Source organism: Siccibacter colletis, from assembly GCF_025914095.1.
Classification (GTDB): Bacteria; Pseudomonadota; Gammaproteobacteria; order Enterobacterales; family Enterobacteriaceae; genus Siccibacter; species Siccibacter colletis.
Genome location: NZ_CP074352.1, coordinates 2,339,923 through 3,262,668, shown reverse-complemented (window position 1 = coordinate 3,262,668; position 922,746 = coordinate 2,339,923). Strand labels below are relative to the sequence as shown.

Sequence of the window (922,746 nt, the reverse complement as noted above, 5' to 3'; positions counted from 1 at the left end):
GGTGATGTGGGTGGAATCTTCGAGGTTGAGGTGCTGGAAGCGGCCCGCGCTGCTGATTTGTCCGTTGACGAACAAAATATCGCGCAGTACCGCGAACAGGTTAGCTTGCAGCGAGCGGATCAGACGCCCGTCAACGAAGGCGTCTTCCGGTGGGTTAATCAGCTCAAGCTTGACGCCGCGTTCGCGACGCAGCACGTTGATATCGAAATTTTCGAAGCGCGACAGCAGCTCTTTGCTGTTGTCGGTCAGGCTACCAGAATTAAGTACGGCGAGGGAACAGTTACGAAAAAGCTGGTACAGATCGCTGCTGGCGGTGCGCTTCAGTATGTCCACTTCCAGCTGCGACAGCATATCCATTGAGCCAAGCGGGCTAATATGTGTAATCAAGCTATCTCCTTATGGGGCGATGAAGGCCGCGCCCTGGAGTTACAATAGCCCTGCTCACTTCACTTTAACAACTCGCCATACACAATATTTGCGGCGATTACTGACGCACCAGTCGTCCGATAGCCGGCGTGTAGGGTACGTTGCTGCGCCACGGATTGATATCCAGCCCGCCGCGACGGGTATAGCGCGCATAAACGCTTAATGCTTCCGGCTGGCAGAAGCGCTGAAGGTCGTTAAAAATCCGCTCGACGCACTGCTCGTGGAACTCGTTGTGATGGCGGAACGACACCAGATAACGCAGCAGCTTCTCACGGTTGATTTTCGCGCCGCGATAGCGGATCTGCACCGAGCCCCAGTCCGGCTGATTGGTGATCAGACAGTTGGATTTCAGCAGATGGCTGACCAGCGTCTCCTCAACCACCTCGTCGCCCGCAGCGCCCTGCAGGTAGTCGGCGTTGAACGCGTAGTTGTCGATAGCGATATCTTGGTCGTCGATGCACTCGCCCTCAAAGCGCGCCACCGGCTGCCCTTCGATATCGGACAAACGGAACAGCGCAACGTTTACATCACCCTGCGCACAGGCACTGAGGTCGCGTTGCAGCGTGTCTTTTACGTCATCCCACGAAGCGAAGCGCGTCTGGTTAAAGCTGTTGAGATAGAGCTTGAAGCTTTTCGATTCCACCAGATTAACGCTGTTGGCATTCAGCTCGACCTGGCCGACGGCGACCTGCGGCAGGCCGCGCGCGTTGAGCCATGAGAGCTCATACAGCGTCCAGATATCGCCGCCGTGAAACGGTAGGGCATCGTCAAGCAGGCCCAGCGGCAGACGATTCATACTGCGCGGCACCGGTTGCAGTAGCGTGGCATCGTAAACGTCGCGGTAGTCGGTTGTTTTACCGAGCGTCAGGCCTTGCAGCGCCTGATGATTTTCATAAGAGGACATGTGTCACCGTAATAAAGCAGGTAGTATATGGCGTTCGCACTAGTGTACCAGACGATGAGGATGAACGGCGTGGAGAGTGAAGTACAACAGGCACTGCGGGAGTTTACCGGGCGTTATTCTGATGCCTTTCGGGAAAAACACGGCACCCTGCCTGCCAGTGAAGCCCTGTACGGCGTGCCGTCGCCCTGTATCGTCACCAGCCTGCAGGAAAGCGTATTATGGCAGCCCGCGCCCTTTAACGGCGAACCGCGGTTAAACGGGGTTGAAAAAGCCCTCGATATTTTGCTACAACCCACAGTTCACGCGTTTTATACCACGCAGTTCGCCGGGGATATGCCCGCGCGGTTTGATGGTATGGTGCTGACGCTGCTGCAGGTCTGGAGCGAAGACGATCTGGTTCGCCTGCAGGAAAACCAGATCGGTCATCTGGTCACGCAGAAGCGCCGCAAGCTGAGTCCGACGCTGTTCATCGCCACGCTGGAGGAGGAAACGGAGGTTATTTCCGTCTGTAATCTTACCGGCGAAGTGCTGCACGAAAAGCTCGGCGCTAAGCAGCGCACCCGTCTTTCGCCATCGCTGGCGCTGTTCCTTTCAAGTCTCACGCCTGAGGTGTAGTCCAGTTTGCTCACGGGTTTGTGAGAGATCTCTTACAAGCCTTGTGAGAGATCGATGCTTTGTAAGAAAAGGATGAAGAAGCGATAATAAATATTATCCTTTAATTTCAATGAATTAATGTAATTCCCCTCTCTTTCAAACGAAACGTGACCCCCGGATTTATCCTAAGGTGGCTTGTAAGCCTGGCCGTAATCAAGGATTCTATACCTCGCCAACAGGACGTTGAGCAAATGTAGCGAACATCAGGATGATGACGCTGCGTTAAGCAGGACACACCAGAAGGTGCAGCAGGGAAGAGCTTCGGGATTGAAGCAGAGGATAACGCAGGACGGCGTAAGGGACACCTCCAGGAAGGAGATTGGGAGCCGAGAGGAGTTTCGGCGGGTCAGGATGACCAGGGATGATGTGTCAGGGGGGTGACACACATTAAATGTCAGGATGATATGCGCAGGATGCGGTACAAGGATTGTCGGTCAGGAGACCACAGGAAAAGTTTTCATGGATGAGCAGGGAGCAACCATGTAGCCGGACTGCTGCAAAACGAAACCGGGAGCACTGCTAAAGCAGTGCTCCCTTTTTTATGTTTTTTTCCCGCCAGCACGCTCGTGCTATTCTTCGCGTCTGTTTTTTAGAACGTTCAGGTCATCATGGAACACCATAACCGTATACGCCGCCAGCTGATGCGGATTGAAGAGGTATTGCGCGCGCACCAGCAGTGGCAGCCCGTCGCGCCAGACGCCTCCGCTTTTGAAAGTACCCAGCCCTTCTTCATGGACACCCTGACGCCGCACCAGTGGCTGCAGTGGGTGTTGCTGCCGCGTATGCACGCGCTGCTTGATGGCGGCCATCCGTTACCGAACGCCTTCGCCGTCGCGCCGTACTATGAAATGGCGCTGGAAGCGGCGCATGCTGGCCGCGATGAACTGCTGGTGGTCCTGCTGGATCTCGACAAGCTGTTTGCCGGTGACGACGCGTGACCATTGAAATCCTCTACCAGGACGAGTGGCTAATTGCCGTCAACAAGCCCTCCGGCTGGCTGGTACACCGCAGCTGGCTGGATCGCGATGAAAAAGTAGTGGTGATGCAGACAGTGCGTGACCAGATTGGTCAGCACGTCTTTACCGTCCATCGTCTCGATCGGCCAACCTCCGGAGTACTGCTGATGGGGCTGTCGAGCGACGTCGGTCGTCTGCTGTCGCAGCAGTTCGAGCAGCATCAGATCCAGAAGCGCTATCACGCTGTGGTGCGCGGCTGGCTTGAGGGCGACGCGGTGCTTGATTATCCGCTGGTGGAGGAGCTGGATAAGATCGCCGATAAGTTTTCCCGCGCCGATAAAGATCCCCAGCCGGCGGTGACTCACTACAAAGGGCTGGCAACCACAGAGATGCCCGTCGCCACCGGGCGCTATCCCACCACGCGCTATAGCCTGGTGGAGCTGGAGCCGCAAACCGGGCGCAAGCACCAGCTGCGTCGCCATATGTCCCACCTGCGCCATCCGATGATTGGCGACTCTAAGCACGGCGATCTGCGCCAGAACCGCGCCGCGGCAGAGCACTTCGGCTGTAACCGTCTGATGCTGCACGCCAGCCGCCTGATGCTCACCCACCCGGTGACCGGCGAGCCGCTGGTAATTAACGCCGGGCTGGACCGCGTCTGGATGGACGCCCTGTCACACTTTGGCTGGATCGGGCATCTCCCTGAAATCGAAAGGGTTGAGTTTCCCGAAGTCAGCGGTCAGGATGACGGCACGCAGGTTGATTAATCAGGAGTCACTCATGGCAGAAGTAGGCATTTTTGTCGGCACCATGTACGGAAACGCGCTGCTGGTCGCTGAAGAAGCGCAGGCAATTTTAAGCGAGCAGGGCCACCAGGCGCGGGTATTCGAAGATCCGACGCTTGCCGACTGGGAAGGGTATCGCCAGAAAATCGCGCTGGTGGTCACCTCCACCACCGGTCAGGGCGAACTGCCTTCCAGCATCGTGCCGCTGTATGAAGATATTCATGCGCGCATTGGTCATCAGCCCGAACTGCGCTACGGCGTGATTGGTCTCGGCGACAGTTCCTATACCCACTTCAACGGCGGTGCGAAAAAGTTTGATACGCTGCTGCAGGAGCAGGGCGCGACCCGTCTCGGCGAGCCGCTGTTTATCGATGCAGCGGACCATCCCGAGCCGGAAACCGTGGCGAATCCGTGGGTTGAACGCTGGGCCGCGCTACTGAGCTAACGCCTTTTATGGCTTATGCCCGCTCCGCCCGGAGCGGGTAAACATCCGCGTCAAGCGACGCCCGTCACACGTTTTGCCCTTCATACTTCCATACCGCCATTTTTCCGCACCTGTTTCATTTTTCGTGAACTACTCCCCATCGCTTTGGGCTTATGCAAGAAATCCCCCCGGCATGGGCATGCAATGTTGTGTGGCTGCACGGTGAGAGGGTGAATCCCCCTTCATATACTTTTCGAGCCGGTTACAAAAAACGCAGGGTTTCAGAGCGTCCTCTGAGCAAACTGCAACAACACCCACACCTCATTCTGATTACCCTACAGGTTGTGCTGTTCAGAATGAATGTAGCGACAAAGCTATAATTCAGGAGTGCAACAATGAATACAGTAAGCCAGGCGGCGCAGATGGCGGAGAAACGCACTAACGCCCGCTATTGGATTGTGGTGATGCTGTTTATCGTCACCTCATTTAACTATGGCGACCGCGCCACGCTCTCCATTGCCGGGTCGGAAATGGCGCGCGAGATTGGCCTTGACCCCATCGGGATGGGCTACGTCTTTTCTGCGTTTTCATGGGCCTATGTTATCGGCCAGATCCCGGGCGGCTGGCTGCTTGACCGCTTTGGCTCAAAACGCGTCTACTTCTGGTCCATCTTCATCTGGTCACTCTTCACCCTGTTGCAGGGCTTCGTCGATGTCTTTAACGGCTTCGGCATTATCGTCGCACTCTTCACCCTGCGCTTCCTGGTAGGTCTGGCAGAAGCCCCTTCCTTCCCCGGTAACAGCCGTATTGTGGCGGCCTGGTTCCCGGCCCAGGAGAGGGGAACCGCGGTGGCCATCTTCAACTCGGCGCAGTACTTCGCCACGGTTATCTTTGCCCCGATCATGGGCTGGCTGACCCACGCGGTGGGCTGGCACTACGTGTTCTTCTTCATGGGCGGCCTCGGGATCATCATCAGCTTTATCTGGCTGAAAGTGATCCATGAACCGAACAACCATCCAGGCGTGAATAAAGCGGAGCTGGAGTACATGGAGCAGGGCGGGGCGCTGATCAATATGGATCAGAAGAACGACCACAAAGTGCAGGTGCCGATGCGCGAAAAATGGGGGCAGATCAAACAACTGCTGGCCTCGCGCATGATGATCGGCGTCTATATCGGTCAGTACTGCATCAATGCCCTGACCTACTTCTTCATCACCTGGTTCCCGGTATATCTGGTGCAGGCGCGCGGCATGTCGATTCTGGAGGCGGGGCTTATCGCCTCGGTGCCGGCGGTGTGTGGCTTTATCGGCGGCGTGCTCGGCGGGGTGATCTCCGACTGGCTGATGCGGCGCACCGGCTCCCTCAATATCGCCCGTAAAACGCCAATTGTGCTGGGCATGCTGCTTTCCACCACAATGGTGATCTGTAACTACGTGGACACCGAATGGCTGGTGGTTGGCTTTATGGCGCTCGCCTTCTTCGGCAAAGGCATTGGAGCCCTGGGCTGGGCGGTGATGGCAGATACCGCACCGAAAGAGATCAGCGGCCTGAGCGGCGGCCTGTTTAACATGTTTGGTAACGTCTCGGGGATCGTCACCCCTATCGCTATCGGGTACATCGTCGGTGTTTCCGGCTCCTTTAACGGTGCGCTGATTTACGTCGGTATTCACGCCCTGGTGGCGGTCCTCAGCTACCTGGTGCTGGTGGGCGACATCAAGCGTATTGAGCTGAAACCAGTACAGAGTGGGGTGAAACAATGAGTACTCAGGCAAGCCCGCGCGTGACGGAGATGAAAGTGATCCCCGTGGCCGGGCAGGACAGCATGCTGCTTAACATCGGCGGGGCGCATAACGCCTGGTTTACGCGCAATATCGTGGTGCTGACCGACAGCGCCGGTAATACCGGGGTCGGTGAAGCGCCGGGCGGGGAAGTGATCTACCAGACGCTGGTGGACGCCATTCCGCAGGTGGTTGGGCAGGAGATTGCCCGCCTGAACCGCGTGGTGCAGCAGGTGCACAAAGGCAACCAGTCGGCGGATTTCGACACCTTTGGTAAGGGCGCCTGGACCTTTGAGCTGAAGGTGAATGCGGTGGCGGCGCTGGAAGCCGCGCTGCTCGACCTGCTCGGCAAAGCGCTCAACGTGCCGGTGTGTGAGCTGCTCGGGCCGGGCAAACAGCGCGACGCGGTAACCGTGCTGGGCTACCTGTTCTACCTGGGAGATCGGCGCAAAACCGATCTGCCTTACCTGGAGCAGGGCAAGGGCGATCACCCCTGGTATCACCTGCGCCATCAGGAGGCGCTGAGCGCAGAGTCCGTGGTGCGTCTGGCGGAGGCGGCACAGGATCGCTACGGCTTTAAAGACTTTAAGCTCAAAGGTGGCGTATTGCCGGGCGAGCAGGAGATTGAAACCGCAAAAGCGCTGAAACACCGTTTCCCGAATGCGCGCATCACCGTGGACCCCAACGGGGCCTGGCTGCTGGATGAAGCCATTGCGCTGTGCAAAGGGCTGGGTGATGTACTGACCTATGCCGAAGATCCCTGCGGCGCGGAGCAGGGCTACTCGGGGCGCGAGGTGATGGCGGAGTTCCGCCGTGCGACCGGGCTGCCGGTTGCCACCAACATGATCGCCACCAACTGGCGCGAAATGGGCCATGCGGTGATGCTCAATGCAGTGGATATTCCGCTGGCCGACCCGCACTTCTGGACGCTCTCCGGCGCGGTGCGCGTGGCCCAGCTGTGCGATGACTGGGGGCTGACCTGGGGCTGTCACTCCAATAACCACTTTGATATTTCGCTCGCCATGTTCACCCACGTCGGCGCGGCGGCACCGGGCAACCCCACCGCCATTGATACCCACTGGATCTGGCAGGAGGGCGAAGCACGCCTCACCCGCGAACCGCTGGAGATCAAGGACGGCACCATTCGCGTGCCGGATGCCCCAGGCCTCGGCGTCGAGCTGGACTGGCAGCAGATTGAACGCGCCCACGCGGCGTATAAACAGCTTCCGGGCGGGGCGCGCAACGACGCCGGTCCGATGCAGTATCTGGTACCTGGCTGGACATTCGATCGCAAACGTCCGGCCTTTGGTCGCTAACTTCGCTGTGAAAAAGGAAACTACCATGAGTACATATCAGGGCACGCCTGTGGTCACCAGCATGCAGGTTATTCCGGTCGCCGGTTACGACAGCATGCTGATGAACCTGAGCGGGGCGCACGCGCCGTTCTTCACCCGTAACATCGTGATTATTACCGATAACGCCGGCCATACCGGCGTGGGTGAAATCCCCGGCGGCGAAAAGATCCGTCAGACGCTGGAGGATGCCGCCGCGCTGGTGGTGGGGAAAGCGCTGGGTGAATATAAAAACGTACTGACGGCAGTGCGCGCGGCCTTCGCTGACCGTGACGCAGGCGGGCGTGGATTACAGACCTTCGATCTGCGCACCACCATTCATGTGGTCACCGGCATTGAAGCCGCGATGCTCGATCTGCTCGGCCAGCACCTGGGCGTGAACGTCGCTTCCCTGCTGGGCGACGGGCAACAGCGCAGTGAAGTGGAGATGCTTGGCTACCTGTTCTTCATTGGCGATCGCACCCGCACGCCGCTGCCGTACCAGAGCCAGCCTGACGAGCGCTGCGACTGGTATCGGATTCGCCATGACGAGGCGATGACCCCGGATGCCGTGGTGCGCCTGGCGGAAGCGGCTTATGAGAAGTATGGCTTCAACGACTTTAAACTGAAGGGCGGCGTGCTGGCTGGCGCTGAAGAAGCGGAGGCGGTAACCGCACTGGCGAAGCGCTTCCCGCAGGCGCGCGTTACCCTCGATCCGAACGGAGCCTGGTCGCTTAACGAAGCGATTTCGCTTGGCAAGCAGCTGCGTGGCGTCCTCGCTTATGCAGAAGATCCGTGCGGGGCAGAACAGGGCTATTCGGGCCGCGAAGTGATGGCAGAGTTCCGCCGCGCGACCGGGCTGCCGACCGCCACTAACATGATTGCCACCGACTGGCGTCAGATGGGCCATACCCTGTCGCTGCAGTCCGTTGACATCCCGCTGGCAGACCCGCACTTCTGGACCATGCAGGGCTCGGTGCGCGTGGCGCAGATGTGCCATGATTTCGGCCTGACCTGGGGTTCACACTCCAACAACCACTTTGATATTTCGCTGGCAATGTTCACCCACGTTGCGGCAGCCGCGCCGGGGACGATCACCGCCATCGACACCCACTGGATCTGGCAGGAGGGCAACCAGCGTCTGACGAAGCAACCGTTTGAGATCAAAGGCGGGATGGTACAGGTGCCGACTACGCCGGGACTGGGGGTTGAGCTGGATATGGACCAGGTGATGAAAGCCCACGAGCTGTACCAGAAGCATGGTCTCGGCGCGCGCGACGACGCACTGTCTATGCAATACCTGATCCCCGACTGGACCTTCGATAACAAGCGCCCCTGCATGGTGCGCTAACGTCTGAGTAATATCGCAGGGCGGGCACGCGTCGCGCACCCGCCTTTTTATCCGACACTTATTTTAATTATCAGCACCCGTAGGGCGGGTAAGCGTAGCGCACCCGCCTTTTTTATCACCGCGTTATTCCCCATCCCGCAATATTGCCTGCGCCTCGCGGGTCACGTTATCCATCTCATCAAGCAGCTCCAGCAGCTCTGGCTCCAGATCCTCCGGTGCCACGCCGGTGCGCAGCTGCTGTTCGATGAAATGGCAGATCTGCTTCAGGCGCGGCACCCCGCTGTAGCCGCAGCTGCCGTGCAGTTTGTGCACGATATCCACCAGCGGCTCGGTCGCGTTGCCATCCAGCTGCGCCTCAATGCGCTCGCGCACTTCCGGCAGGAAATCAACCAGCATCCCCAGCATGTCGCGCGCCAGGGTTGGCTTATTCGCGGACTGACGCAGCGCCAGCGCCCAGTCGAAGCTGCACGCTTTCTCCTGCGGCACAGGTGCAGGCAGTACCACAGCCGTCGGCGGGTTAATCAGATTGCCCGGCTGATAGCGCAGCAGCAGGCTGCGCAACTTGTCTTCTTCTATCGGCTTCGCCAGATAGTCATTCATCCCGGCATTGAGCAGCTTCTCTTTCTGCCCGGCCATCGCGTGGGCGGTCACCGCAATCATCGGGGTATGGGCATGATGCGGCAGCTTGCGAATCAGCTCGCAGGCGCGAATGCCGTCCATACCCGGCATCTGAATATCCATCAGGATGAGATCGAAAAGCCTGGTCCGCGCGTTATCCAGCGCCTGGGGGCCGCTTTCACACAGCACCACCTGTTCAACGTGATCCTCCAGCAGCGCGCCGATAAGTTTCAGGTTGGCGGGATTATCATCCACCGCCATGACGGTCATCGGCAGCTGCTGCTTATCCGCGCTCTCAAGGGGCGAGGCAATACGTTTGCGGCAGTGTTCTATCAGCAACGGCATCAGGCGCGTGGAGGTGATGGGTTTCAGCAGACAGCCGGCTGCACCGCCGTGTTTAAGATCCTCGGCGTTTACCTGCATGTGGCAGGGCAGCGCCAGCAGCAGGCAGTCGGTCATGGCAGCCGCTTTTTTGAAGCGCTCTTTTTGCAGCCCCATCTCTTCGCGCTGCGTCACCGGCACGGCCATCAGCAGCATGTCGTAATGCTCATCCGCTAATCCGGAGAAGGTCGGGCTGAAAATCACCTTCAGCGGCGTCGCCGCGAGCATATCCAGCGTGCTCTGCGCCGCTGCAACGTTTGACTCGACGTAGGCGATACGCTTGCCCTCAAGGCAATCTTTGGCGTGCCCATCGATTATCACATTCGGATTGAGATCGAGGTTGATGTTAAACCAGAAGGTGGAGCCGCGATTCGGCTGGCTGTGGAAGGAGACGTCGCCGCCCATTTCGTTCACCAGCTTCTGGGTGATCACCAGCCCCAGCCCGGTACCGCCGTGACGGCGGGAAATACTGGCATCTGCCTGGCGAAACGCCTGGAACAGCCGGGACTGGTCGCGCTCGGGAATGCCGATACCGGTGTCGCGGATCTGCACCTCCAGCTGCACTTTGTTATTGCTGATGGAGCGCTGCTCTACCAGCACATCAATGTTGCCGCTTTCGGTAAACTTAATGGCGTTTCCTACCAGGTTGGTGATGATCTGCTGCAGCCGCAGCGGATCGCCAATCACGTTGTCCGGCACATCGTTTTTGATGTTCAGCGTCAGCTCAAGTCCCTTGTCGTGGGCCGAGTGCGCCAGCAGCGTGACAACTTCATCCAGCGAGCCGCGCAGCGGGAACGGAATGCTTTCCAGGATCAGCTTGCCCGCTTCCAGCTTCGAGAAGTCCAGCACGTCGTTGATGATGGCCAGCAGGTTATTCGCCGAGCGCTCGATGGTCAGCAGGTAATCGCGCTGGGTCGGATTGAGATCGGTTTTCAGCATCAGGCGAGTAAAGCCAATCACGCCGTTGAGCGGGGTGCGCAGCTCATGCGACATATTGGCAAGAAACTCAGATTTAATGCGCGCCGCTTCCTGGGCTTTCTTCTTCGCCAGATCCAGCTCGACGTTCTGGATCTCCATCTGCTCCAGGGTTTCCCGCAGATCGGAGGTGGACTGGTCGATATTGTGCTGCATCTCCTCGTGATAGGCGGCCAGCGACATCGCCATCGAGTTGATGCCGTTTTTCAGCATGTCCAGCTCGCCGAGCACGAAGCCCTCCACCCGGCTGTCAAGCTGCCCGCGGCGGATACGGTCAACGGTATTTACCATATTACGAATCGGGCCAATGACGTCGCGCATCAGCCGCCAGGCGAAGCCGAGCGCCACCGCGATGCAGAACAGCATCATCATTGACGAGGTAAATATCTCTTTATACTGCTGCAGGCGTACCGACTTAAGATCGAGCTCCAGCGCCACGTATCCGAGGGTGTTGTTATTGATTTTGGCCGCAGTTATGGCCGATTCATCCGGGGAATAGCGTTCGGAGATAATTGGCGTGTGCAGGATCAGCCGATCGCCAGCGCGCGTCACCGTTAACTGTTGAGGGATATCCTGGCCCGGCGGCAGACGCAGCTCGGCGGGGTTCAGGTGAAAATTTGAGGTGACGAAGAGGTTATTCTGGCTGTCATAGACGGAGATGGCCCGCACGATGTCGGAGTGACGACGGTGCAGCACGCTAATCAACTGGCGGATCGACTCACGGTTTTGCAGGTTCATCCCGTATTCACTCGACACCGCCAGCGGCTCGATGATGCTGGCTCCGGCGTCCTCCAGCTGCTGCTGAAGGTCGTTATAGCGGTGCACCACAAAGAAAATACTTAGCATCAATCCGATGAGGACCGTGGGCGCCAGTATCAAAATCATCATGCGTGCCCGAAGGCTGTAGTTGGTCATGGGGTTCCGTTATGGGACAATCAGCAACATTCAGATTATTTAAGACATTAACGCAATGGCGCAATTTTATTCAGCAAAACGTCGCAATACTACGCGCGATATCATTACGGTCACCGCAGACGATCTCGACCCGTTTGGCCAGGGCGTGGCGCGTCATCAGGGTAAAGCGCTGTTTATTGCCGGGCTGCTGCCCGGGGAAACGGCTGAGGTAACCCTGACCGAGGAAAAGCGTCAGTTTGCTCATGCACGCGTCAAAAAGCGTCTTACCCACAGCCCCGAGCGCGTCACACCGGCATGCCCGCACTTCAACGTGTGCGGCGGCTGCCAGCAGCAGCACGTCAGCGAGACGCTTCAGCAGTCCAGTAAAGCGCGGGCGCTTGCCCGCATGATGCACCAGCCGGTTGATGAGATTATTTCAGGCCCGACATGGGGTTACCGACGCCGGGCGCGGCTCGGGTTGAATTTTGCGCCACGTAAGCAAAGTTTACAAATGGGTTTTCGCATGGCGGGATCGAACGATCTGGTGGATGTGCATCACTGCCCCATTCTGGCGCCCCGTCTTGAGGCACTGCTTCCGGCGCTGCGTGACTGCCTGAGCGATTTACACGCGGTACGGCGACTCGGCCATGTGGAACTTGTGCTGGCGGATAATGGTCCACTCATCGTGTTACGCCATCTGGCACCGCTGAGCGAGGCCGATCGCGAAAAACTGGAACGCTTTTCGCATTCCGAACAGCTTTCCCTGTTTCTGGCCGCGGAAAGCGACAAAATAGCCCAGCTTAACGGCGATGCTCCCTGGTATGAATCAGACGGACTACGCTTATCCTTCAGCCCGCGCGATTTTATCCAGGTCAACGACGCGGTGAATCAGCAGATGGTGGCCCGGGCCATCGACTGGCTGGCGGTGAACGCGCAGGATCGCGTGCTGGATCTGTTCTGCGGCATGGGCAACTTTACCCTGCCGCTCGCCCGGCGCGCGCAGGAAGTGGTCGGCGTCGAAGGCGTGGCTGCGCTGGTGGAGAAAGGCCGTGAGAATGCAGCCCGGAATGGGCTGCAGAATGTGACCTTCTGGCACGAAAATCTGGAAGAGGACGTCACGCGCCAGCCGTGGGCGGCAGCAGGATTCAACAAAGTGTTGCTGGACCCGGCCCGTGCCGGCGCGCCTGGCGTTATGCAGCATATTTTACGTCTGGCTCCGGAAAAAGTGGTGTATGTCTCGTGTAACCCAACGACCCTCGCCCGGGACAGCGACGCGCTGCGGGCGGGGGGATACCAGATTACGCGGCTGGCGATGCTGGACATGTTCCCGCACACTGGGCATCTTGAGTCGATGGCGTTATTCGAAAAAGCGTAACGGCATGGTCGGTACGCCGGTGAGACAGCAGGAAAGGGGCGGATGCGTGATTCCGCCTTGTGGTTGAGGTTTGCCGATGCGGGTAAACCTGTAGTCCCGAAAGGAGAGGACAATGGTTGCGGTAAGAAGTGCACATCTGAGTCAGGCAGGCGAATTCGATCATGAAAAATGGATCGCAACGCTCGGTATTTCAAGCCCGCAGACGTGCGAATACTTAGCCGAAACCTGGGTCTATTGTGAACAGCAAACCCAGGGGCATCAGCACGCTGAATTGCTGCTCTGGCGCGGCGTAGAAATGGTTGAGATCCTGTCCATGCTCAGTATGGACTGCGACACGCTGCGTGCTGCTCTGCTCTTCCCGCTGGCCGATGCCGCTGTGGTAACCGAAGACGAGCTGGTGGAACGGGTCGGCAAGGAAGTGGTCAGCCTGATCCACGGCGTGCGCGACATGGACGCGATCCGCCAGCTTAAAGCCACCCACACCGATGCCGTTTCCTCGGATCAGGTGGATAACGTCCGCCGTATGCTGCTGGCGATGGTGGATGATTTCCGCTGCGTGGTCATTAAACTTGCCGAGCGAATTGCCCACCTGCGCGAAGTGAAAGACGCGCCGGAAGATGAGCGCGTGCTGGCGGCAAAAGAGTGCACCAACATCTATGCGCCGCTGGCGAACCGTCTTGGCATCGGCCAGCTCAAATGGGAGCTGGAGGACTACTGCTTCCGTTATCTTCACCCTGCTGAATACAAGCGCATTGCGAAGCTGCTGCACGAGCGGCGCATCGATCGCGAGCACTATATTGATGAGTTTGTCGGCCAGCTGCGCCGCACCATCAAAGAAGAGGGCGTGAAGGCCGAAGTGTACGGCCGCCCGAAGCACATCTACAGCATTTGGCGCAAAATGCAGAAGAAGCATCTGGCCTTCGATGAGCTGTTTGACGTGCGCGCGGTGCGTATCGTTGCCGAGCGTCTGCAGGACTGTTACGCGGCGCTGGGCATCGTCCACACGCTGTTCCGCCACCTGCCAGACGAGTTCGACGATTACGTCGCGAACCCGAAGCCGAACGGCTATCAGTCCATTCATACCGTGGTGCTGGGGCCGGACGGCAAAACCGTTGAGATTCAGATCCGTACTAAACAGATGCACGAAGACGCCGAGCTGGGCGTCGCCGCACACTGGAAGTATAAAGAGGGCGCGCAGCGTAGCGGCAGCACCGGACATGAAGACCGTATCGCCTGGCTGCGTAAGCTGATCGCCTGGCAGGAAGAGATGTCCGACTCCGGCGAAATGCTCGATGAAGTGCGCAGCCAGGTGTTCGACGACCGGGTTTACGTGTTTACCCCGAAAGGGGATGTGGTGGATCTTCCCGCCGGCTCCACGCCGCTCGACTTTGCCTATCACATTCACAGCGATGTGGGGCACCGCTGCATTGGCGCTAAAATCGGCGGGCGCATCGTGCCCTTTACCTATCAGCTGCAGATGGGCGATCAGATCGAAATCATCACCCAGAAACAGCCTAACCCGAGCCGCGACTGGCTTAACCCGAACCTCGGTTATGTCACGACCAGCCGCGGGCGCTCAAAGATCCACGCCTGGTTCCGTAAGCAGGATCGCGATAAGAACATCATCGCCGGACGGCAGATCCTTGACGACGAGCTGGCGCACCTCGGCATCAGCCTGAAGGAAGCGGAAAAACATCTGCTGCCGCGTTACAACTTCAATGAAATTGATGAGCTGCTGGCGGCCATCGGCGGGGGCGATATTCGTCTCAACCAGATGGTGAATTTCCTGCAGTCGCAGTTCAACAAGCCGAGCGCTGCCGAGCAGGACGCCGCAGCGCTGCGTCAGCTGAAGCAAAAAACCTACGCGCCGCAGGGGCGCAGCAAGGATAACGGTCGCGTGGTGGTGGAGGGCGTCGGGAACCTGATGCACCACATTGCGCGCTGCTGCCAGCCGATACCTGGCGACGACATCGTCGGCTTTATCACCCAGGGGCGCGGTATCTCCATTCACCGCGCCGACTGCGACCAGCTGGTTGATCTGCAGTCGCACGCGCCGGAACGTATTGTTGATGCCGTGTGGGGCGAAAGCTACTCCGCTGGCTATTCGCTGGTGGTGCGCGTGACCGCCAACGACCGCAGCGGCCTGCTGCGCGACATCACCACCATTCTGGCGAATGAAAAGGTCAACGTGCTCGGCGTCACCAGCCGCTCCGACACGCGCCAGCAGCTCGCGACTATCGATATGGACATCGAGATCTATAACCAGCAGGTGCTGGGCCGGGTCCTGGGTAAGCTCAATCAGGTGCCGGATGTTATCGACGCGCGCCGCCTGCACGGCGGATAATCTCTCTCGACCATCACTCTTCCGCCCCCTCAGTGGAGGGGGCTGGAGCGCGATTGCGCGCTCCGTCAGCGAAACAGCAAGGACTTCACATGACGCAAATTGACCGCCTGCTCTCTATCATGACCCGCCTGCGCGACCCGCAAACCGGTTGCCCGTGGGACAAAGAGCAAACCTGGGCCACTATCGCGCCTTATACCCTTGAAGAGACCTATGAGGTGCTGGATGCCATTGCGCGCGAAGACTTTGACGATCTGCGCGGCGAGCTGGGCGATCTGCTGTTCCAGGTGGTGTTTTATGCCCAGATGGCGCAGGAGGAAGGGCGTTTCAACTTTGATGATATTTGTGCCGCCATCAGCGACAAGCTGGAGCGCCGGCATCCCCATATTTTTGGCGATGCTACAGCGCAAAACAGCACCGAAGTGCTGGCGCGCTGGGAGCAGATCAAAAGCGATGAGCGCGCGGAGAAAGCCCAGCACTCTGCGCTGGATGATATTCCCGAAAGCCTGCCGGCGCTGATGCGCGCCCACAAGATCCAGAAGCGTTGCTCGGCGGTAGGATTTGACTGGAACTCTATCGGACCGGTGCTGGATAAAGTGCATGAAGAGATCGATGAAGTGATGCACGAAGCGCAGCAGGCAGTAATCGAGGAAGCAAAACTGGAAGAGGAGATCGGCGATCTGCTGTTTGCCACGGTGAACCTTTCGCGCCACCTTGGAGCAAAAGCGGAAACTGCGCTGCAGAAAGCCAACCGCAAGTTCGAGCGCCGTTTCCGTCAGGTTGAAAGCATCATAGCCGCGCAAGGGCTGGCAATGGGTGAGGCTACGCTTGAACAGATGGAAGCCGCCTGGCAGCAGGTTAAACAGCAGGAATATGATATTTAAGGCGTTTTTTCGCTGAAACCGGTTTGCGGCCAAAACTTAAATGACAAGCGGTTGATTTACGTCAAAAACATTTTTATCCAGGCGGCTATTTTCATGAGCCTCAGGAGCGCAGCGGCAGTGATGTAAGCGTGCCAGGCGGGCCATTAGCGCGCTAACAGCGTGATAACGGCATGAATAACAACGGTCGGGGAGAGGCGGGCTGCGGAAAATACTGCATAACGCCAGCATAGTCTGCCCGGTCGCGGACGAAGGAAAGTTTGTGGCGCCCAGGCTGTTCGGGTATACTACTTTCCCGTCCTGGTTATCCACCGTCTTTTAAACCTAACTTCTCAGGTTCAGCATGACAACGAACTATATTTTTGTGACCGGCGGGGTCGTATCCTCTCTGGGTAAAGGCATTGCCGCAGCCTCCCTCGCAGCCATTCTTGAAGCCCGTGGCCTCAACGTGACCATCATGAAACTCGATCCGTATATCAACGTCGATCCGGGTACCATGAGTCCTATTCAGCACGGGGAAGTGTTCGTTACTGAAGACGGCGCTGAAACCGATCTTGACCTCGGTCACTACGAGCGTTTCATCCGCACCAAAATGAGCCGCCGCAACAACTTCACCACCGGCCGTATCTACTCTGACGTACTGCGTAAAGAGCGCCGTGGCGACTACCTGGGCGCGACCGTTCAGGTTATTCCGCACATCACTAATGCCATCAAAGAGCGCATCATTGAAGGTGGCGAAGGCCACGACGTGGTGCTGGTGGAAATCGGCGGTACCGTCGGCGACATCGAATCTCTGCCATTCCTGGAAGCTATTCGTCAGATGGCGGTAGAAGTGGGCCGCGAGCGCACCCTCTACATGCACCTGACTCTGGTGCCGTACATGGCGGCAGCCGGTGAAGTTAAAACCAAACCGACCCAGCACTCTGTTAAAGAACTGCTCTCTATCGGTATCCAGCCTGATATTCTGATTTGCCGCTCCGATCGTGCCGTTCCGGCGAACGAACGCGCGAAGATTGCGTTGTTCTGTAACGTGCCTGAAAAAGCGGTTATTTCACTGAAAGACGTTGATTCTATTTATAAGATTCCGGGGATGTTGAAATCTCAGGGGCTGGACGATTATATTTGTAAACGATTCAGCCTGAACTGCGCCGAAGCAAATCTGGCAGAATGGGAGCAGGTGATTTACGAAGAAGCCAATCCGTCAGGTGAAGTCACCATCGGGATGGTCGGTAAATACATCGAGCTGCCGGATGCGTACAAATCCGTTATCGAAGCGCTGAAGCACGGCGGGCTGAAAAATCGTCTGACCGTCAACATCAAGCTTATCGATTCCCAGGATGTGGAAACGCGCGGCGTAGAAGTACTGAAAGATTTAGACGCCATTCTTATCCCGGGCGGCTTCGGCTACCGTGGGGTTGAAGGTAAAGTGGCGACCGCACGCTATGCGCGCGAGAACAATATTCCCTACCTTGGCATCTGCCTGGGTATGCAGGTTGCGCTGATGGAGTTTGCACGTAACGTCGCGGGTATGGCTGACGCCAACTCAACGGAATTTGTGCCAGACTGTAAATACCCGGTCGTGGCGCTTATCACCGAATGGCGTGATGAGAACGGCAACGTTGAAGTACGTACCGAGAAGAGCGATCTCGGCGGCACCATGCGTCTTGGCGCGCAGCAGTGCCAGCTGTCCGATGAGAGCCGCGTACGTCAGCTGTACGGCACGCCGACTATCGTCGAGCGCCACCGTCACCGCTACGAAGTTAACAATATGCTACTGAAGCAAATTGAAGCAGCAGGTCTGCATGTTGCAGGCCGTTCCGGTGATGATCAGCTGGTTGAGATCATCGAGGTTCCGAACCATCCGTGGTTTGTTGCCTGTCAGTTCCACCCGGAATTTACTTCCACCCCGCGTGATGGGCATCCGCTGTTTGCCGGCTTTGTTAAAGCCGCGAGCGAGTACCAGAAGCGTCAGGCGAAGTAACAAGCAGTTATAACGGCAACGCGGCGTTTACGCCGATACCCATCACGCTGTAGCAGGCTTCATCGATCGCCAATATTTCCGGTCGGTGAACAAAAGCCGCTACAGCGTGTCAGTTAAGGAAGCGCGTTGTTTGTCTGGAGTTTTAGTTTAACTTGCTAGAGGAAAACCCAATGTCCAAGATCGTTAAAGTCATCGGTCGTGAAATCATCGACTCCCGTGGTAACCCGACTGTTGAAGCGGAAGTTCACCTGGAAGGCGGTTTTGTTGGTATGGCTGCTGCTCCGTCAGGTGCTTCTACTGGTTCCCGCGAAGCGCTGGAACTGCGTGATGGCGACAAATCCCGTTTTCTGGGTAAAGGCGTAACCAAAGCTGTTGGCGCGGTTAACGGCCCGATTGCTCAGGCTATCCTTGGCAAAGACGCCAAAGATCAGGCTGGCATCGATAAGATCATGATCGACCTCGACGGTACTGAGAACAAATCTAACTTCGGTGCAAACGCCATCCTGGCCGTTTCCCTGGCGAACGCTAAAGCAGCTGCTGCTTCTAAAGGCCAGCCGCTGTATGAGCACATCGCTGAGCTGAACGGCACTCCGGGCAAATTCTCCATGCCTCTGCCGATGATGAACATCATCAACGGCGGCGAGCACGCAGACAACAACGTTGATATCCAGGAATTCATGATTCAGCCGGTTGGCGCGAAAACTGTGAAAGAAGCCATCCGTATGGGTTCTGAAGTTTTCCATAACCTGGCAAAAGTTCTGAAGTCTAAAGGCATGAATACCGCTGTTGGCGACGAAGGCGGCTACGCGCCGAACCTGGGTTCCAACGCCGAAGCGCTGGCTGTTATCGCGGAAGCGGTAAAAGCAGCAGGCTACGAACTGGGCAAAGACATCACCCTGGCGATGGACTGCGCAGCGTCTGAATTCTACAAAGACGGCAAATACGTGCTGGCTGGCGAAGGCAACAAAGCCTTCACCTCTGAAGAGTTCACCCACTTCCTGGAAGACCTGACCAAACAGTACCCGATCGTCTCTATCGAAGATGGCCTGGACGAATCTGACTGGGACGGTTTTGCTTACCAGACCAAAGTACTGGGCGACAAAATCCAGCTGGTTGGTGACGACCTGTTCGTAACCAACACTAAGATCCTGAAAGAAGGTATCGACAAAGGCATCGCTAACTCCATCCTGATCAAATTCAACCAGATCGGTTCTCTGACTGAAACCCTGGCTGCAATCAAGATGGCGAAAGATGCGGGCTACACTGCCGTTATCTCTCACCGCTCTGGCGAAACTGAAGACGCTACCATTGCCGACCTGGCTGTGGGTACCGCTGCAGGCCAGATCAAAACCGGTTCCATGAGCCGTTCTGACCGCGTTGCGAAATACAACCAGCTGATTCGTATCGAAGAAGCTCTGGGCGACCGTGCACCGTTCAACGGCCTGCGCGAAGTGAAAGGTCAGTAATTTTTACTGCCGCTTCACGTTGAAAAACCCGCTTCGGCGGGTTTTTTTATGGGCGAAACGTAGCCATCTTCTCAATCTTTAGTTACGCAAAGGTGGAAAGTTGCGCTTCACTGAAAGGAGGTTCAGTGTAGGTGGGTCATCAATAACAGGTAAGGAGACAGTGATGAAAGCAGCCGTAGTCAGCAAAGATCATTCCGTTGAAATTATTGATAAAACTGTGCGTCCGCTTGAGCACGGCGAGGCGTTACTCAGCATGGAGTGCTGCGGTGTATGCCACACCGATCTGCACGTTAAAAATGGTGATTTCGGTGATGTCACCGGCCGCACGCTGGGCCATGAAGGCATCGGTATCGTGAAATCTGTTGGGCCGGGCGTGACCTCTCTCAAGGCCGGCGATCGCGCCAGCGTCGCCTGGTTCTTCCGTGGTTGTGGCCACTGTGAATACTGTAACAGCGGGAACGAAACCCTGTGCCGCAGCGTGACCAACGCAGGCTACACCGCAGACGGCGGCATGGCCGAAGAGTGCATCGTGGTGGCCGATTACGCGGTAAAAGTGCCGGATGGCCTCGATTCTGCCGCCGCCAGCAGCATTACCTGTGCGGGCGTCACTACCTACAAAGCGGTCAAAGTATCCAACATCAAGCCGGGCCAGTGGATTGTGATTTACGGGCTTGGCGGCCTCGGTAACCTTGCGCTGCAGTACGCGAAAAACGTGTTCAATGCGAAGGTCATCGCGGTAGACGTTAACGATTTACAGCTCGATTTCGCCAAAGAGAGCGGCGCTGACCTGGTGATCAACTCGCGCACGGACGATGCTGCGAAAATCATTCAGGAGCAGACTGGCGGGGCGCATGCCGCCGTTGTCACCGCGGTAGCGAAAGCCGCGTTTAACTCCGCGGTTGATGCCGTGCGCGCCGGGGCGCGTATCGTGGCGGTAGGTTTGCCGTCAGAATCCATGAGCCTGAACATTCCTCGCCTGGTGCTTGACGGTATTGAAGTGGTGGGCTCCCTGGTCGGCACGCGTCAGGATCTGGCGGAGGCCTTCCAGTTCGCGGCTGAAGGCAAGGTGAAGCCGACGGTAACGCTGCGCCCGCTCGAAGACATCAATGCCATTTTCCACGAAATGGAGAGTGGGAAGATTAAAGGGCGCATGGTTATCGATTTTAAGCATAAATCAGTCCGTTAAGCGTTCTGCATAACGAGCCGGCACCGGTGCCTCAGGGCGTCGGTGCCACAACAGATGACCCCCGCGCTGAGTTCTGCGATAATCACGGTTTACCGCAACCAAGAGTGAATCATGCAGTACCCGATTAATGAAATGTTCCAGACTCTCCAGGGCGAGGGTTACTTCACCGGCGTTCCGGCCATTTTTATCCGTTTGCAGGGATGCCCGGTAGGCTGTGCCTGGTGCGATACCAAACACACCTGGGACAAGTTAAGCGATCGGGAAGTGTCGCTGTACAGCGTGCTCGCCAAAACCAAAGAGAGCGATAAGTGGGGCGCAGCAAGCAGTGAAGAGCTGCTGGCGATTATTGAGCGTCAGGGCTGGACCGCGCGCCACGTCGTGATCACCGGTGGAGAACCCTGCATTCACGATCTGATGCCGCTGACCATGGCGCTGGAAGCGCTCGGCTTCAGCTGCCAGATAGAAACCAGCGGTACGCACGATGTGCGTTGCACCACTGGCACCTGGGTAACGGTGTCGCCGAAGGTAAACATGAAAGGCGGATACGACGTGCTCGCCCAGGCGCTGGAGCGTGCGGATGAAGTGAAACATCCGGTAGGGCGTATGCGCGATATCGAAGCGCTGGATGAGTTACTGGCGACGCTTGATGACCATAAGCAGCGCGTGATTGCGCTTCAGCCGATCAGTCAGAAAGAAGACGCCACGCGCCTGTGCATTGAAACCTGTATCGCCCGCAACTGGCGGCTGTCGATGCAGACCCACAAGTATCTGAACATAGCCTGATCGTTTTTCCTCGCCCTGCCTTCTCCCTCTGGAAGAGGGCAGGTGAGACCACGCTTATTCGCCGCGATACACGCAACCCGCGGTGCAGGTCTCTTTCACCATCACCGCGCTCAGCAGCGGCAGCACCGGTTTCATCTCATTCCAGATCCACGCCGCCAGCACTTCACTGGTCGGATTCTCAAGGCCCGGGATATCGTTGAGATAGTAATGATCGAGGCGGTTATACACCGGCTTAAATGCCGCTTTCAGCTCGGCAAAGTCCATTACCCAGCCGGTATGCGCATCCACGTCGCCGGTAATTTCCAGGCGCACCATGAACGAGTGCCCGTGCAGGCGACCGCATTTGTGGCCTTCCGGTACATGCGGGAGATGGTGGGCGGCTTCGAAGGTGAAATCTTTAAACAGCGTGGTTGGCATAACAGCGTCTCAGTATGGCTAAAAATAAGGCTTAAAAGCGCTGCATACTACCGGAATTGCTTTTTTTTCGCATTAGCTAAAACCCGCATATACAGCGAAGCGCGCAGCGGGCCGCGCAATATGATAAAAATATGATATTTATCAAGGAATTAATTAACCAGTTTTAACGTTATTAACTACCCAAAAAAACGATTAGTTGATTTGGTTATTTATTATTTCCAACCCTTCTTTAGTTGTTATTATCCTCGCCGTTAACCTTACATTCTCTTCTGTTATTCCCGCACGGACAGGGTGCGAAACAGCTTTGCTACTGGAACTTAACGACGCATGACGACTCAGGCCCCACCTTCAGCATTGCTTCCGCTTAACCCGGAGCAACTGGCGCGCCTCCAGGCCGCTACCACCGATCTTACGCCCACTCAGCTGGCCTGGGTGTCCGGCTACTTCTGGGGCGTGCTCAATCAGCAGCCGGGTGCTGCCGCGCAGGCACAGCCGGTCGCGGTTGAAACGCCGGGCGTTACCATTATCTCCGCTTCCCAGACTGGCAATGCTCGCCGCGTAGCGGAAGCGCTGCGTGACGAGCTGCTGGCGGAGAAGCTGAACGTTAATCTGGTGAACGCCGGGGATTACAAGTTCAAGCAGATCGCCCAGGAGAAGCTGCTGGTGGTGGTGACCTCGACCCAGGGTGAGGGCGAGCCGCCGGAAGAGGCCGTCGCGCTACATAAATTCCTGTTTTCTAAAAAAGCGCCGCAGCTTAACGGTACCGCCTTCGCGGTGTTCAGCCTCGGCGACAGCTCCTATGAGTTCTTCTGCCAGTCAGGTAAAGATTTCGACAGCAAACTCGCCGAGCTCGGCGGTGAACGCCTGCTGGACCGCGTCGATGCCGATGTGGAGTACCAGGAGCAGGCGAAAGCGTGGCGCGCCAGCGTGGTGTCGGTACTCAAAGCGCGCGCACCGGCCGCTTCTCCGGCTCAGGTTTCCAGTGCTGCCAGCGGTGCCGTCAACCTGGTCGATTCCACGCCGTATACCAAAGAGCAGCCGCTGAGCGCCAGCCTGGCGGTGAACCAGAAGATCACCGGTCGCGACTCGGATAAAGACGTGCGCCATCTGGAGATCGATCTTGGCGATTCCGGCCTGCGTTACCAGCCGGGGGATGCGCTTGGTGTGTGGTATCAAAACGATCCGGCGCTGGTTAACGAGCTGGTCGAGCTGCTGTGGCTTAAGGGTGACGAGCTGGTGCAGATTGACGGCAAAGCGCTGGCCCTGAGCGAAGCGCTGCAGTGGCATTTTGAACTGACGGTGAATACCGCCGCTATCGTAGAGAACTACGCTGCGCTGTCACGCAACGAGACGCTGCTGGAGATGGTAGGGGATAAAAGCAAGCTTCAGCACTATGCCGCCCTCACCCCGATTGTCGATATGGTGCGTTTCGCCCCGGCGCAACTGGAAGCCGAACAGCTTATCAGCCTGCTGCGTCCGCTGACGCCGCGCCTCTACTCTATCGCCTCGTCTCAGGCTGAGGTTGAGAGCGAAGTGCATATCACGGTCGGCGTCGTGCGTTACGACGTTGAAGGCCGCCCGCGTGCGGGTGGCGCATCCAGCTTCCTCGCCGATCGCATTGAAGAAGATGGCGAGGTGCGCGTATTCATCGAGCACAACGACAACTTCCGCCTGCCGGCCAACCCGGAAACCCCGGTGATTATGATTGGTCCTGGCACCGGCATTGCGCCGTTCCGCGCTTTTATGCAGCAGCGTGCCGCCGATGAAGCACCGGGTAAAAACTGGCTGTTCTTCGGCAACCCGCACTTTACTGAAGATTTCCTGTATCAGGTCGAGTGGCAGCGCTACGTCAAAGAGGGCGTACTGAGCCGCATCGATCTCGCCTGGTCCCGCGATCAGGAACATAAAATATACGTACAAGACAAACTGCGCGAACAGGGCGCAGAGGTGTGGCGCTGGCTGAATGACGGTGCCCACATTTACGTCTGCGGTGATGCCGGTCGCATGGCCAAAGACGTTGAGCAGGCTTTACTGGACGTGATCGTCGAATTCGGTGGCATGGACACCGAAGCGGCGGATGAATATTTAAGTGAGCTGCGCGTAGAGCGCCGTTATCAGCGAGATGTCTACTAATGAGCGATAAACATCCCGGCCCTCTGGTGGTCGAAGGTAAGCTGGCCGATGCCGAGCGCATGAAGGGCGAGAGCAACTATCTGCGCGGCACCATTGCGGAAGATCTGAATCATGGCCTCACCGGCGGCTTCAACGGTGATAACTTCCTGCTGATCCGTTTCCACGGTATGTATCAGCAGGATGACCGTGATATCCGCGCCGAGCGCGCTGAGCAGAAGCTGGAGCCGCGCCACGCCATGATGCTGCGCTGCCGTCTGCCTGGCGGCATTATCACTCCTGCACAGTGGCAGGCGATCGATAAGTTTGCCGGGGATAAAACCCTTTACGGCAGCATCCGTATCACCAACCGCCAGACCTTCCAGTTCCACGGCATTCTGAAAAAGAACGTCAAACCGGCGCATCAGATGCTGCATGAGGTGGGCCTTGACGCGCTGGCAACGGCGAATGACGTCAACCGTAACGTGCTCTGCACCTCAAACCCGGTTGAGTCGGAACTGCATGCCGAAGCCTATGAATGGGCGAAAAAGCTCTCTGAGCACCTGCTGCCGCAGACCCGCGCCTATGCAGAGATCTGGCACGATAAAGAGAAAGTGGCGACCACCGATGAGGAGCCGATCCTCGGTAAAACCTATCTGCCGCGTAAGTTCAAAACTACGGTGGTGATCCCGCCGCAGAACGACGTCGATCTGCATGCCAATGACATGAACTTCATCGCCATCGCTGAAAACGGCAAGCTGGTGGGCTTCAACCTGCTGGTGGGCGGCGGTCTCTCCATCGAACACGGCAATAAAAATACCTACGCCCGCACAGCAAGCGAGTTTGGCTACATCCCGCTGGAGCATACCCTGGCGGTGGCGGAGGCGGTGGTTACCACCCAGCGCGACTGGGGCAACCGTACCGACCGTAAAAATGCCAAAACTAAGTACACCCTGGAGCGTGTCGGCGTTGACGTGTTCAAAGCCGAAGTGGAACGCCGCGCAGGCATCACCTTCGCCCCGATCCGCCCTTACGAATTCACCGGCCGCGGCGATCGCATTGGCTGGGTGAAGGGCATCGACGACAAGTGGCACCTGACGCTGTTCATTGAGAACGGACGTATTCTCGACTATCCGGATCGTCCGCTGAAAACCGGGCTGCTGGAGATCGCGAAGATCCACAAAGGCGACTTCCGCCTCACCGCCAACCAGAACCTGATTGTCGCGGGCGTGCCGGAAAGCGAGAAAGCAAAAATTGAAGCGCTGGCGGTGGCTCATGGGCTGATGAATGCCGTGACGCCGCAGCGTGAAAACTCAATGGCCTGCGTCGCGTTCCCGACCTGTCCGCTGGCGATGGCGGAGGCCGAGCGCTTCCTGCCGGCGTTTGTCGATAAGGTGGAAGCCACCATGACCAAGCACGGCGTGGGCGATGACCATATCGTGATGCGCGTCACCGGCTGCCCGAACGGCTGCGGGCGTGCGATGCTGGCGGAGATCGGTCTGGTGGGCAAAGCGCCGGGGCGCTACAACCTGCATATCGGCGGCAACCGCATCGGCACGCGTATTCCGCGCATGTACAAGGAAAACATCACCGAGCCGGAAATCCTGGCCTCGATCGATGAGCTGGTTGGTCGCTGGGCGAAAGAGCGCGATGCGGGCGAAGGCTTTGGTGATTTCGCGGTGCGCAGCGGCATTATTCGTCCGGTGCTCGACCCGGCGCGTGATTTCTGGGAATAGCGTCTCTCTTTCACGCCGGAGAGGGAATAACCTCCTCTCCGGCGACATACCTGCGAGGTGAACATGTCTTTACTCGATCTCAACGCGCTGCATACGCTCTCTAAACCCGATCGCGCTCAGGCGCTGGCAGAAACCAATGCTCAACTGGAAGCCCTGAGCGCCGAAGCGCGCGTGACGTGGGCGCTGGAAAACCTGCCAGGCGAGTTTGTCCTCTCCTCTAGCTTTGGTATCCAGGCGGCGGTCTGTCTGCACCTGGTGACGCAGCAGCGCCCGGATATTCCGGTGATCCTCACCGATACCGGCTACCTGTTCCCGGAAACCTATCAGTTCATCGACGAGCTGACTGAAAAGCTGAACCTGAATTTGCAGGTTTACCGTGCGGCGCAAAGTCCGGCCTGGCAGGAGGCGCGCTACGGCAAGCTGTGGGAGCAGGGCGTGGACGGCATTGAGAAATACAACGACATCAACAAGGTCGAGCCAATGAACCGGGCGCTGCACGAGCTGAACGCGAAAACCTGGTTTGCCGGCCTGCGCCGCGAACAGTCCGGCAGCCGCGCCGAACTGCCGGTGCTGGGCGTGCAGCGCGGGGTATTTAAGGTGCTGCCGATCATCGACTGGGATAACCGCACCGTTTACCAGTATCTGCAGAAGCATGGCCTGAAATATCACCCGCTGTGGGATCAGGGTTACCTCTCGGTGGGCGACACCCATACCACACGGAAATGGGAACCGGGCATGGCGGAAGAGGAGACGCGCTTCTTCGGCCTGAAGCGCGAGTGCGGGTTGCACGAGTAATCACATCAAGGGGAGCCGCGCTCCCCTTTTTTACTGCCGCTTGCTCTGCGCCAGCTCGGTAATCAGCGGCAACAGCACGTTTACCACATCGCGGCTGCGCTTCTCTACCCGCCCTGGCAGGGCGCTGTCGATATGGGCAATATTATCCAGCTTCGGATTATGCCACGCGTTGCCGTCCGGGAAGGCTTTGCTTCGCGCAACCTGCTGATAACCATCGTGCTTGCCGAGCGACCAGTTAGTGGCCTCAACGGTCAGAACCGGTACGCCGTACTGGTCAAAGGACTCGGCATCGTTACAGCAGCCGGTGCCTTTCGGGTATTTTGCATTCAGCCCCGGACTGGTGGCCGCGCGAATGCCTTTGTGGGCGGCGATAGCCAGCGCGCGGTCGCGGGTCAGCTTCACCACCGCAGCAGGCGTCGATTTCCCGCTGTTGAAGTAGAGCTTGTCGCCGACAATCAGGTTATCGAGATTGATCACCAGCAGCGTGTTGACCCGGTCACGTGCACTCATCTTTTCCACGTAGTTAATCGAGCCGAAGCGGCCTTCCTCTTCGCCGCTGGAGGCGATAAAGCGCACCGTGTAATCGGTGGGCACATCGCGCAGGCGCTCGGCCAGTTCCAGCATCACTCCCACGCCCGCCGCGTTGTCATCCAGCCCCTGATAGGTCAGCCCGCCGAGATTGTTACGGGTGTCGCTGTCATTTTGCGGCGCGAAGGTATCAAGGTGCGCCATCACAATGATCTGGTACGGCGATGCGGCTTTCTTACCAGCAATCACCATATGGCCTTTGACATGCTGCCAGTCAACCTGGCGCGCGGCATGGCGGTACGGGTAGTGGATATCCAGCTCACGAATATCGCTCTGGTAACCCATACGGGAAAACTGCTGATTCACGTAATCAGCGGCCAGCATCTCTGCCGGGGAGCCGGTCATCCTGCCGGGAAAGACGGTAGCCAGATACCGGGCATGCTGTGACGCCACAGCGCCGGGTTTGGGCGTCGATGGCGCGGCCCAGGTCTGGGAAGAGAAGCACACGCCGAGGGCAGCGACCAACGCCGCACGGCGCAACGCGGAAAACATAATTCGTCCTTTGAAAGAGAGGGGGGAAGATGAAACTTCTTCAAATTGTAAGTAATTCGAAAACGCCTTGCCCATGTTTATTGTGATATCGGCCCGCTTTTCACGGCGCGTTAGCACTTTTTGTCATGAGCTTTTGCCAGCGTTTATTCTTTTGTGGAACTACTCATTCCAATTCGTAATTTCATTCGCTGACACCCCACCCCTATAGTCACCTCTGGCCCTTACTGTTAATGAGTTGTGTCGCTGTGGACTATCTCCCCTTATTCGCCTCGCTGAAAGGCCGCCCGGTGCTGGTTGTCGGCGGTGGCGAGATTGCCGAACGCAAAATTATCCTGCTGCGACGCGCGGGGGCTGACGTACAGGTCGTGGCTACCCGGCTCAGCGCGCCGCTGCAGCAGCTGGCCGACCAGCAGCAGATCCACTGGCTGGCGCAACAGTTTACCCCTTCGCAGCTTGACGCGGTTTTCCTGGTTATTGCAGCCACCAATGACCGGGCGCTTAACCGACAGGTGTTCGACGAGGCCAACGCCCGTCAGCGTCTGGTGAACGTGGTGGATGACCAGCCGCTGTGCTCCTTTATCTTCCCGTCGATTGTCGATCGCTCGCCGCTGGTGGTGGCGATCTCCTCCGGGGGCAACGCACCGGTGCTGGCGCGCCTGCTGCGGGAAAAAATTGAAGCGCTGCTGCCCGTCAGCCTGGGCCGTATGGCTGAGGTCGCCGGGCAGTTCCGCGAGCAGTTGAAGCAGGCACTGCCGACCACTGATGCACGCCGTCGCTTCTGGGATCGCGCGTTTCGCGGCCGCTTCGCCAGCCTGATGGCGACCGGCAACGAGCAGGCGGCCCAGGACGCGCTGGCAGCAGAGCTGGCGCAGCCGGATGCGCAGCAGGGCGAAATTATTCTGGTCGGCGCCGGGCCTGGCGATGCGGGGCTGCTGACCCTGCGCGGGCTGCAGGTGCTCCAGCAGGCGGACGTGGTGCTCTATGACCATCTGGTGAGCGATGCCGTGCGTGATCTGGTGCGCCGCGATGCAGAGTGCATCTGCGTCGGCAAGCGCGCCGGCGAGCACGGCGTACCGCAGCATGAAACCAACCAGATGCTGGTGGATCTGGCGCGGGAAGGCAAAACCGTGGTGCGCCTGAAAGGCGGCGATTCGTTTATCTTCGGGCGCGGCGGCGAGGAGCTGGAAGCCGCCGCCCAGGCAGGCATCCCCTTCCAGGTGGTGCCTGGCGTCACGGCAGCGGCAGGAGCCACGGCCTATGCCGGTATTCCGCTGACCCACCGCGACTACGCCCAGAGCGTCACCTTTGTGACCGGGCACTACAAAGCCGACAGCGCACCGTTTGACTGGGCGCAGCTGGCGCGCAGCCATCAGACCCTCGCCATCTACATGGGCACCATGAAAGCGGCGGAAATCAGCCAGCAGCTCATCGCGCACGGCCGCGACGCGGCAACGCCGGTGGCGGTGATCAGCCGCGGTACCCGCGAGGATCAGCAGGTGCTCACCGGCACGCTTGAGGAGCTTGAACGCCTGGCAACCCAGGCTCCGATGCCAGCCCTGCTGGTGATTGGCGAAGTGGTCGCGCTACACACGCAGCTTGCCTGGTATCAACCCCATCGACAGGCGGAGGGGTATCGCCCCGCCGTGGTGGATCTGGCCTAGCGTCGGACCACCCTGATTGTAACGTTAATGCCTGGTGTGACCGGGCCGGAAAGGAAAGGATATGGACCAGAAACGACTCACCCATTTGCGACAACTGGAGGCGGAAAGCATCCATATCATCCGTGAAGTGGCGGCCGAATTCGCAAATCCGGTGATGATGTACTCCATCGGCAAAGATTCGTCGGTAATGCTGCACCTGGCGCGTAAAGCGTTCTATCCGGGAACCCTGCCGTTCCCGCTGCTGCACGTCGATACCGGCTGGAAATTCCGCGAAATGTATGAATTCCGCGACCGCACGGCCAAAGCCTACGGCTGCGAGCTGCTGGTGCATAAAAACCCGGAAGGGGTGGCGATGGGCATTAACCCGTTCGTGCACGGCAGCGCCAAGCACACCGACATCATGAAAACCGAAGGGCTGAAGCAAGCGCTGGACAAGTACGGTTTCGATGCCGCCTTCGGCGGTGCGCGCCGCGACGAAGAGAAGTCCCGCGCCAAAGAGCGTATCTACTCCTTCCGCGACCGTTTCCACCGCTGGGACCCGAAAAACCAGCGCCCGGAGCTGTGGCACAACTATAACGGCCAGATCAACAAAGGCGAAAGCATTCGCGTCTTCCCGCTCTCCAACTGGACCGAGCTGGATATCTGGCAGTACATCTATCTGGAAAATATCGAAATCGTTCCGCTCTACCTGGCGGCTGAGCGCCCGGTGCTGGAGCGCGACGGCATGCTGATGATGATCGACGACGATCGCATTGACCTGCAGCCGGGCGAAGAGATTAAGCAGCGTATGGTGCGCTTCCGTACCCTCGGCTGCTGGCCGCTTACCGGTGCGGTGGAATCCACTGCGCAGACGCTGCCGGAGATCATCGAAGAGATGCTGGTCTCCACCACCAGCGAGCGTCAGGGCCGCGTCATTGACCGCGACCAGTCAGGCTCTATGGAGCTGAAGAAACGTCAGGGTTATTTCTAAGGAGCCGTCATGAACACCACTATCGCACAACAAATTGCTCAGGAAGGCGGCGTCGAAGCGTACCTGCACGCCCAGCAGCACAAAAGCCTGCTGCGCTTTCTGACCTGCGGCAGCGTGGATGACGGGAAAAGCACCCTGATTGGCCGCCTGCTGCATGACACCCGCCAGATCTATGAAGACCAGCTCTCGTCGCTGCACAACGACAGCAAGCGTCACGGCACCCAGGGCGAGAAGCTTGACCTCGCGCTGCTGGTGGATGGCCTGCAGGCGGAGCGCGAGCAGGGCATCACCATCGACGTGGCTTATCGCTACTTCTCCACCGAGAAGCGTAAATTTATCATCGCTGATACGCCGGGGCATGAGCAGTACACCCGCAATATGGCGACCGGGGCGTCAACCTGCGACCTCGCGATCCTGCTAATTGATGCCCGCAAAGGCGTGCTGGATCAGACCCGTCGTCACAGCTTTATTTCGACCCTGCTGGGTATTCGCCACCTGGTAGTGGCGATAAACAAAATGGATCTGGTGGCGTACAGCCAGCAGACCTTCGAGCAGATCAAGCAGGATTACCTGACCTTCGCCGCCGAACTGCCGGGCGATCTGGATATTCGCTTCGTGCCGCTCTCGGCGCTGGAGGGCGACAACGTTGCCAGTAACAGCACGACGATGCCGTGGTACAGCGGCCCGACGCTGCTGGAAGTGCTGGAAACCGTCGAAATCGCCCGTCCGGTGGAAGCGCAGCCGCTGCGTTTCCCGGTGCAGTACGTTAACCGTCCGAACCTCGATTTTCGCGGTTATGCCGGTACGCTCGCTTCCGGCCATATCAAAGCGGGTCAGCGCGTGAAAGTGCTGCCGTCCGGCGTGGAGTCCACCGTGGCGCGCATCGTGACCTTTGACGGTGACCTGCCGGAAGCCGCGGCGGGCGAGGCGATTACCCTGGTGCTGAATGACGAGATCGACATCAGCCGTGGCGATACCATTGTCGATGCCGCCGATGACGTCGCCGCGGTGCAGAGCGCGCTGGTGGACGTAGTGTGGATGGCGGAGCAGCCGCTGAGCGCAGGCCAGAGCTACGACGTTAAAATCGCAGGCAAGAAAACCCGCGCCCGGGTGGATGCGGTTCACCACCAGGTGGACATCAACAATCTGACCCGCCACAGCGTTGAGCATCTGCCGCTGAACGGTATCGGACAGATTGAGCTGACGTTCGATGAGCCGCTGAATCTTGACAAGTACCAGCAAAACCCGGTGACCGGCGGGCTGATTTTTATCGATCGCCTGAGCAATGTCACCGTGGGCGCCGGGATGGTTTCTGAACCCCTGACCGGAGCACGCAGCGCGCAGTCGGACTTCAGCGCCTTTGAGCTGGAGCTGAACGCCCTGATCCGCCGCCACTTCCCACACTGGGAGGCGCGCGACCTGCGCGATCTGGTGGGAGGCAAATAATGGCGCAGCATGACGAAAACGTTGTCTGGCATCCACATCCCGTGACCGTTGAGCAGCGCGAGCAGCTTCACGGCCACAAGGGCGTGGTGCTGTGGTTTACCGGGCTGTCCGGCTCGGGGAAATCCACCGTTGCCGGAGCGCTGGAGGAAGCCCTGCACCAGCTCGGCATCAGCACCTATCTGCTTGACGGCGACAACGTGCGCCACGGGTTGTGCAGCGATCTTGGCTTTAGCGATGACGATCGCAAAGAGAACATCCGCCGCGTCGGTGAAGTGGCGAATCTGATGGCCGACGCCGGGCTGGTCGTGCTCTCTGCCTTCATTTCCCCGCATCGCGCCGAACGGCAGATGGTGCGCGAGCGGGTCGGGGAGGGGCGGTTTATCGAGGTATTTGTCGATACGCCGCTGGCGGTATGCGAGGCGCGCGATCCCAAGGGGTTGTATAAAAAAGCCCGCGCTGGCGAGCTGCGCAATTTCACCGGCATTGATGCGGTTTATGAAGCGCCGGAACAGCCGGAAATTCACCTCGACGGCCAACAATTAGTAACAAAATTGATTGCGCAATTGTTAGACCTGCTGCGGCAGGGCTATATCATCAAATCCTGAGGCACTGCCGGGATGCCTTTTATCCCGGCAGGCCAGTTACAGGATTACCTATGCGCGACAGCACCCATATGATTTATTCACAGGCTGAATCACCGGATAAGCGTGACATCGAGGAGACAACCTGGTCAGTGCCTGGCGCTATCCTGGGTCTGCTCTCCTGGCTGCTGGCGCTCGGCATCCCGTTCCTTATCTACGGCTCCAACACGCTGTTCTTCCTGCTCTACACCTGGCCCTTCTTTCTGGCGCTGCTGCCGGTCTCGGTGGTGGTTGGGGTCGCGCTGCACTCTCTGCTCAATGGTCGACTGCTGCTCAGCATCATCGCGACGATTATTACCGTTGCGATACTATTCGGTGCGTTATTCTTATGGCTGATGGGCTAGCCCGCCACATGCTTCAAACCGTAACAGACGTTATGCAGGTATGTAGCGCTTCGTAACCACGACAGCGCCCGGAATTGTGTGCTACATTCTGCCGCATTCAGGTGACCCCGGATTACAGGCCATGCGTGGCCGCGAGGGTAGAGTGTTGCGGCAAGTTATGGGATGATGTTGCCGTTTTTCAGGGGGCGGAATGGGCAAACTAACGCTGCTATTGCTGGCTTTACTGGTCTGGCTACAGTATTCGCTGTGGTTCGGCAAAAACGGCATACATGATTTCAGCCGCGTCAGTGAAGATGTGGCGGCACAGCAGGCGACTAACGCCAAACTCAAAGCGCGAAACGATCAACTCTTTGCTGAAATTGACGATCTCAATGGTGGCCAGGAGGCGATTGAGGAGCGCGCACGCAATGAATTGAGCATGACCAAGCCAGGGGAAACCTTCTACCGCCTGGTTCCGGAAGCGTCTAAGCGCAACTGGGGGTCAGGACAAAACAATCCCTAACCAGACTCAGGTTACTACATGGTCGTCTCACCGAATGTCGTTGCCGTTGTGCCGGCTGCTGGCATTGGCAGCCGGATGCAAGCGGAACACCCCAAGCAATATCTCTCTATCGGCGATAAAACCCTTCTCGAACACGCAGTGGCAGGGCTGCTTCGCCATCCCCGCATTGTGAAAGCGATCGTTGCCATCAGCGCCGATGATATCTGGTTCCACCGCCTGCCGCTGGCGACCGATCCCCGCGTGGTGGTGGTGCAGGGTGGCGGCGAGCGCGCCGATTCCGTGCTGGCCGGGCTGCGTCAGGCAGGCGATGCGCCCTGGGTGCTGGTGCACGATGCGGCGCGCCCCTGTCTGCATCCCGACTGTCTTGAAAAGCTGCTGGCGCTGACTGCGCGCAGCACCATCGGCGGCATCCTTGCCGCACCGGTGCGCGACACCATGAAACGCGGCGAACCGGGCCAACCGGCCATCGCCCACACGGTGGATCGCGTTGATCTCTGGCACGCGCTTACCCCACAGCTTTTCCCCCGCGAGCTGCTCCACGACTGCCTCACCCGCGCCCTGAATGAGGGGGCAAACATCACCGACGAGGCGTCGGCGCTGGAGTATTGCGGTTATCACCCTGAACTTATCCACGGTCGCGCAGACAATATTAAAGTGACCCGTCCGGAAGACCTGGCGCTTGCGGAATTTTACCTTACCCGGTTAACCCTCCAGGAGAATGCATAATGCGTATTGGACATGGTTTCGACGTACACGCCTTTGGCGGCGAAGGCCCGATTATCATCGGCGGTGTCCGAATCCCTTATGAGCAGGGGTTGCTGGCCCACTCCGACGGTGATGTCGCGCTGCATGCCCTTACCGATGCGCTACTCGGCGCGGCGGCGCTGGGCGATATTGGCAAGCTGTTCCCGGACACCGACCCGGCGTTTAAAGGCGCTGACAGCCGCGAGTTGCTGCGCGAGGCCTGGCGCCGTATTCAGGCGAAGGGTTATACCCTCGGCAACGTTGACGTGACCATCATCGCCCAGGCGCCGAAGATGCTGCCGCATATCCCGCAGATGCGCGTGTTTATCGCCGAAGATCTCGGCTGCCATATGGATGACGTCAACGTGAAAGCCACCACCACCGAAAAGCTCGGCTTTGTCGGGCGTGGCGAAGGTATTGCCTGTGAAGCGGTGGCGCTGCTGGTGAAGGCGCGCCAATGATCGATGTGCACAACCTGACGTACCTGCACGGCGCCCCGCAGGGCAGCGGCACGCTGAAAGCCAACCCGGAAGATTTCGTGGTGCAGGAAGATCTTGGCTTCGCGCCGGACGGCGAGGGCGAGCAGCTGCTGGTGCGCATTCGCAAAGAGGGCTGCAACACGCGGTTCGTTGCTGACGCGCTGGCGAAATTCCTGCGCGTACACGCTAAAGAGGTGAGCTTCGCCGGGCAGAAAGACAAACACGCGGTGACCGAACAGTGGTTCTGCGTACGCCTGCCGGGGAAAGAGATGCCGGATATGTCGGCCTTCACCCTTGAAGGGTGCCAGGTGCTGGAGTACGCCCGCCACAAGCGCAAGCTGCGGCTCGGGGCGCTGCGCGGCAACGCGTTCCGGCTGGTGCTGCGCGACGTCACCCGGCGCGATGAGATGCAGGCCCGGCTGGAGCGCATCGCCACCGAGGGCGTACCGAACTATTTCGGCATCCAGCGTTTTGGCATTGGCGGCAGCAACCTGCAGGGCGCGCTGCGCTGGGCGCAAAATCCTGGCCCGGTGCGCGATCGCAACAAGCGTAGCTTCTGGCTCTCTGCCGCACGCAGTGCGCTTTTTAACCAGCTGGTCAGCGAACGTCTGAAAAAAATGGACGTTAATCAAGTTGTTGACGGCGATGCGCTACAATTAGCCGGGCGCGGTAGCTGGTTCGTTGCCACGCCGGACGAGATGGCCGATGTACAGGCGCGCGTCAACAGCCACGCGCTGATGATAACCGCAGCGCTGCCGGGCAGCGGCGACTGGGGTACCCAGCGCGATGCGCTGGCGTTTGAACAGCAAGCCCTTGCTGAATGCGTGGATTTACAACATTTGCTGGAGCGTGAGAAAGTAGAGGCCGCGCGCCGCGCAATGCTGCTCTATCCTCATGAACTTTGCTGGGACTGGTGGGACGACGTTACCGTCGAGCTGCGCTTCTGGCTGCCCGCCGGCAGCTTCGCCACCAGTGTGGTACGGGAACTGATGAACACGTCAGGTGACTATGCGAATATTGCTGAGTAACGACGATGGTATCCATGCGCCAGGCATTCAGACCCTGGCGAACGCCCTGCGGGAATTTGCCGAGGTGCAGGTGGTTGCGCCCGATCGCAACCGCAGCGGCGCGTCCAACTCGCTGACGCTGGAATCCTCGCTTCGTACCGTCAACTTTCCCAACGGCGATATCGCGGTGCAGATGGGCACGCCGACCGACTGCGTGTTCCTCGGGGTTAACGCCCTGATGCGTCCGCGTCCGGATGTGGTGGTGTCAGGCATCAACGCCGGGCCAAACCTCGGCGATGACGTCATCTACTCCGGTACGGTGGCGGCCGCGATGGAAGGCCGTCATCTCGGCTTTCCGGCCCTCGCCGTGTCACTCAACGGCCACCAGCACTACGATACCGCCGCAGCCGTCACCTGCATCATCCTGCGCGGCCTGGCGCGGGAACCGCTGCGCACCGGACGCATTCTCAACATCAACGTGCCCGATCTGCCGCTGAGCGAAATCAAAGGCATCCGCGTTACCCGCTGCGGCAGCCGCCATCCGGCCGATCAGGTGATTCCCCAGGAAGATCCGCGCGGGAATACTCTCTACTGGATAGGCCCGCCGGGCGAGAAGTGCGATGCCGGGCCGGACACCGATTTTGCCGCCGTGGATGAAGGCTATGTGTCGGTGACGCCGCTGCATGTGGATCTGACGGCCTACAGCGCGCAGGAGGTTGTGTCAGGATGGCTGGAGCGCGCCGGAGTAAATGAACAATGGTAAGCGCGCGCATACAAACCCTGCTGGCACAGCTGCGTTCTCAGGGCATTAAAGACGAGCAGGTGCTTGAGGCCATTGCCTGCGTGCCGCGCGAAAAGTTTATCGACGAAGCGCTTGAGCACAAAGCCTGGGAAAACGTCGCGCTGCCTATCGGTTCCGGGCAAACCATTTCTCAGCCCTATATGGTCGCACGCATGACCGAGCTGCTGACGCTGACGCCGGAGTCCCGGGTGCTGGAGATCGGCACCGGTTCCGGTTACCAGACCGCCATTCTCGCGCATCTGGTGCACCATGTCTGTTCCGTTGAACGTATCAAAGGGCTGCAGTGGCAGGCGCGACGTCGCCTGAAGCAGCTCGATCTGCACAATATTTCAACCCGCCACGGCGATGGCTGGCAAGGCTGGCAAGCGCGCGCGCCGTTTGACGCTATTATTGTTACCGCCGCACCGGCAGAGATCCCGGCTGCGCTGCTGTCGCAGCTCGACGATGGCGGTGTGATGGTCTTGCCGGTGGGTGACGAGCAGCAGGTGCTGAAGCGCGTGCGTCGTCGCGGCGGCGATTATGTCATTGACACCGTGGAACCGGTGCGTTTTGTACCGCTGGTGAAGGGCGAGCTGGCCTGAACCAGGAGTTTTTCCTGTTGCCTGGCGGTAAGTTATGCGTAAAGTGAGCGCACTACGCCAGCGTTAACGCACCCGTCCGCGGGATTTTACGTCACGCTAGTTACTTTTTTATCGGGGGAATAATGAGCACGGGAAGCCCACTTCACACAGCACGCCGGGCAGTCACACTGTCGCTTATCGCGCTGGCAGTCGCAAGCTGCAGCAACAATAACACCTCGCAAGCTCCAATCAGTTCGGTGGGCGGCAATGCCGGAACGGAAAATTCCGGCGGCATGCTGGTCACGCAACCGCCTAAAATGGGCACGGTATCGCCTGCACCCACACCGCAGATTCAGTCCGCGCAACCGGTCATTTCTGCTCCCGTTTCGCAGCCTGCTCCGGTGCAAAACACGGTCAGTGAACCTGTACAAACCCAAAATGGGCGTATAATTTACAATCGTCAGTATGGGAATATTCCTAAAGGTAGTTATACCGGTGGAAATACTTATACGGTCAAACGCGGCGATACGCTGTTCTATATCGCCTGGATCACCGGGAACGATTTCCGTGACCTGGCGCAGCGAAATGGCGTTGCGGCCCCGTACAGCCTGACTGTCGGGCAAACGCTTGAAATTGAAAATGCTTCAGGACGACCAATCACTCCGGGAAATACCGTCTCGGCCGCTGACGCCAGCGCCCAGGGACTGGCGACTAAACCCGCGCAAAATTCAACCAGGGTGGTTGCGTCCCAACCGACAATTACGTATTCTGAAAATTCAGGTGAACAGAGTGCTAATAAGATGTTGCCGGGTAATAAGAGCGCTGGGACTATTGTCACAGCACCTGTTACCGCACCGGTTGTTAGCACTACCGAACCCGTTGCCAGTAGTCAGACAGCCAGTGCCCCTGTTTCATCGTGGCGTTGGCCAACTGATGGCAAAGTCATCGAAAACTTCTCTTCCTCCGAGGGTGGGAACAGAGGTATCGATATCGCAGGCTCTAAGGGACAGAGCATCACGGCGACCGCAGATGGTCGGGTGGTTTACGCAGGAAATGCGCTGCGCGGTTACGGTAATCTTATCATCATAAAACATAACGATGATTACCTGAGTGCCTACGCCCATAACGACACAATGCTGGTCCGGGAACAACAAGAAGTTAAGGCGGGGCAGAAAATCGCTACCATGGGTAGCACCGGAACCAGTTCAACACGTTTACATTTTGAAATTCGTTACAAGGGGAAATCCGTAAACCCGCTGCAGTTTTTACCGCAGCGATGAGTCGATGTAGTACCGCGCGTGCGGACTCACTCATGTCAGCGAACATGACGCATGAGTCGCCGTCAGGTGCTGTATCCAGGGATCACGGGTAGGAGCCACCTTTATGAGTCAGAATACGCTGAAAGTTCATGATTTAAATGAAGACGCGGAATTTGATGAGAACGGAGTAGAGGTTTTCGACGAGAAAGCCTTAGTAGAAGAGGAACCCAGTGAGAACGAACTTGCCGAAGAAGAGCTGTTATCACAGGGCGCTACACAACGTGTACTCGATGCCACTCAGCTGTACCTTGGTGAGATCGGTTATTCCCCGCTCTTAACCGCTGAAGAAGAAGTTTACTTCGCACGCCGCGCGCTGCGTGGTGATGTGGCATCCCGCCGTCGCATGATTGAAAGTAACCTGCGTCTGGTGGTGAAAATTGCACGTCGTTACAGCAATCGTGGTCTGGCACTGCTGGATCTGATTGAAGAAGGTAACCTCGGCCTGATTCGTGCCGTTGAGAAGTTTGACCCGGAACGCGGGTTCCGTTTCTCAACCTACGCAACCTGGTGGATCCGTCAGACCATCGAACGCGCCATCATGAATCAGACCCGTACCATTCGCCTGCCGATTCATATCGTGAAAGAGCTGAATGTGTACCTTCGTACCGCACGCGAGCTCTCCCACAAGCTTGACCATGAGCCAAGCGCGGAAGAGATCGCAGAGCAGCTCGATAAACCGGTTGACGATGTTAGCCGTATGCTGCGTCTGAACGAGCGTATCACCTCGGTTGACACCCCACTGGGCGGTGACTCTGAGAAAGCGCTGCTGGACATTCTGGCCGATGAGAAAGAAAACGGTCCAGAAGACACCACGCAGGACGATGATATGAAGCAAAGCATCGTCAAATGGCTGTTCGAACTGAACGCCAAACAGCGTGAAGTGCTGGCACGTCGCTTTGGTCTGCTCGGTTATGAAGCCGCAACCCTGGAAGACGTAGGCCGTGAAATCGGTCTGACACGCGAACGCGTGCGTCAGATTCAGGTAGAAGGTCTGCGCCGTCTGCGCGAAATTCTGCAGACGCAGGGCCTGAACATCGAAGCGCTGTTCCGCGAATAATACGACGTTGTATAAAAAAGGCCGGTCAAATGACCGGCCTTTTTTTTTGCTTGCTGATAAGGCCGGCGTGCCGGCCTGCAACTTAATTCAGCGTGTAGTCGAGCGTGATCTCGGCGTTCAGCACCTGTGAAACCGGGCAGCCCGCTTTGGCTTTCTGAATGATGGCGTCAAACGCGGCATTTTCGATATCCGGCACGCGTACCTTGCTCTGCAGGGCGATTTTGGTGATCGCAAAGCCAGCGTCTTTCTTATCCAGCGACACATCCGCCGTGGTATCAATGCTCTGCGCGGTATACCCTTCATCACCCAACATAAGGGAGAGCGCCATAGAGAAGCAGGCCGCATGTGCCGCACCGATCAGCTCTTCCGGGTTAGTTCCCGCTGCACCCTCAAAACGGGTGTTGAAGCCGTACGGCTGCTGGTTCAGGGCGCCGCTCTCGGTAGACACAGTACCTTTTCCGCGTTTGATATCGCCTTCCCAGTGTGCTTGCCCTTTCTTATGAATGGTCATGCTTAGCTCCTTTTTTCTCTGAATGAAGTGCTAAGTATAGGAGCTGATAACGGGGTTGGGTGGGAACTCGGAGCCTTCCGGGTTTGAGGGTGCTCCTCCCCTACTGAGGTAAGGAAGGAGCAGGCTAACTACACCAGGTTTTTCAGGCGGTAGATCCACTCCAGCGCCTGACGCGGAGAGAGGGAGTCGGGGTCGAGATTTTCCAGTGCTTCCAGCGCCGGGGAGGTCTCCTCCGCCGGAACCAGCAGCGACATCTGGGTGCCGTCGATTTGCGTGGCCGCCGCGTTGCCCGACAGGCTCTCCAGCTCGCGCAGTTTGGCTCTGGCGCGCTTGATCACCTCTTTCGGCACGCCCGCCAGCGCCGCTACCGCCAGGCCGTAACTTTTGCTCGCCGCGCCATCCTGCACGCTGTGCATAAAGGCGATGGTATCGCCATGTTCGATAGCGTCCAGGTGGACGTTCGCCACGCCTTCCATCTTCTCGGGCAGGGTGGTCAGCTCGAAGTAATGGGTCGCAAACAGCGTCAGCGCCTTAATGCGGTTCGCCAGACTCTCGGCGCAGGCCCAGGCCAGCGACAGGCCATCATAGGTCGAGGTGCCGCGCCCAATCTCATCCATCAGCACCAGGCTGTTTTCCGTGGCGTTATGCAGGATGTTGGCGGTCTCGGTCATCTCCACCATAAAGGTTGAGCGTCCCGACGCCAGATCGTCCGCCGCACCGACGCGGGTAAAGATGCGGTCCACCGGACCAATCTCCGCCTGCGTTGCCGGCACGAAGCTGCCGATGTGCGCCATCAGCACAATAAGCGCGGTCTGCCGCATATAGGTACTTTTACCGCCCATATTCGGGCCGGTGATAATCAGCATCCGGCGCTGGGGCGAGAGCGACAGCGGGTTTGCGATAAACGGCTCGTTCAGCACCTGCTCCACCACCGGGTGACGGCCTTCGGTAATGCGAATGCCTGGTTTATCGCTCAGCGTCGGGCAGTGATAGTTCAGCGCATCAGCACGCTCGGCAAGGTTAACCAGCACGTCCAGCTCCGCCAGCGCCGCCGCGCTCTGCTGAAGATCGCCGAGGTGCGGCAGCAGCAGATCGAACAGCTCCTCGTAGAGCTGCTTCTCCAGCGCCAGCGCTTTGCCTTTCGAAGTCAGTACCTTGTCTTCGTACTCTTTGAGTTCCGGAATGATGTAGCGCTCGGCATTCTTCAGCGTCTGGCGGCGCACGTAGTTGATGGGCACCAGATGGCTCTGTCCGCGGCTGACCTGAATGTAGTACCCGTGTACCGCATTAAACCCGACCTTCAGGGTATCCAGCCCAAGCTTCTCGCGCTCGCGGATCTCCAGCCGGTCGAGGTAATCGGTCGCCCCGTCGGCCAGCGCGCGCCACTCGTCCAGCTCGGCGTTATAGCCGGGCGCGATTACACCGCCATCGCGTACCAGTACCGGCGGTGCTTCGATGACCGCGCGTTCCAGCAGCTCGCGCAGGTCGGTGAACTCGCCCATGGTATCGCGCAGGGTCTGTACATAATCGGTGTCGACATCGGCCAGCATGTCGCGCAGCGCCGGTAGCTGCTGGAACGCGTGACGCATCCGCGCCAGGTCGCGCGGGCGGGCAGTACGCAGCGCCAGACGCGCCAGAATACGTTCCAGATCCCCCACCTGGCGCAGCACCGGCTGGAGCTCGGCGGTGCGCTCCATCAGCGCGCTCAGGGTCTGCTGGCGCTTGCGCAGCACGTCACGATCGCGCACCGGCATATGCAGCCAGCGCTTGAGCATCCGGCTGCCCATCGGCGTGACCGTGCAGTCGAGCACCGACGCCAGGGTATTTTCAATGCCGCCGCTGAGGTTCTGGGTGATCTCCAGATTGCGGCGCGTGGCGGCATCCATAATGATGCCATCCTGCTGGCGCTCCATAGTGATGGAACGAATATGGGGCAGGGCGGTGCGCTGGGTATCTTTTACGTACTGCAGCAGGCAGCCTGCAGCACACAGCCCACGCGGCGCATTTTCGACGCCGAAGCCGATCAGATCCCGCGTGCCGAACTGCATGTTGAGCTGCTGACGCGCGGTGTCGATTTCAAACTCCCACAGCGGACGGCGGCGCAGCCCGCGGCGGCCATCGATCAGCGCCATATCAGTAAAATCTTCGGCATAAAGCAGCTCGGCAGGGTTGGTGCGCTGCAGCTCGGCGGCCATGGTTTCTTTATCCTGCGGCTCGCTGAGGCGAAAACGGCCAGAACTGATATCCAGCGTCGCGTAGCCAAAGCCTTTCGCATCCTGCCAGATGGCAGCCAACAGATTGTCCTGACGCTCCTGCAGCAGCGCCTCGTCGCTGATGGTGCCTGGCGTGACGATACGCACCACTTTGCGTTCCACCGGCCCCTTTGACGTTGCCGGATCGCCAATCTGTTCGCAGATGGCCACCGACTCACCGAGGTTCACCAGCTTCGCCAGGTAGTTCTCCACCGCGTGATGCGGCACACCGGCCATCGGGATCGGCTCGCCCGCCGACGCGCCGCGTTTTGTCAGGGAGATATCCAGCAGCTGCGACGCACGCTTCGCATCGTCATAAAACAGCTCGTAGAAGTCACCCATGCGGTAGAACAACAGGATCTCCGGATGCTCCGCTTTCAGCTTCAGGTACTGCTGCATCATGGGGGTGTGGGCGTCGAGATTAGCCATTGTGCTCCAGCGTTTGATGTCTATGTTATTGAATTTCAATGAGGGCGTGAGTTTAGTGTTCTCATCAGGTGCACGCCTTTTCAATACATCTCATGAAGGTCGGAAGAGTGACGCAGCCGCGCTGCATCGTCCGCATTGCGTTTCATAAGGATACAGGGCGCATGATAACGAAGTCTGGGAAGCAGGAAAACAACAGGGCAAGCGGGAGGGATGAAAAGCACGAAGCGCTTCGTAAAAATCAATCGCAGCGGCAGCCAGGCACCGATATATCCTGGATATGACATTTTTATGAACACAGTCACAAATGCATAAGTTTCTCTTCTGTTCGTGAAACCAGAGGCGCGTAGCGCTCACTCAACCTTATCGTTGCGCGATGGGAAGGGGCGGTACTCATTTCGCAAGGTCAAGAGTGGGTCGGCGCTTCGCGCTGGCTTAATCGCAGCAGATTTTAGCGGAGTGAGAAACATGGTTAACCACGTAGGCGGTCACCGACCGCATATTGCCCACAGCAATACCAACGACATCGAGCTGTCGAACAGAGGATCACAGGAAACCCAGTCCGCTGCACGCGCAGATCAAGCAGCAACGGCCCGGCATAAAAACATCAATGACATATCCCATATCCTGACGAACTATTTCCCTGCTGATATTGCGAAAGAGAAAGCCACTGCGCTGCACGATGAGCTGGGCCAGAAGCCCAGCGATGTCGAGGCGGTGATAAAAAAAGGTTACGAGTTTGACAAGGTGACAAAAGCGTTTGAAGGTGCCGTCGGTGCGCTGGGCTATGCCCTGTCGGAGGTGCCGGGTGATCTTATTGGTAAGGGCATTTGTCATCAGTTGGGATTACAGCCCGGCACCCATGTGCACGATATGGTTTCCGGTATGGCAGGCGGCATGACGGCAGTAGGGTTTAAAGCCGTGCTGGAAAAAGTGTTTGCCAACAGCGTGAAAGATACAAAATGGATGCAGGCCGATATGGACGCGCTGGAACCCTATATGCAGGAAGTGGTGAAAAAACGCGACAACGGTGTGCATAAGGTGTCTCAGGCCGCTATGGGTGGGTCGGGCTTCGATGCGCGTAATATTTTCACCGGTTCCGTGGCGGTGGGGACACAGGCGCTGCCAGAAAATGACCCACATGCGCCACCGCCCGGTATCCTTGAAAGCACCACAAAGCCTGGCTATATCGGCAATAAAGTCGTCAGCGGTGTCCTGACCGCAGCGGCAGGCTCATTAAGCGGTGTGGTCCAGAATAAATACGACAGACTTCACGGTCCCGAATTTCTGTTTGGCCGTACCGACTGGAAAGAGCGCTATATGGCGCTGTCGAAAACCACGATGTCCGATCAGATTTATAACGGAGGAAAAAATCGACTGGCGACCGCGGGAAGGGATGCTTTTACCACCGGCGATAACTGGCGTGCGGGTTTTGCGAACCTTGGTACACCGAATCAGTTCGCAGAAAAGGTCGCACTGGGTGTCGGGCTCGGGTTGACCAACATGGCAAAAACAAGTGCGCGTGAAGATGTCTTTGCGGATGCTATCAGCAACACAGGCCTTGATCGAACCTCTCTGTTGTCCAGTCCGGCATTCCGCTCAAGAGTGGAGGCCGCTGCGCAAGGGGCGAACCTCGGTGCGGCAGCGCTGGCTTATTTTGGTCAGGGGTTAGCAGGTGTCAGCACGACCGAGCTCATGGCGATGTATCATCGCTGGCGTGATTCCGGGGCTGAGACGACCGGCGATACCACTACGCCATCACCGGCTGCGGCGCAGAATATCCCGCTGCCAGACGGGGGCGACAGCGCGTTAGCCACCCCCGCCAGCTCCGTTCACTCTGCGGCAACCAGCGCCGAAGATGCCTCACCGCCGTCGCGCCCGGCCAGCCCGGCAAGCACCGCTGAGACTACCGGGTCGAATGTGGAGCAGGACTTTGACAGCACCGCCGCTACGGCTGCCAGCAGCCCGCGTCCGGCCAGCCCGGCAAGTTCGGCAAGTCCCGCCAGCGTCACCGGTTCGGAGATGAACCGGATGTTTGCCAGCAACGCCACCACGCCCGCTGGCACAGCGCGTCCGGCCAGTCCGGCGAGTACCGCTGAGACAAGCGGGTCGAATGCGGAGCAGGACTTTAACAGCACCGCCGCTACGGCTTCCAGCAGCCCGCGTCCGGCCAGCCCGGCAAGTTCGGCAAGCCCTGCGAGCGTCACCGGTTCGGAGATGAACCGGATGTTCGCCAGCAACGCCACCACGCCCGCCGGTACACCGCGCCCGGCCAGCCCGGCGAGCACCGCTGAGACAACCGGGTCGGATGCGGAGCAGGACTTTAACAGCACCGCCGCTACGGCTGCCAGCAGCCCGCGTCCGGCCAGCCCGGCCCGCCCGGCAAGCCCTGCGAGCATCACCGGTTCGGAGATGAACCGGATGTTTGCCAGCCACGCGACCACGCCCGCCGGCACACCACGCCCGGCAAGCCCGGCCTCATCAGTGGTTACCGGGCAGGATGTGCCGTTACCCGACAGCCGCGAGGGATCCATCATCAGCGACACCGCGTCGATCAGAAGCCGCGCCAGCGCACCGCCGGTCGCCTCGCGTCATCAGATGGAAGCCCAGCAGCTGGCAGAGCGTATCGGTAAGATGACCTCGCCCTCCAGTAAATCGCTATAAATTATATGGAAAGGCTGACCGCCGCAGGCATTGTCCTGCGGCTTTTTTATAGCGGGAGAAAGCGTTACTCACCAGAGATTATAAAAGTAGTATCAGCGAAGTGGCACGCGGGCAATTTATTTATCTGGCTTAATGCAAATTATCTGGTGTGGATTTTATCCTGACGTGAATTATTTCTGGCTTGTCCTTTTTAAACCGCTGCATCGGTCTTAACGATATTAATCTCCCGCGCTCGCTTTTATAATTTTTTAACTTTAAAGGATGTCAATAAGAACAGTCGGGATGTTCGTGCGTATATTAACAGGGATTTTATTTACCACACTGGTACTGCCGGTCATGGCCGCGCCATTATCACCAGCGGATCGCGATGCGGTGCGTCAGCAGCAGGAGCAACTGCTGCTCAACACGCAACAGCAGCGCGACGAACTGGAGCGCAGCACGCCGCTGCCGCAGGCCGCGCCCGCGCTGCCGGCTACATCATCTTCCGGACCATGCTTCTCCCTGCATACCATTTCCCTGACCGGCGTCACGCTGATACCTGCCCGCGACCAGCAGCGCCTGCTGGCCCCCTGGCGTAACCGCTGCCTGACGCTCGCCGATATTACCCGTCTCACCGATTCAGTTTCCGACTGGTATATTTCCCGCGGGTATATCACCAGCCGCGCGTTTCTTACCGAGCAGGATTTATCCCACGGCGAATTAACCCTCGTGATACTGGAAGGAAAATTACGCGCCATTCAGCTCGACGGAAAAACGCCGCGCATGCTGAAGATGGCATTTACTGGGCTTACCGGGAAAGTGCTTAATCTGCGCGATATTGAGCAGGGGATGGAGCAAATTAACCGACTGCGTAACGAACCGGTGCAGATTGAAATACTGCCCGACGCCGAGCCGGGATATTCAGTAGTGAATCTTACCGCCCGTCCGGAATTTCCGTTAAGTGCCAGCCTGAGTCTTGATAATAGCGGTCAGAAGAGTACCGGAGAAAAGCAGCTTACCGGCACGCTGTATGCAAATAATATTGCCGGCCTCGCCGATAAATGGTTTATCAGCGGCGGGCGCAGCAGCGATTTTGCCACCGCTTACGACGCGCAAAATTTCCAGGCCGGGCTGAGCGTGCCCTTTGGTTACACCCTGCTCGATTACAGCTACAGCTGGAACAACTACCGCACCACCTTCACCAACAGCGGGTTCGACTGGATCTCCACCGGCGACAGCAAAACCCACCGCTTCAACGCCTCGTGGGTGGCGTTTCGCAACGGCGACGTCAAGACCGTGCTGGCGGCAACGATTACTCAGCGCAGCACCGGCAACTGGCTTAACGACGCTCTGCTGGCCAGCAGCTCGCGCAACCTCTCAAGCCTGACGCTGGGCATCAACCATACCTGGAAGGTGTCCGGCGGCGTGGCTACCTTCAACCCGGCATTCAGCCGCGGCATGCCCTGGTTTAACGCCGAATCGGATGCCGGTAAATTGCCGGACGAACCGCGCGCCGCGTTCCGCAAATGGAGCCTCAGCGCCAGCTTTCAGCGCCCGGTCAGCGGCAACCTTTACTGGCTCACCAGCCTGTACGGGCAGTGGTCCCCGGACCGGCTCTACGGCAGCGAACGCCTGTCGCTGGGCGGGGAAAGCTCGGTGCGCGGCTTTAAGGAGCAGTACATCTCCGGGGATAACGGCGGTTACTGGCGCAACGAGCTGAGCTACCCGCTGGTCTCCCTGCCGGTTATCGGCGACATCACCGGCACCCTGGCGCTGGACGGCGGCTGGCTGCACCGCGACAGCCTCGACCGCTACGCCGCCGGCACGCTGTGGGGCGGGGCGCTCGGCCTCAGCGCCAGCGGGCGCTGGCTCAGCCAGCAGATTTCGGTTGGCACCCCCCTGAAGTATCCCGACTGGCTCGGGCCGGACCACGTCAGCGTCAACTGGCGCGTCAGCGTACTGTTTTAAGAGAGAGTGATTATGGATAACCTCGCTTTGCCGGTGAAATTCTCCCAGCGCGCTGTCAGCTGGCTCATCATCAGTCTGCTGGTCTGGCAGCCGGTCGCCCCGGCGTTTGCCGCCGCGATAACGCCGAACGGCGCGGCCCGTATGGATAAGGCCGCCAACGGCGTGCCGGTGGTGAATATCGCCCCGCCCAACGCGGCGGGGATCTCTCATAACCAGTTCAAAGACTATAACGTCGGCAAAGAGGGGCTGATCCTCAACAACGCCACCGGACAGCTCAACCACACCCGGCTGGGCGGGATTATCCAGAACAACCCCAACCTGAAAGCGGGCCGGGAAGCGAAGGGTATTATCAACGAAGTGACCGGCGGCAGCCGCTCGCGGCTGGAAGGGTACACCGAAGTGGCGGGCAAAGCGGCAAACGTGATGGTGGCCAACCCGTATGGCATCACCTGCAGCGGCTGCGGCTTTATCAACACCCCGCAGGCCACGCTCACTACCGGTAAACCGCAGTTCGACAGCAAGGGCAACCTGATGGCGCTGGACGTCACCCAGGGCAGTATCACCGTGGAAGGCAAAGGGCTGGACGCCAGCAACAGCGACGCGCTGTCGCTTATCTCCCGCGCCACGGAGGTGAATGCTGCGATCCATGCTAAAGATCTGACCGTAACCGCCGGGGCCAACCGCGTTGCTGCCGATGGCAGCGTGACGGCGATTAACGGTGCAGGCCCGGCACCGACCGTGGCGGTGGACACCGGCGCGCTCGGCGGCATGTACGCCAACCGCATACATCTGGTTTCCAGCGACAAGGGCGTCGGGGTCAACCTCGGCAACCTCACCGCCCGGCAGGGAGATATCACCCTCGACGCCAGCGGTAAGCTGGTTCTGAACAACACCCTGGCCAGCGGGGCGCTGACTGCAAAGGCCGACAACGTGCAGCTGCGCGGCGAGCATAAAACTGGCGCGGCGCTGAACGTCGCCAGCCGCGGGGATGTTGGCCTGCAGAATGCCACCCTTGCCAGCGACGGTAAGCTCACGCTCACCGGGAAAGGTTCAGCCACGCTGGCGGGCTCCTCGCTGACCAGCGGCGATACCCTGACGCTTGCCGGTAAGCGGCTTACCCTCGACAAAAACAGCCGGGCAGACGGCGCGCGGGACGTGACGCTGAAGGCCGACGCGCTCACCCAGCAGGGGACGCTGCTCGCCGGTGGCGACGCCACGCTGGACGCAGCGCGCAGCGATAACAGCGGCATGGTCGCTGCCAGAGGCCAGCTCATCGCGACGGGGGAAGCGCTCACTAACCGCGGCACGCTGCAGGGGCGCGACCTTACACTGCGTAATACCGCGACCGACAACAGCGGCACGCTGGCCGCCGACCGGACGCTTAAAGTCAACACCGGCTCACTCATCACCGGGGCGGACTCGGTGCTGACCAGCAAGGGCGACATCGCCCTGAACGCCGGGCAAAACGCGGACCTCGACGGACGACTTAACGCTGGCAGCATGCTGAGCGCGACGGCAGATACGCTTCGCACCCGTAACACCGCCCAGTTACAGAGCGAGGGCGACCTGACGCTGAGCGGCAATGCCCTGCGTCTGGACGGCACCCAGGCCAGCAAAGGCACGTTGAGTGCGACGGCAGATGCGCTGACGCATGGGGGTAAAAGCAACGCGGCGGCGATGAAACTGGAGGCCACGACGCTGGTTAACACCGGCACGGTGGTGGCGGACACGCTCGATGCGACGGCAGATGACGTCAACAACAGCGGGCTGCTGCTGGCAAACGGCACCCAGACGCTCAACGCGGGGGCGCTCACTAACAGTGGCACCCAGGGTGCGCAGACGCTGAACCTGACTGCCGATACCATCAATAATACCGGCACGTTGCAGGGTACCGGGCAGCTCACCGCGACCGGACAGACGTTCAGTAACGGTGCGAGCGGCAAGCTGCTTTCCGCAGGCACGCTCAGTCTGAACGCCGATACGCTTGAGAACCTCGGTCTGATTCAGGGCCAGGACACCAGTCTGACCGCCAGCACCCTCAAAACCGGCGCAGGATCGTATACCCTGAGCGGCGGGGCGCTGACGCTGGATGCGGAACAGCTCACCACGCTGGGTACGCTGCAAGGACAGACAGCAGTGGTGACGGCGAACGGCTGGAAGCACGACGGCTCGTTGCTGGGGCTGGATGCGCTTGATGCCAGCGTAAATGGCACGTTGGATAACACCGGTGATCTGCTGAGCCAGGGCGCGATGGCGTTCTATGCGCAGACGCTGAATAACGGCGGCCAGATGGTGAGCGTGGGAGACGTCACGCTTGATGGTGCGCAGCTCACTAACCGCGGCAGTATTCAGGGCGACACCCTGAACCTGCACCAGAACAGCATTCGTAATGAGGGTACTCTGACCGGGGTCAGCGGTATGACGCTGGCGGCACGCGCACAGCTGATGGCGCGAATGGCGATGGCGGCCCCACAGCAGCAGCTAATCAATGATGCAACCGGGACGTTGCAGACCGGCGGCACGCTGGACCTCCATTCTGGCGAGGTGACTAATAACGGAAGCTGGCAGGGCAAAAACATCCTGCTCGATGCGCAGTCGCTTACCAACCGCGGCGCGATTCAGAGTGCGGATGCGCTGACGCTCGCGCTGCGCGATACGCTGACCTCAACCGGCGACAGTAAGATCACCGCCATCGGCAGCGCTGTTCTGGATGCGCAGATCCTTGTCAATCAGGGACAGTGGGCTGCAAAAAATCTGATGCTCACCGCTGACCGTGTTGAGAACGACGGCAGCGTGCTGGGAGATGACGGGCTTACGGTCAGCGCCGGGCAACTGACCCAGCAGCAAAACGGAAAACTGCTGAGCGGCGCAGACATGGTGCTGGATGCTACCGGCCTGAACGCGCTGGGGCAGATAGCGGCTCTCGGCAACCTGACGCTGACGGCGGCCCAGGCTATCAGCAACGGCGCGACGCTGGCGGCGGGTAAACAGCTCGCCGTGAGCAGCACGGGTGCGCTGGAAAACCGCGGCGTACTGCAGGGCGAAGGCGTTACGCTGAGCGCGGGCGGGCAGCTTACCAATGCCGGAAAAATTGCTGCCGGCGCAGATGGTGCCACCCTTAGCGGTAGCCACATTGTCACCAATGACGGCAGCACGCTGCAAAGCGGCGGCGACCTGAGGCTCACCAGCCGGGGCAATATCACCCTGAACGGCTTTACCGGCACCACCGGCAACCTGACCGCCAACGCACCGGGATCGTTACTGAACACCGCCCTGCTGTACGCCGGGAATAATATGATGCTCTACGCCGACAGCATCAAAAACCAACGTGGAGATATGCTGGCGGGTAATAATCTGACGATGCAGAAAGATGCCGCTGGCAAGGCTAATAGCGAGATTGTAAATACCTCCGGAAATATTGAGACGGAAAAAGGGGATATTACGATTCGGACGGGGCATCTGCTGAATACCCGAGAAGGTTTGAGTGTTGTGGAAAGTGTGACTAATAACGCTTCTTCTCTGCATGGAACATTACGAGTTAACCTACTTGATATAGATAAGGCCAAGCTTGGATATAACGAAACAGAAAGATGCGCAGGTAAAAATGACGTTTGCAGAAAGTCGCGAACTGTTACTATTCGCGAAGATGATCAAAGAGAAATATTGATAAGTAAAAGAACAGTAACTGTGGTTTCATCAGGTCCGGCAGCCAATATCGCGGCTGGTAATAATTTAACCGTTAGCGCGACTTCCCTGGAGAACAAAGCCAGTTCACTTTTCGCAGATGAAGATATTATGCTTTCGGGCGAGGCTTTAACAAATTTATCAGCGGAAAATGGGAGTACAAGTACTTATGGGGTTTATAAGTACAAATGTGATATCAATACCAGATGTGGAGCTCATGGTAGGGATATACAGCCAAACACTTCAGTTACGTCTTTAGTTAGTAATGGTTATGCCAGGAAATTAAATTATACTTATATACTCCAGCCTGAACTAAAAAACATAACCACTTCTGATGGTGTGGTCTTTAGCTCTGTTATTCAGGCAGGCGGCATTATTACCGCTAATTTTATCAATGATATCAGTAATGACGGTATAACAGCATATGCTGGCAAAGCCAACGGCACGATTACCCGCCCGCCGTTAACTCCATCAAGTCATCAGGAGCTCAGCGACTTAACACAAAACGCAGCGGATGTTGGCGATGAGATATTGGTAAATACATCTACCTGGCGCGATGAAATCGACTCGGCACTCTCGTTGTTGAATAGTGGAAGCGAAATCGAAGATGTTTCTGACGTTAACACCAGCGCCTATCCGTTGCCGACAAGCCAGAATGGCTATTTCGTCACTGACACCAACCCGAAAAGTCCGTATCTCATCACTGTTAACCCGAAGCTTAACGATCTGGGCCAGCTCGATCCGGCGCTGTTTGGCGATCTGAATAAATTGCTGGGCATCAGGCCGGGTGCAGCCCCGCAGGAAACACGCTCCACTTACACTGATGAAAAACAGTTCCTCGGCTCGTCTTATATGCTGGACCGCCTGAAACTCAACCCTGAATATGACTACCGTTTTCTCGGTGATGCCGCTTTTGATACCCGCTACGTCAGTAACGTTGTGCTCAACCAGACCGGCAACCGCTATCTGAACGGCGTCGGCTCTGAGCTGGAGCAAATGCGTTATCTGATGGACAACGCCGCCGCGGCGCAGTCGTCGCTGGGGCTGAATTTTGGTGTCTCGCTCGATGCAAAACAGGTCGCCGCGCTGGACCACAGCATTCTGTGGTGGGAGAGCGGCACCATCAACGGCGAAACCGTGATGGTGCCGAAAGTCTACCTGTCGCCGAAGGACGTGACCGTTAATAACGGCAGCGTGATTGCCGGGAATAACGTCTCGCTCAGCGGCGGGAATATCACCAACAATGGTAGCACCCTGCTGGCGAAGAATGCCCTGACACTCGACAGCCAGAACAGCATCAGCAACCTCAGCGACGGCCTGATGAAGTCAGGCAGTGGGCTGAACCTGAACGCCATTGGCGATATCAACAACGTCGGTTCCACCATCAGTGGTAAAACCGTTGCGCTTGAAAGCCTGACCGGGAACATCAGTAACATTACCCAGGCGGAACAATTTGCTGTCGATGCCCGCGGTAATCACGGCAGCGTCAGCCTGAAAGATACCGTGCTCGGTAGCACGGCCAGCATCAGCGCGACGGATAAGCTGTCGCTCGCGGCCGGAAAAGACATCACCCTGACCGGCGCAACGCTTGCCTCCGGCGGCGATGTAGTGATGAATGCCTGGGGCGATATCGCCCTGAATGCTAATCAGATAAACGATGCGTACAGCCAGTCCGGCTTTCGTCACGTCGACTCAACCAGCCGCGCGACCACAACCCAGCAAGGCAGCACCATCACCGCTGGCGGCAATCTGGTGATGAACGCCGGGAAAGATTTAACCGCGCAGGCCAGCGATATCAGTGCCGGGAAAAATGCCAGCCTGAGTGCAGGCAACGACCTGAACCTTAACGCCGAAACCACCGGTACCTCGCGCCGTGATGGCGGAAAAACCAGCTACAGCAAGGGCATCGATCGCACCACCGTCAGTGCCGGTGAGGACTTAGCCCTCGCCGCCGGACGCGACATCAACAGCCAGGCCGCGGGCCTTGCCGCTGAAAAGGATGTGAAGCTGCAGGCCGGACGCGACGTGAATTTGCTGGCGGAAGAGACCGGGTCCGGGAACAGCAGCAAAGCGAAGAAAAAAACCATCATCAATGATCATGTGCGCCAGCAGAGAACGGAGATTGCCAGCGGCGGCGACACCATCCTCCTTGCCGGGCGGGATGTGGTAACGCAGGCGGCACAGATTGTCGCCAGCGGCGATGCAGGCGTCAGCGCCGGACGCGATATCACGCTCGATACCGCCACCGAAAGCGACTACCACTACGAAGAATCGAAGAAAACCAAAAAAGGGTTCCTGAGTAAAAAGACCACCCACAAAATTTCTGAGCAGAGCAATACCCGTGAGGCGGGTACGCTTATCAGCGGCGATAACGTCACGCTGAATGCCGGACAGGATCTGAAGCTGGTGGGGGCATCAGTGGTGGGCGACGGCAACGTGGCGCTCAACGGTGATAACAGCGTCACGCTGGAGGCCGCCACCAACACTGATTCCTCGTGGCAGTTTAAGGAAACCAAAAAAAGCGGGCTGATGGGCTCAGGCGGGATTGGTTTCTCCATCGGCAGCAGCAAAACGGTGCATGACCTGCGCGAACGCGGCACTACCCAGAGCCAGAGTTTCAGCACCGTCGGCAGCACGGCGGGCAACGTGTCTGTGACCTCCGGGGGGCAGACGCGTATTGCCGGTGCGGATGTGATTGCCGGTAAAGACCTGACGGTGAAGGGCGATAATGTTGTTATCGAACCGGGCCATGACAAACGCACCCGCGATGAAAAGTTTGAGCAGAAGACCTCCGGGCTGACGCTGGCGCTCAGCGGGTCGGTCGGGTCGGTGGTCAACGGGGCGGTCACCGCCGCGCAGGCCGCCCATGAAGAGAGCGACAGTCGTCTGGCCTCGCTGAAAGCCACGCAGGCGGCGCTGTCGGGCATACAGGCCGGGTTGCAGCAGCAGCTCAGTGCTGCGCAGGGCGCGTCCGCGGCTGATACCGCGTTCCAGATTGCGGTCTCGCTTGGTGCGCAGAGCTCTAAATCGAAAACCTATGAAGAGAGCGACACGGTTACCGGTAGTCGTCTCACCGTTGGCGATAACCTCGCCATCACCGCCACCGGTAAAGGCAACGCGGCAAACAGCGGGGATATCACCGTAGTTGGTAGCCAGCTTAAGGCCGGGAAAGATGTTACGCTGGATGCCGCCCGCGATATCAATCTGATTTCCGGGCAGAACACCAACCTGGTCACGGGCAGCAACAGCAGCCATGGCGGTAGCGTGGGCGTCGCGCTGGGATTCGGCGGCACCACCAACGGGCTGAGCGTGTCGGCCAACGCGAACGCCAGCAGCGGCAAACAAAAGGGGAATTCCCTCACCCACAGTAACACCACCGTGGATGCCGGTAATACGGTAACGCTGGTCAGCGACCGCGACACCGCCCTTGCCGGTGCGCAGGTTAAAGGCTCGCAGGTAACGTCTGACGTTGGCCGCAGCCTGACCATCGCCAGCCAGCAGGACATCGACAACTACACCAGCAAGCAGGGCAGCGTCAGCGGCGGGCTGAGTTATACCTTTGGTGGTGGTGGGCCGGGCGGCAGCTTTAGTTTCAGCCGTGACAAAATGGACAGCAAATACCGCAGCGTCAACGACCAGAGCGGGCTGTTCGCCGGGGCAGGCGGGTTCGACGTCACCGTGGGTGAGCACACCCAGCTCGACGGCGCGGTACTGGCAAGCACGGCAACCGCAGACAAAAACCGTCTCGACACCGGCACGCTGGGCTTCGGGGATATCTACAACGAAGCCGACTTCAGGGTACAGCACCAGGGCGGCGGGTTCAGCACCGGGGGCATCGGCGCGCTGATTGCCAGCAACATTGGCAATGTGATGCTGGTGGGCGCGGGCAGCAACGGGCATTCTGATGGTACCACGCAGGCCGCCATCAGCCAGGGCACCATCGTAGTGCGGGACCAGGACCGGCAGAAACAGGATATCGCCGACCTGAGCCGCGACGCGCAGAACGCTAACGACAGCATCAGCAATATCTTCGACAAGGAAAAAGAGCAGCGCCGCATGGAGCAGGCGCAGCTTATCGGTGAGATTAGCTCGCAGGTCGGGAAGATTGTCTCGACGTTCGGTGAGATTGCGGCGACCGAAAGCGCGAATGAAAAAATGAAAGGCGTGCAGCAGGAGGACAGGGAGAGTGCACGTCAAGCGTGGGAAAAACTCAATCCGAATAAAACGGCGACAGAACAGGACATCTCACAGTATCTCTACGACGGGTTCTATAACAGTGCCCTGGAGAAGAGTGAGATGGGGACGGGCGGGTCGTACCAGCGCGCCATCCAGGCCACCACCGCTATCGTTCAGGGGCTGAGCGGCGGCAATATTAACGCAGCACTTGCCGGGGCGGCTGCGCCATATCTTGCTAATCAAATCGCACAGCATATTGCTAAAGAGGATAAGGAAGCACGCCTGATTGCGCATGCCGTTCTCGGTGCAGCCCTGGCGGCCGTCCAGAAACAGGACATCGCCGCAGGGGCAGCGGGTGCCAGCATCGGTGAGCTGACCGGGGTGATTGCGCTTGAGCTCAAAGGCGTCACGGCAGGCGAGCTTTCCGAGGCGGACAAGCAGACCGTGAGCGCGCTGGCGACGCTGGCGTCAACCCTGGCCGGCGGGCTGATTGGTGATAGTGGCGCAACGGCGGTGAATGCGGGCCTGGCCGGGAAGAATGCGGTTGAGAATAACCACCTCAGCCCGGAGCATCAAAAAAACCGTAGTGCAGAACTTGTTAGCTGCGGCAATGACACCAATTGCTTAAGTAGTGTCCGTGAACACTATGCTGAAGAATACGAGAGGGTTCAAAAAAAGATAAATACCTGCTCAAGTGCTGAGGACTGCATATCCATTGCGAAAGAACTGAAACAGTGGAAAACAGAAAACAGTGCAAGAAGCGATGAACTAACTGCAAGGATACGCGATAAAGGCGTTGACTCTCTTACCAAAGCTGAGCAGCTGGAATGGAAAAATCTGCGTGGCGCACAATCGAATTTTGAGGGTTCAATCAACACCCTGCTTTATCGCGCGAAAATGTATGGCGGTTCAGAAGATACTACAACTGAACTTGTTAACATTTTTGGTCATGCGGCGATAGCGAATGCTGCAGGTGTTACTGGCGGGGTCGCGAAAGCGAATGGCCGCGGTAGTCAAGGAAGTGCAATTCCCGTACCTTATCCCCAGAAAGCCAGCAATGGGATAGTTTATCAATCGAATGGAAAACATACTCCCGGTCAAAATGGTTATCATAGAAATGCCGGCACTGAACCTGCAAATTCTATTCAACTTTTTGGAAAATCGATGGAAAATGGTAAGAAGAGATATGCTTTGGATGAAAAAGGTGAGGTCCATCAATTTACAAATACAAATGATGGGACATGGCATTGGTCAGGGAGCACCGGGGATGCGTCAGTCCCTATAAAGAAAAGTGATATACCAAATGCTGTCAAAAAACAGTTTGGTCTACCAGGTAAATGGAGATAAAGATGATTATTGGTGATCCCTATCGATTTGCCATATGGGTGGAGCTCATTCCTCAATGGAGTGAAACTCATAAGAATGGTTTATTTTATTTTTTTGTGAACGGAAATATGTATCCAGATGATATCAGAACGTCAACACTTTCTGTTGATTTCAACGATGTTATTGATGAAGAGAATGCTCTTATATCGTTGCCCTGTGATGATGATTTTTTTAATGCACCATCAAATGAGGCCTTTCAAACTTTGTATAAGTTGGCATATCCTGAGTCGACACAGGAGGATGAATACCCAGAGCAAGTGTTTGATTTTTGCGCATCCCCCACTATTATTAAAGACTCTGGGGCGCTGTTTTTTGCTGTTGCAAGCGAAAGCGCAGTGCGGATTATCGGTGGAAAAATAACGACTCTTGTTGATGCTGGTGATCGTAAAATATGGAAAGATATTAGCAATCCCCACATTGAGAGCGTGATTATTAAGAAAAAAGAGCTAGAGGAAATAATAGACCGCTTGAAAGAATACATGAGTTGTATTCTATAGCATTTAAGCTATCGTAATAAATATCAGCTAATAAATTTAGCCAGACTTTTTGTATATGCAAAAAATATTTCCGAGGCGGGGTTTTTTTATTATTGTCAATAGATTGTTAATGTGCGCTTCGTGCTAATTTATTGGTTTTTTGATAAAGCTAATGATCGCATATCATTAATGTTTGTAATAACTAATCATTCGCTGATGTAAATACCTTACGGTCCGATATTAATTTTTATACTATGAGGTGGTTTAAGATGTGTTATATGAACTTACTCTGCAGTATGAGGAAGTTCGTGTCATTACCGATAATACCGATATTCAAAATAGTTAACTCAGTTAAATTAATATATTGGCTTAAATTGATTAAAAAACCAAAGCTGCAGACACCAAATAACTGATAATTAAATAAGCACACAAATGATATAAAAATTACAATCACCTCACCCCAAAATAAAAACCGGGCATCAACCCGGTATCACTTTCACATCTCACATCAATCAGCAAAATTATCCCGCCAGTGTTTTTCACTGCGCTCGCGCGCTTCGGCGGGGAGGTCGCGCAGTTCCGGCAGGCCGTCGCTGGAGCCGTAATCCATCGTGCTGCTCGCTTCGTCCTGCTCATCCTTTGCTGCAAAGGTCAGGGTTTCATCGATCTTTTCCCAGTCGCCGCCGCTGTGCTGGTAAATCAGCGCATAGGTCGGGATTTTCTCGTCGTCGCCATAAACTTCATATTTATGCGTGGGAGCATCGTCCGGGCCGAACTGCAGCGTGTCGATAAGTGTGGAATCAGCCATCGTTTTCTCCTCTGTCAGTAAGCTTTAAGCGTAGTCTATCCTCAGCCTGGCAGCGCTCGCGCAGCCCCTTCAACGCCTCCAGCCCCTCTGCTGACCAGCGTTAAAGCGTGATGTAAATCTCACTTTGCATCTGATTTTATAAGGTGTATTTTATATGCATCTTATTTGCGCTTTACCTGACTCTTTCGTGCCTCGCCGGTTGGCTGGCGGCACAGAACTTAAGCCTTTCGGGCTTACAGCATGAGGTAAGATTATGAATATGATTATCCCTTCGCATTACGTTCACACCCGCGCCACCGCCTTCTTCGATAAATCCAGCGTGCCTGCTGCGCTGCTCAGCCACCACAACACCAAAGCCGGGGTCTATGGCCGTCTCTCCGTCATGCGCGGGGCGGTGAAATACTTTGGTTTTCCGGACGCGGAAAGCACCACGCCGGATCTGGAGCTGGTGATCGAGGCCGGCAGTTTTGGCATCAGCCCGCCGCAGAAATGGCACCGCATCGAACTTCTTACCGACGATACCTTTTTCAATATTGATTTCTTCGCCGAACCGGACGCCCAACTGAATGGCAAAGGCTTTGGTCAGGTGGTCAACACCAGTAAGGCGTAGCAATGAACAGGATCGAAATTCCCGCCCATTATGTTCACGTTCGCAGCACGCCGTTCTGGAGCCTGCAAACCGCGCCGCCCGGCATCTGGCAGCGTCATCTCGATGCCGGCACGCGCCAGGGCGTCTTGCCGCGTCTGTCGGTAATGCGCGGCGCAATACGCTACTGCCGCTATGCGGACCAGCACAGCCCCGACGTGGTGGAAAGCTTCGTGATTAACGCGGGTCAGTTCGGCGTGTTCCCGGCGGAGGAGTGGCATCTGATCGAGGCGCTGTCTGACGATGTCATCTTCAGCGTTGATTTTTATGTTGATCCACAGATTCTTCTTGAGGAGTGAAACAGGCGATGGACGTTGCAACTGAAAACAAAGGCTACACGCTGGGACTGAAAAACCGTGAAACCGGGCAGAACGCCAGCAAGGTGTATATGAAACCGATGGCGCTGTATGTGCCTGCCGTGGCCGCCGCCGCGGTCGCCACCCTGGCCCGGACGCTGGGCGAGGCGCGGGGCAGCGTGGTGCTGACGGTGACCAACAACAATAACGGCGTGTCGGTGGATAAGGATTTTGCCACCCTTGAAGACGCGACAGACGAGACCAACGCGGCAGATGCCGTAAAAGCGCTTATCAATATCGTGCGTGGCTACGATGACGACGATGAGCATAACGTCTGCGGCTGGTAGCGCGCCGCGTCGAGCTGAATGGCATCAAACCCCAGTCGCGCTGCTATACGGGCGTGGTGCAGCGCCTGAAATAACCGCATTACTCTGAAACGCTCAAATATTATGCGCCATCACTGTCGTCGGGTAGTATGATTCCGGTAAAGATTACAGGGAGTTAGTGACAGAGGCAGAGGCAGCCAGAAAGGATGATATAGCCAGTGGGCATGGATGTTTCCCGAGTACCGCGATAACCGAAGGTAGCCCGAATGTGTTTATTAACGGCCAGCCTGCCGCCAGAGTCGGTGATGCCGTCGCGCCACACGGTTGCACCTGCGGTAACGGCTGTGGTACGCATGCCCGCGTCATCGCAGAAGGTGCATCATCGGTATTTATCAACGGGAAGCCCGCGGTCGCCGTTGGTCATGGTATTAACTGCGGTGGTGTAGTTATCTCTGGCAGCAGTAATGTCTTCATCGACAGCGGGGAAAATAGCGCTTCTGATGATGCTTCATACCCATCCTGGATGCATGCGTCTGATAAGGGCGCAGTTCAGCATCCTCCCCCCGATGTGGCATCTTCCGGATTCAGTGATGGGGTGCCGGCGGCAGGTCAGCAGGCACAAGCCTCGCGGCCGGAGCCCATGCCTCTTCCCGCACTTATTTACCAGACCCTACGCCAGATGGATGACGATAAAGCCAAAGACATGCATCACGGCGATCTGGATGCGCTGACGCTGCGTAATCAGCTGAAACTCGATGTGGATACGGTATCTGCAAGGGTAAATGCCCGTACGCTAAGGCTGCTGAATCAACCCAATCCTTACATGATATCGTCGCCGTATGCGATCGCGGCAATACCAGACACTATGCCAGTGGTTAGCCGCGAGGAGGCCGCCACTCTCATGTTTGATGAATTCCGGGAACTGGCGAAGCTGTTCTCTTTTCATGGCGAATATCAGCACATCATTACAGAGATGATTACGCATATTCAGGACAACAGCGGCACGCCCTACAGCAGCCCCTTACTGGACCAGGCGCTGAGAGAGCAGATCATGAATGACCGTTCAGAACAAAGCTCTTTATTGAAAATAAAAAGCGCGCTGAAGGCTGCAATCAATTACGAATATGGGTTCATTCCTCTCAATGAGAAGGACGATTTATTCGATGAAAAGGGTAACCTCAAGGAAGTTAATGCAGCTGTACTCCCTAAGTTTGACCGTCTGATAGACCGTACCAACGGATTAGTGATCGCCGTTCATGATATGTGGGCAGCGCATATCACACTGGAATCACTGGAGGTGACGGGCGATAGCTTCCGGGCGAAAGTGCACTACCGTATTCAGAATCACTTTGGCCTCGATGATGACGATGTGCTCAATCCTGTTTATCGAGAATTTCGTATATTCCGGCTGTGGTTTGCGCTCCAGCGCTGGAAAGAATATGGCTACAGGCCTTTTATTACTGAGATAAATGCGACCGTTGAAATAAGCGGAGGACGGGGTGAATAAGCGACTGATAGCGGGTGTTATTGCGGCTGCATCCTGCGGCTATCTGCTATGGCAGTATTTTACGCCAGTTGAAATTGTGGCTGTCCATGAGGGTAATACGATACTGGTCAGGCATTTTCCGTATCTGAAAAGCCGTCAGATAGCCTGGTGGCAAGCTAATAAAGATATGATCCAGGAGAAGTACGGGATTCCTGAAGAATACGATAGTTATTACTACATCTCTTTTGTGGATTTTGGGGATGGATATCGTACTGAACCGAATGAAAGTTTGTTGTTCTGGACTGATGACGTTTACTGTTTTTATGACATCAAGACAGATGCTCGTTGTGTTGACAGGAAACCACTTCTTACTGTGAGATGGAGCAGGAATAACGGGCTGGAATTTGAATCGTATTAATTTACTCGTTAATGCTAACGTTAATCTGTTAAGCATCTTCCTGAATCCTTTTTCGCGCGCAATCCCTTGCCTTGTAAACATAATTACGCTGGCAACAAAGCTCCAGCTCCCCGTATCCACCTTTGAAACGAAGCAACGGCGGGTGCGCAGGCTTACCCGCCCTACAACACTGACAAGCATTAAGCACAGCGCTCCGTTTTATATTCGTTCGTAGGGTGGGTAAGCGTAGCGCACCCACCTTTGAAACACAGTTACGGCCGGTACGCAGGCTTACCCGCCCTACAACACGACAGACCACCTCAACTCTGACAAGTATTAAGCATAGCGTTCCGTTTTATATTCGTTCGTAGGGTGGATAAGCGAAGCGCACCCACCTTTAAAAAACGCAGCAGTGGTGGGCGCCTGGCCCAATAAAAAAACGGAGCACAGCGCTCCGTTTTTTGTGGTCAGTCAGTACAGGCCGCGGGGTGGCGGTGCTTATTTGTCGACGCCAAAGCCCTGCTTGAGGATCGCAGGCAGCACATTAGGGAAATAGACGTGCTGATAGTAGCCGCTTACGCTGGCGCTCCAGGTGTCGCCGTCGGTACGGCCGATGGCCTGCCAGTGGTCGAGCATCTGCTGGTTATAGCGGGTGATTTTCTCTTCCAGACCGGCGGTTTTGTAGGTCTCATCGTGGCGGAAGGTGTCGAGGGGCAGACGCGGTTTGTGATGCGAAGGCTGATCAACATGTCCAATCACCACGCCGGCAACCGGGAAGGTATGTCCCGGCAGTTCAAGCAGGCTGGTCAGCGCCTGCGGATGCAGACGGATACCGCCAATTGGCACAATACCCAGCCCTTCAGAGCGGGCAGCGGCCATCACCGAGCCCAGCGCGATGCCGATATCGGTGGCACCCGCGACGATACTTTCAATACTTTCGTGAGCCACCTGCTGGTTACCGATAAGCTTCATCCCGACTTCAGTTTTATACATATCGAGAACAAAGGTGACGAAGACCGGCGCTTTCGCAATCCACGGCTGGCCGCCGGCGATGCGGGAGATCTCGGCGCGCTTTTGCGCGTCGCGGGTGACGACAACCGACACCTGCTGAGAGTGCACCGAGGTAGGCGCGTGGTAAGCCGTGCTCAGAATACGTTCAAGCGTAGCGTCATCAATGGCTTTATCGGTAAAGCTGCGCTCGCTTTTGTGGTCGTTAAACAGATCAATAATGGCGTTCATGACGTCTCCTTATAAGTCGAAAAAGCCTACCAGCCCCGCGCACATCTTTATTTATCACTCTATGCGCTATGCGGTTGGGCGGCACGGGTTGCCGGCGCAAAAGCCGCCGGGAAAACGTCGAAGGGGGAGGCGGACGAGGCCGTTATCAGGTAACGGCCTCGTCCGGTGTGGCATCAGGACTTGAACAGGTTTTTCAGGGCGTGCGGCTGGCAGCGCTGGTACTGGCTTGCCACCGTCACCTGGGCACCCAGCTTCGCGGCGGCATGCCACGGCCAGCGCGGGTCGTAGAGCGCGGTGCGCGCAATGCCGATAAAGTCAGCGTCACCGCTGGCGATGATGGACTCGGCATGTTCAGGCTCGGTAATCAGCCCCACGGCGACAACCGGGATCGCCACGGCGTTTTTCACTGTCTGCGCCAGAGGCACCTGGTAGCCCGGGTAGACGTTTATCTGCTGCGCGGGATGCAGGCCGCCGCTCGATACATGGATCACATCCGCCCCACGGGCTTCCAGCATTTTCGAGAACTCCACGGCTTCATCAACGGTAAAACCGTCGTCTACCCAGTCCGTGGCAGAGATGCGCACGCTGACCGGCTTGTCTGCCGGGAACGCAGCGCGCACCGCGTCAAACACTTCCAGCGGGAAACGCGCCCGGTTCTGCAGCGATCCGCCGTAGCTGTCGGTGCGCTGGTTGGAGAGCGGCGACAAAAACTGGTGCAGCAGATAGCCGTGCGCCGCATGCAGCTGAATGACATCAAACCCGAGTCGCGCTGCGCGTTTTGCCGCCTCGGCAAAGCTGTCACGTATTGCCGCTAAACCGGCGTCGTCCAGCGCCTGTGGCGGTGTGGAATCCGCGCTCCAGGCAACGGCGGACGGGGCCACGGTCTGCCAGCCTTTTTCATCATCCGGCGCGAACGGTCCGGCGTTATCCCACGGGCGCGCGGTGGAGGCTTTTCTCCCGGCGTGCGAGAGCTGGATGGCGAGCGGAATGGCAGACCAGCTGCGGATGGCGTCAACCACGCGCTTCATCGCCGCTTCGCACTCATCGCTGTAGAGCCCGACATCAGCCCAGGTGATCCTGCCTTCCGGCGATACCGCGCTGGCTTCAAACGTCAGCAGCCCGGCTCCCGACTGGGCCAGCTGCCCGAGGTGCATCATATGCCAGTCGTTCATACAGCCATTCTCTGCCGAATACTGGCACATAGGCGCGATGACGATGCGGTTAGCCAGCTCCAGATCGCGGAGTTTATAAGGCGTAAAAAGTTGCGGTGCAGACATAGCATTATCCCCTTAATTGGTAAAAGTCTTGCGCGTACCTGTCCTGAGACCTTCTGCCATCTTAGATCCCCGACGGCAATTCTGCGTGATCGGTATGTGGCGTTAAGGGAAAAACGTCCACATTACCCGCGTGCCGCGCTGCGCTGCATAATCGCCAGCGCGCTGAGCATCAGCGTCAGCCCAACGATAAGCGTCAGCGTCGCCATCGCCATCCCCTGGCCCACGGACCCCTGTTCAAACTGCCGCCAGATAAACACCGCCACCGTCTGCGTTCCGGCGGGGGCCAGCAGGAGCGAGGTCACCAGCTCGCGCGACGCGATGGCGAACACCATCAGCATGGCGGCGAGCAGCGCCGGGGAGACCAGCGGCAGCACGATGGCGCGCAGCGCCTGAAACGCCGTCGCGCCGTGTACCCGCGCGGCAGGCTCCAGATTGCCGCCCAGCTGGCGCAACGCGCTGCCGACGTAGCGCACCGGCCACGGCAGGAGCAGGCAGCAGTAAGAGAGCAGCAAAATCGCCCAGGTGTTGTAGGGCGAGACCGGCCAGAAGGTCCGGTTCCACAGCAGGATCAGCCCCACGCCCACCACAATGCCGGGCAGCGCGGCGGGCATCAGCGACAGCGCGTCGATGATGCCGCGTCCTTTAATGCGCTGCACCACCACCAGCCACGCGGCGAGCAGGCCCACCGCACCGGTAATCACCGCCGAGGCCAACGCCAGCGACAGGCTGGTGCCGAGCGCGGTTAACGCATCGCCCTGCTGAGCGAACAGCGCCGCGTAGTGCGCGGTGGTGGCGTTCGTCAGCGTCAGCCCGCCGGAGAGCGTGCCCATCACCCCGGTGACCGCCATCGACAGCCCCGGCACCACGACCGCGAGAAACCCGATGCTCGCCATGATGGCCACCACCGGCACGGCTGCTATACCGAGGCGCGCACCGCTGTTTTCTGTGGGTTTACCGGTCACGCTGGTGACGTCGCGTCCGCCGGTCAGCTTGCCCTGTAGCCACCAGGCGCATAGCGCGATGGTAATTAATATCAGCGACAGCATCGACGCGCCGGGCAGGTCGATGGGCCAGTCGGCGAGCTTTTTCTCAATCCCTACCGTCAGCATCACCACGCCCGAGCGTGTACCCAGCGCGGCAGGCACGCCGTACTCTTCAATCGCGAGGGTAAAGGCCAGCAGCATCCCGGCGGCCAGCGAGGGCGAGAGCATCGGCAGCGTCACGTGGTAAAACGCCCGACACGCGCTGGCACCGTGCACCCTGGCGACCAGCGCCAGCCGCTGCCCGCTGGCGAGCAGGCTGCGCGATACCGCGAAGTAGACCACCGGAAAGATGTTGAGCGTCATCACCAGCACGATGCCGGTTTTGCTGAACAGCAGGGCATTAAGATCAAAACCCAGTAGCTGCGCCAGGTAGCCGTTGGTCTGCAAGACCAGCATCCACGACAGCGCTGCGATGTAGGGCGGCGTCAGAAAGGGGATCAGGAACAGCAGATCCCACAGGCGCGGGCAGGGCAGGTTGAACAGCCCGCGTGCTACACCGAGCGGCAGGCCGAGGCAGGCGCTGAGCAGCGCCACGCCCGCGGCAATCTGCAGCGTGCCGCCAAACATGGCCGGCAGCTGCGGGTCGGAAAACAGCGGCGCGATACCCGAGAAAGCGCCTTCCAGGGAGCCGGCGCTGAACTGCGGGAAAACCGCCTGCAGGAGGATAAACAGCAGCGGCAGCGCCACCAGCACCAGCAGGGCGGCCAGCGTGACAATCGAAAGAAGTCGTTGGTTCACAGCGAATATCCAGAAGACGGGGTTGCCCCCGTCGGGTGAAAATTATTGAGCGAACAGCGTACTGAAGCGTTTGAGCACCGCGCTGCGCTCGCTGGTACCGTCGCTTCTGGTGGGCAGCAGTTTCAGTTCGGTGAACAGCGGGCGCTTCGCCTGCACGTCGGTGCGGGCCGGCATCAGCCAGGCGTCGGCCACCATTTTCTGGCCTTCCGGCGACAGCACGTAATCAACAAACGCCTTCGCATCCGCTTCATGCTGGGTGGTTTTCAGGATCATCATCGGGCGCGGGGCGATCACCGTCCCGCTGGCCGGGAAGATCACCTTCAGGGATTCGCCCTGCTCAATGTTGCCGTAGGTAACGTAATCCACCGCACCGAACACCGCCGCTTTCGCCCCCTGCATCACCGGCGTGACGGCCTGCGCATTCGGCCCGCTGACCACCATGCCGTTCTGTTTCAGGTCTTCAAACAGCGTCCAGGCTTTATCGCCCATGCCGTTTTGCAGACCAATCAGCAGATCCAGCGACGCACCGGAGAGCGCCGGGTCCGGCGTCGTTATCTTGTCTTTAAACGCCGGCGCGGTCAGATCATGCCACTCTTTCGGTTCCGGGGTGCCGCTTTTGGTGTTCCAGACGATCCCCAGCGCCGAGACGCCCTGCGCCACGTAGTCGGCGCTCTTCAGCGTGTCCGGCACCTCACCCGCGTTGGTGCTCTGGTACGGCAGCAGCCAGCCGCGATTGTGCAGATCCTCGGCGGTGTCCCAGGAGGCGGAGATCAGAATATCCGCCTGCGGATTAGCCTGTTCGGCTTCGAGACGGGCCATGACTTTGCCGGTAGTGGCCTGGAAGATATTCACCTTCACTCCGGTTTTCTTCTCAAAGCCGCTGGCCAGCCCTTTCGCCAGCGAGCCAGGGCCGGCGGTGTACACGGTAAGCGCGTGCGCGCTGGACATCATAACGGACGACAACACCATGGCTAACGCAACTCCTTTCTTCACGGACAGTTTCATGTGGTTTCCCCTGAGGATGATGTAACAGATCGAATGGCGTCTACACGCCCGGCAGACAGATGAACAATGCGGTCAGCGAGGATCTCGGCTTCGCGGCGATCGTGGGTGACGTACACCGCGGTAATGCCGAGCTGGCGCAGCAGGGTAGCCATGTCACGGCACAGGGATTCGCGTAGCTCGCTGTCGAGATTGGAAAGGGGTTCGTCGAACAGCAGCACGCGCGGTTCGGCGACAATCGCCCGGGCCAGCGCTACGCGCTGCTGCTGCCCGCCGGAGAGGCCTGCGGGTTTACGCCCGGCGAACTCACTCAGCCCGACGCGCGCCAGCGCTCCGGCGACACGGCGCTCACGCTCCGTGCGGGCAACGCGGCGCATCTTCAGCGGGAAGGCGACGTTCTGCTCAACCGTCATATGCGGCCACAGGGCATAATCCTGGAATACCATGCCGATGTTGCGCAGCTCAGGCGGCAACGCCCAGCCGGATTTCGCCACCAGGCGGGTGCCAAAGTGGATGGTGCCCGCGGCGGGTTGGGTCAGGCCGGCAAGCAGGCGCAGCAGGGTACTTTTGCCGCAGCCGGAGGGGCCGAGCAGCGCCACCACGGTGCCAGCGGGAATGTCGAGATCGATCTGATTGAGCACGGTCTGGCTACCAAAAGCATAGCTAACACCGGCCAGGCGGATATCGGTAAACGCGTCCATCAGCGCCCTCCCACAATGGGAAAGCGTCTGCCACCCGCGGTCTTCATCCTGCGGGGCGCGTCCACCTGCACTAACGTCAGGGGAGCAAACATATTGTTATCCTCTTTGGGATTTGCTGGCGCTGACTATAGGCAGGGAATATGACGGAGAGATTACGGTGATATTACGCCGGAAGCGCTTAATAACATGTAGACAGCTATTTTTGATAGCGTGAGGCTGCAGGCCTCACGCACGATAAGCATGTTATTATTTACTCATCAGCTTACCCATAAAGTTTTTACATTTATTTTTGGCTGGCCATCCTTTGACCAAATTTTTGCCGTATTGATTAAATAACTTTTGTTCATCAGTGTTCATCGAAATAACTTCAGAGTCCGGTATTTCGAAAATGCGTTCATTCTGCATTATGTAATACGTCTTGCCAGGCTCAGGAATAAAGGAGAGTCTGGAGTCAGCAATGTATCTACCATAATTTCTGGTCTGCTCGTAGGCATAAAAATTACCAGGCTTTATTTTGGCTTTAATTACATTACCACTGGCTGCGAAAACATTCGAATCAAGCTCGTAACGCGTATCCATATCGAAGCAGGCATCGGTATCAACATATTTATAAGTGGTAATATAAATGGTTCCTACGCTGCCTTCATAATTTCTTGCATAGATAGTGGCGGCATCACTTCCTTCATATTGGCTATAATCGAGCGGTAAAATATTTGAGCAGCCGGATAACAGTAAAGCAGATAAAAAACACAAACTTCCTTTCCACATAACGCCTGTCCTGATGATTAAATAACGAGCGGGTTGGTTTGATGTTAAACACTGAATGATAGTTTTTTCTACACAAAAGCAAAACTACCAGATTTGAGTGCTCTGATTAGTTTTTATCGTAAGTGCCACAAGAGAGTAGGTGCAACGGGCAGGACCGGCTCGTTAAAATTATGCCCGCACGCTGAAGAGCTCATGCATGCGGGCATAGAGGTGAGGAGTTATCAGCAAATGCGATTACCGCCGCGCCCCCTCGGTCGCGACCGGCGTTTCTACGCGTTCCATGGCAATCGGGATGCTCTTGTACGCCGGAATGCCGCTCTGTGTGTCGTGGCTGTCGAGCGGCACCAGCACGTTGGCTTCTGGATAGTAAGCGCCAACGGAGCCGGGGGCCATGTCGATCACGACGATGGTCAGATTGTGCATGCGGCGCGAGGTCGGATTGCCGTCCGGGTCGAGGGCCACCACGTTCACCTGATCGCCGACGCGCAGCTGGCGCTTTTCGGCTTCGTCCGGGTTGATAAACAGTACGTCGCGCCGGCCGGTGACGCCGCGATAGCGGTCGTTCAGGCCGTAGAGCGTAGTGTTGTACTGGTCATGGCTGCGCAAAGTGGTCAGCACCAGATCGTGGCACTTCAGCGAGCGCGGGTCCTCATTGATACCCTGCATCACCTTAAACTGCGCCTTGCCGGTGGGGGTGTTCCACTCCCGCTCCGAGGCGGCGTTGCGCAGGCGGAAGCCGCCTGGCCGTTTGACCCGCTCATTGAAGTTCTCAAACGCCGGGAATACCGCCTCGATTGCCTCGCGGATAAAGCTGTAGTCGCCGATCATTTTGTCCCAGTTGACCACGGTGTCCGGCAGGGTGGCTTTCGCCAGCCCGGCCACCAGCGCCGGTTCGGATTTGAGATGTGGCGAGGCGGGCTTCAGGCTGCCGCGCGACGCGTGGACCATCGACATGGAGTCTTCCACCGTAATGCTCTGCTCGCCCGAAGCCTGAATATCGGTCTCGGTGCGGCCCAGCACTGGCAGCAGATAGTTGTGCTTGCCGAGCAGCAGATGCGAGCGGTTGAGCTTGGTAGCCATGTGCACCACCAGGTCCAGATTACGCATCGCCGGGAAAGTGACCTGCGGATCGGAGATAGCTTCCGCCAGGTTGCCGCCTAGGCACAGCAGCGCTTTCGCTTTCCCGTCGCGCATCGCCTGGATCGCTGCCACTGCGCCATGACCGTGCTTCTGCGGCGGCGTAAAGCCAAATACCCGTTCGATACCGTCGAGCAGCGACTGCGGCGGGATCTCAGTGATGCCCACGGTGCGATCGCCCTGCACGTTAGAGTGACCGCGCAGCGGGCAGACGCCCGCGCCCTGCTTACCGATATTGCCGCGCAGCAGCAGCAGGTTAGCGATCTGCTGAACGTTCTGGGTGCCGTACTGGTGCTGCGTAATCCCCATGCCGTAGCAGATGATGGTGCGCTCGGCTTCGGCATACAGGCGCGCGATGTTCTGGATCTCCTTACGCTCCATACCGGAGACCTTCAGGATATGGTCCCAATCGGTGGCATCCAGGTCGGCCTTCAGTTCGGCAAAGCCTTCGGTGTGTTCCTCGATAAACGCCTCGTCGATAACACCCGGCTCGCCATTTGCCAGCGCCTGGTCATGCATCGCCAGCAGGATCTTCATCACCCCTTTGAGCATCGCCGCATCACCGCCGACCCGCACTTTGTAATAGGTGGACGCCAGCTCGGTGGAGCTGAGCGACAGCATCTCGATCGGGCTTTGCGGGGAGGTAAAACGCTCAAGGCCGCGCTCGCGCAGCGGGTTAATCGCCACGATAGTCGCCCCGCGCTTCGAGACTTCACGCAGCGTACCGAGCATGCGCGGGTGGTTAGTGCCGGGGTTATGACCGATGCACAGCACCAGGTCGCAGTGGTCGAAATCTTCCAGCTCTACTGTGCCTTTACCGACGCCGATCGACTCCGGCAGGCCCACGCTGGTGGGTTCGTGGCACATATTGGAGCAGTCCGGGAAGTTGTTAGTGCCGTATTCACGGGCGAACAGCTGCCACAGGAATGCCGCTTCGTTGGAGGCGCGGCCCGAGGTGTAAAACTCGACGCTGTCGGGATCGTCATAGCTGCGCAGATGCTCGCCGATTTCGCGAAACGCGGTCTCCCACTCAATGGGCTGATAGGTATCGCTGGCCGCATCGTATTTCATCGGATGGGTGAGGCGGCCTTCGCCTTCCAGCTCAAAGGCGCTGCGCTCCCACAGCTCGCTCACCGGATGGGCGGCGAAAAATTCCGGGGTGGTACGTTTGCTGGTGGCCTCCCAGGAGACCGCCTTGGCACCGTTTTCGCAGAACTCAAAGGATGAGGCGTGCTGCGGATCGGGCCAGGCGCAGCCGGGGCAGTCAAAGCCCTGCGGCTGGTTCACTTTGAACAGGGCAATCACGTCCTGCTTCACCGACATCTGGCCGCGTATCGCGTCGGCAACCGCCTTTAACGCGCCCCAGCCGCCCGCAGACCCGCCATAGGGTGCGATGCCAATAGTACGATTTTGCTCTTTCATAATGCTCCACACTGTCTGTTAGCTGCTTTTTCTTTAAGCCTGGTACAGCAAATGCATACCAGGCACCGACAGGCGGCATTAATGTAGAGATAAGGTTATCAAAATGTTTCCGCGCTACGGTTGTCTGCGCCACAGAGGGCGAAATAGTCATTCAGTTACGGGGAGATACGTTAAACTTTGGTTATCCCGTTGATAACGCTCGCAGGCATCCCGTGCGCATCGCCACTATTACCAACATTGCTTATATCGCTACGGTACTTCTGACCCTGTCGTCAGGGGTGTCGCTGTTTATGGCGTCGAATGCCGAACGCACCGAGCGTGATGCGGTGCAGCAGAGTCGGGTGTTTGATGCCCTGACCCAGGAGTTAGAAAAAGAGGCGTTCTCCCTTACTGAGCTGGCGCGTCAGGCGGCAATCCACCCGCAGGGTGACGATATCCAGGCCTGGAAAACGACGCTGGCAGAGGACAAGCGTAAGGAAAAACATCTGGCATCGTTGCAGGATGTTGGCGCCTCGACGGAAGAGTTGATGCTGCTCCAGCGCGCGCTGACGGTGCTGGATACGCTGGAGGAGGAGCAGGGGACGGCGATCGCATCGATCGAGGCGGGGCAGCGCGAAGCGGCCATTAGCCTGCTGTTCAGCCGGGAGTATGAGGCGCAGCTTGGCCAGGTCGAAAGCCACTTCGAGCACTTCCGCAGCCTGCTTGATCAGCGTACCGATGCTGCCGTTGCCGAGGCCACGCAGCTTTCCCAGCGCCTGCGCACCCTGTCTGAGGTCATGGTGGGCCTGACCGCGCTGCTGTTCCTGTTTGTGCTGGGCTTTATCATCCGCCATCGCATTCTGCGCCCGGTGATCACCCTCAGCGATGTGGTAAACCGGCTTGCTACGCAGGATTATGCAGTGCAGACCCCAACTCTGGCCCACGTCGATGAAATCGGTGATATGGCGCAGGCCATCAGCATCTTTCGCGAAAACGGCCTCGCCAGACAGCGCCTTGAGCAGGAGCGCGACGCCGACTGGGAGACGCGCAAGCTGCTGGCGCGCATGACGCGGCGCTTGCAGGGGTGCGACTCCTGGGGCGACATCATCATGGCGACCACCGTTTTCGCGCCGAATATCATTCCCGGTGCCGGAGGACGGCTCTATATCCTTGATGAGCAGGCCAACACCATGCGCTGCGTCGCCCGCTGGCTGTTATCCCCCAGCGACCAAGAGTCCTTTCCCCCTGACCAGTGCTGGGCGCTCAAGCGTGGGCACCTGCACAGCCCGCTGCGTGACGCGGTGGATATGCCCTGCACCCACGTGCCTGCGGAGGCTGCGCATCTGGCAATCTGCGTGCCGTTGATAGCCCAGAATAAGATTATCGGGCTGCTGTCGTTCCTGAACCACGATACCGGGCGGGAGCTGCCCTATATCTATATTGAACTGATGGGAGAGACCCTTGCGCTGGCGCTGGCGAACCAGAAGCTGCGTGATTCGCTGACGAAGAAAGCGGCGTTCGATGCCCTGACCGGCATGCGCAACCGCACCGATTTTGAGGAGACGTTGCAGATGGCGCTGGCACAGGCGAAAGCAACGCAGAGCGTGCTGAGCTGCATGATGCTCGACATCGATCACTTCAAAAAGCTCAACGATACCTGGGGCCATGAGGCCGGGGATAAAGTGCTGACGGAGGTCGCGGCACTGGTTACCGCCAGCCTGAAGGGCAACGGCACGGCGTTCCGCTACGGCGGCGAAGAGTTCCTGATTATTTTGCCGGACGTCGATGAGGCGCAGGCTGTCGCCCTGGCCGAAGAGATCCTGCATAACGTTGCAGGCCACCGCGTGCTGTACGATGCGCGCCAGATCGGCCCTGTGTCGATATCTATCGGTCTGGCGGTGTGGCCGCATCATGCCAGAGCGGATAACCTGGTGCGTGCCGCCGATCTGGCGCTCTATCATGCCAAAGAGAACGGGCGCGGCCAGATTCGGGTGGCGCGTAAGGCGGGATGATGGTCAGGATGCGCCAGCGCTGGCTGGCTGACAATTCTCACACAGTACGCTGATTTCTATCGCTTTCCTGTCAAGCAGACTCCCTGCAGCCGAGACCGTGGTTTCAATTTTTTTCTCACACCAGGGATCGTTAAACTCATGTACTGAACCACAGACTGAGCACACCATAAACAGGCAGAGGCGCTGCGACGAATGCGGGGAGCGGGCAAAAAATTTGCTCTGGCTATCGATTTTGACTACCAGCCCGAGGCGAAGCAGATAGTCGAGGGCGCGGTAAACGGTGGCGGGCCTGGCATTCGGACTGTATGTTTTTAACGCTTCAAGCAACACATACGCCCCCACGCCCCGGTTCCCGGCGCGGCGGACAAACAGATAGATCATCTGCCGCGGTCTGGTAAAGCGCTGTGCGATACGATCGTGTTCAAGGATCAGCCGTTCCAGCTCCGCCTGTTCCTGGCGGGTAACGTTTAATTCCATGTCTGAGACAAGCTGCTGTATCAGCATATTTTCCCCCGCTACCGGTTTAACCTTGCCGCTGCATGGCGCAGGGTCCGTCCGGTGATGATCTACGATGTCGGATCGCTGTCTGTCTTTGCTGCGTTACGACCCAAGTGATGTAGAAATGGCATACCCTGTGTTATAACGTAACAAAATCGGCGCAACGCCCTCTGGTGGCAGAGAGAGGCACGTTCAGGAGCAGAGCATGAACATCACAAAGGTACTGGCAGTATCGCTTTCAGTTGTCTCGGGCAGTGCAATGGCCTTTCAAGCCAATGACCGTAGCCCGACTGAATCAAACCAACCGCTTCAACGCCTTGAGAGCCAGGCTTTCAGCTCGTATTCTCAGCATGCCTCAGCGCTTCAGGCCCCCTTCGCTGACACCTGCTCTGCGCTGCCGCTAAACGGCTGCGGCTGCGCATTTTGCGCCATGCTGCGCAGCCAGCGGATGTAATGTCTCTCTCTTAAAAACGGCCTGATGACTCAGGCCGTTTTTTTATCACTCTGCTTTATGGTCTGCGTCGTGATGGTCGTGATGATGTTCTCCTCCGTGCATTTTGCCGGAGCCGCCTACCGCCACGATGTTAAACGGGTGACCTTCCACGCTAATCGCCTTGCCCTCTTTCAGATCGGCGGCGTTCAGCACGTGAATTTTGCTCTGCAGCGGATCGGTGATGAAGATGTTGTCTTCAGCAACCGCAATACGCGGACGCGGATCGTTCCAGTGGCCGTCCATAGAGTACGGCTCGGTCACGCGCACCGATTTAGTAATTTCGCCTTTCAGCACGTCAATCTGATTCAGCTTGCCGTCTTCGGTGAAGACGTAAGCGTATTTCGGGCGTACCGGGTCGACAGCGAAATGCACCCGGCGGGTCGGGAGCTGCACCAGGCGGAAGCTCTGCGCGTCGCTCGGGTCGATGAGCACAATGCGGTCCGGGCCGTAGTTGCCGATGAAGTACTGCATCCCTTTGCCGCCGATAAGCGTCGAGACGCTGCCTTTCGGCAATGCGCTGGAGTAAGGCAGATGACGGATTTCCGGCGTATCGCCTTTCTGGGTCACCAGCAGCAGGCCGGTTTCACAGGAGAGCGCGTAGGTATCGCCGGAGCCGGCCGAGCCGTGCAGGCCAGGACAGGCAATGTCGTTACCGACTTTTTTGCCGTCCAGGCCCACGATGCGCGCGCCAACCGGGCGTTCAGAGGCATCGTCCGGATTGGGGATCGAGACCACAGCATAGTTATCGTACGGTACGGCTACGCCGTGATGCGGCGCAACCACATCCACCTTTTTCGCATCGCTTTTACCGTCCTGCACCGCCGCTTCGCTGTACACCAGGGCGTAGCGCTCGCCGTCAAACCACTGGGCAACCTTCCCCTGGCGCTCAACAAAGTGGCCCGGTTTCTGGCCAGTGAACTGGGTGCTGAGCATTTTTGCTGGATCGACATCAATATCAGCGTGATCGCCGTGATCGTGGAAGGCGATGCCGGAGGCGATAGTGGACACCGTACCGGCGCTGCCCTGTACCGCAAACACCGTCGCGCCGCTTTCGCTGCGATAGAGCGAGGCCGGGCCTTTCACGGTGAAAGTGTTCAGTTTGTCGCCATCAAGGGCATCGATCACGTTGACCACCGGCTTGTCATGATCGGCAACAAACAGACGCCAGGCGGTGACGTCTTCTTCCGCGGCCGTAGCGGAACCGGCTGCGCCCAGCAGGATGGCCGCGATGGACAGCGGTAATAACAGCTTCTTCATGGGGATCTCCATTAGCAAATAGTCCGGGTTAAGGGTTAACGGCGGAATCGGGGGAAGTGCTGGCAGCAACCAGCGCGGACACCAGGGTGCTGGCATTGTGCTGCATCATGTCGATATAGGTGGCAGCCGGGCCTTCAGTGCCGGAAAGCGCATCGGAATAGAGCACACCGGAAACCGGCAACCCGGCTTCGGAGGCAATTTGTTCCACCAGCCGCGGGTTAGAAATGTTCTCGGCGAACACCGCCGCGGCGTGGTTTTTCTTTATCTCGCGCAGAATGCCCGCCACGTCGGCGGCTGAGGCCTCGGACTCGGTTGATACGCCCTGCGGGGATAAAAAGTGGATGCCGTGATCTTCTTCGAAGTAGCGGAAGGCGTTGTGACCCACTACCACGGTGCGGTGCGCGTCGGGAAGGCGGGCGACCTCGCTATCAATTTTTTCTGCCAGCGCCGCCAGCTTTTCGTCGTAGGCGTGAGCGTTGGTCTGGTAGCTGTCGCAGCCAGCCTTATCTGCCGCGCAGAACGCGGCGGTGATGTTTTTCACATACGTGCGGGCATTGGTAATGGATTGCCAGGCGTGAGGGTCGAAGGGGGCCGCGTGAAACACCGCTTTGCCGTTGTAAAAGTGATAGTGACCGCCCGCCGGATCGCGCAGGATCGCCGCGCCTTTACTCACTTCCGTCACCGGCGCAGTGCTTTCGCTGGCCTGAATCAGACGGGTGATAAAGCCCTCAAACTGCAGGCCGTTAATCAGAATGACATCGGCTTTCGCCATCGCAATGGCATCCGCCGGGGAAGGCTCATAGACGTGCGCATCGCTGTCCGGGCCGACGAGGGTGCGTAGCTCGATACGATCCTGACCAATATTCTTCGCCATATCGCCGAGGATAGAAAAGCTGGCGATGACGTTGAGCTTAGCGCTGGCCTGTAGGGGGGCCGTCAGAGCCAGCAGGGCAGCGACCGCAAGCGGCGTGATGATTCTCATGGTGATTTACTCCGTGCGCGCAGGGCGCGTTTTAGAAAAAGCGGGGCGACGGGCATTTTTCACCAGCGCGAGGCCGGTGGAGAGCAGATAGCCCACCCCGCTGGCAAGAATGATGGCCGGGCCGGAAGGCAGCGAATAGTGGTATGAAAACAGCAGGCCGCTGACGCAGGCCGTCATGCCGAGCAGGACCGCAGCGCAGCAGAGGGTGATGACGCGGCGGGTCCAGAAGCGGGCCGTCACCGCCGGAAGGATCATCAGCCCGACGGAGAGCAGCGTGCCCAGCGCCTGATAGCCCGCCACCAGGTTCATCACCACCAGCGCCAGAAACAGGAAGTGGACCGGCGAGCCAAGCTTTGACACGGCGCGCAGGAACAGCGGGTCCAGACATTCGGCGATCAGCGCGCGCCACAGCAGGATCAGCGCGATCAGTGAAATTACCGACACCGAGGCGATCAGCATCAGCGCATCGGCATTCAGCGCCAGTACGGTACCGAACAGCACGTGCATCAGATCGACGCTCGACCCGCGCAGCGAGACGATCAGCACGCCGAGCGCCAGCGAGATGAGGTAAAACGCCGCCATTGAGGCATCTTCTTTTTGCACCGTCAGGCGCGAGACGATCCCGGCGCCGATGGCAACAATCAGGCCTGCCACCAGCCCGCCGAGGGTCATCGGCACGATCTCCAACCCGTAGAGCAGAAAGCCAAATGCCGCCCCCGGCAACACGGCATGGGACATGGCATCGCCCACCAGGCTCATGCGTCTGAGGGTCAGGAATACCCCCACCGGACAGGCGCTGAGCGCCAGCAGCAGTGAGCCCATCAGGGCACGGCGCATAAAGCCGAATTCAACGAAGGGATTGATCAGCACGTCATACAGCCAGGCCATCATCGACCTCCTGCCGCGAATCGCGCCGGCTCATGCTGACAAAACGCGGGCGGCGCCTGACGGGCGCGCATCACCCACTGGGTTTCTCCCCAGGCCACCAGCGTGCCGTTGACCATCAGGGTTTCGGGAAAGTGTCGGCTGACCAGTTCGGGATCGTGGATCACCACGATGACCGTGCGCGCCTGGGCATGCCAGCGTTTTATCAGCTCCAGCATGGCCTGTACCGTGGCGGCATCGATGGCGTTGAACGGCTCATCCAGCAAAATGATGCTGGCATCCTGGACCATCACCCGCGCAAACAGGGCGCGCTGAAACTGGCCGCCGGAGAGGGCGCTGAGCGGTTTTTTTTCCATACCCGCCAGGCCGACCGCGACTAGAGCCTCGGCGATACGCAGACGATCTTCGCGCCGGTGACGGCGCAGCAGACCGCGGTCCTGCCACAGCCCGAGGGATACCAGATCGTACACGTTGGCCGGAAAGCTGCGATCCAGCTCGGAAATCTGCGGCAGGTAAGCGATACGGGCATCCGCCGCGGTGCGGCAGGAACCCGACTGCGGTTGCAGAATGCCGGCGATGCCTTTCAGCAGGGTCGATTTTCCCGAGCCGTTCGGCCCAACCACAGCGGTGAGGGAGCCTGCGCGTACCGAGCCGGTGATCGCGTTCAGGGCCGCATGACCCTCATAGCCCAGCGTCAAGTCTTCAAGGTGTACTGCAATGTCCGTCATCTCATTACGGTCCATAATATTCATTCTTTTCGAAATGTTATAACGTAACATTGCGCAATGTAAACGTATAATACTTACCTCAGCGATAAACGCGTGAGGGCAGAATAAACGAGCCATCCCCGTGGCTTATTTATTGACCAGCCAGCAGGAGCCAATACGATCAATTCCTTTGGTTCATATATTCGTCCTGTCTCGCCAGCAACCACGCGGGCTGACGATGGAAATTCATTTTTTCCCGTTACATGAATCGCTTAAATGTTGCGCTAAAAAGTACTGGATGTTTAACCAGTAAGGCGTATACTATTCGTACTGCCCGTGTGGGTGATGTTGTTAGTGAGTAAGTGGTGAAGCATATGATGATTCCATTTGAAAGCGTGACTTCTCTGGATCCGTCGGTGGCGATGAGTAGCCGTGAAATTGCCACATTGACAGGCGTAACCCACGGTGAGGTGAAGCGCATTATCAAAAGCCTCGAAACCGCGCAGCGTCTGTCGCAGCCGCTCAATGTGCTTGAGTCTGAGCGTGAAGATGACGTGCAGCAGGAGTTTTATCTGAACAAGCGGGATTCACTGCTGGCCGTGGCGCGTCTGTCGCCAGGCTTTACCGCCGCCGCGCTGGATCGCTGGCAGGAGCGGGAGCAGCGCGCCAGTATCCCGGACTTTACCAATCCGGCGGCCGCGGCGCGTGCCTGGGCTGAGCAGTACGAAAAGCGCCAGCGTGCCGAACAGGCGCTGGCACAGACGGCCCCGAAAGCGAACTTCTTTGATCAGTACGTGCAGGTTGAAGAGGCGCTGGGCTTTCGCCAGCTGTGCAAAATGCTGAAGGCGAAAGAGCCGGAGTTCCGCCAGTTCCTGCTTGAGCGCAATATTATGTACCGCCTGAATGGTACCCTGACGCCGCATCGGCACTACATTCAGTCTGGCTACTTTACGCTGCGTTCCGGGGTGGGTGAAAACCTTCACACCTTCTCTCAGGCGCGTTTTACCGCGCGCGGCGTGAAGTGGGTGGCAGGCCTTTGGGCGACGCACCTGGCCGCGCGGCCAAACGGCGCTGCCGCCTGATGCGCGGCGGTGTTATCGACAGGGCGCAGCGTTCAGCGTAGCCTGCGCCCGGTGCCCAGCGGAAGGGCACTTTCAGTGTTATTTCTCCTCGCCTTCGGCCTGTTCCGCGCCTTCCTTATCAGCCTCGCTGTCATTACCCAGCGTGAAGTTGATAATGTCCGACACTTTCATGTTCGAAGCCTGATCCAGCTTCTCCTGCGCGGTTGCCAGATGGCCGTCCACTTTCTGCTGCACGGTATCGGCGATGCCGTTATCCAGTGCCGCCTGCGCCTCTTTACCGGCGTTTTCCGCCGAAGTCACCAGATCCTGCGTTGCCGCATCGGCTTTCTCTTTCATTTCGCCAGCCTGCTGGGTCACTTCATCCAGCGTTGCCTGCGCTTTCTCTTTGGTCGCATCGTCGCAGGCGCTCAGCAGCACGGTGGCGGCCAGCAGCGCGATAAGGGTACGTTTTTTCATAGGAAACCTGTCAGTAAGGAAATCGCAATAGCCAGTGGGTGCGACGTAAAGGCGTGCGCAACCGTACTGTTTAGTGCTGTTACCCTACCTCAGGTTCCCTTTCGGAACGTATTGGAAGGTAAATAAATTAAAAGACTCACCCCGTGCTGTGGTATCCAGTGCTATGGGCAAACGCCACGCCGTGTTCACCACAGCTCGTCGAAAAGTAGCGCAGCGAAGGGGGAGTATTTATCCAATTGAGCCATAAATTATGATGGAAATATCAATCGTAGGAATAATTTAATAATACGCGAGTCTATTTGTGGACATAATAGTCATGGATTTTTTATCGCTAATGCTAAATAATCTTCGTGTTTAAAATTCTAATGATTTTCTGCGATTTGTTTATTATTGCTAACAACAGTAAATACATTTCCGGGAAGAATTATTGAAGCATATTATTGCAGCCGATATTATTTTCGCTATAACAAGAATGTGGCGGCGCCAGACGATACGACGTGTTGCTTTATCCAGCGCATTGCCTGTGTACGATTCTCTTGGTCTGCGTCACAGGAATTGTAAATTACCCTTAATTACATCAGTAAAAATATGAAAAAAAAACTCTGTGCTTGCATATATCTGCTTGCGCCCGTGCTTAATTGTTGGGCCGCTGACGCAGTGACGGTTAATGTTACCGGGAATATATTAGCTGCTCCCTGCGAGCTTAATGGTGGTCAGGACAGCCTGAGCGTAAATCTGGGGGATATTAGCGCCTCGAAGCTACAGGAGCCTGCGTCGTTCTCTGACTGGGTAAGTTTTAGCATTACATTAGATAAATGTCCGGCGGGTACCACGAAGGCAACTATCAATTTCAGTGGTACTGCTGACAGCGCCCACCCCGATGATATGTATATAAATACCGGAACGGCTACGAGCGTAGCGATTCAGTTGCAGGGCGCCGGGGGCGAGGGATTCGGAAATGGGCAAAGTTACACCTACACCGTCCATGAAGGAACAAACCCTTCCTATGCGCTGCGTACCCGCGTCTATTCAGATAAGGGGGGAGCCACATCCGGCACCGTTATTGCGGCCGTAACCGCTACGATGACCTATCAGTAACGCTGCACTCTCTTGATAACGAAACGGCTCCTGACGGGGCCATTTTGCTGTACGCATGTCCTCCCTGAAGACTGATACTCTCTCTTAATCCCTGATAACACTTGACCAGCATGAAAACGAGTGGAATGATACTGTTATGTTATAACATAACTAATGATTATCATGATTAAACACCTTGCTTCATTCGCCCTCTGCGCTGCGGCGCTTTTTCCCACGTTCAGCCAGGCAAAATACCAGCCGGTAACAATCGATAACTGCGGCGTCACTACCACCTGGCAAACGCCGCCCCAGCGCGTGGTCACCATCGGGCAGCACGAAACCGAGCTGCTGCTGGCACTGGGGCTGGAAAAAAACATCGTCGGCACTGCGGTATGGTTTGGCGCACTGCCGCCGTCGCTGCAGAGCGCCGGCAAAGGCTTAACGCGCCTGGCGGAAAACGCCCCCGGTTTTGAGGCAGTGGTCGCGCAGCGTCCGGATCTGGTGGCCGCGCAGTACACCTATCACGTTGGAGAGCAGGGCGAAGTGGCAACGCGCCAGCAGTTTGCCGGCCTCGGGATCAATACCTGGATAGCGCCGGCGGACTGCGTGGGCAAATCCCTGACCGCCGGATCGAATGGCGATGGCGGGCGCGATAAGCCCTTTACGCTCGATCTGATCTATCAGGAGATTGACGCGCTGGGGAAAATTTTTGGCGTTACGGATCGCGCGAGCGCCCTGGCAGCGACGCTGCGCAACCGGGTGGCGCAGGCGCAGCACACCGCCCGCGACGCGCTGAAGCACAACGCGCAGGGGAACGTGGTGTTCTGGTTTTCCAGTACCCGTCTCAATGGCGACCCGTGGGTAGCGGGCAGCGCCGGTGCGCCGGGCTGGATCGCCCGCACGCTCGGCCTGACTAACATCATTGACACCGCTGAAGAGTGGCCGGCGGTGAGCTGGGAAACCATCGCCCGCCGCGATCCGGATTACATCGTGCTGGCCAGCATGGCGCGACGCCTCTATCCGGCAGATGACGTTGAACAGAAGCTGGCGTTCCTGCGCAGCGACCCGGTGACCCGGGAGATGACGGCGGTGAAACGTAATCGCATCATCGTGGTCCCGGCAATGTCGCTCAACCCCTCGCTGCGCAACGTGGACGCCGTGGAAGCCATTAGCCAGCGCATTGCTGCGTTTCATACCGGCTCGTGATGCACGCCGCGTCGCTTAAAACCAGCGTGCTCACGCTGGGAAGCCTGGTGTCGCTCGGTCTGCTGATGGTACTCGCCGCCTCGGTCGGCGACGTGGCGCTCCCGTTCAGCCGCACCCTGAAGGCCATCGCCAATGGCATGGGCGTGGGCGACTATCCGCTACCGCCTCTGGAGCAGGGCATCATCTGGCAGTACCGCATGAGCCGGGCGCTGATGGCGGCGTGCAGCGGCGCGGGGCTGGCGCTGTGCGGGGTGATCCTGCAGGCGTTGCTGCGTAACCCGCTGGCGGAGCCGTATCTGCTCGGGATCTCGGCTGGCGCTTCCACCGGGGCGGTGCTGGTGATGCTGCTCGGCGTGGGCGGCGGCATGTTGACCGTCTCCGGCGGGGCGTTCCTCGGGGCGTGCAGCGCGTTCCTGTTGATTATGCTGCTGGCCAGAGGCGTCGGGCGCGACACCGGACGCATTATCCTTGCCGGGATCGCTGGCACCCAGCTGTTCAACGCCCTGACGGCGTGGATTGTCAGCACCTCCGCCAATGCCGAGCAGTCGCGCAGCGTGATGTTCTGGCTGCTCGGCAGCCTGAGCAGCGTGCGCTGGCCGGACGCACTGCTGGCAGCGGGGCTGATCGGCCCGGCCTTTTTACTGCTGCTGGGCTTCGCGCGACGGCTCGATACCCTGGCGCTCGGGGAAGAGATTGCCGCGACGCTCGGCACACGCATCACCCTGCTGCGCGTGGTGCTGCTCGGCATCACCGCCGCGATTACCGCCGTGCTGGTAAGCATGATCGGTGCCGTGGGCTTTGTCGGGCTGGTTATTCCGCACGCCGCACGGTTTCTGGTTGGCCCGCACCACCTGAAGCTGCTGCCCGCTGCAGCGCTCATCGGCGCGCAGTTTATGATGCTGGCGGACGTGCTGTCGCGCATTCTCATCGCGCATCAGGTGTTGCCGATCGGGGTAGTGACCGCGCTGGTGGGTGCCCCGGCGTTTGCCGTCATTCTCTATCGCAACAAGGGGAGATCTTCATGAGGATCAGCGCTGAACAGCTCAACGTCACCATCAACCAGACCGAGATCCTGCACGACATCAGCATTACCGTGCCGTTTGGCCGACGCATCGGGCTGCTGGGGCCGAACGGTTCCGGAAAATCGACCCTGCTGCGTGCGCTGGCAGGGTTGATCCCCGGCGCACGTGCGCAGGTCTTTATCAATGATGCACCGCTGAACACGCTGAGTGCCGGCTGGCTGTCGCGCCGCGTGGCGCTGGTAACGCAGCATCTGGCGCTGGATGCTGATCTTAGCGTGGAAGAAGTGGTGCGGCTCGGGCGCACCCCGTACCGCGGTGCGTTTTCCCCGTGGCGGAGTGAAGATCGGCAGGCGGTTGAGCAGGCGCTGAGCGACACCCGGCTCGACGGCCTGCGCCACAAGCGCTGGCACCAGCTCTCCGGCGGGCAACAGCAGCGCTGCGCCATTGCCCGGGCGCTGGCCCAGCAGCCCGCGATTTTGCTGCTGGATGAGCCAACCAACCACCTTGATATCCGGCATCAGCTGGAGCTGATGGCGCTTATTGGCAGTCTGCCGATGACCACCATCGTGGCGCTGCACGATCTTAATCTGGCAGCCAACTACTGCGACGAACTGCTGCTGCTCAATCACGGTGAGGTGGTGGCCGCCGGAAACGCCGGGGCGGTATTAACCCCGGCGCACATTCGTGACGTTTACGGGGTAGACGTCTCCATCGCGCGCAGCCCGCATACCGGGTATCACATCGCCTGGCATCACCAGGCAGCCACACCACGGCTCAAGCTGACGGGTTAACCACGCGCCATCACGGCGCGGTGATGATTAGTCGATCAGGCCGTTTTCATCGTAGAACGGCCACGGGCCATCGTACTGGCCGAGCGGCAGGTAATGGGTGCTTACACCGTGCGCACGACTCCAGCGGTGCAGCAGCATCCCGGGCGGCTCCAGCACAAAGTGCGCCGGGCCATCGGGGGTGAAATCCGGGGCCACCTGGTGTGAGGTGCCGGGCGCGGTGCAGACCACCACCCCGGCCAGCTGCGCCACCATAAAGCGATGCACGTGCCCGCACAGCACGCGCTCCACCTGCGGAGCGTTGATCAGCACCCGCGCCAGCCTGCCGTCATCGCGCAGGTTCTGGCGATCCATATGATCGATGCCGCTGATGAAGGGATGATGGTGCAGCATCAGGATCGTCGGGGTATCCGGCGCGGCGGCCAGCTGCTCCCTGAGCCAGGCGGCGCGGGCATCACACAGCTCACCCCAGGGCTTTTCCGGCACCGTGGAGTCAAGGCCAATCAGGCGTACCGGGAAGTCATCCACCGTCCAGTTGATAAATTCCCCCGCGACGGGCAGCCAGGGCTTGTCGGCAAAGGCGCGGCGAAATGCGGCGCGGTCATCATGGTTACCCGGAATGGCGAACCACGGCAGCGTCAGTGTATCGAGCAGCGCCCGCACTTCAGCATACTCCTCGTCCTTGCCAAAATCGGTCAGATCGCCGGTGATCGCTACCGCGTCAGGGGCCGGACGCAGGGCATTCAGCTGCGCGATGCAGTTTTTCAGTGCCCCCAGGGTATCGACTTTTTTATAGGACAGGCGTCCGGCGGTTTTAATGTGCAGGTCGCTTATCTGCGCCAGCACAAATGCATTGTTCAAACGGCAACTCCTCAGGAGGGGGATGAAATATCAAACAGGCTGTGCGGGCTGGCGTGTAAGCCAACCTGCTGGCCGGGGCTCCAGCGCTCGCGCGCCGGGCAGTCAACCTGCACATCGCGGCCAGGGGCCAGCTCAACCCGCACGCGCTGGCTCTGACCAAAGAAGGTGCTGTGCAGTACGCGGCCTTCCAGCAATGCACCGCCGAGCTCGCCGAGGTGAATATCCTCGGGGCGGCAGTAGAATTCGCCGCCAGGCAACGTCAGACGATTTACCGTGCCCACAAAGTCCGCCACGAAGGGGGTTGCCGGATGGTGGTAGATCTCACGCGGGGTGCCGATCTGCTCAATCTGGCCGTGGCGCATCACCGCAATGCGGTCGCCCAGCGCCATCGCTTCCTGCTGATCGTGGGTGACATACACCGCAGTGATGCCGAGCGTGCCGAGCAGCGTGCCGATATCCTCGCGCAGCTTGTCGCGCAGACGCGCATCCAGCGCGGCCAGTGGCTCATCAAACAGCAGCACCTTTGGTCGCGCCGCCAGGGCGCGGGCCAGCGACACGCGCTGCTTTTGCCCGCCGGAGAGCGCCTGCACCGGACGGTCGGCGAAACTACTCAGGTCCACCATCTCCAGCATCTCGCCAACGCGCTGGCGTATCTCGCTCTCCGGCAGGCGCTGAATGCGCAGGCCATAGCCGACGTTCTGCGCCACGTTGAGGTTGGGAAACAGCGCATAGTTCTGGAACACCATCCCGACGTTGCGTTTCTCAATCGGCAGGGCGGTGACGTTGCGCTCGTCGAACCAGACGCTCCCGCCGGGATCGCAGCGCTCCAGCCCGCTGATAATGCGCAGCGTGGTGGTTTTGCCGCAGCCTGACGGGCCGAGCAGTACCAGGGTTTCGCCTGGCTCAACGGTGAGATCCAGCGGATGCAGCGCGGTATGGTCGCGCCCGAAGGTGCGTGCGCACTGGCGCAGGCGGATAGATACGGGAAGCGTCATGAAGTGCTCTCTTTGTTACGGCGGCGCGGGCGGCTTATCAGGTGCATCGCCAGCAGCAGCGGAATGATCATCACTAAAAACAGCGTGGTATAGGCGGAGCCGATTTCGAGACGCATTGAGGCGTAGCTGTCCGCCAGGCCTACCGGCAGGGTTTTGGTCAGCGGCGTGTGCAGCATCCAGGTAATGTTGAACTCGCCAATCGACAGGGTGATCACCATAAACGCCCCGGCCAGCACGCCGCTGAGGCAGTTCGGCACCACCACGGTGAGAAACCGCTTCAGGGTGCCGGCCCCGAGGCTGGCCGCGGCTTCTTCCATAGAACGAACATCAATGGCTTTCATCACCGCCAGCACCGGGCGCACCATAAACGGCAGGGTGAACAGCACGTGGCCGATGAGGATAAACACCCAACTGCTGCGCAGCCCCTGCACGCCGCCGTAAACCAGCAGCAGCCCCAGCGCCGTCGCCAGCCCCGGGATCGCCACGGGCAGCATCAGGCACTCTTCAATCCAGCCCGCCAGCCGCGACGGGCTTTTCAGCAGCGCCCAGGCAGCGGGCACGCCAATCACCACGGTACAAACCAGGCACGCCAGCGCGATGCCGAGCGACAGCCAGAAGGTCGGGGCGTAGAGCGCCCAGACTTCGTCGATCCAGCGCAGCGTCAGGCCGCTTTTCAGGCCAACGAAGTAGTTTTCGGTAAAGCCCGCCAGCACCGACATACCGATAGGTACCAGCAGGAACAGGCATACCAGCAGGGTCAGCCCCAGCTGGAGCGAAAATAACAGCGGACGATTCACAGCGTGCTCCCCACGGTTGTGCCGGAGAAACGGCGCGCCAGCAGCAGCGCTCCCCAGGTAACCAGCCCCATGATCACCGACAGCGCCGCGGCGGTGGCGAAGTTGGCATAGTTGGTGAATTCGCCGTAAATAGTCAGCGGCAGCACGGTCAGTTCGGTGCCAAGCGTAAAGGCGGTGCCGAACGCCCCCATGCTGGTGGCAAAGCAGATGGCGCAGCTGGAGAGCAGGGCCGGCGCGAGGCCGGGAACGATCACGTCGCGCACGATGCGCCAGTTGCCGGCACCCAGCGAACGGGCCGCTTCCTCAAGGCTGCGGTCGAGCTTTTCGCAGGCGGCGACCAGCGTCATCACCACGCGCGGGATGGAAAAGTAGAGGTAACCCAGAAACAGGCCACCGAGGCTGTAGGCGAAGGTCCAGCGATCGCCGGTCAGGGCGGCACCGAGCTGAGAAAACAGCCCCTGCCGCCCGCCAAGCATAATGATAAGAAAGCCTACCACTACGCCGGGGAAGGCCAGCGGGAAGGTGAGCAGCGCCAGCAGCAGCCCTTTGCCGGGCACCGCATGGCGCGCCAGAAAACAGGCCACCACCGCAGAGACAGCCACCGCCGCCACCGACACGGCGGCCGACAGCAGCAGGGTGATCCCGAGACTTTCCAGATAGCGCGGGTTAGCCAGCACCGTCCAGTAGGCGTTCTGCTGCGAACTGCTGTCCGGCATCGTGCCGAGCACCACCAGCCAGCCAAACGGGATAAGCCAGAAAGCGACAAACACCGTCAGCGCCGGGACGAACGCGAACAGCACTGCACGCGGCAGCGGGTTGCGCATCCGGCGGGGTGGTCGCCCCCCTTCACGGGTGGGCGACGCGGCACTCTGCCAGGACAACGACATTACTTCACCTCGCTCAGGTACTGCGCCGAGAAGGCTTTCTGCGCATCAGCCATCTGCTGATAGTTAACGGTGCGGGCGCGGGCGTAATCGCTGTCCGGCAGGAACTGCGCTTTGGCCTGCTCAGACATGGCGCTCTCGCGCACCGGGCGCAGCCAGGCGTTCGCCCAGATTGCCTGACCGTGATCGGACAGCACGTAGTCGATCACTTTTTTCCCTTCCGCCGCGTGCGGTGCGTTCTTCACCAGGCTAATTACATAAGGCACCTTGATGCTGCCCTCTTTCGGGATCACAAACGCGATGTTGGCTTTATCTTTGTACTTCGCACGGTAAGCGTTGAAGTCGTAATCCAGCAGGATCGGGATCTCGCCTGACAGCACGCGCGCGTAGGCGGTCTGCTTCGGCACGATCGGGCTGTTTTTACTCAGTTGCTTAAAGTAATTGATGCCCGGTGTGAAGTCGTTGAGCGTCCCGCCTTTGGCGAGGTTCGCCGCGGTGGCGGCTGCGTAGCCAACGAAGGCGCTGGCCGGATCGAGATAGCCCACCATGCCTTTGTACTCGGGCTTCAGCAGATCGTCCCACGATTGCGGCACCGGCGCGCCGTTCAGGGCATCGACGTTAACCATAAAGCCGATGGTGCCGGAGTGCAGCGCCACCCATTTGCCTTCCGGATCTTTCATGTCAGCCGGAATGCTGTCCCAGCCCGCCAGTTTATAGCTGTCCAGCACCTCAGACTTTGCCGCCTGAATGCCGAAGGTAATGCCGAGATAGACCACATCAGCAACCGGCTGCGCTTTTTCGGCGACGATCTGCGCCAGCGCCTGGCCGGAATTTTTGTTGTCCTGCGGCACCACAATGCCGGTATCTTTGGCGATCGCTTTCAGCTGCGTTCCCCAGTCGGCCCACTCCGGCGGGCAGTTGTAGCAGATGGCGGACGCGGCCTGCGCCTGGGACGACAGCAGAACGGCGCTGGCGAGGCACAGTGAAGCAATAGTGGACTTTTTCATGGTGTTTCCCTGGTGTTGGTCAAACATCAAAAGCGCGCCGGAGCGATGCTCTCACCGCGGCGCAGCGTAAAATCAAGAATGCGTGAAGGGGTTTCCACGCCCTGAATCAGGTTCATCAGGCTCTCCATGGCGATGGCACCCAGCTCCCGCTGCGGCTGTACAACCGAGCACAGCGCCGGGCAGACCATCTCCCCCAGCGCAATGCCGTCAAAACCGACCACCGAAATCTGTTCCGGTACCGCATAGCCCAGCCGCTGCAGGCTGCCAATGGCGCTGAGCGCCAGCAGATCGTTGGAGCAGAGCAGGGCAGTGAGCGCATGCTCAGCGAGCAGCGCAGCGAGGCGACCGGCGTCAATCCGGGTGTGGTGCGCCATCTCCATCAGCGGCAGCGGCATCAGCCCGGCATCACGCATCGCCCCGCAATAGCCCTGATAGCGCAGCTGCGCGCGGTCAGATTGCTGTACCGGCCCGGCGATCATGCCGATGCGGATATGACCCAGCGTCAGCAACTGTTGTGTCGCATGCTGCATAGCGCGCTGGTTATCGACGCTGATGGTGATGAAGTTTGTCGCGCTGGGGTTATGCACCAGCACCGCTGGCAGCGGCTCCTGCTCCAGCAGCGCAAGGCAGGCGCTGTGCCGGGCGTCGGCTACCGTCAGCACCAGACCATCCACCCGCTGACGCAGCAGGTTTTCCAGCACGGCGGATTCGCGCCGGGTGTCGTAATCGGTGGTGGCGACCATCAGCGCATAGCCGTGTTCACGCGCCAGATGTTCCATCCCCTGTAACTGCTCGCTGAAGACCGGGTTACTGAGGGTCGGCAACATCACGCCGATAATGCGCGTTGACTGGGTGCGCAACTGGCGTGCCACGTAGTTGGGGCGAAAACCGAGGCTTTCGGAGGCAGCAAACACTTTGTTGCGCGTTGCTTCCCGCACTTTGTCCGGCTCAGAAAAGGCCCGGGCGGCAGTGGCGCGGGAGACGCCGGCAAGACGGGCAACGCTCAGTAAATCGGTCATGCGCTCTCTCGTTATCAGGAATGAGATCGATCTCATTTGCGGCTTATCCTGCGCGGCGCACATGTCAGCCCGATGACGGGAAGATGACGAAAGTATGTCGAAAAGCACCTAAAAATATTTCGGCTTGCCTTGATGATTGAACGCGTTACTATTTTGTAAGTAATTGATGAGTAATGGCTGTTTATTTGACACTGACAGGGAGAGAGTAATGAAGCTTCATATCTACGAACACTGTCCGTTCTGCGTACGCGGGCAAATGATTTTCGGTCTGAAAAATATCCCGTTCGAAAAAGTCATCATCATGGAGGGCGACGCTGAGACGCCAACCCGTATGGTCGGGCGCAAAATGGTGCCCATCCTTGAAAAAGACGACGGCAGCTTTATGGGCGAAAGCATGGATATCGTGAAGTACGTCGATGGCCTTAGCGGCGAGCGTATTACCGATGCGCCGGTCGATCCGCAGATTGAGGCCTGGGCCAAAGCCGCCACCGGCCCGCTGTTTAAGCTGGCGATCCCGCGCTTTACCCAGGGCGAATTTCCTGAGCTGGCTACGCCAGACGCCCGTGCCGCCTATCTGGCGCGGGAAGAAAAAGCCTTCGGCAGCATGAAAACCCTGATGGCCAGCACGCCGGAGTTGCTGGACGAGATGAACCAGAAGTTGCGCGAGCTGGAGCCGCTGGTGGCGGACCGCGAGCAGATCGATACCAGCGACTTCATCCTGTTCCCGCTGCTGCGTTCGCTGAGCATCGTCAAAGGTATTGAATTTGGCCCTTCGGTAACGGGCTATACCGTCAATATGGCGGTGCAGTCGAAGGTGTCACTGCTATCCGATCAGGCCCGCTAACGCCGGGCTAACCACTATCCCTTTCATCATCTGGAGAACATCATGACCGTACCTGTTGTTGCAATTTTTGTTGTCAAACCTGGCGCCGAACAGACCGTTGAAGCGATGTTTCGCGCGGTGATTGATACCACGCTGACGGAAGAAGGGTGCATCAGCTACCAGCTGAACCGCGACAGTGAAAACCCGCGTCGCTTCGTCTGGACCGAAGAGTGGCAGAGCCGCGAGCTGCTGCAAAAGCACATCGAGGCGCCGCACATCGCCACGCTGTTTGCCGAACTGCCGCAGTATATCGAAAGCTCAGACATCATCGCGCTGGAGAAAATGGCGGGTGGTGCGGCGAAGTAAGAATAATGGCTCCTGCGGGGGCCATTAACTCTTGCTAAGAGAAATAGCAGCGTCATCACGCTGATCTGTCATATACTTCATGCACGTTTTCATGATACCCAGGGGGAGCAGCGCTATGCGTGCCAGAAAAAAGACGACAAGTTACATCCAGCCCTCTCGTGAACGGTTGATACGAAGCGTAGTAACCTCGACCGCTATCGAAACCGAACAGTCACCTGAACAGGTGAAAACGACGCTTGATGCGCTGCGTGATAAATTAGCTCATTTACGACTGGCAAATTAATCGTTTCGTATTGCTCATTTACTAATTCTTCCATCAAACCATATTCCATATTCATGCCTGCATGAATGGCAGTGATGTACTGATCTTTCTTTTTCTCCCATGCATGGTAATCGAGGGGCGCAAAACCGGCCTGCACAGCCATAACATCTGCCACGAGACGAGCCAGACGACCATTACCTTCCCTGAATGGATGAATAATAATGAGTTCAACGTGCACAGCAGCGATTGCTCTAATGGTTTGTTCCCGGGTCATACCAGAGCATGGCGTGTATTTAGCGAGAAACTGATTCTCGAATCCGCGAAGAAGGAACGGCAAGCGGGCAGCGGCAGCAAAAAGAAAATTACTCTTACTGAGATTTACCGTCCGTATTTTTCCAGCCCATGTATAAATATTCCCTAACCATTGAAGATGCCATCTTTTAAGCAAAGCTATGGTTATTTTTCCACGTGGGAAGTGCTGTTCAAACACATGTACATAAAGTTTTTCCAGCAAAATGAGTTCTACCCCGTTAATCTCCTCAGCATCAATGATATTAAGTTTATTGGCTAACACATGCGCTTGTTCATCGAAGGTAAAATATCCTTCATCGTTGGTGATGCGATATTTGCTCACAGACATTCCCTTTGTCATCAGGCCAGACGGCTGAGCGTTAAGGCTATTACGTGCTGTAAGCGGGAACATTGATTATTATCAGGATGAAGGAGCATGGTAATGCTGGTTAACGAGCAGGTTGCAGGGGCCGTTATAGCCCCTGAAATACAAATGTATTATTCAATAAACGCGCTAACCGGCAGGTCAAACCGTTTCGCCAGCGCCTGCATGTGTTTTAACGTCAATGTCCGATCGCCTTTCAGAATACGGCTTACCAGCGATTTTTTACCGATCTCATTTTCGAAATCGCTTTGGGTCAGTTGATATTGATCCATCAGGGTACGCAGCAGTGCAACACCTGCCGGGATTGCCGCGGTGCGTGCATTGAACGCCGCAAATTCTGGTGCCGTTCGTTCATATCTGTCTATTCGGGCACTCAGCATCTCGACCAGCGGGCTGTCCGGTTCGTACTCAATCAGATACTCAATAAGCAGCAGCGCATCTTCATAATCTTTTCGTCCGGGACTGCTACCCAGTATGGGAACAATCTTTACCAGACTGTTTGCCGCCTCGATTGCTTCTGCATAACTCATTCTCTGTTTCTCCGGTAAAAATCGGTCAGCCGGTCATACTCTGCGTGGCTGGAAATATGCTTTATAAAAATTCTGGCCCGTTCAAAATCAGCGAAGAACATGATCCTGAGATGGCCGCCACCGACATTGATTACCCACCACTTTGCCCGATATTTCATCCTGTCCAGGCTGGGAAAACGTTTCTTCATCTCATCCGGTGAGGTATAGCACTCCCGTTTGAGCGTGCGATAAACATCATCAAGCGCTGCTGCCTGGCCAGGAAACAAGCGGGTAGCCGCCTCGAACGGTGCTCGTGAAACAATGTGCATCCCTCACCTCTGACGTTTCCATTATGGAAACAGGATAGCGCAGAGCTGAAGAGTTGACAATATGGAAACCGCAAAGGCCGCGCGCGTAAAAAAGGCGCCCGCAGGCGCCTTCTGGTGAATCTTATTTCGTGAACGCCTTACAGCTTCTGCAGAAACGCCAGCAGGTCGTTGTTCAGCTGATCCTGATGGGTAACGGCAAAGCCGTGCGGTGCGTTGTCGTAGACTTTCAGCTCGGCACCGGAAATCAGTTCGGCGGAAAGCTTACCGGTGGCCTCGAACGGGACGATCTGGTCGTTGCTGCCGTGGATCACCAGCGTAGGAACATCAACCTTCGCCACGTCGACGCGGAAGTCGGTTTCTGAGAACGCGGTGACGCAGTCGAGCGTACCCTTCAGCGAAGCCAGCAGCGCGATGTTCAGCGTCTGGGTCAGCGTGCCTTCAGATACCGACTGGCCCGCGTTCAGACCAAAGAACGGGGTCGCGAAGTCGCTGATGAACTGGGCGCGATCTTTACGCAACCCGTCCTTGATGCCGTCGAACACACTCTTATCGACACCCTGCGGATGATCGTCGGTTTTACCGAAGATCGGCGTTACCGCGCCCAGCAGCGCCAGGCCAGCCACGCGGGCGGTGCCGTACGTGCCGATATAACGGGTCACGTCGCCGCCGCCCATGGAGAAGCCCACCAGCGTCACGTCCTGCAGATCCAGATGGGTAATCAGGTCGTTGATGTCGGAGGCGAAGGTGTCGTAGTTGTAGCCTTCCCACGGCTGATCGGAGCGACCAAAGCCGCGGCGGTCAAAAGCGATCGCACGGTAGCCGCGCTCCGCCAGGAAGTTCATCTGGCTGTCCCACATATCGCCATCCAGCGGCCAGCCGTGGCTGAACAGAACCGGTTTGCCTGAACCCCAGTCTTTGTAATAAATCTGCGTGCCGTCTTTAGCTTTGAACGTACTCATAATGCGCTGCACTCCTCTGTGGTTGTCTGTAAACACTTAGCAGGTGATTCACTCCGGCGCGACCAGGTGGCGCACAATCGGAGTTGCTTCACCCCGCTGAAACGCTCTGACGCGACTCTGGATCACATAGTCATTTTCGGTGTGGCGCTCGTGCTGGCGCAGGTGCTCAATCCACGATCCCACGACAAAGGTTTCCACGAAGGTGCCGGGCTGCTGGATATCTTCGTACACCGACCAGGTCATGGCACCGCCGCGGCGGCGTACCCGGCGCAGCTCCTGAATCGCCGCGATAAATGCCGGCGCCTGCTGTGGATCAATCTGATATTCAATCGCCACCATCACCGGGCCACGCTCGTGCGCCACCGCCAGCTCTGCCGCACCCGCTTCAACGTGACTGTCGAGATTCAGCTCGGGATCTTTATCCAGCCGCCAGCGCAGCACCGTGGCGCTGGCCAGCACCATGCCGCCCGCGGCCAGGCACAGCGAGAGCGGAATAGAGAACAGCGCCGCCAGCTGGCCCCAGACCGCGCTGCCCAGCGTCATCGAGCCGAAAAATACCGTCAGGTAGACCGCCAGCGCGCGGGCTTTCACCCAGCGTGCAGCGCTGCGCTGCGCCCCTACATTGAGCGTGGAGAGCACCGAAATCCACGCCGTGCCGGTGAAAAACTCCAGCGCGGTCAGCAGCCAGAAGTGGCGCACAAACGCCAGCGCCAGCATGGTGAGGGCAAACAGCAGGCTCGCCAGCACCATCAGGCGATCCGGGTTGAGCTTCGCCCGCAGCCGCGGGAGCAGCATCGCACCGCAGATCGCCCCCAGACCAATCGACGCCAGCATAATGCCGTATTCGCCCGGCCCTAACCCCAGCTCGCGGCGTGCTACCAGCGGCAGCAGCGCCCAGCCAGCGCTGGCGAACAGGAAGAACGCCACGGTACGCACCAGCACGTTGCGCAGCACCGGGGCAGCATGGACGTAGCGCAGCCCGGCACGCACTGCGGAGAAGAAGTGTTCCGGCGGCAGCTTCTGCACGCTCGGCTCGGCCTTCCAGCGCCAGAGCACAATCCCGACGCCCAGCACTGACAGGGCGTTAAGCAGGAACACCACCCAGGGGCCAGCGAACGACAGGATCAACCCGCCGAGCGCCGGGCCGATGGCGCGGCTGATGTTGATGCCCAGCGAGTTCAGGGCAATCGCCGGGGCCAGCTCCTTCTTGCTCACCAGATCCGGCACGATGGCCTGGAACGGCGGCGAGCTCATGGCCGCGCCGGTGCTGAGCAGGAAGGTGGAGATCAGCAGCACCAGCGGCGTGACCTGGCCGGTCAGCGCCAGCGCGCTCAACCCGATGGCCACGATAAACATCCACAGCTGGGAGAAGAGCAGATAGCGGCGGCGATCGATAATGTCCGCCATCACGCCGGAGGGCAGGGCGAACAGGAACATCGGCAGGCTGCTGGCGGCCTGCACCAGCGCCACCCACAGCGGATTGGGGCTGAGCGACAGCATCATCCAGCTGGTGCCGACATCGCTCATCCACGAGCCGATGTTAGACACCACGGTGGCGATCCACAGCATGCGGAACACCGGCGCGCGCAGCGGACTCCAGGTTGAGCTGGTGGGAGCCGGTGGCGCGATTTCCTGCGGTACGCGGCTGAAGCTTTCATCGGCGTTGGTCATGCGCGGCCTCCGGTACGGATGCGCCAGCGGCCAGGACCGCACAGCGCAATAGTGATGAAGATAATCAGCAGCAGCCAGCCAAACTGCCCTTCGGCGATGCTCCAGCCGGGATGCACTGCCAGCATCGCCACCAGCAGCACAAGGATGATCGGCAGGCAGGCGAGGCGGGTGAACACGCCCAGGGCAATCAACACCGGGCAGATGACCTCCGCCAGAATCGCCCCCAGCAGGCTGACGTGCGGCCCGAAGCCAAACGGATCTTCAATGCGCGTCAGCTCGGCGCTGTAGTGCAGCACTTTCGGCAGACCGTGCACGTAGAACAGCAGCAGCGCGCCGGTGATGCGCAGGAAAAACAGCCCCGGATCGAGCAGGGGCGGAACGGCGTTAAGGGTATGGGTTTTCATAGCATCAGAACGCAAAGCAGCTGCAGCCGAGCGCGCCCCAGAAGGCGTTATCGTCTGAGACCGGAACATCGGAGCGACGCGCCACATCATGGGAGTGCTGGTGGACGCCACACGGGCCGCTGCAGTGGTGAACCTGTGCCATACCGACGCGGGCTGCCTGCGGCGGTGCGCTACGGTAGTGACCCGGCACGTTGACCACCGGCGACCAGTCCGGCAGCACCGGAATTGACGGCGGCGCCAGCGGGCCGAAGGTGCCGGCGGCGTAGACGATCTCGCCGTCCACAATGGTCAGCACGGATTCGATGCCTTTGATCTCCTCTTCCGGTACGCGGAAGTAGTCTTTCGACAGGATCACCATATCCGCCAGCTGGCCCGCTTTGATCAGGCCTTTCTTGCCCTGCTCGCTGGAGAACCAGGCGCTGCCGTGCGTCCAGAGTTGCAGGGCGGTATCGCGGTCGAGACGGGCATTGACGTCATACATCTGCATGCCGCCGACGGTGCGACCGGAAACCAGCCAGTAGAGCGCGGTCCACGGGTTATAGCTGGCGACGCGGGTGGCATCGGTGCCCAGGCCCACCGGAACCCCGGCCTCAAGCATTTTCGCTACCGGCGGCGTGTGGCGCGTAGCATCAATGCCGTAACGCTCGGCGAAGTATTCGCCCTGGAACGCCATACGGTGCTGCACGGCAATGCCGCCGCCCAGCGCTTTCACGCGTTCGATGTTGGCTTCGGTGATAGTTTCCGCATGGTCAAAGAACCAGTGCAGGCCGTTGAACGGGATCTCGCGGTTCACCTTCTCAAACACATCGAGCATGCGGCTGATAGATTCGTTGTAGGTCGCGTGCAGGCGGAACGGCCAGCGGTGCTCAACCAGATGGCGCACCACGCGTTCCAGCTCATCTTCCATCCCCGGGGCCAGATCCGGACGCGGCTCCAGGAAGTCTTCAAAGTCGGCGGCAGAGAACACCAGCATCTCGCCCGCGCCGTTGTGGCGATAGAAATCGCTGCCCTGGCCCGGCGTCAGCATGTCGGTCCACTTCTCAAAATCTTCCAGCTCGTGACCGGGACGCTGGGTAAACAGGTTGTAGGCGATACGAATGGTAAGCTGCTTTTTCGCATGCAGCTCGCTGATCACTTCGTAATCGTCCGGGTAGTTCTGGAAACCGCCGCCGGCGTCGATGGCGCTGGTCAGACCCAGCCGGTTCAGCTCACGCATGAACTGGCGCGTGGAGTTCACCTGCTGCTCTAGCGGCAGCTTCGGCCCTTTGGCCAGCGTCGAATAGAGGATCATGGCGTTCGGACGGGCAATCAGCATGCCGGTCGGGTTACCGTTGCCGTCGCGCTGGATCTCACCGCCTGGCGGGTTCGGGGTATCTTTGGTGTAACCCACCACGCGTAGCGCGGCGCGGTTGAGCAGGGCGCGGTCGTACAGGTGCAGGATAAATACCGGCGTGTCCGGGGCGGCCTCGTTGATCTCATCCAGCGTCGGCATACGGCGTTCGGCAAACTGGAATTCGCTCCAGCCGCCGACCACGCGCACCCACTGCGGGGATGGGGTGCGCAGCGCCTGCTCTTTCAGCATCCGCAGCGCGTCTGCCAGCGACGGAACACCTTCCCAGCGCAGTTCGAGGTTGTAGTTAAGGCCGCCGCGGATCAGGTGCAGGTGCGAGTCATTCAGGCCGGGAATAGCGGTATGGCCCTTCAGATCCACCACCTGAGTGCCTTCATCATGATGCTGCATCACTTCGGCGACGCTGCCGACTTCCAGGAATTTGCCGTCGCGGATCGCCGCGGCTTCCGCCAGCGGGTTTTCGCGGTCGAGGGTATGAAACGCGCCGTTAATCAGTATTAACTCGGCTTTATTGAGCGAAACCATAAATCTCTCCAGAACGAGGATGTCCGGTACAGGGACAAGCGTGAGGGCCACACAGCGAGCATGGCGCAGGCGATGGAGCGGATTATGGTCAGTGCGGGAAAAGGGCGTCTAGTTATACATAGAGATAATAGTTTCGCGTTCCAGGGCAGCCTAACATGCCTGCAGACCGGGGTTGTGACCCCTTTTTCGGCTCGCCAGACTGTGCTGGCGATGTTGTGCTTTTTACCTCATTGGATACCATCATGACTGACTCTAAACTTGACCTTCTGACACCCGATAACTGTCAAATCATCTTTATCGACCATCAGCCGCAAATGGCATTCGGCGTGCAGTCTATTGACCGCCAGGTGTTAAAAAACAACACCGTCGCGCTGGCGAAAGCCGCGAAAGTGTTCAACATCCCGACCATCATCACCACCGTTGAAACCGAAAGCTTCTCCGGCAATACCTATCCGGAGCTGCTGGACGTGTTCCCGACCCACGACATTCTGGAGCGTACCTCCATGAACTCCTGGGACGACCAGAAAGTGCGTGACGCGCTGAAAGCCACCGGTAAGAAAAAAGTGGTGGTTGCCGGTCTGTGGACCGAAGTGTGCAACAACAGCTTCTCCCTGTGCGCTATCGCTGAAGGCGACTACGAAATTTATATGGTGGCGGATGCGTCCGGCGGCACCTCAAAAGAAGCGCATGATTTCGCCATGCAGCGCATGATTCAGGTGGGCGTAATCCCGGTAACCTGGCAGCAGGTGATGCTGGAGTGGCAGCGTGACTGGGCACACCGTGACACCTACGACGCGGTGATGAACATCGTGAAAGAGCACTCCGGTGCGTACGGCATGGGCGTTGATTACGCCTACACCATGGTGCACAAAGCTCCGGCCCGCAGCAAAGGCGAGCACCGCACGCTGGCACCGGTACCGGCACGCTAATCCCCTGGCCGGCCGGATACCCCGGTCGGCTTTTTTCACCTACAGAGGAAAGGCTATGAGCGCCTTTTTGATCTCCTCCGCAGCCGGCGTGCTGATTGGTATGGTTTACGCCCTGCTGAACGTGCGCTCTCCCGCACCGCCCGCCATTGCCCTGATCGGCCTGCTTGGCATCCTGATTGGCGAACAGCTGACCAGCCGTTTTCTCGCGCACGCCGCCGCGACGTTTGCTTTCCTGCACTGATGGCCCGCTGCGGCGCGGCAATAGATATATTCTCTGGACACCCGTGGGGTAAATGTGATGAAACCATATGTCGTTTCACTGATAACCGGCGTGCTGGCGGGCGCGATTTACGCCCTGCTGCAGGTACACTCTCCTGCGCCGCCGGTGATTGCGTTATGTGGCCTGCTGGGCATGCTGGTCGGCGAGCAGCTGATTCCGCTGATCCGCCGCCTGAGGGCAGGCCAGCCCGTCACCCTGACGTGGTTTCGTCATGAGTGCGTACCGAAAATTAGCGGGACACCGCCGCCCGATGCCGATAACAACGCACAGGTGAAGTAGTTCTGGAGGAACATCATGGGGCAACCGCCACGCATTGCCATTATCGCCATCGTCGATGACGAACGCGCAGTCCGCAGCGGGCTGAGTAACCTGCTACAGTCCGTGGGCTACGAGACGGATACCTTCGACTCCGCCGAAGCGTTTCTTCGGGATAGCGCCAGGCTTGCGAGCGTCGTACTGGCCATTGTTGACGTCAAGCTTAAGGGCGCGAGCGGGTTTGAGTTGTTCACCCATCTCCTGCAGTTGCCCGCGCCACCGCCGGTGATTTTTATCTCCGGTCACGGGGATGAAGTGATGCATCAGCAGGCCATCGAACTGGGGGCCGTTGCTTTTTTGCGCAAGCCGCTGGATGTGGATATGCTGCTGGAACATATTGAGCGTATCCTGGCAGCAGGCGGTGAGGGCAGGGCATGAATAACTATGGGATAACGGTCAGGCTGCCGGAGGCGGGCACCGAAACGCCGGGCATTGAGCTTGATGACGCCGTGCTGCTTACCCCGGTTGCCAGTGACGGGTGTATCACCTGGCTACGCTGCCGTTATCCCCAGAGCGATGATGAACACATCATTGCGATGGCGGCCTGTGAAACCCTCGAAACCCGCGCTACGCAGCTGTTAAAGAATGAGTACACCCTGCGTCACTACCTGGGCGACTGGGCGGTAAAGCCCTTTGCCCGCGCTTATCACCGCGGGCGCTATGTGTTGATGTACGACAGGTTCAGTTTTACCCCGCTCAACCACCGCAGCGTGCCTCCCGCCACCATCGCCGATTTTCTCACCCTGGCGCTGCGGCTGTGTGCCCCGGTCAGGCAGATGCATCTGCGGGGGCTAATCCACGGCGATATCATGCCAGGGCATTTCTTCCTCGACGACCAAATGCAGTGCCGGCTGGCGGGCTTTGGCCTCACCACCGGGACGCGTACCACCTTAGCCGTGATACCTGGCACCAGCGGCACGCCGGCCTGGATGGCGCCGGAGCGTACCTCCCGGACCCGCTACACCCCCGATAGCCGTAGCGATCTCTATAGCCTCGGCGTGGTGCTGTATGAACTGTTAAGCGGCAGCCTGCCGTTTGAACCCGGCATCGGCCAGGAAGAGGGGTGGACGCATCACCATATCGCCACCGAGCCCCGGCCGCTGCAGCGGCTGCGCAGCGATACCCCGGAGATGGTGTCGGCGGTGATCCTGCGTCTGCTGGCGAAAACGCCCGATCGCCGCTATCAGACCGCCGACGGGCTTATCGCCGATCTGCATCGCTGCCTGGCAACCCTCACGCCGCAGGGCGATGTGCCGTCATTCACCCTCGGGCAACAGGATCGCGCCCCGGTGCTTCATCTCACCGATAACCCGGTGGTCGATCACCCGCAGGTGGCTGAACTGCTGGCGGTGTTCGACAGCGTGAAGCAGCAGGCCAGCGCTACCCTGGCGGTGATCAGCGGCCCGTCGGGCATTGGCAAAACCGCGCTTATCAGCTCTGCGCTGCGTGAGCTGCAACACCGTGACACCCTGATGGCATCCGGGAAGGTGGAACAATTTCATCTGGTGCTGCCCTTTGCCGCGCTGGCCTCGGCGTTTCGCGCGCTGATCATGCACGTACTGGGAATGCCACGCGAACAGGTGAACTGGTGGAGTGGGCGTCTCACGGCGAAGCTTGGTAGCTATGCGGGGCTGGCGGTGAATTTCATACCCGAGCTGCGGCTGTTGATCGGCCAGAAGCCGCGTTATCCCGATATCGCCGGTCAGGATGCCGGGGCGCGTTTCAACCAGATGGTGCAGTGCCTGGTGGAAGCCTTTGCGCTGCCGGGGCGTCCGCTGGTGCTGTTGATCGACGACGTTCACTGGCTCGACCCGGCCAGCCAGCAGCTACTGGCGCATCTGCTGCTTAACAGCCGCACGCTGCCGCTGCTGATGGTAGTGGCGCACCGGGACGAACAGGATGATATCACCTCGCTGTTACGCACCAGCGCCACCCGGACCGTGGAGATCCGCCCCGCACCGTTCAGCGTAAAAGGGATGGTCCGCTGGCTGGCGGAGTTGCTGCCTGCCAGACGCGGCAGCGTGACGGAGCTTGCGAAGCTGGTGCATGAGAAAACCGCCGGCAACCCGCTGTTTGCGCGTCAGTTTATCCGTCAGCTGATTGAAGATGAGCTGCTGATTGCCGATCGGCTGCGCGGAAAGTGGCACTACGATGCCGGGCAGATCCGCGCCCGGCACTACACCGAAAACGTGGTCAGTCTGATCCTGCGTCAGCTTGAAAAATTGCCGTCCGACACCCGGACGCTGCTGGGCAGCCTGGCGTGTTTCGGCGCCAGCGGCGATACCGCGTTACTCAGCCAGATGGTGGCGTTACCCGCTGATGAGCTGTGCCGACAGCTGCAGCCTGCCGTCACGGCGCAGATGATAACGCTGTCGGTCGGCGCGTGGGCCTTCACCCATGACCGCATTCAGGAGGCGGCGTTCGCGCTGCTCAGTAAGACGGAGCAGCAGCGGCTTCACCTCGATACCGCGCTGCTGCTGGCTGCGCGCTGTGCTGAACAGGGTGAGTGCGAGACGCTGTTTCGCACCGTTTACCATATCGGGGCCGCTATCGAGAGTGTGGCAGTGCACCCGCGCAACCGCGATTTTCTGCTGCTGTGTATGGATGCGACGCAGCGCGCCCGACGCGCCGGGGACGCCTTGTCCGCGCGCAGCTATCTGCGCATCGCCGACACGCTGCTCGAACGCCTGCCCGAAGCCGATGACAATCTGGCCTTTACGCTGCGCCTGGAAGAGGCCGGGTGCGAATTTATGCAGGGCAACCTCACCCAGGCGGCACGCCTGTGCGAGACCTTAATGACCCAGCCGGGCGGCGCGACGGAGGTGGCGATGGCGTCCCGGCTGCTGGCGGAAATTTACCTGCGCTATTCCAGTAATGCGCAGGCGCTGGAGGTGGCGCTGACCGGGCTTACGCGCTTTGGCATGGCGTTGAGCCGCACCCCCGATGATGCTGCCTGCGACGAAGCCTGGCAGGCACTGCGCGTACGCATTGGCGACGATCCGGCGGCGGTGTTTGGCGCCCTGCCGGTCATGGCGGATCGAGAGACTGAAGCAGCGATGGATTTGATGCTCAGCGCCCAGCTGCCCGCCTGTGCCGTAGAGCCGCGCCTGCACTTTCTGCTGCTGTGCAGGATGGTGCAGCTCACGCTCGATCACGGTGTCAGCGGAGCTTCAACCGCCGCGCTGGGCTGGTTTGGCGTGCTGATTGGCGATCGCTATCATGCATATGATCTCGGCTACCGGTGTGGCATCGTGGCGCGGGATCTGGTGCACCAGCATCGCTTTCAGAGCTTTGAAGCGCGCACGCTGCTGCCGCTCGATCAGCTCAGCGTCTGGACGCAACCGCTGAGCTACAGCGTCGAGTGTGCCAGGGCCTGCTTTGTCTCCGCGATTACCCACGGCGATCTCACCACCGCCTGTCTTGCCGCCTGTCACCAGGTGATCAACTTCATCACCCGGGGCGATCATCTCGACAGTATTCTGACTACCCTCGACCGCTGCGTGGCGTTTGTCGAGCGCGCCTGTTTCCCGGATGTCGGCAGAATGATTGCGATCCTGCGGCTCTACGTCGAGCAGTGGCGTGACCCCGGCCGCGGCACCTTCACCGGACACGGCTTTTTACCCGCAGAGCTGATGCAAACCGGCGATGCAAACACGCTACCGCCGTTGATGCTGTTCTGGTACTGGCTCTACAAAGGTATTGCGCACTATGGTGCCGGTGAATATGACGATGCCATCCGCTGCCTTGATGAGGCCGACGGCTTTACCTGGGCGGCACCGGGCCATTTTCATCTCTCCGATTACCACTATTTCAGCGCGCTGAGCCTGACCGGGGCGCTGACCAGCGCCAGCGTAACGCCGCGCCATCGCCAGCGCATCGCTGTCCACGTTGCGCACGTTGAGCACTGGGCGAGCGTCAACCCGGCTAACTTCGGGGATAAAATTGCCCTGGTGCGCGCCGAGCTGGCGCGGCTGGACGGCGATCGCGCGCTGGCGCTTGAGCTGTTTGAAACGGCGGCGAAGCGATCGCGTGATGTCGGCATGGATCACTGTAACGGCCTGGCGCACGAGCTGGCCGGGCGTTTCGCTTACGGCTGCGGCTACCACACCAGCGCCGGGGCGCACCTGAAAGCGGCTATCGCCGCCTGGGGGCGCTGGGGCGCGCAGGCGAAAGTCCAGCAGCTTGAACGCGAGTTTCCGGCGCTGGCACCGATAAAAACCCCGACGCCGTTCCCGGCGCACAGCTACGCATCGAATGATGAAATTCGCGATCTGCAAAGCGTCATTAACGCCTCGCGGGCGCTGTCGGAAGAGATCCAGGTCGATCGGCTGATTGATACCCTGATGACCATGCTGCTTGAACGTGCCGGGGCGCAGCGCGGACTGCTGATTCGCATCACACCGGAAAATGTGCCAGAGATCGAAGCGCGGGCGGAAAGCCATCCTGACGGGGTGCGAGTGCAGATTGTGAAAGCGACGCCGACGGAAACCGATCTGCCTTTATCGGTGCTGGCAACGGTGATCCGCACCGGGCAGGAGATCCGCACCGCGAAGCCAGGGCAGTTCAGCCCGTTCAGTCACGATCCTTACCTGGTCGCCTCGGGCGCGGCGGTACTCTGCGTGCCGATGTTCAAGCAGTCGCGGCTGGTGGGGGTGCTGTACGTTGAGAACCGCCTGATGCCGGATGTCTTTTCCGTCGAGCAGTCGCGGGTGATTGCGCTGCTGAGCGCCCAGGCGGCGATCTCGCTGGAGACCGCGCGCCTGTATGCGGAACTGCTGGAGGAGAACATTCAGCGCCGTCGGGTGGAGAAAGATCTGCGCGCCAGCCAGACGTCGCTGATCCTCGGCGAGCAGATCAGCCATACCGGCAGCTGGCGCTGGGAGATGGAGCAGGGGATTATTTTTATCTCGGCGGAGTACGCGCGCATCCTCGGGCTGCCGGAGAATCGCCAGTCGATGACCTTCCCGGAATTCATCTCCTTTATTCATCCCGACGATATGCCGCGCTTAAAGACGCTGATCAACAGCGAGCTGCGCTATGGCAAGCCGGTGCGCATTGAGCACCGTATCGTCCGCACCGACGGCACCGTCCGCTATATCATGGCGGTGGGCGAGCCGGTCGATATGGGCGCTGAGCGCAGCGATTACTTCGGCACCGTTACCGACACCACGGCACGCCGCGAATCCGAAGACGCCGTGCGTATTGCGCAGGCCGAGCTGGCGCGCGTTGCGCGGGCGACCACCGTCGGGCAGCTTACCGCGTCGATTGCCCATGAGATCAACCAGCCGCTGATGTCGATTGTGGCCAATGCCGCCGCCAGCCTGCGCTGGCTGCAGCGTGACCCGGCGCGGCTTGATAACGTGCAGGTGGGGCTGGAGGAGATCGCCAGCGAAGGGCAGCGCGCCGGGGAGATCATTCGCGGCCTGCAGGCCCTGACGCGCAACCAGACGCCAACGCCCGAAGCGGTGGATCTGCACCATCTGGCGCAGCACATCATGGCGCTGTCGCGAAACGAGATGGAGCGGCGCTATATCGCGCTGGAATACCATCTTCATGCCCGGATGCACACCTTCTGCGGCGACAGCGTGCAGATCCAGCAGGTGCTGCTGAATCTGATGATGAACGCCATCGATGCCATGTCGGAAGTGGAGACGCGCCCGCGCATTCTGACCATCTCCACCTCAAACCCAACGCCGGGTGAGGTCCGCCTTGAGGTGGCCGATACCGGAAATGGCATTCCGCCCGACATCATGGAGAAGGTGTTTGATTCATTCTTTACCACTAAGCCGCACGGCATGGGGATGGGGCTGACGATCAGCCACGCGATTATCGAGTGCCATCAGGGGACGTTGCGGGCGGAGACCGGTGACCGGCAGGGAAGCCGCTTCTGGTTCACCCTGCCGGTAGCGGCCATGCAGGGTGATGAGGGAGACTGAGCGTCAGGCGGCGGGGGCGAGCTGTGACAGACGGTGGCGCAGCTCACCGTGCGCCATCGCTACCTGGGTCGATTCCTGCAGTGCGTTCAGGTACTTGTAATGGAACTCGCTGCCGTTTTCCGGCCCCAGTGCCAGCTGGCTCTCCGTAGCCTTACGATAGTTCTCCACCGTCGCTGCCTCCACCGGATTTTCCTTGTCGTCCAGGCGCTCATCAATCTCGACCAGAATCTCTGAAATCTGGCGCAGCCAGGCGAACTGCGGGTGCGTGGTCAGCAGCTGCAGATGCTCAAACGGGCTGCCGGGATTACCAAAACGTTCGGTTTCCAGATCCACCAGCGCTTTATGCAGCTTGCGCAGCGCTGAAGAGATGGATTTAAGCTGGGTACGCGGGTCGGATAACGGATCGGTGATCATCGGGTTTTCTCCTGAAAACGGGGTACGGTGCCACAGCAAGGCGGCGGCAAAAAATTATCGGCTGCGGGACTTCACGATGTTCAGGCGCTCCGCGCTGCGCACCAGATCCGCCAGCGAGCGTGCCTGCATCTTCTCCATCACGCGCCGCTTATGCACTTTGGCGGTGATCTCGCTTACACCCAGCGCGGTGGCAATCTGCTTATTCAGCAGCCCGCCGATGGCCAGCTCCAGCACTTCGCGCTCGCGTAGGGTCAGCGACTGATGGCGCTGCGTTAACGCATGCTGTTCACGCAGATGGCTAAAGTTTTGCTGCGCCTGACGCAGCCCTTCCGCCACCGCCTGCAACAGCTGCACCGGGTTAACCGGTTTGGTGAGGAACTCCAGAGCGCCGGTTTTCATCGCCTTAACGGTAAGGGGGATAGTACCGAAGCCCGTGAGGAAGATGACCGGCAGCACCCGGCCCAGTCGGGACAGGCCATCCATAACATCAAAGCCATCAGCGGCGGGCATGTTCATGTCCAGCACCAGGCAGCCCGGCTTTTCGCAAAAGTCGTGGGAAAGAAACGCCTGCGCAGAATTGAAATCAGCCACCTCGTGGCCTTCGGACTGGAGTAACCGGACGACGGCGCGGCGGACGGCGTCATCGTCATCCACTACGTAGATTATCTGTTCCATATTCGTGCCCTGCGATGCTCTGGAAAAAGCAATCGAATCAACGGTATCCCGCCAGCCCCGGGCAGAATACAAAGCATAATTATGAAGAATAATTGGATGTGAATGTAATTACCATATCCATAAAACACCTTTTTTGTTAATGGTATTTTATGTTTCGGTTACAGGCTGGCGGAATAGCATCAGGCGCGTATCGCCGCGGATAAAATATATTTTCGTCAGGAAATCATTGCGTTGTAAAGATAAGTCGTTGTGCTGGATAAAGATTGTTCATAACAAACCGATAAACATTTCACAACATTCAGGGGTTTATCGGGGAACGCAGCACATGTTAAAAAACCTAAAAGTTATCACCGGGATTGTCATAATCCTTTTTATTTTCAGCCTGTTGCAGGTAGTTACCGGCGGGCTGTTCTACTCATCTGTCAGCCAGGATCGGGATAATTTCCAGAATTCAGGCCAGCTTAATTTCCAGCAGGAGCAGCTGGGCGACAGCATTCAGACGCTGGTGAAAACCCGCGTCACCGTCACCCGCGTGGCGATCCGCTTTCTGAAAAACCAGCGCGACCCGGCCTCGCTGGCAGCCATCGATAAGCTGCTCGGCGTGGCTGATGAAACCCTGGGCCGGGCGCAGAGCCAGTTTGAGGCCTATAAGAACGCCCCACGCCTTGCCGGACAGGATGAGGCGATAGCCCGCGATATTCAGGCAAAGCTCAGCGCCTATCACGATGTGCTGCAGGCCTCGATCGGGTTCCTGCGCGCCAACAACTATGAAGCCTACGGCAACCTGGATGCGCAGGCGGCACAGGATGCGCTGGAGAGCAGCTACAGCACCTGGCGGGCAGAGAATAACCGTCTGCTGCAGGTGGCCGCAGAGGATAACCAGCGCAGCTTCACCAGCATGCAGTGGACGCTGGGCACTATTGCGCTGGCGGTCGTGGCCATTATCGCGGTGATCTGGTTTGGCCTGCAGCATCTGCTGCTGGTGCCGCTGCAGCGTGCCATGACGCATATTCGCGCCATCGCTGACGGCAACCTGACGCACACCATTGAAGGGGAAGGCCGTAACGAGATGGGCCAGCTGGTGTCGACGCTGAAAGCCATGCAGCACTCGCTTATCCGCACCGTCGGGTCAGTGCGCGACAGCTCGGAATCGATCTATACCGGTGCCGGGGAGATCTCCGCGGGCAGTAACGACCTGTCATCCCGCACCGAGCAGCAGGCCGCTTCGCTTGAAGAGACCGCTGCCAGTATGGAAGAGCTGACGGCGACGGTGAAACAGAACACCGACAACGCCCGTCAGGCCGCGCAGCTGGCGAAGAATGCCTCGGAAACCGCTGGCAAGGGCGGGCGCGTGGTGGATCAGGTAGTCACGACCATGAAGGAGATCTCTGACAGCTCGCGGCAGATTGCCGATATCACCAGCGTCATCGACAGCATCGCTTTCCAGACCAATATCCTGGCGCTGAACGCCGCGGTAGAAGCGGCGCGGGCCGGCGAGCAGGGGCGCGGCTTTGCGGTGGTTGCCGGGGAAGTGCGTACCCTGGCAAGCCGTAGCGCCCAGGCAGCCAAAGAGATTAAGTCGCTGATCGACAACTCTGTGACCCGCGTGGGTATGGGGTCTGAGCTGGTGCATCAGGCGGGCGATACCATGAAAGAGATCGTTACGGCGGTAACCCGCGTCACCGATATTATGGGTGAAATCGCCTCGGCGTCGGATGAGCAGAGCAAAGGCATTGAGCAGGTCAGCCTGGCAGTATCACAGATGGACAGCGTAACGCAGCAGAACGCCGCACTGGTGGAAGAGTCGGCCGCGGCTTCGGCAGCGCTTGAAGATCAGGCCGATCGCCTGCGTCAGGCGGTGGCTGTTTTCCAGCTGAAGGCAAACCACAGCTCACCGGTACGTGACGTGCCGGCGGCGCGGGAGAAGCCACAGGCTCTGGTACCTTCGATGGCAGGCAAAGCCGGTGGAGAACACTGGGAAACCTTCTGAGTTTCCATGCGTTAACGGGAAGAGGCGTCAGCCAACGGTCACTTTAAAGAAGCTGTTCCTGATGCTGGCCGTAAAGTACGTCTCTTTCTCATTGCTCATCATAAACGTCTGATACGTTTTAGCGGGCACGCCTAAAAACTGCTCCACGCGGCCATTAGCGTGCTCAATTTCCATTACTGAACAGGTTGGATCGTAACCTGCGCTTTTGAATGTGCGGGACCGGAGTTCATGTCTTTTCATATCATTCGCGTCTTGTGGTGATGGTAAAAGAGTCATATCGGTCCAGCCTGGCGAAACTTTATACCTGCGGGTGTGGACGGCCGGCGCGCCGCTCAGGAAATATCATATTTTTTAGTTGCGTCGCTGCACCACTCTATGTATTTTTATGCATAATATTTGCATAAAAATAAGGATTCAGATGATGGTTAAGCAATTACTGCAGGCGTGTGGTCTGATGGTTGCCCTGGCGGGCAGCGCCTTTGCCGCTCAGGAAACGTACGTGGTGGGTTCTGGCGGCACTTACCGTCCGTTTGAATTCGAAAACAGCCAGAAGCAGCTCGAAGGCTTCGATATCGACATCATCAAAGCCATCGCCAAAGCGGAAAACTTCAACGTGAAGCTGGTTAACACCCCGTGGGAGGGGATCTTCGCCACCCTCGGTTCCGGCGATCGCGACATTATTATCTCCGGCATCACCATCACCGATAAGCGTAAGCAGATGGTGGACTTCTCTGCGCCGTACTTCCCGGCGGAACAGTCCATTGTCGTGCCGTCCGGTTCAACCGTCACCTCGCTGGATTCGCTGAAAAGCGAGAAAGTGGGCGTGGTAAACTCCAGCACCGGCGACATTGTGGTTTCTGACGTACTGGGCAAAAACAGCACCGCCATCAAGCGTTTCGATAATACCCCGCTGATGCTGCAGGAGCTGTTTGAAGACGGCGTCAGCGCGGCGGTGGGCGATGTGGGCGTGGTGAAGTACTACATCAAACAGCACCCGGAAAAGCAGTTCAAACTGGTGCCGGACGCCAAATTTGAACGCCAGTACTTCGGTATCGCCGTAGCAAAAGGTAACGACGAACTGCTGGCAAAAATCAACAGCGGCCTGAAGAAGATCGTTGCTGACGGCACCTATGCCACCATCTATAAGACCTGGTTCGACGAGAGCGTTCCGACGCTGCCGGCCCAGTAAGTTCACGCCTGATAAAGTGCGGCTATCGCGGGCCTCTGCGGTAGCCGCTTTTTTTAGAGAGACGCTATGACAGGATTTCGTTGGGAGATCATTCAGGAATACGGCCCGCTGTTTATGGAAGGCGCCTGGATGACCATCAAATGCACCATTATCTGTGTCATCCTCGGCACGCTGTGGGGCTTAACCCTCGGGCTGGGGCGCATGGCGCGCGCCGATCACGGGCCGTGGAAATACGTGCTGCGCTGGCTGGTGCAGTTCCCGGTGCGCTTTTACGTCAGCGCCATTCGCGGTACGCCGCTGTTTGTGCAGATTATGGTGGTGCATTTTGCGCTGGTGCCGCTGTTCATCAACCCGCGCGATGGCCTGATGGTGACCAGCGGCATCATGACCAGCGACCTGGCGCGCGGGCTGCGCTCGGAGTACGGTGCGTTTCTGTCCTGTATCGTGGCGATTACCCTGAACGCCGGGGCTTATGTTTCGGAAATCTTCCGCGCCGGTATTCAGTCCATTGATAAAGGCCAGATGGAAGCTTCCCGGGCGCTGGGCATGCCGTGGTGGAAAACCATGCGTCAGGTGATCCTGCCCCAGGCGTTTCGCCGCATTCTGCCGCCGCTTGGCAACAACGCTATCGCCATCGTCAAAGACTCCTCGCTGGCGTCGGCGATTGGCCTGGCGGACCTGGCCTACGCGGCGCGTACCGTTTCCGGTGCCTACGCCACCTACTGGGAACCCTACCTGACCATCTCCCTGGTTTACTGGGTGATTACCTTCATACTGGCGCAGGGCGTAAATCGTCTGGAAAAGAGGTTTGGCAAAAGTGATTCACATTAATAACCTCCACAAGCATTTCGGCGACAGCCACGTGCTGCGCGGCATCAGCTGCGACGTTAAACCCCAGGAAGTGGTGTGCGTTATCGGTCCCTCCGGCTCCGGTAAAAGCACCTTCCTGCGCTGCATGAATGCGCTGGAGAGCGTGAGCGAAGGTGAAGTCGAGGTGAATGGCTTTGCGATCCACGACCGGAAAACCGATCTCAATAAGATGCGGGAAAGCGTTGGTATGGTGTTCCAGCGCTTTAACCTGTTTCCGCATATGACGGTGCTGCAAAACCTGATGATGGCCCCGATCAACCTGCGCGGTATGAAACGCGCCGAGGCGGAAACGCTGGCCCTGAGCCTGCTGGCGAAGGTCGGACTGAGCGACAAGCGCGACGCCTGGCCATCGAGCCTCTCCGGCGGGCAGCAGCAGCGCGTGGCTATCGCCCGGGCGCTGGCAATGGGCCCGTCGATCATGCTGTTTGATGAGCCGACCTCGGCGCTTGACCCCGAGCTGGTGGGCGAAGTGCTTGGCGTGATGAAGGATCTTGCCGCTGAAGGGATGACGATGGTTATCGTGACCCATGAGATGGGTTTTGCCCGGGAAGTGGCGGACCGGGTGATTTTCATCGATAACGGCGTGATTCAGGAGCAGGGCACCCCGGAGCAGATCTTCACCGCTCCGACCAATCCGCGTACTGCTGCCTTCCTCAGTAAAGTGCTGTAAACCGCATCGCCGTCGGCACTGCCCGGCGGCTTTTTTTCACTGGATGTCGTCTGGCGAGGGGATCGCCATTCACGCTTTCTCTGAGATGGTCTACCATGAGCGCATCGTCATTTACGCTATATGGATATCTCATGCTCACGCGCCGCTTTGCCACTCTGTTACCGCTCTGTGTTCTGCTTGCCGCCTGTAGCAGCAAGCCGGGAAAACAAGAAACCGCTGCTGAAACCGTAGGAACCCCTTCCGGCGGCTTCCTGCTGCAACCCCAACATAACGTCCTGCTCGCTTCCGGTGATTTTGCCAACAACCCGGCGGCGCAACAGTTCATCGATAAGATGGTCAGCAAGCATGGCTTTGACCGCCAGCAGCTGCACGAGATCCTCTCCCAGGCGAAACGTCTGGACTACGTGCTGCGCCTGATGGACCGCCAGGCACCGACCAAAACCGGGCCGACGGGACCGACAGGCGCCTGGCTGCGCTACCGCGGCCAGTTCATCACCCCGGATAACGTGCAGAACGGCGTGGTGTTTATGAACCAGCACCGCGAAGCGCTGGCGCGTGCCCAGCAGGTTTATGGCGTACCGGCGGAGATTATTGTTGGCATCATCGGCGTCGAAACGCGCTGGGGCCGCGTGATGGGGAAAACGCGCATTCTGGACGCCCTCGCCACGCTCTCGTTTAACTATCCGCGCCGCGCTGAATATTTCTCTGGCGAGCTGGAGACCTTCCTGCTGATGGCGCGCGACGAGCAGGACGATCCGCTCAATTTGAAAGGCTCGTTTGCCGGCGCGATGGGCTACGGGCAGTTCATGCCATCCTCCTATAAAGAGTATGCCGTGGACTTTAACGGCGACGGCCATATCAACCTGTGGGACCCGGAAGACGCGATTGGCAGCGTGGCGAACTATTTCAAAGCCCACGGCTGGAAAACCGGCGAGCCGGTGGCCATCCCGGCGATGGGCCAGGCACCGGGGCTGAAATCCGGCTTCAACACCAAATACTCACCGGCCGAGCTGGCAGCAGCCGGGCTTACGCCGCAGCAGCCGCTGGGCAACTACAGTGAAGTGAGCCTGCTGCGCCTCGATGTGGGAACCGGCTATGAGTACTGGTACGGGCTGCCGAACTTCTACACAATCACGCGCTATAACCACAGCGCCCACTATGCGATGGCGGTGTGGCAGCTCGGGCAGGCGGTGGCGCTGGCGTCGGTGCGCTGAGCCGCGTGATGATGGAATGCGCGTCGAAGAAAATGATGTAATTGCCTGAAATAATTAGAAAGCGTTTCCGCGAGGGGCGCTTTCTCTCTACAATCGGAACCCACTATGACGGACAGCGAACTGACAGCATTAAGCCAGCAGGTTGGGGCGGCACTGAAACAGCTGGGCGCAACGGTCACCACTGCCGAGTCCTGCACCGGCGGCTGGGTAGCGAAAGTCATCACCGACATCGCCGGCAGCTCCGCCTGGTTTGAACGCGGCTTTGTGACCTACAGTAATGATGCCAAACAGCAGCTGATTGGCGTGGATGGCGCAACGCTTGAGGCCCACGGCGCGGTGAGCGAGCAGGTGGTCACACAGATGGCGCAGGGCGCGCAAAATGCCGCCGCTGCAAGCTATGCGATTGCGGTCAGTGGCATTGCCGGGCCGGACGGCGGCAGTGCGGAAAAACCCGTCGGCACCGTGTGGTTCGGCTTCGCCGGGCCGGCTGGCGAGGTGCTGGCCCGGCGCGAGCGTTTTGACGGCGATCGTGAATCCGTACGCCGCCAGGCCACGGCTTATGCCCTCACTACACTGTGGCAACATTTTCTACAAAAGGCTTGAGATACTGTATGACTATACAGTATAATTGCCGCAACAAAACAGAATGACGCAGCGTGGCGCAATAGGGCTCACCCTGCATGACAGGAGTAAAAATGGCTATCGACGAAAACAAACAGAAGGCGTTAGCGGCAGCACTTGGCCAGATTGAAAAGCAATTTGGTAAAGGCTCCATCATGCGTCTGGGTGAAGACCGCTCTATGGATGTTGAGACTATCTCTACCGGTTCTCTCTCGCTCGACATCGCGCTTGGCGCAGGTGGTCTGCCGATGGGCCGTATCGTTGAGATCTATGGTCCGGAGTCTTCGGGTAAAACCACGCTGACCCTGCAGGCTATCGCCTCTGCACAGCGCAGCGGTAAAACCTGTGCGTTCATTGACGCCGAGCACGCGCTGGACCCGGTCTACGCCCGCAAGCTGGGTGTTGATATCGACAACCTGCTCTGCTCGCAGCCGGATACCGGTGAGCAGGCGCTGGAAATCTGTGACGCGCTGGCGCGTTCCGGTGCGGTAGACGTTATCGTCGTCGACTCCGTGGCGGCGCTGACCCCGAAAGCGGAAATCGAAGGCGAAATCGGTGACTCTCACATGGGCCTCGCGGCACGTATGATGAGCCAGGCGATGCGTAAGCTGGCCGGTAACCTGAAGCAGTCCAACACCCTGCTTATCTTCATCAACCAGATCCGTATGAAGATCGGCGTGATGTTTGGTAACCCGGAAACCACCACCGGGGGTAACGCGCTGAAGTTCTACGCTTCTGTCCGTCTTGATATCCGCCGTATCGGCGCGGTGAAAGAGGGCGACGAAGTGGTCGGTAGCGAAACCCGCGTAAAAGTGGTGAAAAACAAAATCGCTGCGCCGTTTAAACAGGCTGAATTCCAGATTCTTTACGGTGAAGGCATCAACTTCTACGGCGAGCTGGTTGACCTGGGCGTGAAGCACAAGCTGATCGAGAAAGCGGGTGCATGGTACAGCTATCAGGGCGACAAGATTGGCCAGGGTAAAGCTAACGCCACTAACTTCCTGAAAGAGAACGTTGCTATCGCGACGGAGATCGAGAAGAAAGTGCGTGAGATGCTGCTGAACAATCAGGATGGCACGCCGGACTTCGTGGTCGATGACCACGACAAAGACGTCGAAGAAACGAAAGAAGACTTCTAATCCTAAGGGCTGCTCCGGCAGCCCTTGTTCTTTTCTACCGCTCCCCATTCTGGTTTCCGTACTATGTCAGATACCCCTTCTCCCCGCCGCTCCGGCTATGCCCGCCTTCTTGACCGCGCCACGCGTATTCTGGCGATGCGCGATCACAGCGAGCAAGAGCTGCGTAAAAAACTGGTTGCCACTTTTCCCGGCCAAAAAGAAGAGCCGCCGGCAGCGGAAGATATCGAAAAAGTCATTGCCACCTGCCTGGAACAACACTGGCTGGATGATGCCCGCTTTGCGCGTCAGTTCATTGCCAGCCGTGCGCGCAAAGGGTACGGCTCGCGTCGCGTGCGTCAGGAGCTGCAGCAAAAAGGCGTGGCGCGAGAGCTGTGCGATGCGGCAATGGCGGAGTGTGAAACCGACTGGACGCAGATAGCCTGGGACCAGGCGACGAAGAAATACGGTGAGCCGCTGCCAACGGAATTTGCGCAGAAAGCCAAAGTGCAGCGCTTTTTACTTTATCGCGGCTTTCTGATGGAAGATATCCAGGAAATCTACCGAAATTTTGCCGATTGACTGCACTCTGGGTTTTACTTCCCTGTAAAGAAAACTTATCTTATTCCCACTTTTTTCCCGATAAGCCGGGCAGGAGAGGGGGGATAATCTCTTCGCTCTTCCCGCCTTACGACACTCGTTAGCTTGATTTCAGGATAATTATGAGCAAGAGCACCGCTGAGATCCGTCAGGCGTTTCTCGATTTTTTCCACAGTAAGGGGCATCAGGTTGTTGCCAGCAGCTCCCTTGTGCCGAATAACGACCCGACCCTTCTGTTTACCAACGCCGGGATGAACCAGTTCAAGGATGTTTTCCTTGGCATGGACAAACGTAATTATTCCCGAGCGACGACCGCGCAACGCTGCGTACGTGCCGGTGGTAAGCACAACGACCTGGAAAACGTCGGTTACACTGCCCGTCACCACACCTTCTTTGAAATGCTGGGTAACTTCAGCTTCGGCGACTACTTCAAACAGGACGCCATTCAATATGCCTGGGAACTGCTGACCGGTGAGCAGTGGTTCAACCTGCCGAAAGATCGTCTGTGGGTAACGGTATACGAAACTGACGACGAAGCGTTCGACATCTGGGAAAAAGAAGTGGGCGTGCCGCGCGAGCGCATTATCCGCATCGGCGACAATAAAGGCGCGGCATTTGCTTCAGATAACTTCTGGCAGATGGGCGACACCGGCCCGTGCGGTCCGTGCACCGAAATCTTCTTCGACCACGGCGATCACATCTGGGGTGGCCCGCCGGGCAGCCCGGAAGAAGATGGCGATCGCTATATCGAAATCTGGAACATCGTGTTCATGCAGTTCAACCGTCAGGCTGACGGTACGATGGAACCGCTGCCGAAGCCGTCCGTGGATACCGGGATGGGCCTTGAGCGTATCGCTGCGGTACTGCAGCACGTTAACTCCAACTATGAAATCGATCTGTTCAGCAAGCTTATCGCGGCCGTGGCAAAAGAAACCGGCGCGACCGATCTGGCGAACAAATCCCTGCGCGTAATCGCAGACCACATTCGTTCCTGCGCCTTCCTCGTGGCCGACGGCGTTATTCCGTCGAACGAGAACCGCGGCTACGTGCTGCGCCGCATCATTCGTCGCGCAATCCGTCACGGCAACATGCTGGGCGCGAAAGAGACCTTCTTCTACAAGCTGGTAGGCCCGCTGATTGAGGTGATGGGCGCGGCAGGTGACGACCTGAAACGCCAGCAGGCGCAGGTTGAGCAGGTGCTGAAAACCGAAGAAGAGCAGTTTGCCCGTACGCTGGAGCGTGGCCTGGCGCTGCTGGACGAAGAGCTGGCGAAGCTGCAAGGGGATACTCTGGATGGCGAAACCGCGTTCCGTCTGTATGACACCTATGGCTTCCCGGTGGATCTCACCGCCGATGTTTGCCGCGAGCGCAACCTCAAGGTTGACGAAGCGGGCTTCGAAGCCGCAATGGAAGAGCAGCGTCGTCGCGCCCGTGAGTCCAGCGGTTTTGGTGCCGACTATAACGCGATGATCCGCGTTGACTCTGCGTCTGAATTCAAAGGCTACGACCAGCTTGAGCTGACCGGGCACGTTACCGGCCTGTTCGTTGATGGTAACGCGGTAGAGCAGATCTCCGCAGGCCAGGACGCGGTCGTGATCCTGGATACCACGCCGTTCTATGCAGAATCCGGCGGTCAGGTTGGCGATAAAGGCATTATCGGCGGTACCGGCTTTAGCTTCGACGTCAGCGACACCCAGAAATACGGCCAGGCGATCGGTCACGTGGGTAAACTGACCAGCGGTGTGCTGAAAGTGGGCAGCGGTGTGAATGCGCAGGTCGACGAAGCGCGTCGTGAACGCATCCGCCTGAACCACTCTGCGACGCACCTGATGCACGCCGCGCTGCGCCAGATCCTCGGCACGCACGTTGCGCAGAAAGGCTCGCTGGTAAACGATAAGGGGCTGCGTTTCGACTTCTCCCATTTCGAGGCCATGAAGCCTGCGGAAATTCGTGCCGTCGAAGATCTGGTGAACGCGCAGATCCGCCGCAACCTGCCAATTGAAACCAACATCATGGAGCTCGAAGACGCGAAAGCGAAAGGGGCTATGGCGCTGTTTGGCGAGAAATACGATGACCGCGTACGCGTGCTGAGCATGGGCGACTTCTCCACCGAGCTGTGCGGCGGCACCCACGCCCGTCGTACGGGTGATATCGGTCTGTTCCGCATCGTCGCCGAATCCGGCACCGCTGCGGGTGTGCGTCGTATTGAAGCCGTTACCGGTGAAGGCGCGCTGGCGATGCTGCACGCGCAGAACGATCAGCTGCAGGACATCGCCCAGCTGTTGAAAGGCGATAGCCAGAACCTCGGCGACAAAGTACGCTCGGTGCTGGATCGTACGCGCCAGCTGGAAAAAGAGCTGCAGCAGCTCAAAGCGCAGCAGGCCGCTCAGGAGAGCGCGGGTCTGGCTAACAGTGCGAAAGAGATCAACGGCGTGAAGCTGCTGGTCAGCGAACTGACCAATGTCGAACCGAAAATGCTGCGCACCATGGTAGACGACCTGAAAAACCAGTTAGGCTCCACTATCGTGGTGCTGGCGACCGTGGCTGATGATAAGGTTTCTCTGATTGCTGGCGTGTCTAAAGACGTTACCGACCGCGTGAAAGCGGGCGAACTGATTGGTATGGTTGCCCAGCAGGTCGGTGGTAAAGGCGGCGGTCGTCCAGATATGGCGATGGCTGGCGGCACCGATGCACAGGCACTGCCTGCGGCACTGGCAAGCGTTGAAAGCTGGGTGGCGTCAAAACTGTAATAACAATGGGGTGTCCTGACGCGCTAATGCGCCGCGTTGCGCTGGCGCGTTGAGGAACACTCTCAATTAACACAAAGTCAGGTTGAAGTTATCTATATCGGCTAAGCTTAGTCATAACAGAATGTAATGCCGTGACTGCTGACACATGAAGTGTTGGTCATCGCTTACTTTTTGGCGTTATATGATGGATAATGCCGGGATACAAGAGACCCGACTCTTTTAATCTTTCAAGGAGCAAAGAATGCTGATTCTGACTCGTCGAGTTGGTGAGACCCTCATGATTGGGGATGAGGTGACCGTGACAGTTCTTGGAGTAAAGGGTAACCAGGTACGTATTGGTGTTAACGCCCCGAAAGAAGTGTCTGTACACCGTGAAGAGATCTACCAGCGTATCCAGGCTGAAAAATCACAACAGTCCAGCTACTAAGAATATGGCGCCTCGCGTATCAATCACGAGGCGCTCCTGTTTGTCCCGCTCCTTTCTTACCTTTTCTCCCATTACCTTCCAATTTTCTCTCTGATTTGCCATTCAGCCATTACCGCCACGCATAAATCGCTGCTGCATGCTTGCAGAAATTCTTCGTAACTTGGATAACGCATCACGCTTTTACTGTTGATAAAACGGCCTTTTTGTTGGCAAATCACGCTAATTGGGTGCTAAATGTTCAAACGAAATTATCTCCCGAAAAATTGTTTGACTTATAAGACCCAGAAAGTAATATGTGCGCCACGCAGTGCCGATGAGTGGAAACACATTGAGGCACAACTCGTAAGAGGCGTGTGTGGTGAGGTGGCCGAGAGGCTGAAGGCGCTCCCCTGCTAAGGGAGTATGCGGTCAAAAGCTGCATCCGGGGTTCGAATCCCCGCCTCACCGCCATTTTGCATCCGTAGCTCAGCTGGATAGAGTACTCGGCTACGAACCGAGCGGTCGGAGGTTCGAATCCTCCCGGATGCACCATATTTCGCTTAGCTGTCAGCAATGATGATTAAGCAAATAACGCGGCAGCAACCGCGAGCACCAGGAAGGATAACACTGCGTAGCAGTGGCCAGCAGGGTAAGGCGTAAGCCGAATCATCCTCCTGAATGCACCATCTTCATCAGTGTTGCGGCATGATGAGCGACAGTGATTCAGTAGTACAGCAGTAAATCCCGATGCATCCGTAGCTCAGCTGGATAGAGTACTCGGCTACGAACCGAGCGGTCGGAGGTTCGAATCCTCCCGGATGCACCATATTTCGCTTAAGTGTCAGCAATGATGATTAAGCAAATAACGCGGCAGCAACCGCGAGCACCAGGAAGGATAACACTGCGCAGCAGTGGCCCGCAGGGTGAGGCGCAAGCCGAATAATCCTCCCGGATGCACCATCTTCATCAGTGTTGCGGCATGATGAGCAACAGTGATTCAGTAGTACAGCAGTAAACCCCAATGCATCCGTAGCTCAGCTGGATAGAGTACTCGGCTACGAACCGAGCGGTCGGAGGTTCGAATCCTCCCGGATGCACCATCTTCATCAGTGTTGCGGCATGATGAGCGACAGTGATTCAGTAGTACAGCAGTAATCCCAATGCATCCGTAGCTCAGCTGGATAGAGTACTCGGCTACGAACCGAGCGGTCGGAGGTTCGAATCCTCCCGGATGCACCATATTTCGCTTAGCTGTCAGCAATGATGATTAAGCAAATAGCGCGGCAGCAACCGCGAGCACCAGGAAGGATAACACTGCGCAGCAGTGGCCCACAGGGTGAGGCGTAAGCTGAATCATCCTCCCGGATGCACCATATTTCGCTTAGCTATCAGCAATGATGTTTATCCAGGCACCCTTCAATGTCAGGTGCGCAGTTAACAAACCCTCTGGCTCAAGCCAGTTTTTTTAAAGTCCCTCTTAGTTACAACATACTTAATACAGCGCTAATACCCTTGCGTTCTGCGCCTGTTTTCTGCTTTTCAACATCCCATTAGCAAACTTGCAACCGTGACGCGGATCACGTTTAATAGCGGCGCCCATTCTTATCTGACCTGACCTATGATCGTACGCCCACAACAACACTGGCTGGCCCTGATTTTTGTCTGGCACGGCTCGGTACTGTCGAAGATTTTTACCCGTTTACTGCTTAACTTCCTCCTGTCGGTTACCGTCGTGTTGATGTTGCCCTGGTATGCCTCGCTGGGGATCAAGCTCACCGTTGCGCCATTCAGTATTCTCGGGGTGGCTATCGCGATATTTCTCGGCTTTCGCAATAACGCCTGCTATGCGCGCTATGTGGAAGCACGTCAGCTGTGGGGCCAGTTAATGATTGCGGCGCGTTCCTTGCTGCGTGAAGTGAAAAATACGCTGCCGGACGATCCGGCCATTGGCGAGTTCGTCAGGCTACAGATTGCGTTTGCCCACTGTCTGCGCATGACGCTGCGTCGTCAGCCGCTGGCCGGGAAGCTGGATCGCTATCTCACCGCAGAAGACCTGCAGGCGGTTATCAGCGCCAATTCTCCTGCTAACCGCATTCTGCTGCTGATGGGTAACTGGCTGGCGGTACGGCGTCGGGAAGGGCAGCTCTCGGATATCCTGTTCCACAGCCTGAATAATCGTCTCAACGATATGTCGGTTGTGCTGGCTGGCTGTGAGCGCATTGCCAACACGCCGGTCCCGTTCGCCTATACGCTCATCCTTCACCGCACGGTTTATCTGTTCTGCATCCTGCTGCCGTTTGCGCTGGTTGTTGATCTGCATTACATGACGCCGTTCATCTCGGTACTGGTTTCCTACACCTTTATTGCCCTGGACGCGCTTGCTGAAGAGCTGGAAGATCCTTTCGGTACGGAAAACAACGATCTTCCTCTGGATGCCATCTGCAACAATATGGAGATCGATCTGCTGCAGATGAACGATGAAGCAGATGTTCCCGCGCGCATCCTGCCGGATAAGCGCTACCAGCTCACCTGAACACCAGCCCGGTTGTCGCTATTTCGTCCTGCCTTTATTGCTTCCCGCGCCAGAATGCGACAACTGGCGCGCTTTACGCTACATTAGCAGTCCGAAACATTGCGGGTGAGGACACGATGTACGATCGATACGATGGACTGATTTTCGACATGGACGGCACGATTCTGGATACCGAGCCGACCCACCGCAAAGCATGGCATCAGGTGCTGACAAAGTACGGGATGCGCTTTGACGAACAGGCAATGGTGGCGCTCAACGGCTCGCCGACGTGGCGTATCGCCCAGACCGTTATTGAACTCAATAACGCCACCCTTGACCCTCACCAGCTGGCCGCGGAAAAAACCGCAGCGGTTCGCGCCATGCTGCTGGATGACGTGCGTCCTTTACCCCTGATTGAAGTGGTGAAAACGTGGTATGGCCGTCGTCCGATGGCTGTAGGCACCGGCAGCGAAAGCGCACTGGCGGACGCGCTGCTCAGTCAGCTTGGTATTCGCCACTATTTCGACGCGGTGGTGGCTGCCGACCACGTCACGCATCATAAACCTGCTCCCGACACTTTCCTGCGCTGTGCTGAACTGATGGGCGTGGCGCCAGAGAAGTGCGTGGTGTTTGAAGATGCTGACTTTGGCCTGCAGGCAGCCCGGCTGGCAGGGATGGACGCTGTGGACGTGCGCTTGCTGTGAGCGATGCGCTAAGCCTGCTTTCCCTCTTCGCCAGCAGCTTTCTCAGCGCCACGCTGCTACCGGGTAGCTCCGAAGCGGTGCTGGTTGCGCTACTGGTCACGGGAAAGAGTCAGCCCTTGATGCTGGTATTAATAGCAACAATGGGTAATAGCCTTGGAGGGCTAACTAACGTTATTCTTGGGCGGTTTTTCCCACTGCGTGAACGTTCACCCAGACAGGAAAAGCTGGCCCGCTGGCTCAGACGGTTCGGGCCGGTAACACTTCTCCTTAGCTGGATGCCAGTTATTGGAGATTTGCTGTGTCTGCTGGCCGGCTGGCTGCGTCAGCCCTGGGGACCAGTGATTTTTTTCTTATGCCTTGGCAAGGCGTTACGTTATGTCGTAGTCACGTATGTAACGCTTCAGGGGATGACGTGGTGGCACTAATTGGTTGTTTGAACAAGGAACAGCGAATGCCGGTAATAAGCGCGCTGATCATACGATTAAAGACGACGTTCTTAATCATCAACCATTACAATTATGCTTAATAAAAATATTTCGACAGGCGGGAGGTCAATTTGATCCCGGACGTATCACAGGCGCTGGCCTGGCTGGAAGCACACCCTCAGGCAGTTGAGGGTATCCGTCGTGGGCTGGAGCGCGAAACGCTGCGCGTCACCCCGGAAGGAAGCCTTGCGACAACGGGGCATCCGGAAGCCCTGGGCGCAGCACTGACCCATAGCTGGATCACCACCGACTTCGCAGAAGCACTGCTGGAATTCATCACGCCGGTTGATGGCGACATCGACCATATGCTGACGGTGATGCGCGATATTCATCGTTATGCCGCGCGTAATATCGGCGACGAGCGTCTGTGGCCGCTCAGCATGCCTTGCTATGTGGAAGAGGGGCATGACATCGAGCTGGCGCAATACGGCAGCTCGAATATTGGCCGTCTGAAGACGCTGTACCGTGAAGGGCTGAAGAACCGCTATGGCGCGCTGATGCAGACCATTTCCGGCGTGCATTTTAATTTCTCGCTGCCGCTGGCTTTCTGGCAGGCGAAATGTGATGTGCAGGATGAGCAGAGCGGTAAAGAAGCGATCTCGGCCGGCTATTTCCGTCTGATCCGCAACTACTACCGTTTTGGCTGGGTAATTCCTTACCTGTTCGGTGCCTCTCCTGCGATCTGCGCTTCTTTCTTACAGGGTAAGCCGACCACGCTGCCGTTTGAGAAGACCGAATGCGGCATGTACTACCTGCCGTACGCCACCTCGCTGCGCCTGAGCGACCTGGGTTATACCAATAAGTCGCAAAGCAATCTCGGAATTACGTTTAACGATCTGCACACCTATGTGGCAGGATTGAAGCGCGCGATCAAAACGCCGTCGGAAGAGTACGCGGCGCTGGGGCTGGAAAAAGACGGCAAGCTGCTGCAGATCAACACCAACATTCTGCAGATTGAAAACGAACTCTACGCCCCGATCCGTCCTAAGCGCGTTACGCGCAGCGGTGAAACGCCGTCTGATGCGCTGATGCGTGGCGGGATTGAATACATCGAAGTGCGTTCCCTCGACATCAACCCGTTCTCGGCAACGGGCGTGGACGAGCAGCAGGTGCGCTTCCTCGACCTGTTCTTGATCTGGTGTGTGCTGGCGGATGCGCCGGAGATGAGCAGCGATGAGCTGCTGTGCACCCGTACTAACTGGAATCGCGTGATTCTGGAAGGCCGCAAGCCAGGCCTGACGCTGGGTGTGGGCTGCGAAACTGCCCAGCACCCGCTGCCGGAGGTGGGTAAAAATCTGTTCCGCGACCTGAAGCGCGTGGCGCAGACGCTTGACGGTATCGCCGGCGGCGACGCGTATCAGAAGGTATGCGACAACCTGGTGGCGAGCTTTGACGATCCTGAGCTGACCTTCTCGGCGCGTATTCTGCGTTCGATGATTGATGAAGGGATTGGCGGGACCGGCCGGGCGCTGGCAGAGCAGTATCGCGCCGAGCTGCGCGAAGAGCCGCTGGAGATCCTGAAAGAGGACGATTTCTCTCGCGAGCGTGATGCATCGCTGGTGCGTCAGCAGGAGATCGAAGCGTCGGACAGCGAGCCGTTTGAACGTTTCCTGCAGCGTAACGCCTGACAGAAAAGAAAAAGGCCACAATAATGTGGCCAAACTGTCATCTCTGAACTCAGGGATGATGATGATAACAAATGCGCGTCTTTCATATACTGAGAGTCGGCCAGAAAGAATTAGTTCAGTTAATTTTAAAAAAAATCACTATCGGAGGTGACAGATGCCATTGTTGGATAGCTTCACAGTTGACCATACCCGTATGGAAGCGCCTGCTGTACGTGTGGCAAAGACCATGAACACCCCGCACGGTGACACTATCACCGTATTCGATCTGCGTTTTTGCATCCCGAATAAAGAAGTGATGCCGGAAAAGGGCATTCACACGCTTGAGCATCTGTTTGCTGGCTTTATGCGCGATCACCTGAACGGCAACGGTGTCGAAATTATCGACATCTCTCCGATGGGCTGCCGTACCGGTTTCTACATGAGCCTGATTGGTCAGCCGGACGAGCAACGCGTTGCCGATGCCTGGAAAGCGGCAATGGCTGACGTGCTGAAGGTGAAAGAGCAGAACCAGATCCCGGAACTGAACGTTTACCAGTGCGGTACGTACCAGATGCACTCGTTGCAGGAAGCGCAGGATATCGCGCGCCACATTCTGGAGCACGACGTTCGCGTCAACAGCAACGACGAGCTGGCGCTGCCGAAAGAGAAACTGCAGGAGTTGCACATCTAGCGGCACATTGAGTGATAAAAAAACCACCCTGCGGGGTGGTTTTTTATTGTCTGCAATCCAGCGTCATGATGCTGACGGGAAGCAAACGTTATTGATCAGAGGTAGCTTGCCGGGTATTGAAGATAAGCAAATGAAAACGTAGTCGCGTTTCTTTTTTTAAAACTATCAATTAACCACAACAGTAAACAGCACTATCGCGCACAGGACAATAGATGCCAGCAGACCTGCCATAAAATAGATGGCGCCTGGGGAGTACTTCATTCGTTCTGAACCTTGACGTGTAATAGCGGATATATCTTATACCAGGAATAATCCTAAGTACAGTGAGTATGCAGGTTAAAGGCGTTGATTTATATAGAATAAATGTTAAGACCTTGAAAGCTATAGCATGCAGCGCCGCGATTATACGTGACGCAGAAATAAAAAGAATCTACCGCTTTTGGTGGGATATGTGCTGGCAGGCTGCGTATTATGAAAAATGCGTTGTTTCTTAATACAAATATGCCGCCGATTAATTCGGTTCCGAATATTGCTTCACGACGATTTCAGAAAACGTTAAGCGCAGGGAATGATGCGCAAAAAAAAGCGCCATCGCTGGCGCTTTTTTCAGTGTGCTCCACCGCCGCCGCTTCCGGCGCCAAACGGCGGTCTGGCAAACCAGACCAGCGTTAACAGCAGAAGGAACACGCCAGCCGACACCCAGAAGATCTCGTTTGCGGAGATGATCAGCCCCTGATTGGTGATCTGCTGGGCAATATAGCCCGACGCCTGCTGCTGCGTCATGCCCATCCCTTCCAGCTGGCTGTACATCTGCTGCGCGTTCGGATTGAACGCATTCACCGACTCGCTCAGCTGTGCATGGTGCATCGACTCGCGGTTGGTCCACAGCGTGGTGGTAATGGAGGTGCCAATCGACCCCGCCAGGGTACGGGTAAAGTTCGACAGGCTCGATGCCGCCGCCAGCCGCTCCGGCGGTAAACCGGACAGGGTAATGGTGGTAAGCGGCATAAAGAAGCACGCCACAGCAAAGCCCTGAATAAACTGCGGCCAGGCCGACGCCCCGAAATCCATACCCGGCTCGAAGGTGTACGCGCGCCAGTAGAAGCAGACGGCGTACATAATAAAGCTGAAGGTCACGAGGCGACGCATATCGAGGCGATGTGCGAAACGCCCGATGATCGGCGACAGCAGTACCGGTATGATCCCGACCGGCGCAGATGCCAGCCCGGCCCAGGTGGCGGTATAGCCATACACCTCCTGGAGCAGCTGCGGTAGCAGCACAATCGACCCGAAGTAGAGCATGTACGCCAGGCTGATACACAGACAGCCAATGGTAAAGTTGCGCGATTTAAACAACGAGAGATCGACTATCGGATTCTCGTCGGTCAGCTCCCAGACAATCAGGAAGCTAAGCGCCACCACCGCCACAATGGTCAGCACGATGATTTCGGTTGATGCGAACCAGTCCAGCTCCTTGCCCTGGTCGAGCATCACCTGCAGGCTACCAATCCCCACCACCAGCAGCGCCAGCCCCACGGCATCAATACGCCGCTGCTCGGTCCGGGTTTCCCGGTTGCGCAGCGTCTGCAGCGTCAGCAGCACCACCAGCGCACCGATCGGCACGTTGATAAAGAAGATCCAGCCCCAGTGGTAGTTGTCGCTGATCCAGCCGCCAAGAATCGGCCCGAAGATCGGCGCGACGATCACCGTCATCGACCAGAGCGCCAGCGCCACCGAGCGTTTCGCCGGCGGGTAGTTGCTCAGCAGCAGACTCTGGGACAGCGGGATCAGCGGCCCGGCAACAATCCCCTGCAACACGCGGAAGAAGATCAGCATGTTCAGGCTGGTCGACATGCCACACGCCCAGGAGGCGATCACAAAGGCGATGGTCGACCACAGGAACAGCTTTACTTCCCCGAAGCGCTTTGCCAGCCAGCCGGTGAGCGGAATCGAGATGGCGTTCGCCACCCCGAAAGAGGTGATAACCCAGGTCCCCTGGCTCATGGAAGAGCCAAGGTTACCGGCGATGGTGGGGATCGCCACGTTCGCGATGGTGGAGTCCAGCACCTGCATAAACGTCGCAAGCGATAGCGCGATGGTCATAATGACCAGCTGCGCGCCTTCCAGCGGTTTTCGCTGTGGCTGTTGCATGACTTCCTCCGCCGCTTAGCCCGCGTTCGCCTGCACGATTTCGTTGATGAGCTTGTTGACCGGCTCAAGTTTGATTTCGCGCGCGTTGCTCTCGTAGGCCGGCGCAGCGCGGGTCTGGGTCGCCAGCATCGCACCGTCGCGGGTGGTGGTGTCTACCGTCACCAGCGTGGAAAGCCCGATACGCAGCGGATGATCGGTCAGCTGCTTTTGATCCAGCTCGATACGCACCGGCAGACGCTGAACCACTTTGATCCAGTTCCCGGTCGCGTTCTGGGCGGGGAGCAGCGAGAAGGCGCTGCCAGTGCCCATATCCAGGCCCACCACTTTGCCGGTGTACTTCACGTCATCGCCGTAGATGTCGCTCACCACGGTAGCCGGCTGGCCGATACGCATGTGCGCCAGCTGGGTCTCTTTGAAGTTAGCATCGACCCACAGATGGGTTGCAGGCACCACCGCCATCAGCGGTGTGGTCGGGCTGATTTGCGCCCCCGGCTGGACCGCGCGACGCGAAACGTAGCCGGTGATCGGGCTGACGATTTTCGTACGCTGCAGGGCAAGCCAGGCATTACGCACTTCGGTAGCCGCGTCTTTCACTGCCGGCTGATCTTCCAGCGTGGTGTTGAGTACCATCGCCTGGTTGGCGTTGTACTGCTGGATAGCCACATCGAGCTGCGCCTGGGCACTGGCAACGGCGTCACGCGCGTGCTGCAGCTCCTCACGGCCAATCAGGTTAGCGCTGCCGAGCGGCACGCGGCGGTTGAAGTCGCTCTGCGCCTGCGCGAGCGCAGTCTTCTGTACCTCAATGCTGGCCTGCAGCTGCTTGCTGTTGATCATCAGCTGACGGGTCTGGCGTACGCTCGAGGCCAGCGCGGTCTGCGCTTTTTCAAACGCCTGCTGGGCATCGGTCGGATCGAGGGTGACCAGCACATCGCCCTGCTTCACGAAGTCGGTATTCTCAGCCCAGACTTTGGTTACGCTGCCGGACACCTGGGACATGATCTGTACCTGGTTACCCGCCACGTAAGCGTCGTCGGTCTCTTCGGCATAACGCAGCACCAGAAACCAGTAAATACCCCATGCCAAAGCAATAACAATAAAGAGCAGGGTCAAAATCAGCAGCACGCGCTTGCGCTTGCCGGATTTATTCACCGCTTGCTGCGGGGGGGTGTTCTCCGCATTTGCGCTCATGTTTTTCTCCACGATCTACTTTTTTTGTCATCGGCTGAGCCGACCTGTTTTATCAGAAAGGCCAGCAGTAAACTGCTGGCCTGTCAGTGTATCTCGTACAAAGCGAACGGACGTTTGCGAAACGAGCCGCTATCGTTACTTCGCGGTGGCGGCGATGAGGGTTTCGTCCTCATCCATCTGGTCGAGACGGGTAAGTAACTTGCGAGTGATGTGCTCCAGCTGCTCTTTTTCCGCCACGCTCAGGGCAGCCCAGAGGTGGTGCAGGCAGTTGTGCTGAGGGGGAAGTACCTGGCGCAGGAACTCATGACCTTTATCCGTGAGATGCAGGTGCAGGCAGCGGCGGTCATTGTCGCTTTCACGGCGCTCAATCCAGCCACGCTTTTCCAGTTCGTCAGCGATACGCGTAGCGTTAGTACGGGATGAGCCAAGCGCACAGCTCAGCTCGGAAGGCTGAATGCTGTGATTCTCCTGAGACTCAAGCGTAATCAACGCCATAAACAGCGTCTCGTTAATCCCCTGAGCTTTCAGCATCTTATTGCGGTTTTCCAGCAGCTTACCCTGCATATGCATACAGAGACGCGTCAGAAGGATCTCCTGGTACGGGAAATCTTCGTAGCGACTGGCGCGAAATTTTAGCATTTGTTCAATGGGCGTAAACGAACTATCCATCAGGTGTGACCTCATTAATTGCAGCCGATATAGTAACGACGGTAACAAATAAAGTAAATGTAATATTTGTCTGCGTTATGCTTCATACATTGCGTTACCGTCAGGGGTTGCGCATCAATCCATCATGCGCAACAGAAGCAGCGGTACGCTGCTGGCGTGATGTTTCCCGTCGCGGCCAGACGCCTGCGCGCCGGACGCAGCGCGGCCTGCCGACATCGCGTCAGGCATCGAACGTTCGCACGGTTGGCGGGCGCAGCGGCGGGAAAGGAGAGATCGAGTATCTTAACGCCTGTTACACAGGCGCTTAATGCGAGAGGGAAGGCAGGTGGCGCGCCGCGGCGTAAGTCGGGCCGGGCATCAAGTGTACCTTCTGGTAGTCGTACCGTCGGGCCATAAGTGGCTGGCGGACGCATCGCAGAAATATCCATGTCAGATGTAATAAATCACCAACGTTAAAATCACTCGATTCAATAACACCCCTTAACCTTATCAGAGTGTTTACGCCCTTAACACCCTGAAAGGGCGGTTAAGGGCGTAAAGAGGACTGTACGCGATCAGTGGATCTCGCTCTGGCGGTGATATCCTCGCCACCACACTACCAGATTTAGCAGGGCCACCACCGCACCGGCGATACATACCCCGTTCCATCCAGCGTGCTGATATGCCGATGCCGAGATCAGCGACCCGGCGGCACCACCAATAAAGTAGCTGGTCATATAGCCCGCAGTAAGACGGTTACGCGCATCGGGCTGCACCCGGTAGATCACGCTCTGATTGGTGATGTGTACCCCCTGGACCATCAGATCGAGCACCAGGATGCCGACCATCAGCGCCAGCACCGAATACTGCCCGGCCGCCAGCGCAATCCATGACAGCAGCAGCAGCACTAATCCCCAGGTAGTAGTGTGATGCGCTTTGCCTTTATCCACCAGTCCGCCGACCGGTCGTGCGCCCAGCGCGCCTGCGGCACCCGCCAGCCCGAACAGGCCGATGGTGCCATCGGAGAAGTTAAACGGTGGCGCGGCCAGCAGAAACGCCATCGAAGTCCAGAGGATGCTGAAGTTAGCGAACGTCAGGCAGCCCAGCAGCGCCCGGGTACGCAGCAGCGGATTGCGGGTAAACAGGCTGAACACCGAGCCGAGCAGCTGCGGATAGTTAAGGTGAGTTTCTGATTTCATCTTCGGCAGGCCGCGCCACAGCGCGAACGCCATCACCACCATCAACCCCGACGCGACCCAGAATACGGTGCGCCAGCCGCCGAGGCTGGCGAGCAGCCCGGAGACGGTGCGGGCCAGCAGAATGCCGAGCAGCAGGCCGCTCATGATGGTGCCGACCACTTTACCGCGCGTCTCCGGCGTGGCGAGCGTCGCCGCCAGCGGGACGAGGATCTGTGCCACCACGCTGAACAGGCCGGTGAGGGCCGTGCCGAGGATCATCATTCCCAGCGACTGACTGGAGGCGGTGATCAGCAGCCCGCCGGCGGCCAGCAGCGTCATCACCACAATCAGCCTGCGGCGTTCAAACATATCGCCGAGCGGCACCAGCAGCAGCAAGCCTGCCGCATAGCCGAGCTGAGCGGCGGTAACGATAAAGCCCGCCTGATTTGCACTGAGGGAGAAGGCGCGCGCGATGGTGTCGAGCAGCGGTTGTGCGTAATAGTTACTGGCGACAGCAAGGCCAGTGGCGACAGACATCAGCGCGATAAGCGCCGGGCTAAGCCCTTGATCGTGTTTATTCATTTATATGAGTTATGTTTCCTTTGCCAGGAGGACATCATAACCAATTGCGCGGCGGAGGTGAGGACGGGAAGGTGTTGGTTTGTGCGCTTTGCGGCTGGCGGCGCGCCGTTGTTGTGTTGCACGCGCCTGCCCATAAAAAAGCCCCTCGCCGTGAGGGGAGGGGCTGAAGAGAAGGTTAACGTACGGTTACTTCTGGGCGGCCAGTGCTTCTTTCACCCAGCCGTCGAACTGCTGCTGGTGCGCTTTGATCCAGCCGTCAACGTGACCCTGCACGTCGGCTTCTGAGGATTTCCCTGCACGCATCATCGCATTCTGAGCGTTGATGTCAGCGATCGGCAGCTTCATCACGGCAAACAGCTTCGCGGCGGCCGGGTTCTTCTCAGCCCAGGCCTTGTTCGCCACGATGTGCATGGTGTTCACCGGGAAGCCGTAGTTAGCGCCGTTCGGCAGTTTGGTATCAATGTCTTTCTGCTCACCCGGCAGGGAAGAGAACGGCACCTGCAGCCAGACCACATCTTTACCCGGCTTCAGCACGTCGCTTACCCAGTACGGCGTCCAGGTGTAGTACAGCACCGGTTTGCCCTCTTTGAAGCGGGTGATGGTATCCGCCATCATGGCGGCATAGTTACCCTGGTTATGCACCACGGTATTTTTCAGGCCGTAAGCATCCATCTGATGATTAATCACCGCTTCGCAGCCCCAGCCAGGCGTGCAGCCGGTCATATCCGCTTTGCCGTCGCCGTTGGTATCAAACAGCTTCGCGATTTTCGGATCTTTAAGCTGCTCAATGTTGGTGATTTTATACTGCTCGGCGGTTTTACGGTCGATGAGATAACCCTGCGCCGCGCCGGTGACGAATACCCCTTCACGGTAGAACTTGTTATCGCCGCCTGCTGCCGCGTACATGTCGTCATGCAGTGGCTGCCAGTTCACGGCGGTAAACGTGGCATCGCCAGCAGCCAACGAGGTGTACCCGACGTTGTAATCCACTTCGCTGGTGGCGTTCACGGTATAGCCGAGTTTCTCCAGCGCGCGGCTGACCAGCAGCGTCTGGAACGACTCTTCAGTGATGGTGCTCTGCACCGGCTGCACGGTGATGCCTTTACCCGGCAGGTCGGCGGCAAAAGTGCTGGTGGAAACAAGGGTGGCAAGGGCCGTAGCAAGAATTACGCTATGTCGCATCGTTGTTCCTTATTGTGATGTTCAGAGTGGTGCTGTGCCGGTGGGAAAACCACCGCGGATAACGCATCGCGCCCGGCAGGATTGCGCCGGGCGCAGAGGCGATTATTTAATGAAAGGACGCGTGACCAGACCAATCGGACCGGAGGTGTACCAGCGGCGGTTGCCGCGTGACCGGGAATCACGGCCCATCGCCTGGGTCAGACGGTCAAGGATGATGGCGAGGATCACAATCCCCACACCGCCCACGGTAGCAAGACCCATATCGAGTCGGCCAATACCGCGCAGTACCATCTGGCCCAGACCACCCACGGCGATCATCGAGGCGATAACCACCATCGACAGCGCCAGCATCAGCGTCTGGTTGATGCCTGCCATGATGGTCGGCATGGCCAGCGGGAGCTGCACTTTAAACAGCATCTGACGCGGGCTGGCACCGAACGAGCGCGAGGCCTCGATCAGGTCAGCCGGCACCTGGTTGATACCGAGAATGGTGAGGCGCACCACTGGCGGCAGGGCAAAGATAATGGTCACTACCACGCCCGGCACGTTGCCGATACCGAACAGCATCACGATCGGCACCAGATAAACAAACGCCGGGGTGGTCTGCATCGCATCCAGCATGGGCCGAATGATCTTCGCTGCCCGTTCGCTGCGCGCCAGCCATATGCCGAGCGGCAGGCCGATGACAATACAGAACAGCAGCGCCGTCAGGACCAGCGCCAGGGTGATCATCGCCTGCGACCAGGCACCAATGGCACCGATGGCAATCAGCGACACCAGGGTCGCAACGCCCATGCCGACGCTGGAGATCTGCCAGGCAATCAGCGCGAACAGGATAATCGCCACCGGGGCCGGCATGCCGAGCAGCAGCTGCTGGAACGCGCTGAGGATATAATCCACCGGCACGCGGATGCCCTGGAACACCGGGCGGAAGTGCAGCACGATCCAGTCGATGGCCTCGGTAACCCAGCTGTCGAGCGGGATCAGGGTCTTATGGAACGGGTCCATGATGTTGAAATGTTCAGGCGCGGGTGCCGGTGCGCTGGTCAGCCAGTCGGTTGAGCCATCGGTAGGCGTCTGCGTCGGGCTACCCCAGGCATCGGCGCTGCCGCTGGCGGCATCCTGTGCCGGTGCGGCTGCATTGCCCCACGCGTCTGCGCCGTTGGCAGCATCCTGGGTTGCTGCCTGATTTGCGGCATCCTGGGTCTGCGCCCCGGTCTCCCACGGATTAGTGGTTTGCTTACTCATTGTTTGCCCCCTCGCGATCTAAAGCCTTCAGCAGCATCCCTTTCGAGATGATGCCCAGATACTGCTGCTCTGCGTCCACCACCGGCACGGCGCAAGGCGCGATACCAACGGGCGTGAGCAGTTCGCTCAGTGGGGTGTCGGCCTCAACGGCTGACGGCGTATCGAGCAGCGCCGCATCCAGCCCCTGGCCGGCAGCGAGGGCGGCTTTCAGGGAATCGATAGACACGGTGCCAACAAACCTGTTGCCGCGCTCAATCACGTAACCGAAGTCGCGATCTTCATCCTGAAGTAGTTTCAGCGCGGAACGCGGACCGAAGCCCGGGGTTTTGCGCAGCAGCCCCACCGGCGTACGGCGGGCAATATCTTTGGCGCTGAACACCTGGCTAATATCGACGCCGCGGAAGAAGGTGCGCACATAATCGTTGGCCGGATTATTGAGAATTTCATCCGGCGTACCGACCTGCACCACTTCGCCATTTTGCATAATGGCAATGCGGTCGCCGATGCGCATGGCTTCGTCGAGATCGTGGGAAATAAACACAATGGTGCGCTGATGTCTGGACTGTAATTTCACCAGCTCATCCTGCATTTCGCTGCGAATTAACGGATCGAGCGCCGAGAAGGCTTCGTCCATCAATAAAATATCCGGATTAATTGCCAGCGCGCGCGCCAGACCGACACGCTGACGCATGCCGCCGGAGAGTTCATCCGGATAAGAATGCGCATAATTTTCCAGCCCGACCTGACGCAGGGCGTCAATGGCTTTTTCCTGACGCTCTTTCACCGGCACGCCGGCTAATTCCATACCGAACGCGGTATTATCCACCACGGTCATATGGGGCATCAGGGCGAAGGACTGGAATACCATCGCTATCTTTTTCCTGCGCACCTCGCGGAGCTCGGCGTCTGATATTCTGGCGATGTCGGTGCCATCAATCAAAACCTGTCCACGGGTAGGTTCAATCAGGCGATTGAGAAGGCGAACCATAGTGGATTTCCCGGAGCCGGATAATCCCATGATGACGAATATCTCGCCTTCTTCAATGGCCAGACTGGCATCAATGACGCCAAGTGACAGCCCGGTTTTCTCTAATATCTCGTTTTTCGAAAGCCCTTTGTCGATATATTTAAATGCCCGATCGGGGTGCTCGCCGAATATTTTATAAAGGTTTTTAACTTCTAATTTAATTGCCATGCAATAACATTATTCCTGTTATATATCGATAGTATTACCATTTGTGTGTGAAATAAAAACTGGCTATACCCTAACATACTCAGATTCTGAGACAACCCTCAAATGATTTGTGGCATGGAATTTGCCAAAGGCTGGTGGCGCGGGTTTCCCATGATATAAGGGCTGAGCGGTGATTGTTACAGGCAGATATTTTTGCAAATCTGGCGGGTAATTTCGGGTGAAACTGTTCGGATTCTTACGAAATTAATGTAAATATCAGTAGCAATACCAGGGAAAATAGTGGGTAAAAAAATAGATGGCGAATAAAAAAATAATGGGGCGAATAAATCGCCCCATGTGGAAATGAAATTACCTGAATTCGCCGTCAGAAATTCCAGTCTTCATCTTCGGTTTCCACCGCTTTCCCCATCACATACGAGGAGCCGGACCCGGAGAAGAAATCGTGGTTTTCATCGGCGTTGGGCGACAGCGCGGCGAGGATCGCCGGGTTAACTTCCGCCATCTCAGCCGGGAACAGCGCCTCGTAACCGAGATTCATCAGCGCTTTGTTGGCGTTGTAGCACAGGAAGGCGTTAACCTCATCGGCCCAGCCCACGTCCGCATACAGCGCCTCCGTATAGGCCAGTTCGTTATCATAGAGATCCATCAGCAGGTCGAGGGCAAAGGATTTCAGCGCCTCGCGCTCGCCTTCGCTCACTTTCTCCAGCCCTTTTTGATACTTGTAGCCAATGTAATAGCCGTGCACCGCTTCGTCGCGAATGATCAGACGAATAAGATCGGCGGTGTTCGTCAGCTTGCCGCGGCTGGACCAGTACATCGGCAGCCAGAAGCCGGAGTAGAACAGGAACGACTCCAGGAACACGCTGGCAATCTTCTTCTTCAGCGGATCGTCGCTGGCGTACTGCGCCATAATCAGGTCGGCTTTGCGCTGCAGCGGGGCGTTCTCTTCGCTCCAGGCATAGGCGGCGTCCACCTCTTTGGTCTGACAGAGCGTGGAAAAAATCGAGCTGTAGGAGCGGGCGTGCACGGCTTCCATAAAGCTGACGTTCGACAGCACCGCCTCTTCGTGTGGCGTGATGGCATCCTGCATTAACGTCGGTGCGCCGACGCTGTTCTGGATGGTGTCGAGCAGCGTCAGGCCGGTGAAGACGCGGATTGTCAGGCGCTGCTCCGCCTGGCTCAGGGTCTGCCAGGCCGGAATGTCGTTAGACAGCGGCACCTTTTCCGGCAGCCAGAAGTTGCTGGTCAGGCGGTTCCAGACTTCAAGATCCTTGTCGTCCTGAATGCTGTTCCAGTTGATTGCCGACAGGCGCGTTAAACGGGTCATCTTCTCTCCTTACAGCGCGCAGGACACGCAGCCTTCGATCTCAGTGCCTTCCAGCGCCAGCTGACGCAGGCGAATGTAATACAGCGTCTTGATACCTTTCTTCCAGGCATAAATCTGCGCCCGGTTGATATCGCGGGTGGTGGCGGTATCCGGGAAGAACAGGGTCAGCGACAGCCCCTGATCGACATGGCGCGTAGCCTCGGCGTAGGTGTCGATGATTTTCTCCGGGCCGATCTCATAGGCATCCTGCCAGAAGGCGAGGTTGTCGTTGGTCATAAAGGGGGCGGGGTAGTAGACCCGCCCGGTTTTCCCCTCTTTACGGATCTCAATGCGCGACACAATCGGGTGAATACTGGAAGTGGCGTGATTGATATAGGAGATAGAGCCGGTCGGCGGCACCGCCTGAAGATTCTGGTTGTAAATGCCGTAGCGCATCACGTCGTCGCGCAGCTGCTGCCACATCTCGCGGGTAGGAAGCTCAATACCGGCGCGGTCAAACAGGGCGCGCACCGCTGCGGTTTTCGGCTCCCAGCGCTGCTCAAGATATTGAGTAAAGTAGTCGCCGCTGGCATAGCGCGACTGTTCAAAGCCCGCGAAGCGCTGGCCGCGCTCTTTCGCCAGCAGCATTGACGTGTGCAGGGCGTGCCAGGTGATGGTGTAGAAGTAGAGGTTGGTGAAATCCAGCCCCTCCGGCGAACCATAGGCAATGCCTTCCCGCGCCAGATAGCCGTGCAGGTTCATCTGCCCCAGCCCGATGGCGTGCGACGCCGCGTTACCCGCCTCAACAGACGGCACTGAACGGATATGGCTCATGTCGGATACCGCCGTCAGGCCGCGCACCGCGATCTCAACGGTGCGACCGAAGTCGGGGGAATCCATAGTATGCGCGATATTCAGCGAGCCGAGATTACAGGAGATATCCTTTCCGGTATCCGCGTAATCCAGGTTTTCGTCATAGGTCGAGGCGGTGTTGACCTGCAGGATCTCCGAGCACAGGTTGCTCATGTTGATGCGCCCGGCAATCGGATTGGCGCGGTTCACGGTATCTTCGTACATGATGTAGGGATAGCCGGATTCAAACTGGATCTCCGCCACGCGCTGGAAGAAGTCGCGGGCGTTAATCCAGGTTTTGCGCACCTGCGGGTTCTCCACCAGCTGGTGGTACAGCTCAGAGATCGCCACATCGCCAAAAGGTTTACCGTACAGGCGCTCAATATCATAGGGCGAGAACAGCGCCATTTCGGCGTTCTCTTTGGCAAGCTGGAAGGTGATGTCCGGGATCACCACGCCCAGCGACAGCGTCTTGATACGGATCTTCTCATCAGCGTTTTCGCGCTTGGTATCAAGAAAACGCAGGATGTCCGGGTGATGCGCGTGCAGATAGACCGCCCCGGCACCCTGACGCGCCCCGAGCTGGTTGGCATAGGAAAACGCATCCTCCAGCATTTTCATTACCGGGATCACCCCCGAAGACTGATTTTCGATGCGTTTGATTGGCGCTCCTGCCTCGCGCAGGTTGGAAAGCAGAAATGCCACGCCGCCACCGCGTTTGGAGAGCTGCAGCGCCGAGTTCACCGCGCGGCCAATGGACTCCATATTATCTTCAATACGCAGCAGGAAGCAGGAGACCAGCTCGCCGCGCTGGCTTTTGCCACAGTTAAGGAAGGTCGGGGTGGCGGGCTGGAAGCGCCCGGCAAGGATCTCATCCACCAGCGCCTGCGCCAGCGCGGTATCGCCCTGCGCCAGCGTCAACGCCACCATCACCACGCGGTCCGGGAAGTGTTCCAGATAGCGTTTGCCATCGAAGGTTTTCAGGGTGTAGCTGGTGTAGTACTTCCACGCGCCCAGGAAAGTCTGGAACTGGAAACCGCTGCTGGCAGCCCGTTCAAACAGCGAAATAACAAAGGGGCGCGCGTAGCGGGCGAGCACACGGTTGTCGTAATAGCCCTCCGCCACCAGCCAGTCGAGGCGCGCTTGCTGGTCCGGGAACGCCACGGTGTTGGGCAGCACGTGCTGGCTGAAGAATGCCTCCACCGCCTCTCTGTCTTTCTCAAACTGAATGCGGCCCTGCTTATCATAGAGATTCAGCATGGCGTTCAGTGCATGGTAATCGGGCGCGGCGGCGATCACGCGCTCTGCGGTTGTCGTTGCCAAAATTCGGTTACTCCCTTACGCACATTTTCAATGTCTTGCGGGGTGCCCATCAGCTCGAAGCGATAGAGGTAAGGCACCTGGCACTTAGCGGCAATGACTTCCCCGGCGCGACAGAACGCCTCGCCAAAATTACGGTTGCCCGCGGCGATCACGCCGCGCAGCAGGGCGCGGTTATGGTCGTTATTTAAGAAGCGGATCGCCTGACGCGGTACGGCACCCGCCGTACCACCGCCACCGTAGGAGGGCACTACCAGAATGTAGGGCTGATCCACTTCAATCCGCTCACGCTCGTTAACCGGAATACGCACCGCCGGCAGGCCCAGCCGCTCAATAAAGCGGTGCGTGTTCTCCGAGGTGCTGGAGAAGTAGACCAGCAGGCTCATGCGCTGGCCGCGATGTCGTTGCGCAGACGGTTAATCATGTCCGGGCGGAAGCCGCTCCAGCTTTCATGGTCGGTGACTACCACCGGCAACTGGCGGAACCCCTGCGCGCGCAGGTCCTCAATGGCCTCCGGCTGCTCGTCGAGATTAATCAGTTCGAAAGCGAAACCGCGGCTCTCCATCGCGCGTTTGGTGGCGTGGCACTGAACACAGTCATTTCGAGTGTAAATAGTAATGCGCATGATTCGTATTTCCGTTTAGAATGCCAGCGCGCCGCGAGAATTCGCGGTGCTTCTGGGGTTGCCTGATGAAATAAATACTAGATGTAGTTAAAAATAAATTCAACCACGCAAGATATGGTGCTTCTCATGAAAAAGAGGCTGGCTGAGCGCCAGGGCGCATCACGCCTGGGATCGGGCGAAAAAGAGAAAGTCGCGTGGAAGAAACAGGCATAAAAAAACCCCGCAGCACAGGCGACGGGGTAAAAAAGGCATAGCTAATGAGGGTCGAGCAGGGAGTTAGCGGCGGGTCAGCAGCGCTCCGAGGAAAATACCTGCGGCAGCCGCAGCACCCACGCTATACCACGGCTTATCGCGCACGAAGGTATCGGCGCAGCCGGCAGCATCGCGTGCCGCCTGGGTAACGCGGCCACGGCCATTCATACGGGCGCGGGTTTCACGCAGCAGGGATTCTGCTTTACGACGCGCGGTATCCGCTTCGCCTTTGACATCGCTGCCCAGGGATTTCAGCACGTCTTCCAGCGAGTCGGCCAGTTTGCTGACGTCACTGTTAATATCATCAACGGCATAATCGACTTCGTTTTGGCTTGGTCGTCTAAACATTCGTTTTCTCCTTTGGGTTCAACGTGTTTAAAAGTGTAGCCTGGATTTTTGGCCTCTGAAGCGAATCGGCAACAATGCACGCCTTTCTGGACTTTTCCGAAAGCCCCGCTAATGCTCCTTATTGTAAGGTTGCGAAGCAGTACTGCTATGACGAGGAAAAGCTATGTATTTACGACCCGACGAGGTGGCACGCGTTCTGGAGAAAGCCGGATTTACCATGGATGCCGTGACGCCAAAGACCTATGGTTACCGCCGCGGTGAAGATTATGTGTATGTGAATCGCGAGGCACGTCTGGGCCGCACGGCGCTGGTCATTCATCCGACGTTAAAAGAGCGCAGCCAGTCGCTGGCCGACCCGGCCTCTGACATCAAGACCTGCGATCACTATCAGGAGTTTCCGCTCTATCTGGGTGGGGAAGCGCAAGCGCATTACGGCATCCCGCACGGTTTCAGCTCACGCATTGCGCTGGAACGTTACCTGAGCGGCCTGTTCGGCGACCCGCAGTAACACGGCGACGGGAGCGTCCCGTCGCACATCATAAGCTACAGCAGGGCACCAGGCTGCTGCGCCACGCGAAACAGGCGGCGGCAGTACTCCAGAAAATAGCCGTACGCGGCACCCATCATCATCGACACCACGATATTTGAACTGACGGCAGTGACAATCTGCTGCGCGTCTGCCCCCACGCTCCAGAGGATCACCGCATACACCGGAGACTGGAACGTCACATAAGCCAGCACATCCGCCCCGGTCTTAATCCAGCCCGCACCGCCGAGACGGCGCGCGGCGCGCATGGCGCTGTCGCGGTACAGCCCGTAGGGCCAGGCAATGACCATATTGATGGGGATCGCCACCAGGCGGGAAGAGAGCGACTGCTCAAAGCTCATGCCGGAGATAAATATCTCAATCATCATGTTAACGACGGAGCAATATACCACCATGGCAAAAATGTCAGCCGCCGCGTGGCGCAGGCGAGAGTGCGCAGAGAACATCGCAATGCTCCGGAAATGAAAAAAAGGTTAACAAACAGAAGGACAGAATGGCCTTTTACGATGGCAACAGAGTATATGGCTGGATATAACAAGGCAATTAGCGTTTAATTTTTATTTATTGGCCTTTTGTCTACAACATTCTCTGTGGTGCGATGAAATCACGTTACGATCGCGATCTTTGGCGGTGATGCAACATAAGTTCATTAAATTCAATGGTTTATTTTTTATTCATTATCTGGCAAAGGGCGTCATCGCGCGGCGTAGTCTGTAATATAAGGCTGGCAGCAACACTAACGGGAATGAGTGATTTTATTTTGCATATTGCGAAAAGGTAGTGAAAAACTCTGTTAAAGTGGAGTGAGTACTTATTCATTTTAATGCGTAGTTATGCGTATTCAGGGGAGGGCGGGCCTCCCCGGACAGGTCAGCAGACGCCGAAATCGCCGTCTTCTTTATACAGCGCCAGATCGGCCGCTTTAACGGTAACTTTGTCGCCCTGTTCATTGTCAGCGCGCACGGCGACCACCTGGTCATCGTTAACTTCCAGGACTTTCAGCTTCGGGCCGCCCATACGCGGCTGTACGTAATCACCAGGGTTAAACATTGCGTCTCTCCTTTTATGAGGTTGTTAACAGTAACCATAGCTCAACTGAATACTACGGTATAGCGATGCGTCGCGCTTTTACTTCTTAAAGTATTGGTCTAATTACATGATATGCCATCGTTTTCCTGAGCTTCTGCGCTGAACTGAAGCAGAACCTGAGCGGCAATAAACAGCATTTACCGCGCCAGTGACGGCACTCATAATCCAGGGAAATGTGAGCCGGGGTAAAGTAGTGTCGGCACGGTGGACGTTTCAGCGAAGCGAGCTACAATTAATTGTTAGCATTTACAATAACCTGGAAGACGTAACACAGGAGTAGCTATGGGTTTCTGGAGAGTCGTACTAACTATCATTCTGCCGCCGCTGGGCGTGCTGCTGGGTAAGGGCTTCGGCTGGGCGTTTATTATTAACATTATCCTGACGCTCCTCGGCTACATCCCCGGCCTCATTCACGCGTTCTGGGTACAGACGCGCAACTAAGTTTGCTAAAGCCACCGCTGGTGGCTTTTTTTACGCCTGCTTTCTGTACCTCAGTGTCCATTCAGGCTGGTAACGCGTAAGCTGTGCTGCCGGCTCATCATAAAAGGACATTAATCATGGCAGATACTCTCTACTGGAACCGCATGGTGCCGGAACTCACCGTCAGCGATTTCACCGCCTCGCTGCATTTTTACGTTGAGATCGTGGGTTTTACCGTCATGATCCGCCGCGAGGAGCCGGACTTCGTCTACCTTAATCTCGGTGAAGCGCAGCTGATGCTGGAGGCATATCACGACGGGGGATGGAACACCGACGAGCTGGTTCACCCCTTTGGCCGCGGCGTAAATTTCCAGATAGAAGTGGATGATGTCACCCCCGTGCTGGAGCGCCTGCAGCAGGCTGGCGTCGCGCTTTACCGTCCGCTACGTGAAAATCGCTACCCCACCGCCGACGGCATCGCCTGTCAGCGCGAATTTCTGGTGCAGGATCCCGACGGTTATCTGCTGCGTTTTAGCCAGTACCTTGAAGCATTATCTGAAGAGTAACCCGCAGCGGATAAATTATAAGCGCCGCTGTATATATAAAAATAACGAACCCTTGCACGGTATCACTCCCGGCGTATTATCCGCAGCCAATTCAGGACGCGACTCGCAGCGGAGGCAGTATGTCGGCAGTTATCTTCCCCAAAATTATATTCAAAACCCGGCGCTGGATGGATGACTATAGTTCCGATGATATGCGCTATGGTGATTTAAGCGAAAGCCAGCTCAGGAACGACTTCCGGCTAACGGATATTTCTGCGCATGTGGACCCCTGGCGACTCACCACATTTCGCGCCTCCCCGCAGCGGCAATCCTTATTTTATTCACCCACCATAATTCAGGAAAAGATAACCCCAGCGCGGTGCGCCAGCCTGCTGTTTGATGAGTTCAGGCAGCTGGCGCGCATGTTTTCATTTTACGGCCCGTACCAGCATGTAATTGGCGAAATGATTACTCATATGCAGAAAAACAGCGGGATGCCGTTTCGCAGCAGCAGCCTTGATGCTGCGCTGCGGGAACAGATAATGAGTGATACAAGCCGTAAAAGCTCACTGTTAAAGATCAATAAAGCGTTAAACGCAGTCATAGACTGGGATAAGCAGATAGTGGGAAGTTCACTTGAGGAGGCCGTAATAGCGCAGCTAAAAGATACGGTATTACCTAAATTCATTCGACTGAAAGACTCAATAAATGGCCTTGCACTGGTGGTGCATGATACTTCTGCAACACGCATTACTCTCAATACATTGACAATCGAAAATAATAGCTATCGAGGCACTGTGACTTTTGAGGTGCAGGACCATTTTGGGCTCGATAAAAACGATATTCGCAGCAAGGTTTTTTATCAGTTCCGCCTGTTTCGCCTGTGGTTTTACCTCCAGCGTTCGCAGCAGTTTGGCTACAGGCCTTTCATGACTAACATGCAGGCAACGGTGGAAATATCAGGTATGCGCGATGAAAAAATGTAAGGCAATACTCTTAATTTCAGCCGTATTCATCGTAATCTGGCTTATGTATTTAGCATTGAGTCCGACAAAGATTGTCGCTGTCCATATTAGTGATGGAGCCGCAAGGATTTTACTGGAAAACCCTCCGCTAACACGGCGCACTAAGATCCTCTGGTGGAAGCAGAATGCTGAGATGCTGCGACAGCAGTACAACATTCCGATTATTCATACGGATGGCTATTTCTATGTCAGCGTCTGGGATTTTGCTGACGGTTATAAAGAGGAGGAGGATAAAGATCGGCTCTGTTTCGAGGATATGCCCGAACCCCGAAACTGCATCGAAAAAGAGTGGGTGATGACGGTGCAGCGTTCAGTAAGTACTAAACGTATTACTTTCGATATTGGTAACGATAGCTATGAAATGCTGCCTGACGGGCGTCTTCGCAAGCGGCATTTCACATGGACAGTACGTTAGCAGGCAATAAGGATACGCGTAATGAAAAAACGCACCGCGTTCGCAGGCATTATTATTCTAACCGCCCTGATATTATTAATATGGATCACCCTGAGAACGCCTGAAATAAAGGCCGTTCATCGTGAATCATATTTCACCAGCGTGCTGATTGAAAACCCACCCCTTACCGCTCGCGGCGCGCTGACATGGTGGCGGGAGAATCAGGCAATGCTGAAAGCGCAATACCATATTCCTCAGGAGGACTGCGACCAGGTGTTTTATCTCAGCCTCTGGGATTTCGCTGACGGATATAAAGAGGAAGAAGATAAAGACCGGCTCTGCTTCGATGATATGCCCGCTCCGCGCAACTGCATCGATAAAAAATGGGTGATGACCGTCTCACGCGCCAGAAACGGCAAACGGATTTACGTGCAGGCGGGCACCCGCACCTGGGTACAGAGTGACGGCGGGGAATATATCAGCGTGGCGGATGATGAATAGCCACGCGGTCATTTTTTTTCTGCCCGCGCTGCGCATATAAAAAAATAACAGGCGATACTCTCAATTTCAGCGCGGGTTACAGTAATCCGGCTTATGTATCTGGCTCTGCATGGGAAAACGATCGGCGCAGTGCCCCGATCGTAGACATGGAACCGGTTAACCCGCCCCCACACCGCCCTGAATTAACGCAGAAAACGACTGCGCCGCGTCCTGCTCGCTGCATTGGCCGTTAATCATCAGCATCGACAGCGCATCCCCCGCGCCGATAAGGCCTGCGCAGCGGCGATACAGCTCGTCATCGGCCAGGGTACTCCATGGTTTGAGCGTTGCGGCGAACAGACGGACGTACTCCTCGATCAGCTCTTTATGTACGGCGACCATCTCTTCGCTGCCACCCAGCGCGGAACCAATGGCATGCCACTCCCCGCTGGAGTCTGCCGAGCAGTGGACCCAGGCGCTGGCCAGCACGTCGGCGGTGGCCTGCAGGCTTTTCGGCGCTTTGCTCAGCGCGTCGCGCAGCACGACAGAGTGCTGTTCATCGAGCGCACGGTACATGGCGGTTAACAGCCCGGAACGTGTCCCGAAGTGCTCATAGGCAACAGGCTTCGATACGCCCGCCCGCGCGGCCAGATAACCCAGCGTCAGGCGGTCGGCACCTTCTTCACGAATAATTTCCAGGGCGATATCCAGCATCTGTGCCCGACGCGCCGCGCGGCTCAGGCGGCCGGTAGCGGGAGCGTCCGGTAGCGTTGTATTTTTCACGGCAGGCCTCTCAGGGTTGCACAACTTACTATCAGTAGCTACATTGTTACTAATGGTAGGTTACTAAGAGTAACTTACCGAGCGTAAGTTATCTTAACTAACCCAGAGAGGTATCGCAATGTCACACGCACCCCTGCTTCTGATCGGCGGTTCCGGCGTGGTTGGCCAGTTTACCGCCCGCGCTATCCGCGCTGAACATCCCGATGTCCCGCTGCTTATCGGCGGACGCAACCTGGCGAAAGCGCAGGAGGTCGCCGCCAGCATTCCTTATGCCGGGGGCGTGGCGGTGGATCTGGCCGCCGACGATCTGGGCCTCGGTGACCGCGAGGTCGGCGGCGTGGTGGTGCTGGTGAAGGATGAGAGCCTGGCGAGCGTGCGTTTCGCCCAGGCACGTGGCGTGCCCCACGTCAGCATCTCATCGGGCGCAGCGGAGATTGGCCCCGACGTGGCCGCCTGGATCCACCGGCCGGACGCCAGCGCCGTGGTGCTGGGCGCGGACTGGCTGGTGGGGGCCGCCACTATCCCGACGCTGAAACTGGCCGAACGCTTTAGCCGCGTCGCTTCAATCAAGGTGGGCGCCTTGCTGGATGAACAGGAATCCGCCGGACCGGCCACCGAGCATGACTTTAAGCGCCTGGGCGAGATCATGCCCGCCGCGCTTACCCGTCGCGACGGGGCGTTCTTCTGGCGCGCCGGTGAAAACGCGCAGGCGCAGTTCCACGCCGTAGACGGCACCCCGGTGCAGGCAACCGCTTTCTCGCCGTTCGACATCATGGGGCTGGCCAACGCCACGGGCGCGCCGGATATAGCGTTCAACCTGGCGACGGCAGTTACGTCATCGCGCCGCCGTGGGGAGGCGATGTCCACCGAAATTATTATTGAGATAAGCGGAGAAGGGCATGACGGGCAGCCGCTGCGCCTGCGACAGGCGGTGGTGCACCCGCAGGGCCAGCGACCGCTTACCGCCGCCGGCGTGACGCTCCTGACCGAGCGTGTCACCGGGCTCGACGGACGTCCGGCCCCGGCACCGGGTCTTTACTTCCCGTATCAGCTGATTGATTTTGACACCTGGTATGCGCGCATTCAGAAAACCGGCGGGCAGCTTCTGACGTTAGACGTGCTGTAAGGCAGCAGGCAGGCCTTGTGCTGCCTGCCTGATTTGCACCTGGCATCGGTTAACGCCAGCGTAGCGTCTTTCTCATCATCCGTTGCCGATCCACGAACTGGCCGTGCGCATCATAATAGCGGCTCGGCCAGATAGCCTGCGGCGGCATGTCCAGCGCCTCGGCAATCAGCTTTTCGCCTTTTGGCCATGAACGATTTAGCGCATTACTTAGTGTGGACGACGCCAGCCCCGACGCGCGCGACAGCGCCGCCAGGTTGGTGCCACGCTTCTTCAGCGCGGCGATGATGTCGGCGGGGTGCCAGTCCTGGTGTGTTGCATGTGACATTTACAACCTCCTTGTGGGTTTGAATAACCGGAATCGCTAATGTATTTCAGCGTCAGGATTATCCCAAACCAGGATAATCAGGAGGTGGAGAAGATGCATGATCTGCGCCCGCCGGGAATACCACACTGGCTACCTGTAATTCACTACGCCATACGCGTTTTTACTCACCCAAAGCAACGGCTCTTTCCTGATACAGTTTACGTCGGTGTTCATATCATCGAAGCACAAAAGATCGGAGTCCTGATCGTAAAGGCTGTCTTTACGGTAGCCGTCCTGCCAGCCCATAAAGAAAATGCTCCATGAGCCGTCTTTATTAACGACAGGTATTCCGTAACGCTCCTGTAATTCACGCTGATGCGATTTAAACCACGCTTTCTGCCACCAATGCCAGCGCGGGAAATTTTCTACCAGTACCGTGGCAATGCCTTCTTCTTTATGTACAGCCATTACTTTGACTGGCTGTAACAGCCAGACTGCCCAGGCGATTAGTACGGTTAACGCTATCCATTTACACTTCGTCATAACGCCCGCCAACAATGGTTTTTGTAAAGTTCAACTCTGTTATGAAGGGATGATATCCAAAGTGCTCCCACCGTTGAAGAACAAACCAAATTCTGAACATGCGAAGTTCTTTGAAAAGTGGATTTTCGATATCAACAGCATCAAGGCCGAAATGATCTTGTATCCGGAATTGGATCTTTGCTACGAATTTATCTTTAGTGATAACAAGTTCTTGTAACGTAATATGCGTAGCCCACGTATCGTGTACGGCAATTCCAAGCCCATTTATCCTGTCCGTCCAGTGATCGAATTTTGGAAGGGTAGAGTGAGATACAGCCTGCCATAACATTTTCTCTTTACTGGCTGGGTATATTCCCCGAACCCAGTCAATATTTTTAATAAAAGCCCCCCGAAGATAGTGCACGGTACTATTTTTACCGTACATAAAAGGATGATTCGCCATTGCCTGATTAAACAGGTCATCAGTAAACGGCTCGCCAGTATTGCTTTGCAGATGATCAATCATTTTACGCATTAAATGCTTATAAGGCCCGTAAAATGAAAAGGCATCAGACAAGATCCGTAATTCTTCAAACATGATGCCCGCATTCTGCATGAGGCGAGTCTCATCATAGGCGTTGCAGCGGGCCGAGACATCTTTAAGGCCGTAAAGATCTATCAGGTTACTTCTTGAGAGATCCCCGTGACGCATATCGGCAGCGGCATAATCATCCATCAACTTCACCGTTTCGAATACCGAAACGGGTAAAATTAAAGGTGGCTCATTGTCATTCTTTATTTCAGGTACGTAGGCATTTTTTAGATCAATATACACCGGATCATCTCTGATGAGTGTTTCCGGTACTGGTTCATCATAAATCCATGAGCCTTGCCATAATCCTAACGATTTACCATAGCGAATAAATTTACTGCGTTCCATTACGTGTCCTTGTAATTATTTTTACTTACGCCTTTTGTGAGTATCATAAATATGGGTTTTAATGAGTTTCTGCTTCACTCTCTACAGAGCAGAGAATATTTTCTACCGGAACGGCGAGGTTTTGCTACACGCTGGAACCTGAATATGTAAAAGAAGGTGTGCAGAGGATTATTTGGTTGTTATTTAGCTGACGGCGGTATATATGCAGGCAAGCAATTAAACGTCTTTTATTCATTACATATCTTCAACTCGATACGATATATGAAAGAGAGGTATACGATATTTTCTGAGAATATCAAACGGCGCTATCTTTAGCGCCGATAATCCCAGCACTCACACCGAGGGTCACCGTTAACCGTGCCGGTGCGTAAGCACGGCCAGTCATCAGGAGAAACATACGTGACCACACTGACGCTACAGAAAGCCTTTGAGGCCTGTCAGGCAAACAAATCCGCCTGGCTGCAACGCCGAGATGAACTAACGCACACCAAACAGGCATAACGCGAACAGCTTCCCGGCAGGAGCCTGCAAACGCTGCGCAGTCTCAGAGACGTGTAAAAGTGGGACATTATCAGGCTGCCGGTCGCTATATCTGCTCGAATGAATAGGTGCAGCGCATCAGCATTCGTAACTGGCTGAATGATTTTATGCAGGCGCATGGCGCGGCGCTGGTCGCCGCCCTTGCCCCGGAGCTGATGAATTATTCCGGCTAGCATCCCGCCGTTCAGCGCTGCGCCATTCAGCATTCACTTGATGATCTGCGTGAGGCGCTACAGGTCTGGCTCTCCGCCGGTGAAAAAAACTAATTATTCCGTACAGGATAACGACATTTTAACGGCTATCGGATTCAGGCCCAACGCGGCTTCGCGCGATGCCAATCGTGAAAAATACACACCCGCACAGAACCTGAATTACGCCCGCCGCCGTGCAGAGCTGACCGTGCAGTAATCCTTTTAAAAATTCCCGAAAACCCCGCTGTTTTCCCGTAATAAAGCCATGCATGCATAAGGTGCATGGTTTTGAATGCGTTTTACCGACACTGGATCCCCCGCCAACGCCAGCACTGGCGCGCCCTGAGGCCGTTCATGTACCTGCATTAAAAGCGACCCCTTAAGCGGGCAGGCGGGGCGGGGAGAGCATTGCGCGCTAGTGGTAGAACGTAATATTAATATGAGCTCAGGTATGCGATATGTAGATGCAGTAATACCAACCGTCGATTCGTTGCAAATGTCATTTATTGTGTTTATTGGAGGCGTATTTTCAGAATGAGATGTATGGCACAAATCTAGTGCCTCTTCCCGTATAAAATTTTTACTGTCATCTCATATGTCTAACTACATTTGGAGGTTCTAATGGATAAATATCACATTACTAAGGATGGTGATAAATGGAAACTTCAGAAAGAAGGTAATGAAAGACCAAGTAAGACGGCGACAACTAAAAGTGAGATTGTCAGAGAAATGCAAGAGTATATGACTGATAAAACAGGCTCAGTTAAAATTCACAAAGAGGACGGGCGATTTCAGGAAGAGCGCACTTATCAGCGGAAAGATGATCCAAAAAAATCCAAAGGCTAATTGAGTGGAAGCCGCCTTGTGGCGGCTAATTAGATATTCTTTTGTTGCTAATTTCTTAGGTTGTATGTGTGAAGTAAGTCAATTATTTGTTCTATTCCTTGTGCGTTGTTCAATGTTTCTATCTCAACTTCATTTAACTTGAAGTAAATGTAGGTGTTGTTTGCTTTTTCACTGTTTGTTTGATATTTGATAATGTGGCATCCATTAAAATGGACATCCAGAAGAGATAAGTGATTTTTTCTATCGATGACAGGGTGGAATATTTTGTAATATTTTGAGTTAAACGGTTTTTTTCTTATGAAGTTAGGATTTAAAAATGAAACATCATTTCTTTTTATTAATAAGTTACATCTCTTGCATGCCACCGCTAAATTTTTAAGTGTGAACGTATATTCTGGGTATTGTGACTTGGGGAGAATGTGTTCAACATCAATGTTCATATTGTGTTCATTATAAAAATCCTTTAAGCAATAAGCACATTTGATACCATCATTACGGTTGGAAAGAATATATTGTTTGAGTTCTCTTCTCATGGGTTTAAGCAATTCATGCTCCCACACCTTTACCTTGTCATCGAATTTATTTTCGGATATAGCAGTGCGGATATGAGAGATATTCTCTGCTGTAAATGTGAAGTTAGGCATTTTTCACCATCTGATTTAATATTTCATTGGCTGCTTCAATTATTTTCACTTGGCTTTCATCAGGCCCGAGTGATTTTGTTTTATCTAATTTGTCGCGCGCTGAATTTATATCTATTTTTTTATTGTTGTAATCATTAAGGATCTCATTTATCTTGTAGCTGAAATATCTGCTTCTTGACGTTAATACACCGAACACATCCACCATTACTTCATCAATATTAGTTTCATTTCCTTCAAGGGGATAAAGGGTGCTATTTTCGGATTTGAAAACGCTTAGACCACTATGGTCTTCTACCGCCCCTATAACAATCATTGGGGAATGTGTCGCTAATATTATTCTTATGTCGAAATAATATAATAGATCCAGAAGGTTTGATGTGTATTTTTTTTGCCAACGAGGATGTAAACTATTCTCTGGCTCATCAATTATTATTACGCTATTATCCGATATATATGTAAGGATAAAAGCAAGTGTTGCCATGTAGCATGCTTCACCGGAGCTTAAATGAGATGATGGTATTATACCATGGCCACGACCTAAGGTTATTTCAATGTCATGTATTAAATGGTTCTTTTTTAGAATGCGCTCATGCTTTAACATTAGTTCAATGAGGCGATTATGAATGGTGTTAATTCTTTTTTCTGATTCATATGTGAAAGCATATTCCAAATAAAGTATGTAAGAGCCTTTCACTCCATGACCAGTAAAGTTAGCAGTGTCATCATTTATTTCGATTAGATTTCTTAAGTGATTCGTTATTTCATCGATATCATTACCGATTAACTCATTGTTGTACATCTCGGATTGAAATTTTCTAATGAAACTTTCATAAGGAAAGATTGTAAATTTAAATGTGAGTTGCTCATTGAAATCTAAATATGCCAATACTCTTGGGAAAATGTGTGCGTGCGATGACCCGATCATATCGTGACTGTTGCTTACTACTACTTTTTTTAATGCTTTGGTAAGTGTGTTAGATGACTGATTAAGAACGTGAAAACGATGGCTTTTTATTTTTGGGAATTTATTGGTTGATGTGTTTGATAAGCATATTACATTTTTTCCTGTAACGTATTCTTGCTTTGAAATTTCAGCTAATATTGAACTTTTCCCTGACCCATTATTTCCTGTGATAATGTTGACTAACGATGTTGATTCAAATTTCATCTATAGTTTCTCACTCTTGACTTTTAAGCCCCAAAAATTCATTAATTCTACTCTCTGCGCCAAATAAGTTGTACGATTATAGGCTCGTCTTACTTCATCTTTATCGACGTGAGCCAATGCTGCCTCAATAATATCTGAATTAAATTATGATTCATTCAGGTAAGTGCTCGCAATCGAACGCAACCCATGAGCTACTAACTTACCTTCATAACCAATTCTCTTCAAAGTAGCATTCGCAGTCTGGCTGTTCATCGGTTTTTTGGGATCATTTCTGCTCGGAAAAACATGTTCACGATGAGCACTGATTGGCTTCATGACTTCCAGAATCTCTAATGCCTGAGGAGATAGCGGCACAATGTGCTCACGCTTCGCTTTCATCCGCTCTGCTGGAATTGTCCAGAGCTTCGTATGGAGATCGATCTCTGCCCACCGAGCACCTGAGGCCTCAGATGGGCGTACAAGGGTCAGGAGCTGCCACTCAATAAGACAGCGAGTCGGAACAGATAGATTTGACATGATGAGAGAACGCATCAGCTTCGGCAATTCCTCTGGCCGCAGCGTCGGCATATTTTGTTTTTTTGGCTTTTCAAAGGCCATCCCGACACCTGATGCTGGATTTGCATCAATCAGACCAGTGTTAACGGCATAAATCATGAACTCGTTAATGCGTTGCACCAGTCGACGTACAGTCTCAAGCGCCCCACGTGCTTTTATTGGCTCAAGAGCTTCAACCAGTGTCCGGGCTTTGATTTGCTGAACGGGGATCTCACCAATAGCAGGGAATACATCTTTCTCCAGTGAGCGCCAAATGTCTTTTGCGTAATCAGGGGTTACGTTTTTGCTTTTGAGCTGGAACCAGTTAGCGGCGACCGTTGAAAAAATACTGTCCAGAGCGATTTGGTGTTCTTCCTCTCTAACTTCAGCTTGAACTTGAGGGTCGATAACATTAGCTAACAAGGCAAGGTAATCCGCTCTTAGCCCTCGGGCATCGGCAAGCGAAAAGACGGGGAAGGCATCGACCTCCATCATTGATCCCTGTTTTGTTGCAGGATGTTGATAATGGACACGCCAGAGCTTTTTTTCCGCTGGTTTTCACTATCAGGAAAAGCCCTTTGCCATCATGCAGCGTTAGATCCTTCTCTAACGGTGTTTATTGCGAAGAACTTCGGAGTAGGGTCTGTAGGAGTTATCCGTGCCACTATCGTAAATTGGCTACATTCTCAGGAATACATTTACCGGGTACCAATTTCTCAGGGTTTAGCCAAACCCTACGGACTACTACAGGCACAAAAAAACCCGCCAGGCTTTCACCTTGCGGGCTTTCAGGACTTCGTATCAGGCTCTGGTGACCATCAACAAAGAATTTTGGTGGGCTGGCGGGAGTTGAACCCGCGTCCGAAATTCCTACATACCATTCTTATCATAATGAAAACAGTAGTTTATGTTTAAAAACAAGGTTTTAGTGTTGTTTGGTGTTTGTCCATTTTATACATTTTTAATGCTCTGCCGCCAATGTGCCGCCATTTCATTAAACTTCTAGAATAGAAAAGATGACTAAATTATAATTAGTATGTATATAACATAGTTATCATTCTTACATACATAAGTGGGACGTGATGAAAAATAAAAAATTCGTAAGTGAGCTTTTCCTTGAGAATGGACAATTTATTTTAGTTGGCTTAACTGGACGAACCGGTTCTGGCTGCACAACAACAGCTAATATTCTTGAAGATGAAAAAACAATTTTCCCTGATGTTAGCAAACTACAAGGGTTCTACAAAGGGTTAGACGTCCATCGTTATAATATAGTTAAAAATTTTACAGAAAACCATTGGGAAAATTTTTACTCAATTAAGGTGAGTGATTTAATATCAGTATATCTTTTGACATTGACTGTAGAGGAAGCATCTGAGTTTATTTTTTCATCTAAAAACTCCATCAGTAAACAGCATTTAGATTTGGTATTAACTGGCGGGGTGTTTTCAGATAATCTGCTTTCGAAAAAATTTAAAAATGTGATTGAACATTTGCTCAATCATGATAGTGACTTGAAGCTTGATGTTAAAACCATAAATAAAGTCATATCAATTTTAAAATTAGTTAGAAAGTTTACAAAGCAATTTAAAGCTGAGCTAAATGAGATAAACTCGAATTTATATGTTTCAGCATATCAGTTGGCAGGTAAATCCATTAGACGGCGTGGATGTATTGAAGTTGATTTTGAAACGAATGACTTTATCCCTAAATCAGTTTTTCATTTGCCTGAAACTATCAACAGGGTTATCAAATTAATAAGAAAAAACAAACGAGATAAGGCATTGATTGTAATAGATGCAATTAGAAATCCATACGAAGCAAAATTCTTCAAGGATAGATACTCTGCTTTTCATCTAATATCTATAAATGCACCAGATGAACATCGTACTAATTATTTGCGAAAATTACATAAATTTTCCTCAGATCAAATTGAGGAAATAGATGCTGTAGAGTCTGGTAAGGGTGATAATTCGTACAAACATCTTACCAATCCAAATGTTACTAAATGTATTGAGTTATCCGATATACACATTTTTAATCCAAAGAATGAATTTGATAACGATAATATTTTAAAAGCGCAATTAGCATGGTACGTTGCGTTAATGAAACATCCAGGCCTGATAACCCCGACGGCAATGGAAAGGGTTATGCAAGTTGCGTACACAGTAAAATTAAATTCAGGATGTATATCAAGGCAGGTTGGAGCCGTAGTAACTGATGACGATAACTCAATAAAAGCAGTTGGTTGGAATGATGTTGCCAACGGTCAAATACCTTGCTCAATGAGATCGTTAGATGGCCTAATGTATGATTTTGATGAAAAAATATATAGTCATTATGAAAGGAATAATAGTTCTTTCAGGAACCAAGCCAAGGGGAAACTCTTAACTTTTAGGATGATTGATTCAGCTGGAGATGTATATAGGGGGCGGAATTTATCTTATTGCTTTAAAGACATCCACAATAGCCTTGATAAAGATAAAAAAGGTAATCAAGTTCATACTCGTGCATTACATGCGGAAGAAAACGCATTTCTACAACTTGCAAAATATGGTGGTGTAGGTATTCAGGGAGGGAAATTGTACACAACAGCAAGCCCCTGTGAACTCTGTGCGAAAAAGGCTTATCAATTAGGCATGTCGGAAATTATTTTTATTGATCCCTATCCGGGAATAGCTCAAGATCATATTATTAACATAGGTAGCAAGTCGCCAGAATTAGTCCAATTCAGAGGTGCCATCGGTAAATCATATCACCGGCTTTATGAGCAAGTTATTCCCATAAAGGATGAATTAGATTATCTTCTTGAGTAAACTACGATCACTTCCTCTCGAGGGATTTACAAGATGACCGGGGAGAGAACTTGGTCATCTTGTTGGTCGAAAAAATGTAAAGCTAATTTCCTTAATGGCATGCTTTATAACACGATTTAATGAACTGTTATCGTTGCCTTTATAATCTATTAGTTAAAATTAATCGTTCTGCAATTTTTATTTTAGAAACTTTGTTCAAGCATATGAAACATATCATTAGACCTAAAGTTATGAGATAACTACTTAAACCTATTTTTTGCCAAATATTAAAATGACTAATTTTTTCCATTGCACGTATGCTAAATAATATGGAGTAATTAAATGGAAGTGCTACCAATAGACTACTCATAAAATAAATTGAGGTTGTTAGTAATTTAACAAACCTTCTGTAAACTCTAAATTTGTATCTTTTTTTATTCCAACAAAATATATCATGCTGAGTTGATATGCTTATTAGACTTTGACACTTACTAAAGTCGTCAATGTCACGGACAGGGTTGATTGTTCTGAGTAAAGTTAACCTCTGATTTTTTGTCAGTGACTTATCTTTTGTTAAAGCAGCAATGCCATACTCTTCTGCGATATTTTTGAATATAACATCCTCAGAGTTTTTATATAAATAATATGCAAATTCACTCATGTTTTTACGTGACGTAAATAGCTTGTCTTTTCTATAAGTCCAACCAGACCTCAACCCAAATAATGAAATTATGATCGATAACCCAGGGAATAAAATTTTTGTAAATAATTCGAATTCATTACTCATAAGTAACTTTTATCTTAAATTGAATAGAGGGTTTTTGGTGACTGCGTCTTCAAGGTGATCGGGTGAAAAATGAGCGTAAACCATCGTCATTTTTATGTCGGCATGGCCTAGAATATCACGCAGTACCAGTATGTTTCCGCCGTTCATCATAAAGTGGCTGGCGAAGGTATGGCGCAGCACATGCGTGCACTGGCCTTCTGGCAAGTCGATACCCGCTCTTTTAACTGCGCGCTCAAAAGCTTTTCTGCAGGGTGTGAATAGCTTACCTCTGTTTTTGGGCAGCTCGTCATACAGAACCTGAGATATCGGTACAGTTCGGTTTTTCTTGCCTTTGGTTTTGGTATAGGTGATCCGGTATTTAGATAACTGATGGCCCTGCAGGTTTTCGGCCTCACTCCACCGCGCGCCGGTGGCTAGGCATATCTTTGCGATCATTAACAGGCTGGGGCTTTGAGAATCAGCGCAGGCATCAAGCAGGCGTTTAATTTCGTCTTGGGCAAGGAACGCCAGTTCCCCCTCTGCGATTTTGAACGTTGGTAGCCCGGCGAGCGGGTTAGGCGCTGACCAGTGGCCCAGCTTTTTCAGGGTGCCAAAAACGGATGATAAGTTACGCTGTTCCAGGTTTACCGTGCGGGGCTTTACTGGCGACATCAGCGCGCCGTCTTCGTTGCGTACTTCACCTTTTAATCGTGCTTCGCGATATTTTGTAAAGTCACCGGCGGTTAACTCAGAGGCGACGGGATCGCCCAGGCCATTGCAGATAATTTTCAGTTTCGCCATTAGGCGCTTGGGGTCTGCGAGCGTCTGGCCGTAAAGAGAGTGCCACTGCTCAATCACTTCTGACAAACGCCGCCGATCTTCCTTTTCACCCAGCCACGGCTTTTTGTTCACTTCATCCATGGTGAAGTTTTCGAATGCTACAGCCTCGCCCTTTGTCGCAAATTGCTTGCGCACGCGCTTGCCGTCACGCCCGTTCGGGTAACACTCGCACAACCATTTTCCGTTCGGCTGCTTTCTGATCGTCATAGTCAGATGCTCTTAATGACTTTTACTGCGCGGCCAATTACCTCAACGTCGTCGACAGAGCATTCAAAAGAGGTGTCATCTTGATGGACAATAATTTTGTTCCCAGGGATTCGGGCAATCTTCACGATATTTTTCATACCATCAATATCGATAAGCCAGATTCCGTTACTGAGCTGTTTTGCAGAGGTATCGACAACGTAATCCCCTTCAGTCGTTTTTACGTACAAACAATCTTCTGCTTTACCTGAAAGCAGCCCCTGATCAAGATAAATATCCTCCAGCTCATCAAAAGCACCGGTCTCTATCGTCACCTGTTTCACTGGCGGGACGACAATCTTAGAAAGAGGGCGTACTGTGGGCTGACTCTCGTTTTTGGACTTATTTTTTTCGTCTGTCTGAGGGTACATTTCTCCTTGCCCTGTTGTTAACCAGAGCAAAGAAATGCCTGTTTCAAGAGCGCATTGAATAATCCAGTCAGCAGGGAAACTGTCACGTAACAGTCTGTTTGCCATAGTACTTTTAGACGCTTGAAGGTGTTCAACTAAAGCAATCTGAGTATTGAAACCGTAGGCAGTCATTAACCTTTTAATGGCTTCCTTGCCTCCCGTATTTGCACCACTGCTAATCTTCAAGTTGAACTCTCCATTTGACAATCTAATATCGGGGTCGTAATTTATGTCCAACTTCTAAAGTGAGAGTTTGGAAGTTGGGGTTGAACATCATAAAACGCACTAAAACTAAGAGATACTGCACTATGAGCACAGATATTTCAATTCGAGTACCCAAAGAGATGGCTACGCCTGCAGAGTTCGCGGAGTGGGAGGGTATTTCCCGTGGCTCTGTATACCAAAAAATTCACCATGGTCAGCTTGCTAAGTACATGGTTAAAAAAGAGAAAAATAAAGGTCGTGTAAGCCTGCGTTACTTAATGTACAAAACCGATCAGGTCCGTGAGTCTCTTGGTCATTCCAACTTCCGCGTCATTGTTGGTCAGTAAGTTCGATTATGAGAACTTTTTAAGGGGCTCGCATGTTTGATTATAAGATTTCCAAACATCCACACTTTGAAGAGGCCTGCCGGGCTTTCGCACTGCGTCACAACATGGCGAAGCTGGCAGAACGCGCGGGAATGAATGTCCAGACGCTGCGCAACAAGCTCAACCCGGACCAGCCGCATCAGCTCACACCGCCTGAAATCTGGCTGCTTACCGATCTCACTGAGGACTCAACCCTGGTTGATGGCTTCCTGGCACAGATTCACTGCCTGCCATGTGTGCCGATGAACGAAGTGGCAAAAGAAAAGTTGCCGCACTACGTCATGAGCGCCACTGCTGAAATCGGGCGCGTTGCTGCCGGTGCTGTTACTGGCGATGTGAAAACCACTGCCGGGCGCCGTGATGTGATCAGCAGCATTAACTCAGTAACTCGCCTGATGGCTCTGGCTGCCGTTTCCATGCAGGCCCGCCTGCAGGCCAACCCCGCTATGGCAAGTGCGGTGGACACCGTAACGGGCCTTGGCGCTTCGTTCGGCATCATCTGAGGTGATTATGCTGACTAAAGAACCGTCATTCGCATCGCTTTTAGTTAAACAAAGCCAGGGTATTCACTGCGGCCATGGCTGGATTCTTGGGAAAGATGGCAAGCGCTGGCACCCGTCCCGCTCTCAAGATGAACTGCTGGCAGGGCTGACCACTACCAAACGGGGGAAACCATGGCTATTGAAGGCGCTGCGGCAACTGTTCCATTAAGCCCGGGTCAACGTATGGAAGGGCTGAACCGAATAGCGGAATTAAGGGCAAATGTGTTTGGTCTGAATATCGAGCCAGAGCTTGAAAGGTTTATTAAAGATATGCGCGACCGCCGCGATATAAACCATAAGCAAAATGAACGCGCACTGGCAGCCATATTCTTTATGGCAAAAATTCCGGCAGAACGTCACGGCGTCAATATTAGTGATCTGACTACTGACGAAAAGCGGGAACTGGTTAAAGCAATGAATCATTTTCGTGCAGTGGTGAGCTTATTTCCCAAACGGCTAACCATGCCGAATTAATCTACAACAGAAATTAATGGCGTAAACCCGCCGGGCATTCTTTTGCCCAAATTCAGGAGAAAGAGAAATGCAGAAAGAATTACCAAAAATGGTTGTGCCAGAAAACGACCAGCTTATGGCGGTGATCGATATTGCCAAACGTGAGGAGCGCAAAGGCCGCGCACTCGCTGTTTCAATCCGCCTTGAGGCGCTGGCAACCCATATCACCAACAAAGGGTTAAACGGTATTGAAGCGGCTGAACTGCTGCGCCGCGAAGCAACCCGCTACGAAAACGAATCACAGGAGCTGCACTAATGGCTGACTCTATGGACCTCGTACAGCAGCGCGTTGAAGAACAGCTGCAGCGCCACATCCACAATGCCCGCAACAGAGCGCCGGGCGTTTCCTGTGTGCTTTGCATCGAATGTGATGCTCCGATCCCTCCAGCGCGCCGCCGTGCCATTCCGGGCGTGAAGTGCTGCGTAACATGCCAGGAAATCGTTGAGCTGAAAGGGAAGCATTACACCCGAGGCGCGGTATAAGCTTCGGAGCCAGTCACTGATGCCTGAATTAATAAAAGACAAAGGCGGCCCGACCGTGGCCGCTGGGGCTTTCCCATGGAACAGCCCGAAAAAAGCACTTAACCCCTACTTGGACCCGGCGGAAGTAGCGCCGGTTTCTGCGCTTTCAAACCTGATTACTCTCTATGCTGCGGATAACGAGCAGGAACAGCTGCGCCGTGAGGCCCTGAGTAATGAGGTCTGGGAACGCTATTTCTACAATGAATCCCGCGATCCTGTTCAGCGAGAAATGGAGCAGGACCAGCTGATAAGCCGCGCCAAAATGACCCGCGAACAGCAGCAATTCAATCCCGATCTGGTCATCGTTGCTGACGTGAGCGCCCAACCGGCGCACATCAGTAAGCCGCTGCTTGAACGGATTAAATATTTCGAGGGCCTGGGCAAGCCGAAGGCATATTCCCGCTATCTGCGCGAAACCATCAGGCCGTGCCTTGAACGGCTGGAGCGCGTGCGTACCAGCCAGTTTTCTGCGTCATTCCGTTTTATGGCGAGCCACGACGGGCTGGAGGGCCTGCTGGTTCTGCCGGAAATGAACCAGGAGCAGGTTAAGCGGTTATCTACCCTGGTGGCGGCACACATGAGCATGTGTCTGGATGCTGCCTGCGGTGAGTTGTTTACGGATGAAGACGTTACGCCGGAGGAGATCCGCCGGTCATGGGAAAGGGTGGCCGCTGAGGCCATGCGCCTTGATGTGATCCCGCCTGCTTTCGAGCGGCTGCGCCGTAAAAAGCACCGCCGTAACCCGGTCCCATACGAACTTATTCCGGGATCGCTTGCCCGTATGCTTTGCGCGGACTGGTGGTATCGCAAGCTGTGGCAGATGCGGTGTGAATGGCGGGAAGAACAGTTGCGCGCGGTCTGCCTGGTTAACAAAAAGGCGTCCCCGTATGTCAGCTATGAGGCTGTGATCCACAAACGCGAACAGCGCCGCAAATCACTTGAGTTTTTCCGCTCGCATGAGCTGGTTAACGCCGAAGGTGACACGCTGGATATGGAAGAAGTGGTAAACGCCAGCAGCAGCAATCCGGCGCACCGGCGCAACGAAATGATGGCCTGCGTTAAGGGGCTGGAGCTGATCGCAGAAATGCGTGGTGAATGCGCCGTGTTCTATACCATCACCTGCCCTTCACGCTTTCACGCGACGCTTAATAACGGAAGGCCAAACCCGAAATGGACCAGTGCCACGGTCCGCCAGAGCAGTGATTACCTGGTGAATATGTTCGCCGCCTTCCGTAAGGCGATGCACAAAGCCGGGCTGCGCTGGTATGGCGTCCGCGTTGCTGAACCACACCATGACGGCACTGTGCACTGGCACCTGCTGTGCTTCATGCGCAAAAAAGACCGCAAATCCATCACCGCGATGCTGCGTAAATTCGCCATTCGTGAGGACCGGGAGGAGCTGGGCACCAATACCGGGCCGCGCTTCAAGTCTGAGCTTATCAACCCGCGCAAGGGTACACCGACCAGCTATATCGCCAAATACATCAGCAAGAATATCGACGGGCGCGGGCTGGCGCAGGAAATCAGTAAAGAAACGGGCAGATCACTGCGCGATAACGCTGAGAACGTAAACGCCTGGGCTTCGCTGCACCGTGTCCAGCAATTCCGCTTCTTTGGTATTCCTGGCCGCCAGGCGTACCGCGAGCTGCGCCTGCTGGCCGGTCAGGCTGCCAGAGTGCAGGGGGACAAGAAGGCAGGCGCGCCGGTACTGGAAAACCCGCGTCTGGATGCTGTGCTGGCCGCAGCTGATGCTGGCTGTTTTGCCACCTACATCATGAAGCAGGGCGGCGTCCTGGTTCCCCGTAAGCATCACCTTGTCAGAACTGCCTATGAGCTGAACGACGAGCCGAGCGCCTACGGCGATCACGGTGTTCGTATTTATGGCATCTGGTCTCCGATCATTGAGGGCCGGATCTGCACTCATGCAGTGAAGTGGAAAATGGTTCGTAAAGCCGTTGACCTTCAGGAGGCGACAGCCGACCAGGGCGCTTGCGCCCCTTGGACTCGTGGCAATAACTGTCCCCCTGTTGAAAATTTGAACCAAACAGGGGGGGAGGTAACGGATATCACTTCCATGGATGAAAAGGAGCTGCAGGACTACCTGCACGGCATGGGCAAAAAGGAACGGCGGGAGCTTGTCGCCCGGCTCAGGCTGGTAAAACCGAAACGGAAAAAGGCTTACAAGCATGAGATTTCTGAGCAGCAGCGCCTGCAGCTGGAGTATGAGCTGCAGTCCAGAGGGTTCGATGACAGTCAGTACGAGGTGAATTTACTTTTAAGCGGCGGCAGCATTCCGTCAGGGGGCGGGCTGCGCATCTTTTACCAAAACGGTCGGCTGCGTGAGGATGACAAATGGGGGCAGTATTACTGACAAGCCAAAATATTTTCTGATTTTGACTCATAGCAGGGCTTTCTTATTGAAGTCCAAAAAGCGTTTTACATTTAGAAATTGGTAATATACTGTATATATAAACAGTGTATATACATGCAGTTATGTTGTGTAAGTGGTCGTAACAGGAGGGAAAATGCAGGATTATCTTTTGGAGTCATTAAAACTTCAGCGCATAGATTTTTTCTTAAAACTGGTAGCGGCAAGCGATTGCAGCGAGGAAGAAAAGCGGCTGGCTATCCAGTGGGTTTCTGAGCTAACTGACGAGCTGATGGCGAAAATTCGTAACCATGAATACAGCCGCATAATGGACACTACCAGTTAAGGGGAATCCATGCGCATTGAAATAATGATCGATAAAGAGCAGAAGATAAGCCAGGCAACACTGGAAGCTCTTGAATCCGAGCTTTACCGAAATTTGCGCCCTCTCTATCCAAGAACAGCAATCCGCATACGTCAGGGAAGCGCTAAAGGCCTGGAGCTGAGCAGCTTAAAACTGGACGAGGATAAAAAGCTGGTAATGGGGATTTTGCAGCAGGTCTGGGAGAACGACTGTTGGCTGCATTGATACATTTTTTAGACCAGCCTGCTTGGAGCAGCCCGCTTGCTTTTCGTATCAATTTTGGTCTAAAGACTCGAGATTCTATGCAAAGAGCTGTATACTGACTGCAGTTTAGATGTGGAGCGTATGATGACTGTTAAGGTGATAGACCTTTTTTGTGGGGCGGGCGGGTTGACTCATGGCCTGCAACTTGCCGGGCTTGATGTGGTTGCTGGTATTGACCTTGAGGGGGAATGTCGATTTCCCTATGAAAAAAACAATAACTCAGTCTTTATTGAGCAAGACATAGCGAAGGTCACAAAAGAGCAGCTTCTTGAACTTTATGGTGATTCATCCGTTAAAGTTCTCGCTGGATGTGCTCCTTGCCAGCCTTTTTCCAAATATACTCAAGGTAAGGACAAAGCAGAAGATAAAAAATGGCCGCTACTATATGAGTTTGAGCGTCTGATTCGAGAGGTTTCTCCTGAAATTGTAACGATGGAGAACGTTCCTGACGTAACCAAACACAAAGTTTATGACGATTTTTATAACTCATTAATAGGCTTGGGCTATCAAGTGTGGGCTTCAAGGGTTGACTGTGTTGAATATGGCATTCCACAGAGTCGTGCTCGACATGTGCTGTTGGCGTCTAAACTTGGAAAAATTGAGTTAGTAAAATCTGAAAATTTCCCTCGTAAAACTGTCGCAGATGTTATTCGAGATTTACCGCCATTAGAATCCGGTGAGGCTGATCCACGTGATTTTTTACATCGTGCAAGCAAGTTGAGCCCTATTAATAAGAAGCGTATCATTCATTCAGTTCCTGGTGGAACTTGGAAAGATTGGCCTGAGGAACTGGTGGCAGCCTGTCATCTTAAATCCAGTGGTAAGGGCTATGGGAGTGTATACGGCCGTATGTCTTGGGATAAACCAAGCCCAACAATTACAACTCTTTGTTATGGTTTTGGTAACGGTCGGTTTGGTCATCCAGAACAAAATCGTGCGATCTCTTTAAGAGAAGCGGCATTATTGCAAACATTTCCAATGAATTATTCATTTGTAGAAGATAACTCAAAATTCAACATGCGAAATATTGGTAAAATGATTGGCAATGCTGTTCCTGTCGAGCTGGGTCGAGTTATTGGTCACGCTATTAAAAATCATTTGAATTAAAACTAAAGCCTGCTATGCAGGCTTTTTATTAGGAAGTTAAGTAACCATCGGAATGAATATAATCTTCAATATTGGTTGCTATGGCGTCAAGGTATGCAATTACTTCCAATGAGACATTTTCTAAATCTTGATACGAAACGTTTTTGCCTATTTCGGAAAATGAAACGTTACCATGCGCAAGATCGTTACGATGTTGTTTAATAGTGCTTAGTTTTTCCCCATGCTTAGTATGAATGTAATCAGATGATGTAGAAAAACCGTAAATTGTGGCTTTTTCCTTTATTTCATCACGATCTATATTGCCTGAGAATAATTTTTTCTTATTAAAGCTACCATAAGAAATCCCACAGGATATACCTTTCGTGAGTCCATTTATGAAATTTTCCACGCCTACAGAATCGCTCTTTAAACGTTTAACTATTTCAATACGCAGATTTTTTTTGAGGTTGTCAAATTGAACATTTTTATCATGCAAGGAATCATGAATAAAACAAATCGCTTCCCTCATAGTGGATTCAATAAGATTATATAAAAGAATGTATACTGCGCCCTTTAAAGTTTTACGAGATTCTGAAGTAATATTGAATTTATTTTTAGGGTCTTCTGTTGAAACCAATTCAGAACCTGCATGCTCAATGAACCTCAAAAGATCTAAATAGGCCAGTATTTCTCCTGACCTAATATCAAAGTCCTCGCGAAAACTTTCCATGTTAAACCTCTAACAATTTATCACGCACAAACTCAATTCGCTCTTTTACTTTGACTCGGCTATTCGCACCGTCAGAGGTTGTTAATATTTTAAATTCGTCAGAACTTAACCAGTCAAGATTCTGAGGCACGAGTGCTGAATGTTCTCTCAACGCTAATGCGACACCTACTGCTAAGGATTCATATCTGACTCGAGGGGTGGACTTCGCAGTAACTGTTTTTTTGAATCCAGCGGGGAAGTATTCGTTTACGAAGTTTAACATCTTGGCGAATTCTTCTTTCATAGAGTCCTGCTTGTGAGAGTCTACCTCTCCATTTTCCCGCATGTAATCATTAAGAAAATCACGGACTGAGTGATCAAAGTTTTCATAATTCTCAAGATATGCAAAAAAGCGTAGTGCGAATTCTAAACGTTCATCACGTTTTTCTTTTGCTTCAGATAATGGAGCTAAATCTTTAAATAGAGGGATGGCAGAGCAAGGCTTAATAACATGCGTGTAAAGTGAAGTTGAACCAAGCTCTGAGCCTTTTCTGACTTCCATATCCTTAAGAATGTCGCTACCTGAGTTAATCCTTTCAAAAAGGTCTCGGCGTGTCTCTTCGTTGCATTTTGAGCTTAATTCAATCACCCTTACAGGTATGCGCATAAAGCGACGCTGTCTAGATAGTGGTAAGTCTTGGAAAGTAAAACCATTTAGAGAATCTAAAGATTTCAAATCTTTTAAGGTTAACTCATTATGAATGAAAGCATGGATGGTTCTGACACGTTGCGAACCATCTACAATCTCAATTCTACCATCCAGTTCAGGGTCTTCGGAAAGAACATCAGCGGTAAAAATGTATGGAATAGGAAACCCGAGAATTAAGGATTCAATTAAACGTGATTGTCTTTTTTCGCTCCAAACGAAGTCCCTTTGGTAGTCAGGAACAAAAAGTTCGTTAGTATCATCTTCCAAGCCGCTGTGATACTTATTTACCAGTAACTCGACGGTAAACTCCTTCGTCTCGAAATCTACGTCTTTTTGCTCAGTACGTATTTGTTCTTCTGCATTCTGTTTAAAAACTTCTAACTGAGCGAGTAAATCAGCTCTTCTCTTCGCGTCAGCTTCTTTTTCTAGCAGAGCTTTTACTTCAACGAGTTCCATTTGCAGTCCTTTAACAAGTGTGGGTATTGGGTTTAGGGTAGCATAATGGATCAAGTGTAAAACATCATTAGCCGCATGAAATCGCGCAAAATCGCATGATCGTTTGATGATCTTTTTGCTTAGGACCGCCAGTTGTGGCGGGCTTTTGATTATGTCATGCAGGTGCATGAAAACCACTACGCAAAGCGGGCAGGCGTGGCGGGGATACGAGCGCGCGCGATGGGGTGAAATAGCAAAAATCCGGCGCAGCCTCCGGCCCGCTGGCGGCTTCAGTTCGAAGGGGTGAGGTGCAGCAGCAAAAAAAGAAGCGCCCCGCAGAAAGCTGCTGGGGCGCTGTGAGAGGTGGTCCGGGTGGGTCGGTTAGTCGTTGCGTTTGTCTTCGGTGAGTCCCAGCGTGTAGGGCTCGAAGCGGATCACCTCTTCGCCCAGCCAGTCATTAAGCTCCTGCAGGCGTTTCTGCAGCGGCATTAGTTCGTTACGGACAAAGACGCGGCTGGCCTTTTCCACATCACCAAAGCCGCCGGTATTGTTGGGAATGATGCCCATCATTTGCGGCGGTACGCGGTGCGCGGCCATCATGTCATCCCGGCTCACATTCTTGATATTCAGAAATTCATCCTTCGCCGCCACCTCTGACAGCGGGATGATCTGAATGCCGTCTTTTTTGCCGTTGGGCGAGTACATGAACAGGTTGCGGAAGTTGCCCGGACCCTTGGCGCTTTTCATGGCCTGGCGGATGTTGTTCACGTCCTCCTGGTTCTGCGCGGCGTCGGTCATGTACATGATAAAGCCCGCATGGCTGCCGTTAATGTAATACTTGCGGCGAAACAGCGTGGCGGACTCGTTGAGCAGGGCGGACGGAATGGCTGAGAGGTAGCCGGGCAGCCCGTAGATTTCCTGGTTAATATCAGGTTCAAGAAGATGGAAAATGCTTCCCGGCGTGAATTCGTAGGGCTGCGTTATGAATCCGTACTGCACAAACCAGTAGGTGTCCAGGTCAACGCCGCGGCGGGTATATTTCGCCAGGGCTGGCTCCAGTGAGAGAACGCCGCCGAGCCGGTTGGTGCGTTTCTCAAGGTAGGCGTTGCCGAATACCAGATAGTCCTGCACGAAACGGGAAAAGGCCTGCTGGCTGAGCAGGCGGTGCGGGATATAGGTGCTGCTGAGAATGTCACGCTTAACGGCAATCGGTGAGCTGTGATGCACGGCGGCGCGGTAGGTGCGGGCCAGCCCGTCAAAACTTACCGGGGGTTCATACCAGCGGTCCATCTGCACGCACTCCACATAATCCAGCAATTCCCGGCGGTCCAGTACCGGGATCGGGTCGCCAAAGCTGAATGCTTCTGCAGATACGCCGCTGCTTTGCTGAACGCTCTGTTTAGCTGCAGCGCGGTTTTTATTCCTCTTGCCCATCAAAAAATCTCCACAATGTTGCTGGTATTGGCGGCTTCGCCCTGCAGCGGTTCGTTAAACAGTGCGTGCATTGTTGCCCAGGCCAGGTCTGCATGGCTGGCTTCTTCGCTGCGGCTGGCTTCGTAGGTGGGGCGGTTCCCGCTGGCGGTGGTGGCGCGGCGGATTGCCATAAAGGACTGCGCAATGTCGGTGTGCCCGGCGTCAAACTCCAGGCGCCGGTGGCTGATAATGTCGTATGCCTTAAGCACCAAGGCGTTTTTAACGTTGGGGTTGTAGACAAACTCCCGGACCGCCGGGAAGAACGCCTTAACGTTCTCATAGACGCCGTGGCCGACGCCGGTCGAGTCGATGCCGATATAGGTCACGTTGTACTGCTGGGTCAGCTTCTTAATGGCGTCAGCCTGGGCGCGGAAGTCCATCCCGCGCCACTGGTGCCGCTCCAGAATGCGGAACTTGCCGCCCGGCACCGGGGGGGGTGCCACCACCACGCACCCGGCGCTGTCGCCGTTCTGCGTACCTTTCGCCGGGTCATAGCCGATCCAGACTTCACGCCAGCCAAAAGGGCGCAGCGCCAGCGCCTGAAAGTCAGACCAGACTTCCCAGCTGTCCACCATGCACGCCTGCAGCTCGCTCAGCGGGAATACTGACGCCAGGTCGTCAATGAATTCGCACATCAGCAGGTTCTGGTATTCGTCAGGGCTGTACTCCATGCGCAGCTGGTCCAGGTCGAACAGGTTACAGCCGCCGCGCACCGCATCCTCCACGGTGACGATCTGGCGGTACTGACCGTCCGGGCAAAGCAGGCCCGGGGCCAGATTGCTGTGGGTCAGGTCAATATCCACCTTGTCCGCTTTGGCGCGGCCCCGGTTGAACAGGGCGCCGGACCAGAACGGATAGGCGCTGTGGGTCAGGCTGGACGGCGTGGAGAAGTAGGTCTGCCGCCATTTCTTGTGAATGGCCATGCCGGAGGCCACCTTGCGCAGCTCCTGGAATTTCGGTATCCAGAAATATTCATCCAGGTACAGGTTGCCGTGGTAGCTCTGCGCCGTGCGGGCGTTGGTGCCGAGGAAGTACAGGCACGCGCCGTTGCTGAGCGTCATCGGGTCGCCCTTCAGCTCCACATGCGCTGCAGCTCGATCCCCGCTGCGGTGTGAAAAAAGAAAAGCAGCAGCTGGAGCGCAGATTGCGCAGTGACAGCCGCTAACGAACGTGCCCCGCGCACGGGCGGCACGGGGTCCTTACGCAACGCCCTGAATAAATCGGTGGCGTATGTCCGTGACAACCCGGACAAACTGCACCTTTTTGTTGATAACGGTTCGCTGGTCGCAACCGGTGCCCGTTCAATGTCATGGGAATATCGCTACACCCTGAACGTGGTGATTGAAGACTTTAGCGGCAACCAGAATTTAGTGATGGCGACCGTGCTGCTCTGGTTAATGACCAATCAACCGGACGCCATCAACAACCCGGAACTGCGCGAAAAACTTTTTACCTTTGACGTCGATATCCTGAGCAACGATCTGTGTGATATCAGCCTCAATCTGCAGCTCACGGAGCGCGTGATTGTAAACACTGACGGCACCGTATCGAGCGTTGAAGCGGTGCCGGAACCCGACATACCCGAAGAAATATGGACGGTGAAACGTGGATGACCTGCAGAGGGTGGATGACTGGCTGGCGGCCCTGCTGGCGAATCTGGAACCGGCAGCCCGCAACCGTATGATGCGACAACTGGCGCAGGAGCTGCGCCGGTCGCAACAGCAAAACATCAGGCTGCAGCGCAATCCAGACGGCACCGCCTTTGAGCCGCGCCGGGTGACGGCCAGAAGTAAAAAGGGGCGCATCAAGCGCCAGATGTTCGCCAAATTGCGTACCACTAAATACCTGAAAACCGCAGCCACAGCAGACTCTGCCAGCGTGCAGTTTGAGGGTAAAGTCCAGCGCATCGCCCGTGTTCACCATTATGGTCTGCGTGATCGAGTCAGACGCAATGGCCCAGAAGTGCATTATGCTGAGAGACGGCTATTAGGGATAAATTCATACCAAGTGCAACTTCTTAGTGATGCTATTTTACGCTGGCTAACTTATTGAACCAGCGCAAAGAAAGTCTATTATAAAGAGCAAGTTTTATTAAAACGTTACCTGCAACGCACCATCCCATGGTTGATTGGTACCAAGCAGAGGCATTGGTAATTCATTTAAGTGCCATGTTGGGCATGTTACTGTTTGAAATATACTTTCATAATTAGAACGCATTGGTGAGTCAAATAAATGTTCACCATAGTGAGCTTCCAGAATGATATGAATTGCAGCAACAGAGTTTATGAGCATTTCAAGAGTGGCGCGACTTTTATTACTACCTCTGTCATGTTTTACAACATTGTAAGAATCATACCAATTTAAACTTTGTGTTGGTTGTGTAGGTGACCAGTTAGCAAATGGCTGAAACGAGCCAAGGTCAGGGAACATTTTAAGTTTTACAGAGTACTGTTCGAGTTTCAAATAAGGTAGTGTTTTAACGTAATCATTCATAGTCATTCGTGCTGAATTGGTGTGGTTATTATCAAGTAAGGTTTTTTTGAGAAGATATTCGACCTCGGTGCAGCCAATGATCAGGCCTTCTCTTATTTTATTTCCATATGTTGTCAGGTTTTGTTGTTCTGGTTCAATGACGTCGAAGAGACTCGTTAATAAATTATATATACTATGAAAGGATCTTATCTCATCAAGCTTAGCACTGCGATTGTAAATTTCAGTGGTGCAGTTTTTGGTGTTGTAGTAAAGCCCTCTAATTGATCTTCTATAAAACTTACCTGGGTTAGTGTTAGGTATTAATTTTGTAATGTCTCTGTTTTGTATTGAGTCATGCCACAGAATAATGCTCAATAACCTTTCTGTTGGGTCAGTATTGGTTAACCAACCTAAAGATTCAGGTGACCTGTTTTCGTAGCCCTGACGATTACTCAAAACTCCTTCTAATAGTTCAAAGTCATCGAAAATTCCTGTGTTTATTAATATGTAATATCTATCATTTGTAGTGTCCATCCTAAAAAAACCATATTTACCACTCGCACATTCAAAAACATAGTTGCTCATAGAATTCCCTCCTCTTTTTAGATTTTCAGTATTCCATTGTGTCATACGAGAAACAAGTAGCTCGTTTCGCATTGCAATTAGTAAGTTGTCACTCTTAACACATGAACGCACAACTAACCGAAATCATGCGACTTATCACCAACCTGATCCGCACCGGAACAGTAACCGAAGTGGACCGGGAAAACTGGCTGTGCCGGGTGAAAATTGGTGAGCTTGAAACCAACTGGATTAACTGGCTGACTCTGCGCGCAGGCGGTGCCCGTACATGGTGGTGCCCGTCGCCGGATGAGCAGGTGGTGGTGCTAAGTATGGGCGGCAATCTGGAAACCGCTTTTGCCTTACCTGCGATCTATTCCAACCAGTTCGCGCCGCCGTCGGACTCCATGGACGGATGCGTAACGGAATACCCGGATGGTGGCTGGTTTGAATATGAACCCGCGACCGGCCGCTGGCATGTGCGGGGTATCAAATCCATGGTGATCGAGGCGGCAGATAACATAACCCTGAAAACGGGGGAGTTTGTGGTGGAAGCAAGCAACACGCGCATAAACAGCGAGGTGGTGATCAATGGTGGCGTCACCCAGAGCGGCGGCGCCATGAGTTCTAACGGGATCGTAATGGATAAACACGGTCATACCGGCGTTAAGTCCGGCGGCGATACATCGGGAGGCCCGGTATGACGCTATATATCGGCATGAGTCAGGGCAACGGCAGGGCCATTACCGACACGGACCACCTGCGCCAGTCGGTCAGGGATATTCTGCTGACCCCGCAGGGGAGCCGCATTGCCCGGCGGGAATATGGCTCCCTTCTGTCTGAACTGATAGACCAGCCGCAGAACCCGGCGCTGCGCCTGCAGGTCATGTCTGCGGTCTATGTGGCCCTGAGCCGCTGGGAGCCACGGCTTACGCTGGATTCCATCACCATCAGCAGCAGCTTTGACGGCTCCATGGTGGTTGAGCTAACCGGGAAGCGCAATAACGGCGCGCCTGTTTCCCTTTCGGTATCAACAGGAGCAGACAATGGCAGTAATTGACCTTTCCCAGCTCCCCGCGCCGCAGATCGTTGACGTGCCGGACTTTGAATCGCTTCTGGCTGAGCGTAAGGCCGCCTTTGTGGCCCTGTATCCGGCAGATGAACAGGACGCGGTGCGGCGCACGCTTGAGCTGGAATCTGAACCTATCACCAAACAACTGCAGGAAAACACGTACCGGGAAATCCTGCTGCGCCAGCGTATCAACGAGGCGGCGCAGGCGGTCATGGTGGCGTATGCCATGGGCGGCGATCTCGACCAGATGGCGGCCAACTACAACGTGAAGCGCCTGACGGTTACACCTGCCGACAACGACGCGGTGCCGCCGGTCGCAGCGGTGATGGAAAGTGACGAGGCGCTGCGCCTGCGTGTTCCTGCTGCATTTGAGGGGCTGTCCGTTGCGGGCCCGACGGCGGCCTATGAGTTTCACGCTAAAAGCGCGGACGGACGCGTGGCGGATGCCAGCGCAACCAGCCCGGCCCCGGCGGAGGTGGTGCTGACCGTACTGAGCCGGGAGGGTGACGGCACTGCGGGAGCCGATCTGCTGGCTGTCGTGGAGCAGGCGCTTAACAGTGAGAACGTGCGGCCGGTGGCGGACCGCCTGACGGTGCGTAGCGCCGAAATTATCCCGTACCGCGTTGATGCAACGATTTTTCTTTATCCCGGCCCGGAAGCTGAGCCGGTGATGGCAGAGGCTAAAGCCAGCCTGCAGAAGTACATCGCCAGCCAGACGCGGCTGGGACGTGATATCCGGCGCAGCGCCATTTATGCCGCGCTGCACGTTGAGGGCGTCCAGCGCGTGGAGCTGGCCTCCCCGCTGGATGATGTGGTGCTGGATAAGACGCAGGCAGCGTCCTGCACGGAATGGAGCGTAACCAACGGGGGCACGGATGAATAGCCTGCTGCCGCCCGGTTCGTCAGCGCTTGAGCTACGCCTGGCGCAGACTTGCAGCGGGATATCCGATCTGCAGGTGCCGCTGCGTGATTTATCGAATCCGGCGACGTGTCCCGTTGCTTTTCTCCCGTATCTGGCTTGGGCCTTTTCCGTTGACCGCTGGGACGAAAGCTGGGCTGAAAGCGTGAAGCGCCGGGTGGTGCAGGACGCTTTCTATATCCATCAGCACAAAGGAACAACCAGCGCCGTGCGGCGCGTCGTGGAGCCGTTCGGCTTTCTAATCCGCATCATTGAGTGGTGGCAGACCGGTGAAATCCCGGGCACGTTTCGCCTGGATATCGGAGTGCAGGACCAGGGCATTACGGAAGAAACCTATCTGGAGCTGGAGCGGCTGATTAGTGATGCAAAACCGTGCAGCCGTCATCTGGTGGGTATGTCCATAAACCTGCAGATCAGCGGCGATCTGTGGGTAGGTGCTGCCACCTATAGCGGCGAAGAGATCACGATTTATCCGTACATCAACGAAACCATTATCTCTGGCGGCACCGCCTATGAGGCTGCCGCGGTCCATGTTATTGACACTGTGAGAGTGAATCCATGAGCGTAAAATTTTATACCCTGCTGACGGAGATCGGCGCGGCAAAGCTGGCAAGTGCCGCCGCGCTTGGTGTCCCGCTGAAAATTACTAAAATGGCGGTGGGAGATGGTGGCGGGGTGCTGCCGACGCCGGACTCAAAGCAGACGACCCTGGTTAACGAAAAACGCCGGGCTGACCTCAACATGCTGTATATCGATCCGCAGAACAGCAGCCAGATTATTGCTGAGCAGGTGATCCCCGAAACGGAGGGCGGTTGGTGGATTCGTGAAGTTGGACTGTTCGACGATACCGGCGCGATGATTGCGATAGGTAACTGCCCTGAGAGTTATAAGCCGCAGCTCGCTGAGGGAAGCGGCCGCACGCAGACGGTGCGTATGGTACTGATTACCAGCAGTACCGAAAACATTACCCTGAAAATTGACCCTGCAGTGGTGCTGGCAACCCGCAAGTACGTGGATGACAAGGTGCTGGAGCTGAAGGTGTATGTGGATGACCTGATGGCAAAACACCTTGCGGCAGCGGACCCCCACAGTCAGTACGCACCCAAAGAGAGTCCGACGTTAACCGGCACGCCTAAAGCGCCAACGGCGCCCGCTGGGAATAACACAAACCAGATTGCCAATACGGCATTTGTGCAGGCGATTGCAGCGGCGTTAAGCAATGCGCTGGCGCTTAAGGCCCCGCTGGCAAGCCCGGGCCTGACCGGAACGCCGACGGCGCCGACAGCTGCGCAGACGGTTAATAACACCCAGATTGCAACCACTGCATTTGTGAAAGCTGCGCTCGCCGGGCTGGTTGGATCATCGCCCGCCGCCCTTGATACACTCAATGAATTAGCTGCTGCGCTTGGCAATGATCCCAACTTCGCCACCACTATGACCAATGCCCTTGCTGGCAAGCAGCCGCTCAACAGCACCTTAACCGATCTGTCCGGCAAGTCGGTTGCGGACATTCTCGAATACCTCGGTTTGGGAGAACTGGCAAAAACGCCCCGATGGCTCGTGACAACCGGGTCGAACGCTAACGGATGGTATGAGGTTTACAGCGACGGTTTTATTCGCTGTGGGAACAGCTATTCCCGTGACAATCCTTTGCTCATTTCTGCACCGAATAGCGGTCGCGAAATTGCCTTTCCGATTAGCTTCAAAACAAAAATCACCAATATCTCGATAGCTATTGACCAGCTGATCACAGGCTATCTGGAAACGTGCGGCCCCGTATATAAGGGCTTATCTTCAATGATGATTGTTACTGGTTATATTACGGGAACTGGCCCGGCGGGGCTGGGTTCGTTTGTAGGTTACTGGATGGCAGAGGGTTATTAAATGTGGTACTGGAATCCGTTAAGCATGAACGAGGCGCTTCCGGGCGTACATAATCTTGATGGCTGCACTCAAATAGAAAATGATGCGCACCCATTTAAACTTAGTGATGCGCCATCAGGAAAGTACTGGTGCAACGGTGAAGGTAATCATCCTGTGTTGATAGATATTCCACCTCCAACACGTGAGGAAACTATCAAGGGTGCAGCGCTTGAAATACAGAACAAAATTAATGCGGCCAATGATTTTATTAATCAAAACCAATGGCCTTCTTTATTAGCTTTCGGGCGACTCAGTGAGAAAGGAAAGACCGAATTCAATCAGTGGCTGGATTATCTGGACGCCCTGAAAAGAATTGATGTTTCAGGTGCGCCCGATATTTTATGGCCTACTCCACCGGCTGAGCCGGCCAGCTGATCTCTGGTGCGCTGGATGTATCGACCGACTCCAGCGCATCGAGATAATCAAGCCAGGAATTGAAAGCTGCCTTTTCTTCTTCGCTTAACCTCCCCAGCGCAAGCCGAGACGGCCATTGCCGCTCATTGATGAAGCCGTTAGCGTAGCTGCGCAGGCTGGACTTCATCTGCTCAGCCTCTTTCTCTGTGGCGTCACTTTGCGCGGCTGTGTCCGCAGGCCGGGTCACCGGTGCAATGCTCGACGAAGGTTCGGGCTGTGCTGTTAAAAACGGATACCCTTTTTTATTCGCGTGCGGTGTGATCACTTTTCCTGCGGCCTGCCCGTTTAATAATTCTAAATAAAGCTCGTCGGGAATTATCATCACGTCTTTCGGCAAGTTCGGGTAATCATTATTCTCGGGATAAAACCCGTTTAAAGATGGTGAATATCTCATTGTGATTTCCTTTTAAAAACCGATTGCCATCCAGCGCGCGCCGATAGTGGCGTTACTACTGGCGTCCTTATCCATGTAAATCGTCATGCCCTGCGTGCCGGTTTCGCTGATACAGGGAACAATATTGTTCGCTGTGAATTTTGAGTGTGGAGTCCATGTGCCATACAAAAACGAGGATGACCGAAGTGCTGGAGTGGCGGCATAAAGCGATTCAAAGAAGCGGGGCCAGCGATGAGTGACACTAACCTGCGCCTGCAGGTGATTCTAAATGCGGTTGATAAGATCACCCGCCCATTTCGTTCTGCGCAGGCCAGCTCAAAAGAGCTGGCTACCGCCATTCAACAGAGCCGCGCCAGGCTGAAAGAGTTAGACACTCAGGCGGGCAAAATTGAGGGCTTTCGTAGATCCAGCGCGCAGCTGGCAGTCACCAGCAATAATCTCAAGACCGCGCGCGAAGAAGCGGCCCGGCTCGCCACGCAGTTTACCAGTACAAACCGCCCGACGGCGGCGCAGGCCCGACTGCTTGAACAGGCGAAAAACCGTGTTACGGAACTGCAGAGCAAATACAACGGCCTGCGGCAGTCCGTCCAGAAGCAACGCCTTGCGCTGAATGAGGCCGGGCTTGATACCCGTAAGCTCAGCAGTGCCCAGCGCGAGCTGCGCCAGAACGCCGACGAAACCCGGCAGGCTCTGGACCGTCAGCAGAAATCTCTTAAACGGCTCGGTGAGCAGCAGGCCAGGGTCAATGCCGTCAGGGAGCGGTATTCCCGTAGTCTGGAGGTACGGGATCGCATCGCCGGAGCCGGGGCTACAACCTCAGCGGCAGGGCTGGCAATGGGCGCGCCGGTTGTGGCGGCGGTGAGAAGCTATGCCAGCATGGAAGACGCCATGAAAGGTGTGGCAAAGCAGGTCAATGGTCTTCGGGATGATAGCGGCAACCGTACTAAGCAGTTTTATGACATGCAGGCCGCCATCAAGGCTGCCAGCGAACAGCTCCCCATGGAGAATGGCGCTATCGACTATGCCGCACTGGTAGAAGGTGGCGCGCGCATGGGCGTGACCAATCAGGACGATCCCTTCGAAGACCAGAAGCGTGATCTGCTGGCATTTGCCAGTACGGCGGCCAAAGCGGCCACGGCATTTGAACTGCCCGCCGATGAACTGGCAGAAGGACTGGGTAAAATCGCCAGCCTTTACAAGGTGCCGACCCGAAATATTGAGCAGTTGGGCGATGCGCTGAACTACCTGGATGACAACGCCATGTCTAAGGGCGCAGACATTATTGACGTGCTGCAGCGTATGGGTGGCGTGGCTGATCGCCTGGACTTTCGTAAGGCGGCGGCGCTTGGCTCCACATTCCTGTCATTAGGTGCCGCGCCGGAAATTGCCGCCAGTGCATCAAACGCCATGGTGCGTGAGCTGTCCATTGCCACCATGCAAAGTGACCGCTTTATGGACGGCATGGACATGCTCAAGCTCAAACCCGAAGTGCTTGAGAAGCAGATGGCGAAGGATGCCATGGGCACCATTTTGCGGGTAATGGAGAAGGTGCAAAAGCTGCCGCAGGACAAGCGTCTGTCCGCCATGACGATGCTTTTCGGTAAGGAGTTTGGCGACGATGCCGCGAAGCTGGCTAACAACCTGCCAGAACTGCGCCGCCAGTTGCAGCTCACCGCCGGGAATGGTGCGAATGGTTCAATGCAGAAAGAGTCCGACATTAACAAGGATTCCCTTTCTGCGCAGTGGATGCTTGTAAAAACGGGTGCACAGAACGCCTTCAGCAGTCTGGGCGAAACGCTGCGCCAGCCGTTGATGGATATTATGGATTACGTCAAAAGCGTAACCGGTGGGCTGCGGCGCTGGATAGAAACCAATCCGCAGTTGGCAGGCACGCTGATGAAAGCCGCTGCCGCTACCGCCGCGATCACGCTGGCGCTGGGCACGCTGGCTGTTGCGGTGGCAGCCGTGCTGGGGCCGATTGCCGTGATCCGGTTTGGTTTGTCCATGCTGGGCGTAAAAACGCTTCCTTCTGTGTTCAATGCGGTTAAGCGCACCGGCAGCGCGCTGTCCTGGCTGGCAAATGCACCGCTTTCCGTGTTACGTCGCGGAATGAATTCAGCTGGCGGGAGCACTAACCTCCTTACTGCCCCGCTGAATGCTCTGCGGCGCTCAACCGGGGTGGCGGGCAATGCGCTGAAGGCCTTAGCCGGTGCCCCACTTAATCTATTACGCGCCGGAATGTCGGGCATTCGTAATGTTGTCGGTATGGTGATGAATCCTCTGGCAGCATTAAGGGGCGGATTATCTGCCGCCGGTAGCGTGTTACGTTTTCTGGCGTCCGGCCCGCTGGCCTTACTTCGTGTTGCACTTTATGGAATTTCAGGCTTGCTGGGCGCGCTGCTTAGCCCGATAGGACTGGTTGTGGCTGCGCTGGCTGCCGTGGCGCTGGTTGTCTGGAAATACTGGGAGCCCATCAGCGCATTTCTGGGTGGCGTAGTGGAGGGTTTCAAAGCCGCAGCCGGACCAATCAGCGAGGCGTTTGAGCCTTTGCGTCCGGTGTTCGAGTGGATTGGCGATAAGGTCAGGGCGCTATGGGGATGGTTCGGTGACCTGTTGACGCCGGTTAAATCCACGGCCGCCGAACTTAATAATGCGGCCTCTATGGGGCGACGCTTTGGTGAGTCCCTCGCTAAGGGGTTGAACATGGTCATGCACCCACTTGACTCGCTTAAAACTGGCGTTTCGTGGCTGCTTGAAAAACTCGGCATTGTCAGCAAGGAGGCGGCAAAAGCGAAGCTGCCGGATCAGGTGGTGAAGCAGCAACACGCTACGGTGAACAGTGACGGAAAAGTCGTGCTGCCTCCTGGCGGATTCCCCACGATGGGTTTTGCTGGCATGTATGACGATGGTGGCACGATTCCGCGTGGCCAGTTTGGCATAGTCGGAGAAAATGGCCCGGAAATCGTGAACGGTCCGGCAAACGTGACCAGCAGGCGGCGCACGGCGGCACTGGCTTCGGTTGTGGCCGGAACTCTGGGCATGGCGGCAGCGCCTGCAGAAGCTGCACCCCTGCATCCATTCAGCCTGCCTGCAATAGTATACAAGCAGAGCCAGCCTGCGAAAGCGGACCGCGCGCCGACAGTGATGCACTTTGAAACGCACGCGCCGATCACGATTTATGCGCAGCCAGGGCAGAACCCGCAGGATATCGCGCGAGAAGTTGCCCGCCAACTCGACGAACGCGAACGCCGCACCCGCGCGAAGGCGCGCAGCAATTACAGTGACCAAGGGGGATATGACGCATGATGATGGTGCTGGGGTTATACGTTTTCATGCTTCGCACGGTGCCGTATCAGGAGCTGCAGTATCAGCGCAGCTGGCGGCACGCGGTTAACAGCCGCGTCAATCGCCGCCCGTCAACGCAGTTTCTTGGCCCGGACAACGACTCGCTGACGCTTTCCGGCGTGCTTCTGCCGGAAATCACCGGCGGCAGGCTGTCACTGCTGGCGCTGGAGCAGATGGCAGAGCAGGGCAAGGCATGGCCCCTGATTGAGGGTAGCGGAACGATTTACGGCATGTTCGTGATTGAAAGCCTGAGCCAGACAAAAACGGAGTTTTTCGAAAGCGGTACACCGCGGCGGATTGAGTTCACGCTGGCACTCAAGCGGGTAGATGAATCGCTGTCTGATATGTTTGGCAGCCTGAGCGACCAGCTTAACAATCTGAAGGACTCAGCAGCGTCAACGATAGGAAATATTCAAGATAAGGTTGGAGGGCTACTGCAGTGAATTTTGGTTCTAAACTCCTCAGCCTGTATGGCAAAAGCCCGGCCTTCAGTATCGTGATCGAAGGTAAGAACGTTACAACCGTGATGGATAATCGCCTGATGAGTGTAACGCTAACAGACAACCGGGGGTTTGAAGCGGACCAGCTTGATCTGGAGCTGGACGACGCGGACGGGCAGGTTGTCCTGCCGCGTCGCGGCACGGTCATTCAGTTTGCGCTCGGGTGGGAAGGGCAGTCGCTTTTTCCAAAAGGGTCGTTTACGGTGGATGAAATTGAACACAGCGGCGCACCTGATCGCCTCACCATCCGTGCCCGCAGTGCAGATTTTCGGGCAACCCTGAATATCCGCCGTGAAAAGTCCTGGCATCAGACCAATGTGGGGGAGGTTATCAGGGAAATCGCCGCCCGGCACAACCTAAAAATGGCTATCGGGCAGGACCTGGCAGACCTGCCGCTGGATCACCTGGACCAGACAAACGAAAGTGACGCGAGTTTTCTGATGAAACTGGCGCGCCAGTACGGGGCTATAGCATCCGTAAAGGACGGTAACCTGCTGTTTATCCGGCAGGGGCAGGGGCGAAATGCAAGCGGTAAGCCGCTGCCGGTTGTGACCATCACCCGGAAGGATGGTGACGGCCACAGATTTACCCTGGCAGACCGTGGCGCTTACACCGGCGTTATTGCCAGTTGGCTTCATACCCGGGAACCAAAGAAAAAAGAAGTGACTAAAGTTAAGCGCCGCCGCCGGAAGAAAACCGCAAAACCTAAGGAGCCGGAGGCTAAACAGGGTGATTACCTGGTGGGGACGGATGAAAACGTGCTGGTACTTAACCGAACCTATGCAAACAGGGCTAACGCGGAGCGGGCGGCAAAGATGCAATGGGAACGGCTGCAGCGGGGGGTGGCTTCATTCTCGCTGCAGCTCGCAGAGGGCCGGGCCGATCTATATACGGAAATGCCGGTAAAGGTCAGCGGCTTTAAACAGCCGATAGATGATGCGGAGTGGACCATAACCACGCTGACCCACACCATCGGTCCGGATAACGGTTTTATTACCACCCTTGAGCTTGAAGTGAAAATTAATGATCTCGAAATGGAATGATTGGTTCCCAATATTGAATAATGATGTATCATTATTGCGATATCAGCAAAGGTGAGGGGAAACTATAATGATGAACTGCCCATTGTGCGGACTGGCAGCACATACACGCAGCAGTTTTCAGGTGTCCAGCGAAACTAAGGAGCGCTATAACCAGTGCACCAATATTGAGTGCGGTCATACATTCGTAACACATGAAACATTCGTTCGTTCAGTATGTCGCCCGCATAAAATCAGCGCAGCCCCACCTCACCCAAAAGGTTTGCAGGAACAATTTGCATACTAACCCGCTAAGGCGGGTTTTTTTATGCCTGCTGCCGCCACAACCGAAACGCCGTCGCCATTTTGCCGCCACAGACATAAAAAAAGGGGCTACGTTTTCACGTAACCCCTTGTTTTATTTGGTGGAGCTGGCGGGAGTTGAACCCGCGTCCGAAATTCCTACATCCTCGGTACTACATGCTTAGTTTGTCTTTACATTCGCCTGGCAGCTGCGGACAAACACGCCACTACCAGACTAGCCTGATTAGTTTTAACGCTTCAACCCCAGGCAGGGCATCCACGCGATCTCTTTTTGGTTTGACCTCTCTTGATCCCCGTCCTAAGAGCGGAGGCTAGGGAGAGAGGGCTCTAAGCAGGTTATTAAGCTGCTAAAGCGTAGTTTTCGTCGTTTGCGACTATTTTTTTGCGGTTTTTTTACGAGGCCTACCGCACCTCGGCATGCACCTTGGGTTTCGCGAATCCCGTCGAATCCAGAATCAGCCCCAGAAGTGTTTGCGAAGTATAGCAGAATTGTGACACGACATGCCAGTCCATATCACGTCCGCCGGTCACGCCCCACACCCCATGCGCGAAAGCGCTCAAAAAACGTTCATTCCTATCTCGCTGAAAATCCTGACGTTGCGCAGCAATCACCTGTGCGCTTTATATTATTTGCAATTATTCATGTTCGATAATATTCGTTCTGATTAATTAACCGTGTGCGCGAATAATAAATGAAAATACAGGATATATTTTTACGTTTCTTTATATTCCGTAGTTTCACGGTCACGGGTTATTTAATTTAACGCCTGTAATGCAATTATGTAGCAATACTTAACTAACGCGAAATAACTGCGGGATATATCATCTTTCATTGATAATTTTTTGTTATTTTTGGTTTTATATTGCCTATTCCCGGATCGTTGTTTATACCTTTACATAGAAGCGCCCGCCTTATTCTGCGCCAGCGCACGTAATAAAATATCAATACTTTCATGGTGTTGTGTAACTCCATAACCGCACGGCATATACCTCCTGCGCGCCACGCTTTTGCGTGACGTCAATGCCCTGCGTCTGCGCCATATACGGAGCGGTGAGGTAAAAAATATGAATAATGTTTTAGCATGAGGATAAAATGATGGCCGTGCAAAATAACCTTTCCGATTCCGTGGATATCCTTAATAAGCAAACGGGTGATGTCGTTTCGCAATATCCTCAGAGCGCAGACCGCGTTGTTAACCTTGCCGACACCAGTATTGTCAGGGTAAATGCTTCTCCCGACGTGGTTAATTTTTATGAGCGTCAGGGCGGGGACTTAATTGTCCATATGAAAGACGGGACCACGGTCCGCTATCAAAATTTCTTCCGTCTTGACCTTGACGGCCAACACAGCGAACTCATTTTTGAAGACAGCCTGGGCACGCACCACGCTGTCTTTCCTTTTGCCAGCGAGGCCGCGCCGGCCACCGCTGAAGTTATCGTTCCCACCTTCACCGATACCTCTCTCGGGGCGCTGATTGGTGCGGAAGGCCTGGGCGCCAGCGGTATCTCCGGGCTGGGTGTGCTGGGCGCTATTGCCGCCGCAGCGGGCGTGGCCGGGATCGCTATCGCCGCCAGCAACAGCGGCGGTGGCGGTGGGGATGATAACAACAACGGCGGCGGTGATGGTGGGAACGGTAATCCCAATCCAAACCCGAATCCTAATCCGCCGGATTCCACACTGACCGTCGATCCGCTTACCGCCGATAACACCGTTAACGTAGCGGAAAGCCAGCAGCCGCTGACGCTGAGCGGCACCACCAATGCCGCCAATGCCGGGAGGCCCGTGTCGTTCGTGCTCGGCGGGCGCACCTGGACCACTACCGTTGGCGAGAACGGCGAGTGGAGCGTCACCATGCCGGTGGAGCTGCTGCAGTCGCTGCCGCAGGGGCTGAACTCCATCAAAATCATCATGGTGGACAGCGAAGGGCGCACCATCTCCAAAGATTACTCGTTCAACGTCGATACCGTGCCGCCGGCGCTGGAGATGGGCGAGTTCGTGCCGGGTAACGTACTGGACTCAACCCATCTGAATGCAGACCGCTTCGTGCGTGGCTCCTCCGACTCGGCGGACGCCGGAAGCCGCGTCGTCATCACCCTGAACGGCAAAACCTACACCACGGTAGTGGGCGAAGACGGCAACTGGCTGTCGCGTATCCCGGTCAGCGATCTGAAAGCGCTGGCCGACGGCGGGGAATACACCATCACCTATACCGTGACCGACAAGGCCGGGAACGTCACGAAAGGTGAAATCGACTTCACGGTTAACCTCAACCAGGGTGCCATTACCGTTAATCCGCTGACCGGCGACAACGCGCTGGACGGTGCTGAGCTGCAGCTCGACCAGATCCTTACCGGCCAGACGCAAAATATTGCGGCCGGACAAACCGTGACCATTACCCTCGGCGGCAAAACCTATTTCGCCATCGTGCAGGGCGACGGCAGCTGGAAAGCCACTATACCGTCGGGCGATCTGCTGGCCCTGCAGGACGGTAGCCAGACGCTGGTGGTCAGCGTGCCGGGCAACAACGGCAGTGTCATCACCAAAGAGACGCCGATTACGGTGGATCAGAGCGAAACCAGCATTGCCATCGCCATTATCTCTACCGATGACTATCTCAACGCCGCAGAAATCACCCAGCCGCTGGAGATCCGCGGCGTCTCTACCGTCTACGGGCCGGGCGTCACCATCGTGGTGCAGCTCAACGATAAAAGTTATACCGCGGTGGTGGACGGTTCAGGTAACTGGAGTGCGGTGATCCCGACGGCGGATCTGGCTCTGCTTAAAGACGGCCCGCGCGAAGTGACCGCTACGGTAACCCTCGGTAATCAGAGCGCGTCCGATGAACATATTCTGAACGTGGCGATTAACCAGCTGCCAAAGCCGGAGATCGATACCCCGTTCGTGGATGGCATTCTCAATGGCCTGGAAGTCGGGCAGGCGCAGACCCTGACCGGGAATACCGGCGTCAGCGGCGTCGGTCAGAAAGTCTCGGTCGTGCTGGGTGGAAAAACCTATACCGGTACGGTCAACAGCGACGGTAGCTGGTCGGTAACAGTGCCTGCCGCCGATCTGCAGCAGCTACCGCAGGGAACCGCGCCGATCGTGGTGAACGTGTCGGACGCGGCGGGCAACAACGCCTCGCTGCCGGTTAACGCCACGGTAGACACCCTGCCGCCGGAGCTGGCCGTGCTGCCGATTAGCGGCGACGGCAAGCTGAGCAGCGCCGATCTCAATACCCCGCAGGTGCTGAGCGGCGTTTCCGCCGTGAGCGAGGCCGGGCAAACCGTCACCGTCACGCTGAACGGCAAAACCTATACCACCCAGGTTGGCGGCGACGGCAACTGGCAGATCGCTATTCCGTCAGCGGATCTGAAACAGCTTCCGCCGGATGACAGCATCGCCACCGTGCGCCTGACCGATGCGGCGGGTAACGTGCGTGAAGTGCAGCAGACCATCAACGTGAAAACGGCGGAGCCGACCATCGACGTCGCCACCTTCACCGCCGACAACACCCTGGATGCAGCGGAGCTGAAAACCGATCAGGTGCTGAAAGGCACCACCACCAACGTTGAAGCGGGCAGCGTAGTCACCGTTACCGTTAACGGCTCCACCTTCAAAGGCGTGGTGGGCAGCGATGGAACCTGGTCTGTGACCCTCCCGACAGGCGTGCTCCAGCAGCTCGCTAACGGTGAAGCGACGATCGGCCTGAGCGTCACCGACGGCTATGGCCAGACCGGAACCGGTTCCCATACCGTGGTGGTGAATAACGATACCGCCGGGGTCGCGATCAGCATTATCAGCAGTGACGATTACCTGAGCCGTGCCGAGGCGGATTCCCCGCTCACCATCAACGGCACCAGCGCCGGGCTGACGACCGGCACCGTGGTTACGGTGGTGATCAACGGCGTAACCTACACCTCGCCGGTGGATGCCGACGGAAACTGGGCGGTTACGCTCACGCCTGCGCAACTGCAGGCGCTGCCGGACGGCCCGGTCGAGATTACCGCCAGCGCGCCAGCCAACGGCGGCACCATCACCGATGAGCACGTTCTCAACGTCGCCATCGATACCGTGCCGGAGCTGACGGTCGATCCGCTGTTTGGCGACAACACGCTGAACGGCACTGAAATTCTTGAAAATCAGGTACTGACCGGGAAAACCGGTATCACCGGGCCGGGCCAGACCGTGACGGTGACCCTCGGCGGCAACGACTACGTTGGCACTGTGGATAACAACGGTAACTGGAGCGTAACGCTTCCCTCCGGTGCGCTGGACGGCTATACCAATACCGATTCGCCGGTGCCGGTGACCATCGAAGTGGGCGACGCGGCGGGCAACACCGACTCCAGCGTAGTCGACGTGATTGTTGACGTTACGCCGCCAGTGGTCACGGTGAACCCGTTTGCCGGTAACGACTTCCTCAACCTTACCGAATCCAACAGCGCTCAGGTCATCTCAGGCATCGCCGACGGGGCGGAAGTGGGTAGCCTGGTCACGGTGGTGCTGAACGGCGTGACCTACACCGGCACCGTAACCGGGGCTGACGGGGCCTGGTCCATCTCCATTCCGTCCGCGGCGCTGAAAAATCTGCCGGACGGCGAGAACACCTTCAGCGTCACGGTAGAAGACGCGGCGGGCAACAGCGTAACTATGCCGCATACCGTTAACGTCAGCATCGATCCGCAGAAACAGCCGCTGCTGACCGTCGATCCGGTGGCGGGCAATAACGTTATCGATGCCGCAGAACGTGAAGGGGCAGTGAATATTACCGGTACCGCGCTGAACGTCGGGGCCGGGCAGACCGTGACCGTTACCCTCGGCGAGCAGAGCTGGACCGGGCTGGTGGGCGTGGACGGCAGATGGTCGGTGAGCATTCCGCAGACCGCCATTGGCGGCCTGACCACCGGGGCATACACCCTGGCGGTGCAGGTCAGCGATGCGGCGGGTAACAGCACCACCGCAGAGCGTCCGTTTACCGTGGATACCACCGTCAGCGCCATCTCGGTTGCGCCGCTAACCGGGGATGACTTCGTCGGCCTTGACGACCTGACCAACGGCCTGACCGTCAACGGCGGCAGCACCGGGCTGGCGGACGGCACCGTGGTGACCGTCACCCTTAACGGCAAGCAGTACGAAGGCCAGGTGACCAACGGCAGCTGGAGCGTCACCATTCCTGAAGCGGATGCCAACGCCATCGCTGACGGCACCGCAACGCTCACCGTCTCGGCACGCGATACTAACGGTGCCAGCGTCAGCAAATCCCACGATTTCACCATCATTACCGATGCCGTGCCGGCCGTGAGCCTCAACACGCCGTTTACCGATGGCGTGGTGAACAGCAGCGAAGCGCTGGCTGGCGGCACTCTCAGCGGCAGCACCGGCGTGAACGGCGCAGGCCAGACGGTGACGGTGCAGATTGGCAGCGAAACCCTGACGGCGACGGTGGATGCTAACGGCAACTGGTCGGTGAATGTGCCGTCCAGTGTGCTGGGCAACCTCGCCGACGGCAGCACCGTCCCGGTAGTGGTCACCGCCACAGACCGCGTCGGCAATGAGAATGTGCTGAACAGCAGCATCGAGATCGATAAAACGCCGCCGGCCATCACCGTCGGCAACATTGGCGGTACCGACAATATCGTCAACGCCGCCGAAGCCGCAGGTTCGCTGGCGCTGAACGGCACCGCCACCCCGTACGATCCGGATAACCCGCAGTACGTGGTGGTGCAGGTGAACGGCCAGACCTATAACGCGCTGGTGCAGCCGAACGGCACCTGGAGCGTCACGCTCCCGGCCGGGGCGCTGAACGGCATGCCGGACGGCCCGGCAAGCGTGACCATAACCGCCACCGATGCGGCGGGTAACACCTCCAGTGCAAAAGGCAGCTTCACGCTGGACGCTTCACCGGCCAATGCTCCGGTAGTCACGCTTAATCCTGTGTCTGACAATAACTTTGTCGGGGCGGATGAGATTATCGATCCGCTGACCATCAGCGGCACGGTACAGAATGTGGAAGTTGGCCGTCCGGTGACGGTGGTGCTGAACGGCATCACTTACAACACCACCGTACAGGCGGGCGGCGTCTGGAGCGTTACCGTACCGGTAGAAGCGCTGGAAGCGGTGCCGGACGGGGTGCGCGAAGTGGTGGTGACGGTGACCGATGCGGCGGGGAATACCGACGACGCCACCCAGAATGTCACCTTCATTACGCAACCGGCCAGTCTGCCGACCCTGACCATCAACAACGTGGCGGTGGATAACATCATCAACGCCCAGGAGAAAGGCGAGCCGCTGACGATTACCGGCGTCTCCACTAACCTGGCGGCGGGTACCCGCGTCAGCGTCTTCCTGAACGACAAGATTTATCAGGCGACCATCGGTACCGACGGCACCTGGAGCGTCACCGTCCCGCTGGCCGACGTGGCCGCCCTGAACCTGACCAACTACAACGTGGTGGCCAATGCCAGCGATGCGGCCGGTAACCAGGCGGGCGACGTTCAGCCGATCGTCATTGACCTCACCGGGCCGGTGGTTGACGTCGATACCAGCACCGGCTTCCTGCAGGATGGCAATATCAGCATTGCTGAGCTGGCAAGCGAGCAGGTGCTGAGCGGCACCACCGCGCCTGGCTCCACCGTGGTACTGGTGATCAACGGCAAAGAGATCCCGGCGCTGGTGAACGAGCAAGGGGAATGGAGCGTAACCATTCCGGCAGCCGAACTGCAGGCGCTGCCGCAGGGCGAATCCGACCTTACCGTGCGGGTGACCGATCCGCAGGGCAACACCACCAATGAACCGGTGCCGGTCAACGTCAGCGGTCCGACGCTGCCGACCATCACCTTTACCGAGTCTTATACCGCCGGCGGTATCAATGCCACCGAGTTCGCCAACGGCGGCACGATCACCGGTACCGCCAGCGGTCTGCCGGAGAACACCGTCATTACGCTGTATATAGGCGATACCGCGATTGGAACGGCGATCGTGGGCGCGGGCGGAGCATGGACGGCGACCATTGCGCCGGGGGCGCTGGACGGCCTGACCAGCGGGCAGTATGACGTGGTTGCTCAGGCGACAGACGCCTTTGGTAACCCGGCACGCGGCACGCTGGCGACCGAAATCGTGCTGGAGGAGCCTGCGGCGACCCTGCCGGGTACGCTGTTTGATGACGGGTATATTAACGAGGCCGATGCGGCTGCCGGGCAGACCCTCACCGGTAACACCGGCGTTACGGGTAGCGGCCAGACCGTGGTGGTGAATATTCCGGGCCAGGAACCTATCACCGGTACCGTAGATGCTGACGGTAACTGGACGGTGCTGGTGCCGCCGGAAGTGCTGCAGGATCTGCCGCAGGGCGAAAATACCGCTACCGTTACCGTGACCGACAGAGCCGGAAATGAAAACACCGGCGAAGGCACCTTCATCGTGCGCACCGAGCCGCTGGCTCCGGCGACCCTGACGCCACCGTTTGGTAACGGCTATCTCAATGATACCGAGGCCGGGGTCGACCAGACCATCCGCGGTACTACCGGACTCGACGCCGATGAGATCGACACGGTACAGGTCAGCATTAACAACGGTCCGCTGCAGGATGCGGTGATTAATCCGGACGGTAGCTGGAGTCTGGTGGTGCCTTCCGACGATCTGCAAGCGCTGCCGGACGGCACCATTCCGGTGCGCGTCGTGGTCACCGATGTGGCGGGGAATACCTCAACCGGCGGCGGGAACTTCGAGGCTATCGTTAACGATCTGCCGGCACCGACGGTTCAACCGCTGTTTGGCGATGGCGTGCTGAACAATAGCGAAGCCGATACCCCGCAGGTGATCCGCGGCTCCACCGGGGTGACCGGCGAAGGCCAGACCGTCACCGTGACGCTGGGTGGTGAAGACTATCCTGCCACCGTGAACCCGGCAACCGGGGAGTGGAGCCTTACCCTGCCGCCTGAGGCCTTCACCGGCTTGCCAGTGGGCACCCCCCAGACCGTTACCATTGTGGCGACCGATGCGGCGGGGAACACCATTCCGATCACGCCGGCACCGACATTTACGCCGCAAACCGACCTGCCGACGCCGACCGCGCCCGATCTGTTTGGCGGCGATAACGTGTTGAACCTTGCCGAAGCCGCCGGGCCGTTAACGCTTACCGGCTCCACCGGGGTGACCGGCCCGGATCAGGCGGTCACCATTACTATTGACGTCGACGGCGTCACCTATCCGGCCACCGTCACGCCGGACGGCACCTGGAGCGTCGATCTCCCGGCGGGATCGCTGCAGAACCTCGATCCTTCCGTTCCGCATGAGATCATTGTGCGGGCGGAAGATCAGTACGGTAACATCGTGGAAACACCGTTCCCGTTTGAAGTGGCCTTCACGCCACCGACGGTGGCCGTTACCACGCCGGTGTTTGGTGATGGTACGGTCAATGCTTCCGAGGCTGTAGCAGGCACCACGCTGAGCGGCACCTTTGTCTCTGACCGGCCGGAAGGCGCTACCGTCACCGTGACTATCGGTGGCAAAGAATTTGCTGCGGTTGTCGATGAGGCAAATGGCACCTGGAGCCTGGCCCTGAGCGAAGACGACTGGGATGGCGTGGGGCGCGGCGCACAGAGCATTGTGGTCACCATCGAAGACGGAGCAGACAACACCGGCAGCACCACTCAGCCTGTGAATGTCGCGGTGGATACCCCGACGCTGACGGTCACCGCGCCGCTGTTTACCGACGGCACGCTGGACTTCCTGGAAAGCCAGCAGCCGCAGGTGATTAGCGGCACCAGCACCAATCTCGCACCGGGTCAGGCGATCAGCCTTATCATTGGCGGGACCACCATTACCAATGCTGCAATCGTGCAGGCGGACGGCAGCTGGTCCTACACCGTAACGCCACAATTCATGGACGGGCTGACCAACGGCCCGCTTACGGTGCAGGCAACGGTTACCGACGCCGCGGGTAACACGGGCGAATCGGCCGAGATCCCGGTCACGGTGGATATTACGCCGCCGCCTGTCAGCGCTACCGTCTTCAGCGTGGCGGGCGATAACGTGATTAACGCCAGCGAGGCCAGTTCGGGCAACGTCACCATCACAGGTACGTCGACCGGGTATACCGCAGGCCAGGTGATCACCATCTCCATTAACGGCACCGACCTCACCGGTACCGCAACCATTGGTGAGAACGGCACCTGGTCGCTGACGGTGCCGGCGTCAGAATTCCCGACCGACGGCGTGTATGAAGTGATCGCCACCGGCGAGGATGGCATCGAAAGCCCGCCGGTCAGCGTTACGGTGGATACCGTGCCGCCAACGGTGACCATCGGCGCAATTTCCGGGGACGACATCATCAACAGCACGGAAGTGGATTCTCCGCTGGTGCTGAGCGGTACTGCCAGCGCGGCCGATGCCGGGCGTCTGGTCACCGTCACGCTGAACAATAAAACCTACACCGCCACGGTGACGCCTGCAGGCACCTGGACGGTCACCGTACCGCAGGCTGACGTGAATGCGCTGCCGCAGGGTGAAAACCCGGTGACCGCCAGACTGACGGATGCGGCAGGTAACCCGAGCAATCTCGCGACCCGTCCGGTCAACGTGGACAGCGACGCGCCGCTGCTGGAGGTGGATACCCTGAGCCTGCCGCCGGTACTCAACACCGTGGAAGCGGCAACCGGCCTGCTGGTGCAGGGGCGCGGCGAGCCGGGGGACACCGTCACGGTTCGCATCGGGCCGCTGGAGTGGACCTCCACCGTCGGTCAGGACGGCAACTGGAGCTACACCTTCCCGGAACTGGATCTCACTACGCTGACCGACGGGCCGCAGGTCATTGCCATCACCACTACCGATGCGGCGGGTAACACCGCCTCGAACAGCGTCGGTCTGAACGTGGCGCTGAACAAGGGGCTTGGCGTGCTGGTGGACGATCTGTTCGGCGGCGACGGCATCCTTAACGTCGCCGAATCGCTGGTGACCCAGACCCTGACCGGGCAGGTCAGCGGGGATTCACGCGGGGCGACGGTACGCGTCACCATCGCCGGGACCGATATTGAGATCCCGGTGGGCGTGGTTGGCCCGGACGGACGCTTCAGCATCGACCTGCCGCCGAGCCTGTGGGAAGGGCTGGTGACAGACACCGTGCAGCTCAACGTGGACGTTACCGACGCGAACGGCAACACCACCAATGAGATCATCGACGTTGGCCTGGCGCTGACGGATCTGCCGGTGGTCGGCGATATCCTGGTGGGCGTGGATAACGCCATTAACCTGGTCGAAAGCGGGCTGAACCAGACCGTGACCGGTACCCTCACGAATGCAGAAAACGTCGCCAGCGTCGTGGTCACCCTGGCCGGGCGCACCTTCAACGCCGTGGTTAACGAACTGGGGCAGTGGACGGCGGAGCTGCCGTCCACACTACTCGGCACGCTGCCGGACGGGCAGATTGCTCTCGGGGTGAGGGTGACCGATAACGCGGGCAACGTCACCACCGGCAGCACGAATCTCACCGTTGCCGCCAACGTTCAGCCCTCGATCGTGCTGAATCCGCTGTTCGGGGACAACATTCTGAGCATCCCGGAGCTGCTTAACGGGGTGATCAGCGGCACCGCCAGCGGGCTGAACGGCCGCACGCTGACAATTAAAATCGGCGATACCACCGCCTTTACCACCAACGTGGATAACACCGGTAAATGGTCAATTGCTCTGCCGGAGGCGGTACGCGCCGCGCTGGAAGGGCTGGGCAGCGGTAACGTCGGCGTAACCGTCACCGCAACGGATACCTACGGCAACACCGCTCAGGCGGGCGGCAACGTGTCGCTGGATCTGCTGCGCCCGGTGCTGAATGCCGTGACGGTGTTTGGTGATGGCCTGCTGAGCGCCGCCGATGCGCTGGTCACCCAGACCATTAGCGGCACCGTGGGTAACGCGCCGGTCGGCTCGACGGTGAACGTTACCGTCGGCGGCAAAACCTTTGCCGGGCTGGTGGCCGCCAACGGCACCTTCGCCATCAACGTTAACCCGGCGGACCTGGTCGGGCTGGCGGACGGCACCCTCGCCACCAGCGTGACCCTGCGTACGCCGGACGGCAACACCTCCACCACGACCGGCCCGTCAATTAAGGTCGGGCTGGCTAACCTGCCGACGGTTGCCATTAACTCGCTGTTTGGCGGCGATGGCTTCCTGAGCCAGGCGGAAGCGGGAGTGGCGCAGACTATCTCCGGGGTTTCCAGCCTGGCGAATGGCACGGTGACGCTGCGTATCGGCAGCGAAACCCTGACCGGCACCATCACCAACGGAACCTGGTCAATCAGCGTACCGCCAGCCACGCTGCAAGGCCTGACTGACGGCGGCGTTAACGTCAGCGTCAGCGTGCGGGATGAAGTCGGCAACGTCGGCACCGGCTCGCAGCTGGTGAATGCCATCATCAATGCGGTTCCGACGGTGACGCTCGCGACGCCGTTTGGCGATGGCAACCTGAGCCTCGCGGATCTGCTCAACCCACAACTGTTGAGCGGGACCACCAGCAACCTGGCGGCAGGCACGGCGCTCACTATCACGCTTGGCGGCCTGACCTTTAACACCACCGTGGCAGCCGACGGTACCTGGCGTCTGCCGCTGCCGACCGCCAGCCTGCAAGGGCTGCAGGACGGCACGCTGACCGTAGGCGTGACGGCGAAGGATGTGGCAGGCAACGTCGCCAGCGCCACCCAGAACCTGGCGGTGGCGATCCAGCAGGTTCCTTCGCTGGTGATTAACTCGCTGTTCGGGGATGGCGGCCTGAGCGCGGCGGATATTCTTAACGCCCAGGTGATCACCGGGACCAGTACCAATGCGGTGGGATCGCTGGTGAACATCAGCCTCGGCGGCAAAACCTACCAGACCACGGTAGGCGCGGACGGCGGCTGGTCGGTGTCGGTACCGAAAACCGATCTCGGTGCGCTGCTCGACGGCACCCTGACGGTAAACGCCAGCCTGACCAACCCGGCGGGGAACGCGGCGAGCACCAGTGGTCTGGTGAACGTGATCACCCACAGCCTGCCCACCATCTCGCTCGGTTCGCTGTTCGGTAACGATGGCTTCCTTAACGTGAGCGAGGCCGCGGGCACCCAGACGCTGTCCGGACGCATCTCCGGCGGTATCACCGACGGCGCAAAAGTGGTGGTTACCCTGGGCGGAACCGCCTACAACGCCACGGTGAACCCGGACGGCACCTGGTCGCTGCCGGTTGCCAGCAACATTCTGCAGGGGCTAACCAACGGCGCGCTGAAAGTCGGCGTGGCGGTCACGGATAAGGTGGGGAACACCAACAGCACCAGTGCCGACGTTACGGTGAAACTCACCACGCCGGAGCTGACCTTCAACCCGCTGGCAAGCCTCAACCTGCTGACGCTGCTGAGCAAAGGCCTGACCCTGAGCGGGGGTTCACGCAACCTGGCGCCGAACTCGATTGTGCACCTCTCGCTGCTCAACGGCACCGTGAGCACGACCGCGAAGACCGACGCCAACGGTAACTGGAGCGCCAACATCGGGCTGGGGCTGAACATTCTGGAGCTGCTGTCGCTCTCCAGCGTGCTCAATATCTACGCTACCGATGCGGCGGGAAACACCGGTTACCTCAACGTCGGGCTGGGTGGGCAGATCATCTCCACCACGCCGCCGGCGGGCCTGATGGCAGCCACCGCCTCGGCGGATGAGATCGCCTTCTCGTTGCAGGCGGATGAGCAGCACACCGTGACCACAGCCACCAGCGAAGAACGCGCCGATCACACCCTTGCGGCAACGGCTACGGCTGCCACCGTCGCAGAAAGCGATTCTGCCGCCGCGCAAACCGCAGATGATGCCTACACTATTGGAGGGGTAAGCATCACCCTGGCCGATGGGCAGCAGCAAAGCGGTGATAGCGTCGAGGGCAGTACCGGCAGCGACACCATCCACCTTTCCGGCCTGGATTTCTCGCAGATCGACGGCGGCGCAGGGGTGGATACCCTGGTGCTGGACGGCGTCAACCTGACGCTGGACCTCATCGGACTCGGCAGCAAAATTCAGCATATTGAGATTGTTGACCTCGGGAAATCCGGGACCAACAGCATCACGCTGGACGCTAACGGCGCACTGTCAATCACCGACCGGCCTGAAGATGACCTGATCATCAAAGGCAGCGACGGCGATCGGGTAAATCTGGTGCACGGCAACGGGGATATCTGGGCGGTAAGCGGCCAGCGCGAAGTGGACGGCGTGCAGTTCGACGTCTGGCACAACAGCGGGCAGGGCAACACGCTGGGTGACGTACTTATCCAGCACGGCCTGCACGTCAATATGGTGTAACGCATGGCGGCCTCAGGGAGGAGGCCTTGCTGCTGATGCTATTGATAATATTAACAATATCACCACGTCGCCCGGTTGCGGGCAGGGGTAAGGTGGAACAATGAGAAAAGTAAAACCCGGTCGGGTGGCGTTGGTAGTACTGGCGCTGCTCGGGATGACGGGTGGGCTCAGCCCGTATGCGTCTGGCGAGGAGAATTTCAACTGGCAGGCGCCCCCCGGTGAGCAGCTCCAGGCCAGACTCACCATAAAAGAGGCGATCCTGCGTGCTTTCGCCCGCAATCCTAAAATCGCGCAGGCCTCAGCGCAAATCCAGGTCGGGCATGCCAATCTTGATGAAGCCCAGAGCGCCTGGTTCCCGCAAATCTCCCTCCAGGGTAACGCCGGTCGCAACCACCGCACCGACTCCGCCGGCTCGCTCAACAGTAACGCCGCAGGCGGTATCAATCTCAAACAGCTTATCTACGACTTCGGTAAAACCGGCGGCAGCATCGACGAGCAGGAAAATCTCTCCGATGCCTACCGCTACCAGCTCTACAGCACCCTGAACGAGGTCGGCATGGAAACCCTGCAAGCCTATTTGCAGGTGAAGCGCTATCAGGCGCTGACCGAAGCAGCAAAGCGCAACATCGACTCACTGAAAGCGGTGCAGGAGATGGCTAACCTGCGCGCCGATGCCGGGCTGAGTTCCCAGTCTGACGTGCTGCAGGCGCAAACCCGCATTGCCGGCATGAACGCCAGCTACGAGCAGTACCGCGCCCAGATGCGCTCCGCCCAGGCGGCGCTCAGCGTGCTCACCGGCGTGATGGCCCAGTCGCTGCCCGATCTGCCGGAAGATCTGCTGCGTCAGGAGATCTCCCTGAAAACTCTGCCCTACGAGCGCAACAGCGCGGTACGCAGCGCCCAGGCGAAGCAGCTGGCGGCGGAAGACCGCATTCGTCAGGCCCAGGCCCAGCATCTGCCAACGCTCTCGGTGCAGGCGGGGCGCACCCGCTACCAGAACGACGGCGGCAACTACTGGGATGACCAGGTGCAGCTGGTGGTGGATGCCCCGCTGTATCAGGGCGGGGCGGTTAACGCCCGGGTCGATGCGGCGGAAGGGGATCGCGCCAGCGCCCGTGCCGACGTGGAAGCCAGTAAGCTGGATATCAACCAGCGGGCCGCCACCGCCTGGGCCGATCTCACCGGTGCGCAGGCCCGTCAGCGGGCCGGCGAGCTGCAGTTTAACAGCGCCGAAAGCGCACGCGGCGTCTACCGGGATGAGTATCGCCTCAGCAAACGCAGCCTGAACGATCTGCTGAGTATCGAACAGGATGTGTTCCAGGCCGACAGCTCGGCGATCACCGCCCGCTATGACGCCTGGGATGCCGCGGTGCGCTACGCCGCCGCCGCCGATAACCTGCTCGACATGTTGGGTATTGAACGTACCCGCGTTACGGGTGATGACCTGCCCGCGCTGTAAGCGTGACACCGGGAAAAGGAGTACGTGATGTCAGAACGTCCGGATACTGAAAGCTGGATAAGCGCGATGGTCCGCGCGGCGGGGCGCTTCGGCCTGCCCGCCGACGCCCCTGCAGTTCGCCAGCAAATGCGCTGGTTTGAAAATTTACCGCTCTCCCAGCGCCTGGAGCGCATGAGCGGCCTGATGGGTTTACAGATGCGCATCGTGCAGAAAGAGCGCGTGCGCTGGAGCGCCCAGTCCCTGCCAGTGATCGTGGAGCTGGAGAGCGGCGGGCTGATGCTGCTTGAAGCGCTCGACGCCGACGGGCTGGCCAGTTACTGGCTCAGCGAAGGCGGCGATCTGGTGCGTGAAGAGGCGCTGGAAACTTTGCTGGAGCGTGCTAAAGGCGATGTGGTGATGCTCGGCATCGCCGCGCGCGGACGCGATGCGCGCATTGATGACTTCACTAAACCCTGGGAGCCGCACTGGTTCTGGCGGCACTTTCGTCATACCGGCCGCAAGCTGTTTGAGATCTCACTGGCGTCGATCATCGGCAACGTGCTGGCGCTTGGCGGCATTCTGTTCTCGATGCAGGTCTACGATCGGGTGATCCCCGCCCAGTCGTTTCCCACGTTATGGGTGCTGTTCTTTGGCGTGATCCTCGCTGCGTTGCTGGAATTCTTCATCCGCCTGGCGCGTACCCACGTTTCGGACATCATGGGGAAACACATCGATCTCAACGTCTCCTCGCTGTTCTTTGCCCGGGCAATGGCGATCAAAAACGATGCCCGCCCTAAATCCACCGGATCTTTTATGGCGCAGCTGCGTGAGATCGATCAGGTGCGCGAGCTGTTGACTTCCACCACCGTCGGTGCGGCGATGGACATTCCCTTTGTGCTGCTGTTCCTCGGCATCATGGCGCTGGTAGGCGGCCAACTGGTGGCGATCCCGCTGATCGCCATTCCGCTGATCGTCATTCCCGGCATTCTGGTGCAGTGGCCGATGGCAAAGCTGGCGAAAGAGGGGATGCGCGAGAGCGCGATCCGCAACGCGGTACTGGTGGAGTCGATTGAAGGTATCGAAGACATCAAATCCCTGCAGGCGGAGCCGTACTTTCAGCGCCAGTGGGAGCACACCCACAGCGTCGGGGCCAGTATCGGCATGAAGCAGCGCGTCTGGGGTGCACGCCTGAGCGGCTGGGCTTCCACCGTACAGCAGATGACTTACGCCAGCATGCTGGTGTTCGGCTGCTATCTGGTGATGGACGGGCAGATCACCACCGGGACGCTGGTGGCCTGTAGCCTGCTCTCGTCGCGCACCATTGCGCCGCTGATGCAGCTCACGATGGTCTTTTCGCGCTGGCAGCATGCCAAAACCGCGATGAGCGGCCTCAACGAGCTGCTGAAGAAGCCGCTGGATAACGACAACCAGAAGAAAATGGCGCACTGCCCGGTGCTGGCGGGGCACTTCCAGTTCCAGCAGGTGCAGTACAGCTATGACGAAGAGAAGGGCGATCAGGCGATTCAGATCCCGTCGCTGGAGATCAAGCCCGGTGAACGCGTGGCGATCCTCGGTAAGGTCGGGGCCGGTAAATCGACGCTGCTGCGTCTGCTGGCCGGGCAGTCCATCGCCACCAAAGGGAAGGTGATTATCGACGGCGTCGATCTGGCGCATATCGATCCGCGCGACGTGCGCCGCCAGGTGGGCTTTCTTTCCCAGGATTCACGCCTGTTCTTCGGCACCCTGCGCCAGAACCTGATGCTCGGCCACCCGAACGCCACCGAAGCCGAACTGCTGCAGGCGCTGCGCATCAGCGGCGCGCTCAGCATGGTGCAGCAGGATGCAGCGAGCCTCGACCGCCTGATCAACGAAGGCGGGCGCGGACTGTCCGGCGGTCAGCGCCAGATGGTGCTGCTCAGCCGCCTGATCGTACGCAATCCGCAGATCGTGCTGCTGGATGAACCTACCGCCTCAATGGATGAGCAGCTCGAAGCGCAGGTGATCCGCCAGCTCCAGCAGTGGCTCACCGGGCGCACGCTGGTGCTGGTGACGCACCGCCCGGCGCTGCTCAACCTGGTGGATCGCATCATCGTGATGGAGAACGGGAAAGTGATCGCCGATGGCCCGCGCGATCAGCTGCTTAAGCAGGCCCAACGTAACAGCAACGTGGCCTCGGTGGCCTGAAGGAGCGCGCGATGAGTCAACTGACAATGCAGGAAGATCTGGCGCGCCAGGGGCGGTTTTACTCGTCGGTGATCTGGCTGACGCTGGCCGGGCTGGTGGTGTTTTTCGTCTGGGCGTGGTTCGCGACCCTCGACGAAGTGACGGTCGGTACCGGGAAAATCACCCCCTCCACCCATGCGCAGGTTATCGAGAGCCTCGACGGCGGCATCGTCAATGCGCTGCTGGTGAACGAAGGGGATATTGTCGAGCGCGGGCAGCTGCTGGCCCGGCTGGATCCGACGCGCTTTGCGTCTAACTTTGGTGAAGCGGCGGCCCGGGTGCGGGCGCTGCGTGCTTCCAGCGAGCGTTTGCGCTCCGAGCTGACCGGCGAGCCATTGCGCTTCAGCCCGGAGTCGATGCGCGAGCCGGATCTGGTGGCGCGCGAGCGTCAGCTGTATGAGTCGCGCCGTCGTACCCTGAATGAAACCGTGGCTAACCTGCAAAAAACCTGGCAGCTGGTGATGTCGGAGCTGCGCATGACCCAGCCGCTGGTGGCGAAAGGCGCGGCCAGCGAGGTGGAGGTGATACGCCTGCAGCGCCAGGCGGCGGAGCTGAAAGGGAAGATTGACGAGGCGCGCAACCAGTTTGCGGTCCGCGCTCGCGAGGAGCAGGTGAAAAACAACGCCGATCTTGATGCCCAGCTGCAGGTGATGGCGGGGAAAGAGGATCAGGTGACCCGCGCGTCGCTCTATTCGCCGGTGCGCGGCATCGTTAAGGACGTGCAGGTGACGACGGTAGGCGGCGTGGTACAGCCCGGCGGCAAGCTGATGGAGATTGTGCCGCTGGAGGATCAGCTGCTGGTGGAAACGCGCATCAACCCGCGCGACATCGCCTATATCCGTCCGGGGTTGCCGGCGACGGTAAAGGTCACGGCCTATGACTCGTCCATCTACGGCAATCTCGACGGCACGGTAGAGGTGGTGTCGCCGGATACCCTGCAGGATGAGGTTAAGCGCGATCAGTTCTATTACCGGGTTTACGTGCGCACCCAAAAAGCGGAGCTACAGAACCGCGCCGGGAAAGTGTTCCCAATCCTGCCGGGGATGGTAGCGAACGTGGAGATCAAAACCGGGCAGAAAACGGTGCTCGATTATCTGATTAAGCCGCTGAATAAGGTGAAAGAAGCGCTGCGCGAGCGTTAACGCGGGGTAGGGTAGTGGTGGGTGCGCTGGCGCTTACCCACCCTGGGGGCGGTGCGACGCTGCGATAGGGCTGTGGTGGGTGCGCTGGCGCTTACCCACCCTACAGGCTCTTCGCGCAGTGTGGAGCAGCGGTGGGGTTCACCCACCCTGCGCAGAAGCGAAAGCCGGGTATCAGCGCCCGGCGTTTTTCATGATGCGGGCTTTGTCGAGCTGCCACTCGCGCTCTTTCAGGTCGGAACGCTTGTCGTGCTGTTTCTTACCTTTCGCCACGCCGATTTTTACTTTGCACCAGGCGTTCTTCCAGTACAGCGACAGCGCTACCACGGTATAACCGTCACGCTTCACCAGCCCGTAGAGGTTGTCCAGCTCGCGCTGATTGAGCAGCAGTTTACGGGTGCGGGTCGGATCGCAGACCACGTGGGTGGAAGCCACGTTAAGCGGAATGAAATGAGAGCCGAACAGGTACGCTTCGCCTTCAATGAGCGTGACATAGCTGTCGCTGATGTTCGCTTTACCGGCGCGCAGGGATTTTACTTCCCAGCCCTGCAGAGCCAGACCCGCTTCAAATTCTTCTTCGATGAAATATTCGTGGCGGGCGCGCTTGTTAAGCGCGATGGTGGCTGAGCCTGGTTTGTTTGATTTTTTCTTCGTCATAATGGCGCTCAGTATACGTAATCCAGTAGTTCAAAGACACCCCATCCGGTGGGACGGAAACGGATATCTTAGCATGAGTTCCGGCGTAGCGTTTTTCTTTAGTCGATGATAAATGTTATTATTTATGGGTCCTATGAATCGCAGGAAATGCTATGCCGCAGATTAGTCGTACTGCCCTGGTGCCATACAGCGCCGAGCAGATGTATCAGTTAGTGAACGACGTGAAATCCTACCCGGAGTTTATCCCCGGCTGCGTAGGAAGCCGCGTGCTGGAATCAAGCCCCAACCAGATGACCGCTGCGGTGGAAGTCTCGAAGGCCGGGATCAGCAAAACGTTCACAACCCGGAATACGCTAACCAGCAATCAAAGCATTCTGATGCATCTGGTTGATGGCCCCTTTAAAAAGCTCATGGGTGGCTGGAAATTTACCCCGCTCAGCCCGGATGCGTGTCGCATCGAATTCTCACTCGACTTTGAGTTCACCAACAAACTCATCGAACTGGCGTTTGGCCGCATCTTTAAAGAGCTGGCGTCTAACATGGTGAGTGCGTTCACCAACCGTGCCAAAGAGGTCTACAGTGCCGGGTGAGATCGCCGTTGAGGTCGTTTACGCGCTGCCTGAAAAGCAGTACCTGCGTAAAGTGACGCTGAGCGAAGGTGCGACGCTTGAAGATGCCATCGTGGCGTCGGGCCTGCTGGAGCTGCGTCCTGATATCGATCTTAAAAAGAATAAGGTCGGCATCTACAGCCGCGCGGCAAAGCTGCGTGATACGGTGCAGGATGGCGATCGGGTGGAGATTTATCGCCCGCTGATTGCCGATCCAAAAGAGCTGCGTCGCCAGCGTGCGGAGCGCTCGGCGAAGAAGTAACGCCGTCTCGCCGCTGTTCTGTCAGCCGATAAAAAAAGGTGCCTCAGGCACCTTTTTTGTTTTGAACATCGATGTTTTGTCACGTCTTTGTTTTATAACATCGCTCGCGCTTACTGCTTCGTCAGCTGCGGCTTGTTGTCGATGTTGGTCAGCACGCCATTGCTGTTAAAGGTGAGCGTCAGCGTCTGCTGGGTCACGCCTTCATGGCCAGGCTGCTGGCGGAAAACGTAGAACCAGGTGTTGGTTCCGAACGGATCGGACATCATCGGCGTACCCAGGGCGTAAGCCACCTGCTGCTGGGTCATCCCCACGCGCACTTTAGACACGTCGGTAGGTGCCAGGTAGTTGCCCTGGTTAATGTCGGGGCGGTAAACCACTCGCTCCAGAGTGGAACAGCCGGCGGTTAACATCAGAAGAACCGCTGCGACAGCAGTCAGCGTTTTACAGCGCATAGTGATTTGATTCCTTTTGGGGCCCGAACAGAACGCGGCGCATTCGTAATCGTAATATACCGATGATAATAAACCTTCAGGCAGTTTGAAACCTTAAGCCGCTTCACTATGACCCTGATAGTCGAAAAAAGTTGAGCAAATTTCTGCCCATATGACAATTTAACGACGTAACTGCTCTCTTTTTGTACGGGGAACGGGTGGGGCGCCCCACCCGTGTCATCGGGACTTAACCGTTATGCTGCCAGCAGCTCTTTAGCGTTGGCGAGGGTATTGCGGGTAACTTCGCTGCCGCCCAGCAGGCGAGCCAGCTCCTGCAGACGCGCACGTTTATCCAGCGGCTGCATGTGGGTTTCGGTCATCGCGCCATCGGTTTCTTTGCTGACGAAGAAATGCTGATGGCCACAGCCCGCCACCTGCGGCAGGTGGGTAACGCACATCACCTGCGTTGATTCCCCTAGCTGACGCAGCAGCTTACCTACCACCGCCGCCGTCGGGCCGCTGATCCCCACGTCCACTTCATCGAAGATCAGCGCCGGGGTTTCCATCTTACGTGCCGTAATCACCTGAATCGCAAGCGCGATACGCGACAGTTCGCCGCCAGAAGCCACTTTTGACAACGCCTGAAGCGGCTGGCCCGGGTTGGTGCTGACGCGGAAATCGATACGGTCGGCGCCCTCGGCGGTCAGGTGGTGCTCGTCAAATTCCACCTGAATCAGCAGCTGGCCGTGCGGCATCGACAGAGAGTGGATGCTCTCGGTGATCAGCTCGCTCAGCTCTGCGGCGTATTTGACGCGGGCATCATGCAGCTGGTGCGCCGTCTCCAGCGCCTGCTGATGCTGCACCGACACCGCCTGCATCAGCGCGTCCAGGGTATCGGACTGGGTGTCCATCTGCTGCTGCTCTTCCAGCAGCGAGGCGTGAAACGCCGGCAGCGCTTCTGGAGCAATGTGATGCTTACGGGCAAGGGTAATCTGACGCGAAATGCGCTGCTCCAGTTCGTACAGGCGATTAGGATCGAGATCGAGACGCTCGCAGTAGTGGCGCAGCTCGTCGCTGGCTTCGCTAATCTGAATCGCCGCCTCTTCAAGCATGTTCAGCACGCCGGAGAGCTTATCGTCCATCCCGATCAGTTCGGTGACCATGTTGCGCACGCTGTAGAGCTGGCTTTGCAGGTTGCTGTCTTCACCATCGGCCAGCGCGTTGAGCGCCTGCTGGCTGGTGGAGAGCAGCTGGCCGCTGTTGGCAAGGCGCTTATATTCTTCATCGATCTGCTCGAACTCTCCCGGCAGCGGGTTAAATTCGTTCAGCTCTTTAAGCTGGTAGGCGAGCAGTTCCGCACGGGCGGCGCGCTCCTGGCTCAGCTGCTGGTGCTGGGCCAGCGCACGGCAGCTCTGGTGCCATTCGCGGTAGGTAGCCGCCATCTTTTGAGTGAGCGCATGCTCACCTGCATAGCCATCAAGCAGGGTTTTCTGGTGATCGGGCTTAAGCAGTAGCTGGTGCGCGTGCTGACCGTGGATCTGGATCAACAGCTGACCCAGTTCGCGCAGCTGTGACAGCGGCACGGCGGTGCCGTTGATAAAACCGCGGGAGCGACCGTCGCTGCTGATAACGCGGCGGAGTAAACACTCACGCCCATCATCAAGCTGGTTCGCTTCCAGCCAGCGCAACGCCGCAGGGGTGTCTTTCAGGGAGAAGCGTGCGCAGAGATCTGCGCGACCAGCACCGGGACGCACCATGTCTGCGTCCGCACGACCGCCGAGGCACAGGCCGAGCGCATCAATCGCGATGGATTTACCCGCACCGGTTTCACCGGTGATGGCCGTCATCCCGGCGTGAAAATCGATTTCCAGCTCACGAACGATTGCGAAATTGCTGATGGTCAGTTGTGCCAGCATAGCCGTCTTCCTGTATAAACTAACATGACTGTGTTTTCGTACAGTATAATCTGGTTTTTTATACAGTAAAGCGGCTTCGCACAAAATCAGAACAATTTTTTAGACCAGCCCAGTTTAGAGCTTAACGTATTGAAATAGTTGTAGTCTTTTGGGTGTATCAGGTTGAGGTGGTAGTCGCAGCGGCGGATAAGCACGTCTTCGCCTTCCTGAATGGGCAGCGCGATCTGGCTGTCGCAGCTGATCTCCAGATCGCTGCGGCGGTGGGAAAAGCGCAAGCGAATGGTGCTGCTGCTGTTGATCACCAGCGGGCGCGCCGACAGCGTATGCGGGAACATCGGCACCAGGGTTATGGCATCAAGCGAAGGGGTGAGGATGGGGCCGCCGGCGGAGAGCGAATAGGCGGTCGATCCGGTGGGGGTGGAAATAATTAATCCGTCCGAGCGCTGGGAGAAGGCGAATTTTTCATCTATATAGACTTCAAACTCGATCATGTGCGCGACTTTGCCCGGATGCAGCACCACTTCGTTAATGGCGGTACTGATGCGGGTCTGGCAATCCTGCTGGCACACCTGTGCTTCCAGCAAAAAGCGCTGCTCGGCAATGTAATGCCCGTCGAGCACGTCGGCGAGCTGCTGTTGGGCGTTATCGGGGTCAAGGTCGGTGAGAAAACCGAGGTTGCCGCGGTTGATGCCAATAACTTTAATATCGTAGCGCGCCAGGGTACGCGCGGCGCCCAGCATGTTGCCGTCGCCGCCGACCACCACGGCGAGATCGGCATACTGACCGATATCTGCCAGGGTTCCGGTTCTGACGTGCTGCAGCTTCAGTTCCTGGGCAATCTGCTGTTCGACGATAACGTCGTACCCCTGCTGATCGAGCCAGCGCCAGAGCATTTCATGTGTGGTGAGGGCGGTAGGATGGCGTGGATGTCCGACAATACCGATACACTTGAAATGATTATTCATTTTGCTGGTGGTCCTTGTGCAGATTGGTTGACTCAAAACGTCAGGTTCCCTTGAAACCCGGAAACTGATCCCCATAATAATCCAGGTTAGCGAGTTGAATGCGAAAAAACGCGGAGAATTTCATGAGTAGTAAAGAACAGAAAACGCCTGAGGGGCAAGCCCCGGAAGAAATCATCAAGGATCAGCAGCAGGACGAGGTTGAGGCTGTTGAAACCGCCGATTCCGCTGAACAGGTGGATCCGCGCGATGAGCAGATTGCCGCACTTGAGGCACAGCTTGTTGACGCGCAAACCCGTGAGCGCGACGGCGTGCTGCGTATCAAAGCGGAAATGGAAAACCTGCGTCGCCGCACCGAACAGGATATCGAGAAGGCGCATAAATTCGCGCTGGAGAAGTTCGTCAACGAACTGCTGCCGGTGATCGACAGTCTCGATCGCGCGCTGGAAGTGGCGGACAAATCTAATGCCGAGATGGCGCCGATGGTGGAAGGCATTGAGCTGACCCTGAAATCCATGCTCGACGTGGTGCGCAAGTTCGGTGTGGAAGTGATCAACGAGACCAACGTCGCGCTGGACCCGAACGTGCATCAGGCCATTGCCATGGTGGAGTCTGAAGAGGTTGCGCCGAACCACGTGCTGGGCGTAATGCAGAAGGGCTACACGCTCAACGGACGTACCATTCGCGCTGCGATGGTGACCGTCGCTAAAGCGAAGGCGTAAGCCCCGCGCTCCCCTCTCCTGTGGGAGAGGGGAATATCGCTATTCCGCCACGCTCTCGCGCAGCGCTTTCACTGGCACCACTTTCACCTGCTTAATCATATTCTCCTGCACGTCGAGGATCTCGATATCGTACTGGTTGATGCGCACCTGCGTACCGGCCTGCGGGAACTCCTCCAGCGCTTCAAGCAGCATCCCGTTCACGGTCCGCGCATCGTCCTCTGGCAGATGCCAGTTAAACGCTTTATTGATTTCACGAATATTCGCGCTGCCTTCAATCAGCACCGAGCCGTCGTCCTGAGGGATAACCTCTTCCGCCAGACCCGGCGACATAGAGGTAGTGAAGTCGCCGACAATCTCTTCCAGAATATCTTCCACCGTCACCAGCCCCTGAATATCGCCGTACTCGTTAACCACCAGCCCGACTTTTTTCTTGTTGCGCTGGAATTTCACCAGCTGCATGCTGAGCGGCGTGCCTTCCGGGACGTAGTAGATCTCATCCGCCGCGCGCAGCATCACCTCTTTGGTGAACTCATTTTTCTCCGCCATCAGCCGCCATGCTTCGCGCATACGCAGCATGCCGATGGCGTCGTTGAGCGAATCGCGATACAGCACAATGCGCCCGTGAGGGGAGTGGGTGAGCTGGCGCACGATGGATTTCCAGTCGTCGTTAATATCAATCCCGACGATGTCATTGCGCGGCACCATGATGTCGTTGACGCTGACTTTCTCCAGATCGAGCACCGACAGCAGCATGTCCTGGTTGCGGCGCGAGAGCTTCGAATTCGATTCGTTAACCAGCGTGCGCAGCTCGTCTTTACTGAGCGCGGCGCTGACGACATTGTCCACCTTAATACCGCCGAGGCGCATCAGCAGGCGGGTCACCATATTCAGCAGCCACACCAGCGGCATCATCAGGATCTGCAGCGGGCCGAGCAGCACGCTGCTGGGGAAGGCGACCTTTTCCGGATAAAGCGCGGCGATGGTTTTCGGCAGCACTTCGGCAAACACCAGCACCACGAACGTCAGGATACCGGTAGCGATGGCGACGCCCGCGTTGCCGTAAAGGCGCATGCCGACGATGGTCGCGATGGACGAGGCGAGGATGTTAACCAGGTTATTGCCGATGAGGACCAGGCTGATAAGGCGATCCGGCTTGCGCAGCAGCTTCTCGACGCGACGGGCAGCGCGGTTGCCCTGTTTTACCTGGTGGCGCAGCCGGTAGCGATTGAGGGTCATCATGCCGGTTTCTGAACCGGAGAAATAAGCCGAGACCACCACCATGACGATCAGGGAGACGATCAGCGTGGTGGTTGAGATGTGTTCCAAAAGTGTGTCCTGTAAAGAGTGAAGGTTAGCGGATGAATTCCTGAATCATACGGCTACCGAAATAAGCGAGTGTGAGAAGCGTTGCGCCGGTCACGTTGAACCAGACCACGCGGCGTCCGCGCCAGCCTTCATGATAGTGGCCCCACAGCAGCACGATATAGACAAACCACGCCAGGATAGAGAGCACGGCCTTGTCGATGTTTTCCGAGCTGAACAGGTTATGCATATAGAACAAACCGGTGCAGAGCGTCAGCGTCAGCAGGACCACGCCCACCTGGGTGATGTGGAACATTTTGCGCTCTATGCCCATCAGCGGCGGCATTTCGCTGGTGAAAATCAGCCGTTTGTTTTTCAGCTGGTAGTCGATCCACGCCAGCTGCAGCGCATAGAGCGCGGCGATAATCAGCGTAGCATACGAGAACAGCGACAGCCCGATATGCACCATCATCCCCGGGGTGCCTTCCAGATGGGTGATGTACTCGTTGGGCACAAAGGCGGCCAGCGCGAGGTTAATCAGCGCAAACGAGTAGACGATCGGCAGCAGCAGCCAGCCGCGGTTATGCGAGGCGACAAAGGTCATCACCGAGCAGATCATCAGGCTCACCAGCGACCCGACGTTCAGCAGGCTCAGGTTCTGACCGCTGTCGTCGTCCGGAAAGATACGGGCTTCCAGCGCCAGCGCGTGGCAGATAAGCGCGATCACCGCGGAAAGGATTGCCATGCGGCGCCATGCGCTGTTCTTTGTGAGCAGGCCGGGAATGATCAGCGCCAGGCTGATGGAGTAGGCAACAAGCGCAAGCAGTGCAAAAACAGGCATATTGTAGTGTCGGTTGTCGGCAATTGAGAAAGAGAAGCAGTATAGCGCCAGCGGCGGCGCGCTCCAACCGTTGCTTACATCGCATAACAGCGGCTTCATGTTATACTCCGGGCCATTATTCTCCAGATGTCGCTGCGGCGGCCTTAAGTGACAACCTCAGGCAAAGACCATGTTTGATAATTTAACCGATCGTTTGTCGCGCTCGCTGCGCAACATCAGTGGCCGCGGGCGCCTCACCGAAGACAATATTAAAGAAACCCTACGCGAAGTGCGTATGGCGCTGCTGGAAGCGGACGTTGCGCTGCCGGTAGTGCGTGATTTTATCAACCGCGTTAAAGAGAAAGCGGTTGGTCATGAAGTGAATAAGAGCCTGACCCCGGGTCAGGAGTTTGTGAAGATCGTGCGTAGCGAGCTGGTCAGCGCGATGGGGGAGGAGAACCAGAGCCTCAACCTGGCCGCGCAGCCGCCTGCGGTGGTGCTGATGGCGGGCCTGCAGGGTGCCGGTAAAACCACCAGCGTCGGTAAGCTGGGTAAGTTCCTGCGCGAGAAGCACAAGAAGAAAGTAATGGTGGTCTCGGCGGACGTCTATCGCCCGGCGGCGATCAAACAGCTGGAAACCCTGGCGCAGCAGGTCGGCGTTGATTTCTTCCCGTCCGACGTAGCGCAAAAGCCGATCGACATCGTTAACGCGGCTCTGAAAGAAGCTAAGCTGAAGTTCTACGACGTGCTGCTGGTGGATACCGCCGGTCGTCTGCACGTTGACGAAGCGATGATGGACGAGATCAAACAGGTTCACGCCGCGATTAACCCGGTGGAAACCCTGTTCGTGGTCGATGCCATGACCGGTCAGGATGCGGCGAACACCGCGAAGGCGTTTAACGAAGCGCTGCCGCTTACCGGCGTGGTGCTGACCAAAGTGGACGGCGACGCCCGCGGCGGTGCGGCGCTCTCAATTCGTAACATCACCGGTAAGCCGATTAAATTCCTCGGCGTCGGCGAGAAAACCGAAGCGCTGGAGCCGTTCCACCCGGACCGTATCGCCTCGCGTATCCTCGGCATGGGCGACGTGCTGTCGCTTATCGAAGATATCGAAAGCAAAGTTGACCGCGCGCAGGCCGAGAAGCTGGCGAGCAAGCTGAAGAAAGGCGACGGCTTCGATCTGAACGACTTCCTCGACCAGCTTAAGCAGATGAAAAACATGGGCGGCATGGCGAGCCTGATGGGCAAGCTGCCGGGCATGGGGCAGATCCCGGATAACGTGAAATCGCAGATGGACGACAAGGTGCTGGTGCGCATGGAGGCAATCATCAACTCCATGACCCTGAAAGAGCGTGCGAAGCCGGAAATCATCAAAGGTTCGCGCAAGCGTCGTATCGCGATGGGCTGCGGCATGCAGGTGCAGGACGTTAACCGCCTTCTGAAACAGTTCGACGACATGCAGCGCATGATGAAGAAGATGAAGAAGGGCGGCATGGCAAAAATGATGCGCAATATGAAAGGGATGATGCCGCCAGGCTTCCCGGGCCGCTAACGGCCTGGCGTATTAGCCATTCTGACAGCGGGGCGTGCTCGTCGTCTTCAGGCACAGCGAGTACGCGCCGGCCACGGTACCCACACCGGTATCAAACTGGCTCCCGCGATATACGCCTGATTGCCCCCGGCTAACAGATGTAGATTGCATTTTCCCCAGAAATCAGTAAAATTTTCGGGCTTTTAATATGACGCCGGGCTCCGTTCCTCGATGGGGCCCGGTGTTTTATTCACACAAGAGGATGTTATGGTAACTATTCGTTTAGCTCGTCACGGCGCTAAAAAGCGTCCGTTCTACCAGGTTGTCGTTACTGATAGCCGCAATGCACGCAACGGTCGCTTCATTGAGCGCGTTGGCTTCTTCAACCCGATCGCTAACGAGAAAGAAGAAGGCACCCGCCTGGATCTGGATCGTATCGCTCACTGGGTTGGCCAGGGCGCGACCATTTCCGATCGCGTTGCAACGCTGATCAAAGCAGCACAGAAAGCAGCTTAATCTGTCACGGTGGTCATGATGAGCAAGCAACTCGCAGCGCAGGTTCCTGTTAACCCAATCGTATTGGGGAAAATGGGTTCGACCTACGGTATTCGTGGTTGGCTCAGAGTGTTTTCCTCCACCGAAGACGCCGAAAGCATTTTTGATTATCAGCCCTGGTTTATCCAGCGTGCCGGTAAGTGGGAGATGGTTGAGCTGGAAAGCTGGCGTCACCACAATCAGGACATTGTTATCAAGCTGAAAGGCGTTGATGACCGTGATGCCGCGAATCTACTGACTAATTGCGAAATTATCGTGGATTCCTCGCAGTTGCCGGATCTGGACGCGGGCGATTACTACTGGAAAGACCTTATCGGTTGCCAGGTAGTCACCACCGAAGGATACAGCCTCGGTAAAGTCATCGATATGATGGAAACCGGGTCTAATGACGTTCTCGTCATCAAGGCAAACCTGAAAGATGCGTTCGGTATCAAGGAGCGGCTGGTTCCGTTCCTCGATGGGCAGGTTATCAAGAAAGTCGATCTCGCTACTCAAACCATTGAAGTAGATTGGGATCCTGGTTTTTGAACCTCCGGATAATACGGTAAGAAACGGCACTATGTGGATTGGCATAATCAGCCTGTTTCCTGAGATGTTCCGCGCAATTACCGATTACGGGGTAACTGGCCGGGCAGTAAAAAAAGGCCTGCTAAGCATCCAGAGCTGGAGTCCACGTGATTTCGCTCATGACCGGCACCGTACCGTGGACGAACGTCCTTACGGCGGCGGACCGGGGATGCTGATGATGGTGCAACCCTTGCGGGATGCCATTCATGCAGCGAAAGCAGCTGCTGGCGAAGGCGCAAAGGTGGTCTATCTTTCACCTCAGGGACGCAAGCTTGATCAGGCGGGCGTCAGTGAACTGGCGGCACATCAGAAGTTAATTCTGGTCTGCGGTCGTTACGAAGGGATCGATGAGCGCGTGATCCAGACCGAAATTGACGAAGAATGGTCAATCGGTGATTACGTACTCAGCGGTGGTGAGTTACCGGCAATGACGCTGATTGACTCGGTTTCCCGGTTTATTCCGGGCGTACTGGGCCATGAAGCTTCCGCAACTGAAGATTCGTTTGCGGATGGATTGCTCGATTGTCCTCACTACACCCGTCCTGAAGTGTTAGAGGGCATGGAAGTACCGGCGGTGTTGCTGTCGGGTAACCATGCAGAGATCCGCCGCTGGCGTCTGAAACAGCAGCTGGGCCGCACCTGGCTTAGAAGACCTGAACTTCTGGAAAACCTGGCTCTGACTGAAGAGCAAGCAAGGTTGCTGGCGGAGTTCCAACGTGAACACGCACAACAGCAACATAAACATGATGGGCAAGCGTAAAACGCGCCCGATTATCAGTTTACCCAGGATAAGAGATTAAATTATGAGCAACATTATTAAGCAACTTGAACAAGAGCAGATGAAGCAGGACGTACCTTCCTTCCGTCCGGGTGATACCGTGGAAGTGAAAGTATGGGTTGTTGAAGGTTCCAAAAAACGTCTGCAGGCATTCGAGGGCGTGGTTATCGCTATTCGTAACCGCGGTCTGCACTCTGCATTCACTGTTCGTAAAATTTCCAACGGCGAAGGCGTTGAGCGTGTCTTCCAGACTCACTCTCCGGTAGTTGACAGCATTGCTGTTAAACGTCGTGGTGCTGTACGTAAAGCTAAACTGTACTACCTGCGTGAGCGCACTGGTAAGTCTGCTCGTATTAAAGAGCGTCTTAACTAAGATTCGCTTTCGCGACATCCCAATGAAAAAGCCTGGCATCTGCCAGGCTTTTTTTATGCGCGTTTGTAAAAACGCCCGCCAGCGCGCCTCAGCCGTAACACTGCGCCAGCAAATCCGCTACAATGCCGGCACTTTTCATTTTCCGGATCGACACACGTAATGACGCCGCGTAAAACCACACTGCAAGCAGCAAGCCTGGCTCTGTTCGCCATGCTGCTTATCGTGTTTGCGCCGCTGGTGTCGATTACGTTGCAGCTGGCGTCCCATTCGCCGGTGCAGATGATGCATCACGATATGCCGGGCATGATGATGCCGGAACATCACGCTCATCATGAAGGCATGGCGCATCACGACGCGCCTGAGCCGACGCTCAGCCAGCAGCATCAGGATGCCTTAATGCTGATGGAGCACGCCGGGGCATGTGGTTACTGCGTGTTGCTCACCCATATGCCAGGCCTGCTGATGCTGGCGGTAGTGATGCTGGGCGGCTCGCTGCGGCTTCAGCGCATCGCGCCTGCGCCACCGACCCTCTCTATCTGGCTGTTTATTCCCTGGCTCTATCCCCATACCCGCGCCCCGCCGCACCTGCCTGCTTTCTCCCGTTGATAACTTACAAACGTTGCGCTCCGGCGTAACGCGTTGGCTTTCATCCGTTAAGGAAAAAGTATGGCTACCTGCACTCCGCGACAGGCGTGGTTAACCCTGTTGCGACGTATTCATTTCTACATCGGGCTGTTCGTCGGTCCGTTTATTTTCATCGCCGCGCTCTCCGGCACCTTGTATGTGGCAACGCCGCAGCTGGAAAACACATTCTACAGCCGGGCACTGTTCAGCGACGCGCGCGGACCGGCGCATCCACTGGCTGAGCAGATCGACGTTGCGCAGCAGGTGACCGGCGGTCATTTGCGCCTGCACGCCGTGCGTCCTGCGGCTGAAACCGGTGAAACCACACGCGTCATGTATGCTGACCCGGCGCTGGGCGTTTCGGAAAACCGGGCTGTTTTTATCGATCCGGTTACGCTGGAAGTACGCGGGGATATGACGGTATATGGCACCAGCGGGATCTTGCCGCTGCGCCAGTGGATTGACTATCTGCACCGCTCGCTGCTGCTTGGCGATGTCGGGCGTCTCTACAGCGAGCTGGCGGCGTCCTGGATGTGGGTTGCCGCGCTCGGAGGCATCGTGCTGTGGTGGATGACTCGCCCGCGCAAAGTGCTGAAGAACCGCTTTCAGAAAACGCGGCGGCTGCACGTCACGCTGGGTTGGGTGCTGCTGGCGGGCATGCTGCTGTTCTCGGCGACCGGTCTGACCTGGTCGCAGTGGGCCGGGGGAAATGTCGATAAGCTCCGTACCGCGTTTGGCTGGCTGACGCCGCAGGTGAATACCGCGCTGCACGGCACCACCCCGGAGGTGCACGATCCCCATGCTGAACACCATATGCATCACGATATGGCGGACATGCCGACGCTGCATATCGCCTCACAGCAGTTCGACGGCGTGCTGGCCGCGGCGCGCCGGGCGGGTATTGATGCCGGTATGCTGGAGATATGCCCGCCGCGCGAAGCCGGTAAAGCCTGGACCGTGACCGAAATTGACCGCCGCTGGCCGACGCAGGTGGACGCCGTGGCGGTAGATGGCGCTTCGCTGGTGGTGGTTGATAAGGTTAACTTTGCCGATTTCCCGTTGATGGCGAAGCTGACGCGCTGGGGCGTCGATCTGCATATGGGCGTGCTGTTCGGGTTACCGAACCAGCTACTGCTGATCGCTTTCGGTATCGGGCTATGCGTGATGATTGTGGTGGGCTACCGGATGTGGTGGATTAAGCGTCCTGCTGGTGCAGCGGCCAGCCCGGCACAAACCATCACTCAGACATGGCAGGCGCTGGGAACCGGGGGAAAATGCCTGACGCTGCTGATAACCCTGGGACTGGGCATTGCGCTGCCGGTGATGGGGGTCAGCATGCTGCTGTTCTTTATCGTTGATATTCTGCGCTGGCGCAGTGCCAGACCCGCGCCGCGCCACTCTTCTTTCACGTAACCGCAGGGCGCCGTGTCGCCACGGCGCTTTATTTTTTCTCAAGGGCGTCACGGGCGCCCTGATCCATTCCACGCTGCCATGCCTCACGCAGCTGTCCGGCATTGTTCAGCCCGTCACAGCTGGCGGGATAGAGTTTGCCGTTCACGCCCCGGGCGTAAAGCGCTTCAGGCTGACAGATTTTCTTCTGTCCGCTGGCATAACCTTTCATATAGCGGCTGCGGTCCGGTTTCAGATCGTTATAGTTTGCCGCCAGGGTGGCGTCATCTTTAACAACCGCCCCGGCGATCGCATCGTCATACCCTGCCTGATACCAGTCGGTTTTGCCGGTATCAGAAGCGGGGAGATCGGGCGCCAGCTGACAGCCGGTCAGGATAAAAGCGATGGCGAGCAACATTGAACGTAACATGGGCGCGTTTCCTTACTGAATACCTTCTTAAAGCATAGCGAGCCACCACGTATTTAGCCGTCAGCGGCAATAAAAAGTGACGCCTGTGAAGGGGTGTAACCATAGGTTTACAAAATTAGGGTGTTTTCGTGATTAAAGGCAGCTATTAAATGCGTAATGTAAACATAAGTGTACGTATTTTGGATTGAAATGTTTACCGCTTATGATATTGTGATGGCTCCTCTACGAGGAACGACTATCGCAAACGAGCACATCGAGGATCGCCATCATGCAAAAAGACGCGCTGAACAACGTACATATCGCCGACGAACATATTCTCATCACCCCGGAACAGCTGAAAGCAGAATTCCCGCTCAGCCTGGCGCAGGAAGCGCAAATCGCCGAATCGCGTCAGACCATTTCGAATATTATTGCCGGTCGCGATCCGCGTCTGCTGGTGGTGTGTGGACCTTGCTCGATCCACGATCCTGAAGCCGCGATTGAATATGCTCGTCGTTTTAAAACCCTGTCTGAACAGGTCAGCGATAGTCTCTACCTCGTTATGCGCGTCTATTTTGAAAAGCCACGTACTACCGTGGGCTGGAAAGGGCTGATCAACGACCCGCATATGGACGGCTCGTTTGATGTGGAAGGCGGGCTGAAAATTGCGCGTCGCCTGCTGGTGGAGCTGGTTAACCTCGGCCTGCCGCTGGCGACCGAAGCGCTGGATCCGAACAGCCCGCAGTACCTCGGCGATCTCTTTAGCTGGTCAGCCATCGGGGCGCGTACCACCGAATCCCAGACGCACCGCGAAATGGCGTCTGGCCTGTCGATGCCGGTAGGTTTCAAAAACGGCACCGACGGCAGCCTTGCTACGGCGATTAACGCCATGCGTGCTGCGGCGATGCCGCACCGTTTTGTGGGTATCAACCAGGCCGGTCAGGTCTGCCTGCTGCAAACCCAGGGCAACCCGGACGGGCATGTGATCCTGCGCGGCGGCAAAGCGCCTAACTACAGCCCGGCGGATGTTGCGCAGTGCGAGCAGGAGATGGAAAAAGCGGGTCTGCGTCCGGCGCTGATGGTGGACTGCAGCCACGGCAACTCTAATAAAGACTACCGTCGTCAGCCCGCGGTGGCGGAATCCGTGGTCGCACAGATCAAAGACGGCAACCGTTCGATTATCGGGTTGATGATTGAGAGCCATCTGCACGAGGGCAATCAGTCCTCCGAGCAGCCACGCAGCGCCATGAAGTACGGCGTGTCGGTGACCGATGCCTGCATCAGCTGGGAAACCACCGAAGCGCTGCTGAGCGAGCTTCATCAGGATCTGAATAACGCCCTGTCGGCGCGGCGCGGATAAGAGGCACACATGGCTGCAGAACTGACCGCGTTACGCGATCAAATTGATGAAGTAGATAAAGCGTTGCTGGCCCTGCTGGCAAAGCGACTGGAGCTGGTGGCCGAGGTGGGCGAAGTAAAAAGCCAGTATGGTTTACCGATTTACGTGCCGGAGCGTGAAGCCTCAATGCTGGCGTCGCGCCGTGCCGAAGCGGAAAAGCTTGGCGTGCCACCGGATCTGATTGAAGACGTGCTGCGCCGCGTGATGCGCGAGTCCTACTCCAGCGAGAACGATAAAGGCTTCAAAACGCTGCACCCCGCGCTGCGGCCGGTGGTGATTGTCGGCGGTGGCGGGCAGATGGGGCAACTGTTCGAAAAAATGCTCACGCTGTCGGGTTACCAGGTACGCATTCTCGAAAAGGCCGACTGGGACAACGCGCCGGCACTGTTAGACGATGCGGGTATGGTGATCGTCAGCGTGCCAATCCACGTCACCGAAGAGGTAATTGCCGCGCTGCCGCCGCTGCCGGATGACTGTATCCTGGTCGACCTGGCGTCGGTGAAGAACGGTCCGCTGCAGGCGATGCTGAAAGCCCACGCTGGCCCGGTGCTGGGGCTGCACCCGATGTTTGGCCCGGACAGCGGCAGCCTTGCCAAGCAGGTGGTGGTGTACTGCGACGGGCGCGAGCCGCAGGCCTACCAGTGGCTGCTGGAGCAGATTCAGGTCTGGGGTGCGCGTCTGCACCGCATCAGCGCGGTGGAGCACGATCAGAACATGGCGTTTATTCAGGCGCTGCGCCACTTCGCGACGTTCGCCTACGGTCTGCATCTGGCGGAAGAAAACGTTCAGCTGGAGCAACTGCTGGCGCTGTCATCGCCCATTTACCGCCTGGAGCTGGCGATGGTCGGGCGTCTGTTTGCCCAGGATCCGCAGCTGTACGCCGACATCATTATGTCGTCCGGGGATAACCTCGCGCTGATCAAGCGCTACTACAAGCGCTTCGGGGAGGCCATTGCGCTGCTGGAGCAGGGCGACAAGCAGGCGTTTATCGACAGCTTCCGCAAGGTGGAGCACTGGTTTGGCGACTACGCCACGCGCTTCCAGAGCGAAAGCCGCTCGCTGCTGCGTCAGGCCAATGATATCCGGCAGTAACGCCAGAGCAGGATATACTGAAAAGCCAGTGGGGAAACCCGCTGGCTTTTTTTTCGCAACGGGAGTGTGAGCATGACTGAACCTCAACCGCTATTCGATTACATCGGGCATCTGCCGGAATGCCCGGTCTGGCAGGAAGAAGCGCAGGCGCTATGGTGGGCCGATATCCTTGAAGGAGAAATCCATCGCTATCACCCGGCAAGCGGCGATCACCGGGTGCTGCGCTTTCCGGAGGAGGTAGGATGCTTTGCACTGCGTGAGCAGGGCGGGTTTATCGTTGCGATGCGCAGCGCCATCTGGCTGGCGGACGAGAACGGCACGCTGGTTACTAAAGTGTGCGATAACCCCAGCAATCCGGCGCTGGCGCGGTTTAACGACGGCGGCACCGATCATCACGGGCGCTTCTACGCCGGCACCTTCTGGGGTCCGGGAGACTATAACGGCGCGCTGCTGGTCAGGGTGGATAACGATCTGACCCCGCATGTTATCCAGTGTGACATTCACGGTGCCAACGGTCTGGCGTTCAGCCCGGACGGCCGCTGGATGTACACCTCCGATACGCCCAACGGCATTATCTGGCGCACGCCGCTTGATGACAACGGCGAACCGGGCGACCGTGCGACGTTTAAAACCTTTGCGCAAGGCGAGGGCATTCCTGACGGCGCGGCTATGGACGTGGAGGGCTGCTACTGGAGTGCGCTGTTCGACGGCTATCGCATTGCGCGCTTTTCACCGCAGGGGGAGGAGCTGGAGAGCTACCGTCTTCCGGTGCGCTGTCCGACGATGGTGTGCTTCGGTGGCGAGCAGATGAAAACCCTGTATATCACCACCACGCGGGAGAACATGGATGAGCAGGAGCTGCAGGCGCGCCCGCTCTCCGGGGCGATCTTCACCCTGCCGGTGGCGGTGGCAGGGATGAAGAAAGGGCCGTTCCGCGAAGCTTAAGCCGGGTCGACCGGGACGACGTTCTCGCTCGGGTAGCAGCCAAGCACCTTCAGCGAACGGGTAATGGCGGTCAGTTCGCGCAGGGCCGCCTGCATGCTGGTTGATTCGAGGTTCGCCTGGATATCGAGATAGAACATCTCTTCCCACGGGTTGCCGTTGATCGGGCGGGACTCTAGTTTGGTCATGATCAGGTTGTGATTGCGCAGCACCAGCAGCGCTTCAACCAGCGCCCCTGCCTGTTGGCCGGTCGCCATCAGCAGGGTGGTTTTCGCCGGAACCTGATCCGAGACGTCGATGGCTTTACGCGCCAGCACGATGAAGCGGGTGATGTTCTGGGTCTGGTTGGCAAGATTACGCTCCAGCACCTGCAGCCCGTAGAGACTACCCCCAGCTTCATTCCCGAGCGCAGCGACGCGCGGTGAATTCGCCTGCGCGACCTTCTCCATCGCCGCGGAGGTGCTTTCGCAGTATTCAATTTTCCAGTGCGGGTAGCGGTTAATAAACTGGCTGCACTGCTGGAACGGCTGGGGATGGCTGTAAACCGTGTCGATTTGCTCAAGCGTCGTGGTGCCAGACACCAGCACGCAGTGATCGATGGGAATGGTCAGCTCGCTGACAATCGACAGGCTGGTGTGCTGAAGCAGATCGTAGACATCGTTAATCGCGCCGGAGCTGGTGTTCTCAATCGGTACCACCGCGTAATCGGCCTGGCCGGTTTCAACCTGCTGAAAGATGTCCTGGAATTTTGCGCAGCCGCTCTCGATAAACGTATCAAAGTGGCGAGCGGCATACTGGCGCGCCGCAAGGTGAGAGTAAGAGCCTTTTGGGCCAAGAAACGCAACTCTGGCCGAACGTGGATTGGTTTTATTGAGATGCTGCTGGAGTAACGCCTGCTGCGTCAGCACCGAATCTTCGATGATCAACTGAAACAGACGGGTGATGTAGTGCGCATCCAGCTGCTGCTTCTGCCCAAGCTGAATCAGGCGGTCCAGCAGGTCGCGCTCGCGATCGATATCCCGCACCGGGCGATGAGTGGTCAGCTTGGCTTTGCCCACCTCAACTGCCAGCAGACGACGCTCCGCCAGCAGCATCAGTAATTTTTCATCCAGCGCGCTGATCTTCTCACGCAGGGCCAGTAACGGGTTTTCCGCTGTCATAACGCCACCTTTTTTCTTGTTATCAATAAAAAAGCCTCCCGGTGTGGGAGGCTTTATTGTTCGTCTTCGCATTCTTTATCACATGACGACACGCCTCCCGTTCAGGGGAAGGTAAAAAAGAATGCGAAGAAAAACGGAAGTAATTTCATTGGGGATCTCTGTTGGCTACTCTCAGTAAAGTACCCGCTGGGTTTTCCTTGTGTCAATAAAAAACGCGCCCGCAGGCGCGTATGAAGAAAAGGCGATGAGTTACTCTTCTTTTTCTTCGACTTCCTCGACGAGGCTCATATCTTTAACGGAGCCGGTAGTACGGCGAGCTTCGCCCTTATGCTGAACCTTATTGAGCTGGCGCTCCAGCTTGGTGATCAGCTCGTTAATGGCGGCGTACATATCATCGTGCTTCGCACTGGCAACCAGTTGCCCGTTTGGCGTGTTGATGGTGGCATCGGCCACAAAGCCCTGCGGCTCTTTAGAGAGAATGATATGCGGATTGATTAACTGAGTTTGCCATTTTTCGAGCTTGGCGAGACGGTCTGCGACATGCTGGCGAATTGCCGGGGTGATGTCCATTTGCTTGCTGGTAATGTTCATTGTCATAAATGTTACCTCTCGTCTTTCCGTCTTGGTAACTTCAGCATAACGCCTCAACGGTCAAAATGTGTGATTTGAGTCACTTTTTTTCGTCACTTTTTGTCAATGAATGTTTTTTGTGATTACCGACAGGGAGAGGACAGAGAGAACTTGAGAAGCCCATTAAAACAGGCCATAGTTGATGGGATGACCTGCATGAAGCGGTTAACGAATCGCATAAAAAAACGGCAGCCACAGGCTGCCGTTTTTGCGTTCTGACGTTATCAGCTCGGATTGGCAGCGATGATTTTCGCCACTTTGTCTGCCTGCGCATTCAGCTGCAGTTCACGATAGGCGTTTTCCATCAGTTTCAGGCCATCGCGAGTCGCCTGCGTATCCGGATAATTACGCAGCATGCCTTCAACGCGATTAGTCACAGCTACCCATGCGCCACGATCGGTATAGTATTGCGCGACCGAAAGCTCATACTTAGCCAGACGATCTTTCAGATAGACCAGGCGCTTAGACGCGTCGGTCACGTACTGGCTGTTCGGATAGCCGCGCACCAGTTTAGAGAAGTCGTTGAACGCCTCGCGCGCGCGCTGAGGATCGCGGTCGCTACGGTCCACGCCGAAGAAGCCCTGCAGTGCGCTGTCATCCAGCGCCATGTTGGTCAGGCCACGCATATAGATTACATAATCGATATTCGGGTGAGTCGGATTCAGACGCATAAAGCGGTCGATGGCAGCCTGAGCCAGCGGCAGATCGGCATTTTTATAATATGCGTAGATCAAATCCAGCTGCACCTGCTGTGAGTACGGCCCAAACGGATAGCGGTTATCCAACGCTTCCAGTTGCGTTATTGCTGCTTTCCAGTTACCGTCCTGGAGTTTTTGCTGAGCAGTCGCGTAGATTTCAGAGGGCGGATTATCAGGAACCTCGTCCTTAGAACCGGAGCAGCCCGCCAGAGCAAGGCTCAACGTGGCAGCTGCCAACAAATATTTCATGCGCGTCATGACGTTTTGACTTTCCTCAGAATGTTTCCGGGAGACTTACCTGTTCCTGCTCCCGATTAAGACCAGCTACAATAGCACACTATGCCCGTCATACTTCAAGGCACATATTATACGGCTAAGCCGTAAAACCCAACGTTAACGAAGAAGCTGTATATGGCACAACGAGTACAACTCACCGCAACGGTGTCCGAGAATCAACTCGGTCAACGCTTAGATCAGGCTTTGGCCGAATTGTTCCCTGATTATTCACGTTCGCGCATAAAAGAATGGATCCTCGACCAGCGCGTACTGGTGAATGACGTCGTCAGCGACAAGCCGAAAGAGAAAGTATTGGGCGGCGAACGCGTTGCTATCAATGCTGAGATAGAAGAAGAGGCGCGTTTCGAACCTCAGGATATTCCGCTGAATATCGTTTATGAAGACGAAGACATTATCGTCATCAACAAGCCGCGCGATCTGGTCGTGCATCCAGGAGCCGGTAATCCGGACGGCACGGTGCTGAATGCCTTGCTGCATTACTATCCGCCTATCGTTGACGTACCGCGCGCCGGTATCGTTCACCGTCTGGATAAAGACACCACCGGCCTGATGGTGGTGGCAAAAACTGTCCCGGCGCAGACCCGTCTGGTAGAAGCGCTGCAGCTGCGTGAAATTACCCGCGAATACGAAGCGGTAGCCATCGGTCATATGACCGCCGGCGGTACGGTGGAGCAGCCGATCAGCCGCCATCCAACCAAGCGCACCCATATGTCGGTACACCCGATGGGCAAACCGGCGGTAACGCATTATCGGATTATGGAGCACTTCCGTATCCACACCCGTCTGCGTCTGCGCCTGGAAACAGGGCGTACTCACCAGATCCGCGTTCACATGGCGCATATTACCCATCCGCTGGTGGGCGATCAGCTCTATGGTGGCCGTCCGCGTCCGCCGAAAGGGGCGTCAGAAGCTTTCATTCAGACGCTGCGCAAGTTCGACCGTCAGGCGTTGCACGCGACCATGCTGCGTCTTTATCATCCGATCAGCGGCATTCTGATGGAGTGGAACGCGCCAATCCCGCAGGATATGGTCGACCTCATCGAGGCGCTGCGTAACGATTACGAAGAACACAAAGACAGCGTGGACTGGCTATGACAACACTGATTATTCCCGACTGGCCGCTGCCGCAGGGCGTGCAGGCGTGCAGCTCAACGCGTATCGGCGGGGTGAGCCTGCCGCCTTACGACTCGCTCAATCTGGGCGCGCACTGCGGGGATAATCAGCAGCATGTCGACGAGAACCGTGAACGGCTTCATCGCGCCGCGGGTTTTCCACAAAAACCGGTATGGCTGGAGCAGGTGCATGGCCGCGACGTGCTGAAGCTGACCGGCGCACCGCCAGTTGTTAAGCGTGCTGATGCGTCGTGGACTAACCAGCGCGGCACGGTCTGCGCTGTAATGACCGCAGATTGCCTGCCGGTGCTGTTCTGTAACAAAGCCGGCACTGAAGTTGCCGCCGCCCACGCTGGCTGGCGCGGCCTCTGCGAGGGCGTTCTGGAAGAAACCGTCGCCTGTTTTACCGACGCACCGGAAAACCTCATCGCCTGGATGGGGCCCGCCATCGGCCCTGATGCTTTCGAAGTGGGAGGGGAGGTCCGGGAAGCGTTTATGGCACATGACGCCCAGGCTGACGCGGCGTTCGTGCCGAAAGGCGAAAAATACATGGCTAATATTTATCAGCTGGCGCGCCAGCGTCTGGCTACGGCAGGGGTGACCGCCGTCTATGGCGGCGACCGCTGTACTTTCAGCGAAGCCGACGCCTTTTTCTCCTGGCGTCGCGACAGAACCACAGGCCGCCTGGCAAGTTTCATCTGGCTGATATAACCTATTGAATCAAGACGATCCAGTGCGGATAACTCCCCGCTTACATAATTAGCGTCTCTAACCTTGAATAATTGAGGGATGACCTCATTTAATCTCCAGTAGCAAATTTGACCTGTTATGGGAGGAGTTATGCGTCTGGATCGTCTTACCAATAAATTCCAGCTTGCTCTTGCCGACGCCCAGTCCCTGGCGCTGGGGCAAGACAACCAGTTTATCGAACCCCTTCATCTTATGAGCGCCCTGCTTAATCAGGAAGGCGGTTCCGTTCGTCCGTTATTAACCTCAGCCGGTATTAATGCCGGTCAGTTGCGTACCGCCATTGAGCAGGCACTGAGCCGTCTGCCGCAGGTGGAAGGTACCGGTGGGGATGTACAGCCATCTCAGGATCTGGTGCGCGTCCTGAATCTGTGCGACAAGCTGGCGCAAAAACGCGGCGACAACTTTATTTCGTCCGAGCTGTTCGTTCTGGCGGCGCTTGAATCGCGTGGCACGCTGGCTGATTTACTGAAGTCGGCCGGCGCTACAACAGCAAACATTACCCAGGCAATTGAACAGATGCGCGGAGGCGACAGCGTGAACGATCAGGGGGCTGAAGACCAACGTCAGGCTCTGAAAAAATACACCATCGATCTGACCGAGCGTGCCGAACAGGGCAAACTCGATCCGGTTATCGGGCGCGATGAGGAAATTCGCCGCACCATTCAGGTACTTCAGCGCCGTACTAAAAACAACCCGGTACTGATTGGGGAACCCGGCGTGGGTAAAACCGCCATCGTCGAGGGGCTTGCGCAGCGCATTATCAATGGCGAAGTGCCGGAAGGGCTGAAAGGCCGCCGCGTACTGGCGCTGGATATGGGCGCGCTGGTGGCCGGTGCGAAGTATCGCGGTGAATTCGAAGAGCGCCTGAAAGGCGTTCTCAACGATCTCTCTAAACAGGAAGGTAATGTCATCCTGTTTATCGATGAGCTGCATACGATGGTCGGCGCAGGTAAAGCCGATGGCGCGATGGACGCCGGCAACATGCTGAAACCAGCGCTGGCTCGCGGCGAGCTTCACTGCGTTGGTGCCACCACGCTGGATGAATATCGCCAGTACATCGAAAAAGATGCGGCGCTGGAACGTCGTTTCCAGAAAGTGTTTGTCGCAGAGCCGTCGGTGGAAGACACCATCGCCATTCTGCGCGGGCTGAAAGAGCGTTATGAACTGCATCACCATGTTCAGATCACCGACCCGGCAATTGTTGCAGCGGCCACGCTGTCGCATCGCTACATTGCCGATCGTCAGTTGCCGGATAAAGCCATCGACCTGATTGACGAAGCGGCATCCAGCATTCGTATGCAGATAGACTCCAAACCAGAAGAGCTGGATCGCCTCGAACGCCGCATTATTCAGCTCAAGCTGGAGCAGCAGGCGCTGATGAAAGAGTCTGATGACGCCAGTAAGAAACGGCTCGAGATGCTCAACGACGAGCTTGCTGATAAAGAGCGGCAGTATTCTGAATTAGAAGAAGAGTGGAAAGCTGAGAAAGCATCGCTTTCCGGTACTCAGACGCTGAAATCAGAACTGGAGCAGGCAAAGATTGCTATTGAACAGGCGCGTCGCGTCGGCGATCTGGCGCGCATGTCTGAACTGCAGTACGGCAAAATTCCTGAACTGGAGAAACAGCTGGAAGCTGCCTCGCAGTCTGAGGGGAAAACCATGCGGCTGCTGCGTAACCGTGTTACTGATGCAGAGATCGCCGAAGTGCTGGCACGCTGGACCGGCATTCCGGTGTCGCGCATGCTGGAAGGCGAGCGAGAAAAGCTGCTGCGCATGGAGCAGGAGTTACATAGCCGCGTGATTGGTCAGGATGAAGCTGTAGAAGCGGTATCGAATGCCATTCGTCGTAGCCGCGCGGGCCTGTCCGATCCAAATCGTCCGATAGGCTCCTTCCTGTTCCTTGGCCCGACCGGGGTAGGGAAAACCGAACTTTGTAAGGCGCTGGCAAACTTCATGTTTGACAGTGATGACGCCATGGTGCGCATCGATATGTCCGAGTTTATGGAGAAACACTCCGTATCACGGCTGGTGGGCGCGCCTCCGGGCTATGTCGGTTATGAAGAGGGTGGTTATCTGACGGAAGCAGTACGCCGTCGTCCTTATTCGGTCATTCTGCTGGATGAAGTCGAGAAAGCGCATCCGGATGTCTTCAACATTCTGTTGCAGGTTCTGGATGATGGACGCCTGACCGATGGGCAGGGAAGAACGGTTGATTTCCGCAATACCGTCGTCATCATGACCTCTAACCTCGGTTCCGATCTGATTCAGGAGCGCTTCGGCGATCTGGATTACGGGCATATGAAGGATCTGGTGCTGGGCGTGGTAAGCCAGAACTTCCGCCCTGAGTTCATCAACCGTATAGATGAAGTGGTGGTATTCCATCCGCTTGGGCAGCGCCATATTGCATCCATCGCGCAGATTCAGTTGCAGCGGCTGTATAAACGTCTCGAAGAGCGTGGCTACAGCGTCACGATGTCTGATGAAGCGCTGCAGTTGCTGGGTGAGAATGGTTATGACCCGGTATATGGTGCGCGTCCGCTGAAACGCGCTATCCAGCAGCAGATTGAGAACCCGTTGGCGCAACAGATCCTCTCCGGTGAGCTGATTCCGGGTAAAACGGTACAGTTAACGGTGAAAGACGACCGTATTGTTGCGGTGCAGTAAGGGTCAGAAACGCAAAACGAGCCTCGCGGGGCTCGTTTTTGTTTGTTTTCCAGGCGCCGCAGGCGTTAATTTATACGTATTGCCTGGAAAGTGAGCGAGCGGAATTTATTTTAAGAATTGCTCTTGTCAGTTTCTGAGAACTCCCTATAATGCGCCTCCACTGACACGGAACAACGGCGTACAGGCCGGCCTGTCAGGTGAAGGCGAGCGAAATAAATGCTTGACTCCACAGCGGGATAGCGTAGTATACGCAGCCCGCGCCGCTGAGAAATAAGCGAAGCGGCACTGCTCTTTAACAATTTATCAGACAATCTGTGTGGGCACTCGGGGCACTGATATCTTTCACGTCGCAAGACGAAAAAGCATTATCAAGTCTCAAGAGTGAACACGTAATTCATTACGAAGTTTAATTCTTTGAGCATCAAACTTTAAATTGAAGAGTTTGATCATGGCTCAGATTGAACGCTGGCGGCAGGCCTAACACATGCAAGTCGAACGGTAACAGGAAGCAGCTTGCTGCTTCGCTGACGAGTGGCGGACGGGTGAGTAATGTCTGGGGATCTGCCTGATGGAGGGGGATAACTACTGGAAACGGTAGCTAATACCGCATAACGTCGCAAGACCAAAGAGGGGGACCTTCGGGCCTCTTGCCATCAGATGAACCCAGATGGGATTAGCTAGTAGGTGGGGTAACGGCTCACCTAGGCGACGATCCCTAGCTGGTCTGAGAGGATGACCAGCCACACTGGAACTGAGACACGGTCCAGACTCCTACGGGAGGCAGCAGTGGGGAATATTGCACAATGGGCGCAAGCCTGATGCAGCCATGCCGCGTGTATGAAGAAGGCCTTCGGGTTGTAAAGTACTTTCAGCGAGGAGGAAGGTGGTGAGCTTAATACGCTCATCAATTGACGTTACTCGCAGAAGAAGCACCGGCTAACTCCGTGCCAGCAGCCGCGGTAATACGGAGGGTGCAAGCGTTAATCGGAATTACTGGGCGTAAAGCGCACGCAGGCGGTCTGTCAAGTCGGATGTGAAATCCCCGGGCTCAACCTGGGAACTGCATCCGAAACTGGCAGGCTTGAGTCTCGTAGAGGGGGGTAGAATTCCAGGTGTAGCGGTGAAATGCGTAGAGATCTGGAGGAATACCGGTGGCGAAGGCGGCCCCCTGGACGAAGACTGACGCTCAGGTGCGAAAGCGTGGGGAGCAAACAGGATTAGATACCCTGGTAGTCCACGCCGTAAACGATGTCGACTTGGAGGTTGTTCCCTTGAGGAGTGGCTTCCGGAGCTAACGCGTTAAGTCGACCGCCTGGGGAGTACGGCCGCAAGGTTAAAACTCAAATGAATTGACGGGGGCCCGCACAAGCGGTGGAGCATGTGGTTTAATTCGATGCAACGCGAAGAACCTTACCTGGCCTTGACATCCAGAGAACTTAGCAGAGATGCTTTGGTGCCTTCGGGAACTCTGAGACAGGTGCTGCATGGCTGTCGTCAGCTCGTGTTGTGAAATGTTGGGTTAAGTCCCGCAACGAGCGCAACCCTTATCCTTTGTTGCCAGCGATTCGGTCGGGAACTCAAAGGAGACTGCCGGTGATAAACCGGAGGAAGGTGGGGATGACGTCAAGTCATCATGGCCCTTACGGCCAGGGCTACACACGTGCTACAATGGCGTATACAAAGAGAAGCGACCTCGCGAGAGCAAGCGGACCTCATAAAGTACGTCGTAGTCCGGATTGGAGTCTGCAACTCGACTCCATGAAGTCGGAATCGCTAGTAATCGTGGATCAGAATGCCACGGTGAATACGTTCCCGGGCCTTGTACACACCGCCCGTCACACCATGGGAGTGGGTTGCAAAAGAAGTAGGTAGCTTAACCTTCGGGAGGGCGCTTACCACTTTGTGATTCATGACTGGGGTGAAGTCGTAACAAGGTAACCGTAGGGGAACCTGCGGTTGGATCACCTCCTTACCTTAAAAGATACAACTCCGCAGTGCTCACACAGATTGTCTGATAGAAAACGAGCAGTAAAAACCTCTCCAGGCTTGTAGCTCAGGTGGTTAGAGCGCACCCCTGATAAGGGTGAGGTCGGTGGTTCAAGTCCACTCAGGCCTACCAGATTCCTTCTGAATACTGCGTTGCGAAATAACTCGCATACTGATGTATGCGTCGTCATTCCGCGCCTTGTCTCAGAAGAAATCCCGGTAAGAGGTTAATCACTACGATGGGGCTATAGCTCAGCTGGGAGAGCGCCTGCTTTGCACGCAGGAGGTCTGCGGTTCGATCCCGCATAGCTCCACCATCAACTCAGGTTGATACCCTACTTCAGAGTGTACTGGGAACAGTATGCTGCGAAGTATTATGCTCTTTAAGAATCCGGAACAAGCTGAAAATTGAAACGACACACTGTTTCTGTTCTCCGTAAACAAGAACAGAAAAAGGTGTGTTCGAGTCTCTCAAATGCTTACGACACGACGATGAATCTCAGGAAACATCTTCGGGTTGTGAGGTTAAGCGACTAAGCGTACACGGTGGATGCCCTGGCAGTCAGAGGCGATGAAGGACGTGCTAATCTGCGAAAAGCGTCGGTAAGGTGATATGAACCGTTATAACCGACGATGTCCGAATGGGGAAACCCAGTGCAATTCGTTGCACTATCATGTCATGAATACATAGTGGCATGAGGCGAACCGGGGGAACTGAAACATCTAAGTACCCCGAGGAAAAGAAATCAACCGAGATTCCCCCAGTAGCGGCGAGCGAACGGGGAGCAGCCCAGAGCCTGAATCAGTTTGTGTGTTAGTGGAAGCGTCTGGAAAGTCGCAGGGTACAGGGTGATACTCCCGTACACAAAAACACACTTACTGTGAGCTCGATGAGTAGGGCGGGACACGTGGTATCCTGTCTGAATATGGGGGGACCATCCTCCAAGGCTAAATACTCCTGACTGACCGATAGTGAACCAGTACCGTGAGGGAAAGGCGAAAAGAACCCCGGCGAGGGGAGTGAAACAGAACCTGAAACCGTGTACGTACAAGCAGTGGGAGCACCTTCGTGGTGTGACTGCGTACCTTTTGTATAATGGGTCAGCGACTTATATTCTGTAGCAAGGTTAACCGTATAGGGGAGCCGAAGGGAAACCGAGTCTTAACCGGGCGTTAAGTTGCAGGGTATAGACCCGAAACCCGGTGATCTAGCCATGGGCAGGTTGAAGGTTGGGTAACACTAACTGGAGGACCGAACCGACTAATGTTGAAAAATTAGCGGATGACCTGTGGCTGGGGGTGAAAGGCCAATCAAACCGGGAGATAGCTGGTTCTCCCCGAAAGCTATTTAGGTAGCGCCTCGTGAACTCATCTCCGGGGGTAGAGCACTGTTTCGGCTAGGGGGCCATCCCGGCTTACCAACCCGATGCAAACTACGAATACCGGAGAATGTTATCACGGGAGACACACGGCGGGTGCTAACGTCCGTCGTGAAGAGGGAAACAACCCAGACCGCCAGCTAAGGTCCCAAAGTCATGGTTAAGTGGGAAACGATGTGGGAAGGCACAGACAGCCAGGATGTTGGCTTAGAAGCAGCCATCATTTAAAGAAAGCGTAATAGCTCACTGGTCGAGTCGGCCTGCGCGGAAGATGTAACGGGGCTAAACCATGCACCGAAGCTGCGGCAGCGACACTATGTGTTGTTGGGTAGGGGAGCGTTCTGTAAGCCGTTGAAGGTGGACTGTGAGGTCTGCTGGAGGTATCAGAAGTGCGAATGCTGACATAAGTAACGATAAAGCGGGTGAAAAGCCCGCTCGCCGGAAGACCAAGGGTTCCTGTCCAACGTTAATCGGGGCAGGGTGAGTCGACCCCTAAGGCGAGGCCGAAAGGCGTAGTCGATGGGAAACAGGTTAATATTCCTGTACTCGGTGTTACTGCGAAGGGGGGACGGAGAAGGCTATGTTGGCCGGGCGACGGTTGTCCCGGTTTAAGCGTGTAGGTGTGTGCTCCAGGCAAATCCGGTGCACTTTAACACTGAGGCGTGATGACGAGGCACTACGGTGCTGAAGCAACAAATGCCCTGCTTCCAGGAAAAGCCTCTAAGCATCAGGTAACATCAAATCGTACCCCAAACCGACACAGGTGGTCAGGTAGAGAATACCAAGGCGCTTGAGAGAACTCGGGTGAAGGAACTAGGCAAAATGGTGCCGTAACTTCGGGAGAAGGCACGCTGGTGCGTAGGTGAAGCGACTTGCTCGCGGAGCTGAAACCAGTCGAAGATACCAGCTGGCTGCAACTGTTTATTAAAAACACAGCACTGTGCAAACACGAAAGTGGACGTATACGGTGTGACGCCTGCCCGGTGCCGGAAGGTTAATTGATGGGGTTATCCGTAAGGAGAAGCTCTTGATCGAAGCCCCGGTAAACGGCGGCCGTAACTATAACGGTCCTAAGGTAGCGAAATTCCTTGTCGGGTAAGTTCCGACCTGCACGAATGGCGTAATGATGGCCAGGCTGTCTCCACCCGAGACTCAGTGAAATTGAAATCGCTGTGAAGATGCAGTGTACCCGCGGCAAGACGGAAAGACCCCGTGAACCTTTACTATAGCTTGACACTGAACATTGAGCCTTGATGTGTAGGATAGGTGGGAGGCTTTGAAGCGTGGACGCCAGTCTGCGTGGAGCCAACCTTGAAATACCACCCTTTAATGTTTGATGTTCTAACCTGGCGCCATAATCTGGCGTGGGGACAGTGTCTGGTGGGTAGTTTGACTGGGGCGGTCTCCTCCTAAAGCGTAACGGAGGAGCACGAAGGTTAGCTAATCCTGGTCGGACATCAGGAGGTTAGTGCAAAGGCATAAGCTAGCTTGACTGCGAGAGTGACGGCTCGAGCAGGTGCGAAAGCAGGTCTTAGTGATCCGGTGGTTCTGAATGGAAGGGCCATCGCTCAACGGATAAAAGGTACTCCGGGGATAACAGGCTGATACCGCCCAAGAGTTCATATCGACGGCGGTGTTTGGCACCTCGATGTCGGCTCATCACATCCTGGGGCTGAAGTAGGTCCCAAGGGTATGGCTGTTCGCCATTTAAAGTGGTACGCGAGCTGGGTTTAGAACGTCGTGAGACAGTTCGGTCCCTATCTGCCGTGGGCGCTGGAGAATTGAGGGGGGTTGCTCCTAGTACGAGAGGACCGGAGTGAACGCATCACTGGTGTTCGGGTTGTCATGCCAATGGCACTGCCCGGTAGCTAAATGCGGAAGAGATAAGTGCTGAAAGCATCTAAGCACGAAACTTGCCCCGAGATGAGTTCTCCCTGACCCTTTAAGGGTCCTGAAGGAACGTTGAAGACGACGACGTTGATAGGCCGGGTGTGTAAGCGCAGCGATGCGTTGAGCTAACCGGTACTAATGAACCGTGAGGCTTAACCTTACAACGCCGAAGATGTTTTGGTGTTGGATTTGAGAGATTTTCAGCTTGAGACGGATTAAAGCTTATGGCCGCGAGGCGGTAAGCGAACAGAATTTGCCTGGCGGCTGTAGCGCGGTGGTCCCACCTGACCCCATGCCGAACTCAGAAGTGAAACGCCGTAGCGCCGATGGTAGTGTGGGGTCTCCCCATGCGAGAGTAGGGAACTGCCAGGCATTAAATTAACATACCTGACCAGAACTTCAGGGCAGTTCACTACTCGACAGAGAGTAGGACAAAAGCGAAGCTTTTGAACGTTGCGCAGCAACGGCCCGAAGGGTGAATCGCACAGCGATTCATAAACTGCCAGGCATCAAATTAAAGAACCCTCAGCGAAAGCTGAGGGTTTTTTGCTTTTGTATTTCTGAAAACGTCCCGGCAGGTCATCTGCCCTTACCATCCCTGGTTGTCATCCAGGCTTCTGCCACCGCCGGCAGCTGCAGGATCAACCCTGTTGCATATCAGTCCATACCATCACAACACCGGCTGCCACCACATCCCTGCGCAGGGCCGCGCCGCCGGGTTCATATGTGAGCGTTGTACCACTCCGCAGGGAAGCGGGTTCACCACCCGTAAACGACCCGGTGGCAGACTGAAACTCCCCCAGCACACGTCAGTTTTCTGGCGTTTTCAACTGGATGCATGCTTCCCTGCCTCAGACATTTTCCGATATTGCCACTTCACCCTTTTTCCTCATCTATCCTTATGATGCCTGTTTCTGACCGGGAGGTATCATTCTGGCTAACAAACCCTTTGATTATCACCAAGATTTTTCCAGCATCGACTTCCGCAAACATCCTGAACTTTATCAGGTAGGGCGTGGCGAACAGGGCGTATTGCTGGTTGAACCCTATAAAAGCGAGATCCTGCCGCACTGGCGCTACAAAAATGCTGAAGCGGCAGAGAAATCAGCAGCAGCTATCTATGAGATGTTTGAAGCCTGGCGAGCAGAAGACGATTTTGTCGGCATGGATATGGCGCGGAAATTTATCCAGATGGGCTACACCCGCGCTCGTCGCTATGCCAACTACAAAGGCGGCAAAAAATACACCGAGGATGGTTCAACGCATCCGCGCGGCAATGATCCGGTAAAAGCTGCTGCTGCTGCCGTATTTAAAACCTGGTGGGATCGGATTCGCGCCGACGATGACTATCTGCGCCGCAAACGCGAGCATCAGTCAAAGTATGGCTAAGCGCATCCAGCTTTTCACAACAATTACCGTCTGGCTTCACAAAACCGTAGGCAGCAAATAATTAACACTTTATTTACTTTTTCAGCGAGCGCACTCTACGGCTTTCAGTAAAGAAGGCTGAATGCGTCTGATAACAAGGAGAAGATCATGACAGAAGTCACCGCTCGCACTGAACAGAAAGCCGCTGAGCATCTGGATACCCGCCGGCGCGTCTGGGCTATCGTGGGTGCTTCATCGGGTAACCTGGTCGAATGGTTCGACTTTTACGTGTACTCGTTCTGCTCGCTCTATTTTGCCCATATCTTTTTCCCGTCCGGGAACCCGACCACACAACTCCTGCAAACCGCAGGGATCTTTGCTGCCGGGTTCTTAATGCGCCCGGTGGGCGGCTGGCTGTTTGGCTGGATCGCTGACCGACACGGACGCAAAACCTCAATGCTTATCTCGGTATGCATGATGTGCTTCGGTTCACTGGTGATTGCCTGTCTGCCCGGCTATGCGCAGATTGGTACCCTGGCTCCGGTATTACTGCTGCTGGCGCGCTTGTTCCAGGGATTATCCGTAGGCGGCGAATATGGCACCAGTGCGACCTATATGAGTGAAGTGGCAATCGAAGGCCGGAAGGGCTTTTTCGCTTCTTTCCAGTATGTAACGCTGATTGGGGGACAACTGCTGGCGCTGTTGACGGTGGTGATCCTGCAGCAGGTGCTGGACGAGAAAGATCTCTATGCCTGGGGCTGGCGCATTCCTTTTGCAATAGGTGCCGTGCTGGCTATCGTCGCGCTATGGCTGCGCCGTTCGCTGGATGAGACCTCGACGGATGAAACCCGTGCACTGAAAGAGGCCGGGTCGCTGAAGGGACTGTGGCGTAACCGCAAAGCGTTCATTATGGTGCTCGGCTTTACCGCGGGTGGCTCGCTCAGCTTCTACACCTTCACCACCTACATGCAAAAATACCTGGTGAATACTGCGGGCATGCATGCGAATACGGCCAGCGCGATCATGACCGGGGCGCTGTTTATCTTTATGCTGCTGCAACCCTTTATCGGCGCGCTGTCGGATAAAATTGGTCGCCGCAGCTCCATGTTGTGCTTCGGCGCGCTGGCGACCCTGTGCACCGTGCCCATCCTTACCGCGCTGCAGAATGTCTCTTCGCCCTGGGCGGCGTTTGGTCTGGTGATGCTGGCTCTGATCATTGTCAGTTTTTACACGTCGATCAGCGGCATTCTTAAGGCTGAAATGTTTCCGGCGCAGGTCCGCGCGCTTGGGGTGGGCTTATCCTATGCGGTAGCCAATGCGCTGTTTGGTGGCTCGGCAGAATATGTGGCGCTGTGGCTGAAGTCGCTTGGCTCGGAAACAGCCTTCTTCTGGTACGTATCGGCGATGGGCGCGCTGGCTTTTGTGGTATCGCTAATGCTGCATCGTAAAGGGAAGGGGATCGCGCTTTAGTACTGCGCCATTTGCCACAGGGCGTAACCGGTGGTTGCGCCCGCGAGGTCCCAGGCGAGATCTTTCCAGCTCCAGCCGCTCCCTGCCGGGCGGCTGTCCCAGAGTTCTTTCGTGGCACCAAGACTTACCGCAAACATAAACCCAATTCCGGCGCTGCGATCGCGGCTCCAGCCCTGATGCTGACCCACTTCGTTACCGGCGGCGGCAAGCATTGCCGACCCAATGAAATGCTGGGCTTTATCCTGACCATACCAGGCGTCCTGCGCCTGATGACTGCATCCGCTTATCAATAACATGGCGAGTAAACCCAGCGAGCGCATACCAGCTCCATAAAAAAGCCCTGCAAGCAGGGCTGAATAATCAGAGGATACGGCTGATCAGCCGATCGATACGAATGCGGCGCAGGCGGCGAATAAGCTTGCGCACTTTTACCGGATACTCAGCAATGCTCTGCAGGTCGCGATAGTGCTGCACCACGGTAGTGTGGGTGCGGATAAGCTCAAGCTCGCGATCGCGCTGGGCAGCCAGTTCGTGTTGCGGGTCGTGGATCAGCACCGCATTCTCCAGATCGAGACGCCAGGCGCGCGGGTTCAGGTTGTTGCCGGTGAGCAGCATCCACTCGTCATCCACCCACATGCCTTTCAGATGATAACTGTTGTCTTCATCTTTCCACAGACGCACTACCAGCTGACCGCTGCTGACATAATACTGCAGGCGGCTCAGGAAACGGCGCAGGTTAATCTCGTAGAGATAGGGCAGCGCGCCGATGATTTTAAACGGCTGATCTTCAGGAATATAGAAGTCATTGGCGGTTTTATCGCCGACAATAATCTCCACCTGTTTGCCGCTGCGCAGTAGCTGAATAATGTTACGCACCAGCACAGCGGGCAGGTTGAAGTAGGGCGTACAAATCGTCAGCTTGCGCTCGGCGCACGGCATCAGATGGAAAATGGTTTTATTCAGCGGGCTGGATTTGCCCAGTCCGACCAGCGGCGTGACCGCCAGCTCATCGTTATCCGCATCGCCCTGATAGTTAAACACCGCATCGCGCAGCTCCTGGCGGAACAGGCGAATGTCGTTTTTAATCTCCTGGCTTTTCGGGCGGTGTTCTTCATCGAGGCGGTTAACGGCACGCCCCTGAATCAGATGCTGTTCAACCCAGCTAAACATCACATCCGCCAGCTGCGCGTTGCGGATCAGGTGATAGCGGTCATAGCGATATTTTTCATGCTGATGCAGATAGACATCGTTCAGGCTGGCGCCGCTGTAGAACACCGCATCATCGATGATAAAGCCTTTGAAGTGCAGAACGCCGAGGGCTTCACGGGTGTTGACCGGAACGCCGTACACCGGGAGGGTAACGCCGGGATTTTCCTGCGCCAGACGGGTGTACCAGTCGGCATTGGTATTTGATGCTGCGGCACCGATGCGGCCGCGCTGCGCGCGGTGCCAGTCAACCAGCACGCAGACCTCAAGTTCAGGGCGCTGGCGCTTCGCATCATAAAGCGCATTGAGAATGCCTTTACCACCATCATCCTGCTCAAGATAGAGCGCCACGATGCAGATACGGCGCGTGGCACCGGCGATTTTCTCAAGCAGCGTCTCCCGAAATGCTGCCGGGGAGTAGTGAAACGCCACGTCGTCAGCAGACTGAGAAAGCTTCGGTAGTTGGGCAAGGTGTTGTTGATGTTTATTGCGTTTAAATTTAGACAACATCACAGTGCGTATCTTCTCTATACAGTGGACGGTCTTCTGTGCAGTACAGCTGACAGAAGCGGGGGATGATACCACTACTGTCCGGGAATGTGGTCAACATTTCCAGTACCTTACTCACGAATCCGCGTGTGGTGACAGTGGCAAAGTCAGGCCGACAATTCCGTCTTCAAGCTGAATATCGACCTGAAAACCGAGTTTACGTGCCAGCGCGACCATCCCCTGATTACCCGGCATGGTGATGCCGTTAAGCTGCGCAATGCCGTGCTCGCGCGTATAGGCAATCAGTTTTTCCAGTAAGCGCCTGCCCAGGCCAAGCCCCTTCAAATCGGAACGCACCAGTACCGCAAATTCGGCATCGCGATTATCCGGATCTGAGATAGCGCGCGTCACGCCAAGGATCTCCTCTTCCGGCCCGGGATGACGCACTGCAACAAACGCCATCTCCCGATCGTAGTCGATCTGGGTCATATTGGCTAAATCTTCATGAGTAAATTCATTGATCTCGCTAAAGTAACGATAGTAGAGATCCTCTTTGGTGACCTGAGCAATAAAACGGCGCAGCTGTGGCTCGTCTTCGGGCAGGATCGGGCGGAACAGGCAGCGCTCGCCGTTTTTCATCTCAACCCACTCTTCAAAGCGGTGCGGATAAGGGCGGATCGCCAGCCGGGTTTCCGGATCGCCCTGCCAGGGCGCAATCTGTAACGTGACATCGAGGGCGATAAATTCTGAACCCGTCGACAGCAAGGGATGAATATCCAGCCGGTTAATTTCGGGGCAGTCCACCACCAGGTTCGATACCTGCACCAGCACCTGAGCCAGCCCGGCGATGTCCAGCGGGCGCAGCGCGCTGCGGGCGCGAATTTTTCCGCGCTTGATGGCCTGAATCACCAGATAGCGCGCCAGGTTCATGTTGAGCGGCGGGAGTGCCACCGCTGCCGCGTTCTGGCTGTCCCACTCGGTGCCACCTTCCCCCAGCATGATCAGCGGGCCAAACAGCGGGTCGACCTCGACGGCGATACGCAGCTCCTGCGCCCCGGCGCGATTGGCCATGCTCTGCACCAGCAGACCGTGAATGCGCGCCTGCGGCGAGGTCATTTTCACACGGTCAAAAATCGCGGTCGCCGCCTGATGCACTTCCGCCGCGGTGCGCAGATATAGCATTACCCCCTGCACGTCAGATTTATGCGGAATATCCGGCGAGCGCAGCTTAAGGGCGACCGGATAGCCAATCTGCCCGGCGATATGTACCGCTTCGCTGCTGTCACCGGCGATCCAGGTGGGCAGGGTTTGCAGTCCGTAAGCTTCAAGTATTGGCCGCACCTCGTGGGTATCCAGCGCCAGCGCACCGTCATTCAGCGCGTGCTGCAGCAGACGATGGGCATCCCCGGTATTGGCAGTAAGGTTGGGTGGCAGCGCCGGAGTTTCGCGCAGCTGTTTCTGGTTCCGGCGGTACTCCACCATATGCATAAACGCGGTGATGGTGCCTTCCGGCGTGCGATAGGTAGGGATGCCGGCATCGCTGAATAAGCGGCGCGCTTCCTGGGATGAAAACTCCCCGCACCAGTTGGTCAGCAGGGTGATGTATTTTCCGCGCGGATGTTGAGCGATCGCATCAATCAGCGCTCTGGCGCTGGCGCTGCCCGGTGCGGCGGCGCTGGGGGAGTGGATCACCATCAGCGCATCCACCTCCTGGCTGTCGAGCAGTACCGTTATCGCCTGCTGGTAGCGCTGGGCGGTGGCGTCATCCAGCAGATCGAGCGGATTACCCGGCGTAACGCTGTCCGGTAACACGCTTTGCAGCGCGTTGAGCGTCTCGTCACTTAAGGTTGCCAGCTTGCCGTTACGCCGCCACAGCTCATCAAGCGCCAGCGCAGCGGGTGCCGCGCCGTTGCTGACAATCATCACCCGCTCGCCGCGCAGCGGACGCATATGGCTCAGGGTTTCCACCGCCGAGAAAAGCTCATGGGTATCTTCCACCCGCAGCAGGCCGGCGCGTTGAATGGCGGCATCCCAGGCCTGATCCGATCCGGCATCTGCGTTTAACAGCTGCTGCGCCCCGGGGCTTCTGCCGCTTTTGATCACCAGAATGGGTTTATTACGCGATGCGCTGCGCGCGGCCGAAACGAAACGCCGGGCATCGCTCAGGTTTTCGAGATAAAGCAGGATCGCGGTGGTTTTGCTGTCCCGGGCAAGGTAATCCAGCAGGTCGTCCACATCGATGTCGAGACTGTCGCCCAGCGCAATAAAGTAGGAGAACCCCATCTCGCGCTGCTGCGCCCAGTCGAGAATGGTATTGGATACCGCCGCCGACTGGGAGATAAACGCCAGCTTGCCTTTGCGGATCGGCACCGGCGAAAAGCTGGCGTTCAGTCCCTGCCAGGGGGCCAGCAGGCCGAGGCTATTTGGCCCAAGCAACCGCATTTGCCAGCGGCTGGCGCAGGCGAGGAGTGCGGCATGCTGGTCAGGAGAGGCGGAAAGAATAATGCACGTTTTACAGCCCTTTTCTCCCAGCGCCTCCAGCAGCGCCAGGTTGCGTTTCGAATGGGTACAGAGCACCGCGAGATCCGGCGTAAACGGCAGGCTGGCGACATCAGGCCAGGCCAGCACCCCGCATACCGCTTTCCAGGCGGGCGTGACCGGAAGTACCGGGCCGCTGAATCCGCCCGCCAGCAAGTTGCGCATCATTAAGTAACCGGCGCGATCCGGCTTCATTGATGCGCCGATGACGGCGATGGACCTGGGACGAAGCAGCGCTTCCAGTCCGCGTTGGCTCATTGGGGATCTCCATCAGGCAAAGTGACCTGATGATTTTAAACGCTTTCTGATTCGTCTGCTGTGATACTGCCCGAATGATGGGGTTTCCCTGCCAGGTAGCGTTCGCGGAACAGGGAAAAGTGATCGCTCAGTCCACGGGCGGCCGCGGTGTCCCCCGCGAGGTCAAGCAGGGCAATTGCCACTTCGGCGGTGCAGTACTGCCCCTCAGCGTGCGCTTCCCGCAGTCGGTAAGCGGACACGCGCGACAGATCCACCGACATCACCGGGAAACCATCGAGCCACGGGCTTTTACGAAACATCTTGCGCGCTTCGGTCCAGGTTCCGTCGAGCATAATAAACAGCGGCGGCTTGCCGGTGAGCGGCGGGGTAGTGAGAACGGTACGACCGGCATCGGCGTAAGAGGCAGGGAAAACCACCACGGGCTGGTAATCGCCGCTGGCGACCAGATCGAGCAGCGCTTGCGGGGGCGCAGTGCGCGACCACTGAAAGGCTGTCGTCGTCGGCAGAATATCGGCAATCAGCCGCCCGGTATTGCTGGGCTTCATCGGTTCGGTATCGAACATCACCAGGCAGAATTCACTGCGGGCGGCAACGGGTGCCAGCGTGGCGCACAGGCACTGCTTTAACGGCAGCAGGCAGCGCTGACAGCGTCGGATACGGTTTCCGCGGGCCAGAAAAGGGCGGGTGGCGCGAGCCAGACGGTCGGCCCGAAGGCGTAAAACGGCGTTTTCAGTCATGGGGAAGGAAACAGGAAAAACACTATTCTGGCAGAGCGCGGGGCAGGGTACAAGCCTGCCCCGGCAGGTCAGACTGACTCGTTGAGCCAGCTGTCAAAAGGCGCTTTCGGCATTGCGCCGTTCAGCATGTCGACCATTTCACCATTTTTAAAAATCATGATGGTGGGAATGCTGCGAATACGGAAGCGGGCGCTCAGTTCGCGTTCAGCTTCGGTATTGATTTTAACAAAGCGCATTTTCCCGCTGCGCTCTTCCGCCACGTCTTCAAAGACGGGCGCAAAGTTACGGCACGGGCCACACCACGGCGCCCAGAAATCGACCACGACGGGCAGATCGTCTTTCAGCAACGTATCAAACGTTTCACCGGTGGCGTTGATCACTTCGCCATCGAAAAGCTCATGGCCGCAGCGCCCACATTTGGCGCCATCATCAATGCGGTCATCAGGAAGGCGGTTGACGGACTGGCAGGCGGTACAGACGGTATTCATCGTTAACCTCAGGCACATGTAGCCGGTTTGGTGAGCAATTTGCTCAATTTGTTTCAAAGATGTTACACATTATCATTCAGGTCAAAGATATCGACAACGCGATTTATTCAATGAGTACAATAGTTATTAGCTTTTGAGAGAAGGTCATGGCTATGCGCCAGTACATCGGGTAATCTTCGCGCTTCGCGCAGCGCTGGTGGAGAAAAGCATGAACGACGATTTAAAAGGTAAGAGCGGTAAGGTCCGCGTAATGTATGTTCGCGGAGACGATAACGCAGAAAAACGATCTGAAAATCCCCGCACCGGGAAAGGTGGAGGCCGCCCGCAAAGCTCCTCCCGCGCTGAAGGCGGCCGTCGTGGCGGCCGTGATGAAAACCGTAGCCGCGACGGCGGTCGTGGCCAGCGTGATGACCGCCGCGGTCGCGACGCGGGTCATGGTCAACGTGAAGAGAGTTCGCCGTGGCGCACCGTTTCCCGTCCGCCGCGTGACGATGCCGCGCAGGCAAACGCGGCGAATGCTGAACTGCCGAAAGGCTATGTCGATCCGGAAGTGATCCGCAAACAGCGTGCTGAAGAGGCGCGCGTCTACGGCGAGAACGCCTGTCAGGCGCTGTTCCAGAGCCGCCCGGAAGCCATCGTGCGCGCCTGGTTTGTCCAGAGCGTCACCCCTCGCTTTAAAGAAGCGCTGCGCTGGATGGCTGCCAACCGCAAAGCCTATCATGTGGTGGAAGACGCCGATCTGGTGAAAGCCTCCGGCACCGAACATCACGGCGGCGTCTGCTTCATTATTAAGAAACGTCACGGTATCAGCGTACCGCAGTGGCTGGCCCAGGCCGGCGAAACTGACTGCGTACTGGCGCTGGAAGATGTCGGCAACCCGCATAACCTCGGCGCTATCGTGCGCAGCTGCGCGCATTTCGGCGTGAAGGGCGTCGTGGTGCAGGATGCCGGTCTGCTGGAATCAGGTGCGGCGATCCGCACCGCAGAAGGCGGGGCCGAGCACGTTGAAGCTATTACCGGCGATGGCTTCCAGGCGTCTCTCGATGCGTTCCGCAAAGCGGGCTACGCTATCGTCACCACCTCCAGCCATAAAGGCACGCCGCTGTTTAAAGCTTCCATGCCGAAGAAAATGGTGCTGGTGCTGGGGCAGGAGAAAGAGGGCGTTTCTGAAACGACCTTCGCCGGTGCCGATCTGAGCATTGCCATCGATGGTACCGGGAATGTGGAAAGCCTCAACGTTTCGGTTGCCACCGGCATTCTGCTTGCGGAATGGTGGCGTCAGAACCACAGCTAAGCGACCGACGACATGAAAAAAGCCAGCATTGCGCTGGCTTTTTTTGTTATGCGTCCGGGAGCACCGGCTGCCAGTCGATGGGCGTTTCGCCGCGCTCGCTAAGCCAGGCATTGGCTTTCACAAAGTGATCGCAGCCAAAGAATCCACGGTGGGCTGACAGCGGTGACGGGTGCGGCGCTCGCAGTACGCAGTGCTTATTCCCGTCGATAATCGCCCCTTTTTTCTGGGCGTGAGACCCCCACAAAAGGAACACCACCCCTTCCCGATGCTGGTTGATAATCTCGATCACTTTATCGGTAAAGGTTTCCCAGCCTAAGCTGGCGTGAGAATGCGCCTGCCCGGCACGTACCGTCAGCACGGTATTGAGCAGCAGCACGCCCTGACGCGCCCAGCTTTCCAGATAGCCGTGGGTCGGACGTTCGAAGCCCGGTATCGAGTTTTGCAGCTCTTTGTACATGTTCACCAGTGACGGCGGCGGCGCAATGCCCGGACGCACCGAGAATGCCAGACCGTGCGCCTGACCTGGCCCGTGGTAGGGGTCCTGGCCGAGGATCACCACTTTCACATCCCCCAGCTCGGTAAAGCGAAAGGCGTTGAAGACGTCCTTCTGCGGCGGATAGATAGTGGTACCGGCTTCGCGCTCGGCGGCCACGGTTTGCAGCGTCTGCTGAAAATAGGGTTTCTGTTTCTCGTCTGCCAGCACGTCATGCCAGGTCAGGGGGCTTGTCATCTCGCTCTCCTGCGAAGGTTACTTCCTTTTAGCTTAACGTCTTATCGGGTAAGAACAAAACCTCAGTGCGCATTCAGCAACCCCGGTCATCCGGAAAAGTGAATTTTGATGCTAAACAAGAACCTGGACGTATACCCCTTCCCGGTATGCGGATTTAATTGATTTTGGTCAAAGAATCGCGCCTGTCTGGCTGGTATATAAACAGGATAGCAACAATGGTTTTACCAATGAGCCAGCGAGTCGCTGAGCCATCATCAATAATCGCCCGGGAGGCATACTATGATTACAGGTATCCAGATTACTAAAGCAGCAAACGACGCTCTGATGAACTCTTTCTGGCTGCTGGACAACGAAAAAGGCGAAGCGCGTTGCCTGTGTGCAAAAGGCGGCTATGCCGAAGATGACGTGGTGCCGGTGGCCACGCTGGGTGATATCGAATACCGTGAAATTCCGATGGAAGTAAAACCGGAAGTGCGCGTGGAAGGCGGTCAGCACCTGAATGTTAACGTGCTGCGTCGTGAAACGTTGGAAGATGCAGTTAAGCATCCGGAAAAATATCCGCAGCTGACCATCCGTGTTTCTGGCTATGCGGTGCGCTTCAACTCCCTGACACCGGAACAGCAGCGCGACGTGATCGCCCGTACCTTTACCGAAAGCCTGTAATCGCAGGCGAAAAAAAACGGCGGGGAGACCCGCCGTTTTTATTTTTATTCACCCTTTTCCGGGTTTTCCGCCGCTGCGGCTGATCCCGCAGGCTTACGGCGCTTGCCGATGTTTTTCTTGTCGCGATGGCGCACCTTCACGCGCGGCTTGTCTTTATCCTGCTCTTTCTTTTTCTCTTCGCGTTTCGCCAGCACCTTCTTCGACGGCTTACCGGTCAGCTTCTCGCTCGGCGCACGCGTCGTCGGACGCAGCTCGTCAATCACACGCGCCTTCAGCGGCTCGCTGATGTAGCGACCTACTTTGCCGAGCAGCAGATGGTCATGCGCTTCGACCAGTGAGATCGCCGTGCCTTTACGCCCGGCGCGGCCGGTACGGCCGATGCGGTGCAGGTAAGTATCGCCGGTGCGAGGCATATCGAAGTTGAAGACGTGACTGACGTCGGGAATATCAATCCCGCGCGCGGCCACATCGGTGGCAACCAGCACGTTAACGCGCCCGTCGGTCAGGCGTTTAATCGCTTCGTTACGCTTAACCTGCACCATCTCACCTTCGAGATAGCAGTTGTTGATGCCCGCTTCTCGCAGCCAGGTGGCCAGCTCGTGCACACGCTCGCGCTTGCGGACAAAGACGATGGAACGCGTGGCGTCCGGCTGCTTCAGCAGATGCACCAGCAGGGCGGTTTTATGTTCGATGTTGTCTGCGCGGTAGTACCACTGATGAATCTTCTTACGCTCGCGGGTGGACGGCAGGGCAGATACCTCAACCGGATCTTCCAGCAGGCGCTTCGCGAAGTCGCTCACTTCTTCACTTTCGAGCGTCGCGGAGAACAGCATGGTCTGCTTGCGCCAGCGGGTTTCACCGGCGATGGTTTCGATATCCTGCGCAAAGCCCATGTCGAGCATGCGGTCGGCTTCGTCGAGGATCAGCGTCTCAACCGCGCGGCAGTCGAAGTTCTCTTCTTTTATGTACTGCAGCAGACGACCGGTGGTCGCGACCACGATGTCCTGGTTTTCGCTGAACACCTCAGCATGGTTCATATAGGCCACACCGCCGGTGATGGTGGCGATGTCGAGATGCGTATGGGCTGCCAGTTCGCGGGCGTGTTCCGCCACCTGCATCGCCAGTTCGCGCGTCGGGGTCAGGATCAGGATGCGCGGCGGCCCTGATTTTTTACGCGGGAAGTCGATCAAATGCTGCAACGCGGGCAGCAGGTACGCTGCCGTTTTACCGGTACCTGTCGGCGCAGAGCCAAGAACGTCGCGTCCTTCCAGCGCGGGCGGGATCGCCTCGGCCTGGATGGCGGTGGGGCGGGTGAAACCCTTATCCTGGAGCGCATCCAGCAGGCTATCGTCGAGATCGAGTTCGGAAAAAGTCGTTACAGTCATGTTCTACCTCAGTGTGGGCCGCCGATTATAGACGTTCGGGCTGTAATGTTCATCTGTTTGTATGGTTATGCCTTTTAAGCCGCTTCGCTTTGCCCTATGCTAAACCGGAATTCAGATAAGGTAGCAAAGATGTCCCAGCCAAAATCCCCACTCCGCCGCAACGGTTTTACCTTCAAGCAATTTTTTGTCGCCCATGACCGCTGCGCCATGAAAGTGGGGACCGACGGCATTCTGCTGGGGGCCTGGGCGCCGGTTGCCAGAGTGAAGCGCATGCTCGACATTGGCACCGGTAGCGGCTTACTGGCGCTGATGCTGGCGCAGCGCACGCCGGATGACGTGACGATTGATGCAGTGGAGCTGGAGCCCGACGCTGCGGCACAGGCGGCCGACAACGTGCAGGCTTCACCCTGGCGCGAACGCATTCGGGTTCACGCTGCCGATATTCAGCCCTGGGCGCGGGAGCAAACCCAGCGCTACGAGCTTATCGTCAGCAATCCGCCCTATTTCCCACAGGGCGTTGAGTGTGCCACCCCGGAACGTCAGCAGGCACGCTATACCACTACGCTCGATCATAGCGCATTACTGTTCTGCGCCGCACAGCGTATTACCGAAGAGGGATTTTTTTGCGTGGTGCTGCCGGAGTCCGAAGGCGCAGCCTTTACGCAGAAGGCGCTGGAGATGGGATGGCACAGCAGGCTGCGCACCGATATCGCTGAAACCGAAGGGCGATTGCCGCACCGGGTGCTGCTGGCGTTTTCTCCGCAGGCGGGTGAGCTGTTCAGCGATCGACTGATCATTCGTGGGCCAGACCAGAGCTACTCTGAAGCCTACTGCGGTCTGACCCAGGCCTTCTATTTATTTATGTAGGCGTGGGGAACCAGCACTGACGGGCCGGCATCCTCAGCAACATCCGGATAATCAAGGGTGTAATGCAGGCCGCGGCTCTCCTTGCGCATCATCGCGCAGCGTACAATCAGTTCCGCCACCTGCACCAGATTACGCAGCTCCAGCAGGTTGTTCGAGACGCGGAAATGCGCATAGTACTCATCGATCTCCTGCTGCAGCATAGTGATGCGGCGCAGGGCGCGCTCAAGCCGCCGTGTAGTGCGCACAATCCCCACATAATCCCACATAAACAGCCGCAGCTCGTGCCAGTTATGCTGGATCACCACGCGCTCGTCTGCATCGTCCACCCGGCTTTCGTCCCAGGCCGGGAGCGCGTCATGAACGCGGGTCACGGGCAGACGGGCGCGAATATCTTCCGCTGCCGACCAGCCGTACACCAGACACTCCAGCAGCGAATTCGATGCCATGCGATTGGCACCGTGCAGCCCGGTGCAGGAGACCTCACCGATCGCATACAGCCCGTTAACGTCGGTGCGCCCGTGTTCATCCACCATCACGCCGCCACAGGTGTAATGCGCCGCCGGTACGACCGGGACCGGATCGGTAGTGAGATCGATACCCAGCGTCAGCAGCTTCTCGTAGATGGTCGGAAAGTGGTGACGAATAAACGCCGGGGATTTATGCGAAATATCAAGGAACATGCAGTCGGCCCCGAGACGCTTCATCTCGCCATCGATGGCGCGCGCCACAATATCGCGCGGTGCCAGCTCGGCACGCGGGTCGATTTCCGGCATAAAGCGGCTGCCGTCCGGGCGAGTCAGGTATGCCCCTTCGCCGCGCAGCGCTTCGGTCAGCAGGAAATTGCGCGCCTGAGGATGGTAAAGCGCGGTGGGGTGGAACTGGTTGAATTCGAGATTCGCGACGCGACAGCCAGCGCGCCACGCCATTGCGACGCCATCGCCGGACGCCACGTCAGGGTTGGTGGTGTACTGATAGACTTTTGACGCCCCGCCGGTTGCCAGCACGACGGCCTTCGCATGGCAGGTTTCCACCCGCTCCTGGTTGCGGTTCCAGATCCATGCTCCCACCGCGTGACGCGGACCCTCAACGCCGATCCGGTCTGAGAGGATCAGGTCCACGGCATTAAAGCGTTCGAGAATACGGATATTGGGATGGCTGAGCGCCTGGCTGACCAGCGTGGTTTCTACCGCTTTTCCGGTCGCATCGGCGGAATGCAGGATGCGGCGATGGCTGTGCCCGCCTTCGCGGGTGAGGTGATAACCCGCTTCGCCGTTCGCCTGGATCTCGGTATCGAACATCACTCCCTGATCGATAAGCCACTGGACGCAGTGCCGCGCGTTAGTGGCGACAAACTCAACGGCGTCACGATCGCACAGGCCGGCACCGGCAATCAGGGTATCCTCCACATGGGAAGCGATGCTGTCGGTTTCATCAAACACGGCAGCGATGCCGCCCTGGGCGTAAAAGGTCGCGCCTTCGCTGACCGGGCCTTTGCTGAGCACAATAACGCTGGCGCTGGCGGCGAGTCGCAGCGCCAGCGACAGGCCGGCTGCGCCGCTGCCAACGATCAGAACATCACAGCGATAATCGGGTGTGGTTGTCATGATGTGTTTAATTTACTAAACAAGGTTGCCGCAGCATAGCACCACATTTGCCAGGTGAGCAGCATTTTTTCGCCTTGCGGTTGTAAACGCTAAACCAGGCGGCAGGGAAAGCGGAAAAAGCAGCTGACAACCTGAGCAGCCAGGATTTAAAGAGATGAAATAAAAGTGCGCTTGCGTTAACCTGCACCCGGTCTGTCTGGCAACGTATTGTTAAAAGCCACCCTTTCACTGCAGCGGAACGTATAATGAACAGCGTAGAGCCTGCTTCCGCTCAACAGATCATAACAACAACGGCGTAACGGAATTTACAGGACGAATAGCGGTCATATCCCTGCTCGCAGCGCCAGCAGGTGCCGGAGTCGTTCCGATTACGCGTGGAGATGAGTTTTGAGGAGACATTACCTCGGATGAGCGAGCAGTTAACGGATCAGATCCTCGTCGAGCGGGTCCAGAAAGGAGATCAGAAATCGTTTAACTTACTGGTAGTCCGCTACCAGCATAAAGTGGCGAGCCTGGTTTCCCGTTATGTGCCCTCAGGTGATGTTCCTGACGTGGTGCAAGAATCCTTTATCAAAGCCTATCGCGCGCTGGACTCTTTCCGGGGCGATAGCGCCTTTTACACCTGGCTGTACCGCATCGCGGTAAATACCGCCAAGAACTATCTTGTCGCTCAGGGACGCCGTCCGCCGTCAAGTGACGTGGATGCCAACGACGCCGAAAATTATGAAAGTGGCGGCGCGTTGAAAGAAATTTCGAACCCTGAGAACTTAATGTTGTCTGAAGAACTGAAACAAATTGTTTTCCGCACTATCGAGTCGCTCCCGGAAGATTTACGTATGGCAATTACGTTGCGGGAGTTGGATGGACTTAGCTATGAAGAGATAGCCGCCATCATGGATTGCCCGGTCGGTACGGTTCGTTCGCGCATTTTCCGTGCGCGTGAAGCAATTGATAATAAAGTTCAACCGCTTATCAGGCGTTGACGATAGCGGGATACTGGAAAAGGTATAGGCATGCAGAAAGAACAACTTTCCGCTTTGATGGATGGTGAGACCGTAGACAGTGCGCTGCTGGCGGAGCTGTCTAAAGACGCATCGCTGCAGCAAACCTGGGAACACTATCACCTGATCCGCGACACGATGCGGGGTGATACCAGCGACGTGCTGCATTTTGACATCTCAGCGCGCGTGATGGCCGCCCTGGAAAACGAGCCTGCACACGGCGTTGCCCCGTTAATCCCGGAAGCGCAGCCTGAGCCGCAGAGCTGGCAAAAGATGCCGTTCTGGCATAAAGTCCGTCCGTGGGCGAGTCAGCTTACGCAGATGGGCGTTGCCGCCTGTGTTTCGCTTGCCGTTATCGTTGGCGTGCAGCAGTACAACACCCCGAGCGACGCCAGCGCCCAGCCTGAGACGCCGGTATTCAATACCCTGCCGGTAATGGGCAAAGCCAGCCCGGTAAGCCTTGGCGTACCGGCGGATAATCTTTCCGGTGCCGGCCAGCAGCAGGTGCAGGAGCAGCGTCGCCGCATTAACGCGATGCTTCAGGACTATGAACTGCAGCGTCGCCTCCACGCCGATCAAATCCAGGCGGATGAGAATCAGCAGGCAGCGGTTCAGGTACCAGGAAACCAGACTTTAGGAACTCAATCGCAGTAATGAAGCAGCTTTGGTGCGCCATGTCCCTTATGGCTGGTACCCTGTTCTTCTCAACAAACGCCCTGGCTGATACCGCATCCGGGGCGTTGTTGCAGCAGATGAACGCGGCAAGCCAGTCCCTGAACTACGAGTTAGCCTTTATCAGCATCAACAAGCAGGGCGTGGAGTCGTTACGCTATCGCCATGCGGTGCTGAATAACACCCCGCTGGCCCAGCTGTTGCAGATGGACGGCCCGCGCCGGGAAGTGGTCCAGCGCGGCAGTGAAATCAGCTACTTCGAACCCGGGCTTGAGCCTTTTACGCTCAATGGCGAATACATCGTCGATTCGCTGCCGTCTCTGGCTTACACCGACTTCAAACGCCTCGCGCCGTATTACGACTTTATCCCCGTGGGTCGCAACCGTATCGCCGACAGGCTGTGCGAAGTGATCCGCGTGGTAGCGCGTGACGGTACGCGTTACAGCTATATCGCCTGGCTTGACAGCGAAACCCATCTGCCGCTGCGCGTTGATCTGCTCGATCGCGACGGGGAAACCCTGGAGCAGTTCCGGGTGATCTCCTTTACCGTGAATCAGCAGGTGGAAGGCATGATGCAGAATCTCGCCAAAGCCAGCCTGCCGCCGCTGCTGTCGGTTCCGGCTTCTGATAACGTCAATTTCAACTGGGCACCTACCTGGCTGCCGCAGGGCTTTAGCGAAGTATCGAAAAGCCGCCGTCCATTGCCGGGTGTAGAGCTGCCGATTGAGTCCCGTCTCTACTCTGACGGGCTGTTTAGTTTCTCCGTGAACATCAACCGCGCGACCAGCGCCAGCGCCGAGCAGACGCTGCGCACCGGACGTCGCACGGTAAACACCTCAGTGCGTAATAATGCGGAAATCACCGTGGTGGGCGAACTGCCACCGCCAACCGCGAAACGCATTGCGGACAGCATCAAATTTAAGGCAAGCCAATGATCAAAGAGTGGGCGACGGTCGTGTCCTGGGAAAATGGCGAAGCGCTGCTGAGCTGCGACGTGAAAGCCTCCTGTAACAGCTGCGCCTCCCGCAGCGGCTGCGGCAGTCGCGTGCTGAATAAGCTCGGCCCGCAAAACACCCACACTATCGCCGTGTCCAGTGCTGAACCGCTGGTGCCGGGGCAGAAAGTGGAGCTGGGCATTGCTGAAAGCAGCCTGCTTGGCTCGGCGCTGCTGGTTTATATGGCACCGCTGGCCGGTCTGTTTATCATGGCGGGCCTGTTCCAGTCCTTGTTTGCCAGCGATCTGGCAGCCATGAGCGGCGCGCTGCTTGGCGGCGTGGGCGGCTTCCTGCTGGCGCGCGGCTGGGGCGAAAAGCTCACCCGCCGCAACGAATGGCAGCCGGTGATCATCAGCGTCGGGCTGCCGCCGGATGCGCTGCGCGTTGAAACCTCTACTCCTCAGGATAACCGCTGATCGCCTCGCGTGTTGCGGGTGCTGCACGCGTCTTCCTCTCAGACATTTCATCCAGCGACACCGCGTGCTGGATGAGCATTTCCCCGCTTTCTGGTTGTAGTGTAGAATGCGGCGTTTCAGACCACAGACAGCCACAGACAGAAGGCTCGAACTGCGCGTTGCGCGAAGCCCTGAAGGCACACGTAAGGCATAAAACTCCAAAATATGAAGAACATACGTAACTTTTCCATTATTGCCCATATCGACCACGGTAAATCGACGCTGTCTGACCGTATCATTCAGCTGTGCGGTGGCTTGTCCGATCGTGAAATGGCGGCGCAGGTTCTTGATTCGATGGATCTGGAGCGCGAGCGTGGCATCACCATCAAAGCGCAGAGCGTTACCCTCGACTATAAAGCGGCTGACGGTGAAACCTACCAGCTGAACTTCATCGACACTCCGGGCCACGTTGACTTCTCCTATGAAGTATCCCGTTCACTGGCGGCCTGTGAAGGCGCGCTGCTGGTGGTAGATGCCGGGCAGGGCGTAGAAGCCCAGACCCTGGCTAACTGCTACACCGCGATGGAGATGGACCTGGAAGTGGTGCCGGTTCTGAACAAAATCGACCTGCCGGCGGCCGATCCGGAGCGCGTGGCGGAAGAGATCGAAGACATCGTCGGTATCGATGCTGCCGACGCGGTGCGCTGCTCGGCGAAAACCGGCGTTGGCGTGCAGGACGTGCTTGAGCGTCTGGTCCGCGACATCCCTGGCCCGGAAGGCGATCCGGATGGCCCGCTGCAGGCGCTGATCATCGACTCCTGGTTTGATAACTACCTGGGCGTCGTCTCGCTGGTGCGTATTAAAAACGGCACCATGCGTAAAGGCGACAAAATCAAAGTGATGAGTACCGGACAGGTCTATAACGCCGATCGTCTGGGCATCTTCACCCCGAAACAGGTTGACCGTACCGAGCTGAAATGCGGCGAGGTAGGCTGGCTGGTGTGCGCCATCAAAGACATTCTTGGTGCCCCGGTGGGCGACACCCTGACCCAGGCGCGTAACCCGGCGGATAAAGCGCTGCCAGGCTTCAAAAAAGTGAAGCCGCAGGTCTACGCTGGTCTGTTCCCGGTCAGCTCGGACGACTATGAAAACTTCCGTGATGCGCTCGGCAAGCTGAGCCTCAACGACGCTTCCCTGTTTTACGAGCCGGAAAGCTCCACGGCGCTCGGCTTCGGCTTCCGCTGCGGCTTCCTCGGCCTGCTGCACATGGAGATCATCCAGGAGCGTCTGGAGCGTGAATACGATCTCGACCTCATCACCACTGCGCCGACGGTAGTGTATGAAGTGGAAACCACCAGTAAAGAGGTGGTGTATGTCGACAGCCCGTCCAAGCTGCCACCGCTGAACAACATCGAAGAGCTGCGCGAGCCAATCGCCGAGTGTCACATGCTGCTGCCGCAGGAGTATCTGGGCAACGTGATGACCCTGTGCGTGGAGAAACGCGGCGTGCAGACCAACATGGTTTACCACGGTAACCAGGTGGCGCTGACTTACGAAATCCCAATGGCGGAAGTGGTGCTCGACTTCTTCGACCGTCTGAAGTCCACCTCCCGCGGCTACGCGTCGCTGGATTACAACTTCAAGCGCTTCCATGCCTCGAACATGGTGCGCGTGGACGTGCTGATCAACGGCGAGCGCGTCGATGCGCTGGCGCTGATCACCCACAACGACAACGCCCCGTACCGCGGTCGCGAGCTGGTTGAGAAGATGAAAGATCTGATCCCACGCCAGCAGTTTGATATCGCGATTCAGGCTGCCATCGGCAACCACATCATTGCCCGCTCGACGGTGAAACAGCTGCGTAAAAACGTACTCGCCAAGTGCTACGGCGGTGACGTCAGCCGTAAGAAGAAACTGTTGCAGAAACAGAAAGAAGGTAAGAAACGTATGAAGCAGGTCGGTAACGTCGAACTGCCGCAGGAAGCGTTCCTCGCCATCTTACACGTCGGTAAAGACGGTAAATAATTAAGGAGTAGTCATGGCGAATTTGTTCGCGCTGATTCTGGTTATTGCGACGCTGGTAACGGGCATCCTGTGGTGCCTGGATAAGTTTGTTTTTGCCCCGAAACGTCGTGAGCGCCAGGCGGCGGCGCAGGCTGCCGCAGGTGGGGCGCTGGATGAGAAAACCGTGAAGAAAGTCGGGCAGAAGCCCGGCTGGCTGGAAACGGGCGCATCGGTATTCCCGGTGCTGGCGCTGGTGCTGGTGGTGCGCTCGTTCATCTACGAGCCGTTCCAGATCCCGTCAGGCTCCATGATGCCGACGCTGCTTATCGGCGATTTCATCCTGGTGGAAAAATTCGCCTACGGCATCAAGGATCCGCTGTACCAGAAAACGCTGATCGAAACCGGGCATCCGAAACGCGGCGATATCGCCGTGTTTAAATACCCGAACGATCCGCGCGTCAACTACATCAAGCGAGTCGTGGGTCTGCCGGGGGATCGCGTCAGCTACGATCCGTTCACCAAGCAGGTCACCATTGAGCCGAACTGCGCGTCAGGTCAGGCATGCGAAAGCGCACTGGCGGTGACCTATTCGGATGCGAAGCCGAGCGATTTCATTCAGACCTTCAGCTTTGCTGGCGGCGTTGAATCAAGCAAAGGCTTCTTCAACGTGCCGCAGGGTGAGAGCATGGATCAGGGCGTGCGCCTGGCGCAGCGTAACGAAACGCTGGGCGATGTGACGCACCGCATTCTGCTCAACCCGGAAGCGCAGGACAATGTGGGCGGCTACTTCCGCCAGACCCGCAGCCAGATCGCGACCTGGATCGTACCGCCGGGCTATTACTTCATGATGGGTGATAACCGCGACAACAGCGCCGACAGCCGCTACTGGGGCTTTGTGCCGGAGCAGAACCTGGTGGGTAAAGCTACGGCGATCTGGATGAGCTTCGAGAAGCAGGAAGGGGAGTGGCCGACCGGTCTGCGCCTCAACCGCATCGGCGGTATTCACTGATCTCCTGATTATTCCCGGTCACGCCCTCACGCGTTGACCGGGAATTTCATAATATGCCGTTGGCGCTTTTAAAATTATTTAGAATATAAATCTCGTCTGGCTAACGACATCCCCTCAGGTTCTGTATAGAATAATTTCCCGAAGTTTTTGGTTGGCCCCAAACGGGTGCCACGGCACACGAAACAGCGTTGATAGTTATCAGGTCTGTTCCGTGTGCTGAATAGTCGACGCATTCATTAACTGGTATCGCATGAACCCCATCGTAATTAATCGGCTCCAGCGCAAGCTGGGCTACACTTTTCAACATCAGGAGTTGTTGCAACAGGCATTGACCCATCGCAGCGCCAGCAGTAAGCACAACGAGCGGCTGGAATTCCTGGGTGACTCCATTCTCAGTTACGTTATCGCCAATGCGCTTTACCACCGCTTCCCGCGCGTGGATGAGGGCGACATGAGCCGTATGCGCGCCACGCTGGTGCGCGGCAATACGCTGGCGGAAATTGCGCGTGAATTTGAACTGGGTGAATGTCTGCGTCTTGGTCCGGGCGAACTGAAAAGCGGCGGTTTTCGTCGTGAATCGATTCTCGCCGACACCGTGGAAGCATTAATCGGTGGGGTGTTCCTCGACAGCGATATCAATACCGTTGAGCGTCTGATCCTGAGCTGGTATCAGACCCGTCTGGATGAAATCAGTCCGGGCGATAAGCAAAAAGATCCGAAAACGCGTTTGCAGGAATATCTGCAGGGCCGCCATCTGCCGCTGCCATCCTATCTGGTGGTCCAGGTGCGAGGCGAAGCCCACGATCAGGAATTTACTATCCACTGCCAGGTGAGTGGCCTCAGCGAACCAGTGGTTGGCACGGGTTCCAGCCGCCGTAAAGCGGAGCAGGCAGCCGCTGAACAGGCACTTAAAAAACTGGAGCTGGAATGAGCGACGAAAAGAGTTATAGCGGGTTTATCGCCATTGTTGGCCGCCCGAACGTAGGGAAATCCACCCTGCTGAATAAACTGCTGGGGCAGAAAGTCTCCATCACTTCGCGTAAAGCGCAGACCACCCGCCACCGTATCGTCGGTATTCATACCGAAGGCGCGTATCAGGCCATTTATGTTGATACCCCCGGCCTGCATATGGAAGAGAAGCGCGCCATTAACCGCCTGATGAACAAAGCGGCGAGCAGCTCCATCGCTGACGTGCAGCTGGTGATTTTTGTGGTGGAAGGCACGCGCTGGACCGCCGACGACGAGATGGTGCTGAACAAGCTGCGCGACAGCAAAGCGCCGGTCATCCTCGCGGTGAATAAAGTGGACAACGTGCAGGAGAAAGCGGATCTGCTGCCGCACCTGCAGTTCCTCGGCGCGCAGATGAACTTCCTCGATATCGTCCCGCTCTCTGCCGAAACCGGCGTGAACGTCGATACCATCGCGGCCATCGTGCGTAAGCACCTGCCGGAATCCGAGCATCACTTCCCGGAAGATTACATCACTGACCGTTCACAGCGCTTTATGGCCTCGGAAATCATCCGCGAGAAGCTGATGCGCTTCCTCGGGGCCGAGCTGCCGTATTCGGTCACCGTTGAGATCGAACGCTTCCAGACCAACGAGCGCGGTGGGTATGACATCCACGGCCTGATCCTCGTTGAGCGTGAAGGGCAGAAGAAGATGGTGATTGGCAACAAAGGCGCCAAGATCAAAACCATCGGCATTGAAGCCCGTAAAGACATGGAAGAGATGTTCGACAACAGCGTTTATCTTGAGCTGTGGGTCAAGGTTAAATCCGGCTGGGCTGACGACGAGCGCGCCCTGCGCAGTCTCGGCTACGGCGAAGACCGCTAAGGTCATGCCGGATGGAAGGCTGGCAACGCGCCTTCGTACTGCACAGTCGCCCCTGGAGCGAAACCAGCCTGATGCTCGATCTCTTTACCGAAGAGTCGGGCCGCATCAGGCTGATAGCCAAGGGCGCTCGCGCTAAGCGTTCAAGTCTCAAAGGCACGTTACAGCCCTTCACACCCTTGCTGGTGCGTTTTGGCGGGCGCGGGGAAGTCAAAACCCTGCGCAGCGCTGAAGCAGTCTCCCTGGCACTTCCTCTCAGCGGCATCGCGCTCTACAGCGGTCTGTATGTTAACGAACTTATCGCCCGCGTGCTGGAGCCGGAAACCCGTTTTTCCGAGCTGTTCTTCGACTATCTCCACTGCATTCAGGCCTTAGCCGGTGCCACCGGATCGCCGGAGCCAGCCCTGCGCCGCTTTGAGCTGGCGCTGCTCGGCCACCTGGGATACGGCGTCGATTTCCTGCACTGTGCCGGGAGCGGCGATGAGGTAGCCGATGAGATGACCTACCGCTATCGGGAAGAGAAAGGGTTTATCGCCAGTCTGGTGGTCGATAACGCGACCTTTACCGGCAGCCAGCTCAAAGCCCTGGCCAGTCGCGAATTTCCCGATATGGATCGGCTGCGGGCCGCCAAACGCTTTACGCGTATCGCCCTTAAACCCTATCTCGGCGGCAAGCCCTTGAAGAGCCGGGAATTGTTCCGCCAGTTTGTACCAAAAAGGACGGCGCGATAGTCAGCCTTTCCGGCAAACGTGTACACTGGCGGCAGAACACCACACTGATAAGCCTCTCAGAAGGCGACGTTTACTTACGAGGATAGTCATGGCTGCATTGCTGTTAGGCGTTAACATCGACCACATTGCCACGCTGCGTAACGCCCGTGGTACCGCTTATCCCGATCCGGTTCAGGCCGCCTTTATCGCTGAGCAGGCCGGTGCGGATGGTATTACCGTTCACCTGCGTGAAGATCGCCGCCACATTACCGATCGCGATGTGCGCGTGCTGCGCCAGACCCTCGACACCCGCATGAACCTGGAGATGGCCGTTACCGAAGAGATGCTGACCATCGCCTGCGACACAAAGCCACATTTCTGCTGCCTGGTGCCGGAGAAGCGTCAGGAAGTCACCACTGAAGGCGGTCTCGACGTGGCGGGCCAGCTCGACAAAATGCGTGATGCCTGCCAGCGTCTGGCGGATGCCGGGATTCTGGTGTCGCTGTTTATCGATGCTGACCACGCGCAGATCGATGCCGCCGTCGCCGCTGGCGCGCCGTACATCGAAATTCATACCGGCTGCTATGCCGATGCCGTCGATGAGGCCGCGCAGGCCCGCGAGCTGGCGCGCATCGCCGCCGCTGCAACCTACGCTGCCAGCAAAGGCCTGAAGGTGAATGCCGGCCACGGCCTGACCTACCACAACGTCCAGCCCATCGCAGCGCTGCCGGAAATGCACGAGCTGAATATCGGTCACGCCATTATTGGTCGCGCGGTGATGAGCGGCCTGAAAGAGGCGGTGGCTGAGATGAAACGCCTGATGCTGGACGCGCGTCGCTGATGGCGATCCTCGGCCTGGGTACCGATATCGTGGAGATCGCCCGCATCGAGGCAGTGATCTCCCGCTCCGGCGATCGTCTGGCGCAGCGCGTGCTGAGCGACTATGAGTGGACGCAGTATCAGGCGCATCAGCAACCGGTACGCTTCCTGGCTAAACGCTTTGCGGTGAAAGAGGCGGCGGCAAAAGCCTTTGGTACCGGCATTCGTAACGGGCTGGCGTTTAATCAGTTCGAAGTGTTTAACGACGCGCTGGGGAAACCGCGGCTGCGGCTGCGCGATGAAGCGGAACGGCTGGCGGAACAGATGGGCGTGAAATCGGTACACGTCACCCTTGCCGATGAGCGCCACTACGCCTGCGCCACGGTGATTATCGAAAGTTAAATTTTATCGGCGTGATGCAGCTGAACGAACTTGTCCCACAGCTGCTCGTCGTTCTCGACGTGCGCCGGATCTTTCAGAATGGTATTGGGGATCGGGCAGACTTTCTGGCAGGTCGGGGTGTCGTAATGACCCACGCACTCGGTACAGCGGTAAGCGTTGATTTCGTAGATGCTGTCTCCCATAGAGATCGCCTCGTTCGGGCACTCCGGCTCGCACATATCGCAGTTGATGCATTTCTTTGTGATAAGCAACGCCATTGGGAAATTCTCAAAACAACACAAACAGGGCGGGCATTATACGCCCATTCCCCCGTCAGACCAGTTTTTTTACCAGTGCCTCGCTGTGGCGGATACGCTCCGGCGCGTGCTCCAGATCCTGCTGCACCAGCGCCATAAACAGAAGATCCGCCAGCATCATCTGGGCGCTGGAGGAAGAGATGGCCGCGCTGCGCGTCGCCAGCTCCTCGGCGATGGTATAGAGACAGTGGGTCGCCCGCTGCTGCAGCGCATTCGGGCTGAAGCCAGTGATCGCCAGCACCCGCGCATTGGCGCGCAGCGCTTCATCCGCCGCGAGGTTGATTTCACGCCGCTCACCGGAGTAGGAGATCGCCAGCAGCACGTCGTCCGCCTCCATCGCCTGCACGGTTGCCAGCAAGGCGTGCATGTCCAGCTCCGCGACGGCGTTCAGACCGATCTTCATCAGCTTCCACGAGAAATTTTTTGCCACCAGCCCGGAGGCACCAATACCGGTGATCAGAATACGGCGCGCGTTGCGCAGCAGCATCACGCTGGTCAGCAGTTTCTCTTCGCTGTTGATGTCCAGCGAAGCCAGCATCGCCGCATAGTTATCCTGGATCAGTTTCTCCCCCACCAGACGCAGCGGATCGTCGCCCAGGATCTGGTTGTGCACCGGCACCGAATGCGGGGTCGGCGAACTGGCCAGCGCCTCGCTGATGGCCAGTTTCAGCGCCGGAAATCCTTTAAAGCCAAGCTTCTGGGAAAACTTCACCACGCTCGACTGGCTGACGCCCGCCTCGACGGCAAGCTGCTGGGAGCTGAGATGACGCGCTGCTTCCGGATTTTCCAGAATGTAGTCCGCCAGCTTCTGGTCACTCTGTGCCAGCGTTGGATAGCGCTGGCGGATACGAATTAAGCAGTTCACGGATCGCTCCCCGGCAAATGTGATCGTCGACATAAAGGCGTGAAATTAACTCGCCCGATTGAATTTTATATTCCATTATAGCGTGGTTATTATGAATTAAATATTCAGAGGTGCAATATGAATCTCGGCTCGCTGGTTTCTGAATCCCGGAACCCGGACACCATGGATCTCGACTCGCTTTCCACCCGGGAACTGGTTGAGTGTTTTAACCGACAGGATGCGCAGGTCGCCGATGCGGTACGCGCCACGCTACCCGAGGTGGCAAAGGCGGTGGATGCCGCCGCCGCCGCGCTCGCCGCAGGCGGACGCATTATTTATATGGGGGCGGGCACCAGCGGTCGCCTCGGCGTGCTGGACGCGTCCGAATGCCCACCGACCTTCGGCGTGCCGCATGGCGTGGTGATCGGCCTGATCGCCGGTGGCCCCGGTGCGCTGCTTAAAGCGGTGGAAGGGGCGGAGGACGATCCGGCGCTCGGCAAAGCAGATTTACAGGCGCTGGGCCTGACGCCGCAGGATCTGGTGGTCGGGCTGGCCGCCTCGGGCCGCACCCCGTACGTTATCGGCGGGCTTGAATTTGCAAAGGCTGAAGGCTGCACCACGGTAGCCATCTCCTGTAATCCGGCGTCGCCCATCGCCAGTATCGCCCGAATCGCTATTTCGCCGGTGGTTGGCCCGGAAGCGCTCACCGGCTCGACGCGTCTGAAGTCCGGCACCGCCCAGAAGCTGGTGCTGAATATGATCTCCACCGGGGCGATGGTGAAGTGGGGCAAGGTCTGGCAGAACCTGATGGTGGATATGAAAGCCACCAACGTGAAGCTGGTGGACCGCGCCTGTCGCATGGTGATGGAAGCCACCGGCGTGGCGCGCGACGAGGCGCAGACGGTGCTGGAGCAGACCGGCTACGACGTGAAGCCCGCTATCCTGATGATCCTCAGCGGTCTGGATGCGGAAACGGCGCGGGCGCGGCTGGCACAGCACAACGGCTTTTTACGCGCGGCCTTAGCGCAACAATAACGGGGGCGTCATGGACAAAACCTCAGCGCTGGCCAGCGGTATTCTGCTGGGCGTCGGCGGGCAGGGCAATATTCACCGGCTGGAAAACTGCATGACGCGCGTGCGCCTGGAAGTGCATGACGACGCGCGGCTGGATATTGCCGCGCTGAAAGCGCTGCCCGGCGTTAGTGGCTACGTGAAGCAGGGGGCGCAACATCAGCTGATTGTTGGCCCTGGCCGGGCGGCGCAGGTGGTGGATGCCATGCGCGCCGCGATGCAGCAGAGCGCTGCACCGCGTGAGGTTGACGCCATCGCGCAGAGCAAAGCCCAGGCGAAAGCGCGCTATAAAGCGCCGATGAGCGATGCCCTGCGCCAGCTTGCCAACGTCTTTATCCCGCTGATCCCGGCGTTCATCGCCTCGGGTCTGATCACCGGCATCATCAACATTCTCAAACGCCCGGACATCGTTGGCGACGTCGCCACCCAGTACCCCAACGTCCTCGGCCTGCTGGGCATTTTCGGCAGCGCGGTATTTGCCATCATGAATATTCTGGTGGGGGTTAACGCCGCACGGGTATTCGGTGGCTCAATGGCGATGGGCGGCGTGATGGCGGGCATTCTCTCCAGCCCGCAGCTGGCGCAGATCACCCTGTTCGGCGAGGCCTTACAGCCCGGACGCGGCGGGGTGATCGCGGTGCTGCTGGTGGTGGCCCTGATGTGCTGGATTGAGAAGCGGCTGCGCGAGCGCCTGCCCGGCTCGATTGAGCTGATCCTTAACCCGCTGCTGACTACGCTGATTACCGCCACGGTGGCGATTGTCGCGCTGCAGCCGCTGGGCGGTTGGATCTCCGATGCCATCGCCCACGGCGCGACGCTGGCCATCGACCAGGGCGGCCTGCTGGTGGGCGGACTGCTGGCCGGCACCTTCCTGCCGCTGGTGCTCACCGGGCTGCATCAGGGGCTGGTGCCGATCCACGTCGAGCTGGTACAGGCCCACGGCGTCAACGCGCTGTTGCCGGTGCTGGCGATGGCGGGCGTCGGGCAGATTGGCGCTGCCGTGGCGGTGCTGATGAAAACCCGCAATGCGCGTCTGAAAAAGGTGATTAAGGGCGCGCTGCCGGTGGGGCTGCTGGGCGTCGGCGAACCGCTGATCTTTGGCGTCACGCTCCCGCTCGGTAAACCGTTTCTCGGTGCCTGCCTCGGCGGTGCCGTTGGCGGGGCGCTGATCAGCTATTTCAAAGTCGCAACGGTCGTCACTTTTGGTATTTCGGGCCTGCCGCTGGCGTTAACCATCGTAACCGGAAAAGTTGCCATCTATCTGTTAGGCTATTTAGTAGCAGTAGCCGCAGGATTTCTTTTCACATGGTTCCTTGGCTTTAACGATCCAGAGGAGTGAGGTTTGTCTCAGAACGCGCGTCGGGTAGTTTTTTTCGATTTGGATGGCACGCTGCATCAGCAGGATATGTTCGGCACGTTTATGCGCTATCTGCTGCGTCATCAGCCGCTTAATGTGCTGCTCGTTATCCCGTTGCTGCCGGTGATTGGCGCGGGGCTGTTGATTAAGGGGCGTGCCGCGCGCTGGCCGATGAGCCTGCTGTTGTGGGGCTGTACCTTCGGGCACAGCGAAGCGCGGCTCAAGGCGCTGGAAAAAAGCTTTGTCGCCTGGTTCCGCACCCACGTGAAAGCCTTTCCGGTGGTGCAGGCGCGCTTAACCGAATACCTTTCCAGCACCGATGCTGACGTCTGGCTGATCACCGGCTCCCCGATGCCGCTGGTCGAGCAGGTGTATGTGGATACGCCCTGGCTGCCGCGGGTAAACCTTATCGCCAGCCAGGTGACCCGCCGCTACGGCGGCTGGGTGCTGACCCTGCGCTGCCTCGGTCATGAAAAGGTGGCCCAGCTTGAGCAGCAGATCGGCACGCCGCTGCGCCTCTACAGCGGCTACAGCGACAGCAAGCAGGACAACCCGCTGCTCTACTTCTGCCAGCACCGCTGGCGCGTAACGCCGCAGGGTGAGCTTCAGCAACTGGAGTAAACGCGCGGTCTCTCCTGATGCGTTTCACTAAACATTATCGCTGTGTATAATGCGCCGCCTTTTGTAGCTCAGGAGTTATCTGTGTCAGACAGCGAATTTACCCACGAATACTGGATGCGCCACGCGCTCACCCTGGCGCAGCGTGCCTGGGACGAGGGGGAGGTGCCGGTCGGGGCTGTGCTGGTGCATAACAACCAGGTGATTGGCGAGGGCTGGAATCGCCCGATTGGCCGCCACGATCCTACCGCCCACGCCGAAATCATGGCGCTGCGTCAGGGCGGGCTGGTGCTGCAAAATTACCGTCTGCTGGATACCACGCTGTATGTCACGCTCGAACCCTGCGTCATGTGCGCGGGGGCGATGGTACACAGCCGTATCGGTCATCTGGTGTTTGGTGCGCGGGATGCGAAAACCGGCGCGGTCGGCTCGCTATTGGATGTGCCGGGCCATCCCGGCATGAACCACGTAATGCAGGTTACGGATGGGGTGCTGGCAGAAGCGTGTTCGGCCTTACTAAGTGAGTTCTTTCGAACGCGTCGTCTTGAGAAAAAGGCCCTAAAGGAAGCGGCCCGAAAGGCGGTTTGATCAGCTCCTGCGGACGCACAATCGGGTAATCCGCAGCGATTTTCTCCAGGCGGGCGGCCTGCTTCTCTTTCTCCATCAGATAGCCAACCAGGCTTATCTGATACTTACGAATATTTTCTACATAGGCGTAAGCCTCATGCCCGCGCGCGTAGCCGTAGGTCGTCTTGCTGTAGTAGGGCTTCAGGCTCAGCAGTGACAGGCGCTGTTTTACGTCAGCCCAGCTGTCGGGATTGCCTTTCTGCTTCGCCGTCAGCGCTCTGGCATCCAGCATATGGGCGTACCCCATATTGTAAGCCGCCAGCGCGAACCAGATGCGCTCCTCTTCCGGCACCGTCTCCGGCACCTTTTTCATCATATCGCTCAGGTAGCGCGCCCCGCCGCTGATGCTCTGCTCGGGATCGAGCCGGTCAGTCAGGCCGACGCTCTGTGCGGTATTACGCGTCAGCATCATCAGGCCGCGTACGCCGGTGGGGGAGGTGGCCTGCGGGTCCCAGTGCGACTCCTGATAGGAAATGGCGGCCAGCAGCTTCCAGTCGATGTCGGTAGCGTACTTCTCAAACAGCGGCTGCAGATCCGGCAGCAGCGTGTCCACGGCACGCAGGAAGCTGCGGGTATCTACGTAGTCAAAGTCGTTGCCGTGACCGAGGTACTTCTCCTCCAGCCGCGCCAGAGTGCCGTCTTCGTTAATGCGGTTGAAGAAATCCAGCATCGCTGCCGCCAGCGTATGGTCGCCGTCGCGCTGGGTATACCAGCTTACCGGCTGCTCATCGGTCATATCCAGCGCCACGGCCAGCTGGGGATGCACACGCTGGAACAGGTTCACCGCCACCGAGTCGGCAATGGTGTAGTCAATTTTACCTTCCAGCACCTGGCTTAACAGCGTGTTGCTGTTGCGCTGAGGATCGATGGTCCAGCTGAGGTCCGGGTATTTGCTCGCCCTGAGCTTTTCCAGCTCGTTAAGCGCCGTATGCCCCGGCGCGATCACCAGCTGGCCGGGCTTGATAGCGCCGGGGTTGCGCGGACGCAGGGAACCCACGCGGTAAACCAGCTGCTGCGAAACCGAATAGTAGGTCGGCCCCGGCTCGTAGTGCCGGGTTCGCTCCGGGTTGTACACCAGCCCGGCGGCGAGCACGTCGGCATCATTATTATCAAGATCGTCAAACAGCTCGTTGATGTTCTGGCGTGAGGTGATCTCAAGCTTCACGCCGAGATAGTCAGCAAACAGCTGCGCCAACTCGTAGTCGAGGCCGTAGGCTTTGCCGTTGATCGAGGTATAGATAAGCGGGGAGGGAACGGTACTGACGCGCAGTACGCCGCGAGACTTTATTTCCGCCAGCCGGTTTTCCGCGCCGCCAAACCAGGGGATAGCGGGCCACAAGGCTAACGCCAGCAGCAGAGACACGATGCAGATAAACAGATAATTAAGCTTTAATTTTTTCAATCAGTTAATTCTCTGCGGTGTATCGAGCCCCGGCGGTAATGTGTAGTGTTATAGGTATGGTTAATGACAATTTGAGCGGCATTTTGCTTAACAATGAGTCAGTTGGCAACTAATTAGAGCGATTGGCGACGGCATACGGACGAAACGGCGGGCGATTTTATTTCTACGCAAACGGTTTCGTCGGCGCGCCGTATTCTCTATAATGACGCCCGTTTTCCCCTGCGCCCACTGACAGCGCTGCGCTGGCGCTGCAAAGACGAGAGACTTATGATGGAAATTCTGCGTGGTTCGCCCGCCCTGTCTGCATTCCGTATCAACAAGCTGCTGGACCGTTTCACGGCACTCAACCTGCCGGTGACCTCGGTTTATGCGGAATACGTTCACTTTGCCGACCTTAATGCGCCACTCAGTGCGGATGAACACAGCCGCTTAGCCCGCCTGCTGCAGTATGGCCCGAGCCTCAGCAGCCATGAACCGCGCGGTACGCTGCTGCTGGTGACGCCGCGTCCGGGCACCATCTCTCCGTGGTCATCGAAAGCGACCGATATCGCCCATAACTGCGGTCTGGCGCAGATCAACCGCCTTGAGCGCGGCGTAGCCTGGTATGTCGTCGCCGACTCCCTGAACGATGCGCAGTGGCAGGCACTGGCCGGCGAGCTGCACGATCGCATGATGGAGAGCGTGTTCGGCTCGCTGAACGAGGCGCAGCAGCTGTTTGCTCATCACTCCCCGGCCCCGGTGCAGAGCGTGGATCTGCTGGGCCAGGGCCGCGAGGCGCTGATGGAGGCCAATGTGCGTCTCGGTCTTGCGCTGGCGGAAGATGAAATCGACTATCTCCAGGATGCTTTTACCCGTCTGGGGCGCAACCCGAACGATATCGAACTCTATATGTTCGCGCAGGCCAACTCTGAGCATTGCCGCCATAAGATCTTCAACGCCGACTGGATCATCGACGGCGAACAGCAGCCGAAGTCGCTGTTCAAAATGATCAAAAACACCTTCGAGAAAACCCCGGAGCACGTACTGTCGGCGTATAAAGACAACGCCGCGGTGATGGAAGGCTCCCCGGTGGGCCGCTTCTTTGCCGACCACAGCGCCGGGCGCTACGACTACCATCAGGAAGAGGCGCACATCCTGATGAAAGTGGAAACCCATAACCACCCGACCGCCATCTCTCCGTGGCCGGGTGCTGCCACCGGCTCCGGCGGCGAGATCCGCGATGAAGGTGCCACCGGACGCGGTGCCAAACCGAAAGCCGGGCTGGTGGGCTTCTCGGTCTCCAACCTGCGTATCCCGGGCTTCGAACAGCCGTGGGAAGAGGATTTCGGTAAGCCGGAACGCATCGTTACCGCGCTGGATATCATGACCGACGGCCCGCTGGGCGGCGCGGCGTTTAATAACGAATTTGGTCGTCCGGCCCTGACCGGCTACTTCCGTACCTACGAAGAAAAAGTCACTAGCCACAATGGCGAAGAGCTGCGCGGCTATCACAAGCCGGTGATGCTGGCGGGCGGTATCGGCAACATTCGCGGCGAGCACGTCAGGAAGGGCGACATTACCGTCGGCGCGAAGCTGATCGTACTGGGCGGCCCGGCGATGAACATCGGTCTCGGCGGCGGGGCGGCCTCCTCAATGGCGTCTGGTCAGTCCGATGCGGATTTAGATTTTGCCTCGGTACAGCGCGACAACCCGGAAATGGAACGTCGCTGTCAGGAAGTGATCGACCGCTGCTGGCAGCTGGGCGATGCCAACCCGATTCTGTTTATTCATGACGTTGGTGCCGGCGGCCTCTCTAACGCCATGCCGGAGCTGGTGAGCGATGGCGGCCGCGGCGGGCGCTTCGAGCTGCGCGACATCCTCAACGACGAGCCGGGCATGAGCCCGCTGGAAGTGTGGTGTAACGAATCCCAGGAGCGCTACGTGCTGGCGGTGGCGCCGGAGCAGCTGGCGCTATTCGACGAGCTGTGCCGCCGCGAGCGCGCACCTTACGCGGTGATCGGTGAAGCCACCGAAGAACTGCACCTGACCCTCAACGACAGCCACTTCGACAACCAGCCGATCGACATGCCGCTGGACGTGCTGCTGGGTAAAGCCCCGAAGATGACCCGCAACGTGACGCGCCAGCAGGCCAGCGGCCAGCCGCTTGAACGTAGCGGGATCACCATTGCGGAAGCGGTGAAGCGCGTGCTGCACCTCCCGACGGTGGCGGAGAAAACCTTCCTCGTCACCATCGGCGACCGTACCGTCACCGGCATGGTGGCGCGCGACCAGATGGTTGGTCCGTGGCAGGTGCCGGTTGCTAACTGTGCGGTAACCACCGCCAGCCTCGACAGCTACTACGGCGAAGCGATGTCGCTGGGCGAGCGCGCGCCAGTGGCGCTGCTCGACTTCGCGGCCTCTGCACGTCTGGCAGTTGGTGAAGCGCTGACCAACATCGCCGCTACGCAGATCGGCGACATCAAACGCATCAAGCTCTCGGCAAACTGGATGGCGGCAGCGGGCCATCCGGGCGAAGACGCCGGGCTGTATGAAGCGGTAAAAGCGGTGGGTGAAGAGCTCTGCCCGCAGCTTGGCCTGACCATTCCGGTGGGTAAAGACTCAATGTCGATGAAAACCCGCTGGCAGCAGGGCGACGAGCAGCGTGAGATGACCGCGCCGCTGTCGCTGGTGATCACCGCGTTTGCCCGCGTGGAAGACGTGCGCGCCACCGTAACGCCGCAGCTTGCCATCGAAGACAACGCCCTGCTGCTGATCGACCTCGGCAAAGGCCACAACGCGCTGGGGGCCACCGCGCTCTCTCAGGTGTGGCGTCAGCTGGGCGATAAGCCCGCAGACGTGCGTGACGTGCAGCAGCTGAAAGGCTTCTATAACGCCATGCAGGCGCTGGTAGCGGATCGCAAGCTGCTGGCCTGGCATGACCGCTCCGACGGCGGCCTGCTGGTCACCCTCGCAGAGATGGCCTTCGCGGGTCACTGCGGTGTTGAAGCAGACATCACCCGCCTCGGTGACGACGCGCTGGCAGCGCTGTTCAACGAAGAGCTGGGCGGCGTGATTCAGGTGCGTGCCGCCGATCGTCAGGCGGTGGAAGCGGTGCTGGACGCACACGGCCTCGCCGACTGCGTGCACTATCTCGGCAAGGCGGTAGCAGGGGATCGCTTCACGCTGACCGCGAGCGGCGACACCGTCTTCAGCGAGAGCCGCACCACGCTGCGCGTCTGGTGGGCGGAAACCACCTGGCAGATGCAGCGCCTGCGTGATAATCCGGCGTGCGCCGATCAGGAGCACGAGGCGAAATCCAACGACAGCGATCCGGGCCTTAACGTAAAGCTGTCGTTCGATATCAATGAAGACATCGCGGCACCTTACATCGCAAAAGGTGCGCGCCCGAAAGTAGCGGTGCTGCGCGAGCAGGGCGTTAACTCCCACGTGGAGATGGCTGCGGCGTTCCACCGTGCGGGCTTTGATGCCATCGACGTACACATGAGCGACCTGCTGGCCGGTCGTCGCGGTCTGGACGATGTCCAGGCGCTGGTGGCGTGCGGCGGCTTCTCCTACGGTGATGTGCTGGGTGCGGGCGAAGGCTGGGCAAAATCAATTCTGTTCAACGAGCGCGTGCGTGACGAGTTCCAGACGTTCTTCCACCGTCCGCAGACCCTGGCGCTGGGCGTGTGCAACGGCTGTCAGATGATGTCCAATCTGCGCGAGCTGATCCCGGGCAGCGACCTGTGGCCGCGCTTCGTGCGTAACCAGTCCGACCGCTTTGAAGCACGCTTCAGCCTGGTGGAAGTGACCTCCAGCCCGTCGCTGCTGCTGCAGGGGATGGTCGGGTCGCACATGCCGATCGCCGTTTCCCACGGCGAAGGGCTGGTAGAAGTGCGCGATGCGGCACACCTCGCCGCGCTGGAGAGCAAAGGCCTGGTGGCGCTGCGCTTCATCGATAACTTTGGGGCGGTGACCGAAACCTATCCGGCGAACCCGAACGGCTCGCCGAACGGGATCACGGCGGTGACCAGCGAAAGCGGGCGCGTCACCATCATGATGCCGCACCCGGAGCGCGTATTCCGCACCGTAGCGAACTCCTGGCATCCGGAAGAGTGGGGCGAGGACAGCCCGTGGATGCGTATCTTCCGTAACGCCCGCAAGCAGCTGGGCTAACCGGACAAGGGGAGCGAAACGCTCCCCTTTTTTATGCAGATCGCTATTTCTCTCGCTGCGTTCATGCTGTTACTTTTAATTTGTGATGTAACCCGCAAATGTGTCGGGAATTTGCGACAGCGCCAGTCAGTCACTGTCGCCAAAAGGTGACATTTAAGTTATTGATTTATAATGACTGCGCAAGGCGACGTTTGGAGTGTTGTTTTTTGACGACAGGCCGGTGAAAAAACGTGCGCGATCTTCGTGGCTCGATTTAATCAATAATCACTTTAATATCAGTTAATTATAATTGAATTTTCAAAAGTGGCACGCATCCTGCAAGATAATACTCAGTGGCTCATTCACCTTCTTATGTCAGACCCTTCGGGAGCGCTACATAAACCTCAGAATGACGCACAACAAGGTGCCTGCCGTCCAGCTGCTGATTATCGCAATGCGTTATCAAACTTCGGGCGACACGTTGAGTAAGGCACCGCCTCATTTCACACGAAAGGCAGGGTAATTACCCTGCCTTTCGTGTTTCTGTCATTCGGCGCTTCCCACGCGTGCCGCACTCCGCTAGCATCCGGTTATTCCTTTTATCGCGAGATAACATGTTGAAACGCTGGCCTGTTGTATTCCCTCGTTCACTGCGCCAACTGGTAATGATGGCCTTTCTGCTGATCCAGGTGCCGTTGCTGGTGCTGGCCTGGCAGGCGTGGCAGAGCCTTAACGCCCTGAGCGATCAGGCCGCGCTCACCAACCGCACCACGCTGGTGGATGCCCGTCGCAGCGAAGCCATGACCAATGCCGCGCTGGAAATGGAGCGCAGCTACCGTCAGTACTGCGTGCTGGACGACCCGACGCTGGCCCGCGTTTACCAGAGCCAGCGCAAGCGTTATGCCCAGATGCTGGATGCCCATTCCGGCGTGCTGCCGGATGAGATGCTCTATCAGGCGCTGCGGCAGAACCTCAACGATCTCGCGCTGTTACAGTGTAAAAACAGCGGCCCGGACAGCGCCGCCGCCGCCCGGCTGGAAGCCTTTGCCAGCGCCAATACCGAAATGGTGCAGGCCACCCGCGCCGTGGTGTTCTCGCGCGGACAGCAGCTCCAGCAGGAGATCGCCGAGCGCGGTCAGTTCTTTGGCTGGCAGGCGCTGATCCTGTTTCTGGTCAGCCTGGCGCTGGTGCTGCTGTTTACCCGCATGATCATCGGCCCGGTGAAGGGGATCGAGCGGATGATCAATCGTCTCGGGGAAGGGCGCTCGCCAGGTCATACCGTGGCGTTCAAGGGGCCGCGCGAGTTGCGCTCCGTCGGGCAGCGTATTATCTGGCTCAGCGAGCGTCTGGCGTGGCTCGAATCCCAGCGTCATCAGTTCCTGCGCCATCTCTCTCATGAGCTGAAAACGCCGCTGGCAAGCATGCGCGAGGGCACTGAGCTGCTGGCCGATCAGGTCGCCGGCCCGCTGACCGCCGGGCAAAAAGAGGTGGTGGATATTCTGGATACCAGCAGCCGTAATCTGCAAAAGCTGATTGAACAGTTGCTCGACTACAACCGTAAACTGGCCGATGCCCAGGTCGAGCTGGAGCAGGTTGAAATCGCGCCGCTGGTTGATATGGTGATCGCTGCTCACAGTCTGCCGGCGCGGGCTAAAATGATGCATACCGACATCGCCCTTGAAGCGCAGGTGTGTCTGGCGGAACCGATGCTGCTGATGAGCGTGCTGGATAATCTCTATTCCAATGCGGTGCACTACGGCAGTGAATCCGGTACCATTTATATCCGCAGTTACACAGCCGGATCGCGGCTGCGGATTGAAGTCGCAAATACCGGAACGCCGATCCCCGCGGCTGAGCGGGAGATGATCTTCGAACCTTTCTTTCAGGGAAGCCTGCAGCGCAAAGGCGCGGTCAAGGGCAGCGGCCTGGGGCTGAGCATCGCTCAGGACTGTATTCGCCGCATGCATGGCGAGCTTCGTCTGGTGGAAGAGCACGGCACCGATGTCTGTTTTCGCATCGAGCTGCCTGTCCCTGAGCCGGAAACACCACAACAATGAGTCTGGACCTTATGAATTTACTGCGGCCCGTTTTGTCGCGCCTGAAACGCCCACGTCTTCTCCGCTCGCTGCTGTGCCCGGCGCTTGCCGGGATGCTGCTCAGCGGCTGCGTTGCCCATCCGGTGAAAAGCTCGCTTAAAAACAAAAATGAACCGCAGCTTCCGGATCATCAGCTGGCTGATTTCCTCTCTACCGACTGTCAGGACATCTGGCAGCTTGGCGGGCACAGTATTGAGACCAACCCGCTCTACTGGTTGCGCGGTATGGACTGCGCGCTGCGTCTGTCGCCGGTGGATGCCCGCGCCGAGGCGCGCCTGTGGTCGGCATACAGCTGGCAGGACACCTTCAAGCGCGGCATTTTACTGGCGAACGCCAGAATCAACCCGACCGAGCGCCGCCGCTTCATTACCGCGCTCGACGATCTGAGCCCCGGCATCCCGGCGCAGGTGCGCCCGCTCTACCAGGTGTGGCGCGACGGCCAGGCCTCGCTGCTGCAGCTTTCCGATGAGCGCACGCGCTACAGCAAGCTGCAGCAGAGCAGCGACAGCGAGCTGGACACTCTGCGCCAGCAGCAGCAGCACCTGCGCAGCCAGCTCGATCTGACCACGCGCAAGCTGGAAAACCTCACCGATATCGAACGCCGGCTGTCGTCGCGTAAACCGACCAGCAGCTATATGCAGGACAACGCTCATCCGAACGCGGACGAGGGCAAAGATGCCCCGGCGGCGGAGGATATCACCACGCCGGACAACAGCAGCACCGGTTCTGCCCCGGAGGAACTGACGCCATGACGCAACGCAAGCCTGCCCGTCTGCTGCTGGTGGATGACGATCCCGGCCTGCTGAAGCTGCTCGGCATGCGTCTCACCAGCGAAGGGTACAGCGTGGAGACCGCGGAAAGCGGAGCCGAAGGGCTGCGCATACTGACGCGCGAGAAGATCGACCTGGTAATAAGCGATCTGCGCATGGATGAGATGGACGGCCTGCAGCTGTTTGCCGAGATCCAGAAGCTGCAGCCCGGCATGCCAGTGATCATTCTCACCGCGCACGGCTCAATCCCGGATGCGGTGGCCGCCACCCAGCAGGGCGTGTTCAGCTTCCTCACCAAACCGGTGGATCGCGATGCGCTGTACAAGGCGATAGACGATGCGCTGCTGCACACCGTCTCCAGCAGCGATGATGCCTGGCGCGAGTCCATCGTCACCCGCAGCCCGATTATGCTGCGTCTGCTGGAGCAGGCGCGCATGGTGGCGCAGTCCGACGTCAGCGTGCTGATCAACGGCCAGAGCGGCACCGGGAAAGAGATCCTCGCCCAGGCGATCCACAATGCCAGCCCGCGCAGCAAGAAGGCGTTTATCGCCATCAACTGCGGCGCGCTGCCGGAGCAGCTGCTGGAGTCCGAACTCTTTGGTCACGCCCGCGGTGCCTTTACCGGCGCGGTGAGCAGCCGGGAAGGGCTGTTCCAGGCCGCCGAAGGGGGCACGCTGTTCCTCGATGAGATTGGCGATATGCCGATCCCGTTACAGGTGAAGCTGCTGCGCGTGTTGCAGGAGCGCAAGGTGCGCCCGCTGGGCAGCAACCGCGATCTGGATATTGACGTGCGCATTCTCTCGGCCACCCACCGCGACCTGCCGAAGGCGATGGAGCGCGGCGAATTTCGTGAAGATCTGTTCTACCGCCTCAACGTGGTGAACCTGAAGATCCCGGCGCTGAACGAGCGCGCGGAAGACATTCCGCTGCTGGCCGCCCATCTGCTGCGCCAGTCGGCGGATCGCCACAAGCCGTTCGTGCGCAGCTTCTCGACTGACGCCATGAAACGCCTGATGACTGCCAGCTGGCCGGGCAACGTGCGCCAGCTGGTGAACGTCATTGAACAGTGCGTGGCGCTGACGTCCGCCCCGGTGATCAGCGATGCGCTGGTGGAGCAGGCGCTGGAAGGCGAAAACACCGTGCTTCCCACCTTTGTGGAGGCAAGGAATCTGTTCGAGCTGAACTACTTACGTAAGATCCTGCAGATCACAAAGGGCAACGTCACTCATGCTGCGCGCATGGCCGGGCGCAACCGTACCGAATTCTATAAACTGCTGTCGCGTCATGAACTGGATGCCAACGATTTCAAAGAGTAGTTTCGCCATCCATTGGCGCTAAGAATATGATAGGGTGAGCAACCGATTACGTACCCATGATGAACACCTGACGGGCGAAGAGAGTTAAGGACCACCATGAAAAAGATTGATGCGATTATTAAACCATTCAAACTGGACGATGTGCGCGAAGCGCTGGCGGAAGTGGGCATCACCGGGATGACCGTCACCGAAGTAAAAGGCTTTGGTCGTCAGAAAGGGCACACCGAACTCTATCGCGGTGCCGAGTACATGGTGGATTTCCTGCCGAAGGTGAAGATTGAGATCGTGGTGCCAGACGATATCGTCGAGACCTGCGTCGATACCATCATCCGCACCGCTCAGACCGGAAAAATCGGCGACGGTAAGATTTTCGTCTTTGACGTAGCGCGCGTGGTGCGTATTCGTACCGGCGAAGAGGACGACGCGGCGATTTAAGCCCGCGTTCGCAAAAGAAAAGGCAGGTTTAAGACCTGCCTTTTTTGTTGGGCTTTTTCGGAAAAAAATTACAGTACCTTATGCGGCCCGAAGCACTCGTAGTGGATGCGGTCGCGATCCACGCCCAGCGCCACCAGCTGCTGCGCGGCAAACTGCATAAAGCCGACCGGGCCACAGAGCCAGAAAGTCATGGCCGGATCGCTGAACGCGCGCTGCTGGCTTGCCAGCTCCATCAATCCTTCGCTGTCAAAACGCACCGCCTCGCGGTCCGCCTCGGCTGGCGTCTGATACCAGACGTGAGAGGTGAAACGCGGCAGTTTCGCACCCAGCGCCGCCACTTCCTCGGCAAAAGCATGCACCTCGCCATTCAGCGCGGCGTGGAACCAGTTAACCTGGGCCGGATGCGCATTGTTCGCCAGCGTATCCAGCATCGCCAGCATCGGGGTCTGGCCGACGCCGGCGGAGATCAGCGTTACCGGCGTCTCTGGCGTAGCGTCCAGGAAGAAATCTCCGGCCGGCGCGGCAACCTGTACCACATCGCCAACGCGCGCGTCCCGGTGCAGCCAGTTCGACACCTGGCCGCCATCTTCGCGTTTTACCGCAATGCGGTAGCTGCGGCCGTTGGGGCTACGGGTCAGGGAGTACTGACGGATCTCCTGGTGCGGGAAGGCGTCCGGCTTCAGCCATACCGCGAGATACTGCCCCGGACGGTAATCCGCCACCGCGCCGCCATCAACCGGCTCCAGCTCAATGCTGGTAATCAAAGCGCTGCGCGGGGTTTTGTCGACGATGCGGAACGCACGGGTACCTTCCCAGCCGCCCCGTTTGCTGGCGTGCTCCTGATAGATCTCGGCTTCGCGATTGATAAACACCTGCGCCAGCACGCCATAGGCTTTGCCCCAGGCATCCAGCACTTCCTGACCCGGGCTCATCAGCTCGTCAATGGTCGCCAGCAGATGGGTTCCCACGATGTTGTACTGCTCCGGTTTGATAGAGAAGCTGGTGTGCTTCTGGGCGATTTTTTCCACCGCCGGCAGCAGCACCGCCAGATTTTCAATATTGGTGGCGTAGGCGCAGATGGCATTGAACAGCGCTTCCCGCTGGTCGCCGTTACGCTGGTTACTCATATTGAAAATTTCTTTCAGTTCGGGGTTGTGCTGGAACATGCGGTCATAGAAATGGGCGGTAAGTTTCGGCCCGGTCGCGGCAATGGCGGGAATGGTGGATTTCACGATGGCGATGGTTTGCGCGTCTAACATGGCAGGTCCTTTTTAATGTTGCATTTTAAATGCATGTTATAGGTGATACCCCTGCGTTGTAAAGGGGAAATACGCGGCCAGGGTAAAAACGAACGTGAAAAATCGACATCTCAAAAATGAAAAGAATTCGTGAAATCATGCCGGACTTATGTGTGGTCAAAGCCTTACGCGGCGCGGAGCCAATCGTTTGCGTAAAAAGCTTTGTCAAGACCTGTTATCGCCCCTTTAATCAGTTATACTGTGGGCCGCTGCCGACGGGGCAATGGCCTCAGGCGAAAATAAATACTGTTAGCTGAGTCAGGAGATGCGGATGTTAAAGCGTGAAATGAACATTGCCGATTATGATGCCGAACTGTGGCAGGCTATGGAGCAGGAAAAAGTACGTCAGGAAGAGCACATCGAACTGATCGCCTCCGAGAACTACACCAGCCCGCGCGTGATGCAGGCGCAGGGCTCTCAGCTGACCAATAAATACGCGGAAGGCTATCCGGGCAAGCGCTACTACGGCGGCTGCGAATATGTGGATATCGTTGAGCAGCTGGCGATTGACCGCGCAAAAGCGCTCTTCGGCGCTGACTACGCTAACGTCCAGCCGCACTCCGGCTCACAGGCTAACTTCGCGGTCTACACCGCGCTGCTGCAACCGGGCGATACCGTGCTGGGTATGAACCTGGCGCAGGGCGGCCACCTGACACACGGCTCCCCGGTTAACTTCTCCGGCAAACTGTACAACATCATTCCTTACGGTATTGATGAGACCGGTAAAATCGATTACGAAGACATGGCGAAGCAGGCGCAGACCCATAAACCGAAGATGATCATCGGTGGCTTCTCGGCTTACTCCGGTATCGTTGACTGGGCGAAAATGCGTGAAATCGCTGACAGCATCGGCGCATACCTGTTCGTTGATATGGCCCACGTGGCAGGTCTGATTGCCGCTGGCGTCTACCCGAACCCGGTTCCGCACGCGCATGTCGTCACCACCACAACCCATAAAACCCTGGCGGGTCCGCGCGGCGGTCTGATCCTCGCCAAAGGCGGCAGCGAAGAGCTGTACAAAAAACTGAACTCTGCGGTGTTCCCGAGCGCGCAGGGCGGCCCGCTGATGCACGTTATCGCGGCGAAAGCGGTCGCACTGAAAGAGGCGATGGAGCCGGAGTTCAAAACCTACCAGCAGCAGGTGGCAAAAAACGCCAAAGCGATGGTAGAAGTGTTCCTGAACCGTGGCTACAAAGTGGTGTCCGGCGGTACTGAAAACCACCTGTTCCTGCTGGATCTGGTGGATAAAAACCTGACCGGTAAAGATGCTGACGCAGCCCTGGGCCGCGCCAATATCACCGTGAATAAAAACAGCGTGCCGAACGATCCGAAGAGCCCGTTCGTCACTTCCGGCATCCGTATCGGTTCGCCGTCTGTGACCCGCCGCGGCTTTAAAGAAGCGGAAGTCAAAGAGCTGGCTGGCTGGATGTGCGACATTCTCGACAACATCCATGACGACGCGGTTATCGAGCGCGTTAAAGCTAAAGTGCTGGACATCTGCGCCCGCTTCCCGGTTTACGCGTAAGCGTACGCCATCTGAAAAAGCCGCCGCGAGCGGCTTTTTTTATGCCTGCAGGAGGGCACATGCGTATTCAGACCTTTGCGCAGCTGACCGGGCTGTCGGTTCATACCCTGCGCTATTACGAAAAACTCGGCCTGTTGAGTCCGGGGCGTAACGCCAGCGGTCACCGCGACTACCGGCAAAGCGACGTTGACTGGGTAAACTTCATCAAGCGGCTGAAGGCCACCGATATGCCGCTGGAGGCGATCCAGCGTTACGCGCAGTTACGCAGCGCGGGCGACAGCACGCTGGCCGAACGGCGCACGCTGCTGGCGCATCACGCTGAGCGGCTGGCCCGGCGGCTGGCGGAGCAGCAGGCGCATCTGCATCAGTTGGAAGTGAAAATGGCCTGGTATGATGACGCGCTGCTGAAAAACAGCGCTTGACCTGGAGTTAACTCGAAGCCTTACCGTTGTCTCCACATTCACCAAGGAGACACCATCATGACCCCATCCCGCTATGACACCGGCCTCGCACGTCTTGCCGCCATTGACGGCGCTGCCGGCGAAAAGGTGATCGCCGCACTGGCCGACATCGCGCCGGATCTCGGCAAATACGTGATTGAATTCGGCTTCGGCGACGTCTACAGCCGCCCGGGGCTGGATGTGAAAAGTCGCGAACTGGCGACCATTGCCGCGCTGACTGCGCTCGGTCACGCCCAGCCGCAGCTGGCGGTGCACCTGCACGCGGCACTTAACGTCGGGTGCAGCCGCGAAGAAATTATTGAAGTGATTATCCAGATGGCGCTGTACGCCGGTTTCCCGGCGGCGCTGAATGCGATGTTCACCGCTAAAGCGGTATTTATCGAGGCGGGTATTCAGTAAAACTCCCTGCCGCAAGGGCAGGGAGTGCGGTTACGGCTGCGTCTTGTCCGCGGTGCGGGTGTCGAAATCTGACGCGTCGTGACGCTCATGCAGCTGCGACGCCGGATCGCCAGAGAGACGATTCACCATCCGCCCGCGCTTCACCGCCGGGCGGCTCGCCACCTCTTCAGCCCAGCGCACCACGTTCTTATACGATTTCACGTCGAGGAACTCGGCGGCCTCGTAGATACCGTCCAGCACCAGCGCGCCATACCACGGGAAGATGGCGATATCGGCGATGCTGTACTCATCCCCGGCAATAAAGCGGCGAGTCGCCAGCTGCTGGTCCAGCACGTCGAGCTGGCGCTTGGCTTCCATGGAGAAACGCTCAATCGCGTATTCGATTTTCAGCGGCGCATAGTGGTAGAAGTGCCCGAAGCCGCCGCCGAGGTACGGCGCCGAGCCCTGCAGCCAGAACAGCCAGTTCAGCGCTTCGGTGCGGCCGGCATGGCTTTTCGGCAGGAAGTGACCGAACTTATCCGCGAGATAGAGCAGGATTGCCCCGGATTCAAACACGCGCAGCGGTGGGGTTTGCGAGCGGTCTTCCAGCGCCGGAATTTTTGAGTTCGGGTTCACGCCCACAAAGCCGCTGCCAAACTGATCGCCGTCGCCGATGCGGATCAGCCAGGCATCATACTCTGCAGCGGTAACGCCCAGCGCCAGCAGTTCCTCCAGCAGGATCGTCACCTTCTGCCCGTTTGGCGTCGCCAGCGAGTAGAGCTGCAGCGGATGTTTGCCCACCGGCAGCGCTTTATCGTGGGTCGCCCCGGAAACCGGACGGTTAATGGATGCCCAGGTGCCTGCGCCACCCTGTTTCCAGGTCCAGACTTTTGGCGGTTGATATTGATTTTCCGACATATTCGTTGCCCCGTTTGCCTGTTGTGAAGCTTCGAGTGTAGCAGGAAGCACAGGGCGGGTTTAGCAGGATGCGGCGTTAACACTGCCGCGAAACGGCAATGGCGCGCCGCGAGGAAAGCAGAAAGACAGGCGGCCGGAGCCGCCTGAGAGAGGGAATTATTTCAGATGCGCTTTCAGCTCTGAACCGGCCTGGGCCAGCGCGGTGCGCACGGTTGGCTCCTGGCTCAGGGCATTGAGCAGGCCGTAGTCGTGGATCATGCCGTTATAGCGGGTTACGGTCACCGGGACACCGGCGGCATCCAGTTTGCGGCCAAAGGCTTCGCCCTCATCGCGCAGCACATCAAGTTCAGCGGTCTGGATCAGCGTCGGCGGCAGGCCTTTCAGCTCGGCACTGGTAGCGCGCAGCGGCGAGGCCAGGATGTTGTTGCGGTCGGTTTCGCGGGTGGTGTAGTTATCCCAGAACCACTTCATCATGTTGCGGCTCAGGAAGTAGCCGTTCTGATATTGATCATACGAGGCGGTATCGAAGCGCGCATCGGTGACCGGCCAGAACATCACTTCATAGCGGATCGCCGGCGTGTGGTTACGTTTTGCCTGCAGGGCGACGGCCGCGACCATGTTACCGCCCACGCTGTTGCCCGCCAGCGCCAGACGGCTGCCGTCAACGCCGATTTCCCCTCCGTGCTCCGCGACCCATTTCGTGGCTTCATACGCCTGGGTGATGGCGACCGGGAAGTGGGCTTCCGGTGACGGCGTATAGTTAACGAACACCGCCGCCGCGCCGGATTCATTCACCAGGTCGCGCACAAAACGCTCGTGGGTCGGGAAGTCGCCCAGTACCCAGCCGCCGCCGTGGAAGAACATAAACACCGGCAGTTTACCGGTTGCCCCGGCGGGTTTCACGATGGTGAGCGTCAGCGGCTTACCCAGTGCGGTAATGGTTTTTTCACTGACATCAGCGGCTGGCAGGGCAGCGCCTTTCTGCGCACCGATCAGGACATCACGCGCCTGCTGGACGGAGAGCTGCTCAAGCGGCTTGCCGCCGGCGCCGTTCAGTGCGCTCAGGAAAGTCGCTACGCCAGCAGTCGGAGCAGGCGCATTGTCAGCCTGGGCGAAGGGAGCAACGGTGGAGGCCAGTACGGCTGCGGCAAGAACAGAATGCTTGATTGTCATTTTTAATCTCCTGCTATTGTGTAGTGTGCTATTTAAGTGGTGGCGTAAGTGCCGGTTGATGGAGTGAACTATAGCGCCTGGATTTTACATTGCAAGCAAAAATTTAATAAACAATTTAATTGTGCGCTATTTAAATGGCAGGGCAACGCCAGACGCCTCACATGCAGGCGCATTCCGGGGTCGATAAATAATGTTAAATTGATGTTACGCCTTGCATGAGGGGGAATTACCCGCGAGACTATCGCCGTCCAAAACGGGAGGGATTCATGGGACTGCATTCCAGAAACTGGCTGGCGCTCAGCTACTTCACCTACTTCTTCAGCTACGGCATTTTTCTGCCTTTCTGGAGCGTCTGGCTTCAGGGCGTTGGCCTGCCCGCCGAAACCATCGGTTTACTGCTGGGGGCAGGGCTGATCGCCCGTTTTCTCGGTAGCCTGCTGCTGGCTCCCCGCGTACAGGATCCTTCCCGGCTGGTCTTTGCCCTGCGCATTCTTGCATTGCTGACGCTGGTGTTCGCGCTGGCCTTCTGGCTGGGCACTGCCGCCGCCTGGCTGTTTGTGGTGATGGTCGGCTTCAACCTGTTTTTCTCCCCGCTGGTGCCGCTCACCGACGCGCTGGCCGGCACCTGGCAGCGGCAGATCGCGATGGATTATGGCCGCGTGCGGCTGTGGGGGTCGATTGCCTTTGTGGTGGGCTCAGCCCTGACCGGTAAGCTGGTCAGTCTTTATGACTACCACGCCATTCTGGTGCTGCTGTCGATCGGTATCGCGTCCATGTTGCTCGGTATGCTGCTGCGCCCTTCGGTGATGCCGCAGGGCGAAGCCCGCAGTCGCGAAGCGGCAGGCTGGCCGGCATGGCGGGCGCTTATTGCCAGCAGCTGGCGTTTTCTCGCCTGCGTCTCCCTGCTGCAGGGGGCGCACGCCGCCTATTACGGGTTCAGCGCTATCTACTGGCAGAAAGCGGGCTATTCCGCGTCGGTGGTGGGCTATCTGTGGTCGCTTGGCGTCGTGGCGGAGATCCTGGTGTTTGCGCTGAGCAACAGGCTGTTCCGCCGCTTTTCGGTACGCGGGCTGCTGCTGCTCTCGGGCATCAGCGGCATAGTACGCTGGGGGCTAATGGGCTGGACCACCGATCTGCCGTGGCTCATCGTGATGCAGATCCTGCACTGCGGCAGCTTTACGGTCTGTCATCTGGCGGCGATGCGCTACATTTCTGCGCGCAAAGGCGCCGAGGTAATTCGTCTGCAGGCGATGTACTCCGCGGTGGCAATGGGAGGCGGCATCGCCATCATGACGATGATCGCGGGCTATCTCTACCAGCACCTCGATAACGGCGTGTTCTGGGTGATGGCGCTGGTGGCGCTGCCGTCGCTACTGTTACGCCCCGGCGTGGCAGCGCCGCGTTAGGCTTCAAGAATGGCGCGAATGCGCGCCTGCTGATGTTCCCCCAGCGGCATAGTGGCGTGGATCAGCGGCGGGGAAAACAGCGGCAGGGAGGTGGCGTAGGGCGTCACAATCAGCGCGGCCTCCCTGGGGGCGCCCTGCTGCTGGAAAGCATGCAGCGTCAGATGGCGAATGTTGAGCGGCAGCAGCGTCAGTTCGCGCAGCTGCTGTTCGATCTCCTGCTCCAGCCGGGTATCGTTGCCGGTTAACAGCAGCACCTGTTTCTCATGCAGATCGCTCTCCTGCATCAGCCATGCACCAAATATCACCGCAACCAGTCCCACCTCTTCATCGGAAAAGTCGATGCCGTACTCGGTTTCAAAGCCGCGGAACGCCTCGCGCGTGGTGCGCATCAGGCGCGGATAGAGCCGGTAAACCTCTTCCGGCAGGCTGTTATCAATGCCGATGCCGAACAGCGAGCGCTCCAGCGCCTGCGCCAGATGAATATAGAGCTGATCGGCCAGCCCCTGTTCATCGCTGAAAGTCATGCCGGACAGCGCCCGGAAGCGTTCGATCATCTGACCAATGGCGAGCCGCAGCCGGATATCCTGCTGGTGGCTGTCGTTAAGAGGGTCCGGGGTGCGCAGCATCATAAACAGCAGGGCGAGGAAGCGCTGCTCGTTTTCATGGGGAAGCTGCATCACCCGGCGCTGCCAGTGCCGCACAATCTCCTGCGCCGCCTGATACTCGGTACGTGTCTGGGTCCACTGCTGCTGCGGCTCGGTAAACTCCGGCGTCAGGCCATCATGGTGCTGCAGCAGGCAGTACTGAAGGTAAAGACGCAGGAACTGGACATCGCGGGTGCCAAAGCTGCGCTGCAGACGGCGACCACACAGGTTGACCAGCGCCTGCAGGTTTGTGTCGTCATACAGCGCGGTGGCGATGCCAAGGGTGCGCAGACCGGTCTTCAGCGTTGGTGTGAAGTGTTGCTCGATAAAGTGCGGGCACAGACGCAGGCCGCGCCGCAGCCAGTGCAGCAGGCAGAGGCGGCGGTCGAGGGCGGAGCCGTCAATCCGGTAGCTGCCATCTTCGAGGGTCAGGATCGTCAGCCGGTGAAAGCGGGCAATCTCCTCGCTGGCGTCCAGAATATCCTGTCGGGCAATGCTGTCGTCCACGCCATTCACGCGTGCCAGAATTTCTGGCGTCACGATCTGTCCCGGCAGATAGAGCATCAATAACACCTGGCAGCGGCGCTGCGGACTGGAGAGCGCAGAGGACGGCGGGCATAATAGTGTCATCATCTGATTTTCCAGTTATGTTGAATAACGTTAAGAGTAGCTAACCTGTACCCGGCGGAAAGCGAGACAGACGGCTTTTCATTACGGAATTGTGGCTGGCTCACAGAATTTTGCATCTGAGGGAAAAATGCGCAGACAAATGCAGGGGATTATCGGCGCGGCAGCGTTGTGGATGCTGACCGGCGCACAGGATGCGTTTGCGCATCCGCACAGCTTTATTTCGCTGCAGTCGACGGTGGTGGTGCGGGATGACCAGTTTATCGCGCTGAAAATGCGCTGGACGATGGATGAAATTACTTCAGCAGATCTTCTCTATGATGCCGGTGATGCCCCGCCGGGCTCGGAAATCTGGAAAAAGCTCGCCGCCGAGGTGATGGCGAACGTGCTGGGCCAGCACTATTTCACCGAGGTGTGGCACAACGGTAAAAAGGTGAAGTTTATCGACCGGCCCACGTCCTATAGCCTGGAGGAGGAGAACCACCAGGCGGTACTTAACTTCGTGCTGCCGCTGGCTTCGGCGCAACCGCTCAGCGGGCAGACGTACACTTTTTCAACCTTCGACCCGAGCTACTACGTGGATATGAGCTACGCCGAGGACAGCGATGCCCGGCTGCCGCCGGCGTTGGCCTCGCGCTGCTCGCTGAAGGTGATGACGCCGTCGCCGGGGGATGAGGTGCTGGATTTCGCCTCTTCGCTCGATAAAGCGGATGCGCCGCCGGAAGATATGAATTTAGGTCGACAATTTGCTCAGCAGGTAACGCTTCAATGTCAGTAATCTTTACCCAACGCACCGCGTCACGCCGCTGGCTGCCGTTCTGGCCGCTGGCGCTGTTTGCTCTGTTTATGCTGATGGCCGGGCTGGCGCTCTGGCACTACTGGCCGCAGGTAATGATCAGCAGCATCCGCTGGCAGCGGGCGGTCAACAGTGAGATGAGCCAGCTGCTCAAGCGCGTGGCAGAGAACCCCGGTCAGGCGGGTGCGTCACTGCTGCTGTTCAGTTTCGTCTACGGCGTGCTCCACGCGCTGGGGCCAGGGCACGGTAAAGTGGTGATCACCACCTGGCTGGCTACGCATCCGTCGCGGCTGAAAACCAGCCTCGGGCTGACGTTTGCCTCCTCGCTGCTGCAGGGCGTGGTGGCGATTGCGCTGGTTACCGTGGTGCTGACGCTGCTGAAGCTGCCGGCGCGCCAGCTGCACCTCAGTGGTTTCTGGATGGAGAAGGGGAGCTATCTGCTGGTAGGCGCGCTGGGGCTGCTGCTCTGCTACCGGGCGATAAAACGCCTGCGCCGCCTGATGCCGCAGCCGCGCCGCTTCACCGCCTTTACGCCGCATCACCAGCATCACGCCAACTGCGGCTGCGGTCATCAGCATCTGCCGGATAACGAGCAGCTCGCCAACAGCGACGACTGGCGCGCCCGGCTGGCGATTATCCTTTCGATGGGAATGCGTCCGTGTTCAGGGGCGCTGATGGTGCTGCTGTTCAGCAAGGTGATCGGCGTGTTCGGCTGGGGGATGGCCTCGGCGCTGGCAATGGCGGCGGGGACGTCGCTGACCATCTCGGCGCTGGCGCTGCTGGTGCACAGCTTCCGGCGCGTCGCACAGCGGCTGAGCGCCGGAAGTACGCCCGCGCTGTGGCGCAGGGTGGGCGGGGCAACGCTGGCCCTGAGCGGCGGGGCGATATTGCTGATCGCCGCCCTGGTGATGTGGCTCAGCGCTCAACCGCCGGGGGGCGGGCTGCGACCGTTCTGAATTTCCGGCAACAAAAAAGGCAGCTGCTCGCGCACCTGCCTTTTTTCATTCGCGCTATGGATTAGCGCTTCATGGCTTCGCTGAGCTCATCACGCATAGCGGCGAGCATTGCTTTTACCACGCGCGGGTTACCGGCGACGATGTTACCGCTCATCAGGTGGTTATGACCGCCGGTGAAATCGCACACCAGACCGCCAGCTTCACGAACCAGCAGTTCGCCCGCGGCGAAATCCCACGGCTTCAGGCCCAGTTCGAAATAACCGTCAACGCGGCCGGAGGCCACGTAGGCCAGGTCCAGCGCGGCAGAGCCGGTGCGACGGAAGTCGGCACACTGGGTGAACAGTTTGCCAACGATGTTCATGTACGGGGTGGCGTGCTGTTTGGCTTTGAACGGGAAACCGGTCGCCAGAATGGTGCCATCCAGATCGCGAGCATTGCTGCTGCGCAGACGATAACCGTTGAGCTGTGCGCCCTGACCGCGAACGGCAGAGAAGAGTTCGTTACGCATCGGATCGTAAACCACCGCCACTTCGGTACGGCCTTTAATGCGTACGGCGATTGAGACGGAGAAGTGCGGCAGACGTTTGATAAAGTTAGACGTGCCATCCAGTGGATCGATAACCCATTGCACATCCTGATCGGTACCTTCATGTTCACCGCTTTCTTCGGTGATGATGGTGTGCTGCGGATACGATTTACGAATCACGTCGATAATCATGGCTTCTGCCGCTTTATCTACGTTGGTGACGAAATCGTTGGTGCCTTTCTGGCTCGCTTCTACAGCGTCGGGCGTTTCATAGTTCTTGGCAATTACGTTACCCGCTTTGCGCGCGGCACGCACGGCGATGTTCAGCATCGGATGCATCGGTTAGTCTCACTGGATGTTAAAGAACGGAAAAAACGCGCGGAGTATATACCCTTGCGCCCGGACGGTGCAACCTCATTTACCGGCTCGCCTACAACCTTGCCTGCGGGCAACAGTAAATCAAGGCAACCTTTACTGCGAAATTCAGATAATAAAAAACCCGCACCAGGCGGGTTTATTTTTATTATCTGCGGGGCTTAACTGCTCAGACGTAATGTCTTCTTCGCTATTGTAAACGTCGCGGATAATTAGCGCAGCTTACAGCGGAGTAACGTTACCCGCTGCCGGGCCTTTAGCACCATTTTCAATGGTGAAAGATACCTGCTGACCTTCATCCAGCGTTTTAAAGCTGTCGCTCTGGATAGCAGAGAAATGTACGAATACATCTTTGCTGCCGTCGTTCGGAGTGATAAAGCCAAAACCTTTATCAGCGTTGAACCATTTTACTAAACCAGTCATTTTGTTAGACATAGATATTTCCTTAATTGATGAGCCACATTGAGTAGCAAGGATGGCCTGATATTAGAGAGTTACTTATTTGGCACTTAGGAGGAGGCTCATTGAGGAGGGTATCTATTGATAACGCCTGAACTGAGGACTGCTTTACTAAAACTGCTTTCATAAGGTCTGTATTCCAAACCGAGGACGCCATTAAGACACAGGGAAATAATTTTAGCAACGGTTAGCTTTATTTATTTTAACCGCTTACACGCCCGGATGGCTGTATGGCTTTTACTCATGTAAAGCTATAAAAAGGTATTTCTCTGGCAGGGAATATAGTTTCCTTTATTAAGCGCAGCGCGGAAATGTCGGTGACTTCCGGCGTGACGCAATAACAGCAGGGTAGTCAATCTGTTCGGCGTGCACTATGGCAGACTGCACGCTGCGTCCGGTTCTTCAGCGCGCTGCATGCCTGTTTGTCACATCGCTGCAACATCCTTAGCGCAGGGGCGGATCATCCGGACGCTTTATGGTAGGATGCCGCCATATTTTTCCCTCGTACCGAATCGCTATGCTGCAAAACATTCGTATTGTGCTGGTTGAAACCTCTCACACCGGCAACATGGGCTCCGTAGCCCGCGCTATGAAAACCATGGGCCTGACTAACCTCTGGCTGGTCAATCCGCTGGTGAAACCGGACTCGCAGGCTATCGCCCTGGCCGCCGGGGCCAGCGACGTGATTGGCAATGCGCAGATCGTCGACACCCTCGATGAAGCCATTGCCGGGTGCAGCCTGGTGGTTGGCACCAGCGCACGCTCGCGCACCCTGCCGTGGCCGATGCTCGACCCGCGCGAGTGCGGCATCAAGAGCGTGGCGGAAGGGCAAAACACGCCGGTGGCGCTGGTCTTTGGTCGCGAACGCGTTGGCCTGACTAATGATGAACTGCAGAAGTGCCACTACCACGTCGCCATTGCCGCTAACCCGGAGTACAGCTCGCTGAACCTGGCGATGGCGGTGCAGGTTATCGCCTATGAAGTGCGTATGGCATGGCTGGCGACCCAGGAACAGCCTGCCGCTGCGCAGCCTGAAGAGACCCCGTATCCGCTGGTGGACGATCTGGAGCGTTTCTATGGCCACCTGGAGCAGGTGCTGCTGGATACCGGTTTTATTCGCGCCAGCCACCCCGGCCAGGTCATGAACAAGCTGCGCCGCCTGTTCACCCGCGCCCGTCCTGAAAGCCAGGAGCTGAACATCCTGCGCGGGATGCTGGCCTCAATGGAACAGAAAAACAAACCGCAAAAATAGCCCTGAATGGCCTGCGCAAGCGTCACGGCGCGGGGGCGAAAAACGGGATAAATCAGCGCGCAATACCCCGGTAAACTATCGGGGTAAATACTTGAGTAAAATAGTCAGGTAAATAGTTGACCATTTTAGTCGGGAATGTCAGACTTGCGCCTGCTATGTGATACACATCCCATTCAAAACCCCCGTCTCGAGGGGCATTTTTGAGGTAAGACATGAGACTGACATCTAAAGGGCGCTATGCCGTTACCGCAATGCTGGACGTTGCGCTGAACTCTGAAGCAGGCCCGGTGCCGTTGGCTGATATCTCCGAACGTCAGGGAATTTCGCTCTCCTATCTGGAGCAGCTGTTTTCCCGCCTGCGCAAAAATGGCCTCGTGGCAAGCGTACGCGGTCCGGGCGGCGGTTACCTGCTGGGTAAAGAAGCCGGCAGCATCGCGGTAGGCGAAGTCATCAGCGCAGTGGATGAGTCCGTGGACGCAACCCGCTGTCAGGGTAAAGGCGGCTGCCAGGGCGGCGATAAGTGCCTGACCCACGCGCTGTGGCGCGATCTTAGCGACCGTCTTACTGGTTTCCTGAACAACATTACTCTTGGCGAGCTGGTGAACAACCAGGAAGTGCTGGACGTGTCTGACCGTCAGCACAGCCATGAGACGCAGCGTCCGGGCCGTGGCCAGGACGGCATCGACGTGAAGCTGCGCGCGTAATCTGAAGCCTTTTTACCGTTTTAATTGAATCAGGCCGGGGGCGATACGTTGCCCCACTAAACTGGCGCGAAAGACGCCGGTGGCCTGCTTCGACATATTGAAGTGATGTACGGAGCTTAAGAGCAATGAAATTACCGATTTATCTCGACTACTCCGCGACTACGCCTGCTGATCCGCGTGTTGCTGAGAAGATGATGCAATTTCTGACAATGGACGGTACGTTCGGTAACCCGGCGTCCCGTTCTCACCGTTTCGGCTGGCAGGCGGAAGAAGCGGTAGATATCGCCCGTAACCAGGTGGCAGAGCTGATTGGCGCGGACCCGCGTGAAATCGTCTTTACCTCCGGTGCCACCGAATCTGACAACCTGGCGATCAAAGGTGCAGCCAACTTCTACCAGAAAAAAGGCAAGCACATCATCACCAGCAAGACCGAACACAAAGCCGTGCTGGATACCTGCCGTCAGCTGGAGCGCGAAGGCTTCGAGGTGACGTATCTGGCACCGCAGCCTAACGGCATCATCGATCTTAAAGAGCTCGAAGCCGCGATGCGCGAGGACACCATCCTCGTCTCCATCATGCACGTGAATAACGAAATCGGCGTGGTGCAGGATATTGCCACCATCGGCGACCTGTGCCGTGCGCGCGGCATCATCTTCCACGTGGATGCGACCCAGAGCGTTGGCAAACTGCCAATCGACCTGACCCAGCTGAAAGTGGACCTGATGTCCTTCTCCGGTCACAAAATCTACGGTCCGAAAGGCATCGGCGGTCTGTACGTGCGTCGTAAGCCGCGTATCCGCATTGAAGCCCAGATGCACGGCGGCGGTCACGAGCGCGGTATGCGTTCCGGCACCCTGCCTGTGCACCAGATCGTCGGCATGGGCGAAGCCTATCGCATCGCGAAAGAAGAGATGGCGAGCGAAATGGACCGCCTGCGCGGCCTGCGTAACCGTCTGTGGGATGGCCTGAAAGATATCGAAGAAGTGTACCTCAACGGTTCACTGGAGCAGGGCGTCCCGACCATCCTCAACGTCAGCTTTAACTACGTTGAAGGCGAGTCGCTGATTATGGCGCTGAAAGACCTCGCGGTCTCTTCCGGTTCCGCCTGTACTTCTGCAAGCCTTGAGCCTTCCTACGTGCTGCGCGCACTGGGCATGAATGACGAGCTGGCACACAGCTCAATCCGTTTCTCTTTAGGTCGTTTTACTACCGTTGAAGAGATTGATTACACCATCGAGCTGGTTCGCAAATCGATTGGTCGTCTGCGCGATCTCTCTCCGCTGTGGGAGATGTTCAAGCAGGGCGTCGATCTGAACACTATCGAATGGTCACATCACTAATCGGTTTACGACTTAAGGAAAAATCATCATGGCTTACAGCGAAAAAGTAATCGATCACTACGAAAACCCGCGCAACGTCGGCTCGTTCGACAACAACGACGAGAGCGTTGGCAGCGGCATGGTTGGCGCACCGGCGTGCGGCGACGTGATGAAGCTGCAGATCAAAGTCAACAATGACGGTATCATTGAGGACGCGCGCTTCAAGACCTACGGTTGCGGCTCCGCAATCGCCTCCAGCTCTCTCATTACCGAGTGGGTGAAGGGCAAATCTCTGGACGAAGCGCAGGCTATCAAGAACACCGATATCGCCGATGAGCTTGAACTGCCGCCGGTGAAAATTCACTGCTCTATCCTCGCGGAAGATGCGATTAAAGCCGCGATTGCGGACTACAAAAGCAAACGCGAAGCGGGTTCCAAATAATTCGATTCGCTACCGGGCAGGCTGACCGTGCGTCGCCTGCTGTGGTTTTCCCGCGATTTGAACTATGACGAGATAAATATAGAGGTTGTTGTATGTCGATTACCCTTAGCGACAGTGCTGCCGCGCGTGTGAATGACTTTCTCGCTAACCGGGGCAAAGGCTTTGGCCTGCGTCTTGGCGTGCGCACGTCCGGCTGTTCTGGCATGGCCTATGTGCTGGAATTTGTGGACGAACCCCAGTCGGAAGATACGGTGTTTGAAGACAAAGGCGTGAAGGTGGTTGTCGATGGCAAAAGCCTGCAGTTCCTCAACGGCACCCAGCTCGACTTCGTAAAAGAAGGGCTGAACGAAGGGTTTAAGTTCACCAACCCGAACGTGAAAGATGAGTGCGGCTGCGGCGAAAGCTTCCACGTCTGATACCCGCGATACCTTTACCCCACCGCGCCCGTCGCGCGTGGGGTATTGTTTTACCAGGCGACCCCTTTTCGCTGCCGTGGCGCATTGCCACCGGCCGAAAACGCATAATCAGAACGCTGAGAACGCTATGGATTACTTCACCCTTTTTGACCTGCCGGTCAGCTACCAGATCGATACCGCCAGCCTTGCGGCGCGCTATCAGGATCTGCAGCGTCAGTTTCACCCCGATAAATTCGCCAGTCGCCCGCAGGCCGAACAGCTGGCCGCCGTGCAGCAATCCGCCACCATCAACCAGGCCTGGCAGACGCTGCGCCATCCGCTTGGGCGTGCCGAATACCTTCTCTCGCTGCACGGCTTTGATTTAGCCTCCGAGCAGCACACCGTGCGCGATACCGCCTTTTTGATGGAGCAGCTGGAACTGCGCGAAGAGCTGGATGAGATCGAGCAGGCGCGCGACGCATCACAGCTGGACGGCTTTATGGCGCGGGTAGACGGCCTGTTCAACGCCCGGCATCAGCAGATGGTCGAGGAACTGGCAAGCAACGCGTGGCCGGCGGCGGCAGATACCGTGCGTAAACTGCGCTTTCTCGATAAACTGCGCAGCGCAACAGAACAACTCGAAGAAAAACTACTCGATTTTTAAGCCTGTACGGCATTATTTTCTGGAAGCTCAACATGGCCTTACTTCAAATCAGTGAGCCCGGCATGAGTGCCGCGCCTCACCAGCGCCGTCTTGCGGCTGGTATCGATTTAGGTACTACCAACTCGCTGGTTGCTACCGTGCGTAGCGGCCAGGCAGAAACCCTCGCCGACAGCCAGGGTCGGCACCTGCTGCCCTCCGTGGTGCACTATACCGCCCGGACGCACAGCGTCGGTTTCGACGCCCGTGCCCAGGCCGCCGACGATCCGGTCAACACCATCAGTTCGGTAAAACGCCTGATGGGCCGCTCGCTGGCAGACATCCAGGCGCGCTACCCCCATCTGCCGTATCAGCTGCAGGCCAGTGAAAACGGTCTGCCGATGATCAATACCCCGGCCGGTCTGCTGAACCCGATCCGCATCTCCGCAGACATCCTGAAAGCCCTCGCGGCCCGCGCCAGCGAAGCGCTGGCGGGCGAGCTGGATGGCGTGGTGATCACCGTTCCGGCGTATTTCGATGACGCCCAGCGTCAGGGCACCAAAGACGCCGCGCGCCTTGCGGGTCTGCACGTCCTGCGGCTGCTCAATGAGCCGACCGCTGCGGCTATCGCCTACGGGCTGGATTCCGGCCAGGAAGGGGTTATCGCCGTGTACGATCTCGGCGGCGGCACCTTTGATATCTCCATTCTGCGTCTGAGCCGCGGCGTGTTCGAAGTGCTGGCCACCGGCGGCGACTCGGCCCTCGGCGGGGATGACTTTGACCACCTGCTTGCTGACCACATTCGTGAGCTGGCAGGCCTGAGCGATCGCAGCGATAACCGCCTGCAGCGTCAGCTGCTGGATGCGGCGATTGCAGCCAAGATTGCCCTCAGCGCTGCCGATACGGCGACGGTTAACGTGGCTGGCTGGCAGGGCGAGGTGACGCGCGCCCAGTTCGAAACCCTGATTGCTCCGCTGGTGAAACGCACCCTGATGGCCTGCCGTCGCGCGCTGAAAGACGCTGCGGTGGACGCCAGCGAGGTGCTGGAAGTGGTGATGGTGGGCGGGTCCACCCGCGTACCGCTGGTGCGCGAGCGCGTCGGCGAGTTCTTCGGCCGCACGCCGCTGACCGCCATCGACCCGGATAAAGTCGTCGCCATCGGCGCCGGTATTCAGGCGGATATTCTGGTCGGCAACAAGCCGGACAGCGAAATGCTGCTGCTCGACGTGATCCCGCTCTCGCTTGGGCTGGAAACCATGGGCGGCCTGGTCGAGAAAGTGATCCCGCGCAATACCACCATTCCGGTGGCGCGCGCCCAGGAGTTCACCACCTTCAAAGACGGCCAGACCGCGATGTCCATCCACGTGATGCAGGGCGAGCGCGAGCTGGTGCAGGACTGCCGTTCGCTGGCGCGTTTCGCGCTGCGCGGTATTCCGGCGCTGCCGGCGGGCGGGGCGCATATCCGCGTCACCTTCCAGGTGGATGCCGACGGTCTGCTGAGCGTCACGGCGATGGAGAAGTCCACCGGCGTTGAAGCCTCGATCCAGGTAAAACCCTCTTACGGGCTGACCGATGGCGAGATCGCCACCATGATTCAGGATTCAATGAGCTTTGCCGAACAGGATGTGAAGGCGCGTATGCTGGCGGAACAGAAAGTCGAAGCCGCACGCGTGCTGGAGAGTCTGGAAGGCGCGCTCGTTGCCGATGCCGCGCTGTTAAGCGCCGCAGAGCGTCAGGTTATCGACGAGGCCGCTGCCGCATTACGCGCCGCCGCCGCGGGCGATGAGGCTGACGCAATAGAACAAGCCATTAAAAACGTAGACAAACAAACCCAGGAATTCGCCGCACGCCGCATGGACCAGTCGGTTCGTCGCGCGCTGAAAGGCCATTCCGTGGACGAGGTTTAACATGCCAAAGATTGTTTTTTTGCCTCATCAGGATCTCTGTCCGGATGGCGCAGTTCTGGAAGCGAAGCGCGGTGAAACTATTCTTGACGTTGCGCTGCGCAACGGCATCGACATTGAACACGCCTGCGAAAAATCCTGTGCCTGCACTACCTGCCACTGCATCGTGCGTGAAGGTTTTGACTCACTGCCGGAAAGCAGCGAAGACGAAGACGACATGCTCGATAAAGCCTGGGGTCTGGAGCCGGAGAGCCGTCTGAGCTGTCAGGCGCGCGTCACCGACGAAGATCTGGTGGTGGAGATGCCGCGTTACACCATCAACCATGCGCGGGAGCACTGATATGGGATTGAAATGGACCGACAGCCGCGAAATCGGCGAGGCGCTGTATGACAGCCGCCCGGACGTGGACCCGAAAACGGTACGCTTCACCGACATGCACCAGTGGATTTGCGATCTTGAGGATTTTGAAGACGATCCTCAGGCATCAAACGAAAAAATTCTCGAAGCAATTCTGCTAGTCTGGTTAGATGAAGCAGAATAATCATACTCTTCGTATGGCGGGAAGCAGAAAGCCTGAGCGCGCAAGCGCTGAAATATTTCTGCAACGCGCCTCATTCAGGGTATAGCGGGCTGCCTCCGGGCGGCCCGTTTTCATGTTTACTCATGAGCCAACAAGGACACAACAATGACAACAGAAGCCATGAACATTACGCTTACCATGCAACCTGCCGATGCGCGCTGGGGTGAGAACGCAACGTACAGTATCAACAGCGATGGCATCACGCTGCACCTTAACGGGAAAGACGACCTCGGGCTGATTCAGCGCGCGGCGCGCAAAATCGACGGTCTGGGCATCAAGCACGTGCAGCTGGCGGGCGAAGGCTGGGATACCGACACCAGCTGGGCATTCTGGCAGGGCTACAAAGGTCCGAAAGGCTCACGCAAGGTTGAATGGGCGCAGCTCGACGAGGCGCAGCAGCAGGAGCTGACCAGCCGCCTGAAAATCATCGACTGGGTGCGCGACACCATCAACGCCCCGGCGGAAGAGCTGGGTCCGGAGCAGCTGGCGCAGCGCGCGGTGGATCTGCTGAACGACGCGGGCGGCGACCACGTCAGCTACCGCATCACCAAAGGGGAAGATCTGCGCGAGCAGAATTACATGGGTCTGCATACCGTGGGCCGCGGCTCGGATCGTCAGCCGGTGCTGCTGGCGCTCGACTACAACCCGACCGGTGACGACAATGCCCCGGTATATGCCTGCCTGGTCGGCAAAGGCATCACTTTCGATTCCGGCGGCTACAGCATCAAGCAGAGCGCGTTCATGGACTCGATGAAGTCCGACATGGGCGGCGCGGCCACCGTGACCGGGGCGCTGGCGTTCGCCATCACTCGCGGGCTGAACAAGCGCGTGAAGCTCTACCTGTGCTGCGCCGACAACATGATCAGCGGCAACGCCTTTAAGCTCGGCGATATCATTCGCTACCGCAACGGTAAAAAGGTTGAGGTGATGAACACTGATGCCGAAGGCCGTCTGGTGCTGGCCGATGGCCTGATCGACGCCTGCGCCCAGAAGCCGGAGCTGCTGATTGACGCCGCTACCCTGACCGGCGCGGCGAAAACCGCACTCGGCAACGACTACCATGCGCTGTTCAGCTTCGATGACGCGTTAGCGGGTAAACTGCTGGCGAGCGCGGCGGCGGAAAACGAGCCGTTCTGGCGTCTGCCGCTGGCCGAGTTCCACCGCCATCAGCTGCCGTCTAACTTTGCCGAGCTGAACAACACCGGTAGCGCGGCCTATCCGGCGGGTGCCAGCACCGCGGCGGGCTTCCTGTCACACTTTGTGGATAACTACCAGCAGGGCTGGCTGCACATCGACTGCTCCGCCACCTACCGTAAATCAGCGGTCGAACAGTGGTCGGCGGGCGCCACCGGTCTGGGCGTGCGCACCATTGCTAACCTGTTAACCGCAGAGTAACAGCCTGCCCTGCGGGGTATGGCGGGTCGTAAGGTGGGTAGCTTCGCGCGCCCACCTTCTTCATTGCGGGCACCGGCGGGTAGCCCGGCGCAGTTAATATTGATCCACAGAGCAAAACCATGACACACGAGAAAAATACACTGGAAACCCTGCTGGAGCAGGCGGCCACCGAGCCTGCCTGGCGTCCGGCCTTCTTTCGTGAACTGCTGAACGCCACGGTGTGGGTGCCGGGCAGCGCGGCGGAAGGGGAGGCGGTTGACGCCGACAGCGCGCTCGATCTGCAGCACTGGGAAAAGGATGACGGCGCGTCTGCCATTCCGTTCTTCAGCTCGCTGGACGCGCTGCGGCAGGCGGTGGAAACCGAGCAGGCGTTTGTTGTAATGCCGGTGCGCACGCTGTTTGAGATGACCCTCGGCGAGACGCTGTTCCTGAATCCGAAGCTGCCCACCGGCAAAGAGTTCACCCCGTCGGAAATCCAGCATCTGATCGGCAAAGAGGGAAGCAGCCCTTTGAGTACCCAGCAGGTGCTGGAGGGCGGCGTCTCGCTGCTGCTTTCTGAAGTGGCCGAACCACCGGCGCAGATGGTGGACTCCCTGACCACGCTGTTCCGTGAGCTGAAGACGGTTAAACGGGCGTTTATCTGCTCCATCAAGGAACAGGCGGACGAGCAGCCGAACCTGCTGATCGGTATTGAAGCGGACGGCGATATCGAGTCGGTTATCCAGACGGTAGGAAGCGTTGCCACCGACACGCTGCCGGGGGATGAGCCCATCGATATTTGCCAGGTGGTGGAGGGCGAGAAGGGCATCAGCCACTTTATGATTGCCCACATTACGCCGTTCTATGAACGCCGCTGGGGCAGCTTCCTGCGGGACTTCAAAAACAATCGCATTATCTGATGCTCGCCCTGCTCGTTCCGGGCAGGGTCACTCCGTGGCATTGAGCAGCAGCAAATCCATCAGCAACACCAGGTTGGACTCGAACGAGGTGATGCCCGCGGCTTCAGCGGCAAAGTGCACCGCCTCGTCGTACAGCGGGAAGTGCAGATCCGCCATCCCGGCCAGGGTATTGGGCGAGGCGCGGGTAAACGCCACCACGCTCATTCCCACGTTGCGCGCAATACGCGCTTTATCCAGCACCTGCTCCGTCTCGCCGCTGCGCGATACCGCCACGAACACCTCGTAGCGTGAGGCGTTGCTGAGGAAAATATTGCGGCTGTCCCCCGGCCCGGAGATAAACGCCGTCTTGCCCAGCACCTGCAGTTTTTTGGTCAGGTACTCGGCAAACAGGTAAGAAAACCCCGCCCCGTAGAGAAAGAAGTGCTCCTTCTCGCGCAGCAGCTGAGAAAACGCCGCCATCTTTTCCGCCGTCACCCAGTGAAAGGTCTGCCGGTAGTTAGCCAGAAAGCGGTCAAACAGCGCCGGGAGCTCACGCTCCTGGCTGACAGGATGCGGGGCGATATGCGGTGCATCGGCCAGCAGCTGCTTGCAGTGCCACACCAGCTCGCTGTAGCCGCTGAAGCCGAGCTTCTGACACAGCCGCATGATGGTGGCGGTCGAGACAAAGGTCGCCTGAGCCAGGTCGCGCACCGTGATTTTTCCCACCAGCAGCGGGTGCTCCGTCAGGTATGACAGCACGCGGTATTCAGCGCGAGTTAACGACTCTCCACGCTGGAGCAGCGAGGCCAGGCGATTATCCATGACTACTGCGCCGGTTCGATCGGGGTATCGCTGCGGCTTCCCCATTCACACCAGGAGCCGTCATACAGCGTGACGTCTTTCACCTCAAGGGTTTCCAGCGCCAGCATCAGTACCGCTGCGGTGACACCCGAGCCGCAGCTGGCAATGATTGGCTTATCGAATGCTACCCCCTGGCGGGCGAAAATCGCCTCCAGCTCGTCGGTGGTTTTCAGCTGACCATTGATCACCAGATCGGTCCAGGGCACGTTGAACGCACCGGGTATGTGGCCGCGCTTCAGGCCCGGACGCGGCTCGTCGGCTTCGGCATTGAAGCGCGCCGCAGAGCGCGCATCGACGATCTGTGCGCTGCCTTCGAAACTGGCGACCATCACCTCCGGCAAGCGCTTCACCAGCGCCGGGTCGAAGCTGGCGTTGAACTCGCCTTCGGGTACGGTGACGTCGCCCTGCTCCAGCGGCAGCTCATCGCGCTGCCACTCCGCCAGGCCGCCCGCCAGAATCGACACGTTCACCACGCCGAATTTACGCAGCATCCACCAGGCGCGCGGGGCGGAAAACAGGTTACCGCCGTCATACACCACCAGATGCTTATCGCTGTTGACACCCAGTTCGCGCATCGCCACGGCAAAGCTCTCCGGGCGCGGCATCATGTGGGGAAGGGGGCTGGTGTGATCGGAGAGGGCATTGATATCGAACCAGAGCGCGCCGGGAATGTGGCCGGCGCGATAGTCGATGGAGATATCCAGATGCTCCTGGCCGGCCGGGGCCATGCGCGCGTCGAGGATCTGGATTTCCGGGTCATTGATGTGCTCTGCCAGCCAGTCGGCAGCGACAAAGAAAGGGGTCGACATAGGTGCCTCCGTTTCATACATAGTTAACGGATTGTCGGTGTTTTTTGGCATACCGACAAGCACACCCCTGCTAAGTCGCGAGCACGGTTGGATTTATTTCACGGCTTCCCCGTCCTGCCAGGCTTTTTTCAACTCCGGCCAGTAGGCCGCGTTGGCCGCGATCATCTCATCCAGAATCGCTTTCGCGTGCTGCATACTCGGCACGGTGCGGTTCAGGGTGAATGCCTGCAGCGCCTTCTCGTAGCTGCCCTCAATGGTGGCTTCCACCAGCAGCTGTTCAGAGGCGAGCTGCTGCATCAGCAGAGTCTGGTGGAACAGCGGCACCGCGCCCATGCGCACCGGCTCAGGGCCGTTGGCGGTGATGTAAGTCGGTACTTCCACCATGGCATCGTAAGGCAGGTTGGCGATGGCCCCTTTGTTTTCCACGATCACCAGATGGCGCTGGCGCAAATCAAAGGCCAGCGAGCAGGCGACATCGACAATAAACGCCCCGTGCACCCCGACGTGGAACGCGTCCGGTAGTATCCCGGTGCGCTTGTACTCCTCCGCAGCGGCAAACAGCTTTTTCTCGCGCCCGTCCATCACTTCGTTGGCCCGGGTGTAGTCCAGACGCTGGTGCGCCACGATGTCGTTCGGCATCAGGTAGTACTGTAAATACGGGTTGGGCAGATACTCCGGAAAGTGTTCCATGATCGGCTGGATGTTGCGCCAGGTTTTCACCCATGACGGGTCCGAGTGCTGCGGGTCGGTTTGCGCCGCGTCCTCGGTGAGCAGGCCAAATTTTGCAATGTGGCGACGCAGCTCCGGCAGGCGATCTTCCCCGTCTACCATCACGCGGGTAAACCAGCCGAAGTGGTTGAGGCCGAAGTAGTCCACCTCCAGCTTATGGCGATCGACGCCCAGAATCGCGCCCATATTGCGCATCGCCGCCACCGGCATATCGCAGATGTTCAGCACCCGCGCCTGCGGGCGCAGACGACGCACCCCTTCAGCCACAATCGCCGCCGGGTTGGAGTAGTTAACAATCCAGGCGTTGCTGTCGGCGTAGTGTTCCACCAGATCGATCAGCTCGACCATCGGCAGAATGGTGCGCAGCCCATAGGCCAGCCCGCCGGGGCCACAGGTCTCCTGACCCGGCACGCCGTGGCGCAGCGGGATCTTTTCATCCTGCTCGCGCATTTTGTACTGGCCGACGCGCATCTGGGCAAAGACGAAATGCGCACCGCGAAAGGCCGTTTCCGGGTCGCTGGTGGTGGTAAAGGTGATGGTCTGGCTGTGATCGCGAATCACCTTCTCCACCACCGGCGCGATGGTGTCCTGCCGGCTGCTGTCGATGTCATACAGGCGGATCTCCGCCAGCGGGAAATCCTCCAGCCGCACCATCAGGCTTTTAACGATGCCCGGGGTATAGGTGCTGCCGCCGCCGGCGATGGCTAAGATAAAAGGGGGTTTCAACATTGTTTATCTCCTTCAGAGCAGCGGTTCGACTGCTTCTCGCATTTTCTTCACATGCAGCCCGTAGACCACCTGAACGTTATTACCTTGTTTGATGATGCCTTTCGCGCCGGTGGCCTTCAGCTGCGGCTCATCGATGGCAGCCACGTCGCGCACCGTGACGCGCAGGCGGGTGTAGCAGTTATCCACCACGTCGATGTTGTCGCGTCCGCCGAGTCCGGCAACGATAGCCGCGCCCAGCGCGTCGTTATTGCCCTTCGCCTGATACTCCTGCTTGCTGTAGAGGCGCGTCTCCTCGTCATCCTCTTCCCGGCCAGGGGTCTTCATGTCGAAGTAGCCAATCAGGAAACGGAATACCAGGAAGTAGAGCGCGGCCATGATCAGCCCGACCAGGATGTACATCGGCCAGTTTGATTTGGTGGTGCCGAGCGGCAGGTTATAGAGGATGAAATCGATGAAGCCGTTGGCCCCGATGGCATGCACGCCAAAGAGATGGAACAGCATCATGCCAATCCCGGTCAGCACGGCGTGCACCACAAACAGCAGCGGGGCGACGAACAGGAACGAAAACTCAATCGGTTCGGTGACGCCTACCAGCATAGAGGTGAGGGCGGCGGGAATAAGGATGGCTTTGGCGGCGGCTTTACGCTCCGGCTTCGCCATCATGTACATCGCCAGCGCGGCGGCGGGCAGGCCAAACATCTTACTGATACCGCGCGCGTCCCACACCGTGGTGGCACTCAGCTGCTGCACCGACGGGCAGGCCATTTCTGCGAAGTAGATGTTGCGTGCGCCCTGATACACCGAGCCGCAGACCTCTTGCGTACCGCCCAGTTCGGTATAAAGGAACGGGGTGTAGACCAGATGATGCAGTCCGGTCGGCACCAGAATGCGCTCCAGGAAGCCGTAGATCGCCACGCCAAACGGCCCGGCACCTTTGATGCCGAGCGCCAGGGCGCTGATGCCCTGCTGCGCAAACGGCCAGAGCTCGCTCATGATCACGCCCAGCAGCATGGAGACCGGCAGCATGATAATGGCAACGAAGCAGTGCCCGGAGTAGATCGCCATCGCGCCGGAAAACTGCACCCCCGAATAGCGGTTATACAGGTAACCTGACAGCGCGCCGGTGAGGATCCCGGCGAACACGCCCATCTCCAGCACCTGCACGCCCAGCACCATGCCCTGGCCGGCAGCGCGCATCTGCTCTGCCGGGGCGATGTCGCCCTGCAACTGCAGCGTCACGTTCATGGCGTTGATAAAACGATAAAGGTCACGAGGCCAATCAGCGCGGCGTAACCTTTATCGCGACTGGCAAGACCGATGGGAATACCCACCGCAAACACCATCGCCAGGTTCGCCAGCACTGACACCGCTGATTTGGCGATAAACTGCCCGGTATTCTGCACCGCCGGATGGCCGAGAAAGGGCAGGTACTCGGCGAGATTGCCATTGCCGAGAATATTACCGACGGCAATAAACAACCCGACAATGGGCAGGATCAGTACCGGACCGTAGAGGGATTTACCGAAGTTTTGCAGGGCATTCACGGCTCGTCTCATTTAGCGCTCTCTTGTTATCGTCTGGCTAAAATGCGCACCGGGGTGCGAGATGGGAGTAAAGGTAGCAACCGCGCAGGGGAGATGGCTAACTATCTGATTGTTTTAAAAACAAATAACCCAAAAGGTAACATGTAACGTTTCAGGCTGTGATCGCGCTGGCATTTCTGTGAAGATGCGATGCGTTGAGGCTGGCGATCGTCCGGAAGTCACATTACGCACTCATCATGGTGAGGATTGCAGGGCATAATCTGGGTGCAGCGGGAAGGCATATCCCGGCATCAGACGGCAAACTGCGGGTAAATTGCGCGGTGTTGCCGATAATCGCGCTATTTTAAAAAAATGTTACCTTCATCCATAGGCAAGGGCGCAACGGGCCTTTATAATCCGCGCCACGCTAAAAACCGGCAGCGTTTGCTGGTGCTAACAGAACAACTCACAGAGGTAATCAATGGCTATTGAACGTACGTTTTCCATCATCAAACCGAACGCCGTCGCTAAAAACGTAATCGGTGCAATCTTCGCGCGTTTTGAAGCCGCTGGTTTCAAAATCGTCGGCACCAAAATGCTGCACCTGAGCGTAGAGCAGGCTCGCGGTTTCTACGCTGAGCACGACGGTAAGCCGTTCTTCGACGGTCTGGTGGAATTCATGACCTCTGGCCCGATCGTGGTTTCCGTACTGGAAGGCGAAAACGCCGTACAGCGTCACCGCGACATCCTGGGCGCTACCAACCCGGCGAACGCGCTGGCCGGTACCCTGCGTGCCGACTACGCTGACAGCTTCACCGAGAACGGCACCCACGGTTCTGACTCCGTAGAATCTGCTGCGCGTGAAATTGCCTATTTCTTCGCAGAAGGCGAAGTGTGCCCGCGCACTCGCTAATCCTGTCGCCGGGGATATTTACACTTTATTTACCCCCTTCAGCGTTCAGTGATGGCAACCCTGCCTGAGAATTTGTACAATACTGCGCCCCGGCAAGCTTACGCTGCCGGGGCCTTTTTATTTAATTCACCCTCCTGGGGCCACAACGTGTAACAACGAGGCCGGAAGAAAATTATGTCTGAATGCACTACCACGCCTGAGGTGTCATCCTCGGCGCTCTCCCCGAAAGCTGAAAAAATCAACCTGCTGGATCTTAACCGTCAGCAGATGCGCGAGTTTCTTCAAACGCTAGGCGAAAAACCGTTTCGTGCCGACCAGGTAATGAAGTGGATCTATCACTATTGCTGCGACGATTTTGATGAGATGACCGACATCAACAAGGTGCTGCGCGGCAAACTGAAGGAAGTGGCGGAAATCCGCGCACCGGAAGTGGTCGAAGAGCAGCGCTCCTCCGACGGTACCATTAAGTGGGCCATCGCAGTCGGCGACCAACGGGTTGAAACCGTGTATATCCCGGAAGAAGACCGCGCTACGCTGTGCGTCTCCTCCCAGGTCGGGTGCGCGCTTGAGTGTAAATTCTGCTCCACCGCGCAGCAGGGCTTTAACCGTAACCTGCGCGTGTCGGAAATCATCGGCCAGGTGTGGCGTGCGGCGAAAATCATCGGCGCGCAGAAAGTCACCGGCACTCGCCCTATCACCAACGTGGTGATGATGGGGATGGGTGAACCGCTGCTGAACCTGACGAACGTGGTGCCGGCAATGGAAATCATGCTTGATGATTTCGGTTTTGGCCTGTCGAAACGCCGCGTTACGCTCTCCACCTCGGGCGTGGTGCCTGCGCTGGACAAGCTCGGCGATATGATCGACGTCGCGCTGGCGATCTCCCTGCACGCGCCGAACGATGAAATTCGTGACGAAATTGTACCGATCAACAAAAAGTACAATATCGAAACCTTCCTCGCCGCGGTGCGCCGTTATCTGGATAAGTCGAACGCCAACCAGGGTCGCGTTACCATCGAGTACGTGATGCTCGATCACGTCAACGACGGCACCGAACACGCGCACCAGCTGGCAGAAGTGCTGAAAGATACGCCGTGCAAAATCAACCTGATCCCGTGGAACCCCTTCCCGGGCGCGCCTTACGATCGCAGCTCCAACAGCCGCATCGACCGTTTCTCCAAGGTGCTGATGAGCTATGGCTTTACCACTATCGTGCGTAAAACCCGCGGCGACGACATCGACGCTGCATGCGGACAGTTGGCGGGCGAGGTGATTGACCGTACCAAACGCACCATGAAAAAGCGTTTGCAGGGTGAACCAATCGCGGTGAAAGCCGTCTGACAGTGAGTCAATATGCCGCTCGCCAGGGTTGTCGGGCGGCATGTTCAGCATATCCAGTGGGATATAACTACTGTTTATGCGTTCTGTGCTCTGCCCGGCGTAATAATTACGGTGCGTTTTTTTCCGGTTTGAGGCAGTATGTAACGGCACAACAACAGGTTAGCGAGATGGCATCGTGACGAGCGGACTGGCGTGCGCAGACAGTGGGGTAAAAGCTGTCTATGGTTAACAGAGCCAGAGCGTCCGGATGACCGTTCAGGGGTTAATCTGCAAGGGATGCATCGCTTATACCGAGTGGGTAGCGGGCAACACCGCTTTTCGCAGAGCGCTTACGCGGTGCGGGCTGAACCAACGGGTTCTGGCTCTGCATCAGGTTCTTTTAATTTAAACAGTACCACCAGTCCAGCTAATGAATACTGAAGCCACTCACGACCAAAATACAGCACTCTCCACGGGCCAGCGCCTGCGCACCGCTCGTGAACAACTCGGACTGAGCCAGCAGGCGGTTGCTGAACGCCTTTGCCTGAAGGTTTCTACCGTCCGTGACATCGAAGAGGACACCCTGCCGGCCGACCTGGCAGCGACGTTTCTGCGTGGTTACATTCGCTCTTACGCCCGCGTCGTTCACATTCCTGAAGAAGAACTGCTGCCGGCGGCGAAAAAAGAAGAACCTTTTCGCCCGAAAGTGAATACCGTCCAGGGCATGACCCTCGGCAAGCGCCGCAAAAAGCGCGATGGCCTGCTGTGGAGCTTCACTATCCTGGTGGTACTGGTTGTTGTCGGTCTGACCGGCACCTGGTGGTGGCAAAATCATCAGGCGCAGCAGGACGAGATCACCTCAATGGCCGATCAGTCCAGCGCGCGTCTGAATGAAGGCAACCAGACCAGCCAGCCGATTGACCTGAACACCGGTGCGGCGTCGACAGACGCCACTGCGGTGGAACCTCAGGCTATCACCCCGGATCAAACCGTTTCGCAACCGGCTCCGGTTGCGCCAGCCGCAGAACCGGCACAGCCTGCAGAGGCGGCACCGGCTACCGCGGCCACTGACAGCCCGGCTGCCGCAGTGGTTCCTCCTGCGCAAACCGATATCAGTACGCTGCCGCAAACCCCGGCGACTACCGCTGACGCTGCGCCAACCGGTGCGGCGGCGGATGCCAATGCGCTGCAGCTGAGCTTCAACGCCGACTGCTGGCTGGAAGTGACCGATGCCAGCGGCAAAAAACTGTTCAGCGGCATGCAGCGCAGCGGTGGCAACTTAACGCTTGCCGGCCAGACGCCGTACCGCCTGAAAATTGGCGCGCCGGCGGCCGTGCAGATTCAATTCCAGGGTAAACCTGTCGATCTCAGTCGTTTTATCAGAACAAACCAGGTTGCTCGTCTCACCCTCAATGCCGAACAATCAGCAGCACAGTAACAGACGGGCGATTGCTGAGGGAAAAGTATGCATAACGAAGCGCCAATTCAGCGCAGAAAATCGAAACGGATTTACGTAGGTAACGTCCCGATTGGGGATGGCGCGCCGATCGCGGTTCAGTCCATGACCAACACTCGCACCACGGATGTGGAAGCGACGGTGAATCAGATCAGGGCGCTGGAGCGCGTGGGTGCCGATATCGTTCGCGTATCCGTGCCGACAATGGACGCCGCCGAGGCGTTTAAACTTATCAAGCAGCAGGTTAACCTGCCGCTGGTTGCCGATATTCACTTCGACTACCGTATCGCCCTGAAAGTGGCCGAGTACGGCGTCGATTGTCTGCGTATCAACCCGGGCAATATCGGTAACGAAGAGCGTATCCGCCAGGTGGTGGACTGCGCGCGTGACAAAAATATTCCTATCCGCATCGGCGTCAACGCCGGCTCGCTTGAGAAAGATCTGCAGGAAAAGTACGGCGAACCTACGCCGCAGGCGCTGCTTGAATCCGCCATGCGCCACGTTGATCACCTCGATCGTCTCAACTTCGATCAGTTCAAGGTGAGCGTGAAGGCCTCTGACGTGTTCCTTGCGGTGGAATCCTATCGCCTGCTGGCAAAGCAGATCGATCAGCCGCTGCACCTCGGGATCACCGAAGCGGGCGGCGCGCGCAGCGGGGCGGTGAAATCGGCGATTGGTCTCGGCCTGCTGCTTTCTGAAGGTATCGGCGATACGCTGCGCGTTTCGCTGGCCGCCGATCCGGTGGAAGAGATCAAAGTCGGTTTCGACATTCTCAAATCCCTGCGTATCCGCTCGCGTGGCATTAACTTCATCGCCTGCCCAACCTGTTCACGCCAGGAGTTTGACGTGATCGGTACGGTGAACGCGCTGGAGCAGCGTCTCGAAGATATCATCACCCCGATGGACGTCTCCATTATCGGCTGCGTGGTAAACGGGCCGGGCGAAGCGCTGGTTTCGACCCTGGGCGTCACTGGCGGTAACCGCAAAAGCGGCTTCTACGAAGACGGCCTGCGTAAGGATCGTCTCGACAACGACGACATGATCGCCCAGCTCGAAGCCCGCATCCGCGCGAAAGCCACGATGCTGGATGAGAGCCAGCGTATCCACGTCCAGCAACTTGAAAAATAATCTCAACATTGGGAAGCAGATAGCTTCCCGTGTATGATTGAACCCGCGAGGCGCCCGGCAAGCCGGTGTCGCCGGGAACGGGTTCATTTTTTGTATCAGACAGCAGAGAACTAACGTGGCAAAAAATATTCAAGCCATCCGCGGCATGAACGACTACCTGCCTGCCGAGACCGCACTCTGGCAGCGCATTGAAGGTACCCTCAAGCAGGTGCTCGGCAGCTACGGTTACAGCGAAATCCGTTTGCCGATTGTAGAGCAGACCCCGTTATTCAAACGCGCTATCGGTGAAGTCACCGACGTGGTTGAAAAAGAGATGTACACCTTCGAAGACCGCAACGGCGACAGCCTGACGCTGCGTCCGGAAGGCACTGCGGGCTGCGTGCGCGCCGGCATCGAACATGGTCTGCTGTACAATCAGGAACAGCGCTTGTGGTACATCGGGCCGATGTTCCGCCACGAGCGTCCGCAGAAAGGGCGCTACCGTCAGTTCCACCAGTTAGGTCTGGAAGTGTTTGGCCTGCAGGGGCCGGACATCGACGCTGAGCTGATTATGCTGACCGCCCGCTGGTGGCGCGCGCTCGGTATCGCAGAGCACGTCTCGCTGGAGCTCAACTCCATCGGCTCTCTGGACGCGCGCGCTAACTATCGCGACGCGCTGGTGGCCTTCCTGGAGCAGCATAAAGAGAAGCTCGACGAAGACTGTCTGCGCCGCATGTACACCAATCCGCTGCGCGTGCTGGATTCGAAAAACCCGGACGTGCAGGCGCTGCTCAACGACGCCCCGACGCTGGGCGACTATCTCGACGACGATTCGCGCGAGCACTTCGCGGGTCTGTGCGCCTTCCTGGACGCGGCGGGCATCAGCTATACCGTGAACCAGCGCCTGGTGCGCGGTCTCGACTACTACAACCGCACCGTATTTGAGTGGGTGACCAGCAGCCTCGGCTCACAGGGCACCGTCTGTGCCGGCGGTCGTTACGATGGCCTGGTAGAACAGTTGGGGGGCCGCGCTACGCCAGCTGTGGGCTTCGCGATGGGTCTTGAGCGCCTCGTTTTACTGGTTCAGGCGGTTAATCCGGAATTTAAAGCCGAATCCGTTGTCGATATTTACCTGGTCGCGTCTGGCGAAGGTACGCAGACGGCGGCAATGGGACTGGCAGAGCAGGTTCGCGATGCTATTCCCGGCATCAAACTGATGACCAACCACGGCGGCGGCAACTTCAAGAAGCAGTTTGCGCGTGCAGACAAGTGGGGCGCACGCGTCGCACTGGTGCTGGGCGAGTCTGAAGTAGCAGACGGCAACGTGGTGGTGAAGGATTTGCGCACCGGTGAGCAGCAGAACATCGCACAGCGCGAGCTGGCCGCTCATCTGCAGGCGCTGCTGGGTTAATCCCGGTAATTTATCGTAAGGAGAAGGACTGCGTGGAAATCTACGAAAACGAAAATGATCAGATGGAAGCGGTTAAGCGCTTCTTTGCTGAGAACGGCAAAGCGCTGATTGTCGGTGTGGTGCTGGGCGTGGGTGCGCTGATTGGCTGGCGCTTCTGGAACGATCATCAGACCGACGCGGCGCGTGAAACCTCGCTGGCCTATGACAACGCTATCGCCGCGGTGAAAGCCGGTGATGCACAGACGCTGGCCCCGGTTGAGAAATTCGCCGCGGACAACAAAAACATTTACGGTGTGTTCGCGTCGCTTGAGCTGGCGCAACAGCACGTGGATAAAAATGAGCTTGATAAAGCGGCACAGCTGCTGAGTCAGGCCCAGGCCGCCACCAAAGATGAAAATATGAAAGCCATCGTCAGCCTGCGCCTCGCGCGCGTTCAGGTTCAGCAGAAGCAGGCCGATAACGCGCTGGCGACGCTGGATACCATCAAGGGCGAAGGCTGGTCAATGATTGTTGCCGATCTGCGCGGCGAAGCACTGCTGAGCAAAGGCGATAAGCAGGGCGCGCTGGATGCATGGCGTAAAGGGGCGGCACTGAATACCTCCCCGGCGCTGAGCGAAATGTTGCAGATGAAAATTAATAATTTGTCCGTCTGAGAGGGACCCGATGCAATTGCGTAAATTACTCCTGCCAGGACTGCTTTCTGCCACACTGCTGAGTGGCTGTTCCCTGTTTAGCGGCGAAGAGGACGTGGTGAAGATGTCACCGCTGCCGACCGTAGAAAACCAGTTTGAACCGCAAACCAACTGGAGCACCTCCGTGGGTGACGGTATTGGCGATTTCTACTCCAATCTGCACCCTGCGGTGCAGGACGGGATTGCCTACGCGGCTGACCGTCATGGCAAAGTGAAAGCGGTCAACCTCAGCGACGGGAAAGAAGTCTGGTCCATCGATCTGGCGGAAAAAACCGGGTTCTTCTCGGCAAACCGTCCGGCGCTGCTCTCTGGCGGCGTCGCCGTTTCCGGCGGCAATGTTTACGTTGGCAGCGAAAAAGCACAGGTTTATGCGCTCAATATCGCTGACGGCAGCGTAGCGTGGCAGACCAAAGTAGCTGGCGAAGCCATCTCCCGTCCGGTGATTGCCGACGGCATGGTGCTTATCCATACCAGCAACGGTATTCTGCAGGCGCTGAACGAAAATGACGGTGCGGTGAAGTGGACCGTTAACCTCGATATTCCGTCGCTGTCACTGCGCGGTGAATCTGCCCCGGCAACCGCGTTCGGCGCGGCAATTGTTGGCGGCGATAACGGTCGCGTCAGCGCTGTGCTGATGCAGCAGGGCCAGATGATCTGGCAGCAGCGTATCTCCCAGGCCACCGGTGCGACCGAAATCGATCGCCTGAGTGATGTCGACACCACGCCGGTTGTGGCGGGCAACGTGGTGTACGCGCTGGCTTACAATGGCAACATGACCGCGCTGGATCTGCGCTCCGGTCAGGTGATGTGGAAGCGTGAAATCGGCTCGGTTAACGACTTCATCGTTGATGGTAACCGCATCTACCTGGTGGATCAGAACGATCGCATCGTGGCGCTGAACACCGAAGGCGGCGTAACGCTGTGGACCCAGAGCGATCTGCTGCACCGTAACCTCACTTCACCGGTGCTGTATAATGGAAATCTGGTGGTCGGGGATAGCGAAGGCTATCTGCACTGGCTGAATACCGCTGATGGTCGCTTTGTCGCCCAGCAGAAGGTAGACAGCTCCGGTCTGCGCACCGAGCCGGTGGTTGCCGAAGGCAAACTGCTGATTCAGGCAAAAGACGGTACGCTGTACGCTATTACGCGTTAATCGCCGGGCGAAAAACCTGACAAAAACGGCTCCTGCAATGCGCAGGGGCCGTTTGCTGTTTATAAAAATGGCGTATTTTCGCGCCATTGAAATAATGAATTATTGAGTAAAGAGGCTTTCAAAATGGTACCTGTGGTCGCGCTGGTCGGGCGCCCTAATGTTGGAAAATCCACATTATTTAACCGCTTAACGCGCACTCGTGATGCGCTGGTCGCGGATTTCCCGGGGCTGACTCGCGACCGTAAGTACGGTCGTGCTGAAGTAGAAGGGCGCGAATTCATCTGTATCGATACCGGCGGTATCGACGGCACAGAAGAGGGCGTGGAAACCCGTATGGCGGAGCAGTCGCTGCTGGCGATTGAAGAAGCTGACGTAGTGCTGTTCATGGTAGATGCGCGTGCGGGCCTGATGCCTGCCGATGAAGCTATCGCCAAACACCTGCGCTCGCGCGAAAAGCCGACCTTCCTGGTGGCCAACAAGACCGACGGTCTGGACCCGGATCAGGCGGTAGCAGATTTCTACTCTCTCGGCCTGGGTGAGATCCATCCGATTGCCGCGTCGCATGGCCGCGGCGTAACCAGCCTGCTGGAGCAGGTGCTGGTGCCGTGGATGGACGATGTCGATCCGCAGGAAGAAGTGGATGAAGACGCCGAATACTGGGCGCAGTTTGAAGCCGAAAACGGCGAAGGCGTGGAAGAAGAGGAAGAAGACGACTTCAACCCGCAGGATCTGCCGATCAAGCTGGCTATCGTTGGTCGCCCTAACGTAGGTAAGTCCACGCTTACTAACCGTATCCTCGGTGAAGACCGTGTGGTGGTCTTCGACATGCCGGGCACCACTCGCGACAGCATCTACATTCCGATGGAACGCGACGAGCGCGAGTACGTGCTTATCGACACCGCCGGGGTGCGCAAGCGCGGCAAGATCACCGATACCGTAGAGAAATTCTCGGTGATCAAAACGCTGCAGGCGATTGAAGACGCTAACGTCGTAATGCTGGTGATCGACGCCCGTGCGGGTATCTCCGATCAGGATCTCTCCCTGCTGGGCTTCATCCTCAACAGCGGTCGTTCGCTGGTGATTGTCGTCAACAAGTGGGATGGCCTGAGCCAGGAAGTGCGCGATCAGGTGAAAGAGACGCTCGATTTCCGCCTGGGCTTTATCGATTTCGCCCGCGTGCACTTTATCTCTGCCCTGCACGGCAGCGGCGTAGGTAACCTGTTTGAGTCGGTCCGTGAAGCCTATGACAGCTCCACGCGCCGCGTCAGCACCGCGCTGCTCACCCGCATCATGAACATGGCGGCAGAAGACCATCAGCCGCCGCTGGTGCGCGGTCGTCGCGTGAAGATGAAGTATGCGCACGCCGGCGGTTATAACCCGCCGATTGTGGTGATCCACGGCAACCAGGTGAAAGACCTGCCGGACTCCTACAAGCGCTACCTGATGAACTATTTCCGCAAGTCGCTGGACGTGATGGGTACGCCGATCCGCATTCAGTTCAAAGATGGCGACAACCCGTTCGCCAACAAGCGTAATACCCTGACGCCTAACCAGATGCGTAAGCGTAAGCGTCTGATTAAGCATCTGAAGAAAGGGAAGTAAGCCCTCACCCTTACTCTCTCTTTTCGCGAGAGGGTAAGGGGAAACCCCACCCGGAGGCTCTATGGAACTCACCTGTCCTGAATGCGGTAACAGCCTGGTGCCAGCCGACAGCGGTGCGCACTGCGAACATTGCCAGCGCGATTTCACCCCTGAAGCCCGTTGCCCCGACTGCCATCAGCCGCTTGAAGTGCTCAAAGCCTGCGGTGCAGTGGACTACTTCTGTCAGCACGGCCACGGCCTGATCTCAAAAAAACGCGTCGAGTGGGTGCCACTCCCGCGCTAGTCACAGATACAGTCTTCGCCACGCTTCCATAAATTCTGCAACCCCTGCGGCGCCGCATTCTCCGGAACCAGCAACACGATGTCGGCATAGCCCGCGCTGTCATGCCGGGTCCAGACGATCTGGATGCGATAGTAGCGCTGATCGCCCCGCCCTGGTGAATCAGGCTGGCCTGGCGGAAATGCCTGGGGCAGCGCCTGCTGAAGAATATCGAGCAAGCGCTGACGCTGCTCCGCATTCAGCTCAGCCAGCACAATGCGCCGTGGTGCCGAAAGGCGCGGAATAAACGCCACGCCGCCTTCGCGCGCCAGCTCGATCACTGCATCATCGGTCAGCTCGGGCAGCTTCATTACAGTACTCCTGTCGCCTTCCACGCCTCTTCGATGGCGGCCGCTACCCCGGCGTCAAAGCGTCGTTCGCCGTGACCGATGGTCAGCCGGGCAAAGGTAGCGAAATCGGCATCCTGAGGAAGTGAGCGGTCACAAACAGTGTCATACCAGGCCCGGCCTGCTTTCTCCCAGGCGTAGCCGCCCAGCGCTGTCGCGGCAAGATAGAAGGCGCGGTTGGGAATGCCGGAGTTGAGGTGTACGCCGCCGTTATCTTCCCGGGTGCGGATAAAATCATCCATATGCCCCGGCTGCGGGTCTTTCCCCAACAGCGGATCGTCGTAGGCGCTGCCCGGCTCTGACATCGAGCGTAGCCCGGTGCCGTTGATGCCTTCTGCCAGCAGTCCTTCGCCGATGATCCAGTCGGCCTGATCCGCGGTCTGATTACGCTGATACTGCTTTACCAGCGCGCCGAATACGTCAGAGAGTGATTCATTCAGCGCCCCGGCCTGCTCAAAGTAAATCAGGCCTGCTTCGGTTTCCGTCACGCCGTGGCTTAACTCGTGCGCTACCACGTCAATGGCAATGGTGAAGCGATTGAAAATCTCGCCGTCGCCGTCGCCAAACACCATCTGCTGACCGTTCCAGAAGGCGTTCTGGTATTCGCGCCCGTAATGGACGGTGCCCGACAGCACCAGCCCCTGGTTATCGAGCGAGTCACGCTGCCAGTTCTTCCAGAAAAAATCGTGGGTGATGCCGAGGTAATCGTAAGCTTCGTCTACCGCGACGTCGCCATTTGTCGGCTGGCCTTCAAAGCGCACCTGCTCGCCGGGCAACTGCTCCTTGTTCTGCGCGTCGTAGATATCGCGGGTCAGCTGGCCCGCTTCGGAGACGTGCGGCGCAGCAGGTTTCGGAATGCCGTGGGCCATCAGGGTCTGGACGTGGGTCAGGGTCTGGCGCGCGCAGCGCTGCTGCAGTTCAGACCCGTGGTCGATGATTTTACGCAGGATGTAGGGCGGGATTACTGAAGCGTACCGGGATGCTGTCATGCCGATCTCCTTGTTAAGGCGGGTGCCGTAAAAAAAGGAATATCAGCAGTATAGTTAATGACCGGCCCTGATGCCGTTACGGATTTTCCGGTTTACGCTTGCGGGTTTTCTTCGCCGGGGTGACGGTTTTTACTTCGCTCTCCACCCAGCCGTCCTGCACGCGGGTAGTCAGCACGTCGCCGGGCTGCGCCTGACGCGTCTGCTTCAGCACTGCGCCATCCGGTGCCGTGGTGACGCTGTAGCCGCGCGCAAGGGTCGCCAGCGGGCTGACGGCTTCCAGATGGGTGAGGACGCTGCCGAAGCGCTCACGGGTGCTGCTAAGGCGAGCTGCGATAGTCTGGCTGAGACGATACTCCAGCTGCTGATACCGGTTCTGCGCCCGGTGCAGCCGTCCCTGAGGATGCTGCTGATTCAGGCGCTGTTCAGCGCGCTGCTGGCGTTGACTACTCCGGCGCAGTTGGTTATCGAGCGCGCTGCTCATGCGCTGGCGCAGGCGGATAAGCGCGGTCTGCTGACGCGCCAGCCGCAGCTGGGGATGCTGCTGCTGTAGACGGTGCTGAAGCCGGGACTGGCGCTGGGTGCGGCTCACCAGCAGGTAGTCCATCGCCATCTCCAGCCTCTGACGGGCAGCCAGCACCTGGCGCAGCAGCTCCTGCTGGTTGCGGCTTACCACTTCCGCAGCGGCAGAAGGCGTGGGCGCGCGCAGGTCGGCAACAAAATCGGCAATGGTGACGTCGGTTTCATGCCCGACAGCGCTGACCACCGGAATGCGGCTGGCAAAAATGGCCCGCGCCACGCGTTCGTCGTTGAAGCTCCAGAGATCTTCCAGCGAGCCGCCGCCGCGCCCAACGATCAAGACGTCGCACTCATTACGGCGGTTCGCCAGTTCAATGGCACGCACAATCTGCGCCGGGGCGTCGTCACCCTGCACCGCGGTAGGGTAGATAATCACCGGCAGGGAAGGGTCGCGGCGCTGCAGGACGTGCAGAATGTCGTGCAGCGCAGCCCCGGTTTTTGAGGTGATGACGCCCACCTGACGCGCCGGGGCGGGTAGGGGCTGCTTATGCTGCTGCGCAAACAATCCTTCATCCGCAAGGCGCTGCTTGAGCTGCTCATACTTTTGCTGCAGTAACCCTTCACCCGCCGGCTGCATGCTTTCGACGATAATCTGATAGTCACCGCGCGGCTCGTAGAGCGTGATATTGGCGCGCACCAGCACCTGTTGACCGTGCTGCGGACGGAACGTCACCCGGCGGTTGCTGTTGCGGAACATCGCGCAGCGCACCTGGGCAGTATCGTCCTTCAGCGTGAAGTACCAGTGACCGGAGGCGGGCTGGGTAAAATTGGAAATTTCGCCGCTGATCCACACCTGACCCATCTCCTGCTCAAGCAGCAGACGGACGGTCTGATTGAGGCGGCTTACGGTAAAAATAGTGGAGCTGGCGTTTGCTGGCATGTGAGCGGGATCAAATTTTAAATCAGGGGGTTAATAAATCGATAGTAACGTGGAACGACGCATTAGCAAGGTTTTTTCTGAAAAAAGTGTGGAAGCAATCGGTTACGCTCTGTATAATGCCGCGGCAATATTTTATCTGTTCTCATTCACCTCCAGGTTGAGATATTGCCATGCTACGAATCGCTAAAGAAGCTCTGACATTTGACGACGTTCTCCTTGTTCCCGCTCACTCTACCGTTCTGCCGAACACCGCAGATCTCAGCACCCATCTGACCAAAACCATTCGCCTGAACATTCCTATGCTCTCCGCAGCAATGGACACTGTGACCGAAGCGCGTCTGGCGATTGCGCTGGCGCAGGAAGGCGGCATCGGCTTTATCCACAAAAACATGTCCATTGAGCGCCAGGCTGAAGAAGTTAAGCGCGTGAAAAAACATGAGAGCGGCGTGGTCACTGACCCGCAGACCGTGCTGCCAACCACCACCCTTCAGGAAGTGAAAGCCCTCACCGAGCGTAACGGCTTCGCCGGCTATCCGGTGGTGACTGAAGATATGGAACTGGTGGGCATCATCACCGGTCGCGACGTGCGTTTCGTGACCGATCTGAGCCAGCCGGTCAGCGTCTACATGACGCCGAAAGAGCGCCTGGTTACCGTGCGCGAAGGCGAATCCCGCGACGTGGTGCTGACAAAGATGCACGAAAAACGCGTCGAAAAAGCGCTGGTTGTGGATGAGAGCTTCCACCTGCGCGGCATGATCACCGTAAAAGATTTCCAGAAAGCCGAGCGTAAGCCTAACGCCTGTAAAGACGAGCAGGGCCGCCTGCGCGTGGGTGCTGCGGTTGGCGCGGGCGCGGGCAACGAAGAGCGCGTTGATGCGCTGGTTGCCGCTGGCGTAGACGTTCTGCTGATCGACTCCTCCCACGGCCACTCCGAAGGCGTATTGCAGCGCATCCGTGAAACCCGCGCTAAATACCCGGACCTGCAGATCATCGGCGGCAACGTGGCTACCGGCGCAGGCGCTCGCGCGCTGGCCGAGGCTGGCGTCAGCGCCGTGAAGGTGGGTATCGGCCCTGGCTCCATCTGTACTACCCGTATCGTTACCGGCGTGGGCGTTCCGCAGATCACTGCGGTATCTGACGCGGTTGAAGCGCTGGAAGGCACCGGCATCCCGGTCATCGCCGACGGCGGTATCCGCTTCTCCGGCGATATCGCGAAAGCCATTGCCGCTGGCGCAAGCGCGGTGATGGTCGGCTCAATGCTGGCGGGCACCGAAGAGTCACCGGGTGAAATCGAACTCTACCAGGGCCGCTCTTACAAATCCTACCGTGGCATGGGCTCGCTGGGCGCGATGTCCAAAGGCTCATCCGACCGCTACTTCCAGACCGACAACGCCGCCGATAAACTGGTGCCGGAAGGTATCGAAGGCCGCGTGGCGTACAAAGGCCGTCTGAAAGAGATTATTCACCAGCAGATGGGCGGCCTGCGCTCCTGCATGGGCCTGACCGGTTGCGGCACCATCGATGACCTGCGCACGAAAGCGGAATTTGTCCGCATCAGCGGCGCCGGCATCCAGGAGAGCCACGTCCATGACGTGACGATCACCAAAGAGTCGCCGAACTACCGTATGGGTTCTTAAATTTTCTCGCCCGGTGCCAGCACCGGGCGTTTATTTATTGTCAGCTACTTTCTGGAAAACGCGTCAATGACGGAAAATATCCATAAACATCGCATTCTTATCCTCGATTTTGGTTCGCAGTACACGCAGCTGGTCGCGCGCCGCGTGCGTGAGCTGGGCGTCTACTGTGAGCTCTGGGCGTGGGACGTTACCGAAGCGCAGATCCGCGACTTCAACCCGAACGGCATCATTCTCTCCGGCGGCCCGGAAAGCACCACCGAAGAGAACAGCCCGCGCGCCCCGCAGTACGTGTTCGAAGCTGGCGTCCCGGTTCTGGGCGTGTGCTACGGCATGCAGACTATGGCGATGCAGTTAGGCGGCCACGTGCAGGGTTCTGACGAGCGTGAGTTCGGCTATGCCCAGGTGGAAGTGAAAACCGACAGCGCACTGGTACGCGGCATCGAAGACGCCCTGAGCGCCGACGGCAAACCGCTGCTGGACGTGTGGATGAGCCACGGCGATAAAGTTACCGCTATCCCGTCCGACTTCGTGACCGTTGCCAGCACCGAAACCTGCCCGTTCGCCATCATGGCCAACGAGGAAAAACGTTTCTACGGCGTGCAGTTCCACCCGGAAGTGACGCATACCCGCCAGGGCCTGCGCATGCTGGAGCGTTTCGTTATCGATATCTGCCAGAGCGAAGCCCTGTGGACCCCGGCGAAAATCATCGATGACGCCGTAGAGCGTATCCGCCAGCAGGTGGGTAACGACAAAGTGATCCTCGGCCTCTCCGGCGGCGTGGACTCCTCCGTCACCGCCATGCTGCTGCACCGCGCCATCGGCGACCGTCTGACCTGCGTATTTGTCGACAACGGCCTGCTGCGCCTGAACGAAGCCGAGCAGGTGCTGGACATGTTTGGCGACCACTTCGGTCTCAACATCGTTCACGTGCCGGCGGAAGCGCGTTTCCTGGATGCACTGGCGGGTGAGAACGATCCGGAAGCCAAGCGTAAGATCATCGGCCGCGTGTTCGTGGAAGTGTTCGACGAAGAAGCGCTGAAGTTGCAGGACGTGAAGTGGCTGGCACAGGGCACCATCTACCCTGACGTGATTGAATCCGCGGCCTCTGCCACCGGTAAAGCGCACGTCATCAAGTCGCACCACAACGTGGGCGGCCTGCCGAAAGAGATGAAGATGGGCCTCGTCGAGCCGCTGAAAGAGCTGTTCAAAGACGAAGTGCGCAAGATTGGTCTGGAGCTGGGCCTGCCTTACGACATGCTGTACCGCCACCCGTTCCCGGGGCCGGGTCTGGGCGTGCGCGTGCTGGGCGAAGTGAAGAAAGAGTACTGCGACCTGCTGCGTCGCGCCGATGCGATCTTTATCGAAGAGCTGCGCCGTGCCGATCTGTACGACAAAGTCAGCCAGGCCTTCACCGTGTTCCTGCCGGTACGTTCGGTCGGCGTGATGGGCGATGGCCGTAAGTACGACTGGGTGGTTTCCCTGCGTGCGGTTGAGACTATCGACTTCATGACCGCCCACTGGGCGCACCTGCCGTATGATTTTCTCGGCCGCGTCTCCAACCGCATCATCAACGAAGTGAACGGCATTTCCCGCGTGGTGTACGACATCAGCGGTAAGCCGCCTGCGACGATTGAGTGGGAATAATCCCTGCGTCTGTTGCCATTCGTTATCAAGCCCGCAGGATGCGGGCTTTTTTATGGGTGCATTCTGGGCCGGGCAGGGGATATCCGTGCGAGAGGGGTCATCACGTCAGGGCCAACCGCTGGTGCGAGCGTTTTAACAAAACGGTATTAGCGCGTAATCAGGACGCAAAAAATCCCACCCCGCGAAGGGCGTCAAAAAACCGTGGTTAACAAGCTAGCGTTCGGTAGTGGTCGGTTCGATAGTCTGACTGATTTGCTGGATCTGCTGTTTGTCCTGGTGGTGATGCCAGGCGCCAACGGCGGAATAGACGAAGCGGCAGAAAAAGAGGAGGAAGCTGATAAGAAGCACGATGCGCGTCATTCGACTGTTAAAACGATGTCGTCTTCGCATTGCCGTAGCCTGTGTCACGAAATTACCCTTAGTGTTTACCCGGCCTTGCGGGCGATTCGGTTATTAAGTCACAGGGAAGCGGGGAGGTCAATTATTAATCATGTAAAAAAAGGTCAGTTGCGCAGGGTAGCGACGAGATGTGCATTTTTCAGCCTTATTAAGCGCAGCGCTGGCGCGGATCCGGCAATGAAAAAGCGCGATTTGTCTTTTGAGTTCGCCCCCGGAGAGCGGTATCATCTTCCACCGTAGCTACATAATAACCATTATTCTCTACACACCACGGTGGCGCGTGCTTCGTTGCACACAGGTCAGGGTCAGACACCAGCGTGAATCCTCGTCTGGCATACGGTTTTTCTCGAGCATCTATGCACTTAGCAAACTGGTACAAACGTCATAAAGATAAGTGGTGGGGCTTACCCCTGCTGCTGCCGCTGCTGCTGTTGCCGCTGGTCAGGCTCGGTAACACCTATACCACCATGGGCGACAGCACCGCCGTGCTTTACTATCTCCCGGTCGCCCTGTTTATCGCCCTGATGGTGTTTTTCGGCTGGGCAGCACTTCCCGGAATTATGCTGGCGCTGGTGGTACATCATTTAAACGACGTCGGGCCGAAAGAGACCGCCGTGGTGGTAATTCACTTTTTGACCACCATTATTATCAGCTGGGGTTGCTACCGGATATTTGTGCCGCATCGCTACGCCACGCTGTACGGGAATCATCGCGTCGGGGTGCAGCGCCTGTTCTGGCTGGTGCTGTGCAGCGCCTCGCTGTTCCTGATGCTGTTTCAGATGGCGAGCTTCGCCGGATTCTATGACTACCGCACCAGCATGGCGTCACCAAATCCCTTCTCGATACGCACGCTGATTAACTATCAGGGGCTGCTGGTGGGCGGGCTGACCGGGATCCCGCTGTGCTATTTCATCATCCGCGTGATCCGCCATCCACGCTACCTGCGCAGCTTTTTCTCACAGATGCGTAAGCAGTTCGATAAGCGGGTGACGCCGTTTGAAGTGTTGCTCTGGTGCGGAGTTGTGGGATCGCTAATTGCCCTGCTGCTGGTGCCGCTCAACAACAGCAACACGATTTTCAACAGCAATTACACGCTCTCGCTGCTGCTGCCGGTAATGCTGTGGGGGGCGATGCGCTTTGGGGTGATTTTTATCACCGCCGTCTGGACGCCGGTGATCATCCTGTTGACGCACTACTTCTCGCGCTACATTCCCGACTATCAGGGCTTCGACATTCAGCTGGCGATCGCCTCATCGAGCTTTGCGGTGTTCTCGTGCATCATCATCTTTATGGCGTTGGTGAGCACTCGCCAGCGCGAGCTGCATACCCGGGCGCGGCGCGTGGCCTATCTCGACCCGATTATCCAGCTGCCGAACCTGCGCGCGCTGAATCAGGATCTGGCGCGCACCCCCTGGTCGGTACTGTTTTTGATGCGCATGCCCGACCTCGATCTGCTGGGGCGCAACTACGGCGTGATGCTCGGCATCCACTACAAACAGCAGCTGGCGAGCTGGGTGCGGGAGGTGCTGCATCCCGATGAGCTGGTCTATCAGCTGTCGGGGGATGACATGGTGCTGCGCCTGAATACCGAGTTTCACAAAGAGCGCATTGATGAACTGGATAAGCGCATCAAATCTTTCCGCTTCGTCTGGGACGGGATGCCGCTCCAGCCGCAGGTGGGCATGAGCTACTGCTATGTGCGCACCCCGGTGACCCATCTGCCGCTGCTGCTGGGTGAAATGAGCACCATGGCGGATCTGTCGCTGGCGACACATCATCCGGAAAGCTTGCAGCGCACCGGCGCGAATCACGTCCAGCGCGCGGTGAAGATCAAAGTTGAGATGATGAACCGCCTGCAGCAGGCGCTGGATAACGATGAGTTTCGTCTGGTGGCGCAGCGTATTGAGGGCGCGCGCGGGGATCACTACTACGAGATCCTGCTGCGTATGCTGGATGACGACGGCGAGCTGATTACCCCGGACAAATTCCTGCCGGTGGCGCATGAGTTTGGCTTCTCGTCGCGCATCGACAACATGGTGCTGGAGAAAACGCTGCGCTTCATGCATACGCACCGCAAGGCGTTACCCGCCAGCCGCTTCTCCATCAACCTGACGCCCGCCTCGGTGTGCCGCGCGGTATTTACCAGTGAAGTGCGCCAGATGCTGGAGCGCTATCAGGTGGAGCCGTGGCAGATTATTTTTGAAGTGACCGAGAGTAACTCACTCTCCAACGTCGAGCAGGCTAACCTGACGCTCTCCCGCCTGCAGGCGATGGGCTGCCGGGTGGCCATCGACGACTTCGGCACCGGGTATGCCAGCTATGCGCGCCTGAAAAACGTTAATGCCGACATCTTAAAAATTGACGGCAGCTTTATCCGCAACCTGCTCTCCAGCAGCCTCGATTATCAAATCGTGGCCTCCATTTGCCATCTGGCGCGCATGAAAAAAATGCAGGTGGTCGCGGAGTACGTGGAAACAGAATCCATTCGCGACGAAGTGCGCAGGTTGGGTATCGACTATCTGCAGGGCTTTTTGATTGGCTATCCGGTCCCGCTGGAGACGCTGGTCGAGCTGGAAGCTGAAGAAGGGCGTGCAGTCCAGAGCGCGGTTCAGCTTCCTGGCTAATTCGGAAAGATAAAAAAAGCGGCATCCTCTGCCGCTTTTTTATTTACGCCGCCACATCGTCGGGGCTGGCATCCTCTTCAATTTTCAGCCGCCAGCCGGTTACCGCTTCCCAGTACTGCTGCTCACGCTCCAGGTCGAGTAACACCAGCGCGTTCTGGCTGAACCAGTTGTGCGGGAAACGCAGCGTCCAGTGGTTATCATCCGTTTTCAGCGTCAGGGACGGCGGTGTGCTGGTGGCCTGACGCTGGTTGTTAAGCAGCACGCCGAGGCGCAGCAGCTGGATCAGCGGCAGGAACTGCTTTTTCTTGAACAGGGTAAAGCGCGGCAGATCGTCGAGCTTCACCGCCTTGCGATGGCAGCGCACCAGCGTCGCCATCAGCTGCTGCTGCTCCTGGTTGAAGCCAGGCAGGTCGCTGTTCTGCAGGATATAGGCCGAATGGCGGTGCAGGCCGCTGTGATTGATACCCAGCCCCACCTCATGCAGCATCGCAGCCCACTTCAGCAGCGCGGTAAGCTGCGGATGTACCAGCTTCGGATTCTGCTGCTCCCACTGCTGATAGATAAGCGTCGTGGTTTCCAGCACCCGGTGCGCCTGATCGCGGTCAATATGGTACTGGTTCGCCAGACTCTGCGCGGTGCGAATGCGGATATCCTGATGGCGGAAGCGGCCTTCCATCTCATACAGCACGCCTTCACGCAGCGCGCCGTCAGAGAGGCGCAGCTCGCGGATGCCCAGCGCGTCGAACACGCCGCACAGGATCGCCAGCCCCGGCACAAATACCGCTTTACGCTCGTCAGACAGCCCCGGCAGGCTCAGCGCGGCGAAGCTGTTAAAGCCCATGACCGTTTCTGCCAGTTTTTCCAGCCGTTCCGGGGTGATAAGCCCATCCTTTTCGCCCATCTCCACCAGCACTTCATGCGCCGCCTTGATGGTGCCGGACGCGCCCAGCGCGGTGCTCCAGCCGTGAATGCGGTACTGCCAGGCAAGGCTCTCCAGCTTCTGCACCGCCGCCATGCGCGCGCGCTTGAAGTTCTCGCGGCTAATCACGCCGCCACGGAAGAAGTGCTGACCGAAGCTGACGCAGCCCATGCGACGGCTCTCTACCAGCTGCGGTTCAAAATCTTCGCCGATCACCAGTTCCGTCGAACCGCCGCCGATGTCGATCACCAGCTTGCGGCCGCGCTCCGGCTGGGTGTGCTCAACGCCCATAAAAATCAGGCGTGCTTCTTCATTCCCGGAGATGATTTCGATGGGGTAGGGGATAACCTTTTCCGCGCGCTGCAAAAACTCGCTGGCGTTTTGCGCCTGGCGCAGGGTGTGCGTGCCCACGATGCAGACGTTAGCTGCCTCAAATCCCTGCAGGCGCTCGGCGAACAGGGATAAGCAGCTCAGGCCGCGCTCCATGGCCTCTTCACTCAGGGTATTATTCTCATCCAGTCCGTCAGCCAGATGTACGCGCTGCTTCAGGCGACCAATGATCTGCATCGCGCCATCCACCACGCGGGCGATCACCATATGGAAACTGTTTGAGCCAAGGTCAACTGCAGCAAACTCCTGCGGGCGCGGGGCCTGATTCTGTATCGGCATACTTATTCTGGTTGCTCTAGTGATTTGATGTAGTCGTAAATCGCCAGCTGTGCGCGTACTTTGCGGCGGTTGCCGCGCGGCACATAGCGATTGCTCAGCTCTTTATCGATGTAACGCGCTTTTACGGTGTCGCTGAACAGCAGCTCCATAATGTCCAGCACCCGTTGTTTCAGGCGCGGATCCAGTAGCGCGACCGCCACTTCAATGCGGTAGTCGATATTACGCGTCATCCAGTCGGCGGAGGAGAGGTAGACCTTATCGTCGCCGCCATTCTTGAAAATATAGACCCGATCGTGCTCCAGATAACGGTCAACGATACTCATCACGCGAATATTTTCGCTGATCCCTTCCAGTTGCGGGATCAGGGAGCACATACCGCGGATCATCAGGTTGACCGGCACGCCGGAGCAGGATGCCGCATAGAGCCGGTCCACCAGCCCTTTGTCCACCAGGTTGTTCAGCTTCAGGGTGATCCCCGAAGGCTGGCCATTTTGCGCATTTGCGATCTCTTTATCCACCATTTCATACAACAGGCGGCGGCTATTTTGCGGCGAGACCAGCAGGTAGTCGAAATGCACCGGGCGATAGGGGTTTTCGATAAAGTTGAACACCCGACGCACTTCGTTGGTGATGCGCGCATCGGCGGTCAGCAGGGAGTAGTCGGTGTACAGCCGGGCCGTTTTCTCGTTGAAGTTACCGGTACCGATGTGGGCATAACGCACCACTTCGTCGCCTTCCTTACGCGAGATCAGGAACAGCTTGGCGTGAATTTTCAGCCCGGGTGCCGAGAAGATGACGTGCACGCCCGCTTCGGTCAGGCGCTTCGCCCAGTGGATATTGGCCTCTTCGTCAAAGCGCGCCTGCAGCTCCACCACCACCGTCACTTTTTTACCGTTGTGCGCGGCGTGGATCATCGAGTCGATGATGCGCGAATCCTTCGCCACGCGATAGATGTTGATTTTGATCGCCAGCACGCTTGGGTCGAAGGAGGCCTGGCGCAGCAGCTCCAGCACGTGCTCGAAGGTGTGATACGGATAGTAGAGCAGCACGTCGCGTTCGCGAATGGCGTCAAAACCGTTGCGGAACTTATCGAACCAGATATGGCGCAGGCGCGGCAGCGGCTTGTTCACCAGGTTGGCTTTGCCGACGTTCGGGAAACCAATGAAGTCTTTGAAGTTGTGGTAGCGTCCGCCGGGGATGATTGAGTCGTAGTGGGTGATGGTCAGCTTATCGCGCAGCATCTCGACCATCGCATCCGGCATGTCACGCTGATAGACAAAGCGCACCGGCTCAGCGGTCAGGCGCTGCTTCAGGCTGGAGGACATCAGCTCCAGCAGGCTCGACTCCATCTCATGCACCAGATCGTATTCCGCGTCGCGCGTCATCTTCATTGAGTAGGCGTTCAGCGCATCGTAATCGAAGAAGCCTTTGAAGATATCGTCGAGGCAGTAGCGCAGAATATTATCCAGCAGGATCATCGGCTTGCGGCGGCGCGGCGTCTCCGGAGGCAGGTTGACGAAGCGCGGCATCTTATCCGAAGGGATTTCCAGCAGCGCATAGCGGATGTCATCCCCGCGGATAATCTCTACTGCCAGATAGGTGTAATCGTCCTTCAGGAACTGCACCAGGTCGGTGTCGCGATTGATTAATGTCGGAGTAATGTGCTGACGCAGATGCTGTTTAAAGTACTGTCGCAGCCAGGTTTGCTGATTTGGCGAGAGCTGGCGCTCGTTGATGAGGAAGATCTGATTGCGCGCCATCTCCAGCAGCAGATCGTTATACAGGGTATCGAACTCCTGATCCGCTTTCAGCACCCGGGCCTGGATCTTGCCCAGCAGGTGGCGCGAGTGGGAGGTTAATCCCTGTTCTTCGGTGATAAGAATGCGTCGCTTCAGTTCGGCGAAGCGCACCTTATAGAACTCATCCAGGTTGTTGGAATAGATGCCCAGAAAGCGCATCCGCTCAATCAGCGGGTTACTTTTATCCGCTGCTTCCTGCAGAACACGCTCATTGAAAGACAGCCAGCTTAATTCTTTTTCGGTATATAGCTTTTCCTGACCCATTACTACTCACACTCCGGTTGGTAAACGCGGGACGTGACAACGCCGTCTCGTGGTTATTATGGCGAGCTGAACCCGCTTATGTCCAACTATGCCCGATAAGTATGACAGTTATCCGAAAAGGAGAGGGCGGATTGTGCCCGTAACCTGCAGTTGCACGTCCCGTAGCGCTGCGGGAAGGCGCAGAATAAAAAACGCCCTGCCGGGGCAGAGCATGGGGTTTTATTCGTCGGCTGCGTGGCCCTGAGGCGGAAGCTTCTGGCCGTCGAGCCAGGCCTCGTTGTCGCGCATCGCCAGCCTGCCTTCAGCAAACCAGCTCACCACCAGGGGATAGATGGCGTGCTCCTGGGCCTGCACCCGGGCGGTGATGTCCGCTTCGTCATCGCCGTCAAACACCGGCACTTTCGCCTGCAGGATCACCGGCCCGCCGTCCAGTTCGTCGGTGACGAAATGCACCGAGGTGCCGTGTTCGCTATCGCCGTTTTCCAGCACCTGACGATGGGTATGCAGTCCCGGATACTTCGGCAGCAGCGAGGGGTGGATATTGATAAGCCGTCCCGCGTAGTGCGCCACAAATTCCGGGCTGAGAATGCGCATATAACCTGCAAGCACTACCAGGTCCGGCGCATACGCATCGATCTCCAGCATCAGCTCACGGTCAAAGGCGTCACGGGTGGCAAACTGGCTGGCGCTCAACGCATGGGCCGGAATGCCTGCTTCTCTGGCGCGCTCAAGGCCGAACGCGTCGGCCTTGTTGCTGAATACTGCGCGCAGGGTGCCAGCAATTTTTTTACTGGCACAGGCATCAATGATGGCCTGCAGATTGCTGCCGTTGCCGGAGATCAGCACCACGATATTCATTTACTGGATAACCACGCGCTCGTCGGAATCCGAGGCCTTGATGACGCCGATTTTCCAGGCGGTTTCGCCTGCATCGTTCATCAGTTGAATGGCGTTGTCCGCTTCAGCCGCCGGCAGGGCGATCAGCATGCCCACGCCGCAGTTGAAGGTGCGGTACATCTCGTGCTGGCTGACGTTCCCGGCCTGCTGCAGCCAGTTGAACACGGCCGGCCACTGCCAGGAGGACTCGTCGATCACCGCCTGAGTGTTGTCCGGCAGCACGCGCGGAATGTTCTCCCAGAAGCCGCCGCCGGTGAGGTGGGCGATAGCGTGGACATCGCTCTGCGCAATCAGGCTGAGAATCGATTTCACGTAGATACGGGTCGGGGCCAGCAGGTGATCCGCCAGCGGCTTGCCGTCGAGCTCGGTGGTCAGCGGGTCGCTGCCGCTGACTTCCAGAATTTTACGCACCAGCGAGTAGCCGTTAGAGTGCGGGCCGCTTGAGGCCAGCGCCACCAGCACGTCGCCGTCAGCGACTTTGCTGCCGTCGATGATTTCTGATTTTTCCACCACGCCAACGCAGAACCCGGCAACGTCGTAGTCATCGCCGTGGTACATGCCCGGCATCTCAGCGGTTTCGCCGCCGACCAGCGCGCAGCCTGACTGCAGACAGCCTTCGGCAATACCGGTGATGACGCTGGAAGCGGTATCGACATCCAGTTTGCCGGTGGCGTAGTAATCGAGGAAGAACAGCGGTTCCGCACCCTGTACCACCAGGTCATTCACGCACATCGCCACCAGATCGATGCCGATGGTGTCGTGACGCTTGAGATCCATCGCCAGACGCAGCTTGGTGCCGACGCCATCGGTGCCGGAAACCAGTACCGGTTCGCGATATTTTTGCGGCAGTGCGCACAATGCGCCGAATCCGCCCAGTCCACCCATCACTTCCGGGCGGCGGGTCTTTTTCACAACACCTTTGATTCGGTCGACCAGAGCGTTACCTGCGTCAATATCAACACCGGCATCTTTATAGCTGAGAGAGGTTTTATCGGTCACTGCAGAGTCCCCACGCGGTTGCGGTTGGTGGTAAATCAGATGGCCTGTCAGGCTCAGGAAAGGGTGCCATCCGGAAAACGCGGCAATTCTATCAGTGCAGGCAAACGTTTGCGAGCCTCTTGTCTGTACGGTTAGCATTATTGTTCTTTATACTCATTTCCAGTCCGTTTGATTAGGATCAACGGCGCTGGATGTGGCGCGGCGGGAAAAAAGCGGTATAATCCCGCGATTTTTTTTGTGGTTGCCATCTTTTGGGGAGAAAGAGTATGAAGATCGTGGAAGTCAAACACCCACTCGTCAAACACAAGCTGGGGCTGATGCGCGAGCATGACGTCAGCACCAAGCGTTTTCGTGAACTCGCCTCCGAAGTTGGGAGCCTGCTGACTTATGAAGCAACCGCCGATCTGGCAACGGAAAAAGTGACCATCGAAGGCTGGAACGGCCCGGTGCAGGTTGAGCAGATCAAAGGTAAAAAGATCACCGTGGTGCCGATCCTGCGTGCTGGTCTGGGCATGATGGAAGGCGTGCTGGAGCACGTGCCGAGCGCCCGCATCAGCGTGGTTGGCGTCTACCGTGATGAAGAGACGCTGGAGCCGGTGCCCTATTTCCAGAAGCTGGTGTCTAACATCGACGAGCGCATGGCGCTGGTGGTTGACCCGATGCTGGCAACCGGTGGCTCAATGATCGCCACCATCGACCTGCTGAAAAAAGCGGGCTGCACCAGCATTAAAGTGCTGGTACTGGTGGCCGCGCCGGAAGGTATCGCCGCGCTGGAGAAAGCGCACCCGGACGTTGAGCTCTACACCGCCTCAATCGATCAGGGGCTGAATGAGCAGGGATACATCATTCCTGGCCTCGGCGATGCCGGCGACAAGATCTTTGGTACTAAATAAGCGATTTGATAATAAGAGCCGACTTGATAGTCGGCTTTTTTTTGGGCCATAACCCTGGGTGCCTTTTCACGAAGGGCAGGGAATAACGACAACACACAACACGTGAGGAAAACACTATGACGCGCCGTGCTATCGGTGTCAGCGAGCGTCCACCGCTGCTGCAAACCATCCCGCTCAGTTTGCAGCACCTGTTCGCCATGTTTGGCGCCACCGTTCTGGTGCCGATCCTGTTTCACATTAACCCGGCCACCGTGCTGCTGTTTAACGGCGTCGGGACGCTGCTCTATCTCTTCATCTGTAAAGGCAAAATCCCGGCCTATCTGGGGTCAAGCTTTGCGTTCATCTCGCCGGTGTTGCTTCTGCTGCCGCTGGGATACGAAGTGGCGCTGGGCGGCTTTATCATGTGCGGCTTCCTGTTCTGCCTGGTATCGCTGATCGTTAAGAAGGCTGGCACCGGCTGGCTGGACGTAATGTTCCCGCCTGCAGCGATGGGCGCTATCGTTGCGGTGATCGGGCTTGAGCTGGCTGGCGTCGCCGCCGGTATGGCCGGGCTGCTGCCGGCAGAGGGCGCGGCGGCGGACAGTAAAACCATCATTATTTCGCTGGTGACGCTGGCGGTGACGGTGTTCGGTTCGGTGCTGTTCCGTGGCTTCCTCGCCATTATCCCGATCCTTATTGGCGTGCTGGCGGGCTACGCGCTGTCGTTTGCGATGGGCGTGGTGGACTTCACGCCGGTTGCCGAAGCGCACTGGTTCGCACTGCCCACCTTCTACACCCCGCGCTTTGAGTGGTTCGCTATCTTCACTATTCTGCCGGCGGCGCTGGTGGTGATCGCTGAACACGTCGGTCACCTGGTGGTGACGGCGAACATCGTGAAAAAAGATCTGATCCGCGACCCTGGCCTGCACCGCTCTATGTTTGCCAACGGCCTGTCGACCATGTTCTCCGGCTTCTTCGGCTCCACGCCGAACACCACCTACGGGGAAAACATTGGCGTGATGGCGATTACCCGCGTCTACAGCACCTGGGTGATCGGCGGCGCGGCAATTATCGCCATCCTGCTCTCCTGCGTCGGGAAACTGGCGGCGGCAATCCAGATTATCCCTGTACCGGTGATGGGCGGCGTATCGCTGCTGCTGTACGGTGTGATCGGTGCATCCGGTATTCGCGTGCTGATTGAATCGAAAGTGGACTACAGCAAAGCGCAGAACCTGATCCTAACCTCGGTGATCCTGATCATCGGCGTCAGCGGTGCGAAGGTACATATCGGCGCAGCCGAGCTGAAAGGCATGGCGCTCGCCACCATCGTCGGTGTTGGCCTGAGCCTGATCTTCAAACTTATCAGCGTCCTGCGTCCGGAAGAAGTGGTGCTGGATGCGCCGGATGAGGAAGGGAAATCCCGATAAAATTTACGTTAGTTTTAAAGGCTGCCTTGGCAGCCTTTTATTTTGCAGAGGCATAAAGCATTCTTCGGAATGACAATTAAAGTGCCGCCAATGCGCGGCATAATGTCAGCTTACAGGCTGTTACTTCTTCGCATTAATTACCCTTTCTTTACTTATATCTCCCTTACTTTTCGAACGGTAAAATCGCAAGAAACGTAATAGCTGATCGAGATAACATGCTGAATTGCACTTTCTTATTAAACGCAAAGCCAATGTCGACGCTTTGCTGCCCGGGTACGGGATTTTTTCCTGCTTATTCTGGTCTTGCTGGCGTGTATCGCAACAATCCACAGACTATAGATAAAGTTAAAAAAGGTGCATTGCCGGTGGGTAAATATTATATCGTTAGTCGGCCGAACGGCGGGTGGGGTTCCGCGGTACGCGACAGGCTCGCATCATGGGGTAGTGGTTCTGACCGCGATCTGTGGTTTGCATTGTTTAAAGATGTCGGGTTATTGATGATGTTACTTTTATTTATACGGTACAGCGAAGAAGTTTTCGCCTTCATCCTGCCGGCTACCAGGGAATTAGCGAAGGCTGTATTACATTACCCTCATCGAGTGATTTCGCAATATTACGTGACGCGTTACTCAGTAATGAAACCTGTAATCTCACCCCGTTACTGACGGCATTCGGTACGATACATGTCTACTAAATATGACCTGGTGAAATACACTCTACGTGGTTTATTTTTGATTTGTTCTTTTCTGACGTTTTTTATTTTGCTGTTTTTTTATTTTCCGGAGCAGTGGTTTTACTACAGCGTTGTTAATCGTCTGCATCCGGCATTTATCAGCGAAGCTGACTGGGACAATATTTATATGTCAGTATTGTGCGTGCTGGCGCTAATGATAAATGGCCTGACAGTCATCGCATCGCAGTGGCTATTAAAAAAATAAAATCGAGCAATTAATGTGCGCCGGGCCGGTACAGGCTAAGCAGCGCATCGCGGTAAAACCGGGTAAGGATCCTTGCCCGGTTCAACAGCGAAGCGAAACTGTGTTACACTCGCCGCGTATTTTTGTAAGCCCGTTTGAGGTACGTCTGAACACACCGGCTCAGCTCTCGTTGCCACTCTTTCTACCCGATGATGAAACCTTCGACAGTTTCTGGCCGGGTGATAATCCCTCTTTACTTGCCGCGCTGCAGAACGTGCTGCGTCAGGATCACAGCGGTTATATCTACTTCTGGTCGCGGGAAGGGGGCGGGCGCAGCCATCTGCTGCATGCCGCCTGCGCCGAACTCTCTCAGCGCGGTGAAGCGGTGGGCTATGTGCCGCTGGATAAGCGCACCTGGTTTGTGCCGGAAGTGCTGGAAGGGATGGAGCATCTGTCGCTGGTGTGTATCGATAACATCGAATGCATCGCCGGGGACGCCCCCTGGGAAATGGCGATTTTCGATCTCTACAATCGGATCCTGGAATCCGGCCAGACGCGCCTGCTGATCACCGGCGATCGTCCACCGCGCCAGCTTAATCTGCAGCTTCCCGATCTCGCTTCGCGTCTCGACTGGGGGCAAATCTACAAGCTGCAGCCGCTCACCGATGAAGAAAAACTGCAGGCGCTCCAGCTGCGCGCCCGGTTACGCGGCTTCGAACTGCCCGAAGACGTGGGTCGTTTTCTGCTCAAGCGCCTCGACCGTGAGATGCGCACCCTGTTTATGACGCTCGATCAGCTCGATCGCGCCTCCATCACCGCCAAGCGCAAACTCACCATTCCGTTCGTCAAAGAGATCCTCGGGCTGTAAATAATAACGCCCTCGCAGGGAGGGCGTTGGTTACAGGATCTCAAGCACCTGCTCGGGCGGACGTCCGAGTCGCGCCTTATCTCCTGCCACGACAATCGGGCGTTCAATCAGTTTTGGGTTTTCTGTCATGGCAGCGATCAGATCCGTTTCGTTCAGGGATGCATCCGCCAGGTTGAGGGTTTTATACAGCTCTTCTTTGGTGCGCATCAGTTCACGCGCGCTGGCGAAACCAAGCTTGTGCAGCAGCCCCTTCAGCGTCGCCGCATCCGGCGGCGTCTCCAGATAAAGCACCACCTGCGGCTCCACGCCTTTGTCTTTCAGCAGGGCGAGCGTCTCACGGCTTTTTGAGCAGCGCGGGTTGTGATAGAGGGTAATCGTCTCTGACATGGTTATTCCTTACATCTTTTCATAGGGCTTGAAGCGCTGCTGCAGCTGGCGCAGCTGGTCAATGCGCGCATCGTAGCGCGCCTGTTGCAGGCTGCCGGTTTTAACCTGGCTGCTGGCGCTGCTGAGCAGGGAGATTGCCTGATCGAGACGACCCGTCAGGGACAGCACTTCCGCGCGGGCGGCCAGCTCCTGATCGCGGCTGTTAAGCGCTGCCTGCGCCTGCGCCAGCAGATCCCAGCCGTTGGTGTCTTCTTTATTCGCAAACGTATAGCGGTTAAGGATCTTCACCGCCTCGGCCGGCTGGCTGTTTTCCAGATACGCATTGGCGAGGTTGAGCTGCAGCACCGGATTATTGCGCAGGTCCGGCGCATTTTTCAGACGGTTGATGGCGTCGCTGGCCCGGTTAAGGCCAAGGTCGATGTCGGTCGCAAGGTCAAGATACCAGGCGTTGGCCGGGCTGGCGTTCAGCAGCGGCTGCAGTAGCGTTTTCGCTTCGGCGAAGTTTTTTGCTTCCATTGCCTGTAGCGCGCGCCCGTAACGGGCGGCGTGCTGCTCGCGCACGTTGCCTTTCGCCAGCGCATCCAGCAGGTCGCTGGTGAGCTGATTGCGGCCCGACTTATACATGCCGAGGGCACGCACCTTCGCCATATAGAAATCTTCTGAGGATTGCGCGACAACGGAACGCATCTGGTTGGCGCGGTTGCGGGCATCCGAGAGGCGGCTTTCCGGCAGGGGGTGAGTCAGCAGGATCTCCGGCGGACGGCTGGAGTAGCGCGCCTGATCGAGCAGCTTTTCCAGGAACGTCGGCATCGCCTGTGGATCGAAGCCCGAGCGCTGCAGCACCTGAATGCCGATGCGATCCGCTTCCTGTTCGTTTTGCTGGGTGAAGCTGATCATGCCCTGCTGGGTGCCGGCCAGTGTACCGGTCAGGGCTGCCATCCCCGCCTGCGGGCTGGCCATCGCCAGCAGAATCGAGCCGAGCGCGCCGACCCAGGTCAGGGGCGCGCTGCGTTTTTGATCTTCCATCGCACGCGCCAGGTGACGCTGGGTGACGTGGGAGATTTCGTGCGCCATCACCGAGGCGAGCTGGCTTTCATTGTCGGCATAGCGAAACAGCGCCGAGTGCAGCACCACATTGCCACCGAAGAAGGCGAAGGCGTTTATTTCGTCATTATTGATGAGCGAGAAGTGGAACGGCGTGCGCACCGAGTTTGCATGGCTTACCAGCCGCATCCCCAGCTTGTTGACGTACTGCACCAGCAGCGGATCGTTGATCAATGGCGCACTACCGCGCAGCTGGCGCATGTAGTAGTCACCCATCTGCAGCTCCTGTCCGATGGAGAGCGTGCTGCCCGCTGAGGTGCCCATGTCAGGCAGGTCGTCGGTGGTATCGGCCCAGGCGGGCGCCACCTGGGCGGCCATCAGGGTCGTTATGAGGGTCGCAACCAGCGTTTTTCTCAACTGCCTGAACATAACCTCTATCCTGTATCAATCAAATCAACATTTTGACCGGGCCGGCGCGGTTTCGTTCCGCATAATACCGGGCGCTCTCGGAGTGTAGCGGGTCAAAGACGATTTATAAAAACGATATTTACCGGGCCTGCTCTTTTCTGAACGCGGCTCGAAAAAGCGAAGTCTTTTCTGTCACATTTCGCTACACTTCCAGCCCTGTTTTGCCTTCCATCACCTTGTCAGGGACGGGTTATGCTTGAAATGTTAATGCAGTGGTATCGTCGCAGGTTCAGCGATCCTGAAGCGATAGCGCTGCTGGTTATTCTGGTTGCCGGATTTTGTATCCTCTTTTTCCTGCATGGGCTGCTGGCACCGCTGCTGGTGGCAATTGTCCTCGCTTATTTACTGGAGTGGCCTACCGCCCGGCTGGAGCGTCTCGGCTGCTCGCGGACGCTGGCCGCCTCGCTGGTGCTGATCCTGTTCGTTGGCATTCTGCTGATGCTGCTGCTGGTCGTGGCTCCGGTCGCCTGGCAGCAGGGCATCTATTTGATCCGCGACATGCCAGGCATGCTCAATAAGCTCTCCGATTTCGCCGCCACCCTACCGAAACGCTATCCGGCGTTGATGGATGCCGGCATCATCGATGCGATGGCGGAGAATATGCGCACCCGCATGATGGGGCTGGGCGACTCGGTGGTGAAATATTCCCTGGCGTCGCTGGTCGGTCTGCTGACGCTGGCGATTTACCTGATCCTCGTGCCGCTGATGGTGTTCTTCCTGGTGAAGGACAAAGAACAGATGCTGAGCGCCGTGCGCCGCGTTCTGCCGCGCAATCGCGGGCTGGCCGGACAGGTGTGGGTCGAGATGAACCAGCAGATCACCAACTATATTCGCGGCAAGGTGCTGGAGATGGTGGTGGTGGGCGTCGCCACCTGGATTGGTTTTGTGCTGTTCGGCCTGAACTACTCGCTGCTGCTGGCGGTGCTGGTGGGCATTTCAGTACTCATCCCTTACATCGGCGCCTTTGTGGTGACTATTCCGGTCGTGGGCGTGGCGCTGTTCCAGTTCGGGCTCGGCCCGGAGTTCTGGAGCTGCATGGCGGTTTACCTGATTATCCAGGCGCTGGACGGAAACCTGCTGGTGCCGGTGCTGTTCTCCGAAGCGGTGAACCTGCATCCGCTGGTGATCATTCTCTCGGTGGTGATTTTCGGTGGGCTGTGGGGGTTCTGGGGCGTATTCTTCGCGATCCCGCTGGCGACGCTGGTGAAGGCGGTGGTACACGCCTGGCCCGACGGGCTGTCGATAGAAGAGCGCTAAAAGAAAAGCCGACGTAAGTCGGCTTTTTTGTCTGTGTTACAGCGTAAACTCAGGCGTTCGCTTTCACCCAGTCCAGCACGATATCGTGGTGGTTGCTGGTTTTGAAATTGTCGAACACATGCTCTACCACGCCGTCAGGACCAATCAGGAAGCTGATGCGGTGGATGCCGTCATAGGTTTTGCCCATAAAGGACTTTTCGCCCCAGACGCCAAACTGCTGGCAGACGCTGTGGTCTTCATCGGAGAGCAGCGTGAAGTTGAGCAGCTCTTTTTCGGCGAAGCGCGAGAGCTTTTCCGGTTTGTCGGTGCTGATACCCAGCACTTCGACACCGGCTTTTTTCAAATCGTCCATGTTATCGCGCAGGCCGCACGCCTGAACGGTGCAACCTGGGGTCATGGCCTTGGGATAGAAATAAACCAGAACGCGCTGTCCCTGGAAGTCGGCCAAATTTACTTGTTCACCATCCTGATCGGGCAAGCTAAATTTCGGTGCGATGTCACCGGCTTTCAGTGAATTCATTACTCCTCTCCATCCTGTTCGTCGTGCTACGGGTAGTTCACTACGCTAATAGTGCCTTGCGCGTTGAGTTCTGTACATAGTGCTTTGAACGCCTGCTCGATTATTGATGCGTCGGACGAGGCCGGGCTGTGAGCGGTGATTTGAATAAAAAGCTGCGGCGGCGTGTCCGCTTTTGCCGGCTGGGTGCGCGACACCAGTTCGGCGATGTTCATGCCGTGAGCGTCAAACAATGCGGTGAAACGCTCAATCAAATGCGGCGAGTCGGGCACTTCTACCTGCACCCAGACGGTTTCCGGCATCATGGCGCGAGCCTGGCCGGTGGTACGCTTCATCACGATGAGCAACTCCAGCTCGGCGCCTTTCAGCGGCAGGGTGGATTCGATCATGGTGATCGCGTTCCAGCTTCCCGACAGCAACATGATGAAGGTGAACTCCTCACCCAGCATCGCCAGCCGACTATCCTCAATATTACAACCGCAGCTGCTCACGTGACGCGTGATGGTATTAACGATTCCTGGGCGGTCTGCGCCCAGTGCGGTAATGACAAGAAAATGCTGAGCTGATGCAGTCAAACCTGAACTTCCTGTGATTCGGTGAGGTAATCCTAAGGAAAGCATAAAAAAATCATCGGTACAACAGCCCCGGCGATGCCTCGTCGCTTGCTTTTACCGGGGCACCAAACGTACCATTGGGATTATTGTCTGCACAGAGGATGGCCCATGTTCACGGGAAGTATTGTCGCGCTTATCACACCGATGGATGACAAAGGTAATGTCTGCCGGTCAAGCCTGAAAAAGCTGGTTGAGTATCATATTGCCAACGGGACGTCGGCGATTGTTTCGGTAGGGACCACGGGTGAATCGGCGACGCTCAGCCACGACGAGCATGGCGATGTGGTAATGATGACGCTGGAACTGGCTGACGGACGTATTCCTGTCATCGCCGGCACCGGCGCGAATGCCACCTCTGAGGCCATTAGCCTGACGCAGCGCTTCAACGACAGCGGTATTGCCGGCTGCCTGACCGTCACGCCGTACTATAATCGTCCTACTCAGGAAGGCCTGTTCCAGCACTTCAAAGCCATCGCGGAACACACCGATCTGCCGCAGATTCTGTATAATGTGCCGTCCCGTACCGGGTGCGATATGCTGCCGGAGACCGTTGGCCGCCTGGCGAAAGTAAAAAATATTGTCGGTATTAAAGAAGCCACCGGGAACTTAACCCGCGTTCATCAGATCAAAGAGCTGGTCGAAGACGACTTCGTGCTGCTCAGCGGTGATGACGCCAGCGCGCTGGACTTCATGCAGCTCGGCGGTCATGGGGTGATTTCCGTCACTACCAACGTCGCCGCGCGTGATATGGCGGACATGTGCCGTCTGGCTGCCGCAGGGCAGTTCAACGAGGCACGCATCATCAATCAGCGCCTGATGCCGCTTCACCATAAATTGTTTGTCGAACCCAATCCGATCCCGGCGAAATGGGCCTGTAAGGAGTTGGGACTTGTGGCGACCGACACGCTGCGTCTGCCAATGACACCGATCACCGACGCAGGTCGTGACGCGGTTGCCAGTGCGCTTAAGTTTGCCGGTTTGCTGTAAAGTTTAGGGAGATTTGATGGCTTATTCAGTTCAGAAGTCGCGTGTAGCAAAGGTCGCTAGCGTTTCATTAATTATGTTGCTGGCTGCCTGCAGTTCCGATTCACGCTACAAGCGTCAGGTCAGCGGAGACGAGTCCTATCTGGATGCGCAGCCGCTGGCGGAGCTTCATGCACCCGCCGGGATGATCCTGCCGGTCGAAAACGGTAACTACAACATTCCAGTGACCAACGGCAGCGGCGCTGTCGGCAAGGCGCTGGATATTCGTCCGCCTGCACAGCCGCTGGCGCTGGTGACCGGCGCACGCACCCAGTTTACCGGTGATACCGCCACGCTGCTGGTTGAAAGCGGCCGTTCTGGCTCGCTGTGGCCGCAGGTTGTCTCCGTATTGCAGGGGCAGAATTATGCCATCGACAAACGTGACGACGCCGCGCAGACCCTGACCACCGACTGGGTGCAGTGGAACCGTGCCGACGAAGACGAACAGTATCGTGGCCGCTACCAGGTTTCCGTGAAGCCGCAGGGCTATCAGCAGGCAATCGTGGTTAAACTGTTGAATCTTGAGCAGTCCGGCAAGCCGGTTGCGGATGCCGCTTCCCTGCAGCGCTACAGCGCGCAGATGCTGAACGTTATCGCTGCGGATCTGGATAAAACCCAGGCTGCCGCTCAGGCCGCGCAGGAAAACCGTTCCGCTTCCGACCTTGATGTTCAGAGCGGTGCCGATGATGTCGGCCTGCCGGTGTTGATCGTCCGTGGTCCGTTCAATGTTGTCTGGAGCCGTCTGCCCGCAGCGCTTGAGAAAGTCGGCATGAAAGTGACCGATACGGCCCGCTCACAGGGTAACATCGCCGTAACCTACAAGCCGCTGTCCGACAGCGACTGGCAGGAGCTGGGCGCGCGCGATCCGGAGCTGCTGGCTGGCGACTACAAGCTTCAGGTTGGCGACCTCGATAACCGCAGCAGCCTGCAGTTCATCGACCCGAAAGGCCATACCCTTACGCAGTCGCAGAACGACGCGCTGGTTGCCGCTTTCCAGGCCGCATTCAGCAAGTAATACCTCAGGCCGGACGCGTCCGGCCTTTTTTTATCCTGTCTACGCAAACGTGTGCGTAGGCACGTAAGCCGAATTTACGCATTAATTATCAGGCCGCGCAGCGGTCACCACACCTGGAGTAATTGAAGATGCAAAAGCAAGCTGAGTTGTATCGTGGCAAAGCGAAAACCGTATACAGCACGGAAAACCCGGATCTGTTGGTGCTCGAATTCCGCAATGATACGTCAGCAGGAGACGGTGCGCGCATTGAGCAGTTCGACCGTAAAGGGATGGTGAACAACAAGTTTAACCACTTCATCATGACGAAACTGCAGGAAGCGGGCATTCCGACCCAGCTTGAAGCGCTGCTGTCCGACACCGAATCGCTGGTGAAGAAGCTGGAGATGGTGCCGGTGGAGTGCGTGATCCGCAACCGCGCCGCCGGGTCGCTGGTGAAGCGTCTGGGTACCGAAGAGGGGATTGAGCTCAGCCCGCCGCTGTTCGATATGTTCCTGAAGAATGATGAGCTGCACGACCCGATGGTGAACGAATCCTACTGCGAGACCTTCGGCTGGGTGAGCAAAGAGAATCTGGCGCGCATGAAGGAACTGACCTATCGCGCGAACGAGGTGCTGTTTAAGCTGTTCGACGACGCCGGGCTGATTCTGGTGGACTTCAAGCTGGAGTTCGGCCTGTTCAAAGGTGAAGTGGTGCTGGGCGACGAGTTCTCCCCGGACGGCGCACGCCTGTGGGACAAACAGACCATGGATAAAATGGACAAAGACCGTTTCCGTCAGAGCCTCGGCGGCCTGATTGAAGCTTACGAGGAAGTGGCGCGTCGTCTGGGCGTAAACCTCGACTGATAGTCCACTTTGCCGTATCTGAGCCGGGGCGGACTTTCCGCACCCGGCTTTTTTTTGCCTTTATTCCTTTTCACGCAGCCAGGCCGCGACATCAGCCACTTCAGGCGTAAACGTAGCGTTAAAGTGCTGGGAGAGTACTGCGGCCAGCTCACCGGCCTCGGGAAAGAGATGTTGCTGGCTATGCTGCCGCTGTGGAACTGGATCATCAGCAATAGCGCCGCTTTCAGGGCATCGCGCGAAGCCCACGAGCAACGTCACGGCGCAGCGTGAGCGTAATTGATGCGTGCGCATGCAGTATGGGCAGGAATGAGATGGTAATCCGCGCGTTAACCACCTACGATCTATACATAAAAACAAATCGTGAAGAGGTTAATTATGCGTTGGCAAGGTCGTCGCGAAAGCGACAACGTAGAGGACAGACGTAACGCCCGCGGGCCGGCGATGGGAGGGCGCGGTGTCCGCCTGCCGCGAGGGAAAGGCGGCATCGTGCTGCTGCTGGTCGTGGTGGTGGCCGGGTATTACGGCGTCGATCTCACTTCGCTGCTCACCGGCGAACAGCCGGTCTCCCAGCAGAGTACGCAGCGCTCCATCAGCCCGAACGAGGACGAGGCGGCGAAGTTTACGTCGGTGATCCTCGCGACTACCGAAGAGAGCTGGGGCCAGCAGTTTGAGAAGATGGGCCGCACCTATCAGCAGCCGAAGCTGGTGATGTATCGCGGCTCCACCCGCACCGGCTGCGGCAACGGCCAGTCCATCATGGGGCCGTTCTACTGCCCGGCAGACAGCACCGTCTACATCGATCTCTCATTCTATGACGAGATGAAGCGCAAGCTTGGTGCGGGCGGCGACTTCGCCCAGGGCTATGTGATTGCCCATGAGGTCGGTCACCACGTGCAGAAGCTGCTCGGCATCGAACCAAAAGTGCGTCAGCTGCAGCAGAATGCCAGCGAAGCGGAAGCTAACAAGCTGTCGGTGAGCATGGAGCTGCAGGCCGACTGCTTTGCGGGCGTATGGGGTAAAACCATGCAGCAGCAGGGCGTGCTGGAGTCCGGCGACCTGGAAGAGGCGCTGAACGCTGCTGAAGCCATTGGCGATGACCGCCTGCAGCAGCAGAGCCAGGGCCGGGTGGTCCCGGAGAAATTTACCCACGGCACGTCTGAACAGCGTTACACCTGGTTCAAACGCGGTTTCGACAGTGGCGACCCCGCCCAGTGCAACACCTTTGGTAATGACGTGCGTCTGTGATCCCCTCCTGCGATGACTAATTTGTCTGCCTTTACCGCCGCGCTGGCCCGAACGGGTCAGCGTCGTGTGCTGGTGCTTGAGGGTGATGACGCCTGGACAGAAACGCAGCTGGCACGTCTCTCCGCCGCGTTACCCGGCGACTGGCTAACGGTAAGTGAGCGCCCACAAGGAGAGCAGCACTTCCTGCCAGCCGCGGTTCGCACGCTGCTGGGCCGGGAGTTTACCCACGCCGTGTTTGATGCCCGGGACGGTTTTGCCGCCGACGCGCTGGCGGCGCTGGCAGGTACGCTGCGCGCCGGCAGCTGGCTGGTGCTGCTCACTCCGCCGTGGCAGCGCTGGGCCGCGCAGCCGGATAACGACAGCCGACGCTGGAGCGACAGGCCGGAACCCATTCCCACCCCGCATTTCGTCCGCCATTTTATCGCCTGTTGTCTGGAGGACGACGCCGTCCTGCACTGGCGGCAGGGTGAGCCGTTTCAGTTACCCACGCCGCCGGACGGCCCGGCGTGGTGCATGGCCTCGGGAGAACCCGAGCGCGAGCAGCAGCAGGTGCTGGATGCGTTGCTGTCCCTCCCGCGGGGCACAGCGGTAGTTACCGCCCCGCGCGGACGCGGCAAGTCGGCACTGGCCGGGATGCTGGTGCGCCGCTGGCCGGGCGCGGTGTTGGTGACCGCACCGGCTAAAGCCGCCACGATGGTACTGGCGCAGCATGCCGGAGAAGGCTTTCAGTTTATCGCCCCGGATGCGCTGGTCGCTGCCCTGCAACAGAACACGTTAGCTGGATATGACTGGCTCATTATTGATGAAGCTGCCGCCATTCCTGGGCCGCTGCTGCGCAGGTTGCTGGCCGGTTTCCCGCGCGTGCTGCTGGTCACCACGGTGCAGGGCTACGAAGGCACCGGGCGCGGTTTCATGCTGAAATTCTGTGCCAGCGTGCCGGGGCTGCGCACCTTCAGCCTCGAACAACCGGTGCGCTGGGCGCGGTACGATGCGCTGGAGCGCTTTATCGCTGCGCTACTGCTGTTTGATGACGACGATTTTCGCCTGCGGCCTGCTGGGGAATGCCGCATCGCCCCCCTGACGCAGCGGGCGTGGCGTGATAACCCCGGTCATATCGCAGCGCTCTATCGCCTGCTTTCCGGGGCGCACTACCGCACCTCACCGCTCGACCTGCGGCGTATGATGGACGCGCCTGGGCAGCGTTTTGCTCAGGCGCTGGCGGGCGAACGCCCGGCGGGCGAACGTCCGGCGGGCGCGCTGTGGCTGGTAGAGGAGGGCGGTCTGAGTACCGCGCTGAGTGCCGCCGTGTGGGCTGGATTTCGCCGGCCGCGCGGCAACCTGGTCGCGCAGTCGCTGGCGGCGCACGGCGGAAGCCCCGATGCCGCAACGCTGCGCGGGCTACGCATCAGCCGTATTGCGGTGCATCCGGCGCGACAGCGGGAGGGTATCGGCGCGCAGCTGATCGCATGGGCGCAGGCGAACGCGCATCCTGATTGTGATTATCTCTCCGTCAGCTTCGGATACACCCCTGAGCTGTGGCGCTTCTGGCAGCGCTGCGGCTTTACGCTGGTGCGTTTCGGTAGCCATCGGGAAGCGAGCAGCGGATGTTATACCGCAATGGCACTCCTGCCGTTGAGCGCAGCCGGACACGCGCTGGCCGGGCATGAACACCAGCGGCTGCGCCGGGATGCCACATGGCTCCAGCCGTGGATCGACGAGGAACTGCCGGTCATTCCCTCACACCAGGCTACCCTTAATGATGAGGACTGGCGCGAGCTGGCGGGATTTGCCTTTGCGCATCGCCCGCCGGAGGCCTGCATCGGCAGCCTGAACCGGTTGCTGCTGGCCGCTGACCTGGCCTTACCCGCGCTGCGTCGCTGGTTTAGCGGGCAGCAGCAGGGCGAAGAGGGCCGAAAAGCACAGGTGAAACAGCTTCGGCAGGAGGTGGGCCTGGCGCTTGCCAGCCTCGATCCCGAGCGCGGCAAAGCGTTACAGAGCAACATCGCCGCACTGCAATTTTTTTAACTGAGTCATTCAGTTAACTGGCATGGTCATTGAGATTACCCGGCGTAGACTGTTGCTCAGTACCTGAGGAGGCGGTAATGAAACATGACCACGTAGTAGTACAAAGCCCGGACGTTCCCCCCAGACAGCTGCTGCTGCTGTTTCACGGCGTGGGCGATAACCCGGTATCCATGAGCGAAATCGGCCGCTGGTTTGCGCCGCATTTCCCGGCTGCGCTGGTGGTCAGCGTCGGCGGTCCGGCACCCAGCGGGCCTGAACCTGGGCGAGAGTGTTTTCCGTGCAGGGCGTAACGGAGGAGAACCGTCAGGCGCGCATCGATGAGATTATGCCGCGCTTTGTCGAGACGGTACGCTACTGGCAGCGCCAGAGTGGATTAACCGGTGCGGCGACGGCGCTGATCGGATTTTCCCAGGGCGCCATCATGGCACTGGAAAGCACGCAGGCGGAGCCTGACCTGGCGTCGCGCGTTATCGCCTTCAACGGGCGTTTCGCTCGCGTGCCGGCGCAGGCATCGACCGGTGTTACCGTGCACTTTATCCACGGCGGTGAAGACCGGGTAATTGAGCTGGCTCATGCCGCAGATGCTGCCGAAGCGCTGGTTCAACTGGGTGGGGACGTTACGCTGGATATCATTGACGATCTGGGCCACGCCATTGATGAGCGCAGTATGGAGCGCGCCATTGAGCACCTGCGCTTTACCGTGCCGAAGCGCTACTTCGATGAGGCGTTAAGCGGCGGTAAGCCGAAAGATGACGATATCATTGAACTGCTGTAGCTCGTAAACGCACCGATAAAAAAAGCCCTCGCAGGAGGGCTTTTTTATTACGGCTTTTTCTTCGGCCAGTCGTCTTCGTCATCCCACTTATCGTTGAAATCACGATGCGGCGGCAGCTCTGGTTTGTTGGCGAGAAATTTTTTGTGATCGACGCGTTTCAAATCTTTAATCACGTTGATCAGCACCCCGACCATAAACACGATCACCAGTACCCACCAGTATTTTGCCAGCAGTTCCATGCGCTTATCCTCTTTACGTGGCAGTCGTCAGGCGACGAGCTGCTCCATGATACGTTGATACATCCGGGCCAGCAGTTGCAGATCGGCGGCGTTTACGCACTCGTTGATCTTATGAATCGTCGCGTTGACCGGCCCGAGCTCCACCACCTGCGCACCCATACGCGCAATAAAGCGGCCGTCTGACGTGCCGCCAGTGGTTAACAGCTGCGGTTTAATTTCATTATAGTGCGCAACCGCGTTCACCACCGCATCCACCAGCTTGCCGCGCGAGGTCAGGAATGGCTGACCGGAGAGCCACCAGTCGAGGGTATAGCGCAGCTGGTGCTTTTCCAGCAGCGCAATGACCCGGGATTTGATCATCTCGTCGGTCAGTTCCGTACTGAAGCGGAAGTTAAACTGTACGAACAGGTCGCCGGGGATGACGTTGTTGCTGCCGGTACCCGCCTTGATATTGGCAATCTGCATGCTGGTTGCCGGGAAGAAGTCGTTGCCCTGATCCCACTCAATGGCGACCAGCTCGTTGAGCATTGGCGCGGCGCGGTGCACCGGGTTATCCGCCAGATGCGGATAGGCGACGTGACCCTGCACGCCGTGAATGGTCAGGTTGCAGGTCAGCGAGCCGCGGCGACCGTTTTTTACCACGTCGCCCACCACTTCGGTACTGGATGGCTCGCCCACCAGGCAGTAGTCGAGGCGTTCGTTGCGGGCCATCAGCGCTTCCACCACCTTTACGGTGCCGTTCTGCGCGCTGGCTTCTTCATCGGAGGTAATCAGGAAGGCGAGACGGCCTTTGTGATTCGGGTGCTGGGCCACAAAACGCTCGGCGGCAACCACCATCGCGGCCAGCGAGCCTTTCATATCCGCCGCGCCGCGACCAAATAGCATGCCGTCGCGAATGGTAGGTTCGAACGGCGGGTTGATCCAGCGATCGGCATCCCCCGGCGGCACCACATCGGTATGGCCGGCAAACGCCAGCGTTTCACCCTGACCGCGCCATGCCCAGACGTTCTGCGTATCGCCAAAGTCCATCGCTTCGATGGTAAAACCAGCGGCGCGCAGTCGCTCGGTGAGCAGCGCCTGGCAACCTGCATCATCGGGGCTCAGGGAAGGGCGACGAATAAGCTGTTGCGTCAGCTCAATGACCGGGCAAGACATAGCACTACACCTCGTTGAAATACTGCTGATAGTTATTTTCATTGAAACCAAGCAGCATAGGCTTACCGGGCGCACAGAGCAATGGGCGTTTGATGATTGCCGGCATCGTCAGCATCAGCGCAGCGGCGGCAGAGGCGTTGGTAATGCCGTTGCGGGTCGCCTCATCCAGCTTGCGCCAGGTGGTGCCGCGGGTGTTGAGCAGCGCTTCGTAGCCCAGCTCGTCAATAAACCCCTGCAACAGCGCCGGCGTCAGGCCATCGGCGCGGTAGTCGTGAAAGCGATACTCTACCCCGGCATTTTCCAGCCAGCGGCGCGCTTTTTTGATGGTGTCGCAGTTCTTGATGCCGTACATCACAACCATAAATGAATCCTTTTGATAAAAAGTGCAAAAAATCGTTCAGTTTTTTAGAATGCTAATCATGATAACTAAAAGTGCGCTAAATATAACCCGGAGACAGGCGGCTTATTCAAGAATATAGCCCTGCTCGCGCATGGATAATAAGGACTCCGGACTGCTCGCTACCATTCCAGTGGTCAGCAGTGAAAACTGGTAGTTTTTATAAAACTCGACCTTATCGCAAACTGAATAGATAAAGACTTTACCAAAGGGTAATAGCGTACGGCTAATTTCATTCATCAGCTGTGCACCGTAACCACGACCCTGATAATCGGGATCGATCACCACGTCGGCGAGGTAGCTGGCCCAGGTTAAATCGCTGATTGCTCTGGCCGTGGCGATAAGCCTGTCCCCCTCATAGCCGTACCAGCAGAAGGTGCTGTGACGATACGCCTGGGCCAGCAGTTGCGGATCGCGGGCGTTCAGGCCGCCTCGCTCGATAAGCAGCGCCAGCGCACGCCAGTCCGGTTCCGGACAATTCTCTTTGGTCAGCAACTGCATCTTCAATACCCTCTCAGCGGCGAAAAATTAATATAAATGCTTGTTGGCTGTCACAGTCATTGCATAAAAAATAGCGGAAAATAGCCTCCAGCAACCCAGCATAGCGCGGTTGTACACTGGTTAAAATATCTTCACTTTGTAAATATATTCTCGTATAATTCTAATAAGAATACGAAGAGGTTGTTATGATTGAACACGAAATGGGGAACTGGAAAGATTTTATCGAAGCCATGCTTCGTAAATAACCTCCAGTAAGAAAAGCAAGAGCACGATGTTCTTAAATTAAAACAGTGCGATTCATCGCATGAGAATAAAGGCGGCTAATTAATAGCCGCCTTTTTTGTTCAGTTTTGCTGATGGTCGCTAAGCGGGAAGCGGCGGCGCACCAGGACAAAGAACAGCGGCACGAAGAAGATCGCCAGCACCGTTGCCGAAATCATTCCGCCCATAACCCCGGTTCCCACCGCATGCTGGCTGCCGGAGCCTGCGCCACTGCTGGTGGCCATCGGCAGCACGCCGAAGACGAACGCCAGCGAGGTCATCAGGATAGGACGCAGGCGCTGACGACAGGCCTCCAGCGTCGCCGCCAGCAACTCCTGCCCCCGGGCGTTAGCATCATTGGCGAACTCCACAATCAGAATGGCGTTCTTCGCCGATAAGCCAATCACCGTCAGCAGCCCCACCTGGAAATAGACGTCATTCTCCAGGCCGCGCATCCAGGTTGCCAGCAGCGCGCCAATGACCCCCAGCGGCACCACCAGCATCACCGAGAACGGCACCGACCAGCTCTCATACAGGGCGGCCAGGCAGAGGAAGACCACCAGCAGCGACAGGGCGTACAGCGCCGGTGCCTGCGCGCCGGAAAGCCGTTCCTGATACGACATCGCGGTCCACTCCAGCCCGAAATTGCCCGGCAGCTGGCTGACCAGATTCTCCATCACGTCCATCGCGGTACCGGTGCTGACGCCGGGCGCGGCTTCGCCGACAATCTGCAGCGCGGCATAGCCGTTGTAGCGCTCCAGCCGGGGCGAACCGGTTTCCCAGTGCGAAGTGGCAAAGGCCGAGAACGGCACCATCCCGCCCTGATTATTACGCACGTACCAGCGGGTGATATCGTCCGGCAGCATGCGGTATTTCGCTGCCGCCTGCACATAGACCTTTTTCACGCGCCCGCGATCCATAAAGTCGTTCACATAGCTGGAACCCCAGGCGGTTTGCAGCGTGTCGTTGATGTCATCTATCGATACGCCCAGCGCGCGCGCTTTACGCTGGTCGATGTCAATTTGCAGCTGTGGGCTGTCATCCAGACCGTTGTGGCGCACCCGGGTCAGCGACGCGTTATCGCCTGCCAGCGCCAGCAGACGGTCGCGCGCCGCCATCAGCGCATCGTGCCCGGCCCCGGCGTGATCCTGAAGCTCCATGTCGAAACCGGCGGAGCTGCCAAGCCCGCTGATGGCCGGCGGGCTGCTGGCAAACACCCGCGCTTCCTTGATTGCGCTGAATGCCTGAGTGGCGCGCTCAATAATGGCGAAGGAGGTGCCGGTGGTGGCGTCGCGATCGTCCCAGTCTTTCAGGCGCACAAACATCCGCGCCACGTTCTGACCATTGCCGCCAGGTCCGGAACCGATGGTGGCGAACACCGAGGTGACGTTATCTTTCTCATGGGTGAAGTAGTACTGCTCGATCTGCTGCACCACTTTCAGCGTTTGCTGCTGGGTAGCGCCGCTGGGCAGCTGTACCGAGGTGGTAAACATGCCGCGATCCTCTTGCGGCAAAAATGAGGTAGGCAGACGCAGGAACAGAAACACCATTCCGCCCAGCAGCAGGCCGTAGATAATAATCCAGCGCAGGCTGCGGTTGAGGATCTTCGCCACGCCGCGCTCGTAGCGCGCCGCGCTGCGGTTGAACAGGCGGTTGAAGGCACCGAAGAAGCCTTTCTGGCCGTGCTGCTCGCCTTTATGCAGCGGCTTGAGCAGCGTGGCGCACAGCGCCGGGGTGAGGATCATCGCCACCAGCACCGAGAGCACCATCGCAGCGACGATAGTGATGGAGAACTGGCGATAAATAGCCCCGGTGGTGCCGCCGAAGAAGGCCATTGGTACAAATACTGCTGACAGCACCAGCGCAATCCCGACCAATGCCCCCTGGATCTGGCCCATCGATTTACGCGTTGCCTCTTTGGGCGAAAGTCCCTCTTCGCTCATGATGCGCTCGACGTTTTCCACCACCACGATGGCATCATCCACCAGCAGACCGATAGCCAGCACCATCGCAAACATGGTCAGGGTATTAATGCTGTAGCCAAAAGCGTAGAGGGTGGCAAAGGTGCCGAGCAGTACCACCGGCACCGCAATGGTGGGGATCAGCGTGGCGCGGAAGTTCTGCAGGAACAGGTACATTACCAGGAATACCAGCAGCACCGCTTCAAGCAGGGTTTTTACCACATCGGTAATAGAGGCTTTAACGAACGAGGTGGTCTCATAGGCCACCTTATACTCCAGCCCGTGCGGGAAGTAGGCCGCCAGCTCATCGAGCCGCTTCAGCACCGCTTCCGCCGTCGCCATTTCGTTGGCCCCCGAGGCGAGCTTGACCCCCAGTCCGGAAGCGGCATGACCGTTATAGCGGCTGAGGTAGTCATATTTTTCCGCCCCCATCTCAACCTGAGCGACGTCGCCCAGCGTTACTTCCGACCCGTCCTGGTTGACGCGCAGCGTGATAGCGCGGAACTGTTCCGGGGTTTGCAGCAGCGACTGGGCGTTGATGGTCGCGTTCAGCGCCTGGTTATCTACCGATGGCGTACCGCCGAGCTGGCCGACCGCAATCTGGGCGTTTTGCGATGAGATGGCGTCGGTGACATCCTGCGTAGTGAGCTGATAGCTGTTAAGTTTGTTGGGATCGAGCCAGATGCGCATTGAGTAGGGCGAGCCGTAGGCATCGATATCCCCGACGCCGCTGACGCGGCTGAGCGGATCCTGAATGTTACTCGCCACGTAGTCGGCGATATCCTGCTTATCCATGCGCCCGTCGGTGGAGACGAACGCGATGGTCAGGATGTTGGTGTCCCCGGTTTTACGTACCGTCACGCCCTGATTCTGCACCGCCTGAGGCAGCTTGCGCATCGCGGACTGCAGCTGGTTCTGCACCTGCTGCACCGCTTCATCCGGGTCGGTGCCCGCCTGAAAGCTCAGGGTCACTGTCATCTGCCCGGTGCTGCTGCTCTGAGAGGACATATACATCAGGTTATCCAGCCCGGTCATATTCTGTTCAATGACCTGGGTAACGGTATTTTCCAGCGTCTGCGCCGATGCGCCCGGATAGTTAGCGGAAATGCGTACGTTAGGCGGCGCGAGATCGGGATATTGCTCCACCGGTAGCGAAAAAATTGCCATGCTTCCGCCCAGGCACAGCAGGATCGCTAATACCCAGGCAAATATCGGGCGATCGATAAAGAAATTCGCCATTAAATAAAGACCTCTGGATAAGTCGTTTCGTTATTATTGGTAGCCGCCATCACTGTAGCCGCTAACGGATCATCAAACGTGGAGAAAATAAGGAGATAATGTAAATTATCCTGCCGCTTTCAGGCGGTACGCTGTTATTTTAATCTAACAAATACAATGGTTTAACAAACGCAGTGCATCACCCTCACTGCTGCAACGTTCTGTTTTCATCACGGTTTATTTTTTGTCCCGCACGATGACGTTGGCTTTCCTGGCGCGGCGCGCGTCTTTAGCCTGGCGCAAAACCGCGCTGCGGCGGCGGCTCTTTACGTTTATTTAATCAGAGGCCGTGTTCAGGACATCCCGTGTCGAAGCGCGTAGAATACGCGCCGGAGCTGTGATTAATGGAGTCGCTATGCCGCTTAAAATTGACGTTATTAAAGATAAAATCCTGTCAGACAACTACTTCATCCTGCGCAACGTTACTTACGATTTAACGCGTAACGACGGGGAAGTGGTGCGCCATAAGCGCGAGGTTTACGACCGTGGCAACGGCGCGACCATTATGCTGTACAACCGCGACAAGAAAACCGTGGTGCTGACGCGTCAGTTCCGCGTCGCCACCTGGGTTAACGGCAATAAAGATGGCATGCTGATTGAAGCCTGTGCTGGCCTGCTGGATGCCGACGAACCTGAAGCCTGCGCGCGTAAAGAGGCCATTGAAGAGACCGGTTTTCAGGTCGGTGCGGTGGAGAAATTGTTCGAGCTGTATATGTCACCCGGCGGCGTGACCGAGCTTATTCATTTCTTTATGGCGGAATATGACGACTCGCACCGGACATGGGCGGGCGGCGGCGTGGAGGATGAGGATATCGACGTGCTGGAGATACCCTTTACCGAGGCGCTGGAAAAAGTCGCCAGCGGCGAGATCCGCGATGGCAAAACGGTGATTTTACTGCAGCAGCTTCAGCTGCGCGGCGTGATGGCCTGACTCACACCTCTTAAGTTGCATTCAAAATAAATCTATCCGATAAATCCGATTGAGCACAGCCGGGCGGCAACCGAAGATACGCGCCAGGCTGTTTCTTCTTCCGGGGTTTTTCTGTCCATGCACTATCGCATCCTTATGCTTCTCCTGGGGCTGTTTCTGGTATCAGCGGCTCAGGCTGCACCCGCGCAGAAGCGTTTCGATGACTGGCAGGTGACCTGTAACAATCAGAACTTCTGCGTAGCGCGCAACGTTGGCGATCATAAAGGTCTGGTCATGAGCCTGACCCGCAGCGCGGGCGCGCATGTTGACGTCAGCCTGCGTATCGATCTCGGCACGCTGGACAATGCTGCCGATAAAGCGCCGCCGGTAGCCGATCGTATGTTGCTTGACGGCGAGCCGCTGCCGCTCTCCACCGGAAAATGGCAGATTACCCCGCATCACCTGCGCACGGACGATCCCGCCACCGTCAACGATTTCCTTGCCCGCATTCAGGAAGCCCGGATCATTGCGCTGCGCGGTGGCGACAACGTGATTTCGCTGGTGGGTCTGAAGGCCGCGCTGCTGTTTGTTGACGCTCAGCAAAAGCGCGTTGGCAATGAAACGGCATGGATTAAGAAGGGCAACCAGCCGCCGCTGAGCGTCCCGCCCGCGCCGGCATTAAAAGCGGTGACCATCACCAACCCAACGCCTACGCCGCTCAGCGCCGAGGAGCGCAGTGCGCTGCTGGATTACGGCAGCTGGCGCATGAACAACAGCCAGTGCTCGCTGGACCCTGAACGGCGTACAGTTCGCGTATCGGCGCTCAGCGATGACAAGGCACTGATGCTTATCAGCTGCGAAGCGGGGGCGTACAACACCGTGGATTTGGCCTGGCTGGTGTCGCGCCACAAACCGTTCGCATCGCGCCAGATTCGACTGCGCCTGCCGTTCACACCGGCCAGCGGTAGCCCGGACATGGAACTGATGAATGCCAGCTTCGATGAAAAGAACAAAGAGCTGATTACCCTGGCGAAAGGGCGCGGTATTGGTGACTGTGGCTACGCAACCCGCTGGCGCTTTGACGGCCAGCGCTTCCGCCTGGTGCGCTACGCCGAAGAGCCGACCTGCGACAACTGGCTCAGCCCCGACGCCTGGCCCACGCTGTGGGTAACGAAATAAAATAATCGTCAGTCAGGGCGGGTAAGCCTGAGCCTGCCATGTCGATTTTCAACGGTGGGTGCGCAAGCTTACCCACCCTACCAGATTGGCCCGCTTAACTGATAAATATTATCCTGCCCTATCGGTTTTTATATATTTGCAGAGTGCTTTTGCCTCACGAATACGATCATACTAATGAGAATTCCGGGTGTTATGTATTAATGAAGTACGTAAGAAGCCAGCAAAAGTGCTCTGAATTATAACCGCGTCGTATTCCGAAATAAATATCTTTGAGTAGCCTCGGCAATATTAGCGGCAGTACTATGGCTGCTTATTATTAATGAGGATAAGGTAATGGCGCTAAACGGTAACTTTGTTATTAATGACGCTGACTATTCTCCTTTAACTATTTATGGCGTTGGAACCTTTCTGGCATTTTCGGGTAATGGGGCATATCGCAACCGTGGCGGATGCGTTTCACGACCTCAGGCCGGTCCTGTAGCCCCTGGCCGATACTGGGTGGTGGATCGACCATCAGGTGGTATCAAATCAAAATTTCGCGCTGGCGTTGCAGATCTGGTAAACAGCGCAGTTAATGGCGCCACCTTTAAACATAGCGACTGGTTTGCACTTTATCGTGATGACTGGAATATTGATGATGAAGTATGGGTAGAACATGTCAAACGTGGTCACTTTCGCTTGCATCCGGGCGTTCTGTCAGAGGGGTGTATAACATTACCGCACGAATCTGATTTCGCATGCATACGTAACGCCCTGTTAAGAACTAAAAAAATCGCTGTTCACTGCATGAAAAACCTGATGGCTTTCGGAATGATTGAGGTAGTGGCTTATGGCAAAAAATGCCCTTAAGTTATGCCTTAAATTATTCATATTTTTTGGAGTTATGTTCCTGGTTGGTAAAACCATACCTTATGACGGCATCGTTAAAGCCCTGCTTACTAAATACCTGACTTATAACGGCGCAGATACAGTTGCAACACTCATGACTGGCGAAAAGGATCCAGACGCCTGGTATTCAGTTTGCGAAGATGTTTTAATATTAACTCATATATTAATAACTATCCCATTCTACAGTGTGATAATTCTTATTTATGAGTGCTATCTGAATCGATTCACAGTTTTTGAGTCCGTAGCACATTATTTTATGTCTACATTCAGGCGATGCGTCAAGATAATCGCTTTGCTTATTATCTTTATCGTGCAATTGCGCGTGATACCATATCAGTTATTCGTTGAGCACATCCCGGGAAAATTACAGTTTTTATTGATGCTGGTTTTAAATGTTGCTGTCATCATTGCGCTTTATTGGTTTCTCTTATGTGTTGTCAGTAAACTCCACCCCGCTAAAAAGGAGATATAGCGATGCCAGTTCCCGCCTACCTGTGGCTTAAAGATGATGGTGGTGCAGATATCAAAGGCTCGGTTGATGTGAAAGACCGGGAAGGAAGTATCGAAATTATCGGATTTAGTCATGGCCTTAATCTGCCGGTTGATAGCGTTAACGGAAAGATAACCGGAACGCGCTCGCATTCCGCGATGCTAATCGAGAAAGAGTTTGATAGCGCCAGTCCTTACCTGTACAAAGCGGTAGCAAAAGGCCAGACGCTGAAAAGCGCCGAAATACGCTGGTACAGAATCAACTATGCTGGACAGGAAGAGTGCTATTTCGTGATGACGATGACCGGCGTAAAAATTACCGGCGTCAATCCGGGTATGCCAAATGTGAAGCTGGCGGGGAATACGCAGATCAACCATATGGAATCTCTGTCGCTGATGTACGAGAAAATTACCTGGCGCTATGTTGATGGCAATGTGGAATACACCGATGACTGGAATGTCAGAACGTAAGTCGACAAAAAAAGGCCCATGCCTGCGCATGAGCCTTTGTTGATTGACGGTATGGGGTTATTTGCCCAGCACCTTCTTCGTTTTCTCGACGACGTTTTCTACGGTAAAGCCGAAGTACGGGAACAGCTTCTCGGCCGGAGCGGATTCGCCGTAGCCGATCATGCCGACGATGGCCCCTTTCAGACCGACATACTTGTACCAGTAGTCCGCGATGCCCGCCTCGATGGCCACGCGTGCAGCGATGTCGGACGGCAGTACCGATTCGCGGTATGCCTCGTCCTGAGCATCAAACACGTCGGTAGACGGCAGCGAAACGACGCGGATGTTATGTCCCTGCGCGCTCAGTTGCTCAGCGGCCAGCATGGCAATTTCCACTTCCGAGCCGGTAGCAATCAGGATCGCGTCCGGCGTGCCGTCGCTGTCCTTCAGGATGTAACCGCCGCGCGCAATAGCATCAACCTGCTCCGGCGTACGCTCCATCTGCGCCAGGTTCTGGCGCGACAGGATCAGCGCCGTCGGGCCGTTGTGGCGCTGAATGGCTGCTTTCCATGCCACCGCGGTTTCAACCTGGTCACACGGGCGCCAGGTGCTGAAGTTTGGCGTCAGGCGCAGGCTGGCGAGCTGTTCCACCGCCTGGTGGGTCGGGCCATCTTCGCCGAGGCCGATAGAGTCATGGGTATACACCATGATCTGACGCGCTTTCATCAGCGCTGCCATACGCGCGGCGTTACGGGCGTACTCGACAAACATCAGGAAGGTTGCGGTATAGGGCACAAAGCCGCCGTGATGGGCAATACCGTTGGCAATCGCCGTCATGCCGAACTCACGCACCCCATAGTGGATGTAGTTCCCCGCCGGATCTTCCTTCAGCGAGGTCGAGCCGGACCAGATGGTGAGGTTACTCGGTGCCAGGTCGGCAGAGCCGCCCAGAAACTCCGGCAGTACCGGGCCGTATTCGTTGAGCGCGTTCTGTGAGGCTTTACGCGAGGCGATTTTCGCCGGCTCGGCCTGCAGCTTGTTGATGTAGTCGCGGGTCAGCTGCTCCCAGTTCTCCGGCAGCCCGCCGCCCATACGGCGGCTGAATTCGCGTGCCAGTTCCGGGTGGGCTTGCTCGTAGGCAGCAAATTTCTCATTCCAGGCTGCTTCCTGTTGCTGGCCACGCTCACGCGCATCCCAGGCCTGATAGATCTCTTTCGGGATCTCAAACGGCGCATAGTTCCAGCCCAGCTGTTTGCGGGTCAGCGCCACCTCTTCATCACCCAGCGCGGCACCGTGCGCCTCTTCCTTACCGGCTTTGTTCGGCGAACCGAAACCAATCACCGTGCGACAGATAATCAGCGATGGTTTGTCGGTGACGCTTTGAGCTTCCTGAATGGCTCGCTTCAGCGCTTCCGGGTCATGGCCGTCAATCTCATGCACGACGTGCCAGTTATAGGCTTCGAAACGCTTCGCCGTGTCATCAGTGAACCAGCCTTCGGTTTCACCATCGATGGAGATACCGTTGTGGTCATAGAAGCCAATCAGCTTACCGAGACCCAGCGTACCCGCCAGGGAGCAGACTTCATGGGAGATGCCTTCCATCAGACAGCCGTCGCCCATGAACACGTAAGTGTGGTGATCGACGATCTCATGACCCGGCTGGTTGAACTGCGCCGCGAGGGTTTTCTCGGCAATCGCCAGACCGACCGCATTTGCCAGCCCCTGGCCCAGCGGCCCGGTGGTGGTTTCCACGCCCGGCGTGTAGCCGATCTCCGGGTGGCCCGGAGTTTTTGAGTGCAGCTGGCGGAAGTTTTTCAGCTCTTCAATCGGCAGATCGTAGCCGCTCAGGTGCAACAGGCTGTAGAGCAGCATGGAAGCGTGACCGTTTGACAGAATAAAACGGTCGCGATCGTACCAGGTCGGGTTGGTCGGGTTGTGCTTCAGAAAATCATTCCACAGCACTTCGGCAATGTCGGCCATGCCCATAGGGGCACCGGGATGGCCCGATTTGGCTTTTTGTACCGCGTCCATACTGAGGGCGCGGACCGCGTTAGCAAGCGCTTGACGAGACATGTTTCTCTCCATGACAAAAGTTAAAGTTTGGCGGCCAGCAGATCTTCGAGTTTGCGCTGGTCAACAGCGAACTGGCGTATGCCATCAGCCAGTTTCTCAACCGCCATCGGATCCTGGTTGTGCTCCCAGCGGAATTCCGCTTCGGTCAGCGGGGCAGGGCGGTGGAAAGTCTGACGCGGCGGGACCAGCTTGCGCACCACCTCGCCCTCTTTAGCCTGCAGCTCTTTCAGCAGATCCGGGGAGATCGTCAGACGGTCACAGCCCGCCAGCGCCAGGATCTGCTCGGTGCGGCGGAAGCTGGCACCCATCACGATGGTGTCGTAGCGGTGCTGCTTGAAGTAGTCATAGATATTGCGTACCGATTTCACGCCCGGATCTTCGTCCACGACATACGGGTCCATCGGTTTGCGTGCCTGATACCAGTCGTAGATGCGGCCAACGAACGGGGAGATCAGGTAGACGCCGGCTTCGGCGCAGGCGCGGGCCTGCGCGAAGGAGAACAGCAGCGTCAGGTTGCATTTGATGCCCTCTTTCTCCAGCTCCTCGGCGGCGCGAATGCCTTCCCAGGTGGAGGCGAGCTTGATCAGGATGCGCGATTTATCAATGCCCAGTTCTTGATAGAGCTCCACGATGTGGCGCGCTTTGGCGATGCTCTTCTCTTTGTCGTAAGAAAGGCGCGCATCCACTTCGGTAGACACGCGGCCAGGGATGCTTTTCAGAATTTCCGCACCCACCAGCACCGCCAGTTTGTCGCTGGCATGCGCGACCTGCTTCTCCTGGGTGCTGCCCTTGCTCTTGCCGTAGCTAATGGCATCCTCAATCAGATGCCCGAAGTGCGGCAGGCCCGCAGCCTTCAGCAGCAGAGAGGGGTTGGTGGTCGCATCTTCCGGCTGGTAGCTGCGAATCGATTCAATATCACCGCTGTCGGCGACGACCGTGGTGAACTGTTTAACGCCGTCTAACTGATTCATCGTTAATACTCCTTGTAAAGCAAATGCTTGTGGGTGCGTTTCCTGTCACGCGCCCGGGAAATTTATGAGCTGCATAACAAAAAAGCATAGCAGACAGGCATGGCATTGCTTTAAAGACCTGGTAACATACAGCACCTGAATTGCTAACATTACCCGGTGGGAATGGTAAGAGTTTGGCTGCCTTCAAAGTTTACCGGCGGCGCAGACGGCATACTGAGCGGCACTTCAGGTGTGCCAGTGACTTCACCATGACGCTCCACTTATCAGAACGAGACGAAAAAGGATCCAAAAAATGGACGATCAGTTAAAGCAAAGTGCCCTCGACTTTCATGAATTCCCGATCCCCGGCAAAATCCAGGTCTCCCCGACAAAACCGCTGGCAACCCAGCGCGATCTGGCGCTGGCGTACTCCCCGGGCGTAGCCGCCCCCTGCCTCGAAATCGCAGCCGATCCGCTGGCGGCGCATAAATATACTGCGCGCGGCAACCTGGTGGCGGTGGTCTCCAACGGCACCGCGGTACTTGGCCTCGGCAATATCGGTGCGCTGGCCGGTAAGCCGGTGATGGAAGGGAAAGGCGTACTGTTCAAGAAGTTTGCCGGCGTTGATGTGTTCGACATCGAAGTAGACGAACTGAACCCGGACAAATTTATTGATGTGGTCGCGGCGCTGGAGCCGACCTTCGGCGGCATCAACCTCGAAGATATCAAAGCGCCCGAGTGCTTCTACATCGAGAAGAAGCTGCGCGAACGCATGAACATTCCGGTGTTTCACGACGATCAGCACGGAACCGCGATTATCAGCACTGCCGCCATCCTGAATGGTCTGCGCGTGGTGGAGAAAAATATCTCTGACGTGCGCCTGGTAGTCTCCGGCGCGGGTGCTGCCGCGATCGCCTGTATGAACCTGCTGGTGGCGCTGGGTATGCAGAAGCACAATATCGTGGTCTGCGACTCTAAAGGCGTTATTTTCAAAGGCCGCGACGAGAAGATGGACGAGACCAAAGCGGCCTACGCCATCGACGACAACGGCAAGCGCACGCTGGATGACGTGATTGACGGGGCGGATATCTTCCTCGGCTGCTCCGGTCCGAAAGTGCTGACGCCTGAGATGGTGAAGAAGATGGGCACCGCGCCGCTGATCCTCGCGCTGGCCAACCCGGAGCCGGAGATCCTACCGCCGCTGGCGAAAGAGGTGCGTCCGGACGCCATCATCTGCACCGGGCGTTCTGATTACCCGAACCAGGTGAACAACGTGCTCTGCTTCCCGTTCATCTTCCGTGGTGCGCTGGACGTGGGCGCGACGGCCATCAATGAAGAGATGAAGCTGGCAGCGGTGCACGCGATTGCCGAGCTGGCGCTGGCTGAGCAGAGTGAAGTGGTGGCGTCCGCCTATGACGATCAGGAGCTGAGCTTCGGCCCGGATTACCTGATCCCGAAACCCTTTGACCCGCGTCTGATCGTGAAAATCGCCCCGGCGGTTGCCAAAGCGGCAATGGATTCCGGCGTGGCGACGCGTCCGATTCAGGATTTCGAAGCCTACAAAGACAAGCTCACCGAGTTCGTCTACAAAACTAACCTGTTCATGAAGCCAATCTTCTCCCAGGCGCGTAAAGATCCGAAACGCGTGGTGCTGGCGGAAGGGGAAGATAACCGCGTGCTGCATGCCACTCAGGAGCTGGTGTCACTCGGGCTGGCGAAACCGATCCTGATTGGTCGTCCGAGCGTCATCGAAATGCGCATCCAGAAACTCGGCCTGCAGATCAAGCCGGGCGTGGACTTCGAGATCGTAAATAACGAATCCGATCCGCGCTTCAAAGAGTACTGGAACGAGTACTACAACATCATGAAACGCCGCGGTGTAACGCAGGAGCAGGCGCAGCGTGCAGTGATCGGCAACACCACCGTTATCGGCGCCATCATGGTGCACCGTGGCGAAGCGGATGCGCTGATCTGCGGCACCATTGGTGACTACCATGAACATTTTGGCGTGCTGGAGCCGCTGTTCGGCTACCGTGACGGCGTGAAAACCGCCGGGGCGATGAACGCGCTGCTGCTGCCGGGCGGCAACACCTTCATTGCCGATACCTACGTCAATGAAGATCCGACCCCGGAACAGCTGGCAGAGATTGCGATTATGGCCTCCGAAACCGTGCGTCGCTTCGGTATTGAGCCGCGCGTAGCGCTGCTGTCGCACTCTAACTACGGCTCGTCCAGTTCGCCGTCCGCCCTCAAGATGCGCGAAACCCTGCGTCTGGTGCGTGAGATTGCCCCGGACCTGATGATTGACGGTGAAATGCACGGCGACGCTGCGCTGATGGAGAGCATCCGTAACGAGCGTATGCCGGACAGCCCGCTGAAAGGGTCCGCTAACATCCTCATTATGCCGAACATGGAAGCCGCGCGTATCAGCTACAACCTGCTGCGCGTTTCCAGCTCCGAAGGTGTGACCGTTGGACCGGTATTGATGGGCGTTGCGAAACCGGTACACGTGCTGACGCCAATCGCCTCGGTGCGCCGTATCGTTAACATGGTGGCGCTGGCGGTGGTAGAAGCTCAGACCAACCCGCTGTAATCGCAGGCGCTGCATCAGCAGCGTTTTGCCGACGGGAGAGACGTTGAGAGACGCTCTCCCGTTTTTTATTTTATTCCGGAAATCGGCGTTTATTATTTAATAAAAATATGCTTTCCAATTCTTAATTTATCGCGTGAATATTTAAGGGCTGGTCGTTAATTGTTATTTTATATGTTCTATTAGTTCAGTCGGGCGGAAATAATATTTAGCATCCTGGGGCTCGACCCGGCAGAAATAACGCGCTATCTTCTCAGGGCTGTGATGCCATGCTTCAGCTGGCGTCAGCGCTATATCCTGTATGACAAAGCCTGCTGGCTCTCTGTTTCGCTAATACCGCTGGTATATTAATCTCATGAATAATGTGCGTGCGTGCATCAGGTAAATTCTCGCTGCGAACGCTCAGCTTTTAAGGCTGTTTGAGTGAAACGCAGTTATTGCAGCTATCAATAACTACGGAAGGTACGCGTAATGATCAATGTAATTATTCAGGACGTGGATAATTTTTTTAAACGCGGTCTCATTGAGGCGCTTCATCAGGCTTTCGAAGCGAAGTATCAGCGTTCATTGACCTTCTATGAAGAGATGACCGAAGAGACTATTGGCTATATGGATATTATTATCCTTGAGGTGCGCCCGGGCGATAACGTGCAGTGCTACCCGCTGCTGCAATACCGCAAAAAACGCAGCGTTATTGTCGGTTTCTATGAGGGCGACGCGCCGCTGCTTCAGCCGCGTGCGCCGCTGTGCCTGAAGAACATGGTCTATCTCAATAAGCGCAGCCCGATGACGAAAATACGCAACGATGTGCTGTTTGCCTGGAATGAGCACATTACCGGAAACTGTGAATGGGTGATGCCCAACTGTAAAACCTGTAGTCACGTTATGCTGTCGCGCCAGCAGCAAAAAATTGCCCATTTCACTATTAAGGGTTTTAATAACCGGCAGATCGCCGGGCTGATGAATATCAACGCTAAAACCGTCAGCGCCCATAAGCACTGCATTATGGAAAAATTTAATATCGATAATAATGCGGAGCTGGTGCAGTTTTTACGCCGCCGCATCGCTGTACGTCCGGATGATAATCTGGAAGGAACCTGTTAATCGTTACGTTAAATATCAGGGCCTCGTGAGCCCTGATAACCTTATATCCACGCTTTAACTTTCAGAAATTCGCTCAGCGCCGCTTCGGGGCTGTTATCTTCCGGTTGATAATTATATTCCCAGCGCACCAGCGGCGGCATCGACATTAAAATTGACTCGGTGCGTCCGCCGGTTTGCAGGCCAAACAGCGTGCCGCGATCCCAGACCAGATTAAACTCCACATAGCGGCCACGGCGATAAAGCTGGAATGCGCGCTCGCGTTCACCCCAGGGCATCGCTTTGCGGCGCTCAACCACCGGCAGGTAAGCCGCGGTAAAGCCGTTACCCACCGCCTGCATAAAGTTAAAGCAGTGCTCAAAGTCGGGAGCGTTGAGATCGTCGAAGAACAGGCCGCCGATCCCGCGCTGCTCGTCGCGATGTTTAAGATAAAAGTAGTCATCACACCACTTTTTGTAGCGCGGATAGACATCTTCCCCGAATGGCAGGCAGAGGTCGCGCGCGGTACGGTGCCAGTGCACCGCATCCTCTTCAAAACCGTAGAAGGGGGTCATATCGAATCCGCCGCCAAACCACCAGACCGGATCGGCACCCGGCTTTTCAGCAATGAAAAAGCGCACGTTGGCGTGGCTGGTCGGGATGTACGGATTACGCGGATGGATCACCAGCGACACGCCCATCGCCTCAAAGCTGCGACCGGCCAGCTCAGGACGGTGCGCGGTAGCGGAGGCGGGCATCGCGTCGCCGTAGACGTGCGAAAAATTGACGCCTGCCTGTTCAAAGATCGCGCCGTCGCGCAGTACCCGGCTGCGTCCGCCGCCGCCAGCTTCGCGCTGCCACGCGTCTTCGGTGAATGCCGAACCATCGACAGCGCTGAGCTGCCGACAGATGTCGTCCTGTAACGCAAGCAGGAAGGATTTAACGCGTTGGCTGTCAGGCTTCATAAATTAGCTACGTTTTGCATGGGCTTTCTGGTTATCAAACCAGTTGAAATAACTTACTACGCCGTCGGCAATGGCGCGGGCAATCTTCTGTCGAAAAGCCGTGGTACCGAGCAGGCGCTCCTCTTCCGGGTTGGTAATGAAGGAGGTTTCCACCAGCACCGAAGGAATGGATGGCGATTTTAGCACGACAAACGCAGCCTGTTCGGTTGCTTTACTGTGCAGGCGGTGCACCGGCTTAATCTGACGCAGAATGTGCGAGCCGAGCGTCAGGCTGTTTTTAATGGTATCGGTCTGCACCAGGTCGAACAGCACCTGCTGCAGTAAATGATCTTTATCCTTCGCCGCCTTACCGGCCAGCTCATCGGCGGCGTTCTCGCGCTCAGAAAGATACTTCGCCATCGCGCTACTCGCACCGCGGTTAGAGAGGGCGAATACCGATGCGCCTGCCGCCGACGGGTTGGTGAAGCCGTCAGCGTGAATCGACATGAACAGGTCGGCACCGTGCTGATGGGCAATTTCCACGCGGTCGTAGAGGGGAATAAAGTGGTCGCCGCTGCGGGTCAGCTTTGCTTCAATGCCGTGGCTGCGCAGCAGGGCGCGCACGTTTTTAGCAATCGCCAGCACCACGTGCTTTTCCTTCGACCCGTTATGGCCGATGGCACCGGTATCAATGCCGCCGTGGCCCGGGTCGAGCATCACAATGCGTTTTGCGCCCGGTTTTTTGGCTTTCGGTTTACTGTGCCCGGTGCTGGTATTCAGCGCCTTACTCTCTTCCCGGGCCAGGGCTTTGCTCATACCGGACAGCGTAAGCGCCGCAAGGCCCGTCAGCAGCAGCTGGCGGCGTGAGGTGGTTATTTTCAGGGATTTAATCGTGCTCATGCGGCCTGAGTTGCAAAATGGATGGTCAGTAAATGGAATATCGTATCGTAGCAGCGGAACGACAGCCTTGAAGCAGAAAAGTTTTAGTTTTCGTTTCAGGGCATTAATCGGCACGCTGAGGACATTCTTCAGTGTTGCTCAGGGATAATATTGGTTATTACCGCGCTTCGGTCCATAATCGGGGTTTAGCGATTAAAAAAGTGGGGATTACCATGGAGATACGCGTTTTTCGCCAGGAAGATTCAGAAGAAGTTATCACCCTGTGGGAGCGGTGCGATCTGTTGCGTCCATGGAACGATCCGGAGCTGGACATTGAACGCAAGCTCAACCACGACGTCAGTCTGTTTCTGGTCGCGGAAGTGGGCGGCGAGATCGTCGGGACCGTAATGGGCGGCTATGACGGCCACCGCGGCTCGGCCTACTACCTGGGCGTACACCCTGAATTTCGCGGGCGTGGCATTGCCAATGCGCTGCTGAGCCGGCTGGAGAAAAAACTTATCGCCCGCGGCTGCCCGAAGATCAACATCCAGGTGCGCGAGGACAACGATATCGTGATTGGCCTGTATGAGCGGCTGGGTTACGAGCAGGAAGACGTGCTGGTGTTGGGGAAACGCGTGATTGAGGATGACGAATACTAAGCGCGGGTATGAGCATCAGGCCCGCCGGGTGGCGGGCCGGTACGCTATCAGGATTTTGTGACTTTCTTCACGTCAATCTCAACGGAGTTCCAGTCTTTATCCACTTCGCCTTCGAGGCGCACTTTATCATTCGGACCGACGGAGAGCCCCTGCCAGACGTGATCGTCGATATCGACATTGACGTTACCGCTGGCATCGCGGAATTCATACAGCTCTTTACCCATTTTACGGACGATATTCCCTTCCAGCACCACCCAGGCGTCGTCGCGCAGGTTTTTCGCTTCGGCGACCGTCGTGCTGGCCGCGTCCGGACCGACAAAGCCGCCCTGTTTCTGGCTGGTGGTGCTGTCCGGGCCATTGAAGCCGCCCTTCTGAGCGATTGCCGGAGCGGCGACCAGACCACTTGCCGCGATTAACAGTGCGATTGTTGCTTTTTTCATTTCCATCTCCTTTGGTTGAGGGCGAAAGACTATCTTCGCGCCGGGACTACAGCGATAATTTTGGCCCTGATTCAGAAATAGCCCAAGAGTCTATACATGTTTTTACCATCGGATTACGACAGCTTCGGGCGGCTGAAACTGCCGCTGCTGTTCTGGGGCGTGCTGATATTGCAGGCCCGCACCTGGGTGCTGTTCGTTATCGCCGGGGCCTCACGCGAGCAGGGCAGTGCGCTGCTGACGCTGTTTTACCCGAATCGCGATACCTTCTGGCCCGGCCTGCTGGTTGGTCTGCCGGCGGCAGTCGCGTTTATGCTGAGCGGCAGACGACAGCAATGGCCTGTGATGTGGCGGGCATGGCGCAGCGTGCTGGTGGCAACCCAGCTTCTGCTGCTACTCTGGCAGGTGCTGCTGTGGTGGCAGGGCGAAGTGGTCACCGGCATCACGCTGGCGCTGCTGATTACCGACGTTTACGCCCTGTGGTGGATGCTGACCAGCCGTCGTCTGCGCGGCTGTTTCCAGCCGGAAAACGACTAACGGCACTTTTTGCGCCGCTGGCACTCAAAGGTGCGTGTCTGGAATTGTTAAAAGGAAGAAGTGATGAAAAAGCTGCGTGTATTGCTGTGCGGATCGGCGCTGCTGCTGTCCGGGTGTTCGACGCTGTCAAATGTCCCCTGGTCTGCCGCGAACCCGTGGAACTGGTTTGGCTCCTCGCTGGAGGTCACCGAAGAGGGCGTTGGCGATCTGACGGCGGCGACACCGCTGGAAGAGGGCGCAATCACCGATGCGCTCGGCGATGATTACCGGGTACGCAGCGGTATGAAGACGGAAAACGGCAATATCGTGCGCTATTTCGAAGCGCTGAAAGACGATCGTCTCGCGCTGGTGGTGAATGGCGATGCCACGGTGCGCCGCGTTGAGGTGCTGGATAAAGACATCACCACCGACAGCGACGTCAGTATCGGCACGCCGTTTACTGACCTCTATGACAAAGCCTATGGCAACTGCCAGAGCGCCAACACCCTGGAGAGCAAAGGCGTAAGCTGTAAAGCCCCGGGCAGCGAGCATATTCACTATCTGTTCAGCGGCGCATGGAGCGGCCCGGACGGCCTGATGCCGCCGGATGACGTGCTCAAACGCTGGAGCGTGGAGCGTATTATCTGGCAGCGCTAAGCATGCGCCAGCGCAACGGCAAAGGGTGAAACCAGGGTAGAATGGCGCGATTAATGCCACATGGTGTGGCATCTGTTCTTCAGGAGAAAAACGTGTCTCAGGTTCAGAGCGGCATTTTGCCCGAACATTGTCGCGCCGCTATCTGGCTGGAAGCGAACGCCAGCGATGATATCGCGGCCATTCGCGCTGGCTGCCGGGTGTTTGCGGATAAGCTGGCGACTTTCCAGCTGCAGTTTCCCGATGCGCATCTCGGGGCGGTGATTGCCTTTGGTCACGATCTGTGGCGCACCCTCAGCGAAGGTGAAGGCGCGCAGGAGCTGAAAAACTTTGCCCCGCTGGGTAAAGGCCTGGCACCGGCAACCCAGCGTGATGTGATGATTCACGTGATGTCGCTACGCCATGACGTGAATTTTTCGGTTGCCCAGGCTGCGCTTGCCGCCTTTGGCGAGGCGCTGACATTAGAAGAAGAAACCCACGGCTTCCGCTGGGTGGAAGATCGCGACCTGAGCGGCTTCGTTGATGGCACCGAAAACCCGCAGGGCGACGAGCTGCGTCGTGAGGTGGCGGTGATCCAGGACGGCATCGATGCCGGAGGCAGCTACGTGCTGGTCCAGCGCTGGGAACATAACCTGCGCCAGCTCAACCGCATCAGCGTCGAAGATCAGGAGATGATCATCGGCCGCACCAAAGTGGCTAATGAAGAGATTGACGGCGATGCACGCCCGGTAACATCGCACCTCACCCGCGTCGATCTCAAGGAGAACGGCAAAGGGCTGAAGATTGTGCGTCAGAGCCTGCCGTGGGGCACCGCCAGCGGTAAAAATGGCCTTTATTTCTGCGCCTACAGCGCTCGCCTGTATAACATTGAGCAACAGCTGCTGAGCATGTTTGGCGATACCGACGGCAAGCGTGACGCCATGCTGCGCTTCACCCGTCCCGTGACCGGTGGCTACTACTTCGCCCCGTCGCTGGAGCGCCTGTTCGCGCTCTGATCCTTCGCCCTCTTCGCGCACCGGAGAGGGCTGTTTCACGCCTGAATGCTTATTCCCTTTTACGCTTGCAAATCACCAAACGGTATATAAAAGCGTTATAGCTTTGCCACCGGTTATAAATACACTGAACCCTCATTCGTCGTCACACGGGTAAGGGTGAAACATGGCCGGTAAGTCAGTGAAAAAAGGGTGCTTTGCGGTAGCGGTCTCGTTGCTACTGGCAGGCCATGCGCAGGCAACAGAACTGCTGAACAGCTCCTATGATGTATCGCGCGAGCTGTTTGCTGCACTTAATCCTCCCTTTGAGCAGCAGTGGGCCGCCGAAAACGCTGGCGATAAACTGACGATAAAACAGTCCCATGCCGGCTCTTCAAAGCAGGCACTGGCCATTCTGCAGGGCTTAAAAGCAGACGTTGTAACTTATAACCAAGTGACCGACGTCCAGATCCTGCACGACCGCGGCAAGCTGCTCGCTGCCGACTGGCAGGCGCGGCTCCCAAACAACAGCTCGCCGTTCTACTCCACCATGGCGTTTCTGGTGCGCAAAGGTAATCCGAAGAACATTCACGACTGGAACGATCTGGTCCGCAGCGATGTAAAACTCATCTTCCCGAACCCCAAAACCTCCGGTAACGCTCGTTACACTTATCTGGCGGCGTGGGGTGCTGCGGATAAAGCCGACGGCGGCGATGCAGCAAAAACCAGAGCGTACATGACGCAATTCCTGAAGAACGTCGAAGTGTTTGATACCGGCGGTCGTGGGGCGACGACCACTTTCGTTGAGCGTGGCCTCGGCGACGTGCTGATCAGCTTTGAATCGGAAGTGAATAACATCCGCAAGCAGTATGAAGCGCAGGGCTTTGAAGTGGTGGTGCCAAAGGTGAATATCCTCGCGGAATTCCCGGTGGCGTGGGTGGATAAAAACGTGAAGGCCAACGGTACCGGGAAAGTGGCGAAGGCCTATCTCAACTACCTCTACAGCCCGCAGGCCCAGACCATCATCACTGACTACTACTACCGCGTGAACAACCCGCAGGTGATGGACAAGCTGAAGGACAAATTCCCGCAGACTGAGCTGTTCCGCGTGGAAGACACCTTCGGGGGCTGGCCACAAGCCATGAAAACGCATTTCGCCAGCGGCGGCGAGTTCGACACGCTGTTGAGTCAGGGGCGTAAGTAATGTTTGCAGTGGCTTCCAGACGCGTGCTGCCCGGCTTTACCCTGAGCCTGGGAACCAGCCTGCTGTTCGTCTGCCTGATTTTACTTTTACCCCTCAGCGCGCTGGTGATGCAGCTGGCGCAGATGAGCTGGGAACAGTACTGGGACGTGATCACCAATCCGCAGGTGGTGGCTGCCTATAAGGTAACGCTGCTCTCAGCCGCCGTGGCATCGGTGTTTAACGGCGTGTTCGGCCTGCTGATGGCGTGGATCCTGACGCGCTATCGCTTTCCGGGCCGCACGCTGCTGGATGCGCTGATGGACCTGCCGTTTGCGCTGCCCACCGCCGTGGCGGGCCTGACGCTGGCCTCGCTGTTCTCGGTAAACGGTTTTTACGGCGAATGGCTGGCGCAGTTTGGTATCAAGGTCACCTACACCTGGCTCGGTATTGCCGTGGCGATGGCGTTCACCAGCATCCCGTTCGTGGTGCGTACCGTACAGCCGGTGCTCGAAGAGCTGGGGCCGGAATATGAGGAAGCGGCGGAAACCCTCGGCGCGACGCGCTGGCAGAGTTTCCGCAAAGTGGTGCTGCCGGAACTCTCTCCGGCGCTGATGGCGGGCGTAGCGCTGTCGTTTACCCGTAGCCTCGGCGAGTTCGGGGCGGTAATTTTCATCGCCGGGAACATCGCCTGGAAAACTGAAGTCACCTCGCTGATGATTTTCGTGCGTCTGCAGGAGTTCGATTATCCCGCCGCCAGCGCGATAGCTTCGGTGATCCTTGCCGCATCGCTGCTGCTTCTTTTCGCGATTAACACGCTGCAAAGCCGCTTTGGCCGCCGGGTAGTGGGGCACTGATGACAACGATTTCGCAAACAGGACAGCGCCGCGTGCGCATTAACTGGGGTAAATGGTTTTTGATCGGCACCGGGATGCTGGTCTCGATCTTCATTCTCGTTGTACCGATGGTGTACATCTTCTCGAAGGCCTTTTCTGAGGGGCTGATGCCCGTTCTGAATAACCTGGCCGACCCGGATATGCTGCACGCTATCTGGCTGACAGTGCTGATCGCGCTGATCACCGTGCCGGTTAATCTGGTGTTCGGTACGCTGCTTGCCTGGCTGGTGACGCGCTTCACCTTCCCTGGCCGCCAGCTGCTGCTGACCCTGCTGGATATTCCATTTGCCGTCTCGCCGGTGGTAGCGGGGCTGGTTTATCTGCTGTTCTATGGTTCCAACGGCCCGCTGGGCGGCTGGCTCGACGAACACGATCTGCAAATTATGTTCGCCTGGCCGGGGATGGTGCTGGTGACCATCTTCGTGACCTGCCCGTTTGTGGTGCGTGAACTGGTGCCGGTGATGCTGAGCCAGGGCAGTAATGAAGATGAAGCGGCGATTTTGCTCGGCGCGTCAGGCTGGCAGATGTTCCGCCGCGTCACGCTGCCGAACATTCGTTGGGCGCTGCTCTACGGCGTGGTGCTGACCAATGCCCGCGCCATCGGCGAATTCGGCGCGGTGTCGGTGGTATCCGGCTCGATTCGCGGTGAGACGCTGTCGCTGCCATTGCAGATTGAACTGCTGGAGCAGGACTACAACACCGTCGGCGCCTTTACTGCTGCAGCGCTGCTGACGCTGATGGCGATCCTGACCCTGTTTTTAAAGAGTGTGGTGCAGTGGCGCCTGAATAATCAGGAAAAACGCCAGCATCAGGAGGAAAATCATGAGCATTGAGATTGACGCAATTAACAAATCCTTCGGGCGCACGCAGGTGCTGAACGATATCTCTCTGGATATTCCTTCTGGCCAGATGGTGGCGCTGCTGGGGCCGTCCGGCTCCGGAAAAACCACGCTGCTGCGCATCATTGCCGGGCTTGAGCATCAGACCAGCGGTAATATCCGTTTTCACGGCACCGACGTGAGTCGTCTGCACGCCCGCGATCGAAAAGTGGGTTTCGTGTTCCAGCACTACGCGCTGTTCCGGCATATGACGGTGTTTGAAAACATCGCCTTTGGCCTGTCGGTACTGCCGCGTCGCGAGCGACCGAACGCCGCCGCCATCAAGCAGAAGGTCACCCGACTGCTGGAGATGGTGCAGCTGGCGCATTTAGCTGAACGCTATCCGGCACAGCTCTCCGGCGGGCAGAAGCAGCGCGTCGCCCTGGCGCGTGCGCTGGCGGTGGAGCCGCAAATCCTGCTGCTGGATGAGCCATTTGGTGCACTGGACGCCCAGGTGCGTAAAGAGCTGCGCCGCTGGCTGCGCGAGCTGCATGCTGAACTGAAATTCACCAGTGTGTTCGTCACCCACGATCAGGAAGAGGCGATGGAAGTGGCCGACCGCGTGGTGGTGATGAGCCAGGGGAACATCGAGCAGGCGGATGCCCCGGAGCAGGTGTGGCGCGAGCCCTCGACCCGCTTCGTGTTGGAGTTCCTCGGCGAGGTGAACCGTCTGAAAGGCACGATTCGCGGCGGCCAGTTCCAGGTCGGCGCGCATCGCTGGTCGCTCGGCTATACGCCATCCTACCAGGGGCCGGTGGATCTGTTCCTGCGCCCGTGGGAAGTGGATATCAGCCGCCGTACCAGTCTTGATTCTCCACTGCCGGTGCAGGTGCTGGAGGTCAGCCCGAAAGGGCACTATCTGCAGCTGGTGGTGCAGCCGCTGGGCTGGTATGACGAGCCGCTGTCGGTGGTGTTTCAGGATGAGCATGTTCCGCAGCGTGGCGAACGGCTCTTTGTGGGCCTGGAGCAGGCGCGCCTCTACCACGGCGACCAGCGCATCGAACGTAGCGAACGCCTTGCCCTGGCGCAGTCCGCCTGATAGCTTAACGAAAACGATGTGGAAGCGGCCTCGTGGCCGCTTTTTTTATGCTTCCGGACAGACAAACGTGAACACACTAGAACAGACCATCGGTAACACGCCGCTGGTAAAACTGCAGCGCATGGGGCCGGATAACGGCAGTGAAATCTGGGTAAAGCTGGAGGGGAATAACCCCGCCGGGTCGGTGAAGGACCGGGCGGCGCTCTCGATGATCCAGCGCGCCGAAGCGCGCGGCGAAATTTCGCCCGGCGACGTGCTGATTGAGGCGACCAGCGGCAACACCGGTATCGCCCTGGCGATGATTGCCGCCATCAAGGGCTACCGCATGAAACTGCTGATGCCGGACAACATGAGCCAGGAGCGCCGCGCCGCAATGCGCGCCTATGGCGCAGAGCTGATTCTGGTATCGAAAGAGCAGGGGATGGAGGGCGCGCGCGAGCTGGCGCAGGCGATGGCCGAGCGCGGCGACGGCAAGGTGCTCGATCAGTTTAACAATCCGGATAACCCTTACGCCCACTACGCTACCACCGGGCCGGAAATCTGGCAGCAGACCAGCGGGCGCATTACCCATTTCGTTTCCAGCATGGGCACCACCGGCACCATCACCGGCGTGGCGCGTTTTATGCGCGAGCAGAGTAAGCCTGTCACCATCGTCGGCCTGCAGCCCCAGGAGGGGAGCAGCATTCCGGGGATCCGCCGCTGGCCTGCCGCCTGGATGCCCGGCATCTATAACGCCGATCTGGTGGATATGGTGCTGGATATTCATCAGCGTGATGCGGAAGTGACAATGCGCGAGCTGGCGGTGCGGGAGGGTATTTTCTGCGGGGTGAGTTCCGGTGGGGCCGTGGCGGGCGCACTGCGCGTCGCCAATGACAACCCCGGCGCGGTAGTGGTGGCCATCATCTGCGATCGCGGTGACCGCTATCTTTCTACCGGCGTCTTTGGCGAAGAGAGCTACAGCCAGGGGGCCGGGATTTAAGCCCGTTGCGGCAATAAAAAATGGCGCCCTCGGGCGCCATTTTTGTTCGCAGTATCGAACTTATTTCTTGATGCGGATAACCGGTGTTTCGCCAACGGTTACGCTACCAGTGAGTTTGATCAGCTCTTTGATTTCGTCCATGTTGGAGATAACAACCGGCGTCAGCGTGGATTTCGCTTTCTCTTCCAGCAGGGCCAGGTTGAATTCGATAACCGGATCGCCTTTCTTCACGCGCTGACCTTCTTCAGCGATACGCGTGAAGCCTTCGCCTTTCAGTTCAACGGTGTCGATACCGAAGTGGACAAACAGCTCAATGCCGCTGTCAGATTCGATAGAGAACGCATGGTTGGTTTCGAAAATCTTACCGATGGTACCGTCAACCGGTGCGACCATTTTGTTACCGGTCGGTTTGATAGCGATGCCATCACCAACGATTTTTTCAGCGAACACGACATCCGGTACGTCTTCGATATTAACGATTTCACCAGATAGTGGAGCAACGATCTCAATGGTTCCGGTGTCGCTATTGCCTTTGTCACCGAACAGTTTACTAAATAACCCCATTAGCCTTCTCTCCTAAGCAGTAATTTGGGCCGCGCATCTCGTGGATTAGCAGATTGTTTTTTCTTCAATGAACTTGTTAACCAGCGTCATTAACTCGTCCGTTGTCGGTTGAGCAAGAGCCTGCTCTGCTAAAACCTTCGCATCTTCGAAGTTCGTGTTACGAATAATCTTCTTGATACGCGGGATAGAAATGGCGCTCATACTGAACTCATCCAGACCCATCCCCAGCAACAGAAGTGTAGCACGTTCATCGCCTGCAAGCTCACCGCACATTCCGGTCCACTTGCCTTCTGCATGAGATGCATCAATCACTTGCTTAATAAGATTCAGTACGGACGGTGACATCGGCTGGTAAAGATGGGAAATCATATCATTACCGCGGTCAACTGCCAGCGTATACTGTGTTAAATCGTTGGTACCAATACTAAAGAAATCAACCTCTTTGGCGAGATGACGCGCAATGGTCGCTGCCGCCGGGGTTTCAACCATCACGCCGATTTCAATAGTTTCGTCGAAGGCTTTACCTTCGTCGCGCAGTTCCTGCTTGAAGATGTCGATCTCTTTCTTCAGCGCGCGCACTTCTTCCACCGAGATAATCATCGGGAACATGATGCGCAGCTTGCCGAAGGCGGAAGCACGCAGGATGGCACGCAGCTGATCGCGCAGGATCTCTTTGCGATCCATCGCGATACGAATCGCGCGCCAGCCGAGGAACGGGTTCTCTTCTTTCGGGAAGTTCATGTACGGCAGCTCTTTATCGCCGCCAATGTCCATGGTACGCACGATCACAGCCTGAGAGCCACAGGCTTCAGCCACGGCTTTATAGGCCTGGAACTGCTCTTCTTCAGTCGGCAGCGCGTCGCGGTCCATGAACAGGAATTCGGTGCGGTACAGGCCAACACCTTCAGCGCCGTTGCGCTCTGCACCGGCGACATCGCGCACGGTACCAATGTTGGCGCAGACTTCAACCTGGTGGCCGTCAAGGGTAATGGCCGGCAGATCTTTCAGCTTCGCCAGTTCGGCTTTCTCTTCAGCGACCTGCGCCTGCGTAGCGCGCAGGTCGTCAATCACCTCGTTGGTCGGGTTAACGTAAACCTTGTTGTTAACCGCATCGAGGATCAGGTAATCGTCGTTTTTAACCTGGGTGGTCACGCTACCGGTGCCCACAATGGCCGGCAGCTCAAGCGAGCGCGCCATGATGGAGGTGTGCGAGGTGCGACCGCCGATGTCCGTGATGAAACCCAGCACCTTGTTCAGGTTGAGCTGTGCGGTTTCAGACGGCGTCAGGTCAACGGCCACCAGGATTACTTCGTCCTGAATAGCGCTGAGGTCAATAATGGCGAGGCCGAGGATATTGCGCAGCAGGCGCTTACCGATGTCGCGCACGTCAGCCGCACGCTCTTTCAGGTATTCATCGTCCAGCTCTTCCAGGGCGTGAGCCTGACCTTCGATAACCTCATGAGCTGCCGCGTCGGCAGTCATCAGCTTATCTTTAATCAGGGCTATGATTTCCTGCTCCAGCTCTTCATCTTCAAGCAGCATGATATGCCCTTCGAAGATGGCTTCTTTTTCTTCACCGAAGGTTTCGCCGGCTTTCGTTTTGATCGCTTCTAACTGAGCGGATGCCTTGGCACGACCGCTCAGGAAACGTTCAACTTCCTGAGAAACCTTGTCGGCAGAAATTTTTTTCCGGTCGATGACAATCTCATCTTCTTTAAGCAGAAGCGCTTTGCCAAATGCAATACCCGGAGATGCTAAAATGCCTGAAATCATAACCCTACCTTACTTGTGACTGATCGTTAAAAGAACGCGAACTTACTCGAGTTCAGCCATCAGTTTTACCAGATGTTCAACCGCTTTCTGCTCGTCTTCGCCTTCAGCAGAAATGGTAACAACGGTACCCTGAGTCAGACCCAGAGTTTGCAGTTTGAACAGGCTTTTCGCGCTGGCGCTTTTGCCGTTGGAGGTCACAGTGATCTCAGAGGTGAAGCCTTTAGCTTCTTTAACAAACTGAGCAGCAGGGCGGGTATGCAGACCGTTCGGAGCGGTAATAGTAACTTCTTGCTGGAACATTGTATTTCCCCAACTTATTGGTTTAGTGTTGTGGAACTAAAGTCTAGCCTGGCGGTTCAACTTTAGCCTGTATTGTTAGCGCCGACGTAACAGAACGCGACACAAGATGCATGAAGAAACAACCAAAACACGCAGGGCAGGACGCCATGCGGTACGCGTTTCGCTCGTCACTAATATTATGCCGCGAAGCAGAAGAGGGACCAAACCCTTAAATCGATTCAGCAGTGGCTTTTACGGTAACGATTAATTTCACGCATCAAAATAATTGCTGGTTAAATACCAGACCCGACGGGGTGAAGCAATGCTGAGCGCAACAAAAGTTTGATGTACGCCACAAAAAAGCACCCGAATGGGTGCTTTTTTCGCCGCATTTAACAACCTGGCATCACTGTTGCAGTTCTTTCTCGGTAAACAGATCGGCAAACAGCGCAGTACTGAGATAGCGCTCGCCGGAAGAGGGCAGGATCACCACGATATTTTTATTCGCGAATGACTCATTTTCCTGCAGTTTCAGCGCGGCAGCTACCGCTGCGCCGGAGGAAATCCCGGCCAGAATACCTTCATCTTCCATCAGGCGACGGGCAGTAGAGATAGCCTCTTCATTAGTGATGGCCACCACTTTATCAACCAGCTTAAGATCCAGGTTGCCCGGAATGAAACCGGCACCGATACCCTGAATTTTGTGCGGACCCGGTTTGATCTCTTCTCCGGCGATCGCCTGTGCAATAACCGGAGAATCGGTCGGTTCTACCGCCACGGTGATGAGATCGGTTTTACCTTTGGTATTTTTGATATAGCGGCTGACGCCGGTCAGGGTACCGCCGGTTCCCACGCCCGCGATAAAGACATCAACCTGGCCGTCGGTATCTTCCCAGATTTCAGGCCCGGTGGTTTTTTCGTGAATTTCCGGGTTCGCCGGGTTGCTGAACTGCTGCAGCAGCAGATATTTGGTCGGGTCGCTGGCAACGATCTCTTCCGCCTTCTGAATAGCGCCCTTCATGCCTTTTGCGCCTTCGGTCAGCACCAGATTCGCGCCCAGCGCCTTCAGCAGCTTGCGGCGTTCAGTACTCATGGTTTCCGGCATGGTCAGCGTCAGCTTGTAACCACGCGCCGCGGCAACATACGCCAGCGCGATACCGGTGTTGCCGCTGGTCGGTTCAACCAGTTCGACGCCAGGCTTCAGAACACCTCGTTTTTCAGCGTCCCAAATCATATTGGCACCGATACGGCACTTGACGCTGAAGCTTGGGTTGCGGGATTCAACTTTCGCCAGGATGCGTCCGTTGCCAATGCGGTTCAGTCGTACTAACGGCGTATGACCAATAGTCAACGAGTTGTCTTCAAAAATCTTACTCATGGCCCGTCCTTAACTGGTTGAAATTTGGGAACTGCCTCAGCATACCTGCTCAGGCTTTATGCGGAAGTAAGTAAATCGCATATTATATGCTGTAGCGAAATAATGATGATCAGTATGGAATAAGCGCTGACATATGCCACCTTTGCGGGTTATTTCCACTGAGCATGCTTCATGCGATACGCATCCACCCACATCGCGGTGGCGCCGCACACGGCAACCGGCATGATAAACAGATTCAGGAAAGGAATCAGCGTAAACAGGCTAACTACGGTGCCGAACTGCATATTGAGCGTTTTACGCGCGCGCAGCGCCTGGCGCATGTCGCGGAACGGGACTTTATGGTTGTCGAACGGGTAGTCGCAGTACTGGATCGCCAGCATCCAGGCGCTGAAAAGGAACCACAGCACCGGCGCGACGGTCTGACCAATCCCCGGTATGAAGTACAGCACCAGCAGCACGGCGGCACGCGGCAGATACCACGCCAGCTTCTGCCACTCGCGTTTCATAATGCGCGGGATATCTTTAGCAATGCCCAGCACTCCGGTATCAGGCGGCGTCGCCCCGGTCAGCCGTGCTTCCAGCTGCTCCGCCAGCAGGCCGTTGAACGGTGCGGCGATCCAGTTGGCAATAGTAGAAAAGAAATAGCCGAACACCAGCACGATACTTATTACCGCCAGCGGCCAGAGCAGGTAGCTGAGCCACTGAAGCCAGTCGGGTACGTGAGTCATCAATGCGGGGATCCAGGCGTCAAGCCTGGTAAACAGCCACCAGAAGGCGCCGCCCATCAGCAGAATATTCAGGACCAGCGGAACGATAACGAAGCGGCGAATGCCCGGTAGCGTCACGAGTTTCCAGCCCTGAGCGAAATAATGAAAACCGCTGCGCGGCACGTTTGCTGTGTTTGAAACCATGTCAGAAGACTACTCCTTTATCACTGCCGGATTGTTGCGCGGCTATATTAACCAGGTCGTTTCAGATAACGACTTCGGAAATGGTCGAAAAATCAGCGAAAAGCACGATTTATCGTATCTTTATGGAATGAAAACCAAGCGCGCACTTGCACTTAAGCAGATGCGCAAATACTCTTAGTGATGAAATGTTTGCCGCGGTGGCGGGGGGTTATCCCACCATCTTTATGATGCAGCTAAGTTAGCTGCGATCGTCTCTCAGGCTTACCTGCGGTGACGACTGACCTCCCGGCGCAACGTAAGTTTAATGGTTTAGAACAACAGAGAATATAATGATGCAGGATTTGCGTCTGATATTAATCATTGTTGGCGCGATCGCCATAATCGCCTTGCTGGTGCACGGTCTCTGGACCAGCCGTAAGGAGCGCTCCTCCGTGTTCCGCGATCGCCCCCTGAAGCGCATGAAATCTCGTCGTGACGACGAGGAAGAAGACGACATCGACGACGAGGAAGAGGGCGTCGGTGAAGTGCGCGTGCGTCGGGTTAATTCGCCGCAGGAATCTGTTCAGGAAGACGCGCCGCGTCCGGGTCCACAACACCAGTATCAGCCGCCTTATGCCTCTGCTCAGCCGCGCCCGGCCGCCGCACCGCAGCCTGCTCCTGAAACCCCGTTTGAACCTGTCGCTCCCGCGCAGCCAGTTCGCCAGCAACCTCAGGCCCAGCAGGCCCCCGTTGCCGCGCAGCCGGAACCTGCACCTCAGCCTGTTGCTCAACCCGCGCAGCCGGTTCATCAGCCCGAAGCGCAGCCGGTTCGCGCCGAGCCAATGTTCGCGCCTGAACCGCAGTGGGACGAGCCAGCACAGTCTGCTGAACCGCAGCATGCCCCTGAGCCGGTAGTGGAAAAGCCGCGACTCAAAGAGACCGTTATTATTATGAACGTGGCGGCACATGCCGGCACCGAACTTAATGGTGAAGTACTGCTCAACAGCATTCAGCAGGCCGGTTTCAAGTTTGGCGAAATGAACATTTTCCATCGTCACCTCAGCCCGGACGGCAGCGGCCCGGTGCTGTTCAGCCTGGCGAATATGGTGAAACCGGGGTCGTTCGACCCGGAAACCATGGGCGATTTCACTACCCCTGGCATCACCATCTTTATGCAGGTGCCTTGCTACGGGGATGAAAAGCAGAATTTCAAACTGATGCTGCAGTCCGCGCAGCACATTGCTGACGAAGTGGGTGGCGTAGTGCTGGACGATCAGCGCCGTATGATGACGCCCCAGAAGCTGCGTGAATATCAGGATCGCATCCGTGAAGTCTGCGAGGCTAACAGCTAAGCGCCACGAAGTCTCCGAACTGCTTACAAGCCCCCGCTCGTCGGGGGTTTTTTATCATTGATGGTGTGATATGAAATCAATCGAAGAACAACTTACTGAGCTGCGAACTACGCTTCGCCATCATGAATACCTCTACCACGTGATGGACGCGCCGGAGATCCCGGACGCGGAATACGACCGCCTGCTGCGCGAGCTGCGCGCCCTGGAGGAGCAGCATCCGGAACTTATCACGCCGGATTCGCCCACCCAGCGCGTGGGTGCCGCGCCGCTGACCGCCTTCAGCCAGGTACGCCATGAAGTGCCGATGCTGTCGCTGGACAACGTGTTTGATGAGGCCAGCTTCCTGGCTTTCAATAAGCGCGTGCAGGATCGCCTCAAGAACAGTGATGCGCTGGTGTGGTGTTGCGAGCTGAAGCTGGACGGCCTTGCAGTGAGCCTGCTGTATGAGAACGGCGTGCTGGTACGTGCGGCCACCCGTGGGGACGGCACCACCGGGGAAGATATTACGGTTAACGTGCGCACCATCCGCGCAGTGCCGCTTAAGCTGCACGGGGAAAATATCCCGGCGCGTCTCGAAGTGCGTGGCGAAGTGTTTTTACCTCAGGCGGGCTTTGAAAAAATTAATGAAGATGCCCGCCGTACCGGGGCGAAAGTGTTTGCCAACCCGCGTAATGCGGCCGCTGGTTCCCTGCGCCAGCTCGATCCGCGTATCACGGCTAAACGCCCACTGACCTTCTTCTGCTACGGTGTCGGTCTGCTGGAGGGCGGCGAGCTGCCGCGCAGCCATATGGGCCGCCTGCAACAGTTTAAAGCCTGGGGTCTGCCGGTCAGCGATCGGGTTCGTCTGTGCGACACCCCGGACGCGGTGCTCGATTTCTATCATCAGGTTGAAAATGACCGACCGCATCTGGGCTTTGATATCGACGGCGTGGTGATTAAGGTCGATTCGCTGGAGCTGCAGGAGCAGCTTGGCTTCGTGGCGCGTGCGCCGCGCTGGGCGGTGGCGTTTAAATTCCCTGCGGTGGAGCAGATGACTACCGTTCGCGAAGTGGAGTTCCAGGTCGGTCGTACCGGGGCTATTACCCCGGTGGCGCGCCTTGAGCCGGTACAGGTGGCGGGAGTGCTGGTGAGCAATGCCACCCTGCATAACGCCGATGAAATCGAGCGCCTGGGGCTGCGCATCGGCGACAGAGTCGTGATTCGGCGCGCAGGAGACGTTATCCCGCAGGTGGTTAACGTGGTGATGACCGACCGCCCGGACGATACTCGTCCCGTGGTCTTCCCGGCTCACTGCCCGGTATGCGGCTCTGACGTTGAGCGTGTGGAAGGCGAAGCCGTCACCCGCTGCACCGGTGGCCTGATATGCGGTGCGCAGCGTAAAGAGGCGCTCAAGCATTTTGTGTCGCGCCGTGCGATGGACGTTGACGGCATGGGCGACAAGATCATCGATCAGCTGGTGGAAAAAGAGTACGTCAAAACCCCGGCCGACCTGTTCCGTCTTACCGCCGGCAAGCTGACCGGGCTGGATCGTATGGGGCCAAAATCCGCGCAGAACGTGGTGAATGCCCTTGAGAAAGCCAAAGAGACCACCTTTGCCCGTTTCCTTTATGCGCTTGGTATCCGGGAAGTAGGCGAGGCGACGGCTGCCGGGCTGGCGGCGCATTTTGGTAATCTCGACGCGCTCTCTAAGGCAAGTATTGACGAGCTGCAGAAAGTGCAGGACGTCGGCATCGTGGTCGCGACGCACGTGTTCAACTTCTTTGAGGAGGAGAGCAACCGCGAGGTGATCCGCCAGCTGGTGGAGGAAGTGGGTATTCACTGGCCTGCGCCGGCAGTGATCAACGCTGAGGAAATCGACAGCCCGTTTGCCGGTAAGACGATCGTCCTGACCGGGACGCTGAGCCTGATGTCGCGTGAAGATGCCAAAGCGCGTCTGACCGAACTCGGCGCGAAGGTCAGCGGCAGCGTATCGAAAAAAACCGATCTGCTGATTGCGGGCGAAGCCGCAGGGTCGAAACTGGCTAAAGCGCAGGAGCTGGGCGTGGACGTCATCGACGAGGCGGAAATGGTACGCCTGCTGGGCGAGTCCAATGGATAAAGAGCAGCTGGTCGCTATCGCCAATACCGAGATGCCGTTTGGCAAATATAAAGGGCGGCGGCTTATCGATCTGCCTGAAGAGTATCTGCTGTGGTTTGCCCGTAAGGACGAGTTTCCGGCCGGACGGCTGGGTGAACTGATGGCGGTGACGCTGCTTATTAAAACAGAGGGGCTGGGCCATCTGGTTCAGCCCCTCAGACGCCCCTGATCAGATATAAATATCAACCTGGTGCTGCGCGGAAGGTGGATTCACGCCTTCTGCTTTTACCGTATTCTGCGCCTGTTTCTGCTGCGCTTCTTCGGCTTGTTGACGCTGAAGCTGCGCCAGCTGAGCCTGCAGCATCTTAATCTGCGCCTGAATCATCTCCTGCTGCTTAAGCTTGTCTTCTGCCTCGCCGCTGCTGTTCGCCACATCTTTCAACTTCTGCGTCAGGTTTTTAATCTGCTGCGTGATGCGGTTGATTTGCGACCCGATATCGCTACCGGAAGAGGCGCTGGACCCGCCCTGGGCTGACTGCGCAGTGCTTGCAATGCTATTGCTTATAGTGGTCATTTACTGCTCCTTTCTTGCCATAACTCGTTCTTTTATCGGCAATCGGAGGGATAAGCTTAGGGGAGATAACAGACGGGAAGGTTAAAATAACAGACAGCAAAAAGGCGCCTTTAGGGCGCCTTTTTACATTGGTGGGTCGTGCAGGATGACTCGGCTTCGCCTCGCCCTTCGGGCCGTCGCCGTAAACGGCGCCGTTGTCTCGCCAGAATGGCTCGACCCAAACCTGCTGCAGGTTCGAATCGTAAAATATGCAGATAGCAAAAAGGCGCCTTTAGGGCGCCTTTTTACACTGGTGGGTCGTGCAGGATTCGAACCTGCGACCAATTGATTAAAAGTCAACTGCTCTACCAACTGAGCTAACGACCCGAAGTGGTGGGTGATGACGGGATCGAACCGCCGACCCCCTCCTTGTAAGGGAGGTGCTCTCCCAGCTGAGCTAATCACCCACTTCGGTACTTCAATGACAGAAAACTTCGCTGGTGAGAAAGTGGTGGGTGATGACGGGATCGAACCGCCGACCCCCTCCTTGTAAGGGAGGTGCTCTCCCAGCTGAGCTAATCACCCACTTCTCAATTCTCTGTCTACACTGCGGAAGCCACATAAAATGTGGTGGGTGATGACGGGATCGAACCGCCGACCCCCTCCTTGTAAGGGAGGTGCTCTCCCAGCTGAGCTAATCACCCCCGCTGTGTGGAGTCGCATTATAGGGAGAGCTGAAAAGGAGTCAACGCCTTTTCCAAAGAATTTGATTGTTCGTTGAAAAATCAGGCGATGCGACGAGATATTGAACCGCAATGCATGATTATTAAACAAAAAGCCAGAGAAAAGCCTCATCGCGGGGATGCCGATTGAGGAATCAGCGCAGGGTGGTAGAATATTGGCCACGCAAAATCCCTGGCATCTGCCGGCCACCGGCACTCAGGACATATAAGGTCATTTAATGAAAATCAAAACCCGCTTCGCGCCAAGCCCGACCGGCTATCTGCACGTTGGTGGCGCCCGTACCGCGCTCTACTCCTGGCTGTTTGCCCGTAACCACGGCGGTCAGTTTGTGCTGCGCATTGAAGATACCGATCTCGAACGTTCTACCCCGGAGGCTATCGAAGCCATCATGGACGGGATGAACTGGCTGAGCCTGGAGTGGGATGAAGGCCCGTATTTCCAGACCAAACGTTTCGATCGCTACAACGCGGTCATCGACGAGATGCTGGCTGCCGGCACCGCCTATAAATGCTACTGCTCTAAAGAGCGTCTGGAGCAGCTGCGTGAAGAGCAGATGGCGAAAGGTGAAAAGCCACGCTATGACGGTCATTGCCGCCACGGGCACGAACATCATGCCGACGATGAGCCGTGCGTGGTGCGCTTCGCTAACCCGCAGGAAGGTTCGGTCATCTTTGACGATCAGATCCGCGGCCCGATTGAGTTCAGTAACCAGGAGCTGGACGATCTGATCATTCGTCGTACCGATGGTTCTCCGACCTACAACTTCTGCGTGGTGGTCGATGACTGGGATATGGAGATCACCCACGTGGTGCGTGGCGAAGACCACATCAACAATACCCCGCGTCAGATCAACATCCTGAAAGCGCTGAACGCGCCGGTGCCGCTTTATGCGCACGTGTCGATGATCAACGGCGACGACGGTAAAAAGCTTTCCAAGCGCCACGGCGCGGTGAGCGTCATGCAGTATCGCGACGACGGCTACCTGCCGGAAGCGCTGCTGAACTATCTGGTACGCCTGGGCTGGTCCCACGGTGACCAGGAGATCTTCACCCGTGAAGAGATGATCTCGCTGTTCAGCCTTGATGCGGTGAGCAAATCTGCCAGCGCCTTCAACACGGAAAAACTGCAGTGGCTGAACCACCACTACATTAACCATCTTCCGGCTGAATACGTTGCCACCCAGCTGCAGTGGCATATCGAGCAGGCAAACATCGATACCCGTACCGGTCCTGAGCTGGCGGATCTGGTGAAACTGCTCGGCGAGCGCTGTAAGACGCTGAAGGAGATGGCGGAGAGCTGCCGCTACTTCTATGAAGAGTTTGACGAGTTTGATGCCGATGCGGCGAAGAAACACCTGCGCCCGGTTGCCCGTCAGCCGCTGGAAGTGGTGCGTGACAAGCTCGCTGCCATCACCGAATGGAGCGCGGAAAACGTGCATCACGCCATTCAGGCTACCGCCGACGAACTGGAAGTGGGCATGGGTAAAGTCGGTATGCCGCTGCGCGTAGCGGTAACCGGAGCAGGGCAGTCACCGGGTCTGGACGTGACCGTTCACGCCATCGGCAAAACCCGCGCCGTCGAGCGCATCAACAAAGCGCTGGGCTTTATTGCGGAGCGTGAAGCGCAGCAGTAATCGCGCAGCAGAAAACGGCGGATCTCTCCGCCGTTTTTTTTAGCCTGCCAGCGCCGCATCCAGATCGGCGATCAAATCCCCCGCATCCTCAATTCCCACCGACAGGCGAATCAGCTGCGGCGTAATGCCGTTAGCCAGACGCTGCTCCAGCGGAATGGAGGCGTGGGTCATGCTGAACGGCTGGCTGACCAGACTTTCCACCCCGCCCAGGCTCTCCGCCAGGGTGAAAAGTTTCAGCTGCGCGATAACCGCCGCCGCACGCTGCTCATCGCCCTTCACCACAAATGCGATCATCCCGCCCGGCTGCGACATCTGCTCGCGCGCCAGCGCATGCTGAGGATGCGATGCCAGCCACGGGAACCAGACTTTCTCCACCTGCGCATGCCCCTCCAGCCACTCCGCCACCGCCAGCGCGTTTTTGCTGTGGCGCTCAATGCGCAGATCCAGCGTGCGAATGCCGCGCAGCGTCAGGAAACTGCTGAACGGATCGAGCACACCGCCCACCGCGTTGTGCAGATACGCCAGCTGCTCTGCCAGCGCCGGGTTATCGCCCACCACCACCAGACCCGCCACCACATCGGAGTGGCCATTCAGGTATTTTGTCGCGGAGTGCACCACAATATCGAAGCCCAGCGCCAACGGACGCTGAATTGCCGGCGAGGCGAAGGTATTATCCGCTACGCTCATCACGCCGTGGCGTCGGGCGATGGCCGCGATGGCGCGCAGATCCGCCAGCTTGAGCAGCGGGTTGGTTGGCGTTTCCACCCAGATCATGCGGGTATCTGGCTGAATGGCAGCCTCAATAGCGGCCAGATTGTCGGGTTTTACCCAACTGATTTTTAACCCGGCGGTGCGACGGCGCACGTTTTCCATCAGACGCCAGGTGCCGCCATAGACGTCATCCACCGCCACGATATGGCTCTCTTTATCCAGCAGTTCCAGCACCGTGGCGATGCCCGCGAGGCCTGAAGCAAAGGCGTAACCGCGCGTGCCGCCTTCCAGTTCAGCAATGGCGTTTTCCAGCGCGGCGCGGGTCGGGTTACCGCTGCGCGAGTATTCGTATCCGGTGTGCTGGCCTGGGGCAGGCTGGGCAAAGGTTGAGGTGGCATAGATCGGCGGCATTACCGCGCCGTATTGATCCGAAAACGCACCGCTGTGCACGCTCAGTGTGGCAAATTTAGTCATTATCTACTCCTTATTATTCGAGGCGGTTACGCCAGCGATTCAGTACGTCGCTGCGGGTGATGAGTCCTGAGAACGCGCCGTTACGCGTGACGACAGCAACGTGACCGCGGGCAAAAATGTCATGCAGGGCGCTTTCCGGGCTGGCGGCATCAAGGGTTTCTACGTGGCGGGTCATGGCATCAGAGACCGGTGTCAGGAAGCGCGCACTGTCGCCGCGCACGTGCGCCAGCAGATCCCACTCATCGACAATGCCCACTACCTCGCCCTGCGCCAGTACCGGCAACTGGGAGATGTCGTACAGCCGCATTCGCGCCAGCACGGCAGCGAGGGTATCGTCCGGCGCGGTGACCACGGTGGCCCCTTCGTCATGACGGAAAGCAATCAGATCGCGCAGATCGCCGGTTTGCGGGGGCGTGAGCAGACCCTGCTGGCGCAGCCAGTCGTCGTTAAACATCTTCGACAGGTACTTGTTACCGCTGTCGCAGGCGAAGGTGACCACACGCTTCGGTGTGGTCTGGGCGCGGCAATAGCGCAGCGCCGCTGCCAGCAGCGTGCCGGTGGAGGAGCCCGCCAGAATACCCTCCATTTTCAGCAGCTCCCGGACGGTGGCGAACGCCTCGGCGTCGCTGATGCGGTATGCGCGCCGCACGCCTTCCAGCCTTGCCAGCGGCGGAATAAAATCCTCGCCGATCCCCTCCACGCGCCAGGCTCCGGCGTCGCCATACTTCCCGTGTTCCACCTGGTCGGCCAGCACCGAGCCATCGGGGTCGGCGAGGATAAATTCGGTATGCGGCGATACCTCGTTAAACCAGGCCTGTAAGCCGCCCAGCGTGCCGCCGGAGCCGACGCCGACCACTACGGCATCAATGGCCCCCTCGCTCTGGGCAGTCAGTTCGGGTCCGGTGGTGGTGAGATGCGCCAGCGCATTCGCCGGGTTTGAAAACTGATCGATATAGAAGGCGCCGGGCGTCTCTGCCGCGAGGCGACGGGCATAATCCTGATAGTAGGCGGGGTGCCCTTTATTGACGTCTGAGCGCGTCAGCAGTACCCGGGCACCGAGCGCCCGCAAGTGAAAGATCTTATCGCGGCTCATCTTATCCGGCACCACAAGGATCAGCTGATAGCCTTTTTGCGCCGCGATCAGCGCCAGCCCGAGGCCGGTATTGCCCGCCGTGGCTTCAATAATGGTGCCACCGGGTTTCAGGACGCCGCGTCGCTCCGCATCCTCAATCATCGACAGCGCCACGCGATCTTTTATCGAGCCGCCGGGGTTCTGGTTCTCCAGTTTCAGCAGCAGTTCACAGGGACCAGTATCCAGCTTGCTCAAACGCAGCAGCGGCGTGTTGCCAATCAGTGCCACGACGTCATTCACGATGGCCATATGCATTCTCCAGACAGGGTAGTTGGAACGCATCCTGAACTGAAAAATGGCGGCGACTAAAGAACCTTTCTAAGGTGATTAGAACGAAAAGTAATATTATCTGCTAATTTAGCCATCAGGATGTCAGGCCGTTTAGTCGTCTGGCTATGTACATGGCTAAAAATGTCGGTTTTAGCGGTTTTCTGCCTCAAAATCAGACACCTGACACCCTTCGTTATGCCTTTCCCGGCAATCGATAGTTAAAAATATTCATTCCCGCTGCGAATATTAAATGTACAAATTGAGTGCATTAACGGCATCAGAGGTGCTTTTTATTCACTAATGTTATAAATGTCGACGTTTTTGTTATTTCAAATTATCTGGCCCTTGTTTATTATCGTCCAGACGTCTATACCGCTATTTATAAAAGCGGACAGGCTACAAACTTTTGCTTTGCGCAACGCCGGATAACAACACCTATGATCGTTCTCAGGAACATTTCGAAGATTTTTAAACACGGCACCGACCCCATTACCGCCGTGGACGATGTGAATCTCTCCATCGAACAGGGGCAAATTTACGGCATTATCGGCTACAGCGGCGCGGGTAAAAGTACCCTGATCCGCCTGCTGAATGGCCTGGAAAAACCGACGTCCGGCACCGTGACGGTGAACGGGCAGGATATTTCCGCCGCCCGCGGCGAAACGCTGCGCCAGGCGCGTCTGAAAATCAGCATGGTGTTCCAGCATTTCAACCTGCTGTGGTCGCGCACCGTCAGTGAAAACATTGCGTTTTCCATGCAGATTGCCGGTACGCCAAAAGCAAAAATCAATGCCCGTGTTGCCGAGCTTATCGATCTTGTCGGACTACGCGGCCGCGAGAACGCCTATCCGTCGCAGCTGAGCGGCGGACAGAAGCAGCGTGTCGGTATCGCCCGCGCGCTGGCGAACAATCCGGACGTGCTGCTGTGCGACGAAGCCACCTCGGCGCTGGACCCGCAAACTACCGATCAGATCCTCGATCTGCTGCTGGACATTAACCGCAAGTTCAAACTGACCATCGTGCTCATCACCCACGAGATGCACGTGGTGCGCAAAATCTGCGATCGCGTGGCGGTGATGGAAAACGGCAAAGTGGTGGAAGAGGGCGAAGTGCTGAACGTCTTTACCCATCCGCAGCAGCCGATCACGCGTCAGTTTGTGCGTCAGGTCAGCCAGTATGCTGAAGAAGAGGCGTTTAATCCGGAACTGGCCGCCGGGCTGGACGGCAACGTTATTAAGCTGACGTTTGTCGGCCTGAGTACCCATCAGCCGGTGGTCGGGGAACTGACCCTGCGCTACGGCCTGCCGTTCAATATTCTGCACGGCAAGATGACCCAGACCGCGCACGGCGTGTTCGGGCAGCTCTGGCTGCACGTCGTCGCTACGCCGGAACAACTGAACAATATTCTTAACGATTTACAGCTGCATGAGATCGACACTGAGGTGGTGAAGTATGCCTGAGAACCTGTTTCCCCATCTGAAGTGGGACCAACTCTGGGCGGCCACCCAGGAGACGCTGTACATGACCGCACTCTCCGGCGTCGCGACCTTTGCATTAGGGCTGCTGCTGGGCCTGGCGCTGTTCCTGACCGCGCGCGGCGGGCTGTTCCAGAACCGGGCTGTCTACAGCGTGATTTCGCTGGTGGTGAACATTTTCCGCTCCATTCCGTTCATCATCCTGATCGTGCTGCTGATCCCGTTTACCAAAAGCATCGTCGGCACCATTCTCGGGGCTGATGCAGCACTGCCAGCGCTGATTGTCGGTGCTGCGCCGTTCTACGCACGCCTCGTGGAGATCGCGCTGCGTGAAGTGGATAAAGGCGTGATTGAGGCGACCCGCTCGATGGGCGCGCGTCTGAGCACGTTGGTTTTCCGGGTTTTACTGCCTGAATCCTCGCCCGCGTTGGTTTCAGGTATTACCGTCACCCTGATTGCGCTGGTGAGCTATAGCGCGATGGCCGGTGTGATCGGTGCAGGCGGGTTAGGAAATCTGGCTTATCTGGAAGGATTCCAGCGCAACCATAACGACGTCACGCTGGTGGCGACGGTGACCATTCTGATCATCGTGTTCATTATCCAGTTCTGCGGCGACGTTATTACCTCTCTGTTAGACAAACGCTAATAATATTGAGACCACAACATCATGAAAAAAGTACTGACACTGATTGCCGCAGCCACCCTGAGCGTCTCAGCCTGGGCTGACACCCTGACCGTAGGCGCGTCCAACGTGCCGCACGCGGAAATTCTTGAGCAGGCGAAGCCGATCCTTGCTAAACAGGGTATCGATCTCGAAATCCGTCCGTTCCAGGATTACATTCTGCCGAACACCGCGCTCTCCAGCCGCGATATCGACGCCAACTACTTCCAGCACATTCCTTACCTGAACAGCGTGCTGAAAGATCACGAAGGCGATAAAACCTATGATTTCGTCAGCGCTGGCGCGATTCACATCGAGCCGATCGGCATCTACTCTAAAAAATTCAAATCGCTGAAAGATCTGCCGGAAGGCGGGAAAGTGATTATGCGTGACGCCGTTGCAGAAGAGGGACGTATCCTCTCCATCTTCGAGCGCGAAGGCGTGATCAAACTGAAGCCGGGCGTGGATAAAGTGGCCGCGCGCATCAGCGACATCGTGGAGAACCCGAAAAAGCTGAAGTTCCTGCCGAACGTGGAAGGCTCTCTGCTGCCGCAGATGTACAACAATGATGAAGGCGACGCGGTGGTGATCAACGCCAACTACGCCATCGACGCGAGCCTGGATCCGGTAAAAGATCCGATCGCTGTTGAAAGCGGCGAGAACAACCCGTATGCCAACATCATCACCGTACACCGCGGCGACGAGAAGAAGAAAGACATCGTTGCACTGGTTAACGTACTGCACTCGAAAGAGATTCAGGACTGGATCCGTACCAAGTATAAAGGCGCGGTTATTCCGGTAAACAACTGAGTTTTTTGCCTGCAAAAAAGCCTCCGTCCGGAGGCTTTTTCTTAAGCGGCATCGCCGATGCCGAGCTTACCCAGCAACCCCGTCACGCCTTCGCGCAGCAGAAGCGCCGCCAGCCGCCGCTGTTCGCTCTCTGACATGGCGCGAATCGCCTCGGTCATCTGGCGCTCAACGTTATCCTGCACGCTGCCATAGGGAACGTGTGGCTCCTCAGCGCGGCTCAGTTCAGGGTAACGCTTACGCATCTTACTGGTGTTAATGATGAACAGACGCACCGGGTCGGAAATGATGATGACGTGCGCTTTCCCGCCTTTCACCCCTTTAATTTTGCGCGTCTGCCAGCGCTGGGCGTGCACCCACTTGTTGATGGTCTGCGGGCTGTAGCCGGACAGTTCGGCAAGATCGCCCGGCGTCATTTGCGATTTGAACATTATCATAGGCTAGTCGCTGTTACGGATCCCAAGACGACGCAGGACGCCGTCAATCCCTTCCCTGAGCAGAAGCGAAGCAAAGTGCTTTTGCTCCTGTTCCGTCATTTCGCGCAGCGAGCTGAGTATCAGGCTCTCTGACGAATTTTCGACCGGTATCATGCCGATCGTTACTGCGTTATGGCTTTGCCGCGTGGCGCTGAGAAGAAAGTCGCGAACCTGCTGATTTACGTGAATCAAACGCGCCTTACCACCTTGCACCCCGGGCCTGGGCGAAGTTTCCCAGCCCTGCTTACGAACCCATTTATTAATGGTCTGGCGGCTAAATCCCGTTTCCTGCGCCAGCTCTTCCGGAGTCATCCTTTCCTTGAGCATAGTATTTCCCGAAGTTGCGTAAGGTTATTACGGGTTCATTTTATAACATCCTTTTACGAGAAAACGTTAATGTGGCGGGTTTTGTGAGCCGCTACGCGGCTAAGAATGGGAAAACGCTGGCTTTTTCAGCATTTGAACGACGAGGACGATTTTGCCGTTGACACTATGGTGTGGAATTCTTATCATGCCGCCCGTTAACACGATTTGATGTGTTCGCAACGGGGCTATAGCTCAGCTGGGAGAGCGCCTGCATGGCATGCAGGAGGTCAGCGGTTCGATCCCGCTTAGCTCCACCAAACCTTCATCCCGCAAGGTCTGGTGCGTAACAAAACATCTTCGTGGGGCTATAGCTCAGCTGGGAGAGCGCCTGCATGGCATGCAGGAGGTCAGCGGTTCGATCCCGCTTAGCTCCACCACATTTCAAACCCTCGCTGAAAAGCGGGGGTTTTTTGTTTTCCCGCCGTGAAAATTATGCTTTCACACAAACTATGAATTAGTTACATATTCTTATTTAGCGACGGCATGGAGTCTGAATATAATTCCGGGCTTGCACTGTATACGAAATAAACATACCATCCTGGCCGCTATTAATTGCATACAGGATCGAATTATTAACCATAATGATAAATAAATATTACACTTCATTTAAATATAACCTCATAGCGTTTGCATTATGTTTACTGACGCTGCCTTTTTCCCGCGTTATTGCTCCCCGGGCGGTTATTGAAGGTCAGGCGCTGTATCTGACCTGGCTACCACTGAGCGTAATGCTGGCGCTGCTGCTTATTTTTGGTCGCCATGCTATTGCCGGTATTTGCATTACCCTGGCGCTGGTCAATTATAACGAGTGGCAGCTCTCTGCATTGCAGAACCTCACGCTGGTAGGGTGCCAGGTGATTCCGGTGCTGGCCTGCTGCGCGGCGGTGCGCCTGATCCTCGGGCGGCGCTGGCGCTACGGATTGCCGGATAGCCGCATGGGCGTCAGGATTTTCTGGTTAGGGTTTATCGCCCCGTGCCTGATGAAATTATTGATGGCGCTGGCGGGGAAATATGTCGCCTTTCCCGCTGAGATATCCTCATTTTTTATTTCCGATTCTGTTCTCTACCGCATCGTTGATACGTTAAGTTTAATTGTCGCATCACTGATGTTTACCCTGATTTTTTATTTCCCGTTACGCATGATATTAACGCCACGCTATGCAAAAACGCTGTGGCGTGCCTGTATTATTCCCTGCATGGCCGCGGATAAAAGATGCTTTGTTATCGGCTGGATTAGTACCCTCGCATTAACTCTGATATTGCTCTGTTCTTCCCATAATTCGATTCTGCTGAGTGGCTATCTGGTGCCGATAATTTTTGTCATTTTCACGCTTGGCATACGCAAGCTTGGGCACCGGTTTATTTTACTCAGCTGGTCAGTTTCCGCGTGGCTGCTTCTGACCTATAACCATAATTTCCTGCTCGGGCTGAAGAGCGAGTATTCACTCTCATTTGCGCTGTCGGTGTTCGTCTCGTTTACTATTTGCCTGCTCTATATGACCCGGCTGTTTCGCAAAAGCGAATGGGCGAAACGCCTCTGGCAGGAGCAGGCGCTCACTGACCCTCTGACGCAGCTGCCGAACCTGCGCGCGCTTGAGCAGAGCCTGGCCCAGCATCAGACCCCGTACCTGTGCTGTCTGCGTATGAACAACCTCGAATTTCTCAGCCGCCATTACGGCATGATGATGCGTGTGCACTGTAAGGTCACTATCAACAAGCTGCTACAGCAATGGCTGCAGGAAGGGGAGTGCGTATTCCAGCTGCCAGGCAACGAGCTGCTGATAAGCCTGACCGGCCCGGCCCCCCAGGCGCGGCTCACGCATATGGTCGAGTCGCTCAACAGCCGTAAGATCCGCTGGAATCATCACTGGCTGGAGATCGATTTCAGCGCCGCATGGGCGGTGGCAGACAGCGATATCACTAACCTGCAACCGACTCTCGGCCAGCTCAGCTATCTGGCGGAGCAGGCATCGGCGGCGGACCGGGTGCTGCCGCTGAACGGCAGACAGGCGGTGGTATCGGGCCAGACCAGCGAGCGGGTGTTTATGCTGCAGAAGGTGAAGCGCGCGCTGGATGAAGGTGGTGTGCTGCTGCATGCCCAGCCGATAGTAAACGCCAGCGGGCAGGGATATCACGAAATTCTTACCCGACTGAACTGCGACGGCGAAATTATTACGCCGGACAAATTCATTCCCATTATTGCCCAGTTCAACCTGAGCGCCCGCTTCGATCTGCTGGTGGTGGAAACGATGCTGGCATGGCTGCAGGCGCATCCGGCTCAGCAGAACACGCCGCGTTTCTCGGTCAACCTGATGCCGATGACGCTGATGCGTAAGGACACCGCCCAGCACATTATCGCGCTGTTTACGCGCTACGCCGTGCCGGTCAGCCACGTCATCATCGAAATCACCGAAGAGCAGGCGTTTTCCCACTCCGAAGCCAGTATTCAGAATCTCAGCCTGCTGCGTGTTGCGGGATTCAGTATCGCCATTGATGACTTTGGCACCGGGTATGCCAATTACGAGCGGCTGAAAAGCCTGCAGGCCAGCATCATTAAAATCGACGGCAGCTTTGTGAAGGATATTGTCACCGACTCGATGGATGCCATGATTGTGAAATCTATCTGCGAGCTGGCGCGGGTGAAAAACCTTAGCGTGGTGGCGGAATTCGTTGAAACCGAGGCTCAGCGCGAACTGCTGCTGCGTCTTGGGGTGGAATATTTACAGGGCTGGCTCACCGGAAAACCGCAGCCGCTCGCCGATCTGCAGGCATAAAAAAACCGGAGCCGTGGCTCCGGTTTTGGTCTGGAAAACTTACAGTACCAGCGCAGCGATTGATGCAGAGAGCACGCTCACCAGCGTTGAACCGTATACCAGCTTCAGGCCGAAGCGGGAAACCACGTTACCCTGCTCTTCGTTCAGGCCTTTGATCGCACCGGCGATGATGCCGATAGAGGAGAAGTTCGCGAAGGAGACGAGGAATACGGACAGAATGCCTTCCGCACGCGGCGACAGCGTGGTGGCAATTTTCTGCAGATCCATCATCGCAACGAATTCATTAGAGACCAGTTTGGTCGCCATGATACTGCCCACCTGCAGCGCTTCCTGCGCCGGCACGCCCATCACCCAGGCCACCGGGTAGAAGATGTAGCCGAGGATACCCTGGAAGGAGATGCCCAGTACCGCCGCGAACAGCGCGTTAAGACCGGAGATCAGGGCGATAAAGCCGATCAGCATCGCCGCAACGATAATCGCGACTTTGAAACCTGCCAGAATGTATTCACCGAGCATTTCGAAGAAGCTCTGACCTTCATGCAGATTCGCCATCTGCAGATCTTCTTCGTTTTCAACACGGTACGGGTTGATGATGGAGAGCACGATAAAGGTACTGAACATGTTAAGCACCAGCGCAGCCACAACGTACTGCGGCTTCAGCATGGTCATGTAAGCACCAACGATCGACATCGATACGGTAGACATCGCGGTGGCCGCCATGGTGTACATGCGGTTTTGCGACATCTTGCCAAGAATATCCTTATAGGCGATGAAGTTTTCTGATTGTCCCAGAATCAGCGAGCTTACCGCGTTGAAAGATTCCAGCTTACCCATACCGTTCACTTTAGAGAGAACCGTACCGATAGCGCGGATGATAATCGGCAGGATACGAATATGCTGCAGAATACCGATTAACGCGGAAATAAAGACGATAGGGCAGAGCACTTTCAGGAAGAAGAAAGCCAGACCCTGATCGTTCATATTGCCAAATACGAAGTTCGTCCCTTCATTCGCGAAGCCGAGCAGCTTCTCGAACATATCGGCGAAGCCCTTTACAAAGCCCAGACCGACGTTAGAGTTAAGGAAGAACCACGCAAGCAGCACTTCGATCACTAACAGCAGACCGATATAGTTTAAACGAATTTTTTTGCGGTCATTGCTGACCAGCCAGGCAAGCAGTGCGACAAACGCGAGTGCCAGAATAAAGTGCAGAACGCGGGACATGTGTGCTCCGAATATGAGGCAGGTTAAGTTTCGGTGCACATTCTATGCAACAAGCATGAATAAAACGAGATCAAATGCACAGTATAGTAATGCCGTGTGACGTGACTCAAAAATAGTGATCTGCCATACATTTCCGCTATGTTAAGTAAAGAAGTGAAAAGTTAAATTGCTGTGCTACACTTTTCCTTACGTCCCGCCAGAAGCGGGCCTCGATTCATACTCCTGCCTTCTATTGTTATCAGCTATCACAATCATCACGTTAAATGCTCTTAATGATCTTGATAATCATTCGCATTTTGATAGCATGAAACATAGCAAAGGCTATATCTCAGAGGCAGAGCATGACTAACAGTCGCGTTGAAAGAAGCAGTGGGCGTACAGCGCGTAAAATGCGGCTCGCCCTGATGGGGCCGGCGTTCATCGCCGCCATTGGTTATATCGATCCCGGTAACTTCGCCACTAACATTCAGGCCGGTGCCGCATTTGGCTACCAGCTGCTGTGGGTGGTGGTCTGGGCGAACCTGATGGCAATGCTGATCCAGGTATTGTCGGCCAAGCTCGGCATTGCTACCGGGAAAAACCTGGCGGAGCAGATCCGTGACCACTATCCGCGTCCGGTAGTCTGGTTCTACTGGGTGCAGGCGGAAATCATCGCCATGGCCACCGATCTGGCCGAATTTATCGGGGCGGCTATCGGCTTCAAGCTACTGCTTGGCGTTTCGCTGTTACAAGGAGCCATTCTTACCGGGATCGCCACCTTCCTGATCCTGATGCTGCAAAGCCGGGGCCAGAAACCGCTGGAAAGAGTGATCGGCGGTCTGCTGCTGTTTGTGGCGGCGGCCTATATCGTTGAACTGATCTTCTCTCAGCCAGCGCTGGCACCGCTCGCCAGGGGCATGGCAATCCCGAGCCTGCCGAATACCGAAGCGGTGTATCTGGCCGCTGGCGTGCTGGGCGCAACCATCATGCCGCACGTGATTTACCTGCACTCTTCTCTGACCCAGAACCTGCACGATGGCAGCCGCAAAGAGCGCTACAGCGCCACAAAATGGGACGTGGCGATTGCCATGACCATCGCCGGCTTCGTTAACCTCGCAATGATGGCTACCGCAGCCGCGGCGTTTCACTTCAGCGGCCACACCGGCGTGGCGGATCTCGATGAAGCTTACCTGACGCTGGAGCCGCTGTTGAGCCATGCCGCGGCAACTATCTTCGGTTTGAGCCTGGTGGCTGCCGGTCTGTCATCCACCGTGGTCGGCACCCTCGCCGGACAGGTGGTGATGCAGGGATTTGTGCGCTTCCATATTCCACTCTGGGTGCGTCGTTCCATTACTATGGCCCCGTCGTTCATTGTCATTCTGATGGGGCTGGACCCGACGCGTATTCTGGTGATGAGCCAGGTGCTGCTGAGCTTTGGTATCGCGCTGGCGCTGGTGCCGCTGCTGATCTTTACCAGCAATCCTAAGTTGATGGGCGAGCTGGTTAACACCACGCTGGTGCGACGTATCGGCTGGTTGATTGTGGTGCTGGTGGTTGCGCTCAATCTCTGGCTGCTGGTGGGCACCGCGATGGGGTTGTAACCGCAGGAAAGTAAAAAGGGAGCCGCGGCTCCCTTTTTTTAATCAGTGGTGATGTCTGTGCCCGTGTCCACGGCCATGTTTGCCCCAGCCGCGGTGATCGTCCCGGTCACGCCAGCCTTCGCGGTAGCCGCGCTCCCAGGCTTTGCGCTTGTCCCAGCCGCGGTGCCAACCGTTGTCGTGACGGTGCCAGCGGTTCTTACGCCATTCATAATTCCGGTGCCAGTAGTCGCGATCGCGCCAGTGGCCGCCGTCCCAGTAGTTACCGCGGTCGTCGCGATCGCCAATGTGTAATTTTATGGATGGCAACAGGGTGATTTCCCCGGCGTTGGCCACTAATGGCGTGGCGACCAGTAGCGCTGCTGCAAGAATCAGTGACCTGAACATACTTCTCTCCTCACGATCGTGGCCCCAGAGGCCTGTTGAGGAGGATGTTACAAAGCTGTAAAGCCCCTGAGCAGTGCTATTACTCTTAAACAGAGGCGATACCCTTACATTTAAGTTTAATCCTAAAGGGCCAGGCTTACACGAGGATCGCGTCAATCTCCTGGCGCTCCGCCGCGCTGAATGCCCGGTTGCTCAGCATGGCAACCGCGTCGTCGATTTGCGCGGTCTTGCTGGCCCCAATTAACACCGACGTTACTTTCTCGTCGCGCAGCACCCAGGCGAGCGCCATCTGAGACAGCTTTTGCCCGCGACGTTCGGCGATGGCATTGAGCTGGCGCACTTTTTCCAGCTTCGCTTCGGTGATCTGGTCCGGATTGAGAAAGCGGCTGTCGCTGGCCGCGCGCGAGTCCGCCGGAATGCCGTTGAGATAGCGATCGGTCAGCTGGCCGCCCGCCAGCGGTGAAAACGCGATGCTGCCGACGCCTTTTTCCTGCAGCACATCCAGCAGACCGTCTTCAACCCAGCGCTCAAACATCGAGTACTTCGGCTGGTGGATCAGGCACGGCGTGCCGAGCTGATTAAGAATGTCGATGGCTTCTGCGGCCTGCGCGGCAGGGTAGTTGGAAATACCCACGTACAGCGCTTTCCCCTGACGCACCACGTGATCGAGTGCGCGCATGGTTTCTTCCAGCGGCGTGTCCGGATCAGGACGATGGTGGTAGAAGATGTCCACGTAGTCGACACCCATGCGCTTCAGGCTCTGGTCGAGGCTGGAGATAAGATATTTACGCGAACCCCAGTCGCCATAAGGCCCATTCCACATGGTATAGCCGGCTTTGGTGGAGAGGATCAGCTCGTCGCGCCAGGCGCTGAAGTCTTCCTTCAGAATACGACCAAAGTTGCTCTCAGCCGAACCGGGAGGCGGGCCATAGTTGTTCGCCAGATCGAAGTGGGTGATCCCCAGATCGAAAGCACGACGCAGCAGCTGGCGGCTGTTTTCCACCAGTGTGGCATCGCCGAAGTTGTGCCACAGCCCGAGCGAAATAGCGGGAAGCTTTAAGCCGCTGCGCCCGCAGCGGCGGTATTCCATGTGTTCATAGCGTGATGCATCTGGCTGATAGCCCATAGCGCTGCCCCATCAGTGAGAAAATGATAAGTGTATACGGTTACACAAAATCCGGCAGGCATCACCTTACTCTCTCTTTCACTTCCCCTGTGCGTTCTGTGAAATCCAGCATACAGAAGCATGAAGCAGATCACACTCTACCCGGCGCGTGACTGGTAACGCTTCCAAAAAATTCTGACGTAGCGATACGACGCCAGGAGAAGCAGAAGATTCCCCTTGTCCGGGGGCGCATGTGGCGGCTCAATGTGGCGGGCGGGCGCGGGAAGCGCGCGTTACAGGCGAGCAGAAAGCGTATTCCCTTTCTGTGATTTGCTTCAATAATACCGGAGCCCTTATGCTATGGTCATTGTTGTTCTTGCGCCTTGAAATTACAGTGTTCCAGGGACTTATTCTGACTTAAGCGGAGCAGTTGAATAATGACAAAATATGCTTTGGTGGGTGATGTGGGTGGGACCAACGCCCGTCTGGCGCTTTGTGACCTCGCAACCGGCGATATTTCCTGCGAGAAAACCTGGTCCGGGCTGGACTATCCTTCGCTCGAAGCGGTGGTGCGCGTTTACCTTGAAGAGCAAAACGTGGCCGTGACCGATGGCTGTATCGCCATTGCCTGTCCGATTACCGGCGACTGGGTAGCGATGACGAACCACACGTGGGAATTCTCCATCGCCGAAATGAAAGCCAACCTCGGCTTTGATCATCTGGAAATCATCAACGACTTCACCGCTGTCTCAATGGCGATCCCGATGCTGAAACGGGATCACCTGATTCAGTTTGGCGGCACCGAACCGGTGGAAGGTAAACCTGTCGCCGTGTACGGCGCGGGCACCGGGCTGGGCGTCGCGCATCTGGTTCACGTCGATAAGCGCTGGGTCAGCCTGCCGGGCGAGGGCGGCCACGTTGATTTCGCGCCGAACAGCGAAGAAGAGGGGATTATCCTCGAAGAGCTGCGCGCGGAGCTGGGCCACGTTTCGGCGGAGCGCGTGCTGTCCGGACCGGGGCTGGTCAACCTTTACCGCGCTATTGTTAAGTCAGATGGTCGCCTGCCGGAAAATCTGCTGCCGAAAGAGATCACCACCCGTGCGCTGTCAGACACCTGCATCGACTGCCGTCGCGCGCTGTCGCTGTTCTGCGTCATCATGGGGCGCTTCGGCGGCAACCTGGCGCTTAACCTCGGTACCTTTGGCGGAGTCTATATCGCAGGCGGCATCGTGCCGCGCTTCCTCGACTTCTTCCGCGCGTCGGGCTTCCGTGGTGGGTTTGAAGATAAGGGCCGCTTCAGAAGCTACGTCCAGGATATTCCGGTCTATCTGATCGTGCATGACAACCCGGGCCTGCTGGGTGCCGGCGCGCATCTGCGGCAGACGCTGGGACAGGTACTGTAAACGTAAAGGGCGCCAGACGGCGCCCTTACTGTTTGTCGCGCTACAGGCGCATCAGCTGGCGGAACTCCTTCACCTTGCTGCGGCTCACCGGCACCTGAAAATCGAGATCCCGCAGGCGCAGAATGTAGGTGTTGTTAAACCAGGGTTCGATTTCACGGATTTTGCTCAGGTTAACGCAATACGAGCGGTGGCAGCGGAAGAAGTGCGCCTCCGGCAGGCGGCTGCAAAATTCGGTGATGTTCATCGGCATCACGTAAGCCTCTTTGCGCGTATAAACAAACGTCATCTTCTCGTGCGCTTCGGCGTAGTAAATGTCGTTGATGTCGGTAACGATGATGCGCTCATCTTTGATCAGGTTAATGGTCGCGCTTTCCCGGCTGGCGGGCGCTGCGGCCTGCGGCTGTTGCTGCTGAGCAGCGGCTTCCAGCTTCTGCAACATGGTGATGATGCGCGACTCCTGATACGGCTTAAGGATGTAATCAAACGCCTCCAGCTCGAAGGCTTCTACCGCATGTTCTTTCCAGGCGGTGATAAACACGATAAACGGCTTATGCGCGAACTGGCTGATATTTTGCGCCAGCAGTACGCCGTCGAGCGAAGGAATGTTGATGTCGAGAAAAATGGCGTCCACCTTGTTGTGCTGCAAAAACTTCAGCACGTCCAGCCCGTCCTCAAAGGTGCCGACGATCTCCATCTGACTGTGGGTTTTTATCAGCCAGCTCAGCTCCTGCTGGGCCAGCACCTCATCCTCGACGATGATAACTTTCATCCTTTCTCCTCAGGCCAGGGCGCCGCGGCGGCCATCTGCTGCGACGGGGCGGTGTTCGGGACGTAAAACGCAATTTCGGTGCCGGGATCGAGACGACGGATATGCAGCCCTTCGCCATAGAGCAGTTTCACCCGGTGATGCACATTCAACAGGCCAATCTTGTTGCCCGGCATCTCGTTCGCCTCTACGCGGTCAATCACCTGCTGGTCGATGCCGTGTCCGGTATCGCGCACCGCAATGCGCACCCGGTTTCCGGCCTCGGCGATGCTGATGGTTACCACGCCTTTGCCTTTACGCGGCTGAATGCCGTGCACAATGGCGTTCTCCACCAGCGGCTGGATCAGCAGGCTCGGCACCACGCAGTTCACCTCTTCGTCAATGTCGTAGATCACCGTCAGCTTATCGCCGAAGCGCGCCTGCTCAATGGCGATGTAATCCTTGATCTGATACAGCTCGCGCTTGATGTCGATCTGTTCGTCATCTTTTAATTCAAGGTTATAGCGCAGGTAGCGCGAGAGATTAAAAATCAGCTGGCGCGCGGTGTCCGGATTGAGCCGTATTGAAGAGGAGATCGCGTTGAGGGCGTTAAACAGGAAATGCGGATTGATTTTGCTCTGCAGCGCGCGCAGCTCCGCTTTATTCGCCATCTCGCGCAGCTGCTCGGCGCGGGAGACTTCCAGCTGGGTGGAGATGATCTGCGACAGGCCAACCGCCATCTCCTGCAGCGACGAGGTGATCTGGTGCGCGTGGCAGTAGTAGATCTTCAGCGTGCCGGTTACTTCCCCTTTTTCCCACAGCGGTATCACGATCATCGAGTGAATTTCCGGGGTGCGGTGCGCTTCATCATTGTTTTTGATGATGATTTTGCCGTAGCGGATCGCCTGCCAGGTGGTCGGGCTCAGCGAGTCATTGCCCCGGCGGTAGTTCTCTTCCCCCACGCCGACGTAGGCCAGCACGCGCTCATTGTTGGTGATCGCCGCTGCATCGGCATTGATATCCCGGCGAATGATCTCGCACACCTGGCGCAGCGACTCGCCGTTCACTTTGCGAAACAGCGGCAGCGTCTTGTTAGCGATATCCAGCGCCAGCTTCGCTTGCCGCGCGGCGATGGCCTCTTTTTCGCCCTCTACGCTCTGCACCAGCAGCACAATAAAGCCGATAGAGACGGTGCCGAGGATCATCGGGATACCGATCTTCGACACGATATCCAGCCCCAGCGAAACGGAAGGTGCCCATAGCACCACCAGGATCATGGTCAGGGTTTCGCACAGCATCCCGCCGAGGATGCCGGCGCGCCAGCGCTGCGCTTTCGGCACTTTGACGTGGATCCAGCCGGCGATGAACCCGGCGGTAATGCTGGTGATAAGACAAGGTATGGAAGTGATGCCGCCAATATCGATGAGATAGCGGTGAACCCCGGCGATCACGCCGGTAATGGCGCCTACCCACGGGCCAAACAGAATGCCCCCGGCCATCACTGCGATAATACGCACGTTAACCAGCGAGCCTTCGACGTGCACCCCTGACCAGGTGCTGAACAGGGCAAACATCGAGAAGATTGCCGTCACCGCCAGCAGCTCTTTCGGCGTATGGGCATTCTTATGCAGCAGCTCGCGGAACAGGCGGATTCGGATCAGGAAGAACAGGCAGATGAGCATCAGCGCGGCGCGATCGAACACCGCCAGCAGCATGTTAAAGATTTCGTGCACGGGTTATCCACGGCAGGCAGTAAAAGAGGCATCATAGAAAACCTGACGCGGAATGACCAGCGCTGTGCATGCAGCAGGCGATATCCGGAAAACCCTTTTTATAAAAGGGGCTTTATGGATTGTAACACTGCAAGCCTGGCAGCGGGCAGATGACGCGGATCGTAACAAGAGGCGGGTAACCTGTATGTTGCCGCAGGGTTACTGGCCGCGCGCAGGGATTTCCGCTTTTTTATTTTGCCGAAACGGACTTCCCCTTTACGCGCCAGAAAATTATTTTTTGCTTTCCCTCTCGACAGCATAAAATTTTTCAGGCTATTTTCTCTACAGGCCACGTTTGTGGCAGCGTCGCTCGGACGGTCCGGGCGCTTACGTCATCTGAGAGGAAACCATGGCTGATTCCAGTCCTGTTCGTCGTTTTTCGCGTATCGATCGTCTTCCCCCGTATGTATTCAATATCACTGCTGAACTGAAAATGGCTGCGCGTCGGCGCGGCGAAGACATTATCGATTTCAGCATGGGTAACCCCGATGGCGCGACCCCGCCGCATATCGTGGAAAAACTCTGCACCGTGGCTCAGCGCTCGGACACCCACGGCTACTCCACCTCACGCGGCATTCCGCGTTTGCGCCGCGCCATTTCGCGCTGGTATCAGGATCGTTATCAGGTGGATATCGACCCGGAAAGCGAAGCCATTGTCACCATCGGCTCCAAAGAGGGGCTGGCGCACCTGATGCTGGCGACGCTAGACCACGGTGATACCGTGCTGGTGCCCAATCCCAGCTACCCGATTCACATCTACGGTGCTGTGATTGCCGGCGCCCAGGTGCGCTCCGTACCGCTGGTGGAAGGGGGCGATTTCTTTAACGAGCTGGAGCGCGCTATCCGCGAGAGCTATCCCAAGCCGAAAATGATGATCCTCGGCTTCCCGTCGAATCCGACCGCGCAGTGCGTGGAGCTGGAATTCTTCGAAAAAGTGGTGGCGCTGGCGAAACGCTACGACGTGCTGGTGGTTCACGATCTCGCTTACGCCGACATCGTGTATGACGGCTGGAAAGCCCCGTCCATCATGCAGGTGCCGGGTGCGCGCGACGTGGCAGTGGAGTTCTTCACCCTCTCCAAGAGCTACAACATGGCGGGCTGGCGCATTGGTTTCATGGTCGGCAACCAGCAGCTGGTGAGCGCCCTGGCGCGGATCAAGAGCTATCACGATTACGGCACCTTCACCCCGCTGCAGGTAGCGGCCATCGCCGCGCTGGAAGGGGATCAGCAGTGCGTCCGCGACATCGCTGAGCAGTACAAACGCCGCCGCGACGTGCTGGTCAAAGGACTGCACGAAGCGGGCTGGATGGTGGAGTGCCCGAAAGCCTCGATGTATGTCTGGGCGAAAATCCCGGAGCAGTATGCTGCGATGGGCTCGCTGGAGTTTGCGAAAAAGCTGCTGCAGGACGCGAAAGTCTGCGTCTCACCGGGAATTGGTTTCGGGGATTATGGCGATACTCACGTGCGCTTCGCGCTGATTGAGAACCGCGACCGTATTCGTCAGGCGGTGCGGGGCATTAAAGCGATGTTTCGGGCCGACGGCCTGCTGCCGAAAGAGAGCAAAGCGCATACCGAAAGCGCAGAATAAGAAAAGGAGCCGAAAGGCTCCTTTTTCAATGGCGCTGCTCAGATCATGAGGGCGAAAGTACCGGCCCAAAGTAAGACGATTACCGATACGCCCATAAAGAAATATTTCACGTTACATCGCTCCGCATGCATAAACATGCACAAATCATTCACGCAAGGTTCTAGTATAGAGAGGTGGAGCCACCGCTGTACCACTTTGGGATAAATCCCCCGGTCAGCCTGCCGCTGCACCTGAAATTCTCGGCTACTCGGGTAGCCTGCGGGCGCTACTGTAATCCTTTATTTCGGGCTAAACAAGCGGTGGCAGGGGCGGGCAAATAAAAATAGTTTTCGCCCGGTAACCGTTGCGCGCCGGGCGTAATTTGTTGCTGAAAATAAAAGACTTAGCGCCAGCCATGCGTGCATGAAACCGCAGGCTTTATGACTACAGCCAGCCCGAGCGCTTCAGCTTCCAGTAAAGCAGCCAGCACACCGCCACGGTCCCGCCCATCGCCAGCGGATAGCCATACAGCGAATCCAGCTCCGGCATATGCTCAAAGTTCATGCCGTACATGCTGAACACCACCGTCGGCACCACCAGAATCGCCCCCCAGCCCGCCAGCTTTTTCACCACTTCGTTCTGCTGCACCGTTACCAGCGCCAGGTTAACGTGCATCGCGCTGGTGAGCATCTCGCGCATGTCCTCGGTATCCATCACCACATGGTGGGCGTGATCCTGCACGTCGCGCAGATAAGGGCGCAGCGCTTTGGGGATGATGTCCTCATGCAGGCGAATCAGCTGGTTACAGATCTCATCCACCGGCAGCGCCGCGTTGCGGATCGCCAGCAGATGACGGCGTAGCATATAGACGTTCTGCACCTCCTGGCGATCGAACTCGCTGCAGAACATATTGCCCTCCAGCTCGTTGATGCGGGTGGTCAGTGATGAGGTGATTTCCAGATAGTTATCGACGATAAAATCGAGCAGGCAGTAAAGCGCATACCCCGGCCCGTGCTCCAGCATCTCCGGACGCTCCTCAACGCGGGTACGCAGCGGCGCATAGCTCTCGGAAGCACCGTGGCGCACGCTTATCAGAAAGTTTTTACCGACGAACAGGTGGGTTTCGCCAAATTCGATATTGTTATTTTCGTCCCGGCACGCGGTTTTCACCACGATAAAGATCGAGTCGCCGTACTGCTCGATTTTGGGCCGCTGATGGGCGGTCAGCGCATCTTCAATGGCCAGCTCGTGCAGCCCGAACTCATGCTGAATGGTCTGCATAAACGGCTCATCCGGCTGCCACAGCCCCAGCCAGATAAACGCATCCGGCTCCTGAACCGCGTCGCTGATATCGTCGATATCAATCGTGCGCGCCGCTTGCCCTGGACGATAAACCCGACTGTTAATAATCATGTGTCGCTCCCTGCTGTCTCGTTTAACGTTAACTATAACGCGCTTTGCTGGCGTGTGAGGGTGCAGCGGGGGAATTCGGGGGATTCCGGGTGGTGGAAGAATCAGTGGAAAAAAGAGGAAGAGGAGAAGAGGCGCTGGAATATGTCCCCTGCAGGAATCGAACCTGCAACTAGCCCTTAGGAGGGGCTCGTTATATCCATTTAACTAAGGGGACAACGCGGCCGCTAGTATACCTTTTTTTCATCACGCGTTAAGCGTAACGCGGCCGTTTGCTCATTCTGTCGCCATCCCTGGCAATGGCTTACTCTGCGCTTTCCGCTTTCTTGCGGGCTTCACGCGCTTCTTTTTCTTTCGCTTTGGCTTCGGCTTTGCGCTTGTTGATCATGTCATTTCTGATCTGTGCGTGGCTCAGCAGGGCGAATATAAAGGTACCGCCGCAGATGTTACCGGCCAGCGTCGGCAGGGCGAACGGCCAGATAAACTCGCTCCAGTGCAGGTTGCCGTTGAACACCAGGTAGAAGATCTCCACCGCGCCCACCACGATATGGGTGGTGTCGGCCAGGGCAATAAGCCAGGTCATCAGGATGATTACCCAGATTTTGGCCGCGCCGGCGGACGGGAACATCCATACCATCGTGGCGATAATCCACCCGGAGATGATGGCGTTAGAGAACATCTCCAGCGGCGAGTTCTCCATCACGTCCATACCGATTTTCACAAACGCATCCCGCGTCGCTTCGTCAAATATAGGCATGTACTCAAATGCCCAGGCGGCGACCGCAGTGCCAATCAGGTTACCCAGCAGCACCACGCCCCACAGGCGGCCCAGTAGCAGCATGTTGGCACCGGTCGGGTTCTGCATCACCGGCAGCACGGCGGTAACGGTGTTCTCGGTGAACAGCTGCTGGCGCGCCATAATGACGATGATAAATCCGAAGGTGTAACCGAGGTTCTCAATCAGGAATCCGCCCGGCACGCCTTCGAGGTTGACGTGGAAAATCCCTTTTGCCAGCAGCGACGCGCCCATCGACAGCCCGGCGGCGATGGCCGACCAGAGCAGCGCCATCGCGTCGCGCTCCATCTCCTTTTCCCCGTCCTGACGAATATGTTCGTGGATCGCCATTGCCCTGGAAGGCAGGCGCTCCTCATCCACCTCAATCTCTTCGCCGCTCTCGTTCTCCTGGCTTTCTACTTCCAGTTCGTCGCTCGTTTTATCAATTTTGTCGTTATCGAGTTTGTCCATGATCTTCCCCGGTTATCGAATTGCTCCGAAATAAGCGTAGCGCGTCAGGGCCATAAGGTATGGAATTGCGGAAGGATTCAGACAAATTTCCTTACGTTATGACAAGCTTTGACGGCACAGGGGCAAACTGCGGCTATGCTCAATACAGTCTCGCGCACGGCGTGCTCCATCCGCGCGGGAGGCGTAGCGCGACGACGCAGCATAGACAATCGTGCGCTGGCTGTTAAAATCACGTCTCGCCAGCGGCGGAAACACCTTACTCATTAATCAGATACAAGAGGCGTCCCGTCACGGCTGGCACCAGGGCACCTGCGGGTTATTCCGCCATCGCTTGTGCTGAAGGTTTATGCGCCTGTAGCGCACCGGCATTATCCGCATGGGTCATGCGCCTGGTTTGTCAGGCGAAAGGGCATCCTGCCTGAACCTGAAGCGACAGTTATCATTTACAGGGAGACTGCTATGAATTTTCGCCTGACCGGGCTTGCGCTGGCCTGCACAGCGCTTATTGGCTGCGCCAGTTCACCAGATGATCAGGGACGTTCCGACCCGTTTGAAGGGTTCAACCGCACCATGTACAGCTTCAACTACGACGTGCTTGATCCTTACGTGGTGCGCCCCGTCGCGGTGGCCTGGCGCGATTACGTGCCGCAGCCGGCGCGTAACGGCCTGAGCAACTTTACCAGCAACCTTGAAGAGCCAGCGTCAATGGTGAACTACTTCCTGCGCGGCGACCCGTATCAGGGGATGGTGCACTTCACCCGCTTCTTCCTGAATACCCTGCTGGGCATGGGCGGCTTTATTGACGTCGCGGGCATGGCGAACCCGAAACTGCAGCGCGTTGAGCCGCACCGTTTCGGCAGCACGCTCGGGTATTATGATGTTGGCTACGGCCCTTACGTGCAGCTTCCGTTCTACGGCAGCTTTACGCTGCGTGAAGACGGCGGTGATATGGCGGATACGCTCTATCCGGTGCTCTCCTGGCTGACCTGGCCGCTGTCGGTGGGGAAATGGACGGTCGAAGGGCTGGAAACCCGCGCTCAGCTGCTGGATTCCGACGGTCTGCTGCGTCAGTCCTCCGATCCGTACATCCTGGTGCGTGAAGCCTATTTCCAGCGCCACGACTTTATCGCTAACGGCGGGAAGCTGCAGCCGAATGAAAACCCCAACGCCCAGGCGATTGAGGGTGACTTAAAAGATATCGATTCGGAATAACCGGCGTTTATTGGTATGTAGGGTGGGTAAGCGAAGCGCACCCACCTTGAGTAACGTTGCGGTGGCGGGTGCGCAGGCTAACCCGTCCTACGAAGCTCAAAAGATATCGATTCGGAATAACCGGCGGGCGCGATGCCATGCCAATAAAAAAGGTGAGCCGAAGCTCACCTTTTTTTGTGCGCGGCGTTTATCAGAACGCGTAGTTAAAGTTCGCGCCGTACAGCCAGGCTTTACCTTCAGATTTGAAGGTATACGGACCCTCTTCGATGGTCACTTTCTGGCCGTGCATGTAGGACACGCCCACGTCTACCGATGCATCTTCATTGAAGGCATAGGTCGTACCGGCGCTCAGCCACAGACGGTCCTGATCCGGGATGGAGATGGAGCGTTTGTCAGCCGGAACCGGGCTGTCATCGAAGGCGATACCGGTGCGGAAGGTCCAGTTATCATCCATATAATAGGTGGTGCCCAGCGCGATACGATACGCATCGCGGAAGCCTTCTTCTTTATAGAACAGCGTCTCGTCACCGCTGCCGGTGGCTTTCAGCTCTTCGAACTGGCTCCAACTGGTGTAAGTCAGGCTGTAGTGAATCGCCCACTGCGGTGCAACGCGGTTATAACCTGAGATCTCCCACATTTCCGGCAGGTTCAGGGTCAGAGAACCCGGAATGGTTGCTCCGCCAGTGCCGTAAGGAAGGCCTAAACCAATAGCGGCATTGATTGGGTTAAGTGCAGCTGGCAGTGAGCTCTTGTAGTCGCCATCAAAGTCGATTTTAACTTCTGAACGGTAGGTCAAACCGTAGCGGTTATCTTTATCCAGTTCGTACAAAATACCGGCATTCCAGCCGAAGCCCCATTCGTCACCTTTCAGGTGTGCGATTTGTGTATCGTTACCAATACCACCGGCGGCCTGGCCAATAGCGCCAGCCTGTTCTGGGGTCAAAACTCCCGACTGAACCAGAGATGGAATACCGCCAGCGATAATTTGTGGCAGATCACCCGCGTAACGCTCGATCTTTGCCCGCGCATAGACCGCGTCAAAGCCCAGGCCGAAGCTCCAGTGATTATCGAGGCGATAGGCACCGCTTAGATTCAGGTTCAGGGTTTCGAGGTCGGTTTTACCCGCCATCGAGCCACCGGCATAGCTATTATTGAATTCGGTCGCGAGGCCATAGTTGGAGGTGACTGACGCGCCCCAGCCAAACTGTTCATTAATAGGTGCAACGAAGTGAAGGTTAGGCACCCATGCGGTCGGTGCGATGTTATCTGCATCGAGGCTGGCACCTGTCGGAGAAGTACCAGAAATATTAACGTCCGGATCGACGAAGATGGCACCGCCGGAAAAGGTCGGGCGATCGAACATGGTGATCAGTGCTGGGTTGCGGCTGACGTTGCCGGCATCGTCTGCAATGGCACCTTCCCCGGAATAGGCACGGCCAAGGCCCGAGGAAGAAAATTCGTTTAGCTGGAAACCTGCTGACCAGGCGTTAGTAGAGACGATTGCCACTGCGACTGCGAGTACAGATTTCACAAACCGGGTTTTCTGGCTCATGACCATGACCTCATACATTATTTTTATTTAAATGTTACGTGACGTAACAGGAGCGCGAGAGTGTAGGGTCTGAGCTACAGCAGAGAAATCAGACCAGTGGCGTGAGTATAGGTCCGACCAGACGGGATGTTGCAAGTATGTTTATAAGTTTTTTCAATTGTGATCTTATAAACGAGATCCCGCTGGCAAAATAACCACCGCTTTGTTTCAACCCACCCCGACAATTTTGCGCTGGATCATTTTTAACTGTGATATCTGTCACTTAATCCGGGTTTGGCAATTCTCGGCTGGAGTGCCTTTATGGTGGCGCGTAAAATAACCGACAGTTTATTTACGCACTCCGGTGCACTATTCAGAGGAAATCACGATGAGCAAAAACAGCGCTGATGAAACCCCGGTTTGCTGCTGTATTGATGTCGGCACCATCATGGATAACACCGACTGCACCGCCTCGTACAGCCGCGTCTTCAGCAACCGCGCCGATGCAGAAGCCACGCTGGACGCCCTGAGCGCCAAAGCGCGTGAAGTGGAATCCGAGCCGTGCCAGATTACCCCGCGTTTCAGCGAGGTTGATGGCGGCGTGCAGCTGGATATCGATTTTGTCTTTGCCTGCCAGGCAGAAACCATGATCTTCCAGCTCGGTCTGCGTTAATCCCTCCCGCGCCCCGATAACCGGGGCGCAACTGTGTTATCCCTCTCACTTTTCCGCTTCCCCGATTGGCTGGATGTAAAAATCTGGTTAAAACTGTTATCAGGTCAGACCACTTTTTTACATACAAAATTTTACAGGGGAGCGTTATGAGTCAGGCACTTCCGCTGGTTGCCCGTGAGGGCGGCCGCATTGCCATTGTCAGTGGTTTACGCACGCCTTTTGCTCGTCAGGCGACGGCATTTCACGGCGTTCCCGCCGTCGATCTCGGAAAAATGGTGGTTGGCGAACTGCTGGCTCGCAGCGAGATCCCGCCTGAGGTCATCGAACAGCTGGTATTTGGCCAGGTGGTGCAGATGCCCGAAGCACCCAATATCGCCCGTGAGATCGTGCTTGGCACGGGTATGAATGTGCATACCGACGCCTACAGCGTAAGCCGCGCCTGCGCCACCAGCTTTCAGGCGGTCGCCAACGTGGCGGAAAGCCTGATGGCAGGCACCATCCGTGCCGGGATCGCCGGCGGCGCGGACTCCTCCTCGGTATTACCCATTGGCGTCAGTAAAACCCTCGCGCGCACGCTGGTGGATGCTAATAAGGCGCGCACCCTGGGGCAGCGCCTGAAGCTGTTCTCGCGGCTGCGGCTGAAAGATCTGCTGCCGGTGCCCCCGGCGGTAGCGGAGTATTCCACCGGGCTGCGCATGGGCGACACCGCGGAACAGATGGCGAAAAGCCACGGCATTACCCGCGAAGCCCAGGACGCGCTGGCGCACCGCTCCCATCAGCTTGCAGCCCAGGCCTGGCGCGAAGGTAAACTGGCGCAGGAGGTGATGACCGCTTACGTTCCGCCGTACCGCGAGCCGCTCAGCCAGGACAACAATATTCGCGAATCTGCCAGCCTGGCGGATTACGCAAAGCTGCGCCCGGCGTTTGACCGCAAGCACGGTACCGTCACCGCCGCAAACAGCACGCCGCTGACCGACGGCGCGGCGGCGGTGATCCTGATGACGGAATCCCGCGCCCGCGAACTGGGCCTGACGCCGCTGGGCTATCTGCGCAGCTACGCCTTTACTGCGGTTGATGTCTGGCAGGATATGCTGCTGGGACCGGCCTGGGCGACGCCGCTGGCGCTGGATCGTGCCGGGTTAACGCTGGGCGACCTGACGCTGTTCGATATGCATGAAGCCTTTGCCGCCCAGACCCTATCGAACCTGAAAATGCTGGCAAGCGATCGCTTTGCCCGCGAGGTGCTGGGGCGATCCCAGGCTACCGGCGAGGTGGATGACAGCATCTTTAACGTCTCGGGTGGCTCGATTGCTTACGGTCATCCGTTTGCTGCCACCGGCGCACGCATGATCACCCAGACGCTGCACGAGCTGAAACGCCGCGGCGGCGGCTTCGGTCTGGTCACCGCCTGTGCGGCGGGTGGTCTGGGCGCGGCTATGGTTCTGGAGGTGGAATAATGGAACAGCTAACCGCATTTTCGTTAACGGTTCGCCCGGACAATATCGCCGTTGTGACGATCGATGTGCCGGGCGAGAAGATGAACACTCTGAAGGCGGCGTTCGCCGGGGAAGTGCGCGCCATCCTCAAGCAGATCCTCGCGCACAAGCAGCTGGAAGGGGTGGTGTTTATTTCCGGTAAGCCCGACAGCTTTATCGCCGGGGCCGACATCAACATGATTGCCGACTGCCGCAGCGCGCAGGAAGCGGAAGCCCTGGCGCGCCAGGGGCAGCAGATTATGGGCGACATCCGCGCCCTGACCATACCGGTGGTGGCAGCCATTCACGGTGCCTGCCTCGGCGGCGGGCTGGAGCTGGCGCTGGCCTGTCATCGCCGTATCTGTACCGACGATAAGCGCACCCAGCTTGGCCTGCCGGAAGTGCAGCTCGGCCTGCTGCCCGGCTCGGGCGGCACCCAGCGACTGCCGCGCCTGATTGGTATCAGCACCGCGCTGGAGATGATGCTGACGGCCAAAAGTTTGCGGCCGCGTCAGGCGCTGAAGGCGGGGCTGGTGGATGACGTGGTACCGCCGTCAATATTGCTGGAGGCTGCGGTGGCGCTGGCGAAACAGGGCAAGCCGGGAAGCCGTCGGCTGCCGGTGCGCGAACGCGTGCTCGCCGGGCCGCTGGGCCGCACGGTGCTGTTTTCAATGGTTGAGAAGAAGACGCTGGCAAAAACGCAGGGTAACTACCCGGCGGCGATGCGTATTCTTGAGGTGGTGCGCGTTGGGCTGACCCAGGGAATGCAGAGTGGACTGGCCGCCGAGGCGCGTGCCTTTGGTGAACTGGCCATGACGCCGCAGTCAGCCGCGCTGCGTAACATCTTCTTTGCGACCACCGAAATGAAAAAGGAGAGCGGCAGCAGCGCCGCTCCTGCACCGCTTCATGAGATCGGTGTGCTTGGCGGCGGCCTGATGGGTGGCGGCATTGCTTATGTCACGGCGGTAAAAGGCAATTTGCCGGTGCGCATCAGGGACATCAGTGAGAAGGGCATCAACCATGCTCTGAAGTACAGCTGGGATCTGCTTGATAAAAAAGTGCGCCGCCGCCATATCAAACCCCAGGAGCGGGCCAGCCAGCTGGCGCGTATTTCCGGCACCACCGACTACAGCGGCTTTCGCCAGCGCGATGTGGTGATTGAAGCGGTATTTGAAGATCTGGCCCTGAAACAGCAGATGGTCAGCGAAGTGGAGCAGCACGCTGCGCCGCACACTATTTTCGCCTCCAATACCTCTTCGCTGCCTATCGCAGATATCGCCGCCGGGGCACTACGCCCGGAGCAGGTGGTGGGATTACACTACTTCAGCCCGGTGGATAAGATGCCGCTGGTGGAAGTGATCCCCCACGCGCAGACGTCGCCGGAAACGGTGGCGACGACCGTCGCGCTGGCGAAGAAGCAGGGCAAAACGCCAATTGTTGTCGGCGACGTGCCGGGCTTCTACGTTAACCGTATCCTGGCGCCGTATATCAATGAAGCGATGCGTTGCCTGATGGAAGGCGAGCGCGTTGAGGCGATTGACCGGGCGCTGGTGAAATTTGGTTTTCCGGTTGGGCCGATTCAGCTGCTCGACGAAGTCGGCATTGATGTCGGCACCAAAATCATTCCCGTGCTGGAGCAGGCGTATGGTAGCCGCTTCAGCGCACCGGATGCCGCGGTCGCGGCAATACTTAAGGACGATCGCAAAGGCAGAAAAAACGGGCGTGGCTTCTATCTTTACCCCGCTAAAGGGCGTACAAGCAAGAAGCAGGTCGACCCTGCCATCTATCCGCTGATTGGCGTAACGCCGGGGCAGCACCTTGCGCCGGAGGCTATCGCCCAGCGCTGCGTGATGATGATGCTCAATGAAGCGGCGCGCTGCCTTGATGAAGGCGTGATCCGCTCAGCGCGCGATGGCGATATCGGCGCGGTGTTCGGCATCGGTTTTCCGCCGTTTTTGGGCGGCCCGTTCCGCTATATGGATAGTCTCGGCGCGGGTGAGGTTGTCGCCATTCTGCAACGTCTGGCAACCACGCACGGGGAGCGTTTTACCCCCTGCGAGGCATTGTTGCGCATGGCCCGGGAGCAGCACAGTTTCTGGCCCCGCACGGCGTAAGTCACGTCGACGGTGGTCCGACAAGGGTTATTCCAGTATTGAGAACGGAACCGCTGGCTGGTCAATTTGTAAACGCTAATTGACTATACTTACAGCATTGAGGTAAAAAACAGCGTTCCATTTGAAGTATGGATAAGGCACAATGCCCGACCGCCAGCTTTCCCGCACAAAAAATGTCCCTTTGTGCCGGTGAACGCGGCGATTCTGGTCAACAAAAGCGGTGCAATATGCAAGTTTTTATTATGCGTCACGGCGACGCAGCACTCGATGCCGCCAGCGATGCGGTTCGTCCTCTCACTCACTGTGGGTGCGATGAATCCCGTCAGATGGCGACCTGGTTAAAAGGTCAGAAGGTGGATATCGAACGCGTTCTGGTGAGTCCTTTCCTGCGCGCCGAACAGACGCTGGGTGTGGTCAGCGAGGTGATGAACCTGCCGGCAACCTCTGACGTTCTGCCGGAGCTGACTCCCTGTGGAGATGTCACGCAAGTAGGTGCTTACCTGCACATGCTGGCAGACGAAGGCGTGAAGTCCGCGCTGGTGATTTCTCACCTGCCGCTGGTGGGGTATCTGGTCTCAGAGCTCTGCCCGGGGGAAGCCCCGCCGATGTTTACCACCTCGGCAATCGCAAATGTGACGCTGGATGCGCACAACCCGTGCGGTGTATTTAACTGGCAGATGAGTCCGTGCAATTTAAAAATGGCGAAAGCGATGTAAGTCGTGGTGCCTGTTCCCTGCTAACAAGAGCCGCTGATGCGGCTCTTGTCGTTTCTGGCGCGGCGCGCAACGACCAGGATGGGTAAGCGCAGCGCACCCACCTTTTATCAGCAGCGCCCTTGTTACGGCAGCACTGGCGGCTGCCACTCTTCCACTTCAATCAGCACCAGCACCGCTGCATCGCCGCCGTACTCTTTCGGCGCCTGATGGAATGCCATCACGTGCGGATGCTGCGCCAGCCAGAGCGGGGTTTGCTGCTTGAGGATGTGTTTGCCGTGCCCGTGCATCACACAGGCGCAAAACACATGCTCGCGGCGACAGGCGGCAATCAGCGCCCCCAGCTCCTGCTTAGCCTGCATCTGGGTTAAGCCGTGCAGATCTAAAAACAGCTCTGGTGAATAGTCGCCGCGTCGCAGCTTCTTCAGCTCGAAGTGGCTGACGTCGTCACGCACGTAGCGCGTCGGCCCCTCGTTATTGAGCAGCGGCTGAAACTCATCGGAAAAATAGTGGCTGGCGTCGGCCTGCTCTTGTATCAGACGTTTTTCCGGCACCTGGGACAGTTTCTTACGCGCCGGACGGTGAACGATGGTGTCGTGGGTGATCTTCCGCGTGTCGCGCATCAGCTCGCGGAACAGCGCCTGATCCTCCTCGTTCAGCGATGGTTTTTTCTTCATCTTTTCGATTTCCTGTCAGGCTAATGCGGGCAGTTTACCTGACGATGGGCGCGGCGCTAAATAAAACGCGCCTTTTCGCCGCCGCGCGCCGCCGTGAATGCTGATTTATCGCCGTCTTCATGGCAAACTACCCGCCGACTAAAAGCGGAGCGTGCCTGGGGAGGGCCAGTGGATAAAATTTTCGTCGATGAAGCAGTCAATGAGCTGCACACCATTCAGGATATGCTGCGTTGGGCGGTGAGCCGCTTTAGCGCCGCTGGTATCTGGTATGGTCACGGCACCGATAACCCGTGGGACGAGGCGGTCCAGCTGGTACTACCTTCGCTCTGGCTGCCGCTGGATATTCCTGAAGAGATGCGCAATGCGCGTCTGACCTCCAGCGAGCGTCACCGCATCGTTGAGCGCGTGATTCGCCGCGTTAACGAGCGCATTCCGGTGGCCTATCTCACCAATAAAGCCTGGTTCTGCGGCCACGAATTCTACGTCGATGAGCGCGTGCTGGTGCCGCGTTCGCCGATTGGCGAGCTGATTAACAACCACTTCGCCGGACTTATCGACCATCAGCCGCAGCACATCCTCGACATGTGTACCGGCAGCGGCTGCATTGCTATCGCCTGTGCTTACGCCTTCCCGGATGCGGAAGTGGACGCGGTGGATATCTCTGCCGATGCGCTGGCGGTGACCGAGCACAACATCGAAGAGCACGGCCTGCTGAATCACGTGACGCCGATCCGCTCCGATCTGTTCCGCGACCTGCCGAAAGTGCAGTACGACATCATCGTCACCAATCCGCCGTATGTGGATGCGGATGATATGTCCGATCTGCCGGGCGAGTACCGCCACGAGCCGGAGCTGGGCCTGGCAGCGGGCAGCGATGGTCTCAAGCTGGCGCGTCGCATTCTCGCCTGCGCCCCGGACTACCTGACCGAAAACGGTATCCTGGTGTGCGAAGTGGGCAACAGCATGGTACACATGATGGAGCAGTACCCGGATGTGCCGTTCACCTGGCTTGAGTTCGACAACGGTGGCGACGGCGTCTTCATGCTGACCCGCGACCAGCTCATCGCCGCGCGCGAGCACTTCAGCATCTACAAAGATTAAAATAATAACTCCGGCGGGCTGCGGCCCGCTTCACTACTCCTTGAAAACACAACAACGACAACGGGGCCGTGATGGCAGGAAACAGTATTGGACAATTCTTCCGCGTGACCACTTTCGGTGAGTCGCACGGTCTGGCGCTGGGTTGCATCGTGGATGGCGTACCGCCGGGCATCCCGCTGAGCGAGGCGGATCTGCAGCACGATCTCGACCGCCGCCGCCCTGGCACCTCGCGCTACACCACCCAGCGTCGTGAACCCGACCAGGTGAAAATCCTCTCCGGCGTCTTTGACGGCGTCACCACCGGCACCAGCATTGGTCTGCTGATTGAGAACACCGATCAGCGCTCGCAGGATTACAGCGCCATCAAAGACGTGTTCCGTCCGGGGCATGCCGACTACACCTACGAACAAAAATATGGCCTGCGCGACTATCGCGGCGGTGGACGATCCTCTGCGCGTGAAACGGCGATGCGCGTCGCCGCCGGGGCCATTGCCAAAAAATACCTGGCGCAGAAATTTGGCATTGTCATCCGCGGCTGCCTGACCCAGATGGGCGATATTCCGCTGGCGATCAAAGACTGGGCGCAGGTCGAGCAGAATCCGTTCTTCTGCCCGGACCCGGACAAAATCGAGGCGCTGGACGAGCTGATGCGCGGCCTGAAGAAAGAGGGCGACTCCATCGGCGCGAAAGTGACCGTGGTGGCAGATAACGTGCCGCCGGGGCTCGGCGAGCCGGTCTTCGATCGTCTGGATGCCGATATTGCCCACGCGCTGATGAGCATCAACGCGGTGAAAGGGGTGGAAATCGGTGAAGGTTTCGGTGTGGTTGCCCTGCGCGGTAGCGAAAACCGGGACGAAATCACCGAGGCGGGCTTCCAGAGCAATCATGCCGGCGGCATCCTCGGCGGTATCAGCAGCGGTCAGCAGATTGTGGCGAATATGGCGCTGAAGCCAACCTCCAGCATCATGGTGCCAGGGCGCACTGTAAATCGCGACGGCGAGGCGGTGGAGATGGTGACCCGCGGTCGTCACGATCCCTGCGTCGGTATCCGCGCGGTGCCGATTGCTGAAGCCATGCTGGCCATCGTCCTGATGGATCACCTGCTGCGCCAGCGCGCACAGAACGGCGATGTGGTCAGTTCACTCCCTCGTTGGTAACGCGATGAAAAAAACGCTCGCTCTGCTGCTGGCCCTCGTGGCCGGCAGCGCGGCTCAGGCCGCCACCCCCTGGCAGCAAATCACCCATCCCATCGCCGGCAGCCCGCAGTCCATCGGCAGTTTTTCCAACGGCTGCATTATCGGTGCATCCGCGCTACCGCTTGACGCGGAAAACTATCAGGTGATGCGCACCGACCAGCGCCGCTATTTCGGTCATCCGCATCTGGTGCGTTTTATCGAGCGGATGAGCCAGCAGGTGCGCAGCCAGGGGCTGGGCACCGTGCTGGTGGGCGACATGGGCATGGCCGCCGGCGGGCGCTTCAGCAGCGGTCACGCCAGCCATCAGACCGGGCTGGACGTCGACATCTTCCTGCAGCTGCCGCAGACGCGCTGGACCAGCGCTCAGCTACGCAGGCCACAGGCCATCGACCTGGTGGCCGTCAACGGCAAAGGGGTTATTCCGTCATTGTGGAAGCCGGAGATCGGCACGCTGATCAAAACCGCCGCGCAGGACGATGAGGTCACGCGCATCTTCGTGAACCCGGCAATCAAGCAGCAGCTCTGCCTTGAGGCTGGACCGGATCGCGGCTGGCTCAATAAAGTCCGCCCGTGGTTTGCCCATCGCGCCCACATGCACGTGCGTCTGCGCTGCCCGGCTGACAGCCTGGAGTGCCTGGAGCAGGCAGCGCCGCCGCCGGGCGATGGTTGCGGTGCAGAATTGCAGAGCTGGTTCCTGCCACCGCCGCCGGGCAGCAAAGCTCCGACGAAATCTACGCCGCCACCGCCGCCGCCGTCATGCCAGGCGCTGCTCGATAAGCATCTGCTTTAAGGAAGAGTAATGGAATGGTTTATGGTCTCCCCGCTGATGCTGGCCGCGCTGTTTTTCGTCGCGGTGCTGGCGGGTTTTATTGATGCTCTGGCGGGTGGGGGCGGCTTGCTTACCGTCCCTGCGCTGCTGGCGGCGGGGATGTCACCGGCCCAGGCGCTGGCCACCAACAAGCTTCAGGCCTGCGGCGGCTCGTTTTCGGCCTCGCTCTATTTTATCCGCCGCAAGGTGGTGAATCTCGCCGATCAGAAGCTCAATATTCTGATGACCTTTATCGGCTCGACCAGCGGCGCGCTGCTGGTGCAGCATGTTAATTCAGATCTGCTGCGCCAGATCCTGCCGATTCTGGTGATCGCCATTGGCCTCTACTTCCTGCTGATGCCGAAGCTGGGCGAGGAGGATCGCCACCGCCGCCTGTACGGCCTGCCGTTCGCGCTGGTGGCCGGGGGCTGCGTCGGTTTCTACGATGGCTTTTTCGGGCCGGGCGCCGGATCGTTTTATGCGCTGGCGTTCGTCACGCTGTGCGGCTATAACCTGGCAAAGTCCACTGCCCACGCGAAGGTACTGAATGCCACCTCCAACTTCGGCGGCCTGCTGCTGTTTATCATCGGCGGCAAAGTGGTCTGGGGCACCGGGCTGGTAATGCTGGTCGGCCAGTTCTGCGGCGCGCGCCTCGGATCGCGGCTGGTATTGAGTAAAGGACAGACGCTGATCCGTCCGATGATCGTTATCGTCTCGGCGGTAATGAGCGCCAAACTTTTATATGACAGCCATGGACAGGAAATCCTAAACTGGCTGGGGATGAATGGATAAATGACACACCGCTATCAGGACCTGATCGACATTTTCGACGGCTGCTTTGCCGGCGATTTTAATACCCGTCTGATTAAAGGCGACGACGAACCGATCTATCTTCCTGCTGATGAGCAGGCGCCTTATCACCGGATCGTCTTTGCGCACGGCTTTTACGCCAGCGGCATGCACGAGATCTCCCACTGGTGTATCGCCGGGGCAGCCCGGCGCGAGCTGGTTGATTTTGGCTACTGGTACTGCCCGGATGGCCGCGATGCGGCAACTCAGGGGCAGTTTGAAGATGTGGAAGTAAAACCCCAGGCGCTGGAGTGGATGTTCTGCGTGGCGGCGGGCTTCCCGTTTAACGTCAGCTGCGACAACCTGGGAGGCGACGTCGAGCCGGATCGCATTGCGTTTCAGCGCCGCGTCCACGCCCAGGTGATGACGTGGCTGGAGCACGGCATTCCGCCGCGCCCGACCCGTTTTATTGCCGCCCTGCAGGCTTATTACAATACGCCGCCCCTGACGGCGGACCAGTTTCCATGGCCGGAAGATCTGTGATGCGGCCATGTCATTTGAATGAGGAAAGAAGATGATCGCGGAATTTGAAGCACGCATTCTGGCGTTAATTGACGATATGGTGGAGCACGCCAGTGATGATGAGTTGTTTGCCAGCGGTTATCTGCGCGGCCATCTCACGCTCGCGGTGGCTGAACTGGAGGCCGGCGACGATCACTCTCCGCGCGCGGTGCACGCCAAAGTGACCTCCAGCCTGGAGAAAGCCATTCACGCCGGTGAGCTGTCACCGCGCGATCAGGCGCTGGTTGTCGGCATGTGGGAAAACCTGTTCCAGCAGGCCACGCTGCGTTAAGTCAGACCCCCTGTCGCCTGGCAGGGGGCATCATATTGCTCGTGCATCGTTCCAGCATCCGCGCCCGTCACTTCACCGGTCTGCCTTTCAGTAATTTTCGTACCCACAGTCGATTTGGATTCAGCGCGGCCAGCGTGGCGGCATCCAGCGGCAGCGGTTCATCACTCATCTGCGCAGCCAGAGTTTCCGCAGCCAGTGGGGCGCTGCACAGCCCGCGCGACCCAAGCGCACCCAGCATAAACAGATCGGGATACACCGGCGCGAGCGGCGCATCGCCCGGCTGCTCGCAGAGATTGGCATACGCGCTCAGCGTGGCGTCATAGTCCGGCACGCCGCCCAGCATCGGAAGATGATCCCGGGTGGCGCAGCGCACGCCGCAGCGGGCGTCACTTCCGCTGATATCCACCTCCTGCGTCCAGCCGGCCTGCGGCAGGCAGTCAATCAGCCGCTGGCGATTGTGCTGCTGATCCGCCTCGCTGTAAGTCATTTCCCGCTGACCGCGATGGTAGCTGGCCCCGATGCAGTGCTGCTGGCTGACAGGGTTCGCCGGCGTCAGATAGCCGTCGTAGCACAGCACCTGGCGCAGGGCGGACAGCCCCGGTGTGGTGGGAATATGGCTTACCTGGCCGCCCACCGCGTACACCGGCAGCTCACGGGTCTGGGCGAAGTCGCCGATCTGGTGCCCGTTCGCCAGTACTACCACCTGATGCGTGGCCTGGCTGCCGTCAGCAAACTGAAGTTGCCACTGGTCTGCCGCGCGCTGAAGCGCCGTGACTTTGCGGCCATAGTGCACTTTCATGCCCTGTTCGCTGGCCAGCGCCAGCGCTGCGGCAGTAAGCTGCGCCGGACACAGCCAGCCGCCGAGCGGGTAGCTGATGCCGCCGCAGCCGGTGGCTACGCCGCAGGCCTCATGCACCGCATCGGCGCTGACCGCATGGGCGATCGCTTCAGGCAGGCCGAGGCGCAGCATCTGCGCAATTTTGTGCTGCGACTTCTCGTCCCAGCCGAGCTGAGTCACACCGCACCAGTCGTGGTCGAAATCGAGCGGCAGGGCATCATACAGGCGGCGGGCAAAGGTGAAGGCCGCCGGGAAGAACGCCGCCAGCGCCGGATCGTGCTGGCTCAGCAGCGGGTACAGCGCCCCCTGGCGGTTGCCGGAGGCACCCTGCGCCGGAGCGTCATCTTCGCACCACAGCGTGACCTGAAAACCACGTCGCAGCAGGGCCAGGGCCAGCATCGCACTGGCCACGCCGCCGCCAATTAGCGCCACTTCACGACCCTGCGCCGGGCCGCGGGCGTACCAGGGGGTACGCGGCCCGGCCGGTGAGGCTGGCTGCTTTCGGCCTACCAGCATCTCGCGCTTGCGGCCAAACCCCTTGCGTTTTTGCATGTCGAATCCGGCATCCTGCAGCCCGCGACGCACAAAGCCGGCGGAGGTAAAGGTCGCCAGCGTGGCGTCCGGGCGGGCCAGACGCGCCAGGGCAGCGAACAGGCCGGGGGTCCACATGTCCGGGTTTTTGGACGGGGCAAATCCGTCGAGGAACCAGGCATCCACTTTCCCGTTAAGGGTCTCGTCCAGCTCATCGGTCAGCCCGTTGATATCGCCAAACCACAGATCGAGGGTCACGCGGCCGCCATCAAGCAGCATACGATGGCAGCCGTGGAAGGGCAGGGGCCACTGCGCCTGCAGCTCGGCGGCAAAGGGGGCCAGCTCCGGCCAGTGGGCGTGTGCCCGGGTTAGATCGTCGCGGGTGAGGGGAAATTTTTCAAAACTGATGAAGTGTAATCTTTGTAAGGTAGCCTGCGGTTGCGCGCGCGCGAAGGCAGCAAAGGCCTGCCAGAGAGTTAAGAAGTTAAGCCCGGTGCCAAAGCCGCTTTCGCCCACCACCAGCAACTGGCGTTCATGGCTGGCGAAGCGCTGAGGCAGGCCGTTGCCGTCGAGAAAAACGTAACGCGTTTCTTCGAGTCCATTATCATTAGAAAAGTAAACATCGTCGAAATCTCGGGAAACAGGTGTACCCTCATCATTGAAGTGCAGGCGGGCAGGCTGAATGGCGTTTTCTTTCACGGAAGTTCTCGTCTGGCAGGCAGTGGAGCGATGTTAGCGATGTGAGCCGCCAGGCGCAAATTTACCAGCAAATCGGCTGATCGGACTTGTTCGGCGTACAAGTGTACGCTATCTTGCGTCTCGAATCCTAAAACAGAGCTATTACAGAGGTATTGAATGAAACGTGCAGTGATTACTGGCCTGGGCATCGTTTCCAGCATCGGTAACAACCAGCAGGAAGTCCTGGCATCTCTGCGTGAAGGGCGTTCAGGGATTACTTTCTCTCAGGAATTCAAAGATTCCGGAATGCGCAGTCACGTCTGGGGTAACGTTAAACTGGATACCACTGGCCTTATCGATCGCAAAATCGTGCGTTTCATGAGTGATGCATCTGTCTATGCTTTTCTCTCTATGGAACAGGCGGTTGCTGATTCCGGCCTGACGGAAGAGCAATACCAGAACAATCCGCGCGTCGGCCTGATTGCTGGCTCCGGCGGCGGCTCCCCGAAATATCAGGTGTTCGGCGCTGACGCGATGCGTAGCCCGCGCGGTCTGAAAGCGGTTGGCCCTTACGTGGTAACCAAATCAATGGCATCCGGCGTCTCCGCGTGCCTCGCGACCCCGTTCAAAATTCACGGTGTGAACTACTCCATCAGCTCCGCCTGCGCCACCTCCGCGCACTGTATTGGTAACGCAGTTGAGCAGATCCAGCTCGGCAAACAGGACATCGTCTTTGCCGGCGGCGGCGAAGAGCTGTGCTGGGAAATGGCGTGTGAATTCGACGCGATGGGCGCGCTGTCCACCAAATACAACGAAAACCCGGACCTGGCCTCCCGTACCTATGATGCGAACCGCGATGGTTTCGTTATCGCTGGCGGCGGCGGTATGGTTGTGGTTGAAGAGCTGGAGCACGCGCTGGCACGTGGAGCGCACATCTACGCTGAGATCGTTGGCTACGGCGCGACTTCTGACGGCGCGGACATGGTCGCCCCGTCCGGTGAAGGCGCAGTGCGCTGCATGAAGATGGCGATGCACGGTCTGGACACCCCGATCGACTACCTGAACACCCACGGCACCTCCACGCCGGTGGGCGATGTGAAAGAGCTGGGTGCAATTCGCGAAGTCTTCGGTGACAACACCCCGGCTATCTCCGCTACCAAAGCCATGACCGGTCACTCTCTGGGGGCGGCGGGCGTGCAGGAAGCGATTTACAGCCTGCTGATGCTTGAGCACAGCTTCGTGGCACCGAGCATCAACATCGACGAGCTGGACGAGCAGGCGAACGGCATGAACATCGTCACCAAACCGACCGAGCAGGCACTCACTACCGTGATGTCCAACAGCTTCGGCTTCGGTGGTACCAACGCCACGCTGGTAATGCGTAAATACAACGCGTAAGCCGGTAAGCAATAAAAAAGGAGCCAGATGACTCCTTTTTTTATGGGCGCGGCGCAACCTCAGATCAGCATCCAGAACAGGATCATCACCACCAGCAGGGCGAGCAGCGCGATGCCGGGGCGAGCGGTCAGGGTTTTGATCGGCGTAATAAACGGCGCGATAAACGGGTTATAGATGGGCTGCACGTTGCGCGCTTCAAGGAAATCAGGTGCGCGTTCGGCGCGGCGCAGGAAGACCTGGTTGAGAATGTCCTGCACCTGCGCGGTAGTCAGGATGTTCTGCGGCGTCACCTGCCAGCGCTGCTGCGCATAGTCGGTCATCTCACGCCACTCCTGCGGCTCCAGCGGCTGTTTGAGCGCGGCCTGCACGCTGTGCAGCGTCGGCGCGGCCTGGTTCGCCAGCGTCTGGCGCGCCTGCAGCCAGGTGTTAAGCAGCGCAAAGTGCCGGGCCGGGATCAGTTCACCGCTTTTCACCCCGGAGAGTTCCAGCATCGACTGCCAGATCAGCTTCCCGGATTCGCCGGTCGCCGCCGCGAGCTTTGTCACCGCCTGGTTGAGGGTGTTGTGCTCCACCGGCAGCAGCGGACGGTCGGTCTGCGGGCGCTGCTGCGGCTGCGGGATGGCGATCTGACCCTCTTTCAGCACCGTCAGCACGGTTTTCAGCTGTTCAGGCGTAAGCTGGCTCAGCGCGGTCTGGCCAAACTGCTGGCGGATAAAGTCGCTCACCGCCTGGCGGTTATTGCCCTGGCCCAGCAACTCGGTGAGCTGTTGCAGCACCTGACGGGTGGCGTGGCTGTCCTGGGCCGTGCTGAGCTTCTGGCTGAGGCTCTGTTCGGCCGCAGGGAAGTGGCGCGACAGCAGCTGCGTTTCGCTCTGCAACCCGAGGTCGTGGCGCAGGGTAGCCCAGACTTCAGCGCTTTGCTGATGCGTCAGCGCCACCAGGCGCGTGATCAGCCGCTCCAGCACGGTGCGCTGATGGCTGGAAAGCGGTTGCTCTCCGGCAGTGGTCTGCGGGGAAGGGGGTTCGCCGGGAGGGCGAGCCTGAGCCCCCTGAATGGGTTGCATCATTAATAGTCCTTAAATCTGCCACGAGGTAGCGCCACACTGGGCCAGTTGAGCAAGTATGCCTGGCGGCGAGATTATGGCACACTTACGCCCTGGCCCAACAGCCCCGATGGGCAGGCTTTGCAAAGGTTATTTCCCGCACTCAGACAGGTACCGTATCGTGAAAATCCTCGTTGATGAAAATATGCCTTACGCCCGCGAACTCTTCAGTCGTCTCGGCGACGTGAAAGCCGTGCCGGGCCGCCCGATCCCGGAGCAGGAGTTGAACGACGCCGACGCGCTGATGGTGCGCTCGGTGACGAAAGTAAACGCCCAACTGCTGGAGGGGAAACCGGTACGTTTTGTTGGTACTGCAACGGCGGGCACCGATCATGTGGATGACGCCTGGCTTGCGCAGGCGGGGATTGGCTTTTCCGCAGCACCTGGCTGCAATGCCATTGCCGTGGTGGAGTATGTTTTTTCCGCACTGCTGCTGCTCGCCGAGCGCGACGGCTTTACCCTGACCGACCGCACGGTGGGCATCGTCGGTGTCGGCAACGTTGGCTCACGGCTGCAGGCGCGTCTTGAGGCGCTCGGCGTGCGCACGCTGCTGTGCGATCCGCCGCGTGCCGATCGCGGCGACGACGGTGATTTCCTGCCGCTGGAAACCCTGGTACGCGATGCGGATATTCTGACTTTTCATACGCCGCTGTTTAAAGACGGACCTTATAAAACCCATCATCTCGCCGATGAGGCACTGATCCGCAGCCTGAAGCCCGGCGCTATCCTGATTAACGCCTGTCGCGGGCCGGTGGTGGATAACGCCGCGCTGCTTGCTCGTCTGGAAGCGGGGCAGCGCCTCAGCGTGGTGCTGGACGTCTGGGAGCCGGAGCCGGATCTCAATCTGGCGCTGCTGGCGCGGGTCGATATCGGCACCGCCCATATCGCCGGCTATACCCTGGAAGGCAAGGCGCGTGGCACTACGCAGGTGTTTGAAGCATTCAGCGAGTTTATCGGTCAACGGCAGCAGGTGGCGCTCGATACCCTGTTGCCCGCGCCGGCGTTTGGTCGCCTGACGCTGCACGGTCCGCTCGATCAGGCTACGCTGAAAAGCCTGGTGCATCTGGTGTATGATGTGCGCCGCGACGATGCGCCGCTGCGCGCGGTCGCCGGGCAGGCGGGTGAGTTCGACAAGCTGCGCAAACATTATCAGGAGCGTCGCGAGTGGTCATCGCTCTATATTCAGTGTGATGATGCCGACGCCGCTGCGCTGCTGGCGAAGCTCGGTTTTAACGCCGTTCATCACCCGGCCCGCTAATACGATTCTCACGTTCCTTGCAGCAGGCGGGGAACGCTTTTTTATTGTCTGGAGTAAACCACATGTCTGAAGGCTGGAATATCGCCATCCTGGGCGCCACGGGAGCCGTGGGTGAAGCCCTGCTTGAACTGTTAGAAGAACGCCAGTTCCCGGTTGGTGAGATTTATCCCCTGGCACGCAGCGAAAGCGCCGGGCAGACCCTGCGCTACGCCGGCAAAAGCATCCGCGTTGAGGATGTCGCCGCCTTTGACTGGACGCAGGCCCAGCTCGCTTTCTTTGTCGCGGGCGCCGAAGCCTCTGCGGCCTGGTGTGATGAGGCGACCAACGCGGGCTGCCTGGTCATCGACAGCAGCGGCCTGTTTGCGCTGGAGCCGGACGTGCCGCTGGTAGTGCCGGATGTGAACCCGTTCGTGCTGGCCGACTACCGCAACCGCAACCTGGTGGCGGTCGCCAACAGCCTGACCAGCCAGCTGCTGGAAGCGCTGAAACCGCTGATCGACGCGGGCGGTTTGTCGCGTATTCAGGTCACCAGCCTGCTGGCCGCCTCACGCCACGGCAAAGCAGCGGTAGACGCCCTCGCCGGGCAGAGCGCGCGTCTGCTCAACGGTATTCCGGTGGACGAAGACGACTTCTTTGGCCGTCAACTGGCGTTCAACCTGCTGCCGCTGCTGCCGGACGCCCAGGGCGTGGTGGCGGAAGAGCGCATTATCATTGATGAAGTGCGTAAGATCCTGCAGGACGAGGGCGTGATGATCTCCGCCAGCTGCGTGCAATCGCCGGTGTTCTACGGTCATGCCCAGATGGTGAGCTTCGAAGCGATGCGCCCGCTGGCGGCGGAAGAGGCGCGCGATGCGCTGGGCCTGGCGGAAGACATTGCGCTGTCAGAAGAGAACGCCTTCCCGACGCAGGTGGCGGATGCCTCCGGCAACGCTCAGCTCTCCATCGGCTGCGTGCGTAACGATTACGGTATGCCTGAGCAGATCCAGTTCTGGTCGGTAGCAGACAACGTGCGCTACGGCGGCGCGCTGATGGCAATTAAAACCGCAGAAAAGCTCCTGCAGGAGTATCTCTACTGATGTCTGAGTTGCACGATAAACCGCGCCGTAAGATCGCGCTGGGCATTGAGTACGACGGCAGCAAGTACTACGGCTGGCAGCGCCAGAATGAAGTGCGCAGCGTGCAGGAGAAGCTGGAGAAAGCGCTGTCCCAGGTGGCGAATGAGCCGATTAGCGTTTTCTGCGCCGGGCGCACCGATGCCGGCGTGCATGCTACCGGCCAGGTGGTGCATTTCGAAACCAGCGTTGAGCGTAAAGACGCGGCCTGGACGCTGGGTGTAAATGCGAATTTACCTGGAGACATCGCGGTACGCTGGGTCAAAGATGTGCCGGATGATTTTCATGCGCGGTTTAGCGCAACGGCGCGTCGCTATCGCTACATTATCTACAACCAGCGGCTGCGCCCGGCGGTTTTACAGCAAGGAGTCACCCACTTCTATCATCCTCTCGATGAGAAGCGGATGCACCGGGCGGCACAGAGCCTGATCGGCGAGAACGATTTCACCTCGTTTCGCGCCGTGCAGTGCCAGTCCCGTACTCCCTGGCGCAACGTGATGCATATCAACGTCGCGCGCTACGGGGCGTATGTAGTGATAGATATCAAGGCGAACGCCTTTGTTCATCACATGGTGCGTAATATTACGGGCAGCCTGATGGAAGTGGGCTGTGGTAACCAGCCAGAGAGCTGGATTGCACAACTGCTGGCGGCAAAGGACAGAACGCTTGCGGCAGCGACGGCGAAAGCGGAAGGGCTGTACCTGGTAGCAGTTGACTATCCGGCGCAGTTTGACCTGCCGCACCCGCCGATGGGCCCACTTTTTTTAGCTGACTGAATGCAGTCTGGGAAACCGGAATATTATGGATGTTATTCTTTTCATTGTTGATTTTATTCTGCATATCGACGTTCACCTGGCTGAACTGGTGGCGGAGTACGGCGTCTGGGTTTATGCCATTCTGTTTTTGATTCTGTTCTGTGAAACGGGGCTGGTGGTAACACCTTTCCTGCCGGGAGATTCACTGCTGTTTGTCGCCGGTGCGCTGGCGTCGCTGCCGGGCAACGATCTGAACGTGCATCTGATGGTGCTGCTGATGATCATTGCGGCGATCCTGGGCGATGCCGTCAACTACACCATTGGACGGCTGTTCGGCGATAAGCTGTTCAGCAATCCGGACTCGAAAATCTTCCGTCGCAGCTATCTGGATAAAACCCACGCGTTTTACGCCCGTCACGGCGGCAAAACCATCATCCTGGCGCGTTTCGTGCCGATCGTGCGTACCTTTGCGCCGTTCGTCGCCGGCATGGGCAAAATGTCCTATCGTCACTTCGCCGCCTACAATGTGATCGGCGCGCTGGTGTGGGTGCTGCTGTTTACCTACGCCGGTTACTTCTTCGGGACGCTGCCGTTTGTGCAGGAGAACCTGAAGCTGCTGATCGTGGCGATCATTATCGTGTCGATCCTGCCGGGCGTGGTGGAAGTTATTCGCCATAAACGTGCAGCGGCGCGGCAGGGGCGCTAAGGTTAAGCTTCCGGCCCGGTGGAATATCACCCTCCGGGCCGGTACGATAACCGGAAATATGCGCCGCTAAGCGCGGTTCGACCACTTTTTTATCCCAAGTCGTCGGCCATTATGTTTTAATGTGCACCATTTATTTGGTTGCCCGGGGGGATTTGCATCCCGCGCCCCACGGTCAAAACTGGCATCTGTACCCGCGCCGGCATGTACTGTAGTGCTATGGCAGTACGGTTCGGGTATCCCAGGTTCAGGCAGAAAGGTCATCAATGAGCTGGATTGAACGAATTCTCAATAAGAGCAATATCACCCCCACCCGCAAGGCAAGCATCCCTGAAGGGGTGTGGACCAAGTGCGACAGCTGCGGTCAGGTACTTTACCGTGCCGAGCTGGAGCGTAACCTTGGCGTTTGCCCGAAGTGCGACCACCACATGCGTATGTCGGCGCGCGATCGCCTGCACAGCCTGTTAGATGAAGGCACGTTAGTGGAGTTGGGTAGCGAACTTGAGCCGAAAGATGTTCTGAAGTTCAAAGACTCCAAAAAATACAAAGACCGCATGGCGACCGCGCAGAAAGAGACCGGCGAGAAAGACGCGCTGGTGGTGATGAAAGGCACCCTGCACGATATGCCGGTTGTGGCGGCAGCCTTTGAGTTTGCCTTCATGGGCGGCTCGATGGGTTCCGTAGTGGGCGCTCGTTTCGTGCGTGCGGTTGAGCAGGCGCTGGAAGACAACTGCCCGCTGATCTGCTTCTCCGCCTCCGGTGGCGCGCGTATGCAGGAAGCGCTGATGTCGCTGATGCAGATGGCGAAAACCTCTGCGGCGCTGGCAAAAATGCAGGAGCGCGGTCTGCCGTACATCTCCGTGCTGACCGACCCGACCATGGGCGGCGTATCGGCAAGCTTCGCGATGCTCGGCGATCTCAACATCGCTGAACCGAAAGCGCTGATCGGCTTTGCCGGTCCACGCGTTATCGAGCAGACGGTACGTGAAAAACTGCCGGCTGGGTTCCAGCGCAGTGAGTTCCTGATCGAAAAAGGCGCTATCGATATGATCGTGCGTCGTCCGGAGTTGCGCCTGAAGCTGGCCAGCATCCTGGCGAAAATGATGAATCTTCCCGCCCCAAATCCTGACAAGCCGCGCGAGAGCATCGTCGTTCCGCCTGCGCCGCAGCAGGACGAGATCGAGTAACTGAAAGGCAGGGCCAGTCTGGCCCTGCCTTTTTGCCTTTCAAGCACGTAAAAAGACACGGGTATGATGGACAAAGACGTAATTCCCAACGCCACGTCGCCCCTGGCCACGTGGCTTTCTTATCTGGAAAATCTGCACGCGAAAACCATCGACATGGGGCTTGAGCGTGTCAGCCGCGTCGCTGCGACGCTCAACGTGGCAAAACCGGCCCCGTTCGTATTTACCGTCGCCGGCACCAACGGTAAAGGCACCACCTGCCGCCTGCTTGAAGCGATACTGGTTGCCGCTGGCTATCGCGTCGGCGTGTACAGCTCGCCGCACCTGGTGCGCTATACCGAGCGGGTACGCATTCAGGGCGCGGAGCTGAGTGAAGCAGACCATACCGCCTCCTTTGCGCAGATCGAAGCCGCACGCGGTGAAACTTCGCTCTCCTATTTTGAGTACGGCACTCTGTCGGCGCTGTGGCTGTTTAAGCAGGCTCGGGTGGACGTCGCTATCCTTGAAGTGGGGCTGGGCGGGCGTCTGGATGCCACCAACCTGGTGGACGCCGACGTGGCGGTGGTGACCAGCATCGCACTGGATCACATCGACTGGCTGGGTCCGGATCGCGAGAGCATCGGTCGTGAAAAGGCGGGAGTGTTCCGTGCCGGTAAGCCTGCGGTGGTGGGCGAGCCGGATATGCCGCGCAGCATCGCTGATGTCGCCGCAGAGAAGGGCGCGCTGTTGCTGCAGCGAGATAAGCAGTGGCGCTATGAGGTGCAAACCGACGGCTGGCGTTTCAGCGACGCTCAGGGCGAGCTGACGGCGCTGCCGCTGCCGTTAGTGCCACAGCCTAACGCCGCTACGGCGCTTGCCGCGCTGCGTGCCAGCGGGCTTGCGGTGAGCGAGGCGGTTATTCGCGAGGCGCTGGCTTCTGCGACGTTGCCGGGCCGTTTCCAGATTGTTCAGGACGCGCCGCAGGTGATCCTCGACGTTGCCCATAATCCCCATGCTGCCGCTTATCTGGCGCAGCGCCTGGCACAGCAGCCGAAAAACGGACGCACGCTGGCGGTGATCGGCATGCTGCATGATAAGGACATTGCCGGTACGCTGGCCTGTCTGGAGCCGGTAGTCGATAGCTGGTATTGTGCCCCTCTGGACGGGCCGCGGGGCGCGAAGGCTGAAGAGCTGATTGCCCATCTGGGCGCAGGCGAGCCGTTCGCAAGCGTGCCGCAGGCGTGGCAGCGTGCGATGTCTGAGGCAACGCCACAGGACACCGTGCTGGTGTGCGGCTCGTTTCACACGGTCGCGCAGGTAATGGAAGAAATCGAAGCGGGGAGAACCGGTGGCAAGTAAGTTTCAGAACCGTTTAGTCGGCACCATTGTGCTGGTCGCGCTCGGGGTGATCCTGCTTCCGGGCATGCTCGACGGGCAGAAAAAACACTATCAGGATGAGTTCGCCGCAATCCCGCTGGTGCCGAAGCCCGGGGATAACGACGAGCCGGACATGCTGCCGGCAGCCACCCAGGCGCTGCCCGCGCAGCCGCCGGAGGGTGCCGCGGAAGAGGTGAGGGCAGGCAATGCCGCTGCACCGTCGCTGGACGGGGCGCAGATGGTCGCCGATAACGGCACGGGCATTGACGAGGCTCCGGTGCCGGCCGCGAAGCCGAAACCGACCCAGGTCAAGCCGAAGCCGCAGGAAGCCGCGAAACCGAAACCGGTTGAAAAACCGCAGCCGCAGCGCGACACCACCGGGGAGCAGCTGGCGATGGCTAATGAGTCCCCTGACGTGACCGGGCAAAAACCGATCCCGGCACCGACCGGCAAGGCGTATGTGGTTCAGCTGGGTGCATTAAAAAATGCCGACAAAGTGAATGAAATTGTTGGTAAACTTCGCGCCAACGGGTACCGCGTTTACACCTCGCCATCCACGCCGGTACCGGGCAAAATCACCCGTATTCTGGTCGGGCCGGACGCGTCACGCGATAAGCTGAAAGGCTCGCTGGGCGAGCTGAATCAGCTCTCCGGCCTGAACGGTGTGGTCATGGGGTATAGCGCCAACTGATGCCGGATTGCTGCGGTTCGCCGCAGCGAAACGGGACAAAAAAGCAGCTAACTCCGCGATGGCGTTGAATATTTTTTCAACGCCTTTTTTATTTCTGTAGGGCACGGAAATCCCTACGCAAACGTTTTCTTTTTCTGTTAGAATGCGCCCCGAACTGGACGACAGGGCGTAACATCGTGGGACACTTATGGTCTGGATTGATTACGCCATTATCGCAATCGTTGGTTTTTCCGCTCTGGTTAGCCTGATTCGCGGCTTTGTTCGTGAAGCGTTATCGCTGGTGACATGGGGATGTGCTTTCTTTGTTGCCAGTCATTACTACACTTACCTGTCTGTCTGGTTTACGGGCTTTGAAGACGAACTGGTACGTAATGGGATTGCCATCGCGGTGCTGTTTATCGCGACGCTTATCGTCGGCGCTGTCGTTAACTACGTGTTAGGCGCGCTGGTGGAAAAAACCGGCCTGTCGGGTACAGACCGGGTGTTAGGGATCTGCTTTGGTGCACTGCGCGGGGTGTTAATCGTCGCTGCCATTCTGTTCTTCCTTGATACCTTCACCGGCATGTCGAAAGGCGAAGACTGGCAGAAGTCAGTGTTAATCCCACACTTCAGCGTCATCATCGGGTGGTTCTTCGACTACCTGAAAGGCTCGTCAAGTTTTTTGCCCAGGGCGTAAGCCCTGTGATGTGGCTTAACGAGGAATAAGACGTATGTGCGGTATTGTCGGTATCGCCGGTGTCATGCCGGTCAACCAGTCGATTTATGACGCGTTAACGGTGCTTCAGCACCGTGGGCAGGATGCCGCAGGCATCATCACCATTGATGCAAACAACTGCTTCCGTCTGCGTAAAGCAAACGGTCTGGTGAGCGATGTATTTGAAGCACGCCATATGCAGCGTATGCAGGGCAACATGGGTATCGGCCACGTGCGCTACCCTACCGCCGGCAGCTCAAGCGCATCCGAAGCGCAACCTTTCTACGTTAACTCTCCTTACGGCATTACCCTTGCTCACAACGGTAACCTGACCAACGCGCACGAACTGCGCAACAAGCTGTTTGAAGAGAAGCGTCGCCACATCAACACCACGTCAGATTCTGAAATCCTGCTCAACGTGTTCGCCAGCGAGCTGGATAACTTCCGCCACTACCCGCTTGAGGCGGATAACATTTTTGCCGCCATCGCGGCGACTAACCGCCTGATCCGCGGCGCCTATGCCTGTGTGGCGATGATTATCGGCCACGGCATGGTCGCCTTCCGCGACCCGAACGGTATTCGCCCGCTGGTCCTGGGCAAACGCGACGTGGGCGATGGCCGCACCGAGTATATGGTGGCCTCCGAGAGCGTGGCGCTGGATACCCTGGGCTTCGAATTCCTGCGCGATGTGGCACCGGGCGAAGCGGTTTACATCACCGAAAAGGGCCAGCTGTTCACGCGCCAGTGCGCGGACAACCCGGTGAGCAACCCGTGCCTGTTCGAATACGTCTACTTCTCGCGTCCGGACTCGTTCATCGACAAAATTTCCGTCTACAGCGCGCGCGTCGGCATGGGGCAGAAGCTTGGCGAGAAGATCGCCCGCGAATGGGAAGACCTGGATATCGACGTGGTGATCCCGATCCCGGAAACCTCCTGCGATATCGCGCTGGAAATCGCCCGCATTCTCGATAAGCCATATCGTCAGGGGTTCGTGAAGAACCGCTACGTTGGCCGCACCTTTATCATGCCGGGCCAGCAGCTGCGCCGTAAGTCAGTGCGCCGCAAACTCAACGCTAACCGCGCCGAGTTCCGCGACAAGAACGTACTGCTGGTGGATGACTCCATCGTGCGCGGCACCACCTCGGAGCAGATTATCGAGATGGCACGTGAAGCCGGGGCGAAGAAAGTTTATCTGGCCTCTGCAGCGCCGGAAATCCGCTTCCCGAACGTCTACGGTATCGATATGCCGACCGCCAACGAGCTGATTGCCCACGGGCGTGAAGTGGACGAGATCCGCCAGATCATCGGTGCTGACGGGCTTATCTTCCAGGACCTGGACGATCTGATTGATGCGGTACGTGCGGAAAATCCGGATATTCAGCAGTTCGAATGCTCGGTATTTAACGGCGTGTACGTGACCAAAGACGTCGATCAGCAGTATCTCGACTACCTTGACTCGCTGCGCAACGACGACACCAAAGCGCTGGTGCGCCAGAACGAAGTCGAAAACCTCGAAATGCATAACGAAGGCTAACGCCTTTTGCCTTCCCTCTCGCGGGGGAAGGCCGTTTTCCTCCCGGCAACCGTGGGTTGCAACTCCCTGCGTATTACGGCAAAGTCAGCGCCAGATGCTTTTATTCAGGCGACAGATATGAAACGACTCATTGTTGGGATCTCCGGCGCAAGCGGTGCCATTTACGGGGTGCGCCTGTTACAGGTGCTGCGCGACGTGGCGGGGGTGGAAACCCATCTGGTGATGAGCCAGGCGGCGCGTCAGACGCTGTCGCTGGAAACTGACTATTCGCTGCGCGACGTGCAGGCGCTGGCCGACGTGGTGCACGACACGCGCGACATTGCCGCCAGCATCTCCTCCGGCTCGTTTAAAACCGCCGGCATGATTATCCTGCCCTGTTCGATTAAAACCCTTTCCGGGATTGTGCACAGCTATACCGACAGCCTGGTAACCCGCGCGGCTGACGTGGTGCTGAAAGAGCGCCGTCCGCTGGTGCTGGCCGTGCGCGAAACGCCGCTGCATCTGGGCCATCTGCGGCTGATGACCCAGGCCGCCGAGCTGGGTGCCATCATTATGCCGCCGGTGCCGGCGTTCTATCATCGCCCGCAAAGCCTCGACGACGTGATTAACCAGACCGTGAATCGCGTGCTGGACCAGTTTGATATCGCGCTGCCCGCCGATCTGTTCACCCGCTGGCAGGGTGCCTGAAGCACGCTTTTAGTGCAAAGCGAGGCGCGGTGCCTCATTTTGGCGCAAATCTGCAAGCGCGATCATATCCTGCAAAATTAACTTCCTCCTGAGCCTCTTCCCCCTCCGGCAACCGCCGGAAGGGTGCTATCTTTCATTGCTGAGCGTGATTGCAACCTTTCGTTAACATTTGCCACCCCTCGCGCGTTCCGCGAAAAGTGGCACAAGAAGTGCAACACCTTCGGGCAACACACAACATTCGATAATAAAAATCTCATCACTTGAGGGTTATGTATGAACAAGAAGGCTCTTGCTCTGTCACTGCTGCTCGGGCTGTCTGTCAGCGCCAGCACCTTTGCAGCACTTCCGCAGACCGTTCGTATTGGTACGGATGCCACCTATGCGCCGTTTTCCTCTAAAGATGCCAAAGGCGAGTTCGTCGGCTTCGATATCGATCTCGGCAATGAGATGTGCAAACGCATGCAGGTGAAGTGTACCTGGGTGGGTAGCGATTTCGATGCGCTGATCCCGTCTCTGAAAGCGAAGAAAATCGACGCGATTATCTCCTCGCTCTCCATCACCGAAAAACGCCAGCAGGAAATTGCCTTCTCTGAGAAGCTTTACGCAGCGGATTCACGCCTTATCGCCGCCAAAGGATCGCCGATCACCCCGGCGATTGACGTCCTGAAAGGCAAGCACGTCGGTGTGCTGCAAGGCTCAACCCAGGAGTCGTACGCTAACGCCAACTGGCGCAACAAGGGCGTGGACGTGGTGGCCTACCAGAACCAGGATCTGATCTACTCCGACCTGGCCGCCGGTCGCCTTGATGCCGCGTTCCAGGATGAAGTGGCTGCCAGCGAAGGTTTCCTTAAGCAGCCTGCCGGTAAAGAATTTGCCTTCGCGGGCCCGTCCGTGAAGGACAAGCAGTATTTTGGCGACGGCACTGGCATTGGTCTGCGTAAAGATGACGCCGAGCTGAAAGCCGCGTTCGATAAAGCGTTTGCTGAACTGCGTAAAGACGGCACCTACGACAAGTTCGCCAAGAAGTATTTCGACTTCAACGTCTACGGCGACTAAGCGCGCCTGCGCCACGCTGGTGCACGGATTGCACCAGCGTGGCGCATAACTGCATAGTTACGCACCAGAATTGTGAAGATGCGCGCATACCGCAGAATATTTTGCCCTGTCATGCATAAAATGGCACGATACCAGCACTTTTATCCTTATACGCTTTCCGTTAAAAAAAAGAGTCTGACGAGGATTTTTATGAAGAAGCTGGTTTTGTCTTTATCTCTGGCGCTGGCGTTCTCCAGCGTATCCACGGCATTCGCCGCGCTGCCGTCTACCGTACGTATCGGCACCGATCCGACTTATGCCCCGTTTGAATCGAAAAATGCCCAGGGTGAGCTGGTCGGTTTTGACATCGATCTGGCGAAAGAGCTGTGCAAACGCATTCAGACCAAATGTACCTTCGTAGAGAACCCGCTGGACGCGCTGATCCCGTCGCTGAAAGCGAAGAAAATCGACGCCATCATGTCATCCCTGTCGATCACCGAAAAACGCCAGCAGGAAATTGCCTTTACCGACAAACTCTACGCCGCCGATTCGCGCCTGGTGGTAGCAAAAGGGTCGGCTATCGAGCCTTCACTGGAGAAGCTGCAGGGCAAACGCGTCGGCGTGCTGCAGGGCACCACGCAGGAAACCTACGGTAACGTCCACTGGGCACCGAAAGGCGTGGAGATCGTCTCCTATCAGGGGCAGGACAACATCTACGCTGACCTGACTGCCGGGCGTATCGATGCTGCGTTCCAGGACGAAGTGGCTGCCAGCGAAGGCTTCCTGAAGCAGCCGATCGGTAAAGACTACCAGTTCGGCGGCCCGTCAATTAAAGATGAAAAGCTGTTTGGCGTCGGCACCGGTATGGGGCTGCGTAAAGAGGATAAGGAACTGCGCGAAGCGCTGAATAAAGCGTTTGCCGACATGCGCGCGGATGGAACCTACGAAAAACTGGCGAAAAAGTATTTTGATTTTGATGTGTACGGTGGCTAAACCCCACCTGTGAGCAAGGTGCGATCCCCGTCGCCGCGCGTCATGTGTGGCGGCGGACCACAAGACACCGCTCGCTGAATACCACTTATCACAGGACAGTCGCATGCTGCACGGGTTTTCTCAGGTCATATTTCAGGGCGCGTTGGTGACGCTTGAACTCGCCATCACCTCCGTCATCCTCTCCGTTTTCATCGGCCTGGCCGGTGCGGCGGCAAAACTCTCCCGCAACCGTCCGCTGGCGTTGCTGTTTGAAGCCTATACCACGCTAATCCGCGGCGTGCCGGATCTGGTGCTGATGCTGCTCATCTTTTACGGGCTGCAAATCGTGCTCAACAGCATCACCGAAGCCCTGGGGGTCGGACAGTTTGACATTGACCCGATGGTGGCGGGGATCATTACCCTCGGCTTTATCTACGGCGCCTACTTTACCGAAACCTTCCGCGGCGCCTTTATGGCGGTGCCGAAGGGGCATATCGAAGCCGCCACCGCGTTTGGCTTCACCAACGGGCAGACCTTCCGCCGCATTCTGTTCCCGGCGATGATGCGCTATGCGCTGCCCGGCATCGGCAACAACTGGCAGGTGATTCTCAAAGCCACGGCGCTGGTGTCGCTGCTCGGGCTGGAAGACGTGGTGAAAGCCACGCAGCTGGCCGGGAAAAGTACCTGGGAGCCGTTTTACTTTGCCATTGTCTGCGGGGTGATTTATCTGGTGTTTACTACCGTATCAAACGGCGTGCTGTGGCTGCTTGAACGTCGCTACACCGTGGGCGTGAAGAGGGCCGAGCTGTGATCGAGATTATTCAGGAGTACTGGAAGTCCCTGCTCTGGACCGACGGCTATCGCTTTACCGGCGTGGCAATTACGCTGTGGCTGCTGATCGCCTCGGTGGTGATGGGCGGCATTCTGGCCGTGTTTCTCGCCATCGGCCGCGTCTCCAGCAATAAGTTTATTCAGTTCCCGATCTGGCTGTTTACCTGGGTGTTTCGCGGCACGCCGCTCTACGTCCAACTGCTGGTGTTCTACTCCGGGATGTACACGCTGGAGATCGTGAAAGGCACCGAGATGCTCAACGCCTTTTTCCGCAGCGGGCTGAACTGTACCGTGCTGGCGCTGACGCTCAATACCTGTGCCTACACCACCGAAATTTTTGCCGGTGCGATTCGCGCCGTGCCGCACGGCGAGATCGAGGCCGCACGCGCTTACGGTTTCTCGCGCTTTAAAATGTACCGCTGCATTATTTTGCCGTCGGCGCTGCGTATCGCGCTGCCGGCCTACAGTAATGAAGTGATCCTGATGCTGCACTCCACGGCGCTGGCCTTCACCGCCACGGTGCCGGATCTGCTGAAGATCGCCCGGGATATTAACTCGGCGACCTACCAGCCGTTTACCGCCTTTGGCCTCGCTGCGGTGCTGTACCTGATTATCTCTTATGTCCTGATTAGCCTGTTCCGCAAAGCGGAGAAGCGCTGGCTGGGGCACGTTAAACCGACTTCCCCGTCGCACTGAGTGATTAACGCATGTCCGAGAATAAATTAAACGTTACCGATCTGCACAAGCGCTACGGCGAACATGAAGTGCTGAAAGGGGTGTCTTTAAAAGCGAACGCCGGGGATGTGATCAGCATTATCGGCTCGTCAGGCTCCGGAAAAAGCACCTTCCTGCGCTGCATCAATTTCCTCGAAAAACCGAGCGAAGGCACGATTGTGGTGAGCAACCAGAACATCACCTTAGTGCGTGACAAAGACGGCCAGCTTAAGGTGGCGGATAAAAACCAGCTGCGCCTGCTGCGCACTCGTCTGACGATGGTGTTTCAGCACTTCAATCTCTGGAGCCACATGACGGTGCTGGAGAACGTGATGGAAGCGCCGATTCAGGTGCTTGGCCTGAGCAAGGCGGATGCCCGCGAGCGGGCGCTGAAGTATCTGGCGAAGGTGGGCATCGACGAACGCGCCCAGGGGAAATACCCGGTGCATCTCTCCGGCGGCCAGCAGCAGCGCGTCTCTATTGCCCGCGCGCTGGCGATGGAGCCGGAGGTACTGCTGTTCGATGAGCCGACCTCGGCGCTCGACCCGGAACTGGTGGGGGAAGTGCTGCGCATCATGCAGCAGCTCGCCGAAGAGGGAAAAACCATGGTGGTGGTGACCCACGAGATGGAGTTCGCCCGTCACGTTTCCAGCCATGTTATTTTCCTGCATCAGGGGAAAATCGAGGAAGAGGGCGCGCCTGATGCGGTATTCAATAACCCGAAAAGCCCGCGCCTGCAGCAGTTCTTAAAGGGGTCGCTGAAGTAAGGTAGCGCGACAATGCCACCCTTGCACCCGCCCCGCGCATCAGGAGGGCGGGTTAGCGCACCACATCCCGCAACGCCTCCTCCAGCTCAAACCAGCGAAACCCGAAACCGGCGGCTTCAAGGCGTTTGGGCAGGGCGCGCTGGCCGCCGAGCACCAGTACCGAGGATTCTCCCATCATCAGCCGCACGGCGGTTGACGGCGCGCGCATAAACGCCGGGCGATGCAGGGCATGACCGAGCGCGTGCGCGAACTGCTCGTTGCGCACCGGATAAGGCGAAACCATGTTAAACGGCCCGCGCAAATCGTTATTCAGCAGCCACAGAATGCCGTTCACCATGTCATCCAGATGGATCCACGCCAGATACTGACGCCCTGAACCGATCGGGCCGCCAAGCCCCATGCGGAACAGCGGCACCAGTTTGCCCAGCATCCCGCCGTTGGGGGCCAGCACCGCGCCAGTGCGCAGCAGACAGACGCGGGTGGCCGGCGAGGAGGCACCCGCGGCGATCTGCTCCCAGCGGGAACAGAGCTTGTGGGTGAATTCGTTGTGCGGCGGCTCCTCTTCGGTCACCACCACTTCGCCGAGATCGCCGTAGTAACCCACGGCGGAGCCGGAAATAAACACCGAGGGCGGCTTGTCGCTGGCTTTGATGAGATCGACCAGTCGCTGGGTTATCTGCCAGCGGCTGTCGCACAGGCGCTGTTTTTGCGCCTCGGTCCAGCGTTTGTCGGCGATGGGTTCGCCCGCCAGATTAATCACCGCCTCCACCCCGTTGAGATCGGTACGGTCATTCAGACCGCGCCACAGGGTGATGCGGGGATCGAGTGCCTTTCGGGCGCGCTCGACATCACGCGTCACCACCGTCACCTGATGCCCCGTCTCAAGCAAACGCGACACCAGCGCGCGACCGATAAGGCCAGTACCGCCCGTCACCACAATGTTCATGCGTGCTCCCTGTTGTGCGTGTTCCGCTGTTATCAGCGTAGCGCATTCCCGCGCGGCCTTCACACTGGCAGGTGATTATTGCGGACGTCGCCAGCCCATCGTCATTGACACCGAATCGGCGTAGCGCAGGGCGTGGAGTTTGTCGATCTCCACATCGGCGCGGGTGACCCAGGCATGACCGCGGGCGATATCCAGCACGTCCTGGGTTAGCTTCTCCAGCAGGGCAAAACGGTTGTTTTCCACGTGCTGAATGATGTTCTTGGTGATGGTGCGGTAGTTGAGCGCATCGTTGATGTCTTCGCTCTGGCGCGCCTGGTCGGCCGGATAGTGGATAACCACGTTGATGACGATATCCTGACGATTGGCGATCTCTTCTTCTTTGATACCGATAAACGTACGCAGGCGCAGATTTTTAATACGAATGATGGCGTCTGGCTGGGCTGACATGGTGACAATCCTCTGTGTATAAATCGCGTCAATAATACACGAGGAAAATCAGTGCGCCCATGAGGGCGCAGCGCTTTAATTACGCCTGTAAGCCGGTGGGGAACGGGAATAGCTGAACAGGGCGATTTTTTGCAGGTGACACTGCGCAAGCTGCGTTATATTTTTCTTTCTCACCCCTGATTTTGCGAGGATTTATGAGTCAGCCTTCGATAACGCTGTGGTCAGATGCAAATTTCTTTAGCCCGTACGTGATGTCGGTATTTGTTGCCCTGACCGAAAAGGGGCTGAAGTTTTCGCTGGAAACCATCGACCTCAACACCGGACAGCATCAGCATGCTCGCTGGCCGGGTGCCGATCTGACGCGCCGCGTGCCGGTGCTTATTGTGGACGACTTTGCGCTGACCGAATCCTCGGCTATCACCGAATACCTTGAAGATCGCTTTGCGCCGCCAACCTGGGAGCGTATCTATCCGCATAATCCAGAAAACCGCGCCCGAGCGCGGCAGATTCAGGCGTGGCTGCGCAGCGATCTGGGACCAATCCGCGAAGAGCGTCCTACCGACGTGGTGTTTGGCGGGGTGAAAAAACCGGCGCTGAGTGCGGTGGGGGAGGCCCAGGCACAGCGGCTGATCGGCGCGGTGGAAACGCTGCTGCCCGAAGGCCAGCAGAATCTGTTCGGCGAATGGTGTATTGCAGATACCGATCTGGCACTGATGGTTAACCGACTGATCCTTAATGGTGATAAGGTGCCGGCGCGTCTGGTTGAGTACGCAACCTTTCAGTGGCAGCGCGCCTCGGTTCAGCAGTTTATTGACCTAAAAAGCCGGCTGGCAGTCTGAGTCAGGCAGCGCGCGCAGAGCAGTAAGGAGTCATGATGAAACTGATGTTTGCTTCAGATATCCACGGTTCGCTGGCGGCAACCGAGGCGGTGCTGACGCGATTTGAACAGAGCGGTGCACGCTGGCTGGTGCTGGTGGGCGATCTTCTCTACCACGGGCCACGTAATGCGCTGCCGGACAGCTACAATCCGGCGGCGGTGGCGGAGCGCCTGAATCAGGTCGCCAGCAGAGTAATTGCAGTACGCGGCAACTGCGACAGCGAAGTGGATCAGATGCTGCTGAACTTCCCGATTACGGCAGCCTGGCAACAGATTTTACTGGGCGAGCAGCGCCTGTTTCTGACCCACGGTCATCTTTACAATCCGGACAATTTACCGCCGCTGGAACCGGGCGATGTGTTTATTTCCGGCCATACTCATATTCCGGTGGCGGAGAAACGCGATGGGTTGTTTTTCTTCAATCCCGGTTCGGTGAGCATTCCTAAAGGCGGCTTTGCAGCCAGCTACGGGATGCTGGACGAGGGCGTTCTGAGCGTTCGCACACTGAAAGACGACGCGGTTATTGCACAGATACGCATTAGCCCTTAACGTAACGCAGTTAACCACTTATACGCCGCAAGAGCGCATTGAAAAAAGGTCCGATGATGGTGGAGCAGAGTCAAATTTCCGGCACGGAATGGGTAGACATTGTTAGTGAAAACAATGAGGTAATCGCACAGTCGAGCCGCGAACAGATGCGCGCTCAGCGCCTGCGTCATCGTGCCACCTATATTGTGGTTCACGACGGCATGGGTAAAGTGCTGGTGCAGCGTCGTACCGAAACCAAAGATTTCCTGCCTGGCATGCTGGATGCCACCGCCGGTGGCGTGGTGCAGGCGGGCGAGGGAATGCTGGAGTCGGCGCGTCGTGAAGCGGAAGAGGAACTGGGTATTGCCGGGGTGCCTTTCGCTGAGCACGGTCAGTTTTACTTTGAAGATGAACACTGCCGCGTCTGGGGCGGGTTGTTCAGCTGTGTGTCGCACGGCCCGTTCGCTCTGCAGGAGAGCGAAGTCAGCGAAGCCAGCTGGATGTCTCCGGACGAAATCACTGCCCGCTGCGATGAGTTCACGCCGGATTCGCTGAAAGCGCTGGCGCTGTGGATGAGCCGCTATAAAGGCGCAGAAAGCAGCAGCAGCGTAGAGCACGAAGCGCAGTAAGCCTTCACCATGACGCCCCGCTCGGGGCGTCGGTCATTTCAGGCGGGCGTAAAACGTCGGGGTTACGAGACGCAGAGGGCGCGCCACACGGCATCAAATCCAGTGGCTTTGAAATCATCGGTGCGATGCGGTTCGCGCGCGGCAAATTCCATGGTGGTTTGTGCCAGCGCAAAAAACATTTCATCCCCGAAGTTACGAAATTCAGGGGAGCGGAACACCGGAGATACTGCCTGTTCGCAGATCTCGTACATCTCGGGATAAAGATCGTTTACCACCTGCTCACTCTCTTCGGTAATGCGGTTGCTGACTTCCAGTTTGCGCATCGTCAGGTTGGCCTGCGGATGGGCTAAGCCCCAGTCAATAAAGCGGTTCCAGATATAGCGGGTATTCTCTTTATGATCGCCTTTGCTGTCGAGCTTATCGATCATCGACTGGCAGAACCCCTGTTTCAGATGAATGTACAGGGCGTTGTGCAGCTCATCTTTGGTGGCAAAGTAGCGAAACAGCGTGCCTTCTGCGACCCGGGCCTTACGGGCGATCAGAGCGGTGGATGCGCCCAAACCCGCTTCGGCAATCGCCTCGATTGCGGCTTCAAGAATAGCCATACGTTTATCTTCACTGCGGGGACGCGCCACTGACGTTGCTCTCCTGAAATCAAAACCGAGATTGAAACATGACTCATTAGCCGCTGCAAGGTGAGGGATCACATTGTAAAAACGGGTTGACGCATTAAGCATCGTTTCTATAATGAGTGTCTACTCACTCATTATAAATGCGCCTACCGGCAGGTAAAGTGATGACGTATAAAAAGCGAGCAAATAAATCGTAGCACCGTAAAAACGTAACAGACCGCGCACTACCATAGCGTTGCGGTAGTAAACCAGCCGCAGGCGCAGCCGCCTGCAAACGATTCGACCATTTGCACATTTTCTGGAGGGGATCGCATGGAACTTCCCGCTCAGGTTATTGAAACCATTGCTGACTGGATAGACGACAATCTGCACAAGCCGCTACGCATCGACGATGTTGCCCGTCATGCCGGTTATTCGAAGTGGCATCTGCAACGACTTTTCCATCACCATAAAGGTGAAAGTCTGGGGCGCTACATTCGCGAGAAAAAGCTCAAGCTGGCAGCGCAGGATCTGTGCGCGACCAACGATCGGGTGCTGGATATTTCGATGAAGTACGGGTTTGACTCACAGCAGACGTTTACCCGTCTGTTCACCCGCCGCTTCAGCATGTCGCCCGGCAACTATCGCCGTCAGGGCGGCAGCTACGTCAACTGTTCTCGCTGATGTTCAACGAGCAATAAAAAAGGGCCGCGATTGCGGCCCTTTTCACATCGGCAGACAACTTACTGCTGAGAAGCCTGAATCGCAGTCAGGGCGATGGTGTAGACGATATCGTCAACCAGCGCGCCACGGGACAGGTCGTTCACCGGCTTACGCATCCCCTGGAGCATCGGCCCGATGGAGATGAGGTCAGCGGAACGCTGAACCGCTTTGTAGGTGGTGTTACCGGTGTTCAGATCCGGGAAGATGAACACGGTAGCGCGGCCAGCCACCGGCGAGTTCGGTGCTTTAGACTTCGCGACGTCAGCCATTACCGCAGCGTCATACTGCAGCGGACCGTCGATCACCAGGTCCGGACGTTTTTCCTGTGCGATGCGGGTTGCTTCACGCACTTTCTCAACGTCGCTACCCGCGCCGGAGTTACCGGTGGAGTAGGAGAGCATGGCGACGCGCGGGTCGATGCCAAACGCGGCAGCAGAGTCGGCGGACTGGATAGCGATCTCGGCCAGCTGTTCTGCAGTCGGGTCCGGGTTGATGGCGCAGTCGCCATACACGTAAACCTGTTCCGGCAGCAGCATGAAGAACACAGAAGAAACCAGCGAGCTGTTCGGCGCGGTTTTGATGATCTGCAGCGGCGGACGGATGGTGTTCGCGGTAGTGTGAACCGCACCGGAAACCAGACCGTCAACTTCGTCCTGCTCCAGCATCAGTGTGCCCAGCACCACGTTGTCTTCCAGCTGCTCGCGCGCCACGGCTTCGGTCATGCCTTTATTCTTACGCAGCTCAACCAGACGGGCGACGTAGCTTTCACGCACCACTTCCGGATCGACGATTTCGATACCGGTGCCCAGCTCAACGCCCTGAGAGGCCGCAACGCGGTTGATCTCATCCGGGTTGCCGAGCAGCACGCAGGTCGCGATACCGCGCTGGGCGCAGATAGCTGCCGCCTTAACGGTACGCGGCTCGTCGCCTTCCGGCAGCACCACGCGTTTGCCCGCTTTGCGCGCCAGCTCGGTAAGCTGGTAGCGGAACGCCGGCGGAGAGAGACGACGGCTGCGCTCGGAGGTCGCGGTCAGCGACTCGATCCACTCGCTGTCGATGTGGCTTGCCACATACTCCTGCACTTTCTCGATGCGCTCGTGATCATCCACCGGCACTTCGAGGTTGAAGCTCTGCAGGCTCAGGGAGGTCTGCCAGGTGTTGGTATTCACCATGAAGACCGGCAGGCCGGTGGCGAAAGCACGCTCACACAGCGCCTTAATGCGGTCGTCCATTTCATAGCCGCCGGTCAGCAGCAGGGCGCCGATTTCCACACCGTTCATCGCCGCGAGGCAGGCCGCAACCAGCACGTCGGGACGGTCAGCGGAGGTGACCAGCAGGGAACCCGGACGGAAATGCTCCAGCATGTGCGGAATGCTGCGCGCACAGAAGGTAATGGACTTCACGCGGCGGGTGTTGATGTCGCCTTCGTTGACGATGGTTGCGTTCAGGTGACGCGCCATATCGATTGCACGGGTGGCAATCAGATCGAAGCTCCACTGTACGGCACCCAGCACCGGCAGCGGGCTGATGTCATGCAGCTGCTGCGCATCGATGTTCACGATTTGCGCTTTGCTGGAGTCATCAAAGATCTCGGAGAGGTCCGGACGGGTACGACCCTGCTCATCAACCGGGGCGTTCAGTTTGTTTACGATAACGCCGGTGATGTTGGTATTTTTGCTGCCGCCGAAGCTGCTGCGGGTCAGCTCAATACGCTCTTTCAGCTGTTCCGGAGTATCGGTGCCCTGAGACATCACGAAGACGATCTCCGCATTCAGGGTTTTAGCGATTTCGAAGTTCAGCGACTGGGCGAACGCATGTTTACGGGTCGGCACCAGGCCTTCAACCAGCACCACTTCCGCGTCTTTGGTGTTTTCGTGGTAGCGGGCGATGATCTCTTCCATCAGCACGTCCTGCTGATTGCTGGAGAGCAGCGACTCCACGTGGCTCATGCGCAGCGGCTCGGCAGCCGGCAGGCCGGAGTTAGAGCGCACGATGGCGGTGGTCTGGTCAGGCGCATCGCCGCCGGCGCGCGGCTGGGCGATAGGTTTGAAGACGCTCAGACGAACGCCTTTACGTTCCATAGCGCGGATCACGCCGAGGCTGACGCTGGTCAGGCCGACGCTGGTTCCGGTAGGAATAAGCATAATGGTACGGGACACGGTTTATCCTCTTGTCGTTACGGCCAGAAACGCTGGCACATACAAAACAACACCGCCAGCGGGTGGCTGGCGGTGGGGAATCAGGCGGTCAGACGGCTGGCGTCCTGCGCAATTACCAACTCTTCGTTGGTCGGGATGACCATCGCGAGGGTAGTGCCTTCTTTATTGATGAAGCCGGACTTGCCGAAGCGGGCAGCCAGGTTGCGTTCGTGGTCAACGTCAAAGCCGAGCACGCCCAGTTTGCCGAGGGAGAGTTCACGCACCATCGCGGCGTTTTCGCCGATACCACCGGTGAAGACGACAGCGTCGAGGCGGCCATCCATCAGCGCGGTGTAAGAGCCGATGTATTTCGCCAGACGGTGGCAGTAAACGTCCATCGCGCGCTTCGCGTCTTCTTTGGTCGCGTAGTTATCTTCAACGTAGCGGCAGTCGCTGGTGACTTCGGTCAGACCCAGCAGGCCGGACTCTTTGGTCAGCATTTTGTTGATGTCGTCAACGCTCATGCCCAGGGTGTCGTGCAGGTGGAAGATGATCGCCGGGTCGATGTCGCCAGAGCGGGTACCCATCACCAGACCTTCCAGCGGGGTCAGACCCATAGAGGTATCTACGCACTTGCCGTTACGGATAGCCGAGACGGAACCGCCGTTGCCCAGGTGGCAGGTGATGATGTTAACTTCATCAACCGGCTTGTTCAGCATCTTCGCCGCTTCCTGCGTCACGTAGAAGTGGCTGGTGCCGTGCGCGCCGTAGCGACGAACGCCGTGCTCTTTGTACAGTTTATACGGCAGGGCATAGAGGTAGGACTCTTCCGGCATGGTCTGGTGGAAGGCGGTGTCAAACACGGCCACGTTTTTGTCTTTCAGGTTCGGGAAGGACTTCAGCGCTTCAGCGATGCCGATCAGGTGAGCCGGGTTATGCAGCGGTGCAAATGACGCGGATTCTTTGATACCCTGAATCACGGACTCGTCGATGATCACTGAGCGGGTGTATTTCTCGCCGCCGTGCACGATACGGTGACCGATAGCGGTCAGCTGTGCGGACAACTCCGGTTTTTGTGCCAGAATGGTATTAACAATGAAGTTAAGCGCTTCACTGTGCGCAGCGCCTGCACCCAGAGCCGCTTCTTCTTTAGCGCCATCCATTTTCCATTTGATACGGGCTTCAGGAAGATGGAAACACTCAGCTAAACCAGAGATGTACTCGTCACCGGTGGCGGCATCAATGATGGCGAATTTCAGTGAGGAGCTACCGCAGTTCAGAACCAGTACTAACTTACTCGACATGGAAGTACCTACTATTAAACGTGGCTAAAAAAAGTCAGCGAGCCTCGTAGCGTAGCGCAAGTTGGCGCTGACATTTATGATTAACGTCATGCCCGGTGCATAATGACATGGCGAAGAAATAAACAGAGTTTACGCCATATTTGCCTGGTATGTACGACATGACGAAAACACAAAATAGTTATACCGCGTACGGTTTAGTATCGGGTGCCATAAAGGCCCGCAAAGGATACCCGATCGCGTTATGGTATGACAAAATATTTTGAACGTTGTTATTCGCAGTTGTTGTTTTGCACAAAAATTTTATTTTTTATTCGTGAAGTTGAGGTAAGCCATGTCGACACCAGAGAATCGCCCGGTCAGCTTTTTTAGCCTGTTTCGTCGCGGGCAGCATTACGCGAAGACGTGGCCCCTGGATAAACGTCTCGCGCCCGTCTTTGTGGAAAACCGCATCATTCGCGCCACCCGCTACGCTATTCGCTTTATGCCGCCGCTGGCGGTATTCACCTTAACCTGGCAAATCGCCCTCGGTGGCCAGCTTGGCCCGGCGGTCGCGACAGCGCTGTTTGCCCTGAGTCTGCCGATGCAGGGGTTGTGGTGGCTGGGTAAACGTTCGGTGACGCCGCTACCGCCGTCCACGCTTGACTGGTTCTATGAAGTGCGCGGCAAGTTACAGGAAGCCGGGCAGGCGCTTGCGCCGGTGGAAGGCAAACCTGACTATCAGGCGCTTGCCGATACGTTAAAACGCGCCTTCAGACAGCTCGATAAAACATTTCTCGATGACTTGTAATTGATCAAAAGGCGTATCGGGAAAAACGGGCAGAGTAGGGGCATTATCCATTTTTGATCTCTCACAGGAGTCCCCCATGGAAATGACCCACGCTCAGCGCCTGATTCTGTCAAACCAGTACAAAATGATGACCCTGCTCGACCCCGATAACGCCGAACGCTACCGCCGCCTGCAAACCATCATCGAACGCGGTTACGGCCTGCAGATGCGCGAGCTGGATCATGAGTTCGGCCAACTGACCGAAGAGACCTGCCGCAGCATCATCGATATCATGGAGATGTACCACGCGCTGCACGTCAGCCGGGCGAACCTCAAGGATACCCAGGGTATTGATGAGCGCCGGGTAACCTTCCTCGGCTTCGATGCCGCAACTGAAGCGCGCTATCTTGGCTACGTGCGCTTTATGGTCAATACCGAAGGCCGCTACACCCATTTCGATGCCGGTACCCACGGCTTCAATGCGCAAACCCCGATGTGGGAAAAATATCAGCGCATGCTGCAGGTGTGGCACGCCTGTCCGCGCCAGTATCATCTGAGCGCAAATGAAATTAATCAGATAATCAATGCATAACCCGGAGGCGGTTTTGAAGTGTAAAGGCTTTCTGTTTGACCTGGATGGTACCCTGGTAGATTCACTCCCGGCCGTTGAACGCGCCTGGTGCAACTGGGCGGACCGCTTCGGTATTGCCCACGATGAGGTGCTCGGTTTCATTCATGGTAAGCAGGCCATCACCTCGCTACGCCACTTTATGGGCGGTCAGTCGGACGAAGCCGTTGCCGCCGAGTTCACCCGCCTTGAACAGATCGAAGCCAGCGATACCGAGGGCATCATTGCGTTACCTGGCGCGCGAGCGCTGCTTGCTCACCTCAACGAAGCCGGCATTCCCTGGGCGATTGTCACCTCTGGATCGCTGCCGGTGGCCTCGGCGCGCCGTGAGGCGACCGGGCTGCCGCTGCCCGAGGTGTTCGTGACCGCCGAGCGCGTGTCGCGCGGTAAGCCGGAGCCGGATGCCTATCTGCTGGGCGCGCAGCTGCTGGGCCTTGCGCCCGAGGAGTGCGTGGTCGTGGAAGACGCCCCGGCGGGTGTGCTGTCGGGTCTGAATGCGCGCTGTCACGTGATAGCCGTCAACGCCCCCGCAGAGACACCGCGTCTGGACGAGGTCGATCTGGTGCTGACCAGCCTTGAACAGCTGAGCGTGGAGAAAGATCGCGACGGCGTGGTGACGGTCAGCAAAAAAGCCTGATATTACTGTCAATCGCCCATGACATGACGTAGCCCCGCATCGCCGGGGCTTTTTTATGCGATGCTTTTTTCATGTTTAACCATCAGGGACAGGATGTGAACAGCGAATTGATCTGGGTACTTTCTCTTCTCTTCATTGCCGTGGTGCTGTTTGCCACCGGTAAAGTCCGCATGGACGCCGTGGCGCTGCTGGTGATCGTCGCCTTTGTACTTAGCGGAACGCTGACGCTGAGCGAGGCGCTGGCGGGGTTCAGCGATCCTAACGTCATTCTGATTGCCGCGCTGTTTATCATCGGTGATGGTCTGGTTCGTACCGGCGTCGCGACAAAAATGGGTGCCTGGCTGATGCAGGTGGCCGGCAGCAGCGAAACCAAAATGCTGGTGTTGCTGATGCTCACCGTGGCCGGACTGGGGGCGTTTATGAGTTCCACCGGCGTGGTGGCCATCTTTATCCCGGTGGTGCTCAGCGTATCGCTGCGCATGAAAACCTCCCCGGCGCGGCTGATGATGCCGCTCAGCTTTGCCGGCCTTATCAGCGGCATGATGACGCTGGTAGCTACCCCGCCGAATCTTGTGGTGCACAGCGAATTGCTGCGTGAGGGGCTGGAGGGCTTTCACTTCTTCAGCGTGACGCCGCTCGGGGTATTAATCCTGATGCTCGGCATTCTCTATATGCTGGTGGCGCGCTTTGCGCTGGTGGGCCGGGACGATGTCGTTCAGGGCGACGACTGGAAGCGCCCGACGTTTCGGGAACTGATCAAAACCTATCGCCTGTCCGGGCGGGCGAGGCGGCTGGCGGTGCGCCACGGGTCGCCGATGATTGGCCGACGGCTGGACGATCTGAAACTGCGCGAGCGTTACGGGGCAAACGTCATTGGCGTCGAGCGCTGGCGGCGTTTTCGTCGCGTGATGGTGGATGTGCAGGGCGTCAGCGAGTTCCGCGAGCGGGACGTCCTGTTGATCGATATGTCCGCCTCGGACGTCGATCTGCGACAGTTCTGCAGCGAGCAGCTGCTGGAGCCGATGGTGTTGCGCGGCGACTATTTCTCCGACCACGCCCTGGACGTAGGCATGGCGGAAGTCTCGCTGGTGCCGGAATCAGAGTTGACCGGGAAAAGCGTGCGGGAAATCGCGTTCCGTACCCGTTACGGGCTGAACGTGGTTGGGTTGCGACGCGATGGCGTGGCGCTGGCGGGTAACGTGGCCGATGAGCCGCTGCGGCTGGGCGATATTCTGCTGGTGGTGGGGAACTGGAAACTTATCACTCAGCTCGGGCAGCGCAACCGTAACTTTCTGGTGCTCAATCTGCCGGTAGAGGAGAGCGATGCCTCCCCGGCGCACAGTCAGGCACCCCACGCGCTGTTTTGCCTGGTACTGATGGTCGCGCTGATGCTGACCGATGAAATTCCCAATCCCATCGCGGCGATAATCGCCTGCCTGCTGATGGGCAAATTCCGCTGTATTTCCTTGGAGAGCGCGTACCGGGCTATCCACTGGCCGAGCATTATTCTCATCGTCGGCATGATGCCTTTCGCGCAGGCGCTGCAGAAAACCGGCGGGGTGGATTTGATTGTGCGTGGGCTGATGGATGTGGGGGGCGGCTACGGGCCTTACGGCATGCTGATTTGCCTGTTTATCATGTGCGCCGCCATCGGGCTGTTTATCTCTAATACCGCAACCGCTGTGCTGATGGCGCCGATTGCACTGGCTGCGGCGAAGTCTATGGGTGTCTCGCCGTATCCGTTTGCCATGGTGGTGGCGATGGCGGCGTCCGCGGCGTTTATGACGCCGGTTTCATCGCCGGTAAATACGCTGGTGCTGGCACCGGGGAATTATCGCTTCAGCGATTTTGTGAAAATCGGTGTGCCATTCACCCTCATCGTGATGGTGGTGAGCGTAATCGTCATCCCGCTGCTGTTTCCATTCTGAGGGCGCATCGACCGCGCCCCGTTATGGCATTACAGCGGTGAATCCTGGCTGATTTCATCGAGGGAAAGGTGGAAGCTGGGAACGAACATCGCCATGAAATAATCCATTTCCTGGCTGCGTCGCGATTCCAGCGTTTTCTCCAGACGACTTTTCGCCAGCCTGAATTCGTTGTTGCCGGCGGAAAGTTCTTCAAGGCACTTAAGATAGGCACACAGCGCATCTGCCTGCTTGACCATTGCTTTTTCTTCATCGCTGTAATGATGCTCATCAATTAACGGGGCGAACAGATCCCGTAACTCTTCCGGCACCATATCCACCAGCTTCTGCTGGGCAATTTTCTCGATCGCTTTATATTCCTGCGCAATCTGGCTGTTGAAGTATTTCACCGGCGTCGGCAGATCGCCGGTCAGCACTTCGCTGGCATCGTGATACATCGCCAGCAAGGCAATGCGCTCGGCGTTAAGCGCGCCGCCAAATTTACGGTTTTTGATCACGGCAAGCGCGTGAGCGACCATCGCCACCTGCAGACTGTGTTCAGACACGTTCTCGGTGCGCACGTTGCGCATCAGCGGCCAGCGATTGATTAGTTTGAGGCGGGACAGGTAGGCAAAAAAATGGCTCTGGTTCATAGCACTCTCGATCGGTGACAACTGGAGAGCCATTGTGCTGGCAGCGGGGGGAAGATGCAAATCCTCCCCCTGCGGCTTACTGGTGGTAGCCTGAGAGGAAGCGGCCAAATTTGGTGATGGCCATATCCAGCTCATCAATGCGCGGCAGCGTCACGATGCGCACATGGTCCGGCCATGGCCAGTTAAAGGCGGTGCCCTGGACCAGCAGCACTTTTTCCTGCAGCAGGAAATCGAGCACCATTTTCTGATCATCGTGAATATTGAAGCGCTTTGCGTCGATTTTCGGGAACATATAGAGTGCGCCTTTAGGCTTCACGCAGCTCACGCCCGGGATCTCATTAATAAGCTCCCATGCCCGGTTACGCTGCTCAAACAGGCGGCCCCCCGGTGCGATGAATTCGCTGATGCTCTGATAGCCGCCAAGCGCGGTCTGGATGGCGTGTTGCGCTGGTACGTTGGCGCACAGGCGCATCGACGCCAGCATCTCCAGCCCTTCGATATAGCCTTTTGCGTGCTTTTTCGGGCCGTTAAGCACCATCCAGCCCTGGCGGAAGCCCGCCACGCGGTAGGTTTTCGACAGGCCGTTGAAGGTGACGGTCAACAGGTCAGGGGCCAGCGCGGCGATGGAGTGATGCTCCGCCTCGTCGTAAAGAATTTTGTCGTAAATCTCATCGGCAAAGATGATGAGGTTGTGCTGACGGGCGATTTCCACCACTTCCATCAACAACTCTCTGGAGTACACCGCGCCGGTAGGGTTGTTCGGGTTGATAATGACAATGCCCCGGGTGCGCGGCGTGATTTTGGCACGAATGTCGTCCAGATCGGGGAACCAGTCCGATGATTCATCGCACAGATAATGCACGGCTTTACCGCTGGATAGCGCGACCGCTGCGGTCCAGAGTGGATAATCCGGGGCCGGCACCAGCATCTCGTCGCCGCTGTTCAGCAGCGCCTGCATCGATTGCACGATCAGCTCTGACACGCCGTTACCAATATAGATATCTTCTACGGTAACATCGCGCATATCCCGCGCCTGATAGTGCTGCATGATGGCTTTGCGGGCTGAATAGAGGCCTTTGGAGTCCGAGTAACCCTGCGCGGTCGGCAAATTGCGAATGACATCGACGAGAATTTCGTCCGGCGCGTCGAAGCCGAACGGTGCCGGATTACCGATGTTCAGTTTCAGGACTTTATTGCCTTCTTCTTCGAGGCGCTTTGCCTCTTTGAGAACCGGCCCGCGGATGTCGTAACAGACATTATCTAGCTTGCTGGATTTTTCAATTGGTGACATGACTCTTGGCCTGTAGCAGTTGCGACGCTTCCTGCCATGGAAGCGAGATGGCGACAATGTACTCTTCACACCGGCGGTTTTGAAGTCTGACAGCGCAGCGGGCAGCATTTTATTTTTAGCAATGGCACACTGTGAGCAAAGTTGGCTGGATAATCTGTTTGGGGTAATGTATGGCAGAGCAATGTTCGGTCAGGTGGTGTCACCAGTACGCCAGTTTCAACTGGTTGTTTCTCTGGTAACCTCATGGTTTTATGTTTTTTTATGCTAAATCTCCTGAAATGACCGCGCTAATAGCTCAGAAAAAATGAATTAACCCCGGTAGCAGAACGCCATCTTCCCCCTGGCAGCTTAATTAAATTTGTCGAAACACGGTTATAACGGTTAATTGAAAACGAACGAAATTAGTTAGCGTTATTTTATCTTAAGTGACAAGACAGACGGGAAATAAAGGGTCGGGAAAGAATACATCTCATTCCGGCTGTAAGTAATGGTAAGAATTGCGCTTATACGCTTATAAAAAGTGGTGATTTAGGTTAAGATTAGCGCTTCGGTGTGGTAAGCCAGTGTTGCACAGTGGGAAGTACCGCTATTAAGAGTGGAGGTCGTTGTAAATGCTCCTGATCCTTTCAGGCCTGAGTGGCTGTTCCGGCTGAGAACCGCAGCGCGAAATGTTATGTAAAGTTTAACCGGGTAAACACCGGTCATATTTACTAATGTTGCCTCATATTTATCGTTAGACTGGTATAACCACCTGAAAGTTTGTATGTTGTAGCCCGGGTTAAATATTTTTTTGTAGCGAACGCGCTCCGCTCGCGCTCCTTTAATGCAAATTTATATAAATAAACCGTCTCACCGCTGGCAGACAGATTTAACCCGTGGACGCATTTTTTAAATGGAATTCCTTAATTTTCCAATAACACATAGCAATAGGCCGGGGCAGCTCCAGACGAGCGACCTGACAGTGAATAACAATATGATTAATGCAAATCGTCCGATACTCAATCTCGACCTCGATCTGCTGAGAACCTTTGTTGCGGTCGCTGACCTGAATACTTTCGCTGCCGCTGCGGTGGCAGTAAGTCGTACTCAGTCTGCGGTGAGTCAACAAATGCAGCGTCTGGAGCAGTTGGTCGGCAAGGAACTCTTCGCCAGGCATGGCCGTAACAAATTACTGACCGAGCACGGAATTCAGCTTCTGGGCTACGCCAGAAAAATTCTGCGCTTCAATGATGAAGCTTGCATGTCGCTAATGTTTAGCAACCTGCAGGGCGTGCTTACGCTTGGGGCGTCAGACGAAACCGCTGATACCATCCTGCCGTTCGTGTTAAGCCGCATCACTTCGGTTTATCCGAAGCTTGCACTGGATGTGCGCGTGAAGCGCAACCCCCAGATGCAGGATATGCTGGCGCAACAGGAGGTTGACCTGATTATCACCGCGCATCGTCAGCTTCAGGGCGAAAGCGTGGTGCTACGCACGTCGCCGACGCTGTGGTACTGCGCAGCGGATTACATCCTGCAACCCGGGGAACCCATCCCGCTGGTGCTGCTTGACGATCCGAGTCCGTGTCGCGACCTGCTGCTGGCAAAGCTCAACGAAGCCGGTCTGTCGTGGCGCATCGCCTATGTTGCTTCGACGCTGCCTGCTATGCGTGCCGCGGTGAAGGCGGGATTGGGTATTACCGCACGGCCGGTGGAGATGATGAGCCCGGAACTGCGTGTGCTGGGGCAAAGCGAAGGGCTGCCGCAGTTGCCGGAAACGGAATATCACCTTTCACGCAATCCCAACAGCCAGAACGAGCTGGCAGACGTTATTTTTGAAGCGATGGAGAGTCTTCAGACGCCGTGGCGCTATACGGCCCCGGTCGATGGCGGGGATGACAGCGTGCTGCTGGACGGTAGCATCAGTGAATAACCCTTCAGGAATAGTAACAATTTGTTAATTGCTAAAAACGCGCCCCTGAAAACATTTTGCATTTCAGGGGCGCGTTTTTTACATATTCCAAATTTCATCCTTCCGCACACCCCGTATTCCTTATGCTCTGCAAGGGCTTTTGCGCGCCGTTGAGCAAATTTCACTCGCTATTGCAAGCTGCGCAAAGGGGCACTTATTGTTAAAAATTAACCTCGTTTGTTGCTGCTTTTTTGAGGGAATTAACAAAAGCGTGTCTCAGATCAAGAAAATACCCCTGTTGAGGGGGATGAATAGTTGAGAATTCCTGCCAAAATAGAGGGGTAATTTTTTATTTCCTCCATCAACGGACACGATTCAACAACATGGATTACGCTTACCCCTGTACATCTCAGGGGCAAAAAGGGCATGAAATGTTAATGAAATGAGGCCGATGTAAATTAATGTGAGGATACTTTTGTTAAAGTTGACAAAAGGTTATAGAAAGGAGTAAAAAACCACATCAATTTGCTGCCTAAGTCACGTTTTCCGGCAATGATTGTACGGTTTCTTTGTTCCTCCCCATGAATCGATGTGATGTTCATCTGCCAATAAGAGTAGAGATTTTCCGCATCACTTTTGATGAGTAAGCAATGAGTATGTCAACATCCACTGAAGTCATCGCTCATCACTGGGCATTCGCAATCTTTCTTATTGTCGCCATCGGCCTGTGCTGTCTGATGCTGCTCGGGGCCTGGTTCCTCGGCGGTCGCGCAAGAGCCCGGCACAAAAACACGCCTTTCGAGTCGGGTATCGACTCCGTTGGTACAGCGCGTCTGCGCCTGTCCGCTAAGTTCTACCTTGTGGCGATGTTTTTTGTCATCTTCGACGTAGAAGCCCTGTATCTTTTCGCGTGGTCGACATCGGTTCGCGAAAGCGGATGGGTCGGCTTCGTTGAAGCCGCAATTTTCATTTTAGTGTTACTGGCCGGTCTGGTTTATCTGGTGCGTATCGGCGCGCTGGACTGGACGCCTGCAGCCTCACGCCGCAGTCGTATCAACCCGGAAACCGACAGCGACACTAGTCGTCATACGCAGTAACAGCGAGGCAATAAGATGGATTATACGCTCACCCGCATAGATCCTAACGGTGAGAACGACCGTTACCCCCTGCAAAAACAGGAGATCGTTCCGGATCCCCTGGAGCAAGAGGTTAACCGCAGCGTGTTCATGGGCAAGCTCGAAGATGTCCTGCACGGCATGGTCAACTGGGGCCGTAAAAACTCAATCTGGCCTTATAACTTCGGCCTTTCATGCTGCTATGTAGAAATGGTGACGTCGTTTACTGCGGTACACGACGTTGCGCGTTTTGGTGCGGAAGTACTGCGTGCGTCACCGCGTCAGGCCGACCTGATGGTTATCGCCGGTACGCCGTTTACCAAAATGGCACCCGTGATTCAGCGTCTTTATGACCAGATGCTCGAACCAAAATGGGTCATTTCTATGGGCGCCTGCGCCAACTCCGGCGGCATGTACGATATCTATTCCGTGGTCCAGGGCGTGGATAAGTTCCTTCCGGTTGATGTGTATATCCCGGGATGTCCGCCGCGTCCGGAAGCCTATATGCAGGCACTGATGCTGCTGCAGGAGTCCATCGGCAAAGAGCGTCGTCCGCTTTCATGGGTGGTCGGGGATCAGGGCGTGTACCGCGCCAATATGCAGTCAGAGCGTGAGCGTAAACGCGGCGAGCGCATTGCGGTCACCAACCTGCGTACACCAGACGAAATTTAATTTGCGCTTGCGGGGCGTGGATGACCCGGACGTATTAAGCCGCAGCGGAACCTGCTGCGTGGCTGAATAAGAAGGGAATACTTCGCACATTATTAAACAAAAACGCGAAGCCACGATCTGCCAGTCACTACTGAACCATTTAACATGGTGAACATTATGACCGATTTAACTGCGCATGAAGCCGCTACGCCTTTCTGGCAAACCCGCGATCATCTGGACGATCCGGTAATCGGCGAACTGCGTAACCGTTTTGGGCCGGATGCTTTTTCTGTTCAGGCTACCCGCACCGGGGTTCCGGTGGTCTGGGTTAAGCGTGAGCAATTACTGGAAGTTGGCGATTTCTTAAAGAAACTCCCGAAACCTTATGTCATGCTTTTCGACCTGCATGGCATGGATGAGCGTCTACGCACCCACCGCGCGGGTTTACCTGCCGCGGATTTTTCCGTTTTCTATCATCTGATGTCCCTCGACCGCAATCGCGACATCATGCTCAAAGTAGCGCTGAGCGAAAACGATCTCAACGTGCCGACCTTCACCAAACTGTTCCCGAATGCCAACTGGTACGAGCGTGAAACCTGGGAGATGTTCGGCATCACCTTTAACGGTCATCCGCACCTGACGCGTATCATGATGCCGCCGACCTGGGAAGGGCACCCGCTGCGTAAAGACTACCCGGCGCGCGCTACCGAATTCGATCCCTTCGAGCTGACAAAGCAGAAGCAGGATCTGGAGATGGAAGCGCTGACCTTCAAGCCGGAAGACTGGGGCATGAAGCGCGGGACCGACAACGAGGACTTCATGTTCCTCAACCTCGGCCCGAACCACCCGTCGGCGCACGGTGCATTCCGTATCATCCTTCAGCTTGATGGCGAAGAGATTGTCGATTGCGTACCGGATATTGGCTACCACCACCGTGGTGCTGAGAAGATGGGCGAACGTCAGTCCTGGCACAGCTACATTCCGTACACTGACCGTATCGAATACCTCGGCGGCTGCGTGAACGAAATGCCTTACGTGCTGGCCGTGGAAAAACTGGCGGGTATCGTAGTGCCGGATCGCGTTAACGTGATTCGCGTGATGCTCTCCGAGCTGTTCCGCATCAACAGCCATCTGCTCTATATCTCGACCTTTATTCAGGACGTCGGTGCGATGACGCCGGTATTCTTCGCCTTTACCGACCGTCAGAAAATCTACGATCTGGTTGAAGCGATCACCGGTTTCCGTATGCACCCGGCCTGGTTCCGCATCGGCGGCGTGGCGCATGACCTGCCGCGCGGCTGGGATCGCCTGCTGCGCGAGTTCCTTGAGTGGATGCCGAAGCGTCTGGATTCTTACGAGAAAGCGGCGCTGCGCAACACCATTCTGAAAGGGCGCTCTCAGGGCGTGGCCGCTTACGGCGCGAAAGAAGCGCTGGAGTGGGGCACCACCGGCGCAGGTCTGCGCGCCACCGGGATCGACTTCGACGTGCGTAAGGCGCGTCCTTACTCTGGCTATGAAAACTTCGACTTCGAAATTCCGGTGGGCGGCGGCGTCAGTGATGCTTACACCCGCGTGATGCTGAAAGTGGAAGAGCTGCGCCAGAGCCTGCGTATTCTTGAGCAGTGCCTCAACAACATGCCGGAAGGCCCGTTCAAAGCGGATCACCCGCTGACCACGCCGCCGCCGAAAGAGCGCACGCTTCAGCATATCGAAACCCTGATCACTCACTTCCTGCAGGTTTCCTGGGGTCCGGTAATGCCGGCCAACGAATCCTTCCAGATGATCGAGGCGACCAAAGGGATCAACAGTTACTACCTGACCAGCGACGGCAGCACCATGAGCTACCGTACCCGCGTCCGTACTCCAAGCTTCCCGCACCTGCAGCAGATCCCGTCTGTGATCCGCGGCAGCCTGGTGTCCGACCTGATCGTCTATCTGGGTAGTATCGATTTTGTTATGTCAGATGTGGACCGCTAATTATGCACGAGAATCAACAACCACAAACCGAGGCTTTTGAGCTGAGTGCGGCAGAGCGTGAGGCAATTGAGCACGAAAAGCACCACTACGAAGACCCGCGTGCGGCGTCCATTGAAGCGCTGAAAATCGTACAGAAACAGCGTGGCTGGGTGCCGGATGGCGCGATCTACGCCATCGCCGACGTGCTGGGTATTCCGGCAAGCGACGTAGAAGGCGTGGCGACGTTCTATAGCCAGATCTTCCGTCAGCCGGTGGGCCGTCATGTCATTCGCTACTGCGACAGCGTAGTGTGTCACATCACCGGCTACCAGGGCATTCAGTCGGCGATTGAAAAGCACCTGAGCATTAAGCCGGGCCAGACCACATTCGACGGCCGTTTCACGCTGCTGCCGACCTGCTGCCTGGGCAACTGCGACCGCGGTCCGACCATGATGATTGATGAGGATACTCACAGCTATCTGACGCCGGAGGGGATCCCCAACCTGCTGGAGCAGTATAAATGAAGACAATTATTCGTACTGCCGAGACCCATCCGCTGACGTGGCGACTGCGCGACGACAAACAACCGGTGTGGCTCGAAGAGTATCGCAGCAAAAACGGTTATGAAGGCGCGCGTAAAGCCCTGACCGGCATGGCGCCGGATGACATCGTGAATGCGGTAAAAGACGCTGGCCTGAAAGGGCGCGGCGGCGCAGGCTTTTCCACCGGTCTGAAGTGGAGCCTGATGCCGAAAGACGAATCCATGAACATTCGCTACCTGCTATGCAATGCGGATGAAATGGAGCCGGGCACCTATAAAGACCGCCTGCTGATGGAGCAACTGCCGCACCTGCTGGTCGAAGGCATGCTGATCTCCGCCTTCGCGCTGAAAGCGTACCGCGGCTATATCTTCCTGCGCGGCGAGTACATCGAAGCCGCCGATCGCCTGCGTCGCGCCATCGCGGAAGCGACCGAAGCGGGCCTGCTTGGGAAAAACATCCTCGGCACCGGTTTCGATTTTGAGCTGTTTGTTCATACCGGCGCAGGGCGTTACATCTGTGGCGAAGAAACTGCACTCATCAACTCCCTCGAAGGGCGTCGTGCCAACCCACGTTCCAAGCCGCCGTTCCCGGCGAGCAGCGGCGTGTGGGGCAAGCCAACCTGCGTCAACAACGTAGAAACCCTGTGTAACGTGCCGGCTATTCTCGCAAACGGCGTCGAATGGTATCAGAACATCTCTACCAGCAAAGACGCGGGCACCAAGCTGATGGGCTTCTCCGGTCGCGTGAAAAATCCTGGCGTCTGGGAATTGCCGTTTGGCACCACTGCTCGTGAAATCCTTGAGGATTACGCTGGTGGTATGCGCGATGGCCTGAAGTTCAAAGCCTGGCAGCCGGGTGGCGCGGGTACTGACTTCCTGACCGAATCACACCTCGATTTGCCAATGGAATTCGAAAGCATCGGTAAAGCGGGCAGCCGTCTGGGTACAGCGCTGGCGATGGCCGTCGACCATGAAATTGGTATGGTGCCGCTGGTGCGTAACCTGGAAGAGTTTTTCGCGCGCGAGTCCTGCGGCTGGTGTACGCCATGTCGCGACGGCCTGCCGTGGAGCGTGAAGATCCTGCGCGCGCTTGAGCGTGGGGAAGGGCAACCGGGGGATATCGAGACGCTTGAGCAGCTGTGTCGCTTCCTCGGTCCGGGTAAAACCTTCTGTGCCCACGCGCCAGGCGCCGTAGAGCCGCTGCAAAGCGCGATTAAATATTTCCGTGACGAATTCGAAGCGGGCATCAAACAGGACTTCAGCAATACCCGTCATATCAGCGGGATTCAGCCTAACCTGTTAAAAGCACGCTGGTGATCGTTTTCACTCCCTCAGCCTGACGCTCTTTCGCGGAAGAAACGGGTGAGGGGAGTGAAATAACGAAAGAATTTTGATTAACGCTCAGCGTTTAGCTGGGATAACTGGAAGCATGCTGACTATGGCTACGATTCATGTAGACGGCAAAGAATATGAGGTAGACGGTGCGGACAACCTGTTACAGGCATGTCTGTCGCTTGGCCTCGATATTCCTTACTTTTGCTGGCACCCGGCGCTGGGAAGCGTTGGCGCCTGCCGCCAGTGCGCGGTAAAGCAATATCAGAACGCAGAAGATACTCGCGGTCGTCTGGTGATGTCCTGTATGACACCGGCATCCGACGGGACCTTTATCTCTATTGACGATGGCGAAGCAAAACAGTTCCGCGAAAGCGTGGTGGAGTGGTTGATGACTAACCACCCGCACGACTGTCCGGTCTGTGAAGAGGGGGGCAACTGCCACCTGCAGGATATGACCGTAATGACCGGTCATAGCTTCCGTCGCTACCGTTTCACTAAGCGTACCCACCGCAATCAGGATCTGGGGCCGTTCATCTCTCATGAAATGAACCGCTGCATCGCCTGCTACCGTTGTGTGCGCTACTACAAAGACTATGCGGACGGCAAAGATCTGGGCGTTTACGGCGCGCATGACAACGTCTACTTCGGTCGTCCGGAAGACGGCACGCTGGAAAGCGAGTTTTCCGGCAACCTGGTTGAGATTTGCCCGACCGGCGTCTTCACCGATAAAACGCACTCCGAGCGCTACAACCGTAAGTGGGACATGCAGTTCGCACCGAGCATCTGCCAGCAGTGCTCTCTCGGCTGTAACACCAGCCCGGGCGAGCGCTACGGTGAACTGCGCCGTATCGAAAACCGCTACAACGGTACCGTTAACCACTACTTCCTGTGCGATCGCGGTCGTTTTGGCTATGGCTATGTGAACCTGAAAGACCGTCCGCGTCAGCCGGTTCAGCGTCGTGGCAACGACCTCATCACCCTCAACGCCGAGCAGGCAATGCAGGGCGCGGCGGATATCCTGCGCCAGTCGAAGAAAGTGATCGGTATCGGTTCCCCGCGCGCCAGCGTCGAGAGCAACTTTGCGCTGCGTGAGCTGGTCGGTGCGGAAAACTTCTATACCGGGATTGCGGCGGGCGAGCAGGAACGTCTGCAGCTGATGCTGAAACTGCTGCGTGAAAGCGGCATTCGCACCCCGGCGCTGCGTGAAATCGAATCCTACGATGCGGTACTGGTGCTGGGCGAAGACATTACCCAGACAGGCGCACGCGTTGCGCTGGCGGTTCGTCAGGCGGTGAAAGGGAAAGCGCGTGAGATGGCAGCGGCACAGAAAGTGGCCGACTGGCAGATTGCGGCCATTCTGAACATCGGTCAGCATGCGAAACATCCGCTGTTTGTGACCAACGTTGACAGCACCCGTCTGGACGATATCGCTGCGTGGACCTATCGCGCGCCGGTTGAAGATCAGGCGCGTCTCGGTTTTGCCGTTGCTCATGCCCTCGACAGCGCTTCCCCGGCGGTCGAAGGTCTTTCCAGCGATCTGCAGAACAAAGTAGACGTCATCGTTCAGGCGCTGGCCGGGGCGAAAAAACCGCTGATTATCTCTGGGACTAACGCCGGTAGCGTGGAAATGCTGCAGGCGGCGGCGAACGTGGCGAAAGCCCTGAAAGGTCGCGGCGCAGACGTGGGTATTACCATGATTGCCCGCGCGGTAAACAGCGTCGGCCTCGGTATGATCGGTGGCGGCTCGCTGGACGACGCGTTAAGCGAACTGGAAACCGGTGCCGCAGATGCGGTGGTGGTGCTGGAGAACGATCTGCATCGTCACGCCAGCGCCGCGCGCGTCGACGCTGCGCTGGCGAAAGCGCCACTGGTACTGGTTATCGATCACCAGCGCACCGCCATCATGGAACACGCGCACCTGGTGCTCTCCACGGCAAGCTTTGCCGAGAGCGACGGCACGGTGATCAACAACGAAGGTCGCGCCCAGCGCTTCTTCCAGGTGTATGACCCGGCGTACTACGACAGCAACGCGATCATGCTGGAAAGCTGGCGCTGGCTGCATTCGCTGCACAGCACCGTCACCAACCGCGAGGTTGACTGGACCCAGCTCGACCACGTTATCGATGCGGCCATCACCGCGCTGCCGCAGCTCGCAGGCATTAAAGATGCTGCGCCAGAAGCGTCGTTCCGTATTCGTGGTCAGAAACTGGCGCGTGAACCGCACCGCTACAGCGGTCGTACCGCGATGCGTGCCAACATCAGCGTACACGAACCGCGTCAGCCGCAGGATAAAGACACCATGTTCGCCTTCTCAATGGAAGGTAACAACCAGCCGTCTGCTCCGCGTTCGCAGATCCCGTTTGCCTGGGCGCCAGGCTGGAACTCCCCGCAGGCATGGAACAAATTCCAGGCCGAAGTGGGCGGTTCACTGCGTCACGGTGACCCTGGCGTGCGTCTTATCGAAGCCTCAGAAACCGGTATCGATTACTTCGCTCAGGTTCCGGCGCGCTTCGAAGCGCAGGACGGAAAATGGCTGATTGCCCCGTACTATCACCTGTTTGGTAGTGACGAGATGTCGCAGCGTTCGCCGGTATTCCAGCAGCGTATGCCGGAGCCGTACATCAAGCTTAATCCGGCGGATGCCGCGAAGCTTGGCGTGAACGCCGGTGCGAAAGTCTCCTTCAGTTACGAAGGTCAGACCATCAGCCTGCCGCTGGTCATCTCTGAAGGGCTGGTAGAAGGGCAGGTGGGTCTGCCGATGGGAATGCCAGGTATTGCGCCGGTACTTGCCGGGGCTCGTCTTGAAAATCTGCAGGAGGCGCGCGCATGAGCTGGTTTACACCGGAACTTATCGAGATCCTGCTGAGCATTCTCAAAGCGATCGTTATTCTGCTGGTCGTGGTGATCTGCGGCGCGTTCATGAGCTTTGGCGAGCGTCGTCTGCTCGGCCTGTTCCAGAACCGTTACGGGCCGAACCGCGTTGGCTGGGGTGGTTCACTCCAGCTGGTCGCGGACATGATCAAGATGTTCTTTAAAGAGGACTGGGTACCGCGCTTTACCGACCGCATGATCTTTACCCTTGCGCCGATGATCGCCTTTACCTCGCTGCTGCTGGCGTTTGCTATCGTCCCGGTCAGTCCGACCTGGGTGGTAGCCGACCTCAACATCGGCATCCTGTTCTTCCTGATGATGGCAGGGCTGGCGGTTTACGCGGTGCTGTTTGCGGGCTGGGCGAGTAACAACAAATACTCGCTGCTCGGTGCGATGCGTGCCTCTGCGCAAACCCTGAGCTACGAAGTGTTCCTCGGACTCTCCCTGATGGGCGTGGTGGCGCAGGCCGGTTCGTTCAACATGACCGACATCGTCAACAATCAGGCCGACATCTGGAACGTGATCCCGCAGTTCTTTGGCTTTATTACCTTTGCTATCGCCGGCGTGGCGGTGTGTCACCGTCACCCGTTTGACCAGCCGGAAGCAGAGCAGGAGCTGGCCGACGGTTACCACATTGAATATTCCGGTATGAAGTTCGGTCTGTTCTTTGTCGGTGAATACGTCGCTATCGTTACCGTTTCGGCACTGATCGTCACCCTGTTCTTTGGTGGCTGGCATGGCCCGTGGTTACCGCCATTCATCTGGTTCGCGCTGAAAACCGCGTTCTTCATGATGATGTTTATTCTGATCCGCGCAGCATTACCGCGTCCGCGTTATGACCAGGTAATGTCCTTCGGCTGGAAAGTGTGCCTGCCGCTGACGCTGATCAACTTGCTGGTAACGGCGGCTGTCATTCTCTGGCAGGCGCAATAAGGGGCGAATTGACCATGACATTAAAAGAATTAGTGGTAGGGTTCGGCACCCAGGTCCGCAGTATCTGGATGATCGGCCTGCACGCGTTCGCGAAACGCGAAACGCGTATGTATCCGGAAGAGCCGGTTTACCTGGCACCGCGTTACCGTGGCCGTATCGTGCTGTCGCGCGATCCGGACGGCGAAGAGCGCTGCGTGGCCTGTAACCTGTGCGCGGTAGCCTGTCCGGTAGGCTGTATCTCTCTGCAGAAAGCCGAAACCGTCGATGGCCGCTGGTATCCGGAGTTTTTCCGTATCAACTTCTCACGCTGCATCTTCTGTGGGATGTGTGAAGAGGCGTGCCCGACCACGGCGATTCAGCTTACCCCGGACTTTGAGCTGGGCGAGTACAAGCGTCAGGATCTGGTGTACGAAAAAGAGGATCTGCTGATTTCCGGCCCGGGTAAATATCCGGAGTACAACTTCTACCGGATGGCGGGTATGGCAATCGACGGCAAAGACAAGGGCGACGCGGAAAACGAAGCTAAGCCTGTCGACGTCAAAGGCCTGTTACCTTAAGGAGTCAGGAATGGAATTTGCTTTTTATATCTGCGCCCTTGTGGCCGTCCTGACCACCTTGCGGGTGATCACGCATACCAACCCGGTACATGCGCTGCTGTATCTCATCATCTCTCTGCTGGCTATTGCCGGGGTGTTCTTCTCCATCGGCGCTCACTTTGCGGGCGCGCTGGAGATCATCGTTTACGCCGGGGCCATCATGGTGCTGTTCGTATTCGTGGTGATGATGCTGAACCTGGGCGGCTCCGAGATTGAGCAGGAGCGCCAGTGGCTGAAGCCGCAGATCTGGATCGGACCGGGCATTCTGTCCGCTGTGCTGCTGGCGGTGATCGTCTACAGCATTCTCGGCATCAACGATCAGGGCATTGACGGTACGCCAATCAGCGCCAAAGAAGTGGGTATCACGCTGTTCGGGCCGTACGTTCTGGCCGTTGAGCTGGCATCCATGCTGCTGCTGGCAGGGCTGGTTGTCGCCTTCCACATCGGTCGTGAAGAGCGTCCCGGTGAAGTGCTGAGCAACCGCCCGGCTGAAAGCGTGAAAAGAAAACCGGAGGAGCACGCATGATCCCACTACAACATGGACTGATCCTCGCCGCCATTCTGTTTGTCCTCGGACTGACCGGGCTGGTGATCCGTCGCAACCTGCTGTTTATGCTGATTGGTCTTGAGATCATGATCAACGCCGCCGCGCTGGCGTTCGTCGTGGCAGGCAGCTACTGGGGCCAGACCGATGGTCAGGTAATGTATATTCTGGCGATTAGCTTAGCGGCGGCCGAAGCCAGTATCGGCCTTGCGCTGCTGCTGCAGCTTCATCGTCGTCGCCAGAGTCTGAATATCGATTCAGTAAGTGAGATGCGCGGATGAACATGCTCGCGTTAACCATTTTATGGCCATTGATTGGCTTTGTTTTGCTCGCGTTTTCCCGCGGTCGCTGGTCAGAAAATCTGTCCGCAGCCATTGGGATGGGTTCCGTTGGCCTGTCAGCACTGACCACGGTCTTTGTTGGCGTTGACTTCTTCAGCCAGGGCGCACAGCCCTGGACCCAGCCGCTCTGGACCTGGATGGCGGTCGGTGATTTCAACATCGGCGTTAACCTGGTGCTCGACGGCCTGTCGCTGACCATGCTCTCTGTGGTGACCGGTGTCGGTTTCTTCATCCACATGTTCGCTTCCTGGTACATGCGCGGTGAAGAAGGGTATTCGCGCTTCTTCGCCTACACCAACCTGTTCATTGCGAGCATGGTGGTGCTGGTGCTGGCCGATAACCTGCTGCTGATGTATCTCGGCTGGGAAGGCGTGGGCCTCTGCTCCTATCTGCTGATTGGTTTCTACTACACCGATCCGAAGAACGGCGCGGCAGCGATGAAAGCGTTTGTGGTGACCCGCGTCGGGGACGTGTTCCTCGCCTTCGCGCTGTTCATCCTCTACAACGAGCTGGGCACGCTGAACTTCCGCGAAATGGTGGAACTGGCGCCGGCGCACTTCGCGGCCGGTAACGATATGCTGATGTGGGCGACCCTGATGCTGCTGGGCGGTGCGGTGGGTAAATCGGCGCAGCTGCCGCTGCAGACCTGGCTTGCCGACGCGATGGCTGGCCCGACGCCGGTCTCCGCGCTGATCCACGCCGCGACCATGGTCACCGCGGGTGTCTACCTGATTGCCCGTACTCACGGCCTGTTCCTGATGACGCCGGAAGTGCTGCATCTGGTCGGCATCATTGGTGCGGTTACCCTGCTGATGGCCGGCTTCGCCGCGCTGGTGCAGACCGACATCAAACGCGTGCTGGCTTACTCCACCATGAGCCAGATTGGTTACATGTTCCTGGCGCTGGGCGTTCAGGCGTGGGACGCCGCGATTTTCCACCTGATGACCCATGCGTTCTTTAAAGCGCTGCTGTTCCTCGCGTCCGGTTCGGTGATCCTTGCCTGCCACCACGAGCAGAACATCTTCAAAATGGGTGGCCTGCGTAAATCCATTCCGCTGGTGTATGCCTGCTTCCTGGTTGGCGGCGCTGCGCTGTCGGCGCTGCCGCTCATCACGGCGGGCTTCTTTAGTAAGGATGAAATCCTTGCCGGGGCGATGGCGAACGGCCATATGAACCTGATGATCGCCGGTCTGGTGGGCGCATTCATGACGTCGCTCTACACCTTCCGCATGATCTTCATCGTTTTCCACGGCAAAGCGCAGATCCACGCGCACGCCGGGAAGGGGATTACCCATCACCTGCCACTGATTGTGCTACTGATCCTCTCTACCTTTGTGGGCGCGATGATCGTTCCGCCGCTGCACGGTGTACTGCCGGAAACCACCGAACTGGCGCACGACAGCGTTCTGACGCTGGAGATCACCTCCGGCGTGGTCGCCATCGCGGGCATTCTGATCGCTGCATGGCTGTGGCTGGGCAAACGCTCGCTGGTGAGCGCGGTGGCGAAAAGCGCGCCGGGCCGTTTCTTCGGTACCTGGTGGTTCCATGCCTGGGGCTTCGACTGGCTGTATGACAAGGTGTTCATCAAGCCATTCCTCGGCATTGCCTGGCTTATCAAGCGCGACCCGCTGAACGCGGTCATGAACACCCCGGCCATTCTGTCTCGCCTCGCGGGCCGCGGCCTGGTGTTCAGCGAGAACGGCTATCTGCGCTGGTACGTCGCCTCGATGAGCATCGGTGCCGTTGTGGTGCTGGGCCTGCTGATGGTATTGCGTTGAGTTTGTGAGCCTGAAGTGAATTTTCTCGTGTGAGAATTCGTTGAAATCAAGTCCGAAAGGACAGGCGTTATCGGCGAAGCCAGACTGAACACCGCCTGCGCGCCACAACCGGAACGTACTGATGTACGTGAAGATTGTGAGCACAGCCGGGGTTCAGCAGGGCGGGTAGATAGCCTGAGCCGGACTTAAACAAGGAATAAAAATTGCCATGTTATTACCCTGGCTGATATTGATCCCCTTCATCGGCGGCTTCCTCTGCTGGCAGACCGAACGCTTCGGCGTCAAGGTTCCACGCTGGATTGCGCTGATCACTATGGGGCTGACGCTGGCGCTCGGATTGCAACTCTGGTTGCAGGGTGGCTATACGCTGACGCAGGCTGCGGGCTTACCGCAGTGGCAGTCCGAGTTTGTGATGGAATGGATCCCACGTTTCGGCATCTCTATCCATCTGGCGATTGACGGTTTGTCGCTGCTGATGGTGGTGCTCACTGGCCTGCTGGGCGTGCTGGCCGTGCTTTGTTCCTGGAACGAAATCGAAAAATACCAGGGCTTCTTCCACCTCAACCTGATGTGGATCCTCGGCGGCGTTATCGGTGTGTTCCTTGCCATCGATATGTTCCTGTTCTTCTTCTTCTGGGAAATGATGCTGGTGCCGATGTACTTCCTCATCGCGCTCTGGGGTCACAAAGCCTCTGACGGGAAGACACGTATCACCGCGGCGACCAAGTTCTTCATCTACACCCAGGCGAGCGGTCTGGTGATGCTGATTGCCATCCTGGCGCTGGTGTTTGTGCACTACAACGCCACCGGAGTCTGGACCTTCAACTATCAGGATCTGCTGAAAACGCCGATGTCGCACGGCGTGGAATGGCTGCTGATGCTGGGCTTCTTCATCGCCTTTGCGGTGAAAATGCCGGTAGTGCCGCTGCACGGCTGGCTGCCGGACGCACACTCCCAGGCACCGACGGCGGGGTCCGTTGATCTCGCGGGCATCCTGCTGAAAACTGCGGCCTACGGTCTGCTGCGCTTCTCGCTGCCGCTGTTCCCGAATGCGTCTGCAGAGTTTGCGCCAATTGCCATGTGGCTTGGCGTTATCGGTATCTTCTACGGTGCGTGGATGGCGTTCACCCAGTACGACATTAAGCGCCTGATTGCTTACACCTCGGTCTCGCACATGGGCTTCGTGCTGATTGCCATCTACACCGGCAGCCAACTGGCGTACCAGGGCGCGGTGATCCAGATGATTGCGCACGGTCTGTCTGCGGCGGGTCTGTTCATTCTTTGCGGTCAGCTTTACGAGCGTCTGCATACGCGTGACATGCGCCTGATGGGCGGGCTGTGGAGCAAGATTAAATGGCTGCCGGCAATGTCGATGTTCTTCGCGGTCGCTACCCTGGGGATGCCGGGGACCGGTAACTTCGTCGGCGAATTCATGATCCTGTTCGGCAGCTTCCAGGTCGTGCCGGTGATCACCGTGATCTCCACCTTCGGCCTGGTTTTCGCCTCGGTTTACTCGCTGGCGATGCTGCACCGCGCTTACTTCGGTAAGGCGAAGAGTGAAGTGGCGAATCAGGATATCCGTGGGATGTCAGCGCGCGAGCTGTTAATCATTCTGTTGCTGGTAGCGCTTCTGGTGCTGCTGGGCATCTATCCGCAGCCGATTCTGGATACCTCGCACTCCGCGATGAGCAATATCCAGCAGTGGTTTGTTAATTCCGTTTCAACTACAAGGCCGTAACTCGCTCATGACTATAACTCCTCAACATCTGATCGCGCTGCTCCCGCTGCTGATCGTCGGATTGACGGTGGTGGTTGTGATGCTCTCTATAGCATGGCGACGCGACCATTTTCTTAACGCTACGCTGTCAGTGATCGGCCTCAACGCCGCGCTGGTATCACTGTGGTTTGTGGGCCAGGCAGGCCCGATGGACGTTACGCCGCTGATGCGAATTGACGGCTTTGCAATGCTCTATACTGGCCTTGTGCTGCTGGCGAGCCTTGCGACCTGCACCTTCGCTTACCCGTGGCTGCAGGGTTATAACGACAACAAAGAAGAGTTCTATCTGCTGGTGCTGATTGCTGCCCTCGGCGGCATTCTGCTTGCGAATGCGAACCATCTGGCGGCGCTGTTCCTCGGTATTGAGCTTATCTCGCTGCCGCTGTTCGGCCTGGTTGGTTATGCCTTCCGTCAGAAGCGCTCTCTGGAAGCGGCCATCAAGTACACCATTCTGTCCGCTGCTGCGTCGTCTTTCCTGCTGTTCGGTATGGCGCTGGTGTATGCCCAGTCCGGCAGCCTGTCGTTCCTGGCGCTCGGTAAGAGCCTGGCGGACAACATGCTGCACGAACCGCTGCTGCTGGCGGGCCTGGGTCTGATGATCGTCGGTCTTGGCTTCAAGCTGTCACTAGTGCCGTTCCACCTGTGGACGCCGGATGTGTACCAGGGCGCGCCTGCGCCGGTATCAACTTTCCTGGCAACCGCCAGTAAAATCGCCATCTTTGGCGTGGTGATGCGTCTGTTCCTCTACGCCCCGGTGGGTGACAGCGAAGCGGTGCGCGTGGTGCTCGGCATTATCGCCGTTGCGTCCATTCTGTTCGGTAACCTGATGGCGCTGAGCCAGAGCAACATCAAGCGTCTGCTCGGCTACTCCTCCATCTCTCACCTTGGCTATTTGCTGGTGGCGCTCATCGCCCTGCAGAGCGGTCAGATGGCGATGGAAACCGTCGGGGTTTATCTGGCGGGTTACCTGTTCAGCAGCCTCGGTGCCTTTGGTGTGGTCAGCCTGATGTCCAGCCCGTATCGCGGTCCGGACGCCGACTCGCTCTACTCCTATCGCGGCCTGTTCTGGCACCGTCCGGTGCTGTCAGCGGTGATGACGGTAATGATGCTGTCGCTGGCGGGTATTCCGATGACCCTCGGCTTTATCGGCAAGTTCTACGTGCTGGCCGTCGGTGTGCAGAACGGTCTGTGGTGGCTGACTGCCGCCGTAGTGGTGGGTTCCGCGATCGGTCTCTACTACTACCTGCGCGTTGCCGTCAGCCTCTACCTGAGCGCGCCGCAACAGCTGAATCGCGATGCGCCGTCTGACTGGGCCTACAGCGCGGGCGGTATCGTAGTGCTGATTTCTGCTCTGCTGGTACTGGTTCTCGGCGTCTGGCCGCAGCCGCTGATTACGCTGGTGCAGATGGCACAGCCGCTGATGTAATTCAGCAAACGCTAAAAAGCCGCCTCCGGGCGGCTTTTTTATTGTCACCCTTAAACCACCTCCTTGGGAGGTGGTGATTGATCCTGTAAGGCTATAGCCTGAAGAATGCCCATGTCGGAATATCTCTGCTTACTCACCACAAGTAAAAGGAGACAAACCGACATGGGGCTTTACAGGAGTTCATCACATGTATATTGGCGTTGCAAATACCATATAGTCTGGACACCAAAGTACCGTTTCAGGATCCTGAAGATAATCTGGGCAAGGAGTTATACAGGACTATCTATATTCTGTGCGGAATAAAAGGATGTGAGGTTCTGGAGCTAAATGTACAGCCAGATCATGTACATCTGGTTGTGATAGTCCCGCCTAAGCTTTCCATATCTACGCTGATGGGGGCACTTAAAAGGGCGCAGTGCCATACGGCTCTACAACCGCTTTCCACATATCAGGAAGAAGTTATGGGGAAACCATTTTTGGTCCCGTGGCTACTTTGTCGATACGGTGGGAGTGAATGAAGAAATTATCAGGCGATATGTAAGGCATCAGGAGAAAACGGAACAAACGCATGAACAGCAGATGGAATTGCTGGAGTAGTAAGCGGAAGGTGACAATAGCCCCCCTTACAGGGGGCATTCTAAAAAGCCACCTTCTAAGAAGGTGGTCTTTTACTATCACCCTTAAACCACCTCACCACCGGGGAGGTAGTGAGGGCTTCTCAAACGGCAACCGTAAGAAAGTCTTCTGCCATTTCGCTCCCCGGAAATACCGCCTGGCACTCCGCGAGCAGCGCCTCGCATCCCGCGGCGTCATAGCGCGAGCTGATATGGGTGACTACCAGCCGCTTCACGCCGGCGGCACGTGCCAGATCTGCTGTCTGTACCGTAGTCGAATGGCCGCGCCCGTTGGCTTTCTCCGCCATGTCCGCTTCCAGCGTGGCTTCATGTACCATCAGATCCGCATCACGCGCCAGCGACAGGGCGACATCAGCAGGACCGGTATCGCCGAAGAGGGCGAGGATTTTACCCCGCTGCGCTGCCCCGAGGTAATCAGCACCGTTGACCACGCGTCCGTCCTCAAGCGTGACGCTTTTTCCCAGTTTGAGCTGCTGGAACAACGGCCCTGGCGTCACGCCGGCAGCGATCAGCCGCGCAGCATCCAGCGCCCCGGGTTTATCATGCTGCTGAATGCGAAAGCCGTAGCACTCCACCGGATGGGTGAGGGGGTACGCCGTTACCCGCAGGTCGTCGTCATCCAGCACCACGCCGCCGTCGATTTCGATAATCTCCAGCGGGTAGCTGGTCCAGGAGCCGCTCAGCGCCAGCGACATCTCGATAAACTGCCTGATGCCTTTTGGCCCATAAACCGTCAGCGGTAGCTGGCTACCCGCCATCGATCGGCTGCACAGCAGGCCGGGCAGGCCGAAGATGTGATCGCCGTGCAGATGGGTGATAAAAATACGCGTCAGCTTGCCAGGATTGTATGCGGTATGCAGCATCTGATGCTGCGTACCCTCCCCGCAGTCGAACAGCCACAGTTCCGGTGAGTTGGTCAGGGGCGAGAGCAATATCGCCGTGACGTTACGGGTTTTCGTCGGCACACCCGCCGAGGTGCCCAGGAATGTTAGTTCCATAGCAAGTAACTCCCATGCCAGTGTGAAAAACCTTTAGTATAACGGTCACAACGCACATCAAGGAGTAACGCATGATCCAGTGGCAAGACCTGCACCATTCTGAACTTACCGTCCCCACGCTCTACGCCTTATTACAGCTGCGCTGCCAGGTATTTGTTGTTGAGCAAACCTGTCCTTACCTTGATATCGACGGTGACGACCTGGTGGGTGAGAACCGCCATATCCTCGGCTGGCGTGACGGAAAGCTGATTGCTTATGCGAGGATTCTGAAAAGCGAGGAAGATGTTGAGCCGGTAGTGATTGGTCGGGTGATTGTGGATGCGGCCGTCCGGGGTGAAAAACTCGGTGCGCAGCTGATGGAACGCGCCCTCGCCAGCTGCCAGCAAAACTGGCCGCAGAAGGCGCTGTATCTGGGTGCGCAGGCGCATCTGCAACCGTTTTATGCGCAGTTTGGCTTTCAGCCCGTCACCCCGGTTTACGACGAAGATGGTATTCCGCACGTGGGAATGGCGCGGGAATAGCCGTTACGCAGAATGTCGGGATGTTGTCTATAGTTAGCGGACCAGTAAACGTTTGAATACGGAGAACCGTTATGTCAATGAATTCACAACCATACGAACCGCGACTGGATGATGACCTGACCCTGCTGAGCGATACGCTGGAAGAAGTCCTGCGTGCCTCAGGCGATCCGGCTGACCAGAAATACATTGAGCTGAAGGCGCGCGCAGAGCAGGCGCTGCACGATGTTAAAAACCGCGTCAGCAATGCGTCCGATAACTACTACTTCCGCGCCAAAAAAGCGGCCTATCGTGCAGATGAATACGTGCACGAAAAACCGTGGCAGGGGATCGGTATCGGTGCAGCTGCTGGCCTGGTGCTTGGCCTGCTGCTTCGCCGCTAAGCCCGCCGCCCTGCGTTCCGCGCAGGGCTGGTTTTCAGCCCACCCCCTGCCGCCATCCCCGCACTAAATTCTCTCTGATAGCCACAATAGCGACCCACGTCAAAACAGCCCAAAACGCGCCCCTTATAATGGCCCGGTAAATTTGATACCGGACAACATCATGTCTACAAGCGCGTTTAACCGTCGCTGGGCGACAGCCATTGTCGAAGCGATTACCCGTCACGGCGTGCGGCACGTCTGTATCGCCCCTGGCTCCCGCTCGACTCCGCTGACCCTTGCCGCCGCGAAGCATCCAGAATTGACCCCCCATACCCACTTCGATGAACGCGGGCTGGGGCACCTTGCGCTCGGGCTGGCAAAAGCCAGCGGCGAGCCGGTGGCGGTAATCGTCACGTCGGGTACCGCTGTTGCCAACCTCTATCCGGCGGTAATCGAAGCGGGCCTTACCGGTGAAAAGCTGATCCTGCTGACCGGGGATCGTCCGCCGGAGCTTATCGACTGCGGGGCGAATCAGGCCATTCGCCAGACGGATATTTTCGCCTCGCATCCTGCCGCCACGCTGTCGCTGCCGCGCCCGACCCCGGATATCCCGGCGCGCTGGCTTCTCTCTGCTATCGATAATCTGCTGGGGCCGTTGTCCGGTGGGGCGGTGCATATCAATTGCCCATTTGCCGAGCCGCTTTATGGCGTGATGGATGACACCGGCAGCGCGTGGCTGGAAGCCCTCGGGTCATGGTGGCAGAGCGACGCGCCGTGGCTGCACACCTCAGTCCCGCAGCGCATCCACACGCAGCCGGACTGGGCGGCGTGGAGCATGAAGCGCGGCGTCATTCTCGCCGGGCGTCTGGCGGCAAGCGAAGGCGAACAGCTCGCTGCCTGGGCGCAGCGTCTCGGCTGGCCGCTTATCGGCGATACGCTCTCCTGCACCGGTCAGCCGCTGCCCTGCGCCGATCTCTGGCTGGCGCATCCCGAGGCGCAGCGCCTGCTGTCCGGGGCCGATATCGTGCTGCAGTTTGGCGGCAGCCTGACCGGCAAACGTCTGCTGCAGTGGCAGGCGGCCTGTGCGCCGCAGGAGTACTGGCTCATCGACAGCCAGGCGGGGCGACTCGATCCGGCTCATCATCGCGGTCGGCGTCTGGTTGGCAGCATCAGCGACTGGCTGACCGCGCATCCGGCACCGTTGCAGACACCCTGGGCGCCCGCACTGACGGCGCTGGCACGAAGCGCTCTGCATGAGGTGGAAGGGGCTACGACCGGGTTTGGTGAAGCGCAAATTGCCCACCGGCTGCCTGCGCTGCTGCCCGTTGACGGTCAGCTGTTCCTCGGCAACAGCCTGGTGGTACGGCTGGTGGATGCTTTCGCCCGGCTGCCGGCGGGTTACCCGGTGTTCAGCAATCGCGGTGCCAGCGGGATTGATGGCCTGATCTCCACCGCGGCAGGCGTGCAGCGCGGCAGCGGCCGGCCGACGTTGGCCGTGGTCGGCGATCTCTCCGCGCTCTACGATCTCAACGCGCTGGCGCTACTGCGCGAGGTCAGCGCCCCGCTGGTATTATTGATCATCAACAATAATGGCGGGCAGATTTTCTCGCTGCTGCCGACCGATGCCGCGGTGCGCGAACGTTTCTACTGCATGCCGCAGCAGATTGAGTTCCACCACGCCGCGGCGATGTTTGGTCTCGACTACCACCAGCCAGCCAGTTTTGCAGCGTTAAGCGCGGTGCTGCATCAGGCGTGGCAGAGGCCACGCGCAACGGTGATTGAGGCCGTGGTCAGCGAAACGGGCGGCGTGGAGGCACTCCAGCAGCTGCTGTCGCGGGTAAGCCAGCAGTGACTCTGCATGCTGTCGTTAAACCCGGAAACCCGGCGCTGCCGTGGATCGTCTGGCTGCACGGTTTTCTTGGCTCCGCCGCTGACTGGCAGGAGATAGCCCCGGCGTTTGACCATCCGCAGTTGCTCATCGATTTGCCCGGACACGGCGGCTCATGCGGCATACCTCCTGCTAATTTTTCCTCGACCCATCGCCTGCTGCAAAACACGCTGTTTAATTACAACATACTAAACTACTGGCTGGTGGGCTACTCCCTCGGCGGTCGTGTCGCCATGTCTCACGCCTGCAGGGAGCCCCGTGGGCTGCAGGGGCTGATCGTGGAAGGATCGCACCCGGGACTAACAACATACCGCGAGCGCCAGGCGCGGCGCGAGTCGGACGCCCGCTGGGTTCGCCGCTTCACTTCTGAGCCGCTGGAGTCCGTGCTTCAGGACTGGTACGCCCAGCCGGTATTTGCTTCGCTGTCGCCCGCCCGTCGTCAGGCTTTTATTGACCAACGCCGTGACAACCACGCCCCGGCACTGGCGACGATGCTGCATGCCACCTCGCTGGGGCGGCAGCCCAACCTGCGCCCGTATCTGGCGAGGCTGCCGGTCGCGTTTCACTTTCTGCATGGCGCGGGCGATACCCGTTTTCAGGCCATCGCGCAGGATATCCCCGCGCAGCGCCACGCGATCCCCGATGCCGGGCACAACGCGCACCGGGAAAACCCGCAGGCGTTCTGCGCCTGCCTTGCCACCCTTTTGTCTCACTCCACTGAGGATGCCCCATGATTTACCCTGATGACGCAGAGCTTTATGCCCCGGTCGAATGGCTGGACTGCTCCACTGGCTTTACCGATATCCGCTATGAGAAGTCGCGCGACGGCATAGCAAAAATCACCATTAATCGTCCGGAAGTACGCAACGCGTTTCGACCGCAGACGGTGAAGGAGATGATGCAGGCGCTGGCAGAGGCGCGCTACGACGATAACATCGGTGCGATCGTGCTGACCGGCGAGGGGGAAAAAGCCTTCTGTGCCGGCGGGGATCAGAAAGTGCGCGGTGACTACGGCGGTTATCAGGACGACTCCGGCGTGCATCACCTCAACGTGCTCGACTTCCAGCGCCAGATCCGTACCTGCCCGAAACCGGTAGTGGCGATGGTTGCCGGGTACGCCATCGGCGGCGGGCATGTGCTGCACATGATGTGTGACCTGACGCTTGCTGCAGATAACGCCGTGTTCGGCCAGACCGGGCCAAAAGTGGGCTCGTTTGACGGCGGCTGGGGTGCCTCTTATATGGCGCGCATCGTCGGCCAGAAAAAGGCGCGTGAGATCTGGTTCCTGTGCCGCCAGTATGATGCGCAGCAGGCGCTGGAGATGGGGCTGGTGAATACCGTGGTGCCGCTGGCGGATCTGGAAAAAGAAACCGTGCGCTGGTGCCGCGAGATGCTGCAGAACAGCCCGATGGCCCTGCGCTGCCTGAAGGCCGCGCTCAATGCCGACTGCGACGGCCAGGCCGGGCTGCAGGAGCTGGCCGGGAACGCCACTATGCTGTTCTACATGACCGAAGAGGGGCAGGAGGGGCGCAACGCCTTCAACCAGAAGCGCCAGCCCGATTTCAGCAAGTTTAAACGGAACCCATAATGCGACGCGCGCGGCTGTTTGCTTATCAGATCCCGATGGATGCGGGGGTGGTGCTGCGCCATCAGCGTCTGAAAACCCGCGACGGGCTGGTGGTCTGTCTTGGCGAAGAGGGGCGCGACGGCTGGGGCGAGATCGCTCCGCTGCCGGGCTTCAGTCAGGAGTCGCTGGAAGCCTGTCGTCAGGCGACGCTGGCGTGGCTGGAGGCGTGGTGCTGCGGTCAACATCCGCCGCTCCCCTCGCTTCCTGCGGTAGCCTTTGGCCTCAGCTGCGCCCTGGCAGAGCTGGAGCAGCAGCTGCCTGTGGCCGGAGAGTATCGCACCGCGCCGTTATGCACCGGTGACCCTGATGCGCTGTTCTCCATGCTGGCGGCGCTGCCGGGGGAGAAGGTGGCGAAGGTGAAGGTCGGGCTGTATGAAGCGGTGCGTGACGGCATGCTGGTGAATCTGCTGCTGGAGGCGGTGCCGGATCTGCGGCTGCGGCTCGACGCCAACCGCGCCTGGACACCGCTGAAAGCGCAGCAGTTTGCGAAGTACATCAATCCGGCGTGGCGCGATCGCATTGCATTCATTGAAGAGCCGTGCCACACCCGCGACGCCTCGCGCGCCTTTGCCGCCGACAGCGGAATTGCTATCGCCTGGGACGAAAGCCTGCGCGAGCCAGATTTTCGCTTCGTTGCCGAGCCGGGCGTGCGCACCGTGGTGATCAAGCCCACGCTCACCGGCAGCCTGCAGGCGGTGCGCGCCCAGGTGCAGGCCGCCCATGCAGCCGGGCTTGAGGCGGTGATCAGCTCGTCGCTGGAATCCAGTCTCGGTCTGACCCAGCTAACGCGCATTGCCGCCTGGCTGACGCCGGGCACGCTACCCGGGCTGGACACGCTGTCGCTGATGCAGGCTCAGCTGATCCGCCCCTGGCCCGGCAGTGCACTGCCGCTTTATGGCGTTGAGCATCTGGAGGCGCTGCGATGACTTTTTCCGACTGGCCCTGGCGTCACTGGTGTCGGCTGCGCCCCGATGCGCCAGCGGTGGAGCTTGCCGGGGAGCAGCTGAGCTGGCGCGCGCTCTGTACGCGGGTGGACACCCTGGCCGCCGGGTTTTACCAGCAGGGCGTGCGGGAGGGCGACGGCGTGGCGCTGTGCGCCCGCAACCGGGCTGCCACGCTGCTCGCCTGGCTTGCGTTACTGCAGTGCGGGGCGCGCCTGCTGCCGCTCAACCCTCAGCTGCCGGCGGAGCAGCTGGCGGCGCTGCTGCCCGGGATGACCCTGCGCTTTGCCCTGACCCTCGACGGTGCCGTGCCGCTTGCCGGTCTGACGGCGCTGCGCATGGACAATGCTACAGGCGACTGCGGCGTGGCGTGGGATGCCCGGCGGCTGGCGACCATGACGCTAACGTCCGGCTCGTCGGGGATGCCGAAAGCAGCGGTGCATACGCCCGGTGCGCATCTTGCCAGTGCGGCTGGCGTGCTGGCGGTAATCCCGTTCAGCGAGGACAACTGCTGGCTGCTGTCGCTGCCGCTGTTTCACGTCTCCGGGCAGGGCATTCTCTGGCGCTGGCTGCTGGCCGGGGCGCAGCTGGCAGTCCGGGAGGAGATGGGGCTGGCGCAGGCGTTGAGCGGATGCAGCCACGCCTCGCTGGTGCCGACCCAGCTCTGGCGGCTGCTCAATGACCCTCAGCGGCCGGAGACGCTGCATACCGTGCTGCTTGGCGGGGCGACCATTCCGGTAGAGCTGACCCATGCGGCGCAGCAGCGGGGCATCGCCTGCTTCTGCGGCTACGGTATGACCGAACTGGCCTCCACGGTCTGTGCCAAAGCGGCGGACGGCTTGCCGGATGTGGGCGCGCCGCTGCCGGGGCGCGAAGTCAGGATCGTAGCAAACGAGGTATGGGTGCGTGCGGCCAGCCTCGCCAGCGGCTACTGGCATAACGGCATGCTGCTGCCGCTCACCAATGCTGAAGGCTGGTTCGCTACCCGGGATCGCGGCGTCATCGCTGATGGACGGCTCACCATTGTTGGGCGGCTCGATAACCTGTTTTTCAGCGCCGGGGAGGGCATTCAGCCGGAAGAGGTTGAGCGGGTGATCGCCCGCCATCCCGGCGTCTGCCAGGTGTTTGTAGTGCCGGTGAAGGATGCCGAGTTTGGTCAGCGCCCGGTGGCGGTGGTGGAGTGTAGCGATGGCGTACTGCCCGAGCGGCTTAGCGCCTGGGTCAGAGAGAGCCTGGCCCGCTTTCAGCAGCCGGTGCACTGGCTGCCGCTGCCGGACACCCTGAAAACCGGCGGCATCAAGCTTTCGCGCCGCCAGCTTCAGGAGTGGGTTGCCAGCGTACTGGCCTGAACTTAGTCCGGCTGGAGTGTCGCCTTGCGGCGTTTACGCAGCAGTTTTATCAACGGCGGCAGCGTCACTACCAGCACGGCGAGCAGTAACAGCGACTTCGTCACGCCGCTCTCCCAGAGGATCCCCAGGTTGCCGTTGCTGATGGAGAGCGCGCGCCGCAGGTTCTGTTCCAGCATCTCACCCAGCACAAAGCCCAGAATCAGCGGCGACATCGGGAAGTGCATCTTACGCAGCAGGTAGCCCAGCACGCCAAGCGCCACCATCAGCACCAGATCAAAGGTGGTGCTGTGCACCGCGTAAACCCCCACGGCAGAGACGGCAGCGATGGCCGGCGCAAGGAACCACATCGGAATGGTCAGCATGCGGGTGAACAGGCCGATCAGCGGAATGTTCATGATCAGCAGCATGACGTTGGCGATCAGCAGGGCGGCAATTAACCCCCAGACGATATCAGGCTGCTCCGTGAACATCGCCGGGCCGGGTGTGATGTTGTAGAGCGTCAGCGCGCCCATCATCACCGCTGTGGTGCCGGAGCCCGGCACGCCCAGCGTCAGCATGGGAATGAAGGAGCCGCAAGCGGAGGCGTTATTCGCCGCTTCCGGTGCCGCCACCCCACGAATATCCCCGTCGCCAAACGTCCCTTTATCACCGCTAAGTTTCTTCTCGGTCATGTAGGTAATCGCACTGGCGATGGTTGCCCCGGCGCCCGGCAGGATGCCGACAAAAAAGCCGATAACCGATGAACGCAGTGTGGCCGCGGTGCAGCTTGCCGCCTCTTTCATAGTGAACATCATCCGGCCTGTCTTACGCACCAGCGTCTGACCGCTGCTGGTGCTTTCCAGCATCAGCAGTATTTCCGATACCGAGAACAGCCCAATGACCACCACGATGAACTGAATGCCGTCGGAGAGGTGAACGCTGTCGAAGGTAAAGCGGTAAACGCCGGTATTGGCATCCACGCCAACCGTGGCCAGCCCGAGACCGAGCAGCGCCGAGAGAAACGACTTGAGCGGGTTCTGCGCCATCATGCTGCCGAGGCAGGCAATGGCAAACACCATCAGGGCAAAATACTCTGCCGGTCCGAACGCCAGCGACCACTGCGCCAGCGTCGGTGCGAAGAGAATAATGCCGCCGATGGCGATCATTGAGCCCACAAAGGAGCTGACGGCTGAAATCGATAACGCCACGCCGCCGCGTCCCTGTTTCGCCATCGGATAGCCGTCGATGGCTGTCATTATAGCGGCGGCATCGCCAGGCACGTTCAGCAGGATGGAGGAGATGCGTCCGCCATATTCACAGCCGATGTACACGGTCGCCAGCAGGATCAGCGCCGAGGCTGCCGGAAGGTGCATGGCAAACGCCAGCGGCAGCAGGATCGCCACGCCATTAATCGGGCCGAGGCCCGGCAGCAGGCCGACGATGGTGCCCGCGAAGCAGCCAACCAGGGCGATCATCAGGTTTTCCGGGGTGAGCGCGACCGCAAACCCCTGAGAGAGATATAACCAGGTATCCATTAGCGTTCTCCGTTAGCGTAGCCAGACACCGAGCGGCAGCGTGACGTCAAGTAGCGAGTCAAACGCGTACCAGAACGCAGTGCCCATAATGGCACCTGCGACCAGCGCGGCGGGCAGTGTGGCCCCAAACAGCATGCCGAATACGGCGGTGAGCAACGCGGTGGCCAGCGGGAAGCCCAGCCATTCGAAGGCCCATGCGTAGAGCGTCAGGGCGATCACCATGATCAGCAGCCGTTGCAGCACCGCCTTATGCGGCCACTCCACCAGGTCGGGATGGCGCAGCAGAAGCAGCACCGAACAGAGCAGCATCAGCACCAGAATGCCCACCGGGAACGGACGCGGGCCTACGGGTTCATAGCTGTACTCGCTGTGGATCTGCCAGGCGACCACCAGGCCGCCGAGGCAGAGCAGAAGCCAGATACTGGCAAAAATACGATCGCTCATGATGGCGCTCCTCAGTTGGCCAGGCCAAAGGCCTGGGCCTGTTTGCGGTACTCTTCCACCTGCTGTTTCACATACGTATCCAGCTCTTTACCATTCTTGTTGAATTCAAACAGGCCACGCAGATCGCGCTGGGTTTTGAACACCTCGGTTTGCTGTAGCTTCCGGAACGTCTCTACCCACCACTGATACTCCGCATCGCTGACTTTCGGCCCGACAAAGAAACCGCGAATGATCGGCCAGACCAGGTCGTAGCCCTGCTCTTTCGCCGTAGGGACGTTGGCCAGCGCGCCCGGCAGACGTTCCGCCGAGAACACCGCCAGCACCCGCAGCTTGTCGCCCTTCAGGTACGGCACCATCTCACTCATATCCCCGGACACCGCCTGCACATGGTTACCCATCAGCGCCGTTACCGGCTCGCCGCCGCCCTCAAACGCCACATAACGCATCTTGCGCGGATCGACATTGGCCTGTTTCGCCAGCAGCGCAGTCTTCATCCAGTCCTGACTGCCGATAGACGCGCCGGCACCAAACACCACGCTATCGGGGTTTTTCTCCAGCGCCGCCATCAGATCGTTGAGGCTTTTCCACGGTGAGTCGGCGCGCACCGCGATCATCCCGTAGTCGGTGCCGACGCTGGCGAGCCAGCGCACATCATTCACCCCGTAGCGGCCAAATTTTCCCTGGGAGAGGTTGAGCAGCGATCCGCCGGAAAACGCCACCACGGTACCCGGCTCTGCAGGACGCTGGGCGACGATGGCGTTGTAGGCCACCGCGCCGACGCCGCCGGGCATGTAGGTCACGCGCATGGGTTTCTCTATCACGTCGGTTTCCTGCAGGCTGACCTGAATCAGCTTGCAGGTCAGGTCGAATCCGCCGCCGGGCTTGGCCGGCGCGATGCATTCGGTGCGGGAGGGTGGCTCCGCCGCCAGCAGCGATGTGGTGCTCAGCAGCAGAGTAGTAGCGATGAAGGTACGACAGAAATGCTTGCTCATAGGGTCCTCACGATACGGGTCAGTGACGTGGGTGTGCCCGGTTTTTACAGTCCGTAGCACGCAGGGGCAGATGTTTTTCTCATTATGTGAACCGCCTTGTAGCGATTCAGTTACATGATTGTTAAAACGTTAACCTTTCATTTCCCTTTCACCGCGGCAGAAACTTTACAGGATGTGATATGCGTCTCTTACTGGCGGAAGATAATCGTGAGCTGGCGCACTGGCTGGAAAAAGCGCTGGTGCAGCACGGGTTTGCAGTGGATTGCGTATTTGACGGCCAGGCAGCGGACCATCTGCTGCAAAGCGAGCGCTACGCGATGGCGGTGCTGGATATCGGCATGCCGCGCATGGATGGATTGCAGGTCGTGCAGCGGCTGCGCAAGCGCGGTCAGCATCTGCCGGTCCTGCTGCTGACTGCGCGCAGTGAAGTGGCCGAGCGGGTAAAAGGGCTGAATGCCGGGGCAGATGACTATCTGCCAAAGCCGTTTGAACTGGAGGAGCTTGATGCCCGGTTACGCGCCTTGCTCAGGCGCAGTGAAGGGCAGATACAGGAGATCCAGCGGCTTGGCGAGCTGGCGTTTCACGACGAAGGCTACTTCGAGCTGGCCGGTAAACCACTGGCCCTGACCCCACGCGAATGCGCGCTGCTCACGGTGCTGATGTACCGGCGCGGTCGCCCGGTATCGCGCCAGCACCTGTTCGATCAGGTGTTTAATCTTGCTGACGACGCCAGCCCGGAAAGCATCGAGCTTTACGTTCACCGGCTGCGCAAAAAACTTCAGCCAGGCAATGTACGCATCACTACGCTGCGCGGCCTCGGGTACCTGCTGGAGTGCGGTGATGAAACGCCATAGCGTGCCGCCCTCGCTCTTTTCCCGTCTGCTGTTGTTCCTGGGGCTGCCACTGTTATTGCTGTGGCTGTTTTCCGCCTTCACCAGCTATTTCAGCGCGATGCAGGCCGCTACCCAGGCCTATGACCGCACGCTGCTCTCGTCGGCGCGCATGGTGGCAGAGCGGCTGGTGGTGCGTAACCAGCAGATTCTGGTGGAGGTGCCGTGGGTGGTGCTCGACAGCGTTGAGCTCAATATGAATGACCGGCTCTACTACAAAGTCACCGATATTAACGGCACGGTGATTTCCGGCTACGACGACCTTCCGCCGCTGCCGGCAGGTACGCCGCGCACCACGCTCTATCCGGCGCTGGCGTGGTTTTATCATGCGACCTATCGCGGGCAGGCGATACGCGCAGCCCGGCTGTTGCAGCCGGTAAATGGCGCGGGCGTCAGCGGCATGGTCGAGATCACCGTGGCGGAAACGCTGCAGTCCCGCCACCTGCTGGCGCAGCAGCTGCTCTTCTCGTCGGCGGTGAGCCAGGGCGGGCTGGTGCTGATAACGCTGCTGCTGGCGGGCTGGCTGCTGCGTCGGGTATTGAAACCGATGCGCCAGCTCTCGGGCATGATGGTGCGCCGCGATCCTGGCGTGCTCACGCCACTGCCAGACCATCTGCTGCCCTGGTCGGAAACCCGGCTGCTGGTGGTGGCGTTCAACCGCTATCTCGACAGGTTACGCGCCCTGATTGCCCGCCAGGAGCGGTTCAGCGCCGACGCGTCGCACCAGCTTAAAACCCCGCTGGCGGTACTTAAAATGCAGACTGCGGTAGCGCTGGCCAGCCCGGAGCCGGCGCAGTGGCGCGAGAGCCTGGAGGCCATCAGCCGCACGCTGGATCACACCGTGGAACTGACAGAGCGTCTGCTGCTGCTGGCGCAGCTGAAGCGCAAAGAGCAGGGGGAGCGGGAGTTTGAGGCGGTGGACATGGCTGCGGTGGCGAGAGAATGCTGTTTGTCGCGGCTGGCGCAGGCGCGAATAAAACGCATCGATCTGGGCTATGAAGGTGAGAGCGGGGCGCTGTGGGTCGAGGGCGATCCCATTCTGCTGGGCGAGCTGTGCGCCAACCTGCTGGATAACGCGCTGAAATACACCCCCGAGGGCGGAACCATCACCATTCGCGTGACGGCGATGCAGGCGCGGGTCTGGCTTGAGATTGAGGATAGCGGTCCGGGAATTGAGAGTGCGCTGTCGCAGCAGGCGCTGCAGCCGTTTCAGCGGCTGGAAAGCGGGATTGAGCAACCGGGCGCGGGTCTGGGGCTGGCGCTGGTCAACGATATCGCCCGCTGGCACCGGACGCGGCCTGAACTGCTAAAAAGCGAAACGCTGGGTGGTCTGCGGGTGCGCATCGTCCTGTCGCTGCATCGATGACGCATGGAAAAAAACCGGCAGCGTGGCTGCCGGTGAGGGGGATTATTTCGCGTTGTTAATCGCATCCAGCGCGGCGGCAATGCCCGCGCCGTAAGCCGGATCCACTTCGCTGAACAGGCCGATCTGGCGCTGCTGGATAAACTCCGGAACCGACTTCATGTCATCCGCAATGCGGCGATACATGCGCTGGCGCTCCTCTTCGCCAATCAGCGCAAACAGCTGGCGCGGCTGGCTGAAGTAGTCGGTATCTTCCCGGTGATTCCAGTGATCGGCAGCGCCTTCCAGCGACAGCGGCGGCTCACTGTAGTCCGGCTGCTCCTGGAACACCCCGAAGCTGTTCGGCTCATAGGTCGGGCCGTTGCCGCTGTTGCCGTCCACGCGCATTGCACCGTCGCGGTGATAGTTGTGGAACGGGCAGCGCGGTTTGTTCACCGGGATCTGGTGGTGGTTGACCCCCAGGCGATAGCGGTGCGCATCCCCGTAAGAGAACAGACGCCCCTGCAGCATGCGGTCCGGCGAGAAACCAATACCGGGCACGATGTTAGCCGGCGACATTGCTACCTGTTCCACTTCGGCAAAGTAGTTATCCGGGTTGCGGTTCAGCTCCAGCTCGCCCACTTCGATCAGCGGATAGTCGCCGTGCGGCCAGACTTTGGTCAGGTCGAACGGGTTGTACGGCACGCGTGACGCGTCGGCTTCCGGCATCACCTGCACATAGAATTTCCAGCGCGGGAAGTCGCCGCCTTCAATGGACTCAAACAGATCGCGCTGGGAGCTTTCGCGATCCTCTGCGACCAGACGTTTCGCCTCGTCGTCCATCAGGTTAGCGATACCCTGCGCGGATTTAAGGTGGAACTTCACCCAGAAGCGCTCGTTATCGCTGTTGATGAAGCTGTAGGTGTGGCTGCCGAAGCCGTGCATATGACGGTAGGAGCGCGGCAGCCCGCGGTCGCTGAAGTCGATGGTCAGCTGGTGCAGCGACTCCGGCAGGTGGGAGAAGAAGTCCCATTTCCAGGTCGGGTTGCGCAGGTTGGTACGCGGGTCGCGTTTTACCACGTGGTTCAGATCCGGGAACTTAAGCGGATCGCGCAGGTAGAATACCGGCGTGTTGTTTCCCACCAGATCCCAGTTACCCTCTTCGGTGTAGAACTTGATGGAGAAGCCGCGGATGTCGCGCTCGGCGTCCGCCGCGCCGCGTTCACCGGCCACGGTGGAGAAGCGCAGGAACAGGTCGGTTTTCTTGCCGATCTCAGAGAAAATTTTCGCACGGCTAAAAGCGGTAATGTCCTGAGTCACGGTAAAGGTGCCGTAGGCGGCGGAGCCTTTGGCGTGCATACGACGTTCAGGGATCACTTCCCGGTCGAAGTGCGCCAGCTTTTCAAGGAACCAGACGTCCTGCAGGAGCATCGGGCCGCGCGGGCCTGCGGTGGCGACATTGTTATTATGGGCGACAGGCGCGCCGGAGGCGGTGGTTAACCCTTTCTTATTCATCATGGCTCCTCGAACGGGTAGTGGTGAGCATCATCGCTCTGTGCAATCAATCGGACTGACTTTTCGCACAACACGGTAACGGCCCGGCCGATCGAGAACAATCTGGCAGTTTCTATTGCAGGAATGGCTGGTGCCTTTCAGACGCAGCGGCAGGTTTCAATTCCTTACAATACCCTGGAGAAACACGGTTTATCGCGCCTTGAAAGCAACAAGCGCAACGGTACAATGCCGGCACATCGATTGTGAGTTTATAAAGAGAGCAAAAATGAAAAAAGTCGTGCTTGCTGGTATCGCCAGCTTATTGTTTGTTTCAGGCTACGCCAGCGCCATCAGCGTGAATGCCCAGGCGGGCAAAGAGTACACCAACGTCGGCGTGGGCTTTGGCACCGATACCACCGGGCTGGCGCTGAGCGGTAACTGGGCGCATAACGATGATGACGGCGAAATCGGCGGGCTGGGCATCGGCCTGAACCTGCCGCTGGGACCGCTGCTGGCCACCGTGGGCGGCAAGGGCATCTACCTGAACCCGAAATCTGGTGACGAAGGCTATGCGGCGGCGGTAGGCGGTGGCCTGCAGTGGCCGCTGACCGACAGCTTCCGTCTGTATGGCGAGTACTACTACTCCCCGGACTCGCTCTCCAGCGGCGTGAAGGACTATGAAGAAGCGAACGCCGGCGTGCGCTGGACCATTATGCGTCCGATCAGCATCGAAGCGGGTTATCGCTACATCAACCTCGCCGGCAAAGATGGCGATCGCGACAACGCGGTGGCCGACGGCCCTTACGTGGGTGGCATCGTCTCCTTCTGATCCCCAGGGCGCGGCACATTGCCGCGCCTTTTCGCTTTCCCCGGTATCGCCTTGCGCTATAGTAGAGCCTTCACTCTATGCGGAGTAAGTCGATGTTAACTGTGGAAATGCTCTCTACCGGCGATGAAGTCCTGCACGGGCAAATCGTTGATACCAACGCCGCCTGGCTTGCCGATTACCTCTTCACGCAGGGTTTACCCTTCACGCGCCGCAACACCGTGGGCGACGATCTCGACAGCCTGATCGCCATTTTGCAGGAGCGCAGCACCGAAGCCGATGTGGTTATCGTCAACGGCGGCCTTGGCCCCACCAGCGACGATCTTAGCGCGCTGGCTGCTGCACGCGCCGCTGGCGTTGAGCTGGAGCTGCAGGCGTCGTGGCTTGAGCATATGACGCGCTTTTTCGAAAGCCGTGGCCGGGTGATGGCGCCCAGCAACCGCAAACAGGCGATGATCCCCGCCGGCAGCGAGATGCTCGATAACCCGGTTGGCACTGCCTGCGGCTTTGCACTGACGCTTAACCGCTGCACCTTCTTCTTCACCCCAGGCGTGCCGTCTGAATTTAAAGTGATGGTCGAGAAAGAGATCCTCCCGCGCATTCAGCAGCGTTTTGAACTACCGGCCCCTCCGGTGTGCCTGCGCCTGACTACGTTTGGCCGTTCGGAAAGCGATCTTGCTCAGAGTCTGAGCCACCTGAACCTGCCGGATGGCGTGGTGATGGGGTACCGCTCCTCCATGCCAATCATTGAACTGAAACTCACCGGACCGGCCAGCCAGCGGGCGCAGATGGAAGCCCTGTGGCCGGAGGTGCGCCAGGTGGCCGGCGAGAGCCTGATTTTCGAAGGTACCGTGGGGCTGCCGGGTTTGCTGGCCGAGAGCCTGCGCGCCCGTGACCTGCGGCTGTGCGTGAGCGAGCAGTTCACCGCTGGCCTGCTGTCGCTGGAGCTGAATCAGGCCGGCGCGCCGCTGGCGGATGGGGAAGTGCTGGCACCGCGTGCTGAGTCGCTGGCTGAGATCGCCGCCCGGGCGCGGGCGCTGTCACAGGCGGCGGACGGCGCACTGGCGCTGGTGACGGGGGCACATCAGGACGACAGCCTGCTGTTTGCGCTGCACAGCGACGCGGGCAGCCGTGCTATTCGCGTTCAGCTGAGCCTGGCGAATCACCGCCTGCCGGTGCGCCAGGCGGTGGCCTCAATGATTGCCCAGAACATGCTGCGCCGTCTGCTCAACGGGGATGATGTCTCCCAGGGTCATGGCTGGGTGCGGGTGACGGAGCGTCTTACCCTGTAGACAGGTAAAACCATACCCTGCTGCATTACCGCGCCCGACAAACCTGCCGGGCGCGGCTCTGTATCCGACCTGCATATCCTGTCTCATCCCGCCATACAGGCTGTCACGCTAAATTCCGCCTTCACATAACGCAAATCAGCGACCAGCATTTGCTTCGTAAATGCGCGTTTTCGAGCATAAAACGTGATCTGATGCTCTTTTTTGTTGTTTTGTCTTAAATCTGTAACATTCCGTGTGTCATTTCACAGTAACATTGGCCGCCTTTTTCTAACATTGGCACCCTTTTGTTTAACACAGGCGATTCGTTGCCGGGCGTTTCCGCTGACGATAATAACTATATGGCCCCGGAGGCTTAATGATCGGTATTTTCCAACCTGCACCCCATCAATCGCGGCTGCCCGACGGGCAGATCGATCCGCTGTACCGCCGTCTGCGCTGGCAGATCTTTATGGGGATTTTCTTTGGCTATGCAGCCTACTATCTGGTGCGCAAGAACTTTGCGCTGGCAATGCCTTACCTGATTGAGCAGGGCTTCTCGCGCGGCGATCTGGGCTTTGCGCTGTCGGGGATCTCCATCGCCTACGGCTTTTCAAAATTCATTATGGGGTCGGTGTCGGATCGCTCGAATCCGCGCGTCTTTCTGCCGGCGGGGCTGATCCTCGCCGCGGCGGTAATGCTGTTTATGGGCTTTGTGCCCTGGGCGACCTCCAGCATCGCCGTGATGTTCGTGCTGCTGTTCCTGTGCGGCTGGTTCCAGGGTATGGGCTGGCCGCCGTGCGGGCGCACCATGGTGCACTGGTGGTCGCAGAAGGAGCGCGGCGGGATTGTGTCGGTGTGGAACTGCGCACATAACGTCGGCGGCGGGCTGCCACCGCTGCTGTTCCTGCTGGGTATGGCCTGGTTTAATGACTGGAAAGCGGCACTTTATATGCCTGCGTTTGCGGCCATCATCGTGGCGCTGATTGCCTTTGCGCTCATGCGCGATACACCGCAGTCCTGCGGTCTGCCGCCCATTGAGGAGTACAAAAACGACTATCCGGACGACTACAGCGATAAGCATGAGGAAGAGCTGACCGCGAAGCAGATTTTCATGCAGTACGTGCTGCCGAATAAGTTGCTGTGGTATATCGCTATCGCCAACGTGTTTGTCTACCTGCTGCGCTACGGCATCCTCGACTGGTCACCGACCTATCTGAAGGAAGTGAAGCACTTTGCGCTGGATAAATCCTCCTGGGCCTACTTCTTCTATGAGTATGCGGGTATTCCAGGGACGTTGCTGTGCGGCTGGATGTCGGACAAAGTCTTTCGCGGCAACCGCGGCGCAACCGGCGTGTTCTTTATGACGCTGGTGACTATCGCCACCGTGGTGTACTGGCTGAACCCGCCGGGCAACCCGCATGTCGATATGATCTGCATGATTGTTATCGGCTTCCTGATCTATGGCCCGGTGATGCTGATTGGTCTGCACGCGCTTGAGCTGGCTCCGAAGAAAGCGGCAGGCACGGCGGCAGGCTTTACCGGGCTGTTCGGTTACCTCGGTGGATCGGTGGCGGCCAGTGCCATTGTCGGTTACACCGTGGACTTCTTCGGCTGGGACGGCGGCTTCATCGTCATGATTGGCGGAAGCGTGCTGGCGGTGCTGCTGCTGATTGTGGTGATGATCGGTGAGCGCAAGCACCATCAGGCGATCGCGGCGAAACGCGGGTAAGAGAAGGGCAGATAAGAAAAAGGCGGGCCATCAGGCCCGCTTTTTTTACAGTTCGATTTCGATATCGCCCCGCGCTTTACAGCAGCAGGGCAGAATATCGCCTGGTTCAATGAACGCCAGCGGCTCGGTAAGCCAGGTGACTTCCCCGGACACCAGACGCGTCCGGCACGACCCGCAGTACCCTTCCCGGCACTGATACTCTACCGGCACCTTATGTGACTCGAGCGCCAGCAGCAGAGAAGGATGCTCTTCCAGGCACTCAAGCTGAGCGCCGGTGAGGCGTAAGGTAATGCGGTTATTCATCACTCAGAGCTGGAAATCGCTGAGGTCGTCGGTGTTCACTTCAGAGTCAATCTGACCGACCAGGTAAGAGCTGACTTCCACTTCCTGCGGTGCCACCTGCACGTTATCGGACACCAGCCAGGTGTTGATCCACGGAATCGGGTTAGAGCGCGTCTGGAATGGCAGATCGAGGCCCACCGCCTGCATACGGATGTTGGTGATGTACTCGACGTACTGGCAGAGAATGTCTTTGTTCAGGCCGATCATCGAGCCGTCTTTGAACAGGTACTCTGCCCACTCTTTCTCCTGCTGTGCCGCCAGCACAAACAGGTCATAGCTTTCCTGTTTGCACTCTTCGGCGATCTCCGCCATTTCCGGGTCATCTGTGCCGCTGCGCAGCAGGTTCAGCATATGCTGCGTGCCGGTGAGGTGCAGCGCTTCGTCGCGGGCGATGAGGCGGATAATCTTGGCATTGCCTTCCATCAGTTCGCGCTCGGCGAAGGCGAAGGAGCAGGCGAAGGAGACATAGAAGCGAATCGCTTCCAGCGCGTTGACGCTCATCAGGCAGAGGTAAAGCTTCTTCTTCAGCTCGCGCAGGTTCACGGTCACGGTTTTGCCGTTAACGCTGTGGGTGCCTTCGCCCAGCAGATGCCAGTAGCTGGTCATCTCAATCAGATCGTCGTAGTAGTGGGAGATGCCTTCCGCACGCTTGAGGATCTGCTCGTTGTTGACGATGTCGTCGAACACCACCGCCGGATCGTTAACGATGTTGCGGATAATGTGGGTGTAGGAGCGCGAGTGGATGGTCTCAGAGAACGCCCAGGTTTCTACCCAGGTTTCCAGCTCCGGAATGGAGATCAGCGGCAGCAGCGCCACGTTCGGGCTGCGGCCCTGGATAGAATCCAGCAGCGTCTGGTATTTCAGGTTGCTGATGAAGATGTGCTTCTCGTGATCCGGCAGCGCCTGATAGTCGATACGGTCGCGGGAAACATCCACTTCTTCCGGACGCCAGAAGAAGGAGAGCTGTTTTTCGATCAGCTTTTCGAAGATGTCATATTTCTGCTGGTCGTAGCGCGCCACGTTAACCGGCTGGCCAAAGAACATCGGTTCCAGCAGCTGATTATTCTTCGTCTGTGAAAAGGTGGTGTATGCCATGAATGTGGGTCCTGTCTGCGAACAATATCTGCTGTTAATGGTGGATGCGCTTCGCTTATCCACCCTACGGCTTGATGTTGCGGTTATTCTCGTAGGGCAGGTAAGCGAAGCGCACCTGCCGCCTTAACAACAAGAGGGCGGGTTTCCCCGCCCCGCTTAATCAGATTTTACATGCGCCGCTTTCGCAGCCGTCGTCCTGAATGGACGGCGCCAGGTCATCCTGGGAGTCCTCTGCACCATCACGGGTGTTCTGGTAGTAGAGGGTTTTCACGCCAAATTTATAGGCGGTGAGCAGGTCTTTCAGCAGCTGCTGCATCGGCACTTTGCCTGACGGGAAACGCGTCGGGTCATAGTTGGTGTTCGCCGAAATAGACTGGTCAATGAACTTCTGCATCAGACCAACCAGCTGCAGGTAACCGTCGTTGTTCGGCATGTCCCACAGCAGTTCGTACTGATCTTTCAGGCGCTCATACTCCGGCACCACCTGGCGCAGGATACCGTCTTTCGACGCTTTGATGCTGACGTGGCCGCGCGGCGGCTCAATGCCGTTGGTGGCGTTCGAGATCTGCGAGGAGGTCTCAGACGGCATCAGGGCAGAGAGCGTGGAGTTACGCAGGCCGTGGGTCTTGATGGACTCACGCAGCGCTTCCCAGTCGAGGTGCAGCGGCTCGTTAGCGATGCCATCGAGATCCTTTTTATAGGTGTCGATCGGCAGGATGCCTTTGCTGTAGGTGGTTTCGTTGAACCACGGGCAGGCGCCTTGCTCTTTTGCCAGCTCGTTCGAGGCTTTCAGCAGGTAGTACTGAATCGCTTCGAAGGTTTTGTGCGTCAGGTTGTTGGCGCTGCCGTTGGAATAACGCACGCCGTGCTTCGCCAGGTAGTAGGCGTAGTTGATGACGCCGATACCCAGGGTACGACGACCCATCGCACCGCGTTTTGCCGCCAGAATCGGGTAGTCCTGGTAGTCCAGCAGGGCGTCGAGCGCACGCACCGCAAGGATCGCCAGCTCTTCCAGCTCGTCCAGGCTGTCAATCGCGCCGAGGTTGAAGGCGGAGAGGGTGCACAGGGCGATTTCGCCGTTTTCGTCGTTGACGTCGTCCAGCGGTTTGGTCGGCAGGGCGATCTCAAGGCACAGGTTAGACTGGCGCACCGGCGCAACCACCGGGTCGAACGGGCTGTGGGTGTTGCAGTGGTCCACGTTCTGGATGTAGATACGGCCCGTAGAGGCGCGCTCCTGCATCATCAGGGAGAACAGGTCCACCGCTTTCACGCGCTGCTTACGGATGCTGTCGTCTTTTTCGTATTTCACGTACAGACGCTCAAACTCGTCCTGATCGGCGAAGAAGGCGTCGTACAGGCCAGGAACGTCAGACGGGCTGAACAGGGTGATGTCTTCACCTTTCAGCAGGCGGGTGTACATCAGCTTGTTGATCTGCACGCCATAGTCCATGTGACGCACGCGGTTGGCGTCGGTACCACGGTTGTTTTTCAGCACCAGCAGGCTTTCCACTTCCAGATGCCACATCGGGTAGAAGAGGGTTGCCGCCCCGCCGCGCACGCCGCCCTGAGAGCAGGATTTCACCGCGGTCTGGAAGTGCTTGTAGAACGGAATACAGCCGGTGTGGAAGGCTTCACCGCCGCGGATCGGGCTGCCCAGCGCACGAATGCGGCCGGCATTGATGCCGATACCGGCGCGCTGGGAAACGTATTTCACAATGGCGCTGGAGGTGGCGTTGATGGAGTCGAGGCTGTCGCCGCACTCGATCAATACGCAAGAGCTGAACTGACGGGTCGGCGTACGCACGCCGGACATGATCGGCGTCGGCAGCGAGATCTTAAAGGTTGATACCGCGTCATAGAAACGCTTCACGTAGTCGAGACGGGTTTCGCGCGGGTAGTTAGAGAACAGGCAGGCCGCGACGAGGATATACAGGAACTGCGCGCTCTCGTAGATCTCGCCGGTGACGCGGTTCTGGACCAGGTATTTCCCTTCAAGCTGTTTTACCGCAGCGTAAGAGAAGTTCATGTCGCGCCAGTGGTCGATAAAGCCGTCCATCTGCTCGAACTCTTCTACGGAGTAGTCTTCCAGCAGGTGGCGGTCATATTTGCCCAGCTCCACCATTTTTACCACGTGGTCGTGCAGCGTCGGCGGCTCGAACTGGCCGTAGGCTTTCTTACGCAGGTGGAAAATGGCCAGGCGCGCGGCGAGGTACTGATAATCCGGCGCATCGCGGGAGATCAGGTCGGCTGCGGCCTTGATGATGGTTTCATGAATGTCAGAGGTTTTAATCCCGTCGTAAAACTGGATGTGGGAACGCAGTTCAACCTGAGAGATTGAGACGTTCTCCAGGCCTTCCGCCGCCCAGTCAAGCACACGATGGATTTTATCGAGGTTAATGCGCTCGGTCGCACCGTCACGCTTAGTCACCAGCAGACTCTGATTCATGAGGAATGTACCCGTCCGTAAGAAATAGAAAAAATATCCCCCGCTTATACACAGCCGCCAGTCTGTGACTAACTCTGTGGATAAATACTACATATAGGGGGTTTGAGATAAGTTTAACGCTAGATGATGAGTATTCTAGTAGGGAATCATTTGAGAACAAGAGTTGATTTTGAGATGTTTTTGCGTCTTATTCGGCGGGTCTATGGCTAAGCCCTCGTATCGTAAGGCTTGTTGGCTATGTCAATAAGTTGCAAAAAAAAATGAAAATTTGATCGAGTGCTGATTTCTTCAACGACCCGACAAAATTGCGCGGTAAAGCCCGCGCAATCCTTATAGCAAATACTTATGTCGTTAGGCGTTTTTTGCTTCGGTATGCAACATATAGTTAACATCAACCCCCGGCGCGAGACGGAATTTGTTGGTCAGCGGGTTGTAGTGCAGGCCGGTGATATGACGCTCTTTAAGCGGCGTATCGTCAATCCATGCCAGTAGCTCGGACGGCTTGATAAACTTCTTCGCATCGTGAGTGCCCTTCGGCACCATGCGCAGCACGTATTCCGCGCCGACTACCGCCATCAGCCAGGATTTAGCATTGCGGTTAAGCGTTGAGAAGAACACGTGGCCGCCGGGCTTTACCAGCGCGGCGCAGGCGCGTACCACCGACTGCGGGTCCGGGACGTGCTCCAGCATCTCCATACAGGTGACGACATCGTAGCCCGCCGGGTTCTGCGCCGCGTGCTCTTCAACGGTGCGCTGGATGTAGTCAACCTTCACGCCGCTCTCCAGCGCGTGCAGGCGCGCCACTGCCAGCGGTTCCGCGCCCATATCCAGACCGGTCACGGTAGCGCCTTCGCGCGCCATGCTTTCGGCGAGGATGCCGCCGCCGCAGCCGACGTCGAGCACCGTTTTGCCAAACAGGCCGCCGGCGCGTTCGCTGATGTAGCCCAGACGCAGCGGATTGATACGGTGCAGCGGCTTAAATTCCCCTTCCAGATCCCACCAGCGTGAGGCGACCGCTTCGAATTTCGCGATCTCATTGTGGTCGACGTTATGAGGTGTTGGGGATTGTTCAGCATTCATGAGCGCGTTTACTCCTTGTCTCGTAAGAAAAAGAAGTATAACAGGCCGCCGCGTCGAAGAAAGAATGATTACCGGCGGCCCTGGGTTGCAACGCGGCGTCAACCCGGGGCAAACCGCGAGAAATCAACCTGCTATCCGGGCGGGATAAGGCTTACCGGTATGACCAGGCTTGTGTTATAATTTGCGACCTTTGAATCCGGGATACAGTAGAGGGATAGCGGTTAGATGAGCGACCTTGCGAGAGAAATTACACCGGTCAACATTGAGGAAGAGCTGAAGAGCTCCTATCTGGATTATGCGATGTCGGTCATTGTTGGCCGTGCGCTGCCGGATGTCCGAGATGGCCTGAAACCGGTACACCGTCGCGTGCTTTACGCCATGAACGTATTGGGCAATGACTGGAACAAAGCCTATAAAAAATCTGCCCGTGTCGTTGGTGACGTAATCGGTAAATACCACCCCCACGGTGATACCGCTGTCTATGACACCATCGTGCGTATGGCGCAGCCATTCTCCTTACGCTACATGCTGGTCGATGGCCAGGGTAACTTCGGTTCAGTAGACGGCGACTCCGCCGCGGCGATGCGTTATACGGAAATCCGTATGTCGAAGATCGCCCATGAGCTGATGGCCGATCTCGAAAAAGAGACCGTTGATTTCGTTGATAACTACGACGGTACCGAGCGCATTCCTGACGTTATGCCGACCAAGATCCCGAACCTGCTGGTTAACGGGGCTTCCGGTATCGCCGTGGGTATGGCGACTAACATTCCGCCGCACAACCTGACGGAAGTGATTAACGGCTGCCTGGCCTACATCGATGATGAAGACATCAGCGTTGAAGGACTGATGGAGCACATCCCAGGGCCGGACTTCCCGACCGCCGCTATCATCAATGGCCGTCGCGGTATTGAAGAAGCCTATCGTACCGGCCGCGGCAAAATCTACATTCGCGCCCGCGCGGAAGTGGAAGCCGATGCCAAAACGGGCCGTGAAACTATCATCGTTCACGAGATCCCATACCAGGTTAACAAAGCGCGTCTGATCGAGAAGATCGCCGAGCTGGTAAAAGAAAAACGCGTGGAAGGCATCAGCGCGCTGCGTGACGAGTCCGATAAAGACGGTATGCGCATCGTGATTGAGATTAAACGCGATGCCGTGGGTGAAGTGGTGCTGAACAACCTCTACTCCCAGACGCAGTTGCAGGTCTCCTTCGGCATTAACATGGTGGCGCTGCATCACGGTCAGCCGAAAATCCTGACCCTGAAAGAGATCCTGAGCGCCTTCGTGCGCCATCGCCGCGAAGTAGTGACGCGTCGTACCATCTTTGAACTGCGTAAAGCCCGCGATCGTGCTCATATCCTCGAAGCGCTCGCCGTTGCGCTGGCGAACATCGACCCGATTATCGAGCTGATCCGCCGCGCGCCAACGCCAGCGGAAGCGAAAGCCGGCCTGGTTTCTCAGGCGTGGGATCTGGGCAACGTGGCCGCGATGCTGGCAGGTGCCGGTGATGACGCTGCGCGTCCGGAGTGGCTGGAGCCGGAATTCGGCGTGCGCGACGGGAAATATTACCTGACCGAACAGCAGGCTCAGGCCATTCTCGACCTGCGTCTGCAGAAGCTGACCGGTCTGGAGCACGAAAAACTGCTCGACGAGTACAAAGAGCTGCTGGCGCAGATCGCCGAGCTGCTGCATATCCTCGGCAGCGCCGATCGCCTGATGGAAGTTATCCGCGAAGAGCTGGAGCTGGTGCGCGATCAGTTCGGTGATGAACGTCGTACCGAAATCACCGCCAACACCGCGGACATCAACATCGAAGACCTGATCAACCAGGAAGACGTTGTTGTTACCCTGTCGCACCAGGGCTACGTGAAGTATCAGCCGTTAACCGATTACGAAGCGCAGCGTCGCGGCGGGAAAGGGAAATCGGCGGCGCGTATTAAAGAAGAAGACTTTATCGACCGTCTGCTGGTGGCCAACACCCACGACACTATTCTGTGCTTCTCCAGCCGTGGTCGCCTTTACTGGATGAAGGTCTACCAGCTGCCGGAAGCAAGCCGTGGGGCGCGTGGACGTCCTATCGTCAACCTGCTGCCGCTGGAAGCCAACGAGCGTATCACCGCCATTCTGCCGGTGCGTGAGTACGAAGAGGGCGTGAACGTCTTTATGGCCACCGCCAGCGGTACCGTGAAGAAAACCGCACTCAAAGAGTTCAGCCGTCCGCGTACCGCCGGCATTATCGCGGTCAACCTCAACGAGGGTGATGAGCTGATTGGCGTTGACCTGACCACCAGCAGTGACGAAGTGATGCTGTTCTCGGCGCAGGGCAAAGTGGTGCGCTTCAAGGATGATGCAGTGCGTGCTATGGGTCGTACTGCGACCGGCGTGCGCGGTATTCGTCTGATGGACGGCGACAGCGTGGTCTCTCTGATTGTGCCGCGCGGCGAAGGCGCGATCCTCACCGTGACGCAGAACGGCTACGGCAAGCGTACCGCGGCGGATGAGTATCCGACCAAGTCTCGTGCCACCAAAGGGGTTATCTCCATTAAGGTCACCGACCGCAATGGTCCGGTGGTAGGCGCGGTGCAGGTTGACGACGCCGACCAGATCATGATGATCACCGATGCCGGTACCTTAGTGCGTACCCGCGTATCGGAAATCAGCATCGTTGGCCGCAACACCCAGGGCGTTATCCTCATCCGCACCGCGGAAGACGAAAACGTGGTGGGTCTGCAGCGCGTCGCTGAGCCTGTTGATGATGAAGAACTGGATTCTATCGACGGCACGGTCGCAGAAGGGGACGATGAAATCGCTCCGGAAGCGGAAGGCGATGACGAAGCAGCGGACGACGCTGACGAGTAAGCCAGGCAGGCCGCCCGCTGGTTAGCGGGTAGCCTGAGCAAGGCAGGGAAGAGGGCGGCTTGTTCGCCCTTTTTTATTGCCGTTGCGAGTACTGACATTTACCGCTACTTTAAAGCACATTCTTTCATCCTGTTGACGGCTCAGTCATTTTGAAATACTTCGTTTCTTTCCGTACGACGCTCAAAGTGTCGCGCTATCTGTTCCGCGCTTTGGCGCTGTTGCTGTGGCTGCTGATCGCCCTGTTTTCGGTGTTCTACATCGTTAATGCCCTGCATGAAAAAGAGTCTGAAATCCGCCAGGAGTTCAACCTGAGCTATGAACAGGCGCAGCGCTATATCCAGCGGACCTCGGACGTAATGAAAGAGCTGAAGTACATCGCTGAGAATCGCCTGACGGTTGAAAACGGCGTGCTGCCGGGCGCGGCGCGCAACAACGATCGCGTCGGCATTCCCGAATTCCAGCCGCTGTTCCCCGATTCCGACTGTGCAATGCTCGGTAATACCTGGCGCGACTCGCTGCAGTCGCTGGCCTGGTTCCTGCGTTACTGGCGCGATAACTTTTCCGCGGCTTACGATCTGAATCGCGTATTCCTGATTGGTAGCGATAACCTCTGTATGGCCGATTTTGGCCTGCGTGATGCCCCGGTTGAGCACGATAAGGCCCTGAAAGCGCTGCACGAGCGCATCCTGAAGTACCGCAACGCGCCGCGTGAAGAGCAGGGCAACAGCCTGTTCTGGATAAGCCAGGGGCCGCGTCCGGGCGTGGGCTACTTCTATACCCTGACGCCGGTCTATCTGGCGAACCGCCTGCAGGCGCTGCTCGGTATCGAGCAGACCATTCGCATGGAAAACTTCTTTACCCCTGGCAGCCTGCCGATGGGCGTGACCATCGTCGATGAGAACAACCAGCCGCTGATCTCGCTGACCGGCCCGGAATCGCGCATCGAACCCGATCCGCGCTGGACCCAGGATCGCGCCTGGTTCGGCTATACCTCCGGCTTCCGCGATCTGGTGCTGAAACGCAGCCTGCCGCCTTCCTCGTTAAGCGTGGTCTATTCGGTGCCGGTTGATCTGGTGCTGGAGCGTATCCGCATGCTGATCCTTAACGCGGTGCTGCTGAATGTGCTGGTCGGCGTGGTGCTGTTTACCCTCGCGCGTATGTACGAGCGACGCATCTTTATTCCGGCGGAAAACGACGCCCAGCGTCTGGAAGAGCATGAGCAGTTCAACCGCAAAATCGTCGCCTCGGCGCCGGTGGGGATCTGTATCCTGCGGACCCAGGACGGCACCAATATCCTGAGTAACGAGCTGGCGCATAACTACCTCAATATGCTGACCCACGAAGATCGGCAGCGGCTGACGCAGATTATCTGCGGCCAGCAGGTCAACTTCGTCGATGTCCTGACCAGCAACCAGACTAACCTGCAAATCAGCTTCGTCCACTCGCGCTATCGCAATGAAAACGTGGCGATCTGCGTGCTGGTGGACGTGTCGGCCCGCGTGAAAATGGAAGAGTCGCTGCAGGACATGGCGCAGGCCGCTGAGCAGGCGAGCCAGTCGAAATCGATGTTCCTCGCCACTGTCAGCCACGAGCTGCGCACGCCGCTCTACGGCATTATCGGTAACCTCGACCTGCTGCAGACCAAGGCGTTGCCGAAAGGCGTGGATCGCCTGGTGACGGCGATGAACAACTCCTCCAGCCTGCTGCTGAAAATCATCAGCGATATTCTCGATTTCTCGAAAATTGAGTCCGAACAGCTGAAAATCGAGCCGCGCGAATTCTCGCCGCGCGAAGTGATGAGCCACGTGACCGCCAACTACCATCCGCTGGTGGTGCGTAAACAGCTGGGGCTGTACTGCTTTATCTCCCCGGACGTGCCGCTGACGCTGCAGGGCGATCCGATGCGTCTGCAGCAGGTGATCTCGAACCTGCTGAGCAACGCCATCAAATTCACCGACAGCGGCTGCATCATTCTTGATGTCTCTACCGAAGGGGATTACCTCACCTTCCGGGTGCGGGATACCGGCGTCGGGATCCCGGCCAAGGAAGTGGTGCGGCTGTTTGATCCCTTCTTCCAGGTCGGCACCGGCGTACAGCGCAACTTCCAGGGTACCGGGCTGGGGCTGGCTATCTGTGAGAAGCTGATCAGCATGATGGACGGCGATATCGCCGTTGATACCGAGCCGGGTATGGGCAGCCAGTTCACCATCCGCATTCCGCTTTACAGTGCGGGTGAAAATGCTAAAGCGAACGTTGATGGCCTGGCGGATAAACGCTGCTGGCTGGCGGTACGCAATGCGTCGCTGCATGGCTTTATCGAAAATATGCTGGAGCGCAACGGGATTCGCACCCAGCGCTATAACGGTGAAGTGCCGGATCAGGACGATGTGCTGATCACCGATGATGAAAACTTCAGCAACTGGGCAGGTCGCGCGGCGATCCTGTTCTCGCGTCGCCATATCGGTATTCCGGTGGAGCGGGGCGACAACCTGTGGCTGCACAGCGTGGCCTCGCCGCATGAGCTGATTGCGCTGCTGGGCCGCATCTATCGCATTGACGTTGACGTACCGGGCAGCACGCCGTCGCTGGCGGCAGGCTCTGGCTCTGATGCTCAGAACGACGATATGATGATTCTGGTGGTGGACGATCATCCGATCAACCGCCGCCTGCTTGCCGACCAGCTGGGTTCGCTGGGCTATCAGTGCAAAACTGCCAATGACGGCATCGATGCGCTGAATGTGCTGAGCAAGAACCATATCGATATCGTCCTGAGCGACGTCAACATGCCGAACATGGATGGCTATCGCCTGACGCAGCGCATTCGTCAGCTTGGCCTGACGTTACCGGTGGTGGGCGTAACGGCCAATGCCCTGGCAGAAGAGAAGCAGCGCTGTATCGAATCGGGTATGGACAGCTGTCTGTCGAAGCCGGTAACGCTGGACGTATTAAGCCAGACGCTGGCGGTATATGCGGAGCGGGTGCGGAAAACGCGGGTATAAGAATGAAGAAACCCCGCCGGCAGGACGCCTGGCGGGGTATAAATGCGTTACTCTTTGTCCGCCGGGGTAAGGCTCACGGAAGAGAGGTAGTTCAGCAGGGCAATATCATTTTCCACACCCAGCTTCATCATCGCTGATTTTTTCTGGCTGCTGATGGTTTTGATGCTGCGGTTCAGCTTCTTGGCGATTTCTGTGACCAGGAAACCTTCAGCGAACAGGCGCAGCACTTCACTCTCTTTCGGTGACAGGCGTTTATCGCCATAACCGCCAGCGCTGATTTTCTCCAGCAGGCGCGACACGCTTTCCGGGGTAAATTTCTTCCCTTTCTGCAACGCAGCCAGCGCTTTCGGCAGATCCGCCGGTGCGCCCTGTTTCAGCACGATACCTTCGATATCCAGATCCAGCACGGCGCTCAGAATGGCCGGGTTGTTATTCATGGTCAGAACGATGATCGAGATAGCCGGGAAGTGACGCTTGATGTACTTGATCAGGGTAATGCCATCGCCATACTTGTCGCCAGGCATGGAGAGGTCAGTAATCAGCACATGTGCGTCGAGTTTTGGGAGGTTATTGATTAACGCTGTGGAATCTTCAAATTCACCGACAACATTCACCCACTCGATCTGCTCAAGCGATTTGCGAATGCCGAACAGAACAATCGGATGGTCATCGGCAATAATTACGTTCATATTGTTCATGTATTAGGCTACCTTGCTACAGCAAGCTTTTGACGTAAGCGTCAATGTCGCTGATGTATTTTTCTGTCGATGGGGCATCGTTCTCACGAATGTGATGCTCCAGGGTTTCACATAACTGCTTGCCGGGTACCAGATTGAGCATGGCGAACACCCCTTTCAGGCGGTGCGCCGTCTGTGCCAGCGCAGCAAAATCACTGGTTGCTGATTCAGTATACAATCTCTTCACATCGTCCGGTACTGTGTCCACAAACAGCGCGTAATAGCCGCTGGCGTGGAGCTGGGCGTTTTCATCACCCCCTAACGGGGATTCAGGCAGTTCCTCCTGCGCCAGTTGCTCCTCGATGAGCTGCATCACTGCTTCCTGCATGGCATTACTGATATTGAAGTTTACCCGTAGCTGGCCGGGGCCAATACGACGTACACCGTTCTCATCATCGCTTAAAAGCAACCCTGAGGCAGTAAGATTTGACGGATTATCCGTTAAAAAGATATCAAAGGCTTGACTGGATAACCGCTCGTCAGGGGTGATGCAACTGGCCCCCCAGTGCTCAAGCTGGCGCGTAACGATGTTGCGTACCTCGTTGGAGGTGACATCCACCATCGCCACTACGTCGTCCAGCAGGCGCTCGTCCTGCTCTTCGTCCTGCGGTTCAGCGGCCATTTTCACATGCAGTGAATAGCGCGTACCCAGCTCCTGGCGCGATTTGATATTAAGATGCCCGCCAAGGCGACGCGCCAGCTGGTTGCAGAGATAGAAGGTCAACCCGTTGGCGTGACCGTAGCGATCTTCGCTGGTCTCGTTGAGGAAGGGGAAGTGCAGATTATCGATTTCATTATTATTGATGCCGTCCCCAGTATCGAGCACCCGGAACGTCAGGCGATCGCTGGCGGACTCATCCGCGCTGATCTCAAGCGTAATTTTGCCGATGTGGGTGGTGGTCACCGAGTACTGAATCAGCATCAGCAGAATTTTGCGCAGCGCCTCGCGGTCGCCGTGGCGCTCTTCGTTGCGAGAGAGGTGATTATTGATGAACAGCTGCAGCCCTTTACGCTTGATCACCGGCAGCACTTCCGGCACCACTTCATCAATCAGATCCTGAATGGCGAAGCTTGATGAACTGGTTTTCCAGCTCTCATCTTCCAGCATGTTCAGCAGCTGGATCTCATCCACCAGCCGCACGATGGTATCCGCTTTCTGCGCCATCACCTGGGTTTGCGGAGTATTCAGAGCGGTTAACCCTTCGGCGAGCTGCTTCACCGGCAGCTTCAGCGCCGCGCCAATATGATGCATAAAGGCCGTCCGGCCCTGTTGATTCTTCTCGTAGAGCCGCTGCGCCTGTTTCAGCTTCTTGTTAACCAGGATCTCGCGGTCCTGATCGCGAATGATAAAGATCTGGGTGCGCGGCAGGATCTGGCTGCGGAACTGACGGATTTCATACAGTTCATTATTAATAGTGGCCTGAATCACCCCCTGATGCTGATCCGCCATGGTGGTGATGTTCTGCAGATTAAGGTGCGGCAGCAGGTGATCGGCAATTTTGTTGCTGATCACCGTGCGATTCGCTTCCTGATCGTGCACCAGCAAACCCACCGGCAGCAGGGCGACGATCTCTTCGTTCAGGGCGCGCAGCAGGTGCAGTTCGTTGTTATTCGCCATGGTGGCAGGCATTTCCGCCTGACGCACCGGCTGATGACGAAACGTGGTGTAGCCGAATACCGCCAGCCCCAGCAAGCCGATATTGAGCAGCAGCGGCAGCAGGATATTCTGCAGCGTATCCATCAGCAGGGTGCCGAACGGCACTTCCCACACCAGGCGCAGGCCGGTGCTATCCACCAGCGAGCTAATTTCAATGCGTGAGCTGTTGAAGTGAATACGCACGCTGTCCGGATCGCCTTTATCCGCACCCGAGCCGGCAGGCTGGGTGTCGCTCTGGTCGAGGCGGAAGCTGTCCAGCGTCATTCCCGGCGGAATCAGGTCGTTAATCGGCAGATCGAACGCAACCACGGTCGCCAGATGACCCGGCTGGTTGAAGGTGGTACGCAGCGTGAAGTAGTGGCCATTCTGCCAGGCCAGGCGGCGCAGGGGAGAGAAGCTCTCGCGCTCGTCAAGGGCATTAGCCTGCTGAAGCATTTCGGCGCGGCGGGAATCGACGATGTTGCTCACCGTTGATTCTTTAAAGCCGGACGCCAGATCTTTCAGCGGCAGGGTAGAGACCAGGATCATGCTGTTGTCCTGGCCGTTCAGGTAATACATCGACCAGGGCACGTTTTCGGCGCCCCACAGGGTGTCGAGATAGTTCGACATCCGCTGGGTCATCTCAAGGGTGGCGCTGTCGTGAGAGCCAAAAATCAGCGCTTCGGTTTTACGCCGCGTTTTTTCGAGGTAGTAGACGTCCTGCTTCAGGCGAGTCTCCTGCAGGCCATCCGCCGCGCTGCCGCTGCTGGCAGCCGCAATGTTGTCATAGATCTGCCAGGTCGCGTAGCGCCAGGTATCCACCCGTTTGTGCAGCGCGTGGGTAATGTCCACCACCTGATAGCTTTTGTCTTTCAGCCAGGCATTAACGGCGCTCTGCACCATCACACCCATAGTCACCAGCAGAACGATGATCAACAAAAGAAAGAAACGGGTAATGCTACCCGGCATCAGTGAAAACTTGTTGGGGATCATTGTGTCAGATTGACTCATTGTTGTGTGTAACTCACTTTAACAACGCCATAAATAGAGACGAATTCAACCAGGTGTGGCGGCTGAAACTGCTTTTGTAGGCTCTTCCTGAGCGGATGCGATATCGCTCGCTGGGCGTCGATCTCACGTCACGTCCTGCCGGGCAGGTGTACTACTACGCGAGTATCGCAAAAAAAGCAGTATAAAGCGAAATGAATGATTTTCCAGGCGAATAGCGATAAGACAAGGCCCGGCGCGGGAAAATGCCCGCAACCGGAGACGCTGCACTGTCACAACGGGAGAGAGCAAATAGCGCAACGCAGCGCTGAAAAATAAATCAGCGAAAAAATATAGTTCACCGGGGTGACGGTTAAAAATAGCGCTAATAATAAATCAAAGGCAAAAAAAATACCGGATGCGAGCATCCGGTAATAATAGGGGTAAACAGACATTCAGATTCGAATGACGGTAATAAATAAAGTTAATGATGATAGCGGGAGTGATTTTAGTCGGCGCTTTACAAATGAGTTTGGCAATCAGTGCGGTAAAGCATAAATTTACCTATCTTGATGTTTTTAATGAGTTACTGAAATTTTTTGATCATCCGTGCGCATATTTTTAGCGATTCGTGCTTTAATAAGTTCCCTTCTATTAACCTTTTGTTACACCGTTGCGGATATATGAAACATCTTAAAAGTTTTCGTATCATATTCCCGTTGGCTTTGTGTTTTAAATTTCATAAGAATTGGGATTGCCGACTGATTACAGGGTTAATCAGTAAGCAGTGGCACATAAAAAGGCATATAAAAAGGCATATACAGAGGGTTAATATAATGAAAGTTAAAGTTCTCGCGCTGTTGGTACCAGCATTGCTGGCAGCAGGCTCCGCGCACGCGGCTGAGATTTACAACAAAGACGGCAACAAACTGGATCTGTTCGGCAAAGTCGATGGCCTGCACTACTTCTCTGACAACGATGGCGATAACGGCGACAAAACCTACATGCGTATCGGCTTCAAAGGCGAGACCCAGGTTAATGACCAGCTGACTGGTTACGGCCAGTGGGAATACCAGATCCAGGGCAACACCGATGAAAGCTCTGATAAGTCCTGGACGCGTGTCGCCTTCGCCGGTCTGAAATTCGCTGATGCCGGTTCTTTCGACTACGGTCGTAACTATGGCGTTATCTATGACGTGACCTCCTGGACCGACGTACTGCCGGAGTTCGGCGGCGACACCTACGGTGCAGACAACTTCCTGCAGTCCCGTGCTAACGGCGTGGCAACCTACCGTAACACCGACTTCTTCGGTCTGGTGGAAGGCCTGAACTTTGCTCTGCAGTATCAGGGTCAGAACGGCAGCTCACGCGGTGAAGACGGCGTAGCCGGTGGCCGTAGCGTACTGAACCAGAACGGCGACGGCTTCGGCGGCTCTGTGACCTATGATATCGGTCAGGGCTTCAGCATTGGTGCGGCAGCAGCCAGCTCCAAACGTACTGACGACCAGAACAACCTGAACGCAGGCCGTGCGGATGAGATCTACGGCAGCGGCGATCGCGCAGATGTCTACAGTGGCGGCGTGAAATACGACGCGAACAACCTCTACCTGGCAGCCCAGTACTCTCAGACCTATAACGCGACCCGCTTCGGTGGCGACAGCGGTTCTGACGCGTTCGGTTACGCTGACAAAGCGCAGAACTTTGAAGTGGTTGCTCAGTACCAGTTCGACTTCGGTCTGCGTCCGTCTGTGGCATACCTGCAGTCTCGCGGTAAAGATATCAGCAACGGCTCCATCAACTACGGCGACCAGGACCTGGTTAAATACGTTGATGTTGGCGCGACTTACTACTTCAACAAAAACATGTCCACCTATGTTGATTACAAAATCAACCTGCTGGACGACAACGACTTTACCCGTGCCGCTGGCATCGGTACCGACGACATCGTGGGTGTAGGCCTGGTTTACCAGTTCTGATTCGACGGTTGTCATGCGAAAGGGGCCTCTGGCCCCTTTTTTGTTTTTCTGGTCACCCAAAAAACCGTGTACGCTGTCGCGCACGAATAATGAGGAATACCGATGCGACTCCGCTACTCTCTCTTTTTACTGTTAACGCTGATGCTCGCTGGCTGCGATCGCGCGGCGGAAAATGCGCCGCTGGTACTGGAAGGCAAAACCATGGGCACCTCCTGGCGGGTGAGCCTGGCCGGGGTCGATGCGCAACGCACGCCAGAACTACGCCGTCAAATCCAGGCGCAGCTCGATGCCGACGATCGCCTGCTCTCCACCTGGAAAGATGACTCGGCGCTGATGCAGTTTAATCACTCGACCAGCACTGCCCCGTGGCCCGTCGATGCGGCGATGGCGGATATTGTGACGCTCTCGCTGCGCATTGGGCACAAGATGCAGGACGCGATGGATATCACCGTTGGCCCGCTGGTCAATCTCTGGGGATTTGGCCCCGATAAACAGCCTGTCGCCACGCCCGATGCGGCACAGATCGCCGCCGCCAGGGCTCGCACCGGCTTACAGCATCTGCGGGTGATCAACGCCGCTGACAGCCAGTGGCTACAAAAAGATATCCCCGATCTCTTTGTCGATCTCTCCACCGTCGGCGAGGGGTATGCCGCCGATCATCTGGCGCAGCTGATGGCGCGTAACGGCATCAGTCGCTATCTGGTCTCGGTCGGCGGGGCGCTGGTGAGCCGGGGGATGAATGCTGAAGGTAAGCCCTGGCGTGTAGCCATTCAGAAACCCACGGATCGTGAAAATGCCGTGCAGGCAGTGGTGGATATCAACGGCCACGGCATCAGCACCTCCGGCAGCTATCGCAACTACTATGAACTGGACGGCAAACGCCTGTCGCACGTCATCGATCCCGCAACCGGGCGCCCCATCACCCATAAGCTGGTCTCCGCCACGGTGATTGCCCCGACAGCGCTGGAAGCGGATACCTGGGATACCGGTTTTATGGTGCTCGGGCCGGAAAAGGCGCGTGAAGTTGCACTGGCGCAGGGGCTGGCGGTCTATCTGATCAGCAAAGAGCAGGACGGCTTCTCGGTCTGGATGTCCCCACAGTTCAAAAGCTATCTGGTGGATGCCGGGAATTAAAAAGCAAGATTTCGGGTGTGGCGGAGCAGGCAGCCTGCCAGAGTGAGGCTACCCTTTGAGGAGGAGCCGGACATGAAAACTATTGCTACCCCACAATCTGAACGGCGCTGGCAGGCGGTGCTGGCCCGGGATACTAAAGCCGATGGCCGCTTTGTGTTTGCCGTGAATACCACCGGTATCTACTGCCGACCCTCCTGCCGGGTGCGCCATGCGCGGCGGGAAAACGTGCAGTTTTTTGACAGCCCCGATGCGGCAGAAGCGGCGGGGTTCCGGCCGTGCAAGCGCTGCCAGCCGGACCGCATCCACCCTGACCAGCAGCGCGTGCAGCGTATTGTTGAAGCCTGTCGCATTCTGGCTGCCAGCGAAATGCCGCTTACCCTGAACGCCATCGCCAGTCAGGTCGCCATGAGCCCATGGCATTTTCATCGTCTGTTTAAATCCGTAACCGGCCTGACACCAAAAGCCTGGCAGCAGGCGCTGCGTGCCGGGCGGGTGCGCAGCGCGCTGCACGGCGGTGAAACGGTGACCCGCGCCATGCTGGACGCCGGTTTTCAGACCGGCAGCAGCTTCTATCATCAGGCCGATACCGCGCTGGGCATGACGGCGCAGCAGTATCGTCGCGGTGCGCCGGACCTGACGGTGGATTATACCGTCGCCCCCTGCGTGCTGGGGCTGTGCCTGGTGGCTCGCAGCGCGCGTGGGATCTGCGCGGTGCTGCTGGGGGAGGATGAAAACAGGCTGCGCGATGAGCTGGCGCAGCTGTTTCCTCATGCCACCCGGCTCGACGCGGACGCGGCGTTCAATCAGCAGGTGGCGCAGGTGATCGGCTGCATTGATCACCCGCAGCTGGCCTGCGAGTTGCCGCTCGATATCCGCGGAACCGCGTTTCAGCAGCGGGTCTGGCAGGCGCTGCGGGCCATTCCGCCGGGCGAAACCCTGAGCTATCAGGCGCTGGCACAGCGTCTCGGTCAGCCTGGCGCGAGCCGGGCGGTGGCAAGTGCCTGTGCAGCGAACCGGCTGGCGCTGGTCATTCCCTGTCACCGGGTGGTGCGCAGCAGCGGGGCGCTCGCGGGCTACCGCTGGGGCACCGAACGTAAAGCCATGCTGCTGGCCCGTGAGTCAAAAAGTAAGGAGGAGTAATGCTCGATCTGTTTGACGGAGAAGAACCCTGGCAGGAGCCGCTGGCCGACGGCGCGGTGGTGCTGCGCCGCTTCGCGCTGGCCGATGCCGGTACGCTGATGGCGGGTATTGAGCAGGTGAGCGCTTGCTCCCCGTTTCGCCATATGGTGACGCCGGGCGGGTATACCATGTCGGTGGCGATGACCAACTGCGGCACCCTGGGGTGGGCCACCACCCACGGCGGCTATCTCTACGCCACGCGCGATCCGCAGACCGGCCAGCCCTGGCCTGCGATGCCCGACGCGTTTCGCGCCCTGAGCGATCGCGCCTCGGCGGCGGCGGGCTATGCTGGTTTCACGCCGGATGCCTGCCTGATCAACCGCTATGCGCCGGGGGCGAAGCTGTCGCTGCATCAGGATAAAGACGAACCGGATCTCGGGGCGCCCATTGTCTCGGTATCCCTGGGCCTGCCAGCGGTGTTTCAGTTCGGCGGGCTGCGGCGTAATGACCCCATCAAACGGCTGTTGCTTGAGCACGGGGATGTGGTGGTGTGGGGCGGGGCGTCGCGCCTGTATTATCACGGCATTCAACCCCTGAAACCGGGCGTGCATCCGCTGACCGGCGAGTACCGCTATAACCTGACGTTTCGCGCCGCCGGGGCGGGCGAATAAAAATAAGAATTATTCTTGCCGTGAAACGCGAGCCGTTTAAACTGCGGGCTGAATTTTTCTTATTGGATAGCCCCGTTTTATGGATCTCTTGCTGCTTGTCTGGCGCCAGTATCGCTGGCCTTTTTTGATGGTGATGCTGCTGAGCCTGCTCAGCGCCGCGCTCGGTATTGGCCTTATCGCGTTTATTAATCAGCGCCTGATCGAAAACGTCGATATGTCACTTGCCGTGCTGCCGGAGTTTCTCGGTCTGCTGCTGCTGCTGATGGCGATCACCTTAGGCTCCCAGTTAGCGCTTACTACGCTTGGCCACCACTTCGTATTCCGCCTGCGTAGCGAATTCATCAAGCGCATCCTCGACACCCCGGTTGAGCGCGTGGAGCAGCTCGGCAGTGCCGCACTGCTGGCGGGGCTGACCAGCGATATTCGCAATATCACCATTGCCTTTGTACGCCTGCCGGAGCTGGTGCAGGGCATTATTCTGAGCATCGGTTGTGCGGCCTACCTGGCGCTGCTCTCCACGAAAATGCTGCTGGTGACCACTATCTGGCTGGCAATCACCATCTGGGGCGGCTTTGTGCTGGTATCGCGGGTCTATCGGCATATGGCGATCCTGCGCGAAACCGAAGACAAGCTTTACAAGGATTACCAGACGGTGCTGGAAGGGCGTAAAGAGCTGACCCTCAACCGCGAGCGTGCCGGCTGGATTTTCGACCAGATCTACACCCCCGACGCGAAAGAGTATCGCCACCACATTATTCGCGCCGATACCTTCCACCTGAGTGCGGTGAACTGGTCGAACATCATGATGCTCGGTGCCATCGGGCTGGTGTTCTGGATGGCAAACAGCCTCGGCTGGGCCGATACCAACGTGGCGGCTATCTACTCCCTGACGTTACTGTTCCTGCGCACGCCGCTGCTCTCTGCGGTGGGGGCGCTGCCGACGCTGCTTACCGCCCAGGTAGCGTTCAACAAGCTGAACAAATTCGCCCTCGCGCCTTATCACCCGGCATTTCCGACGCGCGGTGAGAAGCAGACGTGGCAGACGCTGGAGCTGCGCGATGTGGTGTTCCACTATGCGGACAACAGCTTTGGCGTCGGGCCGATCAATCTCACTATCCAGCGCGGCGAGCTGCTGTTCCTGATTGGCGGCAACGGCAGCGGGAAATCCACGCTCGCGATGCTGCTCACCGGGCTGTATCAGCCGGTATCCGGCACCATTCTGCTGGATGGCGAACCGGTTACTGCCGCGACGCTCGATGACTACCGGGCGCATTTCTCCGCGGTATTCACCGACGTCTGGCTGTTTGACAAGCTGCTGGGCCACAACGGGCAGGAGGCGCGACCGGAGCTGGTGGCGCAGTGGCTGGAGCGGCTGAAGATGAGTGAAAAGCTGACGCTGGAGAACGGGAAGATCCTCAACCTGAACCTGTCAAAAGGGCAGAAGAAGCGCGTGGCATTGCTGCTGGCGCTGGCTGAGGATCGCGACATTATTCTGCTGGATGAGTGGGCTGCCGATCAGGACCCGCACTTCCGCCGCGAGTTCTATCAGGTGCTGTTGCCGCTGATGCAGGAGATGGGCAAAACCATCTTTGCGATCAGCCATGACGACCACTATTTCATTCATGCCGATCGTCTGCTGGAGATGCGCAGCGGCCAGTTGGCAGAATTGCACGGAGAAGAGCGCGCCCTTGCCAGCCGCGACGCGGTGGCGCGTACCGGGAGCTGACGGGGCGCAGGGTGATACACCCGCCAGTCCAGTAGGGCGGGTAAGTTCGCGCACCCGACGTGAGCATCAGACTTTACCGCTTAAGCGCTGGTGGAAATCGCGGCTACGCAGGTCGAGGCCTTGGATGGTCACCGTTGCATCATGACGCGCATAGCGGGTTTCAATTGCATCCAGCATCGCTACGGTAGAGGCGTCCCAGATCTGGGCGTGGGTCAGGTCGATAGTGACCTGCGCCGGATCGTCCGCATAGTTAAAGTGTTCGAACAGGTCGTTGCTGCTGGCGAAGAACAGCGGGCCGCGCACGGTGTAGCGCACGCTCTGTCCGTCCGCGGCCAGTTCGCGCTCGGCGCGCACCACATGCGCCACGCGGCGGGCGAACAGCACCATCGCAAACACCACGCCGCCGGCCACGCCAATTGCCAGATTTCCGGTTGCCACCGTGGCGGCCACCGTCACCAGCATCACCAGGGTTTCCGGCACCGGCATATGCTTCAGGGTGGCGGGCCTGACGCTGTGCCAGTCGAGGGTTTTCACCGCCACAATCATCATAATGCCCGCCAGCACCACCATCGGGATCTGCGCCATGATCTCGCTCAGTACCGTCACCAGCAGCAGCAGGACCAGCCCGGCGGCAACGGTAGAGACGCGGGAGCGCGCTTTACCCAGCCCGACGTTAACAATCGTCTGGCCGATCATCGCGCAGCCGGCGATGCCGCCATAGAAGCCGGCAAAAATATTCGCTACCCCGAGGCCCCAGCATTCGCGGCGTTTGCTGGACGGGGTATCGGTGATCTCATCCACCAGCTTGGCAGTGAGCAGTGATTCCATCAGGCCGACAAAGGCAACGCTCAGGGCGCACGGCCAGATGATCTGCAGGGTTTGCAGGTTTAGCGGCACCAGCAGCTCGGTCAGCCCTGGCAGACCCGGCAGCATCGGCCCTTCGTCGCCCACGGTGGGCGTCAGCAGACCGAAGCCCATGGTGATAGCGGTAACCGCCACGATAGCCACCAGCGGGGAGGGAACGCTTTTCGTCACGTAAGGCAGGCCGAGCACGATGACCAGCGTCAGGGCAAACAGCCCCCATACCAACGGTGACTGGCCCCAGATGTGCGGCACCTGCGCGAAGAAGATAAGAATGCCGAGGGCATTAACGAACCCGGTCATTACCGAGCGCGGAATATAGCGCATCATGCGCGCCAGGCCGCAGACGCCAAACAGGATCTGGATAATGCCCGCCAGCACGACCGCCGGCAGGATGTAGCCCACGCCGTGCTGATGCACCATCGGGCCAATCACCAGCGCCACCGAGCCGGCAGCGGCAGTCACCATCGCCGGGCGACCGCCGAGTACGGACATCGCCAGACACAGCACCACCGAGGCGATAAGGCTGACTTTCGGATCGACACCGGCAATAACGGAGAAGGAGATCACTTCCGGGATCAGCGCCAGGGCAGTGATCACGCCAGCCAGGGTCTCTCTCACCAGCAGACGTGGCGAACGCAGGACGGTAGCAACCGCAGCGATATTGTTTTCAGACATATTATTTTCGCAGGGAGTGGGTAGTTATCAGTCAATATTGCCGCAGTGAAGGCAACGAAGAGGCCGCGCTGGCGCGGCGCGCGTTATCTTACAAGTCTGCAACAAATCACGCTACTGTTATCTGTGTCACAGTTTTTTCGCGCTAAAAGTGCATTTATCGCTATGTCCATTAACAGGATTATTGCTTTTATATCAGTTCATTAGCGCAATCACTTTCAGGCGCAGCCGCAAATACGTATAAAAACAACGGATTAACAACTTAAGACAAATATTAATTTAATTTTTAAACATTATTTCAATCTTTTCCTGGTAGTGTTAACTTTACCCCCCCTTAAGTATGGAAATGTCAGCGTATCCAGGCCGCGCGTGCGCGTGGCTGCGGCGACAACTTTCACCTGCAAAGACCATATAAGCGCCTGAATAAGGCCAGAAGAAAGCGATAAGGCTATGAATATGAAAAACTTATCTGCCATTCTCTTCGCGGCAGCGATGGGAACCGGACTGTTTACCGGAATGGCTAACGCAGCGCAAGAAGAGCAAACCGACGTTCTGCTCATCGGCGGCGGCGTCATGAGTGCCACCCTCGGCACCTACCTGCACGAGCTGGAGCCGGACTGGTCGATGACCATGGTTGAGCGTCTGGACGGCGTGGCGGAAGAGAGCTCTAACGGCTGGAACAACGCCGGGACCGGCCACTCAGCCCTGATGGAGCTGAACTACACCCCGCAGAACTCCGACGGCAGCATCAGCATCGAGAAAGCGGTTGAGATCAACGAAGCCTTCCAGATCTCCCGTCAGTTCTGGGCGCACCAGGTCAACCTGGGCGTGCTGACCAACCCGAAAACCTTTATCAATACCGTACCGCACATGAGCTTCGTGTGGGGCGATCAGAACGTGAACTTCCTGCGCGCGCGCTATGCCGCTCTGCAGAAAAGCTCCCTGTTCCGCGGCATGCTCTACTCTGAAGATCACGCGCAGATCAAGCAGTGGGCACCGCTGGTAATGGAAGGTCGCGACCCGAACCAGAAAGTCGCTGCCACCCGTACTGAAATCGGTACCGACGTTAACTACGGCGAAATCACCCGTCAGCTGGTCGCCTCTCTGAAGAAGAACGATAAGTTCGATCTGCAGCTCAGCACCGAAGTGCGCGGCTTCAAGCGTAACGACGACAAGTCCTGGACTGTGACCGTTGCCGATCTGAAAAACAACGAGCAGGAACGTACCATCAAGGCGAAATTCGTCTTCATCGGTGCGGGCGGCGCGGCGCTGAAACTGCTGCAGGAAACCGGTATTCCGGAAGCTGAAAACTATGCAGGCTTCCCGGTCGGCGGTCAGTTCCTGGTGTCTGAGAACCCGGAAGTGGTTAACCGTCACCTGGCGAAAGTCTACGGTCAGGCTTCAGTGGGTGCGCCACCGATGTCGGTTCCGCACATTGATACCCGTATGCTGGACGGCAAGCGCGTGGTTCTGTTCGGGCCGTTCGCGACCTTCTCAACCAAGTTCCTGAAAAACGGTTCCCTGTGGGATCTGATGAGCGCGACCACCACCTCGAACTTCATGCCGATGGTAAACGTAGGCCTGGATAACTTCGATCTGGTGAAATACCTGATTAGCCAGGTCATGCTGTCTGACGACGAGCGTTTCGAAGCGCTGCAGGAATACTACCCGCAGGCGAAGAAAGAAGACTGGCGTCTGTGGCAGGCGGGTCAGCGCGTGCAGATCATCAAACGTGATGAAGAGAAGGGCGGCGTGCTGCGCCTGGGTACTGAAGTCGTCAGCGACAAAGACGGCACCGTTGCCGCGCTGCTGGGTGCATCACCGGGCGCGTCTACTGCGGCACCGATCATGCTGCACCTGATGGAAAAAGTGTTTAAAGACAAGGTTGCGACCCCAGAGTGGCAGGCGAAGCTGAAAACCATCATCCCGTCTTATGGCACTAAGCTGAACGGCAACGTTGAAGCCACGGAACGTGAACTGGAAAACACCAGCCGCGTACTGGGCCTGAAATACGAAGCGCCGAAAGCGGTCTCTCCGGCGCCGAAGCCGGAAGGCAAAATGCCGGACCAGGAAGTTAACGCGGTATCTGATATCGCGCTGTAACTGACAAAAAACCCCGCTGCGGCGGGGTTTTTTTATGCTTATCGTTCAACGGCGCTCTGCAGCGTCTCATCCGCTTTCCACACCCGATACTTCACCTCAATATTCTCCGGCGCATAGACCACGATCGGCAGCTTGCTGTTGTAGCGCAGCATAGCCTTATCGCCGAGCTGTACCGGCACAAACTTCTGCGTTTTCTCGTTTTTCGGGCAGGCCATCATGGTGGATGCCGGCGCGCTGACGCGGCTCAGCTGGTAATAGTCATAGCCCCAGCCCTCCAGGGTTTTCGTCTCCAGCGTGCCGCCCATGCGGTGCTGGTTGCAGTCCACGCCCATGGTTTTACCGGGCAGCAGTTCTACTTTGTAATTCTGTTCGTTCTCCAGCGCAGGCAGAGCAATCGCCACGCGCTTCATGCCTTTTTCCGCCGCCGGATAAGGCGCGATTTTCTCAAGCGGCTGAGACGCCGAAGCGGGGAGGGTGTCAGCCCATGCGGCACCGCTGGCGCAGGCAGCGATAATCAGCATCAGTGCATGTTTCATCGTGGTTCCTTAAAGCAAATTCATCGTGCTGAAAGATTACCATACGGTCTTAATGGATTAATTCAGATTTACGATATTTTTAGGTGTAAAAAACTGGTTAATGAAATATCGATGGCGTTTCAGGCTGTTTGTTGGGAGTTAGTTGAAGGGATGTATGGAGGGTAAGTAAAAGCCCCCGCAGGGGCTTCGACGATCAGTGCGGCACTTCCGCCACTTTCTCGACTTCGGTTTTGTTGATCTGCTGCTTCACGCCGTTCGCATCGGTATAGCCCAGCAGGCCAGCATCAGACTCTTTTGGTTTGCCATCGCTGATGATGGTACGCCCGTCCGTTGTGTGGATAGCGTAGCTTGTGCGCGTACAACCTGACAGTGCGGTTACCGCCAGCAGTGCGGCTAACGGAATGATCAGTGTCTTTTTCATATCCATCCTCTCTATTGGTTGTTTTGCTTAGGTTTTATTATAGCAGAGGATTTTTTGTCAGTGGTTTATGACGGTTAAATGTAAAGATATCGCACTAACTGCTAAAGATATATGCCGTGCCAGCAGGTGATTCGGAGGGTGATTTCGGCGGTTTAACGCCACGACCAACAGACTTGATTGTGATCAATATCACATCCTGAAGCGTTGCTATATTAGCAACATGAATAGTTGACCTCCGGAAATATCACCAAATGAAACTTAGAAACACAGTCTATATATTGGCCCTTCTCGCCGTCGTTGCCACGCCATCACATGCCATTAGTGCTAAATATCGCGCCCAGCTTGAGCGCTCCGGCTGTACTCAGATTACTGAGTTACAAGGCTGCGATATTCACCAAACGAAAATGCAAAACACCAATACCGAGCGCCAGCAGATCAGCGCATTTCTGCGCGACTCCGTTCTCAATCAACCGACGGATGCAGCATACGAAGCGCTGAATGGGTACGGATTCACTAACCCTGCGCCACTCAAATGGGTGAAAGGGAAGTACGCCATTAACCTGACCATCAATCAGAAAGACGTTGTTACTCATGCAACGGTTACCCCTTGAGGCACATTTTATGTTTATTAATTGTACAAAAATCGTGGTGCTGTCTTTGAGCACTTTGGCCTGGTTTGCTGCCGGGAATGCAAACGCAACAGTTGATTTTACAGGTGGCCAAATCGTTGCCCAGGCTACTGATGGCTCCTATTCCGTGAAAGATGACTATGGTTCTGTATGGTCAGGTGTCGAGCGCGAGCAGGTAACCGCATCACAAGTGAAATCTTTTGGCATGACTCAGGCCAAAACTGCTGCAGAGCTTGAGGCAGCACAGCGTGCCCGTACAGAAATCCAGACCAACGCTCTCGCACAGGCAAAAGAATTAGCAGCCCACAACAAACGATACGATGCCGCTAATACCATCAATGTAAATGTCTCCAGCCTGAAGCCGGATACGCTGGTAAATACGCCTGCAGGTAGGGTTAAGGCCAGCACGCTCAAGCCGGGCACCCAGGTTCAGGTAGCATTCAATTCTGCTTTCCATCCCTCTGTTAAAGGCGGTCATGATGGGGCAACGAATGGTGGCTCTCGTGGTGATCACGGCACAGGCACGGGTGGTGATAACGCCCATGACCATGCGTTCGGCGGGCATACCGGAGCGGGTCACGGATTCCACATGTAATGGTTGATGATAGCCCCCATCAGAGGGGCTTTTCGTTGGATGATAGCAGATGAAATTATTCGCTTTTCTTTGGCTGGCTATCTATATGGGCGGCCTTGCCATCTGTAGCCTGAGTGGCAGTACCGCACTGTTCGACAGCTGGGGCTTTATCGGGATTGCTTTTGTGATAGCAGTTTCTGTGTATGCCCTGCTGCTTGTGAATCAGCGCTGCATCAGGGAGATCAGGATCTCGCAGCTGAAGAGTGATAAATGATCGATTTCCTGTATCGCTTCTCGGTACTTTTCCTGTGTCTCGTTTGTGTAGTGTTCTGGCTGGCGGTGCTGGCGGTGCTGGCGGTGCTGGCGGCTTTGTGGGTGATGTGATGAGGCGCGTTACGCCAGCGAAGGTTTGAAGCGAGTGTGACGCGGCAATAAAAAAGGGCTTATCGAAATGATAAGCCCTTTTTAAGGATTTTTGGTCGGCACGAGAGGATTTGAACCTCCGACCCCTGACACCCCATGACAGTGCGCTACCAGGCTGCGCTACGTGCCGACACGTGGAGGCTAATACTACCCATTTCCCGACCGATTGCAAGGGTACGGCAAACTGACTGGATTATAATTAATCAATCAGTTAGCGATAAACCGTTTTTCATCGGTCAGCACCTGCAGCAGCAGCCCGAGCTGCGGTTTATCGTCATCAAGCCGATGACCGCTCTCGTCCCAGGTGCGGTAGTTGCCGTTGTTATCCAGCACCAGCGTCATCTGCGGGGTGGTCACCGCCAGCGTGTTGCTGTCGGCACCGATGGCCCAGTTATTTTTGCGCGTCGCGGCAAACAGATCTTCACCCTGAGAGTATTCCCCCGGCGACGTGCTGACATGCAGCAGGCGCATCATCAGGGTCGTCATCACATCCTGATGCTGCGTGAGTTTGCTGATGCTCTGCGCAGGCGTACCCGGCCAGTGGATCACCAGCGGAACCTGAATGCGCGAACGATCCCAGGCGAAGCTGTCGCGCGCGTCGTCAAGCGGCACGCCGCGTCCGGCGGTGATAATCACCACGGTATTATCAAACTTACCGGCGGCTTTTAAGGCCTCCAGCACACGGGAAATCTGCCCGTCAACGTTCTGTGCCGCCCGGCCATAGCGACGGGTAAAGTTCTGCTGGTTGCTGTCGCCGTCAAGCGTTGTGCCGTTGAAGGAGACCCATGAGAACCAGCGGTTATCTTCCGTTGCGTATTTATCGAGCCAGTTGATCCACTGCCCGGCGGTCTGAGCATCGCTTTGCGGTTTCGCCGTCGGCAGCGAGAAGTCGGAGAGCAGGGCCTGTCGATAGAGCGCACTGTTGAAGCCGTCCGACGAGAACAGGCCGAGCTGGTAACCCTGCTGGTTCAACGCGGTGATCAGCGCTGCCGGAATGCGCGCCGAGAGCACGCCGTCCATATAGGCCGGGGAGATACCGTAGAACAGGCCGAAGATGCCGTTATCGCTGTAGTTACCGGCACTCATATGCTGGGTAAAGCTGATGTTCTGCCCGGCGAACTGTGCCAGGTTTGGCATCAGCTTCTCGTAGCGCGAATAGTTCAGGCCATCGATGGTGATCAGCAGAACGTTATGCCCGGTGCCCATGTCGCGATAGCGCAAGTCGCTGAGCGGATACTGTACCGATACCGCTTCCGGGTTGCCCTGTTCCACCAGACGACGCTGGTACTCCTGAGCATCCAGCAGGCCGTGCTTCTCAAGAAAGCGGCGCGCGGTCATCGGGTAGGAGAGCGGCAGGTTGGCGCGCTGCATGGTGATCGGACGGTAGAAGTTGGCGTCGGCCCAGATATACATCAAGTGCGAGGCCACAAACGAGACGAAAAACAGCGTCGCTACCGGGCGGGCGTAATGACGGCGGCGACTCAGGCTGCGCAGCTTCTGCCAGCTCCAGGTGGCGAACAGCATTTCGATCAGCAGCAGGATCGGCACGCCGATAAACATCAGCTGCCAGTCGCGGGCCATTTCGCTCTGATCGGGGTTTATCACCAGTTCCCACACCACCGGATTGAGGTGCAGGTGGAAACGGGTAAAGACTTCGCTGTCGATAAGCAGCAGCGTCATGCCGGCGGTGGCAAAAGCGGCGGAGAGGAAGCGCATCAGCCGCTGCGACATCACCACGAAGGTGAGCGGGAACAGGATCAGCAGGTAACCGGCGAAGACCAGAAAGCTGAAGTGGCCCATCAGGCTGACCCAGGAGAATACCCGGCCCGTCAGGGTCGTCGGCCAGTCAGCGATGAACAGGTAGCGACTTCCCAGCGCTATGGCAACCAGAATGTTGAACAGGGCGAACCAGTGCCCCCAGCTAATCATCTGGGAGACTTTTTCACGGTAGCGCTGGCGGTTAGTCACCATAACGAGTCGTTAATATCCCTTAGTGCTTGCTGTCTTCGTGAATGGAAGACTGCAAGGCCTGGGCGAACGAACGGGCGATCGCCTGACGTTGTGCGGAGGATACGCTGGTGTTGATAAGGTTCGTGACCATATTGCCCAGTACCATCAGGGAAAGGTCGGTCGGCGTCTGATGCTTTTCCAGCACCTGCGCCAGTTCACTCAGCAGTTGTTCGACGTGTTCGTCACTATAGCGGGATTGTTGTGGCATAACTCAAAATCAGTTTGTGAAGAAAGTCCGACATCTTACCGTAGCAGAGGCATTTTTTCCGCATTTTTATCAACGGTTGCACAAGGCGACGGGCGGTGGTTGAATACCGCCCGGTCTGAAAGGAGAGTTTATCATGAGTCTGGATATCAACCAGATTGCCATACACCAGCTTATCAAACGTGATGAGCAGAACCTTGAGCTGGTCTTGCGCGATTCATTGCTGGAAACCAGCGCCGCCGTAGAAGAGATGATGGCGGAGCTGCACCGGGTTTATAGCGCCAAAAGTAAAGCCTACGGCCTGTTCGCGGAAGAGAGCGAGCTGGCGCAGACCCTGCGTCTGCACCGCCAGGGTGAAGAAGATTTTCTGCCGTTCAGCCGTGCGGCGACGGCGCGTCTGCGCGACGAGCTGGCGAAATACCCGTTTGCCGACGGCGGGGTGGTGCTGTTCTGCCACTATCGCTATCTGGCGGTGGAATATCTGCTGGTTGCGGTGCTGACGAACCTCAGCAGCATGCGCGTGAATGAGAATCTGGATATCAGTTCGACGCACTATCTGGACATCGCCCATGCCGATATCGTGGCGCGTATCGATCTCACCGAGTGGGAAACCAACCCGGAATCGACCCGCTACCTGACGTTCCTGAAAGGGCGCGTGGGGCGCAAGGTGTCCGACTTCTTTATGGATTTCCTCGGTGCCAGCGAAGGGCTGGATACCAAAGCGCAGAACCGCGGCCTGTTACAGGCGGTGGACGACTACACCGCGGAAGCGCAGCTCGATAAAAACGAGCGCCAGAACGTGCGTCAGCAGGTGTACAGCTACTGCAGCGAGCAGCTTCAGGCGGGGGAGGAGATTGCGCTTTCCGAGCTGGCAAAAGAGCTGCCGAGCTTTGGCGAGAAAAATTTCCAGGAGTTTACTGCCGATCAGGGTTATGAGCTGGAAGAGACGTTCCCGGCGGATCGCAGCACTCTACGTCAGCTCACTAAATACGCCGGTAGCGGCGGCGGTCTGACCATCAATTTCGATGCCATGCTGCTGGGCGAGCGCATTTTCTGGGACCCGGCCACCGATACCCTGACCATCAAGGGTACGCCGCCGAACCTGCGCGATCAGCTTCAGCGCCGCACCTCAGGCAAATAACACCGGGCGGTGCGCCGCCCTGATTCAGCCATAAAAAAACGCCGCATAAGCGGCGTTTTTTCTGGTTTCATCTGCACTTACGCGCGAACGAAGTCCACGTGGGCCAGTTTAGGTTTGTACGGGTGACGCTGTACAGCCTGAACTTTAACTTTGATTTCTTTACCGTCAACAGCGATGGTCAGAACTTCAGAGTAGAACTCAGGCTTCGCCTGCATGTTCATTACTTTGTCGTGATCCAGTTCGATGGCGATTGCCGCTTCAGAACCACCATAGATGATGGCCGGGAACTTGTTCGCTGTGCGCAGGCGGCGGCTCGCACCCTTACCCTGCTCTTTACGTGCTTGTGCTTCGATAGTGAACATTGCTGTCTCTCTTCAAATAAAAAACCTGTTACAGGCGACCCAGCAACAGGCGATTGTTCTGCTTTGCGGATGCAAAAGCGGGCGGCATTATAGCTTTGTTTTCAGGCAGCAGCAACGAAAACAGCCTCAGCCGCGCAATTCATTGGCGCGCCGGAAACGCCCCCGGTAGTCGAACACCTTCTCGCGTACCTGCCAGTAGTGACCTTTTTTACGCGCGACCACAAAGTCGGGATGGCGCAGCAAGGCCTGCTGCCGCTGAATGTCCGCGGCGGTTTTCCACGCCAGCGGTACACCGGGCGTGCGGGTATGCGGGCGGATAAACAGCTGCTCAAAGGCGGTGCGCTGTGCCGGGGTGGTCAACCGGAAGCGTTCGCTGACGTCGGCACCCTCTTCATCATAATAGGTGACGTTCAGCCACTCGCCCTTATCGTCGGCGCCGCTCGCCAGCGCCATACCGCCGCAGCGCAGCACCAGCGCGTCTTTCAGTTTCAGCGCGGCTTTCAACATATCGTCAGGGTCAACCAGCACCTGGTCGCACTCGCGGCAGCGGCGGGCCGCAATGTCGTTTTCCGCATTGCAGTTCGGGCAGTTCTTAAAGCGGAAGCGGTAGTCGCACTGCTCGCGCGTGCCGTCGTCATCCTCAAACCAGCCCTGGCAGCGGCGTCCAAAGTGTTCGAGCAGCGTGCCGTCCGCGGTGGTCTTTCCCCAAAAGGTGTTGGCGAAGCCGCAGGCCGGGCAGAACACCTGCACCGGGACGTTATCGCTTTTCCCTTTCGGGCTGCCCACTTCCGGGGTGTAGAGATCGTGCGGGTTACCGGCGTAGTCGAGGATCAGACAGTCGGTTTTGCCCGGCGCGAGGCGCAGGCCGCGTCCGACGATCTGCTGGTACAGGCTGACCGATTCGGTAGGGCGCAGAATTGCGATCAGGTCGACGTGCGGTGCGTCAAACCCGGTGGTCAGCACCGACACGTTCACCAGATAGCGATAGCGTTGGGCTTTGAATGCTTCAACCAGCTCATCGCGTACCGGCCCGGGCGTATCGCCGGTGATCAGCGCGGCTTCATCGGTTGGCAGCAGGCCGGTGATTTCCCGCGCGTGCTCCACGGTGGCGGCAAAAATCATCACCCCTTTGCGCGCCTGAGCGAACTCCATAATCTGGCTGATGATATGGGGCGTGATGCGCTTCTGGTTTTTCAGTTCGCGGTTTAGGTCTGCCTCGCTGAACAGTCCGTTGGACTGGGCCGTCAGACGGCTGAAATCATACTGCACCACCGGCATATCAAGGCGCTCCGGCGGCGTCAGATAGCCGTGCTTAATCATATAGCGCAGCGGCAGCTCGTAGATGCAGTCCCGGAACAGCGCTTTCGCATCGCCGCGCACCATGCCGTGGTAGTGGAACTGATAGATCCAGCCTTTGCCGAGGCGGTAGGGCGTCGCGGTCAGCCCCAGCAGGCGCAGCTGCGGATTGGCCTTGCGCAGATGGGCAAGGATCTGCTGGTACTGGCTGTCGTCGTCATCGCTGATGCGGTGGCACTCATCGACGATCAGCAGGGAGAACGCGCCCTGAAAATGGTCGGGGTTACGCGCCACCGACTGCACGCTGCCGAACACCACTTTGCCCTGGCTCTCTTTACGCGACAGGCCAGCGGCGTAGATGTCTGCTTCCAGTCCCAGCGCCTGGTATTTGGCGTGGTTTTGCGCCACCAGCTCTTTGACGTGCGCCAGCACCAGCACGCGCCCGCGTGCGACCCGGGCCAGCTCGGCGATAACCAGACTTTTTCCCGCCCCGGTGGGCAGAACAATAACCGCAGGCGTCTGATGTTGACGGAAGTAGCGCAGGGTGGCGTCCACCGCGTCGCGCTGATAGGGGCGAAGAGTAAAAGACATCTCAAACCGTAATAATGATCACACCGTGCCATTATGGCATGAAAAGCCAGGGAAATATGGCTTTTGCCTTGTGAGCAATCCCAGTCTCGTTATACTGGACGCGTTACTCCTTATACCTTCTTCTTTTCAGCGTTTTGCCCCTCCGACACAGCGAAACGCGCAACAGGCAATCAGATTTAATGCGACTCGATAAGTTTATTTCTCAACAGCTCGAAATCAGCCGCGCACTGGCCGCGCGTGAAATCCGCGCCAGCCGCGTCACCGTAGACGGCGACATCGTCAGAGACAGCGCCTTCAAAATTCTGCCCGAGCACGAGGTGGCCTACGAGGGCAATACGCTGGCACAGCAGCGCGGCCCGCGCTATTTCATGCTCAACAAGCCAGAAGGCTACGTCTGCTCCACCGACGATCCAGATCATCCGACCATCCTCTATTTCATTGAGGAGCCGATGGCGTACAAGCTGCATGCCGCAGGGCGTCTGGATATCGATACCACCGGCCTGGTGCTGCTTACCGATGATGGCCAGTGGTCGCACCGCATTACTTCTCCGCGCCACCACTGTGAGAAAACCTATCTGGTGACCCTGGATGCGCCGCTGAGCGACGAAACCGTGGCGCAGTTCGCGGCAGGTATTCAGCTGCACAATGAAAAAGATCTCACTAAGCCAGCGACGCTTGAGATCATCACCCCGACCGAAGCGCGGGTAACCATCAGCGAAGGGCGCTACCACCAGGTGAAACGCATGTTCGCGGCGGTGGGTAACCACGTCGTCGGGCTGCACCGCGAGCGTATCGGTGAGGTGGTGCTCGACCCGGAACTGGAACCCGGTGAATACCGCCCGCTGACCGACGAAGAGATTGCTCTCGCCATTACGCCTACACGTTAATTCAGGAGAACACTGTGACATCCAGGCAGAATTCATCGCTGGGGATTGTATTTATTCTTGGCCTGCTGGCCATGCTGATGCCGCTGTCGATCGACATGTATCTTCCGGCGCTGCCGGTTATTGCCAACGAGTACGGCGTACCGGCGGGCAGCGCGCAGATGACCCTCAGCACCTATATCCTGGGCTTTGCAGTGGGACAGCTGTTTTACGGTCCGATGGCCGACAGCTTTGGCCGCAAGCCGGTGGTGCTGGGCGGCACGCTGGTGTTTGCTTTTGCCGCGATGGCCTGCGCGCTTTCCAGCACCATTGACCAGCTGATCGCCATGCGCTTCGTGCACGGTCTGGCGGCAGCGGCGGCGAGCGTGGTGATCAACGCCCTGATGCGCGATATCTACCCGAAAGAGGAGTTCTCGCGCATGATGTCGTTCGTCATGCTGGTCACTACCGTTGCGCCGCTGGTGGCGCCGATGGTCGGGGGCGCAGTGCTGGTGTGGTTTACCTGGCACTATATCTTCTGGATCCTCGCGGTGATGGCGCTGCTGGCCTGCGGCATGATCTACTTCCTGATCCACGAAACCCTGCCGGTGGAGAAGCGTCAGAAGTTTCACCTGCGCACCACGGTGGGTAACTTCGCCGTGCTGTTCCGCCACAAGCGCGTGCTGAGCTACATGCTGGCGAGCGGCTTCAGCTTTGCGGCGATGTTCTCGTTCCTCAGCGCCGGGCCGTTTGTTTACATCGAGCTGAATCACGTTTCGCCCCAGCACTTCGGCTATTACTTTGCGCTGAATATCGTGTTCCTGTTCATCATGACCATCATCAACAGCCGCTTCGTGCGCCGCGTCGGGGCGCTGAACATGTTTCGCACCGGGCTGTGGATACAGTTTGTGATGGCGATATGGATGGTGGTAACGGCACTGCTGGACGTCGGATTCTGGACGCTGGTGCTGGGTATCGCGGTGTTTGTCGGCTGTATCTCAATGGTGGCGTCCAATGCCATGGCGGTCATTCTTGACGAGTTTCCGCATATGGCCGGAACCGCGTCGTCCCTGGCAGGCACCTTCCGCTTCGGCATCGGGGCGATTACCGGCGCGCTGCTGTCGCTGGCAACCTTTACCACCGCCTGGCCGATGCTGCTCTCCATTGCCATCTGCGCCAGCTGCTCGATCTTCTTCTACCTGTACGCCAGTCGGCCGAAGCGCACAGCCTGAAGCAACAGCCTGTCGATTTCAGGGGACCAGCGGTCCCCTTTTTGCTGCCGGTGATGATAGCGAATCGATTAATTTGTTTCCTGAATGTAAAAGCGCTGGCAGTAAAAAGTCATAAATTTGTAGGTGAAAAAGGTTGAGTTAGCGCTCAGAACGCGTTACATATAGCGCGAAAATGCGTGCCAGAGCACAAAAATAAAACCCTGATAGTGAAAGGGTAACGCGAAATGTGCTGTGGCTGGTGAGCAAAAATGTTGCGAATGTTGAACATTAATGCAACATTGTATTAACTTTGCCGCGCGCATGATGAGCTGTTTTTATGATATCCGGGGACACCATTTTGAATACGTTACAACTCTCCATCGTCCATCGCTTGCCGCAGAGCTTTCGTTGGCTGGCGGGTTCCGCAGGCACTAAAGTCGAACCGATTCCGCAAAACGGCCAGGCCGGCGATAACAGCCTTATCGCGCTGAAACTGCTGAGCGCCGACGGCGAAAATGCCTGGGTGGTGATGCAGAAGCTGAGCCAGGCGCTGAGCGATATCGCCGTAGAGTGTTCGGTGCTGGAGTGCGAGGGCGAACCCTGCCTGTTCGTCAAACGCCAGGACGAATTCGCCGCAACCGGGCGGTTAAAAAACTTTGGCGTGGCAATCGCCGAAAGCTTCTCTGCCAACAACCCTGTCTGATCTAGCGCAGCGCGAGCAGCTCTCGCGTGTACTCCGCGCCCGGCGAGGTGAAGATCTCGTCGCATTTCCCCTGTTCAACTACCTCGCCCTGGCGCAGCACTGCGACCTGATGGCACAGCGAACGTACGACCTGTAAATCATGGCTGATAAAGATATACGCCAGGCCGTGACGCGCCTGCAGCGCTTTCAGTAAGGTAAGGATCTGGGCCTGCACCGAGCGATCGAGCGATGATGTCGGCTCATCCAGAATGATCAGTTCCGGTTTGAGGATCAGGGCGCGCGCAATGGCGATGCGCTGACGCTGGCCGCCGGAAAACTCCGCCGGGTAACGATGGCGCGTCTCGGGATCAAGCCCCACTTCCTGCATTACGCTGATCACGGCCGCCTCGCGAGCCGCCGCATCAAGCGACGGCTGATGCACGCGTAACCCTTCGGCAATAATCTGCTGCACGTCAAGCCGCGGGTTAAGCGACGAGTTCGGGTCCTGGAACACCACCTGGATGCGGTGGCGCAGCGGCAACAGCTGCTTGCGGTTCATCTGGTGCAGCGGCTGTCCGTCAAAAATGATGTCGCCCCCGGACTGGATGAGCCGCAGCAGCGCCAGCCCGGTCGTGCTTTTTCCGGAGCCGGACTCGCCCACCAGCCCGAGACTCTCTCCGGCGCGCAGGGTGATGTTGAGCTGCTTCAGCGCGTGATGATGTCCGACGGTGCGACGCAGTACACCTTTCCTGATCGCGAAGGCGACGCTAAGGTTGCGTACCTCCAGCAGCACGCGGGCGTCCGCTGCCAGCGGGACGGGCTCGCCATCCGGTTCCGCCGCCAGTAGCCGCCGGGTGTAGTCGTGCTGCGGGGCGTTGAACAGCGCCTGACGGGTATTACGCTCCACGCAGCGTCCGTTGTGCATCACCGCCACGTTATCGGCGATGCGGCGCACCAGCGTCAGGTTATGGGTGATAAACAGCAGCCCCATGTTCAGCTCCTGCTTCAGTTCCGCCAGCAGGGTAAGGATCTGCGCCTGGACCGAGACGTCCAGCGCGGTGGTTGGCTCGTCGGCAATCAGCAGGGCCGGACGCGTCAGCAGCGCCATGGCGATCATCACCCGCTGGCGCTCCCCGCCGGAAAGCTGATGCGGATAGTCGTTGAGCCGGGCGCGTGGCGTGCGAATGCCCACCCGATCGAGACAGGTAAGGATCTCGGCGCGGGCCGCTTCCCGGCGCATACCGCGATGCAGGGAGAGCACTTCACAGAGCTGCTTTTCCAGGGGGTGCAGCGGGTTGAGCGATACCATCGGCTCCTGAAAGATCATGGCAATCTGGTTACCGCGCACACCGCGCAGAGTGCGCTCCTCGGCGTCGAGCAGCGACTGGCCGCGAAAGCGAATGCTGCCCTGCGGATACGCTACCGGCGGGGAAGGCAGCAGCCGCAGCACCGACAGCGCGGTCACGCTTTTGCCGGAGCCGGATTCCCCCACCAGCGCCAGCGTCTCGCCAGCATCAACGCTGAGCGACAGGTCGTGCACCACCTGGCGCTCAACGCCGTTCTGGCGAAAGGCAATCGATAAATTTTCAATGGACAGCAGCGGAGCGCTCATATCAGGCAGCCTTACTCGGGTCGAAAGCGTCGCGCACGGCTTCGCCAATAAAGATCAACAGCGACAGCAGGATCGCCAGCGAGAAGAAGGCGGTAATACCCAGCCAGGGCGCCTGCAGATTGTTTTTGCCCTGCAGCAGCAGTTCACCCAGCGACGCTGAACCGGGCGGCAGGCCGAAACCCAGGAAATCGAGGGAGCTTAACAGCGCAATCGATCCGCACAGGATGAACGGCAGGAAGGTGAGGGTAGCCACCATCGCATTGGGCAGCATATGGCGAAAGATGATGCTGCGGTCGCTGACGCCGAGCGCCTGGGCGGCACGAATATAGTCGAAGTTACGGGTACGCAGAAACTCGGCGCGCACCACGCCCACGAGGCTCATCCAGCCGAACAGCACGGTTATAGCCAGCAGCCACCAGAAGCCCGGCTGCACCACGCTTGAAAGCAAAATAATCAGAAATAGCGTTGGCATCCCGGACCAGATCTCAATCAGGCGCTGGCCAAAGAGATCGATTTTTCCCCCGTAGTAGCCCTGAATCGCGCCCACCGTCACGCCAATAACGCTGGAGAGCAGAGTCAGCATCAGACCAAACAGGATCGAGATGCGCGTGCCATAGAGCGTGCGGGCCAGCACGTCGCCGCCGTTGGCGTCGGTACCGAGCCAGTTTTCGTGCGAAGGCGGAGAGGGAAACGGCTCGCGGCTGGCGAAATGAATGGAGCTGCCGCTGAAGTGCACCGGCGGCCACAGCGCCCAGCCGCGCTGGTCGAGCTGCTGGCGCAGCCACGGATCCTGATAATCAGCCGCGGTGGCGAAGGGGCCGCCGAAATCGCTTTCACTGTAGTTTTTTACCACCGGAAAATACCACTGGCCTTCATAGCGGGCGACCAGCGGCCTGTCGTTCGCCACCAGCTCGGCGCCGAGGCTGAGAATGAAAATGACAAGAAAGATCCACAGCGACCAGAAGCCGCGGCGGTTGCGGCGAAAGCGCGCCCAGCGCATCTGGTTTACCGGACTAAGTCTGCTCATCCGCGTCCCTCAAAATCAATGCGTGGGTCCACCAGGGTATAGGTGATGTCGCTCAGAATATTGAGCAGCAGCCCCACCAGCGTAAAGATATAGAGCGTACCGAACATTACCGGATAATCGCGCGACACCGTCGCTTCGTAACCCAGCAGACCGAGGCCGTTAAGAGAGAACACCACTTCAATCAACAGTGAACCGGTAAAGAACATGCTGATAAAGGTGGCCGGGAAACCCGCGATCACCAGCAGCATGGCGTTGCGAAACACGTGCTTCCAGAGGATCTGCCGCTCCGGCACGCCTTTTGCCCTGGCGGTAACTACGTACTGTTTGCGGATCTCATCCATAAACGAGTTTTTGGTCAGCATGGTGAGCGCGGCAAAGCCGCCGATCACCGTCGCCAGTACCGGCAGGGTGATATGCCAGAGGTAGTCGATGACTTTGCCATACCACGGCAGGGTGTCGAAGTTTGCCGACACCAGTCCGCGCAGCGGGAAGAAGTCGAAATAGCTGCCGCCGGCAAAAAAGACAATCATCAGCACCGCGAACAGAAATGGCGGGATGGCGTAGCCGATAATGATCGCCGCACTGCTCCAGACGTCGAAGCTGCTGCCGTTGTGCACTGCCTTGCGAATGCCGAGCGGGATTGATACCAGGTAGATAATTAACGTGCTCCACAGCCCCAGCGTAATGGAGACCGGCAGGCTCTCTTTTATCAGCTGCAGCACCGACGCGCTGCGGAACAGGCTGTCGCCAAAATCAAAGCGCACGTAGTTCCAGAGCATCTGGAAATAGCGCTCGTGCAGCGGCTTGTCGAAGCCGTAGCGATGGGTAATTTCGGCGATCACTTCCGGGTCGAGGCCGCGCGCACCGCGGTACTGGCTGTCGCCGGGAGCCGCTATGCCCGTGCGGGCGTGGGTGCTGCTCATGCCTTCGCCACCGCCGCCCGGCATCGTACTGCTGTCGCCAAATTGCAGGGCGGCGATGGCCTGATCCACCGGCCCGCCGGGGGCTATCTGCACGATGAAAAAGTTGATCGTGATGATTGCCCACAGCGTCGGGATCAGCAGCAGCAGGCGTCGAACAAGATAGGCTCCCACGTTCGCTCCTTAGCGCCGCGCTTCCGGCAGTTTTGCTGCCTTGTTGATGTCATACCACCAGTTGTCCAGACCCAGATCGTAGACCGGGCGCACCGCCGGGCGGGAGAATTTATCCCAGTAAGCGAAACGGTCAGAGGCCATGTACCACATCGGGATCATGTAATAATTCCACGTCAGGACCCGATCAAGCGCCCGCCCCAGCCTCAGCAGCGCCGCTTTGTCATCCTGACGGGCAATCACCTTTTCAATCAGCTGGTCAATAACCGGGTTGCTGACCCCGGGCGAGTTATAGGTGGAGTCGATATATTGCGACGCCCAGGAGAATTGCAGGTCAGACCCAGGAAACGGCATGGCGCGATAGAGCGTCGGGATCATGTCGTAGTCCCGGCTGCGCAGGCGGTTGGTGATCTGCGAGTTGTCCACCGGACGCAGGTCGAGGGTAATGCCGAGGCGCTCAAGATTATGCTGGAACGGGATCACCCACTGGTTATTACCTCCCGATGAGAGCAGCAGCTCAAAGCGAAACAGCTGACCGGTCTTCACATTCACCAGCTTCTGATTCTTGATCTCCCAGCCGGCGCTTTTCAGCAGCGCGGCGGCTTTGAGCAGGTTATCGCGGTTAAAGCCGTCGCCTTTTGACACCGGCGGCTGGTAGATCGCGGTGAACACCTCCGGTGGCAGGTCGGCTTTCATCGGTGCCAGCAGCGTCAGTTCGGCGGCGTCCGGGTAGCCGCGGGCGGCGTATTCCGTATTCTGGAAGTAGCTGTTGGCACGGCTGTATGCGCCGTAGAACAGCGCTTTGTTCATCCATTCGAAGTCGAAGGCCAGCGTAATCGCTTCGCGCACCCGGCGGTCGCTGAACAGAGGGCGCTGGATATTAAACGCCAGCCAGCGCGTGTCCTGGGCGGAGGTGTTGGGCTGCTCCTCTTTGGTGATATAGCCCTGTGCGAAGTTGCGCCCGATATAGCGTGTGGCCCAGTTTTTCGCGCTCGACTCGGTGCGGAAATCAAACGCACCGGCTTTAAAGGCCTCAAAGGCGACGTTATCGTCGAGATAGTAGTCGTAGCGCACGGTATCAAAATTCCAGCGGCCACGATTGACCGGCAGCGTTGCCGCCCAGTAATCCTTCACCCGGGAATAGGTGATGTACTGGCCCATGCGCCAGGCGCTGATTTTATACGGCCCGCTGGCAAGGGGCGGCGTTGGCAGCGGGTCGCTGAGCTTGCGGCTTTGCCAGTATTTCTCCGGCATGACCGGCAGGGTGAACAGGCTTAGCAGCTTCTCTTTCCCGGCCTCGCCCAGCGCAATGCGCACCGTCAGCGGGGCGATGGCTTTTACCGTGGTGCCTTTATAGAAGATACGAAACTGCGGCACGCCCTCGGTCATAAACTTCTGAAAGGTAAACGCCACGTCGCGGGCAGTGACTGGCGTGCCGTCGTGAAAGCGCGCCCGGGGGTTGATGGCGATCTCTGCCCAGGCGTAGTCGCTGGAATAGCGTGCTGATTCGGCAATCAGCGGGTAGTAACTGCCGGGTTCATCGTCAGAGGTGGTATAGAGCGAATCGTACAGCGCGCCGGTACGTTCCCCCGGGTTACCGCGCAGCGCAAAGCGGTTGAAGTTATCGAAGGTGCCGATTTTCGCCAGCGTAATACTGCCGCCTTTGGGCGCGGCCGGGTTGACGTAATCATAGTGGGTGAAGTCAACGGCATATTTCGGCTCGCCGATAACCGCAAATGCTTCGGCCTCTTCAATGGTGGCTGCCAGACCCGGGAGTGACACCAGGCTCATCAGCACTATCGCTATACGCGCAATCATGGCAGGGCAGTATCCTTATTAACCAGTGCGAATTCACGGGCGAGCGCCCGGCCTGCTGCATAATAAGTGACGGGGTATGGATTGTGAAACCCCATGCTACTCCTCAGGCAGTACGCGGTTGCGTTGCCAGATGACCAGCTCGCGCACCGTCAGCGGATAGCTGAACAGATAACCCTGCAGATAATTCACGCCGCGCGCGCGCAGCCATTTCGCCTGTTCCGGCGTTTCAACCCCTTCGGCGACGGTGGTCATATTGAGCTTATTGGCCAGGGTCAGTACCGCATCCAGCACCGGCGAGGTGACCGTTTCGGTGCCGATAGCGTTGATAAATCCGCGATCGATTTTCAGAAAATCGAGGGTAAATTTCTCAAGATAAATCAGCGCGCTGTGGCCGGTACCGAAATCATCAATCGCAATCTCAATGCCCTGCTGGTGGATCCAGTCGAACAGCGAGGCCGCTTCCGTCTCTTTAAGCATGTCGCGTTCGGTAATTTCAAATACCAGCTGGAAGTAGCCGTGGGGCAGGGAGGCGAGAAAGCGCAGCACGTCATCCTTAAAAGACGGAGCGTGCATATGGCCAGGGGCGATATTGACCCCGAGCTTCGCGCCGGGCGGCAGCACGGTTTGCAGTGTGGTGGCATCGGCGGCAATCAGCTTAAACAGATGGCGGGTCAGGGGAACAATCAGATCCTGCGCCTCCGCATAGCCAATAAAGGCATCCGGTGGGATCGCCCCGGCCTGAGGATGCTTCCAGCGCAGCAGCGCCTCCGCGCCGGTGACCCGCAGTTTTCCGGACTCAACCACCGGCTGCCACACCACGTAAAACTGGTTGCGCTTGATGCCGCTTAAAATCTCGCGCCCCGGCTGCAGGCGCATATTGAGTATGTAACCGCTGGCAAGCGTGGTCAGCACCCCGACAAACAAGCCGAGCAGCACTGAAATCTGAATATCATCCGTCGGCCAGAGATCGCCGTAGAGTGCAAACGAGACCGGGTAGCCGGGCAGCGGCCTCTCACCGATGCGGGTATCAGGCAGCTCACTGGCGGGGATCACGTTGGGCGAGAAGGTGGTGAGGGCTTTACCATTGACGATAAGCGCCACCCCGGCGATATCACGCTGGCGCGAGGTATAGAGCAGGTAGGGAGTCAGGTTGACGTTAAGGGTGGTAAAGACCCCGCGGCCCGCCAGCAGCGGATTGCGAAACCAGACGGCAATGGCCGGCTTGCCGGGCAGCATCGGCGTACCCTGCAGGAAGCTGATGTCGATATCTTTATTCTGATCGATATCCGGAACGAACTCATTCAGCGGCAGCGACATATCACCGGTTGCCGATGAGCAGTAGGCTATTTCATCTTTTACCAGCAGAAACGCGCGCACGTTAACATGAAACGCGGAGCGGGATGTCAGCTCGGCTGACACGTCGCGGCAGGTGGACGCCGTCAGAGGCTGAATATTATCGGCGGTGACTTTTAATTCGCGGAAATAGCTTTCGAGATAGACGCTGAGATCGTTTATCAGAACCTGGTAACGCTGTTCGCGTTTGGCATGCTGATAAAAGGCGTGAATGCCGGCGACCAGGAACGCAGCCAGCAGGCCATAGAGCAGGCTCAGGATGAGAATTTTTTTCGGGCTCGACAGGTAACGTGTGAGCATAGGTTAAGACATCCTCAGTCGCCTCCCCGCACGGATGGCAGGGACAGAGATAGCGCTTCGCAGACTATAGCCCACCTTAATCACCATCGTCATCGGATTATCGGTTGGCCCATAAAAAAACGCTGCCGAAGCAGCGTTTTAGCGTAGTCTCGTTGACATCAAGGGATTGAATGGCAACGCGGTATCAGGAGCGGCTGAGTACCCGGCGCGCTTCGTTATAGCGCTTTTTCCAGTACGGCTCGTTCATGCTGGAAATCATCACACCACTGCTGGTGGAAGCATGAACAAACTGGTTGTTGCCGATGTAGATCCCGACGTGACGGCCGGTAGAGCCTGCACGGAACAGAACCAGATCGCCAGTACGCAGGCTGGTGCGGGAGACGGATTTACCCATTTCCTGCTGCTCGTACGTGGAACGCGGTAATTCTAAGCCAAACTGTTCGCGGAAGGTGCGCTGTACGAAACCGGAGCAGTCGATGCCGCTTTTGGTGCTGCCACCCATGCGGTAACGAACGCCTTTCCAGCTGGCGTACTGATCCATAAGGCGGGTTTTAACATCCAGCGTACGGACCATCTCTTCAAATTCATCCTGAGAGGCTTGCAGTAGAAAACCATCTTTCTCGTTCACTGCATGCGTCTCAGAATGCATGTTATTGGCGGTGTTTGTTGAGCTACATGCTGAAAGCAGAACCGCGACTGCTATGGCGGGGATCGCCCGCAATACATATCTCAAAATCGGCTGAGATCTGACCATGTTATTTATTTTCCCTTGATGTCCTTAACGATAAAAATCGTTATAAAAATGCCAAACGTGACGAGACTAATTAGCGCCGCAATTGCAGACAAATACCTGAATGAGAAACTGTGGTTTAACGCACAAAAAAATTCAGACGTTTACCAAAACGTGCCAGAACGGCGAAACCCGAGTGAGACTACCCGATCGACATAGTCAATGCGAGAGTTTTTATGCGTTTTTTTATAAGAAAATGTGATGCAGGATGTGAATCGGTTATTTTGCCGCAGGCCAGGCATCACGCGGGCTGGCGTCTATCCCCTTATAAAAGCGTGACTTTACTGAAATCGACTGAAACATCGCCGTTTCGCTGACAAAAAAATCCCCCGTTACCGATGTGATAACGGGGGATTTTTGTTATGGAAGTTTATTTATTTGTTATCGATTTGTTTATATTTGCCGGGTAATCGATGATTAAGTTGATTAATAACCTTATCCGCCAGTGGGGTTAATAACACCCAGGGCAAACCGACTAACACCACCGATAAAGAACCGACGAAAATATCGCTAAACCAGTGGGCGCCAATCATCATTCGCGGCAATGCGAACACCACAAAAATAACCAGTGCCACAGCGAACGCTTTTTGACCAAAATAACGCCACATAAAGCAGGCAAAAATAAGCAGCATCATACCGTGATCCCCCGGGAACGAGTCGCGGGAGGCATCTTTGGTGGGGATTGCCGGCAGCAGATCGCGCACCCGCACCACATCATTAAAGCTCAGCGACGGGCTGGTGCGCTGCACCGGAATGACAGACTGCCCCAGCACGTTCAGCACCACCGCGGTCATCAGCATGGTCAGGCCGATCATCACCACGCGTCGGCGTCCCGGCTTGTCTGCCTGCCGCCAGAACCACAGCATCAACAGCCCCATGCAGAGCAGCGAACAGCCATCAAAAGCGCGATTGTTGGTAATCGCAACGAACCAGAGAAACGACTGGCTTTCGACGATTTTGTGGTTGAAAAAGTGGAACAGCCCGGTGTCGATCGGCCACCAGAAACCATGCTGTGCGGGCAGATACCAGGAGAAGAAAAGCAGGAAACCCGCTGCGTTAAGCAGCAGGATGAGAAGCAGGCGACATGTTTTCATTGTGATTCACTACGTCATTATTCAGCCGCAAACTTAGTCCGATGCGGTTAAACGAAGCTTCAACAAACTGGATTGCAGTGCATTCCAGTCGGCATCGCCGGACGTAATAAGTTCGATTCGACTGTCCGGCGGCGCCACGCTTTGGGTTTCAATATGAAAATCGTTGCCCTGCCGGTTAACCCGCACCAGCCCTTCGGGGATGCGCAGCACGCCTTTCACACGATCCACCGGGGCGAGACGCGCCCACTCCAGCACGCCGATAGTGTCGAACTGGGTTTCGCTGTCAAAGATCCAGCCGCAGGCCTGGTAACCCTGGCCCTGATTCAGGCTGCGTCGCCAGCGCTGATGGCCCGGCAGGCTCAGCGCGCCGAGGCCGCGTTCCATGCTGTGACCGTGCTGATGCGCCGCGCTGGTCGGCACCTCACGCGCGCCGTTGCGCGGCAGGTCCAGCAGGGCGCCATCAATTTCACCCCGGGAGGTAAAGCGTAGCTCGCGCCCGTCAAGATGGGTCTTGCACCAGGCGTCGAGTGCGGCCGTGCTGCTGGCATCGGCTTTATCTTCTTTATTAGCAATGATGATGTCGGCTGCGGTGAGCTGATCGCGGAAGTTATCGTTGCTGGTGTACTGTTCCTCCAGCAGCTGACGAGGGTCGAGCAGGCACAGGGTGGCACGCAGATCGATCCACGGCTCGTAAACCGCAGCGGTAAGCATATCGAGGATCTGTTTTGGATGGCCGAGCCCGGTAGGTTCGATCAGCAGGCGATCCGGCTTGCCCTGGCGCAGCAGGGTATTTAACCCCACCTGCATCGGTAAACCGTTAACGCAGCACATACAGCCACCGGGGATCTCTTTCAGCAATGCGCCGCTGTCGGCGAGCAGCGCCCCGTCAATGCCCACTTCGCCAAATTCGTTGACCAGCACGGCCCATTTTTCCGCCGGATCTTTGTTTGCCAGCAGATGCAGAATGGTGGTGGTTTTACCGCTACCCAGGAAACCGGTAATCAGGTTGGTCTTTGTCACAGTCACTCCAGAATTTGCTCATGCCACAGGCGTGGCGCGGGAAAATGCCGGAACATCCTGGCGAAAAACGCAAAGAAAGAGAAGGAAAAACACGAGCGCCGCGACGGACGCCCGTGGGGAAGGGCAGGGAACTCAGCCGACCAGGCGCGCAACGGCCTCCCGGGCGCCGACCTCGCAAAGGGTGTCCCACGCCTGTTGAACAGCGCTGACGAAGCGTGGATCGGCGGGCAGATCGCTGCCGAAGATAGCATTCAGTCGCAGCAGTGCCGCCGGGCGCCCGGCCTCGCTGCTGCCTGCAACCTGAGCGTCAATGGCTTCACGCAGCGGGTCGCGCACGTCGATGCTGTTCCCGCGCTCGTCGGTGCCGCTGACGTAGCGCATCCAGCCGGCAACCCCCAGCGCCAGCAGCGGCCACGGGCGTTCCTGTTTCAGATGCCAGCGAATGCCCTCCAGCATGCGCTGGGGCAGCTTCTGACTGCCGTCCATCGCGATCTGCCAGGTGCGGTGCTTCAGCGCCGGATTAGCAAAGCGGTCGATCAGGCTGTCGGCATAGCCGGCCAGATCGACATCGGTGATGCGCAGCGTCGGCGCCTGTTCCTCCAGCATCAGCTGGCGTGCGGCGCGTTTAAAATGCGGGTCGGCCATGCAGTCGCTGATGTGCTCATACCCGGCAAGGTAACCCAGATATGCCAGGAACGAGTGGCTGCCGTTGAGCATACGCAGCTTCATCTCTTCCCAGGGCAGCACGTCGGAGACCAGCTGTACGCCCACCTTTTCCCAGTCCGGGCGGCCCGCAACAAAATTATCTTCCACCACCCACTGGATAAAGGGTTCGCAGCTGATGGCAACCGGATCGTCCACGCCGCCCAGCGCGGTGGCGATCTCAGCGAGGGAGTCCGGCGTGGCGGCGGGCACAATGCGATCCACCATGGTCCCCGGGAAGGTAACTTGAACAGCGATCCAGCGCGCCAGCTCCGGATCGCGCTTCTCTGCCATCCCCAGTACCGCGTTTTTCACCACGTGGCCGTTATCCGGAATGTTATCGCACGAGAGCACGGTAAACGGTGCCAGCCCACGGCTGCGGCGACGGTAAAGCGCTTCTACCAGAATGCCGGGTGCGGATTGCGGCGCGGTCGGGTTTTCCAGATCGTGGACGATGCGGGTATTGGTCACATCGAGGCGGCCGGTTGCCGGGTCGATGCAGTAGCCTTTTTCGGTAATGGTCAGGGAGACAATCGCCACCTGCGGCGCGCAAAATGCCTCGATCACCGCTTCCAGTCCGTCGAGGGTGGCGCTGCGGCAGTCGTTTACCGCGCCGATGATCGTTGCCTGGTTACCTTCAGCACCTTTTTCCAGCACGGTATAGAGATGATCCTGAGCGCGCAGGGCGGTCATCAGTTGTTCGCCGCTGAACAGGCTGATCTCACAGATGCCCCAGTCGCCGCCCTGCAGGTTCAGCACCCGGTCCGTCAGCAGCGCCTGGTGTGCGCGATGAAAGGCACCAAAGCCGAAGTGGACGATACGGTTTTGTAACGCGCTGCGGTCGTACTGCGGCTGGCGAACCGATTCGGGAAGCGGAGCGGAGGCAATTGTATTCATTTAGTTCATACCTGCTTAACCATTGATTAACAAAGCGCAGTGTAAAGTTATATGACAGCAAATTGAATTGGTAAGCCGTAAATAAGATCAGAATGTGAGGTGGATCAATCAATGCTGCCGGGAAATTTGACCGTTAACCGAAAGCATGTATGGTAGTCGTCATTCACATTTCAAAAATTGGTATAACAACTTATCGAGGTGAAGCATGGAACAAACCTGGCGTTGGTATGGCCCCAAGGATCCGGTCTCGCTGGATGATGTGCGTCAGGCAGGCGCGACCGGGGTAGTGACTGCCCTGCATCATATTCCCAACGGTGAAGTCTGGCCGGTGGAGGAGATCAAAGCGCGTCAGGCGCTGCTGGCCGAGAAAGGGTTAACCTGGTCCGTGGTTGAGAGTATCCCGGTGCATGAGGAGATTAAAACCCACACCGGTAACGTCGATAAGCATATTGCTAACTACCAGCAGAGCATTCGCAACCTCGCGGCCTGCGGCATCGATACCGTGTGCTACAACTTCATGCCAATCCTCGACTGGACGCGTACCGACCTTGAATATCAGCTGCCGGACGGCTCTAAGGCGTTGCGCTTTGACCAGGCGGCGTTTGCTGCGTTTGAGCTGCACATTCTGAAGCGCCCGGGTGCGGAGGCGGATTACAGCAAAGCGGAGCAGCACGACGCCCAGGTATGGTTTAACCAGGCGAGTGAGGCCGATCGCGAGAAGCTGGTGGCTAATATCATCGCCGGTCTGCCGGGGGCTGAAGAAGGCTATACCCTGGACCAGTTCCGCGCCCGCCTGAATGAATATGCCGGCATTGATAAAGCGGCACTGCGCGAAAACATGGCGTATTTCCTGCGTGCCATTGTGCCGGTGGCAGAAGAATCTGGCGTGCGGCTGGCGGTACACCCGGACGATCCGCCGCGCCCGATCCTCGGCCTGCCGCGCATCGTCTCGACCATTGAGGATATGCAGTGGCTGAAAGAGACCGTGGACAGCATTCACAACGGTTTCACCATGTGTACCGGCTCCTACGGCGTACGCGCGGATAACGATCTGGTGAAGATGGTGGAAACCTTTGGTGACCGCATCCACTTTACCCACCTGCGTTCAACCTGCCGGGAAGCGAACCCGAAAACTTTCCATGAAGCGGCGCATCTTGGCGGCGATGTGGATATGGTGGCGGTGGTAGCGGCGATCCTGAAAGAGGAGCTGCGCCGTAAAAACGCCGGCGATCGGCGTCCCATCCCGTTCCGCCCGGACCACGGGCATCAGATGCTGGACGACCTGCGTAAGAAAACCAACCCAGGCTACTCGGCGATTGGTCGTCTGAAGGGGCTGGCGGAAGTGCGCGGTGTGGAGCTGGCGCTGAAAAAGACGCTGTTCCCGGAATTGCTGTAAAGTTGCTGAACGAAAAAAAGGGACAGCCCAGGCTGTCCCTTTTTTATCAGTCGGCGCGGCCCATGTAGCGCTTTTCTGCGATATGAATGCGGATCTTCTCCCCGCTGACCAGATATTCCGGCACCTGAATTACCAGGCCGGTAGAGAGCGTGGCCGGCTTGGTACGCGAGCTGGCAGAAGCCCCCTTGATACCCGGTGCGGTCTCAACGATCTCCAGATCCACGGTCTGCGGCAACTCCAGCGCCAGCAGCTGGCCGTCCCAGGTCAGCACCTGGATACCCGGCATACCGCCTTCCGGAATGAACTGCAGCTCTTCTTCAATCTGCTCTTTATTGAAGGTGAACGGCGTGTAGTCTTCGTTATCCATAAACACGTATTCGTTGCCGTCCACGTAGGAGAAGGTCACCTGGCGACGCGACAGGCTGATGGTGTCGAGAATATCGTCACCCTTAAAGCGTTCTTCCACCTTCAGACCGGTGCGCACGTCGGAGAAACGCATTTTGTACAGCGTCGCCGCCCCGCGGGCGCTCGGTGCCTGAATATCAATATCTTTTACCAGCAGCAGTTTGCCGTTGTAATTGATAGCCATACCTTTTTTAACTTCATTCGCTCTTGGCATAAAAACATCCCTTAAAGTGGCAAAAAATATCGCGTCAAGGTACTCGCGGCGTCAGGCGCAGGCAAGCGGAATTGATGGCTTTTGCGTTGCAGCAGTAAACAGGGTAGTGTGCGCAGCATTATTCGCCCGCGCTATGCGTAAATAAACCGATGAGGACTCGAATGGACTGCCGCTCAGACTGTGGTGCCTGCTGCACCGCCCCGTCCATTTCCAGTCCGATCCCCGGTATGCCGAACGGCAAGCCTGCCAACACCCCCTGCGTTCAGCTTGACCAGCACCAGCGCTGTAAAATCTTCGGCTCCCCGCTGCGCCCGAAGGTCTGCGCCGGGCTTCAGCCTGCCGCAGAAATGTGCGGGCGCACCCGCCAACAGGCGATGGAGTACCTGATTCACCTCGAAGCGCTGACCGCCCCATAACGCCCTCATTAATAGATGCTGTAACCCCGCTGAACATAAGCTGAATTTTTTTATCAACCGCCTCGCTCAACTTCAGCTAATTCGTCAACTAAAATCAGATTTGTGCGGCATATCTAAATTTTGTCACGCTATTCACGACTTTGCTTGCCAGCTTTACTGGATATCATGAAACTCCTTGAAACGTTTCAGCGTGGCCGGAGTGAGGTGAACACACAGGCTGGCGCTACATTTCGCAGAATGGCTGAAACGATTCAATTTCAGCAAGCGAGGAGACCTATGTTCGAATTATCTGTGCAGGACATTCATCCCGGCATGCAGGCCGGTAATAAAGAAGAGGCGATCCGTCAGATTGCCGCTGCGCTGGTGCAGGCCGGGAACGTGGCGGATGGCTACGTCAACGGCATGCTGGCCCGCGAGCAGCAGACCTCGACGTTCCTCGGTAACGGCATCGCGATTCCCCACGGCACCACCGACACCCGCGACCAGGTGCTGAAAACCGGCGTGCAGGTGTTCCAGTTCCCGCAGGGCGTGACCTGGGGCGACGATCAGGTGGCGTATGTCGCCATCGGCATCGCTGCCAGCTCCGATGAGCACCTCGGTCTGCTGCGTCAGCTGACTCACGTACTGAGCGACGATAACGTGGCGGAGGCGCTGAAAACCGCCACCACCGCGGAAGAGCTGCGCGCGCTGCTGATGGGCGAGAAGCAGGTCTCCGGCCTGAAGCTGGATAACGAGATGTTCTCCCTTGACGTTACCGCCAGCGATCTGGTGACGCTTCAGGCGCTGAACGCCGGACGTCTGAGTGAAGCGGGCGCGGTTGATACCACTTTTGTATCCAACGTCATTACCGGCAAGCCGCTGAACCTCGGTCAGGGCATCTGGCTGAACGACAGCCCGGAAGGCAACCTGGCGAGCGCCATCGCCGTCAGCCGTCCGGCCACCATTTTTGAACAGCACGGCGCGACGGTCGGGCTGCTGCTGACTGTGGCCGTGGTAGACGATCAGCCGCTGGCAGTGCTGAACCGCCTGAGCGACCTGCTGCTGGCGAACAAAGCTGACCGCCTGCTGAACGCCGACAGCGCGACGCTGCTGGCGCTGCTTACCAGCGACGACGCGCTGGCTGAAGACGTGCTGAGCGCCGAGTTTACGGTACGTAACGAGCATGGTCTGCACGCCCGTCCGGGCACCGTACTGGTGAACACCATTAAACAGTTCAACTGCGACATTACCGTCACCAACCTCGACGGCAGCGGCAAACCGGCTAACGGTCGCAGCCTGATGAAAGTCGTGGCGCTCGGCGTGAAGCACGGCCACCGCCTGCGCTTTACCGCCCAGGGCGAAGATGCTGAACAGGCGCTGAAAGCGATTGGCGACGCCATCGCCGCCGGTCTTGGGGAGGGCGCAGCATGAGCAGACGCGTAGCCACAATCACCCTGAACCCGGCCTACGATCTGGTCGGCTACTGCGCAGAGATCGAGCGCGGCGAAGTCAACCTGGTGCGTACCACCGGGCTGCATGCAGCAGGTAAAGGCATCAACGTAGCCAAAGTGCTGAAAGATCTCGGTATCGACGTCACCGTCGGCGGCTTCCTGGGTAAAGACAACCAGGATGGCTTTCAGCAGCTGTTCAGCGAGCTGGGCATCGCCAACCGCTTCCAGGTGGTGCAGGGTCGTACCCGCATCAACGTGAAGCTGACGGAAAAAGATGGCGAAGTCACCGATCTGAACTTCTCCGGCTTTGAAGTGACCCCGGCAGACTGGGAGCGTTTCGTTACTGATTCCCTGAGCTGGCTCGGCCAGTTCGATATGGTGTGCGTCAGCGGCAGTCTGCCGTCCGGCGTCAGCCCGGAAGCCTTCACCGACTGGATGACGCGTCTGCGCAGCCAGTGCCCGTGCATCATCTTCGACAGCAGCCGCGATGCGCTGGTGGCCGGACTGAAAGCCTCGCCGTGGCTGGTGAAGCCGAACCGCCGCGAGCTGGAAATCTGGGCCGGGCGCAAACTGCCCGAGCTGAAAGATGTGATTGAAGCCGCGCACGCGCTTCGCGAGCAGGGGATCGCCCACGTGGTGATTTCGCTGGGCGAAGAGGGCGCGCTGTGGGTTAACGCCTCCGGCGAATGGATTGCCACGCCGCCTTCCGTTGAAGTGGTCAGCACCGTGGGTGCCGGCGACTCGATGGTTGGCGGTCTGATTTACGGCCTGCTGATGCGTGAATCAAGCGAGCACACGTTGCGTCTGGCAACGGCCGTCGCGGCGCTGGCGGTGAGCCAGAGCAACGTCGGTATCACTGACAGAACCCAGTTGGCCGCAATGATGGCGCGCGTCGACTTGAAACCCTTTAACTGACAGCAGGAGAGGCATAATGAAAACGCTGCTGATTATTGAATCCGGACTGGGCCAGGCCCGCGCGTACATCGCGAAAACCCTGCTCAGCGCCGCGGCGCAGAAAGCGCACCTTGAGATTATCGACAACCCGAATGACGCCGAGCTGGCCATTGTTATTGGCAGCGCAATGCCAACTGACAGCGCGCTGAACGGCAAAAACGTGTACCTCGGCGATATCGATCGCGCCGTGGCGCATCCGGAGCTGTTCCTGAGCGAAGCTAAAGACAAGGCCCAGCTGTATCAGGCACCGGCGGCGGTTGCCGCCCCGCAGCCTGCCGCGGGCGGCGCGAAGCGTATCGTGGCGGTGACTGCCTGTCCGACCGGCGTGGCGCACACCTTTATGGCGGCAGAGGCCATCGAAACCGAAGCGAAAAAACGCGGCTGGTGGGCGAAGGTGGAAACCCGTGGTTCCGTGGGTGCCGGCAATGCCATCACTCCGGAAGAGATTGCCGACGCCGATCTGGTGATCGTGGCGGCGGACATCGAAGTGGATCTGGCGAAGTTCGCCGGTAAACCGATGTACCGCACCTCGACCGGGCTGGCGCTGAAGAAAACCGCGCAGGAGTTCGACAAAGCGGTAGCTCAGGCGAAGCCGTATCAGCCGGCGGGGCAGAGCAGTGCCGCTGCAACCTCCGACAAAAAAGAGAGCGCGGGTCCGTATCGTCACCTGCTGACCGGCGTCTCCTACATGCTGCCGATGGTGGTGGCGGGCGGTCTGCTGATCGCGCTGTCGTTCGTGTTTGGTATCGAAGCCTTTAAAGTTGAAGGTACGCTGGCGGCGGCGCTGATGCAGATCGGCGGCGGCTCCGCGTTTGCCCTGATGGTGCCGGTCCTTGCCGGATTTATCGCCTTCTCCATTGCTGACCGTCCGGGTCTGACGCCGGGTCTCATCGGCGGTATGCTGGCGGTGAGCACCGGTTCCGGGTTTATCGGCGGTATCATTGCCGGTTTCCTTGCGGGCTACGTGGCGCGTGCAATCAGCACGAAGCTGAAGCTGCCAAACAGCATGGAAGCCCTGAAACCTATCCTGATTATTCCGCTGATCTCAAGCCTGGTCGTGGGGCTGGCGATGATCTACGTCATCGGCAAACCGGTTTCCGGTATCCTGGCGGGTCTGACCCACTGGCTGCAGACCATGGGCACAGCGAATGCGGTCCTGCTCGGGGCGATCCTCGGCGGCATGATGTGTACCGACATGGGCGGTCCGGTGAACAAAGCGGCGTACGCGTTTGGCGTGGGCCTGCTGAGTACCCAGACCTATGCACCGATGGCAGCAATCATGGCGGCTGGCATGGTGCCACCGCTGGCGATGGGGCTGGCAACGCTGGTGGCGCGTCGTAAGTTCGACAAAGGCCAGCAGGAAGGTGGTAAAGCTGCGCTGGTACTTGGCCTGTGCTTTATCTCCGAAGGCGCGATTCCGTTCGCGGCGCGCGATCCGATGCGCGTGCTGCCGTGCTGTATCGTCGGCGGTGCGCTGACCGGTGCCATCTCTATGGCGGTAGGCGCTAAGCTGATGGCTCCGCACGGCGGGCTGTTTGTGCTGCTGATCCCAGGCGCAATTACGCCGGTGCTGGGTTACCTGCTGGCGATTGTTGCCGGTACCCTGGTGGCGGGGCTGGCCTATGCCTTCCTGAAACGTCCGGAAAGCGAGCTGGCAGCGAAAGCCGCGTAAGCGTTGTTCAGACAGTGAAAAGGGCCGATGCGAATCGGCCCTTTTTTTATGGGGGATGGCTTGAGGCAGGGGGAATTGTAGGGTTGGTAAACGGAGTGCGCCCACCTTTAACGTGCATCCACCGGGTTTGGCGTGAGGACTATGGCAGGGCGGTGAAGGTTCCGTTCACCGGGGCACGGTATTTACATGGGAACGCTGCCGCACGTGAACGGGTGAAGGGGGCTCGCCGCCGCCCCTTCACAATCCCGGCTCCCGGCCAGTAAAACCGGCCCTGCGGGCTGCCCTTGCCTCCGGCGTTTCGCTTCCGGTCAGGCGCGATACCCCATCCCGGGGCTCGCGCCCTCTGGCGGTTCCCCGACCGCCAGCCCGGACTCAACGCCTGCGGCGCGGCGGTTTTGATGCCGGACGGGGCCATCTCTCAGGCGTGGGTTATTCGCGTTTATGGTGGGTGCGCAAGCTTACCCACCCTACGCGATGGAGGCGCGGCGGTTTTGATGCCGGACGGGGCCATCTCTCAGGCGTGGGTTATTCGCGTTTATGGTGGGTGCGCAAGCTTACCCACCCTACGCGATGGAGGCGTGGCGGTTTTGATGCCGGACGGGGCCACGCTTCGGCATGGGATATATTTCGTGATTTCAGGTGCGCTCGTAGGGTGGGTAAACGAAGTGCACCCACCGCTGAACGCTCCCGCAGTTCCGAGGCAGATAAACGACGTGCACCCACCGTTGACCGGTCAGGCGGCGTGCTGCTGCGCGCGCAGCCAGGCGATCTCTTCGGCCCAGATATCCGGGTTGATGGTTTCGAGGATCATCGGAATATTGTCGAACCGCGGGTCGCGCATGATCCAGGCAAAGGCCTCGTGGCCGATATTGCCTTCGCCAAGGCTGTGGTGGCGGTCAACGCGGCTGCCAAAGGCGCTTTTCGCGTCGTTGAGGTGCATGCCGCGCAGATAGTTAAAACCAACCACGCGCCCGAACTCGGCGAAGGTTTGCTCGCACGCTTCTGCGCTGCGCAGGTCGTACCCGGCGGCGAAAGCGTGGCAGGTATCGATGCAGACCCCGACGCGGGATTTATCTTCCACGCCGTCGATGATCGCCGCCAGATGTTCGAAACGGAACCCGAGATTGCTGCCCTGACCGGCGGTGTTTTCAATCACCGCCGTCACGCCCGCAGTCTTATCCAGCGCAATGTTGATGGATTCGGCAATGCGCGCCAGACAGTCGTCGACCGGGATCTTCGTCAGGTGACTGCCGGGATGGAAATTGAGCAGCGTCAGCCCGAGCTGCTCGCAGCGCTGCAGTTCATCGATAAACGCTTCGCGGGACTTGTCCAGCGCTTCCTGTTCCGGGTGCCCGAGGTTAATCAAATAGCTGTCATGCGGCAGGATCTGGCCTGGCTGAAAATTGTGGGTGTCGCAGGCGCGCTTAAAATCGTCAATTGTCGCGGGAGTGAGCGCCGCGGCTTTCCACTGGCGCTGGTTTTTAGTAAACAGCGCAAAAGCGCTGGCATTGATTTCCGCGGCACGGATAGCAGCGTTCGCTACACCGCCTGAGGCGCTGACATGCGCTCCAATAAACTTCATCTGTCGTCTCTCTTCGCAACCCGCAGGGGGAAAAGGCGGTATCATAACCGCTCTTGCCCCGCTGCGTCGCACTGATTACGCCAGCAAATACGTGACCGCCAGATTGATCGCGCCGCCGCCGATGATCAGCCAGACCAGCAGCACCAGTGCCAGCAGCAGCGGACGTATGCCTGCCTGTTTTAGCGCGCTGAGATGCGTGGTCAGCCCCAGCGCCGCCATCGCCATCGTCAGCAGCACGGTGTCCAGCGTCACCAGCGCGTCAACCGCTACCGCAGGCAGCAGATGGAATGAGTTAATGATGGCGACCAGCACAAACAGCAGGGCAAACCACGGCACGGTGATCGTGCCGCCAGCCGCCTCTCCGGCAGGGGCCAGCTGCTTCACCCGCGCGGCAATCAGCAGCAGGAACGGGGCCAGCATCATCACGCGCAGCATTTTGGCAATTACCGCCGCGTTACCTGCATCGGGGGAGATTGCCTCGCCCGCCGCCACCACCTGCGCGACCTCATGCACCGTGGAGCCGATAAACACCCCGTAAGTCTGCGGACTAAACCAGGCTGCCAGCCACGGCCAGAGCAGGGGATAGATAACCATCGACAGGGTGCCAAAAATCACCACCGTGGCGATGGCGACGGTCACTTTGCTGGCTTCGGCTTTCACCACCGGCTCGGTTGCAAGAATTGCCGCCGCGCCGCAGATGCTGCTGCCCGCGCCGATAAGCCAGCTGGTCTGGCGATCCAGCCTGAAGATCCTTTGCCCCAGCCAGCAGGCGAGCATAAAGGTGGTGCTCAGGGTCAGGATATCGATCAGCAGCCCGCTGGCCCCGACCCCGGCGATTTGCCCGAACGTCAGACGAAAACCGTAGAGAATAATCCCCAGCCGCAGCAAATGCTGCTTCGCGAACAGTACCCCCGGCTCGCAGCGCGGGCTGAGCCGCGGCCACAGGGTATTGCCGATGATCATGCCGGACAAAATGGCGAGGGTCAGGGCGCTCAGCCCGGCACGGGAAAAGGCCGGCAGAGCGCCTGCGTATAACGCCAGGCCGGTAATCACGGCGCTGCAGAGCAGGCCGGGAACCAGTTGCCGCAGCGAGCGGCCAGAATCAGAAAGTGTAAGCGCAGTCATCGTCGCCTCCTTATGTTGAGGAAAGCGTAAGGCCCGCGCGCTTAAAATTAAAATTGATTATATATTTATAATCAACCAATATAAGTGGTAACAACATCGTCCTTATTGCGGAACACCCTATGCACATCACCCTACGCCAGCTGGAAGTGTTTGCCGAAGTCCTGAAAAGCGGCTCCACCACGCAGGCCTCGCAGATGCTGGCGCTGTCGCAGTCGGCGGTCAGTGCCGCGCTGGCGGATCTCGAAGGGCAGCTTGGCGTCCAGCTTTTCGACCGTGTAGGGAAGCGGCTGGTGGTGAACGAGCATGGTCGGCTGCTCTATCCGCGCGTGGTGGCGCTGCTGGAACAGGCGGGGGAGATAGAACAGCTGTTTCGCGAGGACAACGGCGCGATCCGCGTGTACGCCAGCAGCACTATCGGCAACTACATTCTGCCGGAGATCATCGCCCGCTATCGCCGCGATTTCCCTGGCCTGCCGCTGGAGCTGAGCGTCGGCAACAGTCAGGACGTGATTAACGCGGTGGCGGATTTTCGCGTCGATATCGGCCTTATTGAAGGGCCGTGCCATACCGCGGACATCGTGACGGAACCCTGGCTGGAAGACGAGCTGGTGGTGTTTGCCGCCCCTGGCAGCGCGATGTTCAACGCGCCGGTGACGCTGGAGAGCCTCGCCGCTGCCCCCTGGATCCTGCGTGAGCGCGGCTCCGGCACCCGGGAAATCGTCGATTATCTGCTGCTGTCGCACCTGCCGCAGTTTCAGCTGGGCATGGAGCTCGGCAACTCCGAGGCCATCAAACACGCCGTGCGCCACGGCCTGGGCATCAGTTGCCTGTCGCGCCGGGTAATTGCCGAACAGCTGGAAACCGGCTCGCTGGTGGAAGTACCGGTGCCGCTGCCGCGCCTGGTGCGCACCCTGTATCGCATTCGCCATCGTCAGAAGCACCTCTCCAGCGCCCTGATGCGCTTTCTGCGCTACTGCGATATCTGATCCCCAGCCGCCCCCAACGGGCGGCTCGCAAACCCCCATAATCCTGCTTTACTTATAATCCTCGGGCGATCATGAAGCTCTCTTATAACTGCGCATTTATCCCCTGCGGGCGCGGTCTGGTCTGCTACAATCGCGCCTCATTTTTTGGATGGACAAGATATTCCTATGGTTTCGGAATCTAAAACCACACAACAGCCTGCGCTGCGGCGCGAACTAAAGGCGCGCCATCTCACCATGATCGCCATCGGCGGTTCGATCGGTACCGGCCTGTTTGTCGCCTCCGGGGCGACCATCTCCCAGGCGGGTCCGGGCGGAGCGCTGCTCTCTTATATTCTGATTGGCCTGATGGTCTATTTCCTGATGACCAGCCTCGGCGAACTGGCGGCGTACATGCCGGTTTCCGGCTCGTTTGCGACCTACGGGCAAAAATACGTGGAAGAAGGCTTCGGCTTCGCGCTGGGCTGGAACTACTGGTACAACTGGGCAGTGACCATCGCAGTGGATCTGGTGGCGGCACAGCTGGTGATGTCGTACTGGTTCCCGGACACCCCGGGCTGGATCTGGAGCGCGCTGTTCCTCGGCATCATGTTCCTGCTGAACTGGATCTCGGTGAAAGGCTTTGGCGAGGCGGAGTACTGGTTCTCGCTGATTAAGGTCGCTACCGTCATTATCTTTATCATCGTCGGCATCCTGATGATCGTCGGCATCTTCCAGGGCGCGAAACCGGCGGGCTGGAGCAACTGGTCTATTGGCGAAGCGCCGTTTGCCGGTGGCTTTGCCGCCATGATTGGCGTGGCGATGATTGTCGGCTTCTCGTTCCAGGGCACCGAGCTTATCGGTATTGCAGCGGGCGAATCCGAAAATCCGGAGAAGAACATCCCGCGCGCGGTGCGTCAGGTGTTCTGGCGTATCCTGCTATTCTATGTGTTCGCCATCCTGATTATCAGCCTGATTATCCCGTATACCGATCCGAGCCTGCTGCGTAACGATGTGAAAGACATCAGCGTCAGTCCGTTCACCCTGGTGTTCGAACACGCGGGTCTGCTGGGCGCGGCGGCGATCATGAATGCGGTGATCCTGACGGCGGTGCTGTCGGCGGGTAACTCCGGTATGTACGCCTCAACCCGTATGCTCTACACCCTGGCCTGTGACGGCAAAGCGCCGCGCATCTTTGCGAAGCTCTCTCAGGGCGGCGTACCGCGTAACGCGCTGTATGCCACCACGGTGATTGCCGGGCTGTGCTTCCTGACGTCCATGTTTGACAACCAGACCGTCTACCTGTGGCTGCTCAACACCTCGGGGATGACCGGGTTTATCGCCTGGCTTGGCATCGCCATCAGCCACTACCGTTTCCGTCGCGGCTATGTGATGCAGGGCCACTCGCTGGATAACCTGCCGTACCGCTCGGGCTTCTTCCCGCTGGGGCCGATTTTCGCCTTCGTGCTGTGCCTGATCATCACGCTGGGTCAGAACTATGAAGCCTTCCTGTCAGACACCATTGACTGGGGCGGCGTGGCGGCGACCTACATCGGTATCCCGCTGTTCCTGATTATCTGGTTTGGTTATAAGTTCACCCGCGGCACCCGCTTCGTGGCGTATCGCGATATGGAATTCCCGGAACGCTTTACCAAATAATCCCCATCCCCTCCTGCATCCGCAGGAGGGGAGTCTGCTTTTCCCGCTCGTTTCCCCGTCGATTGCTGCTAATCCCGCCAGATGACCGTTTCTTTACAGTAATAGTATTGATAAGGATTATCATTTGCTTTATCGTTTGCCGCACTTGTAACAGGACGTAAACAACCCGGCGGCCATTCATATAAATAAGCATCCCATTCATGGGGTTAAGCCTCGCCTGCACCTGTTACATAACATTACGCTTGCGCTGCCGTGCAGCGAGCTACCCCTGTGAGCAATACCTTATTTGCAGTTGTGTTTACCTCATGGAGAAATGGAATGTTTAGGTTGAATGCTGTAATGCGCGGAGGCCTGTGCGCGTCTCTGTTTACCCTGGCGCTGCCGGTTCTGGCGGTTGATGATAACGCCGATACTATGGTGGTCACGGCGTCAGCAACGGAACAGAATCTGAAGGACGCGCCCGCCAGTATCAGCGTCATTACTCAGGAAGATCTGCAGCGACGCCCGGTGAATAACCTGAAGGACGTGCTGCAGGAGATCCCCGGCGTTCAGCTCACTAACGAAGGCGATAACCGCAAAGGGGTCAGCCTGCGCGGCCTCGACAGCAGCTACACCCTGATCCTGGTAGACGGTAAGCGTGTCAACTCTCGCAACGTGGTATTCCGCCACAACGATTTCGATCTCAACTGGGTACCGGTGGAAGCCATCGAACGCATTGAAGTGGTGCGCGGCCCGATGTCCTCCCTTTACGGTTCAGACGCGCTCGGCGGCGTGGTGAACATCATCACCAAAAAAGTCGGCAGCGGCTGGCACGGCTCGGTGACCGCCGATACCACCATTCAGGAACACCGCGATCGCGGCGATACCCATAAAGGGCAGTTCTTCACCAGCGGCCCGCTGATTGGCGATCTGCTGGGCGTGAAGGTGTACGGCAACCTGTCAAAGCGTGAAAAGGATCAGCAGCAGGATTCCACCAGCAGCGCAACCGGCGAATCGCCGCGTATCGAAGGCTTCACCAGCCGCGATGCCAACGTGGAATTTGCCCTGACGCCGCATGAAAACCACGACTTCAACCTCGGCTACGGCTTCAACCGTCAGGACCGCGATTCCGACTCGCTGGATAAAAACCGTCTGGAGCGCCAGAACTACTCGCTGGGCCACAACGGGCGCTGGGATCTGGGTAACAGCGAGCTGAAGTTCTACGGCGAAAAAGTGGATAACAAAAATCCGGGCAGCCAGGGCATTACCTCCGAGAGCAACGCCGTGGACGGCAAATTCATGCTGCCGCTGGGTGCAATCAACCAGATGCTGACCTTCGGCGGGGAGTGGCGTCACGACAAGCTGAGCGATCCGGTTAACCTGACCGGCGGCTCCAGCAGCAAAACCTCTGCCACCCAGTACGCCCTGTTCCTGGAAGACGAATGGCGCATTATCGATCCGCTGGCGCTGACCGCGGGCCTGCGTATGGACGATCACGAAACCTACGGCGATCACTGGAGCCCGCGTGCCTACCTCGTCTATAACGCCACCGATACCGTGACGGTGAAAGGGGGCTGGTCCACCGCCTTTAAAGCGCCGTCCCTGCTGCAGCTCAGCCCGGACTGGACCACCGGTTCGTGCCGCGGCAGCTGCCAGATCGTCGGTAGCCCTGAGCTGAAGCCGGAAACCAGCGAAAGCTATGAGATCGGTATTTACTATGCGGGGGAAGAGGGCTGGCTGGAGGGCGTTGATGCCAGCATTACCACGTTCCAGAACGATATCGACGATATGATCGGTATCAACCGCACCGCCAATCGCGGGCTGGCACCCTCTTATGACAACTTCGTTGGTTTTGATGATGAAACCGGTAACCCGGTATTCCGCTACTACAACGTCAATAAGGCGCGTATTCGCGGGGTGGAAACCGAACTGAAAATACCGTTCGATGACCAGTGGAAGCTGACGCTGAACTACACCTATAACGACGGGCGCGATCTCAGCGACGGCGGCAACAAACCGCTCTCCGAGCTACCGCTGCACACCGCTAACGGAACGGTAGACTGGAAGCCGCTGGCCGACTGGTCATTCTATGTTTCCGCCAACTATACCGGTGAGAAGCGCACCACCACCACCGACGGCCCGACGCCGGGCGGGTATGTGATCTGGAACGCGGGCGGCGCATGGCAGGCGACCAAAAACGTCAAGCTGCGCGCCGGGGTGATGAACCTGGGTGATAAGGATCTCAGCCGCGACGATTACAGCTACAACGAAGACGGCCGCCGCTACTTCCTGGCGATGGATTACCGTTTCTGACGGGAGCCTGAAGGTAGGTGCGCTGCGCTTACCCACCCTACCGGTTTCAGGGCGGGCCCTGGGCGGATAGGGCGGGGTTGGACGGGGTAGGGCGGGTACGCTTGCGCACCCGCCGTTTACCATGCGCACCCGCCGTTTAGCACAGGCATAACCCGGTCAACGACCGGGTTTTTTTATGAAAACAAATGCTGCGCGTGGAAACGCAGGTGATCTTCCACAAAGCTGGCGATGAAGTAGTAGCTGTGGTCATACCCCGGCTGCATCCGCAGTTCCAGCGGCCAGCCTTTGGCCTTCGCCACCGCCGCCAGGCGCTCAGGCTTCAGCTGCCCTTCAAGGAAATTGTCGCTCTCGCCCTGATCGATAAGCGTCGGCAGCATCGCATCAGCATTTTCCATCAGGGCACAGCTGTCCCACGCCTGCCACGCCGCACGGTCATCGCCGAGATAGGCGCTGAACGCCTTCTCACCCCAGGGCACCGCCGCCGGATTGACAATAGGCGCAAAGGCCGATACCGACCGGAAGCGGCCCGGATTTCTCAGCGCCATCACCAGCGCCCCGTGACCGCCCATCGAATGCCCGAAAATGGATTCTCGCTCGCCAACCGTGAAGTGACTGCGGATCAACGCCGGCAGCTCATCGCGCAGGTAGTCATACATCCGGTAGTGCGCCGCCCAGGGTTCACGGGTGGCGTTGAGATAAAACCCGGCACCTTTACCCAGATCGTAAGCGTCATCATCCGCCACCGCGTCGCCGCGCGGGCTGGTATCCGGCATCACCAGCACGATACCCAGCTCTGCCGCCACGCGCTGCGCTCCGGCTTTGGTGGTGAAGTTCTCATCGTTGCAGGTCAGGCCTGACAGCCAGTAAAGCACCGGCGGCGGCGCGTCGTGGCGCGCTGGCGGAATAAAAATACTGAATGTCATCTCGCACTGGAGCACCGACGAAGTATGGCGCCAGCGCTGCTGCTGGCCTGCAAAAATACGATGTTCTTCAACCATTTCCATCCGGGTTCTCCTCTTTCATTGATGGCATAACCCTAAGTGTCCGTGCGGTTTCGCATTAACGCAAGGAATGGATTAAGCCAGCAGAGGTTTTACTTCTCCTGCTAACTTATCTGCGGCATCATGCTGATAACAAAAATATAACAAGAGGACAGGCCGTGGCGCTGCGTATTGCAATGAGTGGCTTTCTGGCACTGGTGGTGGTGATGGGCATCGGGCGCTTTGCCTTTACGCCCCAGGTGCCGCTGATGATCCGCGATGGCGAACTGACCCTGACGTCGGCCGGGCTGGTGGCCGCCTGTAACTACCTCGGTTATCTGGTGGGCGCCTGGGATGCGATGCGCGCCACTACGCGCGTTGAGTGGCGGTTACATGGCGGCGTCTGGGGCGCCGTGGCGCTCACGCTGCTTTCAGCCGTCGCCAATGACGCGCTGTTACACGGCGTACTGCGCTTCGTGATTGGCTGCATGAGCGGCTGGGGGCTGGTGCTCATCGCTGCCTGGACTAACGAACAGCTGGCGCACCACGGCAGGCCGGGACTCAGCGCCGCGGTGTTTGCCGGGCCGGGGGCGGGTATTGCCCTCAGCGGCCTGCTGGCGCTGGGCGTTCAGTCTTACGGGATGCCCGCCTGGGGCGGCTGGCTGGTGTACGGCGTGCTGGCGCTGGTGCTGATCGCGCTTATCGCCCGCAACCTGCCGGGGCGCGGCGAGCTGCACCGCCCGGAGAGCGCGCCGCCGCCGCTGATGTTAACTCCTGGCCTGAGAAAGCTGGTGTGGAGCTACAGCCTGGCGGGTTTTGGCTACATCCTGCCCGCGACGTTTTTGTCGCAGATGGCGGCGCAGCGTTTTCCCGGTAGCCTGTTCGCCCAGTTTGTCTGGCCGGTGTTCGGCATCGCGGCGGTGGTCGGCATCGCGCTCAGCATCCTGCTGCGCCATCGCCTGCTGAGCAATCATCGTCTGGCGCTGGTGCTCTGGCTGCAGGGCATCGGCGTGATCGCGGCCGCCAGCCTGCCGGGTATGGCCGGACTGGTGACCGGCTCGTTGCTGGTGGGCGGCGGCTTTCTCTGCGCGGTACAGCTCTCCATGCAGTACGGTCGCGAGCTGGCCCCGGCGCACAGCCGCTATAAGGCGGGGCTGCTGACCACCGGTTACGCCCTCGGACAGCTTGTCGGGCCGGTGACCTCGTCGCTGGCGACCGCACTGCTGCACCGTCTCGAACCGGCGCTCTGGCTGGCCGGGGCGGCGCTGTTTATCGGCGGGCTGCTGGTGTGGCATCGTGATGAATAAAAGGATTCAGCAATTTCAATAATTATCACCATGAATAGCTGGATTCTGAAAACGCGCTCGCGCACAATGTGGCAACACTCTGTCCCATGCAGGGCAGAGGTTAGCCCCACCTGCCGGAGAAAAAATCATGTCATCACTCAGTAAAGAAGCCGCCCTGGTTCATGAGGCGTTAGTGTCCCGCGGTCTTGAAACCCCGCTTCGTCCGCCCGTTCATGAACTGGACAACGAGACGCGCCGGAGCCTGATCGCCGGTCATATGACCGAGATCATGCAGCTGCTGAACCTGGATTTGAGCGATGACAGCCTCGCGGAAACCCCGCACCGTATCGCCAAAATGTACGTGAATGAGATTTTCTCTGGTCTGGACTACGCTAACTTCCCGAAAATCACCATCATTGAAAACAAAATGAAGGTCGATGAGATGGTCACGGTGCGCGACATTACCTTTACCAGCACCTGCGAACACCATTTCGTGACCATCGACGGCAAAGCGACCGTCGCCTATATTCCTAAAGACGGCGTTATCGGCCTGTCGAAGATCAACCGCATCGTGCAGTTCTTCGCGCAGCGCCCGCAGGTGCAGGAGCGTCTGACCCAGCAGGTGCTGATTGCCCTGCAGACGCTGCTTGGCACCAACAACGTCGCCGTGTCGATGGATGCGGTGCACTACTGCGTGAAAGCGCGCGGCGTGCGCGATGCTACCAGCGCCACCACCACCACCTCGCTGGGCGGACTGTTCAAGTCCAGCCAGAACACCCGTCAGGAATTCCTGCGCGCGGTACGTCACCACAGCAACTAACAGGGCAGGATACGCATGGAAAGAAATGTCACGCTGGATTTCGTTCGTGGCGTTGCCATCCTGGGTATCCTGTTGCTCAATATCGTCGCCTTTGGTCTGCCTAAGGCGGCGTATCTTAATCCCGCCTGGTATGGCGACATCACCTCCCGCGATGCCTGGGCCTGGGCGATCCTCGACCTGTTTGCGCAGGTAAAATTCCTCACCCTGTTTGCCCTGCTGTTTGGCGCGGGCCTGCAGATGCTGCTGGCGCGCGGTAAGCGCTGGATCCAGTCGCGCCTCTCCCTGCTGCTGCTGCTCGGTTTCGCCCACGCCATTCTGCTGTGGGACGGCGATATTTTACTGGCCTACGGGCTGATTGGGCTGGTGATCTGGCGCATGATCCGTGACGCTCCCAGCGGCAAATCGCTGTTTAACATGGGCGTGGTGCTCTATCTGGCGGGCGTGTTTGTGCTGCTGCTGCTGGGCCTCATTTCCGGCAACCAGACCAGCCGCTCCTGGGTGCCGGATCTGGCGAATCTGCAGTATGAACAGCTGTGGAAGCTCAATGGCGGGGCAGAGGCTATCGATAACCGCCTCGATCTGCTGGCGAACAATCTGCTGGCGCTGGGCGCGCAGTACGGCTGGCAGCTTGCCGGCATGATGCTGATGGGGGCGGCGCTGATGCGTAGCGGCTGGCTGCGCGGTCAGTTCAGCCTCAGCCACTACCGGCGCTGCGCCGCCATCCTGATCCCCCTCGGCATGGCCATTAACCTGCCGGCAATCGTGGCCCAGTGGCAGCTCGGCTGGGATTTCCGCTGGTGCGGCTTCCTGCTGCAGACGCCGCGCGAGCTGAGCGCGCCGTTTCAGACCATCGGCTATGCCGCGCTGGCGTTTGGCTTCTGGCCGCAGCTGGCACGCTTTCGCCTGACCAGCGCCGTGGCCTGCGTGGGTCGCATGGCGCTTACCAACTACCTGCTGCAAACCCTCATCTGTACCACGCTGTTCTATCGATTCGATCTGTTTATGAAATTCGACCGTCTGTCGCTGCTGGCCTTCGTGCCGGCGGTGTGGGCCGTTAATCTGTTGCTCTCTGTAGTGTGGCTGCGCTATTTCCGCCAGGGGCCGGTAGAGTGGGCCTGGCGCCAGCTGACACGTCTTACCTGCGGCAGCGCTGTAACTGATACATCCAGATAACGATCAAGATCACAATCATTAACAAAACGGATGTAACCGTTTTCAAGCATGTGATTTCCCTCACGCAGCGTCCGCCTGCACGCTGCCAGAATAGCGCCTCGTCCTGAACAGGGAGGTGCCTGTGCGTTGCTGCTCAATTCAAAAAGGTGATGTCTATGATCACCATTCGTGATGTTGCCCGTCAGGCGGGCGTCTCCGTCGCGACCGTTTCCCGCGTGCTGAACAACAGCGCGCTGGTCAGCCCGGATACCCGCGACGCCGTGATGCAGGCGGTTTCCCAGCTTGGCTATCGACCCAACGCGAACGCGCAGGCGCTGGCGACGCAGGTCAGCGATACCATTGGCGTGGTGGTGATGGACGTGTCCGACGCCTTCTTCGGTGCGCTGGTGAAAGCGGTGGATATGGTGGCGCAGCAGCACAACAAGTACGTGCTGATCGGCAACAGCTATCACGAAGCGGAGAAGGAGCGGCATGCGATTGAGGTGCTTATCCGCCAGCGCTGCAGTGCGCTGATCGTGCACTCCAAAGCGTTGGGAGATGACGAGCTGGCGGCCTTTATGGAACACATGCCGGGGATGGTGCTGATCAACCGCATCGTGCCGGGGTACGAACACCGCTGCGTCGGGCTGGACAACATTGCCGGGGCGATGATGGCAACGCGTTTACTGCTGGCGCAGGGCCACCAGCGGGTTGGCTATCTGGCGTCCAGCCACAGTATTGAAGATGACGCCCAGCGGCGCGAAGGCTGGCTGCGCGCGCTGGCGGAGCAGGGCATTACCCCTTCCGACAGCTGGATTGGCACCGGATCGCCGGATATGCAGGGCGGCGAGGCCGCGATGGTGGAACTGCTCGGCCGCAATTTACAGCTCAGCGCGGTATTCGCCTACAACGACAGTATGGCCGCCGGGGCGCTGACCACCCTCAAAGACAACGGCATCGCCGTGCCGCAGCAGCTTTCACTCATCGGTTTCGATGATATTCCCATTGCCCGTTACACCGATCCGCAGCTCACCACAGTGCGTTATCCGGTGGTGTCGATGGCGCGTCTGGCTACCGAGCTGGCCCTGCAAGGGGCGGCGGGAACGCTGGATCGCGAGGCGACGCATTGCTTTATGCCGACGGTAGTAAGACGCCATTCTGTGGCCTCGAAACAAAGTGTGGCGCCGATCACTAACTGATTATCTGAGGTGATGTAACCGTTTTCAATCTGTGAGTAAATTCACAGATTATTAACAAGGCGGTGTCTATAGTGACAGCGTTTTCAGGGCTGAAACGCTATGTAACGGTGATTAATCGTTTTAACCATAGTCATTACCTCTAAAACATCTAAAAAAACGCAGTTCTGGAGCGTTACCGAACACGGAAGAAAAAACTTTAGTCAGTGAACTTCGGCATTCAGTAACGTCTCATTAACATTGCTGTCCTGCCGCCAGTTATACACTCGAACTACCCTGCATAAAACCGGAGATACCATGAATAAGAAGGTGTTAACCCTGTCCGCCGTGATGTCTTGCATGCTGTTTGGGGCGGCTGCCAATGCTGCTGATACCCGCATCGGTGTGACCATCTATAAGTATGACGACAACTTTATGTCCGTTGTGCGCAAGGCCGTCGAGAAGGAAGCCAAAGCCTCCCCGGATGTTCAGCTGCTGATGAACGACTCGCAGAACGACCAGTCCAAACAGAACGACCAGATCGACGTACTGCTGGCAAAAGGGGTTAAATCCCTGGCGATTAACCTGGTAGACCCGGCTGCTGCAGGGACCGTTATCGAGAAAGCGCGCGGCCAGAATGTGCCGATCGTCTTCTTCAACAAAGAGCCGGCCCGCAAAGCGCTCGACAGCTATGACAAAGCGTTTTACGTCGGTACCGACTCCAAAGAATCCGGCATTATTCAGGGCGACCTGATTGCCAAGCACTGGGCAGCAAACCAGGGCTGGGATCTGAACAAAGACGGTCAGATCCAGTTCGTCCTGCTGAAAGGCGAGCCGGGCCACCCGGATGCTGAAGCACGTACCACTTACGTGATCAAAGAGCTGAACGACAAAGGCCTGAAAACCCAGCAGCTGCAGATGGATACCGCCATGTGGGATACCGCTATGGCTAAAGACAAAATGGACGCGTGGCTCTCTGGCCCGAACGCCAACAAAATTGAAGTCGTGATCGCCAACAACGATGCGATGGCAATGGGTGCCGTGGAAGCGCTGAAAGCACACAATAAATCCAGCATTCCGGTGTTCGGTGTTGATGCCCTGCCAGAAGCGCTGGCGCTGGTGAAATCCGGTGCGCTGGCCGGTACCGTGCTGAACGATGCGAACAACCAGGCGAAAGCGACCTTCGATCTGGCGAAAAACCTGGCCGACGGTAAAGAAGCCGCAGCCGGTACCAACTGGAAAATCGAAAATAAAGTCGTGCGTATCCCGTACGTTGGGGTTGATAAAGAAAACCTCGCGCAGTTCAGCAATAAATAAAAGTCAGCACGATATTCCTGGGCGCACGTTGTGCGCCCTTTTAGACGCTTACGCGTAAACATTATATACGCCGTCAGGGTTAACTATGGTCAGCAATAATACGCAATCGGCAGGCGAATACTTGTTGGAAATGAGCGGTATCAACAAGACATTCCCCGGCGTTAAGGCACTCGATAATGTGAACCTCAAGGTGCGTCCGCACTCTATTCACGCGCTGATGGGCGAGAATGGGGCGGGCAAATCCACATTGCTCAAATGCCTTTTCGGGATCTATAAAAAAGATTCCGGCAGTATTCTTTTTCAGGGACAAGAGATTGATTTCCAGTCGGCTAAAGAGGCGCTGGAAAACGGTATTTCGATGGTGCATCAGGAACTGAACCTGGTATTACAGCGTTCGGTTATGGATAACATGTGGCTGGGGCGCTACCCCACCAAAGGCGTATTTGTCGATCAGGACAAAATGTACCGCGATACCAAAGCGATCTTTGACGAGCTGGATATTGATATCGATCCGCGCGCGCGCGTGGGTACGCTTTCCGTATCGCAGATGCAGATGATCGAAATCGCCAAAGCGTTTTCCTACGATGCCAAAATCGTCATTATGGACGAGCCCACCTCGTCGCTGACGGAAAAAGAAGTTAACCACTTGTTCTCTATTATCCGTAAGCTGAAAGAGCGTGGCTGCGGTATTGTTTATATCTCTCACAAGATGGAAGAGATATTCCAGCTGTGCGATGAAATTACCATTCTGCGCGACGGTCAGTGGATCGCCACCCAGTCGCTGGAAGGGCTGGACATGGATAAGATCATCGCCATGATGGTCGGCCGCTCGCTCAACCAGCGCTTCCCGGATAAAGAGAACCAGCCGGGTGAAGTGATCCTTGAGGTGCGCAACCTGACGTCGCTGCGCCAGCCGTCAATTCGTGATGTCTCTTTCGACCTGCACAAGGGTGAAATTCTTGGCATCGCCGGGCTGGTTGGGGCGAAGCGTACCGATATTGTGGAAACGCTGTTCGGTATTCGCGAGAAGTCCGGCGGCACTATTTCCCTGCACGGTAAGAAAATTAATAACCACACCGCCAACGAAGCGATTAATCATGGCTTCGCGCTGGTAACCGAAGAACGCCGTTCGACCGGGATCTATGCCTATCTCGATATTGGTTTTAACTCGTTAATTTCCAATATTCGTAACTATAAAAGCAAAATCGGCCTGCTTGATACTTCGCGCATGAAAAGCGATACCCAGTGGGTAATCGACTCTATGCGCGTAAAAACGCCGGGGCATCATACCCAGATCGGTTCCTTGTCCGGGGGTAACCAGCAGAAGGTGATTATTGGTCGCTGGCTGTTAACCCAGCCGGAAATACTGATGCTGGATGAACCGACCCGCGGTATTGACGTCGGCGCGAAGTTTGAAATTTATCAGCTGATTGCCGAACTGGCGAAGAAAGGGAAGGGGATCATTATTATCTCCTCCGAAATGCCGGAGCTGTTAGGCATCACAGACCGTATTCTGGTGATGAGCAATGGCCTCGTCTCCGGAATTGTTGACACCAAAACGACAACGCAAAACGAAATACTGCGTCTTGCGTCTTTGCACCTTTAAGATCAGGGGCTCCTCATGAGTGCGTTAAATAAGAAAAGTTTTCTTACTTATCTGAAAGAAGGCGGTATTTACGTCGTCCTTTTAGTGTTATTAGCCATTATTATTTTCCAGGATCCCACATTCTTAAGTCTGCTCAACCTGAGTAACATTCTGACCCAGTCGTCGGTGCGTATTATTATCGCCCTCGGCGTAGCCGGGCTTATCGTGACCCAGGGTACTGACCTGTCAGCCGGTCGCCAGGTGGGTCTGGCGGCGGTGGTGGCGGCAACGCTGCTGCAGTCGATGGAGAACGCCAACAAGGTGTTCCCGGAGATGGCAACCATGCCGATTGCGCTGGTGATCCTGATCGTCTGCGCCATTGGTGCCATCATCGGTCTGATCAACGGCATTATCATTGCCTATCTGAACGTGACGCCGTTTATTACCACCCTCGGCACCATGATCATCGTTTACGGTATCAACTCCCTGTACTACGACTTCGTGGGCGCATCGCCGATTTCGGGCTTCGACAGCGGATTCTCGACCTTCACCCAGGGCTTTATCGCCATGGGCAGCTTCCGCCTCTCCTACATCACCTTCTACGCCCTGATTGCGGTGGCGTTCGTCTGGGTGCTGTGGAATAAAACCCGCTTCGGTAAGAACATTTTCGCCATCGGCGGTAACCCGGAAGCGGCGAAAGTGTCGGGCGTAAACGTCGCGCTGAACCTGCTGATGATCTATGCCCTGTCAGGCGTGTTCTATGCCTTCGGCGGATTGCTGGAAGCGGGCCGTATCGGCTCTGCCACCAACAACCTCGGCTTTATGTATGAGCTGGACGCCATTGCCGCCTGCGTGGTGGGTGGCGTATCGTTCAGCGGCGGTGTGGGCACTGTGTTTGGCGTGGTGACCGGGGTGATCATCTTCACCGTGATCAACTATGGCCTTACCTATATCGGCATCAACCCTTACTGGCAGTACATCATCAAGGGCGCAATCATTATCTTCGCCGTCGCCCTGGATTCACTGAAGTACGCGCGTAAAAAATAACAAATACGTGGTTATCGTCCTGCCCCCGCTTGCGGGGGCTTTTTTTTATTCCGCGTTCTGCATTCCCAGTGCCAGCGTGTGGGCCGGGTCGAACAGCGAGACGCTCTCCACTTCGCTCAACAGCACCACCTTGCGAAAATCCAGCGCCGACTGTGGCTCAGACGTGAGGTCGATGTCGTGGCTGGCATACCAGGCACTGTAGTTGTTCTCCACCACAAAGCTGCCCTTATGGCGATCGCGATAGCCGCTGAGCATCGGGACCAGCACCAGGTTGTTAGTATCGAAGCTGTCGAACGTTGCCCGGTGCACCATGCCAATATACACCCGTTGGGATTTGAGCGTGACCCACGCCAGCTGACCTGTCTCCATGCACTGGTACAGCAGCCCTTCAAAACCGTTGGTGCGCGACAGCTGCTTATACAGCTTGCGTCGGCCCAGGCTGTCGAGGCGGGCGCTGCCTGCCCAGTTGGAGCGATAGAGGCAGAACAGCACCGCAAACGACAGCATGATCACCACCGGTGCCTGAATACCCAGGAAGCTCCAGGTCATAAAATCGACGTGGTAATTATGCGTTTCCGGGCCGAACATTCCCGGCAGGGCGTTCATACCGAGCGAGGCAAGCAGGAGCAGGATCCACAGCAGGGCGGTAGCAAGAATGCCCTGCAGGACGAAGATACAGCCGTAGAGCGCCACCAGGAAATAGACATCCCAGCCTGAGGTGCGTTTGAATTTGAAGCGGGTCGAGAGATCGGTACTGGTGTACCAGTAGCCGCAGACCATTAATACCATAAAGATTGCCGTACCCACGTTAAGCCCTCTTCAGCGATTCAACGTGACGGGCAAAATCTTCTTTAACCGCCTTACAGTGGATATTGACCCGCGCATTGCCATCTTCATCAATGACAATCCGCGCGCCATCATCGATAGCATCCTGGACATCTTCCCGGCTCAGAACCTGAACCAGTTTTTCGGGACTGGTAAAAAGTGAACGAAATAATCTCATAGGTAAAAACCTCCTCGGCAGAAAGTATAGGAGGTCAGACCGGGTTTACGGATAAAGCCTGTGGGTTATAGAACATTCCTGGGAAATAGGGCGACGCGCAGCGAAAGACGCGTCGCCAGAGGCGGGTTACTCTTTGGACGTGTCCGCGGCAGTATGGCCGGGCGTCAGCTCGTCGTCGCCGGTGATACGACGTTTTTCACTGTCGGCCTGATAGAAGTAGTTCCAGCAGGTCACGAACAGCGCAGCGATCAGCGGCCCGATCACAAAGCCGTTGATGCCGTAGATGCTAAGCCCGCCGAGTGTGGCAATCAGGATCAGCCAGTCCGGCATGCGAATGTCTTTCCCCACCAGCAACGGACGCAGCAGGTTGTCTGACAGACCGACCACCACCACAAACCACAGCGTCAGCAGGACGCCTTTCACCACCATACCGGTAGCGAACAGATAGATGGCCGCAGGGATCCAGATAAGCGCGGTGCCTACCGCCGGGATCAGCGACAGGAACGCCATCAGCGCGCCCCACAGCAGGCTGGCTTCGATACCGGCAAACCAGAACGCGACCCCACCGAGAATACCCTGCACCACGGCGACCACAATGGTGCCTTTTACCGTTGCCCTGGCGACCGCGGCAAAACGGGCAAACAGGCGGTACTTCATGTGGTTATCCAGCGGAATGGCTTTAAAGATCATCTCTACCAGCCGCGCGCCGTCTTTCAGGAAGAAGAACAGCAGATAGAGCATCACGCCGAAGCCGATAGCGACGCTGAAGGTGTTGCGGCCAATGAGCATCACGCTGCCGGCAGCGTACTGGCTGCCCTGCAGCGCCATATCCGACAGCCTGGTGCGGATGGCGGGCAGGTTATCCACCTGATAATCGGCCATGATGCGGCGCGCCCAGTCCGGCAGATAACTGACGACGTCATTGAACAGCGAAGTCATGGTGGCGTTATCACCCTGCATTGAGCGATAGACGGTGTTGAATTCGCTCGCCAGCGACGAGGTGATCATCACCAGGGGAGTGAAGACGATCAGGCAGATCAGCAGCAGCGTGAGCAGCGAGGCGAGGCCGTTTCTGCCGCCGGTGGTGCGGCTGAGCCAGATTTTCGTTCTGTAGAAGATGACGGCCAGAATCGCGGCCCACAGCACCGGGGAGCTGTAGGGGCGTAAAATATTAAAAAACGCCAGCGTAACCAGCGCGAGGATCAACCCAAAAAGGATTTTCGAGGTTCGTCCTGTAAGCATGTGACTTCCTTATTTTTCGATATGTTGCACAGAGTATGGCCCATAAGCGTGGTTTGGGCGCAATCCCACAGCCGGCAACAAACGGGCGGTTATTTACTGTTTTGCAGTTCGAGTAGTTGTTCCGGGGTGACGGCCGGATAGCCCTGAGCATCTTCCGGCACTTCATGGGCTGCCGGAATGGGCACCAGCGGTCCGAGGAAACGCGGTTCACGTTTGAAGAGATAAAGGTCGGCCAGCGCCCCAAGCCGGGCGCCAAATTCGCGCACCCGCACCGTCAGCATGTCTTTCGGCGACGGCACGGCGTAACACTGGGCCTGGATACCCATGTGCAGCGCAATGAACAGCGCGCGCTCGCAGTGAAAGCGCTGGGTAATGATGATGAAGTCGTTGGTGTCGAACACTTTGCGGGTGCGTACGATGGAATCCAGCGTGCGGAAACCGGCGTAATCCAGCACGATATCTGCAGGATCGACGCCGGCGGCAATCAAATCCTTACGCATCGTCATCGGCTCATTATAGCTTTGCTGGGCGTTATCTCCGCTCAGCAGCAAGTAGTTCACCTTGCCGCTGTTATAGGCGTTAATCGCGCCCTGAATGCGGTAGCGGTAGTACTGATTGATCACGCCGGTGCGGTAATACTTGGCGGTGCCGAGCACCACGCCGACCTGACGATAGGGCAGATCCTGCAGCTCATCATAGACCCAGGGGGCGGTTTTCCAGCTGATCCAGCGATCGAGAACAAGCGCCGATAACAGCAGTAAGCCGATGATGACTAACAGGCTGTATAACGCACGCTTAAACATGGAAGTGACTCAAATGCGGATGAAATTTGACCCCAAGGCTACTGTAAGCGCGGGGTTTCGGCAACCGGTGGCGATGCGGTTGCGCTAAATTTCACCGCATCGCGTACCGGTATCAGGCGATTGTCAGACGTTCGACGCGCTCGCAGCCCACGGATTTCAGCGTTGCTACGGTGGCGTCCCACTGCATCAGCGTCGCGTCGGCTTTCTCGGCCAGCACCGCGCGGGTGATGTCAGCATAGTCGTAGCCGCTCAGGCTCAGCACGTTGAGGGCGCACTGCAGCGGCGGCAGCGTCGGGTTAAATGCGGCGTTTTCCGCGTAGCTGCCGGTGAACACCGTGCCGTCCTGCATCTCAATGGCGATGCCGGATGGAGAGTTGCTGTAGGGCGCGTGGCTACGGTTGGCGGCAGCCAGTGCGGCCTGGCTCAGCGCGTCGCCTTCGGCGTGCAGGCCGTGGGATTGCGGGTCCATCAGCAGGTGGACGATCTCCAGATCGCGCGGGCCAAATGCGTCCGGCAGGTAGTCGCCCAGCGTGGCGCTGGTGCGGCCCGGCAGGTTGATGCGCAGGGTCAGGCCGCTGTTCAGCTCGTTCATAAACTGGCGGCAGTGCCCGCACGGCGTGTAGTTGACGGTGAGCGCTGCCAGCTGCGTCTCACCGCGCATCCAAGCGTGGCTGATGGCGCTCTGCTCGGCGTGGACCGTCTGCTGCATGGTGGTGCCGGGGAATTCCATATTGCCGCCGAAGTAGAGATTGCCGCTGACGCCGCGCGCCACCGCGCCGACGTTAAAATGCGAAATCCCGGTGCGTGCACAGGCGGCAGCCAGCGGTAGCAGGGCGAAGGCCAGCGCGTCATCATCGAGGCCACTTCGTTTCTTCAGCCCGGTTGCCTGTTCGGCGGTAAACATTGCCGGGAAATGGTCATGGTCGAGCAGGGGAGCAAGCGCGGATTGCAGATCTGCCGTCAGCTGTTCAAACGATGAGTGAAAACGTGAGTGCATGGCTACGCCTCTTAGCAAAAATAGAACCATCAAAATCGGGATCGTAGTTTACGGGCCCGGTTGCCCTTTATATGTGATCTGTGTCGCGCTGAAAATGTAATAAATGAAATTAAAAACAAAATTGCGCGACGCATCGCAAGTTTTTGGGGCATGAGAGGGGCAAAACCGCTTTAGCCTGCACTAAAGCGGTGACGGACAGATGACGGGAGCGGAGCGCTTTAGCCCCAGAGCAGCAGGATGAGCGGGAAGATAAACGGGGCCAGCAGGGAGGTAATAATCCCGCACATCACCAGCGCCAGCGAGCTGAACGCCCCTTCCTGATAATCGAGTTCCGCACAGCGGGCGGTGCCGAGGGCGTGGGACGCAGTGCCCATCGCCAGGCCGCGCGAGGCTTTCGTGCGGATTCGCATCGCGTTGAGCAGCGTGTGACCAAACACCGCGCCGAGAATGCCGACAAAAATCACGCACACCGCGCTGATAGCCGGAATACCGCCGATGCTGCCGCCCACCGCCATCGCAATCGGCGTGGTGACGGACTTCGGCAGGACCGAGGCGGCGATCTCCGGCGACGCGCCCATCCACAGGGCCACCGAGGTGCCGGTGAACATCGCCACCACGCTGCCAATAAAGCAGACCAGAATAATTGATTTCCAGCGCGCGCGGATCTGGTGCAGCTGTTCATACAGCGGGAAGGCCAGCGCCACTACCGCTGGCTGCAGCAGGTCGTTAAGGATTTTGCTGCCGGCAAAGTAGCGCTCATAGGAAACGCCGGTGACCAGCAGCAGCGGAATAATCACCGCCATCGATACCAGCAGTGGATTAAGCAGCGGCATTTTCACCCACGCCGCCAGCCTGCGTGCAGCAAAAAAGACGATCAGGGATAACGGCAACGACCACCAGATTTCGCTCATTTTTGTTTACGCTCGCGCTGACCAACGATCGGGCGTTCGCCGTGCAGCAGATGCGAACTCCAGCTGACCACCAGGAATACCACCAGCGTACTGATGGCGCAGGAGACCACCACCGGGCCGAACTGGGCGCGCAGCACGTCGGTGTACTGCATCACCCCGACGCCGACCGGCACAAACAGCAGCACCATATAGCGGATGAGGGCGTGGCAGCCCGGCTTCACCCACTTCGCCGGCACAATCTGCAGCGACAGCAGCACAAACAGGATCAGCATCCCGATAATGCTGCCCGGAATCGCTACGGGAAGCAGCGTCGCAATGCCGATGCCGGCATAGAGACAGGCATAGAGAACAATAAACGCGCGCACGAAGTGCCAGCAGGTGATAAGCCATTTATTCATGGGGATAGCCCTTAGTTATTCGCATTCATCATACAATTAAAAATAATTCTGTGCTACCGATCACATCACTCTGTGAGCATAACAAGCTTTTCCGGCGCAGGCCTCAGGCAGATGACCCACGTTATCGCGCCACTGGCACCCGTCAGGCGGAGGCGCTACCATAGCGCCTCATTTTTCTCCGGGTAGCACTATGCGCGTTTTGCTGGCACCGATGGAGGGCGTCCTCGACGCCTTGGTGCGTGAAATTTTAACCGACGTTAACGATTACGACCTCTGCATCACCGAATTTTTGCGGGTGGTGGACTCGCTGCTGCCGGCGAAATCCTTCTATAAACTCTGCCCGGAGCTGCACCACCACAGCCGTACCCCGTCCGGCACCCGGGTGCGCATCCAGCTGCTGGGTCAGCATCCGGCGTGGCTGGCGGAGAACGCTGCCCGTGCGGTGGAGCTTGGCTCGTGGGGAGTCGATCTCAACTGCGGCTGTCCGTCGAAGCTGGTCAATGGCAGCGGCGGCGGCGCGACGCTGCTGAAAGATCCGGATCTGATTTACCGCGGCGCGAAGGCGATGCGCGAGGCGGTGCCGTCGCACCTGCCGGTCACGGTTAAAATCCGTCTCGGCTGGGACAGCGGCGCGCGGCAGTTTGAGATCGCCGATGCCGTGCAGCAGGCGGGAGCCAGCGAGCTGGTGGTGCATGGCCGCACCAAAGAGGATGGCTATAAAGCCGAGCGTATTAACTGGCAGGCCATCGGCGAGATCCGCCAGCGGCTGAACATTCCGGTGATCGCCAACGGCGAAATCTGGGACTGGCAGAGCGCGCAGGATTGTCTGGCGGTGACCGGCTGCGATGCGGTGATGATCGGGCGCGGGGCGCTGAACGTGCCGAATTTAAGCCGGGTGATCAAATATAACGAGCCGCGCATGCCGTGGCCGCAGGTGGTGGCGTTGCTGCAAAAGTATGTCCGGCTGGAGAAGCAGGGCGACACCGGGATGTATCACGTCGCCCGCATCAAGCAATGGCTGGGCTATCTGCGCAAAGAGTACGCTGACGCGGGCGATCTCTTTGATACCATCCGCACCCTGAAAACGTCTCAGGCTATTGCTGCGGTCATCGACGGGCAGTCGGCCGCGTCAGTCATTTCCGCCACCTGACGGCGAATAAACTCCCGCAGCCACATCAGCGCCGGGTCGGAGTTATGGCGCTGGTGCCAGAGCAGCGACAGCGTAAACGGCGGCACCTCCAGCGGCACTGGTGCTGACGCCAGCCCCCATGTTTTTTCCCATCCCTGCGCCAGCCCGGCGGGCACGCTGGCGAACGCCGGTAGCGACGCCAGCAGCCCCGGCAGGGCGGCGAAATGCGGCGTGGTATAGCTGACGCGACGCGCCAGTCCCTGTTTCGCCAGCAGGGTATCAATCTGGCTGCTGTTCGCTTCGCGGTAGCTCACCAGCAGATGCGGATACGTCGTAAAGGTGTCCACGTCAGGCGCACCGCGCAACGGCAGCAGCGCCGGGTGCCACAGTGTAGTTAAGGACATCGCGGTCAGGGGTTCGCGCTCCAGCCAGCGCGGCCCGGCAGTGGCAACGCTTATCGCCATATCCAGCTCTCCGGCCTCCAGCCGCTCGGCATCGCTGAACGGATCGCTCGCCACCGTGCTCAGACGCACGCCGGGTGCCACGGCACGCAGCGCCGGGATCAGGACCGGCATCAGCCACATCTCCACCCAGTCGGTCATGCCCAGCGTGACGGTGACCTGCGCCTGCGCAGGATGAAACTCCGCCTGCTGAAACAGCGCCGACTGCAGCTGCTCCAGCAGCGGCATCAGTTCGCTGTGCAGCGCCACGGCGCGGGCGGTGGGCTGCATCCGGTGGCCGCTGCGGATAAACAGCGGATCGTCAAACATATCCCGCAGGCGCGACAGCGCGCCGCTCACCGCCGGCTGGCCGAGATGCAGCTTATCCGCCGCTGCCGACACGCTCTGCTCGCGAAACAGCACCGCAAAGGCGATCAGCAGATTGAGGTCGATTTTGCGAAAATCATTCTCTTTGATAGTCATTATTTCTCCAATCAATTGGAGTGATAGTAGCGGGCGGGGGATACTTCAGCAACTTTTTAGCCAACGGAGTATTCCATGAAAGCTTCCCTGTTGCTTGCTGCCCTTGTTGGGGCGGTGCTCTCCTTACCCACTCAGGCCGCGACGCCTGCCACCTCATGGCAGATGTCGCTCGGCGACTGGCGCATTACCGCGGTGTCTGATGGCTCGGTGGTGGTGCCGCTGGACAAACTGCTTACCCATATCACGCCTGAAGCGCTGGCCAGCCGAATGGCCGCCGTGGGGAAAACGCCGCAGGCCGAGACCGCCATTAATACCTATGTCATCGATACCGGTCGCCAGCGCTATCTGGTGGACACCGGGGCCGGGGCGCTGTTGGGTAACGCCGGCGGCCATCTGCCGGATAACCTGCGCGCCGCCGGTATTCCCCCGGAATCCATTGACCAGGTGCTGCTGACGCATATTCACGGCGACCATTCGGGCGGCTTGCAGCACGACGGCGTACCGGTCTTCCCCAACGCGACGGTGCGTGTCGAGCAGAAGGATGTCGATTTCTGGCTGGACCCGGCACACGCCTCGCAGGTTGAGGCCAGCCAGCGTCATACCTTTGCCGAATCGGAACGCTCGCTGCGCCCGGTGATTAATGCCGGAAAACTTCAGACCTTTACGGCACCGGTGAAGATAGCCGAGGGCATCGAGGCCATTCCCGCACCGGGCCATACGCCGGGTAGCGTCATCTACCGCGTAACGCACGGCGGTAAAACGCTGCTGCTGTGGGGCGATATTATTCATGCCGAACCGGTACAGATGCCGCAGCCGGAGGTGGCGATCCATTTCGATGTCGATCAGACGCAGGCGGTGGCTACGCGTAAGCAGGTCTTAGAAAAAGCGGCAGCGGACGGAGACTGGATTGCGTCGGCGCATATTGCGTTCCCGGGCATCGGGAAAGTGGAGAAGAACGGGCAGGGATATCGCTGGATGCCAGCGCCGCAGACGCAGCGCTGACAGAGGGGCGTGTTCAGAAAATCATTTTGAACACGCCGGTTACTACCAGCAGACCGATCAGGAAAATAATCAAAATTGCCCACAGTAAAATCTTCATCCCTTACTCCTTCGTCGCGCGAATGTCTTGTTTACGTTATGAAAAGTGTAGACGCTCTGCATCGGATTTCCTCCCCGATTGCTAAACGGCAATTAAACGACGCGTCAGCACCGGGCTTTTCCCATATTTACGGTTGCTTAATCCCCACCGCCTATACTTAGCGCTTAATCGCACACCACGGAGGTCAAGATGAGTTTTGGAAACAAAGTGGCAATTGTTACCGCATCCGATTCAGGCATCGGCAAAAAATGCGCGCTGCTGCTGGCGGAGCAGGGGTTTGATATCGGCATCACCTGGCACTCGGACGACGAGGGGGCGAGTGAAACCGCGCAGGACGTTGAAGCCCTGGGGCGCCGGGCAGAGATGATCCAGCTCGACCTCGGTCACCTGCCGGAGGGTGCGCAGGCGATTCAGACCCTGATCGATCGCTTCGGGCGGATCGACGTGCTGGTGAATAACGCCGGCGCGATGTCGAAGGCACCGTTCCTTGAACTGGCGTTTGACGACTGGCGCAAGATATTCACCGTGGACGTGGACGGCGCATTCCTGGTCTCGCAGATTGCCGCAAAGGCGATGGTGAAGCAGGGGCAGGGCGGACGCATCATCAACATTACCTCCGTGCATGAGCATACCCCGCTGCCGGAAGCGAGCGCCTATACTGCCGCGAAGCATGCCCTCGGCGGGCTGACCAAGTCGATGGCGCTGGAGCTGGTGGAGCACGGCATTCTGGTGAACGCCGTCGCGCCGGGAGCGATTGCCACGCCGATGAACGACATGGACGAAGGTGATGCCAAACCCGGCTCGCTGCCGATTGTGCCGATGGCGCGTCCGGGGGAAACCTTTGAAATTGCCAGCCTGGTCGCCTGGCTGGCTGGCGAAGGGGCCAGCTACACCACCGGGCAATCCTTTATCGTTGACGGCGGCTTTATGCTTGCCAACCCGCAGTTCAACGCCCAGCGTTAAGCGCACGCGCCAGCTACGGCTGGCGCTTTGCTTTCCAGCGCCGCAGCGCAAACCGCACCAGCCAGACGAGTATCACCGCCCCGACTACCCACACCAGGTGTTTCAAATGCTGATCGAGCGCGTGCAGCCACGGTGCGATCACTTCCCCACCCACATAGCCCAGGGTGGTAAACAGCGTCGCCCAGACCACGGCCCCGAGGATATTAAGCGGCAGGAACACGCGCGGCGGCAGGCGGCTGGCACCGATAATAATCGGCCCGATAATGCGAAAACCGTACATAAAACGCGTACCGATGACGAACAACCACGGGTGGCGGGTAATCAGCGTTCTGGCGCGATCGATTTTGTGCTGATGGCGCTGGAGCCGCCGGTGCTGAAGAATGCGCTCGCCAAAATGGCGCCCGACCAGATAGAGCAGCTGATCGCCGATCATGCCACCCAGCGCCACCGCCAGCACCACCAGCGGGAAACGCAGCAGTCCCTGATGCGCCGCCACTCCGCCCAGCAAGGTGATGGTTTCTCCCTCCGCTACGCTGCCGATGAGCAGCGCCGCGTACCCGTACTGCGAAATCAGTTGATTAATATCCACCAGACTAATACTTCTCCCTGTTCATATTTCTTTTCAGCATACACCCTCACGCCTGAGCGGTTGACCGGGGCGCGACGAGGTGGGCAAAAAATAATCAGAATCTGACGTATACTTGGGAGGACAGGTCGCGGCGGGCTGGTCCTGACGCGCTTTTACACATGACCACCTGAAGGGGGTTATATGAACCACGTCTGGGGACTCTTCTCCCATCCCGATCGCGAAATGCAGTCTATCAAGCGCGAAAATGAATCCGTAACCTACCACTACACCCACCATGTGCTGATCATGGCCGCCGTACCGGTGATCTGCGCCTTTATCGGCACTACGCAGATTGGCTGGGACTTCGGCGAGGGCAACGTCGTTAAGCTCTCGTTGTTTACCGGGTTTTATCTGGCAGTGCTGTTCTACGCCCTGATGCTGGCCGGTGTGGCGGTGATGGGGCGGATAATCTGGTGGATGGCGCGTCGCTATCCGCAGCGCCCGACCCTGGCGCGCTGCATGGTGTTTGCCGGCTACGTGGCGACGCCGCTGTTCTTGAGCGGTGTGGTGGCGCTCTGGCCGCTGGTGTGGCTGTGCGCACTGGTGGGTACCGCCGCGCTGTTTTACACCGGCTATCTGCTTTACGTCGGCATTCCGACCTTCCTGAACATTGACCGCGAAGAGGGGATGAGCTTCTCCAGCTCTACCCTTGCGATTGGCGTGCTGCTGCTTGAGGTGCTGCTGGCGCTGTCGGTGATCTTGTGGGGCTACGGATATCGTCTATTCTGAATGTCGCGGGGGAGCGGGCTGCCGCGCCCCCGCGTTGCAGTGTTTCGTCACGATTCTCCAGTAGCGACAGAGCAGGACGCCGGAGTATCATGCCGGCGCCAGCTCCGTTATTCAGCGTACTGACGGATGCGGTGTGCGCCATCACGCACATGAATAATCGACAGAATGACCGCCATGCCGAAAACTATCCGTTTTTCTCTGCTTAGCCTTGCCCTGTTTATGGCCGTGCCCGCGCTGCCACAGGCCGTAGCCAAAACCACGCCCGTTGTTCAGCCCTCCCAGCCGGAAATCGCCTCCGGGAGTGCGATGATCGTCGATCTTGAAACCAACAAGGTGATCTTTTCCAGCCATCCCGATCTGGTGCGCCCGATAGCCTCCATCACTAAAGTGATGACGGCGATGGTGGTGCTGGACGCCAGCCTGCCGCTCGATGAGAAGCTGAAGGTGGACATCAGCCATACGCCAGAGATGAAAGGGATATACTCCCGCGTGCGTCTCAACAGCGAGATCAGCCGCAAAAACATGCTGCTGCTGGCGCTGATGTCCTCTGAGAACCGTGCCGCTGCGAGCCTCGCGCACCATTATCCCGGCGGGTATGACGCGTTTATCCGCGCCATGAACGCCAAAGCGAAAGCGCTGGGCATGACCCATACGCGCTTCGTTGAACCGACGGGGCTGTCGATCCAGAACGTCTCCACCGCCCGCGACCTGACGAAGCTGCTAATCGCCAGCAAGCAGTATCCGCTCATCGGCCAGCTCAGCACCACCCGCGAGGAGATGGCGACCTTCTCCAGCCCGGCGTACACCCTGCCGTTCCGTAACACCAACCATCTGGTGTACCGCGATAACTGGAATATTCAGCTGACCAAAACCGGCTTTACCAATGCGGCAGGCCACTGCCTGGTGATGCGCACCCTGATCAATAATCGCCCGGTGGCGCTGGTGGTGATGGATGCGTTCGGGAAGTACACCCATTTTGCCGACGCGAGCCGGCTACGGACCTGGATTGAAACCGGGAAGGTGACGCCGGTGCCGGCGTCAGCGTTGAGCTATAAGCGCCAGAAAGCGGCGCAGATGGCGAGCGTGGAGTAATGTTTTTACCGTACCCTCTCTGAAAAGAGAGGGTGCGTTATGCCTGAGCTACTCCGGCAGCGTCCAGTCGCCGTCATTCAGCGGGCGCTGCATGATGATGGTGTCGCGCCAGGCGCCCATCTTGTAACCGACGCTGCGCAACTGCCCGGCCTTCACGAAACCCAGTTGCTTGTGCAGACGCAGCGACGCGGGGTTGTTATCCCCGTCGCCAATCACCGCCAGCAGCTGACGCCACGGCCCCGCCTCGCAGCGGGCGATCAGCGCCATCAGCAATCCACTGCCGATGCCCCGTCCCGTCATGCTGGCATCCACGTAGATAGACTCTTCCAGGGTATAACGGTACGCCTGACGCGGGCGATAGCTGTCTGCATAGCAATATCCCACCAGAATGCCGCGGTACATCGCCACCAGCCAGGGCAGCCCCTGCGCCTGAACCGCCTGCATCCGTTCCGCCATTTGCTCTGCGGTTGGCGGAACTTCTTCAAACGAGGCGCGGCCATGCAGAACGTGCCAGGTATAGATGGTGGCAATGGCGGTGCTGTCGTCCGGTTTGGCATCGCGTATTTCAATATCTGCCAGCGGCAGCACTTCGACTACGGACATAGCGAGATTCCTGTCATTATCAAAAAAGCCGAAGAATATATCTTCGGCAAGATGCGGATAATGTAGTACGGAGTTCGCGTGCCGAACAGCCTGTTAGCGAATGATTTCTTGTTCTGCTCCGGGCGTAGCCTGGTCCGGCAGCGTATCGCCCCAGTATTTGCGCTTACTGGTCTTGCCGATACCGGGGTTCATGCTGTTGGTAGGGTCATTTTCGCGATAAAACTGCGCCAGCGCCGGGGGGGCCTGGTAAAGATGCCCGACGTTGTGTTCCGCCGGGTATTGCGCCCCGCGTTCGCGCAGCAGCGCCAGCATCTGTTCTTTCAGGGCATGCACGTCCACGCCTTTTTTCACGATGTAATCCTGGTGGAACACGTGACACATGAAGTGCCCGTAATAGAGCTTGTGCACCAGCTGGCTGTCGATCTCCGGCGGCAGGGTTTCGAACCAGTCGGTATCGTTGCGGCGCAGGGCGATATCCAGCGCGAGGATGTCTTCCACCTCGTCGTGATGCACCGCGTGATAGCGCACCGCCGCCCCCGCCGCGGCGAAACGGTGCAGGAACGCTTTGCTGCCTTCCTCCGGGGTGCAGGCGAAGAAGTCCCCGTCGGCGGTTTTAAAGTACTCCGACAGCCAGGCCTGGGCTTCAGCGATACCCTCTCCGGCCATTTTCAGCAGCAGATGGTGCTCATACTTTTCGCGCCAGCTTTTCATGCGCGGCGGCAGATGGCTCGGGAAAATATTCCCCAGCTTCTGCATCGCCCGGTCGGTGAAATTAGGGCGGAAGAAGCGCACCTTCTCCAGCATCGCATCGGTACGGCCTTTGATGTTGAAGAACAACGGCATCTTGTCGGTGCCGAGCTTGTCGATCATCAGGAAGGTGTCTTTGCCGTAGCGCTCGGCGATGTCGTAGATATCGCGGTGCATATACTCCCCGGCCACCGGCAGGGTTGCGAAGTTGGCCAGAATATGGCGGCGAATGTTCGTCAGCACCGCCGGGTCGTTGGTGCCGATGTAAAACACCTCCTGGCGCTTTTCGGCGACAAAGGTATCGAGGCGTACGGCAAACACTGCCAGTTTCCCGGCGCAGCCCGAAGCTTCAAACAGGCGATCCGGATCGGCATTAAAGCGTGCCGGGGTATCCGCATCCACGTCGCGCACGCGGGAAACGTAATCGTGATCCGAAGCCAGACGGCCATCGTGACGCACCTGGCCTGGCTTCAGGCGCTCATCATCCAGCGTGGAGAGGATCTGCTCCGGCGTGGCACCCAGATCGATACCCAGGTGGTTCACCAGATGCAGTTTTCCCTGCTCGTCGATGCGTGCATAGAGCGCCATTTCGGTGTAAGCCGGGCCGCGCTGCACCAGCGAACCGCCGGAGTTGTTGCAGATCCCGCCGATAACCGACGCCCCGATGCACGAGGAGCCAATCACCGAGTGCGGCTCGCGCCCCAGCGGCTTGAGCGCTTTTTCCAGTTGATAAAGCGTGGTGCCGGGGAAGGCCAGCACCTGTTTTCCGTCGTCCAGCAGCTGGAGCTTATCGAGGCGGCGTGTGCTGATGATGACGATCTCGCGGTCATAATCGTTGCCATTAGGCGTGGAGCCTTCGGTCAGCCCGGTATTGGCAGCCTGCATCAGAATGATGGCATCCGCCGCCACGCAGGCGTTGAGTACGCGCCAGAGCTCCAGCAGCGAGCCGGGAAACACCACGGCGGCAGCATCGCCCTGACCGGAACGAAAGCCCTTGCGGTAGCGCGCGGTTTTTTCCGGGTCGGTGAGCAGGTGCTGGCTGCCCACCAGCCGGGTGAGTTCGTTTATCAGCGTAGTTTGTAGGGTACGGGACATGTCCACTCCTTGTGGTCAGGCGGAAATAACGTCTTTAATCATAGCCCTCAGGCGCCAAAGCGAACGGGATAAATCGCAGAAAAATCAGAGAACAGGCGTGGCGTGACGCTTCTTACCCGTTTACGCTTATGGCACACTGCGTGCTTATCTTCATGCTCTTACGAGCAGACTCACATTATCAGACCGTCTAACCGAGAGAATTACTACATGAAATGGCTCTGTTCTGTAGGTGTCGCTGTCAGCCTTGCGCTGCAACCTGCCCTGGCTGCTGACCCGTCCGGCGATCGTCCGTTAACCCCCGAAGCGCGGGATGCCTTCGTTGCGGATCTCCTCACGAAAATGACGGTCGATGAAAAAATCGGCCAGCTGCGCCTGATAAGCGTCGGCCCGGATAACCCGAAAGAGGCGATCCGCGACATGATCAAAGAAGGGCAGGTGGGGGCAATTTTCAACACCGTCACTCGTCAGGACATCCGCGCCATGCAGGATCAGGTGATGCAGCTCAGCCGCCTGAAAATTCCTCTGTTCTTCGCCTATGACGTGGTGCACGGTCAGCGTACCGTGTTCCCGATTAGCCTCGGTCTGGCATCGTCGTTCAATCTCGACGCGGTGAAAACCGTCGGGCGCGTCTCGGCTTACGAGGCGGCGGATGACGGGCTGAATATGACCTGGGCGCCCATGGTTGACGTCTCGCGCGACGCGCGCTGGGGTCGTATCTCTGAAGGCTTTGGCGAAGACACCTTCCTGACCAGCCAGATGGGCAAAACTATGGTGGAGTCAATGCAGGGCAAAAGCCCGGCGGATCGCTACTCGGTGATGACCAGCGTGAAGCACTTCGCCGCCTACGGTGCAGTTGAGGGCGGGAAGGAGTACAACACCGTTGATATGAGCGCGCAGCGCCTGTTCAACGACTATATGCCGCCGTACAAAGAGGCGCTGGATGCGGGCAGCGGCGGGGTGATGATGGCTCTGAACTCGCTGAACGGTGCTCCGGCCGCGTCTGATTCCTGGCTGCTGAAAGATCTGCTGCGTGGCGACTGGGGCTTCAAGGGCATCACCATCTCCGATCACGGTGCCATTAAAGAGCTGATCAAGCACGGCACCGCCGCCGATCCGGAAGACGCGGTGCGCGTGGCAATTAAAGCCGGCGTCGATATGAGCATGGCCGATGAGTATTACAGCAAGTATCTGCCGGGGCTTATCAAGAGCGGCAAGGTGACAATGGCGGAGCTGGACGACGCGGCGCGCCACGTACTGAACGTCAAATATGACATGGGCCTGTTCAACGACCCGTACAGCCACCTGGGGGCGAAAGAGAGTGACCCGCAGGACACCAATGCTGAGAGCCGCCTGCACCGCGACGAGGCGCGCAAGGTGGCGCGTGAAAGTCTGGTGCTGCTGAAAAACCGTCTGGAAACGCTGCCGCTGAAAAAATCCGGTACCATTGCCGTAGTAGGGCCGCTGGCTGACAGCAAGCGCGATATCATGGGCAGCTGGTCAGCCGCCGGCGTCGCCGATCAGTCGGTGACGCTGCTCACCGGCATCAAAAATGCCGTCGGTGATAACGCGAAGATCGTCTATGCCAAAGGCGCTAACGTTACCGATGACAAAGGCATCGTCGATTTCCTGAACCAGTATGAACCGGCAGTGGTGGTGGATAAACGCACTCCGCAGGCGATGATTGATGAAGCGGTAGCCGCTGCCAAAAACGCCGACGTTGTCGTCGCGGCGGTGGGTGAAGCTCAGGGGATGGCACATGAGGCCTCCAGCCGTACCGATCTGATCCTTCCTCAGAGCCAGCGCGACCTGATCGCCGCGCTGAAAGCTACCGGCAAGCCGCTGGTGCTGGTGCTGATGAACGGGCGTCCGCTGGCGCTGGTGAAAGAGGATCAGCAGGCCGATGCGCTACTGGAAACCTGGTATGCCGGTACCGAAGGCGGGAACGCCATCGCCGACGTGCTGTTTGGTGACTACAACCCGTCCGGCAAACTGCCGATCTCCTTCCCGCGCTCGGTCGGGCAGATCCCGGTGTACTACAGCCATCTCAATACCGGTCGCCCGTACAACCCGGAAAAACCGAACAAATACACCTCGCGCTACTTCGATGAAGCCAATGGCCCGCTCTATCCGTTCGGCTTCGGTCTGAGCTACACCACCTTCACCGTGTCGGACGTGAAACTGTCGTCGCCGACCATGAAACGTGACGGCAAGGTCACCGCCAGCGTCGACGTGACCAACACCGGGAAACGCGCCGGGGAAACCGTGGTGCAGATGTATCTCCAGGACGTGACCGCCTCGGTCAGCCGTCCGGTGAAACAGCTGAGAGGGTTCGACAAGGTGATGCTCAAGCCGGGCGAAACCCAGACCGTTAGCTTCCCGATTGACGTTGAAGCGCTGAAGTTCTGGAACCAGCGGATGAAATACGACGCCGAGCCTGGCACGTTTAACGTCTTTATCGGCCTCGACTCCGCGCGGGTGAAGCAGGGCGAGTTTGAACTGCAGTAACTGTAAAAAACAAAAAAGGCCGGATAACCGGCCTTTTTTTATGGGTGTTGGGAAAGCAGCAGCGCGATGGGAGTGCGCACCTGCTTGCGTCTTTACAACAGGGGGCAGAGCGTCTCGCCTGATTATCGACTACGCTTTTTCGTAAGCCCATGAACCGGGCCGGGAAATAACGAGGAACGATGATGACTATTCCAGTGTGGAAACTTGCGCCGCTGTTTGCGGGGCTGATGGTAGCAGGCACGGCACAGGCGGCGGATCCGGTTAAAGTGGGTTCTAAAATTGATACCGAAGGGGCGCTGCTCGGCAACATTATTCTGCAGGTGCTGGAGAGCCATGACGTCAAAACGGTCAATAAAGTGCAGCTCGGTACCACGCCGGTAGTGCGCGGGGCGATCACCTCCGGCGAGCTGGATATTTACCCGGAATACACCGGCAACGGCGCGTTCTTCTTTAAAGACGAGAACGACGCGGCGTGGAAGAACGCGCAGCAGGGTTACGAGAAAGTGAAAAAGCTCGACGCTGAGCAGAACAAGCTGGTGTGGCTTACCCCGGCTCCGGCCAACAACACCTGGACCATCGCGGTGCGTCAGGATCTGGCGAAGAAAAATAATCTGACCTCGCTCGACGATCTCGGGCGCTATCTGAAAGAGGGCGGCGAATTCAAACTGGCGGCCTCCGCTGAATTTATCGAGCGTGCCGATGCGCTGCCTGCCTTCGAGAAGGCCTACGGCTTTAAGCTCAATCAGAACCAGACGCTGTCACTGGCCGGGGGCGATACCGCGGTCACCATCAAAGCCGCGGCACAGCAAACCTCCGGCGTGAATGCTGCGATGGCTTACGGCACCGATGGCCCGGTGGCGGCGCTGGGTCTGCAAACCCTGACCGATCCGAAAGGCGTACAGCCGATCTACGCTCCGACGCCGGTGGTGCGTGAGGCGGTGCTCAAACAGTATCCGCAGCTGGACAGCTGGCTGAAGCCGGTATTCGCCAGCCTCGATGAAAAAACGCTCCAGCAGCTTAACGCCAGCATCGCGGTGGAAGGGCTGGACGCGAAAAAGGTGGCGGCGGATTACCTGAAGCAGAAAGGGTTTGTGAAGTAAGCCAAAGGATGGTTGCGTGTTGATACGATGTCACAATCGGGTGGTGCTGCTGCTGTTACTTGTAATGGCTGCCGCCGCCCTGTTGCCGTTTCTGTCGCTGGCACCGAACCGTCTGGTGTCAGGCTCCCCGGTTCATGTAAGCGATCTTGCGGCTGCTGCATTCTGGCAGCCGGCACTGCTTTGGGCAGCGCTGGTAGTGCTGGCTTTTGTTCCGGGGCGCAAAGCCCTGGCGGCAACGTTGCTGCTCAGCGAAGCGCTGTTTGCGCTGCTGATGTGGCGCAGCGGCGATGCGGCCCGCCAGCTTATCGCTGACAGCGGGGCACTGGCGCGGGTGTCGGTAGGCAGCGGGCTGTGGCTGATGCTGGCGATGATCCTGCTGATGTTCAGTGATGCGGCGCAGCGGCTGTTCAAAACGGCGCTGGTCCGCGTGCTGCTTAATCTCCAGTTACTGCTTATACCTCTCGCGCTGCTGCTCAGCGGCGGGTTTGATGCGCTGTCGCTGCTCAGGGAGTACAGCAACCGTCAGGACGTGTTCAATGATGCGGTGGGGCAGCACCTGACGCTGCTGTTCGGAACGCTGGTCCCGGCGCTGGCGATCGGGATTGCTGTCGGCCTGTGGTGCCACCGTCGTCCCGCCTCCCAGGCACCGGTTTTTGCCGTGCTGAACGTGATTCAGACCGTGCCGTCGGTGGCGTTGTTTGGGCTACTGATGGTGCCGCTTTCCGGGCTGGCCAGCGCGTTGCCGCTGCTGGGGCAGTGGGGCATTTCGGGCATCGGGCTGGCCCCGGCGCTGATTGCGCTGGTGCTCTACGCGCTGTTGCCGCTGGTACGCGGCGTGGTGGCGGGCCTGGGGCAGGTGCCGCGCGAGGTGCTGGAGAGCGCCCGGGCGATGGGCATGTCATCGCGCCAGATTTTCTTCAAAGCCCAGGTGCCGCTGGCGCTGCCGGTTCTGCTGCGTAGCCTGCGGGTGGTGGCGATCCAGACGGTAGGCATGGCGGTGATCGCGGCGCTGATTGGCGCTGGCGGTTTTGGCGCGCTGGTGTTTCAGGGATTGCTCAGCAGCGCGCTCGATCTGGTGCTGCTGGGTGTCATCCCGGTGATTGCGCTCGCGGTAATAATGGATGCGCTGTTTAATCTTGCTATCGCCGCGCTGGAGGCAAAGCACCATGATTGAATTTGACCAGGTAAGTAAAATTTATGGCGGCGCGGCGGCGGTGGATAACGTCTCGCTGCAGTTTAAGGAAGGGGCGTTCTCGGTGCTGATCGGCACCTCCGGCTCGGGAAAATCCACCACCCTGAAGATGATCAACCGGCTGGTGGAACATGACAGCGGGCGCATTTTGCTGTCGGGAAAACCGATCCGCGACTATCCGCTTCAGGCGCTGCGCCGCCGCATGGGCTATGCCATCCAGTCCATCGGCCTGTTCCCGCACTGGACGGTGGCGCAGAACATCGCCACGGTGCCGTCGCTGTTGAAATGGCCGAAGGGGCGCATTGCTGAGCGCGTCGATGAACTGCTGGGGCTGCTGGGGCTTGACCCGGCGCAGTTCCGCAGCCGCTTTCCCCATGAGCTGTCCGGCGGGCAGCAGCAGCGCGTCGGCGTGGCGCGGGCGCTGGCCGCCGACCCGGAAGTGCTGCTGATGGATGAACCGTTCGGTGCGCTCGATCCGGTGACGCGGGCGGCGCTTCAGCAGGAGATGCGGCGCATCCACCGCCTGCTGGGCCGCACCATTATTCTGGTGACTCACGATATCGACGAAGCGCTGCAGCTGGCGGACCACCTGGTGCTGATGGATAACGGGCGCGTGGTGCAGCAGGGCACGCCGCTGCAGCTGCTGACGCACCCGGAAAATGCTTTTGTGCGCGACTTCTTTGGTCGCAGCGAGCTGGGGGTGCGGCTGCTCTCTCTGCGCACCGTCGGGGAGTATCTGCGTCCTCACGAGCGGCTCGACGGGGAAGGGGTGGTGACACATCTGACGCTGCGCGAAGCGCTGTCGCACTTTGTCGAGCGCCAGTGTGATGCGCTACCAGTGGTATCAGCCCAGGGCGAACCGTGCGGCGTGCTGCACTTCCGCGATCTGCTGGCGGACGTGCCGGAGGTGAGCCGTGCGCCTGCTCCGTGATCCGCTGCTCTGGCTGATGGCGGCCTTTATCGCCTTGCTGATCGCGTTGCCCCACAGCGAGGCGCTGTTCGCCTGGTTGTTCCCGCAGCAGCCGCGCCCGGTATATCAGCAGGAGTCGTTTGTTAATCTCGCGCTGGCGCACCTGGAGCTGGTAGCCATCTCCAGCTTCGCGGCGGTGGTTATCGGCATGGCGCTGGGCATTATGGTCACCCGCCCGTGGGGACGCGAGTTTCGCACCCTGGCAGAAACGGTGGTGGCGGCCGGACAGACCTTTCCCCCGGTGGCGGTGCTGGCGGTAGCGGTGCCGGTGATGGGGTTCGGGCGCGATCCGGCGCTGATTGCCCTGACAATCTATGGCCTGTTGCCGGTGGTGCAGGGGACGCTGGCCGGACTGGCGTCGGTGCCGGAAGGGGCAAAAGAGGTGGCGACCGGCATGGGCATGAGCCGGATGCAGCAGCTGGTTAAGGTCGAGCTGCCGCTGGCCGCCCCGGTGATCCTGGCGGGCGTGAGAACTTCGGTGATTATCAACATCGGGACGGCGACTATCGCCTCAACGGTGGGGGCCAGCACGCTCGGGACGCCGATCATCATCGGCCTGAGCGGATTTAATACGGCTTATGTGATGCAGGGGGCGCTGCTGGTGGCATTGCTGGCCATTATTGTCGATCGTGGTTTTGAGCGGTTAGTACGGCTTACGACCCGGCATGCAGGATAACGGTGTAGCCAGCCAGCATCACGCCGCCGATACCGCCAATAGCCATTACGATCATGCCGGTAACCAGCGCGGCTTTGGTAAATTTCATGGTGTGCTCCTTATTCAGACCGGGGGATTATACGGTGAAGTGGCCGTCAAATATACCCGCTTAGCCAAGCAGCGCGACCGGCTGCCCTTCCTGCTGCCAGGTTTCAATCTGCATACGCTGCGCGGGGGAGGGGTCATCACCGCACCAGATGAGCAGCGTCTGGCCGGGAAACATCTCCGGACGCAGCTGGGTCAGCGGGTGCGCCAGCACCTCCGGACGCCAGCCCTGATCCAGCGCCGACCAGGCCGCCAGCCACAGCCGCGTAGCATCAGTGATATTCCAGCCAACGATAAGCGCATCGCGACCGGCTCTTCTGCGTGCCTGCGCCAGGCACACCGAAATATGACCAATCAGAATACCATCAAGCAGACTCAGCATCGCGGTCAGCGTCGCCTGCTGACCGTGCAGGCGTCGGCGCAGCGGCACATACAGGTGCGTCACCAGCGTCGCGACAGAGTGTTCCTTGCCCACTTCCGCAATCCACTTGCGCAGCTGCGTCGGGCCGCTGTTTTGCAGGTGGTGCATCAGCGTCGCCTGGTGCTCGTGCCAGCCGCTCTGCTGGTTACTCTCTTCCTCGCTGAGCAGGGCTTTCACTTTACTGACCTGCACGCCACCTTCAATCCAGCGCTTTATCTCGTGGATGCGCTCGATGTCCTCTTCGGTGAACAGCCGGTGGCCGCCGTCGGTGCGCTGTGGCTTAAGTAATCCATACCGCCGCTGCCAGGCGCGCAGCGTAACCGGGTTGACATTGCACAACTCCGCCACTTCCCCAATTGTGTAAAATGCCATTTCGTTCCTCTGCCCTTACCTTTCCCTGTTAACTGTAGCCGCGATATATCGTCCCTGGAAGCGCTACGCGGCTTTTGTACTGATTCTGGCGCGGCATCTCCGCTTTGAAAATGGTACACTGCGCGCCCGCAATGATAAAACCGAAGACACCATGCTGAATAACGATATTTTACGTAGCCTGCGCTATACGCTCAAAACGAATAATGAGGGGCTGGTGCGGATTCTGGCGCTTGCCGAGGTCGATGCCACGCCGGCACAGATTGAGGGCTGGATGAAAAAGGAAGAAGAGGACGGTTTTCAGCGCTGCCCGGACATCGTCCTGTCGAGTTTTCTCAACGGTCTGATCTATGACAAACGCGGTCGCGACGAAAGCACACCGCCGCTGGCAGCCGAACGTCGCCTGAACAACAACATCGTGCTGAAGAAGCTGCGTATCGCCTTCTCGCTGAAAACCGACGATATTCTGGCGATCCTCACCGAACAACAGTTCCGCATTTCGATGCCGGAAATCACCGCCATGATGCGCGCCCCGGATCATAAAAACTTCCGCGAATGCGGCGACCAGGTGCTGCGCTACTTCCTGCGTGGGCTGGCGACGCGGCATAACGCGAAAAGCGCCTGACGCCAGACGCTTTTCCACGCGCACACAAAAACGCCCTCATTCGAGGGCGTTTTGCTTATTTCACCTGCTGACCCGGCTGGGCGCCGCTGTCCGGGCTTAACAGGAAGATATCTTTCCCGCCAGGACCGGCCGCCATCACCATGCCTTCGGACATGCCGAAGCGCATTTTGCGCGGCGCGAGGTTCGCAACCATCACCGTCAGGCGACCAATCAGCGCCTGCGGCTCCGGATAGGCGGAGCGGATGCCGGAGAAGACGTTACGCTTCTCGCCGCCGAGATCCAGCGTCAGGCGCAGCAGCTTGTCGGAGCCGTCGACAAATTCCGCGTTCTCAATCAGCGCCACGCGCAGATCGATTTTCGCGAAGTCGTCAAAGGTGATGGTCTCCTGAATCGGATCGTCTGCCAGCGGGCCGGTAGCCGGAGCCGCTGCGGCTTTCACTTCTTCTTTTGACGCTTCCACCAGCGCTTCCACCTGTTTCATCTCGATGCGGTTATACAGGGCTTTAAAGCTGTTGACCGTATGGCCGAGCAGCGGGGCGTTGATGCTGTCCCAGCTCAGCTCGGTATTCAGGAACGCCTCAGCGCGCTCGCTCAGGGACGGGAGCACCGGCTTGAGCCAGGTCATCAGCACGCGGAACATATTCAGACCCATGGTGCAGATGGCCTGCAGGTCAGCATCGCGGCCTTCCTGTTTCGCCACCACCCACGGAGCCTGCTCGTCAACATAGCGGTTAGCGAGATCCGCCAGCGCCATGATTTCGCGCACCGCTTTACCGAACTCGCGGCTCTCCCACGCGTCGCCAATGGTGGCCGCCGCGTCGGTGAAGGTTTTATAAAGTGCCGGGTCTGCCAGTTCAGCGGCCAGCTTGCCGTCGAAGCGTTTGGCGATAAAGCCGGCGTTACGCGAGGCGAGGTTAACCACTTTATTCACGATATCGGCATTCACGCGCTGTACGAAATCTTCCAGGTTCAGGTCGATGTCGTCGATGCGCGACGAGAGTTTCGCGGCGTAGTAGTAGCGCAGGCTGTCAGCGTCAAAGTGGTTCAGCCAGGTGCTGGCTTTAATGAAGGTGCCGCGGGATTTTGACATCTTCGCGCCGTTCACCGTCACGTAGCCGTGGACAAACAGGTTGGTCGGCTTGCGGAAACCGCTGCCTTCCAGCATCGCTGGCCAGAACAGACTGTGGAAATAGACGATGTCTTTCCCGATGAAGTGATACAGCTCGGCGCTGGAGTCTTTTTTCCAGTACTCATCAAAGCTGGTGGTATCGCCACGCTTGTCGCACAGGTTGCGGAAGGAACCCATGTAGCCGATAGGCGCGTCCAGCCAGACGTAGAAGTATTTGCCCGGCGCGTCAGGGATTTCAAAGCCGAAGTAGGGCGCATCACGGGAAATATCCCACTGTTGCAGGCCGGATTCGAACCACTCCTGCATCTTGTTCGCTACCTGCTCCTGGAGCGCACCGCTGCGGGTCCACGCCTGCAGCATGGCGCTGAAGGAGGGCAGGTCGAAGAAGAAGTGTTCGGAGTCGCGCATCACCGGCGTCGCGCCGGACACCACGGACTTCGGCTCAATCAGCTCGGCCGGGCTGTAGGTCGCGCCGCACACTTCGCAGTTATCGCCGTACTGGTCCGGAGATTTACATTTCGGGCAGGTGCCTTTGACGAAACGGTCCGGCAGGAACATCCCTTTTTCCGGATCGTAGAGCTGAGAGATGGTGCGGTTCTTAATGAAGCCGTTCTCTTTCAGACGCGTGTAGATCAGCTCGGACAGCTCGCGGTTCTCGTCGCTGTGGGTCGAGTGATAGTTGTCGTAGCTGATGTTGAAGCCTGCGAAATCGGTCTGATGCTCCTGACTCATTTCACCAATCATCTGCTCCGGAGTGATGCCAAGCTGCTGGGCTTTCAGCATGATCGGCGTACCGTGGGCGTCATCCGCACAGATGAAATTGACCTCGTGGCCGCGCATTCGCTGGTAACGGACCCAGACATCAGCCTGGATGTGCTCCAGCATGTGGCCTAAGTGAATGGAGCCGTTGGCGTACGGCAGCGCGCACGTTACCAGAATCTTTTTCGCGACTTGAGTCATAGTGAGTATTACGTCTTCTGTGGCAAATGGGGGAGTAATACTACCCGAATCAACCCGCGTTGAGTACCGCGAGGCGGTAAAACGGCGGAAAAAATCGATAGCAGGTAAGGCACTGTTGTTAAGGGCGCGATATCCCGCCTGAGCGCTTCAGTTTCAGTTTCCATAACTCAGATTCTGCGCTGCTTAAAATTCCTGGTTGTCGCCATTAATGGCACCTGAACCTGTATTTCCCTGAGTTAATCGTTATTGTGGATAGCCTTTAACCAGTCACAATCTGCCTGAAACAGCGATAAAAAATCGCTGCAGCTGGCAGCAAAGGATTGCAATGAAGTCTGCTTATTTAATGTCGATTATGTTCTTGTGCGGGTGTACTGGCGACAAGGCAACCTTTGATCATACAGGTGACGTGACAGTCATTAACGGCGAGTTGTGTGCAGGTACCAAAGACGCCGAGCCTGGTGATGTTTTTACCCAGTACGCTATTTACCCGGTTCATGAAACCAATCCCCGGCGGCATTATGTCACTTGGCCTGCCTGGAAGCAGTGCCTGCCGAACGGTAACTATCGTTCAGGTGAAACCTGGGCCGCGGAGTACATTCTGATGAAACCCGGCGGGGCGTTGCGCAGGTATCTGGTTGAATTTATTGTCCCCTGACGACCTGCATCTATCTGCCAGCCCGGTACACCGCATTTAAAGCACACCAGGCCAAAGCAAGCCGGGCGTTTAGTGTCGTCTTACTCCCCCGGACTCTGTTATGATTCTCAGACTCAATTTTTTAACATCAGAACAACAAAGGAGTCGGGATGAGTTCGCAATCCCAGGCCAAATCCCCGGAAGCCCTGCGCGCCATGGTTGCCGGTACACTGGCAAATTTTCAGCACCCAACGCTTAAGCACAATCTCACCGCGCTGAAAGCGCTGCACCACGTCGCCTGGCTGGACGACACCATTCATATTGAACTGGTGATGCCGTTTGCCTGGCGCACCGCGTTTGACGAGCTGAAAGAGCAGTGCAGCGCCGATCTGCTGCGCATCACCGGCGCGAGCGCGATTGACTGGAAGCTGTCGCACAGCATCGCCACCCTGAAGCGCGTTAAAAATCAGACCGGCGTCAACGGCGTGAAAAACATCATCGCGGTCAGCTCCGGTAAAGGCGGCGTGGGTAAATCCTCCACCGCGGTAAACCTCGCGCTGGCGCTGGCGGCAGAAGGGGCCAAAGTGGGCATCCTTGATGCCGATATCTATGGCCCGTCGATTCCGACCATGCTCGGCACCGAAAACCAGCGCCCGACCTCCCCGGACGGTACGCGCATGGCACCGATCAGCGTCCACGGTCTGGCGACCAACTCCATTGGTTATCTGGTGACCGACGATAACGCGATGGTGTGGCGCGGCCCGATGGCCAGCAAAGCGCTGCTGCAGCTGCTGCAAGAAACCATGTGGCCGGATCTGGACTATCTGGTACTCGACATGCCGCCGGGCACCGGTGACATCCAGCTGACGCTGGCGCAGAACATCCCGGTAACCGGTGCGGTTGTAGTCACGACCCCGCAGGACATCGCCCTGATTGACGCCCGTAAAGGCATGGTGATGTTTGAGAAGGTGGAAGTGCCGGTGCTGGGCGTGGTGGAGAACATGAGCATGCATATCTGCAGCAACTGTGGTCACCACGAGCCGATCTTCGGCACCGGCGGGGCAGAGAAGCTGGCGCAGCAGTACCACACCGCACTGCTCGGTCAGCTGCCGCTGCACATCCAGCTGCGTGAAGATCTCGATGCCGGCACGCCGACCGTGGTGCACCGTCCGGAGAGTGAATTCACCGCCATCTATCGCCAGCTGGCCGGGCGCGTAGCCGCACAGCTCTACTGGCAGGGCGAAGTGATCCCGGGCGACATCGCGTTCCGCGCGGTATAAGCCTTTCCAGCTGCCCTGGCCTCAGGGCAGCCGATAATGCATCAGCAGATACTCCCCCTCCGGCGACGCGCCCGTCGCTTCAATCGTCCAGCCGTGCTGCTGGTAAAACTCTATCGCACGCTGGTTTTTCGCCAGGCATTTCAGCGCCCCGGTGCTGGTGAACTGCTGCTGTACGTGCTCAAGCAAGGCGCTGCCAATGCCTTTTCCCTGCCAGGCCGGATCGATAAACAGGTTATGCAGGAAGTTACCGTTCTCCACCAGTGAGGCAAAGCCGACGCGGTGTCCGTCCTCCAGCGCGACATAAATGCGCTCGTTACGCGTTGCGGCGTCGAAGTCTTCCAGCTGCCAGTCGCTGCCGTTAAGCCAGGTCCAGCTTTCGCGGCGGGCATGTAAGTAAAGGGTGCGCAGAAAAGGGCGATCGCCCTCCTGCCAGCATCGAATTTCCACAGGTGCTCCTTGTTATCGTTTTGCTAAGTGTTGACCCTGCATCGCGATGTCTCAAGTACGCCGCGCTGAACGGCCGTGTCACCGCACTGCGCAGTTTGGCTTAAGTGTGGAAAACGGGGGGCTAACGGCGGCGAATGTGTCGCTAAAATCAGCCTTAAGGCAAATTACCTGCGTAAATTCAGTGAGTTGTTGATAACGCTGTCATCAATTGGTATATCCATGGGGGCTTGTGCCGCAAAAAATGCGCCCGCACCCGAAAAGGGGATTTTTTGCCGCACCCGCGCACTCGCATCACCGTCGCGAAAACGGTGCATGTTATGACGCCACTGGGAGGGTAAATGACTGACTTTACGCAACAGCCGTTCGCGGACGCTGAATTTCTTGATAACCCGCAGGCGCGCTGCCCCTGCATCCTGCTGCTGGACGTTTCCGCCTCTATGACCGGTGCGCCCATTGAGCAGCTTAACCAGGGGCTGCTGCATCTGCAGGAAGAGATCCAGAGCGACAGCCTGGCCGCGAAACGCGTGGAGTTTGCCATCGTCACCTTTGGCCCGGTAAAAACCGAAGTGGACTTCACCAGCGCCACCCAGTTCTTCCCGCCGCATCTGGAAACCCAGGGCAATACGCCGATGGGCGAAGCCATTGAAACGGCGCTGCAGATGCTGAGCGATCGCAAAGAGCGCTACCGTACCAACGGCGTCAGCTTCTATCGCCCGTGGGTGTTTCTCATCACCGACGGTGCGCCAACCGACAGCTGGCAGCGTGCCGCGCAGCTTATTCGCGAAGGCGAAGCCGCGAAATCCTTTATGTTCTACGCCGTGGGCGTCGAAAGTGCGGACATGTCCACCCTGTCGCAGATTGCCGTGCGCCAGCCGCTGAAGCTCAAGGGGCTGCAGTTCAGCGAGTTCTTCCAGTGGCTCTCCAACTCCCTGAGCGCCATGTCGCGCTCAAATCCGGGTGAGCAGGTGCCGCTGGAGAACCCGACCGCGCCGGACGGCTGGGCCGTGGCCGGTTAAGCCGATGAACTGGTGCTACGCCTCGGCCTCTGCCATCGGCAGCTCGCATATCCGCAGCGGCACGCGGCTTCAGGATGCCCGCCGCTGTTTTCTTGCGGATGCCCCCGACGGCACGCCGTGGTTTGTGGCGGTGGTGTCCGACGGTGCCGGCTCGGCAAGCTTCGGCGGCCAGGGTGCTTCGCTGGTGTGCCATACCCTGAGCCAGCTTGCCCGCGCCCATCTGTCTTGCGCGGCGCATGCGCCGGATGACGCTACGCTGCATCACTGGATTGACCAGGCGCGCAGCCGTATTCGCGAGGCGGCGCAGAGCCGGGCACTGACGCCGCGTGACTTCGCTGCCACGCTGGTGATGCTGATGGTCAGCCCGGAATGCGTCCTCGTGGCCCACGTCGGTGACGGGGCGGTGGTGTGTCGCGATAAGGCCAGCGCCGGGTGGCATGTGGTGAGTGCTCCGCAGCACGGGGAGTACGCGTCCACCACCTGGTTCATCACCGATGAGCCGCAGGCCAGAGTGCGTTTTACCCGCTTGCCCAACGACTTCAGCGCTTTTGCGGCTTTCAGCGACGGCATCGAAAGCCTGGTGATTAACAGCGCCACCGGCTGCGCTGCGCCGGGCTTTTTCAACCCGATGGCGCGACCGCTGGATAACTCCCCGATTATCGGCCACGACGCGGCGCTCAGCCGCAGCCTGACGCAGTTCCTCGCCAGCCCGCGTCTCAACGAGCGCACCGATGATGATAAAACCCTGGTTCTTGCGGTGGTGAAATGAGTCAGGAGTCGCTGTATGCCGGCGGGCGACCGCTGACCATCGACAAGCGAATAGGCAAGGGCGGCGAGGGCGAAGTGTTTGCCGTCAGCAATCTTCCGGGCTATGCGTTCAAACGCTATCTCAATACCCTTGCCGCGGAACGCGAGCGTAAAATTCGCGCCATCGTCGCCGGGCGGCTTGCCGACAGCGTGCCGACGGTGGCGTTTCCCTGTGAGGTGGTGGAAAACCAGCGCGGGCAGTTTGTCGGTTTTCTGATGAAGCGGGTGGATAAGCACCAGGAAATCCACGAGCTGCAGACCCCTACCTCACGCCAGAAGCATTTTCCCAAAGCCGACTACCGCTTCATCGTACGCGTTGCGCTTAACGTCGCGCGGGTGATGGCTCAACTGCATGCGCAGGGCTGCGTCGTGGGGGATATCAATCAGCGCGGTATTCTGGTTTCGCCGGAAGCCACGGTGGTGCTGATTGATGCCGATAGTTTCCAGGTGAACGCCGGCGGGCAGGCGTTCCTCTGCGCCGTCGGGGTGCCGGAGTACACGCCGCCTGAGCTGCAGGGGAAGACCCTGAAATCCATCGTCCGCACACCGGATCACGATGCGTTCGGCCTCGCGGTGTGCCTGTTCCAGCTGCTGTGCATGGATCGTCATCCCTTTTCCGGCAGCTATACCGGTGACGGCGAGATGCCGCTGGAGAAGGCCATCGAAGAGTTTCGCTTCGCCTATTCGGCGCGGGCAACCGGCATGGAGCCGCCGCCCGGCACCGTGCGGCTGACGGACTTCTCCGGGCGCATTCATCAGCTGTTTGAAGAAGCGTTTTCGCCGCTGCACGTCGGCAAACGGCCCGCGGCCGCCGACTGGGTGGCGGCGATGCAGGAGTTTGAAGGCGAGCTGCGGATGTGCAGCCGCAACAAGCTGCATCACTACGCCCGGCACGTCGCCGAGTGCCCGTGGTGCCGGATGGAGAGCCGCTACGGACGCCCGCTGTTCCTCAACAGCGACTACTCCCGGATGCATCTGGCCGGTGGGCAGATGGATGCGCGTCACGGGCTGGTCCTGGATCTGAACGCCCTGATGGCGGCGGTCAACGGTGTTCACCTGCCTGCCGCCATTACCGTGCCGCTGCCGCCGGTGAGTGCGCCGCCCGCGCCGCAGAAAGCGGCCCGCACGCTGCACCTGAAACGGCGTTTGCTGCCGATCGCACGCGGCATCGGTGTGGCGCTGGTGCCGCTCGCGGCGCTGGGTGGCTATTTCGGCCTGCCGTGGGGGTATGCCCTGATGCTTGCCGCGCTGGGGCTGGTGCCGCTGGGGGTGAAGTTCAGCCCGGCGGGCTATCTGGCGCGTCACCAGCAGCTGTGCGGCGAGATCGTCGCGCGCTTCACCACTCTGCAACAGGCGGCTCCCCCGGCGCGGGCGATCCGGGTTAAGGCTGATATTTACGAGGCGGTGGAGCAGTTCCGCCAGCTCTCATCCGCCTTCAGCCAGCAGCCGACGGTATGGGACGGCGAGCGCCGGGCGAAGCAGCTTGATGAGCACCTGGTGCGCCATCAGATCCGTCGCGCCGGGCTGTCGCGTATCACCACCACCGACTGCGCCACCCTGGCCTCGTGGGGCTTCACCACGGCGCTGGACGTGAAGCAGCAGAACGTGCGCGTGGTGCCGGGCATCGGCCCGATTAAAAGCGCGAATCTTCATACCTGGCTGCATGAGCTGGAGCGCAGCTTCAGTTACCGCAGCGCCTGGACGACGGTGGACCATCATCAGGTACGCACCCGCCAGAGCGAGATCCTGATTAAGCAGCAGGGTATGGAGGAACGTATCAAGAAAAGCCTCAGCGCTTTTCAGGGCCTGGCGCTGGAGATCGATCGCTGGAAAAGGTCGGTGGACAGCGAGCTGACGGCGCTGTTCGCGCAGCTGGCGCAGAACGAGGCGGATATCCGCAGCCTGGCGCTGCCGGTGCCGCCGCGTCCGCCGCTGAATGCCATTCCCGCGCCGACGCTGGCCTCATTCCAGCCACCTGCCACTGGCAGCGGGCAGATCACCCGTGCGACGGCGCAGGTCGTCTGTCCACGCTGTCAGGGACCGATGGTGCGACGCCTGGCGCGGCGCGGGCCGGGAAATGGTCGGGCGTTCTGGGGATGTGGCCGCTATCCGGCCTGTAATGGCACACGCCCCATCTGAGGCGTGTGCGGGAGAGGTATTAGCGGTGGTAGAAGATATCGCCGTTATAGGCCTTGAGGATTTTGCCTTCCGCGTCGGTGATCTGCACGTAGTTGCCGCCCATATAGGTCCAGCGGCTGCCAGCTTCCGGCGCGGGCAGATTGCGCAGCTGCCATTTGGTGATGTTGTATTCGTCAGTCAGATACATAGCCGGAACGCGGTCACCAATTTTAAACTGGGTAAAATCGGCAACAAACTCTTTAATCTCGTAAGAATCAATACCCGTCGGCGCTGCGCCCTGCGGTGCAGCAAACGTTGACGACGCCACGGTCAACAGCGCGCCCATCAACAGCATTTTCGTTTTAGCCATGATATCTCCACGGTATGTTGGCTGTTTATTATTGTTAAACCCTTACTAAGCGTTGCATCATCCCCGCTCCGCGTAAAGTCAGACAAGCACTGAATTGTGAGTAAATCATCGGGTTTGTAACAGAAATCAGTAATCAGCAGAGATGAATGAGGCACCGGAAGTGACTATGATGCGCACACGCAATTGCCGGGATACGAACATGAAGAACAACAGACGCTTCGCATATAGTGCAGAGGGCAGAGAGTGAGCGCACGCCGGGCATTCCACTTCGCCCCGTTTCGCTATCTCTTTTTCGCCCGTCTGCTGACAGTACTCGGGAACAGCATTGCTCCCGTGGCGCTGGCCTTTGCGGTGCTCGATATCGGCGGGTCGGCAGGAGACTTAGGGATTGTGGTGGCGGCGCGCTCAATATTTAACGTCGCCTTCCTGTTGATTGGCGGCGTGCTGGCGGACCGCTATTCGCGCAGTAAAGTGCTGGTGTGGTCGTCGGCGATCGCCGCATTCTCTCAGGCCGTGGTCGCCTGGCTGGTGCTTGACGGCTCGGCGACGGTCGCGCTGCTGGCACTGTTGGGTATCCTGAACGGTGCGGCGGCGGGGGTCGCGCTTCCCGCCTCACAGGCGATGGTGCCGCAGACGGTCCCCGCCCACAGCCTGCGCGAAGCAAACGCCTTTATTCAGCTTGGTATCAACGGCGGCACCGTGATTGGTGCGTCGCTCGGCGGTGTGCTTGCCAGTATGGTCGGCCCGGGATGGGGGCTGGCGGTGGACGCGCTGGGCTTTGCGCTAGCCGCACCGCTCTATCTGATGACCCGCACCAGCGCTGCCCGGACGGGAGAAAGCCACAGCAATATCCTGCAGGATCTGCGCGACGGCTGGCAGGAGTTCATCGCCCGCAGCTGGGTGTGGGTGATAGTGGTGCAGTTCACCCTGATCAATGCGGCATTCAGCGGCATTATGATGATTGTCGGTCCCATCGTCGCGGATGCCTCTTTCGGCCGCGCCGGCTGGGGCTTTGCGCTCGCCTCGCAGGGCACTGGGTTGATTGTCGGCTCGCTGATCGCCCTGCGCTGGAAACCGCGCCGCGACCTGTTTATCGGCGTGCTGCTGGTACTGCTCTGCGCACTGCCGCTGCTGGTGCTCAGCCAGCACCCCACCACGGCCGCGCTGATGGCGGCCTTCTTCGTCGCCGGCGTCGGGTTTGGTCAGTTCGGCGTGGTCTGGGCGCACTCCCTGCAAACCCACATTCCTCCCGGGAAGCTCGCCCGCGTTTACGCCTGGGACGCCATCGGCTCATTTGTGGCGATCCCCATCGGCGAGCTCGCCGCCGGTCCGCTGACCGCTCAGTTTGGTATTCCCCGGCTGTTACTGGCCTGCGCCGCCGTGGTCGTGATTGCTACTCTGGCCGCAGCCTGTATTCCGGCGATACGCCGCCATGAGAATGGCGTAGTGGTAAGAAGGGAAGGGGATGAGCGGGAGTGACGACAGGATGAGAGGAACCTATCAGGATATTGTCTTTATAGATTGAACAGGCAGTCATCCCCTGTATCAATTGAACGGCGTTTCATGGGGTACGTCGATCGCCAGTGAAAAGCGCGAATTTTCTCAGAAGTGGCGAGCAGAAACATGACAGAGTGCGGCAAAGTGCTTGCGAATCGGCGTGAGCGGCTGGGATTTCGTATTTTGATGACTTTCGACAGGGAAGGCTGCTGCATAGCATTCGTCACTCTGTTGGCTCTATCACAATGGCTGGGTGGGTAAAGAACGTCTTGCATCTGCAACAAACGGTAGACCATGAGAAAAGTGGTGGGATTGCTAAACGTTGGTAACACATATTCCTCTATCCTCTGTTTCTTATGTGATTAACATAACAGGCACGCTTGCATCACCGCGCGCCATCCCCTAAGCTGCCAGAAAGTAAGCTAATTTGTACCAATGACTCGGGGTGCCCTTCTTAAATGAAGGCTGAGAAATACCCGTATTACCTGATCTGGATAATGCCAGCGTAGGGAAGTCAGATGCCTGTCCGGTATCCCTTCTTCGCGCCGGACAGGAGCCCATCATGCAACCTGACCTGCTTCACGACGCCGTTGCGATACGCGTCCTTAATCATCTCCATGCCCGCTCGCCGCTGGTTCACTGCCTTACCAATGACGTGGTGCAGACCTTTACCGCTAACGTGCTGCTGGCGCTTAACGCCTCGCCCGCGATGGTGGTCGATCCCGACGAGGCGGCGCAGTTCAGCGCTGTCGCTGATGGTCTGCTGATCAATCTTGGCACCCTGACGCAGCCGCAGCGCGATGCCATGCGTGCGGCGATTACCAGCGCCCGTTGCCACAATACCCCCTGGACCCTCGATCCGGTGGCGGTCGGGGCGCTCACTCTGCGCACTGATTTTGCCCATGAAATCCTCGCCCTGAACCCGGCGGCCATTCGCGGTAACGCTTCGGAAATCCGCGCCCTCGCCGGGGAAAGCACGGGCGGACGCGGCGTGGATACCACCGATCGGGCTGCCGACGCGCTGCACGCCGCCATCACCCTGGCCCGGCAGTACCGGACGGTCGTCGCCGTCACCGGGGAAGTGGATTACGTTACCGACGGCGAACGCACTCTGGCCATACGCGGCGGCGACCCGTTGATGACCCGCGTGGTCGGCACCGGCTGTGCGCTGTCGGCGGTGGTCGCGGCGTGCTGTACGCTGCCCGGCGACAGGCTGGAAAACGTAGCGGGTGCCTGCTGGATCATGAAGCGCGCGGGCGCGCAGGCCGCCTCACGCGCAACGGGGCCGGGCAGCTTCGCCAGCGCCTTTCTCGATGCGCTGTACGGGCTGAACCGGGAGGTGGCGCAATGAAACGTATTAATGCGCTGACCATCGCCGGCACCGATCCCAGCGGCGGGGCGGGTATCCAGGCGGATCTGAAAACCTTCTCGGCGCTGGAGGCCTATGGCACCTCGGTTATCACCGCGCTGGTAGCGCAGAACACGCGCGGCGTACAGTCGGTCTACCACCTCGACCCGGTCTTTGTCGGGGCGCAGATCGACGCCGTGCTGAGCGATGTGCGCATCGACGCCATCAAAATCGGCATGCTGGATAACGCTGCGATCGTGGATGTGGTGGCGGAGCGCCTGGCACATTACGGCGCGGCTAACGTGGTGCTCGACACCGTGATGCTGGCCAAAAGCGGCGATGCGCTGCTGATGCCGGACGCGGTAGACCGGTTGCGCACCCGGCTGCTGCCGCAGGTGGCGCTGATCACGCCGAATCTGCCGGAGGCCGCGGCGCTGCTGAATACCCCCAGCGCCGGCGATGAGCAGACGATGCGGATGCAGGGCAGGGCGCTGCTGGAGTACGGCTGCGGGGCGGTGCTGATGAAGGGCGGTCATTTAGATAACGGTGAAAGCCCTGACTGGTTGATTACTCGCGCGCAGGAAGTCCGCTTTACCACGCCGCGCATCGCCACCAGAAACACCCACGGCACCGGCTGTACGCTCTCGGCGGCGCTGGCAGCGCTGCGTCCGCGTCATGACTGCTGGGAAACCACCGTGGCGGCGGCGAAGGATTATCTTACCGGTGCGCTGGCGCAGGCGGATTCACTGGAGGTGGGGGCGGGCATTGGTCCGGTGCACCATTTTTATGGCTGGTGGTAGCAAATAGCGGGCGCTTAACAGGCAAAACCGGCTAAAAATGCGCCAGCCGATGGCAAAACGCGACTGAAAGGTCCAGGCTTACTCTGCCCGTAACGTCACGGGCGAGGACAATCCATGTGCGCCGGGCATGACGCCTGGCGTAACTTTCGGGAGCTTATTATGACAGATATCGTGCAGTTGCTTGGCAAAGATGCCGACAGCCTGTTACAGCATCGCTGTATGACGATTCCAGCAGAGCAGCTTTATTTACCGGGCCATGACTACGTTGACCGCGTTATGGTGGATAACAACCGCCCGCCGGCAGTGCTGCGCAATATGCAGACGCTGTACAACACCGGGCGGCTGGCAGGGACAGGCTACCTCTCTATCCTGCCTGTGGATCAGGGGGTGGAGCACTCGGCGGGAGCCTCGTTTGCAGCAAACCCTCAGTACTTCGACCCGAAAAACATCGTCGAGCTGGCGATTGAAGCGGGCTGCAACTGCGTGGCCTCCACCTACGGCGTGCTGGCTTCCGTCTCGCGCCGCTACGCGCACCGCATCCCGTTCCTGGTAAAGCTCAATCACAACGAGACCCTGAGCTATCCGACCCAGTATGACCAGACGCTGTACGCCAGCGTCGAGCAGGCGTTTAACATGGGCGCGGTGGCGGTCGGGGCCACTATCTACTTCGGCTCTGAAGAGTCCCGTCGGCAGATTGAAGAGATCTCGGCAGCCTTCGAGCGGGCGCACGAGCTGGGCATGGTTACCGTGCTGTGGGCCTACCTGCGCAACAGCGCGTTCAAGAAAGACGGCGTCGATTATCACGTCTCCGCCGACCTGACCGGCCAGGCAAACCACCTCGCGGCGACAATCGGGGCGGATATCGTGAAGCAGAAAATGGCGGAGAATAACGGCGGCTACAACGCGGTGAAATTCGGCTACACCGATGAGCGCGTCTACAGCAAACTGACCAGCGATAACCCGATTGACCTGGTACGCTATCAACTGGCGAACTGCTACATGGGCCGCGCCGGGCTGATCAACTCCGGCGGCGCGGACGGGGGCGATACCGATCTCGGCGATGCAGTGCGTACCGCGGTTATCAACAAACGCGCGGGCGGAATGGGGCTGATCCTCGGTCGCAAGGCGTTCAAGAAAACCATGGCGGATGGCGTGAAGCTCATCAATGCCGTGCAGGATGTGTATCTCGACAGCAAAGTCACTATCGCCTGATCCTCAACGCCTCTGCGGAGGCGTTTTCCTTGTTTTTAACAATTCGATCACCTTCACACTTAGCCTTTCTTTTGTGAAAAGGTTCACTTCTCCCTGTGCATATGCCCGAAAAACGGCGTTTTAATCACGCGCTTTGTCCGAGGCAGCGGATACTTTTTGTGCTTAGATTTAGTTCTGAAACGCTTTTTCAAAATATATGCCTTCCCCACCGTAGTTGTTGAGCTGTTACGGAAATGTATTGCGCTATCAGGTAACGGCCTGACCTGCACTCTCTGTTGTCGTTAAGGACCCGTAATGAAGATCGAATCCGTCAATGTCACCGTATTTACCTACCCCACACGCCGCGTCTCGGACAGCGCCGGCCACTCGCATCCCGGCGACGAGAGCCTGGCAAAAATGGCGATGCTGACCATCACCGCCGAGGATGGCAGCAAGGGCTACTCCTTCGCGCCGCCGGAAGTGGTGCGCCCGTTCGTGGTCAATGCTTTCTTCCGCAAGGTGCTGGTCGGCCAGGATGCTTTTGACCGTGAACGCATCTGGCAGGATCTGGTGCACTGGCAGCGCGGCAGCGCACACCAGCTTACCGAGCGCGCGCTCTCCTTCGTTGAGCAGGCGCTGTGGGATCTGGCGGGCCGCAAAATGAATATGCCGGTGTGGAAGCTGATCGGCGGCTACCGCGACCGCGTACCGGCTTACGGCAGCACCATGTGCGGAGACGAACTCAAGGGCGGGCTGTCGACCCCGGAAGAGTACGCGCAGTTCGCCGAAACCCTGGTGGCACGCGGCTACAAGGCGATCAAGCTGCACACCTGGATGCCGCCGGTGGCCTTTGCGCCGAACCCGAAAATGGACGTCAAAGCCTGCGCAGCGGTGCGCGAAGCGGTGGGGCCGGATATCGACCTGATGATCGACGGCTACCACTGGTACAGCCGTACCGAGGCGCTTTACATCGGTAAGGAGCTGGAAAAACTCAACTTCGCCTGGTTTGAAGAGCCGATGGAGGAGGAGAGCATGTCCTCTTACGCCTGGCTGGCAGAGAACCTGTCAATTCCGGTGATTGGCCCGGAAAGCCTCGGCGGCAAACACCACAGCCGCGCCGACTGGGTGAAAGCGGGTGCCTGCGACATTCTGCGTGCCGGGGCCAACGGCGTGGGCGGCATTGCGCCGACGCTGAAGGTCGCGCACCTGGCTGAAGCCTTCGGGATGGACTGCGAAGTGCACGGCAACGGCGCCGCCAGCCTGGCGGTGGTGGGGGCGATCCGCAACTGCCGCTGGTATGAGCGCGGCCTGCTGCATCCGTTCCTCGACTACGACGAGCCGGCGGCTTACCTCAACAGCATCGTTGACCCGATGGACAGCGACGGCATGGTGCATCTGCCCACGCGTCCGGGCCTCGGGGAAGACATTAACTTTGCGTATATCGACGCCCATACCGTCAGCCACGACTGACACATAAAAACCTCAACCCCGATCCGCTGCGGCGAAGACGGGGTTTACCCTACACGGCGGTATAGCGATGAAAACATTCTCCGTTACGGGGGCGTGCCTGCTGACGCTCTCGCTGATGATGGGGAGCGGTGTGGCGCAGGCAAAAACGCCGCCCGATCAGCTCATCATGGGCATGAACATGAACAACCTGCTCACCCTCGACCCGGCGGCGATGACCGGCAACGAGGTGGTGGGCATTGTAGTGAACCTCTATGATTCGCTGGTGGAGCTGGACCCGAACCAGCTGACCAACGTGCGTCCGGCGCTGGCGGAGTCCTGGGATATCAGCCCGGACCGCAGCACCATCACCTTCCATCTGCGCAAGGATGTCACCTTTCACTCCGGCAATCCGCTGACCGCTGAGGATGTGGTGTGGTCGATGCGTCGTCTGCTGCATCTCAATCTGGCGCAGGCCTCGGTGTGGAAATCCTACGGCTTCAGCAAAACCAATATCGACCAGCAGGTAACCGCCCCGGACGCCTATACCGTGGAGCTGCGCTTGCCGAAGCCCAACGATCCGAAGCTGGTGGTCTATTCGCTGGCAGCGCTCGGCAATCTTGGCGTGCTCGACAGTAAAACGGTGCAAACCCATGAAGTGAATAACGACTGGGGCAACCGCTGGCTGACCACCCATACCGCAGGTTCCGGGCCGTTCATGCTGGAGGTGTGGCAGGCCAAAGACGTGCTGCGCATGAAGCGTAACCCGGCCTACTGGCGCGGCGCGCCGAAGCTGGATCGCGTGGTGCTGCGTCATTTTCAGGAGTCCCAGACGCTGCGCCTGATGATTGCCAAAGGCGATCTGGATGTCGCCAGCAATATGGCGGTGTCGGACGTCAACGCCCTGCGTGAAGATCCCAGTGTGACCGTGGACGCGGTGAAAAAGGGCACCATTTACTACGTGGCGATGAGCATGAAAGAAGCGCACTTCGCCAACCCGAAAGTGCGCGAAGCGGTGCGCTACCTGATTGACTATCAGGGCATTAATAAGGCGCTGATGCCGGGCTACGGCGTGCTGCACCAGCGGCCGATTCAGTCCGGCATGGCGGCGACGCTGCCGAACCCTGGCTACCGCCTCGACATCCCGCGCGCGAAAAAGCTGCTGGCGGAAGCGGGCTACCCGGACGGGTTTGATACCACGCTGCGCGTGCTGGCGGATCAGCCATTCATGAATATCGCCATTGCCGTGCAGTCCACCCTGATGCAGGGCGGGATCAACGCCAAAATCGTCACCGGCACCGGGAACCAGATCTACGGCGCGATGCGCGAACGCAAATTCGACATGCTGGTCGGGCGCGGCGGCAGCGGCGTGGAGCCGCATCCGCACTCCAGCCTGCGCGCCCTGGTCTACAACCCGGATAACGCCGATGCCGCACGCCTGACCAACTTCCAGGGCTGGCGCACCAGTTTCTACGACCAACCGCTGAACCAGATGATCGATAAGGCGCTGCTGGAGCAGGACCCGGCGAAGCAGGTCGGGCTTTACCAGGCGGTGCAGACGCGCTACGACCAGCTGATCCCGGCGATGATCCCGCTGTCGCAGATGGTGGATTCGGTGGTGGTGCGCAACGAGGTGAAAAATTACCAGCCGCACCCGTCAGCCACCACCTGGCTGCGCGAGGTGTACAAGCAACCCGCTGATGCAGGAGGAGACAAAGGATGACCAGCGCCATTCTCGCCCCGGGCTCCCGCGCCCGACGCTTCTCAAACCGGCTGTTGCAGGTCGCGGTGACGCTGTTTGGCCTGCTGCTGCTGACCTTCTTTATCGGTCGCGTGATGCCGGTTGACCCGGTGCTGGCAATCGTCGGGCCGGACGCTGACCAGAGCACGTACGATCAGGTCTATCAGCAGCTGGGGTTTGATAAGTCGCTGCTGACCCAGTTTGGTATCTACCTTAATGCCCTGCTGCATGGCGATCTTGGCAATGCGCTGCTTACCGGTAAGCCGGTGGTGGACGATATTATTCGCGTCTTCCCGGCTACCCTTGAGCTGGCGACGATGGCGATTATCGTCGGTGCCGGCCTCGGCATTCCGTTAGGCGTGCTGGCGGCGGCGCGGCGCAACAGCCTGGCGGATTACGTGGTGCGCATTATCAGCCTCGCCGGGTACTCCACGCCGATCTTCTGGGTCGGAATGATGGGCCTGCTGCTGTTTTACGCCTGGCTTGGCTGGGTGGGCGGTGCCGGACGGCTGGATCTCGGCCTTGACGGCGCGGTGCCACACCGTACCGGGCTGATGACCGTGGACGCGTTGCTGGCTGGCAACGGCACCGTGTTCTGGAACGCCATTAACCATCTGGTGCTGCCGGCTTCACTGCTCGGTTTCCACTCCCTGGCTTACATCAGCCGCATGACACGCAGCTTTATGCTGGCCCAGCTTTCGCAGGAGTTCATCATCACCGCCCGGGTGAAAGGGCTGACCGAGCGCCAGGTGATCTGGAACCACGCGTTCCGCAACATTCTGGTGCAGCTGCTGACGGTGGTGGCGCTGGCTTACGGCTCGCTGCTGGAAGGGGCGGTGCTGATCGAAACCGTGTTCTCCTGGCCGGGCTTCGGTTCGTATCTCACCGGCAGTCTGCTGCTGGGGGATATGAATGCGGTGATGGGCTGCGTGCTGCTGGTGGGGGTGATCTTCGTGATGCTCAACCTGCTTTCCGACATGCTGTATCAATTCTTTGATCCGAGGACGAAATCATGACGGTATCCCTCGATTCTCCGGTACGGGTGGCGACTGGCGAACGCCGCCAGCGCCTGCGTCGCATTGCGGCTCGCTCGTTTGGTTTTCTGGGCCGCATGGCGCGCAACCCGCTGACGGCGATTGGCGGCGGCATCATTCTGCTGCTGCTGATTGTGGCGATCTTCGCCCCGTGGATCGCGCCGTATCATCCGCTGGTACAGGACCTGGAAAACGCGCTGCAGGCGCCGAACGCCGCGCACTGGTTCGGCACCGACGAGTTTGGCCGCGACATTTTCAGCCGCCTGGTGTACGGCGCGCGCATCACGCTCTATATCGTGCTGCTGGTGTCGATCACCGTCGGGCCGCTCGGGCTGCTGCTCGGCGTCACCGCGGGCTACTTCGGCGGCAAAATTGACACCGTGCTGATGCGCGTGACCGACATCTTTATCTCCTTCCCGAGCCTGGTGCTGGCGCTGGCCTTCGTCGCCGCCTTAGGTCCGGGGCTGGAGCACGTGGTCATTGCCATTACCCTCACCGCCTGGCCGCCAATTGCCCGTCTGGCCCGCGCGGAAACCCTGTCGCTGCGCCAGGCCGATTTTATCTCGGCGGTGCGTCTGCAGGGGGCGTCATCGGTGCGCGTGCTGTGGCGTCATATCGTGCCGCTCTGCCTGCCGTCGGTGATTATCCGTATCACCATGAACATGGCCGGCATCATTCTGACGGCCGCCGGGCTGGGCTTCCTCGGCCTCGGCGCACAGCCGCCGCAGCCGGAGTGGGGGGCGATGATCTCCAGCGGTCGCACCTACATGATGGAGTGCTGGTGGGTAGTCACCATTCCGGGGCTGGCGATCCTGATCAACAGCCTGGCGTTCAACTTCTTAGGAGACGGCTTACGTGACATCCTCGATCCTCGCAGCGAGTAATGCCCCGCTGCTTGACGTGCGCGACCTGCACGTCGACTTTATCAACGGGCGCGCGGTGACCAACGCGGTGCGCGGCGTCTCTTTTGAACTGGGCCGCGAGAAGCTGGCTATCGTCGGCGAATCCGGCTCCGGGAAATCCACCGTCGGGCGCGCGCTGCTGCGCCTGCATCCGAAAAAGGCGCGCATCACCGCCACGCGCATGCAGTTTGGCGATGTCGATTTGCAGCGCGTCAGCGAAGCCCAGATGCGCGACATTCGCGGCAAGCGCATCTCGATGATTATGCAGGACCCAAAGTACTCGCTGAACCCGGTGGTGTGCGTCGGCGATCAGATCGCCGAAGCCTGGCTGACGCACCATCCGGGGCAGAAAGCCGCCGCGAAAGCCAAAGTGCTGGAGATGCTCGACGTGGTGCGCATTCGCCAGCCGGAGCGCGTCTATCAGCTCTACCCGCACGAAATCTCCGGCGGGCAGGGGCAGCGCATCATGATCGCCATGATGCTCATCACCGACCCGGAGCTGGTGATCGCCGATGAACCCACATCAGCGCTGGACGTGTCGGTGCGTCTGCAGGTGCTGGGGCTGCTCGACGACCTGGTGCGCGAGCGCGGGCTGGGGCTGATCTTTATCAGCCACGACATCAATCTGGTGCGCAGCTTCTGCGACCGGGTGCTGGTGATGTATGCCGGACGGGTGGTGGAGTCCATCGCCGCCCGGGATCTGGACCGCGCGCAGCATCCTTATACCCAGGGGCTAATCAATGCCCTGCCGGATATCCATCACCGCCGCGACCATCTGCCGGTACTGCAGCGGCAGGCCAGCTGGTTAAGCGAGTAAGGAGCGAACATGGATAATATGATTGAAGTACGCAACCTCAACCTCGCGTTCGGCGAAGGCGAGAAGCGCAACCAGGTGCTGTATGACGTGGACTTCGCGGTGAAGCGCGGTGAGATTTTCGGGCTGGTGGGGGAGTCGGGCTCCGGGAAAACCACCGTGCTCAAGTGCCTTGCCGGGCTCTTTACCCACTGGCAGGGAGAGCTTGCCATCAACGGCACGCCGCTGGAGCACCGCATCGGCCACGAGCGCTGCCGGCTGGTGCAGATGGTGTTTCAGGATCCTTACGGTTCGCTGCATCCGCGCCATACCATCGGCGACATCCTTGAAGAACCGCTGCAGATCCACAACCTGCCGCAGCGCGACCAGCGCATCAATACCTGGCTGGACAAGGTAGGGCTGAACCGCGCCTTCCGGGATCGCTATCCCCATCAGCTCTCCGGCGGCCAGCGCCAGCGCGTGGCGATTGCCAGGGCGCTGATCCTGGAGCCGCAGGTGCTGCTGCTGGATGAGCCGACCTCGGCGCTGGATGTGTCGGTGCAGGCGGAGATCCTCAATCTGCTCGGCGATCTGCAAAAGGAGTCGCAGCTGACGTATCTGATGGTGACCCACGATCTGGGGGTAATCGCCCATCTGTGCCAGAAGGTGGCGGTGATGCAGTACGGTAAAATTCTTGAAACCCTGACCACCGATGCGCTGGTGAACAACGGTGCCGAGGCGGATTACACCCGCATGCTGGTGACTGCCAGCCAGCAATACTCCCGCGAGATGGCGCGGGAGGTGGCGGCGTATTAAGGGGGAAGTGTAGGGTGGGTTTGTAGGGCGGGTAAACGACGTGCACCCGCCGTTTATCTGCGCACCCGCTGGCACCATAAAAAAACGCCTCTTATGAGGCGTTTGTCGTTTCAGTTTGTAGGGTGGGTAAGCGTAGCGCACCCACCTTTAACGTGTATCCACCGGGTTTGGCGTGAGGACTATGGTAGAACGGCAAAGGTTCCGTTCACCGTGGCACTGCGCTCACATGGGAACGCTGGGCACGTGAACGGGTGAAGGGGGTTCGCCGCCACCCCCTTCACCATCCCGGCTCCCGGCCAGTAAAACCGGCCCTGCGGGCTGCCCTTGCCTCCGGCGTTTCGCTTCCGGTCGGATGCGATACCCCATCCCGGGGCTCGCGCCCTCTGGCGGTTCCCGACCGCCAGCCCGGACTCAACGCCTGCGGCGCGGCGGTTTTGATGCCGGATGGGGCCATCCTCTGGCGTGGGTTATTCGCGTTTATGGTGGGTGCGCTGCGCTTACCCACCCTACCAAACCGGCCCTGCGGGCTGCCCTTGCCTCCGGCGTTTCGCGTCCGGTCGGGCGCGATACCCCATCCCGGGGCTCGCGCCCTCTGGCGGTTCCCGACCGCCAGCCCGAACTCAACGCCTGCGCCGCGGCGGTTTTGATGCCGGATGGGGCCATCCCTCTGGCGTGGGTTATTCGCGTTTATGATGGGTGCGCTGCGCTTACCCACCCTACCGGTTTCAGAACGGGCGTAGGGTGGGTAAACGGAGTGCACCCACCGTTTACTATGCGCCTACCATTGGCGTTATTACTTCAGCAGTTCGCAATCCGGCGGCAGGCGGCACATCAATGCGTGCGGCATGACGTCAATGCGGAATGCCTGTCCGGTGAGGGGTTCGCCGTCGAGGTTGAAGGTGATGTCGTGCGGTGCCGTGATTTCAAACCACGCGGAGCTGCCGTCGACGATGTTCGGGCTGTCCTCCGGGTGGGTGAGCGTGGTGAACAGCGCCGGGAGCAGCTCTTCGCCGGTATAAATTCGCAGATCCAACAGGCCATCGTTAATCAACGCATCCGGACAGAGCTGCTGGCCGCCTCCCGCCTGCCGCCCGTTGCCGATGCCAATCACCAGCGCGTCGCCCTGCCACTGAAATCCTTCGCCGCGGATCTCGCAGCGGTCCGGCTTCAGGGTGTCCATGCGCATCAGCCCGTGAATCAGATAGGAGACGCCGCCCAGCGCGGCTTTCAACCGCTCCGGCGTTTCGGTGGTAATGCGCGTGCCGAAGCCGCCCGTCGCCATATTGATAAAATAGTGGTCGTCATTCACGCGCACGATATCAATGGCAGTGGTTTTGCCGAGCAGCGCCAGCGCCAGCGCTTTATCCATCTCTTCCGGAATGCTCGTGCTGGTGGCGAAATCGTTAGCGGTGCCGAGGGGGAGAATACCGAGCGCCGGACGTTTGTCCTGCGCAACCTGCGCCAGCGCCGCCGCCACTTCGTTAATCGTCCCGTCGCCGCCGCCCGCGATCACCGTCGCGGCGCCAAGCTGCACCGCTTCATCCACATAGCGCACCGCATCGCCTTTTTCCCAGGTGACACGGACCTGCAAATCCTGACCTTTTTCGCGCTGCGCCATCACCGCCTCGCGCAGCGGTACGTTGTCGGCGCTTTTGCCGTTGAGAATTAACAGAGAAATCGGGGTGTTATCCATCATGGAAGCTCAAAGAGAGAATCATAGAGAAAGTGTATCCCACCGCGCGCAGAAACGCCCAGGAACAGGATGAAAGCGGAAAAAAATAAGCCTGCGTAAGGGAGATTACGCAGGCGAATGAGGTGGTTCCTGGTACTTCAGCTGTAAGAGTTATGTTTTTCAGCGCCGGGGATAATACCCATGCTAAACGAAACGGTATGTGATCCGTTTCGAAGAAACGTTAGTCGGGAAAAAATAACAATAATTAACTATTTCGCATGGGGGTTACGGGTAGATTGCCCGGCCAGATTGCGCATAAGCAAAGCATAATCCAGCGCCATCTCTTCCGGCACCGGTAACCAGACCGTATGACCATCGCCGGGTGCGACCGGCATCACGTCGCCTTTGGCGTTTTCCATATGCTCCAGCGTAAAGTTGACGTTACCCTGCGGGGTCATCAGCTCCAGGCTGTCGCCGACAGAGAATTTATTTTTTACCGCTACCGCTGCCAGCGCGCCTCTGCGTTCCCCGGTAAATTCGCCGACAAACTGCTGACGCTCGGAGACCGAGTAGCCGTACTCGTAATTCTGGTAGTCGTCATGGGTGTGGCGGCGCAGGAAACCTTCGGTGTAGCCGCGGTGCGCCAGCCCTTCAAGGGTTTCCAGCAGTGAGGTATCGAACGGCTTGCCGGCTGCCGCATCGTCAATGGCACGGCGATACACCTGCGCGGTGCGCGCGCAGTAGTAGAACGACTTGGTGCGACCCTCGATTTTCAGTGAGTGTACGCCCATCTGGGTCAGACGCTCCACGTGCTGGATGGCGCGCAGATCTTTGGAGTTCATGATATAGGTGCCGTGCTCGTCTTCGAAGGCGGTCATGTACTCGCCCGGACGCTTCGCCTCTTCAATCATAAACACGCTGTCGGTGGGCGCGCCGACGCCGAGGGTAGGCTCCACGTTTTTCACCGGAATCGGTTCATGAACGTGAACGATATTGCCGACGTCATCCTCTTTGCCTTCCTGAACGTTATATTCCCAGCGGCAGGCGTTGGTGCAGGTGCCCTGGTTCGGATCGCGCTTATTGATATAGCCGGAGAGCAGGCAGCGGCCGGAGTAGGCCATGCACAGCGCGCCGTGGACGAAGATTTCAATTTCCATCTCCGGCACCTGCTGGCGGATCTCTGCGATCTCCTCCAGCGACAGCTCGCGGGAGAGGATCACGCGCGTCAGGCCCATCTGCTGCCAGAATTTCACCGTCGCCCAGTTCACCGCGTTAGCCTGCACCGACAGGTGAACATCTATCTGCGGAAACGCCTCGCGTACCAGCATAATCAGGCCCGGATCGGACATAATCAGCGCATCCGGTCCCATATCAATTACCGGTTTGAGGTCACGGATAAAGGTTTTCAGCTTGGCGTTGTGCGGGGCGATATTCACCACCACGTAGAATTTTTTGCCCAGCTGATGCGCTTCATTAATACCGAGCTGCAGGTTCTCGTGGTTGAACTCGTTATTACGCACCCGCAGGCTGTAGCGCGGCTGGCCCGCGTACACCGCGTCAGCGCCATAGGCGAAAGCGTAACGCATATTTTTCAGCGTTCCCGCCGGGGAGAGTAGTTCTGGTTTAAACATGTGATTCTCGGTCTGATGTCAGGTCAGATCCGTCTCGGGTGAGACGGCGGGGAGCAAAAGTATTCCCCTACGTTAAGGGCGGGAATTGTAGCTTTCACTATCAGCGTTGGCAATGAACAATATTTGCCAGAAGAGGATCTGGCATCACCTGATATGGGCCCGAACAGATAGCCTGAAGTCAGTCAGAATTCTTATTTTTCTGCGTAGTATTTGAATCAGCCTCACGGGTGATATATACAGACTCCACTGAAATTACAGCGAGTATTTATTATGCAGGATGCTGGCAGAAGTACGGATATCTTTTTTATTATTGAGCAGTTATATCCTCGCGATTCGCTGCTGCCTTCCATCGGGGAGTTAGGTCCATCACTCATGCAGGTATACCGGACGGTCTACGAGCTGATTGTGAAACAAGATATTTATCTTGATGGGCATAAAATAAAACCCGGCAATACGACCCTCTGGCAATCAATTAAATATATGACGGGTGGAAAGGTAACGATTAACGATGCCCCTGGACACGATTGTCTTTATAATCTGGTCTATAGCGGCAGCACTATGGTTGCTGTACCGCTTGATGGATTTGAAAGTAACAGGCTGAATCTCTTGTCAAAAAAATTAGTCTTCACGCCGCCGATTTTTAATTACGGTAGCGATCCGGTAAAAAGAATCAACCTTTACGCGCGCGGCGGGCTTTCATTTTTTATGGAGGAGGGCGGCCAGGGTACGCCCATCGCTGCGGCAAAATACAACAGGAAAACCGGTGAACTGATGGTCATCAGGTCGCGGCGCGAACTTTCACAATTAATGGCAATAGTTGCTCATAAGTGCAAAAAACCATGATGAATAGTGCTCTTACCGCAACGTTACTGGTTATTATGTGGCTGATTATTGGCTACCATATCGATAATCTTGTCATCGGCTGTTATTTTCAGGGGTACCCGCTGGTAATAAGGGATATCCATTGGGCAATGATAAAACCTTTATTCAACAGCGCCGCATTCGGCATGTATATTGCTGGCGAGTATTATCTATTGAGGCGTAAACGTTTTTATCCGGTGTCGTTGATAAGTCAGGCAGGTTTGCTGCTGGCAAGACTCATGACGCTGTCGGTGATGTTATTTCTGTACAGATACGTTGATCCGCTGATGCGTAACAACGAGGTAGCAGCGGCGGAAGTCGCTATTTCAGCCGATGATATCGATTTTTATAGGTGTTATATCCTAGCGATGGTTATCCCGCCGTTCATGCTTTATCTGCGCGCAACGTTAAGCTACGCGCCGGATCACCCTCGCCGTTAACCCTGCTGAAAGGTGGGCGTAGCTGCCCACCGTACTCATAACCCGCGCGGCTACCCCAGGCGGCAGGCGTCCGCTTCCCAGCGATAGCCGACGCCATAGACGGCACGAATAAACGACTGTTCGGCGTCGAGCGCTTCAAGCTTGCGGCGCAGGTTTTTGATGTGACTGTCGATGGTGCGGTCGGTGACCACGCGGTAGTCATCGTAGAGATGGTTCAGCAGCTGCTCGCGGGAAAACACCTTGCCCGGCTCGTGAGAGAGGGTTTTCAGCAGGCGGAACTCCGCCGGGGTGAGATCCAGCAGTTTGTCCTGCCAGCTGGCCTGGAAGCGGCCTTCGTCAATGATCAGCGGACTCTGCGCATCCAGCGCCTGCACCTCGCGCTGCGGTTTGCAGCGGCGCAGGATAGTTTTCACCCGCGCCACCACCTCACGCGGGCTGTAGGGCTTGCAGATGTAGTCATCGGCACCAATTTCCAGCCCCAGCAGGCGGTCAATCTCCTCAATTTTCGCCGTTACCATCACAATCGGAACGTCGGAAAAGCGGCGGATCTCCCGGCATAGCGTCAGCCCGTCGGTGCCCGGCAGCATCAGGTCCAGCAGGATAAGATCCGGCGGCGTCTGGCGCACGTACGGCAGCACCTTGTCGCCGTGGCTTATCAGCGTCGGGTTGTAGCTTGCCGCATGCAGATAGTCGATCAGCAGCTGGCCCAGTTTGGGTTCATCTTCCACGATAAGAATGCGTGGGGCGTTTTCATCAAGGATTAAGCCGGTCATGCGTCTCTCGGTAAGTCAGGATCCAGAGGAAGGTCAACTGTAACGCGTAATCCGCCGGATGGCGAATGGCTGGCGCTCAGCGTGCCGTTGTGCGCGGCGACAATGTTCTGGCAGATGGCAAGCCCAAGCCCGGAGCCGCCGCTGGCGCGGTTACGCGAGCCCTCGGCACGGTAGAAGCGCTCAAACAGCATCGTCAGTTGCTCATCGTTGACCCCCGGTGCGGTGTCGGAAAAGTGCAGCGCCAGGCTGCGGGCGCTCAGCTCGCCGGTAATAAGTAACTCCCCGCCGGTGTCGGTGTAGCGCAGGCTGTTTTCCAGCAGGTTGTTGAACAGCTGCATCAGGCGATCGCGATCGCCAAATACCGTGGCGCGATCGGGCAGGGAGAGCCGCAGTTGCAGGCCGCGGCCGTTGAATCGCTCCCGGAATGCGCCCGCCGCCATTTCAATCAGGGTGATGATATCCACTGGCGCTTTCTGATAAGCCAGCGCGCCTTCGTCGGACATCGACAGCTGATGCAGATCGTCCACCAGCTTGGTCAGGGTACCCACTTCGGCCTGCAGCGAAGCGACCGACTCCGGGGTGAATTTACGCACGCCGTCCTGAATCGCTTCCAGCTCGCCGCGCAGCACCGCCAGCGGCGTACGCAGCTCGTGGGAGATATCCGCCATAAACGCCCGGCGCATGGTCTGGTTCTTCTCCAGCGTGCTGGCGAGCTGGTTGAAATCCTGGGCCAGCTTGCCCAGTTCATCTTCCCCGGACGGCGTGACGCGGGTGGTGAAATCCCCGGCGGCGAGTTTGTGGGTGCCTTCCACCAGCCGCTTCACCGGAGAGAGCAGCCCGCGCGCCAGCGGGAAAGTGGCCAGCGCCGCCAGCAGGGTCGCCAGCCCGACGATCAGCCAGCTGGTGCGCCGCTGCTGGCGGTCGAAGTTAATATCGGTATTGCGGGTCAGGCGCTCTACCGGCGAGGCGATCACTTCCCCGACCTGCTGACCATCGACCTTAATCTGGCGGCGCATGCCGTCCGGCGGCACCGGGGAGCGCGGGCCAACCAGCACCGCGCCGCGCTCATCCACCACCCAGAACTGGGTGCGCCAGCCGTGGGGCGGCATACCGGGGCCGGGACGATCTTCATCCCCGTCGTGCTCCAGCGAGCGCAGGATCTGAAAGACAAAGCGGTCGTTGTTACGCAGAAAACGCCAGTCGCCGTGCAGGGCATACTGCTCGCTCAGGGCATCGCTCAACCCCTGCAGGCGCTGCTCGTTGCCGCGCTTAATGTAGTCGATAAAACCATGCTCAAAGCTCAGCCGTACCGCCCAGTGCATGGTCACCAGCAGCACCAGGCAGGTGGCGAAGATGGCAAGGAACAGCTTTCCGGTGATGCCGGGGCGCCAGAACTTCATTTATGACTCCTTGTGCGACGCGGGATGGCGACGTTTTGGCTGCGCTCCTTCGCGACCCGGGCAAAAATCAGCGCGGGCAGGGCGATAATCAGGGCCATGCAGATATAGGTGTAGAAGAAGATATGGTGGACGTCGTCGCTCGCCGTCTGGATATGCTGGTGGCCAAACATGCCGAGCAGCAGGCCCGCCACGGTAACGCCGATACTCATCGAAAGCTGCATCACCATCGACAGCAGACTGTTGCCGCTGCTGGCCATCTCGTCAGAGAGATCTTTCAGCGTCAGGGTGTTCATGGCCGAGAAGCGCACCGAGTTGATCATCCCCTGCGCCACCAGCACCACCGGCAGCAGCCAGAACCAGCCCATCAGCGCCACGCCCATAAACAGCAGGCTCACCAGCGCAAGGCCGAGCGTGGAAACCACCAGCACGTGACGGTAGCCAAAGCGGTTCACTACCTGCACCACGATGCGCTTCATGCCCATGCTGCCGAGCACCATCGGGATCATCATCAGCCCGGCGTGGAACGGCGAGAAGCCGAGGCCAATTTGCAGGAATACCGGCGTCATGAATGGCAGCATACCGCTGCCGATACGCCCGCACAGGCTGCCGAACAGCGCCAGCGAAAAGCGGCGGTTGGCAAACAGGCCCAGGCTGAACAGCGCATTAGGGTTGCCGCGCGCGTGCCAGAGATAACCCAGCAGCGCGAGTACGCCGCCGATTGCCAGTGCAGTCAGCGTCAGCGGCGTCAGGCCGAGGCTTTTATAGCCGTCCAGCGTCAGGGTCAGCGCCGCCATGCCCAGCGCCAGCAGGGCGAACCCGGAGAGGTCGAAACGGCGGGTCTGCATGGTGTAGTTGGGCATCAGCCATAGCGTGGCGATGGCCCCGGCGATGCCCACCGGCAGATTGATCAGGAAAATCCAGTGCCAGGTGGCGTACTCCACCAGCAGCCCGCCGAGCGCCGGACCAAGCAGCGGCCCGACCTGGCCTGGCAGGGTGACAAAGGTCATCGCCGCCATGTACTGCGCCCGCGGCACGATTTTCATCACCGTCAGCCGTCCGACCGGCACCATCATTGCGCCGCCGATACCCTGCACCACGCGCGCCGCCACCAGCTGATTCAGGGTAGAGGCGCTGGCGCAGAACAGTGAACCGAGGGTAAACAGCACGATGGCGGTGAAGAAGATGTTGCGCACGCCAACGCGATCCGCCAGCCAGCCGCTGGCGGGCAGCATCACCGCCACCGTCAGCACGTAGGCAACGATCACCATATGCATATGCAGCGGACTGGCCCCGAGGCTTTCCGCCATCGAGGGCAGGGCAGTATTGACAATGGTGGTATCCAGCGCCTGCATAAAGAAGCCAAAGGCGACGATCCACAGCTGCCAGCGCACATTGTCGGGTAAATCATTCATCGCTATTCACTCGCCGATACGGTCTGTTCCTGTCGGGGGCGGCGTGCGAAGCGCAGCCGCAGCTTATCGAAGAAGAGATAGATCACCGGCGTGGTGTACAGCGTCAACAGCTGGCTCATCACCAGCCCGCCGACAATGGTGATACCCAGCGGCTGACGCAGTTCCGCCCCGTCGCCACTGGATATCACTAGCGGCAACGCGCCGAATATCGCCGCCAGCGTGGTCATCATGATCGGCCGGAAACGCAGCAGGCAGGCCTGATAGATCGCCTCGCGCGGCGTCATACCGCTCCGGCGCTCCGCCTCCAGCGCGAAATCCACCATCATAATGGCGTTCTTCTTCACGATACCTATTAATAACATGATGCCAATCAGCGCGATAAGGCTGAAGGGCGCATCAAACAGCTCCAGCGCCAGCAGCGCCCCGACGCCCGCCGAGGGCAGGGTAGAGAGAATGGTCAACGGATGCACGTAGCTTTCATAGAGTATGCCAAGCACGATGTAGACCGTGGCGATGGCGGCGATAATCAGGATCACCTGTGAATCGAGAGTTTCCTGGAAGATCTGCGCGGTGCCGGCGAAGCTGCCGCGTACCGATGACGGCACGCCAAGCTGCGTCATGGCGCGGTCGATATCGGCGCTCGCCTGGGAGAGCGAGACCCCGGTGGGCAGGTTAAACGCGATGGTAGAGGAGGCCGACAGCCCCTGATGGTTGACCGACAGCGGCGCGTTGGCCGGCTGCCATTTCGCGAAGTACGACAGCGGGATCGGTTTACCCTCGTCGTTGATGACAAACATTTTCTCCAGCGCGCTGATATCCTGGGTATAGCGCGGGTCAACCTCCATCACCACTTTGTACTGGTTCATCGCCTCGTAGATGGTGGAGATCTGGCGCTGGCCGAAGGCGTTATTCAGCAGGCCGTTGGCGTCCTGCACGCTGATGCCGAGCCGCGCCATACTCTCCCGGTCATAGACCAGGTTCATCTCTGCGCCGTTATCCTGCTGGTCGGAGTTAACGTCGGCCAGCGTCGGCAGCTTCGCCAGCGCGCTACGGATTTTAGGCTCCCACTCGCGCAGGGCGCTGAGATCGTCCGACAATAGCGTGTACTGGTAGCTGGCGTTGGACTGGCGTCCGCCGACGCGAATGTCCTGTACCGCCATCAGGAACAGGTTAGCGCCCGGCTCACTGGCAAGCTTCTTGCGCAGCCGGTCAATGATCTGCTGCGCCGACTCGTTGCGCTGGTCCCGTGCTTTCAGGGTAATAAACATCATCCCGCTGTTAACCCGCGAGCCGCCGGTGAAGCCGGTGACGTTATCCACTGCCGGATCGTCGCGGATGATCTTCATGAAATCTTCCAGCTTGCCGCGCATCGCCTGGAACGAGATGCTCTGATCGGCCTGAATGCCGCCCATCAGCACGCCGGTGTCCTGCTCCGGGAAGAAGGTTTTCGGAATGGCGATGTAGAGCCAGACGTTCAAGGCGATAGTGGCAAGAAACACCACGCCCACCAGCCGGGCGTGATCCAGCACCCAGCCGAGCGAGCGGGCGTAACCCTGATTCAGCGCAGTCCAGAGGCGGCCGATGCCGCGCGAGCGCGTCGGAGTATGCGGCCTGGTGCGCTTCAGCAGCCAGCCGCACATCATCGGCGTCAGCGTCAGGGAGACCACCATCGAGATACCGATCGCCACCGAGAGCGTGACGGCAAACTCCCGGAACAGCCTGCCCGGCAGGCCGCCCATCAGCAGCAGCGGCATAAATACCGCCACCAGCGAGACGCTCATCGACAGCACGGTAAAGCCAACTTCCCGCACCCCCTGTAACGCCGCCTGCAGCGGTTTCATCCCCGCCTCAATATGGCGGGCGATGTTCTCCAGCACCACGATGGCGTCATCCACCACAAACCCGGTGGCGATGGTCAGCGCCATCAGCGACAGGTTATTCAGGCTGAAGCCACACAGGTACATAGCGGCGAAGGTGCCAATCAGGGATACCGGCACCGCCACCGCAGGGATAAAGGTGGCGCGACCGGATCGCAGGAACAGAAATACCACCAGGATCACCAGCGCCACCGAGATAATCAGCGAGTGCTCCACCTCCGCCAGCGAGGCGCGAATGGTGGGCGAGCGGTCCTGGGCGATTTGCAGATCGATGGCGGCGGGGATGGTCTCCTGCAGCTCCGGCAGCCGGGCGCGGATGCTGTCCACGGTCTGAATGATGTTGGCTTCCGGCAGCTTGCGGATCATCAGCAAAATGGCTGGCTTTGCGTTGGTCATCCCGGCGTTACGCACGTCCTGCACCGAGTCGGTCACCGTCGCCACGTCGCCCAGACGCACCGCCGCGCCGTTGTTGTAGTGAATAACCAGCGGCTGATACTCATCGGCGGTTTTCAGCTCGTCGTTGGTCTGCAACTGCCAGCGGCGGGTGTCGTCCTCCACCGCGCCCTGCGGACGGCGCACGTTGGCATTGCTGATGGCTTCCCGCACCGCATCCAGCGACACGCCCTGGTTAAACAGCGCCTGCGGGTTCAGCCCGACGCGGATCGCGGGCAGCGAGCTGCCGCCGACATCCACATCGCCAACGCCGTCAATCTGGGCAATGGTCTGCGCCAGTTGAGTGGATGCGAAATCGTAGAGCTTGCCCTGAGAGTACGTATCCGAGGTCAGCGTCAGGATCATGATCGGCGAATCCGACGGGTTAGCCTTGCGGTAGGTCGGGCGCGACGGCATCCCGCTCGGCAACAGGCTCTGCGACGCGTTGATCGCTGCCTGCACGTCGCGCGCCGCACCGTTGATGTCGCGGCTGAAATCAAACTGCAAAATAATGCGCGTGCTGCCGAGCGAGCTGGAGGAGGTCATCTCATTGACGCCGGCGATACGACCGAGTGCGCGCTCCAGCGGGGTTGCCACCGATGACGCCATGGTTTCCGGCGACGCGCCGGGCAGGGAGGCGCTCACCATGATCACCGGGAAATCCACCTGCGGCAGCGGGGCCACCGGCAGCAGACGGAAGCCGAGCACGCCGCACAGGGTGATGGCTACCGACAGCAGGATCGTCGCCACCGGCCGGTGAATAAACAGGGCGTAAAACTTCACTTACGCCTCCTCTTCACGGGTCGGGAAGCGGCGGCGCACCGCCAGCGCCAGGCGGTCAAACAGCAGGTAGATCACCGGCGTTGTGAACAGCGTCAGCACCTGGCTGACCAGCAGCCCGCCCACCATGCCAATACCCAGCGGGCGGCGCAGCTCCGCACCAACCCCGGTCGAGAGCATCAGCGGCAGCGCCCCCAGCAGGGCGGCCAGGGTAGTCATCAGGATCGGGCGGAAGCGCAGCAGACAGGCCTGATAGATCGCCTCATACGGCGTCATGCCCTGCTCGCGTTCGGCGGCCAGCGCGAAGTCGATCATCATGATGGCGTTTTTCTTGACGATGCCGATGAGCAGAATGATGCCGATGATGGCGATCACGTCCAGCTCCGCCCCGGCAACCATCAGGGCCAACAGCGCCCCGACGCCCGCCGACGGCAGGGTCGAGAGAATGGTGACCGGGTGAATAAAGCTCTCGTACAGCACGCCGAGCACGATGTACATCGCCACAATCGCGGCGACAATCAGCCACACCGTGCTGCCGAGCGCCGCCTGGAAGGCGAGGGTGCTGCCCTGGAACGCGGTGGTGATATCGGTCGGGAAGTTCAGCGCCTGTTCGGTGTCGGTGATGGCCTGCACCGCTTCGCCCAGCGAGTAGCCGTCCTGCACGTTAAACGAGATGGTGGTGGACGGGAACTGGTCGAGGTGGTTGATCGTCAGCGGCCCGAAGCGTTGCTCAACCTTCGCCACCGCGCTGAGCGGCACCACGCCGCCGTCGCTGCTGGTGAGGCGAATATTATCCAGCGCATCGAGGCCCGGCGTCGCCTCGGTATTGTGCTCCAGCACCACGCGGTACTGGTTCGCCTGGGTATAAATGGTGGAGATCAGCCGCTGGCCGAAAGCGTTATACAGCGCGTTGTCCACATCGCTCATGGTGATGCCGAGCCGGCTGGCGCTGTCGCGGTCCACTTTCACATACGCCACCAGCCCTTTGTCCTGCCAGTCGCTGCTGACGTCCAGCAGCTCCGGGCGGGTCTTCAGTTCGTTCATCAGGGTCGGCACCCAGGTGCTGAGTGCCTCCAGCGAAGGTGCCTGAAGCGTGAACTGATACTGGGTACGGCTCACCGTGGTATCAATGGTGAGATCCTGGGTCGGCTGCAGGTAGAGCGCGACGCCCGGCACCGCTGCGACCTCACGCTGTAAGCGCTCAATGATTTCCGGCACCCGGTCATCGCGCGCATCAAGCGCTTTCAGGTTGATCTGCAACCGGCTGCTGTTGAGCGACGGGTTAGTGCCGTCCACGCCGACAAACGCCGTCATGCTCTCCACCGCCGGATCTTTCATGATCAGGTCGGAAACCTGACGCTGGCGCTGGGCCATGCTGGCGAACGAGGCCGACTGAGGTGCCTGTAAAGTGCCCTGAATAATGCCGTTGTCCTGTACCGGGAAGAAACCTTTCGGGATCAATACCCACAGCAGGACGGTTAATGCCATCGTGCCAAGCGCCACCCCGAGGGTCAGCCACGGATGGTTCAGCACGCGCTTTAACAGCACGCCGTAGCCGGCAATCACCCGCTCGAAGAAGCGCTCCGAGGCACGTGAGAAGCGGTTCTGCTTGCGCAGGGATTCATGGCTCAGCATGCGGGCGCACATCATCGGCGTCAGGGTGAGCGAGACGATGGCCGAGATCAGTATCGCCACCGCCAGCGTCACGGCGAACTCGCGGAACAGACGGCCCACGATATCGCCCATAAACAGCAGCGGGATCAGTACGGCAATCAGTGAGAAGGTGAGGGAGATAATGGTAAAGCCGATCTCGCCTGCGCCTTTCAGTGCTGCCGCCAGCGGTTTTTCGCCCTTTTCGATGTAGCGCGAGATGTTCTCGATCACCACGATGGCGTCGTCCACCACGAAGCCGGTGGCGATGGTCAGGGCCATCAGCGTCAGGTTATTGATCGAGAAGTCGAGGAACACCATCACCGCAAAGGTGCCGACCAGCGACAGCGGTACCGCCACGGCGGGAATGATGGTCGCCGGGACGTTGCGCAGGAACAGGTAAATAATCATCACCACCAGCGCAATCGCCAGCATCAGTTCGTGCTGGGTATCGCTCACCGAGGCGCGAATATTGGTGGTGCGGTCGGTGAGGAGTTTTACCTCCACCGACTTAGGCAGGCTTTCGGTGAGCGACGGCAGCAGTTTGCGGATGCTGTCGGCGGTATCAATGATGTTGGCCCCTGGCTGACGCTGGACGTTCATCACGATGGCCTGCTCTTTATTCGCCCAGGCACCCAGCCAGCTGTTTTCCGCCCCCTGTTCAATAGTCGCCACATCGCCGAGACGGATCGCCGCCCCGTTCTGATAGCCGATAATCAGGTTGCGGTACTCCTCCGCCGACTGCATCTGGTCGTTAGCGGAGAGGGTAATGGCGCGGGTCGGGCCGTCAAGGCTGCCTTTGGCGGAGTTCACGTTGGCGCTGGTGATGGCGGTGCGCACGGTTTCACTGGTCAGCCCGAGGGCGGCAAGTGCCGGGGCGTTAAGCTTCACTCGCACCGCCGGGCGCTGGCCGCCGGAGAGCGTAACCAGCCCGACGCCGTTGACCTGGGAGATTTTTTGCGCCACGCGGGTCTCGACCATATCTTCTACCTGAGTCATCGGCAGGGCAGAGGAGGTGACGGCGAGGGTCATCACCGGCGGATCGGCCGGGTTCACTTTGTTATAGACCGGGGGATTGGGCAGGTCGGAAGGCAGCAGATTGGTGGCGGCATTGATCGCCGCCTGCACTTCCTGCTCCGCCACATCCAGCGGCAGGGTGAGCTGGAACTGCAGCGTCACCACCGAGGCACCGCCGGCGCTCTGGGAGGACATCTGCTTCAGGCCGGACATCTGGCCGAACTGGCGCTCCAGCGGGGCGGTGATGGCTGACGTTACCACGTCCGGGCTGGCACCCGGATAGAGGGTAATCACCTGAATGGTCGGGTAGTCCACCTCCGGCAGCGCCGACACCGGCAGGAAGCGGTAGCCGATAATCCCGGCCAGCAGAATGGCGATCATCAGCAGCGTGGTCGCCACCGGACGCATGATAAACAGGCGTGACGGGCCGCCGGTGGCGCTGGGCGGTAATACCTGCATCAGGAACGCGCTCCCTGAGAACCGGCGCGGGTGTTAGCCGCTGGCGCGGCGTCAGCGCTCTGGGCTTCCACCACCTCCACGCTGGCGCCCTCGGTGAGGCGGTCGATACCGTCGGTCACCACGCGATCGCCCGCTGAGAGCCCGGCATCAATCACCACGGTCTGGCTGTTCTGGATGCCCGGCGTCACGAGGTGCTTACTTACTTTATTCTCACTGTTGAGTACCCAGACGAAATTACCTTCGTTACCCATCTGCAAGGCGGCGGCGGGGATCACGACCGCGTTGTGCTGGGTATCCACCAGCATACGGGCATTGACGAACTGGTTAGGGAACAGCGCGTCATCTTCATTGTTAAAACGCGCTTTCAGCTTGATGGTGCCCGTGGTGCTGTCGATCTGGTTATCGAGGCTCAGCAGCGTGCCGGTGGTGATTTTCCGTTTGTTGGTGCGATCCCAGGCCTCGACGCTGAGGGTGCCGTTTTTGCGCGCCTGCATCACCGTCGGGATCTCGCTCTCCGGCAGGGTAAACACCAGATCAATCGGGTGCGTCTGGGTCAGCACCACAATCCCGGCGGTATCGCCGCTGGAGATTTGATTGCCGACGTCCACCTGTTTTAAGCCCACGCGGCCATCGATAGGGGCGGTGATGCGGCTCCAGTCCAGCTGCAGTTGAGCGCTCGCCACCGCGGCCTGATCGGCTTTGATGGTGCCAGCGGATTCCGCTACCAGCGCCTGCTGGGTGTCCAGCTCCTGACGGGAAACGAGATTGGTTTTCACCAGCTGCTGGTAGCGGGCCAGATCGCGCTTCGCGTTAGCCAGCGTCGCCTGGTCGCGCGCCAGCTGGCCCTGCGCCTGGGCAAGGGCCACCTTAAACTGGCTCGGGTCGATCTCGGCCAGCAGATCGCCGGCTTTAACCTGCTGCCCTTCTTCGAAATGCAGCGCCAGTAGCTGGCCATCAACGCGGCTGCGCACCGTGACGGTGTTAGCGGCGGTCACAGTGCCAAGCCCGGTCAGATAGCGGGGAACCGATTCGCTGCGTGCCGTGGCTGCCTGCACCGGGGCCAGCATGGCACCGCGCATGCCGCGACGACCTTCCGCGCCCGCGCGGGCAGCGCTGCCCTGGGCCTGCGGTGTGCCTTCGGTAGAGGTGCTATAACGCCACCAGGCAACGGCGGCAATAATCAGAACAACAACACCCGCGAGCATGACCCACCGGGATTTCTGCATACCTTTCATATGGCGTGATTTTCTCTTCCATAACATTAGCGGGGGATGATAACCCGTCGGGCTGCCGGCTGCACAGCGTGAGCCGGACGGCATAATCAGCTAAGTGTAGTAATCCCTGCGGGTAGAAAGATGGAGGAAATATGAAACAACGTCGAGATTCGTCTGAATGAGGCAGGGTAAGGATGGGGCGCGGTAAACGGTGGGTGCACAGGTAAAACGCGGGTGCGCAAGCTTACCCGCCCTACACCCGCCCTGGACCCGCCCTTAACCCGTAGGGTGGGTAAGCAACGCGCACCCACCATGAACATAAATCCCACGATGCCGGAGGGATGGACCCATCCGGCATCAAAACCTCCGCGCCGGAGGCAAGGGCAGACCGCAGGGCCGGTTTTAGTGGCCGGGAGCCGGGATGGTGAAGGGGGCGGCGGCGAGCCCCCTTCACCCGTTCACGTGCGCAGCGTTCCCATGTAAGCGCGGTGCCCCGGTGAACGGAACCCTCACCGCAATCACATAGACCGCACACCACAAACGGCGGATGCACGTTAAAGGTGGGTGCACTCCGTTTACCCACCCTACATACCCACGCCCACCACCTCGTTAGCGGAACATCACCTCAGCCCAGCGCGCCAGCCCGGCGGTGACCGAGCCGAAATCATCGCCGCCGGCAATTGGCGTATCTGGCAGCAGCTGCGCCAGCGCGGCTTTGATCAGCGGCGAGCGGGCGCTGCCGCCCGTCAGATAGATGACATCCGGTTTCTCGCTCGCCGAATCCAGCGCCAGCGTCACCTGCTCCAGCACCCGGGCCAGCGGCTGCGCCAGGGCCAGTTCCAGCGCCTGCTGCGTCACTTCCACATCGAGATCGCTGCGAATAAACGGCAGTGCCGATACGGTGCGGGCGGTATTCGACAGCGCGATTTTAACCTCTTCCGCTTCACGCACCAGGCGGTAGCTCAGGCGTTCGCGCCATACTTTTTGCAGCAGCGCCACGCGCTCCGGCTCGCGGGCATCGCGGATTAAGCTCGCCAGCAGACGCCCCGTCGCGGTGCTATAAAACTCGCTCTGGGCCGGAACATCGTTGATCGCCACCGCGTTCCACCACGGCAGGGCCGGGAGCGCGATGCCTTTCTCCGTCTGGCCGCCCATGCCCAGCTCCGGCATAAACTGCTTAAACGCCACGGCGATATCCAGGTCGTTACCGCCGATACGGCAGCCGCTGTGGCCGAGCAGGCTGGCCGCGCGATCGCCCTTAGCGCGCCACTGCGGCCCCATCAGCAGCAGTGAGCAGTCGGTGGTGCCGCCGCCGATATCCACAACCAGCACGCGTTTCTCGTCGCGCAGCGTGGCTTCGAAATCCAGCCCCGCCGCCACCGGTTCAAACTGAAACACCACGTCTTTAAATCCGGCACGGTGCGCGGCGCGCTCCAGAATTCCCTGCGCCTGGACGTTGGCCTCTTCACCGCCGAGACCCTGGAAGTTGATCGGGCGACCAATCACCGCCTGACTAATCTCATCGCTGACCTGCTGCTGTGCGGTCTTGCGAATGTGCAGCATCATGGCGCATACCAGATCTTCAAATAGCGCGACCTGCTGCGGTTTGAGGCCGGTGGCGCCGAGAAAGGATTTGGGTGACTTTACGAACCAGACCTCTTGCGGGTCCTCGACGTACTGTCCCAGCGCGCTCAGACCAAACTGCACGCTTGCCGGGGTGACCTCGATATCTTCATCGCGATTGAGATTCATTGCCCGGCGCAGCAGCGCGGCGTTCTCCTCGTTGCCGGTGGGCACGGCGTGGTGGCGGTGCAGCCACTCGCTCACCGCTTCACGGGTTGGCGCACCCAGCATCGACGGCAACAGGGTGGACTCATTTTCCAGACGCAGCAGGCGCGGCGCGCCGTTTTCCATGACCGCGACCGAACAGTTGGCGGTGCCGTAATCAAAACCAATAAACATCATCATCCCCATGCCGGTGAAGAAAGGGGGGCGACTTTAGCGAAATGTCGCGACGGCGGCAAATGGAATATAAAAGTGGGGCAGTATCAGCAGGTTGCCGCTAAGCTGGAACAGAATAACCAGGGAGACGCCATGTACATCTTGCCTTATACCCCGCCATACGACTGGCCGTGGATCCTCGGTTTTTTACGCGATCGTGCAGTAACAGGTATTGAACAGGTCGGAGAGAACCATTACAGCCGCAGCCTGGCGCTGGACGGGCATCAGGGGATTATCACCGTCACGCCGCATGCAGAGAAACCGGCGCTGGTGGTGACTTTGAGCGATGGGCTGCTGCCGGTTGCGAATCTGGCGCTGGCGAAGGTGGAGCAGCTGCTGGATCTCCGGCTCGACCCCACCGCAATGCTGGCCACGCTGGGCGAACTGGCGGCGGCGCGTCCGGGCCTGCGGCTGCCGGGCTGCGTGGACAGTTTTGAACAGGCGATCCGCGCCATCCTCGGGCAGCTGGTGAGCGTGGCGCTGGCGGCGAAGCTGACCGGCAAGCTCGCCGCGGCCTTTGGCACCCCCTGCGCGGGCCACGATGGCTGGCTGCTGTTTCCGGATGCCGCCACGCTGGCGCGGCTGGCACCGGAAACGGTAAAAACTATCGGCATTCCGCTCCAGCGCGCGCAGGCGATTGTTACCCTGGCGCAGGGCTGCGTCGCGGGAACCTTTCCGCTGGTGCGCCCTGAAAACGTCGAGCTGGGGGTAAAAGCGCTGATGACCTGGCCGGGGATTGGGCGCTGGACGGCAAACTACTATGCGATGCGCGGCTGGCAGGCACCGGACGTGTTCCTGCCGGATGATTATGCCATCAAGCAGCGTTTCGCCGGCATGACCCCGGCCACCATTCGTCGCTATGCGACGCGCTGGCAGCCGTGGCGGGCCTATGCTTTGCTGCACATCTGGTACAGCTCAGGCTGGCAGCCGGTTAATTAATCGCGAAGTAGCTGTTGTTGAGCAGCAGATCGAGCGGCTGCTGCGGGGCGATAGTGTCGCCATAGATGAGATCGATGCCGATCCCGGAGAGCGTATCCATCACCTGCGGCTGGTTAGCCGGGCCGGCAATGCTTTTCAGACCGAGGCGCTGGGCGTGGCCGTGGATGATAGTAACCATCATCTCGTCCATCAGGTTAGTGTGTACCCAGCTTACCAGTTCGGGATTGAGCATCACGTAATCGACCATGTCGTGGCTGAGCAGATTGAAAACTTCCAGATCGCGTCCGGTCTGATGGAGCACCAGCTGGCAGCCGGCCTCACGCAGCCGACGCAGATGGCGGCGCGGGGCATCATCCTCACGGTGCAGCGCTTCCGCCGGCACCAGAATATGCAGCAGGCGGGCGGGCAGGGTGCTGCCAGCCAGCATGGCGGCCAGTTCGTCGATAAAACTCTCCGAGGCCAGCCCCGCCGTGGAGAGCGGCAGGGCGATACCGAAGCCTTTCTGTGCCACCGGCGTACTCCACGTACTGAAAAATTCGCTGAAAACCCGACGATCGAGCGCCAGCATCAGGTCATTTTCACCGAGGGTGGCGCGGAACGCTTTCTCTTCCATCACATCGCCGGTACTGGTCCAGAATTTCAGCGTCAGGGTATAGAAGGTGGCGGCCTCCGGCACTTTCGGGGAGGCCACGGCGCGGGCCAGCATCGCCATCGGGTTATCGTTGATCATGCGCCACTGCTCTTCGGGTGGCATATGGGCGCGTGCCGGATGCAGCCCCTGTTGCGGCTCGTAGACCGTGACCACGCCGCGACCATTATTCTTTGAGGCATAGCAGGCAATATCCGCCTGGGACATCACCTCCGAGGCCTGATTGTTGTGCTCATCAATCAGGGTGATCCCGGCGCTGGCACCGATACGATGGGTGCGGTTATCCCAGCTGAAGTGGTAATCATTGATAGCCTGAATCAATCTGGCGGAGATGGTGCGTGCGCTCTCAAGGTTGCAGTCGGGCAGCAGCAGACCAAACTCGTCGCCACCCAGACGCGCCAGCACGTCGCTGGTACGCAGCATGCTGAGCATCAGAGACGCCAGCTCGCGCAGCAGCGCATCCCCGGCAGCGTGTCCGGCGCTATCATTCACCGCCTTAAAGCGGTCGAGATCGATAAACACCAGCGCATGCTGCTGGCGGGTTTCGCCCACGTTCAGCAGCAGGCGCTTGAGGTGATTTTCAAAGCTGACGCGGTTCGCCAGATGCGTCAGGCCATCATGTGAAGCGCTGTAGCTGAGCTGGCGCAGCATTTTACGCGATTCGGTAACGTCCTGAATTACCAGCACAAAGCCGATATTGTGGCCTTCGAGGGTGCTGAGCGGGGTAATGCTGTAGTGAATGTCGTAACTGCCACCGTTGCGGCAGTGCAGCACCACGTCCTGCTCAATGGCGGAGCGCGAGACGTCTCCACTATGGATATTTTCCATCGGCGGGCCGTTATCCCCGAAGGTGATGCGCAGTACCGATAAGACATGCTGGCCAATGGCACGATCCTGCTGCCAGCCGCTCATCTTCTCGGCCACCGGGTTCATAAAGTTGACCTTCATGTCGACGTCGGTACAGATCACCGCCTCGCCGATGGAGTCGAGGGTGATATGCAGCCGCTCTTTCTCCTGGAACAGCGCTTCGTTGAGCTGTTTTACCTCGGTCATGTCCATATTAATGCCGAGCAGACGCTCGACGTCACCCTGCTTGTTCACCACCCGGTTGGCGAGGGCGCGGATATGACGAATGCCGCCGTTGACCTTAATGCGAAACTCCAGCTTGAACGGCAGCCGCGCCCGCAGGGCTTCATTAATCACCGCTTCGGCCTGGGGAATATCCTCGCTGACCAGCCGCTCCTTCCACAACTGGTAGGTCGGGCGCACGTCCGGTGAGATGTCGTACAGCTCGAACATGCGCTTATCCCAGTTCAGGGTATCCGGGCCGAGATCCCACTCCCAGATGCCGATGCCGCCCGCCTCGTTGGCGAGGGTAATGCGCTCCATCAGCCGCTTGTTCATCCACTCGGTCTGCTTCAGGTCGGTGATGTCTTCAATTTGCGCAATGAAATAGAGCGGGGTGCCGTCGGTGTGACGCACCACCGACACCGCCAGCAGCGCCCAGACCACGTCGCCGCGACTGGTGTAGTAGCGCTTCTCCATCGAATAGCTGTTGATAATACCGGCACGCAGCTGATCGAGCTGCTCCAGATCCTTTTGCAAATCTTCCGGCCAGGTCAGCTGCTGAAACGTCAGGCGGTGCAGCTGCTCCTGGCTATAGCCCAGCAAGTTGCACAGCGCTTTGTTGGCCTGCAGGAACTGCCCTTCGTTCGACACCAGCGACATACCGATGGCGGAGTATTCCATCGCGTTACGAAAGCGCGCCTCGCTTTCGCCGATGTGCTTGCGCTCTTCGCGGAAAGCGTACATCACCATAGTCATCACGTTGGCGGGCAACAGGATCATCAGGAACGGCAGCCAGGGGGCGTTGAAGGTCATGGCGGGATGGGGAATATCCAGCAGCTCCGGGTTCGCCGCCATGATCATGGAGACCACCATCACGGTGGCGAGGAACACGGCAAAGGCTTCGAGACGCGGTAGGCGGATCGCGCTCCACATCAGCAGGACGATAATAAAGGTGAACGGCCACGGCAGATAATGCAGCGCTACCCAGCTCAGGGCGAGAGTGGCGATCAGCGTCAGCAGCGACTCCAGCAGCAGCCGCGGGTTGCGGTGACGCAGCAGATAGTGCGACTTAAACAGCAGCCCCAGCGGGATTAACGCCAGTGCACCGATGGATTCCGACAGCACCCACATAAAGAAGGTACGCAGCGAATCACCTTCATCGTTCAGCGCCATTAGCAGCAGGCCGCCGATCAGCGGCGGAACGATGGCGCCCCCCAGCGCCAGCCGCAGCCAGTTATTGAGATTCTGCAGCGGGTTGTACTGGGGCAGCAGGCGGCGCAGCAGCAGCGCGCCGATCGCCGCTTCCAGCGCGTTGAGTAAGGCGAACAGCAGGTTCAGCTTTTCCGGGGGGAACAGCGCCAGCGTGGCGGCGACGTTGCCGAGGGTGCAGGCCAGCGCAATGCCGGGCCACAGGCGGCCGGGATGGCGGAAGAACGCCACCATCATCACGGCGGTAGGGAACCAGAGCGGGGCCAGCATATTGCCGAACAGCGTCAGCTCCAGCGAAAACAGGGTGAAGGCAAAGGCCAGTAAACCTAAACTCACTACCCGCAAGACAGGATGGGGAACGGGGGCTAAAACGCGCGCTTTCTGTCTGTTCATTACCACGGGATCCGCAAAGGCTGTGCTGCCGAGAGTGAGCCCCGGATGCATAAAATTAATGGGTTTGGGCTATGCTAGTACAAACGATTTTCAATTCCTATTCCGCCCACCCATAATTTACCACCGCTTCACTATATTTTGCGCAACCCCCCCTGGAATCTTCCCAGCTGCGGAAATGTTGAGCAAAATCGTACACCTGGGCTTAACCTGGTTTTGCGTAACGGCGCGAGAATTCATCACTCTGCAGGCACTTCGGCTGGTATCAGCAGGCGGAAATCCCTATAATCGCCGCGTCAGACGCACCCGCGTCACCCTTCCTTAACTCTTGCTACAACCAGGTCGCTTATTTATGACTGACAAGTCTCATCAATGCGTCATCATCGGCATCGCCGGCGCATCGGCTTCAGGTAAAAGTCTTATCGCCAGCACGCTCTACCGTGAATTACGTGAACAGGTCGGTGATGAACACATTGGTGTCATTCCAGAAGACAGCTATTACAAGGATCAGAGTCATCTGTCGATGGAAGAGCGGGTTAAAACGAACTACGACCATCCGAACGCAATGGATCACAATCTTCTGTTCCAGCATCTGCAGACGCTCAAGCAGGGCAGCCCGATTGAATTGCCGGTTTACAGTTACGTTGAACACACCCGCACCAAAGAAACAATTCACATCAAGCCGAAGAAAGTCATTATCCTCGAAGGCATTCTGTTACTGACCGACGCGCGCCTGCGCCAGGAGTTGAGCTTCTCTATCTTCGTTGATACGCCGCTCGACATCTGCCTGATGCGCCGCATCAAGCGTGACGTCAACGAGCGTGGGCGCTCGATGGATTCCGTAATGAGCCAGTATCAGAAAACCGTACGCCCGATGTTCCTGCAGTTTATCGACCCTTCCAAGCAGTACGCCGATATCATCGTGCCGCGCGGTGGCAAAAACCGTATCGCGATTGATATTCTGAAAGCGAAAATCAGCCAGTTTTTTGAATAAATTCGGTAGATTGTGTACCGTTGAGGAAGGAGCGTTGCCGATCGCTGCGGCGTTCACACCTTCCGCAACGGTAAAACTGACGGCGCGTTATCCGTTTGCCGTCACCCTCTTCTTCGCAACAGCCAAGAAGCACGTAAGGAGAAAGTGCGATGCGTCTATGTGACCGCGATATTGAAGCCTGGCTTGATGATGGTCGTCTGGCGATTACCCCGCGCCCGCCGGTTGAGCGTATCAATGGTGCCACCGTGGACGTGCGGCTGGGCAATAAATTCCGTACCTTTAGCGGGCATACCGCGCCGTTTATCGACTTAAGCGGCCCGAAAGCGGAAGTGAGCGCCGCGCTCGATCGCGTGATGAGCGATGAAATCGTGCTGGATGAAGGCGAGGCCTTTTTCCTGCATCCCGGAGAACTGGCGCTGGCCGTTACCTTTGAGTCGGTGACGCTGCCTGCTGATCTGGTGGGCTGGCTTGACGGACGTTCGTCCCTGGCGCGTCTTGGCCTGATGGTCCACGTCACCGCGCACCGTATCGATCCGGGCTGGCAGGGCTGCATCGTGCTGGAGTTTTATAACTCCGGTAAGCTGCCGCTGGCGCTGCGCCCGGGTATGCTGATTGGCGCGTTAAGCTTTGAACCGCTCTCCGGCCCGGCGGCACGCCCCTATAACCGCCGTGAAGACGCGAAGTATCGCGACCAGCAGGGCGCGGTTGCCAGCCGTATCGATAAAGACTGATTGTCTGCCCCCACTCTGAGGATGCCATGAGACGACTTTTAACCACGCTGATGATTTTGCTGGTCGTACTGGTTGCCGGCCTGTCCGCGTTGGTGATGTTGGTGAATCCGAACGATTTCCGCGCCTATATGGTGCGGGAGGTGGAGGCGCGCAGCGGCTATCAGCTGAAGCTTGATGGCCCGCTACGCTGGCACGTCTGGCCCCAGCTCAGCATTTTGTCCGGCCGTATGTCACTGACCGCGCCCGGTGCCACCGATGCGCTGGTCAGCGCCGACAACATGCGCCTTGACGTGGCGCTCTGGCCGCTGCTCTCTCACCAGCTTCAGGTGCAGCAGGTGATGCTCAAAGGGGCCGTAATCCAGCTTACCCCGCAAAGTGAAGCGCGCCGTCCGGAAAATGCGCCGGTCGGCCCGCGCGATACCGTTCCCCATCAGGACACCGATCCCCGCTGGTCATTTGATATTGCGCGCCTGAAAGTCGCCGACAGTCTGCTGGTGTTCCAGCACGAAGGCGACGAGCAGGTCACGGTGCGCAATATCAATATTGATATGGAGCAGAACGATAAGCGGCAGGCCAGTATTGAGCTGAGCGGGCGCATCACCCGGGATCAGCGCGATCTGACGCTGGCGATGAGCGCCAGTCTCGACCGCAGCGACTACCCGCAGCGCCTCACCGCCGACATTTCACAGCTCGGCTGGCAGCTGCGCGGTGCCGGTCTGCCGCAGGACGGCATCAGCGGTCAGGCAAGCCTTCAGGCGCTGTGGCAGGAGCCGGTGAAAAAACTCTCCTTCAGCAATCTGGCGCTGACCGCCAATGACAGCGCGCTGAAAGGCGAGGGCAGCGTAGTGCTGGGCGATACGCCGCGCTGGATGCTGGATTTACGCTTCGACAAACTCAACCTTGAGAATCTGCTGGCATCCGATGCGGCGGCAGGCACTACGCCGGCGCAGAAAGGTCAGCAGGCGATGCCGGTGCGGGCGCGGCCGGTGATCTCCGCCGAAGCCGAACATGATGATTACCAGATGCTGCGCGGGTTTATTGCCGATGCCCGGCTGCAAGCCAACAGCGTGCGCTGGCGCGGGCTGGACTTCACCCAGGTGAATGCCGTCATGAAAAACAACGCCGGGCTGCTGGAGATCGGCACGCTTGATGGCGTTCTGGGCAACGGTCGTTTATCGTTTCCCGGCAAGCTTGATGCGCGCAGCGCGCAGCCATCAGCCGCTTTCCGTCCGGCCATCGATAATATTGAAATCGGCTCGGTGCTGAAGGCCTTCAACTATCCCATTGCGCTCACCGGGGCGTTCTCCCTGCGCGGGGATTTCGCGGGCGATCGCATTGATGCTGAGGCGTTTCGCGACGGCTGGCGCGGTGAAGCCACGATTGAGATGGCCAACAGCCGCATGGAAGGGCTCAACTTCCAGCAGCTGGTGCAGCAGGCGGTGGAGCGCAGTAGCAGCAACGTCAGTGCGCAGCAGAATTACGACAACGCCACCTCGTTGGCCAGCTTCTCCGCCAGTGCGCGGCTGAATAACGGTCAGCTGCGTCTGGATCAGATGAAAGGCGAGTCCGCCATGCTGGCGCTGGAGGGCAACGGCCTGTTGGATCTGGTGAAAGAGCAGTGCGATACCCGTTTCAACGTGCGCGTTACCGACGGCTGGAAGGGCGACAGCGATTTGATTGCGCGCCTGAAAAAAACGGCGGTCCCGCTGCGGGTTTATGGCCCGTGGCAGCAGCTGAGTTACAGTCTGGAAGTGGATCAGGTGCTGCGTAAACAGCTGCAGGACGAAGCGAAGCGCCGTCTCAACGAGTGGGCTGACCGGCACAAGAACAATGAAAAAAGCAAAGACGTGAAAGAGCTGATAGATAAACTCTGAGCCACGATGCTGACATGAAAAACGCCCCGTAAGGGGCGTTTTTTTATGGTGAAAGCGGCTTCGCAGTAAACGGTGGGTGCACTCCGTTTACCCACCCTACGTGTTGGAGATACGTGTAGGGTGGGTAAGCGTAGCGCACCCACCACAAAATCAAATTACCCATGCCGGAGGGGGGCCCCCATCCGGCATCAAAACCGCCGCGCCGCAGGCGTTGAGTCCGGGCTGGCGGTCGGGAACCGCCAGAGGGCGCGAGCCCCGGGATGGGGTATCGCGCCCGACCGGAAGCGAAACGCCGGAGGCAAGGGCAGCCCGCAGGGCCGGTTTTTTAGCCGGGAGCCGGGATGGTGAAGGGGGCGGCGGCGAGCCCCCTTCACCCGTTCACGAGGGGCGGTGTTTGCATGTGAACGCGGTGCCACGGTGAACGGAACCTTTGCCGCAATCACATAGACCTCATGCCAAAACGGTGGGTGCACGTTAAAGGTGGGTGCGCTACGCTTACCCACCCTACGATTATTGGTACGTCGCTAAACGGTGGGCGCACCACGCTTACCCACCCTACAAACACTCACACCTCATAATCCAGCGCGTCGTCGGCGACGAGCGGAACGATCTGGACCTTCTGCACCCGGTGGCTCTCAACGTCGAGCGTTTTAAGGATAAAGTCCCCGACCTGCACCTCTTCGCCCGGCGTCGGGATACGCTGCAGATACTCCATCAGTAGCCCGGCGATGGTGTGGTACTCCCGCTTCTCGTCCAGCGGTAGCGGCACGTGCTGCACCAGATCTTCCAGCGGCATATGCCCGTTGGCGGTCCAGCTGCCGTCGGCGTTTTTCTGAATATCGTGCCGGGCGTCGATCTCCGCCACTTCATTCGGCAGGTTACCGGCGATGGTTTCCATCACGTCGCTCAGCGTCACGACCCCCTCCACCGAACCGAACTCATCCACCACAAAGGCAAAGTGGGTGCGGGCGTTACGGAACTGCTCCAGCGCGCCCAGCAGCGGCAGCCCTTCCGGGAACACCAGCGGCTGGCGGATCAGCGGGCGCAGATCCAGCGGCTCGCCGTGCAGCGACTGCTCAAGCAGGTCGAGAATGTGCACCACGCCGAGTAAATCGTCATCCCCGCCGGTCACCACCAGCCGGGTGTGCTGGTTTTTATCCAGCAGCGTGCGGATATGCGCCTCGTCATCGTTCAGGTTGATGTGCTCAATATCGTGACGCGAGGTCATAATGCTGCTCACCGTGCGCTGGTTGAGATTCAGCACGCGCTCGATCATCAGCCGCTCTTGCGGGTTGAAAATCGCCTGGTCGTTGTGGTCTGCCAGCATGGAGGCGGTTTCCACATCCAGGTCGGCATCTTCCTTTTTACCGCTCAGCAGGCGCATAACCGCTTCGGTGGTGCGCTGGCGCAGCGTCTGGTTAGCCGAGAGCAGGAAACGGCGGCGATTGAAAATCGCCAGCTGGTTCAGGGCTTCGATCATCACCGAGAAACCGATGGCGGCGTACAGATAGCCTTTGGGAATGTGGAAGCCAAACCCGTCGGCCACCAGGCTAAAGCCAATCATCAGCAGGAAGCTCAGGCAGAGAATAACGATGGTGGGATGGCTGTTCACGAAGCGGGTGAGGGCTTTGCTGGCGAGCAGCATCACCGAGATGGCAATCACTACTGCAGCCATCATCACCGGCAGGTGATCCACCATGCCCACCGCCGTGATCACCGAGTCGAGGGAGAACACCGCATCCAGCACCACGATTTGCGCGACCACCGCCCAGAATTTTGCGCCGCGCCGCTGGGTGGGGTTGTCACTGTCTTTACCCTCCAGCCGCTCGTTGAGTTCGACCGTGGCTTTAAACAGCAGGAATAGTCCGCCCAACAGCATAATCAGGTCGCGAGCCGAGAAGCTCAGGTCCGAGACGGTAAACAGCGGGCTGGTCAACGTCACCAGCCAGGAGATGGAAGCCAGCAGCACCAGCCGCATCAGCATTGCCAGGATGAGACCGGTGACGCGCGCCCGGTCGCGCTGCTCGCGCGGCAGCTTCTCTGCGAGGATGGCGATAAACACCAGGTTATCGATTCCGAGTACCAGTTCAATCACTACCAGCGTGACGAGACCGGCCCAGATTGAGGGATCGGCAATCCATTCCATAAGGCGTGGTTTCCTGCGTTAGTAAAAATGGGGCATGAGGGGGATCATGGATAACATCTTCATAAAAATCAATTTTAGTCCGCTTTTATAGCGCTGGCCGAATAATGAGCAATAATCGCCACATTATATATTCCCGGCGCGCAACTTTATTGCTCCTTTTTTATCGCCGCTGCCAATAAGAATACTCCGTGCTTATCAGGTAAATGTTCTGACACTGCAAAATAATAGTCAAAGCCATAGTTATCACCTGTAATATTGTCAACCTCAGGTTAATCCTAAATACGACAAAATGCGCGCTTCATATTAATCTTAAAATGCTATTTAAGGGTTTATGCCGCCTTGCCTGCGTATACGTTAGCTGTAACAATCCAATCAGCCTTAATGATTGCTTTGCGGGATTCGGGCGAGCGTTAAGCTGAAAATGTACCAAAGATGACGTTTACGTTAATTTTACGGGTAATAAGATAATTCTCTAATGCAGCTATTCTGCTGTTAAAGAACTATTTAACCTTTTGTTTATGCAGTGGATTGGTAACTGAAAGCCAAGGGCGGTAGCGTGCCTGAATACCTGCCAATAAGCCTCGATTATTCTGTCAATATGATAGCGGTAAATAAGCGTATTTTAGGACAGATTCCAGTTATATTTGGGCTCTGATGACTGCATTCTTGACACGCAAGTTATTGTCGTACGTTTATTTAAGTCCTCAGGATAATTACTCTGCCAAAGTGATAAATATTCAATGATGAAATCCAAACTAAAATTGATGCCATTATTGGTATCTGTAACCTTGATGAGTGGATGTACCGTGTTTCCGGGAAGCAATATGTCCACGCTAGGCAAGGATGTGATCAAGCAGCAGGATGCCAATTTTGATCTGGATCGGATGGTGAACGTTTATCCTTTGACCCCCCGACTCATCGAACAATTAAAACCGCGTCCTAACTTCGCTCAGCCGAACGCCAGCCTTGAGCAGGAAATTAACAACTATCAGTACCGTGTCGGTCCCGGCGACGTTATCAGCGTCACCGTATGGGACCACCCGGAGCTGACGACGCCGGCGGGGCAGTACCGTAGCTCCAGCGACACCGGTAACTGGGTGCAGTCCGACGGCACCATGTTCTATCCCTACATCGGTAAAGTGCACGTCGTGGGTAAAACCCTCGCCGAGATCCGCACGGAAATCACCGGCCGCCTCGCGCAATACATCAATGACCCTCAGGTCGACGTCAATATCGCCGCGTTCCGCTCACAGAAAGCCTATGTCTCAGGCCAGGTGAATAAGTCGGGCCAGCAGGCGATCACCAACGTGCCGCTGACGGTGCTGGATGCCATTAACGCCGCGGGCGGGCTGACGGAAAATGCCGACTGGCGCAACGTGGTGCTGACGCACAAAGGCCGCGAGCAGCGTATCTCCCTGCAGGCGCTGATGCAGAATGGCGATCTCAGCCAGAACCGTCTGCTGTATCCGGGTGACATCCTGTTTGTGCCGCGCAATGACGATCTGAAAGTCTTCGTGATGGGTGAAGTGAAGAAACAGAGCACCCTCAAAATGGACTTCAGCGGCATGACCCTGACCGAAGCACTGGGCCAGGCGGAAGGGCTGGATATGACCACCTCCAACGCCAGCGGCATCTTCGTGATCCGTCCGCTGCGTCCGGAACAGAGCCGCGACGGCAAGATTGCCAGCATCTACCAGCTTGATATGTCTGATGCGACCTCGCTGATTATGGCCACCAACTTCAGGCTGCAACCGTATGACGTGGTGTATGTCACCACCGCACCGGTCGCGCGCTGGAACCGTCTGGTCAGCCAGCTGCTGCCAACCATCAGCGGTGTTCGTTATATGACGGATACAGCAAGCGATGTTCACAACTGGTAACGCCCATGTTTAACAAAATCTTAGTGGTGTGTGTGGGGAACATTTGTCGTTCCCCCACGGCGGAGCGCCTGCTCAGGCGCTACCAGCCGGAACTGACCGTGGAGTCAGCCGGGCTGGGGGCGCTGGTCGGAAAAGGGGCAGACGCTACCGCCATTGATGTCGCGCAGGCGCACGATCTTTCCCTGGAAGGGCACGTTGCGCGTCAGCTTACCGGACGTCTGTGCCGCGAATACGACCTGATCCTCGCCATGGAAAAACGCCATATCCATACGCTATGCGAAATGGCACCGGAGATGCGTGGCAAGGTGATGCTGTTCGGACACTGGGATAACGAACGCGAGATCCCGGACCCGTACCGCAAAAGCCGCGAGGCATTTGAAGCGGTCTATTCACTCCTTGACCATTCTGCCCGCAAGTGGGCGCATGCACTGAAAGCTCAGCAGGGATAACAATGACAGATCACGTGAGACATTCTGCCGCCTCGAGTGAAGGCAACGATGAAATTGATATCGGCCGTCTGATAGGGACAGTTATCGAGGCGCGCTGGTGGGTGCTGGGGATCACCGCGCTGTTTGCGCTGGCGGCCCTGGTGTATGTGATGTTCGCCACGCCAATCTACAGCGCCGATGCGATGGTGCAGATTGAGCAGAACTCCGGCAACTCGCTGGTGCAGGACATTAACAGCGCGCTGAGCAACAAGCCGCCGGCGTCGCAGGCGGAAATTCAGCTCATCACCTCTCGTCTGGTGCTGGGTAAAACGGTAGACGATCTGAACCTCGATATCGCGGTGCAGAAAAACAGCTTCCCGATCTTTGGCGCTGGCTGGGATCGCCTGATGGGACGCGCCAACGACACGGTGTCGGTCACCACCTTTAACCTGCCTAAAGGCACGGCAAATGACGTGTTCACCCTTGAGGTGCTGGGGCCGAAACAGTATGAGCTGACCAGCGATGCGGGCTTCAGCGCCCGGGGCGAAGTAGGCCAGCCGCTGAATAAAAACGGCGTCAGCATCACGGTGAGCGAGATCAAGGCCGCGGAAGGTAGCACCTTTACCGTTACCAAATACTCCACCCTCGGCATGGTTAACCAGCTGAAAAACAATCTGGTTGTGACCGAGAACGGTAAGGATTCCGGGGTACTGAGCCTGACCTACACCGGTGAGGACCGCGACCAGATCCGCGACATCCTTAACAGCATTACCCGCAACTACCTTGAGCAGAACGTGCAGCGCAAGTCAGAAGAGGCGGCGAAAAGCCTTGCCTTCCTGGCGAAGCAGCTGCCGGAAGTGCGTCACAACCTCGATGTTGCGGAGAACAAGCTGAACGCTTTCCGTCAGGATAAAGACTCGGTTGACCTGCCGCTGGAAGCAAAAGCGGTGCTGGATTCGATGGTCAACATCGATGCCCAGCTTAATGAGCTGACCTTTAAAGAAGCGGAAATCTCCAAGCTCTATACCAAAGCGCACCCGGCGTACCGCACGCTGCTGGAAAAACGCCAGGCGCTGGAAGATGAAAAATCACGCCTGAATGACCGCGTGACGGCGATGCCGAAAACCCAGCAGGAGATCGTGCGTCTGACCCGCGACGTGGAATCCGGTCAGCAGGTGTACATGCAACTGCTCAACAAGCAGCAGGAACTGAAGATCACCGAAGCGAGCACCGTGGGCGATGTGCGCATCGTTGACCCGGCGATTGCTCAGCCGGGCATCGTGAAGCCGAAACGCGCCCTGATTATTCTGGGTGCCATCATCCTCGGCCTGCTGCTCTCTATCGTAGGTGTACTGCTGCGCTCGCTGTTTAACCGCGGTATCGAAAGCCCGCAGGTGCTGGAAGAGGCCGGGATCAGCGTCTACGCCAGTATCCCGCTCTCCGAGTGGCAGAAGGCGCGTGATAACGTGCAAACCACCAAAGGGGTTAAGCGGTACAAGCAGAGTCAGCTGCTGGCGGTGGGTAACCCAACCGATCTGGCCATCGAAGCGATTCGTAGCCTGCGTACCAGTCTGCACTTCGCCATGATGCAGGCCAGCAACAACGTGCTGATGATGACCGGGGTCAGCCCGTCTATCGGTAAAACCTTTGTCTGCGCCAACCTCGCGGCGGTGATTAGCCAGACCAACAAGCGCGTGCTGCTGATCGACTGCGACATGCGTAAGGGCTATACCCACGAACTGCTGGGTACCAACAACGTCAACGGGCTGTCCGATATTCTGGCCGGCATGGGCGAAGTCTCGCAGTGTGCGAAGCCGACCTCCATCCCGAACTTTGACCTGGTGCCGCGTGGTCAGGTGCCGCCGAACCCGTCTGAGCTGCTGATGAGCGAGCGCTTCACCCAGCTGGTGGAGTGGGCGAGCAAAAACTATGATCTGGTGCTGATCGATACCCCGCCAATCCTGGCGGTGACCGATGCCGCGGTGGTAGGGCGTCATGCCGGTACCACCCTGATGGTGGCCCGTTATGCGGTCAACACCCTGAAAGAGGTGGAAACCAGCCTCAGCCGCTTCGAGCAGAACGGTATTCAGGTGAAAGGGGTGATCCTCAACTCCATCTTCCGCCGCGCCACCGGCTACCAGGATTACGGTTACTACGAGTACGAGTACAAGTCGGACAAAAAATAACCGGTCGTCTTTCCCTCATCCCACACCTCCCCTGAACGTGACGTGTCTGCACCCTCTCCCGCCGGGAGAGGGGCGGGAGAGGGTGACGCTGCCGGAATACAACAATAAAACCGGGTGAGGGTGGCCACACCCATCGTAAAAATTAACCACATCGGGGAACGGAATATGACCAGCACATCGCGCCCGCTCATTTCAATCTATATGCCGACATGGAACCGTCAGCAACTGGCTATCCGCGCTATCAAATCCGTGCTGCGCCAGGATTACGACAACTGGGAAATGATCATCGTTGATGACTGCTCCGCGGCGTACGAACAGCTGCAGCAGTTTGTGGACGAGCTGGGCGATCCGCGCGTGACGTACATCCGCAACGATTACAACTCCGGCGCCTGCTCGGTACGTAACCAGGCGATCCTCAAGTCAAAGGGGACGTTTATCACCGGCATCGATGACGATGACGAGTGGACCCCGAATCGCCTGTCGGTATTCCTGGCGCACAAAGACAAGCTGCAGACCCACGCGTTCCTGTATGCCAACGACTACATGTGCGAAGGCCAGGTTTACTCCCAGCCCACCAGCCTGCCGCTCTACCCGAAATCGCCCTGGTCGCTGAAGCTGTTCTTCAAGCGCAACATCGTCGGCAACCAGGTGTTTACCTTCGCCTGGCGCTTCAAAGAGTGCCTGTTCGATGTCCATCTGATGGCCGCGCAGGATTACGACATCTTCCTGCGTATGGTGCTGCAGTACGGCGAGCCGTTCAAAGTGGAAGAGGCGACGCAGATCCTGCACGTTAACCACGGCGAAATGCAGATCACCAAATCGGCGAAGAAGTTTGCCGGCTATTTCAATTTCTACCGCAAGCACAAGCATGTGTTTGACCGCGCCAGCAAGAAATATCAGCTGTTTACGCTGTATCAGATCCGCAACAAGCAGATGAGTTTCCGCACCCTGCTGACGCTGCTGAGCGTGCGTAACACCAAGCGCCTGACTGACGGACTGCGGAGTAAGTAATGATAATGGAAGATCTGCGCGCCAATAGCTGGAGCCTGCGCCCGTGCTGCATGGTGATCGCTTACCGCATCGCTCATTTCTGCTCGGTATGGCGTAAAAAAAACGTCATTAACAATATCTGGGCCGCGCCGGTGCTGGTGCTCTACCGGTTCATTACCGAATGCCTGTTCGGCTACGAAATTCAGGCTGCGGCCACCATCGGACGACGTTTCACCATTCACCACGGCTACGCGGTGGTGATCAATAAAAACGTCGTTGCCGGGGATGATTTCACCATCCGTCACGGCGTCACCATTGGCAACCGCGGCCCGGACAGCCTCGCCTGCCCGAAAATCGGTAACGGCGTGGAGCTGGGTGCTAACGCCATTCTGATTGGTGACATCACCATCGGTAACAACGTGATTGTCGGTGCCGGCAGTGTAGTAGTGACCGACGTACCGGATAACGCGCTGGTGGTCGGCGAAAAAGCAAAAATTAAGGTGATCGCGTGAATATCCTGCAATTTAACGTGCGTCTCGCGGAAGGCGGGGCGGCAGGCGTCGCGCTCGATCTGCATCAGCGTGCGCTCAACCAGGGAATGCACTCCCGCTTTATTTATGGCTATGGCAAGGGCGGTAAAAAGAGCGTCAGCCATGACCAGTTCCGCCAGGTGGAAAAACAGACCCCGCGTCTGGTGTCGATGGCGAACATTGCGCTGTTCCGCTTCTTCAACCGCGACCTGTTCGGCAATCTCAATAATCTTTACCGCCAGATCGTCGGCACGCATGGACCGGTGGTGCTGCACTTCCACGTGCTGCACAGCTACTGGCTGAATCTTGATGAGGTGGTGAAATTCTGCCATCGCCTGCGCGCCCACAAAGCCGATGTCACCTTTGTCTGGACGCTGCACGATCACTGGAGCGTCACCGGACGCTGTGCGTTTCTGGACGGCTGCGACGGCTGGAAGCGCGGCTGCGTTAAATGCCCGACGCTCAGCAACTACCCGCCGGTAAAAGTGGATCGCGCCCGCCAGCTGGTGGATGACAAGCGCCGCTGCTTCACCGAAATGCTCGCCCTCGGCTGCCAGTTTATCTCTCCGAGCCAGCATGTGGCGGAGGCGTTCAACAGCCTCTACGGGGCAGGGCAGTGCAGGATTATCAACAACGGCATCGACGTCGCGACCGAAGCGATTCTGGCCGAGCTGCCGGAGCCGCCGGCGCGCGTCGGCACGCCGAAAATCGCGGTCGTGGCGCACGACCTGCGCTACGACGGCAAAACCAATCAGAAGCTGGTCAGCGAGATGGTCGCCCTCGGCGATAACATCGAAGTGCACACCTTCGGCAAATTCTCGCCGTTTGAAGGGGCCAACGTGGTGAACCATGGCTTCCTGACCGACAAAAAGAAACTGATGAGCGAGCTGAATCAGATGGATGCGCTGGTGTTCAGCTCGCGGGTGGATAACTACCCGCTGATCCTGTGCGAAGCGCTCTCCATCGGCGTACCGGTGATTGCCACCCACAGCGAGGCGGCGGAAGAGGTATTGCGCAAGTCGGGCGGCGTCACCGTCGATGACGATCAGGTATTGTCCCTGGTGCAGCGCAATAAAGCGGAGATCGCCCAGGCGATATTTGGCACGGAGCTGGCGACGTTTCGCGCGCGCAGCCGTGAGGCGTACAGCGGAAAACAGATGCTGGAGGAATATGTCTCGTTCTATCAGGGTCTGTAGCTATCTGCTGCTGCCGTTTATCTATCTGGTGGTCAATATCAAGATCGCCCAGCTGGGCGAAAGTTTTCCGATCACCATCGTCACCTTCCTGCCGCTGCTGCTGTTGCTGTACGTAGAGAAGATTAACCTTAAAAAGCTGATGATTGGCCTGGGCATTGGTGCCGGCTTAACGCTGTTTAACTACCTGTTTGGCCGCTCGCTGGATGCCAGTAAGTACGTGACCTCCACCATGCTGTTCGTCTATCTGGTGATCATCATCAGCATGGTGTGGGCGATCCGCTTCAAAACCATCTCGGCGCGCAACCACAAGAAAATCCTGCGGCTGTTTTACGTGGTGATCACGCTGGTGGTCGGCCTGGCAGCGGTGGAAATGGCGGAAATTATTCTCACAGGCGGCAGCAGTTTAATTGAAGCAATTTCGAAATATCTTATTTACAGCAACAGCTATGTTCTGAATTTTATTAAGTTTGGCGGCCGACGCACCACCGCGTTCTATTTCGAACCGGCGTTTTTTGCTCTGGCGTTAATCTCAATTTGGCTCTGCATCAAACAGTTTGGTATCAAAACGCCGAAAACCGATGGTATGATCCTTGCCGGAATAGTGTTATCCGGATCGTTTTCAGGGGTAATGACGTTCATCATTTTCTATCTGCTGGAATGGGCGTTTCAATATCTTAATAAAAGTGCCATCAGAAAGAAATTGCCGCTGGCAATAATCTCTCTGGGTGTCTTTATCGTCGGGCTGGTATTTGCGTTTCCGTATATTGCGGATCGCCTCGGCGATCTGGGAACGGAAGGGTCGTCATCATATTATCGTATCATTGGTCCGCTGGCGATGGTCGGCTACTCATTAACCAATATCGATGGTGTGGTACGTTTCGGTTCACTTTATGAATATGTTGCATCATTCGGAATTTTTAACGGTGCGGATGTCGGTAAAACCATAGACAATGGCCTCTACCTGCTCATCATCTATTTCTCATGGTTTGCAGTGTTGCTGGCTTGCTGGTTCATGTACAAGATTTTGAAAATGGCGCGAAACGCATTTGGCAATAACCAAAACTTTCGTGTTCAGCTCTACTTGTTCACACCGGTCTCGCTCTTTTTTACCGGTTCTATATTTAGCCCGGAATATGCGTTCTTAATTGTCTGTCCGTTTATTCTGAGAAAAGCGTTAAAAATCGCTGATTCCTGATGAGGTATGCCGAAATGTTATTAAGCGTTATTACTGTCGCCTGGAAAAATTACGAAGGGGTGGTGAAAACCTGGCAGTCGCTGGCGCATCTGGCGAAGGCAACGGACATTACCTTTGAGTGGATTGTCGTCGACGGCGGCTCCGGTGACGGCACCGCAGGTTTCCTCGAAAACCTCAACGGACAGTACAACTTACGTTACATCAGCGAAAAAGATAACGGTATTTATGATGCCATGAATAAAGGCATCAACATGGCCGAAGGCCGCTTTGCAATCTTCCTCAACTCCGGCGATGTGTTCCACGAAGACGTCAGTGACGTGGTGCGCGAACTCGCCAGTAAGCCGCAGTCCGAGCGCGCCATGTATATTGGCGATGCGCTGCTTGATTTTGGTGACGGCACAAAAATTCGCCGCAGTGCGAAACACGGCTGGTATATTTATCACAGCCTGCCGGCCAGCCATCAGGCAATCTTCTTCCCGGTCGATGGACTAAAGCGCCACCCCTACGATTTACAATATAAAGTCTCATCCGATTATGCGCTGGCCGCCAGCCTGTATAAATCAGGCTATGCCTTTAAACGAATTAAAGGCCTCGTGTCTGAATTTTCGATGGGCGGTGTATCCACCTCTAATAATATGGAACTCTGTCGCGACGCAAAAAATGTACAGCGTAAAATATTACGTGTGCCGGGCTTCTGGGCAGAATTATCTTATTTATTACGGATGCGCACCACCGGTAAGACAAAAGCCTTATATCACAAAGCGTAAACCATATTTAAGAATATCCTTACGCGGTAAATATAGGGAAATACTATGCAAAATTTAAGAGGATTCTCGGTGCCTGCGGGCTTCCGGGGTGGCAATGCTATTAAAGTTCAACTCTGGTGGGCGGTGCAGGCCACGTTATTTGCCTGGTCTCCGCAAATAGCCTACCGCTGGCGAGCCTTTTTATTACGTCTGTTTGGTGCCCGTATCGGTAAGAACGTGGTTATTCGTCCATCGGTAAAAATAACCTACCCGTGGAAATTAACCCTCGGCGATTACGCCTGGGTTGGCGACGACGCGGTGCTGTATACCCTGGGCGATATTACCATCGGTGCCAACGCGGTGGTTTCTCAGAAATGTTATCTGTGCACCGGCAGCCATGACTATTTAAGCGAGCACTTTGATATTACCGCCACGCCGATTGTGATTGGCGAGAAGTGCTGGCTGGCCACCGATGTGTTTGTGGCACCCGGCGTGACCATTGGCGATACCACCGTGGTCGGTGCCCGCAGCAGCGTCTTTAAATCTTTACCGCCGAACGTGGTGTGTCGGGGTAACCCGGCCGTCATCGTGCGGCAACGCGTTCCCGATGAAACGGGACATGATTTGACCCCTCAGGAAAGAGGGGACCGGGGTGAGAGTGGACTCTCACCGCAAGCGCCTGAACAGGGCAACACGAAATCCGCCTTTTTTGAAAACGTCTAAGGCATAGTCGAATAACAGAGGAAATGAAACCATGAGTAAAGTTGCTCTCATCACAGGTGTAACCGGTCAGGATGGCTCCTACCTTGCTGAACTTCTGCTGGAAAAAGGCTATGAAGTGCACGGTATTAAGCGTCGTGCATCGTCCTTTAATACCGAGCGCGTGGATCACATCTATCAGGATCCGCACAGCAACAACCCGAAATTCCACCTGCACTACGGCGATCTGACGGATACCTCCAACCTGACCCGTATCCTGCAGGAAGTGCAGCCGGACGAAGTGTACAACCTGGGCGCGATGAGCCACGTTGCGGTCTCCTTCGAATCCCCGGAATACACCGCGGATGTGGATGCGATGGGTACCCTGCGTCTGCTGGAAGCCATTCGTTTCCTCGGCCTTGAGAAGAAAACCCGTTTCTACCAGGCGTCTACCTCTGAGCTGTACGGTCTGGTGCAGGAAATCCCGCAGAAAGAGACCACTCCGTTCTACCCGCGCTCTCCGTATGCGGTAGCAAAACTCTACGCCTACTGGATCACCGTGAACTACCGTGAATCCTATGGCATGTATGCCTGCAACGGCATTCTGTTCAACCACGAATCCCCGCGTCGCGGCGAAACCTTCGTGACCCGCAAAATCACCCGTGCTATCGCCAACATCGCTCAGGGTCTGGAATCCTGCCTGCACCTCGGCAACATGGACTCCCTGCGTGACTGGGGCCATGCCAAAGACTACGTGAAAATGCAGTGGATGATGCTGCAGCAGGAGCAGCCGGAAGACTTCGTTATTGCGACAGGCGTGCAGTACTCCGTACGTCAGTTCGTTGAGATGGCTGCTGCACAGCTCGGCATCAAACTGCGCTTCGAAGGCACCGGCGTTGACGAGAAAGGCATCGTGGTTTCCGTTACCGGTCACGACGCACCGGGCGTGAAGCCGGGCGACGTTATCGTTCAGGTTGACCCGCGCTACTTCCGTCCTGCTGAAGTGGAAACCCTGCTCGGCGACCCGACCAAAGCACACGAAAAACTGGGCTGGAAACCGGAAATCACCCTGCAGGAAATGGTCTCCGAGATGGTTGCCAAAGATCTCGAAGCGGCGAAAAAACACTCGTTGCTTAAGTCTCATGGCTACGAGGTTGCCATCGCGCTGGAGTCCTGAGCATGAAAAAACAACGTGTCTTCGTTGCCGGCCACCGCGGAATGGTGGGGTCGGCCATCGTACGCCAGCTCGAACAGCGTGACGATGTAGAGCTGGTGCTGCGCAATCGTGATGAGCTCAACCTGCTGGACAGCGGGGCGGTGAACGCCTTCTTCGCTGAGCAGCAGATTGACCAGGTTTACCTGGCGGCGGCGAAAGTGGGCGGTATTGTGGCGAACAATACCTACCCGGCCGACTTCATCTACGAAAACATGATGATCGAGAGCAACATCATTCACGCGGCTCACCTGAACAACGTGAACAAGCTGCTGTTCCTCGGCTCATCCTGTATTTACCCGAAGCTGGCGAAACAGCCTATCGCCGAGAGCGAACTGCTGCAGGGGACGCTGGAGCCGACCAACGAGCCGTACGCGATTGCCAAAATCGCCGGGATCAAGCTGTGCGAGTCCTATAACCGCCAGCACGATCGCGATTACCGCTCGGTGATGCCGACCAACCTGTACGGGCCGAACGACAACTTCCACCCGAGCAACTCGCATGTCATTCCGGCGCTGCTGCGCCGCTTCCATGAAGCGACCGGGCAGAACGCGCCTGACGTGGTGGTGTGGGGGAGCGGTACGCCGATGCGCGAGTTCCTGCACGTGGATGACATGGCAGCGGCCAGCATTCACATCATGGAGCTGGACCGCGAGGTGTGGCAGGAGAACACCGAACCGATGCTGTCGCACATCAACGTCGGCACCGGGGTGGACTGCACCATTCGCGAACTGGCGCAGACCATCGCCCAGGTCACGGGTTACAAGGGCCGCGTGGTGTTTGATGCCACCAAGCCGGACGGCACACCGCGCAAACTGCTCGACGTCACCCGTCTGCACGCGCTGGGCTGGTATCACGAGATCTCGCTGGAAGCGGGTCTGGCCAGCACCTATCAGTGGTTCCTTGAAAACCAGAACCGGTTCCGGGGGTAAGGGATGTTTTTAAGCCAGCAAGACTTTGCCACCGTGGTGCGCTCCACGCCGCTTATCTCCATCGATCTGATCGTTGAGAACCAGCGGGGAGAGTTTCTGCTCGGCAAACGCAATAACCGTCCGGCACAGGGCTTCTGGTTCGTGCCGGGGGGACGCGTGCAGAAAGATGAGACCCTGGCCGCCGCGTTTGAACGTCTGACGCAGGCGGAACTGGGCAAAGGCTTCACGATGGGTGACGGCGAGTTTTACGGCGTATGGCAGCATTTTTACGACGATAACTTCTCCGGCAGCGATTTTTCGACCCACTACATCGTGCTGGGCTTCCGGCTGAAGGTGCAGGAGGCGGATCTCCGCCTCCCTACCGAGCAGCACAACGACTACCGCTGGCAGACCCCTGAAGCGCTGCTGGCGCGCGACGATGTGCATGACAACAGCCGCGCCTATTTTCTGGACGAACGTAAGGCGGAGGCGCCGGGGCTATGAAGATTCTGGTGTATGGCATCAACTATGCCCCTGAACTGACCGGCACCGGCAAATACACCGGCGAGATGGTGGAATGGATGGCCCGTCAGGGCCATGACGTTCACGTCATCACCGCGCCGCCGTACTACCCGCAGTGGGCGGTACAGAACGGCTACGCCAGCTGGCGCTACCGCAAAGAGCAGGGCGAAGCCACCGTCTGGCGCTGCCCGCTCTACGTGCCGAAACAGCCTTCTACCCTGAAGCGCCTGATCCACCTCGGGAGCTTTGCATTCAGCTCGCTGTTCCCGCTGCTGGGCCAGCGCCGCTGGAAACCCGATGTGATTATCGGCGTGGTGCCGACCCTGTTCTGCTCACCGGGCATGCGCCTGCTGGCGAAGCTCACCGGGGCGCACACCGTGCTGCACATTCAGGATTACGAAGTGGACGCGATGCTCGGTCTTGGTATGGCCGGCAAAGGGGAGGGCGGCACCGTTGCCCGTCTCGCCAGCCGCTTTGAACGCAGTGCGCTGCACAACGTTGATAACGTCTCTACCATTTCGCGCTCGATGATGAACAAAGCCATCGAGAAAGGCGTCGAGCCGTCGCGGGTGGTCTTCTTCCCGAACTGGTCAGAAGTGGCGCGTTTTCGCGACGTTGAGGCCGCACAGGTGGCGGCGCTGCGCAGCCAGCTTGGGCTGCCCGCTGACCATAAAGTCCTGCTCTACTCCGGTAACGTCGGTGAGAAGCAGGGGCTTGAGAACGTCATTGAAGTGGCGGACCGCTTCCGCAATCAGGCCTGGACCTTCGCCATTGTCGGCCAGGGCGGCGGTAAAGCGCGCCTTGAGAAGATGGTGGCCGAGCGCGGCCTGACCAACGTGAAATTCTTCCCGCTCCAGCCTTACGAGGCGCTGCCGGCCCTGCTGAAAATGGGCGACTGCCACCTGGTTATCCAGCGTCGCGGTGCAGCAGATGCGGTCCTGCCTTCCAAGCTCACCAACATTCTGGCGGTCGGCGGCAACGCGGTGATCACCGCCGAGGCGCAGACCGAGCTGGGGCAGCTTTGCACAAATTATCCGGGCATTGCCGTGTGCGTAGAGCCTGAATCCGTCGATGCGCTGGCGGCAGGTATCCTGCAGGCGCTGGCGATGCCCGAAGAGAACACGGTGGCACGTGAATATGCCGAACGCACGCTCGAAAAAGAGAACGTGTTAAGCCAGTTTATTGCTGATATCACCGCGCAACGCGAGGGCGTGCAGGCTGTGCCGCACGCGACCGTGAGCGACGGTGGATACGGGGATCAATCATGAGTCAGTCACAACTCTACCCGGTGATTATGGCAGGCGGCTCTGGCAGCCGTCTGTGGCCGCTCTCCCGCGTGCTTTATCCGAAACAGTTTCTCTGCCTGAAAGGGGAACTCACCATGCTGCAGGCCACCATCTGCCGCCTGAACGGCGTGCAGTGCGAAAGCCCGGTGGTGATCTGCAACGAGCAGCACCGCTTTATCGTCGCCGAGCAGCTGCGTCAGCTCAACAAGCTGACCGAAAACATCATTCTTGAACCGGCGGGCCGCAACACCGCGCCGGCTATCGCCCTGGCGGCGCTGGCGGCTAAACGCAACAGCCCGGACAGCGATCCGCTGATGCTGGTGCTGGCGGCAGACCACGTTATCCAGAACGAAGACGCGTTCCGCCAGGCGGTGCGTAATGCGATGCCGTTTGCCGAAAGCGGCAAGCTGGTGACCTTCGGCATCGTGCCGGATCTGCCAGAAACCGGCTACGGCTACATTCGCCGCGGCGAGGTCTCCAACCCGGGTACCGCAGAGGTGGACGCCGTGGCGTTCAGCGTGGCGCAGTTTGTGGAGAAACCGAATCTCGATACCGCCCAGGCCTATGTCGCCTCCGGCGAGTACTACTGGAACAGCGGGATGTTCCTGTTCCGCGCCGGTCGCTTCCTGGAAGAGCTGGGCAAATACCGTCCGGACATTCTGGAAGCCTGCGAGCGCGCCATGAGCACCGTCGACCCGGATCTCGATTTCGTGCGTGTGGATGAGGAAGCTTTCCTCGCCTGTCCGGAAGAGTCTATCGACTACGCGGTGATGGAAAAAACCGCCGATGCGGTGGTGGTGCCGATGGATGCAGGCTGGAGCGATGTCGGCTCCTGGTCATCGCTGTGGGAGATAAGCCCGCGGACCCCGGAGGGAAACGTCCATCATGGCGACGTCATCAGCCATAAGACCGAAAACAGCTACGTCTACGCCGAATCCGGCCTCGTGACGACGGTTGGCGTAAAGGATCTGGTGGTGGTGCAGACCAAAGATGCGGTGCTGATTGCCGACCGTAATCACGTCCAGGACGTGAAAAAGGTGGTGGAGCAGATCAAAGCCGACGGTCGCCATGAGCATCACATCCACCGCGAAGTATATCGCCCGTGGGGCAAGTATGACTCTATCGATTCCGGCGACCGCTATCAGGTGAAGCGTATCACCGTGAAGCCGGGTGAAGGGCTGTCGGTGCAGATGCATCATCACCGCGCCGAGCACTGGATTGTGGTGGCAGGCACCGCGAAGGTGACTATCGATGACGAGATCAAACTGCTGGGCGAGAACGAGTCGATCTACATCCCGCTCGGTGCCACCCACTGCCTGGAAAACCCCGGCAAGATCCCGCTCGACCTGATTGAAGTGCGTTCCGGCTCGTACCTCGAAGAGGACGACGTGGTGCGGTTTGCTGACCGCTACGGGCGCGTATAACTGACGTTTTTCCACTAAAAAAACGACGTAAGAGATAAAAAAATGGAAAAGTTAACCTGTTTCAAAGCCTACGACATTCGTGGCCGTCTGGGCGAAGAGCTGAATGAAGATATTGCGTGGCGGATTGGCCGCGCCTACGGCGAGTTTCTGAAACCAAAAACCATCGTGCTGGGCGGCGACGTGCGCCTGACCAGTGAAGCCCTGAAGCTGGCGCTGGCGCGCGGTCTGCAGGATGCGGGCGTGGACGTGCTGGATATCGGCCTGTCCGGTACCGAAGAAATCTACTTCGCCACCTTCCACCTCGGCGTGGACGGCGGCATTGAAGTCACCGCCAGCCACAACCCGATGGACTATAACGGCATGAAGCTGGTGCGCGAAGGCGCGCGCCCGATCAGCGGCGACACCGGGCTGCGCGACGTGCAGCGCCTGGCCGAAGCCAACGACTTCCCGCCGGTGAACGAGGCTGCGCGCGGCAGCTATAAGCAGATTAACCTGCGTGACGCCTATATCGACCACCTGCTGGGTTATATCGACGTCAACAACCTGACGCCGCTGAAGCTGGTGATCAACGCCGGGAACGGCGCGGCCGGCCCGGTGGTGGATGCCATCGAAGCGCGCTTCAAAACGCTGGGCGTGCCGGTGGAGTTCATCAAGGTGCACAACACCCCGGACGGTAACTTCCCGAACGGTATCCCTAACCCGCTGCTGCCGGAGTGCCGCGACGATACCCGCAACGCGGTGATCGAGCACGGGGCAGACATGGGCATCGCCTTTGACGGCGACTTCGACCGCTGCTTCCTGTTCGACGAAACCGGGCAGTTTATCGAGGGCTACTACATCGTTGGCCTGCTGGCCGAAGCGTTCCTCGAAAAACACCCTGGCGCGAAGATCATTCACGACCCGCGTCTCTCCTGGAATACCGTGGACGTGGTAAACGCCGCGGGCGGCACCCCGGTGATGTCGAAAACCGGCCACGCCTTCATTAAGGAGCGCATGCGCCAGGAAGACGCCATCTACGGCGGCGAAATGAGCGCCCACCACTACTTCCGTGATTTCGCCTACTGCGACAGCGGCATGATCCCGTGGCTGCTGGTGGCCGAGCTGCTGAGCCTGAAAGGCCAGTCGCTGGGCGAGCTGGTGCGCGACCGCATGGCGGCGTTCCCGGCCAGCGGCGAAATCAACAACAAGATTGCCGCGCCGGCAGAGGCAATTGCCCGCGTCGAGCAGCACTTTGCCTCCCAGGCGCTGTCGGTAGACCGCACCGATGGCATCAGCATGGCGTTCGTGGACTGGCGCTTTAACCTGCGCAGCTCGAATACCGAGCCGGTGGTGCGTCTCAACGTTGAGTCGCGCGGTAACACCGAACTGATGCAGGCGCGCACCAAAGAGATTCTGGCACTGCTGACGCAGTAATTACCTCGGGCCGGCGCTCCCGGCCCGTCGTAACACACGAATGGAAGGTGAGGCGAGACGCGTATGGCGTCCCTTACTGTGAAAAGGACCAGACGACGCCGACCGTCTACACTGCGCTTTGGCGCTTACAGGTACAACGATGACAAATCTAAAAAAACGCGAACGGGCGAAAACGAATGCATCGTTAATTTCAATGGTGCAACGATTCTCTGATATCACCATCATGTTCTTCGGACTGTGGCTGGTATGTAAGTTTTACGCGCTGCCGTTTTTCTACATCCATTTGCTGATGGCCCTGATGACGCTGGTGGTGTTCCAGATGATCGGGGGGATCACCGACTTCTACCGCTCCTGGCGCGGGGTGAAAATCTCCACCGAACTGCTGCTGCTGCTGCAGAACTGGACGCTGAGCATCATCTTCAGCGCCGGGTTAATGGCCTTTAACAGCGATTTTGATGCCTCGTTTGGCCTGATTTTCGCCTGGTACTTCCTCAGCAGCGTCGGGCTGGTGGTGTGCCGTTCCTTTATCCGCTTCGGGGCGGGCTGCCTGCGTAATCTCGGGTATAACACGCGCCGCGTGGCCATCGCCGGTGCGCTGCCGGTGGGTAGCGAGCTGGCAGAAAGCTTCCGCAACCAGCCGTGGCTTGGTTTCGAGGTGGTCGGGGTGTATCAGGATCCCACCGAAGAGGGCGTGTCGGCTCAGTGGGCCGGTACCCTGGAGCAGCTGGTGGAAGATGCCCGCGCCGGGAAGATCCACAATATTTATATCGCCATGCCGATGTGTGACGAGCCGAAGATCAAGAAGCTGGTGCGTGCGCTTGCCGATACCACCTGCTCAGTGATCCTCATCCCGGATGTGTTTACCTTCAACATCCTGCACTCGCGCATCGAAGAGGTGAACGGCGTACCGGTGGTGCCGCTGTTCGATACTCCGCTGAGCGGTATTAACCGCATCCTGAAACGCGTTGAGGACATTATTCTCTCCTCGCTGATCCTGCTGCTGATCTCCCCGGTGCTTTGCTGCATCGCGGTGGCGGTGAAGATGAGCTCCCCTGGTCCGATTATTTTCCGTCAGACGCGATACGGCATGGACGGTAAGCCGATCAAGGTGTGGAAGTTCCGCTCGATGCGCGTGATGGAGAACGATGCGGTGGTGACCCAGGCGACCCAGAACGACCCGCGGGTGACCCGGGTGGGCAACTTCCTGCGCCGCACCTCCCTCGACGAACTGCCGCAGTTTATCAACGTACTGACCGGTGGCATGTCTATCGTCGGTCCGCGCCCGCACGCTGTGGCGCACAACGAGCAGTACCGCACCCTGATTCAGGGCTACATGCTGCGTCATAAGGTGAAACCGGGTATTACCGGCTGGGCGCAGATTAACGGCTGGCGCGGCGAGACCGACACGCTGGAAAAAATGGAAAAACGCATCGAGTTCGATCTGGAATACATCCGCGAGTGGAGCGTCTGGTTCGATATCAAAATCGTCTTTCTGACCATCTTCAAAGGCTTTGTTAACAAAGCGGCCTATTAAGTGAGTACGCGATGAGCCTGAGAAATAAAACCATCAGCGGGGCGAAGTGGTCAGCCATGGCCACCGTCATCATCATTAGCCTCGGGCTGATCCAGATGACGGTGCTGGCGCGCATCATCGACAGTCACCAGTTCGGCCTGCTGACGGTGGCGCTGGTGATTATCGCCCTCGCCGATACCCTGTCTGACTTCGGCATCGCCAACTCGATTATCCAGCGCAAGGAGATCTCGAATCTCGAACTGACTACCCTCTACTGGCTCAACGTCGGGCTGGGGCTGGTGGTGTGCGTGGCGATGTTCCTGCTGGGCGACGTGATTGCCGATGCGCTGAATAACCCGGACCTGGCACCGCTGATCAAGACCCTGGCGTTTGCCTTCGTGGTGATCCCGCACGGGCAGCAGTTCCGCGCCCTGATGCAAAAAGAGCTGGAGTTCAGCAAGATCGGTTCGATTGAGACCTTTTCGGTGCTGGCGGGCTTTACCTTCACGGTAGTGACCGCCCAGTACTGGCCGGTAGCGATGACCGCTATCTGGGGCTATCTGGTTAACAGCCTGGTGCGCACGGCGCTGTTCGGCTTCTTCGGGCGGAAAATTTACCGTCCGGGGCTGCACTTCTCGCTGGCGTCGGTGGCATCAAACCTGCGTTTCGGGGCGTGGCTGACCGCCGACAGCCTGATCAACTACGTCAACACGAACCTTTCGACGCTGGTGCTGGCGCGTATTCTCGGGGCCAGCGTCGCCGGGGGTTATAACCTGGCTTACAACGTGGCGGTGGTACCGCCGATGAAGCTCAACCCGATTATTACCCGCGTGCTGTTCCCGGCGTTCGCCAAGATCCAGGACGACATCGATAAGCTGCGCGTTAACTTCTACAAGCTGCTGTCAGTGGTGGGGATCATCAACTTCCCTGCGCTGCTCGGCCTGATGGTGGTCGCCAATAACTTCGTGCCACTGGTGTTTGGTGAGAAGTGGGTGAGCATTATCCCGATCCTGCAGCTGCTGTGCATCGTCGGCCTGCTGCGCTCCATCGGCAACCCCATCGGTTCGCTGCTGATGGCGAAAGCGCGCGTCGATATCAGCTTCAAGTTCAACGTGTTCAAAACCTTCCTGTTTATTCCGGCAATTATCGTCGGCGGACACATGGCGGGTGCGCTGGGCGTCACGCTGGGCTTCCTGCTGGTGCAGATTATCAACACCGTGCTGAGCTACTTCGTGATGATTAAACCGGTGCTGGGCTCCAGCTACCGTCAGTATATCCAGAGCATCTGGCTGCCGTTTTACCTGTCGCTGCCCACCCTGGTGGTGAGCTGGGCGCTGGGCGTGGCGCTGAAAGGTCATCTGCCGCTGGCGTCACTGTTAGCCGTGCAGATCGCAGCCGGCGTGCTGGCCTTCGGCGTAATGATTGTGCTGTCGCGCAATGCGCTGGTGGTGGAGCTGAAGCGTCAGTTCTGCCGCAATGAAAAAATGAAAATGCTGCTTCGCGCTGGTTAAGCCGGACATCCATTATTAGAACCCCGTTTTGAGGTCAACATGAAGTTACTAATTTTAGGCAACCACACCTGTGGTAACCGCGGTGACAGCGCCATTTTGCGCGGATTGATTGATTCCATCTCCCTGCAGGACCCCACCGCCGAGGTGGACGTCATGAGCCGCTATCCGGTGAGCTCCGCCTGGCTGCTGGATCGCGAGGTGATGCCGGACCCGCTCTACAAGCAGATGAAGCAGTTTAACAACGCCGCGGGCGTAATGGGCCGGGTGAAGAAAGTGCTGCGCCGTCGCTACCAGCACCAGGTGCTGCTGTCGAAAGTGACCGGCAACGGCAAGCTGCGCAATATCTCCCTGCCGCAGGGCTTTACCGACTTCGTCAGCCTGCTGAGCGGCTACGATGCGATTATCCAGGTCGGCGGCTCGTTCTTTGTCGATCTCTACGGCACGCCGCAGTTCGAGCACGCCCTGTGTGCCTTTATGGCGAAAAAGCCGCTGTATATGATTGGTCACAGCGTCGGCCCGTTCCAGGAGCCGCAGTTTAACCAGCTGGCGAACTACGTGTTTGGCCACTGCGATGCGCTGATCCTGCGTGAAACCGTCAGCCTCGATCTGATGAAAAAAGGCCAGATCGACACCTCGAAAGTGGAGCTGGGGGTGGATACCGCCTGGCTGGTGGAGCATCACAACGATGACTTCGTTGCCAGCTACGCGGTGCAGCACTGGCTGGACGTGGCGGCGCGCGAAAAAACCGTGGCCATCACCCTGCGTGAGCTGGCCCCATTCGATAAGCGCCTCGGCACCACCCAGCAGGCCTACGAGCAGGCATTTGCCGATGTGGTAAACCGCATTATCGACGAAGGCTATCAGGTGCTGGCGCTCTCGACCTGTACCGGCATCGACAGCTACAACAAAGATGACCGTATGGTGGCGCTCAACCTCAGCAAGTTGATTAAAGATCCGTCCCGCTTCTATGTGGTAATGGACGAGCTTAACGATCTGGAGATGGGCAAGATCCTCGGTGCCTGTGCGCTGACCGTGGGTACGCGCCTGCACTCGGCGATCATCTCTATGAACTTTGCCACCCCGGCAATTGCTATCAACTATGAGCACAAGTCGGCGGGCATCATGCAGCAGCTCGGCATGCCGGAAATGGCAATTGAGATCCGTCATCTGCTGGACGGTTCGCTGCAGGCGATGGTGAGCGATACCCTCGGCCAGCTGCCGGAAATCAACCAGCGTCTGGCCGTAGCCGTGGCTGCCGAACGCGAGAAGGGCCAGCAGATGGTGAAATCCGTGCTGGCGCGCGCGGGAGGCCGCGCATGAAAGTCAGCTTCTTTCTGCTGAAATTCCCGGTCGCCTCTGAGACTTTCGTGCTCAATCAGATCGTGGCCTTCATTAACATGGGCTACGAGGTGGAGATTGTTTCCATCCACAAGGGCGACCTGCAGAACACCCACGCGGCGTGGCAGCAGTATAACCTGGCGCAGAAAACCACCTGGCTGCTCGACGAGCCGGAGGGCAAGGTCGATAAGCTGAAGTTCCGTGCCGGCAGCACCCTGAAGGGCATCACCAAAGGCCGCACCTGGCGGGCGCTGAACATGGCGCGCTACGGGGATGAAGCCCGCAACCTGATCCTCTCGGCCATCTGTGGCCGGGTGCAGGGGACGATCAGGGCCGACGTCTTCATCGCCCACTTCGGCCCGGCGGGTGTTACCGCCGCCAAACTGCGCGAGCTCGGGGTGCTGCGCGGGAAAATCGCTACCGTGTTCCACGGCATTGACGTGTCGCACCGCGAAGTGCTGGAGCACTACATCCCGGAGTACAAAAAGCTGTTCGATCGCGGCGACCTGATGCTGCCAATCAGCGACCTCTGGGCCGGACGTCTGAAAGAGATGGGCTGTCCACCGCAGAAAATTGCCGTGTCGCGCATGGGCGTGGACATGGAAAAATTCTCCCGTCGCCCGACCAAAGCCCCCGGCTCGCCGCTGGAAATTATCTCCGTGGCGCGTCTCACCGAGAAAAAGGGGCTGCACGTTGCCATCGAAGCCTGCCGCCTGCTGAAAGGGCGCGGCGTCGATTTTCGTTACAACATACTGGGCATCGGTCCCTGGGAGCGGCGTCTGCGCACTCTGATTGAACAGTATCAGCTGGACGACGTCATTTTCATGCCGGGCTTTAAACCGAGCCACGAGGTGAAAGCGATGCTGGATCAGGCGGACCTGTTCCTGCTGCCCTCCGTGACCGGTATTGATGGTGACATGGAAGGGATTCCCGTGGCGCTGATGGAAGCGATGGCGGTCGGTATTCCGGTGGTGTCTACGGTCCATAGCGGTATTCCCGAGCTGATTGAAGCCGGGGAGTCCGGCTGGCTGGTGCCTGAAAACGACCCGCAGGCGCTGGCCCAGAGTCTGGAAGACTTTATCGCGCTGGATCGCGACGCGCTGGAACCGGTACTCGCCCGCGCCCGCCAGAAGGTGGAAACCGACTTCAATCAGCAGGTGATTTACCAGAAACTCTCCGGACTGCTGAGCACACTCTGACTACGTTGAGGATTTATGCGCAACGACAGCCAAAAGACTGCGTTCTCCACACTCTCACGCCGTACTCTGCTTCAGGCCAGCTCACTGCTGGCCGTCTCACCGCTGCTTCACTCCCCGCTGGCGCGCGCGGCCACCGGCGGCGATGCCGTCAACGTGCAGAACTATTTCCGTTCCGACTGGCCGGATGCCTTTAAGCGCGCCTTTCAGAGCGGGAAAACCGTGCATGTCCCGGCGGATCTGGTCTGCGACAACATTAACAGCGCGGTATGGATGCCGCCTGGTGCCACGCTGCGTATCGCCGGCGGCATGAAGGGCAACGGCAAAGGCCGTTTTATCCTGCAGGACGGCTGCAGCGTGCGCGGGGAGGGGAAAGGGCGCATCAATAACCTCGTACTGGACGTGCGCGGCTCCGACTGTACCATCCGCGATCTGGAGATGACCGGCCTCGCGCCGGTAGCGTTGATCTACATCGGCGGCAAAAAGAAGCGGGTGATGAACAACTTCCTGGTGGAAAACCTCAATGTGCACGACGCTAACTACGCCATTTTGCGTCAGGGCTTCCATAACCAGATGACCAACGTGCGCATCGTCCACTGTCAGTTCCGCCGTCTGCAGGGGGATGCTATCGAGTGGAACGTCGCCATCAATGACCGCGACCTGCTGATCTCCGATCATCTGCTGGAGGATATCAACTGCACCAACGGCAAAACCAACTGGGGTATCGGCATCGGGCTGGCGGGCAGTACCTATGATAACGACTACCCGGAAGACCAGGCGGTGAAGCATTTTGTGGTGGCCAACATCACCGGCCGCAACTGCCGCCAGCTGGTGCACGTGGAAAACGGTAAGCACTTTATCATTCGTAATATTCAGGCCGAGAATATTACCCCGGACTTCAGCAAAAAGGCGGGTATCGATAACGCCACGGTGGCGATCTACGGCTGCGATAACTTCATCATCGACCACGTGAAGATGAAAAACAGCGCCGGGATGCTGATTGGCTACGGCGTGGTAAGGGGCAAATATCTCTCTATCCCGCAGAACTTCAAGCTTAACGACGTCACGCTGGAGAACGGCGAGCTGCCGTGGAAGCTGCGCGGGATTCAGATCTCCTCCGGGAACGCAACCTCGTTTGTGGCGATCACCAACCTGAAGATGAAGCGCGCCTCCCTTGAGCTGCACAACAAACCGCAGCACCTGTTTTTGCGCAATATCGACATCATGCAGGAAGCATCGCGCGGCCCGGCAATGCGTCTCCACTTCGACCTGCGCAAAGACGTGCGCGGCAAGTTCGCGGCGAAGCACGACACCCTGCTGTCGATGGCGAACATTAACGCGGTGAATGAAAAAGGAGAGAGTTCGGTGGATATCGACCGGCTGGATCATCAGCATCTGAATGCATCGACCATCAACTTCGCACTGCCGGCAAGGAAGGGGTGATGGGAAAAAATCTCAAATCGCGACCACAGTCCGCCGTACATCACTCATTTGTATCGTGAACTTTGACAGGGTTTGGGATTTTTTCTACTGGCGGTCCTGGGCGAAAGGGTTATACTTTTCGGTCTGACTTTAAGGGACGCAATTCAATTACTGAAAGTGGCTTCCTGATTGTGAAAGCGGGAGAACGCTTTCAGTTTTTTTTTCGCATAAATAACGCATCGGACAGGACATGAAAGAGAAGGTCATTTTTATCGGCGCGTCCGGTTTTGTTGGCACCCGACTCATTGAAACCGCTATCTCTGATTTTGATATCAAAAACGTAGACAAGCAATCGAGTCACTTTTATCCAGACCTCACCGTCATCGGTGACGTGCGCGATCAGGCCTCTCTTGATAGTCAGCTCGCCTCCTGCTCAACCGTCGTACTGCTCGCAGCTGAACACCGTGATGACGTCAGCCCGACGTCGCTTTACTACGATGTAAACGTGCAGGGCACCCGTAACGTGCTGGCGGCGATGGATAAGCACAATATCAAAAACATCATCTTTACCAGCTCGGTGGCCGTTTACGGGCTGAACAAAACCAATCCCGATGAAAATCATCCTGTCGACCCGTTCAACCACTACGGTAAAAGCAAATGGCAGGCTGAAGAAGTGCTGCGTGAGTGGTTTGAGCGTGCTCCGGAATCACGTTCGCTGACCATCGTGCGCCCAACGGTGATTTTCGGCGAGCGTAACCGCGGTAACGTCTACAACTTGCTTAAACAGATTGCCAGCGGTCGTTTTGCGATGGTGGGAGCGGGTAACAACTACAAGTCGATGGCCTACGTCGGCAACATCGTTGAGTTTATAAAGTACAAACTGCACCACGCTGAGCCGGGCTATCAGGTCTATAACTATGTTGATAAGCCAGATCTGAATATGAACCAGCTGGTGGCGGAAGTTGAGCAGAGCCTGAACAAAAAGATCCCCTCCGTACATCTCCCCTATCCGGTGGGTATGATTGGTGGCCTCTGTTTCGATCTCCTGAGTAAGGTGACCGGTAAAAAATACGCGGTGAGTTCGGTACGGGTAAAAAAATTCTGCGCGACTACGCAGTTTGATGCCACTAAAGTGCATCAGTCAGGTTTCGTAGCGCCCTATACTCTTTCTGAAGGGCTCGATCGCACGCTACAATATGAGTTTGTTGCGGTTAAAAAAGACGATATCACTTTCGTATCTGAATGATGGTAACAGGGCAGCCCATAATGGGCTGCGGTTGTTCCTGGAAACAGCATGGATGTTGGCTTTTCCGAATTCTCTGAGCCACATTGAACAGTAAGTCAGTTCTTATGTAGCAAGTTGCTTTGATATAAGAACCGCGGTTTCTCGCTGAAATTAAACGATCTTTCAGCGACCGCGCTTACGGCATTCTGGAATATCAACTATTTAGAGGTGGACGAGAAATGAGTAATTTGAAAGCGGTGATTCCGGTAGCGGGCCTGGGTATGCATATGCTGCCGGCAACCAAGGCGATCCCTAAAGAGATGCTGCCTATCGTTGATAAGCCGATGATTCAGTACATCGTCGATGAAATCGTCGCGGCGGGCATCAAAGAGATCGTTCTCGTAACCCACTCTTCCAAAAACGCCGTTGAAAACCACTTTGACACCTCTTACGAACTCGAAGCCCTGCTGGAGCAACGCGTTAAGCGTCAGCTGCTGGCAGAAGTGCAGTCCATCTGCCCGCCGGGCGTAACTATCATGAACGTGCGTCAGGGCCAGCCGCTGGGCCTGGGTCACTCCATCCTGTGTGCGCAGCACATCATCGGCAACAACCCGTTTGTGGTTGTACTCCCGGACATTATTCTCGACGACGCAACCGCCGATCCGCTGCGCTATAACCTTGCGGCGATGGTGGCTCGTTTTAACGAGACCGGCCGCAGCCAGGTGCTGGCAAAACGTATGGCGGGCGATCTCTCTGAGTACTCAGTGATTACCACGCAGGATCCGCTGGAGAACCCGGGCAAGATTGGCCGCATTGTCGACTTCATCGAGAAGCCGGATCAGCCGCAGACGCTGAACTCAGACCTGATGGCGGTAGGGCGCTATGTGCTTTCAGCCGATGTATGGAGTGAACTGGAGCATACCGAACCAGGTGCCTGGGGCCGTATCCAGCTGACTGACGCCATCGCTGAACTGGCGAAGAAACAGCCGGTTGAAGCGACGCTGATGACAGGCGAAAGCTACGACTGCGGTAAGAAAATGGGTTACATGCAGGCGTTCGTAAACTATGGTCTGCGCAATATGAAAGAAGGGCAGAAGTTCCGCGAGAGCATTAAGAAGGTGCTGGCGCAGTAAGAAGATTAGTTGCTGATTTTTCAGCATAATTGGGCGGCAGTTGGGCATTCAGGTTGATTTGGTTCTACACTCACTGGATACTCGCTGCCGTTTTGCTTTTTGAATGCGTATAATAATGACTATATAAAACAAGAGATTACATTAGCTTGAGATTGACCATATGGCTGACCCCTCGCTTATGTCCCTTGCTTTGAGAAAGAACACGTATGATACAGTTTGCAGGATCTCTGATTCTGCAAGCTAATGGAATGCGACGGTTCTGACCTTGTCCTGCCGTTATTAGTGCACTGGTAGCTATTGAGCCAGGGGCGGTAGCGTTCCAGAATACCCTAACTTGAGAACACTCCAGAGACGTTGCGAACCTGAAAGGTGGCAGGCATTGAGTGAAAATGCCTATTTTCGCAGCGTTCGTTATCATGCCTCCTAAGGCATACCACAGTCAGGTTGTTACCCATGGATAATATTTTAGAATTAATTGGTCGGGATAAAGTCCTTTTCGATACAGATATTGCAAATAACAATAATGAATTGAAGCGTATTGTTTCAGCATCTCGCTTCCTGGTTCTGGGCGGCGCTGGTTCTATTGGTAAAGCAGTAACAAAAGAGATATTTAAACGCAATCCGCTTAAACTTCATGTGGTTGATATCAGCGAAAATAATATGGTTGAGCTGGTGCGGGATATTCGCAGCTCATATGGCTATATTTCAGGTGATTTTCAAACCTTCGCGTTAGATATTGGTTCGCTGGAATATGATGCGTTCATCAAAGCTGATGGGAAATATGACTACGTTCTAAATCTTTCTGCTTTAAAACATGTGCGTAGTGAAAAAGATCCATTCACACTAATGCGTATGATTGAAGTCAATATTCTGAATACTAACAAAACTATTGAGCAATCACTGGCGGCAGGCGTTAAGAAATTTTTCTGTGTATCGACAGATAAAGCCGCTAACCCGGTTAATATGATGGGGGCCTCCAAACGCATTATGGAAATGTTTCTGATGCGTAAGAGTGAGAGTATTGCAATTTCCACCGCACGCTTTGCCAATGTGGCTTTTTCGGATGGATCGTTACTGCACGGATTTAATCAGCGTCTTGAAAAGAAGCAGCCAATTGTCGCGCCAAATGATATCAAACGCTATTTTGTAACCCCGCAAGAATCTGGCGAGCTATGCCTGATGTCATGCATTTTTGGGGAAAATCGCGACATCTTCTTCCCTAAGTTGAGCGAAGCGCTGCATCTGATTACTTTTGCGGATATCGCGGTACACTATCTTAAACAGCGTGGTTATGAGCCGCATTTGTGTAACTCTGAAGATGAGGCCCGCGAGCTTGCCAAAACACTTCCTGCTCAGGGGAAATGGCCTTGCCTGTTTACGTCCAGCGACACGACCGGTGAGAAAGATTTTGAAGAGTTCTTCACTGAGAACGAAACGCTCGATATGGCGCGTTATGAAAATCTCGGGATTATCAAAAACGAACCGCTTTACGATCAGGCAATGCTGGAGCACTTTGAGCATCGTATTCTTGCAATGCGCGAAACGTTATCGTGGACCAAAGACGATATCGTGAAACTCTTCTTTGAAATGATTCCAGACTTTGGTCATAAAGAGACTGGAAAATATCTCGACGCAAAAATGTAAGAATGGGAATCCGGATGAATACTAATTCAATTATTTCATTTATACGCGACGTATATAAAACTGATGAATTTATCCCTCTACATGCGCCGACATTTCAGGGTAATGAGAAGAAATATGTCCTTGATACGCTTGAAAGCACCTTTGTCTCAAGCGTGGGTAAGTATGTTGATGACTTCGAAAGGAAGATGGAAGTTTATACCGGTACCGCTCGTGCGGTAGCAACGGTAAACGGTACCGCCGCGCTTAGCGCCGCGCTTTATCTGGCGGGAGTGAAACGCGGCGATTTAGTGGTGACCCAGGCGCTGACGTTTGTTGCCACTTGTAATGCGCTTTTTCACCTTGGCGCTGAGCCGGTCTTTATCGACGTGTCCCGGGTTAGTCTCGGATTATGCCCGGTCGCCCTGGATAACTGGCTTGAAGAGAATGCGCAGTTAACTGAGCAGGAGTGCGTACATAAAAAAACGCGTCAGGTCATACGCGCGGCAGTGCCAATGCATACGTTTGGGCATCCTGTCGAGCTCGATGAACTTATCGCGGTATGTAACAAATGGCATATCGCACTGGTCGAAGATGCCGCAGAGAGTCTGGGCTCGTTTTATAAAGGGAAGCACACCGGAACGCTGGGCGATTACGGCGCATTAAGCTTCAATGGCAATAAAATTATCACCACCGGCGGCGGCGGAATGGTCTTATGCAAGACAACGAAGTCTGGCGCGCGCGCTAAGCATGTCACCACCACCGCCAAAGTGCCGCACCCCTACGAATTTTATCATGATGAGCCCGGGTTCAATTATCGCATGCCTAATCTGAATGCGGCCCTGGGCTGTGGTCAGGTAGAACGCCTGGAATCCTTCCTTGAGCAGAAACGTAAAATCGCGCAAGGGTACGAAACATTCTTCGCAGGCTCAGAGTATAGCTTTGTTAGGGAGCCTGATTACGCCCAGTCAAATTACTGGCTGAATGCGGTGATTTGCGACGGTGATGAAGTGAGAAACGATCTGCTGACGCACTTGAATGAAGCAAAGGTGATGGCACGCCCCATCTGGAAGCTTATGCATCGGCTGCCGATGTTCGCTGATGCCATGCGCGATGATCTGGCCGTATCCGAGTTTATTGAAGCGCGTCTGGTCAACCTTCCGAGCTCACCAACGATATGAACTCATCAACGCTGACGCCGCGAAAAGTGGCGGTGTTCACCGGAACGCGGGCCGAATATGGCTTGCTATTCTGGTTAATGAAAGACATCCAAAACGATCCTGAACTCGATCTTCAGCTTATTGTGAGCGGCATGCATTTATCGCCCGACTTTGGACTAACATGGCAACAGATTGAGCAAGATGGATTTCGTATCGACGAAAAAATTGAAATTCTGCTCTCATCGGATTCCCCGGTAGGTACGGCAAAAAGTATTGGACTGGGCGTGCTGGGGTTTGCCGATGCGTTTTCCCGGTTAGCGCCTGAGGTGGTAATTATTCTTGGCGACAGATTCGAAGCGTTGGCCGCTGCGCAAACGGCCATGATCCTGAGGATACCAGTCCTGCATCTGCATGGCGGAGAAATCACTGAAGGGGCCTACGATGACGCTATCCGTCACGCGATCACCAAACTGAGCTATCTACACGCCACATCAACGGAAGAGCACCGCGCCCGTGTTATTCAACTGGGCGAGGCACCTGAGCGTGTTGAAAATGTGGGTGCCATTGGGTTAGATCATCTCAAACGCGGTTCATTTATGTCGCGTGCGGAGCTGGGGGAATCCCTAAATATAGATTTGAATCAGCCTTATTTCTTAGTTACTTATCATCCAGTTACGTTAGGTGATGAACCACCAACTGCAAGTTTTCAGGCGCTTCTGGATGCGATAGATTGTTTCCCTGAACATAAAATCATATTGACCTACCCCAATGCTGATGACGGTGGCCGGCAAATCATTCCGTTGTTACAAAAATACGCGCACGACAATCCTGAGAGAGTGGTAGCCATACCGTCTCTGGGGCAGGTACGTTACCTTAGCGCGGTTAAATACGCAGATGCCGTTATCGGTAATTCATCCAGCGGAATTATTGAAGTACCGTCATTTTATGTTCCTGCCGTCAATATTGGCAGCCGACAAAAGGGGCGCATAGCGGCGAAAAGCGTCATTCATTGTGACGCGAATAAAGCCGATATCGTGCAGGCAATTCAATGTGCGGTTGATCGTAGTTATAAGGCAGAAGGGGAGGCTATCCCGAATCCTTATGGCAATGGAAACACCAGCGAAAAAATCATCGCGATGATCAAATCGTTGCAGTTTATTCCCAGTAAAACTTTTTACGATCTTAAGTGATATCCCATGACACTCATTATTGCAGAAGCCGGTGTAAACCATAATGGCGATGAAAAACTCGCATTCGAACTCGTGAATGCGGCACATAAAGCCGGCGCGGACATCGTAAAATTTCAGACGTTCAAAGCCAAAAATCTGGTAACAAACCAGGCGGCGCAGGCTGATTATCAGGTTGCCAATACCGGTAAACAGGAGTCGCAACTGGCGATGCTAAGCCGCCTGGAGCTCTCCTGGGCTGCGCATCATGCACTGATCAAGCACTGCAATAGCCTCGGCATTGAGTTTTTGTCCACCGCGTTTGACTCTGAAAGTCTGGCGTTCCTGGTTAATGATCTTGGGCTGAAGCGACTGAAACTTCCTTCGGGGGAGCTGACAAATGCGCCCCTTGTGCTCCAACATGCTCGTACCGGGTGTGACATTATCGTCTCAACCGGCATGGCAACGCTTTCCGAGATTGAGGCGGCACTAGGGGTAATTGCCTTTGGTTACACTGCTGACAAAGATGAAACACCCTCACTGGAAGCCTTTGAACGAGCGTATGCGTCACCTGAAGGACAGCGTGCTCTGAAAGATAAGGTTGTGATTCTGCATTGCACCACGGAGTACCCGGCGCCAGTCAATGAGATTAATTTGCGCGTTATGGATACGTTACGCCAGGCATTCGATCTTCCGGCAGGGTATTCGGATCATAGTCAGGGGATCACAATACCAGTCGCCGCAGTAGCACGAGGCGCTGTCGTCATCGAAAAACACTTCACTCTCGATAATACTATGGATGGGCCCGACCACAAGGCATCTTTAGAGCCTGATGAGTTAGAGGCTATGGTAAAGGCTATTCGCGACGTTGAACTGGCATTGGGTGGCTGTGTCAAATCGCCGACGGTTTCTGAGTTGAAAAACAAATCGGTAGCAAGGAAAAGTCTGGTCGCCAATAGTGATATTCAGCGCGGTGAAACCTTTGATGAAAGCAATTTGATCATAAAGCGCCCCGGAAATGGGATGTCCCCCTATCTCTACTGGTCACTGTTAGGTAAAAAAGCGGAACGAAGCTACCAGAACGGGGATTTGATCGGTGAGTAAGGTAAATGATAAGCCGATCGCTATTATTGGCGGGGGCGGACATGCCTCAGTACTGGCGGATATTTTAATTAATCAAAAAAGAAAGATAGTTGCCCTAATATTGCCAAGTGGCCAACCAGAGCGTCAGGTTTTTAATAATATCCCTGTTTACAACGATGATCAATTTGCTGAGATTTTTTCCCCAGAAGAGATCTCAATAGTTAATGGTATAGGATTTATTCCACATTCTCAGTTACGTGAAACTATCTATCATAAATATAAAGCCGCAGGGTTTATTTTTGAGACGATTATTTCCACTGATGCTATTATTTCCCCCTACGCGAAAGTGCAAGAGGGTGTGCAGATACTGCATGGAGCAGTAGTTCAGTCTGGCGCATTGATAAAAAGAAATTCTATCGTTAATACCCGTGCAGTGGTAGAGCACGATAGTATCATTGGGTGTCACAACCACGTAGCTCCGGGCAGTCTGGTGTGCGGTGGGGCCGTGACAGATGATGCAGTCTTTTTGGGCGCCGGGTCAGTTGTTATCCAAGGCATTAATATTAGTAAAAGATGTATAGTGGGGGCCGGGTGCATTATTAAGCATGACCTTAGTGAAAATTCACTATGCTTTTCACCCTCTCCGCGAATAGAAAGCATCCGCAACACTGGAGTTTCCGACCATGAGTAAAAATTGGGAAAAGATACTGCTTTTGCCAGGCGACACAGTTCGCAAAGCTCTTCAGGTTATGAATGATGAAGCTTTAAGAATTGCAGTAATTACAAATCATAACAGGGAGTTACTGGGCGTCGTAACTGATGGTGATATTCGCCGCGGTATTCTTAACAATGTTAGCTTGGATGTGCCTATCACTGAGTTGATGAATCCCAACCCGATCATCGCATATGAAGAAACTACACGAAATCAAATCGTAAGAATGATGCGGGAGAAAGGTATCCTAGCGCTACCTGTCATTGATAAAAAAACATCCCAAATCATTGGCCTGAAAACGCTGGAAAATTCCTTATCAAGAACAAAATATCAAAATCCAGTGTTCATCATGGCTGGGGGATTTGGTACCAGGCTGCGTCCACTAACCGACGATTGCCCGAAGCCAATGCTCAAAGTTGGAAACCGACCGATACTCGAAACCTTGTTGATACAATTCAGCGAAGCAGGGTTTGAGAATTTTTATATTTCCACACACTACATGCCAGATCAGATTACGAATTACTTTGGTGATGGTAGTAGGTTTGGTGTGAAAATTGAGTACGTTCACGAAGAACATCCGTTGGGGACGGGAGGTGCTCTTGGGCTTTTACCCCTTGCAGTTCCAGATCTGCCACTTATCATGATTAACGGTGATGTGTTAACCACACTTAATATCGAGTCGTTGCTTCGCGCTCATAATGATTTTGAGGGCGTTGCTACCATGTGCGTCAGAGAGTACCAGTATCAGGTGCCTTACGGTGTTATTAAGGGCGAGGGGAATGTGATTACACATATGGAAGAAAAACCCGTACAAAAGTTTTTTGTCAATGCGGGTATTTATGTTATAGAACCCTCTGTTTATAAGTCTGTACCACGCCATACAAAAATTGATATGCCTACATTGCTGGAAAAGCAGATGGAGCAGGGATTGCAGGTAATGATGTTTCCTGTACATGAATATTGGCTGGATATAGGCAGGATGGATGACTTTGAACGTGCGCAAAAAGATATTTCTTACCTCGGACTATAACTAAAATGATCAATGGTAAAAAGATTATCGCTATTATACCCGCTCGGGGTGGCAGCAAGCGTTTACCAGGTAAAAATATCAAGACACTTGCTGGTAAGCCACTTATTGCCTGGACTATTGAAGCCGCGACTGGCAGCACTTATATTGATAAAGTTGTAGTTAGTACGGATTCTAAAGAGATCGCTGATGTCGCAAAAGATTGGGGCTGTCCCGTTGAAAAACTCCGTCCGGAAGCTATTTCAGGCGATAACGCTTCTTCCGAAAGCGTATTATTGTATGAATTAAAATCGCAGAAAGAAAGCTATGAAATCGTTGTGTTATTACAGCCGACTTCGCCTTTAAAAACATCAGTTCATATTGATGAGGCGATTGAGAAATTTAAAGACGCAGTGGCGCAGGTGGTTGTATCTGTAACGCCGTGTGAGCACCACCCTGCATTGGCAAATGTGCTGGGTGAAAATGAATCAATGGCAGCATTTGAGCAGGGTATTTCATCCGGAAAATTACGCATCATCCATCATCGCCTTAATGGTGCAATTTATGTAATGGATACTGAAATGCTCGCAGCGAGTGGAAAAATTAGCTATAACGATTCGACATTTGCTTATGTTATGGATAACCAGTCATCAGTGGATATTGATACAGCTACAGACTTTGATTATGCGGAATATTTAATGAATAAAAGAACATTAGAAGTTAATAAACGGAAGTTATAATGCTTAAAAATGGAAGTATTTACTTATTGGCAAATATCTTATACGCGGCCGTACCTTTTTTGATGATACCAGTGCTAACAAGGGCATTGACCCCGGCTGAGTATGGACAGATAGCGATATTCCAGATGTTAACTGCGGGCCTTGCGGGTATTATTGGCTTTAATGGGACCGGAGCCTCTGCCAGGCATCACTTTGAAGATGTCTCCGAAGATGAAAAAGCAAGATATAACGCCAATTGCATCTACATTTTATTTTTTTCAGTGTTAGTAGTATTGGCTATTTTTTCACTTTTCTCTACCTTTCTCACGCAAAAACTAAGCTTATCTTTTGAAATGATCGTGCTGGCAGTAGGGGTTTCAGCGTTTAGCTTTATCATTCAGTTGCGTCTTGTGCAGTGGCAGGTACAAAAACAAGCGGTAAATTATGGTTTGTTTCAGGTGTCAAATGGTTTGGCGCTATTGGTATTCGTTTTTATATTTTTATTTACTATTGAGAAGACGGGCGCGCAATACATACTTGCTAATTTTGTTAGCACATTAATTTTATCAGTTATGGCGTTGTTCAGCTTGTGTAAATCAAATTCAATAAGCTGGAGTTTGCCCCGTCGAAATGTCATGACGGATATTATGATTTTCGGTGCACCGTTAGTTCCACATGTCTTCGGTGGATTCCTATTGACATCTTTCGACAGAGTAATCATTAACGATCACTTTGGGTTGGCGCTGACAGGTATTTATACACTTGCTTTCCAGTTGAGTATGGCCCTCAAAATTGTATTTGATGCAATCAATAAATCATTTGTTCCTTATCTTTATGAAATTCTAAAGCGTGACGATGCCGAAGAAAAACTTCTCTTGGTGAAGAGAACCTATCTTTGGTATGGGGTTTTGTTTGCTGCGGGCTTACTTGGCTTTATTATCGGACCTGAGTTACTTGTGCTTGTGGCTGGATCAGCCTACAAGCAAGCGGCAGAAATAATTAGTTACCTTATTGTCGGCCAGATCTTTTACGGCATGTATTTCATGGTGACAAATTATATCTTTTATGCCAAAAAGACAGCGCTGCTTTCGTTGATTACTATATTTTCTGGCAGTGTCAATATTGGGCTGATTCTGGTCATGATTCCAGTATACGGTTTAAAAGGTGCTGCATGGTCTTTCTGTTTGTCCATGGCGCTACGTTTTTTACTTACCTGGGCATTAGCTTCTCGTGTTATCCACATGCCTTGGCGACTACAAACTAAAAAATGAGAACAATGGCTGATACAATTGTACTTTGCGAATCGCCTTTACAGTATAAAAATGCGCTGGCGTTTATCTCAGAGCATCATTCTGAAAAGCCCACATTGTTTATCCTTCGAAAAAATGGCTTGCAAGATAACGACAGACATTTCGTCCCTCCTCAGGATATAGTTCACCATTTCTTCTATGAGAAACGTGTAAAAAAAAGCTCCAGGGTGGGGTTATTTTTCTTTGTGTTACTCATCTGGATAAAGTATTTCTTATTAAGGAGCAACAAAAGATTTGTTGTAGGCGATGTGCGTTCTAAGTGGATGAGAACCGTTCTGAATTTTAATAAATCGGCCGACATAATATTCGTTGATGATGGCATGGCTACTATTGCAACTATCCCCCAAATGGAATCCGTCAGCACTTATGGTAGCAAAACACTTTACACCTTTTTTAATGTTAAAAGCGAAACGCTAAAAATTATCCACCGCCATCCAGAGATAAAATGTAGCAAACCCTCGGGAAGACAGATATGGTTTGCTGGTGGCCCTTATGTTGAAAAGCAGATCCTGACAAGTGAAGTATATCTGGCCATACTTCGCCGCTTTATAAACCAATATCGGCAACATGGGGAACTGGTTTACGCCCGCCATCGAAGCGAGGATCGCCTGACACAGGCTGAACTGCAACAGCTTGGTTTTGCAATTGTCAGCGAGTCGGAATCTACGCTGGAAGATAAGATAGAACAAATGGATGAGCTGGTTGCGGTGCTGGTTGGTTTGTATTCTACCGCACTGTTTAATGTGAAAACTGCTTATCCTCAAATTCAAGTTATATCCTATTGCTGCCCGGATGAGTATTATTTATCTAATAATAAAGCAATATCTGATGTTTACCTTTTCCTAGAAGCTCATTCTCATGTTGACATTCAATATTTGAGACAGGACGAGTTAGATGATTGAATATACTATTCTCATTTTTTCATTTATCATTCTGACCCTCCTTTTTTTTAGTCAAAAACTTTATCGTTACCCCTCCTTCTTTTTTTATTGGGGGGCAATAATTATTTTTCTAAGTCCCGCGACGTATGCTTTTTTTGGGGGGGGGGTTTATCGCATGTATAAAAGCGGGGCAGAAATCCAATTTTATGTCCTTGGTTTTTTAAGTATTTGGTTAATTGTTGTTTTTTATATATTTAGAAATATTGCATCTCTATTGTTAGAAAAAAGCAGAAGCATTGCTGTTGATTCGCATAATCTTACTTTTTCATCCTGCTGGAAAGTTTTTGTTGCTATATCCATTGGTTATTCTGCTCTGTATTTTTTTGCGCATATCAATCACTGGCCAATATTTAAAATGCTGTCTGGTGATTTTCTTGTTAGACCAGATATAGACAGTGAAGGATTTCAGTTTTACTTTTTCACCAGCGTTGTTTACCAGGTAGTGTTGCCAGTTATTTTCTTTCAACACTTTGAAATCCACCGAAAGAAACGAATAAAGAATTTTTTCTTTTTTTGCCTCCTGGTGCTGCTGTTAATAGCTGGCGGCAATAAAGGCATCATGCTCTACTTTTTTATTTTTTGCTGGCTTTTTGCTTTGCGCAATAAGAATATTTTTGTTGTAGGCTTTATGTGTGTTCTTTCGCTTGTTGTATACGCCTTAGCCAAAGGTGTTTCAATAGGCTATGATACACTTGCTGATTATTTGTTAGAATCCATATTCAGGAGGATATTTGTTACACAAGGAATATCTATCCCAAATGCTTTAGAAATGTTTGCACAAGGTGTTAATTTTTATCCTCTCTCGTCGAACGAAGTAAAGATTGCTATTTATGATTTCGTGTATAGCTCCGGCCCGGGTTCCATGCCAATATTCTTTACGGCTGAGCTTTATTTGCGTTTTGGCGCTGCTATTAGCATAATGCTATCACTTTTAATCGTCTTCGGTCTGGCTGCTTTCAGTTCAATTATAGAGAGGCACAAAAATTTGTCTCTTTACTGGTGTGGTTTCTATGCCTTCTTCGTATTTGTTATGTCAGGCGTAAGTGAAGCAAATCTTTATCGCTTTGCATTTGTTTTCTTTATTGCTGCGTTCATAATTATGGCTAATAAACAAGGCTGGATTAAACGTAGCAGAATGGAAAAGAGTTAATCAGGTGGTGATTGTATGTGCGCATTAGTTTCAATAATAATGCCTTCTTATAATGCTGAAGCAGTGATTGCTCTTAGCATTGATTCAGTATTATCGCAAACTTATACGGCATGGGAGTTGATCATCACTGATGACAACTCTTCTGACTCGACGTGTGAGATTGTTCGGGAATACATAAACAAAGACGAACGTATAAAGCTCTTAAGATTAGAAGGTAATTCTGGCGCAGGAATTGCGAGAAATAATTCTATCCGGCATGCCAATGGTCGCTTTATCGCTTTCCTTGATAGTGATGATATGTGGTGTCCTGAGAAATTAGAGAAGCAGATAAAGTTCATGCTGGATAACGCCTATGCGCTGACTTATACGCAGTACAGAAAAATTGATGATGTTGGTAATATTACCGGCATTATTCATCCACCTGAGCGTGTAAACTATCGCGAACTATTAAAATCGAATGTTATTGGTTGTTTGACTGCGGTGTATGATACAAAAATACTCGGCAAAGTGTTTATGCCGACGATCCGAAAGCGTCAGGACATGGCGCTGTGGCTCAACATTCTCAAAACGATTGATTATGCCTGGTGCTTGCCGGAAGAGCTGGCGTTGTATCGTGAAGGGCATGAAAGTCTGTCATCAAATAAGGTAAAAATACTTGCTACACAATGGGATTTTTACCGCAACCATCTGCGATTTAATGTGATTAAAACAGCCTGGTTCTTTTCGTTCTATATTATTCGCGCGCTTAAAAAGCATGGAGTGAGAAAAAGTGTGCAGACACCGCACAGCTGATGATTTACGTCTGATGCGGTTTATGACGCATGAGCATGTGTCAGCCCGTCTTAACAGCACATCGAACCCTACCCATACTTGCCACGGATGAGTTAACATCCGTAACACATTCAAGCTGCGTATACGTCGCAGTGACCAAACCTGACAGGAGTATGTAATGTCCAAGCAACAGATCGGCGTCGTCGGTATGGCAGTGATGGGGCGCAACCTGGCGCTCAACATCGAAAGCCGTGGTTATACCGTCTCCGTGTTCAACCGCTCTCGTGAAAAAACTGAAGAAGTGATTGCCGAGAACCCGGGCAAGAAACTTGTTCCTTACTACACCGTGCAAGAGTTTGTTGAATCCCTCGAAACGCCGCGTCGTATCCTGTTGATGGTGAAAGCGGGTGAGGGTACCGACAAGGCGATTGAGTCCCTGAAGCCGTATCTGGAGAAAGGCGACATCATCATTGATGGCGGCAACACCTACTACCACGACACCATTCGCCGTAACCGCGAGCTCTCTGCGGAAGGTTTCAACTTCATCGGTACCGGTGTGTCCGGTGGGGAAGAGGGCGCGCTGAAAGGCCCGTCAATCATGCCTGGCGGTCAGAAAGAAGCTTATGAACTGGTTGCCCCGATCCTGAAACAGATCGCTGCGGTTGCTGAAGACGGCGAGCCGTGCGTCACCTATATCGGCGCAGACGGCGCGGGTCACTACGTGAAGATGGTGCATAACGGCATCGAATACGGCGACATGCAGCTCATCGCGGAAGCCTACTCACTGCTGAAGCATGGTCTGAACCTCTCTAACGAAGAGCTGGCAACCACCTTCACCGAGTGGAACGATGGCGAACTGAGCAGCTACCTGATCGACATCACCAAAGATATCTTCACTAAAAAAGATGAAGAGGGTAAATACCTGGTTGATGTGATTCTGGACGAAGCCGCGAACAAAGGTACCGGTAAGTGGACCAGCCAGAGCTCGCTGGATCTGGGTGAGCCGCTGTCCCTGATCACCGAGTCTGTGTTTGCCCGCTACATCTCCTCGCTGAAAGAGCAGCGCGTTGCCGCCTCTAAAGTCCTGAGCGGCCCGCATGCCAAACCGTTCGCCGGTGACAAAGCTGAGTTCAGCGAGAAAGTGCGTCGCGCACTCTACCTGGGCAAAATCGTCTCTTACGCGCAGGGCTTCTCCCAGCTGCGTGCGGCATCCGACGAGAACAACTGGGATCTCAACTACGGTGAAATCGCGAAGATTTTCCGCGCTGGCTGCATCATTCGTGCCCAGTTCCTGCAGAAAATCACCGATGCGTATGCCGAGAACCCGGCGATCGCTAACCTGCTGCTGGCCCCTTACTTCAAGCAGATTGCTGATGAATATCAGCAGGCGCTGCGCGACGTTGTGGCCTATGCGGTACAAAACGGTATCCCGACCCCGACCTTCTCTGCTGCCATTGCCTACTACGACAGCTATCGCTCTGCCGTTCTGCCTGCCAACCTGATTCAGGCGCAGCGCGACTACTTCGGTGCGCACACTTACAAGCGTATCGATAAAGATGGCGTATTCCACACCGAGTGGATGGAATAACTGCTCAGGCCCTCTACGGAGGGCCTTTTTACTGCCTTAAACGCCCGTAGTTTCGGGCTATTCTTAGCGTACCGCGTCAAATATTAACAGGCAGAGTCCCGTAAACCCGTTACACTTAGCTCCGGCGCTTCGTTTGTTTTTCTACTTTATACTTAAGGTAATCATGACAACGCACACGTATAAAACAGTGGAACGGAACCACGACAATTCAGAAACCATCGATCTCATCGATATTTTTTTCCAGCTCTGGCGTGGAAAAGTCATCATCATTGCTTTTACTATTTTTGCTATAATTTTAGCCGGTCTGTATCTTGCCTTTGCTAAAGAGAAGTGGACCTCGTCAGCAATTATTACCATCCCTGATTCCGGCCAGGTTTCCAGCTACACCAATGCCATGAATACGCTATATCCGGGCAACGCACCGTTGGTATCGGATATCCAACAGCAATTTTTCTCGCGCCTTAACGCTGCGCTGTCGGCTCGCTCACTACAGTTAAATAATCAGGAAACGCCAGAAAAACTCTCTATCGAACCGACGGTTAAAGGGCAGCCAGCACCGCTGGCTATCAGCTACGTGTCCGATACGTCAGAGAAAGCTACTAAAACGCTTGAGAAATACATTACCGAGCTCAACCGCGCCATCGCTGGCGAAATGGAAAAAGACCTCACCAAAAATATCGACTCGCGCGCTAAAGAGCTGACCTCCTCCCTGCAGGCGATGGAGCACGTCGCCAAAGAGAAGCAGGAAGAGCGCGCGAAGGTACTAAACCAGGCGCTGCTGATCGCCGAGCAGTCAGGTATCACCAAGCCGCAGGTGCAGCAGTCAGAGGGCATCTCAGACGACACGCTGTTTATTCTGGGTAGCGACGCGTTAAAAGCGATGATTCAGAACCATGCCACCAGCCCACTGCCGCTGACCGTTGATTATTATCAACTGCGTCAGAATCTGCTGGCGGTGAATGCCCTGAAAGCGCAGCCCAACACACTTTACGCTTTTCGCTACGTGATGCAGCCGGATACCCCTATTCGCCGCGACAGCCCGAAACGCGCCCTGACGCTGGTGCTTGCTGTGCTGCTGGGTGGCATGATCGGCGCCGCGGCGGTACTGGGGCGTAACGCCATTCGCGAATATAACATGCGTAAGCAGTAATGATCGTCGTGCTGAGTACGTCAGTTCCCGGACGTATTCAGCATGTTCTTACCTGTCAGCCCCGAATCTCATCCCGCCTTCTTGCTTCTCGCCCTGGCACGCTATTCCCGTCATGGTTTTACTATTTCAGGTAGTTGAAATAAAAGTATCTGCTGATATGTTAGCGCCACTAAATAATTCTCTATAACGGACGATAAATTATCGTCCGTTTTTTTGTGAGCGATGAAATAAACCATGTCTGCACGTCATGCCCAACCGCATTCCGGTCCGTCTAACGAACCAGATTTACTGCACCTTCTGCTGGCACTCTGGCAGGGTCGGATAACTATCCTTATCTGCGCTACGCTGGCGGCCGTGCTTGCAGCGGGCTATCTCTGGTTCGATAAACCCAGGTGGACCGCTTCCGCGCTGATAACCTTACCCGGGGATGCGGATATGGCGGGATATACCAGTCTGACAAACATTCTTACGCCGGTCATCGCTTCTAAAGTGGTAAATAACGCGATGGATGAAAAAAAACCGGTCAGCAATGGCGATATCAAAGAGATGAATTTCAGCCGTGCCATGGCCATGCTTGACGCGCAGGGTCCCGGCATTGTGGGCTTTAAGGCAGAAGCGCAGGATAAAGAAATGCCCTGGCCGGTGAAGATCAGTGTTTCAGCAGACGATGCCCAGTCAGCGGCGCGTGAACTTGATTCTGTTCTGATGGCGACTGACATGCAGCTGCGCCAGGCCGTAAAAGAAGAGCTGAATTATCTGATTGATACCCGTATCACGCAGCTGAACACGTTCATTAGCGCCCAGGAAACTGTGGCGGAAGAAAAGAAAGCTGACAGGTTGAACAACCTCAAACAGGCGCTTCTCGTCGCGCGCGAGGCGAACGTGGCGCAACTGAGTGTGCAGCAGGTGTCTACTCTGAATAATGACGCTCTGTTCGTGCTGGGCAGCGATGCGCTGAGCGCCATGATCGACAATGAGCGTTCACGTCCGCTTCAGCTTTCAGACAGCTACTATCAGCTTCGGCAGGAGTTGCTTGAGTTAAAAACCTTCAGGCAACAGCCTTTCCAGTATTCTGCTTTTAGCTACATCGTCAAACCGACGGTGCCGTTGCAGCCCGATGACCGGCGTTCAGCGTTACTGATCGTGCTGGCGTTACTGGCAGGCGTTATTACAGGTGCTGCGATAACGATAGCGCGAAAAGGGTTGCAGCACGCGCTATCTCAACAGACGCAGCTTGCCTGAAGGATGATATCCGGGGGCTCCCGGATATCAGGGCACCTCATCAATGCCGCTTACGCAAGTTCTCAATCACCGTGGTTAAATCGAGATCCTGATCCTGGAGCAGCACCAGCAGGTGATACATCAGGTCTGAAGCCTCGTTGGTCAGCTCGTGGCGGTCGTTCACCGTAGCGGCCAGCGCAGTCTCGACACCTTCTTCCCCGACCTTTTGCGCGATACGCTTGGTGCCGCTGGCGTAGAGCTTCGCGGTGTAGGAGCTCTCCGGATCGGCGGTCTTGCGTGACGCCAGCAGCTGCTCCAGCTCCCACAGGAAGTGCCACTGATGATGCGCCTCGCCAAAGCAGCTGGAAGTGCCGAGGTGGCAGGTCGGCCCGACAGGGTTGACCAGAATCAGCAGGGTGTCGTTATCGCAGTCCGGGGTGATGCTGACTACATTAAGGAAATGGCCCGAGGACTCGCCCTTGGTCCACAGCCGCTGTTTGGTACGCGACCAGAAAGTCACTTTCCCGCTCTGTTCGGTGACGCGCAGCGCCTCGTCGTTCATGTAGCCCAGCATCAGTACTTCACCGGACACCGCGTGCTGGATCACCGCCGGCAGCAGGCCGTCGGTTTTTTCGAAGTCCAGCTGCGCGCGTTGTTGCTCTGTTAACATACCCGAATCTCCACGCCCTGCAGTGCCAGGTACGCTTTTAGCTCGCCAATATTGATAATCTGCTTGTGGAACACCGATGCCGCCAGCGCGCCGTCCACGTCCGCATCGCGAAACGCCTCGTGGAAGTGTTCCATGGTCCCGGCACCGCCGGAGGCGATGAGCGGAACGTGGCACACCTCTCGCACTTTTTTTAGCTGAACCAGGTCATAGCCGTTGCGTACGCCGTCCTGGTTCATCATGTTCAGCACAATTTCCCCTGCGCCGCGCTTCTGTACTTCCTGCACCCAGTCGAGGGTCTCCCACTGGGTCACACGGGTGCGGCTTTCGTCGCCGGTATATTGATTAACGTGATATTTCCCGCTGGTTTCGTCAAACCAGGTATCAATCCCCACCACGATGCACTGCACGCCGAAACGGTCGGCAAGGCGGGTGATAAGCTCGGGGTCGGCCAGCGCCGGGGAATTAATGGAGATTTTGTCAGCCCCGAAGGTGAGAATTTTCGCCGCGTCTTCCGCGGATTTGATCCCGCCAGCGACGCAGAACGGAATGTCGATCACTTCCGCCACGCGTGAGACCCAGCTCTTGTCCACCACGCGGCCATCGCTGGATGCGGTGATATCGTAGAACACCAGTTCGTCGGCGCCTTCTTCGGCGTAGCGTTTCGCCAGCGGCACGATGTCGCCGATGATCTCATGGTTGCGGAACTGCACGCCTTTCACTACCTGACCATCGCGCACGTCGAGGCAGGGGATTATCCGTTTTGCCAGCATTGAATTGCCTCCGTTACCGTAAATTTACCTTCCAGCAGCGCGCGACCCACGATCACACCGCTGACGCCGCTGTCGGTGAGCGCCGCAATGTCGGCCAGACCACCAATGCCACCGGACGCCTGGAACGCCACCTGGGGATAGCGGGCGCACACTTCTCTGTAAAGTTCGACGTTGGAACCAGCAAGCGTGCCGTCGCGCGAAATATCCGTGCACAGCACGTGCTTCAGGCCGAAGGGGAGATACTGCTCCACCAGCGCTTCCAGCGTGACGCCGGAGTTCTCCTGCCAGCCGCTTACCGCCACCTGTTTGTTGCCCGCCGCGTCAATGCGCACGTCGAGCGCCAGCACCAGCTGGTCGGCGCCGAAGCGGGTAAACCACTGCTGAACCTGCTCCGGCGACTTCACCGCCGTGGAGCCAACTACCACCCGCGCCACGCCTGCGTCCAGCAGGGCCGCGACGTCCTCTGCGCTGCGTACGCCGCCGCCAACCTGTACCGGCACGCTGACGCCCGCTACCAGGGTTTTCAGCAGCGGGATCTGGCGCTGCGCCGGATCTTTCGCCCCGGTTAAATCCACCAGGTGCAGCACCTCTGCGCCCTGCGCCTGGTAATCCTGCAGGCGCGGGAGCGGATCGCTGCCGTAGTCGCGCTGCTGCCCGTAGTCGCCCTGATGGAGACGCACCACCGTTCCGTCTATCAAATCCAGTGCCGGAATAATCATTTACATCTCCAGGAAGTTTTTCAGCAGCTGCGCGCCCGCCGCGCCGGAGCGCTCCGGGTGGAACTGCACGCCGTAGAAGTTATCTTTCTGCACCGCGGCGGTAAACGGCTCGCCGTAGCTGCACTGGGCGATGGTGCAGGGATTCACCGGCATCGCGTAGCTGTGCACGAAGTAGAAGTACGCCCCGTCCTCGATCCCGCGGAACAGGTGGTTGCCCGCTTTCGGGTAGACGCGGTTCCAGCCCATGTGCGGCAGCGGCAGGCCGACGTCGGTCATGTGCGGCACCGGCTCGTCGATAATGCCCAGCAGCTCAACGCCGCCACTTTCATCGCTGTGACTGCCCAGCAGCTGCATACCGAGGCAAATTCCCAGCACCGGCTGGGTACAGGCTTTAATCAGGTCCACCAGCTCGCGCTCGTGCAGCTGGTCCATCGCCGCGCGGGCAGTACCGACACCGGGCAGCAGCAGCTTGTCGGCACGCAGCACCACGTCCGGATCGCGGCTGACCAGCGGCTCATAGCCGAGACGCTCGATGGCCCATTTGACGGATGAGAGGTTGGCGCAGCCGGTATCAAGGATCACCACGCTCATTACAGCACTCCTTTCGACGAGGGAAGGGTGTCGCCTTCCACGCGGATCGCCTGGCGCAGCGTACGGCCAAAGGCTTTAAACAGGCTCTCAACGCGGTGGTGATCGTTTTTACCTTTGGTTTTCAGGTGCAGCGTCACCGCCATAGTGTAGGAGAGGGAGCGGAAGAAGTGCTCAACCATCTCGGTGCTGAGATCGCCCACGCGCTGATAGGTGAATTCCGCCTTGTATTCGAGGTGCGGGCGGCCGGAGATATCCAGCGCACAGCGCGCCAGACACTCGTCCATCGGCAGCACGAAGCCGAAACGGTTGATGCCGCGCTTGTCGCCCAGCGCCAGCTTCAGCGCCTCGCCCAGCGCCAGGCCGGTATCTTCCACGGTGTGGTGGTCGTCGATATAGAGGTCGCCTTTCACCGCAATCTCCATGCGGAAACCGCCGTGGGTGGCAATCTGGTCCAGCATGTGGTCGAAGAAGCCGACGCCGGTATTGATCTTGCTGCCGCCTTCGCGATCCAGCCACACCTTAACGTCAATCTGCGTCTCTTTGGTGTTGCGCTCAACGTGGGCGTAGCGGTCACGCTTCGTCAGCTGTTCGCCGATAGCCGCCCAGCCGAGGGTGTCGCGCTGATAGCGCAGCCCCTGGATACCCATGTTTTCCGCCAGCGTTACGTCGGTAGCGCGGTCGCCGATGACGTAGCTGTTGGCACGATCCATCACGCCATCTTCAAGATAGCCAGTGACCATCGCCAGCTTCGGCTTGCGGCAGTCGCACGCGTCGGCAGGCAGGTGCGGGCAGATAAGCACTTGGTCGAACGCCACGCCCTGAGAGGTAAAAATCTGCATCATCAGGTTATGCGGACCGTCAAAATCCGCCTGCGGGAAACTGGCAGTACCCAGCCCGTCCTGATTGGTGATCATCACCAGCCGGTAGCCGGCTTTCTGCAGCTGCAGCAGCACCGGAATGGCGTCCGGTTCGAACGCCAGCTTCTCCATGCGGTCTACCTGGAAATCCTCTGGCGGTTCAGAGATCAGGGTGCCGTCGCGGTCAATAAAAAGGATCTTCTGGCTCATTGCTTCTCCGTGGCGGTCAGGCCGGGTTGGTCACGCAGCGCATCCAGGACGCGCTGGCACTCGTCGCGGGTGCCGACGGTAATGCGCAGACAGCCGCTGAGCGACGGTTGTTTGTTCTGGTCACGCAAGATAATGCCCTGATCCCACAGCGATTTAAACACCGCGCTGGAGGTGGTGATGCGCGCCAGCACGTAGTTGGTTTCCGACGGGAACACCGCTTCCACACAGGGCAGGCTTTGCAGGCCGTCAATCAGCCGCTGGCGGTTCTCAAGAATTGCCGCCACGCGGGCGCGCATGGCCTCAATGCCCTGCGGGCTTAGCGCCTGAGCGGCGATGTCCGCCACCGGGGTAGAGAGCGGGTAAGGGGCGATCACCTTCATCAGCAGGGCGATAACCTCTTCGCTGGCGAGGGTAAACCCGCAGCGCAGCCCGGCCAGGGCAAAGGCTTTGGAGAGCGTACGCAGCACCATCAGGTGAGGGTACTCTTCAATCCAGCTGGCCAGCGAGGCCTGCGGGCAAAATTCAATATAGGCTTCGTCCGCCACAACCAGCGCTTTGCCGCGGGTCATCTCCAGCAGGTCACGGATATCCTGCGGGTTAATCAACTGGCCGGTAGGGTTGTTGGGGCTACACACGAAAACCACTTTCACGCCGTCGAGCTGGGCGGCAATGCCATCCAGATCGAGCTGCCAGCCGTCAAGCGTCGGCACGGTACGGCATTCGATGCCGATAGTTTCCGCGCTGACGCTGTACATGCCATAGGTAGGCGGGCAGTAGAGAATGGCATCCTGGCCCGGTTCGCAGAAGGCGCGCATCACCAGTTCGATGCCTTCGTCCGCGCCGCGGCTTACCAGCACCTGCTCCGGTTTGACCCCGGCGTATTGCGCATAGCGTTCGATCACCGCTTTGGGCTGACACTCCGGATAGCGGTTGAGCGTCTGCTGCGTCAGCACGAACGGCACCGCGGTCGGGTATTCGTTGGCGTTAAGCCAGACGTCGCCGTTGCCGCCAAGACGGCGCGCAGACTGATACGGGGTCAGGGCACGCACATTAGCGCGGGCTAAATCTTCGCTGCTCATACCTTCTCCTTCAGGGCGGCCACACGCAGGGTGACGGCGTTTTTGTGGGCGGTGAGCTGCTCAGCCGCGGCCAGGGTTTCGATGGTTTGCGCCAGGGCTGAGAAGCCCGCCGGGGTCAGTTCCTGCACCGTCATGCGCTTCTGGAAATCAGCCAGCCCGAGGCTGGAGCAGGTTGAGGTGTAACCATAGGTCGGCAGCACGTGATTGGTGCCAGAGGCATAATCTCCGGCCGACTCCGGCGACCAGTCACCGAGAAACACCGACCCGGCGCTGGTGATGCTATCCACCAGCTCGCGAGCGTTGCGGGTCTGAATGATCAGGTGCTCCGGGCCGTACTGGTTAGAGATGGCGATACACTGCGCCAGATCCCGGGCCACGATCAGGCGGCTGGACGCCAGCGCCTGGCGGGCGGTCTCTGCGCGCGGCAGATCGGCGAGCTGCTGTTCCACAGCGTCGGCCACGGCACGCGCCATGTTTTCATCGGGAGTCAGCAACACCACCTGCGAGTCAGGCCCGTGTTCCGCCTGGGAAAGCAGATCGGAGGCGACAAACGCTGGCGTGGCCCCGCTGTCTGCAATGACCAGCACTTCCGACGGCCCGGCGGGCATATCAATCGCCGCACCGTCCAGACGCTGGCTCACCTGGCGTTTGGCTTCGGTAACAAAGGCGTTACCAGGGCCAAAGATTTTGTCTACTTTCGGCACGCTGTCGGTGCCAAAAGCCATAGCGGCAATGGCCTGCGCACCACCCACCCGGAACACCTGCTGTACACCGCACAGCTTTGCAGCATAGAGAATTTCGTCCGCAATCGGTGGCGGCGAGCAGAGCACCACCTGCTGGCAAGCAGCGATACGCGCCGGGGTCGCCAGCATCAGCACCGTGGAGAACAGCGGCGCGGAGCCGCCGGGAATATAGAGGCCCACCGAGGCGATGGGGCGCGTCACCTGCTGGCAGCGCACGCCGGGCATGGTTTCGATATCCACCGCTGGCAGCTGCTGGGCGCGGTGGAAGGTATCGATATTACTGACGGCCACCGCCATCGCGGCTTTGATGTCATCCCCCAGGCGCGCGCAGGCAGCATCGATCTCCGCTGCGCTCACCGGGAGCGCCGCCACCTCGGTTTTATCGAACTTTGCGCTATAGGCTTTCAGCGCTGCATCGCCGTCGCGTTTGACGTTATCCAGGATCTCGCTGACGGTGCGGGCGATGCTGTCAGACGCCGATACTGCCGGACGGGTCAGGAGCTGACGCTGCTCGGCGTCGCTACAGGCATTCCAGTCAATCAGAGTGGTAAAGGCCATGATTTACTCCATCATCTTCTCAATCGGCAGCACCAGAATGGAGCTGGCCCCCAGCGCTTTCAGTTTTTCCATGGTTTCCCAGAACAGGGTTTCACTGCTCACCATGTGCATCGCCACGCGCTGCTGATCCCCGGCCAGCGGCAGAATGGTCGGACGCTCAGCACCTGGCAGCAGGGCGATGACTTCATCGAGGCGCTCGGTCGGCGCGTGCATCATGATGTACTTGGACTCGCGCGCCTGGATGACGCCCTGAATGCGGGTCAACAGCTTGTCGATGAGCTGCTGTTTGGCATCCGGCATCTCGCCGTCGCGCTGGATCAGGCAGGCTTTGGAGCGGTAGATAACTTCCACTTCGCGCAGGCCGTTGGCTTCAAGCGTCGCGCCGGTAGAGACCAGATCGCAGATGGCATCGGCCAGACCGGCACGCGGTGCCACTTCCACCGAGCCGTTAAGCAGGCAGGATTTAAACTGCACGCCTTTCTGGTCGAGATAGCGTTTCAGCAGGTGCGGATAGGAGGTGGCGATGCGTTTTCCATTGAGCGCCGCCGGGCCGTCCCAGGCTTCGTCAACCGCGGTTGCCAGCGACAGGCGGCAGCCGCCGAAATCGAGACGACGCAGGGTGAAGTAGCGCGGATCTTCGCCCTGAGCGCGGCGCGTCAGCAGCTCCTCTTCCAGCACGTTCTCACCAATGATCCCCAGATCCACCACGCCATCCATCACCAGCCCCGGAATGTCGTCGTCACGCACGCGCAGAATATCGATCGGCATATTCTCTGCCAGAGCAATCAGGCGCTGGGTGTGCAGATTGATTTTGATGCCGCAGCGGGCCAGCAGTTCGCGTGAATCGTCGCTCAGACGCCCTGATTTCTGAATAGCTATGCGTAAACGGGTGTTATCTAACATTCTCGGTTCCTCGTAATCCTGTCGTGGTCGGTCTGCAATCATCGTAAAGGTTTTATTTTTATCCGCGGCTTTCGGCTGGTGTAAGCACAAAAAAAAGCCCCCGGAAGGCGATCTTCCGGGGGCTTTCTGTTGCGTTCTGCACCACTGGAAGATCCTGAATGTCTCCCAGCACACATCGCCTGAAAGACTAGTCAGGGTGATGGTGATGATGGTGGTTTTTGATCTGAACGCAGTTCATAAAATTCTCTGATGAATGAGTATTCACAATGGGTCTTACCGTAAACCAGGTATGTGCAGGAAGGCAAGGGCTTTTTTTCATCATGAGCGCGTTTCATCTTGCGCCTGCCGATTGCCACCGTCACCGGGCAGGGGTAGCCTTACCCCGGCAGCAGCCGTGCAGGCCGTGCCGTTGTCGGTTACGCTTTAACGATGCGCATCGCGTCGCTTCAGGATCCAGGAGAAAGGTATGAAAAAGGTGGCTATTGTCGGTTTGGGGTGGCTGGGAATGCCGCTGGCGCTCGCGCTGAACGCGCGCGGCTGGCAGGTTACCGGCAGCAAGACCACGCCGGACGGCGTAGAGGCGGCGCGCATGTGCGGCATTGAGAGCTACTCGCTTGCGCTTACGCCTGAGCTGGTGTGCGACAGCGATGAACTGGATGCGCTGCTGAACGTTGATGCGCTGGTGGTGACGCTTCCCGCCCGCCGCACCGGGGAGGGCGATACCTTTTATCAGCAGGCGGTGCAGGAGATAGTCGACAGCGCGCTGGCGCACCGTATCCCGCGCATCATCTTCACCAGCTCCACGTCGGTGTACGGTGACGTGGACGGCACGGTAAAAGAGACCACCCCGCTGCAGCCGGTTACCCACAGCGGCCGCGTGCTGAAGGAGCTGGAGGCGTGGCTGCATCAGATACCGGGCACCTCGGTGGACATTCTGCGCCTCGCCGGGCTGGTCGGGCCTGGGCGGCATCCCGGCCGCTTCTTCGCTGGCAAAACAGCCCCCAACGGCAGTCACGGCGTGAATATGGTTCATCTTGAAGATGTGGTGTCAGCTATCACGCTGCTGCTGGAAACCCCGAAGGGGGGCCGCACTTATAACCTTTGTGCACCGCACCATCCGGCCCGCGCCGAATTCTATCCAGTGATGGCGCGCCAGCTGGGCCTTGAACCGCCGCAGTTCAGTAACAGTGAAGCCGGCACGCAGGGCAAGCGCGTTGACGGCAACCGCATCTGCAACGAGCTTGGTTTCGAATACCGCTATCCCGACCCGCTGGTGATGCCGATGGCATAACCCCCGCGCCCCCGCTTCGACGGCCTGCGCCGGAGCGGGATCTCATGCTGTTCCTGCTGCATTTTCCCTGTTTTTTTATCGCCTCTCCCGCCTCCTGCGGCGGCTTTCTGCGCTTCGTCTCACTTCTCTGGTAAAGCCTTTACCCTCGTCTATGTTTAAGAAGGGCGGGCATGCGCCGGGTTTTTTCTCGCAAGGAGAAGGTATGAGTCAGACCAATCAGCAGTGGCAGACGCGGCGTGAGGCGGCGGTGGCGCAGGGGGTAGGAAACGCGCTGCCGGTCTATATTGCGTGCGCGCGCAACGCCGAACTCTGGGACGTAGAGGGCAAGCGCTACATCGACTTTGCCTCCGGGATTGCGGTGTTGAATACCGGGCATAATCATCCAGCGGTAATCGACGCGGTGAAAGCGCAGCTGGAGCACTTCACCCATCCCTGTTTTCAGGTGACGCCGTATGGCAACTATATTGAACTGGCGGAGCGGCTTAACGCTCTGGTGCCAATCGAGACTGCCTGCCAGACGCTGTTTCTTTCTACTGGTGCCGAGGCGGTAGAGAACGCGATTAAGGTCGCGCGCATCGCTACCGGACGCTCAGCGGTGATCGCGTTTCGCGGTGCCTTCCACGGACGAACGCTGCTGGGAATGGCGCTGACCGGTAAAGTTCAGCCCTATAAGAAAGGTTACGGCCCGTTCCCGGCGGGTATCTACCACGCCCCCTATCCGGCAGCCTATCTCGGCGTGAGCGATACTCAGGCGCTGGCCTCGCTGGCGGGCATTTTTGCCGCCGACGTGGCACCGGAAGAAGTTGCGGCGATTATCATCGAACCGGTGCAGGGAGAGGGCGGTTTTTATCCTGCTTCCACGCACTTTATGCAGCAGCTGCGCGCCCTGTGTGACCGGCACGGCATTGTGCTGATTGTTGATGAGATCCAGAGCGGCTTCTGCCGCACCGGGAAAACCTTCGCCATTGAACACACCGGCGTGGAGCCGGATCTGATCACCATGGCGAAAAGCCTGGCGGGCGGCTTCCCGCTGGCCGCGCTGGTGGGACGCAAGGCGCTGTTCGATAAAGCCCTGCCGGGCGGGCTGGGCGGAACCTACGCCGGCTCGCCGGTAGCCATTGCCGCCGCGCTGGCGGTGACCGATCTGATCGAGCGCGCGCAGTTGAATGAGAAAGCCCAGGCGGTGGGCGAGCAGATCGTGACGCGCCTGACCCGGCTGGCTGAGGAATATGACTGCATCGGCGACGTGCGCGGCGTTGGGGCAATGGTGGCGATGGAGCTGGTAGAGGGGCGCGACAGCCAGAAGCCAGATAAAGAACTGACCCAACTGCTGATACAGGAAGCGGGGCGGCAGGGGCTGGTGTTGCTCTCCTGCGGCGTGCGTGCCAACGTAATCCGTTTCCTGGTTCCGCTGACGGCGGAAAAAGAAATTGTCGATGAGGGGCTCAACATCTTGTCATCGTGCCTGAAAGTGTTGCAAAATACGCGCCCTGCAAAATGAGAATTAGCCGACGTGAATAACGTCGGTTATTTTTTTGCAATTAAGAAACGTCATTTTAAAACAAGAGGCCGGGCTTCGTACCGGATAGATACTTACTAAAGATCGACAGTCGTGTCGCCGAGGAAATAAGAAAGATGGGGCAATTTTTTGCATTTGCGACGGCACACGCCGTAATGGAGATCAGCCATGTCGCATAACGTTACTCCAGGTACTACCACCTCTCGCGTGGAATTGCGTAAGACCCTTACGCTGATTCCGGTTGTAATGATGGGCCTTGCCTATATGCAGCCGATGACGCTGTTCGATACGTTCGGTATCGTATCCGGCCTGACCAGTGGTCACGTCGCAACAGCCTATGCCTTCGCGCTGGTCGCGATCCTCTTTACCGCTATCAGCTACGGTAAACTGGTGCGCCGCTTCCCGTCGGCTGGCTCCGCTTATACCTACGCCCAGAAATCCATCAGCCCGGCTGTTGGCTTTATGGTTGGCTGGTCATCCCTGCTGGACTATCTGTTCATGCCGATGATCAACATCCTGCTGGCGAAAATTTACTTCGAAGCGCTGGTACCTAACGTACCGTCGTGGATGTTCGTAGTCGCGCTGGTCGCGTTTATGACCATCTCCAACCTGCGCAGCCTGAAAACCGTGGCTAACTTCAACACCGTTATCGTGGTGCTGCAGATGGGCATCGTAGCGGCTATCGTCGGTCTCATCATTTATGGTGTTTCCCACGGTGAAGGCGCGGGTACACTGGTCAGCTCACAGCCGTTCTGGAGTGCGGATGCGCACGTTGTGCCGATGATCACCGGTGCCACTATCCTGTGCTTCTCGTTCCTCGGCTTTGACGGTATCAGCTCGCTGTCTGAAGAGACCAAAGACGCAGAGCGCGTGATCCCGCGTGCGATTTTCCTGACTGCCCTGATTGGCGGCCTGGTATTTATCGCGGCGTCCTACTTCTTGCAGCTCTACTTCCCGGACATCTCACGCTTTAAAGATCCGGAAGCGTCTCAGCCGGAAATCATGCTCTACGTGGCGGGTAAAACCTTCCAGTACGGCGTGCTGATCTTCTCCACCATTACCGTGCTGGCTTCCGGTATGGCAGCACACGCGGGCGTTTCGCGTTTGATGTACGTGATGGGCCGTGACGGCGTGTTCCCGCGCAGCTTCTTTGGCTACGTGCATCCGAAATGGCGTACCCCGGCATTTAACGTGCTGCTGGTTGGCGCCATCGCACTGCTGGCGATTAACTTCGACCTGGTGACGGCGACGGCCCTGATTAACTTCGGTGCGCTGGTGGCGTTCACTTTCGTTAACCTGTCGGTGATCTCGCAGTTCTGGATCCGTGAGAAGCGTAACAAGACGCTGAAAGATCACTTCCAGTATCTCATCCTGCCGCTTTGTGGTGCTCTGACCGTAGGCGCGCTGTGGCTGAACCTGGAAGAGAGCTCAATGGTGCTGGGCCTGATCTGGGGTGCTATCGGTATCGTCTACCTGGCATGTGTGACCCGCAGCTTCCGCAACCCGGTGCCGCAGTACGAAGACGTTGCCCAGTAATTTTTAACACCTGCATCGCATCAATCCGGAGGCCTTGCCTCCGGATTTTTTTTGCCTGAAATCTGGCTGGCAGAATCATCTATAACCTTTCGCTATATGCTAGTGAGTTTGGTTATTGGTCACGCTGGCGCAGGCGTGAATAATGGCCGTTTTGATTTTCTGACCTGGAAACGGGTGGTGCTATGTTACAGATGATTTTAACCGGCCTGGTGTGCGGCGGGCTGCTGGGCTTCGTTATGCAGCGCGGCCGTTTCTGCCTCACCGGTGGCTTCCGCGATATGTATATCGCCAAAAATAACCGTATGTTTTATGCCTTGCTGATTGCCATTGCCATCCAGTGCGTCGGCGTGTTCGCTATGATTCAAGCCGGCATTGTGCAGTATGACGCGGGCGCATTCCCGTGGCTGGGCACCGTGGTGGGCGGCTACATCTTCGGGCTGGGTATCGTTTTTGCTGGCGGCTGCGCCACCGGCACCTGGTATCGCGCCGGGGAAGGGCTTATCGGCAGCTGGATTGCGCTGTTTACCTATATGCTGATGAGCGCCATCATGCGCTCCCCGCACGCCGCCGGGCTGAACGAGACGCTGAAGCACTACAGCACAGCACACAACTCGATTCCGGAAACTTTCAACCTGCCGGCCTGGCCGCTGATTGTGCTGCTGGTGGCCGTCACCCTGTGGCTGGTACGCAAAGAGCTGGCGAAGCCAAAGCTGAAGGTAGCCAGCCTGCCGCCGCGTTGCACCGGGCTGGCGCATATCCTGTTTGAAAAGCGCTGGCACCCGTTTGTTACCGCGATCCTGATTGGTCTGATCGCGACCCTGGCCTGGCCGCTGAGTGAAGCCACTGGTCGCCTGTTTGGTCTCGGCATCACCTCGCCAACGGCGAACATTCTGCAGTACCTGGTGGTCGGCGACAGCAAATACATCAACTGGGGCGTGTTCCTGGTGTTGGGGATTTTCCTCGGCTCGTATATCGCCGCTAAAGCCAGCCGCGAATTTCGCGTGCGCGCCGCCGATGCCACCACCACGCTGCGCAGCGTTGCTGGCGGCCTGCTGATGGGCTTCGGCGCCAGTATGGCGGGTGGCTGCTCTATTGGTAACGGTCTGGTGATGACCGCGATGCTGACCTGGCAGGGCTGGATTGGCCTGGTATTTATGATCCTTGGCGTATGGACCGCCTCGTGGTTCCTGTTTATCCGTCCGCAGCGCAAAGCGAAACTGACCGCCGCTGCGGCCTGAGCACGTGGAGAAAGAGAATGACGATTAAGAAATTAGACGTAGTAAATCAGGTATGCCCTTTCCCGCTGATCGAAGCGAAGGCGGCGATGGCTGAGATGACTAAAGGCGATGAGCTGGTCATTGAGTTTGACTGCACCCAGGCAACCGAAGCTATCCCCCAGTGGGCAGCAGAAGAGGGCCACAGCGTCACCGACTACCAGCAGGTCGGCGATGCCTCCTGGACCATCACGGTAATGAAAGGGTGATGTTGTTGTCCGTATAAGTTGTAAAAAAAGGCCGCGCTTGCGGCCTTTTTTATTGGCGGGAAGGTGAGTTTGGGTCGGTTTGTAGGGTGGGTAGGCGCAGTGTAACCACCGTTTATCTGCGGGGTATGCGGATGTGATTCCAGGGTGGGTAAACGAAGTGCACCCACCGTTTATCTGCGGATGTATGGATGTGATTGTAGGGTGGGTAAACGAAGTGCACCCACCGTTTACCGTGCGCCCCGTTCTGGCGTGAGGGCTATGGCAGAGCGGTGAAGGTTCCGTTCACCGGGCCACCGCACTCACATGGAAACGCTGGCGCACGTGAACGGGTGAAGGGGGTTCACCGCCACCCCCTTCACAATCCCGGCTCCCGGCCAGTAAAACCGGCCCTGCGGGCTGCCCTTGCCTCCGGCGTTTCGCTTCCGGTCGGACGCGATACCCCATCCCGGGGCTCGCGCCCTCTGGCGATTCCCGACCGCCAGCCCGGACTCAACGCCTGCGCCGCGGCGGTTTTGATGCCGGACGAGGCCATGCCTCCGGCATGGGTTATTTGATTTTTTGGTGGGTGCGCTGCGCTTACCCACCCTACGCGAAGGGCAGGTGTAAGGGGGATTGTAGGGTGGGTAAACGAAGTGCACCCGCCATTTACCGGTGCACCCGCCTTTACCCGACGAGCTCCTGCGCATACTGATACAGCGCTTTAATGAGGGCGGTTTTCTCTTTATCGCCTTCGTACTGGTTGTAGAGCATTTCCAGCTCTTGCGCCCAGCGCTGCAGATAGTCCGCGCTGAACACTTCGCGGCGATGATTGAGCCAGCGCTGCTGCTCCGCCTCATCCAGCGTACCTGGGTAGTTGCGCGCCCGGTAGTTGAACAGTAGCTTCTCAATACGCGGATCAACAAAGCTGATATCCAGCGCAGGCAGGTTCTGTGGATCGGTCTGCAGGACAATTTTCATGGCCGCCCGATCGGCGTCGCTAAAGAAGCCGTTATACAGCTGCGCGTCCACGTTGTCCGACGGCACGAACGGCTCCGCTTCGGCGTAAATTGCCACCACTTTTTCCCGCACCTGCGGATTGTCGCGAAGCAGCTTGAGGTTGTTGAGACAGTGCTGACGGTCGATTCCCAGCCGCTCGGCATCCTCCGGACGCAGCGTATTCGCCTGCGCCAGCACCGGGCACTTATTCAGATGCACCAGCTTCACCGGCACCGCGGCATCGGTGAGCTGCGCTTTAGGCGTATAGAGGCGTTCGCGCAATGCGTCGGCATCCAGTTCCAGCAGCGGCGACACATCTCCCGCGAGGTCTACCATTATTACTGCATTACGGTTTTCCGGATGCCACGCAAGCGGCGCAATCCAGCTGGTATTTCCGCGCAGCGCGCCGAACATGCCGGAGACATGCACCAGCGGCTTCATCTGCGGCACGTCAATCAGGGTGATCAGTTTCTGCTTATGGCGGAAGCTGTACAGGTAATCGAACAGCTTCGGCTGCCGCGTGCGCACCAGCTGCGCCATCGCAATGGTGGCATACACGTCAGCCATCGCATCGTGAGCATTAGCGTGCTCAATCCCGTTGGCTTTAGTCAGATGCTCAAGCCGGAAGCTCGGTAGGCCATCGTCGTTTTCCGGCCAGACGATACCGTTCGGGCGCAGCGCATAGCAGGCGCGCATTACATCCAGCAGATCCCAGCGCGAGTTATCGTGCTGCCAGCTCCAGGCATAAGGGTCGTAGAAGTTGCGATAAAGGATATTGCGCGTGACTTCGTCATCGAACCGCACGTTGTTGTAGCCCACCACACAGGTCTTCGGCACGCTGAATAAACCGTGAATACGCTTTGCGAAATCAGCTTCATTCATGCCCTGCGCCAGCGCGTGCTGCGGCGTGATTCCGGTGATCATGACCGCTTCCGGCTGGGGCAAATAGTCATCAGCAGGTTTACAGAAAAACACCTCCGGCTCGCCGATGATGTTGAATTCAGCATCGGTACGAATGGCCGCAAACTGAGCGGGGCGGTCGAGCGACGGACTTTTGCCGAAAGTTTCGTAATCGTGAAACAGAAATGTGGGTTGCGCCGGGGAGTCAGACACCAGGAAAACCATCCTTATCAGTTTTGTTAACCACCGTATGGTAAATCAATTCCGACAAAGATGCGTGCCCGGCGCGCGCATTTTTCCTGCCGCCTGGCAGCTTCTCGAGGCTGCTCGCATAATGAACATATTCACCGTTCTGCATCTCGCATTATCGCCTCGGTGGTGTATATATATACAGTCATCTTGATTAACAGGAGTGGGAGCATGGAATACAACGTTACCGCAGTGCCAGCCCGTAACGTGGCCGGGTTTCATCTGGTCGGGCCGTGGGAAAAGACCGTTCCACAAGGGTTCGAACAGTTGCTTATGTGGGTTGAAACGCACCATCTTCGCCCGGACGAATGGATCGCGGTCTACTACGATAACCCGGACTGTACCCCGCCTGAAAAACTGCGTGCAGCCACGGTGGTGTCAGTGCCGGAGGGTTTTGCCATTCCGGAAAACAGCGTGGGCGTTATCCACACGGAAATCACCGGTGGGCAGTATGCGGTCGCGCGCGCAAGGGTACAGGACGGTGATTTTGGTAAACCCTGGCTGTTGTTCTTCAACAGCCTGCTCGGGGATGCCAGCGTTATGCCAGCCCCGTTGCCGTGCTTTGAAATCTACCTCAATGACGGCAAGGCAGATGGTTTCTGGGATATTGAAATGCATATTCCGGTGACGGAGAAGGTGGACTGAACGAATCAGGGCTGACTCTTACTTTTCCGCCTTTAACCCGCAGGTCATGTTAAAAGGTAGATAATGATATGTTAACGCAGCGGTTAAATATGGTTTACGGGGTGCTAATTTGCAGCCGTTGATAAAAAATAGCCAGTGGAGAAGGGCGGATTTACCGGGCAAACCGATACCACCGCAGCAAAAACGAGTACAATCCGCTCTTTTCATCACCGGAGAGCGGGTGTGCGTCCCGATAAGCCCTTAAGCCCTTTTGAAATTCGTATTTATCAGCACTACCGGATTGTCCATGGTCTGCGTATTGCGCTGGCGTTCGTCCTGACGTTTTTACTGGTTCGTCTGCTGGAAGTGCCGGAAGGGTCGTGGCCGCTGATCACGCTGGTGGTAGTAATGGGGCCGATCTCGTTCTGGGGAAATGTCATTCCCCGCGCCTTCGAACGTATCGGCGGCACTATTTTTGGCTCGGCGCTCGGCCTGGTGGCGCTGCGTCTGGAGCTGTGGTCATTACCGGCGATGCTGCTGTGGTGCGCGCTGGCGATGTTCCTGTGCGGCTGGCTGGCGCTCGGCAAGCGGCCCTATCAGGCGCTGCTTATCGGCATTACGCTCGGTGTGGTGGTGGGTGCCCCGCAGGGCGATATGGTTACCGCACTGTGGCGAAGCGGCGACGTTATCCTCGGCTCGCTGTTGGCGATGCTGTTTACCAGCATCTGGCCCCAGCGTGCATTTGTTCACTGGCGTATCCAGATGGCAAGCTTTATGAAGGCCTTTGGCCGGGTTTATAACGCCGGTTTCTCACCTAATCTGGTGGAGCGTCCGCGGCTTGAGAAGCCGCTGCAACAGGTGCTGAACGACGTAGTAAAAATGCGCGGTTTGATCACGCCCGCCTGCAAAGAGACCCACATCCAGAAAAGTATCTTTGAAGCGATTCAGACAACCTGTCGCAACATGGTCTGTACGCTGGAGCTGCAAATCAACGCGCACTGGGCGTCGCGAGAAAGTCATTTCGTGATGATTAACGCCCGTACACTGCGTGACACCCAGCACATGACCCAGCGCACGCTGGCGAACCTCTCTCAGGCGCTGTATGAGGGCAACCCGACGCCGGCCATCGCCAGCCGCGAGAAACTGAATGAGATTATCGGTGAGCTGGATCAGCTCATTCGCGAGAGTCAAGGCGATCGCCTGCAGGAGACGCCGATCCATGGCTACGTCTGGCTTAGCCTTGAACTGGCCCGTCAGCTGGAGCTGCTGTCTCAGCTGGTTTGCCGGGCGCTGCGTAAATAAGCACCGGATGCACCGCTCGCGCCAGGTGGCGGTGTCGATTAAACCTGAAATAAGAGTATGATAGCGGCAGGCCGCCCGTAAGGGATAAAACCATTGTCTTGAATAGCCGCTACCATTACTGTTGACCGGTGATGGTTGTAGTAACGAATCCAAGTCTCAAATTAGCAGGGGTGTAAAAATGGAAAATACCAGACCTTCATTCCAGGACGTACTGGAGTTTGTCCGTCTGTTCCGTCGTAAGAATAAACTTCAGCGTGAAATCCAGGACGTTGAGAAAAAGATCCGTGACAACCAGAAGCGCGTGCTGCTGCTCGACAACCTGAGCGATTACATCAAGCCGGGTATGAGCGTGGAAGCGATTCAGGGCATCATCGCCAGCATGAAAACCGACTATGAAGATCGCGTTGATGACTACATCATCAAAAACGCCGAGATCTCAAAAGAACGTCGTGAGATTTCTAAAAAGCTGAAAGCGATGGGCGAACTGAAAGCGCCAACCGAGCCTAAAGCCGAGTAATAAAAAAACCGCCGTCAGGGCGGTTTTTTTATGCCTGCAGAACACAGGCTGACGCTGGACAGCAAAAAGCCCGCACGCGGCGGGCTTTTTAAATCTGGCTCCTCTGACTGGACTCGAACCAGTGACATACGGATTAACAGTCCGCCGTTCTACCGACTGAACTACAGAGGAATTGTGGAGGCCTATCTTAGCGGCCAAAAAAGTTTTGTCAAACGCCAATGCGGGGAACCGCGTGCGTCTGGCGAAACTCTCGCCGCCCTGTCGCTAAAACCAACAATTCGCAGGGAAATGCTTTGCAGGATCGGTTTCTCTGTCTCATTATTGAAATGAAGTTTTATCTTTCTTCCCTGGAGCAAACGTGAACCTGACTGCCACGCTACGTCAGGCGGTGATGCGTACCCCGTGGTATGCAAAAAGAAAGAGCTATCGCGTGTTGTTCTGGCGCGAAATCACCCCGCTGGCCGTGCCTATTTTTCTGGAAAATACCTGCGTCATGCTGATGGGGGTGCTCAGCACCTTCCTTGTGAGCTGGCTGGGTAAAGAGGCCATGGCGGGCGTCGGACTGGCAGACAGCTTCAACATGGTGATCCTCTCCTTTATCGCGGCGGTGGATCTCGGCACCACGGTAGTGGTGGCCTACAGCATTGGCAAGCGCGATCCTGCCAGGGCGCGCGCTGCGGCGCGTCAGTCGCTGGTGTTGATGACGATCTTCTCAGTATTTCTTGCGGGTCTGATTCACGTGACCGGCGAGCAAATCATCGATTTTGTCGCCGGGGAAGCGACCGCCGAGGTGAAGCGCCTGGCGCTTATCTATCTGCAACTTACGGCCTGGAGCTATCCGGCGGCGGCCATTGCGCTGATCGGTAGCGGGGCGCTGCGCGGGGCTGGTAACACCAAAATTCCGCTGCTGATTAACGGCGGGATGAATATCCTCAACATCATCATCAGTACCATCCTAATCTACGGCCTGTTTTCATGGGACGGGTTAGGGTTTATCGGTGCCGGGCTCGGCATCACCATTTCACGCTATATCGGCGCGGTGGCGATTATCTGGGTGCTGGTGATTGGTATTAATCCCACTCTGCGCATCTCGCTCAAAAGCTACTTCACCAGGCTTCAGGGCAATATTCTCTGGGAAGTGCTGGCGATCGGCATTCCGGCCAGTATCGAGTCGGTGCTGTTTAACGGCGGGAAGCTGCTGACCCAGATGTTTGTCGCCGGGATGGGCACCAACGTTATCGCCGGTAACTTTATTGCGTTCTCAGTGGCGGGGCTGATTAACCTGCCGGGGAACGCCCTCGGTTCTGCGTCCACCATTATTACCGGTAAGCGGCTCGGCAAAGGACAGATTGGTCAGGCGGAGCGCCAGCTGCGCCATGTGTTCTGGCTCTCAACCATTGGCCTGACCTTTATCGCCTGGTTTACCGCGCCCTTCGCCGGGGTGTTTGCCTCGTTCTACACCCGGGAAGAGGACGTGAAAGAAGTAGTGAAGATCCTGCTCTGGCTTAACGCCGCCTTTATGCCGATCTGGGCCGCCTCCTGGGTGCTGCCGGCGGGGCTGAAAGGCGCGCGCGACGCCCGTTTCGCCATGTGGGTATCCATGCTCGGCATGTGGGGCTGCCGCGTGGTGGCGGGGTACATTCTGGGGATTGAACTCGGAATGGGCGTCGTCGGCGTCTGGCTGGGAATGTTCATGGACTGGGCGGTACGCGGCGCGCTGTTCTACTGGCGTATGGTGAGCGGACGCTGGCTGTGGAAATACCCGCGTCCGGAAAAACAGCCGGTGAGCGTAGCTCCGACGGCGGGCTATACCCCCGGCGGTGGCGATTCACCCACTTCGCCACCCTGATACCTTCAGCGGCGCGACGAATCAGTCGCGCTGTACCACGCCTGCCAGCGTCCGCATGTCACTCCCGGTGGGCGACTGGTGGAGACGCAGCCCGAACTCTTCCGTGACGGCAAAAATATGGTCAAAGATGTCCGCCTGAATCCCCTCGTACTCCATCCAGATCACCGTATTGGTGAAAGCATAGATCTCCAGCGGAAGCCCGTCCGGGCCTGGCGCGAGCTGGCGCACCATCAGCATCATGTCCTTGCGCAGCCGCGGATGATTGCGCAGATACTCATTGAGCCAGGCGCGGAACGTGCCGATATTGGTCATGCTGCGCCGGTTCAGCACCGACTCATCGCCGCTGTTTTCCTGATTCCATTCGCTGATTTCCGCGCTGCGGCTGTCCATATAGGGCTTCAGCAGCCGGGCGCGAATAAGTCGCGCCTGTTCCTCTTCGGAGAGGAAATGAATGCTGGTGATATCAATATTGATGCTGCGCTTGATGCGTCGCCCACCGGAAGCCTGCATTCCGCTCCAGTTTTTAAACGCGTCCGAGACCAGCGCATAGGTGGGAATAGTGGTGATGGTGTTATCCCAGTTGCGCACTTTGACGGTGGTCAGGCCGATATCGGTCACTGCTCCGTCAGCGCCATATTTTGGCATCTCCAGCCAGTCGCCGAGTTTGAGCATGGTATTGGCCGACAGCTGAATGCCCGCCACCAGCCCAAGTATCGGGTCTTTAAAGATCAGCATCAGCACCGCGGCCATGGCACCGAGACCGCTTATCAGGATGGCCGGGGATTTGCCAATCAGCGCCGAGATCATCAGGATGCCAATCACCAGGGCGCTAATCAGCTTCACCCCCTGAAAAATACCCTTCAGCGGCAGCTGGGTGGCGAGCGTGGAATTCCCGGAGAGCTCAAACACCACGTCCAACAGCGAGAAAAACGACAGCAGGGCATAGAGCATCACCCACAGCTGGGCGCAGGTACTGAGTACCAGCGCCGCATCGCCGCCTTTGGGCAACAATAGCACCGCCTGCACATTAAGAATGATGCCCTGTAGCGTAAAAGCGAGGCGGTGAAACAGCTTGTTCTGGGTGATGATCTGCAGCCACAAACGCGAACTGGATCCGGCGCGCTTCTCAAAGGTGCGCAGCACGACCCGGTGAAGAATAAAATGCACAATCAGCGCGGTGAGCAGGATCACCAGCGATGCCATCGCCAGCGAGCCCGGATGATGCAGCCCAAAACCGTAGGCTTTAAGCGTGGATAACAGTTCCTGCATAACAACTCCTTTACTAACAGCCGGGTATGATGCCCAGCGAAGCGGGAGGGTGCAATGTCTGAGGGGAAAAGCTGTGTAAAGAGTCGCGCAGCGGCGGCACGTTGAATCGATAAAAAGCAGCTATGCTTAGCGAAACGTCAGCCTTCAGGAATCGGCATTATGTCTCGTCTTATTACGTTTTGTAGTCTGCTTATGCTTATCGCCAGCCATAGCGCGCTGGCCGTAACCTATACGCTGCCGCCGGAAGGCAGCCGGCTGGTGGGAAACGTGCGCACCGTTACCGTGCCGCAGGACAACCGCTATCCGCTGGAAGCGTTCGCGGCACAGAACGGGCAGGGGCTCAGCAACCTGCTGGAGGCTAACCCGGATGTCGATCCTTTCCTGCCGAAAGCGGGGTCCACGCTGACCATCCCGGAGCAGCTGATCCTGCCGGATACCGTGCGTGAAGGCATCGTGGTGAACGTGGCGGAGATGCGCCTCTATTACTATCCGAAAGAGGGCGGCACGGTGGAAGTGCTGCCGATTGGTATCGGCCAGGCGGGGCGCGAGACGCCGCGCAACTGGGTGACGCGCGTGGAGCGTAAGCAGGCCGGCCCGACCTGGACGCCAACTGCCAATACACGGCGTGAATATGCCAAAGAGGGCAAAACCCTGCCGGCAATGGTGCCCGCCGGGCCGGATAACCCGATGGGGCTGTATGCCATTTACATTGGCCGGCTGTACGCTATTCACGGCACCAATGCGAATTTCGGTATTGGGCTGCGCGTCAGCCAGGGCTGCATTCGCCTGCGTAATGACGACATCAAATTCCTGTTTGATAACGTACCCGAAGGCACTCGCGTTCAGCTAATCGATCAGCCGGTAAAAATGACCACCGAGCCGGACGGCAGCCGCTGGCTGGAGGTGCATGAACCGCTGTCGCGCAACCGCGCCGAGTTTGAATCCGATAACAAAGTTCCGCTGCCGATCACGCCGGTGATGCGCGCTGCGCTGAAAGGCAGCGATGTGGACGTGTTGCGCGTTGACGAGGCGCTGGAGCGGCGCTCCGGGATGCCGGTGAAGGTTGACGGTACGACGCCACATCGCCCTGATGCCATTGAACGGATGTAGCCGCAAAAGATGCCCAAAAGTTACATTCGGTTCTGCGAGTCGCCTTCCAGATAGCCGCATTCACAGTGCGGGTTTGCGGCGCTATGCTGTCTTCCCCCGCCAGCATTACCTGACAAGCGGGGCGTCGTCGCGTCTTTACGGGAGAACCCTCTATGACTACCTCTTTGCAGTACCAGCAGCAAACCTCCGCCCCTGGCAAAAATCAGCGTCGTTGCACCGTGGGCTATCTGCCCAACGCGGGCGACACCACTACGCCAGCGATACGGTTGAGCGGGAAGTGGCTGCGCGATGCCGGATTTGAAACCGGTAAAGGTGTGACTATCAAAATCGCGGCGGACTGTATCGTGCTGATCCCCGACAACGATGATGTCTGTGAACTCAACCGGCAGCTGAAACAGGCAAACCAGCTTCTTGCAGTGGTAAAAGAAGGGGCGGTTCACGTTCTTAAGTGAATCACCAGACATGGCCTGCGCAGCCATTGTGCATTACACTGCGCGCTGCAAAATTTGCACAGATAAACGATTAATCAGGCGGTAATGGCGATGAACGGTACGATCACAACATGGTTTAAAGATAAAGGTTTTGGATTTATCAAAGATGAAAACGGCGATAACCGCTATTTTCACGTGATTAAGGTCGCCAACCCTGATCTTATCAAGAAAGATGCGGCGGTGACGTTCGAACCGACCACCAACAATAAAGGCTTGTCGGCCTATGCGGTCAAGGTCGTGCCTGACAGCAAATACATCTACATTGCAGGCGAACGTCTGAAGCTCACCTCCATCAAGTCTTACCTGGTCTACAGCGAGGAAGTACCTGCTGACGCCCGCATCGATAAAGAAAACGCGGTGCTGTCTGTGGGTGGGCTGATGAACAGCATCCGACCAAAATCATCCATAAAGCCGGGTGAAATGCGCTCGCTGAAAAAACTGGCTATCACGACCTTTCAGGGAACCACCCTGATCTTCTCGGAAGAGGAGATAGACATTGATGCCACGGTGAAAATGCTCAAGGTGTGAAATTGTCATACTTAAGCGCTGCCGACTCGCCAGGCTACAGGCAGGCCGCGCCGACCGGGCATTACGCAGCCAGTAAATTGTGTAGCCAGACACTACAGAACAGATTTATCCTCAGAGGACAACGTATGAACAAAGAGATACCGCTGAAGTATTATGACATCGCCGATGAGTATGCGACGGAAACGGAAAAGGCGGTGGGCGAAGCGGAGCGCGACGCGCTGGCGCACTACTTCCAGCTGCTGATTGAGCGCCTGATGAATAACGAAGAGATCAGCGAACAGGCGCAGCAAGAGATGGCCGTCGAAGCCGGTATCGATGAAGCCCGTATCGATGAGATCGCCATGTTCCTGAACCAGTGGGGCAACGAGTAACGCTGGTTGCAGGTGCGAAAAAGTCCGTAGGGTGGGTAAGCGCAGCGCACCCACCACTAAAAAAGTGATAATGACGGATGTACGTTCTGCATATACACCAAAGCAAAAAACCCGCTTAAGTTTCCTTAAGTGGGCTTCTTAAATGTGGCTCCTCTGACTGGACTCGAACCAGTGACATACGGATTAACAGTCCGCCGTTCTACCGACTGAACTACAGAGGAATCGTGTGAACGGGGCGCATAGTAACGAGGGTAAAAGGGCTTGTCAAAGCCCTTTTTTCACATACCTGCTCGGTTGCTGATTAATTCCGCAAAACAGCGCAAAAATAACCATTTTCAGGCCTGCGCACCTGTCTGAACCCGGAGCGGAGCGGTGGCGGCAAACAACCACGCCCGTGCGTCACTGTTTACCAGCGGTGCCAGTGTGTCCCGCACCTGCTGGTGGTAATCATCTATCCACGCCTTCTCCTGAGCGCTCAGCAGGCCCGTTTCCACCTGGTTGAGGTCGATGGGGATCAGCGTCAGGGTGGAAAACCGGCAGAAACCTGGCGCACCCTCCACCACTTCCACCTGGTTTTCAATGCGGATGCCGTACTGGTCCGCCAGATAGTAGCCCGGTTCGATGGTCATGATACTGCCCGGCAGCAGCGGCCACGGATTGACCTTCTTCGCGATGCGCTGTGGCTGCTCGTGGATCAGCATACGGTGACCGACACCGTGCCCGGTTCCGTGGTCGAAATCCAGCCCCAGCTCCCACAGCGGACGCCGGGCGACAGCGTCGAGCTGGTGGCCGCAGGTGCCGTTGGGGAACGGGAGTGTGATAAGCGCCAGGAAACCTTTCAGTACCGCGGTGTAGTGCAGGCGGCGCGCAGCGGTAAGCGGGCCAAATGCCAGGGTGCGGGTGGCATCGGTGGTGCCATTCACATATTGCCCGCCGGAGTCATTGAGGTAGAACTCGCTGCGGGTCAGCGGTTTGTTGGTCTCAGGGGACGCGTGATAGTGACACATCGCCGCATTGCTGCCCGCCGCCGAAATGGTGTTGAAGCTCGGCTCGATAAAGGTCTCACGCTGCTGACGAAACGCCAGCTGCTTTTGCTGAGCCTCCAGCTCGGTGATCGGATCGCCCGCCGCGTCACGCAGCGGCGCTTCATGATGCAACCAGGCGAGGAAGTTGACCCACGCCGCGCCGTCTTCCCGATGACTGGCGCGGTATCCTTCCAGCTCTACCGGGTTTTTCAGGGCTTTCATCCAGGTAATCGGGTCGCTCTGCCAGCGCACGCTGCCGCCGGCTTGCTCCACCGCGAAGCGCAGCGCCACCGGGGAGAAGTCCGCATCCAGCGCGATGACGTTACCGGCAGCGCACGCACGGCAGCGCGTAAGAAACGCCCCGGGCGCAGAGAGGGTGATATTCCGGGTAACCTCAGGGGCGAGCTGCGCGAGTTTCTCCTGTGCCACAAACCATTCGACGTCGCCCTGCTGGTTAATCAGTAAAAACGAGTGCGGGACGGGATTCATCGCTACATCGCTGCCGCGCACGTTAAGCAGCCAGGCGATGTTGTCCGGCAGCGTCACCGCCAGATAATCCACGCCCGCCTCGCGCAGTGCCGCAGCCACCCGCTGGCGTTTATCGGCTGAGGACTCACCCGCAATCTCATCCGGCATCTCGGTGATTACTCCGCACGGCGCTGCGGGGCGGTCATGCCATACCGCGTCGAACGGATCGTCATCCAGCGCCACCGGCTGGCAGTGGCTGGCACGCAGCGCCTCGTACTGGCTGTTGGTCATCAGCATAGGCTCAAAACCGATGCGCTGGCCCGGCGGTAGATGGTTATCAATCCACTGCGCTACCGGTTCGTTATGCAGGTGGTGAACAGCAAACGCGGTGGTATCGACCTGATGCTGCACCTGAACCTGATAGCGACCATCAACAAACAGCAGGGCGCGGTCGGCAAGAACCAGCGCCAGCCCGGCGGACCCGGTGAATCCGGTCAGCCAGGCGAGTTTATTATCGTGCGGGGCGCAGTCTTCGCTCTGGTGCGCGTCGGCGCGCGGGACCAGCAGGCCATCCAGCCCGCGGGCCTGCATCAGCGCGCGCAGCGCGCCGAGCGGTGTAGTGGGGTGCATCCTGTTTCCTTCTGATGAGCGATCAACGGAACGGCGGTTCGTTGAAGGTACGCAGCTTACGCGAGTGCAGACGTTCCCCTTCAGCGCGCAGCAGGTCGATGGCGCGAATACCAATCTGTAGATGCTCGGAAATCGCCCCTTCATAGAAGCGGTTCGCCTGGCCGGGAAGTTTGATCTCACCGTGCAGCGGTTTATCCGAGACGCACAGCAGCGTGCCATACGGAACGCGGAAGCGGTAGCCCTGGGCTGCGATAGTTGCGCTCTCCATGTCGATGGCCACGGCGCGGCTCAGGTTGAAGCGCAGCGCGGAGGCGGAGTAGCGCAGCTCCCAGTTGCGGTCGTCGGTAGTGACCACGGTACCGGTGCGCAAGCGCTGTTTCACCGCCTCGCCCGGCATATCGCTCACCTCTTTGGTGGCGTCATACAGCGCGCGCTGCACCTCGGCGATGCTCGGGATCGGGATATCCGGCGGCAGCACCGCGTCGAGGACGTGGTCGTCGCGCAGATAGGCGTGGGCCAGCACGTAGTCGCCAATCGCCTGGCTCTCGCGCAGCCCGCCGCAGTGGCCAATCATCAGCCAGACGTCAGGGCGCAGCACCGCCAGATGATCGCAGATGGTTTTCGCGTTCGATGGGCCGACGCCGATATTAATGAGCGTGATGCCCTGGCCGTCGGCGGTGATCAGGTGCCAGGCCGGCATCTGGTGCTTTTTCCACGCCAGGTCGGAGATCGCCTGCTCCGGCGCTTCGGTATCAGCGGTGATCCAGATCCCACCCGCGCAGGAGAGGGCGATGTACGGGCTGTCCGGGTCGAGGATCTGGCTGCAGCCCCAGCTGACGAATTCGTCCACGTAGCGGGTGTAGTTAGTGAACAGCACGAACGGCTGGAAGTGTTCCGCCGGGGTACCGGTGTAGTGCCGCAGGCGCGCCAGCGAGAAATCGACGCGGCGGGCATCAAAGTGCGACAGCGGATAGAACTCCGTGGGGTGGAACAGGCCGTCGGCGGTCTCATCGCCAATCTGCGCCAGCTCGGTGGTCGGGAAGTGGCGCGTCAGCCCGGCGCTCATGGAGCGGTCAAGGATCAGCGTCGAACCGTCAATCACGTACGGATAGGGGATCTCGTGGCGCGACGGCCCCACTTCAATGCGCGCCCCGTAGTCCTCCACCAGCATGGTGAGCTGTTCCAGCAGATACGGGCTGAACAGCGCCGGGCGTGTAATGGTGGTGGTGTAGCACCCGGGATGGGTAAAGCGGGCGTAGGCGCGGGTTTTCTTTTCCTGACGGGCGATGCCGTCCCAGCTCACCGACAGCTCGGGATAGACAAACAGCCCCTGTGCGCGGGCGGTCTCATCGGGCAGCGTGCCGTTTTCAATAAAAGCGCCAATGGCCTCGCGCAGGGCGGTAACGGCAGCGTTATAGCATTCGTTTAGTTTATCGATCGCCTGTTCCGGCGTCAGGGTTGTTGCGGTGTTGTTCATCATTTCTCCTTGTCCCGCATGGCACGGCGGGGAGAGGTGCCATGTCCGAAGTATGTCACAGAATTATGAAACGAAAGGGACGGACGCAATGGCATAAATCCGTAATCGAACCGTCAGAAAGAGATTTTTTTACACGGCGACGCAGGTGCTGCTTTTTTATCCCTCTGTCCGTGAAGGAATATAAGAGAATATATTGAGCATCCAGGGCTGTCCGTTTTCATCTCTTCGCGCCTCAGCACACTTCTTAATTCATTCACGTCATCTATAATTATTTTCCTCCTAGCCGCCTGTTTTAATTGATGAAAATCCCGTCAGGCGTTGAACCGCGCGGTCTCCAGCTGGATAAGCGACTCGTATAAAAAGTGAGTCAGGGTATACTGCCCGGCTTAATGACCTAAAAATGCAGGAAAATGATGCTATCTACCCTGATTTACCGTAGTCGCCTGCGCGGCGATATTGACGATGTCGGGCTGGCAGCAATCCTGGCGCGCGCGCAGCAGCGCAATGCTGAACTGCAGGTGAGCGGCATTCTGCTTTATGACGGCAGTCAGTTTTTGCAGGTGCTGGAAGGCCCGCTGGAGTCGGTACAAGCGCTGTTCAATATCATTGGCAAGGATCCGCGCCACGATTTTGTGGTGGAGATGATGCGCGACTATGCCCCCAAACGCCATTTTGAAACGGTTGGCATGACGTTTTTCGATCTGCGCCGCGTCAGAGCACACACGGTGCTGAAGTCGGTGATCAAGTCCAGCGTCGTTCCCTTCAACCTGGCGCGCGAAGAGCGGGTGTATAAATTTATTCGCTCCTTTCTGCGCCGCCCGGCACAGCCGCACATCTCGCAGCAGTTTCAGCCAGATGCGTGGCGCGTCACGCACAGCCAGGCCCGCATTCCCTGCAAGGTTCCCTCCATGGTACGCGATGACTGTCAGTTTGCGCTGCAGCCCATCGTGGAGCCACTGACCGGCAAAATTAAAGCCTTCGAAGCCCTGATCCGCACGCCCGACGGCGGTTCGCCCGCCGCCTGGTTCGCCTCGGTCTCCACCGACGAGCTGTATGAAGTGGATATTCACTCGAAAGAAAAAGCCTTTGCGCTGGCGAAAGAGGTGAATATCGGCAGCCACATGATCTCGGTTAACCTGCTGCCCGGTTCGCTGGTGCAGGTTCCGAACGCGGTGGAGATCCTGCTGGCGCAGATTAAACGTCAGGGGCTGGTGCCGCAGCAGGTGATCGTCGAGGTCACCGAGAGCGAAGTGATCTCCAGTTTTGACGAGTTTGAGCACGTTATTCGCCAGCTGCGCGCAGCGGGCATTAACCTGGCTATCGACGATTTCGGCGCGGGCTTCGCTGGACTGTCGCTGCTCACGCGCTTCCAGCCGGGACGCATCAAAATCGATCGCAGCATCGTCACCGATATTCATCTCTACGGCCCGAAACAGGCCATCGTGCACGGCATCGTGCGCTGCTGCTCGGAGCTGGAGATCACCGTGGTGGCGGAAGGGGTAGAGAAAGTGGAGGAGTGGTGCTGGCTGGAAGCGGCGGGCATCAAGTACTTCCAGGGTTATCTGTTCGCGAAACCGGTACTCAACGACACGCCGACGGTGTCGTGGCCGGTGGCGGATTAAATTAACCCCACGGGCGCACCCGTGAGGTCATGGCTCAGATCACCGCCACGCCGCCGGTAACGGCAACCGTCGCACCGGAGATGTAGCTGGCTTCGTCGCTGGCGAGCATCACGTAGCTCGGGGCCAGCTCGGCGGGCTGTCCGGCCCGCTGCAGCGGCACCTGGCTGCCGAACTCTTTAACCTGTTCAGGCGGCATAGTGCTGGGGATGAGCGGCGTCCAGATCGGACCCGGCGCCACCACGTTCGAGCGAATGCCTTTCTCAGCCAGCAACGCGGCCAGGCTGCCGGAGAAGTTGACGATCGCCGCTTTAGTCGCGGAATAGGCGATTAGCTTCGGTTTTGGCTGGTCGGCATTCACCGACGCGGTATGAATAATTGACCCACCCGCCGGCATGTGCGGCACCGCGCCTTTACAGATGCGGAACATCGCATAGATGTTGGTTTTCATGGTGCGGTCGAACTCGTCATCGTCGATCTCATCCAGCGACTCGCGGGTCATCTGGAACGCGGCGTTGTTCACAACGATATCGATTTTGCCAAAGGCTTCTACCGCTTTATCAACCACTTCCTGGCAGTGACGGGCTTCCACCAGATCCCCGGAAACCAGCACCGCTTTGCGCCCGGCTTCTTCCACCAGCCGCGCCGTCTCTTTAGCATCATCGTGTTCGTTGTAATAGGAAATCAGCACGTCAGCCCCTTCGCGGGCATAGGCGATGGCCACCGCGCGGCCAATCCCGGAGTCGCCGCCGGTAATAATCGCCGCCTTGCCGGTTAAACGCCCGGAGCCTTTGTAGCTGGTTTCACCGTGATCCGGCACCGGCTGCATATCGCGCGTCGCGCCAGGCCATTCAAGCTGCTGTTCAGGGAAGGGAGGATTTGGTCGTTGTTCGGACATTATGCGTTCTCCTCTGGTAACCGCAAAATAACGCCAAAGTGACAGCGCGCAGCGGAAGTGCCGCGCTCACGCGGATGGAAACCATCCTTAACAGAGACTAAGGGTAGTAGAAAAATCAGCGTCATTCGGCGCAAGGCGCGATTTTATGCTGTTTTTAAGCCAAAGGACGAACGGGCGGAGCGGGTAAGCGAAACGGGGCAGTGCGTTGTCCGGTTCGCGACAGAAGTATTACAATCTTGTCATGTTGCGCCCCCGCGCTGGGCGACGCCGCCAGACTCTGCGAGAATGCTCCCCATGAAAGTATTACTGATTGAAGACAACGACAAAACCCGCGAGTGGCTGGTGAAAGGTCTGCGTGAGGCCGGCATCATCGTGGACGCGGTGGCGGACGGGCGCGACGGCCTGCACCTGGCGCTGGAGCACGACTACGGCCTGATTATCCTCGACATCATGCTGCCGGGCATGAACGGCTGGCAGGTGCTGCAGACGCTGCGCACCGCCAAAGCCACCCCGGTGCTGTGCCTGACCGCCCGCGATGCGGTCAGCGATCGCGTTAAGGGGCTGGAGCTGGGCGCGGACGATTATCTGGTAAAACCCTTCTCCTTTGCCGAACTGCTGGCCCGGGTGCGGGCGCAGCTGCGTCGTCATCCCGCTGCCTCCCACCAGCTGCGCATTGCTGACCTTGAGCTTGACGCGGTGCGCCATCAGGTTACCCGCGGCGGCGAGATCGTCAGCCTGACCCAGCAAGAGTTCACGCTGCTGTGGTTCCTCGCCAGCCGCGCCGGGGAGATCCTGCCGCGCACCCTTATCGCCAGCGAAGTGTGGGGCATCAACTTCGACAGCGAAACCAACGTCGTGGACGTGGCGATCCGCCGTCTGCGCCGCAAAATCGACGATCCCTGGCCGCTGAAGCTGGTGGAGACGGTGCGCGGCATGGGTTATCGCCTTAATACGGCGGAGGAGTAGATGTTTCGTCCCTCTCTCACGCTGCGCCTGACGCTGGCGTTTATCCTGCTGGTGGCCGCCACCAGCGCGCTGGTCAGCGTCTCGCTCTACCGCTCGCTGTATACCGAGCTGGTGTGGCGCGACAACCAGACGCTGGTAAACCGCGGTGCCCAGCTGCGCCAGCTGCTGCTGGACGGTGCCGAACCGCGTTCGCTGCCGCTCTACTTCAACCGCATGATGAACACCCGGCTTGATATTGTGCGTATCGCCCGCCCCGGGCAGGGCATCATTGTCGAGGTGAATCAGGCGGGCATTACGCTGCCGGTGATGGATGAGGTGCCCGCCGGCATGACGCCGTCGGCGGCGCTGCTCCACCACTGGCGCACCGCCAGCGGTGCGGATGCCGCCGGGCTGACACTGCGCGGTGCCGACGGGCAGGGGGATGTGATGATCACCGTTGCCCGACTGTCGGAGGATCGCGAGCAGGTGCTGGCCCGCTATCGCCAGCACAGCCTGGTGATCTCCCTGACGGCGATCCTGCTGGCGGCGATCGTCAGCCCGCTGCTGATCCGCCGCAGCCTGCGCGCTATCCGGGCGCTGAGCCGCCAGACCGCCCGCACCGACAGCCAGCAGCTGGCCACGCCTCTGGCGCTCGACACCCTGCCCGCCGAGCTGCTGCCGCTCGGGCGCTCGCTGAACGTGATGCGTCAGCGGTTGGCGGAGGACTTCTCGCGCCTGACGCAGTTTGCCGACGATCTGGCCCACGAGCTGCGCACCCCGGTGAATATTCTGCTCGGCCAGACCCAGGTAATGCTCCAGCAGCCGCGCAGCAGCGAAGAGTATCAGGCGCTGCTGGCGAGCAATATCGAAGAGCTGGAGCATCTGACGCGGCTGATTGAGAACATCCTGTTCCTCTCCCGGGCCGATCACCGCAACGTTGCCCTTGACCGCCAGCCCGTAGCGCTGGCGAGCTTTATCGCCTCGGTGGTGGATTTCCTGGAGCCGCTGGCGGAAGAGCGCGAGCAGCAGTTTGTGGTGGAAGCGGAGGGCGAGGTGCTGGCCGACAGGCTGCTGCTCCAGCGCCTGCTGACGAACCTGATGACCAACGCGCTGCGCCACTCACCGGCAGGGGCGCAGATCCGCATCAGCGCCGCAGCGCGCGACGACGAAGTGACTATCACCGTCGCCAACCCCGGCGAGCCGATTGCCGAGCCGGAGAAGATCTTTACCCGCTTCTGGCGCGGAGATGATGCTCGCCATACGCCCGGCACCGGGCTTGGGCTGGCGCTCTCACAGGCTATCGCCACGCTGCACCGCGGCACGCTCAGCGTCAGCCATCACGACGGCGGGAACCACTTCACCCTGCGCATGCCGCGCTTTTAAGCCCGATTTTACCCCGCACCGGCTCGAATCCGAGCCGATCACCGGCGCTAAACAATATTTATGCGCATTTTGCGCAACTTCTTGCTTTGAATCCCGGATAAAAAACTTTTTGCGCAATGTCTGCAAACGAAGTGCGCAGTTTCGGCAAGATCTTGCTTGATTTTGTCTGTCGGATTACTCCGGAAAATATAATATGCTTAAAATACAACAACTTAAAAACTGGCACGCAAATTGCTATGTATTCCGTGAAGTTCTTTCACTCATACACAAGCAAGGAGCATTACCATGCCAACCCCATGTTATATCAGCATCGAAGGCAAGACCCAGGGCAACATCACCGCGGGCGCGTTCACCTCTGACTCCGTCGGCAACATCTACGTGCAGGGCCACGAGGACGAGATGCTGGTTCAGGAATTCAACCACGTGGTTACCGTCCCGACTGACCCGCAGTCCGGCCAGCCGTCCGGCCAGCGCGTGCACAAGCCGTTCAAATTCACCGTCGCCCTGAACAAGGCCGTGCCGCTGATGTACAACGCCCTGGCCTCCGGCGAGATGCTGCCGACCGTGACCCTGAAGTGGTACCGCACCTCGGTGGAAGGCAAGCAGGAGCACTTCTTCTCCACCACCCTGACCGACGCCACCATCGTGGACATCGACTGCCAGATGCCGCACTGCCAGGACCCGGCGAAGTCGGACTTCACCCAGCTGATTGAAGTCTCGCTGGCCTACCGCAAAATCGACTGGGAGCACACCGTCGCCGGCACCTCCGGCTCGGACGACTGGCGCGCGCCTGTCGAGGCGTAAGCTCCGTAACCCGGCTGCGGCCGGGTTTTTGCGTTTGTGCTGAGGTGTGGCGGAGCCAGACCTGAGCACAACTTCATTTTATGGCCCCCCGCACGGTGAAAACCGGGCGTGCGGTAGCTATGGGCGTTCACAGGAGAAGGGAAGATGGCAAACAGTACGGGACTCCAGTTCACGGTCAGCATCGGGTCGCTGCCGGAGAGCACGTTTGCGGTGGTGGATTTTGAGCTGGACGAGGCGCTTAACCGTCCGTTCGCGCTGAGCCTGAACCTGGCCAGCCACCTGCCGGGGATTGATTTCGGCGCGGTGCTCGACCAGCCGTGCGAGCTGAAGGTGTGGTACGAGGGGCAGCTGCAGCGCAGCGTCAGCGGGATTGTCAGCCGCTTCGCCCAGGGCGAGACCGGGTTTCGCCGCACCCGCTACCAGGCGCAGGTGCGTCCGGCGCTGTGGCGCACCGGGCTGCGCACCAACGCCCGCATCTTCCAGGCGAAAAAGCCGGACGCCATCATCACCACGCTGCTCACCGAGGCGGGCATCACCGACTTCGCCTTCGCCCTGCGCCACGACCACCCGGAGCGGGAGTACTGCGTCCAGTACCGCGAGAGCGACCTGGCCTTTATCACCCGCATTGCCGCCGAAGAGGGCATGTTCTTCTTCCACGAGTTTGAGGCCGGCACCCACCGGGTGGTGTTCGCCGACGACGCAGGCGCGGTGGCGAAGGGCGAGCCGCTGTTCTTCAACCTGGCCAGCCAGGGCCTGGCCCAGGGGGCCTACGTCCGGCGCTTCCACTACGCCGAGGCGGTGAGCACCGCCGGGGTGGAGCTGAAGGACTACAGCTTCAAAACCCCGGCCTACGGCCTGTCGCACAAGAAGATGAGCGGCGAGCTGGACCACCAGGGCGAGCAGTACGAGCACTACGACTACCCCGGCCGCTACAAGGCGGACCCGAGCGGGAAAGCCTTTGCCGGGTTCCGGCTCGACGCCCTGCGCGCCGGGGCGGTGACCGGAAGCGGGGAGTCAAACTGCGCCGGGCTGCGTCCGGGGCAGAGTTTTGTGCTGAGCGAGCACCCGAACCCGCAGCTGAACATCGCCTGGCAGACCGTGGGGGTGACCCACACCGGCCGCCAGCCCCAGGCGCTGGAAGAGGAGGGCGGCGGGGAGCCGACCACCTTCAGCAACAGTTTTACGGTGGTGAAGGCGGCGACCACGTGGCGCGCGGTGATACCGCACAAGCCGATGGTGGACGGCCCGCAGATAGCGACGGTCACCGGCCCGGATGGCGAGGAGATTTACTGCGACAAATACGGACGCATCAAGGTGCAGTTCCCGTGGGACCGGTACGGCACGCGCAACGACCAGAGCTCGTGCTGGGTGCGGGTGAGCCAGGGCTGGGCCGGGGGGCAGTACGGCATGGTGGCCATCCCGCGCATCGGGCATGAAGTGGTGGTGAGCTTCCTGGAAGGCGACCCGGACCAGCCGATCGTCACCGGACGGACGTATCATGCGACGAATCAGACGCCGTATGTTTTACCGGAACACAAGACCCGCACCACCCTGCGTACCGATACCCATAAAGGGACGGGCTTCAACGAGATCCGTTTTGAAGATGAAGCGACGCGCGAGCAGATCTACACCCACGCCCAGAAGGATATGGACACTGAAATTAACCATATCCACCGTCAGAGCGTGGGCTGCGACCAGCACCTGAGCGTGAAGCAGGATCAGTACCAGCGGGTCGATCGCCACAGTCACCGCACCATCGGGCAGGACGATATTGAGCAGATTGGTCAGGATCATCACCAGTCCATCGGGCGCAGCTTCTTCCAGAATATCGGTCAGTCGTTAAAACGCTTCATCGGCGGCGGGGAAATCACCGCCATCAGCGGCAGCCGTCAGAGCACGATTTCAGGCTCGGAAGAGCTGCTGATCGGCGCGCACCAGCGGGTGCTGGTCAACACCGACAGCTACCTGAAAGCCACCGATATCGTGCTGGAAGCCGGGCAGTCCCTGACCATCAAAGCGCCGGGTGGCTTTATCAAGATCGATGGCGCCGGCATCACTATGGTTGGCGCGGTAGTGAAAATTAACGACGGTGGCGCAGGCGGAGCCGGCACCGCGCCGGTCTCGATCGAACCGGAAGCCCCGGCGAAACCTACCCTCCCGGATGCGCCGGACAGACGCTAAGGATACATCATGCCAGGAGCAGCACGATTAAATGACACGGGAAAGGGGCATGAGTGTTTTCCGGATACGCCCGTTATTGCGGGCAGCCCGGATATCATTATCAACGGCCAGCCAGCCGCGCGGGTAGGGGATGCCCTCGCCCCGCACGGCTGCCCCTGTTCCGGTAGCCCTCATGGTTTACACGGGCGTGCGATAGCCGCGGGCTCGTCCAATGTCATTTTCAACGGTAAGGCCGCGGCACGTATTGGTGACGCCATCGACTGCGGCGGCAAAATCATCACCGGCAGTGGCGATGTGATTATCGGCAATACCCCGTGGCAATCCCCCGCCCACGACTGCGGCAAACAGACCGTGCTGCGCGGTGCCCCGCTGCTTGCGTTGACGCCAGCACTCAACCCGGAAGAACTCAACGATACCGTAGCACTGCTTTCACGCTGACAGGAAAACGGAACGTCGCCTTAAGGAATCATTATGGAAACGCGCTACCCGATAAGGAAAGCGGACGGCAAGGATTTTGCCGGCCCGGATGAAATACTGGCTCTGCTACGCAATGAAAGACACGGCCAGTGGCTGGCAGGCAATAATGGTATGTGGCATGGCGGGATACATATCAGCCGTGAATCCGCCCCGCTGGCCGTTATCTCAGCGGAGAGCGCCGAAGGGGCCGTACCGCTGCAGTGTATTGCTCAGGGTGAAATTGTGGCATGGCGACTTCAGCAGGATTATCACCAGCAGCCTTATGGAGAGGCGGCGGAGGGTGAAGAGGCGATCAACCTGAAGTACTCCAGCGCATTTGTGCTGGTGCGATCCGTGCACAAACCGGATGAAAATCCGGCCACCTGGCTGACGTTTTATACCCTCTATATGCACCTTGCGCCGTTAAGCTGTTTTCCAAAAATGGTGGTGTATGAGGTGACGCCTGAGGGCGACGGGTTGAGCAAACGTCGCTATAGCGGAACGGAAACCTCAGGCCAGGTGGCCCCACATTCTTTTGGCGCTCTGAGTGCAGGTCAAAAGGTAATCGTGGAACAAGAGATGATGTTTTTGGTGCCTCAGAGACATCGTGGCAGGGACGGGCAGCGGCTACCCGATGTGCCATTCCAGTTCGGTTTAGCGCGAAATATAAAAGATGGTGCGCCTTCCGGTGAGAAGTTCTGGACCTCGGTTATGCCGCAATTTGTCGCACCAGCGGGGGAAAAATATGCTTATCTGCCCGACTGGATGGATAAGGCCGTGCAGAACGGGACAATGGATGCGGTGGTGGTTCCTCCTCAACCCATCGCCATTCGTGCCGGGGATGCCATTGGTTTTCTGGCGCAGGATGATGCGCCTGTCACTGGCGGCGCGGTGCAGAGTGACTGGTTTATGCACATTGAAGTGCTCAGCAACGACGCCAATATGCCGGCTTTTTTAAGCAACCCCGGCCATCTGACAAAAGGCACTCTGTACATTGAAGTACAGGCTGGTCAGCCGCTGTACCGGTGCGAAGAGAGGGACGGTAAAAAAATTCTCACGCCACTGGAAAATACCAGTGATGCTGAGGCTGGCAAATTGCTGCGGCGGGATGATGCCAAACCCTGGAAGGACGAGGCGGGTATCAGCTGGTATCTCATAAAGCCTGAGACATGGATAAAGCAGGACGGCATAAAAGAGATTATTCAGCACGATCTTAAGGCCCTGCGATTTACCCCGCTTGAGCAGGAACCGGCAAAGGATTTCCAGCAAAGCCTGGGCGAACAATGGCTTGGCAAAGCGTTCAGTTTCATCGGCGGGGCAATTCATCCCGAAAGAGCGCTGGAAAGTCAGGAGCTTAGCGAATACTATTCGCAGATAGCGAAGGTGCTGGATGCTAATGGCGACGGCAAAATATCTTCAACGGAACTGGACCTGTACCGGTCCGCGGTGCTTCAGGGCTTACGGAACAGAAATGAGGAAGTTGAAATGCTGCTGCGTCGTATCATCGTTAAGCACGAAAGCGAATGGTACGGTAAAAGCTCACACCCGCGCTGGCAGACGCTGCTCGATACACTCCCGAAAGCCGGACAGGATTACGCCAAGATCTGGATTGATAACCATGAATGGATGAGTCAGGTGCCTGCGTTAGCGAAAGATGAAGCGGTGTGGCATTTTCATCCGGTGGAGTTTTTACCAATCCTTGAATCAAATAAGTGTGATTGTGAAGAAATATACGGAGATAAATTCACAGTTACACGTTATGGAAAAGTATATGGACCAATTCATAGAGGTAATATTAGCTTAAAAAGTTACTCACGATGGGATATTCTCGTTGCAGAAGGGAAAATAACTTTAGATGAGAAACAGATACTTATTGCGATGTCGGAAAATGAAGGGAATATGGATGCTATACAGTCTTATGATAGCGAGGTGATTACTGCTGGAGCAATGCAAAAAACTGTAAAAGATACATACAAACCAGACTCAATCCCTCCTAGAGACTTTAGAGGGAAAGGGGAGTTTTCCACTCAGTTCGCTAAGTTTAGAGATTTATACCCTGAGCAATACAATCGCTTCGCAATTAGTTGCGGATGGAGTGTAGAAGGCACTGGCTCATCTGCAACGTTGTACTATAGTGATGCAGACCTTACTAATGGTAAAAAAATAACAGAATTAGACCTGAAAAAATTAATAAGAAAAGGATGCGATATCAGTACTTATGGTAAGGTTGTTCACAATAAGCCGCTAGCAGCATTGCTAAAAGTTATAACTTTACCAGAGTACCTCGACATTCAAGTCTTAGATTTCATTGATAGACTTCATGATGCTGAGAGTATTAAAATAACGTCTACAACAATGATAAAAAGTTATATAAAAAGCAAGTTCGGTAGAGCTATCGTGTTGGATCATTCTGTCAATAGACCTGGATTGGTAAAGAAAAACTTCAAAAGCGCCATTGATAACTTTTACGCTCACAACCCCGGTATTAATCGCAATCCTGATATGTGGGGTATCGACTTTGATGCTAATGAAAAAAAATTACTGGAAGAATATAAATTAACACGAGATATGACAGACGCATTAAACAGATTCAATTCCCTGAAAGGTAAATTATGAAGTTATTAAAATTAATTAGTTGCTTATCTCTCTTATTTTCAACTGGGTTATATGCTGATGTGAATATGAAATCCCCTTTAGGCTCGGAGTTGATATTTTCTGATAAAAAAACAGGGCCTAACTATGATCGTGATGCTTGGGGACAATTGGTGTTTAAAAATAACAAAGGCGTTATCAATTTGAGTATTGAAGGGCGTTATTTTGTTGAGAATGGTAGTAAGAATTTCTCTCCTTCTGGAAGATACATTGTTGTCGATAGTGTTGCAGGTGGATATGTCGATATGTTTGATGGAAGGGGCGAGCAGTACGTTGACAAAGCTTACTGCAGTGTAGTGGATATGCAGACGGGATGCATCATCAGTGACTGGGATGGTGCAGCGTGCGGATATGACTGGAAAAAAGATAGTGACGAACTTGCTAGTTCAGACGAGCAAGATGCAGAGACTTTTGATTTCCTTTCATTTAAACCTAACATTAATAGCTTAACCAAAAAATTGTCGTCTTTAAATCTTGAAGAAGTTGATGGTTATCTTCGTTGCGATTATGTTACCAAGGATAATATAAACACATATCAAAAGTTGATAAAAGAGAATAAGTCCGCGAAGAAAGTAGTTGAGCCGAATTTGATAGAATTTATTGATGGATTAACTCAAAATGCGTCAGTAATAAAAAAAACCTTTTTGTATTCTTTACCCGATGAAAGCAGTAAAACTAAGGCTTATTTGATAGAGGGAGATAAGATAAAAGTCATCCAGTTCTCCAAAAACAATCAGTGGATCAATGTAGGCTATGTGACTTCTAAAGGGTCACCTTTAATCGCATGGATTAAAAGTGACGCTATCGAAATATAAATGCTATATAGGGAATACATATTAAAATAATCCCTGAGGATTTATAAGGTTCTAAACATCCAGACTTGTTCATTAGCACTATTGAGTAAGAAATGAATCTGCTTGTTCATTTGGGGCAAGCAAAGGACCAAACGAAACAGTTAAAATATCTACTTCAAAAGATGTGCGGACCGTTTAGATAGATTCAACAGAGCCGCTATTTTTTTGAAGGTCGGAGAGGATTAATGCAAATGTTTAAGTTGATTCTCGCTTCATCATTGCTGTTGGCGAGTTTTCTTACTTATTCTAACTCTGAAATAGTACAGGGGCCGTTTGAGATAAGGCAGGGTGCTAAAATATATCTTAAGAAAGAGGTCAATGATGATTATCCCCTTGCTCTTTATTTTTTGAAAGATAATAAATCAACAAAGATTGATACTTATGAGACTGAAGGTGGTGAACCTTCGGTGGAAACTGTTTTCTTTATGACAATTCATAACAGAAAAAATGTCATAGTGTTAATTTCATGGGCACAATTTCATCGAGCGGAAAATATAAATGGAAAGTCTTTTAAAGTTTACGGGTATATTTATGACAACAATAATCTAACAGTAAATAATAAAATTAATAATGATCCTTACTTAAGTGGTGAAGAAGGAGAGTTTGGTGGCGAGCAACTTTATTTCAAATATCAAAACGCAGAAAAAATTAAAAAATACATTTTAGGTAAATATTAATAATCATGCAGAAAAGTATGTTTCTTAAGAGTGCTTTATCCTGGCATATTATGTTATTGGTTCTGGTCAGAAAAAGTGGAGTTTTTTAAACTGCATGGAAGTGACGGTAAAAATAGCGTATTAATTGATGTAAGTTTGGACGTTATGGCAAGGCAAGCCGACCTTCATGAAACTTGTCACTTTGATTGTACATTGGAAGGAATCGACGTGTAAGAATTTAGATGGGTTCACGTACGGATAATTTACCTATAACAAATAGCATAACACTGCCATTATAGTTCCCCGTGATGAAAAAATGATTTTTTACCGGCAGTTATAATTCTTCGCAGCAAGAGCTAAGGAAATCTATGAATAATTATTTTGGAGTAATTTGCGCATTATTTTTAATATTCTCAGGAATGGCACACGCAAAGAATCCACTCGACGCGTCAATTTGGTTTTATGATAAAGTGTCAAACGCTAATGTTTTAGGTAAAAAAGATCCAGTTTTGCTTCATAAAATAGAAAGTAAGTTTAAAGATATTTCATTGCTTTTTGATAATAAAACTATAACAATTAAAAATAAGATTTTAGAAAATAGCAAAATATGCTCAGTAGAGTATGTGAGTATCAAAAAAACACTTTCTGTATATTTTATGTCAAATTCAACGAGAAATCTTTATGAGGCGTTATATAAAAACAATGGCATTACCCTTCCCAATGAAATCAAATTGATAGGTTCAGTGAGTCCGGATAATAGCTGCCCATCGCCCTATGATGAAATCATTGCGATTGGTAACTATTTAACAATCATTGAGAATGACTATGTAATATTCTTTAAGCAAGTAAAAGATGATGTTCAGAAAATCGATAGTTCTCGAAATGGAGGTCTGCTTAATTTTTGTAAGGAAGGTAAGCCCAGTAGAATTTATGACGGGATAGATAGCTATACTTGTTTCTTTCCAGATATGAACATACAAGAATCATATAGGATATTGAAGAATGCCTACTCGGGCAAGCAAGAAGTATTAAAAAGCATACCGCCTGAAGCTAATGCTAACTATGAACTGAATGGAAACGAAACTACTTATCAGTGGGAAGGGAGTACTGTATTAAAAGTAACGGTAACTGGAGATAGTCAACGCGGAAGTTATATTTTTCATAAGCAAATATCCGGAACAAGTGTTGCGATCGAAAGTGAAACTCAATATTAGATTAGTATAGTCATTTGGATTGCTTAATTGTGCTGCATTTCTTCATGACAGGCCAAGAGTTTATGACTTGTCGTACTTAGTAAAAAAACACAATCCCTTTATAATAACAGAGAGGAATGAATGAGATTGATAATTGGCTTTTTATTAATGATAAGCGTTACTTATTCTTACGCTGGTAAATGTAATACAGATGAGAAGCTTGTAGCATTCTGTGATCTCGCAGGTGAACCAAAACGCAGCGCCGCAATTTGTGCAAATGAGAAACAGGGGGTTAGCTATTATTTTAAACAGGGCAACACTGTCGAGCTGAAAGTAGATTTCAATTCAAACAGAAAGCTAAAAAGATGGGTCGATTTAGGCACTTATACAGTTTATTTTGGCTTTAATAATGGCGTATACTCTTATACCCTTGGAGTACCCGAAGAAAGGCCCGGTGCACTGGCTTTCATGGATGTAAAAAAAGAGGGGATAACTATAAGTTCTCATGAGTGTTCTTCTAACTCATTTGGTGAAACAAATATCAAAAGCAATAGTATAGAAAATGTGTCGGATTCATCTGTAAGAGATAATGGTTTTAAGTTTCCATAAGTTTAAATGAAAAATAATAAACCATACGTGGCATTTCATTCTAACTTATGAACTCATGTATTGGGAAAAGCTAATGAGCAGGCACCACAATGTGACAAAATCAACGCCAAATCGTATTACGCTTATTACAAAAAGCTAATGAGCAAAGCAGGTAAAAATAGCCTTATTCCTGTGCGGGTTGCACATCGGCTCAACGGATAATTTCACAAACATGAAACGTGGTTGTTTCATGCAGCCTTCAAAATGTATGAAAGTTGATATCAATAATGAAGGTATTACAGCGCACCCTGGAATAAATAATGAAATTTTGTATAAAAACGATCCTGTCTTCGGTGTTCTTTTCAATCGCGATAGTCTCATCCGCTAATGAGGACAGGACGGTAACACGCGTTAAACAGCATGATGGTAGTGAATGGTCTGTCGAGCGGGATGCAGATGGATACAGTCTGCTATACGCTAACATTAATAAAAAAGTTTACAGAAATACCGCTCTTATTGAGCCAGACAGTAATGAAAATTCTCTCTTTCTGAGCAGTAACTCTGATGGCACCGTTACAGTAGCCATCGCCTATCCGCGTAATACCCTGGCATATGAATTTTCAGGCGGCGCTGTACCCGTGTTACGATCCGCTTGCAGAGAAATGAGGGTCGCGTCATCAGATGAGATGGAAGCGGTAGCGCTTATGACACTCTGCGACATAAATATCCAGAATAATTCTTACTCCCTGCCTGATGTGAAGGCAGATGCTTTATTGCAGGTGGACAACTTACGGCTACAGGCTCCAGTGAGCGCCCTGATAAGCAGCGATAAAGCTTTCTTGTTAGATCGCGCAGGTAATAGCAAACCCAGAAAGCCATACTTAATAAAGGGAGACAAGGTGGTAATCGAAAACTACAAACATCCCCTGGTGAAAATAAATTTTACCTCCCGGGGCAAATTGGCCAGCGCATGGATTAACGTTGCGGATATTCTTTGACAATCTAATGTTAGCTGCTGAATATAATGGGCATCAGCATATTTGTAAGCTTTCTCTGAAGCTGATATTGGTTGAGTTGTTTTTCTTCGGGAAGTCATAATTAATCATAAAAACGCAGCAGCGATTAAATCGTATCAAGAATCCCATTAAAAATAATATACTAAGCGTTTATTTGCCAGGCGGTTGAATATCCATTCTTAAATAAATATGCCGTTTGTTACTCCGCCACCGGTAGTAATACCTGAACAGTTCTTAACTTCATCATTTAAAAATAATCACACCCGGCAGGACGCCGGATATTTATTTTACGGAGATAACCCGTGAATACTTCACACGCATTTCTGTTACACAGCACATGCTCACAGGCGCAGTGGCTGGAAAAACTTGCTCAGGGTGGCTGCTTCCTTATTGCCGAAGCCGCCATAAATAGCGCGGTTCCCGGCGTGGCGGAACGCTGGGGCGGGAGCCTGGAGCAAACCCGCCTCTACTGGGGTGAAGCCGGCCGCGTTCATGCATCGATCTCCCCGTACTGCTTCCCGGTTAATCCAGAAAACTGGGATGCGGTGCGCGAACAACTGCTGACGCAGCACGGCTGGGGGATTGGGATCCAGCTCGACTGGTTTATGCGCGCCATGCCGCCCGTTGAACAGCTTAAGTCACTGCAGAAGCATCTGCGCGAATGGAATACGGTGGTTACGCCTTCCGGTGAGAATGCCATTTTGCGCGTCGGCGACTGGCGCGTGGTAAAGCCGCTGCTGGAGGCCAGTACCGCCCCGGAGGCCTCCGCTTTTTATGGTCCGATCGGGTCGTTCTGGCAGCTCACACCGGAAGGCGGTGCGGAAACCCTGACCTTAACGCAGCGTGAAAAGGTTGCCGCCACGCCGCCGCCGCGCACGCTCAGCGCTGCGCAGTGGCTGGCGCTGCTGGGTCCGTCTGAACTGGACGTGTATCAGCGCTACATGGCGCATCTGCGGGAATATCACGGACGCTGGCGGGATACGGATGACGATTCACTGCTGGCGTTTACGCAGCAGCAGAGCGAGGCAGCCCAGCTGCACGGGTTCAACAGCGAGCGCGACATTGTGCGTTATCTGGCACTGGCATCTGAGCTGGAGCCGTCGTTTATCGAGGCAGAGTGGGCGCAGCCTGTTCTGAGTCAGCCGGAATATATCGGTACGCAAAATCGCATGGATCGGTTGTTTGAGAAAGCGATTCAACACCTGGAAAATGCCTGAACGGAAAGGGATGTCACATGAGCGAGAACAAATCCGCCACGCTGGTTGAAAGCAACAAGGCCATCGAGCAAAAATTTAACACCGATAACAAAATCTCCGGCGGCTGCACCAAATGCGGCTGCGAAGTGCTGATCTATTACCACTACGATTCCGGCAAACCGGTACCCAATGCGCCCTTTGTTCTGACCGACAGCAAGGAAACCAAAATCGTGGGTAAAACGGATGCCAACGGCCTCTGTTTTATTCATGACATGGGCTGCGGTCCCTTCGAGATGCTGATGGAGGAGGGGTCTGACGATTTTAACCCGAAGCAGACGGTCGCTAATAATCCGGTGCTTCAGGCCAACCCGGACTATGCCCGTATTGCCGGGGAGTACTTCACGCTGTTTCTGATCCTGCGTAAGCAGGGGCTGATTGAATATGACGCCGATGACAGTAGCGACAACGAGGTCGACGTTGATGAGAGCGGCATGTTCGGTAATCTGTTTACTTCAATACCCGAGCAGTACCGCAAAGCCTATGCGCGATTCTGGGAGCTTGACCGCAAGATCAACCGCGGGAGCCCGGAATTACGGCGCGCGATAAATAAAATCCATCATAGCCTGGCGGCGGAAGTGGCAGACAAAGGCAACGATAACGCCGCGCTGCTGCTGTTCTGCGAGATTGCTCTCGGATTTATTCCGGTGGTGGGCCAGGCGATGGACGTTTACGCCATTGGCGAGTGGGGCTACCGCTCCTGGGAAACCCCGGCGCTACTGAGCGACAACATGCACATTGCCGAAGGTGCACTGTGCGTCATCGGCGTGATCCCAGGCCTGGGTGATGCGCTCAAAGTGGCCGGACGCGCCATTATCAAAGCGCTGCGCAATTCCGATGCCAAATCAATTCAGTTCGCGATCAAAACCATCCGTAACCTTTCAGACGGTAACCTGATTAAAGGCTTAACCAACATGCGCGGCTGCATTCGCGACTACGGTGCGAAGGCGAAAAAGCTGCTGCAGGAGATCCATGCTGCGCTGGTAAAAGTGATTGCCGAGTCGGCAGCGAAGGGCAACTGGATCGTGTCGATGATGAAAGAGAGCTTCGACGCCATGGTGAAGGCGATGGGCGATCTGATTAAAAAATTCGACCAGGCCCTGACGGATATCGACAGCAAGTTTAATGAGTTCATCGGGAAAGTGATTACCCGGCTGAATGACAGCTCCAGAACCAAAGGCAGCTATAAACTCAAGGACGCGGACGGTAAACCGCTGGCGATGGCACCAAAAAATGCCGGGAGGAATGCGGACGAGGCAGCAGACAACACCGCGGCGAAACATCAGGCCGATGAACAGAACGCGAAAAGTGAACAGTGCCCCACCAAATGCGATAAAGAGGGGGAACCGGTGGATATGGCCACCGGCGCGGTGGTCGACTGGCGTACCGATTTTGCCCTTAGCGGCCTGCTGCCGCTGGCAATGAAACGCTACTACCGTTCTGCGGGGGAGCGTCATCCAGGCTTGCTGGGCCGGCTGTGGCGCAGCAACTGGGACATCAACCTGACGCTGGAAGACGGTCTTGTCAGGCTGATGGACGGCGAGTTCAACCAGGTCTGGTTTGCGCTGCCAAACGAAGGGGAAGTCCTCAAAGCGGCGTCGAACCCGGTGTGGCGTCTGGCACGCGTCAACGGCGTGCTGACGCTGAGCCACCTCGACGGAATGCGCTATCAGTTCGAACATGCGCTCGGGAACCAGCTCTGCCTGACGAGCATGGCAGACCGGGCGGGCAACCGCGCCACGTTCCTGTGGGAGCGAAGCTGGTTGCGCTGGATTGCCCTGCCCGACAGCCGCCTGATCCGCGTGGAAACCCGGGCTCATCGCATCACTGCGTTAACGCTCTGCGATGCCATTCGCCAGCCGCTAAAAAACCTGGTGCGCTATCAGTATGACGATAACGGTTATCTGCTCAGCGTGCGGGCTGATGAAGGGCATAGCTTCGATTACCGCTACTCGCCTGAAGGGTGGCTGCTGCGCTGGAACGATCTGGCGCATACCTGGGTGGAACATACCTATGACAAACAGGGGCGGGCGTTAAGCGATAATTGCGCGGGCGGCTACTGGTCCGGGCGCTTCAGCTATGACGACGCTAACCTGACAAACCACTACCGCAGCGGATTCGGCGGCGTGATCAGCTACATCCGGGATGAGCGTAATAACATTCTGGTGCGCCGCACGCCGGACGGCGGGGAAGAGAAAAGAGAGTGGCTCAATAACCAGCTGGTCGCCCACATCGATCCGCTCGGCAACCGCACCGAATTCACGCGCAACGACTGGGGCCAGATTGTTGAAGTGAAACGTCCAGACGGGGCGGTATATCGTTACGATTATGATGACGAAGGGCAACTGCTGAGCTGGACCGATCCGCTGGGTAACACCTGGTGCTACATCCGTAACGCACTGGGACTGGTGGAGTCGGCCAGCGATCCGGAAGGGCGTAGCTGGCACTATGCCTGGAATGAGCAGGGGCTACTGGCCGCCGCGACCGGGCCAGACGGCAGCGTACAGCGCTACAGTTATAATCGCCGCGGTCTGCTGGACCGGCTGGAGCCGCATCACGCGCCGCCGGCAAGCTTCTTCTATGACTCTCAGGATCGCCTGATTGAACGCCATATCGCCCATGAAACCGGCACGCAGATCCGTCGCTGGGAGTATCACGGCTCGCGCACCACGCCGGCAAAAGTCATTTATGAAGATGGCACTGCCACCCGCTTCAGCTATGACATCGAAGGTAATCTTACCTCGGTGCAGGATGCGCTCGGGCAGACGCATCTTCTGCGCTACGGGGCATTCGACAACCTGCTGGAGGCGACCGATCCGCTGGGTGCCACGGTCCGCTATCACTACAACGCCGAAGCGGAGTTCGCCGGGGTCACCAACAGCCAGGGCAGAACCTGGTCTTACCGGTTCGATACCTGCGGACGGCTGAGCGAAGAGAAGCACTACGACGGCCGCGTCTACCGCTATGAATACGACGTTGCCGGGCAACTGACCCACCGCCATGCGCCGGACGGCAGTACGCTTTTTTATCAGTACAATAAGGCAGGCCAGCTGGTACAGATTGATGCGCTGCGCGCGAATGGCGACAGCGATGGCATCACCACGTTTGACTATGATGCTGCCGGTAAGCTGATTAAAGCCGCTGGCCCGGATGCGCTGGTGGAGTACCGCTGGAGCCCGGCCGGGCATATCGTCAGCGAGACCGTGAACGGTGCGCAAGTGCGCTCCGGCTACGATGACGCCGGGCAGCGCACGGTGGTGGAGGGGCTGCCCGCGTCGCTGGGGCTGAGCTGGCAGCACGGGCGTCTGGTGACGCTGAGCATCGGTTCGCATCAGCCGCTGGCCTTCAGCCATAACCCCCAGGGGTTTGAACAGCAGCGCAGCAATGGGCAGGGGTTTGCCCTGCGGCACGAGTGGACGCCGACCGGGTTGCTGACGCGTCAGAAGCTGGAGACGGACGCCGGACAGGTCAGCGATACGCTTGAGCGCCGCTATCAGTATGATGCTCTCGACCGCCTGACCGGGATCAGCGACAGCCACTGGGGCGACCAGGCGTTTCGTCTCAACGGTACCGGGCAAATTACCGCCGAACGCCGGGATAAAAACCGGGAACGCCAGGCGCGTCTGTTTGGCTATGACAGCGAGCAGAACCTGTGCGACGTGGCGTATGTTGCACCGGGCGCGACGCGCCAGGATGCCACCACTGAAACCGCGCAGTATGACGTTGCCGGGCGCACCATCCGGCGCGGCGACAGCTGGTATCAGTACGATGACTGCGGGCGTCTGGTGATGAAGCGCCGTACTCCCGCGGGGTTCCGCCCGCAGGAGACGCGCTACGAATGGAATGTTCACGACCGGCTGGTGCGCATTCAGCTCCCGGACGGGGCGCGCTGGCGCTACCGCTACGACCCGTTCGGGCGGCGCGTGAGTAAGGTGCGCGAGGGCAACGTGCCTTCCGCGCAGTCCGTGGCCCGCATCGACTACCGCTGGGACGGTGACCAGCTGGTGGGGCAGCAGCATTATCTCGCCGACGGCAGCGCGGCCCGCCAGATTCAGTGGGTGTACGAGCCGGGAAGCTTCCGCCCGCTGGCGCAGCTGGACGCGCAGGGTGAAAGTACGCAGCTGCATTACATCATCACCGACCTCACCGGCACTGCCCGCGATCTGTGCAGTGAAGAAGGGGAAGTGCACTGGCGCGGTGAGCAGCAGCTGTGGGCCGGGCACCGCGAAGCGCGTAAGCCGCTGGCGCTGCGGCGATACCTGGGCGACGCTGCCAATGAGGAAGTGCACTGCGACCTGCGCTACCCCGGCCAGTTGTACGACGCGGAAAGCGGGTTATACTACAACCGCCATCGCTACTACGATCCGGAGGCCGGGCAGTATATCTCCCCGGACCCGATAGGGCTGATGGGTGGATTACGCCCGCAGGGATACGTGCATAACCCGCTGGAGTGGGTGGATCCGCTGGGGCTTGCTGGATGTCCTGTAAAAGCGTATGAAGTCAGTACTTATAACGACTTAAGAAATAGGTCTCAAAGCGGTGATGAGCTGGATATACATCATGCTATGCAAAAACATCCTGCTGGGCAGGTAGTGACAGGCTATGATCCGAAAACGGGACCATCAATTGCTTTACCGAGAGCGGAGCACCAGCAAATTCCTACTATGAAAGGACCTTACAGCGGCTCAGCAAGAGATTTATTGGCAAAGGATATACGGGATCTTAGAGAGTATACTAATGCACCAGCTTCATCTATAAAAGAATTAATTAAGCTCAATAAAGAAATGTATCCTGAAGCCTTTATGAAGTTTTAACAAAAAGAGACATAAGAATGAACACTGAAAGATTTATAGAAGGTATAAAAACAGTTGTAACAGAATCTTCCGTAAAAGGAGTTACATCTCTTTTGATTTCTCCACCAGGAAGAAAGCCGAAATCCGAATTATTAAAGATGTCTGAGTTTTATAACAAATGTACAGAACAAGAAAGGGAAGTAATTAAAAATATTATAAAACTTTCAGTTGACAATGGGGTGTTTGGTTTTTTGTGTGTTCTGGACGGAGTTCGAGCAATCGAAGATAATGATAGCAAAGGGCGTTTTATATTAACCTATCAGAGTGATGATGAATATGTTCTTAATCAAGAAGAAGATCTACATGAATACTACAATGCTATTTAAATGTTAATTGATATTTGATTTCGGCCAGTTGTACGCCTCGGAAGTCGGGATATTCTACAACCGCCTCGCTACTACGATCCGGAGACAGGCCATTACATCTCCCCAGACCAATATGATTGATGGGGGGATTGTGTCCGCAAAGGTATGTGCATAACTCGTTAACCTGGAACGATCCATTAGGTCTTGCTGGCTGTAGCGCTCAGTTCAAATCGAGAAATGAAGCTTTCAGAGCTGCAAAAAGAGATGCTGGTATTCCAATGAATCAACAACCAGATAGGATATTTAATCCTAAAACTGGATTTTATGGCGACCACAGTACTGTACCAATGACTGATTCCAGCAAAGATCCTATTTTCGATAGCAATGGTGATCAAATCTGGACAAGAGAATATCAGTTTACCAAAGCGGATGGCTCTAAAATTATTATACCAGATCATTCTGCTGAGCACGCCTATCCTGGCGGAGTAGGAAATCAAGGCCCTCACTTAAACGTAAGACCAATCGAGAATACGCGAACGGGTTCAGTTCCTGGTACATTTGATCATTATGAATTTTAAGGGGATAAGTATGTACTGGAATGATATTGATGGAAGTCTTTTGTTCAACAGAGTGTTTACGAATGCTATTGAAGTAAGTGAAATTGATATTTTTGAAATAAAAATAGACCGTGAAGTTGCTACCGTAATGATAATTTTTGATCTGGTAAATCAATTGCCAGATAACCCCCCGCCGAAATGGGTTAAAGGTTATAATAGATGCAGGTGTGGTATAAACTGTAGCGGCGTAAAAAATTTAAATATAGACGGTATGTCGACAGATATGTTGGCAAAGATAGAAATAGATACTAATAGTAATGAGGTTATAATAAAGGGAGATAGTATATTCTTAAATCTTGAGTGTGCACACATACAACTGATGGGTCCTTCAGTATATATCAGTCAATAAAATAAAGACGGGAAAGGAATTCAATCTTCCTGCTTTTTTCTTAACTTCTGCCGGTCGACATATAAAAGGCTACGATGAAGCCGGGCAGCGCGCGGTGGTGGAGGGGCTGCCCGCGTCGCTGGGGCTGAGCTGGCAGCACGGGCGTCTGGTGACGCTGAGCATCGGTTCGCATCAGCCGCTGGCCTTCAGCCATAACCCCCAGGGGTTTGAACAGCAGCGCAGCAATGGGCAGGGGTTTGCCCTGCGGCATGAGTGGACGCCGACCGGGTTGCTGACGCGTCAGAAGCTGGAGACGGACGCCGGGCAGGTCAGCGACACGCTGGAGCGCCGCTATCAGTATGATGCCCTCGACCGCCTGACCGGGATCAGCGACAGCCACTGGGGCGACCAGGCGTTTCGTCTCAACGGCACCGGGCAAATTACCGCCGAGCGTCGGGATAAAAACCGCGAACGCCAGGCGCGTCTGTTTGGCTACGACAGCGAGCAGAACCTGTGCGACGTGGCGTATGTTGCACCGGGCGCGACGCGCCAGGATGCCACCACTGAAACCGCGCAGTACGACGTAGCCGGGCGCATCATCCGGCGCGGCGACAGCTGGTATCAGTACGATGACTGCGGGCGTCTGGTGATGAAACGCCGTACCCCCGCGGGGTTCCGCCCGCAGGAGACGCGCTACAAGTGGAACGTTCACGACCGGCTGGTGCGCATTCAGCTCCCGGACGGGGCGCGCTGGCGCTACCGCTACGACCCGTTCAAACCGGATGGCAATGGCTATTCTCCGCTCATGCTGGCCGTCAGGTATGCGTCACTTCCCGTAGTACATACATTACTGAAGCATGCTGATGCGAGCCAACTTCTGTCGTTTATCAGTAATGACGGTAGCACTATGTTGCATGCAGTGTGCCTGCGCGAGGATCGCACCACCGCAGAGAAACTATTCCGCATACTTGAGATAAAGTTTGCCCCTGCCTGGAAAACGAACGAACACGGCATAACGCCACTACACTATGCGGCGTGGAAAGGCCATGTCGGGATCGTTGACGGCTGCTGCAAGCGTGGCGTGGATGTCAATACAGCGGATAGCAGCGGCAACACGGCGCTCCACACGGCCATAATGTTTGATACTGGCGCTACCAGCGAAGCGGATGTGCTCAACATTGTTACTACTCTGATTACCGCCGGGGCCGATCCGTCAGCCGTCAATGCGCAGGGCGAGACGGCGCTGTCGCTGGCTGCCCAGCGTAACTTACCCAGCGTAACTGCATTCATCACCCGAATTACCACAGCGCTACCTCCACATCACACCACCACGCTGCTGTCGTGATTTTTACACCTTTATTTTCATTGCCGGTCCTGGGCCGGCTCTATCTGTCAATTGACAAGGAATCACCATGAAACACCATTCGCTCACTTTAGCGCTCATCGCCTGCAGCGCGACTTTCGCCTGTTCACAGCAAGCACTCGCCGCCAGCGGTGTTACCGCCCCGTGGAAAACCATCGACGGCAAAGTGGTCTTTCAGCCAAATGAAAACACCCCACCGCAGCCGTTGACCGGGGCCGATGCGAATGCCTTTGCCGCCATCTATACCGGTGGCGATACCAATATTGCGCAGTCGCAGGGCCATTTTTACTGTAACGGCCAGACGTTGCCGAAGGGGTTCAACCCGGACAGCGCAACCGTGAATGAAAACTTCCTGTTTTCGAACGTCGGTTCCTTTGCCAGCTGTGAGAAAACCGCCGTAACGCTGGATGCGGAAACCTTCCATGCGCTGGCGTTCCCGTACTACACCGACGGCAAAACTGTGGTTACCATTAGCGGTAGTCTGGTGGAAGGGGCGGATGCGGCCAGCTTTACCGTGCTGACGCAAAACCAGGCGAAAGATAAATCGCACTATTTCTTTAACGCCGGGGAAGATGTGACGCAGCCCGTGACCAAATCTGCCCACGCCTTTGCGCCGTGCTATGGCTGGGCCGATGTCGACGGCACGCTCTATTACGAAGGGATCAAGCAGCCTCATGCCGATGGCGCAACCTTCCGCTGCTTCTCGTTCAGCAATGCGGCGGATAAACACGGCTTTTACAGCGGCGGAGGCAAAGTCCTCGCGCTATTCCCGAAAGGCGTGGTCCCTGATCAGATCCGCGCCATTGATGAAGACGTCTATACCGACGGCAAGCACGTCTGGTTCGTCTCGGTTCGCGGCATGCTGCTGGAAGGCCTTGATGCGAAACACGTTAAAGTTGACAGCGCAATGGGCGATATAGAAGTAAGCGACGGCGCCGTCACCTGGCAGTGCCCGTCAATGGGGATCGTGGGTGAGCCGCGCTGCAAAAAAGTGATGCCGGAAGCCTGAGGTTGCCACTTCAACCTTTATAAGGACGTTTATGAAAACGACGCTGTTATTCCTGCTGGCCTGTACCGCTTTCAGCGCCAGCGCCGACTGCTGGGTGGTCACCAACTTCAACGGTGAATTCACCAGCGGGCGCAACGAGTGGAAGTTCGAGCGGCTCAGTAAGCCAAACTACACCCTGCATATCGCCATCGACGGTAAAAAAGCCTCCATCACGGCGGGGCAGGGTACGCAGCAGGGCGAGCCGCGCGCGTTAACCATCCTCAGCCCGACCGCGCTCAACAGCTTTCGCAGCAACGACGGGGTAACCGAAACGGAAAACTTTGCTATCCAGAATGACAAGGTGTTTTACAGCTCGGTGATCCAGAATGTGCGTGGCACCGAAGAAGCCGGCGTGATTGTCATGGTCGGCGACGTTGCCGGCAAGTGCCAGGGCTAACCTCTTTCTACGATGTGGTGACCAGCTCACTGCATCGCCTCTTTTTTCTCCGCGTTTCCTCACACGTTCTGCATTCATTAAATTCTGCTTAAAATACGTTAATTATTACTTAATTATTGGGTGATATATCTTCGCGTTTTTTAAGTGAAATTGATCAATAAACGATCAATTTCACTGCGGTATCTTTTTTATTAGTAATAATACCGTCATGTGCATTCGCATATGATATTATCACCCCTAAGTTAAATTTATTTTACTAATGCAGATAACGACAACGCGTAACGGGATTACTTATATATTTCGTCGCGAAGAATATATCTTTACAATAAGTCAGTGAGTTTGCCTTAAGGGCGAAAATAATGCGCGAACACGTTAGTAGATATCGTTAATAACGTTATTAAGGCTAAAAAAAGTGCCCTTTTCGCTGGATTAACTGACCGGGATAGAGTAAAAATAGGTTAATTCTTACAGACTGCATAACATTTGGATGAAACGCGGCAACGGCTGGTTACGCGCATGCAGATTTGTTGAGATTCCGCTCGATCGTAAAGGGAACACGTTACAGGGAGGCAGTAGATATCAATGTCCAGACTACTAAATTTGGTAGGCCACGGCGCAATAACAAACGTAATGTAATATTCATTTTGCTGGTAACCTGTAAATAGCTATATGGCTGTTTTTTAAGGTATTTATCGCAAATTAATAAATGCCTTACAAAGCAACGCTATTGCGGTTTCAAAATATGTGCACGGCAGAAATATCGATTTAATCATCGCGTATTCGTCATGCCTGTAATTTTCCTTAGGCACATCTTTTGATCCGTGTATTCAGTCACGCATAACATGAATCTGGTGTGAGAATATGGGAAAAGGAATTGACGGAGCATCTGTAGCGCCGAAGGAACGTATTAATATTAAATACGTTCCGGCAACCGGTGGGCAGCAGGCTGAAATAGAACTGCCGCTGACCATGATGGTTATTGGCAATATGAAAGGTCGCACCGAAGAGACGCCAATTGAGGAGCGTCAGACGGTTTCCGTGGATAAAAACAACTTCACGTCGGTAATGAAAGAGGCCAATCTGGAACTCAATTTCTGCGTTCCCAACCGCCTCGAAGAAGAAAGTGAAGATGAACTTCCGGTGAAGCTGAATATTGCTTCTCTGGACGATTTCTCCCCGGACCGTATTGCTGAACAGGTTCCTGAACTGCGCAAGCTGCTCGAATTACGCGAAGCGCTGGTGGCGCTGAAAGGGCCTCTGGGAAATATCCCGGCGTTCCGTAATCGCCTGCAGGATCTGCTGGCCAGCTCCGATGCGCGTGAGCAGCTGCTCAAAGAGCTGGATCTCGTCAAACCCGCCGAATAACCACGCGGCTAACGTAAAGGGAAAAACACATGTCTACGGTTGAAGATCAACCTCTGGTAGCCGCAGCGGGCGCGTCGTCCTCACTGCTGGATGACATTATGGCGCAGGCGCGAATTACCCCTGTTGACGAAGGGTATACCATCGCGAAGCAGGGCATCGCGGCGCTGGTCTCCAATATTCTCGACAGCGGTAATGCGGCTGAGCCGGTCAACAAAGCGCTGGTCGACAGCATGATCGTTGAGCTGGACAAAAAGCTCAGCAAGCAGGTGGATGTGATCCTGCACGCGGCCGAGCTGCAGGAGCTGGAATCCTCATGGCGTTCGCTGAAGCTGCTGATCGACCGCACCGATTTCCGCGAAAACATCAAGATCCTGATGCTGCACGCCACCAAGCAGGAGCTGCTGGAAGACTTCGAGTTCGCGCCGGAAATCACCCAGTCTGGTTTCTACAAGCACGTTTACTCCACCGGCTACGGCCAGTTCGGCGGTCAGCCGATCGGCGCGGTGATTGGCGACTACGCCATGACCCAAAGCTCCCCGGACATCAAACTGATGCAGTACGTCAGTGCGGTAGGGGCGATGGCGCACGCGCCGTTCATCTCGTCCGTTGCGCCGACCTTCTTTGGCGTGGACAGCTTCGCCGACCTGCCGACCATCAAAGATCTGAAGTCCGTGTTCGAAGGCCCGACCTACACCAAATGGCGTTCGCTGCGTGAGTCAGAAGACTCCCGCTATCTCGGTCTTACCGCGCCGCGCTTCCTGGCACGTCTGCCGTATGACCCGGTTGAGAACCCGATCAAGGGCTTCAACTACAAAGAGAACATCAGCGCCAGCCACGAGCACTATCTGTGGGGCAACACCGCGTACCTGATGGGTACCGCGCTGACCGACAGCTTCGCGAAATACCGCTGGTGTCCGAATATCATCGGCCCGCAGAGCGGCGGCACCATCTCCGACCTGCCGGTTCACGTCTATGAGGCGATGGGTCAGCTGCAGGCCAAGATCCCGACCGAAGTGCTGATCACCGATCGTCGCGAATACGAAATGGCGGAAGAGGGCTTTATCACCCTGACCATGCGTAAAGACAGCGACAACGCGGCGTTCTTCTCGGCGAACTCGGTGCAGAAGCCGAAGGTGTTCCCGAACACCCGCGAAGGCAAAGAAGCGGAAACCAACTACAAGCTGGGCACGCAGCTGCCGTACATGTTCATCATCAACCGCCTGGCGCACTACATCAAAGTGCTGCAGCGCGAGCAGATCGGCTCATGGAAAGAGCGTCAGGATCTGGAGCGTGAGCTGAACGGCTGGATCAAACAGTACGTTGCCGACCAGGAAAACCCGCCGGCAGACGTGCGCAGCCGCCGTCCGCTGCGTGCCGCACAGATCAAGGTGCTGGACGTTGAGGGTGAGCCAGGCTGGTATCAGGTCGCGATCGCCGTGCGTCCGCACTTCAAATACATGGGCGCCAACTTCGAACTGTCGCTCGTTGGTCGTCTGGACAAGGAGTAACCGGCATGTCGTCTCTCTCGTCATGGGACAGAGGGAGCGCCGCCAGCCTGTTCGACAGGATCCGGGGTGAAGAACGCGTCACCTCGCCGGACGCACAGTTGACCGCTCTGATTAGCTCGGTGAAACGCCAGCTCGACAGAGTGCTCAATACCCGACCCGGCAATTGCCGCAGCGCCCCGGATCTTGGCGTCATCGATTTGAATGACGCCACGCAGGGCAGTGCCGATATTCGCAGCCGTATTCGCGAAGCCATCCGGCAGTGCATCTGCGATTACGAACCGCGCATTGTGCAGGTGGAGGTGTCGTTCTCGGACAACGTTTCCACCCCACTCGAAATGGCCTTTCGGGTGACCGCGCATGTGCGCCTCGACGAGCTGGAGCAGGTTACCTCGTTCAACGTCCATATGGACAGCCACCGCCACTACAGAATGATCTGACTATGCAGCTGGAACACTACTTCAGGGATGAACTGGCCTGGCTTCGCCTTCAGGGCCGCCAGTTTGCGCAAGCCCATCCCGAACTGACGCGCTTTTTGTCTGAGCAAACCACCGACCCGGACGTAGAGCGTCTGCTGGAAGGCTTCGCGTTTCTCACCGGCAGCCTGCGCGCAAAAATTGAAGACGAGTTCCCGGAGCTGACGCACGGGCTGCTCAACATGCTGTGGCCGAACTATCTGCGACCGGTGCCGAGCATGACCATCATGCAGTTCTCGGCGATCCCCGGCGCGCTGGCGCAACCGGCGTTTGTTGCCCGCGGCTGTCCGCTCGACAGCAAACCGCAGGATGAGGTGGTGTGTCATTTCCAGACCTGTCACGACATGTGGGTCTACCCGGCGGATATCACCGACGTCAGCGCCCAGAGCGGCAACGACGCTTCCGCCATTACCCTGGACATCGCGCTGCACAGCACGCTGCCGCTGGCCGAACTGGAGCTGAACAAGCTGCGCTTCTGGCTCGGTGGTGATAGCTGGACGGCGTATGAGCTCTATTTCTGGCTCGCCAGCAAGCTCTCCCACATTGAAGTGGAAGTGGACGGGAAACGCTTCCCGCTGCCGGCCAGTATCCTGAAAACCATTGGCTTTGACCGGGAAGATGCGCTGTTGCCCTATCCGGGTAACGTCTACTCCGGCTACCGCATTTTGCAGGAGTACTTCTGCTTCCCGGAAAGCTTCTTGTTTTTCCAGCTTGAAACCAGCGACTGGCCGCAACAGCCGCTGCCGGTGGACAGCTTTAAGCTGCATTTTTGTTTCGAAAGCCCGCTGCCGCCGGAGCTGAAGATCCGCAAGGACTCTTTCATGCTCAACTGCGTCCCGGCGATCAATCTGTTCCAGCACGAAAGCGAGCCGATCGATCTTAACGGGCGTCAGGTGGAGTACCCGCTGAAGGCCAGCTACCGCCAGGCGGACAGCTTTGAGATCTTCTCGGTGGATAAAGTCGAGGGCTGGGTGGAAGGGCAGCCGGGCCGCGCACGCGGTAAACAGCGCCTCTACCATCCGTTCGAAAGCTTCCAGCACCAGATTGAGCGCGCCAACGGGCGCCAGGCGCTCTACTACCGTATTCGCGTGCGCGAAGCGGTGAACGGGGCCGGGTTCGATCACGCGCTGTCGTTTGTGCGCGGGGATGAAACCGAAGTGGTGGGGCTGGATGAGTCGGTATCGGTCACCCTGACCTGCACCAACCGCGGACGTGCCGCCCAGCTGCTGGTGGGGGATATCTGCGTGCCCACCGGCGACTCGCCGACCTTCGCCACCTTCCGCAATATTGTGCGCCCGACGCGTCCGCTGCGCCCGGCGCTCGATGGCAGCCTGCACTGGACGCTGATCTCTAACCTGTCCCTGAACTACGTCTCGCTGCTGCGGCGCGATGCGCTGGTCCAGGTGCTGCGCACCTACGACTTCCCGACGCTCTACGACAAGCAGGCAGAACAGGCGTCGCGCAAGCGGCTGGCGGGCATTGAAGCGATTAATACCGTGCCGGTGGACAGGCTGGTGCGCGGTATGCCGGTGCGCGGCCTGAAGTCGGAGCTGTCGATTCGCCAGTCGGCGTTTGCCAGCGAAGGGGAGCTGTATCTGTTCAGCACCGTGCTGGCGCACTTCCTGTCGCTGTATGCCAGCGTGAACGCGTTTCACCTGCTGGAGGTGGTCAACCTCGATAACAAGGAGCGCTACCGATGGCCGGTGAAAGCGGGTCAGCACTCGATGATGTAATCGACCACAGGGCGCTGGCGAACTACTCCTTCTATCAGCTGGTTGAGTTGCTCAACCGCATGGAAGCCGTGGATCCGGAGCGCGGGCAGGATTTCGATCCGGTCAGCGAGCGGCTGCGGTTCAAATCCACCGCCTCGCTGGGGTTTCATCCCAGCGATATCGTCGGCATGTCGAAGGACGATGCCGGACGGCATCACCTGGAAGTGGCGTTTATGGGGCTGCACGGCAGCCAGTCGCCGATGCCGGGCTACTACCTCGACGACCTGGCCTGGGAGTATGCCCAGCAGGAGCCGAAGCTCGGGCTGTTTCTCGACTTTTTCCACCACCGCCTGCTGACGCTGCTGCACCGGGTATGGCGCAAATACCGCTATCACGTGCGCTTTCAGGATAACGGCGAAGACGGCTTTTCGCGCCTGATGTTTGCCCTGGTGGGGCTGGGCAACGATGCGGTGCGCGAGAGCCTGCCGGTAAACCGCGCCAAGATGCTCTCCTACGCCGGGATGCTGGCCAGCCCCAGCCGCTCCCCGGAAGTGGTGGCCGGACTGGTGATGCACTGTTTTGACCTTGAGAGCGTCGAGGTTGAGGTGTGGCAGGCGCGCAAGGTGCCGGTGTGCGAAGAGCAGCAGAACCGCCTCGGCCGCGCCAACAGCCGGCTCGGGGACGACTTCGTCATCGGCGAAAAGGTCAGCGACTGCGCCGGTAAGTTTCTGCTGAAGATTAACAACCTGAGCTTTAGCGATTTCCTCAGGTTTCTGCCCAACGGCGATCAGTTTGAACCGCTGGTGCGCTTTGTTTCATTCATTCTGCGCGACCAGCTGGCGTGGGATTTACGCCTCGGTTTTGGCCTTGAGCAGGCCAGCGGGATGCGCCTCGGTGATGCGCGTTACGCCAGCCTGGGATGGAGTAGTTTTCTCGGTAACCCGCCGGCCGACCCGTGGGTAACGATTTGTGTACAGGAGTAAGTGTGAGCGACGGTAATCAGCAACTTTCGCTGTTGGTGCTTAACAGCGAGCAACTGGAAGGGAATACACAGGTTCAGCATCACTTCGGGCCGGAAGGCGGCTCGCTCGGTGCGGCGGATCGCGACGACTGGCAGCTCAAAGAGCGTCTCGGCGCGGTGCAGCCGGAGCACGCGCGCATTGAGATGGTGGATGGCCGTTTTTGCCTGTGCGATCTCAGCGGCCAGACCTACATCAATCAGGCCACCTCGCCGGTGGGCCGCAACCGCCGCGTGGCGCTGACCCAGGGGGACGAGCTGCTGATTGGCCCGTTCCGCATTCGGGTGTTTATCGGTGCCGTGCAGGTGGAGCCGCAGCTGGATCAGATCATCGGCAACCGCCGCGACAACGATATTGACGACTGGCTGGGCGACGAGTTTACCGGTTTTACCGCTCCGGCAGAGGACCGTCCGGGTCACGACAAACACAGCGATCCGCTCTGGGTACTGCAGCAGGAGCGCAACAGCGCCGCGGCCATGCTCAACGGCAGCGCGAGCGTGCCGGACATGATGCCGCAACGTAATCCGCTTTCGGGAATTGAGGACAAGATGGATCAGGAATTTATCGAACTCCCTGACGTTCAGGGTTACAGCAGTGATTTCAACAGCGCCGCTGGCGTATCGCTGGCCCCGCTGATGCGCGGCCTCGGGCAGACGCTGGCGCTGCGGGACGGCCAGCAGAGCCAGGAGATGCTGCACGAGATGGGCAAAACCCTGCGTGCCACGCTGGAAGGGCTGCTGACGCTGCAGGCCGAGCAGGCGGCGCTGGCGGATAAGCTGCTGCGTCCGATCGAAGATAACCCGCTGCGCCTCGGGCTCAGCTATGACGACACCCTGGCGCTGCTGTTCGCCGAAACCAAAAGCCCGGTGCATCTCTCAGCCCCGGCGGCGGTGGCGGAAGTGCTGCGCAATATTCGCGTGCATCACATCGCCAATCAGCAGGCCATTGGTGCGGCGCTTAACAGCATGGTGCAGGCGTTCTCGCCGGACGTGCTGCTCAAGCGCTTCAGCCACTACCGCCGCGGCGGGGAGGAGGTGCCGATGCACGACGGATGGGCGTGGGAGATGTACGAGCATTACTTCCAGGAGCTGACGTCAAGCCGTCAGCAGGGGTTCCAGCGACTGTTCCAGCAGGTGTATGCCCAGGCATATGACCGTGCGGTGCGTGAGCAGCAGGAGCAAGCATAATGCTGAAACCGGCACTGGTTTTTCTGGTGGCGTTAACCCTGGGCGGCTGTACCACCCTCGGCAAAATGGCGGATGTCGCCATGGATCCTGATATTCAGGTGGGCAGCAACAACGATCAGCCCTCCACCGTGGCCTTCAGCATGGTCGCCGAACCGGACATGAACCCCAACGAGAGCGGCGACGCGGCTCCGCTGGAGTTCCAGATCGTGATGCTGTCTGAAGACTCCCGCCTGCTAGCCACCGACTTCGATCAGGTCACCACCGACATCGAAGCGGCGCTGGCAAAAAACTATATCGACCACCAGGACTACACCCTGCTGCCGGGCCAGTTCAAATACCTGCCGCCGGTGAAGCTGGATGAGAAAGTGCGCTACATCGGCGTCATCGCCCGCTACGCCGACCCCGACAGCGCGGAGTGGCGCAAGGTTATTAAAGTGAAAAACACCGGCCATGCTTACCAGATCCTGGTGCACCTGCGCCTGGATGAAGTCGAATTACAGCAAGAAGAAGAATAACGATGTCTATTCGAAACCGTGTTATCTGGCGTGAAGGGCTGTTTATTAAGCCTCAGCACTTTCAACAGCAGCAGCGCCACACCGATTACGCGCTCCACGCCCGACTGAGCGCGGTGAGTGACTACTACTACGGCCTGCAGAGCTTGACCATCAACGAAGAGTATCTCAACTTCGGGCGCATCGCGCTGGTGAGCGCCACCGGCGTGATGCCGGACGGTACGGTGTTCAACGTGCCCGGCGACGACGCGCTGCCGCAGCCGCTTGAGATCACCGACGCCTCGGTCACCAATCAGAAAGTCTATCTGGCTATTCCACTGGCGGTAAGCGGCGTGCGGGAAGTGAGCGATGAAGGCCAGCAGGTCTCTTCCCGCCTCGCGGCGCACCGCTATGACGTGCGCGATCTGCACAGCGACGGCGGAGATGTGGTGTCGCTGGACGTGGGCCGCGTCAGCCTGCGCCTGATGCTGGAGCGCGACGACCGCAGCGCCTACGCCTCGATGGCTATCGCCTGTATTCAGGACAAACGCCCTGACGGTGGCCTGATCCTCGACCCGACCTTTATGCCGTGCAGCGCCAGCGTGGCGGCGATCCCGGTGCTGAAACGCTTTCTCGGCGAGTCTGCCGGGCTGGTGGCCGAACGCGCCCGCAGTCTGTCGCAGCGCATTGCCGCGCCGGGCCAGCAGGGGGTGGCTGACGTTGCCGAATTCATGATGCTGCAATTGCTCAACCGCGTGCAGCCGCAGCTTTCACACCTGGCGCGTCTCGGCACGCTGCACCCGGAGCGCCTGCACGAAGCGCTGGTGAGCTTCTGCGGCGAGCTGATGACCTTTACCGACGAGTCGCGCCTGCCGCCGGAGTTTCCGGCCTACCGCCACGACGACCAGCGCGTCAGCTTCGAACCGGTGATGCAGGCGCTGCGTCAGGCGCTCAGCACCGTGCTGTCGCCGCGCGCCGTGTCGCTCCAGCTGCGTAAACACCCGTACGGCATCGTCATGGCGATCGTCGGCGACAGCGAGCTGATGAACAGCGCCGAATTTATCCTCGCAGTGCGCGCCCGGATGCCACAGGAGCAGCTGCGCAAACAGCTGCTGCAGCAGACCAAAGTCGCCTCCAGCGAGAAGATCCGCGAGCTTATCAGCCTGCAGCTGCCGGGCGTTCCGCTGCTGCCGCTGCCAGTGGCCCCGCGTCAGCTGCCGTATCACGCCGGCTACAGCTACTTCCAGCTCGATCGTCAGAGCCCGGCCTGGCAGATGCTGGTGATCGGCAACACCCTGGCGTTCCACATCGCCGGCGAGTTCCCGGAACTGGATCTTCAGCTCTGGGCCATTCGTGGTCAGTAATCGGGAGAGGGAACGATGACCATCGAGGTACTGAAAAACGACAACCTGGGGGAGCTGCTGTTCGAGCACGCCCGCCAGATGGATATGGATTCCGACTACTGGTTCCGTATGCGCGGCCAGAGCATCAACCCGATGATCGACGCGGTCACGCCGCTGCTCGGCATGGTGGGGCGCGTGCGTCAGATGAACCAGTACACCGGCGTGCCGGATCTCTACCAGACCGTGGTGACAGAGATTCAGGCTATCGAGCAGGAGCTGTCCACGCACGGCTACGAAGCCGGGGTGATCCTCTCGTTTCGCTACATCCTCTGCACCTTTATTGATGAGGCGGTGATGAGCAAGGAGTGGGGCAGCCAGAGCGTCTGGTCGGAAAACTCGCTGCTGGCGCGCTTTCACAATGAGACCTGGGGCGGCGAAAAGGTGTTTGCCCTGCTCGATAAGTTGCAGGAGGAGCCGCAGCGCTACCGCGACATCCTGGAGTTTATCTGGCTGTGCCTGACCCTCGGCTTCCAGGGGCGTTACCGCGTGATGCCCCAGGGCCACGGCGAATTTTTAAACGTGATCCGCAAGCTGCACCGCACCCTGCGCCCGGAGCCGGTTAACGCCCCGACGGTGTTTCACCTTGACCTCGGGCAGCAGGCATCGCGCTACCGCCTGAAGCGCCAGGTGACGCTGCGCACGGTGTTTATCGGTATCTGCCTCACGCTGGCCGGGATTTTTGGCCTCTATCACTATCAACTCAGCAATCAGACCCAGGACGTACTTCGTCAGTTGGGAGAATTATTAAAATAAGGAAGACACCGTGATTCGTATTGACCTGCCGGTACTTGTTGAACGTCTGAACCCGGTATGCCGCCACATGCTTGAAGAGGCGGCGGCGCTGTGCGTTAACCATCAGGGCGCTGAGATCCGCATTGAGCATCTGCTGCTGAAAGCTATCGACACGCCGCTCTCCGACGTGCGGCTGATCCTGAACCGTGCCGGGGTGGATCTGGATGAGGCGAGGGCGCTGCTGCAACCCAACGAGCATGACAAAACCCTGAATCCGGGCTACCCGTCGTTTTCTCCGCTGCTGGTGGAGTGGCTGCAGGACAGCTGGCTACTGGCCTCCGCCCAGATGCGCCATCCCCAGCTGCGCAGCGGCGTGATGCTGCTGGTGCTGCTGATGACGCCGCACCGCTATCTCTCCACGCCGGTGACGCGCCTGCTGGCGAAGGTCAACCGCGACCTGCTTACCCAGCAGTTTGACGAGTGGGTAAAAACCTCCGCCGAAACCGAGGTGGTCAGCAGTGACACTGGCGCAAGCGCCCCGGTGGCTACCGATGCCACCCTGCTGGGCCGCTTCACCCAGAACATCACCGAGCAGGCGCGCCAGCAGCAGCTGGACCCGGTGCTGTGCCGTGACGAAGAGATCGACCTGATGATCGACATCCTCTCACGCCGCCGCAAAAACAACCCGATCATCGTCGGCGAAGCGGGCGTCGGGAAAAGCGCCCTGATTGAAGGCCTGGCGCTGCGCATCGTTGACGGCCTGGTGCCGGAAAAGCTGCAGGGCGTGGAGCTGCTGTCGCTGGATCTCGGCGCGATGCAGGCCGGTGCGGCGGTAAAAGGGGAGTTTGAGAAGCGCTTCAAGGGCGTGATGCAGGAAGTAAAAGACGCGCCGCGTCCGGTGATCCTGTTTATCGACGAAGCGCACACCCTGATTGGCGCAGGCAACCAGGCCGGCGGCCTGGATGTTTCCAACCTGATTAAACCGGCGCTGGCCCGCGGCGAGCTGCGCACTATCGCCGCCACCACCTGGAGCGAGTACAAAAAGTACGTTGAGAAAGACGCCGCCCTGTCGCGCCGTTTCCAGCAGGTGAAAGTGGGCGAGCCGAGCGCCGAACAGGCGACGGTGATCCTGCGCGGTCTGCGCACCATCTATGAAAAAGCTCACGGCGTGCTGATCGACGAAGCGGCGCTGCATGCGGCGGCCACGCTGTCGGCACGCTATATCTCCGGGCGTCAGCTGCCGGATAAAGCCATTGACGTGCTGGACACCGCCTGTGCGCGCGTTGCCATCAACCTCACCACGCCGCCGCGCGCGGTGAGCCATCTGCAAACCCGTCTGCAGCAGCGCGAGCTGGAGATCGCTCAGCTTGAGCGCCAGCGCCGCATTGGCCTTGGCGATCACGCCGAGCGTCTGACATCCCTTGAAAGCGAGCAGGAGAGCGACCGCGCAACGCTCGCTGAGCACGAAGCCCACTGGCAGCAGCAGCAGGCGCTGGTGCAGCAGATTATTGCCCTGCGCGCTGAACTGCTGAGCGACGAGCCGCCGGCAGACATTAACGCTGCCGGTGCGGAACTGAAAGCCCAGGACGCGGCGTTGGCGGAATTTGAAAAGAGCGCAGTGCGCCTGTCCGTCCACGTTGACGCCGCGCAGATTGCGGCGGTGATCGCCGAATGGACCGGGGTGCCGGTGAACCGCATTTCCCAGAGCGAGCTGGACGTGGTGACGCGTCTGCCGGACTACCTGGGCGACAGCATCAAAGGCCAGGGGCTGGCGATCGCGCATCTGCACAAGCATCTGCTCACTGCCCGCGCCGATCTGCGTCGCGCCGGTCGCCCGCTCGGGGCGTTCCTGCTGGTAGGGCCAAGCGGTGTCGGTAAAACCGAAACCGTGGTGCAGATTGCCGACCTGCTGTTTGGCGGGCGCAACTACCTCACCACCATCAACATGTCCGAATATCAGGAGAAGCACACGGTGTCGCGCCTGATCGGCTCGCCGCCGGGCTACGTCGGCTTTGGTGAGGGCGGCATTCTCACCGAAGCCATCCGCCAGAAACCGTATTCGGTGGTGCTGCTCGATGAAGTGGAGAAGGCGCACCCGGACGTGCTGAACCTGTTCTACCAGGCGTTCGACAAGGGCGAGCTGGCCGACGGGGAAGGGCGCATCATCGACTGCAAAAACGTGGTGTTCTTCCTGACCTCTAACCTCGGTTTCCAGACCATTGTCGATTACGCCGAGCGCCAGGACGTGCTGCTGGACGCGCTCTACCCGGAGCTGACCACCTTCTTCAAACCGGCGCTGCTGGCGCGTATGGAAGTGATCCCGTACCTGCCGCTGGGCCACGACACCCTGAAAGCCATCGTGCAGGGCAAACTGGCGCGTCTGGTGACGCTGCTGCAAACCCGCTTTGGTGCCAGCGTGGAGATTGACGACGCGGTGCCGGAAGAGATCCTGCGTCGTGCCAACCGCAGCGAGAACGGGGCGCGCATGCTGGAGTCGATCATCGACGGTGCGCTGTTGCCGCCGGTTTCGCTGCAGCTGTTGCAGCGCATGGCGACGGGCGAGCCGGTGTCGCGCATCACCTTCACCCTGGCTGAGGGTGAGTTTGCGTGCGGCCTGGAGGGGTGAGCATGCAACGCGCGCTGGAGTTCGCACTCTCGCTGACCCTGCCGGATGACGAGATTGCCCTGACCGACTGGCTGCTGGCGGTGCTGCACAAACACTGGCAGCCGCAGGGAGTGCTGGTCGGCCTGCCGGAGTTCAGCGGGCGCCAGCTGGAGTGCCGTGGGCTGGCCGGCAACACGCCGGTTGCGCTCGCGCTCGAAGCCGATGATTTCGGCCAGCCGCTGGCCTATGTGATGCTGAAAAATCAGGTGCGCATCTGGGACACGCTGTATGGCGGCGCGCGCATCGACAATGCCGCGTTTCGTCAGCTGCTGACCGATATGGGGACGCACAACGGGCTGCTGGCGCTGCCGATCCCTGATGCCGCCGGCAAGCTGTGCGGCGTGCTGGGGATCTTCGACAAGGGCGACCAGCTGTGGGCCTGGCGTAATGCCGGCGATCTGGAGCTGCTGCTGCAGGTGTTTGGCCGTCAGCTGGCGCGGGTGAAATCCCTGCGCCGCAACCAGCGGGAAAGCACCCAGCTGCGCGCCTCGCTGCGCCAGATTGCCGATGAGAGCGAAGCGCGTCGCCACACCGCTACGCTGCTGGAAAATCAGCTGGTGGGGCAGTCAACCGCGGCGCGCCATCTGCGGGATCAGATTGCGCAGATCGCCGGGCACTCGCTGTCCGTGCTGATACAGGGCGAAACCGGCTCCGGCAAGGAGGTGGTGGCCCGCCTGCTGCACCAGTGCTCACCGCGCGCCGACCGCCCCTTTGTGGCCATCAACTGCGCTGCCATCCCGGAAAACCTGATTGAGAGCGAGCTGTTTGGCTACCTCAAAGGAGCATTTTCCGGGGCGCAGAGCAATAAAGAGGGGCTGGTGGCCCAGGCCCACGGCGGCACGCTGTTTCTTGATGAAGTAGGGGATATGCCGCTGGCGATGCAGGCCAAACTGCTGCGGGTGCTGGAGACGCGTTGCTACCGTCCGCTGGGGAGTGACAAAGAGTGCCACTCGGATTTTCGCGTGATTGCCGCTACCCACCAGCCGCTGGATGAGCAGGTCGCCGACGGCCGTTTCCGTCAGGATCTGTTTCACCGCCTGTGTCAGAGCCAGATCCTGGTGCCCGCCCTGCGCGAGCGCGCCGAGGATATTGCCCTGCTGAGTAAACATTTCATCGCCGGCTTCGGCGAGCGTGAAGGGAAACGCTTCGGCACCCTGCGCCGCCCGCTGCTGGCGATGCTGCTGGCTTACTCCTTCCCCGGCAACGTACGCGAGCTGCGCAACCTGCTGGAGGTGGCCTGCGCCCACACCGCCGACGGCGGCGACATCGGGCCTGATGCGCTGCCGCTGGAGATACTCTCCCGTCTTGAGGACGATGCCTGCGACATGGGCGACGACTACAACCACATTCAGGATCTGCGTCAGGCGTTATGCGACTACGAGGCCGCGGTGATTGCGGCCCGGCTGCGCTACTACCAGGGCAATCGCCTGCGGGTAGCCGAGAGTCTGAATATCGCCCGGCGCACGCTGGATCATAAATGCATGAAGCTGGAGGTGCAGTAATGAGCGTCCTCACCCTGTTACCGCTCCTGACCTCGGCCTTTGGCCCGGCACCGCTGGAGCGCAGCGTTCAGCAGTGCCAGAAGGAGCAGAGCGCTGAGCTGCGGCTGGCCTGCTACGACGCGCTGGGTCGCGTGTCGGCGACCACCGCCGCGCCCGCAGCGGACCCCACCGGCTGGCGGCTGGAGAAAGATGCCCTGAGCGGCGACCTGACCCTGACGCGCAGCGTGCCGCCGGGTGCCACCTTCAGCGTCGCCTGTCTGAACGCCATCACCCACATTCGCGTGCGCATGACCCTGCCCTGGGAAGGGGAGAATGTTACCGCCACCCTCGACGGCGTTCCCGCCTCGGGCAACTGGTTTGTGCGCGATAAGGGCCGCCTGCTGGAATTTGGCCGCGGTCTGCCGGCCATCGACGAACTGAAGCGCTGGTCCGGTCAGCACGAACTGACGCTGACCAGCGACGAGGGGCGCGAGGTGCGTATCCCGTTAACCGGCATGGGCGAGGCGGTGAAGCCGCTGCGCCAGCTGTGTCGCTGGTAGGGGGCCGGATGGAGCATCGTCACCCCTGGTGTCAGCGACTGCTGGCCGCGCTGCCCGATGAGGCGCAGCGCAGCGCCATCGCAGCCGACGATCCGCTGTGGGAGAACATTGAAACCGAACTGGTGAAGCTCGGCTCGCTGGCGCACAGCCAGGTGAACCTGACCGAAGTGGCAGGCATGTGCCTGACGCTGCTGGAGAGCAAAACCAAAGATATGCGCGTGCTGGTGCAGCTGGTGCGCTGTCTGCAGCACCCGGCAAAAGCCACGCCCTTCGGCACCGCGCTGATCCTGCTCAACAGCTGGGTCGAGGCTTACTGGGCCATCGCCTGGCCCGCCAGCGCCATGCAGAAGCAGCGCCTGCTGGTACAGATGGTGCGCCGCTTCGACGGAGCGCTCGGTCGTGTCGGCGAGCAGGCCTCTGCGGCCGAGCTGGATCAGCTGCTGGCCCACGCCGAACGGCTGGAGCAGACGCTGTTGCGCGTCGCGCCGGAAAAGACCGATCCGCTGGAGACCCTGATCCCGGCGCTGCGTCGCGCCCGATCGCGCCAGCAGGAGCAGGCGAAGGCCGACAGCGCCCCGGCCCCGGTCACCGCCAGTACGGTGGTCACCACCCAGAGCAGCAGCGCCGCCGCGCCGGAGATCGATACCTCGAATGAACGCGCCTGGCGGCAGACCCTGCTGAAGGTGGCCGGGCTGATCGTTGAACAGCAGCCTGATGCGGCGGTGGGTTACCGGCTGCGCCGCCACGCCATCTGGAGCACCATCACCGCCGCACCGGTGACCTCGCGCGGCAATCAGACCCAGCTCGCTCCGGTGGCGGCCGATCGCGTCAGCGAATACCACGCAGCGCTGCCCCAGGCGGATAACGCGCTGTGGAAGCAGATTGAAGAGAGCCTGGTGCTGTCGCCGTACTGGTTCGACGGGCATTGCCTGTCGGCACGCGTGGCCGCGCAGCTGGGCTTTCCCGAAGTGGCGGCGGCCATCGCGGCGGAGCTGGAGGCGTTTCTACAGCGCCTGCCGGTGCTGCGCGAGCTGACCTTCAGCGACAAGAGCGCGTTTCTCACCGAAAGCTGTGCAGAGTGGCTGCGCGGTGCGAAGGGCAGCGCCGGGCAGGGGAGCGAGCAGGGCCAGGATCTGGCCGCCGAGGTGGCTGCCTGCCGGAAAACGCAGGGGCTGAACGCCGCGCTGGCGCTGCTGGATGACAAAACGCGGCAGCAGTCGGAGCCGCGCGAGCAGTTTTACGCCGGGATGATGCTGGCGGAGCTGCTGGCCGCCGACGGCATGAAAACCCTGGCCGCACAGCACTATCACCATCTTTTGCAGGAAGCGCACCGCCTCGGGCTGGCGCAGTGGGAACCGGGACTGGTGAAACGCCTTGAGCGTCTGGCCAAAGCCCGTTAACAGGACTTTTTTGAGCGGTAACCTATGTTAAACAAACTTATTACCTTACTGCGTAAGCAACTGCCGAAACTCAAGCCGTCGTGGCTGCTGCTCGGTATCGTGCTGTGGTGCGTCGTGCTGGTGCTGGCCTGGTGGCTGGGACCAAAGCTGGCGCTGGCCGGGGCGCGCCCGCTGGAGAGCATCTGGGGACGGGTGATCTTCACCGTCGTCTGGCTGTGGGTGGCCTGCGGCGTCAGCGTCTGGCGCATCTGGCAACGTATGCAGCAGCTAAAAGCCGAGCGCAAGGAGCTGGTCGAGGTAGAGCAGGACCCCAACAAGGTGTTCGTCGATAACCAGCAGCGTTTCCTTGACGGCTGGCTGACGGCGCTGCGCACCAATCTGGGCGCCGGTTCGCTCTACCAGATGCCCTGGTATCTGATGGTGGGCCTGCCGGGCAGCGGAAAAAGTAGCCTGGTACACCGCGCCAACAACGCCAACAAGCTCAATGCCCGTCTGACCGCCGAGCTGCGTGGCCTGGCGGTGGATCAGAAAGTGGATTGCTGGCTGGGGGAAGAGGCCGTGATCCTCGATCCGAAAGGGGAGCTGCTGATGCAGTCGGTTTCCGATCTGGAGCCGAATGGGCTGCGCAATGAGCGCCTGTGGCAGCACCTGCTGAACTGGCTCAACGACAACCGCAAGCGCCAGCCGCTCAACGGCCTGGTGCTGACCCTCGATCTGGCGTGGCTCTCCCAGGCCAGCGTCGCCGAGCGTAAGGTGTGCGCCCAGCTGCTGCGCGCGCGCCTGCTGGATATTACCTCCACCCTGAACACCCGGCTGCCGATCTACTTCGCCCTGACCCGGCTCGATATGCTGAACGGCTTCAACGCGTTCTTTCAGCATCTGGATAAAGAGACCCGCCAGTCGCTGCTCGGCGTCACCTTCAGCAGCGAGAGCCAGCAGCCGCACGAGTGGCTGGCAGAGCTGGACAGCTTCTGGGACCGCTGGGTGGAGGGGTTGAACGATAACCTCGCCGACAAAATGCTGCCCTACACCGGGGAAGCCGCTGCCGCCGAGCTGTTCTCCTTTGTGCGCCAGCTGGCCGGTCTGAAGGATTATCTGCATGAGGTGCTGAGCGAAGCGCTGGTGCAGGACGACCGTAACATGCTGCGCGTGCGCGGCATCTACCTCAGCTCGGTTTACCAGCAGGGCGTGCCGTTTGATGCTTTTGCCCAAGCGGCCTCCCAGCGCTATCACCTGCCGGAGGCGGTCTATGCCTCCCAGCGCGGTGAGTCCAATACCTTCTTTGTGCGCGAGCTGTTTAAGAGCGTGGTGTTCCCGGAAGCGCACCTCGCAGGCGAGAGCCGTCTGCACAGCCTGTACCGCCGCCGCCGCATGTCCACCGGCGTCGGCCTGATGGCGCTGGGTGCCGTGGCGCTCACCGCCGGCTGGCACCACTACTACCGCACTAACGAAGAGGCGGGGCGCAACGTGCTGGCCCGCGCCCAGCAGTTTATTAACGCCCGTGACGTGGAAGAGAGCGGCGGTTTTGGCGTCAGCCAGCTGCCGCGCCTCAACCTGATCCGCGAGGCCACGCTGTCGTTCGGCAACTACCGTGAGAAGGACTCCCGGCTGGCGGATATGGGGCTGTATCAAGGCGACCGCATCGGACCTTACGTGGAAGGCTCTTACCTGCAGCTGCTGCAGGTGCGTTTCCTGCCGGCGCTGATGGTGGGGCTGGAGCAGGATCTGCGCGATGCGCCGCCATCGAGCGAAGCCAGGCTCAGCGTACTGCGCGTGATGCGCATGATCGAAGATGCCTCCGGGCGCAACAAGCCGCTGGTGCAGCAGTATATGGCCCAGCGCTGGCAGAAAGCTTTCCCTAATCAGGGGGCGATCCAGGAGCAGCTGATGCAGCATCTGGAGTACGCCCTCGACCACACCGACTGGCATAAAGCGCGTGCCGACCGCGACGCGGAAGCGATCGCGGCCTGGCAGCCGTTCGTTACGCCGGTGGCGGAGGCGCAGCGCGAGCTGAGCAAGCTGCCGCTGTTCCAGCGCGTTTATCAGAGCCTTGTCCTGCGTGCCACCGATGCGCTGCCGCCGGATCTGATGGTGCGTGACGAAGTCGGACAGACCTTCGATAACGTCTTTGCCCTGCGCAATGATAAAGCCGGTGCCGTGCCGCGCTTCTTCACCTGGCCGGGCTTTAACGACTACTTTGTGCGTCAGGATAAAACCCTGTTCGACCTCACCGCGCTGGATGCGTGGGTGCTGGGGCTGCGCGAGCGCGTGCACCTGAGCGAGGCGGACCGCAACGAGATCCAGCGCCAGGTCAACGACCGCTACATCACCGACTACGTCAACCACTGGCAGAAAACCCTCGCCAATATTGATGTGCAGTCCTTTGAGACCCCGGAACAGGCGCTGGACGTGCTGACCACCATTACCGGCAACGAGCAGCCGTTCCAGCGCGTTATCACTACCCTGAGCGACAACACCCGCGCCCGTAAGCTGGGCGAGGAGAGCAGCGAGGCGGCGCAGAGTATCAACACCCGTATCGCCCGGCCGTTCATTCCGCTCAACGACACCCTGAGCGGGCGCGGCGACAACGTGGCGCTGATCCAGGAAGTGAACCAGAAACTGACCGACCTCTACCACTGGCTGGAGCAGATTGTGAACGCGGTGGACCCCGGTGCCGCAGCGCTGAAAGCGCTCCAGCAGCGCCAGGCGAACCAGTACTCCGACCCGGCGTTTGTGCTGCAGCAGTACGCCCGCAGCCTGCCTGCGCCGCTGGATCGCTGGGTCACCCAGATTGCTGAGCAGGTATCGGGCCTGACGGTTAACCTGGCGATGTCCTCGCTCAACGATGAGTGGATCAACAAGGTGGTGACGCCGTTTAACGATCAGCTGGCCCACCGCTATCCGTTCGATCCGCAGGCGGAAGACGATGCGCCGCTCTCGGAAGTGGAGCGCTTCTTCGCGCCGGGCGGCACGCTGGATGGCTTCTATACCAGCAACCTCAAACCGCTGGTGGATGCCGGGATGCTGGAGAGTGAATCGGGCAGCGAGGTGCAGATGGAGCTGCTGCGTCAGCTGGAGCGCGCTCAGAACATCCGCAACGCGCTGTTTAACACCCAGGGCGGGCTGGAGTTCCACTTCGTGATGGAGCCGATTGAGTTGACTGCCAACAAGCGGCGCAGCGTGCTTAACCTCGACGGTCAGCTGCTGGAGTACACCCACGGCCGCCGCCAGAAGATCCCGCTGGTATGGCCGAACGCCATGCGTGACGGGGCGCAGAGCAAGCTGATTCTGGTGCCGGACAACGCCGAACGTTCACCGCGCAGCCTGAGCTATGCCGGGCCGTGGGCGATGTTCCGCATGATGGACGCCAGCGCCCGCACGAAGATGAACCGCGGCTCCTTTGATGCGCGCTTCGCGGTGGATAACGGGTCGATGACCTATCGCGTCTACAGCGATGAGAGCCACAACCCGTTTGCCAGCGGCCTGTTCAGCCAGTTCCGCCTGCCGGAAACCCTTTACTAATTCACCGGGGCCGCGTGGCCCCGGTTCTTTGATGGAATTTGGTTATGCACGATGCACAGCAAGCAATGAATGTAGGCCGCGATCCGCGCATGTTGCCGGAGTATGAGCGCCTGCGCGGGGAGATCAACAAGCTCAGCCACGCCTCGCGCCCGGAGATTGACTGGCAGCTGGTTCACCAGATGGCGATGATCATCTTTGAGAAGCAGGGCGTCGATCTGCAGACGGCGATCTACTTCACGCTCGCCCGCTCGCGCCTGCACGGGCTGAACGGTTTTACCGAAGGCTGCGAGTTTCTCGCCAACCTGATCGTTACCCAGTGGGACAACTTTTGGCCGCCGGTACACCAGGCGCGGGCGCGCGTTGACATGCTGGACTGGTTTATCGCCCGCATCAGCGACGTGATCCGCCAGTACAGCATCAGCCATGAAGACAAGCGCTATATCTACCGCTGCGAGCGCGCCCTGCAGTTGATGAGCGAGAAGCTGCACAACGTCGGGTTGAGCCGCGTGCCGCGGGTCGAAAACCTGATCCACTTTATCGAAGGCTATACCCATCTGTTTGATGAAACCGAAATCGTGATTGTCTCGGACGAGCAGGACATTCATCAGCAGGACATGCAGATCCCGCCGATGGTGTACTTCCGTCCGGACAGCGATAGCGCCCAGCCGGGCATGGAGCAGGCAATGCCAAAAGGCAGCATCATCGTCGGGCGCGAGAAGGGCGCACTCAAGCCGACGGTACTGAAAATCGAAACCCATAAAAAAGCCAAACCGGCGTGGTTCTGGTTCGCCAGCGGCCTTCTGGCCTGCGCGCTGCCGGTGGCGCTGTTTGCCGGCTGGGACCGCTGGACCACCACCGAAGCGGCGCGCGAGAACGACGCCATCACCCTGCTTGGCAAACCGGCGCGGGCGCTGCCGGGCGCGCTTAACTTCAGCGAGCTGCGCAATATTCGCATGGCGCTGGGCGAGCAGACTCTGCGCGAGATGGAGCCAGAGGTGACCAGCAACTATCAGGCGCAGCTCACCCGCGTGCAGCAGGCCTCGCCGCTGTGGCTCTATCAGTTCGGCGACGATCTGCGTAACTCGGTGCGCGTGCTCTACCCGGATTCGCTGGCGGTGAACGCGATGGATACCCAGTGGCAGCAGATGCTGCGCGCCCAGACCGGCGACAAACACGACGAGGCCGCCTGGCAGCAGGCGAACCGCAGCGTTGACGGGCTTATCGCTGAGCTGATGGATCTGGAGCGCAAGCGTAAAACCGTCACCATCTCTTACCTGAAGTCAGCGGTGTATGACATCCAGAAAAACCTCAACCGGGATGTGCCGTTCAGCGTGCGGCTGGGCCAGCTGGAAAAACGTCAGGCAGCGCAGGAGCGCATCAGCCCGACCGAACTGAACGCCATGCTGGACGAGCTGAAGGGGCTGAACACCCGCATGTATCTGCTTGAGCAAACCCGCACCGCGCCATGAAAGGGGGCCATGTGAAACAACGACTCGTCACGCTGGTTATTGGCGGCGTGCTGCTGACGGGCTGTGCTGCCAGTGTGGACTCCCTGTCGGAACGCGATCTGGCGCTGGCGGCGAAAGAGGGCAACCCGCAGGCGCAGTATCGTTACGCCCGCATGCTGGCGGCGCGTAAGGATTACCCGCAGGCGATGACGCTGATGAAGCAGGTGGGAGACAAGAGCATACTCGCGTCGGTTTCCAGCGAGCAGCGCGGCGATGCCGCCAGGCAGGTGGGAGACTGGTACAGCGCCGGGCTGGGTGAGCCGCGCAATGAGAAGCTGGCGCGGGTCTGGTGGGAAAAGGGGTCATCGCTCGGTAATGGTGAGGCCAGCTACCGTCTGGCGCAGGACTGCCAGCAACAGCACAGCGGTAAGCTGGAAACCGACTGCATCGACATTCTCGAAACCGCGGCGCAGCAGGGGCATGCTCCGGCGCAGCTTGCGTTAGCGCAGTGGTTTGCTGACCATGAAGGGGCGGAACAGGAGGGGCTGGTGTGGCTGCAGAAGTCTGCGGATCAGCAACATCCCCGGGCGCTCTGGCAGCTGGCGCAGCGCTATGAAACCGGAGCGGGCGTGGAGAGGCGCAGCGACATGGCGCAGCGGCTCTACTTTGCCAGCGCTAAAAAGGGCTATGCCCCGGCCCAGCGCTGGATGGGGGAGCACACCAGCGGCAAAGAGGCGTACGGGTGGTATGAAAAAGCCGCCAACGGCAACGATGCCGCCGCCCAGCGCTGGATGGCTGAAACCTGGTTCACCGGCCGTGGCGTGGTAAAGAACGACCAGACCGGGGCGGCCTGGCTGCAAAAAGCGGTTAACGGCAACGATCCGCAGGCGCAGTACCTTTACAGCCAGCGTCAGCGCAGCGATGAGGCCCAGGAGCTGTGGCTGAAACGCGCAGCGGCGGGCGGCTACAGCGATGCTCAGTACGCGCTGGCGGGGCGATATACCGCACGCGGCGAAGATAAAGAAGCGCGCGCCCTCTGGGCGGCGCTGGCGGAGAAAGGCGATGCGCAGGCGCGGCTGGCCTATGGGGAAATGCTGCGGCTGGGGCAGGGCGGAAAAGAGGATTTCGCCGCCGCCTTTAAGCAGTACCGTCTGGCGGCGAATGCCGGGAACCGCATGGCGCAGTACCGGATGGGCCTGCTGCGTCAGGAGGGACTGGGTGCGCCGCGCAACCGTATCCACGCTTATGCCTGGTTCTCTCTGGCCTCGACCGACGGCATGAAAGAGGCGCTGGCCGCGCTTAACGACCTCGAAGCTTCTATGGAGCCGGAGGAGATCAACCGGGCGCAAAAGCTGGCGGTGATCTGGAGCAAGCGCATCGCTAAAGCCGAGCGCGCCGACCTCGATAACGAGGGGTGATTCGGTTAACCGGGAGGCTCGGGTGGCCTCCCGCTCTCTTTTGCGGTGCGCTTCGCAGCGCGACTGCATCTTCAAGGCAACAGCGTAAAAAGCGTTGGCGCCTGCACGCATTTTCTTGATTTTACCGCTGCGCTTTCAACGACCCGTCATCCGCCGGTGTCGGAACTTAGGGTTACATCAATAAATTTGACGCTTTATGTGAAACAAATGGCATTTATTCTTATGCGTTAAAAGGGGAAAGTAAGGGCAATCAGAGCGGATCGGCTTCCGCTCCCCTTTTTTGAATAAGGACCGCAATGCCATGAAGAAGATCGGCTTTTTGTCTTTCGGACACTGGACACCTTCCCCGCAATCCGCAACGCGCACCGCCGCAGATGCCCTGTTGCAGTCCATCGATCTGGCCGTGGCCGCCGAAGAGCTGGGTGCCGATGGCGCGTATTTCCGGGTCCATCACTTCGCCCGCCAGCTTGCTTCACCGTTTCCTCTGCTGGCGGCTATCGGAGCCAGAACGCGTCATATCGAGATCGGTACCGGCGTGATCGACATGCGCTATGAAAATCCGCTCTACATGGCCGAGAGCGCCAGTGCGGCGGATTTGATTTCCGGTGGTCGTCTGCAGCTGGGTATCAGCCGCGGCTCACCGGAACAGGTTATAGACGGCTGGCGCTATTTCGGTTATCAGCCTGCGGCGGGTGAAAACGAATCTGATATGGCGCGCCGCCACACCGAAGCGCTGCTCGACGCGCTGCGCGGGGAAGGGTTTGCGAAACCAAACCCGCAGCCGATGTTCCCCAATCCGCCCGGCATGTTAAGGCTTGAACCCTGGTCTGAAGGCTTACGGGAGCGTATCTGGTGGGGAGCAGGTTCCAACGCCACCGCGGTCTGGGCGGCAAAGCTGGGTATGAACCTGCAAAGCTCGACCCTGAAAGATGATGAAACCGGTGAGCCTTTCCATGTTCAGCAGGCGCAGCAGATCCGCGCTTATCGTGCGGCCTGGGCAGAAGCGGGTCATACCCGCACGCCGCGCGTGTCGGTCAGCCGCAGTATCTTTGCCCTGATGGATAGCCGCGACCGGGCCTGGTTCGGTGGCAGCCGCGATGACAGTGATAAAGTCGGCTTCCTGGATGAGAAGACCCGCGCCATTTTCGGGCGCAGCTATGCCGCGGAGCCGGAGAAGCTGATTGAACAGCTGAAACAGGATGAGGCGATTGCCGAAGCCGATACACTGTTACTGACAGTGCCGAATCAGCTCGGCGTCGATTATAACGTGCACGTGATTGAGTCCATCCTGAAACACGTCGCACCGGCGATGGGATGGCGCGCATAGCGCCTGGGGGCGTAAAAGCAAAAAGCCCGCTTAAGTTTCCTTAAGCGGGCTTCTTAAATATGGCTCCTCTGACTGGACTCGAACCAGTGACATACGGATTAACAGTCCGCCGTTCTACCGACTGAACTACAGAGGAATCGTGTGAACGGGGCGAATAGTAGCGGGGGGCCGGACACTTGTCAAAGCCGGATTCACCTGCCGCGCATCGTTTGCTGACAATTTCAGCAGCCATGCGCATTTCTTATCGTTGTGCACCGTGATGGTGCAAGCATACCCCTTATGGGGCATATAACGAACCGATGTTTCAATAATGAAACCAGCCCACCTTATTAGTTTCTCTTATTATCCAGCCCCTTAGCCGGTTACGCAGACAATTCTTAAAACTGGCAAGCATCTTGCAACTCCTCCTGTGACATCACTGCCGACGTTGGCATCGGCATCCCGCACAGGAGACACCACATGAACTTAAGACGGCTGAAGTACTTTGTAAAAATCGTCGATATCGGGAGCCTGACTCAGGCCGCAGAAGTGTTGCACATTGCGCAACCCGCGCTGAGCCAGCAGGTCGCAACCCTGGAAGGGGAGCTTGACCAGCAGCTGCTGATCCGCACCAAACGCGGTGTCACCCCGACCGAAGCGGGTAAGATCCTCTACACCCATGCCAGAACCATTTTACGGCAGTGTGAACAGGCGCAGCTGGCGGTAACCAACGTCGGGCAAACCCTGAGCGGTCACGTTTCGATTGGCCTGGCTCCGGGAACCGCAGCGTCCTCTGTCACTATGCCGCTGCTGCAGGCGGTGCGCGCCGAGCTGCCGGATGTGGTGGTGTATTTGCATGAAAACAGCGGCTCCACGTTGAATGATAAAGTGCTCAACGGCCAGCTTGATATGGCCGTGTTATACGACCGCTCGCCCACCGCCGGCATCAACAGCCAGCCGCTGCTGAAGGAGGATCTCTACCTCGTCGGCACCCGCGACTGCCCGGGCCAGGTGGTAGAACTCTCGGCAGTGGCGGAGATGAATCTTTTCCTGCCGCGCGACTACAGCGCTGTGCGTAAGCGCGTAGATGAGGCATTTTCCCTGCGTCGTCTGACGGCTAAAATCATCGGCGAAATCGAATCGGTATCTACCCTGACCGCCGCCATTGCCAGTGGTATGGGTGCTACGGTGCTACCGGAATCCGCTGCCCGTTCGCTCTCGGGTGCAGCCAACGGCTGGATGGCGCGTATCACCACGCCTTCCATGAGCCTGCCGCTGTCGCTGAATGTGTCGGCGCGGATGCCGCTCTCTCCGCAGGCACAGGCAGTAAAAGAAATTCTTATGTCACTGGTGACGCGTCCGGCGCTGGAGAATCGCGAACTGATGCTGGTCAGCTGATACTTGCTAACAGGTACGGGGCGGCGCATCGCATCGCCCGGTACCTGGCGCTTTCTGTTTTTACCTCTCTTTTCACCCTCGTTACCCATCTCCGGCAATACCGTTTTTTCCCGCAGCTTTTCCATTGCGTTATTCCATAAAGTAATAAAATGCAGGTTTTTATTATTTGTTAACCCCTTTGCCACACTTTAACAATAGGGCCATGTCGGACATGCCCTGGGGGTAATGTGAACTTTCAGCAACTCAAAATTATTCGCGAGGCGGCGCGGCGGGACTACAACCTGACTGAAGTCGCTAACATGCTTTATACCTCTCAGTCTGGCGTCAGCCGTCACATTCGCGAACTGGAAGAGGAGCTTGGCATTGAGATCTTTATCCGACGCGGAAAACGGTTATTAGGTATGACAGAACCGGGTAAAGCCCTGCTGGTGATTGCCGAACGGATCCTGAATGAGGCCAGCAACGTGCGTCGTCTGGCGGATCTGTTTACCAACGATGCTTCCGGCATATTAACGGTAGCCACCACCCATACTCAGGCGCGCTACAGCCTGCCGTCGATCATTAAAGAGTTTCGCGTGCTGTTCCCGGACGTCCGTCTGGAGCTGATTCAGGGCACCCCGCAGGAGATCGAAGCGCTGCTACAAAGCGGCACGGCGGATATTGGCATCGCCAGCGAGCGGCTGAGCAACGACCCGACGCTGGTGGCTTATCCGTGGTTCCGCTGGTATCACAGCCTGCTGGTGCCGCGGGATCACGCCCTGGCTCAGGTCAGCGCGCTTACCCTGGAAGACATCAGCCGCTGGCCGCTGATTACCTACCGCCAGGGGATCACCGGGCGCTCGCGTATCGATGAGGCGTTTCAGCGCAAAGGGCTGACGCCTGACGTGGTGCTCAGCGCCCAGGATTCCGATGTGATCCGCACCTATGTTGAACTGGGGTTGGGCATCGGGCTGGTGGCGGATCAGGCGAGCGGTGAAGAGGAAGGGCATCTTCTGCGGCTGGATACCCGCCACCTGTTTGATGCTAATACCGTATGGCTCGGCCTGAAGCGCGGTCAGCTGCAGCGCAACTACGTGTGGCGTTTTATCGAGCTGTGTAACCCGTCGCTGTCGGTGGACGAGATTAAACGTCAGGCGCTGGACACAGCCGAGACGGTAATCGACTATCAGATCTAACCCCTGCCCGCGCAATGCGGGTTTTTTATGCCAGCGATTCAGGCAGAGCAGCGGGTGCCAGCAAAAACTAACAGGCTCAGCAGGATAAGTTAATAAGCTCCATAAATTAATAATGAACTTTATTGTTCAAATGAATGTTTTTCTTTTTGTAAAAATAAATATCTTATTGTGTCTGAACTGGCGTACGGTTATGCATTATTTTAATGCGTTTCACTATTTTTATTTTTGAGGCGGTGGGGGTAACGCGCGCCGCATTATGTCCGATGGTGAGGCACAGGTTTGCATACAAAAAACAAATTAATACTCCTGAGCAAGGGAGAGCAGCGGAAACCTTCAGCCGGGGTAAGGGCGTCAGTTGAAAAATACTGAGAACCCGTGCACAGATCATTACGTCAGTAGCCGCGGTTATATTCAGCATTAAAATAAATTAACGGATAGAGAATAATCAGAAAACGTGCTGATGTTAGCGATTTATTCTGGCGTTCATCGCGCGGCGGGGTATTCATTTGAATAATAACTAACAGCAATGATGCCTGAAACCCCGAATAAACATCAATATTATTAAGGGGTGTCTTATAGACAGTCTTAAGGTCGCTTATTTGATTTTATTCAGATGCCCGTTTTATCATGGCTGTAAAGATGTGCAGTTCGGAAAATTATTAAATGGCGATGTAACAGAGGGATTTATGAGCGAAAGTTTTCAGAACGAAGTGCCTAAGGCACGTATAAACCTGCGGCTCGACCTGCATACCGGCGGGGCGCAGAAAAAGATTGAATTACCGCTTAAGCTACTGGTGACGGGGGATTTCAGCAACGGCGAGGAATCAAGACCGTTATCAGAAAGGAAAAAATTTGATATCAATAAAAACAATTTCAACAGCGTGCTTTCAGAATTCTCTCCGGCAGTAAATCTTACCGTTAAAAATACCCTGGCTGATGATGGCAGCGAAGAGAATATCCGTCTGGCGTTCAAGGATATCAAAGACTTCGAACCCGAGCAGGTCGCCCGTCAGATCCCTCAGCTACGCGCCATGCTGGCGATGCGTAATTTATTACGCGATCTGAAATCTAATCTGCTTGATAACGCCACTTTCAGAAAAGAGCTGGAAAAAATCCTTAAAGATCCGGCGCTGTCCCGAGAGTTACGCGATGAAATGAGTGCGCTCGCCCCGAAATAATCTCCGGGCCTGTCTGTTAATGGATTAATCGAGAGAATGCTAATGTCTGTCAATACTGAAACAACGCCTGCAAAGGGAAATACGACGGTTCTGGAAAATACTGCGGGTGATAGCGTTTATACGTCGCTGTTTAAAAAAATTAATCTGACGCCCGCATCACGCCTCGGCGATATCAATGACTTTCTGGATGATAGCGCGCTGGCGGAAGCCTCGACCAGCGAGCGTCTCACCGCGGCGATGCAAGTTTTTTTAAATTGCATACGTCAGTCAGGACAAAACGTCGATAAACTCGACAAAACTTTAATCGATCGCCATATCGCCGAACTGGATCATCAAATCAGCCGCCAGTTAGATGCGGTGATGCATCATGATGAGTTCCAGAAAGTGGAATCACTGTGGCGCGGTCTGAAGCAGCTGGTGGATATCCCGGCCTGGCAGATCGCCGAGAAATTCCCTGCACTCTGTCAGGCGGGTTCACCTGATGAAGTCAGCGAGATCTATGGTGCGGCACTCAAGGGGATCCCGTTGATCCCGGTAAGCAGAGTCCCGGCAGCGTTACCAGTACGCATGGAAAACCAGTACTTCGCACTTGATATGGAAAGCCCCGCTGCGCATGAAATGCAGGAGCAGGGGGTGTGTATGTTCTATGTGCCTGAGTTACTTGGTGCCCTGGAACTTGAACTGTTTGCGGTATTGCGCTCATGAGACAGGATATCGATATCGACGAACTGATGACGGAGACCTGGCTCACCGTCACCATGCTGAAAAAAGGCGCCGTCACGCTTGATGGCCCTGCGCTTTATAACAAATGCGTTGAACAGGTTGAAAGTGTGCGGGAAGCGCTGGAGCGTGCTGGTTATGACGACGCCAGTGTGGAGCATATTTCCTACGCACAATGTGCCTTGCTGGACGAAACGGTGATGAGCCGTAAGCTTGAAAAAAGCGAGGAAGGGGATGCGCCGAAAGTTGATGAAGGCCAGGTGGCCTGGCGTAAAGCTCCGCTTCAGGCCCGTTTTTTTGGCTCACTTCGGGCTGGTGAAGCGCTATGGGATCGGATTGCAGAGGTGCTGCGTCAGCCTACACCGAACCCGGCCGTCTTAACCTGTTATCACCGGGTGATAGCGCTGGGCTTTCAGGGGTTATATAGCCTGCAAGCGGTCAGCCAGTCGCAGCGTGATGAGGTAGTGAAAGCCCTTTCTGAACGGGTTTCTCCGCCTGTTGCAGACTTGTCTCTGGTTGTTCACCGGATGGGAAAGCATCGCTGGAGTCTGATGCGCTCAGTCTGGTTCTGGATAGCGCTCGCCGTCATTCTTACCGGAGTTATGTGGTGGGGTGGTCATCTCTGGCTCCAGTCACTGTTGTCAACACAACTACCGGAGCTGCATGGCTAATGCGTAGAACAGTCGTCATTCCGGTAATCCTGCACACCTTAGTAGCCGTAGCCGCGCTGCTGTGGTTGCTGTGGTATTTCATCCCGACAGGCAACGTTTTTAATGGCCTGACCACTCTGCTGATTCTCTTGCTGGCAGGCTGGTATGTTTTTAAAAACTGCCGCCGGGAGCAGCCAGTATCCGACACCACCGTTTCAACTGCTGATCTGCCACTATCTGACACCCAGGGCCCTGTTGTACTGGTATGCGGTGACAGGCTGGATGCGCTGTTTCAGGGGAGTTCTCTGCGTAAAACAGCCCAGGGGTGGTGGCTTCGTGTCGATGACGTCAGCCGGATAACCGATGTTGTCCGCAGCATACAGATGCAGTTTCCTCGCCAGGCCGGACAGCTCTCGATGATGTACCGTTGCCTGCCTGATTATCATCAGGATGAAGCCGTTCTGCGCTCCACGCTGAAAACGCTCCGCCAGCAGAGTAAACAGATTAAATCCCTGATGGGTTTCACACTGCCCGTTCTGTTGAGCGCCGAATTTTCCGGGCCTGAAACACCGTGGATAATCGTTCGGGGTGACAAGCCGATTGTATGTCCGGTTAATGATTCACCTCAGGCTTTCATTGACTGGCAGCAGGCGGATGACAATATCTTGGCGCTGCCAGCGATCAATCAGGCATTTTCCTTTATCCGTAATACGCTGACAGATGAGCTGGAGAAGCCTGACCGATTAATGCCGCCTGAGCACGCATTTTCCGTGGCAATGCGCCTCGGAGCAGTCAGTCCAGAGACTCAGTCAGTCTGGTCCGCCTGGCTCTATTCCCGCACCTGCTTACAGTTTTCCCGTGAACATGACCGCGCTGGCCGGAGAGAAACTGGGACTCTTTGCCCGCACCGGTCAACTGAGCGTCAAATCAGGAGAAGGCCCAGTGGAGGTGCAGGCGCAGAACGCCAGTATGCGGTTGTTTGCTGAGAAGAAACTGACGCTGAGCTCAGCAAGTGATATCTCCTTTGCCGGAAAAAAACGTATCACGCTGATCGGTGGAGGAAGCTATCTGCGGCTTGAGGCCGGGAAGGTCGAGTACTCAAGTATGAACCCCGTTTGCAGTCCCTCAATGTAACGTTACTCGAACAGCAAGTGCCAGGTGAGTTGCGTTACGCCATTGACGCGGAACTAAAAGGTATCGGGCTGGTGCGCTACGGTACGGCGTTTATGCCGCAGGGCCGGGTGCTGATCCGGCATATGAAACAGCAGCAGTATCTCGATGCGCACGCGACCCTCTGATCCACTTTTCGAATAAAAATCATGACAACAACCCCAACTGACCGCCATCTCAACACCGGCGGCGATCCGCGTACGTTTGCGGACTACGCTCGCCTGCGGGAGGAGATGAACAAGCTGACGCATCCGGCGCGACCGGATGTGAACTGGCTGCAGGCTGAGCAGTACTGTCTTAACCTGTTTGAACACAACGGCATTGAACTGCAAACCGCAGCCTGGTATACCCTTACGCGAACGCAACGAGCCGGCCTGGCTGGCCTCAACGAAGGGCTGGCGCTTATTGAGGCGCTGATTGTCCGGCAGTGGGGCGCTTTCTGGCCGCAGCCTGTGCGCGCCAGGATGGAAATACTGAGCGCGCTCAGCAGGCGACTCCAGCAGGCAATGCGCGTCATCACCCCGACATCTACCGAGCTCGGCTCGCTGTACCAGGCGGAACAGCATCTGACATCCATCGGCGAGGCGCTGCAGTGTCTGGAGTTAAAGCACGCCAGCCAGACGGACGCGCTGCGAACCTTAATCCACAGCGCGGCGGTACGGCTGGAAAACAGCGGCAATGGGCCGGAGAGCCAGGATGCCGTCGCGTATAACGGCGTTGCGCTCCCGCCGGCCGTCAGCGAGACGCACGCGCGGCGGGTTTATGTCGCGCCTCAGCAGGGCATGCCGGCGGCAAAACCCTGGAAGCCGTTTGCCGCCGGCATGTTGACCATGCTGGTGACAACCGATTTTACACGCACGCTGGATGAACGCTGGGTTATTGATGCCCTGGAAAGCATCGATTCTCACTTTGATGGAGAAAAAGGACCACAAAATTCACAGGCAAAAATGTTTTATGACAGCCTGATCCACAACGCTGAAAACAGAAGACCACCCAGCCCATACCCTGATAAATCACAGGACCAGTATTTGTTTGACGCACTGCATACAAACCAGATGAACGTCCCGGAATATGTGCGACGGCTGATAGTGAAACACGACAGCGACTGGCACAGTACCCGGGATGATACACGCTGGTCATCGGTATTTAAGGACAGGGACGAAAGTCCAGTTGTGAAGCTGGCTAACGGCGGATTTCTGGACGCAACGCACTGGATGGATAAGGTTCCGCTGCTCGCCAGTCAACGTTCAGTATGGCATTTTCATCCGCTTGAATTTCTGGAAGCGATTAACCCAAAAGGAAATTGTGCATGTGGCAGGGATATCACTTTAGATGAATTGTGTGATATTGCTCCAAAAGCCGATAAAGACATTTTAGCTCAGTATTTACCAGCATTTAATGATGGATTCCGCGAATTTGGCATTATAACTTGTAGAGAAAAAGCTCATTTCTTGGCTCAATGCTGCCATGAAAGCGGCGGTTAAACACTTACTAAAGAAATTGGAGGAACAAGAGCCAGTTATGCTCCCTGGTATGGACGAGGGTTAATTCAATTAACATGGCAAGATGTATATACAAAGTATGGTGCATATGTTGGTGAGGATTTTGAATCAGATGACGCTGCCAGAAATAAAATAGCACAATATCCACATTGTGTTAGGTCTGCCTTTTGGTTTTATTGCGTGAATAAAAATGTATCCAAACATGCCAAGAGTGATGACTTTATCATGGTTACAGCACTTATCAATGGTGGATTCAATGGATATAAGGACCGGCTTAAGTATTTTAATAGAGCTGTGAGTGTTTTTAAGGCTGAACATCTTAATATTCTTAAGAAAGAGGATAGCTTCTCTTTTGAAGATAGCGAAATATATAACTATCGAGTATATGCGTATAGTTGGGGCCGATACCACGATCCGTTAAGAAATGAAAGCGGTACCGATAAGGATAAGATGGAGGCGCTGAAAGCCTACAGAAGGGCGGTAACACTCTACAAAAGGCGTGGGGATTCAGGGAAGGTGACTGATATAAAAGCTAAAATCAACGCGCTTGGTTAACTGAGAAGGGGGTGTCCCCTTCTTTCATATAGTTATTTACATTAGGATGAATGATGAAAAAGCTGGTTTTATTTTTTGCTATTGTATCTTTCTCTGCTGTGGCTGGTATTACTGACATCACGACAAAGCCAGTTGCATTAACAGCGTTGAAAAAAAACAGTGCCCAATATATTGATATTTGCAAAGCGGTCGATGATTTCTGTAAAGACGGAACTCCTATCTGGAAAGAAAAAAATTCTAATGACATCTTTTATTTAACCACTTCACATCTTCAGTTAATGAAGATGAAAAAAGAAGGTGATGTGTATTCTAAAATAGTTTCATGGGATTTCACTAAAGAAACTAATAATGAGGATATTCCTGATGATGAACTTACCAAAAGCGATGTATATATATATCCAGCTTTATATCCTTTAAGTAAATTAAAAACGGCCATTGCGTTAGTATCGAAATGGTCAACAACTTATTCCGGAGGTGGGCGCGAGGAAGAATACGCAAATTTCATAATGATTAATGATGATGGTACATATCAACCAGCCTTTAAAAATATTCCTTTTTCATCAAGAGAAATGATAAAAGCTTGCTTTACCGAAGATGATTATGCAAAACAATCACATTGTCATGATGAGAGTTGGAGCATCTTAAGCCTTAAAATCACCGATGACTCGAAGGATTATTACTCATGGAAATTCATAACAAAATCATATAATTGGCCTGCATTTAAAGAAAGGTCATCGACTCAAGTAAGAATTAACGAGAGCGTTGCATATCCATTCCAATCGCAGCCATGACATAACAGATAAACACCATCCTTATATGATGCGCATTTAGTACGCGCTATGATAAGCAGGCCGCTTCGATGCGGCCTGCTTACGCCAAAAGATATAATGGGAAGCATAAAAAGGATATGATTTAAAAATGGAGAGGAATTACAATGCATCATTATAAGTTCTTTGCGTTAGCTGCAATGTTTTTGTGTGGTTCATCGTTTGCGAGTGATGAATATTTTGTGTGCGACACTGCAAAAGGAACAATCAAACTAGATGAAAACAAAGGTGTACTTCGGTACACCTTATCGAAAGACCGCAAAACTGAATTTAACTATGAGTCGAAAGGTAATGATTATTCAGGATTTAAATACAATCATTACTCACGATATCAAACTGATTACTTCAACGTGTCGTTTGTAAATGCAGAGTATAAATATACGATATTTAGTAATTATGAAAATGAGAGTGAAAGCCGCGGGGTTAGTGTTACTAACCTGAATAGCAAGAAGGAATCTGTTTACGATTGTAAGTCCGTTGGTACTGATCGTCTTAGTGATTTGTCGGCAAAGCTGGCGAGTGTTAATCAGAAAAGCTCAGGAGAAGTTAAATCCGCAATAGATAATTTGAATAAATCTATTGATAAACAAATCGATAACAACCCAGAGCGTAAGTCGTTTATTTTTTCTCTGAAAGATTCATGGAAGCAGATGATTGATAAAAAATGTCAACTGGAAACCATTGATTCAACAGGGACTGATACAGAAATGGCCGAAGTGAATAATTGTCTTGTTTAAAATTATCAGGAGGAAATGAAATATTTTGAAGCAATGCTCCCATAACCATACCCTCAGGTTCGTAGTCTTAGTTTGTCGAAGCAAGGTTTTTCTTTACGAATACCAGTAAAATTAAAAAGGCCACTGCAAGATGCAATCTCGTAGCGGCCTCTTTGAAGAACTGAAAAGCGTTAATTCTTTCAAACATATCTATGACGCTTTTCTCTCGTGTCCCGCATACTGATAAGGAGACACATACCGCTCTGCGTTTGCATCCAGATAATCCGCCCACCACTGCATCATATTGGTTCGTTCCTCCAGATATTCAGCCTTATGAATATAAGCGGCACGCACGCTGTTTCGTTCCTGATGGCTCATCTGTTTTTCAATCGCCTCTTTACTCCACAGTCCCGACTCACTCAGCGCACTGCACGCCATCGCCCGGAAGCCGTGACCGCAGATCTCTTTCCGGGTGTCGTAGCCCATCACGCGCAATGCTTTGTTGATGGTGTTGTCGCTCATACACTTGTCCTGGTCGTATTCACCGGGGAAAACAAATGCCAGATGCCCGGAGAGCGCTTCAGTCTGCTTCAGGATCGCCATTGCCTGATCGGACAGCGGGACGATGTGCTGAGTTTTCATCTTTGTGCCACGGTGAGAGAAGCGTACGTTTTCGATCTGCTCCCGTTCTTCCGGGATTATCCAGAGCTTCTGCTGCCTGTCGATTTCACTCCAGCGGGCAAAGCGCAGTTCGCTGGAGCGCACGAAAAGGAGCAGCGACAACTTCAGCGCATACCGTCTCAGCAGCCTGCCGGAGTAGTTATCCGTCCGGGATAATAATTCTGGCAGTTTCTCAAGCGGCAGGGCCGGGTAATGCTGTGTTTCCGGCGGCGTAAATTCTCCGTCCAGATCCAGAGCGGGGTTTGATTTGATTAACTGCTTTTTCACCGCATAACGCATGATTTCCGTAACGTAGTTTTTCAGTCGCGCGGTGATCTCCAGAAAGCCTTTGTTCTCCACCTTACGCAGGGTAAACAGCAGATCTTCCGTGACGATTTGATCGATATATCTGTCCCCGATATCCGGAAATACATACATTTCCAGCCTGCGTTGAATGGTCGTCGCATAATGTGCAGACCAGCGGCGGTGATCGGCATGCCAGTTCATGGCGATCTGGCGGAATGTCTGTCCGTTTTCCTTATTCTGTTGCGCGATTTTTTTGTCAACGGCTGGATCGACCCCTGCACGCATTTTAATACGCGCCGAATCGCGGAGCTGGCGTGCCGTAAGCAGGGAAACATCCGGGTAGGGGCCAAAGGCCAGCTTCTTCTCTTTCCCGTCAATGCGGTACTTCATGTACCAGAGTTTTGAGCCGTTGGGTTTGATCAGCAGGTACAGTCCGGCACTGTCGCCGAGTTTGAAGGGTTTGTCAGTAGTTCTGAGCTTGCGGATAGCGGTGTCAGTGAGTGCCATAGCGGGGGGCTCCATTCGTTCAACGAACCGTAAGGCCCCCGATTAAGCCCCAAAAACTACATATGTCAAAAAACCCGGTAATCCTTACCAGGACAACTGGGTCAATCTAACTGATTGTTTTTAAAACGTATTAAGACTCATTAAGACATCTCAATACTAAAATGTGGCTCCTCTGACTGGACTCGAACCAGTGACATACGGATTAACAGTCCGCCGTTCTACCGACTGAACTACAGAGGAATCGTGTGAACGGGGCGCATAGTAATAGCCCCGACGGTGAGTGTCAATTAACGAATCAGGTTTTTGATTCGACTGATTATTTTAGAAACAGTTCGCTGGGTTAGTGCAGCTGACCGGTGACGTTTTCATCGTCCGGCGAGCTGTCGCGCAGGCGTTTGAGCGGGTCCTGGCGATAGAAGTGACAAAACCGCTGCCACAGCGCCGGGAAACGAGGGGCGAACAGCCCCGGGGCGCTGAAGAAATACTCCGACAGCACAGCAAAGCACTCGGCCGGATCGGTCGCGGCATAGGCATCAATGCTGGCGGCGTTTTCGCCCACCAGGTCAATCTCATCCTGAATATTGTCCATCGCGGCGTGCAGATCGTGCTCCCAGGCGGCGACTTCACGCATCGGGATAAACGGGATCCCGCTTGAGCGGTCGCCGTTGCGGGCGTCGAGCTTGTGCGCCACCTCATGGAAAATCAGGTTGAAGCCCGAGGCGTCAAAGGAGTCCTGAATGTCGAGCCAGTTAAGCACGATCGGCCCCTGCTGCCAGCTCTGGCCGGAATGCACCACGCGCTGGCTGTGCACCAGCCCGATGTCGTCTTCCCATTCGTCGTCCACCACAAAGGGGGCAGGGTAGATAAGCACTTCATGAAAGCCGTCGAGCCACTCCAGACCCAGCTCCAGCACCGGCAGGCAGAACAGCAGGGCGATGCGGGCAGTTTTCAGATCGTCCAGTTCGAAATTTTGCAGCGGAACCAGGCGTTTTTGCTCCACGAAGCGGGTAGCCAGGCGGATCAGTTTCTCCTGCTCTTCCGGCGACAGGGGCGCCAGAACCGGGATGGCAAGCGCCTGCTCCCAGGGCAACGCGAGATGCGGTGAGGGTTCGCTAATTTTCCAGGGCCACTTAATCATCGTATTTGCTCGCAACGTCATCACTTGGTCAAAATCGGTCATTTCGGGTCTGTTCATACGCCACAGAACCTGGCATTATGTCGCCCACTGATGCGGAGAGATGCCGGAGCGGCTGAACGGACCGGTCTCGAAAACCGGAGTAGGGGCAACTCTACCGGGGGTTCAAATCCCCCTCTCTCCGCCACTCATTCAAGCAGTTATTTCGTTACATTTCAGTGACAAAAATCCCGTTGAGCGATTTCCGCGCCCCCGCATTCAGACCAAAAACTGTTCTTAATTCTACTGCATCATCCGCTGCGCAACAGGCCGCGATGTGCCTTTTCGGCTTCATCCTGGCGCAACCGTGGGCGGAGTTATTCATGGTGCGGTACTACCTGCGAGGAATTCTGTCGTGTCAGAACACTGGCAGCAACGCTTTGAAGCCTGGTTCAGCGCGCAGCCGCCGTCGAGCGATGCGGCGCACGACCTGGCGCATTTCAGACGTGTCTGGCGCAGCGCGCAGCGCATTATGGCCCAGCAGCAAGCAGACGGCAGGGTAGTGGTAGCCGCCTGCTATTTTCATGACATCGTCAGCCTGCCGAAAAACCATCCTGAACGCCACCTCTCCTCTGCGCTGGCTGCCGAGCGCACCCGCGCTATTCTCAGCGCGGACTTCCCCGATTTTCCCGCCGCGCTTCACGACGCGGTGGCGCACGCTGTGCATGCGCACAGCTTCAGTGCTGGCGTAGCGCCGCGCACCATCGAGGCGAAGATCGTGCAGGATGCCGACCGGCTGGAGTCACTGGGGGCAATCGGTCTGGCGCGGGTGTTTTATGTCTCCGGCATGCTTGGCCGCGAGCTGTTCGACAGTGCGGACCCGCTGGCGGAGCGACGTTCGCTGGATGACAGCCGCTACGCGGTCGATCACTTTCAGCAAAAGCTGCTGAAGCTACCCGCTACCATGCAAACCGCCGGCGGACGCGAGCTGGCGCAGCGCAATGCCGATTTCCTCGTCGATTATCTGGCGAAACTGTGCGCTGAACTGAACGGCGACTATGCCTCCAGCGATACCAGCGTGGCGGCGCGGCTGCGGGATTAATGGCGCAGGGTGCGGGCAGCCTTCTGTTTTGTGTTAGGCTGTAGAATATTTATTTTTCGGGTCAGAGCGATGCACGATACACAGGCGATTAACGATCAGATGACGCTGCCGGCGAACGATGCCGGTCCCGGGGAGCACAGCAGTCTGCTGGCGCAGGTTGCGGCTATCTACGATACCCGGCATCTGCTGGCGACGCTCAACGCGGCGGGGGAACGTAACTGGACGATTGCCCGGCTGAAAAAAGCGTTCCTGACGCCTGAGGCTTTGCCGCTCAGTCGCACAGAGCAGGCCGCATTAGCGCCGCTGGTGCCGCGCCCGCCGAAATCGCATCCCGACTATGCGTTCCGCTTTATCGATCTGTTCGCCGGTATCGGCGGGATCCGCAGCGGCTTTGAAGCCATTGGCGGTCAGTGCGTTTTTACCAGCGAGTGGAATAAGCATGCGGTGCGCACCTATAAAGCGAACTGGTACTGCGATCCGCAGCAGCATCACTTTAACGAAGACATCCGCGATGTCACTCTTAGCCACCGGAAAGAGGTGAGCGACAGTGAGGCGGCGGCGCATATTCGCGCCACGGTGCCGCAGCATGACGTGCTGCTGGCGGGCTTTCCCTGTCAGCCTTTTTCGCTGGCGGGCGTCTCGAAGAAAAACGCACTCGGGCGCGCTCACGGCTTCGCCTGCGAAACTCAGGGCACGCTGTTCTTTGACGTGGTGCGCATCATTAACGCCCATCGCCCGGCCATGTTTGTGCTGGAAAACGTTAAGAACCTGAAGAGTCATGATAAAGGCAATACCTTCCGCATCATCATGCAGACGCTGGATGAGCTGGGTTACGAGGTGGCAGACGCCGCCGAGAGCGGGCGCGACGATCCGAAAGTGATCGACGGCAGGCACTTCCTGCCGCAGCACCGCGAGCGCATTGTGCTGGTGGGTTTCCGCCGCGATCTCAATCTGCATCAGGGCTTTACGCTGCGCGACCTGCCGCAGCACTATCCGGCGCAGCGTCCGGCGTTTGGCGAGCTGCTCGATCCGACGGTGGATGCCAAATACATCCTTAGCCCGACCCTGTGGGACTATCTCTATCGTTACGCCCTGAAGCACCAGGCGAAAGGCAACGGCTTTGGCTATGGGCTGGTGGATCCGCAAAACCCTGCCAGCGTGGCGCGCACGCTGTCGGCGCGCTACTACAAGGACGGCGCAGAAATTCTGGTGGATCGCGGGTGGGATAAAGCCCTGGGTGTGCAGGATTTCCACGATGCCGCTAACCAGCAGCGCCGCCCGCGTCGCCTGACGCCGCGTGAGTGCGCGCGCCTGATGGGCTTCGAAGCGCCGGGGCAGAGCCAGTTCCGTATTCCGGTGTCTGACACCCAGGCCTATCGCCAGTTTGGTAACTCGGTGGTGGTGCCGGCATTTGCGGCAGTGGCGCGCTTACTGTCGGCGCGTATCCGGCAGGCGGTGGCAATGACGCGGGGCGACAAAGCCGATGGCAGACGTACACGACAAAGCGACGCGCAGTAAAAACATGCGCGCTATCGCCACGCGCGATACCGCAATTGAAAAACGCCTTGCCGGGCTGCTTACCACGCTCGGCATTTCCTTCCGGGTGCAGGATGCCGCCCTGGCCGGTCGCCCGGACTTCGTGGTAGACGACTACCAGGCGGTGATCTTCACCCATGGCTGCTTCTGGCATCATCACGACTGCTATCTGTTTAAGGTTCCTGCTACCCGCACCGATTTCTGGCTGGATAAAATCGGCAAAAACGTTGCCCGCGATAAGCGGGATATTGCGCTGCTGCTGGAGCAGGGCTGGCGGGTGCTGGTGGTATGGGAGTGCGCGTTACGCGGGCGGGCGAAGCTCAGTGATGAGGCGCTCAGCGAGCGCCTTGAAGAGTGGATCTGCAGCGGTGGCGTGCGCGCGGATATCGACATTCGCGGCATTCACCTCAGCGACTGAGGTCGCCAGGCTTCTCCGCTTCACACGATGTGATCACCGGTTTCGCCGGAAAGAAATATTTCCCCACCGTTACCAGCACCACCGCAAAGATAATCACCCCCAGCGCCAGCCACTCCACGGGAGACAGCACCTCGCCGGCAAAGCCGGTACCGAGCAGCACCGCTACCACCGGGTTGACGTAGGCGTAACTGGTGGCAATCGCCGGGCTGACGTTGCGGATCAGGTACATGTAGGCATTGATGGCAATGATAGAGCCAAACACCGCCAGATAACCCACCGCGAGAAAACCGGAGAGCGACGGCATGGCGGTAAGCCTTTCGCCGGAAATCATCGAGGCGATAAGCAGCACAATACCGGCTGTCAGCATTTCGATGGCACCCGCCATCATGCCCTGCGGCAGAGTGATGCGTGAGCCGTAGACCGAGCCGAACGCCCAGCTCACCGACCCCACCATGATCAGCAGCGCGCCCCAGGGATTACCGCTCAGGTTGCCGCCGCTGTTGAGCAGCACGATGCCGCAGAGACCGATGGCGATCCCCAGCCACTCGATTTTGCGCGTTTTGATGCCGAAGAAGTAGCTGAAGCACAGGGTGAACAGCGGGACGGTCGCGACGATCACCGCTGCAATACCCGACGGCACGTGCTGGTGTTCCGCCACGGTGACGAACCCGTTACCCACCGCCAGCAGCAGCACGCCAATCAGCGCGGCATTGAGCAGCGGGCGCAGCGGCGGCAGTTTGTGGCCGGTGAGCAGCAGGAAGGCCAGCAGCACCGCACCGGCAGAGAGGAAACGCACCCCGGCCATCATAAACGGCGGCCAGCTTTCGACGCCGATGCGGATAACGAAATAGGTGGAACCCCAGATAATGTAGAGCGCAAAGAGCGATCCAACGAGCGGCAATACTTTTGCGAAACGCATACTCCCTCACGACCAGAAACAAAGAGCCCTTATAGTAATCATCAAAACTATCCGGCGGCGAGCAAATTACTTTAAGGACGACGTTAAACAATTGTTGACAAAGCGTTTACATTTCACGAAGCGCGCTTTTACTCCATACTATGATCTCTGTCACCAAAACAAAGGAAGAAACTGTGGCTGGAAGTAGCTTATTAACCTTGCTGGATGATATCGCCACGCTGCTGGACGATATTTCAATGATGGGGAAACTGGCGGCAAAAAAAACCGCCGGAGTACTGGGGGATGACCTCTCCCTGAACGCGCAGCAGGTCAGCGGCGTGCGCGCCAATCGCGAGCTGCCCGTGGTATGGCGCGTAGCAGTAGGCTCGTTTTTAAATAAGCTGATCCTCGTTCCGCTGGCGTTGATAATCAGCGCGTTTGCCCCCTGGGCTATTACGCCGCTGCTGATGGTGGGCGGCGCGTTCCTCTGCTACGAAGGCGTCGAGAAGGTGATGCACAGCCTGCACGCCCGTAAGCACAAAGAGACGCCGGAACAGCGTCAACAGCGTCTCGACGAACTGGCGAAGCAGGACCCGAAGGTAATGGAGCGCGATAAGATCAAAGGCGCCATCCGCACCGACTTTATTCTCTCGGCAGAGATCGTGGCCATTACTCTGGGTATCGTCGCCGACGCGCCGCTGCTCACTCAGGTGCTGGTGTTGTCGGGTATCGCCATCCTGGTCACCATAGGGGTGTACGGACTGGTGGGGCTTATCGTTAAGCTCGACGACATCGGCTACTGGCTGTCAGAGCGCGCCTCGGCGCTGGCAAAGGCCGTGGGTAAAGGCTTGCTGGTGACGGCCCCGTGGCTGATGAAAGCCCTGTCGGTGCTCGGCACCATCGCCATGTTCCTCGTGGGCGGCGGTATCGTAGTGCACGGCATCGCGCCGCTCCATCATGCCATCGAGCATTTTTCTCACTCTCTGGGCGGATTTGCCGCGCTGGTATTGCCAACGCTGCTGAACCTGGTGCTCGGGTTTATTATCGGCAGCATTGTGCTGCTGGCGGTGAAGATGATTAGCCGGATGCGCGGCAAACCGGCGCACCAGGATTAATCTAATTGTTAGCCGCTGCGCCCAGGCAAAAATCGCGCCTTATGACTATCCTGAAGAGGTTTTCACCGATGATACCGGAGGCAATGATGAGCTTTGTGGTCAGCGATGAAGTAAAGCGTAAAAATGGCGGTCCGCGCATGGTGGTGACTGGCTACTCAAGCGGCATGGTCGAGTGCCGCTGGTATGACGGTTACGGCGTCCAGCGTGAAGCCTTTCGTGAAGATGAGCTGGTGGCCCTGCGTAACGCTGAGCCGCAGACTGCCTGACACACCCCATTCCCCTCGCGTCCGGCGAGGGGAATTTCATCAACGCTCGCTATTCTCCGCGCATCTCGCGCAATACCTTGATCTGCCTCACGCCGTTTCGCCTGATGCATCGTATCCTCAGCCGGCGTTACGCACACCAGCGGCGCTTTGCCTCTCAGTGTAATCAGTGGTAATGACCCGGCGCTGCGTCTACAGTTTACCCATACTAATGTCTAACGGTGCTCGGTCTGGCCGCGCTCAACGACCGGATACAATGGATGTCGTCACCTGCCGCCGACGGTTACAGGGACGTTACTGAGCCTGTTCAGGGAGTTTTTATGCGTGCAGCGATGATCACCCGGCGTGAGTTCTGGGGACAACGCCCGATTCGGGTGGTGAATATCTGTTTTCTGGTGGTGTTTATCTGTTCGGTCCTGCTGACCTGGCGCGAGCTGGTAGTGCTTGAGCAGGCTTACGTCGCCTCCCAGCGCAACAGTCTGGATAATGTCGCGACCGGTTTCGATCGCCATCTGCAGTACAGCGTTGATAAGCTGCTGTTTTACCGTAACGCCATGCGTTTTGCGCTGGAAGAGCCGCTGGAGACCGATGTGGCGCGTCAGATGCTGCGTGACTTCGCTCAGCAGCGTCGGGAAAGCAGCTGGCAGCTGCTGCAGAATAATACGCGCAGCATGCCGATCAACGGCGTCTCGGACGATTTCGTCAGCCAGAGCCCGTTGCTGAACCGCGATGAATCCCGGCTGCCCGGAGAGCTGAGCGCAGCCCTTGAGTTTGGCTATCTGATGCACCTCTCGGCCGGGGGCGAGGGCCGGGATATGCAGCAGAGCACCTGGTACACCTCACGCGCGGGCTTCTTTATTGCCAGTGACATTACCCGCGGAACGCCGTCGCTGCTTCCCCATTACTATCATCAGGTCACCCGTCCCTGGTTCAACGAACACGCCGGGGAGTACCATCGTGCCCGGGGCGTAAGCTGGTTCCATCTCTACGATCCGGCGCGACACACCCGCACCGTAACCGCCAGCGTCGCCCTCGACTATCAGCACTACTGGTATGGCGTACTGGCGATGGATTTCCCGCTGCAGACCCTCGACCGCTATCTGCAACGGGTAATTGATGAAGATGAACAGGGCGATATTTATCTCTTTGACAGCCGGCTGCAGATTGTTGCCGCGGCGCAGGATTCGCCCCCGGCGGAGCGGTTGTTCGATCCCGTCCAGCAGGCGCAGCTCGCCCATGCCCTTGAGCAGGAGGACGAGGGCGGGTTGCGCATGGATACCCGCTATATCAGCTGGGTAAAACTGAGCAACTTTGATGGCGTGCTGATCAAGGTGCATACCGTGGAACAGGGAATGCAGGGCGAGTTCGGGAATATCACCGTGGCGCTGATCCTGTTCTGGACGCTGTTTACCGCCATGCTGCTGGTGTCATGGCTGGTGATCCGCCGTATGGTGAATAACATGACCCGGCTGCAGAGCACCCTCACCTGGCAGGCGTGGCACGATCCGCTTACCCGGCTCTACAACCGCGGTGCCTTCTTCGAACGCGCCTGGATGCTGGCGCGCGAGTGTGAACAGCAGCACAAGCCGTACTCGGTGATCCAGTTTGACCTCGACCACTTCAAAAGCATCAACGATCGCTACGGTCACCAGGCAGGGGATAAGGTGCTGAGCCATGCCGCTACCATGCTGGCTACGCTACTGCGTGACGGGGACATCGCCGGACGCGTAGGGGGGGAGGAGTTCTGCGTGCTGCTGCCGGATACCTCGCTGGATGAAGCCGCAAATATCGCAGAGCGTATTCGCGCCCGGCTAAATGCCAGAGAGATTCTGGTGAAACGTCACGGGTCACTGCGGTTCAGCGCCTCGTTTGGGGTGAGCTGTTCGGCCGAGGCAAATAACTATAACTTCGAGCAGCTGCAGGCCAGCGCCGACGCGCGTCTCTATCAGGCGAAACAGCGCGGGCGCAATCAGGTCTACGCCCGCTGAGGGTCAGGCATCAGCAAGAAAATGGTCCAGCCCTTCGCTCCATCCGGCCGGGCCATGCTGTTCCGTGCGGTAAACCCGCTCAGGGTTATCCTGTTTCAGAATCACCGGATTGCGGCTGTAGCCCTTCACGATCACGGCGTAGTCAACCGCATCCAGCAGCGGCGCATCGCCGGGGGCATCGCCCAGACCAAGGGTAGTCAGGCTACTTCCGCGCTGCGCCCGGTACTGCTTCATCAGCCAGGCCACCGCCTGTCCTTTACCGCCCTGCTGATCGAGCACGTGCCAGAAGCGGCCGCCTTCGATCAACATCAGCCCGTTCTGTTCCAGCTCGGTGGTAAAGGCTGCTAGCCTGTCATCACTGTCGCGCCAGATCAGGGTTTCCGAAGCCTCCTGCAGCATCGCCAGCGATACGCGCTTCGGCGGCAGACCACTCCACTCGGCCAGCGTATCTTCGTCCACGTCGCTGATGCCGGTGAACTTGTAGCCGTGGGTGTCGCGCAGGCGGCCCAGTAACAGGCGGATTTCTTCATGCCGCGCGCCGGCCAGCAGGCGCGGGTAGTCCGGATGATCGTTCCAGCTCTCATCCAGCGCGATCACAGCCCCGTTCTCAGCGATAAACGGCTGCCCCTGCAGGCCAAGCTCCTTCTGCAGGGCAATAATCTCTGCCGCGGTTTTACTGCTGCACAGCACCAGGGGGATTTGCTTGCTGGTCAGGCGCGTCAGCCACGCCCGGGCGGCATCCCACTCATGGGTGTTGTGATCCAGCAGCGTGCCGTCGAGATCGGAGAAAATGACTAATGACTCAGTTAACGCTGGCATAACGTGCTCTCCTTAAGCAGATGAAAACGGCGGGACGAAAACGCCCGGGATTAGGATAAATCCCAATTCTTTATTATTGTTGATGGCTCATTTTTGGGAACGTTACCGCTCAGGCCGCAGGGCACAAGGGATGCAGACCCATAGCTAAAAGATATAAGTAAGAAGTTGTTATTTACCAATGGAATATATCCTTGTTATTGAAAAAAAATGCGGATATGTTGGTCCCACATCAGATTTCCTGGTGTAACGAATTTTCAAGTGCTTCTTGCAAAAGCAAGTTTCATTCCCGGCCTCCCCGGCCGGGTTTTTTTTGCCTGTCTTCCGGCAGGGCGCTGATCAGACTCATTTCCGGCAGGTGATTTCACCGACGCTGAAATCCCGAATATCCAGCTCAAACACCTCAGCCAGTTCGCGACAGGTATGGTATTCACGCCCGTCCACGCTGACACGCAGGGGATCGTCGCTGTTTTCAACCCGGCGCACTTCACTTTCGCTTATCTCGTTCATAGCAGCGAGCAGCGCATCAACGTCCACGCTGCTATCGGAATGATCTTTGACAGTTTTCATCAGCACTCCCTCCGGCAAACCCACCTGTAAGTATAGACGTTTACGGGCAGGCAAACGGTCATCGGGGCGGTGCCAGCGCGGCGCTTTTGTTCTACACTGGCACAAAACCAGTAAGAGGAGAGGGGAATGAACGTTAACGATCGCGTCACGGTGAAAACGGACGGCGGGCCGCGCAGGCCTGGCGTGGTGCTGGCGATTGAGGAGTTCAGCGAGGGGACGATGTATTTAGTGTCACTCGAAGACTACCCGCTGGGCATCTGGTTCTTTAATGAAAAGGATCACCCGGACGGCATCTTTGTTGAAAAGGCCTGATGTATTTGCCCCCCGCGTCAGCGGGGGCGAGTAGCTCGCACCGGCAAATCACATTTACTTATCACCGCCTTCAGACGACATCATTGCTTAAAGCCGGTGATAATGTCTGAATTCGGGCCGCAACCCGTTATATTTATTTGGCGTGTAGGGTAAAGAGTGAAATTATCGCATATTTACGAAAATACCATTTGTCACGTTATCCGTGAGACGCACCACGTGATATATGACTTGCTTATTATGCGTTTTAATTTTCCTTTTAATATTTCCTTTATGTGACGATACCGTTTTGGCCTTAATATTCATCTGATCGGAGATCTGAATCGTATCCTGACCCGACATCCACATTTTCAGCATGCTTGATTCAGTGCGGCTTAAAGAGAGTGTAGGGAGATTAATGTTTCCGGTACACTGCATATCTTTGGCCAGATAATCGCCTAATATATTGTCCAGCGATTCTGGTTTGATCGATTTCGAGCTAATTAACAGGTTCTTACGTACTAATAAATACTCATCGAAATGAATATTGGCAATTGCCATAAAGACAATAAATAGCGTGTCGGGATGTTGAGTAATGACCTGCTTAATCTGCTCGCTGCTGTCCGGGCAGTGGATAAAACAGTCTTCATTAATGAACACCACATGGGGTTGTCGTCTCTGGCACTCCCCAGCCAGGCCGTCCACACTTTCTACGTCACAAATTTGCCGCTTCTTAACCCCCCGACTGGCTAAATAGCCGGTAAGTCCGAGTCTGGTATAGCTGCATAAATCCATAATAATCGTTGACATAGCAAACCCTCACTAAACGCGTTATCCGTTAAAGCACAACGATATCTACCCTGAGCGCTCACCTGAGTAAGTCTGGCATTCGTCCTGAACGGCACAATACGGGACTCCAAAAATATATCCTGGCGTCTGCGCAGAATATATGCTGCAACCAGCGCATTAATTACCGATTAAGCGAAACGCATCGATAACAAATAACCCTGGCCCTGAGATACATAAGCTGTTTCGTGAGCAGACGACTACACACTCTTCAACTGCAGCGAAGAATGCAAAAAAACAGGGCGAAGACAATCAGGCGAACTCACTATCCCGTAAAGTTACGTATAATTTGCCAGGAATGTTCTCAAAGTAAAGTAAATGTTTAGTTATGTGAAACGGCTTAAAACTATTAATCCGCGCCACGTATATCCTGGAAGGATGTCCTTAATAAAAATTTTAGGATTATCCTCATGATGACAATAATATTATTGTGGGATTGGGGTGGCAGGGATCTCGCTAACCAGATCGGCCAGTAAGTCGAAGATTTCACTGAAAAGATGTTCGCAGAAAGGGGCAATTAACGGCATCATTGCCGCCATCACCATAATGCCAACGGTGAGCGTAACCGGGAAACCGATCACGAATACCGACAGCTGCGGTGCCATACGGTTGAGCATGCCAAGCGCCAGGTTCAGCGTCAGCAGCAGGGTGATCAGCGGTAGCGCCAGCATCAACCCGTTGATGAAAATCATCCCGCCGGCGCGGGTCAGCGCCAGAAACGCGTTGCTGTTCATCGGCTCGCCGCCAATGGGCAGGGTGTGGAAGGTATCCACCAGCAGGGAAATCAGCCACAGATGACCGTTAAAGGTCAGGAACAGCAGCATCGCCAGCATATCCATAAAGCGCGCCAGCACCGGCATGTTGAGCTTCGACGCCGGGTCCACGAAGGTGGCGAACGACAGCCCCATCTGTAAACCAATCAGCTCGCCCGCCATCCTTACCGCAGCAAAAGCAAACTGCATGGTGAACCCCAGCGCTATGCCGATAAGGATCTGCTGTAGCGCCAGCCAGAAACCCTGAGGCGAGAAGATGGTGACGCCGGTAACCGGCAGGGTCGGGGCAATGATGATGGTAATCATGATCCCCAGCCCGATTTTTACGCGCTTAGGGATCATGCGCTCACTCAGGATGGGTGCGGTGGAGATCAGCGCCAGCACGCGCAGCAGCGGCCAGAAGTAGAGGCTCAGCCAGTGGAGCCATTGATCGCTGGTAACCTGAAACATGCGCGGGGGATTATCCGATGATGTAAGGCAGGCGGGTAAACAGCGTGCGCACGTAGTCGAGCAGCAGGTTCAGCATCCACGGGCCGGCAACGATAATGGCACAGACCACGGCGAGGATTTTCGGAATGAACGACAGCGTCATTTCGTTAATCTGCGTCGCCGCCTGCAAAATACTGATGATAAGGCCGGTGACCAGCGCCACCAGCAGCAGCGGGGCCGCAACAAACAGCGCGACTTTCATCGCTTCTGTTCCCATCATCATCACCGATTCAGGCGTCATTGCGCACCTCGTTAACTGTAGAAACTTTGTGCCAGTGACCCGACCAGCAGCTGCCAGCCGTCAACCAGTACAAACAGCATAAGCTTGAAGGGCAGGGCAATGGTTGCCGGTGGCACCATCATCATACCCAGCGCCATCAGCACGCTGGCGATAACCAGGTCGATGATCAGGAACGGAATAAAAACGGTGAAGCCAATCTGGAATGCAGTTTTCAGTTCGCTGGTGACGTAAGCCGGCAGCAGAATGCGCATCGGCACGGCTTCCGGGCCAGCCATCGGGCCGGCATTCGCCAGGCGGGCAAACAGCGCCAGGTCGGCTTCACGGGTCTGGCGCATCATGAATTCGCGCAGGGGCTGGGCGCCGCGCTCAAGCGCCACGTCCATGGAAATTTTATCTTCAGCAAACGGCTGATAGGCATCGGTATAGATCTTGTCGAACACCGGGGCCATGATGAAAAAGGTCAGAAACAGCGCCAGGCCAAGCATCACCTGGTTTGGTGGTGCCGACGGCGTACCGAGGGCGTTACGCAGCAGGCCGAACACGATAATGATGCGCGTAAAGCTGGTCATCATCAGCAGAATCGCCGGGATAAAGGTCAGCGAGGTGATAAACACCAGCGTCTGCACCGGCAGCGACCAGCTCTGACCGCCGTTAGCCAGCGGCTGGCTAATCAGCCCCGGAAGCTGGGCGAACGCCGCAGGGGCAATGCCCAGCAGCGCGAACAACGAGAGAGACAACAAGCGACGCATCAGGATCTCCCGTTACGCTTAAGCAGATTTTTCAGTAAAGCCTGGAATTCCGGCCCGGCAGGCGCGGACGTGGACGGCGCTTCTTCCGGGGCAGGAGGAAGGGTATGCAGTGTGGTGATCTGCGTCGGCGTGACGCCGAGCACCAGGCGCGCATCCTGCACATCAACAATCACCACCCGCTCACGGGTGCCGACGCTGATGCTGGCGCTGATTTTCAGATCGCGGCTGTTGCCTTTTTTCGGGGTAAAGCCGGCGCGTTTGGCGACCCAGGCCGCGAGCAAAATAAAGAGAATAATGACGAGCAGGGCGCCGCTGACCTGCATCAGCGGCGAGCCGGATGACGCGCTGGTCTCCGGCTGTGTCACAGTGGCCTGGGTTTTCATCAATTAACGGCTCAGACGGCGCATACGCTCGGACGGGGTAATGATATCGGTGATGCGCACGCCGTACTTGTCGGCGACGACCACAACTTCACCCTGGGCAATCAGGTAGCCGTTGATAAGAATATCCAGCGGTTCACCGGCCAGACCGTCCAGCGCCACAACCGACCCCTGGGTCAGACGCAGCAGCTCTTTGATGGTCATACGGGTGCGGCCCAGCTCCACGGTCAGCTTGACCGGGATATCCATAATCAGGTCGATATCCTGGAGTGAACCGGCGACATCGCCACCGTCCATCTGACGGAAGATATTATCGGCGCTGCTTTTGCCCGCTGCTTTCTGTTCGCCTAACGCGTCAGCCCACAGATCGTCCACGGAGCCTGCGTTGTCGTCGGACGGATTGTTCATGTCACTCATTTGGGCTGTTCCTCATTCAGCGAATTCAAAATCGGGTTGATCAGATGTTCGACGCGCAGGGCGTATTGTCCATTCATGGTGCCGTACTGGCTGGTCAGTACCGGGACGCCATCGACGTGCGCGATGATGCGGTCCGGTTTCTCCACCGGCAGTACATCGCCTGGCTGGAGCTTCAGGATCTGCGACAGGCGCAGCGGTATATCAGCGAAATGGGCGATCAGCTCCAGTTCGGAGTGCTGTACCTGGCGTACCAGGTTATCGCGCCAGTTCTGGTCCTCGTGGCGGGAGTTCTCCAGCGGCGGGTTGACCAGCACTTCGCGCAGCGGTTCGATCATGCTGAACGGCAGGCAGATGTTGAACTCGCCGGTCAGGTTACCGATCTCTACGTGGAACGGCGTGTTGACCACGATGTCGTTCGGGGAGGTGGTGATATTGGTAAATTTCACCTGCATCTCAGAACGCACGTACTCCACTTCCAGCGGGTTAATCGCCTTCCACGCGTCGCTGTACGCTTCCAGCGCCAGCTTCAGCATGCGGTTGATTACGCGCTGTTCGGTATGGGTAAATTCGCGACCTTCCACTTTAGTCGGGAAGCGACCGTCGCCCCCGAACAGGTTATCCACGGCGATAAACACCAGGCTTGGCGAGAACACGAACAGGCCGGTTCCGCGCAGCGGTTTCAGGTGGATAAGGTTAAGGTTGGTCGGCACCGGCAGGTTACGTGCATATTCGTGGTAGGGCTGAATACGAATGGCACCCACCGTGATATCGGGGCTTCTGCGCAGCAGGTTAAACAGCCCCATACGGAACTGACGGGCGAAACGTTCGTTAATGATCTCCAGTGCCTGCAGGCGCTCGCGCACCACGCGACGTTGCGTATTGGGATCATAGGGTCGAATGTCGCTGTCGCCCGCGGCGCCGGTTTTCGCGGCGTCGCTTTGCTCGCTGTCGCCGTTTAACAGCGCGTCGATTTCGGCCTGAGAAAGAATACTGTCGCCCATGGGTTTACCGCAAAATGAAGGCTGTATACAACACGTCGGTCACCACTTGTTTTGGTTGACCTTCAACCAGCGGTGCCTCAAGCGTCGATTTAATGGCATCGACCAGTTTCTGTTTGCCTTCATCCGTCGCCAGCGCGTTAGCGTCCTGACGGGAGAACAGCAGCAGCAGACGGCTGCGCACTTCCGGCAGGTACTCGCTGATGCGCATGCGCGTTTCGTCATCTTTCAGGCGCAGCGTAATGCCGATGTACAGCACGCGATCCGCATCACCGAGGTTAACGGTGAAGGTATCCAGCGCGAAAAAGACCGGCGCAGGCGGTGGAACCGGCTCAGCAGCTGCAGTAGCGGCAGCCGCATCCGGATGCTGCTGCATCCGCCAGTAGCTGTAACCTGCGGTAGCGCAGGCTGCGAGAGTGATAAGCACCAGCAACGGCATCCAGATGGAGCGTTTGCGGCCTTTGTTGATAGCGGTGTCAGTCATCTAGTGCGGTCTTCCTGTATCGGTACTGCATATGGGCTGATTATCCCGTGTCTCTCCGCGGTCAAAGCGCGGAAAAGACACGTATAATCGCGCTACCTCTGGCGTTTAGGCGAAGATGTCTACCGCGTTATTACCGCGGGCCGCCGCCTGAAGCGCAGCGGGTGCGCTCAGCACTTCATCCTCGCTGCCCGAGAAACTGAAGCCATTTCCGCGACTTGCCTGCTGCTGCTGTTGGTCAGTCTGCTGGCCGCCAGCGGAACTTTCACTGCTGATACTGCTCTGGCCCAGCTGAATGCCGTTCTCCGCCAGCTGGGTGCGCAGCATCGGCAGCGCCGCTTCCAGCGCTGAACGGACGTGGCTGTGCGGGGAGACCATCTGCAGCTGCGCCTGGTTATCATCAATCTTCAGGCTGATCTGCACGCTACCCAGATCTTCCGGGTGCAGACGCAGCTCGGCGCTCTGCTGACCCTGGCGGGTGAACAGGGTGATGTGCTGGGAAACCGAGGTCTGCCACTCCGGCGTACCCAGCTGCGCATTGATGTGCGGCGCAACAGGGGTAGCAATCTGCGTGGTGGTGGTATTGACGCTGGCGATGCTGGCGGCCAGCGGCGTCAGGTTGTGACTGGCGGGTGAGGCGGTAGCGCTGGTATCAGCCTGCACTTTTTCGCCTGCCACTACCGGCTGCACCACCTGGGTGTCTGCCAGCTGCTGGGCGGTGGCTGCGGGCGTTACCGCCGCGGCTGCGCCAGCACCTTTGCTGTCAGCGGCGGTTGCGCTGGCGGCGGTGGTACGGTTATTCAGGGTGTCGGCGAGGGACGCGCGCGCGCCGGAGGTGGTCACGGCGGAAATGCTCTGGCCAGCGGTCGCGGTGCTCAGGGTGGCGCTCTGGGCGGTCGGAACCTGCTGCGGCAGCATGGCGAACAGCGCGCTAAGCCCCGCCATGTCGTCATCAGAAAGCTTTTTATCGCTCTCCAGCGTCGGCTTCTCACCTTTCACATCGGCGGTCTTCACGTTACCGAGCAGTTGGCCCAGTGAGGCCAGCGGATCTTCGCCGTCTGTCGCTGCCAGCAGCTCCGCCAGCGGGTTCTCTACCGCGCTGTCGGTATCGGCATCGGCGGCGTTGACCAGTGCATCCAGGGCGCTTTGCGGTGCGCCTTTACCGGCTACTTCCGCTTTTAACTCCGCCAGCGTCAACGGTTTGCCGTCGGCACCGGGAATGCCACCCGGCAGGGCCTGGCTCAACAGGGCCAGGAAATCCCCTGCGCTGGCCGGCGCTTTGCCGTTCGCGCCAGTGGCGGCGACGTCGGCGTCGGTAAGCACAATGTTGGGCAACGTAATCATTCGCTTTTCCTCAGTGATGCCCGCTGGGCAAATTCATCCATTTTTTTCTGATCGAGCCGGTTTTCTGCCAGCAGCGCGGCGCTGGTGCGCCGATCCTGCAGGGTCTGCCAGGCCTGAAGTCGTATTTTCTTCTCTTTCCAGAAGTCCAGCGCCTGTTCCACTTTGGTGGCCCACTGCGCCAGCTGGAGGCGATGCTGCTCGATAGCCTTCTCCAGCGTGGAGATAAACTGCTGGTAGTTCTGCCAGCGCTGGCTGCCGATCCCCTGGCTCATATCGCTGTTCAGGTTGTTGCGATATTCAAACTGGTAGTTGATCAGCATATTGAGCTGCTCTTCTGCCTGCTGACAGCAGCGGCGCATTTCGCCCAGCTGCAGCGCGGCATCGTCAACTTCTTTTTCCGCCATGTCTTTCAGCGTATTCAGTGCGCTATGTTGCGTCATCGCCTGTTACTCCCACTTCATCACACCGTCGGGAAGATGCGCTCCAGCGACTGCACGGAGTCTTCCCACCCTGAGCGTTCAAAAATGCCCTGCTGTAAAAAGCCTTCCAGTTCCGGCCACAGCGTGATGGCGCGGTCGAGCAGCGGGTCGCTGCCTTTGGCGTAAGCGCCGACGCTGACCAGGTCGCGGTTGCGCTGGAAACTGGAGAGCAGCTGTTTAAACGTGCGTACCCGCGCGTAATGCGGTTCGCTGATGATGGCGGTCATTACGCGGCTGATGGAGGCTTCAATATCGATAGCCGGGTAGTGGCCGGCTTCTGCCAGACGGCGCGAAAGCACCACGTGACCATCGAGGATGGCGCGCGCCGAGTCGGCGATCGGATCCTGCTGGTCATCGCCTTCGGTCAGTACCGTATAAAACGCGGTAATCGACCCGCCGCCGTGAATGCCGTTCCCGGCACGTTCCACCAGCGCCGGCAGCTTGGCAAATACCGAAGGCGGATAGCCTTTGGTGGCCGGCGGCTCGCCGATAGCCAGCGCAATCTCACGCTGCGCCATCGCGTAGCGGGTGAGGGAGTCCATGATCAGCAGCACGTGCTGACCGCGGTCGCGGAAATCTTCGGCGATGCGGGTGGCGTAAGCAGCACCCTGCATACGCAGCAGCGGCGAGACGTCCGCCGGGGCGGCAATCACCACCGAACGCGCGCGGCCCTCGGCGCCGAGAATGTTTTCAATAAAATCTTTTACTTCGCGGCCACGCTCGCCGATAAGCCCGACCACAATCACGTCGGCTTTGGTGTAGCGCGCCATCATGCCGAGCAGCACGGATTTACCGACGCCGGAACCGGCGAACAGGCCCATACGCTGCCCGCGACCGACGGTCAGCAGGGCGTTAATCGGGCGCACGCCGACATCCAGCACGTCGGTGATTTCGGTACGTTGCAGCGGGTTAAACGGGGCGGTGACCAGCGCGCCGGTCTCTTTGGTATCAGGTGCCGGCAGGCCGTCGAGGGGTTTACCCGCCCCGTCCAGCACGCGACCGAGCAGGGCAGGGCCGAGCGGCAGCTGTTTACCGCTCTGCATACCGTCGCCGTTACCGGTGCGGGCGTAGACGCGCGCGCCAGGCAGCACGCCTTCCACCTCTTCGAGCGGCATCAGAAACAGCTTGTGGCCGTTAAAACCGACCACTTCCGTTTCGACTTCTTTAAGCTGTTCCCCGTCCTGGCGCTCGATGATGCAGGTGGCACCCAGCGGGAGCTGCAGACCGGTGGCTTCCAGCACCAGACCGGTAGCACGCGTCAGCCTGCCGTAGCGGCGCAGCGCCGGGAGCTGCGTCATGCGCGCTTCGAAATTATCAAGCGTGTTGAGCCAACGGGTCAGACGTGCGGTCATCACACCACTCCTGGTGCGGCGAGGCGGCACAGTTCCTGCCAGCGCGTCGCCACGCTGGCATCGAGATCGCCTTCGTCAGCGGAGACTTTACAGCCGCCCTGGTGCAGGGTCGGGTCGCCGCGCAGCCGCCAGCCGTGCAGGCTGAGGGTCGCGCCGAGCATCTCTTCCACGCGCTGCAGGTCGTCCGGATGGACGCGCAGAATCGGTTTGCCGCTGAACAGCGGTTCCTGCTGCAATAGCAGCTGGATCTGCTTGATCAGCGCGTTGTTATCCACGCTTGGGGTATGGCCTATCACCTGACGCGCGGCTTCCAGCGCCATCTGCATCAGGCGTGAGGCGATAACGCTGTCCAGCGCATCGAGGGTGTACTGGAATTCGCTCACCAGCTGTTGCATGCGGGCATGAACCGGCGCCTGCTGCTGGCGCGCCTCGTTCAGACCCTGCTCCAGCCCCTGGGCAAAACCCTCTTTACGTCCCTGTTCCACACCCTGTACGCGGCCATCTTCATGCCCGGCGGCAAAACCCTGTTCGCGAGCCTGGGCCTGCATCAGGGCCAGGGTCTGCTGCAGGTCTGGCTCCGGGATCTCGCCGTCATCCAGACCGCTGACTTCCACCGGCTCCGGCAGCTCAAAGCTCTGCGCAGGGGAGAGGTCTTCCGGTGACCACGGCTGCCACGGCAGTTGATTAGACATAGGTATCCTCGCCGCTGCCAATCACCATCTCGCCGGTCTCCGCCAGACGGCGGACGATGAGCAGGATAGCTTTCTGTTCGTTTTCCACCTGAGACAGACGCACCGGGCCACGGTTGGCAAGGTCGTCGCGCAGGATGTCTGCCGCACGCTGGGACATGTTGCGCAGGAACTTCTCGCGCAGCGGGGCTTCGGCACCTTTCAGCGCCACCAGCAGCGATTCGGACTCTACTTCCTGGAGCAGGCGCTGGATGCTGCGGTCGTCCACTTCCACGAGGTTTTCGAACAGGAACATCTCGTCGATGATTTTCTGCGCCAGCTCGCCGTCGAACTCGCGAACCGCGGTGATAACCGCTTCTTCCTGCTGGGTCTTCATCAGGTTGATGATTTCCGCTGCGGTTCTCACGCCGCCCATTTTGCTGCGCTTGAGGTTCTGGCCGTCGAGCAGGTTGTTGAGCACTTCGGTCAGCTCCGCCAGCGCGGCTGGCTGCACGCCGCCAAAGGTGGCGATACGCAGCATCACGTCGTTACGCAGACGCTCGTCGAACAGTGCCAGAATATCGGCAGCCTGGCCACGCTTGAGGTGAACCAGGATGGTGGCGATGATCTGCGGGTGTTCGTCGCGAATAAGGTCGGCGGCGCTCTGCGGCTCCATGAAGTTGAGCGTCTCCATGCCGGTCGTCGTCTCTTTCGATTCGAGGATGTCTTCCAGCAGGCTGGAGGCGCGCTCTTCGCCCAGCGCCTTCACCAGCACCGAACGCAGGTAGTCGTTGGCGTTGATGCTCAGCGCTGCGAACTGCTCTGCTTCCTGCTCGAATTCAGCCAGCACTTCGGTCAGCTGTTTGTTCGAGATCTGGCGCACGTTGGCCATCGCAGCACTCAGGTGCTGCACTTCGCGCGGGGCGAGGTGTTTGAACACCTCCGCCGCACGATCTTCACCGATGGTCATCAGCAGGATGGCGCTTTTATCGGTTCCTGTCAGGGGGCTGGTGCTACTCATAGTTCGTTACTCATCCACTGGCGGATGACCAGCGCTACCACGCGCGGGTCGTTATCAGACATGTCACGAATACGTTGACTCATTACTTCGGCGCTCAGGCGCTGGTTGGTGCGGCGCTGCTGGGTCTGCTCGTCTTTGCTGAGGCTGACTTCGACGGACTCGGCCATCTCTTTACGCTCGCGCTCCGCTTCCACTGCCATGCGTGCGGCTTCTTCGCGACGCTGGATCATCGGACGGATGCCTTTACGCCACAGCAGCCATGCCACCAGCAGGACAATCAGCCAGCGACCCGCAGAGAGCATCTGGTCGATGAAGGACTGTGTCTGCCAGAACGGCAGTTCGCCACCGGTCTCATCCGTTGCGGTGAACGGTGAGTTGACCACGTTCAGGGTATCGCCGCGCTTCTCGGTGAAGCCCATCGCTTCGCGGGTCAGATCTTCAATCTGCTTGATCTGCTCGGCGGTCAGCGGCAGCGGTTTGCCGTCTTCCAGCGCACGGTAGTTCACCACCACGGCGACAGAAAGACGCTGAATGTCGCCCACGTTCTGTTTGGTGTGGCGAATGGTGCGGTCCAGCTCGTAGTTGGTGGTTGAGTCGTTAGACGAGTTACGCGGTACAGAGGTATTCGCCGTGGTGGTCTGCTGACCATTCTGGTTGTTCTGACCATTCTGCCCGTTCTGGTTATTCTGATTCGCCGCCGGGGCATCAATCGGTGCGTTGTTCGCCGGTGCCGGCTGGTTAGACAGCGCGCCCGGAACGCCGCCCGGATACGGACCGCCAACCTGCTCGCTGGTGTTCAGCTGACGGGAGCGAATAGCTGCCTGAGACGGATCGCCGTTTGGACGATACTGCTCTTCGGTCTGCTCTTTGGTGGCGAAGTCAATCTGCGCGGTGACCTGGGCGTGCACGTTGCCGTTCCCGACAATCGGGCCGAGGATCGATTCGATACGACGCTGGATGCGGCCTTCGACGTCGCTGGCGTACTTCAGCTGGGCGTCGTTCAGGTCGCGACCGTTGGTTTCAGATTTGGTCAGCAGGTGACCGCCCTGATCCACCAGGGTTACGTTGCCCGGCGGCAGGCCGGCGACGGCGCTGGATACCATGTGCACCACGGCGCTGATCTGGCCTTCATCCAGCGCGCGGCCGGGTTCCAGATTCAGGGTGACCGAGGCGGACGGTGATTTCTGCTCGCGCACGAACAGCGACGGTTTCGGCATGGCGAGGTGCACGCGGGCGCTCTTCACCGGACCGAGAGTCTCGATGGTGCGGGCCAGCTCACCTTCCAGCGCGCGCTGGTAGTTCACCTGCTCGCTGAACTGGCTGATGCCGAACTTCTCCTGATCGAGCAGTTCAAAGCCGACCGCACCGCCTTTCGGCAGTCCCTGACCGGCAAGGCGCAGACGCAGCTCATGCACTTTATCGGCAGGCACCATAATGGCGCTGCCGTTATCAGAGAAGCGGTAGGGGATGTTCATCTGCGTCAATTGGGTGACGATGGCCCCGCCATCCTGATCCGTCAGGTTGCTATAGAGGGTGCGATAGTCTGGGGTTTTGGCCCATAAAACCAGCGCGATAACAATCGCGACGGCAGCAGCTGCGGCCACCATTAACGGGATTTTAGGGTTAGCGCGTAAGCGGTTCAGCCACTCGACAGGTTTATTTTGTGAGGGTTGAGCTGTAGCTGCGGCGTTCATTGCTTACCTCGCGGCTCTGCGTTAACTGAATGTTTCGTGTAATGAAGCAAGACGGACTCCCGGGTCGGCAAACACGACAAAAGTTCCATAATGATGGCTGTGCCATTATTTGATGATTCCGGATTTTCTATGGCTCAAATAGCTCGATTTTTTGCGGCTATTTAGCGCCTTTATCTCATTGACAAGCTGGTATTCTCATCCCGGTAAAAAAATATCCAGGGGATTACCATGGCAATACAGGGTATTGAAGGCGTTCTTCAGCAGCTGCAGGCCACCGCAGGCGTAGCGCGCAACCAGGCAGTAGAAGCACAGCCGGCAGTGAGCTTTGCCGGTGAGTTACAGGCCGCGCTGGGTCGTATCAGCGAGGCGTCCACCACGGCGCGTACTCAGGCGGAGAATTTCGCGATGGGTAAACCGGGGGTAGCGCTGAATGATGTGATGGTCGATCTGCAAAAATCGTCCGTCTCACTGCAGATGGGTATTCAGGTGCGCAATAAACTGATGACCGCGTACCAGGACATCATGAGCATGCAGGTGTAGTACCCGACGTTCTCACGTCCGTTTTTAGCACGGCGTGGGCAGCGGGCCGGTGCGGCAGAGCAGGGGGTGGTTCCATATGCTCGCCGCCGCGCAGGCTGGCAACCTGAGGCAGGCGATTGCTGCGCTCAGGGCCCACGGCGGTTAATCTTTGCGTTGTTCCTCTCCGGTGCGGTTCAGCACCTTATTCATATTTATTCCCGTCACGTTAAATCCGCAGGCGTCATAGACCCGTCTGGCCGCTGTATTGTGCGCCGCGACGCGCAACATCATCTGGGTATAGCCTTCGGCCGCCAGCTGCGTCTCCAGCTGATGCAGAGCCGCTTTGCCGAAACCCTGACCGCGGCAATGCGCAAACAAGAAGAAATCGCAGATGAAGACCGAGCGCATGATCGGATCGGGTTTGTACCACAGGTAGCCGATGGGCTGGCTGCTCTCCCCATCCGCTGCAAGAATATGCAACAGTTGCTGGCCCGCTGTGCCTGGGCCATCCGGAAAACTCAGTTCGACGTCCCGGGCTGCCTGGCGCTGCGCCTCCGCGGTAGTGAGGCGGTAGTTTTCAACAATTTCCCGCACATAGTCGTCGATAAAATAGTCCCGCCAGGCGGGGAAGTCCGCAGCGGTCAAGGGGCGAAAAGCGATCATAGAGGCGTCCTGATAAAAGCGTGCGTAGCGGATGACGATAGCAGGGCTTGCGCAGCGGGTACAGTCGCTAAGTGGTTCAACAACCAGCGCTTATCACGGCTGGCACCCGTGCGGCTTTGATGCCAGAATAGGTTTTTTCGCCCCTGACAGGATAGATGATGAAAAACGTTGCACTCGTAGCGGCACTGCTGGCCCTGAGCGGCTGTGTGCAGGTCGATGATTACACTGCCGTGGTAAAAACCCCGGCACCGGCGGAGCTGGTGGGCAACTGGCAGTCGAAAGGGCCACAAAGCTCGCTGGTCAGCCCGGAAGCCATCGGTTCGCTTATCATTACCGCTGAAGGCGATACCCTTGACTGTCGCCAGTGGCAGCGGGTGATTGCCCTACCGGGCAAGCTGACGCTGCGTTCCGGAACGCTGTATAACGTCACGGCTAAACGTGAGATCTATGACATCGAACGCGAAGGCAGCACGCTGGAGTATGACGGTATGACGCTTGAGAAAGTGGATCGACCGACCCAGGAGTGTGCGGATTATCTGGCGAAGAACCCGCTCAACGACGTGACGCCGTAATCCCGCTCCAGAAGTCAGTCAGTGTGACTTCTGGAGTATGACGAAAACATGATAAGCGGGCGTTTATTGATTGAAATCGTGCGGGAAAAGGATATTGCCCGACAGCTTGCCATAGGTGGTAGAGACGGACTTCTGCCGGCCGGTCTGATCGATAAGCTCACGTAGCTCATCCATACGCTGCTGCAGCAGGGTACGCAGTTCAGCTTCATTGCCCAGCACTTTCGTCAGCAGCTGGCGTGCCTGTTCCTGATGAACGATGTTGCCCGGCGAGACGGGGTTACGCGCGATGGTTTCTACCAGGGTAACGTATTTGACTTCCTGTTCAATCAGCTCATCCCATTTCCCGGAGTGAGCCAGGTTGAGCATGGTATTGCTTAATGCGTGTAGTGCGTGCCAGTTATTGAGGGATGAGAGGAGGTCATTCATCAGATCGAATCCTGGAAAGTAGGTGAACCTGCGCCGATCTGTTTCCAGGCGTCAGCAATATTAGATAGCAGGGCTTCCACTTCGCTGATGGCATCAACGTCATTGCGCAAATTGGCCTGCAACAGTCGTCGCACCATGTATTCATAAAGTGAAGCAAGGTTCTGCGACAGCTCGCCACCGGCTTCCATATCGAGCCCGGCTTTTAACCCGTTATCAATAATGTTGATGGCTTTCGACAGGGCTTCGCCTTTCTCCGCCATCTGACCTGCTTCCAGGAACAGGCGTGCGCGAACAAGGGCACTGTGTGCCCCGTCGAACAACATTACGATCAACTGGTGTGGGCTCGCACTCATTACCGCACTTTCCACTCCTACCTTCTGATAGGACTGAACACCAGAGTTGTTGTACATATCTAATCCTTAACTACTGCTTTTTGAGAACTGCTGCGTGAGATAATTAGCGGTATTCGTCATCTTGGTCATCATCACGTCGAGGTTGGTGAACTGCGTTTTATAACGCGCCATGGTGGCATCAATTGAAGCTTCCATGGCGTCGTAGCGTTCGCCCAGGGTTTTCAACGTTTTGTTGATACCGTCTTTGGCATTCTGAATCACACCGGTTTTGCCCGCGCTGGTGCTCAGCATATCGGTCAGGGTGTTGTTCATTTTGGTCGCCAGACCGGTGGTTTTACCGTCGCCGATAAAGTAGGCCTGCACCGCTGCCGGGTTTTCGGACAGCTGCTTGTTCAGCTTGTCAGAATCAATCTTCAGGGTGCCCATGGTGCCTTCACTGCCCTTGGCGGTATCCTGGGTGATGCCCAGCTGCGCCATGATCTGCACGGAACCCGCCTGAATGTCGGTCAGCATACCGCGCAGCTGCGACTGAATGCCGCGCACGTTGCCGTCGCCGACCAGCGCGCCGTTGCTGCTGGACTGCGCGTCGGTGCCTTTATCCACTGCCACGTATTTAGTCACAGAGCTGATGGTGGCCTGCAGCGAGTTATAGGCGCTGACCCAGTCGGTGATCGCTTTCTTGTTGGCGTCGGTGGCGCGGGTAACGTCCAGCGTCTCGTCGGCCTTACTTTCCGCTTTCACGGTAAAGGTGACGCCCGGCAAGGCATCAGAAATGGTGTTGCTCTGACGTTCGATTTCCACGTCGTTCACCACCACAATAGCGTTCTTCGCCACGGTCTGCTGAGAGAGCGCGCCGGTGCCGGTCGCGGAGTCGTAACCAATGGCGCTCTGCAGCTTCGCATCACCGGTAACGGTGACGGTCATGGCGCTTTCGGTGCCGGTGGTTTTTGAGGTCAGCATCAGACGGTAATCGCCATCGTTTGCTTTAATGATGCTGGCGCTGACGTTGCCGTTCGCTTTGTTAATGGCGCTGGCGATCCCGGTCAGGGAGGTATCAGCGTCAGACAGCTGAACTTCCAGTGGCTTTTCGGTGCCCGGCTGGCTGATGGTAATGGTGCGCGACGCCCCGGTGATGTCACCGAGCTTTTCGGTATTGCTGGCAATCGAACCGGTGGTCAGCACCTGGGCTTTTGCCACCTGGTTTACGTTCACGGTGAAGCTACCGACGGACGCGTCGGACGTGGTCGTCGCGGTAAAAGCGGTGTTAGTGCTGCTAACGGACGTGGAGTTCCAGGTGGCCGCTTTACCCAGCGCCGCCGTGGCGGTCTGCAGGCTGGTCATTGCGCTCTGCAGTTTGCCGTAAGCGCTCAGCTGCGCGTTATAGTTGGTCTGCTGAGTGGTTATGGTGGTCAGCTTGGTTCTTTCAGCTGTTTCTAACTGATCGTACAGATCCCCGAGTCCGGCAGAGCCTATCCCGAGGTTAGTGATAGTAGCCATGCATGTTTTCCTTAAAATACGATAGTAGTTCAGGACTCTATATCGGCGACCGATGACGAAAGTTTACGGCCAGGCAAAAAAAATAATCCGTGGAATAGCCAGGCGCTTCGCGTGTATTTAGGTCGATTGGTCAAAAGCAGAAACGGAAATAACGGGAGGCAGAGCAGGGGAGGCGCAAACGCGATCTAATAATAAGGAAGAAACCGGCGCTGATGAAAAATCTGACGTGGCCGCAAAGATTTGAATTAAATAGTGAGTTAAAAAACAGTTTAGTAAATAAATGTTCTTTAAATACATGGTGTTACGATTTTTTTAAAATTGATTCTAAAGTCTTTTTAAGGCCCGTCGATAACCTTGTTGACGGTGAGAGACGCCGTGAGTGTTAGGCACCGAATCTAAAAACCCATTATTTGAAGGAAACAAAATCATGGCAGTTATCAATACTAACCTGTTGTCCCTGACTACTCAGAACAACCTGAACAAATCTCAGTCTGCACTGGGTACTGCAATCGAGCGTCTGTCCTCTGGTCTGCGTATCAACAGCGCGAAAGATGACGCTGCTGGCCAGGCAATTGCCAACCGTATGACTGCACAGGTTAAAGGCCTGACTCAGGCTGCACGTAACGCTAACGACGGTATCTCTGTTGCTCAGACTACTGAAGGCGCGCTGAACGAAATCAACACCAACTTACAGCGTATCCGTGAGCTGACTGTTCAGGCGAACAACGGCACCAACTCCGGTGACGACCTGGTTTCCATCAACAACGAAGTTGTTGACCGCGTTAAAGAAATCAACCGTGTTGCTGCTCAGACCAGCTTCAACGGCGTGAAAGTACTGTCTACTGGCCAGACTCTGAACATCCAGGTTGGCGCGAACGACGACGAAACCATCGGCATCTCCCTGAAGAAAATCGACTCTACCACTCTGTTCAGCACCGCTGGCCTGACTGGTATCACCGAATCTTCTACCGGTGCTTCTGCTAACGGTATCCTGGCAACTTACACTGCTGCTACCGGTACTACTGCTACCGTTGCAACTGTTAACACCAAGCTGCTGACTGAAATCGACAAAGCTATCTCTGACGTTGACTCCCTGCGTTCAAGCCTGGGTGCGAGCCAGAACCGCTTCGAATCTACTGTTAACAACCTGAACAGCACTGTTAACAACCTGACCGCTGCGAAAAGCCGTATCGAAGACGCCGACTACGCTACCGAAGTTTCCAACATGAGCCGCGCGCAGATCCTGCAGCAGGCTGGTACTTCTGTACTGTCTCAGGCTAACCAGGTTCCGCAGACCGTACTGTCTCTGCTGCGTTAATATCGCATCAGCAATCACAGTAATTAGCATAAAAAATAGCGGGTATTATACCCGTTATTTTTTTTTGCGTTTTTTATACTGGGCCTTAGTCTGACAGGGTTCCCGAGCGTGAAGGCGCAGCGACCCGGTCGTTAACCTGGAATGAAGCGCGCACATGAAAAAGTCACTCGCTAAACCTGCCCCACACGCCAATAAAGCGGCCGATCCTGCCGTGAATAAAAAAATCCATCTCGCACTCGACTGGCTTTCCACCCAACCTGAAAATTCACTGGCACTGGTGGACGAGCTGCTGGCAAAAGATGCCGGTAATCCGCTGCTGTGGGTCATCGCCACCAAAGCCAACCAGCGACTCGGGCAGTTTTTCCAGGCTGACGAATGCGTGGATAAAGCGCTGAAGATCGCCCCGGACTATATCGAAGCCATCTACGCGAAATCTGATTTGCTCTACCGCAGCGATCGTCTGGCGGAAGCCGAAATTTATCTCACTGACGCGGTCACGCGCATTGGCAAGAGCGAGTCGCGCCCGCTGCGCTCCCTGTTTGCCACCGTTCTGCAGAAACAGAAAAAATATGAGCAGGCGCAGGCGATCTATCAGGAACTGACCGACGAGGCACCGGATAACTGGCTCTACTGGAACAACCTCGGCATGGTCGGGCAGGATCTCAGCCAGTTTGCGGCGATGGATGCCGCCTATGTCAAAAGCTGTGCGGTGACCAAAGACAACCCGACGCCGTATTTCAACCGCATCGTCGGTGCTCACTACGATCCCGAACGCAGCGCGGAAGAGATTCTGCAGATGTGCCGCGACTGGCAGCAGAAGTTCGCGCCGAAAAGCGTGGTGCGCGCAGTGGCAAAGAACAAAGCCGCCGACAAACGCCTGCGTATCGGGCTTATCTCTGACGGACTGCGCTCGCACCCGGTCGGGCAGATGATCACCCTGGGGCTGGGCAATATTCCCGAGTCGCAGATCGAGTTTTACGCCTACAGCACCAACTATAAAGAAGATCACCTGACGCACCGCATCAAGCGCATGTGCGCCAAATGGCAGGTGATCGAGCATATCTCGCCGGTGGAGCTGGATAAAATTATCCGCGCTGATCAGATTGATATCCTGTTTGACCTCAGCGGCTACAACGCCAACAGCCGGATGCAGACGATGCAGCTGGCCCCGGCACCGGTACAGATCAAATGGGTCGGCGGGTTAATCAGCAGCACCGGGCTGGAAACCATGGATTACCTGCTCAGCGACGGCATCGAAACGCCGGAGGGGAGTGACGCGCTCTACACCGAGAAGCTGATCCGTATGCCGGACGACTATATCTGCTACGATCCGCCGTTCTATCTGCCGTCGGTCAATGAAAACCCGGTGAAGACCAACGGGTATATCACCTTCGGCTGCTTTAACAACGCCTCAAAAATTAACGATCCGCTGCTGGCTCAGTGGGCAGCGCTGCTGCACCGCGTCCCGGATTCGCGCCTGTTCCTGAAAAGCTTCAACTTCGACAACGTCTCCCTGAGCGAGCACGTGCTGAGCACCCTGGAGAGCCACGGTATTACCCGCGATCGCGTGCGTATCGAAGGCGCGTCACCGCACCAGGCGCTGCTCGCCAGCTACCACGATGTGGATATCGCCCTTGATCCCTGGCCGTACTCCGGTGGGTTGACCACCTGCGAAGCAATGGCGATGGGTGTGCCGGTAGTAACCCTGCCTGGCCCGACCTTTGCCGGACGCCACTCCGCCTCTCACCTGGTGAACGCCGGTTTGCAGGAGCTGGTAGCCAGCGACTGGGAAAACTATCTCGATATTACCGTTGGCTTAGCCCACGACCTTGATAGCCTGGCGATTATCCGCAGTAATCTGCGCGACATTCTGCTCGCGTCACCGGTCTGCGACGCTCAGCGTTTTGCGAAACACTTCTCCGAGGCGATGCGCGCCGTATGGCAGCGCTACTGCGAAGGCAAAGCCCCGGCGGCATTGACCCTCAGCCATGAGCATGCGCCGCAGTTTGCCGATGACGCTGAGCCGATGACGCTGGCGATGCCGGCGGGCGCGGCGGTAGAAAGCACCGCGGTGCAGAGCAACGATTTTGCCTTCAAAACCGGCGGCAAAATTTTCATGATGGATTACGGCGGCAACTTCGCAACCGGCGGCAAGTTCATCACCCTGAGCGGGCTGGATGCGTTCTGGTTCATCCTGATGGATACCGTGGGGGCGGTGCAGGACGACCATCTGCCGCTGCGCAAAAAAGCGATCCAGCATATCAAGCTGCACGCGCTCGGCGACGGCGAAATGCAGCCGGTCTACATCTGTCTGGATAATGCCCACAGCTCAAACCTGAAGCCGCTTGGCGGCAGCGGGGCGCAGGTCATCACCGAAGTGCAGGCTCAGAGCTCGCGCCTTGATGAGATCCACGGTCTCGACAAGCTGGAGTGGTTCGTGCTGGATAATCGCTTCGATCTGCAGGCGGTGCTGGCGCACGGGCAGCGCATTCTCTCTGGCTGCCTGGCAATCGAAGTGCGCGTCACCTTTGACGACATCCATGAAAATCAGATGTCGTTCGATGCTATTCGCCGCGCGCTGGGCGAGTTCGGACTGACGTTCCACGCCTTTACCGCGACCGAACAGGCTCAGCCGCTGGTCAGCGAGGCATTTGGCACCCTGGACTCGTCGAAAATGACCGCCGCAAGCGCGCTGTTTATTCCGTCGGCGCAGCGTATGAAGGTGCTGGACGATCAGCAGCGCGAGCGGCTGGCGTTCATTATGCACGCCGCTTACGGCCTGAAGGACGTGGCGTACAGCGTGTTCAAAGCCGGCTCTGCGGAACGCGCCGAGGACTATCTTGGCAGTATGCAGGGGCAGGAGAGCACTACCTCCGCACCGGCGGCGAATAAATCGATTATTCCCGACATGCCGCGCATGTCCCTGCGTGAAACGGAGCTGTTCGAGCGTCATCTGAAAAACGCCGGTAGCTACTTCGAGTTCGGCAGCGGCGGCTCTACCAAGCTGGCGACCCGCAACAATGTTGAAGTCTGGGGCGTGGAAAGCGATAAGTTCTGGGTGGATACCCTGCATAAAGAAGCGGGGCCGCTGTGCAAAGTGGACTACGTGGATATCGGGCCAACCAAAGCCTGGGGTTATCCGGTGGATGACACGCACAAGGAGAAGTTCACCGACTACAGCGAAGCGATCCTGAAACACGATCGCGCCTTCGACTTAATTCTGGTGGACGGTCGTTTCCGCGTTGCCTGTACGCTGAACGCCATCAAACATACCCTAAAGAAACAGCAGAACCCTGCCGATACTTTGATTTATATCCACGATTTCTGGGATCGCGCTGACTACCACGTGGTGCTGGAGTTCCTCGACACGGAACAGGTTGCGGAGAGCGCAGGGCTGTTCCGGGTGAAGAAGAACATCAACCCGGCGCTGCTGGAAAAAGTGCTCGAAAAGTATAAGTACGTGGCCGTCTGATGCCGCGGCGGGCCATACGCGTGGCCCGCTGACGCTATAATAACGCTGTCGCCCGCCTCACCGGAACCCGTTCTGGTGAGGCGGGCGATATGTCGCTTTTATTACGCGTTTCCCTTAGTGCTATCTTCAGCTTTTTTAACGAAATTTGGCTTAACAATCAAAATAACCCCCTCTTTTACCCACTATTCATCCGATTAAAAGCCCTCCAGAAACGGATAATCAAGCCGATAACTCAACTAACGCAGGGCTGTTTATCGTGAATTCACTGTATACCGCTGAAGGTGTAATGGATAAACACTCGCTGTGGCAGCGTTATGTACCACTGGTGCGTCACGAAGCATTGCGCCTCCAGGTGCGATTGCCGGCGAGCGTGGAACTTGACGATCTGCTTCAGGCGGGCGGCATCGGGTTATTGAATGCAGTTGAACGCTACGATGCTCTGCAAGGAACGGCATTTACGACTTACGCAGTACAACGTATTCGTGGAGCGATGCTGGATGAATTGCGCAGCCGGGATTGGGTGCCGCGCAGCGTCCGACGTAATGCCCGCGAAGTGGCGATGGCGTTAAGCCAACTGGAGCAGGAACTGGGTCGCAACGCCTCGGAAACCGAAGTGGCGCAGCGCTTAGGGATTGCTATCGAAGAGTATCGCCAGATGTTGCTCGACACCAACAACAGTCAGCTTTTTTCTTATGACGAGTGGCGTGAAGAGCACGGCGACAGCATCGAACTGGTAACGGACGAGCATCAACAAGAAAACCCGCTACAACAATTGCTGGAAAGCAATTTACGCCAGCGCGTAATGGACGCCATCGAGGCACTGCCGGAGCGCGAACAGCTGGTGTTGACACTGTACTATCAGGAAGAGCTCAATCTCAAAGAGATTGGGGCTGTTCTGGAAGTAGGGGAGTCGAGGGTCAGTCAGTTGCACAGCCAGGCCATAAAACGGCTTCGTACCAAGCTGGGTAAGTTATAGGCGGTAGCGCTTTACGCCGCCTGAGAATGCCGCACAACGCATTGACAACCAGGAGTTATCATGACTGTGCTGCAAAAAAGACGGCCATTAAGCCGCTACCTGAAAGACTTTAAGCACACGCAAACCCATTGCGCTCACTGCCATAAATTGCTCGATCGCATTACGCTGGTCCACCGCGGCGCCATCGTCAACAAACTGGCTATTGCACAGCTCGACACGCTCATCGACGAGGCCACCTGGCAGCGCGAACAGAAAGAGTGGGTGGCGCTGTGCCGCTTCTGTGGCGATCTGCACTGCAAAGAGCAGAGCGACTATTTCGATATTATCGGCTTCAAACAGTATCTCTTCGAACAGACCGAGATGAGCCACGGCACGATCCGCGAGTACGTGGTGCGCCTGCGCCGCCTCGGCAATCATCTTGGCGTGCACAACATCCCTCATGCTCAGCTTCAGGGCGGCCTGCTCGATGAACGGCTCGAACCCTGGCTGCCGCCGACCAGCACCAATAATTACCGTATCGCCTTGCGCAAATACGCCCAGTTCCAGCAGCTGCGGGATCACGGGATGATGCATAAAGAAGAGCACAAAGCGACTTCTGATATATATTAAAAAGGCATAAGTTGTAGCGGAGTGGTTTATGTCATCCGGCATTAACTCATTACAATACAACCAAAATTTTACTATTCGGGGTAATTATGAAACTAGCAAAACTGGGTCGCCAGGCGCTGATGGGCGTGATGGCGGTGGCGCTGGTCGCCGGAGTTAGTGTTAATGCCGTGGCACAGGATAACCTGCTCACAAAAGTGAAAGAGCGCGGTACCTTGCTGGTGGGGCTGGAAGGCACCTACCCTCCGTTTAGTTTCCAGGGCGACGACGGCAAGCTGACCGGCTTTGAAGTTGAGTTTGCCGAAGCGCTGGCGCAGCATCTCGGCGTGAAGGCGTCGCTGAAGCCGACCAAGTGGGACGGGATGCTGGCCTCGCTGGACTCCAAACGCATTGATGTGGTGATTAACCAGGTCACCATCTCCGATGAGCGTAAGAAAAAGTATGACTTCTCCACGCCGTACACCGTCTCCGGTATCCAGGCGCTGGTGAAAAAAGATAACGCCGGCAGCATCAAAACTGCCGCCGATCTGAAAGGCAAGAAGGTTGGCGTGGGTCTTGGCACCAACTATGAAGAGTGGCTGCGTGCTAACGTGCAGGGCGTGGACATCCGCACCTATGACGACGACCCGACCAAATACCAGGATCTGCGCGTAGGGCGTATCGATGCCATTCTGGTTGACCGCCTGGCGGCACTGGATCTGGTGAAGAAAACCAAAGACACCCTGGCGGTTGCGGGCGAGCCGTTCTCCCGTCAGGAGGCCGGTGTCGCGGTGCGTAAGGACAACGCCGATCTGCTGAAAGCTATCGATGCGGCTATCGCCGAGATGCAGAAAGACGGTACGCTGAGCAAGATTTCTGAGAAGTGGTTCGGGGCCGACGTCACGAAGTAAGCGACGCCCTGACAGTAAAAAGGTGCTGATATCAGCACCTTTTTTATTTGTCGGCGCGGAAAGCCCCGCCCTGTCGTGCATAATGACATCATTGCTTAACCTGAATACCGGAGGCTGCATGTCCCTTCACAACCTGACCCGCTTTGCGCGTCTTGAACTTATCGGCGCGCCAACGCCGCTGGAATACCTGCCGCGACTCTCTGATTATCTGGGGCGCGACATCTTCCTTAAGCGCGACGACGTCACTCCGCTGGCGATGGGCGGCAACAAGCTGCGCAAGCTGGAGTTCCTCGCGGCGCAGGCGCTGCAGGAGGGGGCTGACACCCTGATTACCGCGGGGGCGATTCAGTCCAATCACGTGCGCCAGACCGCGGCGGTAGCGGCGAAGCTTGGCCTGCAGTGCATTGCGCTGCTGGAAAACCCGATTGGCACCCACGCTGAAAACTACCTGACCAACGGCAACCGGCTGCTGCTCGATCTGTTTGATGCAAAAGTCGAGCTGTGCGAGGCGCTGAATCGCCCGGACGATCAGCTGCAGGCGCTGGCGACCCGCGTTGAAGCCCAGGGATTCCGCCCTTACGTGATCCCGGTCGGCGGCTCGAATGCGCTGGGTGCGATGGGTTATGTCGAGAGCGCGCTGGAGATCGCTCAACAGTGTGAAGGGGCCGTCGCGCTCTCTTCGGTGGTTGTGGCCTCCGGCAGTGCCGGCACCCACGCCGGGCTGGCGGTAGGGCTGGAGCAGCTGATGCCGGACGTGGAGCTGATTGGCGTGACGGTTTCGCGTCGCGCGTCCGATCAGAAACCGAAAGTGGTCGCGCTGCAGCAGGCAGTGGCGCGCGATCTGGAGATCGCCGCCCGGGCGGATATCACCCTGTGGGATGACTACTACGCGCCGGGCTACGGTGTGCCAAATGAAGAAGGGATGGAAGCCGTGAAGCTGCTGGCGCGTCTCGAAGGCATTCTGCTCGACCCGGTGTACACCGGCAAAGCGATGGCCGGGCTTATCGACGGCATCAGCCAGCAGCGTTTCAAAGACGATGGCCCGATCCTGTTCGTGCATACTGGCGGCGCGCCTGCGCTGTTCGCCTATCATCCCCATGTCTGAACCGGCAGAGTGAAATAAGCTAATGCAAGAGAGTATTCAACTGGTGCTGGATTCCGCACCTTATCTGCTGAACGGCGCGGTGTTTACGCTGCAGCTCAGTATCGGCGGCATGTTCTTCGGTCTGGTGCTGGGCTTCGTGCTGGCGCTGATGCGTATGTCGCCGATCCTGCCGGTGCGCTGGCTGGCGCGCTTCTACATCTCTGTCTTTCGCGGTACGCCGCTTATCGCCCAGCTGTTTATGATCTATTACGGTCTGCCGCAGTTTGGTATTGAGCTGGACCCGATGCCAGCGGCGATGATTGGCCTGTCGCTGAATACCGCCGCCTATACCTCTGAAACGCTGCGTGCGGCGATTTCGTCCATCGACAAGGGGCAGTGGGAAGCGGCAGCGAGCATCGGCATGACGCCGTGGCAGACGCTGCGTCGCGCCATTCTGCCCCAGGCGGCGCGGGTGGCGCTTCCGCCGCTCTCCAACAGCTTTATCAGCCTGGTGAAGGATACCTCGCTGGCGGCCACCATTCAGGTGCCGGAGCTGTTCCGCCAGGCGCAGCTGATCACCTCACGCACGCTGGAGGTCTTCACCATGTATCTGGCGGCGTCACTGATCTACTGGGTGATGGCGACGGTGCTGTCGGCACTGCAGAACTATTTTGAAAATCAGCTTAACCGTCAGGAGCGCGATCCGAAATGAGTGCGATTGAAGTTAAAAACCTGATTAAAAAATTCCACGGCCAGACGGTGCTGCACGGCATCGATCTTGAGGTGGCGCAGGGCGAAGTGGTGGCGATTATCGGCCCGAGCGGATCGGGGAAAACCACGCTGCTGCGCAGCATCAACCTGCTGGAGCAGCCCGACGGCGGCACCGTGCGCGTGGGGGAAATCACCATTGATGCCGCGCAGCCGGTGAGCAAGCAGAAGGGGCTGATTCGCGCGCTGCGTCAGCAGGTGGGCTTCGTATTCCAGAGCTTTAACCTGTTCCCGCATCGCACGGTGCTGGAGAACATCATCGAAGGGCCGGTGATTGTGAAGGGCGAAAACCGCGAAGAGGCAAGCACCCGGGCGCGGGAGCTGCTGGCGAAGGTCGGGCTGAGCGGGAAAGAAACCAGCTACCCCAAACGGCTTTCCGGCGGACAGCAGCAGCGAGTGGCGATTGCCCGCGCGCTGGCGATGCGCCCGGAAGTGATTCTGTTCGATGAGCCGACGTCAGCCCTTGACCCGGAGCTGGTGGGGGAGGTGCTCAACACCATCCGCCGTCTGGCGGAAGAGAAGCGCACGATGGTGATTGTGACCCATGAAATGAGCTTTGCGCGTGACGTGGCCGATCGTGCTATTTTCATGGATGAAGGTCGCATTATTGAGCAGGGGCCGGCGAAAACGCTGTTTGCCGATCCGCAGCAGCCGCGCACGCGTCAGTTTCTCGAAAAATTCCTCATGCAATAACCCTTATTCCGCTGGTATTAACGCAGCGGAAAAATTTTCATGATGGCGTAACGGGTACGTTCAGCCCCCGCTATCGCGGGGCTGAGCAATAATTTTCTCAAGAACGCAGAATACGCGCCGATAGTTATTAATTAATTGACCACCGGAATGTGGTATTTTGATATATCAGCAACACAAATAAAACGAACGCGGAGAATTACTATAAACAATGAGGGATTGTGACTTTTTTAGCTGGCGGCGGGAGATGCTGACCAGATTTCAACATATTCAGGATGCCAGTGAAGTATACGCGCTATTACAACAGCAGACGCAGCAGCTGGAATTTGATTACTACTCGTTTTGTGTCCGACATCCTGTTCCTTTTACGCGCCCCAAAATAACGGTGGAAACCACCTACCCAAAGGCGTGGTGGCAGCAGTACACCGCAGAAAACTATTTCCTCATCGATCCGGTACTTAAACCGCATAATTATGAACGCGGCCACGTGGTGTGGGAGGGGGCGTTATTTACCCCGGATACCCTGACATTCTGGGATGCGGCGCGCGACCATGGTCTGCGCCAGGGTTTCACCCAGTGCGTAATAAGCCCGGAGCGCATCACGTCATTTCTGTCAGTCTCACGTACCAGTACGCGAGGACAAGTGCCCAATATGGACGAGCTGGCGGTGAGGCTTCAGTTGCTCGGCGAATTAAGTATGTTTACCCTGCTGCGGCTGGGCGACCCGGCGATGCTGCCGCTGGAGATGAAATTAAGTAAGCGCGAGCGGGAAATATTGCAGTGGACGGGAGAGGGCAAGACCTCGGCGGAAATAGCAATGATCCTTTCCATTTCAGAAAATACGGTTAATTTCCACCAGAAGAATATGCAGAAAAAATTCAACGCGCCCAATAAAACGCAAATTGCGTGTTATGCGGCAGCGACAGGGATTATTTAGCGTTACGGCAGGAAAGGAATGAAGGCCGGCTGATGCGCTAACGTTCAGCCGGCACGGTATTACTGGCGATATGCCTGTTTAATCTGCTGAACGGTATTGGCAAATACCGCTGCCTGCGAGGCGTCTTCCATCTGCGCAATTTGCTTTTCAAGCTTAAGGATCACGCGACCGGCATCCGCCTGGCCCATCGCCTGAAGCATCAGGGTAAGCAGGGTTTTGAGGCAGGCGACTTCAACGGCCAGGTTCTGGTTATTTTCCGCAGTGAAAAAGTCGGGAGTGCTCATTTATATTCCTCTTTACGTGTGCAGCGCGCAACGACAGCGGCTGATGAAAACTGAAGGCGGCGGAGTATAACACAGCGCGGAAAAAATCAATTAACGGGCGCACAGGTTTTAACGAAAAGACGCATTTTTTCATTGATGGCGTGAAAAGCACAGCGCAATGGCGTTTTTTATCGGCGTTGAAAAATAACGCTATCTATAAAGTTTAAAAGGCGTTAAATAGTGGTTTGCGTTAGGGTGCCTCAGGTTGAGTTGCAACCGGGCGGGGCATCAATGTTAAGTCAGAGCAATTAACGCCCGGCTTACCCTCTCTGGCTGGCTATGCTAACCGGTTGTTTCTGTTCGATGTAAAATCTGATTTCCAAAAATGAGCGCAAAAACCGGCGCTCTACATTTTAAAGTTAGCTTAAAACCCGCTAATATATGGCAAATTTAATTTCAGCCGCGTTATCCCCTTTCAGGAGATTGTTCCTTTGATCAACGTTCTTCTTGTTGATGACCATGAACTGGTGCGCGCAGGGATACGACGCATTCTTGAAGATATAAAAGGCATAAAAGTTTCCGGTGAAGCCTGCTGCGGTGAAGATGCCGTTAAATGGTGCAGAACAAACCCGGTTGACGTTGTGCTCATGGATATGAACATGCCAGGCATAGGGGGCCTTGAAGCCACCCGCAAAATTGCCCGCTCATCTTCAGACATCAAAGTCATTATGTTAACGGTTCACACGGAAAACCCTCTGCCGGCGAAAGTCATGCAGGCGGGTGCGGCTGGCTACCTGAGTAAAGGTGCCGCGCCGCAGGACGTGGTGAATGCGATTCGCTGTGTGCATTCAGGCCAGCGCTATATCGCTTCCGATATCGCTCAGCAGATGGCGTTAAGCCAGATCGAGCCAGAAAAGACCCAATCGCCGTTTGCCAGTTTGTCTGAACGCGAATTGCAGATTATGCTCATGATTACCAAAGGTCAGAAGGTCAATGAGATCTCTGAGCAGCTTAATCTGAGTCCGAAGACGGTAAACAGCTATCGCTATCGGATGTTCAGCAAACTAAACATACACGGCGATGTTGAACTGACGCACCTCGCAATTCGACATGGCCTGTGTAGTGCGGAGACGTTAACAAGTCAGTGAGTGAAGTTTTCGATTCAAAAAGGTTTCTACAAACCGTCACCAGCCAGCCTGGCGTCTACAGAATGTACGACGCCGCTGGCACGGTCATCTATGTTGGCAAGGCCAAAGATCTTAAGAAGCGCCTCGCCAGCTATTTCCGGTCCAATCTGGCCAGCCGTAAAACCGAAGCGCTGGTAGCGCTGATAGCCCAGATTGACGTTACCGTCACCCATACCGAAACCGAAGCCCTGTTGCTTGAGCATAACTACATCAAGCTCTATCAGCCGCGCTACAACGTGCTGCTGCGCGACGACAAATCCTACCCCTATATTTTCCTGAGCGGAGACGCGCACCCGCGGCTGGCTATGCATCGCGGCGCCAAACACGCGAAGGGGGAGTATTTTGGTCCGTTCCCCAACGGTTATGCGGTGCGCGAAACCCTCGCGCTGCTGCAAAAAATCTTCCCGATCCGCCAGTGTGAAAACAGCGTCTACCGTAACCGCTCGCGTCCGTGCCTGCAGTATCAGATCGGGCGCTGTCTTGGGCCGTGCGTGGAAGGGCTGGTCAGCGAAGCCGATTACGCTCAGCAGGTTGAGTACGTGCGTCTGTTCCTCGCCGGCAAGGATGACCAGGTGCTGAATCAGCTGGTGGAGCGTATGGAAAAGGCGAGCCAGAATCTGGAATTTGAAGAAGCGGGGCGCATCCGCGATCAGATTCAGGCCGTGCGGCGCGTCACGGAGAAACAGTTCGTCTCTAACACCGGCGACGATCTCGACGTTATCGGTGTGGCATTTGATGCGGGCATGGCCTGTGTCCACGTGCTGTTTATCCGCCAGGGCAAGGTGCTCGGCAGCCGCAGCTACTTCCCGAAAGTGCCGGGCGGCACAGATCTTGCCGAAGTGGTGGAAACCTTTGTCGGTCAGTTCTACCTGCAGGGCAGCCAGATGCGCACCCTGCCGGGGGAAATCCTGCTCGACTTTGCGCTCACCGACCAGACGCTGCTCGCGGAATCGCTCTCTGAACTGGCAGGGCGCCGGATTAACGTCCAGACGCGTCCGCGCGGCGACCGGGCGCGCTACCTTAAGCTGGCGCGCACTAATGCCGCCACAGCGCTGGTAACGCGCCTGTCGCAGCAGTCTACGGTTCATCAGCGCTTAGCCGCCCTGGCTCAGGAGCTGGAGTTGCCGGAAGTGAAGCGCATGGAGTGTTTCGATATCAGCCACACCATGGGTGAACAGACCGTGGCCTCCTGCGTGGTATTTGACACGAATGGGCCGGTGCGGTCGGAATATCGTCGCTATAATATTACCGGCATTACCCCCGGGGATGATTACGCCGCCATGAACCAGGTGCTGCGTCGCCGCTATGGTAAGGATATTGAGGAGAGCAAAATCCCGGACGTCATTCTTATTGATGGCGGGAAGGGACAGCTTGGCCAGGCAAAGATGGTGTTTGCCGAACTGGATGTGAGCTGGGACAAGCATCATCCGCTGTTGCTGGGGGTTGCTAAAGGCTCCGATCGTAAAGCCGGGCTGGAAACGCTGTTCTTTGAGCCAGAAGGGGAGGGCTTTAACCTGCCGCCCGATTCGCCGGCGCTGCACGTTATCCAGCATATTCGCGACGAATCCCACGATCATGCGATAACCGGGCACCGTAAAAAACGTGCGAAGGTGAAAAGCACCAGCACGCTTGAGACCATCGAAGGCATCGGCCCGAAACGGCGGCAGATGCTGCTCAAGTACATGGGGGGATTACAGCCGCTGAAAAACGCGACGGTGGAAGAAATTGCAAAAGTGCCGGGCATCTCCCACGCGCTGGCAGAAAAGATCTTCTATTCGTTGAAACATTAGGGCCTATGTAGCAACATACTGGGTAAATTTTACTGATGACAGACAGTTACCAGCACTATGCAATTTAATATCCCAACGCTGCTTACGATTTTTCGTGTAGTTATGATCCCGTTTTTTGTGCTGGCGTTCTATCTGCCATTCGTCTGGGCACCGTTTGTTTGTGCCTTCATTTTCTGCCTCGCGGCGATCACCGACTGGTTTGATGGTTACCTGGCACGTCGCTGGAACCAGAGCACCCGCTTCGGGGCGTTTCTCGATCCGGTAGCGGATAAAGTGATGGTCGCCATCGCCATGGTGCTGGTGGCGGAGCACTATCACAGCTGGTGGGTGACGCTGCCCGCCGCGACCATGATTGCCCGTGAGATCATTATCTCGGCACTGCGCGAGTGGATGGCCGAGATGGGCAAACGCAGCAGCGTCGCGGTCTCCTGGATCGGTAAGGTGAAAACCACCGCTCAGATGCTGGCGCTGATTGGCATGCTGTGGCGTCCGAATATGTGGATCGAATACGCCGGGATCGCGCTGTTCTTCGTCGCTGCGGTGCTGACGCTGTGGTCGATGATGCAATATCTCAATGCCGCGCGTGGGGATTTGCTCGATCAGTGATCACATCGTCGTAAAATTCAGCAAACGAGTGGGGATGCTGAAAAATATCGTTGACTCACTGCGCCAGGTAAGTAGAATGCAACGCATCGAACGGCAGCACAGTTTGCGGTAAGATAACAAAATCAAACAATTAGTGAAAAGTTTGATGATGCGGGAATAGCTCAGTTGGTAGAGCACGACCTTGCCAAGGTCGGGGTCGCGAGTTCGAGTCTCGTTTCCCGCTCCAGATTTTGATATCAGCCTTCAGCTGGTATCGCCTGCAAAGGCCAAAAGTTTACGGCGCGTTAACAAAGCGGTTATGTAGCGGATTGCAAATCCGCCTAGTCCGGTTCGACTCCGGAACGCGCCTCCACTTTTCTTCCCGAGCCCGGATGGTGGAATCGGTAGACACAAGGGATTTAAAATCCCTCGGCGTTCGCGCTGTGCGAGTTCAAGTCTCGCTCCGGGCACCATGGGAAATAAAGAATAATCAAAGCAATAAGCAGTGTCGTGCAAACCACCTTCGGGTGGTTTTTTATTGCCTGTCGATCGGGAAATAACGCTTTACCCTGTAAAAAAACCGGCCCTCAGGCCGGTCGATTTATCCCACTTGCTTCAGCATCCCGCTACTCATCAGCGCCTGTATCAGCACAATCCCCAGACCACAGATAAAAATCAGCGTCAGCACCGGCTTGCCGCCAGCCACGCGCCAGCGGGAATCCGGGTGGTGCTTGCGGCTCTGCCACACCAGCAGCGACGGCAGGATCAGTGCCAGCACCGCCAGCGCTACCCCCGCGTAGCCCAGCGCCATAACAAAGCCCTGCGGATAAAACAGCGCAAAGGCCAGCGGCGGCAGGAAGGTGATGGCTCCGGTCTGCAGACGTCCACTCAGATTACGCTTACGAGCAAACATATCGCTCAGGTAATCGAACAGCCCCAGCGTCACCCCCAGAAACGACGTCGCCAGCGCCACGTCGGCAAACAGATGCACCGCCAGCTCCACGTGCGGTGTCGCCACCACATCGCGCACGGCCTGCAGCAGGCCGTTCAGGCCGCTTTTCGCCGCCAGCAGACCGACAAAAGTATCGGACGGAATGGCACCGAGGGTCGCCAGTTGCCAGAAGATATAAGCAACCAGCGGGATGGCGCTGCCGGTGACAAAGATGGTGCGCAGCTTTTTCACATCGCCCTGCATATAGCTGACGATACTGGGGACGCTGCCGTGAAAGCCAAACGAGGTGAAAATCACCGGGATAGCCGACAGCACCAGTCCTTTCTCCACCGGCATGGTAATCAGGTTGGCGCTGTGAACATGCGGCATCATCAATACCAGCATAACGATCAGCAACACGATTTTGGCGCTGAACAGGATGCGGTTGAAGAAATCCACGCTGTGGGTACCAACGCAGACAATGCCGCCGCCGATGAGAGTGAACAGCAGCACGCCAGCCGCAGGGGGAATATGCAGCCCCAGCCCGCTCTCAAGGCTGGCTGACAGCAGCTCGCCGGCACCGCTGATGTAGGCCGCGGTAAGGGCATACATCAAAAACAGCATACTGAAGCCTGCCAGCCACTGCCCCGGTCTGCCCAGATAGCGACGCGACAGCGTTGCCAGCCCTGTGTCTGCCGGCTCATGCTGATACACTTCGACCAGCAGCAGAGCGGTGTAGCACATCACGGCCCACAGGCCGGTTAACAGCAGCAGCGTCATACCGAACCCGACGCCTGCTGCCGCCAGCGGCATTGCCAGCATTCCTGCGCCAATGGTGGTACCGGCGACGATGAAAACACTCCCTAACGTTCTGTTCTTCACGTATTCCTCTGTAATCAAACCACACGCTAACCATATCTGCGGCGCAGAGTAAGGCAAAAGCGCCATGCCGTCAAACAGCCATTACATAGGCGTTTCGTTATCTTTACAGATGGTTGCGCCAGGGCAAATGTCCGTGAACATTCAGGCAACCCTCTACTTCATAAGGACAATATTTTTCGGCAACAATCGGGCGTACCTTAAAAAAAATTCATAAGGAATAAAAAGAGGTTGAGATGACGAGCGAGAATCCTTTTCAGGCGTCGTGGAGTCGGAGCGGAAACCTGTTGTGTCATGGGCACTGGAACATCAGCTGGCAGGGCAGAGCGCTTGAGCTTCCTGAACCGCGCCGCGAGAAAGATATGGCGACTAACGGGATCTATTCCATCATCGATCCCGAAGACGAAACCTACCGCGACGGGCTGGAAGAGGATGAGTGGATTATTGAGAACGTTGAATGGCTAACGGATTTCTTCTGCGATAACGCCATTCCTCTGGAGACGGCGAACTACCGCTGGTTCTTTCGGGCCATTAACCCGCACGACTGGCGCTGTACCAGCTGTGCGGGCTGTATGTAAAACGGTACGTTTGCGGGATCAGTTCTGCGCGTCGAGCGTCGCCAGCTCTTTGTCGATAAAGTACAGCGCTTCGCCGCTCTTACCCACGAGGCTGAGTTTATCCAGCACCGACTTGAACAGCTTCTCTTCTTCGTGCTGCTCAGCCACATACCACTGCAGGAAATTGAAGGTCGGATAATCCTGGGAGATCATCGCGGCGTGAGCCAGTTCATTAATCTGGCGGGTGATCAGCTGCTCATGCTCGTAGGTGGCGGTAAACAGCGCATCCAGAGAAGCGTATTCGGCAAACGGCGACGCGATGGCATTGATGCGCGGCAGGCTGCCGGTGTCGGTCAGGTAATCAAACAGGCGCTGCATGTGGGTCATCTCTTCCTGCGCATGACGACGCAGGAACGCAGCGGCACCTTCAAAGCTGTGATAGCTGCACCAGGCGCTCATCTGCTGATAAAGCAGAGATGAGAATAATTCCAGGTTCATCTGTTCATTTAATTTTTCGATCATGTCCGCTTTCAGCATAATAACTCCGCAGGTAATAGTGTTGTTTCGCGACACTATAATTTGCAGTTTATTTATTTGCAAAAGGTTAAATAAAATAATTTATTATTAATAATACGAATGGGAATAACTCGTATTGCTGCGCATAATTAAAATAAGCGAATGTTATTCATTCTTATTTAATACGCAGCAGTACGACGTTACGAGGCCTGCGGGAGGGGAATGGTTTTGCCGGCCAGCCGGAAGACATCAACCATCTCCACCGGCTGGCTGAACAGGAAGCCCTGCATGTAGTGAATGCCGCAGCGCTGCAGCAGGCGCGCCTGCTCCTCGCTCTCCACGCCTTCGGCAATAATGCGGAAATTGAGCGAGTGCGACATATTCATTACCGCCTCGACAATGGCCAGTCCTTTATCCTCAATTTTCTGAATAAAGCTACGGTCAATTTTCACAAAGTCGATATTTAAATTTTGAATGACCGACAGGCTGGAATAGCCGGTACCGAAATCATCAATCGATATTTTAATTCCCTTACGCTGCAGCCAGATGATTTTTTCCGTCAGATCGCTCTGGCCAGAGTGAAACAACGATTCCGTCACCTCAATGTGCAGGCGACCGGGATTAATATGATAGGTCTCCAGCAGCCGGCTTATTTTCGCCACGAACTGCTGATCCTGGAACTGCACAATCGAAACGTTAACCGCAATTGACGTGTCATCGTTCGGAACATGCGCGAGGGTTTTACACGCCTCTTCCAGTACCCAATAGCCAATATTAACGATCTGCCCGCTGCGCTCGGCGATGGGAATAAACACTGACGGTTCGATGATCTGTGTTCCGCGCTTCCAGCGCAGTAGCGCTTCAAAACTGCGAATGGCAAAGGTTTCAGCATCAACGATCGGCTGGAAGACCAGACGCAGCTCATGGCGGGCGAGGGCATTATTCAGCGCCTCCTGCAACAGCACTTTGCTGCGCAGGTTCTCTTCCAGCTGGTGGTTATAAAACAGTACCCGCTCAGGCTGCTTGCCCTTCAGGGCATACATCGCGATGTCGGCAATCTGGATGAGACGCGTCAGGTTGGTGCTATGCTCCGGGCAGATAGCGATACCTATCGTCGCGCTCAGGGTGATCTCCTGTTCACGCAGATAGAACGGCTGGCTGAAGCTTTTCACCATCTGGGCGGCAAGATTACGCAGCGTGCCGTGGTCAACCTGCGGTGTGCAATAGATAAACTCATCTCCGCCCCAGCGGCACAACAGCGTGCCGTTATCCTGAAAGGCGGCCAGGCGATTACTGAATGCCAGCAGCACCCGATCGCCGACGTCGTGGCCGAGGGCGTCATTGATGGACTTAAAGCCGTCGAGGTCGATAAAGAACAGGCTGAAGCCGGGGATTTCACCGCGTTTATACTGATAAATCAACTCCTCGGCTTCGGTCTGAAACGCCACGCGGTTGGAGAGGCCGGTCAGGGCGTCCTTGTAGGAGATCTCATAGATTTTCTGGGTGCGCTCCCGGATGGTGTCTTCCATGCGATCCACCAGCCGCTGGTTTTTATACTTCAGCGCTATGGCCTGTTTGATGTACGTCGCCGAGCGGATGGCTGAGAAGATCATGGTCGCGGTGAAGAACAGTCCAAGAAAGCCGAGACTGCGTTTGTAGTCGAGCGGGGACTCTATCAGGATGATCGACCAGGGAAGCAGCACGATTAACGTATAGAGTGAAGCGAGAATAACATTGCCCGACAGCACATTCGCCGCACCGCCCACCATGGCAGAGAGTATGACCACCGTTGCGGTGAACTCTTCTACCGTGAAGTGGCGTTCGAACAGGCAGAAATAGCTGCTCCACAGCACCGCGGTAAGCAGGCACCCGACGGTAAAACGCAGGTAGAACCCGCGTTCGTGTTTACGCTTGTCGGAGCAGCGCTGCCAGAGCAGGGTGTCGATCAGCCGCCACACCAGCACGGTGCAGAGTGTTCCCCACCAGAGCAGTTTCCCGTCACGCTGGCCGTTATCAATAAAGGTAAACGTCAGCATGGTGGCCGCGATAAAAGTGATAATAATGCCGGGCAGCGCATTGCTATAGAGGAGCTTAATCCCCTCGCTTCGGTACAGCTGCTGTCGCTCGCGTTTTTCGCTCATGCTAGATCCACAGTAACACCCGCGTTATCAGCCCGTATCAGGCCGTTCCCTTCCGGCAGGCTGGCGAAACGCCGCCCGCCCCTGGATTAATACCAGTGTGATGCTGCCGTGGTGGTGTTGATAGCGATGCCGCGGCACTGATATTCCAGCACGACGCTTTTCGCCAGGCATTGTGTTCCGCTGACCACGCTGCAAGTGGTGATAGGGTTACCATAAGCCAGCGCGGTAGCAAAACCCCACTGCTGGCACTGGCGCGTCGCGGTTGAGTTAGCGGCGTAGCTGTCCACTTTTCCTTTCTGTAACGGCGCAAGCGTATAGCCGAGGCGCACGGTACCGGTGGTCTGATTAACATCAACCACGTCGGGAGATTTCGTAATAGTGCAACCGCTCAGCATAACCAGCATCGCGGGGGCCAGATATTTCAACATGATAAAACTCGCAGCATTCTCAGGTCTTAGCATCATGCCAGAGTGGTTGACAACCAATCGGCGGAATAACAAAGGATTTTGTGCGTTTCAACACCCCTGAAAAATCAAGAATTAAGTAACACTAAAATAGATTGCGGATTCTATTAAGTTTTACTTAAACCTGCCGAAAATATCTGTGTGGCACATTCTTTTGCGGGAATAGGCCTGCAAAGGAAGAAGGGAGACGGTGCAGAACACAGAGTGCAGGGAGGCAAAGTAGACACCAGGAAACCATCTATGAATTTTATCCGCAATATCAAGATCCGCATCATGGTGGTGCTGATCCTTATCCTGTCCACGCTCGCCTGGCTTGGCGTCTCAGGAGTGACGCTCGGATTTCTGTATCACCTTGAGCAGTCTGTGGCACTGACCGAACAGCAAAAACACTGGGTGGATATTGCCCAGACGCTGCTGGTGGTCTCGGCCTTTGCCAGCATCGGTATCACCATCCTGACCGAACGCTATCTCTGGTTTTGTCTGGTCAAACCGGTGGATGTGATCCGCAGGCATATGCAGGTGCTGGCGAAAGGGGATCTGGAAAAACAGCTGCCGGATCTCGGACGTAACTGTGTCGGGCTTATCGTGCCGCACATTCAGGAGATGCAGGCTAACTGGGCGCGGGCCGTCGCCGGCATCCGTACCAGTGCCGTGGCGCTGCACCATAACGCCGGCGAACTGGCAGGGGTGAACAACGATCTCTCCAGCCGTGCCGGACAGCAGGCCGCCGCGCTGGAAGAGACCAGCGCCAGCATGGAGCAGCTTGGTGGCGCGGTACAACGCAACGCCGAAAACACCACGCATGCCAGCTCGCTGGCGCGTAACGCAACGCAGATTGCTGAAGCAGGCGGACAATCAGTACACCGGGTTATGGAGACCATGGACACCATCTCCAGCAGCTCGCAGCGCATTGTGGATATCACAACGACGATTAACAGCATCGCCTTCCAGACCAACATTCTGGCACTGAATGCAGCCGTAGAGGCGGCAAGGGCGGGTGAACAAGGACGAGGATTTGCCGTGGTAGCAAGCGAAGTTCGTAGTCTGGCAAGCCGCAGCGCGCAGGCGGCAAAAGAGATCGAGGCGCTGTTGGGCGAATCGGTAACCAATGTGCAGACCGGTTCAGAGCAGGTTAAAAAAGCAGGCGAAGCAATGGACAACATTCTTCGCGCTATTGGCCAGGTGAACGACATTATGGAAAGAATTGCCAATGCAACAGGTGAACAAAGTGATGGCATCAATCAGGTGGGGGTGGCAGTGAGAGAACTGGACACGGTGACTCAGGCGAACGTTCAGCTGGTGCAAAAATCAGTCATTTCGGCTGAAGATTTAGCGCGTCAGGCGAACCGGCTGACCGAGATCGTCTCGGTCTTCCGCGCGGCGGAAGTGCTGGCCCCGGCTTTTGAAGCGGCGCTGACCTCACCACGCGGCTGATAATTCGCAGCGCGGCGCATCGTCGCACTGACAAAATCCTGCTCTGCCTGGTGCACAGCAGGATTTTTTTTGCCTGCATAGCGCAGCGACAAAACTGTGAGCACATCTTAACTTTTTAAAACTGCTTTTTACTAAATTTGAAAGAACGTTTGCTAAGTAGTAAGGTTTAGCCACAGTACGTTATCCACCCCGGGGAAACCCGCACGCTATGTCGGAGAGTAACAGATGAAAATTGCACTGATGATGGAAAACAGCCAGGCGGCTAAAAACGCCATCATTTTCAACGAGCTGAAATCAGTTGCCGATGAAAAAGAGTTCCCGGTGTTCAACGTCGGGATGAAAGACGAACAGGACCATCACCTGACCTATATCCATCTGGGCATCATGGCGAGCATTCTGCTGAACTCGCGTGCGGTTGATTTCGTGGTAGCTGGCTGTGGCACTGGTCAGGGCGCGCTGATGTCTCTTAACATTCATCCGGGCGTAAACTGCGGCTACTGCATCGATCCGGCGGACGCCTTCCTGTTTGCCCAGATCAACAACGGTAACGCGCTGGCGCTGCCGTTTGCCAAAGGTTTCGGCTGGGGCGCTGAGCTGAACGTGCGCTTTATCTTCGAAAAAGCCTTCACCGGCCGTAAAGGCGAAGGCTATCCGCCGGAGCGTAAAGAGCCGCAGGTGCGTAACGCCGGTATCCTCAACCAGGTGAAAGCGGCGGTAGTGAAAGACAACTATCTTGATACGCTGCGCGCCATCGACCCGGAGCTGGTGAAAACCGCCGTGTCCGGCGAGCGCTTCCAGCAGTGCTTCTTTGAAAACAACCAGGACAAAGAGATCGAAGCCTTCGTGCGCGAAATCCTTGCCTGAGTAAACGCAGCATTATTAAAGGCCAGCAGCGATGCTGGCCTTTTGCATTTCAGCCCGCCGCTTTGCGCGACACGCTCTGCCCGGCATCGCGCGTCAGGCGCAGTGTATCCAGCAGCCCCACCAGACTCACCGCCGCAATAAACAGAAACGCAATGCGAAAGCTGATGCCGGGCATATTTTCCAGCCCCAGCCCCAGCCCGTCGCCGATCGCTTCTCCAAGCCGGATGCCGGCAGTCCCCAACGTAATCCCAAGCCCAATCGCCAGCTGTGTTGCGGTGCTGAACAGCGTGTTGGCATAGCTCATCTGGGCGGCGGGCACGTCGGCAAACGCCAGCGTGCTGATGCCGGTAAACTGCACCGAGCGAAATACGCCGCCCAGACCGAGCACCAGCAGTACCAGCCAGACCGGCGTCTGTGGCGTCAGCCAGGCGCAGGCCGCGAGCGCCACGACATTAAGAATTCCGTTGCCAATGAGCAGGCGCTTAAAACCCAGATGGCGGATCAGCGGCGTCGTAGCAGGTTTGATAACTAAATTGCCGACGAATACCGCCAGCACCAGCAGGCCGGAATGAAAGGCATCCATGCCGAACCCCACCTGAAACAGCAGCGGCAGCAGGAAGGGCACGGCGCTGATAGAGCAGCGGAACAGCGAGCCGCCGTACATGGTTACCGCGAACGTGGGGATGCGCATGGCATCGAGGCGGATCATCGGGGCGGCTGCCCGCCGGAAGTGGCGCAGGGCAAAGAGAAAAGCCGCGACGCTCAACGCCAGCAGGCCGATGAACAGCGGCAGGCTGAATCCCGGTGCGCCCGGTAGCTCCATCGCCCAGACGAGGCTTACCATCGCCAGCGCGGTGGCAAGAAAACCCGGCAGGTCAAAGCGGCGGCGCGACGCATCGCGCACCTCGGGAATAATGCGCCACGCCAGCAGCATGGCAATCAGGCCAAACGGCAGGTTAATAAAGAAGATCCAGCGCCAGTCAGCGTAGCTGGTAATGAACCCGCCCAGCGGCGGACCGATTATTGGCGCAATCAACGCCGGCCAGGTCAGGGTCGCAATCGCGGTGATGAGATGTTCTTTCGGCGTGGTGCGCAGCACAGCCAGGCGACCCACCGGCACCATCAACGCCCCGCCCGCACCCTGCAGAACACGCATCGCCACAAAGGTTTCAAGATTGGGTGCCAGCCCGCACAGTACCGAGGCGAGGGTAAAAATCGCCAGCGCAGTGGTGAACACCTGACGCGCGCCAAAGCGGTCGGCAATCCAGCCGCTGGCGGGGATCAGCACCGCCAGCGTCATCAGATAGGCACTGATACCGATATTCAGATCGACCGCATCCACCCCAAAGCTTTTCGCCATGTCGGGCAGGGCGGTGGCAATGACCGTGCCGTCGAGAAACTCCATAAAAAACGCGCCGGCCACCAGCAACGCGGCGGGTGAAAGGCCGCGTCGTGCCGTTTCGGTATCCTGTTCAGCCATAAAAGAAACGCCATTTTAAAAAAGTTTTAAGAAAGTATAGCGCGCTAACTTACGGATTCGTAAGACATTTATTTAACATTTGCCCGCTATTTTTTAACCAATTTATGTGACGCGTATCACATAACTGTTGATTTTTGTGATGGAGGTCATATTATAAGCGCATCGCAAAACATCATCTGCACACATACACTGGAGTTATCATGAAACTGCGCAAAATCCTGAAAAGCATGTTTGAAAACTACTGCAAAACTTTCAAAGATGTGCCGCCAGGCGCGATGTTCTGATAAAAAAACCTGCTGCGGCAGGTTTTTTTATGGCTGCAATTTGTTGCGGCTTCGGCCCTCGGGTACTATTGCCGCTCGCAATATAAGGAGAAGAGTATGTCCCAGGTTTTGAGCGCCGATGAAGAGCTGGTATCTGACGTTGTCGCCTGTCAGTTAGTGATTAAACAGATCCTCGATGTCATCGACGTGATCGCACCGGTCGAAGTGCGTGAGAAGATGGCCAATCAGCTGGAGGCTATCGACTTCTCCTCCAGCCCGGCGGCCGATCCGGTTACCGTGCGCGCGGTGCAAAAAGCGGTAGCGCTGATTGAGCTGAAGTTCACCCCGCAGAACGAAGCCCACTGATCGGCTTTCCCCTCGCCCCGTTGCGGCGCGAGGGGAGGCAGTCAGAATAATATCTGCACCAGCAGGTAACTCACCACGCAGGCGCTACTCACGCCAATCAGCCCCGGTATGATGAAGCTGTGGTTGAGAATAAACCTGCCGATGCGCGTGGTGCCCGAGCGATCAAAACCGATGCAGGCCAGATCGCTGGGATAGGTCGGCAGGATAAAATAGCCGTACGATGCGGGAAAGAAAGCCAGCAGCATCTTCGGTTCTACCCCGAGCAGTAAACCCATCGGCGCGACCGCCGTGAGTGCCGCCGCCTGGCTGTTCACCAGCTTGGACACCAGAAACAGCACCAGCGCATAGGTCCAGGGATGAGTTCTTACCACCCCCTGCAGCGCCATTTTCAGCTCATCAAGGTGAGCCTGAAAGAAGGTATCGCTCATCCACGCCACGCCAAATACCGAAAAAATCGCCACCATCCCGGCCTTAAACACCGCGCTGTCAGAGATGGCTGCCGGTTTTACTTTGCAACTCATCAGAATTAGCGCCCCGGCAATCAGCATCAGCATCTGAATCACCAGGTTCATCGACAGCGGTTTAAGCGCCCCTTTGATCTCAAATGCCGGACGCAATGCCGGAACGGAACCGAGCAGCACCACTACCAGAATCGCGGCAAAGAAGATCCAGGTGGACCACCAGGCCTCACGTGGAAATCGTTGGCTCAGTAGGGTATCGGTACTGCCGTACACGTATTCCCGCTGCTGCGGATCGGCAATTTTTGCCTGGAACACGGCATCATCAGCTAACTCCTTGCCGCGCCTCAGGCTCCACAGCGCGGCGATGAGCACCCCGGTCAGCGAGGCCGGCACCGACACTGCCAGAATCTGTAATATCCCCCACGCCTGGCCGACACCGTGCCCGGCGGCCAGGATCGACACCAGCGAGACCACCGCTACCGAAACCGGGGAAGCAGTGATCGCCATCTGGGAAGCAATGGACGATACCGCCATCGGCCGCTCGGGACGTATGCCTTTTTTCAGGGCGATGTCCGCGATAATGGGAAACATGGTGTAGACCACATGACCGGTCCCGCACAGGAAGGTGAGCGTCCAGGTGGTAAAGGGTGCCAGCAGGGTGATGTGCTGAGGATGACGACGCAGCAGGCGCTCGGCGAACTGCATCATTACGTTTAATCCGCCTGCGGACTGGAGCGTGGCGGCGCAGCCGATGACCGCCAGGATGGTCAGCATCACGTCAACCGGAGGTTTGCCCGGCTCCAGGCCGAAGATAAAGCTAAGAATAAAAAGGCCAATACCGCTGATGAGCCCCAGTCCCATACCACCGAAGCGCGTTCCCAGCAGCAGACAGAGAATAATGACGATAAATTCAATGACGATCATGACAATCCCTTAATGAAAAGAAGGTTATTGCGGGCATCATGACAAATTTTCTCAGCCTGCTTTGCGAGCGGGATCGGGTTTATAAAATGCTGTAAAAGCAATCACTTAATAACTTAATTTTAACATTTTCTGATAACCACCTTCCACAGCCCGACCGACAGTCGTCGCGACCCAGTGCATCCGCCACGCATTTCCGTGACCGCGCCGCGATTTTTAACCCGCGCTGCTTTCACCCCTGTTTACACTTCGTAACAATAAGCCCCTCTTATCATTGATGGTGTGAATGATGCTGTACCGGAGCGGTTTATGATGCTGTACACGCTGGACAGTTCCTGCCTGGAGCGCGCCCGACGCGCCCTGAGCCGTGGGAGTCACCCGTTAAGCGCGGCGCTGGAACAACTGCGGGTGGATGCCGATCGCATCTGTCGTACGCCGCCGGAAAGCGTAGTGATGAAACTGGCCGCTGCCCCCGGCGTGGATGCACACGATTACTACAGTCTCGCCCCCGATGCCTGGCCTTCCTTATTACGGGGCGACAAACCCTGCTGGCAGCGGCGCGAGGGCATGCTCAATCCTGACGCCGAAAGCGACGCGTTTGATGCCGCACGTCTCACCCGCATGGCGAACCGCTGCCTGACGCTGGGCGCTGCCTGGTATTTTACCCGCCAGCGCGTTTACGCTCAGGCTGCCGCAGAACAGATCCGCTGCTGGTTTATCGACCGGGAAACCCGGATGCGTCCTCACCTTAACTTCGGCCATGCCGTTCCAGGGGAGCTGGTTGGACAGGGGAGCGGGTTGAGCGAGACGCAGCCGCTGTGGATGGTGCTGGATACGCTGGGGCTGATTGCCAACTCCGGGGTGCTGGATGACGAGGATGTCGGCGCGTTGCGCCAGTGGTTCGCGGCCTTCAGCCACTGGATGTTTCATACCGACATCGGCTTTGAGGGTTACGCGTGGCACGACTGGCGCGGCACGGCGCATGATGCGCAGCGCGTCGCTTTTTTGCTGTTTTGTCACGATTTCCCGCTGGCGCGGCGGGTGATCCAGCATGGTCTGACCCTGCGGCTGGCGGGCCAGTTCGATCGCGACGGGCGTCAGGCCGCCGCGCTGGACGGCGATCACCCTTTCCGCGCTGCGCTGCATAATCTTGATGCCCATCTGCGGCTTAATCGCTATGCCGAACCGCTGGATATCGACCGCTGGCAGTCGGTAACTCACGCAGGGCGGCTGCGGGCCGGGCTGGATTATCTGCTGCCGTTTGTGCTTGAACCGGAACTGTGGCCGTGGCGCGACGGTGTCGATCGTGATGATGAAACGCTGCTGCGGGTGCTGCTGCAGGCAGTGCGGGGATACGGGACGGGAGCGGAGCGGTATTGCGATGCGCTGGCGGCGCTGCCGCCGACGCAGACTGCCCGCCGGGAATGGTTACTCTGGTATCCCGGCGAGCGTGGACGTTAGTGCAGATTAGGGGTGAAGATTGGCAGCAGTGATTTGTCGGTCTGTTCCATGCCCAGACCGGCTTCATTCGCTTTGCGCACTTCTTCAAGCAGCGTGTTAACCAGCAATCCCTCTTCCTGCTGCATCTCTTCCAGCTCGCGCAGGAAGGTCAGGGTTTCAAGATCGTCAGCGTTTTCTGCTTCATGTGCCAGGCGGGACAGGGTTGTCAGACGCAGCTGACAATCCTGCAGCGTCTGGATGTAGATCTCTTCCAGCGAGGTGCAGGCGCTGTTTGGCGTTTCGCTCATGCGTACCACCGGCATGGCGCCGGCATGCTTCATGAAATCAAAGACGCGCATCATCTGCGTCACGTTGCCCTGCGCCTGATGGCGTAAAAACAGGGCGCTACTGTTAAAGCGGTGCGCTGCGCACCACTCGCTCAGCTGAAGGTAAAGGTTAGAAGAGTAAAACTCGCGATTTATCTGAGCGTTAAGCTTTTGTGCCACACCAGCGACTCTCATCGTAATTTCCTTATTTTGCATGCCAGGAGACAGGCGCACATTTCCGGTGCATCAGACCAGGCAATAAGTCGGATGCACATTTCGCGCCATAAAAGGGTGATAAAATAAAGTGTAGATACTCTTCATTAAAAACACGCAGCAGAAATTAAAATATTTTTCTGCGCGCTCAATTAATCATACGTGGGGAAAATTACCTTGAGAATAATCTTAATAAAAGAGCGAGAGTGCAACGCTTTGTCATTAAAAGTAGGTAAATTCTTAAGGTTAAGTTTTGTAATATACTGATATATATGCTTATTTATCCGAATGGATGACTGGATATGAAAATTTTTATTTATAAAGATATATCCTCATATTAACGGCGTAATAAACAGAAAATATATTCTTTAGCGCTTCGCTTGTTAATATTTTAGCAGCAGTTAATTAATAAAGCCTCTGGCTAAAACTATACTTTAATTTTTAACTCGGGAGGCCTGATGACGATATCATGCGCAACGCACCTTTTATCTGAACCCTGCGGCGGGGTGCCCAATAATGCACTGCCTCTGATGCTGTATCCCGGTATTGCCGCCGCGGCAACCGGTGATATCGCTGACTGGTTTGAGCAGCGTTTCGACACTAACGGCTGGCCGCCGCGCTGGCGTTATCCGGTATTTACCTATACCCACTTTCACTCTAACACCCATGAAGTGCTGGGGATCTATCAGGGCTCGGCAGAGATCCAGTTTGGTGGCGAAGCGGGGCCGGTGATCGCCGTCAGCAAAGGCGATGCCGTGTTGATCCCGGCAGGCGTGGGCCACAAGCAGATTACCGCCAGCAAAGATTTCATGGCGGTCGGGGCTTACCCGGCGGGATTTTCGCCGGACAAATGTCTCGACCAGCCGGAAAAACTGACGGAAACGCAGCGTAACGTGGCTGAGGTACCGCGTCCTGGGAGCGATCCGCTGTTTGGTGAGGAGGGTGGTATCAACAGCTACTGGACGCCATGAGTGAGAATATGGAGATAATGGCTGACGCCAGTTTTAATCATCATACATATATAGTCTGATTTATGCCTTAATCCGCTGAATTTATGTACACATTTACTGTAATTCAGCGGTGTGATGTTGCTCTCCTATGGATTTTTAATTTCCCGCTACAACTATCTCCAGCAACGGCGCCGCCACCCTGTGCGGCGCTAATGCCTTGTTTTCGGTCCGATTAATCATTCGCAGTGCGTTTTTACCCTGCACAAAAGCAAGCACAAGCTGGAGCATACCATGCACAAATTCACTAAAGCGCTGGCAGCCATAGGTCTGGCTGCGGTTATGTCACAATCCGCTATCGCGGAAACCATGAAACTCGGTTTTCTGGTGAAGCAGCCAGAAGAACCCTGGTTCCAGACCGAATGGAAATTCGCTGATAAAGCCGGAAAAGATCTGGGCTTCGAAGTGATAAAAATTGCCGTGCCTGACGGTGAAAAAACCCTGAACGCCATCGACAGCCTGGCAGCCAGCGGCGTGAAAGGCTTTGTTATCTGTACGCCCGACCCGAAACTTGGCTCCGCCATTGTCGCAAAAGCCCGCGGATACGACATGAAAGTGATCGCCGTGGACGACCAGTTTGTCACGGCAAAAGGCAAACCGATGGAAACCGTGCCGCTGGTGATGATGGCCGCCACCAAAATTGGCGAGCGCCAGGGGCAGGAACTCTATAAAGAGATGCAGAAGCGCGGCTGGGATGTAAAAGAGACCGCCGTGATGGCAATTACCGCTGATGAACTCGATACCGCCCGTCGCCGCACCTCCGGCTCAATGGACGCGCTGAAGGCCGCTGGCTTCCCCGAAAAACAGATCTATAAAGTTCCCACCAAATCTAATGACATCCCCGGTGCCTTTGATGCCGCTAACTCCATGCTGGTTCAGCACCCGGAAGTGAAGCACTGGCTGGTGGTCGGCATGAACGACAACACCGTGCTCGGCGGCGTGCGCGCGACGGAAGGGCAGGGCTTCAAAGCCGCTGACGTCATCGGGATCGGCATTAACGGCGTGGATGCGGTCAGCGAACTGTCGAAAGGCCAGGCGACCGGCTTCTACGGCTCGCTGCTGCCAAGCCCGGACGTGCATGGCTACAAGTCCAGCGAAATGCTGTTTAACTGGGTGACCAAAGACGTTGAACCGCCAAAATTCACCGAAGTGACCGATGTGGTGCTCATCACCCGCGATAACTTCAAAGAGGAACTGGCGAAGAAAGGCCTCGGCGGCAAGTAACGCGCCGGTGATCCGCCCCTTTGCGGAGGGGCTGTTGCGGCGCCACGCGCCGCTTTGCTTTCTGACAACACCACTCCTTTACTGGATGCGGGAGACGTTATGCAACAACCCACACCCTGGCTCTCCTTTCGCGGCATCGGGAAAACCTTCCCCGGTGTAAAAGCGCTTTCGGATATCAGCTTCGACTGTCACGCCGGGCAGGTCCATGCCCTGATGGGCGAAAACGGTGCCGGTAAATCCACGCTGCTGAAAATTCTCAGCGGCAATTATGCCCCCAGTACCGGCACTATCGCCATTCGCGGCGAGGAGGTGAGCTTCAGTGACACCACCGCTGCGCTGGATGCCGGCGTCGCCATTATCTATCAGGAGCTGCATCTGGTGCCTGAAATGAGCGTCGCGGAAAACATCTATCTCGGCCAGCTACCGCACAAAGCAGGGCTGGTTAACCGCTCGCTGCTCAACTATGAAGCCGGTTTGCAGCTTAAACACCTCGGGCTGGATATCGATCCCGAAACCCCGCTCAAGTATCTCTCCATCGGCCAGTGGCAGATGGTGGAAATTGCCAAAGCGCTGGCGCGCAATGCCAAAATCATTGCCTTTGACGAACCCACCAGCTCACTGTCGGCACGGGAAATTGACAACCTGTTCCGCGTGATCCGCGAGCTGCGCAAAGAGGGACGCGTCATTCTGTATGTCTCCCATCGCATGGAGGAGATCTTTGCCCTCAGCGATGCCATCACCGTGTTTAAAGACGGGCGCTACGTGCGCACCTTTGATGACATGGCGCAGGTGAACCACGATGCGCTGGTGCAGGCGATGGTAGGGCGCGATCTGGGCGACGTGTACGGCTGGCAGCCGCGGGAGCACGGCGCGGAGCGGCTGCGGCTGGAGAACGTGAAAGCCAAAGGCGTGCGCTGCCCGGTGAGCCTGTCTGTGCGACAGGGCGAAATCGTCGGGCTGTTTGGCCTGGTCGGAGCAGGGCGTAGCGAGCTGATGAAAGGCCTGTTCGGCGGCACGCGCATCAGCGACGGGCAGGTGTTCATCGACGGTGAGCCGGTCAATATTCGGCAGCCCGGTGATGCCATTCGCGCCGGGATGATGCTCTGTCCGGAGGATCGCAAAGCCGACGGCATCATCCCGGTGCATTCGGTGCAGGACAACATCAATATCAGCGCCCGACGCAAGCACATCAGCATCGGCTGTCTGATCAACCGCGCCTGGGAAACCAGCAATGCCGATCGTCATATCCGCTCGCTCAACATCAAAACCCCGAATGCGGAACAGCTGATCATGAACCTCTCCGGCGGCAACCAGCAGAAGGCCATTCTGGGCCGCTGGCTGTCTGAAGAGATGAAGGTGATCCTGCTTGATGAGCCGACGCGCGGTATTGATGTCGGGGCTAAACACGAAATTTATAACGTTATCTATGCGCTGGCGGCGCAGGGTGTGGCCGTGCTGTTTGCCTCAAGCGATTTGCCGGAAGTGCTCGGCGTCGCCGACCGCATCCTGGTGATGCGCGAAGGCGAGATCGCCGGGGAGTTACTGCACGAGGAGGCCAGCGAACAGCAGGCGCTCTCACTTGCTATGCCTAAAGTCAGCCAGGCTGTCGCTTAATCAGGAGAGGTTATGTCTTCACTCACTACATCCGGCGCACCGAAGTCGAAGTCGCCGTTTACCTTTGGCCGTATCTGGGATCAGTACGGCATGCTGGTGGTGTTCGCGGTGCTGTTTCTCGCCTGCGCGATTTTTGTCCCTAACTTCGCCACCTTCGTCAATATGAAAGGCCTCGGGCTTGCAATCTCGATGTCGGGGATGGTGGCCTGCGGCATGCTGTTCTGCCTCGCCTCGGGGGATTTCGATCTGTCGGTGGCCTCGGTGATTGCCTGTGCCGGGGTAACGGCGGCGGTGGCCATCAACCTGACGGAAAGCCTGTGGCTGGGCGTGTTTGCCGGGCTGATGCTTGGGGTACTGAGCGGTCTGGTCAACGGCTTTGTCATCGCAAAGCTGAAAATCAATGCCCTGATCACTACCCTGGCGACGATGCAGATCGTGCGCGGTCTGGCCTACATCATCTCCGACGGTAAAGCTGTGGGCATTGAAGATGAGCGCTTCTTCACCCTCGGCTACGCTAACTGGCTGGGGCTGCCGGCACCCATCTGGCTCACCGTCGGCTGCCTGATCATCTTTGGTTTCCTGTTAAATAAAACCACCTTCGGACGCAACACGTTGGCGATTGGTGGCAACGAAGAGGCGGCGCGGCTGGCGGGGGTGCCGGTGGTACGCACCAAAATCATCATCTTCGTGCTCTCAGGCCTGGTGTCCGCTGCCGCAGGGATTATCCTCGCGTCGCGCATGACCAGCGGACAGCCGATGACTTCCATCGGCTATGAACTGATCGTCATCTCGGCCTGCGTGCTGGGTGGGGTTTCTCTGAAAGGGGGCATCGGTAAAATCTCTTATGTCGTGGCCGGGATCCTGATTCTGGGTACGGTTGAGAATGCCATGAACCTGCTGAATATCTCTCCGTTCTCGCAATACGTAGTGCGCGGTTTGATTCTGCTCGCAGCAGTAATATTTGACCGCTACAAGCAGAAAGCGAAGCGTACCGTTTAATTTTTTTCTGCGTTATCTATTCGCTCCGGTTATGGGTCAGGCCTCCGCGCCTGGCCTCTTTTTTTACGCTATTTTTATATTTTTCCCGCTACTGTCATGGCTCGCGGCACAGATAATTCTCATAGCGAGCTCTCTGACACTGTCTATACTTACATGGCTAATGATAATACGGGGTAACCGTTTGGTTATCCCTCAACCTGAAAGGAGGAGAACCTGGTGGCTGAAGATTTACCCGTACCGCCTCTATTAACCGGCAATCTCGCCTTCTTTTTTGACCTGGATGGCACCCTGGCGGAAATCAAACCGCATCCCGATCAAGTTTCTATCCCGCCTGAGGTTCGCGCTATGCTCAAGCGCCTGTCGGAACTTAACGACGGGGCACTGGCACTGATCTCAGGGCGCTCGATGAAAGAGCTGGATAATCTCTCGCTACCGTTCCGTTTCCCGCTGGCTGGCGTGCACGGGGCCGAGCGCCGTGATATCAGTGAAAATACCCACCTGGTAACGCTTCCAGCAGAGCTGGTGGCGACCCTGCAACGCGACCTTGAGCGCGAAATGGCATTAATGCCCGGCACCGAACTGGAATCCAAAGGCATGGCCTTTGCGCTGCACTACCGTCAGGCTCCTGAATTCGAAACCCGCATCCTCGAGCTTGCGCGCACCTACGTGCGCCACAATACCTTGCTGGCGCTGCAACCGGGCAAGTGCGTGGTGGAGATCAAACCAAAAGGTATCAGCAAAGGCGCCGCCATTGCGGCATTTATGGATGAAGCGCCTTTTGCCGGACGTCAGCCTGTTTTCGTGGGCGACGACCTGACCGATGAAGCCGGTTTTGAGGTTGTGAACCAGAGGGGCGGCGTCACGATTAAAGTCGGGAAAGGGGACACCATTGCACAGTGGCGTCTGCAGTCCGTCAGAGAGGTTCATCTCTGGCTTGAAAAATTAACCTTGCAGCAAGAACAAGAAAAAAAGCACATCACCGAAAGGAGAGAAGGCTATGAGTCGCTTAGTCGTAGTATCTAATCGTATTGCCCCGCCAGATGATAAAAAGAGTAGCGCCGGTGGGCTGGCGGTAGGAATACTGGGGGCGCTGAAAGCCACAGGTGGACTCTGGTTTGGCTGGAGCGGTGAAATCGGCAATGAGGATGCCCCGCTTAAAAAAGTCAGCAAAGACAACATTACCTGGGCTTCATTTAATCTCAGTGAAGAAGACCATGAGCAGTATTACAACCAGTTCTCCAACGCGGTACTGTGGCCGGCATTCCACTATCGCCTCGATCTGGTGAACTATCAGCGTGATGCATGGGATGGCTACCAGCGCGTGAATGCGTTGCTGGCGGATAAGCTGCAACCGCTGATTGAAGAGGACGACGTGCTGTGGATCCACGATTATCATCTGCTGCCCTTCGCCAGCGAGCTGCGTAAACGCGGCATCAATAATCGTATCGGCTTCTTCCTGCACATTCCGTTCCCGACCCCGGAAATCTTCAATGCGCTGCCGCCGCACACCGAGCTGCTTGAAGCGCTGTGCGATTACGATCTGCTGGGCTTCCAGACCGAGAACGACCGTCTGGCGTTCCTTGACAGCCTGGCGCTACAGACCCGCGTCTTTACCCGCGGCAGTAAAAACCATACCGCCTGGGGGAAAGAGTTCCAGACCGAAGTCTATCCTATCGGTATCGAGCCGAACGAAATCGCCGAACAGGCCGCCGGCCCGCTACCGCCCAAGCTGGCGCAGCTTAAAAACGAGCTGGGCAGCGTGAAGAATATCTTCTCGGTTGAACGTCTGGACTACTCCAAAGGCCTGCCGGAACGCTTCCTGGCGTTTGAAGCGCTGCTGGAGAAGTATCCGGAGCACCACGGTCAGATCCGCTATACCCAGATTGCGCCAACCTCGCGTGGCGACGTGCAGGCCTATCAGGATATTCGTCACCAGCTGGAGACCGAAGCAGGGCGCATTAACGGTAAATACGGCCAGCTTGGCTGGACCCCGCTCTACTACTTAAACCAGCACTTCGACCGCAAGCTGCTGATGAAAGTGTTCCGTCATGCTGACGTCGGGCTGGTGACGCCGCTGCGTGACGGGATGAACCTGGTAGCCAAAGAGTATGTCGCCGCCCAGGACCCTGAAAATCCGGGTGTGCTGGTGCTGTCGCGCTTTGCCGGGGCTGCCAATGAGCTCACCTCCGCGCTGCTGGTGAACCCCTACGATCGCGACGACGTGGCGAACGCGCTGCACCGCGCGCTGACCATGCCGCTGGCAGAACGTATCTCCCGTCACAGCGAGATGCTGGATATTATTCGTGATAATGATATCGATCACTGGCAGAGGACGTTTATCAAAGACCTAAAGGGGGTAACGCCACGTAGCGAAGAGAGTACGCTACAAAAAAATGTGGCGACCTTCCCGAAACTGGCCTGAGATAACGGCTGACAGAAAACAGGCTCACGGAGGTGAGCCTGTTTTGTTTTCAGAGGGGGACCAGCAGCACATCGACCCGGCTGGCGGATACCACGCGTCGCGCTGAGCAGGTCACTTTATTGAATAACGTCTGGTTATGGTTCCCGCACACCACCAGATCCACGCCATGCTCCTCGCAGGCCGCCAGAATATGTTCGCTAAGCTCCCCGCTGGCGATGGTGGTTTTCCATACTGGATACCCCGCCTGTGCCGTCAGCTCATCCAGAAACAGCTGCGTCTCTTCCTGCATTAACCCGCGCAGGTTATCCAGCATCGGTGCCGCCAGCTGGTTGTAAAGCTCTGGATCGGCGGCCAGCGTCAGCAGCGAGATCCGCCCGCCGGTGGGTTTAACGACGGAAACGGCTTTGGCGACCAGCCGATGACTCTCCGGGGTGACGGCAACCGCCACCAGCACATGTTGATAGCTCACATTACCTCCTTTTAAACCCTTACTCTTAAGGGGAGTTATCCGGTCATACACCCTGTTAAATCCGTGTGCAAGAGGGAGGGAAGGGCAAACTGTGAGTGATTTCATAAAAAATCATTAATTATTCTTATGGAAAGAAATAGTCCATCCGCTTTTAACAATCGAAGCGCAAATTTATTCATAAGGATTTACACAACTTTGCACGAAAATGTTAACTACTTCAGGTAATCAATTAACATCGACCTCATCATAACGGAGCGTGATAGCTCAAAAAAAGAGGTAACTTAACCTACTGATTTTAGTAGTTATACGGTAACAAAGATTGCATCAAATTGTCACAAACCCAGAGCTGGTGCCGCTTGCAGGCCGGTTGGCTCTGCGCGAAGTGGTTAAAGAGTGTTTCACTGAATGGCTATTCGTCGTTCAGGAATAGTAAAGGGTGTAATTCGTACATAAATTGAGCAAATGAACAGTCTCGCTGATGGTTTGCTTGCGTTATTTGGTGAAAAAGTGTGATATGGATCACATAATTTCTAAAATTCATTCATAATCACGTTGTATGTGCCAGGGCTGACGAGTACAGTTTGCTCGAATTAGGAAAAGTCTTAGATTTTTGTAAGAAAATGATGAACGACGAGTGAACATAGTGACAGGGAACGGACATCGCGTCGAAAACGACTTCTCTCGTAAGCAACGCAAAGTTCACCGATGCATTTGGCCTTAACGATTGTTTTTCTTTTTTACCGGGTATTACCCGGCGACATCACGGGGTGCGGTTGACACCGCATAAAATAAAAGTTGGTTATTCGGGATGGGAAAAATGCACACCTCCGAGTTGCTGAAGCATATTTATGACATCAACCTGTCATATTTATTACTCGCTCAGCGTCTGATTAGTCAGGATAAAGCGTCAGCTATGTTTCGTCTGGGGATCACAGATGATATGGCAGCCACGCTCGGTGAATTAACGTTACCTCAGATGGTTAAATTGGCAGAAACCAATCAGCTTATTTGTCAGTTTCGTTTCAGCGACAATCAGACTATCACGCGTTTAACGCAGGAATCTCGCGTAGACGATTTACAGCAAATTCATACCGGGATTTTATTATCTACGCGTTTGCTTAATGAATCGTCATCCACAGAAGATGTGGTCAGGAAGAAAAGGGCTTAAGCCATGGGCGAGAAGAGTATTGTTCAGGAAGCTCGCGACATCCAGCTGGCAATGGAATTAATCACGCTGGGTGCGCGTTTACAAATGCTCGAAAGTGAAACTCAGTTAAGCCGCGGACGCTTAATTAAGCTTTACAAAGAACTGCGTGGGAGCCCTCCGCCGAAAGGGATGCTTCCTTTCTCCACTGACTGGTTTATGACCTGGGAGCAAAACATCCACGCTTCCATGTTCTGTAACGCCTGGCAGTACCTGCTGCGCACTGGTTTATGTACCGGTGTTGATGCGGTTATCAAAGCCTACCGTTTGTACCTTGAGCAGTGCCCCGAGCAGGAGAACGGGCCGCTCCTGGCGCTTACCCGCGCCTGGACGCTGGTGCGTTTTGTCGAGAGCGGCATGCTTGAGCTGTCCCGTTGCAACTCCTGTAACGGCAATTTCATTACCCACGCGCATCAGCCTGCCGGCAGCTTCGCCTGCAGTTTGTGCCAGCCTCCTTCCCGCGCGGTAAAAAGACGTAAACTTTCCCGGGAAGGTGCCGATATTAATCCACAACTGCTGGATGAACAGGTCGAAAAGGCCGTTTAACAGTTCGGTGTGGTGAACACTCCAGCAGCGGTAAGCAATTACCGCTGCTTTTTTTTACCCCAACGAACCCCATAAACGGGCGTCACCTGCAACTCCTCAATGTATTCAACAGCGTAAGGATGATGTCGTGCTGATTTTAATAGGTTATCTGGTCGTAATCGGAACAGTATTCGGCGGTTATATGATGACCGGCGGACACCTTGGGGCACTTTATCAACCGGCGGAATTAGTCATTATCGGCGGCGCGGGTATTGGTGCTTTTATTGTGGGTAACAACGGCAAGGCTATTAAAGCCACGCTTAAGGCGCTGCCGCTGTTATTTCGCCGTTCCAAGTATACCAAAAGTATGTATATGGACCTGATGGCGCTGCTGTATCGCCTGATGGCTAAATCTCGTCAGCAGGGAATGTTTTCCCTCGAACGTGATATTGAAAATCCAAAAGAAAGCGAAATATTCGCCAGCTATCCGCGTATTCTCGCTGACACCGTAATGCTCGAATTCATCGTTGATTATCTCCGTCTGATTATTAGCGGAAATATGAATACCTTTGAAATTGAAGCATTAATGGATGAAGAAATCGAAACCCATGAAAGCGAATGTGAAGTGCCGGCGAACAGCCTGGCGATGGTCGGGGATTCCCTGCCGGCATTCGGTATCGTGGCGGCGGTGATGGGGGTAGTTCACGCCCTTGCCTCGGCGGACCGTCCGGCAGCAGAGCTGGGGGCGCTGATCGCTCACGCGATGGTGGGAACCTTCCTCGGTATTCTGCTGGCGTATGGTTTTATTTCACCGTTGGCCAGCGTACTGCGCCTGAAAAGCGCCGAAACCACCAAGATGATGCAGTGCGTGAAAGTGACGCTGCTCTCCAGCCTCAATGGTTACGCGCCGCCAATCGCGGTTGAGTTCGGTCGTAAAACGCTTTACTCCAGCGAACGTCCTTCCTTCATCGAGCTGGAAGAGCACGTGCGCGCCGTGAGATCGCCTAACCAACAGCAGGTGACAGAGGACGCATGAAGCATCAAAGCAGACCCATTGTCGTCGTAAAACGGCGCAAACATAAAGGTCACGGCGGCGGCGGCGGACATGGCTCCTGGAAGATTGCGTACGCTGACTTTATGACAGCAATGATGGCCTTCTTTCTGGTGATGTGGCTTATCTCCATCGCCAGTCCGAAGGAGCTGACGCAGATTGCGGACTACTTCCGCACGCCGCTTGCCCAGGCCATCACCGGTGGTCAGCGTATTGCCGACAGTGAGAGTCCGATTCCGGGCGGTGGGGATGACGTCACGCAGCAGCAGGGCGAAGTGAAAAAGCAGCCCAACATCGACGAGCTGAAAAAGCGCATGGATGACACCCGCCTGCGCAAGCTGCGCGGCGACCTGGATCAGCTGATTGAAGCCGACCCGAAACTGCGTGCACTGCGCCCGCACCTGAAGATTGACCTGGTGCAGGAAGGGCTGCGTATTCAGATTATCGACAGCCAGAACCGACCGATGTTTAAAACCGGCAGTGCGGAAGTAGAGCCCTACATGCGCGACATTTTGCGCGCTATCGCCCCGGTACTGAACGGCATTCAGAACAAAATCAGCCTGTCCGGGCACACCGATGACCTGCCGTATGCAGGCGGTGAGCGCGGCTACAGCAACTGGGAACTTTCAGCGGACCGCGCCAACGCCTCGCGCCGCGAGCTGGTGGTCGGCGGCCTTGATGACGGCAAAGTACTGCGCGTTGTCGGGATGGCTGCCACCATGCGCCTGGCGGATCAGGGGGCTGATGCAGCGCTTAACCGCCGTATCAGTCTGCTGGTACTGAACAAGAAGTCCGAAGAGGCAATCGTGCACGAAAACGCAGAAAGCGAAAACCAGTCACTGAGCGCCATTGAACAACCGGGAGCCGTGCCCCCGGTAACAGAACCGACACAGCAACAACCAGGTACGAGGTGATACCGTGAGCATGGATATCAGCGATTTTTATCAGACATTTTTTGACGAAGCTGACGAACTGTTAGCGGATATGGAGCAGCACCTGCTGGATCTTGTGCCGGAAGCACCTGATTCCGAACAGCTCAATGCAATTTTTCGCGCCGCACACTCCATCAAGGGGGGAGCCGGAACCTTCGGGTTCACCATTTTGCAGGAAACCACGCACTTAATGGAGAACCTGCTGGATGAAGCACGCCGCGGTGAGATGCAACTGAACACCGATATCATCAACCTGTTTTTGGAAACCAAAGATATTATGCAAGAACAGCTCGACGCCTATAAAAGCTCAGAGCAGCCAGATCAGGCCAGCTTCGAGTATATCTGCCAGGCGCTGCGTCAACTTGCGCTGGAAGCGAAAGGTGAAGCCCCGGCCGCTGCGGCACATGCCGCTCAGCTGACGGTGGTGGCCGATGCCGCACCGGCGGGCGCTGACGGCAAACTGCGCGTCACCCTGAGCAAGCTCAAGGCGGGGGAAGTGGACGTGCTGCTGGAGGAGCTTGGCAACCTCGGCACCCTGACGCAGATCGAGAAGGGCAGCGACACCCTGAGTGCGACCATCGGCGGTATCAGCGAAGACGACATCACGGCGGTGCTGTGCTTCGTCATCGAACCGGATCAGATTGCCTTTGAACCGGCTCCGGCGGAAGCCGCAACCCCTGCCGCAGTGGAAACACCGGCCCCTGCTCCGGCAGCGGCCCCGGCGCTGAAAGCGGTGCCGACGGAGGGCGCAGCCCCACGCGCCGAACGTGAAAACAAACCTGCCGCGCGCGCCAGTGAATCCACCAGCATCCGTGTTGCGGTAGAGAAGGTTGACCAGCTGATCAACCTGGTCGGCGAACTGGTGATTACCCAGTCGATGCTGGCCCAGCGCTCTAATGAGCTGGACCCGGTCACCCACGGCGACCTGATCACCAGCATGAGTCAGTTACAACGTAACGCCCGCGATCTGCAGGAATCGGTGATGTCCATCCGTATGATGCCGATGGAATACGTCTTCAGCCGCTTCCCGCGTCTGGTGCGCGATCTGGCCGGTAAACTCGGCAAACAGGTCGAACTGACCCTGCAGGGCAGCTCTACCGAACTCGATAAGAGCCTGATAGAACGTATTATCGACCCGTTAACGCACCTGGTGCGTAACAGCCTCGACCACGGCATTGAGTCGCCGGAAAAACGCGAAGCCGCGGGTAAATCCCCGGTGGGTAACCTCATCCTGGCCGCTGAACATCAGGGCGGGAACATCTGCATTGAAGTCACCGACGACGGCGCAGGGCTGAACCGCGAGCGTATTCTGGCGAAGGCGATGTCCCAGGGCATGGCGGTGAGCGAAAACATGACCGACGAAGAAGTGGGCATGCTGATCTTCGCCCCGGGCTTCTCCACCGCTGAGCAGGTGACCGACGTCTCCGGCCGTGGCGTGGGCATGGACGTGGTGAAACGTAACATCCAGGAGATGGGTGGACACGTTGAGATCCAGTCTAAGCAGGGCGCGGGCACGACCATCCGTATTCTGCTGCCGCTGACCCTCGCCATCCTCGACGGCATGTCAGTGAAAGTGAACAACGAAGTCTTCATCCTGCCGCTCAATGCGGTAATGGAATCGCTCCAGCCGCTGGAGGACGATCTGCATCCGCTGGCCGGAGGCGAGCGCGTGCTGGAAGTCCGCGGTGAGTACCTGCCGCTGGTCGAGCTGTGGAAAGTATTTAATGTTCAGGGTGCGAAAACCGAAGCGACCCAGGGCATCGTGGTGATTCTGCAAAGCGCGGGACGTCGTTACGCGCTGCTGGTGGACCAGCTGATTGGTCAGCACCAGGTGGTGGTGAAAAACCTGGAGAGCAACTATCGCAAGGTGCCTGGCATCTCTGCTGCCACCATTCTGGGTGACGGTAGCGTGGCGCTGATCGTCGATATTTCTGCCCTGCAGGGTTTGAACCGTGAACAACGTGTGGCGGGCGCTGCCGCCTGATTTTGAGATTAAGAAGGTAAACACATGACCGGTATGAGCAACGTGACAAAACTGGCCGGCGAGCCGTCAGGCCAGGAATTCCTGGTCTTCACCCTCGGGGATGAAGAGTACGGTATCGATATTTTAAAAGTGCAGGAGATCCGCGGTTACGACCAGGTGACCCGCATCGCTAACACCCCGGAGTTTATTAAAGGGGTGACCAACCTGCGCGGTGTTATCGTGCCTATCGTCGACCTGCGCGTAAAGTTCAATCAGCAGGACGTCGAGTATAACGACAATACCGTGGTGATCGTGCTGAACCTCGGCCAGCGCGTGGTGGGCATCGTGGTTGACGGCGTGTCTGACGTGCTGTCGCTGAATGCCGATCAGATCCGCCCGGCGCCGGAATTCGCAGTGACCCTCTCTACCGAATACCTCACCGGCCTCGGTGCGGTAGGCGAGCGGATGCTGATCCTGGTTCACATCGAGAAGCTGCTCAACAGCGAAGAGATGGCCCTGATCGACACCGCCGCTGCGCACGTCGCGTAACTATTTACGGTGCGATACATTAAGGTATCGCACCGCTTCTTTAAGTACCGCTAAACTCTCCGCTTTTTTTGTTGCAGTAACCACTTTCATTAAATGTGACTGCGATCACAGACTAATGAATATATCCTCTTTTTTGACCTCTTTTTCACTCACTTTTCCTCATTAACCCTTTGTTATAAATAATTTTTCTTCTTTGTACGCCTCTGTGCTGAGCTGCGCTTGTTTTGATGGTGATTTTGGCCTGCCTAATCTAAATTTTTTTTAACAATCTTTAACATCTGGCACATCCAGAAACATTCTGAAGGCTAATCGAAACCAGGGATGCCGGCGGCATCGTCAACACGAGGTAAGTATGATGAACTCACGCCTTTTACTTGCGCTTAGCGCCAGCAGCTTGTTGCTCGCTACTTCAGTGAGCCATGCGGTGACCAGCAGCGGGACGATTACGGCGTCGCTGACATTGACTAACGGTTGCCTGATCAACGGCTCGCCCAGTCAGAACGGTATTAACTTCGGTACCCTGAACTTTGGTACCCAGGCTGCTACCTTCAGCACTCTGACCACGCAGTTGACCGGTGCCAACGGCGGTAACACCTTCACCATTCAGTGTACGACGACCGACTACACCGTCCAGATCACCGGCAGCACCAACACTGCGCCGGGCACGGTGGTCGGTACTCCGGGCACCCCGGCACGCTACATGATCAACACCACTAACGCGGCGCAGGGCGTGGCCTACAGCCTCTACAGCGACAGCGCGTTCAACAACGTGATTGCCAACAACACCTCAATTCCGGCGGCGTCCACCGCAGGCGGCGTTGACAGCTACACCATCTATGGCCGTATCACCGGCGGCGGTAACAGCGTGACTGTGGTGCCGGGCACATACAACGACACCATCAACGTCAGCGTAACCTACTAATCACTCTTCAGGTGGTAACCGTCAATCGACAGGCAGCCCTTCGGGGCTGTCGAGGGGAGCGTTTTGCCCGAAATGTGCCGCTACGCGATTCTGGGAACGCTGCTGCTGAGCAGCGCAGCCGCGTTCGGCATCACCACGCAGAATTTTCAGGTGAGTGCCACCATCACACCCGGCTGCTCCGTCACCAGCGGTACCGGCGGGGTATACGGCACCCTGAACTTCGGCACCCGCAGTGGGGTGGACGGCAGCCGGGTGACGACCAGCTTTATTCCCAATACCTCGCTGTCGCTGGCCTGTACGCCAGGCGTGGCGCTGAGTATGAGCATCAATGGCGGCCAGAACTATTCGACGGTACGGCGTATGCTGCGCAACGGCGGCACCCAGGTGGTTCCGTACCGGCTCTATACCAGCAGTTCGCTGGCTGCCAATACCGAGATCGGTGTCAACCAGCCGGTCTCACTGAGTTACACCAACAGCAATAACATTACGCTGCCCATCTTTGGCGCGGCGCAGTTAACCGGGTTCAGCCCGGCAGGAAATTATACCGATCAACTTACCGTGACATTGTCGTGGTAATCAGGGAGAAGTGACATGACACCACGTGGGTTATCCGCATGCGCCTTGCTGAGCGGTTTGCTCATCGCCGGGCAGGCTGGTGCTGCCAGCAACCTGTTAATCTGGCCTATCGACCCCTATTTTGCCCCGGAAGATAAAGCCGCTGAACTCTGGTTGCAGAACCAGGGCAACCAGACCACGACCATGCAGGTGCGCATCGTTCGCTGGCGGCAGGAGAATGGCAACGAACGCTACGAGCAGCAGCAGGATGTGGTGGCCAGCCCGCCGATTGTCCGGGTCGAAGGGGGCAGCAAACAGCTTATTCGCCTGATTAAACAGAGCACCGTTCCGGCCGGCATCGAGCAGGCCTACCGCATCGTTGTCGATGAAATCCCTCAGCCTGACGCCGCCCGCGACCCGAAAATCGGCCTGAAACTCCAGATGCGTTACTCCATTCCGCTGTTCGTCTACGGTCAGGGGATGGCGACCCAGCGCACCGGGGCGCACCACGCGTTTGTTAACCCCGGCGATCTCAGCTGGCGCGTGGTCAACGATGGCGGCCAGCGTGCGGTTCAGGTCACTAACCGGGGCGATGTGCATGTGCGGCTCAGCAAGGTGACCGTCACCCAGGGCGGCCAGCGGCGGGAGATGGCGCAGGGTCTGCTGGGGTATGTGCTGCCCCACAGCGTGCGTAACTTCCCGCTGCCTGCCGGTACGCCGAGCCCCAACCAGCTCTCCGCTTCCATCAATGCGCATGATGCAAAATGGCAAACCGCGCCTGCGCCCTGACCACGCTGTCGGTCGCGACGGTTATCGCCACGGCGCCTCCTGCCGCGCAGGCGGCGAACGGGGATGATGCGCTGCCGCCACCGCCGGATGTGCGTGCGATCAACGCCCGCGCCACGTACCATCTCGGGCTGGTGGTCAACCACTACGATACCGGGCAACTGGTGCAGGCTACCCGCCGCGAGGGCGATTTTTATGTGGCGATAGACGATCTGAAACGCGCCGGTATCCCCGCCGAGCACCTGCCGGCAGGCGGGGAGGTCAACGTCTCGCGCCTGCCGGAGGTACAGACCGATTACGACAGCACCCGCCAGCGACTGCTGCTCACCGTACCCAACCACTGGCTGCCGGCGCGGGATATTACGCTGGGGCAGGATCAGGAAGCCGTTGCGCCGCGCAACAGCACCGGGGCGCTGCTCAACTACGACTTCTATACCAACGACACGCAAAACAGCGGCAGCCAGGCCTCGCTCTGGCACGAGCTGCGTTTTTTCAGCGATGTCGGCACGCTCTCCAGCACCGGTATCGCCCGGCAGACGTTCCGGGGCTACACCAGTCAGGGCAACGGCTATCGCCGCTACGACACCACCTTCACCGCCACCGATGAGCGAGACACCGTAAGCTGGTCGGTAGGGGACGTCATCAGCGACTCGCTAAGCTGGAGCAGCAGTGTGCGCATGGGAGGGCTTTCCTGGGGGCGCGACTTCTCGCTGCGCCCGGATCTGATCACCTATCCGCTGCCAGCGTTCTCCGGCGAAGCGGCGGTGCCGAGCACCGTGGACGTGTTCATCAACGGCTACCGCTCCGGCTCGACCGATCTCCAGCCCGGCCCGTTCACCCTGACCAATCTGCCCTACGTGAACGGCTCAGGGAATGCGGTGCTGGTCACCACCGATGCGCAGGGGCGACAGGTCTCCACCACGCTGCCGTTCTACGTCGCCAGCGACCTGTTAAAACAGGGCTTGTCCGACGGGGCGTTTACCCTCGGCGCACTGCGCCGCAACTACGGCATCAAGGATTTCGACTACGGCCCGGCGGCGGGCAGCGGGTCGGTGCGCTACGGGGTCACCGACTGGTGGACCGCCGAAGCCCACACCGAAGGCGCTGAATCCCTTGCGCTGGGTGGGGTAGGGTCAATGTTTCGTCTCGGCCAGTTTGGGGTGGTTAACGGTGCCATCAGCCAGAGCCGGATGCGCGGCGAGCAGGGCCAGCAGGTCAACTGGGGCTATCAGTACAACGGCTTGTGGTTCAATATCAGCACCCAGCATACCGAGCGCGACCGCCGCTTCGGCAACCTGGCGCTCTACGACGTGCAGCCGGTTTACGATATTAATCGTCAGCCCATCTCCACCCTCAGCCGCACCTCGGATCAATACACCTTCAGCCTGAATATGGGGCGCTACGGCAACCTCGGCGCGGCGTACATTGACGTGCGAAGCTTCGACGATGAAAAGACCCGGCTGCTCAACCTCTCCTGGAGTAAAAACTTCTGGGACAGCAGCTTCTACGTGGCCGCCAGTCACGACCCGGATAAAGAGGGCTGGACCGTGGCAATGTCGCTGCAGATCCCGTTCGGCAGCCTCGACAGCGTTGCGCTGAGCGTGGACAACTCGCGTGATACCGGCACCAGTACCCGGGTTAATTACAATCACGCCATGCCGAGTGACGGCGGCTTTAGCTGGGATCTGGCCTATGCCAATCAGAGTCGTGACGATGACTATCAGCAGGCCTCGCTGGGCTGGCGCAATAATGATGTTGAGCTACAGGGCGGCATCTACGGCGAAAGCGGCAGCTATACGCGCTGGGGCCAGGCCAGCGGCGCGCTGGTGGTGATGGATAAATCGGTATTCGCTGCCAACCAGATCAACGATGCCTTTGCGGTGGTCAGCACCAACGGTCAGCCGGACGTCACGGTGAACTTCGAAAACCAGCCGGCAGGGCAGACCGATGAAGATGGCTATCTGCTGGTGAGCGGCGTGACCTCTTACTACCCGGCGAACTACAGCATCAACACCCTTAATCTGCCAGCGGACACCCGCATCAAAGACACCGAGCGCCGTATCGCCATCAAACGCGGCAGCGGCTACGTGATCGAATTCCCGATGGATCAGGAGCGGGTCGCCAGCGTCATTCTGCATGATGAGAACGGCGAGCCGCTGCCGGTATCGAGCCAGGTGATCCGCCCGATGCTGCCGTCGGCCATCGTCGGCTACGACGGCATCGCCTGGCTGGAAAATATCAGCGACGTTAACCATCTCACGGTCACGACCCCGGACGGACGACGCTGCAACGTCACCTTTGCTGCGGCCAGTGATACCGGTCATCAGCTGCGTACCTACGGGCCGGTTATCTGTAAAGAGGAGTCACGCTAATGCGCCGTTTACTCTGGGCACTGTTACTGCTGGTGGGGTTGTGTCAGACGGCGCAGGCCGTCTGTACGTTGACGCCGCCTTCCACCGCCTCGTTCGGTACCCGTACGTCATTTGTTATTAACAGCACGGTACTGGACACCAGCGCCACCTTTAACCTTGACTGTACTGCGGTGCTGACGCTGCTTACCAACGATTTTATTCGCCTGACCTATGTCAGTTCGACTAACCCGGTGGGCACGCGCGGCACCCTGCGCAATACCGCCAACACCGACAGCATTCCTTTCGTGGTGTGCAGCCAGGCCAACTGCGCTGCGCCCGGGGAGATTGCCACTGCGGGAAGTTATACCTGGAGCGGCAACCAGTTGCTGGGCCTGTTGTCGGGCAAACGCTACGCGCTGCCGTTCTACTTTCGCACCGTTGCCGGGCAAAACATCAGCGCCGGCACCTACCAGGCGACGCTCAACTTCCGTCTCGACTACAGCATCTGCGAAACCGGGGTAGCGGTCTGTCTCTCCGCCCAGACCGGCAGCCCGACCTTTAGCATGACGCTGAATGTGATCGTCACCAACGACTGCTCCACCATCAACGCCCCGGCGGTGAGCTTCGGCAGCGCGCCGCTGGTGCAGAACTTTGCCGCAGTGAGCCAGAATATCGTCATCACCTGTACCAAAGGCAGTACTTACACCGTGGGGCTGAATAACGGGCTGTATGCCAACGGCAACGTGCGCAATATGGCCTCAACCACCACGCCGGCAAACCGTCTGAGCTACGAGGTTTATAAGGGCAATACCAGCACCCGCTGGGGTATCAGCGGTACGGAACGCTGGGCCAGCACTGCCTCGTCATCAATCAGTACTGACCAGCTCAGCCGCACCTATAACTACACCGCCCGGGTATTGCCCACACAAACCACGCCGCCAGGCGGAACTTACACCGATACTCTGGTGGTCGATGTCGCCTTCTGAGGTGCTTTCTGCGGCGCCCGCCGGGCGCCAGATTTCCCGTAGTTTGAGGTAAAGTTCCCTTCCCGGATGCCGATAACACCGATAACGAATTAATCGAAAGGTGTTGTATGTTGAATCGTATCCGGGTTGTCACACTGCTGATGTTGGTGCTGGTTGTATTCGCGTGCTTACAGCTCCTTTCCGGCAGTCTTTTTTTCTCTTCGCTGAACAGCAATCAGCAGAGCTTTGCCGCCTCCAATAGCCTGCGCATGCAGCAGGCCGCACTGACCCAGACCTGGGAGCTGATGCTCCAGACCCGCATTAACTTAAGCCGCTCCTCGGCGCGCATGATGATGGACCCCACCAACCAGCAGAGCAGCGCCAAAACCGATCTGCTTAACAATGCCAAAGCCTCGCTGGCGGAAGCCGGGCAGCGCTATGCGGCGTTTCGCAACATCGCTCCGGTCGCGGGCATGGAAGCGGTGAGCGCCGCGCTGGACAGCGATTACCAGAAATACGCCGGCGCGCTGGGCGAGCTGGTGCAGTATCTGGAAACCGGCAACATGGATGCCTTCTTTGCCCAGCCTACCCAGGGAATGCAGAACGCGCTCGATAAGTCCATTGAGGCCTACAGCAAGCAGGGCGACGCCATCTATCAGGCGGCGTTCAGCGACAGCCAGGCGGATTACCAGTTCGCCAAATGGCAGACCGGCATCCTCGCCGTGGCGCTGGTGATCGTGCTGGCGCTGGTGTGGTACGGCATTCGTCACATCCTGCTAAACCCGCTGGCCACCGTTATCGCTCACATTCGCGAGATTGCCGCTGGCAACCTGACCGGAACGCTGGCTGCAAACGGGCGTAACGAGATCACCGAGCTGGCGGTCAGCGTGCAGCATATGCAGCAGGAGCTGATTACGACCGTCACCAGCGTGCGTCAGGGCACCGATGCTATCTACAGCGGCACCAGTGAAATCGCCGCCGGGAATAACGATCTCTCCTCGCGCACCGAACAGCAGGCCGCTTCGCTGGAGCAGACCGCGGCCAGCATGGAGCAGCTGACCGCCACCGTGAAGCAGAATGCCGATAACGCCCGCCAGGCCACGCAGCTGGCAAGCAGCGCCTCGGAAACTGCCGCCCGCGGCGGAAAAGTGGTGGATGGCGTGGTGAAAACCATGCACGACATCGCCGCCAGTTCGAAAAAAATCGCCGACATTACCGGCGTTATCGACGGGATTGCCTTCCAGACCAATATCCTGGCACTTAACGCGGCGGTAGAAGCCGCACGCGCCGGTGAGCAGGGACGTGGCTTCGCCGTGGTTGCCGGGGAAGTGCGCAATCTCGCCAGCCGCAGCGCCAATGCGGCAAAAGAAATTAAAGCCCTGATTGAAGATTCTGTCTCTCGTGTCGATACCGGTTCAGTGCTGGTCGAATCGGCAGGGGAGACGATGAACGACATCGTCAGCGCGGTGACGCGCGTTACCGACATCATGGGCGAAATTGCCTCCGCGTCGGATGAGCAAAGCCGGGGCATTGACCAGGTGGCGCTGGCGGTGACGGAGATGGATCGCGTTACGCAGCAGAACGCCTCGCTGGTGGAAGAGTCCGCCGCGGCGGCAGCAGCGCTGGAAGAGCAGGCCAGCCGCCTGAGTCAGGCAGTGGCAGCATTCCGGCTTAACGCGCAACGCAGCGCCAGGGATACGGTAACACGAAGCAGTGCTGACTATTTGCCAGCGTCCGCGCCGGCCTTAACCCAACAAAAACCGGCGATGGCCGGGCAGGACGATAACTGGGAAACCTTCTGATAACGACACGACGGCGTGACGCCGCATAAGGGAACGTTGATGTTGAACCGTATTCGTATCTCGACCAGTCTTTTTTTGATTCTGATTGTGTGTGGCGTTTTACAAATTGGCAGTAATGGTTTGTCCTTCTGGGCTTTTCGTGACGACTTTCAGAACCTGAAAACGGTCGAGACGAGCAACCTTCAACGCGATACCCTGGCGCAGAGCCGCGCGGCCTTGTTACAGGCCAGCACCGCCCTGAGTCGTGCCGGTACTCTGACGGCGCTGAGCTACCCGGCGGAGGACATCAAAGCGCTGATGACCACCGCGCGTGCCAGCATGCAGAAAGCGGACGGCGTGTTTAAACAGTTTGCCGCCAGCGAGCCGGCGACCGACACCGCGGCGACCCTGACTGCCGCGACAACCAAAAGCTATACCGCGTGGCGTGAGGATCTTGAGCATCAGGCCACCTGGCTTGAGAGCAATCAGCTCTCCGACTTTCTGACCGCGCCAGTGCAGCAGTCGCAGGATGCCTTTGAAGCGAGCTTCAACGCCTGGCAGCAGTACATCAACCACTTTGTGGTGAGCGCCAGCGAAGACAGCAAAAAGAACTACCAGATCTCGGGGATTATTTTTGCCGTGGTGACGGTGATTGCCCTGCTGCTCATGGCCGGGGCGCTACTGTGGTCGAAAGTGATGCTGGTGCAGCCGCTGGCGATTATCCGCAGCCACTTTGAGAGCATCGCGGCGGGAAATCTGGCGCGGCCCATTGCCGTGTACGGACGCAACGAGATCTCGGAGATCTTCGACGGCCTGAAACATATGCAGACCTCGCTGCGCGACACCGTAAGCCAGGTGCGTAACGGCAGCCATGCGATGCATACCGGCATCGGTGAAATTGCCGCCGGCAATAACGATCTGTCGTCGCGTACCGAACAGCAGGCGGCCTCGCTGGCGCAGACCGCGGCCAGCATGGAACAGCTGACTGCCACCGTGGGCCAGAACGCGGACAACGCCCGTCAGGCAGCGAAGCTGTCGCAGAACGCGGCACAAACCGCAGAGCAGGGCGGCGAACAGACCGCACGCATGGCGCGCACCATGCACGAGATTGAAGCCAGCTCGCAAAAGATTGGTGACATCACCAGCGTGATTGACGGCATCGCGTTCCAGACCAACATCCTGGCGCTCAACGCGGCGGTGGAAGCCGCCCGCGCCGGTGAGCAGGGACGCGGATTCGCGGTCGTGGCCGGGGAAGTGCGTAACCTCGCCAGCCGGAGCGCCGATGCGGCAAAAGAGATCAAAGTGCTGATCGACGAGTCCGTGGCACGCGTCCAGCAGGGCAGCGTGCTGGTGGATACCGCGTCCACCACCATGGCGGACATTGTCCGCTCGGTGACGCAGGTTAACGACATTATGGGGGAGATCGCTTCTGCCTCAGACGAACAACGCCGCGGCATCGAACAGGTTGCCCAGGCAGTAAGCCAGATGGATCAGGTTACTCAGCAGAACGCCGCGCTTGTGGAAGAGGCTGCGGCGGCCACGGATGCACTGGCAAATCAGGCTGACCACCTTACGACTCTGGTGGCAGCATTTCAGCTCGACCACGCGCAGGTGCGCGAGGAGAAGCAGGTACCGTTTGACGCGGTGCCGGTTACACCCTGACGGTAATAAGAAGGCGCTATGACATCATCACTGCCTACCGGGCAAACGTCATTATTGTTGCAGATGACACAGCGCCTCGCGCTGTCCGACGCTCATTTCCGTCGGATATGTCAATTAATCTACCAGCGCGCGGGGATCGTGCTGGCTGACCATAAGCGGGATATGGTTTACAACCGCCTGGTCCGCCGGTTGCGCACCCTCGGGCTGGACGATTTTGGTCGCTATCTCGGTATGCTGGAAGCGAACCAGAACAGCGCGGAGTGGCAGGCGTTTATCAACTCCCTGACCACCAACCTCACGGCCTTTTTCCGTGAGGCGCACCACTTCCCGGTGCTGGCGGAGCATGCCCGCAAGCACAGCGGCGAATATCGCGTGTGGAGCGCGGCGGCCTCAACCGGGGAAGAGCCGTACTCTATCGCCATTACCTTGGCGGACACGCTGGGCACGGCACCGGGTCGCTGGAAGGTCTTTGCCAGCGACATTGATACCGAAGTGCTGGAAAAAGCGCGCAGCGGCATCTATCGCCTGGAAGAGCTGAAAACGCTGTCGCCGCAGCAGTTGCAGCGCTATTTCATGCGCGGCACCGGTCCGCATGATGGCCTGGTACGCGTGCGCCAGGATCTGGCGAATCAGGTTGAGTTTGCCTCGCTTAACCTGCTGCAAAAGCAGTACGACATCGGCGGCCCGTTCGATGCAATCTTTTGCCGCAACGTGATGATTTATTTTGATAAGGACACACAGCAAGAGATCCTGCGGCGCTTCGTTCCGCTGCTTAAACCCGACGGCCTGCTGTTCGCCGGGCATTCAGAGAACTTCAGCAACCTCAGTCGCGACTTCTGGTTACGTGGCCAGACCGTCTATTCGCTGAGTAAGGAAAGAGCATGAGTAAAATCAGAGTGTTGTCAGTGGATGACTCTGCGCTGATGCGCCAGATAATGACCGAGATCATTAACAGCCACAGCGACATGGAAATGGTAGCGACCGCACCGGACCCGCTGGTTGCCCGCGACCTGATTAAAAAGTTTAACCCGGATGTGCTCACGCTCGACGTGGAAATGCCGCGCATGGACGGCCTCGATTTCCTGGAAAAACTGATGCGCCTGCGTCCGATGCCGGTGGTGATGGTCTCCTCCCTGACCGGGAAGGGCTCGGAAATCACCCTGCGCGCGCTGGAGTTGGGCGCTATCGACTTCGTGACTAAGCCGCAGCTGGGCATTCGTGAAGGGATGCTGGCCTACAGCGAGATGATCGCCGATAAAGTGCGCACCGCCTCGCGGGCAAAACTCTCGGCGCGCGCGCCGGAAGCGGCCCCGGCCACCCTGAAGGCCGGCCCGCTGCTCAGTTCGGAAAAACTGATTGCAATTGGCGCGTCAACCGGCGGCACCGAGGCGATTCGCCACGTGCTGCAACCGCTGCCGCTCTCAAGCCCGGCGGTGCTTATTACCCAGCACATGCCGCCGGGCTTTACCCGCTCCTTCGCCGAGCGCCTGAACAAACTGTGCCAGATTAGTGTGAAAGAGGCAGAAGACGGCGAACGTGTATTGCCAGGACACGCCTATATTGCGCCCGGTGATCGGCACATGGAGCTGGCGCGTAGCGGGGCAAACTATCAAATCAAATTACATGACGGGCCGCCGGTAAACCGCCACCGCCCGGCCGTCGATGTGCTGTTTCATTCAGTCGCGAAACATGCGGGGCGCAACGCGGTGGGGGTTATTCTCACCGGGATGGGCAACGACGGCGCGGCCGGAATGTTAGCGATGCACCAGGCCGGTGCCTGGACCATCGCGCAAAACGAAGCAAGTTGTGTGGTGTTCGGCATGCCGCGAGAGGCCATCAATTCAGGTGGCGTCAGCGAAGTGGTCGATCTAAGCCAGGTCAGCCAGCAGATGCTGGCGAAAATCAGTGCCGGACAGGCAATACGTATTTAAGAGGAGAGTAGTGGTTATGGCAGATAAAGATCTTAAGTTCCTGGTAGTGGATGATTTCTCCACCATGCGTCGCATTGTACGTAACCTGCTGAAAGAGCTGGGTTTCAACAACGTAGAAGAAGCGGAAGATGGTGTGGACGCGCTGGCAAAACTGCAGGCTGGCGGTTTTGGCTTCGTGATCTCCGACTGGAACATGCCGAATATGGACGGCCTTGAGCTGCTGAAAACCATTCGTGCCGACAGCAACATGGCTGCCATGCCGGTGCTGATGGTCACGGCGGAAGCCAAGAAAGAGAACATCATCGCAGCAGCGCAGGCGGGTGCCAGCGGCTACGTGGTAAAACCGTTTACCGCTGCGACCCTGGAAGAGAAGATGGGCAAAATCTTCGAAAAACTCGGCATGTGAGGGCGGGACGATGATGCAACCAATAATCAAACCGACTGATGAGCATACGCCCGGCGATATCATAGCCCGCATTGGTAGTCTGACGCGTATGCTGCGCGACACCATGAAGGAGCTGGGACTCGATCAGGCGATTGCAGAAGCAGCTGAGGCGATTCCGGATGCCCGCGACCGCCTGGATTATGTGGTACAGATGACGGCGCAGGCCGCCGAGCGCGCACTGAACTGCGTAGAGGCTTCCCAGCCTCATCAGAACCAGATGGAGTCCGGCGCGAAAGCGCTGAGCAGCCGCTGGGATGAGTGGTTTGAGAACCCGATCGAACTGAGTGACGCGCGTGAGCTGGTCACCGACACCCGTAATTATCTGGCAGACGTGCCGTCCCATACCGGGGCGACTAACGCACAGCTGCTGGAAATCATGATGGCGCAGGATTTCCAGGATCTGACCGGTCAGGTTATCAAGCGCATGATGGACGTGGTGCAGGAGATTGAGCGCCAGCTGCTGATGGTGCTGCTGGAAAACATTCCGGATCAGCCAAGCCGCGCTAAACGTCCGAACGACAGCCTGCTCAACGGCCCGCAGCTTGATGCGACCGCCGCTGGCGTCGTGGCAAGCCAGGATCAGGTTGACGATCTGCTCGACAGTCTCGGTTTCTGAGTCTGATACGCCCCCGGATGCCAGGGTATCCGGGGGCGTAGTTTTTCTAGCGTAAATCCATTTTTACCGTCACATTCCCTTCGTATTTCCCGGCTGCCGGGCGCGAATCCGTGGTGCTCACCGGCGCGGCCTTCATCACGATGCTGCCGTTCCCCTGTTCATCAAGCGTCACCGGAAACTCGACGCTGCCATCCAGCATCACCGGGTTGTTGTTGTTATCAAACATCCGTACTCCCATATCGTCACGATCGATCATGCGCGCAATTAACTTGCCTGAATCGACCACACCGCGGTCGGCGCTCAGCGTAAGCTTGATTTTCTGCTGGTTATTCACCGCCGGATTATCGCAGCGGTAGGAGATATCCACGTCTTTCAGGGTAAAGCCTTGCGGAGGTTGACCCGCCGCAACGTACTGACTGGTCATGGTCTGCCCCAGGTCCACCTCAATGGTGCTCCCTGCGTTGATCACGCAGCTTAGCGGGGCGGTGAGCGTACCGCTAAGCCAGATGTTGGAGACCTGCTGGGCGCTGCCGATATCGCAACTGCCGGAGCCGAACGAGAGGCAGGCATAGTTTTGCGCCATCAGCGTCGCGGGGATAGTCTCCTCACCGAGGATCGGTTTTTTGACATACAGCGTCACGGCGATCACGTTCCATTTGAACTTGCGTTTAGTGGTACTGGCCCCGACGGGGCGCGTGCTCTCGCTGCAGACGCTGGCGGTTTGCTCGGTCGGTTTCTTCTGCTCAAGCGCCTTCATCATTCCGGACACCGGCGTCGGGTAGCTGTTGATGGGAATGGGCGTCAGGCCCGTTCCGTCCGGGGAGTCAACGGCATTGCTGTACGCCTGCACATCGGCGTCGAGGTGCGCCGTCAGATAACCGTACCCCGAGACGCCGGGCGGCAACGGGCTGCCAGCGTAGTTTGTGGTCATGATCTGCGTCGTGCTGAGCAGGTTGCCCGGGCAACTGCAGTTCGCTTCAATTTCCGCGCCGTTACCTACCAGATAATGCGACATGGCGAGGATGTGATTCGTGACGTTTTCGTCCGGCGACAGCGCCATGTTGTAACTGCTGCCATAGCTGGCAGCCGCGCTGAAACAATTGTGAAGGATGGTTGCCTGTGCTGGGGCGCTCATCAGCGTGACGAGCAACGGCAGTGAACCTGCTCTGACGTTAATCTGCATGGGGTGTCTCCTGTTGACAGCGTGCGGACAGGGTGCGGATCGCCGTGGAGCGCGAGGCTGAGGCGGCGGGAATCTGCAAACGGGCGCGGCACCGTTGCGCCGGGTCGGCACCCCACTGCACGCGTACACCTGCCTGTTCGCCAATTCCGGCGAGGTAAAGTATGCCGCCATCGTCCACGATACCGCTCTGCGCCTGGCCCTCGACGCTGGCCACGGCGCCAAACGGCACCGGACGGCCATTGTCCCGGGTCAGGGTCACCAGCACACGGTAACCGATGCGGGCATCAAATCGGGCCGTCACCGCCGCGCTGCGGCTGGGGATCACCATCACCGCGGTGGCATTGGTGTCTACATCCTCCGGCAGGGTAGTGGTATCCACGCGCAGCGTGTTTTGTTGATAGGCTGTCAGTGACGGGATAATGGCGTTGCCAAACCAGTCGGTCTGAATGCCGCGTTGATTTTTGAAACGCACCCCTGATGCCCCGCCGGTGCTGACGATAGCGAACTGATCGCCCAGCGGCTGGGAGAGGGTAACACCCTCGGGATGGGCCACCACCGCGCCGCTGATTCCGTAGCTGACGCGCGAGGAGTCGTCGGCGCCATAGTAATAGCCCGCATTGACGTTCGCGTATTCGGAACGGTAGCTGGTATAGAGGCTACTGTTATCGGTGCCGTCATGGTTGGTATGGCTCTGCTGCAGCGAGTAGTTCAGGCGCTGATCGTCGAGTAGCGTACCGCTCAGGCCGAGGCTCTGGCTGGTGTCGCCGTGGCGGCTGTTACTCATGCTGTAGCTGGCCCAGCTGTTGGGCAGCCAGCGGCTGAGCGGCACGCTGAAGCCGAGGCTTATCATGCGATCGCTGTCATCATCCCCGGAGGTGGTATAGGTGCAGGCCAGATGCGCGCTGACGCCGCCAAAGGTACGGTTGATACCGGCGGTAACGCTGCGCTCGCGCTGCGAGGTTCCCCAGTAATCCTGCTGGTAGCCGTTAAGATAGAGGCTGCTGCCGAGCAGCGTCTGGCTGACGCTGGCCTGCACCCGGTTGCGCTTGTTGTAGCGAAAGGTCCAGTCATCTTCGTCATAGCGCTGATTCGCGTCGGCGAAGCTGTAGTAGCCCGCCGTGGAGTAGCGGTAGCTGGCAAGGGTGAAGTTGGTATCGGTGGCATCGATTTTCCCGGACCAGAGCACGCGGTAAGACTGTCCGGTGTGCCGGGTGTTGTCATCCAGCGTGGCCCGCGCCCAGGTAACGTCGAAGGAGAACGCACCCAGTTCGCCCGGCACCAGACCGACGCCCACATTGCCCGCCTGGTAATCCGCAGAGGCGGTCAGGCCGCCAAATGCTGTCAGGGTGTTATTGATGCCATAAATTGCGCTGCCCTGTGTGAACAGCGGCTCATTTTGCTGGCTGTTGTTATCCGCCCGGAAGCGCGCCGCCGTGACCTCATACTTTATCTGACCGGGACGCTGCATAACCGCCACGCTGGAGTAGGGCTGAGTCCAGCTGTGCACCGTGCCATCCGCTTCCTTTACGGAAATCTCCAGATCGCCGCTGTTGGTAGTGGAGTTCAGGTCGGTTATCTCAAACGCGCCAGGCGCGACGTTTTGCTGATAGATAATATAACCATTCTGCCGCACCGAGACCTCGGCGTTGGAGCTGGCGATGCCGCGGATCACCGGCGCAAACCCGCGCTGGATGTAAGGCAGCATCTCCTCATCGGAGGCCAGGTTAACGCCGGTGTACTGCACGCTGTCGAACACGTCGCCGCGCGTGCTGCTCTGGCCGGCCGTGAACTGCGCACGCAGGGCATCCACGTCATGCTGGATCCAGCTGCTGAGCGATTCCCAACTATGTTGATCGTTAGTCTCGCTCCAGGTGGAATAGTTACGCAGCCGCCAGCCACCGAGGTTCAGGCCACTGCGCAGGTTAAGGTACTGGCTGCTGTCGCGCTGGTGCGCACTGTCCTCGTTCTGCGACCCGGAAAACGCATAGTCGGTGAACAGCACCGGCACGCCGTCCTGCCAGCGCGAGGGGTCAATCTCCCCGGCGCGGGTTTCGTTGAGCGCGGCCTGAGGCAGACTGAGGTGCAGCGTCAGGGTGGAAAACGTAAACGCGGCGGTGGCAAAAGGGATGTAGTGCCCAATCGACTGCGGCAGCGGCGCGTTGTCGGGCAGCGCGGCAAGCGCAGGGTACTCATCGACGCGCACGCCCCATCGGCGCAGCTGCGCCACCGTCAGTTGGGGCTGCAGAGTGCCATCCGGGCCGCTCAGGTAGCTGATGCTCTCATCCGGCAGTGAATGGGTGTTAAGGATGATGCGTGAGACCCAACTGCCGGGCAGCTGCGCATCCGGGCGCGAAAACAGCGACAGGTCAATATCCTGTTGTGCCAGGGTGTCGCCTTCCAGCGATGAAGGGGCGAAATAAAATTCGCGCGCTTCGGCCGTCGACGACGCCAGCAGGAGGGTACCGCCCACGCAGGGCAGAAGGGTGCGCAGCCGCCCGCTGCTAACCAGGGTTTTTCTGCTCATCGGGATGCTCAGTGCGCCTGCAGCGCAGCGCTGAAGGCAGCGGAGGCATTGCCATAGTCGGTAACACAGCGCCAGGAGACGTTGTTGCCGCTGGTGTTTGTAGGTAGCGCAAACTGCGCCTGGCTTTTGGGTGCCACCAGTTCAATGTTATCCAGCCGGGTAGCGCCGAGCTGTAGCGATTCGAAAACGCTGTAATAGGGGCCGCCGTTGGTAACGATCAGCGTATTACCGCTGCGGCTGAAGCTCAGGTTTTTACAGGTCTCTGCAGGCGTGCCAGCCAGCGCTGCCGGGCGGAAAAACAGCTTCAGCCGGGTTTTGAAGATCAGACGCAGCACGTTTTTATCCTCCGAGCCCTTTTCGTTGGCCGGGATTGTGCGGACGTTAAGGTAGAGCATCGATTCGCGATCCTCTGCCAGCGGCGCACCGGTCCAGGTAATGCGCAGGCTCTGTTCTTTTTGCGCATCCAGCCGAAAAAGCGGAGGCGTAATAATAAACGGCCCGCGGGTTTTTCCGTCGCCGGTATCAACCCAGGACTGCACCAGCCAGGGCAATTCACGGTCCCGGTTTATCAGGGCCAGTTCAACCTCTTTTTTATTGATGTCGTAAATAACGCGGGTACGCCCTATTTGTACTCCGCCAGCAAGCGCAGGAGCAGTAAGGGTTGCTGAGAGGCAAAGGATAAATAAATTCACTGTTCGCATTATGCTAACCATCAATGCTAATTATAATTTGAGAGTATTACTTCATACCCGACCAGCGCCGGGTATGAAGTAATTAATGAGTAAGTGCCCGTTCAGACATTCACTAAAATTAAATTAACGGTAAAGAATATTGACGGTCATATCACCGTCCGCCGGGCCGGCAGTAACTGTATCGCTAAAGGATTTATAGCGGGCATTAAAGTTGGTGGTGAGGGTATCGTCCGGCATGGCGGAGAGCGGAACATAGACTTGACCTTCGCTGCCGTCGAACTTCAGCAGCTCGGTTTTACCGTCCAGGCTCACTGCGATGCCGACGCCCGTCGCGGCCGTGTCGCCCTCGGTGGTGATGGTACTGACGTCCATCAGCGTCGGGGTACCGGTCAGCGTGGTGGGGGCAGTGAACGTGAGCTGCACCATTGCCAGGCCATCTGTCGTGACCGGGCAATCGACCAGTGCAATGGAGAATGGCACCTCCGGTGATTCATCGCCGGTTTTGGCAAACAGCGAGGTGGGATAGGTACCCAGTGGCACGGTGCTGTCGTGCCCGTCATCGCCGGAAATTTCACAGCTTGGCTCGATAATTTCACCGGTGAAATGCACCACACCCGCATTCATTTCTGACGCCATTGCCGAGGCTGAGCACATTGCCAGCAGCGTGCTGAATAACATATTTTTCGTAAAACGCATAACAACCACTCCTTATTAATATTCCCTGGTGCGTAATGCTTTCGCAATTGAAACAAAAAATAATAAAGCTTGTTTTTTCGGCATTATATACGCTGTGTTCAACGCGCGAAGCGGATTCTTTATAAGAATCTTAATTACGAAATGAAATTTTGTAAGAATATTTAATTGTGCCAGTTTTAATATAGGTCTGATAAATAAAAGGGCGCAGAGATATATTATTTTTAGCGTCGGGCGATGCTATTTTATACATTATTTACTGGGCTTAGGTTAAATCAGACCCGCGTTTAATCCGAGCGCGTTCCCGCAGCGGGCGTTGGTTTACCGTCCATTATCGCGGTAGCAAATCGCATCTCCCGGTCCGTAACACGCGGCGTGCACCCCTTACTAAACGCAGTAAAAAGCCCCCTTTACGCGGGCTATTCACGGCATTGGCTACGCGGCCCTCTGGCATGATAACTGCGGGAAAAACGTGTCGAGATTGACGTAGTGGCTGAAGATAGCGACCAGGAAAAGACAGAGGCCCCCACACCCCACCGAATAGAAAAAGCGCGTGAGGATGGGCAGATACCCCGATCCAGAGAACTGACCTCGCTGCTGATGCTGCTGGCAGGCGTGTCGATCCTCTGGGTGGGCGGGGCGCCCCTTGGTCGAAAACTGGCGGCCATGCTGGCGGCAGGTCTGCATTTCGATCACAGCATTATCAATGACCCCAGCCTGATTGTCGGCCAGATCGGCAGCCTTCTTAAGCAGTCTCTGATGGCGTTACTGCCACTGATTACCGGACTTGTGCTGGTGGCGCTTGCCGCACCGATGCTGCTCGGCGGCCTGCTGTTCAGCGGTAAAGCGGTGGCGTTTAAATTCAGCAAGCTTAACCCGCTGCCGGGCATTGCGCGCATGTTCTCGGCCCAGACCGGGGCTGAACTGCTGAAAGCGGTACTGAAATCATTGCTGGTGGGTGCGGTCACCGGCTTTTATGTCTGGCATAACTGGCCGGAGATGCTGCGCCTGGTCAGCGAGTCGCCCGTTTCGGCGCTGCGTAATGCCCTGAATATTGTGGCGCTGTGCGGCGTGCTGATCGTACTTGGTCTGATCCCGATGGTCGGGTTTGACGTCTTCTTCCAGATCTTCAGCCACATCAAAAAATTACGCATGACGCGGCAGGATATCCGCGACGAGCACAAGCAGAACGAGGGTGACCCGCACGTGAAGGGGCGCATCCGCCAGCAGCAGCGCGCCGCTGCCCGTCGCCGCATGATGGCCGACGTGCCGAAGGCCGACGTTATCGTTACCAACCCGACGCACTACGCCGTAGCGCTGCGCTATGAAGAGAACAAAATGAGCGCGCCGAAAGTGGTGGCGAAGGGCGCAGGGCTGGTGGCGCTGCGCATCCGTGAAATTGGCAACGAGCATCGCATTCCGATGCTCGAAGCACCTCCGCTGGCACGTGCGCTTTACCGCCATGCGGAGATAGGTCAGCAAATTCCCGGCACCCTCTATTCGGCGGTAGCGGAAGTGCTGGCCTGGGTCTGGCAGCTGCGTCGCTGGCGCGTGGCGGGCGGCCTGATCCCGAAAAAACCTGTAAATCTTCCGGTGCCTCCGGGGCTGGACTTTATGAACGAGAAGGACACTGATGGCTAATCTGGCTGCAATGCTGCGCTTGCCTGGCAATATGAAATCGACCCAGTGGCAGATCCTTGCCGGGCCGATCCTCATCCTGTTGATTCTGTCGATGATGGTACTGCCGCTGCCGGCATTTGTTCTCGACCTGCTTTTCACCTTTAACATTGCCCTCTCTATCATGGTGCTGCTGGTGGCGATGTTCACCCAGCGCACGCTGGAGTTTGCGGCGTTCCCGACCATTCTGCTGTTTACCACGCTGCTGCGTCTGGCGCTCAACGTGGCCTCCACCCGTATCATTCTGATGGAAGGGCATACCGGCGGCGCGGCGGCGGGTAAAGTGGTGGAAGCCTTCGGGCACTTCCTGGTCGGCGGCAACTTCGCCATCGGTATCGTGGTGTTCATCATCCTCGTTATCATCAACTTCATGGTTATCACCAAGGGTGCCGGTCGTATCGCCGAAGTGGGTGCACGTTTCGTGCTCGACGGGATGCCCGGTAAGCAGATGGCCATCGATGCCGATCTCAACGCCGGCCTGATTGGGGAAGAAGAAGCCAAGAAGCGCCGTTCAGAAGTGACCCAGGAAGCTGATTTCTACGGTTCGATGGACGGTGCGAGTAAATTCGTGCGCGGTGACGCCATCGCCGGGATCCTGATTATGGTGATCAACGTCGTCGGCGGTCTGCTGGTCGGCGTGCTGCAGCACGATATGGCGTTCGGTCACGCGGCTGAGAGCTATACGCTGCTGACCATCGGTGACGGCCTGGTTGCTCAGATCCCGGCGCTGGTGATCTCCACCGCGGCGGGCGTGATCGTCACCCGTGTGGCCACCGAACAGGACGTGGGCGAGCAGATGGTGACCCAGCTGTTCAGCAACCCACGCGTCATGCTGCTGGCCGCGGCGGTACTGGGTCTGCTCGGCATGGTGCCTGGCATGCCTAACCTGGTGTTTCTGCTGTTCACCGCGGCACTGCTGGGACTCGCCTGGTGGATGCGCGGACGCGAAATGAAAGCGCCAGCCCCGGCGGCACCGGTGAAAGCCCCGGAAACCACCCAGGCGGTGGAAGCCACCTGGAACGATGTTCAGCTGGAAGACTCCCTCGGTATGGAAGTGGGTTATCGCCTGATCCCGATGGTGGATAACCAGCAGGACGGCGAGCTGCTCGGTCGTATTCGCAGTATTCGTAAGAAATTTGCTCAGGAGATGGGCTTCCTGCCACCGGTGGTGCATATCCGTGACAACATGGATCTGCCGCCGGCGCGCTACCGTATCCTGATGAAAGGGGTGGAGATTGGCAGCGGCGAGGCCTATCCGGGCCGCTGGCTGGCGATTAACCCCGGTACCGCAGCCGGCACGCTGCCGGGTGAAACCACCGTCGATCCGGCCTTTGGCCTGGCCGCGGTGTGGATTGAGAGCGCCCTGAAAGAGCAGGCGCAGATCCAGGGCTTTACCGTCGTGGAAGCCAGTACCGTGGTGGCAACCCACCTCAATCACCTCATCGGCCAGTTCGCGCCTGAGCTGTTTGGTCGTCAGGAAGCGCAGCAGCTGCTGGATCGCGTTACCCAGGAGATGCCGAAGCTGACCGAAGATCTGGTGCCGGGCATTCTGACGCTCACCACGCTGCACAAGGTGCTGCAGAACCTGCTGGCCGAGAAAGTGCCGATCCGCGATATGCGCACCATTCTCGAAACCCTGGCCGAACATGCGCCGGTACAGAGCGACCCTTACGAGCTGACCAACGTGGTGCGCGTGGCGCTGGGCCGCGCCATCACCCAGCAGTGGTTCCCGGGCAACGGCGAAGTGCAGGTGATTGGTCTGGATACCGCGCTGGAACGTCTGCTGCTGCAGGCGCTACAGGGCGGCGGCGGGCTGGAACCTGGGCTGGCAGACCGCCTGCTGGAGCAGGCGCAGCAGGCGCTGAGTCGTCAGGAGATGCTGGGTGCGCCGCCGGTGCTGCTGGTGAACCACGCCCTGCGTCCGCTGCTGGCGCGCTTCCTGCGCCGCAGTCTGCCGCAGCTGGTGGTGCTGTCGAATCTCGAAATGACTGACAACCGCAACATCCGCATGACTGCCACCATCGGAGGTCAGTGATGCGCGGCTTACTGCTGCTGCTCTGCCTGCCGTTAGCCGCGTTCGCGAAGGGCGAGGGGGCGTGGGAAGCCAGCAACGGCGGCACTACGCTAACCTGGCGCGGCGTGGCGGCGTCGTCCTCGCCGCTGATGCCGAAGGATAAGCCGGAGGGGGTGATGAACCTCGTGGTCTGGCGCTACGAGCTGAACGGCCCCATTCCGGCGGGCCTGCAGACGCGCCTCTGCTCGCTCAGCCGCTGCGTCGCGATTGAAGGCGGGCAGGGGACTACGCGCGGTCTGACCGGGGTGCCCGCCAGCGAACCGCTGCGCTTCATCTGGGAAGTGCCCGGTGGCGGGAAGCTGTTCCCGATGATGCGGGTGCAGTCGAATCAGGTGATTGTGAACTATAACTAATTTCTCGGGGCTGCCATGCGCAGCCCGGTTTTTTTACCCCATTTCCCCCAGGCTTTACGAGCCGCTTCGCAAATCCGACACCTTCTTTTGAACATCCCAAAACACTGTTTTATAAATCAGTGACACGGATAGCGGCACTCTTTGCATTTTTGCCAGCATCGCTTCCCGGATGGCAGAAACAAAAAGGTATCCCTTACTTCATACTTTTACTTTAGCCGTAACAGGTTCCCTGTTGCCCTTCGGGCAGCGTTGCCGGGGATCTCCCATTAGTACCTACAGGGTTGACGGCAATGAAAACACGAAAAATTGGCCTTCCTAATTACCTCGCCTACGGCTCCGGAGATTTCCTCGGGGCAGGGACCACCGCCCTGACGGCGGCCTGGTTGCTCTATTTCTACACCACCTTCTGTGGCCTTACGCCAATCGAGGCGACCTTTATCTTTGCCGCCGCGCGCGTGCTGGATGCCGTAGTCAGCCCGCTGATGGGCTTCCTGACCGATAATTTCGGCACCACCTGGTTCGGTCGCCGCTTTGGCCGCCGCAAGTTCTTTATTCTGCTCGGTATTCCCTGCGTCTTCAGCTACTCGCTGATGTGGGTCGGGGACATGGGTTTCTGGTACTACCTGCTGACCTACCTGCTGTTCGACATTGTCTACACCATGATCCTGGTGCCATACGAAACCCTGGTGCCGGAGATGACCGATGACTTCAAGCAGAAAACCAAGTTCTCCGGGGCGCGCATCTCGATGGCGCAGATGTCGGCCATTCTCGCGTCCTTCCTGCCGGGCGTGCTGCTCACCCAGTTCGGTAAAGACAACGCGATCTCCTTCTTCTACGCCAGCCTGGTGTTCTCGGTGCTGTGCGCCATCATGCTGACGTTCGTCTGGTTCTTCACCTGGGAGCGGCCTCGTGAGGAGTGGTCTGAAGCGGCGCTGCGTGCCGAAGAAGAGAAGAAAAGCCTGACGCTGGGCCAGAGTCTCAACCGGCTGTTCGTCGAACTGAGTTCCACGCTGCGCATTAAGATTTTCCGTCAGCATCTTGGCATGTACCTTGGGGGCTACATCGCCCAGGACGTGTTCAACGCCGTATTCACCTACTACGTGGTGTTCGTGCTGATGCAGGAAGCGGCGATGGCCTCAAACCTGCTGGGCACCATGGCTATCTTCCAGTTCATCGCCGTGATCGCCATGATCCCGCTGTGCATCCGCTTCGGACCGGCACCCTCTTACCGGATGGTAGTGGTGCTGTTCGGCCTCAGCTCGCTCTCCTACGCGATGCTCTACTACGCCGGGTTAAGCGATATTTACGCGCTGCTGCTGCTGATCTCCGCTATTGCCGGCCTCGGGCGCGGCGGCATCAACTATGTGCCGTGGAACACCTATACCTATATCGCCGATGTGGATGAGGTTATTACCGGCCAGCGCCGCGAAGGCATCTTCGCCGGCATCATGACGCTCACCCGCAAAGCCTCCCAGGCAGGTGCCGTCATGCTGGTGGGCATTGTGATGCAGATGTCCGGCTTCGTGTCCGGCCAGAGCGTGCAGGCACCGGCGGTGAGCCACACCATTCTGATGATCCTCAGCGTCGGCACGCTCATCGTACTGGCCTGCGGTTTCCTGGTTTCACTGCGCTTTAAATTGAACCTGGCCACCCACAGCATTCTGCGCGAAGAGACCAGCAAAATGCGCACCACCGGCCGGGCGATCCCGGAAAGCGCAACCCCGCACAACCGCGCCACGGTTGAGATGCTGGCGGGTATGCCTTACGAGAACCTGTGGGGCAACAACAACATCGGCTATCTGAACCGTAACAAACCGGCAGCCCCCGCGCTGAAGGGCCATGCACCTGAATTCGACACGACACAGAGGTTAAGTTAATGATTGTTTACCCTGTCAAACACAGCCCGTTACTGTGCCAGCCGGAGCGTTTTATCGCCCGGGATGAGCTGAAGTCCCTGATCCACAAGCTCACTGATAATCTGGTCAATATCAAGGATGAAACCGGCGCGTTCCTGCTGCGCCTGGATGATGGCCGCGTGATTGACACCAAAGGCTGGGCCGGCTGGGAGTGGACCCACGGTGTAGGGCTGTACGGCATGTACCAGTACTGGCGTCAGACCGGCGATACCACCATGCGTGATATCATCGACGGCTGGTTCGCCGACCGCTTTGCCGAAGGGGCGACCACCAAAAACGTTAACACCATGGCGCCGTTCCTCACCCTGGCGTACCGCTATGAGGAGACCGGTAATCCGGCCTGGCTGCCGTGGCTGGAGAGCTGGGCCGAGTGGGCAATGTATGAGATGCCGCGCACCGAATGGGGCGGCATGCAACACATCACCCTGGCGGAAGAGAACCATCAGCAGATGTGGGACGACACCCTGATGATGACGGTGCTGCCGCTGGCGAAGATCGGCAAGCTGCTCGGGAAGCCGGAGTACGTCGAGGAAGCGGTGTATCAGTTCCTGCTGCACGTCCAGAATCTGATGGATCGGGAAACCGGGCTGTGGTTCCACGGCTGGAGCTACGAAGGCAACCACAACTTCGCGAACGCCCGCTGGGCGCGCGGCAACAGCTGGCTGACGATTGTCATCCCGGACTTTCTGGAGCTGGTGGACCTGCCGGAGCGCGACCCGGTGCGACGCTATCTGATTCAGGTGCTGGAGAATCAGGTTGCTGCCCTGGCCAAATGCCAGGATCGCAGCGGGCTGTGGCATACGCTGCTTGACGATCCGAATTCCTACCTTGAAGCGTCGGCCACCGCCGGGTTTGCCACTGGTATCCTGAAAGCGGTACGCAAGCGCTACATCGGGAAAGCGTATGCTGCCGTCGCCGAAAAAGCGGTGAAGGGCATTGTGGCGAACATCTCCCCGGACGGCGAGCTGTTGCAAACCTCGTTTGGTACCGGCATGGGCCATGACCTGGAATTCTATCGTCAGATCCCGCTCACTTCGATGCCTTACGGCCAGGCGATGGCGATCCTTTGTCTGGCAGAGTATCTGCGCAGCTACCTCTGACCCGAGCACGACGCCATAAAAAAAGCCTGAACATCACGTTCAGGCTTTTTTGTTACCGCAGGCGAGATATTACATGCGCTCGACGGTTTTGATACCCAGCGTATCCAGACCCAGCTTCAGGGTTTTCGCGGTCAGCAGCGCCAGCTTCAGGCGGCTCTGACGCACCGCGTCGCTCCCGGCGCTGAGGATCGGGCAGTGCTCGTAGAAGCCGGAGAACAGGCCCGCCACGTCGTAGAGGTAAGCACACATCACGTGCGGGGTGCCTTCCCGGGCCACGGTGGTCAGCGTCTCTTCAAACTGCAACAGACGTGCCGCCAGCGCCGCTTCGCGCTCCTCGGTGATGGCTACCGGAGCGGTGAGGCTGCTTTCATCGACGCCCGCCTTGCGGAACACGGAGAGCACGCGGGTGTAGGCATACTGCATATAGGGCGCGGTATTGCCTTCAAACGCCAGCATGTTGTCCCAGTCAAACACGTAGTCGGTGGTGCGGCTCTTGGAGAGATCGGCGTATTTCACCGCGCCGATGCCCACGGCGTCAGCCAGTTTTTCCAGCTCGTCTGCCGGCATGTCCGGGTTCTTCTCGCCCACCAGACGGCGCGCGCGCTCCATCGCTTCGTCCAGCAGCTCGGTCAGCTTGATGGTGCCACCGGCACGGGTTTTAAACGGCTTGCCATCTTTGCCCAGCATCATACCGAACATGTGGTGCTCCAGCGGTACGGAGTCTGGTACATAGCCCGCTTTACGCACGATGGTCCACGCCTGCATCAGGTGCTGGTGCTGACGCGAGTCGATGTAGTAGAGCACGCGGTCGGCATGCAGGGTTTCATAACGGTATTTCGCGCAGGCGATGTCCGTGGTGGTGTAGAGGTAGCCGCCATCCTTCTTCTGGATGATGACGCCCATCGGTTCGCCTTCTTTGTTTTTGTACTCGTCGAGGAACACCACGGTAGCGCCTTCGCTCTCGGTCGCCAGACCTTTCTCTTTCAGGTCGGCCACAATCCCCGGCAGCATCGGGTTATAAAGGCTTTCGCCCATCACGTCGTCGCGGGTGAGGGTGACGTTCATGCGCTCGTAGGTCAGCTGGTTCTGGGTCATGGTGATGTCCACCAGCTTGCGCCACATCTGGCGGCAGTACTCGTCGCCGCCCTGCAGCTTCACCACGTAAGCGCGGGCGCGCTCGGCGAAATCAGCGTCTTCGTCGTAGTGTTTCTTGGCTTCACGGTAGAAGTTTTCCAGGTCTGCCAGCGCCATGTCGCCGGCGTTTTCGTTCTGCTGCTTCTCAAGGAAGGCAATCAGCATACCGAACTGGGTGCCCCAGTCGCCGACGTGGTTGGCGCGGATCACCTTGTGCCCGAGGAACTCAAGGGTTCGCACCGCAGCGTCACCAATGATGGTGGAACGCACGTGACCGACGTGCATCTCTTTCGCGACGTTCGGCGCAGAGTAGTCCACCACCACGGTTTGCGGCTGGGCAACTTTTGTCACGCCCGCGCGGTCGGAGGCAGCGGCTTCATCCACGCGCTGCGCGAGGAACACCGGGTCGAGGAAGATATTGATAAAGCCCGGACCGGCGATTTCCACTTTTGCAGCGATGCCGGTGAGATCGAGGCTGGCGATAACCTGCTCAGCTAACTGTCGCGGCGGCATGCCCAGTTTTTTCGCTACCGCCATGACCCCATTGGCCTGGTAGTCACCAAACTGCGCTTTGGCTGACTGACGAACCTGGGGTTCGCAATCCGCAGGCGCACCTGCGGCAATCAGTGCCTGACTGACTTTATCTGAGAGAAGAGCCTGAATATTCACCGGGATACCTTACCGTAAAGAGGCAGCACAACAGGGGTGCCGCGTGATGCATTTGAAAAACCAGGGGCGGGATTATACTGCATTTGGTGGGAGACGTCAGCCCTGCGCTGGGCAAGGGCAGGCGGGGGTTTTTAAGCGGCCCGCACCAGGGTAGAGTAGCGCCTTTTCACACTTTCCCGGAGCACCGATGACCGACTGGCACGCCATTGACGACCTTCACGATATCCACGCCGACCTGCCGCGTTTTGGCGCCGCGCTCACCGCCCTGGCGGCGCGTCTCGGGCTGGATATTGCCCCGCTTGACGCCGACCACATCTCACTGCGCTGCCATCAGAACGCTACCGCCGAGCGCTGGCGTAAGGGCTTTGAACAGTGCGGCGAGCTGCTGTCGGAGAACATCATCAACGGGCGTCCCATCTGCCTGTTCAGGCTGCATACGCCGGTCATGGTGGCGCACTGGCAGTTTTCCATTGTTGAGCTGCCGTGGCCGGGGGAGAAGCGCTACCCGCATGAGGGGTGGGAGCACGTGGAAATCGTGCTGCCGGGCGACCCGGAAACGCTGAATGCCCGCGCGGTCGCGCTGCTTTCCGATGAAGGGCTGAGCCAGCCGGGGATTTCGGTGAAAACCAGTTCACCCAAGGTCGAGCGGGAGCGCCTGCCAAACCCGACGCTGGCGGTGACCGACGGCAGCGTGACGATTAAATTCCACCCGTGGTCCATAGAGGACATCGTCGCCAGCGAACGGGAATAGCGCCTTTGCCATGCAGGCAGGGCCGTTCGGGTTTCCGGGCGGCCCTTTTTATTGTCTATAGTCATAGGGGCATGCAGTCTGACCGCGCACAGTAAGGAGTATTCACGCCTGTTTTCGACCTGATGGGAGAGACCAATGCACGATACCGTAAAGCGAGACGATCTCTGGAACCACCCCGACGAGCCTGGATTGCACCGATCCATCCTCATTCACCGTTCCCCCGAGGCGCTGTTCGACCTCTGGCGCGACCCCGCCATTTTTCCCCGCCTGATGGCGCACTTCGCGCGCATTACCGTCCTGAGCAATACCGCGTCCCATTGGGAGGTGCCGGTACCGCTTGGCAAAAACGTCGAGTGGGATGCGTATATCGTTGACGAGGCGCGCGGGCAGTACATCGCCTGGGCCTCGGAAAAGAAGGCCACCGTGCCCAATGCCGGGCGGCTCGCGTTCCGGCCGGTTTCCGATGAGCGCGGCACCGAAGTGACCATGACCCTGCATTTTTCGCCGCCCGGCGGCGTGTTTGGCGAGTGGCTGTCGAAGAAAATCGATCTGGTGCCGGAAGCGATGCTCAGCCAGGCGCTACGGCGCTTCAAAAGCATGGCGGAAACCGGTGAGTTTGCCACCAATAAGCCGCAGCCGGCCGGACGTCACGGTGGCATGGACAAGGTAGAGGAGTAAACGATGCGAGCACTTTGCTGGAATGGCGTAAACGATCTGCGCGTAGAAACCGTGGGCGACCCGATAATCGTTAACCCGCACGATGCCATCATTAAGGTTGGGCTGACCACCACCTGCGGCTCGGATCTGCACGTCATTGACGGGCTGATCCCGAGCATGGAGGAGGGGGATATTCTTGGTCATGAGTTTATGGGCGAGGTGGTCGAGGTGGGACACGAGGTGAAAAACATCAAGCGCGGCGACCGGGTCGTGGTACCGTCGTTTATCGCCTGCGGCTCCTGCTGGTACTGCAATCACGGCCTGTACTCCTGCTGCGATAACACCAACCCGAACGCCCATTTACAGGAGCCGATTCTCGGCTATCCCACTGCCGGGATCTACGCCTACAGCCACGCCTTCGGTGGCTATGCCGGTTCACATGCCGAGTACGTGCGCGTCCCCTTTGCCGATACCGACTGCTTTGTGGTGCCTGATGCGGTGTCCGATGAGCAGGCGCTGTTTCTCTCTGATGCGGCACCCACCGGCTATATGGGGGCTGACTTCTGCAATATTCACCCCGGCGATACCGTGGCGGTGTGGGGCGCAGGCGGCGTCGGGCTGATGGCGGCACAGAGCGCGTATCTGATGGGGGCCGAGCGGGTGATCGTCATCGACCGCTTCCCGGAGCGGCTGGCGATGGCGCGGGAGAAAATCGGCGCAATCACCCTCGATTATACCGAGGTGGACATTTACGAAGCGCTGCTGCACCTCACCGGCGGGCGCGGGCCGGACAGCTGCATCGACGCCGTGGGGATGGAAGCGCACGGCGAAGGACTGCAGTACGCCTACGATCGCACCAAACAGGCGCTGAAAATGCACACCGATATCGGCACCGCGCTGCGTCAGGCGATTCACTCCTGCCGCAAAGGCGGGACGCTGGCGATCCTCGGCGTGTACGGGATGATGGACAAATTCCCGCTCGGCGTGGCGATGAACAAGGGGCTGACGATCCGCACCGCCCAGCAGCACGGACAGTTTTATATGGAGCGCCTGCTGCATCACGCCTCGCACGGTGAACTGCGCACCGACTTCCTCGCCACCCACCGCTTCTCGCTGGAGGATGCCCCGCGCGGCTACGAGATGTTCAAACGTAAAGAGGACGGCTGCATCCGCGCGGTGTTCAAGCCCTAGCGCGTCACGGCACGCGTCAGCCGCCCAATGGCCTCTTCCAGTGTGGCGGCGGTGCAGCCGAAGTTTATGCGCACGTGCTGCGCGTCGCCAAAGTCCTCACCCGGCGAGAAACCCAGCCCGGCCCGGCGGAAGAAGGTGGTCGGATTGTCCACTTCCAGCCCGGAAGCATCGACCCAGGCGAGGTAGGTGGCTTCCGGGCTGTTCATCTGCAGCCCGCGCAGGCCGTTCACTGCCTCGTACAGCCGGTCACGGTTGGTGCGTAAATAGTCGAGCTGGGCGCGCAGCCAGGCGTCCCCGTCCTGCCACGCCGCCTGGGCCGCGACTATTGCCAGCACGTCCGCTGAAGGCACGATGCCGTCCCGCACCGCGTTGAAGCGCTGACGCAGTTCCGGGTTCGGGATCACCGCCACCGAGGCGCCAAGCCCGGCAATATTGAAGGTTTTCGACGGCGACATCAGGGTAATGGAGCGCTGCGCGGCGTCCTCGCTCAGGATGGCGAACGGGATATGTTTGCAGCCCGGCTCCAGCAGCAGATCGCAGTGAATTTCATCGGAACACACCACCAGATCGTGACGGCGGGCGAAAGTGAGCTGGGCTTCCAGCTCGTCGCGGCGATAGACCGTGCCGCCCGGATTCTGCGGGTTACACAGCATCAGCAGCTGTTCACGCCCGGTCATCTGGTCATCAATCGCCTGCAGATCCAGCACCTCCCGGCCCTGCTGCGGGCGCAGTGGCACGCTAATCTGGCTGCGCCCGGCGGCCTTCGCGGCTTTGCGAAACGGGGGATAGATCGGCGTCGGGGCCAGGGTTCCCGCATCTGCATCGCTGAAGGCGCGGACGCTGAGATTCAGCGCCGACACAATCCCCGGCAGGAAGATCAGCCACTCCGCTTTCACCTGCCAGCCGTAATGGCGCTCGCACCAGGCGATAAACGCATCCGCCAGCCCGGCAGGCGCGCCGCCATAGCCGAACACGCCGTGGGCGATACGCTGCGTTAGCGCGTCGGTGACGCAGGCCGGAGAGCGAAAATCGGTATCCGCGACCCACATCGGCAGCACGTCCTCAGCAAATTTTGTCCACTTTGAACTGTCACTGTGACGGCGGTCGATCGCTTCGTTGAAGTTGAATGCCATGATGCGTTGTCCTTTTTATTGTGATAACTCAGACTAGCACGCCGGGAAAAGGCGACAACTGAAAAGGTTTTGCAGGAGAAAACAATGGCTTTGCTTGAGATATGTTGTTACGGCATGACGTGTGCCATCACCGCCGAACAGGCGGGTGCCGATCGCATCGAACTGTGCAGCGCGCCAAAAGAGGGCGGCCTGACGCCGTCGGCGGGCGTGCTGAAGGGCGTCAGGCATAACGTCACTATCCCGGTGCATCCCATCGTGCGTCCGCGCGGCGGTGATTTCTGCTACAGCCAGGCGGAGTTGAACACCATGCTCGACGATATCGCCTTTATTCGCGATCTGGGCTTTCCGGGGCTGGTGACTGGGATACTGAATGAGGATGGCGGGGTGGATCGGCAAAAAATGCAGGCGGTGATGCGCGCCGCGCCAGGCATGGCGGTCACCTTCCATCGCGCCTTCGATATGTGTGCTAACCCGATGATTGCACTGGAAGAACTGACCGATCTCGGCGTGGCGCGGATCTTAACTTCGGGCCAGCAGGCAAGCGCAGAGCAAGGTATTTCATTAATTACGGAACTAAAGCACCGATCCCGTGCTCCAATCATTATGGCCGGTGCAGGCGTACGGCTGAACAATCTGGAAACCTTTATCGCTGCGGGCGTGGATGAACTCCACAGTTCCGCAGGACGCTACACTTCCTCGCCGATGCGCTATCGCCACGCCGGGGTATCGATGTCAGCGGATGCCAGTGCGGATGAATATGCCCGCTACGAGGTTGACGCCGAAAGCGTCGCCGCGATGAAAGCCGCACTGACGCGGCCTGTTTCCTGAACGCCTGACGATTTTTACCGCGCATCATGTCGCCCATATGATGCTTGCTCGTACCAGGCCCCGGTCTTTTGCCGGGGCTTTTTTTATCGATGCGTCAGGGTTTGCGCGCGGTGAGCACGGCGCGCAGCGGGGCGGGGTAGCCTTCGATGGTTTTCAGACTGTCCTGCGGGTCGAGGAAATCGGCCAGCGATTCGGTCTTCATCCAGTCGGTGCGGCGCTGCTCTTCGGTGGTGGTGTAGCAGTGATCGGCGATGGTGACATCCACAAAACCACACTTCTCCAGCCAGTTTTTCAGCGCCAGCGCGGACGGAATAAAGTAGACGTTGCGCATCTGCGCATAGCGGTCACCCGGCACCAGCACGCGGTGCTCGTCACCTTCTACCACCAGCGTCTCCAGCACCAGTTCCCCTTCGCTGACCAGCTGGTTTTTCAGCTGCCAGAGGTGATCCAGCGGCGAGCGGCGATGATAGAGCACGCCCATTGAGAAAACGGTATCGAACGCGGCGAGCGCCGGAAGCTGCTCAATACCCAGCGGCAGCATGTGCGCCCGCTGGTCGTCGCCCAGCAGTTTACGCACCGCCTCGAACTGGCACAGGAACAGCTGCATCGGATCGATGCCCACCGCCAGTTTCGCCCCGGCACCGATCATGCGCCAGAGGTGATACCCGCTGCCGCAGCCGACATCGAGAATGGTGCGGCCCGTCAGCGGCTGAATGTGCGGCAGTACGCGATCCCACTTCAGGTCAGAGCGCCATTCGGTGTCGATATCCACGCCGTAGAGGGAATACGGCCCCTTGCGCCACGGCATCAGGTTACGCATCAGGGTGTCGATGCGCTGTACCTGACCTTCGCTCAGCGGCTGCGCTGCGTCAGCGGTAACGCTGTGCAGCAGGTCGAGGTGATGCGGGGTCAGTTCCGGCAGGTGTCCCACCGACTTCATCCACAGGCGGAACTGGCCGTGCAGCGCCTCACGCTGCCACTCCCCGAGCTGGGCCGGCAGGGTTTCCAGCCAGCCCGCCAGCGGACCCACAGCAATCTGCTGATAAAATTTTCCGAAGTCGATCATGCGCGCGCTCCGCCTTTCAGCGCCACCAGCGAACCAAAGTTAAAGCACTGGAACCAGAGTTCGCTGTGGGCGAAGCCGGCCTGATGCAGACGCGCTTTGTGCGCTTCCACCGAATCGGTGAGCATCACGTTCTCCAGCATGCTGCGTTTCTGGCTGATCTCCAGCTCGCTGTAGCCGTTGGCACGCTTGAAGTCGTGGTGCATGTCGAACAGCAGTTCGCCGACGGTGGCGTCTTCAAAGCTGAATTTTTCCGACAGCACCAGCGCACCGCCCGGCTTCAGCCCGGCACAGATGCGGGTTAACAGCGTCAGGCGGTCGTCCGGGGCGAGGAACTGCAGCGTAAAGTTGAGTACCACCAGCGAGGCGTTTTCAATCGGCACGTCGCGAATATCGGCTTCGATAACCTCGACCGGGGTCTGCGCTTTGAAGGCGTCGAGATGACGACGGCAGCGCTCCACCATCGCCGGAGAGTTGTCCACGGCAATGATTTTGCAGCCGTCATGATGAATGTTGCGCCGCACCGACAGCGTCGCCGCGCCCAGCGAGCAGCCGAGGTCATACACCTGGCTTGCCGGGGTAACGAAGCGCTCCGCCAGCATCCCGATCATGGAAATGATATTGGAATAACCCGGCACCGAGCGCTGGATCATATCGGGGAAGACTTCCGCTACCCGTTCATCAAAGGTCCAGTCGCCGAGACGGGCGATGGGTGCGGAAAATAGCGTGTCGCGATTGGACATGGCGTAATCCTGCGAAAAACAAAAGGGGCGTATTGTGCGCTAACGTAACGAGAAAACCAACTCCCACGGCATATACCAGAGGTTAGTCAGCACCATCAGCAACAGCGCGCACAGCGTGGCGCTCAGGCCGGAGCGACGCCAGCCGATCAGGTGATGCTGATAACCGTAGTACTGCATCAGCCGGCCGGCAATCAGCAGCAGTCCGCAGACGTGCACCATCCAGGTGAACGCGCCGTTCATCTCCATAAACAGCAGCAGCACCAGGGCGAGGGGAATGTACTCCATCGCGTTGCTCTGAATGCGCAGGGCGCTTTGCAGCTCGCTAAAACCACCGTCGCCGTAGCTGACGCGGTACTGGCTGCGCAGGCGCAGTACATCAATTGAAAACTTAACCAACAGCAGAGCGCCAAGCACGGCATAAAGCGCGCTTACCATAGAAACTCCGTTTAACAGCCAGGGTGGATGCGGGGGCTATGATAGCGTGCACATTACGCGCTGTCGCTAGTCGTCAGAAAAGAGAATCCTGGGCGGGGATGGCCGGCTCCGGGCCGAGCGAGGGCAGATGCTGACGCAGCGCGGGCCACAGGGTATGCACCAGCTCCGGTGCCTGGGCGATATCCGGCGTGTGCAGAAACAGATACGGCGTGGTGGTCTGCGTCCACAGGGCCAGCTTGCGCAGCCAGACGTCAAACAGCTCGACGTTTTGCGTCATGTTGTCGCTGCCGATAAAGCGCACCATCGGATGGCTGGCGGTAACTACCGCATGCACCGGCAATACCGGTTTTTTGCGCTGCGCCTCGCGGATCGCCTCGCTGTGTGGATTGGCGGCGTGTACCGGGCGGCTGTCGAGGATCACCCGGTTAACTCCGCGCGCGTACAGCCCGCGGTTGAGCGCCCGCTCTTCCTCGCCTTTGGTGAAAAACGCCCGATGGCGGACTTCCACCCCATAACTGAACGCGCCGGGCAGCCCATCAAGAAACGCCCACAGCGCCGGCAAATCTCGTGGCCCAAAGGTGGCCGGAAGCTGCAGCCAGTACTGACCGATGCGCCCGGCCAGCGGGTCAAGACGGGTAAAGAACTCCTGTGTCAGCGCCTCGCAGTTGCGCAGTGCCGCCTGGTGGGAAATGGTGGCCGGAAACTTAAAGCAGAAGCGGAAGTTGTCATCGGTCTGGGCATGCCAGCGCGCCACAATCTCCGCCTTTGGCAGCGCGTAGAGCGTGGTGTTGCCCTCCACACAGTTAAAGTGGCGGGCATACTCTTCGAGACCGGTAATGCCGAGCCGCACCCATTTCGGGTGCGACCACTGCGGCAATCCGATCCAGACGCGCGGGGCGGCACTCATAGCGCCGCCAGCAGCTCCGCGGTGCTACGGACTTTACCGATGCGCGGGAAGATATGGGTCATACTGCCCTGATGCTGTTCCGCATCCGCGGCGCTGCACGCATCTTCCACCACAATCAGGTTGAAACCCAGCTCCCAGGCGTTACGCGCTGTGGATTCGACGCCGATATTGGTGGAGATCCCGCACAGCACGATGGTGTCGATCCCGCGACGGCGCAGCTGCAGCTCGAGATCGGTGCCGTAAAACGCGCCCCACTGGCGTTTGGTGACTTCAATATCGCTGTCGCGGTTGCCCAGCGCCTGGGGGTACGTCCACCAGTTGTCCGGCAGCGCGTGGCCGCCCATCGGCGCGTCAACCGGCTGTCTGAGCGCATCACCGAAATCCGCCGACCAGCCTACGCGCACCAGCACCACCGGCGCGGCGTGGGCGCGAAATTTATCGGCCAGCTGCGCGGTACGGGAGACCACGTCGTCGGCGCTGTGCGGCCCACCGGCGAACGGTAAAATGCCTTCCTGAAGGTCAATCACTACCAGCGCGGTAGTTGCAGGATTAAAATCGGACATCGTCACTCCCTCTTTTTTGTTGTGAGCTGAGTACCTTACGCGTTTTATAAGGTATTGCTGTTTACTAAATTTGTTAATTTTTGTGAGAATGCGCAATAAGACGCGCAGCAAACGCGCTACCGTGTGGCTGCGGACTTATCGTGGACTGGAATTTCCAGTATAATAGCCGCCTTTTTTCATCAGTAGTGACATTCAGCTAAAGCTGCGACAGTGGCGCCTGTAAGCCAGGCGGCAAACGGCCTGTGGCTAAGTTAAGGGATATCTCATGCGTACAGAATATTGCGGGCAGCTCCGACTGTCCCACGTGGGGCAGCAGGTGACTCTGTCTGGTTGGGTCAACCGTCGTCGCGATCTCGGTAGCCTTATTTTCATCGACATGCGCGACCGCGAAGGTATCGTGCAGGTGTTTTTCGACCCGGATCGCGCGGATGCGTTCAAGCTCGCCTCTGAACTGCGTAATGAGTTCTGCATTCAGATTACCGGCACCGTACGTGCCCGTGATGAAAAAAACATGAATCGCGACATGGCGACCGGTGAAGTGGAAGTGTTCGCCACCGATCTGACCATCATCAACCGCGCCGAGCCGCTGCCGCTTGACTCCAACCAGGTCAACTCTGAAGAAGCGCGTCTCAAGTACCGCTACCTGGATCTGCGCCGCCCGGAAATGGCCCAGCGCCTGAAAGCGCGTGCTAAAATCACCAGCTTCGTGCGCCGCTTTATGGATGACCACGGCTTCCTCGACATCGAAACCCCGATGCTGACCAAAGCGACCCCGGAAGGCGCGCGCGACTACCTGGTGCCGTCCCGCGTGCACAAAGGTAAATTCTACGCGCTGCCGCAGTCCCCGCAGCTGTTCAAGCAGCTGCTGATGATGTCCGGCTTCGATCGCTACTATCAGATCGTAAAATGCTTCCGCGATGAAGACCTGCGCGCTGACCGCCAGCCGGAATTCACCCAGATCGACGTTGAGACCTCCTTCATGACCGCGCCGCAGGTGCGTGAAGTGATGGAAGATCTGATTCGCAAGCTGTGGCTTGAGATTAAAGGCGTGGACCTGGGCCAGTTCCCGATCATGACCTTCGCCGAAGCCGAGCGCCGCTACGGTTCTGACAAGCCGGACCTGCGGAACCCGCTGGAGCTGGTGGATGTCTCCGACCTGCTTACCGCGGTGGAATTCAAAGTCTTCTCCGGCCCGGCTAACGATCCGAAAGGCCGCGTTGCCGCGCTGCGCGTGCCGGGCGGTGCCCAGCTGAGCCGCAAGCAGATTGACGACTACGGCAAGTTTATTGAGATCTACGGCGCGAAAGGCCTGGCGTACATCAAGGTTAATGAGCGCGCAGCAGGTCTTGAAGGCATCACCAGCCCGGTGGCGAAATTCCTCAACGCAGACATCGTCGAGGCTATCCTTGAGCGCACTGGTGCGCAGGACGGCGACATGATCTTCTTCGGCGCCGACAAGAAAAAAGTGGTTGCCGATGCGCTGGGCGCGCTGCGCCTGAAGCTGGGGAAAGATCTCAGCCTGACCGACGAAGCCAAATGGGCGCCGCTGTGGGTGGTTGACTTCCCGATGTTCGAAGAGGACGGCGAAGGCGGCCTGAGCGCCATGCACCATCCGTTCACCGCGCCGAAAGACATGACGGCCGACGAGCTGAAAGCCGCGCCGGAAGAGGCGGTGGCTAACGCTTACGATATGGTGATCAACGGCTACGAAGTGGGCGGCGGTTCCGTGCGTATTCACCGCGGCGACATGCAGCAGACGGTATTCGGTATTCTCGGCATCAACGAGCAGGAGCAGCGCGAGAAGTTCGGCTTCCTGCTCGACGCCCTGAAATTCGGTACCCCGCCGCATGCGGGCCTGGCGTTTGGTCTGGATCGCCTGACCATGCTGCTGACCGGTACTGATAACATCCGTGACGTCATCGCCTTCCCGAAAACCACCGCGGCGGCGTGCCTGATGACCGAAGCACCAAGCTTCGCGAATCCGGCCTCCCTCGGCGAGTTGGGTATTCAGGTGATCAAAAAAGAGTCCCCGGAGAATAAGTAATATGCAGTATAAGCAACCCGTTTCGGTACTGGTGGTCATCTATGCCGAAGATACGAAACGGGTGCTGATGTTACAGCGACGCGACGATCCCGAGTTCTGGCAGTCGGTTACCGGCAGCCTGGAAGCGGGGGAGACCGCGTTGCAGGCCGCCGCGCGTGAAGTAATGGAAGAGGTCGCGATTGATGTGGCGCAGGAGCCGCTGAGCCTGGTCGACTGTCAGCGCACGGTGGAATTCGAAATCTTTACTCATTTGCGTCATCGCTACGCGCCGGGCGTTAAGCGCAACACGGAATACTGGTTCCGTCTTGCGCTGCCCCACGAGCGGCAGATTGTCTTTACCGAACATCTGACCTACCGCTGGGTGGACGCCGCGGACGCCGCCGCGCTCACCAAATCGTGGAGCAACCGGCAGGCGATTGAAGAATTTGTGATTAACGACGCCTGAACGGCGAGCTTTCTGGAGATATTTTTTATGGCAGGTCATAGTAAATGGGCCAACACCAAACACCGCAAAGCGGCACAGGATGCCAAACGCGGTAAGATCTTTACCAAAATCATTCGCGAGCTGGTGACCGCTGCGCGTCTGGGCGGCGGCGACGCCGGCTCTAACCCGCGTCTGCGTGCGGCCATCGATAAAGCGCTCTCCAACAACATGACGCGTGACACCCTGAACCGCGCTATCGCGCGCGGCGTCGGCGGTGATGAAGACGCGAACATGGAAACCATCATCTATGAAGGTTACGGCCCGGGCGGCACCGCCGTGATGGTCGAGTGTCTGTCCGATAACCGCAACCGTACCGTGGCGGAAGTGCGTCATGCCTTCACCAAAACCGGCGGCAACCTCGGCACTGACGGCTCCGTGGCGTATCTGTTCAGCAAGAAGGGCGTGATCTCCTTCGAAGCGGGCGATGAAGACACCATCATGGAAGCGGCGCTGGAAGCCGGTGCGGAAGACGTCGTGACCTACGACGACGGCGCGATTGACGTTTACACCGCCTGGGAAGAGATGGGCGCGGTGAAAGATGCGCTGGAAGCGGCAGGTCTGAAGGCCGACAACGCTGAAGTCACCATGATCCCGTCAACCAAAGCTGACATGGATGCGGAAACCGCACCGAAACTGCTGCGTCTCATCGACATGCTCGAAGACTGTGACGACGTGCAAGAGGTGTATCACAACGGTGAGATCTCTGACGAGGTCGCAGCCACGCTGTAATGGGTACGTTCACCAATAGCGTAACGGGAGAGGCGTGATGGCGATTATTCTGGGTATCGACCCGGGCTCACGCATCACCGGTTACGGTGTGATCCGCCAGGTCGGACGGCAGCTCAGCTACCTTGGTAGCGGCTGCATCCGCACCAAAGTTGACGATTTACCGTCCCGCCTGAAGCTGATTTACGCTGGCGTCAGTGAAATTATCACCCAGTTTCAACCGGATTATTTCGCCATTGAGCAGGTGTTTATGGCAAAAAACGCCGACTCGGCGCTGAAGCTCGGCCAGGCGCGCGGGGTGGCGATTGTGGCGGCGGTGAATCAGGATCTGCCGGTATTTGAATACGCCGCGCGTCAGGTAAAGCAGACGGTGGTTGGCACCGGCGGGGCCGACAAAAGCCAGGTGCAGCACATGGTGCGCACCCTGCTCAAGCTGCCGGCGAACCCGCAGGCGGATGCCGCGGATGCGCTGGCCATCGCCATTACCCATTGTCATCTCAGCCAGAATCTGGCCCAGATAAGCGAAACGCGGCTTAATCTGGCCCGGGGGCGGCTGCGGTAAAATTAAGGCTGGATGTTTATCCAGCCTTTTTTATATGATACGGGCAACTTTTTGCCGCGAAACGCAGGAGCGCATTGTGATAGGCAGATTACGAGGCACCATTATTGAGAAGCAGCCGCCGCTGGTGCTGCTGGAAGCATCAGGCGTTGGTTATGAAGTGCATATGCCGATGACCTGTTTCTATGAGCTGCCGGAGCTGGGCAGCGAGGCGGTGATCTTTACCCATTTTGTAGTGCGCGAAGATGCCCAGCTGCTGTTCGGGTTTAATAACAAGCAAGAACGCACCCTGTTCCGCGAGCTGATCAAAGTCAACGGCGTAGGCCCGAAGCTGGCGCTGGCGATCCTCTCCGGGATGTCGGCCCAGCAGTTTGTGAACGCCGTGGAACGTGAAGAGCCTGCCGCACTGGTTAAGCTGCCCGGCATCGGTAAAAAAACCGCCGAGCGTCTGGTGGTGGAGATGAAAGACCGCTTCAAAGGGTTGCACGGCGATCTCTTCACGCCAGCGGCAGATCTGGTGCTGACGTCACCGGCCAGCCCGGCGGTAGACGACGCCGAAGCAGAAGCGGTTGCTGCCCTGGTATCCCTGGGTTATAAACCTCAGGAAGCCAGCCGTATGGTGAGCAAAATCGCGCGTCCTGATGCAGACAGCGAGACACTGATTCGTGAAGCGCTCCGCGCCGCGTTGTGAGGTAAAGGATGATTGAAGCAGACCGCCTGGTCGCCCCGGGCAGTATTACCGCCGAAGAGGTCGCTGACCGTGCGATTCGCCCGAAGCTGCTGGAGGAGTATGTCGGCCAGCCGCAGGTGCGCTCGCAGATGGAAATTTTTATCCAGGCGGCGAAACTGCGTGGCGATGCGCTCGATCACCTGCTGATTTTTGGCCCGCCGGGGCTGGGAAAAACCACGCTGGCGAATATCGTGGCCAACGAAATGGGCGTTAACCTGCGCACCACCTCAGGCCCGGTGCTGGAGAAAGCCGGCGATCTGGCGGCGATGCTCACCAACCTTGAGCCGCACGACGTGCTGTTCATCGATGAAATTCATCGTCTGTCGCCGGTGGTGGAGGAGGTGCTCTACCCGGCGATGGAAGATTATCAACTCGATATCATGATCGGCGAAGGGCCGGCGGCGCGCTCGATTAAAATCGATTTGCCGCCGTTTACCCTGATTGGCGCCACCACCCGCGCCGGCTCGCTGACCTCGCCGCTGCGCGACCGTTTTGGCATCGTCCAGCGGCTGGAGTTTTATCAGATTGAAGATTTGCGCCACATCGTCAGCCGCAGCGCCCGCTATCTTGGGCTGGAGCTGAGCGAAGAGGGCGCGCTGGAAGTGGCGCGTCGTTCCCGCGGTACGCCGCGTATCGCCAACCGCCTGCTGCGCCGCGTGCGCGATTTCGCTGAAGTGCGCCACAACGGCGACATCTCCCACGAAGTGGCGGCGGCGGCGCTGGATATGCTTAACGTCGATGCGGAAGGGTTTGACTATATGGATCGCAAGTTGCTGCTGGCGGTGATTGATAAGTTCTTTGGCGGGCCGGTGGGGCTGGATAACCTCGCCGCCGCTATCGGCGAAGAGCGCGATACCATTGAGGACGTGCTCGAACCCTATCTGATCCAGCAGGGCTTCCTGCAGCGCACCCCGCGTGGACGTATGGCGACCGTCCGCGCCTGGAACCACTTCGGCATCACGCCCCCGGCGATGCCATAAAAAAAGCCCCGGTTAACCGGGGCTTTTTTGTCTCTGCGGCTCAGACCGCGCTTTTCTTCATCATGCTGAAGATAAACATCAGGGCTGCACACAGCACCACCGACGGCCCGGCAGGGGTGTCGTAGAAGGCGGAGAAGGTGAGGCCACCGGTAACCGCGACCATGCCGATCCCTACCGCAATGCCCGCCATCTGCTCCGGCGTGCGCGCAAAGCGGCGCGCGGTGGCAGCAGGAATAATCAGCAGCGAGGTGATGATCAGCGCCCCGACGAATTTCATCGCCACGCCGATGGTCAGCGCGGTTACCAGCATCAGCAGCAGTTTCACCCGCTGCAGCTTCACGCCATCCACAAACGCCAGATCCGCGCTGATGGTCATGGCCAGCAGGCTGCGCCACTGCCAGAACAGAATGCCCAGCACCACAACTACACCGCAGCCGATGGCGAGCAGATCGTCCGGCGTCACCGACAGCAGGTCACCAAACAGGTAGGCCATCAGATCAACGCGGATGTTCGACATCAGGCTCACCACCACCAGGCCGAGCGACAGGGCGCTGTGGGCCATAATCCCGAGCAGGGTGTCGATGGCCAGATGCGGACGCTTTTCCAGCCACACCAGCCCACCGGCCAGCAGCAGGGTAACGGCAATCACCGCATAGAACGGATTGACGTTCAGCAGCAGGCCGAAAGCGACGCCCAGCAGCGAGGCGTGCGCCAGGGTATCGCCGAAATAGGACATGCGACGCCAGACCACAAATGAGCCAAGCGGACCCGCCGCGCACGCGAGCATGATCCCGGCCAGCCAGCCGGGTAACAGTAATTCAATCATGAGTGACCATTTCCTCTGCGCAGAATAATACGACCTTCCAGATCGTGGCGGTGATTGTGGTGATGGCGGTAGATGCCGAGCTGTTCAGCGCCGCGCGGCCCGAACATGGAGATGAACTCCGGATGCATGGACACCACTTCCGGCGTACCGGAGCAGCAGATGTGCTGGTTCAGACACAGCACCTCGTCGGTTTTCGCCATCACCAGATGCAGATCGTGGGAGACCATCAGCACCGCGCAGTTAAGCTCCTGGCGCAGCTGGTTGATGAGATCGTAGAGCGCCACCTGCCCGTTGACGTCCACCCCCTGAGTTGGCTCGTCCAGCACCAGCAACTGCGGGCTGTTCAGCAGCGCACGCGCCAGCAGCACACGCTGGGTTTCCCCGCCGGAGAGTTTTTGCATCGGCGCATCCACCAGATGGCCGGCCTGCACGCGTTTCAGGGCAGGGAGGATGTCGGCTTTGCGGGTACCGGGGCGCAGACGCATAAACCGACTTACCGTGAGCGGCAGGGTGGCATCAAGGTGCAGCTTTTGCGGCACGTAACCGATGCGCAGCTGCGGACCCCGCTTGATAACCCCCGAATGGGGTGCTACCAGTCCCAGCACGACGCGTACCAGCGTGGATTTTCCGGCTCCGTTTGGCCCCAGAAGGGTGAGGATTTTGCCCGGCGTTAATTTCAGTGAGACGTCAGAGAGGACACGGCGTTGACCGAATACTACAGAGACTTTTTCGAGTTCAACCAGATTCGTCATAGGAATTTAAACATTGCACAAGTCAGCGGATGTTATAATATCACACCCCCCGCACTGATGAAGATGAAAAGACGCATTATGTTACATAAAAATACGCTTCTTTGCGCGGCGCTCGGCGCGGCGCTTACCGGTGGTGTTGCACTCAATGCTGATGCGGCTGTTGTCGCTTCGCTTAAGCCCGTGGGCTTTATCGCCGCCGCCATTGCTGACGGCGTTACCGACACCGAAGTCCTGCTTCCCGATGGCGCATCCGAGCATGATTATGCACTGCGCCCGTCAGATGTAAAACGCTTGCAGGGCGCGGACTTAGTCGTCTGGATCGGCCCGGAAATGGAAGCCTTCATGGAAAAGGCGGTGGTTCACATACCTGAGCAAAAACAAATCGCTCTGGCGGAACTTCCTGCGGTGAAACCGCTACTCATGAAAGGAGCGCACGACGATGAGCACGAGCATCATGATGGTGAAGATGAGGAAGAACATCATCATCATGGTGAATATAACATGCATATCTGGCTTTCGCCTGAAATCGCAAAAGCCTCTGCGGTTGCAATCCACGATAAATTAGTGGAACTTATGCCGCAACGTCGAGCCAAACTGGACGCCAACCTGAAAGAATTCGAGGCTGAATTAGCCCGAACCGATGAGCAGGTTGGTCGCGTGCTCGCACCGCTGAAAGGGAAAGGGTACTTCGTTTTTCATGACGCCTATGGCTACTACGAAAAACATTTCGGGCTGTCTTCCCTCGGGCATTTCACGGTAAATCCCGAAATCCAACCCGGTGCGCAGCGTTTACATGAAATCAGAACACAGCTGGTTCAGCACAAAGCCGAATGCGTTTTTGCTGAACCGCAATTCAGGCCAGCGGTCGTTGAAGCCGTTGCCAGAGGAACGCAGGTGCGAATGGGTACTCTGGATCCACTGGGAACAGCCATCGGTGTGAGCAAAGCGAGCTATATGCAGTTCCTGACTCAACTATCGAACCAGTATGCGAGCTGCCTGAAAGGAGATTAACGAGGAAGTGAATACGTGCAACAGATAGCCCGCTCTGTCGCCCTGGCATTTAACAATCTGCCTCGACCCCACCGCGTTATGCTGGGGTCACTTACTGTTCTTACACTTGCGGTCGCCGTCTGGCGACCCTACGTTTATCACCCTGAATCCGCGCCAATCGTTAAGGCGATTGAGCTTGAGCAGAACGACATTCGCTCTCTGCTGCCGGAAGCCAGTGAACCTATCGACCAGGCGCCGCCGGAAGACGACGCCATCCCGCAGGATGAACTGGACGATAAAACCGCCGGCGAAGCAGGGGTTCATGAATATGTGGTCTCCACCGGCGATACCCTGAGCAGCGTGCTCAATCAGTACGGTATCGACATGGGGGAGATCAGCCAGCTCGCCACCGTCGATAAAGATCTGCGTAACCTGAAAATCGGCCAGCAGATCTCCTGGACGTTGACCGACAACGGCGAACTTCAGCGCCTCACCTGGGAACTCTCCCGCCGCGAAACCCGCACCTACGACCGCACGGCTACCGGCTTCAAAATGAGTAGCGAAATGCAGCAGGGCGACTGGGTAAACAACGTCTTCAAAGGCACCGTTGGCTCAAGCTTTGTCAGCAGCGCCCGCGATGCCGGCCTGACCAGCTCAGAAATCAGCGCGGTGATCAAATCCATGCAGTGGCAGATGGACTTCCGCAAGCTGAAGAAAGGCGACCAGTTCGCCGTGCTGATGTCGCGCGAGATGTTCGACGGTAAGCGCGAGCAGAGCCAGCTGGTGGGCGTGCGTCTGCGCTCTGACGGCAAAGACTACTACGCGGTGCGCGCCGATGACGGTAAGTTCTACGATCGCAACGGCTCTGGTCTGGCGAAAGGCTTCCTGCGCTTCCCGACTGCAAAACAGTTCCGCGTCTCGTCCAACTTCAACCCGCGCCGCGTTAACCCGGTGACTGGCCGAATCGCTCCGCATAAGGGCGTCGATTTCGCCATGCCGCAGGGCACGCCGGTGCTGGCAGTGGGTGATGGCGAAGTGCTGGTGGCAAAACGCAGCGGCGGAGCCGGTTACTACGTGGCTATCCGTCACGGTCGTACCTACACCACGCGCTACATGCATCTGAGAAAGCTGCTGGTGAAACCGGGCCAGAAAGTGAAACGCGGCGATCGCATTGCGCTGTCGGGTAACACCGGACGCTCAACCGGGCCGCACCTGCACTATGAAATCTGGATCAACCAGCAGGCGGTGAACCCGCTGACCGCGAAGCTGCCGCGTACCGAAGGGCTTACCGGCTCGGATCGTCGCGACTACCTGGCGAAAACCCGCGAAGTTACGCCGCAGCTGCGATTCGATTAACCGCTGCGCAATTGACAGCCGGCATCGCCTGATGCCGGCTTTTCTTTTTGTCTGACCCGCCGCCCGCCGCTACAATGTCTGATAATTTATTCCCGGTAGTAGTGGCTACATTCTGGCCCGAGAAGGCGTATGGAAACTAAAAAAAACGTAAACGAGTACATTCCCACCTTTGACCGTGCTTTTCTTCATCCTCGCTTCTGGGGCTCCTGGGCGGGCGTTGGCGCGATCGCTGCCGTAGCGATGCTGCCGCCGTCAGTGCGCGATCCGCTGCTGGCGAAACTCGGACGGCTGGGCGGTCGGCTGGGTAAAAGCGCCCGCCGTCGTGCACAGATAAACCTGCTGTATTGCTTCCCGGATATGCCGGAAAGCCAGCGCGAAGCGATCGTCGATGAGATGTTTGCCACGGCACCCCAGGCGATGGCCCTGACCGCCGAGATGGCGATCCGCGGCGCAGATAAAGTGATGCCGCGCATCGTCTGGCACGGTCGCGAGATCATTGATGAGATGCAGCGCACCAATGAAAAAGTGATTTTCCTGGTGCCGCACGCCTGGAGCATCGATATTCCGGCGATGCTGATGGCCGCCAGCGGCTATCCGGTTGCCGGCATGTTCCACAACCAGGGCGACCCGGTGTTCGACTACGTGTGGAATAAAGTGCGCCTGCGCTTTGGTGGCAGGCTCCACGCGCGTAACGACGGCATCAAGCCGTTTATCAGCTCGGTGCGCGCTGGTTACTGGGGTTACTATCTGCCCGACCAGGATCACGGCCCGGAGCAGAGCGAGTTTGTCGATTTCTTCGGCACCTACAAAGCCACGCTGCCGGCAATTGGCCGCCTGATGAAAGTGTGTCGCGCTCGCGTGCTGCCGCTGTTCCCGGTCTACAACAGCAAAACCCACCAGCTGGAAATCTACGTGCGTCCGCCGATGGACGATCTCATTGATGCGGATGACCACACTATCGCCCGGCGCATGAATGAGGAAGTGGAGATTTTCGTGCGCCCGAACCCCGAGCAGTACACCTGGATCCTGAAGCTGCTGAAAACCCGTAAGGAGGGCGAGATCCAGCCGTACAAGCGCAAAGATCTATGGGGCAAAAGCGCCAAATGAAAAAAGCCCTCGCGATGAGGGCTTTTTTATTGCCAGAGGCCGGTTACTCGACGGTCAGAATGCGGGTGGTGTTGGTGGTGCCAATGGTACCCATTACGTCACCCTGAGTGACGATCACCAGGTCGCCCGACACCAGGTAGCCTTTGTCGCGCAGCAGATTGACCGCATCCTGCGCAGCGACCACGCCGTCGTTCGCGTTATCGAAGTACACCGGGGTCACGCCGCGGTACAGCGCGGTCAGGCTCAGGGTGCGCTCGTGACGCGACATGGCGAAGATCGGCAGGCCGGAGCTGATACGTGAGGTCATCAGCGCGGTACGGCCTGATTCGGTCATGGTAATGATGGCGCTCACGCCCTTCAGGTGGTTGGCGGCATACATCGCCGACATGGCGATGGCTTCTTCCACATTGTCGAACTGCACGTCGAGACGATGCTTGGAGACGTTGATGCTCGGGATCTTCTCGGCACCCAGGCAGACGCGCGCCATTGCCGCCACGGTTTCGGCCGGATACTGCCCGGCGGCCGTTTCGGCTGAGAGCATCACTGCATCGGTACCATCCAGCACGGCGTTTGCCACGTCCATCACTTCGGCGCGGGTCGGCATCGGGTTCGTGATCATCGACTCCATCATCTGGGTGGCGGTGATCACCGCGCGGTTCAGCTTGCGGGCGCGACGGATCAGGGTCTTCTGAATGCCCACCAGCTCCGGGTCACCGATTTCCACGCCGAGATCCCCACGGGCGACCATCACCACGTCAGAGGCCAGAATGATGTCGTCCATCGCCTCGTCGCTGCACACTGCTTCCGCACGCTCAACTTTGGCGCAGATCATGGCATCGCAACCGGCGTCGCGCGCCAGACGGCGAGCATAGTTGAGGTCTTCGCCGCAGCGCGGGAAGGAGACGGCCATGTAATCGACGCCGATTTTCGCGGCGGTGATGATGTCGGCTTTATCTTTTTCGGTCAGCGCTTCTGCGGAGAGACCGCCGCCGAGCTTGTTGATGCCCTTGTTGTTGGAGAGCGGGCCGCCGACGGTCACTTCGGTAAACACGCGCATGCCATTCACTTCCAGTACCTTCAGCTGTACGCGGCCATCATCGAGCAGCAGAATGTCGCCTGGCACCACGTCGGCTGGCAGGCCTTTATAGTCGATGCCGACTTTCTCTTTATCGCCTTCGCCTTTGCCCAGGTTGGCATCGAGCAGGAACTTGTCGCCGATATTGAGGAAGACTTTGCCTTCTTTAAAGGTAGAAACACGAATTTTTGGCCCCTGAAGGTCGCCAAGGATCGCGACGTGGCGGCCCAGTTTCGCGGCGATTTCACGCACTTTGTCTGCGCGCAACTGATGATCTTCCGGGGTGCCGTGGGAAAAGTTCATACGAACAACGTTAGCACCCGCAGCGATGATTTTTTCGAGGTTGTTATCGCGATCAGTAGCCGGGCCTAATGTGGTGACGATTTTGGTTCTGCGAAGCCGTCTGGACATGTATTACTCCGTTGACTGAAACAACTTAGGCGTTGCGTGAATATAAAAGGGGGTGACTCAAACTGCCGCTGGGGCAAAGAGAGTGACCATAACCGAATGTATGAATAAGTTACAGCTTTGTTATAAAAAATTAGTCGCGTTCGCCGGGGATATGCAGCGTCTTATCAAAGCGCGATTCTTTAAGCGCTTCCTTGACTCGCTTCAAGTTATCCCGGAATTTTGCCCCGCGGCGCAGAGTAAAACCGGTAGCCAGCACGTCAATTACCGTCAGCTGAGCCAGACGAGACACCATCGGCATATAGATGTCGGTGTCTTCCGGGACATCCAGCAGCAGCGCCAGCGTCGCTTCCCGCGCCAGCGGTGAGCCTTCCGACGTAATCGCCAGCACCATCGCATCGCTTTCGCGCGCCAGCCGTGCCAGCTCCACCAGGCTTTTGGTGCGCCCGGTGTGGGAGATCAACACCACCACGTCGTCGTCGCTGCAGTTCATACAGCTCATGCGCTGCACCACGATGTCATCGGAATAGACGACCGGCACGTTGAAGCGGAAAAACTTATTCATCGCATCGTGAGCCACCGCCGCCGACGAACCCAGCCCGAAAAAGGCGATCTTCTTGGCCTGGGTCAGCATATCCACCGCGCGGTTCACCGCCGACATATCCAGCGCCTGGCGCACCTGGTCGAGGCTCGCCATTGCCGATTCGAAAATCTTGCCGGTGTAGGCCTCCACGCTGTCGTCTTCATCGACGTTGCGATTCACATACGGGGTGCCGTTTGCCAGACTTTGCGCCAGATGTAGTTTAAAATCGGGAAAGCCACGGGTGTCGAGGCTGCGGCAAAAGCGGTTCACCGTCGGCTCGCTCACGCCGGCCTCGCTGGCGAGGGTCGCGATGCTTGAGTGAATGGCGCTTGAAGGGGAAGCCAGAATCGCTTCGGCCACTTTACGTTCTGATTTGCTAAGGTATTCCAGATGGCTCTGGATCTTTTCCAGCATATTCATGATTTGCGTATAACTCAGCGAGGTAAGCGGTTCTACAACGTGGTAAAACCGTGAGGCGAATGCCCGAATATACTCCGCGATGGCACAGCAGGGGAAAGTCAGTCACGGGAATGTTGTTGTTTTTTTTCATAACTTGATCAACATCGACTTTTCCTGTGCCGTCGCGTTCATTTTATCAGCACCTGCAGTTCGCGCTTGCTGCCATGCGTCCGGTGAGATCCACGCAACGGCAATAACGCACCTTACGCCACGTGCTAAAGGTTTCGTGAAACGGGCAAAAGCAGTAGAGTGCTGCGTAATAAAATTACAAGCAGGGTCTGGCAAGAAGACCTGCAAATCCGAAACGAGGAGAATGATATGGCGGTAACGCAGACGGCTCAGGCATGTGACCTGGTCATTTTCGGGGCGAAAGGCGACCTGGCGCGCCGTAAACTGTTGCCATCCCTGTATCAGCTGGAAAAAGCCGGTCAGATCCACCCGGAGACCCGCATTCTGGGAGTGGGGCGCGCCGACTGGGATAAAGAAGCCTATACCAAAGTAGTGCGTGAAGCGCTGGAAACCTTCATGAAAGAGAAGATTGACGAAGCGCTGTGGGACACCCTGAGCGGCCGTCTCGACTTCTGCAATCTCGATGTGAATGACGTTTCTGCCTTTTCCCGCCTGGGTGAGATGCTGGACCAGAAAAACCGCGTCACCATTAACTATTTCGCCATGCCCCCGAGCACCTTCGGCGCCATCTGCAAGGGGCTTGGCGAAGCGAAGCTGAACGCCAAGCCGGCGCGCGTGGTAATGGAAAAACCGCTCGGCACCTCGCTGGATACCTCCCGGGAAATCAACGACCAGGTGGGCGAGTTCTTTGAAGAGTGCCAGGTCTACCGTATCGACCACTATCTCGGTAAAGAGACGGTGCTCAACCTGCTGGCGCTGCGCTTTGCCAACTCCCTGTTCGTTAATAACTGGGATAACCGCACCATCGACCACGTGGAAATCACCGTGGCGGAAGAGGTGGGTATCGAAGGGCGCTGGGGCTATTTCGACCAGGCCGGGCAGATGCGCGATATGATCCAGAACCACCTGCTGCAGATCCTGTGCATGATTGCCATGTCGCCGCCGTCTGATCTGACCGCCGACAGCATTCGCGATGAAAAAGTGAAGGTGCTGAAATCCCTGCGCCGCATCGATCGCACCAACGTGCGCGAAAAAACCGTGCGCGGTCAGTACTCCGCCGGCTTTGCCCAGGGCAAAAAAGTACCGGGTTATCTGGAAGAAGAGGGCGCGAACAAGTCCAGCAACACCGAAACTTTCGTGGCGATCCGCGTGGACATCGACAACTGGCGCTGGGCCGGTGTGCCGTTCTACCTGCGTACCGGGAAACGTCTGCCGACCAAATGCTCTGAAGTCGTGGTCTATTTCAAAACCCCGGAGCTGAACCTGTTTAAAGAGTCATGGCAGGATCTGCCGCAGAACAAGCTCACCATTCGCCTGCAGCCGGACGAAGGCGTGGACATCCAGGTGCTGAACAAGGTGCCGGGTCTGGACCACAAGCATAACCTGCAGATCACCAAGCTCGATCTGAGCTACTCCGAAACCTTCAACGAAACGCACCTCGCCGACGCCTACGAGCGTCTGCTGCTGGAAACCATGCGCGGTATCCAGGCGCTGTTTGTTCGCCGTGACGAAGTGGAAGAGGCGTGGAAGTGGGTTGACTCCATCACCGAGGCCTGGGCGGCGGACAACGACGCACCGAAGCCGTATCAGGCCGGCACCTGGGGCCCGGTGGCATCCGTTGCCATGATTACCCGCGACGGCCGTTCCTGGAACGAGTTCGAATAACCCCGCTGCATCAGGTTACCATTTTACCGGTAACATGATCTGACGCAGGTTGACTCCTGATTTACAAATTTAAGGCCCTGACTGGATTCACCAGCAGGGCTTTTTTCATTACACTGGCTGAAGCGATTTTGCCCTTGCCGGGCGCGGATACAGCGTTTCAGCGCAGTTGCTCTCTCTGTTACGCCTGCATTTCAGCGCCCTGAGGCACTACTCTTATCAGGAGCTTTTATGAATCCTTCAATGTTACGCGTAACAAATCGAATTATTGAGCGCTCGCGAAAGAGCCGTAGCGCTTACCTCGCCCGGATCGAACAGGCGAAGAGCGACACGGTACACCGCGCATCGCTGGCCTGCGGTAACCTGGCCCACGGCTTTGCTGCCTGCCAGCCGGACGATAAAGCCTCCCTGAAGAGTATGCTGCGCCACAACATCGGCATCATCACCTCCTACAACGATATGCTTTCTGCGCATCAGCCCTATGAACGTTACCCCGACGTCATCCGTAAAGCGCTGCATGAGATTGGTGCCGTGGCGCAGGTGGCAGGCGGCGTGCCGGCAATGTGCGACGGCGTTACCCAGGGCCAGGACGGCATGGAGCTGTCGCTGCTCAGCCGGGAAGTGATCGCCATGTCCGCGGCGGTCGGCCTGTCGCACAATATGTTCGACGGCGCGCTCTACCTTGGCGTGTGCGACAAAATCGTCCCGGGCCTGGCAATGGCTGCGTTCTCCTTCGGCCATCTGCCGTCGGTCTTTATCCCCTCCGGCCCAATGGCCAGTGGCCTGCCGAACAAAGAGAAGGTGCGTATCCGCCAGCTCTATGCCGAAGGCAAAGTGGATCGCATGGCGCTGCTGGAGTCGGAAGCCGCTTCCTACCATGCTCCCGGCACCTGTACCTTCTACGGCACCGCCAACACCAACCAGATGGTGGTGGAGTTTATGGGAATGCAGCTGCCCGGCTCGTCGTTCGTTCACCCGGATGCCGAACTGCGCGAAGCGCTGACCTGCGCAGCGGCACGCCAGGTGACGCGCCTCACCGGGAACGGTAATGAGTGGATGCCGATCGGCAAAATGGTCGATGAAAAAGTGGTGGTTAACGGCATTGTCGCCCTGCTGGCCACCGGCGGCTCCACCAACCACACCATGCACCTGGTGGCGATGGCGCGCGCGGCGGGCATCATTATCAACTGGGATGACATTTCCGAGCTGTCGGACGTGGTGCCGCTGATGGCGCGGCTCTATCCCAACGGCCCCGCGGACATCAACCACTTCCAGGCCGCCGGCGGCGTGCCGGTGTTGATCCGCGAGCTGCTCAAGGGCGGGTTACTGCACGAGGACGTCAACACCGTGGCCGGGTTTGGCCTGCGTCGTTATACCCTGGAGCCGTGGCTCAACAACGGCCAGCTCGACTGGCGCGAGGGGGCAGAAGCCTCGCTCGACAGCGAGATTATCGCCACCATTGAAAAACCGTTCTCGCGCCACGGCGGCACCAAAGTGCTGAGCGGCAACCTCGGGCGCGCGGTAATGAAAACTTCGGCGGTGCCGGTGGAGAACCAGATTATTGAAGCCCCGGCGGTGGTATTCGAAAGCCAGCACGACGTGCTGCCCGCCTTTGAAGCGGGTCTGCTGGACCGCGATTGCGTGGTGGTGGTTCGTCATCAGGGGCCAAAAGCGAACGGGATGCCAGAATTACATAAACTCATGCCGCCACTTGGTGTATTATTGGACCGCTGTTTCAAAATTGCGTTAGTTACCGATGGACGACTCTCTGGCGCATCCGGTAAGGTACCTTCCGCTATCCACGTCACGCCTGAAGCCTACGGCGGCGGGATGCTGGCGAAGGTGCGCGACGGCGACCTCATTCGCGTTAACGGGCAGACCGGCGAGCTGACGCTGCTGGTGGACGACGCCGAACTGGCGGCCCGTGAAGCCTTTGTGCCGGATCTGAGCGCGATGCGTGTCGGCACCGGACGTGAGCTGTTTGGCGCGTTACGCGAGAAGTTATCTGGCGCGGAACAGGGCGCAACCTGTATTACTTTTGAATAATTCCCGGCGCAACGATGCGCCGGACACAGATGAATTAATTAAAACTGGCGGGAGTAAATCTGAATGAAAAACTGGAAAACAAGTGCCGAAGCAATCCTTACCTCAGGCCCGGTTGTCCCTGTCATCGTCATTAACAAACTCGAACACGCTGTACCGATGGCAAAAGCGCTGGTCGCTGGCGGCGTGCGCGTGCTGGAAGTGACCCTGCGGACCGAGTGCGCGCTGGAAGCGATTCGCCTGATTGCTAAAGAAGTGCCGGATGCCATCATCGGCGCGGGCACCGTGCTGAACGCGAAGCAGCTGGCAGAGGTCACCGAAGCGGGTGCACAGTTCGCCATCAGTCCGGGCCTCACCGAACCGCTGCTGAAAGCGGCTACCGAAGGCACCATCCCGCTGATCCCTGGCATCAGCACCGTGTCTGAGCTGATGCTGGGCATGGACTACGGTCTGAAAGAGTTCAAATTCTTCCCGGCGGAAGCGAACGGCGGCACCAAAGCGCTGCAGGCTATCGCAGGGCCGTTCTCCCAGGTGCGTTTCTGCCCGACCGGCGGTATCTCCCCGGCTAACTACCGTGATTACCTGGCGCTGAAAAGCGTGCTGTGCATCGGCGGCTCCTGGCTGGTGCCGGCTGACGCGCTGGAAAGCGGCGATTACGATCGCATCACCACCCTGGCGCGTGAAGCGGTCGCTGGCGCGCAGCAGTAATAAAAAAGGCGAGGGCATCTGCCACTCGCCTCAATATCATCAGCCCGGCCATGCAGCCGGGCTTTTTTTATCCCTGCACCACCACGGCCGCGGCAGCCGTTCTGGCGCGCACAACTGCCTCTTCCACGCTGTCGGCGGCGGCGAGGGCCACGCCGAGACGGCGCGTGCCGTTGATCTCCGGCTTGCCGAACAGGCGCAGCTGGACACTAGCACCCAGCGCCTGCTCCAGATTCCCGTACGTCAGGTTATCGCTGGTCAGCTGCGGCAGAATGACGGCGGACGCGGAGGGGCCATACTGACGAATACCGCCGATCGGCAACCCGGTAAAGGCGCGCACGTGCAATGCGAACTCGGAGAGATCCTGTGAAATCAGGGTCACCATGCCGGTATCATGCGGGCGCGGCGACACTTCGCTGAAAATGACTTCATCGCCACAGATAAACAGCTCCACGCCAAACAGGCCGTAGCCACCGAGCGCCAGAACGACTTTTCGCGCCATTTCCTGAGCTCGCGCCAGCGCCAGCTCGCTCATCTGCTGCGGCTGCCAGGACTCGCGATAGTCGCCGTCCTCCTGACGATGGCCCACCGGCGCGCAGAAATGAACGCCATCTACCGCGCTGACGGTGAGCAGGGTGATCTCAAAATCGAAATCGACCACGCCTTCCACGATAACCCGCCCGGCCCCGGCGCGGCCGCCCTGTTGCGCGTATACCCACGCCTGCGCCAGCTGGTCTGCGCGACGGATAAAGCTCTGTCCTTTCCCGGAAGAGCTCATCACCGGTTTTACGATGCAGGGCAGACCGATGGTGTCCACTGCCGCACGAAAGGCGCTTTCGCTGTCGGCAAACTGATAGCTTGAGGTAGGGATCGCCAGCGCTTCAGCCGCGAGACGACGAATGCCTTCCCGGTTCATGGTGAGCTGTGTGGCGCGTGCGGTCGGTACGACGTGCTGCCCGGCCTGCTCCAGCTCCACCAGCATATCGGTCGCGATGGCCTCGATCTCCGGCACGATGTAGTGCGGTTTTTCCTGCTCAACCAGCGCTTTGAGTGCGGCAGCATCAAGCATATTGATGACATGGCTGCGGTGGGCGACGTGCATGGCCGGGGCGTCAGGGTAGCGATCCACGGCAATTACTTCGATGCCCAGGCGCTGACACTCAATCGCGACTTCCTTACCCAGTTCACCCGATCCCAAAAGCATTACCCGCGTAGCTGCGGGGCGCAGCGCCGTACCCAACTTAGCCATAACCCTGTATCCTGATGTGAAAAAAAGACCGGCGCAGTATAAACGAAAACGTTTGCGTTGGCAGTGATTTTACGGTTGCATCACAGGGCGATGAAGGTTTATACTGTATATAAATACAGTGATGCGAGGCTGCAAAATGACCGTTGAAATTAAATATGTAGTTGTCCGCGAAGGTGAGGAAAAGATGTCTTTTGCCAATAAAAAAGATGCTGACGCTTACGACAAAATGCTCGATCTGGCAGAAGTGCTTGGCGACTGGTTACAGGAGAGCCCGCTGAAGCTGGAAGATGACCAGAACGAAGCGCTGGCGATGTGGCTGGCCGAGCAGCGTGACGCCCTGAGCGCGATCATCAAAACCGGCAAGCTGCCGGAGAGCGACGCGTCAGAAAAAGCGGCCCCGGCATCACGTAAAAAGGCCAGCGCTGATGCGCCTTCTGCCGACGTGAAGCCAATCAAAGCGGCATAATCAGACCAGAGACACTGGCGTTACTAAGGTTTTCGGCCATGCTTTTTCTGAACGTACTGACAGGAGAACAGCATGATCAAAACAGGAACGCTATTTATGGGGCTGCTGGCACTGTGCAGCGCCCCGGCTCTGGCCGCGCCCGCTCACGATGTGAGCTTTCCGCGCTGCGAAGGCAGCGATGCCGCAACCATCGCGTCGAGCGTGAAGCGCGACTATCAGCAAAACCGTATCCCGCGCTGGGCTGATGACCAGCGCATTCTCGGCCAGGCCGATCCGGTTGCCTGGGTAAACCCCAAAGAAGTTCGCGGGGAAGACGACACCTGGCAGGTGCCGCTGACGGTACGCGGTAAAAACACCGACATTCAGTACCGGGTCACTATCGACTGCCGCAAAGGCACCGCCCGCTATCAGCACTGAACCCTCAGGCAGCCCCGGCTGCCTGTGTTGTTTCTGCCTCCTGGCGGCGCGACACTGCTTTGCCTGGTCAGCAGGCAATAATTTTCCCTTCCTTGCTCAACCCCGACATTTCTTGACGCTCGGTCACTTACCCTCGGTTAAACATATGCATTAACGGGGAAAAACGATGTCTCAATGGTTGAAACAGCTTCAGTCCGTTCTGGGTCAGGCGAAATCCGCTACCCAGCAGTCCGGCGGCAAAGAACAGGGTTACAGCAAGTACATGCCCGGCGCGTTGGGCGGCCTCGCGGGGCTGCTGGTGGCGAACTCCTCATCGCGTAAGCTATTAACCAAATATGCCGGCAGCGCGCTGCTAATGGGCGGCGGGGCGGTGGCGGGCACCGTACTGTGGAATAAGTACAAAGACAAAGTGCGCGCTGCGCATCAGGATGAACCGGGCTACGGCCAGCATCATTCGCCGCTGGACGTGCGCACTGAGCGCCTGATCCTCGCGCTGGTATTTGCTGCGAAGAGCGACGGGCATATCGACGACCAGGAGCGTCAGGCCATTGAGCAGCAGCTGCGTGAGGCTGGCGTTGAGCAGCAGGGACGGGTGCTGATCCAGCAGGCCATTGAGCAGCCGCTGGATCCAAAACGCATCGCCAGCGGCATTCAGAATGAAGAAGAAGCGCTGGAGGTGTACTTCCTGAGCTGTGCCGCCATCGATATCGATCACTTTATGGAGCGCAGCTACCTCAACGCGCTCGGCGACGAGCTGAAGATCCCGCAGGACGTGCGTACCAGCATCGAGCAGGATCTGAAACAGCAAAAACAGGCGCTGCCGGGGTAATCCTTTCGGCTAAATGTCATGTTTCGCTTGCATCACGCGTGGGTTTTGCCACCCTTACAGGGTGTTAAACGCAAAAGAAAAATGACATGCCACCAAAAGCGAGAAAAATCCCCCATGCGCTCACCGAGCATGGCGACACCCGTATCGACAATTACTTCTGGCTGCGCGACGACACGCGTTCGCAGCCGGAAGTGCTGGAGTATCTGCACCAGGAGAACGATTACGGGCGCGATATCATGACCACGCAGCAGGCGCTGCAGGACCGTTTACTCAAGGAGATGGTTGACCGCATCCCCCAGCGCGACGTCTCCGCCCCCTACGTGAACAACGGGTATCGCTACCGGCACGTGTATGAAACCGGCTGCGAGTATGCGATCTATCAGCGTCAGTCGGTGACGTGTTCAGAATGGGATGACTGGGAGCTGCTGCTGGATTCCAACAAGCGCGCGGCCCACAGTGAGTTCTACACCCTTGGTGGCCTGTCAATTACGCCCGATAACAGCATCATGGCGCTGGCGGAAGATTTCCTCTCCCGCCGCCAGTACGGCCTGCGTTTTCGTAATCTGGAAACCGGAAACTGGTATCCCGAAATGCTGGAGAACGTCTCGCCGAGCTTTGTCTGGGCCAACGACTCCACCACGCTCTATTACGTGCGTAAGCATGCCACCACGCTGCTGCCGTATCAGGTGTGGCGTCATACCATCGGCACGCCGTCGAAGTGGGATGAGCTGGTTTATGAAGAGAAGGACGACACTTTCTACGTCAGCCTGCACAAAACCACCTCCCGACATTTCATCCAGATCTACCTTAACAGCGCCACCACCAGCGAAGTGCTGCTGCTGGATGCCGAGCTGCCCGACGCGCAGCCACAATGCTTCCTCGCGCGCCGCAAAGATCACGAATACAGCCTCGACCACTATCAGCATACCTTTTACCTGCGCTCGAACCGCGACGGCAAAAACTTCGGTCTGTACCGCACCAGAGTGCGTGACGAAGCGCGCTGGGAAGTGCTGATCCCGGCGCGCGACCACATCATGCTGGAAGGCTTTACCCTTTTCACCGACTGGCTGGTGGTGGAAGAGCGCCAGCGCGGGCTCACCAGCCTGCGGCAGATCAACCGCAAAACCCGGGAAGTGACCGGCATCGCCTTCGACGATCCGGCTTATGTGACCTGGCTTGCCTACAACCCGGAGCCGGAGACGTCACGCCTGCGCTACGGCTACTCCTCCATGACCACGCCTGACACCCTGTTTGAGCTGGACATGGATACCGGCGAGCGGCGGGTGCTGAAGCAGACCGAGGTAGCAGGCTTTGATGCCGGGAACTACCGCAGCGAGCACCTTTGGGTGAAGGCGCGGGACGGGGTCGAAGTGCCGGTGTCTCTGGTGTACCACAAGTCCTGGTTTCAGCGCGGCAAGAACCCGCTGCTGGTCTACGGCTACGGCTCCTATGGCACCTGCATGGATGCCGACTTCAGCACCAGCCGACTCAGCCTGCTGGATCGCGGTTTCGTCTATGCCATCGCCCATATCCGCGGCGGCGGAGAACTGGGGCAGGGCTGGTATGAAGATGGCAAATTCCTGAAGAAGAAAAATACCTTCAACGATTACATTGACGTCTGCGATGCCCTGTTGAAAGAGGGCTATGGCGACAGGCGCTATGTCTATGGCATGGGCGGCAGCGCGGGCGGGATGCTGATGGGGACCGTCATCAACGAACGTCCCGAGCTGTTCCACGGCGTGGTCGCCCAGGTGCCGTTTGTCGATGTGGTCACCACCATGCTGGATGAATCCATCCCGCTCACCACCGGCGAGTTTGAGGAGTGGGGCAATCCGAAGGATGAAACCTACTATCACTACATGAAGGATTACAGCCCTTACGATCAGGTAAAAGCTCAGGCTTATCCGCACCTGCTGGTCACCACCGGGCTGCACGACTCCCAGGTGCAGTACTGGGAACCCGCCAAATGGGTGGCGAAGCTGCGGGAGTATAAAACGGACGATAATCTGCTACTGCTCTGTACCGATATGGATTCCGGGCACGGTGGGAAATCGGGGCGCTTCAAGTCCTACGAAGGGGTAGCGATGGAATACGCCTTCCTGATCGCACTGGCGCAGGGCACGCTGCCCGGCCAGGCGACCCGGTAATTACTCTTCGCCCAGGTAGTGGCGCAGCGTCAGGTGCCACTCCGGGGTCATGGCTTTGAAATTGTTCTTCATCCAGCGCAGGTAGCCGGGATCGCGATCGGCGATTTCGGCCACCGGCCGGCCACGATATTTCCCGAACGGGAAGGTCTGGATCAGTCCCGGTCGTCCGGTCACCTCTACCATCTCTTCCGGCGTCCAGCCAGAGTTCTCCATAATATCAATCAGCAGCGCCGCGGTGATGTAGCAGTCAAACAGCGCGCGGTGGTGATGCAGATCCGGCGGCGTCTCAACGTGCAACTTGCGTGACTTATACAGCGCCATATTGCTGTATTTGATGCCGGGCCACAGGCGGCGCGCCAGCTTGACGGTACAGATCCAGTCTCCGCTCATCGGCGGGAGCATACGCTGGTCGAAACTGGCATTGTGCGCCACGTAATAAGGACTGCCGTGATAGCGTGGAATGACGTCTTCAATCCACGGCTTGTCGGCGACCATTGCTTCGGTGATTTTATGGATCGCCATCGCCTGCGGGCTGATAGGCCGGTCAGGGCGCACCAGATCGCTCATGGGATTGACGATCTGACCGTCGACGATGTCCACCGAGGCGACTTCAACCACGCCGCCCTGAAGGCCGCAGGTTTCGGTATCGATAACGCGTAGCATGGTTTACTCCGGGAATAGCGAACGCACCCCGCCAGGACAGAGCCTGACGAGGATAAGCGCTATTTCGTTTTAGGTTCGTAGGGCAGACGGGACAGGTTGACCGACGCCAGGCGGTGGGCGATGAGACGCTCGCGAAAATAGTCCCGCAGTGCTTCAGGCTGTTCGCGCTCCACCATCTCGGCCACCACCGGCATGTTATAGCGCTCTTTAAACGCCACGCCCGCGGCGGCCAGATCGACGTTGACCTTGTCCATATCATCCTGGGGAAGTTGTGCCAGATTATATTGCATAAGGGTTCTCCTTCTGGATGCAGGCAAAGGTACTGTGCAGCCGGGCAGATGACAAGCCCTTATCGTTTCGACTTCCCTGCTAAAACTGATATTCTTTTGCCAGTCTTGCAAATAAGGAATGGAAATATGTCATTTTCCCGCCGTGTGCTCTCCTCCCTGTTAACCCTGACCGCCACGCTGGCATTTTCTTCTGCCGCACTTGCCCATGCGCACCTCACGCAGCAGACCCCGGCAGCAAATGCCGCACTGAGCGAAGCGCCGAAAGCGTTGACGCTTAATTTCTCCGAAGGCGTGGAGCAGAACTTCAGTAAGGTAGTCCTGCTTGGCCCGGACGACCAGCCGGTCGCGACCGGAAAGGCCACCCTGAATGCCAGCGATGATAAGCAACTGCTGGTGCCGGTTAATGCCCCGCTGAAAACCGGGCGTTATCAGGTGCAGTGGCAGGTGGTTTCCGTCGACGGGCATAAAACCAAAGGAACTTACGCGTTCAGTATCAAATAATGCCTGAGCTGCTCTATCCCGCGCTGCGCTGCCTGCACATTCTCTCTCTTTGCACCCTGTTTGGTGCAGCGGTCTGCCTTGCGATTTTCGCCGCCGGCGCGCTGAAACCCGCGCTGCGGGATGCCCTGCGCGGTTATCAGGTCGTGGCAGTGTCGCTGCTGATGTTCACCACGGTCGGCATCTATCTCGCCCAGGCGGGGCTAATGGGGGATGGGCCGGGGGATATGATTAACCCGCAGGTGTTGCAGGCCGTCGCCGGTACGCGCTTTGGCAGCGTCTGGATGGTGCAGGGCGCGCTGGCGGCAGCAACGCTGCTGGCGATGTTACTGCGCATGCCCACGGCGGCGATCCTGCTGCTGCCTGCGGGGCAACTGATGCTGCTGGCCTGGACCGGTCATGCCGCGATGAATGACGGGGCAGTCGGCGCGTTACAGCGCCTTAACCATACGTTGCACCTGCTGTGCATCGCCTGGTGGCTGGGGGGGTTATTGCCGCTGTTGCTCTGTATGCGGCTGGCGGTGAAGCCCGGGCTGCAGGCGCTGGCGATTACCGCCATGCGGCGCTTCTCCCTGACCGGCCACCTGGCAGTGGCGGGCGCTAACGTCACCGGGGCGCTGAATGCCCTACTCATCGGGCGTTTTGCCTGGCACGGATTCACGCCGTGGTTCCAGCTGCTGTTGATCAAATGTGCGCTGGTGGCGGGGATGGTGGCAATAGCGCTCTATAACCGTTATGTTCTGGTACCACGTTTTCACGCCAGCGGGGCGGCGGTATCGCGCTTCATCCGCATGACGCAAACTGAAATGCTGCTCGGTGTCATGGTCATTGCAACAGTCAGCCTGTTCGCGACCTGGGCACCATTCTGAATGATTGACAGGTAACAAGAGAAAGCTATGAAAAAAACGTTACTGGCACTGCTGTTAACCGCCGTTTCCGGTATGGCGCTTGCCGCGCCGCAGGTGACAACCGTGAGCCGTTTTGAGATAGGTAAAGACAAGTGGGCGTTTAATCGTGAAGAGGTGATGCTCTCATGTCGTCCTGACGGTGCGCTGTTTGTTATCAACCCGTCGACCCTGATGCAGTATCCGCTGAATGATAAGGCCCAGCAGCAGGTCGCGAGCGGTAAAACCAGCGGTCAGCCGATTTCCATCCTGGTGGTGGACGATCCGGCGCGCCCGGGGCACAAGATGAGTCTTGAGCCGTTTATCGAGCGTGCGCAGGCGCTGTGTAAGTCCTGAGCCACAGGCTACCGGCATAAAAAAAACCGCGCTGCAGCGCGGTTTTTTTTGGATGATCGCATCAAATCGGCTTTTTTTGCCCGCGTGATAGTTGCGGACTGGAAAACCTGACGTCGTCATCTATTCTTAAAGTGCAAGGCGACTAAGCCTGCATTAATGCCAACTTTTAGCGCACGGCTCCATCCCAGGAGCCATTTCCCTGGACCGAAAACAGGAATCGTTTTCGGTCTTTTTTTATCCGGTTGATTTTCAAGGCTTTTTTGGTGTCCATCCCTAAATCCCCCGAAAAACACTCGAATATTTCATATCCTGTCTAAACCATAACATATTCTGAACCGCGCGCGTCCAGGTATTTTTTGGTCATTGTTAAATTTTTATGCCCAAGTAAACGCTGCGAAAACTCTTCCCCGCGCTCCCTTTCATAGAGCCGACTGGCAAGACTTCTGATCTCATGGAAGGGTGGAGGATTCGGTCCAAACTGTAGACCCGTCATGTCCCGGACCTCTGAAAAAGCCTGGGTTACACCATCAGGTGTCAGTGGACCTGGTCTTCTTCCCCCGCGCTTCACCGGAGAGTAAAGCATAAAATCTGTGGGATTATTATCCCGGCAACGCTCAATCACTTCGTGAAGCACCAATCCGGCTGCCTCAAGTTTCAGGTCGAGCGGCAACGCAAGTTTATGCCCGGTTTGCGGCAGAGAGTTGATGGCCGCTTCCACTTTGTTGCGCGCATCCACAAGGTAATACCGCTTCACTGCCTTATTTTTCAGCTCTGTGAAAAGGGCCGATCCCAGCGTCGGTTTGGCGGTTTCGATGTCGGCTCGTAAGGCCTTCGCGCTATCCACGTCTTGTGCAGCTTCGATTCGCTTCCGTAACTCGTTAGCCAGGCCATCGATATTTGCTGCGGTTTCCTGCACATCTTGGGTGCTTGTTACGCTGTCACCTTTGATGTCCGAAAGGCTAACGCGCGCCGGCGCCGGGTTAATCTCTTTCTCGGTGCGAGGTTCTACTTCGTCCGGGCTGTAGACGCCGAGGATCACCTCAGGGCAATACAGGCGCGCCCAGTACTTCACAGCCAAATACGCAATCTGTTGCTTCGGCGCTGTCTTCCAGAGCGGAGAATTTCGCGTGGTGATATCAGCCAGGTAGATGTTCTCTCCCCAAGTGATATCTGCTTCGCCGCGCAGGACAGCGCCAACCCGGACAAAAAGACCAGATTCATCGCGACCGTCTTTCTGGCCGGCGATCTTTTCCCAGTCGCCGCCATACTGGTAATGAAAGCGGCCCACTATGGCGCTGGAACTGGAGATCACCGCATTGACCAGCTGGGCCTCGTAACCCAGCACCCCGTTGACCAGATGTGTTTTTTGAGCGACGGCGTAAGGATTCATGCCCCATTGCATAGCCTGCATCACGATCGCCATGCAGTCGGCAGGCTTACCCGCCAGGTGCTTTGGTACGGTCACGGCTGATTGCGCCATCAGCTCTGCAAAGGCAGTCAGTTGGCCAAGTGCCTGGACGTTGAATACTGCATTGCTGGCAGATATGGTGTTCGGAGTCTGCTCGGTAGCGATGATGTTGGTATTTTCCATGGTCATTCCCCTTATGCCTGAGTACGCAGCGCTTCGAGGCGGCGCAGGTCGAAATCGTTTAGTTCGTCGGTGTAATCATTGATGATCGGCGCTGGCCACTCGCCGGTGTCGAAGCCGGTCGCGATAGCTCGCATCATTTTTCGGTACTCGAGCATGCCCAGTTCCAGCAGGTCTGCCGATGCCTCAATGATGGCGATCCAGTGGTAGTTCTCGTCTTTGTTGACGAAAATCCAGAAGAACTGATCCAGCGCCGCGGTTTCGCAGTACATAGCCGCGCTCAGGTGGTAATCGCGGTCGATGATTTCTCTATGCAGCCTGGCCCGCAGGCTCTCTTGCTTAACGTTCCACATGCTGATGGTTTTGAGGTCAGCGCCGATGCGCACACCATCCAGGTCGATTTCAAGGTCAGGGCGCACGCGCACTTCCAGCCCGGTCTCTTCGTCGAAGCCGAAGTAGCTCACCTCAACGGCACGGCTTGGGTGCGTCAGCAGCATGCCGGCGGTCGGGTGCGCTAACAGGGCGGACTGGATAGCCAGCGCGGTTGCCAGCTGCTGGCGCGTAACCAGAATCTTGTCGCCCGGGTTTTCACGCCATGCGTCCAGCAGTTCGTCAGCAAACACAGCGTCAGGTTTGGCCGACTTCACCGCCTGGATCATGTCTGCCTTAGTGCCGGAAACTTTCAGCGGTACCGGCTTCCGTGCTTCCTGAGCTACCAGTTCAGGATTGATAGTCGCCAGTTGCTCCAGCAGCGCCTCGCGGCTGCCGGTAGTTTTCACCGGCGCGGGCAGGGTGGCGTTGTGCTCTTTGATACAGGCCTTCATGGCTGCGGCGGTCTGCTTCTGGTCTGCCTCGATACGCTGGAACTCAGCTGGAAGCGTCATATAGCTCTGAGCTGTTTCTTCCAGGCTGCCGCCCATCGGCACCGGCGCAGGCAGGGTGGCGTTGTGCTCTTCCAGCAGCGCTTTGATATCGTCTGCGCTCAGCAGCGCGGGCAGGGTGGCGTTGTACTCATCGATAAAGGCGCGCAGGGTCGCCGCGGTGGTGAATGCCCCTTCCGGGATCACCGGCTCCACGCTGAATTCTTCCTCAAGGTTTTCCGGCTGCAGCGCCAGCGCATGCACCAGGTTACCCATATCCAGCACTTTGGAACCTTCGCGCGGAATGGTTTTCGCGACGTGGCGCGCGTTGAAGTACATCAGGCTGACGCGGGCATCTTTCACCTGGGTGCTGCTGATCCCGTTCGCCGCGTGATAGATGTCATTCGGCACACCTTCATAGCGGCCCGGTTCGAAGTAAGCCGGGTATACCGGTACCGGTTCTGATGATGGTTCTTCCGGCGCACTGGCGGTTTCCTCCGGCGCTTCGGTGGTAACTTCCGGCGCAGTGCTGTTCGCGAGGCTCGGCGCAGCGGCGGCCAGAACGTCTGCTGAGGCTAAGGTAACTGCATGCGGATCAGCTGCATCAGCGCTTTCGCCTGCTGATACCGTATCGTTATTTTCGCTTTCGGCGCGCTCAGTCTCTTCCATCTGCACATCGCTGGTGGTCTCCGATTCCTGATTAGCAACTTCATTGGTAGTTGTGGCCAGCAGGCCCTCGATGGAGAACATGCCGCCGCCGAGGTTCGAAACCTGTGGCTGGCTGGTGGCGGCCAGGTCGTCTGTAACCCACTTCGGATCTGCTGGGTCACTGATGCCTTCGACATATTCTCCGCGCGCTGCGGCGAGGATTTTATCGACTTGCTGGCTATCGAATTCCTTCGCCTCGCCCTCATCGCCAATGGTGGGGAACGGCATCAGCTCGGTTGACGCATTGAACTCAGCCGTCATGGTTTGATTAACGAACTCAAGGTGCACAACCGGCGTAAGGTGAATATTCTCCGGCGCGATGCGCACCAGGTTGAAAATGGCCGCGCGGTTGACCTCCAGAATGCCAGGCTGATTGCGCAGGATTTTGCTCCAGCTTTTCCATGGCTCTTCTTTGTTTGCGACTATCTCCTTAGCGCGGCGGAGTATGCTGCCCGGAATTTCCATATGATTGAAATCCATCGGCAGCAGGGCGCATGCGATTTCTAAATCGAGAGTATCGAAAGTATGGTGCGTGTCGGCGCCGCGGTCCGTGATATGCCCACTATCAGCATTGGTTCCCGCATCGGTGCGCTGAATTTCATCAATCCTGTTACCAGCAGCCCACTCACGCGTGAGGATCCCACGGTCAATGTGGTTAGTTACCACCCACAGCTTCATAAATCGGATGATTAAGCCCAGCTCATGCCTTAAGTCCTGCGGGAACACTTCCTTAACCGCGCGGGTGAGCTTCCACAGGCCAGGCATGTCATATTTTTTGAGCTCAGGTACGTTGCTCGCAGCGAGCAGCAGGTTCTGGACGTAGGTGTTGTCCGTGTCCATCTCCATCCCGAGAAGTGCGGACTGGGTCTCTTTATTGATGTGATAAACATGGGTCTCATCGGAAGCAAACTGGGCGAGCAGCTGCGTGCGGAACGACATGGGCGCCAGCGCGTTAAACGTGTTGGTCTCATCAACGCTGACAGCCAGCACAACTTCGCTGTCGGTATCGGAGGATACACGATGCACATGAACCGCATTCCGCTCAGGGAGCTTGCAGCATGAGCATCGACAAACAGGCGCTGCGCCAAACAGCAGAGAAAGCCTAGGAGCATGGCGTATTCAACATGGATGTCCATTTAGAAACTGCGCTCGCGCTGCTGGATTAGCTGGAAGCCGCAGAGAAGCGAGTTGCGGCACAGACAGATATAATCACGAAGCAAGAGAAGTGGACTAAGGACGTTGAGGCGACAAGTATTTCTACCTGGTGTTGAATTCAAAAACAGCTTATCACCTCAATTAATCACGGTACTATGCTGTTTGAGTGGGTGCGTTCTATTCAATCCAATCTCTTTTATTGATGCTGTGATTTTTAATAATTCTATCATTAAAAGCTATTGAATCGTCGAGCTGAGAAATTAGCCATTCATACTCTGCCATCACGTGGTAAAGGGCTTTAGTAGAGGGGTGGTCATGATCCATTTTCATGGATGTATAATCCTTAACGCTTGAGTCAAAATTATCTTTAGCAAGTTTTGTGTATTGCTTAGCCTTATGTAATCGATTTTCAAGATCTTCGATTAATTGTGATGTTGCTACTGTGCTATGATGTTCGCTCTCGAATTTTTTAATTAAAGATTCTAATGATATCAGTGTATTTGACTTTTTCTTAATATTAGACTCAAGTTCATTAAGTGTTTTGTTTTTCTCTGAAATCTCCACATCTAAATTCGATGATGAATTTTTAATTTGCTCATAGTTTTGCTGGGCCACAGTAATCATATTTGTAATGTCGTTATGTTGTATTGTGATGTTTTTTATGTCCTTTTCTGCGGCCAGTGTTCTCGCCATGAATTCCTTTTGAATGGCAATATTTTCAAGATCTTTATTCTCTATTGCTTTCAGAAGTTCGTATTCTGCAAGTTTGGATTTTTTTTGAGCATTATAGTCAGATGCTTTTAGCTCTTCCATGGTTATTTGCTTTGTGGTTAAGGGTTTTATATGCATTTTATCCAGCAAGTTATGGATAAATGGTGATGCAATCACAATTAATAATGTTGAAATTATGGGTAGCCAGATGGTTGTTCCGTATGGCACTGAAAAAGTCCCAAGATGAAATGCTCCGGGCATGTCCTTAACCAATTTGACGCGTTCGATAATTTCTTTATTAGAAAAGGCTAGAACCAAAATTCTGTCCCAATTAAACAGAGCCCATGTTAGCGCAAAATTATAAAAAAAAGGATTGTTGAAACGCAGCTTAAAAGACTCGCTAAGTGGTACTACCACTTTTCCCGTGTGCGTTTTGATTTCATCAGATAAACTTTTGATGCTTTCTTCAATTTTTTCTTTCATTGCGATGGCCGCTTGATGAATTTAAAAAGGACAGCCACACTATCATGAATATCTTGAATAATAAATAAAATATATATAATTTAGCTTAAGTCGATTTTGGGGGGGGCGCAACTGATAATTATTCTGAGATGGAAGTCCTATTATGATCTTTCGCAACTTTAAATCCGAATTACAAAAATGTTAAAATTGAATGTTGAGCTCGGAGTGTTATCAAAAACACAATAGGGGAGAATGATGTCTACAAAAAATGTGATTGAAAGAAAAACCATTGAAGAGTTAAGAATAGTTGTCAAAGCCGCGGCCAATGCTTCTACAAAAGCTGATGCTACCCAAGCTATCTCTAAAGCCTTGTACCTAAAAAGTATGATAAGACCGTTTATAGATGACTATGCAGAGGAAAAGTTGCAAGAGGCTTTAAGAGCAGCTGAGAGAGCCGCCGGAAAAGTTAAAAATAAGAAAAGATTAATAGAAGATACCGATAGTTGCTTCTACCGGTTCGAACGAGTCCTTACCCTGCGTTAAGAGTAAAGCCCGCCGAAGCGGGCTTTTTTATAGATCAACGCTCTTTCCAGTACTGCAAGATAGTCAATACGATGACCACCACTGGGTTTGCCAGTTTTAAAAGCAGAAGTAACATTTTCATATGCCTTTCTCCTTGCTCACACCTGGCTGCAAATACCCTAGATTTGCCTTTGCAGATACTGCACCTGAGCTGCCAGATACATTCGGTATGAGTTCGTTTTGTTTGGGTAAAGTTCAGTCATCACTTGAACCCGGACTTACAAAATTGCTTTTTGAATCAGTGCCCATCCCTTTTTACATCCAAAAAAGTTTGATGAGACAGCCTCACATCGTTAAGCTTACAACAGCTGCCAGATACATTCGGCACGGTTAGAGATACATGCTCTAAACCATTGGGAAAGCCTGGACTCATCATCCAGGCTTTTTCATTTTCTATCGCCTGGTGCAATTTAACCACCATTGCCATTAAACTTATCCACAAATATCGACTGTTACTAACTCTGTGGATAACTACTACATATGGGGGTTGGAACTAACTTCATCGCTATGGGTAGTATTATCGAGCGGGTTTACATATTGAACAAGTATTGATTTTGAAGTGTTTTTGCGTCTTATTCGGCGCGTGAGAAGCTAAACCCTCGTAGCGCAAGGCTTATCCACTATGTCAACAAGTTGCAAAAAAAAATGAAAATTTGATTGTGTGCTGATTTCTTCAACAGTTTGCACTCTCATGCCGCGCCAAAACTCTACCTTTTAATGAAAATTTTATTTTTTTACTTGTTTCATTACTCCTCTAAAGTCTAACTTTGATTTCCTATATTTATTTAAAAACTTGACAAAATTCTCAGTCTTTAGCTTGATTTTCGAGGAATCCTTAGCAAATACTGTATGCATGTACAGTTATTGCGATGAGGAGGAATGATGAGAGTTGAAGTGATGATCGACCGCAACAAAAAACTGCCGGAAGGGGCAATCCCTGCTTTAGAAGCCGAACTGGTTAAGCGCCTCATGAACAACTACCCCGACTGTAAACTGAATATCCGCCGCGCGGGTACTGATGGACTGAATGTTCTTGGTGCTGACAAATCTGACAAAAAAAGTATCGAGGAGATTCTTCAGGAAACATGGGAAAGTGCGGATGAGTGGTTTTATTGATCGCATCAATTTTACTGGGGTAGTAAACACGTTTTTCGCTTTTGCGTTTCTCTGACTGCTCCTCATAACGATTAACTGCGTCAATATGTCGCTTTGGGGGAAATTGTGAGCAGTGCCGATGCTTTAATAAAAAATGACCAATGGTACGATGTGATTAGGAGAGCTGATAACACCGTCGTTTACAGTTTTCCTGCCAACGGCAGATATTTGGTCTATCAGTTGAATGGATTAGTTTCCTTACGTCCTCTTCTTGAGGATGAAGAAATCTTTACCCTTAATGGGTTTATGCAGTTTGCTACACGTCTGGGCTACCGGCTTATCCCGCCGTCTGATATTATCATTTCATAGGTCTGAACAACCTATGCCTGATGCGCCACGGAGAATCCCATGGCGCAGTTACAGCTTATCAAACAGTCTTCAGGAATCCTGATCCCCGCAACGCCGGAGACCAGCGATCTTCTGCAATCAAAAATCAATCTCGGTGCCGTGCTGGTGGCCGACTTCAAGCAGGTCCGCAACCCGGCCTTCCACCGCCGCTTCTTCGCGCTACTAAATCTCGGGTTCGAATACTGGGAGCCAACCGGCGGGGCGATCTCTTCCAACGAACGCAAGCTGGTGACCGGCTATGCCAGATTTCTGGCCTCCTACGGCGGGAACGAAGGGGCGCTGCTGGATGCCGCTGAGCAATATCTCGAGCGCATCGCTGATAAGCGCACGGGCAGCATCAGCGCCTGCAAGTCATTCGACGCCTACCGTGCTTGGGTAACCATCGAATCCGGCCACTACGACGCGATCCAGCTGCCTGACGGCACCCTACGCAAACATCCCCGCAGCATTGCCTTTGCCAATATGGACGAAACCGAGTTTCAGCAGCTGTATAAGGCCGCGCTGGATGTTCTGTGGCGCTGGATATTGTCCGGGACATTCAGCAGCCAACGCGACGCAGAAAACGCCGCTGCGCAGCTCATGAGTTTCGCGGGGTGATGGCGATGAAGAAGACATGGTTTCAGCACACCGACTGCACCACCCAGCAGGCAGAAGAGCTTTTAGCGGAATACCGGCGCCGTGGCGTGACAGTCGAGCGCAGCCTGAATGCAGATTTGACCACTTGGACTGTCAGCGCCCGGCTGCCGGAAGGCAAGAATCCGCCACGGGCTGACCGCCGCTGGCAAAACCGAGTGTGGGGGTGAGAGTGGCCAACTTACGCAACGCGGCGCGCGGCCGCGAATGTCAGGTACGGATCCCGGGCGTGTGCAATGGTAATCCAGAAACGTCCGTTCTGGCGCATATCCGCCTGGCCGGTCTGTGCGGTACCGGCATCAAGCCGCCTGACCTGATCGCCACCATCGCCTGCAGCTGTTGTCACGACGAAATAGACCGCCGAACCCACCTGGTGGATGCGGAGTATGCAAAGGAGTGCGCGCTGGAAGGCATGGCACGTACGCAGGTTATATGGCTGAAAGAGGGACTGGTGAAGGCATGAATACCTACAACATCATACTACCGTGGCCGCCGAGTAATAACCGCTATTACCGGCATAACCGCGGGCGCACGCACATCAGCGCCGAAGGGCAGGCCTACCGTGACCGCGTGGCCCAAATCATCAAAGACCAGATGCTGGATATCGGTATTGCCACACCGGTGAAGATCCGCATTGAGTGTCATATGCCTGACCGCCGCCGCCGGGACCTGGACAATCTACAGAAGGCCGCATTCGATGCGCTGACAAAAGCAGGATTCTGGCAGGACGACCATCTTGTGGATGACTATCGGGTCAAGCGTATGCCGATCACCAAGGGCGGAATGCTGCTGCTGACCATCACCGAACTGGAGCCATCATGAGCCCAGAGCAAATTGCGTCAATCCGCATGCGCTGGCAGCGCCTGCGCGTTTATCGCCGCCGGGGAACCGTGCTGGTGGACTACCGCATACTTCGCAACCTTATCCATATTTACCAGATGGCAGGGACCAGGGCATGAACCTCGAAAACACCGTAAAGTATCACTTCGCCAAATCGACGATGATCAGCGATTCTCCGCGCGCCACCGCATCAGACTCCCTGACCGGCACGGACATCATGGCGGCTATGGGGATGACCCAGGAAAGGGCCGCTATGGGGTACAGCGCTTTCCTGGGCAAGATGGGCATCAGCAACAACGACCGGGACAGGGCGGTCGCGCTTCTGGCCGAATACGCCCTGACAAAATGCGATAAGGTCGCAGCGCTGCGCAAGCTGGGTGCCGGCGTTAAGCCGCTGGTGATGCGCCAGCTGGCCATCTTCGCTTTTGAGGATTATTCTCGCAGCGCCGCCAGCGTTAAGCAGTGCGATTGCTGCGCCGGGACCGGCTTCCTTCAGGCTGATGTCTTCACAAATAAATTCCGTAAACCAGAAGGCAAAATGACCGTATCCGGGATGGTGAAGGTCAAAGAGACGGTGCGCGTCCTCTGCAAAAAGTGCAATGGCACCGGCACGCTCAGTGCAGCCTGCAGTGATTGTCACGGACGCGGCAAGGCAATGAATAAGGAATTGACGGACAAGCAGGGCGTGCCGGTGATGGCTGACTGTAAGCGCTGCAGTGGTCGCGGGTATGAGCGCATCCCTTCAACTGAGGCGTATGCAGCCATAAGCCAGATTACAGACTCGATCAGCCTGGATACGTGGAAGAAGTCGGTTAAGCCATTCTACGACCAGCTGATCACAAAATTCGATATCGAGGAGGCGTGGGCCGAGAGACAGCTGAAGGAGATCACCAGATAGCGCTCACGAAAATAGCCAACGATATTATTGCCGGCTATTTACTTTTCCCGAATCTGTGTTATTTTTGTCCTAACGATGGGTTAATGCCTTCGTTGAAGTGGTGAGGAAATAAGTAAACATCGCACACCGGGTCAGAAGACGCCTTGAGATGAAGCCACAACCCCCTTTTTAAGCCCTGCGGTTAACCCCGTGGGGCTTTTTCGTTTCCGGGCCGCCGTCTCTGTTCGCGAATAACGTCGCGTTTATGCGGCGGCCTTCTATTTCAGGCTCCGGGTAAAACCCTTTATACGCTTTGCTGTTAACGCAGCCCGAGAGCCTGAATCCCTTTCTACTCACACAGCACCCGCAAACAGCGAGGTGAGAGCATGTATCGAATGGACAAACTAACCACCGGCGTCTCATATGGCTCATCTGGTGCAAGCGCTGCCTACTGGGTGTTACAGGCGCTGGATCAGGTAAGTCCATCACAGTGGGCAGCAATCGGTGTGCTCGGCAGCCTGGCGTTCGGGCTGCTGACATACCTGACCAATCTGTATTTCAAAATTAAAGAGGACCGGCGTAAAGCCGCCAGGGGCCAGTGATGAATAAAGCTAAAGTTGCTGGTGGCGCTATTTGCTCAGTAGGAGCGATTATCGCCGTCGTCCTCAGCGCCGGTAATGTTCGCACGAACGAGCGCGGACTGGAGCTGATCGGCAATGCTGAGTCCTGCCGACGCGATCTTTACGTTTGCCCGGCTGGCGTACTAACCGACGGCATCGGAAATACCCACGGCGTTAAAGCGGGCCTGCGGAAAACTGACGAGCAGATCGCCCGGGACTGGGAGCGGAATATCCTGCAGGCCGAACAGTGCGTTAACCGCTGGGCCGTCGGTAAGCAACTTAGCGATAACACTTTCTCCGCAGTAACCTCGATCACTTTCAATGTCGGCTGCGGCGCCATGCAGAAATCGACACTGTTCCAGCTGCTGCGCCAGGGAGAAACGATGCTTGCCTGCCAGCAATTCCCGCGCTGGGTTTATGCTGGTGGCATCAAACTGAATGGCCTGGTTACACGGCGCGAAGCAGAGAAAGTGCTCTGCCTGGATGGTGTGTGATGGTGTTCAGTTGGAAGGCGCTGGCATTAGGACTGCTGTTAGTGGCTTTGGTTGGAGCAAGCAGGCTGGCAGGCTATTACCATGCACGGCTCACAGAAACCCGTTCATCTTTAACCAAAGTTAATCGTGAATTAGAGCTGGTTAAAGATCACATTGCAGACATGCAGAAGCGCCAGCGTGACGTTGCGGCGCTGGATGCGAAGTACACGAAGAAACTGGAAGATGCAAAAGCAAATATCAATCAGCTTGAGCGCGATGTTGCTGCTGGCAAGCGTCGGCTGCAGCTCAGCGCAACGTGCGGAAAGAGTGGAACGCCCAGCACCACCGCAATGGATGATGCTGCCGGCCCCAGACTTACTTACGCCGCTGAACGGGATTATTTCACCCTCAGAGAGCGAATCGAAGTTGCCAGTAAACAGATAGCCGGTCTGCAGCAGTACATAAAAGAACAATGCTTGAGATAATCCGGCCATTTGAGGGTGATGTGATTGCCGGGTGTCAGGGCTTGATAAAAAGCGGATAACACAGAAAAAAATCCCTTCCAAAATGAATCCTGCAATTCGGAAGGGGGCTAAAGAGCCAACATTACAAGGAGGATGTAAATGTAGTTGCTGGCTCAATGGATAAAAGGGCTATTAGAAACTTTAGGTAAAAACCGGAATCTAGGATTTATCCTAATAGGATTTATTATTTAACCACCAGTTTTTGTTGAAAAAACAGCTCCTCTCACATTTTATTTTCAAAATTCGACTACATTCAAATGGACGAATAATTCGAAACTCTTGCTTGCCAGATAATCCCCCTGAGCGGCGGGGCAGCCAGTAAAAGCTGGGCGTATGCGGATTTGCTTACTGGGGTGAATTCACCGGGAGGCACCCGGGTCTGAAGCAGGATACTTATGGAAAAGTTAAAAAATCGAATTAAGTTTTGCGTAGTCAGCTTCATCACTGTATGGCTGTGGCCAGTTCGATTCGGACTGGTCTTTTTTTTCTCAATTCAGCATTCTGAAAAAAATTCTAAGCAAGACCGAGCTTTTTAACCTTAAGACGTTAATCCCTGAGACCGTACTGGCGTGCTCAGTCAGCCTGAATTTCGATGACGTAGCCATAAACCTCAATTTCAGGCTCAAGACGGGCTAAAAATTTTAGTTTACTAAGTGACCGCCTTCAGGTTTGTCGGGCTTAATTTTTTCATTACATCGCAGAGGTTAGACATAGGGTCATCCTTGACATTATCTCCAGCCGGCGACGCCAGGCGTAACCGTAAAGTTATCTTCTACATCGTTCCCCGGCCGGAGCCGGACTACGTCTTGGAGTATCTGCTCTTCTCGTCGTTCAGGCCCAATATGGTCTTAATATAAGGCACGGACTCTACATCTCTTTCAGTGGCTTGAACAAGCCAGTTTCTGGCCTCTGAGATTGAATGAATTCGTTCATCGCTTATGCTGCCCTCAGCCATGCGGGTGAGTTCTCTGATAATAGATGGAACAGTAATATCCAAATCTTTGAGTGCAAGTGAGAGTGCCGCTTCTCCGATTATGACGTAGCCTTTCTCGTCGCGTTGATTAGACAATAAAACCTCCAGTTTCGTTGATGATAACTTCATTGTTAAGCCTAGCTAAAGTTTCGATATCTGCCTTAAGACTAATCGTCAAATCTTCAACTCTCAAAACAACTGTGTCTGACGTGCAGTCTCTATAATTTTGTTTATTCATCTGAAGTAAAGAATGAGTTCATGACCCGGTGAGGATGCTCTACAGAAGCATCAAGCAAAAAAAACCCTCCGTAAAAGAGGGCTGACATGAATAATTCAAGAAAGTTTATCGATATGAGAAGGGTTCCTTCCCTCTCACAGTTGCAGGTCTCTCCTCCAGCAACTGTATATCCCGGCGATTAGGGAGTTATCGCCGTGGTTCAGCCTGCTTCGTGAGGTAGGAGCTCATTACTCAGGCTGCTTTAAATGTGGCAGAGATATGAATGCAGACAAGCGTAAGCGGGAGTAATGAGATAAATCGCAGATAGAACAATCCATGCGTTAAGACTGATTCGTTGCTGTCACCATGAGCGAATTCATAGTAATGGCACTTATCATGTGCGTATTGACGAGCAAAGCCAACAGCTGAAACCCCTCAACCAGCCATTCCCGATCCGCTGACCTACGGGGCCAGTTTGGATCTGAATGTCAGTCTGCTGTCGGCGCTGGGGATGTGTAACCGGGATAAAGCGGATATTCGAATGATTGAACAAAGTAGGGCTACAAATGAACGAACAGGCCAATAAAATTCTCGTTGAGTTATTGCAGAAGGCAGTTAGCGGTATTGATGCCGCAGTGTCATTTAGTCAGGCGCAGATCCCTGATGTAATTCATCAGCTGCTGGTGTGGAAATTTACCAAAAGCCTGGCGATCGCGCTGATTCTTCTGGCGACTGTCCCGGTTGCGATTAAATTCTTCAGGGTAATGATGAAGCGCGAGCAGGAAGGAGTTTATGGCGAAGAGGGATACTCATGGGATCGCGGCAAGCCAAAATACAAGCCTACATTGGTCTGGGACAGAGACGGCACTATCAGTGCTTCCTCAGTGTTTTTTGGCACCATTATGTTCCTGTATTCGGTCGTCGCCTTCATAGTCTTATCAGACCTGACATGGCTGAAAATCTGGTTAGCCCCGAAGCTTTACCTGATTGAGTACGCCGCCTCACTGATGAAGTAGCCATTCCAAAGCTCATCTGCGAGTGGGTCTAATGATGTATATTTAGCTTCTTAAAATGATAAGGAGACTAGATGAAATTCTTCATAGCGTGGGAATGCCACTCATTAGGTTGGGAGTTGACTGAAAAGGGGTATCACTTTTTAGATATCCCCGAGACATCTGAAATCGAAATCGAGGTCGATGAGTATCTAAAACGCCTGGCAGAGGCTAGAGGAATCAATCCAAGGCAGGTTGTCGCAGTTAATTGTTACCCTCTGCCCGGCTGTAAGGAAAATCCAAATTATCAGTTATCTAATCAGCTCGATGTAAGTGCAGATCCGCTTTTTGATGAGGCTGTAAAGTTTGTTGTTGAAAAGCGCAGGGTTTCGATAGCGGGAATTCAACGAAACTTTAGAATTGGATATGTTCGGGCAGCCCGAATTGTCGAGCAACTGGAGGAGAAAGGAGTCGTCTCTTCAGCTGATTTTAACGGTCACAGAGAAGTATTGTAATTTGAACTAACCGCCTCCGGGCGGTTATTTTTTGCCATGATCTTTGATCTATTCCCTGTTAGCCAGCCGGGAAAATTCCTTTTCAGATGATAAAAACAGCTATGATTGAAAAGCCATCAACAGATGGCCTATCCATGGAATTCGAAATGAAAAAGGCACTGGCAATACTGTTTGTTCTGATGTCATTAGGGGCAGCAACTCAAGCGATTGCAGGGAATTGTCAACACGACTCCGATACTGCAAGCGATGGTTCTCGTTGTGGTGGCCGCTCTTCAGATTCTCGCCCGGGCGGTGGTGGATCTCGCTAATAGTATCAAGCCGCCTACGGGCGGCTTTTTGTTGCCATCACAATGGTAGGCCATCGTAATGGCAAGGTTCCAATTATTGGAATAACTTAGCTTTCAGGCATCCAGATACAACGCACGACAAAAATGCGTCATGACCGTGCTGAATTCTGACACCTAGCTGGTATGGCTCCTCGCCAGGATAGTGGACGATTGTTTCACCCCGAGGATTAATTGCGAATGAAACAATAAGGTTTCCATTGCTAGGATTAGTCAGTGATAATATTAACTCTAAATCACCACCGCCTTGCCATGTCAACTGGTCGTGTAGTTGGATTTTTTTAGCGAAGTCAGGGAATGTAAAATAAATATTCCTTGGATTGTAAGACTCATCAGCTTCAATAGTTATGTGTTTAGCTATAGCGTTTGGCAGGCTAAGGTAGTTTGATAGATCATTAAGGAAGGTCCGGGCAACATTCTCTAATCTGGATTTGCTTTGACTAACAGCATTCATAAGATCGTTGTGTAGATTTGTCATTTTTCACTCCATTTAAAATTTAAAATCATGTAACCAAGGTAACCTATGGCACTCACAGACAAACAAGAAATGTTCTGTCGCGAGTACCTCATCGATTTAAACGCCACTCAGGCAGCGATTCGAGTGGGATACAGCGCTAAAACTGCTAACCGTACCGCTACAAAATTACTGTCAAAAGCTGTCATTCAACAAAGGATCGCCGAACTCAAAACGAAGCGCAACGAAGACGTGGGGATTGATGCTGATTATGTGCTCCGACGCTTGGTTGAAATCGACCAGATGGACGTTATGGACATACTGAATGATGATGGCAGCCTGAGAGCGATTACCTTAGCTTTGTATGAGCAAGTGAAAGCTCTGACAGATGCAGGCGATACTGCTGGTGCGACTAAGGCTATCATCGACCAGCTCGCAAACTCTCAAAAGAGTTTTGGTGATGCTTCCGTTTCTTCACTTCGACTCACCGGGGGCTGGTGGGATGACCTAATCGACAAGGTCGGTAAATACAAGCTTTCGCTGGATGATCTGAAAGCCACCCCAACTGTCGGGCTTAAGGAACAGGGAATCCGCACAGGTGGGAGCGAGCTGCCCGGATGGGATTATGTGACCCGTGAAGCAGCAAAGCCCCAGATTCCTACTGTTGAGGTTACGAAGGCTGGCCTGCAGCAGTTAATCAGCCTTCAACAAGAAAACTCAGCCAAAGCCAAGCAGTTCAATGATGAGCAACTTAAATTTCGTCTGCAGATGAATGCCAGCGAAAAATCGTTGGCAACTAACGCTCAAAAGAGAACTGAAGAAGCCGAGAAATACGCCAAAGCAGTGAAGGCGGGTTATATAACTCAGGTTGAGGCTGACAGGCATCTCGCGCAATTTAACGAGCGCTACAAGGACCCCAAAACACCTAAAACGCCATCGGTTAAGGTTGATGATGGTGACCGCACAGTTGAGACCTACCAGGCTCAGGCCAGGACGTTAACTGAAACTCTCGAGACCCTACGCAAGACCGGGGAGACTCAGGCCAAAAATACAGAACTCAGCAAGCAGCAATCACGCTTTGCCGAGCTCGACCAGGCTGCAAAAACTCGAGCCTTAACGACTCAGGAAAACGCTCTGCTTGCCAGCCGTGAAGCTATTCTGAATGCCGCAAAAGTGGTGGACCATAAGAATAAAGAAATTGAGGCTCAGCAGAAGATTAATGGCCTGGCGCAGCAGGCTAATACCCGGACAACCTGTATTTCGAGAACTGGGAACGGGAAGGGTTTATCGAATGCGGCCCGGCCCCCGGATGCATGGTTATCATGCAGGTCGAGTCCGGTAAGTGGAATCACGCTGGGATCATCACCGAAGAAGGGGAATTGCTCCACCATCTTTACGGCCAGCCATCGTGTATCACGCCTTATGCGCATGGCTACTTCAAAGATCGGACGATGATTTGCGTCCGCCACGAAAAATTGCCGGAGGAGATAAAACCATGGCGCGGTTAACTACAATTCGACTGTACGGTGCTCTCGGTACCCGCTTTGGTCGCGTGCATAGACTGGCGGTGCAGACATCAGCCGAGGCCGTAAAGGCCCTGTGCGTGAACTTTGATGGTCTGGAAAGTTACCTGATGGAAGCTAAAAAAAACGGCATGACGTTCGCTGTTTTCCGCGGTTAGCGGTACAGAGCCGCGCTTCATGTTTGACGTATACATTCAGTCGCAGGCTGACGCCTGGCAGGTAATCAAGGACATCGCTGCTGGCTTCAACGGCATGACATTCTGGGGCAACAACATGTTTAACGTTGTCTCTGACATGCCGGCGGACACGTCGAAACTGCAGATCCTTACCCGCGCCTCGGTGGTTGGGAAACCGGTCTACTCGAGCGGCAGTGAAAAGACCCGCTTCTCCAGTGCACTGATCAACTTCAGCGACCCGGACAACCATTATCAAGACCGCACCACGGCAGTGATGTTCCCGGATCTGGTAAAGCAGTTTAAGTTCAAGCAGACGCAAATTACTGCGATCGGCTGTACGCGCGAGAGCGAGGCGCAGCGGCGCGGCGGATGGGCAGTTTATTCCAACTCCCTCGACCGCATCATCACTCTAGCCGGAGACGGCCGCGACTGGTCTAACTCAGTAGCCACAACGGTAGCCATCTTTGGTAAGGGAGCAATTTAATGAAGGTCATTTATCAGTCAGAGTATGGTGTAGCCGTTTTATCACCAGCAGATTGCGGACTTACTGTACTGGAAGTCGGTCAAAAAGACGTGCCGGCAGGTCTGCCATTCTGGTTAGTTAACGAGGCTGAGCTGCCACTGGACATTCCCCAGGAAGCATGGGAGCTGGACGAGGCTGCACTGGGTGAGCCGAGCGGCATTGGCGGAACGTATCGTGAGGTAGCGAGCAATGATTAAAATCAATCAGGACAAGCTGGCAGAAATTAAGGCGGAGGAAATTCGCGCCGAGCGTGACCGCCGGATCGCCGAGTGTGACTGGGCAATGATGCCGGACGCGCCCACGGATAAAGAGGCGTGGGCGACTTACCGTCAGGCGCTGCGCGATGTTCCACAGCAACAGACGTTTCCGCTTGATCCAGTTTGGCCCTGCGCGCCGGCCAGCGCTGAGAGGTGAATGATACTCCCAGCCCTGTAAAAGCTGATTAATGTCCGCTTTGAGCGAGGAACGAAAGTTCACAAGGCGTCATTACATAATGTTTATTGATCAATAGGAAGTTGTTTATGTGTTCAGTCAGCAGACAGTTTGAGAAGCTGAAATTTTGTACGTGAAGTGCGTTTTTGATGAACAATACTTGGTAAGCATTTGAATATACTTAAAGAAATATCTTTTTTGAGTGACTGCGCTTTCTGTATCTATCCTCAGTAAAGGAAAAGGTTCTGATGTCTTAAAAAATATGCTATCTTTACACGCAGTATCCATTAAAACCCATTAACGAGTTGAAAAGCACCGATAAGCTAAAGATAGCTAGGTAAAAGCTCTTAATGATGCCGGATGAAAACGAGGAAATTGCCAGCATAATCAGTAGGTTAAATGCATTTTTCGACAGATGATCTCATGGGGAGCGCCTACTTAGCGTGGTTTTTCGTGAAGATCGCGACTGAAATAGTGTGAAACCTCTTGGCTAGCGCTCTTTTTTGAAATTACTACAGGATCGAACGATGGGCACATGGGGATCGCCAATGATTGCGCGAGTTTTCATATGTACCGCACCAGATGTCTGTTGGTTTTTCAGGGGATAGCCAGCAAAAAATTCTAATGCTGCGTAAATTTTTTTGTTATTTGCCGATGTTGGATGGCTACGTTGGGGATCGCCAGCTATGGTGCTGTGTTGGTTTTCGAGTATGCTGCTAAGGTAAAAATTTAATGGATAAACAACATGGGAGCTAAATTTAGCTCCCATATCATTTTTAAGAGATAAAATCATTAGAAAACATATTTACATGGCTTCTATCCCTTATAGTAATAGGTTCATCACCGTGGCAATGATGAAACTCAGTGGACAACTTACTATTGTCGTTATCTCCAGCGGAAACATTAAAGTGCTTTCTTGAATCAATTTTACATCCAAATCTATATTTGGCTAAAATATCACAAAGGTAGTCATGCCCTTTAGTGTCGTACGAAGAATGAATCTCATCGCCCAATGAGAAATGACGGCCTTTATCATCTATATAGTACTTATTTCTATACTCACTTCTTTTTTTCGGCTTTCGCATCATTTTCAAATCAGAAGCCATCTTCTGGAAATCATTATCAGAAACCGTTGAGTTATATCTTATAGCGGCTTCTCTTATGAAATCCTTTAATTTATCCGACGAAAAGTTTTTTATTGGTAATCTGGCCATTTCACCAAGACCACCGTCATCAACTATAGATTTCATCAGGTTAAGTTTTTTTACTGCTTTATTTGCTGCACTGGAAATATAGTTATGAAACTGTTTTTCTTTGATTGAAGAGATACCATCGAGCTGGCAAAGAAGAAACGCATTTTCTATACAAGATAAATTCGAAAAAGCAAATTCATCAGACAATATGGCAACATTATCATCATATTCATATTTAATTTTGCTATATATAAACCCAATTAGTGAAGCTGTGCTGGAGTTAGCATCGGTAACATGGTAAGTAAGAAAATCGCCACCACCTAACTTATCCAGGGAATCCATCAACTTTAAACTATCAACTCTTGATGAAATGAAATCACAGAACTCTCGTCTGCCTGACATTATAATGAATTTAACCATTTTAAATCACCTCATCAACTTCGCGATGATTCTTACCGGTATGTGAATTTCATCCAAGTCATGCTGAGGTAGAGAACCTATCGCCTCTAGGAATAGAATTGTTATTTCCCTGTTGGTTAATTCTTCTTTTTCATTGGTTGATGGTTTTTTTGCGGCTGATTCAAATGAAAAATTGCTATCTTTAGGGACCACAACAATTCTTGCTTTCGCTACAGGATGCGTCATTAATTTTACGTTTAATGAATCTTGTTTATTTGACACCCATGCCTTTAGTGATTTGTTACCTATAACCGACTTCATATCTCCATATTCTCTAAAATCAGTTACTGCATTACTTAAAAGATATGGGGAGCCGTTTCCTTCCCAAGTTTGAAAAGCCTTATCCTGAATGAAACGACAAACACCATTTTCATCATTTGTATAACTACTCATATAAACCCCATTTAGACAATAAATATTATATCGGTTGCTACCAATCTGAGAAGTACTAATGGTAGCCCTCTTTAATACTACATAAATCTACTGTTGTATGCACCACTAATAGCGCTCAGGACGTTTTGAGTACTATGAAGATGAAAACCAGCGTGCTCAGTGAAGGATCATATCAGTAATCGCGCAGGAGCAGAGCACGGTATAGAAAGATTATCTCTCCAGTAATGGGCTCTAGGGTTACTGTGGGAACTGTTACATTTCTATTGTCCATGAGCATGGTAACAATGTCTTCTAGACTGTTACTTGTTTCATATGCTGAATAGGTCTTGGGGATCTCATTCTTACAAATCGTACTGATGACTCAAGGACAGTTATCGAGAAATTAACTCAGATTCAGTAGGTGTTGGTTTCGCGATCATACTGATGATAGTGGTGAGGCTGTGGCATTTGAAAGCACACGACTACATGCACGCCATAACATCCTTTATGAGTTTGGTTTTTGGGTTCTCCAGGAGGGCAACATTGAAATACCTTATGTTCTCGAACTGTATACTGAGTTTGATGAAAACAATAGTAATGTCCGCTCTTGGCACAAAGCTGTCGGACGTTGCTGTTGCCGACAAAGAGCCTCGCCAAGCCCACCGGCCAGCGCACCGTATTGATAGGCCGCTTCGTATTGATCTCCTCGTTGAGTAAATGTACTGTATTTATATACAGCAATTTTAGGCGGGAGGTCACAATGGGCAGAATTTACGAAATTGCGTACGCGTTCGACAGGGCGATGAAGGTGAGTCCACAGGGGAAGAAAACAGTGACTACTGCGGACTTTGTACATGAGCTAGCAAAGGTTAACTGGGACTGGACGCGGAGGCAGGCTAACGAATGGATAGAGATGAGTGTCAGCACGTTCAAAGACATCTCTACTGGGGACGGGGATAACCGTACCTTCATGGTCTATAACCCGAACGGGGGAAGATAGCCATGGGATTTCCTTCACCGGCGCAGAGCCACTCCGACACGCCGATCTCCCTCGATGCACTCTGCTTCAAAGTGCCGAGCGCAACTTACGTTATTCGGGCTGGCTTCTTCTCATGGCGAGAGGGAATAAAACATAGTGCGATGCTGGTGGTTGTTGTTCGTTGCAAGCCTGTGATGGATCGCTGGTTATGTGCCTTATTGATGGTGCGATTAATATCCGTCGATACAGGTTGTATCCGGTACCGCGACTCGAGTGCCTAGACACGCCAGAACGATACAACATGTTAAGCGATGACGAACATGCCGAATCGATCATTGTCCAGGGGCTAGTAACTTACATTTTGAACGATGCTCATACCGGTGAGTTTGATGATTGCCCAGTGATGTGAATTGAGACGCCTGACCGCCACGAAGTTCACTCATCCCACACTCGAATAGTATGGCAAGAGTTTGATCTTGAAAGAGCGTAATGGTAAGTGTTGGGATGTTAATTAATGAGTGAATTTGGAGTTAACTTGATGATTTAAAAAGGATAAATCGGGGTGGGGCGTAAACAGGAATCGTTTTCGGTCTTTTTTTATCTGTTGCCTGAGGCCTTTCCAGTACGGAGGGCGCTTCCCGTAAACCCATTCCGAACGGCCACCGGCTGCGATAAACCATACCATATACCGCGGTGTCTGCGTCCAGGGATTTTTCAGCTGAATGTTAAATTTCTTTCTCCGGCGATTTCCCGGATAACCGCGCCGCGCTTCGCTCAGGCGTTATTCCCGCAAGACCCAGCCCCAGCACACAGAACGCTATTAGCGCCGCCGGTGCGCCCGCGTCGTTATACAGTAGCCCGAACAGCATCGATCCGATAACCTGACCCACCGCCAGCATAAAGAACGCCAGCCCCACGCCGGACGCGGGCGTATCGGGCGCGGCGTTGGCCCCGTGCACCAGCAGCACCCCGGAAAGCGTAATGTAACCCGCCCCGCACAGGGCCACCGCCGGGATCAGCCAGCCGTTAAAGCCCTGAGTAAAGGCCAGCCCCAGCAGCGGGAGCGCCATTGCCAGTTGGGCAACGCGATAGATACCCGTCAGGCCGAAGCGCGCCGCTGCCGGGCCGGTGAACACGCCAAGCACGCCGGCCCCGCCGCTGACCAGCCACAGCAAGCTGGCCGCCTGGTCATCTACCCGCACATGCTGACGCAGCACGTCGGGGCCGAAGCTCCACCAGGCGGCGCTGGCGATACCGCTTACCAGGGCAATCGTCGCCAGACGGCGCATCACCGGCTGACGCAACCGGGAAATAATCCCGGCGTCAGGCGAGGCGGGCGTTTCGCTGCGTCCGGGCAGCCAGCGCAGGAGTGGGATCAGGCAGAGCAGGGCGATAACGGCGAACACCACGCAGGCGCTGCGCCAGCCGCCGGGGAGCAGCATCAGCACCGGCACGGAGAGGATAATTCCGCCTCCGGTACCGGCATTGATTACCGTATTGACCTGCGGCTGTCGGGTAGCGCTGACGCAGCGGCTGACCGCCGCGGCAAGCGAGGGGGAGGCCAGGCCGGAGCTGAGTCCGGCGATAAACAGCCCGGCGGCCAGCATTCCCGGGGAGCCGGCGCTGGCGAGCAGCATAAGCCCGGCGGCGGCAAACAGCGTTGCCGTGATGCCGGTCAGGCGCGGGCCAAAACGCGCCGTCACCCGGGAAGCACTCAGCGAGGCGAGACAGTAAGCCACAAAGCTGCACGCGGCGATCACCCCGGCAATACGCGGGGAGAAGGGTACATCTTGCGCGATATCCGGGAGCATCAGCCCCCAGGAGAAACGTGCCAGGCCATAGGTGACGGCAATCAGTGAAAAGCCGGTGAGGCTCAGGGCGAGATCATTTCTCATGGTCTTCTCCGCTATGGCGCAGCACCAGCGCAGCGGTGGCAGCCGCCTGGTGCGCGGCATGCGGGCCAAGGATCAGCCCGGCGGTGATGGCGCCTTCGAACAGCATCCAGACTGCGTCCCTGGCGGCGGCTACCGGGATACAGGCGCTAAGGTAGCGGCGCAGCCCATAGCGAAAATCGAGGGCGTGGGCAGAGAGACGCGCATCCTGCTGGGCATATTCCCCCCAGACCTTGAGAAAAAAGCAGCCTTCGGCACCCTGCGCCTGCATCCAGTGCGCCAGCACGGCAAACAGGTGCGGAATGGCTTGCGGGCTGTCAGGCGGCAGCAGATCGGCGAAAAAGCGCTGCTGGCGGGCGTCCATCACGGCTTCGGTGAGATGGTCGCGGGACGGAAAGTAGCGGTAAAAGGTGCGCGTCGATACCCCGGCCTCTCGGCAAAGCACGTCGGTGCTGGTCGCGTGAAAGCCGTTGGCGTAGAACAGCCGCTCAGCGGCATTGAGAATGTCTTGTCGTTTGTCCATTTATTAAAAGTAAACCGATCGTTTTACTTTGGCAAAAAAAAGCCGCTCCCGGGAGCGGCCTGACCGGCACGGTAGTTACTTCTGGATCAGAAAGCGCAGCACCGGCCCGTCCTGCTGAATGTCCAGCACGATATAGCCGTGGTTGCGGGCATCCTGAGGAATGTTATTGATCGACTGGGCGCAGTCGCTGATGACTTCGAGGATCTCGCCGCGCGCCAGCTGCGGCATCTGCTCCAGCATGGCAACAGCGGGGTAGGGGCAGGATTCACCCTGCATATCCAGGCGATAATCGGGAACGTGTGTGGTCATACTGGCTCCTTGAGAGTCTGAAGTGAGGTGCGGCGGCGGAAGAAGTATTTCTCCCAGCCCACAATCAGCAGCAGGGCGGTAAGCAACAGCCCATAGGTCATCAACAGCCCGCCCAGCGGGCCAAAGGTGTTGAGCAGATTGACTTTATCCCAGCCGGTGGCAAGCGAGGGTGCGAGGTCGTCCCAGTAGTACGCCAGCAGCGTAGAGCCAATCACGTTCCCCAGACCAACCCACCAGAAGTGTACCTGGCCCTCTACTGCGCGGTACATCCAGCCGGTTTCACATCCGCCGGCCAGTACAATACCAAAGCCAAACAGCAGGCCGCCGATGACGGCATTAGGCCCGGCCCACATAATTTTTGCTTCCACGCCGAGCTGCACATAGCTGTAGATGCCGATGGCGCTGACTGCCATGCCGAACACGATCGCCTTTGCCATATGGGTGCGCCCGGTGATCCACATGTCGCGGAAGGCCGAGGTGAAGCAGATCTGAGCGCGCTCAATAAGCAGCCCGAAACCGACGCCGCACAGCATCGCCAGCCCGAGCTTCGGTTGCTGGAACGCGGTGAGCAGCGCCCAGCCAACGATGGCGACGAACACCGCGACGCCCAGCCGGAAGCGGCGGCGGGCGCGATCGACCTGTTGCGTTGGCGATGAAGCAGCGGAGACTTTTTCCAGTTTCACCGGCAGGCGGAACATCGGCAGCAGGGTAAAGCGTGCGCCAAACCAGGTCCCGACCGCGGTCGCGACGGCAAAAAACCACGCGTGCAGCGAGAACTGCGGAATGCCGGTAAAGAACGCAGCGAGGTTGCAGCCCATTGCCAGACGGGCACCGAAGCCGGCAATAATGCCACCGGCTACCGCCTGGACGATGCGGATCCGGCTGCGGGGCAGGCGCAGCTTAACGTTGTTGGCCCACAGTGCCGCAGCAAAACAGCCGCCGAACATGCCGATGATCATCATGCCGTCGATGCGGGTTAACGGGGAGCCTTCGAGATGAATGAGTTTGAAATAGCCCCACTCTTCGGTGTGGACGCCGGCCAGCTGCAGCAGCTGGCCACCCCAGCGGGTAAACTCGCCGGTGACGGCCCAGAAGGTGCCGGTCAGCCCAAAATAGTAAGTAGAAAGAACGCCAGCGGCGATAACAGCGGGCATGGGAGCCCAGAATTTGATCAGATACGTGTGTTTAAAGTAGTGCCATGACATGCGGATAGCCTCTGAACTCAGAAGGATCTACTGCGCCATTACCTGACGCGGGGAGCGGGTATAATACATCAGTTAAGATTATTCCTGGAGGAAATATATTCTTCGCCCCATAAAGGTGCGCCTGTCATGATTAACAACCTTAACGGGGACGATATATTTACGGCAAAATAAAATATTCATAAATCATTGATTATAAAGTGATATGTATTATTTACTAAGAAAAAGTAATATTGGCTGCCAGCCCGCAATGGGGAATTGTCCTAAAGGATAAATTTGAATAGAGTGCTTTTTTGTCGTTTTCTGTGCGGATAAAACCGTTAATGAACGCGGTACATTGTTTATCAGACGCGGTGAACCCATAAAGCGGATATGGAGGTTACACATGAACCAATTAACTATCGGTCAGCTTATAAATACCGCCCCAACGGTGGCGAAGTTCGAAAGTAAGATCGCTCAGGAGCTGATCGAAGCGATGGCGCAGAGCCTGGAGTATCTGCTGGAAGAGAATGCCGAACTGCGTAAGCACCTGCACGGCACGCTGCCGTCGGTGGTATTGATTAATTAACAGGGATGCGCCTGTTAGCATTACCAGGCGCACCGGCGATATCTTTACCGCCGGGAATTAGCGACACCTAAGAATCACCGTACGTCATCTTCATCGTCCGATGAGACTTGCCTCAGGGCATTTTGTCAGGCAGTTCGTTAACGGCAATCAACATGCCTTTCTCAATCACGATAGCGTTGACCTCCTTCAGGCGCGACAGCACTTTAAATACCCCGCTGCGCGACAGCTGCGTACGGCTGCGTATGTACTCTTCCACTTTTACACTGGTGCGGATCGTCTCAGGCTCATTGATTAATTCCAACAGCTGATTGCATACCATCGAAAAGGTATCAGGAGCGGCAACCTGGCTCATATGGATGAGAAGTTTGGTCGAGAGCACCTGCAAAAACCCGGCATACAGCTGCCAGCTGTCTGTTTTTTGAATAAGCGCCATCACCTCATCTTGGGTGAGGGTAGCGACTTCACACTCCGTTTCTGCGACAAAGATTAATTCCAGCAGCTCCTGGTCGGGAAACGCCACCCCGGCAATCCACGGAGTATTGATTCGGTCAATCTGTGTACGGGTTTCCTTGTAAAAACCAGAGATCTGACCGCTGCGAAAAAGATAGCAGCGCTGCTTATTATGCCCGGAAAAGGTGAAGCGGCTACGCGCCGGATAAGTCCTGAAAGTCAGAAACTCGCTAAGCTTTTCAATAAGATCGCCTGCGTAAGTATTCTGCGACTTTTTCATCGCCATCAACGACTGGGTTTGCGTGGTCATAGCATCATCGCCGCAAAGGGGAAGTAAACAATATATAGCACAGTTATATATTTGCTTACAGCGTAAGCACCCGGCAGCGCGCCGGGTGGCTGTGGGGTTAATACTTATCAGGTAAATGGTTGATAGTAAGCAAAATTCCACGTTCCGCTGTGATGTGACCATCGGCCTTAAGGCGGGAGAGGATACGCATCACTCCACTGCGCGAGAGAAAGGTGCGTGACAGAATATAATTCGCTGCGGTGATATTTTGTTTGATGGACGGAGGCTCTCCGTCCAGTTGTACCAGCTGATTTTTGATTATCTCGTAGGAGGAGAGCTGCGAGATCGACAGGCAGTGGGCATAAATCTTGCTGGCGTTATAGATCAACAAATTAGCGTAACTTTCCCAGAGATTATGCGTGCGGATAATTTGCCGGGCATCGGTAAAAGAGAGCATGCCGATGAGCGAATCTTCCTGGGTACGTAAATACAGGTGTTGTGAAACACCCACCTGATTGCCAAGACCAAATATAAAGGGGGCATTTTCCGAGTTAAGAATGATGCTATCGCTGCTGCGATAAAGTGCCACGCTGCCTTTAAGTAATAAAAAGCATTGATTTTCCTGATCTTTAATAAAGTTAAGCGACTTCCGTTTTTGTGTTAATGATTTATTGCATTCCGTAGAAAGGTGCTGCATTAATAAATTAATATCTTTGACAGGTTTATTGGGTTCTTTACCCAGACCGCGCTCAGGATGTCGTGTTTTTAACGTGCTCATCGTTGGAACAACTCCATAAATTACCTTTTATTACCGTGGTGAATATGTGGCCGGATTATGATGCCAGGAAAGCCACCGATAAAGAATCTTCTGGTCTATTTGTGGACTAAAAAGCAGTTGTCTCAATTCGGATGTTATATCAAAATCCGCTCCAACAACGGCGCTGCCCAATATCAATGAGTCGAATCTGGCTGGTAATTGAATTTTAACTTTTGATAATCCTTAGGTCATATAGTTGAAAACAAAAATTAGCAGATTTTACCCTGCGATATCAGGCAGCCCGGTGTGCTTCATAAGGAGCATGACTCAAAGGTAAAAATCATTATGTTCAGTTTTTACCGGAATTATTTTCTCTTAAGGATATTTTTGATGAAAAAGAATGTTATTGCTGTTGCATTCGCAACGCTGGCTGCGCTGTCTGCGTCTTCTGTATTTGCCGCTGACGGCACTGTGAATTTTACCGGTGAAATTATCGACGAAGCATGCACAGTTGATATTGGCACCAGCGATTCACTGAGCGTCAGCCTGGGTAAAGTTGCTAAGTCTTCCTTCTCTGCAACTGGCGACGAAGCTTCAACAACGAAATTCACCATGACCCTGAAAGATTGCCCGGAAGCAATTACCGCCGCGCAGGTGAAGTTTGATGGCACCCACGATGCCACCGATTCTTCCCTGCTGGCGCTCACGGATGAAACCGGCGTGGCGACTGGGGTTGCTATTGCCCTGATGACTGCCGATAAAACCGACCTGGGTCTGAATGCAGTGAACGATTACAGCTATACGCTGGCCGCCGACAAGGAAAACAAACTTGATTTCTATGCCGCTTATCGTTCGACATCAGACACCGTTGTGGCAGGTAAAGCCAACGCGGTTGCAACCTTATCTGTTAATTACAACTGATTTTCCACTCCGGAAAATTACCGGGGCTGTATCACAGCCCCGTATTTATCGAGGTATGACATGAAATTCTTTAGCAAAACGTTAATTGCAGGGCTGGTGCTTGCATCAGGTTTGTCTGCCGCTCAGGCTGGCGTGGTAATTGGCGGTACGCGCGTTATTTATGACGGAAATAAGAAAGAAGCTTCTCTGAGTGTCAATAATCCGGACAACGTGCCTTATCTTATTCAATCCTGGGTAGAGACACAAACCGGTGGCGCTGAGAAAGCTCCTTTTATTATTACTCCGCCGCTGTATCGACTGGATAAAAGCCAGCAAAATATTATGCGTATTGTCCGCGCAGGTACGCTGCCAGAGAATAAAGAGTCATTATACTGGCTGAATATCAAAGCTATCCCTTCTGCGGCGCGTAATGAAAATGCTAATACCTTACAGGTCGCGGTAAAGACCCGTATCAAATTGATTTATCGCCCAGCTGCGCTGAAAAACGGTTCACCGGAAGATCAAGCTAATACGCTGCGCTGGAGCCGTGTCGGAAATAGCGTCGAGGTCACTAATCCCTCCGCGTATTACATCAATTTCAACAGCATTACCGTTAACGGCAAAGCGCTTAACGATGTGACCTATGTTGCACCGGGTGCCAGCGCACGCTTCAACCTGCCTGCGGGTGCGGGTGCGGGTGCGGGTGCGGGTGCGGGTGGCGGCAAGCTTTCATTCAAAATCATCAGCGACTACGGCGCACCGGGTGCCGAGCATAACGTAAGTATTTAAACAACCCTGCCGCTCATGGAGTGAGCGTGCCCCGTTAACCAGGAGAGTATTCGAGAATGAGAAAAGTAAAACAGCGACCATCCCTGCGTCTGACGCGCATCGCATGGTTTATCGCGCTGGCACTAAGCGGAACAGCTCCGGTATATGCGCGCGACTACTTTAATCCCGAATTGCTTGAAACCGGGACACAAACAGCAGGAGCCGATCTCTCTGCTTTCGAAGAGGGATCGCAGGCACCAGGCACCTACCAGGTTGACGTTGTGATTAACGATCAGCAGGTGGACAGCCGAAACGTCGAATTTAAAAGCGTTAAAAACGCGGCCGGGGAGGATGTACTTGAGCCGTGTCTGTCGGTAGCACTGCTGCAAAGTTACGGCGTAAAAACCGAGCTGTTTCCTGAACTGGGTGCAGAGGATGCCTGCGCAAATTTGAGCGCCATTCCAGACGCGAGCTACGATTTTCGTTTTAACAGCCAGATACTGGCGTTGAGCATTCCCCAGGCGGCAATGTCGCCCCAGGCGCGCGGCTACGTTGACCCGGCGCTGTGGGATAACGGCATCAACGCGCTGATGATGAACTATAGCATCAGCGGTTCGAGTACACATGCCCGTGGCGGTAACGGCGGCAGCGACACTAATAGTCAGTACGCCAACCTGCGTCCGGGAATCAACGTTGGGCCGTGGCGGCTGCGCAATTACACTACCTGGAATCGGGACAGCAACGGGCAGGACAAGTGGGATACGGTCTACACCTATGCCCAGCGTAATATTGTGCCGCTGAAATCCCAGCTGACGCTGGGAGACAGCTCATCGCCGTCGGACGTGTTCGACAGCGTCCCGTTCCGTGGCGGCCAGCTGGCGTCGGACGACGACATGCTGCCGGATTCGCTGAAGGGCTACGCCCCGGTGGTACGCGGCATCGCCCGCACCAACGCCCAGGTGGTGATCCGCCAGAACGGCTATGTGATCTACCAGAGCTATGTCGCGCCAGGGGCATTCGAAATAACCGATATGTATCCGACCGGTGGCGCAGGGGACCTGAACGTCACCGTTAAAGAAGCCGACGGCAGCGAGCAAAAGTTTACCGTGGCGTTTGCTTCTCTTCCGGTGCTGCAGCGAGAAGGGCACCTGAAATACTCGCTCACCGGGGGGCAGTATCGCTCCTATGACCGCACCGTGGAGAAAACGCAGTTCGCCCAGGTGACCGGTATCTACGGGATCTCGCATGGCGTAACGCTTTATGGGGGCGTGCAGGCTTCAAGCCGGTATCATTCACTGGCGCTGGGTTTGGGTAAAAATATGGGGCAGGTTGGGGCGTTTTCGGTTGACGTTACGCAGGCCAGCGCTGAACTTGCAGACGATACCTCCAGCACCGGGCAGTCCTGGCGCATACGTTACAGCAAAAACTTCGCTGAGACTGGCACCAACTTCTCCATTGCGGGATACCGCTACTCCACGCGCGGCTACTACAGCATGCAGGAAGTGCTGGACGGGTATGGTGAAAACAACATCATGGACAACCGCCGCCGCAATCGCGCCGAGTTAACCATGAGCCAGTCGCTGGGAGGAAACTTAGGTGCGCTGTCACTCAGTGCGGTGCGCGAAGATTACTGGAACTCAGACAAGAGCATGGAATCCTGGTCCGCGAGTTACAACAACTCCTGGAACGGAATCAGCTATGGTCTTACCTATACTCTGAGTAAAAACGGTAGTGCCGGTAATTACGGCAACAGCACCAGCTATGACAAAGATCAGATGGTGGCGCTCAACGTCAGCTTCCCGCTGGAGAGATTCTTGCCGAAGACCTGGGCCAGTTACAGCATGAACAATAATAAAAACAGCGGCACCACCCATTCGGTAGGTATCAGCGGCATGGCGCTGGAGAACAACGCCCTGAGCTGGAACCTGCAGGAAGGCTACGGCAGCAATGGCACCGGCAATACCGGTAGCCTTAACGGCGATTACAAAGGGACTTACGGGGAAGTTACCGCAGGCTATGGCTATGATAAATCCAGCAAGCGCCTGAATTATGGTCTCCAGGGCAGTATTCTCGCCCATGCCGACGGCGTTACGCTGTCGCAGCCGCTCTCTGAAACCAACGTGCTGATTAAGGCTCCGGGGGCGAAGGGCGTAAGCATTCAGAATCAAACCGGCGCGAAAACCGACTTCCGCGGTTATACCGTAGTGAGTAATGTCTCGCCGTACCGAAAAAATGACGTCACGCTCGACCCATCATCTCTGCCGGATGATGTTGAGCTAGAACTAACCAGCCGCACCGTGGTTCCCACTCGCGGGGCGGTCGTACGCGCTGAGTATGTTGCCAGTGTTGGTATGCGTGTATTGATGACATTAACCCAGGCTAATGGTCAGCCTGTGCCATTCGGCGCGCTCGCAAATGTGGAAGGGCACCCAGGTCAGGGCTATATCGTAGGGGATGCGGGACAGGTTTATTTAACAGGTCTGGAACCTAAAGGGAACATGATCGTTAAATGGGGAGAAGCAACTGATCAAATGTGTCTGGTTAAATACAGCCTGCCTTCGAATGAAGCTAACTCTGGGGTTATAATGTCTGAGCAGTCGTGTAATTGATCAGCACGCACAGGGATAGCACAATTTATCTTGTAGGTTTATTGCGTGTAAAAAAATTATTCTACTTGCCCTCTTAAAATTAACGGTTGCATAGATAACAGAAACGACGACGTCGCCCGGCATTTCGGTGTCCGGTTACTTGGTGATTTACTTACGCTGGACGTGAATAAAAACACTAAATTAACGAATCTATGGGATGTCAGAAACCTTTCCTGTAAAGGCGCATTATTAACGGCCCAAATGGTTTGTTGTACCTGGGCCGCAGGTGTCACTGCCACACTTAATTTAACGCATTAATAATTGGTGTAAAAACCTGAGAGGAGTTATCATGTTCTGTAATAAATTATCTGGATTAACAGGTGCCTTGTTGATAATGCTGGCATCTGAAACAACGTTTGCCGATCCTGTCACAATTAATATCACCGGAAATATCGTTGCCTCGCCCTGTACTGTCAATGGCGGGAATAATGCTCTGTCTGTATCACTCGGTGATATTCAAGCTTCAAGCCTGCAAACGGCGGGTGCAACATCACCTGCTAAGGATTTCAGTATTGATCTTACCGATTGCCCGACCGGTACTACTAACGTTAAGGTGGTATTTAGCGGCACGGAAGATACAGAGGGGGGAAGTAGTTATTATAAAAATAGTGGTACTGCAAAAAATGTTGCCGTAGCTCTTATTGATAAAAGTACCGGCTCTAAGTTAGGAAATGGTGAAAGTATTGAGCAGGAAGTAACGGCAGATAAAACGGTCACGTTTGAGTTACAGACGCAGGCTTATTCTGTTAGTGGTGGCGCTCTGCCGGGAACCATACAGGCCGCTATTACAGCTGACCTCACGTATCAGTGATAAGGTATAAATTACGTCCCCGGGCCGCTGACAAATATTTAGCTGATTACCTGACGCTTTCATCGACGCAACTGCATGAGGATAATAATGTTGCCTGTAAAAGATCACGCGCGCATCAATAAATTGTGTACCTGCCTGGTCGCGATATTTTTTTCGATCCCCGCGCTGGCTGAATCCACTGCGATAAATATAAATGGAAATATTATCGCCTCGCCCTGTAACGTTGATACGGATACGGTCAATAAAACCGTAGATCTGGGTGAGGGGAGAGTCAGGGAGATGAGCGTTGCCGGTGCCGGCGGAGAGTGGGCTCACTTCGAGTTGCTACTGACAAACTGCCCGGCGGCGACCGTAGGGGCGACGGTGACGTTCAGCGGCACGCCGGATGATGATGACGCGACGGCGTTTAAAAACAGCGCGGATGCAACCGGCATTGCGCTGCGCCTCGCCAGCCGCGATCGCGCCACTACGTATCAGAACGACAGCACCATGACACAAACCATCGATACGGCGACCCACAGCGCGACTTTCCCGTTGTCTGCGCGTATGTTCTCACCAAAAGGCAATCCCACCTCCGGCCAGTTTGCCGCCGCGGTGAACGTCAGTTTTACGTATCAGTAAACGCACAGTATGGAAGGCCCGCAGACAGGGCGGTGATGTAACCGCCTTATGCGGGTAAGAGATTAAAAATCGCTGTACTCCTGGGCCGGACGCCAGAAACCATCAATAAAATCTTCTACCGGATAGCAGCCGCCGTGACGCATGCGCTGGACATCCATTGCCTTCACGCACTGCTGCTCGGTGTTAAAAACATCGACAACGATGTCATCGCACCCGCCATCCAGATAACAAACAAAAAGAACCAGTGCGAACATCCCACCCTCAACATCAACCTGTTTGTCAGTAAGTGTAGGGGAAGGGCAGCGGTATGGGGAAAGTTCAGACTAAATAACCCGTCTCAGGCGACGGGTTTTCGGGATCAGGCAAGGCGCATGACCCAGGCATCGGCAGAATGATCGTAGTGTTTACGGTAGAGGACGGAGTGTTCACCGTTGAGCACGGCGGGAATGCTGGTTTCCGCGTCCCAGGCGTCGAGCTGCATGCACAGATCCGGGTCGGATTTGCAGGGAATGATTAACGTTCGTTCACCAGGGTCGTTGCCCTGCAGTTCGGCATCATCAATTTCAAAGGTGCCAATTTTTACGCTGGTTTTTGTCATAACGCTCTCCATTTGTCGGTTCGCTTGTGGTATGACCAGTCAGGCCGCCCATCTTTTAGCCTGGTAAAGGCTGCGCGATGTGTCAAATGGAGAGCGATAAATTATTGCCCGGCGTTTCCGCTGGCGAACAGCTTGCCGTCGCGTACCAGCTCGCGCGGGTAGCTGTTTTTCAGCCGCGAACCAATTTTGCGCGCCAGCCCCAGCGGCTGCCCCTGGAAGGTGACAATCACCTCGTCGTGAGCGGGAAGCCGCTCCGGGTAGACATCGCGACCACGATACCACTCTTCGGCATCATGCAGCGACAGCTCGAACGCCAGCGGGTTGGCAATACCCGCGAGGGCGATCACCGCTTCATGCTCAAAGCGATAGCCTTTGTTGTGCGCCTGCGCCAGGCGCATGCCGAGGCGCGAGAAGCGCACTTTGCCGATCAGCGGCACGATGGCCTCCGGGAACAGCCAGATCTCTTTGTCGCGCTGCCACAGCGTCAGTGCGCTGTCCCACGTCAGGCCGGAAGCGGCGGCGGCACGGATGATGTCGTCTGCGGCGCGGCCATGCAGCGGCTTGAACGGGAAATTCCCCACCTTCCACGTCGGCGGCGCAGGCGGCTCTACCGCAGCGGTTTTGCGCAGGCGCGCAACGAAAAAGCCCTCACAGTCATAAATCTGCGGGAAGACGTGCAGGAACCCTTCGTCCGTCAGGGCAGCGCGCGCATTGGGGAACAGATCGCCCAGCGGCTCAATCTCCACCGCGCCGGGGAAGCGATCCAGCAGCCAGCGGCAGACGGCTTCGTTTTCATCGCGGTTGAGGGTGCAGGTGGAGTAAACCAGCGTGCCACCGGGCTTCAGGGCGTGAAACGCGCTCTCCATCAGGTCGCGCTGGGTGGCGGCGATCTCCAGATTGCTGACCACCGACCAGTTGCGAAGCGCGTCGGGATCTTTACGCACCACGCCTTCGCCGGAGCAGGGCGCATCCAGCAGAATGGCGTCGAAGGTCTCCGGCAGCGCGGTGCCGAACACCCGGCCGTCAAAATGGGTGAGCGCCACGTTGCTGATGCCGCAGCGGCTGATATTGGCGTGCAGCACCTTCACGCGGCTGGCGGAGTACTCATTCGCCAGGATCGCACCGCGATTATTCATGCGCGCCGCCATCTGCGTGGTTTTTGAACCGGGGGCAGCGGCGACGTCCATCACGCGCTCCGGCTGCGGGCAGCCATCGAACAGGGCGGCGACCGGTAACATTGAGCTGGCTTCCTGAATGTAGAACAGGCCGCTCAGGTGCTCGGCGGTGCTGCCGAGCGGCAGGGCTTCATCGTCGCGTTCAATCCAGAAGCCTTCCGCACACCAGGGGATCGGCGTTAACTGCCAGCCGTAAGGCGCGACCAGCGCGAGGAAATCCGTGACGCTGATTTTCAGCGTGTTGACGCGCAGGCTGCGGCGTAGCGGGCGCTGGCAGGCGGCGATAAAGTCATCCATTGATAGGGCGGACGGCATCGCCTCGCGCATCAGATCAAGGAAGGCGTCTGGTAGATAAGCGGTACGGGAGGATTCCACGGCTGGCCCCGGCAACAGTAAAAATGGGCGCGCAGTGTACCACAGCTTGCCGGACGTGGCGCGCCGGCGTCGGGGATAAAAAAAGGGCGTACCCGCAGGTACGCCCTTGTCTGATGTCGCTTAGCGCGGCAGGGCGGTGCCCCATTCACGCCACTCTTTCGGCTCGCCCTCCTGCAACAGGAAGTGTTTCCCCTCCTGCGCTTTCGGGGCCAGCGGCGTGCTTGGCGGCGTGGCAAAGGCGATACCGCCGCGAATGAACTGGTTAAAGGTGCCGGTTTTCACCACGCCTCCGGTCAGGCCGAAATCGAGGCTGTAGCCGGACGCCAGCCAGAACACCGAGTTGTTGCGCACCAGATGCTGATAGCGTTTGCTGATGCGCAGCGCCACCATCACGCGATCCGACAGGTTACCCAGCGTCATGCCGGTGACGGTACCGACTTCAATACCGCGGAACAGCACCGGGGTGCCAATCGCCAGCGAACCGGCTTCCGGCACTTCCACCACCAGGCTCAGGCCGTCGAGATAGCGCGAGTCGGTGATGGTCGCTTCCTGCAACTCAAAGCTGCGGCGCGCTTCTCCGCGGCCCGGCTCCACGTTGATGTACGGCTGCAGGATAGTATCGAGATGATCGACCCCGGCGGCGGAGATCTTCGGCGTCACCACCGAGAAACGTGTTCCGGCGCGGGCGAAGGTGCGCACGTATTCCGGATAAAGCACCGCCGTGGCCTGCACTTCGTTACGCTCGGTGATGAGCTTCAGGGTATCCACCTGGCCGATATCGATACCCAGATAGCGGATCGGCATTCCCGAGGAGAGCTTGCCGGCATCGAACGAACGCAGGGTGATCTGGCTTCCCACCGCGCGGGCTGAGGTTTCAGAGGCGTAGAGAATGCGCTTGCCGTTTTTGGTCTGGTTCGCCCCGGCACCGGGCAGGGTGTCGAAGCTGATCGCCCCGCGCAGCGCGCGTGAGAGCGGGGACGCCTGCACGGTGAGACCGCCGCCGTTGAGCTGCACCCTCGCACCGCCTTCGGACCAGAAGACGCTGCCCGGTGTCAGCAGGTTGCGGTACTCCGGTTTGATATGCACGTCAATATCAAAGGCGTTAGCGCGAGGACGCACGGTGATAATCTCGCCCACCTGGAATTTGCGGTACAGCACCACCGACCCGGCCTGCACATCCGGCAGGCTGTCTGCCGTCAGGGTGAGGGTAGTGGTCGGCAGATCGCTCAGGCTGTTCTCCAGCGCTTTCTCCATATTGGCGAACAGCGGATAGGAAGCTTTCAGCGCGCCTTTGCTGCCCGGCAAAATGCGCACGCCGCCGCTGACCCACTCGCTGGCGCTGGCCCCGAGGAACTCCACGCCGTCGAGACCGACTTTGACATCTATACGGCTGTTAACCACGAATTTACTGTCTCCGGTCACCAGCTCGCGGTATTTCGGGTCGATGGCCACGGCGAAGCTCACGCCTTTGGCAGAGAGATTACGCTCAATCACCTGGCCCACCTTGATGCCGTGGAGGATCACCGGCTGCCCTTTGTCGATGCCGTAGCTCTCCGGCGCGGTGAGCGTCACGGTTTGCACGCCCGGCTGCTGCAGCGGCGTTTTGTCCGCAGGCAGCACCACAAAGTGGTTGCGCGGATCGCCTTCGCCCGGCACCAGCTCAAAGGTGCTGCCGGTAAGCAGGGAGCTGACGTTCGGGTTATCCAGCGTCAGTTTCGGGCTGCGCAGCTCAATGCGGGTTTTGTCGCGCAGCAGGTTCACTACGCCAGGATCGACGGTCATCTCGCCGGTGACCGCACCGCCCGGATTGAGCGTCAGCTTGCTGAGCTGGCCCACTTCGAGGCCCTGATACATCAGCACCGTTGAGCCTTCTTTCAGCCCTTCGCCGCCGGGCAGGTCGAGCTTGACGATCACGCCGCGCTGGCTGTGCGCCAGATCTTCATACAGGCCAAACTCATCTTCCTGATCCGCCGGTTCGGAGGCATCGGGGGAGTCGAAGGCGATAGCGCCGTTCACCAGCGCCGCCAGGCTCTCCAGCTCAACCTGCGCACCGCTCAGGCCAACATTGGCTTTCACCCCGGAGACGTTCCAGAAGCGGCTGCCTTTTTTCACCAGGTTCGTGAAGCGGCGCTCGATCAGCACGTCGATGGTGACGCCCTGTTTGCTTTTGTTGATGGCGTAATCGTAGACGCGGCCAACCGGAATTTTGCGGAAATACACCAGCGAGCCGCTGTTCAGCGACCCCAGATCCGGTGCATGAAGATGGATCATCAGGTCGCCATTGCTCAGCCGGTATTTCGGCTGGGTGTCCAGCGCGGTGAAGTGATCCTGGGCTTCGCCTTTACCGGGCATCATGCCGATATAGTTCCCGCCCACCAGCGCGTCCAGGCCGGATACCCCCGCCAGCGACGCTTTCGGCGTCACCAGCCAGAACTGGGTTTCGCTGCGCAGCGCCTCTTTCATGGTGGCTTTAATGCTGGCGGTGACCTTAATTTTATTCAGATCGTCACTCAGTCGAATTTCCTGCACCATCCCCACCTCAACGCCCTGATAGCGTATAGGGGTGCGCCCAGGGACAATGCCGTCAGCGCTGACAAAGTCGATGGTGATGGTGGCACCGCGATCTTCATAGCTGGTCCAGATCAGCCAGCCGGCAATCAGCAACGCGATAACCGGCAGCAGCCAGAAGGGGGAGATGCGGCGTTTTGTTTTTACTTTCGCTTCAGTCGTCGAAGCGGGCGTTTCCTGACTCATGTGCGTCCCAAAGTAAGCGGCTGTCCAGCCATTCCACTGCAAGAATAGTCAATATTACCGCTGCGCCGAAATAAAACGCAGCGGGCCCCATGGTAAAAGCCAGCAGCTGATCGCGATTGACCAGCGACATGGTGAGTGCGATCACAAACAGGTCGAGCATCGACCAGCGTCCAATCCAGGTCACAAACCGCAGCAGCAGGATGCGGGTGCGCAAGCCCTGCTGGCATTTGAAATGAATGCTGATAAGCAACGTCAGCAGCACCAGCACTTTGGTGAACGGCACCAGAATACTGGCGATAAACACCACCGCGGCGACGGCGATATTGCTGCTCGCCAGCGACATGATCCCCGACATAATGGTGTCTTCCTGACGTGCGCCGTTGATGTAAATCACCGAGATGGGCAGCAGGTTAGCCGGGATCAGGAAAATCAGCGAGGCAATCAGCGCCGCCCAGCTCTTTTGCAGACTGTGGCGACGGCGGTGGCGCAGCGGAATATGGCAGCGGCGGCAGCGTCCGCGGCTGTCCGCCAGGCCGGTATAGTGGCAGCCGAGGCACACCTCCAGCCCCTCCTGCGCGCGCCGGGCCGGGCGCTGCGGGTAGTAACGCTCCCACAATTGTTCAACGTTAAGGTGGATCAGCGTCAGCACACTGAGGATCACCAGAATGACAAACGCGAACAGGCCAGGGCCGGGCTGCATGAAGGCGTACTCTTTCACCTTGATGGACGCCACGCCGATGCCCACGAGGTAAATATCAAGCATCACCCACTCTCTGAGCCGCTCCAGCATCAGCAGCACCGGCCTCAGGTTCATGCCGAGAATATTGCCGAACCACAGATAAGCAATCGAGCCCACCAGGGTGACCGGCGCGCCGACAGCGCAGAACAGTACCATTGCCGCGGTGAGGGTGTCGCCCTGACGCGTCATCTGCCAGATGCCCTGCAGCACGTTGGCATCGATGCGCGTGCCGAGCAGGTACAGGCGCAGCAGCGGTTCGCTGTACGCGAAGGGCATCAGCAGCAGCATGGCAAACGCCATTGCCGCCAGCCGCGTCAGCGACCAGTCGCGCCCGTCGCGGATCTTCGCATCACAGCGCGGACACCAGGCATTCTGGTGGGGTTTGAGCACCGGCAACGTGAAAAGCATATCGCATTGCGGACAACGCTGATAATGTGCCCCCGGCAGGGCGTCGCCGATAGCGCGAACGGTGAGTTTTTTATCTAGTTTTATAGTTCGCGATTTCAGTGCCATAGATGTTAAAAAAAGATAATAGAATGAAAGTATATTAACTCATGAAATGATTCGCCTTGAGGATAAACGCATTTAATGCTTATTTTAACGGCGGATGACAGTAAGTAAGACAACGAAGCGATTACATAATGAACAAAACAGAATTCTACAGGGATTTAAACCGTGACTTTTCGGCGTTGATGGCAGGGGAAACCAGTTTCCTGGCAACGCTTGCCAATACCAGCGCGCTGCTGTTTGAACGTCTCGACGGCGTGAACTGGGCGGGGTTCTATCTGCTGGAAGGCGATACCCTGGTGCTCGGTCCGTTCCAGGGCCGTATCGCCTGTGTGCGCATTCCGGTGGGGAAAGGCGTATGCGGTACTGCCGTGGCGCAGGACCAGGTACAACGCATCGCAGACGTCCATGCCTTTGACGGTCACATCGCCTGTGACGCCGCCAGCAATGCCGAAATCGTGCTGCCGGTGAAGGTGAATGGCCAGGTTATCGGCGTACTGGACATCGACAGCACCGTGTTTGGCCGCTTTGACGAGGCGGACGAACAGGGGTTACGTGAGCTGGTGGGGCATCTGGAAACCCTCCTCAGCGCCACCGATTATAAAAAATTCTTTGCGCATAGCGCATGATAAACAACGGATAACGTGGCATTTACCGATGGCGTCATTATAATGACGCCTGTTCATGCCTGCGGCTTGTTGGCTATATCCGTTGTAATCAGGAAATTTCATGGAAAATCAACCTAAGTTGAATAGCAGTAAAGAAGTTATCGCCTTTCTGGCCGAGCGTTTTCCACGCTGTTTTAGCGCAGAAGGCGAAGCACGCCCGCTGAAAGTTGGAATCTTTCAGGACTTAGTGACGCGTGTTGAGGGAGAAATGAATCTCAGCAAAACTCAGCTTCGCTCCGCACTCCGTCTTTATACCTCAAGCTGGCGCTACCTTTACGGTATCAAAGCCGGCGCGACCCGTGTCGATCTCGACGGCAACCCGTGTGGTGAGCTGGAAGAGCAGCACGTAGAGCACGCCCGCCAGCAGCTTGAGGAAGCCAAAGCCCGTGTTGCCGCTCAGCGCGCGCAGCAGCAGGCGAAAAAACGTGAAGCTGCCGCGGCGGCAGGCGAAGGCGAGGCCGACAGCGCGCCGCGCCGCGAGCGCAAACCGCGCCCGGCCTCTGCGCCGCGTCGTAAAGAGGGCGCAGAACGTCAGCCCCGCGCCGACAAGCCTGCAGCCAAAGCGCCGCGCGCACCGCGTGAAGAGCGTCATACTCCCGTTTCTGACATTACTGCACTTAACGTGGGCCAGCCCATCAAAGTTAAAGCAGGCAATAATGCGATGGACGCCACTGTGCTGGAAATCACCAAAGATGGCGTCCGGGTACAGCTGACTTCTGGTATGTCGATGATTGTACGAGCAGAACACCTGTTGTTCTGAAACGGAGGTCAACCTGGGCATGAACACCTTTTTTAAGCTCACTGCCGTTGCTGGCCTGCTTGCGTTTGCAGGCCATGCGCTCGCCGTAGAAGAGATCACAAAGGCATCTCAGATCCCGGTCCTGAGCGAAGAGCCGCAGCACGCAACAGTGAGCGAGCGCGTGACCTCGCGTTTTACCCGCTCGCACTATCGCCAGTTCGATCTGGACGCGGCGTTCTCGGCAAAGATTTTCGATCGCTACCTGAACCTGCTGGACTACAGCCATAACGTGCTGCTGGCGGGCGACGTGCAGAAGTTCGCCGCGAATAAGGGCGAGCTGGGCGACGAACTGCGCACCGGAAAACTCACCGTTTTCTACGATCTCTATAACCTGGCGCAGCAGCGCCGCTTCGAGCGTTTCCAGTACGCATTAAACGTGCTGGCGCGCCCGATGGATTTCACCGGTAACGACACCTTCAACGCCGACCGCAGTAAAGCGCCCTGGCCGAAAGACCAGGCCGAGCTGAATAAACTGTGGGACGAGAAGGTGAAGTTTGACCAGCTGAGCCTCAAACTCACCGGGAAAACCGATCAGGAAATTCGCGATACCCTCACCCGTCGCTATAAGTTTGCAATTCGCCGCCTGGCGCAGAGCAACAGCGAAGACGTGTTCTCGCTGGCGATGACCGCGTTTGCCCATGAGATTGACCCGCACACCAACTACCTTTCCCCGCGCAACACCGAGCAGTTCAATACCGAAATGAGCCTGTCGCTCGAAGGTATCGGCGCGGTGCTGCAGATGGACGACGACTACACCGTGATTAATTCGATGGTGGCAGGCGGTCCCGCGGCGAAAAGCAAAGCTATCGCCGTGGGCGATCGCATCGTTGGCGTCGGCCAGACCGGGCAACCGACCGTGGACGTGATCGGCTGGCGTCTCGATGACGTCGTCGCGCTGATCAAAGGGCCGAAAGGCAGCAAAGTCAGGCTGGAAGTGTTACCGGCCGGTAAAGGTACCAAAACCCGCGTGGTCACCCTGACCCGCGAGCGCATCCGCCTTGAAGACCGCGCCGTGAAGATGTCGGTGAAAACCGTCGGCAAAGAGAAAGTCGGCGTGCTGGATATCCCTGGCTTCTACGTTGGCCTGACCGATGACGTGAAGGTGCAGCTGCAGAAGCTGGAAAAACAGAACGTCAGCAGTGTGATCATCGACCTGCGCACCAACGGTGGCGGGGCGCTGACCGAAGCCGTTTCGCTCTCCGGCCTGTTTATTCCGGGCGGCCCGATTGTCCAGGTGCGTGAAAACAATGGCAAAGTGCGCGAAGACAGCGACAACGATGGCATTGTTTATTACAAAGGCCCGCTGGTGGTGATGGTTGACCGCTTCAGCGCCTCGGCATCGGAAATTTTCGCCGCCGCGATGCAGGACTACGGCCGCGCGCTGATTGTCGGCGAACCGACCTTCGGGAAAGGCACCGTGCAGCAGTACCGCTCGCTCAACCGCATCTACGATCAGATGCTGCGTCCTGAGTGGCCGGCGCTGGGTTCTGTACAGTACACCATCCAGAAGTTCTATCGCGTTAACGGCGGCAGTACCCAGCGTAAAGGCGTGACGCCGGATATGCTGATGCCGACCGGCAACGAAGAGACGGAAACCGGTGAGAAGTTCGAAGACAATGCGCTCCCCTGGGACAGCATTAACGCCGCGACCTTTGTCAAAGCCGGCGATCTCAAGCCGTTCGGGCCTCAGCTGCTGAAGCAGCATGAAGAACGTATCGCGAAGGATGCCGAGTTCCAGTACATCATCAAGGACATCGCGCGTTTCAACGCCATGAAAGAGAAGCGCAATATCATCTCCCTCAATCTCGCTCAGCGTGAGAAAGAGAACAACGAAGATGATGCGATTCGTCTGGCGCGGATCAACGATCGCTTCAAGCGCGAAGGCAAACCGCTGCTGAAAAAACTCGACGATCTGCCGAAGGATTATCAGGAGCCGGACCCGTATCTTGACGAGACGGTACGCATTGCGCTCGATCTGGCGCACCTCGACAAGTCACAGCCCGCTGCGCAACCCGTCGCGAAGTAACTCCCCAACAGGCACAAGAAATTGTGCCTGTTTTTTTACATCTCTTTTACCGCGTCAGTGAAAGCCCTCCAAGTGTAAAGTTCTGTCTTTCTGGTGACTTACCGCGTTCCGATACTTGAAAATAGCCGCCAGGCCCATACGATGTGGGTATCGCGTAATGCGTTTTGTTAAACCGAGGTAAAAGAATATTATGATGCGAATCGGGCTTTTCCTGCTGACCAACATTGCGGTGATGGTCGTGTTCGGGCTGGTGCTCAGCCTGACAGGAATTCAATCGAGCAGTGTACCGGGTCTGTTGATCATGGCCGCGCTGTTTGGTTTTGGTGGCTCCTTCATTTCACTCTGGATGTCCAAATCCATGGCGCTGCGCTCCGTGGGCGGGGAAGTGATTGAGCAGCCGCGCAACGAAACCGAACGCTGGCTGATGGATACCGTCGCTCAGCAGTCGCGCCAAGCCGGGATCGCGATGCCGCAGGTGGCTATCTATCATGCGCCGGACATTAACGCCTTCGCGACCGGCGCCCGCCGCGACGCTTCGCTGGTGGCCGTCAGCACCGGGCTGCTACAGAACATGAGCCGTGACGAAGCGGAAGCGGTTATCGCCCACGAGATCAGCCACATCGCCAACGGCGACATGGTGACCATGACCCTGATTCAGGGCGTGGTGAACACCTTCGTGATCTTCATCTCGCGTATCATCGCGCAGGTGGCGGCCGGGTTCCTCGGCGGCAACCGCGAAGAAGGCGAAGAGAGCAACGGTAACCCGTGGATCTACTTTGCTGTCGCCACGGTGCTGGAACTGGTGTTTGGTATTCTGGCGAGCATCATCACCATGTGGTTCTCCCGTCACCGTGAGTTCCACGCTGATGCCGGTTCCGCGAAACTGGTCGGCCGCGAGAAGATGATTGCCGCGCTGCAGCGTCTGAAAACCAGCTACGAGCCGCAGGAAGCCAGCAGCATGATGGCGTTCTGCATCAACGGTAAGTCGAAGTCGCTGAGCGAAATGTTCATGACGCACCCACCGCTGGATAAGCGTATCGAAGCGCTGCGCAGCGGGGAGTACATCAAGTAACCGCCAGCCAGAAGTGAAAAAGCGCGCCGCAGGGCGCGCTTTTTTTATGCCTGCGAAACCGGCTTGCTCTGCACCCGCAAGCCACTCACCAGCGCGGCGAGAACGGCGAGAGTGCCGGCGCAGATCAGCGAGGCGTGGGTGCCGCCGTCGCCGAAGCGGGTGAACATCAGCGCAACCAGCGCCGCACCGCTGCTCTGGCCCAGCAGACGGGCGGTGCCGAGCATCCCGCTGGCACCACCGCTGCGCTGCGGCGGGGCGGAGGCGATCATGGTGTGATTGTTTGGCGACTGGAACAGACCGAAGCCGGCTCCGCACAGCGCCATACGCCAGATGATGTCGATGTCCGATGGCTGAGCCGGGAGCCTCGCGAGGGCGAACAGCCCTGCCGCCATCAGGATCATTCCGGCGGAACCAAGCAGCCCGGCGTGGACGCGGCCAATCAGCGCGCCGGCGAGCGGCGACAGTGCCATAGTAGCGAGCGGCCACGGCGTCAGCAGCAGTCCGGTCTCCACTTCGCTACGCCCAAGCACGCTCTGCAGGAAAAACGGCAGCGACACCAGCGCCAGCATCTGCGCGCAAAACGAGCAAACGGAGGTGCCAACCGACAGGGAAAACAGCGGGATGCGCAGCAGATCTAACGGCAGCATCGGCACCGGCAATTCCAGCTGGCGACGCACGAAGAAGAAGCCGATCACCAGCACGCCGAGCAGTTCGGCACCCACCAGCAGCAGTGAGTCACCCTGCGAGAAGCTGCTCAGCGCCGTGATCAGCAGGCCGAAGGTGAGGGCGTTCATCACCGCGCTGCGCACATCGAAACGCCGGGCCTTTGAAACGTGCTGATTAGCAGGCAGAAAGCGCAGCGCCAGCAGCAGGGCGACAATCCCCATCGGAATATTAATCAGAAACAGCCACTGCCAGGAGGCCACGGCAAGGATCGCTGCCGCGAGGGTCGGCCCGGCGGCAGAGGAGACGGCGACGATAAAGGAGTTGATCGCCATGCCACGCCCGAGCTGGCGCTGGGGGTAGATAAGCCGGATTAGCGCGACGTTCACACTCATCAGCGCCGCGCCGCCAAATCCCTGCGCCACGCGGACAAGCGTCAGCACTTCCAGCGAAGGAGAGACGGCGCACAGCAGCGAGGTGAGGCTAAAAATTCCCAGCCCCCATTTGTAGACCCGGCGATAGCCCACCATCTCACCCAAAAAGGAGAGCGGCAGCAGCGAAATCACGATAGCAATCTGGTAGGCGTTGACAATCCAGATGGAGCGCGCCGGCGTTGCATTGAGATCGCTGGCAATGGTGGGCAGCGCCACGTTAGCGATCGAGCCATCAATCACGGCCATCATCAGGCCAATAATAATGGTCAGGATCGCGCCATAGCGCTGCGGGACGGGCAGGCCGTCAACAACTTTTGTCGTCATACAGGGAAACGCCGGAAAGGTGATTCAGGGTGAAACTATATTAGCATCAATAATTCAGGGATATGTCGCAGATTCGTAACGATTAAGGAGAGATTCATTGCGGCACGGGTCATTGTGAATTTATAATAAAAACCAGTTCTGATTTTTATAAAACAAATGCGATCGAGGTGATCAATGGCAATCGCAGATCTGGATAAACAGCCTGATTCTGTCTCTTCGGTGCTGAAAGTTTTCGGCATTTTGCAGGCGCTCGGGGAAGAGCGTGAAATTGGCATCACCGAGCTTTCGCAGCGTGTCATGATGTCAAAAAGCACGGTATACCGCTTTTTGCAGACCATGAAATCCCTGGGCTATGTAGCGCAGGAAGGTGAATCTGAAAAGTATTCGCTGACCCTTAAACTGTTCGAGCTGGGCGCCCGCGCGCTGCAGAACGTCGATCTGATCCGCAGCGCCGACATCCAGATGCGTGAGCTTTCTCGTCTGACGAAAGAGACTATCCATCTGGGTGCGCTGGATGAAGACAGCATCGTCTACATCCATAAAATCGATTCCATGTACAACCTGCGCATGTATTCACGCATCGGTCGCCGCAACCCGCTCTACAGCACCGCCATCGGTAAAGTGCTGCTGGCGTGGCGCGACCCGGAAGAGGTGAAAGAGATCCTCACCAGTATCGAATACAAGCGCAGCACCCCGCGCACCCTGGCCAGTATGGAAGAGCTGCTGCCGGTGCTGGGCGACGTGCGCAAGCAGGGTTATGGGGAAGATAACGAAGAGCAGGAAGAGGGGCTGCGTTGTATCGGCGTGCCGGTGTTTGACCGTTTCGGCGTGGTGATTGCCGGGCTGAGCATCTCCTTCCCGACGCTGCGTTTCTCTGAAGAACGTCTGCACGAATATGTAGAGATGCTGCACCAGGCAGCGCGTAAAATCTCTGAGCAGATGGGTTACAACGAGTACCCGTTCTGATAATCACACCGCAGCGCTCAGGCTGCGGTTTTTTTTATTATCCGCGATCGATCGCTTTTCCACTCTGACGCAGCACCGGGCAATCACTCAGACCAATTACGCCGCTGTCGCTGTGAATGTATTGCGCTGTCACCACCTGCCGCGCGGTGAGATATTTACACTGTAAGCCCAGCCCGGCAACGTTCTCCTGACTGCCGATCAGCACGCCGTAACCGCTGAACAGCATCGCCAGCCAGATCAGCGCCAGCAGTATCCCGGTTCGAATTATCAATCGCATAAATGCCTCTTTTAAAATCATTTTTGGCCTTTATACTCATCTTCTCCGGCATGATGCCACGTGATTAGTCTTAATTGCGGACATAAGGTTATAGTGACCTTTGGTTTAAGGTTAGTATGCCAGGATGCACGATATGGTTCCCGGACGGAGTAGGTAGTGAAAAAGATCAGATGGATTGTTCTCCTGGCCATCGTGGTGGTAGCGCTGCTGTTATGGACGCAGATGCTCAACGTGATATGCGATCAGGATGTACAATTTTTCACGGGTATTTGTGCGATCAACAAATTTATTCCCTGGTAACACGTTGCTCCCTTGCCGGCCGCAAGTGGTAAGATAGCGCGCTTTAGTGAGGTGGTAAGATGAATGAGATGATCAATTCCGGGATGCTGAGCTTATCCTCGCTTCTCGTTTCCCTGGTAGTGCTGCTGACAGGTCTGGTGGTGTGGTTCTTCGTTAATCGCGCCAGCTCCCGTACCAACGAACAAATTGAATTGCTGGAAGCGTTGCTCGAACAGCAAAAACGGCAGAATGCGCTGTTGCGCCGTCTGTGCGAAGCTAACGAGCCTGACGTTGAACCCGTTGCAGCGCCCGCGCCTGCGGTCGTGCAGGACGACGACGATTTTATCCGCCTGGTCGCCGAACGTTAATTCTCTCTGGTCACGAGTCCTATATGGTCTGGAAAAACCCCTGGTACGACGCCTCCCTCCCGCATCACGCTCCAGAAGGATTTCGCAATACCAGTGGGTCTGAACACCAGCCGGGCGATCTGAAGCGCTGGCAGAACGAGCGCAAAGCTAAAGGCCTGCCGCTGGCACCTGCGGCGGGCTATGCGGCGTTCATCCGGCGCTGGTGGCAGCCGGTCGATCTGCAGCAGGAGGGGGACGGCCTGTGGTGGCTGGGTCACGCTTCGTTGCTGTTGCGTCTGGCCGGGCGCTATCTGCTTATCGACCCGGTGTTTTCGAAGCGCGCCTCGCCGGTTTCCTTTGCCGGGCCGCAGCGCAAAACGCCGGTCCCGCTAAATCTCGCTGATCTTCCCCGCCTCGATGCTATCCTGATTTCCCATAACCACTACGATCACCTCGACAGCCGCACCCTGCGTCAGCTGCGCCGTCGCTTTCCGGAGGTAGAGGTGCTGGTGCCGCTTGGGCTTAAGGCCTGGTTCAGCCGCCGTGGTTTTCGTCACGTTACCGAGCTTGACTGGTGGCAGCAGGGGGCGCTCGGCGATATTCGACTGCACGCTGTACCGGCGCAGCACTGGAGCATGCGCACGCTGTGGGATCGCAACCGCTCGCTGTGGTGCGGCTGGGTGATTGAGCATGGCGACGTGCGCTTCTGGTTCAGCGGCGACACCGGTTATACCGAAACGCTGCTGGAGATCCCGGCGCGGCTGGGTGCTATCAACGTGGCGGCGCTGCCCGCCGGTGCCTATGCGCCTCGCTGGTTTATGAGCAATCACCATATGGACCCCCAGCAGGCAGTGCAGCTCTGGCAGCAGTTAGGACGTCCGAAGGCGGTGCCCATTCACTGGGGCGTGTTCGAGCTGGCTGACGAGTCGCTTGATATGCCGCCGCAGGAGTTGCTGGATGAGTTACAGGCCAGAGGGGAAAACGTCAGCAATTTTATTCCGCTGCGTATTGGCGAGTTTTTAGCCTTTTAAAAATAGTTTTTAATTATGACTGTTTCATTCGAAGATTAAAAAAACGTCTTATTATTTCATTCGTATTCGGCACGCAAAAAGAAAATTGCCTCGTTATGATGCAGTGTCATTTTCTCGTCATTATTATGGTGCAGCCGAACGTTAATTTGTACAGCTTCTATTCACTTGTACATTTAATTTAAATACCACTTAACAAAGATAACTCTGCTGAATGCCACGCCCGGCGCGTTTGCGCATAACTATGCTCAAAAAATGCTAACTTTAGATAAGATACGTCTGACAAATTGCACTTGTGCCTGGACGAAGTGAAGTCTTTGAGCTATGGTAAAAAAGTACCCGAAAATGCGACGCATCAAGCGAAGCGTAATGCACGTTTTGTCCAGTTCATGCTTAGGATTAATCGCATAAAATTTCATGCATTAACTCCCCGGTTATGAATCTGTGCGGCAGATCGATACGCGCTTAAAAATGGCTTGCCATTATTTAAGATGTATGTGATAACGTTTTTGGGTCAAACGAGGTACAGTTCTGTTTATGTGTGGCATTTTCAGTAAAGAAGTCCTGAGTAAACACGTCGTTGAATACCGCTTCTCTGCCGAACCTTATATTAGTGCCTCAAGCAGTAATGTCTCTGTTTCATCTCAGTTATGCCTGCGGGCAAAGAAAACAATCTAAGGAAATTGCAAAATGGCAAAGATTAAAGGTCAAGTTAAGTGGTTCAACGAATCCAAAGGTTTTGGCTTCATCACTCCGGCTGATGGCAGCAAAGACGTATTCGTACACTTCTCTGCAATCCAGGGTAACGGCTTCAAAACCCTGGCTGAAGGCCAGAACGTTGAGTTCGAAATTCAGGACGGCCAGAAAGGCCCGGCGGCTGTTAACGTTACCGCTATCTGATTTCACTGACGCAGCGTAACGCTTCGGCGTTCGCTGTTCAGGTAAAGCCCTGCCATCGCGCGGGGCTTTTTCATTTCTGACCGCCGCGCCAGGCTTTCCCTCCGCGCCGTATTAACGGTACACTTCCGGCTTTTGCACCCACCGGAGCTTCTATGTCTTTCCTCTGTCCACTCTGCCATGCCCCCTTACAGGCGCAGGATAAACACTATCGCTGTCCGCAGGGGCATCAGTTTGACCAGGCGAAAGAGGGCTACGTGAATTTGCTGCCCGTTCAGCATAAACGCTCCCGCGATCCGGGGGACAGCAGCGAAATGATGCAGGCGCGTCGCGCGTTTCTGGATGCCGGTCATTATCAGCCGCTGCGCGATCGGATTACCGCTCTGCTAAAGACGCATTTGCCGCAGCCGGCGCAGGCGCTGCTGGATATTGGCTGCGGGGAAGGGTACTACACCCACGCCTTTGCAGAGGTTATCTGCAGCCGGGGCGGTGAAGCGTTTGGCCTCGACGTTGCAAAAGTTGCCATCCGCTACGCCGCGAAACGCTATCGCAATGCCACGTTTTGTGTGGCGTCCAGCCATCGTCTGCCGTTTGCCGATGCCCTGTTTGATGCGGTGGTGCGTATCTATGCGCCCTGTAAAGCGCAGGAGCTGGCGCGGGTGGTGAAATCCGGCGGCTGGACGATAACCGCCACGCCTGGCCCACGCCATCTGGTCCAGCTCAAGGGACTGATCTACGACGAGGTAAAACTTCACGAGCCAGGCAAGGAGCAGCTGGACGGCTTCACGCTGGTGGAGTCGATATCGCTGGGGTATGAGATGCAGCTTGCGGGGAGTGAGGCGGTGGCGCTGTTACAGATGACGCCTTTCGCCTGGCGAGCGCGTCCGGAAGTGTGGGAGCAGCTGGCGGCCGCGGAGGCTTTCAGCTGTGAAACCGATTTTTGCATCAGCCTCTGGCGACGCGACTAGCCGCCAATTGCGCTCCACAGGATCTGGCAGCCGATGCCGATCAGCACCACGCCGCCGAGGATCTCGGCGCGTTTCCCGAGCAGCGGCCCGATAAAGCGACCAATCATGATCCCGAGAGTAGACATGATGAGCGTCGCCCCGCCAATAGCCAGCGCCGTCCAGAGAATATTAACCTGCAGAAACGCCAGCCCGACCCCGACGGCCATTGCATCAAGGCTGGTCGCGAAGGCGGTGGTAACCAGCAGCCAGAAGCTGTGACGGCGGCAGGGTTCCTCATCGGTGTTACCGCGCAGCCCTTCCAGCACCATGCGCGCGCCAAGAAATACCAGCAGGATAAAGGCGATCCAGTGGTTCCAGTCGAGGATCACTTTGTTCGCCAGGGTGCCCAGCCCCCATCCCACCAGCGGCGTCAGTGCTTCGATAGCGCCAAAAATCAGACCGGTACGCAGGGCATCAGAGAACTTAGGCTGGCGTTGCGTGGCACCCTTACCAATCGACGCGGCGAAAGCGTCCATTGACATGCCAAAAGCGAGCAGCAGGGTAGCGGAAAGATTCATTGAAGCGTCCTGACCGGGAATTTCCATATACACAACCACTGCCCCCAGTAATCAGCAGTAATTGTGCCTATGGTCTCGCCTGACTGAACCGGTGTTCAGTCCGTACGCGCCACGTTTTGCAACGAGTATGTTGACACGTACATCTCCGGGGAAGGAGATCGGCTACTCCCCAACGACGGGCAGAACAGTACCATATTTGGGAAAGTCTTAACAACACACAAACTGTATTATTTTTAGCACAATGGGAATGCGTTACATTTATCGCCACTGACTCGTTATTGATTTTAAAATAACCGTAACAATCGCCGGAAATATAGCTCTGGCTATAAATCCCGCTGGCGGAAAATGCGGCAAATATAGACATTGCTATATCTTTAATCTATTGATTTTTAATCATAAAATTATATATCTTTTCCAGGTCGTCAATATTTCTTACCCGAATAAGCAGGCGTCGGCGCGCTAATTCCATTACCAGTACGCCATCCTCAGACAAATTCATAGCCTTAATGTGGTTATATTCCGTCCAGTTTCCGGCAAAGAAAAAGCCCTGCGCTTTAAAGCGTATTTTAGGGGTGCGTAGCCAGAAAAGATAAATAGCGATCAGCGCCAGCGCGCCGAGCAGCCAGGTGGTGTGAACCGCGCCCTGAGCGGCAATATTGTTGTAGATAAGAATGGCAATCAGACCAGTAAAAATCAGGCTGTCCGCGCGCCCGCGGCGCAACAGTGCAACGGCAAGCAGCGTTTTTCCGCGGCGTCGCTCAAGGACTGCCTCATCGTAAATCGCCCAGCCGAGCAGGGCCACAATGCATCCCATCAGAACCATATCCGTCAGCGTCATACTCTCTCTCGCATAAAAAAACCGGGGGTAGGCCCCCGGTTATCACTCACAGTCTTACAGGCCCAGCAGGCCAACCGCGTAACCGGCAATACCAATAACAAAGAAGCCGACGATGATCCATAGCGGATTAACCTTACGGCGCAGCAGCCACATACAGGCGAAGGTCAGTAGCAGCGGCACCAGGCCCGGCATCAGCTGGTCGAGAATGGTCTGCACGGTAGTTACTTTCTCCGCGCCGGTCTGGTCGGTGATCCGGGATACCACCAGCGGAATGTTAACGTGCGTCCACTTGTTGACCAGCGCCCCCATGACAAACAGGCCGAGAATTGACGCCCCCTCGGTCAGTTTTTGCAGGAAGCCGCCGCCCATGTCCTTCACGATGTCCACGCCTTTGCGATACCCGTAGGCCACGCCGTAATAGCGCGTGGCCAGACGTACCGCGTTAAACAGGATGAAGAACAGCAGCGGACCCAGCAGGCTGCCGCTCATGGCGATCCCCGCACCCAGCGCGGCAAACACCGGACGCACGGTGCCCCAGAAAATCGGGTCGCCCACGCCGGCCAGCGGCCCCATCAAACCGACTTTGATGCCGTTGATGGCCCCGTCGTCTATCTGGGCGCCGTTCGCGCGCTGCTCTTCCATCGCCAGCGTCACGCCGAGCACCGGCGCGGCAACGTAAGGATGCGTGTTGAAAAACTCCAGGTGGCGTTTGATTGCCTGACGGCGCGCCTCGTTGTTTTCCGGATACAGGCGTTTAATAACCGGCACCATCGAGAAACAGAAGCCCAGCGCCTGCATCCTTTCGAAGTTCCATGAGCCCTGGAACAGGTTAGAGCGCAGGAACACGCTGCGAATATCGCCCTGGGTCAGTTTTTTCTCAGTCGTTGTTTTTGTGATATCAACCATGTCGCTCACCTGTTAATCCAGTTCGTTATCAAGATCGTTGGAACCCACAGCCTGTGCAGGACCGCCAGCGGTACGGTTGTATTTCGGGCTAAGCTGGATATAGAGCACCGCCATCACTGCGCCAATCACGCCCAGCGCCACCAGGTTGAAGTCGGTAAACGCCGCGGTAACGAAGCCAAGATAGAAGAACGGCATCAGATAGCCGGCGCGCATCATATTGATGACCATCGCGTAACCGACCACCACAATCATGCCCCCGGCAATGTTCAGGCCGCTGGTTACCACCTCCGGGATGGCGTTCAGCATGCTCTGCACTTCGCTGGTGCCCACCGAAATGGCCACGATCACCGCCGGAATAGCAATACGCATCGCCTGCAGGAACAGGGAGGAGACGTGGATCCAGGACAGCGCCGTCAGGTTGCCGCTGTCGGCCGCCTTATCGGCCGCATGCTGGAAGCCTACAGTGATGGTACGCACGATGATGGTCAGTACCTGGCCTGCGGCAGCCAGCGGGATCGCCAGCGCGATGCCGGAGCCGATGCCCTGATTACCGGCGATGACCAGAATGGTGGAAATAATTGACGCCAGCGCGGCATCGGGGGCAACCGCCGCACCGATGTTCATCCAGCCCAGCGCAATCATCTCCAGCGTACCGCCGATAATGATGCCGGTTTTCATATCACCAAGCACGGCGCCGACCAGGGTACAGGCCACCAGTGGGCGGTGAAACTGGAATTCATCGAGCACCGATTCCATACCGGCAATGCAGGCCACGATAAACACCAGCACAATCTGAAGAATGGTTATCTCCATTGTACTTCTCCTGTGAAAAAATCAGATGTCAGTGAGGATTTCAGCGGCGCGTTACGGCGCGACTTTGGCGATCAAATCCATCATTTTCAGTTTCGGATCGTTAGAGACTTTGCGGGCTTCCAGCTCGATACCGCGCGCATTGAGCTTGCGGAAGGCCTCAATATCGGCGCTGTCGACGGAAATCGCGTTGTTAACCTGGGTTTTCCCCTGGCGAAACGCCATGCCGCCGATATTCACGGATTTGATGTTCACACCGCCCTCGACCACGCGTTCAACGTCAGTCGGGTTGGTAAACAGCAGCATCATGCGCTCGCGGGCGTATTTCGGGTTGTTGTAAACGCGGATCATTTTGGCAACGTCCACCACGTGGGCGGTGACGCCGGGAGGGGCAACCTGAGTAAGCAGGGTTTTACGTACCGTGTCCGCTGCCACTTCATCACTGACCACGATGATGCGGGTTACGTTGGTTTCCTTGGTCCAGCGGGTAGCGACCTGGCCGTGGATCAAACGGTCATCGATTCGCGCCAGGCCGATAACCATATAGTCTTCCGGCCCCATCGGTTTCGCGGGCACGGCAGGGTGGGGCGTAGTATTTGCGGCAGCGGCGGCAGGCGCAGCGGCTTTTTCCGGCGCTTTAGCCTTCAGCGCTCTGACGCCTTCGCGTCCGGTTTCTACCGCTACCGCCACCAGCTCCGCTAACGACGGGTTGTCATCGCGCGCCATCAGGGTTTCAACCAGCATGGGGATATTCACCCCGGCAATGACTTCATACTGTTCTTTATCAACCACGATCCTGCTGGCGGCATTAAACGGACTGCCTCCCCAGGTATCGACCAGAAACAGAACGCCCTGTTGGGTATCGAGTTTCTCAAGCTGCGCGTGGTATTTTTCGATCAGCGTCTCGGCGTTTTCACCCGGCACGAAATCGATCCAGCCTACATTTTCCTGTTCGCCTAATAACATTTCAGCGGTCTTAAGCAACTGCTCAGCCGCCCAGCCATGTGTGCCTATCACAATAGCAATGGTCACTTGCTACCTCCTTTCTTATCGTGAATACGCGCCTGCTGACGCGTATTGTGAACCGCACACCGGAGTGAAACGATTCAGATAACGTTGAGTATGTATAAGAACCTGTTACCGCGAATAATTTTAGAGCGTGAAAAAATAAAGAATGTGATGCAGTTCCGTAATTTAGTCATCGAACTACGTTGCAAATACCCCCTGAAAATTACGGGGTGAGCGTTGCATAAAAATTGCAAAGTCTGGTAAAGCTTTGCAAAAAGATAAGTCCCTTTGCTAAGGTACGCGTCTGATTAATTAACAGGAGTAGCGGGCAGCAGCCCACCGTATGGACCGTCACCGACGTCTTTTCATTTCATTGCCGTTTCCGGCCACGTTTTGCGGCGAACATCGCCCAGTCTCATCTATCCTTTTCAGTTCAGCGCCCGCAGATGCCGTGGTGCCGTTTAGTCATTCCTTAAGCAGGAGCTTGTCATGGAATTCTTGATGGACCCCCAAATCTGGGCGGGGCTGTTAACGCTTGTCGTTCTGGAAATTGTTCTCGGTATCGATAACCTGGTATTTATCGCCATCCTGGCCGATAAGCTACCGCCGAAGCAGCGCGACAAAGCGCGTCTCATCGGTCTGTCGCTGGCGCTGATTATGCGTCTCGGCCTGTTATCGCTGATTTCGTGGATGGTGACGCTAACGCGTCCGTTATTCACCGTCTGGGACTTCACCTTCTCAGGGCGTGACCTGATCATGCTGGTCGGGGGGATCTTCCTGCTGTTCAAGGCCACCACCGAGCTTCACGAACGGCTTGAGAACCGCCAGCACGACGAATCGCACGGCAAGGGCTACGCCAGCTTCTGGGTGGTGGTTGTGCAGATCGTGATCCTGGATGCAGTGTTCTCCCTCGATGCGGTCATTACCGCGGTGGGCATGGTGAACCATCTGCCGGTCATGATGGCGGCGGTAGTTATCGCGATGGCCGTTATGCTGCTGGCCTCCAAACCGCTGACTCGCTTCGTGAACCAGCATCCGACGGTGGTGGTGCTCTGTCTGAGCTTCCTGCTGATGATTGGTCTGAGCCTGGTGGCGGAAGGCTTCGGTTTCCATATTCCGAAAGGCTACCTCTACGCGGCGATTGGCTTCTCCATCATCATTGAAGTGTTTAACCAGATTGCGCGTCGCAACTTCCT

General features: G+C 57.2%; 838 protein-coding genes, 23 tRNA genes, 3 rRNA genes, 2 other RNA genes, 22 pseudogenes, 2 riboswitches and 2 other annotated features (2 of these 892 cut by a window edge). Of the genes and pseudogenes, 577 read left to right on the top strand and 311 right to left on the bottom strand.

What is annotated here, in order from left to right:
* Positions 1-387: the 5' end (the start) of a nucleotide 5'-monophosphate nucleosidase PpnN gene (gene ppnN, locus KFZ77_RS15700; RefSeq protein WP_264384729.1), read on the bottom strand. Its footprint begins 978 nt before the window's first position; the window shows 387 of its 1,365 coding nt (coding positions 1-387); its start codon is at positions 385-387; its stop codon lies off the left edge, out of view.
* A 97-nt stretch (positions 388-484) separates the two neighbouring features.
* Positions 485-1,330 carry an NADPH-dependent 7-cyano-7-deazaguanine reductase QueF gene (gene queF / locus KFZ77_RS15695; protein WP_264384728.1) on the bottom strand — a complete coding sequence of 282 codons (846 nt, stop codon included), beginning with the start codon at positions 1,328-1,330 and terminating at the stop codon, positions 485-487.
* 69 nt (positions 1,331-1,399) lie between these two features.
* On the opposite strand from queF, the gene syd reads away from it, so the two are divergent.
* The 7 genes from syd (at position 1,400) to gudD (ending at position 8,609) form a co-directional block, all read left to right on the top strand.
* Positions 1,400-1,945 carry a SecY-interacting protein gene (syd, locus tag KFZ77_RS15690; protein ID WP_406678812.1) on the top strand — a complete coding sequence of 182 codons (546 nt, stop codon included), beginning with the start codon at positions 1,400-1,402 and terminating at the stop codon, positions 1,943-1,945.
* Between the two features lie 647 nt (positions 1,946-2,592).
* Positions 2,593-2,922 (top strand): YqcC family protein, encoded by a 330-nt coding sequence (locus tag KFZ77_RS15685; RefSeq protein WP_031522841.1) that lies wholly within the window; start codon positions 2,593-2,595, stop codon positions 2,920-2,922.
* Positions 2,919-3,707: a tRNA pseudouridine(65) synthase TruC gene (truC, locus tag KFZ77_RS15680; RefSeq protein WP_264384727.1), complete on the top strand. Its 789-nt coding sequence runs from the start codon at positions 2,919-2,921 to the stop codon at positions 3,705-3,707. The genes KFZ77_RS15685 and truC overlap by 4 nt, the downstream gene beginning before the upstream one ends.
* 13 nt (positions 3,708-3,720) lie before the next feature.
* Positions 3,721-4,170 carry a flavodoxin gene (locus KFZ77_RS15675; RefSeq protein WP_031522845.1) on the top strand — a complete coding sequence of 150 codons (450 nt, stop codon included), beginning with the start codon at positions 3,721-3,723 and terminating at the stop codon, positions 4,168-4,170.
* Between the two features lie 374 nt (positions 4,171-4,544).
* Entirely contained in the window at positions 4,545-5,909 is a 1,365-nt protein-coding gene (locus tag KFZ77_RS15670; protein ID WP_031522847.1) for an MFS transporter, read from the top strand.
* Positions 5,906-7,243 carry a glucarate dehydratase family protein gene (locus tag KFZ77_RS15665; protein WP_264384726.1) on the top strand — a complete coding sequence of 446 codons (1,338 nt, stop codon included), beginning with the start codon at positions 5,906-5,908 and terminating at the stop codon, positions 7,241-7,243. Before KFZ77_RS15670 ends, KFZ77_RS15665 begins: the two co-directional genes overlap by 4 nt.
* 25 nt (positions 7,244-7,268) lie before the next feature.
* Positions 7,269-8,609, top strand: coding sequence for a glucarate dehydratase (gene gudD / locus KFZ77_RS15660; RefSeq protein WP_264384725.1), 1,341 nt, complete (start codon positions 7,269-7,271; stop codon positions 8,607-8,609).
* A 123-nt stretch (positions 8,610-8,732) separates the two neighbouring features.
* Here the strand turns inward: gudD and barA are convergent, their stop codons facing one another.
* Entirely contained in the window at positions 8,733-11,498 is a 2,766-nt protein-coding gene (gene barA / locus KFZ77_RS15655; RefSeq protein WP_264384724.1) for a two-component sensor histidine kinase BarA, read from the bottom strand.
* Between the two features lie 55 nt (positions 11,499-11,553).
* Between barA and rlmD the strand changes: the two genes are divergently transcribed.
* The 7 genes from rlmD to queE all read left to right on the top strand — a co-directional run bounded on the left by rlmD (position 11,554) and on the right by queE (position 21,490).
* On the top strand, positions 11,554-12,852 hold the full coding sequence (gene rlmD, locus KFZ77_RS15650) for a 23S rRNA (uracil(1939)-C(5))-methyltransferase RlmD (RefSeq protein WP_031522855.1): 1,299 nt from the start codon (positions 11,554-11,556) through the stop codon (positions 12,850-12,852).
* A gap of 112 nt (positions 12,853-12,964) precedes the next feature.
* On the top strand, positions 12,965-15,196 hold the full coding sequence (gene relA / locus KFZ77_RS15645) for a GTP diphosphokinase (protein ID WP_031522857.1): 2,232 nt from the start codon (positions 12,965-12,967) through the stop codon (positions 15,194-15,196).
* 89 nt (positions 15,197-15,285) lie between these two features.
* Positions 15,286-16,077: a nucleoside triphosphate pyrophosphohydrolase gene (mazG, locus tag KFZ77_RS15640; protein WP_264384723.1), complete on the top strand. Its 792-nt coding sequence runs from the start codon at positions 15,286-15,288 to the stop codon at positions 16,075-16,077.
* 340 nt (positions 16,078-16,417) lie between these two features.
* Positions 16,418-18,055, top strand: coding sequence for a glutamine hydrolyzing CTP synthase (pyrG, locus tag KFZ77_RS15635; RefSeq protein WP_031522860.1), 1,638 nt, complete (start codon positions 16,418-16,420; stop codon positions 18,053-18,055).
* Positions 18,056-18,225: 170 nt separating this feature from the next.
* Positions 18,226-19,521, top strand: coding sequence for a phosphopyruvate hydratase (gene eno / locus KFZ77_RS15630; RefSeq protein WP_031522861.1), 1,296 nt, complete (start codon positions 18,226-18,228; stop codon positions 19,519-19,521).
* Between the two features lie 163 nt (positions 19,522-19,684).
* Complete coding sequence (gene adhP / locus KFZ77_RS15625) at positions 19,685-20,707, top strand: alcohol dehydrogenase AdhP (protein WP_264384722.1); 1,023 nt, start codon at positions 19,685-19,687, stop codon at positions 20,705-20,707.
* Positions 20,708-20,818: 111 nt separating this feature from the next.
* A complete protein-coding gene (gene queE / locus KFZ77_RS15620) occupies positions 20,819-21,490 on the top strand; it encodes a 7-carboxy-7-deazaguanine synthase QueE (protein WP_031522865.1) in 672 nt (223 codons plus the stop codon).
* Between the two features lie 54 nt (positions 21,491-21,544).
* Here queE and queD read toward each other — a convergent pair whose 3' ends face one another.
* Positions 21,545-21,907, bottom strand: a complete 363-nt coding sequence (gene queD, locus KFZ77_RS15615) for a 6-carboxytetrahydropterin synthase QueD (RefSeq protein ID WP_264384721.1) — start codon at positions 21,905-21,907, stop codon at positions 21,545-21,547.
* A gap of 327 nt (positions 21,908-22,234) precedes the next feature.
* Here queD and cysJ point away from each other — a divergent pair, with 327 nt between their 5' ends.
* From cysJ to cysH, 3 genes are all read left to right on the top strand, one after another.
* On the top strand, positions 22,235-24,040 hold the full coding sequence (cysJ, locus tag KFZ77_RS15610; protein WP_264384720.1) for an NADPH-dependent assimilatory sulfite reductase flavoprotein subunit: 1,806 nt from the start codon (positions 22,235-22,237) through the stop codon (positions 24,038-24,040).
* Positions 24,040-25,752, top strand: a complete 1,713-nt coding sequence (cysI, locus tag KFZ77_RS15605) for an assimilatory sulfite reductase (NADPH) hemoprotein subunit (RefSeq protein WP_264384719.1) — start codon at positions 24,040-24,042, stop codon at positions 25,750-25,752. The genes cysJ and cysI overlap by 1 nt, the downstream gene beginning before the upstream one ends.
* A 63-nt stretch (positions 25,753-25,815) precedes the next feature.
* Positions 25,816-26,547 carry a phosphoadenosine phosphosulfate reductase gene (gene cysH, locus KFZ77_RS15600; protein ID WP_264384718.1) on the top strand — a complete coding sequence of 244 codons (732 nt, stop codon included), beginning with the start codon at positions 25,816-25,818 and terminating at the stop codon, positions 26,545-26,547.
* Positions 26,548-26,577: 30 nt separating this feature from the next.
* Here the strand turns inward: cysH and KFZ77_RS15595 are convergent, their stop codons facing one another.
* Positions 26,578-27,627, bottom strand: a complete 1,050-nt coding sequence (locus KFZ77_RS15595; RefSeq protein WP_264384717.1) for an aminopeptidase — start codon at positions 27,625-27,627, stop codon at positions 26,578-26,580.
* Between the two features lie 245 nt (positions 27,628-27,872).
* Here KFZ77_RS15595 and cysG point away from each other — a divergent pair, with 245 nt between their 5' ends.
* The 13 genes from cysG (at position 27,873) to rpoS (ending at position 39,159) form a co-directional block, all read left to right on the top strand.
* Positions 27,873-29,288 (top strand): siroheme synthase CysG, encoded by a 1,416-nt coding sequence (cysG, locus tag KFZ77_RS15590; protein ID WP_264384716.1) that lies wholly within the window; start codon positions 27,873-27,875, stop codon positions 29,286-29,288.
* 61 nt (positions 29,289-29,349) lie between these two features.
* Complete coding sequence (cysD, locus tag KFZ77_RS15585) at positions 29,350-30,258, top strand: sulfate adenylyltransferase subunit CysD (protein WP_031522878.1); 909 nt, start codon at positions 29,350-29,352, stop codon at positions 30,256-30,258.
* A gap of 9 nt (positions 30,259-30,267) precedes the next feature.
* Positions 30,268-31,704 (top strand): sulfate adenylyltransferase subunit CysN, encoded by a 1,437-nt coding sequence (cysN, locus tag KFZ77_RS15580; protein WP_264384715.1) that lies wholly within the window; start codon positions 30,268-30,270, stop codon positions 31,702-31,704.
* Positions 31,704-32,309, top strand: coding sequence for an adenylyl-sulfate kinase (gene cysC / locus KFZ77_RS15575; RefSeq protein WP_264384714.1), 606 nt, complete (start codon positions 31,704-31,706; stop codon positions 32,307-32,309). Before cysN ends, cysC begins: the two co-directional genes overlap by 1 nt.
* A gap of 50 nt (positions 32,310-32,359) precedes the next feature.
* Complete coding sequence (locus KFZ77_RS15570; protein ID WP_264384713.1) at positions 32,360-32,689, top strand: DUF3561 family protein; 330 nt, start codon at positions 32,360-32,362, stop codon at positions 32,687-32,689.
* A 190-nt stretch (positions 32,690-32,879) separates the two neighbouring features.
* The gene (gene ftsB, locus KFZ77_RS15565) at positions 32,880-33,191 is read left to right on the top strand and encodes a cell division protein FtsB (RefSeq protein WP_024547983.1); all 312 of its coding nucleotides are present in this window, start codon (positions 32,880-32,882) and stop codon (positions 33,189-33,191) included.
* Positions 33,192-33,209: 18 nt separating this feature from the next.
* Entirely contained in the window at positions 33,210-33,917 is a 708-nt protein-coding gene (gene ispD, locus KFZ77_RS15560) for a 2-C-methyl-D-erythritol 4-phosphate cytidylyltransferase (protein ID WP_264384712.1), read from the top strand.
* Positions 33,917-34,396 carry a 2-C-methyl-D-erythritol 2,4-cyclodiphosphate synthase gene (gene ispF / locus KFZ77_RS15555; RefSeq protein WP_031522889.1) on the top strand — a complete coding sequence of 160 codons (480 nt, stop codon included), beginning with the start codon at positions 33,917-33,919 and terminating at the stop codon, positions 34,394-34,396. Before ispD ends, ispF begins: the two co-directional genes overlap by 1 nt.
* Complete coding sequence (truD, locus tag KFZ77_RS15550) at positions 34,393-35,442, top strand: tRNA pseudouridine(13) synthase TruD (RefSeq protein ID WP_264384711.1); 1,050 nt, start codon at positions 34,393-34,395, stop codon at positions 35,440-35,442. Before ispF ends, truD begins: the two co-directional genes overlap by 4 nt.
* Positions 35,423-36,184, top strand: coding sequence for a 5'/3'-nucleotidase SurE (gene surE / locus KFZ77_RS15545; protein ID WP_264384710.1), 762 nt, complete (start codon positions 35,423-35,425; stop codon positions 36,182-36,184). Before truD ends, surE begins: the two co-directional genes overlap by 20 nt.
* Positions 36,178-36,804 carry a protein-L-isoaspartate(D-aspartate) O-methyltransferase gene (locus KFZ77_RS15540; RefSeq protein ID WP_264384709.1) on the top strand — a complete coding sequence of 209 codons (627 nt, stop codon included), beginning with the start codon at positions 36,178-36,180 and terminating at the stop codon, positions 36,802-36,804. Before surE ends, KFZ77_RS15540 begins: the two co-directional genes overlap by 7 nt.
* Positions 36,805-36,926: 122 nt before the next feature.
* The gene (gene nlpD, locus KFZ77_RS15535) at positions 36,927-38,063 is read left to right on the top strand and encodes a murein hydrolase activator NlpD (RefSeq protein WP_264384708.1); all 1,137 of its coding nucleotides are present in this window, start codon (positions 36,927-36,929) and stop codon (positions 38,061-38,063) included.
* A gap of 103 nt (positions 38,064-38,166) precedes the next feature.
* A complete protein-coding gene (rpoS, locus tag KFZ77_RS15530; protein WP_031522898.1) occupies positions 38,167-39,159 on the top strand; it encodes an RNA polymerase sigma factor RpoS in 993 nt (330 codons plus the stop codon).
* An 82-nt stretch (positions 39,160-39,241) separates the two neighbouring features.
* On the opposite strand, the gene KFZ77_RS15525 is transcribed toward rpoS, so the two are convergent.
* Together KFZ77_RS15525 and mutS are read right to left on the bottom strand one after the other, a co-directional pair.
* A complete protein-coding gene (locus KFZ77_RS15525) occupies positions 39,242-39,670 on the bottom strand; it encodes an OsmC family protein (RefSeq protein ID WP_264384707.1) in 429 nt (142 codons plus the stop codon).
* Positions 39,671-39,798: 128 nt separating this feature from the next.
* Positions 39,799-42,351, bottom strand: coding sequence for a DNA mismatch repair protein MutS (gene mutS / locus KFZ77_RS15520; protein ID WP_264384706.1), 2,553 nt, complete (start codon positions 42,349-42,351; stop codon positions 39,799-39,801).
* A 465-nt stretch (positions 42,352-42,816) separates the two neighbouring features.
* Here mutS and KFZ77_RS15515 point away from each other — a divergent pair, with 465 nt between their 5' ends.
* The 4 genes from KFZ77_RS15515 to KFZ77_RS15500 all read left to right on the top strand — a co-directional run bounded on the left by KFZ77_RS15515 (position 42,817) and on the right by KFZ77_RS15500 (position 56,702).
* The gene (locus KFZ77_RS15515; protein ID WP_264384705.1) at positions 42,817-45,012 is read left to right on the top strand and encodes a hypothetical protein; all 2,196 of its coding nucleotides are present in this window, start codon (positions 42,817-42,819) and stop codon (positions 45,010-45,012) included.
* A 282-nt stretch (positions 45,013-45,294) separates the two neighbouring features.
* Complete coding sequence (locus tag KFZ77_RS15510; protein WP_406678784.1) at positions 45,295-46,959, top strand: ShlB/FhaC/HecB family hemolysin secretion/activation protein; 1,665 nt, start codon at positions 45,295-45,297, stop codon at positions 46,957-46,959.
* 12 nt (positions 46,960-46,971) lie between these two features.
* A complete protein-coding gene (locus KFZ77_RS15505) occupies positions 46,972-56,166 on the top strand; it encodes a hemagglutinin repeat-containing protein (RefSeq protein WP_264384704.1) in 9,195 nt (3,064 codons plus the stop codon).
* Between the two features lie 2 nt (positions 56,167-56,168).
* Complete coding sequence (locus KFZ77_RS15500) at positions 56,169-56,702, top strand: immunity 42 family protein (protein ID WP_264384703.1); 534 nt, start codon at positions 56,169-56,171, stop codon at positions 56,700-56,702.
* 487 nt (positions 56,703-57,189) lie between these two features.
* On the opposite strand, the gene KFZ77_RS15495 is transcribed toward KFZ77_RS15500, so the two are convergent.
* On the bottom strand, positions 57,190-57,489 hold the full coding sequence (locus tag KFZ77_RS15495; RefSeq protein WP_264384702.1) for a DUF4139 domain-containing protein: 300 nt from the start codon (positions 57,487-57,489) through the stop codon (positions 57,190-57,192).
* A 259-nt stretch (positions 57,490-57,748) separates the two neighbouring features.
* Here KFZ77_RS15495 and KFZ77_RS15490 point away from each other — a divergent pair, with 259 nt between their 5' ends.
* The 5 genes from KFZ77_RS15490 to KFZ77_RS15470 all read left to right on the top strand — a co-directional run bounded on the left by KFZ77_RS15490 (position 57,749) and on the right by KFZ77_RS15470 (position 60,661).
* On the top strand, positions 57,749-58,099 hold the full coding sequence (locus tag KFZ77_RS15490) for a DUF1971 domain-containing protein (protein WP_406678811.1): 351 nt from the start codon (positions 57,749-57,751) through the stop codon (positions 58,097-58,099).
* A 2-nt stretch (positions 58,100-58,101) separates the two neighbouring features.
* A complete protein-coding gene (locus KFZ77_RS15485) occupies positions 58,102-58,434 on the top strand; it encodes a DUF1971 domain-containing protein (protein WP_264384700.1) in 333 nt (110 codons plus the stop codon).
* An 8-nt stretch (positions 58,435-58,442) separates the two neighbouring features.
* On the top strand, positions 58,443-58,778 hold the full coding sequence (locus tag KFZ77_RS15480; RefSeq protein WP_264384699.1) for a DUF1869 domain-containing protein: 336 nt from the start codon (positions 58,443-58,445) through the stop codon (positions 58,776-58,778).
* 157 nt (positions 58,779-58,935) lie between these two features.
* Positions 58,936-60,264 (top strand): DUF3289 family protein, encoded by a 1,329-nt coding sequence (locus KFZ77_RS15475; RefSeq protein ID WP_264384698.1) that lies wholly within the window; start codon positions 58,936-58,938, stop codon positions 60,262-60,264.
* The gene (locus KFZ77_RS15470; RefSeq protein ID WP_264384697.1) at positions 60,257-60,661 is read left to right on the top strand and encodes a DUF943 family protein; all 405 of its coding nucleotides are present in this window, start codon (positions 60,257-60,259) and stop codon (positions 60,659-60,661) included. Before KFZ77_RS15475 ends, KFZ77_RS15470 begins: the two co-directional genes overlap by 8 nt.
* Positions 60,662-61,138: 477 nt before the next feature.
* On the opposite strand, the gene KFZ77_RS15465 is transcribed toward KFZ77_RS15470, so the two are convergent.
* The 7 genes from KFZ77_RS15465 to KFZ77_RS15435 form a co-directional block, all read right to left on the bottom strand.
* Complete coding sequence (locus KFZ77_RS15465; protein WP_264384696.1) at positions 61,139-61,879, bottom strand: nitroreductase family protein; 741 nt, start codon at positions 61,877-61,879, stop codon at positions 61,139-61,141.
* 173 nt (positions 61,880-62,052) lie between these two features.
* Positions 62,053-63,156 (bottom strand): NADH:flavin oxidoreductase/NADH oxidase, encoded by a 1,104-nt coding sequence (locus tag KFZ77_RS15460; RefSeq protein WP_264384695.1) that lies wholly within the window; start codon positions 63,154-63,156, stop codon positions 62,053-62,055.
* 122 nt (positions 63,157-63,278) lie between these two features.
* Complete coding sequence (locus KFZ77_RS15455; RefSeq protein WP_264384694.1) at positions 63,279-64,937, bottom strand: ABC transporter permease; 1,659 nt, start codon at positions 64,935-64,937, stop codon at positions 63,279-63,281.
* 42 nt (positions 64,938-64,979) lie between these two features.
* Positions 64,980-65,942, bottom strand: coding sequence for an ABC transporter substrate-binding protein (locus tag KFZ77_RS15450; RefSeq protein WP_264384693.1), 963 nt, complete (start codon positions 65,940-65,942; stop codon positions 64,980-64,982).
* The gene (locus KFZ77_RS15445) at positions 65,939-66,640 is read right to left on the bottom strand and encodes an ABC transporter ATP-binding protein (RefSeq protein WP_264384692.1); all 702 of its coding nucleotides are present in this window, start codon (positions 66,638-66,640) and stop codon (positions 65,939-65,941) included. The genes KFZ77_RS15450 and KFZ77_RS15445 overlap by 4 nt, the downstream gene beginning before the upstream one ends.
* 246 nt (positions 66,641-66,886) lie before the next feature.
* Positions 66,887-67,408, bottom strand: a complete 522-nt coding sequence (locus KFZ77_RS15440; RefSeq protein ID WP_031522938.1) for a hypothetical protein — start codon at positions 67,406-67,408, stop codon at positions 66,887-66,889.
* A 234-nt stretch (positions 67,409-67,642) separates the two neighbouring features.
* A complete protein-coding gene (locus tag KFZ77_RS15435; protein WP_264384691.1) occupies positions 67,643-69,967 on the bottom strand; it encodes an FdhF/YdeP family oxidoreductase in 2,325 nt (774 codons plus the stop codon).
* 212 nt (positions 69,968-70,179) lie between these two features.
* On the opposite strand from KFZ77_RS15435, the gene KFZ77_RS15430 reads away from it, so the two are divergent.
* Positions 70,180-71,958, top strand: a complete 1,779-nt coding sequence (locus KFZ77_RS15430) for a diguanylate cyclase (protein WP_264384690.1) — start codon at positions 70,180-70,182, stop codon at positions 71,956-71,958.
* Positions 71,959-71,961: 3 nt separating this feature from the next.
* Here the strand turns inward: KFZ77_RS15430 and KFZ77_RS15425 are convergent, their stop codons facing one another.
* Entirely contained in the window at positions 71,962-72,435 is a 474-nt protein-coding gene (locus KFZ77_RS15425) for a Fur family transcriptional regulator (protein ID WP_264384689.1), read from the bottom strand.
* A gap of 226 nt (positions 72,436-72,661) precedes the next feature.
* On the opposite strand from KFZ77_RS15425, the gene KFZ77_RS15420 reads away from it, so the two are divergent.
* The gene (locus KFZ77_RS15420) at positions 72,662-72,910 is read left to right on the top strand and encodes a hypothetical protein (protein WP_264384688.1); all 249 of its coding nucleotides are present in this window, start codon (positions 72,662-72,664) and stop codon (positions 72,908-72,910) included.
* Positions 72,911-72,955: 45 nt separating this feature from the next.
* On the opposite strand, the gene aztD is transcribed toward KFZ77_RS15420, so the two are convergent.
* From aztD to aztA, 4 genes are read right to left on the bottom strand one after another with little or no spacing between them, the layout of a single operon-like run.
* Positions 72,956-74,206, bottom strand: a complete 1,251-nt coding sequence (gene aztD / locus KFZ77_RS15415; RefSeq protein ID WP_264384687.1) for a zinc metallochaperone AztD — start codon at positions 74,204-74,206, stop codon at positions 72,956-72,958.
* 28 nt (positions 74,207-74,234) lie between these two features.
* Entirely contained in the window at positions 74,235-75,188 is a 954-nt protein-coding gene (gene aztC, locus KFZ77_RS15410; protein WP_264384686.1) for a zinc ABC transporter substrate-binding protein AztC, read from the bottom strand.
* Positions 75,189-75,194: 6 nt separating this feature from the next.
* A complete protein-coding gene (gene aztB / locus KFZ77_RS15405; protein WP_264386203.1) occupies positions 75,195-76,076 on the bottom strand; it encodes a zinc ABC transporter permease AztB in 882 nt (293 codons plus the stop codon).
* Positions 76,076-76,801 carry a zinc ABC transporter ATP-binding protein AztA gene (gene aztA / locus KFZ77_RS15400; RefSeq protein WP_264384685.1) on the bottom strand — a complete coding sequence of 242 codons (726 nt, stop codon included), beginning with the start codon at positions 76,799-76,801 and terminating at the stop codon, positions 76,076-76,078. Before aztA ends, aztB begins: the two co-directional genes overlap by 1 nt.
* 353 nt (positions 76,802-77,154) lie before the next feature.
* Here aztA and KFZ77_RS15395 point away from each other — a divergent pair, with 353 nt between their 5' ends.
* Positions 77,155-77,862 (top strand): phage antirepressor KilAC domain-containing protein, encoded by a 708-nt coding sequence (locus KFZ77_RS15395; protein ID WP_031522952.1) that lies wholly within the window; start codon positions 77,155-77,157, stop codon positions 77,860-77,862.
* A gap of 78 nt (positions 77,863-77,940) precedes the next feature.
* Here KFZ77_RS15395 and KFZ77_RS15390 read toward each other — a convergent pair whose 3' ends face one another.
* Positions 77,941-78,318 (bottom strand): hypothetical protein, encoded by a 378-nt coding sequence (locus tag KFZ77_RS15390; protein WP_031522954.1) that lies wholly within the window; start codon positions 78,316-78,318, stop codon positions 77,941-77,943.
* 588 nt (positions 78,319-78,906) lie between these two features.
* Here KFZ77_RS15390 and KFZ77_RS15385 point away from each other — a divergent pair.
* The 4 genes from KFZ77_RS15385 to KFZ77_RS15370 all read left to right on the top strand — a co-directional run bounded on the left by KFZ77_RS15385 (position 78,907) and on the right by KFZ77_RS15370 (position 82,414).
* A complete protein-coding gene (locus tag KFZ77_RS15385) occupies positions 78,907-79,416 on the top strand; it encodes a fimbrial protein (RefSeq protein ID WP_264384684.1) in 510 nt (169 codons plus the stop codon).
* A gap of 162 nt (positions 79,417-79,578) precedes the next feature.
* Positions 79,579-80,601 (top strand): ABC transporter substrate-binding protein, encoded by a 1,023-nt coding sequence (locus KFZ77_RS15380; protein ID WP_264384683.1) that lies wholly within the window; start codon positions 79,579-79,581, stop codon positions 80,599-80,601.
* On the top strand, positions 80,601-81,626 hold the full coding sequence (locus KFZ77_RS15375; RefSeq protein ID WP_035891360.1) for a FecCD family ABC transporter permease: 1,026 nt from the start codon (positions 80,601-80,603) through the stop codon (positions 81,624-81,626). Before KFZ77_RS15380 ends, KFZ77_RS15375 begins: the two co-directional genes overlap by 1 nt.
* Positions 81,623-82,414, top strand: coding sequence for an ABC transporter ATP-binding protein (locus KFZ77_RS15370; RefSeq protein ID WP_035891362.1), 792 nt, complete (start codon positions 81,623-81,625; stop codon positions 82,412-82,414). Before KFZ77_RS15375 ends, KFZ77_RS15370 begins: the two co-directional genes overlap by 4 nt.
* A 27-nt stretch (positions 82,415-82,441) precedes the next feature.
* Here KFZ77_RS15370 and KFZ77_RS15365 read toward each other — a convergent pair whose 3' ends face one another.
* Genes KFZ77_RS15365 through KFZ77_RS15340 form a run of 6 tightly spaced genes read right to left on the bottom strand, consistent with a single transcriptional unit; the run spans position 82,442 to position 87,974 of the window.
* On the bottom strand, positions 82,442-83,272 hold the full coding sequence (locus tag KFZ77_RS15365; RefSeq protein WP_264384682.1) for a phosphodiesterase: 831 nt from the start codon (positions 83,270-83,272) through the stop codon (positions 82,442-82,444).
* 11 nt (positions 83,273-83,283) lie between these two features.
* Positions 83,284-84,267 carry an ABC transporter ATP-binding protein gene (locus KFZ77_RS15360; protein ID WP_031522974.1) on the bottom strand — a complete coding sequence of 328 codons (984 nt, stop codon included), beginning with the start codon at positions 84,265-84,267 and terminating at the stop codon, positions 83,284-83,286.
* On the bottom strand, positions 84,264-85,064 hold the full coding sequence (locus KFZ77_RS15355; RefSeq protein WP_264384681.1) for an ABC transporter permease: 801 nt from the start codon (positions 85,062-85,064) through the stop codon (positions 84,264-84,266). Before KFZ77_RS15355 ends, KFZ77_RS15360 begins: the two co-directional genes overlap by 4 nt.
* Positions 85,061-85,951, bottom strand: a complete 891-nt coding sequence (locus KFZ77_RS15350) for an ABC transporter permease (RefSeq protein ID WP_390901297.1) — start codon at positions 85,949-85,951, stop codon at positions 85,061-85,063. The genes KFZ77_RS15355 and KFZ77_RS15350 overlap by 4 nt, the downstream gene beginning before the upstream one ends.
* Entirely contained in the window at positions 85,951-86,955 is a 1,005-nt protein-coding gene (locus KFZ77_RS15345; RefSeq protein ID WP_264384680.1) for an ABC transporter substrate-binding protein, read from the bottom strand. Before KFZ77_RS15345 ends, KFZ77_RS15350 begins: the two co-directional genes overlap by 1 nt.
* Before the next feature lie 26 nt (positions 86,956-86,981).
* Entirely contained in the window at positions 86,982-87,974 is a 993-nt protein-coding gene (locus KFZ77_RS15340) for a LacI family DNA-binding transcriptional regulator (RefSeq protein WP_264384679.1), read from the bottom strand.
* Between the two features lie 208 nt (positions 87,975-88,182).
* Here KFZ77_RS15340 and grxB point away from each other — a divergent pair, with 208 nt between their 5' ends.
* On the top strand, positions 88,183-88,818 hold the full coding sequence (grxB, locus tag KFZ77_RS15335; protein ID WP_264384678.1) for a glutaredoxin 2: 636 nt from the start codon (positions 88,183-88,185) through the stop codon (positions 88,816-88,818).
* A 42-nt stretch (positions 88,819-88,860) separates the two neighbouring features.
* The gene (locus KFZ77_RS15330) at positions 88,861-89,163 is read left to right on the top strand and encodes a putative quinol monooxygenase (protein WP_264384677.1); all 303 of its coding nucleotides are present in this window, start codon (positions 88,861-88,863) and stop codon (positions 89,161-89,163) included.
* 194 nt (positions 89,164-89,357) lie between these two features.
* Here the strand turns inward: KFZ77_RS15330 and KFZ77_RS15325 are convergent, their stop codons facing one another.
* The 7 genes from KFZ77_RS15325 to KFZ77_RS15295 form a co-directional block, all read right to left on the bottom strand.
* The gene (locus KFZ77_RS15325; RefSeq protein WP_264384676.1) at positions 89,358-90,059 is read right to left on the bottom strand and encodes a Fic/DOC family protein; all 702 of its coding nucleotides are present in this window, start codon (positions 90,057-90,059) and stop codon (positions 89,358-89,360) included.
* Between the two features lie 155 nt (positions 90,060-90,214).
* Positions 90,215-90,631: a helix-turn-helix domain-containing protein gene (locus KFZ77_RS15320; protein WP_264384675.1), complete on the bottom strand. Its 417-nt coding sequence runs from the start codon at positions 90,629-90,631 to the stop codon at positions 90,215-90,217.
* A complete protein-coding gene (locus KFZ77_RS15315) occupies positions 90,628-90,939 on the bottom strand; it encodes a type II toxin-antitoxin system HigB family toxin (RefSeq protein ID WP_264384674.1) in 312 nt (103 codons plus the stop codon). Before KFZ77_RS15315 ends, KFZ77_RS15320 begins: the two co-directional genes overlap by 4 nt.
* A 137-nt stretch (positions 90,940-91,076) precedes the next feature.
* Entirely contained in the window at positions 91,077-91,898 is an 822-nt protein-coding gene (locus KFZ77_RS15310) for an alpha/beta fold hydrolase (protein WP_264384673.1), read from the bottom strand.
* Positions 91,899-91,946: 48 nt separating this feature from the next.
* Entirely contained in the window at positions 91,947-93,569 is a 1,623-nt protein-coding gene (locus tag KFZ77_RS15305) for an MFS transporter (protein ID WP_264384672.1), read from the bottom strand.
* On the bottom strand, positions 93,566-93,973 hold the full coding sequence (locus KFZ77_RS15300; RefSeq protein WP_264384671.1) for a DoxX family protein: 408 nt from the start codon (positions 93,971-93,973) through the stop codon (positions 93,566-93,568). Before KFZ77_RS15300 ends, KFZ77_RS15305 begins: the two co-directional genes overlap by 4 nt.
* Before the next feature lie 4 nt (positions 93,974-93,977).
* The gene (locus tag KFZ77_RS15295; protein WP_264384670.1) at positions 93,978-95,849 is read right to left on the bottom strand and encodes an amidohydrolase; all 1,872 of its coding nucleotides are present in this window, start codon (positions 95,847-95,849) and stop codon (positions 93,978-93,980) included.
* A gap of 242 nt (positions 95,850-96,091) precedes the next feature.
* Between KFZ77_RS15295 and KFZ77_RS15290 the strand changes: the two genes are divergently transcribed.
* The 5 genes from KFZ77_RS15290 to KFZ77_RS15270 are packed head-to-tail and all read left to right on the top strand — an operon-like array spanning position 96,092 to position 103,309.
* Positions 96,092-96,778, top strand: coding sequence for a hydrolase (locus tag KFZ77_RS15290; RefSeq protein ID WP_024547872.1), 687 nt, complete (start codon positions 96,092-96,094; stop codon positions 96,776-96,778).
* Between the two features lie 55 nt (positions 96,779-96,833).
* On the top strand, positions 96,834-97,019 hold the full coding sequence (locus tag KFZ77_RS15285) for a XapX domain-containing protein (protein WP_264384669.1): 186 nt from the start codon (positions 96,834-96,836) through the stop codon (positions 97,017-97,019).
* A 57-nt stretch (positions 97,020-97,076) separates the two neighbouring features.
* Complete coding sequence (locus tag KFZ77_RS15280; protein ID WP_264384668.1) at positions 97,077-97,337, top strand: XapX domain-containing protein; 261 nt, start codon at positions 97,077-97,079, stop codon at positions 97,335-97,337.
* A 15-nt stretch (positions 97,338-97,352) separates the two neighbouring features.
* Complete coding sequence (locus KFZ77_RS15275; RefSeq protein ID WP_031522999.1) at positions 97,353-97,751, top strand: response regulator; 399 nt, start codon at positions 97,353-97,355, stop codon at positions 97,749-97,751.
* Positions 97,748-103,309, top strand: coding sequence for a trifunctional serine/threonine-protein kinase/ATP-binding protein/sensor histidine kinase (locus tag KFZ77_RS15270; protein WP_264384667.1), 5,562 nt, complete (start codon positions 97,748-97,750; stop codon positions 103,307-103,309). The genes KFZ77_RS15275 and KFZ77_RS15270 overlap by 4 nt, the downstream gene beginning before the upstream one ends.
* Positions 103,310-103,312: 3 nt before the next feature.
* On the opposite strand, the gene KFZ77_RS15265 is transcribed toward KFZ77_RS15270, so the two are convergent.
* On the bottom strand, positions 103,313-103,723 hold the full coding sequence (locus KFZ77_RS15265) for a hypothetical protein (RefSeq protein WP_264384666.1): 411 nt from the start codon (positions 103,721-103,723) through the stop codon (positions 103,313-103,315).
* A gap of 54 nt (positions 103,724-103,777) precedes the next feature.
* On the bottom strand, positions 103,778-104,398 hold the full coding sequence (locus tag KFZ77_RS15260; protein WP_264384665.1) for a response regulator transcription factor: 621 nt from the start codon (positions 104,396-104,398) through the stop codon (positions 103,778-103,780).
* A gap of 325 nt (positions 104,399-104,723) precedes the next feature.
* On the opposite strand from KFZ77_RS15260, the gene tcp reads away from it, so the two are divergent.
* Positions 104,724-106,388, top strand: a complete 1,665-nt coding sequence (gene tcp, locus KFZ77_RS15255) for a methyl-accepting chemotaxis citrate transducer (protein ID WP_264384664.1) — start codon at positions 104,724-104,726, stop codon at positions 106,386-106,388.
* Positions 106,389-106,415: 27 nt separating this feature from the next.
* On the opposite strand, the gene KFZ77_RS15250 is transcribed toward tcp, so the two are convergent.
* Entirely contained in the window at positions 106,416-106,628 is a 213-nt protein-coding gene (locus tag KFZ77_RS15250) for a KTSC domain-containing protein (protein WP_031523004.1), read from the bottom strand.
* A 181-nt stretch (positions 106,629-106,809) separates the two neighbouring features.
* Here KFZ77_RS15250 and KFZ77_RS15245 point away from each other — a divergent pair, with 181 nt between their 5' ends.
* The 19 genes from KFZ77_RS15245 to luxS all read left to right on the top strand — a co-directional run bounded on the left by KFZ77_RS15245 (position 106,810) and on the right by luxS (position 121,822).
* Positions 106,810-107,577 carry a basic amino acid ABC transporter substrate-binding protein gene (locus tag KFZ77_RS15245; protein WP_031523006.1) on the top strand — a complete coding sequence of 256 codons (768 nt, stop codon included), beginning with the start codon at positions 106,810-106,812 and terminating at the stop codon, positions 107,575-107,577.
* A 66-nt stretch (positions 107,578-107,643) separates the two neighbouring features.
* Positions 107,644-108,408 carry an amino acid ABC transporter permease gene (locus tag KFZ77_RS15240; protein WP_264384663.1) on the top strand — a complete coding sequence of 255 codons (765 nt, stop codon included), beginning with the start codon at positions 107,644-107,646 and terminating at the stop codon, positions 108,406-108,408.
* Positions 108,395-109,117 carry an amino acid ABC transporter ATP-binding protein gene (locus tag KFZ77_RS15235; protein ID WP_031523009.1) on the top strand — a complete coding sequence of 241 codons (723 nt, stop codon included), beginning with the start codon at positions 108,395-108,397 and terminating at the stop codon, positions 109,115-109,117. The genes KFZ77_RS15240 and KFZ77_RS15235 overlap by 14 nt, the downstream gene beginning before the upstream one ends.
* A 131-nt stretch (positions 109,118-109,248) precedes the next feature.
* Positions 109,249-110,331: a lytic murein transglycosylase B gene (mltB, locus tag KFZ77_RS15230; protein WP_264384662.1), complete on the top strand. Its 1,083-nt coding sequence runs from the start codon at positions 109,249-109,251 to the stop codon at positions 110,329-110,331.
* 105 nt (positions 110,332-110,436) lie between these two features.
* The gene (gene pncC, locus KFZ77_RS15225; protein WP_264384661.1) at positions 110,437-110,934 is read left to right on the top strand and encodes a nicotinamide-nucleotide amidase; all 498 of its coding nucleotides are present in this window, start codon (positions 110,437-110,439) and stop codon (positions 110,932-110,934) included.
* 92 nt (positions 110,935-111,026) lie between these two features.
* Positions 111,027-112,091 carry a recombinase RecA gene (gene recA / locus KFZ77_RS15220; protein ID WP_031523014.1) on the top strand — a complete coding sequence of 355 codons (1,065 nt, stop codon included), beginning with the start codon at positions 111,027-111,029 and terminating at the stop codon, positions 112,089-112,091.
* Positions 112,092-112,154: 63 nt separating this feature from the next.
* Positions 112,155-112,649, top strand: a complete 495-nt coding sequence (locus KFZ77_RS15215; RefSeq protein ID WP_031523016.1) for a regulatory protein RecX — start codon at positions 112,155-112,157, stop codon at positions 112,647-112,649.
* A 140-nt stretch (positions 112,650-112,789) separates the two neighbouring features.
* The gene (gene alaS / locus KFZ77_RS15210) at positions 112,790-115,417 is read left to right on the top strand and encodes an alanine--tRNA ligase (protein ID WP_031523017.1); all 2,628 of its coding nucleotides are present in this window, start codon (positions 112,790-112,792) and stop codon (positions 115,415-115,417) included.
* 241 nt (positions 115,418-115,658) lie between these two features.
* The gene (csrA, locus tag KFZ77_RS15205) at positions 115,659-115,844 is read left to right on the top strand and encodes a carbon storage regulator CsrA (protein WP_000906486.1); all 186 of its coding nucleotides are present in this window, start codon (positions 115,659-115,661) and stop codon (positions 115,842-115,844) included.
* Between the two features lie 357 nt (positions 115,845-116,201).
* A tRNA-Ser gene (locus tag KFZ77_RS15200) sits at positions 116,202-116,294 on the top strand.
* Positions 116,295-116,298: 4 nt separating this feature from the next.
* Positions 116,299-116,375 (top strand) — tRNA-Arg (locus KFZ77_RS15195).
* A gap of 197 nt (positions 116,376-116,572) precedes the next feature.
* Positions 116,573-116,649: transfer RNA gene (locus tag KFZ77_RS15190), tRNA-Arg, on the top strand.
* Between the two features lie 197 nt (positions 116,650-116,846).
* Positions 116,847-116,923: transfer RNA gene (locus KFZ77_RS15185), tRNA-Arg, on the top strand.
* Positions 116,924-116,985: 62 nt separating this feature from the next.
* Positions 116,986-117,062: transfer RNA gene (locus tag KFZ77_RS15180), tRNA-Arg, on the top strand.
* Between the two features lie 379 nt (positions 117,063-117,441).
* Positions 117,442-118,356, top strand: coding sequence for a bestrophin family protein (locus KFZ77_RS15175; protein ID WP_031523019.1), 915 nt, complete (start codon positions 117,442-117,444; stop codon positions 118,354-118,356).
* A 116-nt stretch (positions 118,357-118,472) separates the two neighbouring features.
* Complete coding sequence (gene yqaB / locus KFZ77_RS15170) at positions 118,473-119,039, top strand: fructose-1-phosphate/6-phosphogluconate phosphatase (RefSeq protein ID WP_264384660.1); 567 nt, start codon at positions 118,473-118,475, stop codon at positions 119,037-119,039.
* Positions 119,036-119,464 (top strand): YqaA family protein, encoded by a 429-nt coding sequence (locus tag KFZ77_RS15165; RefSeq protein ID WP_264384659.1) that lies wholly within the window; start codon positions 119,036-119,038, stop codon positions 119,462-119,464. The genes yqaB and KFZ77_RS15165 overlap by 4 nt, the downstream gene beginning before the upstream one ends.
* 131 nt (positions 119,465-119,595) lie before the next feature.
* Positions 119,596-121,152: a glutamate--cysteine ligase gene (gshA, locus tag KFZ77_RS15160; RefSeq protein ID WP_264384658.1), complete on the top strand. Its 1,557-nt coding sequence runs from the start codon at positions 119,596-119,598 to the stop codon at positions 121,150-121,152.
* 154 nt (positions 121,153-121,306) lie between these two features.
* Entirely contained in the window at positions 121,307-121,822 is a 516-nt protein-coding gene (gene luxS / locus KFZ77_RS15155; protein WP_031523025.1) for an S-ribosylhomocysteine lyase, read from the top strand.
* 606 nt (positions 121,823-122,428) lie between these two features.
* Here luxS and emrB read toward each other — a convergent pair.
* The 12 genes from emrB to KFZ77_RS15095 form a co-directional block, all read right to left on the bottom strand.
* Positions 122,429-123,973, bottom strand: a complete 1,545-nt coding sequence (gene emrB, locus KFZ77_RS15150; protein ID WP_031523027.1) for a multidrug efflux MFS transporter permease subunit EmrB — start codon at positions 123,971-123,973, stop codon at positions 122,429-122,431.
* Positions 123,974-123,988: 15 nt separating this feature from the next.
* Complete coding sequence (gene emrA / locus KFZ77_RS15145) at positions 123,989-125,161, bottom strand: multidrug efflux MFS transporter periplasmic adaptor subunit EmrA (protein WP_264384657.1); 1,173 nt, start codon at positions 125,159-125,161, stop codon at positions 123,989-123,991.
* Positions 125,162-125,296: 135 nt separating this feature from the next.
* The gene (mprA, locus tag KFZ77_RS15140; protein ID WP_031523030.1) at positions 125,297-125,830 is read right to left on the bottom strand and encodes a transcriptional repressor MprA; all 534 of its coding nucleotides are present in this window, start codon (positions 125,828-125,830) and stop codon (positions 125,297-125,299) included.
* Between the two features lie 554 nt (positions 125,831-126,384).
* The gene (locus tag KFZ77_RS15135; protein WP_264384656.1) at positions 126,385-127,569 is read right to left on the bottom strand and encodes an MFS transporter; all 1,185 of its coding nucleotides are present in this window, start codon (positions 127,567-127,569) and stop codon (positions 126,385-126,387) included.
* Positions 127,570-127,755: 186 nt separating this feature from the next.
* The gene (gene proX / locus KFZ77_RS15130) at positions 127,756-128,751 is read right to left on the bottom strand and encodes a glycine betaine/L-proline ABC transporter substrate-binding protein ProX (RefSeq protein ID WP_264384655.1); all 996 of its coding nucleotides are present in this window, start codon (positions 128,749-128,751) and stop codon (positions 127,756-127,758) included.
* Positions 128,752-128,853: 102 nt separating this feature from the next.
* Entirely contained in the window at positions 128,854-129,999 is a 1,146-nt protein-coding gene (gene proW / locus KFZ77_RS15125) for a glycine betaine/L-proline ABC transporter permease ProW (RefSeq protein ID WP_264384654.1), read from the bottom strand.
* A complete protein-coding gene (proV, locus tag KFZ77_RS15120; protein WP_031523036.1) occupies positions 129,992-131,194 on the bottom strand; it encodes a glycine betaine/L-proline ABC transporter ATP-binding protein ProV in 1,203 nt (400 codons plus the stop codon). Before proV ends, proW begins: the two co-directional genes overlap by 8 nt.
* Before the next feature lie 364 nt (positions 131,195-131,558).
* Positions 131,559-132,521: a class 1b ribonucleoside-diphosphate reductase subunit beta gene (gene nrdF, locus KFZ77_RS15115; protein WP_264384653.1), complete on the bottom strand. Its 963-nt coding sequence runs from the start codon at positions 132,519-132,521 to the stop codon at positions 131,559-131,561.
* 9 nt (positions 132,522-132,530) lie between these two features.
* Positions 132,531-134,675 carry a class 1b ribonucleoside-diphosphate reductase subunit alpha gene (gene nrdE, locus KFZ77_RS15110; RefSeq protein ID WP_264384652.1) on the bottom strand — a complete coding sequence of 715 codons (2,145 nt, stop codon included), beginning with the start codon at positions 134,673-134,675 and terminating at the stop codon, positions 132,531-132,533.
* Positions 134,648-135,058, bottom strand: a complete 411-nt coding sequence (nrdI, locus tag KFZ77_RS15105; protein WP_264384651.1) for a class Ib ribonucleoside-diphosphate reductase assembly flavoprotein NrdI — start codon at positions 135,056-135,058, stop codon at positions 134,648-134,650. Before nrdI ends, nrdE begins: the two co-directional genes overlap by 28 nt.
* Entirely contained in the window at positions 135,055-135,297 is a 243-nt protein-coding gene (nrdH, locus tag KFZ77_RS15100) for a glutaredoxin-like protein NrdH (RefSeq protein ID WP_031523043.1), read from the bottom strand. The genes nrdI and nrdH overlap by 4 nt, the downstream gene beginning before the upstream one ends.
* Positions 135,298-135,573: 276 nt before the next feature.
* On the bottom strand, positions 135,574-135,897 hold the full coding sequence (locus KFZ77_RS15095) for a DUF883 family protein (protein ID WP_031523044.1): 324 nt from the start codon (positions 135,895-135,897) through the stop codon (positions 135,574-135,576).
* A gap of 163 nt (positions 135,898-136,060) precedes the next feature.
* Here KFZ77_RS15095 and KFZ77_RS15090 point away from each other — a divergent pair, with 163 nt between their 5' ends.
* A complete protein-coding gene (locus tag KFZ77_RS15090) occupies positions 136,061-136,405 on the top strand; it encodes a DUF2002 family protein (protein ID WP_264384650.1) in 345 nt (114 codons plus the stop codon).
* Positions 136,406-136,440: 35 nt separating this feature from the next.
* Here the strand turns inward: KFZ77_RS15090 and KFZ77_RS15085 are convergent, their stop codons facing one another.
* Together KFZ77_RS15085 and KFZ77_RS15080 are read right to left on the bottom strand one after the other, a co-directional pair.
* Positions 136,441-136,890, bottom strand: coding sequence for an L-alanine exporter AlaE (locus KFZ77_RS15085; protein ID WP_264384649.1), 450 nt, complete (start codon positions 136,888-136,890; stop codon positions 136,441-136,443).
* A 424-nt stretch (positions 136,891-137,314) separates the two neighbouring features.
* Positions 137,315-137,494: a hypothetical protein gene (locus tag KFZ77_RS15080; RefSeq protein ID WP_031523050.1), complete on the bottom strand. Its 180-nt coding sequence runs from the start codon at positions 137,492-137,494 to the stop codon at positions 137,315-137,317.
* Between the two features lie 321 nt (positions 137,495-137,815).
* Between KFZ77_RS15080 and KFZ77_RS15075 the strand changes: the two genes are divergently transcribed.
* The 5 genes from KFZ77_RS15075 to KFZ77_RS15055 all read left to right on the top strand — a co-directional run bounded on the left by KFZ77_RS15075 (position 137,816) and on the right by KFZ77_RS15055 (position 140,418).
* The gene (locus KFZ77_RS15075; RefSeq protein WP_035891369.1) at positions 137,816-137,974 is read left to right on the top strand and encodes a YqaE/Pmp3 family membrane protein; all 159 of its coding nucleotides are present in this window, start codon (positions 137,816-137,818) and stop codon (positions 137,972-137,974) included.
* A 116-nt stretch (positions 137,975-138,090) separates the two neighbouring features.
* Complete coding sequence (locus KFZ77_RS15070; protein WP_264384648.1) at positions 138,091-138,519, top strand: bleomycin resistance protein; 429 nt, start codon at positions 138,091-138,093, stop codon at positions 138,517-138,519.
* 119 nt (positions 138,520-138,638) lie between these two features.
* Positions 138,639-139,484, top strand: a complete 846-nt coding sequence (locus KFZ77_RS15065; RefSeq protein ID WP_264384647.1) for a DUF3289 family protein — start codon at positions 138,639-138,641, stop codon at positions 139,482-139,484.
* The gene (locus KFZ77_RS15060; protein ID WP_264384646.1) at positions 139,471-139,938 is read left to right on the top strand and encodes a DUF943 family protein; all 468 of its coding nucleotides are present in this window, start codon (positions 139,471-139,473) and stop codon (positions 139,936-139,938) included. The genes KFZ77_RS15065 and KFZ77_RS15060 overlap by 14 nt, the downstream gene beginning before the upstream one ends.
* 21 nt (positions 139,939-139,959) lie before the next feature.
* On the top strand, positions 139,960-140,418 hold the full coding sequence (locus KFZ77_RS15055; protein ID WP_264384645.1) for a DUF943 family protein: 459 nt from the start codon (positions 139,960-139,962) through the stop codon (positions 140,416-140,418).
* A gap of 156 nt (positions 140,419-140,574) precedes the next feature.
* Here KFZ77_RS15055 and KFZ77_RS15050 read toward each other — a convergent pair whose 3' ends face one another.
* Complete coding sequence (locus KFZ77_RS15050) at positions 140,575-141,180, bottom strand: TetR/AcrR family transcriptional regulator (protein WP_264384644.1); 606 nt, start codon at positions 141,178-141,180, stop codon at positions 140,575-140,577.
* Between the two features lie 118 nt (positions 141,181-141,298).
* On the opposite strand from KFZ77_RS15050, the gene KFZ77_RS15045 reads away from it, so the two are divergent.
* Positions 141,299-142,306, top strand: a complete 1,008-nt coding sequence (locus KFZ77_RS15045; protein WP_264384643.1) for an NAD(P)-dependent oxidoreductase — start codon at positions 141,299-141,301, stop codon at positions 142,304-142,306.
* A gap of 49 nt (positions 142,307-142,355) precedes the next feature.
* On the opposite strand, the gene KFZ77_RS15040 is transcribed toward KFZ77_RS15045, so the two are convergent.
* The 3 genes from KFZ77_RS15040 to KFZ77_RS15030 all read right to left on the bottom strand — a co-directional run bounded on the left by KFZ77_RS15040 (position 142,356) and on the right by KFZ77_RS15030 (position 144,072).
* Positions 142,356-142,631 (bottom strand): helix-turn-helix domain-containing protein, encoded by a 276-nt coding sequence (locus KFZ77_RS15040; protein WP_264384642.1) that lies wholly within the window; start codon positions 142,629-142,631, stop codon positions 142,356-142,358.
* A gap of 129 nt (positions 142,632-142,760) precedes the next feature.
* Positions 142,761-143,153 carry a DUF943 family protein gene (locus KFZ77_RS15035; RefSeq protein ID WP_264384641.1) on the bottom strand — a complete coding sequence of 131 codons (393 nt, stop codon included), beginning with the start codon at positions 143,151-143,153 and terminating at the stop codon, positions 142,761-142,763.
* The gene (locus tag KFZ77_RS15030) at positions 143,140-144,072 is read right to left on the bottom strand and encodes a DUF3289 family protein (protein ID WP_264384640.1); all 933 of its coding nucleotides are present in this window, start codon (positions 144,070-144,072) and stop codon (positions 143,140-143,142) included. Before KFZ77_RS15030 ends, KFZ77_RS15035 begins: the two co-directional genes overlap by 14 nt.
* A gap of 399 nt (positions 144,073-144,471) precedes the next feature.
* Between KFZ77_RS15030 and KFZ77_RS15025 the strand changes: the two are divergent.
* Positions 144,472-145,020, top strand: a pseudogene (locus tag KFZ77_RS15025) (phage polarity suppression protein).
* 404 nt (positions 145,021-145,424) lie between these two features.
* On the top strand, positions 145,425-145,649 hold the full coding sequence (locus KFZ77_RS15020; RefSeq protein WP_023337669.1) for a DUF2188 domain-containing protein: 225 nt from the start codon (positions 145,425-145,427) through the stop codon (positions 145,647-145,649).
* A gap of 47 nt (positions 145,650-145,696) precedes the next feature.
* Here KFZ77_RS15020 and KFZ77_RS15015 read toward each other — a convergent pair whose 3' ends face one another.
* From KFZ77_RS15015 to KFZ77_RS15005, 3 genes and pseudogenes are all read right to left on the bottom strand, one after another.
* A complete protein-coding gene (locus tag KFZ77_RS15015) occupies positions 145,697-146,293 on the bottom strand; it encodes an HNH endonuclease (protein ID WP_264384639.1) in 597 nt (198 codons plus the stop codon).
* Positions 146,286-147,461, bottom strand: a complete 1,176-nt coding sequence (locus tag KFZ77_RS15010) for an AAA family ATPase (protein WP_264384638.1) — start codon at positions 147,459-147,461, stop codon at positions 146,286-146,288. The genes KFZ77_RS15015 and KFZ77_RS15010 overlap by 8 nt, the downstream gene beginning before the upstream one ends.
* A pseudogene (locus tag KFZ77_RS15005) lies at positions 147,462-148,605 on the bottom strand (integrase domain-containing protein); the annotation flags it as partial.
* Positions 148,606-149,077: 472 nt separating this feature from the next.
* Here KFZ77_RS15005 and KFZ77_RS15000 point away from each other — a divergent pair.
* Positions 149,078-150,811 carry an anti-phage dCTP deaminase gene (locus tag KFZ77_RS15000; protein WP_264384637.1) on the top strand — a complete coding sequence of 578 codons (1,734 nt, stop codon included), beginning with the start codon at positions 149,078-149,080 and terminating at the stop codon, positions 150,809-150,811.
* A gap of 139 nt (positions 150,812-150,950) precedes the next feature.
* Here the strand turns inward: KFZ77_RS15000 and KFZ77_RS14995 are convergent, their stop codons facing one another.
* The 3 genes from KFZ77_RS14995 to KFZ77_RS14985 all read right to left on the bottom strand — a co-directional run bounded on the left by KFZ77_RS14995 (position 150,951) and on the right by KFZ77_RS14985 (position 153,235).
* Positions 150,951-151,451, bottom strand: coding sequence for a hypothetical protein (locus KFZ77_RS14995; protein ID WP_264384636.1), 501 nt, complete (start codon positions 151,449-151,451; stop codon positions 150,951-150,953).
* Between the two features lie 135 nt (positions 151,452-151,586).
* Positions 151,587-152,603, bottom strand: coding sequence for a site-specific integrase (locus KFZ77_RS14990; RefSeq protein ID WP_264384635.1), 1,017 nt, complete (start codon positions 152,601-152,603; stop codon positions 151,587-151,589).
* Between the two features lie 2 nt (positions 152,604-152,605).
* Positions 152,606-153,235: a phage repressor protein CI gene (locus KFZ77_RS14985; protein WP_264384634.1), complete on the bottom strand. Its 630-nt coding sequence runs from the start codon at positions 153,233-153,235 to the stop codon at positions 152,606-152,608.
* A 122-nt stretch (positions 153,236-153,357) separates the two neighbouring features.
* On the opposite strand from KFZ77_RS14985, the gene KFZ77_RS14980 reads away from it, so the two are divergent.
* From KFZ77_RS14980 to KFZ77_RS14935, 10 genes are all read left to right on the top strand, one after another.
* Entirely contained in the window at positions 153,358-153,600 is a 243-nt protein-coding gene (locus KFZ77_RS14980; protein ID WP_000102106.1) for a Rha family transcriptional regulator, read from the top strand.
* Positions 153,601-153,632: 32 nt separating this feature from the next.
* Complete coding sequence (locus KFZ77_RS14975) at positions 153,633-154,142, top strand: phage regulatory CII family protein (protein WP_000460863.1); 510 nt, start codon at positions 153,633-153,635, stop codon at positions 154,140-154,142.
* Positions 154,143-154,149: 7 nt separating this feature from the next.
* The gene (locus tag KFZ77_RS14970) at positions 154,150-154,350 is read left to right on the top strand and encodes a phage filamentation protein Fil family protein (RefSeq protein WP_264384633.1); all 201 of its coding nucleotides are present in this window, start codon (positions 154,150-154,152) and stop codon (positions 154,348-154,350) included.
* The gene (locus tag KFZ77_RS14965) at positions 154,314-154,655 is read left to right on the top strand and encodes a DUF5347 family protein (RefSeq protein WP_000963476.1); all 342 of its coding nucleotides are present in this window, start codon (positions 154,314-154,316) and stop codon (positions 154,653-154,655) included. Before KFZ77_RS14970 ends, KFZ77_RS14965 begins: the two co-directional genes overlap by 37 nt.
* Positions 154,656-154,743: 88 nt before the next feature.
* Entirely contained in the window at positions 154,744-154,950 is a 207-nt protein-coding gene (locus KFZ77_RS14960; RefSeq protein ID WP_162271128.1) for a DUF2732 family protein, read from the top strand.
* The gene (locus KFZ77_RS14955; protein WP_264384632.1) at positions 154,950-155,177 is read left to right on the top strand and encodes a TraR/DksA family transcriptional regulator; all 228 of its coding nucleotides are present in this window, start codon (positions 154,950-154,952) and stop codon (positions 155,175-155,177) included. The genes KFZ77_RS14960 and KFZ77_RS14955 overlap by 1 nt, the downstream gene beginning before the upstream one ends.
* Before the next feature lie 19 nt (positions 155,178-155,196).
* Complete coding sequence (locus tag KFZ77_RS14950; RefSeq protein ID WP_264384631.1) at positions 155,197-157,587, top strand: replication endonuclease; 2,391 nt, start codon at positions 155,197-155,199, stop codon at positions 157,585-157,587.
* Between the two features lie 154 nt (positions 157,588-157,741).
* Complete coding sequence (locus tag KFZ77_RS14945) at positions 157,742-157,930, top strand: hypothetical protein (protein WP_264384630.1); 189 nt, start codon at positions 157,742-157,744, stop codon at positions 157,928-157,930.
* A gap of 9 nt (positions 157,931-157,939) precedes the next feature.
* Positions 157,940-158,173, top strand: coding sequence for a DinI family protein (locus KFZ77_RS14940; RefSeq protein WP_264384629.1), 234 nt, complete (start codon positions 157,940-157,942; stop codon positions 158,171-158,173).
* 123 nt (positions 158,174-158,296) lie between these two features.
* The gene (locus KFZ77_RS14935) at positions 158,297-159,319 is read left to right on the top strand and encodes a DNA cytosine methyltransferase (protein ID WP_264386201.1); all 1,023 of its coding nucleotides are present in this window, start codon (positions 158,297-158,299) and stop codon (positions 159,317-159,319) included.
* 28 nt (positions 159,320-159,347) lie between these two features.
* Here the strand turns inward: KFZ77_RS14935 and KFZ77_RS14930 are convergent, their stop codons facing one another.
* The 4 genes and pseudogenes from KFZ77_RS14930 to KFZ77_RS14915 all read right to left on the bottom strand — a co-directional run.
* The gene (locus KFZ77_RS14930) at positions 159,348-160,028 is read right to left on the bottom strand and encodes an MAE_28990/MAE_18760 family HEPN-like nuclease (RefSeq protein ID WP_264384628.1); all 681 of its coding nucleotides are present in this window, start codon (positions 160,026-160,028) and stop codon (positions 159,348-159,350) included.
* Position 160,029: 1 nt separating this feature from the next.
* Positions 160,030-161,172, bottom strand: coding sequence for a DUF262 domain-containing protein (locus KFZ77_RS14925; protein WP_264384627.1), 1,143 nt, complete (start codon positions 161,170-161,172; stop codon positions 160,030-160,032).
* A gap of 360 nt (positions 161,173-161,532) precedes the next feature.
* Entirely contained in the window at positions 161,533-162,585 is a 1,053-nt protein-coding gene (locus KFZ77_RS14920; protein WP_264384626.1) for a phage portal protein, read from the bottom strand.
* A pseudogene (locus KFZ77_RS14915) lies at positions 162,585-163,706 on the bottom strand (phage terminase large subunit family protein); the annotation flags it as partial. The pseudogene KFZ77_RS14915 and the gene KFZ77_RS14920, both read right to left, overlap by 1 nt.
* Here KFZ77_RS14915 and KFZ77_RS14910 point away from each other — a divergent pair.
* The 3 genes and pseudogenes from KFZ77_RS14910 to KFZ77_RS14900 all read left to right on the top strand — a co-directional run.
* Positions 163,706-163,789, top strand: a pseudogene (locus KFZ77_RS14910) (hypothetical protein); the annotation flags it as partial. The pseudogenes KFZ77_RS14915 and KFZ77_RS14910 overlap by 1 nt on opposite strands.
* Positions 163,776-164,237, top strand: coding sequence for a phage tail protein (locus KFZ77_RS14905; RefSeq protein ID WP_264384625.1), 462 nt, complete (start codon positions 163,776-163,778; stop codon positions 164,235-164,237). The pseudogene KFZ77_RS14910 and the gene KFZ77_RS14905, both read left to right, overlap by 14 nt.
* Positions 164,230-164,676, top strand: a complete 447-nt coding sequence (locus tag KFZ77_RS14900) for a phage virion morphogenesis protein (protein ID WP_264384624.1) — start codon at positions 164,230-164,232, stop codon at positions 164,674-164,676. Before KFZ77_RS14905 ends, KFZ77_RS14900 begins: the two co-directional genes overlap by 8 nt.
* A 39-nt stretch (positions 164,677-164,715) precedes the next feature.
* On the opposite strand, the gene KFZ77_RS14895 is transcribed toward KFZ77_RS14900, so the two are convergent.
* On the bottom strand, positions 164,716-165,681 hold the full coding sequence (locus KFZ77_RS14895; RefSeq protein WP_264384623.1) for a hypothetical protein: 966 nt from the start codon (positions 165,679-165,681) through the stop codon (positions 164,716-164,718).
* A gap of 101 nt (positions 165,682-165,782) precedes the next feature.
* Here KFZ77_RS14895 and KFZ77_RS14890 point away from each other — a divergent pair, with 101 nt between their 5' ends.
* The 6 genes from KFZ77_RS14890 to KFZ77_RS14865 are packed head-to-tail and all read left to right on the top strand — an operon-like array spanning position 165,783 to position 169,946.
* Positions 165,783-166,361, top strand: a complete 579-nt coding sequence (locus tag KFZ77_RS14890) for a phage baseplate assembly protein V (protein ID WP_264384622.1) — start codon at positions 165,783-165,785, stop codon at positions 166,359-166,361.
* Positions 166,358-166,717: a GPW/gp25 family protein gene (locus KFZ77_RS14885; protein ID WP_063160889.1), complete on the top strand. Its 360-nt coding sequence runs from the start codon at positions 166,358-166,360 to the stop codon at positions 166,715-166,717. The genes KFZ77_RS14890 and KFZ77_RS14885 overlap by 4 nt, the downstream gene beginning before the upstream one ends.
* On the top strand, positions 166,704-167,612 hold the full coding sequence (locus tag KFZ77_RS14880; RefSeq protein WP_063160888.1) for a baseplate assembly protein: 909 nt from the start codon (positions 166,704-166,706) through the stop codon (positions 167,610-167,612). The genes KFZ77_RS14885 and KFZ77_RS14880 overlap by 14 nt, the downstream gene beginning before the upstream one ends.
* On the top strand, positions 167,605-168,210 hold the full coding sequence (locus KFZ77_RS14875; protein WP_264384621.1) for a phage tail protein I: 606 nt from the start codon (positions 167,605-167,607) through the stop codon (positions 168,208-168,210). Before KFZ77_RS14880 ends, KFZ77_RS14875 begins: the two co-directional genes overlap by 8 nt.
* The gene (locus KFZ77_RS14870; protein WP_264384620.1) at positions 168,207-169,532 is read left to right on the top strand and encodes a phage tail protein; all 1,326 of its coding nucleotides are present in this window, start codon (positions 168,207-168,209) and stop codon (positions 169,530-169,532) included. Before KFZ77_RS14875 ends, KFZ77_RS14870 begins: the two co-directional genes overlap by 4 nt.
* Before the next feature lie 24 nt (positions 169,533-169,556).
* On the top strand, positions 169,557-169,946 hold the full coding sequence (locus tag KFZ77_RS14865) for a tail fiber assembly protein (protein ID WP_264384619.1): 390 nt from the start codon (positions 169,557-169,559) through the stop codon (positions 169,944-169,946).
* On the opposite strand, the gene KFZ77_RS14860 is transcribed toward KFZ77_RS14865, so the two are convergent.
* A complete protein-coding gene (locus tag KFZ77_RS14860) occupies positions 169,918-170,379 on the bottom strand; it encodes a tail fiber assembly protein (RefSeq protein WP_264384618.1) in 462 nt (153 codons plus the stop codon). The two genes, KFZ77_RS14865 and KFZ77_RS14860, sit on opposite strands and share 29 nt — an antisense overlap.
* 176 nt (positions 170,380-170,555) lie before the next feature.
* Here KFZ77_RS14860 and KFZ77_RS14855 point away from each other — a divergent pair.
* The 5 genes and pseudogenes from KFZ77_RS14855 to KFZ77_RS14835 form a co-directional block, all read left to right on the top strand.
* Positions 170,556-170,618, top strand: a pseudogene (locus KFZ77_RS14855) (GpE family phage tail protein); the annotation flags it as partial.
* Positions 170,611-173,685 (top strand): phage tail tape measure protein, encoded by a 3,075-nt coding sequence (locus KFZ77_RS14850; protein WP_264384617.1) that lies wholly within the window; start codon positions 170,611-170,613, stop codon positions 173,683-173,685. The pseudogene KFZ77_RS14855 and the gene KFZ77_RS14850, both read left to right, overlap by 8 nt.
* Complete coding sequence (locus tag KFZ77_RS14845) at positions 173,682-174,167, top strand: phage tail protein (RefSeq protein ID WP_264384616.1); 486 nt, start codon at positions 173,682-173,684, stop codon at positions 174,165-174,167. Before KFZ77_RS14850 ends, KFZ77_RS14845 begins: the two co-directional genes overlap by 4 nt.
* A complete protein-coding gene (locus KFZ77_RS14840) occupies positions 174,164-175,267 on the top strand; it encodes a phage late control D family protein (RefSeq protein WP_264384615.1) in 1,104 nt (367 codons plus the stop codon). The genes KFZ77_RS14845 and KFZ77_RS14840 overlap by 4 nt, the downstream gene beginning before the upstream one ends.
* Before the next feature lie 67 nt (positions 175,268-175,334).
* Positions 175,335-175,550, top strand: a complete 216-nt coding sequence (locus tag KFZ77_RS14835) for an ogr/Delta-like zinc finger family protein (RefSeq protein WP_264384614.1) — start codon at positions 175,335-175,337, stop codon at positions 175,548-175,550.
* A gap of 116 nt (positions 175,551-175,666) precedes the next feature.
* Here the strand turns inward: KFZ77_RS14835 and ssrA are convergent.
* Positions 175,667-176,030: a transfer-messenger RNA gene (gene ssrA / locus KFZ77_RS14830) on the bottom strand.
* Positions 176,031-176,663: 633 nt separating this feature from the next.
* Here ssrA and KFZ77_RS14825 point away from each other — a divergent pair.
* The 4 genes from KFZ77_RS14825 to KFZ77_RS14810 all read left to right on the top strand — a co-directional run bounded on the left by KFZ77_RS14825 (position 176,664) and on the right by KFZ77_RS14810 (position 193,676).
* Complete coding sequence (locus KFZ77_RS14825) at positions 176,664-188,873, top strand: Ig-like domain-containing protein (RefSeq protein ID WP_264384613.1); 12,210 nt, start codon at positions 176,664-176,666, stop codon at positions 188,871-188,873.
* Positions 188,874-189,027: 154 nt separating this feature from the next.
* The gene (locus KFZ77_RS14820; RefSeq protein WP_051640547.1) at positions 189,028-190,332 is read left to right on the top strand and encodes a TolC family outer membrane protein; all 1,305 of its coding nucleotides are present in this window, start codon (positions 189,028-189,030) and stop codon (positions 190,330-190,332) included.
* Between the two features lie 27 nt (positions 190,333-190,359).
* Entirely contained in the window at positions 190,360-192,495 is a 2,136-nt protein-coding gene (locus KFZ77_RS14815) for a type I secretion system permease/ATPase (RefSeq protein ID WP_031523121.1), read from the top strand.
* 11 nt (positions 192,496-192,506) lie between these two features.
* Positions 192,507-193,676, top strand: a complete 1,170-nt coding sequence (locus tag KFZ77_RS14810; protein ID WP_031523122.1) for an HlyD family efflux transporter periplasmic adaptor subunit — start codon at positions 192,507-192,509, stop codon at positions 193,674-193,676.
* A 171-nt stretch (positions 193,677-193,847) separates the two neighbouring features.
* On the opposite strand, the gene smpB is transcribed toward KFZ77_RS14810, so the two are convergent.
* Positions 193,848-194,330 (bottom strand): SsrA-binding protein SmpB, encoded by a 483-nt coding sequence (smpB, locus tag KFZ77_RS14805; RefSeq protein ID WP_031523124.1) that lies wholly within the window; start codon positions 194,328-194,330, stop codon positions 193,848-193,850.
* Between the two features lie 152 nt (positions 194,331-194,482).
* On the opposite strand from smpB, the gene KFZ77_RS14800 reads away from it, so the two are divergent.
* Together KFZ77_RS14800 and KFZ77_RS14795 are read left to right on the top strand one after the other, a co-directional pair.
* Positions 194,483-194,920 carry a type II toxin-antitoxin system RatA family toxin gene (locus tag KFZ77_RS14800; protein WP_031523126.1) on the top strand — a complete coding sequence of 146 codons (438 nt, stop codon included), beginning with the start codon at positions 194,483-194,485 and terminating at the stop codon, positions 194,918-194,920.
* Positions 194,910-195,200: an RnfH family protein gene (locus KFZ77_RS14795; RefSeq protein WP_031523128.1), complete on the top strand. Its 291-nt coding sequence runs from the start codon at positions 194,910-194,912 to the stop codon at positions 195,198-195,200. Before KFZ77_RS14800 ends, KFZ77_RS14795 begins: the two co-directional genes overlap by 11 nt.
* 110 nt (positions 195,201-195,310) lie before the next feature.
* Here KFZ77_RS14795 and bamE read toward each other — a convergent pair whose 3' ends face one another.
* The 3 genes from bamE to nadK all read right to left on the bottom strand — a co-directional run bounded on the left by bamE (position 195,311) and on the right by nadK (position 198,512).
* The gene (bamE, locus tag KFZ77_RS14790; protein ID WP_031523130.1) at positions 195,311-195,652 is read right to left on the bottom strand and encodes an outer membrane protein assembly factor BamE; all 342 of its coding nucleotides are present in this window, start codon (positions 195,650-195,652) and stop codon (positions 195,311-195,313) included.
* Between the two features lie 233 nt (positions 195,653-195,885).
* Positions 195,886-197,547 carry a DNA repair protein RecN gene (gene recN, locus KFZ77_RS14785; protein ID WP_031523132.1) on the bottom strand — a complete coding sequence of 554 codons (1,662 nt, stop codon included), beginning with the start codon at positions 197,545-197,547 and terminating at the stop codon, positions 195,886-195,888.
* An 86-nt stretch (positions 197,548-197,633) separates the two neighbouring features.
* Positions 197,634-198,512: an NAD(+) kinase gene (nadK, locus tag KFZ77_RS14780; RefSeq protein ID WP_031523134.1), complete on the bottom strand. Its 879-nt coding sequence runs from the start codon at positions 198,510-198,512 to the stop codon at positions 197,634-197,636.
* A 122-nt stretch (positions 198,513-198,634) separates the two neighbouring features.
* Here nadK and grpE point away from each other — a divergent pair, with 122 nt between their 5' ends.
* Positions 198,635-199,231, top strand: a complete 597-nt coding sequence (gene grpE / locus KFZ77_RS14775) for a nucleotide exchange factor GrpE (protein ID WP_264384612.1) — start codon at positions 198,635-198,637, stop codon at positions 199,229-199,231.
* Between the two features lie 39 nt (positions 199,232-199,270).
* On the opposite strand, the gene KFZ77_RS14770 is transcribed toward grpE, so the two are convergent.
* Positions 199,271-200,557, bottom strand: coding sequence for an HlyC/CorC family transporter (locus KFZ77_RS14770; protein ID WP_031523138.1), 1,287 nt, complete (start codon positions 200,555-200,557; stop codon positions 199,271-199,273).
* Between the two features lie 25 nt (positions 200,558-200,582).
* Positions 200,583-201,374, bottom strand: coding sequence for a cytochrome C assembly family protein (locus tag KFZ77_RS14765; protein WP_031523140.1), 792 nt, complete (start codon positions 201,372-201,374; stop codon positions 200,583-200,585).
* Between the two features lie 169 nt (positions 201,375-201,543).
* Between KFZ77_RS14765 and ffh the strand changes: the two genes are divergently transcribed.
* The 7 genes from ffh to KFZ77_RS14730 all read left to right on the top strand — a co-directional run bounded on the left by ffh (position 201,544) and on the right by KFZ77_RS14730 (position 207,194).
* Positions 201,544-202,905, top strand: coding sequence for a signal recognition particle protein (gene ffh, locus KFZ77_RS14760; protein ID WP_031523142.1), 1,362 nt, complete (start codon positions 201,544-201,546; stop codon positions 202,903-202,905).
* Between the two features lie 246 nt (positions 202,906-203,151).
* Positions 203,152-203,400 (top strand): 30S ribosomal protein S16, encoded by a 249-nt coding sequence (gene rpsP / locus KFZ77_RS14755; protein ID WP_031523143.1) that lies wholly within the window; start codon positions 203,152-203,154, stop codon positions 203,398-203,400.
* A gap of 18 nt (positions 203,401-203,418) precedes the next feature.
* Positions 203,419-203,967 (top strand): ribosome maturation factor RimM, encoded by a 549-nt coding sequence (gene rimM, locus KFZ77_RS14750; RefSeq protein WP_031523145.1) that lies wholly within the window; start codon positions 203,419-203,421, stop codon positions 203,965-203,967.
* 31 nt (positions 203,968-203,998) lie between these two features.
* The gene (trmD, locus tag KFZ77_RS14745; protein WP_264384611.1) at positions 203,999-204,766 is read left to right on the top strand and encodes a tRNA (guanosine(37)-N1)-methyltransferase TrmD; all 768 of its coding nucleotides are present in this window, start codon (positions 203,999-204,001) and stop codon (positions 204,764-204,766) included.
* Positions 204,767-204,809: 43 nt separating this feature from the next.
* Entirely contained in the window at positions 204,810-205,157 is a 348-nt protein-coding gene (gene rplS / locus KFZ77_RS14740; RefSeq protein WP_002914145.1) for a 50S ribosomal protein L19, read from the top strand.
* Between the two features lie 159 nt (positions 205,158-205,316).
* A complete protein-coding gene (locus KFZ77_RS14735) occupies positions 205,317-205,763 on the top strand; it encodes a DUF2946 domain-containing protein (protein ID WP_264384610.1) in 447 nt (148 codons plus the stop codon).
* Positions 205,764-205,823: 60 nt separating this feature from the next.
* Positions 205,824-207,194, top strand: coding sequence for a PepSY-associated TM helix domain-containing protein (locus tag KFZ77_RS14730; protein WP_264384609.1), 1,371 nt, complete (start codon positions 205,824-205,826; stop codon positions 207,192-207,194).
* Positions 207,195-207,222: 28 nt separating this feature from the next.
* Here KFZ77_RS14730 and KFZ77_RS14725 read toward each other — a convergent pair whose 3' ends face one another.
* Positions 207,223-207,600, bottom strand: a complete 378-nt coding sequence (locus tag KFZ77_RS14725; RefSeq protein ID WP_264384608.1) for a DUF2799 domain-containing protein — start codon at positions 207,598-207,600, stop codon at positions 207,223-207,225.
* 268 nt (positions 207,601-207,868) lie between these two features.
* Here KFZ77_RS14725 and aroF point away from each other — a divergent pair, with 268 nt between their 5' ends.
* The 3 genes from aroF to KFZ77_RS14710 all read left to right on the top strand — a co-directional run bounded on the left by aroF (position 207,869) and on the right by KFZ77_RS14710 (position 211,015).
* Positions 207,869-208,939, top strand: a complete 1,071-nt coding sequence (gene aroF, locus KFZ77_RS14720; RefSeq protein ID WP_264384607.1) for a 3-deoxy-7-phosphoheptulonate synthase AroF — start codon at positions 207,869-207,871, stop codon at positions 208,937-208,939.
* A gap of 9 nt (positions 208,940-208,948) precedes the next feature.
* A complete protein-coding gene (gene tyrA / locus KFZ77_RS14715; RefSeq protein WP_031523157.1) occupies positions 208,949-210,070 on the top strand; it encodes a bifunctional chorismate mutase/prephenate dehydrogenase in 1,122 nt (373 codons plus the stop codon).
* A gap of 72 nt (positions 210,071-210,142) precedes the next feature.
* Positions 210,143-211,015, top strand: a complete 873-nt coding sequence (locus KFZ77_RS14710; RefSeq protein ID WP_264384606.1) for an SMP-30/gluconolactonase/LRE family protein — start codon at positions 210,143-210,145, stop codon at positions 211,013-211,015.
* Here the strand turns inward: KFZ77_RS14710 and pheA are convergent.
* The 4 genes from pheA to bamD form a co-directional block, all read right to left on the bottom strand.
* Positions 211,012-212,172, bottom strand: a complete 1,161-nt coding sequence (gene pheA / locus KFZ77_RS14705) for a bifunctional chorismate mutase/prephenate dehydratase (RefSeq protein WP_264384605.1) — start codon at positions 212,170-212,172, stop codon at positions 211,012-211,014. The two genes, KFZ77_RS14710 and pheA, sit on opposite strands and share 4 nt — an antisense overlap.
* A gap of 24 nt (positions 212,173-212,196) precedes the next feature.
* Positions 212,197-212,322, bottom strand: a sequence feature (Phe leader region).
* The gene (gene pheL / locus KFZ77_RS14700) at positions 212,274-212,321 is read right to left on the bottom strand and encodes a pheA operon leader peptide PheL (protein ID WP_121497579.1); all 48 of its coding nucleotides are present in this window, start codon (positions 212,319-212,321) and stop codon (positions 212,274-212,276) included. It overlaps the preceding feature by 48 nt.
* Before the next feature lie 99 nt (positions 212,323-212,421).
* Positions 212,422-212,769, bottom strand: coding sequence for a ribosome-associated translation inhibitor RaiA (gene raiA / locus KFZ77_RS14695; protein ID WP_031523162.1), 348 nt, complete (start codon positions 212,767-212,769; stop codon positions 212,422-212,424).
* A 257-nt stretch (positions 212,770-213,026) separates the two neighbouring features.
* Positions 213,027-213,758, bottom strand: coding sequence for an outer membrane protein assembly factor BamD (gene bamD, locus KFZ77_RS14690; RefSeq protein ID WP_031523164.1), 732 nt, complete (start codon positions 213,756-213,758; stop codon positions 213,027-213,029).
* 153 nt (positions 213,759-213,911) lie between these two features.
* Here bamD and rluD point away from each other — a divergent pair, with 153 nt between their 5' ends.
* The 10 genes from rluD (at position 213,912) to KFZ77_RS14640 (ending at position 226,416) form a co-directional block, all read left to right on the top strand.
* Positions 213,912-214,892 (top strand): 23S rRNA pseudouridine(1911/1915/1917) synthase RluD, encoded by a 981-nt coding sequence (rluD, locus tag KFZ77_RS14685; protein WP_264384604.1) that lies wholly within the window; start codon positions 213,912-213,914, stop codon positions 214,890-214,892.
* Positions 214,889-215,620 (top strand): purine nucleoside phosphorylase YfiH, encoded by a 732-nt coding sequence (gene yfiH, locus KFZ77_RS14680; RefSeq protein WP_264384603.1) that lies wholly within the window; start codon positions 214,889-214,891, stop codon positions 215,618-215,620. The genes rluD and yfiH overlap by 4 nt, the downstream gene beginning before the upstream one ends.
* A gap of 129 nt (positions 215,621-215,749) precedes the next feature.
* Complete coding sequence (gene clpB, locus KFZ77_RS14675) at positions 215,750-218,323, top strand: ATP-dependent chaperone ClpB (protein WP_031523170.1); 2,574 nt, start codon at positions 215,750-215,752, stop codon at positions 218,321-218,323.
* Positions 218,324-218,753: 430 nt separating this feature from the next.
* Positions 218,754-220,295, top strand: a 16S ribosomal RNA gene (locus KFZ77_RS14670).
* A gap of 70 nt (positions 220,296-220,365) precedes the next feature.
* A tRNA-Ile gene (locus KFZ77_RS14665) sits at positions 220,366-220,442 on the top strand.
* Between the two features lie 108 nt (positions 220,443-220,550).
* Positions 220,551-220,626 (top strand) — tRNA-Ala (locus KFZ77_RS14660).
* A gap of 206 nt (positions 220,627-220,832) precedes the next feature.
* Positions 220,833-223,738: ribosomal RNA gene (locus KFZ77_RS14655) — 23S ribosomal RNA — on the top strand.
* A 96-nt stretch (positions 223,739-223,834) separates the two neighbouring features.
* Positions 223,835-223,950 (top strand): 5S ribosomal RNA (gene rrf, locus KFZ77_RS14650).
* Together the 16S, 23S and 5S rRNA genes with 2 tRNA genes alongside form the textbook arrangement of a ribosomal RNA operon.
* Positions 223,951-224,511: 561 nt before the next feature.
* On the top strand, positions 224,512-224,967 hold the full coding sequence (locus KFZ77_RS14645) for a DUF4385 domain-containing protein (RefSeq protein ID WP_264386199.1): 456 nt from the start codon (positions 224,512-224,514) through the stop codon (positions 224,965-224,967).
* 147 nt (positions 224,968-225,114) lie between these two features.
* Positions 225,115-226,416 (top strand): MFS transporter, encoded by a 1,302-nt coding sequence (locus KFZ77_RS14640; RefSeq protein WP_031520225.1) that lies wholly within the window; start codon positions 225,115-225,117, stop codon positions 226,414-226,416.
* Here the strand turns inward: KFZ77_RS14640 and KFZ77_RS14635 are convergent.
* The 5 genes from KFZ77_RS14635 to trxC form a co-directional block, all read right to left on the bottom strand.
* Entirely contained in the window at positions 226,413-226,736 is a 324-nt protein-coding gene (locus KFZ77_RS14635; RefSeq protein WP_264384602.1) for a YfiM family lipoprotein, read from the bottom strand. The genes KFZ77_RS14640 and KFZ77_RS14635 overlap by 4 nt on opposite strands.
* 40 nt (positions 226,737-226,776) lie before the next feature.
* A complete protein-coding gene (gene pssA / locus KFZ77_RS14630) occupies positions 226,777-228,132 on the bottom strand; it encodes a CDP-diacylglycerol--serine O-phosphatidyltransferase (protein ID WP_264384601.1) in 1,356 nt (451 codons plus the stop codon).
* Positions 228,133-228,246: 114 nt separating this feature from the next.
* The gene (locus KFZ77_RS14625) at positions 228,247-230,907 is read right to left on the bottom strand and encodes a bifunctional acetate--CoA ligase family protein/GNAT family N-acetyltransferase (protein ID WP_264384600.1); all 2,661 of its coding nucleotides are present in this window, start codon (positions 230,905-230,907) and stop codon (positions 228,247-228,249) included.
* Positions 230,908-230,942: 35 nt separating this feature from the next.
* Positions 230,943-231,644, bottom strand: coding sequence for a tRNA-uridine aminocarboxypropyltransferase (locus KFZ77_RS14620; protein WP_031520233.1), 702 nt, complete (start codon positions 231,642-231,644; stop codon positions 230,943-230,945).
* Between the two features lie 68 nt (positions 231,645-231,712).
* On the bottom strand, positions 231,713-232,132 hold the full coding sequence (trxC, locus tag KFZ77_RS14615) for a thioredoxin TrxC (RefSeq protein WP_031520234.1): 420 nt from the start codon (positions 232,130-232,132) through the stop codon (positions 231,713-231,715).
* A gap of 208 nt (positions 232,133-232,340) precedes the next feature.
* Between trxC and KFZ77_RS14610 the strand changes: the two genes are divergently transcribed.
* Positions 232,341-233,426 carry a tRNA/rRNA methyltransferase gene (locus KFZ77_RS14610; RefSeq protein WP_031520236.1) on the top strand — a complete coding sequence of 362 codons (1,086 nt, stop codon included), beginning with the start codon at positions 232,341-232,343 and terminating at the stop codon, positions 233,424-233,426.
* Between the two features lie 46 nt (positions 233,427-233,472).
* Here the strand turns inward: KFZ77_RS14610 and ung are convergent, their stop codons facing one another.
* On the bottom strand, positions 233,473-234,156 hold the full coding sequence (gene ung / locus KFZ77_RS14605) for a uracil-DNA glycosylase (RefSeq protein ID WP_264384599.1): 684 nt from the start codon (positions 234,154-234,156) through the stop codon (positions 233,473-233,475).
* A 279-nt stretch (positions 234,157-234,435) separates the two neighbouring features.
* Here ung and grcA point away from each other — a divergent pair, with 279 nt between their 5' ends.
* Positions 234,436-234,819, top strand: a complete 384-nt coding sequence (gene grcA, locus KFZ77_RS14600) for an autonomous glycyl radical cofactor GrcA (RefSeq protein WP_031520240.1) — start codon at positions 234,436-234,438, stop codon at positions 234,817-234,819.
* 44 nt (positions 234,820-234,863) lie between these two features.
* Here grcA and srmB read toward each other — a convergent pair whose 3' ends face one another.
* The gene (srmB, locus tag KFZ77_RS14595) at positions 234,864-236,204 is read right to left on the bottom strand and encodes an ATP-dependent RNA helicase SrmB (protein WP_031520242.1); all 1,341 of its coding nucleotides are present in this window, start codon (positions 236,202-236,204) and stop codon (positions 234,864-234,866) included.
* Positions 236,205-236,333: 129 nt separating this feature from the next.
* Here srmB and trmN point away from each other — a divergent pair, with 129 nt between their 5' ends.
* Positions 236,334-237,071: a tRNA(1)(Val) (adenine(37)-N(6))-methyltransferase TrmN gene (trmN, locus tag KFZ77_RS14590; protein ID WP_264384598.1), complete on the top strand. Its 738-nt coding sequence runs from the start codon at positions 236,334-236,336 to the stop codon at positions 237,069-237,071.
* Here the strand turns inward: trmN and nadB are convergent.
* Positions 237,056-238,675 (bottom strand): L-aspartate oxidase, encoded by a 1,620-nt coding sequence (gene nadB / locus KFZ77_RS14585; RefSeq protein ID WP_264384597.1) that lies wholly within the window; start codon positions 238,673-238,675, stop codon positions 237,056-237,058. The two genes, trmN and nadB, sit on opposite strands and share 16 nt — an antisense overlap.
* 407 nt (positions 238,676-239,082) lie before the next feature.
* On the opposite strand from nadB, the gene rpoE reads away from it, so the two are divergent.
* The 11 genes from rpoE (at position 239,083) to acpS (ending at position 248,512) form a co-directional block, all read left to right on the top strand.
* The gene (rpoE, locus tag KFZ77_RS14580; RefSeq protein ID WP_031520247.1) at positions 239,083-239,658 is read left to right on the top strand and encodes an RNA polymerase sigma factor RpoE; all 576 of its coding nucleotides are present in this window, start codon (positions 239,083-239,085) and stop codon (positions 239,656-239,658) included.
* A gap of 30 nt (positions 239,659-239,688) precedes the next feature.
* On the top strand, positions 239,689-240,330 hold the full coding sequence (gene rseA, locus KFZ77_RS14575) for an anti-sigma-E factor RseA (protein WP_031520248.1): 642 nt from the start codon (positions 239,689-239,691) through the stop codon (positions 240,328-240,330).
* Positions 240,330-241,283 (top strand): sigma-E factor regulatory protein RseB, encoded by a 954-nt coding sequence (gene rseB, locus KFZ77_RS14570; RefSeq protein ID WP_031520250.1) that lies wholly within the window; start codon positions 240,330-240,332, stop codon positions 241,281-241,283. The genes rseA and rseB overlap by 1 nt, the downstream gene beginning before the upstream one ends.
* The gene (gene rseC / locus KFZ77_RS14565) at positions 241,280-241,759 is read left to right on the top strand and encodes a SoxR-reducing system protein RseC (protein ID WP_264384596.1); all 480 of its coding nucleotides are present in this window, start codon (positions 241,280-241,282) and stop codon (positions 241,757-241,759) included. Before rseB ends, rseC begins: the two co-directional genes overlap by 4 nt.
* A 204-nt stretch (positions 241,760-241,963) precedes the next feature.
* Positions 241,964-243,763, top strand: coding sequence for a translation elongation factor 4 (gene lepA, locus KFZ77_RS14560; protein ID WP_264384595.1), 1,800 nt, complete (start codon positions 241,964-241,966; stop codon positions 243,761-243,763).
* Between the two features lie 13 nt (positions 243,764-243,776).
* Positions 243,777-244,751: a signal peptidase I gene (lepB, locus tag KFZ77_RS14555; RefSeq protein ID WP_264384594.1), complete on the top strand. Its 975-nt coding sequence runs from the start codon at positions 243,777-243,779 to the stop codon at positions 244,749-244,751.
* A gap of 250 nt (positions 244,752-245,001) precedes the next feature.
* Positions 245,002-245,682 (top strand): ribonuclease III, encoded by a 681-nt coding sequence (rnc, locus tag KFZ77_RS14550; RefSeq protein ID WP_031520258.1) that lies wholly within the window; start codon positions 245,002-245,004, stop codon positions 245,680-245,682.
* Entirely contained in the window at positions 245,679-246,584 is a 906-nt protein-coding gene (gene era, locus KFZ77_RS14545; RefSeq protein ID WP_031520259.1) for a GTPase Era, read from the top strand. The genes rnc and era overlap by 4 nt, the downstream gene beginning before the upstream one ends.
* An 11-nt stretch (positions 246,585-246,595) precedes the next feature.
* Entirely contained in the window at positions 246,596-247,312 is a 717-nt protein-coding gene (recO, locus tag KFZ77_RS14540; RefSeq protein ID WP_264384593.1) for a DNA repair protein RecO, read from the top strand.
* An 88-nt stretch (positions 247,313-247,400) separates the two neighbouring features.
* Positions 247,401-248,132, top strand: coding sequence for a pyridoxine 5'-phosphate synthase (pdxJ, locus tag KFZ77_RS14535; RefSeq protein WP_264384592.1), 732 nt, complete (start codon positions 247,401-247,403; stop codon positions 248,130-248,132).
* Positions 248,132-248,512, top strand: a complete 381-nt coding sequence (gene acpS, locus KFZ77_RS14530) for a holo-ACP synthase (RefSeq protein WP_031520265.1) — start codon at positions 248,132-248,134, stop codon at positions 248,510-248,512. The genes pdxJ and acpS overlap by 1 nt, the downstream gene beginning before the upstream one ends.
* Here the strand turns inward: acpS and KFZ77_RS14525 are convergent.
* Positions 248,509-248,769: a YfhL family 4Fe-4S dicluster ferredoxin gene (locus tag KFZ77_RS14525; protein ID WP_264384591.1), complete on the bottom strand. Its 261-nt coding sequence runs from the start codon at positions 248,767-248,769 to the stop codon at positions 248,509-248,511. The two genes, acpS and KFZ77_RS14525, sit on opposite strands and share 4 nt — an antisense overlap.
* A gap of 55 nt (positions 248,770-248,824) precedes the next feature.
* A complete protein-coding gene (locus KFZ77_RS14520; protein ID WP_031520269.1) occupies positions 248,825-249,673 on the bottom strand; it encodes a MurR/RpiR family transcriptional regulator in 849 nt (282 codons plus the stop codon).
* 117 nt (positions 249,674-249,790) lie between these two features.
* Between KFZ77_RS14520 and murQ the strand changes: the two genes are divergently transcribed.
* From murQ to tadA, 4 genes are all read left to right on the top strand, one after another.
* Complete coding sequence (gene murQ, locus KFZ77_RS14515) at positions 249,791-250,687, top strand: N-acetylmuramic acid 6-phosphate etherase (RefSeq protein WP_264384590.1); 897 nt, start codon at positions 249,791-249,793, stop codon at positions 250,685-250,687.
* Positions 250,688-250,697: 10 nt separating this feature from the next.
* Positions 250,698-252,062, top strand: coding sequence for a PTS transporter subunit EIIC (locus tag KFZ77_RS14510; protein ID WP_264384589.1), 1,365 nt, complete (start codon positions 250,698-250,700; stop codon positions 252,060-252,062).
* A 3-nt stretch (positions 252,063-252,065) separates the two neighbouring features.
* Positions 252,066-252,701, top strand: a complete 636-nt coding sequence (gene yfhb / locus KFZ77_RS14505; protein WP_264384588.1) for a phosphatidylglycerophosphatase C — start codon at positions 252,066-252,068, stop codon at positions 252,699-252,701.
* A gap of 81 nt (positions 252,702-252,782) precedes the next feature.
* Positions 252,783-253,286 (top strand): tRNA adenosine(34) deaminase TadA, encoded by a 504-nt coding sequence (gene tadA / locus KFZ77_RS14500; RefSeq protein WP_031520276.1) that lies wholly within the window; start codon positions 252,783-252,785, stop codon positions 253,284-253,286.
* Here the strand turns inward: tadA and mltF are convergent.
* On the bottom strand, positions 253,177-254,727 hold the full coding sequence (gene mltF, locus KFZ77_RS14495; RefSeq protein ID WP_264384587.1) for a membrane-bound lytic murein transglycosylase MltF: 1,551 nt from the start codon (positions 254,725-254,727) through the stop codon (positions 253,177-253,179). The two genes, tadA and mltF, sit on opposite strands and share 110 nt — an antisense overlap.
* A gap of 267 nt (positions 254,728-254,994) precedes the next feature.
* Here mltF and purL point away from each other — a divergent pair, with 267 nt between their 5' ends.
* The 5 genes from purL (at position 254,995) to glnB (ending at position 263,478) form a co-directional block, all read left to right on the top strand.
* Positions 254,995-258,882 (top strand): phosphoribosylformylglycinamidine synthase, encoded by a 3,888-nt coding sequence (purL, locus tag KFZ77_RS14490; protein WP_264384586.1) that lies wholly within the window; start codon positions 254,995-254,997, stop codon positions 258,880-258,882.
* Positions 258,883-259,478: 596 nt separating this feature from the next.
* Complete coding sequence (gene qseE, locus KFZ77_RS14485; RefSeq protein WP_264386198.1) at positions 259,479-260,918, top strand: two component system sensor histidine kinase QseE/GlrK; 1,440 nt, start codon at positions 259,479-259,481, stop codon at positions 260,916-260,918.
* Positions 260,915-261,709: a two-component system QseEF-associated lipoprotein QseG gene (gene qseG, locus KFZ77_RS14480; protein ID WP_264384585.1), complete on the top strand. Its 795-nt coding sequence runs from the start codon at positions 260,915-260,917 to the stop codon at positions 261,707-261,709. Before qseE ends, qseG begins: the two co-directional genes overlap by 4 nt.
* Positions 261,706-263,043 carry a two-component system response regulator GlrR gene (glrR, locus tag KFZ77_RS14475; RefSeq protein WP_264384584.1) on the top strand — a complete coding sequence of 446 codons (1,338 nt, stop codon included), beginning with the start codon at positions 261,706-261,708 and terminating at the stop codon, positions 263,041-263,043. Before qseG ends, glrR begins: the two co-directional genes overlap by 4 nt.
* A 96-nt stretch (positions 263,044-263,139) precedes the next feature.
* Positions 263,140-263,478, top strand: coding sequence for a nitrogen regulatory protein P-II (gene glnB / locus KFZ77_RS14470; RefSeq protein WP_012906673.1), 339 nt, complete (start codon positions 263,140-263,142; stop codon positions 263,476-263,478).
* Positions 263,479-263,546: 68 nt separating this feature from the next.
* On the opposite strand, the gene hmpA is transcribed toward glnB, so the two are convergent.
* Positions 263,547-264,737: an NO-inducible flavohemoprotein gene (gene hmpA, locus KFZ77_RS14465; RefSeq protein WP_264384583.1), complete on the bottom strand. Its 1,191-nt coding sequence runs from the start codon at positions 264,735-264,737 to the stop codon at positions 263,547-263,549.
* A gap of 310 nt (positions 264,738-265,047) precedes the next feature.
* On the opposite strand from hmpA, the gene glyA reads away from it, so the two are divergent.
* The 3 genes from glyA to KFZ77_RS14450 are packed head-to-tail and all read left to right on the top strand — an operon-like array spanning position 265,048 to position 267,161.
* Positions 265,048-266,301: a serine hydroxymethyltransferase gene (gene glyA, locus KFZ77_RS14460; RefSeq protein ID WP_264384582.1), complete on the top strand. Its 1,254-nt coding sequence runs from the start codon at positions 265,048-265,050 to the stop codon at positions 266,299-266,301.
* A gap of 59 nt (positions 266,302-266,360) precedes the next feature.
* Positions 266,361-266,723, top strand: a complete 363-nt coding sequence (locus KFZ77_RS14455; protein WP_031520292.1) for a MerR family transcriptional regulator — start codon at positions 266,361-266,363, stop codon at positions 266,721-266,723.
* Between the two features lie 57 nt (positions 266,724-266,780).
* Positions 266,781-267,161, top strand: coding sequence for a carboxymuconolactone decarboxylase family protein (locus KFZ77_RS14450; protein WP_031520294.1), 381 nt, complete (start codon positions 266,781-266,783; stop codon positions 267,159-267,161).
* Between the two features lie 30 nt (positions 267,162-267,191).
* Here the strand turns inward: KFZ77_RS14450 and yghU are convergent, their stop codons facing one another.
* Positions 267,192-268,058: a glutathione-dependent disulfide-bond oxidoreductase gene (gene yghU, locus KFZ77_RS14445; RefSeq protein ID WP_031520295.1), complete on the bottom strand. Its 867-nt coding sequence runs from the start codon at positions 268,056-268,058 to the stop codon at positions 267,192-267,194.
* Positions 268,059-268,214: 156 nt separating this feature from the next.
* Positions 268,215-269,231, bottom strand: a complete 1,017-nt coding sequence (locus KFZ77_RS14440) for an alpha/beta hydrolase (protein ID WP_031520297.1) — start codon at positions 269,229-269,231, stop codon at positions 268,215-268,217.
* A 266-nt stretch (positions 269,232-269,497) separates the two neighbouring features.
* Here KFZ77_RS14440 and KFZ77_RS14435 point away from each other — a divergent pair, with 266 nt between their 5' ends.
* Positions 269,498-270,637: a 3-phenylpropionate MFS transporter gene (locus tag KFZ77_RS14435; RefSeq protein WP_264384581.1), complete on the top strand. Its 1,140-nt coding sequence runs from the start codon at positions 269,498-269,500 to the stop codon at positions 270,635-270,637.
* Here KFZ77_RS14435 and csiE read toward each other — a convergent pair.
* Positions 270,634-271,914, bottom strand: coding sequence for a stationary phase inducible protein CsiE (gene csiE, locus KFZ77_RS14430; RefSeq protein WP_264384580.1), 1,281 nt, complete (start codon positions 271,912-271,914; stop codon positions 270,634-270,636). The genes KFZ77_RS14435 and csiE overlap by 4 nt on opposite strands.
* 136 nt (positions 271,915-272,050) lie before the next feature.
* On the opposite strand from csiE, the gene KFZ77_RS14425 reads away from it, so the two are divergent.
* Both KFZ77_RS14425 and KFZ77_RS14420 read left to right on the top strand, forming a co-directional pair.
* Positions 272,051-272,686, top strand: a complete 636-nt coding sequence (locus KFZ77_RS14425; protein WP_031520303.1) for a DUF1007 family protein — start codon at positions 272,051-272,053, stop codon at positions 272,684-272,686.
* A complete protein-coding gene (locus KFZ77_RS14420; protein ID WP_264384579.1) occupies positions 272,677-273,660 on the top strand; it encodes a nickel/cobalt transporter in 984 nt (327 codons plus the stop codon). Before KFZ77_RS14425 ends, KFZ77_RS14420 begins: the two co-directional genes overlap by 10 nt.
* A 61-nt stretch (positions 273,661-273,721) precedes the next feature.
* On the opposite strand, the gene suhB is transcribed toward KFZ77_RS14420, so the two are convergent.
* A complete protein-coding gene (gene suhB, locus KFZ77_RS14415) occupies positions 273,722-274,525 on the bottom strand; it encodes an inositol-1-monophosphatase (RefSeq protein ID WP_031520306.1) in 804 nt (267 codons plus the stop codon).
* A 258-nt stretch (positions 274,526-274,783) separates the two neighbouring features.
* Positions 274,784-274,996 carry a transcription antiterminator/RNA stability regulator CspE gene (gene cspE / locus KFZ77_RS14410; protein WP_031520308.1) on the bottom strand — a complete coding sequence of 71 codons (213 nt, stop codon included), beginning with the start codon at positions 274,994-274,996 and terminating at the stop codon, positions 274,784-274,786.
* A gap of 541 nt (positions 274,997-275,537) precedes the next feature.
* Between cspE (KFZ77_RS14410) and trmJ the strand changes: the two genes are divergently transcribed.
* From trmJ to sseB, 11 genes are all read left to right on the top strand, one after another.
* On the top strand, positions 275,538-276,272 hold the full coding sequence (gene trmJ, locus KFZ77_RS14405) for a tRNA (cytosine(32)/uridine(32)-2'-O)-methyltransferase TrmJ (RefSeq protein WP_264384578.1): 735 nt from the start codon (positions 275,538-275,540) through the stop codon (positions 276,270-276,272).
* Positions 276,273-276,484: 212 nt separating this feature from the next.
* Complete coding sequence (gene iscR, locus KFZ77_RS14400; RefSeq protein ID WP_031520312.1) at positions 276,485-276,976, top strand: Fe-S cluster assembly transcriptional regulator IscR; 492 nt, start codon at positions 276,485-276,487, stop codon at positions 276,974-276,976.
* Between the two features lie 125 nt (positions 276,977-277,101).
* Positions 277,102-278,316 (top strand): IscS subfamily cysteine desulfurase, encoded by a 1,215-nt coding sequence (locus tag KFZ77_RS14395; protein ID WP_031520314.1) that lies wholly within the window; start codon positions 277,102-277,104, stop codon positions 278,314-278,316.
* Positions 278,317-278,344: 28 nt separating this feature from the next.
* A complete protein-coding gene (iscU, locus tag KFZ77_RS14390; RefSeq protein WP_031520315.1) occupies positions 278,345-278,737 on the top strand; it encodes a Fe-S cluster assembly scaffold IscU in 393 nt (130 codons plus the stop codon).
* A 92-nt stretch (positions 278,738-278,829) separates the two neighbouring features.
* Positions 278,830-279,153 carry an iron-sulfur cluster assembly protein IscA gene (iscA, locus tag KFZ77_RS14385; protein ID WP_031520318.1) on the top strand — a complete coding sequence of 108 codons (324 nt, stop codon included), beginning with the start codon at positions 278,830-278,832 and terminating at the stop codon, positions 279,151-279,153.
* 127 nt (positions 279,154-279,280) lie between these two features.
* Complete coding sequence (gene hscB, locus KFZ77_RS14380; protein WP_264384577.1) at positions 279,281-279,796, top strand: co-chaperone HscB; 516 nt, start codon at positions 279,281-279,283, stop codon at positions 279,794-279,796.
* 32 nt (positions 279,797-279,828) lie between these two features.
* Positions 279,829-281,679 carry a Fe-S protein assembly chaperone HscA gene (gene hscA / locus KFZ77_RS14375; protein WP_031520321.1) on the top strand — a complete coding sequence of 617 codons (1,851 nt, stop codon included), beginning with the start codon at positions 279,829-279,831 and terminating at the stop codon, positions 281,677-281,679.
* 1 nt (position 281,680) lies between these two features.
* Positions 281,681-282,016, top strand: coding sequence for an ISC system 2Fe-2S type ferredoxin (gene fdx / locus KFZ77_RS14370; protein WP_031520322.1), 336 nt, complete (start codon positions 281,681-281,683; stop codon positions 282,014-282,016).
* A 1-nt stretch (position 282,017) separates the two neighbouring features.
* Entirely contained in the window at positions 282,018-282,218 is a 201-nt protein-coding gene (gene iscX, locus KFZ77_RS14365) for a Fe-S cluster assembly protein IscX (protein WP_031520323.1), read from the top strand.
* Between the two features lie 144 nt (positions 282,219-282,362).
* On the top strand, positions 282,363-283,652 hold the full coding sequence (gene pepB / locus KFZ77_RS14360) for an aminopeptidase PepB (protein ID WP_264384576.1): 1,290 nt from the start codon (positions 282,363-282,365) through the stop codon (positions 283,650-283,652).
* 119 nt (positions 283,653-283,771) lie between these two features.
* Positions 283,772-284,551: an enhanced serine sensitivity protein SseB gene (sseB, locus tag KFZ77_RS14355; RefSeq protein WP_031520325.1), complete on the top strand. Its 780-nt coding sequence runs from the start codon at positions 283,772-283,774 to the stop codon at positions 284,549-284,551.
* A gap of 27 nt (positions 284,552-284,578) precedes the next feature.
* Here sseB and KFZ77_RS14350 read toward each other — a convergent pair whose 3' ends face one another.
* From KFZ77_RS14350 to KFZ77_RS14335, 4 genes and pseudogenes are all read right to left on the bottom strand, one after another.
* Positions 284,579-285,352, bottom strand: coding sequence for a MurR/RpiR family transcriptional regulator (locus KFZ77_RS14350; RefSeq protein ID WP_264384575.1), 774 nt, complete (start codon positions 285,350-285,352; stop codon positions 284,579-284,581).
* A 2-nt stretch (positions 285,353-285,354) separates the two neighbouring features.
* Entirely contained in the window at positions 285,355-286,200 is an 846-nt protein-coding gene (sseA, locus tag KFZ77_RS14345) for a 3-mercaptopyruvate sulfurtransferase (protein ID WP_031520327.1), read from the bottom strand.
* A 93-nt stretch (positions 286,201-286,293) separates the two neighbouring features.
* A complete protein-coding gene (locus tag KFZ77_RS14340; RefSeq protein ID WP_264384574.1) occupies positions 286,294-287,658 on the bottom strand; it encodes a 6-phospho-alpha-glucosidase in 1,365 nt (454 codons plus the stop codon).
* A gap of 12 nt (positions 287,659-287,670) precedes the next feature.
* Positions 287,671-289,214: pseudogene (locus tag KFZ77_RS14335) on the bottom strand (PTS transporter subunit EIIC).
* 448 nt (positions 289,215-289,662) lie between these two features.
* Between KFZ77_RS14335 and ndk the strand changes: the two are divergent.
* The 9 genes from ndk (at position 289,663) to KFZ77_RS14290 (ending at position 299,118) form a co-directional block, all read left to right on the top strand.
* The gene (gene ndk, locus KFZ77_RS14330) at positions 289,663-290,094 is read left to right on the top strand and encodes a nucleoside-diphosphate kinase (RefSeq protein WP_024548603.1); all 432 of its coding nucleotides are present in this window, start codon (positions 289,663-289,665) and stop codon (positions 290,092-290,094) included.
* A gap of 174 nt (positions 290,095-290,268) precedes the next feature.
* Entirely contained in the window at positions 290,269-291,435 is a 1,167-nt protein-coding gene (locus KFZ77_RS14325; RefSeq protein ID WP_031520332.1) for a bifunctional tRNA (adenosine(37)-C2)-methyltransferase TrmG/ribosomal RNA large subunit methyltransferase RlmN, read from the top strand.
* A gap of 409 nt (positions 291,436-291,844) precedes the next feature.
* Positions 291,845-292,852 (top strand): cytoskeleton protein RodZ, encoded by a 1,008-nt coding sequence (rodZ, locus tag KFZ77_RS14320; protein WP_264384573.1) that lies wholly within the window; start codon positions 291,845-291,847, stop codon positions 292,850-292,852.
* Positions 292,853-292,879: 27 nt separating this feature from the next.
* On the top strand, positions 292,880-293,998 hold the full coding sequence (gene ispG / locus KFZ77_RS14315) for a flavodoxin-dependent (E)-4-hydroxy-3-methylbut-2-enyl-diphosphate synthase (RefSeq protein WP_031520335.1): 1,119 nt from the start codon (positions 292,880-292,882) through the stop codon (positions 293,996-293,998).
* Positions 293,999-294,113: 115 nt separating this feature from the next.
* Positions 294,114-295,388, top strand: coding sequence for a histidine--tRNA ligase (gene hisS, locus KFZ77_RS14310; RefSeq protein ID WP_264384572.1), 1,275 nt, complete (start codon positions 294,114-294,116; stop codon positions 295,386-295,388).
* Between the two features lie 32 nt (positions 295,389-295,420).
* Entirely contained in the window at positions 295,421-296,041 is a 621-nt protein-coding gene (locus KFZ77_RS14305; protein WP_264384571.1) for a YfgM family protein, read from the top strand.
* 10 nt (positions 296,042-296,051) lie between these two features.
* Positions 296,052-297,233, top strand: coding sequence for an outer membrane protein assembly factor BamB (gene bamB, locus KFZ77_RS14300; protein WP_031520340.1), 1,182 nt, complete (start codon positions 296,052-296,054; stop codon positions 297,231-297,233).
* A 123-nt stretch (positions 297,234-297,356) separates the two neighbouring features.
* Positions 297,357-298,835: a ribosome biogenesis GTPase Der gene (der, locus tag KFZ77_RS14295; protein ID WP_031520342.1), complete on the top strand. Its 1,479-nt coding sequence runs from the start codon at positions 297,357-297,359 to the stop codon at positions 298,833-298,835.
* 61 nt (positions 298,836-298,896) lie between these two features.
* A complete protein-coding gene (locus tag KFZ77_RS14290; RefSeq protein ID WP_264384570.1) occupies positions 298,897-299,118 on the top strand; it encodes a zinc ribbon domain-containing protein in 222 nt (73 codons plus the stop codon).
* Here KFZ77_RS14290 and KFZ77_RS14285 read toward each other — a convergent pair.
* From KFZ77_RS14285 to xseA, 3 genes are all read right to left on the bottom strand, one after another.
* Positions 299,115-299,465, bottom strand: a complete 351-nt coding sequence (locus KFZ77_RS14285) for a protealysin inhibitor emfourin (protein WP_031520346.1) — start codon at positions 299,463-299,465, stop codon at positions 299,115-299,117. The genes KFZ77_RS14290 and KFZ77_RS14285 overlap by 4 nt on opposite strands.
* Positions 299,465-300,490, bottom strand: coding sequence for a M4 family metallopeptidase (locus KFZ77_RS14280; protein WP_264384569.1), 1,026 nt, complete (start codon positions 300,488-300,490; stop codon positions 299,465-299,467). Before KFZ77_RS14280 ends, KFZ77_RS14285 begins: the two co-directional genes overlap by 1 nt.
* 76 nt (positions 300,491-300,566) lie before the next feature.
* The gene (xseA, locus tag KFZ77_RS14275; RefSeq protein WP_264384568.1) at positions 300,567-301,946 is read right to left on the bottom strand and encodes an exodeoxyribonuclease VII large subunit; all 1,380 of its coding nucleotides are present in this window, start codon (positions 301,944-301,946) and stop codon (positions 300,567-300,569) included.
* Positions 301,947-302,116: 170 nt separating this feature from the next.
* Here xseA and guaB point away from each other — a divergent pair, with 170 nt between their 5' ends.
* Entirely contained in the window at positions 302,117-303,583 is a 1,467-nt protein-coding gene (gene guaB, locus KFZ77_RS14270) for an IMP dehydrogenase (RefSeq protein WP_031520351.1), read from the top strand.
* 66 nt (positions 303,584-303,649) lie between these two features.
* Positions 303,650-305,227, top strand: a complete 1,578-nt coding sequence (guaA, locus tag KFZ77_RS14265) for a glutamine-hydrolyzing GMP synthase (RefSeq protein ID WP_264384567.1) — start codon at positions 303,650-303,652, stop codon at positions 305,225-305,227.
* Between the two features lie 213 nt (positions 305,228-305,440).
* Here guaA and KFZ77_RS14260 read toward each other — a convergent pair whose 3' ends face one another.
* On the bottom strand, positions 305,441-305,635 hold the full coding sequence (locus tag KFZ77_RS14260; protein WP_072001979.1) for a YfgG family protein: 195 nt from the start codon (positions 305,633-305,635) through the stop codon (positions 305,441-305,443).
* A 347-nt stretch (positions 305,636-305,982) separates the two neighbouring features.
* Here KFZ77_RS14260 and KFZ77_RS14255 point away from each other — a divergent pair, with 347 nt between their 5' ends.
* On the top strand, positions 305,983-308,250 hold the full coding sequence (locus KFZ77_RS14255) for a bifunctional diguanylate cyclase/phosphodiesterase (protein WP_264384566.1): 2,268 nt from the start codon (positions 305,983-305,985) through the stop codon (positions 308,248-308,250).
* Between the two features lie 43 nt (positions 308,251-308,293).
* On the opposite strand, the gene ppx is transcribed toward KFZ77_RS14255, so the two are convergent.
* From ppx to purM, 4 genes are all read right to left on the bottom strand, one after another.
* Positions 308,294-309,838 carry an exopolyphosphatase gene (gene ppx, locus KFZ77_RS14250; protein ID WP_264384565.1) on the bottom strand — a complete coding sequence of 515 codons (1,545 nt, stop codon included), beginning with the start codon at positions 309,836-309,838 and terminating at the stop codon, positions 308,294-308,296.
* A gap of 2 nt (positions 309,839-309,840) precedes the next feature.
* Positions 309,841-311,901: a polyphosphate kinase 1 gene (ppk1, locus tag KFZ77_RS14245; RefSeq protein WP_031520360.1), complete on the bottom strand. Its 2,061-nt coding sequence runs from the start codon at positions 311,899-311,901 to the stop codon at positions 309,841-309,843.
* 219 nt (positions 311,902-312,120) lie between these two features.
* The gene (purN, locus tag KFZ77_RS14240; RefSeq protein WP_031520362.1) at positions 312,121-312,759 is read right to left on the bottom strand and encodes a phosphoribosylglycinamide formyltransferase; all 639 of its coding nucleotides are present in this window, start codon (positions 312,757-312,759) and stop codon (positions 312,121-312,123) included.
* On the bottom strand, positions 312,760-313,797 hold the full coding sequence (purM, locus tag KFZ77_RS14235; RefSeq protein WP_264384564.1) for a phosphoribosylformylglycinamidine cyclo-ligase: 1,038 nt from the start codon (positions 313,795-313,797) through the stop codon (positions 312,760-312,762). It abuts the gene before it with no gap.
* A gap of 266 nt (positions 313,798-314,063) precedes the next feature.
* Here purM and upp point away from each other — a divergent pair, with 266 nt between their 5' ends.
* From upp to KFZ77_RS14210, 5 genes and pseudogenes are all read left to right on the top strand, one after another.
* Positions 314,064-314,690 carry a uracil phosphoribosyltransferase gene (upp, locus tag KFZ77_RS14230; RefSeq protein WP_031520366.1) on the top strand — a complete coding sequence of 209 codons (627 nt, stop codon included), beginning with the start codon at positions 314,064-314,066 and terminating at the stop codon, positions 314,688-314,690.
* 116 nt (positions 314,691-314,806) lie between these two features.
* Entirely contained in the window at positions 314,807-316,096 is a 1,290-nt protein-coding gene (uraA, locus tag KFZ77_RS14225) for a uracil permease (RefSeq protein ID WP_264384563.1), read from the top strand.
* Positions 316,097-316,311: 215 nt separating this feature from the next.
* Positions 316,312-316,790 (top strand): annotated as a pseudogene (locus tag KFZ77_RS19780) (DUF2778 domain-containing protein).
* A complete protein-coding gene (locus tag KFZ77_RS14215) occupies positions 316,780-317,034 on the top strand; it encodes a hypothetical protein (RefSeq protein ID WP_264384562.1) in 255 nt (84 codons plus the stop codon). Before KFZ77_RS19780 ends, KFZ77_RS14215 begins: the two are co-directional and overlap by 11 nt.
* Positions 317,035-317,179: 145 nt before the next feature.
* Positions 317,180-317,881, top strand: a complete 702-nt coding sequence (locus tag KFZ77_RS14210; RefSeq protein ID WP_236633824.1) for a DnaA inactivator Hda — start codon at positions 317,180-317,182, stop codon at positions 317,879-317,881.
* A gap of 30 nt (positions 317,882-317,911) precedes the next feature.
* On the opposite strand, the gene arsC is transcribed toward KFZ77_RS14210, so the two are convergent.
* Both arsC and bepA read right to left on the bottom strand, forming a co-directional pair.
* On the bottom strand, positions 317,912-318,268 hold the full coding sequence (gene arsC / locus KFZ77_RS14205) for an arsenate reductase (glutaredoxin) (RefSeq protein WP_264384561.1): 357 nt from the start codon (positions 318,266-318,268) through the stop codon (positions 317,912-317,914).
* A 9-nt stretch (positions 318,269-318,277) separates the two neighbouring features.
* A complete protein-coding gene (bepA, locus tag KFZ77_RS14200; RefSeq protein ID WP_264384560.1) occupies positions 318,278-319,741 on the bottom strand; it encodes a beta-barrel assembly-enhancing protease in 1,464 nt (487 codons plus the stop codon).
* Positions 319,742-319,972: 231 nt separating this feature from the next.
* On the opposite strand from bepA, the gene KFZ77_RS14195 reads away from it, so the two are divergent.
* Positions 319,973-321,037, top strand: coding sequence for an AI-2E family transporter (locus KFZ77_RS14195; protein WP_031520375.1), 1,065 nt, complete (start codon positions 319,973-319,975; stop codon positions 321,035-321,037).
* Between the two features lie 49 nt (positions 321,038-321,086).
* On the opposite strand, the gene bcp is transcribed toward KFZ77_RS14195, so the two are convergent.
* Both bcp and KFZ77_RS14185 read right to left on the bottom strand, forming a co-directional pair.
* A complete protein-coding gene (gene bcp / locus KFZ77_RS14190) occupies positions 321,087-321,557 on the bottom strand; it encodes a thioredoxin-dependent thiol peroxidase (RefSeq protein ID WP_264384559.1) in 471 nt (156 codons plus the stop codon).
* 26 nt (positions 321,558-321,583) lie between these two features.
* Entirely contained in the window at positions 321,584-322,129 is a 546-nt protein-coding gene (locus KFZ77_RS14185) for a glycine cleavage system transcriptional repressor (protein WP_031520379.1), read from the bottom strand.
* 147 nt (positions 322,130-322,276) lie between these two features.
* Between KFZ77_RS14185 and dapA the strand changes: the two genes are divergently transcribed.
* The 7 genes and pseudogenes from dapA to ypfH all read left to right on the top strand — a co-directional run bounded on the left by dapA (position 322,277) and on the right by ypfH (position 329,093).
* A complete protein-coding gene (gene dapA / locus KFZ77_RS14180; RefSeq protein ID WP_031520381.1) occupies positions 322,277-323,155 on the top strand; it encodes a 4-hydroxy-tetrahydrodipicolinate synthase in 879 nt (292 codons plus the stop codon).
* A 16-nt stretch (positions 323,156-323,171) separates the two neighbouring features.
* The gene (bamC, locus tag KFZ77_RS14175) at positions 323,172-324,206 is read left to right on the top strand and encodes an outer membrane protein assembly factor BamC (protein ID WP_264384558.1); all 1,035 of its coding nucleotides are present in this window, start codon (positions 323,172-323,174) and stop codon (positions 324,204-324,206) included.
* 128 nt (positions 324,207-324,334) lie between these two features.
* The gene (gene purC, locus KFZ77_RS14170; protein ID WP_031520385.1) at positions 324,335-325,048 is read left to right on the top strand and encodes a phosphoribosylaminoimidazolesuccinocarboxamide synthase; all 714 of its coding nucleotides are present in this window, start codon (positions 324,335-324,337) and stop codon (positions 325,046-325,048) included.
* 54 nt (positions 325,049-325,102) lie between these two features.
* On the top strand, positions 325,103-325,318 hold the full coding sequence (locus KFZ77_RS14165; RefSeq protein ID WP_264384557.1) for a hypothetical protein: 216 nt from the start codon (positions 325,103-325,105) through the stop codon (positions 325,316-325,318).
* Positions 325,319-325,423: 105 nt separating this feature from the next.
* Complete coding sequence (gene ypfJ / locus KFZ77_RS14160; protein ID WP_031520391.1) at positions 325,424-326,293, top strand: KPN_02809 family neutral zinc metallopeptidase; 870 nt, start codon at positions 325,424-325,426, stop codon at positions 326,291-326,293.
* Positions 326,294-326,305: 12 nt separating this feature from the next.
* Complete coding sequence (locus KFZ77_RS14155; RefSeq protein ID WP_264384556.1) at positions 326,306-328,318, top strand: tRNA(Met) cytidine acetyltransferase TmcA; 2,013 nt, start codon at positions 326,306-326,308, stop codon at positions 328,316-328,318.
* Between the two features lie 77 nt (positions 328,319-328,395).
* Positions 328,396-329,093, top strand: a pseudogene (gene ypfH / locus KFZ77_RS14150) (esterase).
* A gap of 47 nt (positions 329,094-329,140) precedes the next feature.
* Here ypfH and KFZ77_RS14145 read toward each other — a convergent pair.
* The 4 genes from KFZ77_RS14145 to KFZ77_RS14130 form a co-directional block, all read right to left on the bottom strand.
* Positions 329,141-329,332, bottom strand: a complete 192-nt coding sequence (locus tag KFZ77_RS14145) for a YpfN family protein (RefSeq protein WP_031520397.1) — start codon at positions 329,330-329,332, stop codon at positions 329,141-329,143.
* A gap of 27 nt (positions 329,333-329,359) precedes the next feature.
* Positions 329,360-330,487 (bottom strand): succinyl-diaminopimelate desuccinylase, encoded by a 1,128-nt coding sequence (gene dapE / locus KFZ77_RS14140; RefSeq protein WP_264384555.1) that lies wholly within the window; start codon positions 330,485-330,487, stop codon positions 329,360-329,362.
* Positions 330,488-330,491: 4 nt separating this feature from the next.
* A complete protein-coding gene (locus KFZ77_RS14135; protein ID WP_264384554.1) occupies positions 330,492-330,848 on the bottom strand; it encodes an ArsC family reductase in 357 nt (118 codons plus the stop codon).
* Between the two features lie 102 nt (positions 330,849-330,950).
* A complete protein-coding gene (locus tag KFZ77_RS14130; protein WP_264384553.1) occupies positions 330,951-331,385 on the bottom strand; it encodes a GNAT family N-acetyltransferase in 435 nt (144 codons plus the stop codon).
* A 185-nt stretch (positions 331,386-331,570) separates the two neighbouring features.
* Between KFZ77_RS14130 and ypfM the strand changes: the two genes are divergently transcribed.
* Entirely contained in the window at positions 331,571-331,630 is a 60-nt protein-coding gene (ypfM, locus tag KFZ77_RS14125) for a protein YpfM (protein ID WP_106877467.1), read from the top strand.
* Between the two features lie 99 nt (positions 331,631-331,729).
* Here ypfM and acrD read toward each other — a convergent pair whose 3' ends face one another.
* The gene (acrD, locus tag KFZ77_RS14120) at positions 331,730-334,846 is read right to left on the bottom strand and encodes a multidrug efflux RND transporter permease AcrD (RefSeq protein ID WP_264384552.1); all 3,117 of its coding nucleotides are present in this window, start codon (positions 334,844-334,846) and stop codon (positions 331,730-331,732) included.
* A 394-nt stretch (positions 334,847-335,240) separates the two neighbouring features.
* Between acrD and nudK the strand changes: the two genes are divergently transcribed.
* The 5 genes from nudK (at position 335,241) to KFZ77_RS14095 (ending at position 338,822) form a co-directional block, all read left to right on the top strand.
* Positions 335,241-335,816 carry a GDP-mannose pyrophosphatase NudK gene (gene nudK / locus KFZ77_RS14115; protein WP_264384551.1) on the top strand — a complete coding sequence of 192 codons (576 nt, stop codon included), beginning with the start codon at positions 335,241-335,243 and terminating at the stop codon, positions 335,814-335,816.
* Positions 335,817-335,933: 117 nt separating this feature from the next.
* Positions 335,934-336,974, top strand: coding sequence for a DUF1176 domain-containing protein (locus KFZ77_RS14110; RefSeq protein WP_264384550.1), 1,041 nt, complete (start codon positions 335,934-335,936; stop codon positions 336,972-336,974).
* A gap of 333 nt (positions 336,975-337,307) precedes the next feature.
* Positions 337,308-337,823 carry a DUF2778 domain-containing protein gene (locus KFZ77_RS14105; RefSeq protein WP_264384549.1) on the top strand — a complete coding sequence of 172 codons (516 nt, stop codon included), beginning with the start codon at positions 337,308-337,310 and terminating at the stop codon, positions 337,821-337,823.
* Positions 337,804-338,334, top strand: a complete 531-nt coding sequence (locus KFZ77_RS14100; protein ID WP_264384548.1) for a hypothetical protein — start codon at positions 337,804-337,806, stop codon at positions 338,332-338,334. Before KFZ77_RS14105 ends, KFZ77_RS14100 begins: the two co-directional genes overlap by 20 nt.
* A gap of 2 nt (positions 338,335-338,336) precedes the next feature.
* On the top strand, positions 338,337-338,822 hold the full coding sequence (locus KFZ77_RS14095) for an Hcp family type VI secretion system effector (protein ID WP_264384547.1): 486 nt from the start codon (positions 338,337-338,339) through the stop codon (positions 338,820-338,822).
* 57 nt (positions 338,823-338,879) lie between these two features.
* Here the strand turns inward: KFZ77_RS14095 and tkt are convergent, their stop codons facing one another.
* Both tkt and tal read right to left on the bottom strand, forming a co-directional pair.
* Positions 338,880-340,874, bottom strand: coding sequence for a transketolase (tkt, locus tag KFZ77_RS14090; RefSeq protein WP_264384546.1), 1,995 nt, complete (start codon positions 340,872-340,874; stop codon positions 338,880-338,882).
* 20 nt (positions 340,875-340,894) lie between these two features.
* A complete protein-coding gene (gene tal / locus KFZ77_RS14085; protein ID WP_031520410.1) occupies positions 340,895-341,845 on the bottom strand; it encodes a transaldolase in 951 nt (316 codons plus the stop codon).
* 292 nt (positions 341,846-342,137) lie between these two features.
* Here tal and maeB point away from each other — a divergent pair, with 292 nt between their 5' ends.
* Both maeB and KFZ77_RS14075 read left to right on the top strand, forming a co-directional pair.
* The gene (maeB, locus tag KFZ77_RS14080) at positions 342,138-344,417 is read left to right on the top strand and encodes an NADP-dependent oxaloacetate-decarboxylating malate dehydrogenase (protein WP_264384545.1); all 2,280 of its coding nucleotides are present in this window, start codon (positions 342,138-342,140) and stop codon (positions 344,415-344,417) included.
* A 468-nt stretch (positions 344,418-344,885) separates the two neighbouring features.
* Entirely contained in the window at positions 344,886-345,518 is a 633-nt protein-coding gene (locus tag KFZ77_RS14075; RefSeq protein WP_031520414.1) for a LuxR C-terminal-related transcriptional regulator, read from the top strand.
* 41 nt (positions 345,519-345,559) lie between these two features.
* On the opposite strand, the gene hemF is transcribed toward KFZ77_RS14075, so the two are convergent.
* Both hemF and amiA read right to left on the bottom strand, forming a co-directional pair.
* Positions 345,560-346,459 carry an oxygen-dependent coproporphyrinogen oxidase gene (gene hemF / locus KFZ77_RS14070; RefSeq protein WP_264384544.1) on the bottom strand — a complete coding sequence of 300 codons (900 nt, stop codon included), beginning with the start codon at positions 346,457-346,459 and terminating at the stop codon, positions 345,560-345,562.
* A gap of 3 nt (positions 346,460-346,462) precedes the next feature.
* Positions 346,463-347,338 carry an N-acetylmuramoyl-L-alanine amidase AmiA gene (amiA, locus tag KFZ77_RS14065; RefSeq protein ID WP_031520418.1) on the bottom strand — a complete coding sequence of 292 codons (876 nt, stop codon included), beginning with the start codon at positions 347,336-347,338 and terminating at the stop codon, positions 346,463-346,465.
* Positions 347,339-347,550: 212 nt separating this feature from the next.
* On the opposite strand from amiA, the gene KFZ77_RS14060 reads away from it, so the two are divergent.
* The gene (locus tag KFZ77_RS14060) at positions 347,551-347,976 is read left to right on the top strand and encodes a GNAT family acetyltransferase (protein ID WP_031520420.1); all 426 of its coding nucleotides are present in this window, start codon (positions 347,551-347,553) and stop codon (positions 347,974-347,976) included.
* A gap of 47 nt (positions 347,977-348,023) precedes the next feature.
* On the opposite strand, the gene KFZ77_RS14055 is transcribed toward KFZ77_RS14060, so the two are convergent.
* Entirely contained in the window at positions 348,024-348,416 is a 393-nt protein-coding gene (locus KFZ77_RS14055) for a YgiW/YdeI family stress tolerance OB fold protein (RefSeq protein ID WP_031520422.1), read from the bottom strand.
* A 96-nt stretch (positions 348,417-348,512) separates the two neighbouring features.
* Between KFZ77_RS14055 and KFZ77_RS14050 the strand changes: the two genes are divergently transcribed.
* The 8 genes from KFZ77_RS14050 to cysM all read left to right on the top strand — a co-directional run bounded on the left by KFZ77_RS14050 (position 348,513) and on the right by cysM (position 355,526).
* Entirely contained in the window at positions 348,513-348,950 is a 438-nt protein-coding gene (locus tag KFZ77_RS14050) for a DUF2919 domain-containing protein (protein WP_264384543.1), read from the top strand.
* 63 nt (positions 348,951-349,013) lie between these two features.
* The gene (locus KFZ77_RS14045) at positions 349,014-349,586 is read left to right on the top strand and encodes an RpoE-regulated lipoprotein (protein WP_031520427.1); all 573 of its coding nucleotides are present in this window, start codon (positions 349,014-349,016) and stop codon (positions 349,584-349,586) included.
* 92 nt (positions 349,587-349,678) lie between these two features.
* Positions 349,679-350,578 (top strand): Dyp-type peroxidase, encoded by a 900-nt coding sequence (locus KFZ77_RS14040; RefSeq protein ID WP_264384542.1) that lies wholly within the window; start codon positions 349,679-349,681, stop codon positions 350,576-350,578.
* A gap of 163 nt (positions 350,579-350,741) precedes the next feature.
* Complete coding sequence (locus KFZ77_RS14035) at positions 350,742-351,758, top strand: sulfate ABC transporter substrate-binding protein (protein ID WP_031520431.1); 1,017 nt, start codon at positions 350,742-350,744, stop codon at positions 351,756-351,758.
* Entirely contained in the window at positions 351,758-352,591 is an 834-nt protein-coding gene (cysT, locus tag KFZ77_RS14030; protein WP_031520433.1) for a sulfate/thiosulfate ABC transporter permease CysT, read from the top strand. Before KFZ77_RS14035 ends, cysT begins: the two co-directional genes overlap by 1 nt.
* Positions 352,591-353,463, top strand: coding sequence for a sulfate/thiosulfate ABC transporter permease CysW (gene cysW / locus KFZ77_RS14025; protein ID WP_031520435.1), 873 nt, complete (start codon positions 352,591-352,593; stop codon positions 353,461-353,463). The genes cysT and cysW overlap by 1 nt, the downstream gene beginning before the upstream one ends.
* Positions 353,453-354,547: a sulfate/thiosulfate ABC transporter ATP-binding protein CysA gene (gene cysA, locus KFZ77_RS14020; protein WP_031520437.1), complete on the top strand. Its 1,095-nt coding sequence runs from the start codon at positions 353,453-353,455 to the stop codon at positions 354,545-354,547. The genes cysW and cysA overlap by 11 nt, the downstream gene beginning before the upstream one ends.
* A gap of 67 nt (positions 354,548-354,614) precedes the next feature.
* Complete coding sequence (cysM, locus tag KFZ77_RS14015; protein ID WP_264384541.1) at positions 354,615-355,526, top strand: cysteine synthase CysM; 912 nt, start codon at positions 354,615-354,617, stop codon at positions 355,524-355,526.
* A gap of 60 nt (positions 355,527-355,586) precedes the next feature.
* Here the strand turns inward: cysM and crr are convergent, their stop codons facing one another.
* The 5 genes from crr to cysZ form a co-directional block, all read right to left on the bottom strand.
* Positions 355,587-356,090 carry a PTS glucose transporter subunit IIA gene (gene crr / locus KFZ77_RS14010; protein WP_031520441.1) on the bottom strand — a complete coding sequence of 168 codons (504 nt, stop codon included), beginning with the start codon at positions 356,088-356,090 and terminating at the stop codon, positions 355,587-355,589.
* 45 nt (positions 356,091-356,135) lie between these two features.
* On the bottom strand, positions 356,136-357,863 hold the full coding sequence (gene ptsI / locus KFZ77_RS14005; protein ID WP_264384540.1) for a phosphoenolpyruvate-protein phosphotransferase PtsI: 1,728 nt from the start codon (positions 357,861-357,863) through the stop codon (positions 356,136-356,138).
* A gap of 42 nt (positions 357,864-357,905) precedes the next feature.
* Entirely contained in the window at positions 357,906-358,163 is a 258-nt protein-coding gene (gene ptsH / locus KFZ77_RS14000; protein ID WP_000487600.1) for a phosphocarrier protein Hpr, read from the bottom strand.
* A 385-nt stretch (positions 358,164-358,548) separates the two neighbouring features.
* Positions 358,549-359,520: a cysteine synthase A gene (gene cysK, locus KFZ77_RS13995; protein ID WP_264384539.1), complete on the bottom strand. Its 972-nt coding sequence runs from the start codon at positions 359,518-359,520 to the stop codon at positions 358,549-358,551.
* Between the two features lie 149 nt (positions 359,521-359,669).
* The gene (cysZ, locus tag KFZ77_RS13990) at positions 359,670-360,431 is read right to left on the bottom strand and encodes a sulfate transporter CysZ (RefSeq protein ID WP_264384538.1); all 762 of its coding nucleotides are present in this window, start codon (positions 360,429-360,431) and stop codon (positions 359,670-359,672) included.
* Between the two features lie 329 nt (positions 360,432-360,760).
* On the opposite strand from cysZ, the gene zipA reads away from it, so the two are divergent.
* The 3 genes from zipA to KFZ77_RS13975 all read left to right on the top strand — a co-directional run bounded on the left by zipA (position 360,761) and on the right by KFZ77_RS13975 (position 364,068).
* Entirely contained in the window at positions 360,761-361,762 is a 1,002-nt protein-coding gene (zipA, locus tag KFZ77_RS13985) for a cell division protein ZipA (RefSeq protein ID WP_264384537.1), read from the top strand.
* A gap of 70 nt (positions 361,763-361,832) precedes the next feature.
* Positions 361,833-363,860 carry an NAD-dependent DNA ligase LigA gene (gene ligA / locus KFZ77_RS13980; RefSeq protein ID WP_264384536.1) on the top strand — a complete coding sequence of 676 codons (2,028 nt, stop codon included), beginning with the start codon at positions 361,833-361,835 and terminating at the stop codon, positions 363,858-363,860.
* The gene (locus tag KFZ77_RS13975) at positions 363,853-364,068 is read left to right on the top strand and encodes a DUF3820 family protein (RefSeq protein WP_031520453.1); all 216 of its coding nucleotides are present in this window, start codon (positions 363,853-363,855) and stop codon (positions 364,066-364,068) included. Before ligA ends, KFZ77_RS13975 begins: the two co-directional genes overlap by 8 nt.
* Here the strand turns inward: KFZ77_RS13975 and KFZ77_RS13970 are convergent, their stop codons facing one another.
* The 6 genes from KFZ77_RS13970 to KFZ77_RS13945 form a co-directional block, all read right to left on the bottom strand.
* The gene (locus KFZ77_RS13970) at positions 364,069-364,413 is read right to left on the bottom strand and encodes a FlxA-like family protein (protein WP_264384535.1); all 345 of its coding nucleotides are present in this window, start codon (positions 364,411-364,413) and stop codon (positions 364,069-364,071) included.
* Positions 364,414-364,542: 129 nt separating this feature from the next.
* A non-coding RNA gene (locus tag KFZ77_RS13965) (RtT sRNA) lies at positions 364,543-364,674 on the bottom strand.
* A gap of 29 nt (positions 364,675-364,703) precedes the next feature.
* A tRNA-Lys gene (locus KFZ77_RS13960) sits at positions 364,704-364,779 on the bottom strand.
* Between the two features lie 4 nt (positions 364,780-364,783).
* Positions 364,784-364,859, bottom strand: a tRNA-Val gene (locus KFZ77_RS13955).
* Positions 364,860-364,901: 42 nt separating this feature from the next.
* Positions 364,902-364,977 (bottom strand) — tRNA-Val (locus tag KFZ77_RS13950).
* 43 nt (positions 364,978-365,020) lie between these two features.
* A tRNA-Val gene (locus KFZ77_RS13945) sits at positions 365,021-365,096 on the bottom strand.
* Positions 365,097-365,353: 257 nt separating this feature from the next.
* Between KFZ77_RS13945 and gltX the strand changes: the two genes are divergently transcribed.
* Positions 365,354-366,769, top strand: coding sequence for a glutamate--tRNA ligase (gene gltX / locus KFZ77_RS13940; RefSeq protein WP_264384534.1), 1,416 nt, complete (start codon positions 365,354-365,356; stop codon positions 366,767-366,769).
* Positions 366,770-366,808: 39 nt separating this feature from the next.
* Here gltX and KFZ77_RS13935 read toward each other — a convergent pair whose 3' ends face one another.
* Together KFZ77_RS13935 and KFZ77_RS13930 are read right to left on the bottom strand one after the other, a co-directional pair.
* Positions 366,809-367,954 carry a trans-sulfuration enzyme family protein gene (locus KFZ77_RS13935; protein WP_264384533.1) on the bottom strand — a complete coding sequence of 382 codons (1,146 nt, stop codon included), beginning with the start codon at positions 367,952-367,954 and terminating at the stop codon, positions 366,809-366,811.
* Positions 367,955-367,967: 13 nt separating this feature from the next.
* Positions 367,968-369,335 carry a pyridoxal-phosphate dependent enzyme gene (locus KFZ77_RS13930; RefSeq protein ID WP_264384532.1) on the bottom strand — a complete coding sequence of 456 codons (1,368 nt, stop codon included), beginning with the start codon at positions 369,333-369,335 and terminating at the stop codon, positions 367,968-367,970.
* 458 nt (positions 369,336-369,793) lie between these two features.
* Here KFZ77_RS13930 and KFZ77_RS13925 point away from each other — a divergent pair, with 458 nt between their 5' ends.
* From KFZ77_RS13925 to KFZ77_RS13915, 3 genes are read left to right on the top strand one after another with little or no spacing between them, the layout of a single operon-like run.
* On the top strand, positions 369,794-370,816 hold the full coding sequence (locus tag KFZ77_RS13925; protein WP_264384531.1) for a methionine ABC transporter ATP-binding protein: 1,023 nt from the start codon (positions 369,794-369,796) through the stop codon (positions 370,814-370,816).
* Complete coding sequence (locus tag KFZ77_RS13920) at positions 370,809-371,477, top strand: methionine ABC transporter permease (protein WP_264384530.1); 669 nt, start codon at positions 370,809-370,811, stop codon at positions 371,475-371,477. Before KFZ77_RS13925 ends, KFZ77_RS13920 begins: the two co-directional genes overlap by 8 nt.
* Before the next feature lie 21 nt (positions 371,478-371,498).
* Positions 371,499-372,302: a MetQ/NlpA family ABC transporter substrate-binding protein gene (locus tag KFZ77_RS13915; RefSeq protein ID WP_264384529.1), complete on the top strand. Its 804-nt coding sequence runs from the start codon at positions 371,499-371,501 to the stop codon at positions 372,300-372,302.
* 41 nt (positions 372,303-372,343) lie between these two features.
* Here KFZ77_RS13915 and KFZ77_RS13910 read toward each other — a convergent pair whose 3' ends face one another.
* Both KFZ77_RS13910 and KFZ77_RS13905 read right to left on the bottom strand, forming a co-directional pair.
* Positions 372,344-372,730, bottom strand: coding sequence for a YfeC-like transcriptional regulator (locus KFZ77_RS13910; protein WP_264384528.1), 387 nt, complete (start codon positions 372,728-372,730; stop codon positions 372,344-372,346).
* A 9-nt stretch (positions 372,731-372,739) separates the two neighbouring features.
* Positions 372,740-373,102: a YfeC-like transcriptional regulator gene (locus KFZ77_RS13905; protein ID WP_264384527.1), complete on the bottom strand. Its 363-nt coding sequence runs from the start codon at positions 373,100-373,102 to the stop codon at positions 372,740-372,742.
* Positions 373,103-373,322: 220 nt separating this feature from the next.
* Between KFZ77_RS13905 and KFZ77_RS13900 the strand changes: the two genes are divergently transcribed.
* The 3 genes from KFZ77_RS13900 to KFZ77_RS13890 all read left to right on the top strand — a co-directional run bounded on the left by KFZ77_RS13900 (position 373,323) and on the right by KFZ77_RS13890 (position 375,915).
* Positions 373,323-373,398: transfer RNA gene (locus tag KFZ77_RS13900), tRNA-Ala, on the top strand.
* A gap of 44 nt (positions 373,399-373,442) precedes the next feature.
* Positions 373,443-373,518, top strand: a tRNA-Ala gene (locus tag KFZ77_RS13895).
* Positions 373,519-373,722: 204 nt separating this feature from the next.
* Entirely contained in the window at positions 373,723-375,915 is a 2,193-nt protein-coding gene (locus tag KFZ77_RS13890) for a sensor domain-containing phosphodiesterase (RefSeq protein WP_264384526.1), read from the top strand.
* 39 nt (positions 375,916-375,954) lie between these two features.
* Here KFZ77_RS13890 and KFZ77_RS13885 read toward each other — a convergent pair whose 3' ends face one another.
* Entirely contained in the window at positions 375,955-377,139 is a 1,185-nt protein-coding gene (locus KFZ77_RS13885; RefSeq protein WP_264384525.1) for a NupC/NupG family nucleoside CNT transporter, read from the bottom strand.
* Positions 377,140-377,462: 323 nt separating this feature from the next.
* On the opposite strand from KFZ77_RS13885, the gene KFZ77_RS13880 reads away from it, so the two are divergent.
* On the top strand, positions 377,463-378,719 hold the full coding sequence (locus KFZ77_RS13880) for an Nramp family divalent metal transporter (protein ID WP_264386197.1): 1,257 nt from the start codon (positions 377,463-377,465) through the stop codon (positions 378,717-378,719).
* 42 nt (positions 378,720-378,761) lie between these two features.
* Here the strand turns inward: KFZ77_RS13880 and ypeC are convergent, their stop codons facing one another.
* Positions 378,762-379,103, bottom strand: coding sequence for a DUF2502 domain-containing protein YpeC (gene ypeC / locus KFZ77_RS13875; RefSeq protein ID WP_031520477.1), 342 nt, complete (start codon positions 379,101-379,103; stop codon positions 378,762-378,764).
* 136 nt (positions 379,104-379,239) lie between these two features.
* Positions 379,240-380,229, bottom strand: coding sequence for an L-glyceraldehyde 3-phosphate reductase (gene mgrA, locus KFZ77_RS13870; protein ID WP_264384524.1), 990 nt, complete (start codon positions 380,227-380,229; stop codon positions 379,240-379,242).
* A 416-nt stretch (positions 380,230-380,645) separates the two neighbouring features.
* Between mgrA and glk the strand changes: the two genes are divergently transcribed.
* A complete protein-coding gene (gene glk / locus KFZ77_RS13865; RefSeq protein ID WP_031520480.1) occupies positions 380,646-381,611 on the top strand; it encodes a glucokinase in 966 nt (321 codons plus the stop codon).
* Between the two features lie 40 nt (positions 381,612-381,651).
* Here glk and KFZ77_RS13860 read toward each other — a convergent pair whose 3' ends face one another.
* Both KFZ77_RS13860 and KFZ77_RS13855 read right to left on the bottom strand, forming a co-directional pair.
* Positions 381,652-382,380 (bottom strand): LytR/AlgR family response regulator transcription factor, encoded by a 729-nt coding sequence (locus KFZ77_RS13860; RefSeq protein WP_031520482.1) that lies wholly within the window; start codon positions 382,378-382,380, stop codon positions 381,652-381,654.
* Positions 382,377-384,089 carry a sensor histidine kinase gene (locus KFZ77_RS13855; protein ID WP_264384523.1) on the bottom strand — a complete coding sequence of 571 codons (1,713 nt, stop codon included), beginning with the start codon at positions 384,087-384,089 and terminating at the stop codon, positions 382,377-382,379. The genes KFZ77_RS13860 and KFZ77_RS13855 overlap by 4 nt, the downstream gene beginning before the upstream one ends.
* Before the next feature lie 388 nt (positions 384,090-384,477).
* Between KFZ77_RS13855 and alaC the strand changes: the two genes are divergently transcribed.
* On the top strand, positions 384,478-385,716 hold the full coding sequence (gene alaC, locus KFZ77_RS13850; protein ID WP_264384522.1) for an alanine transaminase: 1,239 nt from the start codon (positions 384,478-384,480) through the stop codon (positions 385,714-385,716).
* Positions 385,717-385,754: 38 nt separating this feature from the next.
* Here alaC and ypdK read toward each other — a convergent pair whose 3' ends face one another.
* The 4 genes from ypdK to KFZ77_RS13835 all read right to left on the bottom strand — a co-directional run bounded on the left by ypdK (position 385,755) and on the right by KFZ77_RS13835 (position 388,351).
* Positions 385,755-385,847: a membrane protein YpdK gene (ypdK, locus tag KFZ77_RS19775; protein WP_406678810.1), complete on the bottom strand. Its 93-nt coding sequence runs from the start codon at positions 385,845-385,847 to the stop codon at positions 385,755-385,757.
* Positions 385,848-386,139: 292 nt separating this feature from the next.
* Positions 386,140-387,108, bottom strand: coding sequence for a magnesium/cobalt transporter CorA (gene corA, locus KFZ77_RS13845; protein ID WP_031520487.1), 969 nt, complete (start codon positions 387,106-387,108; stop codon positions 386,140-386,142).
* A 142-nt stretch (positions 387,109-387,250) separates the two neighbouring features.
* Positions 387,251-387,322, bottom strand: a tRNA-Arg gene (locus tag KFZ77_RS13840).
* An 87-nt stretch (positions 387,323-387,409) separates the two neighbouring features.
* Complete coding sequence (locus KFZ77_RS13835) at positions 387,410-388,351, bottom strand: formate/nitrite transporter family protein (RefSeq protein ID WP_031520489.1); 942 nt, start codon at positions 388,349-388,351, stop codon at positions 387,410-387,412.
* 459 nt (positions 388,352-388,810) lie between these two features.
* Here KFZ77_RS13835 and mlaA point away from each other — a divergent pair, with 459 nt between their 5' ends.
* Entirely contained in the window at positions 388,811-389,563 is a 753-nt protein-coding gene (gene mlaA, locus KFZ77_RS13830; RefSeq protein WP_264384521.1) for a phospholipid-binding lipoprotein MlaA, read from the top strand.
* 190 nt (positions 389,564-389,753) lie between these two features.
* On the opposite strand, the gene fadL is transcribed toward mlaA, so the two are convergent.
* Entirely contained in the window at positions 389,754-391,115 is a 1,362-nt protein-coding gene (fadL, locus tag KFZ77_RS13825) for a long-chain fatty acid transporter FadL (protein WP_264384520.1), read from the bottom strand.
* Positions 391,116-391,482: 367 nt separating this feature from the next.
* Between fadL and KFZ77_RS13820 the strand changes: the two genes are divergently transcribed.
* From KFZ77_RS13820 to sixA, 4 genes are all read left to right on the top strand, one after another.
* Positions 391,483-391,767: a YfcZ/YiiS family protein gene (locus KFZ77_RS13820; RefSeq protein ID WP_264384519.1), complete on the top strand. Its 285-nt coding sequence runs from the start codon at positions 391,483-391,485 to the stop codon at positions 391,765-391,767.
* Positions 391,768-391,913: 146 nt separating this feature from the next.
* Entirely contained in the window at positions 391,914-393,224 is a 1,311-nt protein-coding gene (fadI, locus tag KFZ77_RS13815; protein ID WP_264384518.1) for an acetyl-CoA C-acyltransferase FadI, read from the top strand.
* Positions 393,224-395,356 carry a fatty acid oxidation complex subunit alpha FadJ gene (gene fadJ, locus KFZ77_RS13810; RefSeq protein WP_264384517.1) on the top strand — a complete coding sequence of 711 codons (2,133 nt, stop codon included), beginning with the start codon at positions 393,224-393,226 and terminating at the stop codon, positions 395,354-395,356. The genes fadI and fadJ overlap by 1 nt, the downstream gene beginning before the upstream one ends.
* Positions 395,357-395,583: 227 nt before the next feature.
* The gene (gene sixA / locus KFZ77_RS13805) at positions 395,584-396,072 is read left to right on the top strand and encodes a phosphohistidine phosphatase SixA (RefSeq protein ID WP_031520500.1); all 489 of its coding nucleotides are present in this window, start codon (positions 395,584-395,586) and stop codon (positions 396,070-396,072) included.
* A gap of 122 nt (positions 396,073-396,194) precedes the next feature.
* Here sixA and smrB read toward each other — a convergent pair whose 3' ends face one another.
* Entirely contained in the window at positions 396,195-396,746 is a 552-nt protein-coding gene (smrB, locus tag KFZ77_RS13800) for an endonuclease SmrB (protein ID WP_031520501.1), read from the bottom strand.
* A gap of 168 nt (positions 396,747-396,914) precedes the next feature.
* On the opposite strand from smrB, the gene prmB reads away from it, so the two are divergent.
* From prmB to KFZ77_RS13770, 6 genes are all read left to right on the top strand, one after another.
* Complete coding sequence (prmB, locus tag KFZ77_RS13795) at positions 396,915-397,847, top strand: 50S ribosomal protein L3 N(5)-glutamine methyltransferase (RefSeq protein ID WP_031520503.1); 933 nt, start codon at positions 396,915-396,917, stop codon at positions 397,845-397,847.
* A gap of 71 nt (positions 397,848-397,918) precedes the next feature.
* Positions 397,919-399,004 carry a chorismate synthase gene (gene aroC / locus KFZ77_RS13790; protein ID WP_031520504.1) on the top strand — a complete coding sequence of 362 codons (1,086 nt, stop codon included), beginning with the start codon at positions 397,919-397,921 and terminating at the stop codon, positions 399,002-399,004.
* A 4-nt stretch (positions 399,005-399,008) separates the two neighbouring features.
* Positions 399,009-399,833, top strand: a complete 825-nt coding sequence (mepA, locus tag KFZ77_RS13785) for a penicillin-insensitive murein endopeptidase (protein WP_031520506.1) — start codon at positions 399,009-399,011, stop codon at positions 399,831-399,833.
* Positions 399,834-399,842: 9 nt separating this feature from the next.
* Positions 399,843-400,643, top strand: a complete 801-nt coding sequence (locus KFZ77_RS13780; RefSeq protein ID WP_031520508.1) for a sulfite exporter TauE/SafE family protein — start codon at positions 399,843-399,845, stop codon at positions 400,641-400,643.
* Entirely contained in the window at positions 400,644-401,183 is a 540-nt protein-coding gene (locus KFZ77_RS13775; protein WP_264384516.1) for an elongation factor P hydroxylase, read from the top strand.
* 31 nt (positions 401,184-401,214) lie between these two features.
* Entirely contained in the window at positions 401,215-401,493 is a 279-nt protein-coding gene (locus KFZ77_RS13770) for a YfcL family protein (RefSeq protein WP_031520511.1), read from the top strand.
* Positions 401,494-401,560: 67 nt separating this feature from the next.
* Here the strand turns inward: KFZ77_RS13770 and mnmC are convergent, their stop codons facing one another.
* Complete coding sequence (mnmC, locus tag KFZ77_RS13765; protein WP_264384515.1) at positions 401,561-403,561, bottom strand: bifunctional tRNA (5-methylaminomethyl-2-thiouridine)(34)-methyltransferase MnmD/FAD-dependent 5-carboxymethylaminomethyl-2-thiouridine(34) oxidoreductase MnmC; 2,001 nt, start codon at positions 403,559-403,561, stop codon at positions 401,561-401,563.
* A 156-nt stretch (positions 403,562-403,717) separates the two neighbouring features.
* Here mnmC and fabB point away from each other — a divergent pair, with 156 nt between their 5' ends.
* Positions 403,718-404,938 carry a beta-ketoacyl-ACP synthase I gene (fabB, locus tag KFZ77_RS13760; RefSeq protein ID WP_264384514.1) on the top strand — a complete coding sequence of 407 codons (1,221 nt, stop codon included), beginning with the start codon at positions 403,718-403,720 and terminating at the stop codon, positions 404,936-404,938.
* Between the two features lie 59 nt (positions 404,939-404,997).
* Here fabB and flk read toward each other — a convergent pair whose 3' ends face one another.
* Positions 404,998-406,002, bottom strand: coding sequence for a flagella biosynthesis regulator Flk (flk, locus tag KFZ77_RS13755; RefSeq protein WP_264386196.1), 1,005 nt, complete (start codon positions 406,000-406,002; stop codon positions 404,998-405,000).
* Between the two features lie 160 nt (positions 406,003-406,162).
* Here flk and pdxB point away from each other — a divergent pair, with 160 nt between their 5' ends.
* The 15 genes from pdxB (at position 406,163) to hisP (ending at position 420,334) form a co-directional block, all read left to right on the top strand.
* Positions 406,163-407,299, top strand: a complete 1,137-nt coding sequence (gene pdxB / locus KFZ77_RS13750; protein ID WP_264384513.1) for a 4-phosphoerythronate dehydrogenase PdxB — start codon at positions 406,163-406,165, stop codon at positions 407,297-407,299.
* A 62-nt stretch (positions 407,300-407,361) separates the two neighbouring features.
* Positions 407,362-408,375, top strand: coding sequence for an aspartate-semialdehyde dehydrogenase (locus tag KFZ77_RS13745; RefSeq protein WP_031520519.1), 1,014 nt, complete (start codon positions 407,362-407,364; stop codon positions 408,373-408,375).
* Positions 408,375-409,187, top strand: a complete 813-nt coding sequence (truA, locus tag KFZ77_RS13740) for a tRNA pseudouridine(38-40) synthase TruA (protein ID WP_031520521.1) — start codon at positions 408,375-408,377, stop codon at positions 409,185-409,187. Before KFZ77_RS13745 ends, truA begins: the two co-directional genes overlap by 1 nt.
* A 25-nt stretch (positions 409,188-409,212) precedes the next feature.
* On the top strand, positions 409,213-409,872 hold the full coding sequence (locus KFZ77_RS13735; RefSeq protein WP_264384512.1) for a DedA family protein: 660 nt from the start codon (positions 409,213-409,215) through the stop codon (positions 409,870-409,872).
* A gap of 263 nt (positions 409,873-410,135) precedes the next feature.
* Positions 410,136-411,056 carry an acetyl-CoA carboxylase, carboxyltransferase subunit beta gene (gene accD / locus KFZ77_RS13730; protein WP_031520524.1) on the top strand — a complete coding sequence of 307 codons (921 nt, stop codon included), beginning with the start codon at positions 410,136-410,138 and terminating at the stop codon, positions 411,054-411,056.
* 66 nt (positions 411,057-411,122) lie between these two features.
* The gene (gene folC, locus KFZ77_RS13725; RefSeq protein ID WP_264386195.1) at positions 411,123-412,391 is read left to right on the top strand and encodes a bifunctional tetrahydrofolate synthase/dihydrofolate synthase; all 1,269 of its coding nucleotides are present in this window, start codon (positions 411,123-411,125) and stop codon (positions 412,389-412,391) included.
* The gene (gene dedD / locus KFZ77_RS13720) at positions 412,381-413,100 is read left to right on the top strand and encodes a cell division protein DedD (protein ID WP_264384511.1); all 720 of its coding nucleotides are present in this window, start codon (positions 412,381-412,383) and stop codon (positions 413,098-413,100) included. Before folC ends, dedD begins: the two co-directional genes overlap by 11 nt.
* Positions 413,101-413,287: 187 nt before the next feature.
* Positions 413,288-413,776 carry a colicin V production protein gene (cvpA, locus tag KFZ77_RS13715; RefSeq protein ID WP_031520530.1) on the top strand — a complete coding sequence of 163 codons (489 nt, stop codon included), beginning with the start codon at positions 413,288-413,290 and terminating at the stop codon, positions 413,774-413,776.
* A gap of 34 nt (positions 413,777-413,810) precedes the next feature.
* Entirely contained in the window at positions 413,811-415,328 is a 1,518-nt protein-coding gene (gene purF / locus KFZ77_RS13710; RefSeq protein ID WP_031520532.1) for an amidophosphoribosyltransferase, read from the top strand.
* Between the two features lie 117 nt (positions 415,329-415,445).
* Positions 415,446-416,015, top strand: coding sequence for a UbiX family flavin prenyltransferase (locus tag KFZ77_RS13705; RefSeq protein WP_264384510.1), 570 nt, complete (start codon positions 415,446-415,448; stop codon positions 416,013-416,015).
* A gap of 273 nt (positions 416,016-416,288) precedes the next feature.
* Positions 416,289-417,071, top strand: a complete 783-nt coding sequence (argT, locus tag KFZ77_RS13700; protein ID WP_264384509.1) for a lysine/arginine/ornithine ABC transporter substrate-binding protein ArgT — start codon at positions 416,289-416,291, stop codon at positions 417,069-417,071.
* A gap of 189 nt (positions 417,072-417,260) precedes the next feature.
* Positions 417,261-418,043, top strand: coding sequence for a histidine ABC transporter substrate-binding protein HisJ (gene hisJ, locus KFZ77_RS13695; protein WP_031520537.1), 783 nt, complete (start codon positions 417,261-417,263; stop codon positions 418,041-418,043).
* Between the two features lie 103 nt (positions 418,044-418,146).
* Positions 418,147-418,833: a histidine ABC transporter permease HisQ gene (locus tag KFZ77_RS13690; RefSeq protein ID WP_031520539.1), complete on the top strand. Its 687-nt coding sequence runs from the start codon at positions 418,147-418,149 to the stop codon at positions 418,831-418,833.
* The gene (locus KFZ77_RS13685) at positions 418,830-419,549 is read left to right on the top strand and encodes an ABC transporter permease (protein WP_031520541.1); all 720 of its coding nucleotides are present in this window, start codon (positions 418,830-418,832) and stop codon (positions 419,547-419,549) included. The genes KFZ77_RS13690 and KFZ77_RS13685 overlap by 4 nt, the downstream gene beginning before the upstream one ends.
* An 11-nt stretch (positions 419,550-419,560) precedes the next feature.
* Entirely contained in the window at positions 419,561-420,334 is a 774-nt protein-coding gene (gene hisP, locus KFZ77_RS13680) for a histidine ABC transporter ATP-binding protein HisP (protein ID WP_264384508.1), read from the top strand.
* Between the two features lie 52 nt (positions 420,335-420,386).
* Here the strand turns inward: hisP and KFZ77_RS13675 are convergent, their stop codons facing one another.
* Complete coding sequence (locus KFZ77_RS13675; RefSeq protein WP_035890941.1) at positions 420,387-421,280, bottom strand: TIGR01777 family oxidoreductase; 894 nt, start codon at positions 421,278-421,280, stop codon at positions 420,387-420,389.
* A gap of 75 nt (positions 421,281-421,355) precedes the next feature.
* Positions 421,356-421,727, bottom strand: a complete 372-nt coding sequence (gene folX, locus KFZ77_RS13670; protein ID WP_031520547.1) for a dihydroneopterin triphosphate 2'-epimerase — start codon at positions 421,725-421,727, stop codon at positions 421,356-421,358.
* A 194-nt stretch (positions 421,728-421,921) separates the two neighbouring features.
* Between folX and yfcF the strand changes: the two genes are divergently transcribed.
* The 3 genes from yfcF to yfcD are packed head-to-tail and all read left to right on the top strand — an operon-like array spanning position 421,922 to position 423,761.
* Entirely contained in the window at positions 421,922-422,566 is a 645-nt protein-coding gene (gene yfcF, locus KFZ77_RS13665) for a glutathione transferase (protein WP_031520549.1), read from the top strand.
* 35 nt (positions 422,567-422,601) lie between these two features.
* Positions 422,602-423,153, top strand: a complete 552-nt coding sequence (gene yfcE / locus KFZ77_RS13660; RefSeq protein WP_031520550.1) for a phosphodiesterase — start codon at positions 422,602-422,604, stop codon at positions 423,151-423,153.
* 56 nt (positions 423,154-423,209) lie between these two features.
* Positions 423,210-423,761, top strand: a complete 552-nt coding sequence (gene yfcD / locus KFZ77_RS13655; RefSeq protein ID WP_031520552.1) for an NUDIX hydrolase YfcD — start codon at positions 423,210-423,212, stop codon at positions 423,759-423,761.
* 62 nt (positions 423,762-423,823) lie between these two features.
* Here the strand turns inward: yfcD and KFZ77_RS13650 are convergent, their stop codons facing one another.
* The gene (locus KFZ77_RS13650) at positions 423,824-424,396 is read right to left on the bottom strand and encodes a TetR/AcrR family transcriptional regulator (protein ID WP_031520554.1); all 573 of its coding nucleotides are present in this window, start codon (positions 424,394-424,396) and stop codon (positions 423,824-423,826) included.
* Between the two features lie 309 nt (positions 424,397-424,705).
* Between KFZ77_RS13650 and KFZ77_RS13645 the strand changes: the two genes are divergently transcribed.
* Positions 424,706-425,056 (top strand): RamA family antibiotic efflux transcriptional regulator, encoded by a 351-nt coding sequence (locus tag KFZ77_RS13645; protein WP_031520556.1) that lies wholly within the window; start codon positions 424,706-424,708, stop codon positions 425,054-425,056.
* Between the two features lie 59 nt (positions 425,057-425,115).
* Here the strand turns inward: KFZ77_RS13645 and pta are convergent, their stop codons facing one another.
* Complete coding sequence (pta, locus tag KFZ77_RS13640; protein WP_031520558.1) at positions 425,116-427,254, bottom strand: phosphate acetyltransferase; 2,139 nt, start codon at positions 427,252-427,254, stop codon at positions 425,116-425,118.
* Between the two features lie 80 nt (positions 427,255-427,334).
* On the bottom strand, positions 427,335-428,537 hold the full coding sequence (gene ackA / locus KFZ77_RS13635; protein WP_031520559.1) for an acetate kinase: 1,203 nt from the start codon (positions 428,535-428,537) through the stop codon (positions 427,335-427,337).
* A gap of 331 nt (positions 428,538-428,868) precedes the next feature.
* On the opposite strand from ackA, the gene yfbV reads away from it, so the two are divergent.
* The 4 genes from yfbV (at position 428,869) to KFZ77_RS13615 (ending at position 432,496) form a co-directional block, all read left to right on the top strand.
* Positions 428,869-429,324 carry a terminus macrodomain insulation protein YfbV gene (yfbV, locus tag KFZ77_RS13630; protein ID WP_031520561.1) on the top strand — a complete coding sequence of 152 codons (456 nt, stop codon included), beginning with the start codon at positions 428,869-428,871 and terminating at the stop codon, positions 429,322-429,324.
* Positions 429,325-429,400: 76 nt separating this feature from the next.
* Positions 429,401-429,895 (top strand): YfbU family protein, encoded by a 495-nt coding sequence (locus KFZ77_RS13625; RefSeq protein WP_264384507.1) that lies wholly within the window; start codon positions 429,401-429,403, stop codon positions 429,893-429,895.
* Entirely contained in the window at positions 429,888-430,568 is a 681-nt protein-coding gene (locus KFZ77_RS13620; protein ID WP_264384506.1) for a sugar phosphatase, read from the top strand. Before KFZ77_RS13625 ends, KFZ77_RS13620 begins: the two co-directional genes overlap by 8 nt.
* Before the next feature lie 95 nt (positions 430,569-430,663).
* Entirely contained in the window at positions 430,664-432,496 is a 1,833-nt protein-coding gene (locus tag KFZ77_RS13615; protein WP_264384505.1) for an SLC13 family permease, read from the top strand.
* A gap of 29 nt (positions 432,497-432,525) precedes the next feature.
* Here KFZ77_RS13615 and yfbR read toward each other — a convergent pair whose 3' ends face one another.
* Entirely contained in the window at positions 432,526-433,125 is a 600-nt protein-coding gene (gene yfbR, locus KFZ77_RS13610) for a 5'-deoxynucleotidase (RefSeq protein ID WP_264384504.1), read from the bottom strand.
* A gap of 76 nt (positions 433,126-433,201) precedes the next feature.
* Entirely contained in the window at positions 433,202-434,416 is a 1,215-nt protein-coding gene (gene alaA, locus KFZ77_RS13605; RefSeq protein ID WP_264384503.1) for an alanine transaminase AlaA, read from the bottom strand.
* 973 nt (positions 434,417-435,389) lie between these two features.
* Between alaA and lrhA the strand changes: the two genes are divergently transcribed.
* The 16 genes and pseudogenes from lrhA to KFZ77_RS19765 all read left to right on the top strand — a co-directional run.
* Complete coding sequence (gene lrhA, locus KFZ77_RS13600; protein WP_031520570.1) at positions 435,390-436,328, top strand: transcriptional regulator LrhA; 939 nt, start codon at positions 435,390-435,392, stop codon at positions 436,326-436,328.
* Positions 436,329-436,957: 629 nt separating this feature from the next.
* The gene (nuoA, locus tag KFZ77_RS13595; RefSeq protein WP_031520571.1) at positions 436,958-437,404 is read left to right on the top strand and encodes an NADH-quinone oxidoreductase subunit NuoA; all 447 of its coding nucleotides are present in this window, start codon (positions 436,958-436,960) and stop codon (positions 437,402-437,404) included.
* A 15-nt stretch (positions 437,405-437,419) separates the two neighbouring features.
* Positions 437,420-438,094 (top strand): NADH-quinone oxidoreductase subunit NuoB, encoded by a 675-nt coding sequence (nuoB, locus tag KFZ77_RS13590; protein ID WP_031520572.1) that lies wholly within the window; start codon positions 437,420-437,422, stop codon positions 438,092-438,094.
* 144 nt (positions 438,095-438,238) lie between these two features.
* Positions 438,239-440,050 (top strand): NADH-quinone oxidoreductase subunit C/D, encoded by a 1,812-nt coding sequence (gene nuoC / locus KFZ77_RS13585; RefSeq protein ID WP_031520573.1) that lies wholly within the window; start codon positions 438,239-438,241, stop codon positions 440,048-440,050.
* Between the two features lie 2 nt (positions 440,051-440,052).
* Positions 440,053-440,553, top strand: coding sequence for an NADH-quinone oxidoreductase subunit NuoE (nuoE, locus tag KFZ77_RS13580; RefSeq protein ID WP_031520574.1), 501 nt, complete (start codon positions 440,053-440,055; stop codon positions 440,551-440,553).
* Complete coding sequence (gene nuoF / locus KFZ77_RS13575) at positions 440,550-441,887, top strand: NADH-quinone oxidoreductase subunit NuoF (protein ID WP_264384502.1); 1,338 nt, start codon at positions 440,550-440,552, stop codon at positions 441,885-441,887. Before nuoE ends, nuoF begins: the two co-directional genes overlap by 4 nt.
* 121 nt (positions 441,888-442,008) lie before the next feature.
* Positions 442,009-444,735 carry an NADH-quinone oxidoreductase subunit NuoG gene (gene nuoG, locus KFZ77_RS13570; RefSeq protein ID WP_264384501.1) on the top strand — a complete coding sequence of 909 codons (2,727 nt, stop codon included), beginning with the start codon at positions 442,009-442,011 and terminating at the stop codon, positions 444,733-444,735.
* Complete coding sequence (nuoH, locus tag KFZ77_RS13565; protein ID WP_264384500.1) at positions 444,732-445,709, top strand: NADH-quinone oxidoreductase subunit NuoH; 978 nt, start codon at positions 444,732-444,734, stop codon at positions 445,707-445,709. Before nuoG ends, nuoH begins: the two co-directional genes overlap by 4 nt.
* 14 nt (positions 445,710-445,723) lie before the next feature.
* Positions 445,724-446,266, top strand: coding sequence for an NADH-quinone oxidoreductase subunit NuoI (nuoI, locus tag KFZ77_RS13560; protein WP_264384499.1), 543 nt, complete (start codon positions 445,724-445,726; stop codon positions 446,264-446,266).
* A 10-nt stretch (positions 446,267-446,276) separates the two neighbouring features.
* Positions 446,277-446,831: an NADH-quinone oxidoreductase subunit J gene (gene nuoJ / locus KFZ77_RS13555; protein ID WP_031520584.1), complete on the top strand. Its 555-nt coding sequence runs from the start codon at positions 446,277-446,279 to the stop codon at positions 446,829-446,831.
* Entirely contained in the window at positions 446,828-447,130 is a 303-nt protein-coding gene (gene nuoK / locus KFZ77_RS13550; RefSeq protein ID WP_023479838.1) for an NADH-quinone oxidoreductase subunit NuoK, read from the top strand. Before nuoJ ends, nuoK begins: the two co-directional genes overlap by 4 nt.
* Positions 447,127-448,968, top strand: a complete 1,842-nt coding sequence (gene nuoL / locus KFZ77_RS13545) for an NADH-quinone oxidoreductase subunit L (protein WP_264384498.1) — start codon at positions 447,127-447,129, stop codon at positions 448,966-448,968. The genes nuoK and nuoL overlap by 4 nt, the downstream gene beginning before the upstream one ends.
* 208 nt (positions 448,969-449,176) lie before the next feature.
* A complete protein-coding gene (gene nuoM / locus KFZ77_RS13540) occupies positions 449,177-450,706 on the top strand; it encodes an NADH-quinone oxidoreductase subunit M (RefSeq protein ID WP_264384497.1) in 1,530 nt (509 codons plus the stop codon).
* Between the two features lie 7 nt (positions 450,707-450,713).
* Complete coding sequence (gene nuoN, locus KFZ77_RS13535; RefSeq protein WP_264384496.1) at positions 450,714-452,171, top strand: NADH-quinone oxidoreductase subunit NuoN; 1,458 nt, start codon at positions 450,714-450,716, stop codon at positions 452,169-452,171.
* Between the two features lie 194 nt (positions 452,172-452,365).
* Positions 452,366-452,578: pseudogene (locus KFZ77_RS19770) on the top strand (transposase); the annotation flags it as partial.
* A 4-nt stretch (positions 452,579-452,582) separates the two neighbouring features.
* Positions 452,583-452,768: pseudogene (locus KFZ77_RS19765) on the top strand (transposase); the annotation flags it as partial.
* A gap of 121 nt (positions 452,769-452,889) precedes the next feature.
* Here the strand turns inward: KFZ77_RS19765 and rnz are convergent.
* The gene (gene rnz / locus KFZ77_RS13525) at positions 452,890-453,804 is read right to left on the bottom strand and encodes a ribonuclease Z (protein ID WP_264384495.1); all 915 of its coding nucleotides are present in this window, start codon (positions 453,802-453,804) and stop codon (positions 452,890-452,892) included.
* A gap of 71 nt (positions 453,805-453,875) precedes the next feature.
* Here rnz and KFZ77_RS13520 point away from each other — a divergent pair, with 71 nt between their 5' ends.
* The 7 genes from KFZ77_RS13520 to menE all read left to right on the top strand — a co-directional run bounded on the left by KFZ77_RS13520 (position 453,876) and on the right by menE (position 460,489).
* Complete coding sequence (locus tag KFZ77_RS13520) at positions 453,876-454,325, top strand: GNAT family N-acetyltransferase (protein ID WP_264384494.1); 450 nt, start codon at positions 453,876-453,878, stop codon at positions 454,323-454,325.
* 77 nt (positions 454,326-454,402) lie between these two features.
* A complete protein-coding gene (elaB, locus tag KFZ77_RS13515; RefSeq protein ID WP_406678781.1) occupies positions 454,403-454,705 on the top strand; it encodes a stress response protein ElaB in 303 nt (100 codons plus the stop codon).
* 160 nt (positions 454,706-454,865) lie between these two features.
* On the top strand, positions 454,866-456,536 hold the full coding sequence (menD, locus tag KFZ77_RS13510; RefSeq protein WP_264384493.1) for a 2-succinyl-5-enolpyruvyl-6-hydroxy-3-cyclohexene-1-carboxylic-acid synthase: 1,671 nt from the start codon (positions 454,866-454,868) through the stop codon (positions 456,534-456,536).
* Positions 456,533-457,306 (top strand): 2-succinyl-6-hydroxy-2,4-cyclohexadiene-1-carboxylate synthase, encoded by a 774-nt coding sequence (gene menH, locus KFZ77_RS13505; RefSeq protein ID WP_264384492.1) that lies wholly within the window; start codon positions 456,533-456,535, stop codon positions 457,304-457,306. The genes menD and menH overlap by 4 nt, the downstream gene beginning before the upstream one ends.
* Positions 457,303-458,160, top strand: a complete 858-nt coding sequence (gene menB, locus KFZ77_RS13500) for a 1,4-dihydroxy-2-naphthoyl-CoA synthase (RefSeq protein WP_031520599.1) — start codon at positions 457,303-457,305, stop codon at positions 458,158-458,160. The genes menH and menB overlap by 4 nt, the downstream gene beginning before the upstream one ends.
* Positions 458,160-459,125: an o-succinylbenzoate synthase gene (gene menC, locus KFZ77_RS13495; protein WP_264384491.1), complete on the top strand. Its 966-nt coding sequence runs from the start codon at positions 458,160-458,162 to the stop codon at positions 459,123-459,125. Before menB ends, menC begins: the two co-directional genes overlap by 1 nt.
* Positions 459,122-460,489, top strand: coding sequence for an o-succinylbenzoate--CoA ligase (gene menE, locus KFZ77_RS13490; RefSeq protein WP_264384490.1), 1,368 nt, complete (start codon positions 459,122-459,124; stop codon positions 460,487-460,489). The genes menC and menE overlap by 4 nt, the downstream gene beginning before the upstream one ends.
* 2 nt (positions 460,490-460,491) lie before the next feature.
* Here the strand turns inward: menE and KFZ77_RS13485 are convergent, their stop codons facing one another.
* From KFZ77_RS13485 to KFZ77_RS13475, 3 genes are read right to left on the bottom strand one after another with little or no spacing between them, the layout of a single operon-like run.
* Positions 460,492-462,003 (bottom strand): tripartite tricarboxylate transporter permease, encoded by a 1,512-nt coding sequence (locus KFZ77_RS13485; protein WP_264384489.1) that lies wholly within the window; start codon positions 462,001-462,003, stop codon positions 460,492-460,494.
* A gap of 12 nt (positions 462,004-462,015) precedes the next feature.
* Positions 462,016-462,447 carry a tripartite tricarboxylate transporter TctB family protein gene (locus KFZ77_RS13480; protein ID WP_031520606.1) on the bottom strand — a complete coding sequence of 144 codons (432 nt, stop codon included), beginning with the start codon at positions 462,445-462,447 and terminating at the stop codon, positions 462,016-462,018.
* Between the two features lie 11 nt (positions 462,448-462,458).
* Positions 462,459-463,439: a Bug family tripartite tricarboxylate transporter substrate binding protein gene (locus KFZ77_RS13475; protein ID WP_264384488.1), complete on the bottom strand. Its 981-nt coding sequence runs from the start codon at positions 463,437-463,439 to the stop codon at positions 462,459-462,461.
* 179 nt (positions 463,440-463,618) lie between these two features.
* Here KFZ77_RS13475 and tctD point away from each other — a divergent pair, with 179 nt between their 5' ends.
* Positions 463,619-464,293 (top strand): transcriptional regulator TctD, encoded by a 675-nt coding sequence (gene tctD / locus KFZ77_RS13470; RefSeq protein WP_264384487.1) that lies wholly within the window; start codon positions 463,619-463,621, stop codon positions 464,291-464,293.
* The gene (locus tag KFZ77_RS13465) at positions 464,280-465,695 is read left to right on the top strand and encodes a sensor histidine kinase (protein WP_264384486.1); all 1,416 of its coding nucleotides are present in this window, start codon (positions 464,280-464,282) and stop codon (positions 465,693-465,695) included. The genes tctD and KFZ77_RS13465 overlap by 14 nt, the downstream gene beginning before the upstream one ends.
* Before the next feature lie 42 nt (positions 465,696-465,737).
* On the opposite strand, the gene KFZ77_RS13460 is transcribed toward KFZ77_RS13465, so the two are convergent.
* Entirely contained in the window at positions 465,738-467,189 is a 1,452-nt protein-coding gene (locus KFZ77_RS13460; RefSeq protein WP_390901289.1) for a catalase, read from the bottom strand.
* 262 nt (positions 467,190-467,451) lie between these two features.
* On the opposite strand from KFZ77_RS13460, the gene KFZ77_RS13455 reads away from it, so the two are divergent.
* From KFZ77_RS13455 to glpT, 3 genes are all read left to right on the top strand, one after another.
* Positions 467,452-467,994, top strand: coding sequence for a YfaZ family protein (locus tag KFZ77_RS13455; RefSeq protein WP_264384485.1), 543 nt, complete (start codon positions 467,452-467,454; stop codon positions 467,992-467,994).
* 92 nt (positions 467,995-468,086) lie between these two features.
* Positions 468,087-469,283, top strand: coding sequence for a nicotinamide mononucleotide deamidase-related protein YfaY (locus KFZ77_RS13450; RefSeq protein ID WP_264384484.1), 1,197 nt, complete (start codon positions 468,087-468,089; stop codon positions 469,281-469,283).
* A 355-nt stretch (positions 469,284-469,638) separates the two neighbouring features.
* Complete coding sequence (glpT, locus tag KFZ77_RS13445; protein WP_031520619.1) at positions 469,639-470,991, top strand: glycerol-3-phosphate transporter; 1,353 nt, start codon at positions 469,639-469,641, stop codon at positions 470,989-470,991.
* Positions 470,992-471,036: 45 nt separating this feature from the next.
* On the opposite strand, the gene yfaE is transcribed toward glpT, so the two are convergent.
* The 4 genes from yfaE to ubiG form a co-directional block, all read right to left on the bottom strand.
* Positions 471,037-471,294, bottom strand: a complete 258-nt coding sequence (yfaE, locus tag KFZ77_RS13440; RefSeq protein ID WP_031520621.1) for a class I ribonucleotide reductase maintenance protein YfaE — start codon at positions 471,292-471,294, stop codon at positions 471,037-471,039.
* A 3-nt stretch (positions 471,295-471,297) separates the two neighbouring features.
* Positions 471,298-472,428 (bottom strand): class Ia ribonucleoside-diphosphate reductase subunit beta, encoded by a 1,131-nt coding sequence (gene nrdB / locus KFZ77_RS13435; protein ID WP_031520623.1) that lies wholly within the window; start codon positions 472,426-472,428, stop codon positions 471,298-471,300.
* A gap of 160 nt (positions 472,429-472,588) precedes the next feature.
* Entirely contained in the window at positions 472,589-474,874 is a 2,286-nt protein-coding gene (gene nrdA / locus KFZ77_RS13430) for a class 1a ribonucleoside-diphosphate reductase subunit alpha (protein WP_031520625.1), read from the bottom strand.
* A 351-nt stretch (positions 474,875-475,225) separates the two neighbouring features.
* A complete protein-coding gene (ubiG, locus tag KFZ77_RS13425) occupies positions 475,226-475,954 on the bottom strand; it encodes a bifunctional 2-polyprenyl-6-hydroxyphenol methylase/3-demethylubiquinol 3-O-methyltransferase UbiG (protein ID WP_031520627.1) in 729 nt (242 codons plus the stop codon).
* A gap of 225 nt (positions 475,955-476,179) precedes the next feature.
* On the opposite strand from ubiG, the gene gyrA reads away from it, so the two are divergent.
* Together gyrA and rcsC are read left to right on the top strand one after the other, a co-directional pair.
* Positions 476,180-478,816 carry a DNA topoisomerase (ATP-hydrolyzing) subunit A gene (gene gyrA / locus KFZ77_RS13420; RefSeq protein WP_264384483.1) on the top strand — a complete coding sequence of 879 codons (2,637 nt, stop codon included), beginning with the start codon at positions 476,180-476,182 and terminating at the stop codon, positions 478,814-478,816.
* 149 nt (positions 478,817-478,965) lie between these two features.
* Positions 478,966-481,815 (top strand): two-component system sensor histidine kinase RcsC, encoded by a 2,850-nt coding sequence (gene rcsC / locus KFZ77_RS13415; protein WP_264384482.1) that lies wholly within the window; start codon positions 478,966-478,968, stop codon positions 481,813-481,815.
* Between the two features lie 47 nt (positions 481,816-481,862).
* Here rcsC and rcsB read toward each other — a convergent pair whose 3' ends face one another.
* Positions 481,863-482,513: a response regulator transcription factor RcsB gene (gene rcsB, locus KFZ77_RS13410; protein ID WP_031520632.1), complete on the bottom strand. Its 651-nt coding sequence runs from the start codon at positions 482,511-482,513 to the stop codon at positions 481,863-481,865.
* Between the two features lie 16 nt (positions 482,514-482,529).
* Complete coding sequence (gene rcsD, locus KFZ77_RS13405; RefSeq protein ID WP_264384481.1) at positions 482,530-485,199, bottom strand: phosphotransferase RcsD; 2,670 nt, start codon at positions 485,197-485,199, stop codon at positions 482,530-482,532.
* An 812-nt stretch (positions 485,200-486,011) separates the two neighbouring features.
* Here rcsD and KFZ77_RS13400 point away from each other — a divergent pair.
* The 5 genes from KFZ77_RS13400 to KFZ77_RS13380 all read left to right on the top strand — a co-directional run bounded on the left by KFZ77_RS13400 (position 486,012) and on the right by KFZ77_RS13380 (position 491,801).
* Positions 486,012-487,151 (top strand): porin OmpC, encoded by a 1,140-nt coding sequence (locus KFZ77_RS13400; protein ID WP_264384480.1) that lies wholly within the window; start codon positions 486,012-486,014, stop codon positions 487,149-487,151.
* A 102-nt stretch (positions 487,152-487,253) separates the two neighbouring features.
* The gene (gene apbE / locus KFZ77_RS13395; protein WP_035890946.1) at positions 487,254-488,285 is read left to right on the top strand and encodes an FAD:protein FMN transferase ApbE; all 1,032 of its coding nucleotides are present in this window, start codon (positions 487,254-487,256) and stop codon (positions 488,283-488,285) included.
* A 72-nt stretch (positions 488,286-488,357) separates the two neighbouring features.
* Positions 488,358-489,425 carry a bifunctional DNA-binding transcriptional regulator/O6-methylguanine-DNA methyltransferase Ada gene (gene ada, locus KFZ77_RS13390; protein WP_264384479.1) on the top strand — a complete coding sequence of 356 codons (1,068 nt, stop codon included), beginning with the start codon at positions 488,358-488,360 and terminating at the stop codon, positions 489,423-489,425.
* A complete protein-coding gene (gene alkB, locus KFZ77_RS13385) occupies positions 489,425-490,075 on the top strand; it encodes a DNA oxidative demethylase AlkB (protein WP_031520640.1) in 651 nt (216 codons plus the stop codon). Before ada ends, alkB begins: the two co-directional genes overlap by 1 nt.
* A 79-nt stretch (positions 490,076-490,154) precedes the next feature.
* Positions 490,155-491,801, top strand: coding sequence for a multidrug ABC transporter permease/ATP-binding protein (locus KFZ77_RS13380; RefSeq protein ID WP_031520642.1), 1,647 nt, complete (start codon positions 490,155-490,157; stop codon positions 491,799-491,801).
* A 66-nt stretch (positions 491,802-491,867) separates the two neighbouring features.
* Here the strand turns inward: KFZ77_RS13380 and KFZ77_RS13375 are convergent, their stop codons facing one another.
* Entirely contained in the window at positions 491,868-493,340 is a 1,473-nt protein-coding gene (locus KFZ77_RS13375; protein ID WP_031520644.1) for a SulP family inorganic anion transporter, read from the bottom strand.
* 453 nt (positions 493,341-493,793) lie between these two features.
* On the opposite strand from KFZ77_RS13375, the gene mqo reads away from it, so the two are divergent.
* Positions 493,794-495,440: a malate dehydrogenase (quinone) gene (gene mqo / locus KFZ77_RS13370; protein ID WP_031520645.1), complete on the top strand. Its 1,647-nt coding sequence runs from the start codon at positions 493,794-493,796 to the stop codon at positions 495,438-495,440.
* Between the two features lie 38 nt (positions 495,441-495,478).
* On the opposite strand, the gene eco is transcribed toward mqo, so the two are convergent.
* Positions 495,479-495,976, bottom strand: a complete 498-nt coding sequence (gene eco, locus KFZ77_RS13365) for a serine protease inhibitor ecotin (protein ID WP_264384478.1) — start codon at positions 495,974-495,976, stop codon at positions 495,479-495,481.
* A gap of 193 nt (positions 495,977-496,169) precedes the next feature.
* Entirely contained in the window at positions 496,170-496,397 is a 228-nt protein-coding gene (locus KFZ77_RS13360) for a YgdI/YgdR family lipoprotein (protein WP_031520648.1), read from the bottom strand.
* Between the two features lie 251 nt (positions 496,398-496,648).
* Here KFZ77_RS13360 and KFZ77_RS19760 point away from each other — a divergent pair, with 251 nt between their 5' ends.
* From KFZ77_RS19760 to KFZ77_RS13345, 3 genes are read left to right on the top strand one after another with little or no spacing between them, the layout of a single operon-like run.
* The gene (locus KFZ77_RS19760) at positions 496,649-497,008 is read left to right on the top strand and encodes a hypothetical protein (RefSeq protein WP_406678780.1); all 360 of its coding nucleotides are present in this window, start codon (positions 496,649-496,651) and stop codon (positions 497,006-497,008) included.
* A gap of 10 nt (positions 497,009-497,018) precedes the next feature.
* Entirely contained in the window at positions 497,019-497,621 is a 603-nt protein-coding gene (locus KFZ77_RS13350; RefSeq protein ID WP_264384477.1) for a hypothetical protein, read from the top strand.
* A 49-nt stretch (positions 497,622-497,670) separates the two neighbouring features.
* Positions 497,671-497,874: a hypothetical protein gene (locus KFZ77_RS13345; RefSeq protein WP_264384476.1), complete on the top strand. Its 204-nt coding sequence runs from the start codon at positions 497,671-497,673 to the stop codon at positions 497,872-497,874.
* A gap of 202 nt (positions 497,875-498,076) precedes the next feature.
* Here KFZ77_RS13345 and KFZ77_RS13340 read toward each other — a convergent pair.
* The 3 genes from KFZ77_RS13340 to KFZ77_RS13330 form a co-directional block, all read right to left on the bottom strand.
* Positions 498,077-498,153, bottom strand: a tRNA-Pro gene (locus tag KFZ77_RS13340).
* Positions 498,154-498,230: 77 nt separating this feature from the next.
* Positions 498,231-499,994, bottom strand: coding sequence for an LPS biosynthesis-modulating metalloenzyme YejM (gene yejM / locus KFZ77_RS13335; RefSeq protein ID WP_031520653.1), 1,764 nt, complete (start codon positions 499,992-499,994; stop codon positions 498,231-498,233).
* Positions 499,995-500,013: 19 nt separating this feature from the next.
* The gene (locus tag KFZ77_RS13330) at positions 500,014-500,241 is read right to left on the bottom strand and encodes a YejL family protein (protein WP_024547518.1); all 228 of its coding nucleotides are present in this window, start codon (positions 500,239-500,241) and stop codon (positions 500,014-500,016) included.
* Positions 500,242-500,374: 133 nt separating this feature from the next.
* Between KFZ77_RS13330 and yejK the strand changes: the two genes are divergently transcribed.
* Positions 500,375-501,379: a nucleoid-associated protein YejK gene (yejK, locus tag KFZ77_RS13325; protein WP_264384475.1), complete on the top strand. Its 1,005-nt coding sequence runs from the start codon at positions 500,375-500,377 to the stop codon at positions 501,377-501,379.
* Positions 501,380-501,456: 77 nt separating this feature from the next.
* On the opposite strand, the gene rplY is transcribed toward yejK, so the two are convergent.
* Positions 501,457-501,741: a 50S ribosomal protein L25 gene (gene rplY, locus KFZ77_RS13320; RefSeq protein WP_031520659.1), complete on the bottom strand. Its 285-nt coding sequence runs from the start codon at positions 501,739-501,741 to the stop codon at positions 501,457-501,459.
* 126 nt (positions 501,742-501,867) lie between these two features.
* Positions 501,868-503,628: a DEAD/DEAH box helicase gene (locus KFZ77_RS13315; protein ID WP_264384474.1), complete on the bottom strand. Its 1,761-nt coding sequence runs from the start codon at positions 503,626-503,628 to the stop codon at positions 501,868-501,870.
* A gap of 179 nt (positions 503,629-503,807) precedes the next feature.
* Here KFZ77_RS13315 and rsuA point away from each other — a divergent pair, with 179 nt between their 5' ends.
* From rsuA to KFZ77_RS13300, 3 genes are all read left to right on the top strand, one after another.
* The gene (gene rsuA / locus KFZ77_RS13310; RefSeq protein WP_264384473.1) at positions 503,808-504,515 is read left to right on the top strand and encodes a 16S rRNA pseudouridine(516) synthase RsuA; all 708 of its coding nucleotides are present in this window, start codon (positions 503,808-503,810) and stop codon (positions 504,513-504,515) included.
* Between the two features lie 14 nt (positions 504,516-504,529).
* On the top strand, positions 504,530-505,723 hold the full coding sequence (locus KFZ77_RS13305) for a Bcr/CflA family multidrug efflux MFS transporter (RefSeq protein ID WP_264384472.1): 1,194 nt from the start codon (positions 504,530-504,532) through the stop codon (positions 505,721-505,723).
* Between the two features lie 337 nt (positions 505,724-506,060).
* Positions 506,061-506,405, top strand: coding sequence for a YejG family protein (locus KFZ77_RS13300; protein WP_031520666.1), 345 nt, complete (start codon positions 506,061-506,063; stop codon positions 506,403-506,405).
* Position 506,406: 1 nt separating this feature from the next.
* Here KFZ77_RS13300 and yejF read toward each other — a convergent pair whose 3' ends face one another.
* The 9 genes from yejF to KFZ77_RS13255 all read right to left on the bottom strand — a co-directional run bounded on the left by yejF (position 506,407) and on the right by KFZ77_RS13255 (position 518,088).
* A complete protein-coding gene (yejF, locus tag KFZ77_RS13295) occupies positions 506,407-507,996 on the bottom strand; it encodes a microcin C ABC transporter ATP-binding protein YejF (RefSeq protein ID WP_264384471.1) in 1,590 nt (529 codons plus the stop codon).
* A 1-nt stretch (position 507,997) separates the two neighbouring features.
* Positions 507,998-509,023 (bottom strand): microcin C ABC transporter permease, encoded by a 1,026-nt coding sequence (locus tag KFZ77_RS13290; RefSeq protein ID WP_264384470.1) that lies wholly within the window; start codon positions 509,021-509,023, stop codon positions 507,998-508,000.
* Entirely contained in the window at positions 509,020-510,117 is a 1,098-nt protein-coding gene (locus KFZ77_RS13285; RefSeq protein WP_264384469.1) for a microcin C ABC transporter permease YejB, read from the bottom strand. Before KFZ77_RS13285 ends, KFZ77_RS13290 begins: the two co-directional genes overlap by 4 nt.
* Positions 510,118-510,126: 9 nt before the next feature.
* The gene (locus tag KFZ77_RS13280; RefSeq protein WP_264384468.1) at positions 510,127-511,932 is read right to left on the bottom strand and encodes an extracellular solute-binding protein; all 1,806 of its coding nucleotides are present in this window, start codon (positions 511,930-511,932) and stop codon (positions 510,127-510,129) included.
* A gap of 96 nt (positions 511,933-512,028) precedes the next feature.
* Positions 512,029-513,585 carry a cyclic di-GMP phosphodiesterase gene (locus KFZ77_RS13275; RefSeq protein WP_031520674.1) on the bottom strand — a complete coding sequence of 519 codons (1,557 nt, stop codon included), beginning with the start codon at positions 513,583-513,585 and terminating at the stop codon, positions 512,029-512,031.
* 184 nt (positions 513,586-513,769) lie between these two features.
* Complete coding sequence (gene mepS / locus KFZ77_RS13270) at positions 513,770-514,339, bottom strand: bifunctional murein DD-endopeptidase/murein LD-carboxypeptidase (RefSeq protein ID WP_031520676.1); 570 nt, start codon at positions 514,337-514,339, stop codon at positions 513,770-513,772.
* Positions 514,340-514,749: 410 nt separating this feature from the next.
* The gene (locus KFZ77_RS13265; protein WP_031520678.1) at positions 514,750-515,469 is read right to left on the bottom strand and encodes a phosphatase PAP2 family protein; all 720 of its coding nucleotides are present in this window, start codon (positions 515,467-515,469) and stop codon (positions 514,750-514,752) included.
* A gap of 33 nt (positions 515,470-515,502) precedes the next feature.
* On the bottom strand, positions 515,503-516,489 hold the full coding sequence (locus KFZ77_RS13260) for a CobW family GTP-binding protein (protein WP_264384467.1): 987 nt from the start codon (positions 516,487-516,489) through the stop codon (positions 515,503-515,505).
* A gap of 132 nt (positions 516,490-516,621) precedes the next feature.
* Positions 516,622-518,088 (bottom strand): mannitol dehydrogenase family protein, encoded by a 1,467-nt coding sequence (locus KFZ77_RS13255; protein WP_264384466.1) that lies wholly within the window; start codon positions 518,086-518,088, stop codon positions 516,622-516,624.
* 205 nt (positions 518,089-518,293) lie between these two features.
* On the opposite strand from KFZ77_RS13255, the gene uxuA reads away from it, so the two are divergent.
* Positions 518,294-519,484, top strand: coding sequence for a mannonate dehydratase (gene uxuA / locus KFZ77_RS13250; protein ID WP_264384465.1), 1,191 nt, complete (start codon positions 518,294-518,296; stop codon positions 519,482-519,484).
* Between the two features lie 46 nt (positions 519,485-519,530).
* Here the strand turns inward: uxuA and yeiP are convergent, their stop codons facing one another.
* Complete coding sequence (gene yeiP / locus KFZ77_RS13245) at positions 519,531-520,103, bottom strand: elongation factor P-like protein YeiP (RefSeq protein WP_031520686.1); 573 nt, start codon at positions 520,101-520,103, stop codon at positions 519,531-519,533.
* Between the two features lie 161 nt (positions 520,104-520,264).
* On the opposite strand from yeiP, the gene KFZ77_RS13240 reads away from it, so the two are divergent.
* From KFZ77_RS13240 to fruA, 4 genes are all read left to right on the top strand, one after another.
* Complete coding sequence (locus tag KFZ77_RS13240) at positions 520,265-520,519, top strand: YkgJ family cysteine cluster protein (protein ID WP_031520688.1); 255 nt, start codon at positions 520,265-520,267, stop codon at positions 520,517-520,519.
* A 276-nt stretch (positions 520,520-520,795) separates the two neighbouring features.
* The gene (gene fruB / locus KFZ77_RS13235) at positions 520,796-521,929 is read left to right on the top strand and encodes a fused PTS fructose transporter subunit IIA/HPr protein (protein WP_264384464.1); all 1,134 of its coding nucleotides are present in this window, start codon (positions 520,796-520,798) and stop codon (positions 521,927-521,929) included.
* Positions 521,926-522,864, top strand: a complete 939-nt coding sequence (gene fruK / locus KFZ77_RS13230; protein WP_264384463.1) for a 1-phosphofructokinase — start codon at positions 521,926-521,928, stop codon at positions 522,862-522,864. Before fruB ends, fruK begins: the two co-directional genes overlap by 4 nt.
* 16 nt (positions 522,865-522,880) lie before the next feature.
* Positions 522,881-524,575, top strand: a complete 1,695-nt coding sequence (gene fruA / locus KFZ77_RS13225; protein ID WP_264384462.1) for a PTS fructose transporter subunit IIBC — start codon at positions 522,881-522,883, stop codon at positions 524,573-524,575.
* Positions 524,576-525,308: 733 nt separating this feature from the next.
* Here fruA and nfo read toward each other — a convergent pair.
* Together nfo and KFZ77_RS13215 are read right to left on the bottom strand one after the other, a co-directional pair.
* On the bottom strand, positions 525,309-526,157 hold the full coding sequence (gene nfo, locus KFZ77_RS13220) for a deoxyribonuclease IV (protein ID WP_264384461.1): 849 nt from the start codon (positions 526,155-526,157) through the stop codon (positions 525,309-525,311).
* Positions 526,158-526,232: 75 nt separating this feature from the next.
* On the bottom strand, positions 526,233-527,282 hold the full coding sequence (locus KFZ77_RS13215; RefSeq protein WP_264384460.1) for a YeiH family putative sulfate export transporter: 1,050 nt from the start codon (positions 527,280-527,282) through the stop codon (positions 526,233-526,235).
* Between the two features lie 119 nt (positions 527,283-527,401).
* On the opposite strand from KFZ77_RS13215, the gene yieE reads away from it, so the two are divergent.
* The 3 genes from yieE to cirA all read left to right on the top strand — a co-directional run bounded on the left by yieE (position 527,402) and on the right by cirA (position 532,195).
* The gene (gene yieE / locus KFZ77_RS13210; protein WP_264384459.1) at positions 527,402-528,268 is read left to right on the top strand and encodes a DNA-binding transcriptional regulator YeiE; all 867 of its coding nucleotides are present in this window, start codon (positions 527,402-527,404) and stop codon (positions 528,266-528,268) included.
* Positions 528,269-528,433: 165 nt separating this feature from the next.
* On the top strand, positions 528,434-529,903 hold the full coding sequence (locus tag KFZ77_RS13205; protein ID WP_264384458.1) for an amino acid permease: 1,470 nt from the start codon (positions 528,434-528,436) through the stop codon (positions 529,901-529,903).
* A 318-nt stretch (positions 529,904-530,221) separates the two neighbouring features.
* Complete coding sequence (gene cirA, locus KFZ77_RS13200) at positions 530,222-532,195, top strand: catecholate siderophore receptor CirA (RefSeq protein WP_264384457.1); 1,974 nt, start codon at positions 530,222-530,224, stop codon at positions 532,193-532,195.
* A gap of 173 nt (positions 532,196-532,368) precedes the next feature.
* Here the strand turns inward: cirA and fghA are convergent, their stop codons facing one another.
* Positions 532,369-533,199 (bottom strand): S-formylglutathione hydrolase, encoded by an 831-nt coding sequence (gene fghA / locus KFZ77_RS13195; RefSeq protein ID WP_264384456.1) that lies wholly within the window; start codon positions 533,197-533,199, stop codon positions 532,369-532,371.
* A 155-nt stretch (positions 533,200-533,354) separates the two neighbouring features.
* Here fghA and KFZ77_RS13190 point away from each other — a divergent pair, with 155 nt between their 5' ends.
* The 7 genes from KFZ77_RS13190 (at position 533,355) to mglC (ending at position 541,557) form a co-directional block, all read left to right on the top strand.
* Positions 533,355-534,482, top strand: coding sequence for an MFS transporter (locus KFZ77_RS13190; protein ID WP_264384455.1), 1,128 nt, complete (start codon positions 533,355-533,357; stop codon positions 534,480-534,482).
* 127 nt (positions 534,483-534,609) lie between these two features.
* Complete coding sequence (gene folE, locus KFZ77_RS13185; protein WP_264384454.1) at positions 534,610-535,281, top strand: GTP cyclohydrolase I FolE; 672 nt, start codon at positions 534,610-534,612, stop codon at positions 535,279-535,281.
* A gap of 15 nt (positions 535,282-535,296) precedes the next feature.
* Positions 535,297-536,454 carry a DUF418 domain-containing protein YeiB gene (gene yeiB, locus KFZ77_RS13180; RefSeq protein ID WP_264384453.1) on the top strand — a complete coding sequence of 386 codons (1,158 nt, stop codon included), beginning with the start codon at positions 535,297-535,299 and terminating at the stop codon, positions 536,452-536,454.
* Between the two features lie 155 nt (positions 536,455-536,609).
* Positions 536,610-537,632 carry an HTH-type transcriptional regulator GalS gene (gene galS / locus KFZ77_RS13175; protein WP_264384452.1) on the top strand — a complete coding sequence of 341 codons (1,023 nt, stop codon included), beginning with the start codon at positions 536,610-536,612 and terminating at the stop codon, positions 537,630-537,632.
* Between the two features lie 294 nt (positions 537,633-537,926).
* Positions 537,927-538,925 (top strand): galactose/glucose ABC transporter substrate-binding protein MglB, encoded by a 999-nt coding sequence (mglB, locus tag KFZ77_RS13170; RefSeq protein WP_031520713.1) that lies wholly within the window; start codon positions 537,927-537,929, stop codon positions 538,923-538,925.
* A gap of 85 nt (positions 538,926-539,010) precedes the next feature.
* Positions 539,011-540,531, top strand: a complete 1,521-nt coding sequence (gene mglA / locus KFZ77_RS13165) for a galactose/methyl galactoside ABC transporter ATP-binding protein MglA (RefSeq protein ID WP_264384451.1) — start codon at positions 539,011-539,013, stop codon at positions 540,529-540,531.
* Positions 540,532-540,546: 15 nt separating this feature from the next.
* Complete coding sequence (gene mglC / locus KFZ77_RS13160) at positions 540,547-541,557, top strand: galactose/methyl galactoside ABC transporter permease MglC (protein WP_031520717.1); 1,011 nt, start codon at positions 540,547-540,549, stop codon at positions 541,555-541,557.
* Positions 541,558-541,602: 45 nt separating this feature from the next.
* On the opposite strand, the gene KFZ77_RS13155 is transcribed toward mglC, so the two are convergent.
* From KFZ77_RS13155 to KFZ77_RS13125, 7 genes are all read right to left on the bottom strand, one after another.
* Positions 541,603-542,364: a hypothetical protein gene (locus KFZ77_RS13155; protein WP_031520719.1), complete on the bottom strand. Its 762-nt coding sequence runs from the start codon at positions 542,362-542,364 to the stop codon at positions 541,603-541,605.
* 1 nt (position 542,365) lies between these two features.
* Positions 542,366-542,560, bottom strand: coding sequence for a hypothetical protein (locus KFZ77_RS13150; protein ID WP_072001983.1), 195 nt, complete (start codon positions 542,558-542,560; stop codon positions 542,366-542,368).
* A gap of 126 nt (positions 542,561-542,686) precedes the next feature.
* On the bottom strand, positions 542,687-543,802 hold the full coding sequence (locus KFZ77_RS13145; RefSeq protein WP_264384450.1) for an AI-2E family transporter: 1,116 nt from the start codon (positions 543,800-543,802) through the stop codon (positions 542,687-542,689).
* 89 nt (positions 543,803-543,891) lie between these two features.
* On the bottom strand, positions 543,892-544,605 hold the full coding sequence (gene sanA, locus KFZ77_RS13140; RefSeq protein ID WP_264384449.1) for an outer membrane permeability protein SanA: 714 nt from the start codon (positions 544,603-544,605) through the stop codon (positions 543,892-543,894).
* 112 nt (positions 544,606-544,717) lie between these two features.
* Positions 544,718-545,602, bottom strand: coding sequence for a cytidine deaminase (gene cdd / locus KFZ77_RS13135; RefSeq protein ID WP_264384448.1), 885 nt, complete (start codon positions 545,600-545,602; stop codon positions 544,718-544,720).
* Between the two features lie 218 nt (positions 545,603-545,820).
* Positions 545,821-546,513, bottom strand: coding sequence for a CidB/LrgB family autolysis modulator (locus tag KFZ77_RS13130; protein WP_031520726.1), 693 nt, complete (start codon positions 546,511-546,513; stop codon positions 545,821-545,823).
* Entirely contained in the window at positions 546,510-546,911 is a 402-nt protein-coding gene (locus KFZ77_RS13125; RefSeq protein ID WP_031520728.1) for a CidA/LrgA family protein, read from the bottom strand. Before KFZ77_RS13125 ends, KFZ77_RS13130 begins: the two co-directional genes overlap by 4 nt.
* Before the next feature lie 190 nt (positions 546,912-547,101).
* On the opposite strand from KFZ77_RS13125, the gene dusC reads away from it, so the two are divergent.
* The gene (dusC, locus tag KFZ77_RS13120; RefSeq protein WP_264384447.1) at positions 547,102-548,061 is read left to right on the top strand and encodes a tRNA dihydrouridine(16) synthase DusC; all 960 of its coding nucleotides are present in this window, start codon (positions 547,102-547,104) and stop codon (positions 548,059-548,061) included.
* Here dusC and KFZ77_RS13115 read toward each other — a convergent pair.
* Positions 548,001-548,963, bottom strand: a complete 963-nt coding sequence (locus KFZ77_RS13115) for a LysR family transcriptional regulator (protein WP_031520731.1) — start codon at positions 548,961-548,963, stop codon at positions 548,001-548,003. The genes dusC and KFZ77_RS13115 overlap by 61 nt on opposite strands.
* Before the next feature lie 75 nt (positions 548,964-549,038).
* Between KFZ77_RS13115 and KFZ77_RS13110 the strand changes: the two genes are divergently transcribed.
* Positions 549,039-549,965: an MBL fold metallo-hydrolase gene (locus KFZ77_RS13110; protein WP_031520733.1), complete on the top strand. Its 927-nt coding sequence runs from the start codon at positions 549,039-549,041 to the stop codon at positions 549,963-549,965.
* Positions 549,966-549,978: 13 nt separating this feature from the next.
* Here the strand turns inward: KFZ77_RS13110 and yohP are convergent, their stop codons facing one another.
* Positions 549,979-550,062, bottom strand: a complete 84-nt coding sequence (gene yohP, locus KFZ77_RS13105) for a small membrane protein YohP (RefSeq protein WP_000698460.1) — start codon at positions 550,060-550,062, stop codon at positions 549,979-549,981.
* A gap of 189 nt (positions 550,063-550,251) precedes the next feature.
* On the opposite strand from yohP, the gene KFZ77_RS13100 reads away from it, so the two are divergent.
* A complete protein-coding gene (locus tag KFZ77_RS13100; RefSeq protein ID WP_264384446.1) occupies positions 550,252-551,025 on the top strand; it encodes an SDR family oxidoreductase in 774 nt (257 codons plus the stop codon).
* 13 nt (positions 551,026-551,038) lie between these two features.
* On the opposite strand, the gene KFZ77_RS13095 is transcribed toward KFZ77_RS13100, so the two are convergent.
* Positions 551,039-551,614 (bottom strand): DedA family protein, encoded by a 576-nt coding sequence (locus KFZ77_RS13095; protein WP_031520736.1) that lies wholly within the window; start codon positions 551,612-551,614, stop codon positions 551,039-551,041.
* Between the two features lie 180 nt (positions 551,615-551,794).
* Here KFZ77_RS13095 and KFZ77_RS13090 point away from each other — a divergent pair, with 180 nt between their 5' ends.
* Complete coding sequence (locus tag KFZ77_RS13090) at positions 551,795-552,382, top strand: Yip1 family protein (RefSeq protein WP_031520738.1); 588 nt, start codon at positions 551,795-551,797, stop codon at positions 552,380-552,382.
* 174 nt (positions 552,383-552,556) lie between these two features.
* Positions 552,557-553,474 carry a D-alanyl-D-alanine endopeptidase gene (gene pbpG / locus KFZ77_RS13085; protein WP_031520739.1) on the top strand — a complete coding sequence of 306 codons (918 nt, stop codon included), beginning with the start codon at positions 552,557-552,559 and terminating at the stop codon, positions 553,472-553,474.
* Positions 553,475-553,522: 48 nt separating this feature from the next.
* Here the strand turns inward: pbpG and KFZ77_RS13080 are convergent, their stop codons facing one another.
* Both KFZ77_RS13080 and dld read right to left on the bottom strand, forming a co-directional pair.
* Complete coding sequence (locus KFZ77_RS13080) at positions 553,523-554,077, bottom strand: GNAT family N-acetyltransferase (RefSeq protein WP_264384445.1); 555 nt, start codon at positions 554,075-554,077, stop codon at positions 553,523-553,525.
* Positions 554,078-554,170: 93 nt separating this feature from the next.
* Positions 554,171-555,919 (bottom strand): D-lactate dehydrogenase, encoded by a 1,749-nt coding sequence (gene dld, locus KFZ77_RS13075; protein ID WP_264384444.1) that lies wholly within the window; start codon positions 555,917-555,919, stop codon positions 554,171-554,173.
* A gap of 207 nt (positions 555,920-556,126) precedes the next feature.
* Between dld and bglX the strand changes: the two genes are divergently transcribed.
* The 5 genes from bglX (at position 556,127) to KFZ77_RS13050 (ending at position 562,362) form a co-directional block, all read left to right on the top strand.
* Positions 556,127-558,424, top strand: a complete 2,298-nt coding sequence (gene bglX / locus KFZ77_RS13070) for a beta-glucosidase BglX (protein WP_031520745.1) — start codon at positions 556,127-556,129, stop codon at positions 558,422-558,424.
* 227 nt (positions 558,425-558,651) lie between these two features.
* Positions 558,652-559,524 (top strand): glycine betaine ABC transporter substrate-binding protein OsmF, encoded by an 873-nt coding sequence (gene osmF, locus KFZ77_RS13065; RefSeq protein WP_264386194.1) that lies wholly within the window; start codon positions 558,652-558,654, stop codon positions 559,522-559,524.
* Between the two features lie 16 nt (positions 559,525-559,540).
* The gene (locus KFZ77_RS13060; RefSeq protein WP_031520748.1) at positions 559,541-560,698 is read left to right on the top strand and encodes an ABC transporter permease; all 1,158 of its coding nucleotides are present in this window, start codon (positions 559,541-559,543) and stop codon (positions 560,696-560,698) included.
* The gene (locus tag KFZ77_RS13055; protein WP_264384443.1) at positions 560,691-561,647 is read left to right on the top strand and encodes an ABC transporter ATP-binding protein; all 957 of its coding nucleotides are present in this window, start codon (positions 560,691-560,693) and stop codon (positions 561,645-561,647) included. Before KFZ77_RS13060 ends, KFZ77_RS13055 begins: the two co-directional genes overlap by 8 nt.
* Positions 561,631-562,362 (top strand): ABC transporter permease, encoded by a 732-nt coding sequence (locus KFZ77_RS13050; protein WP_264384442.1) that lies wholly within the window; start codon positions 561,631-561,633, stop codon positions 562,360-562,362. The genes KFZ77_RS13055 and KFZ77_RS13050 overlap by 17 nt, the downstream gene beginning before the upstream one ends.
* Here the strand turns inward: KFZ77_RS13050 and KFZ77_RS13045 are convergent.
* Complete coding sequence (locus tag KFZ77_RS13045) at positions 562,340-562,450, bottom strand: protein YohO (protein WP_031520754.1); 111 nt, start codon at positions 562,448-562,450, stop codon at positions 562,340-562,342. The genes KFZ77_RS13050 and KFZ77_RS13045 overlap by 23 nt on opposite strands.
* Positions 562,451-562,510: 60 nt before the next feature.
* Positions 562,511-563,239 carry a MerR family transcriptional regulator gene (locus KFZ77_RS13040; protein ID WP_264384441.1) on the bottom strand — a complete coding sequence of 243 codons (729 nt, stop codon included), beginning with the start codon at positions 563,237-563,239 and terminating at the stop codon, positions 562,511-562,513.
* Between the two features lie 151 nt (positions 563,240-563,390).
* On the opposite strand from KFZ77_RS13040, the gene KFZ77_RS13035 reads away from it, so the two are divergent.
* Entirely contained in the window at positions 563,391-563,861 is a 471-nt protein-coding gene (locus tag KFZ77_RS13035) for a YehS family protein (RefSeq protein WP_264384440.1), read from the top strand.
* 55 nt (positions 563,862-563,916) lie between these two features.
* Here the strand turns inward: KFZ77_RS13035 and metG are convergent, their stop codons facing one another.
* Positions 563,917-565,950: a methionine--tRNA ligase gene (gene metG, locus KFZ77_RS13030; RefSeq protein WP_264384439.1), complete on the bottom strand. Its 2,034-nt coding sequence runs from the start codon at positions 565,948-565,950 to the stop codon at positions 563,917-563,919.
* Positions 565,951-566,275: 325 nt separating this feature from the next.
* On the opposite strand from metG, the gene KFZ77_RS13025 reads away from it, so the two are divergent.
* Positions 566,276-566,605, top strand: a complete 330-nt coding sequence (locus KFZ77_RS13025) for a putative T6SS immunity periplasmic lipoprotein (protein WP_264384438.1) — start codon at positions 566,276-566,278, stop codon at positions 566,603-566,605.
* A gap of 149 nt (positions 566,606-566,754) precedes the next feature.
* Entirely contained in the window at positions 566,755-567,864 is a 1,110-nt protein-coding gene (apbC, locus tag KFZ77_RS13020) for an iron-sulfur cluster carrier protein ApbC (protein WP_264384437.1), read from the top strand.
* A gap of 21 nt (positions 567,865-567,885) precedes the next feature.
* Here the strand turns inward: apbC and KFZ77_RS13015 are convergent, their stop codons facing one another.
* On the bottom strand, positions 567,886-568,311 hold the full coding sequence (locus tag KFZ77_RS13015; RefSeq protein WP_264384436.1) for a GNAT family N-acetyltransferase: 426 nt from the start codon (positions 568,309-568,311) through the stop codon (positions 567,886-567,888).
* Positions 568,312-568,649: 338 nt separating this feature from the next.
* On the opposite strand from KFZ77_RS13015, the gene KFZ77_RS13010 reads away from it, so the two are divergent.
* From KFZ77_RS13010 to KFZ77_RS13000, 3 genes are read left to right on the top strand one after another with little or no spacing between them, the layout of a single operon-like run.
* Positions 568,650-569,327, top strand: a complete 678-nt coding sequence (locus tag KFZ77_RS13010) for a vWA domain-containing protein (protein ID WP_031520767.1) — start codon at positions 568,650-568,652, stop codon at positions 569,325-569,327.
* 4 nt (positions 569,328-569,331) lie between these two features.
* Positions 569,332-570,096, top strand: a complete 765-nt coding sequence (locus KFZ77_RS13005) for a PP2C family serine/threonine-protein phosphatase (RefSeq protein ID WP_264384435.1) — start codon at positions 569,332-569,334, stop codon at positions 570,094-570,096.
* The gene (locus KFZ77_RS13000) at positions 570,093-572,273 is read left to right on the top strand and encodes a helix-hairpin-helix domain-containing protein (RefSeq protein ID WP_264384434.1); all 2,181 of its coding nucleotides are present in this window, start codon (positions 570,093-570,095) and stop codon (positions 572,271-572,273) included. The genes KFZ77_RS13005 and KFZ77_RS13000 overlap by 4 nt, the downstream gene beginning before the upstream one ends.
* 19 nt (positions 572,274-572,292) lie before the next feature.
* Here KFZ77_RS13000 and KFZ77_RS12995 read toward each other — a convergent pair whose 3' ends face one another.
* On the bottom strand, positions 572,293-572,622 hold the full coding sequence (locus KFZ77_RS12995) for an RcnB family protein (protein ID WP_031520773.1): 330 nt from the start codon (positions 572,620-572,622) through the stop codon (positions 572,293-572,295).
* Between the two features lie 243 nt (positions 572,623-572,865).
* Here KFZ77_RS12995 and KFZ77_RS12990 point away from each other — a divergent pair, with 243 nt between their 5' ends.
* The 10 genes from KFZ77_RS12990 (at position 572,866) to KFZ77_RS12945 (ending at position 584,190) form a co-directional block, all read left to right on the top strand.
* Positions 572,866-574,101, top strand: coding sequence for an MFS transporter (locus KFZ77_RS12990; protein WP_031520774.1), 1,236 nt, complete (start codon positions 572,866-572,868; stop codon positions 574,099-574,101).
* A gap of 449 nt (positions 574,102-574,550) precedes the next feature.
* Positions 574,551-574,648, top strand: a riboswitch (TPP riboswitch).
* A 33-nt stretch (positions 574,649-574,681) separates the two neighbouring features.
* A complete protein-coding gene (gene thiM / locus KFZ77_RS12985) occupies positions 574,682-575,470 on the top strand; it encodes a hydroxyethylthiazole kinase (protein ID WP_264384433.1) in 789 nt (262 codons plus the stop codon).
* Entirely contained in the window at positions 575,467-576,267 is an 801-nt protein-coding gene (gene thiD / locus KFZ77_RS12980; RefSeq protein WP_264384432.1) for a bifunctional hydroxymethylpyrimidine kinase/phosphomethylpyrimidine kinase, read from the top strand. The genes thiM and thiD overlap by 4 nt, the downstream gene beginning before the upstream one ends.
* A 159-nt stretch (positions 576,268-576,426) precedes the next feature.
* Positions 576,427-577,479 (top strand): class I fructose-bisphosphate aldolase, encoded by a 1,053-nt coding sequence (gene fbaB / locus KFZ77_RS12975; RefSeq protein WP_031520781.1) that lies wholly within the window; start codon positions 576,427-576,429, stop codon positions 577,477-577,479.
* Positions 577,480-577,773: 294 nt separating this feature from the next.
* On the top strand, positions 577,774-578,928 hold the full coding sequence (locus KFZ77_RS12970; RefSeq protein WP_264384431.1) for a mandelate racemase family protein: 1,155 nt from the start codon (positions 577,774-577,776) through the stop codon (positions 578,926-578,928).
* Between the two features lie 67 nt (positions 578,929-578,995).
* Positions 578,996-580,627: an ABC transporter substrate-binding protein gene (locus KFZ77_RS12965; protein ID WP_264384430.1), complete on the top strand. Its 1,632-nt coding sequence runs from the start codon at positions 578,996-578,998 to the stop codon at positions 580,625-580,627.
* Positions 580,624-581,661 carry an ABC transporter permease gene (locus KFZ77_RS12960; RefSeq protein WP_264384429.1) on the top strand — a complete coding sequence of 346 codons (1,038 nt, stop codon included), beginning with the start codon at positions 580,624-580,626 and terminating at the stop codon, positions 581,659-581,661. Before KFZ77_RS12965 ends, KFZ77_RS12960 begins: the two co-directional genes overlap by 4 nt.
* Complete coding sequence (locus KFZ77_RS12955) at positions 581,658-582,563, top strand: ABC transporter permease (RefSeq protein ID WP_264384428.1); 906 nt, start codon at positions 581,658-581,660, stop codon at positions 582,561-582,563. Before KFZ77_RS12960 ends, KFZ77_RS12955 begins: the two co-directional genes overlap by 4 nt.
* Complete coding sequence (locus KFZ77_RS12950) at positions 582,535-583,398, top strand: ABC transporter ATP-binding protein (RefSeq protein WP_031520790.1); 864 nt, start codon at positions 582,535-582,537, stop codon at positions 583,396-583,398. Before KFZ77_RS12955 ends, KFZ77_RS12950 begins: the two co-directional genes overlap by 29 nt.
* A gap of 18 nt (positions 583,399-583,416) precedes the next feature.
* Positions 583,417-584,190 carry an ABC transporter ATP-binding protein gene (locus KFZ77_RS12945; protein ID WP_031520792.1) on the top strand — a complete coding sequence of 258 codons (774 nt, stop codon included), beginning with the start codon at positions 583,417-583,419 and terminating at the stop codon, positions 584,188-584,190.
* 793 nt (positions 584,191-584,983) lie between these two features.
* Here KFZ77_RS12945 and yegS read toward each other — a convergent pair.
* The gene (yegS, locus tag KFZ77_RS12940; protein WP_264386193.1) at positions 584,984-585,883 is read right to left on the bottom strand and encodes a lipid kinase YegS; all 900 of its coding nucleotides are present in this window, start codon (positions 585,881-585,883) and stop codon (positions 584,984-584,986) included.
* Positions 585,884-586,131: 248 nt separating this feature from the next.
* On the bottom strand, positions 586,132-587,493 hold the full coding sequence (gene trhP / locus KFZ77_RS12935; protein ID WP_264384427.1) for a prephenate-dependent tRNA uridine(34) hydroxylase TrhP: 1,362 nt from the start codon (positions 587,491-587,493) through the stop codon (positions 586,132-586,134).
* Between the two features lie 270 nt (positions 587,494-587,763).
* Here trhP and KFZ77_RS12930 point away from each other — a divergent pair, with 270 nt between their 5' ends.
* Complete coding sequence (locus KFZ77_RS12930) at positions 587,764-588,336, top strand: hypothetical protein (RefSeq protein WP_264384426.1); 573 nt, start codon at positions 587,764-587,766, stop codon at positions 588,334-588,336.
* Positions 588,333-588,794 carry a hypothetical protein gene (locus KFZ77_RS12925; protein WP_264384425.1) on the top strand — a complete coding sequence of 154 codons (462 nt, stop codon included), beginning with the start codon at positions 588,333-588,335 and terminating at the stop codon, positions 588,792-588,794. The genes KFZ77_RS12930 and KFZ77_RS12925 overlap by 4 nt, the downstream gene beginning before the upstream one ends.
* A 50-nt stretch (positions 588,795-588,844) precedes the next feature.
* On the opposite strand, the gene baeR is transcribed toward KFZ77_RS12925, so the two are convergent.
* From baeR to yegD, 7 genes are all read right to left on the bottom strand, one after another.
* Positions 588,845-589,567, bottom strand: coding sequence for an envelope stress response regulator BaeR (gene baeR / locus KFZ77_RS12920; protein ID WP_031520800.1), 723 nt, complete (start codon positions 589,565-589,567; stop codon positions 588,845-588,847).
* Positions 589,564-590,967, bottom strand: coding sequence for an envelope stress sensor histidine kinase BaeS (baeS, locus tag KFZ77_RS12915; protein WP_264384424.1), 1,404 nt, complete (start codon positions 590,965-590,967; stop codon positions 589,564-589,566). Before baeS ends, baeR begins: the two co-directional genes overlap by 4 nt.
* A complete protein-coding gene (mdtD, locus tag KFZ77_RS12910) occupies positions 590,964-592,379 on the bottom strand; it encodes a multidrug transporter subunit MdtD (protein ID WP_264384423.1) in 1,416 nt (471 codons plus the stop codon). The genes baeS and mdtD overlap by 4 nt, the downstream gene beginning before the upstream one ends.
* Positions 592,380-592,381: 2 nt before the next feature.
* Positions 592,382-595,471 (bottom strand): multidrug efflux RND transporter permease subunit MdtC, encoded by a 3,090-nt coding sequence (gene mdtC, locus KFZ77_RS12905; RefSeq protein WP_264384422.1) that lies wholly within the window; start codon positions 595,469-595,471, stop codon positions 592,382-592,384.
* Complete coding sequence (locus KFZ77_RS12900) at positions 595,472-598,594, bottom strand: MdtB/MuxB family multidrug efflux RND transporter permease subunit (RefSeq protein WP_264384421.1); 3,123 nt, start codon at positions 598,592-598,594, stop codon at positions 595,472-595,474.
* A complete protein-coding gene (locus tag KFZ77_RS12895; RefSeq protein WP_264384420.1) occupies positions 598,594-599,829 on the bottom strand; it encodes an MdtA/MuxA family multidrug efflux RND transporter periplasmic adaptor subunit in 1,236 nt (411 codons plus the stop codon). Before KFZ77_RS12895 ends, KFZ77_RS12900 begins: the two co-directional genes overlap by 1 nt.
* 588 nt (positions 599,830-600,417) lie before the next feature.
* The gene (yegD, locus tag KFZ77_RS12890) at positions 600,418-601,770 is read right to left on the bottom strand and encodes a molecular chaperone (protein ID WP_264386192.1); all 1,353 of its coding nucleotides are present in this window, start codon (positions 601,768-601,770) and stop codon (positions 600,418-600,420) included.
* Between the two features lie 132 nt (positions 601,771-601,902).
* Between yegD and alkA the strand changes: the two genes are divergently transcribed.
* On the top strand, positions 601,903-602,748 hold the full coding sequence (gene alkA, locus KFZ77_RS12885; RefSeq protein WP_031520811.1) for a DNA-3-methyladenine glycosylase 2: 846 nt from the start codon (positions 601,903-601,905) through the stop codon (positions 602,746-602,748).
* Here alkA and KFZ77_RS12880 read toward each other — a convergent pair.
* Positions 602,741-606,067, bottom strand: a complete 3,327-nt coding sequence (locus KFZ77_RS12880) for a diguanylate cyclase (protein ID WP_031520813.1) — start codon at positions 606,065-606,067, stop codon at positions 602,741-602,743. The two genes, alkA and KFZ77_RS12880, sit on opposite strands and share 8 nt — an antisense overlap.
* A 349-nt stretch (positions 606,068-606,416) precedes the next feature.
* Between KFZ77_RS12880 and udk the strand changes: the two genes are divergently transcribed.
* The 3 genes from udk to asmA all read left to right on the top strand — a co-directional run bounded on the left by udk (position 606,417) and on the right by asmA (position 609,663).
* Positions 606,417-607,058, top strand: a complete 642-nt coding sequence (gene udk / locus KFZ77_RS12875; RefSeq protein WP_031520815.1) for a uridine kinase — start codon at positions 606,417-606,419, stop codon at positions 607,056-607,058.
* A 149-nt stretch (positions 607,059-607,207) separates the two neighbouring features.
* The gene (gene dcd / locus KFZ77_RS12870; RefSeq protein WP_031520817.1) at positions 607,208-607,789 is read left to right on the top strand and encodes a dCTP deaminase; all 582 of its coding nucleotides are present in this window, start codon (positions 607,208-607,210) and stop codon (positions 607,787-607,789) included.
* 26 nt (positions 607,790-607,815) lie between these two features.
* On the top strand, positions 607,816-609,663 hold the full coding sequence (gene asmA / locus KFZ77_RS12865) for an outer membrane assembly protein AsmA (RefSeq protein WP_264384419.1): 1,848 nt from the start codon (positions 607,816-607,818) through the stop codon (positions 609,661-609,663).
* A gap of 565 nt (positions 609,664-610,228) precedes the next feature.
* Here asmA and KFZ77_RS12860 read toward each other — a convergent pair.
* Positions 610,229-611,809, bottom strand: a complete 1,581-nt coding sequence (locus tag KFZ77_RS12860) for a TerC family protein (RefSeq protein ID WP_264384418.1) — start codon at positions 611,807-611,809, stop codon at positions 610,229-610,231.
* 740 nt (positions 611,810-612,549) lie between these two features.
* Between KFZ77_RS12860 and KFZ77_RS12855 the strand changes: the two genes are divergently transcribed.
* The 36 genes and pseudogenes from KFZ77_RS12855 to KFZ77_RS12680 all read left to right on the top strand — a co-directional run bounded on the left by KFZ77_RS12855 (position 612,550) and on the right by KFZ77_RS12680 (position 653,384).
* Complete coding sequence (locus KFZ77_RS12855; RefSeq protein WP_031520823.1) at positions 612,550-613,689, top strand: polysaccharide export protein; 1,140 nt, start codon at positions 612,550-612,552, stop codon at positions 613,687-613,689.
* Between the two features lie 5 nt (positions 613,690-613,694).
* Entirely contained in the window at positions 613,695-614,138 is a 444-nt protein-coding gene (wzb, locus tag KFZ77_RS12850; RefSeq protein WP_031520825.1) for a low molecular weight protein-tyrosine-phosphatase Wzb, read from the top strand.
* 2 nt (positions 614,139-614,140) lie between these two features.
* Positions 614,141-616,303: a tyrosine-protein kinase Wzc gene (gene wzc / locus KFZ77_RS12845; protein WP_264384417.1), complete on the top strand. Its 2,163-nt coding sequence runs from the start codon at positions 614,141-614,143 to the stop codon at positions 616,301-616,303.
* A 165-nt stretch (positions 616,304-616,468) separates the two neighbouring features.
* On the top strand, positions 616,469-617,314 hold the full coding sequence (gene wcaA, locus KFZ77_RS12840) for a colanic acid biosynthesis glycosyltransferase WcaA (RefSeq protein ID WP_031520829.1): 846 nt from the start codon (positions 616,469-616,471) through the stop codon (positions 617,312-617,314).
* A 2-nt stretch (positions 617,315-617,316) separates the two neighbouring features.
* The gene (gene wcaB / locus KFZ77_RS12835; RefSeq protein ID WP_264386191.1) at positions 617,317-617,805 is read left to right on the top strand and encodes a colanic acid biosynthesis acetyltransferase WcaB; all 489 of its coding nucleotides are present in this window, start codon (positions 617,317-617,319) and stop codon (positions 617,803-617,805) included.
* Positions 617,802-619,019 (top strand): colanic acid biosynthesis glycosyltransferase WcaC, encoded by a 1,218-nt coding sequence (gene wcaC, locus KFZ77_RS12830; protein ID WP_264384416.1) that lies wholly within the window; start codon positions 617,802-617,804, stop codon positions 619,017-619,019. Before wcaB ends, wcaC begins: the two co-directional genes overlap by 4 nt.
* Entirely contained in the window at positions 618,994-620,214 is a 1,221-nt protein-coding gene (gene wcaD, locus KFZ77_RS12825; RefSeq protein WP_031520834.1) for a colanic acid polymerase WcaD, read from the top strand. Before wcaC ends, wcaD begins: the two co-directional genes overlap by 26 nt.
* 14 nt (positions 620,215-620,228) lie before the next feature.
* The gene (gene wcaE / locus KFZ77_RS12820; RefSeq protein WP_031520836.1) at positions 620,229-620,981 is read left to right on the top strand and encodes a colanic acid biosynthesis glycosyltransferase WcaE; all 753 of its coding nucleotides are present in this window, start codon (positions 620,229-620,231) and stop codon (positions 620,979-620,981) included.
* A 45-nt stretch (positions 620,982-621,026) separates the two neighbouring features.
* Positions 621,027-621,572 (top strand): annotated as a pseudogene (gene wcaF, locus KFZ77_RS12815) (colanic acid biosynthesis acetyltransferase WcaF); the annotation flags it as partial.
* Positions 621,573-621,714: 142 nt separating this feature from the next.
* The gene (gene gmd / locus KFZ77_RS12810) at positions 621,715-622,836 is read left to right on the top strand and encodes a GDP-mannose 4,6-dehydratase (protein ID WP_031520840.1); all 1,122 of its coding nucleotides are present in this window, start codon (positions 621,715-621,717) and stop codon (positions 622,834-622,836) included.
* Positions 622,837-622,838: 2 nt separating this feature from the next.
* Positions 622,839-623,804, top strand: coding sequence for a GDP-L-fucose synthase (gene fcl, locus KFZ77_RS12805; RefSeq protein WP_031520842.1), 966 nt, complete (start codon positions 622,839-622,841; stop codon positions 623,802-623,804).
* 3 nt (positions 623,805-623,807) lie between these two features.
* Complete coding sequence (locus KFZ77_RS12800; RefSeq protein WP_031520844.1) at positions 623,808-624,287, top strand: GDP-mannose mannosyl hydrolase; 480 nt, start codon at positions 623,808-623,810, stop codon at positions 624,285-624,287.
* Positions 624,284-625,573, top strand: a complete 1,290-nt coding sequence (gene wcaI, locus KFZ77_RS12795; RefSeq protein ID WP_072001984.1) for a colanic acid biosynthesis fucosyltransferase WcaI — start codon at positions 624,284-624,286, stop codon at positions 625,571-625,573. The genes KFZ77_RS12800 and wcaI overlap by 4 nt, the downstream gene beginning before the upstream one ends.
* Positions 625,570-627,015 (top strand): mannose-1-phosphate guanyltransferase, encoded by a 1,446-nt coding sequence (gene cpsB / locus KFZ77_RS12790; RefSeq protein WP_031520848.1) that lies wholly within the window; start codon positions 625,570-625,572, stop codon positions 627,013-627,015. The genes wcaI and cpsB overlap by 4 nt, the downstream gene beginning before the upstream one ends.
* Positions 627,016-627,057: 42 nt before the next feature.
* Positions 627,058-628,428: a colanic acid biosynthesis phosphomannomutase CpsG gene (gene cpsG, locus KFZ77_RS12785; protein WP_264384415.1), complete on the top strand. Its 1,371-nt coding sequence runs from the start codon at positions 627,058-627,060 to the stop codon at positions 628,426-628,428.
* Positions 628,429-628,567: 139 nt separating this feature from the next.
* Complete coding sequence (wcaJ, locus tag KFZ77_RS12780) at positions 628,568-629,962, top strand: undecaprenyl-phosphate glucose phosphotransferase (protein ID WP_031520851.1); 1,395 nt, start codon at positions 628,568-628,570, stop codon at positions 629,960-629,962.
* Between the two features lie 11 nt (positions 629,963-629,973).
* Positions 629,974-631,452 (top strand): colanic acid undecaprenyl disphosphate flippase WzxC, encoded by a 1,479-nt coding sequence (gene wzxC / locus KFZ77_RS12775; RefSeq protein WP_264384414.1) that lies wholly within the window; start codon positions 629,974-629,976, stop codon positions 631,450-631,452.
* 39 nt (positions 631,453-631,491) lie between these two features.
* Positions 631,492-632,772 (top strand): colanic acid biosynthesis pyruvyl transferase WcaK, encoded by a 1,281-nt coding sequence (wcaK, locus tag KFZ77_RS12770; RefSeq protein WP_264384413.1) that lies wholly within the window; start codon positions 631,492-631,494, stop codon positions 632,770-632,772.
* Positions 632,769-633,989 carry a colanic acid biosynthesis glycosyltransferase WcaL gene (gene wcaL, locus KFZ77_RS12765; RefSeq protein ID WP_264384412.1) on the top strand — a complete coding sequence of 407 codons (1,221 nt, stop codon included), beginning with the start codon at positions 632,769-632,771 and terminating at the stop codon, positions 633,987-633,989. Before wcaK ends, wcaL begins: the two co-directional genes overlap by 4 nt.
* Positions 633,990-634,004: 15 nt before the next feature.
* Positions 634,005-635,429, top strand: coding sequence for a colanic acid biosynthesis protein WcaM (gene wcaM / locus KFZ77_RS12760; RefSeq protein WP_264384411.1), 1,425 nt, complete (start codon positions 634,005-634,007; stop codon positions 635,427-635,429).
* A 229-nt stretch (positions 635,430-635,658) separates the two neighbouring features.
* A complete protein-coding gene (locus KFZ77_RS12755; RefSeq protein ID WP_031520860.1) occupies positions 635,659-636,654 on the top strand; it encodes an NAD-dependent epimerase/dehydratase family protein in 996 nt (331 codons plus the stop codon).
* A 218-nt stretch (positions 636,655-636,872) separates the two neighbouring features.
* Positions 636,873-637,766, top strand: coding sequence for a UTP--glucose-1-phosphate uridylyltransferase GalF (gene galF / locus KFZ77_RS12750; protein ID WP_264384410.1), 894 nt, complete (start codon positions 636,873-636,875; stop codon positions 637,764-637,766).
* 453 nt (positions 637,767-638,219) lie between these two features.
* Entirely contained in the window at positions 638,220-639,410 is a 1,191-nt protein-coding gene (locus KFZ77_RS12745) for a UDP-N-acetylglucosamine 4,6-dehydratase (protein ID WP_264384409.1), read from the top strand.
* Positions 639,411-639,424: 14 nt separating this feature from the next.
* A complete protein-coding gene (locus KFZ77_RS12740; protein ID WP_264384408.1) occupies positions 639,425-640,567 on the top strand; it encodes a LegC family aminotransferase in 1,143 nt (380 codons plus the stop codon).
* A complete protein-coding gene (neuC, locus tag KFZ77_RS12735) occupies positions 640,564-641,736 on the top strand; it encodes a UDP-N-acetylglucosamine 2-epimerase (RefSeq protein WP_264384407.1) in 1,173 nt (390 codons plus the stop codon). Before KFZ77_RS12740 ends, neuC begins: the two co-directional genes overlap by 4 nt.
* Positions 641,737-641,742: 6 nt before the next feature.
* Entirely contained in the window at positions 641,743-642,816 is a 1,074-nt protein-coding gene (gene neuB / locus KFZ77_RS12730) for an N-acetylneuraminate synthase (RefSeq protein ID WP_264384406.1), read from the top strand.
* Positions 642,809-643,486 (top strand): acetyltransferase, encoded by a 678-nt coding sequence (locus tag KFZ77_RS12725; RefSeq protein ID WP_264384405.1) that lies wholly within the window; start codon positions 642,809-642,811, stop codon positions 643,484-643,486. The genes neuB and KFZ77_RS12725 overlap by 8 nt, the downstream gene beginning before the upstream one ends.
* The gene (locus tag KFZ77_RS12720; RefSeq protein WP_264384404.1) at positions 643,479-644,537 is read left to right on the top strand and encodes a nucleotidyltransferase family protein; all 1,059 of its coding nucleotides are present in this window, start codon (positions 643,479-643,481) and stop codon (positions 644,535-644,537) included. Before KFZ77_RS12725 ends, KFZ77_RS12720 begins: the two co-directional genes overlap by 8 nt.
* A gap of 5 nt (positions 644,538-644,542) precedes the next feature.
* A complete protein-coding gene (locus tag KFZ77_RS12715) occupies positions 644,543-645,253 on the top strand; it encodes an acylneuraminate cytidylyltransferase family protein (RefSeq protein WP_264384403.1) in 711 nt (236 codons plus the stop codon).
* Positions 645,253-646,503 (top strand): lipopolysaccharide biosynthesis protein, encoded by a 1,251-nt coding sequence (locus tag KFZ77_RS12710; RefSeq protein WP_264384402.1) that lies wholly within the window; start codon positions 645,253-645,255, stop codon positions 646,501-646,503. The genes KFZ77_RS12715 and KFZ77_RS12710 overlap by 1 nt, the downstream gene beginning before the upstream one ends.
* Before the next feature lie 5 nt (positions 646,504-646,508).
* Complete coding sequence (locus KFZ77_RS12705) at positions 646,509-647,444, top strand: hypothetical protein (RefSeq protein WP_264384401.1); 936 nt, start codon at positions 646,509-646,511, stop codon at positions 647,442-647,444.
* The gene (locus tag KFZ77_RS12700; RefSeq protein WP_264384400.1) at positions 647,437-648,633 is read left to right on the top strand and encodes a hypothetical protein; all 1,197 of its coding nucleotides are present in this window, start codon (positions 647,437-647,439) and stop codon (positions 648,631-648,633) included. Before KFZ77_RS12705 ends, KFZ77_RS12700 begins: the two co-directional genes overlap by 8 nt.
* A 15-nt stretch (positions 648,634-648,648) precedes the next feature.
* Positions 648,649-649,425, top strand: coding sequence for a glycosyltransferase family 2 protein (locus KFZ77_RS12695; RefSeq protein ID WP_264384399.1), 777 nt, complete (start codon positions 648,649-648,651; stop codon positions 649,423-649,425).
* A gap of 157 nt (positions 649,426-649,582) precedes the next feature.
* Entirely contained in the window at positions 649,583-650,992 is a 1,410-nt protein-coding gene (gndA, locus tag KFZ77_RS12690) for an NADP-dependent phosphogluconate dehydrogenase (protein WP_264384398.1), read from the top strand.
* A gap of 160 nt (positions 650,993-651,152) precedes the next feature.
* Positions 651,153-652,142, top strand: a complete 990-nt coding sequence (gene wzzB / locus KFZ77_RS12685; RefSeq protein WP_406678809.1) for an LPS O-antigen chain length determinant protein WzzB — start codon at positions 651,153-651,155, stop codon at positions 652,140-652,142.
* 234 nt (positions 652,143-652,376) lie between these two features.
* Entirely contained in the window at positions 652,377-653,384 is a 1,008-nt protein-coding gene (locus tag KFZ77_RS12680) for a Wzz/FepE/Etk N-terminal domain-containing protein (protein ID WP_264384396.1), read from the top strand.
* A 40-nt stretch (positions 653,385-653,424) separates the two neighbouring features.
* On the opposite strand, the gene hisIE is transcribed toward KFZ77_RS12680, so the two are convergent.
* The 9 genes from hisIE to hisL form a co-directional block, all read right to left on the bottom strand.
* A complete protein-coding gene (gene hisIE, locus KFZ77_RS12675) occupies positions 653,425-654,033 on the bottom strand; it encodes a bifunctional phosphoribosyl-AMP cyclohydrolase/phosphoribosyl-ATP diphosphatase HisIE (protein ID WP_264384395.1) in 609 nt (202 codons plus the stop codon).
* Positions 654,027-654,803 (bottom strand): imidazole glycerol phosphate synthase subunit HisF, encoded by a 777-nt coding sequence (hisF, locus tag KFZ77_RS12670; protein ID WP_031520879.1) that lies wholly within the window; start codon positions 654,801-654,803, stop codon positions 654,027-654,029. The genes hisIE and hisF overlap by 7 nt, the downstream gene beginning before the upstream one ends.
* The gene (hisA, locus tag KFZ77_RS12665) at positions 654,785-655,522 is read right to left on the bottom strand and encodes a 1-(5-phosphoribosyl)-5-[(5-phosphoribosylamino)methylideneamino]imidazole-4-carboxamide isomerase (RefSeq protein WP_031520880.1); all 738 of its coding nucleotides are present in this window, start codon (positions 655,520-655,522) and stop codon (positions 654,785-654,787) included. The genes hisF and hisA overlap by 19 nt, the downstream gene beginning before the upstream one ends.
* The gene (gene hisH, locus KFZ77_RS12660; RefSeq protein ID WP_031520882.1) at positions 655,523-656,113 is read right to left on the bottom strand and encodes an imidazole glycerol phosphate synthase subunit HisH; all 591 of its coding nucleotides are present in this window, start codon (positions 656,111-656,113) and stop codon (positions 655,523-655,525) included.
* Positions 656,113-657,180 (bottom strand): bifunctional histidinol-phosphatase/imidazoleglycerol-phosphate dehydratase HisB, encoded by a 1,068-nt coding sequence (gene hisB, locus KFZ77_RS12655; RefSeq protein ID WP_031520884.1) that lies wholly within the window; start codon positions 657,178-657,180, stop codon positions 656,113-656,115. The genes hisH and hisB overlap by 1 nt, the downstream gene beginning before the upstream one ends.
* Positions 657,177-658,259 carry a histidinol-phosphate transaminase gene (gene hisC / locus KFZ77_RS12650; protein ID WP_264384394.1) on the bottom strand — a complete coding sequence of 361 codons (1,083 nt, stop codon included), beginning with the start codon at positions 658,257-658,259 and terminating at the stop codon, positions 657,177-657,179. The genes hisB and hisC overlap by 4 nt, the downstream gene beginning before the upstream one ends.
* Positions 658,256-659,560, bottom strand: coding sequence for a histidinol dehydrogenase (gene hisD, locus KFZ77_RS12645; RefSeq protein WP_264384393.1), 1,305 nt, complete (start codon positions 659,558-659,560; stop codon positions 658,256-658,258). The genes hisC and hisD overlap by 4 nt, the downstream gene beginning before the upstream one ends.
* 3 nt (positions 659,561-659,563) lie before the next feature.
* Entirely contained in the window at positions 659,564-660,463 is a 900-nt protein-coding gene (gene hisG / locus KFZ77_RS12640) for an ATP phosphoribosyltransferase (protein ID WP_264384392.1), read from the bottom strand.
* Positions 660,464-660,551: 88 nt separating this feature from the next.
* Positions 660,552-660,675 (bottom strand) — a sequence feature (His leader region).
* Entirely contained in the window at positions 660,651-660,701 is a 51-nt protein-coding gene (hisL, locus tag KFZ77_RS12635; RefSeq protein ID WP_152548372.1) for a his operon leader peptide, read from the bottom strand. Its footprint overlaps the feature before it by 25 nt.
* Positions 660,702-660,929: 228 nt before the next feature.
* Between hisL and KFZ77_RS12630 the strand changes: the two genes are divergently transcribed.
* The 5 genes from KFZ77_RS12630 (at position 660,930) to tsuB (ending at position 666,292) form a co-directional block, all read left to right on the top strand.
* Positions 660,930-661,754 (top strand): SDR family oxidoreductase, encoded by an 825-nt coding sequence (locus KFZ77_RS12630; RefSeq protein WP_264384391.1) that lies wholly within the window; start codon positions 660,930-660,932, stop codon positions 661,752-661,754.
* A gap of 202 nt (positions 661,755-661,956) precedes the next feature.
* Entirely contained in the window at positions 661,957-663,255 is a 1,299-nt protein-coding gene (gene gabT, locus KFZ77_RS12625; RefSeq protein ID WP_264384390.1) for a 4-aminobutyrate--2-oxoglutarate transaminase, read from the top strand.
* 186 nt (positions 663,256-663,441) lie between these two features.
* Positions 663,442-664,809: an APC family permease gene (locus tag KFZ77_RS12620; protein ID WP_031520895.1), complete on the top strand. Its 1,368-nt coding sequence runs from the start codon at positions 663,442-663,444 to the stop codon at positions 664,807-664,809.
* 182 nt (positions 664,810-664,991) lie between these two features.
* On the top strand, positions 664,992-666,047 hold the full coding sequence (tsuA, locus tag KFZ77_RS12615) for a thiosulfate utilization transporter TsuA/YeeE (RefSeq protein ID WP_264384389.1): 1,056 nt from the start codon (positions 664,992-664,994) through the stop codon (positions 666,045-666,047).
* A gap of 17 nt (positions 666,048-666,064) precedes the next feature.
* Entirely contained in the window at positions 666,065-666,292 is a 228-nt protein-coding gene (gene tsuB, locus KFZ77_RS12610) for a thiosulfate utilization sulfurtransferase TsuB/YeeD (protein WP_031520899.1), read from the top strand.
* 663 nt (positions 666,293-666,955) lie between these two features.
* Here tsuB and sbcB read toward each other — a convergent pair.
* On the bottom strand, positions 666,956-668,392 hold the full coding sequence (gene sbcB / locus KFZ77_RS12605; protein WP_406678779.1) for an exodeoxyribonuclease I: 1,437 nt from the start codon (positions 668,390-668,392) through the stop codon (positions 666,956-666,958).
* 195 nt (positions 668,393-668,587) lie between these two features.
* On the opposite strand from sbcB, the gene sbmC reads away from it, so the two are divergent.
* The 3 genes from sbmC (at position 668,588) to KFZ77_RS12590 (ending at position 670,859) form a co-directional block, all read left to right on the top strand.
* Positions 668,588-669,061, top strand: coding sequence for a DNA gyrase inhibitor SbmC (gene sbmC, locus KFZ77_RS12600; RefSeq protein WP_031520903.1), 474 nt, complete (start codon positions 668,588-668,590; stop codon positions 669,059-669,061).
* Between the two features lie 222 nt (positions 669,062-669,283).
* A complete protein-coding gene (locus KFZ77_RS12595; RefSeq protein WP_031520904.1) occupies positions 669,284-670,342 on the top strand; it encodes an FUSC family protein in 1,059 nt (352 codons plus the stop codon).
* A gap of 178 nt (positions 670,343-670,520) precedes the next feature.
* Positions 670,521-670,859, top strand: a complete 339-nt coding sequence (locus KFZ77_RS12590; RefSeq protein WP_031520906.1) for a DUF496 family protein — start codon at positions 670,521-670,523, stop codon at positions 670,857-670,859.
* A 95-nt stretch (positions 670,860-670,954) separates the two neighbouring features.
* Here the strand turns inward: KFZ77_RS12590 and KFZ77_RS12585 are convergent.
* Positions 670,955-671,030: transfer RNA gene (locus KFZ77_RS12585), tRNA-Asn, on the bottom strand.
* A gap of 220 nt (positions 671,031-671,250) precedes the next feature.
* Between KFZ77_RS12585 and KFZ77_RS12580 the strand changes: the two genes are divergently transcribed.
* A complete protein-coding gene (locus KFZ77_RS12580) occupies positions 671,251-672,708 on the top strand; it encodes an EmmdR/YeeO family multidrug/toxin efflux MATE transporter (RefSeq protein ID WP_406678808.1) in 1,458 nt (485 codons plus the stop codon).
* A 21-nt stretch (positions 672,709-672,729) separates the two neighbouring features.
* On the opposite strand, the gene KFZ77_RS12575 is transcribed toward KFZ77_RS12580, so the two are convergent.
* Positions 672,730-673,977, bottom strand: coding sequence for a mechanosensitive ion channel family protein (locus KFZ77_RS12575; protein ID WP_264384386.1), 1,248 nt, complete (start codon positions 673,975-673,977; stop codon positions 672,730-672,732).
* 159 nt (positions 673,978-674,136) lie between these two features.
* On the opposite strand from KFZ77_RS12575, the gene ldtA reads away from it, so the two are divergent.
* The 4 genes from ldtA to KFZ77_RS12555 all read left to right on the top strand — a co-directional run bounded on the left by ldtA (position 674,137) and on the right by KFZ77_RS12555 (position 676,477).
* Complete coding sequence (ldtA, locus tag KFZ77_RS12570) at positions 674,137-675,087, top strand: L,D-transpeptidase (protein WP_264384385.1); 951 nt, start codon at positions 674,137-674,139, stop codon at positions 675,085-675,087.
* Between the two features lie 152 nt (positions 675,088-675,239).
* The gene (locus tag KFZ77_RS12565) at positions 675,240-675,539 is read left to right on the top strand and encodes a SymE family type I addiction module toxin (protein WP_051640491.1); all 300 of its coding nucleotides are present in this window, start codon (positions 675,240-675,242) and stop codon (positions 675,537-675,539) included.
* An 84-nt stretch (positions 675,540-675,623) separates the two neighbouring features.
* Positions 675,624-676,106 (top strand): cold-shock protein, encoded by a 483-nt coding sequence (locus tag KFZ77_RS12560; RefSeq protein ID WP_031520916.1) that lies wholly within the window; start codon positions 675,624-675,626, stop codon positions 676,104-676,106.
* 125 nt (positions 676,107-676,231) lie between these two features.
* On the top strand, positions 676,232-676,477 hold the full coding sequence (locus KFZ77_RS12555; protein WP_031520918.1) for a DUF2543 family protein: 246 nt from the start codon (positions 676,232-676,234) through the stop codon (positions 676,475-676,477).
* 145 nt (positions 676,478-676,622) lie between these two features.
* On the opposite strand, the gene KFZ77_RS12550 is transcribed toward KFZ77_RS12555, so the two are convergent.
* The 3 genes from KFZ77_RS12550 to KFZ77_RS12540 form a co-directional block, all read right to left on the bottom strand.
* Positions 676,623-676,698, bottom strand: a tRNA-Asn gene (locus tag KFZ77_RS12550).
* Between the two features lie 114 nt (positions 676,699-676,812).
* Positions 676,813-678,600 (bottom strand): aminopeptidase P family protein, encoded by a 1,788-nt coding sequence (locus KFZ77_RS12545; protein WP_264384384.1) that lies wholly within the window; start codon positions 678,598-678,600, stop codon positions 676,813-676,815.
* 22 nt (positions 678,601-678,622) lie between these two features.
* Positions 678,623-680,077, bottom strand: a complete 1,455-nt coding sequence (locus KFZ77_RS12540) for an AMP nucleosidase (protein ID WP_264384383.1) — start codon at positions 680,075-680,077, stop codon at positions 678,623-678,625.
* A 413-nt stretch (positions 680,078-680,490) separates the two neighbouring features.
* On the opposite strand from KFZ77_RS12540, the gene KFZ77_RS12535 reads away from it, so the two are divergent.
* A complete protein-coding gene (locus KFZ77_RS12535) occupies positions 680,491-681,699 on the top strand; it encodes a diguanylate phosphodiesterase (RefSeq protein ID WP_264386190.1) in 1,209 nt (402 codons plus the stop codon).
* A 34-nt stretch (positions 681,700-681,733) separates the two neighbouring features.
* On the opposite strand, the gene KFZ77_RS12530 is transcribed toward KFZ77_RS12535, so the two are convergent.
* Positions 681,734-682,597, bottom strand: a complete 864-nt coding sequence (locus tag KFZ77_RS12530) for a glucose 1-dehydrogenase (protein WP_390901338.1) — start codon at positions 682,595-682,597, stop codon at positions 681,734-681,736.
* Positions 682,598-682,888: 291 nt separating this feature from the next.
* Between KFZ77_RS12530 and hprR the strand changes: the two genes are divergently transcribed.
* The 38 genes and pseudogenes from hprR (at position 682,889) to KFZ77_RS12345 (ending at position 729,197) form a co-directional block, all read left to right on the top strand.
* Positions 682,889-683,560, top strand: coding sequence for a response regulator transcription factor HprR (gene hprR / locus KFZ77_RS12525; RefSeq protein ID WP_264384381.1), 672 nt, complete (start codon positions 682,889-682,891; stop codon positions 683,558-683,560).
* The gene (locus tag KFZ77_RS12520) at positions 683,561-684,922 is read left to right on the top strand and encodes a heavy metal sensor histidine kinase (protein ID WP_264384380.1); all 1,362 of its coding nucleotides are present in this window, start codon (positions 683,561-683,563) and stop codon (positions 684,920-684,922) included.
* A 285-nt stretch (positions 684,923-685,207) separates the two neighbouring features.
* Positions 685,208-685,726 (top strand): type VI secretion system effector Hcp1, encoded by a 519-nt coding sequence (gene hcp1, locus KFZ77_RS12515; RefSeq protein WP_024550886.1) that lies wholly within the window; start codon positions 685,208-685,210, stop codon positions 685,724-685,726.
* Positions 685,727-685,870: 144 nt separating this feature from the next.
* Positions 685,871-687,907, top strand: a complete 2,037-nt coding sequence (tssI, locus tag KFZ77_RS12510) for a type VI secretion system Vgr family protein (RefSeq protein ID WP_264384379.1) — start codon at positions 685,871-685,873, stop codon at positions 687,905-687,907.
* A 9-nt stretch (positions 687,908-687,916) separates the two neighbouring features.
* A pseudogene (locus KFZ77_RS12505) lies at positions 687,917-688,306 on the top strand (PAAR domain-containing protein); the annotation flags it as partial.
* A gap of 72 nt (positions 688,307-688,378) precedes the next feature.
* The gene (locus KFZ77_RS12500; protein WP_264384378.1) at positions 688,379-690,979 is read left to right on the top strand and encodes a hypothetical protein; all 2,601 of its coding nucleotides are present in this window, start codon (positions 688,379-688,381) and stop codon (positions 690,977-690,979) included.
* Positions 690,976-691,830, top strand: a complete 855-nt coding sequence (locus KFZ77_RS12495; RefSeq protein WP_264384377.1) for a hypothetical protein — start codon at positions 690,976-690,978, stop codon at positions 691,828-691,830. The genes KFZ77_RS12500 and KFZ77_RS12495 overlap by 4 nt, the downstream gene beginning before the upstream one ends.
* A gap of 230 nt (positions 691,831-692,060) precedes the next feature.
* Complete coding sequence (locus KFZ77_RS12490; RefSeq protein ID WP_264384376.1) at positions 692,061-692,546, top strand: hypothetical protein; 486 nt, start codon at positions 692,061-692,063, stop codon at positions 692,544-692,546.
* A 347-nt stretch (positions 692,547-692,893) separates the two neighbouring features.
* Entirely contained in the window at positions 692,894-693,739 is an 846-nt protein-coding gene (locus KFZ77_RS12485; protein WP_264384375.1) for a hypothetical protein, read from the top strand.
* Between the two features lie 120 nt (positions 693,740-693,859).
* Positions 693,860-694,327, top strand: a complete 468-nt coding sequence (locus tag KFZ77_RS12480; protein ID WP_264384374.1) for a hypothetical protein — start codon at positions 693,860-693,862, stop codon at positions 694,325-694,327.
* Between the two features lie 299 nt (positions 694,328-694,626).
* Positions 694,627-695,304, top strand: a complete 678-nt coding sequence (locus tag KFZ77_RS12475; RefSeq protein ID WP_264384373.1) for a hypothetical protein — start codon at positions 694,627-694,629, stop codon at positions 695,302-695,304.
* A gap of 320 nt (positions 695,305-695,624) precedes the next feature.
* Positions 695,625-696,539 (top strand): DUF4123 domain-containing protein, encoded by a 915-nt coding sequence (locus KFZ77_RS12470; RefSeq protein WP_264384372.1) that lies wholly within the window; start codon positions 695,625-695,627, stop codon positions 696,537-696,539.
* A gap of 17 nt (positions 696,540-696,556) precedes the next feature.
* Entirely contained in the window at positions 696,557-701,389 is a 4,833-nt protein-coding gene (locus KFZ77_RS12465; protein WP_264384371.1) for an RHS repeat-associated core domain-containing protein, read from the top strand.
* Positions 701,390-701,406: 17 nt separating this feature from the next.
* Entirely contained in the window at positions 701,407-701,754 is a 348-nt protein-coding gene (locus KFZ77_RS12460) for a hypothetical protein (protein WP_031520959.1), read from the top strand.
* A 257-nt stretch (positions 701,755-702,011) separates the two neighbouring features.
* A complete protein-coding gene (locus KFZ77_RS12455) occupies positions 702,012-702,311 on the top strand; it encodes an HNH/endonuclease VII fold putative polymorphic toxin (protein WP_264384370.1) in 300 nt (99 codons plus the stop codon).
* Positions 702,312-702,321: 10 nt separating this feature from the next.
* Entirely contained in the window at positions 702,322-702,699 is a 378-nt protein-coding gene (locus KFZ77_RS12450; RefSeq protein WP_264384369.1) for an immunity 50 family protein, read from the top strand.
* A gap of 67 nt (positions 702,700-702,766) precedes the next feature.
* Positions 702,767-703,453: pseudogene (locus tag KFZ77_RS12445) on the top strand (RHS repeat domain-containing protein); the annotation flags it as partial.
* 21 nt (positions 703,454-703,474) lie between these two features.
* Positions 703,475-703,531 (top strand): annotated as a pseudogene (locus KFZ77_RS19755) (hypothetical protein); the annotation flags it as partial.
* A gap of 54 nt (positions 703,532-703,585) precedes the next feature.
* The gene (locus KFZ77_RS12440; protein WP_236633823.1) at positions 703,586-704,023 is read left to right on the top strand and encodes an ankyrin repeat domain-containing protein; all 438 of its coding nucleotides are present in this window, start codon (positions 703,586-703,588) and stop codon (positions 704,021-704,023) included.
* A 67-nt stretch (positions 704,024-704,090) separates the two neighbouring features.
* Positions 704,091-705,050, top strand: a complete 960-nt coding sequence (locus KFZ77_RS12435) for a DKNYY domain-containing protein (RefSeq protein ID WP_264384368.1) — start codon at positions 704,091-704,093, stop codon at positions 705,048-705,050.
* A gap of 31 nt (positions 705,051-705,081) precedes the next feature.
* Entirely contained in the window at positions 705,082-705,486 is a 405-nt protein-coding gene (locus KFZ77_RS12430) for a hypothetical protein (RefSeq protein WP_264384367.1), read from the top strand.
* Between the two features lie 861 nt (positions 705,487-706,347).
* Complete coding sequence (tssB, locus tag KFZ77_RS12425) at positions 706,348-706,851, top strand: type VI secretion system contractile sheath small subunit (RefSeq protein ID WP_031520984.1); 504 nt, start codon at positions 706,348-706,350, stop codon at positions 706,849-706,851.
* A gap of 29 nt (positions 706,852-706,880) precedes the next feature.
* Positions 706,881-708,359 (top strand): type VI secretion system contractile sheath large subunit, encoded by a 1,479-nt coding sequence (gene tssC, locus KFZ77_RS12420; protein WP_031520986.1) that lies wholly within the window; start codon positions 706,881-706,883, stop codon positions 708,357-708,359.
* Between the two features lie 5 nt (positions 708,360-708,364).
* Positions 708,365-708,796, top strand: a complete 432-nt coding sequence (gene tssE, locus KFZ77_RS12415; protein WP_031520987.1) for a type VI secretion system baseplate subunit TssE — start codon at positions 708,365-708,367, stop codon at positions 708,794-708,796.
* Between the two features lie 2 nt (positions 708,797-708,798).
* Positions 708,799-710,565, top strand: coding sequence for a type VI secretion system baseplate subunit TssF (tssF, locus tag KFZ77_RS12410; protein WP_031520989.1), 1,767 nt, complete (start codon positions 708,799-708,801; stop codon positions 710,563-710,565).
* A complete protein-coding gene (gene tssG / locus KFZ77_RS12405) occupies positions 710,529-711,527 on the top strand; it encodes a type VI secretion system baseplate subunit TssG (RefSeq protein WP_031520991.1) in 999 nt (332 codons plus the stop codon). Before tssF ends, tssG begins: the two co-directional genes overlap by 37 nt.
* A gap of 2 nt (positions 711,528-711,529) precedes the next feature.
* A complete protein-coding gene (gene tagH, locus KFZ77_RS12400; protein WP_031520993.1) occupies positions 711,530-712,750 on the top strand; it encodes a type VI secretion system-associated FHA domain protein TagH in 1,221 nt (406 codons plus the stop codon).
* Positions 712,750-713,265, top strand: a complete 516-nt coding sequence (gene tssJ, locus KFZ77_RS12395; protein WP_264384366.1) for a type VI secretion system lipoprotein TssJ — start codon at positions 712,750-712,752, stop codon at positions 713,263-713,265. The genes tagH and tssJ overlap by 1 nt, the downstream gene beginning before the upstream one ends.
* A gap of 2 nt (positions 713,266-713,267) precedes the next feature.
* Positions 713,268-714,605, top strand: coding sequence for a type VI secretion system baseplate subunit TssK (gene tssK, locus KFZ77_RS12390; RefSeq protein ID WP_264384365.1), 1,338 nt, complete (start codon positions 713,268-713,270; stop codon positions 714,603-714,605).
* Between the two features lie 15 nt (positions 714,606-714,620).
* Positions 714,621-715,397, top strand: coding sequence for a type IVB secretion system protein IcmH/DotU (gene icmH / locus KFZ77_RS12385; RefSeq protein WP_031520999.1), 777 nt, complete (start codon positions 714,621-714,623; stop codon positions 715,395-715,397).
* Positions 715,398-715,407: 10 nt separating this feature from the next.
* Positions 715,408-718,002, top strand: a complete 2,595-nt coding sequence (tssH, locus tag KFZ77_RS12380) for a type VI secretion system ATPase TssH (RefSeq protein WP_264384364.1) — start codon at positions 715,408-715,410, stop codon at positions 718,000-718,002.
* A gap of 2 nt (positions 718,003-718,004) precedes the next feature.
* A complete protein-coding gene (locus KFZ77_RS12375; RefSeq protein WP_264384363.1) occupies positions 718,005-719,543 on the top strand; it encodes a sigma-54 interaction domain-containing protein in 1,539 nt (512 codons plus the stop codon).
* The gene (locus KFZ77_RS12370) at positions 719,543-720,082 is read left to right on the top strand and encodes a type VI secretion system-associated protein TagO (protein ID WP_264384362.1); all 540 of its coding nucleotides are present in this window, start codon (positions 719,543-719,545) and stop codon (positions 720,080-720,082) included. Before KFZ77_RS12375 ends, KFZ77_RS12370 begins: the two co-directional genes overlap by 1 nt.
* An 8-nt stretch (positions 720,083-720,090) precedes the next feature.
* Entirely contained in the window at positions 720,091-721,482 is a 1,392-nt protein-coding gene (tssA, locus tag KFZ77_RS12365) for a type VI secretion system protein TssA (RefSeq protein ID WP_264384361.1), read from the top strand.
* A 24-nt stretch (positions 721,483-721,506) separates the two neighbouring features.
* Positions 721,507-725,004, top strand: a complete 3,498-nt coding sequence (gene tssM, locus KFZ77_RS12360) for a type VI secretion system membrane subunit TssM (protein ID WP_264384360.1) — start codon at positions 721,507-721,509, stop codon at positions 725,002-725,004.
* A gap of 44 nt (positions 725,005-725,048) precedes the next feature.
* Positions 725,049-726,473, top strand: coding sequence for a VasL domain-containing protein (locus KFZ77_RS12355; protein ID WP_264384359.1), 1,425 nt, complete (start codon positions 725,049-725,051; stop codon positions 726,471-726,473).
* Between the two features lie 11 nt (positions 726,474-726,484).
* Positions 726,485-727,870 carry a tetratricopeptide repeat protein gene (locus tag KFZ77_RS12350; protein WP_264384358.1) on the top strand — a complete coding sequence of 462 codons (1,386 nt, stop codon included), beginning with the start codon at positions 726,485-726,487 and terminating at the stop codon, positions 727,868-727,870.
* Between the two features lie 301 nt (positions 727,871-728,171).
* On the top strand, positions 728,172-729,197 hold the full coding sequence (locus KFZ77_RS12345) for an LLM class flavin-dependent oxidoreductase (RefSeq protein WP_264384357.1): 1,026 nt from the start codon (positions 728,172-728,174) through the stop codon (positions 729,195-729,197).
* A gap of 60 nt (positions 729,198-729,257) precedes the next feature.
* On the opposite strand, the gene KFZ77_RS12340 is transcribed toward KFZ77_RS12345, so the two are convergent.
* A tRNA-Asn gene (locus tag KFZ77_RS12340) sits at positions 729,258-729,333 on the bottom strand.
* Between the two features lie 323 nt (positions 729,334-729,656).
* Between KFZ77_RS12340 and nac the strand changes: the two genes are divergently transcribed.
* From nac to KFZ77_RS12280, 13 genes and pseudogenes are all read left to right on the top strand, one after another.
* Positions 729,657-730,574 (top strand): nitrogen assimilation transcriptional regulator NAC, encoded by a 918-nt coding sequence (nac, locus tag KFZ77_RS12335; protein ID WP_031521015.1) that lies wholly within the window; start codon positions 729,657-729,659, stop codon positions 730,572-730,574.
* Between the two features lie 227 nt (positions 730,575-730,801).
* The gene (gene cbl, locus KFZ77_RS12330; protein ID WP_031521016.1) at positions 730,802-731,749 is read left to right on the top strand and encodes an HTH-type transcriptional regulator Cbl; all 948 of its coding nucleotides are present in this window, start codon (positions 730,802-730,804) and stop codon (positions 731,747-731,749) included.
* Between the two features lie 686 nt (positions 731,750-732,435).
* Complete coding sequence (tssB, locus tag KFZ77_RS12325; RefSeq protein ID WP_264386189.1) at positions 732,436-732,927, top strand: type VI secretion system contractile sheath small subunit; 492 nt, start codon at positions 732,436-732,438, stop codon at positions 732,925-732,927.
* Between the two features lie 42 nt (positions 732,928-732,969).
* Positions 732,970-733,350: pseudogene (locus tag KFZ77_RS12320) on the top strand (type VI secretion system contractile sheath domain-containing protein); the annotation flags it as partial.
* Positions 733,348-733,632: pseudogene (gene tssK / locus KFZ77_RS12315) on the top strand (type VI secretion system baseplate subunit TssK); the annotation flags it as partial. The pseudogenes KFZ77_RS12320 and tssK (KFZ77_RS12315), both read left to right, overlap by 3 nt.
* On the top strand, positions 733,629-734,318 hold the full coding sequence (tssL, locus tag KFZ77_RS12310; RefSeq protein WP_264384356.1) for a type VI secretion system protein TssL, short form: 690 nt from the start codon (positions 733,629-733,631) through the stop codon (positions 734,316-734,318). The pseudogene tssK (KFZ77_RS12315) and the gene tssL, both read left to right, overlap by 4 nt.
* A pseudogene (locus KFZ77_RS19720) lies at positions 734,318-735,160 on the top strand (OmpA family protein); the annotation flags it as partial. The gene tssL and the pseudogene KFZ77_RS19720, both read left to right, overlap by 1 nt.
* Positions 735,159-735,401 (top strand): annotated as a pseudogene (locus tag KFZ77_RS12305) (DUF2345 domain-containing protein); the annotation flags it as partial. The pseudogenes KFZ77_RS19720 and KFZ77_RS12305, both read left to right, overlap by 2 nt.
* Positions 735,392-735,595, top strand: a pseudogene (locus tag KFZ77_RS12300) (type VI secretion system baseplate subunit TssE); the annotation flags it as partial. The pseudogenes KFZ77_RS12305 and KFZ77_RS12300, both read left to right, overlap by 10 nt.
* Positions 735,596-735,616: 21 nt before the next feature.
* Complete coding sequence (locus KFZ77_RS12295; protein ID WP_264384355.1) at positions 735,617-736,951, top strand: type VI secretion system ImpA family N-terminal domain-containing protein; 1,335 nt, start codon at positions 735,617-735,619, stop codon at positions 736,949-736,951.
* A 243-nt stretch (positions 736,952-737,194) separates the two neighbouring features.
* On the top strand, positions 737,195-737,524 hold the full coding sequence (locus KFZ77_RS12290) for a hypothetical protein (protein ID WP_264384354.1): 330 nt from the start codon (positions 737,195-737,197) through the stop codon (positions 737,522-737,524).
* A gap of 53 nt (positions 737,525-737,577) precedes the next feature.
* Positions 737,578-738,315 carry a hypothetical protein gene (locus KFZ77_RS12285; RefSeq protein ID WP_264384353.1) on the top strand — a complete coding sequence of 246 codons (738 nt, stop codon included), beginning with the start codon at positions 737,578-737,580 and terminating at the stop codon, positions 738,313-738,315.
* Positions 738,316-738,458: 143 nt separating this feature from the next.
* Positions 738,459-739,088, top strand: coding sequence for a hypothetical protein (locus KFZ77_RS12280; protein WP_264384352.1), 630 nt, complete (start codon positions 738,459-738,461; stop codon positions 739,086-739,088).
* Positions 739,089-739,277: 189 nt separating this feature from the next.
* Here KFZ77_RS12280 and KFZ77_RS12275 read toward each other — a convergent pair whose 3' ends face one another.
* From KFZ77_RS12275 to mtfA, 3 genes are all read right to left on the bottom strand, one after another.
* Entirely contained in the window at positions 739,278-740,540 is a 1,263-nt protein-coding gene (locus KFZ77_RS12275; RefSeq protein ID WP_264384351.1) for a tyrosine-type recombinase/integrase, read from the bottom strand.
* A 164-nt stretch (positions 740,541-740,704) separates the two neighbouring features.
* A tRNA-Asn gene (locus tag KFZ77_RS12270) sits at positions 740,705-740,780 on the bottom strand.
* Positions 740,781-740,880: 100 nt separating this feature from the next.
* On the bottom strand, positions 740,881-741,678 hold the full coding sequence (mtfA, locus tag KFZ77_RS12265) for a DgsA anti-repressor MtfA (protein WP_264384350.1): 798 nt from the start codon (positions 741,676-741,678) through the stop codon (positions 740,881-740,883).
* Positions 741,679-741,772: 94 nt separating this feature from the next.
* Here mtfA and KFZ77_RS12260 point away from each other — a divergent pair.
* The 4 genes from KFZ77_RS12260 to KFZ77_RS12245 all read left to right on the top strand — a co-directional run bounded on the left by KFZ77_RS12260 (position 741,773) and on the right by KFZ77_RS12245 (position 744,710).
* A tRNA-Ser gene (locus KFZ77_RS12260) sits at positions 741,773-741,862 on the top strand.
* Positions 741,863-742,069: 207 nt separating this feature from the next.
* The gene (locus KFZ77_RS12255) at positions 742,070-742,756 is read left to right on the top strand and encodes a phosphohydrolase (RefSeq protein ID WP_264384349.1); all 687 of its coding nucleotides are present in this window, start codon (positions 742,070-742,072) and stop codon (positions 742,754-742,756) included.
* A gap of 69 nt (positions 742,757-742,825) precedes the next feature.
* The gene (locus KFZ77_RS12250; protein ID WP_406678778.1) at positions 742,826-744,274 is read left to right on the top strand and encodes a DNA cytosine methyltransferase; all 1,449 of its coding nucleotides are present in this window, start codon (positions 742,826-742,828) and stop codon (positions 744,272-744,274) included.
* Complete coding sequence (locus KFZ77_RS12245; protein ID WP_031521036.1) at positions 744,240-744,710, top strand: very short patch repair endonuclease; 471 nt, start codon at positions 744,240-744,242, stop codon at positions 744,708-744,710. The genes KFZ77_RS12250 and KFZ77_RS12245 overlap by 35 nt, the downstream gene beginning before the upstream one ends.
* On the opposite strand, the gene yedA is transcribed toward KFZ77_RS12245, so the two are convergent.
* The gene (yedA, locus tag KFZ77_RS12240; protein ID WP_264384348.1) at positions 744,700-745,629 is read right to left on the bottom strand and encodes a drug/metabolite exporter YedA; all 930 of its coding nucleotides are present in this window, start codon (positions 745,627-745,629) and stop codon (positions 744,700-744,702) included. The genes KFZ77_RS12245 and yedA overlap by 11 nt on opposite strands.
* A 173-nt stretch (positions 745,630-745,802) precedes the next feature.
* Between yedA and KFZ77_RS12235 the strand changes: the two genes are divergently transcribed.
* From KFZ77_RS12235 to dgcQ, 3 genes are all read left to right on the top strand, one after another.
* On the top strand, positions 745,803-746,723 hold the full coding sequence (locus KFZ77_RS12235) for a DUF808 domain-containing protein (protein ID WP_264384347.1): 921 nt from the start codon (positions 745,803-745,805) through the stop codon (positions 746,721-746,723).
* A gap of 86 nt (positions 746,724-746,809) precedes the next feature.
* Entirely contained in the window at positions 746,810-746,989 is a 180-nt protein-coding gene (locus KFZ77_RS12230) for a YodC family protein (RefSeq protein ID WP_264384346.1), read from the top strand.
* A gap of 317 nt (positions 746,990-747,306) precedes the next feature.
* Positions 747,307-748,974 carry a cellulose biosynthesis regulator diguanylate cyclase DgcQ gene (gene dgcQ, locus KFZ77_RS12225; protein ID WP_264384345.1) on the top strand — a complete coding sequence of 556 codons (1,668 nt, stop codon included), beginning with the start codon at positions 747,307-747,309 and terminating at the stop codon, positions 748,972-748,974.
* Positions 748,975-748,977: 3 nt separating this feature from the next.
* Here dgcQ and KFZ77_RS12220 read toward each other — a convergent pair whose 3' ends face one another.
* Together KFZ77_RS12220 and yodD are read right to left on the bottom strand one after the other, a co-directional pair.
* Positions 748,978-749,793, bottom strand: a complete 816-nt coding sequence (locus KFZ77_RS12220) for a mannosyl-3-phosphoglycerate phosphatase-related protein (RefSeq protein ID WP_264384344.1) — start codon at positions 749,791-749,793, stop codon at positions 748,978-748,980.
* 342 nt (positions 749,794-750,135) lie between these two features.
* A complete protein-coding gene (yodD, locus tag KFZ77_RS12215) occupies positions 750,136-750,360 on the bottom strand; it encodes a YodD family peroxide/acid resistance protein (protein WP_264384343.1) in 225 nt (74 codons plus the stop codon).
* Positions 750,361-750,486: 126 nt separating this feature from the next.
* Here yodD and dsrB point away from each other — a divergent pair, with 126 nt between their 5' ends.
* Positions 750,487-750,672: a protein DsrB gene (dsrB, locus tag KFZ77_RS12210; protein WP_031521046.1), complete on the top strand. Its 186-nt coding sequence runs from the start codon at positions 750,487-750,489 to the stop codon at positions 750,670-750,672.
* Between the two features lie 162 nt (positions 750,673-750,834).
* Here the strand turns inward: dsrB and rcsA are convergent, their stop codons facing one another.
* From rcsA to fliF, 14 genes are all read right to left on the bottom strand, one after another.
* The gene (rcsA, locus tag KFZ77_RS12205; protein WP_031521048.1) at positions 750,835-751,458 is read right to left on the bottom strand and encodes a transcriptional regulator RcsA; all 624 of its coding nucleotides are present in this window, start codon (positions 751,456-751,458) and stop codon (positions 750,835-750,837) included.
* 461 nt (positions 751,459-751,919) lie between these two features.
* A complete protein-coding gene (fliR, locus tag KFZ77_RS12200) occupies positions 751,920-752,717 on the bottom strand; it encodes a flagellar biosynthetic protein FliR (RefSeq protein WP_264384342.1) in 798 nt (265 codons plus the stop codon).
* Positions 752,718-752,727: 10 nt separating this feature from the next.
* Positions 752,728-752,997, bottom strand: a complete 270-nt coding sequence (gene fliQ / locus KFZ77_RS12195) for a flagellar biosynthesis protein FliQ (protein ID WP_031521051.1) — start codon at positions 752,995-752,997, stop codon at positions 752,728-752,730.
* A gap of 11 nt (positions 752,998-753,008) precedes the next feature.
* The gene (fliP, locus tag KFZ77_RS12190; protein ID WP_264384341.1) at positions 753,009-753,746 is read right to left on the bottom strand and encodes a flagellar type III secretion system pore protein FliP; all 738 of its coding nucleotides are present in this window, start codon (positions 753,744-753,746) and stop codon (positions 753,009-753,011) included.
* Complete coding sequence (gene fliO, locus KFZ77_RS12185; RefSeq protein ID WP_031521055.1) at positions 753,746-754,129, bottom strand: flagellar biosynthetic protein FliO; 384 nt, start codon at positions 754,127-754,129, stop codon at positions 753,746-753,748. Before fliO ends, fliP begins: the two co-directional genes overlap by 1 nt.
* A 3-nt stretch (positions 754,130-754,132) precedes the next feature.
* A complete protein-coding gene (fliN, locus tag KFZ77_RS12180; protein WP_031521057.1) occupies positions 754,133-754,543 on the bottom strand; it encodes a flagellar motor switch protein FliN in 411 nt (136 codons plus the stop codon).
* Positions 754,540-755,544 carry a flagellar motor switch protein FliM gene (gene fliM, locus KFZ77_RS12175; RefSeq protein ID WP_264384340.1) on the bottom strand — a complete coding sequence of 335 codons (1,005 nt, stop codon included), beginning with the start codon at positions 755,542-755,544 and terminating at the stop codon, positions 754,540-754,542. The genes fliN and fliM overlap by 4 nt, the downstream gene beginning before the upstream one ends.
* A gap of 4 nt (positions 755,545-755,548) precedes the next feature.
* Complete coding sequence (fliL, locus tag KFZ77_RS12170; protein WP_031521060.1) at positions 755,549-756,025, bottom strand: flagellar basal body-associated protein FliL; 477 nt, start codon at positions 756,023-756,025, stop codon at positions 755,549-755,551.
* Between the two features lie 105 nt (positions 756,026-756,130).
* Positions 756,131-757,366: a flagellar hook length control protein FliK gene (gene fliK, locus KFZ77_RS12165; RefSeq protein WP_264384339.1), complete on the bottom strand. Its 1,236-nt coding sequence runs from the start codon at positions 757,364-757,366 to the stop codon at positions 756,131-756,133.
* A complete protein-coding gene (fliJ, locus tag KFZ77_RS12160) occupies positions 757,363-757,806 on the bottom strand; it encodes a flagellar export protein FliJ (RefSeq protein WP_031521064.1) in 444 nt (147 codons plus the stop codon). The genes fliK and fliJ overlap by 4 nt, the downstream gene beginning before the upstream one ends.
* Positions 757,807-757,826: 20 nt before the next feature.
* A complete protein-coding gene (fliI, locus tag KFZ77_RS12155) occupies positions 757,827-759,197 on the bottom strand; it encodes a flagellar protein export ATPase FliI (protein WP_031521065.1) in 1,371 nt (456 codons plus the stop codon).
* Positions 759,197-759,889 carry a flagellar assembly protein FliH gene (fliH, locus tag KFZ77_RS12150; RefSeq protein ID WP_031521067.1) on the bottom strand — a complete coding sequence of 231 codons (693 nt, stop codon included), beginning with the start codon at positions 759,887-759,889 and terminating at the stop codon, positions 759,197-759,199. The genes fliI and fliH overlap by 1 nt, the downstream gene beginning before the upstream one ends.
* A complete protein-coding gene (gene fliG, locus KFZ77_RS12145) occupies positions 759,882-760,886 on the bottom strand; it encodes a flagellar motor switch protein FliG (RefSeq protein WP_031521069.1) in 1,005 nt (334 codons plus the stop codon). The genes fliH and fliG overlap by 8 nt, the downstream gene beginning before the upstream one ends.
* Entirely contained in the window at positions 760,883-762,580 is a 1,698-nt protein-coding gene (gene fliF / locus KFZ77_RS12140) for a flagellar basal-body MS-ring/collar protein FliF (protein ID WP_264384338.1), read from the bottom strand. Before fliF ends, fliG begins: the two co-directional genes overlap by 4 nt.
* A gap of 228 nt (positions 762,581-762,808) precedes the next feature.
* On the opposite strand from fliF, the gene fliE reads away from it, so the two are divergent.
* Entirely contained in the window at positions 762,809-763,120 is a 312-nt protein-coding gene (gene fliE / locus KFZ77_RS12135) for a flagellar hook-basal body complex protein FliE (protein ID WP_264384337.1), read from the top strand.
* Positions 763,121-763,261: 141 nt separating this feature from the next.
* Here fliE and KFZ77_RS12130 read toward each other — a convergent pair whose 3' ends face one another.
* Positions 763,262-763,762, bottom strand: coding sequence for a GNAT family N-acetyltransferase (locus KFZ77_RS12130; protein ID WP_264384336.1), 501 nt, complete (start codon positions 763,760-763,762; stop codon positions 763,262-763,264).
* A gap of 158 nt (positions 763,763-763,920) precedes the next feature.
* On the opposite strand from KFZ77_RS12130, the gene yedD reads away from it, so the two are divergent.
* Positions 763,921-764,334 carry a lipoprotein YedD gene (yedD, locus tag KFZ77_RS12125; protein ID WP_264384335.1) on the top strand — a complete coding sequence of 138 codons (414 nt, stop codon included), beginning with the start codon at positions 763,921-763,923 and terminating at the stop codon, positions 764,332-764,334.
* A 63-nt stretch (positions 764,335-764,397) separates the two neighbouring features.
* On the opposite strand, the gene fliT is transcribed toward yedD, so the two are convergent.
* Genes fliT through fliD form a run of 3 tightly spaced genes read right to left on the bottom strand, consistent with a single transcriptional unit; the run spans position 764,398 to position 766,610 of the window.
* Positions 764,398-764,760 carry a flagella biosynthesis regulatory protein FliT gene (gene fliT, locus KFZ77_RS12120; RefSeq protein ID WP_031521079.1) on the bottom strand — a complete coding sequence of 121 codons (363 nt, stop codon included), beginning with the start codon at positions 764,758-764,760 and terminating at the stop codon, positions 764,398-764,400.
* On the bottom strand, positions 764,760-765,170 hold the full coding sequence (gene fliS / locus KFZ77_RS12115) for a flagellar export chaperone FliS (protein ID WP_031521081.1): 411 nt from the start codon (positions 765,168-765,170) through the stop codon (positions 764,760-764,762). Before fliS ends, fliT begins: the two co-directional genes overlap by 1 nt.
* 9 nt (positions 765,171-765,179) lie before the next feature.
* Entirely contained in the window at positions 765,180-766,610 is a 1,431-nt protein-coding gene (fliD, locus tag KFZ77_RS12110) for a flagellar filament capping protein FliD (protein ID WP_264384334.1), read from the bottom strand.
* Between the two features lie 427 nt (positions 766,611-767,037).
* Here fliD and KFZ77_RS12105 point away from each other — a divergent pair, with 427 nt between their 5' ends.
* The 9 genes from KFZ77_RS12105 (at position 767,038) to sdiA (ending at position 777,351) form a co-directional block, all read left to right on the top strand.
* A complete protein-coding gene (locus KFZ77_RS12105) occupies positions 767,038-767,928 on the top strand; it encodes a flagellin N-terminal helical domain-containing protein (protein WP_319640957.1) in 891 nt (296 codons plus the stop codon).
* 154 nt (positions 767,929-768,082) lie between these two features.
* Positions 768,083-771,400: an O-linked N-acetylglucosamine transferase, SPINDLY family protein gene (locus KFZ77_RS12100; RefSeq protein WP_264384333.1), complete on the top strand. Its 3,318-nt coding sequence runs from the start codon at positions 768,083-768,085 to the stop codon at positions 771,398-771,400.
* 256 nt (positions 771,401-771,656) lie between these two features.
* On the top strand, positions 771,657-772,376 hold the full coding sequence (gene fliA / locus KFZ77_RS12095; protein WP_024550596.1) for an RNA polymerase sigma factor FliA: 720 nt from the start codon (positions 771,657-771,659) through the stop codon (positions 772,374-772,376).
* 60 nt (positions 772,377-772,436) lie between these two features.
* Positions 772,437-772,985 (top strand): flagella biosynthesis regulatory protein FliZ, encoded by a 549-nt coding sequence (gene fliZ, locus KFZ77_RS12090; protein ID WP_031521092.1) that lies wholly within the window; start codon positions 772,437-772,439, stop codon positions 772,983-772,985.
* Between the two features lie 86 nt (positions 772,986-773,071).
* Positions 773,072-773,872, top strand: a complete 801-nt coding sequence (tcyJ, locus tag KFZ77_RS12085; protein WP_264384332.1) for a cystine ABC transporter substrate-binding protein — start codon at positions 773,072-773,074, stop codon at positions 773,870-773,872.
* A gap of 118 nt (positions 773,873-773,990) precedes the next feature.
* A complete protein-coding gene (gene dcyD / locus KFZ77_RS12080; protein ID WP_264384331.1) occupies positions 773,991-774,977 on the top strand; it encodes a D-cysteine desulfhydrase in 987 nt (328 codons plus the stop codon).
* 22 nt (positions 774,978-774,999) lie between these two features.
* A complete protein-coding gene (gene tcyL, locus KFZ77_RS12075) occupies positions 775,000-775,668 on the top strand; it encodes a cystine ABC transporter permease (protein ID WP_031521097.1) in 669 nt (222 codons plus the stop codon).
* Positions 775,665-776,417 carry an L-cystine ABC transporter ATP-binding protein TcyN gene (gene tcyN, locus KFZ77_RS12070; protein WP_264384330.1) on the top strand — a complete coding sequence of 251 codons (753 nt, stop codon included), beginning with the start codon at positions 775,665-775,667 and terminating at the stop codon, positions 776,415-776,417. Before tcyL ends, tcyN begins: the two co-directional genes overlap by 4 nt.
* A gap of 208 nt (positions 776,418-776,625) precedes the next feature.
* On the top strand, positions 776,626-777,351 hold the full coding sequence (sdiA, locus tag KFZ77_RS12065; protein ID WP_264384329.1) for a transcriptional regulator SdiA: 726 nt from the start codon (positions 776,626-776,628) through the stop codon (positions 777,349-777,351).
* 59 nt (positions 777,352-777,410) lie between these two features.
* Here the strand turns inward: sdiA and KFZ77_RS12060 are convergent, their stop codons facing one another.
* The gene (locus KFZ77_RS12060; RefSeq protein WP_264384328.1) at positions 777,411-777,635 is read right to left on the bottom strand and encodes a DUF2594 family protein; all 225 of its coding nucleotides are present in this window, start codon (positions 777,633-777,635) and stop codon (positions 777,411-777,413) included.
* Between the two features lie 470 nt (positions 777,636-778,105).
* Here KFZ77_RS12060 and uvrY point away from each other — a divergent pair, with 470 nt between their 5' ends.
* The 6 genes from uvrY (at position 778,106) to KFZ77_RS12030 (ending at position 781,649) form a co-directional block, all read left to right on the top strand.
* Positions 778,106-778,762, top strand: coding sequence for a UvrY/SirA/GacA family response regulator transcription factor (uvrY, locus tag KFZ77_RS12055; protein WP_031521105.1), 657 nt, complete (start codon positions 778,106-778,108; stop codon positions 778,760-778,762).
* Positions 778,759-780,591 carry an excinuclease ABC subunit UvrC gene (gene uvrC / locus KFZ77_RS12050; RefSeq protein WP_031521106.1) on the top strand — a complete coding sequence of 611 codons (1,833 nt, stop codon included), beginning with the start codon at positions 778,759-778,761 and terminating at the stop codon, positions 780,589-780,591. Before uvrY ends, uvrC begins: the two co-directional genes overlap by 4 nt.
* Before the next feature lie 57 nt (positions 780,592-780,648).
* A complete protein-coding gene (gene pgsA / locus KFZ77_RS12045; protein WP_031521108.1) occupies positions 780,649-781,197 on the top strand; it encodes a CDP-diacylglycerol--glycerol-3-phosphate 3-phosphatidyltransferase in 549 nt (182 codons plus the stop codon).
* 150 nt (positions 781,198-781,347) lie between these two features.
* Positions 781,348-781,423: transfer RNA gene (locus tag KFZ77_RS12040), tRNA-Gly, on the top strand.
* A 52-nt stretch (positions 781,424-781,475) separates the two neighbouring features.
* Positions 781,476-781,549: transfer RNA gene (locus KFZ77_RS12035), tRNA-Cys, on the top strand.
* Positions 781,550-781,562: 13 nt separating this feature from the next.
* Positions 781,563-781,649 (top strand) — tRNA-Leu (locus KFZ77_RS12030).
* A gap of 128 nt (positions 781,650-781,777) precedes the next feature.
* Here the strand turns inward: KFZ77_RS12030 and tyrP are convergent.
* Positions 781,778-782,989 (bottom strand): tyrosine transporter TyrP, encoded by a 1,212-nt coding sequence (tyrP, locus tag KFZ77_RS12025; RefSeq protein WP_264384327.1) that lies wholly within the window; start codon positions 782,987-782,989, stop codon positions 781,778-781,780.
* Positions 782,990-783,222: 233 nt separating this feature from the next.
* Between tyrP and KFZ77_RS12020 the strand changes: the two genes are divergently transcribed.
* Positions 783,223-783,564, top strand: a complete 342-nt coding sequence (locus KFZ77_RS12020; RefSeq protein ID WP_264384326.1) for a hypothetical protein — start codon at positions 783,223-783,225, stop codon at positions 783,562-783,564.
* An 18-nt stretch (positions 783,565-783,582) separates the two neighbouring features.
* Here the strand turns inward: KFZ77_RS12020 and ftnA are convergent, their stop codons facing one another.
* The 3 genes from ftnA to yecR all read right to left on the bottom strand — a co-directional run bounded on the left by ftnA (position 783,583) and on the right by yecR (position 786,628).
* A complete protein-coding gene (ftnA, locus tag KFZ77_RS12015) occupies positions 783,583-784,080 on the bottom strand; it encodes a non-heme ferritin (protein WP_031521113.1) in 498 nt (165 codons plus the stop codon).
* Between the two features lie 179 nt (positions 784,081-784,259).
* Positions 784,260-786,200 carry a putative bifunctional diguanylate cyclase/phosphodiesterase gene (locus KFZ77_RS12010; RefSeq protein ID WP_051640500.1) on the bottom strand — a complete coding sequence of 647 codons (1,941 nt, stop codon included), beginning with the start codon at positions 786,198-786,200 and terminating at the stop codon, positions 784,260-784,262.
* An 86-nt stretch (positions 786,201-786,286) separates the two neighbouring features.
* Positions 786,287-786,628, bottom strand: a complete 342-nt coding sequence (gene yecR / locus KFZ77_RS12005; protein ID WP_031521116.1) for a YecR family lipoprotein — start codon at positions 786,626-786,628, stop codon at positions 786,287-786,289.
* 276 nt (positions 786,629-786,904) lie between these two features.
* On the opposite strand from yecR, the gene KFZ77_RS12000 reads away from it, so the two are divergent.
* Both KFZ77_RS12000 and KFZ77_RS11995 read left to right on the top strand, forming a co-directional pair.
* Complete coding sequence (locus KFZ77_RS12000) at positions 786,905-788,098, top strand: methyl-accepting chemotaxis protein (RefSeq protein WP_264384325.1); 1,194 nt, start codon at positions 786,905-786,907, stop codon at positions 788,096-788,098.
* 225 nt (positions 788,099-788,323) lie between these two features.
* Complete coding sequence (locus tag KFZ77_RS11995) at positions 788,324-788,962, top strand: RpiB/LacA/LacB family sugar-phosphate isomerase (protein WP_264384324.1); 639 nt, start codon at positions 788,324-788,326, stop codon at positions 788,960-788,962.
* 49 nt (positions 788,963-789,011) lie between these two features.
* On the opposite strand, the gene KFZ77_RS11990 is transcribed toward KFZ77_RS11995, so the two are convergent.
* Positions 789,012-790,442 (bottom strand): MFS transporter, encoded by a 1,431-nt coding sequence (locus KFZ77_RS11990; RefSeq protein WP_264384323.1) that lies wholly within the window; start codon positions 790,440-790,442, stop codon positions 789,012-789,014.
* A 200-nt stretch (positions 790,443-790,642) separates the two neighbouring features.
* On the opposite strand from KFZ77_RS11990, the gene azuC reads away from it, so the two are divergent.
* Both azuC and KFZ77_RS11980 read left to right on the top strand, forming a co-directional pair.
* Positions 790,643-790,726: a stress response protein AzuC gene (azuC, locus tag KFZ77_RS11985; RefSeq protein ID WP_014229869.1), complete on the top strand. Its 84-nt coding sequence runs from the start codon at positions 790,643-790,645 to the stop codon at positions 790,724-790,726.
* A gap of 96 nt (positions 790,727-790,822) precedes the next feature.
* Positions 790,823-791,071 carry a DUF2766 domain-containing protein gene (locus KFZ77_RS11980; RefSeq protein WP_264384322.1) on the top strand — a complete coding sequence of 83 codons (249 nt, stop codon included), beginning with the start codon at positions 790,823-790,825 and terminating at the stop codon, positions 791,069-791,071.
* A 41-nt stretch (positions 791,072-791,112) separates the two neighbouring features.
* Here the strand turns inward: KFZ77_RS11980 and KFZ77_RS11975 are convergent, their stop codons facing one another.
* Positions 791,113-792,456 (bottom strand): anaerobic C4-dicarboxylate transporter, encoded by a 1,344-nt coding sequence (locus KFZ77_RS11975; RefSeq protein ID WP_264384321.1) that lies wholly within the window; start codon positions 792,454-792,456, stop codon positions 791,113-791,115.
* A 306-nt stretch (positions 792,457-792,762) separates the two neighbouring features.
* Between KFZ77_RS11975 and KFZ77_RS11970 the strand changes: the two genes are divergently transcribed.
* Positions 792,763-793,914 (top strand): alginate lyase family protein, encoded by a 1,152-nt coding sequence (locus tag KFZ77_RS11970; RefSeq protein WP_264384320.1) that lies wholly within the window; start codon positions 792,763-792,765, stop codon positions 793,912-793,914.
* On the opposite strand, the gene KFZ77_RS11965 is transcribed toward KFZ77_RS11970, so the two are convergent.
* A complete protein-coding gene (locus tag KFZ77_RS11965; RefSeq protein ID WP_264384319.1) occupies positions 793,911-794,414 on the bottom strand; it encodes a non-heme ferritin-like protein in 504 nt (167 codons plus the stop codon). The genes KFZ77_RS11970 and KFZ77_RS11965 overlap by 4 nt on opposite strands.
* 476 nt (positions 794,415-794,890) lie before the next feature.
* Between KFZ77_RS11965 and KFZ77_RS11960 the strand changes: the two genes are divergently transcribed.
* The 6 genes from KFZ77_RS11960 to otsA all read left to right on the top strand — a co-directional run bounded on the left by KFZ77_RS11960 (position 794,891) and on the right by otsA (position 801,698).
* Positions 794,891-795,403: a cupin domain-containing protein gene (locus KFZ77_RS11960; protein ID WP_031521130.1), complete on the top strand. Its 513-nt coding sequence runs from the start codon at positions 794,891-794,893 to the stop codon at positions 795,401-795,403.
* 270 nt (positions 795,404-795,673) lie between these two features.
* Positions 795,674-796,663: an arabinose ABC transporter substrate-binding protein AraF gene (gene araF, locus KFZ77_RS11955; protein WP_264384318.1), complete on the top strand. Its 990-nt coding sequence runs from the start codon at positions 795,674-795,676 to the stop codon at positions 796,661-796,663.
* A 99-nt stretch (positions 796,664-796,762) separates the two neighbouring features.
* Positions 796,763-798,277: an L-arabinose ABC transporter ATP-binding protein AraG gene (gene araG, locus KFZ77_RS11950; protein ID WP_031521133.1), complete on the top strand. Its 1,515-nt coding sequence runs from the start codon at positions 796,763-796,765 to the stop codon at positions 798,275-798,277.
* A gap of 12 nt (positions 798,278-798,289) precedes the next feature.
* Positions 798,290-799,276 carry an L-arabinose ABC transporter permease AraH gene (gene araH / locus KFZ77_RS11945; RefSeq protein WP_264384317.1) on the top strand — a complete coding sequence of 329 codons (987 nt, stop codon included), beginning with the start codon at positions 798,290-798,292 and terminating at the stop codon, positions 799,274-799,276.
* A 216-nt stretch (positions 799,277-799,492) separates the two neighbouring features.
* Positions 799,493-800,299: a trehalose-phosphatase gene (gene otsB, locus KFZ77_RS11940; RefSeq protein ID WP_264384316.1), complete on the top strand. Its 807-nt coding sequence runs from the start codon at positions 799,493-799,495 to the stop codon at positions 800,297-800,299.
* Positions 800,274-801,698, top strand: coding sequence for an alpha,alpha-trehalose-phosphate synthase (otsA, locus tag KFZ77_RS11935; protein ID WP_264384315.1), 1,425 nt, complete (start codon positions 800,274-800,276; stop codon positions 801,696-801,698). Before otsB ends, otsA begins: the two co-directional genes overlap by 26 nt.
* Before the next feature lie 49 nt (positions 801,699-801,747).
* Here the strand turns inward: otsA and uspC are convergent, their stop codons facing one another.
* Complete coding sequence (uspC, locus tag KFZ77_RS11930) at positions 801,748-802,167, bottom strand: universal stress protein UspC (protein ID WP_264384314.1); 420 nt, start codon at positions 802,165-802,167, stop codon at positions 801,748-801,750.
* An 817-nt stretch (positions 802,168-802,984) separates the two neighbouring features.
* On the opposite strand from uspC, the gene flhD reads away from it, so the two are divergent.
* The 17 genes from flhD (at position 802,985) to cheZ (ending at position 820,405) form a co-directional block, all read left to right on the top strand.
* A complete protein-coding gene (gene flhD, locus KFZ77_RS11925; RefSeq protein ID WP_264384313.1) occupies positions 802,985-803,335 on the top strand; it encodes a flagellar transcriptional regulator FlhD in 351 nt (116 codons plus the stop codon).
* A gap of 3 nt (positions 803,336-803,338) precedes the next feature.
* Complete coding sequence (flhC, locus tag KFZ77_RS11920) at positions 803,339-803,917, top strand: flagellar transcriptional regulator FlhC (RefSeq protein WP_031521143.1); 579 nt, start codon at positions 803,339-803,341, stop codon at positions 803,915-803,917.
* A 127-nt stretch (positions 803,918-804,044) separates the two neighbouring features.
* Entirely contained in the window at positions 804,045-804,932 is an 888-nt protein-coding gene (gene motA, locus KFZ77_RS11915) for a flagellar motor stator protein MotA (protein ID WP_031521145.1), read from the top strand.
* Positions 804,929-805,861 carry a flagellar motor protein MotB gene (motB, locus tag KFZ77_RS11910; RefSeq protein ID WP_031521147.1) on the top strand — a complete coding sequence of 311 codons (933 nt, stop codon included), beginning with the start codon at positions 804,929-804,931 and terminating at the stop codon, positions 805,859-805,861. Before motA ends, motB begins: the two co-directional genes overlap by 4 nt.
* Positions 805,862-805,871: 10 nt before the next feature.
* Positions 805,872-807,863 carry a chemotaxis protein CheA gene (cheA, locus tag KFZ77_RS11905; protein ID WP_264384312.1) on the top strand — a complete coding sequence of 664 codons (1,992 nt, stop codon included), beginning with the start codon at positions 805,872-805,874 and terminating at the stop codon, positions 807,861-807,863.
* Positions 807,864-807,887: 24 nt separating this feature from the next.
* Complete coding sequence (gene cheW / locus KFZ77_RS11900) at positions 807,888-808,391, top strand: chemotaxis protein CheW (RefSeq protein WP_024549656.1); 504 nt, start codon at positions 807,888-807,890, stop codon at positions 808,389-808,391.
* A 355-nt stretch (positions 808,392-808,746) separates the two neighbouring features.
* Positions 808,747-809,313, top strand: a complete 567-nt coding sequence (locus tag KFZ77_RS11895; RefSeq protein ID WP_031521151.1) for a spore coat protein U domain-containing protein — start codon at positions 808,747-808,749, stop codon at positions 809,311-809,313.
* A 72-nt stretch (positions 809,314-809,385) separates the two neighbouring features.
* Entirely contained in the window at positions 809,386-809,889 is a 504-nt protein-coding gene (locus KFZ77_RS11890; protein ID WP_264386185.1) for a Csu type fimbrial protein, read from the top strand.
* Between the two features lie 15 nt (positions 809,890-809,904).
* A complete protein-coding gene (locus KFZ77_RS11885; protein ID WP_264384311.1) occupies positions 809,905-810,657 on the top strand; it encodes a fimbrial biogenesis chaperone in 753 nt (250 codons plus the stop codon).
* Positions 810,633-813,026, top strand: a complete 2,394-nt coding sequence (locus KFZ77_RS11880) for a fimbria/pilus outer membrane usher protein (protein ID WP_264384310.1) — start codon at positions 810,633-810,635, stop codon at positions 813,024-813,026. The genes KFZ77_RS11885 and KFZ77_RS11880 overlap by 25 nt, the downstream gene beginning before the upstream one ends.
* Positions 813,026-813,991 carry a Csu type fimbrial protein gene (locus KFZ77_RS11875; protein ID WP_264384309.1) on the top strand — a complete coding sequence of 322 codons (966 nt, stop codon included), beginning with the start codon at positions 813,026-813,028 and terminating at the stop codon, positions 813,989-813,991. Before KFZ77_RS11880 ends, KFZ77_RS11875 begins: the two co-directional genes overlap by 1 nt.
* Positions 813,992-814,098: 107 nt before the next feature.
* Positions 814,099-815,772 (top strand): methyl-accepting chemotaxis protein II, encoded by a 1,674-nt coding sequence (tar, locus tag KFZ77_RS11870; protein ID WP_264384308.1) that lies wholly within the window; start codon positions 814,099-814,101, stop codon positions 815,770-815,772.
* A gap of 39 nt (positions 815,773-815,811) precedes the next feature.
* Positions 815,812-817,413: a methyl-accepting chemotaxis protein IV gene (tap, locus tag KFZ77_RS11865; protein ID WP_031521163.1), complete on the top strand. Its 1,602-nt coding sequence runs from the start codon at positions 815,812-815,814 to the stop codon at positions 817,411-817,413.
* An 18-nt stretch (positions 817,414-817,431) separates the two neighbouring features.
* Positions 817,432-818,298: a protein-glutamate O-methyltransferase CheR gene (gene cheR / locus KFZ77_RS11860; RefSeq protein ID WP_031521165.1), complete on the top strand. Its 867-nt coding sequence runs from the start codon at positions 817,432-817,434 to the stop codon at positions 818,296-818,298.
* Complete coding sequence (locus KFZ77_RS11855) at positions 818,295-819,344, top strand: protein-glutamate methylesterase/protein-glutamine glutaminase (protein WP_031521167.1); 1,050 nt, start codon at positions 818,295-818,297, stop codon at positions 819,342-819,344. The genes cheR and KFZ77_RS11855 overlap by 4 nt, the downstream gene beginning before the upstream one ends.
* Before the next feature lie 16 nt (positions 819,345-819,360).
* Positions 819,361-819,750 carry a chemotaxis response regulator CheY gene (cheY, locus tag KFZ77_RS11850; RefSeq protein ID WP_031521169.1) on the top strand — a complete coding sequence of 130 codons (390 nt, stop codon included), beginning with the start codon at positions 819,361-819,363 and terminating at the stop codon, positions 819,748-819,750.
* A 10-nt stretch (positions 819,751-819,760) separates the two neighbouring features.
* Entirely contained in the window at positions 819,761-820,405 is a 645-nt protein-coding gene (cheZ, locus tag KFZ77_RS11845) for a protein phosphatase CheZ (protein ID WP_031521170.1), read from the top strand.
* Between the two features lie 46 nt (positions 820,406-820,451).
* On the opposite strand, the gene KFZ77_RS11840 is transcribed toward cheZ, so the two are convergent.
* From KFZ77_RS11840 to KFZ77_RS11825, 4 genes are all read right to left on the bottom strand, one after another.
* Complete coding sequence (locus KFZ77_RS11840) at positions 820,452-821,588, bottom strand: fimbrial protein (RefSeq protein WP_264384307.1); 1,137 nt, start codon at positions 821,586-821,588, stop codon at positions 820,452-820,454.
* Positions 821,578-824,112 carry a fimbria/pilus outer membrane usher protein gene (locus KFZ77_RS11835; protein WP_264384306.1) on the bottom strand — a complete coding sequence of 845 codons (2,535 nt, stop codon included), beginning with the start codon at positions 824,110-824,112 and terminating at the stop codon, positions 821,578-821,580. The genes KFZ77_RS11840 and KFZ77_RS11835 overlap by 11 nt, the downstream gene beginning before the upstream one ends.
* A gap of 8 nt (positions 824,113-824,120) precedes the next feature.
* Positions 824,121-824,813: a fimbrial biogenesis chaperone gene (locus KFZ77_RS11830; RefSeq protein ID WP_264384305.1), complete on the bottom strand. Its 693-nt coding sequence runs from the start codon at positions 824,811-824,813 to the stop codon at positions 824,121-824,123.
* Between the two features lie 114 nt (positions 824,814-824,927).
* Positions 824,928-825,500, bottom strand: a complete 573-nt coding sequence (locus KFZ77_RS11825) for a fimbrial protein (RefSeq protein WP_264384304.1) — start codon at positions 825,498-825,500, stop codon at positions 824,928-824,930.
* 486 nt (positions 825,501-825,986) lie between these two features.
* On the opposite strand from KFZ77_RS11825, the gene flhB reads away from it, so the two are divergent.
* The 5 genes from flhB (at position 825,987) to bglB (ending at position 832,617) form a co-directional block, all read left to right on the top strand.
* Positions 825,987-827,138: a flagellar biosynthesis protein FlhB gene (flhB, locus tag KFZ77_RS11820; protein ID WP_031521178.1), complete on the top strand. Its 1,152-nt coding sequence runs from the start codon at positions 825,987-825,989 to the stop codon at positions 827,136-827,138.
* Entirely contained in the window at positions 827,131-829,209 is a 2,079-nt protein-coding gene (flhA, locus tag KFZ77_RS11815) for a flagellar biosynthesis protein FlhA (protein ID WP_031521180.1), read from the top strand. Before flhB ends, flhA begins: the two co-directional genes overlap by 8 nt.
* Positions 829,209-829,601, top strand: coding sequence for a flagellar protein FlhE (gene flhE / locus KFZ77_RS11810; protein ID WP_264384303.1), 393 nt, complete (start codon positions 829,209-829,211; stop codon positions 829,599-829,601). Before flhA ends, flhE begins: the two co-directional genes overlap by 1 nt.
* A 290-nt stretch (positions 829,602-829,891) precedes the next feature.
* Positions 829,892-831,478, top strand: coding sequence for an MFS transporter (locus KFZ77_RS11805; RefSeq protein WP_264384302.1), 1,587 nt, complete (start codon positions 829,892-829,894; stop codon positions 831,476-831,478).
* Entirely contained in the window at positions 831,478-832,617 is a 1,140-nt protein-coding gene (gene bglB, locus KFZ77_RS11800) for a beta-galactosidase BglB (RefSeq protein WP_031521185.1), read from the top strand. The genes KFZ77_RS11805 and bglB overlap by 1 nt, the downstream gene beginning before the upstream one ends.
* Positions 832,618-832,686: 69 nt before the next feature.
* Here bglB and argS read toward each other — a convergent pair whose 3' ends face one another.
* Complete coding sequence (gene argS / locus KFZ77_RS11795) at positions 832,687-834,420, bottom strand: arginine--tRNA ligase (protein ID WP_264384301.1); 1,734 nt, start codon at positions 834,418-834,420, stop codon at positions 832,687-832,689.
* Between the two features lie 187 nt (positions 834,421-834,607).
* Between argS and KFZ77_RS11790 the strand changes: the two genes are divergently transcribed.
* From KFZ77_RS11790 to KFZ77_RS11780, 3 genes are all read left to right on the top strand, one after another.
* Positions 834,608-835,171 carry a VOC family protein gene (locus KFZ77_RS11790; RefSeq protein ID WP_264384300.1) on the top strand — a complete coding sequence of 188 codons (564 nt, stop codon included), beginning with the start codon at positions 834,608-834,610 and terminating at the stop codon, positions 835,169-835,171.
* Positions 835,172-835,306: 135 nt separating this feature from the next.
* Positions 835,307-835,849, top strand: coding sequence for an SRPBCC family protein (locus KFZ77_RS11785; protein WP_031521190.1), 543 nt, complete (start codon positions 835,307-835,309; stop codon positions 835,847-835,849).
* A gap of 3 nt (positions 835,850-835,852) precedes the next feature.
* Positions 835,853-837,019, top strand: coding sequence for a zinc-dependent alcohol dehydrogenase (locus tag KFZ77_RS11780; RefSeq protein WP_264384299.1), 1,167 nt, complete (start codon positions 835,853-835,855; stop codon positions 837,017-837,019).
* On the opposite strand, the gene KFZ77_RS11775 is transcribed toward KFZ77_RS11780, so the two are convergent.
* Positions 837,016-838,152, bottom strand: a complete 1,137-nt coding sequence (locus tag KFZ77_RS11775) for a MalY/PatB family protein (RefSeq protein ID WP_264384298.1) — start codon at positions 838,150-838,152, stop codon at positions 837,016-837,018. The two genes, KFZ77_RS11780 and KFZ77_RS11775, sit on opposite strands and share 4 nt — an antisense overlap.
* A gap of 84 nt (positions 838,153-838,236) precedes the next feature.
* Between KFZ77_RS11775 and cutC the strand changes: the two genes are divergently transcribed.
* Positions 838,237-838,980, top strand: coding sequence for a copper homeostasis protein CutC (gene cutC, locus KFZ77_RS11770; protein WP_264384297.1), 744 nt, complete (start codon positions 838,237-838,239; stop codon positions 838,978-838,980).
* 94 nt (positions 838,981-839,074) lie between these two features.
* Here cutC and cmoB read toward each other — a convergent pair whose 3' ends face one another.
* The 5 genes from cmoB to KFZ77_RS11745 form a co-directional block, all read right to left on the bottom strand.
* A complete protein-coding gene (cmoB, locus tag KFZ77_RS11765) occupies positions 839,075-840,046 on the bottom strand; it encodes a tRNA 5-methoxyuridine(34)/uridine 5-oxyacetic acid(34) synthase CmoB (RefSeq protein WP_264384296.1) in 972 nt (323 codons plus the stop codon).
* The gene (cmoA, locus tag KFZ77_RS11760) at positions 840,043-840,786 is read right to left on the bottom strand and encodes a carboxy-S-adenosyl-L-methionine synthase CmoA (protein WP_264384295.1); all 744 of its coding nucleotides are present in this window, start codon (positions 840,784-840,786) and stop codon (positions 840,043-840,045) included. The genes cmoB and cmoA overlap by 4 nt, the downstream gene beginning before the upstream one ends.
* Before the next feature lie 39 nt (positions 840,787-840,825).
* Entirely contained in the window at positions 840,826-841,221 is a 396-nt protein-coding gene (locus tag KFZ77_RS11755; protein WP_031521201.1) for an MAPEG family protein, read from the bottom strand.
* 73 nt (positions 841,222-841,294) lie between these two features.
* Positions 841,295-842,128, bottom strand: coding sequence for a DUF72 domain-containing protein (locus KFZ77_RS11750; RefSeq protein WP_264384294.1), 834 nt, complete (start codon positions 842,126-842,128; stop codon positions 841,295-841,297).
* Positions 842,125-842,691 carry a hydrolase gene (locus tag KFZ77_RS11745; RefSeq protein ID WP_264384293.1) on the bottom strand — a complete coding sequence of 189 codons (567 nt, stop codon included), beginning with the start codon at positions 842,689-842,691 and terminating at the stop codon, positions 842,125-842,127. The genes KFZ77_RS11750 and KFZ77_RS11745 overlap by 4 nt, the downstream gene beginning before the upstream one ends.
* Before the next feature lie 265 nt (positions 842,692-842,956).
* Between KFZ77_RS11745 and aspS the strand changes: the two genes are divergently transcribed.
* The 6 genes from aspS to ruvB all read left to right on the top strand — a co-directional run bounded on the left by aspS (position 842,957) and on the right by ruvB (position 848,214).
* Entirely contained in the window at positions 842,957-844,735 is a 1,779-nt protein-coding gene (aspS, locus tag KFZ77_RS11740; protein ID WP_264384292.1) for an aspartate--tRNA ligase, read from the top strand.
* 1 nt (position 844,736) lies between these two features.
* On the top strand, positions 844,737-845,180 hold the full coding sequence (gene nudB / locus KFZ77_RS11735) for a dihydroneopterin triphosphate diphosphatase (protein WP_264384291.1): 444 nt from the start codon (positions 844,737-844,739) through the stop codon (positions 845,178-845,180).
* Between the two features lie 27 nt (positions 845,181-845,207).
* A complete protein-coding gene (locus KFZ77_RS11730; RefSeq protein WP_031521208.1) occupies positions 845,208-845,948 on the top strand; it encodes a YebC/PmpR family DNA-binding transcriptional regulator in 741 nt (246 codons plus the stop codon).
* Between the two features lie 37 nt (positions 845,949-845,985).
* On the top strand, positions 845,986-846,507 hold the full coding sequence (ruvC, locus tag KFZ77_RS11725; protein ID WP_031521209.1) for a crossover junction endodeoxyribonuclease RuvC: 522 nt from the start codon (positions 845,986-845,988) through the stop codon (positions 846,505-846,507).
* Between the two features lie 76 nt (positions 846,508-846,583).
* Positions 846,584-847,195, top strand: a complete 612-nt coding sequence (ruvA, locus tag KFZ77_RS11720; protein ID WP_031521210.1) for a Holliday junction branch migration protein RuvA — start codon at positions 846,584-846,586, stop codon at positions 847,193-847,195.
* An 8-nt stretch (positions 847,196-847,203) separates the two neighbouring features.
* Positions 847,204-848,214, top strand: a complete 1,011-nt coding sequence (ruvB, locus tag KFZ77_RS11715; RefSeq protein WP_031521211.1) for a Holliday junction branch migration DNA helicase RuvB — start codon at positions 847,204-847,206, stop codon at positions 848,212-848,214.
* A 40-nt stretch (positions 848,215-848,254) separates the two neighbouring features.
* Here the strand turns inward: ruvB and znuB are convergent, their stop codons facing one another.
* Positions 848,255-849,040: a zinc ABC transporter permease subunit ZnuB gene (gene znuB, locus KFZ77_RS11710; RefSeq protein WP_264384290.1), complete on the bottom strand. Its 786-nt coding sequence runs from the start codon at positions 849,038-849,040 to the stop codon at positions 848,255-848,257.
* The gene (gene znuC / locus KFZ77_RS11705; protein WP_031521213.1) at positions 849,037-849,792 is read right to left on the bottom strand and encodes a zinc ABC transporter ATP-binding protein ZnuC; all 756 of its coding nucleotides are present in this window, start codon (positions 849,790-849,792) and stop codon (positions 849,037-849,039) included. The genes znuB and znuC overlap by 4 nt, the downstream gene beginning before the upstream one ends.
* Positions 849,793-849,870: 78 nt before the next feature.
* On the opposite strand from znuC, the gene znuA reads away from it, so the two are divergent.
* The 3 genes from znuA (at position 849,871) to lpxM (ending at position 853,245) form a co-directional block, all read left to right on the top strand.
* Positions 849,871-850,803, top strand: a complete 933-nt coding sequence (gene znuA, locus KFZ77_RS11700) for a zinc ABC transporter substrate-binding protein ZnuA (protein WP_072001995.1) — start codon at positions 849,871-849,873, stop codon at positions 850,801-850,803.
* A 15-nt stretch (positions 850,804-850,818) separates the two neighbouring features.
* On the top strand, positions 850,819-852,138 hold the full coding sequence (gene mepM / locus KFZ77_RS11695; protein WP_264384289.1) for a murein DD-endopeptidase MepM: 1,320 nt from the start codon (positions 850,819-850,821) through the stop codon (positions 852,136-852,138).
* A 129-nt stretch (positions 852,139-852,267) separates the two neighbouring features.
* Positions 852,268-853,245, top strand: coding sequence for a lauroyl-Kdo(2)-lipid IV(A) myristoyltransferase (lpxM, locus tag KFZ77_RS11690; RefSeq protein ID WP_264384288.1), 978 nt, complete (start codon positions 852,268-852,270; stop codon positions 853,243-853,245).
* A gap of 43 nt (positions 853,246-853,288) precedes the next feature.
* Here lpxM and pyk read toward each other — a convergent pair whose 3' ends face one another.
* Positions 853,289-854,731, bottom strand: a complete 1,443-nt coding sequence (pyk, locus tag KFZ77_RS11685; RefSeq protein WP_264384287.1) for a pyruvate kinase — start codon at positions 854,729-854,731, stop codon at positions 853,289-853,291.
* 130 nt (positions 854,732-854,861) lie between these two features.
* Positions 854,862-855,731 (bottom strand): MurR/RpiR family transcriptional regulator, encoded by an 870-nt coding sequence (locus KFZ77_RS11680; RefSeq protein WP_031521222.1) that lies wholly within the window; start codon positions 855,729-855,731, stop codon positions 854,862-854,864.
* A 357-nt stretch (positions 855,732-856,088) separates the two neighbouring features.
* Between KFZ77_RS11680 and zwf the strand changes: the two genes are divergently transcribed.
* The 3 genes from zwf to KFZ77_RS11665 all read left to right on the top strand — a co-directional run bounded on the left by zwf (position 856,089) and on the right by KFZ77_RS11665 (position 860,312).
* Positions 856,089-857,564, top strand: coding sequence for a glucose-6-phosphate dehydrogenase (zwf, locus tag KFZ77_RS11675; RefSeq protein WP_264384286.1), 1,476 nt, complete (start codon positions 856,089-856,091; stop codon positions 857,562-857,564).
* Between the two features lie 228 nt (positions 857,565-857,792).
* On the top strand, positions 857,793-859,607 hold the full coding sequence (gene edd, locus KFZ77_RS11670; RefSeq protein WP_264384285.1) for a phosphogluconate dehydratase: 1,815 nt from the start codon (positions 857,793-857,795) through the stop codon (positions 859,605-859,607).
* 63 nt (positions 859,608-859,670) lie between these two features.
* Positions 859,671-860,312 carry a bifunctional 4-hydroxy-2-oxoglutarate aldolase/2-dehydro-3-deoxy-phosphogluconate aldolase gene (locus KFZ77_RS11665; RefSeq protein WP_031521227.1) on the top strand — a complete coding sequence of 214 codons (642 nt, stop codon included), beginning with the start codon at positions 859,671-859,673 and terminating at the stop codon, positions 860,310-860,312.
* Between the two features lie 67 nt (positions 860,313-860,379).
* Here KFZ77_RS11665 and purT read toward each other — a convergent pair whose 3' ends face one another.
* The gene (gene purT / locus KFZ77_RS11660) at positions 860,380-861,558 is read right to left on the bottom strand and encodes a formate-dependent phosphoribosylglycinamide formyltransferase (RefSeq protein ID WP_264384284.1); all 1,179 of its coding nucleotides are present in this window, start codon (positions 861,556-861,558) and stop codon (positions 860,380-860,382) included.
* Between the two features lie 136 nt (positions 861,559-861,694).
* On the opposite strand from purT, the gene KFZ77_RS11655 reads away from it, so the two are divergent.
* The 4 genes from KFZ77_RS11655 to ptrB all read left to right on the top strand — a co-directional run bounded on the left by KFZ77_RS11655 (position 861,695) and on the right by ptrB (position 865,417).
* Positions 861,695-862,024: a YebG family protein gene (locus KFZ77_RS11655; RefSeq protein WP_264384283.1), complete on the top strand. Its 330-nt coding sequence runs from the start codon at positions 861,695-861,697 to the stop codon at positions 862,022-862,024.
* A gap of 75 nt (positions 862,025-862,099) precedes the next feature.
* Positions 862,100-862,441 (top strand): protein YebF, encoded by a 342-nt coding sequence (yebF, locus tag KFZ77_RS11650; RefSeq protein ID WP_406678807.1) that lies wholly within the window; start codon positions 862,100-862,102, stop codon positions 862,439-862,441.
* 166 nt (positions 862,442-862,607) lie between these two features.
* Entirely contained in the window at positions 862,608-863,270 is a 663-nt protein-coding gene (locus tag KFZ77_RS11645; protein ID WP_264384281.1) for a tellurite resistance TerB family protein, read from the top strand.
* 86 nt (positions 863,271-863,356) lie between these two features.
* On the top strand, positions 863,357-865,417 hold the full coding sequence (gene ptrB, locus KFZ77_RS11640) for an oligopeptidase B (protein ID WP_264384280.1): 2,061 nt from the start codon (positions 863,357-863,359) through the stop codon (positions 865,415-865,417).
* Here the strand turns inward: ptrB and exoX are convergent, their stop codons facing one another.
* Together exoX and KFZ77_RS11630 are read right to left on the bottom strand one after the other, a co-directional pair.
* Entirely contained in the window at positions 865,418-866,080 is a 663-nt protein-coding gene (gene exoX, locus KFZ77_RS11635; RefSeq protein WP_264384279.1) for an exodeoxyribonuclease X, read from the bottom strand. It lies immediately after the preceding gene.
* Between the two features lie 59 nt (positions 866,081-866,139).
* The gene (locus KFZ77_RS11630; protein WP_264384278.1) at positions 866,140-866,370 is read right to left on the bottom strand and encodes a DNA polymerase III subunit theta; all 231 of its coding nucleotides are present in this window, start codon (positions 866,368-866,370) and stop codon (positions 866,140-866,142) included.
* 126 nt (positions 866,371-866,496) lie between these two features.
* Between KFZ77_RS11630 and yobA the strand changes: the two genes are divergently transcribed.
* From yobA to KFZ77_RS11615, 3 genes are read left to right on the top strand one after another with little or no spacing between them, the layout of a single operon-like run.
* On the top strand, positions 866,497-866,871 hold the full coding sequence (gene yobA, locus KFZ77_RS11625; RefSeq protein ID WP_264384277.1) for a CopC domain-containing protein YobA: 375 nt from the start codon (positions 866,497-866,499) through the stop codon (positions 866,869-866,871).
* On the top strand, positions 866,871-867,737 hold the full coding sequence (copD, locus tag KFZ77_RS11620) for a copper homeostasis membrane protein CopD (protein ID WP_264384276.1): 867 nt from the start codon (positions 866,871-866,873) through the stop codon (positions 867,735-867,737). Before yobA ends, copD begins: the two co-directional genes overlap by 1 nt.
* Before the next feature lie 27 nt (positions 867,738-867,764).
* On the top strand, positions 867,765-868,109 hold the full coding sequence (locus KFZ77_RS11615) for a YebY family protein (RefSeq protein WP_031521244.1): 345 nt from the start codon (positions 867,765-867,767) through the stop codon (positions 868,107-868,109).
* Positions 868,110-868,422: 313 nt separating this feature from the next.
* Here the strand turns inward: KFZ77_RS11615 and KFZ77_RS11610 are convergent, their stop codons facing one another.
* The 3 genes from KFZ77_RS11610 to KFZ77_RS11600 all read right to left on the bottom strand — a co-directional run bounded on the left by KFZ77_RS11610 (position 868,423) and on the right by KFZ77_RS11600 (position 873,614).
* Positions 868,423-869,700, bottom strand: coding sequence for a recombinase RecT (locus tag KFZ77_RS11610; RefSeq protein WP_406678777.1), 1,278 nt, complete (start codon positions 869,698-869,700; stop codon positions 868,423-868,425).
* An 11-nt stretch (positions 869,701-869,711) separates the two neighbouring features.
* Positions 869,712-872,291 carry an exonuclease family protein gene (locus tag KFZ77_RS11605; RefSeq protein ID WP_264384275.1) on the bottom strand — a complete coding sequence of 860 codons (2,580 nt, stop codon included), beginning with the start codon at positions 872,289-872,291 and terminating at the stop codon, positions 869,712-869,714.
* A 306-nt stretch (positions 872,292-872,597) separates the two neighbouring features.
* Positions 872,598-873,614: a hypothetical protein gene (locus tag KFZ77_RS11600; protein WP_264384274.1), complete on the bottom strand. Its 1,017-nt coding sequence runs from the start codon at positions 873,612-873,614 to the stop codon at positions 872,598-872,600.
* 234 nt (positions 873,615-873,848) lie between these two features.
* Here KFZ77_RS11600 and KFZ77_RS11595 point away from each other — a divergent pair, with 234 nt between their 5' ends.
* The 11 genes from KFZ77_RS11595 to KFZ77_RS11540 all read left to right on the top strand — a co-directional run bounded on the left by KFZ77_RS11595 (position 873,849) and on the right by KFZ77_RS11540 (position 879,606).
* Positions 873,849-874,136 (top strand): hypothetical protein, encoded by a 288-nt coding sequence (locus KFZ77_RS11595; RefSeq protein ID WP_264384273.1) that lies wholly within the window; start codon positions 873,849-873,851, stop codon positions 874,134-874,136.
* A gap of 921 nt (positions 874,137-875,057) precedes the next feature.
* Positions 875,058-875,291, top strand: a complete 234-nt coding sequence (locus tag KFZ77_RS11590; protein WP_264384272.1) for a DinI family protein — start codon at positions 875,058-875,060, stop codon at positions 875,289-875,291.
* Between the two features lie 387 nt (positions 875,292-875,678).
* Positions 875,679-876,275, top strand: coding sequence for a DUF1367 family protein (locus tag KFZ77_RS11580; protein ID WP_264384271.1), 597 nt, complete (start codon positions 875,679-875,681; stop codon positions 876,273-876,275).
* On the top strand, positions 876,275-876,481 hold the full coding sequence (locus tag KFZ77_RS11575; RefSeq protein ID WP_035890989.1) for a hypothetical protein: 207 nt from the start codon (positions 876,275-876,277) through the stop codon (positions 876,479-876,481). Before KFZ77_RS11580 ends, KFZ77_RS11575 begins: the two co-directional genes overlap by 1 nt.
* A gap of 2 nt (positions 876,482-876,483) precedes the next feature.
* A complete protein-coding gene (locus tag KFZ77_RS11570) occupies positions 876,484-876,774 on the top strand; it encodes a DUF1364 domain-containing protein (RefSeq protein WP_264384270.1) in 291 nt (96 codons plus the stop codon).
* Positions 876,771-877,133: a crossover junction endodeoxyribonuclease RusA gene (gene rusA, locus KFZ77_RS11565; RefSeq protein WP_264384269.1), complete on the top strand. Its 363-nt coding sequence runs from the start codon at positions 876,771-876,773 to the stop codon at positions 877,131-877,133. Before KFZ77_RS11570 ends, rusA begins: the two co-directional genes overlap by 4 nt.
* Complete coding sequence (locus KFZ77_RS11560; protein WP_264384268.1) at positions 877,130-877,270, top strand: YlcG family protein; 141 nt, start codon at positions 877,130-877,132, stop codon at positions 877,268-877,270. Before rusA ends, KFZ77_RS11560 begins: the two co-directional genes overlap by 4 nt.
* Positions 877,267-878,049: an antitermination protein gene (locus KFZ77_RS11555; RefSeq protein ID WP_264384267.1), complete on the top strand. Its 783-nt coding sequence runs from the start codon at positions 877,267-877,269 to the stop codon at positions 878,047-878,049. The genes KFZ77_RS11560 and KFZ77_RS11555 overlap by 4 nt, the downstream gene beginning before the upstream one ends.
* Positions 878,050-878,414: 365 nt before the next feature.
* Positions 878,415-878,630 (top strand): class II holin family protein, encoded by a 216-nt coding sequence (locus KFZ77_RS11550; protein ID WP_264384266.1) that lies wholly within the window; start codon positions 878,415-878,417, stop codon positions 878,628-878,630.
* Entirely contained in the window at positions 878,630-879,142 is a 513-nt protein-coding gene (locus KFZ77_RS11545) for a lysozyme (RefSeq protein ID WP_264384265.1), read from the top strand. The genes KFZ77_RS11550 and KFZ77_RS11545 overlap by 1 nt, the downstream gene beginning before the upstream one ends.
* Entirely contained in the window at positions 879,142-879,606 is a 465-nt protein-coding gene (locus KFZ77_RS11540; protein ID WP_264386183.1) for a lysis protein, read from the top strand. Before KFZ77_RS11545 ends, KFZ77_RS11540 begins: the two co-directional genes overlap by 1 nt.
* An 838-nt stretch (positions 879,607-880,444) precedes the next feature.
* Here KFZ77_RS11540 and KFZ77_RS11535 read toward each other — a convergent pair.
* Positions 880,445-880,714: a hypothetical protein gene (locus KFZ77_RS11535; protein WP_264384264.1), complete on the bottom strand. Its 270-nt coding sequence runs from the start codon at positions 880,712-880,714 to the stop codon at positions 880,445-880,447.
* A gap of 533 nt (positions 880,715-881,247) precedes the next feature.
* Here KFZ77_RS11535 and lysC point away from each other — a divergent pair.
* From lysC to KFZ77_RS11525, 3 genes and pseudogenes are all read left to right on the top strand, one after another.
* Positions 881,248-881,421 (top strand): annotated as a pseudogene (gene lysC, locus KFZ77_RS19825) (Rz1-like lysis system protein LysC); the annotation flags it as partial.
* Positions 881,402-881,851: a hypothetical protein gene (locus KFZ77_RS11530; protein WP_264384263.1), complete on the top strand. Its 450-nt coding sequence runs from the start codon at positions 881,402-881,404 to the stop codon at positions 881,849-881,851. The pseudogene lysC and the gene KFZ77_RS11530, both read left to right, overlap by 20 nt.
* Positions 881,852-882,153: 302 nt before the next feature.
* Positions 882,154-882,342 (top strand): annotated as a pseudogene (locus tag KFZ77_RS11525) (DNA translocase FtsK); the annotation flags it as partial.
* Positions 882,343-882,723: 381 nt separating this feature from the next.
* Here KFZ77_RS11525 and KFZ77_RS11520 read toward each other — a convergent pair.
* Positions 882,724-883,164: a hypothetical protein gene (locus tag KFZ77_RS11520; RefSeq protein WP_264384262.1), complete on the bottom strand. Its 441-nt coding sequence runs from the start codon at positions 883,162-883,164 to the stop codon at positions 882,724-882,726.
* Between the two features lie 45 nt (positions 883,165-883,209).
* Between KFZ77_RS11520 and KFZ77_RS11515 the strand changes: the two are divergent.
* The 6 genes and pseudogenes from KFZ77_RS11515 to KFZ77_RS11490 all read left to right on the top strand — a co-directional run.
* Positions 883,210-883,494: pseudogene (locus KFZ77_RS11515) on the top strand (terminase small subunit); the annotation flags it as partial.
* 959 nt (positions 883,495-884,453) lie between these two features.
* Positions 884,454-884,648 (top strand): C40 family peptidase, encoded by a 195-nt coding sequence (locus KFZ77_RS11510; protein ID WP_406678776.1) that lies wholly within the window; start codon positions 884,454-884,456, stop codon positions 884,646-884,648.
* The gene (locus KFZ77_RS11505) at positions 884,636-884,821 is read left to right on the top strand and encodes a tail assembly protein (RefSeq protein ID WP_264384261.1); all 186 of its coding nucleotides are present in this window, start codon (positions 884,636-884,638) and stop codon (positions 884,819-884,821) included. The genes KFZ77_RS11510 and KFZ77_RS11505 overlap by 13 nt, the downstream gene beginning before the upstream one ends.
* A gap of 19 nt (positions 884,822-884,840) precedes the next feature.
* Positions 884,841-885,323, top strand: a complete 483-nt coding sequence (locus KFZ77_RS11500) for a phage tail protein (RefSeq protein ID WP_264384260.1) — start codon at positions 884,841-884,843, stop codon at positions 885,321-885,323.
* Positions 885,323-885,559, top strand: coding sequence for a hypothetical protein (locus tag KFZ77_RS11495; RefSeq protein ID WP_264384259.1), 237 nt, complete (start codon positions 885,323-885,325; stop codon positions 885,557-885,559). The genes KFZ77_RS11500 and KFZ77_RS11495 overlap by 1 nt, the downstream gene beginning before the upstream one ends.
* Entirely contained in the window at positions 885,552-885,776 is a 225-nt protein-coding gene (locus tag KFZ77_RS11490; protein ID WP_264384258.1) for a tail fiber assembly protein, read from the top strand. The genes KFZ77_RS11495 and KFZ77_RS11490 overlap by 8 nt, the downstream gene beginning before the upstream one ends.
* Before the next feature lie 508 nt (positions 885,777-886,284).
* On the opposite strand, the gene KFZ77_RS11485 is transcribed toward KFZ77_RS11490, so the two are convergent.
* The 3 genes from KFZ77_RS11485 to KFZ77_RS11475 are packed head-to-tail and all read right to left on the bottom strand — an operon-like array spanning position 886,285 to position 887,839.
* Positions 886,285-886,587 carry a hypothetical protein gene (locus KFZ77_RS11485; protein WP_264384257.1) on the bottom strand — a complete coding sequence of 101 codons (303 nt, stop codon included), beginning with the start codon at positions 886,585-886,587 and terminating at the stop codon, positions 886,285-886,287.
* A complete protein-coding gene (locus KFZ77_RS11480) occupies positions 886,571-887,407 on the bottom strand; it encodes a hypothetical protein (RefSeq protein WP_264384256.1) in 837 nt (278 codons plus the stop codon). Before KFZ77_RS11480 ends, KFZ77_RS11485 begins: the two co-directional genes overlap by 17 nt.
* A gap of 6 nt (positions 887,408-887,413) precedes the next feature.
* Positions 887,414-887,839 carry a hypothetical protein gene (locus KFZ77_RS11475; protein ID WP_264384255.1) on the bottom strand — a complete coding sequence of 142 codons (426 nt, stop codon included), beginning with the start codon at positions 887,837-887,839 and terminating at the stop codon, positions 887,414-887,416.
* Positions 887,840-888,578: 739 nt separating this feature from the next.
* Between KFZ77_RS11475 and KFZ77_RS11470 the strand changes: the two genes are divergently transcribed.
* On the top strand, positions 888,579-888,818 hold the full coding sequence (locus KFZ77_RS11470) for a hypothetical protein (RefSeq protein WP_264384254.1): 240 nt from the start codon (positions 888,579-888,581) through the stop codon (positions 888,816-888,818).
* A gap of 704 nt (positions 888,819-889,522) precedes the next feature.
* Here KFZ77_RS11470 and KFZ77_RS11465 read toward each other — a convergent pair.
* The 4 genes from KFZ77_RS11465 to yedE form a co-directional block, all read right to left on the bottom strand.
* Positions 889,523-890,692, bottom strand: a complete 1,170-nt coding sequence (locus KFZ77_RS11465) for an MFS transporter (RefSeq protein WP_264384253.1) — start codon at positions 890,690-890,692, stop codon at positions 889,523-889,525.
* Positions 890,682-891,212: a TetR/AcrR family transcriptional regulator gene (locus tag KFZ77_RS11460; RefSeq protein ID WP_264384252.1), complete on the bottom strand. Its 531-nt coding sequence runs from the start codon at positions 891,210-891,212 to the stop codon at positions 890,682-890,684. Before KFZ77_RS11460 ends, KFZ77_RS11465 begins: the two co-directional genes overlap by 11 nt.
* Before the next feature lie 75 nt (positions 891,213-891,287).
* Entirely contained in the window at positions 891,288-891,521 is a 234-nt protein-coding gene (gene yedF / locus KFZ77_RS11455; protein WP_264384251.1) for a sulfurtransferase-like selenium metabolism protein YedF, read from the bottom strand.
* Entirely contained in the window at positions 891,518-892,726 is a 1,209-nt protein-coding gene (gene yedE, locus KFZ77_RS11450) for a selenium metabolism membrane protein YedE/FdhT (RefSeq protein ID WP_264384250.1), read from the bottom strand. The genes yedF and yedE overlap by 4 nt, the downstream gene beginning before the upstream one ends.
* 382 nt (positions 892,727-893,108) lie before the next feature.
* Here yedE and KFZ77_RS11445 point away from each other — a divergent pair, with 382 nt between their 5' ends.
* Entirely contained in the window at positions 893,109-893,291 is a 183-nt protein-coding gene (locus KFZ77_RS11445; protein WP_264384249.1) for a hypothetical protein, read from the top strand.
* Between the two features lie 112 nt (positions 893,292-893,403).
* Here the strand turns inward: KFZ77_RS11445 and KFZ77_RS11440 are convergent, their stop codons facing one another.
* Complete coding sequence (locus tag KFZ77_RS11440) at positions 893,404-894,027, bottom strand: helix-turn-helix domain-containing protein (RefSeq protein WP_264384248.1); 624 nt, start codon at positions 894,025-894,027, stop codon at positions 893,404-893,406.
* Positions 894,028-894,148: 121 nt separating this feature from the next.
* Positions 894,149-894,808, bottom strand: coding sequence for a helix-turn-helix domain-containing protein (locus KFZ77_RS11435; RefSeq protein ID WP_264384247.1), 660 nt, complete (start codon positions 894,806-894,808; stop codon positions 894,149-894,151).
* A 369-nt stretch (positions 894,809-895,177) separates the two neighbouring features.
* Here KFZ77_RS11435 and KFZ77_RS11430 point away from each other — a divergent pair, with 369 nt between their 5' ends.
* The 5 genes from KFZ77_RS11430 (at position 895,178) to KFZ77_RS11410 (ending at position 900,535) form a co-directional block, all read left to right on the top strand.
* Complete coding sequence (locus KFZ77_RS11430; RefSeq protein ID WP_264384246.1) at positions 895,178-895,708, top strand: fimbrial protein; 531 nt, start codon at positions 895,178-895,180, stop codon at positions 895,706-895,708.
* Between the two features lie 60 nt (positions 895,709-895,768).
* Complete coding sequence (locus KFZ77_RS11425) at positions 895,769-896,476, top strand: fimbrial biogenesis chaperone (RefSeq protein ID WP_264384245.1); 708 nt, start codon at positions 895,769-895,771, stop codon at positions 896,474-896,476.
* 56 nt (positions 896,477-896,532) lie between these two features.
* On the top strand, positions 896,533-899,064 hold the full coding sequence (locus KFZ77_RS11420) for a fimbria/pilus outer membrane usher protein (RefSeq protein WP_264384244.1): 2,532 nt from the start codon (positions 896,533-896,535) through the stop codon (positions 899,062-899,064).
* 328 nt (positions 899,065-899,392) lie between these two features.
* Positions 899,393-899,914, top strand: coding sequence for a fimbrial protein (locus KFZ77_RS11415; protein WP_264384243.1), 522 nt, complete (start codon positions 899,393-899,395; stop codon positions 899,912-899,914).
* Positions 899,915-899,989: 75 nt separating this feature from the next.
* Positions 899,990-900,535, top strand: coding sequence for a fimbrial protein (locus KFZ77_RS11410; protein ID WP_319640956.1), 546 nt, complete (start codon positions 899,990-899,992; stop codon positions 900,533-900,535).
* Positions 900,536-900,597: 62 nt separating this feature from the next.
* On the opposite strand, the gene KFZ77_RS11405 is transcribed toward KFZ77_RS11410, so the two are convergent.
* The 5 genes from KFZ77_RS11405 to yebS form a co-directional block, all read right to left on the bottom strand.
* Entirely contained in the window at positions 900,598-900,789 is a 192-nt protein-coding gene (locus tag KFZ77_RS11405; RefSeq protein ID WP_024547418.1) for a YdfD/YebW family protein, read from the bottom strand.
* A 104-nt stretch (positions 900,790-900,893) separates the two neighbouring features.
* Positions 900,894-901,133 (bottom strand): YebV family protein, encoded by a 240-nt coding sequence (locus KFZ77_RS11400; protein WP_031523459.1) that lies wholly within the window; start codon positions 901,131-901,133, stop codon positions 900,894-900,896.
* A gap of 101 nt (positions 901,134-901,234) precedes the next feature.
* Complete coding sequence (rsmF, locus tag KFZ77_RS11395; protein WP_264384241.1) at positions 901,235-902,683, bottom strand: 16S rRNA (cytosine(1407)-C(5))-methyltransferase RsmF; 1,449 nt, start codon at positions 902,681-902,683, stop codon at positions 901,235-901,237.
* Positions 902,684-902,803: 120 nt separating this feature from the next.
* A complete protein-coding gene (locus KFZ77_RS11390) occupies positions 902,804-905,437 on the bottom strand; it encodes a PqiB family protein (RefSeq protein WP_264384240.1) in 2,634 nt (877 codons plus the stop codon).
* Entirely contained in the window at positions 905,406-906,689 is a 1,284-nt protein-coding gene (gene yebS / locus KFZ77_RS11385; RefSeq protein ID WP_031523464.1) for a membrane integrity lipid transport subunit YebS, read from the bottom strand. The genes KFZ77_RS11390 and yebS overlap by 32 nt, the downstream gene beginning before the upstream one ends.
* A gap of 128 nt (positions 906,690-906,817) precedes the next feature.
* On the opposite strand from yebS, the gene KFZ77_RS11380 reads away from it, so the two are divergent.
* From KFZ77_RS11380 to htpX, 4 genes are all read left to right on the top strand, one after another.
* Positions 906,818-907,312 carry a GAF domain-containing protein gene (locus KFZ77_RS11380; RefSeq protein ID WP_031523466.1) on the top strand — a complete coding sequence of 165 codons (495 nt, stop codon included), beginning with the start codon at positions 906,818-906,820 and terminating at the stop codon, positions 907,310-907,312.
* Between the two features lie 100 nt (positions 907,313-907,412).
* Positions 907,413-908,111, top strand: coding sequence for an RNA chaperone ProQ (gene proQ, locus KFZ77_RS11375; RefSeq protein ID WP_031523468.1), 699 nt, complete (start codon positions 907,413-907,415; stop codon positions 908,109-908,111).
* Between the two features lie 19 nt (positions 908,112-908,130).
* A complete protein-coding gene (gene prc, locus KFZ77_RS11370) occupies positions 908,131-910,176 on the top strand; it encodes a carboxy terminal-processing peptidase (protein ID WP_264384239.1) in 2,046 nt (681 codons plus the stop codon).
* Between the two features lie 190 nt (positions 910,177-910,366).
* Entirely contained in the window at positions 910,367-911,248 is an 882-nt protein-coding gene (gene htpX, locus KFZ77_RS11365; RefSeq protein ID WP_031523471.1) for a protease HtpX, read from the top strand.
* A 44-nt stretch (positions 911,249-911,292) separates the two neighbouring features.
* On the opposite strand, the gene KFZ77_RS11360 is transcribed toward htpX, so the two are convergent.
* Positions 911,293-912,669, bottom strand: coding sequence for an MFS transporter (locus KFZ77_RS11360; RefSeq protein ID WP_264384238.1), 1,377 nt, complete (start codon positions 912,667-912,669; stop codon positions 911,293-911,295).
* Positions 912,670-912,843: 174 nt separating this feature from the next.
* On the opposite strand from KFZ77_RS11360, the gene kdgR reads away from it, so the two are divergent.
* A complete protein-coding gene (kdgR, locus tag KFZ77_RS11355) occupies positions 912,844-913,635 on the top strand; it encodes a DNA-binding transcriptional regulator KdgR (protein ID WP_031523474.1) in 792 nt (263 codons plus the stop codon).
* Between the two features lie 37 nt (positions 913,636-913,672).
* Here the strand turns inward: kdgR and KFZ77_RS11350 are convergent, their stop codons facing one another.
* Positions 913,673-913,912 (bottom strand): YobH family protein, encoded by a 240-nt coding sequence (locus KFZ77_RS11350; RefSeq protein WP_031523476.1) that lies wholly within the window; start codon positions 913,910-913,912, stop codon positions 913,673-913,675.
* A 156-nt stretch (positions 913,913-914,068) separates the two neighbouring features.
* On the opposite strand from KFZ77_RS11350, the gene mgrB reads away from it, so the two are divergent.
* The 6 genes from mgrB (at position 914,069) to rlmA (ending at position 917,431) form a co-directional block, all read left to right on the top strand.
* A complete protein-coding gene (mgrB, locus tag KFZ77_RS11345; RefSeq protein ID WP_031523477.1) occupies positions 914,069-914,212 on the top strand; it encodes a PhoP/PhoQ regulator MgrB in 144 nt (47 codons plus the stop codon).
* Between the two features lie 59 nt (positions 914,213-914,271).
* Positions 914,272-914,559, top strand: a complete 288-nt coding sequence (locus tag KFZ77_RS11340) for a YebO family protein (protein ID WP_031523479.1) — start codon at positions 914,272-914,274, stop codon at positions 914,557-914,559.
* Positions 914,560-914,582: 23 nt separating this feature from the next.
* Complete coding sequence (locus KFZ77_RS11335; RefSeq protein ID WP_264384237.1) at positions 914,583-915,569, top strand: MBL fold metallo-hydrolase; 987 nt, start codon at positions 914,583-914,585, stop codon at positions 915,567-915,569.
* Between the two features lie 534 nt (positions 915,570-916,103).
* Entirely contained in the window at positions 916,104-916,244 is a 141-nt protein-coding gene (locus tag KFZ77_RS11330) for a DUF2627 domain-containing protein (RefSeq protein ID WP_072002041.1), read from the top strand.
* Positions 916,245-916,256: 12 nt separating this feature from the next.
* Positions 916,257-916,466: a transcription antiterminator/RNA stability regulator CspE gene (gene cspE, locus KFZ77_RS11325; RefSeq protein WP_001062678.1), complete on the top strand. Its 210-nt coding sequence runs from the start codon at positions 916,257-916,259 to the stop codon at positions 916,464-916,466.
* 152 nt (positions 916,467-916,618) lie between these two features.
* Entirely contained in the window at positions 916,619-917,431 is an 813-nt protein-coding gene (rlmA, locus tag KFZ77_RS11320) for a 23S rRNA (guanine(745)-N(1))-methyltransferase (protein ID WP_264384236.1), read from the top strand.
* Here rlmA and mntP read toward each other — a convergent pair.
* From mntP to manX, 5 genes are all read right to left on the bottom strand, one after another.
* Entirely contained in the window at positions 917,428-917,988 is a 561-nt protein-coding gene (gene mntP, locus KFZ77_RS11315; RefSeq protein ID WP_031523484.1) for a manganese efflux pump MntP, read from the bottom strand. The genes rlmA and mntP overlap by 4 nt on opposite strands.
* An 81-nt stretch (positions 917,989-918,069) precedes the next feature.
* Positions 918,070-918,171, bottom strand: a riboswitch (yybP-ykoY riboswitch).
* A 196-nt stretch (positions 918,172-918,367) separates the two neighbouring features.
* Positions 918,368-918,826, bottom strand: a complete 459-nt coding sequence (locus tag KFZ77_RS11310; RefSeq protein ID WP_264384235.1) for a DUF986 family protein — start codon at positions 918,824-918,826, stop codon at positions 918,368-918,370.
* Between the two features lie 54 nt (positions 918,827-918,880).
* Positions 918,881-919,732 carry a PTS mannose transporter subunit IID gene (locus KFZ77_RS11305; RefSeq protein ID WP_031523488.1) on the bottom strand — a complete coding sequence of 284 codons (852 nt, stop codon included), beginning with the start codon at positions 919,730-919,732 and terminating at the stop codon, positions 918,881-918,883.
* A 12-nt stretch (positions 919,733-919,744) separates the two neighbouring features.
* The gene (locus KFZ77_RS11300; RefSeq protein ID WP_264384234.1) at positions 919,745-920,545 is read right to left on the bottom strand and encodes a PTS mannose/fructose/sorbose transporter subunit IIC; all 801 of its coding nucleotides are present in this window, start codon (positions 920,543-920,545) and stop codon (positions 919,745-919,747) included.
* A 51-nt stretch (positions 920,546-920,596) separates the two neighbouring features.
* Positions 920,597-921,574, bottom strand: coding sequence for a PTS mannose transporter subunit IIAB (manX, locus tag KFZ77_RS11295; RefSeq protein WP_264384233.1), 978 nt, complete (start codon positions 921,572-921,574; stop codon positions 920,597-920,599).
* A 319-nt stretch (positions 921,575-921,893) separates the two neighbouring features.
* On the opposite strand from manX, the gene KFZ77_RS19750 reads away from it, so the two are divergent.
* Together KFZ77_RS19750 and yoaE are read left to right on the top strand one after the other, a co-directional pair.
* A complete protein-coding gene (locus KFZ77_RS19750; RefSeq protein ID WP_406678775.1) occupies positions 921,894-922,052 on the top strand; it encodes a protein YoaL in 159 nt (52 codons plus the stop codon).
* Positions 922,040-922,746, top strand: partial view of a CNNM family cation transport protein YoaE gene (gene yoaE / locus KFZ77_RS11290; RefSeq protein ID WP_264384232.1) — the 5' end (the start) only. 862 nt of this gene lie beyond the right edge of the window; only the first 707 of its 1,569 coding nucleotides appear in the window; the start codon lies at positions 922,040-922,042; its stop codon lies off the right edge, out of view. Before KFZ77_RS19750 ends, yoaE begins: the two co-directional genes overlap by 13 nt.

Bases quoted from the DNA above. Each gene is read 5' to 3' on its own strand.
- mglB (WP_031520713.1), top strand. From the start codon at position 537,927: ATGAATAAGAAGGTGTTAACCCTGTCCGCCGTGATGTCTTGCATGCTG.
- KFZ77_RS11425 (WP_264384245.1), top strand. From the start codon at position 895,769: ATGAAATTCTTTAGCAAAACGTTAATTGCAGGGCTGGTGCTTGCATCA.
- fliE (WP_264384337.1), top strand. From the start codon at position 762,809: ATGGCAATACAGGGTATTGAAGGCGTTCTTCAGCAGCTGCAGGCCACC.
- dusC (WP_264384447.1), top strand. From the start codon at position 547,102: ATGCGCGTTTTGCTGGCACCGATGGAGGGCGTCCTCGACGCCTTGGTG.
- KFZ77_RS12345 (WP_264384357.1), top strand. From the start codon at position 728,172: ATGAAGAAGATCGGCTTTTTGTCTTTCGGACACTGGACACCTTCCCCG.
- KFZ77_RS11590 (WP_264384272.1), top strand. From the start codon at position 875,058: ATGAGAGTTGAAGTGATGATCGACCGCAACAAAAAACTGCCGGAAGGG.
- trmJ (WP_264384578.1), top strand. From the start codon at position 275,538: ATGCTGCAAAACATTCGTATTGTGCTGGTTGAAACCTCTCACACCGGC.
- KFZ77_RS12745 (WP_264384409.1), top strand. From the start codon at position 638,220: ATGGATAATATTTTAGAATTAATTGGTCGGGATAAAGTCCTTTTCGAT.
- KFZ77_RS13315 (WP_264384474.1), bottom strand. From the start codon at position 503,628: ATGTCTTTTACTCTTCGCCCCTATCAGCGCGACGCGGTGGACGCCACC.
- KFZ77_RS11980 (WP_264384322.1), top strand. From the start codon at position 790,823: ATGTCCCAGGTTTTGAGCGCCGATGAAGAGCTGGTATCTGACGTTGTC.
- nrdA (WP_031520625.1), bottom strand. From the start codon at position 474,874: ATGAATCAGAGTCTGCTGGTGACTAAGCGTGACGGTGCGACCGAGCGC.
- KFZ77_RS11410 (WP_319640956.1), top strand. From the start codon at position 899,990: ATGAGGATAATAATGTTGCCTGTAAAAGATCACGCGCGCATCAATAAA.
- yegD (WP_264386192.1), bottom strand. From the start codon at position 601,770: ATGTTTATTGGTTTTGATTACGGCACCGCCAACTGTTCGGTCGCGGTC.
- KFZ77_RS13150 (WP_072001983.1), bottom strand. From the start codon at position 542,560: ATGAGATTATTTCGTTCACTTTTTACCAGTCCCGAAAAACTGGTTCAG.
- glpT (WP_031520619.1), top strand. From the start codon at position 469,639: ATGATCGGTATTTTCCAACCTGCACCCCATCAATCGCGGCTGCCCGAC.
- KFZ77_RS15465 (WP_264384696.1), bottom strand. From the start codon at position 61,879: ATGAACGCCATTATTGATCTGTTTAACGACCACAAAAGCGAGCGCAGC.
- tssA (WP_264384361.1), top strand. From the start codon at position 720,091: ATGGAGCATCGTCACCCCTGGTGTCAGCGACTGCTGGCCGCGCTGCCC.
- aztC (WP_264384686.1), bottom strand. From the start codon at position 75,188: ATGAGAATCATCACGCCGCTTGCGGTCGCTGCCCTGCTGGCTCTGACG.
- pgsA (WP_031521108.1), top strand. From the start codon at position 780,649: ATGCAATTTAATATCCCAACGCTGCTTACGATTTTTCGTGTAGTTATG.
- KFZ77_RS12460 (WP_031520959.1), top strand. From the start codon at position 701,407: ATGAACACTGAAAGATTTATAGAAGGTATAAAAACAGTTGTAACAGAA.
- KFZ77_RS14625 (WP_264384600.1), bottom strand. From the start codon at position 230,907: ATGAGCCAACGCGGACTGGAAGCGCTGCTTCGTCCCAGGTCCATCGCC.
- KFZ77_RS11970 (WP_264384320.1), top strand. From the start codon at position 792,763: ATGATGCTGTACACGCTGGACAGTTCCTGCCTGGAGCGCGCCCGACGC.
- KFZ77_RS14920 (WP_264384626.1), bottom strand. From the start codon at position 162,585: ATGGGCAAGAGGAATAAAAACCGCGCTGCAGCTAAACAGAGCGTTCAG.
- KFZ77_RS14935 (WP_264386201.1), top strand. From the start codon at position 158,297: ATGACTGTTAAGGTGATAGACCTTTTTTGTGGGGCGGGCGGGTTGACT.
- KFZ77_RS13000 (WP_264384434.1), top strand. From the start codon at position 570,093: ATGAGTCAGGAGTCGCTGTATGCCGGCGGGCGACCGCTGACCATCGAC.
- ptrB (WP_264384280.1), top strand. From the start codon at position 863,357: ATGCCACCAAAAGCGAGAAAAATCCCCCATGCGCTCACCGAGCATGGC.
- udk (WP_031520815.1), top strand. From the start codon at position 606,417: ATGACTGACAAGTCTCATCAATGCGTCATCATCGGCATCGCCGGCGCA.
- KFZ77_RS14435 (WP_264384581.1), top strand. From the start codon at position 269,498: ATGGGACTGCATTCCAGAAACTGGCTGGCGCTCAGCTACTTCACCTAC.
- proQ (WP_031523468.1), top strand. From the start codon at position 907,413: ATGGAAAATCAACCTAAGTTGAATAGCAGTAAAGAAGTTATCGCCTTT.
- gabT (WP_264384390.1), top strand. From the start codon at position 661,957: ATGAGTCAGACCAATCAGCAGTGGCAGACGCGGCGTGAGGCGGCGGTG.
- cysK (WP_264384539.1), bottom strand. From the start codon at position 359,520: ATGAGTAAGATTTTTGAAGACAACTCGTTGACTATTGGTCATACGCCG.
- KFZ77_RS13465 (WP_264384486.1), top strand. From the start codon at position 464,280: ATGAAACGCCATAGCGTGCCGCCCTCGCTCTTTTCCCGTCTGCTGTTG.
- KFZ77_RS15095 (WP_031523044.1), bottom strand. From the start codon at position 135,897: ATGTTTAGACGACCAAGCCAAAACGAAGTCGATTATGCCGTTGATGAT.
- KFZ77_RS14045 (WP_031520427.1), top strand. From the start codon at position 349,014: ATGAAAAAGCTGCGTGTATTGCTGTGCGGATCGGCGCTGCTGCTGTCC.
- KFZ77_RS15450 (WP_264384693.1), bottom strand. From the start codon at position 65,942: ATGAAACTGTCCGTGAAGAAAGGAGTTGCGTTAGCCATGGTGTTGTCG.
- KFZ77_RS11305 (WP_031523488.1), bottom strand. From the start codon at position 919,732: ATGGTTGATATCACAAAAACAACGACTGAGAAAAAACTGACCCAGGGC.
- tcyJ (WP_264384332.1), top strand. From the start codon at position 773,072: ATGAAACTAGCAAAACTGGGTCGCCAGGCGCTGATGGGCGTGATGGCG.
- tsuA (WP_264384389.1), top strand. From the start codon at position 664,992: ATGTTACAGATGATTTTAACCGGCCTGGTGTGCGGCGGGCTGCTGGGC.
- KFZ77_RS14455 (WP_031520292.1), top strand. From the start codon at position 266,361: ATGCGTATTCAGACCTTTGCGCAGCTGACCGGGCTGTCGGTTCATACC.
- ftnA (WP_031521113.1), bottom strand. From the start codon at position 784,080: ATGCTGAAAGCGGACATGATCGAAAAATTAAATGAACAGATGAACCTG.
- ptsH (WP_000487600.1), bottom strand. From the start codon at position 358,163: ATGTTCCAGCAAGAAGTTACTATTACCGCTCCGAACGGTCTGCATACC.
- KFZ77_RS11350 (WP_031523476.1), bottom strand. From the start codon at position 913,912: ATGCGATTGATAATTCGAACCGGGATACTGCTGGCGCTGATCTGGCTG.
- KFZ77_RS13920 (WP_264384530.1), top strand. From the start codon at position 370,809: ATGCCTGAGAACCTGTTTCCCCATCTGAAGTGGGACCAACTCTGGGCG.
- wcaK (WP_264384413.1), top strand. From the start codon at position 631,492: ATGAAGTTACTAATTTTAGGCAACCACACCTGTGGTAACCGCGGTGAC.
- KFZ77_RS14620 (WP_031520233.1), bottom strand. From the start codon at position 231,644: ATGACTGAAAACGCCGTTTTACGCCTTCGGGCCGACCGTCTGGCTCGC.
- KFZ77_RS15445 (WP_264384692.1), bottom strand. From the start codon at position 66,640: ATGGACGCGTTTACCGATATCCGCCTGGCCGGTGTTAGCTATGCTTTT.
- KFZ77_RS15375 (WP_035891360.1), top strand. From the start codon at position 80,601: ATGCACGCCGCGTCGCTTAAAACCAGCGTGCTCACGCTGGGAAGCCTG.
- KFZ77_RS14395 (WP_031520314.1), top strand. From the start codon at position 277,102: ATGAAATTACCGATTTATCTCGACTACTCCGCGACTACGCCTGCTGAT.
- znuC (WP_031521213.1), bottom strand. From the start codon at position 849,792: ATGACGAATCTGGTTGAACTCGAAAAAGTCTCTGTAGTATTCGGTCAA.
- KFZ77_RS14110 (WP_264384550.1), top strand. From the start codon at position 335,934: ATGCACTATCGCATCCTTATGCTTCTCCTGGGGCTGTTTCTGGTATCA.
- KFZ77_RS13480 (WP_031520606.1), bottom strand. From the start codon at position 462,447: ATGAGCGATCGTATTTTTGCCAGTATCTGGCTTCTGCTCTGCCTCGGC.
- apbE (WP_035890946.1), top strand. From the start codon at position 487,254: ATGCGACTCCGCTACTCTCTCTTTTTACTGTTAACGCTGATGCTCGCT.
- KFZ77_RS13215 (WP_264384460.1), bottom strand. From the start codon at position 527,282: ATGACTGCGCTTACACTTTCTGATTCTGGCCGCTCGCTGCGGCAACTG.
- mepS (WP_031520676.1), bottom strand. From the start codon at position 514,339: ATGGTCAGATCTCAGCCGATTTTGAGATATGTATTGCGGGCGATCCCC.
- icmH (WP_031520999.1), top strand. From the start codon at position 714,621: ATGACCATCGAGGTACTGAAAAACGACAACCTGGGGGAGCTGCTGTTC.
- dapA (WP_031520381.1), top strand. From the start codon at position 322,277: ATGTTCACGGGAAGTATTGTCGCGCTTATCACACCGATGGATGACAAA.
- KFZ77_RS14995 (WP_264384636.1), bottom strand. From the start codon at position 151,451: ATGAGTGAATTTGCATATTATTTATATAAAAACTCTGAGGATGTTATA.
- yedE (WP_264384250.1), bottom strand. From the start codon at position 892,726: ATGTCATGGCACTACTTTAAACACACGTATCTGATCAAATTCTGGGCT.
- KFZ77_RS12000 (WP_264384325.1), top strand. From the start codon at position 786,905: ATGAATTTTATCCGCAATATCAAGATCCGCATCATGGTGGTGCTGATC.
- KFZ77_RS15320 (WP_264384675.1), bottom strand. From the start codon at position 90,631: ATGAGTTATGCAGAAGCAATCGAGGCGGCAAACAGTCTGGTAAAGATT.
- KFZ77_RS12060 (WP_264384328.1), bottom strand. From the start codon at position 777,635: ATGAGCACTCCCGACTTTTTCACTGCGGAAAATAACCAGAACCTGGCC.
- rodZ (WP_264384573.1), top strand. From the start codon at position 291,845: ATGAATACTGAAGCCACTCACGACCAAAATACAGCACTCTCCACGGGC.
- KFZ77_RS13645 (WP_031520556.1), top strand. From the start codon at position 424,706: ATGGAACTTCCCGCTCAGGTTATTGAAACCATTGCTGACTGGATAGAC.
- tyrA (WP_031523157.1), top strand. From the start codon at position 208,949: ATGGCTGCAGAACTGACCGCGTTACGCGATCAAATTGATGAAGTAGAT.
- KFZ77_RS12955 (WP_264384428.1), top strand. From the start codon at position 581,658: ATGACGGTATCCCTCGATTCTCCGGTACGGGTGGCGACTGGCGAACGC.
- KFZ77_RS12755 (WP_031520860.1), top strand. From the start codon at position 635,659: ATGAAAGAGAAGGTCATTTTTATCGGCGCGTCCGGTTTTGTTGGCACC.
- KFZ77_RS14970 (WP_264384633.1), top strand. From the start codon at position 154,150: ATGCTGACTAAAGAACCGTCATTCGCATCGCTTTTAGTTAAACAAAGC.
- cysN (WP_264384715.1), top strand. From the start codon at position 30,268: ATGAACACCACTATCGCACAACAAATTGCTCAGGAAGGCGGCGTCGAA.
- cysH (WP_264384718.1), top strand. From the start codon at position 25,816: ATGTCTTTACTCGATCTCAACGCGCTGCATACGCTCTCTAAACCCGAT.
- KFZ77_RS13485 (WP_264384489.1), bottom strand. From the start codon at position 462,003: ATGGATACCTGGTTATATCTCTCTCAGGGGTTTGCGGTCGCGCTCACC.
- flhA (WP_031521180.1), top strand. From the start codon at position 827,131: ATGGCTAATCTGGCTGCAATGCTGCGCTTGCCTGGCAATATGAAATCG.
- KFZ77_RS13380 (WP_031520642.1), top strand. From the start codon at position 490,155: ATGGATCTCTTGCTGCTTGTCTGGCGCCAGTATCGCTGGCCTTTTTTG.
- ffh (WP_031523142.1), top strand. From the start codon at position 201,544: ATGTTTGATAATTTAACCGATCGTTTGTCGCGCTCGCTGCGCAACATC.
- KFZ77_RS12540 (WP_264384383.1), bottom strand. From the start codon at position 680,077: ATGAACAACACCGCAACAACCCTGACGCCGGAACAGGCGATCGATAAA.
- purF (WP_031520532.1), top strand. From the start codon at position 413,811: ATGTGCGGTATTGTCGGTATCGCCGGTGTCATGCCGGTCAACCAGTCG.
- ada (WP_264384479.1), top strand. From the start codon at position 488,358: ATGAAAACTATTGCTACCCCACAATCTGAACGGCGCTGGCAGGCGGTG.
- KFZ77_RS13400 (WP_264384480.1), top strand. From the start codon at position 486,012: ATGAAAGTTAAAGTTCTCGCGCTGTTGGTACCAGCATTGCTGGCAGCA.
- alaC (WP_264384522.1), top strand. From the start codon at position 384,478: ATGGCTGATTCCAGTCCTGTTCGTCGTTTTTCGCGTATCGATCGTCTT.
- rsuA (WP_264384473.1), top strand. From the start codon at position 503,808: ATGCGACTCGATAAGTTTATTTCTCAACAGCTCGAAATCAGCCGCGCA.
- nfo (WP_264384461.1), bottom strand. From the start codon at position 526,157: ATGAAGTTTATTGGAGCGCATGTCAGCGCCTCAGGCGGTGTAGCGAAC.
- KFZ77_RS14420 (WP_264384579.1), top strand. From the start codon at position 272,677: ATGTCAGTAATCTTTACCCAACGCACCGCGTCACGCCGCTGGCTGCCG.
- KFZ77_RS14055 (WP_031520422.1), bottom strand. From the start codon at position 348,416: ATGAAAAAAGCAACAATCGCACTGTTAATCGCGGCAAGTGGTCTGGTC.
- KFZ77_RS13885 (WP_264384525.1), bottom strand. From the start codon at position 377,139: ATGTCCCGCGTTCTGCACTTTATTCTGGCACTCGCGTTTGTCGCACTG.
- KFZ77_RS11610 (WP_406678777.1), bottom strand. From the start codon at position 869,700: ATGGAAAATACCAACATCATCGCTACCGAGCAGACTCCGAACACCATA.
- KFZ77_RS12450 (WP_264384369.1), top strand. From the start codon at position 702,322: ATGTACTGGAATGATATTGATGGAAGTCTTTTGTTCAACAGAGTGTTT.
- KFZ77_RS15295 (WP_264384670.1), bottom strand. From the start codon at position 95,849: ATGGTTTCGCTCAATAAAGCCGAGTTAATACTGATTAACGGCGCGTTT.
- dcyD (WP_264384331.1), top strand. From the start codon at position 773,991: ATGTCCCTTCACAACCTGACCCGCTTTGCGCGTCTTGAACTTATCGGC.
- pyrG (WP_031522860.1), top strand. From the start codon at position 16,418: ATGACAACGAACTATATTTTTGTGACCGGCGGGGTCGTATCCTCTCTG.
- nudK (WP_264384551.1), top strand. From the start codon at position 335,241: ATGCCGCTTAAAATTGACGTTATTAAAGATAAAATCCTGTCAGACAAC.
- nuoH (WP_264384500.1), top strand. From the start codon at position 444,732: ATGAGCTGGTTTACACCGGAACTTATCGAGATCCTGCTGAGCATTCTC.
- fruA (WP_264384462.1), top strand. From the start codon at position 522,881: ATGAAAACGCTGCTGATTATTGAATCCGGACTGGGCCAGGCCCGCGCG.
- KFZ77_RS11995 (WP_264384324.1), top strand. From the start codon at position 788,324: ATGAAAATTGCACTGATGATGGAAAACAGCCAGGCGGCTAAAAACGCC.
- KFZ77_RS12475 (WP_264384373.1), top strand. From the start codon at position 694,627: ATGAAATTTTGTATAAAAACGATCCTGTCTTCGGTGTTCTTTTCAATC.
- rimM (WP_031523145.1), top strand. From the start codon at position 203,419: ATGAGCAAGCAACTCGCAGCGCAGGTTCCTGTTAACCCAATCGTATTG.
- sixA (WP_031520500.1), top strand. From the start codon at position 395,584: ATGCAAGTTTTTATTATGCGTCACGGCGACGCAGCACTCGATGCCGCC.
- cmoA (WP_264384295.1), bottom strand. From the start codon at position 840,786: ATGTCCAATCGCGACACGCTATTTTCCGCACCCATCGCCCGTCTCGGC.
- KFZ77_RS13915 (WP_264384529.1), top strand. From the start codon at position 371,499: ATGAAAAAAGTACTGACACTGATTGCCGCAGCCACCCTGAGCGTCTCA.
- KFZ77_RS12560 (WP_031520916.1), top strand. From the start codon at position 675,624: ATGGCGATGAACGGTACGATCACAACATGGTTTAAAGATAAAGGTTTT.
- corA (WP_031520487.1), bottom strand. From the start codon at position 387,108: ATGATTATTAACAGTCGGGTTTATCGTCCAGGGCAAGCGGCGCGCACG.
- KFZ77_RS12590 (WP_031520906.1), top strand. From the start codon at position 670,521: ATGGAAAATACCAGACCTTCATTCCAGGACGTACTGGAGTTTGTCCGT.
- KFZ77_RS11805 (WP_264384302.1), top strand. From the start codon at position 829,892: ATGAAAACACGAAAAATTGGCCTTCCTAATTACCTCGCCTACGGCTCC.
- KFZ77_RS13690 (WP_031520539.1), top strand. From the start codon at position 418,147: ATGCTGCACGGGTTTTCTCAGGTCATATTTCAGGGCGCGTTGGTGACG.
- KFZ77_RS12485 (WP_264384375.1), top strand. From the start codon at position 692,894: ATGAATAATTATTTTGGAGTAATTTGCGCATTATTTTTAATATTCTCA.
- luxS (WP_031523025.1), top strand. From the start codon at position 121,307: ATGCCATTGTTGGATAGCTTCACAGTTGACCATACCCGTATGGAAGCG.
- KFZ77_RS15330 (WP_264384677.1), top strand. From the start codon at position 88,861: ATGACCGTACCTGTTGTTGCAATTTTTGTTGTCAAACCTGGCGCCGAA.
- asmA (WP_264384419.1), top strand. From the start codon at position 607,816: ATGAGACGACTTTTAACCACGCTGATGATTTTGCTGGTCGTACTGGTT.
- iscU (WP_031520315.1), top strand. From the start codon at position 278,345: ATGGCTTACAGCGAAAAAGTAATCGATCACTACGAAAACCCGCGCAAC.
- yedD (WP_264384335.1), top strand. From the start codon at position 763,921: ATGAAAAACGTTGCACTCGTAGCGGCACTGCTGGCCCTGAGCGGCTGT.
- KFZ77_RS11655 (WP_264384283.1), top strand. From the start codon at position 861,695: ATGACCGTTGAAATTAAATATGTAGTTGTCCGCGAAGGTGAGGAAAAG.
- KFZ77_RS15250 (WP_031523004.1), bottom strand. From the start codon at position 106,628: ATGAAAAGACATGAACTCCGGTCCCGCACATTCAAAAGCGCAGGTTAC.
- gyrA (WP_264384483.1), top strand. From the start codon at position 476,180: ATGAGCGACCTTGCGAGAGAAATTACACCGGTCAACATTGAGGAAGAG.
- tcp (WP_264384664.1), top strand. From the start codon at position 104,724: ATGTTAAAAAACCTAAAAGTTATCACCGGGATTGTCATAATCCTTTTT.
- KFZ77_RS14280 (WP_264384569.1), bottom strand. From the start codon at position 300,490: ATGACAGCATCCCGGTACGCTTCAGTAATCCCGCCCTACATCCTGCGT.
- rlmD (WP_031522855.1), top strand. From the start codon at position 11,554: ATGGCGCAATTTTATTCAGCAAAACGTCGCAATACTACGCGCGATATC.
- smrB (WP_031520501.1), bottom strand. From the start codon at position 396,746: ATGAAGAAAAAACCATCGCTGAACGAGGAGGATCAGGCGCTGTTCCGC.
- KFZ77_RS14050 (WP_264384543.1), top strand. From the start codon at position 348,513: ATGTTTTTACCATCGGATTACGACAGCTTCGGGCGGCTGAAACTGCCG.
- motB (WP_031521147.1), top strand. From the start codon at position 804,929: ATGAAGCATCAAAGCAGACCCATTGTCGTCGTAAAACGGCGCAAACAT.
- KFZ77_RS14290 (WP_264384570.1), top strand. From the start codon at position 298,897: ATGGAACTCACCTGTCCTGAATGCGGTAACAGCCTGGTGCCAGCCGAC.
- KFZ77_RS11400 (WP_031523459.1), bottom strand. From the start codon at position 901,133: ATGACAAAAACCAGCGTAAAAATTGGCACCTTTGAAATTGATGATGCC.
- raiA (WP_031523162.1), bottom strand. From the start codon at position 212,769: ATGACAATGAACATTACCAGCAAGCAAATGGACATCACCCCGGCAATT.
- nuoN (WP_264384496.1), top strand. From the start codon at position 450,714: ATGACTATAACTCCTCAACATCTGATCGCGCTGCTCCCGCTGCTGATC.
- KFZ77_RS11775 (WP_264384298.1), bottom strand. From the start codon at position 838,152: ATGGCATTCAACTTCAACGAAGCGATCGACCGCCGTCACAGTGACAGT.
- cysW (WP_031520435.1), top strand. From the start codon at position 352,591: ATGACAACGATTTCGCAAACAGGACAGCGCCGCGTGCGCATTAACTGG.
- smpB (WP_031523124.1), bottom strand. From the start codon at position 194,330: ATGACGAAGAAAAAATCAAACAAACCAGGCTCAGCCACCATCGCGCTT.
- KFZ77_RS14940 (WP_264384629.1), top strand. From the start codon at position 157,940: ATGCGCATTGAAATAATGATCGATAAAGAGCAGAAGATAAGCCAGGCA.
- tssI (WP_264384379.1), top strand. From the start codon at position 685,871: ATGGCAAACAGTACGGGACTCCAGTTCACGGTCAGCATCGGGTCGCTG.
- KFZ77_RS15290 (WP_024547872.1), top strand. From the start codon at position 96,092: ATGACTGACTCTAAACTTGACCTTCTGACACCCGATAACTGTCAAATC.
- KFZ77_RS12275 (WP_264384351.1), bottom strand. From the start codon at position 740,540: ATGGCACTCACTGACACCGCTATCCGCAAGCTCAGAACTACTGACAAA.
- hscA (WP_031520321.1), top strand. From the start codon at position 279,829: ATGGCCTTACTTCAAATCAGTGAGCCCGGCATGAGTGCCGCGCCTCAC.
- lepA (WP_264384595.1), top strand. From the start codon at position 241,964: ATGAAGAACATACGTAACTTTTCCATTATTGCCCATATCGACCACGGT.
- alkB (WP_031520640.1), top strand. From the start codon at position 489,425: ATGCTCGATCTGTTTGACGGAGAAGAACCCTGGCAGGAGCCGCTGGCC.
- glrR (WP_264384584.1), top strand. From the start codon at position 261,706: ATGACGCAACGCAAGCCTGCCCGTCTGCTGCTGGTGGATGACGATCCC.
- flhC (WP_031521143.1), top strand. From the start codon at position 803,339: ATGGGCGAGAAGAGTATTGTTCAGGAAGCTCGCGACATCCAGCTGGCA.
- KFZ77_RS11830 (WP_264384305.1), bottom strand. From the start codon at position 824,813: ATGCGAACAGTGAATTTATTTATCCTTTGCCTCTCAGCAACCCTTACT.
- iscA (WP_031520318.1), top strand. From the start codon at position 278,830: ATGTCGATTACCCTTAGCGACAGTGCTGCCGCGCGTGTGAATGACTTT.
- KFZ77_RS14800 (WP_031523126.1), top strand. From the start codon at position 194,483: ATGCCGCAGATTAGTCGTACTGCCCTGGTGCCATACAGCGCCGAGCAG.
- fghA (WP_264384456.1), bottom strand. From the start codon at position 533,199: ATGGAAATGGTTGAAGAACATCGTATTTTTGCAGGCCAGCAGCAGCGC.
- KFZ77_RS13275 (WP_031520674.1), bottom strand. From the start codon at position 513,585: ATGCTCACACGTTACCTGTCGAGCCCGAAAAAAATTCTCATCCTGAGC.
- purC (WP_031520385.1), top strand. From the start codon at position 324,335: ATGCAAAAGCAAGCTGAGTTGTATCGTGGCAAAGCGAAAACCGTATAC.
- KFZ77_RS12555 (WP_031520918.1), top strand. From the start codon at position 676,232: ATGAACAAAGAGATACCGCTGAAGTATTATGACATCGCCGATGAGTAT.
- wcaM (WP_264384411.1), top strand. From the start codon at position 634,005: ATGCGCAACGACAGCCAAAAGACTGCGTTCTCCACACTCTCACGCCGT.
- KFZ77_RS13475 (WP_264384488.1), bottom strand. From the start codon at position 463,439: ATGAGCAAGCATTTCTGTCGTACCTTCATCGCTACTACTCTGCTGCTG.
- KFZ77_RS14135 (WP_264384554.1), bottom strand. From the start codon at position 330,848: ATGGTTGTGATGTACGGCATCAAGAACTGCGACACCATCAAAAAAGCG.
- KFZ77_RS12220 (WP_264384344.1), bottom strand. From the start codon at position 749,793: ATGCCAGCGTTAACTGAGTCATTAGTCATTTTCTCCGATCTCGACGGC.
- hisD (WP_264384393.1), bottom strand. From the start codon at position 659,560: ATGGCCTTTACCACTCTGATTGACTGGAATGCCTGTAGCGACGCCGAG.
- kdgR (WP_031523474.1), top strand. From the start codon at position 912,844: ATGGCAATCGCAGATCTGGATAAACAGCCTGATTCTGTCTCTTCGGTG.
- KFZ77_RS15270 (WP_264384667.1), top strand. From the start codon at position 97,748: ATGAATAACTATGGGATAACGGTCAGGCTGCCGGAGGCGGGCACCGAA.
- bglX (WP_031520745.1), top strand. From the start codon at position 556,127: ATGAAATGGCTCTGTTCTGTAGGTGTCGCTGTCAGCCTTGCGCTGCAA.
- clpB (WP_031523170.1), top strand. From the start codon at position 215,750: ATGCGTCTGGATCGTCTTACCAATAAATTCCAGCTTGCTCTTGCCGAC.
- yebS (WP_031523464.1), bottom strand. From the start codon at position 906,689: ATGGCACTGAAATCGCGAACTATAAAACTAGATAAAAAACTCACCGTT.
- pbpG (WP_031520739.1), top strand. From the start codon at position 552,557: ATGCCGAAAACTATCCGTTTTTCTCTGCTTAGCCTTGCCCTGTTTATG.
- KFZ77_RS15315 (WP_264384674.1), bottom strand. From the start codon at position 90,939: ATGCACATTGTTTCACGAGCACCGTTCGAGGCGGCTACCCGCTTGTTT.
- KFZ77_RS11645 (WP_264384281.1), top strand. From the start codon at position 862,608: ATGTCTCAATGGTTGAAACAGCTTCAGTCCGTTCTGGGTCAGGCGAAA.
- xseA (WP_264384568.1), bottom strand. From the start codon at position 301,946: ATGCCAGCAAACGCCAGCTCCACTATTTTTACCGTAAGCCGCCTCAAT.
- queD (WP_264384721.1), bottom strand. From the start codon at position 21,907: ATGCCAACCACGCTGTTTAAAGATTTCACCTTCGAAGCCGCCCACCAT.
- mlaA (WP_264384521.1), top strand. From the start codon at position 388,811: ATGAATTTTCGCCTGACCGGGCTTGCGCTGGCCTGCACAGCGCTTATT.
- tssG (WP_031520991.1), top strand. From the start codon at position 710,529: ATGGCCGGTGAAAGCGGGTCAGCACTCGATGATGTAATCGACCACAGG.
- mazG (WP_264384723.1), top strand. From the start codon at position 15,286: ATGACGCAAATTGACCGCCTGCTCTCTATCATGACCCGCCTGCGCGAC.
- KFZ77_RS12565 (WP_051640491.1), top strand. From the start codon at position 675,240: ATGACTACCTCTTTGCAGTACCAGCAGCAAACCTCCGCCCCTGGCAAA.
- KFZ77_RS11445 (WP_264384249.1), top strand. From the start codon at position 893,109: ATGAACCAATTAACTATCGGTCAGCTTATAAATACCGCCCCAACGGTG.
- KFZ77_RS15390 (WP_031522954.1), bottom strand. From the start codon at position 78,318: ATGAAAAAACGTACCCTTATCGCGCTGCTGGCCGCCACCGTGCTGCTG.
- KFZ77_RS11500 (WP_264384260.1), top strand. From the start codon at position 884,841: ATGTTTGACGTATACATTCAGTCGCAGGCTGACGCCTGGCAGGTAATC.
- mglC (WP_031520717.1), top strand. From the start codon at position 540,547: ATGAGTGCGTTAAATAAGAAAAGTTTTCTTACTTATCTGAAAGAAGGC.
- KFZ77_RS14990 (WP_264384635.1), bottom strand. From the start codon at position 152,603: ATGACGATCAGAAAGCAGCCGAACGGAAAATGGTTGTGCGAGTGTTAC.
- fliL (WP_031521060.1), bottom strand. From the start codon at position 756,025: ATGACTGACACCGCTATCAACAAAGGCCGCAAACGCTCCATCTGGATG.
- tssK (WP_264384365.1), top strand. From the start codon at position 713,268: ATGTCTATTCGAAACCGTGTTATCTGGCGTGAAGGGCTGTTTATTAAG.
- cysC (WP_264384714.1), top strand. From the start codon at position 31,704: ATGGCGCAGCATGACGAAAACGTTGTCTGGCATCCACATCCCGTGACC.
- eco (WP_264384478.1), bottom strand. From the start codon at position 495,976: ATGAAACATGCACTGATGCTGATTATCGCTGCCTGCGCCAGCGGTGCC.
- KFZ77_RS13045 (WP_031520754.1), bottom strand. From the start codon at position 562,450: ATGAAATTTACCAAAGCCGCGCTGGTTACCGGCATGATCGTAATGGCT.
- KFZ77_RS15420 (WP_264384688.1), top strand. From the start codon at position 72,662: ATGAACATCACAAAGGTACTGGCAGTATCGCTTTCAGTTGTCTCGGGC.
- ung (WP_264384599.1), bottom strand. From the start codon at position 234,156: ATGACAAGCCCCCTGACCTGGCATGACGTGCTGGCAGACGAGAAACAG.
- KFZ77_RS13240 (WP_031520688.1), top strand. From the start codon at position 520,265: ATGGACTGCCGCTCAGACTGTGGTGCCTGCTGCACCGCCCCGTCCATT.
- tssM (WP_264384360.1), top strand. From the start codon at position 721,507: ATGTTAAACAAACTTATTACCTTACTGCGTAAGCAACTGCCGAAACTC.
- KFZ77_RS11380 (WP_031523466.1), top strand. From the start codon at position 906,818: ATGAACAAAACAGAATTCTACAGGGATTTAAACCGTGACTTTTCGGCG.
- KFZ77_RS11880 (WP_264384310.1), top strand. From the start codon at position 810,633: ATGGCAAACCGCGCCTGCGCCCTGACCACGCTGTCGGTCGCGACGGTT.
- alkA (WP_031520811.1), top strand. From the start codon at position 601,903: ATGTACATCTTGCCTTATACCCCGCCATACGACTGGCCGTGGATCCTC.
- KFZ77_RS13925 (WP_264384531.1), top strand. From the start codon at position 369,794: ATGATCGTTCTCAGGAACATTTCGAAGATTTTTAAACACGGCACCGAC.
- ispG (WP_031520335.1), top strand. From the start codon at position 292,880: ATGCATAACGAAGCGCCAATTCAGCGCAGAAAATCGAAACGGATTTAC.
- csrA (WP_000906486.1), top strand. From the start codon at position 115,659: ATGCTGATTCTGACTCGTCGAGTTGGTGAGACCCTCATGATTGGGGAT.
- cheW (WP_024549656.1), top strand. From the start codon at position 807,888: ATGACCGGTATGAGCAACGTGACAAAACTGGCCGGCGAGCCGTCAGGC.
- dgcQ (WP_264384345.1), top strand. From the start codon at position 747,307: ATGCGTGCAGCGATGATCACCCGGCGTGAGTTCTGGGGACAACGCCCG.
- KFZ77_RS14710 (WP_264384606.1), top strand. From the start codon at position 210,143: ATGACTGAACCTCAACCGCTATTCGATTACATCGGGCATCTGCCGGAA.
- KFZ77_RS14130 (WP_264384553.1), bottom strand. From the start codon at position 331,385: ATGCAGTTGCTGACCAAAGAGAATTGTCCGGAACCGGACTGGCGTGCG.
- fliR (WP_264384342.1), bottom strand. From the start codon at position 752,717: ATGTTTCAGGTTACCAGCGATCAATGGCTCCACTGGCTGAGCCTCTAC.
- yedA (WP_264384348.1), bottom strand. From the start codon at position 745,629: ATGCGTTTCGCAAAAGTATTGCCGCTCGTTGGATCGCTCTTTGCGCTC.
- flhE (WP_264384303.1), top strand. From the start codon at position 829,209: ATGCGCGGCTTACTGCTGCTGCTCTGCCTGCCGTTAGCCGCGTTCGCG.
- mutS (WP_264384706.1), bottom strand. From the start codon at position 42,351: ATGGCTAATCTCGACGCCCACACCCCCATGATGCAGCAGTACCTGAAG.
- hisIE (WP_264384395.1), bottom strand. From the start codon at position 654,033: ATGTTAACAGAGCAACAACGCGCGCAGCTGGACTTCGAAAAAACCGAC.
- fadI (WP_264384518.1), top strand. From the start codon at position 391,914: ATGAGTCAGGCACTTCCGCTGGTTGCCCGTGAGGGCGGCCGCATTGCC.
- fliS (WP_031521081.1), bottom strand. From the start codon at position 765,170: ATGTACAACAACTCTGGTGTTCAGTCCTATCAGAAGGTAGGAGTGGAA.
- azuC (WP_014229869.1), top strand. From the start codon at position 790,643: ATGAAACTGCGCAAAATCCTGAAAAGCATGTTTGAAAACTACTGCAAA.
- hisA (WP_031520880.1), bottom strand. From the start codon at position 655,522: ATGATTATTCCGGCACTGGATTTGATAGACGGAACGGTGGTGCGTCTC.
- KFZ77_RS14960 (WP_162271128.1), top strand. From the start codon at position 154,744: ATGGTTGTGCCAGAAAACGACCAGCTTATGGCGGTGATCGATATTGCC.
- KFZ77_RS11550 (WP_264384266.1), top strand. From the start codon at position 878,415: ATGTATCGAATGGACAAACTAACCACCGGCGTCTCATATGGCTCATCT.
- menE (WP_264384490.1), top strand. From the start codon at position 459,122: ATGACTTTTTCCGACTGGCCCTGGCGTCACTGGTGTCGGCTGCGCCCC.
- yedF (WP_264384251.1), bottom strand. From the start codon at position 891,521: ATGACCACACACGTTCCCGATTATCGCCTGGATATGCAGGGTGAATCC.
- wzc (WP_264384417.1), top strand. From the start codon at position 614,141: ATGACAGATCACGTGAGACATTCTGCCGCCTCGAGTGAAGGCAACGAT.
- tal (WP_031520410.1), bottom strand. From the start codon at position 341,845: ATGAATCAGTTAGACGGCGTTAAACAGTTCACCACGGTCGTCGCCGAC.
- KFZ77_RS14440 (WP_031520297.1), bottom strand. From the start codon at position 269,231: ATGACAATCAAGCATTCTGTTCTTGCCGCAGCCGTACTGGCCTCCACC.
- KFZ77_RS14725 (WP_264384608.1), bottom strand. From the start codon at position 207,600: ATGTTACGTTCAATGTTGCTCGCCATCGCTTTTATCCTGACCGGCTGT.
- trmD (WP_264384611.1), top strand. From the start codon at position 203,999: ATGTGGATTGGCATAATCAGCCTGTTTCCTGAGATGTTCCGCGCAATT.
- KFZ77_RS11755 (WP_031521201.1), bottom strand. From the start codon at position 841,221: ATGGTAAGCGCGCTTTATGCCGTGCTTGGCGCTCTGCTGTTGGTTAAG.
- fliN (WP_031521057.1), bottom strand. From the start codon at position 754,543: ATGAGTGACATGAACAATCCGTCCGACGACAACGCAGGCTCCGTGGAC.
- wcaE (WP_031520836.1), top strand. From the start codon at position 620,229: ATGTTATTAAGCGTTATTACTGTCGCCTGGAAAAATTACGAAGGGGTG.
- tssB (WP_264386189.1), top strand. From the start codon at position 732,436: ATGAGCGAAAGTTTTCAGAACGAAGTGCCTAAGGCACGTATAAACCTG.
- KFZ77_RS12630 (WP_264384391.1), top strand. From the start codon at position 660,930: ATGAAAAAGGTGGCTATTGTCGGTTTGGGGTGGCTGGGAATGCCGCTG.
- bglB (WP_031521185.1), top strand. From the start codon at position 831,478: ATGATTGTTTACCCTGTCAAACACAGCCCGTTACTGTGCCAGCCGGAG.
- sbcB (WP_406678779.1), bottom strand. From the start codon at position 668,392: ATGGTTTTCCTGGTGTCTGACTCCCCGGCGCAACCCACATTTCTGTTT.
- KFZ77_RS15385 (WP_264384684.1), top strand. From the start codon at position 78,907: ATGAAAAAAAAACTCTGTGCTTGCATATATCTGCTTGCGCCCGTGCTT.
- proW (WP_264384654.1), bottom strand. From the start codon at position 129,999: ATGAGTAAGCAAACCACTAATCCGTGGGAGACCGGGGCGCAGACCCAG.
- KFZ77_RS12700 (WP_264384400.1), top strand. From the start codon at position 647,437: ATGATTGAATATACTATTCTCATTTTTTCATTTATCATTCTGACCCTC.
- pssA (WP_264384601.1), bottom strand. From the start codon at position 228,132: ATGTTGTCTAAATTTAAACGCAATAAACATCAACAACACCTTGCCCAA.
- ypdK (WP_406678810.1), bottom strand. From the start codon at position 385,847: ATGCATGCGGAGCGATGTAACGTGAAATATTTCTTTATGGGCGTATCG.
- KFZ77_RS12440 (WP_236633823.1), top strand. From the start codon at position 703,586: ATGTTGCATGCAGTGTGCCTGCGCGAGGATCGCACCACCGCAGAGAAA.
- KFZ77_RS14035 (WP_031520431.1), top strand. From the start codon at position 350,742: ATGGCCGGTAAGTCAGTGAAAAAAGGGTGCTTTGCGGTAGCGGTCTCG.
- KFZ77_RS15215 (WP_031523016.1), top strand. From the start codon at position 112,155: ATGTCAGATACCCCTTCTCCCCGCCGCTCCGGCTATGCCCGCCTTCTT.
- KFZ77_RS14885 (WP_063160889.1), top strand. From the start codon at position 166,358: ATGACGCTATATATCGGCATGAGTCAGGGCAACGGCAGGGCCATTACC.
- KFZ77_RS13910 (WP_264384528.1), bottom strand. From the start codon at position 372,730: ATGTTCAAATCGCAAATGACGCCGGGCGATCTTGCCGAACTGTCCGGC.
- KFZ77_RS12245 (WP_031521036.1), top strand. From the start codon at position 744,240: ATGGCAGACGTACACGACAAAGCGACGCGCAGTAAAAACATGCGCGCT.
- KFZ77_RS12490 (WP_264384376.1), top strand. From the start codon at position 692,061: ATGTTTAAGTTGATTCTCGCTTCATCATTGCTGTTGGCGAGTTTTCTT.
- KFZ77_RS13455 (WP_264384485.1), top strand. From the start codon at position 467,452: ATGAAAAAAGTCGTGCTTGCTGGTATCGCCAGCTTATTGTTTGTTTCA.
- galS (WP_264384452.1), top strand. From the start codon at position 536,610: ATGATCACCATTCGTGATGTTGCCCGTCAGGCGGGCGTCTCCGTCGCG.
- dcd (WP_031520817.1), top strand. From the start codon at position 607,208: ATGCGTCTATGTGACCGCGATATTGAAGCCTGGCTTGATGATGGTCGT.
- galF (WP_264384410.1), top strand. From the start codon at position 636,873: ATGAGTAATTTGAAAGCGGTGATTCCGGTAGCGGGCCTGGGTATGCAT.
- KFZ77_RS12230 (WP_264384346.1), top strand. From the start codon at position 746,810: ATGAGCTTTGTGGTCAGCGATGAAGTAAAGCGTAAAAATGGCGGTCCG.
- KFZ77_RS12250 (WP_406678778.1), top strand. From the start codon at position 742,826: ATGCACGATACACAGGCGATTAACGATCAGATGACGCTGCCGGCGAAC.
- KFZ77_RS12430 (WP_264384367.1), top strand. From the start codon at position 705,082: ATGAAAACGACGCTGTTATTCCTGCTGGCCTGTACCGCTTTCAGCGCC.
- dsrB (WP_031521046.1), top strand. From the start codon at position 750,487: ATGAACGTTAACGATCGCGTCACGGTGAAAACGGACGGCGGGCCGCGC.
- KFZ77_RS11750 (WP_264384294.1), bottom strand. From the start codon at position 842,128: ATGAGTGCCGCCCCGCGCGTCTGGATCGGATTGCCGCAGTGGTCGCAC.
- KFZ77_RS15070 (WP_264384648.1), top strand. From the start codon at position 138,091: ATGGCAGATACTCTCTACTGGAACCGCATGGTGCCGGAACTCACCGTC.
- mepA (WP_031520506.1), top strand. From the start codon at position 399,009: ATGAAAAAAACGCTCGCTCTGCTGCTGGCCCTCGTGGCCGGCAGCGCG.
- KFZ77_RS11580 (WP_264384271.1), top strand. From the start codon at position 875,679: ATGGCGCAGTTACAGCTTATCAAACAGTCTTCAGGAATCCTGATCCCC.
- KFZ77_RS15380 (WP_264384683.1), top strand. From the start codon at position 79,579: ATGATTAAACACCTTGCTTCATTCGCCCTCTGCGCTGCGGCGCTTTTT.
- bamE (WP_031523130.1), bottom strand. From the start codon at position 195,652: ATGCGCTGTAAAACGCTGACTGCTGTCGCAGCGGTTCTTCTGATGTTA.
- cpsB (WP_031520848.1), top strand. From the start codon at position 625,570: ATGAGTCAGTCACAACTCTACCCGGTGATTATGGCAGGCGGCTCTGGC.
- nuoC (WP_031520573.1), top strand. From the start codon at position 438,239: ATGGTGAACATTATGACCGATTTAACTGCGCATGAAGCCGCTACGCCT.
- cheY (WP_031521169.1), top strand. From the start codon at position 819,361: ATGGCAGATAAAGATCTTAAGTTCCTGGTAGTGGATGATTTCTCCACC.
- fadL (WP_264384520.1), bottom strand. From the start codon at position 391,115: ATGAGCCAGAAAACCCGGTTTGTGAAATCTGTACTCGCAGTCGCAGTG.
- KFZ77_RS14075 (WP_031520414.1), top strand. From the start codon at position 344,886: ATGATCAATGTAATTATTCAGGACGTGGATAATTTTTTTAAACGCGGT.
- trmN (WP_264384598.1), top strand. From the start codon at position 236,334: ATGTCCCAGCCAAAATCCCCACTCCGCCGCAACGGTTTTACCTTCAAG.
- KFZ77_RS13035 (WP_264384440.1), top strand. From the start codon at position 563,391: ATGCTGAATAACGATATTTTACGTAGCCTGCGCTATACGCTCAAAACG.
- KFZ77_RS12435 (WP_264384368.1), top strand. From the start codon at position 704,091: ATGAAACACCATTCGCTCACTTTAGCGCTCATCGCCTGCAGCGCGACT.
- KFZ77_RS11730 (WP_031521208.1), top strand. From the start codon at position 845,208: ATGGCAGGTCATAGTAAATGGGCCAACACCAAACACCGCAAAGCGGCA.
- KFZ77_RS15090 (WP_264384650.1), top strand. From the start codon at position 136,061: ATGTATTTACGACCCGACGAGGTGGCACGCGTTCTGGAGAAAGCCGGA.
- nuoK (WP_023479838.1), top strand. From the start codon at position 446,828: ATGATCCCACTACAACATGGACTGATCCTCGCCGCCATTCTGTTTGTC.
- hscB (WP_264384577.1), top strand. From the start codon at position 279,281: ATGGATTACTTCACCCTTTTTGACCTGCCGGTCAGCTACCAGATCGAT.
- KFZ77_RS15505 (WP_264384704.1), top strand. From the start codon at position 46,972: ATGGATAACCTCGCTTTGCCGGTGAAATTCTCCCAGCGCGCTGTCAGC.
- KFZ77_RS14875 (WP_264384621.1), top strand. From the start codon at position 167,605: ATGAATAGCCTGCTGCCGCCCGGTTCGTCAGCGCTTGAGCTACGCCTG.
- fadJ (WP_264384517.1), top strand. From the start codon at position 393,224: ATGGAACAGCTAACCGCATTTTCGTTAACGGTTCGCCCGGACAATATC.
- folX (WP_031520547.1), bottom strand. From the start codon at position 421,727: ATGTCAGCCCAGCCAGACGCCATCATTCGTATTAAAAATCTGCGCCTG.
- KFZ77_RS15030 (WP_264384640.1), bottom strand. From the start codon at position 144,072: ATGGAACGCAGTAAATTTATTCGCTATGGTAAATCGTTAGGATTATGG.
- purT (WP_264384284.1), bottom strand. From the start codon at position 861,558: ATGGCTAAGTTGGGTACGGCGCTGCGCCCCGCAGCTACGCGGGTAATG.
- nadK (WP_031523134.1), bottom strand. From the start codon at position 198,512: ATGAATAATCATTTCAAGTGTATCGGTATTGTCGGACATCCACGCCAT.
- KFZ77_RS13025 (WP_264384438.1), top strand. From the start codon at position 566,276: ATGAAGTCTGCTTATTTAATGTCGATTATGTTCTTGTGCGGGTGTACT.
- edd (WP_264384285.1), top strand. From the start codon at position 857,793: ATGAATCCTTCAATGTTACGCGTAACAAATCGAATTATTGAGCGCTCG.
- KFZ77_RS11745 (WP_264384293.1), bottom strand. From the start codon at position 842,691: ATGTCCGATTTTAATCCTGCAACTACCGCGCTGGTAGTGATTGACCTT.
- KFZ77_RS15085 (WP_264384649.1), bottom strand. From the start codon at position 136,890: ATGTTCTCTGCGCACTCTCGCCTGCGCCACGCGGCGGCTGACATTTTT.
- KFZ77_RS14825 (WP_264384613.1), top strand. From the start codon at position 176,664: ATGGCCGTGCAAAATAACCTTTCCGATTCCGTGGATATCCTTAATAAG.
- KFZ77_RS14155 (WP_264384556.1), top strand. From the start codon at position 326,306: ATGACTAATTTGTCTGCCTTTACCGCCGCGCTGGCCCGAACGGGTCAG.
- znuB (WP_264384290.1), bottom strand. From the start codon at position 849,040: ATGATTGAATTACTGTTACCCGGCTGGCTGGCCGGGATCATGCTCGCG.
- KFZ77_RS12375 (WP_264384363.1), top strand. From the start codon at position 718,005: ATGCAACGCGCGCTGGAGTTCGCACTCTCGCTGACCCTGCCGGATGAC.
- tssF (WP_031520989.1), top strand. From the start codon at position 708,799: ATGCAGCTGGAACACTACTTCAGGGATGAACTGGCCTGGCTTCGCCTT.
- KFZ77_RS13835 (WP_031520489.1), bottom strand. From the start codon at position 388,351: ATGGACAAACTCGATAACGACAAAATTGATAAAACGAGCGACGAACTG.
- KFZ77_RS12455 (WP_264384370.1), top strand. From the start codon at position 702,012: ATGAATCAACAACCAGATAGGATATTTAATCCTAAAACTGGATTTTAT.
- KFZ77_RS15240 (WP_264384663.1), top strand. From the start codon at position 107,644: ATGACAGGATTTCGTTGGGAGATCATTCAGGAATACGGCCCGCTGTTT.
- KFZ77_RS12720 (WP_264384404.1), top strand. From the start codon at position 643,479: ATGAGTAAAAATTGGGAAAAGATACTGCTTTTGCCAGGCGACACAGTT.
- bamD (WP_031523164.1), bottom strand. From the start codon at position 213,758: ATGACGCGCATGAAATATTTGTTGGCAGCTGCCACGTTGAGCCTTGCT.
- KFZ77_RS15460 (WP_264384695.1), bottom strand. From the start codon at position 63,156: ATGTCTGCACCGCAACTTTTTACGCCTTATAAACTCCGCGATCTGGAG.
- gudD (WP_264384725.1), top strand. From the start codon at position 7,269: ATGAGTACATATCAGGGCACGCCTGTGGTCACCAGCATGCAGGTTATT.
- yfcF (WP_031520549.1), top strand. From the start codon at position 421,922: ATGAGTCAGCCTTCGATAACGCTGTGGTCAGATGCAAATTTCTTTAGC.
- KFZ77_RS13205 (WP_264384458.1), top strand. From the start codon at position 528,434: ATGGTTTCGGAATCTAAAACCACACAACAGCCTGCGCTGCGGCGCGAA.
- tssE (WP_031520987.1), top strand. From the start codon at position 708,365: ATGTCGTCTCTCTCGTCATGGGACAGAGGGAGCGCCGCCAGCCTGTTC.
- sbmC (WP_031520903.1), top strand. From the start codon at position 668,588: ATGGAATACAACGTTACCGCAGTGCCAGCCCGTAACGTGGCCGGGTTT.
- flk (WP_264386196.1), bottom strand. From the start codon at position 406,002: ATGCAACCCATTCAGGGGGCTCAGGCTCGCCCTCCCGGCGAACCCCCT.
- KFZ77_RS12925 (WP_264384425.1), top strand. From the start codon at position 588,333: ATGATGAATAGTGCTCTTACCGCAACGTTACTGGTTATTATGTGGCTG.
- yeiP (WP_031520686.1), bottom strand. From the start codon at position 520,103: ATGCCAAGAGCGAATGAAGTTAAAAAAGGTATGGCTATCAATTACAAC.
- KFZ77_RS15515 (WP_264384705.1), top strand. From the start codon at position 42,817: ATGGTTAACCACGTAGGCGGTCACCGACCGCATATTGCCCACAGCAAT.
- KFZ77_RS11405 (WP_024547418.1), bottom strand. From the start codon at position 900,789: ATGTTCGCACTGGTTCTTTTTGTTTGTTATCTGGATGGCGGGTGCGAT.
- KFZ77_RS11310 (WP_264384235.1), bottom strand. From the start codon at position 918,826: ATGACGCTGACGGATATGGTTCTGATGGGATGCATTGTGGCCCTGCTC.
- KFZ77_RS12130 (WP_264384336.1), bottom strand. From the start codon at position 763,762: ATGATCGCTTTTCGCCCCTTGACCGCTGCGGACTTCCCCGCCTGGCGG.
- KFZ77_RS14845 (WP_264384616.1), top strand. From the start codon at position 173,682: ATGATGATGGTGCTGGGGTTATACGTTTTCATGCTTCGCACGGTGCCG.
- KFZ77_RS11575 (WP_035890989.1), top strand. From the start codon at position 876,275: ATGGCGATGAAGAAGACATGGTTTCAGCACACCGACTGCACCACCCAG.
- KFZ77_RS15495 (WP_264384702.1), bottom strand. From the start codon at position 57,489: ATGGCTGATTCCACACTTATCGACACGCTGCAGTTCGGCCCGGACGAT.
- KFZ77_RS15525 (WP_264384707.1), bottom strand. From the start codon at position 39,670: ATGACCATTCATAAGAAAGGGCAAGCACACTGGGAAGGCGATATCAAA.
- lepB (WP_264384594.1), top strand. From the start codon at position 243,777: ATGGCGAATTTGTTCGCGCTGATTCTGGTTATTGCGACGCTGGTAACG.
- cutC (WP_264384297.1), top strand. From the start codon at position 838,237: ATGGCTTTGCTTGAGATATGTTGTTACGGCATGACGTGTGCCATCACC.
- cysZ (WP_264384538.1), bottom strand. From the start codon at position 360,431: ATGGTTTCAAACACAGCAAACGTGCCGCGCAGCGGTTTTCATTATTTC.
- KFZ77_RS19760 (WP_406678780.1), top strand. From the start codon at position 496,649: ATGAAACTTAGAAACACAGTCTATATATTGGCCCTTCTCGCCGTCGTT.
- KFZ77_RS11485 (WP_264384257.1), bottom strand. From the start codon at position 886,587: ATGATTTTATCTCTTAAAAATGATATGGGAGCTAAATTTAGCTCCCAT.
- KFZ77_RS11895 (WP_031521151.1), top strand. From the start codon at position 808,747: ATGAACTCACGCCTTTTACTTGCGCTTAGCGCCAGCAGCTTGTTGCTC.
- hmpA (WP_264384583.1), bottom strand. From the start codon at position 264,737: ATGTTAGACGCGCAAACCATCGCCATCGTGAAATCCACCATTCCCGCC.
- ldtA (WP_264384385.1), top strand. From the start codon at position 674,137: ATGTCTCGTCTTATTACGTTTTGTAGTCTGCTTATGCTTATCGCCAGC.
- glnB (WP_012906673.1), top strand. From the start codon at position 263,140: ATGAAAAAGATTGATGCGATTATTAAACCATTCAAACTGGACGATGTG.
- rcsD (WP_264384481.1), bottom strand. From the start codon at position 485,199: ATGAGTCAATCTGACACAATGATCCCCAACAAGTTTTCACTGATGCCG.
- ftsB (WP_024547983.1), top strand. From the start codon at position 32,880: ATGGGCAAACTAACGCTGCTATTGCTGGCTTTACTGGTCTGGCTACAG.
- sseB (WP_031520325.1), top strand. From the start codon at position 283,772: ATGACACACGAGAAAAATACACTGGAAACCCTGCTGGAGCAGGCGGCC.
- fliF (WP_264384338.1), bottom strand. From the start codon at position 762,580: ATGAACGCCGCAGCTACAGCTCAACCCTCACAAAATAAACCTGTCGAG.
- glyA (WP_264384582.1), top strand. From the start codon at position 265,048: ATGTTAAAGCGTGAAATGAACATTGCCGATTATGATGCCGAACTGTGG.
- KFZ77_RS13775 (WP_264384516.1), top strand. From the start codon at position 400,644: ATGACACACCGCTATCAGGACCTGATCGACATTTTCGACGGCTGCTTT.
- hisG (WP_264384392.1), bottom strand. From the start codon at position 660,463: ATGTTAGATAACACCCGTTTACGCATAGCTATTCAGAAATCAGGGCGT.
- iscR (WP_031520312.1), top strand. From the start codon at position 276,485: ATGAGACTGACATCTAAAGGGCGCTATGCCGTTACCGCAATGCTGGAC.
- KFZ77_RS15510 (WP_406678784.1), top strand. From the start codon at position 45,295: ATGTTCGTGCGTATATTAACAGGGATTTTATTTACCACACTGGTACTG.
- rseB (WP_031520250.1), top strand. From the start codon at position 240,330: ATGAAGCAGCTTTGGTGCGCCATGTCCCTTATGGCTGGTACCCTGTTC.
- rluD (WP_264384604.1), top strand. From the start codon at position 213,912: ATGGCACAACGAGTACAACTCACCGCAACGGTGTCCGAGAATCAACTC.
- fliK (WP_264384339.1), bottom strand. From the start codon at position 757,366: ATGATTACGTTGCCCAACATTGTGCTTACCGACGCCGACGTCGCCGCC.
- metG (WP_264384439.1), bottom strand. From the start codon at position 565,950: ATGACTCAAGTCGCGAAAAAGATTCTGGTAACGTGCGCGCTGCCGTAC.
- KFZ77_RS15435 (WP_264384691.1), bottom strand. From the start codon at position 69,967: ATGAAAGAGCAAAATCGTACTATTGGCATCGCACCCTATGGCGGGTCT.
- KFZ77_RS12285 (WP_264384353.1), top strand. From the start codon at position 737,578: ATGAAAAAGCTGGTTTTATTTTTTGCTATTGTATCTTTCTCTGCTGTG.
- yieE (WP_264384459.1), top strand. From the start codon at position 527,402: ATGCACATCACCCTACGCCAGCTGGAAGTGTTTGCCGAAGTCCTGAAA.
- glk (WP_031520480.1), top strand. From the start codon at position 380,646: ATGACAAAATATGCTTTGGTGGGTGATGTGGGTGGGACCAACGCCCGT.
- yejF (WP_264384471.1), bottom strand. From the start codon at position 507,996: ATGAGCGCTCCGCTGCTGTCCATTGAAAATTTATCGATTGCCTTTCGC.
- mgrA (WP_264384524.1), bottom strand. From the start codon at position 380,229: ATGGGCTATCAGCCAGATGCATCACGCTATGAACACATGGAATACCGC.
- gmd (WP_031520840.1), top strand. From the start codon at position 621,715: ATGAGTAAAGTTGCTCTCATCACAGGTGTAACCGGTCAGGATGGCTCC.
- cheZ (WP_031521170.1), top strand. From the start codon at position 819,761: ATGATGCAACCAATAATCAAACCGACTGATGAGCATACGCCCGGCGAT.
- KFZ77_RS13935 (WP_264384533.1), bottom strand. From the start codon at position 367,954: ATGACTAAATTTGCCACACTGAGCGTGCACAGCGGTGCGTTTTCGGAT.
- ypfJ (WP_031520391.1), top strand. From the start codon at position 325,424: ATGCGTTGGCAAGGTCGTCGCGAAAGCGACAACGTAGAGGACAGACGT.
- KFZ77_RS13450 (WP_264384484.1), top strand. From the start codon at position 468,087: ATGTTAACTGTGGAAATGCTCTCTACCGGCGATGAAGTCCTGCACGGG.
- tssJ (WP_264384366.1), top strand. From the start codon at position 712,750: ATGCTGAAACCGGCACTGGTTTTTCTGGTGGCGTTAACCCTGGGCGGC.
- KFZ77_RS15490 (WP_406678811.1), top strand. From the start codon at position 57,749: ATGATTATCCCTTCGCATTACGTTCACACCCGCGCCACCGCCTTCTTC.
- KFZ77_RS12965 (WP_264384430.1), top strand. From the start codon at position 578,996: ATGAAAACATTCTCCGTTACGGGGGCGTGCCTGCTGACGCTCTCGCTG.
- KFZ77_RS13675 (WP_035890941.1), bottom strand. From the start codon at position 421,280: ATGAACATTGTGGTGACGGGCGGTACTGGCCTTATCGGTCGCGCGCTG.
- fliT (WP_031521079.1), bottom strand. From the start codon at position 764,760: ATGAATGACCTCCTCTCATCCCTCAATAACTGGCACGCACTACACGCA.
- fbaB (WP_031520781.1), top strand. From the start codon at position 576,427: ATGACAGATATCGTGCAGTTGCTTGGCAAAGATGCCGACAGCCTGTTA.
- KFZ77_RS11965 (WP_264384319.1), bottom strand. From the start codon at position 794,414: ATGAGAGTCGCTGGTGTGGCACAAAAGCTTAACGCTCAGATAAATCGC.
- KFZ77_RS11440 (WP_264384248.1), bottom strand. From the start codon at position 894,027: ATGGCGATGAAAAAGTCGCAGAATACTTACGCAGGCGATCTTATTGAA.
- KFZ77_RS13010 (WP_031520767.1), top strand. From the start codon at position 568,650: ATGACTGACTTTACGCAACAGCCGTTCGCGGACGCTGAATTTCTTGAT.
- rcsA (WP_031521048.1), bottom strand. From the start codon at position 751,458: ATGTCAACGATTATTATGGATTTATGCAGCTATACCAGACTCGGACTT.
- srmB (WP_031520242.1), bottom strand. From the start codon at position 236,204: ATGACTGTAACGACTTTTTCCGAACTCGATCTCGACGATAGCCTGCTG.
- nuoE (WP_031520574.1), top strand. From the start codon at position 440,053: ATGCACGAGAATCAACAACCACAAACCGAGGCTTTTGAGCTGAGTGCG.
- tcyN (WP_264384330.1), top strand. From the start codon at position 775,665: ATGAGTGCGATTGAAGTTAAAAACCTGATTAAAAAATTCCACGGCCAG.
- sseA (WP_031520327.1), bottom strand. From the start codon at position 286,200: ATGTCGACCCCTTTCTTTGTCGCTGCCGACTGGCTGGCAGAGCACATC.
- suhB (WP_031520306.1), bottom strand. From the start codon at position 274,525: ATGCATCCGATGCTGAACATCGCCGTGCGTGCCGCGCGCAAAGCGGGT.
- KFZ77_RS11615 (WP_031521244.1), top strand. From the start codon at position 867,765: ATGAAAAAAACGTTACTGGCACTGCTGTTAACCGCCGTTTCCGGTATG.
- KFZ77_RS13145 (WP_264384450.1), bottom strand. From the start codon at position 543,802: ATGCTTACAGGACGAACCTCGAAAATCCTTTTTGGGTTGATCCTCGCG.
- nrdH (WP_031523043.1), bottom strand. From the start codon at position 135,297: ATGCGCATTACTATTTACACTCGAAATGACTGTGTTCAGTGCCACGCC.
- queF (WP_264384728.1), bottom strand. From the start codon at position 1,330: ATGTCCTCTTATGAAAATCATCAGGCGCTGCAAGGCCTGACGCTCGGT.
- nrdB (WP_031520623.1), bottom strand. From the start codon at position 472,428: ATGGCATACACCACCTTTTCACAGACGAAGAATAATCAGCTGCTGGAA.
- ptsI (WP_264384540.1), bottom strand. From the start codon at position 357,863: ATGATTTCAGGCATTTTAGCATCTCCGGGTATTGCATTTGGCAAAGCG.
- KFZ77_RS11890 (WP_264386185.1), top strand. From the start codon at position 809,386: ATGTGCCGCTACGCGATTCTGGGAACGCTGCTGCTGAGCAGCGCAGCC.
- KFZ77_RS13110 (WP_031520733.1), top strand. From the start codon at position 549,039: ATGAAAGCTTCCCTGTTGCTTGCTGCCCTTGTTGGGGCGGTGCTCTCC.
- KFZ77_RS12705 (WP_264384401.1), top strand. From the start codon at position 646,509: ATGGCTGATACAATTGTACTTTGCGAATCGCCTTTACAGTATAAAAAT.
- KFZ77_RS11390 (WP_264384240.1), bottom strand. From the start codon at position 905,437: ATGAGTCAGGAAACGCCCGCTTCGACGACTGAAGCGAAAGTAAAAACA.
- cheA (WP_264384312.1), top strand. From the start codon at position 805,872: ATGGATATCAGCGATTTTTATCAGACATTTTTTGACGAAGCTGACGAA.
- hisP (WP_264384508.1), top strand. From the start codon at position 419,561: ATGTCCGAGAATAAATTAAACGTTACCGATCTGCACAAGCGCTACGGC.
- emrA (WP_264384657.1), bottom strand. From the start codon at position 125,161: ATGAGCGCAAATGCGGAGAACACCCCCCCGCAGCAAGCGGTGAATAAA.
- KFZ77_RS12970 (WP_264384431.1), top strand. From the start codon at position 577,774: ATGAAGATCGAATCCGTCAATGTCACCGTATTTACCTACCCCACACGC.
- gndA (WP_264384398.1), top strand. From the start codon at position 649,583: ATGTCCAAGCAACAGATCGGCGTCGTCGGTATGGCAGTGATGGGGCGC.
- uraA (WP_264384563.1), top strand. From the start codon at position 314,807: ATGACGCGCCGTGCTATCGGTGTCAGCGAGCGTCCACCGCTGCTGCAA.
- truD (WP_264384711.1), top strand. From the start codon at position 34,393: ATGATCGATGTGCACAACCTGACGTACCTGCACGGCGCCCCGCAGGGC.
- aroC (WP_031520504.1), top strand. From the start codon at position 397,919: ATGGCAGGAAACAGTATTGGACAATTCTTCCGCGTGACCACTTTCGGT.
- fliJ (WP_031521064.1), bottom strand. From the start codon at position 757,806: ATGACGCAACATAGCGCACTGAATACGCTGAAAGACATGGCGGAAAAA.
- KFZ77_RS11545 (WP_264384265.1), top strand. From the start codon at position 878,630: ATGAATAAAGCTAAAGTTGCTGGTGGCGCTATTTGCTCAGTAGGAGCG.
- fliD (WP_264384334.1), bottom strand. From the start codon at position 766,610: ATGGCTACTATCACTAACCTCGGGATAGGCTCTGCCGGACTCGGGGAT.
- KFZ77_RS11340 (WP_031523479.1), top strand. From the start codon at position 914,272: ATGAATGAGATGATCAATTCCGGGATGCTGAGCTTATCCTCGCTTCTC.
- KFZ77_RS13930 (WP_264384532.1), bottom strand. From the start codon at position 369,335: ATGGCCATCGTGAATGACGTCGTGGCACTGATTGGCAACACGCCGCTG.
- ruvC (WP_031521209.1), top strand. From the start codon at position 845,986: ATGGCGATTATTCTGGGTATCGACCCGGGCTCACGCATCACCGGTTAC.
- KFZ77_RS13005 (WP_264384435.1), top strand. From the start codon at position 569,332: ATGAACTGGTGCTACGCCTCGGCCTCTGCCATCGGCAGCTCGCATATC.
- yejK (WP_264384475.1), top strand. From the start codon at position 500,375: ATGAGTCTGGATATCAACCAGATTGCCATACACCAGCTTATCAAACGT.
- fabB (WP_264384514.1), top strand. From the start codon at position 403,718: ATGAAACGTGCAGTGATTACTGGCCTGGGCATCGTTTCCAGCATCGGT.
- nadB (WP_264384597.1), bottom strand. From the start codon at position 238,675: ATGACAACCACACCCGATTATCGCTGTGATGTTCTGATCGTTGGCAGC.
- KFZ77_RS13745 (WP_031520519.1), top strand. From the start codon at position 407,362: ATGTCTGAAGGCTGGAATATCGCCATCCTGGGCGCCACGGGAGCCGTG.
- emrB (WP_031523027.1), bottom strand. From the start codon at position 123,973: ATGCAACAGCCACAGCGAAAACCGCTGGAAGGCGCGCAGCTGGTCATT.
- tssB (WP_031520984.1), top strand. From the start codon at position 706,348: ATGGGAAAAGGAATTGACGGAGCATCTGTAGCGCCGAAGGAACGTATT.
- grxB (WP_264384678.1), top strand. From the start codon at position 88,183: ATGAAGCTTCATATCTACGAACACTGTCCGTTCTGCGTACGCGGGCAA.
- rnz (WP_264384495.1), bottom strand. From the start codon at position 453,804: ATGGAACTAACATTCCTGGGCACCTCGGCGGGTGTGCCGACGAAAACC.
- aztB (WP_264386203.1), bottom strand. From the start codon at position 76,076: ATGGCCTGGCTGTATGACGTGCTGATCAATCCCTTCGTTGAATTCGGC.
- otsA (WP_264384315.1), top strand. From the start codon at position 800,274: ATGAGTCGCTTAGTCGTAGTATCTAATCGTATTGCCCCGCCAGATGAT.
- iscX (WP_031520323.1), top strand. From the start codon at position 282,018: ATGGGATTGAAATGGACCGACAGCCGCGAAATCGGCGAGGCGCTGTAT.
- nuoF (WP_264384502.1), top strand. From the start codon at position 440,550: ATGAAGACAATTATTCGTACTGCCGAGACCCATCCGCTGACGTGGCGA.
- tkt (WP_264384546.1), bottom strand. From the start codon at position 340,874: ATGTCTCGTCAAGCGCTTGCTAACGCGGTCCGCGCCCTCAGTATGGAC.
- yejM (WP_031520653.1), bottom strand. From the start codon at position 499,994: ATGGTGACTAACCGCCAGCGCTACCGTGAAAAAGTCTCCCAGATGATT.
- rlmA (WP_264384236.1), top strand. From the start codon at position 916,619: ATGTCTTTCCTCTGTCCACTCTGCCATGCCCCCTTACAGGCGCAGGAT.
- yobA (WP_264384277.1), top strand. From the start codon at position 866,497: ATGTCATTTTCCCGCCGTGTGCTCTCCTCCCTGTTAACCCTGACCGCC.
- rpsP (WP_031523143.1), top strand. From the start codon at position 203,152: ATGGTAACTATTCGTTTAGCTCGTCACGGCGCTAAAAAGCGTCCGTTC.
- pheA (WP_264384605.1), bottom strand. From the start codon at position 212,172: ATGACAGCGGAAAACCCGTTACTGGCCCTGCGTGAGAAGATCAGCGCG.
- KFZ77_RS14095 (WP_264384547.1), top strand. From the start codon at position 338,337: ATGCCAGTTCCCGCCTACCTGTGGCTTAAAGATGATGGTGGTGCAGAT.
- recN (WP_031523132.1), bottom strand. From the start codon at position 197,547: ATGCTGGCACAACTGACCATCAGCAATTTCGCAATCGTTCGTGAGCTG.
- KFZ77_RS15685 (WP_031522841.1), top strand. From the start codon at position 2,593: ATGGAACACCATAACCGTATACGCCGCCAGCTGATGCGGATTGAAGAG.
- maeB (WP_264384545.1), top strand. From the start codon at position 342,138: ATGGACGATCAGTTAAAGCAAAGTGCCCTCGACTTTCATGAATTCCCG.
- mprA (WP_031523030.1), bottom strand. From the start codon at position 125,830: ATGGATAGTTCGTTTACGCCCATTGAACAAATGCTAAAATTTCGCGCC.
- KFZ77_RS13820 (WP_264384519.1), top strand. From the start codon at position 391,483: ATGAGCAAAAACAGCGCTGATGAAACCCCGGTTTGCTGCTGTATTGAT.
- KFZ77_RS15370 (WP_035891362.1), top strand. From the start codon at position 81,623: ATGAGGATCAGCGCTGAACAGCTCAACGTCACCATCAACCAGACCGAG.
- KFZ77_RS15675 (WP_031522845.1), top strand. From the start codon at position 3,721: ATGGCAGAAGTAGGCATTTTTGTCGGCACCATGTACGGAAACGCGCTG.
- fliH (WP_031521067.1), bottom strand. From the start codon at position 759,889: ATGTCTAATCAACTGCCGTGGCAGCCGTGGTCACCGGAAGACCTCTCC.
- KFZ77_RS12355 (WP_264384359.1), top strand. From the start codon at position 725,049: ATGCACGATGCACAGCAAGCAATGAATGTAGGCCGCGATCCGCGCATG.
- KFZ77_RS14105 (WP_264384549.1), top strand. From the start codon at position 337,308: ATGGCGCTAAACGGTAACTTTGTTATTAATGACGCTGACTATTCTCCT.
- KFZ77_RS12280 (WP_264384352.1), top strand. From the start codon at position 738,459: ATGCATCATTATAAGTTCTTTGCGTTAGCTGCAATGTTTTTGTGTGGT.
- tssL (WP_264384356.1), top strand. From the start codon at position 733,629: ATGAGACAGGATATCGATATCGACGAACTGATGACGGAGACCTGGCTC.
- yfbV (WP_031520561.1), top strand. From the start codon at position 428,869: ATGTCGACACCAGAGAATCGCCCGGTCAGCTTTTTTAGCCTGTTTCGT.
- KFZ77_RS15175 (WP_031523019.1), top strand. From the start codon at position 117,442: ATGATCGTACGCCCACAACAACACTGGCTGGCCCTGATTTTTGTCTGG.
- grpE (WP_264384612.1), top strand. From the start codon at position 198,635: ATGAGTAGTAAAGAACAGAAAACGCCTGAGGGGCAAGCCCCGGAAGAA.
- KFZ77_RS14810 (WP_031523122.1), top strand. From the start codon at position 192,507: ATGAGTCAACTGACAATGCAGGAAGATCTGGCGCGCCAGGGGCGGTTT.
- hisB (WP_031520884.1), bottom strand. From the start codon at position 657,180: ATGAGCCAGAAGATCCTTTTTATTGACCGCGACGGCACCCTGATCTCT.
- KFZ77_RS14325 (WP_031520332.1), top strand. From the start codon at position 290,269: ATGTCTGAATGCACTACCACGCCTGAGGTGTCATCCTCGGCGCTCTCC.
- hcp1 (WP_024550886.1), top strand. From the start codon at position 685,208: ATGCCAACCCCATGTTATATCAGCATCGAAGGCAAGACCCAGGGCAAC.
- KFZ77_RS11420 (WP_264384244.1), top strand. From the start codon at position 896,533: ATGAGAAAAGTAAAACAGCGACCATCCCTGCGTCTGACGCGCATCGCA.
- KFZ77_RS13100 (WP_264384446.1), top strand. From the start codon at position 550,252: ATGAGTTTTGGAAACAAAGTGGCAATTGTTACCGCATCCGATTCAGGC.
- surE (WP_264384710.1), top strand. From the start codon at position 35,423: ATGCGAATATTGCTGAGTAACGACGATGGTATCCATGCGCCAGGCATT.
- KFZ77_RS15065 (WP_264384647.1), top strand. From the start codon at position 138,639: ATGTCGGCAGTTATCTTCCCCAAAATTATATTCAAAACCCGGCGCTGG.
- KFZ77_RS11840 (WP_264384307.1), bottom strand. From the start codon at position 821,588: ATGCAGATTAACGTCAGAGCAGGTTCACTGCCGTTGCTCGTCACGCTG.
- KFZ77_RS15055 (WP_264384645.1), top strand. From the start codon at position 139,960: ATGAAAAAACGCACCGCGTTCGCAGGCATTATTATTCTAACCGCCCTG.
- KFZ77_RS14835 (WP_264384614.1), top strand. From the start codon at position 175,335: ATGATGAACTGCCCATTGTGCGGACTGGCAGCACATACACGCAGCAGT.
- proX (WP_264384655.1), bottom strand. From the start codon at position 128,751: ATGCGACATAGCGTAATTCTTGCTACGGCCCTTGCCACCCTTGTTTCC.
- exoX (WP_264384279.1), bottom strand. From the start codon at position 866,080: ATGCTACGCGTTATCGATACCGAAACCTGCGGCCTTCAGGGCGGCGTG.
- KFZ77_RS14145 (WP_031520397.1), bottom strand. From the start codon at position 329,332: ATGGAACTGCTGGCAAAATACTGGTGGGTACTGGTGATCGTGTTTATG.
- KFZ77_RS14730 (WP_264384609.1), top strand. From the start codon at position 205,824: ATGGCTACCTGCACTCCGCGACAGGCGTGGTTAACCCTGTTGCGACGT.
- KFZ77_RS11785 (WP_031521190.1), top strand. From the start codon at position 835,307: ATGCACGATACCGTAAAGCGAGACGATCTCTGGAACCACCCCGACGAG.
- grcA (WP_031520240.1), top strand. From the start codon at position 234,436: ATGATTACAGGTATCCAGATTACTAAAGCAGCAAACGACGCTCTGATG.
- KFZ77_RS12520 (WP_264384380.1), top strand. From the start codon at position 683,561: ATGTTTCGTCCCTCTCTCACGCTGCGCCTGACGCTGGCGTTTATCCTG.
- menB (WP_031520599.1), top strand. From the start codon at position 457,303: ATGATTTACCCTGATGACGCAGAGCTTTATGCCCCGGTCGAATGGCTG.
- znuA (WP_072001995.1), top strand. From the start codon at position 849,871: ATGTTACATAAAAATACGCTTCTTTGCGCGGCGCTCGGCGCGGCGCTT.
- KFZ77_RS12860 (WP_264384418.1), bottom strand. From the start codon at position 611,809: ATGGAATGGATTGCCGATCCCTCAATCTGGGCCGGTCTCGTCACGCTG.
- amiA (WP_031520418.1), bottom strand. From the start codon at position 347,338: ATGAGCACGATTAAATCCCTGAAAATAACCACCTCACGCCGCCAGCTG.
- lpxM (WP_264384288.1), top strand. From the start codon at position 852,268: ATGGAAACTAAAAAAAACGTAAACGAGTACATTCCCACCTTTGACCGT.
- yfaE (WP_031520621.1), bottom strand. From the start codon at position 471,294: ATGAATAACCGCATTACCTTACGCCTCACCGGCGCTCAGCTTGAGTGC.
- KFZ77_RS11835 (WP_264384306.1), bottom strand. From the start codon at position 824,112: ATGAGCAGAAAAACCCTGGTTAGCAGCGGGCGGCTGCGCACCCTTCTG.
- barA (WP_264384724.1), bottom strand. From the start codon at position 11,498: ATGACCAACTACAGCCTTCGGGCACGCATGATGATTTTGATACTGGCG.
- KFZ77_RS13055 (WP_264384443.1), top strand. From the start codon at position 560,691: ATGATTGAATTTGACCAGGTAAGTAAAATTTATGGCGGCGCGGCGGCG.
- yeiB (WP_264384453.1), top strand. From the start codon at position 535,297: ATGGAAAGAAATGTCACGCTGGATTTCGTTCGTGGCGTTGCCATCCTG.
- KFZ77_RS12680 (WP_264384396.1), top strand. From the start codon at position 652,377: ATGTCTGCACGTCATGCCCAACCGCATTCCGGTCCGTCTAACGAACCA.
- KFZ77_RS14255 (WP_264384566.1), top strand. From the start codon at position 305,983: ATGCACTTAGCAAACTGGTACAAACGTCATAAAGATAAGTGGTGGGGC.
- sdiA (WP_264384329.1), top strand. From the start codon at position 776,626: ATGAGGGATTGTGACTTTTTTAGCTGGCGGCGGGAGATGCTGACCAGA.
- KFZ77_RS15015 (WP_264384639.1), bottom strand. From the start codon at position 146,293: ATGCCTAACTTCACATTTACAGCAGAGAATATCTCTCATATCCGCACT.
- KFZ77_RS12290 (WP_264384354.1), top strand. From the start codon at position 737,195: ATGGTTACAGCACTTATCAATGGTGGATTCAATGGATATAAGGACCGG.
- qseG (WP_264384585.1), top strand. From the start codon at position 260,915: ATGAGTCTGGACCTTATGAATTTACTGCGGCCCGTTTTGTCGCGCCTG.
- KFZ77_RS11415 (WP_264384243.1), top strand. From the start codon at position 899,393: ATGTTCTGTAATAAATTATCTGGATTAACAGGTGCCTTGTTGATAATG.
- cspE (WP_031520308.1), bottom strand. From the start codon at position 274,996: ATGTCTAACAAAATGACTGGTTTAGTAAAATGGTTCAACGCTGATAAA.
- hisJ (WP_031520537.1), top strand. From the start codon at position 417,261: ATGAAGAAGCTGGTTTTGTCTTTATCTCTGGCGCTGGCGTTCTCCAGC.
- fliP (WP_264384341.1), bottom strand. From the start codon at position 753,746: ATGCGTCGCTTGTTGTCTCTCTCGTTGTTCGCGCTGCTGGGCATTGCC.
- queE (WP_031522865.1), top strand. From the start codon at position 20,819: ATGCAGTACCCGATTAATGAAATGTTCCAGACTCTCCAGGGCGAGGGT.
- yfcD (WP_031520552.1), top strand. From the start codon at position 423,210: ATGGTGGAGCAGAGTCAAATTTCCGGCACGGAATGGGTAGACATTGTT.
- nrdI (WP_264384651.1), bottom strand. From the start codon at position 135,058: ATGAGCCTGCTGGTCTACTTCTCCAGCACCTCGGAGAACACGCACCGC.
- KFZ77_RS11335 (WP_264384237.1), top strand. From the start codon at position 914,583: ATGGTCTGGAAAAACCCCTGGTACGACGCCTCCCTCCCGCATCACGCT.
- KFZ77_RS15060 (WP_264384646.1), top strand. From the start codon at position 139,471: ATGAAAAAATGTAAGGCAATACTCTTAATTTCAGCCGTATTCATCGTA.
- KFZ77_RS11595 (WP_264384273.1), top strand. From the start codon at position 873,849: ATGTCTACAAAAAATGTGATTGAAAGAAAAACCATTGAAGAGTTAAGA.
- nuoB (WP_031520572.1), top strand. From the start codon at position 437,420: ATGGATTATACGCTCACCCGCATAGATCCTAACGGTGAGAACGACCGT.
- KFZ77_RS13975 (WP_031520453.1), top strand. From the start codon at position 363,853: ATGGATAAAGAGCAGCTGGTCGCTATCGCCAATACCGAGATGCCGTTT.
- truA (WP_031520521.1), top strand. From the start codon at position 408,375: ATGTCTGAGTTGCACGATAAACCGCGCCGTAAGATCGCGCTGGGCATT.
- KFZ77_RS11960 (WP_031521130.1), top strand. From the start codon at position 794,891: ATGACGATATCATGCGCAACGCACCTTTTATCTGAACCCTGCGGCGGG.
- KFZ77_RS15310 (WP_264384673.1), bottom strand. From the start codon at position 91,898: ATGAGTACGTTCAAAGCTAAAGACGGCACGCAGATTTATTACAAAGAC.
- KFZ77_RS11790 (WP_264384300.1), top strand. From the start codon at position 834,608: ATGACCGACTGGCACGCCATTGACGACCTTCACGATATCCACGCCGAC.
- KFZ77_RS11555 (WP_264384267.1), top strand. From the start codon at position 877,267: ATGAACCTCGAAAACACCGTAAAGTATCACTTCGCCAAATCGACGATG.
- cvpA (WP_031520530.1), top strand. From the start codon at position 413,288: ATGGTCTGGATTGATTACGCCATTATCGCAATCGTTGGTTTTTCCGCT.
- hemF (WP_264384544.1), bottom strand. From the start codon at position 346,459: ATGAAGCCTGACAGCCAACGCGTTAAATCCTTCCTGCTTGCGTTACAG.
- fliQ (WP_031521051.1), bottom strand. From the start codon at position 752,997: ATGACGCCTGAATCGGTGATGATGATGGGAACAGAAGCGATGAAAGTC.
- KFZ77_RS11990 (WP_264384323.1), bottom strand. From the start codon at position 790,442: ATGGCTGAACAGGATACCGAAACGGCACGACGCGGCCTTTCACCCGCC.
- KFZ77_RS11470 (WP_264384254.1), top strand. From the start codon at position 888,579: ATGGGCAGAATTTACGAAATTGCGTACGCGTTCGACAGGGCGATGAAG.
- yegS (WP_264386193.1), bottom strand. From the start codon at position 585,883: ATGGATAACACCCCGATTTCTCTGTTAATTCTCAACGGCAAAAGCGCC.
- fruK (WP_264384463.1), top strand. From the start codon at position 521,926: ATGAGCAGACGCGTAGCCACAATCACCCTGAACCCGGCCTACGATCTG.
- KFZ77_RS13375 (WP_031520644.1), bottom strand. From the start codon at position 493,340: ATGTCTGAAAACAATATCGCTGCGGTTGCTACCGTCCTGCGTTCGCCA.
- cysT (WP_031520433.1), top strand. From the start codon at position 351,758: ATGTTTGCAGTGGCTTCCAGACGCGTGCTGCCCGGCTTTACCCTGAGC.
- rseA (WP_031520248.1), top strand. From the start codon at position 239,689: ATGCAGAAAGAACAACTTTCCGCTTTGATGGATGGTGAGACCGTAGAC.
- KFZ77_RS11540 (WP_264386183.1), top strand. From the start codon at position 879,142: ATGGTGTTCAGTTGGAAGGCGCTGGCATTAGGACTGCTGTTAGTGGCT.
- rcsB (WP_031520632.1), bottom strand. From the start codon at position 482,513: ATGAACAATATGAACGTAATTATTGCCGATGACCATCCGATTGTTCTG.
- KFZ77_RS15080 (WP_031523050.1), bottom strand. From the start codon at position 137,494: ATGTTTAACCCTGGTGATTACGTACAGCCGCGTATGGGCGGCCCGAAG.
- relA (WP_031522857.1), top strand. From the start codon at position 12,965: ATGGTTGCGGTAAGAAGTGCACATCTGAGTCAGGCAGGCGAATTCGAT.
- cysD (WP_031522878.1), top strand. From the start codon at position 29,350: ATGGACCAGAAACGACTCACCCATTTGCGACAACTGGAGGCGGAAAGC.
- aspS (WP_264384292.1), top strand. From the start codon at position 842,957: ATGCGTACAGAATATTGCGGGCAGCTCCGACTGTCCCACGTGGGGCAG.
- adhP (WP_264384722.1), top strand. From the start codon at position 19,685: ATGAAAGCAGCCGTAGTCAGCAAAGATCATTCCGTTGAAATTATTGAT.
- KFZ77_RS13290 (WP_264384470.1), bottom strand. From the start codon at position 509,023: ATGAGCAGACTTAGTCCGGTAAACCAGATGCGCTGGGCGCGCTTTCGC.
- KFZ77_RS12800 (WP_031520844.1), top strand. From the start codon at position 623,808: ATGTTTTTAAGCCAGCAAGACTTTGCCACCGTGGTGCGCTCCACGCCG.
- KFZ77_RS11300 (WP_264384234.1), bottom strand. From the start codon at position 920,545: ATGGAGATAACCATTCTTCAGATTGTGCTGGTGTTTATCGTGGCCTGC.
- trhP (WP_264384427.1), bottom strand. From the start codon at position 587,493: ATGTTTAAACCAGAACTACTCTCCCCGGCGGGAACGCTGAAAAATATG.
- KFZ77_RS13520 (WP_264384494.1), top strand. From the start codon at position 453,876: ATGATCCAGTGGCAAGACCTGCACCATTCTGAACTTACCGTCCCCACG.
- KFZ77_RS15340 (WP_264384679.1), bottom strand. From the start codon at position 87,974: ATGACCGATTTACTGAGCGTTGCCCGTCTTGCCGGCGTCTCCCGCGCC.
- hprR (WP_264384381.1), top strand. From the start codon at position 682,889: ATGAAAGTATTACTGATTGAAGACAACGACAAAACCCGCGAGTGGCTG.
- nuoJ (WP_031520584.1), top strand. From the start codon at position 446,277: ATGGAATTTGCTTTTTATATCTGCGCCCTTGTGGCCGTCCTGACCACC.
- KFZ77_RS14850 (WP_264384617.1), top strand. From the start codon at position 170,611: ATGAGTGACACTAACCTGCGCCTGCAGGTGATTCTAAATGCGGTTGAT.
- guaA (WP_264384567.1), top strand. From the start codon at position 303,650: ATGACGGAAAATATCCATAAACATCGCATTCTTATCCTCGATTTTGGT.
- aztD (WP_264384687.1), bottom strand. From the start codon at position 74,206: ATGAAGAAGCTGTTATTACCGCTGTCCATCGCGGCCATCCTGCTGGGC.
- menC (WP_264384491.1), top strand. From the start codon at position 458,160: ATGCGACGCGCGCGGCTGTTTGCTTATCAGATCCCGATGGATGCGGGG.
- KFZ77_RS14980 (WP_000102106.1), top strand. From the start codon at position 153,358: ATGAGCACAGATATTTCAATTCGAGTACCCAAAGAGATGGCTACGCCT.
- KFZ77_RS14865 (WP_264384619.1), top strand. From the start codon at position 169,557: ATGAACGAGGCGCTTCCGGGCGTACATAATCTTGATGGCTGCACTCAA.
- KFZ77_RS12930 (WP_264384426.1), top strand. From the start codon at position 587,764: ATGCAGGATGCTGGCAGAAGTACGGATATCTTTTTTATTATTGAGCAG.
- eno (WP_031522861.1), top strand. From the start codon at position 18,226: ATGTCCAAGATCGTTAAAGTCATCGGTCGTGAAATCATCGACTCCCGT.
- yfcE (WP_031520550.1), top strand. From the start codon at position 422,602: ATGAAACTGATGTTTGCTTCAGATATCCACGGTTCGCTGGCGGCAACC.
- KFZ77_RS15275 (WP_031522999.1), top strand. From the start codon at position 97,353: ATGGGGCAACCGCCACGCATTGCCATTATCGCCATCGTCGATGACGAA.
- tar (WP_264384308.1), top strand. From the start codon at position 814,099: ATGTTGAATCGTATCCGGGTTGTCACACTGCTGATGTTGGTGCTGGTT.
- neuC (WP_264384407.1), top strand. From the start codon at position 640,564: ATGAACTCATCAACGCTGACGCCGCGAAAAGTGGCGGTGTTCACCGGA.
- KFZ77_RS15570 (WP_264384713.1), top strand. From the start codon at position 32,360: ATGCGCGACAGCACCCATATGATTTATTCACAGGCTGAATCACCGGAT.
- KFZ77_RS14060 (WP_031520420.1), top strand. From the start codon at position 347,551: ATGGAGATACGCGTTTTTCGCCAGGAAGATTCAGAAGAAGTTATCACC.
- KFZ77_RS11520 (WP_264384262.1), bottom strand. From the start codon at position 883,164: ATGACAAATCTACACAACGATCTTATGAATGCTGTTAGTCAAAGCAAA.
- yfbR (WP_264384504.1), bottom strand. From the start codon at position 433,125: ATGAACCAGAGCCATTTTTTTGCCTACCTGTCCCGCCTCAAACTAATC.
- KFZ77_RS12575 (WP_264384386.1), bottom strand. From the start codon at position 673,977: ATGCAGGAACTGTTATCCACGCTTAAAGCCTACGGTTTTGGGCTGCAT.
- recO (WP_264384593.1), top strand. From the start codon at position 246,596: ATGGAAGGCTGGCAACGCGCCTTCGTACTGCACAGTCGCCCCTGGAGC.
- KFZ77_RS11360 (WP_264384238.1), bottom strand. From the start codon at position 912,669: ATGACGACAAAAGTTGTTGACGGCCTGCCCGTCCCGCAGCGCTATGGC.
- yecR (WP_031521116.1), bottom strand. From the start codon at position 786,628: ATGTTGAAATATCTGGCCCCCGCGATGCTGGTTATGCTGAGCGGTTGC.
- KFZ77_RS13350 (WP_264384477.1), top strand. From the start codon at position 497,019: ATGTTTATTAATTGTACAAAAATCGTGGTGCTGTCTTTGAGCACTTTG.
- KFZ77_RS15305 (WP_264384672.1), bottom strand. From the start codon at position 93,569: ATGACCAACGCCGATGAAAGCTTCAGCCGCGTACCGCAGGAAATCGCG.
- nuoI (WP_264384499.1), top strand. From the start codon at position 445,724: ATGACATTAAAAGAATTAGTGGTAGGGTTCGGCACCCAGGTCCGCAGT.
- mqo (WP_031520645.1), top strand. From the start codon at position 493,794: ATGAAAAACTTATCTGCCATTCTCTTCGCGGCAGCGATGGGAACCGGA.
- KFZ77_RS15595 (WP_264384717.1), bottom strand. From the start codon at position 27,627: ATGTTTTCCGCGTTGCGCCGTGCGGCGTTGGTCGCTGCCCTCGGCGTG.
- mntP (WP_031523484.1), bottom strand. From the start codon at position 917,988: ATGAATCTTTCCGCTACCCTGCTGCTCGCTTTTGGCATGTCAATGGAC.
- ispF (WP_031522889.1), top strand. From the start codon at position 33,917: ATGCGTATTGGACATGGTTTCGACGTACACGCCTTTGGCGGCGAAGGC.
- fliG (WP_031521069.1), bottom strand. From the start codon at position 760,886: ATGAGTAGCACCAGCCCCCTGACAGGAACCGATAAAAGCGCCATCCTG.
- wcaA (WP_031520829.1), top strand. From the start codon at position 616,469: ATGACCAGCACATCGCGCCCGCTCATTTCAATCTATATGCCGACATGG.
- KFZ77_RS12995 (WP_031520773.1), bottom strand. From the start codon at position 572,622: ATGGCTAAAACGAAAATGCTGTTGATGGGCGCGCTGTTGACCGTGGCG.
- KFZ77_RS13125 (WP_031520728.1), bottom strand. From the start codon at position 546,911: ATGAATAAATGGCTTATCACCTGCTGGCACTTCGTGCGCGCGTTTATT.
- KFZ77_RS12465 (WP_264384371.1), top strand. From the start codon at position 696,557: ATGAGCGAGAACAAATCCGCCACGCTGGTTGAAAGCAACAAGGCCATC.
- KFZ77_RS15670 (WP_031522847.1), top strand. From the start codon at position 4,545: ATGAATACAGTAAGCCAGGCGGCGCAGATGGCGGAGAAACGCACTAAC.
- bamB (WP_031520340.1), top strand. From the start codon at position 296,052: ATGCAATTGCGTAAATTACTCCTGCCAGGACTGCTTTCTGCCACACTG.
- KFZ77_RS12945 (WP_031520792.1), top strand. From the start codon at position 583,417: ATGATTGAAGTACGCAACCTCAACCTCGCGTTCGGCGAAGGCGAGAAG.
- KFZ77_RS11680 (WP_031521222.1), bottom strand. From the start codon at position 855,731: ATGAATATGCTGGAAAAGATCCAGAGCCATCTGGAATACCTTAGCAAA.
- era (WP_031520259.1), top strand. From the start codon at position 245,679: ATGAGCGACGAAAAGAGTTATAGCGGGTTTATCGCCATTGTTGGCCGC.
- nuoL (WP_264384498.1), top strand. From the start codon at position 447,127: ATGAACATGCTCGCGTTAACCATTTTATGGCCATTGATTGGCTTTGTT.
- KFZ77_RS14735 (WP_264384610.1), top strand. From the start codon at position 205,317: ATGACGCCGCGTAAAACCACACTGCAAGCAGCAAGCCTGGCTCTGTTC.
- baeS (WP_264384424.1), bottom strand. From the start codon at position 590,967: ATGAAGTTCTGGCGCCCCGGCATCACCGGAAAGCTGTTCCTTGCCATC.
- KFZ77_RS14350 (WP_264384575.1), bottom strand. From the start codon at position 285,352: ATGGATAATCGCCTGGCCTCGCTGCTCCAGCGTGGAGAGTCGTTAACT.
- KFZ77_RS13090 (WP_031520738.1), top strand. From the start codon at position 551,795: ATGAACCACGTCTGGGGACTCTTCTCCCATCCCGATCGCGAAATGCAG.
- KFZ77_RS13770 (WP_031520511.1), top strand. From the start codon at position 401,215: ATGATCGCGGAATTTGAAGCACGCATTCTGGCGTTAATTGACGATATG.
- apbC (WP_264384437.1), top strand. From the start codon at position 566,755: ATGAGTTCGCAATCCCAGGCCAAATCCCCGGAAGCCCTGCGCGCCATG.
- KFZ77_RS13345 (WP_264384476.1), top strand. From the start codon at position 497,671: ATGAAATTATTCGCTTTTCTTTGGCTGGCTATCTATATGGGCGGCCTT.
- KFZ77_RS11975 (WP_264384321.1), bottom strand. From the start codon at position 792,456: ATGATCGTCATTGAATTTATCGTCATTATTCTCTGTCTGCTGCTGGGA.
- tctD (WP_264384487.1), top strand. From the start codon at position 463,619: ATGCGTCTCTTACTGGCGGAAGATAATCGTGAGCTGGCGCACTGGCTG.
- hisF (WP_031520879.1), bottom strand. From the start codon at position 654,803: ATGCTGGCAAAACGGATAATCCCCTGCCTCGACGTGCGCGATGGTCAG.
- acrD (WP_264384552.1), bottom strand. From the start codon at position 334,846: ATGGCGAATTTCTTTATCGATCGCCCGATATTTGCCTGGGTATTAGCG.
- wzb (WP_031520825.1), top strand. From the start codon at position 613,695: ATGTTTAACAAAATCTTAGTGGTGTGTGTGGGGAACATTTGTCGTTCC.
- ppk1 (WP_031520360.1), bottom strand. From the start codon at position 311,901: ATGGGTCAGGAAAAGCTATATACCGAAAAAGAATTAAGCTGGCTGTCT.
- KFZ77_RS11530 (WP_264384263.1), top strand. From the start codon at position 881,402: ATGAACGAACAGGCCAATAAAATTCTCGTTGAGTTATTGCAGAAGGCA.
- rseC (WP_264384596.1), top strand. From the start codon at position 241,280: ATGATCAAAGAGTGGGCGACGGTCGTGTCCTGGGAAAATGGCGAAGCG.
- baeR (WP_031520800.1), bottom strand. From the start codon at position 589,567: ATGACCGGCTTAATCCTTGATGAAAACGCCCCACGCATTCTTATCGTG.
- KFZ77_RS14925 (WP_264384627.1), bottom strand. From the start codon at position 161,172: ATGGAACTCGTTGAAGTAAAAGCTCTGCTAGAAAAAGAAGCTGACGCG.
- nrdF (WP_264384653.1), bottom strand. From the start codon at position 132,521: ATGACCCGTTTAACGCGCCTGTCGGCAATCAACTGGAACAGCATTCAG.
- KFZ77_RS14765 (WP_031523140.1), bottom strand. From the start codon at position 201,374: ATGCCTGTTTTTGCACTGCTTGCGCTTGTTGCCTACTCCATCAGCCTG.
- mtfA (WP_264384350.1), bottom strand. From the start codon at position 741,678: ATGATTAAGTGGCCCTGGAAAATTAGCGAACCCTCACCGCATCTCGCG.
- ispD (WP_264384712.1), top strand. From the start codon at position 33,210: ATGGTCGTCTCACCGAATGTCGTTGCCGTTGTGCCGGCTGCTGGCATT.
- KFZ77_RS15350 (WP_390901297.1), bottom strand. From the start codon at position 85,951: ATGTCGTTGTCCTGGCAGAGTGCCGCGTCGCCCACCCGTGAAGGGGGG.
- nuoM (WP_264384497.1), top strand. From the start codon at position 449,177: ATGTTATTACCCTGGCTGATATTGATCCCCTTCATCGGCGGCTTCCTC.
- KFZ77_RS14610 (WP_031520236.1), top strand. From the start codon at position 232,341: ATGAACGACGATTTAAAAGGTAAGAGCGGTAAGGTCCGCGTAATGTAT.
- KFZ77_RS12960 (WP_264384429.1), top strand. From the start codon at position 580,624: ATGACCAGCGCCATTCTCGCCCCGGGCTCCCGCGCCCGACGCTTCTCA.
- KFZ77_RS11780 (WP_264384299.1), top strand. From the start codon at position 835,853: ATGCGAGCACTTTGCTGGAATGGCGTAAACGATCTGCGCGTAGAAACC.
- nudB (WP_264384291.1), top strand. From the start codon at position 844,737: ATGCAGTATAAGCAACCCGTTTCGGTACTGGTGGTCATCTATGCCGAA.
- hisH (WP_031520882.1), bottom strand. From the start codon at position 656,113: ATGAGCGTGGTGATCCTTGATACCGGCTGCGCCAACCTCTCATCCGTC.
- KFZ77_RS15665 (WP_264384726.1), top strand. From the start codon at position 5,906: ATGAGTACTCAGGCAAGCCCGCGCGTGACGGAGATGAAAGTGATCCCC.
- fliM (WP_264384340.1), bottom strand. From the start codon at position 755,544: ATGGGCGACAGTATTCTTTCTCAGGCCGAAATCGACGCGCTGTTAAAC.
- rpoE (WP_031520247.1), top strand. From the start codon at position 239,083: ATGAGCGAGCAGTTAACGGATCAGATCCTCGTCGAGCGGGTCCAGAAA.
- accD (WP_031520524.1), top strand. From the start codon at position 410,136: ATGAGCTGGATTGAACGAATTCTCAATAAGAGCAATATCACCCCCACC.
- KFZ77_RS15020 (WP_023337669.1), top strand. From the start codon at position 145,425: ATGGATAAATATCACATTACTAAGGATGGTGATAAATGGAAACTTCAG.
- ruvB (WP_031521211.1), top strand. From the start codon at position 847,204: ATGATTGAAGCAGACCGCCTGGTCGCCCCGGGCAGTATTACCGCCGAA.
- KFZ77_RS14340 (WP_264384574.1), bottom strand. From the start codon at position 287,658: ATGTTGAAACCCCCTTTTATCTTAGCCATCGCCGGCGGCGGCAGCACC.
- KFZ77_RS13890 (WP_264384526.1), top strand. From the start codon at position 373,723: ATGATAAATAAATATTACACTTCATTTAAATATAACCTCATAGCGTTT.
- KFZ77_RS15035 (WP_264384641.1), bottom strand. From the start codon at position 143,153: ATGACGAAGTGTAAATGGATAGCGTTAACCGTACTAATCGCCTGGGCA.
- KFZ77_RS13255 (WP_264384466.1), bottom strand. From the start codon at position 518,088: ATGAATACAATTGCCTCCGCTCCGCTTCCCGAATCGGTTCGCCAGCCG.
- lrhA (WP_031520570.1), top strand. From the start codon at position 435,390: ATGATTAATGCAAATCGTCCGATACTCAATCTCGACCTCGATCTGCTG.
- KFZ77_RS11465 (WP_264384253.1), bottom strand. From the start codon at position 890,692: ATGAGAAATGATCTCGCCCTGAGCCTCACCGGCTTTTCACTGATTGCC.
- yohP (WP_000698460.1), bottom strand. From the start codon at position 550,062: ATGAAGATTTTACTGTGGGCAATTTTGATTATTTTCCTGATCGGTCTG.
- KFZ77_RS14895 (WP_264384623.1), bottom strand. From the start codon at position 165,681: ATGAGCAACTATGTTTTTGAATGTGCGAGTGGTAAATATGGTTTTTTT.
- trxC (WP_031520234.1), bottom strand. From the start codon at position 232,132: ATGAATACCGTCTGTACCGCCTGCCAGTCCGTCAACCGCCTTCCTGAT.
- recA (WP_031523014.1), top strand. From the start codon at position 111,027: ATGGCTATCGACGAAAACAAACAGAAGGCGTTAGCGGCAGCACTTGGC.
- rplY (WP_031520659.1), bottom strand. From the start codon at position 501,741: ATGTTCACTATCGAAGCACAAGCACGTAAAGAGCAGGGTAAGGGTGCG.
- KFZ77_RS15280 (WP_264384668.1), top strand. From the start codon at position 97,077: ATGAAACCATATGTCGTTTCACTGATAACCGGCGTGCTGGCGGGCGCG.
- KFZ77_RS11630 (WP_264384278.1), bottom strand. From the start codon at position 866,370: ATGCAATATAATCTGGCACAACTTCCCCAGGATGATATGGACAAGGTC.
- KFZ77_RS12580 (WP_406678808.1), top strand. From the start codon at position 671,251: ATGCGTACCCCGTGGTATGCAAAAAGAAAGAGCTATCGCGTGTTGTTC.
- purN (WP_031520362.1), bottom strand. From the start codon at position 312,759: ATGAATATCGTGGTGCTGATCTCCGGCAACGGCAGCAATCTGCAGGCC.
- folC (WP_264386195.1), top strand. From the start codon at position 411,123: ATGGACAAAGACGTAATTCCCAACGCCACGTCGCCCCTGGCCACGTGG.
- KFZ77_RS11885 (WP_264384311.1), top strand. From the start codon at position 809,905: ATGACACCACGTGGGTTATCCGCATGCGCCTTGCTGAGCGGTTTGCTC.
- nlpD (WP_264384708.1), top strand. From the start codon at position 36,927: ATGAGCACGGGAAGCCCACTTCACACAGCACGCCGGGCAGTCACACTG.
- dld (WP_264384444.1), bottom strand. From the start codon at position 555,919: ATGTCCCGTACCCTACAAACTACGCTGATAAACGAACTCACCCGGCTG.
- KFZ77_RS12500 (WP_264384378.1), top strand. From the start codon at position 688,379: ATGGAAACGCGCTACCCGATAAGGAAAGCGGACGGCAAGGATTTTGCC.
- wcaJ (WP_031520851.1), top strand. From the start codon at position 628,568: ATGACAAATCTAAAAAAACGCGAACGGGCGAAAACGAATGCATCGTTA.
- osmF (WP_264386194.1), top strand. From the start codon at position 558,652: ATGGTAGCAGGCACGGCACAGGCGGCGGATCCGGTTAAAGTGGGTTCT.
- cysJ (WP_264384720.1), top strand. From the start codon at position 22,235: ATGACGACTCAGGCCCCACCTTCAGCATTGCTTCCGCTTAACCCGGAG.
- cirA (WP_264384457.1), top strand. From the start codon at position 530,222: ATGTTTAGGTTGAATGCTGTAATGCGCGGAGGCCTGTGCGCGTCTCTG.
- KFZ77_RS15285 (WP_264384669.1), top strand. From the start codon at position 96,834: ATGAGCGCCTTTTTGATCTCCTCCGCAGCCGGCGTGCTGATTGGTATG.
- KFZ77_RS12900 (WP_264384421.1), bottom strand. From the start codon at position 598,594: ATGCAGGTATTACCGCCCAGCGCCACCGGCGGCCCGTCACGCCTGTTT.
- wcaL (WP_264384412.1), top strand. From the start codon at position 632,769: ATGAAAGTCAGCTTCTTTCTGCTGAAATTCCCGGTCGCCTCTGAGACT.
- KFZ77_RS13970 (WP_264384535.1), bottom strand. From the start codon at position 364,413: ATGACCACTATAAGCAATAGCATTGCAAGCACTGCGCAGTCAGCCCAG.
- proV (WP_031523036.1), bottom strand. From the start codon at position 131,194: ATGGCAATTAAATTAGAAGTTAAAAACCTTTATAAAATATTCGGCGAG.
- rplS (WP_002914145.1), top strand. From the start codon at position 204,810: ATGAGCAACATTATTAAGCAACTTGAACAAGAGCAGATGAAGCAGGAC.
- nac (WP_031521015.1), top strand. From the start codon at position 729,657: ATGAACTTAAGACGGCTGAAGTACTTTGTAAAAATCGTCGATATCGGG.
- araF (WP_264384318.1), top strand. From the start codon at position 795,674: ATGCACAAATTCACTAAAGCGCTGGCAGCCATAGGTCTGGCTGCGGTT.
- KFZ77_RS14510 (WP_264384589.1), top strand. From the start codon at position 250,698: ATGGACAAAACCTCAGCGCTGGCCAGCGGTATTCTGCTGGGCGTCGGC.
- nuoG (WP_264384501.1), top strand. From the start codon at position 442,009: ATGGCTACGATTCATGTAGACGGCAAAGAATATGAGGTAGACGGTGCG.
- KFZ77_RS13265 (WP_031520678.1), bottom strand. From the start codon at position 515,469: ATGAAAACATGTCGCCTGCTTCTCATCCTGCTGCTTAACGCAGCGGGT.
- KFZ77_RS15440 (WP_031522938.1), bottom strand. From the start codon at position 67,408: ATGTGGAAAGGAAGTTTGTGTTTTTTATCTGCTTTACTGTTATCCGGC.
- KFZ77_RS14815 (WP_031523121.1), top strand. From the start codon at position 190,360: ATGTCAGAACGTCCGGATACTGAAAGCTGGATAAGCGCGATGGTCCGC.
- KFZ77_RS12880 (WP_031520813.1), bottom strand. From the start codon at position 606,067: ATGAACAGACAGAAAGCGCGCGTTTTAGCCCCCGTTCCCCATCCTGTC.
- KFZ77_RS12535 (WP_264386190.1), top strand. From the start codon at position 680,491: ATGCTATCTACCCTGATTTACCGTAGTCGCCTGCGCGGCGATATTGAC.
- ppx (WP_264384565.1), bottom strand. From the start codon at position 309,838: ATGCCGATACAGAATCAGGCCCCGCGCCCGCAGGAGTTTGCTGCAGTT.
- KFZ77_RS13360 (WP_031520648.1), bottom strand. From the start codon at position 496,397: ATGAAAAAGACACTGATCATTCCGTTAGCCGCACTGCTGGCGGTAACC.
- pdxJ (WP_264384592.1), top strand. From the start codon at position 247,401: ATGGCTGCATTGCTGTTAGGCGTTAACATCGACCACATTGCCACGCTG.
- KFZ77_RS14195 (WP_031520375.1), top strand. From the start codon at position 319,973: ATGCTTGAAATGTTAATGCAGTGGTATCGTCGCAGGTTCAGCGATCCT.
- KFZ77_RS14635 (WP_264384602.1), bottom strand. From the start codon at position 226,736: ATGCGCTCGCTGGGTTTACTCGCCATGTTATTGATAAGCGGATGCAGT.
- rpoS (WP_031522898.1), top strand. From the start codon at position 38,167: ATGAGTCAGAATACGCTGAAAGTTCATGATTTAAATGAAGACGCGGAA.
- fcl (WP_031520842.1), top strand. From the start codon at position 622,839: ATGAAAAAACAACGTGTCTTCGTTGCCGGCCACCGCGGAATGGTGGGG.
- KFZ77_RS14640 (WP_031520225.1), top strand. From the start codon at position 225,115: ATGACAGAAGTCACCGCTCGCACTGAACAGAAAGCCGCTGAGCATCTG.
- KFZ77_RS11875 (WP_264384309.1), top strand. From the start codon at position 813,026: ATGCGCCGTTTACTCTGGGCACTGTTACTGCTGGTGGGGTTGTGTCAG.
- ubiG (WP_031520627.1), bottom strand. From the start codon at position 475,954: ATGAATGCTGAACAATCCCCAACACCTCATAACGTCGACCACAATGAG.
- KFZ77_RS12480 (WP_264384374.1), top strand. From the start codon at position 693,860: ATGAGATTGATAATTGGCTTTTTATTAATGATAAGCGTTACTTATTCT.
- cheR (WP_031521165.1), top strand. From the start codon at position 817,432: ATGACATCATCACTGCCTACCGGGCAAACGTCATTATTGTTGCAGATG.
- acpS (WP_031520265.1), top strand. From the start codon at position 248,132: ATGGCGATCCTCGGCCTGGGTACCGATATCGTGGAGATCGCCCGCATC.
- fliO (WP_031521055.1), bottom strand. From the start codon at position 754,129: ATGAAAACCCAGGCCACTGTGACACAGCCGGAGACCAGCGCGTCATCC.
- KFZ77_RS14285 (WP_031520346.1), bottom strand. From the start codon at position 299,465: ATGAAGCTGCCCGAGCTGACCGATGATGCAGTGATCGAGCTGGCGCGC.
- cysA (WP_031520437.1), top strand. From the start codon at position 353,453: ATGAGCATTGAGATTGACGCAATTAACAAATCCTTCGGGCGCACGCAG.
- KFZ77_RS15135 (WP_264384656.1), bottom strand. From the start codon at position 127,569: ATGAATAAACACGATCAAGGGCTTAGCCCGGCGCTTATCGCGCTGATG.
- KFZ77_RS11480 (WP_264384256.1), bottom strand. From the start codon at position 887,407: ATGGTTAAATTCATTATAATGTCAGGCAGACGAGAGTTCTGTGATTTC.
- KFZ77_RS14215 (WP_264384562.1), top strand. From the start codon at position 316,780: ATGTCTACTAAATATGACCTGGTGAAATACACTCTACGTGGTTTATTT.
- fruB (WP_264384464.1), top strand. From the start codon at position 520,796: ATGTTCGAATTATCTGTGCAGGACATTCATCCCGGCATGCAGGCCGGT.
- KFZ77_RS11475 (WP_264384255.1), bottom strand. From the start codon at position 887,839: ATGAGTAGTTATACAAATGATGAAAATGGTGTTTGTCGTTTCATTCAG.
- tcyL (WP_031521097.1), top strand. From the start codon at position 775,000: ATGCAAGAGAGTATTCAACTGGTGCTGGATTCCGCACCTTATCTGCTG.
- gltX (WP_264384534.1), top strand. From the start codon at position 365,354: ATGAAAATCAAAACCCGCTTCGCGCCAAGCCCGACCGGCTATCTGCAC.
- KFZ77_RS11560 (WP_264384268.1), top strand. From the start codon at position 877,130: ATGAGCCCAGAGCAAATTGCGTCAATCCGCATGCGCTGGCAGCGCCTG.
- KFZ77_RS12105 (WP_319640957.1), top strand. From the start codon at position 767,038: ATGGCAGTTATCAATACTAACCTGTTGTCCCTGACTACTCAGAACAAC.
- crr (WP_031520441.1), bottom strand. From the start codon at position 356,090: ATGGGGTTATTTAGTAAACTGTTCGGTGACAAAGGCAATAGCGACACC.
- KFZ77_RS13040 (WP_264384441.1), bottom strand. From the start codon at position 563,239: ATGGCATTTTACACAATTGGGGAAGTGGCGGAGTTGTGCAATGTCAAC.
- KFZ77_RS11505 (WP_264384261.1), top strand. From the start codon at position 884,636: ATGGCGCGGTTAACTACAATTCGACTGTACGGTGCTCTCGGTACCCGC.
- KFZ77_RS13130 (WP_031520726.1), bottom strand. From the start codon at position 546,513: ATGAGCGAAATCTGGTGGTCGTTGCCGTTATCCCTGATCGTCTTTTTT.
- KFZ77_RS15395 (WP_031522952.1), top strand. From the start codon at position 77,155: ATGATGATTCCATTTGAAAGCGTGACTTCTCTGGATCCGTCGGTGGCG.
- KFZ77_RS12695 (WP_264384399.1), top strand. From the start codon at position 648,649: ATGTGCGCATTAGTTTCAATAATAATGCCTTCTTATAATGCTGAAGCA.
- KFZ77_RS14820 (WP_051640547.1), top strand. From the start codon at position 189,028: ATGACGGGTGGGCTCAGCCCGTATGCGTCTGGCGAGGAGAATTTCAAC.
- yghU (WP_031520295.1), bottom strand. From the start codon at position 268,058: ATGTCGGAAAATCAATATCAACCGCCAAAAGTCTGGACCTGGAAACAG.
- KFZ77_RS15245 (WP_031523006.1), top strand. From the start codon at position 106,810: ATGGTTAAGCAATTACTGCAGGCGTGTGGTCTGATGGTTGCCCTGGCG.
- ligA (WP_264384536.1), top strand. From the start codon at position 361,833: ATGAAATCAATCGAAGAACAACTTACTGAGCTGCGAACTACGCTTCGC.
- yfiH (WP_264384603.1), top strand. From the start codon at position 214,889: ATGACAACACTGATTATTCCCGACTGGCCGCTGCCGCAGGGCGTGCAG.
- KFZ77_RS12020 (WP_264384326.1), top strand. From the start codon at position 783,223: ATGACGAGCGAGAATCCTTTTCAGGCGTCGTGGAGTCGGAGCGGAAAC.
- folE (WP_264384454.1), top strand. From the start codon at position 534,610: ATGTCATCACTCAGTAAAGAAGCCGCCCTGGTTCATGAGGCGTTAGTG.
- KFZ77_RS15485 (WP_264384700.1), top strand. From the start codon at position 58,102: ATGAACAGGATCGAAATTCCCGCCCATTATGTTCACGTTCGCAGCACG.
- elaB (WP_406678781.1), top strand. From the start codon at position 454,403: ATGAATTCACAACCATACGAACCGCGACTGGATGATGACCTGACCCTG.
- pncC (WP_264384661.1), top strand. From the start codon at position 110,437: ATGACGGACAGCGAACTGACAGCATTAAGCCAGCAGGTTGGGGCGGCA.
- KFZ77_RS15500 (WP_264384703.1), top strand. From the start codon at position 56,169: ATGATTATTGGTGATCCCTATCGATTTGCCATATGGGTGGAGCTCATT.
- KFZ77_RS14945 (WP_264384630.1), top strand. From the start codon at position 157,742: ATGCAGGATTATCTTTTGGAGTCATTAAAACTTCAGCGCATAGATTTT.
- KFZ77_RS13620 (WP_264384506.1), top strand. From the start codon at position 429,888: ATGCATAACCCGGAGGCGGTTTTGAAGTGTAAAGGCTTTCTGTTTGAC.
- guaB (WP_031520351.1), top strand. From the start codon at position 302,117: ATGCTACGAATCGCTAAAGAAGCTCTGACATTTGACGACGTTCTCCTT.
- fliZ (WP_031521092.1), top strand. From the start codon at position 772,437: ATGACTGTGCTGCAAAAAAGACGGCCATTAAGCCGCTACCTGAAAGAC.
- KFZ77_RS14860 (WP_264384618.1), bottom strand. From the start codon at position 170,379: ATGAGATATTCACCATCTTTAAACGGGTTTTATCCCGAGAATAATGAT.
- KFZ77_RS12100 (WP_264384333.1), top strand. From the start codon at position 768,083: ATGAAAAAGTCACTCGCTAAACCTGCCCCACACGCCAATAAAGCGGCC.
- rusA (WP_264384269.1), top strand. From the start codon at position 876,771: ATGAATACCTACAACATCATACTACCGTGGCCGCCGAGTAATAACCGC.
- KFZ77_RS11665 (WP_031521227.1), top strand. From the start codon at position 859,671: ATGAAAAACTGGAAAACAAGTGCCGAAGCAATCCTTACCTCAGGCCCG.
- wcaI (WP_072001984.1), top strand. From the start codon at position 624,284: ATGAAGATTCTGGTGTATGGCATCAACTATGCCCCTGAACTGACCGGC.
- KFZ77_RS11430 (WP_264384246.1), top strand. From the start codon at position 895,178: ATGAAAAAGAATGTTATTGCTGTTGCATTCGCAACGCTGGCTGCGCTG.
- ypeC (WP_031520477.1), bottom strand. From the start codon at position 379,103: ATGTTCAGGTCACTGATTCTTGCAGCAGCGCTACTGGTCGCCACGCCA.
- araH (WP_264384317.1), top strand. From the start codon at position 798,290: ATGTCTTCACTCACTACATCCGGCGCACCGAAGTCGAAGTCGCCGTTT.
- thiM (WP_264384433.1), top strand. From the start codon at position 574,682: ATGCAACCTGACCTGCTTCACGACGCCGTTGCGATACGCGTCCTTAAT.
- bcp (WP_264384559.1), bottom strand. From the start codon at position 321,557: ATGAATTCACTGAAAGCCGGTGACATCGCACCGAAATTTAGCTTGCCC.
- dapE (WP_264384555.1), bottom strand. From the start codon at position 330,487: ATGTCTTGCCCGGTCATTGAGCTGACGCAACAGCTTATTCGTCGCCCT.
- cysI (WP_264384719.1), top strand. From the start codon at position 24,040: ATGAGCGATAAACATCCCGGCCCTCTGGTGGTCGAAGGTAAGCTGGCC.
- alaA (WP_264384503.1), bottom strand. From the start codon at position 434,416: ATGTCACCAATTGAAAAATCCAGCAAGCTAGATAATGTCTGTTACGAC.
- tap (WP_031521163.1), top strand. From the start codon at position 815,812: ATGTTGAACCGTATTCGTATCTCGACCAGTCTTTTTTTGATTCTGATT.
- argT (WP_264384509.1), top strand. From the start codon at position 416,289: ATGAACAAGAAGGCTCTTGCTCTGTCACTGCTGCTCGGGCTGTCTGTC.
- KFZ77_RS15045 (WP_264384643.1), top strand. From the start codon at position 141,299: ATGTCACACGCACCCCTGCTTCTGATCGGCGGTTCCGGCGTGGTTGGC.
- KFZ77_RS12710 (WP_264384402.1), top strand. From the start codon at position 645,253: ATGCTTAAAAATGGAAGTATTTACTTATTGGCAAATATCTTATACGCG.
- KFZ77_RS12370 (WP_264384362.1), top strand. From the start codon at position 719,543: ATGAGCGTCCTCACCCTGTTACCGCTCCTGACCTCGGCCTTTGGCCCG.
- KFZ77_RS13330 (WP_024547518.1), bottom strand. From the start codon at position 500,241: ATGCCACAACAATCCCGCTATAGTGACGAACACGTCGAACAACTGCTG.
- pepB (WP_264384576.1), top strand. From the start codon at position 282,363: ATGACAACAGAAGCCATGAACATTACGCTTACCATGCAACCTGCCGAT.
- KFZ77_RS13705 (WP_264384510.1), top strand. From the start codon at position 415,446: ATGAAACGACTCATTGTTGGGATCTCCGGCGCAAGCGGTGCCATTTAC.
- rnc (WP_031520258.1), top strand. From the start codon at position 245,002: ATGAACCCCATCGTAATTAATCGGCTCCAGCGCAAGCTGGGCTACACT.
- pyk (WP_264384287.1), bottom strand. From the start codon at position 854,731: ATGTCCAGACGGCTTCGCAGAACCAAAATCGTCACCACATTAGGCCCG.
- KFZ77_RS11600 (WP_264384274.1), bottom strand. From the start codon at position 873,614: ATGAAAGAAAAAATTGAAGAAAGCATCAAAAGTTTATCTGATGAAATC.
- arsC (WP_264384561.1), bottom strand. From the start codon at position 318,268: ATGTCAGAGACGATTACCCTCTATCACAACCCGCGCTGCTCAAAAAGC.
- KFZ77_RS15345 (WP_264384680.1), bottom strand. From the start codon at position 86,955: ATGAAAAAGTCCACTATTGCTTCACTGTGCCTCGCCAGCGCCGTTCTG.
- KFZ77_RS12895 (WP_264384420.1), bottom strand. From the start codon at position 599,829: ATGAAAGGTATGCAGAAATCCCGGTGGGTCATGCTCGCGGGTGTTGTT.
- thiD (WP_264384432.1), top strand. From the start codon at position 575,467: ATGAAACGTATTAATGCGCTGACCATCGCCGGCACCGATCCCAGCGGC.
- KFZ77_RS13080 (WP_264384445.1), bottom strand. From the start codon at position 554,077: ATGTCCGTAGTCGAAGTGCTGCCGCTGGCAGATATTGAAATACGCGAT.
- ndk (WP_024548603.1), top strand. From the start codon at position 289,663: ATGGCTATTGAACGTACGTTTTCCATCATCAAACCGAACGCCGTCGCT.
- prc (WP_264384239.1), top strand. From the start codon at position 908,131: ATGAACACCTTTTTTAAGCTCACTGCCGTTGCTGGCCTGCTTGCGTTT.
- tssC (WP_031520986.1), top strand. From the start codon at position 706,881: ATGTCTACGGTTGAAGATCAACCTCTGGTAGCCGCAGCGGGCGCGTCG.
- fliI (WP_031521065.1), bottom strand. From the start codon at position 759,197: ATGACCGCACGTCTGACCCGTTGGCTCAACACGCTTGATAATTTCGAA.
- KFZ77_RS12715 (WP_264384403.1), top strand. From the start codon at position 644,543: ATGATCAATGGTAAAAAGATTATCGCTATTATACCCGCTCGGGGTGGC.
- KFZ77_RS11435 (WP_264384247.1), bottom strand. From the start codon at position 894,808: ATGAGCACGTTAAAAACACGACATCCTGAGCGCGGTCTGGGTAAAGAA.
- cmoB (WP_264384296.1), bottom strand. From the start codon at position 840,046: ATGATCGACTTCGGAAAATTTTATCAGCAGATTGCTGTGGGTCCGCTG.
- upp (WP_031520366.1), top strand. From the start codon at position 314,064: ATGAAGATCGTGGAAGTCAAACACCCACTCGTCAAACACAAGCTGGGG.
- murQ (WP_264384590.1), top strand. From the start codon at position 249,791: ATGAATCTCGGCTCGCTGGTTTCTGAATCCCGGAACCCGGACACCATG.
- sanA (WP_264384449.1), bottom strand. From the start codon at position 544,605: ATGTTTAAGCGTGCGTTATACAGCCTGTTAGTCATCATCGGCTTACTG.
- KFZ77_RS14100 (WP_264384548.1), top strand. From the start codon at position 337,804: ATGGCAAAAAATGCCCTTAAGTTATGCCTTAAATTATTCATATTTTTT.
- KFZ77_RS13625 (WP_264384507.1), top strand. From the start codon at position 429,401: ATGGAAATGACCCACGCTCAGCGCCTGATTCTGTCAAACCAGTACAAA.
- KFZ77_RS14880 (WP_063160888.1), top strand. From the start codon at position 166,704: ATGGCAGTAATTGACCTTTCCCAGCTCCCCGCGCCGCAGATCGTTGAC.
- KFZ77_RS13905 (WP_264384527.1), bottom strand. From the start codon at position 373,102: ATGCTCAAGGAAAGGATGACTCCGGAAGAGCTGGCGCAGGAAACGGGA.
- KFZ77_RS15265 (WP_264384666.1), bottom strand. From the start codon at position 103,723: ATGATCACCGATCCGTTATCCGACCCGCGTACCCAGCTTAAATCCATC.
- KFZ77_RS15300 (WP_264384671.1), bottom strand. From the start codon at position 93,973: ATGAAAACCCATACCCTTAACGCCGTTCCGCCCCTGCTCGATCCGGGG.
- KFZ77_RS11825 (WP_264384304.1), bottom strand. From the start codon at position 825,500: ATGCGTTTTACGAAAAATATGTTATTCAGCACGCTGCTGGCAATGTGC.
- KFZ77_RS15425 (WP_264384689.1), bottom strand. From the start codon at position 72,435: ATGGAATTAAACGTTACCCGCCAGGAACAGGCGGAGCTGGAACGGCTG.
- KFZ77_RS14525 (WP_264384591.1), bottom strand. From the start codon at position 248,769: ATGGCGTTGCTTATCACAAAGAAATGCATCAACTGCGATATGTGCGAG.
- KFZ77_RS13460 (WP_390901289.1), bottom strand. From the start codon at position 467,189: ATGATGAATAAGAAAGGGTTAACCACCGCCTCCGGCGCGCCTGTCGCC.
- cpsG (WP_264384415.1), top strand. From the start codon at position 627,058: ATGGAAAAGTTAACCTGTTTCAAAGCCTACGACATTCGTGGCCGTCTG.
- zwf (WP_264384286.1), top strand. From the start codon at position 856,089: ATGGCGGTAACGCAGACGGCTCAGGCATGTGACCTGGTCATTTTCGGG.
- copD (WP_264384276.1), top strand. From the start codon at position 866,871: ATGCCTGAGCTGCTCTATCCCGCGCTGCGCTGCCTGCACATTCTCTCT.
- htpX (WP_031523471.1), top strand. From the start codon at position 910,367: ATGATGCGAATCGGGCTTTTCCTGCTGACCAACATTGCGGTGATGGTC.
- KFZ77_RS12295 (WP_264384355.1), top strand. From the start codon at position 735,617: ATGACAACAACCCCAACTGACCGCCATCTCAACACCGGCGGCGATCCG.
- ackA (WP_031520559.1), bottom strand. From the start codon at position 428,537: ATGTCGAGTAAGTTAGTACTGGTTCTGAACTGCGGTAGCTCCTCACTG.
- mltB (WP_264384662.1), top strand. From the start codon at position 109,249: ATGCTCACGCGCCGCTTTGCCACTCTGTTACCGCTCTGTGTTCTGCTT.
- KFZ77_RS15360 (WP_031522974.1), bottom strand. From the start codon at position 84,267: ATGACGCTTCCCGTATCTATCCGCCTGCGCCAGTGCGCACGCACCTTC.
- KFZ77_RS15010 (WP_264384638.1), bottom strand. From the start codon at position 147,461: ATGAAATTTGAATCAACATCGTTAGTCAACATTATCACAGGAAATAAT.
- cspE (WP_001062678.1), top strand. From the start codon at position 916,257: ATGGCAAAGATTAAAGGTCAAGTTAAGTGGTTCAACGAATCCAAAGGT.
- KFZ77_RS14890 (WP_264384622.1), top strand. From the start codon at position 165,783: ATGAACGCACAACTAACCGAAATCATGCGACTTATCACCAACCTGATC.
- hisC (WP_264384394.1), bottom strand. From the start codon at position 658,259: ATGAGCAGCGAAGATTTAGCCCGCGCTAATGTGCGTGCCCTGACCCCG.
- mdtD (WP_264384423.1), bottom strand. From the start codon at position 592,379: ATGAATGATTTACCCGACAATGTGCGCTGGCAGCTGTGGATCGTCGCC.
- nuoA (WP_031520571.1), top strand. From the start codon at position 436,958: ATGAGTATGTCAACATCCACTGAAGTCATCGCTCATCACTGGGCATTC.
- uxuA (WP_264384465.1), top strand. From the start codon at position 518,294: ATGGAACAAACCTGGCGTTGGTATGGCCCCAAGGATCCGGTCTCGCTG.
- KFZ77_RS14975 (WP_000460863.1), top strand. From the start codon at position 153,633: ATGTTTGATTATAAGATTTCCAAACATCCACACTTTGAAGAGGCCTGC.
- menD (WP_264384493.1), top strand. From the start codon at position 454,866: ATGTCTACAAGCGCGTTTAACCGTCGCTGGGCGACAGCCATTGTCGAA.
- der (WP_031520342.1), top strand. From the start codon at position 297,357: ATGGTACCTGTGGTCGCGCTGGTCGGGCGCCCTAATGTTGGAAAATCC.
- KFZ77_RS11330 (WP_072002041.1), top strand. From the start codon at position 916,104: ATGTGTGGCATTTTCAGTAAAGAAGTCCTGAGTAAACACGTCGTTGAA.
- wcaD (WP_031520834.1), top strand. From the start codon at position 618,994: ATGTCTCGTTCTATCAGGGTCTGTAGCTATCTGCTGCTGCCGTTTATC.
- aroF (WP_264384607.1), top strand. From the start codon at position 207,869: ATGCAAAAAGACGCGCTGAACAACGTACATATCGCCGACGAACATATT.
- zipA (WP_264384537.1), top strand. From the start codon at position 360,761: ATGATGCAGGATTTGCGTCTGATATTAATCATTGTTGGCGCGATCGCC.
- bamC (WP_264384558.1), top strand. From the start codon at position 323,172: ATGGCTTATTCAGTTCAGAAGTCGCGTGTAGCAAAGGTCGCTAGCGTT.
- KFZ77_RS11460 (WP_264384252.1), bottom strand. From the start codon at position 891,212: ATGGACAAACGACAAGACATTCTCAATGCCGCTGAGCGGCTGTTCTAC.
- KFZ77_RS14870 (WP_264384620.1), top strand. From the start codon at position 168,207: ATGAGCGTAAAATTTTATACCCTGCTGACGGAGATCGGCGCGGCAAAG.
- KFZ77_RS15540 (WP_264384709.1), top strand. From the start codon at position 36,178: ATGGTAAGCGCGCGCATACAAACCCTGCTGGCACAGCTGCGTTCTCAG.
- KFZ77_RS15075 (WP_035891369.1), top strand. From the start codon at position 137,816: ATGGGTTTCTGGAGAGTCGTACTAACTATCATTCTGCCGCCGCTGGGC.
- KFZ77_RS19750 (WP_406678775.1), top strand. From the start codon at position 921,894: ATGGACCGTCACCGACGTCTTTTCATTTCATTGCCGTTTCCGGCCACG.
- KFZ77_RS12010 (WP_051640500.1), bottom strand. From the start codon at position 786,200: ATGAGCGAAAAACGCGAGCGACAGCAGCTGTACCGAAGCGAGGGGATT.
- KFZ77_RS12620 (WP_031520895.1), top strand. From the start codon at position 663,442: ATGTCGCATAACGTTACTCCAGGTACTACCACCTCTCGCGTGGAATTG.
- csiE (WP_264384580.1), bottom strand. From the start codon at position 271,914: ATGATGACACTATTATGCCCGCCGTCCTCTGCGCTCTCCAGTCCGCAG.
- KFZ77_RS11855 (WP_031521167.1), top strand. From the start codon at position 818,295: ATGAGTAAAATCAGAGTGTTGTCAGTGGATGACTCTGCGCTGATGCGC.
- KFZ77_RS15040 (WP_264384642.1), bottom strand. From the start codon at position 142,631: ATGTCACATGCAACACACCAGGACTGGCACCCCGCCGACATCATCGCC.
- fdx (WP_031520322.1), top strand. From the start codon at position 281,681: ATGCCAAAGATTGTTTTTTTGCCTCATCAGGATCTCTGTCCGGATGGC.
- KFZ77_RS11510 (WP_406678776.1), top strand. From the start codon at position 884,454: ATGGTTATCATGCAGGTCGAGTCCGGTAAGTGGAATCACGCTGGGATC.
- yodD (WP_264384343.1), bottom strand. From the start codon at position 750,360: ATGAAAACTGTCAAAGATCATTCCGATAGCAGCGTGGACGTTGATGCG.
- KFZ77_RS15260 (WP_264384665.1), bottom strand. From the start codon at position 104,398: ATGGAACAGATAATCTACGTAGTGGATGACGATGACGCCGTCCGCCGC.
- bepA (WP_264384560.1), bottom strand. From the start codon at position 319,741: ATGTTCAGGCAGTTGAGAAAAACGCTGGTTGCGACCCTCATAACGACC.
- KFZ77_RS12855 (WP_031520823.1), top strand. From the start codon at position 612,550: ATGATGAAATCCAAACTAAAATTGATGCCATTATTGGTATCTGTAACC.
- KFZ77_RS11495 (WP_264384259.1), top strand. From the start codon at position 885,323: ATGAAGGTCATTTATCAGTCAGAGTATGGTGTAGCCGTTTTATCACCA.
- KFZ77_RS14450 (WP_031520294.1), top strand. From the start codon at position 266,781: ATGACCCCATCCCGCTATGACACCGGCCTCGCACGTCTTGCCGCCATT.
- aztA (WP_264384685.1), bottom strand. From the start codon at position 76,801: ATGACGGACATTGCAGTACACCTTGAAGACTTGACGCTGGGCTATGAG.
- wzxC (WP_264384414.1), top strand. From the start codon at position 629,974: ATGAGCCTGAGAAATAAAACCATCAGCGGGGCGAAGTGGTCAGCCATG.
- alaS (WP_031523017.1), top strand. From the start codon at position 112,790: ATGAGCAAGAGCACCGCTGAGATCCGTCAGGCGTTTCTCGATTTTTTC.
- KFZ77_RS13115 (WP_031520731.1), bottom strand. From the start codon at position 548,963: ATGACTATCAAAGAGAATGATTTTCGCAAAATCGACCTCAATCTGCTG.
- KFZ77_RS13780 (WP_031520508.1), top strand. From the start codon at position 399,843: ATGGAATGGTTTATGGTCTCCCCGCTGATGCTGGCCGCGCTGTTTTTC.
- purL (WP_264384586.1), top strand. From the start codon at position 254,995: ATGATGGAAATTCTGCGTGGTTCGCCCGCCCTGTCTGCATTCCGTATC.
- KFZ77_RS13280 (WP_264384468.1), bottom strand. From the start codon at position 511,932: ATGATTGCGCGTATAGCGATAGTGCTGATGAGCCTGGTGTCACTCCCG.
- neuB (WP_264384406.1), top strand. From the start codon at position 641,743: ATGACACTCATTATTGCAGAAGCCGGTGTAAACCATAATGGCGATGAA.
- KFZ77_RS14955 (WP_264384632.1), top strand. From the start codon at position 154,950: ATGGCTGACTCTATGGACCTCGTACAGCAGCGCGTTGAAGAACAGCTG.
- KFZ77_RS13860 (WP_031520482.1), bottom strand. From the start codon at position 382,380: ATGAAAGTTATCATCGTCGAGGATGAGGTGCTGGCCCAGCAGGAGCTG.
- araG (WP_031521133.1), top strand. From the start codon at position 796,763: ATGCAACAACCCACACCCTGGCTCTCCTTTCGCGGCATCGGGAAAACC.
- KFZ77_RS14930 (WP_264384628.1), bottom strand. From the start codon at position 160,028: ATGGAAAGTTTTCGCGAGGACTTTGATATTAGGTCAGGAGAAATACTG.
- mglA (WP_264384451.1), top strand. From the start codon at position 539,011: ATGGTCAGCAATAATACGCAATCGGCAGGCGAATACTTGTTGGAAATG.
- cdd (WP_264384448.1), bottom strand. From the start codon at position 545,602: ATGCACTCACGTTTTCACTCATCGTTTGAACAGCTGACGGCAGATCTG.
- KFZ77_RS14950 (WP_264384631.1), top strand. From the start codon at position 155,197: ATGCCTGAATTAATAAAAGACAAAGGCGGCCCGACCGTGGCCGCTGGG.
- KFZ77_RS14425 (WP_031520303.1), top strand. From the start codon at position 272,051: ATGCAGGGGATTATCGGCGCGGCAGCGTTGTGGATGCTGACCGGCGCA.
- KFZ77_RS14965 (WP_000963476.1), top strand. From the start codon at position 154,314: ATGGCTATTGAAGGCGCTGCGGCAACTGTTCCATTAAGCCCGGGTCAA.
- KFZ77_RS12495 (WP_264384377.1), top strand. From the start codon at position 690,976: ATGAAGTTATTAAAATTAATTAGTTGCTTATCTCTCTTATTTTCAACT.
- tsuB (WP_031520899.1), top strand. From the start codon at position 666,065: ATGACGATTAAGAAATTAGACGTAGTAAATCAGGTATGCCCTTTCCCG.
- yqaB (WP_264384660.1), top strand. From the start codon at position 118,473: ATGTACGATCGATACGATGGACTGATTTTCGACATGGACGGCACGATT.
- KFZ77_RS15480 (WP_264384699.1), top strand. From the start codon at position 58,443: ATGGACGTTGCAACTGAAAACAAAGGCTACACGCTGGGACTGAAAAAC.
- KFZ77_RS13735 (WP_264384512.1), top strand. From the start codon at position 409,213: ATGGATGTTATTCTTTTCATTGTTGATTTTATTCTGCATATCGACGTT.
- KFZ77_RS12545 (WP_264384384.1), bottom strand. From the start codon at position 678,600: ATGCACCCCACTACACCGCTCGGCGCGCTGCGCGCGCTGATGCAGGCC.
- flhD (WP_264384313.1), top strand. From the start codon at position 802,985: ATGCACACCTCCGAGTTGCTGAAGCATATTTATGACATCAACCTGTCA.
- KFZ77_RS15000 (WP_264384637.1), top strand. From the start codon at position 149,078: ATGAAAAATAAAAAATTCGTAAGTGAGCTTTTCCTTGAGAATGGACAA.
- KFZ77_RS11490 (WP_264384258.1), top strand. From the start codon at position 885,552: ATGATTAAAATCAATCAGGACAAGCTGGCAGAAATTAAGGCGGAGGAA.
- KFZ77_RS12740 (WP_264384408.1), top strand. From the start codon at position 639,425: ATGAATACTAATTCAATTATTTCATTTATACGCGACGTATATAAAACT.